Source organism: Variovorax sp. 38R (assembly GCF_014843395.1).
Taxonomy (GTDB): domain Bacteria; phylum Pseudomonadota; class Gammaproteobacteria; order Burkholderiales; family Burkholderiaceae_C; genus Variovorax; species Variovorax paradoxus_H.
In genome coordinates this window covers 169,105-1,081,286 of record NZ_CP062121.1, presented here as the reverse complement: position 1 = coordinate 1,081,286, position 912,182 = coordinate 169,105, and the positions used below count along the sequence as shown (strand labels likewise).

General features: G+C 67.2%; 798 protein-coding genes, 6 tRNA genes, 1 other RNA gene, 7 pseudogenes and 2 riboswitches (2 of these 814 only partly in view). Of the genes and pseudogenes, 306 read left to right on the top strand and 506 right to left on the bottom strand.

What is annotated here, in order from left to right; all coding sequences use genetic code 11:
• From IG196_RS04800 to IG196_RS04785, 4 genes are all read right to left on the bottom strand, one after another.
• Window positions 1–10,927 carry the 5' portion of a filamentous haemagglutinin family protein gene (locus tag IG196_RS04800; RefSeq protein WP_192195238.1) on the bottom strand. 767 nt of this gene lie to the left of the window's left edge, so the window shows 10,927 of its 11,694 coding nt (coding positions 1–10,927); it begins with the start codon at window positions 10,925–10,927; the stop codon falls past the left edge of the window.
• A 283-nt stretch (window positions 10,928–11,210) separates the two neighbouring features.
• Window positions 11,211–12,215, bottom strand: a complete 1,005-nt coding sequence (locus IG196_RS04795) for a FecR family protein (RefSeq protein ID WP_192195237.1) — start codon at window positions 12,213–12,215, stop codon at window positions 11,211–11,213.
• A 123-nt stretch (window positions 12,216–12,338) separates the two neighbouring features.
• Entirely contained in the window at window positions 12,339–12,824 is a 486-nt protein-coding gene (locus IG196_RS04790; protein ID WP_225616928.1) for an RNA polymerase sigma factor, read from the bottom strand.
• A 34-nt stretch (window positions 12,825–12,858) separates the two neighbouring features.
• The gene (locus tag IG196_RS04785) at window positions 12,859–13,599 is read right to left on the bottom strand and encodes an energy transducer TonB (RefSeq protein ID WP_192195235.1); all 741 of its coding nucleotides are present in this window, start codon (window positions 13,597–13,599) and stop codon (window positions 12,859–12,861) included.
• A gap of 566 nt (window positions 13,600–14,165) precedes the next feature.
• Between IG196_RS04785 and IG196_RS04780 the strand changes: the two genes are divergently transcribed.
• Window positions 14,166–14,381 (top strand): DUF2892 domain-containing protein, encoded by a 216-nt coding sequence (locus IG196_RS04780; RefSeq protein WP_412556367.1) that lies wholly within the window; start codon window positions 14,166–14,168, stop codon window positions 14,379–14,381.
• 222 nt (window positions 14,382–14,603) lie between these two features.
• Window positions 14,604–15,047 carry a universal stress protein gene (locus IG196_RS04775; protein ID WP_192192104.1) on the top strand — a complete coding sequence of 148 codons (444 nt, stop codon included), beginning with the start codon at window positions 14,604–14,606 and terminating at the stop codon, window positions 15,045–15,047.
• 52 nt (window positions 15,048–15,099) lie between these two features.
• On the opposite strand, the gene IG196_RS31960 is transcribed toward IG196_RS04775, so the two are convergent.
• On the bottom strand, window positions 15,100–15,543 hold the full coding sequence (locus tag IG196_RS31960) for a hypothetical protein (RefSeq protein WP_225617122.1): 444 nt from the start codon (window positions 15,541–15,543) through the stop codon (window positions 15,100–15,102).
• On the opposite strand from IG196_RS31960, the pseudogene IG196_RS04765 reads away from it, so the two are divergent.
• Both IG196_RS04765 and IG196_RS04760 read left to right on the top strand, forming a co-directional pair.
• Window positions 15,517–15,704: pseudogene (locus IG196_RS04765) on the top strand (hypothetical protein); the annotation flags it as partial. The gene IG196_RS31960 and the pseudogene IG196_RS04765 overlap by 27 nt on opposite strands.
• Before the next feature lie 148 nt (window positions 15,705–15,852).
• Window positions 15,853–16,878: an alpha/beta fold hydrolase gene (locus tag IG196_RS04760; RefSeq protein ID WP_225616927.1), complete on the top strand. Its 1,026-nt coding sequence runs from the start codon at window positions 15,853–15,855 to the stop codon at window positions 16,876–16,878.
• Window positions 16,879–17,288: 410 nt separating this feature from the next.
• Here IG196_RS04760 and IG196_RS04755 read toward each other — a convergent pair whose 3' ends face one another.
• The 4 genes from IG196_RS04755 to IG196_RS04740 form a co-directional block, all read right to left on the bottom strand.
• On the bottom strand, window positions 17,289–17,594 hold the full coding sequence (locus IG196_RS04755; RefSeq protein ID WP_192195233.1) for a hypothetical protein: 306 nt from the start codon (window positions 17,592–17,594) through the stop codon (window positions 17,289–17,291).
• A gap of 96 nt (window positions 17,595–17,690) precedes the next feature.
• Window positions 17,691–18,461 (bottom strand): fused MFS/spermidine synthase, encoded by a 771-nt coding sequence (locus IG196_RS04750; protein WP_192195232.1) that lies wholly within the window; start codon window positions 18,459–18,461, stop codon window positions 17,691–17,693.
• A 132-nt stretch (window positions 18,462–18,593) separates the two neighbouring features.
• On the bottom strand, window positions 18,594–19,349 hold the full coding sequence (locus tag IG196_RS04745; RefSeq protein WP_192195231.1) for a transferase: 756 nt from the start codon (window positions 19,347–19,349) through the stop codon (window positions 18,594–18,596).
• Between the two features lie 46 nt (window positions 19,350–19,395).
• Window positions 19,396–19,752 (bottom strand): hypothetical protein, encoded by a 357-nt coding sequence (locus IG196_RS04740; RefSeq protein WP_192195230.1) that lies wholly within the window; start codon window positions 19,750–19,752, stop codon window positions 19,396–19,398.
• A 1,080-nt stretch (window positions 19,753–20,832) separates the two neighbouring features.
• Here IG196_RS04740 and IG196_RS04735 point away from each other — a divergent pair.
• Entirely contained in the window at window positions 20,833–21,030 is a 198-nt protein-coding gene (locus tag IG196_RS04735; RefSeq protein WP_192195229.1) for a ribbon-helix-helix protein, CopG family, read from the top strand.
• 47 nt (window positions 21,031–21,077) lie between these two features.
• Here the strand turns inward: IG196_RS04735 and IG196_RS04730 are convergent, their stop codons facing one another.
• From IG196_RS04730 to IG196_RS04700, 8 genes and pseudogenes are all read right to left on the bottom strand, one after another.
• Entirely contained in the window at window positions 21,078–21,398 is a 321-nt protein-coding gene (locus tag IG196_RS04730) for a hypothetical protein (protein WP_192195228.1), read from the bottom strand.
• 30 nt (window positions 21,399–21,428) lie between these two features.
• A pseudogene (locus IG196_RS32315) lies at window positions 21,429–21,679 on the bottom strand (arsenical resistance protein ArsH); the annotation flags it as partial.
• Between the two features lie 31 nt (window positions 21,680–21,710).
• Entirely contained in the window at window positions 21,711–22,769 is a 1,059-nt protein-coding gene (gene arsB / locus IG196_RS04725) for an ACR3 family arsenite efflux transporter (protein WP_192195227.1), read from the bottom strand.
• 4 nt (window positions 22,770–22,773) lie between these two features.
• A complete protein-coding gene (locus tag IG196_RS04720) occupies window positions 22,774–23,262 on the bottom strand; it encodes an arsenate reductase ArsC (RefSeq protein WP_192195226.1) in 489 nt (162 codons plus the stop codon).
• The gene (locus IG196_RS04715; protein ID WP_192195225.1) at window positions 23,259–23,768 is read right to left on the bottom strand and encodes an arsenate reductase ArsC; all 510 of its coding nucleotides are present in this window, start codon (window positions 23,766–23,768) and stop codon (window positions 23,259–23,261) included. Before IG196_RS04715 ends, IG196_RS04720 begins: the two co-directional genes overlap by 4 nt.
• Window positions 23,761–24,276, bottom strand: coding sequence for an arsenic resistance N-acetyltransferase ArsN2 (gene arsN2 / locus IG196_RS04710; RefSeq protein WP_192195224.1), 516 nt, complete (start codon window positions 24,274–24,276; stop codon window positions 23,761–23,763). The genes IG196_RS04715 and arsN2 overlap by 8 nt, the downstream gene beginning before the upstream one ends.
• A 10-nt stretch (window positions 24,277–24,286) precedes the next feature.
• The gene (locus IG196_RS04705) at window positions 24,287–24,754 is read right to left on the bottom strand and encodes an ArsI/CadI family heavy metal resistance metalloenzyme (protein WP_192195223.1); all 468 of its coding nucleotides are present in this window, start codon (window positions 24,752–24,754) and stop codon (window positions 24,287–24,289) included.
• Window positions 24,755–24,765: 11 nt separating this feature from the next.
• Complete coding sequence (locus IG196_RS04700) at window positions 24,766–25,089, bottom strand: ArsR/SmtB family transcription factor (protein WP_192195222.1); 324 nt, start codon at window positions 25,087–25,089, stop codon at window positions 24,766–24,768.
• 294 nt (window positions 25,090–25,383) lie between these two features.
• On the opposite strand from IG196_RS04700, the gene IG196_RS04695 reads away from it, so the two are divergent.
• From IG196_RS04695 to IG196_RS04685, 3 genes are all read left to right on the top strand, one after another.
• Window positions 25,384–25,644 carry a hypothetical protein gene (locus IG196_RS04695; RefSeq protein ID WP_095743822.1) on the top strand — a complete coding sequence of 87 codons (261 nt, stop codon included), beginning with the start codon at window positions 25,384–25,386 and terminating at the stop codon, window positions 25,642–25,644.
• 153 nt (window positions 25,645–25,797) lie between these two features.
• Window positions 25,798–25,947: a hypothetical protein gene (locus IG196_RS04690; RefSeq protein ID WP_192195221.1), complete on the top strand. Its 150-nt coding sequence runs from the start codon at window positions 25,798–25,800 to the stop codon at window positions 25,945–25,947.
• 179 nt (window positions 25,948–26,126) lie between these two features.
• On the top strand, window positions 26,127–26,474 hold the full coding sequence (locus IG196_RS04685; RefSeq protein WP_192195220.1) for a zinc ribbon domain-containing protein YjdM: 348 nt from the start codon (window positions 26,127–26,129) through the stop codon (window positions 26,472–26,474).
• A 115-nt stretch (window positions 26,475–26,589) separates the two neighbouring features.
• Here IG196_RS04685 and IG196_RS04680 read toward each other — a convergent pair whose 3' ends face one another.
• Entirely contained in the window at window positions 26,590–29,751 is a 3,162-nt protein-coding gene (locus IG196_RS04680) for an ATP-binding protein (protein WP_192195219.1), read from the bottom strand.
• A 141-nt stretch (window positions 29,752–29,892) separates the two neighbouring features.
• Between IG196_RS04680 and IG196_RS04675 the strand changes: the two genes are divergently transcribed.
• Window positions 29,893–30,279 carry a hypothetical protein gene (locus tag IG196_RS04675; protein ID WP_101490952.1) on the top strand — a complete coding sequence of 129 codons (387 nt, stop codon included), beginning with the start codon at window positions 29,893–29,895 and terminating at the stop codon, window positions 30,277–30,279.
• Window positions 30,276–31,091: a class I SAM-dependent methyltransferase gene (locus tag IG196_RS04670; RefSeq protein ID WP_192195218.1), complete on the top strand. Its 816-nt coding sequence runs from the start codon at window positions 30,276–30,278 to the stop codon at window positions 31,089–31,091. Before IG196_RS04675 ends, IG196_RS04670 begins: the two co-directional genes overlap by 4 nt.
• Before the next feature lie 132 nt (window positions 31,092–31,223).
• On the opposite strand, the gene IG196_RS04665 is transcribed toward IG196_RS04670, so the two are convergent.
• The 5 genes from IG196_RS04665 to IG196_RS04645 form a co-directional block, all read right to left on the bottom strand.
• Complete coding sequence (locus tag IG196_RS04665) at window positions 31,224–31,766, bottom strand: RNA polymerase sigma factor (protein WP_192195217.1); 543 nt, start codon at window positions 31,764–31,766, stop codon at window positions 31,224–31,226.
• A gap of 140 nt (window positions 31,767–31,906) precedes the next feature.
• Window positions 31,907–43,258, bottom strand: coding sequence for a filamentous haemagglutinin family protein (locus IG196_RS04660; protein WP_192195216.1), 11,352 nt, complete (start codon window positions 43,256–43,258; stop codon window positions 31,907–31,909).
• Between the two features lie 245 nt (window positions 43,259–43,503).
• Window positions 43,504–44,529, bottom strand: coding sequence for a FecR family protein (locus IG196_RS04655; protein ID WP_192195215.1), 1,026 nt, complete (start codon window positions 44,527–44,529; stop codon window positions 43,504–43,506).
• Between the two features lie 105 nt (window positions 44,530–44,634).
• Window positions 44,635–45,156: an RNA polymerase sigma factor gene (locus IG196_RS04650; protein ID WP_192195214.1), complete on the bottom strand. Its 522-nt coding sequence runs from the start codon at window positions 45,154–45,156 to the stop codon at window positions 44,635–44,637.
• A 2-nt stretch (window positions 45,157–45,158) separates the two neighbouring features.
• Window positions 45,159–45,761, bottom strand: a complete 603-nt coding sequence (locus tag IG196_RS04645; protein ID WP_192195213.1) for an STN domain-containing protein — start codon at window positions 45,759–45,761, stop codon at window positions 45,159–45,161.
• A gap of 415 nt (window positions 45,762–46,176) precedes the next feature.
• On the opposite strand from IG196_RS04645, the pseudogene IG196_RS04640 reads away from it, so the two are divergent.
• Window positions 46,177–46,960: pseudogene (locus IG196_RS04640) on the top strand (IS3 family transposase); the annotation flags it as partial.
• A 145-nt stretch (window positions 46,961–47,105) separates the two neighbouring features.
• Window positions 47,106–48,596: a YfjI family protein gene (locus tag IG196_RS04635; RefSeq protein ID WP_192195212.1), complete on the top strand. Its 1,491-nt coding sequence runs from the start codon at window positions 47,106–47,108 to the stop codon at window positions 48,594–48,596.
• Between the two features lie 128 nt (window positions 48,597–48,724).
• On the opposite strand, the gene IG196_RS04630 is transcribed toward IG196_RS04635, so the two are convergent.
• From IG196_RS04630 to IG196_RS04615, 4 genes are all read right to left on the bottom strand, one after another.
• Window positions 48,725–49,459, bottom strand: a complete 735-nt coding sequence (locus IG196_RS04630; RefSeq protein ID WP_192195211.1) for a MobA/MobL family protein — start codon at window positions 49,457–49,459, stop codon at window positions 48,725–48,727.
• Window positions 49,460–50,040: 581 nt separating this feature from the next.
• Complete coding sequence (locus IG196_RS04625) at window positions 50,041–51,039, bottom strand: hypothetical protein (RefSeq protein WP_192195210.1); 999 nt, start codon at window positions 51,037–51,039, stop codon at window positions 50,041–50,043.
• A gap of 97 nt (window positions 51,040–51,136) precedes the next feature.
• Window positions 51,137–51,547, bottom strand: coding sequence for a hypothetical protein (locus tag IG196_RS04620; protein ID WP_192195209.1), 411 nt, complete (start codon window positions 51,545–51,547; stop codon window positions 51,137–51,139).
• Window positions 51,548–51,673: 126 nt separating this feature from the next.
• Window positions 51,674–51,913 (bottom strand): hypothetical protein, encoded by a 240-nt coding sequence (locus IG196_RS04615; RefSeq protein ID WP_192195208.1) that lies wholly within the window; start codon window positions 51,911–51,913, stop codon window positions 51,674–51,676.
• 306 nt (window positions 51,914–52,219) lie between these two features.
• Here IG196_RS04615 and IG196_RS04610 point away from each other — a divergent pair, with 306 nt between their 5' ends.
• Complete coding sequence (locus IG196_RS04610; protein WP_192195207.1) at window positions 52,220–52,540, top strand: helix-turn-helix domain-containing protein; 321 nt, start codon at window positions 52,220–52,222, stop codon at window positions 52,538–52,540.
• Here the strand turns inward: IG196_RS04610 and IG196_RS04605 are convergent.
• The 12 genes from IG196_RS04605 to IG196_RS04550 form a co-directional block, all read right to left on the bottom strand.
• Entirely contained in the window at window positions 52,537–53,202 is a 666-nt protein-coding gene (locus IG196_RS04605) for a hypothetical protein (RefSeq protein WP_192195206.1), read from the bottom strand. The genes IG196_RS04610 and IG196_RS04605 overlap by 4 nt on opposite strands.
• 258 nt (window positions 53,203–53,460) lie before the next feature.
• A complete protein-coding gene (locus IG196_RS04600; protein WP_192197216.1) occupies window positions 53,461–53,760 on the bottom strand; it encodes a hypothetical protein in 300 nt (99 codons plus the stop codon).
• The gene (locus tag IG196_RS04595) at window positions 53,744–53,968 is read right to left on the bottom strand and encodes a hypothetical protein (RefSeq protein WP_192195205.1); all 225 of its coding nucleotides are present in this window, start codon (window positions 53,966–53,968) and stop codon (window positions 53,744–53,746) included. Before IG196_RS04595 ends, IG196_RS04600 begins: the two co-directional genes overlap by 17 nt.
• On the bottom strand, window positions 53,965–54,750 hold the full coding sequence (locus IG196_RS04590; RefSeq protein ID WP_192195204.1) for a hypothetical protein: 786 nt from the start codon (window positions 54,748–54,750) through the stop codon (window positions 53,965–53,967). The genes IG196_RS04595 and IG196_RS04590 overlap by 4 nt, the downstream gene beginning before the upstream one ends.
• A gap of 221 nt (window positions 54,751–54,971) precedes the next feature.
• Window positions 54,972–55,232: a hypothetical protein gene (locus IG196_RS04585; RefSeq protein ID WP_192195203.1), complete on the bottom strand. Its 261-nt coding sequence runs from the start codon at window positions 55,230–55,232 to the stop codon at window positions 54,972–54,974.
• Window positions 55,213–55,500 (bottom strand): hypothetical protein, encoded by a 288-nt coding sequence (locus IG196_RS04580; protein ID WP_192195202.1) that lies wholly within the window; start codon window positions 55,498–55,500, stop codon window positions 55,213–55,215. Before IG196_RS04580 ends, IG196_RS04585 begins: the two co-directional genes overlap by 20 nt.
• A 14-nt stretch (window positions 55,501–55,514) precedes the next feature.
• A complete protein-coding gene (locus IG196_RS04575; RefSeq protein ID WP_192195201.1) occupies window positions 55,515–55,826 on the bottom strand; it encodes a hypothetical protein in 312 nt (103 codons plus the stop codon).
• Window positions 55,823–56,362 (bottom strand): hypothetical protein, encoded by a 540-nt coding sequence (locus IG196_RS04570; RefSeq protein WP_192195200.1) that lies wholly within the window; start codon window positions 56,360–56,362, stop codon window positions 55,823–55,825. Before IG196_RS04570 ends, IG196_RS04575 begins: the two co-directional genes overlap by 4 nt.
• 1 nt (window position 56,363) lies before the next feature.
• Entirely contained in the window at window positions 56,364–56,996 is a 633-nt protein-coding gene (locus tag IG196_RS04565) for a YqaJ viral recombinase family protein (RefSeq protein WP_225617063.1), read from the bottom strand.
• 195 nt (window positions 56,997–57,191) lie between these two features.
• Entirely contained in the window at window positions 57,192–58,181 is a 990-nt protein-coding gene (locus tag IG196_RS04560; RefSeq protein WP_192195198.1) for a DUF932 domain-containing protein, read from the bottom strand.
• Window positions 58,182–58,328: 147 nt separating this feature from the next.
• A complete protein-coding gene (locus IG196_RS04555; RefSeq protein WP_192195197.1) occupies window positions 58,329–58,781 on the bottom strand; it encodes a hypothetical protein in 453 nt (150 codons plus the stop codon).
• Between the two features lie 435 nt (window positions 58,782–59,216).
• Window positions 59,217–60,272 (bottom strand): LacI family DNA-binding transcriptional regulator, encoded by a 1,056-nt coding sequence (locus IG196_RS04550; protein ID WP_192195196.1) that lies wholly within the window; start codon window positions 60,270–60,272, stop codon window positions 59,217–59,219.
• Between the two features lie 125 nt (window positions 60,273–60,397).
• Between IG196_RS04550 and IG196_RS04545 the strand changes: the two genes are divergently transcribed.
• The 5 genes from IG196_RS04545 to IG196_RS04525 are packed head-to-tail and all read left to right on the top strand — an operon-like array spanning window position 60,398 to window position 66,489.
• On the top strand, window positions 60,398–61,417 hold the full coding sequence (locus IG196_RS04545) for a TRAP transporter substrate-binding protein (RefSeq protein ID WP_192195195.1): 1,020 nt from the start codon (window positions 60,398–60,400) through the stop codon (window positions 61,415–61,417).
• Window positions 61,418–61,423: 6 nt separating this feature from the next.
• Window positions 61,424–63,319, top strand: coding sequence for a TRAP transporter large permease subunit (locus IG196_RS04540; protein ID WP_192195194.1), 1,896 nt, complete (start codon window positions 61,424–61,426; stop codon window positions 63,317–63,319).
• Window positions 63,320–63,356: 37 nt separating this feature from the next.
• A complete protein-coding gene (locus IG196_RS04535; RefSeq protein WP_101490957.1) occupies window positions 63,357–63,896 on the top strand; it encodes a VOC family protein in 540 nt (179 codons plus the stop codon).
• A gap of 2 nt (window positions 63,897–63,898) precedes the next feature.
• Window positions 63,899–65,167: a ribulose-bisphosphate carboxylase large subunit family protein gene (locus IG196_RS04530; protein ID WP_192195193.1), complete on the top strand. Its 1,269-nt coding sequence runs from the start codon at window positions 63,899–63,901 to the stop codon at window positions 65,165–65,167.
• The gene (locus IG196_RS04525; RefSeq protein WP_192195192.1) at window positions 65,164–66,489 is read left to right on the top strand and encodes a four-carbon acid sugar kinase family protein; all 1,326 of its coding nucleotides are present in this window, start codon (window positions 65,164–65,166) and stop codon (window positions 66,487–66,489) included. Before IG196_RS04530 ends, IG196_RS04525 begins: the two co-directional genes overlap by 4 nt.
• Here IG196_RS04525 and IG196_RS32195 read toward each other — a convergent pair.
• The 9 genes from IG196_RS32195 to IG196_RS04485 form a co-directional block, all read right to left on the bottom strand.
• A complete protein-coding gene (locus IG196_RS32195; protein ID WP_263864228.1) occupies window positions 66,451–66,576 on the bottom strand; it encodes a hypothetical protein in 126 nt (41 codons plus the stop codon). The genes IG196_RS04525 and IG196_RS32195 overlap by 39 nt on opposite strands.
• Window positions 66,577–66,874: 298 nt before the next feature.
• On the bottom strand, window positions 66,875–68,815 hold the full coding sequence (locus IG196_RS04520) for a NosD domain-containing protein (RefSeq protein ID WP_192195191.1): 1,941 nt from the start codon (window positions 68,813–68,815) through the stop codon (window positions 66,875–66,877).
• A 267-nt stretch (window positions 68,816–69,082) separates the two neighbouring features.
• Window positions 69,083–69,158, bottom strand: a tRNA-Thr gene (locus tag IG196_RS04515).
• Window positions 69,159–69,212: 54 nt separating this feature from the next.
• Window positions 69,213–69,785 (bottom strand): ClpXP protease specificity-enhancing factor, encoded by a 573-nt coding sequence (locus tag IG196_RS04510; protein WP_192195190.1) that lies wholly within the window; start codon window positions 69,783–69,785, stop codon window positions 69,213–69,215.
• A 41-nt stretch (window positions 69,786–69,826) separates the two neighbouring features.
• Window positions 69,827–70,438, bottom strand: coding sequence for a glutathione S-transferase N-terminal domain-containing protein (locus IG196_RS04505; RefSeq protein WP_056572661.1), 612 nt, complete (start codon window positions 70,436–70,438; stop codon window positions 69,827–69,829).
• A gap of 95 nt (window positions 70,439–70,533) precedes the next feature.
• Complete coding sequence (locus IG196_RS04500; RefSeq protein WP_192195189.1) at window positions 70,534–71,310, bottom strand: cytochrome c1; 777 nt, start codon at window positions 71,308–71,310, stop codon at window positions 70,534–70,536.
• A gap of 36 nt (window positions 71,311–71,346) precedes the next feature.
• Complete coding sequence (locus tag IG196_RS04495) at window positions 71,347–72,783, bottom strand: cytochrome b (RefSeq protein ID WP_101490964.1); 1,437 nt, start codon at window positions 72,781–72,783, stop codon at window positions 71,347–71,349.
• Between the two features lie 14 nt (window positions 72,784–72,797).
• Entirely contained in the window at window positions 72,798–73,415 is a 618-nt protein-coding gene (gene petA / locus IG196_RS04490; protein WP_099795338.1) for a ubiquinol-cytochrome c reductase iron-sulfur subunit, read from the bottom strand.
• A 160-nt stretch (window positions 73,416–73,575) separates the two neighbouring features.
• Window positions 73,576–74,337 carry a response regulator transcription factor gene (locus IG196_RS04485; RefSeq protein ID WP_225616926.1) on the bottom strand — a complete coding sequence of 254 codons (762 nt, stop codon included), beginning with the start codon at window positions 74,335–74,337 and terminating at the stop codon, window positions 73,576–73,578.
• A gap of 918 nt (window positions 74,338–75,255) precedes the next feature.
• Between IG196_RS04485 and IG196_RS04480 the strand changes: the two genes are divergently transcribed.
• Both IG196_RS04480 and IG196_RS04475 read left to right on the top strand, forming a co-directional pair.
• Window positions 75,256–75,873 carry a YjbF family lipoprotein gene (locus IG196_RS04480; protein ID WP_192195188.1) on the top strand — a complete coding sequence of 206 codons (618 nt, stop codon included), beginning with the start codon at window positions 75,256–75,258 and terminating at the stop codon, window positions 75,871–75,873.
• Window positions 75,870–78,920, top strand: a complete 3,051-nt coding sequence (locus tag IG196_RS04475; RefSeq protein WP_192196920.1) for a YjbH domain-containing protein — start codon at window positions 75,870–75,872, stop codon at window positions 78,918–78,920. The genes IG196_RS04480 and IG196_RS04475 overlap by 4 nt, the downstream gene beginning before the upstream one ends.
• 108 nt (window positions 78,921–79,028) lie before the next feature.
• Here IG196_RS04475 and IG196_RS04470 read toward each other — a convergent pair whose 3' ends face one another.
• Entirely contained in the window at window positions 79,029–81,032 is a 2,004-nt protein-coding gene (locus IG196_RS04470; RefSeq protein ID WP_192195187.1) for a polysaccharide biosynthesis protein, read from the bottom strand.
• A gap of 454 nt (window positions 81,033–81,486) precedes the next feature.
• Here IG196_RS04470 and IG196_RS04465 point away from each other — a divergent pair, with 454 nt between their 5' ends.
• Together IG196_RS04465 and IG196_RS04460 are read left to right on the top strand one after the other, a co-directional pair.
• Window positions 81,487–81,921: a low molecular weight protein-tyrosine-phosphatase gene (locus tag IG196_RS04465; RefSeq protein ID WP_192195186.1), complete on the top strand. Its 435-nt coding sequence runs from the start codon at window positions 81,487–81,489 to the stop codon at window positions 81,919–81,921.
• A complete protein-coding gene (locus tag IG196_RS04460) occupies window positions 81,918–84,179 on the top strand; it encodes a polysaccharide biosynthesis tyrosine autokinase (protein WP_192195185.1) in 2,262 nt (753 codons plus the stop codon). The genes IG196_RS04465 and IG196_RS04460 overlap by 4 nt, the downstream gene beginning before the upstream one ends.
• Window positions 84,180–84,248: 69 nt before the next feature.
• Here IG196_RS04460 and IG196_RS04455 read toward each other — a convergent pair whose 3' ends face one another.
• The 17 genes from IG196_RS04455 to IG196_RS04375 form a co-directional block, all read right to left on the bottom strand.
• Complete coding sequence (locus tag IG196_RS04455; RefSeq protein WP_225616924.1) at window positions 84,249–84,608, bottom strand: VanZ family protein; 360 nt, start codon at window positions 84,606–84,608, stop codon at window positions 84,249–84,251.
• A 42-nt stretch (window positions 84,609–84,650) separates the two neighbouring features.
• Window positions 84,651–85,229, bottom strand: coding sequence for an acetyltransferase (locus tag IG196_RS04450; protein ID WP_225616923.1), 579 nt, complete (start codon window positions 85,227–85,229; stop codon window positions 84,651–84,653).
• A gap of 14 nt (window positions 85,230–85,243) precedes the next feature.
• Window positions 85,244–85,804: a sugar transferase gene (locus IG196_RS04445; protein ID WP_192195183.1), complete on the bottom strand. Its 561-nt coding sequence runs from the start codon at window positions 85,802–85,804 to the stop codon at window positions 85,244–85,246.
• A complete protein-coding gene (locus tag IG196_RS04440; RefSeq protein WP_192195182.1) occupies window positions 85,788–86,747 on the bottom strand; it encodes a UDP-glucose 4-epimerase family protein in 960 nt (319 codons plus the stop codon). Before IG196_RS04440 ends, IG196_RS04445 begins: the two co-directional genes overlap by 17 nt.
• A 5-nt stretch (window positions 86,748–86,752) precedes the next feature.
• The gene (locus tag IG196_RS04435) at window positions 86,753–87,892 is read right to left on the bottom strand and encodes a glycosyltransferase family 4 protein (RefSeq protein WP_225616922.1); all 1,140 of its coding nucleotides are present in this window, start codon (window positions 87,890–87,892) and stop codon (window positions 86,753–86,755) included.
• A 17-nt stretch (window positions 87,893–87,909) separates the two neighbouring features.
• Complete coding sequence (locus IG196_RS04430) at window positions 87,910–89,046, bottom strand: UDP-N-acetyl glucosamine 2-epimerase (protein WP_192195181.1); 1,137 nt, start codon at window positions 89,044–89,046, stop codon at window positions 87,910–87,912.
• Between the two features lie 24 nt (window positions 89,047–89,070).
• Window positions 89,071–90,198, bottom strand: a complete 1,128-nt coding sequence (gene wbjC, locus IG196_RS04425; RefSeq protein ID WP_192195180.1) for a UDP-2-acetamido-2,6-beta-L-arabino-hexul-4-ose reductase — start codon at window positions 90,196–90,198, stop codon at window positions 89,071–89,073.
• A gap of 4 nt (window positions 90,199–90,202) precedes the next feature.
• Window positions 90,203–91,255, bottom strand: a complete 1,053-nt coding sequence (locus tag IG196_RS04420) for a polysaccharide biosynthesis protein (RefSeq protein WP_192195179.1) — start codon at window positions 91,253–91,255, stop codon at window positions 90,203–90,205.
• Window positions 91,252–92,058 carry a glycosyltransferase family 2 protein gene (locus IG196_RS04415; protein ID WP_192195178.1) on the bottom strand — a complete coding sequence of 269 codons (807 nt, stop codon included), beginning with the start codon at window positions 92,056–92,058 and terminating at the stop codon, window positions 91,252–91,254. The genes IG196_RS04420 and IG196_RS04415 overlap by 4 nt, the downstream gene beginning before the upstream one ends.
• A gap of 41 nt (window positions 92,059–92,099) precedes the next feature.
• The gene (locus IG196_RS04410) at window positions 92,100–93,179 is read right to left on the bottom strand and encodes a glycosyltransferase (protein ID WP_192195177.1); all 1,080 of its coding nucleotides are present in this window, start codon (window positions 93,177–93,179) and stop codon (window positions 92,100–92,102) included.
• Between the two features lie 9 nt (window positions 93,180–93,188).
• Window positions 93,189–94,406, bottom strand: a complete 1,218-nt coding sequence (locus IG196_RS04405; RefSeq protein ID WP_192195176.1) for a hypothetical protein — start codon at window positions 94,404–94,406, stop codon at window positions 93,189–93,191.
• A gap of 114 nt (window positions 94,407–94,520) precedes the next feature.
• Window positions 94,521–95,912, bottom strand: coding sequence for a lipopolysaccharide biosynthesis protein (locus tag IG196_RS04400; RefSeq protein WP_192195175.1), 1,392 nt, complete (start codon window positions 95,910–95,912; stop codon window positions 94,521–94,523).
• Window positions 95,913–95,919: 7 nt separating this feature from the next.
• Window positions 95,920–97,005, bottom strand: coding sequence for a DegT/DnrJ/EryC1/StrS family aminotransferase (locus IG196_RS04395; RefSeq protein WP_192195174.1), 1,086 nt, complete (start codon window positions 97,003–97,005; stop codon window positions 95,920–95,922).
• Window positions 97,002–97,592 (bottom strand): acyltransferase, encoded by a 591-nt coding sequence (locus tag IG196_RS04390; RefSeq protein WP_192195173.1) that lies wholly within the window; start codon window positions 97,590–97,592, stop codon window positions 97,002–97,004. The genes IG196_RS04395 and IG196_RS04390 overlap by 4 nt, the downstream gene beginning before the upstream one ends.
• 17 nt (window positions 97,593–97,609) lie before the next feature.
• Window positions 97,610–98,557, bottom strand: coding sequence for a Gfo/Idh/MocA family protein (locus IG196_RS04385; RefSeq protein WP_192195172.1), 948 nt, complete (start codon window positions 98,555–98,557; stop codon window positions 97,610–97,612).
• A gap of 24 nt (window positions 98,558–98,581) precedes the next feature.
• The gene (gene tviB, locus IG196_RS04380) at window positions 98,582–99,883 is read right to left on the bottom strand and encodes a Vi polysaccharide biosynthesis UDP-N-acetylglucosamine C-6 dehydrogenase TviB (protein ID WP_192195171.1); all 1,302 of its coding nucleotides are present in this window, start codon (window positions 99,881–99,883) and stop codon (window positions 98,582–98,584) included.
• Window positions 99,884–100,024: 141 nt separating this feature from the next.
• Window positions 100,025–101,131 carry a polysaccharide biosynthesis/export family protein gene (locus IG196_RS04375; protein WP_412556385.1) on the bottom strand — a complete coding sequence of 369 codons (1,107 nt, stop codon included), beginning with the start codon at window positions 101,129–101,131 and terminating at the stop codon, window positions 100,025–100,027.
• A 722-nt stretch (window positions 101,132–101,853) separates the two neighbouring features.
• Here IG196_RS04375 and mscL point away from each other — a divergent pair.
• Window positions 101,854–102,288 carry a large conductance mechanosensitive channel protein MscL gene (gene mscL / locus IG196_RS04370; RefSeq protein ID WP_099795322.1) on the top strand — a complete coding sequence of 145 codons (435 nt, stop codon included), beginning with the start codon at window positions 101,854–101,856 and terminating at the stop codon, window positions 102,286–102,288.
• An 18-nt stretch (window positions 102,289–102,306) separates the two neighbouring features.
• Here the strand turns inward: mscL and pdxA are convergent, their stop codons facing one another.
• From pdxA to IG196_RS04355, 3 genes are read right to left on the bottom strand one after another with little or no spacing between them, the layout of a single operon-like run.
• Window positions 102,307–103,347 carry a 4-hydroxythreonine-4-phosphate dehydrogenase PdxA gene (gene pdxA, locus IG196_RS04365; protein ID WP_192195170.1) on the bottom strand — a complete coding sequence of 347 codons (1,041 nt, stop codon included), beginning with the start codon at window positions 103,345–103,347 and terminating at the stop codon, window positions 102,307–102,309.
• Complete coding sequence (locus IG196_RS04360) at window positions 103,344–104,117, bottom strand: Nif3-like dinuclear metal center hexameric protein (protein WP_192195169.1); 774 nt, start codon at window positions 104,115–104,117, stop codon at window positions 103,344–103,346. Before IG196_RS04360 ends, pdxA begins: the two co-directional genes overlap by 4 nt.
• Window positions 104,114–105,475, bottom strand: coding sequence for an MFS transporter (locus IG196_RS04355; RefSeq protein WP_192195168.1), 1,362 nt, complete (start codon window positions 105,473–105,475; stop codon window positions 104,114–104,116). Before IG196_RS04355 ends, IG196_RS04360 begins: the two co-directional genes overlap by 4 nt.
• 291 nt (window positions 105,476–105,766) lie before the next feature.
• Between IG196_RS04355 and IG196_RS04350 the strand changes: the two genes are divergently transcribed.
• Window positions 105,767–106,927, top strand: coding sequence for a S1C family serine protease (locus IG196_RS04350; protein ID WP_192195167.1), 1,161 nt, complete (start codon window positions 105,767–105,769; stop codon window positions 106,925–106,927).
• A 116-nt stretch (window positions 106,928–107,043) separates the two neighbouring features.
• Here IG196_RS04350 and tatC read toward each other — a convergent pair whose 3' ends face one another.
• The 9 genes from tatC to IG196_RS04305 all read right to left on the bottom strand — a co-directional run bounded on the left by tatC (window position 107,044) and on the right by IG196_RS04305 (window position 111,952).
• Window positions 107,044–107,859: a twin-arginine translocase subunit TatC gene (gene tatC / locus IG196_RS04345; RefSeq protein WP_192195166.1), complete on the bottom strand. Its 816-nt coding sequence runs from the start codon at window positions 107,857–107,859 to the stop codon at window positions 107,044–107,046.
• Window positions 107,860–107,932: 73 nt separating this feature from the next.
• Window positions 107,933–108,394 carry a Sec-independent protein translocase protein TatB gene (gene tatB, locus IG196_RS04340; protein ID WP_101490989.1) on the bottom strand — a complete coding sequence of 154 codons (462 nt, stop codon included), beginning with the start codon at window positions 108,392–108,394 and terminating at the stop codon, window positions 107,933–107,935.
• A gap of 19 nt (window positions 108,395–108,413) precedes the next feature.
• Window positions 108,414–108,662: a Sec-independent protein translocase subunit TatA gene (gene tatA, locus IG196_RS04335; RefSeq protein WP_101490990.1), complete on the bottom strand. Its 249-nt coding sequence runs from the start codon at window positions 108,660–108,662 to the stop codon at window positions 108,414–108,416.
• Between the two features lie 65 nt (window positions 108,663–108,727).
• Window positions 108,728–109,087 (bottom strand): histidine triad nucleotide-binding protein, encoded by a 360-nt coding sequence (locus IG196_RS04330; protein WP_070059922.1) that lies wholly within the window; start codon window positions 109,085–109,087, stop codon window positions 108,728–108,730.
• Window positions 109,077–109,466, bottom strand: a complete 390-nt coding sequence (locus IG196_RS04325; protein ID WP_099795316.1) for a DUF4870 family protein — start codon at window positions 109,464–109,466, stop codon at window positions 109,077–109,079. The genes IG196_RS04330 and IG196_RS04325 overlap by 11 nt, the downstream gene beginning before the upstream one ends.
• 25 nt (window positions 109,467–109,491) lie before the next feature.
• Entirely contained in the window at window positions 109,492–109,881 is a 390-nt protein-coding gene (locus IG196_RS04320; RefSeq protein ID WP_192195165.1) for a phosphoribosyl-ATP diphosphatase, read from the bottom strand.
• Window positions 109,878–110,276, bottom strand: a complete 399-nt coding sequence (hisI, locus tag IG196_RS04315) for a phosphoribosyl-AMP cyclohydrolase (protein WP_192196916.1) — start codon at window positions 110,274–110,276, stop codon at window positions 109,878–109,880. Before hisI ends, IG196_RS04320 begins: the two co-directional genes overlap by 4 nt.
• A 37-nt stretch (window positions 110,277–110,313) precedes the next feature.
• Window positions 110,314–111,096: an imidazole glycerol phosphate synthase subunit HisF gene (gene hisF / locus IG196_RS04310; RefSeq protein ID WP_192195164.1), complete on the bottom strand. Its 783-nt coding sequence runs from the start codon at window positions 111,094–111,096 to the stop codon at window positions 110,314–110,316.
• Between the two features lie 22 nt (window positions 111,097–111,118).
• The gene (locus IG196_RS04305) at window positions 111,119–111,952 is read right to left on the bottom strand and encodes a D-hexose-6-phosphate mutarotase (RefSeq protein WP_192195163.1); all 834 of its coding nucleotides are present in this window, start codon (window positions 111,950–111,952) and stop codon (window positions 111,119–111,121) included.
• A gap of 133 nt (window positions 111,953–112,085) precedes the next feature.
• On the opposite strand from IG196_RS04305, the gene IG196_RS04300 reads away from it, so the two are divergent.
• Together IG196_RS04300 and IG196_RS04295 are read left to right on the top strand one after the other, a co-directional pair.
• Window positions 112,086–113,393, top strand: a complete 1,308-nt coding sequence (locus IG196_RS04300; RefSeq protein WP_153280441.1) for a dicarboxylate/amino acid:cation symporter — start codon at window positions 112,086–112,088, stop codon at window positions 113,391–113,393.
• An 11-nt stretch (window positions 113,394–113,404) separates the two neighbouring features.
• Window positions 113,405–114,307, top strand: coding sequence for an amino acid ABC transporter substrate-binding protein (locus tag IG196_RS04295; protein WP_192195162.1), 903 nt, complete (start codon window positions 113,405–113,407; stop codon window positions 114,305–114,307).
• 38 nt (window positions 114,308–114,345) lie between these two features.
• On the opposite strand, the gene IG196_RS04290 is transcribed toward IG196_RS04295, so the two are convergent.
• A complete protein-coding gene (locus IG196_RS04290) occupies window positions 114,346–115,284 on the bottom strand; it encodes a LysR family transcriptional regulator (RefSeq protein ID WP_192195161.1) in 939 nt (312 codons plus the stop codon).
• A 112-nt stretch (window positions 115,285–115,396) separates the two neighbouring features.
• Between IG196_RS04290 and IG196_RS04285 the strand changes: the two genes are divergently transcribed.
• The gene (locus tag IG196_RS04285) at window positions 115,397–116,614 is read left to right on the top strand and encodes an MFS transporter (RefSeq protein ID WP_192195160.1); all 1,218 of its coding nucleotides are present in this window, start codon (window positions 115,397–115,399) and stop codon (window positions 116,612–116,614) included.
• A 71-nt stretch (window positions 116,615–116,685) separates the two neighbouring features.
• Here the strand turns inward: IG196_RS04285 and hisA are convergent, their stop codons facing one another.
• The 12 genes from hisA to IG196_RS04225 all read right to left on the bottom strand — a co-directional run bounded on the left by hisA (window position 116,686) and on the right by IG196_RS04225 (window position 126,411).
• Window positions 116,686–117,429 (bottom strand): 1-(5-phosphoribosyl)-5-[(5-phosphoribosylamino)methylideneamino]imidazole-4-carboxamide isomerase, encoded by a 744-nt coding sequence (hisA, locus tag IG196_RS04280; protein ID WP_192195159.1) that lies wholly within the window; start codon window positions 117,427–117,429, stop codon window positions 116,686–116,688.
• A 63-nt stretch (window positions 117,430–117,492) separates the two neighbouring features.
• The gene (gene hisH, locus IG196_RS04275) at window positions 117,493–118,152 is read right to left on the bottom strand and encodes an imidazole glycerol phosphate synthase subunit HisH (protein WP_192195158.1); all 660 of its coding nucleotides are present in this window, start codon (window positions 118,150–118,152) and stop codon (window positions 117,493–117,495) included.
• Window positions 118,153–118,171: 19 nt separating this feature from the next.
• Entirely contained in the window at window positions 118,172–118,789 is a 618-nt protein-coding gene (hisB, locus tag IG196_RS04270; RefSeq protein ID WP_192195157.1) for an imidazoleglycerol-phosphate dehydratase HisB, read from the bottom strand.
• Window positions 118,786–119,889: a histidinol-phosphate transaminase gene (hisC, locus tag IG196_RS04265; RefSeq protein ID WP_192195156.1), complete on the bottom strand. Its 1,104-nt coding sequence runs from the start codon at window positions 119,887–119,889 to the stop codon at window positions 118,786–118,788. Before hisC (IG196_RS04265) ends, hisB begins: the two co-directional genes overlap by 4 nt.
• Window positions 119,886–120,266, bottom strand: coding sequence for a hypothetical protein (locus IG196_RS04260; RefSeq protein ID WP_192195155.1), 381 nt, complete (start codon window positions 120,264–120,266; stop codon window positions 119,886–119,888). The genes hisC (IG196_RS04265) and IG196_RS04260 overlap by 4 nt, the downstream gene beginning before the upstream one ends.
• A gap of 11 nt (window positions 120,267–120,277) precedes the next feature.
• The gene (locus tag IG196_RS04255) at window positions 120,278–121,099 is read right to left on the bottom strand and encodes a hypothetical protein (RefSeq protein ID WP_192195154.1); all 822 of its coding nucleotides are present in this window, start codon (window positions 121,097–121,099) and stop codon (window positions 120,278–120,280) included.
• A gap of 37 nt (window positions 121,100–121,136) precedes the next feature.
• Window positions 121,137–122,459, bottom strand: a complete 1,323-nt coding sequence (gene hisD, locus IG196_RS04250) for a histidinol dehydrogenase (RefSeq protein WP_192195153.1) — start codon at window positions 122,457–122,459, stop codon at window positions 121,137–121,139.
• An 11-nt stretch (window positions 122,460–122,470) separates the two neighbouring features.
• Entirely contained in the window at window positions 122,471–123,112 is a 642-nt protein-coding gene (gene hisG, locus IG196_RS04245; RefSeq protein ID WP_099795302.1) for an ATP phosphoribosyltransferase, read from the bottom strand.
• On the bottom strand, window positions 123,109–124,398 hold the full coding sequence (gene murA / locus IG196_RS04240; RefSeq protein ID WP_192195152.1) for a UDP-N-acetylglucosamine 1-carboxyvinyltransferase: 1,290 nt from the start codon (window positions 124,396–124,398) through the stop codon (window positions 123,109–123,111). Before murA ends, hisG begins: the two co-directional genes overlap by 4 nt.
• Window positions 124,399–124,440: 42 nt before the next feature.
• The gene (locus tag IG196_RS04235; RefSeq protein WP_056572757.1) at window positions 124,441–124,683 is read right to left on the bottom strand and encodes a BolA family protein; all 243 of its coding nucleotides are present in this window, start codon (window positions 124,681–124,683) and stop codon (window positions 124,441–124,443) included.
• Between the two features lie 19 nt (window positions 124,684–124,702).
• Window positions 124,703–125,467: an ABC transporter permease gene (locus tag IG196_RS04230; protein ID WP_101491005.1), complete on the bottom strand. Its 765-nt coding sequence runs from the start codon at window positions 125,465–125,467 to the stop codon at window positions 124,703–124,705.
• On the bottom strand, window positions 125,464–126,411 hold the full coding sequence (locus tag IG196_RS04225; protein ID WP_192195151.1) for an ABC transporter ATP-binding protein: 948 nt from the start codon (window positions 126,409–126,411) through the stop codon (window positions 125,464–125,466). Before IG196_RS04225 ends, IG196_RS04230 begins: the two co-directional genes overlap by 4 nt.
• Before the next feature lie 428 nt (window positions 126,412–126,839).
• Between IG196_RS04225 and IG196_RS04220 the strand changes: the two genes are divergently transcribed.
• Window positions 126,840–128,180: a serine hydrolase domain-containing protein gene (locus IG196_RS04220; protein WP_225616921.1), complete on the top strand. Its 1,341-nt coding sequence runs from the start codon at window positions 126,840–126,842 to the stop codon at window positions 128,178–128,180.
• A 4-nt stretch (window positions 128,181–128,184) separates the two neighbouring features.
• On the opposite strand, the gene IG196_RS04215 is transcribed toward IG196_RS04220, so the two are convergent.
• From IG196_RS04215 to IG196_RS04120, 20 genes are all read right to left on the bottom strand, one after another.
• Window positions 128,185–128,460 carry a lipid asymmetry maintenance protein MlaB gene (locus tag IG196_RS04215; protein ID WP_056572763.1) on the bottom strand — a complete coding sequence of 92 codons (276 nt, stop codon included), beginning with the start codon at window positions 128,458–128,460 and terminating at the stop codon, window positions 128,185–128,187.
• A gap of 12 nt (window positions 128,461–128,472) precedes the next feature.
• Complete coding sequence (locus IG196_RS04210; RefSeq protein ID WP_192195149.1) at window positions 128,473–129,129, bottom strand: phospholipid-binding protein MlaC; 657 nt, start codon at window positions 129,127–129,129, stop codon at window positions 128,473–128,475.
• A 178-nt stretch (window positions 129,130–129,307) separates the two neighbouring features.
• Window positions 129,308–130,060 carry a VacJ family lipoprotein gene (locus IG196_RS04205; protein WP_192195148.1) on the bottom strand — a complete coding sequence of 251 codons (753 nt, stop codon included), beginning with the start codon at window positions 130,058–130,060 and terminating at the stop codon, window positions 129,308–129,310.
• Complete coding sequence (gene mlaD / locus IG196_RS04200) at window positions 130,057–130,539, bottom strand: outer membrane lipid asymmetry maintenance protein MlaD (protein ID WP_192195147.1); 483 nt, start codon at window positions 130,537–130,539, stop codon at window positions 130,057–130,059. The genes IG196_RS04205 and mlaD overlap by 4 nt, the downstream gene beginning before the upstream one ends.
• A gap of 41 nt (window positions 130,540–130,580) precedes the next feature.
• A complete protein-coding gene (gene mlaE, locus IG196_RS04195) occupies window positions 130,581–131,363 on the bottom strand; it encodes a lipid asymmetry maintenance ABC transporter permease subunit MlaE (RefSeq protein ID WP_192195146.1) in 783 nt (260 codons plus the stop codon).
• On the bottom strand, window positions 131,360–132,223 hold the full coding sequence (locus IG196_RS04190) for an ABC transporter ATP-binding protein (protein WP_192196915.1): 864 nt from the start codon (window positions 132,221–132,223) through the stop codon (window positions 131,360–131,362). The genes mlaE and IG196_RS04190 overlap by 4 nt, the downstream gene beginning before the upstream one ends.
• Before the next feature lie 65 nt (window positions 132,224–132,288).
• Window positions 132,289–133,767: a glutamate synthase subunit beta gene (locus IG196_RS04185; protein ID WP_192195145.1), complete on the bottom strand. Its 1,479-nt coding sequence runs from the start codon at window positions 133,765–133,767 to the stop codon at window positions 132,289–132,291.
• 35 nt (window positions 133,768–133,802) lie between these two features.
• The gene (locus IG196_RS04180; protein ID WP_192195144.1) at window positions 133,803–138,548 is read right to left on the bottom strand and encodes a glutamate synthase-related protein; all 4,746 of its coding nucleotides are present in this window, start codon (window positions 138,546–138,548) and stop codon (window positions 133,803–133,805) included.
• A 178-nt stretch (window positions 138,549–138,726) separates the two neighbouring features.
• Window positions 138,727–139,428, bottom strand: a complete 702-nt coding sequence (locus IG196_RS04175) for a transposase (RefSeq protein WP_192195143.1) — start codon at window positions 139,426–139,428, stop codon at window positions 138,727–138,729.
• 29 nt (window positions 139,429–139,457) lie between these two features.
• A complete protein-coding gene (locus tag IG196_RS04170) occupies window positions 139,458–140,339 on the bottom strand; it encodes a class I SAM-dependent methyltransferase (protein ID WP_225617062.1) in 882 nt (293 codons plus the stop codon).
• 14 nt (window positions 140,340–140,353) lie between these two features.
• A complete protein-coding gene (locus IG196_RS04165) occupies window positions 140,354–140,929 on the bottom strand; it encodes a DUF1415 domain-containing protein (protein WP_192195141.1) in 576 nt (191 codons plus the stop codon).
• Complete coding sequence (locus IG196_RS04160) at window positions 140,926–142,206, bottom strand: CynX/NimT family MFS transporter (RefSeq protein WP_192195140.1); 1,281 nt, start codon at window positions 142,204–142,206, stop codon at window positions 140,926–140,928. Before IG196_RS04160 ends, IG196_RS04165 begins: the two co-directional genes overlap by 4 nt.
• On the bottom strand, window positions 142,203–143,339 hold the full coding sequence (locus IG196_RS04155) for a deoxyguanosinetriphosphate triphosphohydrolase (RefSeq protein ID WP_192195139.1): 1,137 nt from the start codon (window positions 143,337–143,339) through the stop codon (window positions 142,203–142,205). Before IG196_RS04155 ends, IG196_RS04160 begins: the two co-directional genes overlap by 4 nt.
• Complete coding sequence (aroB, locus tag IG196_RS04150) at window positions 143,336–144,460, bottom strand: 3-dehydroquinate synthase (RefSeq protein ID WP_192195138.1); 1,125 nt, start codon at window positions 144,458–144,460, stop codon at window positions 143,336–143,338. The genes IG196_RS04155 and aroB overlap by 4 nt, the downstream gene beginning before the upstream one ends.
• A 33-nt stretch (window positions 144,461–144,493) precedes the next feature.
• The gene (locus tag IG196_RS04145; RefSeq protein ID WP_101491016.1) at window positions 144,494–145,042 is read right to left on the bottom strand and encodes a shikimate kinase; all 549 of its coding nucleotides are present in this window, start codon (window positions 145,040–145,042) and stop codon (window positions 144,494–144,496) included.
• A gap of 23 nt (window positions 145,043–145,065) precedes the next feature.
• Window positions 145,066–147,210 carry a type IV pilus secretin PilQ gene (gene pilQ / locus IG196_RS04140; RefSeq protein ID WP_192195137.1) on the bottom strand — a complete coding sequence of 715 codons (2,145 nt, stop codon included), beginning with the start codon at window positions 147,208–147,210 and terminating at the stop codon, window positions 145,066–145,068.
• Window positions 147,207–147,749: a pilus assembly protein PilP gene (locus IG196_RS04135; protein WP_192195136.1), complete on the bottom strand. Its 543-nt coding sequence runs from the start codon at window positions 147,747–147,749 to the stop codon at window positions 147,207–147,209. The genes pilQ and IG196_RS04135 overlap by 4 nt, the downstream gene beginning before the upstream one ends.
• Complete coding sequence (locus IG196_RS04130; protein WP_101491019.1) at window positions 147,746–148,426, bottom strand: type 4a pilus biogenesis protein PilO; 681 nt, start codon at window positions 148,424–148,426, stop codon at window positions 147,746–147,748. Before IG196_RS04130 ends, IG196_RS04135 begins: the two co-directional genes overlap by 4 nt.
• A 6-nt stretch (window positions 148,427–148,432) precedes the next feature.
• Window positions 148,433–149,053, bottom strand: a complete 621-nt coding sequence (locus IG196_RS04125) for a PilN domain-containing protein (RefSeq protein WP_192195135.1) — start codon at window positions 149,051–149,053, stop codon at window positions 148,433–148,435.
• Window positions 149,050–150,129, bottom strand: coding sequence for a pilus assembly protein PilM (locus IG196_RS04120; RefSeq protein WP_062471776.1), 1,080 nt, complete (start codon window positions 150,127–150,129; stop codon window positions 149,050–149,052). The genes IG196_RS04125 and IG196_RS04120 overlap by 4 nt, the downstream gene beginning before the upstream one ends.
• Before the next feature lie 251 nt (window positions 150,130–150,380).
• Between IG196_RS04120 and IG196_RS04115 the strand changes: the two genes are divergently transcribed.
• Window positions 150,381–152,792, top strand: coding sequence for a penicillin-binding protein 1A (locus IG196_RS04115; RefSeq protein WP_192195134.1), 2,412 nt, complete (start codon window positions 150,381–150,383; stop codon window positions 152,790–152,792).
• A 43-nt stretch (window positions 152,793–152,835) separates the two neighbouring features.
• Here the strand turns inward: IG196_RS04115 and cyaY are convergent, their stop codons facing one another.
• Entirely contained in the window at window positions 152,836–153,171 is a 336-nt protein-coding gene (cyaY, locus tag IG196_RS04110) for an iron donor protein CyaY (RefSeq protein ID WP_101491021.1), read from the bottom strand.
• Between the two features lie 12 nt (window positions 153,172–153,183).
• Here cyaY and lptM point away from each other — a divergent pair, with 12 nt between their 5' ends.
• Both lptM and lysA read left to right on the top strand, forming a co-directional pair.
• Window positions 153,184–153,438 carry an LPS translocon maturation chaperone LptM gene (gene lptM, locus IG196_RS04105; protein ID WP_192195133.1) on the top strand — a complete coding sequence of 85 codons (255 nt, stop codon included), beginning with the start codon at window positions 153,184–153,186 and terminating at the stop codon, window positions 153,436–153,438.
• Window positions 153,435–154,712: a diaminopimelate decarboxylase gene (lysA, locus tag IG196_RS04100; RefSeq protein WP_192195132.1), complete on the top strand. Its 1,278-nt coding sequence runs from the start codon at window positions 153,435–153,437 to the stop codon at window positions 154,710–154,712. The genes lptM and lysA overlap by 4 nt, the downstream gene beginning before the upstream one ends.
• A gap of 7 nt (window positions 154,713–154,719) precedes the next feature.
• On the opposite strand, the gene IG196_RS04095 is transcribed toward lysA, so the two are convergent.
• The 5 genes from IG196_RS04095 to IG196_RS04075 form a co-directional block, all read right to left on the bottom strand.
• Complete coding sequence (locus IG196_RS04095) at window positions 154,720–155,373, bottom strand: sulfite oxidase heme-binding subunit YedZ (RefSeq protein WP_192195131.1); 654 nt, start codon at window positions 155,371–155,373, stop codon at window positions 154,720–154,722.
• 47 nt (window positions 155,374–155,420) lie between these two features.
• Window positions 155,421–156,434, bottom strand: a complete 1,014-nt coding sequence (gene msrP / locus IG196_RS04090; protein WP_192195130.1) for a protein-methionine-sulfoxide reductase catalytic subunit MsrP — start codon at window positions 156,432–156,434, stop codon at window positions 155,421–155,423.
• Window positions 156,435–156,550: 116 nt separating this feature from the next.
• Complete coding sequence (gene ccsB, locus IG196_RS04085) at window positions 156,551–157,870, bottom strand: c-type cytochrome biogenesis protein CcsB (RefSeq protein WP_192195129.1); 1,320 nt, start codon at window positions 157,868–157,870, stop codon at window positions 156,551–156,553.
• Window positions 157,867–160,056 (bottom strand): cytochrome c biogenesis protein ResB, encoded by a 2,190-nt coding sequence (locus IG196_RS04080; protein WP_192195128.1) that lies wholly within the window; start codon window positions 160,054–160,056, stop codon window positions 157,867–157,869. Before IG196_RS04080 ends, ccsB begins: the two co-directional genes overlap by 4 nt.
• A 120-nt stretch (window positions 160,057–160,176) precedes the next feature.
• The gene (locus IG196_RS04075) at window positions 160,177–160,848 is read right to left on the bottom strand and encodes a c-type cytochrome (RefSeq protein ID WP_101491027.1); all 672 of its coding nucleotides are present in this window, start codon (window positions 160,846–160,848) and stop codon (window positions 160,177–160,179) included.
• A gap of 70 nt (window positions 160,849–160,918) precedes the next feature.
• Between IG196_RS04075 and yihA the strand changes: the two genes are divergently transcribed.
• A complete protein-coding gene (yihA, locus tag IG196_RS04070; RefSeq protein WP_101491028.1) occupies window positions 160,919–161,674 on the top strand; it encodes a ribosome biogenesis GTP-binding protein YihA/YsxC in 756 nt (251 codons plus the stop codon).
• Between the two features lie 90 nt (window positions 161,675–161,764).
• A complete protein-coding gene (locus tag IG196_RS04065; protein ID WP_192195127.1) occupies window positions 161,765–162,679 on the top strand; it encodes an alpha/beta fold hydrolase in 915 nt (304 codons plus the stop codon).
• Here IG196_RS04065 and IG196_RS04060 read toward each other — a convergent pair.
• Window positions 162,673–163,557: a lipid A biosynthesis acyltransferase gene (locus tag IG196_RS04060; protein ID WP_192195126.1), complete on the bottom strand. Its 885-nt coding sequence runs from the start codon at window positions 163,555–163,557 to the stop codon at window positions 162,673–162,675. The genes IG196_RS04065 and IG196_RS04060 overlap by 7 nt on opposite strands.
• On the bottom strand, window positions 163,554–164,450 hold the full coding sequence (locus IG196_RS04055) for a lysophospholipid acyltransferase family protein (RefSeq protein WP_192195125.1): 897 nt from the start codon (window positions 164,448–164,450) through the stop codon (window positions 163,554–163,556). The genes IG196_RS04060 and IG196_RS04055 overlap by 4 nt, the downstream gene beginning before the upstream one ends.
• 233 nt (window positions 164,451–164,683) lie before the next feature.
• Between IG196_RS04055 and metK the strand changes: the two genes are divergently transcribed.
• Window positions 164,684–165,868 carry a methionine adenosyltransferase gene (gene metK, locus IG196_RS04050; protein WP_192195124.1) on the top strand — a complete coding sequence of 395 codons (1,185 nt, stop codon included), beginning with the start codon at window positions 164,684–164,686 and terminating at the stop codon, window positions 165,866–165,868.
• 74 nt (window positions 165,869–165,942) lie between these two features.
• On the opposite strand, the gene IG196_RS04045 is transcribed toward metK, so the two are convergent.
• Genes IG196_RS04045 through IG196_RS04030 form a run of 4 tightly spaced genes read right to left on the bottom strand, consistent with a single transcriptional unit; the run spans window position 165,943 to window position 171,644 of the window.
• Window positions 165,943–168,069, bottom strand: coding sequence for a TonB-dependent receptor (locus tag IG196_RS04045; RefSeq protein WP_192195123.1), 2,127 nt, complete (start codon window positions 168,067–168,069; stop codon window positions 165,943–165,945).
• Window positions 168,070–168,106: 37 nt separating this feature from the next.
• Window positions 168,107–168,319, bottom strand: a complete 213-nt coding sequence (locus IG196_RS04040; RefSeq protein ID WP_192195122.1) for a hypothetical protein — start codon at window positions 168,317–168,319, stop codon at window positions 168,107–168,109.
• Window positions 168,316–169,518 carry a PepSY-associated TM helix domain-containing protein gene (locus IG196_RS04035; protein ID WP_192195121.1) on the bottom strand — a complete coding sequence of 401 codons (1,203 nt, stop codon included), beginning with the start codon at window positions 169,516–169,518 and terminating at the stop codon, window positions 168,316–168,318. Before IG196_RS04035 ends, IG196_RS04040 begins: the two co-directional genes overlap by 4 nt.
• A 29-nt stretch (window positions 169,519–169,547) precedes the next feature.
• Complete coding sequence (locus tag IG196_RS04030) at window positions 169,548–171,644, bottom strand: TonB-dependent siderophore receptor (RefSeq protein ID WP_192195120.1); 2,097 nt, start codon at window positions 171,642–171,644, stop codon at window positions 169,548–169,550.
• Window positions 171,645–171,819: 175 nt separating this feature from the next.
• On the opposite strand from IG196_RS04030, the gene IG196_RS04025 reads away from it, so the two are divergent.
• Both IG196_RS04025 and IG196_RS04020 read left to right on the top strand, forming a co-directional pair.
• Complete coding sequence (locus tag IG196_RS04025) at window positions 171,820–173,412, top strand: phospholipase D family protein (protein WP_192195119.1); 1,593 nt, start codon at window positions 171,820–171,822, stop codon at window positions 173,410–173,412.
• A 253-nt stretch (window positions 173,413–173,665) separates the two neighbouring features.
• Window positions 173,666–175,834 (top strand): TonB-dependent receptor, encoded by a 2,169-nt coding sequence (locus IG196_RS04020; RefSeq protein WP_225616920.1) that lies wholly within the window; start codon window positions 173,666–173,668, stop codon window positions 175,832–175,834.
• Here IG196_RS04020 and IG196_RS04015 read toward each other — a convergent pair.
• The 6 genes from IG196_RS04015 to IG196_RS03990 all read right to left on the bottom strand — a co-directional run bounded on the left by IG196_RS04015 (window position 175,831) and on the right by IG196_RS03990 (window position 182,221).
• A complete protein-coding gene (locus IG196_RS04015) occupies window positions 175,831–177,417 on the bottom strand; it encodes a PepSY-associated TM helix domain-containing protein (protein ID WP_192195118.1) in 1,587 nt (528 codons plus the stop codon). The two genes, IG196_RS04020 and IG196_RS04015, sit on opposite strands and share 4 nt — an antisense overlap.
• Before the next feature lie 3 nt (window positions 177,418–177,420).
• The gene (locus IG196_RS04010) at window positions 177,421–177,717 is read right to left on the bottom strand and encodes a hypothetical protein (RefSeq protein WP_192195117.1); all 297 of its coding nucleotides are present in this window, start codon (window positions 177,715–177,717) and stop codon (window positions 177,421–177,423) included.
• Window positions 177,704–177,988 (bottom strand): hypothetical protein, encoded by a 285-nt coding sequence (locus IG196_RS04005; RefSeq protein ID WP_412556366.1) that lies wholly within the window; start codon window positions 177,986–177,988, stop codon window positions 177,704–177,706. Before IG196_RS04005 ends, IG196_RS04010 begins: the two co-directional genes overlap by 14 nt.
• Complete coding sequence (locus IG196_RS04000) at window positions 177,985–180,564, bottom strand: TonB-dependent siderophore receptor (protein ID WP_225616919.1); 2,580 nt, start codon at window positions 180,562–180,564, stop codon at window positions 177,985–177,987. The genes IG196_RS04005 and IG196_RS04000 overlap by 4 nt, the downstream gene beginning before the upstream one ends.
• Window positions 180,565–180,680: 116 nt before the next feature.
• A complete protein-coding gene (locus IG196_RS03995) occupies window positions 180,681–181,673 on the bottom strand; it encodes a FecR domain-containing protein (RefSeq protein WP_225616918.1) in 993 nt (330 codons plus the stop codon).
• Complete coding sequence (locus IG196_RS03990) at window positions 181,670–182,221, bottom strand: sigma-70 family RNA polymerase sigma factor (RefSeq protein WP_192195116.1); 552 nt, start codon at window positions 182,219–182,221, stop codon at window positions 181,670–181,672. The genes IG196_RS03995 and IG196_RS03990 overlap by 4 nt, the downstream gene beginning before the upstream one ends.
• 233 nt (window positions 182,222–182,454) lie before the next feature.
• Here IG196_RS03990 and IG196_RS03985 point away from each other — a divergent pair, with 233 nt between their 5' ends.
• Window positions 182,455–182,745 (top strand): co-chaperone GroES, encoded by a 291-nt coding sequence (locus tag IG196_RS03985; RefSeq protein ID WP_056572926.1) that lies wholly within the window; start codon window positions 182,455–182,457, stop codon window positions 182,743–182,745.
• 55 nt (window positions 182,746–182,800) lie between these two features.
• Window positions 182,801–184,453 (top strand): chaperonin GroEL, encoded by a 1,653-nt coding sequence (gene groL / locus IG196_RS03980; RefSeq protein WP_099795250.1) that lies wholly within the window; start codon window positions 182,801–182,803, stop codon window positions 184,451–184,453.
• A gap of 69 nt (window positions 184,454–184,522) precedes the next feature.
• Here groL and xylB read toward each other — a convergent pair whose 3' ends face one another.
• The 11 genes and pseudogenes from xylB to IG196_RS03925 form a co-directional block, all read right to left on the bottom strand.
• Window positions 184,523–185,989: a xylulokinase gene (gene xylB / locus IG196_RS03975; RefSeq protein ID WP_192195115.1), complete on the bottom strand. Its 1,467-nt coding sequence runs from the start codon at window positions 185,987–185,989 to the stop codon at window positions 184,523–184,525.
• Window positions 185,990–186,041: 52 nt separating this feature from the next.
• Window positions 186,042–186,983 (bottom strand): AraC family transcriptional regulator, encoded by a 942-nt coding sequence (locus IG196_RS03970; RefSeq protein ID WP_070059980.1) that lies wholly within the window; start codon window positions 186,981–186,983, stop codon window positions 186,042–186,044.
• Window positions 186,984–186,998: 15 nt separating this feature from the next.
• On the bottom strand, window positions 186,999–187,967 hold the full coding sequence (locus tag IG196_RS03965) for a carbohydrate kinase family protein (RefSeq protein WP_192195114.1): 969 nt from the start codon (window positions 187,965–187,967) through the stop codon (window positions 186,999–187,001).
• Between the two features lie 23 nt (window positions 187,968–187,990).
• The gene (locus IG196_RS03960) at window positions 187,991–188,662 is read right to left on the bottom strand and encodes a transaldolase family protein (protein ID WP_192195113.1); all 672 of its coding nucleotides are present in this window, start codon (window positions 188,660–188,662) and stop codon (window positions 187,991–187,993) included.
• 14 nt (window positions 188,663–188,676) lie between these two features.
• On the bottom strand, window positions 188,677–189,465 hold the full coding sequence (locus tag IG196_RS03955) for an L-iditol 2-dehydrogenase (protein ID WP_192195112.1): 789 nt from the start codon (window positions 189,463–189,465) through the stop codon (window positions 188,677–188,679).
• A complete protein-coding gene (dalD, locus tag IG196_RS03950) occupies window positions 189,462–190,841 on the bottom strand; it encodes a D-arabinitol 4-dehydrogenase (RefSeq protein WP_192196910.1) in 1,380 nt (459 codons plus the stop codon). Before dalD ends, IG196_RS03955 begins: the two co-directional genes overlap by 4 nt.
• Window positions 190,842–190,935: 94 nt before the next feature.
• Window positions 190,936–191,973, bottom strand: a pseudogene (locus IG196_RS03945) (ABC transporter ATP-binding protein).
• An 18-nt stretch (window positions 191,974–191,991) separates the two neighbouring features.
• Complete coding sequence (locus tag IG196_RS03940; RefSeq protein WP_099795242.1) at window positions 191,992–192,816, bottom strand: carbohydrate ABC transporter permease; 825 nt, start codon at window positions 192,814–192,816, stop codon at window positions 191,992–191,994.
• Window positions 192,817–192,826: 10 nt separating this feature from the next.
• Entirely contained in the window at window positions 192,827–193,684 is an 858-nt protein-coding gene (locus tag IG196_RS03935; protein ID WP_099795241.1) for a carbohydrate ABC transporter permease, read from the bottom strand.
• Window positions 193,685–193,742: 58 nt separating this feature from the next.
• The gene (locus IG196_RS03930; protein ID WP_192195111.1) at window positions 193,743–195,053 is read right to left on the bottom strand and encodes an ABC transporter substrate-binding protein; all 1,311 of its coding nucleotides are present in this window, start codon (window positions 195,051–195,053) and stop codon (window positions 193,743–193,745) included.
• Between the two features lie 175 nt (window positions 195,054–195,228).
• Window positions 195,229–196,170, bottom strand: coding sequence for a LysR family transcriptional regulator (locus IG196_RS03925; protein ID WP_192195110.1), 942 nt, complete (start codon window positions 196,168–196,170; stop codon window positions 195,229–195,231).
• Between the two features lie 93 nt (window positions 196,171–196,263).
• Here IG196_RS03925 and IG196_RS03920 point away from each other — a divergent pair, with 93 nt between their 5' ends.
• Together IG196_RS03920 and IG196_RS03915 are read left to right on the top strand one after the other, a co-directional pair.
• Window positions 196,264–197,244: a Bug family tripartite tricarboxylate transporter substrate binding protein gene (locus IG196_RS03920; protein ID WP_192195109.1), complete on the top strand. Its 981-nt coding sequence runs from the start codon at window positions 196,264–196,266 to the stop codon at window positions 197,242–197,244.
• Between the two features lie 69 nt (window positions 197,245–197,313).
• Window positions 197,314–198,351, top strand: a complete 1,038-nt coding sequence (locus tag IG196_RS03915; protein WP_225616916.1) for a 4-hydroxythreonine-4-phosphate dehydrogenase PdxA — start codon at window positions 197,314–197,316, stop codon at window positions 198,349–198,351.
• A 54-nt stretch (window positions 198,352–198,405) separates the two neighbouring features.
• Here IG196_RS03915 and IG196_RS03910 read toward each other — a convergent pair whose 3' ends face one another.
• The 3 genes from IG196_RS03910 to tal all read right to left on the bottom strand — a co-directional run bounded on the left by IG196_RS03910 (window position 198,406) and on the right by tal (window position 201,424).
• Window positions 198,406–198,738: a DUF805 domain-containing protein gene (locus IG196_RS03910; protein ID WP_062472662.1), complete on the bottom strand. Its 333-nt coding sequence runs from the start codon at window positions 198,736–198,738 to the stop codon at window positions 198,406–198,408.
• A gap of 173 nt (window positions 198,739–198,911) precedes the next feature.
• Window positions 198,912–200,465 (bottom strand): glucose-6-phosphate isomerase, encoded by a 1,554-nt coding sequence (gene pgi, locus IG196_RS03905; RefSeq protein ID WP_192195107.1) that lies wholly within the window; start codon window positions 200,463–200,465, stop codon window positions 198,912–198,914.
• Window positions 200,466–200,467: 2 nt separating this feature from the next.
• Complete coding sequence (gene tal, locus IG196_RS03900) at window positions 200,468–201,424, bottom strand: transaldolase (protein WP_192195106.1); 957 nt, start codon at window positions 201,422–201,424, stop codon at window positions 200,468–200,470.
• A 244-nt stretch (window positions 201,425–201,668) separates the two neighbouring features.
• Between tal and IG196_RS03895 the strand changes: the two genes are divergently transcribed.
• Window positions 201,669–202,340, top strand: coding sequence for a lipocalin family protein (locus IG196_RS03895; RefSeq protein WP_192195105.1), 672 nt, complete (start codon window positions 201,669–201,671; stop codon window positions 202,338–202,340).
• Here IG196_RS03895 and IG196_RS03890 read toward each other — a convergent pair.
• The 4 genes from IG196_RS03890 to IG196_RS03875 are packed head-to-tail and all read right to left on the bottom strand — an operon-like array spanning window position 202,286 to window position 207,282.
• Window positions 202,286–202,948, bottom strand: a complete 663-nt coding sequence (locus tag IG196_RS03890) for an HAD family hydrolase (RefSeq protein WP_192195104.1) — start codon at window positions 202,946–202,948, stop codon at window positions 202,286–202,288. The genes IG196_RS03895 and IG196_RS03890 overlap by 55 nt on opposite strands.
• Window positions 202,949–202,960: 12 nt before the next feature.
• Entirely contained in the window at window positions 202,961–204,001 is a 1,041-nt protein-coding gene (locus IG196_RS03885) for an ABC transporter ATP-binding protein (RefSeq protein ID WP_192195103.1), read from the bottom strand.
• A complete protein-coding gene (locus IG196_RS03880; protein WP_192195102.1) occupies window positions 203,998–206,271 on the bottom strand; it encodes an ABC transporter permease in 2,274 nt (757 codons plus the stop codon). Before IG196_RS03880 ends, IG196_RS03885 begins: the two co-directional genes overlap by 4 nt.
• Window positions 206,272–207,282, bottom strand: coding sequence for an ABC transporter substrate-binding protein (locus tag IG196_RS03875; protein WP_192195101.1), 1,011 nt, complete (start codon window positions 207,280–207,282; stop codon window positions 206,272–206,274).
• Between the two features lie 145 nt (window positions 207,283–207,427).
• Between IG196_RS03875 and zwf the strand changes: the two genes are divergently transcribed.
• Complete coding sequence (gene zwf / locus IG196_RS03870) at window positions 207,428–208,900, top strand: glucose-6-phosphate dehydrogenase (RefSeq protein WP_192195100.1); 1,473 nt, start codon at window positions 207,428–207,430, stop codon at window positions 208,898–208,900.
• A 28-nt stretch (window positions 208,901–208,928) separates the two neighbouring features.
• Here zwf and ygiD read toward each other — a convergent pair whose 3' ends face one another.
• From ygiD to IG196_RS03820, 10 genes are all read right to left on the bottom strand, one after another.
• Window positions 208,929–209,834, bottom strand: a complete 906-nt coding sequence (gene ygiD, locus IG196_RS03865; protein WP_192195099.1) for a 4,5-DOPA dioxygenase extradiol — start codon at window positions 209,832–209,834, stop codon at window positions 208,929–208,931.
• A 100-nt stretch (window positions 209,835–209,934) separates the two neighbouring features.
• A complete protein-coding gene (locus IG196_RS03860) occupies window positions 209,935–210,084 on the bottom strand; it encodes a hypothetical protein (protein WP_192195098.1) in 150 nt (49 codons plus the stop codon).
• Window positions 210,071–211,912 carry a glycosyltransferase family 2 protein gene (locus IG196_RS03855; RefSeq protein WP_192195097.1) on the bottom strand — a complete coding sequence of 614 codons (1,842 nt, stop codon included), beginning with the start codon at window positions 211,910–211,912 and terminating at the stop codon, window positions 210,071–210,073. Before IG196_RS03855 ends, IG196_RS03860 begins: the two co-directional genes overlap by 14 nt.
• On the bottom strand, window positions 211,909–212,949 hold the full coding sequence (locus tag IG196_RS03850; protein ID WP_192195096.1) for an ABC transporter ATP-binding protein: 1,041 nt from the start codon (window positions 212,947–212,949) through the stop codon (window positions 211,909–211,911). The genes IG196_RS03855 and IG196_RS03850 overlap by 4 nt, the downstream gene beginning before the upstream one ends.
• Complete coding sequence (locus IG196_RS03845) at window positions 212,946–214,016, bottom strand: ABC transporter ATP-binding protein (protein ID WP_192195095.1); 1,071 nt, start codon at window positions 214,014–214,016, stop codon at window positions 212,946–212,948. The genes IG196_RS03850 and IG196_RS03845 overlap by 4 nt, the downstream gene beginning before the upstream one ends.
• 21 nt (window positions 214,017–214,037) lie before the next feature.
• A complete protein-coding gene (locus tag IG196_RS03840) occupies window positions 214,038–214,949 on the bottom strand; it encodes an ABC transporter permease (RefSeq protein WP_101491058.1) in 912 nt (303 codons plus the stop codon).
• Window positions 214,950–215,023: 74 nt separating this feature from the next.
• A complete protein-coding gene (locus IG196_RS03835) occupies window positions 215,024–216,604 on the bottom strand; it encodes an ABC transporter substrate-binding protein (protein WP_101491059.1) in 1,581 nt (526 codons plus the stop codon).
• 34 nt (window positions 216,605–216,638) lie between these two features.
• The gene (locus IG196_RS03830) at window positions 216,639–217,922 is read right to left on the bottom strand and encodes a M20 aminoacylase family protein (protein ID WP_192195094.1); all 1,284 of its coding nucleotides are present in this window, start codon (window positions 217,920–217,922) and stop codon (window positions 216,639–216,641) included.
• A gap of 1 nt (window position 217,923) precedes the next feature.
• Window positions 217,924–218,904: an ABC transporter permease gene (locus IG196_RS03825; RefSeq protein ID WP_056573001.1), complete on the bottom strand. Its 981-nt coding sequence runs from the start codon at window positions 218,902–218,904 to the stop codon at window positions 217,924–217,926.
• Window positions 218,905–219,090: 186 nt separating this feature from the next.
• Window positions 219,091–220,314: a porin gene (locus IG196_RS03820; protein WP_192195093.1), complete on the bottom strand. Its 1,224-nt coding sequence runs from the start codon at window positions 220,312–220,314 to the stop codon at window positions 219,091–219,093.
• 281 nt (window positions 220,315–220,595) lie between these two features.
• Between IG196_RS03820 and coq7 the strand changes: the two genes are divergently transcribed.
• Window positions 220,596–221,225: a 2-polyprenyl-3-methyl-6-methoxy-1,4-benzoquinone monooxygenase gene (gene coq7, locus IG196_RS03815; protein ID WP_192195092.1), complete on the top strand. Its 630-nt coding sequence runs from the start codon at window positions 220,596–220,598 to the stop codon at window positions 221,223–221,225.
• 27 nt (window positions 221,226–221,252) lie between these two features.
• Here coq7 and IG196_RS03810 read toward each other — a convergent pair whose 3' ends face one another.
• Window positions 221,253–221,702, bottom strand: coding sequence for an OsmC family protein (locus tag IG196_RS03810; RefSeq protein WP_192195091.1), 450 nt, complete (start codon window positions 221,700–221,702; stop codon window positions 221,253–221,255).
• A gap of 265 nt (window positions 221,703–221,967) precedes the next feature.
• Between IG196_RS03810 and ilvA the strand changes: the two genes are divergently transcribed.
• Window positions 221,968–223,554 carry a threonine ammonia-lyase, biosynthetic gene (ilvA, locus tag IG196_RS03805; RefSeq protein WP_192195090.1) on the top strand — a complete coding sequence of 529 codons (1,587 nt, stop codon included), beginning with the start codon at window positions 221,968–221,970 and terminating at the stop codon, window positions 223,552–223,554.
• A gap of 36 nt (window positions 223,555–223,590) precedes the next feature.
• On the opposite strand, the gene IG196_RS03800 is transcribed toward ilvA, so the two are convergent.
• A complete protein-coding gene (locus tag IG196_RS03800) occupies window positions 223,591–224,226 on the bottom strand; it encodes a type II secretion system protein N (RefSeq protein ID WP_192195089.1) in 636 nt (211 codons plus the stop codon).
• A 50-nt stretch (window positions 224,227–224,276) separates the two neighbouring features.
• Between IG196_RS03800 and gspG the strand changes: the two genes are divergently transcribed.
• The 18 genes from gspG to IG196_RS03710 all read left to right on the top strand — a co-directional run bounded on the left by gspG (window position 224,277) and on the right by IG196_RS03710 (window position 245,091).
• Window positions 224,277–224,717, top strand: coding sequence for a type II secretion system major pseudopilin GspG (gene gspG / locus IG196_RS03795; RefSeq protein WP_056573020.1), 441 nt, complete (start codon window positions 224,277–224,279; stop codon window positions 224,715–224,717).
• Window positions 224,692–225,198, top strand: coding sequence for a prepilin-type N-terminal cleavage/methylation domain-containing protein (locus IG196_RS03790; protein ID WP_192195088.1), 507 nt, complete (start codon window positions 224,692–224,694; stop codon window positions 225,196–225,198). The genes gspG and IG196_RS03790 overlap by 26 nt, the downstream gene beginning before the upstream one ends.
• A complete protein-coding gene (gene gspI / locus IG196_RS03785; protein ID WP_192195087.1) occupies window positions 225,195–225,575 on the top strand; it encodes a type II secretion system minor pseudopilin GspI in 381 nt (126 codons plus the stop codon). Before IG196_RS03790 ends, gspI begins: the two co-directional genes overlap by 4 nt.
• Complete coding sequence (locus tag IG196_RS03780; RefSeq protein WP_192195086.1) at window positions 225,575–226,264, top strand: type II secretion system protein J; 690 nt, start codon at window positions 225,575–225,577, stop codon at window positions 226,262–226,264. Before gspI ends, IG196_RS03780 begins: the two co-directional genes overlap by 1 nt.
• Window positions 226,261–227,295 (top strand): type II secretion system minor pseudopilin GspK, encoded by a 1,035-nt coding sequence (gspK, locus tag IG196_RS03775; RefSeq protein ID WP_101491070.1) that lies wholly within the window; start codon window positions 226,261–226,263, stop codon window positions 227,293–227,295. Before IG196_RS03780 ends, gspK begins: the two co-directional genes overlap by 4 nt.
• A gap of 129 nt (window positions 227,296–227,424) precedes the next feature.
• A complete protein-coding gene (gspL, locus tag IG196_RS03770) occupies window positions 227,425–228,636 on the top strand; it encodes a type II secretion system protein GspL (protein ID WP_192195085.1) in 1,212 nt (403 codons plus the stop codon).
• A complete protein-coding gene (gene gspM, locus IG196_RS03765) occupies window positions 228,633–229,184 on the top strand; it encodes a type II secretion system protein GspM (protein ID WP_101491072.1) in 552 nt (183 codons plus the stop codon). The genes gspL and gspM overlap by 4 nt, the downstream gene beginning before the upstream one ends.
• A 22-nt stretch (window positions 229,185–229,206) precedes the next feature.
• The gene (gspN, locus tag IG196_RS03760; RefSeq protein WP_099795210.1) at window positions 229,207–230,010 is read left to right on the top strand and encodes a type II secretion system protein N; all 804 of its coding nucleotides are present in this window, start codon (window positions 229,207–229,209) and stop codon (window positions 230,008–230,010) included.
• A 7-nt stretch (window positions 230,011–230,017) separates the two neighbouring features.
• Window positions 230,018–232,339 (top strand): type II secretion system secretin GspD, encoded by a 2,322-nt coding sequence (gene gspD / locus IG196_RS03755; RefSeq protein ID WP_192195084.1) that lies wholly within the window; start codon window positions 230,018–230,020, stop codon window positions 232,337–232,339.
• 26 nt (window positions 232,340–232,365) lie between these two features.
• Window positions 232,366–233,757, top strand: coding sequence for a GspE/PulE family protein (locus tag IG196_RS03750; protein WP_099795208.1), 1,392 nt, complete (start codon window positions 232,366–232,368; stop codon window positions 233,755–233,757).
• A gap of 9 nt (window positions 233,758–233,766) precedes the next feature.
• Entirely contained in the window at window positions 233,767–235,011 is a 1,245-nt protein-coding gene (gspF, locus tag IG196_RS03745; RefSeq protein ID WP_192195083.1) for a type II secretion system inner membrane protein GspF, read from the top strand.
• A gap of 22 nt (window positions 235,012–235,033) precedes the next feature.
• Window positions 235,034–235,933, top strand: a complete 900-nt coding sequence (locus IG196_RS03740; RefSeq protein WP_192195082.1) for a 5'-nucleotidase — start codon at window positions 235,034–235,036, stop codon at window positions 235,931–235,933.
• A 505-nt stretch (window positions 235,934–236,438) separates the two neighbouring features.
• Window positions 236,439–236,615, top strand: coding sequence for a hypothetical protein (locus tag IG196_RS03735; protein ID WP_180288492.1), 177 nt, complete (start codon window positions 236,439–236,441; stop codon window positions 236,613–236,615).
• Between the two features lie 32 nt (window positions 236,616–236,647).
• Complete coding sequence (locus tag IG196_RS03730; protein WP_192196909.1) at window positions 236,648–238,885, top strand: phosphocholine-specific phospholipase C; 2,238 nt, start codon at window positions 236,648–236,650, stop codon at window positions 238,883–238,885.
• A 15-nt stretch (window positions 238,886–238,900) separates the two neighbouring features.
• Window positions 238,901–241,147: a phosphocholine-specific phospholipase C gene (locus IG196_RS03725; RefSeq protein WP_192195081.1), complete on the top strand. Its 2,247-nt coding sequence runs from the start codon at window positions 238,901–238,903 to the stop codon at window positions 241,145–241,147.
• 48 nt (window positions 241,148–241,195) lie between these two features.
• Window positions 241,196–242,098 (top strand): LysR substrate-binding domain-containing protein, encoded by a 903-nt coding sequence (locus IG196_RS03720; RefSeq protein ID WP_192195080.1) that lies wholly within the window; start codon window positions 241,196–241,198, stop codon window positions 242,096–242,098.
• Between the two features lie 138 nt (window positions 242,099–242,236).
• Entirely contained in the window at window positions 242,237–243,652 is a 1,416-nt protein-coding gene (locus tag IG196_RS03715) for a nucleobase:cation symporter-2 family protein (RefSeq protein ID WP_192195079.1), read from the top strand.
• Complete coding sequence (locus IG196_RS03710) at window positions 243,649–245,091, top strand: 8-oxoguanine deaminase (protein ID WP_192195078.1); 1,443 nt, start codon at window positions 243,649–243,651, stop codon at window positions 245,089–245,091. Before IG196_RS03715 ends, IG196_RS03710 begins: the two co-directional genes overlap by 4 nt.
• A gap of 21 nt (window positions 245,092–245,112) precedes the next feature.
• Here the strand turns inward: IG196_RS03710 and IG196_RS03705 are convergent, their stop codons facing one another.
• Genes IG196_RS03705 through IG196_RS03695 form a run of 3 tightly spaced genes read right to left on the bottom strand, consistent with a single transcriptional unit; the run spans window position 245,113 to window position 247,332 of the window.
• A complete protein-coding gene (locus IG196_RS03705) occupies window positions 245,113–246,411 on the bottom strand; it encodes a c-type cytochrome (RefSeq protein WP_192195077.1) in 1,299 nt (432 codons plus the stop codon).
• A gap of 7 nt (window positions 246,412–246,418) precedes the next feature.
• On the bottom strand, window positions 246,419–247,144 hold the full coding sequence (locus IG196_RS03700; protein WP_192195076.1) for a c-type cytochrome: 726 nt from the start codon (window positions 247,142–247,144) through the stop codon (window positions 246,419–246,421).
• Window positions 247,144–247,332, bottom strand: coding sequence for a DUF2970 domain-containing protein (locus tag IG196_RS03695; RefSeq protein ID WP_056573062.1), 189 nt, complete (start codon window positions 247,330–247,332; stop codon window positions 247,144–247,146). Before IG196_RS03695 ends, IG196_RS03700 begins: the two co-directional genes overlap by 1 nt.
• Before the next feature lie 99 nt (window positions 247,333–247,431).
• On the opposite strand from IG196_RS03695, the gene IG196_RS03690 reads away from it, so the two are divergent.
• From IG196_RS03690 to IG196_RS03680, 3 genes are all read left to right on the top strand, one after another.
• Window positions 247,432–248,850 carry a PLP-dependent aminotransferase family protein gene (locus IG196_RS03690; RefSeq protein WP_192195075.1) on the top strand — a complete coding sequence of 473 codons (1,419 nt, stop codon included), beginning with the start codon at window positions 247,432–247,434 and terminating at the stop codon, window positions 248,848–248,850.
• Between the two features lie 61 nt (window positions 248,851–248,911).
• Window positions 248,912–249,295, top strand: a complete 384-nt coding sequence (locus IG196_RS03685) for an energy transducer TonB (protein WP_192195074.1) — start codon at window positions 248,912–248,914, stop codon at window positions 249,293–249,295.
• 71 nt (window positions 249,296–249,366) lie between these two features.
• Window positions 249,367–249,768 carry a hypothetical protein gene (locus IG196_RS03680; protein WP_143713696.1) on the top strand — a complete coding sequence of 134 codons (402 nt, stop codon included), beginning with the start codon at window positions 249,367–249,369 and terminating at the stop codon, window positions 249,766–249,768.
• Between the two features lie 6 nt (window positions 249,769–249,774).
• Here the strand turns inward: IG196_RS03680 and IG196_RS03675 are convergent, their stop codons facing one another.
• Entirely contained in the window at window positions 249,775–251,043 is a 1,269-nt protein-coding gene (locus IG196_RS03675; protein ID WP_192195073.1) for an MFS transporter, read from the bottom strand.
• 100 nt (window positions 251,044–251,143) lie between these two features.
• Between IG196_RS03675 and IG196_RS03670 the strand changes: the two genes are divergently transcribed.
• On the top strand, window positions 251,144–251,296 hold the full coding sequence (locus IG196_RS03670; RefSeq protein ID WP_192195072.1) for a hypothetical protein: 153 nt from the start codon (window positions 251,144–251,146) through the stop codon (window positions 251,294–251,296).
• A 40-nt stretch (window positions 251,297–251,336) separates the two neighbouring features.
• Here the strand turns inward: IG196_RS03670 and IG196_RS03665 are convergent, their stop codons facing one another.
• From IG196_RS03665 to IG196_RS03650, 4 genes are all read right to left on the bottom strand, one after another.
• Entirely contained in the window at window positions 251,337–251,477 is a 141-nt protein-coding gene (locus IG196_RS03665; RefSeq protein ID WP_192195071.1) for a hypothetical protein, read from the bottom strand.
• Between the two features lie 92 nt (window positions 251,478–251,569).
• Complete coding sequence (locus IG196_RS03660; protein ID WP_192195070.1) at window positions 251,570–253,279, bottom strand: putative 2-aminoethylphosphonate ABC transporter permease subunit; 1,710 nt, start codon at window positions 253,277–253,279, stop codon at window positions 251,570–251,572.
• Between the two features lie 336 nt (window positions 253,280–253,615).
• Complete coding sequence (locus IG196_RS03655) at window positions 253,616–254,689, bottom strand: ABC transporter ATP-binding protein (protein WP_192195069.1); 1,074 nt, start codon at window positions 254,687–254,689, stop codon at window positions 253,616–253,618.
• A 22-nt stretch (window positions 254,690–254,711) separates the two neighbouring features.
• Complete coding sequence (locus tag IG196_RS03650; RefSeq protein WP_192195068.1) at window positions 254,712–255,746, bottom strand: putative 2-aminoethylphosphonate ABC transporter substrate-binding protein; 1,035 nt, start codon at window positions 255,744–255,746, stop codon at window positions 254,712–254,714.
• Window positions 255,747–256,003: 257 nt separating this feature from the next.
• Between IG196_RS03650 and IG196_RS03645 the strand changes: the two genes are divergently transcribed.
• Window positions 256,004–257,818, top strand: coding sequence for an ABC transporter ATP-binding protein/permease (locus IG196_RS03645; protein WP_192195067.1), 1,815 nt, complete (start codon window positions 256,004–256,006; stop codon window positions 257,816–257,818).
• On the opposite strand, the gene queC is transcribed toward IG196_RS03645, so the two are convergent.
• From queC to IG196_RS03630, 3 genes are all read right to left on the bottom strand, one after another.
• Window positions 257,800–258,504: a 7-cyano-7-deazaguanine synthase QueC gene (queC, locus tag IG196_RS03640; RefSeq protein ID WP_192195066.1), complete on the bottom strand. Its 705-nt coding sequence runs from the start codon at window positions 258,502–258,504 to the stop codon at window positions 257,800–257,802. The genes IG196_RS03645 and queC overlap by 19 nt on opposite strands.
• An 87-nt stretch (window positions 258,505–258,591) precedes the next feature.
• Window positions 258,592–259,074, bottom strand: coding sequence for a DUF1854 domain-containing protein (locus tag IG196_RS03635; RefSeq protein WP_192195065.1), 483 nt, complete (start codon window positions 259,072–259,074; stop codon window positions 258,592–258,594).
• Window positions 259,074–261,362, bottom strand: coding sequence for an ABC transporter ATP-binding protein (locus tag IG196_RS03630; RefSeq protein WP_192195064.1), 2,289 nt, complete (start codon window positions 261,360–261,362; stop codon window positions 259,074–259,076). Before IG196_RS03630 ends, IG196_RS03635 begins: the two co-directional genes overlap by 1 nt.
• A 139-nt stretch (window positions 261,363–261,501) precedes the next feature.
• On the opposite strand from IG196_RS03630, the gene cphA (IG196_RS03625) reads away from it, so the two are divergent.
• From cphA (IG196_RS03625) to IG196_RS03605, 5 genes are all read left to right on the top strand, one after another.
• Window positions 261,502–263,748 carry a cyanophycin synthetase gene (gene cphA / locus IG196_RS03625; protein ID WP_225616915.1) on the top strand — a complete coding sequence of 749 codons (2,247 nt, stop codon included), beginning with the start codon at window positions 261,502–261,504 and terminating at the stop codon, window positions 263,746–263,748.
• 87 nt (window positions 263,749–263,835) lie between these two features.
• Window positions 263,836–266,403: a cyanophycin synthetase gene (gene cphA / locus IG196_RS03620; RefSeq protein WP_192195062.1), complete on the top strand. Its 2,568-nt coding sequence runs from the start codon at window positions 263,836–263,838 to the stop codon at window positions 266,401–266,403.
• A 207-nt stretch (window positions 266,404–266,610) separates the two neighbouring features.
• Window positions 266,611–267,027 carry a hypothetical protein gene (locus IG196_RS03615; protein ID WP_101491097.1) on the top strand — a complete coding sequence of 139 codons (417 nt, stop codon included), beginning with the start codon at window positions 266,611–266,613 and terminating at the stop codon, window positions 267,025–267,027.
• A gap of 49 nt (window positions 267,028–267,076) precedes the next feature.
• Window positions 267,077–267,583 (top strand): hypothetical protein, encoded by a 507-nt coding sequence (locus IG196_RS03610; RefSeq protein WP_192195061.1) that lies wholly within the window; start codon window positions 267,077–267,079, stop codon window positions 267,581–267,583.
• Window positions 267,584–267,730: 147 nt separating this feature from the next.
• Window positions 267,731–267,997: a hypothetical protein gene (locus IG196_RS03605; protein WP_192195060.1), complete on the top strand. Its 267-nt coding sequence runs from the start codon at window positions 267,731–267,733 to the stop codon at window positions 267,995–267,997.
• A gap of 46 nt (window positions 267,998–268,043) precedes the next feature.
• Here the strand turns inward: IG196_RS03605 and IG196_RS03600 are convergent, their stop codons facing one another.
• From IG196_RS03600 to IG196_RS03555, 10 genes are all read right to left on the bottom strand, one after another.
• Window positions 268,044–268,961 carry a dihydrodipicolinate synthase family protein gene (locus tag IG196_RS03600; RefSeq protein ID WP_192195059.1) on the bottom strand — a complete coding sequence of 306 codons (918 nt, stop codon included), beginning with the start codon at window positions 268,959–268,961 and terminating at the stop codon, window positions 268,044–268,046.
• 7 nt (window positions 268,962–268,968) lie between these two features.
• Window positions 268,969–270,705: an IlvD/Edd family dehydratase gene (locus IG196_RS03595; RefSeq protein WP_192195058.1), complete on the bottom strand. Its 1,737-nt coding sequence runs from the start codon at window positions 270,703–270,705 to the stop codon at window positions 268,969–268,971.
• A 10-nt stretch (window positions 270,706–270,715) separates the two neighbouring features.
• A complete protein-coding gene (gene yjfF, locus IG196_RS03590; protein WP_192195057.1) occupies window positions 270,716–271,738 on the bottom strand; it encodes a galactofuranose ABC transporter, permease protein YjfF in 1,023 nt (340 codons plus the stop codon).
• The gene (locus IG196_RS03585; RefSeq protein WP_192195056.1) at window positions 271,735–272,769 is read right to left on the bottom strand and encodes an ABC transporter permease; all 1,035 of its coding nucleotides are present in this window, start codon (window positions 272,767–272,769) and stop codon (window positions 271,735–271,737) included. The genes yjfF and IG196_RS03585 overlap by 4 nt, the downstream gene beginning before the upstream one ends.
• A complete protein-coding gene (locus IG196_RS03580) occupies window positions 272,766–274,286 on the bottom strand; it encodes a sugar ABC transporter ATP-binding protein (protein WP_192195055.1) in 1,521 nt (506 codons plus the stop codon). The genes IG196_RS03585 and IG196_RS03580 overlap by 4 nt, the downstream gene beginning before the upstream one ends.
• Before the next feature lie 4 nt (window positions 274,287–274,290).
• Window positions 274,291–275,496 (bottom strand): multiple monosaccharide ABC transporter permease, encoded by a 1,206-nt coding sequence (gene mmsB / locus IG196_RS03575; RefSeq protein ID WP_192195054.1) that lies wholly within the window; start codon window positions 275,494–275,496, stop codon window positions 274,291–274,293.
• Complete coding sequence (mmsA, locus tag IG196_RS03570) at window positions 275,483–277,009, bottom strand: multiple monosaccharide ABC transporter ATP-binding protein (RefSeq protein WP_192196908.1); 1,527 nt, start codon at window positions 277,007–277,009, stop codon at window positions 275,483–275,485. The genes mmsB and mmsA overlap by 14 nt, the downstream gene beginning before the upstream one ends.
• A gap of 29 nt (window positions 277,010–277,038) precedes the next feature.
• On the bottom strand, window positions 277,039–278,109 hold the full coding sequence (gene chvE, locus IG196_RS03565) for a multiple monosaccharide ABC transporter substrate-binding protein (RefSeq protein WP_101491107.1): 1,071 nt from the start codon (window positions 278,107–278,109) through the stop codon (window positions 277,039–277,041).
• 12 nt (window positions 278,110–278,121) lie between these two features.
• Complete coding sequence (locus IG196_RS03560) at window positions 278,122–279,087, bottom strand: ABC transporter substrate-binding protein (protein ID WP_192195053.1); 966 nt, start codon at window positions 279,085–279,087, stop codon at window positions 278,122–278,124.
• A gap of 61 nt (window positions 279,088–279,148) precedes the next feature.
• The gene (locus tag IG196_RS03555; RefSeq protein ID WP_192195052.1) at window positions 279,149–280,603 is read right to left on the bottom strand and encodes an aldehyde dehydrogenase family protein; all 1,455 of its coding nucleotides are present in this window, start codon (window positions 280,601–280,603) and stop codon (window positions 279,149–279,151) included.
• A gap of 146 nt (window positions 280,604–280,749) precedes the next feature.
• On the opposite strand from IG196_RS03555, the gene IG196_RS03550 reads away from it, so the two are divergent.
• Window positions 280,750–281,709: a LysR family transcriptional regulator gene (locus IG196_RS03550; RefSeq protein WP_192195051.1), complete on the top strand. Its 960-nt coding sequence runs from the start codon at window positions 280,750–280,752 to the stop codon at window positions 281,707–281,709.
• Here IG196_RS03550 and IG196_RS03545 read toward each other — a convergent pair whose 3' ends face one another.
• Window positions 281,710–282,510, bottom strand: a complete 801-nt coding sequence (locus IG196_RS03545; RefSeq protein WP_101491112.1) for an SDR family NAD(P)-dependent oxidoreductase — start codon at window positions 282,508–282,510, stop codon at window positions 281,710–281,712.
• Window positions 282,511–282,618: 108 nt separating this feature from the next.
• On the opposite strand from IG196_RS03545, the gene IG196_RS03540 reads away from it, so the two are divergent.
• Window positions 282,619–283,563: an SMP-30/gluconolactonase/LRE family protein gene (locus IG196_RS03540; protein WP_192195050.1), complete on the top strand. Its 945-nt coding sequence runs from the start codon at window positions 282,619–282,621 to the stop codon at window positions 283,561–283,563.
• A gap of 13 nt (window positions 283,564–283,576) precedes the next feature.
• On the opposite strand, the gene IG196_RS03535 is transcribed toward IG196_RS03540, so the two are convergent.
• The 4 genes from IG196_RS03535 to IG196_RS03520 all read right to left on the bottom strand — a co-directional run bounded on the left by IG196_RS03535 (window position 283,577) and on the right by IG196_RS03520 (window position 291,305).
• A complete protein-coding gene (locus IG196_RS03535; RefSeq protein ID WP_101491114.1) occupies window positions 283,577–284,629 on the bottom strand; it encodes an aldose epimerase family protein in 1,053 nt (350 codons plus the stop codon).
• A complete protein-coding gene (locus IG196_RS03530) occupies window positions 284,626–285,576 on the bottom strand; it encodes an alpha/beta hydrolase family protein (RefSeq protein WP_192195049.1) in 951 nt (316 codons plus the stop codon). The genes IG196_RS03535 and IG196_RS03530 overlap by 4 nt, the downstream gene beginning before the upstream one ends.
• Window positions 285,573–290,357: a CapA family protein gene (locus tag IG196_RS03525; protein ID WP_192195048.1), complete on the bottom strand. Its 4,785-nt coding sequence runs from the start codon at window positions 290,355–290,357 to the stop codon at window positions 285,573–285,575. Before IG196_RS03525 ends, IG196_RS03530 begins: the two co-directional genes overlap by 4 nt.
• Window positions 290,358–290,426: 69 nt before the next feature.
• A complete protein-coding gene (locus IG196_RS03520; protein ID WP_192195047.1) occupies window positions 290,427–291,305 on the bottom strand; it encodes a LysR family transcriptional regulator in 879 nt (292 codons plus the stop codon).
• A gap of 141 nt (window positions 291,306–291,446) precedes the next feature.
• Between IG196_RS03520 and IG196_RS03515 the strand changes: the two genes are divergently transcribed.
• Window positions 291,447–292,421 (top strand): DMT family transporter, encoded by a 975-nt coding sequence (locus IG196_RS03515; protein WP_192195046.1) that lies wholly within the window; start codon window positions 291,447–291,449, stop codon window positions 292,419–292,421.
• A 15-nt stretch (window positions 292,422–292,436) separates the two neighbouring features.
• On the opposite strand, the gene IG196_RS03510 is transcribed toward IG196_RS03515, so the two are convergent.
• The 3 genes from IG196_RS03510 to IG196_RS03500 are packed head-to-tail and all read right to left on the bottom strand — an operon-like array spanning window position 292,437 to window position 294,002.
• Complete coding sequence (locus IG196_RS03510; protein WP_192195045.1) at window positions 292,437–292,820, bottom strand: PaaI family thioesterase; 384 nt, start codon at window positions 292,818–292,820, stop codon at window positions 292,437–292,439.
• A gap of 46 nt (window positions 292,821–292,866) precedes the next feature.
• Window positions 292,867–293,403 (bottom strand): GNAT family N-acetyltransferase, encoded by a 537-nt coding sequence (locus tag IG196_RS03505; RefSeq protein ID WP_192195044.1) that lies wholly within the window; start codon window positions 293,401–293,403, stop codon window positions 292,867–292,869.
• Window positions 293,400–294,002 (bottom strand): helix-turn-helix domain-containing protein, encoded by a 603-nt coding sequence (locus IG196_RS03500; RefSeq protein WP_192195043.1) that lies wholly within the window; start codon window positions 294,000–294,002, stop codon window positions 293,400–293,402. Before IG196_RS03500 ends, IG196_RS03505 begins: the two co-directional genes overlap by 4 nt.
• A gap of 160 nt (window positions 294,003–294,162) precedes the next feature.
• On the opposite strand from IG196_RS03500, the gene putA reads away from it, so the two are divergent.
• A complete protein-coding gene (gene putA / locus IG196_RS03495; RefSeq protein ID WP_192195042.1) occupies window positions 294,163–297,906 on the top strand; it encodes a trifunctional transcriptional regulator/proline dehydrogenase/L-glutamate gamma-semialdehyde dehydrogenase in 3,744 nt (1,247 codons plus the stop codon).
• Window positions 297,907–297,912: 6 nt separating this feature from the next.
• Here the strand turns inward: putA and IG196_RS03490 are convergent, their stop codons facing one another.
• Window positions 297,913–298,305 (bottom strand): carboxymuconolactone decarboxylase family protein, encoded by a 393-nt coding sequence (locus tag IG196_RS03490; RefSeq protein ID WP_192195041.1) that lies wholly within the window; start codon window positions 298,303–298,305, stop codon window positions 297,913–297,915.
• A 170-nt stretch (window positions 298,306–298,475) separates the two neighbouring features.
• Between IG196_RS03490 and IG196_RS03485 the strand changes: the two genes are divergently transcribed.
• Both IG196_RS03485 and IG196_RS03480 read left to right on the top strand, forming a co-directional pair.
• Entirely contained in the window at window positions 298,476–299,945 is a 1,470-nt protein-coding gene (locus tag IG196_RS03485; RefSeq protein WP_192195040.1) for a YadA family autotransporter adhesin, read from the top strand.
• 53 nt (window positions 299,946–299,998) lie between these two features.
• On the top strand, window positions 299,999–300,403 hold the full coding sequence (locus IG196_RS03480) for an outer membrane protein assembly factor BamE (protein ID WP_192195039.1): 405 nt from the start codon (window positions 299,999–300,001) through the stop codon (window positions 300,401–300,403).
• Here the strand turns inward: IG196_RS03480 and IG196_RS03475 are convergent, their stop codons facing one another.
• On the bottom strand, window positions 300,404–300,853 hold the full coding sequence (locus tag IG196_RS03475; protein WP_412556365.1) for a YbaN family protein: 450 nt from the start codon (window positions 300,851–300,853) through the stop codon (window positions 300,404–300,406). It abuts the gene before it with no gap.
• Between the two features lie 118 nt (window positions 300,854–300,971).
• Between IG196_RS03475 and IG196_RS03470 the strand changes: the two genes are divergently transcribed.
• The gene (locus IG196_RS03470) at window positions 300,972–301,484 is read left to right on the top strand and encodes a bacteriohemerythrin (RefSeq protein ID WP_192195038.1); all 513 of its coding nucleotides are present in this window, start codon (window positions 300,972–300,974) and stop codon (window positions 301,482–301,484) included.
• Between the two features lie 15 nt (window positions 301,485–301,499).
• On the opposite strand, the gene IG196_RS03465 is transcribed toward IG196_RS03470, so the two are convergent.
• The 6 genes and pseudogenes from IG196_RS03465 to IG196_RS03440 form a co-directional block, all read right to left on the bottom strand.
• On the bottom strand, window positions 301,500–303,011 hold the full coding sequence (locus tag IG196_RS03465) for a tripartite tricarboxylate transporter permease (protein ID WP_192195037.1): 1,512 nt from the start codon (window positions 303,009–303,011) through the stop codon (window positions 301,500–301,502).
• Between the two features lie 33 nt (window positions 303,012–303,044).
• Window positions 303,045–303,533: a tripartite tricarboxylate transporter TctB family protein gene (locus IG196_RS03460; protein ID WP_099795151.1), complete on the bottom strand. Its 489-nt coding sequence runs from the start codon at window positions 303,531–303,533 to the stop codon at window positions 303,045–303,047.
• Between the two features lie 138 nt (window positions 303,534–303,671).
• Window positions 303,672–305,051, bottom strand: coding sequence for a sensor histidine kinase (locus tag IG196_RS03455; RefSeq protein WP_192195036.1), 1,380 nt, complete (start codon window positions 305,049–305,051; stop codon window positions 303,672–303,674).
• Window positions 305,048–305,731: a response regulator transcription factor gene (locus IG196_RS03450; RefSeq protein WP_099797390.1), complete on the bottom strand. Its 684-nt coding sequence runs from the start codon at window positions 305,729–305,731 to the stop codon at window positions 305,048–305,050. The genes IG196_RS03455 and IG196_RS03450 overlap by 4 nt, the downstream gene beginning before the upstream one ends.
• A gap of 183 nt (window positions 305,732–305,914) precedes the next feature.
• Window positions 305,915–306,304, bottom strand: coding sequence for a hypothetical protein (locus IG196_RS03445; RefSeq protein ID WP_192195035.1), 390 nt, complete (start codon window positions 306,302–306,304; stop codon window positions 305,915–305,917).
• A gap of 815 nt (window positions 306,305–307,119) precedes the next feature.
• Window positions 307,120–308,550, bottom strand: a pseudogene (locus IG196_RS03440) (IS4-like element IS50R family transposase).
• A 137-nt stretch (window positions 308,551–308,687) separates the two neighbouring features.
• Between IG196_RS03440 and IG196_RS03435 the strand changes: the two are divergent.
• Window positions 308,688–309,494, top strand: a complete 807-nt coding sequence (locus IG196_RS03435; RefSeq protein WP_192195034.1) for a DUF1266 domain-containing protein — start codon at window positions 308,688–308,690, stop codon at window positions 309,492–309,494.
• Between the two features lie 226 nt (window positions 309,495–309,720).
• On the opposite strand, the gene glmS is transcribed toward IG196_RS03435, so the two are convergent.
• The gene (glmS, locus tag IG196_RS03430; protein ID WP_099795146.1) at window positions 309,721–311,601 is read right to left on the bottom strand and encodes a glutamine--fructose-6-phosphate transaminase (isomerizing); all 1,881 of its coding nucleotides are present in this window, start codon (window positions 311,599–311,601) and stop codon (window positions 309,721–309,723) included.
• Between the two features lie 140 nt (window positions 311,602–311,741).
• Between glmS and IG196_RS03425 the strand changes: the two genes are divergently transcribed.
• Window positions 311,742–312,224 carry an Lrp/AsnC family transcriptional regulator gene (locus IG196_RS03425; RefSeq protein ID WP_192195033.1) on the top strand — a complete coding sequence of 161 codons (483 nt, stop codon included), beginning with the start codon at window positions 311,742–311,744 and terminating at the stop codon, window positions 312,222–312,224.
• A gap of 18 nt (window positions 312,225–312,242) precedes the next feature.
• On the opposite strand, the gene otsA is transcribed toward IG196_RS03425, so the two are convergent.
• From otsA to IG196_RS03405, 4 genes are all read right to left on the bottom strand, one after another.
• Entirely contained in the window at window positions 312,243–313,628 is a 1,386-nt protein-coding gene (gene otsA, locus IG196_RS03420) for an alpha,alpha-trehalose-phosphate synthase (UDP-forming) (RefSeq protein WP_192195032.1), read from the bottom strand.
• Window positions 313,625–315,559: a glycoside hydrolase family 15 protein gene (locus IG196_RS03415; RefSeq protein WP_101491134.1), complete on the bottom strand. Its 1,935-nt coding sequence runs from the start codon at window positions 315,557–315,559 to the stop codon at window positions 313,625–313,627. Before IG196_RS03415 ends, otsA begins: the two co-directional genes overlap by 4 nt.
• On the bottom strand, window positions 315,556–316,350 hold the full coding sequence (gene otsB, locus IG196_RS03410; RefSeq protein ID WP_192195031.1) for a trehalose-phosphatase: 795 nt from the start codon (window positions 316,348–316,350) through the stop codon (window positions 315,556–315,558). Before otsB ends, IG196_RS03415 begins: the two co-directional genes overlap by 4 nt.
• A gap of 72 nt (window positions 316,351–316,422) precedes the next feature.
• Window positions 316,423–317,694 (bottom strand): multifunctional CCA addition/repair protein, encoded by a 1,272-nt coding sequence (locus IG196_RS03405; protein ID WP_192195030.1) that lies wholly within the window; start codon window positions 317,692–317,694, stop codon window positions 316,423–316,425.
• A 165-nt stretch (window positions 317,695–317,859) separates the two neighbouring features.
• Here IG196_RS03405 and IG196_RS03400 point away from each other — a divergent pair, with 165 nt between their 5' ends.
• On the top strand, window positions 317,860–318,597 hold the full coding sequence (locus IG196_RS03400; RefSeq protein ID WP_192195029.1) for an OmpW/AlkL family protein: 738 nt from the start codon (window positions 317,860–317,862) through the stop codon (window positions 318,595–318,597).
• Window positions 318,598–318,625: 28 nt separating this feature from the next.
• Here IG196_RS03400 and IG196_RS03395 read toward each other — a convergent pair whose 3' ends face one another.
• The 3 genes from IG196_RS03395 to IG196_RS03385 all read right to left on the bottom strand — a co-directional run bounded on the left by IG196_RS03395 (window position 318,626) and on the right by IG196_RS03385 (window position 322,017).
• The gene (locus IG196_RS03395; RefSeq protein ID WP_192195028.1) at window positions 318,626–319,312 is read right to left on the bottom strand and encodes a glutathione S-transferase family protein; all 687 of its coding nucleotides are present in this window, start codon (window positions 319,310–319,312) and stop codon (window positions 318,626–318,628) included.
• A gap of 109 nt (window positions 319,313–319,421) precedes the next feature.
• The gene (locus IG196_RS03390) at window positions 319,422–319,985 is read right to left on the bottom strand and encodes an MgtC/SapB family protein (RefSeq protein ID WP_225616913.1); all 564 of its coding nucleotides are present in this window, start codon (window positions 319,983–319,985) and stop codon (window positions 319,422–319,424) included.
• 1 nt (window position 319,986) lies between these two features.
• On the bottom strand, window positions 319,987–322,017 hold the full coding sequence (locus IG196_RS03385) for a lytic transglycosylase domain-containing protein (protein WP_192195027.1): 2,031 nt from the start codon (window positions 322,015–322,017) through the stop codon (window positions 319,987–319,989).
• A gap of 9 nt (window positions 322,018–322,026) precedes the next feature.
• On the opposite strand from IG196_RS03385, the gene IG196_RS03380 reads away from it, so the two are divergent.
• A complete protein-coding gene (locus tag IG196_RS03380; protein ID WP_192195026.1) occupies window positions 322,027–322,644 on the top strand; it encodes a 5-formyltetrahydrofolate cyclo-ligase in 618 nt (205 codons plus the stop codon).
• 6 nt (window positions 322,645–322,650) lie between these two features.
• On the opposite strand, the gene IG196_RS03375 is transcribed toward IG196_RS03380, so the two are convergent.
• The gene (locus IG196_RS03375; RefSeq protein WP_101491141.1) at window positions 322,651–323,634 is read right to left on the bottom strand and encodes a LysR substrate-binding domain-containing protein; all 984 of its coding nucleotides are present in this window, start codon (window positions 323,632–323,634) and stop codon (window positions 322,651–322,653) included.
• 173 nt (window positions 323,635–323,807) lie between these two features.
• On the opposite strand from IG196_RS03375, the gene IG196_RS03370 reads away from it, so the two are divergent.
• Window positions 323,808–324,125, top strand: a complete 318-nt coding sequence (locus tag IG196_RS03370) for a DUF2917 domain-containing protein (RefSeq protein WP_192195025.1) — start codon at window positions 323,808–323,810, stop codon at window positions 324,123–324,125.
• A 97-nt stretch (window positions 324,126–324,222) separates the two neighbouring features.
• Here the strand turns inward: IG196_RS03370 and IG196_RS03365 are convergent, their stop codons facing one another.
• Window positions 324,223–324,657: a BLUF domain-containing protein gene (locus IG196_RS03365; RefSeq protein ID WP_192195024.1), complete on the bottom strand. Its 435-nt coding sequence runs from the start codon at window positions 324,655–324,657 to the stop codon at window positions 324,223–324,225.
• Window positions 324,658–324,748: 91 nt separating this feature from the next.
• On the opposite strand from IG196_RS03365, the gene IG196_RS03360 reads away from it, so the two are divergent.
• Window positions 324,749–325,519 carry a Crp/Fnr family transcriptional regulator gene (locus IG196_RS03360; RefSeq protein WP_192195023.1) on the top strand — a complete coding sequence of 257 codons (771 nt, stop codon included), beginning with the start codon at window positions 324,749–324,751 and terminating at the stop codon, window positions 325,517–325,519.
• A gap of 19 nt (window positions 325,520–325,538) precedes the next feature.
• Here the strand turns inward: IG196_RS03360 and IG196_RS03355 are convergent, their stop codons facing one another.
• Complete coding sequence (locus IG196_RS03355) at window positions 325,539–326,438, bottom strand: DUF6279 family lipoprotein (RefSeq protein ID WP_225616912.1); 900 nt, start codon at window positions 326,436–326,438, stop codon at window positions 325,539–325,541.
• Between IG196_RS03355 and glmU the strand changes: the two genes are divergently transcribed.
• Window positions 326,437–327,867, top strand: coding sequence for a bifunctional UDP-N-acetylglucosamine diphosphorylase/glucosamine-1-phosphate N-acetyltransferase GlmU (gene glmU, locus IG196_RS03350; protein ID WP_101491145.1), 1,431 nt, complete (start codon window positions 326,437–326,439; stop codon window positions 327,865–327,867). The two genes, IG196_RS03355 and glmU, sit on opposite strands and share 2 nt — an antisense overlap.
• 36 nt (window positions 327,868–327,903) lie before the next feature.
• Here glmU and IG196_RS03345 read toward each other — a convergent pair whose 3' ends face one another.
• Window positions 327,904–328,242 carry a hypothetical protein gene (locus IG196_RS03345; protein WP_192195022.1) on the bottom strand — a complete coding sequence of 113 codons (339 nt, stop codon included), beginning with the start codon at window positions 328,240–328,242 and terminating at the stop codon, window positions 327,904–327,906.
• 171 nt (window positions 328,243–328,413) lie between these two features.
• Here IG196_RS03345 and IG196_RS03340 point away from each other — a divergent pair, with 171 nt between their 5' ends.
• On the top strand, window positions 328,414–329,928 hold the full coding sequence (locus IG196_RS03340) for a PLP-dependent aminotransferase family protein (RefSeq protein ID WP_192195021.1): 1,515 nt from the start codon (window positions 328,414–328,416) through the stop codon (window positions 329,926–329,928).
• On the opposite strand, the gene IG196_RS03335 is transcribed toward IG196_RS03340, so the two are convergent.
• The 8 genes from IG196_RS03335 to IG196_RS03300 form a co-directional block, all read right to left on the bottom strand.
• Window positions 329,901–330,827, bottom strand: coding sequence for an ROK family protein (locus tag IG196_RS03335; RefSeq protein WP_192195020.1), 927 nt, complete (start codon window positions 330,825–330,827; stop codon window positions 329,901–329,903). The two genes, IG196_RS03340 and IG196_RS03335, sit on opposite strands and share 28 nt — an antisense overlap.
• A gap of 51 nt (window positions 330,828–330,878) precedes the next feature.
• Entirely contained in the window at window positions 330,879–331,073 is a 195-nt protein-coding gene (locus IG196_RS03330) for a DUF2905 domain-containing protein (RefSeq protein WP_056575522.1), read from the bottom strand.
• Between the two features lie 10 nt (window positions 331,074–331,083).
• Window positions 331,084–331,860: a histidinol-phosphatase gene (gene hisN, locus IG196_RS03325; RefSeq protein ID WP_192195019.1), complete on the bottom strand. Its 777-nt coding sequence runs from the start codon at window positions 331,858–331,860 to the stop codon at window positions 331,084–331,086.
• A gap of 102 nt (window positions 331,861–331,962) precedes the next feature.
• Window positions 331,963–332,832: an ABC transporter permease gene (locus IG196_RS03320; RefSeq protein WP_192195018.1), complete on the bottom strand. Its 870-nt coding sequence runs from the start codon at window positions 332,830–332,832 to the stop codon at window positions 331,963–331,965.
• Window positions 332,829–333,590 carry an ABC transporter ATP-binding protein gene (locus IG196_RS03315; protein WP_192196905.1) on the bottom strand — a complete coding sequence of 254 codons (762 nt, stop codon included), beginning with the start codon at window positions 333,588–333,590 and terminating at the stop codon, window positions 332,829–332,831. The genes IG196_RS03320 and IG196_RS03315 overlap by 4 nt, the downstream gene beginning before the upstream one ends.
• A gap of 153 nt (window positions 333,591–333,743) precedes the next feature.
• On the bottom strand, window positions 333,744–334,754 hold the full coding sequence (locus IG196_RS03310) for an ABC transporter substrate-binding protein (RefSeq protein ID WP_192195017.1): 1,011 nt from the start codon (window positions 334,752–334,754) through the stop codon (window positions 333,744–333,746).
• A gap of 38 nt (window positions 334,755–334,792) precedes the next feature.
• Window positions 334,793–335,671, bottom strand: a complete 879-nt coding sequence (locus tag IG196_RS03305) for a TauD/TfdA dioxygenase family protein (RefSeq protein ID WP_192195016.1) — start codon at window positions 335,669–335,671, stop codon at window positions 334,793–334,795.
• Between the two features lie 359 nt (window positions 335,672–336,030).
• Window positions 336,031–337,143, bottom strand: a complete 1,113-nt coding sequence (locus IG196_RS03300) for a class I SAM-dependent methyltransferase (RefSeq protein WP_192195015.1) — start codon at window positions 337,141–337,143, stop codon at window positions 336,031–336,033.
• Between the two features lie 39 nt (window positions 337,144–337,182).
• Between IG196_RS03300 and IG196_RS03295 the strand changes: the two genes are divergently transcribed.
• Genes IG196_RS03295 through IG196_RS03270 form a run of 6 tightly spaced genes read left to right on the top strand, consistent with a single transcriptional unit; the run spans window position 337,183 to window position 341,445 of the window.
• A complete protein-coding gene (locus tag IG196_RS03295; protein ID WP_192195014.1) occupies window positions 337,183–337,965 on the top strand; it encodes an SDR family oxidoreductase in 783 nt (260 codons plus the stop codon).
• A gap of 14 nt (window positions 337,966–337,979) precedes the next feature.
• Complete coding sequence (locus tag IG196_RS03290; RefSeq protein ID WP_056576172.1) at window positions 337,980–338,357, top strand: dihydroneopterin aldolase; 378 nt, start codon at window positions 337,980–337,982, stop codon at window positions 338,355–338,357.
• A 52-nt stretch (window positions 338,358–338,409) separates the two neighbouring features.
• Window positions 338,410–339,339 (top strand): tRNA 2-thiocytidine(32) synthetase TtcA, encoded by a 930-nt coding sequence (gene ttcA / locus IG196_RS03285; protein ID WP_192195013.1) that lies wholly within the window; start codon window positions 338,410–338,412, stop codon window positions 339,337–339,339.
• Window positions 339,340–339,386: 47 nt separating this feature from the next.
• Entirely contained in the window at window positions 339,387–340,019 is a 633-nt protein-coding gene (locus IG196_RS03280; RefSeq protein ID WP_192195012.1) for a DUF4136 domain-containing protein, read from the top strand.
• A 22-nt stretch (window positions 340,020–340,041) separates the two neighbouring features.
• On the top strand, window positions 340,042–340,692 hold the full coding sequence (locus IG196_RS03275) for a histidine phosphatase family protein (protein WP_192195011.1): 651 nt from the start codon (window positions 340,042–340,044) through the stop codon (window positions 340,690–340,692).
• 60 nt (window positions 340,693–340,752) lie between these two features.
• A complete protein-coding gene (locus tag IG196_RS03270; RefSeq protein WP_192195010.1) occupies window positions 340,753–341,445 on the top strand; it encodes a Crp/Fnr family transcriptional regulator in 693 nt (230 codons plus the stop codon).
• 241 nt (window positions 341,446–341,686) lie between these two features.
• Here the strand turns inward: IG196_RS03270 and IG196_RS03265 are convergent, their stop codons facing one another.
• Entirely contained in the window at window positions 341,687–344,851 is a 3,165-nt protein-coding gene (locus tag IG196_RS03265; RefSeq protein ID WP_192195009.1) for an efflux RND transporter permease subunit, read from the bottom strand.
• Window positions 344,848–345,993 carry an efflux RND transporter periplasmic adaptor subunit gene (locus tag IG196_RS03260; RefSeq protein WP_101491318.1) on the bottom strand — a complete coding sequence of 382 codons (1,146 nt, stop codon included), beginning with the start codon at window positions 345,991–345,993 and terminating at the stop codon, window positions 344,848–344,850. Before IG196_RS03260 ends, IG196_RS03265 begins: the two co-directional genes overlap by 4 nt.
• Before the next feature lie 256 nt (window positions 345,994–346,249).
• Between IG196_RS03260 and IG196_RS03255 the strand changes: the two genes are divergently transcribed.
• From IG196_RS03255 to IG196_RS03215, 9 genes are all read left to right on the top strand, one after another.
• The gene (locus IG196_RS03255) at window positions 346,250–346,708 is read left to right on the top strand and encodes a hypothetical protein (RefSeq protein ID WP_192195008.1); all 459 of its coding nucleotides are present in this window, start codon (window positions 346,250–346,252) and stop codon (window positions 346,706–346,708) included.
• 88 nt (window positions 346,709–346,796) lie between these two features.
• Entirely contained in the window at window positions 346,797–348,161 is a 1,365-nt protein-coding gene (gene miaB / locus IG196_RS03250) for a tRNA (N6-isopentenyl adenosine(37)-C2)-methylthiotransferase MiaB (protein WP_192195007.1), read from the top strand.
• Complete coding sequence (locus IG196_RS03245) at window positions 348,161–349,588, top strand: sensor histidine kinase (protein WP_192195006.1); 1,428 nt, start codon at window positions 348,161–348,163, stop codon at window positions 349,586–349,588. Before miaB ends, IG196_RS03245 begins: the two co-directional genes overlap by 1 nt.
• Before the next feature lie 86 nt (window positions 349,589–349,674).
• A complete protein-coding gene (locus IG196_RS03240) occupies window positions 349,675–350,286 on the top strand; it encodes a hypothetical protein (protein ID WP_225616911.1) in 612 nt (203 codons plus the stop codon).
• A gap of 61 nt (window positions 350,287–350,347) precedes the next feature.
• Entirely contained in the window at window positions 350,348–351,736 is a 1,389-nt protein-coding gene (locus IG196_RS03235) for a sigma 54-interacting transcriptional regulator (RefSeq protein WP_101491163.1), read from the top strand.
• Between the two features lie 193 nt (window positions 351,737–351,929).
• The gene (locus tag IG196_RS03230; protein WP_082818265.1) at window positions 351,930–352,130 is read left to right on the top strand and encodes a hypothetical protein; all 201 of its coding nucleotides are present in this window, start codon (window positions 351,930–351,932) and stop codon (window positions 352,128–352,130) included.
• Window positions 352,131–352,138: 8 nt separating this feature from the next.
• A complete protein-coding gene (mdoH, locus tag IG196_RS03225; RefSeq protein WP_192195004.1) occupies window positions 352,139–354,154 on the top strand; it encodes a glucans biosynthesis glucosyltransferase MdoH in 2,016 nt (671 codons plus the stop codon).
• 371 nt (window positions 354,155–354,525) lie between these two features.
• Complete coding sequence (locus IG196_RS03220; protein WP_192195003.1) at window positions 354,526–355,431, top strand: RNA ligase family protein; 906 nt, start codon at window positions 354,526–354,528, stop codon at window positions 355,429–355,431.
• The gene (locus IG196_RS03215) at window positions 355,428–356,567 is read left to right on the top strand and encodes an AAA family ATPase (RefSeq protein ID WP_192195002.1); all 1,140 of its coding nucleotides are present in this window, start codon (window positions 355,428–355,430) and stop codon (window positions 356,565–356,567) included. The genes IG196_RS03220 and IG196_RS03215 overlap by 4 nt, the downstream gene beginning before the upstream one ends.
• Before the next feature lie 68 nt (window positions 356,568–356,635).
• Here IG196_RS03215 and ffh read toward each other — a convergent pair whose 3' ends face one another.
• Complete coding sequence (gene ffh, locus IG196_RS03210; protein WP_192195001.1) at window positions 356,636–358,030, bottom strand: signal recognition particle protein; 1,395 nt, start codon at window positions 358,028–358,030, stop codon at window positions 356,636–356,638.
• 194 nt (window positions 358,031–358,224) lie between these two features.
• Between ffh and IG196_RS03205 the strand changes: the two genes are divergently transcribed.
• The 8 genes from IG196_RS03205 to IG196_RS03170 all read left to right on the top strand — a co-directional run bounded on the left by IG196_RS03205 (window position 358,225) and on the right by IG196_RS03170 (window position 368,557).
• Window positions 358,225–359,037: an inner membrane protein YpjD gene (locus IG196_RS03205; RefSeq protein ID WP_056575582.1), complete on the top strand. Its 813-nt coding sequence runs from the start codon at window positions 358,225–358,227 to the stop codon at window positions 359,035–359,037.
• Window positions 359,034–359,291: a PP0621 family protein gene (locus IG196_RS03200; RefSeq protein WP_192195000.1), complete on the top strand. Its 258-nt coding sequence runs from the start codon at window positions 359,034–359,036 to the stop codon at window positions 359,289–359,291. The genes IG196_RS03205 and IG196_RS03200 overlap by 4 nt, the downstream gene beginning before the upstream one ends.
• A complete protein-coding gene (locus tag IG196_RS03195; RefSeq protein WP_192194999.1) occupies window positions 359,288–360,985 on the top strand; it encodes a two-component system sensor histidine kinase NtrB in 1,698 nt (565 codons plus the stop codon). Before IG196_RS03200 ends, IG196_RS03195 begins: the two co-directional genes overlap by 4 nt.
• A 5-nt stretch (window positions 360,986–360,990) precedes the next feature.
• A complete protein-coding gene (locus IG196_RS03190) occupies window positions 360,991–362,544 on the top strand; it encodes a sigma-54-dependent transcriptional regulator (protein ID WP_192194998.1) in 1,554 nt (517 codons plus the stop codon).
• Window positions 362,531–363,148, top strand: coding sequence for a 1,6-anhydro-N-acetylmuramyl-L-alanine amidase AmpD (gene ampD / locus IG196_RS03185; protein WP_192194997.1), 618 nt, complete (start codon window positions 362,531–362,533; stop codon window positions 363,146–363,148). The genes IG196_RS03190 and ampD overlap by 14 nt, the downstream gene beginning before the upstream one ends.
• Window positions 363,149–363,496: 348 nt before the next feature.
• Complete coding sequence (locus IG196_RS03180) at window positions 363,497–366,409, top strand: ribonucleoside-diphosphate reductase subunit alpha (RefSeq protein ID WP_101491172.1); 2,913 nt, start codon at window positions 363,497–363,499, stop codon at window positions 366,407–366,409.
• Between the two features lie 212 nt (window positions 366,410–366,621).
• The gene (locus tag IG196_RS03175; protein ID WP_192194996.1) at window positions 366,622–367,812 is read left to right on the top strand and encodes a ribonucleotide-diphosphate reductase subunit beta; all 1,191 of its coding nucleotides are present in this window, start codon (window positions 366,622–366,624) and stop codon (window positions 367,810–367,812) included.
• 199 nt (window positions 367,813–368,011) lie between these two features.
• Entirely contained in the window at window positions 368,012–368,557 is a 546-nt protein-coding gene (locus tag IG196_RS03170) for a histone H1-like DNA-binding protein (RefSeq protein WP_192194995.1), read from the top strand.
• Window positions 368,558–368,671: 114 nt separating this feature from the next.
• Here the strand turns inward: IG196_RS03170 and IG196_RS03165 are convergent, their stop codons facing one another.
• The 7 genes from IG196_RS03165 to IG196_RS03135 form a co-directional block, all read right to left on the bottom strand.
• Window positions 368,672–369,574, bottom strand: coding sequence for a carbohydrate kinase family protein (locus IG196_RS03165; RefSeq protein WP_192194994.1), 903 nt, complete (start codon window positions 369,572–369,574; stop codon window positions 368,672–368,674).
• Between the two features lie 58 nt (window positions 369,575–369,632).
• A complete protein-coding gene (locus IG196_RS03160; RefSeq protein ID WP_192194993.1) occupies window positions 369,633–371,006 on the bottom strand; it encodes a zinc-ribbon and DUF3426 domain-containing protein in 1,374 nt (457 codons plus the stop codon).
• Window positions 371,007–371,088: 82 nt separating this feature from the next.
• Window positions 371,089–371,979 carry a 50S ribosomal protein L11 methyltransferase gene (gene prmA, locus IG196_RS03155; protein WP_192194992.1) on the bottom strand — a complete coding sequence of 297 codons (891 nt, stop codon included), beginning with the start codon at window positions 371,977–371,979 and terminating at the stop codon, window positions 371,089–371,091.
• Window positions 371,980–372,002: 23 nt separating this feature from the next.
• Window positions 372,003–373,352, bottom strand: a complete 1,350-nt coding sequence (gene accC / locus IG196_RS03150) for an acetyl-CoA carboxylase biotin carboxylase subunit (RefSeq protein ID WP_099795103.1) — start codon at window positions 373,350–373,352, stop codon at window positions 372,003–372,005.
• A 2-nt stretch (window positions 373,353–373,354) separates the two neighbouring features.
• Window positions 373,355–373,813 (bottom strand): acetyl-CoA carboxylase biotin carboxyl carrier protein, encoded by a 459-nt coding sequence (accB, locus tag IG196_RS03145; RefSeq protein WP_192194991.1) that lies wholly within the window; start codon window positions 373,811–373,813, stop codon window positions 373,355–373,357.
• A 101-nt stretch (window positions 373,814–373,914) separates the two neighbouring features.
• Window positions 373,915–374,475 (bottom strand): TlpA family protein disulfide reductase, encoded by a 561-nt coding sequence (locus tag IG196_RS03140; protein WP_192194990.1) that lies wholly within the window; start codon window positions 374,473–374,475, stop codon window positions 373,915–373,917.
• Complete coding sequence (locus tag IG196_RS03135; RefSeq protein WP_192194989.1) at window positions 374,476–375,072, bottom strand: hypothetical protein; 597 nt, start codon at window positions 375,070–375,072, stop codon at window positions 374,476–374,478.
• Between the two features lie 101 nt (window positions 375,073–375,173).
• Between IG196_RS03135 and mpl the strand changes: the two genes are divergently transcribed.
• Both mpl and IG196_RS03125 read left to right on the top strand, forming a co-directional pair.
• Window positions 375,174–376,586 carry a UDP-N-acetylmuramate:L-alanyl-gamma-D-glutamyl-meso-diaminopimelate ligase gene (gene mpl / locus IG196_RS03130; protein ID WP_192194988.1) on the top strand — a complete coding sequence of 471 codons (1,413 nt, stop codon included), beginning with the start codon at window positions 375,174–375,176 and terminating at the stop codon, window positions 376,584–376,586.
• On the top strand, window positions 376,583–377,092 hold the full coding sequence (locus IG196_RS03125) for a cupin domain-containing protein (protein ID WP_192194987.1): 510 nt from the start codon (window positions 376,583–376,585) through the stop codon (window positions 377,090–377,092). The genes mpl and IG196_RS03125 overlap by 4 nt, the downstream gene beginning before the upstream one ends.
• Before the next feature lie 12 nt (window positions 377,093–377,104).
• On the opposite strand, the gene IG196_RS03120 is transcribed toward IG196_RS03125, so the two are convergent.
• The 6 genes from IG196_RS03120 to IG196_RS03095 form a co-directional block, all read right to left on the bottom strand.
• Window positions 377,105–378,223 carry a 3-deoxy-7-phosphoheptulonate synthase gene (locus IG196_RS03120; RefSeq protein ID WP_101491181.1) on the bottom strand — a complete coding sequence of 373 codons (1,119 nt, stop codon included), beginning with the start codon at window positions 378,221–378,223 and terminating at the stop codon, window positions 377,105–377,107.
• A gap of 235 nt (window positions 378,224–378,458) precedes the next feature.
• The gene (locus IG196_RS03115) at window positions 378,459–378,992 is read right to left on the bottom strand and encodes a hypothetical protein (RefSeq protein ID WP_192194986.1); all 534 of its coding nucleotides are present in this window, start codon (window positions 378,990–378,992) and stop codon (window positions 378,459–378,461) included.
• An 82-nt stretch (window positions 378,993–379,074) separates the two neighbouring features.
• A complete protein-coding gene (tldD, locus tag IG196_RS03110; protein WP_099795095.1) occupies window positions 379,075–380,535 on the bottom strand; it encodes a metalloprotease TldD in 1,461 nt (486 codons plus the stop codon).
• 48 nt (window positions 380,536–380,583) lie between these two features.
• Window positions 380,584–381,738: a rod shape-determining protein RodA gene (gene rodA / locus IG196_RS03105; RefSeq protein WP_101491183.1), complete on the bottom strand. Its 1,155-nt coding sequence runs from the start codon at window positions 381,736–381,738 to the stop codon at window positions 380,584–380,586.
• A gap of 35 nt (window positions 381,739–381,773) precedes the next feature.
• Window positions 381,774–383,606, bottom strand: a complete 1,833-nt coding sequence (locus tag IG196_RS03100; protein ID WP_192194985.1) for an ATP-binding protein — start codon at window positions 383,604–383,606, stop codon at window positions 381,774–381,776.
• 6 nt (window positions 383,607–383,612) lie between these two features.
• A complete protein-coding gene (locus IG196_RS03095) occupies window positions 383,613–384,359 on the bottom strand; it encodes a response regulator transcription factor (RefSeq protein ID WP_192194984.1) in 747 nt (248 codons plus the stop codon).
• A gap of 288 nt (window positions 384,360–384,647) precedes the next feature.
• On the opposite strand from IG196_RS03095, the gene IG196_RS03090 reads away from it, so the two are divergent.
• Genes IG196_RS03090 through mtgA form a run of 5 tightly spaced genes read left to right on the top strand, consistent with a single transcriptional unit; the run spans window position 384,648 to window position 389,905 of the window.
• Window positions 384,648–385,241, top strand: coding sequence for a YqiA/YcfP family alpha/beta fold hydrolase (locus IG196_RS03090; protein WP_192194983.1), 594 nt, complete (start codon window positions 384,648–384,650; stop codon window positions 385,239–385,241).
• Between the two features lie 60 nt (window positions 385,242–385,301).
• Window positions 385,302–387,374, top strand: a complete 2,073-nt coding sequence (locus IG196_RS03085; RefSeq protein ID WP_192194982.1) for a ribonuclease catalytic domain-containing protein — start codon at window positions 385,302–385,304, stop codon at window positions 387,372–387,374.
• Between the two features lie 52 nt (window positions 387,375–387,426).
• Window positions 387,427–388,278, top strand: coding sequence for an energy transducer TonB (locus IG196_RS03080; RefSeq protein ID WP_192194981.1), 852 nt, complete (start codon window positions 387,427–387,429; stop codon window positions 388,276–388,278).
• A gap of 29 nt (window positions 388,279–388,307) precedes the next feature.
• Window positions 388,308–389,165 carry a shikimate dehydrogenase gene (aroE, locus tag IG196_RS03075; RefSeq protein WP_192194980.1) on the top strand — a complete coding sequence of 286 codons (858 nt, stop codon included), beginning with the start codon at window positions 388,308–388,310 and terminating at the stop codon, window positions 389,163–389,165.
• Complete coding sequence (mtgA, locus tag IG196_RS03070) at window positions 389,162–389,905, top strand: monofunctional biosynthetic peptidoglycan transglycosylase (RefSeq protein WP_192194979.1); 744 nt, start codon at window positions 389,162–389,164, stop codon at window positions 389,903–389,905. The genes aroE and mtgA overlap by 4 nt, the downstream gene beginning before the upstream one ends.
• On the opposite strand, the gene IG196_RS03065 is transcribed toward mtgA, so the two are convergent.
• Window positions 389,850–390,287, bottom strand: a complete 438-nt coding sequence (locus IG196_RS03065; RefSeq protein WP_192194978.1) for a DUF2809 domain-containing protein — start codon at window positions 390,285–390,287, stop codon at window positions 389,850–389,852. The two genes, mtgA and IG196_RS03065, sit on opposite strands and share 56 nt — an antisense overlap.
• A gap of 9 nt (window positions 390,288–390,296) precedes the next feature.
• On the opposite strand from IG196_RS03065, the gene IG196_RS03060 reads away from it, so the two are divergent.
• Both IG196_RS03060 and IG196_RS03055 read left to right on the top strand, forming a co-directional pair.
• Window positions 390,297–391,160: a lysophospholipid acyltransferase family protein gene (locus IG196_RS03060; protein ID WP_192194977.1), complete on the top strand. Its 864-nt coding sequence runs from the start codon at window positions 390,297–390,299 to the stop codon at window positions 391,158–391,160.
• 93 nt (window positions 391,161–391,253) lie between these two features.
• Window positions 391,254–392,243, top strand: coding sequence for a phosphatidate cytidylyltransferase (locus IG196_RS03055; protein ID WP_101491192.1), 990 nt, complete (start codon window positions 391,254–391,256; stop codon window positions 392,241–392,243).
• Between the two features lie 21 nt (window positions 392,244–392,264).
• Here the strand turns inward: IG196_RS03055 and IG196_RS03050 are convergent, their stop codons facing one another.
• Window positions 392,265–394,355 carry a hypothetical protein gene (locus IG196_RS03050; RefSeq protein WP_192194976.1) on the bottom strand — a complete coding sequence of 697 codons (2,091 nt, stop codon included), beginning with the start codon at window positions 394,353–394,355 and terminating at the stop codon, window positions 392,265–392,267.
• Window positions 394,356–394,504: 149 nt separating this feature from the next.
• On the opposite strand from IG196_RS03050, the gene ruvC reads away from it, so the two are divergent.
• Entirely contained in the window at window positions 394,505–395,053 is a 549-nt protein-coding gene (gene ruvC / locus IG196_RS03045; protein ID WP_101491194.1) for a crossover junction endodeoxyribonuclease RuvC, read from the top strand.
• 7 nt (window positions 395,054–395,060) lie between these two features.
• Here the strand turns inward: ruvC and glyA are convergent, their stop codons facing one another.
• Window positions 395,061–396,383 (bottom strand): serine hydroxymethyltransferase, encoded by a 1,323-nt coding sequence (gene glyA / locus IG196_RS03040; protein ID WP_192194975.1) that lies wholly within the window; start codon window positions 396,381–396,383, stop codon window positions 395,061–395,063.
• Between the two features lie 107 nt (window positions 396,384–396,490).
• Between glyA and IG196_RS03035 the strand changes: the two genes are divergently transcribed.
• The gene (locus tag IG196_RS03035) at window positions 396,491–397,438 is read left to right on the top strand and encodes a LysR family transcriptional regulator (protein WP_192194974.1); all 948 of its coding nucleotides are present in this window, start codon (window positions 396,491–396,493) and stop codon (window positions 397,436–397,438) included.
• Between the two features lie 12 nt (window positions 397,439–397,450).
• On the opposite strand, the gene IG196_RS03030 is transcribed toward IG196_RS03035, so the two are convergent.
• The 21 genes from IG196_RS03030 to dksA form a co-directional block, all read right to left on the bottom strand.
• Complete coding sequence (locus tag IG196_RS03030) at window positions 397,451–397,627, bottom strand: hypothetical protein (protein ID WP_192194973.1); 177 nt, start codon at window positions 397,625–397,627, stop codon at window positions 397,451–397,453.
• Between the two features lie 22 nt (window positions 397,628–397,649).
• Window positions 397,650–398,573 (bottom strand): UDP-3-O-acyl-N-acetylglucosamine deacetylase, encoded by a 924-nt coding sequence (gene lpxC, locus IG196_RS03025; protein ID WP_056575680.1) that lies wholly within the window; start codon window positions 398,571–398,573, stop codon window positions 397,650–397,652.
• A 231-nt stretch (window positions 398,574–398,804) separates the two neighbouring features.
• Window positions 398,805–400,019 (bottom strand): cell division protein FtsZ, encoded by a 1,215-nt coding sequence (gene ftsZ / locus IG196_RS03020; protein ID WP_099795080.1) that lies wholly within the window; start codon window positions 400,017–400,019, stop codon window positions 398,805–398,807.
• A 169-nt stretch (window positions 400,020–400,188) separates the two neighbouring features.
• A complete protein-coding gene (gene ftsA / locus IG196_RS03015) occupies window positions 400,189–401,418 on the bottom strand; it encodes a cell division protein FtsA (protein WP_056575685.1) in 1,230 nt (409 codons plus the stop codon).
• Between the two features lie 20 nt (window positions 401,419–401,438).
• Entirely contained in the window at window positions 401,439–402,227 is a 789-nt protein-coding gene (locus tag IG196_RS03010) for a cell division protein FtsQ/DivIB (protein ID WP_192194972.1), read from the bottom strand.
• Between the two features lie 3 nt (window positions 402,228–402,230).
• On the bottom strand, window positions 402,231–403,202 hold the full coding sequence (locus IG196_RS03005; protein ID WP_192194971.1) for a D-alanine--D-alanine ligase: 972 nt from the start codon (window positions 403,200–403,202) through the stop codon (window positions 402,231–402,233).
• Complete coding sequence (gene murC / locus IG196_RS03000; RefSeq protein WP_192194970.1) at window positions 403,199–404,674, bottom strand: UDP-N-acetylmuramate--L-alanine ligase; 1,476 nt, start codon at window positions 404,672–404,674, stop codon at window positions 403,199–403,201. Before murC ends, IG196_RS03005 begins: the two co-directional genes overlap by 4 nt.
• On the bottom strand, window positions 404,671–405,735 hold the full coding sequence (murG, locus tag IG196_RS02995) for an undecaprenyldiphospho-muramoylpentapeptide beta-N-acetylglucosaminyltransferase (protein ID WP_192194969.1): 1,065 nt from the start codon (window positions 405,733–405,735) through the stop codon (window positions 404,671–404,673). Before murG ends, murC begins: the two co-directional genes overlap by 4 nt.
• Complete coding sequence (ftsW, locus tag IG196_RS02990; RefSeq protein ID WP_101491201.1) at window positions 405,732–407,027, bottom strand: putative lipid II flippase FtsW; 1,296 nt, start codon at window positions 407,025–407,027, stop codon at window positions 405,732–405,734. Before ftsW ends, murG begins: the two co-directional genes overlap by 4 nt.
• Window positions 407,024–409,303, bottom strand: a complete 2,280-nt coding sequence (murD, locus tag IG196_RS02985; protein WP_192194968.1) for a UDP-N-acetylmuramoyl-L-alanine--D-glutamate ligase — start codon at window positions 409,301–409,303, stop codon at window positions 407,024–407,026. Before murD ends, ftsW begins: the two co-directional genes overlap by 4 nt.
• Before the next feature lie 10 nt (window positions 409,304–409,313).
• A complete protein-coding gene (gene mraY / locus IG196_RS02980; RefSeq protein ID WP_192194967.1) occupies window positions 409,314–410,492 on the bottom strand; it encodes a phospho-N-acetylmuramoyl-pentapeptide-transferase in 1,179 nt (392 codons plus the stop codon).
• Between the two features lie 15 nt (window positions 410,493–410,507).
• Entirely contained in the window at window positions 410,508–411,956 is a 1,449-nt protein-coding gene (locus tag IG196_RS02975) for a UDP-N-acetylmuramoyl-tripeptide--D-alanyl-D-alanine ligase (protein WP_192196904.1), read from the bottom strand.
• 5 nt (window positions 411,957–411,961) lie between these two features.
• A complete protein-coding gene (locus tag IG196_RS02970) occupies window positions 411,962–413,518 on the bottom strand; it encodes a UDP-N-acetylmuramoyl-L-alanyl-D-glutamate--2,6-diaminopimelate ligase (protein WP_192194966.1) in 1,557 nt (518 codons plus the stop codon).
• A 1-nt stretch (window position 413,519) separates the two neighbouring features.
• The gene (locus IG196_RS02965) at window positions 413,520–415,274 is read right to left on the bottom strand and encodes a peptidoglycan D,D-transpeptidase FtsI family protein (RefSeq protein WP_192194965.1); all 1,755 of its coding nucleotides are present in this window, start codon (window positions 415,272–415,274) and stop codon (window positions 413,520–413,522) included.
• Window positions 415,271–415,615: a cell division protein FtsL gene (ftsL, locus tag IG196_RS02960; protein ID WP_101491206.1), complete on the bottom strand. Its 345-nt coding sequence runs from the start codon at window positions 415,613–415,615 to the stop codon at window positions 415,271–415,273. Before ftsL ends, IG196_RS02965 begins: the two co-directional genes overlap by 4 nt.
• Before the next feature lie 2 nt (window positions 415,616–415,617).
• Window positions 415,618–416,541 (bottom strand): 16S rRNA (cytosine(1402)-N(4))-methyltransferase RsmH, encoded by a 924-nt coding sequence (gene rsmH, locus IG196_RS02955; RefSeq protein WP_062474238.1) that lies wholly within the window; start codon window positions 416,539–416,541, stop codon window positions 415,618–415,620.
• A gap of 8 nt (window positions 416,542–416,549) precedes the next feature.
• Window positions 416,550–416,978 (bottom strand): division/cell wall cluster transcriptional repressor MraZ, encoded by a 429-nt coding sequence (mraZ, locus tag IG196_RS02950; RefSeq protein ID WP_056576192.1) that lies wholly within the window; start codon window positions 416,976–416,978, stop codon window positions 416,550–416,552.
• Between the two features lie 273 nt (window positions 416,979–417,251).
• The gene (gene hslU, locus IG196_RS02945; protein ID WP_192194964.1) at window positions 417,252–418,580 is read right to left on the bottom strand and encodes an ATP-dependent protease ATPase subunit HslU; all 1,329 of its coding nucleotides are present in this window, start codon (window positions 418,578–418,580) and stop codon (window positions 417,252–417,254) included.
• Between the two features lie 2 nt (window positions 418,581–418,582).
• The gene (hslV, locus tag IG196_RS02940; protein ID WP_042578379.1) at window positions 418,583–419,128 is read right to left on the bottom strand and encodes an ATP-dependent protease subunit HslV; all 546 of its coding nucleotides are present in this window, start codon (window positions 419,126–419,128) and stop codon (window positions 418,583–418,585) included.
• Window positions 419,129–419,232: 104 nt separating this feature from the next.
• On the bottom strand, window positions 419,233–420,891 hold the full coding sequence (locus IG196_RS02935) for an STAS domain-containing protein (protein ID WP_192194963.1): 1,659 nt from the start codon (window positions 420,889–420,891) through the stop codon (window positions 419,233–419,235).
• 48 nt (window positions 420,892–420,939) lie between these two features.
• Entirely contained in the window at window positions 420,940–421,605 is a 666-nt protein-coding gene (gene dksA, locus IG196_RS02930; protein ID WP_101491210.1) for an RNA polymerase-binding protein DksA, read from the bottom strand.
• 670 nt (window positions 421,606–422,275) lie between these two features.
• Between dksA and IG196_RS02925 the strand changes: the two genes are divergently transcribed.
• A complete protein-coding gene (locus IG196_RS02925; protein WP_225616909.1) occupies window positions 422,276–423,811 on the top strand; it encodes a YdgA family protein in 1,536 nt (511 codons plus the stop codon).
• Between the two features lie 72 nt (window positions 423,812–423,883).
• On the opposite strand, the gene IG196_RS02920 is transcribed toward IG196_RS02925, so the two are convergent.
• The 6 genes from IG196_RS02920 to dapF form a co-directional block, all read right to left on the bottom strand.
• Entirely contained in the window at window positions 423,884–424,939 is a 1,056-nt protein-coding gene (locus IG196_RS02920; RefSeq protein WP_192194961.1) for a CobW family GTP-binding protein, read from the bottom strand.
• A gap of 100 nt (window positions 424,940–425,039) precedes the next feature.
• On the bottom strand, window positions 425,040–426,254 hold the full coding sequence (locus tag IG196_RS02915; RefSeq protein ID WP_192194960.1) for a class I SAM-dependent rRNA methyltransferase: 1,215 nt from the start codon (window positions 426,252–426,254) through the stop codon (window positions 425,040–425,042).
• A gap of 59 nt (window positions 426,255–426,313) precedes the next feature.
• Window positions 426,314–427,234 (bottom strand): tyrosine recombinase XerC, encoded by a 921-nt coding sequence (locus IG196_RS02910; protein WP_192194959.1) that lies wholly within the window; start codon window positions 427,232–427,234, stop codon window positions 426,314–426,316.
• A gap of 40 nt (window positions 427,235–427,274) precedes the next feature.
• On the bottom strand, window positions 427,275–427,862 hold the full coding sequence (locus tag IG196_RS02905; protein WP_192194958.1) for a YdcF family protein: 588 nt from the start codon (window positions 427,860–427,862) through the stop codon (window positions 427,275–427,277).
• Between the two features lie 65 nt (window positions 427,863–427,927).
• Window positions 427,928–428,623, bottom strand: a complete 696-nt coding sequence (locus tag IG196_RS02900; protein WP_099795061.1) for a DUF484 family protein — start codon at window positions 428,621–428,623, stop codon at window positions 427,928–427,930.
• Window positions 428,620–429,504, bottom strand: a complete 885-nt coding sequence (gene dapF, locus IG196_RS02895; protein ID WP_192194957.1) for a diaminopimelate epimerase — start codon at window positions 429,502–429,504, stop codon at window positions 428,620–428,622. The genes IG196_RS02900 and dapF overlap by 4 nt, the downstream gene beginning before the upstream one ends.
• 137 nt (window positions 429,505–429,641) lie before the next feature.
• Here dapF and IG196_RS02890 point away from each other — a divergent pair, with 137 nt between their 5' ends.
• The gene (locus IG196_RS02890; protein WP_192194956.1) at window positions 429,642–431,087 is read left to right on the top strand and encodes an IS1182 family transposase; all 1,446 of its coding nucleotides are present in this window, start codon (window positions 429,642–429,644) and stop codon (window positions 431,085–431,087) included.
• A gap of 132 nt (window positions 431,088–431,219) precedes the next feature.
• On the opposite strand, the gene IG196_RS02885 is transcribed toward IG196_RS02890, so the two are convergent.
• From IG196_RS02885 to IG196_RS02860, 6 genes are all read right to left on the bottom strand, one after another.
• Window positions 431,220–432,041, bottom strand: a complete 822-nt coding sequence (locus IG196_RS02885; RefSeq protein ID WP_192194955.1) for an alpha/beta fold hydrolase — start codon at window positions 432,039–432,041, stop codon at window positions 431,220–431,222.
• A gap of 84 nt (window positions 432,042–432,125) precedes the next feature.
• Window positions 432,126–433,706: an MFS transporter gene (locus IG196_RS02880; protein WP_192194954.1), complete on the bottom strand. Its 1,581-nt coding sequence runs from the start codon at window positions 433,704–433,706 to the stop codon at window positions 432,126–432,128.
• Window positions 433,699–434,097, bottom strand: a complete 399-nt coding sequence (locus tag IG196_RS02875) for a DoxX family protein (RefSeq protein ID WP_192194953.1) — start codon at window positions 434,095–434,097, stop codon at window positions 433,699–433,701. The genes IG196_RS02880 and IG196_RS02875 overlap by 8 nt, the downstream gene beginning before the upstream one ends.
• Window positions 434,098–434,105: 8 nt before the next feature.
• On the bottom strand, window positions 434,106–436,004 hold the full coding sequence (locus IG196_RS02870; protein WP_225617058.1) for an amidohydrolase: 1,899 nt from the start codon (window positions 436,002–436,004) through the stop codon (window positions 434,106–434,108).
• 80 nt (window positions 436,005–436,084) lie between these two features.
• Window positions 436,085–436,375 carry a DUF1427 family protein gene (locus IG196_RS02865; RefSeq protein WP_192194951.1) on the bottom strand — a complete coding sequence of 97 codons (291 nt, stop codon included), beginning with the start codon at window positions 436,373–436,375 and terminating at the stop codon, window positions 436,085–436,087.
• Between the two features lie 30 nt (window positions 436,376–436,405).
• Window positions 436,406–437,059, bottom strand: a complete 654-nt coding sequence (locus tag IG196_RS02860; RefSeq protein WP_099795055.1) for a hydrolase — start codon at window positions 437,057–437,059, stop codon at window positions 436,406–436,408.
• Window positions 437,060–437,237: 178 nt separating this feature from the next.
• Between IG196_RS02860 and IG196_RS02855 the strand changes: the two genes are divergently transcribed.
• A complete protein-coding gene (locus IG196_RS02855) occupies window positions 437,238–438,149 on the top strand; it encodes a LysR family transcriptional regulator (RefSeq protein ID WP_192194950.1) in 912 nt (303 codons plus the stop codon).
• Between the two features lie 28 nt (window positions 438,150–438,177).
• Here the strand turns inward: IG196_RS02855 and IG196_RS02850 are convergent, their stop codons facing one another.
• A complete protein-coding gene (locus IG196_RS02850; RefSeq protein ID WP_101491223.1) occupies window positions 438,178–438,807 on the bottom strand; it encodes a 2-hydroxychromene-2-carboxylate isomerase in 630 nt (209 codons plus the stop codon).
• A 163-nt stretch (window positions 438,808–438,970) separates the two neighbouring features.
• Between IG196_RS02850 and IG196_RS02845 the strand changes: the two genes are divergently transcribed.
• Entirely contained in the window at window positions 438,971–439,816 is an 846-nt protein-coding gene (locus IG196_RS02845; RefSeq protein ID WP_180288643.1) for an alpha/beta hydrolase, read from the top strand.
• A gap of 48 nt (window positions 439,817–439,864) precedes the next feature.
• On the opposite strand, the gene IG196_RS02840 is transcribed toward IG196_RS02845, so the two are convergent.
• Complete coding sequence (locus IG196_RS02840; RefSeq protein ID WP_192194949.1) at window positions 439,865–440,080, bottom strand: hypothetical protein; 216 nt, start codon at window positions 440,078–440,080, stop codon at window positions 439,865–439,867.
• A 144-nt stretch (window positions 440,081–440,224) separates the two neighbouring features.
• Between IG196_RS02840 and IG196_RS02835 the strand changes: the two genes are divergently transcribed.
• From IG196_RS02835 to IG196_RS02825, 3 genes are all read left to right on the top strand, one after another.
• Entirely contained in the window at window positions 440,225–441,427 is a 1,203-nt protein-coding gene (locus IG196_RS02835; protein ID WP_192194948.1) for an MFS transporter, read from the top strand.
• Window positions 441,428–441,484: 57 nt separating this feature from the next.
• Entirely contained in the window at window positions 441,485–442,306 is an 822-nt protein-coding gene (dkgB, locus tag IG196_RS02830; protein WP_192194947.1) for a 2,5-didehydrogluconate reductase DkgB, read from the top strand.
• Window positions 442,307–442,415: 109 nt separating this feature from the next.
• Entirely contained in the window at window positions 442,416–442,841 is a 426-nt protein-coding gene (locus IG196_RS02825; RefSeq protein WP_070060148.1) for a PaaI family thioesterase, read from the top strand.
• Window positions 442,842–442,882: 41 nt separating this feature from the next.
• On the opposite strand, the gene IG196_RS02820 is transcribed toward IG196_RS02825, so the two are convergent.
• The gene (locus IG196_RS02820) at window positions 442,883–443,275 is read right to left on the bottom strand and encodes a hypothetical protein (RefSeq protein WP_225616908.1); all 393 of its coding nucleotides are present in this window, start codon (window positions 443,273–443,275) and stop codon (window positions 442,883–442,885) included.
• Window positions 443,276–443,407: 132 nt separating this feature from the next.
• On the opposite strand from IG196_RS02820, the gene IG196_RS02815 reads away from it, so the two are divergent.
• Entirely contained in the window at window positions 443,408–444,235 is an 828-nt protein-coding gene (locus tag IG196_RS02815) for a hypothetical protein (protein WP_192194946.1), read from the top strand.
• A 4-nt stretch (window positions 444,236–444,239) separates the two neighbouring features.
• Here the strand turns inward: IG196_RS02815 and IG196_RS02810 are convergent, their stop codons facing one another.
• Genes IG196_RS02810 through IG196_RS02800 form a run of 3 tightly spaced genes read right to left on the bottom strand, consistent with a single transcriptional unit; the run spans window position 444,240 to window position 447,282 of the window.
• On the bottom strand, window positions 444,240–444,734 hold the full coding sequence (locus tag IG196_RS02810; RefSeq protein ID WP_192194945.1) for a nucleoside deaminase: 495 nt from the start codon (window positions 444,732–444,734) through the stop codon (window positions 444,240–444,242).
• Window positions 444,735–444,754: 20 nt separating this feature from the next.
• Complete coding sequence (locus IG196_RS02805; protein WP_192194944.1) at window positions 444,755–446,071, bottom strand: cyanate transporter; 1,317 nt, start codon at window positions 446,069–446,071, stop codon at window positions 444,755–444,757.
• Window positions 446,068–447,282 (bottom strand): amidohydrolase family protein, encoded by a 1,215-nt coding sequence (locus IG196_RS02800; RefSeq protein ID WP_192194943.1) that lies wholly within the window; start codon window positions 447,280–447,282, stop codon window positions 446,068–446,070. Before IG196_RS02800 ends, IG196_RS02805 begins: the two co-directional genes overlap by 4 nt.
• Before the next feature lie 135 nt (window positions 447,283–447,417).
• Between IG196_RS02800 and IG196_RS02795 the strand changes: the two genes are divergently transcribed.
• From IG196_RS02795 to IG196_RS02785, 3 genes are all read left to right on the top strand, one after another.
• The gene (locus tag IG196_RS02795; RefSeq protein ID WP_192194942.1) at window positions 447,418–448,191 is read left to right on the top strand and encodes a GntR family transcriptional regulator; all 774 of its coding nucleotides are present in this window, start codon (window positions 447,418–447,420) and stop codon (window positions 448,189–448,191) included.
• 80 nt (window positions 448,192–448,271) lie between these two features.
• Complete coding sequence (locus IG196_RS02790) at window positions 448,272–449,219, top strand: DMT family transporter (protein WP_192194941.1); 948 nt, start codon at window positions 448,272–448,274, stop codon at window positions 449,217–449,219.
• Window positions 449,220–449,269: 50 nt separating this feature from the next.
• The gene (locus tag IG196_RS02785; protein WP_192194940.1) at window positions 449,270–450,100 is read left to right on the top strand and encodes a TorF family putative porin; all 831 of its coding nucleotides are present in this window, start codon (window positions 449,270–449,272) and stop codon (window positions 450,098–450,100) included.
• Here the strand turns inward: IG196_RS02785 and IG196_RS02780 are convergent, their stop codons facing one another.
• Window positions 450,101–451,105 carry a Bug family tripartite tricarboxylate transporter substrate binding protein gene (locus IG196_RS02780; protein ID WP_192194939.1) on the bottom strand — a complete coding sequence of 335 codons (1,005 nt, stop codon included), beginning with the start codon at window positions 451,103–451,105 and terminating at the stop codon, window positions 450,101–450,103. It lies immediately after the preceding gene.
• A gap of 110 nt (window positions 451,106–451,215) precedes the next feature.
• On the opposite strand from IG196_RS02780, the gene IG196_RS02775 reads away from it, so the two are divergent.
• From IG196_RS02775 to IG196_RS02765, 3 genes are all read left to right on the top strand, one after another.
• Window positions 451,216–452,895: an MBL fold metallo-hydrolase gene (locus IG196_RS02775; RefSeq protein ID WP_192194938.1), complete on the top strand. Its 1,680-nt coding sequence runs from the start codon at window positions 451,216–451,218 to the stop codon at window positions 452,893–452,895.
• The gene (locus tag IG196_RS02770; RefSeq protein WP_192194937.1) at window positions 452,892–453,620 is read left to right on the top strand and encodes an RNA pseudouridine synthase; all 729 of its coding nucleotides are present in this window, start codon (window positions 452,892–452,894) and stop codon (window positions 453,618–453,620) included. The genes IG196_RS02775 and IG196_RS02770 overlap by 4 nt, the downstream gene beginning before the upstream one ends.
• A 118-nt stretch (window positions 453,621–453,738) precedes the next feature.
• On the top strand, window positions 453,739–454,305 hold the full coding sequence (locus tag IG196_RS02765) for a hypothetical protein (RefSeq protein ID WP_192194936.1): 567 nt from the start codon (window positions 453,739–453,741) through the stop codon (window positions 454,303–454,305).
• A gap of 30 nt (window positions 454,306–454,335) precedes the next feature.
• Here IG196_RS02765 and IG196_RS02760 read toward each other — a convergent pair whose 3' ends face one another.
• Genes IG196_RS02760 through IG196_RS02740 form a run of 5 tightly spaced genes read right to left on the bottom strand, consistent with a single transcriptional unit; the run spans window position 454,336 to window position 459,545 of the window.
• Window positions 454,336–455,817 carry an efflux transporter outer membrane subunit gene (locus IG196_RS02760; RefSeq protein WP_192194935.1) on the bottom strand — a complete coding sequence of 494 codons (1,482 nt, stop codon included), beginning with the start codon at window positions 455,815–455,817 and terminating at the stop codon, window positions 454,336–454,338.
• 5 nt (window positions 455,818–455,822) lie between these two features.
• Entirely contained in the window at window positions 455,823–456,743 is a 921-nt protein-coding gene (locus IG196_RS02755) for an HlyD family secretion protein (protein ID WP_192194934.1), read from the bottom strand.
• Window positions 456,744–456,768: 25 nt separating this feature from the next.
• Complete coding sequence (locus IG196_RS02750) at window positions 456,769–456,975, bottom strand: DUF1656 domain-containing protein (protein WP_192194933.1); 207 nt, start codon at window positions 456,973–456,975, stop codon at window positions 456,769–456,771.
• Entirely contained in the window at window positions 456,972–459,086 is a 2,115-nt protein-coding gene (locus tag IG196_RS02745) for an FUSC family protein (protein ID WP_225616907.1), read from the bottom strand. Before IG196_RS02745 ends, IG196_RS02750 begins: the two co-directional genes overlap by 4 nt.
• Window positions 459,087–459,545 carry a MarR family winged helix-turn-helix transcriptional regulator gene (locus IG196_RS02740; protein WP_192196902.1) on the bottom strand — a complete coding sequence of 153 codons (459 nt, stop codon included), beginning with the start codon at window positions 459,543–459,545 and terminating at the stop codon, window positions 459,087–459,089.
• 134 nt (window positions 459,546–459,679) lie between these two features.
• Here IG196_RS02740 and IG196_RS02735 point away from each other — a divergent pair, with 134 nt between their 5' ends.
• Window positions 459,680–460,072, top strand: coding sequence for a hypothetical protein (locus IG196_RS02735; RefSeq protein ID WP_192194932.1), 393 nt, complete (start codon window positions 459,680–459,682; stop codon window positions 460,070–460,072).
• Between the two features lie 32 nt (window positions 460,073–460,104).
• Here the strand turns inward: IG196_RS02735 and rnpB are convergent.
• Both rnpB and norR read right to left on the bottom strand, forming a co-directional pair.
• An RNA gene (gene rnpB / locus IG196_RS02730) (RNase P RNA component class A) lies at window positions 460,105–460,473 on the bottom strand.
• Window positions 460,474–460,526: 53 nt separating this feature from the next.
• The gene (norR, locus tag IG196_RS02725; RefSeq protein WP_192194931.1) at window positions 460,527–462,095 is read right to left on the bottom strand and encodes a nitric oxide reductase transcriptional regulator NorR; all 1,569 of its coding nucleotides are present in this window, start codon (window positions 462,093–462,095) and stop codon (window positions 460,527–460,529) included.
• 136 nt (window positions 462,096–462,231) lie between these two features.
• On the opposite strand from norR, the gene hmpA reads away from it, so the two are divergent.
• The 6 genes from hmpA (at window position 462,232) to IG196_RS02695 (ending at window position 468,390) form a co-directional block, all read left to right on the top strand.
• A complete protein-coding gene (gene hmpA, locus IG196_RS02720; protein WP_192194930.1) occupies window positions 462,232–463,416 on the top strand; it encodes an NO-inducible flavohemoprotein in 1,185 nt (394 codons plus the stop codon).
• 100 nt (window positions 463,417–463,516) lie between these two features.
• Window positions 463,517–464,437 carry a cysteine synthase A gene (gene cysK / locus IG196_RS02715; protein ID WP_192194929.1) on the top strand — a complete coding sequence of 307 codons (921 nt, stop codon included), beginning with the start codon at window positions 463,517–463,519 and terminating at the stop codon, window positions 464,435–464,437.
• A 72-nt stretch (window positions 464,438–464,509) separates the two neighbouring features.
• Complete coding sequence (locus IG196_RS02710) at window positions 464,510–466,135, top strand: NAD(P)/FAD-dependent oxidoreductase (protein ID WP_192194928.1); 1,626 nt, start codon at window positions 464,510–464,512, stop codon at window positions 466,133–466,135.
• Between the two features lie 8 nt (window positions 466,136–466,143).
• Window positions 466,144–466,692 carry a VUT family protein gene (locus tag IG196_RS02705; RefSeq protein WP_192194927.1) on the top strand — a complete coding sequence of 183 codons (549 nt, stop codon included), beginning with the start codon at window positions 466,144–466,146 and terminating at the stop codon, window positions 466,690–466,692.
• 5 nt (window positions 466,693–466,697) lie between these two features.
• Window positions 466,698–467,324, top strand: a complete 627-nt coding sequence (locus tag IG196_RS02700; RefSeq protein ID WP_192194926.1) for a flavin reductase family protein — start codon at window positions 466,698–466,700, stop codon at window positions 467,322–467,324.
• Window positions 467,325–467,388: 64 nt separating this feature from the next.
• Complete coding sequence (locus IG196_RS02695; RefSeq protein WP_192194925.1) at window positions 467,389–468,390, top strand: ProQ/FinO family protein; 1,002 nt, start codon at window positions 467,389–467,391, stop codon at window positions 468,388–468,390.
• Window positions 468,391–468,479: 89 nt separating this feature from the next.
• On the opposite strand, the gene htpX is transcribed toward IG196_RS02695, so the two are convergent.
• The 8 genes from htpX to IG196_RS02655 all read right to left on the bottom strand — a co-directional run bounded on the left by htpX (window position 468,480) and on the right by IG196_RS02655 (window position 476,313).
• On the bottom strand, window positions 468,480–469,352 hold the full coding sequence (gene htpX, locus IG196_RS02690) for a protease HtpX (protein ID WP_101488641.1): 873 nt from the start codon (window positions 469,350–469,352) through the stop codon (window positions 468,480–468,482).
• 158 nt (window positions 469,353–469,510) lie between these two features.
• On the bottom strand, window positions 469,511–471,826 hold the full coding sequence (locus tag IG196_RS02685; RefSeq protein ID WP_192194924.1) for an IgaA/UmoB family intracellular growth attenuator: 2,316 nt from the start codon (window positions 471,824–471,826) through the stop codon (window positions 469,511–469,513).
• Window positions 471,827–471,919: 93 nt separating this feature from the next.
• Entirely contained in the window at window positions 471,920–472,717 is a 798-nt protein-coding gene (locus tag IG196_RS02680) for a DUF3025 domain-containing protein (RefSeq protein WP_192194923.1), read from the bottom strand.
• Window positions 472,693–473,517 (bottom strand): NYN domain-containing protein, encoded by an 825-nt coding sequence (locus tag IG196_RS02675; RefSeq protein ID WP_192194922.1) that lies wholly within the window; start codon window positions 473,515–473,517, stop codon window positions 472,693–472,695. Before IG196_RS02675 ends, IG196_RS02680 begins: the two co-directional genes overlap by 25 nt.
• Entirely contained in the window at window positions 473,514–474,545 is a 1,032-nt protein-coding gene (gene pyrC / locus IG196_RS02670) for a dihydroorotase (RefSeq protein WP_192194921.1), read from the bottom strand. The genes IG196_RS02675 and pyrC overlap by 4 nt, the downstream gene beginning before the upstream one ends.
• A gap of 134 nt (window positions 474,546–474,679) precedes the next feature.
• On the bottom strand, window positions 474,680–475,201 hold the full coding sequence (locus IG196_RS02665; RefSeq protein WP_192194920.1) for an RNA polymerase sigma factor: 522 nt from the start codon (window positions 475,199–475,201) through the stop codon (window positions 474,680–474,682).
• Between the two features lie 3 nt (window positions 475,202–475,204).
• Entirely contained in the window at window positions 475,205–475,531 is a 327-nt protein-coding gene (locus IG196_RS02660; protein WP_318646643.1) for a DUF2892 domain-containing protein, read from the bottom strand.
• A 35-nt stretch (window positions 475,532–475,566) separates the two neighbouring features.
• Window positions 475,567–476,313 carry a peptidoglycan-binding protein gene (locus IG196_RS02655; RefSeq protein ID WP_192194919.1) on the bottom strand — a complete coding sequence of 249 codons (747 nt, stop codon included), beginning with the start codon at window positions 476,311–476,313 and terminating at the stop codon, window positions 475,567–475,569.
• A gap of 166 nt (window positions 476,314–476,479) precedes the next feature.
• Here IG196_RS02655 and IG196_RS02650 point away from each other — a divergent pair, with 166 nt between their 5' ends.
• From IG196_RS02650 to IG196_RS02610, 9 genes are all read left to right on the top strand, one after another.
• Entirely contained in the window at window positions 476,480–476,818 is a 339-nt protein-coding gene (locus IG196_RS02650; RefSeq protein WP_192194918.1) for a Rieske (2Fe-2S) protein, read from the top strand.
• 47 nt (window positions 476,819–476,865) lie between these two features.
• Window positions 476,866–477,108, top strand: a complete 243-nt coding sequence (locus tag IG196_RS02645; protein ID WP_192194917.1) for a hypothetical protein — start codon at window positions 476,866–476,868, stop codon at window positions 477,106–477,108.
• 261 nt (window positions 477,109–477,369) lie between these two features.
• Complete coding sequence (locus tag IG196_RS02640; RefSeq protein WP_192194916.1) at window positions 477,370–479,031, top strand: ABC transporter substrate-binding protein; 1,662 nt, start codon at window positions 477,370–477,372, stop codon at window positions 479,029–479,031.
• Window positions 479,032–479,065: 34 nt separating this feature from the next.
• Window positions 479,066–480,019 (top strand): ABC transporter permease, encoded by a 954-nt coding sequence (locus tag IG196_RS02635; RefSeq protein WP_192194915.1) that lies wholly within the window; start codon window positions 479,066–479,068, stop codon window positions 480,017–480,019.
• Window positions 480,020–480,043: 24 nt separating this feature from the next.
• A complete protein-coding gene (locus tag IG196_RS02630) occupies window positions 480,044–480,943 on the top strand; it encodes an ABC transporter permease (RefSeq protein WP_192194914.1) in 900 nt (299 codons plus the stop codon).
• A gap of 4 nt (window positions 480,944–480,947) precedes the next feature.
• Entirely contained in the window at window positions 480,948–481,994 is a 1,047-nt protein-coding gene (locus IG196_RS02625) for an ABC transporter ATP-binding protein (protein ID WP_192194913.1), read from the top strand.
• Window positions 481,995–482,029: 35 nt separating this feature from the next.
• On the top strand, window positions 482,030–483,019 hold the full coding sequence (locus IG196_RS02620) for an ABC transporter ATP-binding protein (protein ID WP_192196900.1): 990 nt from the start codon (window positions 482,030–482,032) through the stop codon (window positions 483,017–483,019).
• A 27-nt stretch (window positions 483,020–483,046) separates the two neighbouring features.
• The gene (locus IG196_RS02615; RefSeq protein WP_192194912.1) at window positions 483,047–484,225 is read left to right on the top strand and encodes an amidase; all 1,179 of its coding nucleotides are present in this window, start codon (window positions 483,047–483,049) and stop codon (window positions 484,223–484,225) included.
• A gap of 57 nt (window positions 484,226–484,282) precedes the next feature.
• Window positions 484,283–484,663 carry a cupin domain-containing protein gene (locus IG196_RS02610; protein ID WP_101488625.1) on the top strand — a complete coding sequence of 127 codons (381 nt, stop codon included), beginning with the start codon at window positions 484,283–484,285 and terminating at the stop codon, window positions 484,661–484,663.
• Window positions 484,664–484,709: 46 nt separating this feature from the next.
• Here the strand turns inward: IG196_RS02610 and IG196_RS02605 are convergent, their stop codons facing one another.
• Window positions 484,710–485,624 carry a LysR family transcriptional regulator gene (locus tag IG196_RS02605; RefSeq protein ID WP_099795006.1) on the bottom strand — a complete coding sequence of 305 codons (915 nt, stop codon included), beginning with the start codon at window positions 485,622–485,624 and terminating at the stop codon, window positions 484,710–484,712.
• A 155-nt stretch (window positions 485,625–485,779) separates the two neighbouring features.
• On the opposite strand from IG196_RS02605, the gene IG196_RS02600 reads away from it, so the two are divergent.
• The 13 genes from IG196_RS02600 to IG196_RS02540 all read left to right on the top strand — a co-directional run bounded on the left by IG196_RS02600 (window position 485,780) and on the right by IG196_RS02540 (window position 501,060).
• The gene (locus IG196_RS02600; RefSeq protein WP_192194911.1) at window positions 485,780–487,915 is read left to right on the top strand and encodes a 3-hydroxyacyl-CoA dehydrogenase NAD-binding domain-containing protein; all 2,136 of its coding nucleotides are present in this window, start codon (window positions 485,780–485,782) and stop codon (window positions 487,913–487,915) included.
• A 32-nt stretch (window positions 487,916–487,947) separates the two neighbouring features.
• Window positions 487,948–489,138, top strand: a complete 1,191-nt coding sequence (locus IG196_RS02595; protein WP_192194910.1) for an acetyl-CoA C-acyltransferase — start codon at window positions 487,948–487,950, stop codon at window positions 489,136–489,138.
• 18 nt (window positions 489,139–489,156) lie between these two features.
• On the top strand, window positions 489,157–490,365 hold the full coding sequence (locus IG196_RS02590) for an acyl-CoA dehydrogenase family protein (protein WP_192194909.1): 1,209 nt from the start codon (window positions 489,157–489,159) through the stop codon (window positions 490,363–490,365).
• A 12-nt stretch (window positions 490,366–490,377) separates the two neighbouring features.
• A complete protein-coding gene (locus IG196_RS02585) occupies window positions 490,378–491,520 on the top strand; it encodes an acyl-CoA dehydrogenase family protein (RefSeq protein ID WP_192194908.1) in 1,143 nt (380 codons plus the stop codon).
• Entirely contained in the window at window positions 491,517–492,341 is an 825-nt protein-coding gene (locus tag IG196_RS02580) for an oxepin-CoA hydrolase, alternative type (protein WP_192194907.1), read from the top strand. The genes IG196_RS02585 and IG196_RS02580 overlap by 4 nt, the downstream gene beginning before the upstream one ends.
• Window positions 492,342–492,414: 73 nt before the next feature.
• The gene (locus IG196_RS02575) at window positions 492,415–493,623 is read left to right on the top strand and encodes a CaiB/BaiF CoA transferase family protein (RefSeq protein WP_192194906.1); all 1,209 of its coding nucleotides are present in this window, start codon (window positions 492,415–492,417) and stop codon (window positions 493,621–493,623) included.
• A gap of 44 nt (window positions 493,624–493,667) precedes the next feature.
• Window positions 493,668–494,666, top strand: a complete 999-nt coding sequence (locus tag IG196_RS02570; RefSeq protein WP_192194905.1) for a Bug family tripartite tricarboxylate transporter substrate binding protein — start codon at window positions 493,668–493,670, stop codon at window positions 494,664–494,666.
• 55 nt (window positions 494,667–494,721) lie between these two features.
• Window positions 494,722–496,674, top strand: coding sequence for an acyl-CoA synthetase (locus tag IG196_RS02565; RefSeq protein WP_192194904.1), 1,953 nt, complete (start codon window positions 494,722–494,724; stop codon window positions 496,672–496,674).
• A gap of 53 nt (window positions 496,675–496,727) precedes the next feature.
• On the top strand, window positions 496,728–497,726 hold the full coding sequence (locus IG196_RS02560; RefSeq protein WP_192194903.1) for a Bug family tripartite tricarboxylate transporter substrate binding protein: 999 nt from the start codon (window positions 496,728–496,730) through the stop codon (window positions 497,724–497,726).
• A gap of 37 nt (window positions 497,727–497,763) precedes the next feature.
• Window positions 497,764–498,513: an electron transfer flavoprotein subunit beta/FixA family protein gene (locus tag IG196_RS02555; protein ID WP_192194902.1), complete on the top strand. Its 750-nt coding sequence runs from the start codon at window positions 497,764–497,766 to the stop codon at window positions 498,511–498,513.
• Between the two features lie 13 nt (window positions 498,514–498,526).
• On the top strand, window positions 498,527–499,459 hold the full coding sequence (locus IG196_RS02550; protein ID WP_192194901.1) for an electron transfer flavoprotein subunit alpha/FixB family protein: 933 nt from the start codon (window positions 498,527–498,529) through the stop codon (window positions 499,457–499,459).
• 12 nt (window positions 499,460–499,471) lie between these two features.
• Window positions 499,472–500,443: an NAD(P)H-dependent flavin oxidoreductase gene (locus IG196_RS02545; RefSeq protein WP_192194900.1), complete on the top strand. Its 972-nt coding sequence runs from the start codon at window positions 499,472–499,474 to the stop codon at window positions 500,441–500,443.
• A gap of 347 nt (window positions 500,444–500,790) precedes the next feature.
• Entirely contained in the window at window positions 500,791–501,060 is a 270-nt protein-coding gene (locus IG196_RS02540; RefSeq protein WP_192194899.1) for a hypothetical protein, read from the top strand.
• Window positions 501,061–501,221: 161 nt separating this feature from the next.
• Here the strand turns inward: IG196_RS02540 and IG196_RS02535 are convergent, their stop codons facing one another.
• Window positions 501,222–501,917 carry a hypothetical protein gene (locus IG196_RS02535; RefSeq protein ID WP_192194898.1) on the bottom strand — a complete coding sequence of 232 codons (696 nt, stop codon included), beginning with the start codon at window positions 501,915–501,917 and terminating at the stop codon, window positions 501,222–501,224.
• 476 nt (window positions 501,918–502,393) lie between these two features.
• Here IG196_RS02535 and IG196_RS02530 point away from each other — a divergent pair, with 476 nt between their 5' ends.
• Window positions 502,394–502,903: a DUF1993 family protein gene (locus IG196_RS02530; RefSeq protein WP_192194897.1), complete on the top strand. Its 510-nt coding sequence runs from the start codon at window positions 502,394–502,396 to the stop codon at window positions 502,901–502,903.
• A 168-nt stretch (window positions 502,904–503,071) separates the two neighbouring features.
• On the opposite strand, the gene IG196_RS02525 is transcribed toward IG196_RS02530, so the two are convergent.
• On the bottom strand, window positions 503,072–503,635 hold the full coding sequence (locus IG196_RS02525) for a hypothetical protein (protein WP_192194896.1): 564 nt from the start codon (window positions 503,633–503,635) through the stop codon (window positions 503,072–503,074).
• A gap of 616 nt (window positions 503,636–504,251) precedes the next feature.
• On the bottom strand, window positions 504,252–504,575 hold the full coding sequence (locus IG196_RS02520; protein ID WP_143599117.1) for a hypothetical protein: 324 nt from the start codon (window positions 504,573–504,575) through the stop codon (window positions 504,252–504,254).
• A gap of 303 nt (window positions 504,576–504,878) precedes the next feature.
• Between IG196_RS02520 and IG196_RS02515 the strand changes: the two genes are divergently transcribed.
• Entirely contained in the window at window positions 504,879–506,345 is a 1,467-nt protein-coding gene (locus IG196_RS02515; RefSeq protein WP_192194895.1) for a PLP-dependent aminotransferase family protein, read from the top strand.
• Between the two features lie 79 nt (window positions 506,346–506,424).
• On the opposite strand, the gene IG196_RS02510 is transcribed toward IG196_RS02515, so the two are convergent.
• Window positions 506,425–506,907 carry a GreA/GreB family elongation factor gene (locus IG196_RS02510; RefSeq protein WP_099794983.1) on the bottom strand — a complete coding sequence of 161 codons (483 nt, stop codon included), beginning with the start codon at window positions 506,905–506,907 and terminating at the stop codon, window positions 506,425–506,427.
• Between the two features lie 382 nt (window positions 506,908–507,289).
• On the opposite strand from IG196_RS02510, the gene IG196_RS02505 reads away from it, so the two are divergent.
• From IG196_RS02505 to IG196_RS02490, 4 genes are all read left to right on the top strand, one after another.
• A complete protein-coding gene (locus tag IG196_RS02505; RefSeq protein WP_192194894.1) occupies window positions 507,290–507,877 on the top strand; it encodes a TRAP transporter small permease in 588 nt (195 codons plus the stop codon).
• Complete coding sequence (locus IG196_RS02500) at window positions 507,874–509,172, top strand: TRAP transporter large permease (RefSeq protein WP_192194893.1); 1,299 nt, start codon at window positions 507,874–507,876, stop codon at window positions 509,170–509,172. The genes IG196_RS02505 and IG196_RS02500 overlap by 4 nt, the downstream gene beginning before the upstream one ends.
• 43 nt (window positions 509,173–509,215) lie before the next feature.
• Window positions 509,216–510,253, top strand: a complete 1,038-nt coding sequence (locus IG196_RS02495) for a DctP family TRAP transporter solute-binding subunit (protein ID WP_192194892.1) — start codon at window positions 509,216–509,218, stop codon at window positions 510,251–510,253.
• 70 nt (window positions 510,254–510,323) lie between these two features.
• Window positions 510,324–511,265, top strand: a complete 942-nt coding sequence (locus tag IG196_RS02490; RefSeq protein WP_412556384.1) for a nucleoside hydrolase — start codon at window positions 510,324–510,326, stop codon at window positions 511,263–511,265.
• A gap of 46 nt (window positions 511,266–511,311) precedes the next feature.
• On the opposite strand, the pseudogene IG196_RS02485 reads toward IG196_RS02490, so the two are convergent.
• The 6 genes and pseudogenes from IG196_RS02485 to IG196_RS02460 all read right to left on the bottom strand — a co-directional run bounded on the left by IG196_RS02485 (window position 511,312) and on the right by IG196_RS02460 (window position 517,261).
• A pseudogene (locus tag IG196_RS02485) lies at window positions 511,312–512,576 on the bottom strand (IS3 family transposase).
• A gap of 112 nt (window positions 512,577–512,688) precedes the next feature.
• Window positions 512,689–513,426, bottom strand: coding sequence for an amino acid ABC transporter ATP-binding protein (locus tag IG196_RS02480; protein WP_101490176.1), 738 nt, complete (start codon window positions 513,424–513,426; stop codon window positions 512,689–512,691).
• 44 nt (window positions 513,427–513,470) lie between these two features.
• The gene (locus tag IG196_RS02475) at window positions 513,471–514,160 is read right to left on the bottom strand and encodes an amino acid ABC transporter permease (protein ID WP_101488604.1); all 690 of its coding nucleotides are present in this window, start codon (window positions 514,158–514,160) and stop codon (window positions 513,471–513,473) included.
• A 1-nt stretch (window position 514,161) separates the two neighbouring features.
• Window positions 514,162–514,893, bottom strand: a complete 732-nt coding sequence (locus tag IG196_RS02470; RefSeq protein ID WP_101488603.1) for an amino acid ABC transporter permease — start codon at window positions 514,891–514,893, stop codon at window positions 514,162–514,164.
• A gap of 96 nt (window positions 514,894–514,989) precedes the next feature.
• A complete protein-coding gene (locus tag IG196_RS02465; RefSeq protein WP_099794976.1) occupies window positions 514,990–515,889 on the bottom strand; it encodes an amino acid ABC transporter substrate-binding protein in 900 nt (299 codons plus the stop codon).
• 382 nt (window positions 515,890–516,271) lie between these two features.
• Window positions 516,272–517,261, bottom strand: coding sequence for a LysR substrate-binding domain-containing protein (locus tag IG196_RS02460; RefSeq protein ID WP_101488602.1), 990 nt, complete (start codon window positions 517,259–517,261; stop codon window positions 516,272–516,274).
• A gap of 61 nt (window positions 517,262–517,322) precedes the next feature.
• Here IG196_RS02460 and IG196_RS02455 point away from each other — a divergent pair, with 61 nt between their 5' ends.
• The 4 genes from IG196_RS02455 to IG196_RS02440 all read left to right on the top strand — a co-directional run bounded on the left by IG196_RS02455 (window position 517,323) and on the right by IG196_RS02440 (window position 523,040).
• Window positions 517,323–518,777 carry an amidase gene (locus IG196_RS02455; protein ID WP_192194889.1) on the top strand — a complete coding sequence of 485 codons (1,455 nt, stop codon included), beginning with the start codon at window positions 517,323–517,325 and terminating at the stop codon, window positions 518,775–518,777.
• Between the two features lie 75 nt (window positions 518,778–518,852).
• Window positions 518,853–519,356: a sigma-70 family RNA polymerase sigma factor gene (locus IG196_RS02450; RefSeq protein ID WP_192194888.1), complete on the top strand. Its 504-nt coding sequence runs from the start codon at window positions 518,853–518,855 to the stop codon at window positions 519,354–519,356.
• A 6-nt stretch (window positions 519,357–519,362) separates the two neighbouring features.
• Window positions 519,363–520,382 carry a FecR domain-containing protein gene (locus IG196_RS02445; protein ID WP_192194887.1) on the top strand — a complete coding sequence of 340 codons (1,020 nt, stop codon included), beginning with the start codon at window positions 519,363–519,365 and terminating at the stop codon, window positions 520,380–520,382.
• A 126-nt stretch (window positions 520,383–520,508) separates the two neighbouring features.
• Window positions 520,509–523,040 (top strand): TonB-dependent siderophore receptor, encoded by a 2,532-nt coding sequence (locus IG196_RS02440; RefSeq protein ID WP_225616906.1) that lies wholly within the window; start codon window positions 520,509–520,511, stop codon window positions 523,038–523,040.
• 21 nt (window positions 523,041–523,061) lie between these two features.
• Here IG196_RS02440 and IG196_RS02435 read toward each other — a convergent pair whose 3' ends face one another.
• Together IG196_RS02435 and IG196_RS02430 are read right to left on the bottom strand one after the other, a co-directional pair.
• Window positions 523,062–524,000 (bottom strand): 2-hydroxyacid dehydrogenase, encoded by a 939-nt coding sequence (locus IG196_RS02435; RefSeq protein ID WP_192194886.1) that lies wholly within the window; start codon window positions 523,998–524,000, stop codon window positions 523,062–523,064.
• A gap of 43 nt (window positions 524,001–524,043) precedes the next feature.
• Window positions 524,044–525,879 carry an ABCB family ABC transporter ATP-binding protein/permease gene (locus tag IG196_RS02430; RefSeq protein ID WP_192194885.1) on the bottom strand — a complete coding sequence of 612 codons (1,836 nt, stop codon included), beginning with the start codon at window positions 525,877–525,879 and terminating at the stop codon, window positions 524,044–524,046.
• Between the two features lie 42 nt (window positions 525,880–525,921).
• Here IG196_RS02430 and IG196_RS02425 point away from each other — a divergent pair, with 42 nt between their 5' ends.
• Window positions 525,922–526,365, top strand: coding sequence for an acyl-CoA thioesterase (locus IG196_RS02425; protein WP_099794971.1), 444 nt, complete (start codon window positions 525,922–525,924; stop codon window positions 526,363–526,365).
• Between the two features lie 10 nt (window positions 526,366–526,375).
• Here the strand turns inward: IG196_RS02425 and IG196_RS02420 are convergent, their stop codons facing one another.
• The 11 genes from IG196_RS02420 to IG196_RS02370 form a co-directional block, all read right to left on the bottom strand.
• Entirely contained in the window at window positions 526,376–527,494 is a 1,119-nt protein-coding gene (locus IG196_RS02420; protein WP_192196898.1) for an ABC transporter substrate-binding protein, read from the bottom strand.
• Between the two features lie 195 nt (window positions 527,495–527,689).
• Complete coding sequence (locus tag IG196_RS02415) at window positions 527,690–528,454, bottom strand: enoyl-CoA hydratase (RefSeq protein ID WP_101488597.1); 765 nt, start codon at window positions 528,452–528,454, stop codon at window positions 527,690–527,692.
• Between the two features lie 153 nt (window positions 528,455–528,607).
• Window positions 528,608–529,198 carry a 2-hydroxychromene-2-carboxylate isomerase gene (locus IG196_RS02410; RefSeq protein WP_192194884.1) on the bottom strand — a complete coding sequence of 197 codons (591 nt, stop codon included), beginning with the start codon at window positions 529,196–529,198 and terminating at the stop codon, window positions 528,608–528,610.
• A gap of 49 nt (window positions 529,199–529,247) precedes the next feature.
• Window positions 529,248–529,994, bottom strand: a complete 747-nt coding sequence (locus tag IG196_RS02405) for an SDR family oxidoreductase (protein WP_192194883.1) — start codon at window positions 529,992–529,994, stop codon at window positions 529,248–529,250.
• A gap of 5 nt (window positions 529,995–529,999) precedes the next feature.
• Window positions 530,000–530,836, bottom strand: coding sequence for an acyl-CoA thioesterase (locus IG196_RS02400; RefSeq protein ID WP_192194882.1), 837 nt, complete (start codon window positions 530,834–530,836; stop codon window positions 530,000–530,002).
• A gap of 148 nt (window positions 530,837–530,984) precedes the next feature.
• The gene (locus IG196_RS02395) at window positions 530,985–532,187 is read right to left on the bottom strand and encodes an acetyl-CoA C-acyltransferase (protein ID WP_192194881.1); all 1,203 of its coding nucleotides are present in this window, start codon (window positions 532,185–532,187) and stop codon (window positions 530,985–530,987) included.
• 11 nt (window positions 532,188–532,198) lie between these two features.
• Window positions 532,199–534,622, bottom strand: coding sequence for a 3-hydroxyacyl-CoA dehydrogenase/enoyl-CoA hydratase family protein (locus IG196_RS02390; RefSeq protein WP_192194880.1), 2,424 nt, complete (start codon window positions 534,620–534,622; stop codon window positions 532,199–532,201).
• A 36-nt stretch (window positions 534,623–534,658) separates the two neighbouring features.
• On the bottom strand, window positions 534,659–535,093 hold the full coding sequence (locus tag IG196_RS02385) for a DUF2147 domain-containing protein (protein ID WP_192194879.1): 435 nt from the start codon (window positions 535,091–535,093) through the stop codon (window positions 534,659–534,661).
• 45 nt (window positions 535,094–535,138) lie between these two features.
• On the bottom strand, window positions 535,139–536,935 hold the full coding sequence (locus IG196_RS02380; protein ID WP_192194878.1) for an acyl-CoA dehydrogenase C-terminal domain-containing protein: 1,797 nt from the start codon (window positions 536,933–536,935) through the stop codon (window positions 535,139–535,141).
• A 75-nt stretch (window positions 536,936–537,010) separates the two neighbouring features.
• Window positions 537,011–537,715: a TetR/AcrR family transcriptional regulator gene (locus IG196_RS02375; protein ID WP_099794962.1), complete on the bottom strand. Its 705-nt coding sequence runs from the start codon at window positions 537,713–537,715 to the stop codon at window positions 537,011–537,013.
• A 149-nt stretch (window positions 537,716–537,864) separates the two neighbouring features.
• Entirely contained in the window at window positions 537,865–538,623 is a 759-nt protein-coding gene (locus IG196_RS02370; RefSeq protein ID WP_192194877.1) for an SDR family oxidoreductase, read from the bottom strand.
• 109 nt (window positions 538,624–538,732) lie between these two features.
• Here IG196_RS02370 and IG196_RS02365 point away from each other — a divergent pair, with 109 nt between their 5' ends.
• On the top strand, window positions 538,733–539,620 hold the full coding sequence (locus IG196_RS02365; RefSeq protein WP_192194876.1) for a LysR family transcriptional regulator: 888 nt from the start codon (window positions 538,733–538,735) through the stop codon (window positions 539,618–539,620).
• On the opposite strand, the gene IG196_RS02360 is transcribed toward IG196_RS02365, so the two are convergent.
• From IG196_RS02360 to IG196_RS02350, 3 genes are read right to left on the bottom strand one after another with little or no spacing between them, the layout of a single operon-like run.
• The gene (locus IG196_RS02360) at window positions 539,610–540,458 is read right to left on the bottom strand and encodes a fumarylacetoacetate hydrolase family protein (RefSeq protein WP_192194875.1); all 849 of its coding nucleotides are present in this window, start codon (window positions 540,456–540,458) and stop codon (window positions 539,610–539,612) included. The genes IG196_RS02365 and IG196_RS02360 overlap by 11 nt on opposite strands.
• A 25-nt stretch (window positions 540,459–540,483) precedes the next feature.
• Entirely contained in the window at window positions 540,484–541,239 is a 756-nt protein-coding gene (locus tag IG196_RS02355) for an SDR family NAD(P)-dependent oxidoreductase (RefSeq protein WP_192194873.1), read from the bottom strand.
• Complete coding sequence (locus IG196_RS02350; RefSeq protein WP_192194871.1) at window positions 541,236–541,970, bottom strand: SDR family oxidoreductase; 735 nt, start codon at window positions 541,968–541,970, stop codon at window positions 541,236–541,238. Before IG196_RS02350 ends, IG196_RS02355 begins: the two co-directional genes overlap by 4 nt.
• 164 nt (window positions 541,971–542,134) lie before the next feature.
• On the opposite strand from IG196_RS02350, the gene IG196_RS02345 reads away from it, so the two are divergent.
• The 6 genes from IG196_RS02345 (at window position 542,135) to IG196_RS02320 (ending at window position 548,574) form a co-directional block, all read left to right on the top strand.
• Window positions 542,135–542,842 carry a FadR/GntR family transcriptional regulator gene (locus IG196_RS02345; RefSeq protein ID WP_192194870.1) on the top strand — a complete coding sequence of 236 codons (708 nt, stop codon included), beginning with the start codon at window positions 542,135–542,137 and terminating at the stop codon, window positions 542,840–542,842.
• Between the two features lie 47 nt (window positions 542,843–542,889).
• Window positions 542,890–543,897, top strand: a complete 1,008-nt coding sequence (locus IG196_RS02340) for a sialic acid TRAP transporter substrate-binding protein SiaP (RefSeq protein ID WP_101488583.1) — start codon at window positions 542,890–542,892, stop codon at window positions 543,895–543,897.
• An 11-nt stretch (window positions 543,898–543,908) separates the two neighbouring features.
• The gene (locus IG196_RS02335; RefSeq protein ID WP_192194868.1) at window positions 543,909–544,466 is read left to right on the top strand and encodes a TRAP transporter small permease; all 558 of its coding nucleotides are present in this window, start codon (window positions 543,909–543,911) and stop codon (window positions 544,464–544,466) included.
• A 51-nt stretch (window positions 544,467–544,517) separates the two neighbouring features.
• Window positions 544,518–545,915, top strand: a complete 1,398-nt coding sequence (locus IG196_RS02330; protein WP_192194866.1) for a TRAP transporter large permease — start codon at window positions 544,518–544,520, stop codon at window positions 545,913–545,915.
• A 2-nt stretch (window positions 545,916–545,917) separates the two neighbouring features.
• Window positions 545,918–547,444 carry a UxaA family hydrolase gene (locus IG196_RS02325; protein ID WP_192194864.1) on the top strand — a complete coding sequence of 509 codons (1,527 nt, stop codon included), beginning with the start codon at window positions 545,918–545,920 and terminating at the stop codon, window positions 547,442–547,444.
• Between the two features lie 71 nt (window positions 547,445–547,515).
• Window positions 547,516–548,574, top strand: coding sequence for a malate/lactate/ureidoglycolate dehydrogenase (locus IG196_RS02320; protein ID WP_192194863.1), 1,059 nt, complete (start codon window positions 547,516–547,518; stop codon window positions 548,572–548,574).
• Here the strand turns inward: IG196_RS02320 and IG196_RS02315 are convergent.
• The 4 genes from IG196_RS02315 to IG196_RS02300 form a co-directional block, all read right to left on the bottom strand.
• Window positions 548,571–549,458 carry a DMT family transporter gene (locus IG196_RS02315; protein WP_192194862.1) on the bottom strand — a complete coding sequence of 296 codons (888 nt, stop codon included), beginning with the start codon at window positions 549,456–549,458 and terminating at the stop codon, window positions 548,571–548,573. The genes IG196_RS02320 and IG196_RS02315 overlap by 4 nt on opposite strands.
• A 197-nt stretch (window positions 549,459–549,655) precedes the next feature.
• Window positions 549,656–550,306, bottom strand: a complete 651-nt coding sequence (slmA, locus tag IG196_RS02310) for a nucleoid occlusion factor SlmA (RefSeq protein ID WP_192194860.1) — start codon at window positions 550,304–550,306, stop codon at window positions 549,656–549,658.
• A gap of 97 nt (window positions 550,307–550,403) precedes the next feature.
• On the bottom strand, window positions 550,404–551,297 hold the full coding sequence (gene argB / locus IG196_RS02305) for an acetylglutamate kinase (RefSeq protein WP_099794950.1): 894 nt from the start codon (window positions 551,295–551,297) through the stop codon (window positions 550,404–550,406).
• A gap of 64 nt (window positions 551,298–551,361) precedes the next feature.
• Complete coding sequence (locus IG196_RS02300; protein ID WP_101488576.1) at window positions 551,362–552,453, bottom strand: glycosyltransferase family 4 protein; 1,092 nt, start codon at window positions 552,451–552,453, stop codon at window positions 551,362–551,364.
• Between the two features lie 45 nt (window positions 552,454–552,498).
• Between IG196_RS02300 and IG196_RS02295 the strand changes: the two genes are divergently transcribed.
• Both IG196_RS02295 and IG196_RS02290 read left to right on the top strand, forming a co-directional pair.
• Window positions 552,499–553,257: a glycosyltransferase family 2 protein gene (locus tag IG196_RS02295; protein ID WP_192194858.1), complete on the top strand. Its 759-nt coding sequence runs from the start codon at window positions 552,499–552,501 to the stop codon at window positions 553,255–553,257.
• 84 nt (window positions 553,258–553,341) lie between these two features.
• Entirely contained in the window at window positions 553,342–555,372 is a 2,031-nt protein-coding gene (locus IG196_RS02290; RefSeq protein WP_192194857.1) for an acyltransferase family protein, read from the top strand.
• A 40-nt stretch (window positions 555,373–555,412) separates the two neighbouring features.
• Here IG196_RS02290 and IG196_RS02285 read toward each other — a convergent pair whose 3' ends face one another.
• Window positions 555,413–556,456 carry a glycosyltransferase family 2 protein gene (locus IG196_RS02285; protein WP_225616904.1) on the bottom strand — a complete coding sequence of 348 codons (1,044 nt, stop codon included), beginning with the start codon at window positions 556,454–556,456 and terminating at the stop codon, window positions 555,413–555,415.
• 31 nt (window positions 556,457–556,487) lie between these two features.
• Entirely contained in the window at window positions 556,488–557,492 is a 1,005-nt protein-coding gene (locus tag IG196_RS02280; RefSeq protein ID WP_192194854.1) for a glycosyltransferase family 2 protein, read from the bottom strand.
• Window positions 557,493–557,810: 318 nt separating this feature from the next.
• On the opposite strand from IG196_RS02280, the gene IG196_RS02275 reads away from it, so the two are divergent.
• Entirely contained in the window at window positions 557,811–558,614 is an 804-nt protein-coding gene (locus tag IG196_RS02275) for an ABC transporter permease (protein WP_192194853.1), read from the top strand.
• Between the two features lie 3 nt (window positions 558,615–558,617).
• A complete protein-coding gene (locus tag IG196_RS02270; protein WP_062471155.1) occupies window positions 558,618–559,319 on the top strand; it encodes an ABC transporter ATP-binding protein in 702 nt (233 codons plus the stop codon).
• Window positions 559,320–559,459: 140 nt separating this feature from the next.
• Here the strand turns inward: IG196_RS02270 and IG196_RS02265 are convergent, their stop codons facing one another.
• From IG196_RS02265 to rfbB, 19 genes are all read right to left on the bottom strand, one after another.
• Window positions 559,460–561,505 carry a hypothetical protein gene (locus tag IG196_RS02265; protein WP_192194851.1) on the bottom strand — a complete coding sequence of 682 codons (2,046 nt, stop codon included), beginning with the start codon at window positions 561,503–561,505 and terminating at the stop codon, window positions 559,460–559,462.
• A 77-nt stretch (window positions 561,506–561,582) separates the two neighbouring features.
• Window positions 561,583–562,749: a glycosyltransferase gene (locus IG196_RS02260; RefSeq protein ID WP_192194849.1), complete on the bottom strand. Its 1,167-nt coding sequence runs from the start codon at window positions 562,747–562,749 to the stop codon at window positions 561,583–561,585.
• A complete protein-coding gene (locus IG196_RS02255; RefSeq protein ID WP_225616903.1) occupies window positions 562,749–563,951 on the bottom strand; it encodes a hypothetical protein in 1,203 nt (400 codons plus the stop codon). The genes IG196_RS02260 and IG196_RS02255 overlap by 1 nt, the downstream gene beginning before the upstream one ends.
• Window positions 563,952–564,193: 242 nt before the next feature.
• Window positions 564,194–565,132, bottom strand: a complete 939-nt coding sequence (locus IG196_RS02250; RefSeq protein WP_192194847.1) for a glycosyltransferase family 2 protein — start codon at window positions 565,130–565,132, stop codon at window positions 564,194–564,196.
• Window positions 565,129–565,494, bottom strand: a complete 366-nt coding sequence (locus IG196_RS02245; RefSeq protein WP_225616902.1) for a GtrA family protein — start codon at window positions 565,492–565,494, stop codon at window positions 565,129–565,131. Before IG196_RS02245 ends, IG196_RS02250 begins: the two co-directional genes overlap by 4 nt.
• Window position 565,495: 1 nt before the next feature.
• Window positions 565,496–566,413 (bottom strand): transketolase family protein, encoded by a 918-nt coding sequence (locus tag IG196_RS02240; RefSeq protein ID WP_192194844.1) that lies wholly within the window; start codon window positions 566,411–566,413, stop codon window positions 565,496–565,498.
• Entirely contained in the window at window positions 566,410–567,261 is an 852-nt protein-coding gene (locus IG196_RS02235; RefSeq protein ID WP_225616901.1) for a transketolase, read from the bottom strand. The genes IG196_RS02240 and IG196_RS02235 overlap by 4 nt, the downstream gene beginning before the upstream one ends.
• A complete protein-coding gene (locus tag IG196_RS02230; protein WP_192194842.1) occupies window positions 567,219–568,223 on the bottom strand; it encodes an NAD-dependent epimerase/dehydratase family protein in 1,005 nt (334 codons plus the stop codon). Before IG196_RS02230 ends, IG196_RS02235 begins: the two co-directional genes overlap by 43 nt.
• A gap of 40 nt (window positions 568,224–568,263) precedes the next feature.
• Window positions 568,264–569,595: a lipopolysaccharide biosynthesis protein RfbH gene (gene rfbH, locus IG196_RS02225; RefSeq protein WP_192194840.1), complete on the bottom strand. Its 1,332-nt coding sequence runs from the start codon at window positions 569,593–569,595 to the stop codon at window positions 568,264–568,266.
• On the bottom strand, window positions 569,588–570,685 hold the full coding sequence (rfbG, locus tag IG196_RS02220; RefSeq protein ID WP_225616900.1) for a CDP-glucose 4,6-dehydratase: 1,098 nt from the start codon (window positions 570,683–570,685) through the stop codon (window positions 569,588–569,590). The genes rfbH and rfbG overlap by 8 nt, the downstream gene beginning before the upstream one ends.
• A complete protein-coding gene (gene rfbF, locus IG196_RS02215; protein ID WP_192194839.1) occupies window positions 570,670–571,440 on the bottom strand; it encodes a glucose-1-phosphate cytidylyltransferase in 771 nt (256 codons plus the stop codon). The genes rfbG and rfbF overlap by 16 nt, the downstream gene beginning before the upstream one ends.
• Window positions 571,441–571,478: 38 nt before the next feature.
• Window positions 571,479–572,840 carry a hypothetical protein gene (locus tag IG196_RS02210; protein ID WP_192194837.1) on the bottom strand — a complete coding sequence of 454 codons (1,362 nt, stop codon included), beginning with the start codon at window positions 572,838–572,840 and terminating at the stop codon, window positions 571,479–571,481.
• An 82-nt stretch (window positions 572,841–572,922) separates the two neighbouring features.
• Window positions 572,923–574,200 carry an FkbM family methyltransferase gene (locus IG196_RS02205; protein ID WP_192194836.1) on the bottom strand — a complete coding sequence of 426 codons (1,278 nt, stop codon included), beginning with the start codon at window positions 574,198–574,200 and terminating at the stop codon, window positions 572,923–572,925.
• 50 nt (window positions 574,201–574,250) lie between these two features.
• Window positions 574,251–575,279, bottom strand: a complete 1,029-nt coding sequence (locus tag IG196_RS02200) for a hypothetical protein (protein ID WP_192194834.1) — start codon at window positions 575,277–575,279, stop codon at window positions 574,251–574,253.
• Window positions 575,272–576,882 carry a hypothetical protein gene (locus tag IG196_RS02195; RefSeq protein ID WP_192194833.1) on the bottom strand — a complete coding sequence of 537 codons (1,611 nt, stop codon included), beginning with the start codon at window positions 576,880–576,882 and terminating at the stop codon, window positions 575,272–575,274. Before IG196_RS02195 ends, IG196_RS02200 begins: the two co-directional genes overlap by 8 nt.
• Before the next feature lie 102 nt (window positions 576,883–576,984).
• Window positions 576,985–577,533 (bottom strand): dTDP-4-dehydrorhamnose 3,5-epimerase, encoded by a 549-nt coding sequence (gene rfbC, locus IG196_RS02190; RefSeq protein ID WP_192194832.1) that lies wholly within the window; start codon window positions 577,531–577,533, stop codon window positions 576,985–576,987.
• Window positions 577,530–578,417: a glucose-1-phosphate thymidylyltransferase RfbA gene (gene rfbA, locus IG196_RS02185; RefSeq protein WP_192194830.1), complete on the bottom strand. Its 888-nt coding sequence runs from the start codon at window positions 578,415–578,417 to the stop codon at window positions 577,530–577,532. The genes rfbC and rfbA overlap by 4 nt, the downstream gene beginning before the upstream one ends.
• A 41-nt stretch (window positions 578,418–578,458) precedes the next feature.
• Window positions 578,459–579,349, bottom strand: coding sequence for a dTDP-4-dehydrorhamnose reductase (gene rfbD, locus IG196_RS02180; protein ID WP_099794923.1), 891 nt, complete (start codon window positions 579,347–579,349; stop codon window positions 578,459–578,461).
• Window positions 579,346–580,425, bottom strand: coding sequence for a dTDP-glucose 4,6-dehydratase (gene rfbB, locus IG196_RS02175; RefSeq protein ID WP_192194829.1), 1,080 nt, complete (start codon window positions 580,423–580,425; stop codon window positions 579,346–579,348). Before rfbB ends, rfbD begins: the two co-directional genes overlap by 4 nt.
• A 118-nt stretch (window positions 580,426–580,543) precedes the next feature.
• Window positions 580,544–580,633: riboswitch (glycine riboswitch) on the top strand.
• 44 nt (window positions 580,634–580,677) lie between these two features.
• Window positions 580,678–580,784: riboswitch (glycine riboswitch) on the top strand.
• A gap of 91 nt (window positions 580,785–580,875) precedes the next feature.
• On the opposite strand from rfbB, the gene IG196_RS02170 reads away from it, so the two are divergent.
• Window positions 580,876–582,183: a D-amino acid dehydrogenase gene (locus IG196_RS02170; protein WP_192194828.1), complete on the top strand. Its 1,308-nt coding sequence runs from the start codon at window positions 580,876–580,878 to the stop codon at window positions 582,181–582,183.
• A gap of 19 nt (window positions 582,184–582,202) precedes the next feature.
• On the opposite strand, the gene IG196_RS02165 is transcribed toward IG196_RS02170, so the two are convergent.
• From IG196_RS02165 to IG196_RS02150, 4 genes are all read right to left on the bottom strand, one after another.
• The gene (locus IG196_RS02165; RefSeq protein WP_192194826.1) at window positions 582,203–583,618 is read right to left on the bottom strand and encodes an RtcB family protein; all 1,416 of its coding nucleotides are present in this window, start codon (window positions 583,616–583,618) and stop codon (window positions 582,203–582,205) included.
• Window positions 583,619–583,820: 202 nt separating this feature from the next.
• Window positions 583,821–585,101, bottom strand: a complete 1,281-nt coding sequence (locus IG196_RS02160; protein ID WP_101488545.1) for an FIST C-terminal domain-containing protein — start codon at window positions 585,099–585,101, stop codon at window positions 583,821–583,823.
• A gap of 49 nt (window positions 585,102–585,150) precedes the next feature.
• Window positions 585,151–585,936: a PhaM family polyhydroxyalkanoate granule multifunctional regulatory protein gene (locus IG196_RS02155; RefSeq protein ID WP_192194825.1), complete on the bottom strand. Its 786-nt coding sequence runs from the start codon at window positions 585,934–585,936 to the stop codon at window positions 585,151–585,153.
• Between the two features lie 64 nt (window positions 585,937–586,000).
• Window positions 586,001–587,422 carry a PLP-dependent aminotransferase family protein gene (locus IG196_RS02150; protein ID WP_192194823.1) on the bottom strand — a complete coding sequence of 474 codons (1,422 nt, stop codon included), beginning with the start codon at window positions 587,420–587,422 and terminating at the stop codon, window positions 586,001–586,003.
• 121 nt (window positions 587,423–587,543) lie between these two features.
• On the opposite strand from IG196_RS02150, the gene IG196_RS02145 reads away from it, so the two are divergent.
• From IG196_RS02145 to IG196_RS02090, 12 genes are read left to right on the top strand one after another with little or no spacing between them, the layout of a single operon-like run.
• Window positions 587,544–588,143 (top strand): LysE family translocator, encoded by a 600-nt coding sequence (locus IG196_RS02145; protein ID WP_192194822.1) that lies wholly within the window; start codon window positions 587,544–587,546, stop codon window positions 588,141–588,143.
• Window positions 588,140–589,093 (top strand): DMT family transporter, encoded by a 954-nt coding sequence (locus tag IG196_RS02140; protein WP_192194820.1) that lies wholly within the window; start codon window positions 588,140–588,142, stop codon window positions 589,091–589,093. Before IG196_RS02145 ends, IG196_RS02140 begins: the two co-directional genes overlap by 4 nt.
• An 11-nt stretch (window positions 589,094–589,104) precedes the next feature.
• Window positions 589,105–589,512, top strand: a complete 408-nt coding sequence (locus tag IG196_RS02135) for a VOC family protein (RefSeq protein WP_192196895.1) — start codon at window positions 589,105–589,107, stop codon at window positions 589,510–589,512.
• A gap of 54 nt (window positions 589,513–589,566) precedes the next feature.
• Window positions 589,567–590,760, top strand: coding sequence for a PLP-dependent aminotransferase family protein (locus tag IG196_RS02130; RefSeq protein WP_192194818.1), 1,194 nt, complete (start codon window positions 589,567–589,569; stop codon window positions 590,758–590,760).
• Between the two features lie 14 nt (window positions 590,761–590,774).
• Window positions 590,775–591,398, top strand: a complete 624-nt coding sequence (locus IG196_RS02125; protein ID WP_192194816.1) for a DJ-1/PfpI family protein — start codon at window positions 590,775–590,777, stop codon at window positions 591,396–591,398.
• Window positions 591,399–591,414: 16 nt separating this feature from the next.
• Window positions 591,415–592,053, top strand: a complete 639-nt coding sequence (locus tag IG196_RS02120; protein ID WP_192194814.1) for a LysE family translocator — start codon at window positions 591,415–591,417, stop codon at window positions 592,051–592,053.
• Window positions 592,054–592,066: 13 nt separating this feature from the next.
• The gene (locus IG196_RS02115; RefSeq protein WP_192194812.1) at window positions 592,067–592,900 is read left to right on the top strand and encodes a PhzF family phenazine biosynthesis protein; all 834 of its coding nucleotides are present in this window, start codon (window positions 592,067–592,069) and stop codon (window positions 592,898–592,900) included.
• A 37-nt stretch (window positions 592,901–592,937) separates the two neighbouring features.
• Complete coding sequence (locus tag IG196_RS02110; RefSeq protein ID WP_192194810.1) at window positions 592,938–593,579, top strand: glutathione S-transferase family protein; 642 nt, start codon at window positions 592,938–592,940, stop codon at window positions 593,577–593,579.
• A gap of 5 nt (window positions 593,580–593,584) precedes the next feature.
• Window positions 593,585–594,517 (top strand): PhzF family phenazine biosynthesis protein, encoded by a 933-nt coding sequence (locus IG196_RS02105; RefSeq protein ID WP_192194808.1) that lies wholly within the window; start codon window positions 593,585–593,587, stop codon window positions 594,515–594,517.
• 13 nt (window positions 594,518–594,530) lie between these two features.
• Window positions 594,531–595,226 carry a VOC family protein gene (locus IG196_RS02100; RefSeq protein WP_192194806.1) on the top strand — a complete coding sequence of 232 codons (696 nt, stop codon included), beginning with the start codon at window positions 594,531–594,533 and terminating at the stop codon, window positions 595,224–595,226.
• Window position 595,227: 1 nt separating this feature from the next.
• A complete protein-coding gene (locus IG196_RS02095; protein ID WP_192194804.1) occupies window positions 595,228–595,860 on the top strand; it encodes a LysE family translocator in 633 nt (210 codons plus the stop codon).
• A 16-nt stretch (window positions 595,861–595,876) separates the two neighbouring features.
• The gene (locus IG196_RS02090; RefSeq protein ID WP_192194802.1) at window positions 595,877–596,848 is read left to right on the top strand and encodes a threonine dehydratase; all 972 of its coding nucleotides are present in this window, start codon (window positions 595,877–595,879) and stop codon (window positions 596,846–596,848) included.
• Window positions 596,849–597,126: 278 nt separating this feature from the next.
• Here IG196_RS02090 and IG196_RS02085 read toward each other — a convergent pair whose 3' ends face one another.
• Entirely contained in the window at window positions 597,127–597,954 is an 828-nt protein-coding gene (locus IG196_RS02085; protein WP_192194801.1) for a creatininase family protein, read from the bottom strand.
• Between the two features lie 310 nt (window positions 597,955–598,264).
• On the opposite strand from IG196_RS02085, the gene pgaA reads away from it, so the two are divergent.
• The 5 genes from pgaA to IG196_RS02060 all read left to right on the top strand — a co-directional run bounded on the left by pgaA (window position 598,265) and on the right by IG196_RS02060 (window position 605,647).
• Window positions 598,265–600,808 carry a poly-beta-1,6 N-acetyl-D-glucosamine export porin PgaA gene (gene pgaA / locus IG196_RS02080; protein WP_192194799.1) on the top strand — a complete coding sequence of 848 codons (2,544 nt, stop codon included), beginning with the start codon at window positions 598,265–598,267 and terminating at the stop codon, window positions 600,806–600,808.
• An 8-nt stretch (window positions 600,809–600,816) separates the two neighbouring features.
• On the top strand, window positions 600,817–602,883 hold the full coding sequence (gene pgaB, locus IG196_RS02075) for a poly-beta-1,6-N-acetyl-D-glucosamine N-deacetylase PgaB (protein ID WP_192194798.1): 2,067 nt from the start codon (window positions 600,817–600,819) through the stop codon (window positions 602,881–602,883).
• Complete coding sequence (gene pgaC, locus IG196_RS02070) at window positions 602,880–604,160, top strand: poly-beta-1,6-N-acetyl-D-glucosamine synthase (protein ID WP_192194797.1); 1,281 nt, start codon at window positions 602,880–602,882, stop codon at window positions 604,158–604,160. Before pgaB ends, pgaC begins: the two co-directional genes overlap by 4 nt.
• A complete protein-coding gene (gene pgaD, locus IG196_RS02065; RefSeq protein ID WP_192194796.1) occupies window positions 604,150–604,716 on the top strand; it encodes a poly-beta-1,6-N-acetyl-D-glucosamine biosynthesis protein PgaD in 567 nt (188 codons plus the stop codon). The genes pgaC and pgaD overlap by 11 nt, the downstream gene beginning before the upstream one ends.
• Before the next feature lie 133 nt (window positions 604,717–604,849).
• Complete coding sequence (locus IG196_RS02060) at window positions 604,850–605,647, top strand: SDR family oxidoreductase (RefSeq protein ID WP_192194794.1); 798 nt, start codon at window positions 604,850–604,852, stop codon at window positions 605,645–605,647.
• A 374-nt stretch (window positions 605,648–606,021) separates the two neighbouring features.
• Here IG196_RS02060 and IG196_RS02055 read toward each other — a convergent pair whose 3' ends face one another.
• Window positions 606,022–606,930, bottom strand: a complete 909-nt coding sequence (locus tag IG196_RS02055) for a LysR family transcriptional regulator (RefSeq protein WP_192194792.1) — start codon at window positions 606,928–606,930, stop codon at window positions 606,022–606,024.
• A gap of 85 nt (window positions 606,931–607,015) precedes the next feature.
• Between IG196_RS02055 and IG196_RS02050 the strand changes: the two genes are divergently transcribed.
• Window positions 607,016–608,026, top strand: coding sequence for a zinc-binding alcohol dehydrogenase family protein (locus IG196_RS02050; RefSeq protein ID WP_192194791.1), 1,011 nt, complete (start codon window positions 607,016–607,018; stop codon window positions 608,024–608,026).
• 19 nt (window positions 608,027–608,045) lie between these two features.
• Entirely contained in the window at window positions 608,046–608,639 is a 594-nt protein-coding gene (locus tag IG196_RS02045; RefSeq protein WP_192194790.1) for a GNAT family N-acetyltransferase, read from the top strand.
• On the opposite strand, the gene IG196_RS02040 is transcribed toward IG196_RS02045, so the two are convergent.
• Genes IG196_RS02040 through IG196_RS02030 form a run of 3 tightly spaced genes read right to left on the bottom strand, consistent with a single transcriptional unit; the run spans window position 608,631 to window position 612,187 of the window.
• On the bottom strand, window positions 608,631–609,344 hold the full coding sequence (locus tag IG196_RS02040) for a sulfite exporter TauE/SafE family protein (protein WP_192194788.1): 714 nt from the start codon (window positions 609,342–609,344) through the stop codon (window positions 608,631–608,633). The genes IG196_RS02045 and IG196_RS02040 overlap by 9 nt on opposite strands.
• Window positions 609,341–610,753 carry an amidohydrolase family protein gene (locus IG196_RS02035; protein ID WP_192194786.1) on the bottom strand — a complete coding sequence of 471 codons (1,413 nt, stop codon included), beginning with the start codon at window positions 610,751–610,753 and terminating at the stop codon, window positions 609,341–609,343. The genes IG196_RS02040 and IG196_RS02035 overlap by 4 nt, the downstream gene beginning before the upstream one ends.
• 45 nt (window positions 610,754–610,798) lie before the next feature.
• Window positions 610,799–612,187, bottom strand: a complete 1,389-nt coding sequence (locus IG196_RS02030) for a uracil-xanthine permease family protein (RefSeq protein ID WP_192194779.1) — start codon at window positions 612,185–612,187, stop codon at window positions 610,799–610,801.
• Between the two features lie 147 nt (window positions 612,188–612,334).
• Between IG196_RS02030 and IG196_RS02025 the strand changes: the two genes are divergently transcribed.
• A complete protein-coding gene (locus IG196_RS02025) occupies window positions 612,335–613,375 on the top strand; it encodes a LacI family DNA-binding transcriptional regulator (protein WP_192194777.1) in 1,041 nt (346 codons plus the stop codon).
• Window positions 613,376–613,400: 25 nt separating this feature from the next.
• Here IG196_RS02025 and IG196_RS02020 read toward each other — a convergent pair whose 3' ends face one another.
• On the bottom strand, window positions 613,401–614,759 hold the full coding sequence (locus tag IG196_RS02020; RefSeq protein ID WP_192194775.1) for a PQQ-dependent sugar dehydrogenase: 1,359 nt from the start codon (window positions 614,757–614,759) through the stop codon (window positions 613,401–613,403).
• 130 nt (window positions 614,760–614,889) lie between these two features.
• Between IG196_RS02020 and IG196_RS02015 the strand changes: the two genes are divergently transcribed.
• The 7 genes from IG196_RS02015 (at window position 614,890) to priA (ending at window position 627,122) form a co-directional block, all read left to right on the top strand.
• Window positions 614,890–615,663: an alanyl-tRNA editing protein gene (locus IG196_RS02015; RefSeq protein WP_101490168.1), complete on the top strand. Its 774-nt coding sequence runs from the start codon at window positions 614,890–614,892 to the stop codon at window positions 615,661–615,663.
• A 60-nt stretch (window positions 615,664–615,723) separates the two neighbouring features.
• Complete coding sequence (locus tag IG196_RS02010; RefSeq protein WP_192194773.1) at window positions 615,724–617,952, top strand: protein-disulfide reductase DsbD family protein; 2,229 nt, start codon at window positions 615,724–615,726, stop codon at window positions 617,950–617,952.
• A gap of 125 nt (window positions 617,953–618,077) precedes the next feature.
• Window positions 618,078–618,770 carry a thioredoxin family protein gene (locus tag IG196_RS02005; RefSeq protein WP_192194772.1) on the top strand — a complete coding sequence of 231 codons (693 nt, stop codon included), beginning with the start codon at window positions 618,078–618,080 and terminating at the stop codon, window positions 618,768–618,770.
• 235 nt (window positions 618,771–619,005) lie between these two features.
• The gene (locus tag IG196_RS02000; protein WP_192194770.1) at window positions 619,006–622,011 is read left to right on the top strand and encodes a transglycosylase domain-containing protein; all 3,006 of its coding nucleotides are present in this window, start codon (window positions 619,006–619,008) and stop codon (window positions 622,009–622,011) included.
• A 97-nt stretch (window positions 622,012–622,108) separates the two neighbouring features.
• Window positions 622,109–623,416, top strand: coding sequence for an MFS transporter (locus tag IG196_RS01995; protein ID WP_192194768.1), 1,308 nt, complete (start codon window positions 622,109–622,111; stop codon window positions 623,414–623,416).
• A 43-nt stretch (window positions 623,417–623,459) separates the two neighbouring features.
• On the top strand, window positions 623,460–624,569 hold the full coding sequence (hemE, locus tag IG196_RS01990) for a uroporphyrinogen decarboxylase (RefSeq protein WP_192194766.1): 1,110 nt from the start codon (window positions 623,460–623,462) through the stop codon (window positions 624,567–624,569).
• A gap of 477 nt (window positions 624,570–625,046) precedes the next feature.
• Window positions 625,047–627,122, top strand: a complete 2,076-nt coding sequence (gene priA, locus IG196_RS01985) for a primosomal protein N' (RefSeq protein ID WP_192194765.1) — start codon at window positions 625,047–625,049, stop codon at window positions 627,120–627,122.
• A 24-nt stretch (window positions 627,123–627,146) separates the two neighbouring features.
• Here the strand turns inward: priA and IG196_RS01980 are convergent, their stop codons facing one another.
• Together IG196_RS01980 and IG196_RS01975 are read right to left on the bottom strand one after the other, a co-directional pair.
• Window positions 627,147–628,730, bottom strand: coding sequence for a S41 family peptidase (locus IG196_RS01980; protein ID WP_192194763.1), 1,584 nt, complete (start codon window positions 628,728–628,730; stop codon window positions 627,147–627,149).
• 163 nt (window positions 628,731–628,893) lie between these two features.
• Window positions 628,894–629,103: a hypothetical protein gene (locus IG196_RS01975; RefSeq protein WP_192194761.1), complete on the bottom strand. Its 210-nt coding sequence runs from the start codon at window positions 629,101–629,103 to the stop codon at window positions 628,894–628,896.
• 355 nt (window positions 629,104–629,458) lie between these two features.
• Here IG196_RS01975 and IG196_RS01970 point away from each other — a divergent pair, with 355 nt between their 5' ends.
• Complete coding sequence (locus IG196_RS01970; RefSeq protein WP_225616898.1) at window positions 629,459–630,049, top strand: hypothetical protein; 591 nt, start codon at window positions 629,459–629,461, stop codon at window positions 630,047–630,049.
• A gap of 9 nt (window positions 630,050–630,058) precedes the next feature.
• Here IG196_RS01970 and IG196_RS01965 read toward each other — a convergent pair whose 3' ends face one another.
• Entirely contained in the window at window positions 630,059–631,078 is a 1,020-nt protein-coding gene (locus IG196_RS01965; RefSeq protein WP_192194759.1) for an AEC family transporter, read from the bottom strand.
• A gap of 150 nt (window positions 631,079–631,228) precedes the next feature.
• Between IG196_RS01965 and IG196_RS01960 the strand changes: the two genes are divergently transcribed.
• From IG196_RS01960 to IG196_RS01935, 6 genes are all read left to right on the top strand, one after another.
• Window positions 631,229–633,325, top strand: coding sequence for an ATP-dependent helicase (locus IG196_RS01960; RefSeq protein WP_192194758.1), 2,097 nt, complete (start codon window positions 631,229–631,231; stop codon window positions 633,323–633,325).
• Complete coding sequence (locus IG196_RS01955) at window positions 633,322–633,792, top strand: hypothetical protein (protein ID WP_192194756.1); 471 nt, start codon at window positions 633,322–633,324, stop codon at window positions 633,790–633,792. The genes IG196_RS01960 and IG196_RS01955 overlap by 4 nt, the downstream gene beginning before the upstream one ends.
• Window positions 633,789–634,970, top strand: coding sequence for a phospholipase A (locus tag IG196_RS01950; protein WP_192194755.1), 1,182 nt, complete (start codon window positions 633,789–633,791; stop codon window positions 634,968–634,970). The genes IG196_RS01955 and IG196_RS01950 overlap by 4 nt, the downstream gene beginning before the upstream one ends.
• A gap of 26 nt (window positions 634,971–634,996) precedes the next feature.
• A complete protein-coding gene (gene nadE / locus IG196_RS01945; protein WP_192194753.1) occupies window positions 634,997–635,854 on the top strand; it encodes an ammonia-dependent NAD(+) synthetase in 858 nt (285 codons plus the stop codon).
• A gap of 165 nt (window positions 635,855–636,019) precedes the next feature.
• The gene (locus IG196_RS01940) at window positions 636,020–636,736 is read left to right on the top strand and encodes a response regulator transcription factor (RefSeq protein ID WP_192194751.1); all 717 of its coding nucleotides are present in this window, start codon (window positions 636,020–636,022) and stop codon (window positions 636,734–636,736) included.
• Entirely contained in the window at window positions 636,721–637,347 is a 627-nt protein-coding gene (locus IG196_RS01935; protein ID WP_192194750.1) for a helix-turn-helix domain-containing protein, read from the top strand. The genes IG196_RS01940 and IG196_RS01935 overlap by 16 nt, the downstream gene beginning before the upstream one ends.
• Window positions 637,348–637,499: 152 nt before the next feature.
• Here the strand turns inward: IG196_RS01935 and IG196_RS01930 are convergent, their stop codons facing one another.
• Entirely contained in the window at window positions 637,500–637,748 is a 249-nt protein-coding gene (locus IG196_RS01930; protein ID WP_143713518.1) for a hypothetical protein, read from the bottom strand.
• A gap of 220 nt (window positions 637,749–637,968) precedes the next feature.
• On the opposite strand from IG196_RS01930, the gene IG196_RS01925 reads away from it, so the two are divergent.
• Together IG196_RS01925 and IG196_RS01920 are read left to right on the top strand one after the other, a co-directional pair.
• Window positions 637,969–640,227, top strand: coding sequence for a hypothetical protein (locus IG196_RS01925; protein WP_192194749.1), 2,259 nt, complete (start codon window positions 637,969–637,971; stop codon window positions 640,225–640,227).
• A gap of 11 nt (window positions 640,228–640,238) precedes the next feature.
• Entirely contained in the window at window positions 640,239–640,673 is a 435-nt protein-coding gene (locus IG196_RS01920; protein ID WP_192194748.1) for a DUF1810 domain-containing protein, read from the top strand.
• A gap of 4 nt (window positions 640,674–640,677) precedes the next feature.
• On the opposite strand, the gene IG196_RS01915 is transcribed toward IG196_RS01920, so the two are convergent.
• Both IG196_RS01915 and IG196_RS01910 read right to left on the bottom strand, forming a co-directional pair.
• Window positions 640,678–641,004, bottom strand: a complete 327-nt coding sequence (locus IG196_RS01915) for a hypothetical protein (RefSeq protein ID WP_225616897.1) — start codon at window positions 641,002–641,004, stop codon at window positions 640,678–640,680.
• A gap of 16 nt (window positions 641,005–641,020) precedes the next feature.
• The gene (locus IG196_RS01910; protein WP_192194747.1) at window positions 641,021–641,515 is read right to left on the bottom strand and encodes a ferritin-like domain-containing protein; all 495 of its coding nucleotides are present in this window, start codon (window positions 641,513–641,515) and stop codon (window positions 641,021–641,023) included.
• Window positions 641,516–641,778: 263 nt separating this feature from the next.
• Here IG196_RS01910 and IG196_RS01905 point away from each other — a divergent pair, with 263 nt between their 5' ends.
• Window positions 641,779–642,207: a low affinity iron permease family protein gene (locus IG196_RS01905; protein WP_192194746.1), complete on the top strand. Its 429-nt coding sequence runs from the start codon at window positions 641,779–641,781 to the stop codon at window positions 642,205–642,207.
• 81 nt (window positions 642,208–642,288) lie between these two features.
• Here IG196_RS01905 and IG196_RS01900 read toward each other — a convergent pair.
• From IG196_RS01900 to trpE, 26 genes are all read right to left on the bottom strand, one after another.
• A tRNA-Phe gene (locus IG196_RS01900) sits at window positions 642,289–642,364 on the bottom strand.
• A gap of 18 nt (window positions 642,365–642,382) precedes the next feature.
• Window positions 642,383–643,084 (bottom strand): response regulator, encoded by a 702-nt coding sequence (locus tag IG196_RS01895; protein ID WP_099794860.1) that lies wholly within the window; start codon window positions 643,082–643,084, stop codon window positions 642,383–642,385.
• A gap of 75 nt (window positions 643,085–643,159) precedes the next feature.
• A complete protein-coding gene (locus tag IG196_RS01890) occupies window positions 643,160–645,490 on the bottom strand; it encodes a sensor histidine kinase (protein ID WP_192194745.1) in 2,331 nt (776 codons plus the stop codon).
• Complete coding sequence (locus IG196_RS01885; RefSeq protein ID WP_412556364.1) at window positions 645,487–646,131, bottom strand: DUF4390 domain-containing protein; 645 nt, start codon at window positions 646,129–646,131, stop codon at window positions 645,487–645,489. Before IG196_RS01885 ends, IG196_RS01890 begins: the two co-directional genes overlap by 4 nt.
• A complete protein-coding gene (gene rsmB / locus IG196_RS01880; protein WP_192194744.1) occupies window positions 646,109–647,506 on the bottom strand; it encodes a 16S rRNA (cytosine(967)-C(5))-methyltransferase RsmB in 1,398 nt (465 codons plus the stop codon). The genes IG196_RS01885 and rsmB overlap by 23 nt, the downstream gene beginning before the upstream one ends.
• Before the next feature lie 94 nt (window positions 647,507–647,600).
• Window positions 647,601–648,200: a lema family protein gene (locus IG196_RS01875; protein WP_099794857.1), complete on the bottom strand. Its 600-nt coding sequence runs from the start codon at window positions 648,198–648,200 to the stop codon at window positions 647,601–647,603.
• Between the two features lie 115 nt (window positions 648,201–648,315).
• The gene (gene rpoC / locus IG196_RS01870) at window positions 648,316–652,551 is read right to left on the bottom strand and encodes a DNA-directed RNA polymerase subunit beta' (protein WP_101488435.1); all 4,236 of its coding nucleotides are present in this window, start codon (window positions 652,549–652,551) and stop codon (window positions 648,316–648,318) included.
• 21 nt (window positions 652,552–652,572) lie between these two features.
• Entirely contained in the window at window positions 652,573–656,697 is a 4,125-nt protein-coding gene (gene rpoB / locus IG196_RS01865) for a DNA-directed RNA polymerase subunit beta (protein WP_192194743.1), read from the bottom strand.
• A 301-nt stretch (window positions 656,698–656,998) separates the two neighbouring features.
• Window positions 656,999–657,370 carry a 50S ribosomal protein L7/L12 gene (gene rplL / locus IG196_RS01860; RefSeq protein WP_101488433.1) on the bottom strand — a complete coding sequence of 124 codons (372 nt, stop codon included), beginning with the start codon at window positions 657,368–657,370 and terminating at the stop codon, window positions 656,999–657,001.
• 45 nt (window positions 657,371–657,415) lie between these two features.
• Complete coding sequence (rplJ, locus tag IG196_RS01855) at window positions 657,416–657,958, bottom strand: 50S ribosomal protein L10 (RefSeq protein ID WP_099794853.1); 543 nt, start codon at window positions 657,956–657,958, stop codon at window positions 657,416–657,418.
• 247 nt (window positions 657,959–658,205) lie between these two features.
• Window positions 658,206–658,904, bottom strand: coding sequence for a 50S ribosomal protein L1 (gene rplA, locus IG196_RS01850; RefSeq protein ID WP_101488432.1), 699 nt, complete (start codon window positions 658,902–658,904; stop codon window positions 658,206–658,208).
• Window positions 658,905–659,336, bottom strand: coding sequence for a 50S ribosomal protein L11 (rplK, locus tag IG196_RS01845; protein WP_056584627.1), 432 nt, complete (start codon window positions 659,334–659,336; stop codon window positions 658,905–658,907).
• Between the two features lie 141 nt (window positions 659,337–659,477).
• The gene (gene nusG, locus IG196_RS01840; RefSeq protein ID WP_099794852.1) at window positions 659,478–660,089 is read right to left on the bottom strand and encodes a transcription termination/antitermination protein NusG; all 612 of its coding nucleotides are present in this window, start codon (window positions 660,087–660,089) and stop codon (window positions 659,478–659,480) included.
• Window positions 660,089–660,472 (bottom strand): preprotein translocase subunit SecE, encoded by a 384-nt coding sequence (gene secE, locus IG196_RS01835; RefSeq protein ID WP_062479313.1) that lies wholly within the window; start codon window positions 660,470–660,472, stop codon window positions 660,089–660,091. The genes nusG and secE overlap by 1 nt, the downstream gene beginning before the upstream one ends.
• A gap of 101 nt (window positions 660,473–660,573) precedes the next feature.
• Window positions 660,574–660,649 (bottom strand) — tRNA-Trp (locus IG196_RS01830).
• Between the two features lie 21 nt (window positions 660,650–660,670).
• Window positions 660,671–661,864: an elongation factor Tu gene (gene tuf, locus IG196_RS01825; RefSeq protein WP_101488430.1), complete on the bottom strand. Its 1,194-nt coding sequence runs from the start codon at window positions 661,862–661,864 to the stop codon at window positions 660,671–660,673.
• 73 nt (window positions 661,865–661,937) lie between these two features.
• Window positions 661,938–662,012 (bottom strand) — tRNA-Thr (locus IG196_RS01820).
• A gap of 42 nt (window positions 662,013–662,054) precedes the next feature.
• A tRNA-Gly gene (locus tag IG196_RS01815) sits at window positions 662,055–662,128 on the bottom strand.
• A gap of 65 nt (window positions 662,129–662,193) precedes the next feature.
• Window positions 662,194–662,279 (bottom strand) — tRNA-Tyr (locus IG196_RS01810).
• 94 nt (window positions 662,280–662,373) lie between these two features.
• Window positions 662,374–663,096, bottom strand: a complete 723-nt coding sequence (locus tag IG196_RS01805) for a uracil-DNA glycosylase (protein WP_192194742.1) — start codon at window positions 663,094–663,096, stop codon at window positions 662,374–662,376.
• On the bottom strand, window positions 663,093–663,893 hold the full coding sequence (trpC, locus tag IG196_RS01800) for an indole-3-glycerol phosphate synthase TrpC (RefSeq protein WP_192194741.1): 801 nt from the start codon (window positions 663,891–663,893) through the stop codon (window positions 663,093–663,095). The genes IG196_RS01805 and trpC overlap by 4 nt, the downstream gene beginning before the upstream one ends.
• A gap of 37 nt (window positions 663,894–663,930) precedes the next feature.
• Window positions 663,931–664,953: an anthranilate phosphoribosyltransferase gene (trpD, locus tag IG196_RS01795; RefSeq protein ID WP_192194740.1), complete on the bottom strand. Its 1,023-nt coding sequence runs from the start codon at window positions 664,951–664,953 to the stop codon at window positions 663,931–663,933.
• Between the two features lie 35 nt (window positions 664,954–664,988).
• Window positions 664,989–666,047, bottom strand: a complete 1,059-nt coding sequence (gene ltaE / locus IG196_RS01790; protein ID WP_192194739.1) for a low-specificity L-threonine aldolase — start codon at window positions 666,045–666,047, stop codon at window positions 664,989–664,991.
• Between the two features lie 5 nt (window positions 666,048–666,052).
• Window positions 666,053–666,637 (bottom strand): aminodeoxychorismate/anthranilate synthase component II, encoded by a 585-nt coding sequence (locus tag IG196_RS01785; protein ID WP_099794847.1) that lies wholly within the window; start codon window positions 666,635–666,637, stop codon window positions 666,053–666,055.
• The gene (locus IG196_RS01780) at window positions 666,634–667,026 is read right to left on the bottom strand and encodes a GxxExxY protein (protein ID WP_056584604.1); all 393 of its coding nucleotides are present in this window, start codon (window positions 667,024–667,026) and stop codon (window positions 666,634–666,636) included. The genes IG196_RS01785 and IG196_RS01780 overlap by 4 nt, the downstream gene beginning before the upstream one ends.
• Window positions 667,023–668,525 carry an anthranilate synthase component I gene (trpE, locus tag IG196_RS01775; protein ID WP_192194738.1) on the bottom strand — a complete coding sequence of 501 codons (1,503 nt, stop codon included), beginning with the start codon at window positions 668,523–668,525 and terminating at the stop codon, window positions 667,023–667,025. The genes IG196_RS01780 and trpE overlap by 4 nt, the downstream gene beginning before the upstream one ends.
• A gap of 328 nt (window positions 668,526–668,853) precedes the next feature.
• Between trpE and IG196_RS01770 the strand changes: the two genes are divergently transcribed.
• The gene (locus tag IG196_RS01770; RefSeq protein ID WP_192194737.1) at window positions 668,854–669,459 is read left to right on the top strand and encodes a chalcone isomerase family protein; all 606 of its coding nucleotides are present in this window, start codon (window positions 668,854–668,856) and stop codon (window positions 669,457–669,459) included.
• A 4-nt stretch (window positions 669,460–669,463) separates the two neighbouring features.
• Here the strand turns inward: IG196_RS01770 and IG196_RS01765 are convergent, their stop codons facing one another.
• The gene (locus IG196_RS01765; protein WP_225616896.1) at window positions 669,464–670,141 is read right to left on the bottom strand and encodes a phosphoglycolate phosphatase; all 678 of its coding nucleotides are present in this window, start codon (window positions 670,139–670,141) and stop codon (window positions 669,464–669,466) included.
• A gap of 79 nt (window positions 670,142–670,220) precedes the next feature.
• Between IG196_RS01765 and IG196_RS01760 the strand changes: the two genes are divergently transcribed.
• Window positions 670,221–671,453: an NUDIX hydrolase gene (locus IG196_RS01760; protein ID WP_192194735.1), complete on the top strand. Its 1,233-nt coding sequence runs from the start codon at window positions 670,221–670,223 to the stop codon at window positions 671,451–671,453.
• Window positions 671,454–671,468: 15 nt separating this feature from the next.
• Here IG196_RS01760 and IG196_RS01755 read toward each other — a convergent pair whose 3' ends face one another.
• Entirely contained in the window at window positions 671,469–672,167 is a 699-nt protein-coding gene (locus tag IG196_RS01755) for a response regulator transcription factor (protein WP_101488422.1), read from the bottom strand.
• Between the two features lie 253 nt (window positions 672,168–672,420).
• On the opposite strand from IG196_RS01755, the gene IG196_RS01750 reads away from it, so the two are divergent.
• Complete coding sequence (locus tag IG196_RS01750) at window positions 672,421–673,761, top strand: DotU family type IV/VI secretion system protein (RefSeq protein WP_192194734.1); 1,341 nt, start codon at window positions 672,421–672,423, stop codon at window positions 673,759–673,761.
• A 28-nt stretch (window positions 673,762–673,789) separates the two neighbouring features.
• On the opposite strand, the gene tssJ is transcribed toward IG196_RS01750, so the two are convergent.
• Window positions 673,790–674,305 carry a type VI secretion system lipoprotein TssJ gene (gene tssJ / locus IG196_RS01745; protein WP_192194733.1) on the bottom strand — a complete coding sequence of 172 codons (516 nt, stop codon included), beginning with the start codon at window positions 674,303–674,305 and terminating at the stop codon, window positions 673,790–673,792.
• Between the two features lie 71 nt (window positions 674,306–674,376).
• Here tssJ and IG196_RS01740 point away from each other — a divergent pair, with 71 nt between their 5' ends.
• The 5 genes from IG196_RS01740 to IG196_RS01720 all read left to right on the top strand — a co-directional run bounded on the left by IG196_RS01740 (window position 674,377) and on the right by IG196_RS01720 (window position 678,735).
• A complete protein-coding gene (locus IG196_RS01740) occupies window positions 674,377–675,408 on the top strand; it encodes an ImpA family type VI secretion system protein (RefSeq protein ID WP_192194732.1) in 1,032 nt (343 codons plus the stop codon).
• Between the two features lie 49 nt (window positions 675,409–675,457).
• Window positions 675,458–675,970 carry a type VI secretion system contractile sheath small subunit gene (gene tssB / locus IG196_RS01735; protein WP_101488418.1) on the top strand — a complete coding sequence of 171 codons (513 nt, stop codon included), beginning with the start codon at window positions 675,458–675,460 and terminating at the stop codon, window positions 675,968–675,970.
• 52 nt (window positions 675,971–676,022) lie between these two features.
• The gene (gene tssC, locus IG196_RS01730; RefSeq protein WP_192194731.1) at window positions 676,023–677,516 is read left to right on the top strand and encodes a type VI secretion system contractile sheath large subunit; all 1,494 of its coding nucleotides are present in this window, start codon (window positions 676,023–676,025) and stop codon (window positions 677,514–677,516) included.
• 152 nt (window positions 677,517–677,668) lie between these two features.
• Window positions 677,669–678,148, top strand: a complete 480-nt coding sequence (locus IG196_RS01725; protein WP_192194730.1) for an Hcp family type VI secretion system effector — start codon at window positions 677,669–677,671, stop codon at window positions 678,146–678,148.
• A gap of 86 nt (window positions 678,149–678,234) precedes the next feature.
• Window positions 678,235–678,735, top strand: coding sequence for a peptidoglycan-binding domain-containing protein (locus tag IG196_RS01720; RefSeq protein WP_192194729.1), 501 nt, complete (start codon window positions 678,235–678,237; stop codon window positions 678,733–678,735).
• Window positions 678,736–678,831: 96 nt separating this feature from the next.
• On the opposite strand, the gene IG196_RS01715 is transcribed toward IG196_RS01720, so the two are convergent.
• The 25 genes from IG196_RS01715 to phnD (IG196_RS01595) all read right to left on the bottom strand — a co-directional run bounded on the left by IG196_RS01715 (window position 678,832) and on the right by phnD (IG196_RS01595) (window position 715,210).
• Window positions 678,832–679,626: a PP2C family protein-serine/threonine phosphatase gene (locus IG196_RS01715; RefSeq protein ID WP_101488414.1), complete on the bottom strand. Its 795-nt coding sequence runs from the start codon at window positions 679,624–679,626 to the stop codon at window positions 678,832–678,834.
• A 41-nt stretch (window positions 679,627–679,667) separates the two neighbouring features.
• Window positions 679,668–681,350 (bottom strand): type VI secretion system-associated FHA domain protein TagH, encoded by a 1,683-nt coding sequence (tagH, locus tag IG196_RS01710; RefSeq protein WP_192194728.1) that lies wholly within the window; start codon window positions 681,348–681,350, stop codon window positions 679,668–679,670.
• Between the two features lie 154 nt (window positions 681,351–681,504).
• Window positions 681,505–681,900: a DUF4150 domain-containing protein gene (locus IG196_RS01705; protein WP_056584565.1), complete on the bottom strand. Its 396-nt coding sequence runs from the start codon at window positions 681,898–681,900 to the stop codon at window positions 681,505–681,507.
• Between the two features lie 9 nt (window positions 681,901–681,909).
• On the bottom strand, window positions 681,910–682,599 hold the full coding sequence (locus IG196_RS01700; RefSeq protein WP_192194727.1) for a DUF3540 domain-containing protein: 690 nt from the start codon (window positions 682,597–682,599) through the stop codon (window positions 681,910–681,912).
• 44 nt (window positions 682,600–682,643) lie between these two features.
• Window positions 682,644–683,699 (bottom strand): pentapeptide repeat-containing protein, encoded by a 1,056-nt coding sequence (locus tag IG196_RS01695; protein ID WP_225616895.1) that lies wholly within the window; start codon window positions 683,697–683,699, stop codon window positions 682,644–682,646.
• Window positions 683,700–683,712: 13 nt separating this feature from the next.
• Window positions 683,713–686,310: a DUF2169 domain-containing protein gene (locus IG196_RS01690; protein WP_192194726.1), complete on the bottom strand. Its 2,598-nt coding sequence runs from the start codon at window positions 686,308–686,310 to the stop codon at window positions 683,713–683,715.
• A 29-nt stretch (window positions 686,311–686,339) separates the two neighbouring features.
• Complete coding sequence (locus IG196_RS01685) at window positions 686,340–689,162, bottom strand: type VI secretion system Vgr family protein (protein WP_192194725.1); 2,823 nt, start codon at window positions 689,160–689,162, stop codon at window positions 686,340–686,342.
• A gap of 40 nt (window positions 689,163–689,202) precedes the next feature.
• Complete coding sequence (gene tssH / locus IG196_RS01680; protein ID WP_192194724.1) at window positions 689,203–691,905, bottom strand: type VI secretion system ATPase TssH; 2,703 nt, start codon at window positions 691,903–691,905, stop codon at window positions 689,203–689,205.
• A gap of 39 nt (window positions 691,906–691,944) precedes the next feature.
• Window positions 691,945–692,997 carry a type VI secretion system baseplate subunit TssG gene (gene tssG, locus IG196_RS01675; protein WP_225616894.1) on the bottom strand — a complete coding sequence of 351 codons (1,053 nt, stop codon included), beginning with the start codon at window positions 692,995–692,997 and terminating at the stop codon, window positions 691,945–691,947.
• Complete coding sequence (gene tssF / locus IG196_RS01670; protein ID WP_192194723.1) at window positions 692,994–694,886, bottom strand: type VI secretion system baseplate subunit TssF; 1,893 nt, start codon at window positions 694,884–694,886, stop codon at window positions 692,994–692,996. Before tssF ends, tssG begins: the two co-directional genes overlap by 4 nt.
• Window positions 694,887–694,892: 6 nt before the next feature.
• Window positions 694,893–695,408 (bottom strand): type VI secretion system baseplate subunit TssE, encoded by a 516-nt coding sequence (gene tssE, locus IG196_RS01665; RefSeq protein WP_153280903.1) that lies wholly within the window; start codon window positions 695,406–695,408, stop codon window positions 694,893–694,895.
• Complete coding sequence (locus tag IG196_RS01660) at window positions 695,401–696,243, bottom strand: type VI secretion system accessory protein TagJ (protein WP_192194722.1); 843 nt, start codon at window positions 696,241–696,243, stop codon at window positions 695,401–695,403. Before IG196_RS01660 ends, tssE begins: the two co-directional genes overlap by 8 nt.
• A gap of 28 nt (window positions 696,244–696,271) precedes the next feature.
• Complete coding sequence (locus IG196_RS01655; protein ID WP_101488406.1) at window positions 696,272–696,829, bottom strand: type VI secretion system tube protein Hcp; 558 nt, start codon at window positions 696,827–696,829, stop codon at window positions 696,272–696,274.
• Window positions 696,830–696,886: 57 nt separating this feature from the next.
• Window positions 696,887–698,875, bottom strand: coding sequence for a caspase family protein (locus IG196_RS01650; RefSeq protein WP_225616893.1), 1,989 nt, complete (start codon window positions 698,873–698,875; stop codon window positions 696,887–696,889).
• A 158-nt stretch (window positions 698,876–699,033) separates the two neighbouring features.
• Window positions 699,034–700,167 carry a hypothetical protein gene (locus tag IG196_RS01645; protein WP_192194720.1) on the bottom strand — a complete coding sequence of 378 codons (1,134 nt, stop codon included), beginning with the start codon at window positions 700,165–700,167 and terminating at the stop codon, window positions 699,034–699,036.
• Between the two features lie 27 nt (window positions 700,168–700,194).
• Window positions 700,195–700,854 carry a hypothetical protein gene (locus tag IG196_RS01640; protein ID WP_225616892.1) on the bottom strand — a complete coding sequence of 220 codons (660 nt, stop codon included), beginning with the start codon at window positions 700,852–700,854 and terminating at the stop codon, window positions 700,195–700,197.
• Between the two features lie 120 nt (window positions 700,855–700,974).
• On the bottom strand, window positions 700,975–702,558 hold the full coding sequence (locus tag IG196_RS01635) for a murein transglycosylase A (RefSeq protein ID WP_192194718.1): 1,584 nt from the start codon (window positions 702,556–702,558) through the stop codon (window positions 700,975–700,977).
• A 60-nt stretch (window positions 702,559–702,618) separates the two neighbouring features.
• Window positions 702,619–704,526 (bottom strand): serine/threonine-protein kinase, encoded by a 1,908-nt coding sequence (locus IG196_RS01630; protein WP_192194717.1) that lies wholly within the window; start codon window positions 704,524–704,526, stop codon window positions 702,619–702,621.
• Window positions 704,527–705,274: 748 nt separating this feature from the next.
• On the bottom strand, window positions 705,275–705,910 hold the full coding sequence (gene tagF / locus IG196_RS01625; protein WP_192194716.1) for a type VI secretion system-associated protein TagF: 636 nt from the start codon (window positions 705,908–705,910) through the stop codon (window positions 705,275–705,277).
• Window positions 705,907–709,512 carry a type VI secretion system membrane subunit TssM gene (gene tssM, locus IG196_RS01620; RefSeq protein WP_192194715.1) on the bottom strand — a complete coding sequence of 1,202 codons (3,606 nt, stop codon included), beginning with the start codon at window positions 709,510–709,512 and terminating at the stop codon, window positions 705,907–705,909. Before tssM ends, tagF begins: the two co-directional genes overlap by 4 nt.
• Entirely contained in the window at window positions 709,509–710,861 is a 1,353-nt protein-coding gene (locus tag IG196_RS01615; protein ID WP_192194714.1) for a DotU family type VI secretion system protein, read from the bottom strand. Before IG196_RS01615 ends, tssM begins: the two co-directional genes overlap by 4 nt.
• A 32-nt stretch (window positions 710,862–710,893) precedes the next feature.
• Window positions 710,894–712,225: a type VI secretion system baseplate subunit TssK gene (gene tssK, locus IG196_RS01610; protein ID WP_062481388.1), complete on the bottom strand. Its 1,332-nt coding sequence runs from the start codon at window positions 712,223–712,225 to the stop codon at window positions 710,894–710,896.
• A gap of 278 nt (window positions 712,226–712,503) precedes the next feature.
• Window positions 712,504–712,881: a DUF2628 domain-containing protein gene (locus IG196_RS01605; RefSeq protein WP_192194713.1), complete on the bottom strand. Its 378-nt coding sequence runs from the start codon at window positions 712,879–712,881 to the stop codon at window positions 712,504–712,506.
• 263 nt (window positions 712,882–713,144) lie between these two features.
• Window positions 713,145–714,158, bottom strand: coding sequence for a phosphate/phosphite/phosphonate ABC transporter substrate-binding protein (gene phnD / locus IG196_RS01600; RefSeq protein WP_192196889.1), 1,014 nt, complete (start codon window positions 714,156–714,158; stop codon window positions 713,145–713,147).
• 11 nt (window positions 714,159–714,169) lie between these two features.
• Complete coding sequence (gene phnD, locus IG196_RS01595) at window positions 714,170–715,210, bottom strand: phosphate/phosphite/phosphonate ABC transporter substrate-binding protein (protein ID WP_192194712.1); 1,041 nt, start codon at window positions 715,208–715,210, stop codon at window positions 714,170–714,172.
• A 164-nt stretch (window positions 715,211–715,374) separates the two neighbouring features.
• Here phnD (IG196_RS01595) and IG196_RS01590 point away from each other — a divergent pair, with 164 nt between their 5' ends.
• From IG196_RS01590 to IG196_RS01575, 4 genes are all read left to right on the top strand, one after another.
• Entirely contained in the window at window positions 715,375–717,279 is a 1,905-nt protein-coding gene (locus IG196_RS01590; RefSeq protein WP_192194711.1) for a hybrid sensor histidine kinase/response regulator, read from the top strand.
• A 227-nt stretch (window positions 717,280–717,506) separates the two neighbouring features.
• Window positions 717,507–718,517, top strand: a complete 1,011-nt coding sequence (locus IG196_RS01585) for an ABC transporter substrate binding protein (protein ID WP_225616891.1) — start codon at window positions 717,507–717,509, stop codon at window positions 718,515–718,517.
• Window positions 718,514–720,502, top strand: coding sequence for an ATP-binding protein (locus IG196_RS01580; RefSeq protein ID WP_225616890.1), 1,989 nt, complete (start codon window positions 718,514–718,516; stop codon window positions 720,500–720,502). The genes IG196_RS01585 and IG196_RS01580 overlap by 4 nt, the downstream gene beginning before the upstream one ends.
• A 6-nt stretch (window positions 720,503–720,508) precedes the next feature.
• Window positions 720,509–721,297 (top strand): hypothetical protein, encoded by a 789-nt coding sequence (locus IG196_RS01575; protein WP_192194709.1) that lies wholly within the window; start codon window positions 720,509–720,511, stop codon window positions 721,295–721,297.
• Here IG196_RS01575 and IG196_RS01570 read toward each other — a convergent pair.
• Window positions 721,255–722,997: a glycosyltransferase family 2 protein gene (locus tag IG196_RS01570; protein ID WP_225617117.1), complete on the bottom strand. Its 1,743-nt coding sequence runs from the start codon at window positions 722,995–722,997 to the stop codon at window positions 721,255–721,257. The two genes, IG196_RS01575 and IG196_RS01570, sit on opposite strands and share 43 nt — an antisense overlap.
• Before the next feature lie 47 nt (window positions 722,998–723,044).
• Here IG196_RS01570 and IG196_RS01565 point away from each other — a divergent pair, with 47 nt between their 5' ends.
• Window positions 723,045–723,911 carry a glycosyltransferase family 25 protein gene (locus tag IG196_RS01565; RefSeq protein WP_192194707.1) on the top strand — a complete coding sequence of 289 codons (867 nt, stop codon included), beginning with the start codon at window positions 723,045–723,047 and terminating at the stop codon, window positions 723,909–723,911.
• Window positions 723,912–723,924: 13 nt separating this feature from the next.
• Here IG196_RS01565 and IG196_RS01560 read toward each other — a convergent pair whose 3' ends face one another.
• The 6 genes from IG196_RS01560 to IG196_RS01535 all read right to left on the bottom strand — a co-directional run bounded on the left by IG196_RS01560 (window position 723,925) and on the right by IG196_RS01535 (window position 737,100).
• Window positions 723,925–729,396, bottom strand: a complete 5,472-nt coding sequence (locus IG196_RS01560; protein WP_192194706.1) for a beta strand repeat-containing protein — start codon at window positions 729,394–729,396, stop codon at window positions 723,925–723,927.
• Between the two features lie 2 nt (window positions 729,397–729,398).
• Window positions 729,399–731,120, bottom strand: coding sequence for a ShlB/FhaC/HecB family hemolysin secretion/activation protein (locus IG196_RS01555; protein ID WP_225616889.1), 1,722 nt, complete (start codon window positions 731,118–731,120; stop codon window positions 729,399–729,401).
• Window positions 731,121–731,161: 41 nt separating this feature from the next.
• Complete coding sequence (locus IG196_RS01550) at window positions 731,162–733,153, bottom strand: CHAT domain-containing protein (RefSeq protein WP_225616888.1); 1,992 nt, start codon at window positions 733,151–733,153, stop codon at window positions 731,162–731,164.
• Between the two features lie 344 nt (window positions 733,154–733,497).
• On the bottom strand, window positions 733,498–735,687 hold the full coding sequence (locus tag IG196_RS01545; protein ID WP_192194703.1) for a catalase: 2,190 nt from the start codon (window positions 735,685–735,687) through the stop codon (window positions 733,498–733,500).
• Window positions 735,688–735,718: 31 nt separating this feature from the next.
• A complete protein-coding gene (locus IG196_RS01540; protein WP_192194702.1) occupies window positions 735,719–735,898 on the bottom strand; it encodes a hypothetical protein in 180 nt (59 codons plus the stop codon).
• A 209-nt stretch (window positions 735,899–736,107) separates the two neighbouring features.
• Window positions 736,108–737,100: a succinylglutamate desuccinylase/aspartoacylase family protein gene (locus IG196_RS01535; protein ID WP_192194701.1), complete on the bottom strand. Its 993-nt coding sequence runs from the start codon at window positions 737,098–737,100 to the stop codon at window positions 736,108–736,110.
• Between the two features lie 152 nt (window positions 737,101–737,252).
• Here IG196_RS01535 and IG196_RS01530 point away from each other — a divergent pair, with 152 nt between their 5' ends.
• On the top strand, window positions 737,253–737,495 hold the full coding sequence (locus tag IG196_RS01530; RefSeq protein ID WP_192194700.1) for a hypothetical protein: 243 nt from the start codon (window positions 737,253–737,255) through the stop codon (window positions 737,493–737,495).
• On the opposite strand, the gene rpe is transcribed toward IG196_RS01530, so the two are convergent.
• Window positions 737,485–738,180 carry a ribulose-phosphate 3-epimerase gene (gene rpe, locus IG196_RS01525; RefSeq protein ID WP_192194699.1) on the bottom strand — a complete coding sequence of 232 codons (696 nt, stop codon included), beginning with the start codon at window positions 738,178–738,180 and terminating at the stop codon, window positions 737,485–737,487. The two genes, IG196_RS01530 and rpe, sit on opposite strands and share 11 nt — an antisense overlap.
• 60 nt (window positions 738,181–738,240) lie before the next feature.
• On the opposite strand from rpe, the gene apaG reads away from it, so the two are divergent.
• From apaG to IG196_RS01505, 4 genes are read left to right on the top strand one after another with little or no spacing between them, the layout of a single operon-like run.
• On the top strand, window positions 738,241–738,636 hold the full coding sequence (gene apaG / locus IG196_RS01520) for a Co2+/Mg2+ efflux protein ApaG (protein WP_101490148.1): 396 nt from the start codon (window positions 738,241–738,243) through the stop codon (window positions 738,634–738,636).
• A gap of 32 nt (window positions 738,637–738,668) precedes the next feature.
• Complete coding sequence (locus IG196_RS01515; RefSeq protein ID WP_192194698.1) at window positions 738,669–740,642, top strand: site-specific recombinase; 1,974 nt, start codon at window positions 738,669–738,671, stop codon at window positions 740,640–740,642.
• The gene (locus tag IG196_RS01510; RefSeq protein ID WP_101488384.1) at window positions 740,639–741,910 is read left to right on the top strand and encodes a cation:proton antiporter; all 1,272 of its coding nucleotides are present in this window, start codon (window positions 740,639–740,641) and stop codon (window positions 741,908–741,910) included. The genes IG196_RS01515 and IG196_RS01510 overlap by 4 nt, the downstream gene beginning before the upstream one ends.
• Entirely contained in the window at window positions 741,907–743,127 is a 1,221-nt protein-coding gene (locus tag IG196_RS01505) for a YbdK family carboxylate-amine ligase (protein WP_225616887.1), read from the top strand. Before IG196_RS01510 ends, IG196_RS01505 begins: the two co-directional genes overlap by 4 nt.
• A gap of 9 nt (window positions 743,128–743,136) precedes the next feature.
• On the opposite strand, the gene IG196_RS01500 is transcribed toward IG196_RS01505, so the two are convergent.
• Window positions 743,137–744,114, bottom strand: coding sequence for a GlxA family transcriptional regulator (locus IG196_RS01500; protein WP_192194697.1), 978 nt, complete (start codon window positions 744,112–744,114; stop codon window positions 743,137–743,139).
• Window positions 744,115–744,222: 108 nt separating this feature from the next.
• Between IG196_RS01500 and IG196_RS01495 the strand changes: the two genes are divergently transcribed.
• Window positions 744,223–744,852, top strand: a complete 630-nt coding sequence (locus IG196_RS01495; protein ID WP_192194696.1) for an isochorismatase family protein — start codon at window positions 744,223–744,225, stop codon at window positions 744,850–744,852.
• 23 nt (window positions 744,853–744,875) lie between these two features.
• Here the strand turns inward: IG196_RS01495 and IG196_RS01490 are convergent, their stop codons facing one another.
• On the bottom strand, window positions 744,876–745,661 hold the full coding sequence (locus IG196_RS01490) for an SGNH/GDSL hydrolase family protein (RefSeq protein WP_192194695.1): 786 nt from the start codon (window positions 745,659–745,661) through the stop codon (window positions 744,876–744,878).
• An 86-nt stretch (window positions 745,662–745,747) separates the two neighbouring features.
• Window positions 745,748–746,893, bottom strand: a complete 1,146-nt coding sequence (locus IG196_RS01485) for a helix-turn-helix transcriptional regulator (RefSeq protein ID WP_192194694.1) — start codon at window positions 746,891–746,893, stop codon at window positions 745,748–745,750.
• 137 nt (window positions 746,894–747,030) lie between these two features.
• Here IG196_RS01485 and thiL point away from each other — a divergent pair, with 137 nt between their 5' ends.
• The gene (gene thiL / locus IG196_RS01480; RefSeq protein ID WP_192194693.1) at window positions 747,031–747,987 is read left to right on the top strand and encodes a thiamine-phosphate kinase; all 957 of its coding nucleotides are present in this window, start codon (window positions 747,031–747,033) and stop codon (window positions 747,985–747,987) included.
• On the opposite strand, the gene IG196_RS01475 is transcribed toward thiL, so the two are convergent.
• Together IG196_RS01475 and IG196_RS01470 are read right to left on the bottom strand one after the other, a co-directional pair.
• A complete protein-coding gene (locus IG196_RS01475) occupies window positions 747,988–748,653 on the bottom strand; it encodes a DUF3053 family protein (RefSeq protein ID WP_225617116.1) in 666 nt (221 codons plus the stop codon).
• A gap of 125 nt (window positions 748,654–748,778) precedes the next feature.
• Complete coding sequence (locus IG196_RS01470; RefSeq protein ID WP_192194692.1) at window positions 748,779–749,678, bottom strand: LysR family transcriptional regulator; 900 nt, start codon at window positions 749,676–749,678, stop codon at window positions 748,779–748,781.
• Window positions 749,679–749,777: 99 nt separating this feature from the next.
• Here IG196_RS01470 and IG196_RS01465 point away from each other — a divergent pair, with 99 nt between their 5' ends.
• Together IG196_RS01465 and IG196_RS01460 are read left to right on the top strand one after the other, a co-directional pair.
• Complete coding sequence (locus IG196_RS01465; RefSeq protein WP_192194691.1) at window positions 749,778–750,797, top strand: Bug family tripartite tricarboxylate transporter substrate binding protein; 1,020 nt, start codon at window positions 749,778–749,780, stop codon at window positions 750,795–750,797.
• A 25-nt stretch (window positions 750,798–750,822) separates the two neighbouring features.
• Window positions 750,823–752,535, top strand: coding sequence for an FAD-dependent oxidoreductase (locus IG196_RS01460; RefSeq protein WP_192194690.1), 1,713 nt, complete (start codon window positions 750,823–750,825; stop codon window positions 752,533–752,535).
• On the opposite strand, the gene IG196_RS01455 is transcribed toward IG196_RS01460, so the two are convergent.
• Window positions 752,532–753,998 carry an MFS transporter gene (locus tag IG196_RS01455; RefSeq protein WP_192194689.1) on the bottom strand — a complete coding sequence of 489 codons (1,467 nt, stop codon included), beginning with the start codon at window positions 753,996–753,998 and terminating at the stop codon, window positions 752,532–752,534. The genes IG196_RS01460 and IG196_RS01455 overlap by 4 nt on opposite strands.
• Window positions 753,999–754,163: 165 nt before the next feature.
• Between IG196_RS01455 and IG196_RS01450 the strand changes: the two genes are divergently transcribed.
• Both IG196_RS01450 and IG196_RS01445 read left to right on the top strand, forming a co-directional pair.
• Window positions 754,164–754,718: a phosphatidylglycerophosphatase A gene (locus tag IG196_RS01450; RefSeq protein WP_225616886.1), complete on the top strand. Its 555-nt coding sequence runs from the start codon at window positions 754,164–754,166 to the stop codon at window positions 754,716–754,718.
• The gene (locus IG196_RS01445) at window positions 754,712–755,239 is read left to right on the top strand and encodes a CinA family protein (RefSeq protein WP_192194688.1); all 528 of its coding nucleotides are present in this window, start codon (window positions 754,712–754,714) and stop codon (window positions 755,237–755,239) included. Before IG196_RS01450 ends, IG196_RS01445 begins: the two co-directional genes overlap by 7 nt.
• Window positions 755,240–755,245: 6 nt before the next feature.
• Here the strand turns inward: IG196_RS01445 and IG196_RS01440 are convergent, their stop codons facing one another.
• Together IG196_RS01440 and IG196_RS01435 are read right to left on the bottom strand one after the other, a co-directional pair.
• Window positions 755,246–756,436, bottom strand: a complete 1,191-nt coding sequence (locus IG196_RS01440) for an Acg family FMN-binding oxidoreductase (protein WP_192194687.1) — start codon at window positions 756,434–756,436, stop codon at window positions 755,246–755,248.
• A 130-nt stretch (window positions 756,437–756,566) separates the two neighbouring features.
• The gene (locus IG196_RS01435) at window positions 756,567–757,331 is read right to left on the bottom strand and encodes a helix-turn-helix transcriptional regulator (RefSeq protein ID WP_192194686.1); all 765 of its coding nucleotides are present in this window, start codon (window positions 757,329–757,331) and stop codon (window positions 756,567–756,569) included.
• A 189-nt stretch (window positions 757,332–757,520) separates the two neighbouring features.
• Between IG196_RS01435 and IG196_RS01430 the strand changes: the two genes are divergently transcribed.
• From IG196_RS01430 to IG196_RS01420, 3 genes are all read left to right on the top strand, one after another.
• Window positions 757,521–758,018 carry a nuclear transport factor 2 family protein gene (locus IG196_RS01430; protein WP_192194685.1) on the top strand — a complete coding sequence of 166 codons (498 nt, stop codon included), beginning with the start codon at window positions 757,521–757,523 and terminating at the stop codon, window positions 758,016–758,018.
• The gene (locus IG196_RS01425; RefSeq protein WP_192194684.1) at window positions 758,015–758,335 is read left to right on the top strand and encodes a GNAT family N-acetyltransferase; all 321 of its coding nucleotides are present in this window, start codon (window positions 758,015–758,017) and stop codon (window positions 758,333–758,335) included. The genes IG196_RS01430 and IG196_RS01425 overlap by 4 nt, the downstream gene beginning before the upstream one ends.
• A gap of 174 nt (window positions 758,336–758,509) precedes the next feature.
• On the top strand, window positions 758,510–759,400 hold the full coding sequence (locus tag IG196_RS01420; protein WP_192194683.1) for a hypothetical protein: 891 nt from the start codon (window positions 758,510–758,512) through the stop codon (window positions 759,398–759,400).
• Between the two features lie 38 nt (window positions 759,401–759,438).
• Here IG196_RS01420 and IG196_RS01415 read toward each other — a convergent pair whose 3' ends face one another.
• Together IG196_RS01415 and IG196_RS01410 are read right to left on the bottom strand one after the other, a co-directional pair.
• The gene (locus IG196_RS01415; RefSeq protein ID WP_192196886.1) at window positions 759,439–760,629 is read right to left on the bottom strand and encodes an MFS transporter; all 1,191 of its coding nucleotides are present in this window, start codon (window positions 760,627–760,629) and stop codon (window positions 759,439–759,441) included.
• 94 nt (window positions 760,630–760,723) lie between these two features.
• A complete protein-coding gene (locus IG196_RS01410; protein ID WP_192194682.1) occupies window positions 760,724–761,518 on the bottom strand; it encodes a YecA family protein in 795 nt (264 codons plus the stop codon).
• A gap of 69 nt (window positions 761,519–761,587) precedes the next feature.
• Here IG196_RS01410 and IG196_RS01405 point away from each other — a divergent pair, with 69 nt between their 5' ends.
• Window positions 761,588–763,288, top strand: coding sequence for an FMN-binding glutamate synthase family protein (locus tag IG196_RS01405; RefSeq protein WP_192194681.1), 1,701 nt, complete (start codon window positions 761,588–761,590; stop codon window positions 763,286–763,288).
• Window positions 763,285–764,199: a hypothetical protein gene (locus IG196_RS01400; RefSeq protein WP_192194680.1), complete on the top strand. Its 915-nt coding sequence runs from the start codon at window positions 763,285–763,287 to the stop codon at window positions 764,197–764,199. Before IG196_RS01405 ends, IG196_RS01400 begins: the two co-directional genes overlap by 4 nt.
• Before the next feature lie 16 nt (window positions 764,200–764,215).
• Here the strand turns inward: IG196_RS01400 and IG196_RS01395 are convergent, their stop codons facing one another.
• Together IG196_RS01395 and IG196_RS01390 are read right to left on the bottom strand one after the other, a co-directional pair.
• The gene (locus IG196_RS01395) at window positions 764,216–764,641 is read right to left on the bottom strand and encodes a putative toxin-antitoxin system toxin component, PIN family (protein ID WP_192194679.1); all 426 of its coding nucleotides are present in this window, start codon (window positions 764,639–764,641) and stop codon (window positions 764,216–764,218) included.
• 64 nt (window positions 764,642–764,705) lie between these two features.
• Complete coding sequence (locus IG196_RS01390; protein ID WP_192194678.1) at window positions 764,706–765,605, bottom strand: LysR family transcriptional regulator; 900 nt, start codon at window positions 765,603–765,605, stop codon at window positions 764,706–764,708.
• Between the two features lie 121 nt (window positions 765,606–765,726).
• Between IG196_RS01390 and IG196_RS01385 the strand changes: the two genes are divergently transcribed.
• Window positions 765,727–766,041 (top strand): DMT family transporter, encoded by a 315-nt coding sequence (locus tag IG196_RS01385; protein ID WP_192194677.1) that lies wholly within the window; start codon window positions 765,727–765,729, stop codon window positions 766,039–766,041.
• 55 nt (window positions 766,042–766,096) lie between these two features.
• Here IG196_RS01385 and IG196_RS01380 read toward each other — a convergent pair whose 3' ends face one another.
• A complete protein-coding gene (locus IG196_RS01380; protein ID WP_192194676.1) occupies window positions 766,097–767,350 on the bottom strand; it encodes a THUMP domain-containing class I SAM-dependent RNA methyltransferase in 1,254 nt (417 codons plus the stop codon).
• Window positions 767,351–767,431: 81 nt separating this feature from the next.
• On the opposite strand from IG196_RS01380, the gene IG196_RS01375 reads away from it, so the two are divergent.
• From IG196_RS01375 to IG196_RS01355, 5 genes are all read left to right on the top strand, one after another.
• The gene (locus IG196_RS01375; RefSeq protein ID WP_192194675.1) at window positions 767,432–769,249 is read left to right on the top strand and encodes a hybrid sensor histidine kinase/response regulator; all 1,818 of its coding nucleotides are present in this window, start codon (window positions 767,432–767,434) and stop codon (window positions 769,247–769,249) included.
• A gap of 83 nt (window positions 769,250–769,332) precedes the next feature.
• Complete coding sequence (locus IG196_RS01370) at window positions 769,333–769,944, top strand: cytochrome b (RefSeq protein ID WP_225616885.1); 612 nt, start codon at window positions 769,333–769,335, stop codon at window positions 769,942–769,944.
• On the top strand, window positions 769,941–770,522 hold the full coding sequence (locus tag IG196_RS01365; RefSeq protein ID WP_192194673.1) for a YceI family protein: 582 nt from the start codon (window positions 769,941–769,943) through the stop codon (window positions 770,520–770,522). The genes IG196_RS01370 and IG196_RS01365 overlap by 4 nt, the downstream gene beginning before the upstream one ends.
• A gap of 44 nt (window positions 770,523–770,566) precedes the next feature.
• A complete protein-coding gene (locus tag IG196_RS01360; RefSeq protein WP_192196885.1) occupies window positions 770,567–771,202 on the top strand; it encodes a YceI family protein in 636 nt (211 codons plus the stop codon).
• A 22-nt stretch (window positions 771,203–771,224) separates the two neighbouring features.
• Entirely contained in the window at window positions 771,225–771,869 is a 645-nt protein-coding gene (locus IG196_RS01355) for a LysE family translocator (protein ID WP_153280969.1), read from the top strand.
• 4 nt (window positions 771,870–771,873) lie between these two features.
• On the opposite strand, the gene IG196_RS01350 is transcribed toward IG196_RS01355, so the two are convergent.
• From IG196_RS01350 to argS, 7 genes are all read right to left on the bottom strand, one after another.
• Window positions 771,874–773,469, bottom strand: coding sequence for a phospholipase D family protein (locus IG196_RS01350; protein WP_192194672.1), 1,596 nt, complete (start codon window positions 773,467–773,469; stop codon window positions 771,874–771,876).
• Window positions 773,470–773,479: 10 nt separating this feature from the next.
• Window positions 773,480–775,072, bottom strand: a complete 1,593-nt coding sequence (gene rpoN, locus IG196_RS01345) for an RNA polymerase factor sigma-54 (protein ID WP_192194671.1) — start codon at window positions 775,070–775,072, stop codon at window positions 773,480–773,482.
• 17 nt (window positions 775,073–775,089) lie between these two features.
• Window positions 775,090–775,887, bottom strand: a complete 798-nt coding sequence (gene lptB, locus IG196_RS01340) for an LPS export ABC transporter ATP-binding protein (RefSeq protein ID WP_101488358.1) — start codon at window positions 775,885–775,887, stop codon at window positions 775,090–775,092.
• The gene (lptA, locus tag IG196_RS01335; RefSeq protein WP_192194670.1) at window positions 775,884–776,606 is read right to left on the bottom strand and encodes a lipopolysaccharide transport periplasmic protein LptA; all 723 of its coding nucleotides are present in this window, start codon (window positions 776,604–776,606) and stop codon (window positions 775,884–775,886) included. The genes lptB and lptA overlap by 4 nt, the downstream gene beginning before the upstream one ends.
• A 119-nt stretch (window positions 776,607–776,725) precedes the next feature.
• Window positions 776,726–777,370, bottom strand: a complete 645-nt coding sequence (locus tag IG196_RS01330; RefSeq protein ID WP_192194669.1) for a thiol:disulfide interchange protein DsbA/DsbL — start codon at window positions 777,368–777,370, stop codon at window positions 776,726–776,728.
• A 154-nt stretch (window positions 777,371–777,524) separates the two neighbouring features.
• The gene (locus tag IG196_RS01325; protein ID WP_192194668.1) at window positions 777,525–778,295 is read right to left on the bottom strand and encodes an SPOR domain-containing protein; all 771 of its coding nucleotides are present in this window, start codon (window positions 778,293–778,295) and stop codon (window positions 777,525–777,527) included.
• Between the two features lie 14 nt (window positions 778,296–778,309).
• Complete coding sequence (gene argS / locus IG196_RS01320; protein WP_192194667.1) at window positions 778,310–779,995, bottom strand: arginine--tRNA ligase; 1,686 nt, start codon at window positions 779,993–779,995, stop codon at window positions 778,310–778,312.
• Window positions 779,996–780,127: 132 nt separating this feature from the next.
• Between argS and IG196_RS01315 the strand changes: the two genes are divergently transcribed.
• Window positions 780,128–780,499, top strand: a complete 372-nt coding sequence (locus tag IG196_RS01315) for a hypothetical protein (RefSeq protein ID WP_192194666.1) — start codon at window positions 780,128–780,130, stop codon at window positions 780,497–780,499.
• 87 nt (window positions 780,500–780,586) lie between these two features.
• Here the strand turns inward: IG196_RS01315 and IG196_RS01310 are convergent, their stop codons facing one another.
• The 4 genes from IG196_RS01310 to IG196_RS01295 all read right to left on the bottom strand — a co-directional run bounded on the left by IG196_RS01310 (window position 780,587) and on the right by IG196_RS01295 (window position 784,190).
• Window positions 780,587–781,039: a DUF2214 family protein gene (locus IG196_RS01310; RefSeq protein ID WP_192194665.1), complete on the bottom strand. Its 453-nt coding sequence runs from the start codon at window positions 781,037–781,039 to the stop codon at window positions 780,587–780,589.
• A 64-nt stretch (window positions 781,040–781,103) separates the two neighbouring features.
• On the bottom strand, window positions 781,104–782,030 hold the full coding sequence (locus IG196_RS01305; protein WP_101488352.1) for a LysR family transcriptional regulator: 927 nt from the start codon (window positions 782,028–782,030) through the stop codon (window positions 781,104–781,106).
• A 41-nt stretch (window positions 782,031–782,071) separates the two neighbouring features.
• Window positions 782,072–783,262 carry a CaiB/BaiF CoA transferase family protein gene (locus IG196_RS01300; RefSeq protein WP_192194664.1) on the bottom strand — a complete coding sequence of 397 codons (1,191 nt, stop codon included), beginning with the start codon at window positions 783,260–783,262 and terminating at the stop codon, window positions 782,072–782,074.
• Window positions 783,255–784,190, bottom strand: coding sequence for a hydroxymethylglutaryl-CoA lyase (locus IG196_RS01295; protein ID WP_192194663.1), 936 nt, complete (start codon window positions 784,188–784,190; stop codon window positions 783,255–783,257). The genes IG196_RS01300 and IG196_RS01295 overlap by 8 nt, the downstream gene beginning before the upstream one ends.
• 89 nt (window positions 784,191–784,279) lie before the next feature.
• On the opposite strand from IG196_RS01295, the gene IG196_RS01290 reads away from it, so the two are divergent.
• Window positions 784,280–785,020, top strand: a complete 741-nt coding sequence (locus IG196_RS01290) for an IclR family transcriptional regulator (protein WP_192194662.1) — start codon at window positions 784,280–784,282, stop codon at window positions 785,018–785,020.
• A 140-nt stretch (window positions 785,021–785,160) separates the two neighbouring features.
• On the opposite strand, the gene IG196_RS01285 is transcribed toward IG196_RS01290, so the two are convergent.
• Window positions 785,161–786,129 carry a Bug family tripartite tricarboxylate transporter substrate binding protein gene (locus tag IG196_RS01285; RefSeq protein ID WP_192194661.1) on the bottom strand — a complete coding sequence of 323 codons (969 nt, stop codon included), beginning with the start codon at window positions 786,127–786,129 and terminating at the stop codon, window positions 785,161–785,163.
• 55 nt (window positions 786,130–786,184) lie between these two features.
• Window positions 786,185–787,168: pseudogene (hisC, locus tag IG196_RS01280) on the bottom strand (histidinol-phosphate transaminase); the annotation flags it as partial.
• A 265-nt stretch (window positions 787,169–787,433) separates the two neighbouring features.
• On the opposite strand from hisC (IG196_RS01280), the gene IG196_RS01275 reads away from it, so the two are divergent.
• Together IG196_RS01275 and IG196_RS01270 are read left to right on the top strand one after the other, a co-directional pair.
• Window positions 787,434–789,608 (top strand): malate synthase G, encoded by a 2,175-nt coding sequence (locus tag IG196_RS01275; protein ID WP_192194659.1) that lies wholly within the window; start codon window positions 787,434–787,436, stop codon window positions 789,606–789,608.
• 152 nt (window positions 789,609–789,760) lie between these two features.
• Complete coding sequence (locus tag IG196_RS01270; protein WP_192194658.1) at window positions 789,761–791,041, top strand: MFS transporter; 1,281 nt, start codon at window positions 789,761–789,763, stop codon at window positions 791,039–791,041.
• Window positions 791,042–791,154: 113 nt separating this feature from the next.
• On the opposite strand, the gene IG196_RS01265 is transcribed toward IG196_RS01270, so the two are convergent.
• A complete protein-coding gene (locus tag IG196_RS01265; RefSeq protein ID WP_192194657.1) occupies window positions 791,155–791,382 on the bottom strand; it encodes a hypothetical protein in 228 nt (75 codons plus the stop codon).
• Window positions 791,383–791,805: 423 nt separating this feature from the next.
• Between IG196_RS01265 and IG196_RS01260 the strand changes: the two genes are divergently transcribed.
• Window positions 791,806–792,375: a fasciclin domain-containing protein gene (locus IG196_RS01260; RefSeq protein ID WP_139702187.1), complete on the top strand. Its 570-nt coding sequence runs from the start codon at window positions 791,806–791,808 to the stop codon at window positions 792,373–792,375.
• 25 nt (window positions 792,376–792,400) lie between these two features.
• Here the strand turns inward: IG196_RS01260 and IG196_RS01255 are convergent, their stop codons facing one another.
• Complete coding sequence (locus tag IG196_RS01255; RefSeq protein WP_192194656.1) at window positions 792,401–793,327, bottom strand: LysR substrate-binding domain-containing protein; 927 nt, start codon at window positions 793,325–793,327, stop codon at window positions 792,401–792,403.
• An 82-nt stretch (window positions 793,328–793,409) separates the two neighbouring features.
• Between IG196_RS01255 and IG196_RS01250 the strand changes: the two genes are divergently transcribed.
• Window positions 793,410–793,772, top strand: coding sequence for a DUF2917 domain-containing protein (locus IG196_RS01250; RefSeq protein WP_192194655.1), 363 nt, complete (start codon window positions 793,410–793,412; stop codon window positions 793,770–793,772).
• Between the two features lie 143 nt (window positions 793,773–793,915).
• Here IG196_RS01250 and IG196_RS01245 read toward each other — a convergent pair whose 3' ends face one another.
• Entirely contained in the window at window positions 793,916–794,818 is a 903-nt protein-coding gene (locus tag IG196_RS01245) for a DUF4261 domain-containing protein (protein WP_192194654.1), read from the bottom strand.
• A gap of 226 nt (window positions 794,819–795,044) precedes the next feature.
• Here IG196_RS01245 and IG196_RS01240 point away from each other — a divergent pair, with 226 nt between their 5' ends.
• Together IG196_RS01240 and IG196_RS01235 are read left to right on the top strand one after the other, a co-directional pair.
• Entirely contained in the window at window positions 795,045–796,307 is a 1,263-nt protein-coding gene (locus IG196_RS01240) for a 6-phosphofructokinase (RefSeq protein ID WP_192194652.1), read from the top strand.
• Window positions 796,304–796,522 carry a cysteine-rich CWC family protein gene (locus IG196_RS01235; RefSeq protein WP_192194650.1) on the top strand — a complete coding sequence of 73 codons (219 nt, stop codon included), beginning with the start codon at window positions 796,304–796,306 and terminating at the stop codon, window positions 796,520–796,522. Before IG196_RS01240 ends, IG196_RS01235 begins: the two co-directional genes overlap by 4 nt.
• On the opposite strand, the gene IG196_RS01230 is transcribed toward IG196_RS01235, so the two are convergent.
• Window positions 796,513–797,868, bottom strand: a complete 1,356-nt coding sequence (locus IG196_RS01230; protein ID WP_192194649.1) for a putative zinc-binding metallopeptidase — start codon at window positions 797,866–797,868, stop codon at window positions 796,513–796,515. The genes IG196_RS01235 and IG196_RS01230 overlap by 10 nt on opposite strands.
• 136 nt (window positions 797,869–798,004) lie before the next feature.
• Here IG196_RS01230 and IG196_RS01225 point away from each other — a divergent pair, with 136 nt between their 5' ends.
• Window positions 798,005–799,495, top strand: coding sequence for a DHA2 family efflux MFS transporter permease subunit (locus IG196_RS01225; protein WP_192194647.1), 1,491 nt, complete (start codon window positions 798,005–798,007; stop codon window positions 799,493–799,495).
• 137 nt (window positions 799,496–799,632) lie between these two features.
• Complete coding sequence (locus IG196_RS01220; protein WP_225616884.1) at window positions 799,633–800,718, top strand: ABC transporter substrate-binding protein; 1,086 nt, start codon at window positions 799,633–799,635, stop codon at window positions 800,716–800,718.
• 115 nt (window positions 800,719–800,833) lie between these two features.
• Here the strand turns inward: IG196_RS01220 and IG196_RS01215 are convergent, their stop codons facing one another.
• Both IG196_RS01215 and IG196_RS01210 read right to left on the bottom strand, forming a co-directional pair.
• Entirely contained in the window at window positions 800,834–801,253 is a 420-nt protein-coding gene (locus IG196_RS01215) for a hypothetical protein (protein WP_192194643.1), read from the bottom strand.
• A gap of 93 nt (window positions 801,254–801,346) precedes the next feature.
• Window positions 801,347–803,341: a tetratricopeptide repeat protein gene (locus IG196_RS01210; protein ID WP_192194642.1), complete on the bottom strand. Its 1,995-nt coding sequence runs from the start codon at window positions 803,339–803,341 to the stop codon at window positions 801,347–801,349.
• A gap of 282 nt (window positions 803,342–803,623) precedes the next feature.
• On the opposite strand from IG196_RS01210, the gene IG196_RS01205 reads away from it, so the two are divergent.
• Together IG196_RS01205 and IG196_RS01200 are read left to right on the top strand one after the other, a co-directional pair.
• On the top strand, window positions 803,624–805,081 hold the full coding sequence (locus IG196_RS01205; RefSeq protein ID WP_192194640.1) for an amidase: 1,458 nt from the start codon (window positions 803,624–803,626) through the stop codon (window positions 805,079–805,081).
• Window positions 805,082–805,142: 61 nt separating this feature from the next.
• Entirely contained in the window at window positions 805,143–806,126 is a 984-nt protein-coding gene (locus IG196_RS01200) for a Bug family tripartite tricarboxylate transporter substrate binding protein (RefSeq protein WP_192194638.1), read from the top strand.
• Between the two features lie 75 nt (window positions 806,127–806,201).
• Here IG196_RS01200 and IG196_RS01195 read toward each other — a convergent pair whose 3' ends face one another.
• Window positions 806,202–806,774, bottom strand: a complete 573-nt coding sequence (locus tag IG196_RS01195) for an intradiol ring-cleavage dioxygenase (RefSeq protein ID WP_412556401.1) — start codon at window positions 806,772–806,774, stop codon at window positions 806,202–806,204.
• A 209-nt stretch (window positions 806,775–806,983) separates the two neighbouring features.
• On the opposite strand from IG196_RS01195, the gene IG196_RS01190 reads away from it, so the two are divergent.
• The 3 genes from IG196_RS01190 (at window position 806,984) to IG196_RS01180 (ending at window position 811,380) form a co-directional block, all read left to right on the top strand.
• Complete coding sequence (locus tag IG196_RS01190; protein ID WP_056584331.1) at window positions 806,984–807,751, top strand: class II glutamine amidotransferase; 768 nt, start codon at window positions 806,984–806,986, stop codon at window positions 807,749–807,751.
• A 115-nt stretch (window positions 807,752–807,866) separates the two neighbouring features.
• On the top strand, window positions 807,867–810,074 hold the full coding sequence (locus IG196_RS01185) for a TonB-dependent receptor (protein WP_192194635.1): 2,208 nt from the start codon (window positions 807,867–807,869) through the stop codon (window positions 810,072–810,074).
• Between the two features lie 4 nt (window positions 810,075–810,078).
• A complete protein-coding gene (locus IG196_RS01180) occupies window positions 810,079–811,380 on the top strand; it encodes a PepSY-associated TM helix domain-containing protein (protein ID WP_192194633.1) in 1,302 nt (433 codons plus the stop codon).
• On the opposite strand, the gene gshB is transcribed toward IG196_RS01180, so the two are convergent.
• From gshB to IG196_RS01135, 9 genes are all read right to left on the bottom strand, one after another.
• Window positions 811,343–812,296 (bottom strand): glutathione synthase, encoded by a 954-nt coding sequence (gshB, locus tag IG196_RS01175; RefSeq protein WP_192194631.1) that lies wholly within the window; start codon window positions 812,294–812,296, stop codon window positions 811,343–811,345. The two genes, IG196_RS01180 and gshB, sit on opposite strands and share 38 nt — an antisense overlap.
• Window positions 812,296–813,582, bottom strand: coding sequence for a benzoate/H(+) symporter BenE family transporter (locus IG196_RS01170; RefSeq protein ID WP_192194629.1), 1,287 nt, complete (start codon window positions 813,580–813,582; stop codon window positions 812,296–812,298). Before IG196_RS01170 ends, gshB begins: the two co-directional genes overlap by 1 nt.
• 127 nt (window positions 813,583–813,709) lie before the next feature.
• Complete coding sequence (locus tag IG196_RS01165; RefSeq protein ID WP_192194627.1) at window positions 813,710–815,578, bottom strand: potassium transporter Kup; 1,869 nt, start codon at window positions 815,576–815,578, stop codon at window positions 813,710–813,712.
• Between the two features lie 155 nt (window positions 815,579–815,733).
• The gene (gshA, locus tag IG196_RS01160) at window positions 815,734–817,050 is read right to left on the bottom strand and encodes a glutamate--cysteine ligase (protein ID WP_101488326.1); all 1,317 of its coding nucleotides are present in this window, start codon (window positions 817,048–817,050) and stop codon (window positions 815,734–815,736) included.
• A 184-nt stretch (window positions 817,051–817,234) separates the two neighbouring features.
• Entirely contained in the window at window positions 817,235–818,527 is a 1,293-nt protein-coding gene (locus IG196_RS01155) for a glutamate-5-semialdehyde dehydrogenase (protein ID WP_192194625.1), read from the bottom strand.
• 76 nt (window positions 818,528–818,603) lie between these two features.
• On the bottom strand, window positions 818,604–819,674 hold the full coding sequence (gene holA / locus IG196_RS01150; RefSeq protein ID WP_192194624.1) for a DNA polymerase III subunit delta: 1,071 nt from the start codon (window positions 819,672–819,674) through the stop codon (window positions 818,604–818,606).
• A gap of 21 nt (window positions 819,675–819,695) precedes the next feature.
• Window positions 819,696–820,217 (bottom strand): LPS assembly lipoprotein LptE, encoded by a 522-nt coding sequence (gene lptE, locus IG196_RS01145; RefSeq protein ID WP_192194622.1) that lies wholly within the window; start codon window positions 820,215–820,217, stop codon window positions 819,696–819,698.
• 35 nt (window positions 820,218–820,252) lie between these two features.
• Window positions 820,253–822,883, bottom strand: coding sequence for a leucine--tRNA ligase (gene leuS, locus IG196_RS01140; RefSeq protein WP_192194620.1), 2,631 nt, complete (start codon window positions 822,881–822,883; stop codon window positions 820,253–820,255).
• A gap of 87 nt (window positions 822,884–822,970) precedes the next feature.
• Entirely contained in the window at window positions 822,971–824,455 is a 1,485-nt protein-coding gene (locus tag IG196_RS01135) for a flavin-containing monooxygenase (RefSeq protein WP_192194619.1), read from the bottom strand.
• Between the two features lie 130 nt (window positions 824,456–824,585).
• On the opposite strand from IG196_RS01135, the gene IG196_RS01130 reads away from it, so the two are divergent.
• Entirely contained in the window at window positions 824,586–826,250 is a 1,665-nt protein-coding gene (locus IG196_RS01130; RefSeq protein ID WP_192194617.1) for an alpha-amylase family glycosyl hydrolase, read from the top strand.
• A 5-nt stretch (window positions 826,251–826,255) separates the two neighbouring features.
• The gene (glgB, locus tag IG196_RS01125) at window positions 826,256–828,442 is read left to right on the top strand and encodes a 1,4-alpha-glucan branching protein GlgB (RefSeq protein ID WP_192194616.1); all 2,187 of its coding nucleotides are present in this window, start codon (window positions 826,256–826,258) and stop codon (window positions 828,440–828,442) included.
• Between the two features lie 643 nt (window positions 828,443–829,085).
• Here the strand turns inward: glgB and IG196_RS01120 are convergent.
• Window positions 829,086–830,051: an IS110 family transposase gene (locus tag IG196_RS01120; protein ID WP_192194615.1), complete on the bottom strand. Its 966-nt coding sequence runs from the start codon at window positions 830,049–830,051 to the stop codon at window positions 829,086–829,088.
• Window positions 830,052–830,452: 401 nt separating this feature from the next.
• Between IG196_RS01120 and glgX the strand changes: the two genes are divergently transcribed.
• The 4 genes from glgX (at window position 830,453) to IG196_RS01100 (ending at window position 837,961) form a co-directional block, all read left to right on the top strand.
• A complete protein-coding gene (glgX, locus tag IG196_RS01115; RefSeq protein WP_192194613.1) occupies window positions 830,453–832,528 on the top strand; it encodes a glycogen debranching protein GlgX in 2,076 nt (691 codons plus the stop codon).
• A gap of 84 nt (window positions 832,529–832,612) precedes the next feature.
• Complete coding sequence (gene glgC, locus IG196_RS01110) at window positions 832,613–833,950, top strand: glucose-1-phosphate adenylyltransferase (RefSeq protein WP_192194611.1); 1,338 nt, start codon at window positions 832,613–832,615, stop codon at window positions 833,948–833,950.
• A 7-nt stretch (window positions 833,951–833,957) separates the two neighbouring features.
• Window positions 833,958–835,427 carry a glycogen synthase GlgA gene (glgA, locus tag IG196_RS01105; protein ID WP_192194609.1) on the top strand — a complete coding sequence of 490 codons (1,470 nt, stop codon included), beginning with the start codon at window positions 833,958–833,960 and terminating at the stop codon, window positions 835,425–835,427.
• Window positions 835,428–835,477: 50 nt separating this feature from the next.
• Complete coding sequence (locus tag IG196_RS01100; RefSeq protein ID WP_192194607.1) at window positions 835,478–837,961, top strand: glycogen/starch/alpha-glucan phosphorylase; 2,484 nt, start codon at window positions 835,478–835,480, stop codon at window positions 837,959–837,961.
• Between the two features lie 54 nt (window positions 837,962–838,015).
• On the opposite strand, the gene IG196_RS01095 is transcribed toward IG196_RS01100, so the two are convergent.
• From IG196_RS01095 to IG196_RS01080, 4 genes are all read right to left on the bottom strand, one after another.
• Window positions 838,016–838,486 (bottom strand): ExbD/TolR family protein, encoded by a 471-nt coding sequence (locus IG196_RS01095; protein WP_192194605.1) that lies wholly within the window; start codon window positions 838,484–838,486, stop codon window positions 838,016–838,018.
• 17 nt (window positions 838,487–838,503) lie between these two features.
• Window positions 838,504–839,199: a MotA/TolQ/ExbB proton channel family protein gene (locus IG196_RS01090; RefSeq protein WP_192194604.1), complete on the bottom strand. Its 696-nt coding sequence runs from the start codon at window positions 839,197–839,199 to the stop codon at window positions 838,504–838,506.
• 27 nt (window positions 839,200–839,226) lie between these two features.
• Window positions 839,227–840,027, bottom strand: coding sequence for a 4-hydroxy-tetrahydrodipicolinate reductase (gene dapB, locus IG196_RS01085; protein ID WP_192196884.1), 801 nt, complete (start codon window positions 840,025–840,027; stop codon window positions 839,227–839,229).
• A 174-nt stretch (window positions 840,028–840,201) separates the two neighbouring features.
• Window positions 840,202–840,762 (bottom strand): outer membrane protein assembly factor BamE, encoded by a 561-nt coding sequence (locus IG196_RS01080; protein ID WP_192194602.1) that lies wholly within the window; start codon window positions 840,760–840,762, stop codon window positions 840,202–840,204.
• 85 nt (window positions 840,763–840,847) lie between these two features.
• On the opposite strand from IG196_RS01080, the gene fur reads away from it, so the two are divergent.
• Entirely contained in the window at window positions 840,848–841,267 is a 420-nt protein-coding gene (gene fur, locus IG196_RS01075) for a ferric iron uptake transcriptional regulator (protein ID WP_056584276.1), read from the top strand.
• A gap of 67 nt (window positions 841,268–841,334) precedes the next feature.
• Here the strand turns inward: fur and hprK are convergent, their stop codons facing one another.
• The 4 genes from hprK to IG196_RS01055 form a co-directional block, all read right to left on the bottom strand.
• Window positions 841,335–842,294 carry an HPr(Ser) kinase/phosphatase gene (gene hprK / locus IG196_RS01070; RefSeq protein ID WP_062481041.1) on the bottom strand — a complete coding sequence of 320 codons (960 nt, stop codon included), beginning with the start codon at window positions 842,292–842,294 and terminating at the stop codon, window positions 841,335–841,337.
• A 101-nt stretch (window positions 842,295–842,395) separates the two neighbouring features.
• Window positions 842,396–842,863 (bottom strand): PTS sugar transporter subunit IIA, encoded by a 468-nt coding sequence (locus tag IG196_RS01065; protein WP_042581318.1) that lies wholly within the window; start codon window positions 842,861–842,863, stop codon window positions 842,396–842,398.
• Window positions 842,864–843,055: 192 nt separating this feature from the next.
• Window positions 843,056–843,385, bottom strand: a complete 330-nt coding sequence (gene hpf, locus IG196_RS01060; protein ID WP_101493353.1) for a ribosome hibernation-promoting factor, HPF/YfiA family — start codon at window positions 843,383–843,385, stop codon at window positions 843,056–843,058.
• A 321-nt stretch (window positions 843,386–843,706) separates the two neighbouring features.
• Entirely contained in the window at window positions 843,707–845,824 is a 2,118-nt protein-coding gene (locus IG196_RS01055; protein ID WP_225616881.1) for an ATP-dependent helicase, read from the bottom strand.
• Window positions 845,825–846,049: 225 nt separating this feature from the next.
• Between IG196_RS01055 and corA the strand changes: the two genes are divergently transcribed.
• Both corA and IG196_RS01045 read left to right on the top strand, forming a co-directional pair.
• Window positions 846,050–847,036, top strand: coding sequence for a magnesium/cobalt transporter CorA (gene corA / locus IG196_RS01050; protein WP_192194600.1), 987 nt, complete (start codon window positions 846,050–846,052; stop codon window positions 847,034–847,036).
• Window positions 847,037–847,092: 56 nt separating this feature from the next.
• Window positions 847,093–847,845: a YoaK family protein gene (locus IG196_RS01045; RefSeq protein WP_153281024.1), complete on the top strand. Its 753-nt coding sequence runs from the start codon at window positions 847,093–847,095 to the stop codon at window positions 847,843–847,845.
• A 5-nt stretch (window positions 847,846–847,850) separates the two neighbouring features.
• Here IG196_RS01045 and IG196_RS01040 read toward each other — a convergent pair whose 3' ends face one another.
• The 11 genes from IG196_RS01040 to IG196_RS00990 all read right to left on the bottom strand — a co-directional run bounded on the left by IG196_RS01040 (window position 847,851) and on the right by IG196_RS00990 (window position 859,499).
• The gene (locus tag IG196_RS01040; protein ID WP_192194599.1) at window positions 847,851–848,621 is read right to left on the bottom strand and encodes a 5'-methylthioadenosine/adenosylhomocysteine nucleosidase; all 771 of its coding nucleotides are present in this window, start codon (window positions 848,619–848,621) and stop codon (window positions 847,851–847,853) included.
• A gap of 6 nt (window positions 848,622–848,627) precedes the next feature.
• A complete protein-coding gene (locus IG196_RS01035) occupies window positions 848,628–850,259 on the bottom strand; it encodes an ABC transporter substrate-binding protein (RefSeq protein ID WP_192194597.1) in 1,632 nt (543 codons plus the stop codon).
• A gap of 44 nt (window positions 850,260–850,303) precedes the next feature.
• Entirely contained in the window at window positions 850,304–851,323 is a 1,020-nt protein-coding gene (locus IG196_RS01030; protein ID WP_192194595.1) for a peptide ABC transporter ATP-binding protein, read from the bottom strand.
• Window positions 851,320–852,345: an ABC transporter ATP-binding protein gene (locus IG196_RS01025; RefSeq protein ID WP_192194594.1), complete on the bottom strand. Its 1,026-nt coding sequence runs from the start codon at window positions 852,343–852,345 to the stop codon at window positions 851,320–851,322. The genes IG196_RS01030 and IG196_RS01025 overlap by 4 nt, the downstream gene beginning before the upstream one ends.
• Window positions 852,346–852,362: 17 nt before the next feature.
• The gene (locus IG196_RS01020) at window positions 852,363–853,271 is read right to left on the bottom strand and encodes an ABC transporter permease subunit (protein WP_192194593.1); all 909 of its coding nucleotides are present in this window, start codon (window positions 853,269–853,271) and stop codon (window positions 852,363–852,365) included.
• A 4-nt stretch (window positions 853,272–853,275) separates the two neighbouring features.
• The gene (locus tag IG196_RS01015; RefSeq protein WP_192194591.1) at window positions 853,276–854,280 is read right to left on the bottom strand and encodes an ABC transporter permease subunit; all 1,005 of its coding nucleotides are present in this window, start codon (window positions 854,278–854,280) and stop codon (window positions 853,276–853,278) included.
• 54 nt (window positions 854,281–854,334) lie between these two features.
• Window positions 854,335–856,014 carry a long-chain-fatty-acid--CoA ligase gene (locus IG196_RS01010; RefSeq protein WP_101493361.1) on the bottom strand — a complete coding sequence of 560 codons (1,680 nt, stop codon included), beginning with the start codon at window positions 856,012–856,014 and terminating at the stop codon, window positions 854,335–854,337.
• Window positions 856,015–856,114: 100 nt separating this feature from the next.
• A complete protein-coding gene (locus tag IG196_RS01005; RefSeq protein WP_101493362.1) occupies window positions 856,115–857,614 on the bottom strand; it encodes an NAD(P)(+) transhydrogenase (Re/Si-specific) subunit beta in 1,500 nt (499 codons plus the stop codon).
• Window positions 857,611–857,940 (bottom strand): NAD(P) transhydrogenase subunit alpha, encoded by a 330-nt coding sequence (locus IG196_RS01000; protein WP_192194590.1) that lies wholly within the window; start codon window positions 857,938–857,940, stop codon window positions 857,611–857,613. The genes IG196_RS01005 and IG196_RS01000 overlap by 4 nt, the downstream gene beginning before the upstream one ends.
• 49 nt (window positions 857,941–857,989) lie before the next feature.
• Window positions 857,990–858,352 (bottom strand): aspartate 1-decarboxylase, encoded by a 363-nt coding sequence (gene panD, locus IG196_RS00995; RefSeq protein WP_062481508.1) that lies wholly within the window; start codon window positions 858,350–858,352, stop codon window positions 857,990–857,992.
• A 16-nt stretch (window positions 858,353–858,368) separates the two neighbouring features.
• Window positions 858,369–859,499: a Re/Si-specific NAD(P)(+) transhydrogenase subunit alpha gene (locus IG196_RS00990; protein ID WP_192194588.1), complete on the bottom strand. Its 1,131-nt coding sequence runs from the start codon at window positions 859,497–859,499 to the stop codon at window positions 858,369–858,371.
• A gap of 403 nt (window positions 859,500–859,902) precedes the next feature.
• Here IG196_RS00990 and IG196_RS00985 point away from each other — a divergent pair, with 403 nt between their 5' ends.
• Together IG196_RS00985 and IG196_RS00980 are read left to right on the top strand one after the other, a co-directional pair.
• Entirely contained in the window at window positions 859,903–860,616 is a 714-nt protein-coding gene (locus tag IG196_RS00985) for a response regulator transcription factor (protein ID WP_192194586.1), read from the top strand.
• 65 nt (window positions 860,617–860,681) lie between these two features.
• Complete coding sequence (locus tag IG196_RS00980) at window positions 860,682–861,155, top strand: NUDIX hydrolase (protein ID WP_192194584.1); 474 nt, start codon at window positions 860,682–860,684, stop codon at window positions 861,153–861,155.
• A gap of 16 nt (window positions 861,156–861,171) precedes the next feature.
• Here the strand turns inward: IG196_RS00980 and mnmA are convergent, their stop codons facing one another.
• The gene (mnmA, locus tag IG196_RS00975; RefSeq protein ID WP_192194583.1) at window positions 861,172–862,272 is read right to left on the bottom strand and encodes a tRNA 2-thiouridine(34) synthase MnmA; all 1,101 of its coding nucleotides are present in this window, start codon (window positions 862,270–862,272) and stop codon (window positions 861,172–861,174) included.
• Window positions 862,273–862,417: 145 nt separating this feature from the next.
• Here mnmA and IG196_RS00970 point away from each other — a divergent pair, with 145 nt between their 5' ends.
• A complete protein-coding gene (locus tag IG196_RS00970) occupies window positions 862,418–864,136 on the top strand; it encodes a long-chain-fatty-acid--CoA ligase (protein WP_192194581.1) in 1,719 nt (572 codons plus the stop codon).
• A 13-nt stretch (window positions 864,137–864,149) separates the two neighbouring features.
• Here IG196_RS00970 and IG196_RS00965 read toward each other — a convergent pair whose 3' ends face one another.
• From IG196_RS00965 to ssb, 7 genes are all read right to left on the bottom strand, one after another.
• Window positions 864,150–865,139 (bottom strand): LLM class flavin-dependent oxidoreductase, encoded by a 990-nt coding sequence (locus tag IG196_RS00965; RefSeq protein WP_192194579.1) that lies wholly within the window; start codon window positions 865,137–865,139, stop codon window positions 864,150–864,152.
• Window positions 865,140–865,183: 44 nt separating this feature from the next.
• Entirely contained in the window at window positions 865,184–866,848 is a 1,665-nt protein-coding gene (locus IG196_RS00960; RefSeq protein ID WP_192194577.1) for an FxLYD domain-containing protein, read from the bottom strand.
• Window positions 866,849–866,869: 21 nt separating this feature from the next.
• Window positions 866,870–867,475, bottom strand: coding sequence for a hypothetical protein (locus IG196_RS00955; protein WP_192194575.1), 606 nt, complete (start codon window positions 867,473–867,475; stop codon window positions 866,870–866,872).
• Window positions 867,476–867,491: 16 nt separating this feature from the next.
• Window positions 867,492–869,285, bottom strand: coding sequence for a VanW family protein (locus IG196_RS00950; protein WP_225616880.1), 1,794 nt, complete (start codon window positions 869,283–869,285; stop codon window positions 867,492–867,494).
• Entirely contained in the window at window positions 869,282–869,887 is a 606-nt protein-coding gene (locus IG196_RS00945; RefSeq protein WP_192194571.1) for a DUF6891 domain-containing protein, read from the bottom strand. The genes IG196_RS00950 and IG196_RS00945 overlap by 4 nt, the downstream gene beginning before the upstream one ends.
• Window positions 869,888–870,184: 297 nt before the next feature.
• Window positions 870,185–870,565: a helicase SNF2 gene (locus IG196_RS00940; RefSeq protein WP_101493373.1), complete on the bottom strand. Its 381-nt coding sequence runs from the start codon at window positions 870,563–870,565 to the stop codon at window positions 870,185–870,187.
• Between the two features lie 370 nt (window positions 870,566–870,935).
• The gene (gene ssb / locus IG196_RS00935; RefSeq protein ID WP_192194569.1) at window positions 870,936–871,505 is read right to left on the bottom strand and encodes a single-stranded DNA-binding protein; all 570 of its coding nucleotides are present in this window, start codon (window positions 871,503–871,505) and stop codon (window positions 870,936–870,938) included.
• A gap of 199 nt (window positions 871,506–871,704) precedes the next feature.
• Here ssb and uvrA point away from each other — a divergent pair, with 199 nt between their 5' ends.
• Together uvrA and IG196_RS00925 are read left to right on the top strand one after the other, a co-directional pair.
• Window positions 871,705–874,776, top strand: coding sequence for an excinuclease ABC subunit UvrA (gene uvrA / locus IG196_RS00930; protein WP_412556400.1), 3,072 nt, complete (start codon window positions 871,705–871,707; stop codon window positions 874,774–874,776).
• Between the two features lie 46 nt (window positions 874,777–874,822).
• On the top strand, window positions 874,823–875,719 hold the full coding sequence (locus tag IG196_RS00925) for a DMT family transporter (protein WP_192194568.1): 897 nt from the start codon (window positions 874,823–874,825) through the stop codon (window positions 875,717–875,719).
• Window positions 875,720–875,721: 2 nt separating this feature from the next.
• On the opposite strand, the gene IG196_RS00920 is transcribed toward IG196_RS00925, so the two are convergent.
• The 3 genes from IG196_RS00920 to IG196_RS00910 are packed head-to-tail and all read right to left on the bottom strand — an operon-like array spanning window position 875,722 to window position 879,747.
• Window positions 875,722–876,492, bottom strand: coding sequence for a GntR family transcriptional regulator (locus IG196_RS00920; protein ID WP_180288626.1), 771 nt, complete (start codon window positions 876,490–876,492; stop codon window positions 875,722–875,724).
• A gap of 1 nt (window position 876,493) precedes the next feature.
• On the bottom strand, window positions 876,494–878,263 hold the full coding sequence (locus IG196_RS00915) for a glycerol-3-phosphate dehydrogenase/oxidase (RefSeq protein WP_192194566.1): 1,770 nt from the start codon (window positions 878,261–878,263) through the stop codon (window positions 876,494–876,496).
• Window positions 878,260–879,747 (bottom strand): FGGY family carbohydrate kinase, encoded by a 1,488-nt coding sequence (locus IG196_RS00910; protein WP_192194565.1) that lies wholly within the window; start codon window positions 879,745–879,747, stop codon window positions 878,260–878,262. Before IG196_RS00910 ends, IG196_RS00915 begins: the two co-directional genes overlap by 4 nt.
• Before the next feature lie 180 nt (window positions 879,748–879,927).
• Between IG196_RS00910 and IG196_RS00905 the strand changes: the two genes are divergently transcribed.
• The 12 genes from IG196_RS00905 (at window position 879,928) to IG196_RS00850 (ending at window position 895,533) form a co-directional block, all read left to right on the top strand.
• Window positions 879,928–880,974, top strand: coding sequence for a substrate-binding domain-containing protein (locus IG196_RS00905; protein WP_099794689.1), 1,047 nt, complete (start codon window positions 879,928–879,930; stop codon window positions 880,972–880,974).
• A complete protein-coding gene (locus IG196_RS00900) occupies window positions 880,971–882,506 on the top strand; it encodes a sugar ABC transporter ATP-binding protein (protein WP_192194564.1) in 1,536 nt (511 codons plus the stop codon). Before IG196_RS00905 ends, IG196_RS00900 begins: the two co-directional genes overlap by 4 nt.
• Window positions 882,503–883,543 (top strand): ABC transporter permease, encoded by a 1,041-nt coding sequence (locus tag IG196_RS00895; protein WP_099794687.1) that lies wholly within the window; start codon window positions 882,503–882,505, stop codon window positions 883,541–883,543. The genes IG196_RS00900 and IG196_RS00895 overlap by 4 nt, the downstream gene beginning before the upstream one ends.
• The gene (locus IG196_RS00890; RefSeq protein ID WP_225616878.1) at window positions 883,540–884,538 is read left to right on the top strand and encodes an aldo/keto reductase; all 999 of its coding nucleotides are present in this window, start codon (window positions 883,540–883,542) and stop codon (window positions 884,536–884,538) included. The genes IG196_RS00895 and IG196_RS00890 overlap by 4 nt, the downstream gene beginning before the upstream one ends.
• Window positions 884,539–884,591: 53 nt before the next feature.
• The gene (locus tag IG196_RS00885; protein ID WP_192194563.1) at window positions 884,592–885,443 is read left to right on the top strand and encodes a class I fructose-bisphosphate aldolase; all 852 of its coding nucleotides are present in this window, start codon (window positions 884,592–884,594) and stop codon (window positions 885,441–885,443) included.
• A gap of 212 nt (window positions 885,444–885,655) precedes the next feature.
• Complete coding sequence (locus IG196_RS00880; protein WP_192194562.1) at window positions 885,656–890,377, top strand: RICIN domain-containing protein; 4,722 nt, start codon at window positions 885,656–885,658, stop codon at window positions 890,375–890,377.
• 150 nt (window positions 890,378–890,527) lie between these two features.
• Window positions 890,528–890,767 carry a F0F1 ATP synthase subunit C gene (atpE, locus tag IG196_RS00875; protein ID WP_099794683.1) on the top strand — a complete coding sequence of 80 codons (240 nt, stop codon included), beginning with the start codon at window positions 890,528–890,530 and terminating at the stop codon, window positions 890,765–890,767.
• Window positions 890,768–890,927: 160 nt separating this feature from the next.
• Window positions 890,928–892,133, top strand: a complete 1,206-nt coding sequence (locus tag IG196_RS00870; RefSeq protein ID WP_192194561.1) for an ABC transporter substrate-binding protein — start codon at window positions 890,928–890,930, stop codon at window positions 892,131–892,133.
• Window positions 892,134–892,149: 16 nt separating this feature from the next.
• Entirely contained in the window at window positions 892,150–893,070 is a 921-nt protein-coding gene (locus IG196_RS00865; RefSeq protein ID WP_056584164.1) for a branched-chain amino acid ABC transporter permease, read from the top strand.
• Window positions 893,067–894,056 (top strand): branched-chain amino acid ABC transporter permease, encoded by a 990-nt coding sequence (locus IG196_RS00860; protein ID WP_192194560.1) that lies wholly within the window; start codon window positions 893,067–893,069, stop codon window positions 894,054–894,056. Before IG196_RS00865 ends, IG196_RS00860 begins: the two co-directional genes overlap by 4 nt.
• The gene (locus IG196_RS00855) at window positions 894,053–894,808 is read left to right on the top strand and encodes an ABC transporter ATP-binding protein (protein ID WP_192194559.1); all 756 of its coding nucleotides are present in this window, start codon (window positions 894,053–894,055) and stop codon (window positions 894,806–894,808) included. The genes IG196_RS00860 and IG196_RS00855 overlap by 4 nt, the downstream gene beginning before the upstream one ends.
• Window positions 894,805–895,533, top strand: coding sequence for an ABC transporter ATP-binding protein (locus IG196_RS00850; protein ID WP_099794678.1), 729 nt, complete (start codon window positions 894,805–894,807; stop codon window positions 895,531–895,533). The genes IG196_RS00855 and IG196_RS00850 overlap by 4 nt, the downstream gene beginning before the upstream one ends.
• A 16-nt stretch (window positions 895,534–895,549) precedes the next feature.
• Here IG196_RS00850 and IG196_RS00845 read toward each other — a convergent pair whose 3' ends face one another.
• From IG196_RS00845 to gtdA, 12 genes are all read right to left on the bottom strand, one after another.
• A complete protein-coding gene (locus IG196_RS00845) occupies window positions 895,550–897,007 on the bottom strand; it encodes a SulP family inorganic anion transporter (RefSeq protein ID WP_192194558.1) in 1,458 nt (485 codons plus the stop codon).
• A 240-nt stretch (window positions 897,008–897,247) separates the two neighbouring features.
• The gene (locus tag IG196_RS00840) at window positions 897,248–897,952 is read right to left on the bottom strand and encodes an SDR family oxidoreductase (RefSeq protein ID WP_192194557.1); all 705 of its coding nucleotides are present in this window, start codon (window positions 897,950–897,952) and stop codon (window positions 897,248–897,250) included.
• Window positions 897,953–897,985: 33 nt separating this feature from the next.
• A complete protein-coding gene (locus IG196_RS00835) occupies window positions 897,986–898,624 on the bottom strand; it encodes an SMI1/KNR4 family protein (RefSeq protein ID WP_192194556.1) in 639 nt (212 codons plus the stop codon).
• Window positions 898,625–898,627: 3 nt separating this feature from the next.
• On the bottom strand, window positions 898,628–899,236 hold the full coding sequence (locus IG196_RS00830; protein WP_192194555.1) for a glutathione S-transferase: 609 nt from the start codon (window positions 899,234–899,236) through the stop codon (window positions 898,628–898,630).
• A 44-nt stretch (window positions 899,237–899,280) separates the two neighbouring features.
• Window positions 899,281–900,195, bottom strand: a complete 915-nt coding sequence (locus IG196_RS00825; RefSeq protein WP_192194554.1) for an acyl-CoA thioesterase — start codon at window positions 900,193–900,195, stop codon at window positions 899,281–899,283.
• 95 nt (window positions 900,196–900,290) lie between these two features.
• The gene (locus tag IG196_RS00820) at window positions 900,291–900,986 is read right to left on the bottom strand and encodes a hypothetical protein (protein WP_225616877.1); all 696 of its coding nucleotides are present in this window, start codon (window positions 900,984–900,986) and stop codon (window positions 900,291–900,293) included.
• A gap of 54 nt (window positions 900,987–901,040) precedes the next feature.
• A complete protein-coding gene (locus IG196_RS00815) occupies window positions 901,041–902,405 on the bottom strand; it encodes an FAD-dependent oxidoreductase (RefSeq protein ID WP_192194552.1) in 1,365 nt (454 codons plus the stop codon).
• Entirely contained in the window at window positions 902,405–903,382 is a 978-nt protein-coding gene (locus IG196_RS00810; RefSeq protein ID WP_192194551.1) for a Bug family tripartite tricarboxylate transporter substrate binding protein, read from the bottom strand. Before IG196_RS00810 ends, IG196_RS00815 begins: the two co-directional genes overlap by 1 nt.
• Window positions 903,383–903,469: 87 nt before the next feature.
• Complete coding sequence (locus tag IG196_RS00805; RefSeq protein ID WP_095743264.1) at window positions 903,470–904,450, bottom strand: Bug family tripartite tricarboxylate transporter substrate binding protein; 981 nt, start codon at window positions 904,448–904,450, stop codon at window positions 903,470–903,472.
• Between the two features lie 56 nt (window positions 904,451–904,506).
• On the bottom strand, window positions 904,507–905,721 hold the full coding sequence (locus IG196_RS00800) for a 3-hydroxybenzoate 6-monooxygenase (RefSeq protein WP_192194550.1): 1,215 nt from the start codon (window positions 905,719–905,721) through the stop codon (window positions 904,507–904,509).
• 16 nt (window positions 905,722–905,737) lie between these two features.
• Complete coding sequence (locus IG196_RS00795; RefSeq protein WP_192194549.1) at window positions 905,738–906,442, bottom strand: fumarylacetoacetate hydrolase family protein; 705 nt, start codon at window positions 906,440–906,442, stop codon at window positions 905,738–905,740.
• Between the two features lie 70 nt (window positions 906,443–906,512).
• Window positions 906,513–907,598, bottom strand: coding sequence for a gentisate 1,2-dioxygenase (gtdA, locus tag IG196_RS00790; protein WP_192194548.1), 1,086 nt, complete (start codon window positions 907,596–907,598; stop codon window positions 906,513–906,515).
• 130 nt (window positions 907,599–907,728) lie between these two features.
• On the opposite strand from gtdA, the gene IG196_RS00785 reads away from it, so the two are divergent.
• From IG196_RS00785 to IG196_RS00760, 6 genes are all read left to right on the top strand, one after another.
• Window positions 907,729–908,625 (top strand): LysR family transcriptional regulator, encoded by an 897-nt coding sequence (locus IG196_RS00785; RefSeq protein ID WP_099794666.1) that lies wholly within the window; start codon window positions 907,729–907,731, stop codon window positions 908,623–908,625.
• A 98-nt stretch (window positions 908,626–908,723) separates the two neighbouring features.
• On the top strand, window positions 908,724–909,173 hold the full coding sequence (locus IG196_RS00780; RefSeq protein WP_192194547.1) for an acyl-CoA thioesterase: 450 nt from the start codon (window positions 908,724–908,726) through the stop codon (window positions 909,171–909,173).
• An 88-nt stretch (window positions 909,174–909,261) separates the two neighbouring features.
• Window positions 909,262–909,759 (top strand): phasin family protein, encoded by a 498-nt coding sequence (locus IG196_RS00775; protein WP_192194546.1) that lies wholly within the window; start codon window positions 909,262–909,264, stop codon window positions 909,757–909,759.
• A 126-nt stretch (window positions 909,760–909,885) separates the two neighbouring features.
• On the top strand, window positions 909,886–910,599 hold the full coding sequence (locus IG196_RS00770) for a TetR/AcrR family transcriptional regulator (RefSeq protein WP_192194545.1): 714 nt from the start codon (window positions 909,886–909,888) through the stop codon (window positions 910,597–910,599).
• A gap of 7 nt (window positions 910,600–910,606) precedes the next feature.
• On the top strand, window positions 910,607–911,455 hold the full coding sequence (locus tag IG196_RS00765; protein ID WP_192194544.1) for a hypothetical protein: 849 nt from the start codon (window positions 910,607–910,609) through the stop codon (window positions 911,453–911,455).
• An 81-nt stretch (window positions 911,456–911,536) separates the two neighbouring features.
• Window positions 911,537–911,794, top strand: a complete 258-nt coding sequence (locus IG196_RS00760; RefSeq protein ID WP_192194543.1) for an acyl-CoA-binding protein — start codon at window positions 911,537–911,539, stop codon at window positions 911,792–911,794.
• A gap of 4 nt (window positions 911,795–911,798) precedes the next feature.
• On the opposite strand, the gene IG196_RS00755 is transcribed toward IG196_RS00760, so the two are convergent.
• Window positions 911,799–912,182 carry the 3' portion of a CaiB/BaiF CoA transferase family protein gene (locus tag IG196_RS00755; protein WP_192194542.1) on the bottom strand. 855 nt of this gene lie beyond the right edge of the window, so 384 of the gene's 1,239 nt are visible here — the last part of the coding sequence; its start codon lies off the right edge, out of view; the stop codon is at window positions 911,799–911,801.

The following is a 912,182-nucleotide window of genomic DNA, read 5'->3' as shown; positions in this document are numbered from 1 at the left end:
CGGGCACGGCCGCACCGAGCGCGGCCACCTGCAGGCCCCCGCCGGGCGTGAACACGTTGATGTCGCCGCCCTGGTGCGTGCGCACTGCCATGCGCGTGGCGGCAATGCCGCCCCGGCCGGCCCAGTCGCTTTGCCAGTCGCGCGGAATGTCCTGCGCATAGCGCACAGGCCGCTCCTGCGCATGCCCGTTCCGGAACAGGGTGTCGATGGCCGCGTAGCCCCGCTGGTAGCCGCCGTTGAGCGGCTGTTCCTGCGCATCGGTCAGGTTCTGGTCGCGACCGCCTTCACGCAGTTCGTAGGTGAACACCTGGCGCAGGAACTGCTGGCGCGCGAGCGCCGGCAACTGCCGGTAGTGCTCCCAGGACTGCTGCGGCGACAGCGCCTTTTCCCCGGTCATGCCCTCCACGAACGACACCAGCCCGCGCCGGGTGATCTTCTCGAGGGTCCCGCGCGTTTGCGAGCCATCGGTCAGGTACAGCGGCACCAGCGTACCGTCGGCCAGCGTGGTCTTCAGGTAGTCCGGCATCGCGGCCACGTTGGCCGGATTCAGGTAGGCCTGTTCGAAGGCCTCGTAGCTGGCGGCTTGGTTCATGCCGGCCATCAGCGTGATGTCGGCACCTTCGCCAGGCAGGGCCTTGATGATGTTCGTTTCCTCGCCGTGCGGCTTGGCCGAAACGTACTCCCAATAGCGGTTGGCGTTGGTGTACAGGGAGAAGTTGTTGCCCTGGATGTCGCGCCCGGCCAGCAGCAGCAACTCTCCCGGCCCTTGCAGCGCGACGCGGCTGCCCCTGTCGTAGTGATACGCCTCTGCGCTGCCGGTGTAGGGCGTGTAACGGTGCGTCAAAGGCCTGTTCGCGACCGCCAGGATGTCGTTGCCCGCAGCCATCAGGGTGGTGTCCGTGGCGCGCAGGTTGCGCGCGCTCAACTCGAAGTTGCGGATGTCGGTGCCGGCCTGCACGTGCACCGATTCCGACGCGATCAGGTTCAGGTCGGTGATGGAACCATCGCCGGCGTACAGGCGGCTGGGCGTGAAGTCGTGCGCCTGCATGGGCAGTGCATCGGGGTTGTCGAACAGTTCCGCGCCATTGAGGCTGTTCGTCAGGAACGTGTTGTTCACCGAGAAGCCGGCGTAGACCGACTTCAGCGGCGCGCCGAACGCCGAGGTGCCGTCCAGCATCGTCGTGAGGCCCGTCCACGGACGCAAGATCGACGGCCATCGGGCCAGCGTGCTCTGGGCCATGACGATGGCGCCCGTATTCAGCAGGCTGTTGCCGCGCAGGAAGCGCAGGTCCTGCGCCGCCAGCAGCGACAGATCGCTGGTGTTCGCCGGCGCCATGGCGAGCAGGCCGCCGACATCGATGCTGCCGCCCAGGGCCGAGACGCTCACTTTGGCAGGGTACAGGCCCACCATGTCCGTCTGGAGCTTGGTGTCGGTGACGCCGCTTGCCAGCCCGGTGGTGTTGCCCGCGTCATTGCCGGCGACGTATTCCGACTGGTTCACCAGGTGCACATTGCCACCGGCGGACACCAGCGTGACCGCACTGCGCCCGGTGTAGCTGTTCATGAACATCCCGTGGCTCGCACCGCCATCGACCTCCCTGTCGGCCTGATCGATGTAGGCACGGCGGATGGCCATGGGATCGACCACGGTCTGCAGGGTCAGGTCACCGAGCGTCTTCAGCTTGAGTGTGGCGTCCGACAGCGCCAGCACGGGCGCGATGTCGTAGGCATAGGCCGCATAGGGCCAACCGCTCGAGGTGCCGGTCAGGACATAGCCGGCGGCGCTCGCACCGGCTTCGATCTCGCCCGCGCCGCGGCCCACGTAGTACTGGCCGGCCTTCAGGGTGCCGCCCGCCGTCACCTGCAGCTGCCCGCCGTTGCGGGTCACGATGGCGGCTTCGGCATCGCCGGCGGAACGCCCGTTCGTCACCCGCATGGTGCTGGGCAATGCCACCACCAGGTTGACCAGATCACCTCCGGCCGAAAGCCGCAGGTTGCCGCCGCCCAGGGCGCCCAGGCCCTGCTGGAAGGTGGCGTAGTTCACCCACCAGCTCGGCTGCTGGCCTTGTGCGGACATGACGGGCGCCCAGGAAGGGCCGACGTTGTACGGATCGTAGTAGCCCGTGGGATTGTCGGACTCGCCCCCATAGCGCCCCTGGCGGAACAGCCATTCGGTCAGTATCTGGTCCGAACGCGAACCCTGCGCGGTGGGTGCCCGCACATTGCCTTGCGCCGCGATGTCCACGTGGCCACCTTGCGCGCCGTACTGGGCGTCGACGCTGGCGGTGCTGAATCGCCCGCCCAGCGTGGGGTCGGCCTCGGCCCGGCCGGCCGTGTAGAGCGCCGAGTCCTTGTGCGCCAGCACCAGGTCGCGCCCGGCGCGCACCGTCAGGTCGCCGCTTCCGGTGCGCACCAGCTTGCCGGCGCCGCCGGCGCCCGGTTCGGTGTCGGCCGTGCCCACGCGGATCGTGCCGGCATCGGTCGCCAGCGCGCCCAACGCCCGAGTGGCCAGCGCATCGACGGAACCAAGGTCCGCGCCCGACACCAGGCGCAGGTTCCACGAGTTCGCCTGCTGCAGTCGCGCTGCCTGGCCGGCACCGTTGTCGCGGCCAGCCATGTCGAAGCCGTCGCTCAGGTGGCCATTGATGTTCAGGTTGCCGCCGGCGCGCAGTGTCAGCGTGCCGGCGCGGTGGGCCGCGCCGAAGCTGTCGAACAGGTTCCAGTCGCTGCCGAGCGTCAGGTCGCCCGCACTGGCGATCTCGATTCCCGCCGCCAGCGTGTAGCCCGCGGCATTGCCGCCCAGCCGCTGCAGGATGCCTGTGCTGCCGGCAAAGGCGTTGGCCTCGCTGATCGCCTGCGGCGCCACGGATTCCACCGTGCCATCTGCGCTGGCATGGCGACGCACGCCTTCCAGCACCGCGGAACGCGCCCCCTGCACGACGGCGTCCAGCGCCGTGACGTTCAGGCCGTCGTTGCCTGCCGTGCGCTGTGCCCGCAGCCGCAGCTTGCCGCCTTCGCCTCCGCTCAGGTCCAGCGTGCCGCCGGCCAGGTGCAGCTGGCCGTCGACGGCCTCCAGGTCGATGCGACTGCTGCCCAGGCCATCGATGGCGTCGGTGGCGCGAGCGGCCAGCATCGCGCCGGGCTGCATCGTCAGCCCGCCGCCGCCCACCAGGCGGATGCTGCCGCCGTACGCGGCATCGGCCTCGATGCGCGCCGCGCCGTCGATGGTGATCATGCCCTGGTCGGTGATGACTTCGAAGTCGGCCACGCGCGTGGTGCCCGCGAGGGTCAGGTCGCCCTGGCGAACCCGGAACCGGCGCGATTGGCTGAACCCCGTGTCGTTGAGCGTTTGCGCCAGCGCGCCGAAGTCGGCCAGTTGGTCGATGGCGAGCGCGAAGCGGCCGCCGTTGCCGTTGCCGTTGCCGTTGCCGCCGGCCTGTGCCTGCAGCGCGCCGCCGAAATTCACGCGTCCGCCGGCCGACGCATCCACGGTCAGGCTGCCGGCATCGCCGCCGCCCGGATGGGCGGACACGTCCAGCAGGCTGCCCGCAGCCAGATCGATCAAGCCACCCCGGGTCGCCAGGCTGATCTGGCCGGCGTCCACGTAGCGCGCCACGTCGTGGATGGTTTTTTCCAGGCCGCCGGCGCGCAGGCTGCCGGAGCCGGTCAGTCTCAGGTCGCCCGTGCCGGCATCGACCGCGATGCTGCCGCCCAACGTCAGCACCGGCAGCGCCAGGGTCACGCCCTGGCCCGACAGGCTCAGGCGCGCGCCGAGGCTCGCGCGGCCGAGTTCGTCCAACGCGGCCGTGTCCAGCGCGGTCCCCGCTTGTTCCAGTACCAACGCGCTCTGCGTGTGCAGCGTCTGGTCCGAGCCGGACAGCCCTTGCAGCGCCGGAGCGCGCAGTGTCAGAGTGGCCGTACCGGCATCCAGGCCGCCAGTGCCTTCGCCGACGATGCGCCGGCTGGCCGACAGCAACACGCGATCGAAGCCGGACAGGGTCTTGTCGCCTTCGCCCAGCACCAGTTCGTCTGCCGTCAGTTCGAGGCGGCCGCCGCCCGCACCGGTACCGGTCGACGGCGCGCCGGTGTTTTGCAGGGTCAGGTGCGAAGCCTGCACCTGCACGGTGCCGGCGCCATGGCCTTGCAGGGCCGCGGCGTCGAACACCACCTGCGCCAGGCCGCGCATGTCCAGCGCGCGATGGAAGTCCAGGCTGCCGTAGCTGTGCAGCGTCAGCGCCTGGGTGCGCGACAGCTGCGCCAGCGCGTCGTCGTCCAGCACCAGACCGCCGCTGCCGCCACCGATGCCGATGCGGCCCGCGGCCACCGACAAGGCCGTGCCCGACAACTGCGCGCCGGCCGCCATCTCGGTGGTGTGGGTGGCGTCGATCAGCAATGCCGCGCCGCCCTGCAGCAGCGCGTCGGCGCCGATGCGCACTTGCCCGCCGACCGCGGTGTCCACGTTCTCGCGCAGTGCCCGCACGGCCTTGCCGCTGCTCACGCGCACCAGCGCGCCCCAATCTCTGGAAGGTGTCGTGATGTGGTCGTCGCCGGTGTCGTTCGGCGTGTTGTTGTCGCTCCAAACGGCCGCCACCTGCGGTTTGAGCACCAGGTTCACCTCTTCGCCCGACGCCCGGCCGTCCGCGCGCAGCACGCTGCCCGACTCGACCGACACCTGATTCGTCGCGGCCAGAATCACTTCCGGGCCGCTCAACGCAGTACCCGCCGTGTTGCGCAGCACCACGGCGCTGGCGGCCACGTCCAGCTGCAGGCCCCGCGCATCGCCCGTGCGCGTGCCGCCCACCAGCAGGCTGCCCGCACCGAAGCGCGTCAGGCTGCCGGCATCCACGACCAGGTAGCCGTCGGCCCGCAGGTCGCTGTCGTGCTGCCCCGCCCCGACGATGGCGATCTTGGCGGCGGCGATGTCCACCAGGCTGCCGCGTCCGCCCGCGTCGGGCTGGGCGCGCAGTTCGCCGTCCAGCGTCAAAGCGTGGGTGGCCTTGAACACCACCGCGCCGCCGTCGCGCGGCAGACGCGGGGTCACGACGTCCTGGCCCGTCAGACGGTATTGCGTCAGCTTGAACGCATCCGACCCAAAGAAGACATTGCCCCGGGCTTCGTTGTATTCGCTGACCTGGCGCACCAGGGCGCCGGGCAGCACGCGCCAGCCCGAGACGGCGATATCCTGCGCACCGCTGGTCGTGTCCCGCGTGCGCCCGCCCACGATCGCCGAGCCGTCGCGCAGGCCGACCACCTTGGCGCCGGATGCATCCCAGCCCGGCAAAGCCAAGTCCGCGCTCTGCACTGCAAAGGCGCCGGGCAGCAGCGCATAGCGTGCCGGCAGCAACGTATACCAGCCGGCAGCCAGGCCACCGCCGGCCAGCCAGACCTGCCGGCCCGCCGCGCCGCCCGCCACGGGCGACAGGCCCTGGTAGCCCGGCAGCACCGCGTACATGCCCGGCAGCGTCAGCACGTCGTGCGAGCCGCCCGAGCCGGGCACGTGTTCCCAGGCGTGCAGTTCACCGCCGCCCGCGATGTCCACCACTGCGCCCGCGGCCATGGCCACGTCCGGCGCTTGCAGCGACACGCGCTTTTCAGGGAGGGAAGAGAGGTAGCGGTTCTCGTCCAGCGGGTTGGCATCACCGCCGTTGGCGCGATTGCGGCCCGAGGGGTTGGCCGGGTCTAGCCAGTACTCGGCGTTGCGCAGGCTGCCATAGAGCACGTCCAGGCCGGCGCCAGACACCGAGGTCAGGCTGTCCGCGCCCAGCACCAGGCGCTCGCCGGCGTTCAGCGCGATCTGCCCGAAGGGCGCGCGCAGCACGCCATGCTGCGCGATGGCCGGGGCGGTCAGCGTCAGGCTGCCGCCGGCCGACAGCGGCGCGGAGGCCGTGCCGTTGCCACGCACGGTGATGGATTCGCCCGACCTGATTTCCGCCGTCACGGCCGTGGCCGGGTAGATCTGCGCGGCCTTGATTTCCAGCGCGCCGGGCACGTCCAGCGTGGACCTGAGCTGGGCGTCGTCGTAATCGGTGCCGCCTTCACTGTAGGCGCCCGCCACGAAGCGCAGGTCGCCGGTTTCCAGCACCGTGCGTTCGAAACCGTGCAGCTTGACGGACTGCGCCTCGCCATTGCCGCCCTTCACGCTGCTGCCCGCGATGTCGATGGCCTGGCTGGCCGACAGGATCAATTCGCCCACCTTCGTAGCGGCGGTGCTGGCCGCGCCCGCCAACGGGTTCAGTTGCAGATGGTGGGCGTGCAAGCGCGCCACGCCGCCCTGGCCGTCGCTGCGGATGACCGGTGCGGTGATGCTCAAGCGCCCATTGATGTTCAGGTTCACACCACCGGAGACCTGCACGCCCACTTGCGTGGAGTGCAGGTTGACCGCCGACAAGCCCGTGCCTTGCAGCGCCGCCGCCGAGACGTGCAGGGTGCCGTCGGTGGTGCCGATGCTGCCGATATTGATCTTGTGGCCCAGGGCCGTTCCGGTCCCGCTCCAGAAGTACTTGTTGAGCAGGTCCACCACCTTCTGGTCGATGGCCGTGTTGTATTCCCACGGTGCCAGGTGCCCACCCGGTCCGGCGGCCATCGCCGGGCCCGCATCGATGATCAGCCCGTTGCTGCTGGAAACCGACGTCGGCAGCGCGCTGTTGATCGCGGTGCGCATGGCGCTCGCCATCTTCACGTCGCCGGCATACTCGTCGTGCACGTCGAGGTTGCCGCTGGTGCCGATGATCCGCGAGTATCTTTCTCCGTCGAACGTGTAGGTTCCGGCCGGATTCTTGTAGAAGAGGAAGGAGCCGATGTCCGGTGCCACCAGGTCCCCCGACGCACTGCTGGCCGCGCTGGTGTCCATGATGGACAAGGAGCCGCCCGCCGCCTGGGCATTGCCACCGTGGGCGCGCAGCGTGGCGTTGATGGCGCCGCCGTTCGACGCCGCAATCGCCACCTCGCCGCCGTCACTGCCCCATTCCTGCGTCACGCGACGCAGCGGGCCGAGCGCACCCGCGTCGCGCATCCAGTGGTCCACCGAACCCCGCGTGCCCGATACGTCGATCAGGGCGCCCGCCTGCGCGTCCAGCGTGCCGGCGGTCAACGTGACCTTGCCACCCGGCAGCACCTGGCCTTTGCGCAACTGCGTGGCGGGATCGCGAAAGACCTGCGCCGCCCCGGGCAGCAGAAGTTCGGCTCCGTCGGCCAGCGTCAGGGTGTTCTTGGCACGGATGTTCAGCGTGCCCGCAGGCGCCAGGATACGGCCGGCCACGACCACGGACGCGCGCTGCTCGGCGCCGTCCGCGTCCAGGGACACCGCGCCGCCGGGTTCCACTTGGATGGTGGCGCCCGCGTCGATGCGGATGCCCCCGCCGGACGCGCCGGTGGCCAGCGACAAGCTGCCCGGCGCGCGCGCAGCGCGACGCTGTACGCCCAGTTCGTCCAGCGCGACCGGGGCCAGTGCCTGGCCCAGCGAACTTCCGCTGGGCAGCGCCCGCAACGCCGTCACCGCCGCAGGCAGGTCCCAACCCGTGGGCCGGATGTGCGTCCGGGCACCTTCCGCGACCACGATGTCCCCGCCGATCGAGCGGATGCCGATCGTGCCGAAGCCGCGCTCGGCGAACAGGGTTTCGGGCAGGTGAAGGGTGTCCGCGGTGGCAGGCGCAGCGCCGCCCACCTGCACGTCGCCCGTGGCCCGGATGGTGAGCCGGGACGCATCGCCCCCCGACCCGCCGCGCAGGTCCAGCGTACCGAGCGCCTTGCTGTCGAAGGCCATCAGGGTCAGGGCGCCGCCGTCGCCGGCCTGCGGCTTGCCGACCCCGCGACCTGACGCGGCACCGGGCAACCAGCCTCCGCCGGAGACGTCCAGCACCGCACCGGCGGCCACGTCCACCTTGCCGTACACCGTGCCCAGCCCCTCCTTCACCGGCGTGCCCAGCGTGATGGCGCCACCATGGATGGCGCGGCCCAGCGTGACGCCGCCGGCGGTGTCGTTGACCCACTGGCCCGCGACGCTCAGCAGGCTGTGTGCGCCCAGGCGCAGCACGCTGTCGGCGACGCCGCCCCCGCTCAGGGTGATGGTGCCGCCCGGTGCGATGAGGCTGCCCTGGATGTCGAAATTGCCGGGATTGCCCTGGCCCTCGTAGACCGCGGCCGTGAAGCTCGCGCCCGGCGCCAGGTTCACCACCGCGTTTTCTTCGAGCGCGAAGCCGGCGCTCAGGTTCAGCGCCATGGTGCCCAGCCCGGAACGGCTGAGCCCCGCGGCCGACAGCCAGGTGGTGCGGTGCGGCCCTGCGCCCGCGCCGGGGGACTGCCCTTCGGGCTCGGTGAGGAAGACGTCCTCTCCGAGCCGGCTGTCGATCGCGAAACCGGCCGGCAGCAGCGCGGGCCGGTCGCTGATGACGACCTGGCCCAAGGTCCACATGCCCTCCTGCGCCCGGTCGGAGCCCAGCGTCAGGCGGCCGGCCCGGGGCAGGTCGGCCTGCTGCTGTGCGCGGTCGCCCGGCTGCACCGAACCCCTGAACTCGCCTTCGAGGACGAAGGCGCTGCCGGCCAGGATCTCGATCGAACCTGCCTGCCGGCCTTCCACGTAGCCCGGCTCCCAGCGCCGCCCCGACAGCAGCGGATTGACATAGGTCTGCGTGACACCCCAGCGCGCATGCGACTGCTGGTACTGGCCGGCAATGCCCACGTAGGTCATATCCGCCGGAGCGGACGACATGAGATAGCTGCGCCCGTCCGCGCCGCGCAGTAGGGTTTCGGTATTCCAGCCGTCGCTGTAGCGCACCGACCCGCCCGACACGTCCAGGATGGAGCCGGGCCGCGTGATCACCGAGCCGTTGGATCGGACGGTGATGTCGCCACCCCGCGCCGCCAGTTCGGACAAGGTGATCAGGCCATTGCCCACCCAGCCCGTCACGTCCGCCAGCGGGGTACCGACCCAGACGCCCTTGACCGGCTTGCCGGACTCGTCGGTGACCCATTCGACGCCCGCCATCAGGCCGGTGAAGCTGCCCGACCTGCGCCGATCCACGATGACTTTTTTGCCGTACAGCCAGGTGCCGGACTGCCGGCGGGAGTCGCGCAGCTCGTTGATGCGCAGTTCGGCCTCGACGAAGTTGCTGGCCATGTCCACCGGCATTTCCAGCAGGCCGGCGGTGCTGATAGTGGCGTCTTCACCGATGAGGATGCGGCTGCCGTCGCCCACCTGGGCGTTGCGGATCAGGGCCGCGGGATTGGCCTGGGCCTGGATGTCAATGTGGCCCGCTGCCGCGGTCACCTGCGCGCGCGCCTGCACGTCGATGGTTTTGCCGTACAGCTCGATGCGGCCGGGCTGGTAACGCTGGCCGATGGCACCGCTTTCGATCTTGGTGAGGTCCCGCCAGTCGTTGACGACCTGGGTGATGCTGTCCGGTCCCAGGGTCAGCGAGCCGCCCGACCAAGCCGCAAGGTGAGTGGCGGCGGAGTCCAGGGAATTGTCGATGTTGTAGACGCCCTGGCCCCAGGCGCGCAGGCGGATGGACCCCGCCCGATTGTTCAGCGCCGTGCTGGCCTGCAGGATGCCGTTCTGGCCGATCTGGCGCGACACCATGGTGATGTCGCCGTGGTCTGCCTGGATGGTGCCGGTGTTCAGCACGCTGTAGCCGACCTCGGCCGCGCGCTGCTCCATCAGCGGCATGATGTCGGACACGATGCGTCCGATCAGATATTGCTGGTAGGCAGTGCCCGCCATCGGATTGACCGCATATTTGGCCGGGAAGGCCCAGGGCCGCACCGCCGAGGCGACGGCATCGAAGCCGCGCACGGTGGGACTGATCTCCTTGGCTTCCAGCCAGACGTTTTCACCCGCAGCCAGCAGCGTCTGACCGCCCGGCGTCAGGATGCGGCCGGCATTGCTGACCTTGGGTGCGAACAGCAGCACGTGGCCGCCCTGGCCCGTGATTTGCGCGCCCGCCTGCACCTCGACCTTGCCCGGGGCCGCGCCCGGATGGAAGGCCGGGCCCATGTCATCGAACAGGACGGACGAATCCTCCGGCATCCGGGTGGGGTTCTCGCCGAACGTGGGAACCCCCATCGCGATCTCCAGCCCGCTCCAATAGCCGGGGTCGCCCGGCTTCGCCCCCAGGCGCGCATTGATGCCGGCCTTGAACTGTTCGTCGCTGAGCTTCAGGCTGGAGGCGACGAGGTTGCGCACGTTGACCTGGCTGTTTCCCGTGAAGACGATGCCGTTGCGGTTGATGAGGTAGACGCTGCCCTCGGCCTCGATGCGGCCGGCGATTTCGCTGGGCCGGCCGCGAGGGTCGTTGATGCGGTTGAGCGCGACCCATTCGTTGGTGCCGGTCTTGGCGTTGGTGCCTGCGCGCTGGTCGAACTTCACCGTCGTGTGCTTCCCGACGTTGAAGGTCTCCCAGTTCAGGATCGCCTTGTCATGGGTCTGCTCGATGGTCACCGTGGTCTTGCCGCCGCTCGTCGACTGGGTCGGGTCCTTGGCGTTGAGCCAGCCGGCGGTGAGGCGGTTGGTGTCGACCTTCAAGCCGCCTTCGCCCAGGCCCTCGGGCACATCGGAGGGTGCAGCACCCGCAGCACGCCGGGCGGCCTCCTGCGCGGCCTGCTGGGCGGCGATCCCGCGTGCGGCTTGATTCAGGTTATGGATCGAGCGCTGCAACTGCTCGTTGGCGCTGTGCTGCTGCTGGCCCAGCGGGCTGGTCAACGAGGATGCGGGCATGCCATTGGGCAGCTTGCCGGTTTGCATGGCGGTGTTCTGCACCGCCCCTTTCGCAGCGAACCATGCCGGGCTGAAGGCCTGCCCGGCATGCGCCGTGCCGATGACACCGCCGGCGGCCAGCGTCATGGCAATGGCGCGAGCCAGGGGCGCCATCCGGAACACGCGTTCCTGCCTGCGTTTCGAGGGAGCCTTGCCGTTGCGTGCGCGTGGGGTCATGTGAGTTCTCGCCGAAGTTGCATCGATGCGGTTCGGCTGTCCGACCTTGCCGGGCGGCCAGCCACTTTCCGGGAGTTCTGCACAGACAGAGCGGTGAGCGATCACCGGTGTCTGCACAAAAATCGCGATGGGCTAAGACGAACGGCCTCCCCGAAATCCCCCAGCTTTTTTTGCGGCGCGTGTCTTCTCCGAGTGATGTCGACGTCCCTCACCGCATCAATGGCGCACGACATGCCCGCGACATGCGTGCACGTCATCCGGATGTCACGGCCCGCGCGGCGCGTCAGCTCAGGAGGTACAGGCCCGCCGGCAGCGAGCGGCCGTGCAGGTCGAACATCCCCTGGATCTGTGAGAGCGCCGAATCGAGCGATGCGATCAGGAAGCGTCCGCTGAGCCGGTAGTCGCGCGCGGAGGACTTCATCAAGACGACCTGACCGGGTCGATAGCGATTGATCTCCTCGAGCACCTCGCTTAAGCGCACCTCGTTGAAAACGAGCGCTCCCTGGCGCCACGCGGACACGGTGTCCGGCTCGACGTTGGCGACACCGCCGACAGCGTCGATGCCATAGAGGGTCTGCTGGCCTGCCTGCAACCGGCGCACGCCCGCCGGATGCTCGACACGCACCGCCCCTTCGAGACAGTTCACGCACGCCCGGCCTGCCAGATACCGCACTTCGAAACGCCCCGACTCGGCCACGCTGCGGCCGGCGCCGGCCATGACGACGAAACGCTGGCCGGCAACCGGCAGATCGATGGCCGCTTCGCCGCTGAGCAGATCGATGCCCGCCATCTCGTCGTCCGCCGCATGGCGTCGAATGCTGGTCTGCGTATTCAAGGTGACCTGCACCCGCGAAGCCAGCGTGACAGCGCGCTGCTCGCCGATGCGCGTGCGCTCGTCGGCATCCCATTCGCCCGGCGCTGGCCAGAGGCCACCGGGAGGATGCACCACAGCCATGCCGGCGACACCCGCGACGGCGGCCGCGCTCACTGCCGTGCCCAGGAAAGCCCGGCGGCTGGCGGCTGGGCCGCGCATGGCGCGCCGGTGGAGGGCCGCGGCTTCGGGATCGGCCCGCAGGAACTCCATGCCCATCGGCTTCAGGGCCTCCCAGCGACGCTTGGCCTGCACGAACGCGGCCTGGTGAGACGGGCTGGTGCGCAGCCAGCGCTGGAAGCCCTCGGCGTCGACTTCCTTGACCTCGGTCGAGGTGAGCAGGCGCAACCAGACCCGGGCCTGCTGTTGCAGTTCCTCAGCCGTCGGTGGTGGGCGAGCGTCAGCGGACGTCTTCATGGCATCTCGGCGCAGGGCGAAACGGGTCGCCTGCGCGGTGACGGGACCGCGCAGGCGCGTGGGGCTTGAGGTTTCTCACCCGCTAAGACGAACGGCCGCACGCAAATCCCCCAACTATTTTTTTCAGTCACGGTTCAGGTGCGCGTCCAGGTAATCATGTGCGCGCTTCAGTTCGTGTTCCACCGTGCGCAGCGAGACGCCCAGGCGCCGGGCCACCTCCTTTTGCTGCAAGCCTTCCACGCGCACCATCATCAGCACCTCGCGGCGACGCGGGGACATGCGTTTCATGAGCTTGAGCGCCGCCTCGAGGTCTGAACGGCTTTCAGCCGTCTGCGCAGGCCCGGGGCTCGGGTCGGACACCTCCAGTAACGCGCTGACGGCATCGTAGGGCAGCGTGCGGCTTTGCCGGCGCTGGATGTCCATGGCAATGTTGACGGCCACGCGCACCAGGTAGCCGGTGGGGCTCTGGATCGGGTCTTCTTCCTCCGGGGCCTTGCTCTGGACGCGCAACCAGGTGTCCTGCAGGGCGTCGCTGGCCAGTTCGCCATTGCCCAGCAACTGGGTCAGGCGCAGCTTGAGGCTGCCGTAGTGCTTGGCCAGGTAGTCCATAAGGAGCGGGCGTGAGTCTTCGGCCATGCGCGCGTCAACCCGCTTCGTTGCCGCATTGCGGCGCGCTGCTGCCGGCGTCGCGCGGCAGGACGATCATCGTCAACGGTTGCGCCAGGTCCGGTGGCGGGGAGCGATCGACGCGCACGCGCTTCAACGTGGCCAGCACGGCGGAATCCCGGTCCGGATCACCGGTCGTTGCCAGCAGACGCGGATGCTGTATTTGCCCTTCGGCATCGACCTGGAAACGCAGCAGCGAACGGTACCGTCCCGGCGCCGTTCGCGGATCGGCGCACAGGGCCTGCCACACGCGCGCCTGGACCCAGGCGCCGTAGTCCGTGTCCACGCCTTCGGTGCCGGTGCCCGTGCGCGCGGTGTTCGTGGTGGCGCCGGCCTCTTTCAGAATCAGCGCGTCGGCCGGGCCGCCGTGGACGTTTTCCACGATCAGGCCCGTGCCTTCGAGCAGCAGGCGCAAGGCCGCTTCGGGTGAATAACGCCCGTGCACAGGTGAGGAGGTGCGACCGACCACCATCTCGCCGCGGAACAGCGTCGGCCGGTTGGAGTGCGTGGCGTAACGCTTGAGCGCCGCGCCCAGCGGTTGTGCCGGGATGTCGAAGTCGAGCGGCGCGCTGTTGAAGGCGGGTGCCGCGGCTTGGCTGCCCTGCAAGGGCTGCGGCGGTGTCTTGCGGTCATCGGACGCCCACGCCGATCCCGCCAGCCCACACAGCAGCCACCACACGGCGCCGCCATGGATCAGTCCTGCCGCGTGCGAGCGCATCCCGGCCGATCCTTGCGCCCCACATTGCCGCGAGCGACGTCAAGCCTGAGGCCAAGCCGCCGGCATGGTGACAGAAGGTGTGATCGGCTCGGCAAGGGTAGGCACCATGTGGGAATCTGCCATGGTGTCAGCCGCGCGTGACTGCCTTATTACGCGATAGCGTTAGTGCACTTTTCGTGGCGGTGGAACATCTTGAACTTCCAACCGATGCAGAAATGATCACCCCAGGGGACAGTCGAGAGCAGGTTCGCATAACCTGGGAGGGGCGTGTCGCGATCTCACGATGATTGGCAGGTCTCAAGCTGAGTTTGAAGCCCGAGGCGTACCTGCCGAGCAACCTATACGCTTCAAGTGCGGACTGACCGCCCCGCTGCCTCGTAGTCAGCCGTTCAGCCTTCAAAGTCCGACCCGTTTTGAGCATGCAGTCTTGATCAAGGCTGGAACGCCCCGCACTGCGTCACCGCCGGTCATTTGGAGCAAGGAGCCGCCGCCGCAGGGATCTTGATTTTTCTCAAGGTCCAGGCCTGGTCGGGCGCGCAGGATGATCCCCGACTCAACCCACGGTCATGGAGCGTCCAATGTCCTTCTTCTCACGCAATGTCGGAACCCTCGATCGCGCAGTGCGCATAAGCGCAGGCGTGCTGTTGATCGCCTTGGCTGCGATGGAATCCATCGGCGCCTGGGGATATCTTGGCGTGGTCCCTCTGGTGACCGGCGTGTTTGGCAACTGCCCGGCGTATTCCCTACTGGGGTTCAGTACCTGTGCTCCTCGCACACACTGAATTCAGGATGCACTCGCGTCGTCCCAGCACACAGAAACGCATGTCTGCCGGTGCATGGTGGTTCCTGGCGCTGTGCGTCGCACTGTGCGCCATCGCGTTGTGGTTCGGCTTCCGGGCGTTCATCTCCTTGATCACGCTGGATTGAGAGCCCGGTCATTGGCTCTCATCGATCTTCCGAAGATTTCCCACCGAACTCACACGACACATACCGGAGACCTTCTCATGTTCAAGCGCATCCTGGTTGCGACCGATGGCTCCGCACTCTCTCAGAAGGCGGTCGCAGCCGCGATTGCACTTGCAGCGGACCACGACGCCGATCTGGTGGCACTCAACGTTGTGCCTCGCTACCCTCGAAGCTACTTTGAAGGCTCCGTGCGCTTCTCCGCCGAAGAGATTGGTCGCGTGGAAAAGCAATGGGCCGACAATGCGCAAGCAATGCTCGAAAAGGTCAGCGCGCTCGCCGGGAAGAGTGGCGTGCGCGCCCGAACAATCACGGTCAACTCGGATCTCGTTGGCGAGTCGATCCTCACCGCCGCGAGGAAGCACAAGAATGACTTGATCGTGATGGCCTCGCACGGGCGAAAAGGCATCAAGCGCATCCTCCTGGGAAGCGAGACACAGCACGTGCTCGCGCACTCCACATTGCCTGTCCTGGTGCTTCGGTAGTGGGGACGGAGCAAAAGGTCTGAGCGGTTTCTTAAACCTGCCGGGCGTGCATCTAGCGGAGTTCGGCGCGGCCCGATGGCGTGATGCGCAAGACGACACCTGGAAGATCGAGCGTCTCGCTATCGGTCGGAAGGATCGCCTCGACCAGGTCCGTTGCAACTAGCAACGACAGATCGCGCAGGTCCGCCGGGTCAGTCACGGCCCACGGGAGCGTTGCACTCCCAATCCTTCTAAGAAAATCCTTCGGCACCAGGCGCTCCTTTTTTGGCAGCGGATGAGTGTAATTTTCCCACCTCCCAGAATTGCTTTCGCCCGCCTTCGCGCAGGTGGTTCTTGGTGGCTTGCCGATGGCGATGGCGGCATTGTTCACGAGGATGTCCAGGCGGCCGAAGGTAAGGACACCGTCCTCCCAGTTATTTGGGCGGTTCGCCGACGGCTGGCGTTGAGAAGGCAAGCACTTCTCCCCGATTACCTGCCGTACCTGTGGCTCAAGCAAGACCGCTCCGCTTGGTTGCTTGTGCCAGCCGGGATCAGCCTGGCACTGTCGCCTGGCTGCTTTCCCTGCACCCAGCGGCGGCTGGTCGCGTGTATGCCGCCTACGGCGGGGTTTACATCGGCGTGGCTATCCTGTGGCTTTGGTCGGTGGACGGAATTCGGCTCTGGGCCATTTCTCATCCCATCTCGGTCGCCTATCCACCAATCCCCCGCCACTTGGATTACAAAGAGCAAAGAGGCAATTTCCGCGTGAGCGATGCGCCATGGCCCGGCGGTCCGTCACCGCACCCTGGGCCAATGAGGTCGAACAGTGAAGCCCTCGAAACTTCAAGCACTGGGGATCGGTCTTGGGGGCGCGATTCTCGTTGCCGCGTTCGTTTTGACAGGCATTGTTTACGAGCGCGTCGGTCAACACCGCGCCGCCCTGGACTTCCCCCCGCCCGGAAAAATGGTCGATATCGGTGGTCGAAGTGTCCAGCTAAGTTGCCAAGGCTCCGGCGTGCCCACAGTCGTGTTCGAAGCAGGATTGAGCGTTGACGGTTCGCTGAGCTGGTCAGCAGTCCAGGGGAAGATCGCTGCGCACACTCGGGCATGCGCATACAGCCGCCCGGGGTTGATGTGGAGCGATCCTTCGGATGCTGCTCCAGATGGCAAGCGTGTGGCGATCGAACTTCACGCGACGTTGATCAACGCAGGCGAACATGGTCCGTTCGTGCTGGTTGGCCACTCATTGGGCGGTCTCTACGTCATGAGTTTCACGAGGCATTTCGGCCGCGAAGTGGTGGGATTAGTTCTTGTTGATCCCTCCCATCCGGAGCAGGTCGAGCGCGTCGCTGGCTTGATGACGGAATCCCGATCCATGCTGTCTCGCATCGGTGTGGCATTCGCGTGGTCCGGCATCCTTCGCGCGGCAGCACCGGTGCTCCTGCCGCAGGCACCGCATCAGAGTGAGCGCGATGCACGAGCAATTCGCGCCTACGCTCCAAAATCATTGAGTACGCAACTCGCGGAGAGTGACTCGACCAACAGAACGCTCGCCGAGGCGCGTGCCTTTCGGGATCTGGGCAGTCGTCCACTGGTGGTGCTTACGGCAATGGCTCCGTACACCACGGCGGAACTCCGGGGGATGAAGATCACGCCCGAGCAGGGCAATCAGGTTCAAGCCATCTGGAAGCAGCTGCACGAAGACCTCGCAACGTGGTCCTCGCGAAGTCGACACCAGCTACTGGCGAATTCCGGGCACAACATTCAGTTCGACGACCCCGATGCTGTGGTCGACGCCGTTCTGTCCGTTATCAACACGGTTCGAACGGACGGAAGACCTGAATCCCCTTGAGCGTGAATCAGTGTTGCCGAATGCTGGCGCTGAGATCACAGGAAGAGATCTTCGGCATGCTGTGCCCACCGAGGCAGCTCCAAAGCAGTGACTCGGCAGTGACCTGGAAAGGTGTCATGTCGCCCTCTATTGAGGCAGTTGAGTAGCCACTCTACTGCTCAGGATGTTTTCGCACCGTGCGTTGGCGCACAGACCGAAGTCCAAGGCTGTTGGCGCCGATCGGAACTTAGCCGCTCCGTTGACCGTGGCCCAGTGCGCAATAGCTCATCACCAGTGCGCCAACGTGGCATGGTGATCAAGCGCACCAATGGTGACAATGTGAGCTTCGGTTGCGTGCGCGAATCTCCCGGCCAACCCTCCCGCCGTGGGAAAGAGCCGCACAGATGGCGGGGCTGCGGACGGAACGGAACCTAGAGCTCGCTGAACTCCGTCTCAGCGCCGTGTTCGCGGCGTGACCAATCGGCGATGAAGTCCTCCGCTCTGCGGTGGAGTGAGGTGGTCGCAGCGTCGGCCTCAAGGAAGTCTCTGGGCAACGTGATCCGGCATTTGAGGGCGCCTGCCTGGAAAATTTCTGCACGACCTGCGAAGCACTGCTCAGCGGTGCTCCAGGCCATGTATGTGCGTATCAGCCAGTCCCTGTTGCCAACGCGCTTCGATTGAGACTGCCCGATCATGGCGACTCCGGTATCGGAGATCGCCAACAGCATCTCGCCCACGGACCGCAATGCAGTCGGAGTCCAAGAGAAAAATCTTGACACATGGGCCGGTTGCTATCCTGGACCATCCGAACGATCGCGCCGATGCTCACGTGGTCAATCCCGGGCGTGGTTCATTTTTCCGCTGGCCGACTTCCCGATCCTGAAGAAACTCGGCTCCAGTTGGTGCCACGCTTCGGGCACCAACGTCATTGCGCAGAGCTTCAGATTGCCGAGAAGGCGCCTCGATGTTGCGACTTCCTTGAACGCAAAAACTATGACGTTGTTGCACTCGAAATCATCAACGGCAATGACCTGGCCAGCGAAGCTGCGTGCCATTCGTTCAAGCTGTATTGGAAAGTGCTCGTGACCCGTGTGCAGGTTGGCCACCAGAACCCCCTCGGGCTGCAGTTTGTCATGACAGTTGTCGTAGAAGGCCTGCGAGCACAGACTTGGCGGGACTCCATTGGCATCGAATCCGTCAGCAATGATCGCGTCGAAGCGATAGGGGGCTGTGCGAACGTAGTCGGCGGCATCCTCTTTTCGGACATTGAATCGGTGATCGTCCCGAGGCACTTCGAACTCGTTTCGCAATGCGATCACGTAGGGATTGATCTCCAGTACCTGAATCAGGGTGTCGGGCAGATACCGGTAGCAGAATTTTGCCAGCGATCCACCGCCTAATCCGACCATCGCGATGTGGCGGGGATTGGGGGTGAACAGCAGAAATCCCATCATGAGCCGTGTGTATGCCAGCATGAGATCGTTCGGCCGATCGATCTGCATCCTGCTTTGAACGTCGCAAATCGAGAAGTGCAGCGTCTTCGAGTTCAGCGAACTGTCCACAAACGGGCGTGGATGCGGATGGCATTCGAGGTGGTCGGACATCAAGGTATGTGAGTGAAGAGGTGGTGCTCGCTACCCACCTAGGTTCGACAGTGAGGCACACGGCAGCTCATACCGGAAGTTCGCGAGGCGCCTTAACTTTTGGAGCATGTCAACGTGCACTGAAGTTCGCCATCAGCTTCGCTGATCTTTCAGCACTGATGCGATCAGAGCGAAGCCCGCAAGCAACTGGTGGGTGGCAGCCGGGTCCAGGTCGGGCGGACGGCGGATCGCGCCCAGTGGAAATTTTTCAAGGGCATTGCCCTTGCAGGCGAACACGATGCTGTGGCTCTCCTCTCCATCTTCGACCACCAGGACCGCGTCGTTGAAACTGTGACGGATACGGGCAAGATGCGCGTCGGTGTCGGTGTCGCCGTACTGCAGGTTGAGCACCATGATCCCGTCAGGCCTGAGCGAGGCGTAACAGCCATCGTAGAAACGCTGGGACCCCAGCTGGGGCGGCAGTCCTTCGAGGATGTAGCCGTCCAGCATCAGTACATCGAAGCGACCCGTACCGTGGTGCACGAAATCAGCGCCATCGGCCTGAAACACGATGAACCTAGCGTCATCGGGCGGGATATGAAACTCCTCACGTAAGGCGATGACCTGCGGATTGATCTCAGCAACTTGGATTCTGGCGCGGCTCAGGTAGCGGTAGCAGAACTTGGCCAGCGATCCGCCCCCCAGGCCGATCATCCCGATACTTCGAGGTTCTGGTTTGAAGAGCAGGAAGCCCATCATCGTGCGTGTGTATTCAAGGGCGAGCGCATTGGGGTCGCCGACGCGCATGCGGCTTTGAATGTCGCTGATGCAGAAATGAAGGTTCTTGGATGTAGCAGTCTCGTAGATGAACGGCTTGACGTGCTGCGCAGGCGTGAAGTGATCGGGCATGAGGCAAAGGCGGAGACAGGGGCTGAATGCTGTAGAGATTCGAGAGTCAGCGCTTGACCATCTGTACCAGCGAAGCTCGAATGTGATCGATGCTCGTGTTGGTGATCACCACACGCGGCGTGAGAACCGCCGGTGCCCTGAGCTCGATGCCCGGCAACACGAGCAAGCATTGGAACCGGGAGGTGCCCAGGGCGGTCATCCGTTGATGGGCCAGGACACCCTGGCGTACGACATCCGTCGGCGCGATGTCGGTGAGCAAGGTGATGACGACCGCGCGATCCGTTCCAACGTTCAGGATCGCGATGTCATTACCTTCCTGAAACGCCGGGACGGTCTGTTCCACCGTCAGTTCGGGCTCGCTTTCCAGTACCTGCCTGACAAGGCTCCACAGATCGTTGCGCATGAATCATCTCCGGGAAGGAATGGACCGTTTTGACGGTCTCAACGGCGCTTGTCGGCGCCGCCCGAACGAGGCCCCCTCGACGAAGCACAAGCCAATCGCACCTCCAGCGCGTTCTCGGCTTGCGTAAAAAGGCGAATAAGGTTCGCCTGAAAGTCGATTGTAATGCGTGTTTGATTAACATGTTTTCGAGCCACAAGAAACTCAAAGAGCTTGTCGCCGGCAAGTCAGCGGCAGTGATTTCAGCTCTTGAGCCCGAGCAGATCGAGCACCCCGCGCACAAAGGTGAGCGGGTGCATGGACGCCCGGGTACAGATCGCGTGGGCTTGAATCGCCGGAGGAAACTCCGCTCCAGGGTTCCCACCCCTTCGAACGGACTCCCCGATATCGCGCAGACCCTGACCGCGATCACACGTTTCGGATCGGGCATGCCGCCTCAACACCGTTCCAGCGCCACAGCCATGTTGCGGGTGTTCGGTCCCGTCAGTACCAAGCCGTCCGCATGTCGTGCAGAGGTCTCGATGCCGATGCCGTAGCGCGCGATGTTGAAGTTGACCAGCGGATTGACTTCGAACTCACAGCCGTTGCCGCCGCAAGCGCGGCATCGATCTCACTTTGAGGGAACGCCCAATGCGCTTGCGCAGTGCTTCGGATAGGGCTATGCCAGTTCGTCGATCAACAGCGTAATGCGGTCAGAACGGGGATCGCGAATGACCATGCGAGGCCTGTTGCGACAACCTGAGAGAGTGTTCCAACAGTTGCGTGTGTGCGCTACGCAGAGGCAGCAAACAAACGACTGCACCAAGCAGCAGGACAAAGACTGCGACACTGAGTGCTGTCATGGCCGTTCTTGAGCAGGCGACGCGGGAAGACTGAGCATCCGGCTCTTGCTTGCAGCATCTCTGGCGAAGTGCCGCCCAATTCCGGGATGCCGCGCCACATGCAATGCGCCAGTCAACGAGACATGCAAGTGAGCGGCTCTATCAGCCGGGCCAGACAGAGAGCGAGTGGCTCTCTCCAGCTTGCAATTTAGTTGTTCTGAATGATACTGTTATTATCATAGAACTGACATAGGTACATCACATGGAACTCAAGACAGCGCGCCTGACGGTGCTGATCGATCCCTCAAAGAAGAAAGCATTCGAGGCGCTTTGTGATCGACAGGACGTCACTCCTTCGCAGGTGGTGCGGCGCTTGATTCGCGATTACCTGAACCATCACGGCGTCACCTTTGTTCCCAGCGGAACGAAGCAGGAAGAGGACGCGGACGCGAAGGTCTGATCCACGTATCGCCCGACGCGTTGGGCGTGGAGGGCTTCTCTTCTGAGCTACCGCCGTGGTCGGCGGCAGCAGGTGCACCGCATAGACCGCGGCGCGGCCGTGCGCGACGGATGCGCGCGCGCCCCGCGCCGGGCTTCGGCAAGTTCCGGGCGCTCGTACGTCAGCACCGCGTGGGCCAGACGGGCGACATGACGTGGGTCGTCATTGAGTGCGCGCGGGTAGATCGTGCCGCAGATTATGGCGAGCAAGTCGCTATCTACCACGCCCTCGTACAGGCCGTAGAACTCGTCCCTGAACTCGTGCCACCATGCCTCCTGATCGGTCAGGGTGCGGCCGGCAATCACGATGGGGCTGGCGGGCTTCCACATGGGCGCATGTTACTGCCCGCCCGGTTGCACTTAGTAAGTATCTGGGCGGCCGCGAAGGCTAGCTCGCCTCGACCACGCCTCAGCGCTCTCGCGTCGTTCGCTGTAGCGGTCGACCAGATAGTCCGCGCAGTCTCGCGTGAGAAGCATGAACTTCACCAGCTCTTCCATCACATCGCCCACGCGCTCGTAGTGGGGGAGGGCTTCATACGGCCCGTGTGGTCGAACTCAAGAAAGGTCTTGGCTACCGAAGATTGGCTGGAGATGGTGAGCATGCGCCCCCACGAACACGCGCAGTTGGCAATGTTCGGCAGCTCATGATTCATACCAACCTTTCGATGAGTTCACCACCTTCACCACGGCCAGCATGATCGGCACCTCGATTAGCACGCCGACCACGGTGGCCAGCGCCGCGCCAGAGTGGAACCCGAACAGGCTGATGGCGGCGGCCACCGCCAGCTCGAAGAAGTTGGAGGCGCCGATCAACGCGGATGGGCACGCGATGTTGTGTTTCTCGCCGAGCTTGCGGTTGAGCCAGTAGGCCAGGCCGGAATTCAGCACCACCTGAATCAGGATCGGCACCGCGAGCATCGCGATCACCAGCGGCTGCTTGATGATGGCCTCGCCCTGGAACGCGAACAGGAGCACGAGCGTCAGAAGCAACGCCGCAATCGACCACGGTCCAATGCGATGCATGGCGCGCTCGAAGGCCGCGGGCCCACTCTTGAGCAGTTGCTTGCGTAGCACCTGCGCGAAGATCACCGGCAGCACGATGTAGAGCGCTACGGAGGTGATCAGCGTGTCCCACGGCACCGTAATCGCCGACAGGCCCAGCAGCAGACCGACGATGGGCGCAAAGGCGAACACCATGATGGCGTCGTTCAATGCAACCTGCGACAGCGTGAAGACCGGATCACCGCCGGTCAACCGGCTCCAGACGAAGACCATCGCCGTGCAGGGGGCGGCGGCCAGCAGGATCAAACCGGCGACGTAGCTGTCGAGCTGGTCGGCCGGTAGCGAGCCGGCGAATACGTGGCGTATGAAGAGCCATGCCAGGAAGGCCATGGAGAACGGCTTTACGGCCCAGTTGATGAACAGCGTCACGCCAATGCCGCGCCAATGGTTCTTTACCTGCGCGAGGGCCGCGAAGTCGACTCGCAGTAGCATCGGGATGATCATCACCCAGATCAGCACGCCCACTGGAATATTGACCTTCGCGACCTCAAGGCGGCCCACCGCCTGAAATGCCGCCGGGAACATTTGCCCCAACGCGATACCGACGACGATGCAGAGGAACACCCACACTGTCAGGTAGCGCTCGAACACACTCATGGGAGCCGCGCTGGCGCGCGGGCTTTCGATGACTGCGCTCATAGGGTCAGTTCGCAGAGATGCGCTTCAGCCGCTCTTGCAGCTCGGCGTCGCTCATCGTTTCCGGGCTGTCCAGTGCAAGCAGTTGCAGCATGCGATAGGAGATCGCCTGGCGCGTCAGCTCGAAGGCCTGCCGCTTGGCAGCATCGCCACCCTCGGTGTTAGACGGGTCAGGATATCCCCAGTGCACCTTGACACGCGTGCCCGGCCAATAGGGGCAGGTTTCCTGCGCCGCGCTGTCGCACACCGTGATCACCACATGCATGGTCGGCGTGGAAAACTCGTCCCAGCTCTTGCTGCGAAAGCCTTCGGTGTTCACGCCGGCCGCCTGCAGCACCTCGATGGCGAACGGGTTGATTCTTCCGCTGGGCGCACTGCCGGCGCTGAACGCCTTCACGTCCTTGCCGAGCTTCTGGGCCCAGTGGTTGAGCATGCCCTCGGCCAGCACGCTGCGGGCCGAATTGTGGGTGCAGAGAATGAGTACGTTGAGCGTCATTGCGCAGCCTTCTGAACCTTGCCGATGTCGCGGATTTCGCGCTGGATGGCCATCGAGTCGAGCCGGGCCAGGGGCAATGCCAGCATCAGTTCGATGCGGCGCTTCAATGTGAGGGCGGTGTCCATGAACTGACGCTCTGTGGCCTCATCCGAAATCTCAAGAGCTGCAGGGTCGGCTACGCCCCAATGCGCGGTCATCGGCTGGCCAGGCCACACCGGGCACACCTCACCCGCAGCCTTGTCGCACACGGTCAGGACGAAATCCATTGCCGGCGCATCCGACTTTGCAAACTCGTCCCAGTTCTTGCTGCGATAGCCAGTGGTAGGAAGGTGCATCTTTTCCAGAGTGAGCAACGCATACGCGTTGACCTTGCCAGTTGGGTGGCTACCGGCCGAGTAGGCCTTGAATCGCCCTCCCCCCAGATGGTTCAGCAGGCCCTCGGCCAGGATGGAGCGCGCAGAGTTTCCAGTGCAGATGAACAGCACGTTGTATGTCTTGTCAGCCATGACGATGTCTATTGGTGGAGGAAGTGGGGTTGATCTCTTTGAACATGCACACGGCCGAGGCCGGACACAGGCTCTTGAATTCGCTGCTCGCCTGCATGGATGCCGGCAGCGCGGTGCGGTCGCAGCGCTCGAAGCCTCGGGCCTCGAAGAATGGCTCTGCCGTGGTGGTCAGGATGCAGAGGCGATTCACGCCTTTCGACGCAGCGAAGGCTTCCATGGTCTTCAGGGCCTGGTCGCCCACACCATGGCCACGTGCATCAGCGCGAACCGCGAGGGAGCGCAACAAGGCGGTGTCGCCGAATCGCTCCAGGCCGACACAGGCAAGGATCCCTTCATCGCCGGCACGGCTCACGAAGAAGGCCTCCATGTGCTCCTCCCGCAGATCGGATTCGGGCAGGCCGGCCTCGCGAAGAAGCGTTCGCACGGGTGCGAGAGACTCAGCTTCTGCGCGCACAAAGAGGGACTTGACCACCGACTCGGGTGGCGCAGCGACAGGTTCTTGGGGCATGGTGCGGCCGTCAGCAGCAGGCGTTCTTGCTCTTGGTGAGGCCAACGCGATCAGCGGCTTTTTCGCACCATCCTTGCACCTGCTGGCTGACCAGGTCGCGCCGCTGACCGAAGCTCTGGTTGTCCTCGAAGGTTTGGTAGTGTTCCCAAGCGATCCCTTGGGGATCAGTGACCCAGTGCTTTTCGCTCTTGGCGTAGCAGCAAGTCGTCGCGCCCTCATCGAACACCGTGCGATCCGCCGCGCCGGCTCGGCGCTTCAGCTCGATCAACTCGTCCGAACTCTCTGCCTGAAAGCCGAGGTGGTCGATGCCCTTCGCCTCTCCCACCGTCGATATGGCGAAGTTGACGCGCGGATCGTCGAGCATCCATTTTGCATAGTCGACTTCAACGCGCGAAGGCGCCGAAGCAAACAGCTTGGAGTAGAAAGCGATGCTCTTTGCGAGGTCATCGACATGCAGGTGGACGTGGAAGCGCTTCATGGGTTTCTCCTTCAGCATTCACAGGCAGTGGCGCTGTCGGTGAGGCACGCCTCGCCCTGACAGCAGTTCTCCGTGAGATAGCCGAGCAGCGCATTCATCTGCTCGAACACCGCGCGATAGATCAGGTTGCGGCCGTCGCGCTCCTGGCTGACCAGGTTGGCGTGCGTCAACTCCTTGAGATGGAACGAAAGGCTGGTCGATGGCACTGCGAGTTGTTCCGCCAGCACACCTGGCGTGAGCCCACCCGGACCTGCAACGACAAGCGCCCGAAACACCTGAAGGCGAACGGGTTGAGCCAGAGCGGCCAAGGCTTGAATGACGTTTTTTTCTTCCATGATTCAACGATAATTGAAATGTTGAATAATTTCAACACCTGCGAGCATTCCTGCTTGAGATGGCTGGTGCCTCGGCCAAGGCGATCCATGACCCGCGGCCAGGGGGATCGGACGGTCTTCTCGTTTCGCTCCACTGCGGCGGGTCTCTCGCAGCTGAGATCCCCAAAAGGTCGGGGATTTGATCGACTAGTGCACAAATTTTAGGCAAATAGCCGTGCGGGAGATTTGCGCGAGGCACCGAAGAAAAGTGCCCCAAGCTACCATTCGCCGATGTGGAAACCTGACCGCCCCCTCATGATCGCGGGCCGCGCGCTGTCCGATCACGACACATGGCTTATCGAGTTCGAAGAAGAGTTCCACGAGCTTTGTGATGGGCAAATTGACCCCCTTTGGCTCGCCGGCTTGGCTTGTACGCTGTATCCACTCAACAAGGACCGCGCCCCGCGCGAAGCTGCAGGGGTCGCGTTCACGACCCTCGGCTACGAACTACCACATCGCGCCCTTGAGGACTTCTTCGTGCTGGCGCCACCGTCAGACCGGTCCGCATTGCACTAGCCCAACAAGAGCTGGATTCACGTCTTCGTGACTCCCGACCGTGGATCGCATCTGAATCACTAGTCTATGGATCGGCAAGTCGCGGAAGCCAGAGCCCAACAAGCAGCAGAAGCTGACTGTCGCTGGCCGAGGAACCTGACCGGCGCCGCTGACGTGGTTGCGGTAAAGCGCGCGGTGAGCAGCCCGGCCGACGGCTACACGCTGCTGGCCGGCTCCAGCAACGAGATGGCGGCCACGGTGCTGGTGACCCCGGCACAGCATTACGACCCGGTGAAAGACCTGACCCCGGTCATGCTGGCTTAACAGCTGTCGTGGATCTTCCGGCTCTTCGACACATTGAACTGAGCGGCCGTGGACACGGGCGCAACACGATGGAGCCCTCCGAAACTTCAAGCTCGCTGCTGCCGGATCAACAGGACCTGCTTCCATGAAGGCAGGCTAATATCCACGCCCTTCAACCGATACGGACCCCACCTACCGCCGTGAGCACTCTGCCTCCTTGCCCCCAATGCCATTCGGAATTCACCTACGGAGATGGCCTGAACGTTGTCTGCCCCGAATGCGGTCACGAATGGTCCGCCTCGGGCGATGCCGCCGAAAGCGCGGCCGATGAGGGCCGGGTCATCAAGGATTCGGTCGGCAACGTGCTGAACGACGGCGACACCGTCACCGTCATCAAGGACCTCAAGGTCAAGGGCTCGTCGCTGGTCGTGAAGGTCGGCACCAAGGCGAAGAACATCCGCCTGATCGATGGCGATCACGACATCGATTGCAAGATCGATGGCATTGGCGCGATGAAGCTGAAGTCGGAATTCGTGCGCAAGGCTTGAGACCAGCTTGACTTGTTTGCGACCCCGCTGAAAGGCACCTGACAGCGGTACTGAGGGGATCGCCGGGCGATCTGTCAAGCCATCCCGTTCGTCACGCCGGTGCTGCGCGGACTTCCTAGCCGGCCAACTCCCGGCAGCGTGCGGCGTCCAGCGCATGGCCGCAGGCGCGGAACTCCTGCGCCGCCGCAGCGAAGCCTTCGCGCGCGGCAGCGACACGGCCCGAAGCCCGTTCGATGTGGGCCTGCGCCTCATGCAGCGATGCGTACCAGGCCGGCAGCTTCATCACCACATTCGCCAGGTATTCGGACTGCTGCTGGTGGCCGGCCGCGAGGTCCAGCGCGTGCCCTCTCGCGGCCGCGATGGTGGCCGGGATGGCGAAGGTGATGCGGCAGCCGGGGCAGCTTTCGAGCGGGCCGCGCACGTTGGCCTCGGCTTCCTCCAGCACGCCGAGCGCGGCGTCGGGCTGCGTGGCCATTGCGATGCGGGTGCCATAGATGCGGTCCAGCAGGTGGAAGCCGACGTCGGACTGGCGCGCGACGTCGAGCGCTTCGTCGAGCAGGCCGCGCGCCCGGTCCATCTGCCCGCGGTAGATCGCCAGTTCGGAGCGGCGCTGCAGCGACAGCGCTTCGCCCGTCGCGCCGCCGATCGCGCGGTGCATGCGCCCGCCCGCCACGAGGTCTTGCTCGGCGGCGTCGAGCTGGCCGCTGAGCAGCCAGGCTTCGCCGCGCAGCGTGACCGCGAACGCATGCCCGCGCGCCGCGCCCAGCCGCTGCGCTTCTGTCGCGAGCGCATTGGCGAATGCGATGACCTCGGCATACGGCCGCGAGCCATACAGGAAGCGCTGCGTGATGCACAGGTGGCCGTCGAACACGCGCACCGCCAGCTGCGGCAGGTGGCTCGTCTCCTTGAGGTCGGCCCACACGCTGCCGTGCAGGTCACCGCGCGCGTGCGCCGCCGCGGCCTGCGACCACGAGGCGATCACGAGCGTGCCTTCGTCACCGGTCTCCAAGGCAATCCGACGCACTTCGGCCGACCGGCGCGTGCCTTCGGCCGGGTCCCCGAAGCCCAGGGCCGCCGCGCCGCTGTACGCCAGCGCTTCGGCGAGGCGCCCCGCCACCGTGGTGGGATGCACGTCCTTCAGGTACTGCAGGGCACCGGGCGGGTCGCTCATCTTCACTTGCGCCAAGGCTCGCTTGGCGCGCAATTCGTGCGACAGCGCTTCTGGCGCGACGGCGGCGGCCGCATCGTAGGCGGCCAAGGTGCCTGGCCGGCCCAGCGCGTCCAGCGACTCGGCACGCAGCGCCAGTGCTTCCGGCTGCGCCGGCCGGTGCGCGAGCAGCGGCTCGACGTGGCGCAGCACGTCTTCGCAGGCACCGAGGCGAAAGGCCTGGCGCGCAGCCGCCAACGCACACGGCATCGCCCGCTCGGCATCGCCCGCCGCGAGCCAGTGATGGCCCACCAGGCCCGGTGCCGCACCGCCTTGCTCAAGCCGAGCCGCCACATCGCGATGCAACAGCACACGCCGGTGCGGCGGGATGCCTTCGGCCAGCGCTTCCCGCACGAGGGCGTGGCGGAAGCGGTAGCGACCCTCGGCCACCACCAGCACGCCTGCGGCCAGCGCCTGGTCGAGCCGCGCCAGCGCGTCGTGGCCCTCGTCGGCGGCCAGCGCCACGGCCGTGGCCACGTCGAAATCTTCGGCCGACAGCGCCAACCGGCGCAAGGCCTCCGTCGTGCCGGGGTCCAGATCGCACAGGCGTTCGGCCAAGGCCGACGACACGCTGTGAGGCATCGCCCCCGTGGCGCCGTCTGACGTGGCGGCAGCGCGCGCAAGTTCGATCACGGCGAACGGCAGGCCTTCTGCACGGCGCGCGATGGCGATGGCGGCCTCGCCTGCCATCGGTGCGTCGGCCGAGCGGGCCGCGAGCAGTGCCGCTTCTTCCTCGGACAGCGGCCCCAGTTCAAGGGCCTCCAGCTGACCGGCGCGCAGCAAGCGCGAGGTGTTCCGGTCCAGCAGGGGCGGCAGTGCGTGCCGGCACGCGAGCAGCACGAACACCGGCGGGCCGCTCGCCGCCAGTTGCGTCAGCGTCTCGGCGCTGGCGTCGTCCGCCGCGTGCGCGTCGTCGACGATGAGCAGCACCGGCTTTTGCGAGGCCGTGGCCAGCAGCAGCCGGCGCACGGCGCCCACCATCTGGTGGCGACCGAGCGGCATGGCCAGCGGTTTCACGTCGCCCGAAGCGGTCATCTGCGCCAGCACGGCCTGGGCGTGCGCACCGATGGCCTGTGCCGCATCGGGCAGTTCGCCGAGCAAGGGCTCGACCAGGTCGGCCGCGATGCCGTAGGGCCGGGTCCAGTCGCTCGCATGCAACGAGCGCACCTGCCAGCCCAGGCCCCGCGCTTCTTCGGCAACGCGGCGGCAGAAAGCGGTTTTGCCCATGCCCGCCGGTGCGCGCACCACGGCGCCACCCGGGCGGCCCGCGAGGCTGGCGCGCAGCCATCCGAGCACACGCACCAGTTCCATGGCACGGCCGACGAAACGCGGCGCGGCGCCTTCCAGGCCTGCCACGCAGTCGCGGTACAGCGCCTCGGCCGACGGACCGGGGCGCATGCCCAAGGTCTGCTGCAGGTGGTCGCGCAGGTGGCCGTACCAGCGCAGCGCCGAAGAGCGTCGCCCGGCCGCCAGCTCTTCGCGCATCAACTGGACATGGGCCGCTTCGTCGGTGGGGTCTTCGCGCACCAGCCGTTCCAGGTCGCCGGTCTGGCGCAACAGCCGCAGGAACTTGTCGCGCAACCGCTGGCGCGGCGCCTCGGTCCAGGTTTCGTAGCGGGCGTCCGGCAGGAGGTCGCCACTGTAGAGCTGCGCGGCCGCCTTGCAGGCCTGCGGATCGCCGCTGCCCAGGGCCTCGTCCGCGGCGCGCTCGAAGCGGTCGGCGTCGCACGCCACCGCATGGTCGGGCAGCAGGAAAACCCGGCCGCCTCGCAGCACCAGGGCATCGGGCTGGCCGATGAACTGGCGCGCGTGGTGCGCGGCCTTGCGCAAGTTGGCGCTGCCCGCGTCAGGGTCCAGGTGCGGCCACAGGGCTTCCACCACCTGCTCGTTCGCGAGGCTGCGGTCGGGCTGCAAGGACAGCAGTTGCAGCAACTCGGCGGCCCGCCGGGTCAGCGGCACTGGTGGAGTCTGCGGGTCATCGCCGGCCGCAGCCACCCCCACGCTCAGGCGGAACGGGCCCAGCAGCCGGATCGACACGGCCTCGGACGACGGAGTCGGTGGGAGCGACATCGCGATTCCTTTCCACCAGCACAAGGCCGGGAACGTTTCAGGAACGCCAAGCGTGGAGGATGAGTATGCCGTCTATCGAATCTGGCGGGTGCAACGAATAGACGCACCATCCCGCGCCCGCGGACCCTCAAGGAGTACCTCATGCATATCGCAAAAGACGCAGTCGACGTGAAGATGGAAATTCCCGGTGCTCTGATCCGGCAGCGCCTGGATTTCGGCGACGCGACCGGCTACAGCAAGATCAGCGGCGAGTACTTCACGCTGTCGGCGGGCGTCGACACGACGCCGCTCTTCCAGGGCCTGAACCACAACTCGTGCCAGTGCCCGCACTGGGGGTTCGTGCTCAAGGGCCAGATCACCACCACCGACGACGCCGGCGAGCAGGAGACCGTCAAGACCCACGACCTGTTCTATTGGCCGCCCGGCCACAACGTCAAGGTCGACGCCGACGCGGAGATCGTGATGTTCAGCCCGCAACACGAGCACACGCACGTGATCAACCACATGATCGAGAAGGTGAAGTCATGAACCCGAACAAGGCCCTCTGGGAAAAAGGCGACTTCACGCGCATCGCCGAGAGCATGCGCGAGAGCGGTGAAGACGTCGTGCGGCACGCGCACATCACGCCCGGCATGAAGGTGCTGGACCTCGGCTGTGGCGACGGCAACACCGCCCTCCCGGCCGCGAAACTCGGCGCGCAGGTGCTGGGCGTCGACATCGCCGCCAACCTGGTCGCCGCGGGCAACCGGCGGGCGGCCCAGGCCGGGCTGTCGGCCAGTTGCCGGTTCGAGGAAGGAGACGCCTGTGAGCTGCGGCTCGAAAACGCGTCCTTCGACCTCGTCATCAGCATGTTCGGCGCCATGTTCGCGCCCAGGCCCTTCGACGTGGCACGGGAGATGGTGCGTGTCACGCGGCCGGGCGGCCGCATCCTCATGGGCAACTGGATTCCCAACGACCCCACGCTGGTGGCGCAGATCCTGAAGATCAGTTCGTCGTATGCGCCCCCGCCGCCCGAAGGTTTCGTGAGCCCGATGGGCTGGGGTTCGACCCCGAACATCCTCGAGCGTTTTGGCGCGGTGGGCATTGCCTCGGAGGCGATCAGCTGGGAACGCGACAGCTACATCTTCGACTTCAAAGGCTCAGCGGAAGAATTCGTCGACACGTTCCGGCAGTTCTATGGCCCGACCATGAACGCATTCGACGCGGCCGCCAAGGCCGGGCGCACCGACGAACTGCGTGCGGAACTGGTGACGCTGTTCCAGAGCCAGAACCAGAGCCAGTACCCCAACACCTGCCTGATCGCCGCGACGTTCCTGCGGGTGACGGTGGAGGTGGGCTGACCCGCTCCAGCGCAACCAGATGATTGCCGCGGCTACCAAGTGAAACGGCCTCGTTGCAGGGAGGTGCCGTAGTTACGGAAGCGCGCCAAGCTCCGCTTCGGCACAGCCTGACGCGCCGTCCCCGAAGGCCCGTCAGCGCAGCGACTGCGCGCAATGCGCCAACGCCTGGCGCAAGGTGGTGTCCACACGCCGCAGCGAAAGCCCGTGACGGGCGGCCACCTCGTCGCGCGTCAGCTCATGAATGCGCAAGCCCATGAAGATCGCCTGGTGACGATGCGGCAAGCCGCGCATGGCGCGCTCCACAGCCAGCAAGCCGGAGCGGGCTTCGGCAATGGGCTCGGGGCCGGGCGAGGGGTCCGCGAAGCTTTCCAGTTCAACGGCCGCATCGCCGCTGTACTGCCAGGGCCGGTCGGCGCGCAGGCGGTCCACTGCCACGTTGCAGGCCACCCGAAACACATAGGCCTCGGGGCTGTCCACCGCATCGGGAACAGCGCCGTCGCCCAGCCGCAGCCAGGCGTCGTGCAGGCAGTCGCTGGCCTGGTCGGCGCAGCCCAGGCGGTGCAGCAGGCGCCGGTGAAGGCGCTGGTAGTTGGTCACCAGGCAGTCGCGCAGCAGCGCGACGCCATGGCCGGCATCGCCTTCTTCGGAAGACGCCAGGCAAAGTTGAATGCTCATGTCCATGACGGATGTGCCTTCGTGACTGCATCTGCAAAAAATGGCCGGGGCCTGCGCAATGGCCGAAGCACGCCCCACCCTCCCCTCGCATGCAAACACGCGAGGGGAAGCCGCACCTTGTTGTGCCCGGGGTGGCGGGTCTAGTCGGGCTGCTGCAAGCGGCGGCGCTCGGCTTCGGTCAGCCGCGCCAGCTGTTCCGGCTTGAGGCTTTGCCCGTGACCGATGACCTGCACGCGGTGGTTCGGGTCGTGGCTGGCCACGCCCGGCGGCCGCGCATCCGGTGCACCGGAAGGCGACAGCGCGCCGCCGCGCTCGGCCGCCTCGCTGCCGAAGCCGAGCACCCGCACGGTGAAGACCGAGGGCAGCGCCTGGCGGCTGGCGGCGCGGTCGCGCTGCACCGCGTCCTGCGCGGCCATCGCCGCCTGCGAGGCTGCAGCGCTTGCATTGGTGAGCGCGCCCACGTTCACCGCCGCCACCACCGGAATGCCCTTCGACTCGCCCTTGACCTGGATGTTGTCGGCGTTGAGCACCTGCAGCGCCGCGATGTTCAGGTTGCCCGCCACGCGCACGCCCGCATCGCCGGCGTTGACCACGCCCCTCGGCGCCACCAGGTCAACGTCGCCATCGCCCACGGTGCCGATGCCGCTGCCGCTCATGTCGGACTTCTCGCGCACGGTGGTGTTGCCGTCCAGGTCGGTCATCACTTCGGGCGCCGAGGGCACACGCACGGTCTTGGAGCCGCGGCCGGCGTCGATGTCGCCCTTGCTCGACCAGATGATCTGGTCGCTGCCGCGCGAGGTGGCTTCGGGCACGAACGACAGGATGCGCGAGCGGTTCACGGTCACGTCGTTTCTGGCGAACACGTTGATATGGCCCGAGCCCAGCGTCACCAGCCCGTGGCCGTCGGGCACCTTGGTGCCCAGCGCCGCCACCTGCAGGCCGCCGCCCGGCGTCAGCACGTTGATGTCGCCGCCGGCCATGGTGCGCAGCATCATCAGGTTGGCCGCGACGTTGCCCTTCCACTGGTCGCCCGGGAAGAGGGTCTCGATGGCGGTGTAGCCGCGGTTGTAGCCGCCGTTGCGCGGCAGGTCGTCCACGCCGGGTTCGTTCTGGTCGCGGCCGGCATCGCGCAGTTCCAGCATGTAGATCTGGCGCAGGAACTGCTGCTGCGCGAGCTGCGGCAGTGCCTGGAAGCGCTGCCACGCGGCCACGGGCGCCAGCGTTTCGCCGGTCATGTCCTTCATGTACGACACCAGGCCGCGGCGTGTCACCTTCTCGTGGCCGGCCCGCATCTCGGTGCCGTCGACCAGGTACAGCGGCAGCGTGCTGCCGTCGACGCCGCGGGTCTTCAGGTGGCCAGGCATGGCCGCGACCTTCGACGGGTCGAGGTAGGCACCGGCGAAGGCCTCGTAGGCCGGCGCGTGGTTCATGCCGGCCATCACGGTGATGGTGGCCCCCTGCTCGGACAACCCGTTGACCTGGGTCTTCGGGATCGGGCGGTTGTCGGCGGCGTCGTACTGCTGGTTGCCCAGCGTCATGACCCGCAAGTCGTTGGCATAGACATCGCGTCCCGCCGACAGCACCAGCGAGCCGGCGCCCTGCAGCTTGATGCTGCCGGAGCCGTAGTGGGCCGGGCTCAACCCGCGGCGCACCAGCGCCGCCGCGATGATGTCATTGCCTGCTTCCAGCAGCGTCGTGTCGTCGGAGTGCACGTTGCGCGCATTCATCTGGATGCCGCGGATGTCGGTGCCGGCGCGCAGCCAGGTCTGCTCGTTGGCAACGATGTTGGCGCCCAGGATCGAGCCCTGCGCGGCATAGACGCGGCTCGGCGCACGATCGTCGATCAGCGTCGGGACTTCAGGATTGCCCACGTCGGTGAAGTACGGGGCCCCGAGGTACGTACCCGGCGACAGCGGGTTGCGCAGCACTGTGTCCATGTTGACGATCTGGTGGGCGTAGCCGCCCGCACCCGCTGGCAGGAAGGGCGATGGCACCATCGGCAACGTGGCGTACGACATGACGATTTCCGCGTCGTTCTCATGGCCCGCCCAGGTCTTCAGCAATGCGGCGTCCTGGCTGTTGAAGCGCACGTCGCGCTGCGCCATCAACTGCACGTCGTTGGTCGCGGCGGGCATGACGTACATCACCCCCTGGATCTGCAGGCTGCCGTTCATGGCCGTCGCATGCAGGCGTGCCGGGTAGCGGTTGCCACCGTAGCCGACGAGGCCGTTTTCGGCCGTAGTCTGAGGGCGCAACACCACGTCGCGGAAGATGAAGTCGGCCTGGTTGACCAGCGTGATATCGCCACCGGTCGAGACCAGGTTCAGGCCGCTGCGCTCCGAATAGCCCGCCATGTAGGCACCATGGTCGAGCAGCCGTCCGTCGGGCGTCATGCCGTTGCCATAGCGCACGAGCAACGGATCGACCACCGCTTGCAGGCGCAGGTCGCCTGCGGTGCGCAGGCTCAGCGTGGCGTCGCCCAGCGCCAGCACCGGCGCCACGGCGAAGGTCTTCAAGACGCCCACGTTCTGCGCGTCCGTCTTCGTCACGGTCACCGTGTGGCCGGTGGTGGTTTCGCCGGCCCGGATCTCGCCCGTGCCGCGCCCGATGTAGTACTGGCCGCCGCGGATCGCGCCGCCGGCCTCGACCGTCATCGCGCCGCCGTTGCGCACCTCCATGTTCATGGCCTCGCCGACGCTGCGCCCGCCGCGCATGCGCATGTTGCTGGTCAGCGCCACCACCAGGTTGCCGAGGTCGCCGCCGGCGCTCACGTTCACGTTACCGCCGCCGAAGGCGGCCACGCCTTGCCTGAACTCGCCGTGGTTGACCCACCAGCTCGCCTGCTCGATCGGGCGGATGTTCGGTGCGCAAACGCCGTTGCTGCAGTTGGTCGCGCCGTCGTGGTACGGGCCGAACACGCGGTCGGCGTTGACGTTGCCCTGCCGGTTGAGCCACTCGGTGAAGCGCTGTCCCGAGGGCTGGGCCTCGATGCCGCCCTGCGCCACGATGTCCAGGCTACCGCCCTCCACGCCGTAGGCGGCATTGGCGGGCGCGCTGCTGAAGTCGCTCCAGGTGGTGGTGTCCTTGCGGCCCGCGGTGTAGATCACCGAATCCTTGTGCGCCAGCTTCAGGTCGCGCCCCGCGCGCACTTCGAGGTCGCCGGTGCCGGTACGTACCAGCTTGCCCGCGCCGCTGTCGACTGCCGCATCGGGGTCGGTGTCGGCGCTGCCGATGCGGACCGTGCCGCTGCCCGCCGCCTGCCCGGCCAGCGGCTTGAGCGCCAGTGCATTGGCCGAGTCCATGTCGGCGCCGGCAACCAACCGCAGGTTCCATGACGCGGCCTCCTGCAGCGTGCCGGTGCGGTCGGCCGCGCTGAAGCCGTCGCTCAGGTGGCCGTCAATCAGCAGGTTGCCGGCCGCGCGCAGCGTGAGGCTGCCTTCGCGGGCGTCGGCGAAATCGGTGAACATGTTCCAGTCGCTGCCCATCGCCAGGTCGCCGGTGCTGCTGATCTCGATGCCGGGCATCACGCGCAGGCCCGAGCCCAGGCCCAGCCGGCCGGCGATGGCGCCGCCGCGGTTGGCGAAAGTGGTCGCATCAGCAATCACCGTGCTTTTGATGGCATCGACCGAGGTCTGGTTTTCGTACACGGCCACGCCTTCGAGCACGGCCGAGCGCGCACCGACGATGCCGGTCTTCACGGCCACTGCGGCCAAGTCGTCGTGGGTCGCGTTCTGGCGCGCGCGCAGGCGCACCTTGCCGCCGTCGGCACCGGCCACATCGATGGTGCCGCCGCGCAGGTCGAGCGAACCGCCCGTCGCCTCGAGCGTGACACGGCCGCTGCCCAGCGTGCCGGTGGCACCGGCCAACAACTGTGCGCCGTCCTGCATCGACACGCCGTTGCCGCCGGTGACGCGGATCGCGCCGCCGTAGGCCGCGCGTGCGTCGATGCGGCCCGTGATGTTCACCCTGCCGTGGTCCGCAGTGAGACCGAAGTCTTCCACCGTGGTGGCACCGTCGAGCGTCACGTCGCCCTGACGGATGCGGAACTGGCGCGAGCGGTAGAAGCCCGCATCGTTCAGCCGCTGGTTGAAACCCGCGAAGTCGCCGAGCGTGGCAATGTCCAGCGAGAAGGCGCCGGCCTTGCCGCCGTTGCCCGCCTGCGCCGCGACACGGCCGTCGAGCACCACGGTGCCGCCGTTCGATGCCGCCAGCGCCAGCGTGCCGGCGTTGCCGCCGTCCGCATGCGCGGCAAGGTGGAGCGCGCTGCCCGCGTCCAGCCGCACGTCGCCGCCCACGGCCGACAGGTTGATGCGGCCCGCATCGGCATACGCGGTCACGTCGAAGAAATTCTTGGCGAAACCGCCCACGTCGATCTGCGCGCCGTTGGCCAGCACCACGCTGCCAGCCGAGGCCGTGATGTCCACGGCGCCGCCCAGTGCCACGGCGCGGCTGCCGAACAGCACGCTGCCGCCGCCCAGGCTCAGGCGCGTGCCCAGGCTGTCCTGCAGGCCCTGGTCCGCCGCGCCGTCGCCTTGAGCGCCCAGCACCTGCAGCGCGCCGCGCGTGAGGATCGATTGCGCCGCGCCGCCGCGGCCGGTCAGCAACGGCGTGGTCAGCGTCAGCGCCGAGTCGCCGGCGTCGATGCCGCCGTTGCCCTCGCCGAGGGTGCGGTTGCGCCCGTGCAGCGAGATTGCACCGAAGCCCGAGAGGGTCTTCTGCCCCATCCCCAGCACCAGCGTGCCGGCATCCAGCGTCAGGCCGCCCGTGCCCGTGCCGGTGCCGCCCGCAGCGGTGGCAGTGCCGCCGCTGTTCATCAAGGCGATGGTGTCGCCGCGCAGCACGACATCGCCGGCGCCCGCGCCGGCGAGCCGCGCGCCGTCGAGCGTCAGCGAGGCCAGGCCCGCGGCGCCGAGGTCGAGCGACTTGTAGAAGTCGAAGCTCGAATAGCTGCGCAGCGTGAGGCGCTGCGAGTTCGCCAGTTGCGCCAGCGCGCCTTCGTCGAGCACCATGCCTTCGCTGCCGCCGCCAAAGCCGATGCGGCCCGAGGCCACCGACAGGTCGGTGCCGGCAATGCGCGCCGAGCTGGCCAGTTCGGTGTTGCGCGTGGCGTCCAGCAGCAGCGCCGCGCCGCCGTTCACTTCGGCGCCGGCGCCGATGCGGACCAGGCCGCCGGTGGTGGTGTCGACGTTCTGGCGCAGCACCTTCGCCACGTTGCCGTTGGCCACGCGCACCAGCGCGCCCCAGTCGCGTGCCGGTGTCGTCAGCACGTCGTCGTCGGTGGCGGGGGTGCCCTTGGTGTCGTACACCTCGCGCTGCTGCGGCGCCACGATCAGGTCGCCCACGGTGCTGGCGCCGGTGCCGCGCGCGCTCACCACGCTGCCCGCGTCGACGGCCACCTGCCCGCTCGCGGCCAGGATGATCTCGGGGCCGTAAAGCGCCGAGCCCGCGTCGTTGCGCACCACGATGTCGCTGGCCGTCACATTCAGCCCCACGCCCAGCGGATCGCCCTTGCGCGTGCCGCCGACCAGCAAGCTGCCGGCGCCGAAGTTCGACAACGCGGCGGAGTCGATCACCAGGTAGCCGTCACCGCGCAGCGTGCCGGCGTCCTGCCCGGCGCCGACGATGGCGATCTTCTTGCCCGCGATGTCGAGCAGCCCGCCGCGCCCGCCCGTGTCGGGCTGCGAGCGCAGCGTGCCGTCCAGCAGCAGGCGCTGGGTGGCGTCGAACACCACCGCGCCGCCGTCGCGCGCCAGCCGCGGCGTGACCACGCGCTGGCCCGTCAGGCGGTACTGCGTGAGCTTGAAAGCTTCCGACGCGAAGAAATCGTTGGAAAAGGCCTCGTTGTATTCGCTGTAGCGGCGCAGCGTGTCGCCCGACATCACGCGCCACGCGGAGGCGGTGGCCTGCTGCGTGCCGCCGTAGGCGTTGCCGGTCTTGCCCTGCATGACGATGCCGCCGTCGGGTGCCTTGAAGCCGGTCTTTGCCGGGCCGGCCCACGCGGTGCCGGTGGACTGCACCGCCATCGCGCCGGGCAGCAGCGCATAGCGCGCGGGCAGCAGGTCGTACCAGCCGGCGGCAAGGCCTGGGCCGCCGGACAGCCAGATGCGCTGGCCGGCCTCGATGGCGCTGGCCGGCGCCGTGCCGGTGCGCCCCGGCAGGATGGCATAGGTGCCGGGCATCGACAGCACGTCGTGCGAGCCGCCGGGGCCGGGCACGAATTCCCAGGCGTACATGTCGCCGCCGCCCGAGATGTCGACCACCGCGCCCTTGGCCAGCGCCACGTCGGGCGCCTTCATGGTGATGCGCTTTTCGGGCGGCGCGACCAGCGCGCTGTCGGAAGGACTGCCGTCGTCGCGCCGGCGCGACGGATCGAGCCAGTGCTCATTGTTAGACAGCGTGCCGTAGGGCACGGTCAGGCCGCTGCCGCTCACCGAGGTGATGCTGTCGCTGCCCAGCGCCAGGCTCTTGCCGGCGTTGAGTTCGATCTGTCCGAGCGGCGCGCGCAGCACGCCGTTCTGTGCGATCACCGGAGCCTCCAGGCGCAGCGTGCCGCCAGCCGACAGTGCGGGCGGGCCCGCATCGCCCAGCCGCTCGATGGCGATCGACTCACCGGCGCGCACCACCGCCGTCATCGCGGTGGACGGGTAGACCTGGCCGGCCTTCATGACCAGCTGGCCGTCGACATCGAAGTTGACCTGCAGCGATGTTGCGGGCGTGAACGTCGCGGGCAACGCGCCGCCGAGCCGGATGTCGTCGGCCTGCAGCACGGTGCGGCCGAAGCCGGCGATGCGCATGCCGGCCGTGCCTTCGGGTGCGGCCCTGCCGATGTCGATCAGCGCGGCAGACAAGGTGAGTTGCCCGCCGAGCGCCGTGGGGTCGGTCCACCCGCTCGATGCAAAAGGCGACAGCGCATCGAGCGAAATGTGCGCCGCCGACAGCTGTGCGCTGCCGAGTCCACCGCCGTTGCCCAGCTTGGGTGTGGCAAGCGACAGGCTGCGGCCGGCCTTCACGTGCACGCCGTCGGCCAGCGAGATGCCCTTGGACGCATTCAGCGACACGGCATCGAAGCCGCCTTGCGAAATGGACCCGGCCAGGACACGCGAAGTCGATTGCGTCTTCACGTCGGGCACCAGCACATGCGTGGTCAGCGCCGCGCTCGTGTAGAAATGGCGCGCCAGCAGGTCGAGCACGATCGGGCTGATGGTGAGGTTGGCCTCCCAGGGCCGGACCACGCCCGAGACCCCGGGTGCATCGAGGTCGTTGACGATCTCCATGCCGCCGCCCACCACGCCCGGCAGGTTGGAGATGGCCGAGCGCATCTGCGTCGTGAACTTCAGGGGCGTCTTGCTGTACTCGTCGAACAGGTCGAGGTCGGGCACCTGGCTGAAGAGCTTGCTCATGACTTTGCTGGTGACCGGGTCGCGCCAGTACAGCGTGGTGGGCACCGTCACGCCGCCCGGCTTGCCGGGCGGGCCTTCGCTCGAATCGACGATGGTGAGCGAGCCGCCCGATGCGCCCGCGCCGCCGCTGCGGCCCTGCAGGTCGGCGGCCACGCGCATCGTGCCGCGGCTGCCGCCCTTGAGCAAAATCGCGCCGCCGTCGCTGGACAGCGCCACGCTTTCCCAGCCCACCGGACCCAGCCGCGGACCCGCGATGGGGATCTGGATTTCGCCGGAAGCGCCGGACACATCGATGCGCGCGCCGGGCTGCAGTTGGAGCGCATCGCCGCCCAGCAGAGAGACCTCTCCGCCGGCCAGCACCTGGCCTTTCAGCATGCCGCGCGAATCGGCATGAATCACCGGCACGCCGCGCGCCAACAATTGCGCGCCGGCTTCGAGCGTGAGGTCGGCCGCGCCCAGTTCGATGCGCCCGGCCGGCGCCTCCAGCGTGCCCTTGATGCTCATCTTGCTGGCGGGGCCTCCTGCGGACATGATCAGCCTGCCTCCGGTGTCGGCACGCACGACCGCACCGGCGCCCACTTCGATGGGGCCTTCGACCGTGCCGAGTTCGAGCGACGCGGGCTTGTGCGCCAACCGCTCTTCCGGCCGCAGCACGCCGACCGGCGCGACCTGTGCCAGCGTGGTGCCGCTGGCGACATCGCGGTAGGGGAACGTCGCCAGGTCGATGCTCGCTGCGGGGCGCATCACGCTGGCGCCTTCGGCGATCGCGATGCCCGACTTGTCACCCACGTTCACAGCCACCGCGCCGAAGCCGCGCTCGCTGTAAAGGGCCTCGGGCAGCACCACGGTCTTTGCATCGGGTGCCGTGCCGCCGATCTGCACCGGCGACAAGGTGCCGAGTTCGAAGCGCGCGGCCGAGCCGGCCGCGTAGCCGCGGATGTCGAGCGCCGCCATGTCGGCCTGCGGCGTCACGCCGCCCAGCGAGACGGTGCCGCCGTTGCCCACGCGCAGCTTCGGCAGGCCCTGCTTGCCGGCATCGACCCGTCCGCCACCGGACACGTCGAGCACCACGCCGGGATCGATCGCGAGCTTGGCCGCGCTCAGCGCCAGCTTGCCGCCGTCAAGGGCCCACTGAGCGGGTGCCGAGCCGTCGCGCCAGGCATTGATCCACTGGCCCCGCACATCGAGCGCGCTGGCCGCGCCGAATGCGAGCGCCCCGTTGACCGAGTCCAGCGCGATCTGGCCACCGGGTGCGCGGATGGTGCCGTCGACCTGGAGGTTGACGGTCGCGGCCTCGCCACCGCTCGCCTGGAAGGTGCTGCCCGGCGCCAGGTTCAGCACCGCGCCGGATTCGAGGATGAAGTCGCCCGATACGTTGAACAGCAGACGCCCCATGCCCGAACGGTTGAGCACTTCGTCGGACAGGTAAGTCAGCTTGCCGGGCTCCTTGACGCCCGAATCGGGCACCGGCGGCACGCGGAAATCGTCGCCCAGCGCCGACTGCGCATTGAAGCCCGCGACCAGGCGGCGCGGGTCGCGGCTCACGACCAGTTGGCCGACCCACCAGGGCCGGTCGTCCTTGGTTCCGTTGCCCAGTTGCAGTTCGCCGCCCAGGTTCTTCGTGGGCTGCATCTGCTGGCGCTCGCCGACCAGGCTGCCGCCCCAGTAGTCGCCCTCGAGCACCATCGCGTCGCCCGCGAAGATCTGGATCGCGCCGGCCTTGCGGCCTTCGGTGTAGCCGGCCTCGGGCATGTCGGCGCCGATCAGCGGATTGCGCCACGTGGTCTTCACGCCCCAGCGCGCGTGGTTCTGCAGGTACTGGCCGGCAATGCCCACGTAGTCCATGTCGGGCATGGCCTGCTGCATGCCGTAGACACGGCCGTCCGCGCCCATCAGCTTGGTGCTGGTGTTGCGGCCGTCGGCATAGCGCACCGAGCCCCCCGCCACATCGAGCAGCGAACCGGCCCGCGTGATGACGGCGCCGCCCGCACGCAGCGTGATCTTGCCGGCTTCGGCCGACAGCTCCTGCAGGTCGGTCTTGCCGACGCCGATCCAGCCCGTCATGTCGCCCAGCGGCGTGCCGACCCAGGCACCCGGGATGTAGGTCTTGCCGTCGCTGCCCAGCACCCATTCCACGCCGCCCATGGGGCCGCCCGCAAACACGCCGTTGGCACGCCGGTCGACCATCACCTTCTTGCCGCGCACCCACGAGTTCACCAGCAGCGGCGAGTCGCGCAGTTCGTTGATGCGCAGGTCGGCCTCGATGAAGTTGCGCGACATCGGCAGCAGGATGTCCTGCACGCCCGCCACGCTCAGGAAGGCCTCGCTGTCCAGGTAGATGCGGCTTCCGTCGCGCAGGTTGCCCTTGTAGTAGGGCAACTGCGTGAAGATGGGGTTGGCCGCCGTCTCCATGTGGATGGTTCCCGAAGGCACGATCACGCCCGCACGCGGCTGGACGTCGATGAGATTGCCGAACAACTCGATGCGTCCCGGCTTGTAGCGCGTGACGAGCGCGCTGGCCTCGATCTCCGACCTGTCGCTGGCATCGGGCAGCACCTGCGTCACGCTGTTCGGCCCCAGGGTGAGCGTGCCGGCCGACCAGTTCATCAGGTCGTTCATGTCACCCGTGTAGGCCCGCGCGCCCTGTCCCCAGGCACGCATCACGATCGAGCCGTTGCGGTTGTTCAGTGCCGTGGTCGCCGTCAGCACACCGCTCTGGCGCACGTCGCGGCCCTGCAGCGTGATGTTGCCCCGGTCGGACTGCACGATGCCGGTGTTGGCCACTTCGTAGCCGACCTGCGCGGCGCGCGCGGCCATCTCGGGCAGTACCACGTCGCGTACCCCCGCCATGTAGGCGGCGTCGCCGTACGCCGGTGTCAGCGCATGGGCGCTGAGCACCTGCCCGAAATTGAAGGCCCAGCCCGGTACGGCCGATGCCGCCACGTCCAGCCCGCGCACGCCATTCGGGTCGTTGCCGATCGGTGTCTTCAGGTAGACGTTCTCGCCCGCCGCCATGATGACCTGCCCGTCGGGTGCCGACAGGTGGCCCGCGTTGCGCACCTTGGGCCCGAACAGCATGAGCTTGCCGCCCGCGTCCACCGCCAGCCGCGCGCCCGCATCGACCCGCACCTCACCGGGCGGCGCACCCGGACTGAAGCGGTCCACGCCGCCCATCCGGTCGGGCCGCGTGCCGTGGCCGGGCTTGAATCCGGAGTCGGCAAAGATCTCCGGCTTGAACGGACTGAAGTCGCCGAACTGCGGAATGCTCGCGTCGTTGCCCTGGTAGGAATGGCTCTGGCCGTTGTTGATGCCGAGCTTGAACTGCGTGTCCGACAGGCTCAGGCTCGACGCCACCAGCGTGCGCGTGTTCACCTGGCTGTTGCCGGTGAAGACGATGCCGTTGCGGTTGACGAGATACACCGACCCGTCGGCCTTGATCTGCCCCGCGATCTGACTGGGTTTGCCGCTCGGGTCGTTGATGCGGTTCAGCGCGATCCAGGTGTTGGTGCCGTCGGGCTTGGCGCCGGCGCGCTGGTCGAACTGCACGACGGTGTTGCGCCCGACGTTGAAGGTTTCCCAGTTCAGGATCGCCTTGTCCGCCGTCTGTTCGATCTTCACCTGGGTCTTGCCACCCGCCGCGCTCTGCACCGGTGCATTGGCGTTGGCCCAGCCGGCGGTGAGGCTGTTCGCATCGATCTTCAGGCCGCCCTCGGTCAGCCCATCGGGCACCGAGCCGTCGTTCTCCGCCGCCTGCCGTGCCGCTGCTTGCGCGGCCTGTTGCGCCGCGATGGTCTGCGCCGCCAGGTTCAGGTTGTTGATGGAGCGCTGCCACTGTGGGTTGTCGGCCTTCTGCCGCGCCACCGGATTGGTGAGGCTCGACGCGGGCTGGCCGTTCGGCAGGTAGCCCGTGAGCGCGGCCGTGCTCTGCGCCGAGCCCTTGGCGTTGAACCATGCACCGCTGAAGGCGCGCTGCGCCTGCACTTGCCCGGCCATGCCGCCGGCCACCAGCATCAGCGCCATGGCGCGCGCAATGGGCGCCAGCCTGAAATTCCCCTGTCGTCGATCCCCGTTCCCGCGCATGCCCGTGTTCATGTGAAGTTCCCGCCAATGATTGGTTCGATGTTCTGGAAGGGCTTCACATCAAAGGGCCGCAGTGCAAGAGAAGAAATGCAATGCGGCGCGACGAAAAACCCGTTACTGCCAAGACACCGGACGCCGCCGGATTCCGCCAACATTTTTTGAACTCCGCGCACGGGGCAGTGCGTGGTTTCGCGAGGGTCACGCGGCAGTCATTCGGTCGTCACGCGAATGCCACGCCAAAGCAGAAGTCGCGGCCTTCAGCTCAGGATCAGCAACCCGCCGGGCAACGCGCGCGCGCGCAGGTCGAACGAGTGCTGGATCTGCAGCAGCGCCTCGTCGAGCACGGCGATGGAGAAGCGCCCGCTCACGGCGCTGTCGCGCCGCGCATCGGCCATCAGCACCACGCGGCCGGGCCGGTAGCGATTGATTTCATCGAGCACCTGCGCAAGCGGCGTCTGCCTGAACACCAGCTCGCCCTTGCGCCATGCCGACAGATCCGCCGGTTCGACGGCCTGCACGCCACCGAGCGAGGTGGCGTCGTAAACCGTCTGCTGCCGCGCCTGCAACAGCTTGTGCCCCGCTGCATGCGCTACCTGCACCGAGCCTTCGATGCAGGTCACGCACACCTTGCTGCCCCGCAGGTGCCGCACCTGGAAGCGGGAGGCGCCTTGCGCGCCGCTGCGACCCGCGCCCGCGGTCACGACGAAGGACGGGCTTGCGCCCTCTTGCATCGCTTGCAGGTCGATGGCGACTTCGCCCGCGAGCAGGTCGATGCCAGTGGTTTCTCCATGGACCGACGTTTCGCGGCGCACGCGGGTCTGCGTGTTCAGCGTCACGCGGACGTGGTGGGCGAAACCGAGCGTTCGCTGCTCGCCCGTGGCAGTGCGTTCGTCTGCGCCCCATGCGCCCGGCGCGGGCCAGAGGCCGAGCGGCGGATAGGCCACCACCGCCACGCCGGCGACCGCGGCCGCGCTCATGGCCGCGCCCAGGAAGGCGCGGCGGCCCGGCTGCGCGGCGCGCGGGGTCCCCTGCGCCAGTTGCCGGTAGCGCGTCGCCGCCTTCGGATCGGCGCGCAGGCCCTCGTCGATGGCCAGCTTCATCGCATGCCACTGGTGCTTCGCCTCGTCGAAGGCCGCCTGGTGCGCGGCGCTGGTGTGCTGCCAGCGCTTGAAGGCCTGCATGTCCATCTGCGTCACCTCGGCCAGCGCCAGCCGGCCCAGCCAGATGCGCGCCTCTTCCCGCAGCGCGTCGGGCACGGCATGGCCGCGTTCGTCGGCAGGCATCGGAGGCGTTGGGGGTATGGAGGACATGGTGTTCACGAGGCCGCGCCGCACCGAGGTGCGGAACTCCTCCTGTTCAAGACAACTGGCACGGCGCAAATCCTCCAACTATTTTTTTTGATCCATCTGACGGCCCATGTGGGCCGCGCAGAAATCGTGCGCCCGTTTCAGCTCGTGTTCGACCGTGTGCAGCGAAACGCCCAGCCGCTCGGCCACGTCCTTCTGCGGCAGGCCCTGCCAGCGCACCAGCACGAGGATGTCGCGGCGGCGCTTCGGCATGCGCGCGATCACCTTGTAGAGCGCCGCCATTTCCGAGCGCGCCTCGGCGATCTCGGCTGGTCCCGGCGCGGTGTCGGCCACATCCAGCAGCGCATCGACCTCGCTGCGAGGCACGATGCGGCTCTGGCTGCGCAGGTTGTTCACGGCAATGTTGACGGCCATGCGCAGCAGGAACGCACGCGGGTGCTGCACCGGCCCCTGGTCTTCCAGCCGACGCAACCGCAGCCAGGTGTCTTGCAGGGCATCGCCCGCCAGATCGTCACTGCCCAGCAGACGCGTCAGGCGGCGCTTCAACTCGCCGTAGCGCTGCGACAGGAAGTCGAGCAGAACCAGTCGGACTTCTTCGGACACGGCTATGGCCTTGCCGCGTCTTCGCAGGACGGCCCGCCCGCCTGCGCCGGCAGGATCAGCATGGCCAGCGGCTGCTTCATGTCGGGCGGCGGCCGGTCGATGCGCACGCGCTCCAGCGTGGCCACCAGCACGGCATCGCGACGCGTGTCGCCGGTGCTGCCGAGCAGCTGCGCGCGGTGCACACGGCCCGCCGCATCGACACGAAAGCGCAGCAGCGAGCGGTAGTCGCCCTGCGCCGTGCGCGGATCGGCGCACAGCGCATCCCACACGCGGGCCTGCACCAGGCCGTCGTAGCGCTCCAGCCGCGCGCGGACACTTGCCGCCGCCTCGGCCTGTGCGCCGAGCGGCTTCAGCACGAAGGCGTTGACGCGGCCCGCGCTCACTTCTTCCATCGCAAGTCCGGTGCCTTCGAGCAGCCGCAGCAAGGCATCGCGCGGCGTGAGGCGGCCGCGCACCGGCGACGCCGAGCGACCGGCCACCAGCGTGCTGCTGAACAGCGCCGCGCGGCCCGACACGTCGGCGAAGCGGTTCAGTGCGGACGCAAGCGGCTGGGCCGGCAGGTCGAAGTCGAACTGCGGTTCGACGGAGCTGGAATGAAGCGTCACGCGCGGCTCGTCGGGAGGCGGCGGGCTGCCGGTGTCATCGGCTGCAAGGGCGACATGAGCGGGAAAGATCGACATCCATGCAGCCATGCAACACAGCCCCCATCGCGCGGGGCGGCGACACGTCAACACGCCACACGCGCGAAACGACCCCATGGCCGGTCGTCGCACCCTGTCGCATTCCCGCGCACGCCATCACGCCCGCAGCCAGGCTGCGGGAAATGGTGTGAAAGGGGAAACGCTTCGAGCCGGCAAAGACTTGCACCTTGAGGTAACAGCGCATGGTCGCATCGGCCGGTGACGCTTTTGTTACGCCCATCGCATCGATAAACAATCAGCGCGACCCGGAGTTATCGAGAACAGGTCGATCTGTGGACTCAAAGCACCTGCAGGTGCGCTTTAGCCTGCGGAGCGCAGCGACGTAACCTTGCTCAACGAGATCAAGGCCCAGATCACCGAGTTACCGACCTATGGCTACCGGCGTGCCTGCGCATTGGTGAACCGGCATAGGGCCAATACTGGTGCGCCACGGGTCAATGCCAAGCGCACCTACCGCGTGATGGCGGCCCATGCCTTGCTGCTACCGAAGGCGCCGAGACGGCGCCAGTCCAGCCGGCCCCATGAGGGCAAGGTGGCCGTCGTGCACAGCGACATGAGCTGGTGCTCGGACGGCTTCGAGATCAAGTGTGATTCGGGGCAGACCGTGACCGCGACCTTCACCAAGGACTGCTGCGACCGCGAGATCCTGGCCTATCGGGCATGGGAGGGCAAAGGGCTGCCGGGCGAGCCGGTGCGCGAAATGCTCATCGAGGCCGTGGAGAAGCGCTTCGGCGGCGTCGAGGGTGTTCCCAGTACCCACGCCTTGGAGTTCCTCTCGGACAAACGGGGGCGCCTACATCGCGGCCGAGACTCGACAGATCGCTCGACAACTGGGCCTGAGCCCGGTCAACACGCCCGTGTGCAGTCCCCAGAGCAACGGCATGGCCGAGAGCTTCGTGAACACGTTCAAGCGCGATTACGTCAGCCGCATGGACCTTGCCGATGCGAGAACGGTAATGGCGCAGATGGCCGCAGCCTTCGAGCACTTCAATGAGGTGCATCCGCACTCGGCATTGAAGATGAAATCACCCAGGGAGTTCCGGCAGCATCGCGCTGCCCACCAGCGCCTTGCTCAGATCGAGCAGACGCTACATTGCGAATAGTCCGTGTCCTGAAATACGGGGGCGAGATCAGAATTGCACCCCGCTGTCCTCTAGGAAAACTGTCTCGACTAAACCGAGCAGTTCAGTTCGGAGTGCCGACACGCTGTCAAGCATCCCTGACACCCACCCGCCACTCTGTACTCAGATGCGGCGCATCGTTTTCTATTTTTTTATGAACTTCCCGACCTTCTTCCTCCCGCCCTTGCTTCGCGAGTCTGTCCTCGCGACAGAGCGCATCACCCAGGCACCCGAGTCCTTGATTGCGTCTGCGCACCTGTCTGTGGCTTCCCTCGCATGCCAGCACTTCCTCCGTGTTCGCCGCCCTGGTGGGCAAGAGGGCCCCGTGAGCCTGTCCTTTATCGATATCGTTCCCAGCGGTGAGCGCAAGACGACTGTGTACAAGGACATTTTTCAGCCCGTCGCCGATTTCCAGCACGAGGAGGAAATGCGAATGCTTCCGCAGATCGACAACTATTACCTCGCACTTTCCGAATGGGAAGTCGAAATCAAAGACCTCTATCGCCGGAAGTCCAGCCTGAAGAAATCAGGCAAACCGACGCAGGCAGCCCAAGATGAAATCGAGCAGATGCTGAAAGAAAAGCCCAAGCGTCCAAAAGGCTTCAAACTGCTCGTGCAGGATGCCACCGCCGAGGCCGTAGCTCAACGACTGCACGAGGAGCATCCCACCGCTGCAATTGTTTCTTCCGAAGGCGGTGTTGTTCTCGAATCGGCGCTTTTTCGATCACTCGGCATGTTTAATTCACTCTGGAGCAACGAGGACCTTGAAATTGCGCGCAGGACTAAGGAAACGCTGAAGATCATCAGTCCGAATTTCGGGGTAACAATCGCTGTCCAGGAAGAGGTGCTAAAGAAATTCCTGAAACGCAAGGGCAGCGAACTCCACAACAGCGGCTTCATGTCCCGTTTTTTAGTCTCCCAAGCCCTACCCAAGCGAGGGACACGAATCATTACCGGCGAGGATCTTTCTCGCACTCGCTCGGACGAATTCAAGTCCAGGGTCACGGAGATCCTGAAGGCAACACATATTTTCGATGCGCCGGCCAGCAAGTACGTCATGGAATATGAGCCGCCGGCTTACAAGCCCTGGATCGACTTCTTCAATGAGACCGAATTGGCACAAGCCCCCGGAGGTTCGTTCGCGGATATCCCCGAGGCTGCCTCCAAGATTGGGGAGCAGGCGGCGCGCATCAGCGCAGTCCTTCAGTATGTCGAACACGGGCCATCCCCAATCAATGTGGTTAATGCGGAGCGTGGGATCAATATTGCCCGCGGACATCTTATGCAGCATAAGGAGATTTTTGGCGCCAAGCCGGAGATCCCCCAAGACGAAATTGATGCAGGCAGCTTGGGGCGCTGGCTCTTTAAACAGTGCGAGCGCTATGGCGGCATGTCACGCTTTCGCCGCAATGAAATCCTGAAGTTCGGCCCGGCCGCTCTTCGCAACACTGTGCGCCGAGAGGCTGCGTTGATCTTCATGGTCCGGGCTGGACATGTACGCCTGGAGTTCAGCAACAAGACCACGTTCGTGCACTTGAACCCGGAGTTCTTCCCGGTCCAAAACCCGCCGGCCTGGTTTCCGCCGCCATTCAGCGGCCTTCCGTCGGGTCGGATCTGAGCTGAAGCCTTGTCGGCTGGCTCGGCGGGGAAGGCAGCGCCGCCCTCGCCTTTCAACTTGTCGCCCCACAAAAGGCCGCTACTCCTGCTACTTCGTAGCAGGAGTAGCGGCTCTTTGCTTTGGACGCTCTACTTTTCTTGCGCACCCTCATGTTGAACCGGTGTGCTGGGCCTGCAGGATTTGCTCCCATGGGTCATGCTTCGTACTGCGGCCTGCCCCAAATGCCTGCCCGGAGCGGCAGTCAGTCCTCGCTCTTCGTGGCTGCGATGGTCGACACGAACGGCGTGCCCGAACCTCTCCAGGAACTCGTTTTGTTTGCCGGCCCAGTGCTTGCGCCGCATGGTCACCTCGGCCCCCAGAACCCCACGCGGGCGCCCACAGTTGTCCTTCCGGCACCCGCCTCGCTCCGGATGCACGGGGTTGTAGCGCCTGAAATATTGAGACGGCTCCCGATCATGCTGATCGTCCAGCCGCTCAGAAATCATGATGTGCGCATGCGGCTGGGGAACGCCCCCAAGGCTGGCCATGGGGCAATGAATGGCGTATTGGTAGGGCTTGCCTTTGAAGCTCTCCTTAATATACGAATTGACCAACTCATCATTCTGCTCTGCCGTCAGTTCAACCGGCAATGCCACCTCATATTCACGATAGGCGGCAGCATTACTACGTTCGTACTTATCGGCTGCACTCCACAGCGCTCGAGGCGATCCGTTGGCCCACGGCGGAAGATTGCCATACCCAGTCGCAATGAGATCCGCCGATTTATCTTCTCGTGCGTATTGACCTTCACGAGCGATATAGCTCGAGTGCCGTGCGGCACTGCCCTTCTTACCCGTCTTGATCGTGATGTGAAAACTGGCCATTCTCTGCTCCTAATTGGAAAATGGGAGAAACGGTAAGTGCGCATGCTAATTTACCCTCCCCCTCTAGTCCCTCGACGTGAGAGTCCTATACCAATAGGAAAACATGTAAAAATAAACAACAGAAGAGAACGCCATTGCCGAATCATTCGCCAGACAGGTTATTCATCTATTCTCTTATTCGGTGACCAATCCCATCTGCCCAAGTGGCCCATTTAAGAGTGATATGAAGAAATTAGGAGGGGCAGCTTGAGACTGCCCTAAATTAGTACATGAACTCAAAGCACGATTGCAATGACTACGACTCTCCACCGATGGTGGTGTACAAATTCGCCGCCACCATCCACGACTATCTGTGCTGGTCACAGAAGTACCCTCGCGAGTGATCCGACGCCTACTTGGTCTGAATGTGAATGGAAAAGGGTTGTTGCTCGGCGATCCGAGCATCCGCGCCGCCTCTTCGAGATCTGCGAGCAATGCATGGAAAAAGGGCGATGCCCTAGCAAAAAAAAGAGCAGAGCTGACTCGCCCAGGCTCCGCTAATCCGCCGAGGCAGATTGCAAAGGCTGGGCGTCAGCGGAAAGTCATTTCGCAGATTTCGGGGCCGTGTATCTGAAGCCGCCCTCAGGGCCGCTGATGCGTTCAATCGGGAATCGCTCATCGAACAAACGATTGGCCTCCATTCCCAGCCCACTCTTCGTCAGGTAGGTGAGGTACTCCCGCATGCGATTGGGATCCATGAGATAAACCGGCAGAGCACTTCTCCCCTCTAGATCATCAATGAACAAGGCGGCGGAGACCGGCTCGACATTACCGGCTTCACGGTATCGAAACGCCGTCTTGACCTTAAGGGTGTGGCTCTTCTCGTAGTAAGCATCCACTTCCTTGATCATGGCTTGATGGGTTCGCTGAATCTCCTGCGCGAACTTCTCATTCCAGGTCGATGCGTCCTCAATCTGCTTGGCGGCTGCATCAATGGCAGCTTGAGACTTCTGCTTTTCGGCCTCGATCTCTGCCAGCAGCTTTTCCTTTTCTCCATTCGCCGTAGCCAAGTTCTCGGCACGACGCGCTTCCCATGCCGCGGCGTCGGGTGGTGCTTCTCCTCGTCGCAGTCGATCACCACTGAGCGATAGGAATTCCGAACGTTGCGCCGTGGCGATGCGTTCGATCCGCTGATCGATCTCCGCCACCCGTCGGGAAGCTTGCGCCGCGCGCTCCTGGCTGTAGCGTAGTGCATTAGCCTGGATGCTGCGGGCTTCCGACAACGCGTGGGTCACGGAGAGGTCGGCGAGATTTGCCCTGGTTTTCAAGGCGTCCAGCTCTCCTTGCTTGGCCAACTTGAGCAACCCGTCATCGAGCTTGACCGTACAGGTGTGGGTGACGATCGTGGCGTTGTTCACGATCTCGCTGGTCCAGTCGGTGCTCTTGCATTCCTTGACCTTGTTCAAGGTCTCGCCGACCGTGAACTCGTCACCGTGCAAGCGCGTGTCCTTGACGGCGGAGATCTCGCTGTCGCCGCAGCCGGCCATCACGGTGAGGGCGAGACTGAAGCCGATCAGTTTGGTCGTATTGAAGGTAGTCATGTAGAAAGTTCTTGATGAGGAATGGTTATGCGAAGGTGCAAGCCGAACATGTCGGCGCCACCGTCAGAGTGCAGAGCACGCGCGATGGCCTGCTTGCTCAGCAGCGATGCTTCTTGTTCACCGGCCGTCGGGGATCAGTGCCGAGCACGGCACCTTCCTCGGTCATGCACACGCCGTCGGCGCAGCCATAGCCAGGCGCTTTGAGTACAGCGCGGTCGGCATCACCGATCTCGCAGCGCAGTTCGTCGAAATCGAAATCCTGGTAGGAACTCGCCCGATCATTGGTCGTGTAGTACACGCCGTCGGCTCCCGCGTGCACCTGGATCGGGTAGACCGGGTACTTGAGATCGCGGCTCCAGCCCTGGATCTGGATCTCCATGGCCGAGCGGTCGATCTGGTGCTTCACGGCATCGGGGTTAATCAGCGGATCGATGCCCTTGGCGAGCGCCAAGGGCGTCCAGACGATCGCGATGAGCACAGCGAAGACGCTGCCGAGCATGGTTTTCATGAGAGGCCCTTGAAAGGAAGTGAAAGCGCCGTGAAGCCTTCCGGATCAGGCTTGTACGGCCATTGGGCGGGCGGCCTTTGATGGAAGTCGACGAAGGCGCCAACCGGGTTTAGCCCACCCGAATAACTACAGCGTGCTGCGCGCCACCCCTGCACCGGAATTTCGCTCAGCCGCCCGTTCAAACGGCAGCTTCATGAAGACCAAGACGGCCAGCACGACGATGCCCGCCCACGGAACACACAGACTCCAGGCCAGCAGGCCCCAGGCGCCGTGATGGCCCAGTTTCTTGGCGAAGCGCCAGCCCAGAGCAGGCGGGACAACCAAGCCGACGAGGATGAGCAAGTGATAAATGTTCAATGAGTCCATGTTGAGTTTTGAGTGGAAAGTAGAAAGGAGGAAGACAGGAAGGTCCCCACCCTGGCGAGCCGCGCGAGGCTGACTTCTCCGAGTCAGCCGGATGGCCCCTTCGATCGCAGCGCTGAATGCGGTCTCGTCTTCGTTGGATTTTCTTTAAAGGCGTGTTTGAATCTCCTTTTTGACTAAGGTGAGGCACGCCGGACAGGGCAGTACCCGATCCAGCGCGCAGCTGGACGTCTTCGTTGATTGCATCTGAATGTTAAAGGGTTTCAAACACCGTGGTTTCAAACACCTCGTTTTTCGAGCATCGAGGGCATGCCTCGTGCCGCTCCTCTTTCTCTTCGCCTGGTGTTCGCCCGCAATATCCGCCTGATGCGCATTCACGCGGGCATGTCGCAGGAGCGCATGGCCGCCGAGGCCGGATTGGACCGGGCCTTCGTTGGCACACTGGAGCGCGGCCAGCGCAACATCTCCATCGACAACATCGAGCTGATTTCCAAAGCCATCGGCGCGCCCGCCCATGAGCTGATGGACCCGGACTTGCCGCAGCAGCGCGATCTCGATGTGACATTGACGCGGGCCCCGCGCACCGCCCGACCCTACCCGGTCAAGAAGCGCAGCACTCGTCGCAGCTAGACACCGGCTGACGTGTTGCGCCGCAGAACGATCAAGCTGCGCAGACGAACCGCACACGCCTCACCCGTGAGGTGACGGCAGTTCAGCGTGAACCCCGGGCTCGCGCGTACCGACCTGCCCGCCTCGGCTTGCAGTTCGATGCGCACGTTGTGAGCGCAGGCCCAGGGTTCACCTGCGCCGGCGTCCAGCAACAACAACGCCCGGGGCTCGCCGATGCCGCGCTCCCACTCCACCCCGATCACTGTCGCCCATCGGTTGGCGGCGGCGGATTCGAAGTGCACCAGGCATGCTCGACCCGCGCGCAGCGCCTCCAATGCGGTCGTCCCGACGTGGCCCGCTTGGCCGGGATCTGAGGCGTGCAATTCGACGACGATGGGCAAGCCAGCAGCATCGATACAGCGCAGAACGCTGTCGTCGCCAGTTCCCTGCAATGCCTTTCGAGCCAGGCGCTGGGCCTCTCTCATTTGCTGACGAGACAACTGCCCCAGTACCGCGAGGCACTGGATCACGCTGGCAAGCGCACAAGTTTCGGCCGATGCCGATTTGCGGATGGGCAGGTTCTGGTACACGAGGCCATCAGCGCCACTTACACCCTGTGCGAGGTACTGAACTTCGGTGTCGAAGCGGATGCCCTTCGCGAACAGGTGCTCAAGATGGGCCATGTGGTTGTCGTCTTTCTCTGGAGGCGTCATCCGTGATGACGACCCTGCTGATGGCGGCGCATGCGATGGTGGGCCGCGGCAGGGTCTGTTCTGTGTGCATGAGTGATCCTTGATGTGGTTCAAATCTGAATTCAGCCCGCCCCTTCAATCCGCTGGGGCGGGCCGCTGTGAGCCCCCGCGGAAATGGGGCGTGGCCATCGAGCTGGCCGACTCGATGGCGATTTGGTGATCTGCTGGCCAGGTGATCGCCGGTTTCCGTCAAAGCCCCCCAAAGCAGTCCCGGCGCCAGTAGCTGCAGAAATTCCATCCCAGCCCAAGGCCCAGGAGGATTCCGGTCGCAAGCACGAACGCGAAGGCCGTCAGGTAGTCAACCGGCCCGTAGCAGATGTTCATGGCAATGTCCTTATCTCTTTCTTTCTGGTGGACGAGGTGAATCTCCAGCTCCACAAGGACCAAACCCCGGTCCCTTGAGAGGGCGCCGGGGTCTGTGTCCTCGAGATGAGAAGAAGGAGATCGGGAGAGCGGCGTTCTGATGCCGCATTCAAAGTAGAGGGACACGGACAGGTTCTTCATCTGGAAACTGGAGTTGTCGCAACCTGGCCTCCTCTTCGGTGGCGCGCCAAGCCGCTTCCTGTTGGAACGGATCGGTTTGCTTGCGCTGCAGCATCACGCAGTCCACCCGCTGCAAGAACGCCTCGTCGAGCGGGAACATCTCCTTCTGGCCGGCCGCGCCCTGCGCGGGTATCGCGTCAGGTGTGCTTCTCATGAAAGCCTGCCCTCCAAGAAGATCTCCTGCACGCGCTCGGCGCCCGCGCCATGGGCCGGGAAGCCCACGATGGCGGCGCGATCGCGTTGCTGACAGATCCCGCAGTTCAGGCAATCGGAGTTGCCGGTGCTGGCAGGACAGACGATCACTTGGCGCCCGGCCGGCGTGCGAGTGGGCTTGGAGGTGCCTTGCGGCAGCACCACGACCACTGGCGCGATGCCCAGGTCCGCGTACGCATCGGCCTGGACCAAGGTCTCGGCACTGAGGTTGACCGTGAAGCCCAGCCAGTTCGCATGGCGGATCGCCGCCTGGTTTTGGGGTGTGGGCGGATAGTGGGTGTAGGTGAATCCGCGACGCCCCCGGTTCGCCATAGCCAGCCGTGTGAGCTTGCGACTGTCGATGACGCCGGGCGTTTCGGGCGTCAGATCACCCGCCTGGTTGTGGCGCCAGAGGGCATGGCGTCGCAAGGTCGCGATCTCCTCGAGCAACTCGTCGAAAGTATGACCTCGCCGCCCCTCGGACACGCTGCGCCAATGAATGGCCAGGGGCCCGCTCTCGGCATAGCAGCCATTGCCCTTGAAGCTGCAGCTCGGCGGGCACGAGTTCGCACTCGTCGTGGTCACCGGAATCGGGCCGGTCTTGCGGTTGCGGCTGACGCGCACCAGGTGATAGGTGCAGGTGTCCTGCTTGGTGGAAGCCGCAGGAGAGTGATTCAGCCGTTCCCGGGACGGCCGGGTCGATTGCGGGCGAGTGTGTGCCTCCGCCATGATCGGAATAAACAAAGTTGATCCTCTATGTTGTGAGCGCAGCCGTTGACGGCGACGCCATGAAGTGCCGGCCCCAAAGGGCGAGCCAGACCCACGCGCGCACCTCCACCACGCTCCAGGCCAGAGAGGCCGGGGCGTGGTGGGTGCGCGCGTAGGGGATGAAGGCGGACCGGGAGGTCCGATGCGCACGCAGGGCGCCTGCATGCAGTTGCAGCAAGTCCCGCTGCCGTAGAGACTCAGCGTCTTTGCGCGGGCAAAGTGGCAGGTGGGATCGGGTCGTTGCGGCCGAGCCTTCTGGCCAGCTTGTCTCGCACCTCCACAGCGCAGCCGTGCCAGGCACGGCCGCTGACCATGGGGGTGTCCAGTGCTTCAGGATCCATTGCAGCCACACGCTGGGCGTACTGCTCCAGCGCCTGCATCACGAATGCCTGGATGAGCGCCCCGTGGGCGCTGAACTCCATCAGCTCGGTGACGAATTCAACGTTGGTCGAAGGCATGCTGGCTCCCCTCATTCACCTCGCACACTTCGCACACCTCGCACACCTCGCACACCTCGCACGTCGACTGAAGGATCTCGAAGCCCGAATCGGCAATGAGGCCCGGATCCAGCAGCATGACCAGGTCATCCGAGATGCCCGAGCGCATCGACGCCCACACCTCATCGTCCAGGCCATCCTCGCGCGCACGCACCCTGGCAGCACCGGCGAGCGCCTCCTCATCGAAGACGGCAAGCTCGATGCTGAAGACCACCACTGTTCGGGGCATGGGCGGCGGGCCACTCATGCACCCTCCCCGGCATCAATGCGCGAGATCTCCGCGCCGAACGCCAGTGCCGCGTTGTCGGGACTGGGCGCTCCGTTCTGGCGAATCCACCAATCAGGCGGGCTGTACGGCACCGTCATCACCCCCAGGTAGCCGCCTTGCGAGGCGTAGCCCACCACCTTGGCGCGGCCGATACCGTTGATGCGGATGAGCACGTCGTCGCCGATCGAGGGAACCTCGAAGTCGGCCGACCACTTGAATGTGTCTTGGGCGAAGGGATCGCGGGTATAGGGCGGCACCGTGATGTGCCGCCGGAATCTGGTTTTCATGGATGTTTCTCTTGTGGATGTTTGTCTTGGGACGGCAACACCGTCGCGTGGCCGAGTTGTCGGGATTTCAGGCGGCAGATCAGGCCGTCGCTCTCGCGCGAGACGTCCCAGCCACGGCGGCCGAGACTTCGGCGCAGCACGTACGTCGATTCGCCGTAGGAGATGCGCAGACCCGGGCGGATGGCTGCTCGTCTGGCGGCCCGGTTCGCATGGAACTCGCGCACCTTCTCGCGCCATGGGCCTGCGTAGGGCCCAGTCGGAGGGCTGGCGCGATCCAGGAAGGCCAGCGGGCAGTCGAAGTAGTACGGCCCGCAGCTTTCATCCATGCTCTTGACGGCCACTTCGCCCTTCCTGCAGTCGATGAGGGTCAGGCCGATCCAGATTCGCCCGGCGTGCTCGCCCGAGCGGTTCTGCGCCAGGAACCACAGCCGGTTGCCGATCGCGCGATGGGCGAACACCACAGCAAAAGCTGTGACGCTGTGCAGTTCGTCATGAACGGCCTGCTCCTTGGTGGCCCGGTAGACGATGCTTCCCATCTCAGACCGCCTCCCGATCGCCCGCCAACGGCGCGCGGTCGGTTTGCACGCAGTGCCAGAACTCGCGCTCGGTATCGATGAGCCGGGAGATCTCGACCTCGTCGCGTTCGACCCGGTGGATCCGCAGGTCCTGGCCGCAGATCAATGCCACGACGTCGATGGCCTGGGCGCCTGTCACGGCCAGGCGGTGCAGCATCTGGATCCGCACGCAGTCGGGTAGGCCCTCGCCCCAGAGCTCAGCCGCATCCATTCCGACGCATCGGCATTCCAGCAGTTGGACATCGGGGGCGCCGACGACTTCGCGGCCGGGATGGGCCAGCATCCAGGGGTTCTGCGGGTGCCGCAGCACGTCGCGAGTTCGCCGCGCCTGGCGCCCGGTGCGCAGCGCGTAGTGCGCCGCCACGATGGGCTCGAGCAGCCGGCTCCAATAAGCAGCGGTAGCTGCGGACTGGATGAGGGAAGGATCGACGGGCTGCAGCAGGTCGTGGCGCTCGGTCTTTTCCATCCACAGTCGCACGGGGGACTTGAAGGGATCGCGGCCTACGGCTGCGGCGGCGTCAAGACTGCCAATCCCGGCTTCGCCCGCGCTCGGCCAGCGCCCGGTGGTCGCATCCTGCGAACAGGTGGTCGGCACCAGGCGCAATGCGGGGGCGCTTGGGGAACGCTGTGTGTTCCGGGGAATTGAGTTCATCGATTTCTTTCTGAAGGTTCAAACCGCCCATCCAGCAAAAAGCCCCGCCCTCTCGATGGAGAGGCGGGGCTTTGCTGGAGGAGCTGAGTGGGAGTGGTGAGAGGGAGTGAGAAGGAGGAGGTCGAAGATCCAATAGCGTCAAGCGGCGAGCTCCAGCGCATGCGCCAACGCTCGTTGCTTGAGGGCCGCGCCTTGGCCGAACCAGGCGCTGTCCAGCCGGTACTCGCGGTTGCGTGCTCGGCGCTCGTGGTCGACGAATTCGGTCATCGCACTGAGCAGGCCCCAAGTCGTGCCTCGCGCTGCAGCGAGCTCAGCGCCCCGGCCCTTGCCCTCGTAGAGCGCCAGGACCTTGCGCGCCGCCCAAGCTCGCGGCATGGACTGGGTGCCGACCTGAGGAGTTGCGAGTCCATTCGATTCCATCGGCCCGTAGAGCACATGCTGGATATAGGCGTCGACCTCCTTGCCCTTGACCTTGCGCTCGGACAGGACCTTCATGCGGTACATGAAGTCGTCCCACTGGCCGATGGCAATGCCCAGTTGCCTTTTGACAGCATCGGCATCGAAGCAGGTGTTATGGGGCACGCGAATCACGCTGCTCGTGTTGTCCAGTGCGATGGCCAGGGTGTTGTTGCACACGACCCGCACGGTCGTCGGGGTGACAGTGGTGGCCAGTGAGCCGTCGCAGGAGGTCGCGAACAACAAGTATCCGTTGACGGTGTCGCTGCCCTTGAGCACGGCTTGCTTGCCGGTACGTGCCAGCGCCCAGACCTTGCGCCCACCCTTGAGGACCCCTGCCGTTTCCATCTCGTAGCCGCCGACCTCGGTGAGGTCACGGTAGAACTCCAGGACTTCGCGGGGCTGCACGACCTGGTAACGGCTGCTGACGACCGACAGCGGTGCGCGCGAGTCGCTGCGGTAGAGCACCTTCTGCTCGCAGAAGGATTCCAGGGCCTGCAGGGAATCGCCTTCAGCTTGGGTCATGAAGCGCACCGGGGTTTCCTGGATGGTCCAGTCCATGCCGGCTTGCTGGGCCCAGACCTCAAGGGGTTGCTTGGGTTGAAGGCGATGCCCCAGGCGATGCCAGGGGGTGTCTCCGACGTAAGCCATCTGTTCGATTTGGTGTGCCATGGAAGATCTTTCTTGAAGTTGCGCGCACAGGCGAGCGCTGGCCGAGGCGCTGCGACAGCCTCGGCCAGGAGATTTGTGGGAAGGAGAAAAGGAAACGACGAGCCGAGTGGCTCAAAGGTGCTAAGTGCGGAAAGGGTCGGCTGCGCGTCAGGCGAAATCAGGGTCGTCAGGATCGATTTCGTGCGGATTCGGCTCCGAGTCGGGATTCATCGGTCGAAAAGGGGACGGTGCAGTCGGTTCGGCCGAGGACCATGGCGGCTCACTGGTTCCTCGCTGCCCACTGAATGTGTGACCGCACGCGGTACATCGGCAGTTGTTCAGGACCCGGTCATCGACGACACGCCCGAAGATGGCGCCGACCTCCGTGCCGAGCGCACCGCCGCCCAGAGCGCCGAGGACGACGCCGATGGCGGTGCCGAGGCTGCCGCCGACCGGTCCGGCAGCCATGCCGATGGTGAAGCCGGTGCGCGCACCGCGCAGTGCGCCAGCGATGCCACCGGCAGCACCGGCCAGACCGCCGAGCGTGCCACCGGTTCGCTGGGCCACGTCACGGGTTTCGATGCGGTTGGAGCCGCAGTTGGGACATTGAAAGTAGGACAAGCTGAAGAAGCTCCTTTTGCAGACTGGTGAATAGAAGAGAGGGAGCACCCAGACGGCAAAAAGCCCGGCGGACCGCGAGGTCGTGCCGGGCTTCTTGCTGGTTTGGCTGGTTAGGTTCGAGAAAGCGAGAGTTCGATCGAGGATTGATGAGAAATCAACTCCATCGCACGTACTCGGCCGACTGGACAGGCCAGGTGGTCACTTCTTGTCAGTGCTCACCTAAGTCATATGGGTCTGAAAAATTCTGGAATCAAACACGTTCGCTCGAAATCGAGAATTGACCACCCCTGTCCAGAGCCAAAGCCTGATATTTCCCCGCAACACACCTTGTTAGCACGGCCAACCGCCCTTTGCCGCGAGCAGAGCCGCTCCAGCGCAACGAGGGAGCGGCCCATCTACCAAATGAAGCGGCCTGGCCGCAGCCAGGTGCCGTATTTACGGAAGGTTCTCGCGAAAGATCACCTGGCTGCGCGTGGTCTCCACGCCGCTGAGCGCCTCGCGCTTGTCGCGCAGGTTGGTGAAGATGCGCACGCAGCTCATCAGCGTGGTGTGCGGGCTCTGCGTGATCACCGCGTCCATGCTGCCGTCGATGAGGAGCGCGCGCGTGTCGGGCGTGAGGCCGTGGCCGATGAAGACCACCTTCTGCTCGCGCCCCACTTCCTTCAGTGCGCGTGCCACGCCGTCTGACGCGCCGCCGATGTTGTAGATGCCGCCCATGTCGGGATGCTGCTCCAGCAGCGCGCGGGTCTGGCGGTAGTTCTTGGCCGCGTCGTCCTGGCCTTCGCGCAGGCCCACGACTTCGAGCTTCGGGAACATCTCGTCGATGACGTGCAGGAAGCCCGCCTCGCGCTCCTCGTGCGCCTTGTAGCTCAGGCTGCCCGCGATGAGCGCGACCTTCGCGGCGCGCGCGCCGATGAAGCGGCCGATGAGGTAACCGGCCGTGCGCCCGGCGGCGCGGTTGTCGAGCCCCACGAACGCAGCGCGCTCGGAGTTCGACAGATCCGAGATCAGCGTGACCACCGGCAGCCCGCGCGCGGCCAGCGCGGCCACCGCTTCGCGCACCGCCGGATGTTCGAGCGCCATCATCGCGATGCCGTCGCAACGCTGGCCGTGCTTGCGCAATGCGTCGGCCAGCTCGTGCGGATTGAAGCTCTCGATGAACACCGTGCGGCACTGCACGTTGAACGGCGCCCAGTGCTCCTGCGAGTAACCCACCATGTCGCCCAGCATGCGAATGAAGCGGTTAGTGCCCGCGGGCAGCAGGAACACGAGCCGCAGCGGCGGCGGTGTCAGCGCCGCATAGAGCTCGGGGCCCGGCAGGTAGTCGAGCTCGCCCGCGGCCTTGAGCACGCGCTGCACCGTGGCGTCACGCACGCCGGGCCGGCGGTTGAGCACGCGATCGACCGTGGCGGTCGACACCTGCGCCGCGCGCGCGATGTCGACCACGCGCGCGCGGCGTGCATCGGAAGGAGGTGAAGGGTTATCCCGCATACATCAAAAACCATCAGGATCGAGTTTGACCCGGATGATGCATGCTTTTATCTTCGCTGTGGCCCGAATCCACCGATGCATCAGATTGCATCAAGCGCATTCCGAAGATCCTGGAGACAAAAGACATGACCTCGCTGACTCGCCGCAGTGCCTTGCGCACGCTCTCCGCCCTCCCCGCCGCCGGCATCGTGTCGGCCGTGCCGCGCATCGCGCGCGCTGCGGAGTTCTCGTACAAGTACGGCAACAACCTGCCGCTGAGCCATCCGCTGAACGTGCGCGCGCAGGAAGCCGCGGACCGCATCGCCAAGGAAACCAAGGGCCGGGTCGAGATCAAGATCTTCCCCAACAACCAGCTCGGTGGCGACACCGACATGCTTGCGCAGGTGCGCTCGGGCGGCATCGAGTTCTTCACGCCGTCGGCACTCGTCATCGCCACGCTCGTGCCGGTGGCCGCCATCAACGCGGTGGGCTTTGCATTCAACGACTACAGCCAGGTGTGGGCCGCAATGGACGGCAAGGTCGGCGCGCATGTGCGCGGTGCCATCGCCAAGTCGCGCCTCTATGCGTTCGAGAAGATGTGGGACAACGGCTTTCGCCAGACCACGAGCAGCAAGGCGGCCGTTGCCACCGCGAAGGACATGGACGGCCTGAAGATCCGCGTGCCGGTGAGCCCGCTGTCGATCTCGATGTTCAAGGGCCTGGGCGCCGCGCCTGCGAGCCTGCAGTTCAGCGAGGTGTATTCGGCGCTGCAGACGAAGATCGTCGATGCGCAGGAGAACCCGCTGCCCATCATCCAGGTCGCCAAGCTCTTCGAGGTGCAGAAGTTCTGCTCGCTCACCAACCATATCTGGGACGGCTACTGGTTCATTGCCAACGGCCGCGCATGGGACGCCCTGCCCGCCGACCTGAAGACCATCGTCGCGCGCGCCATCAATGACGCCGGCATGCAGCAGCGTGAGGACATCAAGAAGCTCAACGACTCCGTCGTCGGCGACCTGCAGGCCAAGGGCCTCACCATCAACCGCCCGACGGCCGACAGCTTCCGCGCCAAGCTGCGCGAATCGGGCTTCTACGGCGAGTGGAAGGGCCGCTTCGGTCCCGAGGCCTGGGCGCTGCTCGAAGGCACCGTCGGCAAGCTGGCTTAAGCGGTCATGGTGCATGAATCCACTTTCGAGGCGGCGCCGTTTAGTGGCGCTGGCCCTTCGGCCAACGCGCTGAGTGGCATCGCCGGGCGCGCCGACCGCGTGATCGGCGGCGCCGTCGAAGCCGTGGCCGCGCTGCTGGTGCTGGCCGAGATCTGCGTGCTGTTCGCGGGCGTGGTGTCGCGCTATGTGTTCCATGCACCGCTGGTGTGGTCGGACGAACTCGCGTCGATCCTCTTTCTCTGGCTCTCGATGCTGGGCGCCGTGGTGGCGCTGCGGCGCGGCGAGCACATGCGGATGACGGCGCTGCTGCAGAAGGTGACGCCTTCGACGCGCGCCATGCTCGATGCCTTCGCCATCGCCGCGTCGATCGCGTTCCTCGTGCTCATCGTCTGGCCGTCGATCGACTACGCGCATGAAGAGTCGTTCATCGTCACGCCCGCGCTGGAGATCAGCAACGCCTGGCGCGCCGCGGCCATTCCAACGGGCATCGGCATCATGCTGGTAATGGCGTTGCTGCGGCTGCTGCGCGTGTGCACGGGCAAGCAGATCGCCGTCGCGGTGCTCGGCATGGCCGCGCTGGTAGGCGCCTTCTGGCTCGCCGCGCCGCTGTTCGCGACGCTCGGCAAGTTCAACCTCGTGATCTTCTTCGTGGTCGTGGTGGCCGCCACTGTGCTATCAGGCGTTCCCATCGCGTTCTCGTTCGCGCTCGCCACCTTCGGGTATCTGGCGCTCACCACGCGCACGCCGCTGCTGGTGATGGTCGGGCGGCTCGATGAAGGCATGTCGCACCTGATCCTGCTCGCCGTGCCGCTCTTCATCTTCCTGGGCGCGCTGATCGAAATGACGGGCATGGCGCGCGCCATGATCCAGTTCCTCGCGAGCCTGTTGGGCCATGTGCGCGGCGGCCTCTCGTACGTGCTGATCGGCGCGATGTACCTGGTGTCGGGCATCTCGGGCTCCAAGATCGCCGACATGGCGGCCATCGCGCCGGTGCTGTTCCCCGAGATGATCAAGCGGGGCGCCAAGCCCGGCGACCTCGTGGCGCTGCTCTCGGCCACGGGCGCGCAGACAGAGACCATTCCGCCGTCGATCGTGCTCATCACCATCGGCTCGGTCACGGGCATCTCGATCGCTGCGCTGTTCACGGGCGGGCTGCTGCCGGCCGTGGTGCTCGGCGCGGCGCTGTGCGTGGTCGTGTGGTGGCGCTACCGCCGTGAAGACCTGAGCGGTGTGCAGCGCTACAGCAAGCGCGAGATCGGCAAGCTGCTGATGGTCGCGCTGCCCGCGGTGCTGCTGCCCTTCGTGATCCGCGCGGCCGTGGTCGAAGGCGTGGCCACGGCCACCGAGGTATCGACCATCGGCATCGTGTATTCGGCGCTGGTCGGGCTCTTCGTGTACCGGCAGTTCGACTGGAAGCGGCTCAAGCCGATGCTGATCGACACCGCCTCGCTCTCGGGCGCGATCATCTTCATCGTCGGCTGCGCCACGGCCATGGCGTGGGGCCTCACGCAGTCGGGCTTCTCGCAGGACCTGGCCCGCATCATGGGCGCGCTGCCGGGCGGCACGTATGGCTTCCTCGCTGTATCGATCGTCGCGTTCATCGTGTTGGGCAGCGTGCTCGAGGGCATTCCGGCCATCGTGCTGTTCGGACCGCTCCTCTTTCCCATCGCCAAGGCCGCGGGCGTGCACGAGGTGCACTACGCGATGGTCGTGATCTTCTCGATGGGCATCGGCCTCTTCGCACCGCCCTTCGGCGTCGGCTACTACGGCGCCTGCGCCGTGAGCAAGGTCAACCCCGACGAGGGCATCCGCCACATCTGGGGCTACATCGCCGCGATGCTGGTGGGCCTGGTGATCGTGGCCGCCTTCCCGTGGTTCTCGACCGGCTTCCTCAAGTTCTGATCACAACAACACACTCACATCACCGGAGCCAATTGCAATGAGTCGATTCCTCGGCGAGATCCGCCAGCTGGGCTATGTCGTGCACGACATCGAAGCCGCCATGGACTACTGGAGCACCACGTTGGGCGTGGGCCCGTGGTTTTACAACCCCAAGGTGCCCATCAAGAACTACCGCTACAACGGCGAGGCGCACGAGCCGCACAACTCGGTGGCGCTCGCGAACTCCGGCTACGTGCAGGTTGAGCTGATCCAGACGCGCAACGACGTGCCCTCGATGTACCGCGACTTCCTGCAGGCCGGCCGCACGGGCCTGCAGCACGTCGCCTACTGGACCGCCGACTACGACGCCGACCTCGCGCGCCTCACCGCCCAAGGCTTCAAGCCGGTGATGAGCGGCGAAGTGGGCGAGCGCGGCCGCTTCATCTACTTCGACACCGAGTACCACCCGGGCACGGTGATCGAGCTCTCCGAAGTGGCGGGGCCGAAGGGCAAGATGTTCGACCTGATCCGCAGTGCCTCCGAGGGCTGGGACGGCAGCGAGCCGGTGCGGCCCTTTCCCGACCTGAGCAAGCTGTGACGATGGCGGCCGAACGCATCCGCGCGCGCTACCTGATCGAGACGCCGGTGGACCTGGCGGCCGTCGCCGAGGTGATGGCCGGCGAGCAATCGTGCGGCACCTTCACACGCGTGGAGGGCGAGACCGATGCGCTGCGCGAACGTGCGCGTGCGACGGTCGAAGCCATCACGGAGCTGGAACCCGTTGCATCACCGAGCCTGCCGAACGCGCTGCTGGAGCGCAAGGGAACGCGTGGGCCGTGGCGGCGTGCGCATGTCGATATCTCGTTTCCTGTTGCGAACATCGGGGCCAATCTGCCGACGCTTGCCGCAACCGTCTCGGGCAACCTCTACGACCTGGGCGAAGTGACGGGCCTGCGGCTCGAATCGCTGCAGGTGCCCGCCGCGTACCGCGCGCAGTTCGAGATGCCGCGCGTCGGCATCGCGGGCACGCGGCGCGCCACGGGTGTGGCGAGCGGTGCGCTGGTCGGCACGATCATCAAGCCGAACGTGGGGCTGTCGGCCACCGAGACGGCCGCGCTGGTTGGCCGGCTCTGCTCCGCGGGCGTCGATTTCATCAAGGACGACGAGGTCTGCGCCGACCCCGCGCATGCGCCGCTGGCCGAACGCGTGCCCGCCGTGATGGCGGTCGTGCGCGCGCACCAGGAACGCACCGGCAAGCATGTGATGGTGGCCTTCAACATCACCGACGAAACCGACGCGATGAAGCGCCATGCCGACCTTGTCGAACGCGAAGGCGGCTCCTGCGTCATGGCCAGCCTCAACTGGTGCGGGCACTCGGGCATCCAGACGCTGCGGCGCCACACCGGCCTTGCGCTGCACGGCCACCGCAATGGCTACGGCGCGTTGTCGCGGCATCCGCTGCTGGGCATCTCGTTCCAGGCTTACCAGACGCTCTGGCGCCTCGCGGGCGTGGACCACATGCACGTGCACGGCCTCCAGGGCAAGTTCTCGCAGCCCGACAGCGAGGTCATCGAATCGGCGCGCGACTGCTTCACACCGCTCACCGATGTCTTGGACGACCGCGTGATGCCCGCCTTCTCCTCGGGCCAGTGGGCCGGCACCGTGCCCGCCACCTGGGCCGCCATCGGCAGCGACGACCTGCTCTTCATGGCCGGCGGCGGCATCCTCGCGCACCCCGACGGCGCGGAAGCCGGCGTGACCAGCATCCGCCAAGCCTGGTCGGCAGCGCGCGCAGGCACGGCACTGAAAGACGCCGCGAAGCACGCGCCCGAACTCGCGCGCGCCCTCGCCTTCTTCGGCAAGCCATGAATCCAACCCCGGCCGTCGTCTACTACGGCGACGATTTCACCGGCGCGACCGACACGCTCGGCACCGCGGCCCGCGCGGACCTGAGGGCCCTGCTGTTCCTGAAGACGCCCGACGCCGCGCGGCTCGCATGCGTCGGCCCGCTCGACGTGCTGGGCATCGCAGGCGCGGCGCGCGCCATGACGCCGGACGAGATGCAGGCCGAGCTGGTGCCCGTCGCCGCTTTGTTCCGCACGCTCAGCGCGCGCGTGCTGCACTACAAGACCTGCTCGACCTTCGACAGCGCGCCGCACATCGGCTCGATCGGCGCCGCGGTGCGCGCATTGCGCGGCGCGGTCGAACAACCATGGACGGCGATCGTCGGCGGGCAGCCGAACCTCGGTCGGCATTGCCTGTTCGGCAACCTGTTCGCGGCTGCGGGCGCGGGCGGCGAAGTGTTCCGCATCGACCGCCATCCGACGATGAGCCGGCACCCGGTGACGCCGATGCACGAGGCGGACTTGCGACGGCATCTGGCCGAGCAAGGTTTGGCCGATGTGCATTCCATGCCTTTCACGGCTGCGTCGAAGGACAGCGATGCACTCGAGGCGGCGCTGCAACACGCGCTTCAGCCGCCCTTGCCCGCAGCGCCGCCTAGCGTCGTTCTGTTCGACGTCGCCGATGCCGCGCAGCTCGCGACCATCGGGCAGGTGCTGTGGGTGCGAGCACAGCGCAACACCTTGCTCGCGGTGGGCCCCAGCAGCGTGGTCGACGCGTTGGCTCCAGCACTGGACTCACGCAACGGCACTGAGCTCGCGCAGCGTGTCGTGACGCCCGCGCCAGGTCCGGTGCTTGTGCTTGCGGGAAGCCTGTCGCCTGTCACAGCGCGGCAGGTCGCGGCGGCACGGTCCTTCGATACCGTGTGGCTCGATGCGTCAGCGATGGCGCAGCGGGACGCCGCCACGCTGGAACGTCATGCGCGAGACATCGCGAACGGGCTCGCCAGCGGCCGCAACGTGCTGGCCTGCACGCGTCCTCTTGATCCATTGCCGCTGGAGCGAGGCATCGACGCCCAAGCCCTCGCGCGCGCCGGTGGCGAACTCTTGGCCCGCGTGTTGGCCATGGTGCCGCTGCGGCGCGTAGGCATTGCCGGCGGCGATACCTCGAGCCATGCCGTGCAGGCGCTCGACGCCTGGGGGCTTTCGTACGTGGCGGACATCGGCGCCGGCACCTCGTTGTGCCGCGTGCACAGCGACGACGCCACGCTCGACGGCCTGGAGATTATGCTGAAGGGTGGCCAGATGGGCTCAGACGACGTGTTCGAGCGTCTGGTGCACGGTTCCTAAGTCTTGCTTCAGATCCACGTAGTCGCGCGCAATGCGAAAGCGCGGGGCGACGTTGACGAGGCCGTCGATCGGCGAATCTTCTGGCATGGCGGACAGGAAATTATTTGCCAGGCGCAGTGCCGCTTTCTAGCCGCTCGACGAGCGCTCACTGCCAGACGAATCAACTGCGGCGTTGATCAATCTCAGATGTGGCAGTGGCAATTAGCGCTCGACATCGCCCCGGCTCTTCAGAATGGCCACCGACCAACGCCTCGTCGTCTGAGCTTGAAGACGAATGCACCGAGTACCACTACGGTTTGCGGGGCACAACTCCCCGCTAGATCGACCAACCACGATCTTGTACAGGAATGCGAGCCGTTCGAACGCACACCAGGCTATAGAAATCTTATTTCTCCAAGTTTTTCTTCTTGACTTTTTTATCTTCGCCTGGCCTAAAATATCCCGTTTCTACTGCGGAAATTGATATATTTCTACTGATTGAAAATTTGGCTGGATCCTCATAAACGTAATTATATTTAAATAATCCAACAGTGTTTCCTGAAGCCTCTGAATGCCCTTTAAGAGAGATCCCATGACTGTCAGAACGTGTCGCCGTGGAATTGATTTTGTTATTTAGAATCAGAGAGCCTTGTCCGCTTGTAATTCCATCTGCTCCCGCACTCACAGTACAATTCTCGATATGAGCCGCAGCCGACGCCAAACCACCAGAAGAATACAAATTTATCCCTCGACGCCCTGCAGATATTTTTGTTTTCTTCACGGCAACGGTCAACGGAAAATTCCCAAAGCAAATCAATCCATCATTAGAAACATCAATAAAGCTATTCTCAATAAGAGCGACCCCAATACAAGAAGCATCAAAAGACACTCCGTATTCCAAATCCTTGAAATCGCAATCGGAAATATTTAATTTTATCGCCCCCAACGCTCGAATTCCCGTTCCTTGCCCCGACGTATTTTTAAAAACTGAATTTGACACCGAAACCGTGTTCGCCGCAAACATACAAGCCCGAAGCGTTTTATCGAAAGTGACCGGCGCACGATAAATAAATGTGCCCCCTGAAATCTTGGTGTTGTTCGCAGTCGCATAAATTCGCAGCGGTGCAAAGCCTACGCTATCCCCGTAGAATTCAGATATGATACAGCCATCCCCATTTACAGAAATGCACGCCGCACCAGAATTGTAGGATTTTGAGTTCTTAATGCTTGTATTGGGAGAATAAGTTGAAAAACTTTCAAGGCATCGGCCGCGAGAAATACAATTATCCAGAGTTGTGTTTGGCGCTTGAATTTTATACCCCCTGCCCATTGATTCATTGACAACGCAATTCTCAATTAGGTAGGACCCACCCGCACCAGGCTCAGCATGATCCACTTGTATAATGCCAATACCATCGGCATCTTCTCCAAAGGGAGCCGAGCCACTCTTGACACCATTTACAAGTGAGTCATGGATTCTTACTCGCGGAGTGCATCCTCTAGCGTTAAAAGAAACACCAATGCCGCGTGCAGCACCTCCTGCGTCCCCAATTCGTCCATTCGCCGCAGCTTGAATATTTTCGACACTTACTCGGATATCATAATCGCCATCTTTAAAATTCGAGTTCGAGGAGCGAACTAGTATGAATCCATAAGCCGGCTGAGTTTTGTCATTGTTTGATACATTTTTTATAGTCAAGTTATATTTGCATGGGCGTTTTTGCTGTAAATCTGCATTTACCCAGACACCCGCACAGCAACTAGAAACGCCAGCAGCATTAATCTGCAGGCCGTCAATGTTTCCTTGTTCGACCTGATATACACACGCATTTACAGCCCCACCAGCCTTCGCACCAAAGAAATTCAGCACAGCGCCGTGAGCTGAAAGATCTCCACGAAGTATCAAGCTGGACGTACAGCGGTAAACTCCAGGATCGATGATGGCTAAACCTCCTGCAGCCGCATCAAATAAGGCTTGCAACTCCGCAGAGGCACTGGTATCGCGCCCACTGACGGCACCGAACCAGCTCGAATGCAGCCCCCCCACAAACTGCCGCATCCACGCACCGACCCCGGAGACATGGGCGAACGCCGTTCCGCCGTTCGTTCTATTTGGCGCTAAGGCGTTGTACTGAAAAACGCCTTCTTTCCCATCAGAAGTCCCTCTGCCGACAACGCGAACCGTGACTGCAGGCCCCGAATAGTTCAACAAATCTTTATAGTCCGAAAGACTAGGAGCACGGTCAGTGAGGCTCTGTTCCTTAGCGTTGCTAATAATTGGAAATGCCCCAGCCGAAACCGACACCAATAGGGGGGTGAATTTCTTAAAAAGGGTACGTCTTTTCATGATTTCCCTTCGTTTTTCAATCTAAAATCAACTCCAGCAAAAGGTTCAAGCATCAACAAAATCCCTCAGAAATCAATTCGATGTTCAACGATTTCTGGAAGATTAACCGTCACCCGGAACGCTCACCAAACCCAATTTTCATGCGAGGGACGAAGGATTTGCGGGACCGACTATAGAGCCTCGCTCAAATCCCAAAGTCGCCGTGTAGGTTTTTTTCGCCACTATAAAAAAAGCCCGGACGTCCTTAGACGTTACCGGGCTTTGTTGTGGTGCCGCTTGTCGGAATCGAACTGACGACCTTCCGCTTACAAGGCGGGTGCTCTACCAATTGAGCTAAAGCGGCTGAAAACAGTGTTGGCTAAGATTCTAAGCGACCGATTTTGGGCCCGACCTGTCGTCACTTGACGCGCTTGAGCGACGGCCTGGAGCCGCCACCGGCTGGCGGGCGCGGCGGCTCGGTCGGGTCGACAGCCTCCGAGTCGGTATCGACCGCCTCGTCGTCCTCGCCAGTCACCAGATGGAACACCTTGCTGGCGTCGCCTTCGGTGCCGCGCGAGGCATCGCGCAGCGGCATGCGCGGCGCGCTGTTCGGCGATGAAGTCGCCGAGGCAGCGTCATTGCCACCATCGTCCAACGTGGCGGCCGGCACGGGTGCCGGAAACGCCATGCCCTGGCCGTTCTCACGGGCGTAGATCGCGATCACGCGGCCGACCGGCACGCTGATCTCGCGCGCCGTGCCTGCGAAGCGGGCCTTGAACTCGATGAAGTCGTTACCCAGCTTCAACGAGCTGGTCGCGTCGAAGCTGATGTTCAGCACGATCTCGCCGTTCTTCACGTACTCGCGCGGCACCTGGACGGTGTCGTCGACCAGCACCGCGACATAGGGCGTGAACCCGTTGTCGGTGCACCACTCGTACAGCGCCCGGATGAGGTACGGGCGGGTGGAAGAGGACTCGAGCGCGTTGATCATGAAGGACGGCGAATTACGAGGAAAGCAAGCACGCAGCTTACTTACTTGCGCATGACCTTTTCAGACGGGGTCAGTGCTTCGATGTAGGCCGGGCGCGAGAAGATGCGCTCGGCGTACTTCAGCAGCGGTGCCGCGTTCTTGCTGAGGTCGATGCCGTAGTAGTCGAGGCGCCACAGCAGCGGTGCGATGGCCACGTCGAGCATCGAGAAGTTGTCGCCCAGCATGTACTTGTTCTTGAGGAACACGGGCGCGAGCTGCGTGAGGCGGTCGCGGATGTGCGAGCGTGCCTTTTCGATGGCCTTGTCGTTGCCCTTGGTGGTGCGATTCTCGAGCGTGGCGACGTGCACGAACAGTTCCTTCTCGAAGTTGAGCAGGAACAGGCGCACGCGGGCGCGGTCGACCGGATCGCCGGGCATCAGCTGCGGATGCGGAAAGCGCTCGTCGATGTACTCGTTGATGATGTTCGACTCGTACAGGATCAGGTCGCGCTCGACCAGAATCGGCACCTGGCCGTACGGATTCATCACGCTGATGTCTTCGGGCTTGTTGTAGAGATCGACGTCGCGGATCTCGAAATCCATGCCCTTTTCGAACAACACGAAGCGGCAACGGTGGGAGAAGGGGCAGGTCGTTCCTGAATACAAGACCATCATGGCGAGAGACTCCTAAAAATCAAAAAGAGTGGGTCGCCTGGGCAACCCACTCTGTGGGACCGGACGCACGAGGCGCCCGATCGGCGTGAACGGAATTACTTGACGTCTTTCCAGTACGAGGCGTTCAGTCGCCATACGAAAACCACCGACATGGCCAGGAACAGCAGCACCCAGACGCCGATGCGCACGCGGGTGTTCTGTGCAGGCTCGGCCATCCACTGCAGGTAGCCGACGAGGTCGCCCACTGCGCTGTCGAACTGCACCGGGGTCAGCGTGCCGGGGGTCACTTGTTCCCACTTGCCCGTGAACACGTCGGTCGCGTGACCGTGTTGCTCGACCTTGGCGTGCACCGGCAGGCGCTCGCCTTGCAGTTCCCACAGCGGGTTCGGCATGGCGACGCTCGGGAACAGCAGGTTGTTCCAGCCCGTGGCCTTGGTGTCGTCGCGGTAGAAGCTGCGCAGGAAGGTGTACAGGTAGTCGGGGCCCGTGCCGCCGTGGCCAGCGCGCGAACGTGCAACCAGCGTCAGGTCGGGCGGCGTGGTGCCGAACCATTCCTTGGCCTGGCGCGCGTCGATGTTGGCCTTCATGGTTTCGCCGACCTTGTCGGTCGTGAACAGAAGGTTGTCCTTGATCTGCTGCTCGCTGATGCCGATGTCCTGCAGGCGGTTGTAGCGCATGAAGGCGGCCGAGTGGCAGTTGAGGCAGTAGTTGACGAACAGCTTGGCGCCGTTCTGCAGTGCCGCCACGTCGGTGGTCTTGTTGGGCGACTTGTCCCACGCCAGACCGCCGGATTCGGCGGATGCGGTCGCGGAGAAGGTCAGGCCCAAAGCCAGACCCATGACAGCGAGCCAGCCGGAAATTCTTTTCTTCATCGTGTTTCTCTCAAGCTCTCTTGCACTTCTCGCGCATCAATGGGCGGCGAAGACCACGCGCTCGGGCACGGTCTTGAATTCGCCCTTGCTGCTCCACCACGGCATCAGCAGGAAGAAGCCGAAGTAGAAGAGCGTGCCGATCTGCGAGATGGTCTGGGCGATGTCCAGGGCGAACGAGCCGATGACCAGGTTGCCCCAGACGCCGGGTGCCTGGATGCCCAGGTAGCCCAGGATCAGGAACAGGAACACGAACACGCCGTAGACATACTTGTGCCAGCTCGGACGGTAGCGGATCGACTTGACTTCGCTGTGGTCGAGCCACGGCAGGAAGAACAGGATGATGACCGAGCCGCCCATGATGACCACGCCCCAGAACTTGGCGTCGAAGGTCTTGAGCAGGAAGATGGCGACAGCGGCCACGACCACGGCGGCAATCTTCAGGCCCATGCCCGACTTGCCCTTGACGAAGTTCCAGATGGCGGCCGCCGCGATGATCAGTGCGAACACGTTGACCATGTCGTCGGTGGTGGCGCGCAGCATCGAATAGAACGGCGTGAAGTACCAGACCGGGGCGATGTGGTTCGGCGTCTTCAGCGAATCGGCCGGGATGAAGTTGTTGTACTCCAGGAAGTACCCACCGGCTTCGGGCGCGAAGAAGATCACGGCCGAGAAGATCGTGAGGAACACCACCACGCCGAAGATGTCGTGCACCGTGTAGTACGGGTGCGACGGGATGCCGTCGACCGGATGGCCGTCAGGACCGCGATTGGCCTTGATCTCGATGCCGTCGGGGTTGTTGGAACCCACTTCGTGCAGCGCGATCAGGTGGGCCACCACGAGGCCGAGCAGCACCAGCGGCACGGCGATGACGTGGAAGCTGAAGAAGCGGTTCAGCGTGGCGTCGCTCACGACATAGTCGCCGCGGATCAGCAGCGCCAGGTCAGGACCGATGAACGGAATGGCAGCAAACAGGTTCACGATGACCTGGGCGCCCCAGTAGGACATCTGGCCCCACGGCAGCAGGTAGCCCATGAAGGCTTCGGCCATCAGGCACAGGAAGATCGCGCAGCCGAACACCCAGATCAGCTCGCGCGGCTTGCGGTAGCTGCCGTACATGAGGCCGCGGAACATGTGCAGGTACACCACGATGAAGAACGCCGAGGCGCCCGTCGAGTGGATGTAGCGGATGAGCCAGCCCCAGGGCACGTCGCGCATGATGTACTCGACCGATGCGAACGCCTGGTTCGCGTCGGGCTTGTAGTGCATCACGAGAAAGATGCCGGTCACGATCTGGATCACGAGGACCAGCATCGCGAGCGAGCCGAAGATGTACCAGAAGTTGAAATTCTTCGGTGCGTAGTACTTGCCCCACTGGTCGTTCCAGAGCTTGGTCAGCGGGAAGCGGTTGTCGACCCAGTTGAGCAGCTTCTCGCCTGCGGGAGCGTTGGGGGAAACTTCGTGAAATTCAGCCATGTTCGTGGTCTCCCTCAGGCCTTCTTGCTGTCGTCGCCGATGAGCAGGCGCGTGTCCGACAGGTACATGTGCGGAGGCACAGGAAGGTTGTCAGGAGCGGGCTTGTTCTTGAAGACGCGACCGGCGAGGTCGAACGTGGAACCGTGGCAAGGGCAGAGGAAGCCGCCTTCCCAGTCGTTCGGCAACGAAGGTTGCGGGCCGGCCTGCAGGCGGTCGACCGGCGAGCAGCCGAGGTGGGTGCAGATACCGACCACGACCAGCACATCGGGCTTGATCGAACGCTGGCCGTTCTGTGCGTACTTGGGCGTGAATTCGTCGGGGTGACGCTTGGATAGCGGATCGGCGAGCTGGCCATCGAGCTTGGCGAGTTCGGCGATCTGTTCGGGGGTGCGCTTGAGAATCCAGACCGGCTTGCCGCGCCATTCGACAGTGATTTTTTCGCCGACCTTGAGGGCCGAGATGTCCACTTCGACCGCGGCGCCCGCGGCTTTTGCCTTTTCGGACGGCTGGAATGTGCTCACAAAAGGGATTGCGGTGGCCACGCCGCCCGCTACGCCGGCACAGCTGGATGCGATCAACCACGTCCGCTTGCTTGTGTCGATCCGGGGCGAGCCGGAGGTCATGTCACTCATGGGGATCCTCTAAGTCTTCTTCGCTGGAGCAGGGGCTGACCTTTGCCACAGCAAGGTCAACCCGAGATTGTAGCGGGGCGCAAAAGGGTTTTTCAATGATTGCCGCGCGTCCGCACGGTGCCGCAGCGCGTGCGCGACAGCAGGCAGCGACTCGCAGCGCTCAGCTCAGCAACCCGTATTGGGTCGCCTGCCGAACGGCCTGGGTCCGCGATTTGACGGCCAGTTTGCGGTAGATCCGCTTGGCGTGGAACTCGACCGTGTTGATCGAGAGACAGATCGCTTCGGCAATCTGCCGGTTGCTCCAGCCTTGCGCAATCAGCCGCAGCACATTGAGCTCCCGAGGTGACAGCAGCCCGGGAGCAGGCATCGGGGGCGAGACCGTGTCGCCGTCGCGCAGCGCGGACTCGACACCCTCCGGTTTCGCCGACGCCGCAATCAAGCCGAGGACGCGACGTGCGACACGCGCATCGATCGGCGAACCGCCACGCTCGATCGAGCGCAGCAAGAAAGAGAGCTCTGCATCGTCGGTGCTCGTCAGCAGATAGCCGGAGGCCCCTGACGAGATCGCGGCCTGGACCAGCAGACCGTCGTCGCTCATCGACATGGCGATGGCGTCGATCTGCGGGTAGGCGCGGCGCAGATGCGACAGAAGCGCGACGCCGCCGTTGTCAGTCAGGTGCATGTCGACCAGCACCAGGTCGTAGGGCAACGCGGCCAGCAGATGGATCGCTTCCGCGTGCGTGGAGGCGACCACGACGCGGCGCCCCGGGGCCAGGTCGCACAGGAGGCGTCGCATGCGGTCGGCCAGGACCAGATCACCTTCGACGATCAAGGCCCCGAAGAAGGCACAGCCCGAGGCGGCGTATCGCCCAATGGGTGCTGGCGCCGAATGCGCGCTGCTGACGGACTGGTGATTCATCATGAGCAGGCGCCTCCACGCGCGCCCTCTGCCGCGCGCACCCGCACACCCTCCGCCACCGCACCCTCAGACAATCGAATCACGCATATCCCCTTGTTGTGCCCCGCGGCATACCTTGAATGTCAACTTTCGTTTCGGGACACTGCAGGAACGGTGCCTGCGGATCGGCTATTCGAGCAATCCCAACGAGGTTTAGGCCAGCGTGTTGATTTCATTGAAGAAATGCAACCGCAACGAATGGAACTTTCGCGATAAAGCCATGCCCCCGTCGTCGCCGTTACGGTTGTCTTGGCCAGAACGTTACGTAGCATTGAGATACACATGTGCCCGTCACATTCACCAGCAAAAATCGAGGCAATATGCAGTTACAAGGATGCCGTGGCAAACGCCCCATCCCCAAGGCCAAATTAGTTGCGGCACACTTCTGATGCTGCTAACCTCGACTCAAGAGCATAAAAAACCCTTTGAGAGGATCACTGTGAAGATGAACAAACTGGTTGCTACCGTCGCCCTTGCTACCCTGGCAATCTCGTCGGCTTTCGCCCAAACGCAGGTTACCCCTGCGCCCGCAAGCAACAACACTCGCGCATTTGCACCGGGCCCCGCTGGCGCTCCGACCGCAACTGCTGCTGGCCTTGGCGGCCTGACCCCCGCTCAATGGGGCGCTGTTGGAGGCACCGGTGCTCTGATGCTGGCCCTCGGTAGCAGCAACAACGGCAACGGTGGCGGCGGCTTCTTCGTCCCTGGCACCGGTACCACCGGCACGGGTACCACCGGCACGCGTTAATGCTGCTTGCCCTCCCGAAAGGAGGGCATTCGCTGAAAAGTCCGCGCGTTGCTTCCGCCACGCGACTCTTAGAACGTTGCCTTTTGGCAACGTTTTGCTTGGGCGTTGGCGGTTGCTCCTCCGGAACCTCAGCCATGCTGGATTCAGCTCGCCTGCTCTATCGCGGTGAGTCTGCAGCAGCCCAGCCCGATTTCAATCCCAGCTATCGATACCTGAGAACCGGCGTCAATGGGCGCATCGTTTTCATGGTGCTCGGCTACATCGACCAGCGCGCCGAAGGGCCCGTCGAGGTTTGGTACAGCGGCTCGGGTGAGGTCGTTCGACTCCTGAATGGCCAGTTGGTCGGCACGACTGGCTTGTCCATTGACTGGCGCGACGTTCGACTCTCCAATCCGCCTGCTTGGCAAGCTCATGCTGCCAATTCAACGCAGACCTACGTTCGAGAGCGCGACCTGATGCCCGGCTATCGCTTCGGCATTCGCGACGACATCGCGCGTACATCAATCGCTCCTCCCATCGACAGCGCCCTTGCTGGCGCGTCCGCCAACTCTTTGCGTTGGTACGAAGAACGCAGTGCATCTCGCCCTGCAGCAGCCTCCGTCCCACCCGCCCGCTTCGGCGTTTCGTTTGCTTCTGGCGCCCCCCAGGTCGTGTATTCGGAGCAATGTATTTCCCGCGACCTCTGCATGAGCTTCGAACAGTGGACACCCCCCGCACCAGCAGCCGGCACCGCGGCGCGCGCTGGTACATGAGCCCCCTCTTTCTGCAAGCCATCAGCCCCCCGCATTGGCCCCGTCGAACGGCCCTTGCCTGCGCGCTGATGGCGAGTCTTGGCGCACTGGCAGAGCCGCCGCAGAACACGGCCACTGTTGAACCCGCAAATGATGCCAAGGTGCGGCCTGGCGAACGGCTGAGCACCTGGCTGCTGCGCCAACCAGGGGACACAGCAGCACCCGGGCTGGCGTGGCGCGTGCCGCAGGAGCGGCTGGCCCAGCAGTTCCTGAAGAACACCCTGCTCGTGCGCCTCGAAGCGGCCAGCAGGCGCGCACCGCGCTCCGAGCAACTCGATCGACTGAAGCTCATCACGTGGCTGCAGAACCTCCCGATCACCGGTCGCGTCGCGCTGGGCATCGTGGACCCTCGCTGGCTGCAAGCGCACCCGGATCAAGATCCCGTGCTGTCGACCGGACAGCAGCTCGTTGCGCCCCCCTCGCAATTGAAAACCATCGCGGTCGTACGGCCCGATGGAGAACTCTGCCATGTGGCGCACGAAGCCGGCCGAACCGTTTGGGACTACGTCCTAGCCTGCGCGCCCAACACCGCCCACGATTGGGCATGGGTTGCGCAGCCCGACGGCCGGACGTCGCGGGTGGGCATCGCCCCCTGGAACGGCCACCCTTCCGACGAACCGGCGCCTGGCGCATGGATCTGGGCCGCGCCGCGCGGCATGACCGAACTGGTCGACGCGTCGGAAGGCATCATCAAGTTCTTGGCGACCCAAGGCCCCTCGCCCCAGACGGCAACGCTGCGCGCAACCACCGCAGCGCTTGGGCCAGCCAAGCCGGTCATCGCGAACAGTACGCCCGCCCTGCCGTCAGTGCCACCGGAAAGCATCATCTCCGTGCGCTCCGACACTTCGGCCCCGCAGTACAAAGCACCGCGCACAAGCAGCAACGACTGGGGCGAAACAGGTCTGCTCCAAACGCCCACGGCACGCATGGGCGAGGCCGGCGATTTCCGCACATCGATCAGCCACGTATCGCCCTATACGCGACTGAACGTGATGTTCCAGCCGCTGGACTGGCTGGAGGCGGGCTTTCGCTACACCTCGGTCAGCAACCGCACCTATTTCGCCAATACCCCAGGCCAGAGCTACAAGGACAAGAGCATCGACGTGAAGGTGCGGCTGCTGCGCGAATCGGCCTATGTGCCGGAAGTGGCGCTGGGCTTTCGCGACCTCGGCGGCACCGGCCTCTTCTCCTCCGAGTACCTTGTCGCTAACAAACGTTACGGCGATCTCGACTTCAGCCTCGGCATCGGCTGGGGGTACATGGGCAGCAGCGGGAACATCCGAAATCCTTTGCTCGCACTGAGCAACCGCTTCAGAACCCGCTCCGCCAGTTCGTCGACGGGTGGCGAAGCAAACTTCAACTCCTTCTTCCGGGGCCCGGCCGCGCTCTTCGGTGGCGTCGAATGGCGCACCCCCTGGGATCCCCTGACCGTCAAGCTCGAGTACGAGGGCAACAACTACAAGAACGAGCCCCAGCAGAACAACCAGGTTCAGCGCTCGCCTTTCAACGTCGGACTGGAATATCGCTATTCACCCGGCGTCGCCTTCACCGCCGGCCTGGAACGCGGCAACAAAGTGATGGTGGGCCTGACCCTGTCCACCAACATGGCCAACATGCGAGCCAGCAAGCCCGCAGACCCGCCTCCGCCCCGCTTCACCCCGGAAGCGCCAGTCAATCCGCCCGGCTGGGCTACCACCGCTGCAGAGATCCAGGCACGCACCGAATGGACCGTGCAACGCATTGCACCGCAAGGCGACAGCGCACACGTGTGGATCACCGAAAGCCACACGGTGTATCGCGAGGCGCGCGTGCAGCAGGTCATTGCCGTCATGCATCGCGATGCCCCGGCCTCGATCAAGCACTTCATCCTTCACTACAACGAGCGTGGACTGGCACTGCACACGCAGGTTGTCGATCGCAGCGAGTGGGTGACGGCGCACTACCAGGCGCAGACGCCAGCAGAACTGCGCGCCACGGACCAGCGTGACTACGCCCCGCCGCGCGGCCGGACCGAAGATGGGCTCTACGTACCTACATCGCCGCAGCGCACGCCCGCCGATCCGACAGCCACCGCATCGCCCGGCGAGACGCCGGCCATGGCGCCATGGGAGCGGCGCACGGAAAAACTCACCTTCGGCCTGACCCCGAGCTTCTCGCAGATCCTCGGCGGCCCCGATGCCTTCCTGCTCTATCAACTGGGCGTCTCGGCCACGGCGGAGTACCGCTTCACACCCAGCACGTGGGTGAATGCCGCGGTGAACTGGCGCTTGATCGACAACTTCGACAAGTTCACCTACACAGCCCCCAGCAACCTTCCCCGCGTGCGAACCTACCAGCGCGAGTACGCAACGACCAAGCGGTTGACCATGCCGGTGTTTCAGCTGACCCATGTGGGCCGGCTGAACGAAGACCAGTACTACAGCGTCTACGGTGGCGCTCTCGAGTCGATGTTTGCCGGCGTGGGCGCAGAGTGGCTCTACCGTCCGTGGCGCAGCAAATTCGCATTCGGCATCGACGTCAACCACGTGCGGCAGCGAGACTTCGCGCAAGACCTCGGTCTGCGCGACTACAAGGTCAACACCGGCCACGCCACGCTCTATTGGGACACGGGCTGGAACGGCGTGCAGGCCAGAATCAGCGCCGGCCAATACCTTGCGGGCGATCGAGGCGTGACCCTCGACATCAGCCGCCGCTTCGACAACGGAGTGACGATCGGCGCCTGGGCCACCAAGACCAATGTGTCGGCCGCACAGTTCGGCGAAGGCAGCTTCGACAAGGGCATCTATGTGTCCATCCCCTTCGATGCACTGCTGCCGCGCTCGAGCAAGTTCACAGCGAATTTTGCCTGGGCTCCGCTGATACGCGACGGTGGCGCCAAACTGGGGCGAATCAACCCGCTCTTCGAGATGACGTCGATACGGGATCCGAAGGCTTTCAGCTTCTCTTCACCCGACGACAAGGCGCCGAAGGCGGGGGACAACATCCTCGACTTCAAGCGGGCGCAGTAGACGACGCCGGCTGAAAACAAAAGAGCCCCGATCCGGGGCTCTTGGTCTCAGCATCACCCCGGGTGAGTCGGGGCGAAAAAAGAACGACGCGGTTCTATCGAATCAGAATCAGATTGCCACGGCAATTGGATTCGGCGCGGACGGCTGGTCGGCCTCGCCCCCTTGCGCAGCGCCGGCGGCCGCTGCCAGCGGCACAGCCCGGTCACGCACGCGGTGACGCTCCATGTGCACCCAATCCACAACCTCCGCATGAGGCCGATAGCCGGGCAGCATCTGCGTCAGCGTCCGCTTCAGCATCGGCACATCGCTGCTTTCGAGCGCCGCATTCAGCGTCTCGAACTGGCGCCAGAGTTCATTCCAAGGCAGGCAGGGATCGTGGGCCTTCATGACACGAGGGTGCGCCGTAGGCATCGCGCTGTCACCAATCAGGAGCTCTTCGTAGAGCTTCTCTCCAGGTCGTAACCCGGTCACCTGCAACTCAATATCGCCGTCCGGCGAATGCTCGTCGCGAACTGTGCGCCCCGAAAGCTCTACCAGCCGGCGAGCGAGGTCAATGATCCTCACGGGCTCACCCATGTCGAGCACGAAGACATCGCCGCCCTGAGCCATTGCACCCGCCTGGATCACCAGTTGAGCAGCTTCGGGAATGGTCATGAAATAGCGCGTGATGTCCGCATGCGTGAGCGTGATCGGGCCACCCGCCTCGATCTGCTTGCGAAACAACGGCACCACCGAGCCACTGGAGCCGAGCACATTGCCGAAGCGGACCATCGAGAAGCAGGTGTCCGAGCTCTGCTGCGCCAGCCCCTGCAACGCCATTTCGGCGACCCGCTTGCTGGCCCCCATGATGTTCGTCGGCCGCACGGCCTTGTCGGTGCTGATGAGGACAAAGTTGGGGACCTTGCACTCCATGGCGATCCGCGCCGTTGTGAGCGTACCTATCGCGTTGTTTCGCACACCCTCTGCCGGGTTGTGCTCGACGAGCGGCACATGCTTGTATGCCGCCGCGTGATAGACCGTGTCAGGACGCCAGGCGCGCATCACTTCGCGCAGCCGCGCCGCATCGCATACCGAAGCGAGCAGCGGGACGACACGTACGCTCGGCGCCAACTGCTCCAGCTCCTGGTGGATGCCATAGAGCGCGTACTCGCTCAATTCCACGAGCAGCAGCGTGGAAGGCGACAGCTGAACAATCTGCCGGCACAACTCACTGCCGATGGAGCCACCAGCGCCAGTGACTAGCACCACTTGGCCGCGGACGTGCTTGTGGAGCAGGTCTGCCACCGGCTCGACCGGATCACGCCCCAGCAAATCCTCGATGTCAACCTCGACCAGATCATTGACCTGGACCTTGCCGTTGGCCAGATCGAGCAACCCCGGAAGCATGCGCACATGCAGATGCAATGGCAACAACTGGTTCAGAATTTCAACGCGGCGTCCGCGACTGGCCGAGGGCATCGCCAAGAGCACGTCTGTGATGCCCCAACTGGCAGCGTTGTCGCTGAGCCAATCGGAGGACTGAATGCGCAGACCGTTGATCGTGTTGCCTTGGAGATGCGAGTCATCGTCAACGAAAGCCCGGACGACCATGTCCCGACTTTGGGCCAACGCTGCGGCCAGCTGCAAACCCGCGCTACCGGCACCGTAGATCACAACCTGAGGCAATTGCTTACGTTGCAGAGCGCTCATGTAGAGACCGCCCAACCAATAGCGCGCAAACATGCGCGAGCCGGCGATGGCCAAGAACAAGAGCAACGGCACCAGCAAACCGACCGTGCGCGGCACTCCTCGCACACCGACAACCGAGAAGATCAACGCATAGCCGAGGCCAAACAATACGCACGCGCGCACGATGGCCATGACTGCAGCCGTGCCTGCATAGCGAAAGATGGCTCGGTAGAGCCCAAACACCACAAAGAGGGGAAGCGCAAGGGCTACAGCGACCGCGATGGCTGACCACTGCACACCACGCGGCGTCACCCATTGCTCGAAACGAAAGCTGAATGCCAACCAGACACACAGGACGCAGAGCATTGCATCGACCCCCAGAGCCAGCATGCGCTTCAAGGGGCGCGGCAAAGCAAGCAAGGGCGTAGCCAAACGATTGATCACACAGAAAACTCCTGCGGCGTTTGGAGTGCGCCGCGCTGCAACAATTGTCCGTGAAGGGTACCCACCCCTCCCCCCCAATTCAGGGTATTCGCGACACTCATAATGTCATTTTTTGTATCTTTTGCATCGACATGACTTTGGTCATAGAGCCGCTGATCAGCCCCCTCAAGCAGCTGTCCCTTTGGCAGCCACGACCGATCTGAGGCCAGAAAGCCTGCGGCTTGACCAACGCCACGAGGGAGTGAGCGCCGATGCCCTGACTACAATGTCAAGGGCGTGCCTCCCCATCCTTCGTCTCTCTTTATTTAGATAGCGCGATTCAATCGCTCAACGAAGGACAAATGGCTAGGACATTTCTGAATGACATGTGCTTCATGCCGGACATGAAGCATGCGGCACGCAATACGTTGAGTCTGACAACAGAGGCACAAGCCTTCGCAGGGAGCCAAGTCTCATGAAATCTGTTCTGGTGGTATGCATTGGCAACATCTGCCGTAGCCCGATGGGTGAAGCATTGATCGCTGCAGCATTGCCGCAGGTTCAAGTCACGTCAGCGGGGACCGGAGCCCTGGTCGGGCACCCGGCAGATCCGATTGCACGCAAACTCATGGCCGAACGTGGCATCGACATCGAGGCCCACCGGGCACGCCAACTTACAGGGCAGATGTGCCAACAGGCAGACCTCATTCTTGCGATGGACGAAGCCCAGCGGATTCACATCGGGCAGCGCCATCCGTTAACCCGGGGCAAGCTGTTTCGCTTGGGCGAAGTCGCACGCGTTGACATTCCCGATCCCTATCGCATGGGCCGTCCGGCCTTCGAGTACGCCCTGCAACTCATCGCTGACGGCGCCCAAGCCTGGGCCGAACGCATTCGCAAACTCTCATGACTTCTTCTGCTTCCACTTCGGCTCCTTCCGCAGCACTCGCGCGCGACGATGACAACGATTCAATTCATCTGTCCGAGTACTTCGATATCTTGCTCGACCGAAAGTGGCTGGTGGCAGGCGTTACCGCCGTCGCCCTCGTCATCGGTACGGCCTATGCGCTCCTGGCTACGCCGATCTATCAATCCAACCTTTTGATTCAGGTCGAAGACTCCGCTCCAGACGCCAAGAACTTTCTTGGTGACACCGCAAACCTCTTCGATGTGAAGACACCAGCTACGGGTGAAATCCAGATCATCCGCTCGAGGCTAGTCATTGGAGGCGCCATCGAGGCAAAGCAGCTGTATATCGATGCGCAGCCACGCTACCTGCCGCTCATAGGCGAATGGTTTTCAAGGCGTGCCAAGGAACTGTCGAGTCCAGGCTTTCTTGGCATCGGGGGCTACGTTTCTGGCACCGAAACGGTCAACATTGCCAAGTTCGACGTGCCTTCCACGTTCGAAGACCAGAAGCCCTTCACGATCACCGCGCTGGCCGGTGATCAATACACGCTGAGCCATCCCGATCTTGCCGAACCATTGACCGGCACTGTCGGCAAGGTGCTCAACCAGCAGATTCCCGAAGGAACCATCGCCTTGGTGGTATCGCGACTCGACGGCAAACCCGGCGCCGAATTCTTGGTCTCGCGCGCATCGTTGCTCACCACCATCGAAGATCTTCAAAAGCGTCTCCAATTGGGAGAACAGGGCAAGCAGTCGAACGTGATCAGTGTTTCGCTCGAAGACAGCGACCGTGACCGCCTGCGGAGCACGCTCAACGAAATCGGCGCTCAATACGTTCGCCAGAACGTTGAGCGTAAAGCCGCCGAGGCCGAAAAAACCATTGAATTTCTTGACCGGCAGCTTCCGGAATTCAAGCAACAACTCGAAGACTCTGAAGACGCGTACGCACGCTTTCGCAACCAGAACGGCACCGTCGCTTTCGATGAAGAGGCCAAGGCTGCTCTGACCATGTCGGTACAGCTGCAGACCAAGCTGCTGGAATCTCAACAACTGCGACGCGAACTGCTTTCGCGCTTCACGGAGAGCAATCCAAAGGTCCGAATGATCGACGGCCAGATCGCGGCCATTCGCCATGAGATTGAGGGCCTCGAGACCCGTGTCAGTGCCATGCCGGCTGTTCAACGTGACGCCTTGCGGCTCGAGCGCGATGTGCGTGTCAATGGTGAGCTCTACAAGTCGCTGCTCAATAGTTCACTGCAACTGCGCCTTGTGAAGGAAGGCAAGATCGGCAACGTGCGACTGCTCGATACCGCTGTCGAACCGAAGAAGGCCGTCAAACCGCAGAAATCACTGGTTGTCGCGCTTTCTCTAGTGCTCGGATTGCTGGCGGGTGTGGCATTCGCCATTGTCCGAAGCAAGCTTTCGAGCGGCATCCAGAACCCTCAAGAAATCGAGGAGCGTCTCGGCCTCAACGTCTATTCCGTTGTGCCACTGGCGCTCGAGCAGGAAACGCTTCTGGAGCATATTGCAGGCGGCGCGAAGGGTGTGCAATTGCTGGCCGTGACGTCCCCCGAGAGCCTTGCCATCGAGAGCCTGCGTAATCTACGTGTTTCCCTGCAGCTGACTTTGATGGAGACCGGGAACAACCGTGTGCTCATCACGGGCGCTACGCCTGGCGTGGGCAAGAGCTTCGTCTCCGGCAATTTCGCCGTCATCATGGCGCAAGCCGGTAAGCGTGTTCTGTTGATCGATGCCGACCTACGCAAAGGCCATCTTCAAAAAGCCTTCGGGTTGCCACGTAAGGGCGGCTTGGCGGACGTACTGTCAGGCGAGATGACGCCCGAGCAAGCGATTCATGCTCAAGTCGTCCCGAACCTGGACGTCCTGACCACGGGCGCCTACCCGTTCAATCCCGCCAACATGATGCTGTCGTCAGCGCTTGGCGAGTTGCTGGACGCCTTCTCGGAACGCTACGACCTGGTGGTGATCGATAGCCCGCCGGTGCTGGTAGCCGCTGATGCCGCTGCAGTTGCTGCGCATGCAGGTGCTGTGCTGCTGGTCGCTCGCGACAACCTGACCCAGTTGGGCGAATTGAACGAGAGCGTCAAGCGCCTTGCGCATGCTGGCCAGCAAGTCAACGGCGTGGTCTTCAATGGCATGGACCTCTCGCGCAGGCACTATGGCAGCTATGGCTACAAGTACGGTGGCTATCGCTACACCGAATACAAGTACAAAGAAGCTGGGGTAGCCTCGGAATAATTAGCGGGACGCGGCAAGGGAGCCGCTCTCCATCGGGGCTCTTCAGGGAGCTTCCGCAAGGCAGGAGAATCAGCGACCGATTTGTCGCTGAGCCAGCCACCACGTCAGCCGCGCGAAAATTTCCCCAACAAGCAGCCCGAGACCATCTGCCCAAAGGTCGCTCCATTCAGCGTATCGATCAGGCGTGAAAGACTGCAATGTCTCGATGAGTGCACCGTAGGCCAGCAAGCTAGGCAGCCACAGCCATAAGCGCCCCGGCCACGCCTTGTGTGCCAAGAAGGCCAATGTTGCAAAAGCGAGGACATGATTGCTCTTGTCCCAGCCGGTGCTGGGCATGGGGGTCGAGGGAGGCGCGAGCGACAGCACAAGAATCGCGCAAACGCAGGCCCAGAAAGCCCAGACCGATAGCAAAGCGATCTTCGACTTCACCTGCCTACGCTCTTCTGGGCACGGACAGCATGGGGCACCACTTCAAGCCTCGACCACTTCGCCCGCTCGCAGCACACGCCCAGCGGGAACCTTGACGCCATAAGCGAGCGCTGAGCCCACGGGCATCCATGCTGAACGCCCGAGCACACTGCCCCCGGCCATGCCAGCATGAACACCGAGATGGCCGAATGACTCCACCACACAGTCATGATCGACAACGGCGCCACAGTTGACGATCACGCCCTCGCCCAGCTGAGCCCCGGTTCCGACGATAGCGCCGGCCATGATTGCACTGCCCTCCCCGATGGTGGCTGTGGGCGACACCATGGCTGCCGGATGAACAACCATCGCCAGCGTCAATCCCTGCGCCTTTACTTGCTGGTGCAGGGCTTCACGCAATGCGTTATTGCCGATCGCCACGATCACCGTATCGATTCGGCCGCGACAGTCGGCCAGCATTGCCGTTGTGCCCCAGACCGGGCAGCCCCATAAATGATGCTGCTCTGGCTTGGCCGCATCATCCAGAAATGCCGTCAATGCATAGTCCTGCCCGAGCAATGCGGCCTCGGCAACGGAACGTCCATGACCGCCCGCCCCAATGATCAGCAAGCGCTTTTTCAACTGCTCTCCCATATTCAGTGCGTCACACCTTCGCGCCTCAGCACCTTCACGAAGGTAAGCCACAGGATGCGGATATCAAACCAGAACGAGCGACGCTGAAGATATTCGACGTCAAGCTGGACCTTTGCCGGAATGGGCAACTCATCTCGCCCGTTCACTTGTGCCCAGCCCGTGAGACCCGGCACCAATACATGGACACCATGCTGCGTCCGCAGATCGATCAGATCCTGCTGATTAAAGAGTGCCGGACGAGGCCCAACAAAACTCATGTCGCCGACCAAAATGCTCCATAACTGCGGCAACTCATCAAGGCTGCTTTTGCGCAAAAAAGAGCCAATCGGCGTCAAGTACACCTTGGGGTCAGACAGCAAGTGCGTCGCGACCGCGGGCGTGCCGACCCGCATGCTCCGGAACTTGGGCATCCTGAAGATGCGGTTCTTGCTGCCGACACGGTCAGACCAATAAAGAGCGGGGCCGCGCGAAGTCAAACGCACCGCCAGTGCGACCATCGCGACAGGCAGCAACAAGACCACCCCAGCACACAACGCCAACAACAAATCAAACAGACGCTTCACGCAAATATCCTTCTGCAGCTTGCTTCAATCCTTCATCGAGACTTAGTGGGGGCTGCCAGCCGAGCAATCGCCGAGCCTTGCTGCTGTCCACCTGCAATGAGCCGCAAAGGCTCTGTGCGATCGAGGCCCTCCCCACAAGTCCCGCCCCGAGCTTCAGCATCCATACAGGAACAGGAAGAAGGTGAGGGGAGGTCTCCAGTGCGCTCCCCATGCGGCGAAGCAACTCAGCTGTAGACACATCTTCGCCATCCGAGACCAGAAAGGCCTGAGACACAGCAGCAGGATGATCGGTGCAGGTCACGATCAGATCCACCAAATTCTGGATGCCGACGTAGCTGCGCCGATTGCCATTGACCCAGCCAAGGGGTAGAGGCACGCCCCTGAGAAGCGATCGCATAAGGCGATCAAAATTACCCGGTGCCGCCGGCCCATAGACCAGAGGTGGCCGCAAGCTCACGACTTCCAGACCCGTGCGCTCTGCAATGTCCTTCAGTCCTTGCTCTGCTTCCCACTTGGAGACGGCGTAGTCCAACATTGGCCTCGCTTCATCGACTTCGGAAAAAGGGGGGCGACCATCGGTCCCTTGACCCATCACCCCAATGGAACTGAGAAATACGAATCGGCGGACTCCCGCAGCCGCCGCCTGCTCCGCCAAGCGCAAGGTCCCATCCCGATTGACTCGGCGAAACTCCCCCAGCGGATTTGAGGTCGTTTCCTTCAATACATGCGCCCGAGCCGCACAGTGAACAACGCACTCCACGCCCTGCAGCGCCTCGTTCCAACGCGTATTCGGACCAATCTCTCCGACAGCGAATGAACCCGCATTCTTCGTGGATTGCTTTCGCGTCAACGCGCGCACCTCGCGACCACGCTTTCTGCAAGCCTCAACCACCGCCCCACCGATGAAACCGGCAGCACCAGTAACAGCTATGATTTTTTGCATGTGACCTAAGCCATATCGGCCTGCATGAGACCGCTGAGTTTGGTCAACGCTACAGTGCTCGAGTACTTCTCCTGCAATGCCTTTTTCGAGCGTCCTTCGTATCTAGACAGATCCATATTGCAGATGAGGTCGATAGTTCTTGCTATTTTTTCGGGATTATCCGCTTCACAACTCCAGCCAATATCGTTCTCTTCTACTGTCAGAGAAATTTCGGAGCGGGCATCCATGACAGCCAAGATGGGGCGATCGGCTGCCATACTGAAATAAGCTTTACTGGGTACACCCAGTCCATACATGCCTGGCTCCAGCGAAATCAAGGCCACATCGCAAGCAGCGAGCCCCTCATTTTTTTGTTCCTGTGGGAGCTCCCCAAAGTAATGAAAGCTTTTTTCTGGATTTTCTTTTTTGTATTTTGAAACCAAATCAACACACGCCCCGGCTCCAATGAAAAGAAACGCCGCCCGCTCAGAACTTACCTGATCTATAGCCCGCAAGATATTCGGTATTCCTTGAACCCTACCCATATTTCCAAAAAATTGGAAAACCGTTTTCTCCTCCCACCCTAAACTTTTGATCAGTTTTGATTTTTTCTTTGCAAGCGAAAAAATTTGATCTGCGTCGACCCAGTTGTGAACAAAAAAACTTCTTGCTGGATTTCCTGTTTTTTCATCCACCAACTCTTTCATATCCCGTCCGATCACAAAAAGACGATCCGGCTGGGCATAGACCCAATCAAAAATCGTTTTCAATATTCGAAAATATACACTTTCCTTTTTGAGAATTCCAGCGGGGACGAGATTTTCAGGAAAAACATCATGGACCAAAACATACCAGCGAAATCTAATTAGTTTGCGCAGCAGCGCCAAAACAAAAAGCAGTGTTTCAGGATTTGTTCCTGAAAAAACGATGTCACCCTTTTGTGCCTTGCGTCCGGTAGCCCACGCGAGTTTGGCGGCCGCCATTAATTTTGCTCCCGCTCTTTCTACAATTGACTTCTTGGTGGTATTTTTTACAGCCTCTTTCAGCGTCAAAACATCCACTTGCAACCCATCGGATTTCAGTTGATGTATCGCCTTTTCCCAGAAATAGCCGGTCGAGTTCTGTTTGGAACTCGTGTATTCAGAAACAACCCAAATCTTGGACATCCGGTGATGGTCGGTAGTCAATACTTTTTCCAGACTACGCGATTCACATAGTCGGTGTAGCTGTGAACGATGCGCAGCACCTTGTCCGATACGTTCGGCATGCTGTAGTCGGCCACTTGGCGCAGGCCGCGCGCATCGCCTCGCGGCTGGCTCTCCAGAATGGCCAGGCCTTGGCGCACACGATCCACCTCGAGGCCTACCATCATCACGGCCGCCTCTTCCATGCCTTCGGGCCGCTCGTGCGCCTCGCGCAAGTTGAGCGCCGGAAAATTCAGGATCGACGACTCTTCGTTGATCGTGCCGCTGTCGGACAGCGTGGCCCGCGCCGAGAGCTGCAGCTTCACGTAGTCGTGAAAGCCCAGCGGCCTCAACAGGCGCACCTGCGGATGAAAGCGCGCGCCGGTCGCGTCGATACGTTTCTGCGTGCGCGGGTGCGTCGACACAATGACCGGCAGACCGTGGTCTTCGGCCACGGCATTCAACACCGCCACCAGCTTTGCAAATGACTGAGGTGACTCGATGTTCTCTTCGCGGTGGGCGCTGACCACGAAGTACTGCTCAGCCTCCAAACTCAGACGCTCCAGCACATCGGACGCTTCGATGCGCGGGAGATAGTGCGTCAACACCTCGAACATCGGGCTACCGGTCTTGATGACCAGATCAGGTGGTAAGCCCTCGCGCAACAGGTAGTCGCGCGCGATGGTGCTGTAGGTCAGGTTGACGTCCGCCGTGTGGTCCACGATGCGGCGGTTGGTTTCTTCGGGCACACGCTGGTCGAAGCAACGGTTGCCCGCCTCCATATGAAAAATCGGAATTTTGCGACGCTTGGCCGGGATTACTGAGAGGCAGCTGTTGGTGTCGCCCAGCACCAGCATCGCCTCGGGCTGCACCTCGCCCAGCACCTGGTCGACCGCGATGATGAGGTTGCCGATGGTGTGCGCCGCGCTGGTGGCATTGGCCGCGCTGTTCAAGAAGTGATCGGGCTTGCGCACGCCCAGGTCGTCGAAGAAGACCTGATTCAGTTCGTAGTCGTAGTTCTGGCCGGTATGCACCAGCACGTGATCGCAATGCTCATCGAGTCGGGCCAGTACACGCGACAGACGGATGATCTCGGGGCGGGTGCCCACTACGGTCAAGACCTTGAGTTTTTTCATGGGGAAGATAGAAAGTCCAAAGATCTACAGCGGGCAAGCAAAGGTGTCGGGTCGCGCACGGTCGAATACCTCGTTGGCCCAGAGCATGACAATCATTTCTTCGACGCCTATGTTGGTGATGTCATGCGTCCAGCCGGGCACGGTTTCGACGATTTCAGGCTTATCACCGGAGGTGACCAGCTCATGGGATTCGCCGGTGTGCATGTGCCGGAACTTGAAGCGCGCTTGGCCCTTGATGACCAGAAACTTCTCCGTCTTGCTATGGTGGTAATGACCACCTCGCGTGATGCCCGCGTGTGCGGTGAAGAACGAGAATTGGCCTGCGTCCGGCGTCTTGAGCATCTCGACAAACACACCGCGCGCATCGCCGTACTGCGGCACCGTATAGGCAAACGACTCGGGCGGCAGATAGCTCACATAGGTCGAATAGAGCGCGCGCACCAAGCCCGTTCCCACGCGGTCGGTCATGAGCGTGTTTCGGCTGTCCTTGAACGACTGAATCTGCCGGGCCAACTCGCCCACCGTGGTGGTGTACTGCGGTGCAACGGTCGCAAAACCGTCTGCGTCCACGGTGGCGTCGGCGCCATCCATGAGCTGAACGAACCGCTCGATGACATCGTCTACATACACCAGCGTGACGGCAGCCGCCGGGTCGTTGACCTGGATCGGTAGGTCACGCGCAATGTTGTGGCAGAAGGTGGCCACGGCCGAGTTGTAGTTGGGCCGGCACCATTTGCCGAACACGTTGGGCAAACGGAAGAGGTGCACCGGGACACCATGGCCGAGAGCTACTGCTTGCAGCGCCTCTTCCGCTCCACGCTTGCTGTGGCCGTAAGGGTTGTCGCGCCCCGCCTGGGTAGACGAGGTGTAGACGATCGGCACTTTCTTCCCGCTGGCTTTGGCAACGGCCCCCACGGCGCTGCAGAGGCTCTGCGTGAGCTCTGCGTTGCCGGTGGCGAATTCCCGCGGGTCTTGCGGACGGTTGACGCCTGCCAAATGGAAGACGAAGTCCACATTCTGCAAGAACGTCGGCAGTTGCTCCACGTCATCGTCGCGGGTGAAGCACACCACTTGCACATCCTTGCGCTCGGTCAAATGCAGTTGGAGATTCTTGCCCACGAAACCACGCGCACCAGTAATCAACACCTTCATCGTCTTAATCCTGTGTCTCGGCCCGCTCACCACGCGCAATGCGTTGCATGAAGTCGAGCTTGAGTAGCAGCTTCTTCATGCCTTCCACATCGAGGCGGCTGGTGTTGTGAGAGTTGTAGTCTTCACCGTGCGTGCTGTAGGTGATGCGCTTCTCGCCCTCTTCCACGAATTTGGCGTAGTTGAGGTCGCGGCCGTCGGGCGGCACGCGGTAGTAGTTACCTTGATCTTCGGCGCAGGCCATTTCCTCTCGGCTGAGCAGCGCTTCGTAGAGCTTTTCGCCATGGCGCGTACCGATCTCGCGCACCTCATGATTCGGCTTGCCCATCAAGTCCAGGATGGCCTGCGTCAGCACCTGCACCGTGGCCGCCGGCGCCTTCTGCACAAAGATGTCGCCGTTATTGCCGTTTTCGAAGGCGTGTAGGACCAACTCGACTGCATCTTCCAGCGTCATCATGAAGCGCGTCATGGACGGGTCGGTCACGGTGATGGGCTTGGCTGCGAGTACTTGTTCGACGAACAGCGGAATGACCGACCCGCGCGACGCCATGACGTTGCCATAGCGGGTGCCACAAATAACGGTGTTCGTACTTTCCAGATTCCGACTGGCAGCGACCATCACCTTTTCCATCATGGCTTTGCTGATGCCCATGGCGTTAATGGGGTAGACCGCCTTGTCGGTGCTGAGGCACACAACGCGCTTTACGCCTGCCGCGATCGCCGCTTCTAGAACGTTCTCGGTACCGAGCACGTTGGTGCGCACCGCTTGCATTGGATAGAACTCACACGACGGTACCTGTTTAAGCGCTGCCGCATGAAAAACATAGTCCACGCCCCGCATGGCGTCGCTCACGCTTCGGGAATCACGCACATCGCCGATATAGAACTTTAGCTTGGGATGGTTGTAGCGTTTGCGCATGTCATCCTGCTTTTTTTCGTCTCGGCTAAAAACACGAACCTCAGAAATCTCGGAATTTAAAAACCGACGAAGCACTGCGTTGCCAAATGAACCGGTACCGCCTGTAATCAGCAAAGTTCCTGAAGTGCCCCATTTATTCACAGCATTCTCCTGTATTCGGGATATCCCTCTTTTGCATACTCATAAGTCTGCCGCTTAGGAATCTTAGCGGTCGACAAGCTCTCGGCATGGATTACATTCAATTTTGGCTCGTACCACAAAATGCCTCCTGCATCATGTATTTGTTTAGAAAAGTACGCCTCCTCACCATATAGAAAATTGGGAAAATTCAATTTATTGAATTTATTTAAAAACCCAGGCATAAGAACATAACAAGCCCCAATCCCCATATGAATTTCCTGTCCTTCGTGCAAGACTGGCAACCTCCTGCGTCTTGGTCGTAGCACAGCCAATAGCACGAGCATGAAGCGTGCAATGTAGTAATTACTATAATAAAGATCGAGTTGCATACGTCTAAACCAATTCATCGGCCTAAGAACATGCGGATTTTGCCGATATCCATCAACCGTAACAACATCTGGCGCAATGGAAAAAACGGAGGGGTCGTAATCTTGAGAAATTAAAATAGCGCAAAACTCCTCATGGAATTTCAAGTCATTGTTGCAAATCACAACATATTTGGAATTCGTTTCGCGCAACCCCAGATTGAGCCCCCCGAAATATCCGACATTGCGTTTTGCATCTATCACCCTCATGTTTAACCGAGGAAATTCGAAAGAACTCAACTCTTTTACTTGGTCCTCCGACTCTGAATTATCAACAATAATGCATTCAATTTCAAAGAGCTCCCCCAACCCACTTTGGGATTCCAATGATTTACAGAGGTCTCGCGTGACCTCGAAGTTTTTATAATTAACAGAAATAAAACCAATCTTCTGCACCATTTAATTCCTCGGTTTTGCGCTCAAAAAACAGGACTCCACACTTAAGGAAGGAAGAATTTAACTTTATTCTTAAAATCCATTCTTTCTAACGCAAAACTTCTTATCACTTCTCTGTTGATTCCATTTTTTGGAAGACTCTCATACCACCGAATCACTTTGAGCATATCTATTGGCTCATCGCTATTTGGCACAAGATGCGCAAAATGCGGATTTGGAAGCAAATCCAGATCCTGACCCGAAACAATCATTGGTAATCCACGGGCCGCATACTCCCTAGTTTTCAAACTGGATGCAGAGTCGAGCCCCTTCCGGTGAAGCCCCAGGGAAGAAACGCCAATATCTGCAATATCAAAGTATGCACCCAATTGATTGTGTGACTTAAATCCCAAAAAAGAGACATTTTCTGAGATCTTAAGCCTCTCCGCAATCTTTTTTAGATTTTCTATTTCATCTCCATCCCCGGCAATATAGAGCTTTAAATCTATATCAGCCGACTTGGAGGAAACATAATTCGAAATTCCACTCAACACCCGGTCAAAGCCATGCCAAGCCGAGACCTTTGCCACGGCCAGCAAGACGATCGAATTTTCCGCCAACGAAACGTCCTTCTTCTTCAACTCATATCTCTCAACATCAATCCCGTTAGCCATTAACTCTATTTTTCCTTTCAAACCAAAAGAAAAATAAGCAGACTCTTCGGCATAATGGATCACCCTATTAAACGGAAACAAGGCATATGGATAAAAAAGAGAAACCATCCCCTTTCTCGCTCGTATTGCCCATTTGCTCATCCTTTCCCGCAGATCGAATTCTTTCAACACCACTGCCAGCGGAGTTGGTATATCAATGACTAGATATTTTCGACGCAATCTAAGATAAACAAAAACAGGGAAGAATATTGGAATTTGAAAAAAATTCCTCACAACAACAACATCTGCATTCGTCTTAAAAAGAGAAAAGGCAAAGTCGATAAATCCACGAAAATTCGCAAGGAAATTTCGATTCTCAGCATCAAGTCCTGACTTCCTCAACGACAACACAGAGTCATCTATTTTCCTAAAAATGCCTGGAAAATCTTGAGGATTGAAGCAAGAAAAATACTCAACACGTCTAGTCTTCATCAGAAATACTCAAATAGGCCTATGCTTTTTAAACTTGACGCCACTCAACCTAAACAGCCAAAAACCCAACGCCATCCAAAAAGGATTGAAGTTAATTGACTTCGCAAAAACAACAGAAATCACGCAGAAAATAAATAACAAAACACCGAATTCATCCATCGGGTTTTTCAAAACCGATCTGTGCGAGATTATCTTTCTCAAGACATAGACAATAGAAGTCGAAAAAATAAAAAATGGCACCATTCCAAAAAACTGCCATGCGCTCAGCAAATTATGGGAATATGCCCCCAAGGAGTAGAATTTTTCAATCAAGTAAGCAGGGTCTCCATACAGCGCTTGCCTAGACAACCCTTCCAACGCTCCCTGAAAAAAAATATCGCGCGCTACTTCGGATTGATCTTGCGAAATTCCGTCATAAAAAATCATCTTCTGAACTTGGGGATCAGTGAGGTCAAAATTAAACACAAAGAGCAGCGCAACGGAAAATAGAGCGAGAGCAAAAAATACGATGACTGAACGCGTCAACCCCAACTTCGGAAGGTAAAAAATTCCGCAGGTCAAGATGAAAATAAAGAGATTTGCGCGGCCACCCAAAAAGAAAAATAAAAGCGCGCCAACAACGCAAGCAATCAACTTGAACGGTCTATTGAAAAATGCAATAGCCATCAAAGAAGCGATGACAGCATAGGATCCGATCGTCAGATGAGATATCTCCAAATCACCTGCCTTTTCGCTGGATATTGACTTATAGTCCAATATCAATCCTTCGTTCAGATTAGCAATCACACAAAGCAGAAGAACTACGGCAGGAAGAAATATTATTTTTCTATTCAAGCCTTCAGGGCTTATCGCCTGAACCGATGCCCCCAAAAAAAACCAGACCATTCCAACAAGGAGATACGTGAGAGAGACGACTCCGGGCGTCATTCCTTCGATTATTATGGAGTCATTGAGCAAGAGGTTTTGCAGTAAGACAGAAATAGAAATAGAGCCAAGCAGCATCACTGTCAAAAGCCCTCCCACTGTCATCCGAGATCTCGAATTTTTTTTAAAGAACTCGGCCGCAGCGCAGAAAAATCCCATCACCCCGATGGGATAAGTCAGAAAATTTGAAATCCATACATCGGGCTTATCAAAGAAAAACCACAATATGAATGTGATTATCTTTATTTGGAACAAGACAAAAACTGCCTTTGCAAAACGCTCTGATGCCGCTGAAGAATTCAATTTAATCCCTATCACCAATTAACAAAATTGCAACCCTCGGCTGAATTCATCAATCCCTCCCCAGCATTTCAGGATGATTTTCGACACGCCTAAATCGGGGGAAAGCGTCGAATGCTAAAAGCCTTGTGCGCGAAAAATACTCACGATTGCGACTCCGGCAACTACCCAAAGAACCAAAGCCACCCGACTGTTGTGCGCCAATTTCAGCACCTCCTTCGCTTTTATTTCTAGTACAACGAATATCACTAGAAGATAAAGGAGATAAAAAACAAATCCGGAGATGGCATACACTTCAGCAACATACATCGGCATTGCCCAACCAGCAACACAGACAGCTCCAACACGAAGGATGAGCCCAAACAGCTGAATAGCTAGGGCCACACGCTGGTTATTGGTTATGTGAAGTGCCATAGAAATTGGAGAAGTAAGAAACTGCATGACAAACCAAGGCGTCATCCATGCAACCAATTCTCCCGCTCGCTGCCATTTCGTGCCGAACATCAAGGGAAACAAAATCGGAGCGACGAGTCCGGCAAATATCAATGGACCAACTCCGCTTCTGACCAAGCCTTTCAAATTCTCCAGTGTAAATGGGACCAAGCGTCCGATGCGCGATTCTTCGGATGCACGGGATAAGTAAACCTGCGAAACGGCGCTACCAATAAGACCTAGTGGCACAGTCATTGCACGCATCGCCAACATCAAATATCCGGCCTCCGGCCCGATGGCCAACGCGCCAATAATTATGATTGGCATTTGGATTGCGGCGGTATTTGCCAGCGCCTCAAATGTTGAGTACTTTAGAAATCGATCATATTTTCGGAGCATGCGGCGCATATTTCTCCAGCTTATGCTTTCGAAAACCCCTCGATCCTTTTTAAGCATGGCGCGTACCAGACCATATAGACCGGCGCCATTGTTGGCGATCTGTCCCAATAGCAATCCAAGAGGGGCAACTCCATTTATTCCAAATCCGAGCTGCACTCCTACGCCGCTAACAGCTTGGGTCATACGGGTTCCCGCAATAATTCCAAAGCGTTTTTTTCGGGTAGTCCAAAATTGCATTGCTGCGTACGCGCTAGCCAACCAAACTCCAAAAGGCAACAGCCACAAATAATCTTTTAACGCAGGCAAATCCACCAATTTCACGATTGAATCTGGAAAGAGCCAAACCGTAATTCCCGTTAGTGCAGAAATTGCAGAGCAAGCACATAAAGCCAAGGCAAGCAGGTTGACCGCATCCTCGTCTCCCTCTGGCATCGGGATCGAAATCTCTAATCGCATGCATGCAATCACCGAAATGATCGAAAGAATGGAGGAGAAAATTGCAAGCACATTGAAATCAGAAGGCGTATATAGGCGTGTGATGACTGGAAGCGCCAAAAATGCAAGTGCCTGTGCGAAAGCGGTGCCTCCTACCAACACACCGACCGAACGTATAGCGTCAGTACGCTTGAGGGATTGAAATTTGGCGCGTAACGCCGCTCCAATACGTCGAACTGGCATTTTCGGACTAGGGGGCGGTCAAGGCCAAAATAATCAGGATTTGCTCAGAGGGAGTCAGGTACGCATGCATCGGCAAGCTCAGCACATCTTTTGCTATCATGTCCCCCACGGGTACATTGGCCTCTTCATTTGTCACTGCGGGCTGCTTGTTCAAAGGAATGGGGTAATGCACAACGGTCGGCACTCCAGCCTGCTTCATACGCACTTGCAGCGCCTCTCGCTTGTCGACACGTACAGTGTATTGAGCCCACGCACTTTGGTTATGTGACTCGACATATGGAATGGCCGCAATGCCGGCCTCTCCCAATAGGCGCCCATATTCCGCAGCTACACGCTGACGGCTAGCGATTTCGTCGTCGAAGATTTCCAACTTCGTTAGCAGTACCGCAGCCTGCAACGTATCCAATCTACTATTTACTCCCACGCGAATGTGGTGGTAGCGCCGATCCTGTCCATGCCGAGCAATCTGCCGCATCACTTTGGCCAATTCGTCATCGTTGGTGAAGATGGCTCCACCGTCGCCATAGCAGCCCAGTGGCTTGCTGGGGAAGAAACTCGCACACGCAATCGTGCTGAGATTGCAGCTTTTACGCCCCTTGTAAATAGCGCCAAAACTCTGCGCCGCATCCTCAATCACAGGAATTCCGTGCTTCGCGGCAATTGCATTGATCGCGTCGAAGTCCGCGCACTGGCCATACAGGCTCACCGGAACAATGGCCTTGGTCCGCGGCGTGATCGCAGCCTCCAGGAGCGCCGGGTCCAGGTTGTAGGTACGCGGGTCGATGTCCACGTACACCGGCTTGGCGCCCAGCAGCGCCACGGTTTCCGCAGTGGCGATGTAGGTAAAGCCCGGCGTAATGACTTCATCACCGGGCCCGATGCCAAGCGCCATTTGGGCGATCTGCAAAGCATCCGTGCCATTGGCCACAGTGATGCAATGCTTGGCGCCGGTATAGGCCGCCAGCTTCTCTTCCAGTTCGGCCACTTCCGGCCCGAGGATGTATTGACCATGCGCCAGCACGCGCTGAATCGCCGCATCGATCTGGTCCTTGATGCGGGCTTGCTGGGTCTTGAGGTCGATGAATTCGATCATGGCGTCTTGGCATCCAACTTGGTCACGGCATTGCCGTCGAGTACATAGCGCGCGCCGGTGTGCGCGCAAATGGCTTCTGCTGCGCCTTGCAGCGGCAACGCGAGTTGCTCGCCGAATTCGCTCATCCAGCCGATCTGCCTGGCGGGCACGCCGACCATGAGCGCATAGGCCGGCACGTTCTTGTTGATCACGGCGCCGGCGCCGACAAAAGCGTATTCGCCCACGGTGTTGCCGCAGACGATGGTGCAATTGGCGCCCAGCGTCGCGCCGCGCTTCACGAGGGTGCGGCGGTATTCGTCCTTGCGCGCGACGGCCGAGCGCGGGTTGTAGACATTGGTGAAGACCATGCTCGGCCCGCAGAACACGTCGTCTTCTAGGGTGACTGCGTCGTAGACGCTGACGTTGTTCTGGATTTTGACGTTGTGGCCGATGGTCACGTCGTTGCCGACGTAGACGTTCTGCCCTAGCGAGCAGCCCTCGCCGATGGACGCCTGTGCGCTGACGTGCACCCAGTGCCAGATGCGGGTGCCGTCGCCGATGCGGGCGCCCTCGTCGACGATTGCGGTGGGGTGGGCGTTGTATGCCATGCCGGTCTCGCGGGGCGTCAGGCGAGCTGCCGCACGAATGGATGCACTTCGCCCTGCTCGCCTTGAACCGGCGTGGCGCTGCGGATCACGTTCACGGTTTCGATGCAGTGGCGCGCATCCTCGAGGCCATAGCCGCGGCCGGCCAGAATTTCCTTGTAGCTCACCGTGTGCAGGTCGGTGAAGCCTTCCGAAAACTCGAGCTTCTCCCCGCTGATGTCGATGTTGCGGAAGGTGGTCTTCTTGCCCTTCACATCGGCCGGCAGATCATTGGCGTCGATGGACAAGAACCAGCGAACGCGTGCGCGCTCGTATTCGAGATAGCCCGCCGCCTTGGCCGTGCCGCTGTAGTGCACCACGTTGCGCTGCAGCTTGCCGAAGATGAAGTGCAGCATGTCGTAGAAGTGCACGCCGATGTTGGTTGCCACGCCGAACGACTTGCGGTTGTCACCCTTCCAGCTTTCCATGTACCACTTGCCGCGAGAGGTGATGTAGGTCAGTTCGACGTCGAATTTGGTATCCGCGGGCGCCGCTGCCACCTTGTCGCGCAGCTTCAGGATGGCCTCGTGATGGCGCAGCTGCAAGATGTTGAAGACGCGCTTGCCGGTTTCCTTTTCAACGCGTTGCAGTTCGTCGACGAGGTCCGGCGTGGGTACCAGGGGCTTCTCGCAGATCACGTCGCAACCCAAGCGCAGGCCAGCGGCAATGTGCGGATGGTGCAGGTAGTTGGGGCTGCAGATCGCCACGTAGTCCAGCGCCGTCGCGGGATTGCGCTTGAGCTGCTGCGCGTGCTCGTAGAAGCGTTCGAACTCGGTGAAGAACTCGCTCTGCGGCGAGATGCTGTCGATGATGCCGACCGAATCGTTGATGTCGTAGGCCACCGCCAGATGGTTGTCCGTGTCCTTGATGGCACGCATGTGGCGCGGAGCGATGTAACCGGCAGCGCCGATGAGGGCAAAGTTTTTCATGTCGAGAAAGAAACGGGAATTGGCTTACAGGCGGAACACGGAGAAGCCGCTGTCGCGGGCTTCCTTGGTGTTGAACAGGCTCTTGACGTCGACCAGCACGGGCTGTTCGCCTCGGCACAGGGTGCGCAGCTCGGTCATGGTTGCGCGGCGGTATTCGTTGTGGCCTACGGCAACAACGAGCGCATCGACCGGGTGGTCCGCATCGACCTGGCCGAGTTGAAGGCCGTACTCACGGGCCACCTCTTCGGCGTCCGCCCATGGGTCCACAATTTCTACGGAAGCACCCCATGCCTCGAACTCGCGAACCATGTCGACGATCTTGCTGTTGCGGATGTCCGGGCAGTTTTCCTTGAAAGTGATGCCCAGCACGCCGATACGGCAGCGCGGCACGTCCATGCCGTTCTTCAGCATCAGCTTGATGGTGTTGCGGGCCACGTAGCGCGCCATGTTGTCGTTGATACGGCGCCCGGCCAATATCACCTGCGGGTGGTAGCCGACCTGCTCCGCCTTGTGCGTGAGGTAGTACGGGTCCACACCAATGCAATGCCCACCCACAAGGCCTGGACGGAAAGGCAGGAAATTCCATTTGCTGCCTGCGGCCTCGAGCACGTCGAGGGTGTCGATGCCCAGGCGCTCGAAGATGACGGACAGCTCATTGACCAGTGCGATGTTCAGGTCGCGCTGCGTGTTCTCGATCACTTTGGCGGCCTCGGCCACCTTGATGCTGGCGGCCTTGTGCGTGCCGGCGGTGATGATCTCGTTGTAGAGCGCATCGACCACATCGGCCACCTCAGGCGTACTGCCACTGGTGATCTTCTTGATTTTGGTCAGCGTGTTGACCTTGTCGCCGGGGTTGATCCGCTCCGGGCTGTAGCCGCAGAAGAAATCGACATTGAATTTCTTGCCGCTGAGTTTCTCCAGCACGGGCACGCACACTTCTTCTGTCGCACCGGGATAGACCGTCGATTCGAAGATGACGATTGCCCCGTTTGACATGACCTTGCCGACGGTTTCGCTGGCCTTGACCAGCGGCGTCAGATCGGGACGGTTCGCGTTGTCGATCGGGGTAGGCACAGTCACGATGAAGACCGCGCAGTCGCGCAAGTCATCGGCATGCGACGTGAACACAAGTTGGGTCGCCGCCTTCAACTCTTCGCTAGTGGTTTCGAGTGTGTGATCGTGTCCACCCTGCAGCTCTGTGATGCGTTTTGCATTGATGTCGAAGCCGACCACCCGCCGCTTCTTGCCAAATTCCACGGCGAGGGGAAGACCCACGTAGCCGAGACCGATGATCGCGATAGGTTGAGTTGATTGAATGACTTGCATATTGGAAAGCACTGGAGACGAAAAATTGGCGACAGACTCAATCAAGAGTCATGCCGCCACACCGCGTTCGCGGCTGCTGACTTCAAAAGTGGGCAGACCCGTGATGCGAACCTCAAGAACTCACTCTGGGTCTAAATTCGACTAGCGATGCCTGACGTAAACCTCGCTGGCGTTGTTCACCACTTGTGCTGACGGCAGGATCAGACTGACCACACGGTTCCACTTGACCAGCGGCACCGGATCGACGTACACGACGTCATGCGACTGCAACCGGAACTGGCTTGCCAACGCCAACGTCGCCGGATTCTTGGCGTTCAGATGGAAGATGGCCGGTGCGCCGGTCGCGCCTTGGCGAATCACGTAGATCTGGCCGGCGTTGGAGGTGGTCGTCATCGGACCACCTGCCTCGCCCAAGGCCTCGCTCAAGCTCAAGCGGCCGTTGCTACGCATGGACAGAGCAACGGGCGCCATGATCTCACCCATGACGAAGACCTTGGAATCTTCCCGGTGCGCCACGCGGACGGTGTCGCCGTTCTTCAGGGGGATGTTGTTCCCGTCGTAGCCCGCCTCGCGCAGGCGCGTCATGTTGATCGGGACCGAGCGGCCATCACGAATGAGAGTGACGGCCGACTGGTTGGCATTGGCCGTCATGCCTCCGGCGCGATTGATCGCCTCATTCAACGTCATGGGCACGTCGGTGAAAATCTGCGAGCCGGGATTACGTACTTCGCCTTCTACATAGGCGCGGCGGCTTCGGAAGGACTGAATGCGCACCGTCACTTGGGGATCGCGAACATGTGGCCGCAACAGCTTGCCGATCAGGTCGGAAGCATCGCCTTCGCTCAGGCCCGCCACACGCACGCGGCCAATGTAGGGGAAAGCAATCTCACCGTCAGCATCGACGATGAAGCCCGGTGCTACCTGCACGCCGGTCGGGTCGGCGGATTGCGAGATCACGGCACCAGCATTGGGAAGAAGCTCTGGGTGGTCGTAGACGATCACGCCCACCACATCACCCGACCCGATCGTGTAGCGCGCCCCCTTGCCAAACAGCGCCTGCACATCAGGCGGCACGCCCTTCGGCGACACCTCTGCCAACGTACGCACCAACGCCAGCGAAATAGGCGTGATTTCCCCCTCAGGCGCTTCGTCGGGAAGGTAGCGGAACTGGGACGGCAACTCTCCGCCCGCTTCGTAAGGCTCCACCGACCCCATGCCAGGCACCACGGCACAGCCCTGGAGCAACATCGCGCCGGCAAGCGCTACCCACGCAAGGGCTTTCGCATCTCTTCTCAATTCAGGTCCCTTGAAAGTCAGTCAGTCAGTCGTATCAATAACAACGAAGCGGCGAAAGAACAATTCCCGAAGGCATGCGAGGCTCGCACATCCGTTCGGTTGTATCGCGCTTCTTTTTCAAACACTTGTGATCGCCACCACTACGCGGCACCGTTTATGTAAAAATTTGAACAGCTAAAGTCGCGCTGAAACTGGAATATTCAGGCGGCAAAGGTGCAGAATTCATCGCGGAGTCACGCAAGAACCTGATACACCCGGGACGTATGCGCGCTGACAGACAGAAGTCTTGAAGGTCGATTTCGCGCGGCCGCTCCTCACTGCTCCCCTCTCATCGTACCAGTGCAGTGCACTGTCAATGGGGTTGCGCCTGCGCTCCAGAATGGTTCCGGAAGGGCTGTCCGGCGCCCTCAGGCCTTCTTTCCAAGCGTAAAACGCGATGACGCGGCTGGCTCTACCCATCCCTCGAAATTGGAAACAAGACGTTCCAAAGCGTAGTCGGCAAATAGTCAGCCACGGAAACTGAGTACCCTCCAACCGTTCCAAGCCGAGGCATAGGCGGCTGTTCCTCAGTTGCGGTCCAGCATCACCCGGAGCGCCACCCGCCTTGGCGCCCTGCTTCCGCAGGCATACTGGCACCCCTTTCACCAGCAGGTCTTCAGCACCCTTTCTGAATCATGAGCATCCTCAGCGAATTCAAGGAGTTTGCCGTCAAGGGCAACGTCGTCGACCTCGCCGTCGGCGTGATCATCGGGGCGGCGTTCGGCAAGATCGTCGACTCGCTCGTCGCCGACATCATCATGCCGCTCGTGGGCCTGGTGTTCGGGAAGCTCGACTTCTCGAACCTCTACGTGACCCTGGGCACGGTGCCGCCGGGCGTGACGAACACGCTGGCGGAGCTGAAGAAGGCCGGCGTGCCGGTGCTGGCGTACGGCAACTTCATCACGATCGCTGTCAATTTCGTGATCCTCGCCTTCATCATCTTCATCATGGTCAAGCAGATCAACAAGCTACGCAAAACCGAAGAAGCCGCGCCCGCCGCACCGGCCGCCACGCCTGAAGACATCACGCTGCTGCGCGAGATCCGCGACAGCCTGAAGCAGCGCCCCTGAGCCTTTCTGGCCGCGCGCTCAGGCGCCGGCCAGCGTTCGCGCCATGCGCAGCGCCTCGACGAGGCTCGACGCATCGGCCACGCCTTGGCCCGCAATGTCGAACGCGGTGCCGTGATCCGGGCTGGTCCTCACCAGCGGCAGCCCGAGCGTCACGTTCACGCCCTTCTCCACCCCGAGGTACTTGACCGGGATCAGCCCCTGGTCGTGGTACATCGCAATCACCACGTCGAACTCGCCGCTGGACGGCACACCGGCCTTGGCGCGCGCGCGCATGAAGACGGTGTCGGGCGCATGGGGCCCGTGGGCGTCGATGCCCTCGGCGCGCGCGGCCTCGATGGCCGGCGCGATGATGGTGCGCTCTTCCGAACCGAACAGGCCGCCCTCGCCCGCATGCGGGTTGAGCCCAGCCACGCCGATGCGCGGCGGCCGGCCGAGCGCGTGGGTCAGCGCGCGATGGGTGATGCGCAGCGTGTCCAGCACGCCCTCGAAACGCACAGCCTTGATGGCGTCGCGCAGCGACATGTGGATGCTCACGAGCACGGTGCGCAGCTCGTCGTTGGCCAGCATCATCCGCACGGGCACGTCGGCCACGGTGCGGCCCAGGTGGGCGGCGGCCTCGGCCTGCAGCAGTTCGGTGTGGCCGGGGTACGGAAAGCCGGCCGCGGCCAGCGCTTCCTTGTGCAGCGGCGCGGTGACGAGGGCCGAGATCTCGCCGCGCAACGCAGCCCGCGCGGCCCACACGACGCAGTCGCCAGCCGCGCGACCAGCTTCGGCGCTGATACGCCCTTGTTCGATGCCTTGGGGCGGCGCGATCACCTGCAACACCGGGATGCAACCGGGTGGCACGGTGGCCGCTTCAGCGACGCTGGCGATCTCGACGACGGGCCACGCCAGCCGTCCTGGCGCCGCGAGCGCCTGCGAGGCATTGCGCAGCGTGCCGACGTCACCGGCAACGAACGCACCGCGCACGGCGTCGGGCGCGTCGCGGAAGGCTTTGGCAATGATCTCGGGGCCGATGCCGGCCGGGTCGCCGAGCGTGATCGCGATCGGCGCCTTCATGCCGGGTTGTCGATGTCGATGAATTCGTGCTTCAGCCCGAGTTGCGCCGCCACGTGGGCCGCCACGGCTTGCGCGCCGTAGCGCTCGGTGGCGTGGTGGCCGCAGGCCAGGAAGGCCACACCCAGCTCGCGAGCGTAGTGCGCTTGCGGCTCTGAAATCTCGCCGGTGATGAAGGCGTCGGCGCCGGCCGCGATGGCCGCCTCGAAGTAGCCCTGGGCGCCGCCCGTGCACCACGCGATGTTCTTGATCGGACGGTGGGCCGTGTCGACCAGCGTGACGGGCCGTTTCAGCACCTTCTCGGCATGGGTCGCCAGGGCCTTCGCGCTGGCGAAGTTCTCGCCGTTCTCGCGCGCGCCCAGGAAGCCCAGCTCCTGCTCACCGAAGCGACCAGCCGACCCCGGATGCGCCACGAGCCCCAGCTGCAAGCCGAGTTGTGCGTTGTTGCCCAGTTCAGGGTGCGCGTCGAGCGGCAGGTGGTAGGCGAACAGGTTGACGTCGTCGCCCAGCAGCAGGCCCAGGCGCTGCTTCATCCAGCCGGTGACGCAGCCGTCCTGGCCGCGCCAGAACAGGCCATGGTGAACGAAGATGGCATCGGCCTCGGCGTGGATCGCGGCCTCGATCAGCGCGCGGCTGGCAGTCACGCCCGAGACGATCTTGCGGACCACGGCGCGCCCCTCGACCTGCAGGCCGTTGGGTCCATAGTCCTTGAAGCGCCCGGGGGCCAGCAGCAGGTCGAATGCGAGAAGCAGTTCGTGACGTGTGGTGCTCATCGCGACATTGTCGCGCTCCCCGCGGCCGGCGCGCCATCACGCACCGGGTGGCCGCGCGCGGCCAGGGGCCACAGCGCCAGCAGGAAGCCCAGCGCCGCCAGCGCGGCGACGTAATGCGCCGGCGCCATCGGGTCGTGCTGCAGCCAGAGCGTGAGGATCACCGGCGTCAGCCCGCCGAAGATGGCATACGACATGTTGTAGGCAAACGAAAGCCCCGTGAAGCGCACCGGCGCCGGAAATGCGCGCACGCCTGCAATCGGCACCGTGGCGATGGTGCCCACGAACAGGCCGACCAGGCCGTAGTGCCAGAACAGCGTGGCCGGCGTGCCGGGCAGCCCGGTGTAGAACAGGTAGGCGGTGGCAAAGAGGCCGCCCCAGCCGACCAGCATCACGGCGCGCGTACCGATGCGATCGCTGGCCCAGCCGACGATCACGCAGCCGATGGTCAGGGTCAGCGTGGCGAGTGCGTTGGCTTCGAGCGCCAGCGCAGCCGGAATGTGGTGCACCTTCTGCAGGTACGTGGGCGTGTACAGCACCACGACGACGATGGCCGCCGACAGCACCCAGGTCTGCAGCCCCACGTACACGCTCGCCAGGCGGTGCTCGCGCAGCACGGTGCGCAGCGGCAGCTCGCGGGCGACCGTCTTGCGGCCGGCCAGCTCCTTGAAGACCGGCGTCTCGTGCAGAAAGCGGCGCAGGTAGACCGAGAACAGCCCGAACACGCCGCCCAGAATGAAGGGAATGCGCCAGGCGAAGTCGTGCACCTGCTCGGGCCCATAGTAGCGGTTGATGGCCACGGCCACCAGCGACCCCAGCAGGATGCCGCCGGTGATGCCCGAGGTCAGCGTGCCGATGCCGAAGCCGTAGCGCCGGGCCGGCACGTGCTCGCCGACGAACACCCAGGCGCCGGGCATCTCGCCGCCGATGGCCGCGCCCTGCAGCACGCGCATCGCCAGCAGCAGCAGGGGCGCCGCGACGCCGATGCTCGCGTAGGTGGGCAACAGGCCGATCACCAGCGTGGGCGCCGCCATCAGGAAGATCGACAGCGTGAACATGCGCTTGCGCCCCAGCAGGTCGCCGAAGTGCGCGATGACGATGCCGCCCACGGGCCGCGCGAGGTAGCCTGCGGCGAAGATGCCGAAGGTCTGCAGTTGGCGCAACCAGTCGGGCATGTCGGCGGGGAAGAACAGCGCGCCCAGAACGGTCGCGAAGAAGACGTAGATGACGAAGTCGTAGAACTCGAGCGTGCCGCCGAGGGCGGACAGGGCCAGGGTCTTGTAGTCGCGCGCATCGAGCGTGCGCGCCGGAGCAGGCGTGGCGGCGTTCGCGCCGTCCGTGTAGGTAGCTTCTGAGGTCATGGCAGGAAGGGCATCGTGGCCGCTCGCCTGCCTTGGAACCGGATAGGGGCAGAGCGTGGCGCGCCGACGAAAGAATCGCCTGGCCGCGTCCGCCGGGTGGGCAGCGCGGGAGGCCTGAAGAGGCGATCCGGGTCGGATCAACCGTCGATACTAAGGGTTACCCCTTATTCGCGTCCCAGGGGCCGCCCAATCTCGACCCTGTCGCGCGGTCTATGGCTCCGGCGGGTTGAGGGACAATTGCAACCGGCGCCCTCTTTCAGCGCTTTTCCAACGCTCTTCCATCAAGCTTTCATGAAACGCACCTGGCTGCTCTTTGCCCAAGCCGTGACCGTCCTGCTGGCGGCCTATTTCGTCGTCGCGACGCTCAAGCCTGAATGGATCAACAAGCGCTCGACCTCGCTGGGTGGCGTGGTGTCGATCGTCGAGGCGCCCAGCGGCGCGCCGGCCACGCCCGCGCCGGGCAGCCTGAGCGCGGCGGCCAAGAAGGCCTCGCCGGCGGTCGTGAGCATCAACACCAGCAAGGCCGCGCAGCGCCACCCGCGCAGCAACGACCCGTGGTTCCGCTTCTTCTTCGGCGACCAGGCCGACCAGCCCCAGGTGGGCCTGGGCAGCGGCGTCATCGTGAGCACCGACGGCTACATCCTCACCAACAACCATGTGGTCGAGGGCGCCGACGAAATCGAAGTCACGCTGAACGACAGCCGCCATGCGCGCGGCAAGGTGATCGGCACCGACCCCGACACCGACCTGGCCGTGCTGAAGATCGAACTCGACAAGCTGCCGGTGATCGTGCTGGGCAACTCCGACGAGCTGCTGGTGGGCGACCAGGTGCTGGCCATCGGCAACCCCTTCGGCGTGGGCCAGACCGTGACCAGCGGCATCGTCTCGGCGCTGGGCCGCAACCAGCTGGGCATCAACCAGTTCGAGAACTTCATCCAGACCGACGCGGCCATCAACCCCGGCAACTCGGGTGGTGCGCTGATCGACGTCGACGGCAACCTGCAGGGCATCAACACCGCGATCTACTCGCGCTCGGGAGGCAGCATGGGCATCGGCTTCGCCATTCCCGTGTCGATGGCCAAGATCGTGCTCGAGGGCATCGTGAAAGAAGGCCAGGTGCGCCGCGGCTGGATCGGCGTCGAGCCGAGCGACCTGTCGCCCGAACTGGCCGAAACCTTCGGCGTGAAGGCAGACGCGGGCGTGATCATCACCGGCGTGCTGCAGAACGGCCCCGCCGCCAAGGCCGGCATCCGTCCGGGCGACGTGATCACTTCGGTGGGCGAAAAGAAGACCGACAGCGTGCAGGCCCTGCTGACCGCCGTGGCCGGTCTCAAGCCGGGCGACACCTCCCGCTTCGCGCTGCAGCGCGGCACCGACAAGATGGAACTGGACGTGACGCCGGGGCTGCGACCGAAGAGCCCGATCCGACAGCAGTTGCCCAACAACGAATAGCGAGAAACGCGGAAAGCGGCTCCGGCCACAGACCACGCAGCAAAACAAAAGCGGCCCTCAGGCCGCTTTTGTTTTGGTGGCACGCCGCTGCGAAGGCGAGGCCGACCGATTCGGGATCAGGAGCTGCCGGAAGACTCCGACCCCGCGCCCTCTTCTTCGCCCTCGGGCGCCTTGCCCTTCCCCGCGAAATAGCGCGCCCCGATGATGCCCACCTCGTACAGCAGGCACATCGGCACCGCGAGCGCGAGCTGCGAGACCACGTCGGGCGGCGTGAGCACCGCGGCCACCACGAAGGCGATCACGATGAAGTAACCGCGGAACGAGCGCAGTTTCTCGATGGTGACCATCTCGAAGCGCACCAGCAGCATCACCACGATCGGCACCTGGAAGGCCACGCCGAAGGCGATGTACAGCGACAGGATGGCCTCGACGTACGACGAGATGTCGGGCGTGGCCGCCACCGCGTCAGGCGTGAATTTCTGAATGAAGCCGAACATCTTGTCCAGCACGAACAGCTGCACGAAAGCGATGCCGCCGTAGGCCAGCATGCTGCCGAAAAAGATCAGCGGCAGTGCGAAGCGCTTCTCGTGGCTGTACAGGCCCGGCGCAACGAACATCCAGGCCTGGTACATGAGCCAGGGCAATGCCAGCAGCACGGCCGCCATCATCAGCACCTTGAGCGGCACGAAGAAGGGCGAGAACACGCCGATGGCGATCAGCTTGGCGTCCGGCGGCATGTGCGCGCGGATCGGCATGGCGATGATGTCCATGAGCCCGCTCGGGCCGGGCCAGATCGCCAGCAGAATGCCCGCGACCGCGAGGCCGTAGACGCAGTACAGCAGCCGGTCCCGTAGCTCGACCAGGTGCTGCACGAACGGCTGCTCGGTGCCCGCCAGCTCGTCTTCTTTGTTCTTGTTGTCGGAATCGGCCATGGGGAAAGGAGAAAGCGTGGGAGACACAGGCGCACGGGGCGCCCGGGAACGCCGCGGGACGTGCGTGTGGGCGTCAGTTGATCTTGTGGGGGCGGAAGCGGGCGACCCGCGCCGCGCCCGACAGCGCTTTGGTCCGCACGCCGTTGCGCGCCTTGTACCAATTCGGCGTGGCACCCTGTTTCAGGCGCCAGTTCTTGCGGGGGTGCCTGTATTCGGGCACCGCCTGTTCGGGCTCGGCCAGCGCCGACAAGGTGTCGCCGGACGCGCCGGCAAACTGCTTCTCGAACTCGCTGGCGCCGGTGTGGATGCTGTGCTCCACGTCGCGCGCCGCGTCCTCGACCGTGGTCTTCATCTTGCGGAGCTCGTCGAGCTCCATCGAACGGTTGACTTCGGCCTTGACGTCGTTCACGTAGCGCTGCGCCTTGCCGAGCAGGGCGCCCACCGTGCGTGCAACGCGCGGCAGCTTCTCCGGCCCGATCACGATCAGCGCCACGACGCCGATGAGCGCCAGCTTCTCAATGCCGAGGTCGATCACGGATGTGTGCCTGCGGTGCTCAGGACTTCTGGCGCGCTTCGACGTCGATCGTCGACTTGTCGCTGTTGGCCGGCTGGCCGGTCACTTGCTGCGTGGGGGCCGGTGCAGCGGAGGCGTCGGTGGAAGCCGAGCCGTCCTTCATGCCGTCCTTGAAGCCCTTGACGGCGCCACCGAGATCCGAACCCATGTTCCGCAGCTTCTTGGTGCCGAAGATCATGACCACGACGAGCAGCACGATCAGCCAGTGCCAGATGGAAAAAGAACCCATGGAGAACTCCTAAGAATGTGTCCGATTTTAGTCGGGGGGAATGTGACAGTTTGGCTTAACCCTGATCAGCCGCGAAGCCAGGGCCGGGGGCCGCCCATGACGTGCACATGGAGATGGTGAACCTCCTGCCCGCCCTCAGCGCCGGTGTTCACGACGACGCGGTAGCCGCCGTCCGGATAGGGCCTGCAGCCCTGCTCCAGCGCCAGCTGGGGAGCCAGCGTCATGATCTTGCCCATGAGCGCCGAATCCTCGGGCGTGAGCTGCGCCATCGAGGCGATGTGTTTCTTGGGCACCAGCATGAAATGCACCGGCGCCCAGGGCGAGATGTCGTGAAAACCGAACAGGTCGTCGTCTTCGTAGACCTTGCGCGAGGGGATCTTGCCTTCGATGATTTTGCAGAAGACGCAGTTCGGATCAGATGACATCTTTGGGTTCCATGGGACGGCTGTCGTTCATGCGGATCATGCCTTTCACGATCCGGTAGAGGAACCACAGCGAAATCAGGCTCCAGGCGATCCAGCCCGGCACGAACAGCAGCAGCCAGAGCCACGAGGTGACGATGTACAGCAGGCCGGCCCACAGCACCGAGCGGATGCGCCAGCTGAAGTGCGAGGCCTGCCAGGTGCCGGCCGCGTCGTCGCGCTTCACGAAGTCGATCAGCAAGGCGATGAGCAGCAGCAGCACGGAGGCCTGCGCGCCCGGCACGACCGCGCCGATGGCCACGATCAGGTGCAGCACATAACTGACCCAGCCCCAGGTCTTGAGGGAGTCGTCGGGTTCCACGTTCACGATGTCATTGGCCATGGTCGGTGCCCTTTCAATCGATCATTCAGTCGTTGGAAGCTTCGCGGGCCTGCACCTTGCGCAGGGCTTTTTCCTCGATGCCGCTGGTGCCCTCGCGGCGCTCGAGCTCCGCGACGACGTCGGCTGGGGAGAAACCGTAGTGGGCCAGCGCCACCATGGTGTGGAACCACAGGTCGGCCACTTCGTTCACTATTTTCGAGCGGTCGCCGCCGTGGTCGGCGTCTTTGGCCGCCATCACGACCTCGGTGGCTTCCTCGCCGATCTTCTTGAGGAAGGCGTCGGGGCCCTTGTGCAGCAGCCGGGCGACGTAGCTCTTGTCAGGGTCGCCGCCGTTCGCGGGCAGGCGACTCTCGAGCACCGCGGCCAGGCGGGCGAGTGCGTCGGAGGTGTTCGAATCGTTCACTGTGGCGGTCATTTGTAGATCGATTCAGGGTCTTTCAAGACCGGCTCGACCACGGTCCACTGGCCCTTTTCGTACTTGCTGAAGAAGCAGCTGTGGCGGCCGGTGTGGCAGGCGATGCCGGGCGCGTGGCCGAGCTGCGTCACCTTGAGCAGCACGACATCGTTGTCGCAGTCGAGGCGGATCTCGTGCACGGTCTGCACGTGGCCCGACTCCTCGCCCTTGAACCACAGCTTGTTGCGCGAGCGACTGAAATACACCGCGCGGCCCAACTCGGCGGTCTTTTCGAGCGCCTCGCGGTTCATCCACGCGAACATGAGCACGTCGTTCGTGCCTTGTTCCTGGGCGATCACGGGCACCAACCCGTTCGCATCCCATTTCACTTCGTCAAGCCAATTCATGAGCTGGATTGTCGGTGATCAGTAAGTAGTGACTTACCACGAAGGTTTATTGAATTCGCACGGGAATTCCGCGCTCGGCCATGCGGGCCTTGGCCTCGCCCACGGTGTGCTCGCCGTAGTGGAAGATGCTCGCCGCCAGCACCGCGTCGGCGCCGCCCTTCTGGATGCCGTCGGCCAGGTCGTCGAGGCTGCCGACGCCGCCCGAGGCGATCACCGGCACGTTGACGGCATCGCTCACGGCGCGCGTCAGGGCGAGGTCGAAGCCGCTCTTGGTGCCGTCGCGGTCCATGCTCGTGAGCAGGATCTCGCCCGCGCCGCGGCGCGCCATCTCGATCGCCCACTGCACGACGTCCAGGCCGGTGTTCTTGCGCCCGCCATGGCTGTAGACGTCCCAGCCCGCGCCGCGCGTGGCGGCGTCTTCGGGGCTGCGTCGCTTGGCGTCGATGGCGACCACGATGCACTGCGAGCCGTACTTCTGGGCCGCGTCGCTGATCACCTGCGGATCGGCGATGGCGGCCGAGTTGAAGCTGGTCTTGTCGGCGCCCGCGTTGAGCAGCCGGCGCACGTCGGCCACGGTGCGCACGCCGCCGCCCACGGTCAGCGGAATGAACACCTGCGAGGCCACCGCTTCGATGATCGGCAGGATGAGGTCTCGGCCGTCACTGGTGGCCGTGATGTCCAGGAAGGTGAGTTCGTCGGCGCCCTGCGCGTTGTAGCGCGCCGCGATTTCGACCGGGTCGCCGGCATCGCGCAGCTCGAGGAAGTTGACGCCCTTGACGACGCGGCCGCCCGTGACGTCGAGGCAGGGAATGATGCGTTTGGCAAGCATGGGAAGTTGAACCGGAAGGAAATCAGAGAACGCGGAGCTGTTGCCAGCCCTGCCATTGGGCGCCGGGGGCCAGCACGACGGGTTCGTCGATGCGGGCCGCTTCGACGCAGAGCATGTGGCGGAAGCCCTCTGCGGGCATGTCCGCGAGTGTCGCACCGAGCACGGCGCCGGGGTTCCAGACCACGGTTTCGGTGCAGGTGTCGCTCTGGGTAATTTCGAGCGTTCCGCCGGGCTGCACCAGCCGCAGCGGCTGCGCCGGGGCGCTGTAGACGCTGTCGAACTCGGCGTCGAACTGCAGCGCGGCGGCGGTTTCGGTCTGGCGCACATCGCGCACGGCGTCCCAGCGCGGCGCGCCCTGCAGGCCTTCGAGGCGAACCGTGGCGATGTCGTCCACGCGCAGGTAGGTGTGCAGCGCGGCCGAGAACGGCCAGGGCGCGTCGCCGGTGTTGGTCAGGGTGAGCGCGGTGCGCAGCTGGCCGGCCGCGAGCGTGGCGTCCAGCCGCGCCTCGAAGGCATGCGGCCAGAGCCGGCGGGTGGCTTCGTTGTCGCGCAGCACGAGCCGCAGCGTGTCGGGCGCGCCCGATTTCTCTTGAATCCAAGGCAGATTGCGCATGAAGCCATGCTTGGGGAGCATGCCGCGCTGGTTGAACTGGGGGCAGCACAGGGGAATGCCGCCGCGGATGGCGGTTTGGCCGTCAAAAACGGCCTTCGGACTCAGATACAGTCGCTCCCCACCGCGGGCCGGGGCCCAGGAAAGCACCTGGGCGCCATGCAGCGCGACCGTCAGGGTGCTGCCATCGGCCGCCTCGGCGTGCAACGCCGGCTGGCCTCGAAACTCGATCGAGCGGATGTCCATGTGAGGAATTGTAGGCAGCCGCCGCATCCCGACAGCGAGCCATTGCGTGCCTGCGCCTTTCTTGGATACGCTGTCGCGGGTCGGTCCCGCGCACTCGAAAAGAACCACTCTCACACGACTCAAGGGGATACGCATGAAGAAAAAGCTGCCGATGGCCGCCTGGATCCTGATGGCCATGGTGCTCGGCATCATCGTTGGCTACATGATCTTCACGAGCTTTCCTGACAAGAAGGCCGCCAAGGAGGTCGCCGACTACGTCTCCATCATCTCCGACGTCTTCCTGCGCCTCATCAAGATGCTGATCGGCCCGCTGGTGTTCTCCACGCTGGTGGTGGGCATCGCGCACATGGGCGACGCCAAATCGGTCGGCCGGGTGTTCGGCAAGGCCATCGGCTGGTTCCTCACCGCATCGCTGATCTCGCTGGTCATCGGCCTGGTCATGGCCAACGTGCTCAAGCCCGGCGAGAACCTGGGCCTGCCGCTACCCGACATCGGCGCCTCGGCCAACCTGGCGACCAACAAGTTCACCTTCAAGGACTTCGTGAGCCACACGGTGCCCAAGTCGTTCGCGGAGGCGATGGCCAACAACGAGATCCTGCAGATCGTGGTGTTCTCGATGTTCTTCGGCGTGGCGCTGGCCTCGCTCGGCGACAAGGCCAAGACGCTGGTGGCGGCCATCGAGGAGCTGTCGCACGCGATGCTCAAGATCACCGGCTACGTCATGAAGCTCGCGCCGCTGGCGGTGCTGGCCGCCATGGCCGCCACCGTGGCGGTGAATGGCCTCGGCATCCTGATCAAGTTCGCCGTGTTCATGCGCGACTTCTACCTGGGCCTGTTCGTGCTGTGGGGCGTGCTCATCATGGCCGGCCTGCTGTTCCTCGGGCCGCGCGTGTTCAAGCTGCTGGTGCTCATCAAGGAAGCCTTCCTGCTCTCGTTCGCCACCGCAAGCTCCGAGGCCGCGTACCCGAAGATCCTGCAGGCGCTCGACCGTTTCGGCGTGAAGCGCAAGATCTCCAGCTTCGTGATGCCGATGGGCTACTCGTTCAACCTCGACGGCTCGATGATGTACTGCACCTTCGCCGTGCTGTTCATCGCGCAGGCCTACGACATCCACATGCCGATCAGCACGCAGATCACCATGCTGCTGATCCTGATGCTCACCTCCAAGGGCATGGCCGGCGTGCCGCGCGCCTCGCTGGTGGTGATTGCCGCCACGCTGAACCACTTCGACATTCCCGAGGCCGGCCTGCTGCTGATCCTGGGCGTCGACACCTTCCTCGACATGGGCCGTTCGGCCACCAACGCGGTGGGCAACTCCATCGCCACGGCCGTGGTCGCGAAGTGGGAAGGCGAACTGCTGTCCGAGAGCGACGCCGAGGTCAACGCCAAGGCGCTCGACGAGGAGGCTGCGGCCACCCTCGCCCACCCGGCGCACGCGTGAGGCACGCGGCCATGCAACGCCCTGCCCGCCTGCTCGCCGCCTGGCTCCTGTCGCTGCTGGCCACGGCAGCGCTGGCGCAGGAGCAGGCGCCCACCGTGCTCAGCGGCACGCTGGCCAAGGTGCGCACAAGCGGCACCATCGCCATCGGGCACCGCGAGGCCTCGGTGCCCTTTTCGTACCTCAATGCGCGCAAGGAGCCGATCGGCTATTCCATCGAGCTGTGCCGCGCACTCGTCACGGCCATCGAGGACACGGTCAACAAGAGCCTCACGATCCAGTGGGTGCCCGTCACCTCCGACTCGCGTATCGACGCGGTCGTGAACGGCCAGGTCGACCTCGAGTGCGGCTCCACCACGAGCAACATCGAGCGCCAGAAGCGCGTGGCCTTCTCGCCGACGATGTTCGTCTCGGGCACCAAGGTGCTGGTGAAGAAGGGCTCGCCGATCCAGTCGTTCCGCGACCTGGCCGGCAAGAAGGTGGCAGTGACGGCCGGCACCACCAACGAGAAGACGCTGCGCGACCTGTCGCAGAAGTTCAAGCTCAACATCGACCTGAAGGTGGCGCGTGACCATGCCGAGTCGTTCGCACTCGTGAAGGACGGCCAGGCCGACGCCTTCGCCACCGATGACGTGCTGCTCTACGGCCTCATCGCCCGCGACGCCGCCAAGGCGCAGTACGAGGTGGTCGGCGACTTTCTCTCCTACGACCCCTACGCCGTCATGTACCGCAAGGACGACGCGCAGCTGAACAAGGTGGTGATCGACACCTTCCAGGTGCTGGCGGAAGACGGCGAGATCCACCGGCAGTACAAGCGCTGGTTCATGCGCAAGCTGCCCTCGGGCGAAAGCCTGAACCTGCCGATGAGCGCGCAGCTGGAAACGATCATCCAGACGATGGCGGTAAAGGCCGAGTAAGTCGACCGCTACCGCAGGGCCGCCAGCGCTCAACTCGTTCAGGCCGCTCCCGCCTCCCAGGCCCGGCCCATCGGGTCGGCCAATGCAAGCCGCATCGTCTCGATGAAACGGCGCAGGCGCGCCGGCTGGAACCGCGCTTGCGGATAGACCAGATAGACGGGCAGCGGCGCGACATGCCATTGCGGCACGAGCTGCACCAGCCGTCCCGCGGCGATGTCGTCATTCAGGAGCCAGGCCGAGCCCAGGCAGGCGCCCAGACCCATGCGGGCCGCGCTTTGCAGCGCATAGAGGCTGTCGGTGCTCATGCGCGGGTGGATCGGCACGTGCACGCTCTCGCCGGTCGGCCGGTGCGTGAGCAGCACCTCGTTGCGATAGAAGGTGCGCAGCGCAAGCCACGGCAGCGTGGCCAGTTCCGCTGCGTGCGTGGGCGGCGTGCGACCGGCGAGCATCGAGGGCGCGGCCACCACCACGCGCGGCACCTCCGAGAGCTTGACCGCCACCGCCATGGTGTCGGTCATCTCGCCGACCTGGATCGCGCAGTCGACGCCTTCAGCGACGAAGTCGGGCCGACGGTCGTTCAGCAGCCATTCGACAGACACGCGCGGATAGGCGCGCAAGTAATCGGCAAGCGGTCCGACCAGCAGCGTCTGGCCCAGCGCGTGCGGCGCCACCACGCGCAGCGTGCCCTCGGGTTCGTCGCCCACCCCGCGCAGGTCGGCTTCGAAGGCATGCCAGTCTGCAATCAGCTCCCTGGCGCGCTCGTAGCAGCGTTCGCCATCTTCTGTGAGCTTCATGGCGTGGGTGGAGCGGCGCAGGAGCCGCACGCCCAGCGAGCGCTCCAGCGCCTGCAAGCGACGGCTCACGGTGGGTTGGGTCGCGCCCATCTGGAGCGCGGCCGCCGAAAGGCTGCCGGCCTCGACGATGTGAAGGAAGGTTTGCATCAACTCGATGCGATCGACTGCAGCGGAAGTTGACATGAGATTGCTTTATGCATCAGGCGTATGAACATTGTGCGATCGCCGGGACTACCAAGCCAAGCCACCACAGGGCACATTTCATCCCTTGCTTCGCTATTCAAGGGTTAACACCATGCCTTCCATTCAAAGTACGCATGCACCGGTCGCAGCGCAGGGCCGCGACCTGCCGGCCTCGCTGGTGCTGCTACTGGCCACCGGCGCGGGGCTGTCGGTGGCGTCGCTCTACTACGTGCAGCCGATGCTCGGCGTGCTGGGCGCCGACATCGGCGCGTCCACCCGCGCCGTGGGCTTCATTCCCACGCTCACGCTGCTGGGCTATGCGCTGGGCATCCTGCTGCTGGCGCCGCTGGGCGATCGCTTCGACCGGCGCCGCATCGTGCTGATCAAGGCGGCGGCGCTGTGCGCCGCGTTGCTGGTGGCCGGCGCAGCGCCGTCGATCGGCGTGCTGCTCGCGGCCAGCCTGGCGATCGGGCTGGCCGCCACGATGGCGCAGGACATCGTGCCGGCCGCCGCCACGCTGGCGCCCGACGCCACGCGCGGCAAGACGGTCGGCACGGTGATGACGGGGCTGCTGCTGGGCATCCTGCTGTCGCGCGTGGTGAGCGGCTTCGTGGCCGAGCACTTCGGCTGGCGCGCAATGTTCATCGCAGCGGCGGCCAGCATCGCGCTCATCGGCGCCGCGGCCTGGCGCGGGCTGCCGCGCTTCCGGCCGACCACGCACCTGGCCTACGCCGCGCTGCTCGGTTCGCTGGGCACCCTGTGGTCGCGCCACGGCACGCTGCGCCGCGCGGCGCTGGCCCAGGCGCTGCTGGCGGTGGGGTTCAGCGCGTTCTGGTCGACGCTCGCGGTGATGCTGCACGGCGCGCCCTTCCACCTGGGCAGCGCGGCGGCCGGCGCCTTTGGCTTGGCCGGCGCAGCGGGCGCGCTGGCAGCACCGCTGGCCGGGAGGCTCGCCGACCGGCGCGGACCGGAGCTGGTGACGCGCCTGGGCGCCGGACTTGCAGTGGTGTCATTCGCAGCCATGGGACTGGCGCCGCTGATGGCACCGCATGCACAGCTCTGGCTGCTGGCGCTGGCCGCAATCGGCTTCGATCTGGGCATGCAGGCGACGCTGATCGCGCACCAAACCATCGTCTACGGCATTGAGCCCGGTGCGCGCAGCCGACTGAATGCGGTGCTGTTCACCAGCATGTTCATCGGCATGGCGGCGGGGTCAGCGCTGGGTGCGCTGGCGCTTGCCGAATGGGGCTGGGCTGGCGTGACTGCGCTGGCGACCGCTACGGCTGCCGCCGCGCTGGCGGTTCGCCTCTGGCCGCGCAAGGCGGCGTAGTCTCAAGAATCGAAGGCAATTCACCCCTCGCCAGTCCGGTGCATCCGGGCTGGCGCAGAGGCAGAAAGGCGTCAGACGCCGGCCAGCGCGTCCGCGCGCGCCTGGGCGGCGGCGAAGTCGAGGTCGCCCGAGTAGATGGCACGGCCGCAGATCACGCCCTCGACGCCCTCGGACTCGACCGCGCAGAGCTGGTCGATGTCGGCCATGTTCGACAGGCCGCCCGAGGCGATGACCGGAATGGTCAGCGCCTGCGCGAGCTTGACGGTGGCGTCGATGTTGATGCCCGAGAGCATGCCGTCGCGGCCGATGTCGGTGTAGATGATCGATTCGACGCCGTAGTCCTCGAACTTCTTGCCCAGGTCGGCCACTTCGTGGCCCGTGAGCTTGCTCCAGCCGTCGGTGGCGACCTTGCCGTCCTTGGCATCGAGCCCCACGATGATGTGGCCGCCAAAGGCCACGCAGGCGTCCTTCAGGAAGCCCGGGTTCTTGACCGCGGCGGTGCCGATGATCACGTAGCGCAGGCCGTCGTCGATGTAGCGCTCGATGGTGTCCAGGTCGCGGATGCCGCCGCCGAGTTGCACAGGGATGTCGTCGCCGACTTCCTTCAGGATCGCCTTGATGGCCGCGTGGTTCTGCGGCTTGCCGGCGAAGGCGCCATTCAGGTCGACCAGGTGCAGCCGGCGCGCGCCGGCCTGGACCCATTTGCGGGCCATGGCGGCGGGGTCTTCGCTGAAGACCGTGGATTGGTCCATGTCGCCCTGCTTGAGGCGAACACAGTGGCCGTCTTTGAGATCAATGGCGGGAATGAGGAGCATGGAAGTGGCGCGAGTGTGCGAAAGCCGGGCTGTGGAGGGTTCGGCCCGGTCGGGAAAAAAGGTTCAGGGATTCCAGTGGAGGAAGTTGCGATACAGCTGCAGCCCATGGTCCGCACTCTTCTCCGGGTGGAACTGGGTGGCAAAAATGTTATCGCGTGCGATGGCTGCGGTAAAGCATGCCCCGTAATCCGCCTCGCCCACGCTGTGCCGGGCGTCGGCCGGGCGCGCGTAGAAGCTGTGCACGAAATAGAAGTAGCTCTGGTCGGGAATGCCCGCCCACACCGCGTGCGGCTGAGCCTGGCGGACCTGGTTCCAGCCCATCTGCGGCACCTTGAAACGGCTGCCGTCAGGCTGCAGGCGACCGGCCAGGTCGAACTTGATAACCTCGCCGGAAATGAGCCCCAGGCCGTCGGTCGGGCCTTCGTCGCTGCGCGACAGCAGCATCTGCATGCCCACGCACACGCCGAAGAGCGGCTTGTTGGCCGCGGCTTCGAGCACCGACTCCTGCAGGCCCGAATCGCGCAGCTCGCGCATGCAGTCGGGCATGGCGCCCTGCCCCGGCAGCACCACGCGGGTGGCCTTGCGCACCACGTCCGGGTCGGAGGTGACGAACACCTCCACGCCCACCTGGTCGGCAGCATGGCGCACGGCCTGCGACACGGAGTGCAGGTTGCCCATGCCGTAGTCGACGACGGCAACGGAATTGGCTGCTACAGATTTCATAGCTGTTCGCGAACGGAGGTCAGAGCGAGCCCTTGGTCGAGGGGATGACGCCGACGGAGCGCGGATCGAGTTCCAGCGCGCCGCGCATGGCGCGGGCAAAGGCCTTGAACACCGTCTCGCACTGGTGGTGCGCGTTCACGCCCTTCAGGTTGTCGATGTGCAGCGTGACGAAGGCGTGGTTCACGAAGCCCTGAAAGAACTCGTAGGTGAGCTGGCTGTCGAAGGTTCCGATCATCCCGCTGGTGAAGGGCACGTGCATCACGAGGCCCGGGCGGCCCGAGAAGTCGATGACGACACGGCTCAGCGCTTCGTCCAGCGGTACATAGGCATGGCCGTAGCGACGGATGCCCTTCTTGTCGCCGATGGCCTGGGCCACGGCCTGGCCGAGCGTGATGCCGACGTCTTCCACCGTGTGGTGGCCGTCGATGTGCAGGTCGCCCTGGCAATCGATGTCCAGGTCGATCAGCCCGTGGCGGGCGATCTGGTCAAGCATGTGATCAAAAAAGCCGATGCCCGTGGAGAGCTTGGCCTTGCCGGTGCCGTCGAGGTTGACGCTGACCGTGATCTTCGTCTCGGCGGTGTTGCGGGAGACCGTCGCAATGCGATCGGTGCTGCCCGGGGTCGTGGGGGTGGTCATAGTGAGGCTTCGAGCGCCGCCAGCATCTGCGCGTTCTCGTCGGCCGTTCCGACGGTGAGGCGCAGGCAGTTGGCGAGCAGTTCATGCATTTTAGAAACGTTCTTCACCAGCACCCCGCGAGCCTTCATGCCCTCGAAGGTACGGGTGGCATCGGGCACGCGCAGCAGGATCATGTTGGCGTCGCTGGGCCAGGTCTTCACGCCCGGCAGCCGGGCCAGTGCGACCATCAGCTGGTCGCGCCCTTCGCGGATCTGGCGCGCCTGCGCTTCGAACACCGCGGCGTGCTCCAGCGCAAACAGCGCGGCTTCGCAGTTGAGCACGCTGATGTTGTAGGGCGGGCGCACCTTGTCGATCTGGGCAACCAGCGCGGCGGGGCCCATGAGGTAGCCCAAGCGGATGCCGGCCAGACCGAACTTGCTCAGCGTACGCATCAGCAGCACGTGGCGGTGCTTCGCGAGCCGGTCGATGTAGCTGCGGGCGGCGAAGGGCTGGTAGGCCTCGTCGATCACCACCAGGCCGCCCTGCGCGCCCTGGGCCTGCACGATCTTCTCGATGACGGCGTCGTCCCAGAGGTTGGCGGTCGGGTTGTTCGGGTAGGCGAGGTAGACGATGGCGGGCTTCTCGCGCGCGATGGCGGCCAGCATGGCGGCCTCGTCGAGCTCGAAATCGGCCGTGAGCGGCACGCCGACGAAACGCAGACCCTGCAGCTGGGCGCTCATGGCGTACATGACGAAGCCGGGCACGGGCGCGAGCACGGCGGCGCCGGGCTGGTCGCAGGCGATGCCGAGCAGCGAAATCAGTTCGTCCGAGCCGTTGCCCAGCATCAGCCCGAAGCCTTCGGGCAGGCCCGCGTGCGCGGCCAGTGCGCGCTGCAGGTCGGCGCCGCGGTCGCCAGGGTAGCGGTTGAGCGCCAGCGCGCCCAGGCGCGCGCCCAGTTCGGTCTGCAGCGCAGGCGGCAGGCCGTAGGGGTTCTCCATCGCGTCGAGCTTGAGGAAACCGCGCGCGTCCTGCACCGCGTAGGCGTGCATGGCGCGCACGTCGGCGCGGATGCGGTCGAGCGGCAGACGGTTGTCGGAAGCGGAAGAATCGGGAACGGTCATCGGGTGCAGCGGTAGCTGTTGCGGAGGGCGCCGGCCATGACCAGTTGCACGGGCATGTCGGCTTCGTAGCTGTCGGCGTTGCGGCTCAGCTCGGTCTGGTAGAGCGAACGGGCCATCGAGGGTTCGAGGCGGCGGCCCTCGACGCAGAACGGCGGCAGCTGACCGTTGCGCTGCGACGATTCGACCCCTTCGCGCAGGCCTTCGAGCACGCCGACGAGGTAGTAGCTGGCGTAGGCCTTGCCGTCTTTTTCACCGGCTTCGAGCGTGCGCAGTTCGCGGATGCTCATGGCCTGCGCACCGACGCCGACCGCGCCGGCCGCCAGTGCAAGCAGCAGCGCCGACAGGCGCGGCAACAGCAGGACGGCGGCACGTTGCATGGCCTCGCTGCTTACTTGCGGTAGCGCGGCGCCGGGGCGTACGCGCCGTCGGCCGGGAAGGCGCTGGGCTGCGACGGCGAGGCATCGCGGCGCGTGCGGCGCGGCACATTCGGCTCTTCGAGCTCGAACAGCGCGGCGCCGATCACGCCGATGTTGCGCACGTCGCCGGCCTCGGTGTTCGCGGCGTAGGCGCGGCCCGGCGTAGCGAAACGGAAGGCGGCCACTTCGCTCTGGCTCTTGCGGAAGCCTTCGATGTTGAGGGTCTGCTGCGGGCGCAGCACGTAGCCGCCGTTGCGCAGGCTGCCGGGCTTGCCGTTGAGCACATCCAGGCCGTCGACGGTGGCGATCACCTCGTAGCTGCGGTCGCTGAGGTTGCGAAAGCGCAGCGTGTAGCGCGCACCTTCGACGCCGGCGAGGCGGAACATGTCATCGCTGTTGCCGCGGCGTGCACGCTGCAACGGCAGCGGGCGGTCGTTCTCGTCGAGCACCGACCATTCGATGTCGCCCTGGGCCAGCTGCAGGTTGAGCCGGCGCTCGGGGTTGCTGCCCACGTCGCGGCGCACGGCGGTCGCTTCGTTGTAGCCCACCGAAGCCACGTCGTCGGGCTGGTCGGACAGGCGCTTGGCAGCCACCGTGCGGGTCTTGGACTCGATGCCTTCGCCCCATTGCGTGCCCAGTTGTGCGGGCGCGGGTGCGGCGCTGGGGGTTGCCGACATCGCGGCCGTCTGGGTGCGCGTCTGCGGCATCTGGGTGCAGGCGGCCAGCAAGGCGGCACCTGCAACGAGGCCGGTGGCGAACCGGAAAAATCGCGAACGGTAGAGGCGTGAAATCATCTGGCGTGCTCCTCCCTGAAGCGGGGTTGTTGGAGCCTCAGATCTTACGCAGGCGCATCCGCGCAGCTTCGGCGTGCGCCTGCAGGCCCTCGCCTTCGGCCAGCGTGACGGCGATCGGGCCCAGCACCTGCGCGCCGGCCTCGCTCACTTCGATGAGGCTGGAGCGCTTCTGAAAGTCGTACACGCCCAGCGGGCTCGAGAAGCGCGCCGTGCCGCTGGTCGGCAGCACGTGGTTCGGGCCCGCGCAGTAATCGCCCAGGCTCTCGCTGGTGAAGGCGCCCAGAAAGATCGCACCGGCGTGGCGCAAGAGCGGCTCCCAGCGGCCCGGCTCGCTGCTGCTCACCTCGAGGTGTTCGGGTGCGATGCGGTTGCTGATCTCGCAGGCCTCCTCCATGCTCTTCGTGTGGATCAGCGCGCCGCGGCCGTTGAGCGAGGCGGCGATGATCTCGGCGCGCGGCATGGTCGGCAGCAGGCGGTCGATCTCGGCCTGCACGCGGTCGATGTAGGCGGCGTCGGGGCACAGCAGGATGCTCTGGGCCAGCTCGTCGTGCTCGGCCTGGCTGAACAGGTCCATGGCCACCCAGTCGGGCGGCGTGGAGCCGTCGGCCAACACCAGGATCTCGCTCGGGCCCGCGATCATGTCGATGCCCACGGTGCCGAACACGCGGCGCTTGGCGGCGGCGACGTAGGCGTTGCCGGGGCCGGTGATCTTGTCGACAGCAGGCACGGTGGCAGTGCCGTAGGCCAGCGCGGCCACGGCCTGCGCGCCGCCAATGGTGAAAGCGCGGGTGACGCCTGCCACGTAGGCCGCGGCGAGCACCAGCTGATTCTTCTCGCCGTTCGGCGTGGGCACGACCATGATGATCTCGCCCACACCCGCGACGTGCGCCGGAATGGCGTTCATCAGCACGCTCGACGGGTACGCGGCCTTGCCGCCCGGCACGTAGATGCCGACACGGTCGAGCGGCGTGACCTTCTGGCCGAGCAGCGTGCCGTCGGCGTCGCGGTAGCTCCAGCTTTCGCCGGAGGCCTTCTTCTGCGCCTCGTGGTAGCTGCGCACGCGGCGCGCGGCGGCTTCGAGCGCGTCGCGCTGCACGGCGGGCAGCGCTTCGAAGGCGGCCTTCAGCTCGGCCTGCGTCAGCTCCAGCTCGGGCAGCGTCTTCGCGTCGAGCTTGTCGAAGCGATTGGTGTACTCCAGCACCGCGTCGTCGCCGCGCTTCTGCACATCGGCCAGGATGTCGGCCACCACCTTTTCGATCGCAGCGTCCGCGTCCGCGGACCAATGCAGCCGCGCCTTGAATTCAGCGTCGAAGCTGGCTGAGTTCGTGGACAGTCGGGCGGGGGCTGCTTGCAGAGTCATGTGCGTGAGGTTCAGGCGGAGGGAATGGCTGACGCGAAGGCGTCGATGATGCGGCGGATGGGTTCGCGCTTGAGCTTGAGCGCGGCCTGGTTGACGACCAACCGGGCGCTGATGTCCATGATGCGTTCCACCTCGACGAGGTGGTTGGCCTTGAGCGTGTTGCCGGTCGAGACCAGGTCGACGATGGCGTCGGCCAGGCCCGTGAGCGGCGCCAGCTCCATGCTGCCGTAGAGCTTGATCAGGTCGACGTGCACGCCCTTGCTGGCGAAGAAGTCGCGCGACAGGCCCACGTACTTGGTGGCCACGCGCAAACGCGAGCCCTGCTTCACGGCCGAGGCGTAGTCGTAGTCGGCGCGCACGGCCACGCTGAGGCGGCAGGCCGCGATGCGCAGATCGAGCGGCTGGTACATGCCCTGGTTGCCGTTTTCGAGCAGCACGTCGAGGCCGGTCACGCCCAGGTCGGCGCCGCCGTACTGCACGTAGGTCGGCACGTCGGAGGCGCGCACCAGCACCACGCGCACGTCGGGGCGGGTGGTTTCGAGAATCAGCTTGCGCGACTTCTCGGGGTCTTCGGTGACCTCGATGCCGGCGGCGGCCAACAGGGGCATCGTCTCTTCGAAGATGCGGCCTTTGGAAAGAGCCAAAGTGATCATGCGGCGGCTCCGGTCACGCGTTCAATGTCGGCACCGAGGCCGCGCAGTTTCGATTCCATGCGGTCATAGCCCCGGTCGAGGTGATAGATGCGGTCGACCAGCGTCTCGCCGTCGGCCACGAGGCCGGCGATGACGAGGCTGGCGGAGGCGCGCAGGTCGGTGGCCATCACGGTGGCGCCCGAGAGCTGTTGCACGCCCTCGACCATCGCGACCTTGCCTTCGACGTGGATGCGCGCGCCCAGGCGCACCATCTCGTTCACGTGCATGAAGCGGTTCTCGAAGATGGTCTCGGTGACCATCGAGGCGCCGCGCGCAATGACGTTCAGGGCCATGAACTGGGCCTGCATGTCGGTCGGGAAGCCGGGGTATTCGGTGGTGCTGAAGCTCTGCGCCTTCAGGTGGTCGTACGCAGGGCCCTGCGAGCCGATGCGGATGCCGTCGGGTTCGGTCACGACGGTGCAGCCGGCGTCGCGCAGCTTGTCGATCACGGCGTCGAGGTGGTCGCCACGCGCGTGGCGCAGAAAGGCCTCGCCGCCCGTGGCCGCCACGGCGCACAGGAAGGTGCCGGCCTCGATGCGGTCGGCCACCACGGCGTGCTCGCAGCCGTGCAGCTTCTCGACGCCCTGGATGCGGATGTGGCTGGTGCCGTGGCCTTCGATCTTCGCGCCCATGCGGATGAGCATTTCGGCGAGGTCGACGATCTCGGGCTCTTGCGCGGCGTTCTCGAGCAGCGTCTCGCCCTCGGCCAGCGCGGCGGCCATGAGGAAGTTCTCGGTGCCGGTGACGGTGACCATGTCGGTCAGGATGCGTGCGCCCTTCAGCCGCGTGCGGCCCTCGGGCAGGCGCGCGACCATGTAGCCGTGCTCGACCAGGATCTCGGCGCCCATCGCCTGCAGGCCCTTGATGTGCTGGTCGACCGGCCGCGAGCCGATGGCGCAGCCACCCGGCAGCGACACCTTGGCGTGGCCGAAGCGAGCCAGCAGCGGGCCCAGCGCCAGCACCGAGGCGCGCATGGTCTTCACGAGTTCGTAGGGCGCCTCGGGGTTGCCGAGTGCGCCGGCGTTCAGGCGCACGGTGCCGTTGTCGTCGGCCTCGGCCGTCACGCCCATGTTGCGCACCAGCTTGAGCATGGTCGACACGTCCTGCAGGCGCGGCACGTTGTGCAGCACCACGGGCTGGTCGGTCAGCAGCGCCGCGCACAGCTCGGGCAGCGCGGCGTTCTTAGCGCCGGAAATGAGCACTTCGCCGCGAAGCTCACGCCCGCCGCGAATCAGAAGTTTGTCCATGAAGGATCCAGCGAAATCAGGAGGCCCGCAGGGGCCGGAAAGTCATTTGTCCACGGCGGCCCACTCGGCCGGCGTGTAGGTCTTCATCGAGAGCGCATGCACCTCGTCGGTGTGCATTTTCGCACCGAGGGTGGCGTAGACCCGCTGGTGGCGCTGGATGGCGCGCTTGCCCTCGAATTCGGCCGAGACGATGGTCGCGTACCAATGCCGGCCGTCGCCCTCGAGCGTGATGTGCTCGCACGGGAGATGGGCAGCGATGATGGTCTGGAGTTCGTCAGCGGTCATGGGGTCTTGGAAGTCGCGGTCAGCCGCGGATTTTGTAGCCGATGCGCAGGAGGTGAACGGCGATCGCGCTCACCACCAGCCAGGCGGAACCGACGATGCCAAAGCTCAGCCAGGGCGAGGCATCGCTCACCCCGAAGAAGCCGTAGCGGAAACCGTCGATCATGTAGAAGAAGGGGTTCAGGTGGCTCACGCTCTGCCAGAACGGCGGCAGCGAACCGATCGAATAGAACACGCCCGACAGGAAGGTCATGGGCATGATCAGGAAGTTCTGGAACACGGCCATCTGGTCGAACTTCTCGGCCCAGAGCCCGGCGATGAGGCCCAGCGTACCCAGCATGGCCGCGCCCAGCAGCGCGAAGACCACGATCCAGACCGGCGCCACGAAGCTCGGCACAGCGAAGAAGATCGTCACGGCGAACACGCCCACGCCCACCGCCAGCCCGCGGATCACCGAGGAGCCCACGTAGGCGAAGAACCAGCCCCAGTGCGACAGCGGCGTGAGCAGCACGAACACGAGGTTGCCCATGATCTTGCTCTGGATGATCGAGGACGAGCTGTTCGCGAACGCGTTCTGCAGCACGCTCATCATCACGAGGCCGGGGATCAGGAAGGCGGTGTAGCCCACGGTGCCGTAGACCGTCACACGGCCTTCGAGCACATGGCCGAACACCATGAGGTACAGCAGCGCGGTGAGCACCGGCGCGCCGACGGTCTGGAAGCCAACCTTCCAGAAGCGCAGCGTTTCCTTGTAGAGCAGCGCGCGCCAACCGGTGACGGCCATCATCGCGACACCTCCAGCGGCGTCTGCTCGCCCGCCATCAGGTCGATGAACACGTCTTCCAGGTCGGCCTTGCGCATTTCCACGTCTTCCACCGCGACGCCGGCTTCGCGGATCGCGGCCAGCAGTTGTTCGACTTCATGCGCGTTCTGCGCCGGCAGCTGCACGATGCGCCCGGTGATGCGCGCGTGCTGGGCGATGGCCCAGGGCAGCATGGCGTCGGTCTTGAAGCGCAGCACGTTGCTTGCGGCCGACTTCAACAGCTCGCTGGTGCGGTCCAGCGCGATCACCTTGCCGAGCTTGAGCATCGCGATGCGGTTGCACAGCGCCTCGGCCTCTTCGAGGTAATGGGTGGTGAGCAGCACGGTGCTGCCCTGCTTGTTGAGCTTGGCGACGAACTGCCAGAGCGTTTGGCGCAGCTCGACATCGACGCCGGCCGTGGGCTCGTCGAGCACGATGACCGGCGGCTTGTGCACCAGCGCCTGCGCCACCAGCACGCGGCGCTTCATGCCGCCCGAGAGCTGGCGCATGTTGGCGGTGGCCTTGTCGGCCAGGCCCAGGCTCTGCAGCAGTTCGTCGATCCAGGATTCGTTGTTCTTGATGCCGAAGTAGCCCGACTGGATGCGCAGCGACTCGCGCACATTGAAGAAGGGGTCGAACACCAGCTCCTGCGGCACGATGCCGAGCTGGCGCCGGGCTTCGGCGTAGTCGCGCTGAACGTCGAAGCCATGCACGCTGATCGCGCCCGCCGTGGGCCGCGACAGGCCCGCGAGCATGCTGATCAGGGTGGTCTTGCCCGCGCCGTTGGGGCCGAGCAGGCCGAAGAACTCGCCCGGCTCGATCTGGAAGGAAACCTCGTCGACCGCACGCAGCCCTTGCTTGCCTTGGGCGCGTTGCTGACGGGAGGGAGGGTAGGTCTTGGAGACCGACTGGAATGAGATCGCGGGCATGGGAGCCCGCGATTTTACGGGCGATGGGGTTTTCAGCGCAGTGCAGGGGTGAACGCGGAGGGCCGGTTGCCCTAGGCATCCGTCCGGAGTTCACCCACAATCCCGCCGGTGTCGATTTTGCGCACCGCAACCGCCCATCGCGAGGAACGCCCATGAAGTGTTTGATCCGCAGCCCTCTCTCAACCGTTGCCGCCCTTCTCCTGGCGATGGTGCTGACCGCTTGCGGGGGAGGAGGTGGAGGTGGCGGCGGCGGAGGTAGTGGCATCGGCCTTGGACTCGGTGCTGGCGCTGGCACTGGCGCAGGGGGTGGCACCGCCCAACCTTGCACCGCATCTTCCGGCTCCACCCAACTGCCGGCCCGCGATGCACTCATTGCGCGCGCCAAGTGCCTGGAGCTGGACACGCCCTACGTCCCGCCACCCGGTGATGTGCTGGAGCACAACACGTCCGGGTATGCCAAGGCCATGTGCTCGGCGGTATTCATCACCGGACTCGATCCTGCAGTCGCCGCCGAAACCACCGGGTACTTCACAGGGCCGTACGAGCAGCGCAAGAAGGTGGGCGCGCCGGTGGTCGACCGCGCCAAGAAGGAGGTCCGCATCACGATGCCCAACGGCGGACCGACGCTGGTGGCCCGCCATTTCGGCTCCCAGGGTTGCATCACGCTGCCGCCCGGCAAGGACGACGTTTTCTTCACGCCCGTCAATGTCAAGAGCGCGCTGGCCGACCCTGCGACCGTGCCCTGGCCCATGGGGGATGTGCTGCCGAACGACCCGCCGCCCGCCGACGTCGACATGGCCAAGGTGACCCAAGCCATCAGCGCCGCCTTCGAAACCACGGAGGCCTACACCGCGGCCTTCGTGGTCACGCACAAGGGGCGGCTCATCGGCGAGCGCTACATGAGCGGCATCGGCACGACAACGCCGCTCGAATCATGGTCGATGGGCAAGAGCGTTGTGGCCACGATGATGGGCGTGCTGATCAAGCAGGGCGCGTACAAGCTCGACCAGCCCGCGCCGATTCCCGAGTGGCAAGGTGCCGGCGACGGCCGGCAGCAGATCCGAATTGCCGACATCCTGCGCATGTCCAGCGGGCTGCGCATCAAGGCCCCGGACGATCCGGACTTCGATCCCAACGGCACCTATCCCGATCACATCTACTACTACACGGGTCGGATCAACGCCTTCAACTACGCCGCGACCCGACCGCAGCAATGGCCGCCCAACACGGTGGGCCGCTACCGCAACACCGATCCGGTGCTTGCCAATTACCTGGTCCGCCTTGCGGTCGAGAAGCGCGGCGAAGAGTACCTCTCGTTCCCGCAGCGCGCCGTCTTTGACAAGATCGGCATCCGCTCCATGGTGATCGAGACGGATCCCTACGGCAACTTCCTCACGCAAGGCTACGACTTCATGTCGGCCCGCGATTGGGCCCGACTGGCCAATCTCTACCTGCAGGACGGCGTGTGGAACGGTGAGCGCATTCTTCCCGAGGGGTTCGTCAATTTCGTGAGCACGGCCGCACCTGCCTGGGCCGCGGACCAGCGCCCCATCTACGGGGGATTCTTCTGGATCAATGGAACAGGGGCGCTGGCGGTGCCGACGACGGCCTACTACATGCTCGGCGCAGGGGGCCAGTTCGTGCTCGTGATTCCGTCGCACGACCTAGTCGTCGTGCGCATCGGCCACTCCAAAGGGGAGCGATTCGCGACCTCGACCCTGAACAAGGCGCTCGCACTGCTGACCGCAGCAGTGCCACGCACGCGCTAGGGTGTCAGGGCGCAGCGGGCAAAAGGCCCGCAATGCCGTACAGGGCCGCCAGCTCGCGCAGGCGCGGAGAGAGGCCTTTGACGGAAAAGCTGCGGCCCAGCGCGCTCGACTCGCGTCGGCACTCGAGTAGCACCGCCAGCGCGGAGGAATCGAACTGGGCTAACGGCGTGGCATCGACCACGGTGGAGGTGGAGCCGGACTGGCCCTTGAGCCCCTGCTGCAGCATGCGCATGCAGGCAGGAGCCTCGTCGTGGGTGAGCCGAGAGGGAAGGACCAGCATGGCGTGCGCCCGTCAGCCCCTGCCGTTGCCCTTGTTGCGCGCGGCCAGCGCGGCAATCAGGCCATCGATGCCGTTCTTGTTGATTTCCTGCGCGAACTGGGTGCGGTAGGTGTCGACCAACCAGACGCCCAGCACATTCAGGTTGTAGACCTTCCAGCCGGCGCCCTGGCCTGGCGTCTTTTCGAGGCGGTAATCGAGCTGCACCGGATCGCCGCGGCCCTTGACCTCGGTACGGACCAGCACTTCCTTGTCGTCCGGCGAACCACGGAACGGACGGACCGTGACGGTCTGGTCGCTCACCTGGTCCAGCGCGCCAGCGTAGGTGCGCACCAGGAGCGTCTTGAACTCGTCCTGCAGCTTTTTCTGCTGCTCGGGCGTGGCCTGGCGCCATGCCGGGCCGACGGCCGAGGCGGTCATGCGCTGGAAATTGACGTTGGGCATGATCTTGCTGTCGACCAGCAACATGATCTTGTTGACGTCACCCGACTTGATGGACGAATCGGCCTTGATGGTGTCCAGCACATCGGTCGACAGGCGCTTGACGAGCGCATCGGGCGCCTCGTCGGCGGCCCGCGCGGGCTGGATGAAAGCGACGGTGGCGCCAATCAACAAGGCACCGGCCAGCACGAGGCGGCCTACGTCACGTCGTTGCAAGGTCTTGATGTTCATGTGAGTCCCTCAATCAAGTTTGAAATCTACGAAGCACGGATGCAGGCACCGCCGCAAAGGCTGGCCTTCTGCATGAACGGGTTCGAGCGGTCGTTCGCCGACAGGGTTCCTGTCTCGCAGGTGAAGCCTGCAACCGGATGCAAGCGGGCGAAAGCATCGCCGCCGGTTCCGGTTCCTGTCACTTGCCGCTGTCGTCGTCCTGATCCGGCGGATTGCCGTCGTAAACGGCATTGCGACGGTGCTGCAGGAAAGCGTCGCGCGCAAAGGTGTACTTGTCGAGCGCGGCGTCGTCGAGCAGGCGGCCCGCACGCAGGTAGCGCGACCGGGTGTCGACTGCATCCAGCACCGACAGCGAATTGCGCCAGGCCACGTCATTCATGCTGCCCACTACGCTACCGGCACGGTCCACGGGCAGCGCCGCGGTGTCACGCAGCGTCGAGGGGCCCAACAACGGCAGCACGACATACGGGCCGGGGCCGACGCCCCAGCGCCCGAGCGTCTGGCCGAAGTCTTCCTCATGGCGATCGATGCCCACCTCGGTGGCGACGTCGAGCAAGCCGCCGAGCCCGAAGAAGGTGTTGACGTTGAGCCGCATGAAGGTTTCCGCACTGTTCTGCAACTTCAACTGGGCCACACTGTTGGCAAAGCTCCACACATCGCCGAGGTTGCTGAAAAAGTTGGTCACGCCGGTTCGCACCATCGACGGCAAAACGCGCTGATAGGCCGTCGCCGCGGGCACGAGCACCGCCTCGTCGACGGTTTCATTGAAGCGCGTCACGCCGCGGTTGAACGGCTCGAACGGGTCAGCCGGGTTGGCCTGCGGCCCGGAGGCACAACCTGCAGCCACAGACAGAATGGCAAGGGCTCCCACCCAACGGCTCTTTTTTGCTACATTTTTTGTAGCAAGCCACAAATTCACTCGTGTTTTCATTTCTTATTGGCTGTTCCGGACGGCGTGTCAGCCGCCTTGCTGTACAGGAACTGGCTGATCAGGTTCTCCAGCACCACGGCCGATTGGGTCGCGGTGATGGTGTCGCCGGCTTGCAGGTTCTTTTCCTCGGCGCCCGCCTCGATGCCGATGTACTGCTCGCCGAGCAGGCCACTGGTCAGAATCTTGAGCGAGCTGTCCTTGGGAAAACTGTAACGGTTTTGAAGCGCCAGTGTCACGTCGGCCTGAAAGGCCTTGTCGTTGAATGCGATGGATTCCACACGACCGACCACGACGCCAGCGCTCTTGACCGCGGTCTGGGGCTTGAGTCCGCCGATATTGTCGAAACGCGCGGTGACCGTGTAGGTCTTCTGGAAGTTCAGGCTCAGCAGGTTGGCCGACTGCAGCGCCAGGAACAGCAATGCGGCGCCGCCGATCAGCACGAACAGGCCGACCCAGATGTCGTTGGTGGAACGTTGCATGGTTTGCACTCTCTGTCTAGAACGATGGGGCCGGGGCCCCTTTAGATACTGAACATCATGGCGGTGAGCAAGAAATCGAGCCCCAAGACCGCCAGCGACGCCATGACCACAGTGCGCGTGGTCGCGCGCGACACGCCCTCGGGCGTCGGCTGGGCCTCGAAGCCCTGCAGCAGCGCCACGAAGGTCACGGTGAAACCGAACACGATGCTCTTGATGACGCCGTTGCCGACGTCGCGCCAGACATCGACGCCGCCCTGCATCTGACCCCAGAAGGCGCCCGGGTCGACACCCAGCATCAGGACGCCCACTACATAGCCGCCCATGATGCCGACCGCGCTGAACACGGCCGCCAGCAGCGGCATGGTGATGACGCCGGCCCAGAAGCGCGGCGCAAGAATGCGTTGCACCGGATCGACCGCCATCATTTCCATGGCGCTCAACTGCTCGTTGGCTTTCATGAGGCCGATCTCGGCCGTCAATGAAGTTCCGGCCCGCCCGGTGAACAACAGAGCTGCCACCACGGGACCGAGTTCGCGCACGAGGCTCAGCGCAACCAGCAGGCCGAGCGCTTCGGACGAGCCGTAGCGCTGCAGCGCGTAATACATCTGCAACCCGAGCACGAAGCCCACGAACAGGCCCGACACGCCAATGATTGCAAGCGAGTAGTTGCCGAGAAAATGGATCTGGTCGCGCACCAGCCCGAAGCGGCGCATGATCTGCGCGCCCGGACCGAGCAGGCGCAGGAAAAGCTTGGCCGCATGGCCCATATCGGCCAATTGGCTGCGCAAGGCAAAGCCGACATCGGCGGGCTTCCACCAGCTCATGACCGCCCTCCTTCGCCATTGCCAAAGTCGTCCTCGATGCTGACACTGGGGTAGTGGAACCGCACCGGACCATCAGGCAACGCATTGACGAACTGGTGTACCAGCGGATCGGCGCTTTCACGCACCTCGTCGGGCCGCCCCTGCGCGGCGACGCCGCCGTTGGCCAGGACGATCACGTGATCGGCGATACGGAAGGTTTCTTCGAGGTCGTGCGACACGATGATGCTGGTGAGGCCGAGCGTATCGTTGAGCTGGCGGATCAACCGCGCAGCCGTGCCCAGCGAGATCGGATCAAGGCCCGCAAAGGGTTCGTCGTACATCACCAGATCGGGGTCGAGCGCAATCGCACGGGCCAACGCCACGCGTCGCGCCATGCCGCCCGACACCTCGCTGGGCATCAGGTCGCGCGCGCCGCGCAGCCCGACGGCATCGAGCTTCATGAGCACGATGTCGCGCACCAGCGCTTCTGACAACTGCGTGTGCTCGCGCAGCGGAAAGGCCACGTTGTCGAACACGCTGATGTCCGTGAACAGCGCGCCAAACTGGAACAGCATGCCCATGCGACGCCGCGCCGCATACAGCGTGGCGACATCGAAGCGGCCGACGTCTTTGCCATCGAACAGCACTTCGCCGCGCTGTGCGCGTTGCTGGCCGCCGATCAGGCGCAGCACGGTGGTCTTGCCGCCACCCGATGCCCCCATCAACGCCGTCACCTTGCCTCGCGGCACGGAGAACGACACGCCATCGAGGATCGCGCGCGCGCCGTAGCCGAACGAGACATCGCGGAATTCGACGAAGGAGGAAGACGGTGGTGTGGCTGGGTCCATCACAATAAAAAAGCCGGGCGCCTTGAGAGGCATCCCGGCATGCGGTTTCCGCGGATGATAACGGGGCCGCGAACGGCGCCGCTTCACTGAAACAAAAATCAGCGCGGTAAGTCGCTGAATCCCATCAAAAATTCGTCGACCGAGCGCGCCGCTTGACGCCCCTCGCGAATCGCCCACACCACCAGCGACTGGCCGCGACGAATGTCACCGGCTGCAAACACTTTGGGCACATTCGTTGCGTAGCCGCCGATGAAGTCCACGCTCGCACGCGCGTTGCCGCGGGTGTCCTTCTCGACACCGAAGGCGTCGAGCACAGTAGCCACGGGGCTGATGAAGCCCATCGCCAGCAGCACGAGGTCGGCCTTGAGGATCTGCTCGCTGCCGGGCACTTCCTGCATCTTGCCGTCCTTCCATTCGACGCGAACGGTCTTCAGGCCGGTGACCTTGCCCTTCTCGCCGATGAACTCCTTGGTCGAGATAGCGAACTCGCGTTCGCAACCTTCTTCGTGGCTGGAGCTGGTACGCAGCTTGATCGGCCAGTAGGGCCAGGTCAGCGGACGGTTCTCTTCTTCTGGCGGCTGCGGCATCAGTTCGAACTGCGTGACGCTCACGGCGCCGTGGCGGTTGCTGGTGCCCACGCAGTCGGAGCCGGTGTCGCCGCCACCGATGACGATCACGTGCTTGCCGTCGGCGCGCAGCTGGCCCTTGACCTTGTCGCCCGCGTTGACGCGGTTCTGCTGCGGCAGGAACTCCATTGCGAAGTGGATGCCGTCGAGGTCGCGACCGGGCACGGGCAGGTCGCGCGACTGCTCGGCGCCACCAGTGAGCACCACGGCGTCGAAGTCCTTCTGCAGCTGCTCGGGCGTGATGGTTTCCTTGGCCAGGTTGGTGACCTTGGAGCCCTTGCCCAGCGGATCTTTCGCAGCACCGACCATCACGCCGGTGCGGAAGGTCACGCCTTCGGCCTTCATCTGTTCGACGCGGCGATCGATGTGCGTCTTCTCCATCTTGAAGTCGGGAATGCCGTAGCGCAGCAGGCCGCCGATGCGGTCGTTCTTTTCGAACAGCGTCACGTCGTGGCCGACGCGCGCCAGTTGTTGAGCCGCCGCCATGCCGGCAGGGCCGGCCCCGACCACGGCGACCTTCTTGCCAGTCTTGTGCTTGGCAACGCGCGGCGCCACCCAGCCTTCGTCCCAGGCGCGGTCGATGATCGCGTGCTCCAGCGACTTGATGCCGACCGCGTCGTCGTTCACGTTGAGCACGCAGGCAGCCTCGCAGGGCGCGGGGCAGATGCGGCCGGTGAACTCGGGGAAGTTGTTGGTCGAGTCGAGCACCGCGAAGGCGTTCTGCCAATCGTCGCGGTACACGAGGTCGTTGAAGTCCGGAATGATGTTGTTGACCGGGCAGCCGCTGTTGCAGAACGGCGTGCCGCAGTCCATGCAGCGTGCGCCCTGCACCTTGGCCTGGTCGGTGTTCAGGCCGACCACGAATTCCTTGTAGTGCTTGACGCGCTCTTCGACGGGCTTGTAGCCCTCTTCGACACGCTCATGCTCCATGAAGCCGGTGATTTTTCCCATCGTGCTGTCCTCTGTTCTTCGTATCTATGGCGCGCTCAGACGGCGGCCGTGGCGGGCGCGGCCAGTGCGTGCGGCTCGAGCCCCACGTGGGCGTTGTTGCCGCTGCTGGCCAGCTCGACCTGGCGGTCGTGCAGTTCGGCCAGGGCGCGCTTGTACTCGTTCGGGAACACCTTGACGAACTTGGTGCGCGACTCGGCCCAGTTGTCGAGCAGCTCGCGCGCGCGCTTGCTGCCGGTCCAGCGGTGGTGCTCTTCGAGCAGCTTCTTGAGCTGTGCTTCGTCGGTTTCGCCGCCGTGCCAGATCTTGCGATGCACGCTGGCCGTTTGCTCAGCCGAGGTCAGCACCTTGTCGAGCGACACCATCGAGAGGTTGCAGCGCGTGGCGAACTGGCCGTCTTCGTCGTAGACGAAGGCGACACCGCCGCTCATGCCGGCCGCGAAGTTGCGGCCCGTCTTGCCGAGCACCGCGACCGTGCCGCCGGTCATGTACTCGCAGCCGTGGTCGCCGGTGCCTTCGATGACCGCCGTGGCGCCCGACAGGCGCACCGCGAAACGCTCGCCGGCCACGCCGCACAGGTAGGCCTCGCCGGTGGTCGCGCCGTACAGCGCGGTGTTGCCGACGATGGTGTTGCGCACCGCTTCGCCGCGGAAGTCGAGGCTGGGTCGCACGACCACGCGGCCGCCCGAGAGGCCCTTGCCGGTGTAGTCGTTGGCGTCGCCGATCAGGTACAGCGTGATGCCGCGTGCCAGGAAGGCGCCGAACGACTGGCCGCCCGTGCCTTCGAGCTGGATGCGGATCGAGTCGTCGGGCAGGCCTTGCGGATGCACCTTGGTCAGCGCGCCGGAGAGCATGGCGCCCACCGAGCGGTTGACGTTGCGCGCCACCTCGATGAACTGCACCTTCTCGCCCTTGTCGATGGCGGGACGCGACTTCTCGATGAGCTTCACGTCGAGCGCGCGCTCGAGGCCGTGGTCCTGGTTCTCGACATGGAAGCGCGGCACGTCGGCCGGCACGATCGGCAGCGCGAACAGGCGGCTGAAATCGAGGCCCGAGGCCTTCCAGTGTTCGATGCCCTTGCGCATGTCGAGCAGGTCGGCGCGACCGATCAGGTCGTCGAACTTGCGGATGCCCAGCTGGGCCATGATCTGGCGCACTTCTTCGGCAACAAAGAAGAAGTAGTTGACGACGTGCTCGGGCTTGCCCGAGAACTTCTTGCGCAGCAGTGGGTCTTGCGTGGCCACGCCCACCGGGCAGGTGTTCAGGTGGCACTTGCGCATCATGATGCAGCCCTCGACCACCAGCGGCGCGGTGGCGAAGCCGAACTCGTCCGCGCCCAGCAGCGCGCCGATGGCGACGTCGCGGCCGGTCTTCATCTGGCCGTCGGCCTGCACGCGGATGCGGCTGCGCAGGCGGTTGAGCACCAGCGTCTGCTGCGTTTCGGCCAGGCCGATTTCCCACGGGCTGCCCGCGTGCTTGATCGACGACCAAGGCGAAGCGCCCGTGCCGCCGTCATGGCCGGCGATCACGACGTGGTCGCTCTTGCACTTGGCCACGCCCGCAGCGATGGTGCCGACGCCGATCTCACTCACCAGCTTCACGCTGATGCTGGCGTGCGGCGCGGTGTTCTTCAGGTCGTGGATCAGCTGTGCGAGATCTTCGATCGAGTAGATGTCGTGGTGCGGCGGGGGCGAGATGAGGCCCACGCCCGGCACGGCATAACGCTGCTTGCCGATGTACTCGGTGACCTTGCCGCCGGGCAGTTGACCGCCCTCGCCCGGCTTGGCACCTTGCGCCATCTTGATCTGGATCTGGTCGGCCGAGTGCAGGTACTCGGCGGTGACGCCGAAGCGGCCCGACGCCACCTGCTTGATGCGCGAACGCAGCGAGTCGCCGTCCTTCAGCGGCAGGTCGACTTCGACGTTGGCCGCACCGATCACGCTCTTGAGCGTGTCGCCCTGCTTGATCGGGATGCCCTTCAGTTCGTTGCGGTAGCGCGCGGGGTCTTCACCGCCTTCGCCCGTGTTGCTCTTGCCGCCGATGCGGTTCATGGCAATGGCGAGCGTGGCGTGCGCCTCGGTGCTGATCGAGCCCAGCGACATCGCGCCGGTGGCGAAACGCTTGACGATCTCGGCAGCGGCTTCGACTTCGTCGACCGGGATGGCCTTGGCCGGATCGATCTTGAACTCGAACAGGCCGCGCAGCGTGAGATGACGGCGGTTCTGGTCGTTGATGAGCTGCGCGTATTCCTTGTATGTGTTCCAGTTGTTGGAGCGCGTGCTGTGCTGCAGCTTGGCGATGGCGTCGGGCGTCCACATGTGCTCTTCGCCGCGCGTGCGCCAGGCGTATTCGCCGCCGGCGTCGAGCATGTTGGCGAGCACCGGGTCGTCACCGAAGGCGGCCTTGTGCATGCGGATGGCTTCTTCGGCGATCTCGAAGACGCCGATGCCTTCCACGCGGCTGGCGGTGCCGGTGAAGTACTTGTTCACCGTTTCGGTGTTCAGGCCGATGGCTTCGAACAGCTGGGCGCCGCAGTAGCTCATGTAGGTGCTGACACCCATCTTCGACATGATCTTCGACAGGCCCTTGCCGATGGCCTTGACGTAGTTGTAGACCGCCTTCTCGGCGCTCAGGTCGCCCGGCAGGTCGGCGTGCATGGCCGCCAGCGTTTCCATCGCGAGGTACGGGTGCACGGCTTCGGCGCCGTAGCCGGCGAGCACGCCGAAGTGATGCACTTCGCGCGCCGAACCGGTCTCGACCACGAGGCCGGCCGTGGTGCGCAGGCCTTCACGCACGAGGTACTGGTGCACAGCCGAGAGGGCCAGCACGGCGGGGATCGCGACTTGCGTCGGGCCCACGCCGCGGTCGCTCACGATCAGGATGTTGTGGCCGCCCTTGATGGCGTCGACCGCTTCGGCGCAGAGCGAGGCCAGCTTGGCTTCGACGCCTTCATCGCCCCAGCCCAGCGGGTAGGTGATGTCGAGCACGTAGCTCTTGAACTTGCCCTGCGTGTAGGTGCCGATGTCGCGCAGCTTCGCCATGTCGGCGAAGTCGAGAATCGGCTGGCTCACTTCGAGCCGCATCGGCGGGTTGACCTGGTTGATGTCCAGCAGGTTCGGCTTGGGGCCGATGAAGGACACGAGCGACATCACGATCGCTTCGCGGATCGGGTCGATCGGCGGGTTCGTGACCTGCGCGAACAGCTGCTTGAAGTAGTTGTACAGCGGCTTGTTCTTGCTGGAGAGCACGGCCAGCGGGCTGTCGTTGCCCATGGAGCCAATGCCTTCTTCGCCGGCTTGCGCCATCGGGCTCATCAGGAACTTGATGTCTTCCTGGGTGTAGCCGAAGGCCTGCTGGCGGTCGAGCAGCGCGACCTGGCTCACGGGAATCGCGGCCGGCTCGGCCTTGACGCTGTCGAGCTTGATGCGCAGGTTCTCGATCCACTGCTTGTAGGGCTTGCTGTTGGCGAGGGTCGACTTGACCTCCTCGTCGTCGATCATGCGGCCCTGTTCCAGGTCGATCAGGAACATCTTGCCGGGCTGCAGGCGCCACTTGCGCACGATCTTCTGCTCGGGCACGGGCAGCACGCCCGATTCGGAGGCCATGATGACCAGGTCGTCGTCGGTCACGCAGTAGCGCGAGGGGCGCAGGCCGTTGCGGTCGAGCGTGGCGCCGATCTGGCGGCCGTCGGTGAACACGATGGAGGCCGGGCCGTCCCACGGCTCGAGCATGGCGGCGTGGTACTCATAGAACGCGCGGCGGCGCGTGTCCATGGTGGCGTGCTGTTCCCAGGGCTCGGGAATCATCATCATCACGGCCTGGCTGATGGGGTAGCCGGCCATCGTCAGCAGCTCGAGGCAGTTGTCGAAGGTGGCGGTGTCGGACTGGCCGGCGAAGCTGATCGGGTAGAGCTTCTGCAGGTCGGCGCCGAGCACGGGCGACGACATCACGCCTTCGCGTGCCTTCATCCAGTTGTAGTTGCCCTTGACCGTGTTGATTTCGCCGTTGTGGGCGACATAGCGGTACGGGTGGGCCAGCGGCCACTCGGGGAAGGTGTTGGTCGAGAAGCGCTGGTGCACCAGGCCCAGGGCCGAGACGCAACGCTTGTCTTGCAAATCAAGAAAGTAGGTGCCGACCTGGTCAGCCAGCAGCAGGCCCTTGTAGACCACGGTGCGGCTGGACATGCTCGGAACGTAGTATTCCTTGCTGTGCTTGAGCTTCAGGCGCTGGATGTTGGCGCTGGCGGTCTTGCGGATCACGTACAGCTTGCGCTCCAGCGCGTCCTGCACGATCACGTCGTTGCCGCGGCCGATGAAGATCTGGCGCAGCAGCGGTTCTTTTTCGCGCACGGTGGGCGACATCGGCATGTCGCGGTTGACCGGCACGTCGCGCCAGCCCAGCATCACCTGGCCTTCGGCCTTGATGGCGCGTTCCATCTCTTGTTCGCAGGCTTCGCGCGAGGCGTGTTCCTTCGGCAGGAAGATCATGCCGACGCCGTATTCGCCGGGCGGGGGCAGCGTGACGCCCTGCTTGGCCATTTCTTCGCGGTACAGCAGGTCGGGCAGCTGGATCAGGATGCCGGCGCCGTCGCCCATCAGCTTGTCGGCGCCCACGGCGCCGCGGTGGTCGAGGTTCTCGAGGATCTTCAGACCCTGCAACACGATGGCGTGGCTTTTCTCGCCCTTGATATGGGCGACGAAGCCGACGCCGCAGGCGTCGTGCTCATCGGCACCGGAATACAGACCGTGTTCTTGGAGGTGTTGAATCTCGGCAGCCGTCGTCATGGCGCGCTCCTTCAGTTTTCGCAGGGAAAGGGAGCATATTGCGATGCACAAAGAATGCCAAACACTTTAATGAGGGTCAGATTCCTATTAAATCTTGAGTTTTCTTGTCAGAATTAAATTGGGGACATATCAAAAATGAAAGCACGAATCGCAGCACGCATGCGGCACTCCGCCGTTTTCAGTCTTGATCTTTGGCGGATGCAGGCGGCCGGCCGGCCTTGGCCTTGATGACGCGGCGCTCGGTGGACTTCTGCAACGTGTCCAAAAAGTCACCATCGCCGGCCGCCCAGCCGCGCAAGGTGGCGTCGGTCAGGGTCCGCTGATCGGCTGCGCGGACGCCACCACGCACCAGTTCGGCATACGCCGCCTCCCGCGCAAAGGGCGTGTTGCCGAGCTCCCAGTACAGCGGATGCGGCGTCAGCAGCCGGTCTTGCCGCAGGCCGGCGTAGTGGCCGTGGCTGGACCACGGGAAGTCGCGCGCCTCGGTGACCATGCCGGCGCGCACCGGGTTCAGGTCGATGTAGGCCATGCAGGTCAGCAGGTAGCGCTCGGTCTGGATCAGGGTCGATCTGTAGCGCCCTTCCCACAACGTGCCGCTGCGGCCGTGGCGGTCGTTGAAGTAGCGCACGTAGCTGCGCCCGACCGACTGCATGAACTGCGGCAGGCCCGTGGTGCTGTCGGGCGTGGCCAACAGATGGAAGTGGTTGTCCATCAGCACGTAGGCGTGCAGCGCGATGCCGAAGCGCACGGCGTTCTCGGCCAGCAGGCCGAGCAGCTTCTCGTGATCGGCGCGGTCGACAAAAATCGGCTGGCGGTTGTTGCCGCGCTGGATCACGTGGTGCGGCATGCCGGCCAGCGTGAGGCGGGGGAGACGGGCCATGGTGACGGTGGACGATGCCGTCCGAATACTCAGTCCGCGAGGCGGAAGCGCGTGTCGCCCAGCGTGTCGAGCCCGAACTGCGTCAGCAACTCGCGCAGCCGCGTCGCCGCGCTTGCCTTGCGCTGGCCTGTGTAGCGCGCCAGGATCAGTTCGTTCTTCATGCTGTGCTCCCAGCCGACCAGCTCGGTGACGGTGACGCTGTAGCCGTTGGCCTCCAGGTACAGGCAGCGCAGCACGTTGGTGAGCTGGCTGCCGATTTCGCGCGTGTGCAGCGGATGGCGCCAGAGTTCGGCCAGCGGCGTGCGCGACAGGGCCAGCGCCTTGGTCTCGCGCAGGCAGGCCGCCACTTCGGCCTGGCAGCAGGGCACGAGCACCATGCAGCGCGCCTTCTTGGCAAGGCCGAAGGCAATGGCGTCGTCGGTGGCGGTGTCGCAGGCGTGCAGCGCGGTGACCACGTCGATCTGCGCGGGCAACTCGCTTGCCTGCGCCGACTCGGCCACGGTGAGGTTCAGGAACGACATGCGACCGAAGCCCAGTTGCTGCGCCAGCGCGCGGGAGCGCTCGACCAGCTCGCTGCGCGTCTCGATGCCGTAGACATGACCGCCCTGCCGTGCGCGGAAGAACAGGTCATAAATGATGAAACCGAGGTACGACTTGCCGGCCCCGTGGTCGGCCAGCGTGGCCTCGGCGCCCTCGCCCGGCAGCTCGCGCAGCAACTGCTCGATGAACTGGAACAGGTGGTAGACCTGCTTGAGCTTGCGGCGCGAATCCTGGTTGAGTCGGCCTTCGCGCGTGAGGATGTGCAGCTCCTTGAGGAGCTCGACGGACTGGCCCGGCCGCAGGACTTCGGCCAGCTCGGCCTCGGCCTTGGCAGCCTTGTTTGTGGGGTGCGCTTTCGCGGGACGGGACATGGTGTTCTTGGTGTTCATGGCGTGGCGCTTCCCGGGCCGACATCGAGCGCGGTCCAGCCGGCCGGGCCCAGGGCTTCGAGCGTCTCGATGTTGCGCTCGAAGATGGCCTCGGCCTCGGGAAAGGCTTCGACCGCGCGGTCCATGCTGTCTTCGCGCAGCAGATGCAGCGTGGGATATGGCGCGCGGTTGGTGGCGTTGGTGATGTCGTCGGGCTCGGTGCCGCCGAACTGGAAATGCGGATGGAAGCTGGCGAGTTGCAGCACGCCGTCGAAGCCCGCACGGGCGAGCTTGCGCTCGGCGCGCTCCGTGAAATCGTTGAAGTCGAGAAAGTCCGCCAGGGCGTGGGGGACGATCAAGAGCGTGGTGTCTCGCACCTCGGCGTCGAGCGCCACGAGCGCGCGGGCTTCGGCCAGCAACGCATCGATGAGGCGGCCCTCATAGGTGTCGAGGTAGGTGACGTAGTGGATCTGCCCTTTCACATGCACCGCCTTGGCGAAGGGGCACAGGTTGAGGCCGATCACGGCGCGTTCGAGCCAGCGACGGGTGTCGGCTTCGGCTTGTGCGGCGTCGACGATGGCAGGGTCGCTCATGGCGTGGCCTCCGCCGTCTGGCGAATGCGCCCGAGGCGTACCGCGATCACCATGCCGGCGAGCGAGCAGGCCAGCGTGGCGGTCCAGGTCCAATGCCAGCCACCGACACGGTGCGCCACCCAGGCCACCGCAGGCGGCGCCAGGAACTGGCCGAGCGACGACGCCTGCTGCATCAGGCCGACCGTGGTCGACACGGTGCTCGGCCCCGGCGCCAGCCGCACGCCGAGCAGGAACAGCGTGGCCGGAATCATGCCGCCGCCAAGCGAAAAAGCACAGATCGCGGCATAGCGCATCGTGGGCGGCAGGCCCAACGCCTCGGCGCCCTGCCCCACCTGCGCGAAGGCGGCGACACCGCCCAGCGCCATGGTCAGGAAGCCCCACTGCAGCAGCCGCTCGGGCGCCACACCGCGCTGCAGCCAGCGGCCGCCCATGAGGTTGCCGACGATGTTCATCGCCGCGGCCAGCGCAGTCAGCACCGCGCTCCAGGCGGCCGGCACCTTCGCATCGGCATAAATGGCAGGAAGAAAACCGATCACGGCCATCCACTGCGACGAGTACACGGCGAAGGTCAGCGCGATCAGCCACGGCGCGCGCGCACCGACCGTCTCGCGCAGCCGCGAGGCCCAGCCGGACGATGCGGGCTGCAGGCTCGCACCGACGACGCGGGCCCGGTCGCGCGGCACCGCCAGCCATACCCAGAACGCCGCACCGGCCGACACCAGCGACAGCGTCCACCACCAGTCGGCCCATCCGCCCCAGGCGATCAGGGCCGGACCGATGAGCAGCGCGAGCGCCACGCCGAGCGGCATGTAGGCGCCCCACAGGCCCAGCGCGGCCTTGTCGGCGCCCGCTGGCGTCAGTGCGCGGATGAGCCCCGGGCCGGGCATCACCGCCATCAGGAAGCCGATGCCTTCGGCCGCGCGCAGCACGAACAGCCAGAGCACCGCGTGCGACTCGCCCAGCAGGCCGGCGCCGACGGCACCGCCCAGCAGGCTGGCCGTCGTCAGCACCGCCAGCCCGACCAGCATGCTGCGCCGCAGGCCGATGGAGTCGGCCGCGAGCCCGGCCAGCAGGCCGAGCGTCATGCTCGCGACCTGGACCAGCGAAAGGAGGAAGCCGGCCTCGACCAGGTCGATGCCGAGCGACGCCTGCAGCGCCGGCACGGCGGGCGGCAGCTTGCCCAGGTGCAGCGCGGCGCTGACGCCGCCCAGCACGACGGCGAAGGCCGCGGCAGGCACACGGGCCGACGCACTGCTCGAGCGCACGGCCGCTGTCATGCGATGCCCCGGCGGCCGGTCAGCCGCTCGTGTTCGCGCATAGCGAAACGGTCGGTCATGCCAGCGATGTAGTCGGCCACGGCGCGGTGCCGGTCGCGGCGCTCGGCGTACGACGCGGGCATCTCGGTGCCGCGCGCGAGGTAGGCATCGAACAGCTCGCGCACGACTTCGCTCGCCTGGTCGGTGGTCTGCGTGACCTGTGGGTGGCGGTAGAGGTTACGGAACAGGAACTGCTTGAGCGCCTCCGATTGCGCCTGCATCGCGCCGCTGAAGGCTACCAGCGGCGGCGCCTGGCGCACGGCGTCAGCATCGACGGGCTCCAGCGCCTCGATGGCGGCGCGCGTCGTGTCGATCACGTCGTAGACCTGCGCGCTGAGCATGCGGCGGATGGTTTCATAGAGCACGCGCCGGCCCTGGCCCGGCAGCTGCGGATGCTCGGCCAGCGCCTCGCGGCGGTAGCGCTCGAACAGTTCGACGTCGGCCAGCTGCTCGACGCTGATCAGGCCCGAGCGCACGCCGTCGTCGATGTCGTGCGCGTTGTAAGCGATGGCGTCAGCGAGGTTGCACAGTTGCGCCTCCAGCCCCGGCTGCGTGCGATCGAGAAAGCGTCGCGCCACGCCCTGCGGCTCGGCGGCCTCGATGCGTTCGGCGTTGGCGCGCGAGCAATGCTTGAGGATGCCTTCGCGCGTTTCGAAGCTGAGGTTCAGGCCGTCGTACTGCGGATAGCGGTGCTCCAGCGCATCGACCACGCGCAGGCTCTGCAGGTTGTGCTCGAAGCCGCCGTGTTCGGCCATGCAGGCATTGAGCGCGTCCTGGCCGGCGTGGCCGAAGGGCGTGTGGCCGAGGTCGTGGGCCAGCGCGATCGCCTCGACCAGGTCTTCGTTGAGGCGCAGCGCGCGCGCGATGGAGCGGCCCAGCTGCGCGACTTCGAGCGAATGGGTGAGCCGCGTGCGAAACAGGTCGCCTTCGTGGTTCAGGAAGACCTGGGTCTTGTAGACCAACCGGCGGAAGGCGGTCGAATGAACGATGCGGTCGCGATCGCGCTGGAAGGCGTCGCGCGTGGGCGCGGGCGGCTCCGCGTGACGCCGTCCGCGCGAGCGCGCGGGATGGCAGGCGTACGCCGCAAGGCTCATGCCGCGCAGCACTGCGCGAGCACGTCGCGCACCATCACGTCGGGCGCGCTGCGCACGACGGCGGAGCCGGGTCGGTCGATCACCACGAAGCGAATCTCGCCGGCTTCCGATTTCTTGTCGACGCGCATCAGCTCGAGGTAGCGCTCGGCCCCCAGCGCCGGCCCCACGACGGGCAAACCGGCACGCTCGATCAGGCGCGTGAGCCGCACGACGAAAGCCGCGTCGACACCGCCGAGCCGCTGCGACAACTGCGCGGCCATGACCATGCCGCAGCCAACGGCCTCGCCGTGCAGCCACTCGCCGTAGCCCAGGCCCGACTCGATGGCATGGCCGAAGGTGTGGCCGAAATTGAGGATGGCGCGCAGGCCGGTCTCGCGCTCGTCCTGGCCGACCACCAGCGCCTTGATCTCGCAGCTGCGCTTGACGGCATGGGCCAGCGCGGCCGGGTCGCGCGCCACCAGCGCTTCGATGTTCGACTCGATCCAGTCGAAGAAGGCCATGTCATAGATCGGGCCGTACTTGATGACCTCGGCCAGACCGGCGCTCAGTTCGCGCGGGGGCAGCGTCTGCAGCGTGTCCAGGTCACACAGCACGAGCTGCGGCTGGTAGAACGCGCCGATCATGTTCTTGCCCAGCGGATGGTTGATGGCCGTCTTGCCGCCCACCGAGGAATCGACCTGCGCCAGCAGCGTGGTCGGCACCTGCACGAAAGGCACGCCGCGCATGTAGCTGGCCGCCGCAAAGCCGGTCATGTCGCCCACCACCCCGCCGCCGAGCGCGAACAGCACCGTCTTGCGGTCGCTGCCGTGGCCCAGGAGGGCGTCGAAGATCAGGTTGAGCGTCTCGAGGTTCTTGTACACCTCACCATCGGGCAGTTCGAGCAGGTGGACCGTTCGGAAGCGGTCGGCCAGCACGGTCCGCAGCGCCTGGGCGTAGAGCGGCGCCACGGTGGTGTTGCTGACGATCAGCGCGGTCGCGGCCGCGGGAACGACGCCGAAGCTGGCGGGGTCTTCCAGCAGGCCGCCACCGATCAGGATCGGGTAGCTGCGCTCGCCGAGTTGGATCTCGACGCGTTCGGGCTGTTGTGAGGCGGAAAGTGCGGGCGAAACGGACAGGGACATGGCCGCGAGTTTAGGCGCTCGGGCCTGTCGGGGTCAGTCGGAGGGCTCTTCCGGATGGGCGCCGGGCTCGACCACGCCAGCCAGTTCGAGCTGCATCACGATGAGGTTGACGAGCACCGCGATCGATGGGCGGCCGGTGTCGACCACGTCATGGGCCGTTTCCCGGTAGAACGGGTCGCGTGCGTCGTGCAGCTCGCGCAGCCGGCCCAGCGGGTCAGCCACCTGCAGCAACGGGCGCTTGACGTCATGGCGCAGGCGCCGGAACAGGTCTTCGGGTGAAGAGCGCAGGTAGATGACGTGGAAATGGCCGTGCAACTGCTGGCGATTAGCCTCGCGCAGCACAGCGCCACCGCCGGTCGCCAGCACGCCGTGCGGGCTGGCCGCCAAGTCGGCAATGACCGCCTGCTCGATGTCGCGGAAGGCGGCTTCGCCTTCGCGATCGAAGAAATCACGGATCGTGCAGCCGATGCGCTGCTCGATCACGTGATCAGTGTCGATGAAGGGAGTGTTCAGCCGAGCGCCCAGGCGCCGGCCCACTGCGGACTTTCCGGCGCCGGGCAACCCGACAAGTGCGACCGCCACGCGGTGGCTGCTACGCCCGCGCGTCAGCGCGCGGCGTTGCGGTCGGTAATCATCTTCGGGGTGATAAAGACGAGCATTTCAGTCTTGTTGGCAACGCGTTCGCGCTTGCGGAACAATGCCCCCATGTAGGGGATTTCACCCAGCACCGGCACGCGCGATTCGTCATTGGTTTCGGTGAGTTCGAAGATACCACCGATGACGACCGTGCCGCCGTTCTCGACCAGCACCTCGGTTTGCACGTGCTTGGTGTTGATGGCCGGGCCTGCCGACGTGTTGACGCCGCGGGCATCCTTGCTCACATCCAGCGTCAGGATGATGTTGCCCTCGGGCGTGATCTGCGGCGTGACTTCGAGCTTGAGCACCGCCTTGCGGAACGAGATCGAGGTGGCGCCGCTGGACGTGGCCTGCTGGTAGGGGATTTCTTCGCCCTGCTCGATCAGCGCCTTGGTCTGGTCGGCCGTGATGACGCGGGGGCTGGACACCAGCTTGCCCTTGCCATCGGCTTCGAGGGCCGAGATTTCGAGGTTCAGCATGCGCGACAAGCTCGAGTTGAACAGCGAGATTGCGAAGGTGCCAGCCGAGTTGCCCGTGCCGCCGGCATCGCCTGCGGGCAAGTTGATGAAGTTGGAGTTGGTCCAGGTGGCCGCTGCGGCGCCGACGCCGCCGGTGGTGGCAGGCATGACGCCGAAGGTGCCGTATGCCGGATTGCCGTTGGCCGACGCGACGCGTTCGCGGGAGATACCGCCGCCCATCCGCACGCCGAGCGACTTGCCGAAGGTGTCCGAGGCTTCCACGATGCGCGCTTCGATCAGCACCTGCCGGACGGGAATGTCCAGCTTCTGGATCAGATCGGTGACCTGGGCCAGGCGCGAGGGGATGTCCGAAACAAACAGCTGATTCGTCCGCGCTTCAGCAATCACGCTACCGCGAGGGCTCAGGATGCGCGAGGTCGTGCCGCCGCCACCGCCACCACCACCGCCCGCCGATGCACCAGTACCCGTCAGGCCTTGCGCAATCGCAATGGCCTTCGTGTAGTTCAGCTGGAACGACTGCGTGCGCAGCGGCTCCAGGTTCTCGATCGCCGCCTTGGCTTCGAACTCGAGCTTTTCCTTGGCATTGATCTCATCCTTGGGCGCGATCCACAGCACGCTGCCGTTCTTGCGCATGCCCAGGTTCTTCGCCTGCATGATGATGTCCAGCGCCTGGTCCCAGGGCACGTCCTTCAGTCGCAACGTCAGCGCACCATTGACCGAATCGGAGGTCACGATGTTGAAGTTCGTGAAGTCGGCGATCACCTGCAGCAGCGAGCGGATCTCGATGTTCTGGAAGTTGAGCGACAGCTTCTCGCCGTTGTAACCCACACCTTGCGTGAGCTTGCTCGGATCGACCTTGCGGGCGCGGACTTCCACCACGAACTGGTTTTCGCTCTGGTAGGCGCTGTGCTCCCAGTCGCCCTTGGCATCGATCGTCATGCGCACGCGGTCACCCGATTGCTGCGAGGTGATCAACTGCACGGGCGTTCCGAAATCGGCCACATCCAGGCGGCGGCGCAGGCCTTCAGGCAGCGTCGACTTGGTGAATTCCACGACCAGGCTCTTGCCCTGCTGCTTCACATCGACGCCGACCTGGTTGTTCGGCAGGTCGACCAGCACGCGGCCGGTGCCGTCGGCACCGAGGCGGAAATCGACATCGCGCAATGGCAGCGTGTCGCGATTGCGGTTCTCGGCGAAAGTGGTCGCGGCAGAGACCGCGAGCGCCGTTCCGGCGACCGGCTCGAGCACGACCAGCAGCGACTTGCCCTGGATCTCAGCTTTGTACGCCGTCGCCTGCTTCAGGTTCAGCACCACGCGGCTGCGATCACCAGCCTGCACCACGTTGACCGAGCGCAGGTTGCCCTGGTTCACCTCAATGGCAGAACGCCCGATGGCATTCGTCACGCCCGGGAAGTCCAGTGCGATGCGCGCCGGCGTCTGCACGGAGAACCCGGCAGGCACCGAGGTGAGCGGCTGGGCCAGGTCGATGCGGATCACTTCCGCGCCCGACTGGGTCGAGCTCGTCACCGACTCGATCGCGTTTTGCGCATGGGCGACGGCCAGGGCACCGAAAGCCAGCAGACCCAGCCCGGCGGCGCGCAGCCACTGTGCCATCGTTGATTTTTTTTGGTTCATTTCGCACTCTCTTGCAACTGCAGCGTGGCTACGCGTTCGATCCATTCGCCCGCGGCGTCCTGCACGATCTCGCGCAGAGCGACTTCGGTTTCGTTGATACGGGTGATGCGCCCGTAGTTGAGGCCCAGGTACTCGCCGACCCGGACCTTGTAGAGCAGCTTGTCCACGCGCACGAGCGCCACTGGCTGGCCGTTGCGGTTCATGCTGCCGACCATCGCCATCGTGTCGAGCGGGAACGCTTCGAGCGCTTCCTTGCGGCGCGCCAGCTCCGGGGCGATCAGCTCGGAGGTGCTCGGCTGGTTCGACTCCCGGCGCAGCGCCTGGGTCAGCTTCAGCATGTTGAAAGGCTCGAACGACGACGCCTCGGTGTAGGCCTGCGGCGTGAACTTCTTGGGTTCGGAGATCGGCGGCACCGAAGGCTTCACCTGGGCCCGCTCCTCGACCATCCAGCGCTGCAGGTCTTCCTGGTCGGAATCGCCGCAGGCGCTCAGGCCCAGCGTGGCCAGTGCCAGCCACAGAACTTTGGCGACCGCCTTCATTTCTTCGCCTTCGGCGCCGTGGCGCGTTTCTGGGCGGCCCGCTCGTCTTCATCGAGATAGCGGTAGGTGCGCGCGGTGGCGTCCATCGTCAGCACGTCCTTGTCCTTCTGCGGTGTGACGGTCACGTTGTTGAGCGTCACGATGCGCGACAGGCTGGCCACATCGGCCGCGAAGGCGCCCATGTCGTGGTAGCGGCCCGTGACGCGCACGGCGATCGGCAGTTCGGCGTAGTAATCCTTGACCGACACCTGGCCCGGGCGGAACAGCTCGAATTGCAGGCTGCGGCCGAGGCCGGCCTGGTTGATGTCCGAGAGCAGCGCATCCATTTCCGCCTTGCTGGGCAGTTGCTTCTCGAGAAGGATCACGTACTGCTGCACTTGCTCGCGCTGCTTCTTCAGCAGATCGAGGTTGGCAGCCTGCGCCACCTTCTTCTTGTAGTCGGCTCGGAGCGTCACTTCCTTGGCGCGCTCGGCTTCGAGCTCGTCGTTCGAGTTCGTGAGCCAGAGAAACCACAGGCCTGCGAGCGCCAACGCGGTCACAGCCAGGCACAGCGCGTAGCGCGGCACCGCCGGCCACATCGAAGGATCGTTCGGATTCAGTCCGCGGAACTGGTCGCCGAAGTTCCGCAGTGCGGTGGCGACGTCGACTTTGGGGAGAGATCGGTTGCTGATGGCCATGATCGGTTACCCCTTCGCCTGTGCCTTGGCGGCCAGGGCCTTCTCGGCCTCCGCCTTCTGGGCATCGGTGGGCCGCTTGAGGCCGATGCGCATCGTGAAGTTGGCCACACGGCGCTGGTCGCGCTGGCTCAGGTTCACGTTGGCCGAGGTGATTTCGACCAGCTCGGGCTTCACGAGCCAGGGGCTGTTGTTGCCGAGGTTGCGCAGCAGTTCCGACACGCGTTCGTTCGATTGCGCCATGCCTTGCAGGGTCACGGTCTGGTTGTCCTGCTTCATGCTGGTCAGATAGACGCCGTCGGGCAGCTGCCGGACGAGTTCGTTGAGCAGGTGCACCGGCAGGTTGCGGTCGCCTTGCAGGTCTTCCACAGCCAGCTGACGCGCGCGCAGGGCCGCGATTTCGTCCTGCAGCGTCGAGATCTCCTTGATCTCGACTTCGAGCTTCTTGATCTCGGCCTGCAGGAAACCATTCTTCGATTGCTGGCCCGAAATCTGGGCTTCGAACCAGAGGTAACCGAGGCCGGCGATCAGAACACCCAGCAATGCGGCGCCACCCAAGGTGCCGTAAAAGGCCTCGCGACGGCGCTTGCGCGCGGCTTCGCGGTGCGGGAGCAGATTGATCAGGATCACTGCAGGAACCTCCGCATGGCCAGGCCGCAGGAGGTCAGATAGGAAGGCGCTTCGCGGCGGACCTTCTTCTCGCGGATGCTGGGGCCGAAGTCCATGCCGTCGAACGGGTTCACGAGCGAGCAGGCGAACGAGGTCTGACGCGTGACGGCATTGGTCAGCCCTGGCAACGACGACGAGCCACCCGCCAGCAGCACGTAGTCCACGCGGTTGTGCGGCGTGCTGGTGAAAAAGAACTGCAGCGCCCGCGCGATTTCCTGTGCGATGCTTTCGACGAAGGGCTTGAGCACGCCCGAGCCGTAGTCGTCGGGCAGGTCGCCGCTGCGCTTCTTGGCTTCGGCTTCCTCTGCGGAAAATCCGTACTGGCGCACGATCAGTTGGCTCAACTGCGCGCCGCCGAAGGCCTGGTCGCGGTCGTACAGCACTTCCTGGTTGCGCAGCACCTGCATGCTGGTCGTGAAGGCACCCACCTCGAACAGCGCCACGATGGCGTCCACGCCCTTACCGGGGAGCTGCTCGATCAGGCGCGCGGTTGCCAAGCGCGATGCATACGACTCGACATCGAGAATCATCGCCTTGAGGCCGGCGGCTTCCGCCAGGCCTTCGCGGTCCTGCACCTTCTCTTTGCGGGAGGCGGCGATCAGCACTTCCACGTCGCCGACAGACGTCGTGCTCGGTCCTGTCACGCAGAAATCGAGACTCACTTCATCGAGCGAAAACGGGATGTACTGGTTGGCTTCGGACTCGACCTGGATCTCGAGTTCCTGCTCGCTCATGCCACCGGGAAGAATGATCTTCTTGGTGATGACGGCTGAAGGCGGCAGCGCCAGCGCGACGTTGCGGGTCTTGGTGCCGCTCTTGCGCACGACACGGCGCACGGCTTCGGCGACTTCGTCGAATTTTTCGACGTTGCCGTCGGTGATCCAGCCGCGTTCGAGCGGCTCGATGGCGCAGCGCTCCAGAACCAGCTTGCCGCTGGCCTCGCGGCCGAGCTCCACCAGCTTTACGCTGGACGAACTGACGTCCAGTCCCAGCAGGGGGGCGTTTTGACGACGAAACAATGATCCAAGAGCAGCCAAGTTAGGTCCCTCTCCCCCTGTTATTTGTAACCAATGGAAAAATATGCGTTCGGTTGCATGCTAGCAGCAGGCACTGCGCCCACCAAGCGTGCAGAAAGCCCGGAACCAGCAACCGTTGTCAAAACGTGACGTCAAAGCCGCATTCTGTAACTTTCTGCTTAGCCCCGGGGGAGGGAATGCGCGAGGTAACAAAGATCCGGGCGCACCGAGGGGGCGGCTTTTTATAATGTCCGGTGACTCTCCGGGCCCCCATGCAAGAAACTTCCAGCCCCAAAGGGCGCGCCAAGACCCCTCCACCCGAACGCCCCTTCTGGCTCAAATGGCTGTTGCGTTTCGTGTTCTGGGGCGCGGGCATCGCTGCGGCGGGCCTGATTTCCATCCTGTGCGTGGTGGCCGTGGCCCTGGCAGTGGCCTATCCGAACCTGCCGGACATCTCGGAACTCTCCGACTACCGCCCGAAGCTGCCGCTGCGGGTGTTTTCCGCCGAAGGCATGCAGATCGGCGAATTCGGGGAAGAGCGACGAAACCTCACCCCCATCGCCGCAATCCCCAAGGTCGTGAAGGACGCCATCCTCGCCGCCGAAGACGCCCGCTTCTATGACCATGGCGGCGTCGACTACAAGGGCCTGGTCCGCGCCGGCCTCGCGAATCTGAATCGCGTGAAGAGCCAAGGCGCCTCGACCATCACCATGCAGGTGGCCCGCAACGTCTACCTGAGCTCCGAGAAGACGCTGACCCGCAAGATCTACGAAGTACTGCTGACCTTCAAGCTGGAGCACATGCTCACGAAGGACCAGATCTTCGAGATCTACCTGAACCAGATCTACCTGGGCAACCGAGCCTACGGTTTCGCGGCCGCTTCCGAGGCCTATTTCGGCAAGCCCCTGTCCGAGATGACTATCGCCCAGGCCGCCATGCTCGCCGGCCTGCCGAAGGCGCCCGGCGCGAACAACCCGGTCAACAACCCGCAACGCGCGCGCGGCCGCCAGTTCTACGTGATCGACCGCATGCAGGAAGCCGGCTTCATCACCGCTGAACAAGCGGCCGAAGCCAAGAAGGAAGAACTGCACCTGCGCGACGCCGCCGATCCGAATCGCCTGCACGCCGAGTACGTCGCCGAAACGGTGCGCCAGCTGATGTACGCGCAGTACGGCGACAGCACCTACACGCGCGGCCTCAAGGTCTACACCTCGCTGGTCGCGGCCGATCAGGCGGCTGCCTACAAGGCCCTGCGCAAGGGCATCATGGATTACGAGCGCCGTCAGGTGTATCGCGGTCCCGAGAAGTTCATCGACCTGCCGAACGACCCCAAGGAACTCGACGAAGCGGTCGACGACGTGCTGAACGACCACCCCGACAACGGCGACGTGATGGCGGCCGTGGTGCTCAAGGCCACGCCCAAGGAAATCCAGGCCATCCGGGCCAATGGCGACGCCGTGCAGATCACAGGCGACGGCCTCAAACCTGCGCAGTCCGGCCTGTCGGACAAGGCACCGCCCAACATCAAGATTCGCCGCGGCGCCGTGATCCGCGTCGCGAAGACGCCCAAGAACACCTGGGAAATCACCCAGCTGCCCGAAGTCGAAGGCGCATTCGTCGCCATGGACCCGCGCGACGGCGCCATCAAGGCACTGGTCGGCGGCTTCGACTTCGGCAAGAACAAGTTCAACCACGTCACGCAGGCGTGGCGCCAACCGGGTTCGAGCTTCAAGCCTTTCATCTACTCGGCGGCGCTCGAAAAGGGATTCACCCCCTCCACCGTCATCAACGATGGCCCGCTGTTCTTCGACGCCGGCACCACCGGCGGCCAGCCCTGGGAGCCCAAGAACTACGGCGGCGGTTTCGACGGTCCAATGTCGATGCGCACCGCGCTGATGAAGTCGCGCAACCTCGTGTCGATCCGCATCCTGCAATCCATCGGCACGCGCTATGCGCAAGACTGGATCACCAACTTCGGCTTCGACAAGGACAAGCACCCCGCCTACCTGCCGATGGCACTCGGTGCCGGTGCCGTCACGCCGATGCAGATGGCGGTGGGCTACTCGGTGTTCGCCAACGGCGGCTACCGCGTGAATCCGTACCTCGTGACCCGCGTCACCGACCACAAGGACCGCGTGCTGGTCGACGTCCAGCCGCCGCTGCTCAATGAAGCGTCGCGCGCCATCCCGCAGCGCAACGCCTTCATCATGGACACGCTGCTGCAGTCCATCACGCGCGCCGGCACGGCCGCGAAGGCGCAGGCGATGCTCAAGCGCCCCGACCTCTACGGCAAGACCGGCACCACCAACGACTCGCTCGACGCCTGGTTCGCGGGCTTCCAGCCCACCATGACGGCGATCTCGTGGATCGGCTACGACACGCCGCGCAACCTGGGCGACCGCGAAACCGGTGGCGGCCTGAGCCTGCCGATCTGGATCAACTACATGGAAACCGCCCTCAAGGGCGTGCCCGTGACCGACCTGTCGACCACGCCGCCTTCGGGCATCGTGAGCGTCGGCGGCGAGTGGTACTACGACGACTACGCGCCGGGCCGCGGCGTGTCGAGCCTGGGCGTGGAATCTTCTGCGCCGGTGGCACCGGCGGAAGCACTCAGCGGCCCGGCGATCAGCGCACCTGCGCCGCCCGAGGAGCGCAACCGTATCCTCGACCTGTTCAGGAACTGATCAAAAGGAAGGAAAGCGGCGGGAAGCAGCGGGAAGTGGCGGCTCAGGCCGCCGCTGCGAACACCAGCGGCAGCCCCGCCTGCAGGGTCGCCTCACGCGAGAGGTTGCCGAAGAATTCCTCGCCGGTCTTGGTGTCCACCCACACCCGGCCGTCGTGCCGGTAGTGGTAGCCGCCGGAGCGTGCCGCCAGCCAGATTTCGTGCAGCGGCTTCTGCAGGTTCACGATCAGCTGGCTGCCGTTCTGGAACGACATCGTGATCATCCCGCCGACCCGCTGGTTGTCGATGTCGGCGTCGGTCGCGTCGTTGATGCGGTCGCAGCCCTGCTCGATGGCAGCAAGTGCCGCCTCGGCGTGGTCCATGTACTCGGTGTCGGTCATTACAATTTCAGCATGTTGAATGTTCGCCAAATTCTAGTGAGCGCTCGCGCCCGCGCCGCGCTCATGGTCTGCCTTGCCGCCAGCGCGGCCGGTCTTGCGGCGTGCGGACAGCGCGGCGCGCTCTACCTGCCGACCGATCCAGCGGCCGCCCAGCGCGCCACCTTGCCCCAATTGCTCACCCCCGGCGGCTCCTCCAAAGCCTCCGACAACGAAGCGGCACCGAAGCCCGCCGCAGCGAGCAGCGCCCCCACCCCTCCCCAGAAATGACGACGAACACCTCCCTGCCCGGCCATCCCCACATCGCCCAACGCGACGGCGCCCTGCACGTCGAGGGCGTCGGGCTCGACGCGCTGGCGCGCACGCACGGCACGCCGCTGTTCGTCTATTCGAAGCAGTGGATGCTCGACGCCCTGGCCGCCTACCAGCGCGGCTTCGAGGGTCGCGAGGCGCTGATCTGCTACGCGATGAAGGCCAATTCGTCGCTCGGCGTGCTGCGCGTGTTCGCCGAAGCCGGCTGCGGTTTCGACATCGTCTCGGGCGGCGAACTGTCGCGCGTGCTGGCGGTGGGCGCCGATCCGAAGAAGATCATCTTCTCGGGCGTCGGCAAGACGCGCGCCGAGATGCGCCAGGCCCTGGCGGCCGGCATCGCCTGCTTCAACGTCGAGAGCGAGGCCGAGCTCGACGTGCTCAACGAGGTGGCGCTGGCCGAGAAGGTGCGCGCGCCGATCAGCATCCGCATCAATCCGAACGTCGACCCGAAGACGCACCCCTACATTTCCACCGGCCTCAAGGGCAACAAGTTCGGCATCGCGCACGACCGCGCGGTGCAGGCCTACCAGCACGCCGCCCGGCTGCCGGGCCTCGAGGTGGTCGGTATCGACTGCCACATCGGCTCGCAGATCACCGAAGCCTCGCCCTACCTGGACGCCTGCGACCGCGTGCTCGACCTGGTGGAGGCCATCGAGGCGGCCGGCGTGCCGATCCATCACCTGGACTTCGGCGGCGGCCTGGGCATCGACTACAACGGCGAAGTGCCGCCCAAGGCCGATGCGCTGTGGCAGCAACTGCTCGCCAAGCTCGACGCACGCGGCTTCGGCCAGCGCAAGCTGGTGATCGAACCCGGCCGCTCGCTGGTCGGCAATGCCGGCGTCTGCGTGACCGAGGTGCTCTACACGAAGCCCGGCGAAGACAAGAACTTCTGCATCGTCGACGCGGCCATGAACGACCTGCCGCGCCCCGCGATGTACCAGGCCTTCCAGAAGATCGTGCCGCTGCGCGAGCGTGCCGGCGACGCGCCGACCTACGACGTGGTGGGCCCGGTCTGCGAAAGCGGTGACTGGATCGGCCGCGACCGCGCGCTCAACGTGGTGGCCGGCGATCTGCTGGCGGTGCTGTCGGCGGGTGCGTACTGCATGAGCATGGCCAGCAACTACAACACGCGCGGCCGTGCGGCCGAGGTTCTGGTGAGCGGCGCCACAGCGAAGATGATCCGCCGTCGCGAGACGATGGAAGACCAGCTGCGCGCAGAGATCGACGGCTGATCGGATCTCAGCCGGTGCGCAGCGGCTTCTCGCTGCTGCGCGCGGTCACTGCGGGCTTGACCTGGCGCTTGCGCGCGAAATTCCAGACGCGCCACGCCAACAGCACGCCGATGATCGCGGCGTAGACGAACACTTCGGCGAAGTTGTTCTTGCCCGCGCGCATCCAGAAGAAGTGCAACAGCCCAAGCCCCGCGATCACGTAGACCAGCTTGTGCAGCAGCTGCCAGCGCTTCGCGCCCATCGCCTTGATCGCGCGGTTGAATGACGTGGCCGCCAGCGGCGTCAGCAGCACGAAGGCCGAGAACCCCACCAGGATGAACGGCCGCTTGGCGATGTCCTTGGCGATCTCGCCCCACTCGAAGCCCATGTCGAACCAGCTGTAGCACAGCAGGTGCAGCACCACGTAGAAGTACGCGAACAGGCCCAGCATGCGGCGAAAACGCGCCAGCGCGTTCCATTTGCTGATGACCCGCAGCGGCGTCACCGCCAGCACGATGCAGATGAAACGCAGCGTCCAGTCGCCGGTCGCGCGGATCAGGTACTCCTGAGGATTGGGTCCCAATTGTTCGACGACCACGCCGTAGGCCAACCACGCGAACGGCAGCAGGCACAGCACAAAGACAAGGGGCTTGGCGGCGGGATGGAGCAGCAGCTTGTTCATGACGTTCGGGTCGCGCTCCCCGCGGACAGAAGGGGTGCGCGCCCGCCTCAGAAGTTCTTCTTCAGGTCCATGCCGGCGTAGAGCTGGCCGACCTGCGCCTCGTAGCCGTTGAACATCAGCGTCTTGTTGCGCTTCGCAAACAGGCCGCCGCCGTCACCGATGCGGCGCTCGGTCGCCTGGCTCCAGCGGGGATGGTCGACAGCCGGGTTCACGTTCGAATAGAAGCCGTACTCCTGCGCCGCCGCCTTGTTCCAGGCCGTGCTCGGCTCTTTTTCGACGAAGCGGATCTTGACGATCGACTTGGCCGACTTGAAGCCGTACTTCCATGGCACCACGAGGCGCACCGGCGCGCCGTTCTGGTTGGGCAGCACCTCGCCGTACATGCCGAAGGCCAGCAAGGTGAGCGGGTGCATCGCCTCGTCCATGCGCAGGCCTTCGGTGTAGGGCCAGTCGAGCACGCGCGAGCCGACGAAGGGCATGATCTTGGGGTCGGCCAGGGTCACGAACTCGACGAACTTGGCGTTGCCCTGCGGCTCGACCTTCTTGATGAGCTCGGCCAGCGAGTAGCCGACCCACGGGATCACCATCGACCAGCCCTCGACGCAGCGCAGGCGGTAGATGCGCTCTTCCTGCGCGCTGAGCTTGAGCAGGTCTTCGATGCCGTACTTGCCCGGCTTCTTGACCAGCCCCTCGACCTCCACGGTCCACGGCCGCGTCTTGAGCGTGCCGGCGTTCTTCACCGGATCGCCCTTGTCGACGCCGAACTCGTAGTAGTTGTTGTAGCTGCTCGCGTCCTTGTAGTCGGTGAGCTTTTCCATGGTCTGCGCGCCCGGCACGGCCGACTTGGCGCCTGGCAGCAGCGCCAGCTTGTGCGGGCCGGTTGACTGGGCGAAGGCCTCGCGCCCGGCGAAGGTGGCGAGCGCCGCGCCGGCGGCACCACCGGCCATCAGCTTGAGCAGGTCGCGCCGGCCTTCGTAGGCCGCGCGCGGCGTGATCTCGCTCGACAGCGGATGGACAAAACCACTGGTGTCGCGACGGTGCGAACGGGAAGGGAACGACATGACAGGCCTTTCGCGTGAATCGTTGTGCTCAGGGTAGTTCGTGACATGCCCTGGTTTGGTTACGCGCCATGGGGGCGCGTGGTTTCAATTCTTCGCGAAAGGCGCAGAACCTGCGCTCAGAGCGTGCCGTAGCTGTGCAGGCCGCTCAGGAACATGTTCACGCCAAGGAAGGCGAAGGTGGTCACGGCCAGGCCGGCCAGCGCCCACCAAGCTGCGACGGTGCCGCGCAGGCCCTTCACGAGGCGCATGTGCAGCCAGGCCGCATAGTTGAGCCAGACGATCAGCGCCCAGGTTTCCTTCGGGTCCCAGCTCCAGTAGCCGCCCCAGGCGTCGGCCGCCCACAGGGCGCCGAGCACGGTCGCGATGGTGAAGAAGGCAAAGCCGACGGTGATCGACTTGTACATGACGTCGTCGAGCACTTCGTTGGCCGGCAGGCGCGCCGCGATGCGCTTGCGGCCCAGCAGGATGCCTGCGGCGATCAGCGCCGAGATGCCCGCGTAGACCACCCAGTAGCTGCCGCCGGCTTCCTGCACGCGCTGACGGAACGCCACCGGCACGAAGCACAGCGCCGCGCCCAGCAGCCAGATCGGCGTGAGCTTGTACCAGCGGGTTTCGTTGGCCTGCTCCTTGATCAAGTAGGCGAAGGCCACCATGGCGGCGAGCGCGAAGGTGCCGTAGCCGATGAAGTTGGCGGGCACATGCAGCTTCATCCACCAGCTCTGCAGCGCAGGCACCAGCGGCTGGATTTCATGCGCCTCGCGCACGATCGTGTACCAGAGCAGGAAGCCGACTGCCGCGCTGACCACCAGCATCACGAAGGCGCCGAGCGCGCGCGTGTTGTAGCGCTCTTCGAAGTACAGGTAGAACGCAGCCGTCAGCCAGCAGAACAGCACGAACACTTCGTACAGGTTGCTCACCGGGATGTGGCCGATGTCCGGGCCGAGCTGGTGGCTTTCGTACCAGCGCACCATGGTGCCGATCAGCGCCATGGTCACGGCCGCCCAGGCCAAGCGGGAGCCGATCAGGTCGAAGGTGTCGGCCTGCTGCTTGCCGGCGACAAAACCGATCCAGTAGAACAGCGTGCTCATGAAGAACAGCACGCTCATCCAGAGGATGGCCGACTGGCTCGACAGGAAGTACTTGAGCCAGAACACCGAGTCGGCGCGCGCCAGGTCACCCTGGTAGGAGCTGATGGCCAGCAGCGAGGCCGCAGCCACCACCAGCGTCAGCACCCGCAGCGGGCGCCAGAACCAGCAGATGCCGATGACCGAAATCAAGGCCGCCATCAGGATCGGCTTTTCGTAGCTGTCCATCGAGCCGGCGTGGCGCATGAAGGCGAACGCGCCGCCGGCCAGCACCAGCGCCGCGAACACCCAGTCGAACAGGTTGCGGCGGGAGAGCCAGCTTTCGTGGAGCGTGAGGGTCGTGGTGTTCATGGTGACGCCGGTTCTTCTTTCTTCAGGGCGAGCAACCTGTGCTTCAGATGCTCGAATTCGCGATCGCTGTCCAGGGTCTTGCGGTTGACCGAGAACGCCATCGTGGCGACGGTTTCGCTGGTGTCGCGGCCGTCGTTGTCTCCAGATGCGCCGCCGCCGGGTGTCAGCCACACCCACAAACGGCGCTCGCGCACGTACAGCATGGCAAAAATACCGATGATCAGCAACAGACACCCCAGATAGACGATGTTCTTGCCAGGGGCGCGCGCCACCTGGAACACGCTGGCCTGCACCTGGGTGAAGTCGGTCATCATCATCGCGACCGGCGCCGGATAGAAGTGCGCGTCGCTCAGGGCCAGCACGGCCTGCGTCAGGTAGCCCTGGGTTTTCTCGTCGTTCGGCAGCGCGGCCAGGCCGGCGCCTTCGCGGCTCAGGTTGAGCACTTCGAACAGCACGTCGTTGAGGATGCGCACCAGCACCGTGCCGGCGCGCTCGCGCTCGGCCTCGGGCACGTTGGCTTCCATGAACTCGGCAATCGCCTGCCAGCCGCCCTGCGACGCGGCGTCGGGCTTGGCGCGCTCGGCCCCCGAGAACAGCGCCAGCGCACGGGCAGCCGACACGCGCAGCTGCTCGGCCATTTCAGGGCGCTTGGGGTCGGTCGCCTTGGCGATGTAGCGCTGGATGGCGCGCTCGCGCGTGGCGGGGTCGCCCAGCGCGGTGCGCATGCGCACGAAACCGTCCATCGAGCCCTGCTCGTCGGAGGGCACGCGCAGGTAGCGGAACGGATCTTCGGGCTTCTCGCGCATGCCCAGCAGGAACACCGGCTGGCCGTCGCCGGCGTCGACCGGCACCATGTAGTTCTGGTATTCCCGCGCCTGGCCCGACGCATCGCGCAGCTTGTAGCCGATGCTCGGGCCGATGTTGCGCAGCACCTTCGGCTTGTTGGTCTTGTTGGCGGCGCCCAGGCGCGACTCGAGGCTTTGGCGCAGGTCGACCTTGCGCACGTCGGCGCCGCTGCCCATGGCGCCGCCGTCGGCGAAGTTCTCGACGTTGATCACGCGCAGCGCGGCGTACTCGAGCGTGAGCTTGTCGGTGCCGTTGGTGATCTCGGTGCTCGGGCCGCCGATGATGCCCTCGACCTCGAAGGGCTTGGCCGCGGCCGCCATCGGCACCGCCTTGAGCTTCACCGTGGAGCCGCCGTCGTCGAAGCTCGACTGGTAGATCTCCACGCCCTTGTAGCTGGCCGGGTGGTTCACCTCGATGCGGGCAGGCACCTGCTCGCCGCTCTCGCGGTCGTGCAGCACCACCTCGCTGGCGAACAGCTTGGGCATGCCGGTCGAGTAGTAGTCGACGATGAACTTCTTCAGCTCGATGGTGAACGGCAGCTCCTGCAACAGCACGCCGTCGGCCTGGTTCAGGATGGCCACGTTGCCCCGCCCGCCCTCGGGCACAAGGATGTTGCCGCGGAAGGTCGGGTTGGCAGTCGACAGGCGGTGCTCAGGGCCCACGTCGGCGATCATGCCGCCGCCCGTGAACACGCTCTTGCCGTTGAACCAGGTCTGGGCGCGCACGACGAGGTCGCCGTCGAGCAGGCCGCCGATGCACACCAGCACGATGGCGCTGTGGGCCGCGATGTAGCCCAGCTTGTGGGCGCCGCCGGCACGCGCGGCCACCATCCAGCCCGCCGCGGCCTTGCCGTCGGCGCTGGCGTTGCGCTGCTGCAGCTTGACCTTCCAGCCGCCGCTCACGAGCAGTTGACCGATGCGGTTGGCTGCCATGTCGGGCGTTTCCGCCAGGCGGTTCTCGGCGCGCTGGCCGAAGGCCTTGAGGCTCTGGGCGCGAATGTCTTCCTTGAAGGTGCGCAGGTCGATCAGGATGCGCGGCGTGTTGCGCGCGACGCACAGCGACGTGCTGATCACCAGGAACAGCAGGATCAGCATGAACCACCAGGCGCTGTAGACCGAATCGAGCCGGGCCGCGCGGAACAGCTCGGCCCAGAAGGGCCCGAACTGGTTGATGTAGTTGTTGATCGGCTCATGCTGCTTGAGCACGGTGCCGATGATCGAGGCGATGCAGATGACCGTCAGCAGCGCGATCGCGAAGCGCATCGACGACAGCAGTTCCACCGCGGCGCGAAGCAGCTGCGGGCCGCGATGCACGCGAAGGCCATGGGTGGAAACGGTCATCGGAAGGGAACCAGGAAAGGGGAAAAAACAAAAGGGCGGGCCATCCTGCTGGATCGGCCCGCCCTTTGTTTGGGATTTTTATCGGCGGTTAGTTCACGCTGGACAGCGCGACAGCGGAAATCAGCGCAGGCCGGCGATGTAGTCGGCGACAGCCTTGATTTCGCGGTCGTTGAGCTTGGCGGCCACGCCGTTCATGGGCGAGCTGTTCAGGCGGACGTTGTCGCGGAAGGCCACGAGCTGGGTCACGGTGTAGTCGGCATGCTGGCCGCCCAGGCGCGGGTACTGGGCCGGGAGGCCGGCACCGTTCGGGCTGTGGCAGCCGGCGCAGGCGGGGATCTGGCGATCGCCGATGCCGCCGCGGTAGATCTTTTCGCCGAGGGCGACCGTGTCCTTCTCTTTCGAGAAGCCCGGCTTGATCTTCTTGGAGCCGACAAACCAGGCGATGTTGCGCATGTCTTCTTCAGACAGCGCCGACGCCAGCGGCTTCATGATCGCGCTCTTGCGCTTGCCGGACTTGAAGTCCTGCAGCTGCTTGAGGATGTATTCGGGGTGTTGTTGCGCCAGCTTGGGGTTGGCTGCGATGGCCGAGTTGCCGTCCGCGTTGTGGCACGAAGCACAGCTCTGGCTGTTGGCCGGCGTCGCATTGAACAGCGTGTCGCCCTTGGCGGGATCGGGCTTGGCCGGCTTGGCGGCCGCCGCTGCGGGGGCAGCGGCATGCTCATCGGCTGCAAAACTCGCGCTGGCTGTGACGCCCATGAGGGCTGCAAGCAGAATATTGGCAAACAACTTCATATCGGGGGCTTAGATTTATGGCGCAAAACCCCGCGATTCTACAATGGCGCCCCGTTCCGAAAGCCCATTGATGACCTCCCCGCGCGCCAAGTCCGCCGCTTATCCTCCCCGCGCGGCCCCTGCCGTGGACCCGCAGGTCGCTGAACGCGAGCGCGTGGCCCTGGGTTGGCTGCATACCGCCCACTTCCTGACCAGCGCTCCGCAGCTGGAACACCTGCCCCCGGTCGACCTGCCCGAGATCGCTTTTGTCGGCCGTTCCAACGCCGGCAAATCGACCGCCATCAACACCCTGACGCAGCAGACCCGCCTGGCTTTTGCCTCGAAGACGCCGGGCCGCACGCAGCACATCAACCTGTTCGGCATCGGCAAGCAGAAGGTCGACGACGCCGTGCTGGCCGACCTGCCCGGCTACGGCTACGCGGCCGTGCCGAAGGAAGCCAAGCTGCGCTGGCAGCGCGTGATGGGCAACTACCTCATGACGCGCGAAAGCCTGCGCGGGGTTGTCCTGATGTGCGATCCGCGCCACGGTCTGACCGAGCTCGACGAGATCCTGCTCGACGTGATCCGCCCGCGCGTGCAGCAAGGCCTCAAGTTCCTGATCCTGCTGACCAAGTCCGACAAGCTCACGCGCAGCGAAGCCGCCAAGGTGCTGTCGATTACGCGACTGAACGCCGGCGGCGGCGAGGTCAAACTGTTCTCGGCCCTGAAGAAGCAAGGGGTCGGCGAGGCGGCCGAGCTGCTGTGGCGCTGGGTGCATCCCGACGACGCTGCCGCGGCACCGGCGACACCGGTGGCACCCGAGCCGCCACCGGCCGAAGACGCCTGATGCGCTAGAGGAACCGGCTGCATCGAGCGCCTCGCCTGCGAAGTTCACTATCAAAAGAATAGCGACAGTCAACCCAAGGAGACACGAAGCATGATCGAGACCTTCCAACGCAGCCTGCCCAACGGCACCACCCTGAGCTGCCGCGCCGCGGGCAAGCCGGGCCAGCCGCTGATGGTGTTCCTGCACGGCTTTCCCGAGGCCGCGTTTATCTGGGACGAGCTGCTCGCCTACTTCTCGGACCCGGCCCACGGCGGCTACCGCTGCGTGGCACCCAACCTGCGCGGTTTCGAGAAGTCCAGCGCCCCCACGGAAGTGGCCGACTACAAGGCCCACCTGCTGATCCAGGACATCCAGCAGCTCGTCGCCACCGAGAGCGCCGACGGCACCATGGCCGCGCTGATCGCCCACGACTGGGGCGGCGCCTTCGCCTGGGGCTACGCCAATGCCTTCCCGCAGCAGGTCGGCAAGCTCGTCATCATCAATTCGCCGCACCCGGGCACCTTCACGCGCGAGCTGCGCAACAGCCCGGCGCAGCAGCAGGCCAGCGCCTACATGCATTTCCTGGCGCGCCCCGACGCCGAAGCCCTGCTCGCGGCCGACGACTTCAAGCGCATGTGGCCCTTCTTCCTGCTGATGAAGGCCGGCCCCGACGGCTTCGGCTGGCTCACCGAAGAGGTGAAGCAGCAGTACCGCGAAGTCTGGAGCGCGGGCCTCACCGGCGCCTGCAACCTGTACCGCGTGACGCCGATGAAGCCGCCGCTGCCGGGCCAGACCGTCGACAGCATTCCGGTGCTGCCGCGCGAACGCCTCACGGTGAACATGCCGACCTTCGTGTTCTGGGCGCTCGATGACGCGGCGCTGCTGCCGGGCCTGCTCGAAGGGCTGGAAGAGTACGTACCGAAGCTCGAGGTCAAGAAGGTGCCGAACGCCACCCACTGGATCGTGCACGAGCAGCCGCAGCTGGTCGCGCGCGAGATCGAAGGCTTTCTGGCCCGCAATCAGTAAATCGGCGGCTCGCCTTCCGGGCGGGTCTTAAAGCGCCGATGCACCCAGTAGTACTGGGACGGCATCGTGTCGATGTAGCCCTGCAGGCGCTCGTTCATGAGCGCCGTGTCGGCCTCGACGTCGTCGGTCGGGAAGTTCTGCCACGCCGACAGCACCTGGATCTCGTAGCCGCCGGGCGTGAGCTTCGCCACCACCGGCACCACCTTGGCCTTGCCCAGCCGCGCAAAGCGCGACAACGAGGGCACGGTGGCCGCCTGCACGCCGTAGAACGGCACGAAGATGGTCTGGTCGCGCCCGAAGTCCATGTCGGGCAGCAGGTACAGCAGGCCGCCCTTGCGCAGCCCCGAGAGGATGGGCTTGATGCCGTCGACCCGGTTGAGCGCCGCCACGTCGCCGAAGCGGGTGCGGCCTTCGCGGATCCAGGCGTCGACCATCGGGTCGCGCTGGGTCGTGTAGATCGTGGCCGACGGGCGCGCCGTGTGCATGGTGAGCGCGGTGGCCGCGGCATCGAGCCCGTAGAAGTGCGGCGCAAACAGGATCATCGGCGCGTCGCCCTCGGCGATCTCGCGGATCTCCGAGGCAGAACCGACGATCTTCAGCCGGCTCTTCACCACCTGTTCGGGTGCATGCCAGAGCCAGCTGCGGTCCAGCCACGACTGCGCGACGAAGACGAAGGTCTCGCGCGCGATGGCGCGGCGCTCGGCCTCCGATTTTTCGGGGAAGCACAGGGCCAGGTTCCGGTCGACCACGCGCCGCCGCGGCACGGCGATGGTGTGCAGCGCGCGGCCAAGAACCTTGCTGAAGCCGCGCACGAGCGGCAGGGGCAGCGGTGCCAGCACCCGCATGAAGCCGATACCGAGTCGGGAGCTGAGGCTCATGGCGCCGCCCCTCCGGCCGCAGCCACCACGGCGGGTTCGCCGCGCGGCTCCTTGTAGCGCGCGTAGTCCCAGACGTACTGGCCGGGCAGGCTGTGGATCAGGCGGCCGATGCCGTCGTTCATGGCAGCAGCGGCGTCTTCGATCGAGGCCTTGGGGTCGGTGAGCGCGGTGCCGACGATCGGCTCGAAGCGGATCACGTAGCCCGCGCCGCGCGGCAGGCGCTCGCACACGCTGAGAAAGCAGGCGGCGCCGGTCTGTTGGGCCAAACGGGGAAGCAGGGTCATGGTGTACGCGGGCCGGCCGAGGAAAGGCGCCCACACGCCCTGCCCCATCGGCGGCACCTGGTCGGGCAGGATGCCGGTGTAGCCGCCGCTGCGCAGCGTCCGGATCAGGCCGCGCACGCCGGTGTTGTTGGTCGGCAGGGTCTGCAGGCCGGGCCGGTCGCGCGAGCCCGCGGCGATCAGGTCGGCCATCCACTTTTTGCGCGCCGGACGGAACAGCGCGGTGATCGGACCGAAGTCGGCGAGAAAGCGCTCGCCGATGGCCTGGCCGCACATTTCCCAGCTGCCCAGGTGCGGCGCCACGAGGATCACGCCCTTCTTCGCGCGCATGGCGGCTTCGAAGGCCTCGACGCCTTCCCAGCGCACCACGCGCGTCAGCACGCTCTCGCCCTGCGGGCGCAGCCACAGCCAGGGCAGTTCGGAGGCCATGTGGCCGGCGGCGGCAATCGCGGGACGGTACTGCGCAGCCGAGAAGCCGGCGCTCTCGGCGTTGGCCTTGAAGCGGCGGCGGTAGTCCGGCGCGCACCACCAGACCAGCCATCCCAGCAAGGCGCCGAGCCGATGCATCAACGGCATCGGCACGCGGGCAAGCAGGCGGAACAGGGTGATCATTGAACGGGGAGGGGGAGAGAGTCAGGGAGCGTCAAAAGGCGGACGCGCGCGCATGGTATTGCGCGGCTCGAATAGAATGCAAATTGTCGCCGAGTTACGGAACAACTTGCAGGGCGACACCCACAAGCGCGAATGCGGTTGTGTCCCGTCGATTCTTCGACATCTGCTAAAGCGTTCGCCAGGGCTCCGCAGAGTTGGCAACGCGCCAATTGCAACTTCAAGGAGTGACTACAGTGGCGAACGACTTTCTCTTTACCTCCGAATCGGTCTCCGAAGGCCATCCCGACAAGGTCGCGGACCAGATCTCGGACGCGATCCTCGACGCGATCTTCGAACAAGACCCCCGCAGCCGCGTGGCAGCCGAAACGCTGACCAACACGGGCCTCGTGGTGCTCGCCGGTGAGATCACGACCAACGCGCACGTCGACTACATCCAGGTCGCGCGCGACACCATCAAGCGCATCGGCTACGACAACACCGAGTACGGCATCGACTACAAGGGCTGCGCGGTGATGGTCTGCTACGACAAGCAGTCCAACGACATCGCCCAGGGCGTGGACCATGCGTCCGACGACCACCTCAACACCGGCGCCGGCGACCAAGGCCTGATGTTCGGCTACGCCTGCGACGAGACGCCCGAGCTGATGCCCGCGCCGATCTACTACGCGCACCGCCTCGTGGAGCGCCAGGCCCAGCTGCGCAAGGACGGCCGACTGCCCTTCCTGCGCCCCGACGCCAAGAGCCAGGTCACGATGCGCTACGTGGACGGCAAGCCGCACAGCATCGACACCGTGGTGCTCTCGACGCAGCACAGTCCCGACCAGAGCGAAACCTCGACCAAGATGAAGGCCTCGTTCAACGAAGCCATCATCGAAGAGATCATCAAGCCCGTGCTGCCCAAGGAATGGCTGCAGAACACGCGCTACCTGATCAACCCGACCGGCCGCTTCGTCATCGGCGGCCCGCAGGGCGACTGCGGCCTCACCGGCCGCAAGATCATCGTCGACACCTACGGCGGCGCCTGCCCGCACGGCGGCGGCGCGTTCTCCGGCAAGGACCCGTCGAAGGTCGACCGCTCGGCCGCCTACGCCGCGCGCTACGTGGCCAAGAACATCGTGGCCGCCGGCCTGGCGCGCCAGTGCCAGATCCAGGTCGCTTACGCGATCGGCGTGGCCCAGCCGATGAACATCACGGTCTACACCGAAGGCACCGGCGTGATCCCCGACGAGAAGATCGCCGAACTCGTGCGCGAGCACTTCGACCTGCGTCCGAAGGGCATCATCCAGATGCTCGACCTGCTGCGCCCGATCTACCAGAAGACCGCCGCCTATGGCCACTTCGGCCGTGAAGAGCCCGAGTTCACCTGGGAAGCCACGACGCAAGCCGCTGCACTGCGCGCTGCGGCCGGCCTCAACTAAGCCCACGCGAACGCCTGACGCCAAAAGGCCCGCCGTCCCCTCGGGGCGGCGGGCCTTTTCTTTTCATTGCGCGTTCAGAAGCGGTACGCGCCGCTCAGGCCCAGCGTCCAGTTGCGGCCCGGCGCGGGCTCGTAGAAGCGCGCATTGCCTTCGTTGACGATGACCGAGCCCATGTAGCGCCGGTCGAACAGGTTGTCGACGCGCGCGAAGGCGTTGAAGTCCCAGCGTTCCCACTTCTTCAGGTAGCCGGCGTACAGCGCCGCCACGGCGTAGCCATGCGCGCTCGCGGTGTTCAGGTCGTTGGCCTGGATGCGGCTCAGCGCGCGCATCTCGACACCCGCGCGCCAGCCCTCGGGCGGCACCCAGCCGAGCGAGGCGAACAGCGACTGCCGCGCGATGCCCGGGATGCGGTTGCCCGCGTTCACCGCATTGCTGCCCGCGCAAGGCGACGGCGAGCAGAAGGCATCGCGGTACGTCGCGTCCAGCCAGGTGTAGGCGACCTGCGTGCGCCAGTGGTTGGCCGTCTCGTGCTGCCACCCCAGTTCGAAACCGTTGCGCCGCGTGCGCCCCGCGTTCTGGAACGTGGCGCGGCCGCCGCTGTTGGTGGCCGTCACGATCTCGTCGCGCGTGCGCGTGTGGAACAGCGCCGCCGTCAGCAGACCGCCGCCCAGCCGCGCCTTCGCGCCCACCTCGAGGCTGTCGTTCACCGAAGGCCGCAGCCCGAAGTTGAGCCCGCTGGCACCGCCCGGGCGGTACGACAGCTCGTTGAGCGTCGGTGTCTCGAAGCCCCGGCCCACCGAGCCATACACCGCAAGATCGGGCGTGGCCTGGTAGCGCAGCGACGCCACGGGCAAGGTCTTGCTGTAGCTCGCGCTGCCGCTGTCGTCGCGGTTGGCACCACCGATGTAGAGGTCGTGCGAATCGAAGTGCACGCGGCTGCGGCGCACGCCGGCCTCGAGCGTCCAGCGTTCGGCAAAACGCCAGGCCGCCTGCGCATACGGGTCAAGATTCCAGACCTCGTTGCGCTCGTTGCGACGCAAGCGCCCCTGCACGCCCAGCACAGGCATCGCCGCGGAGCCCTGGTAGTTCTCGTAGCCGCGGCGGCGCTCGCGCAGGCTGTCGTAGCCCAGGCCCGCCACGAGGTCGAAGGGCCGGTCGGCCAGTTGCAGCGCGGCGGTCCAGCGCAGGTCGACGCCGCCGTACTGGCGCGTGAGGTCGATCACGCCACCCGCATGCAGCGGGCTCTGCTGCGCGGACGGCGGAATCGACTGGAACTGCACGGTCTTGCGCTCGCCGCCATAAACCATGAACTGCAGCGCCTGCTCGGCATTGAGGCGACGCTCGTAGCGCAGGCCGACCTGGGTCTGCTCGACCGTCTTGCGCGTGTCGTACTGCAGCGCGAGCGGCGCCTTGCGCGGTGCCTGCGCGACCTGCTCGGCCGTCAGGCCCAGCGGGTCTTGCGCCTCGATGCGCACGCTGTTGAACACCAGCGTCAACTTGTCGCCGTTGTCGAGCGCGACGCCCAGCTTGCCGTTCGCGATGTTGCGCCGCGCGGCGCTCTGCTCGCGCCAGCCGTCGGTGCGAAAGTGGCTCGCGCCGAGCAGGTAGTCGACCGCGCCCTGCGCGCCACTGAGCTGCAGCGACTGGCGCCAGCTGCCGAAGCTGCCGCCTGCAAGCGAATAGGACAAGCGCGGCGCGCCCTCCCCCGAGGCCGTGAACGCCTGCACCACGCCGCCCGATGAATTGCCGTACAGCGCCGAGAACGGCCCGCGCAGCACCTCGACGCGGTCGACCGAGCCGATGTCGATGTTCGAGGTCTGCCCCTGCCCGTCGGGCAAGGTGGCCGGAATGCCGTCGACGTACAGGCGCACGCCGCGCACGCCGAAGGTCGAGCGCGCGCCGAAGCCACGCACCGACAGCTGCAGGTCCTGCGCGTAGTTCATGCGGTTCTGCACCTGCAGGCCAGGCACGGCGCCGAGGCTTTCGGACAGATTGACCTGCATCCGGCTGTCGCGCATCTCGTCGCCGTCGACGCGATCGACCGAGCCGGGCACGAGGAAAGGAGACAGCGTGCCGCGCGGCGTGGAGACGGTGACATCGCGCAGCGTGCCGGCCGGCGACGCTGCGGGTTGCTGGCCGTGCACGGCCAGCGGAGCGCCCAGGATCAGCAGGCGAAGCGGGTAAGAGAGTGCGGCATTCATCGGCACCGATTCTGCGTCGGTGCCCTGCCCCTTCCGCCTAGCGCGAACCCGTGCGCGGCGACCGGCGCCAGCCGTACCAGGCGCACACCAGCACCGGAATGCCCAGGCCCACCCAGGCCACCATGTCGCCGAAGCCGCCGTCGCTGAACAGCGCGGTGATGAGGCCGATGGTGATCAGCACGCCCAGCACGATCGGCCAACCCCACATGCGCCAGAAGGACTGGTGCGGTGCCTTGTGGTGCGTCGTCATGCCTGCACCTTCATGGCCGGTGCCGGGTCGGGCTGCGGGCCCGAGGCCGAGGGCGGCGCGCGCTCCGTGGCCGGCGCCGCCGTGGTGGCCGCGCGGGCCGGCACGGTGTTGCCGCGCTTGAGCCACAGGTACAGCCCGCTGCCCAGCACGATGATGGTCGCGATGTCGAGCAGCGCCCACAGGATCTGCATCGGCATGCCGCCGTAGTCGCCGAAGTGCAGCGGCTGCGACACCAAAAGGCCCGTGAGGTACCACGGCATCTTCGGCGCCGCCGTGACCTGTGCCGTCTTGGCATCGACCAGCACCGGCTGCAGCAGCTTCGAGGTGAAGGGCTCGTTGCCGCGCAGGAAAAAGGTCGTGTGGTGCGGGCTCGAGAACGAGGTGCCCGGGAACGCGATGAACGACAGCTTCATGTCCGGCGCCTTCTGCATGGCGCCTTCCATCGAGCGCTGCAGCGAGCCGCGCTCGGCCACCGGCACCACGGGCTCGTTCTTGTAGGGCGCGAGCAGCGTGCTCAGCTGGTCGTACTGCCAGTACTTGATGATCAGGTCGGCCCACGTGTTGATCATGCCGGTGGAGCCCACCACGAACAGCCACACCAGCGTGACGATGCCCAGCAGGTTGTGCAGGTCGAGCCACTTCAGGCGCGGGCGCTTCTCGCGCCGCACGGTGCCGAAGTCGAGCTTGCGCATGAACGGCGAATACAGCACCACGCCCGAAACGATGGCCACCAGCAGCAGCAGGCCCATGAAGCCCAGGAACAGCTTGCCCGGCAGCCCGGCGAACAGGTCGACGTGCAGCTTGAACATGATGTACATGAAGCCCTGGCTGAACTCCGGCTGCGCCAGCACGACGCCGGTGCGCGCATCGACCGCCACCGACTTGAAGTCTTCGGTGGGTTCGGGCGTGGGCGTGAGCGTGACGAACCACAGGCCGTCGTCGTCCTCAGGCTGTGAGACGAACTGCACCACGCGGTCGGGGTGCTTGGCGCGGCCGATCTCGACCACCTTGTCCAGGCTGATGCGCGGCGTGTTGGCCGGCATCTTCGGTGCATCGACCTCGGTGCCCAGCAGGTGGCCGATCTCGTGGTGGAAGATCAGCGGCAGGCCGGTGATGCACAGCAGCAGCATGAACACCGTGCAGACGAGGCTGCTCCACTTGTGGACCCAGGCCCAGGTCTTGATCTTTCGGCTGTCCATGTCGTCGTGCGTCGTTGGGTGGAAAAAGGCTAGAAGCGGTACGTGGCGCTCGCCACGATGTTGCGTCGTGCACCGTACCAGCAGTCACCGCGCGAGAGGCAGGTGCTGAAGTACACCTTGTCCGTCACGTTGTTGATGTTGAGCGCATAGCGCCACTGGGCCGTATCGTAAGCAAACACCAGGTCGGCCAATGCAACGCCCGGAATGCGCGGGCCGGTGCCGAACTGGGTGTCGCGGAACGAGCTCATCACGCGCACGCCGGCGCCGGCCGAGAAGCCGCTCATGCCGGCCACCGAGAACTTGTACTTCGCCCAGAAGCTGGCCTGGTGCTTGGGCAGGCCTTCGATCTGCGCGTCGGCGTCGGTGTAGTTGTAGTGAGCGATCAGGTCGAGGTTGGCGCCCACCGAGCCCTTGGCTTCCAGCTCCACGCCCTTGGTCTTGGTCAGGCCGCGCTGCGAGAACACCTTCGGCTGCTCTTCGACGATCTGGTTCTTCTCGCGCAGGTCGTACACCGCGGCGCTGAAGGCCAGGGCGCGGTCCTTGGGCTCGTACTTCACGCCCGCTTCCCACTGCTCCCCGCGCAGCGGCGAGAAGATGCGGCCTTCGCGCGGCGACTGCGGCGTGAACGACTCGCTGTAGCTCAGGTACGGCGACCAGCCCGACGGATGGGCGTACATCACGCCCAGGCGCTTGGTGGTGGCGCTGCTCTTTTGCTCGTCGCTGCCGACGGCGCTGGACACAGCGCGGTCACGGCGCAGGCCGGCCACGAAGATCCAGTTGTCGAGCTTGATCTGGTCCTGCAGGTACAGGCCGGTCTGGCGCTGGCGGGTGCGCGGACGCGCCACGCGCTCGGGCTCGTCGAGGTGCCCGTACACCGGCGCATAGATGTCGATGGTGTCGGCCGTGGTGCCGCCCCAGACGTTCTCGCGCTGGCGCGCGTAGTCTGCACCGATCAACAACGTGTGCTTGAGCGCGCCGGTCTGGAAGTGACCTTCGACGTGGTTGTCCAGCGTCTGCGTGCGGTTGCGGGTCAGCTGGCTGTCGTAGTAACGGCCCAGCACGCGCTTGAAGATCGGGTCGGTCGACCAGCTGTCGAAGCCGCTGAACGCGCCGCCGTAGTGGTAGCGGTTGTCGTTTTCGTTCTTCGCGTAGCGGAAGTTCTGGCGCACGGTCCAGTTGTCGTTGAACTTGTGCTCGAACTGCCAGCCGAAGGTCTGGCGCTCGCTGTTGTAGTAGTCGCTGGGCTCGCCGATGAAGCGGCTGGCCGGCACGCGGCCGAACGGCGCCGGCAGCAAGGTGCCTTCCCACGGCAGGAACTGCGAGCTGCTGCCGCTCTTGTCTTTTTGCCACAGGCCTTGCAGCGTCAGCGAGGTCGCCGCGTTGGGTCGCCAGGTGAGCGACGGCGCGATCACGCTGCGATCGTCGGGCACGAAGTCGACCTGCGAATCCGACTTGCGCTGCAGCGCGATCAACCGGTACGACAGCGAACCGTCGGCGTTCAGCGGACCGGTGAGGTCGGCATGCAGCTGCTTGCGGCCGAAGCTGCCGAACTGCACGCCCACCTCGCGCTGGGCCTCCTGCAGCGGTCGCTTGCTGACCATGTTGACCACGCCCGCTGCGGTGCCCGCGCCGAACAGCATGCCCGAGGGGCCGCGCAGCACTTCGAGGCGCTCCAGCGTGTAGGGCTCGGTGCGCGTCGTGCTGGTGTAGTAGCCGTAGGCCTGGCGCAGGCCATCAAGGTAGATGTCGGGGTAGGCGCCGCGCACGCGGATCGAGTCGGTCCGCGAATCGACACCGTAGGCGTCGGAGCGCACGCCCGCCGCGTAGTTGAGCGCGTCCTGCAGGTTGTTGGCGCCCTGGTCGACCATCTGGTCGCGCGTGATCACGGTGACGGACTGCGGCGTCTCCGACAGCGGCGTGTCAGTCTTGGTGGCGGTGACGGCGTTCTTCGCGCGGTAACCGATCACAGGCGATGTGGCGGTTTCGGCTTCGGCGTTCGCATCGACGCGCACTTCGGGGAGCGACCCCGTGCCGCTCGTTTGCGCCAGAACGTGCTGCTGCGCGTAGATCGCCAGACAGCCCACCAGCACCGAAGCGGCCTTGCGCCGCGCCAAGATTCTTGCCATGTTTTTATCGCTCAGTGAACACTATTGATAACAATTCGCATTCTATTGTCAAGAAAGTCGCGGTCCACGGGTTTTCCAGCAGCAGGGCGCGAGGTGTTGCAAAAGTGCCGCGATCGGCCGCGCCAGCCGGGCTACGATCCCGCCCGCACGCCGTTTGCGTGCGCTGACAGGCCCCATGCTCAAGCTCCTCGCCTTGTTGTTTCCTGCGCTGCGCGGCCCGGCGCTGGTGCTGGTCGTGCTGGTGCTGACCGGCTGCGCCGGCCTGCCGCCACGCCTGCCCGATGCACCACCGGCAGTGGCGATTCCCGCCTCGTCCGCCACCCTGCTCGGCCGCGCCGCCGCCAGTCTCGATTCACCGCCCGACGGGCTCTCGAGCATGCGACCGCTCATCGAGGCCTCGTTCGCGCTCGACGCGCGGCTGGAGCTCATTCGGCGCGCCCAGTCTTCGCTCGACGTGCAGACCTACCAGCTCGGCAACGACAAAACCGGCCGCCTGCTGCTGCGCGAACTGCGCGACGCCGCCCGGCGCGGCGTGCGCGTGCGCCTGCTGCTCGACGACTTCTATACCGCGGGCATGGACCGCCTGCTGCTCGGACTGGCCGCCGAGCCGAACGCGCAGGTGCGGCTGTTCAACCCCTTCGTGAATGCGCGCGACCATTCGTCGATGCGCTGGCTGGAGTTCTTCGGCGATTTCCGGCGGCTCAACCACCGCATGCACAACAAGCTCTTCATCGCCGACGGCGCGATGGCCATCGCGGGCGGACGCAACCTCGCGGACGAGTACTTCCTGCGCAGCGAGAGCGCCAACTTCATCGACTTCGAGCTGTTGCTGGCCGGCCCCGTGGTGGCGCAGTCGGCCGGGATCTTCGACACCTACTGGAACAGCGACGTGGTCTACCCGCTGCAGCGCATGGCCGGCACCACGCTCACGCCCGACGAACTCAAGGCCGCCTTCGACACCGCGACCTCGCCGGCCTTCGCGCCGCTGCCTGACCCGCTGGCCGCCACCGACCTGCTGGGCGACCTGCCGCTGGGCGCGCAGCTCGCGAACATCGGCGAGACGCGCTGGATCCGCGCCGAGGCCGCCGCCACCGCCGACAGCCCCAACAAGGCCCTCGGCAAGATGGCCCAGCCGCAGGAATCGCTGGCGCAGCGCTTCCACGAAATGCTGGGCGCCGCGAAGTCGAACGTGGTGGTGATCTCGCCCTACTTCATTCCCGGTGACGAGGGCATGGAGCGCATCCGCATGGGCCGCGACCACGGCCTGAGCATCACCGTGGTCACCAACTCGCTGGCCGACAGCGACGAGCCGCTGGTCAACATCAACTACAACCGCTACCGCGTCGACATGCTCAAGCTGGGCGTGAACCTGTACGAGGTGAGCACGCAGCAGCTCAAGCGCAGCGGCCAGTTCCGCAGCCTGCTCAAGAAGGCGCGCGGGCGCCTGCATGCCAAGCTGGCGCTGGTCGATCGCCAGTGGGTGCTGCTCGGCTCGATGAACCTCGACCCGCGCTCGGCCCTGCTCAACACCGAGTTCGGCGTGCGCGTGCGCAGCTTCGAGCTCACGCAGGCGCTGCTCTTTGCCTACCAGCTGGACGACATGGAAGGCGTGTACCGCGTCGTGCTCAAGCCCGACGGCCAGAACGTGCAGTGGATCGGCACCGGCGACGTGCACAACGAGGTGCTCGACAGCGAGCCCGACTCCAGCATGCTCACGCGACTGCAGCTGCTGCTGTTCTCGTGGTTCGTGCCGACCGACCAGTTGTGAGCGGGCGGCTGCGCGTCGCATCGCCGCCACAGAGGGCGGGCGCGTCGCAGCCGGCTCTCTAAAATCCAGCCCGCCGCGCCCAGCGGCCGTCACCACGGGTGCCGCCAGCGGAGCTTCCGCCCGAGCGGCCCTCGCCTCACCCAGATTTTTTCAAGGCAAGGCACGACATCGCCCTTCGTCCCGCCGACGAAGGCCGTGCCGTGCGCGTGCGCGGCCGCCGTGCGCTTAACGCCCTTCAAAAAAACTGGACAACATGAAGCCCTCTTTCCGTACCGCCCCCACGTCGCGCCCGCTGTGGCGTCTTTCCCTGCTGGCCGGCGCCGCCCTCGCGTCGCTGAGCGGCACCGCACTGGCGCAGACCACCGCCTCGACCCTGAAGGAAGTGACCGTCAGCGCCGAGGACGACAAGGGTTACGCCCCCGCCGCCGCCAGCACCGCCACCAAGGGCAGCGCGCCGCTGCGCGACGTGCCGCAGGCCGTCAACGTGCTGCCCGAGCAGCTGCTGCGCGACCAGGGCGCCGTGTCGATGCAGGACGCCCTGCGCAACGTGCCGGGCGTGAGCTTCAACCACGGCGACGGCCAGCGCGACCAGGTCGTGATCCGCGGCTTCAGCGGCATCTCCGACTGGTTCGTCGATGGCGTGCGCGATGACGCGCTGTACTTCCGCGACCTCTCGGACACCGAGCGCATCGAGGTGCTCAAGGGCCCTGCCGCCGTGCTCTACGGCCGCGGCTCCTCGGGCGGCCTGATCAACCGCGTGACCAAGAAGCCCGTGTTCGAGCGCCGCTTCGGCGAGGTCTCGCTGGGCCTGGGCAGCAACCACTACACACGCAGCACGATCGACCTGAACACGCCCATCGGCGAGAACATGGCCTTCCGACTGAACGTGGCGGGCGAGAAGTCGGACAGCTACCGCGACCAGCAGTTCACCGACCGCTACAACATCGCGCCCTCGCTGGCGATCAAGTTCAGCCCGCAGACCGACCTGCTGCTGCAGTACACCAACCTGCGCGACCAGCGCCTCACCGACTTCGGTATTCCGGCGCTCAACGGCCGCCCGGTCGACGTGCCCATCGGCGCCTACTACGGCTCCGCGCACGGCAAGCGCGACGACACCGTGACCAGCAAGGTGCAGACCTTCACCGCCACGCTGAACCACCGCTTCAGCGACGCGCTGAGCCTGCGCAACACCACGCGCTACTCGAGCTACCACCTGGACCGCAACAACACACTGCCCAGCGGCACCACCGACCCGGTGCGCCTGACGGTGGGCCGCACGCGCGGCATCGTCGACCGCGACGAGAGCGGCTGGTTCAACCAGACCGACCTGACCTGGCGCAACGACATCGGTGGCTTCAAGCAGGAGTGGCTGGTGGGCGCCGAGTTCGGTGTACAGCGCAAGCGCCTGTTCAGCGTGTCGTCGGCCACGGGCTACGAGCGCGTGAGCCTGTTCAACCCGGTGGCCGACCCGCAGCCCATTCCGCTCGCGACCTACCTGGCCGACGGCGCGATCCCGAGCAACAGCGAGTTCAAGACCGCGGCCGTGTACTTCCAGGACCAGATCACGCTGGCGCCGCACTGGAAGGCGCTGATCGGCGGACGCTACGACGTGTTCAAGCAGGACACCAGCTTCGAGCGCAAGCTCGCGCCGCTGGCGCGCACCGACCGCAAGTTCAGCCCGCGCGCCGGCGTGGTGTGGCAGCCTGATGCGGTGCAGTCGTACTACGTGTCGTACAGCCGCTCGTTCCAGCCTTCGGGCGAGAACTTTGCGCTGTCGACCGGCAACATCGACAACGCACCCGAGATCACCGTCAACAAGGAAATCGGTGCCAAGTTCGACCTGCTCGACGGCGGCCTGAACCTCACGACCGCGCTGTTCAACCTGGAACGCTCGGGCATCAAGAACACCGACCCGAACAACCCACGCCGCCAGATCAACGTCGGCACGCAGCGCACCAACGGCCTGGAGCTCGCACTCAACGGCCGCCTGCCGGGCCGCTGGGACGTGAGCGCGGGCTATGCGTACCTCGACGCGAAGATGACCAAGTCGCTCGCCACCGTGAGCTCGCTGCAGCTGCCCGTGGGCGCCGCGATCCCGGTGCAGGGCAAGACCGCCGCGCTCACGCCGCGCCACTCGGCCTTCGTGTGGGCCATGAAGGACCTCGGCCACGGTTTCAGCGCCGGCGGCGGCCTGAACTACGTCAGCGCGCGCTATGCCTCGCTGAGCAACCTCGTCACGCTGCCCTCGTACCTGACCGCCGACCTCGCGGCCAACTACAAGACCGAGCGCTACGAGATCGCGCTGAACCTGAAGAACATCGCGAACCGCAAGTACTACGTCTCGGCCCACGGCAGCGTGGACAACCTGATCCTGCCGGGACCGGGGCGCGAGGTGCAGCTGACGCTGCGCGCGAAGTTCTAAAGACCCAAAGGCGTGCCCTCGGGCGGCCGTGCCCACACGCTGTCGGCCGGCCCCTGCGCCACGCGGCGTGCGGTGCGCCGTGCCATGCAGGCGAAGGCCGCCGCGCCCGCGAGTGCGACCGCTTCGACCCCGAGCGAATCCGCACGCAGCCACAGGCCCGACGCGGGCCAGGCCCAGCCCAGCAGACCGCTGACCGGAATCGCAAGCGTGGCCGCCACGCTGAACCAGAGCAGCTCGACCGCGCCACGTCCGGCGCCGCGCGCGAAGGCCCAGGCGACGCTGCCGAGGAACACCGCCGCGTAGACACCTTCGCGCCATCCGGCCGCTGCACCGGGCAGCCACTTCTCTGCAGCCACCGTCGCCGACAGGCCCGCCACGCACCCCAGCGCCACACCGACCGTGCCCGCCGCCATGCGCTCTGTCGCGCGCCGCTGCACCACCGGCCCATTGCCGCCGCGTGCGGCCTTGCGGCGCGACTCGATCCACAACAGGTTGCCCGAGTAGAAAAGGAACGCCCCCGCCAGACCGAGGAAGAAGTAGCCCCAGCGCACGGTCTCGCCACCGTAAGTGCCGAAGTGCAGCGCGAAGAAGGCCGACACCGATGCCATCCAGCCCGACTGCCGGCCGGCCAGGTATTCGGTGTGCAGCAGCCGCCCGTCGACCGCACTCACCAGCACGGGCGAACCCTGCGCCGTGCGCACCATGCAGCAGGGCATGTCGCCGGTGATCCAGGCTGCGGCGCCGGTCGTGCCCGCGCCGCGAAAGCGCAGCGTGTGCGGCGCGAAGCCGGGCACCTGTTCGCGCACGCGGGCATCGAGCGCCTGCAGCGGCAGCAACGCGGCGGGCGCGGGGTCGGGCCGCACGGCCGAGAACGGGCCGCTCTCCTTCCAGATGCGCTCGAAGCGCGGCTCGCCGTAGACCACGGCCTTCTGCGCGTCGTAGACCAGGTCGTGCAAGCCGAACACCATCGCGCTCAGCGCCATGACGAGGTGGAACGGCAGGCTGACGATGCCCACGACGTTGTGCGCGTCGAGCCACATGCGCTTGAGGTTGCGCCCGATGCGCAGCGCGAAGAAGTCTTTCACCAGCGTGGGCAGCAGCACGATCACGCCTGAGACGATGGCCAGCGCGTAGAGCGCGCTGACGAGCGCCATCACCAGCGTGCCGGTCTCCAGGTCGACCGGCAGGCCCGCCGTGCGATGGATGACGTCGATGAAGACGCCGAGCCCCGAGGGATCGGCCGGCGCGACCTGCAGCGTGCCGTCGGCGGCGAGCGTGGCCTTCCACTCGGTGGCCTGGCCGCGCGGCTTCCAGACGATGTGCGGCGCAATGGCGGCATCACCTAGGTACAGCGTGAAGTCGGCGCGCGCATCGGGCCGCGCGGTCATCGCCTGTGCGATGAGCGCGTCGGCCTGCGCGGGCGATGAGGCGACGCCCGCCACAGGCGGCGTGGCCCAGCGCGCGAGCGGCGCCTTGAACATCGTGAGCGCGCCGGCATAGAAGGCGATGAAGAGCGCCAGCCCGGCGACGATGCCGGTCCAGGTGTGGAGCGTCTTGTAGGTGCGAAGGGTGTCTGCGCGCATCGCTCAGCCCTGCCCTTGCCGCACGGCAAACAAGGCCGCATAGGCCAGCAGGTTGGCCGCGCCCAGCCAGGCCCAGGCGCGCCACGCCGAGCGCGCCATGAACACGGCCGCGCAGGCGGCGAGCCACAGCGGCGGCACGATCCACATGTTGAACTGGTACTTGTTGAGCGGCGCCAGGCCGCCGGGCCCGAGCCAGGCGAACAGGCCCGACAGCGCGATCGCCAGGCCGAAGCCCAGCAGCGTGCCGGCCAGGCTCAGCGACAGCCACGTGGTGCGGGTGCGGGGCTCACTGCGCGCCATCGACGTCCTCCGACGGTGCGGGCCGCCCGGCCGTGAGGTAGGGCAGCGCGATCCACACGCACATGACGAGCGTAAGCGCGGTGAAGAAGCCGGCCGCCGGATGCAGCGCGCGGCACAGGCCCGCGACACCCGCCAGCATCAGCGCACAGCCGGCGCCGCGCAGCCACGCGGGGCGCCGCAGCGGGCCCCCCAGACGCTGCCGCGGCGCAGCACGGTACACGCACAGCGCGCCGAGCGCGGTGCCCAGGCTCGACAAGAGCAACACCATCACCAGGCGTACGACAGCGTGGCGGTGGCGGTGCGGCGCGCGCCGTAGTTGCAGGGCGAGCCGTTGCTCATCAGGCAGTGCGAGACGTAACGCTTGTCGGACACGTTGGCCAAAGTCAGTCGCAGCCGCGCGCCTTTCAGGGTCTCGCTCAGCATGCCCAGGTCATACGAGGCGCCGAGGTCCCAGAGGAACAGCGAGGGAATGCGCAGCGCCGGGTCGTAGGTGGGCGCCGTGTCGTAGGCCGACATGTAGCGCGCGCCGATGCCCGCCTGCAGGCCGGGCACGCTCTCGAAGCGGTAGTCCATCCAGGCCGAGGCCTGGTGCCGCGGCGTGCGCAGCATGTCCTGGCCCAACGCGACGCGGTCGTTGCTGCTGCGCACTTCCGAGTCGGTGTACGAGTAGGCGGCGATGAGGCTCAGGCGCGACGTGAGTTCAGCCTTGGCTTCCAGCTCGAGCCCGCGCAGGCGCTGGCGGCCGGTCTGCACCGAGTACTGCGCGTTGAGCCCGTCGGGCGTGAGGCCGTTCTCCAGTTCGTTGCGGAACAGCGAAGCCGTCATGAAGCCCCAGCCGCCGACGGGCTCGTACTTCAGGCCCACCTCGAACTGCCGGCCCTTCTGCGCCTGGAACGGCCGGTTGAGCCGGTCCACGCCGGAGGTCGGCAGGAACGAGGTCGAGTAGCTCGCGTAGGGCGCGATGCCGCTGTCGAACACGTAGGTGAGGCCGACGCGGCCGGTGGTCGCCGAATCGTCGGTGGCGACCGTGGGTCGCGAGGCCAGCGTGCGGTTCGTGGTGTCGATGGACGAGCGGTCGTGGCGCAGGCCCAGCGTGGCGATGGCGCGGCCCCAGCGGATCTGGTCCTGCACGTACAGGCCGGTCTGCTGCAGCTGCTGCAGGTTCGAGGTGGTGTACGCGGTCGGCCGCGTCACGGGCAGGCCGTACACCGGGTTCAGCACGTCCAGCGACGGCACGCCCACGGCGCTGTTGGCGAAGTTGAACGAGAGCTTTCCGCGCAGGTGGTCCACGCCGGCCAGCAGCGTGTGCTCCAGCGGGCCGGTGCGCACCTTGGCTTCGACCTGCGTGTCGACCGACAGCGAGCGGATGTCGTCGTCCGAGATGGCCGAGACGCGGTTCATCGTGTGGCCGTCGGGCCGGTAGGCGTTGAACGGGTGCACGCGCACCAGGAACATGTCCTGCTCGGCGTGGCCGTAGCGCAGGTTCTGGCGCACGGCGAAGGTGTCGTTGAAGCGGTGCTCGAACGCATAGCCGATCGACTTGTACGTGCGGTTGAAGCTGTCGGTGGACGGCTCGCCGAGGTACAGGCTGCGCGGGATGTAGCCGAACAGCGCGCTCGGCGTGTGCGAGCCGACCACCGGATAGAAGCGCGGGCTCATCCGCGGATCGTCCTTCTGGTAGTGCATCTGCAGCGTGAGCGACGTGGCGGCCGACGGGCGCCACGTGAAGCTCGGCGCGATCATGGTCTGCGTGTCGCGCTCGTGGTCGACCTGCGTGTGCGCGTCGCGCCGCAGCGCCACGAGCCGGTAGAGCCACTGGCCGTCCTTGTCGATCGGGCCCGTGAGGTCCGCCGCCACCTGGGCACCGCCGAAGTTGGTGGCCGTGACCTGCACCTCGCGCTGGGCTTCAGCCTGCGGCCGCTTCGACACCTGGTTGAGCAGGCCGCCGGGAATCGACTTGCCGTAGAGCACCGACGCCGGACCCTTGATGACCTCGATGCGCTCCAGCCCGTAGGCCGGGATGCGCGGCACCGCATAGCTCGACGGATCGCCGGGCATCGGCAGGCCGTCCAGCCACTGAGTGCCGAAGGTGTTGTAGCCGCGGATGTAGTTCCAGTCGTAGCGCACGTCGAAGCCGTTGGGCTCGGCCAGCACGCCCGCCGTGTAGCGCAGCGCCTCCGCCACGGTGCGCGCGCCCTGGTCGTCCATCTGCGCGCGCGTGACCACGTTGATGAGCTGCGGCGTCTCCAGCAGCGAGGTGTCGGTCTTGGTGGCGCTGGCGCTGCGCTTGGCGACGTAGCCCTGCACCGGGCCGGTGGCGGTTTCCTGCGGGCCGGCGGCCTGCACGGTCACCACCGGCAGCACGGTGCCGCCGGCGGTTGCGTTCGGCGATGCCGCGCCCGACGCCGCGGACGCGGGAACGGGCGAGCGGCCCAGCGTGTAGCTGCCGTTGGGCTGGCGCACCGCCTGCAGGCCGTGGCCGCGCAGCAGCTCGGCAAAGCCGTCGCCCACGGTGAAGCTGCCGGCCAGGCCCGCGGTGTTGCGGCCCTGCAGCAGGCTCGCGTCGACCGACAGCTCGATGCCCGCAGCGCTGGCGAAGCCGCCCAGCGCGCGGTCGAGCGGACCGGCCGGAATGTTGAAGCTGCGCGCGCCGTCGGCGACCGGGCGCGCCGCCGGCTGGGCCTGCGCGGGCAGCACCACGGCACCGGCCGCGCCGAGCGCCAGGCCCATCACCAGCGCGGCCCGCGCCGAAGCGGCGATGCGGTGGGTCGCGAAGGCCGCGAGGCCAGGGCGTGGCAGCGGCAAGTGACGGATGGCAGCGGGGCGCTGGGGGAGACGGGTCGCCATGGCGGGAGTCCTTTCAGTTCGGAAGATTTCTATGCACTCCCCTGTCTCCCGGGCGAGCGCGGCAAAACCTCAAGCCATGGCGAAAGAAATTTGTAACGACGGCGCGAGGGGCGCCGTCACCGCGCCTGCACCGTCACCCAGTAGCGGGAGCGGTAGGCCAGCGACACCGGCAGCGCGGACGCCAGGTTCTGCAGCGCCCGGTCGGTGTCGTGCAGCGAGAAGACGCCGGTCACACGCAGCGCCGCCACCTCGGGCGCGCAGCGCAGCAGGCCGGGCCGGAAGCGCGCGAGTTCGGCGACGAAGTCGTCCACGCGCATCGCCTCGGCCACCAGCACGCCGCGCGCCCAGGCGGCGGCGCTGTCGGGCGCGGCCTCGGGCGGCTGCGCGCTGTCGGCGAAGAAGACCGTGCGCTCGCCGGCGTCGACGCGCACGGCGTCGGCGGTGGCGCGCGCGGGGCGCACTTCGATCGCGCCCTCGAACACGGCCACATGCGACGACGCCTCGTCCTGGCGCACGGTGAAGCGGGTGCCCAGCGCCTCGACCGTGCCCTCGCGGCTTTGCACGCGCAGCGGGCGGTGCGTGGCGGCCGGGTCGGGCGCGCTCGTCACCAGAATTTCGCCGGCACGCAGCACGATGCGGCGCTCGTGCGCGTCGAAGCGCACGTCGATGGCCGTGGCGGTGGACAGCACGACCCGCGTGCCGTCGGGCAGCGTGATCTCGCGGATCTCGCCCGTGCGCGTGCCGATGTCGGACGCCACCAGCTGCCAGCCGTCGGTGCGGCGCACGGCCGCGGCCAGCCCGCCGACGGCCACGGTCAGGCCGAGCAGCTGCAGCGCGCGGCGGCGCGAGGCCTGCACGCGGCGCGGCGGCGCGGCGCGCAATGCGTGGCTCGCCACGTCGCGCGGTACGCCGTGCAGCTTGTCGTCGAAACCCAGCAGACGGCACCAGGCGCGCTCGTGGTCGGGGTGCTGCGCGCGCCAGCGCTCGCAGGCCGCGCGGTCCTGATCACTAGCCTCGCCCGACCACAGGCGCGCCATCCACTGCGCCCCGCGCTGCACGACGGCGGGGTCGATCGGATTGGCGTCGACGGTTGGGGCGACGGAACTCATGCGTGCATCACTTGGTAGCAGGCCTGCAGGCCGGCCGCGATGTATTTCTCGACCGAGGACACACTCACGCCGAGTTCCTGCGCGATCTCGCGGTAGCTGAGCCCGTCGAGCCGGCACAGCAGCAAGGCAGTGCGGGCCTTGGCCGGCAGGCCTTGCAGGATCGTGTCGAGTTCGAGCAGCGCCTCGAGCGCAAGTGCGCGTTCTTCTTCAGACGGCGCCAGCGCCTCGGGCCCCAGCGCGATCGCTTCCATGTACGCGGCCTCGATCTGGCGGCGCCGGTACAGGTCGATCACCAGCCCGTTGGCGATCTGCGTCAGGTGGCGGCGCGACTCGTCCGGCGGCGGCACCCGGCCCGACGACAGGATGCGCAGGTAGGTGTCGTGCGCAATGTCCGCCGCGTCGAAGGCATTGCCCAGTCGCTTGCGCAGCCAGCCGCGCAGCCACCCATGGTGGTCGCTGTACAGGACTTCGACGGGCTGAGAGGGTGCGACTTCGGTGAACGCCAAGGGTGACCTCTGCCACTTGCGGTGGCGGCACGGGCAAACCATTAATAAGAATGGTTCTCATTTTAGTGCAGCCCGGCGCGCCCCTGTGTCCCCTCGAAAGCACGGTCGTGCGGCAGCCGTTGCGGGCCCTCGCTCTTGAAAGGTCATCGAATGCCCTTATGATTAGCACTCGCTGCTGACGAGTGCTAACAGCCCTCCCATCCAGTCGACAGGTCGCCGGTTTCTCCGGCGTCCGACCACAAACAAACCCGTTTCTTACCCTTCCAGGAGATGCAATGAAACTTCGTCCTTTGGCCGATCGCGTGATCGTCAAGCGTGTTGACAGCGAAACCAAGACCGCCTCTGGCATCGTCATCCCCGACGCAGCCGCCGAAAAGCCCGATCAGGGTGAAGTCCTGGCCGTGGGCCCGGGCAAGCGCAACGACAAGGGCGAACTGGCCGCACTGACCGTCAAGGTCGGCGACCGCGTCCTGTTCGGCAAGTACAGCGGCCAGACCGTCAAGGTCGATGGCGACGAACTGCTCGTGATGAAGGAAGACGACCTGTTCGCAGTCGTCGAGAAGTAATTCTTCTCCTCCTTTCGATCTCATCCAAATTCAATCCATTCGGAGTTAATTCATCATGGCAGCAAAAGACGTAGTCTTCGGCGGAGAAGCCCGCGCACGCATGGTCGAGGGTGTCAACATCCTGGCCAACGCAGTCAAAGTGACCCTGGGCCCCAAGGGCCGCAACGTGGTGCTCGAGCGTTCGTTCGGCGCCCCCACCGTGACCAAGGACGGTGTGTCCGTGGCCAAGGAAATCGAACTCAAGGACAAGCTGCAGAACATGGGCGCCCAGCTCGTGAAGGAAGTGGCCTCCAAGACCAGCGACAACGCTGGTGACGGCACCACGACCGCCACGGTCCTGGCCCAAGCCATCGTTCGCGAAGGTTTCAAGCTGGTGGCTGCCGGCATGAACCCGATGGACCTGAAGCGCGGCATCGACAAGGCTGTCACGGCCCTGGTCGCCGAGCTGAAGAAGGCTTCCAAGCCCACCACCACCTCCAAGGAAATCGCGCAAGTCGGCTCCATCTCGGCCAACAGCGACGAAACCATCGGCAAGCTCATCGCTGACGCGATGGACAAGGTCGGCAAGGAAGGCGTGATCACCGTGGAAGACGGCAAGTCGCTGGACAGCGAACTCGACGTCGTCGAAGGCATGCAGTTCGACCGCGGCTACCTGTCGCCCTACTTCATCAACAACCCCGAGAAGCAATCGGCGCTGTTGGACAACCCCTTCGTGCTGCTGTTCGACAAGAAGATCAGCAACATCCGTGACCTGCTGCCGGTGCTGGAGCAAGTCGCCAAGGCTGGCCGTCCGCTGCTGATCATTGCCGAAGAAGTCGAAGGCGAAGCCCTGGCTACGCTGGTCGTGAACACGATCCGCGGCATCCTGAAGGTCGTGGCTGTCAAGGCTCCTGGCTTCGGCGACCGCCGCAAGGCCATGCTGGAAGACATCGCCATCCTGACGGGCGGCAAGGTCATCGCTGAAGAAGTGGGCCTGACGCTCGAAAAGGTGACGCTGGCCGACCTGGGTCAAGCCAAGCGCATCGAAGTGGGCAAGGAAAACACGATCATCATCGACGGCGCTGGCGCTGCGGGTGACATCGAAGCCCGCGTGAAGCAAGTGCGCGTTCAGATCGAAGAAGCGACCAGCGACTACGACCGTGAAAAGCTGCAAGAGCGCGTGGCCAAGCTGGCCGGCGGCGTTGCAGTGATCAAGGTTGGCGCTGCCACCGAAGTCGAAATGAAGGAAAAGAAGGCTCGCGTCGAAGACGCCCTGCACGCCACCCGCGCTGCAGTGGAAGAAGGCGTTGTGGCTGGCGGCGGCGTGGCTCTGCTGCGTGCCAAGCAAGCTGTGGGCGACTCGGTCAAGGGCGACAACGCCGACCAGGAAGCCGGCATCAAGCTGGTGCTGAAGGCCATCGAAGCCCCCCTGCGCGAAATCGTGAACAACGCCGGCGGCGAAGCCTCGGTGGTGGTGAACGCTGTGTTGGCCGGCAAGGGCAACTACGGCTTCAACGCTGCGAACGACACGTACGGCGACATGCTCGAGCTGGGCATCCTGGACCCGACGAAGGTCACCCGCACTGCACTGCAGAACGCCGCTTCGGTGTCCTCGCTGCTGCTGACGACCGAAGCCATGATCGCTGACGCTCCGAAGGACGAGTCGGGCGCCGGCGGCGGCATGCCTGACATGGGTGGCATGGGCGGCATGGGCGGCATGGGCATGTAATGCCCGGCTGAGCTCTGCTCACCAAACGAAAGGGCCGCGCAAGCGGCCCTTTTTCATTGCGCGCGACGTTTATCGAAACTGATCGCGCAGCGCCATGTAGAGCACCTGAAAACGCGCATGCCGCGTCTTGTGCCCACTGGCCCCTTCGGCTGAGGGCACCAGCGTCTGCTTCACCGGCGGCAGCGTGCACACGTCGGCCACCGCACCCCCATCGGCCAGCCACGCCAACCGCGCCGCACCGAGCGCACCGCCCGTCTCGCTGCCAGCGTAGAGCGTGAGCTCCACCTGGAAGATGTCGGCCAGCAACTGCCCCCACCAGACACTGCGCGCACCGCCACCCACGAGCGCGACTTCGCGCAGCGGCATGTCGGCCGGCAAGCGCAGCGTGTCGAAGCCATCACGAAGACCAAAGCTCACGCCCTCGACCACGGCATAGGCGATCTCTGCGGGGCCGTGGGCATGCGTGAGGCCGAAGAGCACGCCTTGCGCATTCGGGTTGTTGTGCGGCGACCGTTCGCCCGACAGATACGGCAGGAACAGCGGGCAGCGCGCCCGATCCGTCAACGCAACCGATGCCGCCGCTTCGAGCAACGCCGCCTCGTCGACGAACTTGAAGGTCTTCGCCGCCCAACTCACCGCACTCGCGGCCGAGAGCATCACCGACATCTGGTGCCAGCGCTTGGGCAGCGCATGGCAGAAGGCGTGCATCGCCTGCGCGGGGTTCGGCAGGAAACGGTCGGTCGAGACGAACACCACGCCCGAGGTGCCGAGCGAGACAAAACCCTGCCCCGGCTCGACGAGCCCCATGCCGACTGCGCTGGCGGCGTTGTCGCCCGCGCCGCCGGCGATCTTCACGCCATCGCGCAAGCCCCAGCGCGCCGCGAGTTCAGGCTTGAGCAGCGCGGAGACTTCGCTGCCTTCGACCAGCCGCGGCATGTGATCGCGCGTGAGCCCCGTGGCAGCAAGCAGTTCGTCGGACCAGTCGCGCGCGCCCACGTCGAGCCAGAGCGTGCCGGCCGCATCGGACATCTCGCTGACCGCCTCGCCGCTGAGCATGAAGCGCAGCCAGTCTTTCGGCAGCAGCACGCGCGCGACGCGGGCGAAGACCTCGGGCTCGTGCTCGCGCACCCACAGCAGCTTGGGCGCGGTGAAGCCGGGCATCGCGAGGTTGCCCGCGATCTCGCCCAGGCGCGGCACGGCGCGCGTGAGCGCCTCGCACTGCGTGCCGCTGCGGCCGTCGTTCCAGAGGATGGCCGGGCGCAGCACCTCACCCGCTGCGTCGAGCAGCGTGGCGCCGTGCATCTGGCCCGACAGGCCGATGGCGCGCACCTGCGACAGCGCCTCGGCATGCGCCGTGCGCAGTTCGGTCATGACCGTGTCGAGCGCCTGCCACCATTGGGCGGGCGCCTGTTCCGACCACAGTGGTTGCGGCCGATCGACCGTGAGCGGCGCGCGTGCCACGCCGACGATGCGGTGATCGTCCGCGAGCAACAATGCCTTGAGCTCGGACGTGCCGAGGTCGAGTCCCAGATACAAGATGGTCTCCCTGATGGCGCCTTCGGAGCGGGCGCGTTCGCCTTGAAAGAAGTCAGCCGAAGCGCGTGTCGGCCTGGCGCCTGAATTCGCTCGGCGTCATGCCCTTGATTTCAAGGAAGCGCCGGTTGAAGTTCGCCACGTTGTTGAAGCCCACCTGGTAGCAGATGTCGGTCACGTAGTGATCGGTCTGCATGAGCAGGTGGCAGGCGCTGTTGATGCGCACGCGGTTCACGAAGTCGGTGAAGCTGTTGCCGGTCGAGCGGCGGAAGAAGCGACTGAAGCGGCTCTCGCTCATGCCCAGCTCGGCGGCCACGTCCGACATCGAGATCGAGTCGGTCATGTTGTTGGTGATGCGGTTCACGATGTCATTGATCTGGTCGACCTGCGCATCGCCGTCGCTGCCCTGCACGCCCTGCATCTGCACGCTCGACAGCAGCCGATAGTCGGTGCACTGCGCCAGGTCGGCCATGAACTCGCAGAACAGCCCCAGGCGCCGCACGCCGCGCGCCGCCTTGATGGCGTCCCAGTGCGCGAGCGCCTGTTCCGACATACCGAAGAACTCGATGCCGTGGCGCGCGCGGTCGAGCAGCGGCATCACGTCGCGCAGTTCGGGAATCTCGGCGGCCGCGCGCTCGATGGGCTCGTGGCGGAACTGGATCACGCGGTCGCGCCCGGCCGCGCCTTCTTCGGGCACGTCGAGCGAGATCCAGTTGTGCGGCAGGCGCGGTCCGCACAGCACGAGATGCCCGGGCTGGAACGGCCCGATCCAGTCGCCGATGAAGGCCTTGCCCGAGGTCTCGGTGATCAGGTGCAGCTCGTAGTCTTCGTGGAAGTGCCAACGCACCAGCGGACTCGGGAAGCCGTGCGCGAGGCAGCGCACCAGGCCGGTTTCTTCCGGGGCCTCGTAGCCCAATGAAGGAGAGCGCGCGAAATCGCGCTCCAGTTCGGGCTGGCGTTGGCGAGGGATCGCGCGTTTGCGGGTGGTCGTTGTCATGGCAGCACGGATCGATCAGGGCCGGGAAGCGACGGCCTCATTGTCTTCCTGCGAAAGCGCCGTGTGAACGGCTTCCAGCGTCGGTGGATCGGCGCCCTCGCGGGTGCAGTTCAGGGCCGCTGCGGTGGCGGCAAAGCGCATCACGGCGCGCCAGGCGTCGTCGCCGAGTTCGGCCAGTTGCGCCGGATGCTCCACGCCATGGGCCAGCAGCGCCACGGACAGCCCGGCGGTGAAGGTGTCGCCCGCGCCGATGGTGTCGACCACCTCGACGCGCGGCGCGGCCACGGTGAGCGGGGCGCTGCCGGTGCGCCACAGCGTGGCGCCAGCACCGCCGCGCGTGACAACGACGGCGCGCGCGCCGGCCGTGAGGCACTCGGCCGCGAGCGCATCGACGGGCCGCCCGGGGGCGAGCAGCTGAGCATCCTCGTCGCTGAGCTTGACGAGGTCGGCCATGGCGAACCACTCGGTGACACGGGCGCGGTAGGCGGCCATGTTCGGGATCAGGCTCGGCCGCACGTTGGGGTCGAACACGATCACGCAGCGCCCGGTATGGGCCGCCACGAGGTCGGTGATGCGCGACGACGCCGGCTCCTGCAGCAGCGAGATCGAGCCGAAGTGCAGAAAGCGGCATTCCGCAGGCAGCTGCGGCAGCGGCTCGGGCGCCCAGGTCGCGTCGGCACTGCCGCGTGTGTAGAAGGCGTAGCGGTTGGTCTGCGGCGTGCGCTCGACAAAGGCCAGCGTCGACGGCGCATCGCTGCGCAGGATGAGACGGGTGTCGACGCCGTTGCGTTCGAGAAAGGCCATCAGCCGTTCGCCGAACAGGTCGGTCGAGAGCTGCGTGAGAAAACCGGTCGGCTGCCCAAGCCGCGCGCAGGCCACGGCCGTGTTGAGCGGCGAGCCGCCCTCGTGGCCCAGGAACGCCAGCGAACCCCCTTCGCCGGCGGTGAAATCGATCAGGGCCTCGCCCGTGAGTGCAATGCGCATGGTGTGTTTATTTTGTTCTTCTGTCAGGGCAAGGCCCGGGCGTCGGCCAGGAAACCCGCTTCGGCAGCCAGGGTGGCGGGATGGTCGAGCAGCTCGGCAAAGAGGCGCGGCGGGATGGTGATGGCGCCCACGCCGAGCCCCAGCAGCGACAGGTACGCCGCACGCGATCGGATGCTCGCCACCAGCAGCCGCGTGCCCGACGCGGGGCGCCGTGCAACCAGCGACTGCATCTGCGCGATGAGCCCGAGCCCATCGATGCCGGCGTCTTCGAGCCGGCCGAGGTACGGCGCCGCGTAGGCCGCGCCCAGTTGCGCGGCAAAGTGCGCCTGCTCGGGCGCGTACACGGCGGTCCAGGTGACGGGCACGCCCTGCGCGATGAGCTGCGCGCCGGCATCCAGGCCCTGGCGCGTGGCGGGAATCTTGATGACGAGCTGGCCGCGGTCGAACTGCGGCAGCAACGCCTGCGCGTCTTCGAGCATGCCGTCGACCTCGCTCGAATACACCTGCGCCTGCACCTGGCGCGCGCCCAGCTCGATGCAGCGCTTGAGCAGCCCCGGCACGGCCGCACGGCCCACGCCGGCGCGCTGCAGCAGCGTCGGGTTGGTCGTCACGCCATGCACCACCGGGTGCGGCAGGCAGGCCTGCAGGTCGGCCAGGTCGGCGCTGTCGAGGTACAGATGGAAATCGTCGTTCATGCGAAAGAGGGGGTTCAGCTCATGACATTGCCGCCGTCGACATTGAGGGTCTGCGCCGTGATGTAGCGCGCCTCGTCGCTGGCGAGAAACACCGCCGCCCCTGCAATGTCGCCCGGCACGCCCATGCGCCCGAGCGGCACGTCGAGGCCGATACGCCGCTTCTTCTCGCCCGGCGCGAGCCCTTCGGCTTTGGCAAACAGGCTGTCGACATGGTCCCACATCGGCGTGTCGACCACACCGGGGGCGATGCCGTTGACGCGGATGCCGTGCGGCGCCATGGCCAGCGCGGCGCTCTGCGTGTAGCTGATGACGGCCGCCTTGGTCGCGCAGTAGTGCGACACCAGCGCCTCGCCGCGGCGCCCGGCCTGCGAGGCCATGTTGATGACTGACGCGCCCTGCGTGCCGGCCTCGACCATGTGGCGCAGCACGGCCTGCATCACGAAGAACATGCCCTTCACGTTGACGGCGAAGAGCCGGTCGAACGAGGCTTCGTCGCTGTCGAGCAGCGGCGCGAGGTCGAACACGGCGGCGTTGTTGAACAGCGTATGGATAGGGCCGAAGGCGACCTGTGCCGCGGCCAGCATGTGCGCGATGGCCTGCGTGTCGGTCACGTCGGCCGCGATGTAAGCGAGGCTGTCGGGGTGGCGCTGCTGCAGAGCCCGCACTGCGTCGGGCGCGGCGGTCGCGCGGTCGATCACGCTGCAGCGCGCGCCCTCGGCGATGCAGGCCTCGGCCACGGCCAGACCGATGCCGCCGGCGGCGCCGGTCAGCAGCACATGACGATCCTGCAGCCGGCCGCTCATGGCGCGGCCTTCTCTTCGACAAAGCGCGCCACGCGCTCTCCGGCACGGCGCACCGCGTCGACCAGCCGGGCATCGCCCGCGAGGCTGCCCCACAGCCCGGCATCGGCGCACAGCGCCGCCACCGGGTCGGCCGCGTCGCAGATGGCGTGCGCCACGGCGTCGTCCATGCTCTGGTCCTGGTAGGCATAGGGCAGCTCGCCCCGGTGCCAGCGCTGCAGGAACGCGAGGAACAGCGCGGGCAGCATCGCCACGCTGTCGATGCCCTGCCCGGCCGCGAGGCGCTCGCGCACGGTCGGCGCGATGAAGCCCGGGATCTTCGAGAAGCCGTCGGCCGCCACGCGCTGGTTTGTGTCGCGGATCGCGGGGTTGCCGAAGCGGTCGAGCACCACGTCGCGGTAGGCCGCGAGGTCGATCGGGCTCGGGCTCAGGCACGGGATGACGTCGTCCGTCACGTAGTCGAAGGCCATCTGGCGGATGGCGGCGTCGTGCGTGCCTTCGTGGATGAAGCCCAGCCCCGCCAGCGTGCCCGACCAGGCGATGCAGCTGTGCGTGGCGTTGAGGATGCGGATCTTGGCCTCTTCATACGGCTGCACCGATTCGACCAGCTCGACACCCACGCGCCCCCAGTCGGGCCGCCCGGCGACAAAGTCGTCTTCGATCACCCACTGGATGAAGCTCTCGCCCGTGACCGCCGCGCCGTCGTCGCGGCCCGTGGCGGCTTGCACGCGCGCGCGCAGTTCCGATGGAGGACGCGGCGTGATGCGGTCGACCATCGCGTTCGGGCAGCGGGTGTTGGCATCGACCCAAGCCTGCAGCGGCGCGTCGCCGACCAGCGCGATGAACTCGAGCAGGCCCGCGCGGAAGCGGTCGCCGTTGTGGCGCAGGTTGTCGCAGTTCAGGAGCGTCACGGGGCCCGCCTGCGCGGCACACCGTGCCCGCAGGATCGCGCAGACCGCGCCGTAGATCGTCTCGCCAGCCTCACCGCGCCGCGCGCGCTCGATGTCGGCCGCGAGGTCGATGAACGACAGGTCGAGCTTGCCCTTGGTGTCGAGGTAGTAGCCGGCCTCGGTCACCGTGAAGGAGACGATGCGCGTGGACGGCGCGGCGCCGCGCGCGATCACCGCGGCCAGCGAGGGCTCGTACGGCAGCACCTCGCGGATGGCTTCGATCTGCGCGTAGCGGTACTCACCGGCCGGCGACACCGTCTCGAGCGTGTAGCGCCCGCCCTGGGCCTGCAGCGCCGCAACGACCTCGGCCATGTCGGGCCGGATGTTGGCACCCGACAGCGACCAGCGGGTGTCGCCTTCGTCGATCAGCCGCTGCAGGTAGACGGCCTGGTGGGCACGGTGGAACGAGCCGAGGCCGAGGTGAAGCACCGTGAATTCAGAAGGCGCCGGTGGGGTGGGCACGAGGGCCGCTGCTGCTGCGAGGGTCACGGGGAAGGTCCGGGAAAGATGAAAGATCGTCGGGTCAGGCGGCCACAGCGCGGCCTTCGCGGCTGAACAGGTGCAGCACGGACGGGTCGAGCTCGACCGCCACGTCGTCGCCAGCCTGCAGCGGCGTGCGCTCGTTCTGGCGCGCAATGAGCGGCACGCCGCCCACGTCCACGTGGATCAGCGTGTCGGCGCCCAGCGCCTCGATGAGCTCGACGCGGCCCGGCACACCGGCGGCCGCGCCCTGCTTCGGATGCACGCGCAGGCCTTCGGGACGCACGCCCAGGAAACCATCGCTCGGCAAACGCCCGCCGGTCGCGGCGGAAAAGCTCGGGATCGCGCTCGCCGCCACCATGTTCATCGACGGCATGCCGATGAACTGCGCGACGAACTGATTGGCCGGGCGGTCGTAGAGTTCGAGCGGTGTGCCGACCTGTTCGATGAGCCCGTCTTTCAGCACCACCACGCGGTCGGCCAGCGTCATGGCCTCGACCTGATCGTGCGTCACGTAGATCGTGGTCGCACCGAGCGCACGGTGCAGCTTGTGGATTTCGACGCGCGTGTTGCCGCGCAGCGCCGCGTCGAGGTTGGACAGCGGCTCGTCGAACAGGAACACCTTCGGTGCACGAACGATGGCGCGACCGATGGCTACGCGCTGGCGCTGACCGCCCGACAGGTCTTTCGGTGTGCGGTCGAGGTACTGCGTGAGGTTCAGCGTCTTCGCCGCGTGCTCGACCTTGGTCTTGATCTCGCTCTTGGCCACGCCCGCGAGCTTGAGCGCGAAGGACATGTTGTCGTACACGCTCATGTGCGGGTACAGCGCTTAGCTCTGGAACACCATCGCGAGGTCGCGTTTGCCCGAAGGCGCCCAGGTGATGTCCTTGCCGTCGAGCAGCAGGTTGCCGCTGGTGATCGGCTCGAGCCCCGCAATCAGGCGCAGCAGCGTCGACTTGCCGCAGCCCGAAGGCCCGACGAAGACGATGAATTCGCCCTTCTGGATGTCGAGGTCGACGCCCTTGATGATGTTGACGTCACCAAAGCTCTTCTTGATGTTCTTGAGTTCGAGGTAGGCCATGAGATGTCTCCCTTTTCTTTACTTGACGGCGCCGAAGGTCAGGCCTTGCACCAGTTGCTTCTGGCTGAACCAGCCGAACACGACGATGGGCGCGATGGCCATCAGCGAGGCGGCCGACAACTTGGCCCAGAACAGGCCTTCGGGGCTGGAGTACGAGGCGATGAGCGTGGCCAGCGTGCCGGCCTTGGCGGAGGTGAGGTTCAATGCCCAGAAGGCCTCGTTCCAGCTCAGCACCAGGCACAGCAGGCCGGTCGATGCGAGCCCGCCCACCGACAGCGGCAGCACGACATGGCGGAACTCGGTCCACAGGCTCGCGCCGTCCATGCGCGCCGCTTCGAGGATCTCGTTCGGAATGTCCTTGTAGGCGCTGTAGAGCATCCACACCATGATCGGCAGGTTCGACAGCGTGAACACGATGGTGAGCGCAGTGAGCGAATCGAGCATGCCCGCGGTCTGTGCGAGCACGTAGATCGGCACCAGTGCGCCCACGGCCGGCATCATCTTGGTGGAGAGCATCCACATGAGGATGTCGCGCGTCTTCTTCGTGCGAAAGAAGGCCATCGAGTACGCGGCGGGCGCGGCGATCAGGAGGCCCAGGATGGTCGAGCCCAGGCTGGTGATGAGCGAGTTGCGCGCATACAGCAGGTAGTCGCTGCGGCGCTGCACTTCGCCGAAGTTGTCGAGCGTGGGTTCGAAGATGAACAGCGGCGGCACATGAATGGCCTGCAGTTCCGTCTTGAAGGCCGTGAGGAACAGCCAGCCGAGCGGGAAGAACAGAAGCAGCGCCACAGCCCACGCACCGACGGTGCGCAGCAGCTGGGGAAGGAAGTTGCTGGGTTGCATGGTCGTTCCTTCAATCAAGGTTCTTGCCGATGATGCGAATGAGGAACACCGCGACGATGTTCGCCAGCACCACCGCAAACAGCGCACCGGCCGAAGCCACGCCCACATCGAAATTCATGAGCGACTGCTTGAAGATCATGTAGGTCATGTTCGTGCTCTCGTTGCCCGGGCCGCCATTGGTGGTGATGGCGATCTCGGCGAACACGCTGAGCAGGAAGATCATCTCGATCATGATCACGACCGCCATCGGGCGGCCAAGGTGCGGAATGGTGAGATAGAAGAAACGCTGGAACGAACTCGCGCCGTCCATGCGCGCGGCTTCCATCTGCTCGCGGTCGAGCGACTGCAGCGAAGTGATGAAGATCAGGCAGGCGAAAGGCAGCCACTGCCACGCCACCATGATGATCACGGAGAACAGCGGCACGTCGGTGAGCCAGTCGACCGGCTGCGCGCCGAAGAAGCGCCACAGGTCGGCCAGCACACCATAGATGGGGTTCATCATCATGTGCTTCCACAGCAGCGCATTGACTGCGGGCATGACGAAGAAGGGTGAAATCAGCAGCACGCGCACGATGCCGCGGCCCGGGAAGGGTTCGTTCACCAGCAGCGCGAGCAGCACGCCGAACACCACCGTGATGACGATCACGCTGCCGATGAGCAGCAGCGTGTTCCACGTGGCCGGCCAGAAGTCGGGGTCGGTGACGAAGTAGTGAAAGTTCTCGAGGCCCGCGAAGGTGCGTTCGCCGGGTTGCATGAGGTTGTAGTTCACGAACGAGAAGTACAACGTCATCAGCAGCGGCACGATCATCCAGAGGAAGAGCGTGAGCACGGCGGGCGCCATAAGGGCGCGGGGCAGGAGTCTTTTCATGGTCTGTTCCTCTCGGGCTGCGGCCCTCTCCCCGCGGGGAGAGGGAAAGAAGCGCGGCTTACTTGTAGTAGCCGGCCTTCTTCATCTCGCGTTCCGCTGCGGTCTGCGAGGTCTTCAGCGCCTGGTCGACCGTGACCTTGCCCGACAGCGCCGCGCTCATCTGCTGGCCCACCGCCACGCCGATGGCCTGGAACTCGGGAATGGCTGCGTACTGCACGCCGACGTACGGCGACTTCGGCAAGGTGCTGTCGCTGAGGTTGGCGCTGTCGATGGCCTTCTTCTCGGCGGCGGCGAACTTGGCGACCTTCTGGAACTCGGGGTTCGCATAGGTCGACTTGCGCGTGCCGGTGGGCACCGTGCCCCAGCCGTGCTCCTTGGCGACGAGGTTGACGTACTCCTTGGAAGTCGCCCACTTCACGAAGGTCTGTGCCGCGGCGCCCTTGGTCGAGCTGGCGGGAATGGCGAGGTTCCAGGTCCACAGCCAGTTCGCGCCCTTCGGCGTCACGGCGACAGGTGCTTGCGCGAAGGCCACCTTGTCGGCCACCTTCGACTGCTTGGGATCGCTGATGAACGAGGCGGCGATGGTCGCGTCGACCCACATGCCGCACTTGCCTTCGTTGAAGAGCGCGAGGTTCTCGTTGAAGCTGTTGGCCGAGGCGCCCGGCGGGCCGTAGGCCTTCATGAGGTCGACGTAGAAGCCGATCGCGTCCTTCCAGGGCTTGGTGTCGATCTGCGGTTTCCACTGCATGTCGAACCACTGGCCGCCGTGGGTGTTGACCAGCGTGGTCAGGAAGGCCATGTTGTCGCCCCAGCCCGGCTTGCCGCGCAGGCACATGCCGTACAGGCCACCCTTCGGGTCATGGATCTTGCCGGCGAATTCCTTCACCTGCGCCCAGGTGGGCTGCTCGGGCATCTTGAAGCCGACCTTGTCGGCCAGGTCCTTGCGGTACATGAGCATCGAGCTCTCGCCGTAGAACGGTGCGGCGTACAGCTTGCCTTCGTGCGACAGGCCGGCGCGGATGGCGGGCAGCAGGTCGTCGACGTCGTAGGCCGCATCGGTGGCGATGGGCTGCAGCCAGCCCTTCTTCGACCAGATCGGCGCTTCGTACAGGCCGATGGTCATCACGTCGAACTGGCCGCCCTTGGTGGCGATGTCGGTGGTCACACGCTGGCGCAGCGTGCCTTCTTCGAGCGTGACCCACTTGAGCTTGATGTCGGGGTTCGCCTTCTCGAAGAAGGGCGTGAGCTTCTGCATCTCGATCATGTGGCCGTTGTTGACGGTCGCGATCACGAGTTCGGTGGCGGCGTGGGACACGAGGCCCGTGCCGATGAGTGCGAGGGCGAGGCCCGCTTTCAGAAAGCGCTTCATGTTGTCTCCTTGGGTGAGCGACGCCCCGATGCGTGGTCGCCGTGCCCGGATTCTGGAGAAACGCGCTTGCGGGTTTGGTATTTGGAAGGTTACCGGCAGTACTTTCATGCACCAGTCGGCTAGTGAATTCCCTAGTTCACGCAATTCAGGATGGAAAACTGCCTGTCTGAAGTTCTCAGGCGTGCCCGCCGCCACCCAGCAGCTGGCGCCGGAACTGCGCGGCGGCCGGCGACAGCGCGCGGTCTTCGCGGGTGATCAGGCAGATCGGTGGCACGCGCACCGGCAGCTCCACCGGCACCGTGCGCAGCACGCCCAGCCGGCCGTAGTGGTTGGCCTGCGAGGCCGGCATGACGGCGGCCATGTCGGAGTTCTCCAGCAGGGCCGTGATGGCGATGGGCGATGCTGTTTCGATGATGTCCAGCCGCGCCTGGATGCCCGCCTCGCGCATCGCCGCCTCGAAGCGCCCGCGCTGCGGCGACCCCGGCGGCTGCAGCACCCACGACCAGTTCGCCATCTCGGCCAGCGTGACCGTGGCCGCGCGCTCGAACACCGGATGCGCCGCGCGCACCACGACCACCTGCGATTCGCCCAGCAGCGGCACGCTCGCGTACTTGGCCTCGTCGTGCCCGTCGGTGAGGCGACCCAGCACGAGGTCGACATCGCCCTGCTCGAGCTGCGCCTGCATCACGTCGCTGGTCTCGACCACCACCGACACGGCCACCTGCGGATGGCGCAGGTGGTACGCCACCAGCGCCGGTGCCAGCAGCTCGGGCACCGCGCCCGGCACGCTGCCCACGCGCAGCGCCCCGCTGAGGCCCGAGCGCAGCGCGAGCATTTCCTCGCGCGCGGTGCCGAAGTCGCTGAGCACGCGGCGGGCGTAGCGGATGAGGATCTCGCCGTAGGGCGTGGGCGCCATGCCACGCGCCGAACGCTCGAAGAGCTGTTCGCCCAGCGACTCCTCCAGTTGCTGCAGCAACTTGGTGGCCGCAGGCTGGCTGATGTTCATGGCCTCGGCCGCGCGGCCGAGGTGGCGGTGCGCGTCGAGCCGGGCCAGCAACAGCAGCTGGCGCGGCCGGACATGGAGCATCAGCGAAGCGTCCGTGAGGCCTGTGTTCATGCACAAAAGTATATGGAGCTTCGGCCTTTTTCGATTGGATCGCGTGCCAGAAGCTCCTTAGGCTCGAGGCCACAACAAGCAGGAGACGACGCGATGACCTTCTTTCCCCTGGCCCGCGGTGCCGGCGTGGCGGCGCTGCTGGCGCTGGCCGCCTGCCTGAGCGCGGGCGCACAGCCGGCCTACCCCGACAAGCCGCTGCGCATCCTGGTCGGCGCCTCGCCGGGCGGCGGCACCGACATCCTCGCGCGCGTGCTGGCCGACAAGTTCGCGCCCGTGCTCAAGCAGCCCGTGACGGTGGAAAACCGCCCCGGTGCCTCGAACACCATCGCCGGCGAACTCACGGCCCGCGCGCCGGCCGACGGCGCCACGCTGCTGCTGGCCACCAACACGGCGCAGGCCGTGGCGCCGCACATCCTCAAGCTCAAGTACGACCCGCTGAAAGACCTGCAACCCATCGGCCTCGTGGCCGTGATGCCCAACGTGCTGGTGGTGTCGGCCAACTCGCCCTACCGATCGGTGAAGGACCTGCTGGCCGCCATGGCCGCCAAGCCGGGCGGCTTCAAGTACGCGTCGTCGGGCATCGGCAGCACGCAGCACGTGGGCGGCGAGGCCTTCAACCTGGCCACGGGCATGACCTCGATCCACGTACCCTACAAGGGCAGCTCGCAGGCGCACATCGACATCATCTCGGGCGAGGTCGAGATGATGTTCGACAGCACCTCCTCGGCCATGGGCCAGATCCGCGCCGGCAAGTTCCGCGCGCTGGCCGTGAGCGCGCCACAGCGCTCGCCCGAGCTGCCCGACGTGCCCACGCTCGCCGAGCAAGGCATCAAGGGCGCCGACGTGTCGACCTGGTACGGCCTGTACGTGACGGCCGGCACGCCGCGCGCCGCCATCGAGCGGCTGAGCGCCGAACTCACGCGCACGATGAACCTGGCAGACGTGCAGTCGCGCATCAAGGCACTCGGCGGCGAGCCCGGCACGCTGATCGGCGAGCCCTTCGCGGCGATGAACAAGCAGGAGTTCGACCACTACGGCCAGCTCGTGCGCGCGGCGCGCATCAAGGCCGAGTGAGGCCGCCCTTCCCTTCTCTTTTCCCCACATCCATTGCCGACCATGCCAACCCCATCGACAACCCCGAGCGTGACCTCCGCCAAACCCCGCATCGCCGTGCTGCTCGGCGACCCCAGCGGCGTCGGCCCCGAGATGGCCGTGAAGCTGCTCGCGCGCCAGCGCAACCTCGACGCCGCGCGCGTGCTGCTGATCGCCGACCCCGTTGTGCTGGCCGCGGGCGAGCGCGTGGCGGGCGTGAAGCTGGCGCCGCTGCCGGTCAACACCCTCGACGACCTGCGCTTCGAGGACGGCCGGCTCAGCCTCCTCACACGCGACTGGATGGCGGGCGAGGAGCCGGTGCTCGGCGAGTCGAACGAACGCTCGGGCCGGGCCTCGTTCCAGGCGCTCGAAGACGCGACCGTGGCCGTGCGACGCGGCCAAGCGGATGCGATCCTCTTCGCGCCCCTCAACAAGCATTCACTGCGGCTCGGAGGCCTGACGCACGAGGACGAACTGCGCTACATGCAGGAACGCTTCGCCGTGACCAGCTTCGTCTGCGAGTTCAACCTCACCGGATCGCTGTGGACCTCGCGCGTGACCTCGCACATTCCGCTGAAGGACGTGGCACGGCACATCACGGTGGAAGGCGTGAGCGACGCCGTGAAGATCATCGCGTCGACACTGCGCCGCGCCGGCGTGGCCCAGCCGCGCATCGCGGTGACCGGGCTCAACCCGCACGCGGGCGATGGCGGCTCGATCGGCATGGAAGAGATCGAGATCATCGCGCCCGCCATCGAACAGCTGCGCGCCGAGGGCTACGACGCGCGCGGCCCGTTCTCGCCCGACACCGTGTTCATCGGCGCACGACGCGGCGACGTGGACGCGGTGGTGTCGATGTACCACGACCAGGGCCAGATCGCGATGAAGCTCATGGGCTTCGAACAGGGCGTGACCTTGCACGGCGGGCTGCCGGTGCCGGTGGCGACATCGGCCAGCGGCAGCGCCTTCGACATTGCCGGCAAGGGCATGGCGCAGATCGAAGGGCTGCAGCAGGCCTTCGACCTGTGCGTGCGGATGGCGAGCGGCGCGCCTGCTGCACCAGCGTCCGTCGAAACGGCGGTGGCCTGAGCTGCTTGCGCCGCAAAAGAAAAGGGCCGCATGTGCGGCCCTTGAGGGGAAAGATCAGGCGCTCGGCGGTTCGCCGTAAGCATTGCTCTCCGGCTGCGACGGCTGAACGAAGAAGTAGATCAGCACCAAGTTGATCAGCGGGATGATCGACAGCAGCAGGAACCAGCCGCTCTTGCCGATGTCGTGCAGGCGGCGCACACCCACCGCGAGTGCGGGCAGAAGCAGGGCCAGCGCTGCGATGAAATACACGTACTCATGAATCAGGCCCGTCACGACGAGCACGCCGAACTGGGCCAGAAAAAACCACCAGAACTCGGAACGCGACGCACGACCGGTGAAATCGGTGTACTTGGCGATGCACGTCTTGACCGCTGTTTGAAAGTCCATTGACTCGCTCCTCTTGATGAATCCCAGGGAAATTCCCCCGGGGCCATCATATCGGCGCACTGTGCAACGACAAACTCGACCAAACCGGCCACCACGCTGCAAACCAATGGTCTAACGGCCTAGCGAATAGAGCGTTTGGCCAAGGCTTGCGAAGCTTGCAGTGACGTGTGCCGTCAGGCGCTCAGCCGCTTCAGCAGGCCGGCCGTCGAGGCGTCGAGCCCCGAGACATCGCCCGAAGCGAGGCGCGGTTCGATGTCGCGCGCCAGCACCTTGCCAAGCTCCACGCCCCACTGGTCGAAGCTGTTGATGCCCCACAGCGCGCCGCTGGTGAACACGCGGTGCTCGTACATCGCGAGGAAGGCGCCCAGTGCTTCGGGCGTGAGCTTCTCGAACACGAAGAAGGTGCTCGGCCGGTTGCCCGGAAAGTTCTTGTGGCCGCCTTCGTCGAGCTTGCCGACCATCAGCGCCTGCGCCTGCGCGAGCGCATTGGCGAGCAGCTTGGAATGGTGGCCGTCGAGGTCGTGCGAGGCGTCGCGCACCGCCATGAATTCGAGCGGGATCACGTCGGTGCCCTGGTGCAGCATCTGGAAGTACGCGTGCTGCCCGTTGGTACCGGGCTCGCCCCAAAGCACGGGCGAAGTGCCGAAGGCCAGCGGCGCGCCGCTCGCGTCGACCTGCTTGCCGTTGCTCTCCATCTCGAGCTGCTGCAGGTAGGCCGGCACGCGCTTCAAGGCGCTGTGGTACGGCGCGATGCTGCGGCTCGTGAAGCGGTGGAAGTTGCGGTACCAGACGTCGAGCAGGCCCAGGCGCACTGGCAGGTTCTGCTCGAGCGGCGCGGTGCGGAAGTGCTCGTCCATCGCATGCGCGCCTGCCAGCAGCCGGCGAAAGCCGTCGGCGCCGATGGCCAGTGCAATCGGCAGGCCGATGGCCGACCACAGCGAATAGCGGCCGCCCACCCAGTCCCAGAAGCCGAAGGTGGTGGCGATGCCGAACTTGTTCGCGGCCTCGACATTCGTCGTGAGTGCGGCGAAGTGGCCTGCGATGTCGGTGCCGCCCGATTGCTCGTACCAGCGCTTGGCCGAGAGCGCGTTGGTCATCGTCTCGGCCGTGGTGAAGGTCTTGGAGGCGACCAGGAACAGCGTGTGCTCGGGCGCCAGACCCTTCAGCACGCCCGCCAGCTCGTGGCCGTCGACGTTCGAGACGAAGTGAAAGCGCTTGCCCGGCGCCACGAACTCCGCAAGCGCCAGCACCGCCATCTGCGGGCCGAGGTCGGAACCGCCGATGCCGATGTTGACCACGTCGGTGATCGTGTGGTCACTGCGCACCTTTTCGGCGTAGGCCAGCATGGCGTCGAGCGTGGCGTGCACCTCGCGCAGCTCGTGGGCCGTCTGGCGGCCGGTGGCCGCATCGGCCGGCGCGCGCAGCAGCGTGTGCAGCACGGCGCGGTCTTCGGTGTTGTTGATGTGCGCGCCCGCGAACAGGGCGTCGCGGTGGGCCTCGAGGCCGCATTCGCGCGCGAGCGTGAACAGCAGCGCCTCGGTGCGCGCGTCGATCAGGTTCTTCGACAGGTCGGCAAAGACGTGGGGCGCCTCCTGGCTGAAGCGCGCGAAGCGCCCGGTGTCGTCCACGAAGGCATGGCGAAGATCGAACTGGCGACCGGCCGTGTCGAAGCTGGACTGCAGTTGCGCCCAGGCCGGCGCGCGGTCACAGCGCAGGGTCATGGTCATGTTTACTTGCCGCTTTCCTGCATGAGCTTTTCGAGCTTCACGGCGTCGGCCGCGAAAGCGCGGATGCCCTCGGCGAGCTTCTCGGTGGCCATGGCGTCTTCGTTGAGTGCGAAGCGGAAGCCGGCCTCGTCGTAGCTCACCTTCTCGGCGTTGCCGCTCGCGGCAGCCTTGGCGTCGAGCGCGTGCGTGAGCGGCTCGTTGCTCGCGGCCAGTTCGGCCAGCAGCTCGGGGCTGATGGTCAGCAGGTCGCAGCCGGCGAGCGCCTGGATCTGCCCCACATTGCGGAAGCTCGCGCCCATGACCTCGGTCTGGATGCCCTGCTGCTTGTAGTAGTTGAAGATCTCGCGCACCGACTGCACGCCCGGGTCGTTGGCGCCGGCATTGGCCGCTTCGTCCCACTTGGCACCGGCCGACTTCTTGTACCAGTCGTAGATGCGGCCCACGAAAGGCGAGATGAGCTGCACGCCGGCCGCGCCGCAGGCCACGGCCTGCGCGAACGAGAACAGCAGCGTGAGATTGGTGCGGATGCCCTTCTGCTGGAGCAGGCGCGCGGCCTCGATGCCTTCCCAGGTGGAGGCAACCTTGATCAGCAGGCGCTTCTCGGTGTCGATGCCTTCGGCCTTGTACAGCGCCACGATGCGCTCGCCGCGGGCCACGGTGGCGGCGGTGTCGAACGAGAGGCGGGCGTCGACTTCGGTGGACACGCGGCCCGGAATGATGGAGAGGATTTCGGTGCCGAAGCGCACCAGCAGGCGGTCGATGACCTCGTCGAGCGGTTTGCCGGCATGTGCTTTCACGGTCTCGTCGAGCAGCGGCCGGTACTCGGCCTTCTGCACGGCCTTGAGGATCAGCGACGGGTTGGTGGTCGCGTCCTGCGGCTTGGAAATGCTGAGCTGCTTGAAGTCGCCGGTGTCGGCAACCACGGTGGTCCACTGGCGGAGTGCATCGAGTTGGTTCATGAAATCAATTATCCGGGGAGGGGGGTGACAAGTCCTGCACGCAGTTGCGCATCGGGCGATGTTTTCATGCGAACCGTAGCACGGGTTTTCGCGAAGCTCCATCGGCCTGCGGCCCGAAGGGTTGTCGGCCGCCCTGCCCTACAGGGGCTGTGGTCCGTGGCTGACGGCAACCGGCCCGGGTCGGGGGCTACCCTGAAGCGGACGCGGCAACTTGCCGAACGAGACTTTCCCCTCAGGAGCCCCCATGACCTCTCGCCACCCTCGCCCCGCGCCCGTTGCCGGCCGCCCCTTCGACGACCGCCGCACCAGCCACGCGATCGGCGCCATGGCCACCGCCTTCGTCGTGGGCGGCGTGGCCACCTGGTACGCGCTGGGCGCCGCACGCACGGCCCGTGCCCGGCCCGCCGGCCCGGCCGACGGCGCCCCGCTGATGCGTGCGCCGCTGCAGGTGGTGGCGCCGGTCGACCTGCACCGCTACGCCGGCCTCTGGCACGAACAGGCCCGGCTGCCCAACCGGTTCCAGAAACAGTGCGCCGGCCCGGTGAGCGCCGAGTACATCCCGCAGCCCGATGGAACCATGCAGGTGCGCAACCGCTGCGTGCGCGCCGACGGCAACTTCGACGAGGCCATCGGCAGTGCGCGGGTGGTGCCTGTGGCCGGCCAGCCCGGCGCGGGCCGGCTGCAGGTGCGCTTTGCGCCCGCGTGGATGGGCTGGCTGCCGCTGGTGTGGGGCGACTACTGGATCTTGAAGCTCGACCGCGACTACCAGGTGGCGCTGGTCGGCACGCCCGACCGTGAATACCTCTGGGTGCTGTCGCGCGCGCCGCGCCTCGAAGACGACGCGCTGCAGGCCGAGCTGGACTACGCCCGCAGCCTGGGGTTCGACACCGACAAGGTGGTGCTCACCGGCAGGTAGCGCTGCAGCTGCGACGGCAGCATGGCCGGCGCGGTGCAATGGATGGCGTGCCAGCCGAAGGCGCGCGCCATCTCGACGTTGGCGGCCGAGTCGTCGATGAACACGGTCTGCTCGGGGTCGAGGCCGTGGCGCATGGCCAGCACCTCGTAGATCTCGCGCTCCGGCTTGAGAAACTTCACGTCGCCCGAGAACACGCCGCCGTCGAAACGCCGCATGAACGCGTGCCGGCGCTCGAGGGCGCGGGCAAACGGCGCGGGCATGTTCGACAGGTAGTACAGCCGCAGCGGCTCGCCGGCGTCGCGCTGGGCGATGAGTTGTTCGAGCATCTCCAGCGTGACGTCGATGGGCTCCAGCCGCTCGCCGAGCCCGTCGAGCATGGCGTGCAACGACTCGGACGGCAGCGCCAAGCGGGCCGACATGCGGGCGATCGCGTCGTCCAGCGTGCGGGTGCCGCAGTCGAAGCCGGTCCAGTCGTCGTGATGGAAAAGGGCCCGGCCCAAGGCCGCGGCAGCGGCTTCAGTGGGGGCGTGAGGGGCAAGATGGGCCTGGACCAGCCGTGTCGGCTCCCAGGCGAACAGCACGGCGCCAAGATCGAAAACCACGTTCATGGCGCCATTGTTTCATGCGCCGGGCACCACGCTCACGCCATGGGTTCCGAGTGACAGGGTGGTCTGCGTGCCCGCCGCCAGCGGGCGCGACAGGTCGGTCGACACCACGAAGACCGGCCCCAGCGGGGTGTCGAAGCCGTATTCGTAGTAGCTGCCGAGGTAGGCCGCCTTGCGCAGCGTGGCGGGCAGACCGTCGAGCGCGCCGATGTCCCAGGCCTCGGGCCGCACCGCCACCTTCACCGTACCGGGCGCCACCGCGTAGCGCGGCTGCAGCCGCAGCGGGCCGAGCGTGACGCTGCCGTCGGCCTGCGCCACGGCCGGGAACACCATCGCTTCGCCCATGAAGCCGGCGACGAATTCGCTCTCGGGGCGGCCGTAGAGCTGCTCGGGCGTGCCGCGCTGGGCGATCACGCCGTGGTCCATCACGATGATCTGGTCGCTGACGGCCAACGCCTCGCTCTGGTCGTGCGTCACATAGGCCACGGTGAGCTTCAGACGCTGCTGCAGCGAGCGGATTTCCTCGCGCATCTCGCGCCGCAGGCGGGCGTCGAGGTTGGACAGCGGCTCGTCGAACAGCAGCACCGCAGGCTCGAGCACCAGCGCGCGCGCCAGGGCCACGCGCTGCTGCTGGCCACCCGACAACTCGCTGGGCAGGCGCTCGTCAAAGCCGACCAGGCCGACGCCCTTGAGCGCCTCGCGCGCCCGCACCGTGGCCTCGTCCTTTTTCACGCCGCTCATGCGCAGGCCGTAGCCCACGTTCTCGATCACGTTCATGTGCGGGAACAGCGCGTAGCTCTGGAACATCATGCTCACGTTGCGCTCGCCCGGGCCGAGCGTCGTGACGTCGCGCCCGCCCATGAAGATCGAGCCCGAGGTCGGCGACTCGAGCCCCGCGATCATGCGCAGCGTGGTTGTCTTGCCGCAGCCCGAGGGGCCGAGGATGGTGGTGAGCGTGCCGACCGGCACCTCGAAGCTGATGCCCTTGACGGCCATCGGCCCGTTCTTGTCCGTGCCGTAGCGCTTGGTGACGTTGCGGAATTCGATGCCGTTCATGCTGCCAGGCTTTCCATTTTGTGATGACCCTCATGCGGAGGCGCCGTGCCGCGCCGCCCCAGCTTGCGCTCCCCCACCACGAACTGCACCAGCGCAATCGCCAGCGACATCAGTACCATGAGCACCGTGCAGTACGCGAGCGCGATGCCGTAGTCGCCGTTGCCGACGCGGCCGATGATGTAGGTGGTGGCCAGTTCGTTCTCGGCCGTGACCAGAAAGATCACGGCGCTCACCGTCGTCATGGCGCGCACGAAGCTGTAGACCAGCGCCGCCACCAGCGCCGGCTTGAGCAGCGGCAGCACCACCTTGAACAAGGTCTGCGAGGTCGAGGCGCGCAGCATCAGCGAGGCTTCGTCGAGCGAGCGGTCGAGTTGCTTGAAAGCCGCCGTGCCGGCCCGAACACCCACCGGCAAATTGCGGAACATGAAGCACAGCACGATGATGAGCCCCGTGCCCGTGAGCTCGAACGGCGGCACGTTGAAGGCCAGGATGTAGCTCACGCCGAGCACCGTGCCCGGGATCGCAAAGGCCAGCAGCGCGCCGAACTCGAAGAGGCCCTGCCCCTTGAACTCGTTGCGCGCCAGCAGCCAGGCGATCAGCAAACCGAGCGCCGCGGTGATCGGCGCCGAGATGCCGGCCAGCTTGAGCGTGGTGATCAGCGAGTTCCACGCGGTGCCGGCCCACACCAGCCCGAACTGGCCCCACTCCAGCGCGAAGGCGCTCTTGAAGTGGTTGAGCGTGAAGCTGTAATCGCGCCCCCAGGTCTGCACGAAGCCGCCCGCGAAGGCGAACAGGTAGACCACGGCGGTGAAGGCGATCCACGGCAGCGCGATGCACTGGATGGTGCGGCGCACGCCGTCGGGCAGCGCCATCGCGATGCCGGCGTCGCCCTTGCCGCTCACGGTCGTGTAGTTCTGCTTGCCGAGCACCCCGCGCTGCAGCGCGAACACACCGAGCGCGAACAGCGTGAGCACCCAGGCCAGCGAGGCCGCGCGACCCTGGTCGTACTGCGCGCCGACGATGGCAAAGAAGATGTCGGTCGACAGCACCGAGAACTGGCCACCCACCACCACCGGGTTGCCGAAGTCGGCCATGCTCTCGATGAAGCCGACCAGGAAGGCGTTGGCCAGCCCGGGCTTGAGCAGCGGCAGCGTGACGGTGAAAAAGGCGCGGCGGCGGTCGGCGCGCAGCATCTGCGCGGCTTCTTCGAGGCTGGGTGCGATGCCCTGCACCACGCCGCGCATGATCATGAAGGCGATGGGCGTGAAGGCGAACAGCTGCGCCACCAGCACGCCCGGCATGCCGTAGAACCACCGTGTGGGCTCGATGCCGAACACGCTTTCGAGCACCTGGTTGACGATGCCCGCGCGACCGAACAACAGGATCAGGCCGAGGCCGACGACGAACGGCGGCGTGATGATCGGCAACAGCGCCAGCACCCGCAGCACACCCTGTCCGCGCCGGTTGCCGCGCTCGGCCATCAGCGCCATCAGCGTGCCCAGGAAGGTGGTGCCGGCTGCGGTGAGCAGCGCCAGCACCAGCGTGTTCCACGCCACGCCGCAGCGCACGCCGCCCGCCAGGCAACCCAGACCCCAGATGCGCTCGGTGAACACGCGTGCGACGAAGGCAGCCATCGACCATTGCCCGTCTTCGTTGAAGAAGGCGCCCGACAGCGCCTTGCTCACCGGGTAGGCGATGAACAGCGCCATCAGCACGCCGCAGCCGACCACCGCCGCCGCCACGAACAGGTCGCCCTTGAACAGGCCGAGCCGCGCAATGCCGAAGGCCGCCAGCAGCACCAGCGCCGTGAGCGCCACGAAGCCGCCCGCGCCGATGCCGAACTGGTTGACGGCCAGCTCGCCGAACTGCGTGTTGAGCGCCGCGACGCTCCAGCCGCGCGCGCCGATGGTGAAGCCCGCCACGGCCAGGCCGATGGCGCCGATCGCGCCGCCCGCCAGCAGCCAGCGCCCCTGCGCCTTGCCGGCCGGCAAGGCTGCACCGACGGCGCACAGCAGCAAACCGGCCAGCCCGATGAAGAGCCAGCTGCGGCCCTGCGTGGCCGCCTGCATCAGGCCATTGGCGCCCTCTGCACTGCCGAACACCTGCGGAACGGCTTCGTACCAGGTCGCATCCTGGATCGCATACCAGGGCAGCACGAGGTAGGCCGCAAAGCCCAGCACGACCCAGGCCCAGATCCAGTGCCGCGCGCGCCGGGCGGCCGCGAGAGACGCCGGGTTGACCGGTGCGCTGTCGTTGGAACGCGCTTCCACTTAGCGCGGCAGCGAATTGACGTCTTTTTCCCAGCGCGCGATCAGACGGCGGCGCTCGGCGCTGGCGCCGTACTTGGCGTAGTCGTAGTTGATGAACTTGATCTTCTTGAAATCGGGAATGCGCGGGTCGAGCTTGGCGGTCGCGTTGCTCGGCAGCTGGAACTGCTTGTTGGCGGCGCCCAGTTCCTGCGCGGCGGGCGTGAGCGCCCATTCGTAGAACTTCTTGGCGGCGTCGAGGTTGCGCGCGCCTTTGATGATGCTCATGGAGCCGATCTCGGCGCCGGTGCCGTCGCTGGGCGTGATGGTCTCGACCGGAAAGCCCTGCATCTTCTCGCCCGGGCCGTCGTGCACGAAGCTGATGGAGATCGCGGTTTCGCCGCGCGCCACCGCCTTGATCGGGCCGGTGCCCGAGCGGGTGTACTGGCCGACGTTCTTGTGCAGCGCCTTGAGGTAGTCGAAGGCCTTGTCCTCGCCCATGAGCTGCACCAGCGTGGCGATCATGGTGTAGGCCGTGCCGCTGGAAGCCGGGTTGGCCACCTGGATGTCGCCCTTGTACTCGGGCTTGAGCAGGTCGGCCCAGGTCTTGGGCACGGGCAGCTTCTTCTTGCCCAGCAGCTCGGGGTTGTAGCCGAAGCCCAACGGGCCCGAGTAGATGCCCACGGTCTTGTAGCCCGACTGCTTGGCCTGCTGCTGCGCCCAGGGGTGCAGCTGCGGCAGCGTGGGCGACTTGTATTCGAGCGTGAGCCCCTGCTCGGCCGCCTGCAGGTGCGGGTCGCCCGTGCCGCCGAACCAGACGTCGGTCTTGGGGTTGTCCTTCTCGGCGATGAGCTGGGCCAGCGCCTCGCCCGAGCCCTTGAGCGCCATGTTGATCCGCACGCCCGTGGTGCGGGCGTAGACGGTGGAGATCACGTTGCACCACTCGGCCTGCACCGAGCAGATGACGTTGACGGTTTGCGCCGACGCTGCGGCCGACAGACCCAGCAGCGCGGCTGCCGTGAAAAGCTTCTTCATTTGATATTCCCCTGCATCGGCCATAAAAAAAGGCCTTGCGGCCTTGGGTCAGCGTAGCTTTAGTACAGGTGTGCCGAATCGGTAGAAGTACCATCGCGACTGGCACACGGCCTGCTCTGCATCCAGACAAAAGGAAAGTTTTCTCATGAGCTTCGATCTCGTTCTGTTCGGCGGTACTGGCGACCTTGCGTGGCGCAAACTGATGCCCGCTTTGTTCCAGGCCTTCAGGCACGGCAGCCTGCCGCAGGACGGACGCATCGTCGGCGTGGCACGCGACGACCTGTCGGACGACCAGTACCGCGAGCTGATCCAGTCGCGCTTCAGCGCCGTCGAAGGCGCCAAGCGCCCCTCCCCGGAAGAGTTCAAGAAGTTCGCCTCCATGCTGCATTACCTGCGCATGGACCTGTCCAAGCCCGCCGACTACGCCAGCCTGGCCGAGCTGCTCCAGCAGCGCGACGCCAAGACGGTCGTGATGTACGTGGCCACGGCGCCCGCGCTCTTCACCCAGGTGGTCGAGCAGATCGCCGCCGCCGGGCTCAACGGCCCGCGCACCCGCGTCGTGCTCGAAAAGCCGCTGGGCCACGACCTGGCCTCCAACCGCGCCATCAACGCCGCGGTGGGCAAGGTGCTCGAAGAAAAGCAGGTCTTTCGCATCGACCACTACCTGGGCAAGCCCTCGGTGCAGAACCTGTTCGCGATGCGCTTCGGCAACGCGCTGTTCGAGCCCATCTGGCGCCGCGAGCACATCGCCAACATCCAGATCACCATGGCCGAAGACCTCGGCGTGGAAAAGCGCGGCGCCTTCTACGACCAGACCGGCGCGCTGCGCGACATGGTGCAGAACCACGCGCTGCAGCTGCTGTGCGCCGTGGCCATGGAGCCGCCGATCAACGCCCACGCCGACGCCATCCGCGACGAAAAGCTCAAGGTGCTGCGCGCCCTCAAGCCCTGGACGCCCGAGACGCTCGGCCTGCATGCGGTGCGCGGCCAGTACACGGCCGGCACGGCCTACGGCGAGCGGGTGCAGGGCTACCGCGACGAGCCGGGCGTGAACCCCGACAGCCGCACCGAAACCTTCGTGGCGCTGCGCACCGAAATCGCCAACTGGCGCTGGGCCGGCGTGCCCTTCTACATCCGCACCGGCAAGCGGCTGGCCTCGCGCGACGCGCGCATCGAGGTCAACTTCCGCCCGACGCCGCACGCGATCTACCGCGCGCCCGCGGGCAACGTCAACAAGCTCGTGATCAACCTGCAGCCGAAAGACGGCCTGGAACTGCACATGCTCGCGCAGGCCCAGGACAACCGGCAGCGCGGCGGCAACGGCCATCCCAGCGCCGCGCAACTGGCGCCGGTGCAGCTCGACCTCGATTTCGACAAGCGCTTCGGCGCCGAGCGCGTGGGCGCCTACGAACGCCTGCTGCTCGACGTGATCGACGGCCGCCTCAACCTGTTCGTGCGCAGCGACGAGCAGGAAGAAGCCTGGCGCTGGGTCGAGCCGCTCATCGATTCCTGGGAATCCGACGGCGGCCCGCGCCCTTATGCGGCCGGCACCTGGGGCCCCAGCGCATCGAGCGCCATGATCGCGCGCGACGGCTTCGCCTGGGGCGAAGAGCAGTAACGCAGCAGCAAGGCTGCGCGGCCTTCCTTCAGCCGAACTGAAGGCAGCGCATGCCGAGCGTGCCCGACTGGAAGCCTTCGTAGACGGTCTTCGCACGCTCGCCCGGCGCCGCAGCACCCAGGGCATACAGGAAGGGAAAGTAGTGATCCGGCGTGGCCACGGCGGTCGACGCCCCCTCGAGTTTCTCGTAGCCGATGAGCGCACGGTCGTCCCGGCCGGCCAGCGCGGCCTTCACCGCATCATCGAAAGATTGCGCCCACGGGCGGCTGGCCTTCGGGCCGTCGGGCGTGCCGCGGTCGGTCACGCGCAGGTTGTGCACCACGTTGCCGCTGCCCATCACGAGCACACCCTGGTCGCGCAACGCTGACAGGTCGCGCCCCACCGCATGGTGGAACGCCGCCGGCTTGTCGTAGTCGATGCTGAGCTGGAAGACCGGCACGTCGGCCTTCGGGTACAGGTGCTTCAGCACACTCCAGGTGCCGTGGTCCAGCCCCCACTGCTCGGTGGCGATCACCGGCGTCTGCTTGACGGCGCCGACCGCCGCGCGTGCGAGCGCGGGATGACCCGGCGCCGGGTACTCGATGTCGAACAGCGCCTGCGGAAAGCCGCCGAAATCGTGGATCGTCTTGGGCCGCGTATGCACCGTGACGCCGGTCGCGCCCTGGCTGAGCCAGTGCGCCGACACGCTGAGGATGGCCGTGGGGCGCGGCAGCTCGCGGCCCCAGGCGGCGAGGCGGCGCGTGAAGGCGTTGTCCGCGAGCGCATTCATCGGCGACCCGTGGCCGATGAAGATGACGGGCATGCGGCGCGCGGGTGCTGCGCCGGCCGCGTGCGCGATCTCGCTCATCGACGCCAGCGCGGCGGTCGCGCCCAGCGCCGAGCCCATGAGAAAGCCGCGGCGGCCGAGCAGGCGGGTCATCGGGGTGGAGGTCATCGTGTCAGGGGGTGGGGGTTCGGGGCCAACCCGGGACTGTGCAACAGAGTGATGGCAGGGAAAGTGCGTTTACGCACACCGTGAGGCGCAAACGCCAGGATCACGGCACGAATGCACGCAGACGCTCGCCCAGCGGCGCGAGGAAATCGCGCAGCAAGGGCTCGCGCATCAGCGTGTCGATGTAGCCCGGGGCCAGTCGCCCGTTCTCTGCATACACCGCCAGCACGCGCAGGCTTTCACCGCGCAGCACCGTGGTCGCGTGGACGTCGCCCTGCCGCTCGCAGGCGCTCGCCATGTCGCGCAGCAGCGCCGCGGCATCGTCGGCATCGGGCGCCCACTGCTGGCCGTAGAGCCGGGCCAGCCGCTGCGCATCGGCGGACGGCACATCGGGGAAGACCAGCGGCAGCAAGCGCTCCCGCACATGGGCCAGCGCCATCACATCGGTTTCCGCAAGGCCCGCGGCGTGGTGGCGCGTCAGGCGAATCAGGCCCATGCCGAGGTTGGCGAGCCGCGCACCGCCGCGCACCGCCGCGCACCAGTTCCAGCAGCAGGCCGAGCCATGCGAACCGGCCGAGCGTGGCGTCGAAGCCCAGCCCGCGCTGCTGGATGCGAGGCAGCGCCAGCATCAGGCCGCCCATCAGCAGCGGTTGTTCATGCGGCAGATGGGCCAGCAGCGCGGCCAGGATCTGCTCGTGCATCTCCGGCAGGCGCTGCATCGGCGGCGGTTCCGTATCGCCGTCGCGGACGTACCAGGCACCGACCGCGCTGATCTCCGGCGATGCCCGCAGGAACGCGGACTGCACCTGCAAGCGCTCGGGCGCACAGCGCACGGTCGGCGACCACAGCGCCAGCGCGTCACCGTGCGCCTGCATCAAGCCCCATTGCGCGGCGGCGGCCCATCCCATCGGAACGGGTGCCTGCAACAGCAGCAACCCGGCCAGTCGCGGATCGGCCGCCATGCGCGCGCGAACCACGGCCACGGTGGCGTCGGTGGAGCCGTCGTCCACCACGATGATCTGGTGCGGTGCGAGGCTCTGCTCGGCGATCGATGCCAGGGCCTCCACGATGTGTGTCTCGTCGTCGCGCGTCACCATCAGCACCGACACCTGCGAGGCAGGCTCACCCGTGCGCCGTGCCTGCTGCCCCACCCACCGCTGCCGGGCCGCCGCAAGGTAGCGCTGCATCGCGCCCGCCAGCACCTCATGCTGCGGCGGCAAGGATTGCAGCGCTCGCGGCCCCGCGATTTCCAGTGCACGCCGCCGCGGCGCATCGGCCACCAGCGCGCGCACGCGGTCGATCAGTTCGTCCTTCGTGCACCCTTCGACCGCGTCGCGCAGCACCTGCGGAATCTCGGAATGGGGGTACAGCTCCGACACCACGGCCTTGCGATGCCGCAGCAGGATCGACAGGCGCGGCAGCTCCACGGTGCTGGAGTGGTCGGCCTTGCGCATGTTCAGCCCGACCTTGGCGCGCGGCAGCAAGGCGTCGCGCTGCGCCGGCGTCCAGGCCGTGCCGAAGGGATAAGCGACGCGCAGTCCGGCGGCCGTCAGCGCCTCCAGCACCTGCAGCCGCCGGGGAGTCGTCTCACCGAAGAAGATGACGTCGATGTCCTGCTGCGCATCGTCCAGCACCTCGGACGCCGGCACCAACGGCGTGGCCAGCGGCTCGAAGCCCGGGCCCACGTAGTCGGAGCGGTAGATGCCCAGCGCCGGGTGGTGCACCATGTTCTCGAGGCTGTACTCCCACACGTGGGCGCGCTGCAGCAGCCGTTGGTAACCGGGCATCTCCGCGAGCAACGCTGGCAGGGCCGGCTCGAAGTTGACGACGATCGCGTTCGGCGGCAACTCGTCGTCCGAGGGCAGGCTCAGGCCCATCGCGAAAAAGAAAAGGTTGATGTCGTCGTTGTCGACACCTGGCCCCGGCGCGATGCTTGTCGTGTAGCCGAGGCGTTCGCAGGCGAGGCGAAAACCCTCCATCACCTCCTGCACGTTCTCATTGCCCAGCGAGCAGAAGCGCAGGTGCGGCCGGTACGGAAAGTTATCCGCCGGCCAGCCCTGCGGGCTGCCGCCTTCGCTCACAAGCGGCCTTCCTCCACGGCGTGGCAGGCCACCTGCACGCCCTTCAGGCTCAACAGCGACGGCCGTTCCGACGAGCAGCGCGCATTCGCGTGCGGGCAGCGCGGATGAAAGGCACAGCCGGTCGGCGGGTTCAGCGGGTTCGGCACTTCGCCCTGCACCGGCGTGCGCGCACGGCCGGTGTGCTTCATCTGCGGGATCGCGTCGAGCAGCATGCGGGTGTACGGATGCTGCGGGTCGGCGAAGAGCTTCTGCTTGTCCGCCACCTCGACCAGCCGGCCCAGGTACATCACGCCGACCTGGTCGGCCACGTGGCGCACGACGGCGAGGTTGTGCGAGATGAAGAGGTACGTCAGGCCCTGCTCGCGCTGCAGGTCTTTCATGATGTTGAGCACCTGCGCCTGCACGCTCACGTCAAGCGCCGAGGTGGGCTCGTCGCACACCAGGAACTCAGGCTGCGTGGCGAGCGCGCGGGCGATCGAGATGCGCTGGCGCTGGCCGCCCGAGAACTGGTGCGGGTACTTGCTCATGTCCAGCGGCGAGAGGCCGACCGACTGCAGCAGCTCGCCCACGCGCTGGCGCAGCGCGTCCTTGTCACTCAGGATGCCGTGCTCGCGCAGCGGCTCGCCGATGATGTCTTCGACGATCCAGCGCGGGTTGAGGCTCGCGTAGGGGTCCTGGAAGATCATCTGGATGCGACGGCGCAGCTGCCGGCCTTCGGGCGTCTTGAACGCGGCGTGCGCGTCCTGCCCGTCGAACTGCAGGCCGCCGCGAGTCGGCGCATACAGGCCCACCAGCAGGCGCGCGACGGTGCTCTTGCCGCAGCCCGATTCGCCGACCAGCGCGAGCGTCTTGCCGCGCTCGATCGAAAAGCTCACGCCGTCGACCGCATGCAGCAGCACGCGCGGCTTGCGTTCGAGCACGCGGTTGAGCCAGGGCGGCGACACGTCGAAGGTGCGCGCGAGGTCGTGCGCGACCACGAGCGGCTCGCCGGCCTTGGTCGCCGCAGCGTCCTTGCGGGGTTCGATCACGGCGCTCATCGGGTCACCTCCGCGAGGGGTTCGGTCGCCTCGGGCGTGGCGCGCTCGCCGGCCGCCAGGGCGTCGTGGTGTTGCGCGGCGATCTCGGCCTGGCCCGCATGCGGATCGGCGGCGTCGTGCAGCCAGCAGGCGGCGCGCGTGGCGCCCGCATGCATCAGCTCGGGCCGTTCGGTCAGGCAGCGTGCAAAGGTGCGCGGGCAGCGCGGGTTGTAGGCACAGCCGGTCGGGATGGCATTGAGCCGCGGCATGGCGCCGTCGATCTGGTTGAGCCGTTCGCGGTCGACCGTCATGTCGGGAATCGACGCCATCAGGCCCGAGGTGTAGGGATGCGCGGGCTGATGGATCACCTCGTGCACCGGGCCGATCTCGGCGATGCGGCCCGCGTACATCACGGCCACGCGGTCGCAGGTTTCGGCGATCACGCCCATGTCGTGGGTGATGAGCATCACCGCCGCGCCGCGGTCTTTGCAGATCTGCTTGAGCAACTGGATGATCTGCGCCTGGATCGACACGTCGAGCGCGGTGGTCGGCTCGTCGGCGACGATGAGCTTGGGCTCGGCCGCGAGCGCCAGGGCAATCACCACGCGCTGGCGCATGCCGCCCGAGAACTGGTGCGGAAAGTGGTCGATGCGCTGTTCGGCGGCGGGAATGCCGGTGTCCTGCAGCAGGCTGATGGCGCGCTTGCGCGCTTCCGATTCGGTCACCGGCAGGTGGGTGCGGATGGTCTCGATGAGCTGGCGGCCCACCGTGTACAGCGGGTTCAGCGAGGTCAGCGGGTCTTGAAAGATCGCGCCGATCTTGCGGCCGCGAATGGGGCGCATCGCGTCGAAGCCGAGGTTGTCGATGCGTTGGCCTTCGAGCAGGATCTCGCCGCTGGCCACGCGGCCCGGCGGTTCGAGCAGGCCGATGATGGCCGCGCCGGTGAGCGACTTGCCCGCACCCGATTCGCCCACCACGCCGAGGATTTCTCCGGGCGCAATGTCGAAGGAAATGCGGTCGATCGCGCGCAGCGTGCCGCGGCGGTGCGGAAATTCGACGACGAGGTCTTTGACCTGGAGCAGCGTCATGGGGGCGTTGTCCTTTTCTGTTCAGCGCAAGCGCGGATTGAGCGCGTCGCGCAGCCAGTCGCCGAGCAGGTTCACGCTGAGTGCGATGAGCACCAGCATCAGGCCCGGGAACACCGTGATCCACCATTCGCCCGAGAACAGGTACTGGTTGCCGATGCTGATGAGCGTGCCCAGCGAGGGCGAGGTCGGCGGCACGCCGACGCCCAGGAACGACAGCGTGGCCTCGGTGATGATCGCGGTCGCGACCTGGATGGTGGCCAGCACCATCACCGGCCCCATCACGTTGGGCAGCACGTGGCGCAACATGATGCGCAGCGGCGCCACGCCGGTGACGCGCGCGGCCTGCACGTATTCCTTGTTGCGCTCCACCAGCGTGGAGCCGCGCACGGTGCGCGCGTACTGCACCCAGCCCGTGAGCGAGATCGAAATGATCAGCACGCCGAAGGCCAGCGATTCGTGCGCGCTCGGAAAGAGCGCACGGCCGACACCGGCGATGAGCAGCGCGACCAGGATGGGCGGGAACGACAGCATCACGTCGCACACGCGCATGAGGAAGGAGTCGAGCCAACCACCGAAGAAGCCAGCCAGCAGGCCGAGCACCACGCCGACCACGACCGACAGCACCACCGACACCACGCCGACGATCAGCGAGATGCGCGCGCCGTAGATCACGGCCGAAAGAATGTCGCGGCCCTGGTCGTCGGTGCCGAGCAGGTACTTGGAGGAGCCTTCGGCGTTCCAGGCTGGCGGCAGGCGGGCGTCGCCGAGTTCGAGGGTGGCGAGGTCAAAAGGATTGTGCGGCGACACCCATCCGGCGAACACCGAACAGAAGACGCACACCAGCGCAATGACGGCGGCAGCGATCGCCACCGGCGAATTGCGGAAGCTGTAGCCGACATCGCTGTCGAGCCAGCGGGCAAGGGTTTTTTTCATCGTGGGCAAAAAAGAATGGGCCCGCAGGAAGCGGGCCCATGGTCGGGCCGCTCAGGCAGCGGCCCACGGTCGACTTACTTGATGCTCATCCACTTGAAGTACATGAAGTTGTCGGCCAGTTGCACCAGCTCGACCTTCTTGCTCACGCCCCAGGCCAGCGACTGCTGATGCAGCGGCAGGTGGCCGATGTCGTCGGAATGGACCTTGAAGGCTTCCTTGATCATCTCGTTGCGCTTGCCCTTGTCCGACTCGGACTGGATCTTCTTGGTCAGCTCGTCGAGCTTGGGGTTGCAGTAGGCGCCCAGGTTGAACTGGCCCGTGCCCTTGTCGTCGGGGCACGAGGTGAGCGAACTCAGCGCATTGTGCGAATCGTAGGTGGTCGGGGTCCAACCCAGCATGTAGAAGCTGGTGTCGCGGCGCAGGATCTTGGGGAAGTAGGTGCCCTTGGTCTCGGCCACGAGGTTGATCTTCACGCCGATCTTCGCGAGGTTGGCGGCCACGCTCTGGCAGATCTGGCCGTCGTTGACGTAGCGGTCGTTCGGACAGTTCATCGAGACTTCGAAGCCGTTCGGATAGCCGGCTTCGGTCAGCAGCTTCTTGGCGGCATCAACGTCGAAGGGCAAGCGCTTGTCCTGATCGGCGGTCCAGCCGTTGATGCCCGGGCCGACGAGCAGCGCGGTGGGCTTGGAGGCGCCGCGCATCACGGTGCGCTGGATGCCGGCGATGTCGATGGCCTGGTAGAAGGCCTGGCGCACGCGCTTGTCCTTGAACGGGTTCTTGCCCTTCACGTTCGAGTACTGCAGCTCGTCGCGCTTCTGGTCCATGCCCAGGAAGATGGTGCGCATCTCGGGGCCAGTGATGACGCGGGCGTTGGGCGCAGCGTTGATGCGCGCGATGTCCTGCACGGGCACGGGCTCCATCACGTCGACTTCGCCGGAGACCAGCGCGGCCACGCGGGTCGCGGGGTTGGCGATGGGCGTGAACACGATCTCCTGCGCGTTGCCGTCGATCTTGCCCCAGTAGGTGCCGTTGCGCGTGAACACGGTGCGCACGTTGGGCTGGCGTTCGCGCACGCGGAACGGACCGGTGCCGTTGGCCTTGAACGAGGCCGTGTTCTCGATGCCCTTGCGGCGGTCGACGGGCTTGGTGGCCTGGTTTTCCTCGCACCACTTCTTGCTCATGATCATGGTGAGCGAGATCACGTCGGGCAAGATCGGGAACGGGCCGTTTGTTTCGATTTCGACGGCGAGGTCACCGACCTTGCGCACGGCCTTGATCTCGCTGAGCGTGGCCTTCATGTCGGAGCCGTCGCCCTGCGCACGCGCAAAGCTGAACACCACGTCGTCGGCGCTGAACGGCGTGCCGTCATGGAACACCACGCCCTTGCGCAGCTCGAAGCGCCACACGTTCGGCGAAGTCTGCTTCCAGCTCGTGGCCAGCAGCGGTGCCAGGCTCAGGTCCTTGTTGCGGCCCACGAGAGTTTCATAGACGTTGGCGGTGACGCTCAGTTGCAGCGACTCGTTGAGCGAGTGCGGGTCGAGCGACAGGGCATCGCCCTGGTTCGCGATGCGGATGGTCTGCGCGCTCGCGACCATGCTGACGGCGCTCAGAGCGCACAGGACGGCGACCGCGGCCGCTTTCTTCTTGAAACTCATGGGAACACTCCTCGGGTTGGGATCAAAAAATACATCAAGAAGCCGCGGTGGCGGCTGCTTGCTCTGGCTGCGTACCGCGGGTGGCGGCAAGCGGCATGCCCCGCTCGATCAGCCCCGCATGCAATGCGGCGCCGAGCGGCAGGATCTCGTCATTGAAGTCGTAGCGGCTGTTGTGCAGGAAGGCGCCGCTACGGGCGTCCTGGCCGATGCGCAGGTAGGCGCCGGCCTTTTTCTGCAGCATGAAGGAGAAATCTTCGGCGCCCATGCTGGGCTCCAGGTTGCGGTCGACGTTCTTCGCACCGACCAGCGACTCGGCCACGTCGGCCGCGAACATCGCCTCGGGCGCGGTGTTGATGGTGGCCGGGTAGATGCGCTCGTACTTGATCGTCGCGGTCGCGCCAAAGCCGGTGGCAATGGCCGTGCACAGCTCGCTCAGTCGCTGCTCGACCTGCGCCTGCACGCGCGCGCTGAAGGTGCGCACGGTGCCGACCAGCGTGGCCTCGCCCGGGATCACGCTCATGGCGCCGAGGTCGCCGGCCTGCACGGCGCAGATGCTGACGACGGCCGCGTCGATGGGGCGCACGCTGCGCGACACGATGGTCTGCGCCGCGGTGATGATGTGCGCGGCCACCACGACGGGGTCGATGGTCTGGTAGGCGTGCGCGCCATGGCCGCCCTTGCCCTTGATCTCGATCGTCACGCGGTCGGCCGCGGCCATCATCGCGCCGCGGTTGATGCCGACGGTGCCGGCCGGCATCGCGGGCCAGTTGTGCATCGCATAGACAGCGTTCACCGGGAAGCGGTCGAACAGGCCGTCTTCGATCATCACGCGCGCACCGGCAAAGCCTTCTTCGCCGGGCTGGAAGATCAGCACGGCGGTGCCATCGAAGTCGCGCGTCTCGGCCAGGTAGCGCGCGGCGCCGACCAGCATCGCCGTGTGGCCGTCGTGGCCGCAGCCATGCATCAGGCCGTCGTTGGCGGAGCGCCAGCCGAAGTCGTTGTCTTCGCGCATGGGCAGCGCGTCCATGTCGGCACGCAGGCCGATCATGCGACCGCTGGCCGTCGACTTGCCACGGATGACGCCGACGACGCCGGTCTTGCCGATGCCGTCATGGATCTCGTCCACGCCGCAAGCGCGCAGTGCCTCGCGCACGCGGCCCGAGGTGTAGACCTCTTCGAAGCCGAGCTCGGGGTTGGCATGCAGGTCGCGGCGAAAGGCCGTGATTTCGGGGTAGAAGCTGGCGATGTGCGCGAAGGCCCGGCCGGAGGCCTGCAGGCGCGGCGTTGCAGCGGCCGTTGCTGTTGCGGCGGCACTCACCTCAATGGCCTCCCGCCTTGCCCACGCGCAGCCGGGGATCGACCACGAAGTACAACAGGTCGACCACGAGGTTGATCACCACGAAGATCAACGCGATCAGGCACAGGTAGGCGGCCATCACGGGGATGTCCGCGAAGGTCACGGCCTGGATGAAGAGCAGCCCCATGCCCGGCCACTGGAACACCGACTCCGTGATGATCGCGAAGGCGATCAGGCCGCCGAGCTGCAGGCCCGTGATGGTCATGACCGGCACCAGCGTGTTCTTGAGCGCGTGGCCGAAGTGAATCGCGCGGTTCGACAGGCCCCGGGCGCGCGCGAACTTGATGTAGTCGGTGCGCAGCACCTCGAGCATCTCGGCGCGCACCAACCGCATGATCAGCGTGAGCTGGAAGATCGCCAACGTCACCGCCGGCAGGATGATGTGGTGCCAGCCGTCGGCCTTGAACAGGCCGCTGGTCCACCAGCCGAACTGCACGGTGTCGCCGCGCCCGAAGCTCGGGAACCAGCCCAGCGTCACGGCGAAGACGAGGATCAGCAGGATGCCGATCAGGAAGGTGGGCAGCGACACGCCGAGCAGCGACACGGTCATGAACACCTGGCTCATAAAGGTGCCACGGCGCAACGCGGTGTACACGCCCATCGGGATGCCGACGAACAGGGCCAGAGCCGCGGCCACGAGTGCGAGTTCGAGCGTGGCCGGGAAGCGCTCGCCGATCAGGCGCGACACCTTGGCGCCCTGACGCAGGCTCAGGCCGAACTCGCCTTGTGCGGCATTGACGAGGAAATGCCAGAACTGCACGAAGAAGGGTCGGTCGAGCCCCAATGCGGCGCGCATTTCACGGATCTGGTCGGGCTTGGCATCCTGTCCCAGCAGGAACACGACCGGGTCGCCGACATATTGAAAGAGAAGGAAGGCAATGAACGCAACCGCGATCATCACGATCACGGCCTGGATCAGGCGGCGCAGTACAAAGGCAGTCATTCAGCAACAAGAGTGATCGCGGCATGCTAGCAGTGCAAGCAGCGTGCCCGCACGGGGGTTCCCCGGGGGTGGAGGTGCAATCTTTACGAGTGCGAGCAGGCGCACCCCGAATGAAAAAAGCCACCCGGCTTGCGCCAGGTGGCTTTTGAGTCTTTCGATTCGAAGCTGGCTTACGCCAGCATCAAATTAGAAAGCGTGACGGATACCGAAGTCGTAGCCGGTCGAGTTCTTCGGGGTGAAGACACCGCTGTTGATGAAGGCCGGGCCGCCAACGGTCAGGGCTGCACCGTTCTTGTTGCTCACGCGAGCAACCGTAGCGTACAGAGCCGTGCGCTTCGACAGGTTGTGCACGTAGCCGATAGCCAGCTTGTTAGCCTTCGGGTCGGAAACGCGGGGCGTGAAGAACGACTCGGGTTGGTTGAAGTCGTACTTGACGTGCGAGTACGAAGCGCGGATCAGGCCAGCACCGACGGGCACGGTCACGCCCAGCAGGTAACCGGTCAGATCGGTGTCAGCAGCGGCGTTAGCAAACGGGGTGACTTCGTAGTCGACCTTGTTCTTGACGCGCGACACTTCACCGAACAGCTTCACGGGACCGAAGTCATACGAAGCGCCCAGGTTCAGCGTGTTGACCTTGTTGGTCACGCCAGCGTAGAACTGGTCACCCGAGGTGCTGCTGCCATAAGCCAGCGCCACGTCCAGAGGACCGTTGGCGTAGCCGAAACGGCCACCGACGTAACGGCCGGTACGCGAGTTGTTCGCGACGTTAGGCGTAGCGGTACCAGGGCTGAACTTGTCCTTCTCGTGGAAGCCGTACTGCACTTGGCCGTAGAAGCCGCCCAGGTTCGGGGGCAGGAAGTAGCCGATGGTGTTGCTGGCGCGAACGTAGTTCGGGTTGCCACCAAAGCCACCCGAACCGCCGGTGGTGTTGAAACCGCTGGCCGTCGAGATCAGGTTGGTGCCAACGCCGTTGGTGCCGAACGGATCGAACACGGTGTCGTTCCAGAACGTCGGGGTGTAGTCACGACCCAGGCGGACTTCACCGAAACCACCCGACAGGCTCACGGTCGAGCGACGAGCGAACGTCGACACGCCGGTTGCGCCGTCGTCATTGGTGATCGGGGCTTCGAGCCAGAAGCTGGCTGCCAGGCCGCCACCCAGGTCTTCCGTACCACGGAAGCCCAGACGGCTGGAGTTGTAACCCGAGTTGGCCAGAGCCGTACGGCTGACCTTGACGCTGCCACGGTTCAGGTAGAACGGGTCGACGAACGTGGCGCCGCGCAGGTCACGCGAGGTGGACGAGTAGCCGCTGATCGACGCGTCGACCACACCAAACAGAGTGACGGACGACTGAGCCGAGGCAACACCGGCGACAGCCAGGGCAGCCAGAGCAACTAGAGATTTTTTCATTGCAAGTTTCTCCAAGGTTAAACATAGGGCTCCGGTGCGAAGGGCTCACCGTGACTGGCACTTTGTGCTCCCACCGGACCCCGGGCCAACCTCCTTTTGGGAAGTTGATGCTATTGCACCAGAGCCACTGCAACAGGGCAAAACAAATCGCCCTAAATCTTGGAAGCCCCGCGTGTTTCGTTGCAGTCGTGCAACAAAGGACTTAGGCGAGTTGTTTTTCCACGATGTGAAACAAAATGTGGCCGCCTTGCATCACTGGGCAGGTGGGTTCAAATAGACCCATGACCGCCTTGTTCGACCCAGCCCTGACTGCCGCCGATGCGGCTTTGCGCACGCTTTTTGCCCGATCTCACGCCACTCGGGCGCTTCCTCCGGCGATCGAGCCTCAAGGTGAATTGAGCGAGTCGGAACGCCGCGAAGCCGGCGCCCTGATGCGCGTGAACCATGTGGGTGAAGTGTGCGCACAGGCGCTGTACACCGCCCAGGCCGCCGTGACGCGTGACCCGGCATTGCGCGCCCATTTCCTGGAAGCCGCGCATGAAGAAACCGACCATCTGGCCTGGACCCGGCAGCGACTGGACGACCTGGGCGCCCGCCCGTCCCTCCTGAACCCGCTCTGGTATGCCGGCGCTTTCGGCCTCGGGCTGATTGCGGGGCGTCTGGGCGATCCCTTGAGCCTCGGTTTCGTTGCAGAAACCGAGCGCCAAGTGGAGGCGCACCTCGAAAGCCACCTGGATCGCCTGCCGCCGACCGATCACGCCTCCCGTGCCGTGGTCGAGCAGATGAAGATCGACGAAGCCCGCCATGCCACGCAAGCCGTGGACGCCGGCGCGGCTGAACTGCCGGCGCCGGCCAAGGCCCTCATGCGCCTGGCATCACGGGTCATGACGACCGTAGCGCACCGGATTTGACCTCGCGGGCGTCGCCGCAGGGTGTCTTCAGGTCTCGATCAGGTCGAAACTGGTCGTGATTTCCGCCGTCTTCGCCAGCATGATGCTGGCCGAGCAGTAGGTTTCGTGGCTCAGAGCGATCGCCCGCTCTACCGCGGTAGCCGGAATTCCCTTACCCGCCACGGTGAAGTGCATGTGGATCTTCGTGAAGATCTTGGGGTCCTTTTCCGCACGCTCGCTGGTCAGCTTGACGCTGCAGCGCTCGACGCGATGGCGCCCTCTTTTCAATATGAGCACCACGTCGTAGGCCGTGCAGCCCCCGGTGCCCGCGAGCACGGTTTCCATCGGCCGCGCGGCCAGGTTCTGTCCGCCGTTCTCGGGCTTGGCCGCATCCGGGGCCCCGTCCATCATCAGGACGTGGCCGCTGCCAGTCTCGGCCACGAAGCCCATGGCCGATCGGGTGCCTGCGTCACCGGTCCAACTTACTGTGCATTCCATGGTGTTTCAGTTCCAATTGGGATGAGTTGGTGCGCAAAAGTGCACGCCAACATCGGTTTTGTGTGTGGGAAAAGCATCGCCCGCTTGTTGCGTCGCAGCAAAGGGTGGGTATACTCTATTTCATTGCTGTGCACTTCATGGTGCGCACCCAGTTGTCTCCTCCACCCTTCCAATTGGTGGATTTAGCCCCGAGTCGCAAGACTCGGGGCTTTTTTCTTTGTGCGCGCCCCTGGGGGCCGGGCCTCTTATCATCGCCGGTTCGCTCATGAACACTCCCCTGGAAAAGACCGTGCCCGACGCACCCGCTCCGGCGCTCACGCCCGCCGACTACCTCAAGAGAATCCTCAACGCACGGGTCTACGACGTGGCCGTCGAGTCCGCGCTGGAGAAGGCGCGCGCGCTCAGCGAGCGCCTAGGCAATACCGTCTTGCTCAAGCGCGAAGACCAGCAACCCGTATTCAGTTTCAAACTGCGCGGTGCCTATAACAAGATGGCACACCTCAGCAAAGCGCAATTGGCGAGCGGTGTGATTTGCGCATCGGCCGGCAACCACGCACAAGGTGTTGCGCTCGGCGCGCGCAAGCTCGGCACGCGTGCGGTGATCGTGATGCCCGTGACAACGCCGCAATTGAAGATTGATGCAGTGCGCGGTTTCGGCGGCGAGATCGTGTTGCATGGCGACAGCTATTCCGACGCCTACCTGCATGCGCTCGAATTGCAGGCGCAGCAGAGCCTGACCTTCGTTCACCCGTTCGACGACCCCGATGTCATCGCGGGCCAGGGCACCATCGCGATGGAAATCCTGCGCCAGCACCAGGGCCCGCTCGATGCGGTGTTCGTGGCGATCGGCGGCGGCGGCCTCATCTCCGGCGTGGCCAACTACATCAAGGCCGTGCGGCCCGAGATCAAGGTGATCGGCGTTCAGATGAACGACTCTGACGCGATGATGCAATCGGTCGCCGCGCACCAACGCGTGAACCTCCCTGACGTCGGCCTGTTCTCCGATGGCACGGCCGTCAAGCTGGTCGGCGAGGAAACCTTCCGCATCGCGCAGAACCTGGTCGACAGCTACATCTCGGTCGACACCGACGCCGTGTGCGCCGCCATCAAGGATGTGTTCGTCGACACGCGCAGCATCGTCGAACCGGCCGGTGCGCTGGCCGTGGCGGCCATCAAGCAGTACGTAGCCGAACACGGCCGCCAGGGCGAGACCTACGCGGCGATCCTGTGCGGCGCGAACATGAACTTCGATCGGCTGCGCTTCGTGGCCGAGCGGGCTGAGGTCGGCGAAGAACGCGAAGCGCTGTTCGCCGTGACCATCCCCGAAGAGCGCGGCAGCTTCCGCCGTTTCTGCGAACTCATCAGCGAGTTGCCTGCCGGCGGTGCGCCGCGCAACGTGACCGAGTTCAACTACCGCATCAGCGACGCGGCCAAGGCCCACGTGTTCGTCGGCCTCACGACCTCGGCGCGCGGTGAGTCAGCCACGATCGCGAAGGTCTTCATCGAGCACGGCTTCGATGCGCTCGATCTCACGCACGACGAACTCGCCAAGGAGCATCTGCGCCACCTGGTGGGCGGTCGCACGGGCTTGGCGCACGACGAGCGCCTGCTGCGCTTCGTGTTCCCCGAGCGTCCCGGTGCGTTGCTCAAGTTCCTGAGCCTGATGCGGCCGAACTGGAACATCAGCCTGTTCCATTACCGCAACCAGGGCGCCGACTACGGGCGCATCCTCGTGGGCCTGCAGGTGCCGGCCGAAGAGTCTGCCGCCTTCGACAGCTTCCTCGAAACGCTGGGCTACCCCTGCGTTGAGGAAACGGCCAACCCGGCCTACCGCCTGTTCCTTCAGGCCTGAGCGAAAGAAGAAGAAAAGAGATAGAGACCGCTGCGCTTACTGCGCAGGGCTCTGCGCCTGCGGCGGCGGCTCCATCGCAGCACCCGCCGTGGCGGCAGGTTGCAGTTGCTGCTGCTGCGGCGGCATCACCACCGCCGGCATCGTGGCCGGCAAGGGCCCGGCCGGCGCAGGTGACGACACCGTGGGCAGACCGGCAGGCGGCGTCGGAAGCCCCATGCTCAGCGGCGCACGCACCGGCAGCTGCAGCGTGAACGCCGCCGGCCCGTCGCGCTGGGCGCCGAGCGTCGCTGCGCGCACACCCACCGACTGCAGCACATAGCTTTCACCGACCTTCGAGCCGACGCGGAACGGCCGCGGCGGCTTGCCGTCGATCGAGATCAGCGCCGCGCCCTGGTTCGACGGGTCCGCCACCACGCCCGACAGCGCGAAGCGGCTCGCGGCCTCCGGTGCCACGGGGGCGTTCGACGTCACCGTGACCACGCCCAGCAACCGGGCCACCGCCTCGGCATCGGCCGCGACCGGTGCTCGCGGCATCGTGGCCGCAGCGGCCACGGCATCGGCCGGGGACGCCAGCCGCAGCGCCCAGAACACCGCGGCGCCTGCGGCCAACGCCCAAAGCCCCGTCGTTGCAAGTGGGGCATGCCAGCGGGCTGCGGAGTAAGGACTTGTCATGGCCGCGGATTATCATGCAGCGCGCTTACTGCCTCATGTCCCCGCAAGCTATGAACAAACTCCTTCGTTCCGTCTCCCGCACCGCCCAGCGCGGCTTCACGCTGATCGAACTCATGGTGGTGCTTGTCATCATCGGCGTGCTCGCGGCGTTGATCGTCCCGAACGTGATCGAGCGCGCCGACGACGCCCGCGTCACCGCCGCCCGCACCGACATCAACAACCTGATGCAGGCGCTCAAGCTCTACCGCCTCGACAACCAGCGCTACCCGACCGCCGAGCAGGGCCTGCAGTCGCTGCTGACCCGTCCCACCGCGGGCCCGGCCGCACCCAACTGGAAGCCCTACGTCGAGAAGCTGCCCAACGACCCCTGGGGCCATCCGTACCAATACATGAACCCGGGCATCAAGGGCGAAATCGACGTGCTCTCCTTCGGCGCCGACGGACAGAGCGGCGGCGAGGGCAAGAATGCCGACATCGGCAGCTGGCAGTAAGCGCATCGCCCCCGGCCGCGTCGTGCTGCCAACGCCTCGCGCGGTGCGCGGCTTCACGCTGCTGGAGCTGATCGTGGTGATCGCGATCATCGCGATCGCGACCGCCAGCGTGAGCTTCGCAATGCGCGACAGCAACGCCGCCGCGCTCGACCGCGAGGCCGACCGCCTCGCCGCCCTGCTCGAATCGGCCCGTGCCCAGTCGCGCGCCAGCGGCGTCATGGTGCGCTGGCGCCTCGTCGAAGGCGGCGGCTTCGTCTTCGACGGGCTGCCGGCCGACGCACTTCCCACCGGCTGGATCCACGCGGGCATCACTGCCCAGCCCCTGCTGGGCGGCGGCACGCCGGTGGCGGCGCTGCAGCTCGGGCCCGACCCGATCATTCCGGCGCAGCAGGTCATGCTGCACAGCGAAGGCCCGCCCGCGCGCATGCTGCGCGTTGCCACCGACGGGCTGCGGCCCTTCACCGTGTTCGCCGTGCCATGACACAACGGCTGCGGCGCGCCGGCTCCAGCCGCGGCTTCACGCTGATCGAGGTGCTGATCGCGCTCGGCATCGTCGCGCTCGCGCTCGCGGCCGGCTCGCAGGCCACGATGTCGCTCACGCGCAATGCGCAGCGCCAGTCCGACCTCGTGCTGGCCGGCCTGTGCGCCGAAAACGAACTCGCCAAGGCGCGCCTGTCGCGGCAGATGCCGGCCATCGGCGACTCGGGCTCGATCTGCCTGCAGGCCGGCCTCACCTTCCTCGTGACGACCACGACGGTCCCCACGCTCAACCCTAACTTCCGGCGCGTCGACGTGCAGGTGCGCGACGAAGGCAGCGCGCCGCTGCTGCGCGTCTCGACCGTGGTGGGGCGCGTCTGATGGCGCACATCCGCAAGCCTTCGCGCGCACGCGGCTTCACGCTGATCGAGCTGCTGGTCGCCATCGCCGTGATGGCGCTGCTCGCACTCGTGAGCTGGCGCGGCCTGGACAGCATGTCGCGCGCCACCACGCAGAACCAGCTGCGCGCCGACGCGGTGCTCACGCTGCAGGCCACGCTCGCGCAATGGAGCGCCGACCTCGATGCCGTCACCCTGCTCGCGCAGACCCGTCCGATCGACTGGGACGGCCGCGTGCTGCGCATGACGCGCCGCGGCAGCGACACCAGCACGCCGACCGTGCAGGTCGTTGCGTGGACATTGCGCCCCGGCGCCGACGGCACGCGCTGGCGGCGCTGGCAATCGGCGCCCTTCGCCACGCGCGGCGAATGGGTGCAGGCCTGGAACCTCGCAGCCGCCTGGGCACAAGATGGCGCCGCGCCCACCGGCGGCGCCACCGATGTGGCGCTGATGCCCGTCAACAGCTGGCAGCTCGCGTACTTCCGCAACAACGCCTGGGTGCCGGCGGAGCCGCTGCCCGTCGCGGCGGCGAACCCGTCCAACCCGGCCGGCGCACTCGTCGCCATGCCCGACGGCGTGCGGCTCGTGCTGAACCTGCCGCCCGGCGACGGGCTCTCGGGCACGCTCACGCGCGACTGGGTCCGGCCGACGCTCGGAGGGCCGCGCTCATGACCGCGCCGCGACCAAGTCGCACGGCAAGCACACGCCGCCAGTCCGGCGCCGCGCTGCTCGCCGCCATGCTGACCGTGATGCTGGTCGCCACCTTTTCCGCCGCCGCGCTCTGGCAGCAGTGGCGCTCCGCCGAAGTCGAAGGCGCCGAGCGCGCGCGCGTGCAGGCGGCCTGGGTGCTGATCGGCGCGCTCGACTGGTCGCGCCTGATCCTCGGCGAAGACGGCCGCGCGGGCGGCCCCGACCATCTCGGCGAGCCATGGGCCGTGCCCCTCGAAGAAGCCCGCCTCACCAGCTTTCTCTCGGCCGAAAAGAACGTGGCCAGCGACAACCTCGAAGGCCTGCCCGACGCGTTCCTGTCGGGCCGCATCGTCGACGCGCAGTCCAAGCTCAACGTGCTGTCGCTGGTGGATGCCGGCAAGCCGGTGCCCGCGAGCGTGGCCACCTTCACGCGGCTCTTCAACCTGCTCGGCCTGCCGGCCGGCGAGCTCGGCCAGATGACCACGCGGCTCGCGAGCGCGCTGCACACCGGCAGCACCGACGCTGCCTCGGCCGGTAGCGGCGGTGGCAGCAGCGATGCCAGCGCCGACACCGGCGGCGCCCCGCTGATGCCGCAGGAAGTCGCGCAACTCGTGTGGCTCGGTCTCTCACCCGCCACCGCCGCCGCGCTCGAGCCCTACGTGACGATCCTGCCGGAGCGCACCACGCTCAACCTCAACACGGCCAGCGCCGAGGCCATCAGCGCGAGCGTCGAATCGCTGGGCATTGCCAGCGCGCGCCAGCTGGTGGAGCGGCGCACCCGATCCTTCTTCAAGAACATCGAAGAGGCCAACGCCGGCCTGCCCAGCGGCGGCTCGCGTTTCAACGCGGCCCAGCACGGCGTGGGCACCCAGTATTTCGAGGTGTACGGCCGGCTGCGGCTCGACCGCACCTGGGTCGAAGAACATTCGCTGCTCTTTCGCAAGGGCCTGGCCGTGACCACCGTCTGGCGCACCCGTGGCGCGGGCGCCACCACGCCTCCGGCAAAACCCTGAGTCCCGTTAACTTTTGTCCACTCAAAACACCGTCAAACGCACGTAGTCTCTGCAAGGTATGCTATTCAAACAATAGCAACAACTTGTAAGCCACCCCCTACAATCTCCGGCTTTTCCGACACCCCCTACATGACCCCGCTGCTGCTCATTGCTCCCCTCCCTCCGGCCGATGCCGCGGGTGAGTACGACTGGGCCCAGGCCGGTGAAGACGGCATCGCCCTGCGCGACCAGGGCCGTGCGCTGCTGGCACTGCTGCCGTCGGGCCCCGAGGTCACGCTCGGCATTCCGTCCGCGGCGCTCTCGTGGCACCGCGTCACCTTGCCCAAGGGCAGCATGGGCAGCACCTCGAAGCTGCGCGCCGTGCTCGACGGCCTGCTCGAAGAGCACCTGCTCGACGAACCGGAAACCCTGCACTTCGCACTCGCACCCGACGCCAAGGCCGGCGAGCCCGTGTGGGTCGCGGCCTGCAACCGCATCTGGCTGCGCAGCGTCGTGCAGGGGCTCGAAGCGGCCGGCCGGCGCGTCGTGCGCATCGTTCCCGAATTCACGCCGCAGCCCGCCGATGCGCCGCCGCTGCTGCAGATCACGGGTGAGGCCGAAGCGCCGCAGCTCTCGGTCTGCGACGGCGACGGCGTGGTCTCGCTGCCGCTGGCCGGCGCGGGCTTGGCCCTGTCGGGCAGCCTGCCGCTCGACACCGCCGTGATCAGCACCGAACCCGCCGTGGCCGAAGCGGCCGAACACCTGCTGGAGCGCCGCGTACCGATCGTGCAGGCGCCGCAGCGCTGGCTGCACGCCACGCGCACGCCCTGGGAGCTCGCGCAGTTCGACCTCGCCGTGACGGGCCGCGCGCGCGCCGGCAAGAAGTTCGCCTCGGTGCTGCAGACGCTGCGCTTCGCGCCCGAATGGCGCGCTGCGCGCTGGGGCATCGTGGTGCTGCTGCTGACGCAACTCATCGGCCTGAACGCCTGGGCCTGGAAGGAGCGCAACGCGCTCGAGTCCAAGCGCCAGGCCACGCGCGCCATCCTCACGCAAACATTCCCCTCGGTGAAGATCGTGGTCGACGCGCCGCTGCAGATGGGCCGCGAGGTTGCCGCGCTGCAACAGGCCGTGGGCGACGTGGCACCGAGCGATTTCGAACCCATGGTCGGCGCCATCGCCGCCGCCCTGCCGCCCGGCCGCTCCCCGAGCGCGATCGATTTCAGCGCCGGCCAGCTGCGCCTGCGCGGCCTCGGGCTGCAGCCGCAGGAGGTCACGCAGATCACCAGCGTGCTGTCGCCGCGCGGCTACCAGGTGCGCACCGAGGGCGATCTGCTGCTGGTGCAGGCCGAGGCCAACCGATGAACTTCAGCGAACAACTCAAGGCCCGCTGGGCCGTCCTCGGGATGCGCGAGCGCCGCCTCGTCATCGGCGCCGTCGCGCTGGTGGCACTGGCCTTGCTCTGGTGGATTGCGCTCGCCCCCGCGCTGCGCACGCTGGCCGCGGCACCGGCCGAACACGCACGGCTCGACGCCCAGCTCCAGCAGATGGCTACCCTTCAGAACCGCGCGAAGGCGCTGCAGTCGCAACCGCGGCTGGCGCGCGACGACGCACTGCGCGCACTCGAAAGCTCGGTGCGCGACGGCCTCGGCGTCACGAACGCCCAGCTCATGACGGCCGGTGGCGACGGCGGCGCCACCGTCACGCTGCGCGGCGCGCCCGCCCAGAACCTGGCGCAATGGCTCGCACAGGCGCGCGGCAATGCCCACGCCGTGCCGCGCGAAGTGCACCTGACGCGCGCGCCCGTCGCACCGCCGCCGCCGGGCGCCAAGCCTGCGCCCGCCACGCCCGACCAACCACCGCAACCCCGCTGGGACGGCACGCTCGTGATGGCGCTGCCCGCCCCGCGCTGACGCACCCCACGCACCGCACGGCATGGCGAGACGCTCTCCGGTCCCCGACCTCCAGCCGCGCCGCGGCAGCTGGCGCTGGGCCGTGCTCGGCGCCGTCACCGGCATGCTGGTCGCGGTCGTGCTGTTCGCACCGGCACGCTGGCTGGCATCGGCGCTGTCGGGCTGGACGCAAGGCCGCCTGCTGCTGGTCAACCCGCGCGGCACGGTCTGGAACGGCACCGCCGCCGTCGTGTTCGCCAGCGGCGCCGGCGGCGCGCAGGCCGTTTCGTTGCCGGGCCTGCTGAACTGGCGCATGTGGCCGAACTGGCGCGGCCTCTCGGCACGCCTCGATCTGTCCTGCTGCGCAGCGCAACCGCTCGGCCTGCAAGCCAGCCCGCGTGCCGACGGCCTGCAGCTCACGTGGCAGGACGCCCGCTCGCGCTGGCCCGCCACGCTGCTCACCGGCCTGGGCGCGCCCTGGAACACCCTCAAGCTCGAAGGCGCGCTCGACCTCAATACGCGCGCCTTCGCCATGCAGTGGGACGGCCCCGCCTTGCGCATCGAAGGCCAGGCCACGCTCGACGCCACCGACGTTTCATCCGCCCTGTCGACCTTGCGGCCGATGGGCAGCTACCGCCTGTCGCTCGAAGGCGGCACGCGCCCCACGCTGCTGCTGAGCACACGAGAAGGCAGCCTCGAACTGAACGGCAGCGGCAGCTGGAGCGGCACCGCGTTGCGCTTCAACGGCGAAGCCAGCGCGGCGCCGGGCCGCGAAGACGCACTTTCCAATTTGTTGAACATCATCGGGCGGCGCGACGGTGCGCGCTCGATCATCACCCTGGGTTGATCCGACCATGAAGAAGCCTCTGTCCTCGTCCGGCGCCCGCCCCGGCCTCATTGCGCTCGCGGTACGCCTGCTGATCGCGGCGTCGTTCGTGCCGGTCTTGCCGGCCGCCTACGCACAGACCGGCGACGCCCCGCGGCGCGGCGAACCGATCACGCTCAACTTCGCCGCCGCCGACATCGAGGCCGTGGCCCGCACCATGGCCGTGGTCACCGGGCGCGATGTGGTGGTCGACCCGCGCGTGAAGGGCACCATGAACCTGGTCACCGACCGCCCGCTGGCGCCGGCCGCCGCGTTCAACCAGTTTGCCGCCGCGCTGCGCCTGCAGGGCTTCGCGGTGGTCGAGGCCGACGGCCTCTACAAGGTGGTGCCCGAGGCCGACGCCAAGCTGCAGACCAGCACCGTCAACACCTCCATCAGCGGCGCCAGCTCGGCCGCGGGCAACCAGATCGTCACGCAGATCTTTCGCCTGAACTACGAGTCGGCCAACAGCCTGCTGCCGGTGCTGCGCCCGCTGATTCCGCCGAACAACACCATCAACGTGAACCCGGGCAACAACTCGCTCGTGATCACCGACTACGCCGACAACATGCGCCGGCTGGCGCGCATCATCGCGTCGCTCGACGTGCCCAACGCGTCCGACATCGAGGTGATCCAGCTCAAGCATTCGGTGGCCACCGACATGGTGCCGCTGGTCACGCGGCTGGTCGACGGCGGCGGTGCGAGCACGCCGGGCGCCGCTGCGCCGGGCGGGGCCGACGCCTCGTTCCGCACCACGCTCATGGCCGACCCGCGCAGCAACTCGCTGATTCTTCGCGCCGCCAACCCTGCACGCGCGCAGCTCGTGCGCACGCTGGTCGAAAAGCTCGACCGCGCACCGGCCGAGACCAGCAACGGCGCGGCCGGCAACATCTACGTGGTCTACCTGAAGAACGCCGATGCGGTGCGCCTTGCAGCCACGCTGCGCGCCGCCATGGCCGCGAGCCAGCAGCAGTCGCAGGTGCCCGGTGCGCCCGGGGCCGTGGGCAGCGCAGGTTCGTCGGTGCCGCCGGCCGGCATGCCGCAGCAGATGCAGGCCGGCTTCGGCGGCAACAACCAGGGCGGCGGTTCGGCCGCGGCCAACGCGCCGCTGAACAACGCCAACCAACCGTCCACCGGCGGCCAGATCCAGGCCGACCCGAGCACCAATTCGCTCATCATCACCGCGCCCGAACCGCAGTACCGCCAGATGCGCGCCGTGATCGACAGGCTCGACGGCCGCCGCGCGCAGGTGATGATCGAAGCGCTCATCGTCGAGGTCAGCGCCAAGAAGGCCGCCAACTTCGGCGTGCAGTGGCAGAGCGCGCTGGGCAACAACGCCGTCATCGGCACCAACTCCAGCCTGGCCAGCGCCAACATCCTGGCGCTGACGCAGGCACTGGCCACGCGCGACGTGGCCAACATCCGGCCTTCCACCGGCCTGAACCTGGGCATCGCCGGCAAGATCGGCGGCCAGTACATCCTGGGCGCCATCGCCAACTTCTTCAACAGCGACGGCGACGCCAACGTGCTGTCCACGCCCAACCTGCTGACCCTGGACAACGAAGAAGCCAAGATCGTCATCGGCCAGAACGTGCCCTTCGTGACCGGCCAGTACGCCAGCACCTCGGGCTCGGTCGGCATCAACCCGTTCACCACGGTGGAACGCAAGGACGTGGGCCTTACGCTGCGCGTGCGCCCGACCATCAACGAGAACGGCACCGTGAAGATGACCATCTTCCAGGAGACCTCCACGGTCGACCAGAACACCGTGAAAGACCCGAACGGCCCGACCACCAACAAGCGCTCCATCGAGTCGAGCGTGCTGGTCGAAGACGGCGGCCTCGTGATGCTCGGCGGCCTGCTGTCGGACAACTACGGCAACACCATCGAGAAGGTGCCGCTGGCCGGCGACATTCCCGTGTTCGGCAACCTGTTCAAGAACGAGGTGCGCACGCGCGACAAGAGCAACCTCATGATGTTCCTGCGCCCCGCCGTGATGCGCGACGGCGCCTCCACCGAAGCCTTCGCCTACGACCGCTACGACGAGATCCGCGGCATGCAGCAGCGCACGCAGCCCAACACCGACAACATCATGCTGCGCGGTGTCGACTCGGCGCCCGTGCTGCCCGAGGCGCCGCTGGTGCGCATCAACCGCCTGAACAGCAACGACGGCAGCAAGACCCGCATGGAAGGCACGCAGCTCATTCCGCCGCCGCGCGCCGCGAGCGACAACCGCCGGCTCGCACCCAGCCCGCTGCGCGGCGCGCTGCCGCCCACCTCCGACCCGACCAGCTCGCGCGAGTCGCCCTGAACCCCGTCCCGCACACGCCAGCCCCCATGCGCTATCCCCTGCCCTACGCGTTCGCCCGCAGCCAGCAACTGCTGCTCGAAGCCACGGACGACGGCCGCCACACGCTGTGGATGTCTGCCCACCCGGCACGCAGCGCGGTCGGTGAAGTGACCCGCAAGTACGGCGTGCAGGCCTTCGAGGTGCTCGACGCCGGCCCGCTCGCCCAACGCATCAGCGCCGCCTACGCCCAGGGCGAATCGAGCGCCGCCGCGGTGGTCAGCGAAGTGCAGAACGACGCCGACCTCTCGCGCATGATGCAGGAGCTGCCGGCCGTCGAAGACCTGCTGGCCAGCGCCGGCGACGCGCCCATCATCCGCATGCTGAACGCACTGCTCACACAGGCCGCACGCGACGGCGCCAGCGACATCCACATCGAGCCCTACGAGCGCACGTCGTCCGTGCGCTTTCGCATCGACGGCACCTTGCGCGAGGTGGTGCAGCCCAACCGCGCGCTGCACGCCGCGCTGATCTCGCGCCTGAAGATCATGGCCGACCTCGACATCTCCGAGAAGCGGCTGCCGCAGGACGGGCGCATCAGCCTGCGCATCGGCACGCGCGCGGTCGACGTGCGGGTGTCGACGCTGCCCAGCGCGCACGGCGAACGCGCCGTGCTGCGCCTCTTGGACAAGAGCGAATCGAAGCTCACGCTCGAATCGGTCGGCATGCAGGGCGACTCGCTGGCGCGCTTCGAAAAACTCATTGCGCAGCCGCACGGCATCATCCTCGTGACCGGCCCCACGGGCTCGGGCAAGACCACCACGCTGTACGCCGCGCTGGCCCGGCTCGATGCGAGCCGCAGCAACATCATGACGGTCGAAGACCCGATCGAGTACGAGCTGCCGGGCGTGGGCCAGACGCAGATCAACGCGAAGATCGAACTCACCTTCGCCAAGGCCTTGCGCGCCATCCTGCGGCAAGACCCCGACGTGATCATGATCGGCGAAATCCGCGACTTCGAAACCGCGCAGATCGCCATCCAGGCCTCGCTCACCGGCCACCTCGTGCTGGCCACGCTGCACACCAACGATTCGGTGAGTGCCGTCACGCGCCTGACCGACATGGGCGTCGAGCCCTTCCTCCTGAGCTCGTCGCTGCTCGGCGTGCTGGCCCAGCGCCTCGTGCGCAAGGTCTGCACGGCCTGCGGCGGCCCGGGCTGCGAGGTCTGCGGCCAGACCGGCTACCAGGGCCGCACCGGCATCTTCGAACTGCTCGTGGCCGACGACGAAGTGCAGGCACTCATCCACGGCAAGGCCGCCGAGAGCGCGCTGTTCGAAGCCGGCGCACGCGGCGGCCTGCGCTCCATGCGCGAAGACGGCGAACGGCTGGTGCAGGCCGGCATCACCTCGCGCGCCGAACTCGTGCGCGTCACCCGCGAGTAGCGACCCGCGATGCCCGCCTATTCCTTCGAAGCCATCGATGCCAGCGGCCACTCGCGCGAAGGCGTGCTCGAGGCCGACACCGCACGCGCCGCACGCGGCCTGCTGCGGGCGCAGGCGCTCATTCCGCTGTCGGTCAAGCCGGTCGGTAGCGGCGATGCGGCCGGTGGCGGTGGCGCCGGCAGCAACGCGCTCATGCGCTGGCTCGGCGGCGGCAAGCGCGTCTTCAACTCGACCAACCTCGCCGTGTGGACACGTCAGCTCGCCGGCCTCATCTCCGCCGGCCTGCCGCTGGAACGCGCCCTCACCGCGCTCACCGACGAAGCCGAATCGGAACCGCAACGCAACCTCGTCGCCTCGCTGCGCGCCGAGGTCAACGCGGGCTCGCCCTTCGCGCGCGCGCTGTCGGCGCACCCGCGCGAGTTCTCGCCCATCTACACCGCCGTGATCGGCGCGGGCGAGCAAAGCGGCAACCTCGGGCTCGTGCTCGAGCGGCTCGCCGACGACCTCGAAGAGCGCCAGGTGCTGCAGCAGAAGCTGATCGGCGCGGCGCTGTACCCGGCCATCGTCACGCTGGTGGCGATCGTGATCGTGATCTTCCTCGTGAGTTATGTGGTGCCGCAGGTCGCGCAGGTGTTCGCGGGCACCAAGCGCTCGCTGCCCTTCCTCACGACCGTGATGCTGTCGCTGAGTGCGGCCGTGCGCAACTACGGCTGGTGGATGCTGGGCGCCATCGTGATCGCGGCGGTCGGCGTGCGCGTCGCATTGGCGCAGGAAGCCTTCCGCCTCAAGTTCGATGCCGCCTGGCTCAAGCTGCCACTGGTCGGCAAGCTCGCGCGCGGCTACAACGCGGCGCGCTTCGCGAGCACGCTCGCCATGCTGGCCACAGCCGGCGTGCCCATCTTGCGTGCGCTGCAGGCGGCCTCCGAAACGCTGGGCAACCGCGCCATGCGCGCCGACGCGCTCGACGCGCTGGTGCTGGTGCGCGAAGGCGCGCCGCTCGCCTCGGCACTGGCGCAGAAAAAGCGCTTCCCGGGGCTGGTGTCGATGTTCGCGCGCCTGGGCGAACAGACCGGCACGCTGCCCGTGATGCTGCAACGCGCCGCCAACCAGCTCGGCGCCGAAGTGCAGCGCCGCGCGATGCACCTGGCCACCATCCTCGAGCCGCTGCTCATCGTCGCCATGGGCGGCGTGGTCATGCTCATCGTGCTGGCCGTGATGCTGCCTATCATTCAGCTGAACCAGTTCGTCAAGTGACGACGGACGGGGAGCCCCTCACATGCCCGTAACGCTCGAAGACAAACTCGTGGTCGCGATCTCCTCGCGCGCCCTCTTCAACCTCGAAGAAGAAAACAAGATCTTCGAGGCCGGCGACAACGAGGGCTACATGAAGCTGCAGCTCGACCGCATCGACGAACCGGCCGCCCCCGGCATCGCGTCGTCGCTGATCCGCAAGCTGCTGCGTTTCAACGACGACGGCGTGCAGCGCGTCGAGGTGGTCATCCTCTCGCGCAACGATCCGGTGTCGGGCATGCGCATCTTCAAGTCGAGCGCGGCGGCCGACATCAAGCTGCAGCGCGGCGTGTTCACGCAGGGCCGCCCGCCCTTCGGCTATTTGCGCCCGCTGCGCGCGCACCTGTTCCTGTCGGTCAACGCACAAGACGTGCGTGAGGCACTCGCCGCAGGCTTTCCCGCCGCGCGCGTGCTCGTCGAATCGGTGAAGGCCAGCGACGCGTGGCCGAACGAAGTGCGCATCGCCTTCGACGGCGACGCCGTGCTGTTCAGCGACGAAGCCGAGCGCGTGTTCCAGGCCGAGGGCCTCGACGCCTTCCAGGCGCACGAACTCAGCAAGGCCGACCTGCCCCTGCCCGAAGGCCCGTTCAAGCCGCTGCTGATGGCCCTGCACCGCCTGCAGATGGCGGGCAATGCGCAGATGCGCATCCGCACCGCACTGGTCACGGCACGCAGTGCACCGGCGCACGAGCGCGCGATCCGCACGCTCATGAAGTGGAACATCCGCGTCGACGAAGCGATGTTCCTCGGCGGCCTGCCCAAGGGTGAGTTCCTGCGCGAGTTCGAGCCCGACTTCTTCTTCGACGACCAGACGGGTCACGTCGACGCGGCCTCGCGGCATGTGCCTGCGGGGCATGTGTCGAGCGGCATCAGCAACGAGCCCTGAAAACCTCCTTGCGATCTGTTGGGTCGCATTGAGTGGTGCTGTTCAGGGCGCGATCACGCCGACGGGGCACCTTGCTCCGCGAATGTCCTCCGCCCTTCGGGCTCCCCCTTGATTTCGCTGCGCAAGGCACCCCATCGACGTGATCGTTGGGCAGTGCAGTGATTGATCGGCCGCACACCAGCGCTGCGTCCCGTGCGCAGGGCACTGGGTGCTCCCCGCAGCGAAATCAAGGAGGAGGGGCGAAGCCCCGGGGGACATTCGCGGAGGGGAGTACCCGGTGTCCTGTGCACGCGCCACGGCCCCTCTCTCGCAGCTGTTGAAGCAGCCGCAGACCAGCGCGTTGTCACACGCGTTTCGTCCCACTGTCATCGCTCGTTCACTGCCGAGTAACGGGTTCTCCCTAGTCTTGTCGCCTGTCCGGTGCGCACGTCGGGCCAGCCGCTTTTCGCGCTCGCGCCCTGATCACCCCCCGATCTCCACGACATCACAAAGAGAGGATCACCTCATGCTTCTTCAAGCCTCACTCCCCACGCGACTCCTGGCCGCCTTCCTCCTGGCTTGCACGCTGTCCGCCTGCGGCGGCAGCGACAACAACGGCGGCGGCTTCCCGCCCATCATCACGCCGCCCCCGCAGCCCCAGCCCGAGACCGGCGTGAAGCCCGAAATGCGCTGCGCACCGTGACACGCGACTTCATGAACAGCCACGACAAGACCATGAATTCACGCCGCAAATTCCTCACGGGCACCGCCACCACCGGCGCTGCCGCCCTCGCACTCTCGGCCTTCCCGCCGAGCATCCGCCGCGCGCTGGCCATTCCCGCCAACAACAAGACCGGCACCATCAACGACGTCGAGCACATCGTCATCCTGATGCAGGAGAACCGTTCGTTCGACCACTACTTCGGCACGCTCATGGGCGTGCGCGGCTTTGGCGACCGCTTCACCATTCCGCTGCCGGGCGGGCGCAACGTCTGGCAGCAGGCCGACGAAACGGGCACGCCCGTACTGCCTTACCACCTGGACCAGACCAAGGGCAACGCGCTGCGCGCGGGTCAGACGCCGCACGACTGGGCCGATGGCCAGGACGCCTGGGACGGCGGTCGCAACTATCAGTGGCCGCGCTACAAGCACCCGCTTTCCATGGGCTACTACAAAGAAGCGGAGTTGCCGTATCAAACGGCGCTGGCCAACGCCTTCACCCTGTGCGATGGCTACCACTGCAGCATGCACGCGGGCACCAACTCGAACCGCATGTTCGTCTGGACCGGCACCAACGGTCCCACCGGCGCCGGCGTGGCCACGGTCACCAACGAATGGGACGACCGGCGTCCGCCCCCTTCGACCAGCGGCTATGAGTGGAAGACCTACCCCGAACGCCTGGAAGCGGCAACGCCCAAAGTCAAATGGATCGTGTATGAAAACATACCCGACAACTACGGCGACAACCCGCTCACGGGCTTCAAGCAGTACCGTCTGGCCAACGAAGCAGCGAAGGCAAAGCAGATCACCAGCCAGAACCCGGTGCCGGTCTACGATCCAGCCAGCGACGACGTCGGCAACCCCTTGTACAAGGGCATCGCCAACACCATGCCCGGTACCAAGGTGGACGAGTACCTGAACACCTTCCGAAACGACGTGAAGAACGGCAAGCTGCCGCAGGTGTCCTGGATCGTGGCACCCGATGCGTACTCCGAACATCCGGGGCCCTCCAGCCCGGTGCTGGGCGCCTGGTACATCCAGGAAGTGCTGGATGCGCTCACCGCCGTGCCCGAGGTGTGGAGCAAGACCGTTCTGTTCATCAATTTCGACGAGAACGACGGCATCTTCGACCACTACCCGTCGCCGGCTGCACCTTCCATCAACCCGGACGGCACCGCCGCCGGCAAGACCACGCTGAGCGATGCCGAGCTGGCCTTCGAATACCACAACTACCCTGCCCCGCCCGGCACCACCGACCAGAGCAAGTACCCACCGGATGGCAAGGTCTTCGGACCGGGCAAGCGTGTTCCCATGTACGTGGTCTCGCCATGGAGTCGTGGTGGCTGGGTGAATTCGCAGGCATTCGATCACACCTCGGTGCTGCGCTTCATCGAGGCGCGTTTTGGCGTGGCGGAGCCCAATATCAGCCCGTTCCGCCGCGCGGTGTGCGGCGACCTGACCAGTGCTTTCAACTTCGCCAACCCGAACAACGAGCCGCGACCTCAACTCGCGGGACGAAAGAGCCTGGACGAAGCCGTTGCACAGAACAAATCGCAAGAGTTCGAGGCAGATGGCACGACCAAGCGAGCGCCAGTTCCCCTGCCCGTCGATCCCCAACTGCCGGTTCAAGCGGTGGGCACGCGCCCCTCGCGCGCCCTGCCCTACGAGTTGCATGTGAGCGCACGCAACGACGCGATCAGCGGCAAGGTGCGGCTGGTGTTCGCCAACACCGGCAAGGCCGCGGCCGTGTTCCATGTGTACGACAAGCTCAACCTGGAACGCCTGCCGCGCCGCTACATGGTCGAGGCCGGCAAGACGCTGGACGACACCTGGAACGCGATGGTCGACAACACGGGCTTCTACGACCTGTGGGTGCTCGGCCCCAACGGCTTCCACCGCCATTTCCGCGGCGACCTGAACAGCCTGCGCGCCGGCGATGCGCCCAACCCCGAAGTGCGCGTGTGCTACGACATCGCCAACGGCAACGTCTACCTGCAGATGCTCAACGGTGGCCGAAACGCCTGCAAGTTCACCGTCCGCCCCAAGGCCTACCGCACCGACGGCCCGTGGACCGCGACCGTGGCGGGCGGCACCTCGGCCGAGCAGCACTGGGAGCTGGCCGCCAGCGGCGCCTGGTACGACTTCGAAGTGACCTGCGACGCCGACACCAGCTACTACCGGCGCTTCGCGGGCCGCGTGGAAACCGGCCGGCATTCGGTCAGCGACCCGGCCATGGGCACGGCCCGCGCCTGAGGCCGGGGTGACACCATGACCTCCCGCCGCAGCTTCCTCACCGGCACCGCCACCACCGGTGCCGCTGCGCTCGCACTCTCGGCCTTTCCGCCGAGCATCCGACGCGCACTGGCCATTCCGGCCAACAACAAGACCGGCACGATCAACGACGTCGAACACGTCGTGATCCTGATGCAGGAGAACCGTTCGTTCGATCACTACTTCGGCATGCTGCCGGGCGTGCGCGGCTTCGGCGATCGCTTCACGGTTCCGCTGCCCAGGGGCCTGAACGTCTGGCAGCAGAGCAATGCCAGCGGCCAGCTGATCCTGCCCTACCACCTCGACGGCAGCAAAGGCAACGCGCAGCGGCCAAACAATCTTCCACACGACTGGAGCGACTCGCAAGGCGCCTGGGACGGCGGTCGCCTGTCGCAGTGGGCTCGCTACAAGCGCGACCAATCGATGGGCTACCTGCAAGAAGCCGAGATTCCGTTCCAGTACGCGCTTGCCAACGCATTCACCGTGTGCGACGGTTATCACTGCGCCATGCACACCGGCACCGACGCGAACCGCGCCGTCCACATCACCGGTACCAACGGCCCGACCGCGCAGGGCGTGGCCTTCGTCACCAACGAATGGGACGCGCTGGACGGTACCGCCGAGAAGGTCAACACCGGCTATACGTGGAAGACGTATGCCGAGCGGCTCGAAGACGCCGGCGTGAAATGGATCTGCTACCAGAACATGCCCGATGAATGGGGCGACAACATGCTTGGGGCCTTCCGGCAGTTCAGGCGCGCCAATCGAGCATCCGGCTACCCGGTTTCCAGTGGCTACTACAGGGCGCCCTTCACCGACACGGGCCAGTCAACGCCATATCACGCCTACGACGCGGCCAGCGACAACCCGGGCAACCCGCTCTACAAGGGCATTGCCAACACGCTGCCTGGCGAAACGCCCGACGACTACCTGGACGCGTTCCGGCGCGACATCAAGGCCGGCCGCCTGCCGCAGGTGAGCTGGGTCAACGCACCTTCTGCCTATTGCGAGCATCCGGACCCCTCCAGTCCGGTGCAGGGCGCGTGGTTCATTCAGGAAATCCTCGATGCGCTCACCGCCGTGCCCGAGGTCTGGAGCAAGACCGTGCTGCTCGTCAACTTCGATGAGAACGACGGTTACTTCGACCACGTGCCCTCGCCGTCGGCGCCCTCGCTCAACCCCGACAAGACGCCGGCCGGCAAGACGACGTTCGCCGATGCCGACCTGAAGGCCGAGTACTTCACACAGCCGGCGCCGGACGGCAGCCTCAAGCAGCCCACGCCGGACGGCCGCGTGTTCGGCCCTGGCCCGCGTGTGCCGATGTATGTGATTTCTCCGTGGAGCCGAGGCGGCTGGGTGAACTCGCAGGCCTTCGACCACACCTCGGTGCTGCAATTCCTGGAAGCGCGTTTCGGCGTGAAGGAGCCGCACATTTCTCCGTTCCGTCGCGCGGTGTGCGGCGACCTCACGAGCGCGTTCAACTTCGCCACGCCCAACAGCGAGGCAGTCCCTGCGCTTGCCGGCCACAAGTCGCGCGGGGAAGCCGACACGCTGCGCGTCGCGCAGGAAAAGTTGGACCATGTTCCGGTTCCACTCAACCCGCAGCTGCCGCGCCAGCCCACCGGCACGCGGCCTTCGCGCGCACTGCCCTACGAGCTGCACACGAGTGCCAAGGCCGACGCCCTCACCGGCCAAGTGAAGCTGATCTTCTCGAACACCGGAAAAGCCGCCGCGGTGTTCCATGTCTACGACAAGCTCCACCTGGATGACCGTCTGCCGCGCCGCTACGTGGTGGAAGCCGGCAAGCAGCTCGACGACGCATGGGCAGCGGCCACCGACGACGCCGGCCAATACGACCTGTGGGTGCTCGGCCCCAACGGCTACCACCGCCACTTCAAGGGCGACCTCAACCGCCTGCGCGCGGGCGGCGTGGCCGCGCCCGAGGTGCGTGTCTGCTACGACATCGCCAACGGCAACGTGTACCTGCAGATGCGCAACGACGGCAAGGCCGCGTGCAAGTTCACGGTGCGCGCCAAGGCCTACCGCGACGACGGCCCGTGGACCGCGACGGTGAACGGCGGCGCGCAGGCCGAACAGCACTGGGAGCTCGCCGCCAGCGGCCAGTGGTACGACTTCGCCGTCACCTGCGACAGCGACCCGGCCTTCTACCGCCGCTTCGCCGGCCGCGTGGAAACCGGCAAGCACACGGTCAGCGATCCGGCGATGGGCTTGCCCGACCTCTGAAGACGTAGGCATGATTCCCCCGCGCCCGCCAGTGGCGCGGGGGAATTCATGCACGCCAAGGTCATTCGGTACTTCGTCGAGGTGGTTCGCGCGGGCTCGATCCGCAAGGCGGCCGAGCAGTTGCATGTGGTGCCCACGGCCGTCAACCGGCAGATCCTCAACCTCGAGGAAGAACTGGGCGCGCCGCTGTTCGAACGCATCCACAACACGCTCAAGCTCACGCCCGTGGGCGAGATCGTGCTGGCGCATGCGCGCGGCACGCTGCGCGAGTTCGACCTCGTGCGCCAGCGCATCGAGGACGTTCGCGGCCTGCGCCAGGGCGAGGTCACGCTGGCCACCACGGCCGGCCTGGCCGATGCCTTCCTGCCCGCCGTGGTGCAGCGCTTTCGCGCCGCGCACCCGGGCATCCAGCTGAAGCTGCTCGGCCTGCCCATCGCGGCCGTGCTGCGCAGCGTGGCCGAAGGCGATGCCGACCTGGCGCTGGCCTACGACGTGCCCGGCACGGCCGGCTTTCGCACGCTGTTCAGCAGCGAGTGGCCGATCGGCGCCGTGGTGCCGCCGGGCCATCCGCTCACGGCGCATGCGACCGCGCTGCTGGCGGAGTGCGTGGGCTACCCGCTGATCCTGCCCGCGCCGTCGCTGTCGATCCGCCCGATCCTCGATGCCGCGTTCGAACGCTCGGCCATCCGCGTGTCGCCGGTGGTCGAGACCACCTCCACCGCGCTGATGCGCCGGCTGGTGCGCGACGGCGGCGGCATCACGCTGCTGAACCGCCTGGACGTGGACGAGGAGCGCAACGACGGCACGCTCGTCTTCGTGCCGCTGCGCGACACCACGCTGGGCGCGCAGACGCTCACGCTCGAGACCCGCGCCGCACAGCCGCCGAGCGCCGCGGCCGAGCTGTTCGCGAACCATGTCGTGGCCTGCCTGGACGACCTGCTGGCGCCCTGAAACCGCGCGCGTCCGCTCTGGCAGCCCTTGCGATGACCGTCCACTTTTTGTGCACAGGGCGCGTCATTTATTGACTTTGCATGTGCAAAGACATCGCTCCTAGACTGCCGCGCCGGTTCATCGGCAGGAAAGGTTCCCATGTTCTCGAACGATAAAAAGACCCCCGCAGGAGACGGCGAAGGGGTCGACCAGAAGCTTCCGCTCGCCCGTTGCGGCGCATTGAGCCTGCAGCACGTGCTCGTGATGTACGCGGGCACGGTGGCCGTGCCGCTCATCGTGGGCGGTGCGCTCGGCCTCTCGAAGGCCGACATCGCGTTTCTCATCAACGCCGACCTGTTCGCCGCCGGCATCGCCACGCTGGTGCAGGCCATCGGCTTCTGGCGCTTCGGCATCCGCATGCCGGTGATGATGGGCGTGACCTTCGCGGCGGTCGGGCCGATGATCGCCATCGGCATGGACCCCTCGCTCGGGCTGCCCGCGATCTACGGCGCGACCATCGTGGCGGGCGTGTTCGGCATGCTCGTCGCGCCGCTCATGGGGCGGGTGCTGGGCGTGTTTCCGCCGCTCGTCACGGGCACGGTCATCACGCTGATCGGCGTGTCGCTCATGGGCGTGGCCATCAACTGGGCCGCGGGCGGCCAGCCCACCGCGACCCGCATGATCGACGGCGTGGCGCACGCGGTGGCCAACCCGGCCTACGGCGAGCCGGTGAACCTGGCGATTGCCGCGGCGGTGCTGGCGGTGATCATCGCGATCACCCGCTTCGGCAAGGGCCTCATCGCCAACATCGCGGTGCTGCTGGGCATCGTGTTCGGCGTGGGCGTGTCGCTGGCGCTCGGGCGCATGCATTTCGACGGGCTCGAAGAAGCCAGCTGGGTCGCCGTGACCACGCCCTTCCACTTCGGCCTGCCGCGCTTCGAGCTCACAGCCATCGCCTCGATGTGCATCGTGATGCTCATCACGCTGGTCGAATCGACCGGCATGTTCCTCGCACTCGGCGAGATCACCGGCCGCAAGGTGACGACCGACGCGCTCACGCGCGGACTGCGCGCCGACGGGCTGGGCACCGTCATCGGCGGTGTGTTCAACACCTTTCCCTACACCTCGTTCTCGCAGAACGTGGGGCTGGTCACGGTGACGGGCGTGCGCTCGCGCTACGTGGCGGCGGGCGGTGGCCTGATGCTGGTCGCGCTGGCGCTGTTCCCGAAGATCGCGCACATCGTGGCCTCGGTGCCGCAGTTCGTGCTCGGCGGCGCGGGCATCGTGATGTTCGGCATGGTGGCGGCCACGGGCGTGCGCATCCTGGGCGCGATCGACTACGCGCAGAACCGCCACGCGCTGTATGTGATCGCCATTTCCATCGGGCTCGGATTGATCCCCACGCTGTCGCCCAATTTCTTCCAGCACTTTCCCGCCTGGACCCATCCGCTGACGCACAGCGGCATCGTGCTGGGCACGCTGGCCGCGGTGCTGCTCAATCTTTTCTACAACGGCGTGCTGTCGAAGGAACGTTCCTTCGCGATGGCGGCGCGCACTTCGCACGGCTCCGAATGACTTTTCAAAATCCATCCTCTTCCTCGCAACCGCAGCAGCGCCCGCCGCTGCTGATCGTCCGGCACGCCGACGTGCTCGTCACCATGGACGCCGCCCGGCGCGAGATCGCCGACGGCGCCGTGGTGATGAACGGCCCCGCCGTCGCCTGGGTGGGCGCCACGGCCGAGCTCCCGGTGCCGTACCTCGACGCGCTGTGCAGCGGCCAGGCCGAGGCCATCGACATGCACGGCCACGTCGTGATGCCGGGGTTGGTCAACACGCACCACCACATGTACCAGAGCCTCACGCGCGCCGTGCCCGAGGCGCAGGACGCGGAGCTCTTCGGCTGGCTCACTCACCTGTACCTGCTGTGGGCGCGGCTCACGCCCGAGATGATCCGCGTGTCGACGCAGACCGCCATGGCCGAGCTGATGCGCTCGGGCTGCACCACCACGAGCGATCACCTCTACCTGTTCCCGAACGGGTCACGGCTCGACGATTCGATCGAGGCCGCCGACGCCATGGGCATGCGCTTCCACGCGGCGCGCGGCAGCATGAGCGTGGGCCGCAGCGCCGGCGGCCTGCCGCCCGACGAGGTGGTGGAAACCGAGGCCGCGATCCTGCGCGACAGCGAACGGCTCATCGACCGCTGGCACAACCCCGCGCGCCATTCGATGCGCCGCATCGTGCTCGCGCCCTGCTCGCCGTTCTCGGTGTCGCGCGACCTGATGCGGCTGTCGGCCGAGCTGGCGCGCGCGCGCGGCGTGTCGCTGCACACGCACCTGGCCGAGAACGACAACGACGTCGCCTACTCGCGCGAGAAGTTCGGCATGACGCCCGCCGAGTACGCCGAAGACCTGGGCTGGGTCGGCCCCGACGTGTGGCACGCGCACTGCGTGAAGCTCGACGACGCCGGCATCGCGCTCTTCGGGCGCACCGGCACCGGCGTAGCGCACTGCCCGTGCTCGAACATGCGGCTGGCCTCGGGCATCGCGCCCATCGGGGCGATGCGGCGCGCGGGCGTGCCCGTGGGCCTGGGCGTGGACGGCAGCGCGTCGAACGACGGCGCGCACATGCTGGGCGAGGCGCGCCAGGCGATGCTGCTGCAGCGCGTGGGCTACGGCCCCGCCGCCATGACGGCGCGCGAGGCGCTGGAGATCGCCACGCTCGGCGGCGCCCGCGTGCTCGGGCGCGACGACATCGGCGCCCTCGCACCGGGCATGTCGGCCGACCTCGTGGCCTTCGACATGCGCGGCGTCGACCACGCAGGCGCGTGGCACGACCCGGTCGCGGCGCTGGTGTTCTGCACGCCGGTGGCAGCGTCGCTGAGCGTGATCGACGGCGTGGTCCGCATCCGCGACGGGCGCTTCACGGGCTTCGAGCTGGCGCCGCTGCTGGCGACGCACCGCGACCTGGCGCGCACGCTGTACGAAAGCGCGCGGCATCCGCACACCGCCTGAGAAGGCGGTGCGCAGTGCGCATCAACGCCGCATCGTGTCCAGCTGCGTGACCGGCGCGGCGTTGTTGCCCCACGCGCCGCGGATGTAGGTGAGCACCTCGGCCACTTCGGTGGCGTCGAGCGCGTGCCCGAACGGCGGCATGCCGTAGGGACGCGGGTTGCCGGCCGTGGCGGGCAAAAAGCCGCCGTGCGCGACCACCTGGATCAGGTTGGTGGGCCGCGCCATCGTCACGGCGCGGTTGCCCGCGAGCGGCGGGTAGGCGCCGGCCGCGCCCTGGCCCTGGTCGCCATGGCAGTAGGCGCAGCGCTGGTCGTAGATCTTGGCGCCACGCACCATCGCGCCGGCGTCGCGCCGCAGCGGGGCGGCAGGCGCCTTCTGGGCTTCGGGCGCGTCCTGCTTCACGGCCTCGGGCAGGTCCTTCAGGTAGATCGCCATCGCACCCAGGTCGGCGTCGCTCAGGTACTGCGTGCTGCGGAACACGACGTCGGCCATCGGGCCCATCACCGAGCCGCGTGGAGAGGTGCCCGACTTGAGCAGCGCCACGACATCGGCCGCGGGCCAGTCGGCCACGCCCGCTTCGTGCGGATCGGCCAGCGAGGGCGCGTACCAGTTCTCCACCGCGATCAGGCCGCCCGAGAGCCCGAGTTGGGTTTCTGTCGCGCCCAGTGAGTTGCGGCTGCCGTGGCAGGCGATGCAGTGGCCGAGACCACCGACCAGGTACGCACCGCGGTTCCATTCGGCGGGCTTGTTCGCGTTGGCCACGAAGGGCTGCGGCTTGAACGAGAGCGCGCGCCACACCGCGAGCGCGGCCTGCGTGTCGTACGGAAAGCGCAGGCGGTGCGCCTTGTTTTCCGTGGCCGCGGGCGCCACGCTGCGCAGGTAGGCGTAGAGGGCGTCGGAGTCTTCGCGCGTGACCTGCGTGAAGTTCGGGTACGGGAAGGCCGGGTACAGCAGGCGCCCGTCCTTGCTGCGGCCGTTGTGCATGGCGCGCCAGAAGTGCGCGCTGCTCCAGCCGCCGATGCCGTGTGTCGGGTCGGGCGTGAGATTGGTCGCGTAGATGGTGCCGAACGGCGTTTCGAGCGGCACGCCACCCGCGTAGGGCTGGCCGCCGCGCGTGGTGTGGCAGCCGGCGCAGTTGCCCGCCAGCGCGAGGTAGCGCCCGCGCTCGACCAGCTGCGGCGTGGCCTCGAAGGCTTCGGCGCGTTCGGGCAGCGGGTCTTCGCCGCGCAGGTTCAGCGCCAGCACGACGCCGGCCAACACGGCCGCCAGGGTGACCAGGCCCAGCAGGGCCCAGCCGAAATGTCTCAATCGCGCGGTCATCGGGTTCTCAGGGTTTCGCTGCGGTCGGCATGCCGCCGCAGGTCACGGGCAGCGGTGCGGGCAGCGAGGCCACCGGGCGGGTGTCGGCCGGCATCGGCTGCACGGCCAGCCAGCTGGCCACGGCGTTGATGTCGGCGGTGGTCATGCGCTGGCCGATCTGCGCCATGCAGTCGGGCGCGGGCGCGTGGCGCTCCTTGGTGAGCCAGGCGCCGAGCTGCGACGACACATACAGCCGCGGCAGGCCCAGCAGGCCCGGAATGGCCGGCTGCACGCCCGTGAGCGCGGCGCCGTGGCACTGCACGCAGGCCGGGATGTTGCGCGCCGCATCGCCTTCGAGCGCCAGTTGGCGGCCACGGCGCAGCTGCTCGGGCGAGGCGTCGCTCTGCGGCGAGACCGCGGCGTACGGCAGCGACAGGTTCGCGAAGTACTCGGCCATCTCGCGCAGGTAGTCGTCCGACAGGTGCTGGACCATGTAGGTCATGTCGCTGTTGAAGCGGCGCCCGTCGCGAAAACTCACGAGCTGGTTGAACAGGTAGCCCGCGGGCTTGCCCGCCAGGCGCGGGAAGAAGCCGGCGTTGGTGGTCGCGCCCTCGCGCCCGTGGCAGGCGATGCAGGCGGCCACACGCTGTTCGATGGTGTCGGGAACGGTGGTGGTGGCAGCCTGCGCCGCAACCGGGGCAAGCGGCAACAGCAGCGCCAGGGCCAGCGCTGCCCGGTGGAGCACTGCCTTCATCACGTGCCCGCCGCGAAATGCGCCAGGGCCAGCAGGCCCGCGATCAGCAGCAGGGCCATGCACAGCCCCACGCCGATCAGCGGCAGGATGCCCAGTTGGGCGGTCCGCTTGTCGGCGTCGGCCCGGCGGCCGCCCAGCCCGATGAAGCTCCAGAGTACGGCGCGCACCGCGCGCATCAGATTGAACATGGCTCCACTGTCGCGCAAACGGGTCAAAAAAAACAGATGCAGATCCAGCTCGATTCACCATATCAGATTAGAGTCCCCGCGAATGACAACGGCCCACCGATGAAGCGTTATGAAGCCCTGGCCGCGGACATCGAGGCCTCGATCCGCAACGGCACCCTCAAGACCGGCGACCGCCTGCCTTCCGTGCGCCACACGGGCAGCAGCCGCGGCGTGAGCGCCTCCACCGTGTTCCAAGCCTACTACCTGCTGGAAGCGCGCGGCCTCGTGCGCGCGCGCGACCGCTCGGGCTACTACGTGGCCGGTGGCGGCCTGCGCGACGCGCCGCCCGAAACCACCCTCACCTCGCGCCCCGCCGAGGGTCCGCGCGCGCTCGACGTGAGCGACCAGGTGTTCGACATCCTCGAAGCCAGCATGTCGCGCCAGGTCGTGCCCTTCGGCTCGGCCTTTCCGAGCCCGCTGCTGTTTCCGCTGGCGCGGCTGGGCCAGTTCATGGCGGCCAGCGCCAAGTCGCTCGACCCGTGGCGCACCGTGGACGACCTCACGCCCGGCAGCGCGGCCCTGCGCCGGCAGATCGCGCTGCGCTACCTGGCCGACGGCCTGCCGGTGCCGGCCGAGGAGATCGTCGTCACCAACGGCGCGCTCGAGGCGCTCAACCTCTGCCTCTCGGCCGTCACGCGGCCCGGTGATGCGGTGATCGTCGAATCGCCCACCTTCTATGCGGCGCTGCAGGCACTCGAACGCATGGGCCTGCGCGCCATCGAGGTGCCGACGCACCCCGGCGAAGGCATCGACCTCGACGCGCTCGCGCAGGCCATCGCCGCGCACCAACCCACGGCCTGCTGGCTCATGACCACCTTCCAGAACCCGCTCGGCAGCCTGATGCCCGACGCGAAGAAGAAGGCGCTCGTCGAACTGCTCGCGCGGCACGAGTTGCCGCTCATCGAAGACGACGTGTACGCCGAGCTCTACTTCGGCGAGCGCCGCCCGCCACCGGCCAAGGCCTTCGACACGCAGGGGTTGGTGCTGCACTGCTCGTCGTTCTCGAAGAGCCTCGCGCCCGGCTACCGCATCGGCTGGGCCTCGGCCGGGCGCTTCGCGCGCAAGGTGGCGCGGCAAAAACTCACGACCACGCTCAGCACCTCGGTGCCCGCGCAGCTGGCGCTGGCCGACTACCTCGAGAAGGGCGGCTTCGACAAGCACCTGCGCAAGCTGCGCCAGACGCTGGCGATGCAGCAGGCCACTTTCACGCAGGCCGTGGGGCATTACTTTCCGGCGGGCACGCGCGCCACGCGGCCGCTGGGCGGGTACTTCCTGTGGGTCGAGCTGCCGCCGCAGGTGAATGCGCTGGAGATTCATCGCCTGGCGCTGGAGCGCGGCATCAGCGTGGCGCCCGGGCCGATCTTCTCGGCCACGCGCGCGTTCACCAACTGCCTGCGGCTGAACTACGGGCATGCGTGGGATGCGCACAGCGAGCAGGCCTTGCAGACACTCGGGCGACTGGTCGCGGATGCAGCCTGAGGCCGGTGAAGGTGTCGCCGATACTCGGCCGGTTCGCATCACATTCAAACAGGAAGACGCGATGAAGACTCCACCCCGGCCCTTCGCCCAAGCGCTCATGGCGGGCGCCACCGCCGCCCTGCTGACCGCCTGCGCGGCACCACCGTCGACACCCGGCGAGTGGTCGCCGCAGCCACCCAATCCGAACGCGCCCTACCCGGCCGAATCGCGGATGAACGGAGAGCAAGGCATGGTGCTGCTGCGCGTGCGCACCACGCCGGGCGGCCTGCCGGCGAGTGTCGAAGTGAAGGAATCGAGCGGCCACGCACGGCTGGACCGCTCGGCCGTCGAGACCGTTCGCACATGGCGCTTCAAGCCGACGCCGGACGACGGCACGGTGGTGTGGCGGGAAGTGCCGATCCGGTTTTTCATCACGTCGCCGCCGCAGCAGCCGGCGTTCAATTAGGAGGTGGTGCGTTGTGAACGACCTTCGTGGGCTCGATGCATCAAACGCATCGCATCCGAGGCATGACCTGCATGCATGAAATCGACTTTGACTTGGTGGGCAAGCCGCCCGACTTTCCTCAACGATGCGAAGCCTTCATCTGCGAGGGCTTCCGCGCCGATGGCAAGACCATTTGCACGGCCAACCGGACCTATGTGAAGTTGGGTGGCAGGTGGTACAGCCTGGCTCTCGAGATTCAAGCGATCGTATGGAGTGCGTACAGCGAGCAGCCACAGCCATGGCGTATTGAAGAGGAGGCCTGGGACTACCCCCACGTCGACGTGGGATCGATGGCCCGAGTCATCGGCCAAGACCTGACCGATATCAAGATGGACGCGCTTCCGTCAGGAAGCCGCGTCTTGTTCCGATTCGCGAACGACCAGACGATCGAGATCTCTTCGTCCGACGATGTGAGTTCGTACGCGGTCGGTTAGAGGCCCTCAAGCCGCCACAGCCACCCCACCCCGCCGCATCCGGCTCACCCTGAACAACAGGAACGCCGTGATGCTCACGTTCACCAGGTTCCATCCGATGCCGTTCAAAAAGGCCGCGTGGTAGCTGCCCGTCAGGTCGAAGACCTTGCCTGACATCCAGCCGCCCAGCGCCATGCCGAACAGCGTGAACATCAGCACCGTGCCCACGCGCGCGCCGGCTTCCTTGGGCGGAAAGTGCTCGCGCACGATGATCGCGTACGAGGGCACGATGCCGCCCTGGAACAGGCCGAACAGCGCCGAGATCACATACAGCGGCACCAGCCCGTCGAAGGGCAAAAACAGCAGCAGCGCCACGCACTGCAGCACCCCGCCCAGCATCAGCGTGCGCAGCCCGCCGATGCGGTCGCAGATGGCGCCCGACACCAGCCGGCTCACGATGCCGAAGCCCAGCATCAGCGACAGCATCATCGCGCCCTGCGCCGGGCCGTAGCCCAGGTCGCCGCAGTACGCCACGATGTGCACCTGCGGCATCGCCATCGCCACGCAGCAGGCGACCCCTGCCACGCACAGCAGGCCCTGCGCCGTGCCCAGGCTCAGGCCGAAGGGCCGCGTCATGTCGCGCACCAGGGTGCTGCCCGCAACGTGCGACACCGGCGCCGCCTCGGCCAGTGCCGGCGGCCGTGCGCGGAAGAACAATGCGAGCAGCGCCATCGTCACGCCGCAGAAGATGCCCATGCCGATGTAGGTCTGGCGCCAGCCCACCTGCTCGACGAAGTGCTGCGCGATGGGCGGCCACACGGCGCCCGCGAGGTAATTGCCGCTGGCACACACGGCCACCGCGATGCCGCGTCGCTTGACGAACCACAGCGAGGTGTCGGCCACCAGCGGCGCAAAGGCCACCGAGCTGCCGAGCAGGCCGACCAGCAGCGCCTGCGCGATGGTGAACGACACGATGTCTTGCGACAGGCCCGTGGCGATGTAGCCGGCCGCCAGAAAGACCGAGCCCATCAGCAGCGGCTTCATCACGCCGATGCGGTCGGCCAGCTTGCCCATGAGCACGCCGCCGAAACCGAAGCCCAGCATCAGCAGCGTGTAGGGCATGGAGGCATCGGCGCGCGCCACGCCGAACTCGGCCTGCACGGCGGGCAGCATGACCGACACCACGTACATGCCGCTGCTGCCGACCGTCATGACCAGCAGCGTGAGCGCCAGACGCACCATGGCGTAGCGCGAATCAGGCTGGTGGACGATGGCTGTGTCGTGTGTCGTCTTCATTCTTTTTGTCTCTCCACGCATGCATCGGGCGGTGCATGTCGTGTGGCATTCTCGCGGAAGGCTGCGTCGCTTGCTGCGCACGCCCTCGAGAACCCAACGCATGCAAATCACCTACAGACAGGCCGTGCCTGCAGACACGCCCGCGTGCATCGAACTGCGAGGGGCCGCCCGCGTCTACCGACACCTGGGCTGGAAGCCCACGGGCGAATTCGATGCGGCGGGCGACGAAGTGCTGGCGTACGTCCCGTCCTGAGACGTACCCCGTGGCCGGTGCGCGTCAACGCCCGGCAGCCTCAGCCGACGAACGGCGCGGGCATGACGACGAAGCTCGACGACAAGGCCTTCGGCACCGGCACACCGGGCTTGCGCTTGCCGTCACAGGCCGCTGTCAGCAGGCCGAGACACAACAGAAGAACAAAGGCTGTGCTTCTCATGCGGCGCATGCTAAGCCTGCAACATCGCGCGTCAAGTCGGACGTGGCGCCAATCGGCATGGCGCCGCCGCTGTCAGGCGGCTGCGTTGCTCGTCACCGCTGGCGCCAGGCCTGCGTGCGCTTCAGTGCGCCGTGCCCGGCCAGCGCGAAGAGGCCGCGGCCGACGGCGGCCGTGAGCATGATGAGCGAGGCCATCGCAGCTGCGGGCGCCACGTCGCCGGCGTCGTCCATGTTGAGCACGGCGATGGCGGCCAGCGTGGTCTGCGGCGAGTAGAGAAACACGACGGCCGACACGGTGGTCATCGCGTTGACGAAGAAGTAGCCCGCCACGTTGAGCACAGTGGGCAGCGCCACCGGCAGGTGCACGCGCCACAGCGTGCGCCAGAACGGCACGCCCATCGATTCGGACACCAGCTCGTACTCGCGGTCGAGCTGGCGCAGCGCGGTGAGCGACGTGAGGTGGGCCACCGAGAAGAAGTGCGCCACGGTGCAGACCACCAGGATCGACATGCCGCCGTAGATGCCGTGCAGCGGGTTCGACGCCGCGTTGAAGAAGAAGATGTAGCCCACGCCGAGCACGAGCCCCGGCACCGCGAGCGGCAGGTTGGCCAGCAGGTTCAGCAGCTCGCGCAGCAGGCCGAAGTGGCGCGGCTTCTCGACGAAGTAGGCCGACACGAAGGTGGCGAGCGCGCCCGCCACGGCCGCGTACAGCGCGAGCCGCAGCGAGTTTCCGTAGCTGCCCCAACCGCCGCCGTCCATGTTGCTGAAGTCGTAGTTCTTCAGCGACGGCGTGAGCTTGTAGGGCCAGTAGCTGGCGAGCGAGGCGAACACGGCCATGCCGATCATCACGACGATGGCGACGGCGGTGAGCGTGCAGAACACAAGCAGCGCGCGGTCGCGCGACTTCACGGGCTCGGGTTGATAAGGCGTGGCGCGTGCCGACAGCGCCGCGGCCTGCTTGCGCCGCACGCGGCGCTCGACGAGGAACGACAGCACGGCCGGAATCAGCAGCACGAGGCCGACCACGGCGCCCATCTGAAAATTCTGCTGCCCGACCACCTGCTTGTAGATGTCGGTCGCGAGCACGCCGGTCTGGCCGCCCACGACCTTGGGCACGCCGAAGTCGGTGATGACGAGCACGAACACGACCATCGCGGCCACGATGAGGCCGTAGCGGGACGCCGGCAGCGTGACGGTGCGGAAGATGCGCCAGCGCGAGGCGCCCAGCGTCTGCGCGGCTTCGTACAAACGCCCGTCGGACGTGGCCATGGCGGTGGTGAGGATCAGCAGCGCATGCGGCAACGTCCAGAACACCGAGCCGAGCACGATGCCCAGCGGGCCGTAGATCGACACATCGCCGAGCAGCCCCTTGAACAGGCCCTGGTTGCCGAACAGGTAGATCAGGCTGATGGCCGGCAGCAGCGAGGGCGCCAGCAGCGGCATGAGCGCCACGGCACGCAGCAGGCCCTTGGCGGGCATGCACGACAGCGTGAGGCCGTAGGCGTACACGTAGGCGATAGAGGTGCACAGCACGGCGCTGATCACCGCGAGGGCGACGCTGTTGAAGGCCGACTGCACGAGCCCGGGGTTCTCGAAGTAGCGCGCGAAGTTGGTCAGGGCTACGAAGTTGCCGCTGCGGTCGTAGAAGCTCTGGCCGACGAGTGCGCCGACAGGGAGCGCGACGATCACGACGAGCAGCAACACGACGAGCAGCACGGCGGCGCCGGTGAGCCAGCGTTCGCGGTCGAAGTGAGGAGTGCGCGGTATTGCGATCGGGGCGAGGGCTTCTGTTGGGGTGCTCATGTTGTTCTTCTTGTGGTGTCGTTGTTCAGGGCGCGTGCACAGGCCACCGGGTACTTCCCTCCGCGAATGTCCCCCGGGCTTCGCCCTCCTCCTTGATTTCGCTGCGGGAAGCACCCAGTGTCCTGCGCCCACTGAGCGCGGTCGTTGTGCGGGTCGATCAACAACCGCACTGAATCACGCTCACGTCGATGGGGTGCCTTGCGCAGCGAAACCAAGGGGGAGCGGCGGGAGCCCGAAGGGCGGGGGACATTCGCGGAGCAAGGTACCCCGTCGGCGAGAGCGCGCCCTGAAGGACTGCGCACCGCGCGACAAGGAACCCGCACGCGCGGTGTCATGTCATTGCGCCAGGACCGACAGCGCGTTCAAAGGCAGCTGGATGTGCACCATGCTGCTCGGCACCAGCGGCTCTTCGCCGCCGCTGCGCGCATCGGCGGGCAGCTCGGCTTCGATCTCGATGCCCAGCGGCTCGCAGGCCAATCGAGCCGAGGTTCGGTTGCCGAAGAACTCGGTGTCGAGCAGGCGTGCGGCAAAACTGTTGGTGCCGAGTTCGGAGCCGAAGCGCTTCACCACCACATGCTCGGGCCGGATGCCCACGGTGGCTTGCGAACCGACGCTGAGGTTGCCCGGTGCGCAGAACAGTTCGCTGTCGCGCACACGCACCTTGCCGCCGGCCAGCACGGTGGCGGGCAGCATGTTCATGCGGCCCACGAAGCCCGCCGCGAAGCGGGTGCGCGGCTGGCGGTACAGCTCGTCGGGGGTGCCGGCCTGTTCGATGCGGCCGTTGTGCATCAGCACCACGCGGTCGGCCATCGAGAGGGCTTCTTCCTGGTCGTGCGTGACCATGATGGTGACGATGCCCAGGCGCTTCTGCAGCGCGCGGATTTCGCTGCGCAAGGTGGCGCGCACCTGCGCGTCGAGCGCGGAGAGCGGCTCGTCGAGCAGCAGCAGGCGCGGGTTGGGCGCCAGGGCGCGCGCCAGGGCGATGCGCTGTTGCTGGCCGCCCGAGAGCTGCACGGGGTACTTGTCGGCATGCGCGGCGAGGCCGACGAGGTCGAGCATTTCGCGCGAGCGCTTGGCCATCTCGCGCGCCAGCGCGCCCGTGGGGTGCAGGCCGTAGGCGATGTTCTGTGCCGCCGTGAGATTGGGAAACAGCGCATACGACTGGAACACCACGCCGAAGCCGCGCGCCGCGGGCGGCAGGCCCGCGATGTCCTGGCCGCCGAGCAGAATCTGCCCGCTGTCGGCGCGCTCGATGCCGCACACGATGCGCAGCAGCGTGGTCTTGCCGCAGCCCGAGGGGCCGAGCAGGCAGACGAACTCGCCGGGCTCGATGTCCAGGTCGATGCCGTCGAGCACGCGCGTGGCGCCAAAGGACTTGCCGATGCCGCGAAGGGAGAGAAAGCTGGTCATGTGCGGCTACCCGGAGTCCCGATCACATCGGCTTTTTTTCGGCCTTGGCGTCGTAGCGCTTCGACCATTCCGTCAGGATGCGGTCGCGGTTGGCGGCAGCCCAGTTGAAGTCGTTCTTGGCCAGCAGCTTCTCGACGTCGCCCGGCACGAACTCGAGCTTTTCCTGGATGCCCGGCAGCGCGAGCACGGCGAAGTTCTTCGCGTACAGCTCGTTGGCCTGCTTGGTCACAGCCCAGTCGGCCAGGGCCTTGGCGGCGTCCTGCTTCTTGCTGGCCTTCATGATGCCGGTGGCTTCCATGTCCCAGCCCAGGCCTTCCTTGGGCAGCACGATGTCGATGGGCGCGCCGTCGCGCTTGGTCTTGTTGGCGCGGTATTCGAACGACATGCCGAGCGCGAACTCGCCGGCGCCGGCCTGGCGGCAGGGCTTGCTGCCCGACAGGCTGTACACGCCGATGTTCTGGTGCAACGCGTCCATGTACTTCCAGGCCTTGTCTTCGCCCATCATCTGGATCCAGCCCGACACCATGAGGTAGCCCGTGCCCGAGGCAGCGGGGTTAGGCATGGTGATCTGGCCCTTGTAGACCGGGTTGGTCAGGTCGGCCCAGCTGGTGGGCTTGGGAAGGCTCTTCTTCGTGGCTTCAACAATGTTGAAGCAGATGGCCGACGACCACACGTCCATGCCGACCCACTTGGGCGGGTTGGCGGTGTCGCGCATGGTGGGCTTGATGGCCTCCAGGCCCTTGGGCGCGTAAGGCTGGAGCATGCCTTCCTTGTCCAGCAGCATCAGCGAGGTGGCGGCCAGGCCCCACACCACGTCGGCTTGCGGGTTGGCCTTTTCGGCCAGCAGCTTGGCGGTGACGATGCCGGTGGAGTCGCGCACGAACTTCAGTTCGATGGCCGGGTTTTCTTTTTCGAAGGCGGCCTTGTAGGCCTGTACTTGGTCGGCTTCGAGCGCGGTGTAGACCAGCAGCTCGGTGCGGCCCTGGGCCGAGGCGGCAAAAGCCAGCGAGAACAGGGCGGCGGGCACGGCGGCCCACATCAGACGACGATGCAGCATGGGAGATTCCCTCGAGGTAAGAACGGCGGTGTACGCAAAAAGAAAACACGGCCGGGGCCGTGAACGCAGCGATGCTCGCAGCGCTATGTGACAAAGGTTTGTCACATGACACAGAGATGCCACAGCGCGGCCGCGGGCGTCACACGGCTGTCATGTCGACGGGGTGACGCGGGCGGCTTCAGCCCCGTCTAAGGAAGCTTTGTCTACGATGGGCTCCCCACGAGGTCTGGCGCACGAGCGCCTGCGAGGAAATCTGCATGTCATCTTCTGCCCCATCGCCCACCATCGCCGCGCGTGCCGGCACCTTCGTCCAGGTCGTGCGCCGCGTGTTCCGGCTCGCGGCGCCCTACTTCAACTCCGACGAAGAGAAATGGCGGGCGCGCCTGATGTTCGCGGGCATCGTCGCGCTGAACCTGGCGTATGTGTACGCGCTGGTGCTCTTCAACCAGTGGTACGGCCGCTTCTACGACGCGCTGCAGAACAAGGATGCGACGGTCTTCTGGCGCGAGATCCGCGTGTTCGCCGTGCTGGCCTTCTTCAACATCGCGATCCAGGTGCTGAAGTTCTATGTGACGCAGATGCTCCAGCTGCGCTGGCGCGCCTGGATGACGCGCAACTACCTCGGCCGCTGGATGGCCGACCGGGCCTTCTATCACCTGGAGCTGGCGCGCTACGCGCAGGCCGACGGCGCCACGCCCGACAACCCCGACCAGCGCATCCAGGAAGACATGCAGATGTTCACCAATGCCACGATGACGCTGTCGATGGACTTGATGAACGCGGTGGTCACGCTGCTGAGCTTCATCGGCATCCTGTGGGGCCTGTCGGGCACCTTCGACCTGTCGCTGGGCGGCAGCACCTACCAAGTGGCCGGCTCGATGGTGTGGCTGGCGCTGGTCTACTGCGTGGTCGGCACGGTCATCACGCACTTCATCGGCCGGCCGCTGATCGGGCTGAACTTCCGCCAGCAGCGCTTCGAGGCCGACTTCCGCCACCACCTGGTGCGCGTGCGCGAGTACAGCGAAGCCATCGCACTCGACCGCGGCGAGACCGTGGAGCGCGGCCAGCTCGACGTGCGCTTTGGTGCGGTGCTGCGCAACTACCTGCAGCTGATCAAGCAGCAGAAGAACCTGGTCACGTTCACCGCGATGTTCGGGCAGGCGTCGCTGATCTTCCCGTTCATCGTGTCGGCGCCGCGCTTTTTCAGCGGCGCCATTCAGCTGGGCGGCCTCATGCAGATTTCATCGGCCTTCGACAAGGTGCAGGAATCGCTGAGCTGGTTCGTCGAAAACTACGACAAGGTGGCCGTCTGGCGCGCCACCACCGACCGTTTGATCAGCTTCGACGACGCGATGCGCGCCCACGCGGCACGCGACGTCGGCCTGCAACGCGACGACAACGCCACCGCTTTGGACACCACCGGACTCACGGTCGCGCTGCCCAATGGCACGCAGTTGCTGGCCGGCGCCGCGCTGGCGGTGCGTCCCGGCGACAGCGTGCTGCTGCAAGGCCCGTCGGGCAGCGGCAAGTCGACGCTGTTCCGCACCTTCGCTGGCATCTGGCCGTTTGCGAGCGGCAAGGTGCAGGCCCCGGCGGACGCAGTCTTCATGCCGCAGCGCCCCTACCTGCCCGACGGCAAACTGCGCGAGGCGCTGACCTACCCGCACCCTGCCGCCGGCTTCAGCGACGACCAGCTGCGCCAGGCGCTGGTCGATGCGCTCTTGCCCGACCTCGTGAACCGGCTCGACGACAGCGATGCCTGGAGCCAGAAGCTCTCGGGCGGCGAGCAGCAGCGGCTGGCCATCGCGCGGGTGTTGCTGAAGAAGCCGGCCTGGCTGTTCGCCGACGAAGTGACCAGCGCGCTCGATGCGCCGGCCGAAGCCGTGCTCTACCAGCGGCTCGCCGACACGGTGCGGGCGGGCGGCGGCGCGATGGTGTCGATCGCGCACCGCCCGGCGGTGGGCGATTTCCATGGCCAGCGGTGGACGCTGATGCCGCAGGAAGAAAGCGCGGCCGGCAGCGCGCGCTACCGGCTCGATACCACTACCGCTGCTCAGCCCGCAGCGACGTAGCGCTCCCAGCCCTTCTTGCGCAGCTCGCAGGCCGGGCACTCGCCGCAGCCGTAGCCCCAGGCCTGGCGATGCTCGCGGTCGCCGAGGTAGCAGGTGTGGGTTTCTTCGACGATGAGGTCGACCAGCGGCTGGCCGCCCAGGCGGTGGGCCAGCGCCCAGGTCTCGGCCTTGTCGATCCACATGAGCGGCGTCTCGATGACGAGGCGGCGCTCCAGGCCGAGCGACAGCGCGAGTTGCATGGCCTTCATGGTGTCGTCGCGGCAGTCGGGGTAGCCCGAGAAGTCGGTTTCGCAGACGCCGGTGACGATCACCTGCAGCCCGCGTCGATAGGCCAGCGCGCCCGCGAGCGTGAGGAACAGCAGGTTGCGCCCGGGCACGAAGGTGTTGGGCAGGCCGTCGGCCTGCATGGCGAAGGCGACTTCTTCGGTGAGCGAGGAGCCGCCGAGCTGGGCCAGCGCGGCGAGCGTGAGCACGTGGTCTTCGCCCAGGCGCGGCGCCCATTCGGGAAAGCGCTCGCGCATCTGGGCGAGCACGGTGCCGCGCACGTCGAGCTCGACGCGGTGGCGCTGGCCGTAGTCGAAGCCCAGGGTTTCGACACGCTGGTACTTGGACAGGGCCTCGGCCAGGCAGGTGGCCGAGTCCTGGCCGCCGGAAAACAGAACGAGGGCGGTGGTGTGCAGGGGCATGTCCGTCAACGGCGGGGCCGTTGTAGTGCAAATGCGTGATTTTCGCAGCCGATCGATGCGGCTGCTGACCGCCCTGTTCGGTGGCTTCTAGAGAAAGCGCTCCAGCAGCTTGCGCGAGGCGCGGTCGAGCGCCTTCGTATCGGGAATGCGGAACTGCACGCCGTGCGCGCTCGCGATGAGCAGCGCGCCGCCGTCGAGCCGGCGGATGTCTTCCTCGGCCTTGAGCACGAAGCTGGTGTCGCCGCGGTCGGTGCTCACGGTCCAGGTGCTGGGCACGCCGAAGCTCGACACGCCGTGCAGCTTCAGCAGCGTCGGCGCAAAGTCGCGCACGGCGAGTTCTTCGGTCAGCAGCGCCTGCGTGGGCGCGGGCAGCTGGTCGACGCGGTCGACCCACACGAGTTCGCGGCCTTCGCTGCCGACGAGCGACACGCCCTCGTTGGGCGCACTCAGCGGAAAGGCGCGCACGGGCGTCACGCCCACATGGCGCTCGCCCTGTGCGTCGGTCAGCACGAGGCGGCCGAAGGTGTCGCGTGCCAGTTCAAAGCTCATGGTGTTGGTGTTGCTGCTCATCACACGTCCCCTGCCGGATGGGCGGCGTGGCTCACGGCCAGCGGCGCCTGGGCGTTGGCGCGCTCGTCGGCGGCGCCCTCGCTCACATCGTCTTCGTCGCCCTGGCGCAACTGCGCCTGATACAGGCGCCAGTAGGCGCCCTGCTTGGCCATGAGCGCGTCGTGCGGCCCGACCTCGACCACCTCGCCGCGGTCCATGACCACGAGGCGGTCGGCCTTGCGCAGCGTGGACAAACGGTGCGCGATGGCGATGGTGGTGCGGCCCTGCACAAGGTTGTCGAGCGCCTTCTGGATTTCCTTTTCGGTCTCGGTGTCCACGGCCGAGGTGGCCTCGTCGAGGATCAGGATGCGCGGGTCGATGAGCAGTGCGCGCGCAATGCTGATGCGCTGGCGCTCGCCGCCCGACAGGCCCTGGCCGCGCTCGCCGACCAGCGAGTCGTAGCCATGCGGCAGGCGCAGGATGAAGTCGTGCGCGTGGGCCGCGCGGGCTGCGGCCACGACCTCTTCGCGCGTGGCGTCGGGCTTGCCGTAGGCGATGTTCTGCGCGATGGTGCCGAAGAACAGAAACGGCTCCTGCAGCACCAGCCCGACGTGGCGGCGGTAGTCGGCCACGGCGAAGCGGCGGATGTCGGTGCCGTCGACCTTGATGGCGCCGTCGGTCACGTCGTAGAAGCGGCAGATCAGGTTGACCAGCGTGCTCTTGCCCGAGCCGCTGTGGCCCACGAGGCCGATCATTTCGCCGGGCTCGATGGTCAGGTCGAGGTCGTGAATCACGGCGCGCGAGCCGTAGCGAAAGCCCAGCCCGCTCATCTCGATGCGGCCCTGCACGCGCTCCACCTTCACCGGGTTGGCCGGCTCGGGCACGTTGCTCACATGGTCGAGGATGTCGAAGATGCGCTTGGCGCCAGCGGCGGCCTTCTGCGTGACCGAGACGATGCGGCTCATCGAGTCGAGCCGCGTGTAGAAGCGGCCGATGTAGGCGATGAAGGCGGTGAGCACACCCACCGTGATGTGGCCGCGCGCCACCTGCCAGATGCCGAAGGCCCAGACCACGAGCAGGCCGATTTCGGTGAGCAGCGACACGGTCGGCGTGAACAGCGACCAGGTGCGGTTGAGCTTGTCGTTGACCTGCAGGTTGTAGGCGTTGGCGACGCGGAAGCGCTCGGCTTCGCGGCGCTCCTGCGCAAAGGCCTTGACCACGCGGATGCCGGGAATGGTGTCGGCCAGCACGTTGGTCACTTCGGACCACACGCGGTCGATCTTCTCGAAGCCGGTGCGCAGGCGGTCGCGCACGACGTGGATCATCCAAGCGATGAAGGGCAGCGGCACCAGCGTGACCACGGCCAGCAGCGGGTTGATCGAGAACAGGATGACCGCCGTCATGACGATCATCAGCACGTCGTTGGCGAAATCGAGCGCGTGCAGCGACAGAAAGACGTTGATGCGGTCGGTTTCCGAGCCGATGCGCGCCATGAGGTCGCCGGTGCGCTTGCCGCCGAAGTAGTCCAGCGGCAGGGTCAGCAGGTGCTCGTAGGTGGTGGTGCGCAGGTCGGCGCCGATGCGTTCCGACACCAGCGCCAGCAGGCAGGTGCGCGCCCAGCCCAGCCCCCAGCCGACCAGCGCGGCAATCAGCAGGCCGCCCAGGTACAGGCCGACCCGGCCGGAATCGATCTTCTGCCCGTTCTGGAACGGAATCAGGATGTCGTCCATCAGCGGGATGGTCAGGTACGGCGGCACCAGCGTGGCGGCGGTGGAAATCAGGGTCAGAACAAACCCGAGGATCAGCTGCTTGCGGTACGGCCCGGCAAAGCGGCCCAAACGCAGCAGCACCCAGGTCGAGGGCGGCGTTTGCAGTTCGGTGTCGGTGCCGTCGACCTCGAGCCCGTCGGGCACCTCTTCTGTCGCCTTCGTGACAGCCGGCGCCGCGCGCTGACCGAACAACTTGAGCATCTTGAGCGCCGCCGGCTGGCCGGCGAGCGTGTAGCGCCACCGGGCGAGCTGTCCGGCGGGCCCGATAAGGTCGAGGGTTCCGACGCCGGCATGGTCGGAAAGACGCATTTCCAAGGCCTGATCGGAGAGTGGCCACTCACGCCACTCGCCGCCGGGTTCCAGGGCGATGAGCCGCTGGTCGGTCAGGGCGACAAGGCCCGTGGCGAATCGAAGTTGGTCGTCGAGGTCAACCGCAAGTGTTACCGAAACGTTTTCAGCGCCTGCGAGTCGGCTTTTCAGCACGCCTGAAACCGCCTCCGTTTCGCCCGCCTGGGCGCCGACTGGATCGTGATGTTGCATTGTGTTTATTTGACTCTTGCCCGTCGCGGGCCGCAGGGACCGCGTCATGGCGTCCTTGGTCGGGCGCCGATTCTGACTGATCGCCATGGGTGCGCTTGAAGGCGCCGTGGTGCTCGGCCAAAGCACATCGAACGTTTGCATGACCCGTTTCGACGACATCCAATTGCTGCGCATTAACTATTTGCGCGGTCCCAACCTCTGGACCTACCGTCCGGTGCTCGAAGTCTGGCTCGACCTGGGTCAACTGGAAGACTTCCCCTCCAACAAGATCGACGGTTTCACCGACCGGCTGACCACCCTGCTGCCGGCGCTCATCGAGCACCACTGCGGCGTGGGCGAGCGCGGTGGCTTCATCCAGCGCCTCACCGAAGGCACCTGGTCGGGCCACGTGCTGGAGCACGTCGTGATCGAACTGCTGAACCTGGCCGGCATGCCGACCGGCTTCGGGCAAACCCGCAGCACCTCGGAGCACGGCGTGTACCGCATGGTGTTCCGTGCCCGTGACGAGCAGGTCGCCCGCGTGGCGCTGACCGAAGGCCACCGCCTGCTGATGGCGGCCATCAACAACGACCCGTTCACCGCGGCCGACGTGCAAACGGCGGTCGAGGCGGTCAAGGCCAAGGTCGAAGACTGCTACCTCGGCCCGAGCACCGCGGCCATCGTGTCCGCCGCCACCGACCGCGGCATTCCGCACATGCGCCTGAACAGCGGCAACCTGGTGCAGCTGGGCTACGGCGCCAACCAGCAGCGCATCTGGACCGCGGAAACCGACTACACCAGCGCCATCGGCGAATCGATTGCCAGCGACAAGGAACTGACCAAGTCGCTGCTCGCCAGCTGCGGCGTGCCCGTGCCGCACGGCCAGGTGGTCGAGTCGCCCGAAGAAGCCTGGGAAGCCGCCGAAGACATCGGCCTGCCCGTGGTCGTGAAACCGTCGGACGCCAACCATGGCCGCGGCGTGTCGCTCGAGCTGACGACGCGCGAAGAAATCATGGCCGCCTTCGCGGTCGCCGAGCCCGAAGGCAGCGACGTGATGGTCGAGCGCTTCATCCGCGGCCACGAACACCGCCTGCTGGTGGTGGGCGGCGAGGTGGTGGCGGCCGCGCGCGGCGAGATCATCACCGTGACCGGCGACGGCACGAACACCGTGGCCGGGCTGATCGACAAGCAGCTCAACAGCGACCCGCGCCGCGGCGCCGAAGAAGAGTTTCCGCTCGACGTGATCGTGCTGGCCACCGACGCCAAGCTGCAGCTGGAACTCAAGCGCCAGGAGCTCGACGGCACTTCGGTGCCGGCCGCCGGCCGCGTGGTCACGATCCAGCGCAACGGCAACATGGCCTACGACTGCACCGACCTCGTGCACCCCGAGGTGGCACACGCCGCCGTGCTCGCCGCCCGCGTGGTCGGCCTGGACATCGCCGGCATCGACATGGTCGCGCAGGACATCTCCAAGCCGCTGGGCCCGCAGGGCGGCGCGATCGTCGAGGTGAACGCCGGCCCCGGCCTGCTGATGCACCTGAAGCCAGCCATCGGCTCGCCGCGTCCCGTGGGCCGCGCCATCTGCGACCACCTGTTCCCGAACGACGCACCCGGCCGCATCCCCGTGGTGGGCGTGGCCGGTTCGCGCGACACCGCCGTGCTCGCACGGCTGGTGGCCTGGCTCATCAACCTCGGCGGGCGCCACACCGGCCTGGCCTGCCGCGATGGCCTGTTCCTCGAACGCCGCCGCGTCGACGCACGCAACAGCGCCAACTGGGACGCCGGCCACCGCCTGCTCGTGAACCGTGCCGTCGAGGCCGTGGTGATCGAAAACGGCGCCGAAACCATCCTGCGCGACGGCCTGGCCTACGACCGCTGCGAAGTCGGCATCGTGACCGACCTCGAAGGCTCCGAAGCCCTGGCCGACTACGACATCACCGAGAGCGACCAGATGGTCAAGGTGCTGCGCACGCAGGTCGACGTGGTGCTGGCCGAAGGCACGGCCGTGCTGAACGCCGACGAGCCGCGCATCGCCGCGCTGGCGCCGCTGTGCGACGGCGCCGTCATCCTCTACGGCACCGACCCGCAGGCCGCCGCGTTCACCGCGCACCAGGCCGCCGGCGGCAAGGCCGTGCTGGTGCGCCAGGACCGCGTGGTGCTGGCCAACGGCACGAGCGAATCGTTCCTGCCCGGCCTGGGCCGCCTGACCATCTGGCGCGCGACCCACGTCGGCGTGAGCCTCGAAAGCCTGCTGGCCGCCGTGGCCGCTGGCTGGGCCCTGGGCATTCCGCTCAACCTGATCGGCGCCGGCGTCGAGGCCTTCGAAGCCGACCTGCAGGCGGCCCTGGCCTCGCTGCAGCTGTCGCAGACCTCGCCGCTTTCACCTCAGCAACAACAACTGGCATGACCCGATGCGCCGCCCCGCCACCCGCGGGGCCGGCGCCCAGGTCACTCCGCAAGATCACTGCAACCGCGCGCCCCGTGCCGTAGCCCCATGAAAGTCACCCGCATCCGCGCCCTGCGCGGCCCCAATCTCTGGAGCCGCCACACCACCATCGAGGCCGTCGTGGCCTGCGAAGGCGACGAGAACGCCGTCGGCAAGCTCGACGGGTTCGAAGCCCGCCTGCGCGCCCGCTTCCCGACCATCGGCGAGCTGCACCCCATGGTGCTCGGCCAGCCGCTGGCGCTGGCCCACGTGCTCGAGAACGCCGCCGTGGCGCTGCAGGCCCAGGCCGGCTGCGCCGTCAACTTCGGCAACACCGCACCCACGACCGAAGAAGGCGTGTACCAGGTCACCGTGCAGTACTCCGAGGAAGACGTGGGCCGCCGCGCGCTGGCCCTGGCCGAGGAGCTGATCCAGGCCGCACTGGCCGACACGCCCTTCGATGCCGACGCCGCCATCACCGAGCTGCGCGACCTCGACGAGTCGGAGCGCCTGGGCCCGAGCACCGGCTCCATCGTCGACGCCGCCGTGGCGCGCGGCATTCCGTACCGCCGCCTCACGAGCGGCAGCCTGGTGCAGTTCGGCTGGGGCTCCAAGCAGCGCCGCATCCAGGCCGCTGAAATCGACAGCACCAGCGGTGTGGCCGAAGCCATCGCGCAGGACAAGGAACTCACCAAGCAACTGCTCAACGCCGCCGGCGTGCCGGTGCCGCTGGGCCGCCCCGTGGTCAGCGCCGACGACGGCTGGGTGGCCGCCGAAGAAATCGGCCTGCCGGTCGTGGTCAAGCCGCAGGACGGCAACCAGGGCAAGGGCGTGACGGTGAACATCACCACGCGCGAACAACTCACCTCGGCCTACGACTCGGCCGCCGTGTACGGCGAAGTGATGGTCGAGAAATTCCTGCCGGGCTTCGACTTCCGCCTGCTGGTGGTGGGCGACCGCCTCGTGGCCGCCGCGCGCCGCGACCCGCCGCAAGTCATCGGCGACGGCAGCTCGACCGTGCGCCAGCTGATCGACACCGTGAACCTCGACCCGCGCCGCGGCGAGGGCCACGCCACCTCGCTCACCAAGATCCGACTGGACGACATCGCCATCGGCCGGCTCGAGTCGCAGGGCCTCACGCCCGAGAGCGTGCCCGAGCTGGGCCAGCGCGTCGTGCTGCGCAACAACGCCAACCTCTCGACCGGCGGCACCGCCACCGACGTGACCGACACCGTGCACCCCGAAGTGGCCGCGCGCGCGGTCGATGCGGCGCAGATGGTCGGCCTGCACATCTGCGGCGTCGACATGGTCTGCGAGAACGTGCTGCGCCCGCTCGAAGAACAGCACGGCGGCGTGGTCGAAGTGAACGCCGCGCCCGGCCTGCGCATGCACATCTCGCCCTCGTTCGGTCGCGGCCGCGCGGTCGGCGAAGCGGTGATGGACACGCTGTTCGCGCCCGGCGACGACGGCCGCATTCCCGTGGTGGCCGTCACCGGCACCAACGGCAAGACCACCACCGCGCGCCTGATCAACCACATCATTGCCTCCAGCGGCCTGCGCACCGGCATGACGAACACCGACGGCGTGTACGTCAACGGCCGCCAGACCGACAGCGGCGACTGCAGCGGCCCCAAGAGCGCACGCAACGTGCTGATGCACCCCGACGTCGATGCGGCCGTGTTCGAAGTGGCCCGCGGCGGCGTGCTGCGCGAGGGCCTGGGCTTCGACCGCTGCGAGGTGGCCGTGGTCACCAACATCGGCAGCGGCGACCACCTGGGCCTGAACTACATCACCACGGTGGAAGACCTGGCGGTGCTCAAGCGCGTGATCGTGCGCAACGTGGCCGCCGACGGCTACGCGGTGCTCAACGCAGCCGACGTGAACGTCGCCGCCATGGCGGCCGGCTGCCCCGGCCACGTGATCTTCTTCACCGCCGACCGCATGCACCCGGTGATGGCCACGCACCGCGCACAAGGCAAGCGCACCGTGTACGTCGACCAGGACACGCTGGTGGCCGCCGAAGGCTCGTGGCGCGAACGCATCGCGCTGCGCGACGTGCCGATCACGCGCGGCGGCACCATCGGCTTCCAGGTCGACAACGTGATGGCCTCAGTGGGCGCCGCGTGGGCCGTGGGCCTGGACTGGGACACCATCCGCAGCGGCCTGTCGAGCTTCATGAACGACGCGGCCGGCGTGCCCGGGCGCTTCAACGTCATGGACTACCGCGGCGCCACCGTGATCGCCGACTACGGCCACAACACCGATGCCATGAAGGCGCTGGTGTCGGCCGTGGACACCATGCCCGCCAACAAGCGCTCGGTGGTCATCAGCGGCGCGGGCGACCGGCGCGATTCGGATATTCGCGACCAGACCGCGATCCTCGGCCAGGCCTTCGACGACGTGATCCTGTACCAGGACGCGGCGCAGCGCGGCCGTGCCGACGGCGAGGTGATGGCGCTGCTGCGCCAGGGCCTGCAGGGCGCGTCGCGCACACGCCAGATCGACGAGATTCGCGGCGAGTTCGTCGCCATCGACACCGCGCTCGCGCGGCTGCAGCCGGGCGACCTGTCGCTGATCCTCGTCGACCAGGTCGAAGAGGCGCTGGCCCACCTCGCGCAGCGCATCGCGCAGGGCTGATCCCCTCGCACCGCAGCGCAGGAGGCACGCCCTCCTTGCGCTGACGGACGTGTCCCACACGCAGGGGCGCGTCCGGCCCGCTCCACGGCGTGCGGCTTGTCCCACAGCCCCGCGCCACCGGCCGGCCCACACTGGGACACCGGTCGCGCCCTGCGTTCTTTTGGTTTCTGTTCTCTGTTCGCACGGCGCGCCGCTTCAGGAGCCCCGATGACGATCCACACCTTCCGTTCCACGCTCTCGACGGCTGCCCTCGTGGCAGTCGGCGGCTTCTTCATGGCCGGTGCGCCGCTGGCTTCGGCCCAGGCGCCCGGCAGCGATGCCCGCATGCAGAAGGAGCGCGCCACCTGTGACGGCGTGCAACAGGACCGCGCGGCCTGCCTGCGCGAAGCCGGCGCTGCGCGCCAGGAAGCCGGACGCCACGGCCTGACCACACCCGATGCGGTGCGCGAAGACGCCAACGCGCTCGCACGCTGCCGCGAACAACCCGTGGCCGACCGGGCCGATTGCGAAGCACGCATCCGCGGCGGTGCGCGCACCTCCACCGAAGGCAGCGTGATGGGCGGCGGCGTGATCCGCGAAACCGTCACCCCGCTGCCGCCACAGCCCGTGCAGCCGGTGCGTTGATCGAAACAAGGCCGGCCTTCACCCCGATACGCCAGACAAGGAGCACACCATGCCAAACAATGCGCGTTCGATGATCTTCGCCCTGCTCGCACTCAGCGGGCTGGCCACCACCACCATCGCCACGGCCGCCCGTGGCGACGGCGGCAGCACCTACCAGCAGGAAGTGTCCGTCTGCGGCCACAACCAGCAGGACCGCGCCGCCTGCATCCGCGAAGCCGGTGCCGCACGCCAGGCCGCGGCACGCGGCGGCCTCACCTCTGCGCCCGACTACCGCGCCAACGCCGTGGCCCGCTGCGGCCTGCAGCCGCCGGCCGAGCGCGCCGACTGCGAAGCACGCGTGCTGGGCAGCGAGGGCAACATCCGCAGCAATGTCGATGGCAGCGTGATGGGCGGCGGTGTGATCCGCGAGTCGGTCTCGACCCGCGTGGTGAACATACCCGCCACTTCACTGCCGCCGCCGATGGTCGCGCCGATGCCGGCCCCCATGCCTGCGGAACCGATGCCCATGCCCATGCCGAGGCCCATGCCGCGCCCGGCACCGATGCCGGTGCAGTGACCCGATGCGCATCACCCGGGAGCGTCTCGGTGATAACACCGACGGGCGCTCCCGTGGCGATGCCCTCGTTTGTCATGAAACGGTCACAAAATAAAGGCATGTGCTAGCTATAGTTCCCGGTCCCTGCCAACCGAGGAACACTTTCCCATGAATGCCATCAAGGTCGCTCGCCGATTCATCGAAACGGACCCGGCCAACGAATCGGCCAAGATCCTTGCCCAGCTGGTGCTGGCGCTCGAATCCGAACGCAGCTTCGAGCTGATCACGCTCTACAGCCTCGACTACAAGAGCTTCGAACTCGCGATGGACATCCTCAAGGAGTGGCGCCTGGACCGCTACTACGCCAGCAAGTCCAAGCTGTTCGATCTCTCGCTGCAAGTCACCGAGCTCGAAGCGGGCAACCCCGCTCCCTGAGCCCGTCCCATGGCGGCCTGGCACCCGGGCCCGCCTTTTTTCTTTCTCACTTCCCCCAACGCAGCACCAACGGATCGAGCCGCTTCGCGGTCTCGATGAGGCCGGCGCGCGTCTCGGGATGCAGCGCGGGCAGCGGATGCCGCGGCGCCTCGCAAGCGATCACGCCGCCCTCCTTCATGAGCGACTTGCAGGCCAGCAGGCCCGCCTGCCGATTCTCGTAGTTGATGAGCGGCAACCACTGCTGGTAGAGCGCGAAGGCCTTGTCGCGGTCGCCCGCGCGGTGCGCTTCGATGATCGGGCGGATGCCGTCGGGATAACCACCACCGGTCATCGAACCGGTCGCACCGGCATCGAGATCAGGCATCAGCGTGATGGCCTCTTCGCCGTCCCACGGCCCTTCGATGGCATCACCGCCCAGGCGGATCAACTCGCGCAGCTTCGACGCCGCACCGGCGGTTTCGATCTTGAAGTACGCGACCTGCTCGATCTCTTGCGCCATGCGCGCGAGGAACGGCGCCGACAGCACCGTGCCGCTCGCGGGCGCGTCCTGGACCATGATCGGAATCGTCACCGCATCGGACAGCCGCGCGTAGAACTCATGGATCTGAGGCTCGGGCACGCGGAAGGTCGCGCCGTGGTACGGCGGCATCACCATCAGCATCGCCGCGCCCATGTCCTGCGCGCGGCGGCTGCGCTCGGCGCAGACCTGGGTGCTGTAGTGCGTGGTGGTCACGATCACCGGCACGCGGCCCTTCACGTGTTCGAGGATGGTGCGCGTGAGCACCTCGCGCTCCTCGTCGGACAGCACGAACTGCTCGGAGAAATTCGCAAGGATGCACAGCCCGTCGGAGCCCGCGTCGATCATGAAATCGACGCAGCGCTTCTGGCTCTCGAGGTCGAGCGCGCCCTGTTCGGTGAAGGTGGTGGGCACCACCGGGAAGATGCCGCGGTATCGGGGGGTCATGGTGAGATCAATGGGAGTGGCGGGGAACGGCCGAGCCTCTGCAGCCGACCAGGAAATCGAAGTCGCAGCCTTCATCGGCCTGCAGCACGTGGTTCACGTAGAGCTTCTGGTAGCCGCCGCCGCGCGTGCTCATGGGCTGCGCATCGGAGGCGGACAACGACGCGAGGCGCGATGCGAGTTCTTCGTCGCTGATGTCGAGGTGCAATCGCCCCGCATCGCAGTCGAGCTCGATCCAGTCGCCGTCGCGCACCGCCGCGAGCGGCCCGCCATCGGCCGCTTCGGGTGCGACGTGCAGCACCACCGTGCCATAGGCCGTGCCGCTCATGCGTGCGTCCGAGATGCGCACCATGTCCTTCACGCCCTGGCGCAGCAGCTTGGGCGGCAGGCCCATGTTGCCGACCTCGGCCATGCCGGGGTAGCCCTTGGGGCCGCAGTTCTTGAGCACCATCACGCAGCTCGCGTCGATGTCGAGGTCTTCATCGACGATGCGTGCCTTATAGTGCTCCAGGTTCTCGAACACCACGGCGCGGCCGCGGTGCTTGAGCAGCTCGGGCGTGGCGGCCGAGGGCTTGAGCACCGCACCGCGCGGCGAGAGGTTGCCACGCAGGATGCGGATGCCGCCATCGGCGATCAGCGGCTTGTCGAGCGGGCGGATCACCTCGTCGTCGAGACTCGGCGCGTCGCGCACGTTGTCCCAGATCGACCGGCCGTTGACGGTGAGCGCATCGGGGTGCGGCAGCAGGCCGTTCTCGCCGAGGCGGCGCAGCACGGCAGGCAGACCACCCGCGTAGTAAAACTCTTCCATGAGGAAGCGGCCCGAGGGCATGAGGTCGACGATCGTTGGCGTGTTGCTGCCGATACGCGTCCAGTCTTCCAGCTCCAGCTCGACGCCGATGCGCCCCGCAATCGCCTTCAGGTGGATCACCGCATTGGTCGATCCGCCGATGGCCGCGTTCACGCGAATGGCGTTCTCGAAGGCCTCGCGCGTGAGGATCTTCGACAGCGTGAGCCCTTCCTTGGCCATCTGCACCGCGCGCATGCCCGACATCTGCGCCAGCACATAGCGCCGCGCATCGACCGCCGGAATCGCCGCGTTGTGCGGCAGCGAGGTGCCCAGCGCTTCGGCCATGCAGGCCATGGTCGAGGCCGTGCCCATCGTGTTGCAGGTGCCCGCCGAGCGCGACATGCCGCCTTCGGCCGAGAGGAACTGGTGCAGGTCGATTTCGCCCGCCTTCAGCGATTCGTGCAGCTGCCACACGGCCGTGCCCGAACCGATGTTCTTGCCATCGAGCTTGCCGTTGAGCATCGGGCCGCCCGTGACGACGATGGCCGGGATGTCGCAGCTGGCCGCGCCCATCAGCAGCGCGGGCGTGGTCTTGTCGCAGCCCGTGAGCAGCACCACCGCATCGACCGGGTTGCCGCGGATCGCTTCTTCCACGTCCATGCTCGCGAGGTTGCGCGTGAGCATCGCGGTGGGCCGCAGGTTCGACTCGCCGTTCGAGAACACCGGGAACTCGACCGGGAAGCCGCCCGCCTCCGAGATGCCGCGCTTCACGTGCTCGGCGATCTTGCGGAAGTGCGCGTTGCACGGCGTGAGCTCCGACCAGGTGTTGCAGATGCCGACGATCGGCCGGCCGTCGAACTCGTGGTCGGGGATGCCCTGGTTCTTCATCCAGCTGCGGTACATGAAGCCGTTCTTGTCGGCGGAGCCGAACCATTCGGTCGAGCGCAATTTCTTTGTCATGGGGAAGTGGTCAGCGGCGCGGGGCGCGCAAGGTGAAGAAGCGTTGGAGCAGGCAGAACACGAAGAGCAGCGCGCCGACCACGATGCGCGTCCACCACGAGCTCAGCGTGCCGTCGAAGGAAATCAGCGTCTGGATGATTCCGAGCATCAGCACGCCGAAGAGCGTGCCCGTCACATAGCCCACGCCGCCCGTGAGCAGCGTGCCGCCGATCACCACGGCCGCGATGGCGTCGAGCTCCAGCCCGACCGCGTGCAGGCCGTAGCCCGAGAGCATGTAGAAAGTGAAGATCACGCCCGCCAGCGCCGAGCAGAAACCCGAGAGCGTGTACACGCCCACGAGCGTGCGGCGCACCGGCAGGCCCATCAGCATCGCCGAATGCTCGCTGCCGCCGATGGCGTACACCGCGCGCCCGAAGGGCGTGCAGTGCGCGATGAACACCGCGGCCAGCAGTACCGCGATGGCGATCACCGCGCTGATCGACACCGAGGCCTCGCCCCAGATGGGAATGCGGACCTGCGAAACCTCGGAGTAGAACGCGTTCGTGATGCTGATCGAGTCGATGCTGATGAGGTAGCACAGCCCCCGCGCGAGGAACATGCCCGCGAGCGTGACGATGAAGGGCTGCAGCCGGAAGCGCTCGATGAGCAGGCCCATGAACGCGCCGAACGCCGTGCCCATCGCGAGCACCAGCGGAATCACGATGGCCGGGCTCCATCCGTGCTTCTCGACCAGCGACGCCGACACCATCGTCGTGAGCGCAATCACCGAGCCCACCGACAGGTCGATGCCGCCCGAGAGAATCACGAAGGTCATGCCGACCGCGACCACGATGAGGAAGGCGTTGTCGATCAGCAGGTTGAGGAACACCTGCGCCGAGAAGAAGCCGTCGTAGAACACCGAGCCCAGCGTCGCCATCAGTATGAACAGCGAGATCGTCGCGGTGAGCGGCAGGTACTTCGGATTGAGCCTTGCCCTGCTCCCACGCGCGGGAGTGGGTTGAGGTGAAGGTGCCGCGTCGATCACAGCGCTCATGCCCTGCCCCCGTCATGCACCGGCCGCTGCACCAGCGTGCGAACTTCCGCCCTGAACTCCGGCGACTGCATCAGCATCACCACGAACACCACCACCGCCTTCACCACGAGGTTGATCTCCGGCGGCACGCCCAGCGAATAGATCGCGTAGGTCAGCGTCTGGATGATGAGCGCACCGATCACGCTGCCCACGAGGCTGAAGCGCCCGCCCGTGAGCGCCGTGCCGCCGAGCGTGACCGCGAGGATCGCGTCGAGCTCCAGCAACTGCCCCGCGTTGTTGCCGTCCGCGCTCTTCACGTTCGAGCTGATCAACAGGCCCGCCACGCCCGCGCACGCACCGCAGAACGCATACGCACCGACAACGAGCCGCCGCGACTGGATACCCGCCACGCGCGCTGCGGTCGGGTTGATGCCCACCGCCTGAATGAACAGGCCGAGCGCCGTGCGCGTGATCGCCAGGTACAGCAGCACGAACACCGCCGCCACGATGAACAGCGAGAACGGCAGCCCCAGCAGGTAGCCGCTGCCGAGGAAGAAGAAGGGCTTGTAGTAGATCGTGATGATCTGCCCGTCGGCAATCAGCTGCGCGATGCCGCGGCCCGCCACCATGAGGATCAGCGTCGCGATGATCGGCTGCATGCCGACCTTGGCGACCAGCAGGCCGTTCCACAGGCCGCACAGCAAGGCGACCGCGATGGCCGCGAGGATCGCGAGCGGCATCGGGAAGCGGCTCACGTCGCTGGACACCGAGCCGCCGATCATCCAGGCCGCGACCGCCGCCGCGATGGCGACCACCGCGCCCACCGAGATGTCGATGCCGCGCGTGGCGATCACCAGCGTCATGCCGAGCGAGACCAGCACGAGCGGCGCCGCGCGGTTCAGGATGTCGATGAGGCTCCCGTAAAGATGGCCGTCGCGCCATTCGAGGTGCAGGAAGCTCGCGTTGAATGCGGTGTTGATGGCGAGCAGGAGCAGCAGCGTGATGAGCGGCCAGGCGAGGCGGTGGCTCATGAGGGACGAGAGGCGGTTCATGCGGCAGCAATCATTTCGTACACCTCATCCTCCGTCGAACCACCCGGCAGTTCGCCCACCTTCTTGCGATCCCGCAGCACCACGATGCGATGCGCGACGCGCACCACCTCGCTCATCTCCGACGAGATGAAGATCACCGCCATGCCCGCGCGCGCGAGCCGCAGGATCTCTTCCATGATTTCCTGCTTGGCCGCCACGTCGATGCCGCGCGTGGGCTCGTCCAGGATCAACAGGCGCGGCTCGGTCGCGAGCCAGCGCGCGATCATGGCCTTCTGCTGGTTGCCGCCCGACAGCAGGCCGATGGGCGTTTCAACGCTTGCCGTCTTGATGCCCAGCGAGGCGACGAAGCGCTCGGCCATCGCGGTCTGCTCCGCGTGCGAGAGAAATTTCCGCGTGCCCAACCGAGCCTGCAATGCGAGCGCGATGTTCTCGCGCACCGACAGCTCGGCCACGATGCCATCGGTCTTGCGTTCTTCAGGACACAGCGCGAGCCCTTCGCGGATCGCATCGGCCGGGTTCGAGAAACTGACCGAACGCCCGTCGATCTTCAACACGCCACGGTCCGGCGATTCGAGCCCGAACAGCAGCCGCGCAAGTTCGGTGCGCCCTGCCCCCAACAGCCCCGCAATGCCGACCACTTCGCCGGCCCGCACGCGCAGGTCGGTCGCCTGCAACTGCCCGGCCTGCCCCAACCCTTCGGACTGCAGCAGCGCGGGCGCCGCTTCGTCGAACGCAGGCAGTGCCGCAGGCCGCGCCGATTGCGCCGCCAGCTCGCGCCCCAGCATCGCCGCGATCAGCGCCTGCGGGCCGAGGTCTTCCGCCTTCCACTCGCCCACCCAATGACCATTGCGCAGCACCGTGATGCGGTCCGACACCGCGTACACCTGGTTGAGAAAGTGCGTGACGAACACGATCGCCAGCCCTTCGCCGCGCAGTCGCCGCAGCACCTCGAACAGTTTCTCGACCTCGTCGTCATCGAGGCTCGAGGTCGGCTCATCGAGGATCAGAACCTTCGACGACACGCCCAGTGCCCGCGCGATCGCCACCATCTGCTGCACGCCCACGGAGTAGCTCGACAACAAGCGCGTCACGTCGATATCGAGCCCGATGCGCGCCAGCAGCGCTTCGGCGCGACGGTTCACAGCCGCCCAGTCGATGCGAAAGCCCTGCAGCGCACCGCAGCGCGGATAGCGCCCCGCAAACACGTTCTCCGCCACCGAAAGGTTCGGGCACAGGTTCACCTCCTGGTAGACCGTGCTGATGCCGAGCTTCTGCGCCTCCAGCGGCGAGCCGGGCCGGATGGCCTGGCCATCGAGGAACATCTCGCCGCCGCTCGACGGCAGCACGCCCGTGAGCACCTTGATGAGCGTGGACTTGCCCGCGCCGTTCTGCCCCATCAGCGCGTGGATCTCGCCCGGGTAGAGCTTGAGCTGCACGTCGTTCAGCACGGCGATGCCGCTGAAGTGCTTGTGGATGCCCCGCAGCTCCAGCACGGGGGTGACGCTGCTGCCGGTCATGCGTTCACTTGTTCTTGTTGTAGACGTCGATGAACACCGCCGCCAACAGCACCAGCCCCTTGATGACCTGCTGGTAGTCGATGCCGATCCCCAGGATCGACATGCCGTTGTTCATCACGCCCATGATGAAGGCGCCGATCACCGCGCCCATCACGCGGCCCACGCCGCCCGAAGCCGAGGCGCCGCCGATGAAGCAGGCGGCAATCACGTCGAGTTCGAAACCCAGGCCCGCCTTGGGCGTGGCCGTGTTCAGGCGCGCCGCGAACACGAGGCCCGCGAGTGCGGCCAGCGCACCCATGTTCACGAAAGTGAGGAACGCGAGCCGTTGCGTCTTCACGCCCGAGAGCCGCGCCGCTTTCTCGTTGCCGCCGAGCGCGTAGATGCGCCGGCCGATGGTGGTGCGGTTGGTGACGAAGTCGTACACCACGATCAGCACCGCCATCACGATCAGCACGTTGGGCAGGCCCTTGTAGGTGGAGAGCAGGTAGCTGAAGAAAAGAATGATCGCCGCGAAGAACAGGTTCTTCACGAGGAAGAAGGCGTACGGTTCCTGCTCCATGCCATGCGCCTTGAGCTTGGCACGCCCGCGCAGCTTGAAGAACACCAGCGCCGCGGCCGCGAGCGCGCCCACGACCAGCGAGGTGGTGCGCAAGGTGTCGCCGCCCAGCGGATCGGGAATGAAGCCCGAACTCAGGCGCTGGAACTCCACCGGAAACGGCCCCACCGACTGCCCGGCGAGCAGCGCCAGCGTGAGCCCCTTGAACACCAGCATGCCCGCGAGCGTGACGATGAACGACGGGATCTTGCGGAAAGCGACGAACCAGCCCTGCGCCGCACCGATGACGGCACCGGCCGCGATGCTGATGATCGCCGTCGGCACGAAGTGCCATTCGTACTCCACCATCAACACCGCTGCGAGCGCGCCGATGAAGCCGCAGACCGAACCGACCGACAGGTCGATGTGGCCCGCCACGATCACCAGCAGCATGCCCAGCGCCATGATGACGACGTAGCTGTTCTGCAGCAGCAGGTTGGTGAGGTTGAGCGGCCGCAGCAGCGTGCCGTCGGTCAGCACCTGGAACAGCACCATGATCGCGACCAGCGAGATCAGCATGCCGTACTCGCGCAGGTTGTTCTTCAGGAAGCCCACATGGAGCTTCGCTGCCACGGGGGCGGCGCCCTGCACCGCGTTGGCTTCAGGCGGCGACATGGACACTGCTCCCTGCGCTGACGATCGCATGCATGATGCGTTCCTGCGACGCCTCGGCCGCCGTGAACTCGGCCACGAAGCGACCCTCGTTCATCACGTAGATGCGGTCGCACATGCCGAGCAACTCCGGCAGTTCGGAAGAGATCATGAGAATGCCTTTGCCCTCGCTCGCGAGCTGGTCGATGATGGTGTAGATCTCGTACTTGGCGCCCACGTCGATGCCGCGCGTGGGTTCGTCCAATATCAGCAGCTCGGGCTTGGTGAAGAGCCACTTGCTCAGCACCACCTTCTGCTGGTTGCCGCCCGACAGGTTGACCACCAACTGCTCGACGCCCGAGCAGCGGATGTTCAGCGCCTTCTTGTAGTCGTTGGCCACCTTGAATTCGCGGCCGTCGTCGATCACCGCGCGTTCGGAAATCGCATCGAGGTTCGCGAGGCTGATGTTCTTGCGGATGCCTTCCTCCAGCACCAGCCCCAGGCCCTTGCGGTCTTCGGTGACGTAGGCGATGCCGTGGTCGATGGCCTTGCGCACGGTGCTCACGTCCACAGGCTTGCCATGCATGAGCACCGACCCGCTGATGCGCTGGCCGTACGACTTTCCGAACACGCTCATCGCCAGCTCGGTGCGGCCCGCGCCCATGAGGCCCGCGATGCCGACGATTTCACCCTGGCGCACGTGCAGGTTCACGCCCTTGATCTGCTCGCGGTCGGCATGCAGCGCGTGGTGCACGCGCCAGTCGCGCACCTCCAGCACGGTCTCGCCGATCTTCGGCGAGCGCTGCGGGTAGCGGTGTTCCATGTCACGGCCCACCATGCCGCGGATGATGCGGTCTTCGCTGATCGCCTGCTTCGCGCAGTCCATCGTCTCCACCGTCGCGCCGTCGCGCAGCACGGTGATCGCGTCGGCCACCTTGGCGATCTCGTTGAGCTTGTGCGAGATGAGGATCGACGCGATGCCCTGCCGCTTCAGTTCGAGCAGCAGCATCAGCAGTGCATCGCTGTCGTTCTCGTTGAGGCTCGCGGTGGGCTCGTCGAGGATCAGCAGTTTCACCTCTTTGGCGAGCGCCTTGGCAATTTCCACCAGCTGCTGCTTGCCCACGCCCAGGTCGGTCACGAGCGTGGTGGGCAATTCTTTCAGCCCCACCTTCGCCAGCAGCTCACGTGTCTTCGCATAGGCGGCGAACCAGTCGATCACGCCGCCGGTGGCGATCTCGTTGCCGAGAAACAGGTTCTCGGCAATCGAGAGCAGCGGCACCAGCGCCAGCTCCTGGTGAATGATGATGATGCCGAGCTTCTCGCTGTCGGCAATCGTCTTGAAGCGGCGCAGCTCGCCCTCGAAATGAATCTCGCCGGTGTACGAGTCGCACGGGTAGACGCCGCTCAGCACCTTCATGAGCGTCGACTTGCCCGCGCCGTTCTCGCCGACCACCGCGTGGATCTCCCCCGCGCGCACGGCGAGGTTGACGTTGCTCAGGGCCTTCACCCCGGGAAACGTCTTGGTGATCCCGCGCATCTCGAGGATCGTGCGTTCGCCGTCCTGGCTCACTTGACCTGGCTTTCCTTGTAGTAGCCGCTGTCCACCAGCACCTGCTTCCAGTTGGAGCCGTCCACGCTCACCGGCTTGAGCAGGTACGAGGGCACGACCTTGATGCCGTTGTTGTAGGTCTTGGTGTCGTTCACCTCGGGCGTCTTGCCCGAGAGCATGGCGTCGGCCATGGCCACCGTCACCTTGGCGAGTTCGCGCGTGTCCTTGAACACGGTGGAGCTTTGCTCCTTGCGCAGGATCGACTTGACCGACGGAATCTCCGCGTCCTGCCCCGACACCACCGGCATCGGCTGCGAACCCGAGCCGTAGCCCACGCCCTTGAGCGACGAGAGGATGCCGATCGACAGGCCGTCGTACGGCGACAGCACCGCATCGACGCGGTTCTTCGTGTAGTAGGCCGACAACAGGTTGTCCATGCGCGCCTGCGCCACCGCGCCATCCCAGCGCAGCGTGCCGACCTTGTCCATGCCCATCTGCTTGCTGCGCACCACCAGCTTGCCGCTGTCGATGTAGGGCTTGAGCACCGACATCGCGCCGTTGTAGAAGAAGAAGGCGTTGTTGTCGTCCGGTGAACCGCCGAACAGCTCGATGTTGAACGGGCCCTTGCCGCTCTTCAGGCCCAGCGCCGCCTCGATCGATTGCGCCTGCAGCACACCGACCTGGAAGTTGTCGAAGGTGGCGTAGTAGTCGACGTTTTTCGAGCCCTTGATGAGCCGGTCGTACGCGATGACCTTCACGCCCTTGTCAGCGGCCTTCTGCAGCACGTCGGACAGCGTGGTGCCGTCGATGGCCGCGATGACCAGCACCTTCGAGCCCTTGGTCACCATGTTCTCGATCTGCGCGAGCTGGTTGGGAATGTCGTCGTCGGCGTACTGCAGGTCGGTCTTGTAGCCCTTGTCCTTGAAGTACTTGACCATGTTGGCGCCGTCGGCGATCCAGCGGGCCGACGACTTGGTGGGCATCGAGATGGCGATGAGGCCCTTGTCCTGCGCATGGGCCATCGGCGTGAAGCCGACGACGGCAAAGGCGAGGCCCGCGAGCGAGGCTTTGAGGAAGTTGCGTTTCATGTCGGTCGGCTCTCAGTACTTGCGATTAGGAAACTCTTTGGCGGCCACTTCCATCGGGAAGATGCCCTCTTCGGTCACGATGCGCTTGGGCAGCGGCTTGCCGGCCTTGATGTCCTTCACCGCCTGCATGAGCTGCGGCCCGAGCAGCGGGCTGCATTCCACCGACACGTTGAGCTTGCCGGCGATCATGGCTTCGAAGGCGCCCTTCACCCCGTCGATCGAGATGATGGTGATGTCCTTCGCGGGCTTCAGGCCCGCTTCCTCGATCGCCTGGATCGCGCCGATGGCCATGTCGTCGTTGTGCGCGTAGAGCACGTTGATCTTCTTGCCCTCGGCCTTGAGGAAGGCTTCCATCACCTCCTTGCCCTTGGCGCGCGTGAAGTCGCCGGTCTGCGAGCGGGTGATCTTGAACTTCGGGTCGGCCTTGATGATTTCCTCGAAGCCCTTCTTGCGGTCGATGGCCGGCGCCGAGCCCACGGTGCCCTGCAGCTCGACGATGTTCACCTCGCCCTTCTGGTCCTTCATCTTCTCGACGAGCCAGCGGCCGGCCTTGCGGCCTTCTTCGGTGAAGTCGGAGCCCATGAAGGTCACGTAGAGCGAGTCGTCCTTGGTGCTCACGGAGCGGTCGGTCAGCACGACCGGAATCTTGGCGGCCTTGGCTTCGCGCAGCACGGTTTCCCAGCCCGACTCGACCACGGGCGAGAACGCGATCACGTCGACCTTCTGCGCGATGTACGAGCGGATGGCCTTGATCTGGTTTTCCTGCTTCTGCTGCGCGTCGGAGAACTTCAGTTCGATGCCCGCCTCCTTGGCCGACGACTTGATCGACTCGGTGTTGGCCGTGCGCCATTCGCTTTCGGCGCCGACCTGCGCGAAGCCGAGCACGAGTTTTTTCTGCGCGAAAGCGGACACGGGCAGCAGGCTGCCCAGGGCTGCGGCGGCGAGCGCGGTGTTGAGGGTGCGGCGATTCATGGTCATGGTTGTCTCCTTCTTGATGAGTCTGTGGTGTGTTTGTCGTACGCGATGAAACCCCGTCCGGTCAGGCCAGCATGTAGCCGGTCTTGACCGTCGTGTAGAACTCCGCGGCGTGGCGCCCTTGTTCGCGCGGCCCGTAGCCCGACCCCTTGCGGCCGCCGAAGGGCGCATGAAAGTCCACCCCCGCGGTCGGCAGATTGACCATCGTCATGCCGACCACGGCATGGCGTCTGAAATGCATCGCGTGCTTCAGCGAGTTGGTGCAGATGCCCGCGCACAGGCCGAAGGGCGTGTCGTTGCACAGCGCAAGCGCCTCGTCGTAATCGCCGGCGCGCAGCACGCAGGCCAGCGGCCCGAAGATCTCTTCGCGTGCGATGCGGTGCTCGGGCCTGGCCAGAAAGAGCGCAGGGCTCATGTAGTGGCCGGCGGTGGCGCGCTGCAGTGCGTCGCCGCCCCACACGTGCTCTGCCCCCTCTTCGCGCGCGACGTCGATCCACGCGAGGTTCTGCGCCAGCCGCTCTGCATCGGCCACGGGGCCGATGTCGATGTCGCGCTCCAGCGCGTGGCCGATCTTGAGCGTCTTCAATCGCTGGCGCAGCTTCGCCACGAAGGCGTCGTGCACGGCGGCCTCGACGATGAGCCGGCTCGATGCCGTGCAGCGCTGGCCGTTGGAAAAGTAGGCGCCCTGCACCGCGCAGTCGACGGCGCGGTCGAGGTCGGCATCGGCCAGCACGACGAGCGCGTTCTTGCCGCCCATCTCCAGCTGCACCTTGGCGCGCCGTGCGGCGGCCGCCTGCAGCACGCGTTCGCCATTGGCGGCCGAGCCGGTGAAGCTCAGCGCATCGACGAGCGCGCTGTCGACCAGCGCCTGGCCGGCTTCGCGCCCGCTGCCCATCACGAGGTTGAACACGCCGGCCGGCAGCGTCGCGCGGCTGATGATGTCGGTGAGCGCCCAGCCGCAGGCCGGCACCAGCTCCGCCGGCTTGAAGACCACGCTGTTGCCATGCGCCAGCGCCGCGGCAATCTTCGAGGCCGGCACGGCGAAGGGCGTGTTCCACGGCGTGATGAGGCCCACCACGCCGACCGGTTCGCGCGTCACGTCGACCTGCACGCCGGCGCGCACCGAGGCCACGTTCTCGCCACCGCCGCCGCGCAGGGCTTCGCCTGCGAAGAACTTGAAGATCTGGCCCGCCCGCGCCACCTCGGCCACGGCCTCGGGCAGCGTCTTTCCGACCTCGCGCGCCAGCAGCAGGCCCAGGTCGTCCTTGCGTGCGAGCAGCTCGGCGCCGATGCGGTCGAGCACGTCGGCGCGACGCTGCGGCGTGCTGTGGCTCCAGTGCATGAAGGCCTCGTTGGCCGCGCGGATCGCCAGCTCGACCTGGCGCCGGTCGGCACGTGCGTACTCGGCCACCACCTCGCTGGTGTCGGAAGGATTGACGCTGACACCCGTGGTCGCGCTGGTTTCCCAGCGGCCGTTGATGTACTGGCGCACGCTCTGCCGAAGCTCGCCGTGGATCACCGTGGCTTGCCTTGTCTCTGTTGTTGTGGGTCTGGGCCGGAAGTCTAGAAACGATTTCGATATCGATCCAATCGTTTTTTAGACAAAATGCATATCAATCGGTGGATTCTGGAAAACCCCGTCAGACCTTCGTTCGCACCTTCTTCATGAACACCTACAACCACTGGTTCATTCGCGCCCGCCTCAAGACCCGCCAGCTGCTGTTGCTGGTGGCGCTGGCCGAGGAAGGCAACATCCACCGCGCGGCGCAGGTGCTCAACATGACGCAGCCCGCCGCGTCGAAGTTGCTCAAAGACCTGGAAGACGTGCTCGAGGTGCCGCTGTTCGACCGGCTGCCGCGCGGCATGCGCCCGACCTGGTACGGCGAAACGATGATCCGCCACGCCCGCGTGGCGCTGGCCAGCCTGAACCAGGCGCACGACGAGCTCACCGCGCTGAAGGCCGGGCGCTTCGGCCAGGTGAACGTGGGCGCCATCACCGCACCGGGCCTCACGCTGATGCCGCCGGCCGTGGCGATGGTCAAGCGCGAGCAGCCCGACCTGCGCGTGTCGCTCGAGATCGAAACCAGCGCGGTGCTGATGGAACGCCTCGCGCAGGGCAAGCTCGACATCCTCGTGGCGCGGCTGTTCGCCGAGCACGACAAATCACAGCTGCGCTACGAGGCCCTGGCCGAAGAACCGGTGTGCGCGCTGGTGCGCCCGGGCCATCCGCTGCTCGGCGTGAGCGGGCTCACGCTGCGCGACGTGGTGGGCGCCGGCTGGATCGTGCCGCCCGCGGGCAGCGTGCTGCGCCACCGCTTCGAGCTGATGTTCCAGGAGGAAGGCCTCGCGCCGCCGGCCAACATCATCGAGAGCCCGGCGCTGCTGTTCATCACGCGCATGCTGCAGCAGAGCGACATGGTGGCGGTGCTGGCGAGCGATGTGGCGCGCTACTACGCGGCGCACGGCATCGTGTCGCTGCTGCCGCTGGACATGCCCTGCCACATGGACCAGTTCGGCATCATCACGCGCACCGACCGGCTGCTGTCGCCGGCCGCGAAGGTGATGATGAAGGCGCTGAAGACGGCGAGCATGAGCGTCTATGGACGCAAACTCGAGATGGACTGATCAGGTCCAGCCGGCGTCGACGGTGAACTCCTGCGCGGTGCACATCTTCGCGTCGTCCGATGCGAGAAACAGCACCATGCGCGCGATGTCTTCGGGCATCAGCTTGTCGGGCAGGCACTGGTTGCGGTGCAGCGCCTTCTCGCCTTCGTCGTCGAGCCACAGCTTGACCTGCCGCTCGGTCATCACCCAGCCGGGCGACACGGTGTTGATGCGGATGCGGTCGCGGCCCAGCTCCACCGCGAGCCCGCGCGTGAGGCCGTTCACCGACGACTTGGCGATCGCGTAGCAGGGGTAGCCCGAGCCCTTGGTCTGCCAGCCCGTGGAGCCGAGGTTGACCACCGAGCCGAAGCCCAGGCGCTTCATGCCCGGCACCACCGACTGGATCGCGAACAGCGCGGGCCGCTCGTTGATGGCCATGCGGTTGTCGTAGTAGTCGGGCGTGACCGATTCGAGGGTGTGGCGATCGTCGCTCGCCACGTTGTTGACCAGCACCGCGAAGTCGCCGAGTTCGGCGGCCGCGTCGGCCACGGCCTTCTGCAGCGCGCCGATGTCGCGCACGTCGCAGGCGCGCCACCACGGCGCAGCGTGGCCGGCCTCGGTGATCTGCGCGGCGAGCGCCGCGCTGGCACCTTCCGCAATGTCGACGAAGGCCACACGCGCGCCCTGCGCCGCGAAAGCAGCGACGATGGCCGCGCCGATGCCGCTGCCGCCGCCGGTGACGAACACGGTGCGGTTCTTGAGGCTGGGATGGATGGAAAGTTGAGGGGAATTCAAGGAAAAGGTCTCCAGGGCGCATCTCATGACATTGCAAAACAAATATCAATCGATGCCGATATTTTCGATTTCAGTTATCAATATGCCTTGATACGATCCGCCGCGTCAAGGCGACATGACATTCAGAAAGAACAAATGACCATGCAAGAGACAAGCGCCCCTTCTTCGCCGCTCGCGGCCCCTCGCGTGCTCGGCACGCCCGAATGCCTCTGGCCCGCCGCCGCCGATCTCGGCGAAGGCACGCTGTGGTCAGTGCGCGAGCAGGCGCTGTACTGGATCGACATCCTTCAGCCGCGCCTCTTCCGCTACGACCCGGCCACGGGCGCGCAGCGCACCTGGCACTTCGACGAAGAGATCACCGCGATTGCCGAGCGCGCGTCCGCGCCGGGCCTGTTCCTCACGCTGCGCCGCGGCTTCGCGCTGTTCGACACCACCGCCCCCGGCGACACCACGAAGCCGCGCTACCTGCACCAGCCCGAACCCGAGCGCACCGGCAACCGCTTCAACGACGGCAAGTGCGACAGCCGCGGCCGCTTCTGGGCCGGCAGCATGGACTTCGATTGCAAGGCGCCCACCGGCGCGCTCTACCGCTTCGACGCCGACGGCCACTGCACGCGCCACGACGACGGCTTCGAGGTGACCAACGGGCCGACGTGGTCGGGCGACGGCCGCACCATGTACTTCAACAACACGGCGATCAACCTGCTGTACGCGTACGACTTCGACATGGAGGCCGGCAGCGTGTCGAACAAGCGCGTGTGGCACCGCTTCCCCAAGGGCGACGGCCTGCCCGACGGCATGACCACCGACGCGGCCGGCCGGCTGTGGATCGCGCACTGGGACGGGTCGTGCATCACCTGCCACGACCCGGTGAGCGCCGCCGAGCTGTGCCGCATCGCGCTGCCCGCAAGCAACGTGACCGACTGCGCTTTTGGCGGCGCGGATATGCAGACGCTCTACATCACGACCGCGCGCAACAGCCGCACCGAAGAACAGCTGAAGAGCGAGCCGCTGGCCGGTGGGCTCTTCTCGGTGCGCATCGACAGCCCGGGCGTGCCGGCTGCGTTGTTCGCAGGCTGAGCCGACGCGCGCTTCAGCAAACGCTGAAGCGGTGCTCGGTCGTGCTGGCGAACACCTCGCCGGGGCGCAGCACGGTCGACGCAAACGCCGGCTGGTTCGGCGCATCGGGAAAGTGCTGCGTCTCCAGGCACAGGCCGTCGCCCTGGCGCAGGCTCGCGCCCGCGCCGCCGAGCAGGCTGCCGTCGAGGAAGTTGCCCGAATAGAACTGCACGCCGGGCTCGCTGGTGTGCACGTCCATCACGCGGCCCGAGTCCTCGTGCGCGAGACGCGCAGCAAGCGAAAGCCCCGTGCCGCTGCGATCAAGCACCCAGTTGTGGTCGTAGCCATGCGCGCGCAGCAACTGCTCGTGGCCTTCGCGGATGCGCTCGCCGATGCGCGTCGGCGTGCGGAAATCGAAAGGCGTTCCGGCCACCTCGCCCAGCCCGAGCGGAATGAGCGTGGTATCCACCGGGCAGTAGCGGCTCGCGGGAAGCGTGAGCACATGGTCCATCACCGAGCCGCTGCCGGCGAGATTGAAGTAGTCGTGGTGGCTCAGGTTCAGCACCGTCGGCCGGTCGGTGGTGGCGCGGTAGTCGATGCGCCAGGTGTTGGCCGTGGCACTCAGCGTGTAGCGCACCGTCAGCTGCACTTCGCCGGAGTAGCCTTCTTCGCCGTCGGCGCTGGTGTAGCGCAGCTCGAGGGCGAGCTCGTCGGGCACCGGCACGATCTCCCAGTAGCGCTTGCCGAAGCCCGTGGCGCCGCCGTGCAGCGTGTTCGGGCCGTCGTTCAGGCCCAGCTGTTGAGCGGTTCCGTCGAGCGTGAAGCGGCCCGCCGCGATGCGGTTGGCATAGCGGCCGACGATGGTGCCGAAGTGCGGATGCGGCTTCAGGTAGTCATCGAGCGACGGCAGCCCCAGCACCACGTTCGCGCTGCGCCCCTGCCGGTCAGGCACGTGCAGCGCGGTGACGATGCCGCCGAGGTTGATGGCGCTCAGGCGCAGGCCGTGGCCGTTGTCGAGCGTGTATTCGGTGACGGGGCGGCCGTCAGGCATGGCGCCGAACGGGCGCGAGGTGATGGGGTGGGTCATCGGGCTTGAGATTGCAGCGCCTCGCGCGCGCATTGCGATGCGGTGCGCAGGCCGATGCGGTCTTTGAGGTCGTGGAAGGTCGGCGGCTCGGCCGCATGCGTCATCACTTCGACGCGGTGGCCCGCCTTGCCCACCGCATCGGCAAAGCGCTGCTGCAGCACGAACGGCGTGTTGCGGTCGTCGGGGTTGCCGATCAGCACGATGCGCCGCTGCGGGTCGCGCGGGATGCCGGCCACATGGTCCAGCGGGTCGTAGACCTGCGTGCTGCCCGTGGTGTCGGTGCGCCCGTCCTTCGAGCGGCCGAGCCGCCGCGCGCGCTCGAGCAGGTCGAACGCGCCCGAGGTGAGCACCGCGCAGGCCACGCGCGTGCGCCCGAGCGTGAGCAGCGCGGCGCCGGCCGTGGCGCCGCCGCTGTGGCCGACGATCACCACGCGCTGCAGCCGGTGGCGCTGCATCAGCGCCTCGAGCGCCGCATCGAGCGCATGGAACTCCACCGCCTCGCGCCGCCGGCGGTGGTCGCCCGACGAGCCGTAGGTGCCAGGCCGCGCCATGAAGATCCACGGCATGCCGGCGCGATCGCTCGCGGCCTGCGCATCGAGCGTGCGCAGCGGTTCGGTGTTGCCGGGAATGCGCGTGGGCGACTGGTTCATCAGGCTGTCGCGGTCGCCCGAGAACTGCACGATGGCGATGCGCGCGTCGTCGATGTCGCGGCTCGCAAAGTAGCGGATGCACGACGGCCCCTCGACCGCCTGCACCCAGAGGAAGCCGGGACGGTCGGGGCAGTTGGCGCGCACGGCGGGCTGGTTCCAGTGCAGCAGCGCGCCCTCGGCCGACGCGGAGGCCACCGGCTCGCGGGGCGTTGGCGTTCTCGGCACGTCGACGCGCTGCGCGCAGGCTGTCTGCACGAGAACCAACAGCAAACAGGCCAGGCGTGCGCGTGGTTTCATAGCTTTTGCAGCAGCTCGGGAATGAGGCCGAAGTCGGACGCCAGGCGGTCGCCCTTCACCAGCACCAGGTCGCCGTCGCGCAGGAAGTCGCCGAGGTAGCCGGTGAGCTGCGCGGCGTCTTCGAAGTGCGGGCCGAGCAGCGCGGCCGGCACCTCTTCGCGCAGCCAGCGCATCTCGGCGCCGTGCGTCACGAGGTGCGCGATGCCCGACGCGAGCAGCGGCGCCGCCAGGCCGCGGTGCATGGCCTCGGCGTCCTTGTCGAGGTTGACGATGCGCCCGAGCACGCCGATCTTGCGCGTCACCGGCCCGTGCGCGGCGCGCTCGCAGGTGCGCACGAACTCCATCGCGTTGCGCATCGACATGACCTCGGCGCTCCAGCTGTCGTCGATGAGCGTGGCCTGCACGCCGCCCTGCGTGCGCAGCGCGCGCAGCTGCATCACCGACGCTGGCAGGCGCACGAAAGGCATGCGCGCGCATGCGGCCTCGGCGTCGAAGCCCAGCGCCAGCAGCGCGGCAAAGGCCAGCGCCGAATTGCGCACCAGCCCCGCGCTCGCGATCGGGAACAGGTACTCGACCGTGCGACCCGGCAGCGCAATGCGCACGCGGCAACCGCCGTCAGGCTCGGGCCGGGTGTCGACGATGCGGATGTTGGCGTCGGGCCCGCTGCCCACCACCCAGATGGCGCCTGCCGTGCGCGCGGCCGCCTGCACCACCTGCATCAGGCAGGGAATGTGGTCGGGCACGATGGCCACGCCGCCGGGCTCCAGCCCGAGGAAGAGGCGCGACTTGTAGTCGGCCGTCTGTTCCACCGTGGTCGCGCGGTAGGTCTGCGACAGGCCGAGTTCGGTGAGGATGGCCACGTGCGGCCGCGCCATCAGCGAGATCGGCCCGCGGTCCATCCACAGCCCGCTCTGCGCCATCTCGAGCACGCACACGTCGGCATCGGCCGGCAGGCTGGCCAGCGCGGCCGGCACGCCGACGCGCGAGTTGTAGTTGTCGACCGTGGTGTGCACGCGCGCCGCCTCGGGCAGCAGGTCGCGCAGCATGGCAATGGTGGACGACTTGCCGACCGTGCCGGTCACGCCCACCACGCGCCCCTTGAAGCGCGCGCGCGCGGCGACACCCAGATCGATCATGGCGCGGATCGGGTCGTCCACCTGCAGCAGCGGGAACGACGGATCGAGCCCGTCCACCGCGTGCGCCACCACGGCGCCCGCGAGCGCGCGCTGCAGCACGGGCAGGTCGTCGTGGCGGTCGGGGTTGTCGGCGCGCGGCTTGCTGTAGTTCTCGTGTCTGGCGAGCGTGCGGTAGTCCGACGCGATGAACAGCCCCGGCTTCGGCAGCAGTGCCATGTGCGTCGGCCCGCGCACCACGGCGTTCGCGACCCAACCCGGCGGCGGCGGCACGAGCCACTGCCCGCCGGTGATTCGCTGCAGTTCGTCGGCGGTCCACACGGGCGATGCCTGCGGTGCGGCGCCCGGGCGCAGCGCGGCGAGCACGGGCGCGGGGCGCTCGGGCAGCGGCGTCGGCGCCTTCAGGCGCAGGCCGCACCACACGGGCAGGCGGCGCGCGGGCGGCAGGTCGGGCAGCGCGCCGCGCACGCGCACTTCGATCTGCAGCACGTCGTCCTCGAGCAGGCCCAGGCGCGGCGCGCGCAGGCCGTAGCGGTCGCGGTAGATGCGCCCCGGCGTCCAGCGGCTGGTGGGCCACATCCAGTCGCAGGGGTCGTGGTCCATGGCCTCGCCCCAGGCCGGCATGGCGGTGCTGCGCATCGCCAGTGCGCGGAACTGCACGCGCAGGTCGGCGCTCACGGGCGCATCGACGGTCCAGTACGACTCGACCCACAGCAGGCGTCGCCCGACGATCTGCGTCGGTGCGCAGCGGATGCCCACGAGGCGCAGCGGGCCGATCTGGATCGGGCGCATCTGCGCATCGGCCGGCACGGCATCGACCGACCACTCGCGCCGGGGCGCGAGCACGGGCCCGACCAGCGCGGGCGGGCGCGACGCCGACAGCGGCGCCAACGGCGGGCGTCCGGCCGGCGCGGTGCGCGCGGGCGGCGACAGCTGCAATGCGCAGCGCCCGTCGGGCCGCGGCGTCATCTCGGTGCCGAGCGCACGGCACAGTTCAGCGAAGCGCGCGCTCGCGGCCTGCGCCGCCTCGCCCTCGCGCTGCCGCGAGAAACCGAAGCCCACGCCGACCGGCGTGAACACCACCTCTTCCACGCCATGCGGCCCGAGGCGCAGCGAGAACACGCCGGAATCCCCGAGGTCGTTGCGGATGGCGTCGAACAGCAGGTCGCCTGCGTCGTGCAGGATCGGCCGCCCCTGGTAGACCTCGATGCCTTGCAGCAGGTGGGCCGAGGTGCCGAGCACCGCGTCGGCGCCGGCCTCGACGATGGCATGGCCGACGGCGATCTCGGCCCGCGAAGGCGCGGTCTCCTGGTTATTGCCCCAGTGCACGGCCATCAGCACCACGTCGGCCTCACGGCGCGCGGCCGCGATGCGCGGCGCGAGCGTGGCGCGCCAGGCGGCCGGGTCGCTGAGCGGCAGCCAGGCCGCGCCGGGAAGCTTCGCGGTCGCGGCAAAGCTCGGCTGCGTGGCGTCGAGCGAGAACAGCGCCACACGCAACCCACCGGCCTGACGGAAGGCAGGGCTCAACGCCGAATCGAGGTCGGGCCCGGTGCCGGCGAAGGCGATGGCGGCGGCGTTGAGCAGCCCGTGCTGCTCCAGCAGCGCTTCGGGGCCGTAGTCGCCGCTGTGGTTGTTGGCCGTGGCGACCATGTCGATGCCGGCCTCGGTCAGCACCGACAGCATCTCGGGCCGTGCGCGGTAGTAGTACGGGCAGCCCTCGTTCTTCTCGACGCCCTGCGCGCCCGTGGTGGCGACCACGCATTCGAGATTCACGATGCGCAAGTCGGCCTCGCGCAGCGCGGGGATGTCGCCGAGCATGCGGGCCGGGCCGCCCAGCTCGTGCATGCGGTAGTGCAGGCGGCGGCCCAGGTTGACGTCGCCGCCCCACAGCACGACGCCTTCGAGGCCGCGCGGTGCGGCCGGCTCGGCCACCGCTTGCGAAAGCTGCGCGCTCTGTTGCTGCGCCTCGCGCGCTTCGAGCAGCCGGTGGTAGGCCACGTAGCCCGACAGGTAGTGCTCCACGTCGTCGATGCGCACGCGGAAGCTGTGGTGCTTGATGAAGAACGAGCCCGCAATGCGGTCGGGGTGGCGGAAGAACATCGCCAGCTCGGGCCAGAAGTGGCCGTTGGCGAGGTAACGCGCGCGGTGCTCCAGCGCGCGGTCGAACTTGTGGCGGTCGAGCCCCGCGAGCAGCGGGCGCAGCGCCGGGTCGGCTTCAAGCCGCAGCACCATCTCGCGCGCAGCCATCATCAGCTCGAGCAGCGTGGGGAAGGTGGTGATGCGCTCCAGCACGAAGTCCAGGTGGCCCGCCATGTTCTGCAGGCCGAACTGGTAGTAGCGCGTTTCGGGCTTGAAGCGCGTGAGCTCGTTGACGCAGTAGCTCAGCCAGTGATCGTGCGCACGCCAGTGGCCCGCGGCGATGAAATGCTCGAAGGCTTTCTCGACCACCGCGAGCCAGCGCGCGTCGCGCGTGAGGCCGTACAGCCGCATGAGACCGAAGGCCGCTTCGCCGTCGTAGTAGATGATGCGAAAGGGCTCCTTCACATCGAGCCCCGGGTGGTTGAGCACGTGCACGAAGCGGCCGGTCTGCGCGTCCTGCATGGAGCGGATGCCGAGCGCGAGCTGCTCCATCAGCGGCTGGTACTGCGCATCGCCGGTGAGCTCGGTGTACTTCACAAACGCCAGCAGGCACACGGCATTGCCACCGAGCTTGATCTCGTTGCCGACGTCGACCAGGAACGCGGCCTGCGTGCCGTCGGGCAACGTGGCGCGGCGGATCAGCCGCTGGCTCAGGAAGGCCAGCGCGCGGTCAATGGCGGCTTTCTGCGTGTCGTTGCGCGTGAGCTCCCAGCCTTCGAGCATCGCGTAGGTGGAGCTGGCGTGGCGCAGCGTGTTGTAGGTGGGAATCGCGCGGTCGAAGCACGGGAACCAGCCGTAGTGGAACTCGCCCGTGGGCTTGACCTGCTCGGCCAGGTAGTCGCTCGCCGAATCGACCAGCGCGCGCACCTGCTGTGCGTTCCAGTCGGTGAGCGTGCGAAAGCCCGCGGCCTGCCCCTCGGCCGTGAGCGGCCAGGCGCCGTCGGCATCGACATACACGGCGCGCGTGGTGAAGCACCACACGGGCGCGGCGTCGTCGGTGGGAAAGTCGCGCTCGGCGCCGAAGCGGCGCTGGGTGTGGGTGCGCAGGTTGCCGTTGTTGGGCTCCGCGTGATCGACCGTGCCGTTGTAGAGCACGGCGCTGCCGTGCATCTCCTGCGCGAGCAGCGCGGTGTCGAAAAGCGCGTCGAGCGCGATGCCTTCGTTGAAGTAGTTGCGCTTGGTCTGCGCCAGCCGCGCCTTCAGTTCGCCCCAGGTCATCGCCGTGCTGCGCTCGACGATCTCCGCGCGCAGCCGCTGCGCGGGCCGCTCGGCGCGCTTGGCCTTCACGGCCAGCGCCTCGGCGGCGGCCTGCCACGCGGCCTCGGTGTCGGGGCCACGGCCCATGACGACGCGGGCGCGGCTCTCGCCCTCGCCGATGGCAAGGAACACCACGCAACCGGCTTCGTCGGTGGCGGGTGCGGCCGGGGGCAGCGCCCCGTCCGGGGTGGCCAGGGCCTGCCTGGCGCGGTTCAACAGATCGGCGAGGGGAACGGGAGCTTGGTGAGTCATGCGCCGCGAATGATGACAGGCCGCGGCGCGGCCTGCCACTGCGGAAATCCGGGGCGCATCAGGTCCGGGTCAGGCCCAGGCGTCGAACACCGCGCCGCGCACGGCCTCGACCGCCGCCGAGCGCTCGCCGCCGGCCGGCGCGAGCCAGCACAGCCACGTGTGTGAGCGCCAACCGTTCCAGATCTTCAGTTCGCCCTGGCGCTCACCCTGCTCGGCCTGGTCGAGCCGCATCAGGCCCGCGCCCATGCCGCTGGCGACCATGCTGCGGATGGCGCTTTCGCCGTCGGCGGTGACGCCCTGGCGGTAGTCGCGCCCGGCCGAAGCGAACAGTTTTTCGAGGTGCGCGCGCAGGATGCACGAGGGCGGCGTACCGACCCAGGTCAGCTCGGTGAGCTGGTCGAGCGTGAGCTCGGGATGCGCCTGCGCCACGGACAGCGGCAGGCCCACGGCCAGGTCGACCACGCCCAGGCGCCGCAGCTCGAAGCCTTCGAGCCGCTCGACATCGCTGAGCACATAGGCGCAGTCGAGTTCGCCGCGCTGCACGGCCGCCAAGGTTTCGTACGACAGCCCCTGCTTCAGTTGCAGCGTGACCTGCGGGTGCTGCTGCGCCAGCGTGACCAGCACGCTGCCCAGCCGCAGCGCCACCGGATCGACCACCGTGCCGAAGCGCACCACGCCCTGCGCCGCACCGCGCAGCTGGTCGGCGGCCGACTGCATGCGCATCGCGGACGCCAGCGTGCGCTCGGCCTCTTCGAGCAGGCGCTGGCCGGCCGCGGTGGGCGACATGCCGCGCGGCGTGCGCTCGAACAGGCGCACGCCGAGTTCGTCTTCCAGCGCCTTGAGCTGCGCGCTGGCGGCCGGGGCGCTGGTGAACACGCGCTCGGCCGCGCGGGTCAGGTTGCCCTCCTTCGCGATGGCGACGAAGGTCTTCAGTTGGTACAGCTCCATGACCGCGGATTGTGAGCGCGTGCGGCGCGGTCGTCCGTTCGCTTTTTCGGAAGCCCCTGTCCAAAGAAACGAATGGCCTTCGCGGGGCGGCGTCCCCATCCTTCAGACCACGCACTCCGTGTTTTTCTGAAAGGTCTTCCCGTGTCCTCCCCTTCCTCACGCCTGCCGGGCATTGCGGCCCTGCTCTTCGCCACCGCCAGCTGGGGCAGCCTGTTCCTCGTCGGCAAGGGCGTGCTGCACCACGTGGCGCCCGTGTGGCTCACGCTCATCCGCTACACCCTGTCGGCGCTCGTGTTCGCCGCGCTGCTGGGCCTGCGCGGCGCCGGCGGCTGGCACAAGCTGCGGCGGCATGCGGTGCCGCTGGCGCTGCACGGCTTTGCGGGCTTCGGCGTGTTCAGCATCCTGCTGTTCATCGGGCTCTCGCACTCGGAGCCTTCGCACGGCGCGGTGCTGATCGCGACCACGCCGATCACCACGCAGCTGCTGCGCTGGTGGCTCGACGGCGTGCGCCCGACGCGCACCACCTTGTTGACCGCTGCGCTGGCGCTGGCCGGCGTGGCGACGGTGGCCGGGCTGCTGTCGCCCGGCGGCGCGGCCCTGTCGCACGACACGCTGTTCGGCGACGCCATCGCCTTCGTCGGCACGCTGGGCTGGGTCTTCTACACGCGCGGCGCGGCGCGCTTTCCCACGCTCGACACGGTGGAATACACCGCGCTCACGGTGCTGGCCTCGTGGCCGCTGCTGTTGGGTGTCGCCGTCGGAATGACCGCGCTGGGCGCATCGCCCGCGCCCGACGCGCAAGGGCTGCGCCTGTCGTGGCAGGTGCTGCTGTACGTGGGGCTGGTGCCGTCGGCGCTCGCGGTGCTGGCCTTCAACCACGGCGTGCGCGCACTCGGCGCGGTCACGGGCACGGCCTTCCTGAACTTCGTGCCGGTGTCGGCGTTGCTGATGGGCGTGGCACTGGGCAAGCCACCTGCGACCCACGAGATCGTCGGCGTGGCGATGGTGGTGGCGGCGCTGCTGCTGCATGTGGCGGCGGCGAAGCGGGCAGTAGCGCCAGCCGCTCCGGTCCGTGCGCCGGTGCCGGGGCAGCGCACCTGCGGCGTCACGCCCTGAGCAGCGCGCGGGCGGTCAGCCCTCAGCGCGGCTGCGCCGGAAGATCGCGTAGTTTCCGTTCGCATGCCCCACGAGCACGTCGCCCACGTACAGCCGCGACTCCAGGTTGGCGACGGTGCGCCCGCGGTTGAGCAGCGTGGTCTTGCAGACGACCTTGCCTTCGAACACGGGCTTGAAGTAGTTCATCTTGATCTCGATGGTGGCGCAGATCTCGCCCGCCTCGAGCGTGGGGTACAGCGCGGTGCCCATGCCCGTGTCGGCCAGCGCGTAGAGCACCGCGCCGTGCACCACCTCGTGCGGGTTCAGGTGCTGCGGCGCGACGACCAGCGTCATGGTGCTGGCGCCTGCGGTGGCTTGCTCGCAGTGCAGGTCGATCAGTTCGGCGAAGGGGTGTTTCATGGCGATGCGGAATGAAAGGGCTGGCCGACTGTAGACCGCACGGCCGTCAGTCGCCGAGCGCGCGGTAGAAGTAGGTGGTGCCGCACGGCGTGCCGTCGGGCAGCAGCGCGTAGCCGGGGATCGTGCCCACGCGCTGCCAGCCGCAGCGGGTGTACAGCCGCTCGGCCTCGGGGCTGGAGGTGTCGAGCACCAGCAGGGTCTTGCCGTGGTCGCGTGCGCGCTGTTCGGCGCCCTTCATCAGCAGCGCGCCCAGGCCGAGCCGGCGTGCGCGGCGGTGCACCAGCATCTTCGCGACCTCGCCGCGGTGCGGCTGGTTCTCGGGCTGCGCCAGCACCAGCTGCACGGTGCCGACGATGCCTTCGTCGTCCTCGGCCACGAGCAGTTCGCGCTCGCCGCGCGCCACGCCGTCGGCCACGTGGCGCCAGAAGGCCAGTGCGCGCTCGGGCGTGAGTGGCTGCATAAAGCTCACCGAGGCGCCGCCTTCAACGCAATCGATGAGCACGCCGGCCAGCGCGTTCAGCTCGGCCTCGCTGACGGTGGACAGGGCGCGCAGGCGCGGGGTGGTGGCAGCAGTCATGGTCATTTCCAGTTGGAGTGGGAGGGTGCGCTGGTGATGACGACCGCGTAGCGCGCCGTCTCGCGGGTGGGGTTGTAGTAACTGGTGGGCTGGTCAAGCACGAGCGCGAGGCAGTCGCCCGCTTCGAGCCGGTACTGCTGGTCGCCGACCGCGAGTTCGATGCAGCCTTCGAGCACCCACACCTGCTGGTGGATGCGCGGCTCGCGCGCGCCGGTTTCGTAGGCCACGCGCGCGCCGGGCGGAAACAGCACCTCGACGATCTGGATCGGCGAAGCGTCGCCGCCGGCCGAGACGTTGCGGCGCAGGTAACCCGAATGCGGATCGCGCCATTCGAGCTGGTCGGCACGGCGCGACACCGGGCTGGCCGTGGGCGCATCGGGCTCGAACAGCGAGGCCAGCGGCACGCCGAGGCCGGTCGCGAGTTTTTCGAGCAGCACGGCCGTCGGACTGCTCTCGCCGCGCTCGATCAGAGAGATCATCGAGCGACTGACGCCGCAGTGCGTGGCCAGGGTATCGAGCGAGAGGTCGCGTGCGGCGCGCAGTGCGCGTACGCGCTGAGCGATGCGGTCGTTGAGGCTGGGGGCTGAACCGGGATCTTCTTTCATATTGGATGAAATATCCAATTAAATAGAAACTCAGTCAACCCCTGGATGAAAGCGTGTCGTTGCGGCCATCGGAGACTTGTTCGACGAAGTGACTGTTCTTTGGAGAAATATTCATGCCCATCGCTGAAATCATCCAACACATCACCACCACCGACGCACCATGAGCGCCAACGACTCCGCCCCCCTGCCCTCGCGTTTCGCCACCTTCGCCGATGGCCCCGCCGCGCCGTCCGCGCTGCGCTCCTGCATCACCGCCGCCTGCCGGCCGCCCGAAGCCGAGGCGCTGCAGCCGCTGCTCGACCAGGCCCGGCTGCCCGCCGCCGAGGCCGACGAAGCCCACGCCCTCGCCCATCGCATTGCCCACCAGCTGCGCCAGCGCAAGAACGGCGGCGGTCGCTCCGGCCTCGTGCAGGGTCTGCTGCAGGAGTACGCGCTGTCGTCGCAGGAAGGCGTGGCGCTGATGTGCCTGGCCGAGGCGCTGCTGCGCATTCCCGATGCCGACACGCGCGACGCGCTCATCCGCGACAAGATCGCGCAGGGCCAGTGGCATGCGCATGCGGGGCGCAGCCCGTCGGTGTTCGTCAACGCCGCGACCTGGGGCCTGCTGCTCACGGGCAAGCTGGTGGCCACGCACAGCGAGACGGGCCTGTCGGCCACGCTCACGCGGCTGATCGGCAAGGGTGGCGAGCCGCTGATCCGCAAGGGCGTCGACATGGCGATGCGCATGATGGGCGAGCAGTTCGTCACCGGCGAAACCATCGGGCAGGCGCTGGCGCATGCGCGCACGCTCGAGGCGCAGGGCTTTCGCTATTCGTACGACATGCTCGGCGAGGCCGCGCTCACCGCCGACGATGCGCGCCGCTACCGCGCCGCCTACGAAGACGCCATCCACGCCATCGGCCGTGCCTCGAACGGGCGCGGCGTGTACGGCGGGCCGGGCATCTCGATCAAGCTGTCGGCGCTGCACCCGCGCTACAGCCGCGCGCAGTACACGCGCGTGATGGCCGAGCTGTACCCGGTGCTGCGCGACCTGGCGCTGCTGGCCCTGCATTACGACATCGGCCTGAACATCGACGCCGAAGAAGCCGACCGGCTCGAGCTGTCGCTCGACCTGCTGGAGCGCCTGTGCTTCGAGCCCGCGCTGGCGGGCTGGCAGGGCATCGGCTTCGTGGTGCAGGGCTACCAGAAGCGCTGCCCCTTCGTGATCGACTGGGTGATCGACCTCGCGCGCCGCAGCGGCCACCGGCTCATGGTGCGGCTCGTGAAGGGCGCCTACTGGGACAGCGAGATCAAGCGCGCGCAGCTCGACGGGCTCGCGGGCTACCCGGTCTACACGCGCAAGGCCTACACCGACGTGTCGTACCTCGCGTGCGCGCGCCGCCTGCTCGACGCGCCCGATGCGGTGTACCCGCAGTTCGCCACACACAACGCCCACACGCTGGCCGCGATCTACACGATGGCCGACCCGTCGCGCTACACGCCGGGCCAGTACGAGTTTCAATGCCTGCACGGCATGGGCGAGCCACTGTACGAGCAGGTGGTGGGCCCGCTCGGTCGGCCTTGCCGCATCTACGCGCCGGTGGGCACACACGAGACGCTGCTGGCCTACCTGGTGCGGCGGCTGCTGGAGAACGGCGCGAACACCTCGTTCGTGAACCGCATCGCCGATGCGTCGATTCCGCTCGACACGCTGGTGGAAGACCCCGTCGCCACGGTCGAGCGCATGGCTGCGCAGGAAGGCGCGATGGGCCTGCCGCACGCGGCCATTCCGCTGCCAGCCGCGCTCTATGGCGCGCAGCGCGCGAACTCGCAAGGCCTCGACCTCGCGAGCGAAGACACGCTGCATGCGCTCGCCGCCACGCTGCAGGCCAGCGCGACCGAACCCTGGCGCGCCATGCCGATGCTCGCGGCGCCACGCGCCGAAGACGAAGCCGCCCGCACCTGGGCCGACGTGCGCAACCCCGCCGACCGCCGCGACCTCGTCGGGCAGGTGCAAGACGCACTGCCGGGCGACGTGGCCTCGGCCATTGCACAAGCCGAAGGCATCGCCGCCGCATGGGCCGCCACGCCGCCCGCCGATCGCGCCGCCGCCCTCGACCGCGCCGCCGCATCGCTCGAGGCGCAGCAGCCGCGCCTGCTCGGCCTCTTGATGCGCGAGGCCGGCAAGAGCAGCGCCAATGCCATCGCCGAGGTGCGCGAAGCGGTCGACTTTTTGCGCTACTACGCGGCGCAGGCACGCACCGAGTTCGCCAACGCCACGCACCGCCCGCTCGGGCCGGTGGTGTGCATCAGCCCGTGGAACTTTCCGCTCGCGATCTTCACCGGCCAGGTGGCCGCCGCGCTCGCGGCCGGCAACCCGGTGCTCGCCAAGCCGGCCGAGCAGACGCCGCTGGTCGCCGCCGAAGCCGTGCGCGTGCTGTGGGAGGCCGGCGTGCCGCGCGCGGCGGTGCAGTTGCTGCCGGGCCGCGGCGAAACCGTCGGCGCTGCGCTGGTCGGCGACGCGCGCGTGCAGGGCGTGATGTTCACGGGCTCGACCGAGGTCGCGCGCCTGCTGCAGAAGACGCTGTCGGCGCGCCTCGGTGCGCACGGCGCGCCCGTGCCGCTGATCGCCGAGACCGGCGGGCAGAACGCGATGATCGTCGACTCGTCCGCGCTCATGGAGCAGGTGGTGGCCGACGTGATGGCCTCGGCCTTCGACAGCGCGGGCCAGCGCTGCTCGGCGCTGCGCGTGCTGTGCGTGCAGGAAGAAGCGGCCGATCGCCTCGTCGCGATGCTGCAGGGCGCGATGGCCGAGAACTGCATCGGCAACCCCGCGCGGCTCGCGGTCGACGTGGGCCCCGTCATCGACGACGAGGCGCGCGACGGCATCGAGCGCCACATCGCCGGCATGCGCGGGCGCGGACGGCGCGTGTTCCGCCAGGGTCGCGAGTTCGGCCACGACACGCGCCACGGCACCTTCGTGCTGCCGACGCTGGTCGAGCTCGACCACCTGGGTGAGCTGGAGCGCGAGGTGTTCGGCCCCGTACTGCACCTGTTGCGCTACCGCCGCCGCGACCTCGGCGCGCTCATCGGCCAGATCAACGGCAGCGGCTACGGCCTCACGCTGGGCGTGCACACGCGCATCGACGAGACCATCGCGCAGGTGGTGACGCAGGCGCAAGCCGGCAATGTCTACGTGAACCGCAACATGGTCGGCGCCGTGGTGGGCGTGCAGCCCTTCGGCGGCGAAGGGCTGTCGGGCACCGGGCCGAAGGCCGGCGGGCCGCTGTACATGGCGCGCCTGCTGTCGGCGCGGCCTGATGACGTGCTCGCGCGCGCCGTGGCCGACGGCGACGAGACCGCTGCGCCTTCTCGCGGACTCGCCGCGCTCGAAGGCTGGGCGCGTGACACAGGCCGCGATGCACTCGCCACGCAATGCCGCCGCTTCGCAAGCCTTGCCCCCGTGGGCCGCGCACGCACGCTGGCCGGCCCGACCGGCGAGCGCAACGTCTACACGCTGCAGCCGCGCGAGGCCGTGCTGTGCCTTGCCGATGCAGAGGCCGACCGACTCGTGCAGCTGGCGGCCGTGCTGTCGGTCGGCAGCACCGCCATCTGGCCGGCCGATGCGCCCGGCGCGCACACGCTGCTGGCCGCGCTGCCCGACGAGGCGCGCCACGCGGTCGTGCTCGCCAACGACTGGCGCGCGCCCACCGTCGTCTTCGATGCCGTGCTGCACCACGGCGACGCAGGCCACCTCGCCACCGTGCTGCAGCAGGTGGCGGCGCGGCCCGGTCCCATCGTCGGCGTGCGCGGCTTCGCACCCGGCGACACCGGCATCCCGCTCGAAAGCCTGGTGCTGGAGCGCGCGCTGAGCGTCAACACTGCCGCGGCGGGCGGCAATGCGAGCTTGATGACGATCGGTTGAGCGGGCTTATTTGTCGAAAGCCGGGTCAATCGGCACGCGGTAGCCGTTGACCAGCCGGTTGGTCTCGTTCGCCATGCCGACCACGGCCATCAGCTCGGCGAACATGGCCGGCGTCATGCCGGCCTTTTCCGCGCCCGCGTGGTGGCTCGCAATGCAGTAGCCGCAGTTGTTGGTGACGCTCACCGCGAGGTAGACCATTTCCTTCACCACCGGGTCGAGCGCGCCCGGCGCCATCACCTCCTTGAGGCTGGCCCAGGTGCGCTTCAGCGTGGCGGGGTCGTTGGCCAGGTACTTCCAGAAATTGTTGACCTCGGGCACGTTGCGCGACGCCTTGATGTCGTCGAACACCGCGCGGACCTCGTCGGAAGCGGCGGCGTGTTCGATGGGCTGGGGTTTCATGCGATCTCCTGAGGGAAGTGTGAATGCGGGTTGGAAAGCAACATTTGCTTTCGGTACCTTCACATTTATTGTGAATTAGGTCCTAGGTTCGTGCGGCCTCCGATTCATACAGTCGAAGCGTCACACATCAAGCGCGCCATCAGGCGCCATCTCAGGGAGCAGAGAGAACCATGGAACACGTCATCCAGCACGTGGGGATCGGTGCGCGCGTCGCATTCGTCCACAAGAAGAAAACCCAAGGCATCGCGGGCGCCGTGCTCGCACTGGCCGCCAGCTTCGCGGGACCATCGGCCTGGGCCGACGTGAGCCTGGGTGGCGCCAGCTACACGACCGGCTCGGGCGCGGTATGCAGCGCGGGCAGCACCGGCCCGACGTGGGCCTGCCAAGTGCCCAACGGCAGCGGCGGCTTCGCGCTCATCACCGGCGTGCCGACCGACCCCGTCAATGGCGGCCCCGATGCCGCGGCCTTGCAGGGGATGGTGAGCGGCAACCTCGGCGGCGACGCCCTGCTGCTCGGCGGCACGTCTGCCAAGGCCACCGGCTTCGGCAGCGTAGCGGCGGGCTCCGACGCGCGCGCCACCGAAACCTACGCCACCGCCATCGGCTCCACCACCGTGGCCGCGGGCGTGAGCAGCACGGCCGTGGGCAACGTGGCCCAAGCCTTCGGCACCAACGCCACCGCCATCGGCGCCAACACCACCGCGGTGGCCACCAGCAGCCTCGCCGCGGGCGACCGCGCCACCGCGAGCGACATCAATTCCACCGCGCTCGGCGCCAACACCCAGGCGCGCAAGAAGAGCAGCCTCGCAGCCGGCGACAAGGCGATTGCCGATGGCATCAACGCCGCCGCGCTGGGCGCGAACACGCAGGCCCTGGCCGACAGCGCCGTCGCCGTGGGCGACCGCGCCACCGCGAACGCCGAGTCGGCCGTGGCCGTGGGCCGGCAGAGCACCGCATCGGCTGCGTCGGCCGTGGCGATCGGCACCGGCGCGACGGCGAGCGCAGTCAATGGCGTGGCGCTGGGCGCTGGCGCCGTCGCCGATCGCGCGGGCATGAGCGGCCAGAAGGAACGCTTCTCGAACATCGCCGTGGGCTCGACGCAAGGCGCGGTCTCGGTCGGCAGCGCGGGCGGCGAACGGCAGATCACGAACGTCGCGGGCGGCACGCAGGCGACCGACGCGGTCAACGTGCGCCAGCTGCAGGCGCTGCAGGCCGGCGCGGTCAACTACGTCACCAACGTCGATGGCAGCGTGAACCACAACCAGATCGTGCTGGGCAACGGACAGGCGCCGAACGGCACCACCGTGTCCAACGTGGCGCCCGGCGTGGCCGGCACGGATGCGGTCAACGTCAACCAATTGAACGCGCAGGGCGCGCAGTGGCGCGACGCCGTCCGCCTGAACCAGCGCGATGCCAACGCAGGCACCGCCGGTGCGATGGCCATGGCGGGCATGCCGCAGGCCTACATGCCGGGCAAGAACATGCTCGCGGCGGGCGTGGCTGGCTACGAAGGCCAGAGCGCCGTCGCGCTGGGCTTCTCGAGCATCTCGGACAACGGCAAGTGGGTGATGAAGTTCACCGGCTCGGCCAACTCGCGCGGCAACGTCGGCGTGTCGGCTGGTGCGGGCTTCCAGTGGTGAGTTGCATGAGCCACAGAACCGCCATCGATCCAGTCCACAGGACTTCTTCTCTCATGACCCGCACCTTCTTCCCCATCGCCACGCTGTTGACCGTGCTGGCGCTCACCGGTTGCACCTCGTACGTGAGCCGCGGCATCGACAACGACGGCAAGGCCACCGAACTGGTCTGGCCCGGCGCCGAGCAACAACAGACCTGGCAGACCGAAGGCAGCTTTCCGAACCGCGAGAACCTGCGCGCCATCGGCCCCGGTGCCACCAAGGACCAGCTTTACGCCCTCATCGGCCGCCCGCACTTCGACGAAGGCATGGCGGCCGTGCGCGAGTGGGACTACGTCTTTCACTTCCGCTCGGGCGGCGGCGCCACGAGCTGCCGCTACAAGGTGATCTTCGACACCGACTACAAGGCACGCAGCTTCCACTGGAACCCGGCGATCTGCGCGGAGCTGGCCAAGGGCTGATCAGCAACCCTGCTGCTGCTGCTGCTGCTGCGGCTCCGGCCGCCGCCACAGCCACGCCAGCACGACCGCCATCGAGCCGATGGCGACGCCCGCGAGCCACGGCTTGTGCGCGGTGAACACAATGACGACCGCACAGAACGCCATCGCCGCGGTGGCGCTCCACTTGGCGCGGCGGCTCACGGTGCGGCCGTTTTCCCAGTTGCGCAGCAGCGGGCCGAAAAGCCGATGGTTCAGCAGCCAGCGGTGCAGCCGCGGCGAACTGCGCGCGGCGGCCCAGGCGGCCATCAGCACGAAGACCGTGGTCGGCATGCCCGGCGCGACCACGCCGATGGCGGCCAGCACGAGGCACAGCACGGCAAAGACCATCAGCAGCCAGCGCACGACGAGCGGAAAAGGCCGTGGCTCGACAACAGCGGGCGGGTTGTGGTGAGGGTCTTCGTCGGGGGTCACAAGACGATTGTCTTTCTTTCTCCTTCGCCCCACGGACGCGCTTGATTCAGATCAAGCGCGTGCGGGTTGGGGCTGCCGATACTGGACTTTTACATCCACCTGCAAAGTTCTGAAGACCATGGCCCACCTTGTATGGAAGACCGAGCTCAATACGGGGATCCATGAGATTGACACGCAGCATCAGCGCATCGTCCAGTACATCAACGCGCTGGACGACGCCCGGCGCACCAACGACCGCAAGGTCGTCGGCCGGATCATCGAAGAGACCATCGACTACACCGCCTCGCACTTCGCGTTCGAGGAAGCCATGATCGAGGACGCGGGCTATCCCTTCTCGGGCCCGCACCGGAAGGTGCACGAGATCTTCGTGCGCCGCGTCACCGAATTCCGCGCCCGCTTCGAATGCGGCGAAGAGGTGCTGGCCGAGCTGCACGACATGCTCTCTCGATGGCTGTTCAATCACATCCGCCACGAAGATGGCGCCTATGTGCCGACCGTGAAAGCGCATCTGCGGACCACGGATTCATCGGCCGAAGTCCTCGTGCATGCCCAGGTCCGCCAGGCGGTGCAGCAGGGCGGCGCCGCGGGGCAGGTCAAGCTGGGCTGGATGCGGCGACTGTTCGGCGGGTAAGACAGCGCAGCCGCGTCACTCCTCCACGAAGGCTTCTTCGCGCTTGGCCTTCACCGAAGGCAGCAGCACCACGATGAGCAGCAGCACGGCCGCAGCCAGCAGCCCCGCCGACAGCGGGCGCATGACGAACACGCTCCAGTCGCCGCGCGACAGCAACAGCGCGCGTCGCAGGTTCTCTTCCATCATCGGCCCGAGGATGAAGCCCAGCAGCAGTGGCGCGGGCTCGCACTTGAGCTTCAGGAACAGGTAGCCCACGATGCCGAAGATGGCGACCATCCAGACGTCGAAGGTGTTGTTGTTCTCGGAGTACACGCCCACCGCGCAGAACAGCACGATCGACGGAAAGAGCCACTTGTAGGGAATGGTCAGCAGCTTGATCCAGATGCCGATCAGCGGCAGGTTCAGCACGATGAGCATCAGGTTGCCGATCCACATCGAGGCGATGAGGCCCCAGAAGAGTTCCGGGTTGCTGGTCATCACCTGCGGGCCGGGCTGGATGTTGTGGATCGTCATGGCGCCCACCATCAACGCCATCACGGCGTTGGGCGGAATGCCCAGCGTCAGCAGCGGAATGAACGACGTCTGCGCGCCCGCGTTGTTGGCCGATTCCGGTCCTGCCACGCCGCGGATGTTGCCCTTGCCGAAGGGCACTTCGCCCTGCTTGAGCTTGATGCGCTTCTCGATGGTGTAGGCCGCGAAGGCCGACAACAGCGCACCGCCGCCCGGCAGGATGCCCAGCGCGGAACCCAGCGCCGTGCCGCGCAGCACGGCGGGCGTCATGCGCTTGAAGTCTTCCTTGGTGGGCCACAGGCCCTTGACCTTGGCGGTGAACACCTCGCGCTCGTGCTCGGGCACGGCCAGGTTGGCAATGATCTCGCCGTAGCCGAACACGCCCATGGCAATCGCGATGAAGCCGATGCCGTCGGTCAGTTCAGGAATGTCGAAGCTGTAGCGCGCCACGCCCGAGTTGACGTCGGTGCCCACGAGGCCCAGTGCCAGCCCGAGCAGGATCATCGTGATGGCCTTGAGCAGCGAGCCCGAGGCCAGCACCACGGCGCCGATCAGGCCCAGGATCATCAGCGAGAAGTACTCGGCCGGGCCGAACTTGAAGGCCAGCTCGGTCAGCGGCGGTGCGAAGGCCGCAAGAATGAGCGTGCCGACGCAGCCAGCGAAGAACGAGCCTAAACCCGCTGCAGCGAGCGCCGGCCCGGCCCTCCCCTTGCGTGCCATCTGGTAGCCGTCGATCACGGTCACCACCGACGACGATTCACCGGGCAGGTTCACCAAAATCGCGGTGGTCGAACCGCCGTACTGCGCGCCGTAGTAGATGCCGGCCAGCATGATCAGCGCCGACACGGGCGGCAGTGCGTAGGTGGCAGGCAACAGCATCGCGATGGTGGCCACGGGGCCGATGCCCGGCAGCACGCCGATCAGCGTGCCCAGCAGGCAGCCGACAAAGGCATAGACAAGGTTCTGCGCGGTGAAGGCCACGCCGAAGCCGATCGAAAGATTGGTAATCAGGTCCATTGTTCTCTTGGATTTCTTGTTGTTCTGCGCGGGTCAACCGGCGATGAAGGTGGGCCACACCTGGAACTGCAGCTTCAGTGCCACCACGAAGGCCAGGTAGCTGCCGAGCGCGAGCACCGTTGCCAGAAGGGTCACGCCCTTCCATCCGAAGCTGTCGCCCGCCAGGCTCGCAATGAAGGTCAGCGCATAGATCGCGACGATGAGCCCCATCGACGGCAGGCCGATGCTCGGCAGGCCGCCCAGCAGCACGCCGAAGACCAGGTTGGCGCCGATGATGAACAGCAGCGGCTTCCATGCGATGCGGCCCACGGGTTCGCCGTCGTCGGTCTCGACCGTGAGGGCCTTGAACGTGATCAGCACGCCCATGAAGGCGATGAGGATGCCCACGATGAGCGGAAAGTAGCCGGGGCCCATGCGGGCGCCGGTGCCCACGTTGTAGGTCGTGGCGCCCCATGCGAAGGCCACGCCGAAGGCGCTGAAAAGCACGCCCGAGCAGAAGTCTCTCTGACTCTTGATTCTCACCGTTGATGTCTCCTGGAACTGCGTTGATCGGCACACGATGTGCGTCAGCGATCCTAGGAATTCAGCGCGGCGGTGTGTGTGAACAAAGCATTGCCGTTTGGCAATGTTCGGGGCGCGAAGAGACGGCGAAGGCCGCGCTCAGTGGTCGGCGGTCGGCAGGTCGATGCAGGCGCGCAGGCCCGGGCCGGCATCGCCGAACTGCAGGCGCCCGCCATGCAGCGCCACCACCGCCTGCACGCTCGCGAGCCCCAGGCCGTGGCCCGGCGTGCTGTGGTCCAGCCGATGGAAGCGCGCACCGAGATGCGCGTACTCGGCGCTCGGAATGCCGGGGCCGTCGTCCTGCACAACGAGCTGCGCACGCCCGTCGACCGTGTGCGTGCCGATGCGCACGGTGGCGCCTGCTCCACCATATTTCAGCGCGTTGTCGAGCAGGTTGGCCGCCGCCCCCGCGAGCAGGTCGCGATCGCCCAGCGCCACGGCGCGGTCGGCGGGCTCACGCAGCAGCGTGATGCCCTGCATCTCGGCCACCGCCTCGTACAGCTCCGCCACGTCGTCGGCAATGACGTGCAGCGCCACCGGCGCGAACTGCTGGCGCCGCGCGCCGGCCTCGACCTCGGCGATCTGCAGCAGCTTCTCGAACATCACCGCCAGCTCCTCGAGCTCGCGGATGGCGGTGGCCACGGGCTCGCGCTGCGGGTGGTTCGTGTCGCCGAGCCCGAGCCCCGCCTCCACCGCACGCAGGCGCACCAGCACGCGCGTGAGCGGCGTGCGCAGGTCGTGCGCGATGGTGTTCGACACATGGCGCACGCCGTCCATCAGCGACTGGATGCGGTCGAGCATCGCGTTGATGTCGCCTTCCAGCAGCGCGAACTCGTCCTCCTCGCCCGACGGCGCCACGCGCTCCTGCAGCTCGCCCGCCGCGATGCGCGCGGCCGTGCGCCGCACCGCGCCCACGCTGCGCTCCAGCTCCTGGCGAAAGACGAAGGTGCCGCCGATGAGCAGCAGCACCGCCACGATGCCCGCCGCCGCGCTGGCGCTGGCCACCAGCGACTCGATCGACTCCTGGTCGCGCAGGTCGTGCCCCACCACGAGCATGCCGCCGTCGGGCAGCGGGCGCATCACGAGGTAGGCGATGACGGTCTGGCCCGCGCGCACCACGCGGCGGTGCACGCCGTCGCCCGCGTCGGGTGCCAGCGAAGGCATCTGGTCGAGGTTGCCCGCGCGCTTGTTTCCCTCGCGGTCGGTGAGCAGATAGATCTCGTTGTCGGAGTTGCGGCCGTCGGAGAGCGCATGGGTGATCTCGCCCGCCACGCCCTCGGCGCCACGCGCTTCGTAGCGCACCACCAGCTGCTGCATGCTGGTCGCCACCTGACGCGCCATGCGCTGCTGCAGCACGCCGACGGTCTGCATATAGACGATGGCCAGTGCGGCCAGCATCGTGATGGCGACCAGCAGGCCGTAGTAGAAGGCGAGCCGGAAGCCGACCGAGCGCCACAGCTGGCGCAGGGCCCGGGTCATTGCGGCGCGGCCAGCGTGTAGCCCACGCCGCGCACGGTGTGGATCAGCGTCGGCGCGCCGCCCGCATCGAGCTTGCCGCGCAGGCGGCTCACCTGCACGTCGATCACGTTGGTCTGTGGATCGAACTGGTAGTCCCACACGGCCTCGAGCAGCATGGTGCGCGTGACCACCTGGCCCGGATGCATCATGAGATAGGCCAGCAGCCTGAACTCGCGCGGCTGCAGCGCAATGGGCCGGCCGCCGCGCTCCACGTGGCGGCGCGCCAGGTCGAGCGTGAGGTCGGCCAGCTGCAGCGTGCGGATCTCGGGTCCGCTGCGCGAGCGCCGCACCAGCGCCTCGGCGCGCGCCGCGAGTTCGGAAAAGGCAAAGGGCTTGGCCAGGTAGTCGTCGCCGCCGGCCTTGAGCCCGCGCACGCGCTCGTCGAGCGCGCTCAACGCGCTGAGCACCAGCACCGGCGTCTTCTTGCCGAGGGCGCGCATCGTGGTGAGGATCGACAGGCCGTCCACGTCGTTGGGCAGCATGCGGTCGAGGATGACGAGGTCCCAGGTCTCGCCCGTGGCGCGCGCGAACGCATCCGCGCCGTCGCGACTGATCACCGCCACATGGCCGAGCGAACGGAAGCCTTCGGCGATGTAGCGCGCGTTGTCGGCATCGTCCTCGACGATGAGGCAGTGCCAGATGACGGTGGGGCCGAGCACGTCAGTCGGTGCGGCCACGACAAGAAATACCCATGGATGACGGAGCCGTTGAACTCATGTGGTGCCCCCGGGATGCAGGGGCTGCAACATAAATCCTAGCCCAGCTGGAAGTGGGAAAGGCCCGCGCTTCATTACCGTTTGTCCATGAAGGCCGCGGGGCTGAGCTCACTCCCCGTTCACCAGCGACACCCCGTCCACCGGCTTGCGCATCCATTTCGCAAGGTCCACGCCCAACCCGTGAATCACTGCGTCCATTGCGGTGCATTCGGTCGTCTCCGCCGTGACATCGGCGGAAGGGGTGTGCACCTGGCGCAGGCCTTTGAATTGCGCAGGGGGCAGTCCCGGTTGTTCAAGCACCGCATGGATAGCCACGATCGTGGGGCCGCCGGCGCTGACGGTCACGATGTCCATGATTTCGATCTTCAGCCAAAGGGCGGCTTCCCTGCCGGTGGTACCGGGCACGGGGCGCACCACGTCATACCGCGCCTTCAACTGATCTTGCACGGCCTGACGCAGCGGGTCCGGCACACCGCACGCGTCATCGGCTTCAGACATCTGGCGGCCCTGGTCATGCCCGTACGCGACAGGCGGCAGCACCACCGTGGTGTGGGCAGCAGGTGCGGGTGGCATTCGCTCGGGCGGCTGGGGATCGTGTGAACCGCAAGCAGCCAGAAGTGCGCTCACCGCCATCGCGATGCACGTGTTGCGCACGAAGGCAGGCGAAACCTCTGCAGGCGCATTGGAGGTACAGCAGGCTCGCGGCACCGAGATGCGACTTGTTACATTAGTCTGGGGGTTGGAGGAGTTTTTCAGAACCGACTACCTGCCGGCGATCGCCCGGCCAAAATCAAATATAAGGAAATATGCTACATGCAGACCATTAACTACAAAATGGAATACTCGATTCTCGAGTACGTTTTCGGCCTTATTGGCCCGGCAATTATCATCGCCGCCATTTTTTATCCGATTGCCGATCTGAAAATAGGAACCCTTCGGCTTCACTTGCCGACTGGCGTGGCCAATGGCGTTCTCATGTTGATCGGGGCGTATGTCACGTACCTTACGGTCGGAACACTTTTCAAGAAGCGCGCAGCCAACAGCCAGGGTGCCAGCATTGTGCTTGATGAAAAGAGCATGTCTTTCACGACCGTCAAGAAATTCTCGGGCGTACTGACCACCGTGGGCTATGACGCCATCAATAAAGTCACCGTCACGGACATTCCGGAAACCTCGACATCGAGTGCAGAAAAAACAGTAGAAATCAGCACGCCGTCGATGGCCTTCAAGAAGCATGAGTTCGATGCCATTCACATGGTGAAGGATTCAGACTTTGATGTTCTTGTGAATGCACTCAAGCATCTGTCTCTTGATCAGATCTTGATCCCCTGCGCCATCAGATCCTTGGCGGCAAGAAAGCCATCCAGTTTACTTTGCAGGGCTTCCCAACCTTACCAGAGGGCGCCCCAGCTGGCAATTCCGGTTCGCTTGCTGTCCATAAAACCGCCCAGTCTAGCTATCGCCATGTAAGCCCACTGCAAGCTACCTGCTTTCTCTTTGCGCTTGCGTTTTCCCTTGTCCAGATAGCCCAGTAGCTGACATTCATCCGGGGTCAGCACCGTTTCTGCGGACTGGCTTTCTACGTGTTCCGCTTCCTTTAGCAGCCCTTGCGCCCTGAGTGCTTGCGGCAGCGTGAAGCTTTCTCTGAGCTGTAACAGCCTGACCGCAACAAACGAGAGGATCGAGACCATCCGCTCCAGATTATCCGGCTCCTCCATGCGTTGCCTCTCGGCTCCTGCTCCGGTTTTCCATGCCTTATGGAACTCCTCGATCCGCCAGCGATGGGTATAAATGTCGATGACGCGCAAGGCTTGGGCTAGCGACTCGACCGGTTCGCTGGTCAGCAACAACCATTTCAACGGGGTCTCACCCTTGGGCGGGTTAATCTCCTCGGCCAGCACCGCGTTGAGCGTGATATTCCCCTGTTTTAGCGTGATGCGCCCACTGCGCAGGCTCAAGCTCGCCTTGCGGGCTGGTCGATTTTTACGTTTACCGCGTTTATCCACCACGCCCTTTTGCGGAATGCTGATCTGATAGCCACCCAACTCCGGTTGGTTCTTCAGATGGTCGTACAGATACAACCCAGACTCTACGTCCTTGCGTGGGTGCTTGGAGCGCACCACGAAGCGCTCGTTATGCGCCAGTTTGTCCTGCAGATAAGCATGAATATCGGCTTCGCGGTCACAGACCGCAATCACGTTGCTCATCATGCTGCCCATGCGTAACCGGCTAGTTGCGGCCGCTGCCAGCCATTTGCCACTCTCCTTTTCATCCGCATCGGCAGGGTCATCCGGGCGCATCCACCACTCCTGATGCAGTAATCCTACGGTGCGGAATGTGGTGGCCTCGAGCAAGAGAACGGAGTGAACCCACCATCCGCGGGATTTATCCTGAATAGAGCCCAGCTTGCCAAGCTCTTCGGCGACCTGGTGGCGATAACTCAAAGAGGTGGTGTCCTCAATGGCCAGCAGTTCGGGAAACTCCTGAGCCAACTTGACTGTTTGCATGGCGCCAGCCTTTCTGATCGCCTCGGCAGAAACGTTGGGATTGCGGATAAATCGGTAAGCGCCTTCCTGCATGGCTTCACTACCCTCTGATGAGATGGTTATTGATTTACCAGAATATTTTGCCAATTGGGCGGCGACGTTAACCAAGCGGGCAGTACGGCGAGGATCACCCAGCGCCGCCGAAGAGAACACAGATTTAGCCCAGTCGGCCGCACGATGAAGAGCAGAAGTTATCATGAACGTTACCATGTTAGGAGGTCACATGGAAGATCAGATCCTGGAAAACGGGAAAGGTTCCGTTCAGGACGCTACTTGTGTATAAGAGTCAGCTCAAGCATCGCGCCGTCAATGCCGCCTTCAAGCAAATCTGACCCATGGGTTTCTTGAAGAAGTTGTTCCAGATAGTTTCTGGGAAAAAATACCGGAATTGCCCCGATGGGGCCGCCGTGGACCCGGTCGCACAGCGAGCACTTCAAGCGGGGCTCATCAACTCCGAACAGATCATGGCGTACTGCGACAGCTACGCAACGGGGCTGTCTGACGAAACTCTCTCCGAGGGGCTTGGCTCGCACTGGGGCATACGCTCGCCTCAGGAGGCTGCCGAAACCCTGGAATCACTCGGTCGCCATGGCCATCGCTTTTTTTACGACATTGTTTTTCGTATTGACAGCGATGGTGCTTCAGAAGACGGGCGCCAGGAGGTTCTCGAGGCATTGATAGCCAGCGGTCGATACGGCGCCCCGGAAACGGTGCGCGAGCAGATTGCCGCACAGGGGCCGTGTGAGGAAAAAGACCTCATTTTCTCGGATTTGGCGCAGGCCTTGGAGATGCTGGAAAATCTGCGATCCGTTTTTCGTCTTCTCGAAGACAAAGTCAATGGCTCGTACCTTCCCAAGGATTACAGCGCCGGCATCCTTGCCTGGGATCTGGGCCGCCTCGTCACGGTTGCACGGATGTCATTGGACTGCAAATACATCGAGCAGGCTGAATTCAATCGCATTCTTGCGCATGCAGACAAAGAATTGCGTTCGAATTTTTCGTCCTGGCCGCAGTTTGCAAAGAGCTACATCATTGGCCGAGCCAGTTGGGCGGGTCAGAACATGACGCTGGGCGGAATCATCGGCATTGCCGAAGATCTCATGACCGATGAGCGGAGCCCTTGGGTGCTGTCGCCTCTGTGAGTTGCATTCGACGCTAGCGCCGGATCACTCCCTGTTGATTTCCGTGGACGTTTGATCCACCTGTCCGTCGCGAACTGACCGGCCGTAATTTCTTTCGGCCGTTGCTCGCAGGGAAATCTGGATCACTCGAAAACGGAAGTCAACAAATTCAAAGTATTTAGGACGCTATTTGCGCGTTCAAGACTTTATTTGGCGCGATCATCAGGATCGCGCCGCCTACGCAGTCTCACTCCACCGTCACGCTTTTAGCGAGATTCCGCGGCTTGTCCACGTCCGTCCCGCGCGCACACGCCGTGTGATACGCCAGCAGCTGCAGCGGCACCACGTGCAGCAGCGGCGACAGCGCGCCGTAGTGCTCGGGCATGCGGATCACGTGCAGGCCTTCGCCACTGGCGATCTGCGTGTCGCCGTCGGCCAGCACGTAGAGCACGCCGCCGCGGGCGCGCACTTCCTGCAGGTTGCTCTTGAGCTTTTCGAGCAGCGCGTCGTTCGGCGCCACGGCGACCACGGGCATCTCGCTCGTGACGAGCGCGAGCGGGCCGTGCTTGAGTTCGCCGGCGGCATAGGCCTCGGCGTGGATGTAGGTCACTTCCTTGAGCTTGAGCGCGCCTTCGAGCGCGATCGGGTAGTGCAGGCCGCGGCCGAGGAACAGGGCGTTGTCCTTGCGCGCGAAGTCTTCGGCCCAGCCGATGAGCTGCGGCTCGAGCGCGAGCACCGACTGCAGCGCGACGGGCAGGTGGCGCATTTCCTTCAGGTAGCGCGCTTCGTCGACGGCGCTCAGGCGGTCCTTGGCCTGTGCGATGGCGAGCGTCAGCAGGAACAGGCCCGCGAGCTGGGTGGTGAAGGCCTTGGTCGACGCCACGCCGATTTCGACGCCGGCGCGCGTGATGTACGCCAGCTTGCACTCGCGCACCATGGCGCTGGTGGCGACGTTGCAGATGGTCAGGGTCTGTTCCATGCCCAGCGAGCGCGCGTGCTTGAGCGCGGCCAGCGTGTCGGCGGTTTCGCCCGACTGGCTGATGGTGACGACCAGCGTCTTGGGGTCGGGCACGGAGTCGCGGTAGCGGTACTCGCTGGCGATCTCGACCTGCGTGGAGATCTTCGCGATGCTCTCGAGCCAGTACTTGGCGGTGCAGCCGCTGTAGTAGCTGGTGCCGCAGGCCAGGATGAGGATCTTGTCGATGTCCTGGAACACGCGGTGTGCGCTCGCGCCGGTGGCACCGTCCTGGCCGATGCCGTCGAACAGCTCGGGCACGATGCCCTCGACGCCTTCGAGCGTGTCGCCGATGGCGCGCGGCTGCTCGAAGATTTCCTTCTGCATGTAGTGGCGGTACGGGCCCAGCTCGGCCGCGCCGCTGTGGGCGTGCACTGTGCGCACGGTGCGGGTGACGGGCTTGTGGTTCTTGTCGACGATCCAGTACTTGCCGGGCTGCAGGTCGACCACGTCGCCTTCTTCGAGGTAGACGATCTGGTCGGTCACGCCGGCCAGCGCCATCGCGTCGCTGGCCAGGAAGTTCTCGGTGCCGTCCTTGCCCGCGCCGAGGATCAGCGGCGAGCCGGCGCGCGCGCCGATGACGCGCTGCGGTTCGTCGCGGCAGATGACGGCGATGGCGTAGGCGCCATGCAGTTGCAGCACGGCGGCCTTGACGGCTTCGAACAGGTCGCCGTTGTAGAGGCTGTCGACGAGGTGGGCGATGACCTCGGTGTCGGTCTGGCTCTCGAACACGTAGCCCTTGGCTTCGAGTGCGGCGCGCAGCGGCTCGTGATTCTCGATGATGCCGTTGTGCACGAGCGCGATGCGGCCCGGGCGCGCGGCCGGTGCGTCGGCGCCGGGGCCGTGGCTGAAGTGGGGATGCGCGTTGTGCACGGCCGGTGCGCCGTGGGTGGCCCAGCGCGTGTGGGCGATGCCGGTGAGGCCTTCGATCTTGTCGTCGCGCACCTGGGTCAGCAGTTCGGCCACGCGCGAGGTGGTGCGCGCACGGCTCAGGCCGCCCGCATGCACCGCGACGCCGCAGGAGTCATAGCCGCGGTATTCGAGCCGCTGAAGGCCCTGGACCAGGACCGGAACGATGTCGCGATGGGAGGCTGCGCCGACGATGCCGCACATAGGTGTACCTTGTCTTGAAGAACAGAAGGGCTCGATGGTAGGGAGGCGGCCAAGAAATATGGCGTCTAAATTTCCACGGTTTTGGAGTTTTATTTCACCAAAACCTACAGATGGAGTTTTATTCCATAATTTCAACCCATATGGAATCAATCTCCCTCGATGCGATCGATCTCAAGCTGCTCGACGCGCTCCAGCACGACGCCTCGCAGACCAACCAGCGCCTGGCGGCCGAGGTCGGCATCTCGCCGCCGACCTGCCTGCGCCGCGTGCAGCGCCTGCGGCAGGAGGGCCTCATCGAGCGCCAGGTCGCCCTGCTCTCCCCCGACCGCCTCGCCACGGTGCTGGGCCACGGCCTGCAGGCGGTGGTGGAGATTTCGCTCGACCGGCAGGACGCCGCCGCGCTCGACGCCTTCGAGGCCCGCGTGATCGCGGACGATGCGGTGCAGCAGTGCTGGCGCGTGTCGCCGGGGCCCGATTTCGTGCTGGTGGTGGTGGCGCGCGACATGCCCGGCTACGGCGCGCTGACGCAGCGGCTGTTCACGGCCGACGCCAACGTGCGCAATGTGAAGGCGTTCTTCAGCCTCAAGCGCGCGAAGTTCGGCGCCCGCGTGCCGCTGGGCTGACGCGGGCCCCGGGCGCGATCAGCGCTCGCTCGCCGCCTCGCGCAGCGCTTCGAGGAACGTGCGCCGCCACCAGTGGATGTCCTGCGCCCGGATGCGCGCCAGCAGCTTCTGGTGCCGTTCGCGCCGCTCTTCCAGCGGCATCTGCAGCGCCTGCTGCACCGTCTCGGCGGTGCCGTGCGTGTCGTACGGATTCACCAGCAGCGCTTCCTTCAGCTGCTCGGCCGCGCCTGCAAAGCGCGACAGCACGAGCACGCCGGGGTCGGCCGGGTCTTGCGCCGCGATGTATTCCTTGGCGACGAGGTTCATGCCGTCGCGCAGCGGCGTCACCAGCCCCACGGCCGCCGCGCGGCACAGCCCCGGCACCCGCTTGCGCGCCACCATGCGGTGGATGTAGCGCACCGGCATCCAGTCGAGTTCGCCGTAGTCGCCGTTGATGGCGCCGCACAGCGATTCGAGTTCGCGGCGGATGTCGCCGTAGGCATCGACCGTCTCGCGCGTGGGCGAGGCGATCTGGATCAGCGTGGCGCTGCGGCGGTTCTCGGGGTAGTTGGCCAGCAGCTCGCGGAACGAACGCACGCGCTGCGGGATGCCCTTCGAGTAGTCGAGCCGGTCGATGCCCAAGAGCAACCGGCGGCTCGAGTACTCGCGCTTCATGGTCTCGTACATGTCGCGCGATTCCTTGGCGTGCGTGAGCGCCGCGAACTCGTCGACGTCGATGCCGATCGGAAAGGCCGCCGCGCGCACCGTGTTGCCGTAGGCGCGGAACAGGTCGCCGCCCAGCGCTTCGCCGTGCGCCTCGTTGTGCACGTAGTGCGCGAAGTGCTGCACGTCCTGCTCGGCCTGGAAACCGATCAGGTCGTACGAGAACAGCGAGCGCATCAGCCACTCGTGCTGCGGAATGGCCGCCATGATGATCTGCGGCGGCAGCGGGATGTGCAGGAAGAAGCCGATGCGCTGCTTGCAGCCCATGGCGCGCAGCTCGGCCGCGAGCGGGATCAGGTGGTAGTCGTGCACCCAGAGGATGTCGTCCTCGCGCAGCAGCGGCAGCAGCTTGCGCGCGAACAGCTGGTTCACGCGCCGGTAGCCGCCGATGAAGCCGGCCTCGAAGTGCGCCAGGTCGAGCCGGTCATGGAACACCGGCCACAGCACGTCGTTGCTGTAGCCCAGGTAGTAGCTGTCGTGGTCGTCGCGGCTCAGGTCGATGGTGGCGAGCGTGACCTTGCCGGCCTGCTGTGTGTGCAGCTCGCCTTCGCCCGTGGGGCCGCCTTCGACGATCTGCCCGCTCCAGCCGAACCACAGGCCGCCGCTCTGCTGCAGGCTCTCGCCCAGCGCCACGGCCAGGCCGCCGGCTGCCGGCTTGCGTGGGTCGGCCACGCGGTTCGAGATGACGACGAGACGGCTCATATGCAGGAATCCCAGGGAGCGGATAAACGCACGGCCGCATTGATGATGCCGACCATCGAATAGGTCTGCGGAAAGTTGCCCCACATCTCGCCCGTCACCGGGTGCGTGTCTTCCGACAGCAGCCCCAGCGGGTTGCGCGCGGCGAGCATGGTTTCAAAAATCTGCCGTGCCTCGGCCTTGCGGCCGATCTTGGCCAGCGCATCGATGCGCCAGAAGGTGCAGATGTTGAAGGCGGTCTCGGGCTTGCCGAAGTCGTCGGCGGCTTCGTAGCGGCGCATGTAGGGGCCGTCGCAGAGCGACTTTTCCATCGCGTCGACGGTGGAGATGAAGCGCGGGTCGCGCGCATCGATCAGGCCCACCTCGACCATCAGCAGGATGCTCGCGTCGAGCTCGTTGCCGCCGAAGCTCTCGGCAAAGGCCTGGCGCTCCTCGCTCCACGACTTGGCCAGAATTTCTTCCTTCATGCGCGCCGCATGACCGTGCCAGTAGGCGGCGCGTTCGGGCAGCTCCAGCGTGCGCGCGATCTTGGCGAGCCGGTCGCAGGCGGCCCAGCTCATGAGCGCCGAGCTGGTGTGCACGCGGGCGCGCGTGCGCAGCTCCCACATGCCGGCGTCGGGCGTGCCGTAGACGCGCACCGCTTTTTCGCCGACCGCTTCGAGGTGCGGAAACTCCGCCACGCCCGCGCGGCTCAGCAGCCGGTGGTCGTGAAAAGCCTGCGCCGCGCCGAGCACGATGTTGCCGTACACGTCGTGCTGGAAGTGCTCCTGCGCCTGGTTGCCCACGCGCACCGGGCCCATGCCGCGGTAGCCGGGCAGACCGTCGACAAAAGACTCGGGCAATTCGCGCTCCAGCCCGATGCCGTACAGCGGCTGGATGTGCTCGCCGTGCGAGCCGATCACCACGTTGCCGAGCCAGCGCAGGTAGTCTTCCATCGTGCCCACCTCGCTCAGCGAGTTGAGCGCGCGCACCACAAAGAAGGCATCGCGCAGCCAGCAGTAGCGGTAGTCCCAGTTGCGCTGGCTGCCCGGCGCCTCGGGGATGCTGGTGGTCATGGCGGCGACGATGGCGCCGGTGTCCTCGTACAGCGAGAGCTTGAGCGTGATGGCCGCGCGGATCACCGCGTCCTGGTACTCGAAGGGAATGGCCAGGCGCTTGCTCCAGGTGCGCCAGTACGCAATGGTTTCCTGCTCGAACTTGCGCGCGGTGTCGGCGATGCCTTCGAGCAGCGTCTCGTCCACGCCGAACATGAAGTTGTACTCGCGCGAGATCACGAAGGGCTGGCGCGACAGGATGTGCGAGATCGACGCGTCGGTGTTCAGCCGCAGCGTGACGTCAGGACCGACGTAGCGGATGTGGTTGCTGCCGCGCGTGACCTCGATGGGTTCCGAAGCGCCCCACTGGAAGCGCGGGTCGAGCGCCACGCGGATGCGCGGCGCGCCGGCAATGGGACGCACGCGGCGCACCATCATGAGCGGGCGAAAGTAGCGCGAGCGGCTGTAGAAGCGCGGCGCGAAGTCCGTGATCTCGATGCCCTGCCCCGCGCTGTCGAACAGCTGCGTGCGCAGCACGGCGGTATTGGGTTCGTACCACTGCTTGCTGGAAGCGAAGTCCTCGATCTCGATGGCCCAGGCGCCGGCTTCTTCGCCGGGGTGCAGCAGCGCGTTGAAGACCGGGTCGCCGTCGAAGCGCGGCAGGCAGCACCAGACGGCGCGGGCGCGCGCATCGATGAGCGCGCTGTAGGCGCAGTTGCCGATCACGCCGACATTGAGCGAAGGCTCGGCCGGCGGCGCAAAGCCGCGCGGTGGGGCCGCGGCCACTTTCGCCGCAACTTTCGCGACGTCCGCCGGCGCCTGCTCGTCGGGGCCCGCCGCGCCCGCCAGGGCGTCGCCCGCGCGGTCCTCCGGGGCCTCCGACAGTTGGTGTTCGCTCATGCGGGGTTCCTCGGTGATGTGTTGTTCTTGGGGGCCGGTGCGGCCAGCCGATCGCGTGCCTGCACCAGCCATTCGTAGACCGCGCGCGGCGATTCGAGCCGGTGCAGCGCCAGGCTGGGCCCGGCACCGACCTTGATCGCGACACCGCCGCGCGGCTGCACGACGGCGAAGCCGCTCTCGTCGGTGGTGTCGTCGCCCGCGAAGATCGGCGTGCGACCCACGAACGGCGCCTCGTTCATGAAGGCTTCGATGGCGAGGCCCTTGTTCACGCCCGCGGGCTTCACCTCGAACACGAACTTGCCGTGCAGCAGTTCGAGCTGCGGATGGCCTTCGATGGCGCGCGTCATCGCGTCGCGGCACACGGCCTCGAGCTGCGGCGCGAGCCGGTAGTGCAACGCGATGGCCGCGTGCTTGCGCTCCACCAGCAGGCCTTCGTGGATGCGCGCGAGTTCGTTGGCCACGTCGAGGATGGGCACGAGGTCGGGCGCGCGCTGCTCCTGCATGCCGCCCTTGGCATCGCGTCGCTGCACGCCGTGCTCGCCCGCGGCGGGCAACCGCAGCGGCGCGAGAAAGCGGTCGATGGCGTCGATCTGGCGACCCGACACCACGGCGAGCGCACCACCGAGCAGGTCGCGCAGGTCGCTCAACAGGGGCACGAGGGCAGGCGGCACCTCGATGGCTTCAGGCGTGGCGGCAAGGCCGACCAGCGTGCCGTCGAAATCAAGAAAAAGGGCGGCGTCCCGGCCCGGCGGAGGAGGCAACTGCACGTTGCTGCTGGAGGACTTTGGCATTGGGAAAAACCATAGCACGGCTCGCACGCGGCGCGTGTCGGCCAAAGTCCCGGCGTGCGCCGACGGCGATGATCAGTCGGCGGTCGCTGGCAACGACGCCGCCACCGCCGTAATGCGCGCCCGGTGGATCGCCTCGCCGATGCGCGGCCCGGTGGCGCCGGCCTGCTGGGCCTCGCGCGCCACCACGTCGGTCGCCACGGCCTGGGCCGCCGCGAGCACCGCGAGCAGGCGCGGGCGCTGCGGGTAGGCGTTGTCTTCGAAGCCGAGCCGGCCGCGCGCGTCGCATTCGCAGGCCAGCAGCGCCTCGGCGAAGCGCGCCGGCTTGCGGAAGGCGTCGCAGCGCTCCAGCAGCCGCACCAGCGGCGTGGCGCCGAGCGCGGCACTGCGGTGGATGTTGCCGTGCTCGCGCGCCACCACCTCGGCCAGCTCGCGCAGTTCCACCGGCACGCGCCAGCGCTCGCACACGTCTTGCAGCAGGTCAACGCTGCGCAGCTCGTGGTTGATGTGGCGCGGCAGCATATCGGCCGGCGTGGTGCCCTTGCCGAGGTCGTGCATGAGGCAGGCGAAGCGCACGGGCAGCGTGGCGCCCAGGCGCGCGCTGGTGTCGAGCACCATCATCAGGTGCACGCCGGTGTCGATCTCGGGGTGGTGCTGCGCCGGTTGCGGCACGCCCCAGAGCCGGTCGACCTCGGGCAGCAGCACGGCGAGCGCGCCGCACGCGCGCAGCACGTCGAACATGCGCGAGGGCCGCGTTTCCATGAGGCCGCGCGCGAGCTCCTGCCACACGCGCTCGGGCACCAGCGCATCGACCTCGCCGGCCGCGACCATCTCGCGCATGAGCGCCATGGTTTCGGGCGCGACGGTGAAGTCGTCGAAGCGCGCGGCAAAGCGTGCCACGCGCAGGATGCGCACCGGGTCTTCGCGGAAGGCGTCGGTCACGTGGCGCAGCACCTTGTCGCGCAGGTCGCGCTGGCCGTGGAAGGGGTCGGCCAGCGTCTCGGGGCGCGGATCGAAACTGCCGTCGTCGGCCACGTGCTCGGCGGGCAGCGCAATGGCGTTGACGGTGAGGTCGCGCCGCGCGAGGTCTTGCTCCAGCGTAACGTCGGGCGCCGCATGCACCACGAAGCCGCGGTAGCCCGGCGCGCTCTTGCGTTCGGTGCGGGCCAGCGCGTACTCCTCGCGCGTGCGCGGGTGCAGAAACACGGGGAAATCGCGCCCCACGGGCAGGTAGCCGCGCGCCACCATGGCCTCGGGCGTGGCGCCCACCACGAGCCAGTCATGGTCGGACACAGGACGGCCCAGCAGCCGGTCGCGCAGTGCACCGCCGACGAGAAAAATGTTCATGAGTGCAGTGTAGGGATACTCGCCCTGCACAAAAAGAACGGTCGTTCGATAATCTTCGAGCGATGCGAACGACCGTTCGTAAATTCGCATCGCGCGAAGCACCGGTCGCTGGCCGGCGCCCCCGTGCGCGGGGCTGTTTTCAACACCCAAGGAGCATTCACACCTATGAAAAAACTCACAACAACAGCATCGTTGGCATTGGCGGCATTCGGGGGCCTGGCATCGGGCAGCGCCCTGGCGCAGAACGCCGGCGACTGGGTCGTCGGCACCGGCTGGTTCCATCTGTCGCCGCAGGATTCGAGCAAGCCGCTGACCGTGACCTCGCCCGTGCACAGCGTGCTGGCCGGCTCGGGCGCGAGCGTCAGCGACTCGGACACGCTGGGCATGAACATCGCCTACTTCGTCGACAGCCACTGGGCCGTCGAAGGCGTGCTCGGCGTGCCGCCCAAGTTCAAGCTCCACGGCACCGGCACGCTGGCCCGCGTGGGCGAACTCGGCCAGGCCCGCCAGTGGAGCCCGACCGTGCTGGCCAAGTACTACTTCAACGAAGGCAACGACGCCTTCCGTCCGTTCGTGGGCCTGGGCGCCACCTATGTCTGGTACAGCGACGTGAAGCTCACGTCGAACCTGCAGGGCGCGCTGGCCAGCCAGTTCCACGTGCGTCCGTCGTCGGTGAACACCACGGCCAAGCTCGACAGCGCGTTCGCGCCCGTGCTCAACGCCGGCGTGGCCTACCAGTTCGACAAGCACTGGGGCGTGTCGTTCTCGGTGTCGTACATCCCGCTGAAGACCAAGGCCAAGCTCACGACGACCAGCATCACCGGCCTGCCGGTGGCGCGCAGCGAGTCGAGCCTGAAGCTGAACCCGATCGTCACCTACCTGGCGGCGACGTACCGGTTCTGATGAAGTCCGGCGAGCCCCAATCGCGCGCTCAGTCGCGCGAGGTGCGATAGGGCTCGTCGAAGGCCACGAAGGTCTTCTCGGCCAGGGCGCCCGCGATCCACGCGGCGACGCCCGGCAGGGCCGCCACGCGCGCGATGTACGCGTCGATGACCGGCGGCACCGGCAGGCCGTAGCCGCGGATGCGCATGCCCACCGGCGCGAAGAAGGCGTCGGCGATGGTGAAGGCGCCGAACAGCATCGGGCCGCCGTGCGTCTCGAGCAGCTCGGTCCACATCTGCACGATGCGGTCGAGGTCTTCCTGCACGCCGGGCTGCTCGGCCAGCAGCCGCGCACCCACCTCGGGCAGCGAGGCCTCGATGTTCATCGGGCAGTTGCCGCGCAGGTTGCCGAAACCCGAATGCATCTCGGCGCAGACGCTGCGCGCACGGGCCCGCTCGGCCACGCCCTGGGGCCACAGCTGCTTTTCGGGGAAGCGCTCGGCCAGGTATTCGGCGATGGCGAGGGTGTCCCACACGGCGAGGTCGCCGTCGACCAGCACCGGCACCTTGGCCACCGGGTTGATGGCGCCGATCACGTGCTTGAACTGCGAGGTGGCGTCGAACGAATCGAAGCGCACCATCACCTCCTCGAAGGGAATACCGGCCTGGGTCATGAGCACCCAGGGGCGCATGGACCACGACGAGTAATTCTTGTTGCCGATGTAGAGCTTGGACATCTGTCAGGGTCTCCGGGTCAGTGCGGGAATGCGGGGCAAAGCCTTCGATGCTAGCCGGGCGGCGCGCTGCGATTGATGCCGAAGGCGGCGTGAATTGATGCGGGCCGCGTCAACGTTCGTCGTCGCGGCGCGATTCGGGCGGCACGATCACGCGCGGGCCGGAGGCGCCCACATCCGCCGCTGGCTTCACGACGCGTTCGATCAGGGTCACGAGGCGCGGCACCAGCGACAGCACCGCGAGCGCCAGCAGCGCGCTGAGCACGGCCGTGACCTCGCGGCCGAGCCCGCAGGCCATGCCGATGGCGGCCGTCATCCAGAGCCCGGCGGCGGTGGTGAGGCCCTGCACGTGCGATTCGTCCTTGCCCTGCTTGAGGATGGTGCCGGCGCACAGAAAACCGACGCCGGCCACCAGCCCCTGGATCACGCGGCTCATGTCGGCCGGCACGATGCCGGTCTGCTGCGGGATCAGCACGAACAGCGCAGAGCCGATGGCCACCAGCATGTGGGTGCGCACGCCGGCCGCCTTGCCCTGCTGCTCGCGCTCGAAGCCCAGAAAAAAGCCCAGCACGGCCGCGAGCAGCAGCCGCACCGAGATGCGCGTGAGCTGCGCGACGTCGCCCACGTCCGAAAATTCGGACGCGACGGTGTCGAGCACCTCATCGCGCCAGGTCATCTCAGGGCAGGTCCTTGTTGGGTTCCGGCTCGGCGGCGTTGCGCGGGCCCACGCGGCCCAGGCGCTCCTTCAGCGACTGCGGCTTGCCGCTGATGAGGGCGGCGTAGTTGGTGGTGTTGGCCAGCACCTTCTTCACGTAGTCGCGCGTCTCGTTGAAGGGCACGTTCTCGGCCCAGATGGCCGCATCGATCACCGGGCCGTTGCGCCAGTTGCGCGGGCGACCGGGGCCGGCGTTGTAGGCCGCGGCGGCCAGCGCCATCGAACCGTCGAAGTCGTCGAGCGCGAGCTTCAGGTAGTTGGTGCCGATCGTGATGTTGGTCTCGCGGTCGTTGATCTGGCCCGGCGTGAAATCGGTCATGCCGATCTTGCGGGCGGTCCAACGCGCCGTGGCGGGCATGACCTGCATCAGGCCCGAGGCGCCGACGCCCGAGCGTGCGTCCATGATGAAGCGGCTTTCCTGGCGGATCAGGCCGTACACGTAGGCCGGGTCGAGGCCGATGTCCTGGCTCTTGCGCAGCACCGTGTCGTGGAACGGCATGGGGAAGCGCTGTTCGACGTCGATCACGCCCTTGGTGCGCTCGCTGGTGTTGATGCAGCGGTCCCACACCTCGCGCTGGCAGGCCAGGTCGGCGGCGGCCAGCAGGGCGCGGTCGTCCATGCCGCCCTTCTCATGCAGGTTGGTGGCGTAGTTCCACTCGCGCGTGCCTTCGGAGCGCAGGCCCATGCCGATGGCCTGCAGGCCGCGCTGCAAGCCCGGGTTGGTGCGCGCGGCGTTCTTTTCTTCGGGCGTGAGCGGCGCGGGGCGCGTGGCCGCCACGACGCGCTGGCCCAGCTCTTCGAGCGCCAGCATTTCGTAGAAGCCGCGCGTGCCGGCGATGCTGGTGTAGAGCTCGCGGGCCTGCGCGCGGCGCTCGTCGCCGCCGGCGGCGCTGAGTGCGCGGGCCTTCCAGTAGACCCAGGTCGGGTCTTGCTGGGCGGCGTCGCTCATGGCGTTGATGGCGGGCGCGACCTCTTTCCACTGGCTGGCGCGCAGTGCGGCGCGCACGCGCCAGCCGAGCATGTCGTCGGACAGGTCGCTGTTCTTCGTGACGTTGCCGAAGTAGCTCACGGCCATCGGCGAGAGCTTGTTCGCGGCCGCGCGGCCGATGGTGCCCCAGACCCAGTTGCGCTCTTCGGCGGAGAGCATCGGGCTCCACTTGCTGTCGAGCTGCGCAGCGCCCTGGTCGGGGTCGGCGACCGCAATCTTGATGAGCGCGAGCACCACCAGTTCCTTGCGCGACTTGGCGGCCACGAAGGCGCGGCCGGTGAGGAACTTGGCAGCGCTGGCGTTGACCTCTTCGAACAGCGGCAGCGCGTCGGGCGCGGCGATGGTGACGGCGCCGCGTGCGGCCGCGGGCCGGTTGGCCTCGATGGCCAGGCGCGCCTTCTTCCAGGCGTCGTTGGTGGTCATCAGGCGGGCCGCGACCATGCGGTCGGCGGCGGTGAGGCAGCCGTCGTCGCTGTCCTTTTGCGCGAACCAGTTGCGGCGCACTTCGTCGGCCTGCGCCTGCGTGGCCGTGCCGGTGCGCAGCGTGTCGACCAGCACCGCGTAGCAGCGCACCTGGGCGTCGTCGGCCATGCGGAAGCCGGCGATATTGGCGGCAAAGCCGTCCCAATCGCGGCGCTGGCCGAGCAGCAGCAGCCAGTCGTTGCGCAGGCGGTCTTCCTGGTAGGTGTTGGGGTAGCGGGCGTAGAAGTCCTGCACCTCGTTGGGCGCGGCTTCCTGCAGGCGGGCCTTGAGCTCCCAGTAGGCGGCCCAGGGTTCGAGTGCGTGGCCGCGGGCCTGCGGCAGCAGGGCCGTGAGGCGGGCCTTGTCGCCGCGCTGGAAGGCCTGCTTCATCTGGACCAGCACGTCGTCGTTGGTGTTGTTCTGCGCGGCGGCGGGCTGTTGCGACAGCAGCGCGGCGAGTGCAAGAACGGCGGAAAAAATCAGGGCGGGCGCGCCGCGACGCGGATGAGCGCGCGCGGATGCCAAAATGCTTGGGAACTGCATCGGGGGATTATGGACAAGTCAAAGGATGCCGACACCTCGGCCACCGCGAGTTTTCTGAAGGGCCAGCTGAGAAAGGCGCTCATCGAGCAACGGCTGGGCATGCCCGACCGCCTCGCGCGGGCCGACCTGCTGCAGCGGGTGATGCGGATCTGGCTGGTCGGCCGGCCCGACACCGTGATCGGCGCCTACTGGCCGATCAAGGGCGAGTTCGACCCCCTGCCCGCCCTGCATCGCTGGAAGGAAGACGGCGAACTCATGGAAGAAACGCAGCGCCGCCGCATCGGCCTGCCGGTGATCGACAAGGTCCACAAGACGCTCACCTTCCACGCCTGGTACCCGGGCTGCCAGATGGAAGAAGACGCCTACGGCATTCCCAAGCCCAAGGACACCGAGCTGATCGTGCCGACCCTGCTGTTCGTGCCCTGCGTGGGCTACAGCGCGGGCGGCTACCGGCTGGGCTACGGCGGCGGCTTTTACGACCGCACGCTGGCGGCGCTCGAGCCGCGGCCGTTCACGGTGGGGCTGGGCTTCACGAACGGTTTCCTGGAAGACTTCGAGCCCGAGGCGCACGACCTGCCGCTCGATGCCATCCTGAACGACAACGGCGTCGTCTGGCCGACGTCCTGAGCCGGCTCAGTCGAGGTTGTCGACGGTGTCCGGGTCGGGCACCTCGCCCACCGTTTCACGCGTGATGGCGGCCTGCGCTTCAAGCCAGTCGGAAAAGGCCTTGATCTCCGGCCGCAGCGCATTGCGCGGCCCTGAAATGAGCCAGTAGGCCATCGGTGAATCGAGGCGGTGCTGCGGCAGCACCTCGATCAGGTCGCCATTGGCCAGGCTCTCGGCCACCAGCGAGTTGCGGGCCAGCACCACGCCCTGGCCGGTGAGCGCGGCCTGCACCATCTGGTAGGCGTAGTTGAAGTAGAGCCAGCGCTTGGGCTGCGCGCGCTCCATGCCGTTCACCTCGAACCAGCGCCGCCACGTGAGCCATTCGAGGTGCGTGCGGTGCGCGTCGCCGGCCTCGATGAGCGTGAAGCGGGCGATGTCGGCCGGCGTCTTGATCGGCGGGTTGCTCTTGATGAGCCACGGGCTCGCCACGGGCGTCAGGTTTTCGCCGAACAGGCGCACGGCGCCGGCGGGCATGGCCTCGGGCGGGCCGTAGCGCAGCGCGATGTCGACGTCGGCCACGTCGAGGTCGACCGCGATGTCGCTGGCGTCGATGCGGATGTCGATCTCGGGGTTGTCGCGTTGGAAAGCCTCGAGCCTCGGAATCAGCCACATCGAGGCGAACGAGGCAAAGGTGGTGAGCGCCACGCTCTTGCGCCCCGCGCTCTGGCGAATCTGCCGCACCGCCATGTCGATGCGCGGCAGCGCCTGCTGCACCGACAGCAGCAGCTGCGCCCCGGCGCTGGTCAGTTCGACCGCCCGCGTGTGACGCAGGAACAGCGACACGCCCACCTCTTCTTCGAGCGACTGGATCTGCCGGCTCACGGCCGACTGGGTGAGCGCCATTTCCTCGGCCGCGGCGCGGAAATTGAGGTGCCGCGCGACCGCCTCGAAGGCCCGCAGGTGCCCCGCGGAAATGGGGCGGGAGCGCAGGTGGGTTTGCGAATGTTGCATGGGTATGACTTTGGTGTGCGTCCCGGCGGCCAGATCGATTGATGCGAAACGCGCATCAGTAGGCTACCTCGTTTTCATTGGACCTCCAAGGCCGCAGAAACGATCATTCATTCCCGAACTGCGCCAACCTCTCTGTCTGTCAAGGCGCTCGGATCAGCTTAGGAGTCCACACCATGTCCACCGCCGTCTGCACCAACGAATCGCTCGCTTCCCTGTCCCACGCCAACCGCACCGCGGCCATTCCGCCGGCCGTGCGCCGTGGCGCCTGGCAGATCGCGCCCGGCGAGGCGATGAGCCTGAAGGCGCGGTCGGCGAGCGTGCTGCGCGTCAAGCAGGGCCGCGTGTGGGTCACGCCCGACGCCACGGCCCATGGCCCCAGCGAAGACATCGTGCTGGCCCCGGGCGAGTCGCTCACGGTGGCCGCCGGCCAGCGCATCGTGATGGAAGCCTGGGATGGCTACGGTGCCACCTACGCGTGGGACCCGGTCTGACCGACCGCCCGCACGACTGGCACCTCCAGCACTCCTGAACCAAGGCGGCTTCGGCCGCCTTTTTCTTTGCCTGGCGCTTTTGCGCCCGCCGCCAGGTTCAGCTGCTGATGTCGAAGCTGCCGCGCAGTGCCAGGAAGTGCGCCAGCGCGGCCTCCCCGCGCAAGGCCTGCAGGGCCGAGATCGGGTCGGGGCCCTCGCACTCGGCCAAGCCCATCGCAAAGCCGGTGTAGCGCCGCTCGGCCAGCGGGCCTTCGTGGACCACCACGAGCGCCACGTGCCGCGGGTCGCGCTGCAGCCGCGCCATCAGCCCCTGTACCGCCTCGCGCGGCCCCTCGAAATGCTGGCAGAAGCACTGGCCGTCGAACACCAGCAGGCCGGAGATGCCGTCCTCGGCATTGCGCGCGCGGGCCTGGGTGACGATGGCGCCCACGGTGGCGGGCGGCAGGTCCTGCACGAGCAGGCTGCAGTAAAGGAATTCGTGCAGTTGTTCCGGTTCTGCGGTGGCTGATGCGGGTGATTGTTCTTGTGTCATTCGGTGCGGAAGGGTAATCGCTTCCGAGTCTAGGGAGCCGCCCCGCGCCCCGAAATGTCAAAAGACACAGCGCCGCAGCCTATAGTGCGGCGTGAAATTCGAGGACTATCCCGTTGCCGCCGCACCGCCCCAGGGCGCAAACGCGTGCGAGCACTGCGCCCTGCGCCGCCTCGAGGCCTTTTTGCCGGTGACAGCGCAGCAGCTCCAGGCCATCGAGTCTTTCCGCGTCGGCACCCGGCGCGTCGAGGCGGGTGGCACCGTCGTCGAGGAGCACCGGGCCAGCCCGCAGCTGTTCACGCTCTACGCGGGCTGGGCCTTCCGCTACAAAACGTTGAGCGACGGCCGCCGGCAGATCCTGGGTTTCCTGCTGCCCGGCGACTTCATCGGCCTGCAGGACGAGTTCGCCGACGGCCAGACCCACGGCGTCGAGGCCGTGACCGACGCCACGCTCTGCGCCTTTTCGCGCGACCGCCTGTGGGAGCTGTTCCACGCCGAGCCCCAGCTCGGCTACGACATCACCTGGCTCGCCGCACGCGAAGAAAAGATGGTGGACGACCACCTCGTCACCGCAGGCCGCCGCAACGCCGGCGAGCGCGTGGCGATGCTGCTCATGCACCTGTACCGCCGCGCCCAGCGCCTGGGCATGGTGCGCGACGAGTGGGTCGAGTTTCCGTTCAACCAGCAGCACATCGCCGACGCGCTCGGGCTGTCGCTGGTGCACACCAACAAGACGATGCGGCGGCTGCAGCGCCTGGGCCTGTACAAGCTCGACGGCGGCTGGCTGCGCATCCTGGAGCCGCATGCGCTCGAAACGCTGGGCGACTACTTCGAGCGCCCGCTGCGGCCGGTGCCGATGGTCTGATGGAGGCCGGCCAGTCGCCTCAGCGCGCGGCCACCAGCTGCCGCAGGTCGCTCTGGTAGGCCTGCAGCCGCCGCACCGCCTGCTCGCGCTGCGTGGCACTCGTGGTGTTGTGCAGCGCCGCCAGGTTGCGGCAGCCTTCCTGCAGCAGCGCCTGCTGCTGGTCGCGCCACGGGCCGGGCGGCGGATCGGCGATGCGCAAGATATAGGCGTGCAGCGCGGCGCGGGCCTCGGCCGGCGAGGTGCGCGGGGCACCATTGGCGCCGAGAAAGCCGCGCAGCAGCACCAGCGCCTCCTGCTGCCGCTGGCGCCGCTCCTCGTACGCCAGCTTGGGGCTGAACACCGACTGCGCCACCTGCTGGCGCAGCAGCGCGCGCTGCTCGGTCGTGAGGCGCCCGTAGAAGTCTTCCTGCCGGTCCAGGAACTGGTCGTAACGCTTGTCATGCACCTGCGCGGGGCTGCGGTCGAGCCAGTCCTTGCGGTACTCCGTGTTGTTCTTCGCGTACTTGCGCTCGAGCTGCTGCAGCTGCGCCTCGCTCAGGCTCAGCACGAGTTCGGCGCTGGCGGCCTCGGCACGCTCGGTGACGGCCAGCAGCCGCTCGCGGACCCGGTCGGCCAGCTGGCAGGCCTGGGCGGGCGTCACGTCGGCCGACGCCAGGCCCTGGGCTTCCTGCAGCAGGCCGATGACGCGCGGCAGCTCGTTCTGGCGGTGCCAGGCCAGCAGCTGGGCCAGCTCGTCGCGCACCTTCGGGGTCTGGGCGTCGTCGAAGTCGAAGTAGCCGTCGAGCCACCAATAGCTCAGCTCGGGCAGGTTGTTGTAAGCAAGCTTGACCGCGCTGCAAGCCCCCAGGGCAGCAGCCAGCAGCAGCACACCGATAATTCGGGCCAGTCCAGCACAACGAATCCGGGAAGAAAAGCGCATGAATCAGACTCCGCAGCAGAGCAACCAGGGACCGGTCGACGTCGTCATCATGGCGGCCGGCAAGGGCACGCGCATGAAGAGCAAGCTGCCCAAAGTGTTGCATCGTTTGGCCGGCCGCGCCTTGCTGGCCCACGTGACCGACACCGCCGCGCGCATCGGCGCGCGCCATGTTGTGGTCGTGACGGGCCACGGCGCCGAGCAGGTCGAGACCGCCATCAAGGCCACCGCCGTGAACGCCGCCGCCCTCGGTTTCGCGCGCCAGGAGCCCCAATTGGGCACCGGCCACGCCGTGCAGCAGGCCACGCCGCAGCTGCCGGACGACGGCACCGTGGTCATCCTGTCGGGCGACGTGCCCCTGATCGCCGAAGACACGCTGCGCACCCTCATCGCCGCCAGCGGCGGCGAGCGGCTCGCGCTGCTGACCATCGAACTCGACGACCCCACGGGCTATGGCCGCATCATCCGCACCACGGCGGGCGGTGAAGTGACGGCCATCGTCGAGCACAAGGACGCCACCGAGGCGCAGCGCGCCGTGCGCGAGATCAACAGCGGCGTGATGGCCGCACCCGCGCGCCTGCTCAAGGGCTGGCTCGCGCGGCTGGACAACAAGAACGCCCAGGGCGAGTACTACCTGACCGACATCGTGAAGTTCGCGGCCGACGACCACGTGCCGGTGGTGGCGCACGTCACGACCGACGCGCTGCAGGTGGCGGGCATCAACAGCCCGGCCCAGCTCGCGGCGCTGGAACGCGCCTGGCAGCTGCGCCAGGCCAATGCGCTGATGGAACAGGGCGTGCGCCTGGCCGACCCGGCGCGCTTCGACCTGCGCGGCACGCTGAGCTGCGGCGCCGACGTCGACATCGATGTCAACTGCGTGTTCGAAGGCACGGTGTCGCTGGGCGAAGGCGTGCGCATCGGCGCGAACTGCGTCATTGCCAACGCGCGCATCGAGGCGGGCGCGGTGATCCATCCCTTCACCCACATCGACGGCGAGAAGGCCGGCGTGACGGTGGGCGCGGGCGCGCTGGTCGGGCCCTTTGCGCGGCTGCGGCCCGGCGCCCAGCTGGGTGCCGAGGTGCACATCGGCAACTTCGTCGAGGTCAAGAACTCCACGCTGGCGGCCGGCGCCAAGGCCAACCACCTGGCCTACCTGGGCGACGCCACGGTGGGCGAGCGCGTGAACTACGGCGCGGGCAGCATCACGGCCAACTACGACGGCGCCAACAAGCACCGCACCGTGATCGAGGCCGACGTGCACGTGGGCAGCAACTGCGTGCTCGTGGCACCCGTGACGATCGGTGCGGGCGGCACCATCGGCGGCGGATCGACGGTGAACAAGTCGACCGAACCCGGCGCGCTGACCGTGGCGCGGGGCAAGCAGGTCAGCTTTGCGAACTGGAAGCGGCCGCAGAAGTTGCCGAAAAACTGACGGCGCGGGTTCGGGGCAGGCGCCCTGCCCCGGACCTCACCACCCCGTCAGCAGGCGCACGAAGCGCATCACCGGCCGCGCCTCTTCTACCGGCGCCGTGGCCCGCGCGGCCCGCACCGGCGCATGCACCCGCAGGTGCACCGGCGTGATCGCCGACACCTCGATCCACCCGCCCTGCGGCACGCAGTGCACGTCGCCTTCGCCGAGCAGCGTCTCGGTCATGAACACCCTCTCGCCCAGCCAGCCGGGTGGCGACACCACGCGGGCGCGGCCTTCGGCCAGCTGAAGCCAGGCGCCCGCATCGACGGCGGTGCGCAGCGACTGGCCGGGTTCGAGGACGATGGAATCGGGCGCTTCGCAGAGGGTGGTGATCATGGCGGACCTCGGATGGATGAGGCTTCATCGTAGGAATTTCGCCGCCCAAAAAACAGGCACACCCGATGGCTATTGCGACCGGAACAGTCAGGCCGTCGCGCCATCTGTTATGGTCTTTTTCCCGAGCAACTGCATCTGTTTTCAGATGCCCGATGCGGGGAACATCGACCCATGGACTCGCTACCGCTCTACCGCCAGCTCGCGGCGCACTACGTCGACGCGATCCACGCCGGTTCGCTCAAGGCCGGCGACAAGCTCCCGTCGCTGCGCAGCCTGATGCGGCTGCACGACATCAGCCTCTCGACCGCGCTGCAGGTCTGCCGCGCCATGGAGAGCGAAGGCTGGGTCGAGGCGCGCGACCGCTCCGGCTACTTCGTGCGCCGCCCGCAGCGGCTGGCCATCGCGGCGATGGAAGAACCTGTTTCGGGCCTGCCGCCCGACCCGGCGCAGTTCGTCAACATGCGCACGCGCATGGCCAACTTCATGGCGCGCGGACGGCTCAACGACGTGAAGCTCAACTTCGCGATCTCGCGCGCCGCCCCCGAGCTCTACCCGGCCGAGGCGCTGCGCAACGCCATGACGCGCGCGCTGCGCCAGCGCCCCGAGCTGCTGACCACCGCCTCGTCGCAAAAAGGCCACGAGCAGTTCCGCCAGGTCGTGGCCCAGCGCAACCTGCGCGTGGGCATGACCGTGGCGCCCGACGACGTGCTGGTCACCAACGGCTGCATCGAGGCGCTGAACCTCGCACTGCGCGCCATCGCCAAGCCCGGCGACACCGTCGCCGTCGAATCGCCCACCTTCTACGGCCTGCTGCAGGTACTCGAAAGCCTGGGCCTGCGCGGACTGGAGATTCCCACCAGCCCGCAGACCGGCATTTCGCTGGAAGCGCTCGACCTGGCCATCCACACCTACGACGACATCAAGGCCGTGGTGGTCGTGCCGCACCTGCAGAACCCCATCGGCAGCGTGATGCCCGACGCCCACAAGCAACGGCTGGTGCAGATGTGCGAAAGCCACGGCATCGCGCTGGTCGAGGACGACACCTACAGCGACCTGGTGGAAACCGAGGTGCCGCTGCGCGCCATCAAGTCCTGGGACCGCACGGGCAACGTGGTGTATTGCGCCTCGCTGCACAAGGTGCTGGCGCCGGGCCTGCGGCTGGGCTGGATCACGGCCGGGCGCTGGCATGCGCAGGTCGAAATGCTCAAGTACGCGCAGACGCGCAACAACGAGGCGCTGGCGCAGATCGCCGCGGGCGAGATCATTGCCAGCGGCGGCTACGACCGCCACCTGCGCCGACTGCGCGAACGCCTGCACACGCAGCGCGACCAGACGGCCGACGCCATCGCCCGCTACTTCCCGGCCGGCACCCGGCTCAACCTGCCGCGCGGTGGCTTCCAGTTGTGGGTGGAGCTGCCCGATCGGCTGTCGTCGGTGGCGGTGTTCGAGGCGGCCCTGCGCGAGCACATGCTGGTGGCGCCGGGCGCGCAGTTCTCGAACGCCTCGCGCTTCGACCACTACCTGCGCATCAACTGCGGCTGGCCCTTCAGCGAAGCGGTCGATGCGGGGCTGCGGCGGCTCGGGCGGATCGTCGAGGAAGGCTGCGCCGCGCAGAAGAACCAGCCGGCGACGCTGGTGCGGTCGCCGCGCGCCGCAACTCAGTCGAGCAGCGCCAGGGCCGCGTAGTCGCCCACCTTGTCGCCGAGCCCGGCGGGCACCAGCAGCACGCCGCGCGTGAGCGGCAGCAGCTTGCCGTCGACCTGCGCCTGCAGCCGCGGCAGCACGAAGTCGCGGTGGTGCCAGAACACGCTGCCGCCCAGGCTGATGCGCTGCAGGTCGAGCGTGATGACCAGGTTGTAGAGCATGCGGCCGATCACGCGGCACAGCGCATCGGCCTTCGCGAGTGCAGCGGCGTCACCGGCTGCGGCGGCCGTGAACAGATCGGCCGCGGGTTGGCCGAAGCGGTGCGCGATCGAGTTGCCACCCGCCAGCGCTTCCACGTCGCCCAGGTTGCCGCAGCCGCACAGCGCGCCACTGTCGTCGTCGACCACGAAGCTGTGGCCCGCATGGCCGGCGTTGCCGTTCTTGCCGCGCAGCGCCTTGCCGTCGACGCACAGGCCCACGCCCACGCCGGTGCTCCAGGTCGCGTAGGCGCAGTTGTCGAGCCCCTTCAGCGCGCCCCAGTGGCGCTCGGCCTCGAGCGCGGCCACGGCGTCGTTCTCGACGCGCACGCGGGCGAAGCGGCGCGCCAGCGGCGCCTCGACGATGGCCGTCATCCAGTCGTTGGGCAGCCCGCGCGAGGGGCCGGCGATGCCGCCGCAGATGTTGGGCGTGGCCAGCTCGACCATGCCGTCGTGCAGCTCGAAGGGTCCGGTCGACGACACACCCACGCGGTCGATGCTCGCCGGATCGACGCCCTGCTCGGCGCAGACCTCGTCGATGAGCCGCAGGATCTGCACCGCCACGGCGTCGTTGCTGCCGGTCTTGGCGGTGGGCTCGCTGCGGCGGCCGATCAATGGCGCGTCGCTCGAAGCGGAAAGGCTCACGGCGACCTTGGTGCCGCCGATGTCTACGCAGGCTCTCATTGCGGGGTTCTCTTCTTTCTCAAGTGCTTCTCAGGCGTCGCCGCACCGTGCTCAGAGCAGCCGCGCCACCAGCGCCGCGATCATGCTGAGCACCACCGTGCTCGCGATCGGCAGCTGCCAGTCGCGGCCGAAGGCGCGAAACTCGAAATCGCCGGGCAGCCGTCCGAAGCCGAAGCGGCGCAGCCAGGCGGTCAGGCCGCTCATGAGCACCAGCGCAAGGACTACGACGATCAGCCAGCGGAACATGGAAAACAGTCTAGGCGGCCAACACGGCCAGGGCTTGTCGGTGAAGTTCGGGTGTGGCTGCAGCGATCACGCGCTGATCGGGATTCAGCCCCAGCGGCCGGCCCTCCCAATCGGTGACGACGCCGCCTGCGGCCTCGATCAGACCCGCCGGGCCCAGGAAGTCGTAGGGCTGCAGGCCTGTCTCGACCACAAGGTCGATGGTGCCGCCTGCCAATTGGGCGTAGCCGTAGCAGTCGCCGCCGAAACGGCGCATCGCGCACTGGCGGCTCAGGCGGTCGAAGGCGCTCCAGTCGGCCGGCGAGAAGATGTCGGGCGAGGTGGTGACGATGCGGGCCTTGGCGATCTCGGTGCAGCCGCTCACGCGCACGGGCTGGCCGTCGCGCGTCGCGCCCTTGCCCGCTTCGCCCACCCAGCGCTCCTTGAGCACCGGCATGTCGACCATGCCGAACACCACGCGACCGCCCTGCAGCACGCCGATGAGCGTGCCCCACAGCGGCGAGCCGGTGATGAAGCTGCGCGTGCCGTCGATCGGGTCGAGCACCCAAACGCGGTCGGCGTCGAGCCGCTCGGGGCCGTGCTCTTCGCCGAAGATGCCGTCGGTGGGCACGCGTGCGCCGAGGATCTCGCGCATGGCGGTTTCGGCGGCGCGGTCGGCCAGCGTGACCGGGCTTTCGTCGGCCTTGGTGATGATGTCCAGCGGCGTGCGGAAGTAGCGCATCGACTGGGCGGCGGCGGCATCGGCCAGCGCACCGGCGATCGAAGAAAGGTCGGGGGCGGAAGAGCTCATGGGAAGGAGAACGCGTGCCAAAAGCTGCGATTAGACCCGAGCCCGCACCCGTTTCGCCATCGCCGGGGCATTCGTGCGCTCCGCCCCTTCACGCGCTTGCTGTCAGCGCTGCTGGCCCCAGCGCCGCACCGTGAGCCGCTCCAGCGTGCGAAAGCCCAGGCTTTCCACCAGCAGGCCGATCAGCACCACCATTGCCAGGCCTGCGAACACGCGGTCGGTGTAGAGCTCGTTGCGATTCTGGAAGATGTACCAGCCCAGTCCGCCCTTGCCCGACGAGGCGCCGAACACCAGCTCGGCCGCGATCAGCGTGCGCCACGCAAAGGCCCAGCCGATCTTCAGCCCCGACAGGATCGACGGCAGCGCGGCCGGCACGAGGATCTGCAGCACGTAGCGCAGCCCCGTCAGGCCGTAGTTGCGCCCCGCCATGCGCAGCGTCTCGGGCACGCCCTGAAAGCCCGCATAGGTGTTGAGCGCCAGCGGCCACAGCACCGAATGGATCAGCACGAACACCAGGCTGCCGCGCCCGAGCCCGAACCACAGCAGCGCCAACGGCAGCAGCGCGATCGCGGGCAGCGGGTTGAACATCGAAGTCAGCGTGTCCAGCAGGTCGCGCCCGATGCGCGTGGACACCGCCAATGTGGTGAGCCCGAAGGCCAGCAACACGCCCGCGAGGTAGCCCTGCAGCAGCACCGCGAGCGAGATGCGCACCTTCTCGACCAGCTCGCCGCTGGCCAGCCCTTCGACCAATGCGCGGGCGGTGGCGGTGAAGGTGGGCAGCAGCAGGTCGTTGTCCTGCCAACGCGCCGCCAGCTCCCACAGCACGGCGATGACCGCGAGGATCAGGCCCTTGCGCAGCCAGGTGTGCGAGGCGAGGCGCGTGGCCAGTGGCAGCGCGCGTTCGACCGGCAGCTCGGTGAAAGGCTCGAGCGTGCGTTCGTATTCGGGGCGGATGGGTGGCGTCAGGGTGCTCATGGTGTGCCCTGTTCTTCCTCGAACAGCATGTCGTGGATGCGCCGCGCAGTCGCCTGGAAGTCCGCACCGCCCAGACTCTCAAGCGAATAGCCGTGGCTGTTCATTTCGGCGCGCATGCGCCCCGGATGCGGCGACAGCAGCGCCACGCGGTTGCCCACCACCAGCGCCTCTTCGATCGAGTGCGTGACGAACAGCAGCGTGAAGCGCACCTCGTCCCACAGTTCGAGCAGCTCCTGCTGCATGCGGCGGCGCGTGAGCGCGTCGAGCGCGGCAAAGGGCTCGTCCATCAACAGCACGCGCGGCTGCATCGCCAGCGCACGCGCAATCGCCACGCGCTGCTTCATGCCGCCCGAGAGCTGGTGCGGGTGCACGTCGGCGAACTTCGAGAGACCCACCTTGTCCAGGTAATGCAGCGCGCGCTCGGCCGCCTCCTTGCGGCCCAGTGTGCGCGAAGCGAGCAGCGGGAACATCACGTTCTGCTTCACCGTCTTCCACGGCGGCAACTGGTCGAACTCCTGGAACACGACGATGCGGTCGGGGCCCGGCTGCGACACGCGCCGGCCGTCGAGCCGGATCTCGCCCTCGACCGGCGGGATGAACCCGGCCACGGCCTTGAGCAGCGTCGACTTGCCGCAGCCCGAAGGCCCGAGCAGCACGAAGCGGTCGGCGGCGTGCACGTCGAAGCTCACGCGGTGCGTGGCGCGGACGACGCGCTCGGGGGTGCGGTACTCGAGGCTGACGTTGTCGACCTGCAGCAGCGGCGCCGTGTCTGTGTCTTGCCCCCTCTCCCGCGCGCGGGAGAGGGTTGGGGTGAGGGCTGCCGACGATGCCGAAGGCTCCCCCCTCACCCCCGCCCTCTCCCGATGGGAGAGGGAGTCAATCCCCGAAGGCAAGGCGACCGTGGGGCTCACTCAATTCCCCGAAGCCGTGTGCGCATCGTCGAAGAAATAGTCCTTCACCGACGCCGGCTTGTTCTTGATCGCACCCACGCGGTGCATGAACTCCGCGAACACGTAGGTGTTCTGCGGCGCGGTCTTGAATTGCACCTCGGGGTTCTTGATGATCTTCAGCAGCAGCTCACGGTCGAGCTTCGCGTTGCTCACCTTCAGGTAGATGTCGGCCGCCTTCTCGGGATTGGCCGTGACGAACTTCGCCGCCTCGTCGAGCGCATCGACGAATGCCTTGTAGGTCTTCGGGTTCTCATTGCGGAATTTCTCGGTCGCGTACAGCACCGTGGCCGACGACGGCCCGCCCAGCACCTGGTACGAGTTCAGCACGATGCGCGCGTTCGGGTTGCTCGCGAGCTCCTGCTCCTGGAACGGCGGATTGCCGAAGTGCCCCGTGATCTCCGTGCCGCCCTTGATGATGGCCGCGGCCGCATCGGGGTGCGGCAGCGCCACGCTGATCTTGTCGAGCCGGTTGAACTCCTTGTCGCCCCACAGCTTGGCCGACGCGATCTGCAGCACCCGCGACTGCACCGACACGCCCACCGCAGGCAGCGCGATGCGGTCCTTCTCCGTGAAGTCGGCGATCGTCTTCACGTTCGGGTTGTTGCTCACCAGGTAGTACGGGAAGTTGCCCAGCGAGGCCACACCCTTCACGTTCTGCTTGCCCTTGGTGCGGTCCCACAGCGTGAGCAGCGGCCCCACACCCGCGCCCGCGATCTCGATGTTCCCCGACAGCAGCGCGTCGTTCACCGCCGACCCGCCCGAGAGCTTGACCCACTCCACCTTCGCATCCACCCCCGCGGCCTTCGCGTGCTTCTCGATCAGCTTCTGCTCCTGCGCCACGTTGAGCAGCAGGTAGACGATGCCGAACTGCTCGGCAATGCGGATCTGCCCTTCGGCCTGCGCGGCCAGGCTGCCAGCGAGAAGGCCGAGGCCGGTGACGAGCGCGGCGGCGCGGCGTGTGAAGCGGTTCATTGGAAAGTCCGAGAGAAAGAAGAAAGGAAAGAAGGGAATCAGAAAGGCGTATCGCCCACGACCGTGGTGCGGTTGAGCCGGCGGCGCAGGTGATCGGGCGTGCCCGCCGCGAGGTGCATCAGCGAGCGGTTGTCCCAGAACACCAGGTCGTGCGGCGCCCACGCGTGGCGGTACACGAACTCGGGCTTCACGCTGTGCACGAACAGCTCCGCCAGCAGCGCGTCGCTCTCGTCCTGCGGCAGCCCGACGATGCGCGTCGTGAAGTGCTCGCTGACGAACAGCGCCTTGCGCCCCGTCTCCGGGTGCGTGCGCACCACAGGCTGCACTGCGGGCGCGACCTGGTCGACCTGCGCTTGTGACAGCTTGGGCCGCCACGGATTCTTCGCACGCAACTCCTCGTACTTCGCGAGGTAGCTGTGCTCCGCCTTCAGCGGCAGGATGCGTTGCTGCAGTTCAGGGCTCAGCGCGTCCCACGCCAGGTGCTGGTCGGCAAACAGCGTGTCCCCGCCTTCGCTCGGCAGCTCTTGCGCGTGCAGCAGCGAGCCGAGGCTGGGCTTGGGCTTGTACGAAATGTCGGAGTGCCAGTACACGCCCGCATCGCCGAGCCCGATCGGCTCGCCGTTCTCCTTGATGTTCGAAACGATCAGGATCTCGGGGTGGTTCTCCAGCTGGAACTGGTGCAGCACATGGATCTCGAGCGGCCCGAAGCGGCGGCTGAAGTCGATGTGCTGTGCGGGCGTGATGCGCTGGTCGCGAAAGACCAGCACATGGTGGTCGAGGTGCGCGCGGTGGATGCGCTGGAAGTCGGCAGCGTTGATCGGCTCAGCAATGTCGAGCCCGACGATCTCCGCACCGACCGGCGCATCGAAAGGCCGCACCTCGAAGGTGGGGGTTGCGCGAGAAAGAACGGCAGTCATGCCGCCAATGTAGGAGCGCAAGCAGCGTTCCCCAACGAAGTCTTTGTTGCTTGCTTATGACCAAGTCTTCTCGTTGAAAGCACAAGCCCCAGGACCGAGCGCAGCGATGGCCCGCCCAGTCCCCAAACCCCTCTGGCTGCGCCGAGGAGCGCAGCGTTTCGCGGATCAGGGCTCGCAGCTGTTTGAGCCGCAGGCGAGTTCTGCGAGACCCCGCGAAACGCGAGCACCGCAGGTTGCCCGCAGCGAAGCGGAGGGACGCAGACAGTGGGGTCGCCTTTTCTTTGCTTACTTTCTTTTGGCGAAGCAAAAGAAAGTGAGTCCGCCGCCGGGCGGAACTCCCGGCCTCGGGAAGTAAACCCTCAGAGGGTGTGACTCCGATCCCCTTCAGAGAACCCCACAGCGTCCCAAGGCTCCCCAACAGCAAACCCCACCACCTTAAACAACTCCCCCATCTCATGCTCATGAATCAACCGAGCCGCCATCCCCCGCTGCCCCACAGTCCCTCGCTCCATCAACCCCAACATCCCGCAGTTCAAAAGAAACCGAGCCTGGCTCGTGTAGCCAAGAACAGAAAGCCCCGCCTCCTGCCCCGCCACAGCAATCCCCGTGAAGTCGACGTGCGCCGTGATGTCCTTGTACCCCACCTCCGACAGCGGATCGCCATCCGCCTGGTGCCCCCGGTGGCACATCACCGTCCCCATGTGCCGTTGCGGGTGGTAGTACTCCCCCTCGGGAAACCCATAGTCGATGAGAAAAGCCGCCCCCTTCTCGAGCCGGTCCGCCAGCGTCGCGATAAAAGCCTGAGCCTGCGGATGCACCTCGGTCAGGTAGTCATGCACCCCCACCACCTCGACCGGCGGCCGAAGATCAGTCGCCCGGTCCGCCCAGGTCCACCTATCCCCCGCCGGATTGCGCACCACCCCCCGCTCGAACCACGCCCCCTTCACCCGCGCCAGCAGCTGCACCGGCATCGCATCGAGCACTTCATTACCGACCACCACACCCGCCATGGACTCAGGCAATTCCCCAAGCCATTCGACCCGCCCCGCATGCCCCGCCAGCGCCTGCTGCTGCCGCTCACGCAAGGTGCCCGACAGATCGACGATGCGATAGCGCACATCGCTGCGTCCCATCTCGCCCAGCGCATGCAGCAGCTGCACCGCCAGCGCCCCCGAGCCCGCGCCGAATTCCCACACCGTGTCGGTGCCGGTTTTCTCCAGCGCTTCGAGCACCTGCACTGCGAGCGTGTGGCCGAACATCGGCGTCAGCTCGGGCGCGGTCACGAAGTCGCTGCCGGATGAGGGCATGTGGCCGAACTTGGCCGAGGTGTTGGCGTAGTAGCCGAGCCCCGGCGCATACAGGGCCAGGGCCATGAAGCGGTCGAAGCCGATCCATCCGCCCGCACGTTCGACAGAACGGGTAATCAGATGGTCGAGGGCGATGGGTAAACTGTTTGTCGTTGGCGTCGTCACGGCGCCATTGTCCTCTTCCTCCTCGTTTTCTTCCCTCGCATGAGTGCCATCCCACCCTCCTCCCCCGATCGCCGCCGCACCGTCCTCGTCACGGGCGCAGGCCGCCGGCTGGGCCGCGAGATCGCGCTGGCGCTCGCGGCGGGCGGCTGGCAGGTGGCGGTGCATTACCGCAGCTCGCGCGCCGAGGCCGAGCAGACCGTGGCCGACTGCGCCGCGCGCTCGGGCGACTCGGCGCTGTTCGAGGCCGACCTGGCCGACGAGCAGGCCACGCGCGCGCTGCTGCCGCGCGTGGCGGCGCGCTTTCGCGCTGTGGATGCGGTCGTGCACAGCGCCGCCCTCTTCGAACACGACGACGCCGCCAGCTTCAGCTACGCGCTCATGGAGCGCCACGCGCGCAGCAACACGGGCGCGGCCATCCTGCTGGCGCAGGCGCTGCACGACCACCTGGCCCGGCGCGACGCGCAGGGCGCCGTGGTGCACCTGCTCGACCAGAAGCTCTGGAACCCGAACCCCGACTTCCTGAGCTACACGCTCTCCAAGGCCGCGCTCGAAGCCGCCACACCCATGCTGGCACTGGCGCTGGCGCCGCGCGTGCGCGTGGTGGGCGTGGCGCCCGGCCTCACGCTGGCGAGCCACATGCTCGACGACGACAAATTTGCGCAGCTGCACAAGCTGTCGCCGCTGGGCCGCTCGTCCACATCGGAAGACGTGGCCGCCACCGTGAAGTTCGCGCTGGAAAACAGCTCGATCACCGGCACCACGCTGCTCGTCGACGGCGGCCAGCACCTCATGAAATTCGAGCGCGACTTCTCGCTCATGTGACGAGCACCACCACCATGTCCACGAACACACCGCACGGCCACCAGACACTCACCCTCCAGGGCCTGCGCTTCGACGCCAACCTGGGCATCCTGGAGCAGGAAAAAACCGCGCCCCAACCGATCCTGGTGGACGCCGAACTCAACCTCGGCCCGCAGCCGCTGCTGCCGCAGGACGATGACATCTTCCACGTGCTGGACTACCGCAAGGTGCGCCGCATCATCATCGACGAGTGCACCGCCGAGCACGTCAACCTGCTCGAAAGCCTGATCGGCAAGCTCGCGCAGCGCCTGCTGCAGCTGCCCGGCGTGCGGGGCGTGCGCGTGAAGATTGCCAAGCTCGAAATCTTCGACGACTGCGAAGTCGCCATCCGCATCGAAGCCGGGGAATGGTGATCCAAGGCAAAATCGGGGGTCTTTCCCCCGATTTGCCCGAAGTAGCCACCCAATGAACGCCGTCTGGATCGACGAAACGCCCGAAGCCGGCGCGCCCCCCAACTCGCTCAAGATCGAGCGCGAGACGCACAAGCTCGAGAAGCGCCTGTGCCGCCAGGTCGGCCAGGCCATCGTCGACTACAACATGATCGAAGAGGGCGACAAGGTCATGGTGTGCGTCTCGGGCGGCAAGGACAGCTACGCGCTGCTCGACATCCTGCTCAAGATGAAGGCGCGCGCGCCCATCCACTTCGACATCGTCGCGGTCAACCTCGACCAGAAGCAGCCCGGCTTTCCCGAAGAGGTGCTGCCCAAGTACCTGAGCGACCTGGGTGTGGCCTTCCACATCGAGAACCAGGACACCTACAGCATCGTCAAGCGCGTGATCCCCGAGGGCAAGACCACCTGCGGCCTGTGCAGCCGGCTGCGCCGCGGCATCCTGTACCGCGTGGCCGACGAACTGGGCGCCACCAAGGTCGCGCTGGGTCACCACCGCGACGACATGCTGCAGACCTTCTTCCTCAACATGTTCTTCGGCGGCAAGTTGAAGAGCATGCCGCCCAAGCTGGTGAGCGACGACGGCAAGCACATCGTGATCCGCCCGCTGGCCTACGTGGCCGAAAAAGACACGGTGCGCTGGGCCCAGCACCGCGAGTTCCCGATCATTCCCTGCACGCTGTGCGGCAGCCAGGAAAACCTGCAGCGCAAGCAGGTCGGCGAAATGCTGCGCGAGTGGGACAAGAAGTACCCCGGCCGCGTCGAAAACATGTTCACCGCACTGCAGAACGTCGTGCCTTCGCACCTGCTCGACGGAACGCTGCACAACTTCAAGGGTCTGAAGGCGACGGGCGTGGCCGACGAGAACGGCGACAAGGCCTTCGACACGCCCGCTTTCGACCTGCTCTCCCAGGCACCCTCAGCCCTGCGCATCGTCCAGGGCTGACTCGGGCAACCCAGGGGACTTTGAGGGCCAGAGGCCCGGAGACCCTTATGTATCGTGCGTTTTCAGCTCTATTTTTAGTAGCAACCCTGAGCGGCTGCGCCACCTCCTGGGTGGTCGACAGCAACGTCAAGAGCTTTGCCACGCCGGGCACGACCGTGCCGCCCGGCGCCACCTACCGCTTCGAGCGCCTGCCTTCGCAGCAGGCTGACACGGCGCGCCAGGAAGGGCTCGAGGCCATGGCCGCGGCGGCGCTCGACAAGGTCGGCCTGCGCCGCGACGACGCCCGGCCGCAGTACACAGCGCAGATCGGCGCGCGCGTCACGGCGGCGCTGTCGCCCTGGGCCGATCCGTGGCTGTACGGGCCCGGCCCTTGGGGCTACGGCTATGGTGGCTACAGCGGCTACTACGGCCACCGCTGGCATGGCGGCGGCTGGTACGGCGGCCCGATGTTCACGCCGCCGGCCAACCCCTGGTACCAGCGCGAGGTGAGCCTCGTGCTGCGCGAGGCGGGCGGCAGCCACCGCGTGGTGTACGAGACCCGCGCGCGAAACGACGGCCCCTACAGCTCGAGCGCGGCGATCCTGCCGGTGATGTTCGAGGCCGCGCTGCAGGGCTTTCCGAACCCGCCGCCGGGCGAGCACCGCGTGAACATCGAACTCACGCCCGCAACCAAGAAATGACGCACTTCTAGAATTCGGACGGATGGAAGCCAACCTCACCCGCCTGATCGCCGTGCGCCACGGCGAAACCGCCTGGAACGTCGACACCCGCATCCAGGGCCACCTCGACATCGGCCTCAATGCCACCGGCCTCTGGCAGGCGCAGCGCGCCGGACAGGCGCTGGCCGACGAGCCGATTGCAGCGGTCTATGCCAGCGACCTCTCGCGCGCCTGGCAGACCGCGCAAGCCATCGCCCAGCCCCACGGCCTCGAGGTGCAACCCGACCTGGGCCTGCGCGAGCGCGCCTTCGGCCGCTTCGAGGGCATGAGCTTCGCCGAGATCGAGGCCACGCTGCCCGAAGACGCCCGCCGCTGGCGCGAGCGCGACCCCGAGTTCGAGCCCGAAGGCGGCGGCGAGAGCTTGCTGACCTTTCGCGATCGCGTGACGGGCACCGCCTCGGCCATCGCCGCGCGGCATCCGGGCCAGTTGGTGGTGCTGGTGGCCCACGGCGGCGTGATGGACGTGCTCTACCGCGCCGCCACGCGCCAGGAGCTACAGGCGCCGCGCACCTGGCAGCTCGGCAATGCGGCCATCAACCGCATGCTGTGGACGCCCGAGGGCTTCAGTCTCGTCGGCTGGAGCGACATCACGCATCTGGCCGCGGACACGCCGCTCGACGAGTCCACGACCTAGGACCTGGCGCGACAGCACGATGGGCCGCTCGCCTTTCTCCGACCCGGGCAAGACGCTCCCATGAAAAGAACAACGCCCACCCCCTCGGCGTACGCCAGCTGGGATGCGTCGCAGACCTTGTCTGCGCCGTGGACCGACGCCACGCATCTGGGAAGCTTCGTCACCCTGGAGGCCGGCGACACCATTGCGCGCGAAGGCGAACGGCACGATTACTTCTATCTGTTGCGATCGGGCTTCGTTCACTCCACGATCCAGCGAAGCAACGGCTCGGAGTTCCTGCTCGAGATCTTCGGGCCCGGTGCGATCTTTGGCGAAGGCCCGGCGTTTGCCGACAGCCCTCGCCCCACGACGACCCGTGCGGTCGCGCCGGCCATGCTCAGCCGCTACCGCCCGGCGGATGTCGCGCAGCAGTTTTCAGCGCTGCCCGAACTCGCGACCTCGTTGATCCAGTTGCTCGGCTTCAAGAACCACATGATCGTCGCCAAGCTGGCCGGGGTGGCCTCGGCGGCGCCCAAGGAGCGGGTCGTCGATCTGCTGCTGCGTGTGGCGCGTCCGCCATCGACGCAGGCATCGAACACACTCACCGTCGATCTGACGCACGAGCAGATCGGCGCCATGACGGCGTTGAGCCGCGTCACCGTCACCCGCACGTTGAATGCGCTGGTGGGACACGGGCTCATTGAAACGCGGGCCCGGCAGGTCAGCATTCCGAATGCAGCGGCCTTGCGTCGTTACCGCGACGCGACACCGTAAGAAAAAAGCCCACTTCCTGTATCGCTGGATACCTTCGGCGCCTTCACCCCCTCGCCATCATTCATCCCGTCACACACATGGATGGGAAGAGGGCAGGAGGAAAAAACGGAGGGACCGTTGAAGCAAGAGGCCAGAGCGCCCTCAATGGACGATGGCCCGGTGTGACGTTTCGCAGGACTGCAAAAGTTCTTCTGGCCGGGTGGCTCACGCGCGTGGCCATCCGGCATCTTTTGGATCGCCGTCAGGCGTGCGAGGCGGCGTGACCGCCCGCTGCAGCCTCGGCCTTCGCCTCGCCCGGCAGCTCCACCATCGGACCGCTGCCGCTGTAGCGGTCGAGCGCCAGGTAGATCGCGGGCGTGATGTACAGCGTGATCACCTGCGAGAAGATCAAGCCGCCCACCACCGCCACGCCCAGTGGCTGACGCAACTCGGCGCCGGCGCCCAGGCCCAGCGCGAGCGGCAGCGCGCCCATCAGCGCGGCCAGCGTGGTCATGAGAATCGGGCGGAAGCGCAACCGGCAAGCCTCGCGGATCGCATCGACCGGCTTCATGCCTTCGGTGCGCTGCGCGTCGAGCGCGAAGTCGATCATCATGATCGCGTTCTTCTTCACGATGCCGATCAGCAGCAGGATGCCGATGGTCGCGATCAGCGTGAGGTCGAAGCCGAAAAGCTTCAGCGAGAGCAGCGCCCCCACCGCCGCCGAGGGCAGGCCCGCCAGGATCGTCAGCGGGTGGATGTAGCTTTCGTACAGCACGCCCAGCAGCACATAGATGACCAGCACCGCGAGCACCAGCAGCACGGCCTGGCTCGACTGCGAACTCTGGAACACCGCCGCGTCGCCGCCGTAGGTCGTGATGATCGACTGCGGCATCTTCAGCTCGTCCTTGAAGCGGTCGATCTTCGCGGTCGCGTTGCCCAGCGGCACATCGGGGCCGAGGTTGAACGACACCGTCACCGCTTGCAGCTGGCCCTGGTGGTTGACCGAGGTCGGCCCCACGGTGCGCTTGACGGTCGAGAAGGCCGACAGCGGCACCAGCTTGCCGGTGGTGCTGCGCACCGACAGGCGCGCCACGTCTTCCTCGAACTGGCGGTCGCTGTCGGCCGCCGACAAGATCACCTGGTAAGTGTTGCTGGCGCCGTAGATGCTGCCGATCTGGCGGTCGCCGTACGCGTTGTACAGCGCGGTGCGCAGGTCGCCCACGGCCACGCCGAGCACGCCGGCCTTGTCGCGGTCGATCTCGAGCGTGGCCTGCAGGCCGCGGTTCTGCGAGTCGCTGGTGACGTCGCGGAAGTCGGGGTCGGCGCGCATGCGCTCCATGAGTTTGGTCGACCACGGCACCATCTCGCCGGCGTTCACGCTCTGCAGCGTGTACTGGAAACGCGCCTTGCTCTGGCGCCCGCCCAGGCGCAGGTTCTGCACCGGCTGCATGTAGACGGCCACGCCCGGAATTTCGCGGAAACGCTGGCGCAGCGACTCGAGCACCTTCGGCATCTTGGGCCGCTCGCTGCGCGGCTTGAGCACCGCGAACAGCCGGCCCGAGTTCTGCGTGGCAGTCGGGCCGCCCACGCCGACGAAGGAACTCACGTAGGCCACGCTCGGGTCGGCCTGGAGCGCGGCGGCCACGCGGTCCTGCAGCGCCTTCATGGCGGTGAACGAAATGTCTTCGGCCGCCTCGGTGGTGATCTGGATCTGGCCGATGTCTTCCTCGGGGAAGAAGCCCTTGGGAATGCTGACGAAGAGCCAGGCCGTGACGACGAAGGTCAGGCCCGCCATCGCCAGCATCAGCGTGCGGTGCCCGAGCGTCCAGTCGAGCGTGCGCATGTAGCCGCCGTGCACCGCGCGGTAGCCGCGCTCGAAGGCACGGCCGATCGCGGTGCCGGGCTCGGGGTGCCCTTCTTCATGGTCCAGCGCGCCTTCCTTGCGTGGCACGTGCTTGAGCAGCCGGCTCGCGAGCATCGGCACGAGCGTGAGCGACACCACGGCCGACACCAGCACGGCCAGCGCCACCACCACGGCGAACTCGTGGAACAGCAGGCCGATCACGCCGGGCATGAAGAAGATCGGGATGAACACGGCCACCAGCGAGATCGAGATCGACACGATGGTGAAGCCCACCTCGCGCGCGCCGCGCAGGGCAGCGGCCATCGGCTCCATGCCCTTCTCGACGTAGCGCATGATGTTTTCGAGCACCACGATGGCGTCGTCCACCACCAGGCCCACGGCCAGCGTGATGCCCAGCAGCGAGACGTTGTCCAGGCTGTAGCCGAAGGCGTAGAGCAGCGCCACGGCGCCGATCAGCGAGATCGGAATGGTGGCCGCCGGAATCAGCGTGGCCACCAGCCGGTGCAGGAACAAAAAGATCACCAGCACCACCAGCGCGATGGTGCCCAGCAAGGTGAGCTGCACGTCGTGCACCGCCTCGCGGATGGAGATCGAGCGGTCGTTGACCATCTGGATCTCGACCGACTGCGGCAACTCGGCCTTGAAGCGCGGGATGAGCGCGCGCACCGCGTCCACCACCTGCACGGTGTTGGCATTGGGCTGGCGCTGCACGGCCAGCGAAATCGAGTCTTGCCCGTTGAAGCTGCTGCCGGTCTTGACCGACTCGAAGCTGTCTTCGAGCGTGGCCACTTCGTCCAGCCGCACCGGCGCGCCATTGCGTTGGGCAATGATGAGCTTGGCGAAGTCGGCCGCCTTCATGAGCTGGCGGTTGGCCTGGATGGTGAGCGTCTGGCGCGGGCCGTCGAGCGTGCCGACCGGCGTGTTGGCGTTGGCCGAGTTCACGGCCTTCGCCAGTTCGTCGAGCGTGATGTTGCGCGCGTTGAGCAGGTCGGCGTTGGCCTTGATGCGCACCGCGAAAGCCTTGCGCCCGTACACGCCCACCTGCGCCACGCCGTCGATGGTCGAGAGCGTGGGCGAAATGAGGTTCTCGGCGTAGTCGTTGAGCTCCGACGGGTTCATCGACGGCGAGATCAGCGCAATGAACAGCACCGGCGCGTCGGCCGGGTTCACCTTGCGGTACGAGGGCAGCTGCGTCAGTTCTTGCGGCAGCTGGCGCTGGGCGCGCAGCAGCGCGGCCTGCACGTCGACCGCGGCGGCGTCGATGTCGCGGCTGCTGACGAATTCGAGCGTGAGCGAGGTCACGCCCTGCGTGTTCACCGAGCTGATGGTCTGCAGGCCGGGGATGGTCGAGAACTGCTTTTCGAGCGGCAACGCGACCGAACTCGCCATGGTGTCGGGGCTCGCGCCCGGCAGCTGCGCGTTGACGTTGATGACCGGCGTGTTGTAGCTCGGCAGCGCCGCGACCGGGATGCTGAAGTACGCAAAGATGCCGATGACCACGACGGCCGCCGACAGCAGCACCGTCATCGCCGGACGGCGGATGCAGAGCTCGGAAATGTTCATGCGCGTTCCCGCGTGGGCTTGATGTCCGACGAGGCCGCACTGCCCGGCGTGACGCCCGTGGTGCCGTTGCCGGGCGCGCCGCCGGGGCCGGCCGGCGCCTTGACGTCGATGCGCACCTTGCCGCCCGGGCGCACGTTCTGGCTGCCTTCGATCACGACCTGCTCACCAGGCGTCACGCCGCTCACGGCGACTTTGGTGCCGAAGGTGTGGAGCACCTTGACCTGGCGGCGCGCCGCGTTGCGCTCGGCATCGACCACGTACAGCGAGGTGCCGTCGGACAGCATCATGAGCGCCGCGGCCGGCACCACGGTGACGCCGTCGAGCATGCGCACCGTGATGCGCGTGTTGACGAACTGGCCGGGCCACAGGCTCTGGTCCGCGTTGGCAAACACGGCCTTGGCGCGCACGGTGCCGATCTGCGGATCGACCGTGTTGTCGACGAAGTCGAGCGTGCCGAACAGCGGCTCGCGCCGGCCCGTGACCAGCGCCTCGACCTTGGCGCGCGTGCGCGCGGCGGCCAGCAGGTCCTGCAGGTTGCCTTCGGGCACCGGGAAGCTCACGGCGATGGGGTCGAGCTGGGTGATGGTGACCAGCGACAGCGTGGGCTGCACCAGCGTGCCCGGGTAGATGTTGACGGCGCCGATGCGCCCCGCGATGGGCGCGCGCAACGTGGCGTAGCCCAGCGCCACCTGCGCCGACTGCACGGCCGCGCGGTCGGCCGCAACGGCGGCGCGTTGCGCCTGGAGCTGCGACAGCGTGGCGTCGGCCGCGCTCTTGGCAATGAAATTCTGTGCCACCAGGTCCTGGCTGCGCTTGTACTGGCGCTCCAGGTCGGCCATGGTGGCCTCGTCCTTCTGCTGCTGGGCCCGGGCGCGCGCGAGGTTGGCCTGGTCGTTGCGGTCGTCGAGCGTGAAGAGCAACTGCCCTGCTTTGACGAACTGGCCTTCCTTGACGTGCACCGCGCTCACGGTGTTGGTGACCTGCGGGCGAAGGTCGACGCTGTTGAGCGAGACCACGCTGCCGTTGACCTGCACGGTGACCGGCACGTCCTGCTTTTCCGCGGTGGCCAGGGTCACGAGCGCGGCAGCGGCGGGCTTGGCCTCGTCTTTCGCGCTTTTCGTTACCGCGCGGTCGCCGGACATGCGCCACCAGCCCCCTGCGACGGCTACGATCAACACGCCCGCGAGGGCGAAGGCGGCAGTTTTCTTCATGGGTTTCTTGTGCACTTTGGGCTGACAGCAGCTATTGGAGCAGTGGCCGACGCGCGGTGTTCACGGGCACCGTAAAGAAATGTAAAGCAGACCCGACGGAAAGCCCTTCACCACCCGCTGCGCCCCGGCATGAGGGAAAACACCCCCTCGCTAAAATCGCCGGTTCCACAGCCTCTGGATATACCCCATGAACCGCTGCAAGGCACCCACGAAAACGCTCACTTCCCTCGCCCTTTGCGCAGCCCTCGCCGGCGCCGCAGGTCTTTTCTCCCTCCACGCCAGTGCCCAGGACGAGGTGCCCCGTCCGCAGACGCAGAACGAGTCGCTCAATGGCGGGCGCAACTTTCCCATCGGCACGCTGCGCGGCAAGTTCATGGTGACCAGCGCCCCCGACGTCGAACTCGACGGCCGGGCCGACCGCCTGGGCGCCGGTGCGCGCATCCGCAGCCCGCAGAACATGCTGGTGATGCCCGGCGCGATCATCGGCCAGAAGTACCTCGTGAACTACACGCGCGACCCCGCCGGGCTGCTGCGCGAGGTCTGGATCCTGACGCCCGACGAGGCGATGGCCAGCCGCGAATCGCTGAACAAGCCGTTCCTGAACATCTGGCCGTTCACCTCGAACGACACGGTGAACACGCAGTAACGCGACCTCCCCGCAAGCAAGAAAAAATCCGCGGGCGCCACGAGCGCCCGCCGCCCTTCCACTTCGCGAAGGGCAGAGAGAGCTCCCCATGAAAAAAGTATTCATCAAGACCTTCGGCTGCCAGATGAACGAGTACGACTCGGACAAGATGGCCGACGTGCTCCACGCCGCGCAGGGCTACGAGCCCACGCAGAACGTGGACGAAGCCGACCTCATCCTGTTCAACACCTGCTCGGTGCGCGAGAAGGCACAGGAGAAAGTGTTCTCCGACCTCGGCCGCGTGAAGCACCTGAAGGCCAAGGGCGTGAAGATCGGCGTGGGCGGCTGCGTGGCAAGCCAGGAAGGCCAGGCCATCATCGCGCGCGCGCCCTATGTCGACATCGTGTTCGGCCCGCAGACGCTGCACCGCCTGCCCGAGATGCTCAACGACCGCGACAGGCTCGACCGCCCGCAGGTCGACATCAGCTTCCCCGAGATCGAGAAGTTCGACCACCTGCCGCCCGCGCGCGTCGAAGGCGCGACCGCCTTCGTGTCGATCATGGAAGGCTGCTCCAAGTACTGCAGCTACTGCGTGGTGCCCTACACCCGCGGCGAGGAAGTGAATCGCCCGCTCGACGACGTGCTGGTCGAAATTGCCGGCCTGGCCGACCAGGGCGTGCGCGAGATCACGCTGCTGGGCCAGAACGTGAACGCCTACCGCGGCAAGATGGGCGACACCGCCGAGATCGCCGACTTCGCGCTGCTCATCGAGTACGTGGCCGAGATCCCCGGCATCGAGCGCATCCGCTACACGACCAGCCATCCGAACGAGTTCACGCCCCGGCTCATCGAAGCCTACGCCAAGGTGCCGCAGCTCGTGTCGCATCTGCACCTGCCGGTGCAGCACGGCAGCGACCGCATCCTCATGGCGATGAAGCGCGGCTACACGGCCATGGAATACAAGAGCACGGTGCGCAAGCTGCGCGCCATCCGACCCGACCTGGCCCTTTCCAGCGACTTCATCGTCGGCTTCCCCGGCGAGACCGATGCCGACTTCGACAAGATGATGAAGCTCATCGACGACTGCCAGTTCGACAACAGCTTCAGCTTCATCTTCAGCCCGCGCCCCGGCACGCCGGCCGCGACGCTGCAGGACGAAACTCCGTACGACGTGAAGCTGGCGCGCCTGCAGACGCTGCAGCGCGTCATCGACGGCAACGTGCGCCGCTTCGGCGACGCGCTCGTGGGCAGCACGCAGCGCGTGCTGGTCGAGGGCGCCTCGCGCAAGGACGCGAACGAGCTCATGGGCCGCACCGCCTGCAACCGCGTCGTCAACTTCGAAGGCGACGCCCGCCTCGTGGGCCAGATGGCCGACCTGCGCATCACGCGCTCGCTGGCCTACACGCTGCGCGGCGAAGTGGTCACGCGCGAATCGGCCCTGGCTGCTGCTGCCGCCACGGCGCTCGCCCACTGATGGCGAAACGTCCGTCCGTCCGGGGCTCGTTCCAACAGCTCCTGCTGTTTGCCTTTTTGCTCATCACCGCGCTGCTGGTGGGCGTGGCACTGCGCTCGGTGCTGCAGTACGACGCGCTCGTCACGCAAAGCCGCGACGCTGCGGCGCGCGCGCTGCGCCTGTCGGGGGCCTCGCAGTCGCTGGCCGAACGCAGCGCGGCCATGGAGCGCGCCGGACGCCAGTCGCTGGTGCTCAACGACGCCGTGCTGCGCCGCCGCTTCGATGAAGCGGCGCGCGAATCCCACCAGGTGCTGGAACGCCTCGAACGCAACGGCCTGCCGGCCGCCGGCATCGACATGTGGCGCGGCCAGCTCGGCGTGATCGAAGGTCTGCTCAGCGGCAGCCCTGACAGCGCCCTGGCGCGCGAAAGCACGATGGCGATGCAGTTCCGCGAACTCGACGCGCTGAACACCAACCTCGCGCAGCAGGCGCAGTTCCTCATCGAAACGCAGAACGACGCGCTGGCCAAGCGCATCGAGAACGCGCGCCGCCGGCTGATGCGCGAGGTGGTGGCCGCCAGCGTGCTGGCCGTGTCGCTGGCGCTGGCTTTCGGCATCTGGCTGGCGCGCCCGTTCAAGCGGCTCGAGAACGCCATCGTCGGCCTGGGCCAGAACCGGCTCGACGAACCGATCGACATCCGCGGCCCGGCCGACGTGCGGCGCGTGTCGCAGCAGCTCGAATGGCTGCGCCTGCGCCTGACCGAACTCGACGCCGACAAGGCGCGCTTTCTGCGCCACGTGTCGCACGAGCTGAAGACGCCGCTGGCCGCGCTGCGCGAAGGCGTGTCGCTGCTCGAAGACGGCGTGACCGGCCCGCTGAACCCGGCGCAGCTCGAAGTCGCGCAGATCCTGCAGCAGAACACCGTGTCGCTGCAGAACCAGATCGAAGCGCTGCTGCGCTTCAACGCCGCCGCCTTCGAGGCGCGCGAGCTGCGCCGCGAACGCACCGAGTTGCTGCCGCTGATCGAAGAGCAGATCGAGGCCCAGCGCCTGCAGTGGCAGGCGCACGGCCTGCGCGTGCGCGCCGAGGGCGAGCCGATCACGCTCACGGTCGACCGCACCAAGCTCGGCACCGCCATCGCCAACCTGCTGTCGAACGCGATCCGCTTCTCCGCCGCGGGCGGCGTGATCACGCTGGCCGTGTCGGGCACGCCCGAGGCGGTGCACATCGACGTGTGCGACGCCGGCCCCGGCATTGCCGCGGGCGACCGCGACCGCATCTTCGAACCCTTCTTCCGCGGCGAGCGCCAGCCCGAGCACACGGTGAAAGGCACCGGCATCGGACTTTCCATCGTGCAGGAGTACATTGCAGCCCATGGGGGCCGCATCGCCCTGCTGCCGGACGGCCCCGGTGCACGCTTTCGCATCGAACTGCCGCGCACGACCTGACCCCGGACACCCCCACCCAACACCGCCCCGCGCTTTTTCGACCCATGTTCCTTTCGTTCGTCCGCAGATCCACCTTCGCCGGGGCCATGGCCGTGCCATGCGCCCTGCTGCTGGCGGCCTGCGCCTCCCAGCCCAAGCCGCCGGCCGAAGCCGACGCGCTGCCGCCGCCCGTGGCCGCGCCACGCGTGGTGCCGGTCGAGGCCGAGCCCCGCGCGCCGGCCACGCAGCCGGCCTCGCTGTTCACGCAGCTCACGCAGGGCCCCGTCGCGGCCCTGCTAGCCTACGCCGACAAGGTGCGCCCGCTGGGCGGCGCCGACCTGAGCGCAGAAATTTCGCGCGTCGGCGAACAGGGCGAAACGCCCGCGGCGCAGATGCAACTCGCGATCCTGCTCGCGCAGACCCGCGTGCCGGCCGACCTGGCGCGCGCGCTGGGCCTGCTGCAGCGCGTGATCGGCAACCCGGCCCCCGAAGCGCAGCCGCTGCAACCGCTCGCGCGGGCGCTGGCCGCGCGTTACATCGAGCAACGCCGCGTCGAGGACGACCGCGACAAGCAGGTGCAGCAGCTGCGCGACAGCCAGCGCCGCATCGACCAGCTCAACGAGCGCATCGAGGCGCTGCGCGCCATCGAGCGCAGCTTCGCCCGGCCCAACACGCCGGCACCTGTCATTGCCCCCAGCGGAAGCCGGTCCAATCCATGAGCGCCGTGCCGGGCCGCCCCAAACAAGCTCGCACCGAAGTGCGAAGCACGGAGGTAGATCGATGAGTACCACCGGCGCCCGCCTCCTCGTGGTCGATGACGACCCGGACATGCTGCGGCTGCTGTCGATGCGGCTGGTGTCGGCGGGCTACCAGGTCACGGCCGTCACCTCGGCCGAGACCGCGCTCACCCAGCTCGAGATCGAGCACCCGCAGCTGGTGCTCAGCGACGTGCGCCTGCCCGGACGCGACGGCCTGCAGCTGTTCGACGAGATCCGCAAGCGCCACCCGACGCTGCCCGTCATCCTGCTGACCGCGCACGGCACCATTCCCGACGCGGTCGAGGCCACGGCGCGCGGCGTGTTCACCTACCTCACCAAGCCCTACGACGCACGCGAACTGCTCGAGAAGATCTCGCAGGCGCTGGCGCTCGGTGCACCGACCACCACGCCGAGCAAGACCGGCGACGACAGCTGGCGCTCGGAAATCGTGAGCCGCAGCAACCGCATGGCCGAGCTGCTGGCCGAGGCGCGCATGGTCGCCAAGTCGGACGCGTCCGTGCTGCTGCGCGGCGACTCCGGCGCCGGCAAGGAACTGCTGGCGCGCGCCATCCACAAGGCCAGCGCACGCGCCGACAAGCCCTTCGTGGCGGTCAACTGCGGCGCCATTCCCGAGGCGCTGCTCGAGTCGGAACTGTTCGGCCACATGAAGGGCGCCTTCACCGACGCCCACGCCAACCACAAGGGACTGTTCCAGCAGGCCGACGGCGGCACGCTGCTGCTCGACGAAATCGGGGACATGCCGCCCGCGCTGCAGGTCAAGCTGCTGCGCGTGCTGCAGGAGCGCGCGGTGCGCCCGTTGGGCGCGAGCCAGTCGATCGAGGTCGACGTGCGCATCGTCTCGGCCACCCACCGCGACCTGGACGCCGCGATGGAAGCCGGCCAGTTCCGCGAAGACCTGTACTACCGCCTGAACGTGGTGACGCTCACGCTGCCGCCGCTGTCGGCGCGGCGCGAAGACATTCCGCTGCTGGCCAACCACTTCCTGCAGAAGCTGTCGACCAAGTACGGCAAGCGGCTGTCGGGCTTCGCGCCCGAGGCGCTGAAGGCGCTGACCACCGCCGCATGGCCGGGCAACGTGCGCCAGCTCTACAACGTGGTGGAGCAGGTCTGCGCGCTGTCGGGCTCGCCGCTGATCCCGCTGGCGCTGGTGCAGCGCGCGCTGCGCGTGCCGAGCGTGGAGGTGCTCACCTATGCCGAGGCCAAGCAGCGTTTCGAGCGCGATTACCTCGTCGGCCTGCTCAAGCTGACCGACGGCAACGTGGCCGACGCCGCCCGCCTGGCCGACCGCAACCGCACCGAGTTCTACCGCCTGCTGCAGAAGCACGAGCTCACGCCGGGCAACTTCAAGGCCGACGTTGTCGCTCCCGGTGGCGACCCTGTCGCCGAGTAGCGACAGGCCTAAGTTGTTGATTTGAAAGGCTGTTTTCCGAGGGGCCCCAGGGCTTGTCGGGATTCGGCGACAAAAACGGGGGTTTCGGGGGCCCGGCGGGCCCCTTCCCCACGGAAAAACGCTCCGAGTCGCGCCAAGTCGTTGATTTGAAAGAATTTTTCCAGGCTGGCACAGGGTTTGCCCCTGTACTGGCATGACAGCACTTACCAGCCCATCTTTCGCACTGCGTCCGCAGCGCGACGGCCTGCGTCAAAAGCAGTTTTCCTCCTCGCGGCCCCGTGCCGCGGGCCATTCGCTGACCGCGCTCTCGGGCGTTGGCGGCGCCGCCACGGACTGCGTCTTCAAGCGCCTTCCGGCCATTGGCGACACCCCCCTCGACAAGCAACGTTGGTGAATGAAACGATGAAGCCGAACGACTTCTCCCACCTCAACGTCCTCGCCGAATCCGACATCGCGCGCCGCAGCGCGCTGCGCGAGGAACGCCACCCCAACGCCGTCACGGCACCGCCGGTGAACCGCGGCTCCATGGCACCACGCCCCTGGCGCGGTTTCTGGAACAGCCTGGGCACCGCCATGCTCGTGCGCCTGGGCGCCGGCCGCAATGCCGACAGCGCCCCCGCCGCCAAGCAAGCCACCCCGGCTCCGCAGGCCTGGGAACGCGCCGCCGGCCAGCGCCGCCTCGCCTTCATGCTGCTCACGCTGCTGAGCACCGTGATCGCGTCGTCGCTGTTCGCCAGCGTGCAACCCGACTACGACAACGTCTGGCTCGAATACGGCCAGATCGGCCTGTACGGCCTGCTGTCGGGCTGGGTCGTCACCGGCTTCGTGACCGCGCTCATGGGCTTCTATGTCTCCGTGCGCGGTGACAAGCACGCCCTCTCGGCGAAACAGGTGGCCCACCACCCGATGAACCCCGAGGCACGCACCGCGATCATCATGCCGATCTGCAACGAGGACGTGGCCACGGTGTTCGCCGGCCTGCGCGCCACCTGCGAATCGGTGGCCACCACGGGCCACGCCAAGCAGTTCGACGTGTTCGTGCTGTCCGACAGCTACAACCCCGAGACCGCCGCCGCCGAGCGCGCTGCCTGGGAAGACCTTCGCGCCGCCCTGGCCGAAAGCCCGAACCAGCCGCAGGTCGAGGTGTACTACCGCCTGCGCACCCGCCGCACCCACCGCAAGGCCGGCAACGTGGCCGACTTCTGCCGCCGCTGGGGCAAGGACTACCGCTACATGGTCGTGCTCGACGCCGACTCGGTCATGAGCGGCGACTGCCTGTCCTCGATGGTCAAGCTGATGGAAGCCAACCCCACCGCCGGCATCATCCAGACCGCGACGCAGGCCATCGGCCACGTCACGCTGCACGCCCGCGCACAGCAGTTCGCTTCGCGCGTGACGGGTCGCCTGTTCACGCTGGGCATGCAGTTCTGGCAGCTCGGCGAGTCGCACTACTGGGGCCACAACGCGATCATCCGCGTCGAAGCCTTCATGAAGCATTGCGCGCTGGCCCCCATCAAGGGCACCGGCGGCATGTCGGGCGGCATCATGTCGCACGACTTCGTCGAAGCCGCGCTGATGCGCCGCGCCGGCTACCACGTGTGGCTGGTGTCCGACCTGGTCGGCAGCTACGAGCAACAACCGCCGGACCTGCTGGCCGAGCTGCAACGCGACCGCCGCTGGTGCCAGGGCAACCTGCAGAACGCCCGCCTGATGGCCGAACCCGGCATCCACCCGGTGCACCGCGCGATGTTCGTGACCGGCACCATGGCGTATGCCTCGGCCCCGCTGTGGCTCGCGTTCCTGACGCTGGGCACCGCCCTGTGGCTGAGCGGCTCGAGCCTCGTGTCGAGCTGGAGCGTGCTGCCCGCCGAGCTGGCCGGCCTCTGGGTCTGGACCCTGTGCCTGCTGTTCCTGCCGCGCGTGCTGGGCATCGCCGCCGTGCTGATGCGCGGTGAGCAACGCCAGTACGGTGGTGTGTGGGGCCTGGTGAAGAGCTCGGTGCTCGAAGCCGGCCTGGCCATCGTGCAGGCCCCGGTGCGCATGCTGGCCCACTCGCTGTTCGTGCTCGTCGCCCTCACCGGCATCAAGCTCGACTGGAAGTCGCCCCCGCGTGAAGCCAACGCCGTGCCGTGGAAGGTCGCTGCAACCCAGCTGGCCCCCATGACGCTGGTGATCGCCATGCTCGCCATCGGTGTCGCCATGATCGACCCGAGCGCACTGATCTGGCTCATGCCTGTCGGCCTGCCGCTGCTGCTGGCGATTCCGCTGACCGTGCTGACCAGCCAGATCGCGCTGGGCACCACGCTGCGCGACCGCGGCTTCCTGCTGATTCCCGAGGAATCGCGTTCGCCCGCCGTGCTGCGTCGTGCATGGATGCATGCGCTGCGCCTGGCGCGCCCGGCACTGGCAACCGCCTGATGCGCTGAAGACACAGCACTCACAAGAAGCCGACCTCAGGGTCGGCTTTTTTCATGGCGCGTGGTCAGTGTGGTGTCCCGCAAATAGCTGCGCAGATGAAATCGCGCAGCTATTTGCGGGACACCACACTAGAATCGCGCCTTCCTTTTTTATCCACCCACGGATCTCTTCGATCCCCTGGAGCGCCAAGTGCCCCGATTCGCCGTCATCACTCTCTGACGCCGACAACACCACTCGCTGGTCATGTCGGGCGCCAAGCTGCGTTCCCCCACTGACCAGGCACGGCCCCGCTCCGGCCGCCGAGTCGATCTCTCTTCCAGCTTCGCTCCCGCACGTTGTCGGTTCTTCCTGATTTGCATCTGGAGACCAACGTGTTCCCTCTCTCTTCTCTTTCTCTTTCGTCGATCCCGCTGCTCAAGTACCCGCGTACTGCGCACCTGGAAGGCTCGCGCCTGCAGGCCGGCGACACCGACGACGGCCAGACGCCGTTGTCCGCACTGCACGGCCAGCAGGTGGTCATCGAGGAAAAACTCGATGGCGCCAACGCGGCCGTGTCGTTCACCTCGGCGGGCGAGCTGCTGCTGCAATCGCGCGGCCATTACCTGGCCGGCGGCGCGGGCGAACGGCAGTTCAACCTGTTCAAGCACTGGGCCGCGGCACATGAAGCGGCGCTGCTCGAACGGCTCGAAGACCGCTACGTGATGTACGGCGAGTGGTGCTTTGCCAAGCACAGCTGCTGGTACGACCGGCTGCCGGCGTTCTTTCTGGAGTTCGACCTCTACGACCGGCAGGCGCAGTGTTTCCTGTCGACGCCCGCGCGGCATGCGCTGCTGGCCGACGGCCCCGTGCTGTCGGTGCCCGTGCTGTACGAGGGCGAAATGCCGCGCAGCGCGAAGGCTCTGCGCACGCTGGTGCAGCCGTCGCTCGCGCGCAGTGCCGACTGGAAGCCGGCCTTCGAGCAGGCGGTGGCGCACGAAGGCCAACCGCTCGACCTCGTGCGGCAGCAAACCGACCTGTCTGATCTGGCCGAGGGCCTGTACCTCAAGACCGAATCGGTCGGGCAGGTGACCGGCCGCTACAAGTGGGTGCGACCCGACTTCGTGCAGACCATCCTCGACTCGGGCTCGCACCACAGTCGCCGACCCGTGCTGCCGAACCAACTGGCGCCGGGTGTGGACCTCTACGCGCCGACACCGCAATTGAACTGGCAAGACCTGGGGCTGCGCACGCTGCGCGACCCAGCCGAGCTGGCAACAACTACAAGGAGGCCGCGATGACCTACGACGATTTGCGCGCACTCGTCCCGAAGTCTTCACAGGACTACGACTGGGCGCAGTGCTGCGAACTGCTGCCGGCCTTGCTGCGCCTGGAAGAAACGCCACAGGACCCGTACTACCACGCCGAAGGCAATGTCGGCATCCACACGCGCATGGTGCTCGACGCGCTCCTGGCCGACGTGCACTACCAACGCGCCGACGCCGGCGGCCGCTTCGTGCTGTTCATGGCCTGTCTGCTGCACGACATCGCCAAGCCCGACACCACGGTGATCGACGAGGCCAGCGGCCGCATCGGCCAGCCCGGCCATTCGCGTCGCGGATCGGTCGACGTGCGCGTGCTGATGTGGAAGGCCCGCGTGCCGTTCGCATTGCGCGAGGCGGTCTGCCGGATCATCGCCGTGCACCAGGTGCCGTTCCACGCCTTCGCCTCGCGCAAGGGCGTGCGGCCCGAGTGGCTGGTGCACAAGCTCTCGTGGGAGCTGAGCCTGCCCGACCTGTGCTGCGTGGCGCGCTGCGACATGGTGGGGCGCCACTACGAGAAGCGAGCGGACAGCCTGGCCGACATCGCACTCTTCGAGCAGCTGGCGCAGGAAGAAGGCTGCTGGGAAGGCCCGCGAAAAATGGCCGATGCGCACACGCGCCTGGCCTACTTCCGCGGCGCCGACACCAGCCCCGACTACCCGCTGTTCCAGACGCCGGGCTCGCAGGTCACGGTGATGTGCGGCCTGCCCGCGAGCGGCAAGAACCACTGGGTGGCGCTGCACCGCAAGGGCTGGCCGGTCGTGTCCTTCGACGATGCGCGCGCCGAACTGGGCCTCAAGCACGGCGAGAACGACGGGCTCGCCGCGCACCACGCGGTCGACCAGGCCAAGGCGCTGCTGCGCAAGCAGGAGCGCTTCGTCTGGAACGCCACGCACCTGAGCCAGCAGATGCGCACCAAGACGCTGGACCTGCTCTGGGCGTACCACGCGCAGACCGAACTGGTGTACCTGGAGGTGCCGCACGCGGAGCTGATGCGCCGCAACCGCGCGCGCGACACGACGCTCTCGAACGCGGGCATCGAACGGATGCTGCACCGCTGGGAGTTGCCCGCGCCCGTCGAAGCGCACGCCACGGTCTACGACATGCAGACCTGAAAACGACAAAGCCCGCCGGGGCATCCCCGGCGGGCTTCTGTGTGACTGTCTCTATATATGTAGGGGGCTCAGAACGGCAGCTTGCCGCCGCCTCCGCCCATGCCGGACATTCCGCCCATGCCCTTCATGCCGCCCATCTTCTTCATCATCTTCATGAGGCCGCCGCCCTTCATCTTCTTCATCATTCCCTGCATCTGCTCGAACTCGTTGAGCAGGCGGTTCACTTCCTGAACCTGCACGCCGGCGCCGGCCGCGATGCGGCGCTTGCGCGTGGCTTTCAGCAGCTCGGGCTTGCGGCGCTCCAGCGGGGTCATGCTCTGGATGATCCCTTCCTTGCGGCGGATGTCGCGCTCGGCACGCGTCATGTCAGCCTCGCTGGCCTTGGCGGCCATCTGCTGCGGCAGCTTGTCCATCAGGCTGGAGAGGCCGCCCATCTGCTTCATCTGCTGCAGCTGGCCGAGGAAGTCGTTGAGGTCGAAGCCCGCGCCGCTCTTGACCTTGGCCGCGAGCTTCTGCGCCGCTTCGACGTCGACGCCGGCCGTGACCTGCTCGACCAGCGCGACGATGTCGCCCATGCCGAGGATGCGGCCCGCATGGCGCTCGGCGTCGAACACCTCGAGGCCGTCGATCTTCTCGCTGGTGCCGGCGAACTTGATCGGCACGCCCGTGACCTGGCGCACCGACAGCGCCGCACCGCCGCGCGAATCGCCGTCGGTCTTGGTCAGGATGATGCCGGTGAGGGGCAGCGCTTCCTTGAAGGCCTTGGCGGTGTTGATCGCGTCCTGGCCCTGCATGGCATCGACCACGAACAGGGTTTCGACCGGATCGAGCGCCGCGTGCAGCTGCTTGATTTCGGTCATGAGCACTTCGTCGATCGCGAGGCGGCCGGCCGTGTCGACCAGCAGCACGTCGAAGTAGTGGCGCTTGGCGTGGTCGAGCGCGGCGCGTGCGATGTCCAGCGGCTTCTGGTCGGGCGTGCTCGGGAACCACTCGGCGCCGGCCTGCTTGGTCACGGTCTTGAGCTGCTCGATGGCGGCCGGACGGTACACGTCGCCCGACACGGTGAGCACCTTCTTCTTGCGCTTCTCGATCAGGTGCTTGGCCAGCTTGGCGGTGGTGGTGGTCTTGCCGGCGCCCTGCAGGCCGGCCATGAGGATCACGGCGGGCGGCTGGGCCGCGAGGTTGATGTCCGACACGCCCTCGCCCATGGTGGCGGCGAGTTCGCGGTTGACGATGCCGACCAGCGCCTGGCCCGGCTTGAGCGAGCCCAGCACTTCCTGGCCGAGCGCCTTGTCTTTCACGCGGGCGACGAAGTCGCGCACCACGGGCAGCGCCACGTCGGCCTCCAGCAGCGCCATGCGCACCTCGCGCAGCATGTCCTGCACGTTGCTTTCGGTGATGCGGGCCTGGCCGCTCATCGTCTTGACGAGGCGGGAGAACTTTTCGGTGAGGGCGGTGGCCATGAAGGAAATACCTTGTTGTCCGCGGCAGCGGACCGATGGAAAGTCGTGAAAACCTGGAAGCGGTACGCGGGCTCGCTCTGTCGTGGAACCCCGCGCAACCGGCTGTGCCGGACCGCGGGCGTTGCCCCCGGCAGGGGGTGGGCGAAGCGACACGGCGTGCGCGAAGCCTCGGGGCGAGCCTATACACTCCACCGATGATTTTAGCGATCCCCTCTCCACTCGGCGTGGCGCTGGGCATCGCCACCGCGGCAGCCTACGGTTTTGCCGCTGCCGCCGGTGCGCGGCTCAGCCGCCAGACCACCCAATGGGCGCTCGGCATCGCATGGCTGCTGCACGCTGCAGTGCTGGGCCACGGGCTGATCGGCGGCGACCCTCGCTTCGGTTTTGCACCGGCGCTGTCGGTCACGGCGTGGCTGGTGCTCACGGTCTATGCGGTCGAAAGCCGCCTGTACCCGCAACTGAAGGCACGCCGCGCGCTGGCCTGGCTGGGCGCGGCGGCGGTGCTGCTGGCGCTGCTGTTCCCGGGCACGCCGCTGCATGTCAGCGCCTCGCCCTGGCTGCCGCTGCACCTGGCACTGGGCATCGCCTCGTACGGCCTGTTCGGCGCCGCCGTGGTGCACGCCTGGCTGATCACGCGGGCCGAAAAGCAGATCCGCCTCGCCAGTGCCGACGCACAGGCCGGCGTGCCGCTGCTCACGCTCGAACGGCTCACTTTCCGCTTCGTCACGGCGGGCTTCGTGCTGCTCTCGGCCACGCTGCTGGCCGGCCTACTGTTCAGCGAACAGCTCTACGGCGCCGCCGGCCGCGCCTGGAAGTGGGACCACAAGACCATCTTCTCGGTGCTCGCTTGGCTCAGCTTCGCGGTCCTGCTGACCGGCCGCGCGCGCTTCGGCTGGCGCGGGCGCACCGCGCGGCGCGTGCTCTACGCGGGCGCGGCGCTGCTGCTGCTGGCCTACGTGGGCTCGCGCTTCGTGCTCGAAGTCGTGCTGACACGCCTGCCCGCATGAAGTACCTGCTCGTCCTCGCGGTGGTGTGGGTCGCGATCTGGCTCTGGCGCAAGAACCGGCGCGAAGAGATGCGCGACGCGCAACAGGAACGCGCCAAGAAGGCGCAACAGCGCACGCCGGCCGTCGGCCCGCCGCAGGCGATGGTGCGCTGCGCCCATTGCGGGCTGCACCTGCCCGCGGCCGACGCGCTCGCCGGGCCGGACGGCGCGGTCTACTGCAGCGCCGCGCATCGCCAGGCCGGCACCGCCGCATGAGTTCGTTGCGCCGGTCGCGCGGCGAACCGGCCACCGACTGGGACGTGCTCGACCTGGGCGCCGGCGACAGCACGGCACTGCTGCGGCTGTGGCGCGGCTTCATGGCGGCGCGCTGTTTCGTGGCGGTGGTGCTGGTGCTGCTGCAGGGCGTGGCCTTCGCCATCGGGCAGGCCGTGCAGCCGCTGCCGATCGTGCTGTCGGGCGGCTACCTCGTGCTGGCCTGGCTGGAGATGCGCTACGCGCACTTCGAGCCGCCGATCCGCGGCTTCTCGACGCTCTGGCTGCTGACCATCGGGGTCGACCTGGGCATCTTCAGCGCCTTGCAGGTGCTGCAGGGCGGTAGCGTCAATTACACGCCGCTGTTCGCGCTACCCGTACTGATGAGCGCGGTGCTCGGCACGCTGCTCGTCGGCCTGGGCACCACGGCCACCGTGACGCTGTTGCTGCTGGCCGACGCCGGCTGGCACTGGCTGCAGCAACCCGGCGACCCGTCGGCCCGCTTCGTGCAGGCCGCTCTCACCGGCACCGGCCTGTTCGTGGTGGCGCTGCTCGCGCACGAGCTGGCCCGCCGGCTGGCGCGCGAAGAGGCGGTGGCGCAACGCAGCCGCAGCCACGCGCAGATGCAGGCACAGGTCAACGACCTGGTGATCGAGACGCTCACCGAAGGCGTGCTGGTGATCGACGCCGAGGGCCTGGTGCACACCGCCAACCCGGCGGCCGACGCGATCCTCGGCCAAGGCCTGGCGCAGTTGCAACTGCCGTTCCCGCTGCACGCCCAGCCGGCCTGGCATGCGCTGGCCGCGCTGGCGCGCCAGACCTTCGCGCGGCGCGCGCCGCAGACCGAAGAAATTCCGGTGGCGCAGGCCCGCGGCGCGGCGCGCGAGGTGCGCGTGCGCACCCGGCTCACGCCCACCGACGACCGCCGCGCCGACAGCCTGTGCGTGATGTTCCTGCAGGACCTGCGCGAACTCGAAGCCCGCATCCGCACCGAAAAGCTTGCCGCCATGGGCCGCATGTCTGCCGCGGTGGCGCATGAAATCCGCAACCCGCTGGCCGCCATCGCGCAGGCCAGCGCGCTGCTCAGCGAAGACCTGACCGACCCGGCGCACCGCAAGCTGACCGACATGGTGCAGCACAACGCGCAGCGCCTGGCGCGCATCGTGGACGACGTGCTCGACGTCTCGCGCGCGCGCCAGCAGCGCGTGCTCTCGCTCGGCGAACAGCTGGTGCTCGACCCGGCCGCGCAGATCCTGGCCGAGGAATGGGTGCGCCAGACGCAGCGCAAGGGCGTGCGCGTGGCGCTCGACGCGCCGGGCAGCGAGGTGCGCTTCGAGGCCGAGCACCTGCGCCGCCTGCTGGTGAACCTGCTGGACAACGCGGCGCGTTACGCGAGCCAGCGCGAGGGTGCGATCCAGGTCATCACCACTTTGCAGCGAGCTGGCGTGCAGCGCGCCGCGTTGCTGGTGTGGAGCGACGGCGCGCCGCTGGAACCGGCGGTGCAGCGCCATCTGTTCGAACCCTTCTTCTCGTCCGAGAGCCGCTCCAGCGGCCTGGGCCTGTTCCTGTGCCGCGAGCTGTGCCGGCGCCACGGCGCCACCATCGGCTACGAACGGCGGGCGCTGGTGCCGGGTGGCCCCGAGGGCAATGAATTCTTCGTCAGCTTCGCCCCGAGCGAAAACCGGCTGACACAATAGCGGCCGTGAGCTCCCTCCCGCCCTCCGCCGCCGCCTCGCGCCCCGCGCAGATCCTCGTCATCGACGACGAGCCCGACTTGCGCACGCTCTACGAACTCACGCTGCTGCGCGAAGGCTACCGGGTGGAAGCCGCAGGCAGCGTGTCCGAAGCCTGGCAGCACCTCGAAGCCGGCCGCTTCGACGCCGTGATCACCGACATGCGGCTGCCCGACGGCGAAGGCATGGAGATCATCCATCGCATCCAGAAAGACCAGCGCAGCGAGCGGTGCGTGGTCATGACCGCCTACGGCTCGGCCGAGAACGCGGTCGAGGCGCTGAAGGCCGGCGCCTTCGACTACCTCACGAAGCCGGTCGACCTGAAGCAGTTCCGCGCCGTGGTGGCGTCGGCCGTGCAGGCCAACCGCGCCGCGGTGGTCGTGCCGCAGAAGCCTGCGCCGCAAGCCGCAAGCCACGGCGGCGAACGCCCCGATGCGCTGTCCGTGACGCGCAGCGGCGCCACCGCGCTCGACCGGCTGGTCGGCGACTCCGACCCGATGCGCCTCGTGAAGTCGCGCATCGCCAAGGTGGCGCGCGGCATGGCGCCGGTGCTGGTGCGCGGCGAGTCGGGCACTGGCAAGGAGCTGGTCGCGCGCGCCGTGCACGGCTGCAGCCAGCGCAGCGACGGCCCCTTCGTCGCGGTGAACTGCGGCGCGATTCCCGAGAACCTGCTCGAGGCCGAATTCTTCGGCGCCAAGAAGGGCTCGTACACCGGCTCGTCGCAAGACCGCGACGGCTACTTCCAGGCGGCGCGCGACGGCACGCTGTTCCTCGACGAGATCGGCGACCTGCCGCTGGCCATGCAGTCGAAGCTGCTGCGCGCCATTCAGGAACGCAGCGTGCGCGCCATCGGCTCGACGCAGGAAGACGCGGTCGACGTGCGCATCGTGAGCGCCACCCACAAAGATTTGCACGCCGAAGTGCTGGCCGGCCGCTTCCGGCAAGACCTGTTCTACCGGCTCAACGTGATCGAGATCGCGGTGCCCGCGCTGCGCGAGCGCCGCGAAGACCTGCCCGCGCTGTGCACCGCGCTGCTCGCGCGCATCGCGCAAGACGGCGGCCTGCCGGCGCCGCGCCTGTCCGACGCGCTGCTGCAGCGCCTGGCCCAGCACCCGCTCGACGGCAACGTGCGCGAGCTCGAGAACCTGCTGCACCGCGCCGTGGCGCTGAACGACGGCGACGAGCTGCAGATCGACCTGATGGGCACGATGCCGGCGGCGCCCCGCAGCGAAACTGCCGCCGTGCCGACCGAGGCGGCGACCGCCGCGGTTGCTGCGCCCGCACCGGCACCGGCCGTCGAACCCAAACCCGCACCGCCACCGCTGCCTTCCGATCTGCAAGCCTGGCTCGACCAGCAGGAGCGCGAGATCCTCGTGCGCGCGCTGCACGAAAGCGGCTTCAACCGCACGGCCGCCGCCGCGCGGCTCGGCATGAGCCTGCGACAGATTCGCTACCGCATCGCGCGCCTGGGCATCTCCACGCCCAACGGCGACGACGGTGCCACCGCGCATGCCGACGACTGACGACCTCGTCACCCCACCGGCCGGCGACGACGGACTCTGGCGCGCCGGCTGGTACCGCTTCGCCAAGGCCCTGCCCTCGCCCAACTTCGGCCCGCGCCCCATCGGCGCGCAGACCGACCTGATCGTGCTGCACTCGATCAGCCTGCCGCCCGGCGCGTACGGCGGCAACGCGGTGCAGCAGCTCTTCACCAACCAGCTCGACTGGGACGCGCACCCGTACTTCCAGTCGATCCGCGGGCTCGAGGTGTCGTCGCATTTCTATGTGCGGCGCAACGGCGAGCTGTGGCAGTTCGTGAGCTGCGACGACCGCGCCTGGCACGCCGGCGTGTCGTCGTGGCGTGGACGCAGCAACTGCAACGACGACTCGGTCGGCATCGAGCTCGAAGGCCTCGAGGGCGAGCGCTTCGAAGAGGGGCAGTACGAAACGCTGGCCAGCCTCTGCGCGGCGCTCGCGCAGCACTACGCCATCGCCCACATCGCCGGCCACGAGCACATCGCGCCCGGTCGCAAGCAAGACCCCGGCGCCGGTTTCGACTGGCGCGTGCTGCGCGAACAGCTCGGCTGGAGTCCACAAATGTTTCCCGAGCAGGTGGTGGCGCGCTAATTTTTTCAATCGCGTGGCGCCTCGTGATGCGGCGCTCTCGCAGCGCAGCAATTCGATGAGTGCAAGCGCGCAGCACAGCAACCATGCGGCCTGCAGGCCCAAATCGTCTTGCAAGCCGCGCCCAGCGTGGGTTGCGCCACCATGGTCCAGTATTCATGCGGCATCGCTGGTGATGCGCTGAGTCCTGCGCAATTCCTGCCGAGTTGCATTTACAAGAAAACACTACCTGTAGTGGCTTGTGGGGCACCGACACCCTAGATATAGTGTCTTCCCGTTCGGCAACAACGCCGACGCAAGGCCCGCGAGGCCTTGCCAACCAACAAGAATTGCACAACCGAGAGGAAGCGAATGCAAACTGCACTGAACACCCCGTCGACCCCCCGCGCCGTCCCCGCGACGCCGCAGCAGCAACAAGACACTGCGGGCTCGCCCACCGGTCAGAACCTCGCCCACTACCAGATCATTCGCCGCAACGGCGCCGTGGTTCCCTTCGAACCGAACAAGATCGCCATCGCGATGATGAAGGCCTTCCTGGCCGTGCACGGCACCCAGGGCGCGGCCTCGGCCAGCGTGCGCGAGACGGTCGACGTGCTCACGCAAGGCGTGATCCGCGCCATGGTGCGTTCGCGTCCGGGCGGCGGCACCTTCCACATCGAAGACGTGCAAGACCAGGTCGAGCTCGGCCTGATGCGCGGCGGCCACCATGAAATCGCACGTGCCTACGTGCTGTACCGCGAACGCCGCACGCAGGAGCGCTCCAAGCAAGTCGAGCAAGACCTGCCCGCCGCGCCGGTGCTGCATGTGCTCGACAACGGCGAGCGCGTGGCGCTCGACCTGAACGAGCTCAAGGGCCTGATCGAATCGGCCTGCGAAAACCTGGGCGACAGCATCACCGCCGCGCCGATCCAGGCCGAGACGATGCGCAACCTGTACGACGGCGTGCCGCTCGACGAGGTCTACAAGGCCTCGATCCTGGCGGCCCGCACGCTGATCGAAAAAGACCCCGACTACACCTTCGCCACCGCGCGCCTGCTGCTGCACACGATCTTCAAGGAGATCATCGGCCGCGAAGTGATGCCGGCCGACCGTGCCACCGCCTACGCCGACTACTTCCCGCAGTTCATCAAGAAGGGCGTGGACAACGAACTGCTCGACGAGAAGCTGCTGCAGTACGACCTGCCCCGCCTGGGCGCCGCCCTGAAGGCCGAGCGCGACAACCAGTTCGACTACCTCGGCCTGCAGACGCTGTACGACCGCTACTTCCTGCACGTGCGCAAGTCGCGCATCGAGCTGCCGCAGGCGTTCTTCATGCGCGTGGCCATGGGCCTGTCGCTGAACGAAATCGACCGCGAAGCGCGCGCCATCGAGTTCTACGAAGTGCTGTCGTCCTTCGACTTCATGTCGAGCACGCCCACGCTGTTCAACGCCGGCACGCTGCGCTCGCAGCTGTCCAGCTGCTACCTGACCACCGTGCCCGACGATCTGGACGGCATCTACGAGTCGATCAAGGAAAACGCGCTGCTGTCGAAGTTCGCCGGCGGCCTGGGCAACGACTGGACCCGCGTGCGCGCACTGGGCAGCCACATCAAGGGCACCAACGGCGAATCGCAAGGCGTCGTGCCGTTCCTGAAGGTGGTGAACGACACGGCCGTGGCCGTGAACCAGGGCGGCAAGCGCAAGGGCGCCGTCTGCACCTACCTGGAAACCTGGCACCTCGACATCGAGGAGTTCCTGGAGCTGCGCAAGAACACCGGCGACGACCGCCGCCGCACGCACGACATGAACACCGCCAACTGGATCCCCGACCTCTTCATGCGCCGCGTGATGGAAAAGGGCACCTGGACGCTGTTCTCGCCCTCCAACGTGCCTGACCTGCACGACCTGTTCGGCGCCGACTTCGAAAAGGCCTACGTCGCCTACGAAGAAAAGGCCGCCCGCGGCGAGATCAAGCCCGCCCGCACGCTCCAGGCGTCGGACCTGTGGCGCAAGATGCTCACGATGCTGTTCGAGACCGGCCATCCCTGGATCACGTTCAAGGACGCCTGCAACGTGCGCTCGCCGCAGCAGCACGCCGGCGTGGTTCACTCGTCGAACCTGTGCACCGAGATCACGCTGAACACCAGCGACACCGAAACCGCCGTCTGCAACCTGGGTTCGGTGAACCTGCTGCAGCATCTGAAGGACGGCAAGGTCGACCAGGTCAAGCTCCAGAAGACGATCTCCACGGCGATGCGCATGCTCGACAACGTGATCGACATCAACTACTACGCCGTGAAGAAGGCGCGCGACTCCAACCTGCGCCACCGTCCGGTCGGCCTGGGCCTGATGGGCTTCCAGGACGCGCTGTACGAACTGCGCATTCCCTACGCCTCGCAAGAAGCCGTGCAGTTCGCCGACGAGTCGATGGAAGCCATCTGCTACCACGCGTACTCGGCATCGGCCGACCTGGCGCGCGAACGCGGCAAGTACTCGAGCTACAAGGGCTCGCTGTGGGACAAGGGCATCCTGCCGATCGACACGCTCGACCTGCTCGAGAAGGCCCGCGGCGGCTACGTCGAAGTGGACCGCTCGTCCACGCTCGACTGGGACGCACTGCGCCAGAAGATCAAGAGCCAGGGCATGCGCAATTCGAACTGCGTGGCCATCGCTCCGACCGCGACCATCTCGAACATCATCGGCGTCGACGCTTCAATCGAACCCTGCTTCGGCAACCTGTCGGTCAAGTCGAACCTGTCGGGCGAGTTCACCGTGATCAACCACTACCTGGTGCGCGACCTGAAGCGCCTGGGCCTGTGGGACGACGTGATGGTCATGGACCTGAAGCACTTCGACGGTTCGCTGCGTCCCATCGACCGCGTGCCGCAAGACGTGAAGGCGCTGTACGCCACCGCGTTCGAAGTGGAAACCACGTGGCTCGTCGAAGCCGCCTCGCGTCGCCAGAAGTGGATCGACCAGGCGCAGTCGCTGAACATCTACATGGCCGGCGCCTCGGGCAAGAAGCTCGACGACACCTACAAGCTCGCATGGCTGCGCGGCCTGAAGACCACGTACTACCTGCGCACGCAGAGCGCGACGCACGCTGAAAAGTCGACGGTGCAATCGGGCCGTCTCAACGCGGTGTCGTCGGGCAACGACGCACCCTCGGGCATGAGCGCACTCGAAGCCGCCGCTGCTGCAGCGAAGGCACAGATGAGCGCAATGCCCGCCACCGACATCGCGTTCTGCGGTGTCGACGATCCGACCTGCGAAGCCTGCCAGTGATGTGCAAGTGAAGCGTCAAAGAAGAAGACGCTTCGATCGATCAGCGAGGTGCTCGCAGAACTGAAAAGCGCGCGACGTTCAATCAATCAAGGCATTGACTGACGTCGCGCGATGCATGCGAGCAACATAACAACCCCATAAATGGCGCACGATGTGAACGAGCACTTTGCAACTCACATCGTTGCTCCGATAATTGCGCATTGGATTTTTCTATGTTGACCTGGGACGAAGAAGTCAAGCCCTCCTTACCAAAGGATATGCAACAAGGATTGCAGCAGCACCACGCATCGACCAGCGGTTCTTCCGCAGGTCGCGCGGTCGCCGCTCCGACTTCGTCGCTTGCACAACCCGCCACTGCCACCGCATCGGTGGCCGCGCCTGCAGCGCAGCGCGTCAAGGCTTCCGACAAGCGCATCATCAACGGCCAGACCGACGTCAATCAGCTGGTGCCGTTCAAGTACAAGTGGGCCTGGGAAAAGTACCTCGCCACCTGCGCCAACCACTGGATGCCGCAGGAAGTGAACATGACGCGCGACATCGCGTTGTGGAAAGACCCGAACGGCCTGACCGACGACGAGCGCCGCATCATCAAGCGCAACCTCGGCTTCTTCGTGACCGCCGATTCGCTGGCCGCCAACAACATCGTGCTGGGCACCTACCGCCACATCACGGCCCCCGAGTGCCGCCAGTTCCTGCTGCGCCAGGCCTTCGAGGAAGCGATCCACACGCACGCGTACCAGTACATCGTCGAGTCGCTCGGCCTGGACGAGAGCGAGATCTTCAACGCCTACAACGAAGTGGCATCGATCCGCGAGAAGGACCAGTTCCTGATCCCGTTCATCGACGCCATCAGCGACCCGCACTTCAAGACCGGCACGCACGAGACCGACCAGACGCTGCTCAAGTCGCTCATCGTGTTCGCCTGCCTGATGGAAGGCCTCTTCTTCTACGTCGGCTTCACGCAGATTCTTGCGCTGGGCCGCCAGAACAAGATGACCGGCGCCGCCGAGCAGTACCAGTACATCCTGCGCGACGAGTCGATGCACTGCAATTTCGGCATCGACCTGATCAACCAGCTCAAGCTCGAGAATCCCGGCCTGTGGACCGCAGAGTTCAAAGCCGAGATCAAGGACCTCTTCATGAAGGCCGTCGAGCTCGAATACAAATACGCCGAAGACACCATGCCGCGCGGCGTGCTCGGCATGAACGCCTCCATGTTCAAGGGCTACCTGCGCTACATCGCCAATCGGCGCGCGCAGCAGATCGGCCTCGAAACGCTCTTCCCGAACGAGGAAAACCCGTTCCCCTGGATGAGCGAAATGATTGACCTGAAGAAAGAGCGCAACTTTTTCGAAACCCGCGTGATCGAGTACCAGTCGGGTGGTGCGCTCTCCTGGGATTGAATTTTTCGATACACAACAATTCATGAATTCAAGAATTGCCCTTGCCACCGACTGCGCCACAGAGCGCGGCATGGATGAGGGCTCAGGTGTTCATGGTGCTGGGGCTTAGATTCCAACGCCATGAATCACTTCACGCTCCCAACGCGCGTGGAGTGCTTCAATAGGTTGATTTTTTCAACTTGATCAAGGAGAAATAGAAATGGCAACTGCAAAGAAAGCGCCGACCAAGAAGGTCGCTGCAAAGAAGGCTCCGGCAAAGAAGGCTGTCGCCGCGAAGAAGGCTCCGGCAAAGAAGGTCGCGGCCAAGAAGGCTCCGGCTAAGAAGGCTGTCGCCAAGAAGGTCGTAGCGAAGAAGGCTCCGGCAAAGAAGGTCGCGGCCAAGAAGGTTGCAGCCAAGAAGGTCGTAGCGAAGAAGGCTGCACCGGCGAAGAAGGCCGCTGCCAAGAAGGCTCCGGCAAAGAAGGCCGCCGCCAAGAAGGCGCCTGCGAAGAAGGCGCCTGCCAAGAAGGCTGCTGCCAAGAAGGCCCCTGCGAAGAAGGCTGCCGCCAAGAAGGCTCCTGCCAAGAAGGCAGCAGCCAAGAAAGCCGCGAAAAAGCCCGCTGCCAAGCCTGCCGCTGCTGCCAAGAAGCCTGCTGCCAAGAAGGCCGCCGCGCCTGCGAAGGCTGCCGTAGCGCCTGCCCCTGCGGCGCAAACGACGCTGAATCCCCAGGCAGCTTGGCCGTTTCCGACGGCCAGCAAGCCCTGAGTGAATTCTCAGCGGCCCTGAAAGGCGCAAAGCCCGGCACCGCAAGGTGCCGGGCTTTTTTCATGGGCGCCCGCTGTTGCCGCATCGCCGAAGCGATGCAGGCAAGCCAGCGATTTACAGGTCGAGCGTCGCGCGATCGATCTGGTAGTTCTGCGGTCCGCGCTGCGCGATCTTGAGCGCACCAATGCGATTGCCGAGGGCTGCACAGCGGGCCAGCGGCCATTCCTTTTCCAGACCGTACAACAGGCCGCCGCGCCATGCGTCGCCGCAACCCGTGGGCTCGATCACCGCCACAGGCGTCACGCCGGGCACGTGCTCGCGCTCGCCGTGGGTCCACACCTCGCAGCCTTCGGCGGCCAGCGTGACCACGAGGCCGCGCACGCGCTGCGAGATCTCGGCCAGGCTCCAGCCGGTGCGCTGCGACAGCATCTTGCCTTCGTAGTCGTTGACCACGACCCAGCTCGCGAGTTTGATGAAGTGACGCAGCGCGTCGCCGTCGAACATCGGCAGGCCCTGGCCCGGATCGAACACGAAGGGAATGCCAGCGGCGGCGAACTGCTCGGCGTGCTGCAGCATCGCCTCGCGGCCGTCGGGCGCGATGATGCCGAGCTTGATGTCCTCGCGCGCCACCACCTTCGTGACGTGCGCCTGCTGCATCGCGCCGGGATGGAACGCCGTGATCTGGTTGTTGTCCGTGTCGTTCATGATCATCGCCTGCGCAGTGAACGTGTCGTCGAGCTGACGCACGAACTCCGTGCTGATGCCCAGCGTGCGCATGCGTTCGGCGTAGTCGGCGCCGTCGCTGCCCAGCGTGGCCATCGGCAGCGCCGTGCCGCCGAGTGCGTTGAGGCTGTAGGCAATGTTGCCGGCGCAGCCGCCGAAGTCACGACGCAGGCCCGGCACCAGGAACGACACATTCAGGATGTGCAGCTGGTCCGGCAGGATCTGGTCGGCGAACCGGCCTTCGAAAGTCATGATGGTGTCGAACGCAAGAGAACCGCAAATCACTGCTGCCATGGGTGGACCGTAGGTTGGATGAGAAAGGGAACGAACGGCGCGCGTGTCGGCGCTCCGCTCAGGGATAGAAAGCTTCGACGCGGTAACCCGCGATCGGTGGCAGCGCTGCCGCTTCGCTGGCCGACAAGGTCAGCGGCAGCGAGGCCGCGCGGTCGGCACGCGCCGCCAGCACGCCCGGCGCGCCGTAGTCCGTGGGCGTGATCACGCGCCGCACGACGGCCTGTTCTTGCGAGTCGAGCAGCGACAGCTCGATGGCCGGCATGGCCAGCGGCACGGTCGCCGCATTGCGCAAGGTGAAGCTCAGCCGGTAGTCGTTGCCACCGCTCTTCTCGCGCGCGAAGGCCGCGCCTTCGATCACGATGTCGCCGATCTGGCGCAGCGGCGCGAGCTCGCAGCCGGTGTACTGACACAGCGCCATCAGCGCCGGCCGCAGGTTCGGCTGACGCGCCACGATGCCGTCGCGCTCATGGCGAACGACCTGCACGATGAGGACCAAGGCAGCGAGCACGGCCAGCACCACCAGCAGACGACGCACGCCCTTGCGCTGCCAGAAGCCAAGCGGCTTGTCAGCCGCCTCTTCTTCTTCCGCGAAGGGATGGTCCTCGGGCGCCTCGAAGGTCGCAGAGAGCGAGAAGTCCGGTTCGCCCTCGGCGCGGATGCCGGGGCCTGGCAGCGGTGCGACAGCCTCTTCGTGGTGCTGCGCATCGCGGGCCTTGGCGTTCGCGATCTTGGCCGACTTGGCGCGTGCGCGGCGCAGCGCCTTCTGGATCAGGAGCTGGTCGTGGTCTTTTTCTTCCTGCTCACGCTCCGCGGCCGCGCCATCGTCGTTCTCACCGGTCGCCGCGACCAACCCTCGCAGCGCGGTGGTGCGCGGCAGGTTGGGCAACGGCGGCGCAGGCGACGGCGATGCGGGCGGCGGTGCGCCGAGGTTCAGATCGATGTTCGGAAATGGCGGCAGCGAACTAGCGGGCGGACGCCAGGCGGGTTCGGTGGTGTCGAGATCGGACCAGGGCTCGTCCGCAGAGAGTCCGTGCGCGGGCAGCGTCAGCGAGAAAGGCAGCGGGGGTGCGGCCGGCGCGACGGTGGCGGCGGCGGTCGACAGTCCAGCCTCCTCTTGCGAAGCAGCCGACGGCGCCTGCGGCTCAGACTCGTCGTCGAGAAAGTCCGCCTCCCCGACAGCCGGCGGCACCGCCGTGAGGTCGATGCGCGCGTCGTCGAACGACGCCACCAATGCCGCCATCGAAGCCATCGGCGAAGGCGCCGGCGCGGCAGGCGCGGACACGGCGCCATCGGGCGCATCCTGCAGGTCGAGCGTCGCATCGAACACATGGCTGCAGCGGCCGCAGCGCACCCAGCCGTCCGAGATGCGAAGCTGGTCGCGCACCACCTTGAAGGTGGTGGTGCAGGCGGGGCAACGCGTGACGAGGCTCATGACCGGGCGATTGTAGGGTTGGGCCCTCGCCGTGCAGGCAGGTGCCCGGGGCACCCGCCGCGCGAGCGCCCGGCCGCGCGCGTCAGCAGCGCGCGGTCATGAGGATCCAGCCGTCCTCGGTGTCACTGACTTCGAGCGCGGCGTACGGCGCATAGGCCGCCTTCAGCTCGTCGGCCTGGCGCTCGAGGATGCCGGCCAGCACCAGCGAACCGCCGGCCGCCACATGGCTGCGCAGCAGCGGTGCCAGCACCTTGAGCGGCGTCGCGAGGATGTTGGCGAGCACCGTCTGGTATTCGCCCTGGGCTGCGTCGGGCAGGCCGGCGTTCAGTTGCACGCCGTTGGCTTCGGCGTTGAGCCGGGTCGAGGAAACCGCGGCCTCGTCGATGTCGACGGCATCGATGGTGCGCGCGCCGAACTTCGCCGCGCCGATGGCCAGGATGCCGGAGCCGCAGCCGTAGTCGAGCACGCGCTGGTCGACAAAGGCGCCCTCGCCTTGCGTCGCGATCCAGCGCAGGCACATGCGCGTGGTCGGGTGCGTGCCCGTGCCGAAGGCCAGGCCCGGGTCGAGCCGGATCACCTGCTTGGCTTGTGCGGGCGGCTCGTGCCAGGTGGGCACGATCCAGAACTCGGGCGTGATCTCGACCGGCGCAAACTGCGATTGCGTGAGCCGCACCCAGTCCTGGTCCGGCACCGGCGCCACGCCGAGCACCGCGCAGCCGCCGAAGAGGTCCTGCAGCGCGAGCACCGAAGCCGCCTCGTTGGCAGCCGCTTCATCGGGGAACAGCGCGATCACGCGCGAACGCTGCCAGCCCTCCTTCGGCGGCGGCATGCCGGGCTCGCCGAACAGGGCCTGCTCGGCATCGGTCTGCGCATCGGCGTCTTCGACCGACACGCTCAGCGCATCGAGTGCGTCGAGCGCATCGCCGAGCCATTCGACCCGGTCTTCCGGCGCCATCAGGCGGAGTTCAAACATACAGGGCGTTTTCGCGCGTGGACTCAGCGCTTGTGCGCTGCGAGCCACTCTTCGAGGTAATGGATGTTCGTACCGCCGCTCATGAACTTGGCGTCGACCATCAGCTCGCGGTGCAGCGGCATGTTGGTCTGGATGCCTTCGATCACGGTCTCGTTCAGGGCCGTGCGCATGCGCGCCATGGCCTGCTCGCGGGTGTCGCCGTACACGATGATCTTGCCGATCATCGAGTCGTAGTTCGGGGGCACGAAGTAGTTGGTGTACACGTGCGAGTCGACGCGAACGCCCGGGCCACCCGGCGGATGCCACATCGTGATGCGGCCCGGCGACGGCGTGAATTTCCACGGGTCTTCGGCGTTGATGCGCACTTCGATGGCGTGGCCGCGCATCTCGATCTGGCGCTGCGTGAACGGCAGCTTCTCGCCGGCGGCGACCATGATCTGCGTCTTCACGATGTCGATGCCGGTGGTGAACTCCGTGACCGGGTGCTCCACCTGCACGCGCGTGTTCATCTCGATGAAGTAGAACTCGCCGTTCTCGTACAGGAACTCGAAAGTGCCGGCGCCGCGGTAGCCGATCTTCTTGCAGGCCGCCGCACAGCGTTCGCCGATCTTCTCGATCAGCTTGCGCGGAATGCCGGGAGCCGGCGATTCCTCGATCACCTTCTGGTGGCGGCGCTGCATGGAGCAGTCGCGCTCGCCCAGGTAGACGGCGTTCTTGTGCTTGTCCGCGAGGATCTGGATTTCAATGTGGCGCGGGTTCTGGAGAAACTTCTCCATGTACACGGCCGGGTTGTTGAAGGCCGCGCCGGCTTCCGCCTTGGTCATCTGGATCGCGTTGACCAGCGCCGCTTCGGTGTGCACCACGCGCATGCCGCGACCACCGCCGCCGCCTGCCGCCTTGATGATGACCGGGTAGCCGATCGCACGGGCGATGCGCTTGTTGGTGGCGGCGTCGTCGGACAGTTCGCCTTCCGAGCCGGGCACGCAAGGCACGCCGGCCTTGATCATGGCCTGCTTGGCCGAGACCTTGTCACCCATCGTGCGGATGTTGTCGGGCGTCGGGCCGATGAACTGGAAGCCGCTTTGCTCCACGCGTTCGGCGAAATTGGCGTTCTCGCTGAGGAAACCGTAGCCAGGGTGAATGGCTTCGGCGTCCGTCACCTCGGCGGCCGAGATGATGGCCGGCATGTTGAGGTAGCTCAGGCCTGACGGCGCGGGGCCGATGCAGACGGCTTCCTGTGCCAGCTTGACGTACTTGGCGTCGCGATCAGCCTCGGAATAGACCATCACGGCCTTGATGCCCATCTCGCTGCAGGCACGCTGAATCCGAAGGGCAATCTCGCCGCGATTGGCGACCAGAATCTTCTTGAACATGCTTACTCGATGATGAACAGCGGCTGGCCGTATTCGACCGCCTGGCCGTTTTCGCCGAGGATCTGCGTGATCGTGCCGGACTTGTCGGCCTCGATTTCGTTGAGGATCTTCATCGCCTCGATGATGCAGACCGTGTCGCCCTCGTTCACCTTGCTGCCGATTTCGACAAAGGCCGCAGCACCTGGGCTGGACGAACGATAGAAAGTGCCGACCATCGGCGACTTCACGGCATGGCCGCTCGGTGCGGCTTCGACGGCGGGAGCAGCGGCGGCCGGGGCGGCAGCACCAGCCACGGGCGCTGCCACGGCGGGCGCGGCGGCCAGGGTCTGCACGTACTGCACGGGGGCGGCACCGCCACCCTTGACGATGCGGACCTTGCCTTCGGTTTCGGTGATTTCCAGTTCGGAAATATTCGATTCGGACACCAGATCGATCAGTGTCTTGAGTTTGCGCAGATCCATGGGACTCCAGTGCCAGCTTTGCCGGTCTTTAGGAAAGAACTTGACCGAAAACCGTCGATTTTCGGCGTTTGGCGTCTAACGCCAGGTTGTGTATTTAAATTCTAACCGTGAACAAGTTGGCGTCGCCAAGCGTCCAGGTCGGTGGTTTCAAGCTTGCCCATTTTACGAGCCAGCACGGAACCATCGCCATGAAGCACCAGGGTGAACGGCAGACCGCCCCCCGTGTTGCCCAGATTTTTCACCAGTTCCATGCCCTGCAACCCGGCCAATGCGGTCGGATAGGTGACCGGCGTGCGCTGCAGGAACTTGCGCACGGCACTGGGTTGATCGATGGCCAACCCGACCACTTGCCAGCCGTTGGCGCCATGTTCGCGGAAAAAGGCGTCGATCATCGGCATTTCTTCGACGCAGGGCGGGCACCACGTGGCCCAGAAGTTGAGCAGCACGGGTTTGCCGCGCAAGCTCGTCAGGGCCAGCTCGCCGCCTTCGGGGCGCTCGAAGCGCTGGTCCCAGAACATGGCCGCATCGAGCTTTTCGCCGCCCGTGGCCGCCACGCCGTTGTCATTGCGCTCCCGCCACCAGGCGCCGGCCACGCCGGCCGCGGCAGCGACTGCCGCCACGCCGGCATACAGCATGCCGCGTCGTGTGGGCGTTGAAGTCATTCACTGGTCCTTTTCTTGTTCAATGCGTCGGCGCAGCGCGTTCAGGTCGCCGCGCGGCGCGCGCCCCTGGGCGTCGGGCTTGAGGGCGCCGCGCAGGTCGTCGAGGTCGTACACCAGCAAGTGCACCCCGATTTCCTCGCCCAGCGCCCGGCTCGGCGCGTGGACGCTGAGGGCTTCGACCTGCTCGCCATGGAAGCCGGTCACCATGCGCGGCTCGTAGTCCACGTGGTGATCGATCAGGGCGATTTCGGCCGACTTGGAATCATCGCAGAACAATTGAATATAAATGTCTGACAAACGTGTGGCCGTGCCGTGCCAGACGGCGCCGCCCACGTGCGGCCGGAACACGGCCATGCGCTCCATCCACTCGAGCGCAAGCAGGCGCAGCGCGTGCAGTTCCTGGGGCTGGGTGTCGGCGCAGAAGAGCGTGATGTAGTCGCGCACCTCGGCCTCGACCTCGTCGTTGTTGGGCAGCGCGGTGCGCGTCGGGAGGCCGAGTTCGCGCAGCGCCCGGCGCTTGGCTGGGCCGTACTCGAGCCCCTCCTCGACCACGAGTCGGGCGGCAACGGCTGCGATTTCGCGCTTGGACGTGTCCATCGGGGCATTTTGCCCGCTGCGGGCATCCCTCACATGAACATCAGTACGGCGCCCGGGGCGAAGCGGCCGAGGCACTCGCACCGCCTCCCTAGAATTGGCCGATGCACATTCATATTCTGGGTATCTGCGGCACGTTCATGGGCGGCGTGGCCGCTCTCGCACGCGAAGCAGGCCACCGGGTCACGGGCTGCGACGCCGGCGTGTACCCCCCGATGAGCGACCAGCTGCGCGCGCTCGGCATCGACCTGATCGAAGGCTTCGGCGCCGACCAGCTGGCCCTCGCCCCCGACATGTTCGTGGTCGGCAACGTGGTGTCGCGGGCCCGCCTGCCCGACGGCAACCCCAAGTTCCCGCTGATGGAAGCCATCCTGGACGCCGGCAAGCCCTACACCAGCGGCCCCCAGTGGCTGGCCGAGCACGTGCTGCAGGGCCGGCATGTGCTGGCCGTGGCCGGCACGCACGGCAAGACGACCACCACCTCGATGCTGGCCTGGGTGCTCGAACAGGGCGGCAAGGCGCCCGGCTTCCTCGTCGGTGGCGTGCCGCTCGACTTCGGCGTGTCGGCCCGATTGGGCGACGGCCCGGCCTTCGTGATCGAGGCCGACGAGTACGACACGGCCTTCTTCGACAAGCGCAGCAAGTTCGTTCACTACCGGCCGCGCACCGCCGTGCTGAACAACCTGGAGTTCGATCACGCCGACATCTTTGACGATCTGGCCGCTATCGAGCGCCAGTTTCATCACCTCGTGCGCACCGTGCCCGGCACAGGACGCCTGGTGGTGAACGCCACCGAAGAGAGCCTGCAGCGCGTGCTGGCCCAGGGCTGCTGGAGCGAACTCGCCCGTTTCGGCGATGGCGGCCCGGCCACGGAATGGCAGGCACGCGGCACGCACGACGCCTTCGATGTGCTGCACCGCGGCGAGGTGGTCGGCCGGATCGAGTGGGAGCTCTCGGGCCTGCACAACCAGATGAACGCGCTGGCCGCCATCGCGGCAGCCGACCATGTGGGCGTGCCGCCGGCCGATGCGGCCCGCGCGCTCGGGCGCTTTCGCAACGTGCGCCGCCGCATGGAGCTGCGCGGCACGGTCGAAGGCAACGGCGGAGCGATCACCGTGTACGACGACTTCGCGCACCACCCCACCGCGATCCGCACCACGCTCGACGGCCTGCGCAAGAAGCTCGACGACGCCGGCAAGCAAAGTGAGCGCATCCTCGCGGCCTTCGAGCCGCGCAGCAATACGATGAAGCTGGGCGTGATGGCTGCGCAACTGCCGTGGAGCCTGGAATCGGCCGACCTGTCGTTCTGCCACACGGCCGGCCTCGACTGGGACGCAGCCGCCGCACTGGCACCGATGGGCACGCGCGCCCAGGTCGCCGGCGCGATCGAGCCACTGGTGCAGCAGGTCGTGGCCGCGGTGCGGCCCGGCGATCACATCGTCTGCATGAGCAACGGCGGATTCGGCGGCGTGCACGACAAACTGCTGGACGCCCTGCGCGCCGCCCACGGATCATGAGTGGCATGCGCGCGCGTGAACTGATCGACAGCCTGAAGCTCCAGCCCCACCCCGAGGGCGGCTGGTATGCCGAGGTGTTCCGGTCGGCCGCGAGCGTCACGCCCGCCGACGGTCGCGCGCCCCGCAGCGCGCTGACCAGCATCTATTTCCTGCTCGAAGCCCACCAGCATTCACGCTGGCACCGGGTGCTGTCCGATGAAGTCTGGGTGCATCTGGAAGGCGTGCCGCTGGCGCTGTGGACCTGCGACGCCGCGATGCGAACCGCGCCAGCCCACGCGAAGCTGGGCCCGGTCGATGTCCACGGCACCCGGCCGCAGCACGTGGTGCCCGCCGGCCAATGGCAGGCCGCGCGCCCGATCCAGGGCCACACGGCCGGCGACTACACGCTGGTCGCCTGCATGGTCGGGCCGGGCTTCGACTTCGCGGATTTCTCGCTGGTGCAGCAGGGCAGCGACGAGGCGGCGTCAATGCGGCACCACTGGCCCGACCTGGCCCCCATGCTCTAACTAACTACCCGTTCAGCCGCGGCGCTGCTTGACGGCTTGGGACAAGGTCTCGAGCACCTGCACCGAATCGTCCCAGCCGATGCACGCATCGGTGATGCTCTTGCCGTACTCGAGGCCCGACAGCTGGTCCTTGCCCGGCGTGAACTTCTGGGCGCCTGCCTGCAGGTGGCTTTCGATCATCACGCCGAACACGCGCTTCGAACCACCGGCGATCTGGTCGGCGATGTCCTTGGCCACGTCGATCTGCTTCTGGTGCTGCTTGGAGCTGTTGGCGTGGCTGCAGTCGACCATGAGCGTGGGCGGCAACTTGGCGGCCTCGAGATCCTTGCAGGCGGCCTCGACGCTGGCGGCGTCGTAGTTCGGCGTCTTGCCGCCGCGCAGGATCACGTGGCAGTCGCGGTTGCCGTTGGTCTGCACGATCGCGACCTGGCCGTTCTTGTGCACCGACAGGAAGTGGTGACCGCGCGCCGCCGCCTGGATGGCGTCGGTGGCGATGCGGATGTTGCCGTCGGTGCCGTTCTTGAAGCCGATGGGCGCCGACAGGCCCGAGGCCAGCTCGCGGTGCACCTGGCTTTCGGTGGTGCGCGCGCCGATGGCGCCCCAGGCGATCAGGTCGCCGATGTACTGCGGCGAGATCACATCGAGGAACTCGCTGCCCGCCGGCAGGCCCAGGCGGTTGATGTCGATCAGCAGCTGGCGCGCGATGCGCAGGCCTTCGTCGATGCGGTAGCTCTCGTCCAGGTACGGGTCGTTGATGAGCCCCTTCCAGCCGACCGTGGTGCGCGGCTTCTCGAAGTAGACGCGCATCACGATTTCCAGCGTGCCGGCGTACTTGTCGCGCTCGGCCTTGAGGCGGCGGGCGTACTCGAGGGCCGCGGCCGGGTCGTGGATCGAACACGGGCCCATGATCACCAGCAGCCGGTCGTCCTTGCCGGCCATGATGTTGTGGATGCCGCGGCGGGTGCCGGTGATCAGCGTTTCGATCGGCGTGCCGCGGATCGGGAAGAAGCGGATCAGATGTTCGGGAGGGGGGAGCACGTTGATGTCCTTGATGCGTTCGTCGTCGGTCTTGCTGGTTTTTTCGACGCTCGCATACCAGCTGTCGCCGGCGGGAGGGGTGTTCGTGCTCATGGTTCTCTTCCTTGTGGGTGTGAATGAAAAATCGTCAGGGCATAAAAAAACCGCCGGGGGCTTGAAGCCACCGGCGGTTCTGGGAGGGTGTTCGTTTGCTTTACGCGCTCGCCTCTCGTCCGCCGGAAACCGGGAACCAAAAGTAGGCAAAAAAGTAAGCGCGGAGGGCGGACATGTGGGCGGAATGTAGCACGGAAAATAAAAACCCGGCCGCACGGCCGGGTCGATGTTGTTTTTACCGGTAGCCCGATTCGTTGGCGTTGTGAATGATCCAGATCAGGTTGCCGCTGCTGAAATCGCCCATGCCGCCGCCCGCGAAGATCAGGCGGCCCTGGCCCTTGTAGGTCATCTCGAAACGGTGGCGATCACTGCCGAAATAGAACGGAATCCAGGCCTTGCCCGTCATGTAGGCGCCCTGGTCGGTGGGCTGGCCGGCGAGGTCGGTGACCTGCTTGGTGCTCATGCCGATCTGCAGGCGCGTGAACTTGCTGTTGCGCGCCGGGTTGCCGGTGATCTCGCCTTCGTAGCCGTTCAGGCCCTTGACGGTGCGGCCGCTGCCGGCCTCGACCTTGGACGAGTCGACCACGTTGCCGCGGGCGTCCAGGCCGGCTTTCGAACCGCTGGGCGCCGCAGGCGCTGCAGCAGCGGGTGCCGGTGCGGCGGCGGGCTGGCTGCCCGAACTGCCGCGCGATGCACAACCGACAGTGGCCAGCGCCACCACGGCGGTCACGGCCCACAGCACGGCGGGCGAATTGATCCTGTTCCCCATTGAGATGCTCCTTGATTCGTCGTTCGCAAAAAAGGAGCGCAGCTTAGCAACCGAAGGAAACAGCCGGCAAGTGCCGAAAGTCCTAAGCCGTTCCACCTACGGTCAGGCCATCGATGCGAAGGGTCGGCTGGCCGACGCCGACGGGCACGCTCTGGCCCTCTTTGCCGCAGGTGCCGACGCCCGAATCGAGCGCCATGTCGTTGCCGATCATGGTCACGCGGGTGAGCGCGTCGGGGCCGTTGCCCACGATGGTCGCGCCCTTCACCGGGTACTGGATCTTGCCGTTCTCGACCCAGAAGGCCTCGCTGGCCGAGAACACGAACTTGCCGCTCGTGATGTCGACCTGCCCGCCGCCGAAGTTGGTGGCGTACAGGCCCTTCTTGATGCTGGCGACGATTTCCTTCGGGTCCTTGTCGCCGCCGAGCATGTAGGTGTTGGTCATGCGCGGCATCGGCACGTGGGCGTAGCTCTCGCGGCGGCCGTTGCCCGTGGGCTTGACCTTCATGAGGCGCGCGTTCATCGAGTCCTGGATGTAGCCCTTGAGGATGCCGTCCTCGATCAGCACGTTGCGCTGGCTGGCGTGGCCTTCGTCGTCCACGTTGAGCGAGCCGCGGCGGTCGGCAATCGTGCCGTCGTCGAGCACCGTGACGCCCTTGGCCGCCACGCGCTGGCCGATGCGGCCCGAGAACGCGCTCGAGCCCTTGCGGTTGAAGTCGCCCTCCAGGCCGTGGCCGATGGCTTCGTGCAGCAGGATGCCGGGCCAGCCCGAGCCGAGCACCACGGTCATCTCGCCGGCCGGGGCCGGGCGCGCGTCGAGGTTGGTCAGCGCCGCCTTCACGGCGTGGTCGACGTACTCGGCGATCTGCTCGTCGGTGAAATAGGCCAGGCCGAAGCGCCCGCCGCCGCCGCCCGAGCCGACCTCGCGGCGCCCGTTTTGCTCGGCGATCACCGTGACCGACAGCCGCACCAGCGGCCGCACGTCGGCCGCCAGCGTGCCGTCGGCGCGCGCCACCAGGATCACGTCGTACTCGCTGGCCAAACCGGCCATGACCTGCGCCACGCGCGGATCGCGCGAACGGGCCAGCTTCTCGACCCGTTCGAGCAGCTTGACCTTGGCGGTGCTGTCGAGCGTGGAAATGGGATCGACGCCGTTGTAGAGCGAGCGGCTCGCGGCGATCTTGCGGGCGGGCGTCTTCACGCGTGCCGTACGACCGGCGGAAGAAATGGAGCGCACGGTGCGCGCCGCGTCGAGCAGCGAGGCCTCGGAGATGTCGTCCGAATAGGCGAAAGCGGTTTTCTCGCCGCTCACGGCGCGCACGCCGACGCCCTGGTCGATGCTGAAGCTGCCGGTCTTGACGATGCCCTCTTCGAGGCTCCAGCCCTCGCTGCGGGTGTACTGAAAGTACAGGTCGGCATCGTCCACGCGGTGCGCGGTGATCTCGGCCAGTGCCTTGCTCAGGTGCGATTCGTCCAGGCCGAACGGCGTGAGCAGGAGCTGTTGCGCTATAGCCAAGCGCTCGATGGTGGGTTCGCGAGAGATCATGGCTGCCATTCTAGGCAGCCGCCCCCGTCCGTGCCGCCCCGGGGGACTCTAGTTCTGGGACAGCTTCCGTGCCCGGGCGATCGACATCAGCAGGCCCAGCCCCAGCCCCAGCGTGACCATGGCGGTGCCGCCGTAGCTGATGAACGGCAGCGGCACGCCCACCACCGGCAGGATGCCGCTGACCATGCCCATGTTCACGAAGGCGTAGGTGAAGAAGATCATGGTCACCGCCCCGGCCAGCAGGCGCGAGAACAGCGTGGTCGCGTTCAGCGCAATGGTCAGCCCGCGGAAGATGAGCAGGATGAAGGCCGCGATCAGCGCCAGGTTGCCGATCAGGCCGAATTCTTCCGAATACGCCGCAAAGATGAAGTCGGTGGTGCGCTCGGGAATGAACTCCAGGTGCGTCTGCGTGCCCTGCATGAAGCCCTTGCCGCCGACGCCGCCCGAGCCGATGGCGATCATTCCCTGGATGATGTGGAAGCCCTTGCCCAGCGGGTCCTTGCTGGGGTCGAGCAGCGTGCACACGCGCTGCTTCTGGTAGTCGTGCAGCACGCGCCAGTCGACGCCGTCGACGCACAGCCGCGACTCGAAACCGACGATCAGCGTGATGGCCACCGCGCCAATCACCACCGGCGGCACGATCAGCTTCCACGGCAGCCCGGCAAAGAAGATCACGGCCAGCCCGGCCGCCAGCACCAGCAGCGAGGTGCCCAGGTCGGGCTGTTTCATGATGAGCCCGACCGGCACCGCCAGCAGCACGGTCGCCACCACGAAGTCGAGCGGCCGCAGCTGGCCTTCGCGGCGCTGGAACCACCAGGCCAGCATCAGGGGCATCGCGATTTTCAGGATTTCGCTGGGCTGGATCACCACGCCCACATTGATCCAGCGCTGGGCGCCCTTCTTCGTGATGCCGAACAGCGCCACCGCGATCAGCAGCGCCACCCCCGCCGCGTAGAGCGGCACCGCAAACACCATGAGCCGCTGCGGCGGCACCTGCGCCACCACGAACATGATGCCGCCGGCCAGCAGCATGTTGCGGCCATGGTCGAGAAAACGCGTGCCATGGTCGTAGCCGGACGAATACATGGTGAGCAGCCCGGCAAAGACGAGCAGCAGCACGGCAAAGGCCAGGAAGCCGTCGAAGCCCTGGAAGATGGGCGCAATGCGACGCGCCAGGGAGGGCTGATTGAACACGGCAGACATGATGGGGGCGGATTATCCGCGCCCCGCCCGCCCCTTCAGTCGAAACCGAGCTGAACGACCGTGCGGCCCGGTCGGCTTTCGAGCGCCAGGCGGGCCCCGATGGCGGCGGCGCGCTTCGACAGCGCCTTCGGCACCTCCGCAGCGTCGAAGCCCACGCCGTTGTCGATCACACGCAGGTGCACGGCGCCGCCGCGCGCGTCGGCCTCGATGCGCAGCGCGCTCGCGTGGGCGTGCTGCAGCACGTTCGAGATGGCCTCGAACAGCAGGAACTGCAGCTGCCGCGTGGCGTGGGCGTCGAGCTGCGTGACTGTGGGCAGCTCGTCGACGCCCCATTCGAAGGCGATGTCCGCGGCGGCCAGCCGGGGCTCCAGCCGGTAGCGCAGCGCCGCCAGCAGCGCGCCGACATCGCCGGGCGGCAGGTGGATGGAGTCGATCGACAGCTTGAGCTGGTCGAGCGAGTCGCGCAGGGTGCGCAGCAGCTCTTCGGGGCTGGTCTGGCCCGACTGCAGCTGGCGGATCGCCGAGCTGATGTGCGAGCCCACGCCGTCGTGCATGTCGCGCAGGATGCGCTCGCGCTCATGGGTGCGCGCCTGGTCGCGCGCCACCTCCTCCAGCTCGGCGTAGGTGGCCGCCAGTTCGCGCTCGCGCTGCGCCACGCGGTCGGCCAGCGTCTTGACCCAGCCGCGCGCCTGCACGCTGGCGAAGTGAAAGCGCCGCAGCACGATGAGCAGCAGCGCCACGCCGAACAGCACCGAGGTGTAGCGCACCCAGGTGGTTTCGCCGTAGGCGTCGCTCAGGCGGATCACCAGCCAGTCGCGCACGCCGAAGGCCACCGTGACCAGCGCGGCGCCGGCCACCAGCAGCCGCTCGACACTGGGCCGGCGCACCGTGGCGACGGCAAAGGCGATCACGAAGCCGACGACGATGGTGATCTCGACCGCCAGCCAGGCCGTGAGCCAGCGCGGCTCCTCGCGGTTCAGCGCCAGCCAGGTGAACACCACGGTGCCGGCCACCACGGCCGCCATCGGCCAGCGTGCCCAGCGCAGGCGCGGGTTCTGCGCCCAGTCGGCGAGGTGGTAGCAGAACATCATGGCCGACGCGGCCCAGCCCGCGTAGCAGCCGGCCATCAGCACGCCCCAGAGCTGCCACGGCAGCGGCGGCTCGGAAATCATGGCGTCGGCCACCCGCACGGCCCAGCAGAACTCGGCGAGCGCGGCCCAGAAATAGAGGGCGTCGCGCTGGCGGCGGCCGGTCGCGCCGGTGTCGACCTGTGTGAACCACAGCGCCAGTGCGATGCTGCCGACGATCAGGCTGAACGCCGTCAGCAGCACCGACCCCGTGAAGCGCCAGGCATAGGCGCGCTCGAACAACGCGGTGCGCACCGGTGTCGCCGGCCCGATGGTGACGCGCGACAGGCCGGCGCGCCGTTCGCTGTCGGCGCGGATGCGGATCTGCAGCAGGTTCTCGCCCTCTTTCAACAGCCGCCCGGGCACCGGCACGTAGACGGGGGCCTTGGCGTAGTCGGCGCGGTTGCCCTGCCCGAGGTCGCCGTAGGCCTGCAGCAGCGCGCCGTTGAGCTGCACTTCGAAGACGCTGCCGGCGCGGGGAATGAAGACGCCCCAGGGCACCTCGGGCACGGCCTCGACGCGGAACGGCAGGTCGAAGCTCGCGAAACCGGTGCGGCCGCGGTGCCGGCGGTCCCAGTGATACGACAGGTCGACGGCTTCGGTCTGCACGACACCGTCGATGGTGGTGGTCACCATGGCATGGCGCAGCTCGATCGGGCCTTGTGCCGCAGCGCCCGCGCCCCCCGCGGCAAACAGCGCCGCCAGCCCCAGCAGGCACAGGAACGCCAGCCGCCTCAGCATCCGTCCTCAGCCCGGGTGGGACAGCAGGCCGAGGCGCGTGGCCTCGAACACCGCTTCGCTCTTGGAATGCACCGCGAGCTTGCCGTAGAGGTTCTTGATGTGGGTCTGCACCGTGTGCACGCTCAGGCCCTTGAGGCGCGCGATCTCGGCGTACGAGAAACCGCGCGCGATCAGCGTCAGCACCTCGTGTTCGCGCGCCGAGAGCAGGCCGCGGTCGCTCTCGTCCGGCGCCGACTCGGCCGGCGCCGCGCCGGTGCTCCCCGGCACGGCAGCCTGCAGGCTGCTGCGGTACTTGGCGAGCACTCGGCGCGCGATCATGGGCGAGATCGGCGAGGCGCCGGCCTTCATCTCGACGATGGTCTGCGCGATGTCTTCGGGCGCGGCGTCCTTGTGGATGTAGCCCACGGCGCCGGCCTCGATGCTGGCGAGCACGTTCTCTTCGTCACCGAAGACCGACACCACCAGCGGCTCGCAGCCGGGAAAGCGGGCGACGGCGTCGCGGATCACATCGAGCCCGGTGCCGTCGGGCATGCCGAGGTCGACCAGCAGCACGTCGGGAATGGTCGCGGTGGCGGCCAGCCAGCTGCGCGCTTCCTGCACCGTGCCGGCGCTGCCGAGCCAGAACAGGCGCGGGCTGCGCTGCACGCTCGCTTCGAAGAAGGCGCGTGCGCGGCTGTCGTCCTCCACCACGAGCACGCCCCAGCGGCGTGGCATCCCGTCATCCTGTGCCTCGGTATTCATGGGTTGAAGCATAAGCCTCGACACCTGCTGCCACGCCCGGCGAACCTCACCCGTTCATGGGATGCCCCGTGCCAGATGCGTCACGAAACTTGTCTCATCTCTTCCCTTGCCCGCATCACCCGCACCTGCATGGCCTTCCCGTGAATACTTTCGAATTCCAGACACGTGCTTGTCGCCTCGTCATTGGCTGATTCGCAGGGATTTGTGGGGTCACCACACCAGCAGCGGCGCGGACCTCATGCAAAATTGTCTGAACCCGGCCACGGGGCGCGCCCTGCGCACCGCCAGTCACCTCCTCCCATGGACCCGCAAACCACCCATCTGTTGTACCTGCACGGCTTCCGCTCGTCGCCCCGCTCGACCAAGGCGCGGCTGGTGGCAAAGCACGTGGCGCAAGAGCATCCGAACCTGGAGTGGTGGTGTCCGCAACTGCCGCCGTCGCCGCACGACGCCATCGACATGGTGATGAAGGGCATCGCAGACTGGCCGCGCAAATCGATGGCGGTGATCGGTTCGTCGCTCGGCGGTTTCTACGCCACCTACGTCGCCGGCATGACCCGCTGCCGCGCCGTGCTGCTCAACCCCGCGGTGCACCCTGCGCGCGACCTCACGCGCTACATCGGCAGCCAGACCGCCTGGCACGATCCGGCCGAGCACTTCTATTTCCAGCCGGAGTTCATCCAGGAGCTGCGCGCCATGGAAATCGGCGCGCTCACGCGGCCGGAGCGCCTGTTCGCGATCATCGCCAAGGGCGACGAGGCGCTCGACTGGCACGAGATGTCGGCGCGCTACCCCGACAGCCGCATCAAGCTGCTCGAGGGCGGCGACCATGCGCTGTCCGACTTCGAAAAAGCGCACCTGGCCGACGTGATGGCCTTCATCAACCCTGTTTAGGGCGCGCGCCGCCGGCCGGGGCGGCGGCTGCGGGCTGGCCGAGTCGTGGACAATCGCGGCATGTTTGTATTGTTTGAAGAAGCCGGTAAATACCTCGGCGGCCGCGTCCTGTCGGAAGCCGAAGCCTCGGCACAGGTCGAGCTCGAGACCGGCAAGCGCGTCAAGGTCAAGGGCGCCAACATCGTTCTGCGTTTCGAGAAACCGGCCCCGGCCGAGCTGATGGCCGAGGCGCGTGCGCTGGCCGCAGCCATGGACCTCGACCTCGCCTGGGAATTCGCAGCCGAAGGCGAGTTCGGCTTTGCCGATCTGGCCGCCGACTATTTCAGCGAGAAGCCCACGCTGGCGCAGCAGGCCGCCGCGCTGTTCGCGCTGTTCGAGGCGCCGCACTACTTCCGCCGCGCGGGCAAGGGGCGCTTCAAGAAGGCGCCCGCTGAAATCGTGCAGCAGGCGCTGGCCGCCATCGAGAAGAAGAAAGCCATCCAGGCGCAGATCGTCGAGTGGGCCGGGCAACTGGCCGAAGGCGTGTGCCCGCCGGCGATCCGCGAGCAGCTCTACAAGATCCTGTTCAAGCCCGACAAGAACGCGCCCGAATACAAGGCCGTGGTCGACGCCGCGCGCGCCACGCAGCGCCCGCCGCTCGACCTGCTGGAGCGTGCCGGCGCCATCGATTCGCCCTACCAGTTCCACTGGCGGCGCTTCCTGTTCGAGAACTTCCCCAAGGGCACCGGCTTTCCCGCGCTCGCAGCGCCGGCCGTCGCCGACGACCTGCCGCTGGCCGAAGGCGTGCGGGCCTTCTCGATCGACGACTCGCAGACCACCGAAATCGACGACGCGCTGTCGGTGCAGGGCATGGGCAGCGGCACCATCACGGTCGGCATCCACATCGCGGCACCGGGCCTGGCGCTGACGCCGGGCAGCGCCATCGACGCGGTGGCGCGCGCGCGCATGTCCACCGTGTACATGCCGGGCTACAAGATCACCATGCTGCCCGACGAGGTGGTCGACACCTACACGCTGCTCGAAGGCGGCGACCGCCCGGCCGTGTCGCTCTATGCGCGCTTCGACGAAGCCACGCTGGAACTGCAAGGCACCGAGACCAAGCTCGAGCGCGTGCCGATCGTCGCCAACCTGCGCCACGACCAGCTCGACGCCGTCGTCACGCAGCCCTGGCTCGAAGACGCCACCTTCAATTCAGACAACACGCCCGACGCCGCCGCGAAGCTGCGCGCGCCGCTCTCCTTCCTGTTCCGCCTCGCCAAGCACCTGAAGGCGCAGCGCGAAGTGGTGCGCGGCAAGCCCGAGAACTTCAGCCGGCCCGACTACAACTTCCGCCTCGTCGGCAACGACGGCGCCGAGCCCACCGGCAACGAGCAGGTGCAGATCACCACGCGCCAGCGCGGCGCACCGCTCGACCTGATCGTGTCCGAGGCCATGATCCTGGCCAACAGCAGCTGGGGCGGCTGGCTCAGCGAACTCGGCGTGCCCGGCCTGTACCGCAGCCAGGCCAGCCTGGCGCCCGGCATCAAGGTGCGCATGGGCACGCGCGCGCTGCCGCACGCGGGCCTGGGCGTGAAGAGCTACGCCTGGAGCACCTCGCCGCTGCGCCGCTACACCGACCTCGTGAACCAGTGGCAGATCATCGCGGCCGCCCGCCACGGCAAGACCGCCGCGCTGGCCGCGCCCTTCAAGCCGAAGGACGCCGACCTGTTCTCGATTCTTTCGGGCTTCGACGCCGCCTACGCCACGTACAACGCCTACCAGGGCGGCATGGAGCGCTTCTGGACGCTCAAGTACCTGCAGCAGAACGGCATCACCGAGCTCGAAGCGACGGTCATCAAGGACATTCCCAACGGCGCGCTGGTGCGTGCCGATGCGCTGCCGCTGGTGTTCCCGGTGGCGGGCCAGCAGGAGCGCGGTGCGCGCGTGCGCGTGAAGCTCGGCGAGATCGACGAGATCGCGCTCGACGTGAGCGGCACCGTGCTCGAACGCTTCGACATGCCGAAAACCGATGCTGCGGCCGATGAAAGCGGTGGCGAGGACGACGAAGAAGAAGTCGCCGGCCCGATCGCCATCGCGGTCGACCTGAGCGACAGCGAAACCGCACCCGACCCGACGACGACCGCGCCTGCATGACCCCCGGTCGAACGACCGGAGACACGCGCCGCCCCCTGGAGGAGTTTCGAGAATGAATCTCAAGGACCTCAGCACGCTGCAGATCGCTCTGGGCGTGTCGGTCATCGCGCATGCCGCGTTGCTCGCGGTGCGCTTCGTCGATCCCGAATCGTTCAACCGGGTCTTCAGCGAAACCCCGCTCGAAGTGATCCTGGTCAACAGCAAGACCAACGACAAGCCCGACCCCGCGGCGCGCGTGATGGCGCAGACCACGCTCGCGGGCGGCGGTGACCTCGACAAGGGCCGGGCCACCAGCCCGCTGCCGCCGTCGAGCTTCACCACCATGGGCGACTCGTTCGAGGAATCGCGCCGCCAGGTCGAGGCCATGCAGGCCCAGCAGATGCAGATGCTGGCGCAGCTCAAGCGCGAGCTGGCCGCCATGCCCGTGCCCGATCCGCGCCAGGCCGGCGACCCGACCGAAGCCGTCGCGCGCGAAGAAAAGCGCCGCCAGATGGTCGCGCTGCTCGCCGAGATCGAACGCCGCGTGAACGAGGAAAACGCGCGCCCCAAGAAGCGCTACCTGAGCCCCGCCACGCGCGAGGCCGCCTACGCGCTGTACGTCGACACGCTGCGCCGCCGCATCGAGGTCAAGGGCACCGAGAACTTCCCGACCGCGGCCGGCAAGAAGCTCTACGGCGAACTCAAGATGACGGTCACCATCAACCACGACGGGCGCGTGCTCGACGCCGTGGTCGACGAAAGCTCGGGCAACACCACGCTCGACCGCCGCGCCCAGGCCATCGTGCGCAGCGTCGGCAACTTCGGCACCTTCACCGACGCGATGCGCAAGCAGACCGACCAGATCGTGCTGCAGTCGCGCTTCAAGTTCACGCGCGACGAAACGATCGAGCTGTCGTCTCAATAACCCCCACAGCAGAACACGGAACACCGGCCATGGATCAGTACTGCGTCATGGGCAACCCTGTCGAGCACAGCCGCTCGCCCCGCATCCACGCGCGCTTTGCCGAACTCTGCAGCCAACCGATGGCCTACGGCCGGCGGCTGGTGCCGATCGGCGCGTTTGCCGAAGGCATCGCCGCCTTCCGCAGCGAGGCCGCCGCGCAGGGCGACACCGCACGCGGCTGCAACGTCACCGTGCCCTTCAAGTTCGACGCCGCCGCGCTCGCGCAGCACACCAGCGAGCGCGCCACGCTGGCGCAGGCCGTGAACACGCTGCGCTTCGAAGCCGACGGCAGCATCCACGCCGACAACACCGACGGCATCGGCCTGGTCAACGACATCGTGCGCAACGCCGGCGTGCCGCTGGCGGGCCGGTCGCTGTTGCTGATCGGCGCCGGCGGCGCTGCGGCGGGCGTGCTCGGGCCGCTGCTCGACGCGGGCGCCGCGCACGTCGTGGTGGCCAACCGCACGCTCGATAAGGCCATCGCGCTGGTGCAGCGCCATGCCGCGCTCGCGCTGCGCCACGGCGCCACGCTCGAAGCCTGGGCGCTCGACGAAGTGCCCGGCGCCTTCGACGTGGTGGTCAACGCCACCGCCTCCAGCCTTGCGGGCGACGCGGTGCCCGTGAGCGCGCAGGTGCTGCGCCCCGGCGCACTGGCCGTCGACATGATGTACGGCCCCGCCGCCGCAGGCTTCATGGCCTGGGCCACGGCGCACGGCGCGGTCGCACGCGACGGCCTCGGCATGCTGGTGGAACAGGCCGCCGAAGCCTTCGAGTTCTGGCGCGGCGTGCGCCCGCCCTCGGCCCAGGTGCTGGCCGAGCTGCGCGCCTCGCTCGCCGCCGGCGCATGAAGGGCCTGCTGCGCCTGATCGCCTGCCTCGTGGTGGCGGGCCTGGCGCTCGAGCTGTTCTTCGTGGTGCGCATCGCGGCCATGGCGGTGATCGATCCGCAGAGCACGGCCTTCCAGCGCTCCGAGGCCTGGCGCGTTGCGCTCTCGCAGGGCCGCGAGGGCGGATGGCGCCAGGACTGGGTGCCGTACACGCAGATCAACGACACCCTCAAGCGCGCCGTGATCGCGAGCGAAGACGCCGGCTTTGTCGACCACAACGGCGTGGAGTGGGAAGCCATCGAGCGTGCGCGCCAGCGCAACGCCCGCGCCGAACAACTGGCCGCCAAGCGCATGGCGCGCGCGGCAGCACGTGGCAAGCCGGTGCAGCCGGCCCCGCTGCGCGGCGGCTCCACCATCACGCAGCAGCTCGCGAAGAACCTGCTGCTGTCGGGCGAACGCACCATGCTGCGCAAGGGCCAAGAATTGGTGCTCGCCACGCTGCTCGAGGTGCTACTCGACAAGCGGCGCATCCTCGAGATCTACCTGAACAACGTCGAATGGGGCGAAGGCGTGTTCGGCGCCGAGGCTGCGGCGCAGTACTACTTCAAGAAGCCGGCTGCGCGCCTGAGTTCACACGAGGCCGCGCGCCTGGCCGTGATGCTGCCGAGCCCGAAGTTCTTCGAGCGCCGGCCCAATTCGCCCTACATCAACGGACGGGCATCGACGATCGTGGCGCGGATGTCGGCGGTCGACCTGCCCTGAGCTTGCGCACCGCCGCTTCCACCGCCAGCACGGCGACGAAGCCGATCGCGTAGGCCACCACATCCCACCAGTCGGCGGTGGCACCGAGCACGATGCGCAGCGCGCGGTTCGGAATGTGCAGGTGCCACGTCGACGCAAGAAACTGCCCCAGCTCGACCAGCAGCCCCACACCGAAGGCGACCAGGGCGAGCGGCAGCACGCGCGTGGCGACGAAGGTCTTGAACACCACGTACACCCACGCCACGGCCAGCACGTCGCCGAAGAAACTTCGCACCCAGCCCCAGCGCGCGCCGACGGTGGCCAGCAGCACGAGCAACACAAAGAGGGCCACCGCCCACGCCAGGGAAAGAAGATCGAAACGCCATCGCATGGCCCGTATCATCGCCTCCTTATGCTGGCAAAGCTCACAGGTTGGTTGCTGCTGGGAATCGTCCGATTGCTCACCGGTGCGCAGGCGCGCTGGTACGGCTGTCCACCGAAGGCCGAGCAGCGCATCTACTTCGCGAATCACCAGAGCCACGCGGACCTCGTGATGATCTGGGCCGCGCTGCCCGAAGAGCTGCGCAGCATCACGCGGCCGATCGCGGCGCGCGACTACTGGGCCAACACGCCGTTCAAGCGCTGGATCACGACCGAGGTGTTCAACGCGGTGTATGTGGAGCGTGCGGCGACGGCGCCTGCGGCGGCTGCAGCACCGGTCGCCCCGCCGCCGCCTGAAGCGCGGCCACCTGCAGCATCCACCGCACCGGCCGAGCGCATCGAGCCGTCGATGGAACCGTTGCTGCCGATCGAAACGATCACCGTCGCCGAAGCTCCGCAGGAGATCCAGGGACAGCTCGACCTCCCCGCGCCGCCGCCGCCCCCACCACCGGTCGCACCGCCGCCCGTCATCGAACCCGAAGCACTGGCCGCCACGCCCGAGCCGCCCGCCGCCGATCCGCTCGCACCGCTCATCGACGCCCTGCGCAGCGGCGACTCGATCATCATCTTTCCCGAAGGCACGCGCGGCCACACCGGCGAGCCGCAGAAGTTCAAGTCGGGCCTGTACGCACTGGCGACGATGTTCCCCGACGTGGTCCTCGTGCCGGCCTGGATCGACAACGTGCAGCGCGTGATGCCCAAGGGCGAGATCGTGCCCGTGCCCATCCTGTGCTCCGTCACCTTCGGCGCGCCGATTCGCGTCGAGGACGGCGAAGAGCGCCGCCCTTTCCTCGACCGCGCGCGTGCCGCCGTGATCGCATTGCGCGACGTCTGAATATGCCCCCCCACGCTCATCACTTCGTGTATTCGCTGCCCCCTGAGGGGGCGCAGACCTCCCTTGGGGCGGCCCGGCGGGAGGCCTGAAAGTATGAACCAGTTCCTGCGCAGCCTCAGCCCGACCGAACAGGTCGCGGCCCTTTTCCTGATCGTCTTCGGCCTGCTCGTCATCGTGAGCACCACCGTCTTCTTCCTGAGCTTCAAGGAGCGGCGCAACCCGGTGCACGACGAATCGTGGCAGGCCGAGCTGGCGCATGTGCGCGCGCTGCTGGGCACCACCTGGTTCATGGTGATCGTGTTCTGGATCGGCTGGGCGCTGGGCGAAACGGTGGCCACCGTGCTGTTCGCGCTGATCTCGTTCTTTGCGCTGCGCGAGTTCATCACGCTCTCGCCGACGCGGCGCGGCGACCACCGCAGCCTGATCCTCGCGTTCTTCGTGGTGCTGCCGATCCAGTTCTGGCTCGTGGCCACGGCGCGCTTCGACCTGTTCACGGTGTTCATTCCGGTCTACGTGTTCCTCGCCATTCCGGTGGCGAGCGCGCTGGCGAACGACCCCAGCCATTTTCTCGAGCGCAACGCCAAGCTGCAGTGGGGCATCATGGTCTGCGTCTACGGCATGAGCCACGTGCCCGCGCTGCTGCTGCTGACCTTCCCCGGCTACGAAGGCAAGAGCGCGTTCCTCGTGTTCTTCCTGGTGTTCGTGGTGCAGACCTCGGTGCTGGTGCAGCACCTGATCTCGCGGCGCATGCAGCGCACGCCCTTTGCGCCGAACGTGAGCCGCAGCTTCAACTGGACCAGTTGGGGCATCGGCATCGTGGTGGCCAGCCTGGTGGGTGCGCTGTTCTCGTTCATCACGCCGTTCAAGTTCGGGCAGGCGCTCGCGGTGTCGATCATTGCCTGCGTCGCGGGCTCGATGGGCCACCTCGTGATGAAGGCGCTCAAGCGCGACCGCGGCATTCCGAACTGGGGCCAGAAGGGCGTGGGCGTGACCGGCGCCAACGGCCTGCTCGACCGCGTCGATGCGCTGTGCTTCGCGGCACCGATCTTCTTCCATTCGATCCGCTGGTACTTCAACGTCTGAAGCACCCGGCGGCAGCGGCCGTCACGCCTTGCGCAGCACCACCCGGTCGAAGGCCTGCTTCGCGCGCCGCCCTAGAGCCTTCGTCTTCAGCGCCTGAAGCTCGCGCTTGAGCCGCGTGCGCTGCTCGGCCGAGAGCGCGGTGCCGAAACGCCCGAGCGCCTGTTCGAGCGCCTCTCGCTGCGCCGCCACCCGCCCCTGCCGGCCTTCGGCCTCGGCCAGCCATTCGCAGGCATTGGCGACACGCCCGCGCAAGGCCGCGTCACCCGACTCGCCGAAGCGCGCGATGAGCAGGCGGTAGGCCTTGGCCTGGCCCGGCAGGTCGTCCATCTTGTCGAAGGCCTTGGCTTTGTTGATCATCGACTTGGCGGCCCACAGCTGCAGGGCGCTGTCCCGCGCCATCGCCGTGCGCGCGATCACCTCGTCGTAGCTCGCCACGGCCTCGGCGAACCGGCCCGCGCGGCGCAGCACGGCGCCCTTGCGAAACAAGGCACCGGCCACGCGCGTACGCAGGTCGGGCAGCTCGGAGTTGCCCCAGCGCGCGACGATCTCGTCGTGCACACGCATCTCGTCCGCAGGCCGCGCGAGGCGGTCGAGCGCGGTGCTCTTGTATTGCAGGCACAGCGCCACCTGCGACTGCATTTCGGTGGACGCGTCGGCGCCGTAGCGCGCGTCCATCGCGTCGGCGGCCTCGACGACCTCAGTGAAGTGTTCCAGCGCCAGCAGGCAAAAGGTCTTGTGCGACAGGGCACGCGCGCACTGACGGCGCATCAGCGGGTGCGGCGAGGCGGCATGCGCCGCGAGCACTTCATCGAACAGCGCGATGGCCTCGGCCGATGCGCCCGCGTCACCAAGCTTGCGGCCTTCGCGGACGGTGTCGCACGCCGCATCGAAAAGCTCGGCCGGCAACTCGCCGGCCTCGAGTCCGCCGGTCTTGCGCAGCCGCTTGAGGCAGGCCTCGCGCCCGGCTGTCGCCTTCACGCGCAGCTCGCGCAATTCGGGTGTGGCGCCGTCGCGCGACAACGCCACGAGCGGCTCGTACACCGCGAGCGCGGCCTCGGGCCGCCCGAGCAGATCGAGCAGCACGAAGCCCTTGTGCAGCAAGGTGGTGGCCACGGTGCGCTGCACCACGGCGTCGCCGTCGCGCGCGAAGGTGCCGAGCAGGCGCTCGCAGGCAGCCAGCGCGGCATCGCCATCGCCCTGGTCGCGCAGCCCCACGGCCCAGTCGTGGGCGCGCACGGCCGCGAGGCGGCGCACCTGCGCCGAGGCGTCGTGGCCGTAGCGGTCGAGCAGCCAGCCGACCAACTCGGCGCGGCGCGCGGCCTCGTCGAGCCCGAGGCCGTCGAAGAACAGGGCCAGCGCGCGCACGCCTTCCAGCCGCAGCTCGGGTGCGGCATCGGCCAGCCCGGCCTCGATCTGGTCGGCCACCTGGAGGCACAGCACCTGCGCCTGCGTGTGCTGCGCCAGCTCGCGCAGGTTGAGCACCGCGGCCAATCGCGCGCTCGCTACGCGCAGGACCACGCCGGAATCGGTGCCGCCTTCGAAGCGTTCGATGGCTGCGTCGAGCGTGGCCAATGCGTCTTGCGGCAGGCCGCGGTGGTGTTCGATCTCGGCTTTCAGCAGGCGCGCATCGAGCCGCCACGCATCGAGTGCAGCGTCGGCCTGCGCATCGAGCTGCTCGCTCATGAAGTCGCAGGCCTCGCAACGTGCGGCGGCATCGTCGATGAGCCAGGTGCGTTGGTACAGCGCGTGGGCGATGTGCGCGCGGATCTCGGGCTCGCTGCGCGCGCCGTGCGCGGCGACGAGGCGGTCGAGCGTGGCCAGCGCGTCGGCCGGGCGATGCAGTTGGCGCAGCACGTGCGCGAGCAGGCGCAGCGCCTGGCAGCAGGGTACGACCACGGCGGCCTCGGGCAGCGCGCCGAACTCGGCGATCAACTGGCTGCAGGCGGCGATCGCCTCGCGGCGACGGCCGAGGTCGCTCAACAGTTCCGCCTGGCGAAAGCTCGCGGCGGCGCGTTCGGCGGGAGGCTGCAGGCGCGCGAGCGGGGACTGGGCGTCGTTCAGTGGCTTGAGTTGCTTCAGTTGCTGCTGTGCGGAGGACTCGACTACATTCACCTTCGCTTCCTTGTGTGGCGCGCCCCGCACGGAGCGGGGCGGAATGCAAGAACCGGGCGGATTCTGCCCGCGATACACACGCATCCCGCACGAATTCGCACCTTCTTCAACCTTCCTCACCCAGGCTTAGGCCTTTACGCTTCCTTTTCATGCGGATCCTTGGCATCGACCCCGGTTTGCAGACCACCGGCTTCGGCGTGGTCGATGCGGACGGCCATGCGCTGCGCTACGTGGCCAGCGGCACCATCAGCACCCGGCACCTGGGCAGCGGCAACCTGCCGGCACGCCTGAAGGTGCTGTTCGACGGCATCGGCGAGATCACGGCGCGCTACCAGCCCGATGCGTCGGCGGTCGAAATCATCTTCGTCAACGTCAACCCGCAGTCGACGCTGCTGCTGGGCCAGGCGCGCGGCGCCTGCGTGACGGCATTGGTGAGCCACAACCTCTCGGTGGCCGAGTACACGGCGCTGCAGATGAAGAAGGCCGTGGCCGGCCACGGCCAGGCCGCGAAGGCGCAGGTGCAGGAGATGGTGAAGCGCCTGCTCGACCTGCCCGGCCTGCCGGGCGCCGACGCGGCGGACGCGCTGGGCATCGCCATCACGCACGCGCAGGTCGGACGTTCGATGGCGCGGCTCGCGGAAGCGGCCGAGCTGTCGAAGACCCACGCCGGCACCTACCGGCAAGGGCGTTCGCGCTGACGGAGCTTCAGCGCACGATGTAGCGCAACTCGCCCAGGCGCTGGCGACGTTCGCGCACCTCGGCGGCCACGGCGGGCGCATCGCCTGCCAGCGCCCGCGCGATCCAATTGGCCAGTTGCGGCATGTCCTCGGGCATGAGGCCCAGACGCACGATCTCGGGCACGCCCAGGCGCAGGCCGTTGATGTCGCCATCGACCGGCGCGATCGGCAGGCCGATGCCGCAGGCCAGCAACCCGCCTTGGGCCAACTGCTTCGCGGCGCGTTGCCCGCCGCCCCAGCGCGCGGCCTCGAGCGCGAACTGGTGCGACTGCGTGAAGCCACGCGCCTTGGCGAACACCGGCAGGCCTTCGGCATCGAGCGCGCGTGCGAGCGCCTGCGCGGTGTCGCGCATCGCCGCCGCATAGGCCACGCCGTGCACCTTCCAGTCGAGCAGGCCACGGGCCAACGCAGCCGTGCGGCCCGCATCCGAGTTGGCCGTGAGACCCGGGTAGGCGATGGCGTCGATGCGCTCCATCAGCGCCGCGTCGTTCGACACGATCAGCCCGCCGGCCGGGCCGCCCAGGCTCTTGTAGGTGCTCATGGTGATCGCGTGCGCGCCCTCTTCGAGCGGCTGCGGCCAGGCCTTGCCGGCCACCATGCCCGAGAGGTGCGCGGCATCGAAGAGCAGCTTCGCGCCCACGCTGTCAGCCACCTCGCGGATCGCGGACACCGGGTGCGGGAACAGGTTCAGGCTGCCGCCGATGGTGATGAGCTTCGGCTTCACCTCGCGCGCGAGCTTCGCCAGCGCGACCACGTCGACCGAGTAGCCGTCGGCGTCGACCGGCGCCGGCACGGTCTTCAGGTCGTAAAGCCCGGCCGCGCCCGCCGCATGGTGCGTCACATGGCCGCCGATGGCGGGCGGCGGCGCGATGATCGTGTCGCCGGGCTGGCAGGTCGCCATGAACACGTAGAGGTTCGACAGTGCGCCCGAGCTCACGCGCACCTCGGCGAACCGCGCGCCGAACACCTCGGCCGCGAGTTCGGCGGCGACGACCTCGATGCGCTCGATGGCGTCCAGCCCCATCTCGTACTTGTCGCCGGGGTAGCCCAGCGACGGACGCGAGCCCAGCCCACGCGACAGCAGCGCCTCGGCGGCGGGGTTCATCACGTTGGTGGCGGGGTTGAGGTTCAGCCCGTCGACGTCGTGGATGCGGTGGTTGTCGGCCACGAGGCGTTCGATCTCGGCGACGACGCCCGCGGCGTCGCGCGCGGCGGCATCGGCGGCGATGGCGAGCACGTGGTCCTCGCTGGCGGCGGGAACCCAGGAACGGCGGTGAAGGGCTGCGGGCATGCGGTGTCTCGCTGAGGAAAGGAATGACCGCATGGTCGCGCCCTGTGCCTGTGCCGGCAACATGGATAAACTGGGCCCGAGCCCTAGAAAAACTTGGCCTCCACACCATGTCCCTCGCCCCACCCCGCCCTCGCCTGCCGCCGCACACGGCCGTGCGCGCCTTCGAGGCCGCGGCGCGCCACGGCAGCTTCGCGCGCGCGGCCGAAGAGCTGTTCGTGACGCCCGCCGCCGTCGCGCAGCAGATCAAGGCGCTCGAGACCTGGGCCGGCGGTGCGCTGTTCGAGCGGCACAGCCAGGGCATCCGGCTCAGCGCGCACGGCCGGCGCGCGTTGCCTGCGCTCAGTGCGGCGGTCGACCAGCTCGGCCTTGCGGTGCAGGCGCTGCGCCAGGAAACGCAGACCGCTGCGCGCCGCAGCACGCTGCAGGTGGCGGCCCTGCCGGCCATGGCGCAGCTGTGGCTGTCGCCGCGGCTCTCCCGGCTGAAGGCCGCGCTGCCTGGCGTGCAGGTGTCGGTGACGGCGCTGGAGCAGCCGCCGAACTTCCGGCGCGAACCGTTCGACCTCGGGCTGTTCTATGCGCGCGGCGCCGAGGCCGCCGTCGGCGCGACGGGCATCCCGCTCGCGCGCGACCGCCTCGTGCCCGTGTGCAGCCCGCGCGTGCGGCAGCTTCTGGACAGCGGTCGCCCGCGCCCGCTCGACGACCTCATCGATGTGCTTGCGCGCTGCGGCGGCCTGCACGACACGGTGTGGCGCGACGACTGGTCGCGCTGGCTGCAGGCCGTGCGCCCCGGCACCACCTCGACCGAAGCCGATGCGCTGGCTGCCGGGCCCGATTTCTCGCTCTACAGCCTCGCGCTGCAGGCCGCGCTCGACGGCGAAGGGGTGCTGATGGGGCGCGAGCGGCTGGTGGCGCCGCTGCTCGAGAAAGGCCGGCTGCACGCGCCCTGGGGGCGGCCGAAGGCGCTGGGAGACACGTTGATGTTGCTGGTGCCCGCGCACCGCAAGGGGCCGCTGCTCGCGCAGCAGGTGCAGGCGCTGCAGGCCCTGGTCGATTGAACGGCTGGCTGGCTACGCGACGCGCTCGGCGATCAGAACGGCGAAGAAGCCGAGCGCAGCAAGAATCGTCCACTTGAAGACGACCCACCCGAAGCGGCGGTACTTGACCTGCCCCGTGCCCGCATAGAACGCGAAGGACACGCCCGCCACCAGCAGAAGCAGCAGGATGGCCCAGCGAAAGAGAAGCATCGGGAAAAGGCGCGCGCCCTGCTTACCAGGCCCGCGCCACTTCGCCGAAGCCGCGCGGTGCGCGCTTCTCGTCTTCGAAGGTCACGACCTCGTAGGCGTCGCTGTGCGAGAGCAGTTCGCGCAGCAGCTTATTGTTGAGCGCATGGCCCGAGCGGAACGCGGTGTACGCGGCCAGCAGCGGCTTGCCGATGATGTACAGGTCGCCCATGGCGTCGAGGATCTTGTGCTTCACGAACTCGTCGTCGTAGCGCAGGCCACCGGCATTGAGCACCTTGGTGTCGTCCATGACGATGGCGTTGTCCAGGCCACCACCGAGCGCGAGGCCCTTGCTGCGCATGTACTCGACCTCTTTGGTGAAGCCGAAGGTGCGTGCGCGTGCGATGTCGCGGCTGTACGAGTCGGTGCCCAGGTCGAACTCCACGCGCTGGCCGGTGGAGTTGACGACGCGGTGATCGAAGTCGATCTCGAAGCTCAGCTTGAAGCCGTGGTACGGCTCCAGGCTCGCCCACTTCTCGTTAGCACCCTCGCCTTCGCGCACCTCGACCTTGCGCAGCACGCGGATGAAGCGGCGCGGCGCCTTCTGCAACTCGATGCCCGCGCTTTGCAGCAGGAACACGAAGGACGAGGCCGACCCGTCGAGGATCGGCACTTCGTCGGCCGTGATGTCGATGTAGAGGTTGTCGATGCCCAGGCCCGCGCAGGCGGACATGATGTGTTCGACCGTCTGCACCTTGGCGCCGCCCGTGGACACGGTGGACGCCAGGCGTGTGTCGGTGACCGATTCGGCGGTCATGCGGATCTCGACCGGCTCGGGCAGGTCGACGCGGCGGAACACGATGCCCGTGTCGGCCGGGGCCGGTCGCAGGGTCAGCTCCACGCGTTGGCCGCTGTGAAGCCCCACGCCCACGGCGCGGCTGATCGACTTGAGGGTTCGTTGTTGCAGCACGCCCATGATTTTAGGCGGGCGGCGACCTTGACGCCCTATTCCCCTGGCTATGGCCGCGATAGACATGGACCGGTCAAAAAAGAAAGCGCACAAAAAAAAGCCGGGGAGCCCCCGGCGGTGGACGCAAGGGGCACGAGGTGAACGCAGCGCCTAGAGCCGGGGGTCAGTCCCTTTCAGGTCTTCCCCGTCCCCTTGCGAACCCTCGTGCCCTCTGCGTTCAGTGGCCTGCGGTCAATCTGCTTGACGGCGCAGGAATGCAGGGATTTCGAAGTCGTCCATGCCACCCGACGACAGCGCGTCGACCTTGGCAGCGGCCATCGTGCGGTTGGTGCGCCACACGCTGGGCACGGCCATGCCGTCGTAGTTGGGCTGGCTGCCCGAACCACCACCCGCGTGGCCCATGCCGCCGAGCGTCGGCACGGTGAACGGGATGTTGTCGGTGCCGGTGCGGATCACTTCGAGCGTCGGGGCCTGGCGGCGTGCATCGGCACGCGACAGGCCCGTGGCCACCACCGTGACGCGCATCTGGTCGCCCAGGCTTTCGTCGTAGGCGGCACCGTAGATCACGTGCGCGTCGGGCGAGGCGTAGGCGCGGATGGTGTTCATCGCGAGCTTCGACTCGTTCAGCTTCAGCGAACCCTTCGATGCCGTCACCAGCACCAGCACGCCCTTGGCACCCGAGAGGTCGATGCCTTCGAGCAGCGGGCAGGCCACGGCCTGTTCGGCGGCGATGCGCGCGCGGTCGGGGCCTGCAGCCGCGGCCGTGCCCATCATGGCCTTGCCGGGTTCGCCCATCACGGTGCGCACGTCTTCGAAGTCGACGTTCACGCCGCCGTACTCGTTGATGATTTCCGAGATCCCGCCGACGGCGTTCTTCAGCACGTCGTTGGCGTGCGCGAAGGCTTCGTCCTGCGTGATGTCTTCACCGAGCACGTCGAGCAGCTTCTCGTTGAGCACGACGATCAGCGAGTCGACGTTGGCTTCGAGTTCGGCCAGGCCGGCATCGGCGTTGGTCATGCGACGGCCGCCTTCCCAGTCGAAAGGCTTGGTCACCACGCCCACCGTCAGGATGCCCATTTCCTTGGCCACGCGCGCGATCACGGGCGCCGCGCCGGTGCCGGTGCCGCCGCCCATGCCGGCCGTGATGAACAGCATGTGCGCGCCGTCGATGGCGGCGCGGATGTCGTCCACCGCGGCTTCGGCCGCGTCACGGCCCTTCTCGGGCTTGCTGCCGGCACCCAGGCCGCTGATGCCCAGCTGGATGTTCTTGTGCGCGTTGCTGCGTTGCAGGGCTTGCGCGTCGGTGTTGGCGCAAACGAACTGCACGCCTTGCACACCACGCTCCATCATGTGGGCGACCGCATTGCCACCGCCGCCGCCGACACCGATCACCTTGATCTGCGTGCCCTGGTTGAATTCTTCGACTTCGATCATTTCGATGGTCATTTCTAACTCCTTGAATATTGCAGTTGCCGTTATGTATCTATGAATATTTCTTCTGCCTGACGTGATCAACGGGATCGCCGTCGCGATGGTGGACCGGTGCGTCGCCATCGCTCGTTGAAATGCAGCGGAGGACCCGCGCGTGCGAGCCAGAGTGGGGAGTGGTTCATGGTCAGAAGTTCCCCACGATGAAGTCCTTGAAACGTCCGAACGCAGTCTTTACGGACCCGTTCTTCTGTGCGACCTTGAAACCACGCATGCGTGCAAAACGTGCTTCTTCGAGCAGGCCCATCACGGTGGCCGCGCGCGGCTGCGCCACCATGTCCGAGAGCGCGCTCGAGTACTTCGGAATGCCGCGGCGCACGGGCTTCAGGAAGATGTCTTCACCGAGCTCGACCATGCCGGGCATGACGGCGCTGCCGCCGGTCAACACCACACCGGAAGACAGCACTTCCTCATAGCCCGACTCGCGCACCACCTGCTGCACCAGCGAGAAGATTTCTTCGATGCGCGGCTCGATCACGCCGGCAAGCGCCTGCTTGCTCAACATGCGCGGGCCGCGATCGCCAAGGCCGGGGACTTCGACCTGCGATTCAGGGTCGGCCAGCAGTTGCTTGGCATAGCCGTGCTCGACCTTGATGTCCTCCGCGTCCTTGGTGGGCGTGCGCAGGGCCATCGCGATGTCGCTCGTGATGAGGTCGCCCGCGATCGGGATCACGGCCGTGTGGCGGATCGCGCCGTTGGTGAAGATCGCCACGTCGGTGGTGCCCGCGCCGATGTCGACCAGCACCACGCCGAGTTCGCGCTCGTCTTCGGTGAGCACCGCCTGGCTCGAGGCCAGCGGGTTCAGCATCAGCTGGTCGACCTCGAGGCCGCAGCGGCGCACGCACTTGATGATGTTCTCGGCCGCGCTCTGCGCGCCGGTCACGATGTGCACCTTGGCCTCCAGGCGCATGCCGCTCATGCCGATCGGCTCCTTCACGTCCTGGCCGTCGATCACGAACTCCTGCGGCTCCACCAGCAAGAGGCGCTGGTCGCTCGAGATGTTGATGGCGCGCGCCGTCTCGACCACGCGGGCCACATCGGCGGGCGTGACTTCCTTGTCCTTCACCGCCACCATGCCGCTCGAATTGATGCCGCGGATGTGGCTGCCGGTGATGCCGGTGTAGACACGGCTGATCTTGCAGTCGGCCATCAGCTCGGCTTCTTTCAGCGCCTGCTGGATGCTCTGCACGGTGGCGTCGATGTTCACCACGACGCCGCGCTTGAGGCCGTTGCTGGGCGCGATGCCCAGGCCGGCCAGCTTGAGCTCGCCGCCTTGCAGCACCTCGGCCACGACCACCATCACCTTGGCGGTTCCGATGTCCAGGCCTACGACCAGGTCTTTGTATTCTTTGGGCATGTAGATGTCCTCGGTATTCGCTACTTGATTTTTCTTGGGGCCTCGGGCGAGACCGTGGTGACGCCGCGCAGCCGCAGGGCATACGCGTCGTTGTGGCGCAGATCGGCGCGTTCGACGTCGGCCACCGTGCGGCGGTACTGGCCCGCGACCTGCGTCACGGTCTTCAGGAACCGCTGCAGACGCGCCGACACCTCGTCGCTCTGGCCGCGGCCGAGTTCGATCTCGGCGCCGTTGTCCAGCAGCACCTTCCAGCTGCCGCGGCTGGACAGCCGCAGCTCGGCGATGTCGAAGTCGTAGGGCTCGAACATCGGCGCGAGCACGCGGTACATGCCCAGCACCTGCCCGGCCTGCTCGATCGGTCCGTCCAGGCGCGGCAGGTCGCTGTCGACCTCGGCCACGTTGGCCTCGAACACATCGCCGAAGCCGTTGATCAGCTTGGAGCCGGCCTCCTCGCCCCACACCGCCACCGGCACCTGCTCGGTCAGCGTCACGCGCAGCTTGTTCGGAAACTCGCGCCGCACCACCGCGCTGCGCACCCACGGCACCGTCTCGAAAGCGGTGCGCGCGCGCGCCAGGTCGATGGTGAAGAAGTTGCCCTTGAGCTGCGGCGCCACGTTGGCGCGCAGCGTGACCGCGTTGTTGTGCGTCACCTCGCCGTCCACCTTGATGCCCGAGATCGGGAAGAAAGGCTGGCGCAGCACCCACCACGCGCTCGCCGCCAGCAGCATGAGCGCCACCAGCACGAACGCAACGTTCGCGACGATGTTCATCAGCTTGACGTCGAAGGGAGCGGGGATGCTGTCGGCCATGGCTTAGTTCGCGCCTCCCCTGGCATCGAGCGACGCGGACGCGAGCACGCGCACGCACAGCTCTTCGTAGGGAATGCCCGCCGCGCGCGCCGACATCGGCACCAGCGAATGGCTGGTCATGCCGGGCGAGGTGTTCATCTCGAGCAGGAAGGGCTTGCGGTCGCTGGCGCGGATCATCACGTCGGCGCGGCCCCAGCCGCGGCAGCCGAGCGTGTGGTACGCGGCCAGCGTGATGCGCTGGATCTCGCGTTCCTCGGCTTCGGGCAGGCCGCTCGGGCACTGGTACTTCACGTCGTCGGTGAAGTACTTGTTCTGGTAGTCGTAGGCACCTTCAGGTGCGGCAATGCGCACCACCGGCAGCGCCCGTGCATCGAGCCCCTGGCCGAGCACGGCGCAGGTGACTTCTTCGCCGTCGATGAACTCTTCGCACAGCACGTCGGCGTCGAACTTCGCCGACAGCGCCACAGCATCCTGCATCTGCGAGTAGCCCTCGACCTTGGTCACGCCGATGGACGAGCCCTCGCGCGGCGGCTTCACGATCAGCGGCAGGCCGAGCACGTCGGGCACCACCATGACCTGCTCGCGGCTTTGCTGGTCGAAGGCCAGGCGCACGTACTTGGGCGTCGGCAGGCCGTCAGCCTGCCAGATGCGCTTGGTCATGACTTTGTCCATCGCCACGCTCGAGGCCATCACGCCCGAGCCGGTGTAGGGAATGCCGAGCAGCTCGAGCGCGCCCTGCACCGTGCCGTCTTCGCCATGGCGGCCATGCAGCGCGACGAAGCAGCGCGCGAAGCCTTCGCGCTTCAGGTCGGTGAGATCACGCTCCGACGGGTCGAACGCGTGCGCATCGACGCCGCGCGAACGCAGCGCCTGCAGCACGCCGGCGCCGGACATCAGCGACACCTCGCGTTCGGCGGAACTGCCGCCGAACAGCACGGCCACCTTGCCGAAAAGATGTGGTTCCTGAAGGCTCACGAGGCCCTCCCCTTGCGCGCAGTGCGCTCTGAAGTTGTTGATGAGGGTGCGGGCGACGGCACGACAGCCGCGCCGAGTTCGACCACCTTGCCCGGCACGGCGCCGATGGAGCCTGCGCCCATGCACAGCACCACGTCACCCGCGCGGGCGTTGTCCAGAATGGTTTGCGGCAGCGCGCCGATGTCGTCCACGAACACCGGCTCGACCTTGCCGGCCACACGCAACGCGCGCGCCAGCGACCGGCCATCGGCGGCCACGATGGGCGCCTCGCCCGCGGCATAGACCTCGCCCAGCAGCACGGCGTCGGCCGTGCCGATGACTTTCACGAAGTCCTCGAAGCAGTCGCGCGTGCGGGTGTAGCGGTGCGGCTGGAAGGCCAGCACCAGCCGGCGGCCGGGGAAGGCGCCGCGCGCGGCGGAAATGGTGGCCGCCATCTCGACCGGGTGATGCCCATAGTCGTCGATGACGGTGAAGCGCCCGCCAGCCGTGTCGTTCGGCACGGCCACGTCGCCATAACTCTGGAAGCGGCGACCCACGCCCTTGAAGCCTTCGAGGCCGCGCTGTACGGCCTCGTCGGGAATGCCGAGCTCGACCGCCACGGCGATCACGGACAGCGCGTTGCGCACGTTGTGCTCGCCCGGCAGGTTCAGCACGATGGGCAGGTCGGGCAGCGTCACGCCGTTGCGGCGCTGCGCGGTGAAATGCATCTGGGCGCCGACGGCGCGCACGTCGATGGCGCGCACCTGGGCGTCTTCGCCGAAGCCGTAGCTGGTGACCGGGCAGGTCACGTCGGCCACGATGTCGCGCACCGCCGGATCGTCGGTGCACAGGATGGCCACGCCGTAGAACGGCATGCGGTGCAGGAAGTCGACAAAGGCCTTCTTGAGCTTCGCGAAGTCGTGCCCGTAGGTCTCCATGTGGTCGGCGTCGATGTTCGTGACCACCGCCATCACTGGCAGCAGGTTCAGGAACGAAGCGTCCGACTCGTCGGCCTCGACCACGATGTAGTCGCCGCTGCCCAGCTGCGCATTGGCGCCGGCGCTGTTCAGGCGACCGCCGATCACAAAGGTCGGGTCGAGCCCGGCGGCGTCGAGCACGCTCGCCACCAGGCTGGTGGTCGTGGTCTTGCCGTGCGTGCCGGCAATGGCGATGCCCTGCTTCAGGCGCATCAGCTCCGCGAGCATCAACGCACGCGGCACGACCGGAATGCGTTTTTCGCGCGCGGCCAGCACCTCGGGGTTGTCCGACTGCACGGCGGTGGAGGTGACGACTGCGTCCGCGCCATCGATGTGCGCGGCGGCGTGGCCCACGAAGGTGCCGATGCCCAGGCCTGCAAGGCGGCGCAGCGTGGCGCTGTCCGACAGGTCGGAGCCGGTGATCTTGTAGCCCAGGTTCAGCAGCACCTCGGCAATGCCGCTCATGCCGGAGCCGCCGACGCCGACGAAGTGGATGTGACGGATCGCGTGCTTCATTTCGCGAGCTCCTCGCAGGCGCGGACGACCGCCTCGACGGCTTCGGTCTTCCGCATAGTCTTGGCCTTCTGGGCCCGTTCGATCAAGGTCGCGCGTTCGGTTGTCTGTAGCAAATCAGCCAGCAATTCAGGGGTGAGGTCGGTCTGCTGCACCAGCCAGCCGCCGCCCGCGTCCACGAGGAAACGCGCGTTGGTGGTCTGGTGGTCGTCGACCGCCGAGGGGAAAGGCACGAACAGCGCTGCTGCGCCGACGGCCGCGATTTCGGTGACGGTGCTGGCGCCAGCGCGCGCGACGATGAGGTCGGCCCCGGCGTACGCCTGCGCGGTGTCGTCGATGAAGGGCGTGAGTTCGCCCTCGACGCCGGCCGCCGCATAGTTGGCGCGCAGCTCGTCGATCTGCTTGGCGCCGCTCTGGTGCAGCACCTGCGGGCGAAGGTCGGGCGCGATGCGCGCCAGCGCCTGCGGCACCACGGTATTGAGCGCACGCGCGCCCAGGCTGCCGCCAACCACGAGCAATTTGAGCGGACCCGTGCGGCCCGCGAAGCGCGTGGCCGGATCGGGCTGCGACGTGAAGGCCGCGCGCAGCGGATTGCCCACCCACTGCGCCTTCTTCAGCACGTTCGGGAAGGCAGTGAACACGCGGTCGGCCACGCCCGCCAGCACCTTGTTGGCGAGGCCGGCGACCGAGTTCTGCTCGTGCAGCACCAGCGGCTTGCCCATGAGCACGCCCATCATTCCGCCCGGGAAGGTGATGTAGCCGCCCAGGCCCACCAGCACGTCGGGCTTCACGCGGCGCACCACGCCCAGGCTCTGCCAGAAGGCGCGCAGCAGCTTCAGCGGCAGCAGGAACAGCGTGAGCGGGCCCTTGCCGCGCACGCCGCCGAACTGCACAGGCTCGAAGGCGAAGCCGCGCGGCGGCACGAGTTTTTCTTCCATGCTGCCGGGCGCGCCCAGCCAGTGCACGCGCCAGCCGCGCTCGCGCAGGGCTTCGGCCACGGCCAGGCCCGGGAAGATGTGGCCGCCCGTTCCGCCTGCCATGACCAGAGCAGTACGCGTCGTCATACGCGACCTCCCCGCATGAGCACGCGGTTCTCGTAGTCGATGCGCAGCACCACGGCCAGCGCCACGAGGTTCATCAAAATCGCCGAACCGCCGAAGCTCATCAGCGGCAGGGTCAGGCCCTTGGTCGGCAGCGCGCCGAGGTTCACGCCCATGTTGATGAAGGCCTGGAAGCCGACCCACACGCCCACGCCCTGGGCCACGAGGCCCGAGAACACGCGGTCGAGCGCGATCGCCTGGCGGCCGATGTGCATGATGCGGCGCGTGAGCCAAAGGAACATGCCGATGATCAGCAGCACGCCGATGAGGCCGAACTCTTCGCCGATCACGGCCAGCAGGAAGTCGGTGTGTGCTTCGGGCAGCCAGTGCAGCTTCTCGACACTGCCGCCCAGGCCCACGCCGAAAATCTCGCCACGCCCGATGGCGATCAGCGAGTGCGACAGCTGGTAGCCCTTGCCCAGCGCGTGCTCTTCGCTCCACGGATCGAGGTACGCAAAGATGCGCTCGCGGCGCCATGGGCTGCTCGCCACGATGGAGCCGAAAGCCACCACCACCAGCGTCGCGATCACGAAGAACATGCGCGCGTTCACGCCGCCCAGGAACAGGATGCCCATGGCGATCACGGCGATCACCATGAACGCGCCCATGTCGGGCTCGGCCATCACCAGCATGCCGACCACCACCACCGCGATGCCCATCGGCAGCACGGCGCGGAAGAAGCGCTCCTTGATCTCCATCTTGCGCACCATGTAGCTGGCGGCGTAGAGCACCATCGCGAACTTGGCCAGCTCCGACGGCTGGAAGCGCATGAAGCCCATCGGCAGCCAGCGGCGCGCGCCGTTCACGTTGATGCCGATGTGCGGAATGAGCACCGCCACCAGCAGCAGCAGCGAGGCGACGAAGAGCCAGGGCGCGGTGCGCTCCCAGGTCTTCATGGGGATCTGGAAGGTCAGCAGCGCGGCGATGAAGGCGATGACCAGCGAGGCCGCGTGCCGCGTGAGGAAGAACGACGGACCGTAGCCGGCGCGCGCGAAGCGGGGGTTGTCGGGCAGCGCGATCGAGGCCGAATACACCATGATCAGGCCCCAGGTCATCAGCGCGACCGTGACCCAGACCAGCGCCTGGTCGAAACCCAGCACGCGCATCGGCGTGGCCTTGGTCTGCGCAATGCCGGCGCCACCCAGCCGCACGGGCAGGTGCACGGGCAGCGAATCCATGCCGCTGCGGGCGCGCCGGAACCAGCCGCCGAAACGGCTGCCGGTGCGGGTTTCCTGGCCTGCGGCTGCGGAGTTCAAATCGGGTCCTCCATCGATCCGGCGGTGGACAGCGAGGTTTGCGGGGCGTACGACACCACGGCATCGTCGCCACCCACGGCATCGCGCGGGCTGTCGGCGTAAGCCTCCACGGCCTCGCGGAACACCTCGGCGCGGTGCGCGTAGTCCTTGAACATGTCGAAGCTCGCACAGGCCGGTGACAGCAGCACGGCATCGCCGGGATGGGCGCGCGCGGCGGCGAGCTTGACGGCTTCTTCCATGGAGCCCGCGTGCTTCAGCGACACGCCGGTGGCGGCCAGTGCGGCCTCGATGAGCGGGGCGTCGCGGCCGATGAGCACGACGGCGCGCGCGTACTGGCGCACGGGGTCGGCCAGCGGCTCGAAGTCCTGGCCCTTGCCTTCGCCGCCGAGGATCACGACCACGCGGCGCTCTTCACCGAGGCCGCTGAGCGCGGCCACGGTGGCGCCGACGTTGGTGCCCTTGCTGTCGTCGAAGAACTCGACCTCGTCCACGATGGCGATGGGCTCGACGCGGTGCGGTTCGCCGCGGTACTCGCGCAGGCCGTACAGCATCGGGCCCAGCGGGCAGTCGGCGGCGCTGGCGAGTGCGAGCGCGGCCAGGGCGTTCATGGCGTTGTGGCGGCCGCGGATGCGCAGCGCGTCGGCAGGCATGAGGCGCTGGAAGAAGATTTCTTCTTCGACCACCGCACCGCGCTTGCGCTTCTGCGTTTCGTCGGCTTCCAGCGCGCGCACCAGCCAGGCCACGCCATTGATGCGCTCGATGCCGTAGTCGCCGGGGCGCAGCGGCATCGCGCCGCCGAAGGTGACGTGGGTGCGGATCTGCGGACGCTGCAGCTTCACGCGGACGGGCGGCGGCAGCATGGCCATCACGCCGGCGTCGTCGCGGTTCAGGATCATCAGGCCCTTGGCGCCGAAGATGCGCGCCTTGGCAGCGGCATACGCCGGCATGTCGCCATGCCAGTCGAGATGGTCCTGCGTGAGGTTGAGCACGGTCGCGGCCGTGGGCTCGAAGCCCTGCACGCCGTCGAGCTGGAAGCTCGAGAGTTCGAGCACCCACACCTCGGGCAGCGTGTCGGCATCGATGTGCGCGGCCAGCGTATCGAGCAGCGTCGGGCCGATGTTGCCGGCCACGGCCACGGTCTTGCCCGCGCGTTCGACCAGTTGGCCGGTGAGCGAGGTGACGGTGGTCTTGCCGTTGGTGCCGCTGATCGCGAGCACGGCCGGCGTGTAGCCCTTGGGCGCTTCGGGTTCAGGCTCGGGCACGAGCACCATCTGGGGCGTGTCTTCCTCGACCGCCGCCGACGCCGGGTTGGTGGCGGACAGCTCGGCGATCGTGGCGACGAACGCGGCGGCCTCAAGCGCGGCGGTGGGCACGTAGGGCTTGCCGGGGGGCGGGAGCCGGGAGAGGCTGGCGGCGGACGCGGGTGCGGGTGCAGCCGACGCGTCAGGTGCGTCGGGCACATCGGTGGTGGCGGCCGGTGCTGCGCCGTCTTCCGTGGCGGCGTCTTCAGCGACGACGTCTTCGGTCGGCCGCGTCACCGGCACGCTCAGCGATGCGTCGCGCGGCATGGCTTCGGCCATGGCGGGCGGTGTGGCTTCGGTCGGTTCGACGGGCGCGGTGGGTTCGGTTTCTGCGGCAGTCGCATCGACTGGCGGCGCGGCTTCGGTCAACTCAGCGGCCACGGCCTCCGTGGGTGTAGCCGCCTCGGTCGCCTCCACAGCTTCGACGGGTGCAGACGCTTCGGGCTCGCCTTCGACAACCGCAGCAGCCTCCGGCGCGGGCACTTCCGGCGTCTCGGCCGTCACAGCATCCGCCACTGGGACTTCTTCGCTCAAGGCCAGTTCGGCCTGGGCCGGCGCTTCAACGACCGGCTCGGCCACGGCGGTTTCAACGGGCACGTCAGCCTCGACTTCCACCACCGGCACCTCGACCGTCCGCAGGTCGAGCAGCGCGCGCGCGAACAGGTCCAGCTCGCCGCCGACCACGAGGCCCACGGCCTTGGCGGCATTGACGACCGACGCCAGCGTCGCGGGCGACAGGCCCGGCGAGCGGTAGACGGCTCGGATCGGCGTGCCTTCAACCAGCGCGGCCGTGAACGGCCCGCCGATGAAGGTCGCGTCGGGCAGCTCGGCCTGCAGCGTCGCGAGCGAAGCGGGTGCCTCGCGCGTGTCGGCCACGGTCACGACCGCGCCGTGGCGCGCGCACCAGCGCGCCATCGCCAGCCCGGACGCGCCGAGGCCGAGGATGAGAACGGGGAGGTCTTTCAGGTGCCGCATGGTTGTGTGGTTACCGCAGCTTCAGCGTGGAAAGGCCGATGAGGCACAGCAGCATCGTGATGATCCAGAAGCGCACGACGACCTGCGTCTCGCGCCAGCCGCTCTTCTCGAAGTGGTGGTGCAGCGGCGCCATCTTGAGCACGCGGCGGCCTTCGCCATAACGCTTCTTCGTGTACTTGAAGTACATGACCTGCGCCATCACCGAGATCGCCTCGACCACAAAGATGCCGCCCATGATGAAGAACACGATCTCCTGGCGCACGATGACCGCGATGGTGCCCAGCGCGCCGCCGAGCGCCAGCGCGCCCACGTCGCCCATGAAGACCTGCGCCGGATGCGTGTTGAACCAGAGGAACGCGAGCCCCGCGCCAGCCATGGCCGAGCAGAACACCAGCAGCTCGCCCGAGCCCGGGATGTAGGGAAACAGCAGGTACTTGGAAAACACCGCGCTGCCCGTGACGTAGGCGAACACGCCCAGCGCCGAGCCCACCATCACCACCGGCATAATCGCCAGGCCGTCGAGGCCGTCGGTCAGGTTGACGGCGTTGCTCGCACCCACGATCACAAGGTACGTGAGGATCACGAAGCCGATGCCGCCCAGCGGGTAGCTGACTTCCTTGAAGAAGGGCACCAGCAGATTGATCTTGGGCGGAAAGTCGAGGTCGAAGCCCGAGCGCACCCAGGCGAAGAACAGCTCGAGCACGCGCCAGTTGGAGCTCTCGGAAATGCTGAACAGCAGATAGAAACCCGCGAGCAGGCCGACCACCGATTGCCAGAAGTACTTCTCGCGCGAGCGCATGCCTTCGGGGTCCTTGCGCACCACCTTGCGCCAGTCGTCCACCCAGCCGATGGCGCCGAAGCCCATCGTGACCCACAGCACGATCCACACGAAGCGGTTCGACAGGTCGAACCACAGCAAGGTGGCGAACGCAATCGCGAACAGCACGAGCACGCCGCCCATGGTGGGCGTGCCGCTCTTGGTCAGGTGCGTTTCCATGCCGTAGCCGCGGATCGGCTGGCCGATCTTGAGCGCGGCGAGGCGGCGAATGACGTACGGGCCGGCCACCAGGCCGACCACGAGCGCCGTCAGCGCGGCCATGAGGGCACGGAACGTGAGGTACTGGAAAACGCGCAAAAACCCGAACTCGGGCGACAGCGTCTGCAGCCATTGGGCCAGGGACATCAGCATGGTGTGTTGCGCGGCTCATGCGTCATGACCGGCCTCCTTTTGTTGTTGTGCCTCGATCGCCTGCACCACGCGTTCCATCTTCATGAAGCGCGAACCCTTGACCAGCACGCTGCCCAACTGCGGCAGGCGGGCGAGCACGGCCGCGCGGAGCGTGTCGAAATCGTCGAAATGACGGCCGCCGGCATCGCCGGCGTCGTCGTTGTTGTTGAAAGCCGTCGCCGTGTGCACGGTCTCGCCGCCCAGCGTGTAGACGGCGTCGAGCCCGCGCTGCCGCGCCCAGGCGCCGACTTCGGCGTGGAACGCAGGTGCGCGGTCGCCGACCTCGCCCATCTCGCCGAGCACCAGCAGACGCGGGGCGGGCAGGCCGGTGAGCACGTCGATGGCGGCAATCACGGAGTCGGGGTTGGCGTTGTAGCTGTCGTCGACCAGCGTGAGCGCGTGCCCATCGGGCAGCACGATCTCGACGGCCCGGGAGCGGCCCTTGACCGGCTCGAAGGCCGACAGGCCCGCGGCGATGGTGTCGAGCGACACGCCGGCGGCCAGCGCGCAGGCGGTGGCGGCGAGCGCGTTGCCCACGTTGTGACGGCCCGCGATGTGCAGGCGCGCGTCGAAGGCGCCCAGCGGCGTGCGCACGCGCACGGTCCAAGCGCCCTGCAGCCATTCGGCACTGTCGAGCCAGATGTCGGCATCGGCGTGTTCGCCGAAGGTCAGGCAGCGGCGCGACCCGTTCTGGCGCGCCATGTCGGTCCACAGCGAGGTGAAGGTGTCGCCGTACGGGAACACGGCCGTGCCGTCGTCGGGCAGCGCCGCGAACACGGCGGCGTTCTCGATGGCGACCGCCTCGACGCTGGCCATGAACTCCTGGTGCTCGCGCTGCGCGTTGTTGACCAGGGCGATGGTCGGGCGCGACATGGCGGCCAGCCGCGCGATCTCGCCCGGATGGTTCATGCCCAGCTCGAGCACCGCCAGCTGGTGCTGCGCGCGCAGGCGCATCAGCGTGAGCGGCACGCCGATCTCGTTGTTGAAGTTGCCGGCCGTGGCCAGCGCGCGGTCGGCGCGGAAGGCGGCGAGCACGGCCGCGATCATCTGCGTGACCGTGGTCTTGCCGTTGCTGCCGGTGACGGCGATCAGCGGCAGGCTGAACTGCGCGCGCCAGCCGGCGCCCAGTGCGCCGAGCGCGACGAGCGAATCGGGCACCTCGAGGCCGGCAAGGCCCGCGGCGTCGAGACCGCCGTGCGCAATGGCGGCCACGGCGCCCTGCTTCTTCGCGTCGGCCAGGAAATCGTTGGCATCGAAACGCTCGCCCTTGAGCGCGACGAACAGGTCGCCGGCGGCCAGGGTGCGGGTGTCGGTGTGGACGCGCGCGACGACGGTGGCGGGGTCGCCCACGAGGCGCGAACCCGGCACCCATTGCTGCGCCTGCGCCAGCGTGAGGTGGAGCGGTGTGGAGACGGGCGTGGCCATGGCGGTCATGCGGCACCCCGCTTCGCGAGCGCGTCGAGCGCGTGGGTCTTGTCGGAGAACGGCAGGCGCTGGCCGGCGATTTCCTGCCACTCTTCGTGGCCCTTGCCGGCGATCAGCACGACGTCTTGCGGTGCCGCCTGCGCGATGGTTTCAGCGATGGCGCGCGCACGGTCGACCTGTACGCGGGCCGCCTCGACGCGCGTGAAACCGCGCAGCGCCTGGCTGATGATGGCGTCGGGGTTCTCGTTGCGCGGGTTGTCGCTGGTGAGCACGACGTGGTCGGCCTGCCGCTCGGCAACGGCGGCCATCAGCGGGCGCTTGATCGGGTCGCGGTTGCCGCCGCAGCCGAACACGCACCAGAGCGCACCGCCGCGCTGCTTGGCGAGCGGGCGCAGGCCGGCGAGGGCCTTGTCGAGCGCATCGGGCGTGTGGGCGTAGTCGACCACGGCCAGCGGCGCGTTGTCGGTCGGCTGCACGCGGTCCATGCGGCCCGGCACGCTGCTGAGGTGGGCGCAGGCGGCCACGGCCTGCGCGAGCGTGAGCCCCAGCGCGCGCAGGGTGCCGAGCACGCCGAGCAGGTTGGCGACGTTGTACTGGCCGATCAGCCCGGTGGCGAGCCGCTCGGCCGGCGCTGTGCTGCCGTGCTCGGCCACGGTGAACTGCAGGCCTTGCGCGTCGTAGCCGATGTCGCGCGCCATGAGCCGCGCGGGCTTGCCGGCGGCCGAGACGGTCCAGACGTCGAGCGCGCCGATGCCGGCGTCGAGCAGGTTGGCGCACAGGCTCGCGCCATGCATGTCGTCGATGTTGATCACCGCGGCGCGCAGGCCGGGCCAGCGGAACAGCTCGGCCTTGGCCTGCCAGTAGGCGTCCATGCTGCCGTGGTAATCGAGGTGGTCCTGCGTGAAATTGGTGAACACGGCGACCGCGATGCGGCAGCCGTCGAGCCGGCGCTCGGCGATGCCGATCGACGAGGCCTCGATGGCGCAGGCGCCGAAGCCGTCGGTGACGAAGTCGCGCAGCGCGCGCTGCAGCATCACGGGGTCGGGCGTGGTCAGGCCGGTGTAGGTGAGCGCTGGCGGCACGCCGATGCCCAGCGTGCCGACCACGGCGCAGGGCGACGGGGCGCCGCGCTCGGTGGTGCCGTCGGGGCGCATCGCGCGCACGCCGCCGGCCGCGCGCAGCGTGGACAGCGATTCGGCCAGCCACCACGCGGTGGAGGTCTTGCCGTTGGTGCCGGTCACGGCGAGCACGTCGAGCTGCGCCGAGGGGTTGTCGTAGAAGGCGGCGGCGATCGGGCCGGTGGCGGCCTTGAGGCCGGGGTAGCTCACGATGCGCTCGTCGCCGTCGAAGCCGAAGGCGTCCAGGCCCTCGTGCTCGACGAGGCAGGCCACGGCGCCTTGCGCCAGCGCGGCCGCCACGTGCTGGCGGCCGTCGGTCGCGGCGCCGGGCCAGGCGATGAAGGCATCGCCCGGGCCGATCGCGCGGCTGTCGGCGAGCAGTGCGCCCTGCACGCGCTCTTTCAGCCAGAACGCGGCGGTGGTGGGGGAAGTGAGTGTCAGCATGTCAGAAGCTCTCGGGGACGTCTTGCGTCTGCACGAGGGGTTTGACCGCCAGATCGGGCGGGACGTTCATCATGCGCAGCGTCTGCTGCACGACTTCGCTGAACACCGGTGCTGCGGCGAGGCCGCCGTAGTACTGGCCGTCGCTGGGCTCGTCGATCATCACCGCGACGATGATGCGCGGCTTCTCGATGGGCGCCATGCCGGTGAACCAGGCGCGGTACTTGTTGCTGGCGTAGCCCTTGCCGACCTGCTTGTGGGCCGTGCCCGACTTGCCGCCGACCGAGTAGCCGACCGTCTGCGCGCGCGTGCCGGTGCCGCCCGGGCCGGCGGCCATCTGCAGCATCTTGCGCACCGCGAGCGCGTTGGACGGCGAGAACACGCGCACGCCGACGGGCGGCTCGGTGTTCTTCAGGATGGTCACCGGAATGATGGAGCCGTCGTGCGCGAACGAGGTGTACGAATGCGCCATCTGGAACAGCGACGCCGACAGGCCGTAGCCGTAGGCCATGGTGGCCTGCTCGACCGGCTTCCAGGTCTTCCACGGGCGCAGCCGGCCCGTCACGGCGCCGGGAAACTGGATCTGCGGCTTCTGGCCGTAGCCGAGCGCGGTGTAGGTGTCCCACATCTCGTGGGGCGTCATCTTCTGGGCGATCTTGAGCGCGCCCACGTTGCTCGACTTCTGGATCACGCCCTCGACCGTCAGCGCCCCATAGTTGTGGGTGTCGCTGATGGTGAAGCCGCCCAGCTGGTAGCGCCCGGGCGCGGTGTCGATGATGGTCGAGGGCTTCACGCGACCGGCCTCGAGCGCCATCGCCACGGTGATGGGCTTCATGGTCGAGCCGGGCTCGAAGGTGTCGGTGAGCGCGCGGTTGCGCAGCTGCTCGCCGGTGAGGTTCTGGCGCTTGTCGGGCACGTAGCTCGGGTAGTTGGCCAGTGCCAGCACCTCGCCGGTGGTGCTGTCGAGCACCACCACGCTGCCGGCCTTGGCCTTGCGCGCCGTGACGGCGTCGCGCAGCTTCTGGTAGGCGAAGAACTGCACCTTGCTGTCGACGCTGAGCTGGATGTCCTGGCCCTCGACTGGCGGCACCTGCTCGCCCACGCCTTCGACCACGCGGCCCAACCGGTCCTTGATGACGCGGCGCGAACCGGCCTTGCCGGCCAGTTCCTTGTTGAACGCCAGCTCGATGCCTTCCTGGCCGTTGTCTTCCACGTTGGTGAAGCCCACCACGTGCGCCGCCGCCTCGCCCTCGGGGTACTGGCGCTTGTATTCCTTGCGCTGGTAGATGCCCTTGAGGTTGAGCGCGGCGATCTGCTTGGCGATGGGCTCGTCGACCTGGCGCTTGATCCAGACGAAGGTCTTGTCTTCGTCTTCGAGCTTCTTGTCGAAGTCCTTCTGCGGCATGCCGAGCAGCTTGGCCACCTGCTTGAGCTTGGCGCGCACCTCGGGGTCGTCGCGTTCCACGTCTTCGGGAATGGCCCAGATGCTGGGCGCGACCACGCTGGACGCGAGGATGAGCCCGTTGCGATCGAGGATGCGGCCGCGGTTGGCCGGCAGCTCGAGCGTGCGCGCAAAGCGCACCTCGCCCTGGCGCTGGAAGAAGCTGTTGTTGAAGACCTGCACGTACGCGGCCCGCCCCGCCAGCATGACGAAGCCGAAGGCGATGCCGGCGACGATGAACTTGCTGCGCCACACCGGCGTCTTGCTCGCGAGCAAGGGGCTGGTGGTGTAGCGCACGCTGCGGTTGCCGCGGCTCATCGGGCGGGCCTCGCGGTGGCGGCGCCGGGCTTGGGCGGCGTGGTGGGCGGCAGCGGTGCGATGGCCGGAATCACCGAGCCGTCGGGGCGCACGTACTGCGTGATGGCCGGCGAGGCCGTGCGCATCTGCAGCTGTTCCTTGGCCAGCTTCTCCACGCGCAGCGGCGTGGCCTGTGCGCGCTTTTCCACCTGCAGGCGGTCGTGCTCGGTTTCGAGCTTGCGCGCCTCCTGCTGGGCGCGGTCGAACTCGGTGTAGAGCTGGCGCGACTGGTACTGGGTGTGCACAAGGTACAAAGCCGTCGCAATGACGGCCAGCAGAAGGAGCAGGTTGATCCGCGCCATGGCTACCCGGCTTCCGTGCGTTCAGCCACCCGAAGGATGGCGCTGCGCGAGCGCGGGTTGCCGCGCACTTCTTCTTCGGACGGCTTGATGCGCTCGAGCGCATGCAGCTTCATCACCTTGGGCGCAGCGAAGGGCGCACGGCGGTCGTAGACCTCCTTCGAGTGCTTGGCGATGAACTGCTTGACGATGCGGTCTTCGAGCGAATGAAAGCTGATCACCGCGAGCCGGCCGCCGGGCGCGAGCACCGACAGGCTGGCTTCTAGCGCTTGTTGCAGCTCCTCAAGCTCGGCGTTGATGAAAATCCGAAAAGCCTGAAATGTGCGCGTTGCAGGGTTCTGGCCCTGCTCGCGGGTTTTGACCGTGCCAGCCACGAGCTCGGCCAGTTCGGTGGTGGTTGAAATTGCGCCCCGTTCTTGTCTGCGAGCAACAATCGCCTTTGCAATCTGAACAGCAAACCGTTCTTCGCCATAGTCACGGATCACCTCTGCAATTTGTTGAAGTTCGGCCGTTGCCAGCCACTCGGCCACGCTCTCGCCGCGCGTGGTGTCCATGCGCATGTCGAGCGGACCGTCGAAACGAAAACTGAAGCCGCGCACCGGGTTGTCGATTTGCGGCGAACTCACGCCCAGGTCCATCAGCAGACCGTTGACGCTGGCGTCGGGCAATTCGCCCAGCGAACGGAATCCCTGGTGGCGGATAGAAAAACGCGCATCCGAGATGCGCGCTGCTTCGGCCACTGCTTCTGCATCCTTGTCGAATGCGATGAGCCTGCCTTCCGGCGCCAGCCGCGCGAGGATGGCGCGCGCATGCCCTCCGCGGCCGAAGGTGGCGTCCACGTACGTACCCGTGGCTGCCGCGCTGCCGGAAAGAAGTGCTTCCACCGCCTCGTTCAACAAGACGGTCGTGTGGGTCAGAGGGGTGTTCACAGGGCTCCTCAGAACGCGAAGTCCTGAAACACATCCGGCATCTCGCCCTGGGTGGCCTCGGCCTCCTTGGCCTCGTAGGTGGCCTTGTCCCAGAGCTCGAAGTGGTTGCCCATGCCCAGCAGCAGCGTTTCGCGGTTGATGCCGGTAGCGGCGCGCAGCTCGGGCGACACCAGCACGCGGCCGGTACCGTCCATCTCGACGTCCATCGCGTTACCGAGGAAGACGCGCTTCCACCACTGCGCCGACATCGGCAGCGCAGCAATGCGTTCGCGGAATTTTTCCCATTCGGGACGGGGGAACACCATCAGGCATCCGTGCGGATGCTTGGTGATCGTGAGTTGGCCGCCCGCCGTGGCGCTCAGGACGTCGCGATGCCGGGTCGGCACGGAGAGCCGCCCCTTGGCATCCAGACTGAGCGATGAAGCGCCTTGAAACACGACCACGAAACCCCTGTGGTGGGAGGTGCCGCGACACCCGAAAGGGGCGTTGCCCGCACTTTTTCCCACTTAACTGCACTTTTTTCCACTGTAGCAGGAAACACTTGCGACGCAACTGGGGCCCGGGGGTATTTTTTGTAATGGAATCAACGACTTAGCGCCGATTTCCAAACCTGGAAATCGGCGAATTGTGTTGAAAATGAAGTACTTAGCTCACGCAGTGAAAGTGATGCGTGAAGGACGACCCCGTTACAGGGGCCGAGGGAGGCGGCTTCAGAGGATGAAGCGCGAAAGGTCTTCGTCGTGACTTAGTGCCGCAAGGCGCTCGTCGACGTAAGCGGCATCGATGCGGACCGTCTGGCCCTCGATGCGGGTGGCATCGAAGCTTACCTCATCGAGCAGGCGCTCCATCACGGTCGAGAGCCGGCGTGCGCCGATGTTCTCGGTGCGCTCGTTCACCTCGAAGGCGATGGCCGCCAGCCGCGTGATGCCGTCGGGCGTGAAGTCGAGCGTCACGCCTTCGGTGGCCAGCAGCGCCTGGTACTGCTTCACGAGCGACGCGCGCGTCTGCGTGAGGATGCTCTCGAAGTCCGACACCGAGAGCGATTGCAGCTCGACGCGGATCGGAAAGCGCCCCTGCAGCTCGGGAATGAGGTCACTCGGCTTGCTCAGGTGGAAGGCGCCGCTCGCGATGAACAGCATGTGGTCGGTGCGCACCACGCCGTACTTGGTCGACACGGCCGTGCCTTCCACGAGCGGCAGCAGGTCGCGCTGCACACCCTGGCGCGAGACGTCGGAGCCCTGCGCTTCGCTGCGCGTGGCGACCTTGTCGATCTCGTCGATGAACACGATGCCGTTCTGCTCGGCGTTGGCGATCGCCTGCGTGCGGATCTCGTCCTCGTTGACCAGCTTGGCGGCTTCTTCGTCGATCAGCAGGCGCATCGCCTCGGCGATCTTGAGCTTGCGCGTCTTGCGCTTGCCGCCGCCGATCTGGCCGAACATGCCGCGCAGTTGCTCGGTCATTTCCTCCATGCCGGCGGGGCCCATGATCTCCAGCGGCGCGCGGGTTTCGGCGAGGTCGAGCTCGATCTCCTTGTCGTCGAGCTGGTGCTCGCGCAGCTTCTTGCGGAAGGCCTGGCGCGTCGGGTTGGGGCTGTCGAGTGCGGGCGCTGCGCCATCGGCGCCGCGTGCCGGAGGCAGCAACGCGTCGAGGATGCGCTCTTCGGCCGCGTCCTCGGCACGCGCGCGCACCTTCACGCTTTCGGATTCGCGCGTCTGCTTGACGGCGATCTCGGCGAGGTCGCGAATGATCGAGTCGACGTCCTTGCCCACGTAGCCCACCTCGGTGAACTTGGTGGCCTCGACCTTGATGAACGGTGCATCGGCCAGGCGGGCCAGGCGGCGGGCGATTTCGGTCTTGCCGACGCCCGTCGGGCCGATCATGAGGATGTTCTTCGGCGTGATCTCGTGGCGCAGCGAGTCGTCGACCTTCTGGCGGCGCCAGCGGTTGCGCAGTGCAATGGCCACGGCGCGCTTGGCGGCGGGCTGGCCGACGATGTGGTTGTCGAGCTCGGAGACGATTTCCTGGGGGGTCATGGACATGGTCAGAGCGCTTCCACCGTGTGGTTCATGTTCGTGTAAATGCAGATTTCTCCGGCGATCGCCAGCGATTTGCGCACGATCTGCTCGGCCGACAGGTCGGTGTTGTCGATCAGCGCCTTGGCCGCCGACTGGGCGTACGCGCCCCCCGAACCGATGGCGATCACGCCGTCTTCGGGTTCCAACACGTCGCCATTGCCGGTGATGATGAGCGAGGTCGTGGCGTCGGCCACGGCCAGCATGGCCTCGAGCTTGCGCAGCACGCGATCGGTGCGCCAGTCCTTGGTGAGCTCGACCGCTGCGCGGGTCAGGTGGCCCTGGTGCTTTTCGAGCTTGGCCTCGAAACGCTCGAAGAGCGTGAAGGCATCGGCGGTGGCGCCGGCGAACCCCGCCAGGACCTTGCCGTGATAGAGCCGGCGCACTTTGCGCGCCGTGCCCTTGATGACGATGTTGCCGAGAGTGACCTGCCCGTCTCCGCCAATGGCGACCTGATCGCCTTGGGGGGTCTTGCGGCGCACGCTCACGATGGTGGTGCCGTGAAACTGTTCCATCGCAGCCATCTGGGGATGGGCCCAGCCAATGCAACCCCTGCGGTCGGACAAGCTGCTGGCGGAAAAAACGCGGCGCAGGAGCCGTGAACGCCCCTGTGCCGGGGTCAGTTCTTGCGGACGGCGACCGTGGCGTGGTCGGTGATGCCAATCAGCCCGAAGAGCGCGGCAATCAGCCGGTGCGCATCGACGAACTGCACCCGTTCGCCATTTGCGTCGCGCTCGCGGACCCAGCTCAGCAGCGTGCCGGCCGCCGCCAGGTCCATGCGCAGCAGGGCCGCGCACGAGATGACCGGCGCCGTCGTGTGGCGCAGGTCGTGGTCCAGGCGCTGCCAGCACGACAGCGAATCGCCGCGCAGGTCGCCCGCCAGCGCGGCAAAGCCGCTGTCGGTGGACGGGAAGCTCTCGGAATCGCCCCCGACCGATAGCAGCGACCACACCGAACTCGGCCGGCTCGGCGGCGGCGCGGCCAGCGAGGTGCACTCGCCCTTCGGGTCTTGCCAGGACGGCGGCGACACCTCGTAGGTGATGCAGTAGTTGAGCGCCACCAGCTCGAAGTCGTCGGGCATGTGCAGCATGCGCAGCGTCGCGAGGCGCAGCTGCCACCAGGCGTCGTCGGGATGGCGTTCGTTGTTGGGCGTGGCCGCGGCCAGCACGGCCAGAAGCTGCGAGACGCCGAAGAAGCGCAGCTGCACCGGCGAATCGGACCAGTGGGTGAACAGGATGCGCAGCGGCGCGACGGCCGGCGGATCGATCTCGGCGAGCGCGCGCCAGTCGAGCGTCCAGACCATGCCGGCCTGCGAGAGCGCGCGCGTGAGGGCCATCAGCCCTTCGCGCGTGAGATGTGCGGGGCTGGCCCAGTCGGCGGCGCCGGTGGTGTCGGAGGCCGCTTCGGCGTCCTCGCTGGCGGTGACGGCCTTCACGCTGCGCGCGAGCTCGTCGAGCGAGACCCAGTCGGGCCCCATGCGCTTCATGCGCTGCGCATAGCGCATGCGGGCGGCTGCGAACTTGGCGGCGTCGCCAATGGCGCGGTACAGGTCGAACAGCGCGCGCCAGCGGGCGTCGTCGCGCTCCACCGTGGCGGCCGCGGCGCCGTCGTCGGCGGAAGGCACCGGCTCGGCGGCCAGCGCCTGCAGCAGGATGGCTTCGGCGCCGGTGTCGTCGCCGTGCGCGAAGCGGATCACCGCTTCTTCGAGTGCGCCGTCATGGGTGAGCCGGGACGGCTGGGGCGCGGGGACGGCGGCTGCGGCAGCAACCTCTGGCGCAGCGGCTACGGGTGCGGAAACGGCCGGGGCGCCTGGCTCGGCCGGCAATTGGTCGCCGCCGCTGTCGACCGGCGGCAGCGTTTCAGCGCCCGCGTCGGGCGGCGGATTGACCAGCGTCTCGCCGTTCGGCCCGCGGCCCTTCCACCACTGCTGCGACATCTGCTCTTCGATCTCGTCGATCTTCTTGAGCGTGAGTGCGCGGCCTTCGGGTTTTTCGGAGGTGCTGTTGAGGTTGAACGACGACGGCGTGACCGTCGCTTCAAAAGCGTGGGCTGCCGCCTCGCGTTGGCGCAGCTTGCGCAGCATGTCGAACTCGCGGCGGCGCACGAAGTCGTTGCGCTGGCGCCGTTCGATCATTTCCTTCAGCATCTCGCGGCTGTAGGTCTGCTCGGGCAGCGACGAGTCGGAGGACGGGGCGTCCAGCTCCGACCAGTCTTTCAGGGGATTTCGAACGAACTTGGCCACCTTCGAAAAAAGGCGGCCTGACTCTTCCTTTGCCATTCAGAGAAGGTTATCGAAAGCGCGAATTTCTCTCTACCTTGCTGCGGCTCAATCCCCGAACATTTTCTGCTTCAGCTCGCGGCGCTGTTGCGCTTCGAGCGAGAGCGTGGCGGTCGGGCGGGCCAGCAGGCGGCCGACGCCGATGGGCTCGCCGGTCTCGTCGCAGTAGCCGTAGTCGCCGGCGTCGATGCGCTGGATCGACTGCTCGATCTTCTTGAGCAGCTTGCGTTCGCGGTCGCGCGTGCGCAGCTCGAGCGCGTGCTCTTCCTCGATCGTGGCGCGGTCGGCCGGGTCGGGCACGACCACGGTGTCTTCGCGCAGGTGCTCGGTGGTTTCACCGGCGTTCTCGAGGATGCCGCGCTTGAGTTCGACGAGTTTCAGGCGGAAGAACGCCATCTGCTTGTCGTTCATGTACTCGTCGTCGGGCATCGCGATGACCTCGGCGTCGCTCAGTTCGGCGGGCGTCTTGGTCTTCCAGTTGTTGAGCAGCTTCGGGTCTTTCTTGACGGCCAGCGGCGGCGGCGGCACCAGCGCGGTGGAAGGCGCCTGCGAGAAGCTGGACTTGGCGGCGGTCGACGCCACGGATTGCGGCATCGAGGGCACGGTGAGTTGCGACAGCCGGGACACGCGGCCACCACGCGCGGCGGGAGCGGGCGTAGCGGGGATCGAGGGTGTCGCCGGGGCGGAAGAAGAGGCGGCAGCCGTTTTTTTCATGGGGGTCGGGGGAGCAGAAAGGGTGGCCGCAGAACGGCCGACCGGTTGGGATGACGTAGGCGCCGTGCCCGCGGACTTGGTTGCGGGCTTGGCGGACTTCTTGGCAGCCGCGGTCCCGGTCTTGGCCGGGGTTGCCGCAGGCTTTTTGAGAGCGCTTTTCTCTTTCGCGGCAGGGGCGGCAGCAGCGGTGGCGGAAACCTTCTTCGCCGCGGGTACAGCCTTTACAGCCGGCGCCTTCTTTGCGGCGGGCTTGGTGGCTGGCGTGGCCTTGACGGCGGGTTTCTTCACGGTGACTGGCTCCTTGTACGAACTGGAACGCGCTTTCACTGGGTGTCTCCTCCCAAGGGAGTCGTTGCGGGTGTCAGGCCGCGCGGGCTCCACGTGTCGGGGGGCGTCCGCAGGTGGGCGAACCCCGGGGTTATACCCCCGAAAGCCCGCCAAAAACCCTTGGCGCCCCGTGCCGTAAGTCATATCTCGCCCCTGTGGACGAAGCATGGCTCCCGGAACAGGCGCGCGATTGTATAGAGAACTCGAAACGCAGCGCCATCGGGTACCGCACTGCCCTGCTCCGGTAGCATCGCGCGGCGCCGCCACAGGGGGTGGCGCAGGCACGCCGCGCGCCGCGGGAGGCAGCGCGGCGGCCCTTCAAACAACCGATCGGAAAGCAATCTTGAACAAGAAAACAGCATTGGGAGTCCTGGCCGCGGCCATCGTCGTTGCCTATGGCGGCAGCACCTGGTGGGCCGGCACGCAAATCAAATCGAGCTACGACGTCGCCCTCGGCGAACTGCCGAAGCAGACCGCGCTGGTGCGCGTGATCGAGCGCAGCTACGAGCACAACTTCTTCGGCGCCGTGAGCACCGTGACGCTCGAACTGGGCTGCCCGGCCGAGGCCGAAGCCGCCACCGCCCCTGCCGCATCGGCACCCGCCGCCGCGCCGGCCGCGGACACGACCGACGTCGCGCAGGCCACGACCGAAGGCGACGAAGAAGAACCCACCGAAGACGACAGCGACGCCAAGGCCACGCCGCCCAAGCCCGTGCGCATCACCTTCCGCGACACCATCCACCACGGCCCGTTCGCCGGCGGCACGCTGGCCGCGGCCGTCATCGACAGCGAACTGGTGCTCGACGCCAAGGCGCAGGCCGAGGCCGAAAAGCTGTTCGGCAAGGCCAAGCCGGTGACCGCGCACACCAAGGTCGGCTTCGGCGGCGGCTTCACCAGCGACCTCACGGTCGCGCCCGCCAAGCTGGCCGAAGAAGGCAAGGGCGAGTTCGCCTGGCAAGGCGCGCAGGCCCGCCTGGACATGGACGCGGCCCGCACCCGCCTGCGCTACGACATGACCATGCCGGGCATGGACATCAGCACCGCCTCCAAGGGCGTGCAGGTGAAGGTGGGCAAGTTCACCGCCAAGGCCGACATGGACGGCAGCGCCGGCTGGCTCCTGGCCACCGGCAAGTCCGAAGGCCGTCTGGACAGCTTCGAGCTGAACGCGCCCAAGGGCCTGCTCCCCGGCGGCGAGGGCGCCGCCCCCGCCAAGTCGATCAAGGTGCTGCTGCAGAACGTCGACCTGATTGCCGAAGCCACCATCAAGGACGGCCTGTACGCCTCCGAAGGCGCCTTCAAGGGCAAGGGCAAGGTCAACGAGACCGCCATCGACAAGTTCGAGATCGCCAGCAGCGCACGCCGCATCCAGGCGGCCGGCTACAAGAAGCTGGCCGACGCCTGGCTGCAGTCGACCGACGGTGCCGGCTGCGGCCAGCGCAGCAAGGGCCAGAAGGACGCGATGCAGGCGCTGATCAAGCAGCTCGCCCCCGACCTCAAGGCCATGGCCAAGCACAGCCCCGAAGCCGGCCTCGACCGCATGCTGATCGAGATCGGCGGCCAGAGCGCCGAGATCAGCTACTCGGTGGCCCTCGCCGGCGTGACCGACGAAGACCTGAAGCTGCCCGGCAACACGCTGCTGCTCCAGCGCGGCGTGCTCAAGGCCAACGCGCGCGTGCCCGTGAAGTGGATCGAGAAGCTGGCCGAAACCGGCGCCGAGAGCGGCCAGACGCCGCCGCCTGAAATGGTCGCGGGCCTGATCGAACAGGCCGAAGAGAACGGCTACGTGAAGCGCGCGGGCGACGACGTGGTCAGCCAGGTCGAGTTCAGCGAAGGCCAGCTCAAGCTCATCGGCAAGCCGGTGGGGAATTTCGGCAAGTAACCAATTCCTGCCCCATGAAAAACGGCGCTGACCTCGCGGTCAGCGCCGTTTTTTCATTTCACGCGCGCGTGCTCAGACCAGGCACTGCTCCAGCCCCTGCTCCAGGATCTCGCGCGGTAGCTCGATGCCGATGAACACCATGCGGCTCTGGCGCACCTCGTCCTTGCCCCACTCCGGGCCCAGGTCGCTGCCCATGAGCTGGTGCACGCCCTGGAAGATCACCTTGCGCTCGGTGCCCTTCATGTTCAGCACGCCCTTGTAGCGCAGCATGCGCGGGCCGTAGATGTTCACGATGGCGCCCAGAAAGTCTTCGAGCTTGGCCGGGTCGAAAGGCCGGTCGGCCTTGTAGACGAAGCTCTTCACGTCGTCATCGGTGTGGTGATGGTGACCGTGGCCCTCGTGCTTGTGCGAGGGGTGGTCGCACGCCTCGCCATGCGCGTGGTCATGGTCGTGGTGGTCGTGCGCCTCTTCTTCCTTCAGGAAGTCCGGGTCGATGTCCAGCTTGGCATTCAGGTTGAAGCCGCGCAGGTCGAAGATGTCCTTCAGCGGCACATCACCGAAATGCGCCTTCTGCTGCGGCGCGCGCGGGTTCATGTGCTTCAGGCGGTGAATGAGCGCGTCGGTCTCTTCGGCCGACACCAGCTCGCTCTTGCTGATGAAGATCTGGTCGGCAAAGCCCACCTGGCGGCGCGCTTCCTGGCGGTCGTTGAGCTGCTGCGGCGCGTGCTTGGCATCGACCAGCGTCAGGATCGAGTCGAGCAGGTAGCTCTCGGCGATCTCGTCGTCCATAAAGAAGGTCTGCGCCACGGGGCCGGGGTCGGCCAGGCCGGTGGTCTCGATCACCACGCGGTCGAAGTCGAGCAGGCCCTGGCGCTTCTTGGCGGCCAGCAGCTGCAGCGCCTCGCGCAGGTCTTCGCGGATGGTGCAGCAGACGCAGCCGTTGCTCATCTGGATGATCTGCTCCTTCGACTCGGTCACGAGGATGTCGCTGTCGATGTTCTCTTCACCGAACTCGTTCTCGATGACCGCGATCTTCTGGCCATGGGCCTCGGTCAGGATGCGCTTGAGCAGCGTGGTTTTGCCCGAGCCGAGAAAGCCGGTCAGGATGGTCGCGGGGATGAGGGCCATGGAAAAGTGCTCCGAAAGCGGAAAACAGAAAAAGGCGGGGGTTGGCGGGCAGTTTAGCCAATGCCACTGAGTTGCGTTGCCGACGGGGTCAAGCCCCCGTTCACAACGGCTTTCGGACCACCACCAGCCCCTTCAGGTACTCCCCTTCCGGGAACTCGATGGTCATCGGGTGGTCGGGCGAGGCGCCCAGGCGTTCGGCGATGTAACCGTCCACGCCGGCGTCGAGCCCGGCCGAGGCCACGATCTTGTGGAACAGGTCGGCGCTGATGCCGCCCGAGCACGAAAACGTGAGCAGCACGCCGCCGGGCTCCAGCAGCTTGAGCGCGAGGCGGTTGATGTCCTTGTAGGCGCGCGCGGCGCGCTCGGCGTGCAGCACCGTGGGCGCAAACTTCGGCGGGTCGAGCACGATGGCGTCGAAGGTGCGGCCCTGGTCGATGAACTCGCGCAGCACCGTGTTCACGTTGGCGTCGAGAAACTCCGTGGCAATGCCCTGCCCCTCGAAGCCGTTCAGCGCCAGGTGCGCGCGGGCCCGGTCGAGCGCGGGCTTGGACGAATCGACCGACACCAGCGAAGCCCCGTCGAGCGCGCCGGCCGCCTTCAGGCCCGCGAGCGCCGCCACGGTGAAGCCGCCCGTGTAGCAAAAACAGTTGAGCACGCGGCGAAAGCGCCGGTGTTGCGCCAACTCGGCAAAGCGCTGGCGGCTGTCGCGCTGGTCGAGGTAGAAGCCGGTCTTGTGGCCGGTCGCGATGTCCAGCGACAGCTGCCAGCCGTGCTCGCGGATGGTGATCTGGGTCTCGCCCTCGCCGCGCAGCCAGCCCGTGACGGGCTTCAGGCCTTCGCGCTCGCGGCCGCTGGCGTCGGAGCGCTCATACAGCTTGGTCAGGCCCGTGGCCGCGAGCAGCGCATCGGCCAGCACGTCTTTCCAGCGCTCCACGCCAGCCGACAGGAACTGCGCCACCAGCGTGTCGCCGTAGCGGTCGACGATCAGCCCCGGCAGGCCGTCGGCCTCGCCGTGCACCAGCCGCATGCCGTCGCTCTGCAGGTCGAACAGGCCGCGCGCATGCACCGCGCGCGCACAGACCGTGGAAAAAAAAGCAGCGTCGATGCGCTGCTTCTCATCAAAGCTCCAGGCCCGTGCCCGGATCTTGGACGTGGGGCCGAAGGCCGCCCACGCAAGGAAGTTGCCGTCGTGCGACTCCACGCGCACCGTTTCCCCCGAGTCCGCGCCGCCGCGCGCAATGGCGGATTCGAAGACCCAGGGATGGCGGCGTTGGAGCGAGCGCTCCTTGCCCGGCTTGAGGCGAAGGGTTTTCATGGGAGAACGGATGAATGAAAGAAGAAATAAAAAACGAAAAGAAAAGCTGCGGACGGTGGCTACTTGCCGTCCTTCTCCGGCCGGGCCTTGGCGCGCGGATGCGCCGCGTCGTAGACCTTGGCCAAGTGCTGGAAATCCAGCCGCGTGTAGACCTGCGTGGTCGCGATGTTGGCATGGCCCAGCAGCTCCTGCACCGCGCGCAGGTCGCTGCTCGACTGCAGCACGTGGCTCGCGAACGAGTGGCGCAGCATGTGCGGATGCACCGGCGCGGCCAGGCCCGCCTTCAGGCTGCGCTCGCGCAGCAGCTTCCACACCGCCTGCGAGGACATGCGCGCGCCGCGCGCACTGACGAACAGCGCCGGCTCCTGGCGCTCGCCGCGCACCGCGAGCCAGTCGCGCAGCGCCTCGGCCGCCTTGCTGCCCACGGGCACGCTGCGCCGCTTGCTGCCCTTGCCGAGCACATGGGCTTCCATCGCGTCCAGGTCGACCCAGCCGCGCGCCGTGCCGCTCGCCTGTGCGTCGAGCCCCGTGAGCTCGCTCACGCGCAGGCCGCAGCCATAGAGCACTTCGACGATGGCGCCGTCGCGCGCTTCGGTCCAGGGGTCAGCCTCGGGGTCGTACAGCTCGGCCAGGCGCACTGCGTCGTCCACGCCCAGCGCCTTCGGCAGCGGCCGGCCCGCCTTGGGCGCGTGCACGTCCTGCACCGGGTTGAAGCCGATCAGCCCTTCATGGCCGAGCCAGCGGTAAAAGCTGCGCCAGCAGGACAGCACCAGCGCAATGCCGCGCGGCTCGCGCCCGGCGCTGTGCAGCTGAGCCATCCAGCGGCGGATGTGCGCCGTCTGCACGCGGTCCAGCGGCAGGTTGGCCTCGGCCGCGTGGTCGGTCAGCGCGCGCAGGTGGAACGCATACAGCTCGACCGTGCGCGGCGCGAGCCGACGCTCCACGCGCACGTGTTCGAGGTATTTGTCGATCCATTCCATGGTGTCGTCGTGCTCCGTGCGCTGCCCGGGGCCGCGCTAGCTAGAACAGATAACCGAGCGATGCATTGTTCACGATGGCCGCGGGCTCACGCAACGCGCCCTTGAACAGCATGCCCCAGCGGCGCCAGCACGAGGTGGGCGCGGCGGCGTACTGCACGTCGAAGGCCTGGTCGAAGCCGCTGGCACGCACCAGCCGCTCGATGCGCCACAGGTGGTACGGCTCCGACACGATGATCACGCTGCGCACACCGTTCGCCTCCAGCACCGTGCGCGACAGCGACAGGTTGGCGCGCGTGGACGACGACACCGACTCCAGCACCATCGGCCCCGTGTAGCCCTCGGCCGTGGCGTGGTCGCGCATCACCTCGGCTTCGATGCGGCCGTCTTCGACATCGACGCCGCCCGAGAACACCAGCGTCTGCACGCGACCGGCGCGTGCCAGCACGATGCCCTGGTCGACCCGGCCCGTGAGGCAGGGGTTCGGCTTGCCGTCGAGGTACGCACGGTTGCCCAGCACCAGCGCCACGTCGGCCACGCGCGGTAGGGGTCCGGCCAATGCGGCCTCGGCACGCTCCCAGATCACGCCCGCGATGACGACGTACGTCAGCACGCCAGCCAGCAAGACCATGCACAGGCCAGCCAGCCAGGGCCGGCGGCGCCACCCGCGTCGCGCGGGACGGCTGCTGGGACCGCTCAAGGGCGCAGCCGCGACAGCGCGCCCGATGACAGCTCGGCGATGCGCTCGAGAAAGTCCGTGCCCATTTCGGCGTTGAAGCGCTGCGCGTCCGGCGAGGCCAGCACCAGCAGGCCGAAGGCCGGCGACTCGGCGTCGGCGCGCAGCGGAATCAGCGCGATCGATGCGGCGCCCTGCGGCTCGGGCAGCCAGTTGGCCGCCTCGAAGCCCGAGTTGAGCCCGCAATAAGGCGAGGTGAGCGAGGTGGCCAGCGCCTTCACGTCGTCGCTCACCCACTGGGCATAGGCTTCGTTCAGGTACTCGGTGCCGCAGTCCCACACCTTGATGGCCGTTTGCGGCACCAGGAACAGCGACTGCAGGTCGACCGCGATGCGGTACGGCAGGCTGCGCGGGTCGCGCGTGGTCAGCAGGCCCTTGGTCCAGCGCTGCAGGCGGTCGGCAATGACGACGTTTTCGGTGCCGTGGCGCACCATGTCCATCAGGCGGTGCTCCAGCGCCTTGATCTTCTCGCGCAGCATCTCGGCCTGGCGCTCCTGCAGGCTCACGGCGCGGTTGCCGTGCGGGCTGGTGAGCTGCACCTGCGCCAGCAGCTGGGCGTGGCGCTCGAAGAAGTCGGGCGTGTTCGACAGGTAGTTCGCGATGTCGTCTTCGGTGATCGGGTTCATGGCGTTGTTGTCGTGGGTGAATGGGGTCATGGCTGTTCCGAAATGTCGGGCACGTCGATCTCGCCCTCGAACACCGTCGTGGCCGGTCCTGTCATGAGCACCGGCCGGCCGTCGCCCTGCCACTCGATCGTGAGAATGCCGCCGTGCGTCTGCACGTCGACGCGGGAATCCAGCAGCCCCAGGCGAATGCCTGCCACCACCGCCGCGCAGGCGCCCGTGCCGCAGGCCAGCGTTTCGCCGGCACCGCGCTCGAACACCCGCAGCTTGATATTCGACCGGTCGACCACCTGCATGAAGCCCGCGTTCACGCGCTGCGGAAAGCGCGGGTGGTGCTCGATCTGCGGGCCCTGCTCGGCCACCGGCGCCGTGTCGACGTTGTCGACCACCTGCACCGCGTGCGGGTTGCCCATCGACAGCACCGCTACCGAAACGATAGCGCTGCCGGCCCGGGTGCCCAAGGCGAGGTGCCACTTCTGCCACGCGCCTTCGTGCTGCGGGTCGAGCCCGGCCGTGTCGAAGGGCACGCGCGCCGGCTCGAAGACCGGGGCGCCCATGTCGACCGTCACGCGGCCGTCGTCGCCCGTGCGCGGCTCGATCACGCCGGCCAGCGTCTGCACGCGCACGTCTTTCTTGTCGGTCAGGCCGTGCTCGCTCACGAAGCGCATGAAACAGCGCGCCCCGTTGCCGCACTGCTCCACCTCGCCGCCGTCGGCGTTGTGGATCACGTACTGGAAGTCGATGCCTGCAGCGGGCGACGGGCGCACCGTGAGGATCTGGTCGGCGCCGACGCCGAAATGGCGGTCGGCCAGGAAGCGGTACTGCGCGGCCGTGAGGCCCAGCGTGCCGCGCGTTTCGTCCAGCACGACGAAATCGTTGCCGGCTCCCTGCATCTTGGTAAAGCGGATTCGCATCGCCGGATTATCGCCACCGGCGCCGCCCTTCGCGCCGAAAGGGCCGCAGGCAGTCTGTGTAAATAGTCATCGCTGAGTCCGCGAGAAGTGCCCTTCAGGCGTTTGTCTGAGGGGCATTTTTCATTGGAGGCTGACCAATGGGACATCGATACGGACAGGCGCGGGGACAGGCAACGTTGTTCCCACTGATGCTCGATGAGCTCGTGGACCAGAACGCGCTGGTTCGAGTGGTGGATGCCTGGGTGCAGGCACTGGACCTGAAGGCACTGGGCTTTGCCAAGGCGCAGGCGCAGCGACTGGGAACACCGCCCTACGACCCAGGGGATCTGCTGCGGCTGTACATCTGGGGCTACCTGAGCGCGATCCGTTCCTCGCGGGCGCTGGAGCGCGAGTGCCACCGCAACGTGGAGTGCATGTGGCTGCTGGGGCGCCTGGCGCCGGATCACAAGACCATCGCCGAGTTCAGGCGCCAGAACACGGCGGCCCTGGTGGCCAGCTGTGCGGCCTTCGTGCAGTTCGCGCGGGCAAGCCGGCTGATCCGTGGATCGACAGTGGCCATCGATGGCTCGAAGGTGCAGGCGGTGGCCTCGCGCAAGGCGGTGGTGGGCCAGCGCGAGCTGGCTGCCCAGGCGCAGCGCAACGCGCAGGAGATCGCAGCCTATCTGCGGTTGCTAGACAGCCGGGACAGTGAGGATGACCAGGGCGGCGATGGGCCCGGAGGCGGCCCTGGCACGCCGGATGAAGTGCGCGCGGCCTTGGAGCGCCTGAAGGCCGAGGGCCGCGCTATCGCCAATCAGGCCCAGCAACTCATGCGCAGCGGTGCCAGCACCATCGTCAACGGGGAGCCCGAGGCCCGCCCGATGCGCAGCCTGAACAGCCAGCCGGGCTACAACCTGCAAACGGCGGTGGAGACGCAAAGTCACCTGATCGTGGCGCACGAGGTGGTCTGCGAGGTGAACGATCAGCGCCAGTTGCAGCCCATGGCCGAGGCGGCCAGCCAGGTGCTGCAGCAGCCCTGCACGGTGGTGGCCGATGCGGGCTATGCCAATGGGGAGCACATTGCAGCCTTGGACGCCCAGGGCATCACCAGCTACGTGGCGGGCGAGCGTTCGGTGAACCACCAGGGCGGCGGCAACCTGTACCAGCGCAGCGCCTTCGTTTATGACCCGGCCAGCGACAGCTTCACCTGCCCGGCGGGCAGTGCCCTAAAGCGCAAGCAGCTCTCGCGCAAGGACAAGATGGTGGTCTACGCAGCGCAGCCGAGCGACTGCGCCGACTGTGAGCAAAAACCAAAATGCACCACGGCGCGCCAGCGCTTCGTCTCGCGCCACCTGCACGAAGAGGCGCTTGAGGCCAATGCGAGCCGGCTGGCCGCTCAGCCCTGGATGATGGCGCTCAGGCGCCAGACGGTGGAACACCCCTTCGCCAGCATCAAGTACCTCATTCTGGGCAATGCGCGATTGCTGATGAGGCACACGAGCGGAGCGCGTGCGGAGTTCAGCCTGGCTGTGATGGCCTACAACCTGAAGCGGGTGTTCAACATGAAGGGAGCGCCCTGGATGCTCCAGGCGCTGCGGGGCTGAGGCCCTTGGGGCAATCGCTCGCCCAATGAAAAATGCCCCGCTCTCGCGGGGCATCTCGATCTAAGCGGCCAGCAGACTATTTACACAGACTGCAGGGCGCGGCCCTTTCGGCGCGTGTGTGCGTGCCCGGCCTCAGCCCTGGATGAACGCCAGCAGGTCGGCGTTCACCTGCGCCGCGTGCGTGGTGCAGGTGGCGTGCGGCGCGCCGGCGTACACCTTGAGCTGGCTGCCCTTGATCATTTCGGCCGCGAGCTTGCCCGTGGCCTCGAAGGGCACGACCTGGTCGTCGTCGCCGTGGATCACCAGCGTGGGCACGTCGATCTTCGCCATGTCGGGGCGGAAGTCGGTCTCTGAGAACGCCGTCACGCAGTCGATGGTGGCCTTGATCGAGGCCTGCAGCGCGATCTGCAGCGTCTGCTTGAACACGCCCTGCGACACCTTCGCGCCCGGGCGGTTGGTGCCGTAGAACAGCGTGCTGAAGTCGTCGAGGAACTGCGGCCGGTCGGCGGCCAGCCCGGCGCGGATGCCCGCGAACAGCGACGCCTCGGGGCCCACAGGGTGGTCGGGCGTCTTCATGAAGAGCGGCGTCACCGCGCTGATGAGCGCGAGCTTGGCCACGCGGGCGCTGCCCTTGCGCGCGATGTAGCGCGTGACGTCGCCGCCGCCCATCGAGAAGCCCGCCAGGATCACGTCCTTCAGGTCGAGCGTTTCGATCAGCTCGGCGATGTCGTCGGCGAAGGTGTCGTAGTCGTAGCCGGTCCAGGGCTGGCTCGACCGGCCGAAACCGCGGCGGTCGAACGCGATGACGCGGTAGCCGCGCTCGGCGAAGAACAGCATCTGGGCATCCCACATGTCGGCGCTCAGCGGCCAGCCATGGCTGAAGACGATGGGCTGGCCGCTGCCCCAGTCCTTGTAGTAGAGCTCGGTGCCGTCGCGAAGGGTCAGTGTGGTCATGGTTTTTCCTTGAGGTTGGCGAGAGGGTGAAAGGGAACGAGAGACAAATAAAAAGAAGGCAGGAAGAAGCAGAATCCGCGCCGCTCAGAGCGCCAGGAAGTGGTGCACCTCGGGCTTGCCCGGGCCGATGTGAAAGCGCAGCGCCTCGGCCTGCAGGTCGGCATCGGCGTGCGACACGCGGTGGTGCTGGCGCAGGTGCTCGGCCCACGATTCCACGAGGAACCACTCCATCACGCGCTCGGCGTCGGTCGTGTGCTCCTGCACGCCCCAGGCGTAGGCACCGTCACGGCGGCGCTCGAGCGACAGCCGCTTCATTGCATCGAGGAACGCCGGTCGGTCTTCCTTGCGGATGCGGTACTCGACCTGGATCATCACGGGCCCGCGGTCGTGCGCCACCGGCTCAGCCAGGAGCGGTTCGGGCCAGTGGTTCGAGGCCTGCAGGTCGGCCTCGCCGGCGGGCAGCCGCACGCGGTGGAACACCAGGCCCATCACCACCAGCCCCACCGCGCCCGCCACCAGCGTGGCCGGCACGCCGATCTGCTGCGCGACCAGGCCCCAGCCCAGGCTGCCGGCGGCCATCGCGCCGTTGAACACCGTGAGGTACACGGCCAGCCCGCGCCCGCGCACCCAGTTCGGCAGGATTGACTGGGCCACCCCGTTGAGCGTGGTCAGCGCAATGATCCAGCCCAGGCCGAGCACGCCCAGCATCGGCACCGCCAGCCATTGCGGCGGCGCGAACACCAGGGCGCCCATCACCGCGGCCGTGAGCAGCGAGGCCAGCAGCAGCATGCCGTCGGCGTCGAGCCGTGCGCGCAGCCGCGGCATCACCAACGCACCGCCGATGGCGCCCGCGCCCACCGCGCCGAGCAGGATGCCGTAGAAGCTCGCCGTGCCGCCGAGCATCTGGCGCGCCACCAGCGGCAGCAGCGCCCACACCGAGCTCGCGAACAAAAAGAACACCGCCGCGCGCAGCAGCACCACATGCAGCTCCTTGCTGGCCCGCGTGTAGCGGATGCCCGCGCGGAAGGCGCCGAAGAAGTTCTCCGACAGCCCGCTGTCGACCGCCGCCGGGCGCTTCCACCACAGCAGCGCCGCGATCACGAACACGTAGCTCAGCACGTCGAGCCCGTAGGTGGCGGCTGCGCCGAAGCTCGCGAGGATCAGCCCGCCCGCCGCCGGCCCGATGGAACGTGCGATGTTGATGCCCAGCGAGTTGAGCGCCACCGCGCCCTTCAGCTCGCTGCGCGGCACCAGCTCCGGCACGATCGACTGCCAGGTCGGCCCCATGAGCGCTGCACCGATGCCGCCCACGAAGGTCAGCGCCACCAGGTATTCGACCGTGAGCGCGCCCGTGTGCGACAGCACCAGCAGCGTGCCGCTCACCGCGGCCAGCAGCACCTGCACGAAGATCAGGAAGCGCCGGCGATCGAGGATGTCCGAGAGCACGCCCGCCGGAATCGCCAGCAAGAAGATCGGCAGCGTCGCCGCCGTCTGGATCAGCGCCACCGCGGTCGGGCTGGCCGACAGGTCGGTCACCAGCCACGAGCTGGCCACGTCGCGCATGAAGCTGCCGATGTTGCCCAGCACCGTGGCGCCCCACAGCACCGCGAAGACCGGCTGGCGCAGCGGCGCAAAAGCGCCGGCAGACTTTTGAGGCTCAGTCATCGTGGCGCTCCTTGAGGTCGAGCCAGGCGACAAGCACGAAGCCGCCGACCAGGCCCAGGTGTTCGAAGAAAGAGTTGGCGGCCATGAAGCGCTCGGGCCCCAACGGCATTTCCCAGAAACGCAGCGCGACAAAAGTCGCCATCAGCGTGAAGCCGCCCAGTGCGAGCGCGCCGAGCCAGCGCCAGAAGCCGACGAGGATGAGCGCCGCGGCGCCCAGCTCCAGCACGATCACCGCCACGGCCAGAGGGCCGGCCGGCGACAGGCCGAAGTGGTTCATCTCCGCGAGGGCGGCGTTGAAGTCCATCGCCTTGTTCAGGCCGCCCTGCAGGTAGGCCGCGCACAGCAGCAACAAAGCGATCCAGCGCACAGCGGGTGAAAGGGTCCAGTGCATCGCTTTCATCACACCGCCCAGCAGGCGCAACCCAGCGCGCCCCAGAAGCTCTTCAGGTCGGCGATGGGCAGCTTGCTGCTCCATGCCGTCGCGTGCTGGTGGCCGTGCACGTTGCAGTCGTTGGCGCAGGCGCACGACATCGCAGCGTTGCGCATCACCTTCTGCAGCGGCGCGCCTTCGGCCTTGTCGGCCCAGCCGGCGTAGCCGCCGAAGGTGCGTGCAGGCGACCAGTCGGGCATGGCGGGCGGCACGCTGCCTTCGTCGTGCGGAGCGAACGGCCCGGCGCCGTAGACCACCTTGCCACCCACCATCGTGAGCAGCGCGGTCGTGTCGGCAATCTCCGATTCGGCGCAGGCGAAGAAATCGCGGTCGGGCACCACCAGGTCGGCGAGCTGGCCGGCTTCGATACGGCCTTTCTTGCCCTCTTCGTTCGAGAACCAGGTGACGTTCTCGGTCCACATGCGCAGCGCGCCTTCGCGGTCCAGGCAGTTGCGCTGCGGGTACAGCTGCATGCCGCCCACCGTCTTGCCCGTGACCAGCCACGACAGCGACACCCACGGGTTGTACGAGGCCACGCGCGTCGCGTCAGTGCCGGCCGACACCTTCATGCCGCGCTCCAGCATGCGCTTCACCGGCGGCGTGGCTTCGGCCGCGCCGGGGCCGTAGCGCTCGACGAAATACTCGCCCTGGTAGGCCATGCGGTGCTGCACCGCCACCCCACCGCCGAGCGCGGCGATGCGGTCCATCGACTGCTCGGAAATCGTCTCGGCATGGTCGAAGAACCAGTTCAGGCCCGCCAGCGGCGTGTCCTTGTTGACCTTCTCGAACACGTCGAGCGACCGGCTGATGGTTTCGTCGTAGGTCGCGTGCATGCGCCAGGGCCAGCGGTTCTGCGCCAGGATGCGCACCACGCCTTCGAGATCGCCTTCCATCTCGGGCGCCATCTCCGGGCGCGGCTGGCGGAAGTCCTCGAAGTCGGCCGCCGAGAACACCAGCATCTCGCCCGCGCCGTTGTGGCGGAAGTAGTCGTCGCCCTGCTTGTAAGTCGAGTTCGCCGTCCAGTTCAGGAAGTCGTCCTTCTCGGCCTTGGGCTTCTGCGTGAAGAGGTTGTAGGCCAGGCGGATCGTGAGCTGCCCGTCGTCGTGCAGCTTGCGGATCACTTCGTAGTCGTCGGGGAAGTTCTGGTTGCCACCGCCCGCGTCGATGGCGCCGGTCACGCCCAGGCGGTTGAGCTCGCGCATGAAGTGGCGCGTCGAGTTGAGCTGGTAGTCGAACGGCAGCTTCGGCCCCTTGCCCAGCGTGGCGTACAGGATGGCCGCATTCGGCTTGGCCAGCAGCAGGCCGGTCGGGTTGCCGGCGCTGTCGCGCACGATTTCGCCTCCGGGCGGCGCGGGCGTGTCCTTGGTGTAGCCCACGGCGCGCAGCGCGGCGCCGTTGAGCAGCGCGCGGTCGTACAGATGCAGGATGAACACCGGCGTGTCGGGCGCCACCGCGTTCAGCTCGGCCAGGGTCGGCAGGCGCTTCTCGACGAACTGGTGCTCGGTGAAACCGCCCACCACGCGCACCCACTGCGGCGCTGGCGTGATCGCCACCTGGCGCTTGAGCATGCCCATCGCATCGGCCAGGCTCTTCACGCCGTCCCAGCGCAGCTCCATGTTGTAGTTGAGCCCGCCGCGAATGATGTGCAGGTGGTTGTCGATGAGGCCCGGCAGCACGCGCTTGCCTTGCAGGTCGATCACGCGGGTGCGGCTACCGGCCAGCGGCAGCACGTCTTCGGCGCGGCCCACGCGGGTGAAGCGGCCGTCCTTGATCGCCACCGCGTCGGCCGTGGGATTGGCACGGTCCAGCGTGGTGAAGCGACCGTTGCGCAGGATGAGGTCGGGGGTGGGGTTTTCGGTGTGGGCCATGGTCGATGCGGGTGCGATGGAGGTGGCTGCGAGGGCGCCAAGGGCGCCAAGAAAGTGACGGCGTTGCGGGTCTTGCGAGCTCATGCGTCGCTCCGCTCCGAGGGGCGGGCGGCGGCGGTCTTCACCGCTTCGGCCTTCACGCAGGTGGGCAGTTCGCCGAACACGTGCGGCTTGACCTGGTGCTGGAGCCACGAGGTGGCGGCCGGCCGGTCGAACACCTGCCGCACCAGCGGCGGGATCTGCTCGCCCAGCAGGATGCCCAGCAGGCCCACCAGGGCGATCACCGGCGGCGCCGGCGAGCGCACCTGGAAGAGCGCGTAGATCACGCCGACCAGCAGGCCGAGCGCGAGGGAAACGACATAGGTCTTCATGGTCGGTCGGCCTTCCGGGTGCTCTGGCGCTCAGCCTTCGTGCGCGCCGAACATGGTCTTGGCGTACGTCACGCCCAGACCGTACGCGCCGCCCACCTTCTTGGCGATGCCGGTCGTCAGCTCGTACGTGTCGCCACGCGCCCAGTCGCGCTGCAGCTCCAGCAGGTATTGCAGCGAGGTCATCGGCCGCGCGCCGGCCTGCACCATGCGTTCCATCGCGCGGTTGTGCGCCTCGGTGGAGACGTCGCCGCTGGCATCGGCAATCACGTACACCTCGAAGCCTTGGTCGAGCGCCGACAGCGCCGGGCCCACGATGCACACGCTGGTCCACAGGCCCGCCAGCACGATGCGCGGCTTGCCGATTTCGTTCACGCGGTCGATCACGGCGGCGTCTTCCCAGGTGTTCATCGAGGTGCGGTCGAGCATCTTCTGGCCGGGGAAGGCGTCGGTGATCTCGCTGAACATCGGGCCCGAAAAACTCTTCTCGGCCACGGTCGTGAGGATGGTCGACACCTTGAAGCCGGCCGCCGCCTGCGCCACCAGCGCGGCGTTGTTGCGCAGGTTCACGGCATCGATCGAGTGCGTGGCAAAGGCCATCTGCGACTGGAAGTCGATCATCACCAGCGTGTGATCGGTGGGGGTGAGCAGCGTGGCGCCGGCGGTGGGGGTTGCTTTGACGGTCATGAGAGGCTCCTTCGACAGGGTTGAGTACTTAGATATTCGATTCGGTTCACAATCGCTTTCGGAGGGAATTTCCTTGGCGTGGGCTGAATCATCCGGTGCACGCAGGGCCCCATCGACGAAACTTTTCACCATCAATGATCGAAGTTTTCGATCATTCCTTTTTTGCGAGGAACGCCCCGTGCTCAAGCTCACCCTGGAAGCCATCGAGGTCGTCGACGCCATCGCGCGCCACGGCTCCTTTGCCGCCGCCGCCACGCGGTTGAACAAGGTGCCCTCCACCATCTCGTACGCCGTCGGCAAGCTCGAGGAACAGCTCGGCATGCTGCTGTTCGAGCGCAACGGCCCGCGCGTGACCCTCACCGGGGCCGGCGAAGAAATGCTCAAGGAAGGCCGCTGGCTGCTCGGCGCCGCGAGCGACCTCGAATCGCGCATGCGGCAGATTGCCACCGGCTATGAGTCGGAACTGCGGCTGGTGCACGACTCGCTCATTCCCACCGAGGCCTTCATGAGCGACATCCGCGCTTTTGAAGACCTGCGCTGCGGCACGCGGCTGCGCATCGGCTGCGAGGCGCTCACCGGCAGCTGGGAGGCGCTGCGCGAGGGCCGCGCCGACATCGTGGTGGCCGCAGGCGAAGGCCCGGCCGGCGGCGGCTACCAGACCGCGGCCGTGGGCAACCTCGACTTCGCCTTCTGCGTGGCGCCCACCCACCCGCTCACGCGGCTGACGCGCCCCGTGCAGCGCGGCGACCTCATCGACTGCAACGCCATCGTCGTCGGCGACACCGCGCGCATCCTGTCGGACCGCACCGTCGGCCTCATGGCCGGCCAGCCGCGCATCACCGTGCCGTCGATGGCCGCCAAGGTCGCCTGCCAGGTCGCCGGGCTGGGCCATGGCTTTCTGCCGCGCGCCTGCATCGCCGGCGAGCTGTCGCGCGGCACGCTGGTCGAGCTGCCGACCGAAGAGCCGCGCACGCCCGAAGCCTTCTGGCTCGCGTGGAAGACCGGCGCACAAGGCCAGGCGCTGCGCTGGTGGCGCGAGCGGCTGAACCGCTCGCTCATTCCCGCGCTGCTGCCGCGCTCGTTCGCCTGAAGAGAAAGAAAAACGAAGAGGCTGTCGCTCAGCCGCCGGCGCGCAGCTTGTCCAGCGCCCGGTCGAGGAACGCCAGGCGGTCTTGCCCCCAGAAGCGCTCGCCGTTCAGGATGAACGTGGGCGCGCCGAACACGCCCGCTGCCACCGCGTCGGCGCTGTTCGCGCGGTACACGGCCAGCACTTCGGCCGACTGCTCCAGCGCCTGAAGCGCCGCGCCGTCGTAGCCGGTTTCGTCGGCGATGGCGATGCGCACGTCGGCCTGCGCCGTGTCGCGCTCTTCGGCCCACAGCGCGCGCAGCAAGGCGTGCGACAGCGGTTGCGCGTCGAGGCCCTGCAGCTGGGCGGCAATCACCATCCAGCCGGGGTACTTGTTCCAGTTCGGGTCGGTCGGCGCGCCCTTCGGGTAGTGCGCCGGCTCCAGGTTCATCGGCAGGCCGAGGTAATCGCGCCAGCGCGACAGCTCCAGCGCGTGGTACGTGCGGCGCGGCTCCGGGCGCGTCTTCAGCGGAATGCCGCCGGTCTGCGGCACCACCGCCTGGAAGTCGTAGGGCTTGAGCGTGAGCTGCACATGGTGGCGGCGCACGATGTCTTGCAGTTGCGGGCCGCCGAGGTAGGCCCAGGGCGAGGAGAGGCTGTAGTAGCAGTCGAGAGCGATCATGTCCGGATTATCTTCAGCCCCCCGGCCAGCGCCCGACGGCGGCGCCATACACCTCGCAACGCAGCGCCTTGCGAACGCGGTGAAACTACGTCCCTTGCGCGTTGTGCACTCGCTGGGCCCTGCCCTTGCGGCGCCACGCAGCCATTTTTCCGGGAGCCCTGATTTGCAGCCGAAGACCCAAGCCAAGATTGCACGCATTGCCCTGTCGGCCTCGGCCGCCGTCATCGGCAGCCTGGCCGCCTACTGGACCCTGCTCGCCACGCGACAGGGCCACATCTTGTTCAACGCCCGCAAGCTGCCCGTCGTGCATCTGTCGGACGACTTCTCGACCTACTCGCACCCCGTGCCGGGCGGCATGGTGCGCGGCTACGTGTACCACCCGCACGGCGAAGACGCGCTGCAAGACCTGTTCATCTACTTCGCCGGCCGCGGCGAAGACGTGCGCGCCACCGCGCAGATGTTGCACTGGCTGCCCGAGGGCTTCGGCTTTGCGGCGCTCAACTACCGGGGCGTGGCCGACTCGGAGGGCGCACCGTCTGAAATCGCCTCCGTGGCCGACGCCGCCCAGTTCGCCAACCACCTGCGCCGCGCCTTTCCGCATGCGCGCCTGCACGTGGTGGGCCGCAGCCTCGGCACCGGCGTGGCCATCCAGCTTGTGGCGCAGCAGCCCTTCGAGAGCCTGCAGCTCGTCACCCCGTACGACTCGCTGCTCGAAGTCGCGAAGAAGCGCTTTCCGCTCGTGCCGCTGTCGCTGTTGCTGCGGCACCGCTTCAACTCCATCGAGCACAGCAAGGAAGTCGCCGCCAAGACCCAGGTGCTGCTCGCCGCGAAGGACGACGTGGTGCCGCACGAACGCTCCGAAAAACTCATCGCCGCCTGGCCCACGCCCGTGAGCGTGCAGACCGTGTCGAACTCGGACCACCACAACATCACCGGGCTCGAAGAGACGTGGTTGATGCTGGTGGACTTTGCGTTGACGGCGGTGTTGCCGGAGCCGAAGGCTGCTTAGGGGTTGCGGGCCGGTCGTGATGCAGAGGCTTCACGCCAGCCGCTGTGGCTAGGCCGGCTTGAGCGAAGGTTGCGCTTGCAGCGCATCGCGTACGGCGCCGGCTGTTGCGTTGACGGTGGCGATACGTGTCATCAACGCTTCGTTAAGCAGGCGGAGCAAGGCGCTCAGTTCAGTGCGGGTGGGAGCGAGTTCTTCGCTGTCGTTGTTGATCGCCGCCGAAAATTGACCCAGCGGGGATGCGATCGGCGGAATCCAACATTCCACCTCTCCAGACTCATCCGCTCCGCCGAGCGCGAAAGAAGCCCGCTCTGATCATTGACTGGAGCGCAACTATCTTCTGCCCTATCCCCTCTTAATCCGCAAAGGTAACCGCAAGACACTCCTCCTCGTCCCACAAGGAGTGCTCTCATGCCAATCGCCTTACTCGCGCTGACCCTCAGCGCCTTCGCCATCGGAACGACCGAGTTCGTCATCGTTGGCCTCCTCCCCACCGTCGCTGCCGACCTCGGCATCGGCCTTCCCTCGGCCGGCCTACTGGTCAGCCTCTATGCGCTGGGTGTTGCCATTGGCGCGCCGGTGCTCACGGCCCTCACGGGCAAGCTGCCGCGCAAGGCGCTGCTGCTCGGGCTGATGGCGCTGTTCACGGTCGGCAATCTGCTGGCGTGGCAGGCGCCCAGCTATGAATCGCTGATTGCCGCCCGCGTGCTCACGGGGCTGGCACACGGAGTGTTCTTCTCGATCGGCTCGACGATTGCCACCGGCCTGGTGCCGAAGGACAAGGCGGCGAGCGCCATCGCGATCATGTTCACGGGCCTCACGGTGGCGCTGGTCACGGGCGTGCCGCTGGGCACGTTCATCGGGCAGCACTTCGGCTGGCGCGAAACGTTCCTGGCGGTGTCGGCGCTGGGCGTGGTCGCCTTCATCGGCAGCTGGATCTTCGTGCCGGGCAACATCCGCCACACGCCGCCGGCCTCGCTGGCGCAACAAGCGAAGGTGCTGGCCGAGCCGCGCCTGCTGCTGGTGTATGCCAAGACGGCCATCGGCTACGGCGGCTCGTTCATTCCGTTCACGTTCCTGGCGCCGATCCTCACTCAGGTATCGGGCTTCAGCGCCGGCGCGGTGGGCTGGGTGATGCTGGTGTACGGCATCTCGGTGGCGGTGGGCAACATCTGGGGCGGCAAGCTGGCCGACCGGCTGGGACCGATTCCGGCGCTGAAGATCATCTTTGCGCTGCTGGCGGCCGTGCTGCTGGTCTTCAACTTCGCGGCGCCGCACAAGTGGCTGGCGCTGGTGGCGGTGCTGATGTGGGGCGCGGTGGCGTTCGGCAATGTGCCGGGGCTGCAGGTGTACGTGGTGAAGCAGGCCGAACGCTTCACGCCGCAGGCGGTGGACGTGGCCTCGGGCCTGAACATCGCGGCCTTCAACCTGGGCATTGCCGGCGCAGCCTGGGCCGGCGGTTTGATCGTGACGCACCTCGGGCTGATGCACACGCCCTGGATCGGCGCGCTGGTGGTGCTGGTGTCGCTGGCCCTCACGCAGTGGAGCGGCACGCTCGACCGACGTGCCGGCATTCCGGTGCACGCCTCGGGGCCGGTGCCGGCCGGGCACTGAGCCATCTTCCTCCCTCTTCTTTTCCCCTTCTTTGAACGCACAAGGACCACACACGTCATGACCACAAACAACAACGCTCCCATTCCCGCCTTCGGCCTCGGCACCTTCCGCCTGCAGGGCCAGGTGGTGATCGACTCGGTGAAGAACGGCCTCGACCTGGGCTACCGCACGATCGACACGGCGCAGATCTACGGCAACGAAGCCGAGGTGGGCCAGGCCATTGCCGAAAGCGGCGTGGCCCGTAAAGACCTCTTCATCACCACCAAGATCTGGACCGACCACTACGCCAAAGACAAGCTGGTGCCGAGCCTGAAAGACAGCCTCGCCAAGCTGCGCACCGACCATGTGGACCTGACGCTGATCCACTGGCCCTCGCCTGGCAACGCCGTGCCGGTGGCGGAGTTCATGGGCGCGCTGGCCGAAGCCAAGGCGCTGGGGCTCACGAAGCAGATCGGCGTGTCGAACTTCAACATCGCGCTGATGCAGGAAGCCATTGCCGCCGTGGGCGCGCCGGCCATTGCCACGAACCAGATCGAGCTGCACCCCTATCTGCAGAACCGCAAGGTGGCGGCCTTCGCGCAGAGTCAGGGCATCCGCATCACCTCGTACATGACGCTGGCCTACGGCAAGGTGCTGAACGATCCGGTGATCGGCGCGATTGCCACGGCGCACGGCGCCACGCCCGCGCAGGTGGTGCTGGCCTGGGCGATGCAACTGGGCTACGCGGTGATTCCGTCGTCGACGAAGCGCGCGAACCTCGAAAGCAACCTGAAGGCGCGGCAACTGACGCTGACCGAGGCCGAGATGGCGCAGATCGCGGCGCTCGACCGCGGCGAGCGGCTGACCGATCCGCAAGGACTGTCGCCGGCGTGGGATTGAGGCTCTGGCGTCGGGCATGAGGCGGTGCGGCCGCGCGGCAGAATGCAGCAACCCCTCGGGGCGCCACGACCGGCGCCCTTTTTCTTCTGCTTCTTTCCCCCTGCCAGCCATGACCGACCTCCACACCCGCATCTCCGACAGCTTCAACGCACAGGGCCTGATGGCCACGCTCGGCGCGCGGCTGGTGCATGTGGGCGACGGCGAGGTGCACATCGAGATGCCGTTCTCGAAGGCGCTGTCGCAGCAGCGCGGCTATGTGCATGCGGGCGCGGTGACGAGCATCGTCGACAGCGCCTGCGGCTACGCGGGGCTCACGAAAGCACCGCAGGGCTGCGACGTGGTGACGGCGGAGTTCAAGATCAACTTCATGCGGCCCGCACTGGGCGAGCGCTTCCTGGCGGTCGGCCGCGTGCAAAGCTCGGGCAAGCTGCTCGCGGTGTGCACGGGCGAAGTGCGTGCCTTCGCGAAGGCGGGCGACACGGACTACAAGGTGGTGGCGATGATGCAGGCGACCATCGTGAACGTGCCGCAGTAAGCGCGCGCGACAGCGGCGGCGGTCGTCGTCGCTGGGTGCGGCTACCCGCGCTGCACGGTGGCTTCGCCTTGTTCCTGTTGTTGCTGCGGCGGCTTCTGCTTCTGCTGCTCGGCGATCACCGCGCGGCACATGGCTTGCAGTTCCGCCGCGACGGCGTCCGGCGCCTTGCGCAGCTCGGCAATGTCGCGCTCGCCGACGCAGTGGCCTTCGAGGCGAACGTAGATGCGCGTGAAGTTGCCGCCGAGCGCGCGGGCAATGTCGCGCAGGCAATCGGCGACGCTGGCAAAGCCGGTGTGGCTGTAAGAGCTGGGCGGGATCACGCCCTTGGAGCGCGGCGCGCGCACGGAATACAGGTACGACGCGCCTTCAGAGCGCAGCTCCACCACGGGCTGCAGACCGCGCTGAACGTCGTCTTTTCCTTGCTTTCCTTGCATGGGGCGGAGTGTAAATCTGGCGCGGGCAGAATCTGCCCACCGGGCCGAAGGCCGCTTCGCAAGGGGTGGCACTTCTTCATTTTTGTCACGGCGCTGCGCTCACATTGCAGCCGCCATTCACACTCTGAGTCCATGGCCAATCGCTCTTACCTGTACAGCCTCAGCAACCGGCCCACGTCGTATGCGGACCGGCCCGAAACGATCTCGGGCGTGTCCGAGTGGAACTACGACGTACCGTTCATGTACCGACTGCTGATGTCGGGCGACCCGCAGCTGTGCGCGTCGCTGATCTCCGACGGGCTCGACGACGATGAGGCGGACGAGAAGGTGAAGCTGTACGCGATCAGCAGCCGCTTCGAGCCGGGCTTTGTGCGGGTGAAGCGCTTCATCGATATCGTGCGGTTTCTGGCGGCGCAGGCGCCAGCAGTGACGCCTGCAGCAACGGTCTCTGCTGCTGCTGCGCCACAGGCCACGTCGCTTGTCGGCCGGCTCAAGGGCTGGCTCTCGCCGGCTGCCGCTCCTGCAACGGCGAAACCCACGACGGGCTCGGCGCAGCTGCTGACCTGGCTGGACGACACCCTGGCGTTTCTTGAAGCCCACCGCGACACGCACCTGCTGCTGGAGACGGTCGAGCTCGACACCATGTCCGAATCGGAAGAAGCCCCGCTGCGGGCCTGCGTCGAGCAGGAACTCGCGCGCTGCCAACAGGCCGGCGCCGCGCTCGATGCGTTGCCGCAAGACATCGAGGCGGCGGCGCAGTTGCTGCGCGAGGCCGGTGCGACCCAGCAGGCAGCCCCGCTCGATGCGTTCTTCGGGCTGCGCTTCGACGACGACTGCGACAGCACTCGCAGCCGCGCGACGGAATACCCGCTGGGGCTGCAGTGGTCGGAGGTTCTGTACTTCGGCCTGTTCAACCGCGCCGAGTTCGAAGCAGCGACGCGCGGCGACGCTGCTGCGTAGCGCTTCAGCCGCCGCGCCGCGGGGCAGCCCATGCCGACAGAATGCGCACGGCCTCGGCGTCCATCTTCTGTTCAGCCGGCTGCGCACGCGCGGCCAGCGGTGCGCCGGCTTCGGTGCGCAGCACATCGACGTCGATCGGGTGGCGCGCCGCCAAGGTCACGCCCTGGAACGCTTCGCCCGACTGCGCGAGCGTGGCCGCGTAGTAGAGCTGGCCGATGCCCGCGATGTGCATGGCCGCCACGCACATGGCGCAGGGCTCGCACGAGGTGTAGAGCTCGCAGCCCGACAAATCAACCGTGCCCAGCCGGCGGCAGGCGTCGCGAATGGCTTCGACCTCGCCGTGCGAGGTGGGGTCGTGGTGCGCGACGGAGTGGTTGAAGCCCTCGCCGACCACCTCGCCGTTCTTGACGACGACAGCGCCGAAGGGCTCGGTGCCGGGCTCCTGGAGTGCCCGGGCCGAGAGGGCCAGGGCGCGCTGCATGAAGTGTTTTTGGTACATGGGTCGGATCTCTTGTTGTCTCAGGCCTTGCGGGCGTGGTCGATGGGGGACAGCGCGGGCGCGGTTGGTGCGCCGAAGAGGCCGATGGTGGCGCTCGCGTACCGGCGCGGGTCGAAGCGCAGCACGGCGGGCAGCAGCAGCACGGTGATGACGGCCAGGTAGGCCCAGGCCATGGTGAAGCCGCCGGTCTGCTCGCGCACCCAGCCGGTGACGAAGGGCGCGAGCGCCGCGATCATGAAACCCACGCCCTGCATGAAGCCCGCGAGCGCGCCGGCCTGTGCGGGGTCGGACCGGTGGTCGAGCGCGAGCACCATGCACAGCGAGAACGCACCGCCCAGGCCCACGCCGAGCACGACGGCGATGACCGCCGCCGGCACGGGCAGTGCGAGCCCGAGCGCCGCAAAGCCCGCGAGCTGCGCGAGCAACGCGCCGACCAGCCAGGGCCGCAGGTCGCGCTGGCCGCCGCGCCGCGCGAGCGCCGGCAGGGTCAGCGCGCCGACGACCTGCGCCAGCGTCATGAGTGCGAGCACGGCGCCGCCCTGCTGCGCAGTCCAGCCGCGCTCGGCATGAAAGTAATGCGGCAGCCATGCGACGAGGCTGGTGTAGCCGCCGTTGATGAGGCCGAAGCACAGCGCCAGCAACCACGCACGGCGGTGGCCGAAGCAGCGCAGCCAGGCACGATCGAGCGACGGGTCGGCGGTGCCGCGCGCGGACGACGACGCAGACGGCAGCTGCCGCGCACCGCGCAGCCACGCCACCAGCGCCACGACCGCGAGCACCGCCCACATGGCGAGGCCGGCGTGCCAGTCGAGCTGCGCATCGCCGCCCGCGGCGCGCGCGAGCCACGGGCTGGCCATGGCGCCGAGCCCGCCGCCGCCCATGATGGCGGCCGAATAGAGCCCGGTCATGAGGCCGAGCCGCGCGGGGTACGCCTGCTTGACCACGCCGGGCATGAGCGCCTGCGCCAGCCCGACGCCCGCGCCCGCGAGCGCGGCGCTCCACAGCAGCGCCGCGGCACCGCCTGCCACGTAGCGGCCGGCGCAGGCCAGCGCGATGGCGCCGAGCCCGAGCGCAATGCCGCCGCGCGCGCCCAGGCGCTGGCCCACGGCCGCACCCGACAGCGACACGGCGCCCATCGCAAACATCGGCAGCACGGTGAGCAATGCGACGGCGTGAAAGCCGATGCCGGTCGCAGCGCGGATCGGTTCGAGCAAGGGGCTGCTCGACGTGAGAAAGGCGCGCAGGTTGAGCGCCACCAGCACGACCACGCAGGCGAAGAAGACCGGGCCCGCGCCGGTGCGCGAGTGGGTCGCTACGGCGGATGCGGCGCGGCTCACGCGGGCACGGCGCCGGGCACCAGCGTGCCGTGGCGCGCGACCACGCGGCCGCCCGACACCACGAGCCGGCGCACCGGGCGGCTCACCACGGCCTGCGCGGTCGTTTGCGCATCGACCAGCACGAGGTCGGCGCGACAGCCCACGTCGAGCCCGTAGGCCGCAAAGCCGCAGCCGCGCGCGCCGGCGTGGGTGACGGTGTCGAGCGCCACGGCGAGCTCGTCGTCGCGGCGCAGGTTGTAGCGCAGGCCGATGAGCATGGCGCGCTCGAGCATGTCGGGGTTGCCGTAGGGCGACCAGGTGTCGCGGATGCCGTCGTTGCCGCCGAGCACGGTGACGCCGGCCGCGCGGCACGCCATGAGCGGTGGCACGCTGCGCGAACCCGGCGCGCTGGTGACGAGCACCACGCCGAGCTTCGCCATTCGAGCGAGCAATGCATCGCGCTCGCGTTCGCTCACATCGCCCAGGCAGAAGCCGTGGCTGATGGCGACCTGGCCCTGCATGCCGAGCGCCTCGGTGCGCTGCAGGATCAGGTCGAGCGAGAAGGCGCCCATGGCGCCGGGCTCGTGCAGGTGGATGTCGAGCGGGCGCTGGTGCTTGTGGGCAATGTCGAAGAGCACGTCGAGCGACTTCACGGGGTCGCCGTCGATGGCGCAGGGGTCGAGGCCGCCGAGCACGTCGGCGCCCATGGCCAGCGACTGGTCGAGCAGCTCGGCCGTGCCGGCGCGCCCGAGCAGGCCCGACTGCGGGAAGGCGACGACCTGGATCTGCTGCACCTCGCGCAGCGTCTCGCGCGTGCGCAGCGTGCCTTCGAGGTGGCGCAGGCCGGCCTGAGTGTCGACATCGACATGCGTGCGCAAGCGCGTGGTGCCGAGCGCAAGAAAGGCCTTGGCGAGCACCAGCGACTGAGCAGCGGCATCGTGCCTGCTGGCGTGGCGGAAGGCGCGCTCGTTCTCGATCTTGTCGGTGAGGTTCGTGCCGACCTCGTTGCGGTACCAGTCCATGCCCCACATCGTCTTGTCGAGGTGGGTGTGGCCTTCGACGAGGCCGGGCAGCAGCAAGGCGCCCTCGCCTTCTTCGACGGTGGCGCCGGCCGGTGCGGCGAGGGCCGCGCCGATCTCGGCAATGTGGCCGTCGTGCACGCGCACATCGACCGGAGAAGCACCGAGCGGGCGCACGTTGCGAAGCAGCAGGGAAGGCGGGGTGGAACTCATGGGGGTCGTATTTTTGTCAACCATATTTAATTATTTTGGTTAACCATATTTGGGAGATGGTACGAAGCCCAGCAGGCCGCGTCAAACCGGAGGGCATTCGGGGCGCGGCAGACCGCAGGCAATAATCCAGCGCCCATGCCCGCCGCCGCACGCCGTTCCCCGCCCGCCCTTCCCTCTGCCAGCGCCCCCGTCGACACGGTGGACGCGAACGTGGACGAGCGCGTCTACGCCGCCGTGTCGAAGGCGCTGCTCAGCGGCAAGCTGCGCCCGGGCACGCCGCTGCGCGAGCGCGCGCTGGCCGAGGCGCTGGGCTGCACGCGCGGTGCGGTGCGAAAGGTGCTCGCGCGGCTGGGCTCCGAAAAACGGCTGGTGCTGGAGCACAACCGCGGCGCCTTCGTGCCCAACCCGTCGATCGAGGACATGCGCGGCATCTACCGCGCGCGCCGCATCGTGGAAGCCGGGCTGGTGACCACGCTCTTCGGCACGCTGGCGCGCGACCAGGTGGCTGCGCTGCGCAAGCATGTGCAGGCGGAGCAGAAGGCGTTCAAGGAAGGCCGGCGCGAGGACGCGATCCGCCTGGCGGGCGACTTCCACCTGCTGCTGGCGCAGATGGCGGGCAGCGACGAACTGCTGTCGTACATCCGGCGGCTGATTGCGAACACCGAGCTGTACAAGGCGCTGTACGACTCGGCCGAGGCCGCGAGCTGCGCGCCGCGCGAGCACGAACAGATCATCGAAGCGCTCATGGGCGACTCGCTCGACGCCGCATTGGCCGTGGCGCTGGAACACCTGGACGAGCTGGAGCAGCGCGTGATCGCGGGAGCGGCGGCGGAGCAGGAAGTCGACCTGGCGGCGCTGCTGAACGGCGATGCGCCGGCGCGAAGCCACGGGCACGATCACGGCCACTGAGGCTTTCGCGCGCACGTTTCGCCCACATTTCGTTCATCAGCGAAGTGTCGAGAGGCCGGTCTCGCGAAGATCGGCGCACCATGCCAACGACCACGCTCGCCGCTTCAGGCCAACCCCACGCTCCCGCTCTCGAATGGGCGCTGCTCGCGGTGCTCGCGACCTGCTGGGGCGCCTCGTACACCTTCATCAAGATCGGCGTGGCGACGATCCCGCCGGTCACGCTGATCGCGGCACGCACCCTGATCGCCGGGTTGCTGCTGCTCGCGGTGTTGCGCGTGCGCGGCGTGCGCTTGCCGAAAGATGGCGCGACATGGCGGCGCTTCGCGCTGCAGGCTTGTCTGAACAGCGTGCTGCCGTTCACGCTGATCGCGTGGGCCGAACGCAGCGTGGATGCGGGGCTGGCGACCATCCTCAACTCGACCTCGCCGATCTTCATCTTCCTGCTGGGGTGGGGCATGGGCGGGTCGACGAAGCCCACGCTGCAGCGCCTTTTCGGCGTGGGCGCCGGGCTGACAGGCATCTGCCTGATCGTGGGCTTCGAGGCACTGCACGGGCTCGGGCATTCGCTGCTGGCACAGCTGGCGCTGGTGGTGGCGGCCGTCTGCTACGGCTGCGCCGCGATGTTCGGCCGCGTGTTCAAGGGCCTGGACCCGATGGTGCCCGCGGCCGGCTCGCTGTTGAGCGGCGCGGCCCTGCTCGTGCCCGCCAGCCTGGCGATCGACAGGCCCTGGGCGCTCGCCCCCTCGGCCGCATCGATGCTCGCCGTGCTGGCGCTGGCAGTACTCTCGACCGCGCTGGCCTTCACGATCTACTTCCGGCTCATCAAGACGCTGGGGCCGATGTCGACGTCGGCGCAGGCCTATCTGCGCGTGCCCATCGGCGTGACGATCGGCGTGGTGTTTCTGGGCGAGACGCTGGCGGCCACGGCGTGGGTCGGGCTGGCCTGCGTGGTGGTGGGCGTGGTCGCGATGACGATGCCCGACACACAACTTTTGCGCCGGGGCCTTCGTTTTTTACGCGGCCTTTAGACGCGCCCTTCTACGCTGCCGGCTCCTCCATCCGTTAGCGAATTCTTTCGATGAAACACCTCCTTCGCACCGCCTTGCCGGTGCTCGTTCTTCCCACCCTGTTCGCCCTGCCGATGCTCGCGAACGCGCAGCTCACGGGCAACGTGGCACTGACCACGAACTACAAGTTCCGCGGCCAGGACCAGGACATGCTCGGCAAGAACGACCACGCCAAGACCCGCGGCCTCAAGCCCGCCGTGCAGGGCGGCTTCGACTACGCCTTCGGCGAGAGCGGCTTCTACATTGGCAACTGGAATTCGAGCGTCAACTGGCTCAAGGGCAACAGCCTCGAGAGCGACCTGTACGGTGGCTACAAGTTCAAGGCCGGCCCGCTCGACATGGACGTGGGTGCCCTCACCTACCTGTACCCGGGCAATTCGACGGGGAACACGACGGAGCTGTACGCCAGCGCGGGCTACACCGACGCCACGCTCGGCTCGTTCACGCTGAAGTATTCGCACACGGTGTCGAAGGACTACTTCGGTTATGCCGGCGCCAAGGCCGGCTCGGGCCGCACGGGCCGCAACACCGGCTACCTGAACCTGGCTTACAGCAAGGAGATCGTGCCCAAGGTCACGCTGAAGGCGGCTGTCGGCTACACGAACATGTCCAGCGACATCCGCAGCCTGGGCTACAAGAGCTATGTCGACTACAACGTCGGCGCCACCTACGACTTCGGCAGCGGCCTCACGCTCACCGGCTCGGTGCAGGGCGCCAACAAGAAGAGCTCGTACGTCGCCGTGGCCAACCCGGGCTACGACCTCGGCTTCGGCACCTTCGGCCAGACGACGTACTCGCCGAACAAGGCCCGCTTCATCCTGACGTTGGCGAAGACGCTCTGATCAGTCGATGCTGATGTTCGCCGCCTTGGCGACCTCGGCCCACTTCATTCGGTTGGCGTGCACGGTCTTCTTGAACTGGGCGGGCGACTCGATGCGCACGGTGTTGCCCTGGCTCTCGAAGCGCTCGCGAATCTCGGACTGCTCGAGCACCGTCTTCACGGCGGCATTGAGTTTGTCGACGATGTGCGCGTCGGTGCCCTTGGGCGCGAAGATGCCGAACCAGATCGCGCTGTCGAAGCCCTTGGTACCCGGCAGGCCGCTGGAAGCGATGGTCGGCACCTCTTTCACGGCCGCCACCGCCGTGGCGGTGGTCACGCCCAGCAGGCGCACCTTGCCGGCCTTGTAGTGCGGCAGCACGGTCTGCACCTGGTTCATGATGCAGCAGGTTTCGCCGCGCACCACCGAGGTGATGGCCTCGGGGCCGCCCTTGTAGGGCACGTGGACCATGTTCAGGCCCAGGCGCGAATTGAACTCGGCAAAGGCCATGTGCGTGCCCGCGCCGTTGCCGGTGGAGGCGTAGTTGTACTTGCCGGGGTTGGCCTTCACCAGCTCGACGAATTCCTTGAGCGTGCGCACGTTGATCACGTCGGGGTTGATGGTGAGCACGTTCGACACGTCGAGCACGGGCGCCACGGGCACGAAGTCGGCCTCGACGTCGAAGGGCAGCTTCTTGTACAGCGCAGCGTTGCTGCCGTGCGTGGCGGCGGTGCCGAACGAGAGCGTGTAGCCGTCGGGCTTGGCATGGGCGACGTACTCGCTGGCGATGTTGCCGGCCGCGCCCGACTTGTAGTCGATGATCACGGGCTTGCCGAGCTGGCGCGACAGCGGCTCCTGGATGGCGCGGGCGACCACGTCGACGCCGGAGCCGGCCGGGAAGCCCATGATCAGTGTGACGGGTTGTTGCGGCCAGTCGGGCTGGGCCAGCGCGAGGGTCGATGCGGCGGCGGTGCAGAGCAAGGCGCCGGCGGCCAGCAAGGCGCGACGCGAGAAGGGAGAATGGGCCATATCGGTCTTTCTTCGAGGCGGACGGTGCAGGCGCACATTGTGGCGCGCGGCTGATATCTGTTTGCACATGTGCTTATGCACCGCGCCCCTTGCCTCTCCATAATCGCTCCATGGTCCGCCCCACACAACAACTCCACGCCCATCGCGAGCCGGTGCCCGTGCGCGCCGCCGCCACCGTCCTGCTGCTGCGCGACACCGACGCCGGGCTCGAACTCCTCATGACCAGACGCTCGGCCACCGCGAGCTTCGCGCCCGGTGCCTACGTTTTCCCGGGGGGCCACATCGACGCGGCCGACGCCGCGGCCGCACGCATCGCGGCACGGCGCGCCACGCAAAGCACCACGCAACACACCCAGGCCATCGCCGCGATCCGCGAGGCCTTCGAAGAGCTGGGCATCCTGCTGGCCCGCCATGCCGACGGCCGTGCGGTGAACGCCGACGAGGTCGCCGCGATGGACCGCAACGCCACCGCCGGCACGGCCTTCGCCGACCAGTGCGCGGCACGCGGCCTGGTGCTGTCGGCCGACGCGGTGTTCACCTTCGCGCACTGGATCACCGACCGCGACCTGCCCAAGCGCTTCGACGTGCCCTTCCTGGTGGCGCGCATGCCCGAGGGCCAGGTGCCCACGGCCGACGAGAGCGAACAGTTCGAGCCCTGCTGGGTGCGCCCGGCCGACGCGCTGGCGCGCCACGAGGCGGGCAGCTTCTTCATGATCTTCCCGACCATCCGCACGCTGCAGCGCATGGCGGCCTACGCGACGGTCGATGCAGTGCTCGCGGCCTGTGCACCTGGTACCGGCGAAGAGAAGCCACTGTGGACCAGCTGCCCGCGCGCCGGCCTGCTCAAGGGCGAGGACGCGCGCTACATGGAACACGAGTCGCCCTTCGGCGAGCTCGCGCTGGTGTGCCCCGACGGCCAGATCGCGCACGCGCTTGACTGGCAGAGCACGCAGCCCGTGGCGCTGCTGAAGAACGTGCAGCGCCTCACCGCGCCGAACCCCAGCGCCATGACTGGCCCGGGCACCAACACGTATCTCGTGGGCGACGCGGCCACCGGCTACCTCGTGATCGATCCGGGCCCGAACGACGCGACGCATCTCGCACGGCTGATGGAGGCCACGCAAGGCGACATCCGCCTCATCGTCTGCACGCACTCGCACGCCGACCACTCGCCGGGCGCCGCGCCGCTGCAGGCGCTGTGCGCGGCAGAGCGCAAGCCGCCGATCCTCGGGCTGTCGTCCGCGCCCACGGCACGTTCCACCGCGCGCTTCAGCGCCGAGCGCGAGCTGGTCGACGGCGAACGGCTGGTGCTCTCGGGCACCGCGGCCGACGGCACGCCGCTCGTGCACACGCTGCGCGCCATCCACACGCCCGGCCATGCGGCCAACCACCTGTGCCTGGTGCTCGAAGAAGACGGCCTGCTGTTCTCGGGCGACCACATCCTGAACGGCAGCACGACGGTGGTCGATCCGCCGGACGGCGACATGACGGCCTACCTCGATTCGCTCGACAAGCTCGACGCGGCCTGCGCAGCCGGCAGCATCGACTTCATCCTGCCGGCGCACGGCTACGTGATCGGCTTTGCGCGCACGGCCATCGCGCACCTGAAAGCGCACCGCCTGAAGCGTGAGGCCAAGATCGCCGCCGCGATGCAGCGGCTGCCCGAAGGCACGCCCGAGCAGTGGCTGCCGCTCGCCTACGACGACGTGCCCGAGCGCATGTGGCCGGTGGCGGCGCGGTCGCTGGCAGCGCACGTGGCGCGCATCCGTCAACTGGCGGACGCACGATGAACCGCTCGAACCGCCCCTCTGCTTCCAATGACGAAGGCGTGCGCCTCGCCAAGCGCGTGGCCGCCATGGCCCAGGTGTCGCGCCGCGAAGCCGAGCTGCTGATCGAGAACGGCGCGGTGCGCGTCGACGGCGTGCCCGCGCTGCTGCCGCAGTCGCGCGTGCAGGCGCACCAGCAGGTCGAGATTGCAGCCGGCGCGCGGCCCGAGCCGATCGTGCCGGTGACGCTGGTGCTCTACAAGCCGGCCGGCATGCCGACCGACAACGCCCACCAACTGCTGGTGGCCGCGAACCGCCACGACCCCGAACGCGAGGGCCAGCGCTTCTTGCCGGCGCATGTGCGCGGGCAACGCTGCATGACGCCGCTCGAAACCGGCGCCAGCGGCCTCGTGGCCTATACGCAGGAGTTCCGCATCGAGCGCAAGCTGCAGGAAGACGCGGGCATCCTCGAACATGAAGTGATGGTCGATGTGGCCGGCCCGGTCGGTCCCGAGGTGCTGGCGCGGCTGGAGCGCTCGCCCGCGCGCGTGAGCATCGGCCGACAGGCCGACGACCAGACCGGCCTGCGCTTTGCACTGAAGGGCGCGCGGCCCGGGCAGATCGCGAACATCTGCGACACCGTGGGCCTGCGCATCCTGGCGATGCGGCGCCTGCGCATCGGCCGCGTGCCGCTGGCGGGGCTGCAGCCGGGACAGTGGCGCTACCTGGCGCCGCACGAGCGCTTCTGAGCGAACGAAGAAGCACTTTCTTAGAAGAGAAAAGGATTCACACGACGAGGCAGCGCGGCACCGCGAACTGCCACTTGGAAAAAACGGCCCTTGGGCCGCGCACGGGAGATTGATCACCATGAAGTTCGGACCACCGATCCGCGCCCTCGCCTGCACCCTGCCTCTGACACTGCTGGCGGGCTGCAGCTACCTCACCGCCTTGCTGTTCCCCGACGCGCCGATCGGCGCGCCGGCCGCGGCGACGGCCACCCAGCCCACCGTGGTCTCGAAAGACGGCCTCGCGCCGATCACCGCGGTGCAGGTGGACCGCATCCGCGAGGTCGTCGGCGGCAAGCCCCCGAGCCCCGCGGTGGGCAAGGTGGTGGGGAGCGCGTCGCCGACCATCGAATCTTTCTTGCGTACCGAAGGCTGCATCACGGCGCGCAACGGCGCGGTGCTCAACCCCTTCGCGGCGCCCGGCCGGCTGTTCGACGGCACGGGCTTCCAGGGCGGGCCGATGGCCGAGATGCAGTACCACGACAAGACCGCCTGCGTGACGGTGCAGCGCATCCAGAACTGGAAGCTGGTGTCGCCCCGGCTGCTGCGCTTCGAGGTGGTCTACGTGGGCGACGACGGCGAGGAGCGCGCCATCAAGCGCCACGAGCTGACGCGCCAGCCCAAGGGCGGCTGGCTGTTCACGCGCTGAGCGTTGCGGCCGGCGAGCGGCGCGTGCCGCTTAACGGACGGTCGCGGCGGGCTTGCCTTGTAGGCTTTGTGCGACCGCGTCATCGGCCGGCTCCCAGCCCCCGCCGAGCGCCATGAACAGCACGACCTGGTCGTCGGCCAGTTGTGCCTCGCTGGCCGCCAATGCGGCGTCGGCACCGGCCAATGCACGTTCGGCGTCGAGCGTGTCGAGGTAGGCGGTGCGGCCGTTGCGGTACAGCTGGCGCGCCTGCGCGGCGACCTTGGCGCTTTCGTCGCGCGAGGCCTGCAGCGCGGCGCGGCGGTCGAGCTCGCGGGCGTAGGTGCCGAGCGCGGTCTCGGTCTCGCGCAGCGCCGTCAGCACGGTGCCGTCGAACTTGGCAAGCGCGGCGCGCGTGCCAGCTTCGGCCTGTGCGATGCGGGCCTGCGCGGCGCCGGTGTTGGGAACGGTCCACGAGATCAGCGGGCCGACGCTCCAGCCCAGCGTGTCCTGCCGGCCGAAGCCGGTGGCATGGCCGGCCGACGAGCCCGAGAGGCCCAGCGTGACCTTCGGATAGAGGTCGGCCGTGGCCACGCCGATGCGCGCGGTCGATGCAGCGAGGCTGCGCTCGGCCTGGCGGATGTCGGGCCGGCGGCGCAACAGCGCGGCGCCGTCGCCCACCGGCAGTGCGCCGGCCACGCGCGGCGGGACGGTGCAGTCTGCCACCTCGCGCGGAAAGTCTTGCGGCAGTGCGCCGGTGAGCGTGGCCAGTCGGTAGAGCGCGCCCTGGCGCTGGGCCTTCAGCGGCGGGAGCGCGGCATCGAGCTGCGCGAGCTGGGCGCGCGCACGACCCGCGTCGATGGCGCCGGCGCGGCCCGCGCGCTGCAGGCGCTCGGTGACGTTCACGGCGTCTTGCTGCAGCGCGACCGACTTCTGCGCAATCTGCAGCCGCAGGCCGGCCGAGCAGGCTTCGGCGTAGGCGCGCGCGGTGCCCGCCGCGACGTTCACGCGCACGAGGTCGAGCGCCGCTTCGGCGGCCTGGCTGTTGGCGGCCGAGGCCTCGATGGCGCGGCGGATCTGGCCGAACAGGTCGACCTGGTACGACAGCGACGCCCCCGCGCTGTAGTTGAAGGTGTTCGGCGGCTCGTAGCCCTTCTGCAGCAGCGACAGGCCCGAGACGTGGCCGAACGACGGCCCGCCGTTGACGCCGATGGTGGGGTACTTGGCGCCGGCCACTTCGGTTTCGATGGCACGTTCGCGTTCGAGGTTGGCGACGGCCTGGCGCAGGTCGGTGTTGTGCGCAAGGGCCTGCGTGACGAGCCGGTCGAGCAGCGGGTCGTGGTACAGGCGCCACCAGTGCGCGGGCAGCGGCGCGGCGTTCGCCGGTGCTTCGGCGAAAGGCTTGCCGGCAGCGGGCTGGCTGGCCAGTGCCTCGGGCGGCTGCTGGTAGTCGGGGCCGACCGCCGCGCAGGCCGCGAGTCCGGCCGCAATAGCCACGAGAGCGAGCGAGGCCATGCGAAAAGCGAAGCGGGTCATGGCACTTATCCCTTCTTCGGCACGTCAGCAGTGCGGGCGTCGCGTTCGAGGACCTGCACGGTGACCGTCTGGCCGGCCACGAGGCGCGCGCCTTCGGGCAGCGGATCGAGCTTCACACGCACCGGGATGCGCTGTGCCAGCCGCACCCAGTTGAAGGTCGGGTTCACGCTGGGCAGCAGGTTGGCGCTGGTGGAGCGGTCGCGGTCGGCAATGCCGGCGGCCACGCTGTCGACCGCGCCTTCGAGCACCGCGCCGCCGCCCATCGGCGTCACGCGCACGCGGTCGCCCAGGTGGATGCGCGGCAGCTTGGTTTCTTCGAAGTAGCCCTCGACATAGAACGACTGCGCATCGACCAGCGCGAGCACCGGGTGGCCCGCAGCGGCGTAGCTGCCCTGGCGCAGGTCGAGGTTGGTGACGAGGCCGTCGGCCGGCGCGCGCACTTCGGCGCGCTGCAGGTTCAGGCGCGCCGAATCGAGCGCCACTTCGGCCTGCGCGACGGCAGCGTGTGCCTGCTCGACGCGGGCTCGGGTCTGTTCACGCGACTCCTTCGACACCAGGTCGTCGAGCCCCGTGTTGCGCGCGTTCTCGCGCTGGGCCTGGGCGCTCACGGCGCGCTGCGCGGCGAGCGCGGCCTGCGCCTGGCGCACGGCGAGGTCGTAGCGCGCGCGGTCCACCTCGAACAGCAGCGTGCCGGCGGCGACCGACTGGTTGTCGCGGATCGGCACGGCCGTGACGAGGCCCGAGACGTCGGGCGCGATCTGGACCACGTTGGCGCGCACGCGGCCGTCGCGCGTCCACGGCGCGAGCTCGTAGTGGTCCCACAGGCGAAAGCCCGCCCAGACGGCGGCGGCCACCACGGCCACGGTGAGAAGAACGCGCAGCAGGCTCTGGGCCCGGGGGTTGTCTGCGAAGGGGTTGGCTTTCATGGGAATCTCTGTGGTGTTTGAGTTGTCATTGCAGGGGCGCCGTGAGCCGGCTCAGGCCGTACAGCAGCACCAGGTACAGCGCCATGTCGAACAGCGCCGGGTGCCACACCCAGCGGTACAGGCCGGTGGCGGCGAGCAGCCGGCGCACGCCCCACAGGGCGAGCAGCGCGGCGGCGGCCAGCAACATGAGCCAGGGCACGTAGAGCCCGTAGAAACTGGCTTCGCCGATCATGCGGAAGCTCCTTGCGGTGAAGAAGAAGAAGACACGGCCGCGAGCGAAGGCGGCGCGTCGGGGAACAGGTTGCGGCGCAGGCCGACCAGTGCGGTGACGGCGGCACGCGACGCGGTGGAGGTGTCGCGTGCAGCGAGCACGGCGGCCAATGCTTCATCGATCTGCGGCAGCAGTGCCGCCGGACGCGGCGCCATGCGGCCTTCGCCGCGCTGGCGGAAGAACCGCGCAATGCCGCCGAGCAGCGCAGCCGAAGTGGCCATCGGCAACTGGGCGCGCACGCGCTGCAGCACGGCGATGTCGGCGCCCATGCGCAGGTCGCGCAGCGCGTCGTTGGCGGCCACGCCCTCGACGGTGCCGCCGGCCTGCGCGATGCGCGGCGCCAGCAGGCCGATGCGGTCGAGCATGCGCACGGCATAAGCGTCGCTCTGCGCGTACTGCGGCTGGGTGGAAGCGGCCATGTCGCCGAGTTCGCGCCAGGTGGCACGCTGGATGCGGCGCGCGCTCCAGTCGGCGCCCACCGAACGCACCAGCCGCGTGACGCGCGCTGCGACCACCACGCCGACGACCTGGCCGATCATGCTGTTGATGAAGCTCACGAGGTCGGCGCTGGCCGTGTCGTGCATCGCGAGCGTGCCCGACACGCCGAAGACCAGCGCCATCGCGGCCATGAAGTGCGTCGGGCGCGGCAGGTACAGGCCCAGCAACAGGAAGAGCGGCGCGCAGATCGCGACCAGCATCCCGAAGTCCTGCACCGGGGGCATGAGCACGAGCACGTAGACGGCGGAGATCGGAATGGACCACAGCGTCCACTTCAGGAAGCCGTGGATCGCCGGCACCGGGTCGTCCATGGTCGCGAAGAAGCAGCAGAAGACCGCGGCCATCATGGTGGCGGCCGAGCCCATGGTCCAGCCCGTGAGGATCCAGAACGCGCCGCACAGGCAGATGGCGATGACGGCCGCAAGCGCCGAGAGCAGCGCCATGCCGTAGTCGCGGTGCATCGCGCGATGGCCGAGCGCAGCCGTGCGCCGCAGCGGCGCGCCACCCTTCAGGCCTTCGTCGATGTCGCGGCGCAGCTGGGCGCAGGCTGTCCAGCCGTCGACCAGTTCTTCGAGCCGGCCCGCGAGGCCGATGCGCAGGGCGCGGGCCCAGGGCGTGAGCCCCGCATCTTGTGCAGTGCCCAGCGCGCCGATCGCCTGGCGCAGCGCCTGCAAGCGTGCAGAGGCATCGACGGCCGGGTCGCTTTCGTCACGCAGCCACTGCGCGGCCAGCGCGAGCACGGCGGTGACGTCGGGCGCCAGGCGGCCTTCGGCTTGCGCCAGCGCCTGCAGCCGGTCTTCGACGGCCGACAGCGCGGGCGTGAGCGCCGCCACGCGGTCCTGCATGGCGCGGATCGCGCCGGCGGTCCAGCGCAGGTGCGTGGTGTCGAAGGGCACGTGGGTCGAGAGCAGGCGCAGCTGCGTGATGTCGCCCGCGAGGCGGCGGCGGTCGTCGTCCAGGCGCTTGGGGTCGACGTCCTTGGGGGTGCCGCGATCGCCGGGCTGGAACAGGTCGCCGATCCACTGGCGCGCGTCTTTCAACGTGCGGTCGAGCAGGCCCAGCACGGTGGGCGCGAGCCCCGCGGGCAGCACGAGGCTGTGGACCAGCGTGGCGCAGAAGATGCCCAGGCCGATTTCTTCCACGCGCGCCACGGCGGTGTCGAACAGCACGAGCGGCGTCTGCACCGACGGAAAGCCGATCAGCGCCGCCGTGTAGCCCGCGAGCATGAAGACGTACGAGCGCGGCGTGCGGTCGAGCAGCGAGATGTACAGGCACAGCCCGACCCACAGCGCGAGCACCAGCGTGAGCAGCTCGGGCGCGTTGGACAGCGCGGGCACCATCAGCACGGTGGCGACGCTGCCGATGAGCGTGCCGCAGAAGCGGAACACCGCCTTGGAGCGCACGGCGCCGGCCAGCGGATGGGCGACGACGTAGGTGGTCATGAGCGCCCAGAACGGGCGCGGCAGGCCGGCGCGGCTGGCCAGGTACATCGCCAGCATCGCGGCGGCGAAGCTCTTGACCGAAAAGAGAACTTCCGCGCGGGTGAAGCGCGGCAACGCCATCGACAGTGCCATTTACTGGCCGCGCCCTTCCTGCTGCAGGCTCTGCATGCCGGAGGCACTGCGGCCGAGCTTGGCCTCCAGCGCGCTGAAGACGCGCAAGGTGGCGGCGATGTCCTCGTCGGGAATGCCTTCGAACAGCGCGGCGCGCATCTGGCGCAGCGCAGCCTCGATGGGCTCGCAGACGGCGCGGCCGGCGGCGGTGAGGTGCAGCGTCTTGGCGCGGCGGTCGGCCGGGTCTTCGCGGCGCTCGACCAGGCCGGCCTCGACCAGCTGGTCGAGCGAGCGCACCAGCGACGGCCCCTCGATGCCCAGCGCCTCGGCCACCGTGCCTTGGCGCACGCCGTCTTCCATGCGCCCGAGCACCACGACCGGCCAGGCCAGCGTCTGCGACAGGCCGACGTGTGCCACCGCCTTGTCGGCCGCCGCGCGGTAGCCGCGCTGGAGCACCGACAGCGAGGTGCCGAGCCGCATCAGCGCGTGTTCGCGCAGCGGGGAGATGGGTTCGGTATCGGCCACGGCGTTATCAATTAGTTAGCTTGCTAACAATTGTACGGGTTTCTACCAATCCTTGCAGGCGACCGTTGCACGGCCTGGACAATGACCCGATGGAAACGGAAAAACTCGCGCTCGACATCGCGCAGGCGCTGCAACAAGCCATGGCGACGCCCGGCTTTTCGGTCGACGACTATCTGGACGACAGGGACGCAGCGCCGTTCGACCCAGCCTGGTCCCACGCCCACGCCGGGCTGCAGAAGACGCTCGAACAACGGCCGGAACCGACCCGCCAGGCCATCGAGAAGGGCTCGGCCGCGCTGCGCGAACCGGTGTTCAAGCAGGTGATGGGCGCCTGCGGCAGCCCCGACCTGGCGGCCAGCCTGTCCGACGACGCCGGCCTGATCCTCGAGGCGACGCTGGCCGGTTTTTCGTCAGGGTGGATCGACGCGCTGCGGCGTTGCTACGCGTCGCATCGGCTGCCGTGCGGCGCGCTCGATGCATGACGACGGCAGGAGGCCGTGGTCGAAAAAGAAAAGTGTGAAGCTCGCCGATAAGCCGGATTCTGTGCACCGGAACCCTCTTGCGAAGACTCCGGCGTGACCGCCATTACTCTGGGCCGTTTGTCGCCAAACGGCTCGATGCCACCTACCCGCCAGCTCAGCGGAACCACCTCAATACTGGCCTACTTGGTGTTGCTGCGCGCAGAGATTGCCCGTTTCACCCGAACTTAATCGGCTCGTCTCTGTTGCTCTGATCCTCACCTCGCGGTGGAGAGTCGTTAACTCCTGCGCTGTCCTGTGCAGTCCGGACGTTCCTCCAGTGCGATCTTTCGACCCGATGCTGTTGCCCGAAGGCAGAGCGTCGTCCCTTTCGGGCTTGCACCAGCGGCGGTCTGGCGTGCTTCACGGCGCGATTATCGCCCGGCGCGCGATGACCCTTTGGGCGATGCCTCGATCGTCAGTCGGGCGTTTCGTTGTCGCCGGCCTGCACTAGGCCCAGCTTGCGCAGCGTCCGATGGAAGTTGCTGCGGTCGATGCCGGCCTCGCGCGCGGCGCTGGCCACGCGGCCGCCGTGGCGGGCGAGGACCTCCGAGAGCCAGGCCCGCTGGAAGGCCTCGGTCGCCTCGCGCAGCGTGCCGCCTGCGGTTGCAAGCCCCGCGTGTTCGCTCGCCAGGGCCCGCTCTGGCGCCGCCACGGGCGCTGTCGCGGCGGCGGTCTCCAGCGCCAGATGGTGCGGTTCGATGGCCGTCCAGCGCGAACCGCGCGGCTGTTCCCTGAACGCCCGCAGCGACGCACGGCTGATCACATGTTCGAGTTCGCGCACATTACCCGGCCAGCCGTGCGCCAGCAGGGCGGCCTTCGACGCCGGCGAGAGCCGCAGGTTGCGCGCGCCCAGCCGGTGCTGGTTCTCCTCGAGAAAGCTGCCGGCGAGCACGAGCACGTCGCGCCCGCGTTCGCGCAGCGGCGCGACGACGAGCGGATAGACCGACAGCCGGTGGTACAGGTCGGCGCGAAACCGGCCCTGCGCAATCGCTGCGGGCAGGTCGCGGTTGGTGGCCGCGATCACGCGCACGTCGACCTTGCGCATGCGGTCGCTGCCGGGCCGCTGCACCTCGCCGCTTTGCAGCACGCGCAGCAGCTTGGCCTGCACGCTCAGCGGCAACTCGCCGACTTCGTCGAGAAAGAGCGTGCCGCCGTCGGCGATCTCGAACTTGCCGTCGCGGTCCTGCACGGCGCCGGTGAACGCGCCGCGCTTGTGGCCGAAGAGTTCGCTGTCGGCCAGCGTCTCGGGCAGCGCCGCGCAGTTGACCTGCACCAGCGGCTGCTCGCTGCGCCGCGAGCGCGCGTGCAGGCGCTGCGCGACGAGGTCCTTGCCCACGCCGGTTTCGCCGAGCAGCAGCACCGTGAGGTCGGACACGGCGACCGTGTCGATCTCGTCGCACAGCTGCTTCATCGCCGGGCTGCTGCCCAGCAGCTCGCGGGGCGCGCCGCGGCCTGCGCGCAGCGCCTGCGCCACGGCCTGCTCGCGCATCGCGCGCGCCTGCATTTCGCGGATCGTGTGGGCGGCCTCGATGCCGGTCTCGACGAGGGTGACCAACGCCTCCATCTGCGCCGGGCTCACGGCATCGAAGGCGTGCGGTTCCAGGGCATCCAGCGTGAGCAGACCCCAGAGGGCGCCGCGCAGGCGCAGCGGCGCGCCCATGCAGTCGTGCACCGGCAGGATGCCCGGCTGGCCGGCGACGAGGCCGTCGTACGGGTCGGGCAGGTTGCTGTCGTGGGCGAAACGCAGGCCCCGTTCGCTGCCGAGCAGGCGCGCAAAACGCGGATGGGCGGCCACGGGAAACTGGCGCCCGAGGGTTTCATCGCTCAGGCCGTCGACCGCGACGGGTTTCAGCACGTCGACGTCGAGCTGCAGCAGCGCGGCGGCATCGCAGCGGACCAGTCCGCGCGCGGCGGCGAGAAGCGATCGGTAGCGGGCGGCCTCGGCTTCGGGCTCGGTGGTCGAATCGACACGGTTTGCGGTCATATATACAACGCTTGATTTGTTGTTAATTTGACCACGCCTGATAAATCCCCAATGACGTCAAGCACTTGCAACGGCCTTCCGGCTGGCACGGATCGTGAGATGACACAGGCATCTCCAACCGAAGGAACGCCAGACCATGCACCCGCAAACCATCGCCATCGTCAAGTCCACCGTGCCCGCGCTGAAGGCCCACGGCGAGGCCATCACCCGCCACTTCTACAAGATCATGTTCGAGGGCCATCCGCAGGTGAAGGCCTTCTTCAACGAAGCGCACCAGGCCGCCGGCACGCAGGCGCGCGCGCTGGCGGGTGCCGTCATCGCGTACGGCGCGCACATCGACCGGCTGGACGAGATCGCCGGCGCCCTGCCCCGGATCATCCAGAAGCACGCGGCGCTGGGCGTGCTGCCCGAGCACTACCCGATCGTCGGCCACTACCTGCTGCGCGCCGTGAAAGAGGTGCTCGGCGATGCCGCCACCGACGAGGTGATTGCGGCGTGGGGCGAGGCCTATGAATCGCTGGCGAGCCTGCTCATCGCCGCGGAAGAAGCCGTCTACAGCGCCAATGCGGCGCAGACCGGCGGATGGCGCGGCACGCGCGAATTCCGCGTGGCGCGGCGCGAAGACGAAAGCGAAGTCATCACCTCGTTCTACCTGGAGCCCGAGGACGGCGGCCCGCTGCTGGCGTTCTCGCCGGGGCAGTACCTCACGCTGGTGCTGGAGATCGACGGCCAGCCGGTGCGGCGCAACTACTCGCTGTCCGACGCGCCGGGCAAGCCGTGGTACCGCATCAGCGTGAAGAAGGAAGAAGGCGGTCGCGCCTCGAACTGGCTGCACGAGGCCGCCGTGATCGGCACGCAGCTGCAGGCGCAGGCACCGTGCGGCGACTTCGTGTTGCAGCCCGCCGGCGAGCAGGCGCGCCCGCTGGTGCTGGTGACGGGCGGCGTGGGCATCACACCCGCGATGAGCATGCTCGAATCGATGGCGCACACGGGCCGGCCGGTGCACTTCGTCCACGCGGCCCGGCACGGCGGCGCGCATGCGTTCCGCGCCCGCGTGGATGCGTTGGCAAAGCGGCATGCGAACGTGAAGCCGCTGTATGTCTACGACGCGCCGCGCGACACCGACACGCCGCACGCGACCGGCTTCGTCACCCGTGAGCTGCTGGCCGGGCTGCTGCCGGAAGACCGTGACGTCGACCTGTACTTTCTCGGACCGAAGCCCTTCATGAAGGCGGTCTATGCCAACGGGCTGGCGCTCGGCGTGCCCAAGCAGCAGCTGCGTTACGAGTTCTTCGGGCCACTCGAAGCCCTGGAGGCGTGAAGACGGGAAAGCCCGCAACACCCTCGCGCTGAAACGGTCGCGGGCTGGTCTCACAATGCGCGCTGTCCGTCCGACAAACGCATTGATCCAAGGAGATTCCATGAAGGCCCAGAACATCCTCCAGACCATCGGCAACACGCCGCACATCCGCATCAACCGCCTGTTCGGTCACGCGAAGCAGCAGGTCTGGATCAAGTCGGAGCGCGCCAACCCCGGCGGCTCGATCAAGGACCGCATCGCGCTCGCGATGGTCGAAGACGCCGAGAAGAGCGGCGCGCTGAAACCCGGCGGCACGATCGTCGAGCCGACCTCGGGCAACACCGGCATCGGCCTGGCGATGGTCGCGGCCGTCAAGGGCTACAAGCTGATCCTGGTGATGCCCGACAGCATGTCCATCGAGCGCCGCCGCCTGATGCTGGCCTACGGCGCCACCTTCGACCTCACGCCGCGCGCCAACGGCATGAAGGGCTCCATCGCCCGCGCCGAGGAAATCGTGGCCGGCACGCCGGGCGCGTGGATGCCGCAGCAGTTCAACAACCCCGCGAACGTCGACGTGCACGTGCGCACCACGGCCGAAGAGATCGCGGCCGACTTTCCCGAGGGCATCGACGTGCTCATCACCGGCGTGGGCACGGGCGGCCACATCACGGGCGTGGCGAAGGTGCTCAAGAAGAAGTGGCCCAAGCTGCAGGTGTTCGCGGTGGAGCCCGTGGCCTCGCCCGTGATCTCGGGCGGCGCGCCGGCGCCCCACCCCATCCAGGGCATCGGTGCGGGCTTCATTCCGAAGAACCTCGACACCTCGCTGCTCGACGGCGTGCTGCAGGTCGACGCCGAACCCGCGCGCGAAATGGCGCGCCGCTGCGCGGTCGAGGAAGGCATCCTGGTCGGTATCTCGTCGGGCGCGACGCTCGCGGCCATCGCGCAGAAGCTGCCCTCGCTGGCACCCGATGCGGTGGTGCTGGGCTTCAACTACGACACGGGCGAGCGCTACTTGTCGGTCGAGGGCTTTTTCCCCGCCTGACCAGCTACAAGTTTCATAGCGCCCTGGGCGCTTAAAATCGTCGGTCTGCTTGATAACCACAAGCCCCACGACATGCTGCGAATCTCCGAACTCAAACTCCCGCTCGACCACGCGCCTGACGCGCTGGTCTCCCTGATCGCCCGAACGCTCGGCGTTCCGCCTGATGCGATCGCCTCCCACACCGTCTACAAGCGCAGCTTCGACGCCCGCAAGGTCGACCTCCTCACGGTCTACATCTGCGACGTGCAGCTGGCCGATGCGGCGCTCGAAGCCGCGCTGCTCGCCAAGCACGCCAGCCACCCGCACATCCAGCCCGCGCCCGACATGCGCTACACGCCGCCGGGCCATGCGCCCGCGGATGCAACGCGCCCCGTGGTGATCGGCTTCGGCCCCTGCGGCATCTTCGCGGCGCTGATGCTCGCGAAGATGGGCTTCAAGCCGATCGTGCTCGAACGCGGCAAGACCGTGCGCCAACGCACCCGCGACACCTGGGGCCTGTGGCGCAAGAGCGTGCTCAACCCCGAGTCGAACGTGCAGTTCGGCGAAGGCGGCGCCGGTACCTTCTCGGACGGCAAGCTCTACAGCCAGATCAAGGACCCGCGCTTCCTCGGCCGCAAGGTGATGGAAGAGTTCGTGAAGGCCGGCGCGCCACCCGAAATTTTGTACGTCGCGCATCCGCACATCGGCACCTTCAAGCTGGTGAAGGTGGTCGAGAACATCCGCGAACAGATCGTCGCGCTCGGCGGCGAGATCCGCTTCGAGCAGCGCGTGACCGACGTGCACATCGAAAACGGCCACCTGCGCGGGCTCACCGTGCTCGACCAGACGACCGGCCAGAGCAGCGAGCTGCGCGCCGACCACGTCGTGATGGCGCTGGGCCACAGCTCGCGCGACACCTTCGAGATGCTGCATGCGCGCGGCGTGTACATCGAGGCCAAGCCTTTCTCGATCGGCTTCCGCGTCGAGCACCCGCAGGGCCTGATCGACCGCGCCCGCTGGGGCCGCCATGCGGGCCATCCGCTGCTGGGCGCGGCCGACTACAAGCTGGTGCACCACGCCAGCAACGGGCGCTCGGTCTACAGCTTCTGCATGTGCCCCGGCGGCACCGTGGTCGCGGCCACCAGCGAGCCGGGCCGCGTGGTCACCAACGGCATGAGCCAGTACTCGCGCAACGAACGCAACGCCAACGCGGGCATCGTGGTGGGCATCGATCCGAAGGACTTCCCGGGCGACGCACTCGCAGGCATTGCGCTGCAGCGCCAGCTCGAAAGCAACGCCTACGTGCTCGGCGGCAGCAACTACCACGCGCCCGGCCAGCTGGTGGGCGACTTCATCGCCGGCAAGCCGTCGACCGCACTCGGCAGCATCATCCCGTCGTACAAGCCGGGCGTGACGCCGACCGACCTGCACCAGGCCCTTCCCGCCTACGCCATCGAGGCGATGCGCGAAGCCTTTCCCGCCTTCGGTCGCAAGATCAAGGGCTTCGACACGCACGACGCCGTGCTCACGGGCGTGGAAACGCGCACCTCGTCGCCGATCCGCATCACGCGCGGCGACGACCTGCAGAGCCTGAACGTGCGCGGCCTTTACCCGGCCGGCGAAGGCGCGAGCTACGCGGGCGGCATCCTGTCGGCCGGCGTGGACGGCATCAAGGTGGCCGAGGCCGTGGCGCGCAGCGTGCTCGGCACCGCCGTTTGAGTTTGATGATGGATTTCCACCGCCCCACCACCGGCCAGCTGGCCGTCGCCACGCTGGCGATGGCCGCCGTGGTGCTCGCGTCCAACATCCTCGTGCAGTTCGCCATCAACGACTGGCTCACCTGGGGTGCCTTCACCTACCCGGTGGCCTACCTCGTGAGCGATCTCGTCAACCGGCGCTTCGGCCCCCGCATGGCGCGCCGCGTGGCGTGGGTCGGCTTCGCGGTGGCCGTGGCGGTGTCGCTGCTGCTCGCGCCGGCGCGCATCGCCGCCGCTTCGGGCCTGGCCTTCATCGCCTCGCAGCTGCTCGACATCCGCGTGTTCGACCGCCTGCGCCAAGGCCTCTGGTGGCGCGCGCCGCTCGTGGCCACGGTGATCGCGGCCGTGCTCGACAGCATCGTCTTCTGGGGCATCGCCTTCGCAGGCACCGACGGCCCCTGGCTCACCTGGGCGCTCGGCGACCTCGGCGTGAAGCTCGGTGTCGGCGTGCTGATGCTGTTGCCGTTCCGGTTGCTGATCGGCCGCACGGCCGCGCGCACCGCGGCCCTGAGCCATTGAGAGCCATGATGTCCAACGACGATTTCCACTACTACGAACCCGCCAAGGGTCACGGCCTGCCGCACGATCCGTTCAATGCGATGGTCGGCCCGCGTCCCATCGGCTGGATCTCGTCGCAGGACGAGAACGGCGTGCTCAACCTCGCGCCCTACAGTTTTTTCAACGCCTTCAACTACACGCCGCCGATCGTCGGCTTCGCGAGCATCGGCGCGAAGGACAGCCTGCACAACATCCGCCAGACCCGCGAGTTCGGCTGGAACCTGGCCACGCGCCCGCTGGCCGAGCGGATGAACCAGTCGTGCGCGGCCGTGCCGCCCGAAGTGAACGAGTTCGAGCTCGCGGGCCTCACGCCGGTGGCGTCGAATCAGATCGCCGTGCCGCGCGTGGCCGAGAGCCCCGTGTCCTTCGAATGCCGTCTCACGCAATTGATCCAGCTCGAAGGCGTCGATGGCGTGCCGGTGCAGACCTGGCTCGTGCTCGGCGAAGTGGTGGGCGTGCACATCGCGCGCCACCTGCTCAAGAACGGCATCTACGACACCGCAGCGGCGCAGCCCATCCTGCGCGGCGGCGGTCCGGCCGATTATTTCGAGATCAGCGCCGACAATATGTTCAGGATGTTCCGGCCCCGCTGAACGCGGTCAACCGGCTTTCTGTTGTTCCTCTTTCCATCCATCGCGCCCACCGCCGATCCCACGTATGACCGACGCATCCACCGCCGCCCCGAACACGAACGCGCGCAACGCACGGCGCCCGCGCCAGGACCTGGCCGAGCAGCTGCAACAGCTGAAGACGGGCGCGGGCCCCGACGCAGGCGCTGACGCGTCGGCTGCGCAGCCCGCTTCCGAGCAACAGCAGCAGCAACAACAACGCCCGCCGCGGGCGAAGCAGCAGCGCCCGCAGGGGCAGCAGCAGCCTCAGCAGGGGCGCAAGCCGCGCGGCCCGCAGCAGCAGCAACAACAACCGGAAGCCCAGCGCGCACCGCGCAAGGTCAACCCGGTGCTCGAGCGCCTGTTCGCGCTGTACCCGCAGCTCTTCGGCGCACGCTTCGTGCCGCTCAAGCTCGGCGTGTACGAAGAGCTGATCGCGCGCCATCCCGAAGACTTCAAGGCCGAAGACCTGAAGGTCGCGATGGGCCAGCATGCGCGCTCCACGCGCTACCTGGAGAGCGTGGCCGCCGGCCATGCGCGCCATGACCTCGACGGCAACGCGCTCGACCCGGTCGCGCCCGAGCACGTGCACCACGCCATCCTCGAGCTGCACCGCCGCCGCTCGCACCGCAACCCCGGCGAAGACCTGCGTCCGCAGCTGGTGACGCGCATCGCCAAGGCCATCGAAGCCTCGGGCCTCGACCACGAGGCGTATGCCGTGCTGGTGCGCTCGCGCGACGCCAACACCAACGCCATCGTCGACGAAGCCCTGGCCGAACTCGCCCAGCAGGCCGCCAAGCGCGAAGCCCTGCTGCGCGCCTTCGAAGCCAGCGGCCGCAGCGAACAGGAGTTCGCCGACATGTACGGCATGAAGCCCGCCGACGTGACGCGCACGCTGCAGCGCGTGCGCGACGATCAGAAGCGGGCAGCGGCAGCCGCGGCGGCTGCCGCAGCAGCACCGGAACCGGAACCGGAAGCGACGGACGTGCAGGCTGCCGCGCCCGACGCAGAAGCCACCCCCGCCGCGCCCGCAGCACCCGCCGCGGACTGAAGCACACGCCCAACCCAACGAAAAAAGCCGCCACATCACTGTGGCGGCTTTTTTCATGGCGACGGCGCTAGCCGTCCCTGGCAGTTGGCTCAGCGCGCGTTCTGCAGCGCCGCAATGCGCTCTTCGATCGGCGGGTGCGTCGCAAACAGCTTGCCCATCGCGCCCGTGATGCCCATGGCTTCGACCGCCTTCGGCAGTTCACCGGCTGGCAGGCCACCCAGGCGGGCGAGCGCGTTCATCATCGGCTGGCGGTTGCCCATGAGGGCGGCGGCGCCGGCGTCGGCGCGGAACTCGCGCTGGCGCGAGAACCAGGCCACCACGATCGCGGCGGCAAAACCGAGCACGATGTCCAGCACGATGGTGCTCACGTAGTAGCCGATGCCGGGGCCCGACGAGCGGTCGTCGCCGCGGCGCAGGAAGCTGTCGACCGCGTAGCCGATCACGCGCGAGAGGAACACGACGAAGGTGTTCATCACGCCTTGGATCAGCGTCATGGTGACCATGTCGCCGTTGGCGATGTGCGCGACTTCGTGGCCGATGACGGCCTCGACCTCTTCGCGCGTCATGCCCTGCAGCAGGCCGGTGGACACCGCCACGAGCGACGAGTTCTTGAACGCGCCGGTGGCAAAGGCATTGGGCTCGCCTTCGAAGATGCCGACCTCGGGCATGCCGATGCCGGCCTTGTCGGCGAACTTGCGCACGGTGCCGACGATCCAGGCCTCGTCGGGCGACTGGGGGTTGTCGATCATGCGCAGGCCGGCCGTCCACTTGGCCATGGGCTTGCTGATGAGCAGCGAGATGATCGCGCCGCCGAAGCCCATGATCAGCGCGAAGCCGAGCAGCGCCGTGAGGTTGAGGCCGTTGGCCGTGAGGAAGCGATTGACGCCGAGCAGGCTGGCGACCACGCCGAGCACCGCGACGACCATCACGTTGGTCAGGACAAACAGAAGGATACGTTTCAAGTTGAATTCTCCGTGGGGAAATCTGCCACCTAGATAAGGGCCCCGGGGCCCTCTTCAAGCCGCGCGCGACGGGGAGGCCCTCGGTGTTGCATCCGGTGGAGCCATGATAGGAGCAAAAGTTCTGGCGCCCCGATATTCCCCGCCGGAGTCAAGGCCTGTCAGAAAAGGCCGTCGGAGCCCGGTGCCGGGCGGGTGGCGATGTCGGCGTGCAGCCGGCCGCGACGGCGACTGTCCTGCGTCCAGCGCAGCGCAAACAGCACGCCGTTGACCAGCACCAGCCCCGCGGCGAACAGCCACCACAGCACGTGCGCGCCTGCTGCGGTCATGCGCGAAGCATCGAGGCTCGGGTCGATGCGCACCCACGGCGTGCCGGCGGCGTCCTTGCCGCTGGCGGTGACCAGGCCTTCGAGCGTGAAGGGCTTCAGGCCTTCGGCCGTGGCGTTGCGCTGCAGGCGGGTCCAGCGGGCGAGCAGGGAACTGTCGGTGTCGTCTTCGGCGACATCGGCCGCGCCCGCGGTCGCGCCCGGCACATCGTCGCTGCCTTCGCCGGGCTGCTGCACCGGCGCGTTGTCGATGCGCATGGAAGACGCCAGCAGCACGCCGCCCTGGGCGGGCACGATGGCAGGACGCGCGGCCTCGATCTTCGCGGCCACCACGCTGTCGACCGCTTGCGCCAGCGCACGCTGCACGGACGCCAGCTGCTGGCGCGACAGGATGAGGTCAGCGTTCTCCTGGCCTGCTGCTGCGCTCGTGGCCAGTGCCTGCCAGGTGTTCACCGGCGTGTCGACGCCGTCCTTGTCGACCGTGGCGTCGATGGCGCGCACGAGCTCGCGCTGCAGGCGCTCGCAGGCGGCGGGCGACAGGCCGGCGGCGTCCTTGCAGGCGGCATCGATCATCGCCACCGAGCGGTCGAAGCCGCGCACGGTCAGCGGCACGCTCTCGCGCGCACGGTAGGCCGCGAGCGGGTCGGAGGCCTGCCCGCCCATTTGCTGCATGCGCAGCATCGCGATCAGGCTGGCCATCGCGTGGTTCTCGGTGGCACGAAGGAAGCCGGGCTCGGCGAGCGCCAGCACGCTCGGCGGAATGTCCAGTGCGGGGACGACGGGTGCGGTGCCGTTCCAGCGCACGGACGTGCAATCGATAACCGGCACGCCGCTGGTGGTGTGCGCTTCGCTACGGCCATTCATGTCGATCTCGCACCGGCCTTGGCCCTCCATGCGCGCGCGGCTGCTCCAATGAGGCGGCTTGTCCGCGAGCTGCCCAGCATCGCCATAGGTGGCTGTGGCGCCGCCATTCGTGAGCCATTGCGCGGCGAGCGCAGCCTCGCCGCGCGGGTCGGGTGTCGACAGCGCGACCGCGCCGATGGCGAGCAGGCCGATGACCAGGTGCAGCAGGTGCCGGCCCCAGTACGCGGGCCGGAAACGCCGCCATTCGTCGGCCACCGACCACTTGGAACCGAAGCTCACGGCGCTGAAGTCGCTGGTGCGCAGCTCGGCTTCGATCACCTCGCCGTAAGGGACCGACGCCGTCGTGCGCCAATGCGAAGGCAGCACCAGGCTCAGCTTGTCGCCGATGAAGAGCCCCACGTTCTGCACCGACGCGTTGCTGGCGTTGACCACCGCGATCTGGTTGAGCATGCCGCGCACGCGGTTCACCGGCTGCGGTTGCCGCGCAGGCGCCGTTGCCGGCGGCGTGCGCACGAACAGCCACGCGGCCCACAGGCCCGCGAGCCCGCCTGCGCCCATCAGGTAGACGCTCACCGCTTGCGTGGCGTCCCAGGTGGCGACCCACAACAGCACGAAGGCAAGCAGCCAGGCGAAGGCCGAGGCCCAGCCGCCGCGCCCCATGCGGCTCTCGACCTCTTCGGGCGTTTCGGTGCGCTGGCTCAGGATGTCGACCTCGCCGCGCTGGTAGCGCGCATTCGGGTCGGTCGCGATCGAGGCGGCCACGGCTTCGGGCATGGCCGCGCCGGTGTCTGCGCCGACTTCATCCAGCGACGGAAGTGCACCGATCTCGCCGCGCTTCCACTGCTGGTCCTGCGCCTGCTGGCGCTGTGCGCGCTGCCGGCCTTCGAACAGATCGAAGCCGTTCAGGCGGATCACGACGGCGGACTTTCCGGCGAGCACCACCAGCGCCTGGTTGTGCGGCTCGATGTAGTCGATGGCGTCGTAGGGCAGCAGCACATCGACGTCGCCGATGGTGTCGTGCTCGGTGGACGAGCCCTGCGTCGACAGGCCATGGCGCAGGAACGCACCGCTGAGTTCGCGCACGTTGTCGTCAACCGTGAGCTTCTGCCCCATCAGGAAGGGTTGCAGTGCCGATTTTTCTTCGTCGGTGATGCGGCGCAGCACCGGCGCATTGCGGAAGTCTTTCAGGGCACTCCGGTTGTCGGAGCGGCGCGACATGTAGACGATGAAGCTGTAGATCCCGTAAAGAATCAGCCCGACCTTGAGCACGATGATGATGGTGTCCATCTTTTTGACCTCTCCCCTGGCATGTGAACGTATGACGCGCGCGTGGCGCGCGATGCAAGCGCTGGGCGAAGGGCCCTCCCGGGCCCGTGAACGCTAGCGCGACTTCCGCTCTGAGACCGCGCCCGGCAAGGGTCGAAAGACCTGCGGGTCGGCATAGAACGAAGCCGATGTATTTTCGACGCACCAGCCGGGCACGCCGAGCACCGGAATAGGAACGAAAGGCTTCGCTTCGAGCCGTTTCGCGTCGATATTTCGCGCCATCGCCGCATCGTCGAGGGCTGCGGCGCCGGTCGCACGGTGCGTCAACAACACATGCGCGGTGATCGGCTTGCGCGGCGTCACCAGTTTTTCGAGCAGCGCATGGCCGAAGAGCAGCAGGCGTGCCTCATGCCACAGGCTGCGCTGCGTGACGAACAACGCCTGCCAGTCGCGCGCGATCAGCGCGTCCCACAACGCAGGCGGTGCATCGAGCACCGCACCGTTCTCGTCGAAGAGCGTGAGCGCATCGCGCAGCGGTCCGCGCGTGGCGCCGACGCCGGCGCGTGCGATCTCGGTGGCCTGCACTTCGTTGAGCCGGCGCTTGGTCTCGGGAAAGGCCAGCCAGACGAGGCCGTTGAAGAAGTCGTGCAGGTTGTCGCGCGTGGGCACGGTGCGCGTGCGGAAGATGTGGGCCTCGTAGGCCTGACCTTCGGGCAGCGCGTCTTGCGTGACGAAGTCGGGCACGGTCGGCGGCTTGGCCGCCTGCAGCGCGGCGGCGACGGTGCCGCTCTGTGCAATGGCCTGCGCCACGGCTTCGCCGGGGTCGCGGTACGGGGCCAGCCAGGGTGCGGCCCACTCTATGGCCGCGACCGCCGGCAGGGCCGAACTCAAGGCGCGGTCGCCCCCGTCCATCGGATGCGGTCGGGGTGCTGCATCACTGCGAACTCGGCCGTGAGCTTGTCGAACAGCTTGAGCGAGCTGCCGCTCTTGCTGAGCAGGCCGGCGGTGCGCAGGGCCTTGGCCACGTCGTTGAGCGGCACGTCGGTGCCGCGGCGCAGCGCGGGCATGGCCTGCAGGATGAACTCGGCCGCTTCGGAGATTTGAGGCACCGGCGGCGGTGGGGGCGGCGCGGCGGGCTTGGCCGTCTTGGCCGCCGTCTTGCGCGCGGTCTTGGCGGCTACTTTCTTCGCGGGGGCCGTCTTGGCGGCCGGCGTCTTCTTCGCCGCAGCGGTCGTCTTCTTGGCCGGCGCGGTGCGCACGGCCGGCTTCACGCCGTGGTGCGGGATGTCGATGAAGCTGTCGTAGACGCCGACGGTCTCTTCGCCGGTCTTGCCCTGCTGGCCGATGCCGCAGACACGGCAGCCTTTTTCGCGCAGGCGGATCACGAGCGGCGCAAAGTCGGAGTCGGACGACACCAGCACCACCACGTCGGGGCGCTCGGCAATCACGAGGTCGATGGCATCGACGGCCAGCGCGATGTCGGTGCTGTTCTTGCCCGCCGACAGATTCACCATCGGCCGCACCGACAGCCGCTTGAACAGCGCCTGCCGGTTCACGGCCATCTCGGCGTTGCAATAGGCACGGCGCACGTGGATGGCGCCGAAGTCTTCCATCGTGCGCTGCACGGCCTGCTCGATCACGTCGGCCGAGACGTTGTCGGCGTCGATCAGCAGCATGACGCGCAGCGACGACAGGGGCGTGAGGGGCGTCATGCGAGCTTCCAGTTCACGGTCTCGCCGCCGCGCAGCGGCTTGAGCGTGGCTTCGCCGTAGGGCACGGTCTCGGGCAGGGTCCAGGTTTCGCGCTTCAGCGTGACGGTGTCGGTGTGGCGCGGCAGGTCGTAGAAGTCGGGGCCGTGGAAGCTGGCAAATCCTTCGAGCTTGTCGAGTGCGTTCACGCTGTCGAAGGCCTCGGCGTACAGCTCGATGGCGGTGAGCGCGGTGTAGCAGCCGGCGCAGCCCAGTGCGTGCTCCTTCAGGTGGGCGGGGTGCGGCGCGCTGTCGGTGCCCAGGAAGAAGCGGTCGCTGCCGCTGGTGGCGGCCTCGACCAGCGCCACGCGGTGCGTCTCGCGCTTGAGCACGGGCAGGCAGTAGTAGTGCGGGCGGATGCCGCCGGTGAAGATGGCGTTGCGGTTGTACAGCAGGTGGTGCGCCGTGATGGTCGCCGCCGTGAAACGGCCGGCGTCGCGCACGTAGTGGGCGCCTTCCTTGGTCGTGAGGTGCTCGAACACCACCTTGAGTTCGGGGAAGTCGCGGCGCAGCGGGATCATCACGCGGTCGACGAACACGGCTTCGCGGTCGAACAGGTCGATGGCCGGGTCGGTCACTTCGCCGTGCACCAGCAGCAGGAGGCCGTGCTTCTGCATGGCTTCGAGCGTCTTGTAGGTCTTGCGGATGTTGGTCACGCCGGCATCGCTGTTGGTGGTGGCGCCGGCCGGGTAGAGCTTGAGCGCGCGCACGCCGGCTTCGGCGGCGAGGGCGATTTCTTCGGGCGGCAGCTTGTCGGTCAGGTAGAGCGACATCACGGGCTCGAAGGACGTGCCCGCGGGCACGGCGGCGCGGATGCGGTCGCGGTAGGCCACGGCCTGTGCGGCAGTGGTCACGGGCGGACGCAGGTTCGGCATGATCAGCGCGCGGCCGAACTGGCGGGCGCTGTGGGGCACGACGGCTTCGAGGGCGGCGCCATCGCGCACGTGCAGGTGCCAGTCGTCTGGGCGGGTGATCGTGAGGGTGTCTGTCATGGCCGGGCGATTGTCGCTGGAATGGGAACTCCCCCAGGCTGCGCGCACTTCGTGTCGCTTCGCCAACCCCCTCGCCGGGGGCGACACCTGCGGCCCGGCAAAGCCGGTTCCGCGGTGTCCCCCCGCGGCAGCCCCTACCCCAGCAGGTACTCGCGCACCAGCAGGCGCGCCCGGTGCAGCCGGCTCTTCACCGCACCGCCGGGCTCGCCCAGGCGCTCGGCGATCTCGGCGATGGTGAGTTCCTCGAAGTCGCGCAGCAGCACGACCTCGCGGTAGTGCGCCGGCAGCGATTCGAGCGCATTGGCCAGGTCGATGCGCAGCGCGTCGTCGCTGCGGGCCGCGAGCTGGCGTTCGACCACGTCGTCGTCGAGCGCATCGTGCCGGAACATCGCGCGCTGCAGGCGCAGGCATTCGCGCCGGATGACGGTGAACAGCCACGACGAGAACGCCGCGGCCGCCTGCAGCCCGCGCACCCGGCGCGCAACCACCAGCAACGACTCCTGCACGGCGTCGTCCACGTCGCTGGCCTGGCAGTGCCGGCGGGCGTAGCGGCGCGCGTCGGTCTGGCAGGCAGCGAGCAGGCCCTCGATGGCGACGGGGTCGCCCGTCTGCGCGGCCAGGATCAGGCAGGTGCGGTCGATGGTGGCGGCAGCCATGGGTCAGCGTCCTTCTTGGTCGAGCTTGCGTCCGAGCATCGCGCACATCGGGCAGAAGCCGACCAGCCCCGTGAGCGCCAGCATCGCGCCCATGAGGCCGACCGCAACGGCCAGGGCGTTCGCCGGCCAGTTCATGGCAGCGAAAGCGAGGCCGACGAGGCCCAGGGCGATGCGCAGGGCGCGTTCCCAGCCGGGGACATTCTTGACGTAGAGCATGGTGGTTTCCTTCGATCCGTGACGTGTGAGTGCGGGGGGACAGAACGCCCCTCCCGCATGGAAAGAGGCGGTCACCCGCTGAAACGGTTCGCGGAAAATCAGGATTTTTTTCATGGCCTCGCGGCCACACGCGTCCGCACGAGGCACAGCTACCGCTGGAACACCCCGCAGACGCGGTCGGCCACGGCCTGCATCCAGCGCACATGGCTGGTCGAGCTGCGCGCGCCCCGGCCCGGCGGCCAGGGGTCGAACACGCGCAGCGTGGTGCCGCCCCCGCCGGGGTCGTTGTCGCCGCGGATGCCCACGAGCACGACCATGTGGCCCGGCTGGCCGGCGGGCGCACCGCCCTTGGCGCCCCAGCGCAGGTCGAACATCAGCGGCCCGGCGTGCAACGCGGTGCGCAGCGCGGCGACGGTCCACGGGCCGGAAGCCCGCAGCGTGAGGCCGTGCGCGGCGGCGAAGCGGCGGTTGTAGTCGTCCGCGTCATCGCCGCTGCCGGCGGCGTGGCGGTCGCTGTCCACGCGGCGGCACAACGCGCCGTCGGCGCCCATCAGCTCGGAGGGCGTGCGCGCCATCACGGTCTGCACGGTGGCGCGCGTGAACATCGCCGTGGCCGCGGCCCAGCACAGCGCGTGCACGGGCTGCGGAATCAGCGCCACGGGGTGCAGCAGCGGCGCGTGGGTTTCGTTGTCGAAGGCCACGTTGCGGGTGCAGGGGCCGGCCTCGCCGTCCTCGCACAGCCAGTGCGCGGCCTGCAGACGCAGCACGGCCGCCCGGGTGACGGGGCCGTAGTCGCCATCGGGTACGAGGCCGGGGCTGGGCTGCAATTTGCGGTTCAGGGCGTCCTGCAGGCGGCGGACATCGGCCCCGCGCCAGCCCTGTTTCAGCGTGCTCATCGGTGGGTATCCCCCTTGACACAAGGATGCACGGACGAAGGAATGCGAGCGGGTGCATTGTGGAAACGGCACGCCCCCTGCGTCTATTGGTCGGATGACATAGCCGGAACATGTGATGACACAGGGCTTCGCCCCCGAGCGATGGACCTTGGTAGGCTCGCTCCCCATGACCGCGCCCGCCCCGACCGCCCAGCCCATCGCCACCGAACTCGCCGACGGCGGCCTCGCGGCCCTGTTCACCGCGCCCGGTGGCGCGCCGGCCTTCGCGGTGCGCTGGCAGGGCGCCGTGCACGGCTACCTGAACCAGTGCCCGCACGCGGGCGGCCCGCTCGATTTCGAAGGCCAGATCCTCGAAAGCTCCGGGCGCTACCTGATGTGCGCGCGGCACGGCGCGATCTTCGAGCCCGATACGGGACGTTGCGTCGGCGGCCCCTGCCGGGGCGCGCGGCTCACGCCGCTGGCGCTGCGCGAAGCGCCGGACGGCAGCGTGTGGCTGGCCGACTGAGGCCTTCGAGCCGCTACAGTCGCGACCTCTTCTTTCCGCCCTGCCCCATGCGCCGATTCGCTGCTCTCTTCGCCCTCGTTCCGGCCCTGCTCGTCGCCGCGGGCTGCGTCTCGCGACCCGCGCCGCGCGTCACCTTCCTGGCCGACGGCGTGTTCAAGTCGCCCACCGCGCAGGACGCCGAGAACTACTGCCGAAACTTCGGTGCGCCGATGCGCTTCCTGAGCAGCACGCTGTCGGAAGTAGCGGCAGAGGGCGTGCCGGCAGGGGAAGTCGTCTACCGCTGCGACTGAGCGTCGGCTTCCTCGGGCCGCACGACATCGTGCGCGCGGGTGTTCGACGAGATCGTGCAGCGCGGCGCGCTCACCACCGGCCTGACTGGCACCTGGCGCGGCCGCCGATCGTGACGATCATGAACGTGGGAGTCGAGGTGGGCCTGCGCTGCGCACGGCGCGAGATCGCCTGAGTCGGCCAGGGGATATCCGTCGGCTGGCACATGTCGTGCTTGAGGGGTTTTCGTCCTTTCCGTCACCCCCCACCCACCGGAGTTCCATGTGAAGCGTGCTGCCCCCGCCCTGTCCCTGAAACCCCTGGCCGCCTGCGCGGCGCTCGCCGTCCTGGTTCTTGCATCGCCCGCTGCGCTGGCCCAGGAAAAAACACTGCGCATCGCCATGACCGCGGCCGACATTCCGCGCACCCTCGGCCAGCCCGACCAGGGCTTCGAAGGCAACCGCTTCACCGGCATCCCGATCTACGACGCGCTCACGCAGTGGGACCTGTCGAAGGCCGATGCGCCGAGCGTGCTGATCCCTGGACTTTCCACGTCGTGGGCCGTCGATGCCAAGGACAAGACCAAGTGGGTCTTCAAGCTGCGCCCCGGCGTCAAGTTCCACGACGGCTCGGCCTTCAACGCCGACGCCGTGGTGTGGAACGTGCAGAAGGTGCTCGACAAAGACGCGCCGCAGTTCGACCCGAGCCAGGTGGGCGTCACTGCCTCCCGCATGCCCACGCTCAAGTCGGCCCGCAAGATCGACGACATGACGGTCGAGCTCACCACCGGCGAGCCCGACGCCTTCCTGCCGATCAACCTCACCAATCTGTTCATTGCCTCGCCCGCCCAGTGGCAGAAGAAGTTCGATGCCGCAGCCGGCGCCACGCCCGCCGACAAGGCCAAGGCCGCCTGGACCGCCTTCGCCGCCGACCCGGCCGGCTCGGGCCCGTTCAAGGTCACGCGCTTCGTGGCGCGCGAACGCCTCGAGCTTGCTGCCAACAAGACCTACTGGGACGCCAAACGCACGCCGAAGATCGACAAGGTCGTGATGATTCCGATGCCCGAAGCCAACGCGCGCACCGCCGCGCTGCTGGGCGGGCAGGTCGACTGGATCGAGGCCCCCGCCCCCGACGCCATGGCGCAGATCACGCAGCGCGGCTTCAAGGTCTATTCGAACGCGCAGCCGCACGTGTGGCCGTGGCAGCTGTCGTTCGCCGAAGGCTCGCCCTGGCTCGACAAGCGCGTGCGCCAGGCCGCCAACCTGTGCATCGACCGCGGCGGCATGAAGCAGCTCCTGGGCGGCATGATGGCCGAGCCCAAGGGCACCGTGCCGCCCGGCCACCCCTGGTTCGGCAAGCCCGGCTTCGACATCAAGTACGACGTGAAGGCCGCGCAGGCGCTCATGACGCAGGCCGGCTACTCGGCCGCCAAGCCGATCAAGGTGAAGGTGCAGATATCGGCCTCGGGCTCGGGCCAGATGCAGCCGCTGCCGATGAACGAGTTCGCGCAGCAGTCGCTCAAGCAGTGCTTCTTCGACGTGCAGTTCGACGTCATCGAATGGAACACGCTCTTCACCAACTGGCGCAAGGGCGCGAAGGATGCGTCGGCCAACGGCGCCAGCGCGGTCAACATCAGCTTCGCGGCGATGGACCCGTTCTTCGCGATGGTGCGCTTCGTGAGCACCAAGGCCTTCCCGCCGGTGTCGAACAACTGGGGCTACTACGGCAACGCCGAGGTCGACAAGCTGGTGGCCGACGCGCGCACCAGCTTCGACGACAAGGCGCGCGACGCCGCGCTCGCAAAGTTGCACACGCACATCGTGGACGACGCCCCCTTCGTGTGGATCGCGCACGACGTGGGGCCGCGCGCCATGTCGGCCAAGGTGAAGAACGTGGTGCAGCCGAAGAGCTGGTTCATCGACATCGCGACCATGGCGATGGACTGAGCCTCTCCCGCAGCCAGCCACGAGCCAGCCACCCATGCTCACCTACCTCCTGCGCCGCGTGATCTACGCCGTGCCGATCATGATCGGCGTGGCCCTCGTGTGCTTTCTGCTCGTGCACATCGCGCCCGGCGATCCGCTGGTGTCCATCCTGCCGCCCGACGCCTCGGCGGACCTGCAGGCGCAGTTGCGCGAGCTCTACGGCTTCAACCGCTCGCTGCCCGAGCAGTTCGCGCTGTGGGTCTGGCGCGCGCTGCACGGCGACCTGGGCGTGTCCATCGCGAGCAACCGCGCGGTGGCCGGCGAAGTGTTCACCGCGGTGGGCAACACGCTGCGGCTGGCGGTGGTTGCGACCTTCATCGGCTTCGTGCTGGGTTGTTTGTTCGGCTTCGTGGCGGGCTACTTCCGCAACTCATGGATCGACCGATTCGCCTCGATGTTCTCGGTGCTCGGCGTGAGCGTGCCGCACTACTGGCTGGGCATGGTGATGGTGATCATGTTCTCGTCGCAGCTCATGTGGCTGCCGGCCACCGGCGCGGGCCCAAGCGGTTCGGGCGACTGGGCCTGGGACTGGGAACACCTGCAGTTCCTCTTGCTGCCGGCGCTCACGATGTCGGTGATCCCGACGGGCATCATCGCGCGCACCGTGCGCGCGCTGGTGGCCGACATCCTCGACCAGGAGTTCATCGTCGGGCTGCGCGCCAAGGGGCTCACCCATTTCGGCGTGTTCCGCCACATGGTGAAGAACGCCGCGCCCACGGCGCTCGCCGTGATGGGCCTGCAACTGGGCTACCTGCTGGGCGGCTCGATCCTGATCGAGACCGTGTTCTCGTGGCCCGGCACCGGCTTCCTGCTGAACTCGGCGATCTTCCAGCGCGACCTGCCGCTGCTGCAGGGAACGATCCTGGTGCTGGCGATGTTCTTCGTGGTGCTCAACCTGCTGGTCGATGTATTGCAGACGCTGCTCGATCCGCGCATCGCGCGCGCCTGAAGAAGAGAAGAAAGCCGCAACACCATGTCCTCCGTGCTTCCCGCTTCTTCCGCCATCGCAGTCGAGCCGTTGCCGGCCCAGCGATCCCGCGGCTACTGGGCCTCGGTCTGGCTGCGCTTTCGCCGCGACCCGGTCGCGGTCGGCGCGGCCATCGTCGTGCTGCTGCTGATCGCACTCGCGCTGTTCGGCCCTTGGCTCGCGCCGTCCGACCCGTACCAGTCGTCCATGCTCAAGCGCCTCAAGCCCATCGGCACCGAAGGCCTGCCCTTCGGCAGCGACGAACTGGGCCGCGACATGCTCTCGCGGCTGATCGTCGGCGCGCGACTGTCGCTCTTCATCGGCATCACGCCGGTGCTCTGCGCCTTCGCGTTGGGCACGGTCATCGGCATCGTCGCGGGCTATGCGGGTGGCATCACCAACACACTGATCATGCGCACGATCGACGTGTTCTACGCGTTCCCCTCGGTGCTGTTGGCCATCGCGCTCTCGGGCACGCTGGGCGCGGGCGTGGTCAATTCGCTGATCTCGCTGACCATCGTGTTCATTCCGCAGATCGCGCGCGTGGCCGAAAGCGTGACCACGCAGGTGCGCACCCGCGACTACGTGGAAGCGGCACGCGCCTCGGGCGCCAGCCCCTTCACCATCGTGCGGGTGCATGTGCTGGGCAATGTGCTCGGTCCGATCTTCGTCTACGCCACCAGCCTGATCGCGGTGTCGATGATCCTGGCCTCGGGCCTGTCGTTCCTCGGCCTGGGCGTGAAGCCACCGGAACCCGAGTGGGGCCTGATGCTCAACACGCTGCGCACGGCGATCTACGCGCAGCCGTGGGTGGCTGCGCTGCCGGGCGTGATGATCTTCATCACGTCGATTTCCTTCAACCTGCTTTCCGACGGCCTGCGTTCGGCGATGGACAACAAGGGGTGAGGCCATGGACGCACTGAAAGACATCGGCGGCCCGGCACAGCCGCTCCTCACCATCACCGGCCTGGTCAAGCATTTCCCGCTGAAGAAAGACCCGCTCGGCCGCGGCGGCGGCATGGTGCGCGCAGTCGACGGCGTGGATTTCGAAGTCATGAAGGGCGAAACGCTCGGCGTGGTCGGCGAATCGGGCTGCGGCAAGTCGACCACCGCGCGCCTCCTGATGCAGCTGATCGAGCCCACGCGCGGCGAGGTGGTGTTCGACGGCCGCGAAGTCGGCAGTCGCGACCTGCCGCTCAAGGAGTTCCGCCGCCAGGTGCAGATGGTGTTCCAGGACAGCTACGCCTCGCTCAACCCGCGCCTCACCATCGAGGACTCAGTGGCCTTCGGGCCGCAGGTGCACGGCGTGTCGCGGCGCGAGGCGGTGGCGCGGGCGCGCGACCTGCTCGCGCGCGTGGGCCTTGCGCCGCAGCGCTTTGCCGAGCGCTATCCGCATGAGCTTTCCGGTGGCCAACGGCAGCGCGTGAACATCGCCCGGGCGTTGGCACTGCAGCCGCGCATGGTGATCCTTGACGAGGCGGTGTCGGCGCTCGACAAGTCGGTGGAGGCACAGGTCATCAACCTGCTGCTCGACCTGAAGACAGAGTTCGGCCTGACCTACGTGTTCATCAGCCACGACCTCAACGTGGTGCGCTACGTGAGCGATCGCGTGATGGTGATGTATCTCGGGCAGGTGGCCGAGATCGGCCCAGCCGATGCGCTGTACGAGACGCCCGCGCATCCCTACACGCGCGCATTGCTGTCCTCGATGCCATCGATGGACCCGGACCACCGCACCGAGGTGGCGGCGCTCGCGGGCGATCCACCGAACCCGATCAACCCGCCGACGGGCTGCCGCTTCCATCCGCGCTGTTCCATCGCGGCGCCGGTGTGCAGCCAGGTCGTGCCCGAGCGCATCGCGACGGATTCGCAGCATGCGGTGAGCTGCCTGGTGCATGAGCCCGGCAGCGGGCACCCGATGGCGCAGCCGCAACCTTTCCAGAGGCAGGCCGCATGAGCGCAACAGCGACAACAACAGAAACCACCGGTCCCATGGTCCGGCTGCGCGACCTCAGCGTCACCTTCAGCGGCGGCCGCAAGCCCGTGCATGCGGTCAGCGGCGTGAGCCTCGAAGTGCAGCGCGGCGAGGTGGTCGCGCTGATCGGCGAATCGGGCTCGGGCAAGAGCGTGACCATGCGCACCCTGCTGCGCCTGCACCCCGAGCGCCGCACGCGCATGGGCGGCCAGGTGCAGGTGGCGGGCCGCGACGTGCTCGCGATGTCGCAGCGCGAGCTCGCGGACTTTCGCGGCAAGGTCGCGTCGATGATCTTCCAGGAGCCGCTGCTGGCGCTCGACCCGGTGTACTCGGTGGGCGCGCAGATCGTCGAGTCGATCCGCCGCCATGAATCCGTCGGCCAGGCCGAGGCGCAACAGCGCGCGCTGGCCCTCTTCGAGCGCGTGCGCATTCCGAGCCCCGAACGACGGCTCGAGGCCTATCCGCACGAGATGTCCGGCGGCATGCGGCAGCGCGCCATGATCGCGCTCGCGCTGGCCTGCAAGCCGCAGCTGCTGCTGGCCGACGAGCCGACCACGGCGCTCGACGCCACGGTGCAGATCCAGATCCTGTTGCTGCTGCGCGAATTGCAGCGCGACCTCGGCCTGTCGGTGATCTTCGTCACGCACGACATCGGTGCCGCCGTCGAAGTGGCCGACCGCATCGCCGTGATGTATGCGGGCCGCATCGTCGAGGAAGGCACGGCCCGCGAGCTGATCCGCTCGCCGCGCCATCCGTACACCATCGCGCTGCTCAAGAGCCGGGCGCATGGGGCGCTGGCGCGCGGCACGCGGCTGGAAACCATTGGCGGCGCACCGCCCGATCTTTCCGCACTGCCGCCCGGCTGCTCCTTCGCTGAGCGCTGCGCGCTGGCCAGCGATGCCTGCCGCGCCGCACAACCGCCCGTGGTCGAGCTGGCGCCGAACCACCGTGTGCGCTGCATCCATACAGATGCCGCGGCGGCCATCGCGCCCGTGCTGGTCGCCTGAACCTTCCACCCTTTCAATCCCACCACCATGCCGTTGCACGATCCCGCCCACGCATTCGTTCCGTACCCCGATGCGCCGGTGGCGCGCGCCTCGACCGGCCCGCTGGCCGACCTGAGCTTTGCCGCGAAGGACCTGTTCGACGTGGCCGGCTACCCCACGGGCGGCGGCAACCCGATCGTGCTTGCGATGTCGGGCATCAAGACACGCACCGCGCCGACCGTGCAGAAGCTGCTCGATGCCGGCGCGCGCTTTGCCGGCAAGACCGTGACCGACGAACTCGCGTTCTCGATGAACGGCAACAACGCGCACTTTGGTGCGCCCCTCAACGGCGGGGCGCCGCTGCGCATCACGGGCGGCTCGTCGTCGGGCTCGGCCTCTGCCGTTTCGTCGAACCTGTGCGACTTCGCACTGGGCACCGACACCGGCGGCTCGGTGCGCGCGCCGGCCAACCACTGCGGCTTGTACGGCCTGCGCCCGACCCACGGCCGCGTGAGCCTCGAGGGTGCGCTCGACCTCGCACCCAGCTTCGACACCTGCGGTTGGTTCGCGCGCGACATCGGCACCTTTGCACGCGTGGCCGATGTGCTGCTGGGCGCCGATGCAGCCGCCCTGCCCGAGCGCGTGCGGCTGCTGCGGCCCGACGACGTCTGGGCGCTCGCCGTGCCTGCCGCGGCCGAAGCACTGCAAGGCGTGGCCGATCGCGTGCAGAGCCTGCTCGGTCCCGCCAAGGGCACGATGGTGGCGCTGGAATCCTTCGACGCGATGTACTGGAACTTCCGCTACCTGCAGTCGCGCGAAGCCTGGCTCACCGACGGCCCGCTGATCGAGCGCTACGCACCGCCGCTCGGCCCGGGCGTGGCCGAGCGCTTCGCGTGGTCGCGCGACGTGACCGATGCGCAGGTGGCGACCGCGCGCGTGTTCCGTACCGCCTTCCGCGAGCACCTGGCCAGGCTGCTCGGCACCGACGGCGTGCTGCTGATGCCGACCATGCCCGACATCGCGCCGCTGCGCAGCGACAGTGAGTCGGCGATGGAGGACTACCGCAACCGCGCGATCCGCCTCTTGTGCATCGCGGGGCTGGCGGGGTTTCCGCAGCTGTCGATGCCCCTCGCCACGCGCGACGGCGCGCCACTGGGTATCTCGCTGCTCGGGCCGGCGGGGTCGGACCGGTCGCTGATCGCGCTGGCCGAGCGCATCGCGGGGTAATACAGGGCCATGTGGCCTGGGTTAGGCTGCTGTTCCCACGTCCCGCACAGAAGCGCCATGTCGAACAACACCCAGGTCACCACCCCCAAGGAAATCGCCGCCTCGCTCACCGAGTTCTGGTCGCCGCGCGTCGTCGCCGAAGTCGATGACGCCTACATCAAGGTCGCCAAGGTCCACGGCTCGCTCGCGTGGCACAGCCATGACGACGAAGACGAGCTGTTCATGGTGCTCAAGGGGCGCCTGCGCATCGAGATGGAAGCGGGCCCGGTCGAACTCGGCGAAGGCGAGATGTTCGTCGTGCCCAAGGGCGTGCGGCACAACCCGGTCGCCGACGAGGAATGCCACCTGATGCTCATCGAGCGCAAGACCACGCTGCACACCGGCAGCACCGTCACCGAGAAGACGCGCTCGCTCGCGGAGCAGTTGCGCCCCGTCTGATCAAGCCAGCGCAGCGGCCTCGATGGGGGCCGGCGGGAGAAGTCACCTACCCCTGCGACTGAGCCTCGGCTTCCTCCGGCCGCACCCGCGCCAGGATGAAATCGATGAATGTCCGGATCGCCCGCGTGTGCTGGCGATTCGGCATGTAGAGCATGAACATCTGGGTGCCGAAGATCGACAGGCGCCAGTCGTCCAGCGTGGTCACCACGTCGCCGCGGCGCACGTCTTCCTGCACCACGTAGTCGGGCACAAGGCCCACGCCCAAGCCCGCGAGGATGGCCTGGCGCAGGAACAAGAAGTTCTCCGAGATCAGCGTCGGCTCCAGGATCACCTCGCGCCGCGTCTCGCCCTGGTAGGCCGAGATGCGCAGCTGCCTTCCGATGACGGCGGCCGTCACCACCGGCGTGGCGCGCAGTGCGTCGAGCTGCACGGGCAGCGGGTGGCGCTCGGCGTACGCGCGCGTGGCGCAGGCCACATAGCGCACCGGGCCCATCTCGCGCGCCACGAGGTTCTGCGGCGGCTCGGGAATCACGCGGATCGCAATGTCGACCTCGTCGCGCAGCAAGTCTTCGATGCGGTTCTCGAACACCACGTCGAGCACGATGCCGGGGTACTGGCGCTTGAAGTCGATGAGCCAGTCGGCCATCACGAGCTGGCCGTAGCCGCTGGGCACGCTCAGGCGCACGCGGCCCTGCAGGCCTTCACCCAGCGCGGTGACCGACTCGCGCGCCGCCAGCAGTTCGGTCTGGATGGCCACGCCGTGCTGGTACAGCCGCAGGCCGATCTCGGTGGGCTCGGCGCGCCGGGTGGTGCGCCGGATCAGCTGCGCGCCGACCGAGCGCTCGAGCTGGTTCAGGTGGTAGCTGACGTTGGCGCGGGTCATCTTGAGCCGGCGGGCCGCCGCGCTCAGGTTGCCCGCGTCAAGGATTTCCACCAGCAGGGTGAGCGATTGCAGGTCCATGGGCGGATTGTGTCAAAAATTCTTTGACAGTCTGTCAACCACCTATGCAATTGTCAAAGCCGAGATACCGGCCAAGAATGCAGGGCTCCCCAGAGCCCCGGACCCCTCGGCTTCACGAGGGCCTGCCACGCAAGCAAGAGACAAGCGACACGCACATGGCCACCCCCACTCCCAGCCCTTCCACGTCCAACGGTCCCGTCACCTTCCAGCGTCAAGGCGACGTATGTGTGGTGACCATCGACAACCCGCCCGTCAACGCCCTGGGCGTGGATGTGCGCCGCGGCCTGGCCGCCGCCATCGACGCGGCCGAGGCCGACAGCGGCGCCAAGGCGGTGCTGATCGTCGGTGCGGGCCGCAATTTCATCGCCGGCGCGGACATCCGCGAGTTCGGCCAGGCACCGCAGCAGCCCTCGCTGCCCGAGGTCTGCCTGAAGATCGAGAACTGCACCAAGCCGGTGGTCGCCGCCATCCATGGCGCCGCACTCGGCGGCGGGCTGGAGATCGCGCTGTCGGCGCACTACCGCCTCGCCTCGCCCACCGCCAAGCTGGGCCTGCCCGAAGTGGCACTGGGCCTGCTGCCCGGCTCGGGCGGCACGCAACGCGCACCGCGCCTCATCGGCGTGAAGCCCGCGCTCGAACTGATGCTCAGCGGCCGCCATGCAGGCGCCAAGGAAGCGCTGACGCTCGGCCTCGTCGACCGCCTCGGCGCTGACGCCGACGCACGCGCCGAAGGCCTCGCCTACGCACAGGAACTCGCCGCCGCGAACGCGCCGGTGCGCCGCACCCGCGAAGCCGCCGGCCTGGCCGACAAGGACGCAGCCCGCGCCGCCCTCGACGCCGCGCGCGCCGACACCGCCAAGAAGAGCCGCGGCCTGTTCTCGCCGATGAAGATCATCGAAGCCGTCGAAGGCGCGCTCACGCTGCCCTTCGACGAAGGCATGGCGCTCGAACGCAAGCTCTTCCTGCAGTGCATCGACAGCCCGCAGCGCGCCGGCCTGATCCACGCCTTCTTCGCCGAGCGCGAAGTGCTGAAGGCACCCGAGACCCGCTCGGCCAGCCCGCGCGCGCTGGCCTCGGCCGGCATCGTCGGCGGCGGCACCATGGGTGCGGGCATTGCCGTGGCCATGCTCAACGCGGGCCTGCCCGTGACCATGGTCGAGCGCGACGAGCCCAGCCTGGCGCGCGGCCGTGCGCACGTCGAGAAGGTGTACGACGGCCTCATCGCCAATGGCCGCATGACGCCCGAGGCCAAGGCCGCCGTGATGGCGCGCTTCTCGGGCTCGACGAGCTACGACGCGTTCGCCAACGTCGACATCGTGGTCGAGGCCGTGTTCGAGGAGATGGGCGTCAAGAAGGCCGTGTTCGCCGAACTCGACCGCGTGTGCAAGAAGGGCGCCGTGCTCGCCACCAACACCTCGTACCTGGACATCGACGAGATCGCCGCCAGCATCTCGCGTCCGCAGGACGTGGTGGGCCTGCACTTCTTCTCGCCCGCCAACATCATGAAGCTGCTGGAGATCGTGGTGCCCGCCAAGGTGAGCGCCGACGTGGTCGCCACCGGCTTCGAACTCGCGAAGAAGCTCAAGAAGGTGCCCGTGCGCGCCGGCGTGTGCGACGGCTTCATCGGCAACCGCATCCTGGCCGTGTACCGCCAGGCCGCCGACCACATGATGGAAGACGGCGCCTCGCCCTACGAGATCGACGCGGCCGTGCGCAACTTCGGCTACCCGATGGGTCCGTTCCAGGTGTCCGACCTGGCCGGCGGCGACATCGGCTGGGCCACGCGCAAGCGCAAGGCCGCCACGCGCGACCCGCAGGCGCGCTACGTGCAGGTGGCCGACCGCATCTGCGAGCGCGGCTGGTTCGGCCAGAAGACGCAGCGCGGCTACTACCTGTACCCCGAAGGTGCGCGCACCGGCGTGCCCGACCCCGAGGTGCTGGCCATCATCGACGCCGAGCGCGAACGCGCCGGCATCACGCCGCGCACCTTCACCGAAGAAGAAATCATGCGCCGCTACATGGCCGCCATGGTCAACGAAGGCGCCAATGTCGTGCTCCAGCGCATCGCGCTGCGCCCGCTCGACGTGGACGTGACCTTCCTCTACGGCTACGGCTTCCCGCGCCACCGCGGCGGCCCTATGAAGTACGCCGACACCGTGGGCCTGCCCAAGGTGCTGGCCGACATCCGCGAGTTCGCCAAGGCCGACCCGATTTTCTGGAAGCCGTCGCCGCTGCTCGTGGAGCTGGTCGAGCGCGGCGCCGATTTCGCCAGCCTCAACAAATCCGAGTAACCGTTAGAGCCCACCGTCCAGGAGACAACCCCATGCGTGAAGCCGTCATCGTTTCTACCGCCCGCACCCCGCTCACCAAGGCGCACCGCGGCGAATTCAACATCACCTCCGGCGCCACGCTGGCCTCGTTCGCGGTGAAGGCCGCGGTCGAGCGCTCGGGCCTGGACCCGGCCCTGATCGAGGACGCGATCCTCGGCTGCGGCTACCCCGAAGGCACCACCGGCCGCAACATCGCGCGCCAGTCGATCATCCGTTCGGGCCTGCCCATCAGCATCGCCGGCACCACCGTGAACCGTTTCTGCGCCTCGGGCCTGCAGGCGATCGCCATGGCCGCCGGCCGCATCGTGGTGGACGGCGCGCCGGCCATGATCGCGGGCGGCGTGGAAAGCATCTCGCAGATCCGCGGCCGCAGCCCCGGCGACGGTGGCGACCTCAGCCTCGACCCATGGATCGTCGAGCACAAGCCCGAGCTGTACATGGCGATGATCGACACCGCCGACATCGTGGCCAAGCGCTACGGCATTACCCGCGAGGCGCAGGACCGCTTCTCCGCCGAGAGCCAGCGCAAGACCGAAGAAGCGCAACTGGCCGGCCGCTACAAGGACGAGATCGTGGCCTGCACCACCACGATGGCCGTGACCGACAAGGACACCAAGGAAGTCACGCACCGCGAAGTCACCGCCACGGAAGACAACTGCAACCGCCGCGGCACCACCTACGAAGCGCTGGCCAAGCTCAAGCCCGTGATGGGCGAAGACAAGTTCATCACCGCCGGCAACGCCTCGCAGCTGTCCGACGGCGCCTCGGCCTGCGTGATGATGGAAGCCAAGGACGCCGAGCGCGCCAACCTGAAGCCGCTGGGCGCGTTCCGCGGCCTGGCGCTGGCCGGTTGCGAGCCCGACGAAATGGGCATCGGCCCGGTCTTCGCCGTGCCCAAGCTGCTCGCGCGCCACGGCCTGAAGGTGCAGGACATCGACCTGTGGGAACTCAACGAAGCCTTCGCCTCGCAGTCGATCTACTGCCAGGAGAAGCTGGGCATTCCGTCGGAACGCCTGAACGTGAACGGCGGCGCGATCTCCATCGGCCACCCCTTCGGCATGACCGGCGCGCGCCTCACGGGCCACGTGCTCATCGAAGGCAAGCGCCGCGGCGCCAAGTACGCCGTGGTCACGATGTGCATCGCCGGCGGCATGGGCGCCGCGGGTCTGTTCGAAATTTATTGATTCATTGAGGAGTCCGCGATGGACCTGAACTTCACGACCGAAGAAGAAGCCTTCCGCAGCGAAGTGCGCACCTTCCTGGCGGACAAGCTGCCTGCGCGGCTGTCCGACAAAGTGCGCGGCGGCAAGATCCTGGAAAAGGCCGACATGCAGGAATGGCACGCCATCCTGAACGCACGCGGCTGGCTCGCCAACCACTGGCCCGAGCAGTACGGCGGCCCCGGCTGGACGGCGGTCGAGAAGTTCATCTTCGAGCACGAATGCGCCCTGGCCTTCGCGCCGCGCATCGTGCCCTTCGGCGTCAACATGCTGGGCCCGGTGCTCATCAAGTACGGCAACGAAGCGCAGAAGCGTTACTGGCTGCCGCGCATCCTGAGCGGCGCCGACTGGTGGTGCCAGGGTTATTCAGAACCCGGCGCGGGCTCCGACCTGGCCGCGGTGAAGACCACGGCCGTGCGCGGCATCGACGCGCAGGGCGACCACTACATCGTCAATGGCCAGAAGACCTGGACCACGCTGGGCCAGCACGCCAACATGATCTTCTGCCTGGTGCGCACCAACCGCGAGGCGAAGAAGCAGGAAGGCATCAGCTTCCTGCTGGTCGACATGACCTCGCCCGGCGTGGAAGTGCGCCCGATCATCACGCTCGACGGCGAGCATGAAGTCAACGAGGTGTTCTTCTCCGACGTGCGCGTGCCCGCCGAGAACCTCGTGGGCGAAGAGAACAAGGGCTGGACCTGCGCCAAGTACCTGCTGACCTACGAACGCACCAACATCGCGGGCGTGGGCTTCTCGGTGGCCGCGCTCGAGCAGCTCAAGGGCATCGCCGCATCGCAGACCAAGAACGGCAAGCCGCTCGCCGAAGACCCGGCCTTCGCGGCACGCCTGGCGCGCGTCGAGATCGACCTGGAGAACATGAAGACGACGAACCTGCGCGTGATCGCGGCCGTGGCCGGCGGCGGCGTGCCGGGTGCGGAGAGCTCGATGCTGAAGATTCGCGGCACGGAAATTCGCCAGGAGATTTCGTCGCTCGCACGCCGCGCCATGGGCGTGTACGGACGTCCCTTCGTCGCCGAAGCGCTGCAGGACGGCTTCACCGGCGAGACCTTCGGCCCGGCCTACGCCAAGGCTGCCGCTTCGCGCTACTTCAACAACCGCAAGCTGTCGATCTTCGGCGGCTCGAACGAAATCCAGAAGAACATCATCTCCAAGATGATCCTGGGCCTGTAAAGGAAAGACGCCATGAACTTCGAACACACCGAAGACCGGCGCATGCTCGCCGACAGCCTGAACCGCTTCATCGCCGAACAGTACGCCTTCGATGCGCGCGACCGCATCGCGAAGTCGGCGCACGGCTTCAGCAAAGAGATCTTCCAGAACTTCGCCGAGCTCGGCGTGATCGGCGCGCTGTTCAGCGAGGCCGACGGCGGCTTCGGCGGCAGCGGCTTCGACATCGCCGTGGTCTTCGAAGCGCTGGGCCGCGGCCTCGTGGTCGAGCCGCTGCTGGGCGCCGTGATGGTCGGCGAGGCGATCAGCGCCACCGGCAGCGATGCGCAGAAAGAGAAGATCGGCGACATCGTCAACGGCGTGACCGTGGCGGCCTTTGCACACGACGAAGCCGACACGCATTACGAACGCACGCGCGTGGCCACGACCGCCGAGCGCAGCGGCGACGGCTGGGTGCTCAAAGGCGCCAAGGCCGTGGTGCCGCAAGGCGAGCAGGCCGACCTGTTCCTGGTCTCCGCCCGCACCTCGGGCAATGTGGACGACGAAGCCGGCATCTCGCTGTTCCTCGTGCCCGCCAAGACCGCCGGCCTCACGGTGCGCGGCTGCCCCGCGATCGACGGGGGCCGCGTGGCCGAACTCACGCTCGACGGCGTGACGCTCGGCGCCGACGCGCTGCTGGGCGCCGAAGGCCAGGGCGCTGCGACGCTGGAACGCGCCATCGGCCGCGGCGTGCTCGCGCTGTGCGCCGAAGCACTGGGCGCCATGGAAGCCGCCAAGACCGCCACGCTCGAGTACCTGCGCACGCGCAAGCAGTTCGGCATCCTCATCGGCAGCTTCCAGGCATTGCAGCACCGCATGGCCGACCTGCTGCTCGAGATCGAACAGGCCCGCTCGGCCGTGATCAACGCCGCCGCCGCCATCGACGGCACCGACCGCGTGGCGCGCGAGCGTGCGCTGTCGGCCGCCAAGTTCAGCATCGGCCGCATCGGCGCGCTGGTGGCCGAAGAAAGCATCCAGATGCACGGCGGCATCGGCATGACGTGGGAGCTGCCGCTGCCCCACTACGCCAAGCGCCTCGTGATGATCGACCATCAGCTCGGCGACGAAGACCACCACCTGCAGCGCTACATCGCGCTCGGCAAGGAGGTTGCGGCATGACCGACAAGACCGACAAGACCGTGCTGATCTCGCAGGAAAGCGCCGTCCGCATCCTGACTAACAGCAACCCGGCGGCACGCAACGCGATCACGCCGACGCTGTACGCCGAACTCTCCGCCGCGCTCACCGACGCGCAGAACGACCCCGAGGTGGGCGCGATCGTCTTCACCGGCGCGGGCGACTTCTTCTGCTCGGGCGGCGACCTGAACCTGCTGGCCAAGCGCCGCGAACTGCCCGAGGCCGAACGCCGCGAGAAGCTCGAAGGCCTGCACGACCTGATCCGCGCGATCCGCGACTGCGGCAAGCCCGTGATCGCAGCGGTCGAAGGCGGCGCGGCCGGTGCCGGCCTGTCGATGGCGCTGGCCTGCGACATGCTGGTGTCGGCGCGCGATGCGTTCTACACGGTGGCCTACGTCAAGGTCGGCCTCACGCCCGACGGCGGCGCCACGGCCTTCCTCGCCGAGTTCGTCTCGCGCCAGCTGCTGACCGAGCTGTGCCTCACCGGCGACCGCCTCACGGCCGAGCGCCTGCATGCGATGGGCGCCGTGAACCGCCTGACCGACAAGGGCGGCGCGCTGGCCGAAGCCATCGCACTCGCGTCCAAGGTGGCCAACGGCCCGCAGCGCGCGAGCGCGCGCATCAAGACGCTGTGCCGCCTGGCCCATCGTGCAACGCTCGAGGAACAACTCGAGGCCGAAGCGGTCTACATGGTGACGTCGCAGGCCGACGCCGAAGCCGCCGAAGGCATCGGTGCCTTCCTCGGCAAGCGCAAGGCCGACTTCGTTGCGTTGCGCCACGCGCCCCAGCCCGACGCGTCCTGACGCGCCGCGCCCTTCCCCGCGTGTGCATGCCGATGCAGATGCGGGGGTCTTTCGTTTTCCTGGAGTTGTTCCCATGCCCTCGCTGAATTCCTCGCTGCCGCTTGCCGGCGTGCGCGTCCTCGATCTGTCCCGCATCCTCGCCGGCCCGTGGTGCGGCATGGTGCTGGCCGACATGGGTGCCGAGGTGATCAAGGTCGAGCACCCGGGCCGCGGCGACGACACGCGCGACTGGGGCCTGCGCGTGGGCCAGACCGAGACCGCCTACTTCAACAGCGTGAACCGCAACAAGCGCTCGGTCACGCTCGACCTGCAGACGCCCGAAGGCCAGCAGATCGCGCGCGACCTCGCCAAGCAGTGCGACGTGGTGCTGCAGAACTTCAAGTTCGGCGGTATCGACAAGCTGGGCCTGGGCTACGAACAGCTGCGCAAGGAGAACCCGGGCCTCATCTACTGCTCGATCTCGGGCTACGACCGCACCGGCCCCGAGGCCGCACGCCCCGGCTACGACCTCGTGGTGCAGGGCGAGGCCGGCCTGATGGCGCTCAACGGCGAAGCCAACCAGCCGCCGCTGAAGTTCGGCGTGGCCGCCGTCGACCTGTTCACCGGCATGTACTCGGCGCAGGCCGTGCTGGCCGCGCTCTACCAGCGCGAGAAGACCGGCACCGGCCGCCACATCGAGATGGCGCTGTTCGACTGCGGCCTGATGATCACCGCCTACTACGGCCTCGAAGCGCTGCTGATGGGCGAAGACCCGCCGCGTTATGGCAACTCGCACCCGTCGATCGTGCCCTACGGCGTGTTCGATGCGGCCGACGGCCCGCTGGTGATCACCGTGGGCAACAACGCGCAGTTCTCGCGCTTCTGCACCGAGGTGATCGAGCGCCCCGACCTCGCGGCCGACGAGCGCTTCAAGACCAACATCCTGCGCTCGGCCAACCGTGCCGTGCTGCTGCCCGAATTGCACTCCGAACTGGCGAAGCGCCCGCGCGCCGCGCTGCTCGAAAAGCTCAACGCCTCGGGCATTCCCTGCGGCGAGGTGCTGGGCCTGCTGGAGGCGCTGAACTCCAAGCGCGCCACCGACGCCGGCCTGGTGACCAAGCAGCCGCACCCGGTGGCCGGCGAGGTCGACGTGCTGGCGCCCCCCTACCGTTTCGATGGCGAGCGCCTGCCCGTGCGCAGCGCGCCGCCCACTTTGGGCGAAGGCACGCACGACGTGCTGAAGTCCCTGCTCGGCCTGTCGGATGAAAAGCTGGCAGCGCTGAAAACGAACGGCGTCGTCTGATCGCACACAGCGAAGACAACGCCCGCATCCCTGAAGAGAAGTCCATGGCCTTTCCGTCCCTCCGCAATCCCCGTAATCCTGTTCGCCGCGCCCTGATCGCGCTGGCCCTTCCCCTCCTGGCCGGCAGCGCCTTCGCCCAGGCCTGGCCGACCAAGCCGATCACGCTGGTCGTGCCCTTCCCGCCCGGCGGCCCGACCGACGTGGCCTCGCGCATCGTGGCGCAGAAGATGTCGCTGTCGCTCAAGCAGAACATCCTGGTCGACAACCGCAGCGGCGCCTCGGGCACCATCGGCGCGGCCTTTGCCGCCAAGGCCGCACCCGACGGCTACACCTTCGTGATGCTGGCCACGCCGACGCTGCTGGCCTCGCACCTGTACGGCACCGTGCCCTACGACATCTTCAAGAACTTCACGCCCGTGGGCACGGTGTACGACCTGCCGATCGTGATGGTGGTGAACCCGAAGGCCCTGCCCGGCGTGAACGGCCTGCAGGACCTGATCGCCAAGGCCAAGGCCGACGGCGGCAAGCTCAACTACACGACCGCCGGCGCCGGCAGCTTCGGCCACCTGACGACCGAGCAGCTGAAGAACATCGGCAATTTCGAGATGCAGCACGTGCCTTACCGCGGCAGCGCCCCGGCCGTGACCGACCTCATCGGCGGCCAGGTGCCGGCGATGTTCTCCGACCTCGTGGCCGTGATCCCGCACATCCGCGCCGGCACGCTGCGCCCGCTCGCCGTGGGCTCCGGCAAGCGCGTGAGCCTGCTGCCCGACGTGAAGACCGTGGCCGAGCAGGGCTTCCCCGGCTTCGACGCCACCTCGTGGGGCGGGCTGCTGGCCCCGGCCGGCACGCCGCAGGCCGTGGTCGACCGCATGAGCGCCGAGCTGAAGAAGGCGCTGGCCGACAAGGAAGTCGGCGAGAAGCTGCAGAGCGTGGGCTCCTTCGCGGCCTACGGCACGCCGGAACAGACCGCCACGCGCATGCGCCAGGACTTCGAGCGCTGGGGCAAGGTGATTCGCGACAACAAGATCACGAACCAGTAAGACACACGACGGGGCATCCCGTCCGCAGCCGGCCAGACGACCTCAAGGAGACACCATGACAACAGGCAACGACAAGAACAACAACAACGTCATCGGCACACCGTTCCGCCCCCGGTTTCCGGTGCGCGGGCTCGCCGACATCCGTGCGCTCGAAGCAACGCCGCTGGAAGAAGCGCTCACGGTGCGCAGCACCTACGAGCTCTTCCGCAACTCCGGCGCGGCCTTCGGCGACAAGACCGCACTCACCTTTTTGCGCAGCGGCAACCCGGCGGACGAACCCATCCGCTGGTCGTATGCGCAGCTGCTCGCAGGCATTCACCAGACCGCGAACCTGCTGCACACGCTGGGCGTGGGGCCGGACGATGCGGTCGCGGTGCTGCTGCCCGGTTGCCTCGAGTACCACCTCGCGCTCTGGGGCGGCGAGGCGGCCGGCATCGTGCAGCCGCTGAACCCGCTGCTCACCGACGAGAAGCTGGTCGCGCTGATGACCGCGGGCCGCGCCAAGGTGCTCATAGCCTACGGCTCGGACAGCGAATCGGGCATGTGGTCGAAGGCCATGCGCCTGCGCGGCCAGGTGCCCACGCTCACCACCGTGCTGCGCGTGGCGCCGCACGACGAAGCGCCGGGTGCGGGCGGCACGCTGCCCGAAGGCGTGGCCGAGTTCGACGTGCTGCGCGCCGCGCAACCGAGCGACCGCCTCGTGAGCGGCCGCGACATCGCGCCCACCGACATCGCCGCCTACTTCCACACCGGCGGCACCACGGGCGCGCCCAAGCTCGCGCGCCACAGCCACGGCGCGCAGGTGTTCACCGCCTGGGCCAGCGTGCAGCTCGCGGGCATGAACGAGCAGGGCATCTCCATCAACGGCTACCCGCTGTTCCATGTGGCGGGCGTGCTGCCGGCCTCGCTCTCGTCGCTGTCGGCGGGCGTGGAGGTGATCATTCCGACGCCCTCGCTGCTGCGCAACAAGGAGGTGCTGGCCAACTACTGGAAGCTGGTCGAGAAGTACCGCCCCACCTCGCTGTCGGCCGTGCCCACGGTGCTCGCCGCGCTGGCCAGCGTGCCGCTGGACGGCGCCGACATCTCGTCCATCACCTACTGCCGCACCGGCGCTGCCGTGCTCGCACCCGAGCTGGCCGCGCGCTTCGAGCGACTGTTCGGCCTGCACGTGCACGAGAGCCTGGGCATGACCGAGATGGCCGGCATCTCGACCATCACGCCGCCCGGCGTGAACGGGCCCGCGGGCTGCGTCGGCTTTCGGCTGCCGTATGCGCAGGTGCGCATCGTGGCGCTCGACGAGAACGGCAACGCCAGCGACCGCGAAGTGGCGCAGGGCGAGACCGGCATGGTGCTGTTCAAGTCGCCCAACGTGTTCTCGGGTTTTGTCGATCCGGCCGACAACGCCAAGGCCTTCACAGCCGACGGATGGCTTGCCACCGGCGACCTGGGCTGGATGGACGCCGAAGAGCGCCTGCACCTCACGGGCCGCTCGAAGGACCTGATCATCCGCAGCGGCCACAACATCGACCCCAAGACCATCGAGGACGCGCTGGGCGCGCACCCGGCCGTGCAGCTGTGCGCCGCCGTCGGCGCGCCCGATGCCTACGCGGGCGAGCTGCCCGTGATCTTCGCGACGCTGGTGCCCGGCGCCTCGGCCACCGAAGACGAGCTGCTGGCCTTCACTTCTGCACGCGTCGATGAAGCGCCCGCGCGTCCCAAGTGGGTGTCGGTGATCGCCACGATGCCGATGACCAACGTCGGCAAGATCTACAAGCCCGAGCTGCGCGCCATGGCCGCGCGGCAGGTGGTGGCGACAACGGTCGCCGAGGTCTGCACGGCACTCGGCCTGAGCGATGCGGCTCAACCTGCAGTGACCACGGAAGGTGAAAGCCTCGTGCAGGTGCAGATCGACGCCGCCGCAGCGGGCGCACAAGCCGCTGCACTGCAGGAACGGCTGCAGAAGGCCCTGGAGCCGCTGCCCTTCAAGACGCGCATCGCGCTGAAGTGACCGACCTGCTTCTTCTTCGACACGATTTTCTGAAACCGAACGGGAGACAAACCATGACCCATCACCCCTCGACCCGTCGCGCCCTGCTGTGCGCGGCAGCATCGACCGCCGCGCTGTTCGCGCTGGCCCCCGCGCATGCGCAGGCGCCGTACCCGAACAAGCCGATCCGCCTCGTGGTGCCCTTCCAGGCCGGCGGCGCGACCGACGTGCTGGCGCGCGTGCTGGGCCAGAAGATGGCGGCCAGCATGGGCCAGCCCATCGTGGTGGACAACAAGCCCGGCGCGGCCGGCATCATCGGCACCGACACGGTCGCCAAGGCCGCGCCCGACGGCTACACGATCGTGCTGTCGCTGAGCAACTCGCTCATGACCAACGAGTTCTTGTACGACAAGCTGCCCTACGACACGCAGCGCGACCTCACGCTGGTCTACCAGATCGCAATGGCGCCGCTGGTGCTCGTGGTGCACCCCAGCGTGCCCGCCAAGACCGGCCCCGAGCTGCTGAAGTACGTGGCCGCGAACAAGGGCAAGGTCGCCTACGGTTCGTACGGCGTGGGCGCCTACCCGCACCTGGCCGGCGCGCACATGAGCCTCACGCAGCAGGCCGACATGAACCACGTCGCCTACAAGGGCGAGGCACCGATGGTGCAAGACCTCATCGGCGGCCAGATCCAGATGGCCTACGCCAGCGCGCTCGCGGCCAAGCCGCACATCGACGCCGGCAAGCTCAAGGCCGTCGGCGTGACCGGCGAGCGCCGCATGAGCACGCTGCCCAACGTGCCCACGCTGGCCGAGCAAGGCCTGAAGGACGAGGCCTACCGCGTGACCGGCTGGCTCGCCATTGCCGCGCCCGCCAAGACGCCCAAGGCCATCGTCGACCGCATCGCCGACGAAGTGCGCAAGGCCACGCAGCAGCCCGACGTGCGCGAGCGCGTGGCGGCCATGGGCTTCGAGATCAAGGACAGCTCGCCCGAACTCTTTGCCGCCGCCTGGAAGCAGGAGCGTCCCGTGTGGGAACGCCTGATCAAGCAGTCGGGCGCCAAGCTCGAGTAACCCCTTCCCCATTTTTTGTCATTCAAGAGGAACAGCCATGAAAGTTCTGGTGCCTGTCAAACGGGTCGTCGATTACAACGTGAAGGTGCGCGTCAAGAGCGACGGCACCGGGGTGGACATTGCCAACGTCAAGATGAGCATGAACCCCTTCGACGAGATCGCTGTCGAAGAGGCGGTGCGGCTGAAGGAAAAGGGCATCGTGACCGAAGTCATCGCCGTCTCCTGCGGTGATGCCAAGTGCCAGGAAACCCTGCGCACCGCGATGGCCATCGGCGCCGACCGCGGCATCCTGGTCGAGACCACCGAAGAGCTGCAGCCGCTGGCGGTTGCCAAGCTGCTCAAGGCACTGGTCGACAAGGAACAGCCTCAGCTGATCATCCTGGGCAAGCAAGCCATCGATGACGACGCCAACCAGACCGGCCAGATGCTGGCTGCTTTGGCCGACCTGCCGCAAGCCACCTTCGCCTCGAAGGTCGACCTCACGGCCGACAAGGTCACCGTCGCGCGCGAAGTCGACGGCGGCATGGAAACGCTGACGCTCACGCTGCCCGCGGTCATCACGACCGACCTGCGCCTGAACGAGCCGCGCTACGTGACGCTGCCGAACATCATGAAGGCCAAGAAGAAGCAGCTCGACGTCTTCAAGCCTGAAGACCTGGGCATGGACGTGAAGCCCCGCCTGAAGACCCTGAAGGTCAGCGAGCCGCCGAAGCGCGGTGCAGGCATCAAGGTGCCTGACGTTGCCACCCTGGTGGACAAGCTCAAGAACGAAGCCAAAGTGATCTGAGGAAGAAACGAACATGACCGCACTCGTCATTGCCGAACACGACCACGCCAGCATCAAGCCGGCCACCCTCAATACCGTGACTGCAGCCCTGGCTTGCGGTGGCGACGTCCACATCCTCGTGGCCGGTGCCAACGCAGCAGAGGCTGCCAAGGCCGCCGCGCAGATCGCCGGAGTGTCCAAGGTGATCGCTGCCGACAGCGCATCGCTGGCAGAAAACCTCGCCGAGAACGTCGCTGCTCAAGTGCTCGCGATCGCAGCGAACTACAGCCACATCCTGTTCCCCTCGACCGCCAACGGCAAGAACGTCGCACCGCGCGTGGCCGCCAAGCTGGACGTGGCGCAGATCTCCGACATCACTTTGGTTGTCAGCCCCGACACGTTCGAGCGCCCGATCTACGCCGGCAACGCCATTGCCACCGTGCAGAGCACCGACGCCACCAAGGTGATCACGGTTCGCACGACCGGCTTCGACGCCGCAGCCGCCACCGGTGGCAGCGCAGCGATCGAAACCGCTGAAGGCGTTGCAGACAGCGGCAAGAGCAGCTTCGTCGGCCGCGAAGTCACGAAGAGCGAGCGTCCTGAACTGACCGCTGCCAAGATCATCGTCTCCGGTGGCCGCGCTCTCGGCAGCGCCGAGAAGTTCACCGAAGTGATGGCTCCGCTGGCCGACAAGCTGAACGCCGGCCTGGGCGCCAGCCGCGCCGCAGTGGACGCAGGCTACGCCCCCAACGACTGGCAAGTGGGCCAGACCGGCAAGATCGTCGCGCCGCAGCTGTACATCGCCGCGGGCATCTCGGGCGCCATCCAGCACCTGGCCGGCATGAAGGACTCGAAGGTCATCGTCGCGATCAACAAGGACGAAGAAGCACCGATCTTCTCGGTGGCCGACTACGGCCTCGTGGCCGACCTGTTCACGGCCGTGCCGGAACTCGTGAAGGCGCTGTAAGCGGCTGCGACGATGAAGACCCGCATCACCGAACTGCTCGGCATCCGCTACCCTATCATCCAGGGCGGCATGCAATGGGTGGGCCGCGCCGAGCTGGCCGCGGCCGTGTCGAACGCCGGCGGCCTCGGCATCCTCACCGCGCTCACGCAGCCCACGCCCGACGACCTGCGCCACGAGATCGAGCGCACGCGCACGATGACCGACCAACCCTTCGGCGTGAACCTCACGATCCTGCCGGCGGTGAAGCCGCCGCCGTATGCCGAATACATCCAGGCCATCATCGACAGCGGCGTGAAGATCGTGGAGACCGCGGGCAACAGCCCGAAGGACTTCATCGAGGCCCTGAAGCGCCATGACGTGAAGATCGTCCACAAGTGCACCTCGGTGCGCCACGCGCTCTCGGCCGAGCGCAACGGCGTCGATGCGGTGTCGGTGGACGGTTTCGAATGCGCGGGCCACCCGGGCGAGGACGACGTACCCGGCCTCGTGCTGCTGCCAGTGGCGGCGCGCAAGCTGCGCATTCCGATCATCGCGTCGGGCGGCATCGCCGACGGCCGCGGCATGGCCGCCGCGCTGGCGCTGGGCGCCGAAGGCATCAACATGGGCACGCGCTTCTGCGTGACCCAGGAAGCGCCGATCCACGACAACATCAAGCAGGCACTGGTGGCCGCGACCGAGCGCGACACCAAGCTGATGTTCCGCACGCTGCACAACACGGCGCGCGTGTTCCGCAACGCGATCTCCGAAGAAGTGGTGGCCACCGAACGCCGTCCGGGCGGCTGCGAGTTCGAGGACATCCGTCCGCTGGTGGCCGGTGCGCGTGGCCGCGCGGCGCTGGAGTCGGGCGAGGTGCACGACGGCGTGGTCTCGGCCGGCCAGTGCATCGGGCTGATCGACGACATCCCGACGTGTGCTGAATTGCTGGAGCGCATGGTGCGTGAGTGCCGCGAGCATCTGGACCGGGCCCGCAGCTGGATGAACTGAGGGCTTCAGGCTCTGCCGCAGCACCGGGCCCACGAGGCCCGTGCTCGGTGCATCGCAGAAGCTGCATTTGTTGGCGCTCGCCGAGACTTCGTGCCGCATGAACCGGCTACTTCGCCGGGTTCTTCTCTAGAGTGAATGCCCCTGTCACTCGACACCCCACCAAGGGAAGAAGAAAGGCGCGACACACCGATCCACCGAGATGTTTGAAGGCTGCTTGCCTCGCGGCAGGTCGTCGGTGCGAAAGCAGCGATGCAGATGCGAGGTATCAAAAGGCGACGGCCGAGGTGTTACTAGCACCCCAGCCGTCTAACCAAAAACGTGCAATCACCTCTAAGGAGCGCACATAAATGGCTACCAAGACTATAGCCCGGCCAACTACGCCGGTAGCTTCCGAAGACAACGCCCAAGACCCGGCGGATCTTCTCGAAAACACCCTCTCGCAACTCGAAGCGCTCCTGTGGGTCTGCCACGGAGAAGGCATCGACTGGTGCAGCGGTGACGGGCCTCGACAGCTGGACAACCTGCTCTGGCTTGCGGCTGAACTTTCTCGCAAGGCTGGGGAGCTGTTTCAGCTGAGCGAGAAGGCGCGACATGGGGCGCTTGAGACTGGCGGTTAGTGGCTGGTCTGCGGGCTGTGGGGTTCGCCTGAAGCCTTCGTGGTGAAGGGAATTCGGTTCGATTGAGGCTTGTTGGGTAGGCCTCGATGGTGGTCGTTCAACGTTTGACATGAGAGGCGCCTTGCGACCGTAGGCCGAAGAGGCTTCCCCAAATAAAAAGTTTAGGCTTCCGGTGGCGGTGTGAGTTCAAGAGTTTCATCGCCGTACCCGCCTAGCAAGACTTGTTCTTCGAGTTCCTCGAACTCGTTGATATAGCTGTATTTCTTGAACCCGGCATCTGCTGCTAGCCGGAGTACAGCTCTCTCGATCTTTGGCTGCAGGTTTGGTACTAAGGCCACAACCCGATGCAATGGCTTTTCGTTTGAGCCGAACAACGTATAACCAAGTACTCCCGCTTGAGACAAGATTCGCGCAATCGCTTCACGGTCTTCGAAGTTCTTGTTGATGCCCCAGCGGAGACTGAGAAGGTCCACGTCTTCATCTGCGCGAGGTACTCTGGTGCTTGCGGTAACAAGCTGAACTTCGAGTCTTTCGAGTCTCTGTTGCAAGGCAACAGAAGCGGCATCCTCCTTCGTGAGTGCCACCCGAGCGTTCGTCTTTTGGCTGATGTAGGTGGAGTAATAGAGATCTTCCTGCAGTTCCGGGCGAAATCGTGTTTGGAGAAGGAAAACAGCAAGAAGAAATAGCGGAACGTTAGCGATTGACGCGACGGTCAGAGCTTGCGCCTCCCAACTGCCAGTTGGTAGCCGCGCAGCCGCAATCAGGAAGCAGGAGTCGATTGCTAGCAAGCCGGCCAACCAGGCTGCCAAGAGCTGGATCGGTTTGGTGATGTTGTTGGGTTTTATCGGCTGATCCATGACCGTGTCTTCGAAGGGCTAACTTGGTTGTATGTGAATGATTTCTGCGCAACATTTGAGCACGACGCAAGCGACACTGATCGGTGTTGGCTCCGACTGAGGGCCAACGAGAGCGCGCTTCTTGGCTGGACCATCCCTACTAGTCGCGCGATTCGGGAGCCTGAAACCGCCTGTTCACGAATGTCTGCTCTCAGTCGAGGCTGTGTGGAAACGTGCGAAAGCTGTGTTTTCGTGGGTAGCCAAACCATTCGCTGAGCCTCAATCGTCGATCCTGATGCATCTGAGAGGTCGCCCCTCAGGCCGCCGGCGCGACAGCGGCGTTTTTACACAGCTGCTCCGACTACCAGCGGGAAGAAAAGCTGGCCACAAAAGACGGGGCGATTCAGTTCGCCCTGTGCTGTTAGCCTTACATGGTCGGCAGGGCCTCTGCCACGCCAACTCCGGCCATCGCGCCCAATTTAAGAAGTGAACTCACCATGACCAGCCCGCTGTACAACGCCTCCGTTCCCGTCATGCAGCAGATGCTGCGCGCCCTGTCCGACGTGCTCAAGAAGGCCGAAGACCAGGCGACGCAGAAAAATATCGATCCCAATGCGCTGCTGCAGGCGCGGCTGTTCCCTGACATGTTTCCGCTGCTACGTCAGGTACAGATCGCCGCAGACTTCTCCAAGGGCATTGCCTCCCGCCTGGCTGGTGCCGAGGTGCCGTCCTGGCCCGACACTGAGGTCAGCTTCGCCGACCTGCAAGCGTTGATCGCCAAAGCTTTGGACCATATCGGCTCCTTCAAGTCTGAGCAATTTGATTCCAGCGAGAGCCGCGAGATCGTATTGCGCCCCGGCACCCCCAAGGAAAAGAAGCTGACCGCAGGCGCATATCTTCTGCACTATGGACTGCCGCAGTTTTTCTTCCACGTGACCACGACCTATGCCATCTTGCGCCACAACGGTATGGAGATCGGTAAGCGCGACTACATGGGTGCCTACTAACCCAAGACAGACAGGAGTTCAGCCACTCTGGCCGCTGCCGCTCGATAGCAACCAGAGCCTCCGTCGCTGCGCGATTTCAGCTGACTGTGGATGGAGGCTTTATCTACCCTGATTTGCTTGGCGCCTGGTCAAAGCTGACCCAATGTCTGCTGCACTCGAACGCGGTGTTCAACGGCCAGCGTACGGCAGCGACGAGTGATGCACGACGATGCGCAGCTTGCCGGCACCGTCCTTCACGAAAGTCCAGGTCTTGTCGACCGTGGTGACCTTGCCGTCCGGGTCAGTGAACAGCACGTTACCCAGCGTGCTGGCCACGTCGCCGTGGATGAGCACGGCACTGTTGGCAATCTCGCATTTGGTCCAGCCCTTCAGGGCGAAGCCGGTGTCGTTGGGAAAGGCAGGGTTGCCGCCCACGAAGTACGCCAGCGCGCCGTCGCGAGCGGTGCGGAAGGTCTGCGGCGATGTCGTGAGCGTCGGCTTGAACAGCACTGCGCCCAGCTGGTAGGCGTAGGCGCTGTCGATGACCTTCTCGGCCAGCGCCCTGGCGGCCGGCTGCCCTGCGCTGGAATTCGCAGCGCTGATGTCGACCAGCGCCTTGCACCAGGCCTGCTGGGCCCCCAGGACTTCCGCTTCCGTGATGCTCCGGTCGACGATTTTCTCCTTGGCGGCGGCCGGCAAGATTGCCCCTGCGATCAGGAGGCTGGCGATGGCGCTGGGAATGAATTTTTTCATTTGGGTCTCCAGTTGAGGTAGTTGGATACCGGAGCGGCCGGGTGGGTCGGGCCGAGACCCAAAGTGCATCAGTAAGCGACATGCACAAGGCATGATGCGCCGGTTAATTTGCTCTGAGTAAAAGATGCAAATGAAATGAATGGTTGTCCATTCGCGAGATAGCCAGGCGTGCAGGCCTGTCTCGCAACAGTCTGAAGCGGGCGCACACGAAGGACGGCGATGCAGCGGTTGCCGACATCCCACGGCCTCGCGCGAATGGGTACCGTCGGCCACAAGCAGCCACTCGGCGGGCTCATCGAATATGAAAATCGAAGATTGCCAGATCGAGTTCCGGCGCCGCCTCAAGGCTGCGGGCAAGAAGGTAACTGGCCTGATGCCTGGCACTGACGCAGGTTGGCGCAGGTTGGCGCAGGTTGGCGCAGGTCGGCGCAGGAGCAGAGACTATGCAGCCGGGCGATCACTCGACATGAATTCTGGGCGAGAACTTTGCCATCGGCGCGCTCGCCTCGCACGTCGGCATGCCAGCCAAATACCGCGCCATCGTGCCGATGTCCGTCTCTAAAAGGGTCGTGCCGTCAGTCGCACCGTATCCGGGCTATCGACCGAAAACTTCCAATCACTGCATGGCCAGGTCCAGACCCATCCAATTGCAAAATTCAAAGGTGAGGAAGAGCACGAGGAACGCAGAAGCGACGAACGCCCCGCCCACCTTGATGGATGTCAGTACCACTGCAGCTGTCTTTTGATTCTTGTCCTTCTGTCCCCGTTCGTAATGCCACTTGACGGCTAAATACATGCCCACGCTGAGCACGAGAACCTTGAAAATAACAAAAGAGATAGGGATTGAATTCATGATTGAAGGGATATCAATGGTGACAGACGGCGAAGTGCCCGAGTGCGGCGAGTAGCTCAATAGACCGATGAAGAAACGGAAATTCAATCAATCAATCAATCAATCAATCAATCTAACGAAACGGTTGCGGTGAGCTAAATGGGCGTCCGCAAGGCGCGTCGAAAGGCACGCAAGACATGGGTCGAAAGGCGGAGCAGTCTGCCTGCACCACAGAAGCACTCTCATCGTGCTGTCGAGTGTTCATCTTCCAGGCTGATACGTACAGAACCAGATCAGCTGAAAATTTTCGTATCAGATGCAAGGAGGCCGGTAGTCGCGCCGGGGCGGGTCGACGTCTGATATGACAATCTCTGGAGCGGTTCAGAACGACCGTATCAGAAGGAGATGCCCATGAACCGCTACGAGAAGCTTGCCGACAACATCGCTCAGCGTATTCGCGCGGGTAGCCTGAAGGCGAACGATCGCCTTCCCTCCGTGCGCGAACTGAAGTCGCAAATGGGCATCAGTGCGTCCACCGTGTTCTCTGCTTACTACCTGCTGGAGGCGCAAGGGCTTGTCGAAGCTCGGCAGCGGTCGGGATACTTCGTTCGAGCGGGCGCGGAAATGCCGGCCAACGAACTCGCCGCCAGCGAGCCTGTCCTGCGGTCCATGTCGGTCGACGTCTCGTCGCTTGTCTTTCAGGTCCTTGCACAGGCTCGCGAGCGCGATATGGTCCCGCTCGGCTCGGCCTTTCCGTCGCCAGAGTTGTTTCCCTTCGAGCAACTTGCCGCCGGCCTGACGCGAGCGCTCAAGCGGATGGATCCTTGGCAGACCGTCGAAGATTTGTCTCCAGGAAACGCCCAATTACGCCATCAGATCTCCCTGCGTTACGGCAGCGTCGGGATGGATGTTCCTGCATCTGAACTGGTCATCACCAGCGGGGCGATGGAAGCCCTCAATCTTGCGCTCGAATCGGTGACGCAGCCAGGCGACCTCGTGGCGATCGAAACGCCAACCTTTTATGGTGCGTTGCAGGCACTGGAGCGGCGCGGTCTTCGCGCGGTCGAGGTTGAGACCCACCCGCGAACAGGCGTAGATCTCGACTCTCTTGCTCGCGTGATCGACCAGCATCCGGTGAAGGCCTGCTGGTTCATGCCGACCTTCCAGAATCCAATGGGCTGCACCATGAGCGACGCAGCCAAAGAGCAACTGGTCAGCATGCTCGCCACTCGCGCCATACCGCTGATCGAAGACGACGTGTACGGCGAGCTCGCGCATGGGGCTCGGAGACCGCCACCAGCCAAGGCCTGGGACCGGGCTGGCTGGGTGCTGCACTGCAGTTCTTTCTCGAAATCCCTGGCACCCGGATATCGCATCGGTTGGGTCGCGGGCGGTCGCTTTGCAGCCACTTTGGGTCGCAACAAGTTGATGAGCTCGCTGGCGACGGCACTCCCTTCGCAACTGGCGTTGCAGGAGTACCTGCAACACAAGAGTTTCGATCGTCACCTGCGCGCCCTGCGGCATTCGCTCAGCCGCCAGCAGGCTGCATGCTTGCGATTTATCGATCGATACTTTCCGACTGGAACGCGGGTCACGCGCCCCGAGGGTGGCTATTTCCTGTGGCTCGCGCTGCCAGAAGGTGTCGACTCGCTCGCACTGCACCAGGACGCTCTTCGGCTCGGCATAGGCGTAGCGCCGGGCCATCTGTTTTCAGCCGACCGCCGATACACCCGGCACCTGCGCATCAACTACGGGTATCTCGGCGACCCGCGCTTGGAAGGGGCTATCAGGAGTCTTGGAGATCTCGCCAACGCGCAGCTGAAATCTACAACTGGGAAATCGGAGCCAATCTTCGAGCAACGTTCGTCGAGACCCTAGTTAGCGTCAACGCAGGTCGAGGTCCGCCGCCTTCGACTGACTCTCAACGTCACGCGCGCCGCTTCTGTCCAGTCGCGGCTTAAAGAACCCGCAGCACCTCAAACTGCTGTCGGATTGGAGCGACCTGTATCGACACCTCATCACCCTCGCATTTGCCCAGCATTGCCCTGCCCAAAGGGGCTTCGCTGCTGATGACCTGAACAAGCTGAGTGCCGCTGACCAACGTCATGCTGCCCCCATCCGGGCCGAGAAAGAGCTGTTGCTGCTTGTCGTCGGAATCGACCAGGCAGACCAGCGAGCCGAGCTGTATGCCTTTGATGGCGTCGTAGGGACGCGGGCGGAATCGGCGCCAATTGGCCATCGCCTGGCGTATGGCTTCGGCGCGCCGAGCTTGGCCGGTGGCCAGGTAGGCGGCTTCGAGTCCCAAGGTGTCGTATTTGTTTTCGGCGATGTTCTCTTCGTGAGTCGCCGTCTCATGGGCTGCCCGCACTGCCTGTTCGGCTTGCAGCAGGTCTTCGGCGAGCCGTTCCAGCACCTGCTGTTGCAGCAAGAATTTATCCATGACGAAAGATCGGTATCTCGAACAAGCGGGGGGGGCAGGTTTTGATTATGAAGGGCTCCAGAAGCCTTCGACGCTTCTGTTGGCTGCAGGTTAACTTCAGCGATGGCCCCGAAGGCGACGGTCAGACGTCGTGACTGAAAGACAGCGCGCAGTCTGACGCGAACATTGAACGCACCGAGGGAAGTTCCCGGTGCCCTGGGCACACGCCCCGAAGCCCCCTCAATCGAGGCCGTCAACGCGCCGCCACAGCTAAGGAAACCCCCGATATATGAATGGTCATTGACCCCCTAGGATCGAGCGCTGCTCGCCTGTCAAGGTGTACGGATCGCGTCCCGGCGTCCGCCCGGTGACATGGCGCCTGCCTCAGCTGCCCTTTCCTTCGATGACAACTCCTCCCGAGTCCGGCCCCACGCTGGACGCCGCCAGCCCCCTCCCCCCCGACATCGAAGCCGCCGACGAACCGACCAAGGTTCCCCTCGCCATCGAAGACTGGCTCACGGTTCTCATCATGGGTGCGCTGGCGCTCATTACCTTCGCCAACGTCATCGTGCGCTACTTCACCGATTCGTCCTTCGCGTGGACGGAAGAGTTTTCGGTGTTCCTCATGATCATGCTGGCGCTGGTGGCCGGCTCGGCCGCCGTGGCGCGCGACCGGCACATCCGCATCGAGTACTTCTCGGAGAGCGGCTCCATGGCGCGGCGCAAGCGCCTGGCGCAGTTCGGCGCGCTGATGATCGCCATCTTGTTCGCGCTGATCGGCGCGCTCAGCATCCGCATGGTGTGGGACGACTACCGCTTCGAGGAAACCACGCCTGGCATCGGGCTGCCGGCCTGGTGGTATTCGATCTGGCTGCCCATCGTGTCGTTCGCGATCGCGGGGCGCGCCATCGGCCTCATGGTCCGCCGTGGCCGCAAGACCAACTACAAGTCCGACGACAACAGCAACAGCAACAAGGGCGGCACCAAGTGATCGCCACCCTGCTCTTCGTCGCCTTCGTGCTCATGATGCTGGTGGGCGTGCCCATCGGCGCCGCGCTCGGCCTGGCGGGCGCCGCCTGCATTGCGCTGGCCAACGCCGACGCCCAGTGGTTCGGCCTGCTGGCCGTGCCGCAGAACTTCTACGCCGGGCTGGGCAAGTACCCGCTGCTGGCAATTCCGATGTTCGTGCTGGTCGGCTCCATCTTCGACCGCTCGGGCGTGGCGCTGCGCCTGGTCAACTTTGCGATTGCCATCGTGGGCCGCGGCCCCGGCATGCTGCCGCTGGTGGCGATTGCCGTGGCGATGTTCCTGGGCGGCATCTCGGGCTCGGGCCCGGCCAACGCCGCCGCCGTGGGCGCGGTGATGATCGCGGCAATGAGCCGCGCCGGTTATCCGCCGGCCTTCTCGGCCAGCGTGGTGGGCGCCGCGGCGGCCACCGACATTTTGATTCCGCCCTCGGTCGCGTTCATCGTGTACTCGGTGCTGGTGCCCGGCGCCTCGGTGCCGGCGCTGTTCGCGGCCGGCATGATCCCCGGCGTGATGGCCGGCCTGGCGCTGATGATTCCGGCCGTGTGGCTGGCGCGCAAGCACAAGATGGGCGCGCTCGAATCGACGCTGCCACGCCCGCCATTCTGGAAGAGCTTTCGCGACGCGATCTGGGGCCTGGCGGCGCCGGTGCTCATTCTGGGCGGCATGCGCGCGGGCTGGTTCACGCCGACCGAAGCGGCCGTGGTCGCGGTGTTCTACGGCCTGTTCGTGGGCATGTGCATCCACCGGACCATCAAGGTGCGCGACCTGTTCGTGATCTTGCGCGAGTCGGGCGAGCTGTCGGCGGTGATCCTGCTGGTGGTGTCGCTGGCGGGCATCTTCGCGTACTCGCTCTCGACGCTGGGCATCATCGATCCGGTGACGCAGGCCATCGTCAACTCCGGTTTGGGCGAGTACGGCATCCTGGCGCTGCTGATCCTGCTGCTCATCACCGTGGGCATGTTCCTGGACGGCGTGTCGATCTTCCTGATCTTCGTCCCGCTGCTGCTGCCCATCGTGCAGCACTACAAGTGGGACCCGGTGTGGTTCGGCGTGATCCTCACGTTGAAGGTGGCGCTGGGCCAGTTCACGCCGCCGCTGGCCGTCAACCTCATGGTCTCGTGCCGCATCGCCAAGGTGCGCATGGAAGAAACCGTGCAGTGGGTGGGCTGGATGCTGTTCTCGATGTTCGTGGTGATGGTGCTGGTGATCGCCTTCCCCGAACTCGCGCTCTGGCTGCCCCGCAAGCTGGGCTACTGATTTTTTCGTTCCATCGACCATCTACAAAGAGGAGACCTCTCTCATGAAATTCCGCCGCACCCTGCTCGGCCTTGCCGCTGTGGCCGCCACGCTCGGCCTGTTCTCGACCGGCGCGATGGCGCAGGCCGCCTACAAGCCCGAGTACAAGATGTCGCTGGTGCTGGGCCCGCCCACGCCGTGGGGCCAGGCCGGAAAGATCTGGGCCGACCTCGTGAAGGAGCGCACCCAGGGCCGCATCAACATCAAGCTGTACCCGGGCGTGTCGCTGATTCAAGGCGACCAGACGCGCGAGTTCAGCGCGCTGCGCCAGGGCGTGATCGACATGGCCGTGGGCTCGACCATCAACTGGTCGCCGCAGGTGAAGCAGCTCAACCTGTTCTCGATGCCCTTCCTGATGCCCGACTACGCGGCCATCGATGCGCTCACCCAAGGCGAAGTGGGCAAGGACATGTTCAAGACCCTCGACAAGGCCGGCGTGGTGCCGCTTGCCTGGGGCGAGAACGGCTTCCGCGAAATCACCAACTCGAAGCGCGCGATCAAGTCGCCGGCCGACATCAAGGGCATGAAGATTCGCGTGGTCGGCTCGCCCATCTACTCCGACATGCTCACCGCGCTGGGCGCCAACCCCACGCAGATGAGCTGGGCCGACGCGCAGCCCGCGCTCGCCAGTGGCGCGGTCGACGGCCAGGAGAACCCGCTGTTCCTGTTCACCGTGCTCAAGATGCACACGGTGGGCCAGAAGTTCGTCACCACCTGGGGCTACGTGGCCGACCCGCTGGTGTTCGTCGTGAACAAGGAAATCTGGGCCTCGTGGACGCCGGCCGACCAGGCCATCGTGCGCCAGGCCGCGCTCGATGCCGGCAAGCAGGAAATCGCCATCGCGCGCAAGGGCCTGGTCGAAGCCGACAAGCCTGTGCTGAAGGACATCGCGGCCATGGGCGTGACGGTGACCAACCTCACGCCGGCCGAGCGCGACGCCTTCGTGAAGGCCACGCGCCCGGTGTACGACAAGTGGAAGTCGACCGTCGGCGTCGACCTGGTGGCGAAGGCCGAGAAGGCCATCGCGGCCCGCGCGAAGTAAGCAGCCTCGCGCTTCTTCCCCGTGGATCGGGGTGACGGGTGGTGGTGACGATCGCGACAATGTCGCCATGCTGCATCCCACCCTGATCATCGACACGGACCCCGGCGCGGACGACATGATCGCGCTGCTGTTTGCCCTGGCGGCGCCCGAATCGCTGGAGATTCAGGCGCTGACCACGGTGGCAGGCAATGTCCCCCTGGCCAAGACCTCGCGCAATGCGCGCCTGGCCTGCGAATGGGCCGGACGGCCGGAGCTTCCGGTCTACGCGGGCGCCGAGCGGCCCCTGCAACGCACACCGATCTACGCCGCCAACATCCACGGCCGCGAAGGCCTCACCGGCGTGGCCGTGCACGACCCCGCCGTGCCGCTGGCCGCAGGCAGTGCCGTCGACTACCTCGTTCGCACGCTGCGCGCCGCACCCGACCAGAGCGTGACGCTCGCCATGCTTGGCCCGCAGACCAACCTCGCACTGGCGCTCGAACAGGCGCCCGACATCGTGCGTGGCCTGCGCGAGCTGGTGCTCATGGCCGGCGCGCACTTCAACGGCGGCAACATCACGCCGGTGGCGGAGTTCAACGTGTTCGCCGACCCGCACGCGGCCGAGGCGGTGCTGCAATGCGGCGTGCCGATCACGATGCTGCCGCTGGACGTGACGCACAAGATCCTCACGAGCGACGCGCGCATTGCGCGGCTGCGCCAGTTGGGCAACCGCGCCGGCGCGATCGTCGCCGACATCCTCGACGCCTACGCGCCGCAAGAGATGGCGCACTACGGCATGCCCGGCGGCCCGGTGCACGACGCCACCGTCACGGCCTACCTGCTGCGGCCGGATCTGTTCCAGGGCCGCCGCATCCACATCGAGATCGACAGCCGCGAAGGCATGGGCTTCGGCCAGACCGTGGCCGACTGGCACGGCAGCCTGAAGCGGCCTGCCAACGTGCAGTGGATCGTCGACGGCGATGCGCAGGGCTTCTTCGACCTGCTGACGGAACACATCGCGCGGCTGCCCTGAGCCTTCGGTTCGGCCAAGCCTGACCCGTCCTGCGATAGGTTGACACCTACGAGGGACACATAGCCGGCGTGCTGAAGCCGGCAATAGACGCCCGATGAACCTCATCGGGCGTTTTCAATTCTAGGGACAGGTGCGGTCTCTCCTGGTTGTAGATCTGCACCGACTGGCGAACCATCCGGGCGGCCTGCGCCAGGTCGGCGGGCCGATGCAGCAGGAACTCTATCTTCAGGATTCCGTTGATGCGCTCGGCCAGCGCGTTCTGATAGCAGTCGTAGCCATCGGTCATCGAGCAAGCGATGCCATGGCGCCGGTGGATCTCCTGGTAGTCGTTCGAGCAGTACTGGATGCCTCTGTCCGAGTGATGCACCAGCATTTGCCGCGTCTGGCGTCCCTTGAGCGCCTGCTTCAGTGCCTGGCTGACTTGTTGGGTGTGCAAGCTGTCGTGCACGTGATGGCCCACGATCTTGCGCGACCACGCGTCAGTCACCAGGCTGAGATAGACGAACCCTTGGTCGGTCGGCAAGTAGGTGATGTCGGCCACCCACACCTGCTCGCAGGCAGTCGCTCGCACCTGATGCGGCCCCTCTTTGAGCAGGTTGGGATGGCGTCGGAAGCGGTGATGGCTGTCGGTGGTCTTGTGGTACGCCCGCCTGGGTACCACCAGCAGGCGAGCCTGGCGCAGCACGTCCAGCAGCGCATCGCGCCCCAGACCCGCGCCGGCCTGCTGCAGCGGCTGCTTGAGCAGATGGTGCAACTTACGCGCGCCCAACCGGGCTGGCGCAGGCGCACCTCTCGAACGAGCTCGATCACGGTGTCAGCGCGTGCACAGCGCTGCTGCTGATGCTGCAACTGCTGGTAGTAGGCCTGGCGGCTGACGCCCAATGGCGGCAAGCCCTCGCCACGCTCAGCCCTGGGAGGAGCTTTGCGAGAGGACTTGCCCGAAGGCTTTTTTACGATGCGCACCCCATAGTCCTTCTTCAGGACGTTGATCACCGCTTCGAACAGCTGAGCCTTCTCGTTGGCATCGCGAAGCTGGACTTCGAGGGCCTTGATCTTCTGCTCGGGAGTCAGCGGTGCGGGTGCAAGGGAGGGTTTCTTGGTCGGTACTGGCATGGGCAGCCCAGATGATGCCCAACCCCAGCTCTGGCGGCCATGCTTGCGCAGCCACACCAGCACCGTCGAGCGGCCCTGGATGCCGTAGCGCGCCTGAGCCTGCTTGTACGTGAGCTCGCCTTTTTCTACCTGATCGACCACCGACAGCTTAAAAGCCAGCGTGTAGTCCCGCTGCGTGCGTTTGATGCCTAATTCCATTGACTTGCCTTTTCTTGAGGGAAAAGGTGTCAACCCAGATCAGGACGGGTCAGCCCCATGAAAAAAGCCACGCTGCGGACAGCGTGGCTTTGTGCTTTGAGCGCGCAGCGAATCAGTGCTGCAGGATCTTGTTCAGGAAATCCTTGGTGCGCGGCTGGCGGTTTTCCGGGTGGTTGAAGAACTCGTCCTTCGGGCAGTCTTCCAGGATCTTGCCGCCCACGTCGATGAAGATCACGCGGCTCGCAACCTTGCGGGCGAAGGCCATTTCGTGCGTGACGACCATCATGGTCATGCCTTCCTTGGCGAGGGCCACCATCACGTCGAGCACTTCGCCGACCATCTCGGGGTCGAGCGCCGAGGTGGGTTCGTCGAACAGCATCACGATCGGGTCCATCGACAGCGCACGGGCGATGGCCACGCGCTGCTGCTGGCCGCCCGACAGCTGGCCCGGGAACTTGTCCTTGTGCGCCATCAGGCCCACGCGGTCGAGCATCTTCAGGCCACGCACCTTGGCTTCGTCGGGCGTGCGGCCCAGCACCTTGATCTGCGCGATCGTGAGGTTCTCGGTCACCGACAGGTGCGGGAACAGCTCGAAGTGCTGGAACACCATGCCGACCTTGGAGCGCAGCTTGGGCAGGTTGGTCTTGGGGTCGTGCAGCGGAATGCCGTTGACGGTGATCTCGCCCTTCTGGAAGGGCTCGAGCGCGTTCACGGTCTTGATGAGCGTGGACTTGCCGGAACCCGACGGGCCGCACACCACCACCACGTCGCCCTTGGAGATGTTCACCGAGCAGTCGTTGAGCACCTGCACCGGGCCGTACCACTTGGAGACGTTCTTGATTTCAATCATTTTTTCGGACATTTGTTTCTCTCCGGTTCAGTTCAGCCACTCAATCAGCGAATGATGGCGATTTTCTTGTGCAGGCGTTTCACCAGCCAGGAAAGGGCGTAGCACATGACGAAGTACACGACCGCCGCGAGCAGGTAGGCCTCGATCGGACGACCGAAGTTCTTGCCCGCCGTTTCGAAGCCCTTGAGCATGTCGTAGGCGCCGATGGCGTAGACCAGCGAGGTGTCCTGGAACAGGATGATGGTCTGCGTCAGCAGCACCGGCAGCATGTTGCGGAAGGCCTGCGGCAGCACCACGAGACGCATGTTCTGGCCGTAGGTCATGCCCACCGCCTGGCCCGCGTTCACCTGGCCGCGCGGGATCGACTGGATGCCCGCGCGCATGATCTCGCTGAAGTAGGCCGCTTCGAACGCCACGAAGGTGATCACCGCCGAGATTTCCGAGCGGTAGTTCGAGCCGAGCGAACCGAACATCGAATAGAACGACGCCGGCACCAGCAGGAAGAACCACAAGATCACCATCACCAGCGGGATGCTTCGCATGCCGTTGACGTAGATGGCCGCGGGCGTATCGAGCCACTTCTTGCCCGACAGGCGCATGAGCGCCAGGATCGTGCCGAAGATCACGCCGCCGATCGTGGCCACCACCGTCAGCATGATGCTGAAGTAGAAGCCCTTGATGACGAAGTTGCTGATGACGTCCCAGTTGTAGAAGGACAGGTCGAGATTCATCATGTCAGTGTCCTCCGCCGCCGGCGCTGGCCGAGACGATGAAGCCCGGCACGCGGGTCTTCTTCTCGATGAATGCCATGAGGCGGTTGATGATGAGCGCCGACACCACGTAGCACGCCGTCACCGCGAGGTAGACCTCGATGCCGCGCGAGGTTTCTTCCTGCGCCTGCATGGCGAACATGGTGAGTTCGGTGACCGACACGGCGAACGCGACGGACGAATTCTTGAAGATGTTCATCGTCTCGCTCGTGAGCGGCGGGATGATGATGCGATACGCCATCGGCAGGATCACGTAGCGGTAGTACTGCGGCGTGGTGAAACCCACCGCCATGCCCGCATAACGCTGGCCCTTGGGCAGCGCCTGGATGCCGGAGCGCACCTGCTCGGCGATACGCGCCGAGGTGAAGAAGCCCAGCGCCAGCACCACCAAGATGAAGCTCGGCACGCCCTTCATCACGGGGATGAGCGCCGGAATCACGTGGTACCAGAGGAAGATCTGAACCAGCAGCGGGATGTTGCGAAAGAGCTCCACCCATGCATTGCCGAAGCGCACGAGCCACGGACTGTCGGGCAGCGTGCGAATGATGCCGACCAGCGAGCCGAGCACCAGCGCGACGATCAGCGCCAGCAGCGCGACGGACACCGTCCAGCCCCAGGCCGAGAGCATCCATTGCAGGTAGCTCGGATATTCCCCCCCGGGGTCTTGCAGGAAGACCTGCCAATCCCAGTTTCCCATGTGTGTTTACTCCTTCAGCTTCTTTTCGAAAAACCGCCCCTTGAAAAGAAACGCCCACCGTGAAAGGTGGGCGTCCATTCACGCAGCGACGCGCGCTTATTCCTTGGTGACGTACTCTTCAGCCGGCTTGTCGTTCGGGTTGGCCCACGCGTTCTTGGTGGCTTCGCCCAGCGGCAGGTTGATGGTCACGTTGGCCGGGGGAATCGGCTTGAGGAACCACTTGTCGTACAGCTTGGTCAGTTCGCCCGACTTGGCCTGTGCCTTGATGCTGTCGTCCACGGCCTTCTTGAAAGCCGGGTCGTCCTTGCGGATCATGATGGCGATGGGTTCCACGGCCAGCACGTCGTTCAGGATCTTGTAGTCCTTGGGCGACTTCGACTTGGCGGCCAGGGCAGCCAGGATCGAGCCGTCCATCACGAAGGCGTCGGCACGGCCGGTTTCCAGCAGCAGGAAGCTGTCGGAGTGGTCCTTGCCGTAGACCTCCTTGAAGGTCAGGTTCTCGGCGCGCTTTTGCTTGCGCACGGTCTGCAGCGGCGTGGTGCCGGTGGTGGTGGCAACCGTCTTGTCCTTCAGGTCGGCCAGCGAGTTGATGCCCGAGTTGGCCTTGACGACGATCTTGGTTTCTTCGACGTAGGTGGTCACGCCGAAAGCCACGTCCTTCTGGCGGGTGGCGTTGTTGGTGGTCGAGCCGCACTCGATGTCCACGGTGCCGTTCTGCACCAGGGGGATGCGGTTCTGCGAGGTCACGGGCTGGTACTTGACTTCGAGCTTCTTGCCAGCGGCCTTCTCCAGGTCCTTGATGATGTTGGCGCAGACGTCGTAGTGGAAGCCGGTGTACTGGCCATTGCCGAGCGTGTACGAAAGGCCGGAGGACTCACGCACGCCTTCGGTGATGGTGCCCGAGGCCTTGATCTTGGCCAGGGTGTCATTGGCCTGTGCAAAGGCGCCGCTGGTGGCGAGCGCTGCGACAGCCAATGCCAATACTTGTTTTTTCATACGAAAAGCTCCTGAGGGTGACTGAAACAAATAGAACGAAATTCTAGACACTCGCATTTTGCGGGATACCCGGACCAACCCGGTGCATCCCACGGGCATCGCCGCCCGCCTCGCACCGGCCGCGCCCATCGGGGCGCCAGCCTGGTGCAATCCAGACATTTCGCATTGTCTGACTTTCACTAAGCAGCCTTTGTGCCCGGCATTCGGGCGGCTGTGTGTGGCGCAAGCAGCGTACCGGCGATCCCCGGCGTGCAGTGGCCGAAAAAAACTGCCGCGACTGTAGTGGCGCCCGGCCTCAACCGCCAATGCTGATTGCGGGGAGCGGTATGCGTGGTGCTTATAGATTGTGCAGTGCACAAATCCGACAGCCATTCACGGTCGTTCAATGCGGCGGCTGGGTCCCGACCAGGTACGACCACAGCGCGTCGGCTGTGCGCTTGGGCTGCATGCTTTCCGACAGCCCGGCCCGCGCGGCCGAACGGCTGGCGCCGGCCTTCACCGGGACCGGCGCGCTGGGCCGCTCGCGGTAGGCGCGGATTTCCATCTTGGCCTCGAGGCTGTCGATTTCGGGCGGCAGCGCGCTCACGAGCTTGCGCGCCTTGATCTCCTTGCGCACCGCGCTTTGCGGCAGGAAGGCGATGCCGTGGCCTTCGAGCGCCATCACCTTCAGGCCTTCGGCCATGTCGGTCTCGTAGACGCGGTCGAGGTGGATGGCGGTGCCCGACTCTTTCAGCAACTGGTCGACCACGCGCCCGAGGTACGCGCCCGGCGCATAGCCCAGGTAGGGCAGCGGCTGGCCCGGACGGCCCGGCAGCCGGTAGCGTGGCGCACCGTCGGCATCGGCCTTGACCCAGGGAGCGACGGTTTCCTCGCCGAGGCTGACCATCTCGTACTTGTTGGCATCGAGCTGCAGCGGCTGCGAGGGGTGGTGGTAGGCGATGAGCAGGTCGCAGCTGCCCTCGACCAGCCGCAGCACCGCGTCGTGCACGTTGAGCGCGATGAGGCGGCTCTTGATCGGCCCGAAATGCTCGCGCAGGCTGGTCACCCACGAAGGGAAGAAGGTGAAGGCCAGCGTGTGCGGCACGGCGATCTCGATCACGTCCTGCCCCGCAGCCGAGTGCCCGCGCAACATGGCGCGCGTGCTCTGCAGCGACTGCAGCATCTCGATGGCCTGGCTGTAGAGCGTCTGGCCCGCGGGCGTGAGGCGCGTGGGGTACGAGCTGCGATCGACCAGGTCGGTGCCGGCCCATCCCTCGAGCGCCTGGATGCGCCGCGAGAACGCCGGCTGCGTCACGTGCCTCAACTGGGCCGAGCGGCTGAAGCTGCGGGTTTCCGCCAAGCTGATGAAGTCTTCAAGCCACTTTGTTTCCATACGCGGCGATTATGCGAGCGCCGCGCCATACTGGGCGCCCCCTCCTTTTCCCGCATGCGCCATGTCTTTCGACGACCTGCCTGACCTCAGCGCCACCGAACTTTCGCGCCGCATCGCGGCCCGCGACGTGTCCTGCCGCGAGGTGATGCAGGCGTCGCTCGCCCGCATCGACGCGCTCAATCCGCAGTTCAACGCCATCGTTTCCCTGCGCGACCCGGGCCAGTTGCTGGCCGAGGCCGACGAACGCGATGCCGAGCTGGCGCGCGGCGAACGGCGCGGCTGGATGCACGGCTTTCCGCTGGCCGCGAAAGACCTGAGCCATGCCGCCGGCCTGCCGACCTCGATGGGCTCGCCGCTGTCGCCGCGCTCGCCCGCGCGCACCGACAGCCTGCACGTCGCACGCATGCGCGCGGCCGGCGCTGTCGTCATCGGCAAGACCAACACGCCCGAGTTCGGGCTCGGCTCGCACACCTACAACACGGTGTTCGGCACCACACGCAACGCCTACGCACCCGACCGCAGCGCGGGCGGCAGCAGCGGCGGCGCGGCCGTCGCGCTGGCCCTGGGCATGCTGCCCGTGGCCGACGGCAGCGACATGATGGGATCGCTGCGCAACCCCGCCGCCTTCAACAACGTGATCGGCATGCGCCCCTCGCGCGGTCGTGTGCCCGGCGACCCGGAGCAGGAGCTGTTCTTCCAGCAGCTGGGCTGCGAAGGCCCGATGGCGCGCACGGTGGAAGACGCCGCGCGGCTGCTGGCCGTGCAGGCGGGCTTCGACACGCGCGTGCCGTTGTCGTCGCCGCACGCGCTGCCGTCGCCCGATGACATCGCGCTCGATGGCGACGGCAAGGGCCTGCGCATCGGCTGGCTCGGCAGCGTGTGGCCCGAGCTGCCGCTCGCACCGGGCGTGCGCGAACTCGGCGAACAGGCGCTCGACACCTTCCGCGCCATCGGCTGCGAGGTCGAACCCTGCACGCTCGACGTGCCGCGCGAGCACAACTGGAGCGCGTGGCTGCGATTGAGGCAACTGCTGGTGGGCGGCAAGCTCGGCGCCTACGTCAGCGACCCGAAGCTGTTCGCCCAGCTCAAGCCCGAGGCGCAATGGGAGATCGAGCAAAGCCGTCACCTCGACGCCGCCTCGCTGTACCAGGCCTCGCTCTACCGCTCGAACGTGTACCGCGCGTTCCTCAAGCTCTTCGAGCGCTTCGACTTCGTGCTCGCGCCGACCGCGCAGGTGTTCCCGTTCGACGCCGACCTGCACTGGCCGGCCGAGGTGAACGGCGTGAAGAGCGACACCTACCACCGCTGGATGGAGATCGTCACACCCTTCACGCTGGCGGGCCTGCCCACGCTCAACGTGCGCGCGGGCTTCGGCGACGGCGGGCTGCCGATGGGGCTGCAGCTGGCGGGGCCGATCCATGCGGACCTCGACGTGCTGCGGCTCGGGCATGCGTATGACCAGGCCTGCGGCTTCGCCCGCCAGCGCCCCGCTGTGCTGGGGCCGACACCCGCCTGATTCACGGCTCGCTACAATGAGAACAATTCTTATTTGCAGCCCGCAGGTCGTCGCGCCTGCGCCCGAGCCCCGTTCATGCCCGCCGTCGAGCCCGCTTTTCACCAACAGGTCCACACGCTCTACAGCGAGCACCATGGCTGGTTGCAGGGCTGGCTGCGCAAGAAGCTGGGCAACACCTTCGACGCAGCGGACCTCGCACAGAACACCTTCCTGCGCCTGCTGACGGCGCCGGGCCCCGAGCGGCTGAACGAGCCGCGCGCGTACCTCACGACCATCGCGCGCCACCTGCTGATCAACCATGTGCGCCGGCGCGCGATCGAGCAGGCCTACCTCGATGCGCTGGCCGCGATGCCCGAGCAGGTCGAGCCGCCGCCCGAAGTGCGGCTGATGCTGCTCGAGACGCTGGTCGAGATCGACCGCCGCCTGGGCACGCTGCCGGCGCAGGCCAAGCAGGCCTTCCTGCTGGCGCAGCTCGAAGGGCTGGGGCACGCCGAGATCGCGGCGGAGCTTGGCATCTCGGTCTCCACCGTGAAGCGCCATCTTGCGAAGGCAGCCATGCGCTGCTTCTTCCCCGAGTAACCCGGCATGGAGGTTTCGCAGACCCACGGCGCCACGGCGCCCTTTCCGGGCGTGGCCGACACGCCGCGCGTGCCGCCCGCCGTGGCGCGGCAGGCCGTGCAATGGTGGATCGAGCTGAAGTCGAAAAGCGCCGACAGGCACCGGCTGGCCGCGTGGCGCGACTGGCGCGACGCCGACCCGGTGCATGAAGCCGCGTGGCAGCGCATCGAGGCCATCAGCGGTCGGCTGGCCGAGGTTCCCGCGCCCCTCGTGAAAGCCGCGCTGGCTGCGGCGCCCGCGTCGATGCAACGGCGCCGCAGCGTGCAGCTGCTGACCGCGATCGTGGTCGCCGGCGGCACCGTGATGGCGGCGCGCCAATCCACACCCTGGCGCGCGTGGACCGCCGACCACGTGTCGGCCGTGGGCGAACAGCGCACGGTCCCGCTGCCCGACGGCGGCACCGTGATGCTCAACACCGACAGCGCGATCAACGTCCGCTTCGATGCCGAGCGCCGCGTGCTGCAGCTCGTGCGCGGCGAGATCCTCGTGACGACCGCGCCCGATGCGCAGCAGCGGCCCTTCCTCGTGCAGACCGAAGCCGGATCGGTGCGCGCCATCGGCACGCGCTTCACCGTGCACCAGCGCGACGATGACGACGTCGGCGTGGGTGTGCTGCAAGGCGCCGTCGAGTTGCGGCCGGCCGACGCGCCCGCCACCGTGCGCACGCTGCAGGCCGGCGAAGCCACGCGCTTCACGCGCACCGGCGTGCAGGCGGCGGTACCGCTCGACGACAACGCCTCGGCCTGGTCCGACGGCATGCTGGTCGCCTCGCACATGCGGCTGGACGATTTCCTCGCTGAGCTGGGCCGCTACCGGCGCGGCCGGCTCGGCTGCGACCCGGCCATTGCCGGCCTGCAGGTGTCGGGCGCCTATCCGCTGGCCGACATCGACCGCGTGCTGGCGTCGCTGACCTCGGCGCTGCCGGTCGAGGTGCACACCTACACCCGCTTCTGGGTCACCGTGCGGCCGCGCGCCCGGCGCGGATAGGCCGTTTGCAGGTCTTTCGAAAAAAGTTGAGCTGATTGCGCGGTGCTGGTTGTCAAGGGAGGTAAGGGCGCCCATGCAGGGCCCTTTCATCACTTCCCTGACCACCGATCCATCGAAGGTAATTTCATGCTGCAACGCATCCGCCGGCCGATCCACGCGCCGCATCTTTCCCCGTCGCGTCCGTCGTCCGGCATGCATCCGTTGTCGCGCGCGCTGCAGGCCGTGTGCGTGGCCACCATGGCCAGCCTGGCCGTCGGCGGCCTCGTGGCGCCCGCGCAGGCGTGGGCCCAGACGGGGCCCGCAATGCAGCGCTTCAACATCCCGGCCGGCCCGCTCGAAGGCGTGCTCAATCGCCTCGGCCGCGATGCGGGCGTGCTCATCACCTTCGAGTCGAAGGTCACCGAAGGCCTGACGAGCAGCGGCGTGAGCGGCAGCTATCCGACGGATGAAGCGATGGCGATGGCACTGCAGGGAACCGGGCTCACCGCCATCCGCGCGGCGGGCGGCGGCTATGCCTTGCGCACGCTGCAGAAGCCGTCGATCGGGGCGGAAGGCGCGGCTTCTTCCGCGCTACCGGCCGTGACCGTCACCGCCTCGGCCGCGCGCGATGCGCGCACCGACGGCACCGGCGCCTACACCGGCGGCACGTCGTCGGGCTCGACGGGGCTGGACCTGTCGCTGCGCGACACGCCGCAGACCGTCACCGTCGTCACGCGCCAGCAGATGGACGACCAGGGCAGCGTCAGCGTGTCCGACGTGATGCGCCAGACCGCCGGCATCACGGCGCAGAACTACGACAGCGACCGCTGGAGCTTCAGCGCGCGCGGCTTCTCGGTCACCAACTTCCAGTACGACGGCGTGGCCAAGGACTACGACGGCGTGTACGACTGGGGCGCCACCAACAGCGACATGACGATCTACGACCGCATCGAGATCGTGAAGGGCGCCACCGGTCTGCTCAGCGGCACGGGCGACCCGTCGGCCACCGTCAACTTCGTGCGCAAGCGGCCGACCGACCACTTCACCGGCTCGGTCTCCGCCAGCGTGGGTTCGTGGCACAACGGCCGCGCCGAGGTGGACCTGTCGGGCCCGCTCAACCAGAGCGGCAGCGTGCGCGGGCGCTTCGTGAGCGCCTACCAGGACCGCGAGTCGTACCTGGACCACTACCGCCAGAAGAAGAGCGTGCTGTACGGCGTGATCGAGGCCGACCTGTCGCCCGACACCCGCCTGACGCTGGGCGCCGACCTGCAGGACACCGACCCGCGCGGCTCCACGTGGACCGGCTTCCCGGTCTTCAACACCGACGGCACGCGCACCGACTTCGCGCGCTCGTTCAACCCGGCCACCACCTGGAGCCGGCGCAAGCTGGAAACGCGCAACCTGTTCGCCACGCTCGACCAGCGGCTGTCGGGCGACTGGCGCCTGAAGCTGTCGGTGAACAGCGAGTCGAGCAAGCACCGCTCGCTGCTGGGCTCGGCCAGCGGCGGCAACCCCGATCCGCTCACCGGCGAAGGCATGTACCTGTTCTCCGGCGACTTCCGCGGCAACCGCAAGCAGAACACCGTCAACGCCAGCCTCACGGGCAGCTACGCGCTGTTCGGCCGCAAGCACGAGCTGATGCTCGGCGCGATGGGCTCCGACACCCGCACCGACGGCCCGTGGTCGGAGTCGCAGTACCCGATGCTCACGGGCAGCGTCTTCAACTGGAACGGCACGTTTGCGCAACCGGCCTTCACGCAGACCGCGTCGTACAACGACAAGCGCCGCCAGTCCGGCGTGTACGGCGCGACGCGCCTGCGCCCCACCGATGCGCTGTCGGTCATCCTCGGCGCGCGCGTGAGCCGCGTCTCGGGTGACGACCGCCGCGTGTACAGCGACGGCATCACGCAGCCGCTGACGAGCAGCCTGCGCAAGAGCGGCGTGGTCACGCCGTATGCGGGCGTCGTGTACGACCTGAACGACACCTACTCGGTGTACGCCAGCTACACGAGCATCTTCTCGCCGCAGTCGCTGATGGACGTCAACCGGCAGTTCCTGCCGCCGGTGGAAGGCCGCAGCGTCGAAGCGGGCATCAAGGCCGACTACCTCGACGGCCGCCTGAAGGCCAGCCTCGCCGCGTTCCAGATCAAGCAGGACAACCTGGCCGAGTACGTCGACTTCGTCGATGGCGCGTCGGTCTACAAGGCCATCAAGGGCGTCAAGAGCAAGGGCATCGAGGCTGAGCTGACCGGGGAAATTGCCGACGGCTGGAACCTGCAGGCCGGCTATGCCTACAACCACGTGCGCAATGCCAAGGGCGAGCGCGTCTACGGCGCCACGCTGATGGCGAGCCAGCCCGAGCATGTGGTGCGGCTGTCGACCAGCTACCGTCTGCCCGGCAGCTGGAACCAGCTCACCGTGGGCGGCGGCCTCAGCTGGCAGAGCGCGTTCCACGGCAAGGTCTACAACCCGGCCGATGCGGACTACGCCATCCTCAAGCAGAAGGGCTACGCGCTGGTGAACCTGATGGCGCGCTACCAGTTCAACAAGAACCTGTCGGCCACGCTGAACATCCACAACCTCTTCGACAAGAAGTACTACTCGGGCCTGGGGCTGTTCGAAACCGCCTTCTACGGCGAGCCGCGCAGCACGACGCTGAGCGTGCGCTACCAGTTCTGAGGCGCGGCAGCCGCCGACGCGTCAGATCGGCGTGCGCACGCCACGCCCCGCGAAGTGCCCTTCGGCGTTCGCGAGGAAGTGATCCACCGACTTCTGCGTGGCCTCGGGCGACCAGCCCGCCATGTGCGGCGTGAGCAGCACGTTGTCCAGGCCGACGAGCGGCTCGGGGCGCTTGGGTTCGCTCTCGTACACGTCCAGGCCCGCGCCCGCGATGCGGTGCTCGCGCAGCGCCTTCGCCAGCGCCTCGGTGTCGACCACGCTGCCGCGGCCGATGCTCACGAGGTAGCCCTGTGGCCCCAGCGCGTCGAGCACCTCGGCATTGACCAGGTGCTTCGTGGCCGGGCCGCCCGGCGCGGCCAGTATCAGGAAGTCGGCCCAGGTGGCGAGCGACTTCAGGTCGTCGAAGTAGCGCTGCGTGGCGCCTTCGCGCGGCTTGCGGTTGTGATAGCCGACTTCCATGTCGAAGGCGGCGGCGCGCTTGGCGATCTTCTGGCCGATGGTGCCCAGCCCCAGGATGCCGAGCTTCTTGCCCGACACGTTGGCCGGCTGCGGAATGGCTTCGCGCCACACGCCTTCGCGGCACAGGCGGTCGAGCTTGCGAAACTCGCGCACGATGCCGATGAGCAGGCCGAAGGCGTGGTCGGCCACGCAGTCGTCATTCGTGCCCGCGCCGTTGGCGGTGACGATGCCGCGTGCGCGTGTCACGTCGAGCGGCACGCCCTCGTAGCCCGCGCCGAGGCAGCAGATCAGCTCCACCGTCGGCATGGCCGCGATGTCGGCGGGTGTGAGGCCGATGACGCCGATGGTCAGCACCGCGCGGAACTTGGCGCCGTGCTCGGCGATGGCAGCGGCGCGCTCGGCCTCGCCGAAGGCGTAGGTCATGTCGTAGACCTCGGCAATCTGGGCCTGGTGGGCGCTCGAGAGGCTGTTGAGCACCAGCAGGGGAATCTTGGTCGACACGTCTGAACTCCTGAATCGATAGGAAGGGGAATGAATGATCGGGCTAGAGCAGAGGCACCGCTTCGCTCTTCTGCAAAGCCCACATCTGCGCATAGCGGCCCTGCTGGGCCAGCAGATCGGCATGCGTGCCGCGCTCGACGATCACGCCCGATTCGAGCACCAGGATCTCGTGCGCCTCGACCACGGTCGAGAGGCGGTGCGCGATGACCAGCGTGGTCTTGCCCTGCGCGGCGCTGCGCAGCTCGGACTGGATGGCGCGTTCGTTGGCCGAATCGAGCGCCGAGGTGGCCTCATCGAAGATCACGATCGGCGGGTTCTTCAGCAGCGTGCGCGCAATGGCCACGCGCTGCTTCTCGCCGCCCGAGAGCTTCAGGCCGCGCTCACCCACCGTCGTCTCGTAGCCCTTGGGCGTGGCCGAGATGAAGTCGTGGATGCGCGCGGCGCGCGCGGCGCCCTCGACCTCTTCGCGCGTGGCGCCGGGGCGGCCGTAGGCGATGTTGTATTCGACCGTGTCGTTGAACAGCACCGTGTCCTGCGGCACGATGCCGATGGCGCGGCGCACGCTGGACTGCTGCACGGCGCGGATGTCTTCGCCGCCGATGGTGATGCGGCCTTGCTGCACGTCGTAGAAGCGGTACAAGAGGCGCGCGAGCGTGGACTTGCCCGAGCCCGACGGGCCGACCACGGCCACCGTCTTGCCGGCGGGGATCTCGAAGCTCACGTGCTTGAGGATCGGGCGCTCCGGTTCGTAGGCGAAGCTCACGTCTTCGAAGCGGATGGTGGAGTTGATGCCCGCCAGCGGCTGCGCACCGGGCGCGTCGCGCACCTCGCGCTCCTTCTCCATCAGCACGAACATCTTGTCCAGGTCGGTCAGGCTCTGCTTGATCTCGCGGTAGATCACGCCCAGAAAGTTGAGCGGAATGTAGAGCTGGATCATGAAGGCGTTGACCATCACCAGGTCACCCAGCGTCATGCGCCCTTCGACCACGCCCGAGGTGGCGCGCCACAGCATCAGCACGAGGCTCACGGCAATCAGCAGCTGCTGGCCGGTGTTGAGCATGCTCAGCGTGCGCTGGCTCTTGATGGCGGCCTTGCGGTAGCGGTCCAGGCTGGCGTCGTAGCGCTTGGCCTCGAAGTCTTCGTTGTTGAAGTACTTGACGGTTTCGTAGTTCAGCAGCGAATCGACCGCGCGGCTCTGGGCCATCGAGTCGAGCTCGTTCATGGTCTTGCGAAACTGCGTGCGCCACTCGGTCACCGTGACGGTGAAGCTGATGTACAGCACCAGCGCCGCGCCCGTGATCCACACGAACAGCGAATCGAACTTCACGCCCAGGATGGTGAGCACCAGCGCCAGCTCGATGATGGTCGGCACGATGCTGTACAGCGACATCGAAATGAGCGAATGCACGCCGCGCGTGCCGCGCTCGATGTCGCGCGTCATGCCGCCGGTCTGGCGCTCCAGGTGAAAGCGAAGGCTCAGCGAATGCAGGTGGCCGAACACCTCCAGCGCGATCTGCCGCGCCGTGCCCTCGGTGGCTTTCGCAAAGATCAGCTCGCGCAGCTCGCCGAAGAGCGCGGTCGAAAAGCGCAACAGCCCGTAGGCCAGCAGCAGCCCGATCGGCACGATGAGCAGCGCCTGCGCCATGTCGGGCTTGGGCGTCATCGTGTCGATGAGGTTCTTCAGCAGCACCGGCACGCCCACGTTGGCCACCTTGGCGCCCACCATGAAAGCCAGCGCGGCCATCACGCGCCATTTGTACTGCCAGAGATAGGGAAAGAGGCGACGCAGGGTCGCCCAGTCGGAACGGTCGGCGCGGTCCGGCGGATGGCCGCCAGGCGCATGGGGAGAGGAGGAAAGGGCTTCGCCGCTTCGGCGCATGGGGGACAATCGTGGCTGTTGTTGTTGCCTCAGATTGTGCCCATGTCCTCTTCTTCCAGTGCCTCTTCCGCCGCCGCGACGGCCGCCGCCACCCTCAAGAGCCTGCCCACCGACATGGAGCTGGTGCTCAAGGTCATTCCGATGCCGGCCGACTGCAACGCCAACGGCGACATCTTCGGCGGCTGGGTCATGGCGCAGTGCGACCTGGCCGGCTCGGTGATTCCGGCGCGCTACGCCAAGGGCCGCCAGGCCACCGTGGCGGTCAACGAGTTCATCTTCAAGCAGCCGGTGCGGCTGGGCGACATCCTCTCGTTCTATTCAAAGCTGGTGCGCGTAGGCCGCACCTCGATCACGGTGACGGTCGAAGTATTTGCCGAGCGGTTTCGTGCCCAGGGCGAGTACATCAAGGTGACGCAGGCCACCTTCACCTACGTGGCCATCGACGACAACGGCCGCCCGCGTCCCATCGAGCAGCCGGCGGCCTGAACCTCGCCCTTCAGCCGACGCCGATGCCGGCGTCGCGCACCCGTTCGATGCACTCGAACTCGCGGTTGATCCAGCGCGCGTCGCGCCGCTCCACGCGGCGGATGTAGACCGACTGCACCACGTCGCGCGTGTGGGCGTCGATCTCGACTGGCCCGCGCGGGCTGTCCAGTTGCAGGCCGCGGAACGCATCCACCAGCCGCTCGGCGCCCGCCTTGCCGCCGCGCGCACCCGGTGCGCTCAGGGCGGCATCGATGGCCGCGAGCCCGTCGTGCGCCGCCACGGCGAAGTAGCCCGGGCGCAAGTGGCTGCCGTACTCGGCCTCGAAGGCGCCCGCAAAACGCCGGTTGGCCGGCGACTCGTGGGCGAAGGAATAGTGGTGGCTGGTGACCAGCCCCTCGGCCAGTTCACCGATGCCGTCCAGGTAGTGGTCGTCGGTGGCGTCGCCCGTCGCGAGCAGGCGGATGCCGGTGTCGGCCATGCCGCGGTCGCGCCAGAACTTCAGGAAGATGGCCGGCATCTGGCCCGAGGGCAGGAAGAAGAACACGGCCTGCGGCTTCAGCTCGCGCAGGCGCAGCATGTAGGCCGAATAGTCGAGGGTGTTCAGCGGCACGCGCAGCATCGCGCCGACACGCCCGCCGCCCGCGGTGATGCCGGAGACGAAGGCGCTTTCGGCATCGACGCCCGAGGCGTAATCGGCCACCACCGTGCACACGTCGCGCAGCCCTTGCTGCAGCGCCCAGCGCGCCAGCGGCGCCGTGACCTGCGCGATGGTGAACGACACCCGCACCATGAACGGCGAGCGCCCGGTGATGCCCGAGGAGGCGGCGTTCATGATCACGGTCGGCACGCGCGCCTGCGTGGCGACGGTGCCGACGGCGTAGGCGTTGGAGCTGAAGTCCAGCCCCGTGAGCAGGTCGACGCGCTCGCTCTCGATGAGGTCTTGTGCCTGGCGCCGCGCCTGTTCGGGCGCGCTGCCGGGCACGTCGCGGCGCAGGAGTTCGACCGGCCGGCCCGCGATCTGCTGCTTGTGGTCGGCCAGCCAGACCGCCATGCCGGCGTCGAACTGGCGCCCACCGCCCGCATAGGGCCCCGACCACGAGCCGATGACCCCGATGCGCAACGGCCGCACACGCGCCAGCACCAGCGAGGGCGCCGCGAGCGAGCCCGCGAGTAAGCCCAAAGCATGCCGGCGCGTCGGCCTGAATGCTACTTTTTCAGTAGCACGCATCGCCCGTGTGGCGGGCGTTGTGGACGAGTTGATGTCTGGAGCAGGCACGAGGAACAGTGTACGCAGCCACCGTTCGCAAGCAAGTCCACGGAAGGCTTAGACCTTCGAGAAATCGGGCTTGCGCTTCTCCATGAAAGCGCCGAACGCTTCCTTGGCAGCCGGCTCGCGCAGCATGCGGCCGAAGCTCGCGCCCTCTTCGCCCATGCGCTCGAGCACGGCGGGCATCTGCGCCTTCTTCAGCAGGCGCTTGGTTTCGATCAGCGCGGTCAACGGCTTGGCCGCGAGCTTGCGCGCCTGCGTCTGGGCGATGCCGTTGGCTTCGGTCGGCGGAACGACGCGGTTGACCAGGCCCACTTCGAGCGCGGCCTCGGCCATGAAGGGCTCGCCCAGCAGCAGGGCTTCGGCGGCGCGGTGGTAGCCCAGCATCTGCGGCACCAGCAGGCTCGACGCGGCCTCGGGGCACAGGCCCAGGTTCACGAAGGGCATCGAGAAGGCTGCGTTGTCGCCCGCGTAGACGAGGTCGCAGTGGAACAGCATCGTGGTGCCGATGCCCACGGCCGGGCCGCAGACGGACGCGACGATCGGCTTGGGGAAGGTCGCGATGCCGCGCAGGAAACGGAACACCGGCGATTCGGTGTTGGCAGGCGGCGCGTTGAGGAAGTCGCCGATGTCGTTGCCGGCACTGAAGATCGTCGGGTCGCCCTGGAACAGCACGCAGCGCACAGCCGCATCGCTCTCGGCCGTGGCGAGCGCGTCGGCCATCGCGGCGTACATGCTGCTGGTGATCGAGTTCTTCTTGTCGACGCGGTTGAAGGTGATGGTCATCACGCCGGCTTCGGTGTGGACGAGGATGTCGCTCATGGGATTTCCTTGAAACAAAAAATGGACAACGCCACGCTCATCGAGCGTGGCTCCTTCGGGAGACACCGCGGAACCGGCTTTGCCGGGCCGCAGGTGTCGCCCCCTGCAAGGGGGTTGGCGGCCACACGAAGTGGGCAAGCCTGGGGGTGTGCATCAGGTCAGGGCTTCGCGAACGAAGTCGAGGCGGTCCTGGCCCCAGAACATCTGGTCGCCGACGAACATGGTGGGGGCGCCGAACACGCCGCGTTCCACCGCCTCTTGCGTGACCGCCTTGAGGCGGTCCTTGGTCTCCTGCGCGCCGGCCAGCGCGAGCAAGCCCGCGGCGTCGAAGCCCGCATTCTGCAAGACGGCGCCGACGGTCGCGGGGTCGTTGAGGTTCTTCGGCGCGACCCACATCGCATGGAACACCGCATCGACGTACGCGCCGAAGCGTTCGGGTGCCGTCATCTGCACGCCGGTGGCGCCGCGCATCAGCAGCAGCGTGTTGATCGGGAAGTGCGGGTTGTGCACGAAGGGCACGCCGTAGCGCTTCGCGAAGCGCTGCAGGTCGGTCGTGAGGTACGGGCCCTTGGCTTTGATTTCAGCGGGCGAGTGGTTGCCCGTGGCCTGGAACACGCCGCCCAGCAGCATGGGCTTCCAGACCAGCTCGGCGCCGGTGTCGGCGCACACGTGCGGCAGCTGCGTGGCGGCCAGGTAGGCGGCGGGGCTGCCGACGTCGAAATAGAAATCGACGGATTTCGTCATGGTGTCGTCTCCTTGAGGCTGTGTGTCGCGGCGCGAAGCTCGGCGCCGGTCAGAACTTCTCGGACCAGGGACGCAGGTCGAGCTCGTGCGTCCACGCATCGCGCGGCTGCGAATGCAGCATCCAGTAGCTGTCGGCGATGTGGTCCGGATTCAGGATGCCGTCGCTGTCCTTCAGCGCATAGCGCTCGGGGAAATTGCTGCGGATGAACTCGGTGTCGATGGCGCCGTCGACCACGACATGCGCGACGTGGATGCCCTGCGGCCCCAGCTCGCGCGCCATCGATTGGGCCAACGCGCGCAAGGCCATCTTGGCGCCCGAGAAGGCGCCGAAGTTGGCCGCGCCACGCAGCGACGCCGTCGCACCGGTGAAGATGATCGTGCCGCGATGAGCGCCCGTCGGCATCTCGCGCGCCACCATGCGCTTCGCGACTTCGCGGCCGTTGAGAAAGCCCGAGAAGCAGGCCATCTCCCACACCTTGAAGTACTTGCGCGCGGACTCGGTGAGGATGCTCTCCGGCACATTCGCGCCGATGTTGAACACCATCACCTCGATCGGCCCGACAGTCGATTCGATCTGCTCGATGAGCGCCACCACTTCTTCTTCCTTGCGTGCATCGCAGGCAAAGGCGTGGGCCCGGCCGCCGTCGGCCTCGATCTGCGCCACCAGCGGCTGCAGCTTGTCGAGGCTGCGCCGCGTGACGCAGGTGGCGTAGCCCTCGTGTGCGAAGCGGCGGGCAATGGCGCCGCCGGTGGCGTCGCCCGCGCCGACGATGAGAGCAGCCTTGGTGAGCGCCATGACGTTCATTCCTTGTAGTAGACGATCTGATTGGACGTGGCGAGCAACGCGCCCTTCTCGCTCCACAGCTGCGCCTTCTGGTCGAAGAAGCCGTTGAAAAACTGCTGCCCCGCCGCGCAACCCAGCAGGTAGCCCGTGCCGACCTCGGCCAGCTCGGCGGCGCCGACATGGAAGTACGTGGTGATCGACACCGTGCCCGCGGGCACGTGCTTGGCGCGGCGCAGCCAGACGCGCGGATAGAACACGTCGCTCAATGCAGCGAGCGAGGCGAAGTCGAGCGGGCGGGCCTGCGCGTCGCGCACCCAGATGCGGGTCTCGCTGTGCTGCAAGCTGCCGTCCCACTTCGAGGGAATGCCGCCGCTGAAAGGGCGCATTTCGTACTGGTCGAGCCAGGCCACGCCCGACGGGCCGATGCTCATGCGATCGACCGACTCGGGCGCCGGCACCTCGGGCATGGTGAGGTCGGCCTGACTCCAGGTGTCGCGGCGTGCGGCCGTCACCACGGTGGCGGTGGTCGTCATGTTGGTCGTGCCGTCGGCGCCGGGCTGCGTGATCGTCACCGTCCAGTGCTGCGTCGAGCGGTTGGTGCGCACGGCGGTGGCCTGGATGTCGAACGCGCCCTCGCCGAGTGCGGCCGCGTAGTTGACGGTCAGCGCGATGGGCGTGCCGAGCAGGTCGGGGTGCCGGAGCACCGACTGCAGCGCAAGCGCCGCGGTGGTGCCGCCGAACGGACCGACCATGTTCCAGTAGTCGGGACTCGTGGTGCCCGTGAAGTGCCCCACGCGGATGTCGCTGTGGTGCAGGGCCAGGGCTTTGTCGAAGGGGTGTGGGGTCGTGCGCATGGTGATCGCCAGTGTGCCTCCGGTGGATGACCTCACGCAGTCGTGTGCGGGACGTTGGCGTGCTGCACTGCGGCACGCACCGGGGGCCATGCACCGCCGGCAGGGAGCTGCTGCTGCGTGCCGTGCATGGCCGTGATTCCCCTGCCGATCAGACCCGCTCGAAGATGCCGGCTGCGCCTTGGCCCATGCCCACGCACATCGTGACCATGCCGTACTTCAGCTTCTCGCGGCGCAGCGCGTGCACCACGGTGGCTGCGCGGATCGCGCCGGTCGCGCCGAGGGGGTGGCCCAGTGCAATGGCGCCGCCCATCGGGTTGACCTTCGACGGATCGAGCCCCAGCGTGTTCATCACCGCGAGCGATTGCGCGGCGAAGGCTTCGTTGAGCTCGAACCAGTCGATGTCTTCGTGCTTCAGGCCGGCGTAGCGCAGCGCAGCGGGAATCGCCTCGATCGGGCCGATGCCCATGATGTGCGGCGGCACGCCCTTGCTGGCGAAGCTCACGAAGCGTGCGAGCGGCGTGAGGCCGTACTGCTTGATGGCCTTCTCGCTCGCCAGGATCAGCGCGCCCGCGCCGTCGGAGGTCTGCGAGCTGTTGCCTGCCGTCACGGTGCCGCGCGCGGCGAACACGGTGCGCAGCTTGGCCAGGCCCTCGAGGCTGGTGTCGGGGCGCGCGCCTTCGTCCAGGCTCACGGTGCGGGTCTTGGCGATCGACTCACCGGTGGCCAGGTCCGGCGTGCGGTCGGTCACTTCGATCGGCGTGATCTCGTCGGCGAACTTGCCGGCGGCCTGTGCGGCCAGCGCCTTCTGGTGCGAGGCGAGTGCGAACGCGTCCTGCGCCTCGCGACTCACCTTCCACTGCTGCGCAACCTTCTCGGCCGTGAGGCCCATGCCGTAGGCGATGCCCACGTCGCCTTCGCGCTCGAAGATCGAGGGCGACAGCGAGGGCGAGTTGCCCATCATCGGCACCATGCTCATGCTCTCGACGCCGGCCGCGATCATCACGTCGGCCTCGCCGACACGGATGCGGTCGGCGGCCATCTGCACGGCCGACAGGCCGGAGGCGCAGAAGCGGTTCACGGTGATGCCGCCGATGCTGGTCGGCAGGCCGGCCAGCACCGCGCCGATGCGCGCGACGTTCAGGCCCTGCTGCGATTCGGGAATCGCGCAGCCGCAGATGATGTCTTCGATGGCCTTGGGGTCGAGGCCCGGCACGGCGGCGAGCGCCGCCTTCAGCGTGGTCGCGAGCAGATCGTCGGGACGGTAGTTGCGGAAATAGCCGCGGTGCGACTTGCCGATGGGCGTGCGGGTGGCGGAGACGATGTAGGCGTCTTGTACTTGCTTGCTGCTCATGAAATCTGTCCTTAGTTGCGCACTGGCTTGCCGGTGCTGAGCATGCCCATGATGCGTTCCTGCGTCTTGGGATGCACGATGAGCGAGCAGAACGCCTTGCGCTCCAGCGTCATCAGGTATTCCTCGGTCACGAGCGAGCCCGCGTCCACATCGCCGCCGGTGACCACGTTCGCGATCAGGCTGGCGATGTGGAAGTCGTGCGCGCTGATGAAGCCGCCGTCGCGCATGTTCACGAGCTGGCCCTTGATCGTCGCGGCGCCGCTGCGGCCCGCCACACGGAAGGTGCGGCGCAGCGGTGCGCGGTAGCCGGCGTCGGCCATGGCCTTGGCCTGCTGCAGCGCGACGTAGAGCAGTTCGTCCTTGTTCGGCACGATCACGTCGCTGTCGAGCAGGTAGCCCAGCTTCTTCGAATCGAGTGCGCCCGTGCCGACCTTCGCCATTGCCGCGGCGGTGAAGCCTTCGGTGAGGAAGGGCAGCAGGTCGGTGCCGGTGGAAGCCGATGCGTTCTCCGCCGCGCGACGTGCAATGTAGGTGAGGCCGCCCGCGCCGGGAATCAGGCCCACGCCCACTTCGACCAGGCCGATGTAGCTTTCCATCGCAGCCACGCGCTTGGCCGAATGCACGGCCAATTCGCAACCGCCGCCCAGTGCCATGCCGCGCACGGCCGAGACGACCGGGACGCTCGCATAGCGGATCTTGAGCATCACGTTCTGCAGCTCTTCTTCCGCGCCTTCGACCGCGCCGATACCGGCGACCACGAAGGCCGGCAGCATCGCCTGCAGGTCGGCGCCGACCGAGAACATCTCGTCGGGCGACCAGATCACCAGGCCCTTGTATTCAGCCTCGGCCAGTTCGACCGCGGCGCCCAGCGCCTCGGCCACGTCGGGGCTGATGGCGTGCATCTTCGAATGGATGCTCGCGATGAGCACTTCGCCGTCCAGCGTCCACACGCGCACATCGCCTTCGTCGCTGATGGTCGTGCCTGCGGTGTTCGCGTCCGCCGCGTTCGCGCCGAGCACGCTCTCGGGGAACAGCTGGCGGTCGTGCACCGGCAGCTTGCGTTGCGGCACGAACTGGCCCTGCGACGCGCTCCACGAACCTTCAGGCGTGTGCACGCCACCGGCCTTGGCCACGGCGCCTTCGAACACCCACTTGGGCAGCGGCACGGTGCTCAGCGCCTTGCCGGCGTCGATGTCTTCCTGAATCCACTTGGCGACCTGCGCCCAGCCGGCTTCCTGCCAAAGCTCGAACGGGCCCTGCTTCATGCCGAAGCCCCAGCGCATCGCGAAGTCGATGTCGCGCGCGCTCTCTGCGATGTCGGCCAGGTGCACCGCGGCGTAGTGGAAGCCGTCGCGCAGGATGGCCCAGAGGAACTGGCCCTGCGGTCCTTCGCTCTCGCGCAGCAGCTTCAGGCGCTCGCCCGCGGGCTTCTTGAGCATGCGGCCATACACCTCGTCGGCCTTGGCGCCGGCGGGCACGTAGTCGCCGCTCTTCAGGTCGAAGCGCAGGATGTCGCGGCCGACCTTCTTGAAGAAACCGGCCTTGGTCTTCTGGCCCAGGTTGCCCAGCTCGAGCAGCTTCGCAAGCACCGGCGGCGTCGCGAAGTTGGCGTAGAACGGATCGCTCTCGGCGTTCAGGTTGTCCTGCAGCGTCTTCACGACGTGGGCCATCGTGTCCAGGCCCACCACGTCGGCGGTGCGGAAGGTGCCCGAGCTGGCGCGGCCCAGCTTCTTGCCGGTGAGGTCGTCCACCACGTCGGGCGTCAGGCCGAACTTCTCGACTTCCTTCAGCGTGGCCAGCATGCCGGCGATGCCGACGCGGTTGGCGATGAAGTTGGGCGTGTCGTGCGCGCGCACCACGCCCTTACCGAGCGTGCTGGTGACGAAGGCTTCGAGGTCGTCGAGCACCTGCGGCTGCGTGGTGGGCGTGTTGATCAGCTCCACCAGGAACATGTAGCGCGGCGGGTTGAAGAAGTGAATGCCGCAGAAACGCGGCTTCAGGGCTTCAGGCAGTGCTTCGCTGAGCTTGGTGATCGACAGGCCCGAGGTGTTCGAGGCCAGGATCGAATGCTTGGCCACGTGCGGCGCGATCTTCTTGTACAGATCGAGCTTCCAGTCCATGCGCTCGGCAATGGCCTCGATGATGAGGTCGCACTCGCCGAGCTTGGCCAGGTCGTCGTCGTAGTTGGCCTGCTCGATCAGGCCCGCGTCGGCCACGTCGCCGAGCGGCGCGGGCTTGAGCTTCTTGAGGTTGTCGATGGCGCGCGTGACGATGCCGTTCTTCGCTGCACCTTGAGCGACCGCACCGGTCGCGTCTTTGGCAGCCAGGTCGAACAGCACGACAGGCACGCGCACGTTGACGAGGTGGGCGGCAATCTGCGCGCCCATCACGCCGGCGCCGAGCACGGCGACCTTCTTCACTTGAAATCGGGACATGTTGCTTGGTATTTCTTGGATGGGTTGCGTGCAGGTTTACTGCACACGGTTCCAGGTTTGGGTGCGCCAGAAGGGGCCGAGGTAGCCGCGCACTTCGAGCTTCTTGCCGCCGTCGATGGGCGTGAAGCTCGCGCGGTATTCCTTGCCGTTCTCGGGGTCGAGGATCTTCCCGCCTTCCCAGACGTCCTTGCCCTCGGCCTTCTTGCCGCCACGGACGATCTCCAGGCCCGCGATGGGCTTGCCCTTGCGGTCATCGGCGCATTCGTCGCAGGTGGCGTCGGGCTTGGTGTCTTTCTTCAACGACTTCTCGATGCGCCCGAGCAGCGCGCCGTTGGTTTCGGCGATACGGATTTCGGCCTTGGCCTCGCCGGTCTTGTCGTCGACGTTGCGCCACAGGCCCACCGGCGTGCTCTGGGCCATGGCCGAGACGGCGGTGACGGTGAACAAGACGGCTGCAAGCGTTGCTTTCATGAGCGGGCTCCCGGTGGGTCGATGAAGAAAGGCTGTGTGCGTCGCTTAAGCGAGTGCGGCGTCGGTGTCCATCAACACCTTGCTGCCGGCGCGCGCGGTGCGCATCAGCATCACGGTCTCGGGGAACAGCTTGGCGAAGTAGAAGCGTGCGGTCTGCAGCTTGGCGACGTAGAACGGATCGGTGTTGCCGGCCGCGATTTCGCGCAGGGCCACTTGCGCCATGCGGGCGAACAGGTAGCCGAACACGAAGTGGCCGGCCACGCGCAGGTAGTCGACGGCGGCGGCGCCCACTTCGTCGGGGTTCTGGAAGCCCTTGAAGCCGATCTCGGTGGTGAACTTGGTGAGTTGGTCGCCCAGCATCGCGATCGGGTTGATGAACTCGGCCATCTTCTCGTTCACGCCTTCTTCTTCCACCATCTTGGCGACGAGCTTGCCGAACTTCTTCAGCGAGGCGCCGTTGTTGCCCAGGATCTTGCGGCCCAGCAGGTCCAGCGACTGGATGGTGTTGGTGCCTTCATAGATCATGTTGATGCGGTTGTCGCGCACGAACTGCTCCATGCCCCATTCCTTGATGAAGCCATGGCCGCCGAAGACCTGCATGCACGAATTGGTCGCGATGTGGCCGTTGTCGGTGATGAAGGCCTTGACGATGGGCGTGAGCAGTGCGACCAGCTCGCCGGAGTCCTTGCGCACCTTTTCATCAGGATGGTTGTGCTCCTTGTCGAGCAGCAGCGTGCAGAAGATCTGCAGCGCGCGGCCGCCTTCGGCATACGCCTTGGCCGTGAGCAGCATCTTGCGCACGTCGGGGTGCACGATGATGGGGTCGGCTTCCTTGTCCTTGGCCTTCACGCCGGAGAGCGAGCGCATCTGGATGCGGTCCTTGGCGTAGGCCAGTGCATTTTGATAAGCCACTTCGGTCAGGCCGAGCGACTGGTTGCCCACGCCCAGGCGTGCGGCGTTCATCATCACGAACATCGCGGCCAGGCCCTTGTTGGGCTCGCCCACCAGCGTGCCGGTGGCGCCTTCGATCACGATCTGCGCGGTGGCGTTGCCGTGGATGCCCATCTTGTGCTCCAGGCCGGCGCAGAAGATCGGGTTGCGTTCGCCGAGCGAGCCGTCGGCCTTGACGTGGAACTTCGGCACCACGAACAGGCTGATGCCCTTGCTGCCCTTGGGCGCGTCCGGCAGGCGGGCCAGCACCAGGTGAATGATGTTGTCCGTCATGTCGTGCTCGCCGGCCGAGATGAAGATCTTGCTGCCGGTGATGCGGTAGGTGCCGTCCGCCTGCGGTTCGGCCTTGGTGCGCAGCAGGCCCAGGTCGGTGCCGCAATGGGGTTCGGTCAGGCACATGGTGCCGGTCCACTCACCGCTCGTGAGCTTGGGCAGGTAGGTCTTCTTCTGGTCGTCGGTGCCGTGGGCCTTGAGCGCTTCGTACGCGCCGTGCGAGAGGCCCGGGTACATGGTCCAGGCCTGGTTGGCGCTGTTGAGCATTTCGAACAGGCACTGGTTCACCACGAACGGCAGGCCCTGGCCGCCGAAGGCCGGGTCGCACGACAGCGCGGGCCAGCCGCCTTCGACGTACTTGGCGTAGGCGTCCTTGAAGCCGGTGGGCGTCTTCACTTCGTGCGTGGCCTTGTCGAGCACGCAGCCTTCTTCGTCGCCGCTGATGTTCAGCGGAAAGGTGACCTCGGCCGCGAACTTGCCGGCCTCTTCGATCACGGCGTTGATGGTGTCGGCGTCGGTCTCGGCGTGGGCCGGCAGTGCCTTGAGTTCCTCGGCGACGTTGAGCACTTCGTGCAGCACGAACTGCATGTCACGCACGGGGGGGTTGTAGGTAGGCATCCGGGACTCTCCTGGTCGAAGCTAGATAGATTGGAAAAAACGAAAACGGAAGAACGAAACGGGCGGCCGTGGCGCTCAGCGCACGGTCTTGAGCCGGCGCGTGCCGCGCGCAGCAGGCGCGGACTCGGCGGCATTGGAGGCAGGCGGCGCGTCCGGCGTGGCGGCGCGCGCGAGGATGTTGTCGAAGCCGACGTTGGCGCGGCCGATGGAGCCGGGCACCTGCAGGAAGCGGGCTTCGTAGTGCAGCGCGAGGATCAGGCCGTGGATCTCGAACCCGACCTGGCGCTCGTCGGCGTCAGCGCGCAGGTGGCCTTCGGTCTTCGATTGCACGATGGCGCGCAGCACGGCGGCCTGCCAGATGCTGACCGACTCGACCAGCGCATCGCGCACCGGACCCGGGCGGTCGTCGAATTCGGAGGCGCCGCTGATGTAGATGCAGCCCGAGTCGATTTCGGTCGAGGTGCGCTTCATCCAGTTGGCGAACATGGCGCGCAGGCGCGGCAGGCCGCGCGGGGCCGTCAGAGCGGGGAAGAACACTTCCTGCTCGAAGCGCGCGTGGTACTCGCGCACCACGGAAATCTGCAGCTCTTCGCGCGAGCCGAAGTGGGCGAACACGCCCGACTTGCTCATCTTGGTGATCTCGGCCACGGCGCCGATCGACAGGCCCTCGAGCCCGATCTGCGCGGCCAGCGCCAGCGCGGCGTCGACGATGATGGCCTTGGTCTGCTGGCCTTTGGGGGCGGCGCGGGCCGGCTTGGCGGGAACGGCGGTGGCAGACATCGTGAAAGCTCCGAATAAAACGAACGGTCGTTCTATTTTGCAGGGGCTTTGCACTTTTGACCGCAAATGACCTTGGGCGGCGCTGGGTTAATGAAGGTTAACCGGGGCAAGGGGCGACCGCCAGAGGGTCGCACCCTTGCCCGGCGCGCTCAGAAATCCTGCGACACGGGCCGCAGCACGACCTCGTTGATGTCCACGTTGGCCGGCTGCTCCACCGCGTAGACGATGGCGCGCGCCACCGAGTCGGCGGGGATCTGGTTGGCGTCGTAGAAGGCCTTCAGGCCGGCGGCGCTCTCGGCGTCGCTGCTGCCGAGCTTCAGTTCCGAGTCCACGGCGCCGGGCGACACGATGGTCACGCGCACGCCGCTGTTGCCCACCTCCACGCGCAGGCCCTCGGAGATGGCGCGCACCGCGTGCTTGGTCGCGCTGTAGACGGTGCCGATGGGCGTGAACACCTTGAGCCCGGCAATCGACGCAACGTTCACGATGTGGCCACTGCCCTGCGCCTGCATGCGCGGCAGCACGGCGGCAATGCCGTAGAGCACGCCCTTGATGTTGACGTCGATGGTGCGGTCCCACTCGTCGACCTTGAGCTTGTCGAGGGGCGACAGCGGCATCACGCCCGCGTTGTTGACCAGCACGTCGATGCGGCCGAAGGCCTCGACCGTGACGGCGGCGAGCTTTTCGAGATCGGCGCGCTTGGCCACGTCGGTGGCCACAGCGATGGCTTCGCCGCCGGCCTCGCGGATCTCGGCGACGACTTTGTCGAGCCGGTCGGTGCGGCGGGCCGCGAGCACCACCTTGGCGCCGCGTGCGGCCAGGTGGCGCGCGGTCGATTCGCCCAGGCCGCTGCTCGCGCCGGTGACGATGGCGACCTTGCCTTGGATGTTGTCTTGAACGGAGGTCATGAAGATTTCCTTTGGGGTGTGTTGAAGAAGTGCATGCAGTGTGGAAAATCCACGCGTTCCAGTAAATGAAACTCTGGCGACTTCAGAATTCCCAAACGAGGAACACCCCATGTCCAACCGCCTCGAAGCCCTGCGCGTGTTCTTCACCGCTGCCGATGCCGCCAACTTCCGCGAGGCGGCCGTGCGCCTGTCGGTGTCGCCGCAGGTGGTGACGCGTGCCGTGCGCGAACTCGAAGAAGAACTGGGCGAGCCGCTCTTTCACCGCAGCACGCGCGGCGTGCAGCTCACCGATTTCGGGCGGCAACTCGCCGAGCGCGCTCGCATCGCGGTGGGCGGTGTCGACGAGCTCTTTCATCGCATCGACCGGCGCGCGCTGTCGCAGCACGCGGGCACGGTGCGGGTCACGGCGCCGCATGTGTACGGCCGGCTCATTCCGCAAGCGCTGGCGCCGCTGCTGGTGGCGCATCCGGGGCTGGTGCTCGACCTGCGGCTGTCGGAGCAGCATGCCGATGTGGTCGATCAGCAGATCGACATCGGCGTGCGCGTCGGACCGATGCGCGACGCGCGCTTCGTGGCACGAAGTGTGGGAAAGATGCCGCTGCGCGTGGTGGCCTCACCGGCGCTCATCGAGCGGGTCGGCACGCCGCGCACCGTGGATGCGCTGGCCAAGCTGCCGGTGACCGCGCTGATCGACCGCAGCTCGGGCCGGCCCTGGCCCTGGGCGTTCAGCAAGAAGCGGGTGTTCACCGTGTCGTCGCCCGCGTTCGTGACGGACAACATCGACGCCGAATGCGCCGCGGTGCTGGCGGGCATCGGCTTCGGCCAGCTCATCGGCCCGCTGGCGGAGCCGTGGCTGCAATCAGGCGCGATGGTGGAGGTGCTGGCGGCCGATGCGCCGGAGCCCTGGCCGGTCCACGTCTACCGCCCGCAGCGCGCGCCGGTGCCGGCGCGCGTGCGGTTGGTGTACGACGAGCTGATCCGCGTGATCAGAGCTTGAAGGGCAGCACTTCCTGGCGCTGCTCGCCCAGGCCTTCGATGCCCAGCGTCATCACGTCGCCCTTCTTCAGGTACAGCGGCGGCTTCATGCCCATGCCGACGCCGGGCGGCGTGCCGGTGGTGATCACGTCGCCGGGCATCAGCGTCATGAACTGGCTCACGTAGCTCACGAGCTTGGCCACGCTGAAGATCATGGTCTTGGTGCTGCCCGTTTGCACGCGCTGGCCGTTGAGGTCGAGCCACATGGCGAGCTTTTGCGGGTTCTCGATCTCGTCGCGCGTGACGAGCCACGGGCCGAGGGGGCCGAAGGTGTCGCAGCCCTTGCCCTTGTCCCAGGTGCCGCCGCGCTCGATCTGGAACTCGCGCTCGCTCACGTCGTTGATGGTGCAGTAGCCGGCCACGTAGTCGAGTGCGCTCTTCTGCGAGACGTAGCGCGCCTTCGTGCCGATGACCACGCCGAGCTCGACTTCCCAGTCGGACTTGACCGAGCCCTTGGGCAGCATGACCGGGTCGTTCGGACCCTGGATGCAGCTCGTGGCCTTCATGAAGACGATGGGTTCCTTGGGCACCGGCAGGCCCGATTCGGCGGCGTGGTCGGCGTAGTTCAGGCCGATGGCGATGAACTTGCCGACGTTGGCCACGGGGCTACCGAGGCGCGGCTTGCCCTTGACCAGCGGCAGCTTGTCGACCTTGGTCTTGCGCAGCTTGGCAATGGCGGCATCGCTCAGTTGCTCGGGACCGATGTCCTTGACGATGGCGCTCAGGTCGCGCAGCTTGCCTTCTGCGTCGATGAGGCCGGGCTTCTCTTTGCCGGGGTTGCCATAGCGGACGAGTTTCATGCTTTCCTTTCAGTGCATTGAAAAATCAATAGGTAGAGCGGCCACCGGACAGGTCGAAGACCGCGCCGGTGGAGAACGAACAATCTTCGGTGCAAAGCCAGCCGACCAGCGCGGCCACTTCTTCCACCGTGCCGAAACGGCCCATCGGGATTTTCGACAGCATGAACGCGACGTGCTCGGGCGTCATCTGGTCGAAGATGGCGGTCTTCACCGCGGCGGGCGTCACGCAGTTCACGCGGATGCCGGTGTCGGCCAGTTCCTTGCCGAGCGACTTGGTGAGCCCGATCACCGCCGCCTTGCTTGCGCTGTAGGCGCTGGCGTTGGGGTTGCCTTCTTTCCCCGCGACGGAGGCGATGTTGACGATGCGGCCTTCACCGTTCGTGCCCTGCTTGCGCATCTGCGCCACCACCTCGCGGCAGCACAGGAACACGCCGTTGACGTTGACCTCCATCACCTGGCGCCAGTCGTCCACCGGGTAGTCCCACAGCTTGACGTTGGGCCCGGTGATGCCGGCGCTGTTGACCAGCGCATCGATGCGCGGCGCGTGCGCGAGCGTGGCGGCCACGGCTTTCGCAACCGAAGGCTGCTGCGTCACGTCGACCTTCAGTGCGAAGGCCTTGGCGCCGAGCGCTTCGGCCGCGCGCCCGGCGGCAGCCTCGTCGCGGTCCCACAGCGTGACGCTGCCGCCCGAGGCGACGAGCCGCTGCGCGATGCCGAAGCCCAGCCCCGTGGCACCGCCGGTGACCACCGCGTGGCGGCCTTCGAAATCGAGCCGGTTCATATCGTGATGCCGCCGTCGACGGTGAAGTACTGGCCGGTGGCGAAGATGGATTCGTCGCTGGCCAGGAACACCACCACCGGCGCGATCTCCTCGGCCTGCGCGAGCCGGCCCATGGGCTGGCGCGCCACGAAGGCCTTGCGCGCGGCCTCGGGGTCGGCGTTGGCGTTGATGCGATCGCCCAGCGAGGGCGTGTCGACCGTGCCCGGGCACACGGCATTGCAGCGGATGCCGCGTGCCACGTAGTCGGCCGCGACGCTCTTGGTGAGGCCGAGCACGGCCGCCTTGGTGGTGCCGTAGACAAAGCGGTTGGGCAGGCCCTTCATGCTGGAGCACACGCTGGCCATGTTGATGATGCTGCCGCGCCCAGCCGCGAGCATGCCGGGCAGCACGGCCTGGATGGCCCACATCTGCGCGCGCACGTTGAGGCGGAAGGCAAAGTCGAGGTCGTCGTCGCTGGCCTGCTCGATGGTGCCGTTGTGCACCACGCCCGCGCAGTTGAACAGCACGTCGAGCGCGGGCAGCTGCGCCACGACCGCGCCGATGGCCGCCTTGTCGAGCACGTCGAGCTTCAGGGCCGTGACGTTCGCCACGCCGGCGTAGGCCGCCAGCAGCTGCTCGTTGACGTCGGTGGCCCACACATGGGCGCCCTCGGCCGCGAGCGCCAGCACGCTGGCGCGGCCGATGCCCTGGCCGGCGGCGGTGACGAGCACGGTCTTTCCCTTCAATCTCATGGTCGGTGTCTCCTGGGGGTTCGCAAGTGCGGGGGGTGGATTCGGGTTAGGCCCGATGGGTGACATGTGTGAATCGCCGTATTCTGAATTGGCCTTACCACTTGTCCAATTCAGGACAACCCTTAAGCCGATCCACCGCCCCGCCCGCCACCTGCCCTGCTCCCGTGCCGCTCCAGACCGTCGAACCCCAACGCCTTTATCGCCAGATTGCCGACCAGCTCCGGGGGCTGATCGCCAAGGGCGAGTTCGACGTGGGCGCGCGCCTGCCCGCCGAGCGCGACCTCGCCAAGCAGCTCGGCGTGAGCCGGCCGTCGGTGCGCGAGGCGCTCATTGCGCTGGAGGTCGAGGGCTGGGTCGAGGTGCGCACCGGTTCGGGCGTGTACGTGCTCGACCGCTCGCACCGTGCCAGCGCGCCGGTGGCGCCCACCGAATGGGGGCCGCTTGAGCTGATCCGCGCGCGCCGCGTGATCGAGGGCGAGACCGCCGCCATCGCCGCGCTCTCGGGCAAGCGCAAGGACGTCGACGCGATGACGCGCGCCATCGCCACCATGCGCGAGATGGCCGACCGCAACGTCATGCCGCTGGACGGCGACCGCGCCTTTCACCTGGCCATCGTCGGCGCCAGCGGCAACGTGGTGCTGGTCGAGACGGTGCAGGGCTTCTGGGATTCGCGTCGCGGGCCGATCTTCACGCGGCTGGGCGGCTACTTCGAGACCGTGACCTCATGGCGCGCCGCCATCGCCGAGCACGAGGCGATTCGCGATGCCATTGCCGCGCGCGACGCCGAGACCGCGCGCACCGCGATGCACGCGCACATGGACAACTCGCACCACCGTTTCAGCGCGAGCTGGCGCCGCGCAAAGCCCTCCTGATTCCTCGCCAGCATTCCTGCCCATTAACTACAACGGAGACAAGCCACATGATCAGCAGCAAGAACAGCAAACGCACCGCCCTCAAGGCCCTGGCCGCCTGCGCCCTCGCAGCCGGCGCATTGGGCGTGACGGGCATCGCCAGCGCACAGACCAAGCTCAAGTGGGCCCACGTGTACGAGACCTCGGAGCCTTTCCACAAGTACTCGGTGTGGGCCGGCGACGAGATCAAGAAACGCACCAACGGCCGCTACGAGGTGCAGGTGTTCCCGGCCTCCACGCTGGGCAAAGAGGCCGACATCAACCAGGGCCTGACGCTGGGCACGGTCGACATCATTCTGTCGGGCGCAAGCTTCGCGGGCCGCACCTACACGCCGCTGGCGATCTCGTACTTCCCGTTCATCTTCCGCGACGCCGAGCACCAGCTCAAGTACGCCAAGAGCGACGTGTTCAAGGAGCTGGCCAAGGGCTACGACGACAAGAGCGGCAACCACATCACGGCGCTCAGCTACTACGGCGCGCGCCACGTCACCTCGAGCGCCGCGCGCCCCGTGGCCAAGCCCGAGGACATGAAGGGCCTGAAGATCCGCGTGCCCGACGCACCGGCCTACCTGGCGTTCCCGAAATCGCTGGGCGCCAACCCGACGCCGATCGCCTTTGCCGAGGTGTACCTGGCGCTGCAGAACAACACGGTCGATGCGCAGGAGAACCCGCTGCCGACCATCGAGGCCAAGAAGTTCTTCGAGGTGCAGAAGAACATCTCGCTCACCGGCCACATCGTCGACTCGCTGCTCACCATCACCTCGGGCCAGCTGTGGACCAAGCTCTCGGCAGAAGACAAGAAGATCTTCACCGAGGTGATGCAGGAAGCCGCCGAGAAGACCGGCCGCGAAATCATCGCGTCGGAAGCGCGCCTGGTGGAAGAGTTCAAGAAGAAGGGCAACAACGTGATCACGGTCGACAAGAACGCGTTCCGTGAAGCGGTGCTGAAAGCCACCAAGCCCACCGACCAGGGCTACCGCCAGCAGGACTACGACCGCATCCTGGCGATCAAGTAAGCGAAGCGGCCATGACCGAACAGAAGATCATCGACGACGAGGGCCACTTCCATGCGGAGGACGAAGTGGTCGACCTGTCGGACACCATCGCCGAAGGCTGGATCTCCCTGGCCGTCTTCTGGCTGCTGGGCCTGACGGTGTTCTACCAGTTCGTCACGCGCTACGTGATGAACGACTCGGCCGCCTGGACGGAAGAAGTGGCGCGCTACCTGCTCATCGGCGTGGTCTTCGTCGGCGCGGCGATCGGCGTGGCGAAGAACAACCAGATCCAGGTCGACTTCTTCTACCGCCACATGCCGCGCGCGATGGGCCGCCTGCTCTCGATGGCCGTCGACGTGCTGCGCACCGCCTTCTTCGTCGCGGCCGTCGTCATGACGGTGCAGATGATGATGAAGATCGGCAACCAGACGCGCATGACGCTCGTCGACCTGCCGATGAACGTGGTGTACGCGCTGTGCGTGTTCGGCTTCGCCGCGATGGCGTGGCGTTCGCTGCAGGTGCTGCGCATCCACTGGCAGCGCGGCTACAGCGTGCTCGAACAACCCGAATCCACCCTGCACGACCGCTGACGCGGACCCCACCGCCACACAGACGCAGGCGCGGTCCTGCGACACAACCCCATGCTGAAAATCATCTTCCTGTTCTTCATGGCCGGCGGCATCCCCGTGGCCGTTGCCATGGCCGGCGCTTCGCTGGTCTACATCCTCGTGAGCGACAGCACGCTGCCGCCGTTCGTGGTGATCCACCGCATGGTGAGCGGCATCGACAGCTTTCCGCTGCTGGCCGTGCCCTTCTTCATCCTGGCCGGCAACCTGATGAACAACGCCGGCATCACCACGCGCATCTACAACTTCGCGCTGGCGCTCGTGGGCTGGCTCAAGGGCGGCCTGGGCCATGTGAACGTGCTGGGCTCGGTGATCTTCGCGGGCATGAGCGGCACGGCCATTGCCGACGCGGCCGGCCTGGGCACCATCGAGATCAAGGCCATGAAGGAGCACGGCTACTCCACCGAGTTCGCGGTGGGCGTGACGGCCGCCTCGGCCACGCTGGGCCCGATCATTCCGCCGAGCCTGCCCTTCGTGATCTACGGAATGATGGCCAACGTGTCGGTGGGCGCGCTGTTTCTCGCGGGCCTGCTGCCGGGCGTGATGATGGCCGTGCTGATGATGCTCACGGTGGCCTACTACGCGCACAAGAACAAGTGGGGCGCCGACGTCAAGTTCTCGCGCACGCGCCTGTTCAAGGCGCTGATGGAGCTGGTCGTGGTGATCGGCTGGCCCATGCTGATGTGGCTGCTGGTGGCCAAGCTGGGCACGCCGCCGCAGCTCACGGTGTTCGCGGGGCTGGCCTCGCTCTTCGTGCTCGACAAGATCTTCAGCTTCGAGGCGCTGCTGCCCATCATGACGCCGGTGCTGCTCATCGGCGGCATGACCACGGGCCTGTTCACGCCCACCGAAGGCGCCATTGCGGCCTGCGTGTGGGCCATGATCCTGGGCTTCGCGTGGTACCGCACGCTGTCGTGGAAGATGTTCATCAAGGTCTGCCTGGACACCATCGAGACCACGAGCACGGTCCTGTTCATCGTGGCGGCGGCGTCGATCTTCGGCTGGATGCTCACGGCCACGGGCGTCACCACCGACATCGCGAGCTGGGTGCTGGGCTTCACCAAGGACGCGTGGGTGTTCCTGCTGCTGGCCAACCTGCTGATGCTGTTCGTGGGCTGCTTCCTGGAGCCGACGGCGGCCATCACCATCCTCGTGCCGATCCTGCTGCCCATTGCGACGCAGCTCGGCGTGGACCCGATTCACTTCGGCCTCGTGATGGTGCTCAACCTCATGATCGGCCTGCTGCACCCGCCGATGGGCATGGTGCTGTTCGTGCTGGCGCGCGTGGCGGGCCTGAGCTTCGAGCGCACGACGATGGCCATCCTGCCCTGGCTGGTGCCGCTGCTGCTGAGCCTGGGCCTCATCACCTACATGCCCAAGCTCGTGCTGTGGCTGCCCAAGATGTTCTATTGACCATGACCCCCTACATCCGACTCCATCCCGCCGACGACGTCGTCATCGCGCGTTCGCAACTGCTCGGCGGCACGCTCGTCGAGAACGTGGCCGTGCGCGGCCTGATCCCGCCGGGCCACAAGATCGCCATGCGCGCCATCGCGCAGGGCGAACCGGTGCGCCGCTACAACCAGATCATCGGTTTCGCGAGCAAGCCCATCGCCGCCGGCGAGCACGTGCACACGCAGAATTTGGACATGGGGCCCGACAAGGGAGACTTCGAGCGCGACTACGCCTTCGGTGCGGATGTGAAGCCCGCGCCCGCCAAGCGCGAGGCGACGTTCATGGGCATCAAGCGCGCAGATGGTCGCGTGGCCACGCGCAACTACATCGGCGTGCTGACCAGCGTGAACTGCTCGGCCACGGCCGCACGCGCCATTGCCGATCACTTCTCGCGCAAGACCAATCCGCAGGCGCTCGCGGCGTTTCCGAACGTCGATGGCATCGTCGCGCTGACGCACGGCACCGGCTGCGGCATGGACACGCAGGGCATGGGCATGCAGATCCTGGAGCGCACGCTCACGGGCTATGCCACGCACCCGAACTTCGCGGGCGTGCTGGTGGTCGGCCTCGGCTGCGAGGCCAACCAGATCAATGCGTGGCTCGCGACGGGGCACCTGGCCGAGGGCGAGAACTTCCGCACCTTCAACATCCAGGACACGGGCGGCACGCGCAAGACGGTCGAGAAGGGCGTGGCGCTCATCAACGAGATGCTGCCGCGCGCCAATGCGGTCAAGCGCGAGCCGTGCAGCGCGGCGCACATCACCATCGGCCTGCAGTGCGGCGGTTCCGACGGCTACTCGGGCATCAGCGCGAACCCGGCGCTCGGCGCGGCAGTCGACCTGCTGGTGGCGCACGGCGGCACGGCCATCCTCAGCGAGACGCCCGAGGTGTACGGCGCCGAGCACCTGCTGACGCGCCGCGCGGTGAAGCGCGAGGTGGGCCAGAAGCTCGTGGACCGCATCAAGTGGTGGGAGCACTACACCGAGATCAACGAGGGCGAGATGAACAACAACCCCTCGCCGGGCAACAAGGCGGGCGGGCTCACGACGATCCTCGAGAAGTCGCTGGGCGCGGTCGCCAAGGGCGGCACCAGCAACCTCGAAGCGGTGTACGAGTACGCGGAGCCCGTCACCGCGCACGGCTTCGTCTACATGGACACGCCGGGCTACGACCCGGTGAGCGCCACGGGCCAGGTGGCCGGCGGCGCGAACCTGATCTGCTTCACGACGGGGCGCGGCTCGGCCTACGGCTGCGCGCCCTCGCCGTCGCTCAAGCTCGCGACCAACTCGGCGCTGTGGCAGCGGCAGGAAGAAGACATGGACATCAACTGCGGCGAAATCGTCGACGGCACGGCCTCGATTGCGGAGATGGGCCAGCGCATCTTCGAGCTGGTGCTGGCCACCGCGTCGGGCGCGCAGTCGAAGAGCGAACAGCACGGCTACGGGCAGAACGAGTTCGTGCCGTGGCAGGTCGGCGCGGTGATGTGAGGCCCGCGCAGCCCATGCCCGCCCTTCCCTTCGGCTACGCCATCCCATTGAACGCACGAGGAGCCTGATCCATGTCCAGAACACTGCCGGCCGACGGCCTGCAAACCAATGTCGCCCGCATCCTCGAAGCCGCAGGCAGCACGGCCGCCGAGGCGCAGCAGGTGGCCGCCAACCTCGTGCTGGCCAACCTCAGCGGGCACGACTCGCACGGCGTGGGCATGCTGCCGCGCTACATCGACGCAGTGGCCGAGGGCGGGCTGACGCCGAACGCTTCAGTGAAGATCAACCTCGACATCGGCACGCTGATGGGCCTGGACGGCCAACACGGCTTCGGGCAGATCGTCGGCGTGCAGGCGATGGAGCTCGGCATTGCGCGCGCGAAGCAGCACGGCAGTTGCATCTTCACGCTCGCGAACGCGCACCACCTGGGGCGCATCGGTCACTTCGCCGAGATGGCGACGGCGCAGGGGCTGGTGGCGATGCACTTCGTCAACGTGCTCTCGCGGCCCGTGGTCGCGCCCTGGGGCGGCGGCGACGGGCGCTTCGGCACCAACCCGTGCTGCATCGGCATTCCGCTCGCGGGCGCCGAGCCCTTCGTGCTCGACTACGCCACCAGCCGCGTGGCGCAGGGCAAGATGCGCGTGGCCCACAACAAGGGCGAGCAGGTGCCCGACGGCTACCTCATCGACGAACGCGGCGCGCCCACCAACGACCCGGGCGTGGTCGTCGTGCCGCAAGGCAACGGCCTGTTCGGTGCGCTCATGACCTTCGGCGAGCACAAGGGCTACGGCATGGCGGTGGCCTGCGAGCTGCTGGGCGGCGCGCTCACGGGCGGCGGCACCTGGCACCGGCCTGCAGACACGGCGCGCACGGTGCTGAACGGCATGCTGACGGTGCTGATCGACCCCGTGAAGCTCGGCACGCAGAAGGCCTTCGACGACGAGGCGCGCGAGTTCATCGACTGGCTGCGGCAAAGCCCGCCGGGCCAAGGCTTCGAGGCCGTGCAGATCGCGGGCGAGCCGGAGCGCCAGGCGCGCGCGGCACGCCGGCGCGACGGCGTGTGGGTCGATGACGCGACCTGGGGCGAGATCGTCGCCGCCGGTGCCAAGGTGGGCGTGGCCGTTGGCTAAGGTCGCCGCGCCGCGTTGCGCGACTTCTGACTCAGCACCAGTGCGATGCCGCCGAGGATCGCCGCCGAGGCGAGCGCCAGCCGCGGCGTGATCGCCTCCGACAGGAACAGCACGCCGCCGAACGCCGCCAGCAGCGGCACCGACAGCTGCACGGTCGCCGCGCGCAAGGCCGACAGGCGGCCCAGCGCCGCGTACCAGACCACGTAGCCGAGCCCCGAAGTCAGCGCGCCGGAGGCCACGGCCAGCGCAATGCCACGCGCATCGGCGTGCGCGCGCGTGGCGAACACCAGGCTCAGCGCGAAGGCCATCGGCACCGCGCGCAGGAAGTTGCGCGCGGTCGCGGCCAACGGGTCGGCCACGCCCCGGCCGCGCAGCGAATACACGCCCCATGCCACGCCCGCCACCGCCATCAGCACGGCGCCGAGCAGTGGCGGCGCGGCAACGCCCGGCGACACCAGGTAGACGAGTCCGGCCGCCGCGAGGACAAAGCCGAACCACGCCAGCACCCCGAAGCGCTCGCCGCCACCCAGGCCCGCGCCCAGCATCGTGAGCTGCACCGCGCCGAAGAGGATCAGCGCGCCCGTGCCCGCGGACAGGCTCAGGTAGGCGAAGGAGAAGAACGCGACGTAGGCGAACAGCATGACGGCGGGTAGCCAGCTGGTGCGCCCGAGGGCCGACGGCGTCGCCCGGAAGCGCACGACGAGCGCGAGCGTGATCGCCCCGGATGCGAGCCGGATGCTGCCGAAGCTGGCGGGGTCGATGCCGCCGTGCTGCAGCGCGAGTCGGCACAGCAGCGAGTTGGCCGCGAACGCGATCATGGCGACTGCGGTGAGCGCGACGACGTGCAGAAGAAGGGCCGGGCGGGCAGCGGCGGCGTCAGACATGGCGCGCCCCGGAAGGCCAGGGGCCGCGGCCGCGCGGGCTGAAAGGACAAGCGCTCATGCGAACCTCCGATCAGAGGTCATGCGAAACGGGCTTGTCACCGCGACACCGCGTGGCGGCAAGGGAGGAATTCATCGTACGCGCCGTAAGAGGGCGCGTCGAGTTCGGCATGGCTGCGCCGGACCGGCCGGCCTTGCCGTCAAACGATCAGGGCGATCGTGGCTTCCAGGTGTTCGGAAGGCGCGCGGCGGAAACCCGAGCGCGCAAAGCGCTGCAGCTGCCCGACCACGAAGGCCGTGAGCGCCGCGGCGCGCACCTGGGCATCGACGCTGGGCGTGGCCGAGCCGTCAGCGGCGGCCGCGCCGCGCAGCACCTGGCGCAGCGTGGCTTCGATCTTGTCGAAGAACTGGTTCATGCGCTGCTGCAGGCGCTCGTTCTCGTAGACCAGCGCATCGCCGACCATGACGCGCGTCATGCCGGGGTTGCGCTCGGCGAACTGCACGAGCAGGGTGAGGATGCGGGCGGCCTGCTCGCTGCCGGTGGCACCTTCGCGCTCAAGGATCTGGTTGACCAGCGTGAAGACGCTCTGCTCGATGAAATCGATGAGGCCCTCGAACATCTGGGCCTTGCTCGCGAAGTGGCGGTACAGGGCCGCCTCGCTCACCTCGAGCCGCGCGGCCAGCGCGGCGGTGGTGACCCGCTCGGCACCGGGCTGTTCCAGCATGGCGGCCAGCGCCTGCAGGATCTGCACGCGCCGCTCGCCCGGCTTGGGGCGCTTGCGCGTGGGTGCGGCGGCGGGGGTTTCCGCCGGGGTCTCTACGCCGGGGGCAGCTGTCTCTTCGTTCTGCATGGGAGCGCGTGCAAAGATGTAATCAATTGATTCTCGCACAGCGCAGTGAGCGCGCGCCTTCTGGCTTCGGAAGGCACGCGAGGGAACTCCGCAGCGCTCAGCGCGCCCGGATCATCGTGCCGTAGGCCTGGTCGGTCAGGATCTCGAGCAGCATCGCGTGCGGCACGCGGCCGTCGATGATGTGCACCGCGTTCACGCCGCTCTTGGCCGCGTCGAGCGCGCCTTCGATCTTGGGCAGCATGCCGCCGGAGATGGTGCCGTCGGCGAACAGCTCGTCGATTTCGCGCGCGCTGAGGTTGGTGAGCAGGTTGCCGTTCTTGTCGAGCACGCCGGGCGTGTTGGTCAGGAGCATGAGCTTCTCGGCCTTGAGCACCGTGGCGAGCTTGCCGGCGACAACGTCGGCGTTGATGTTGTAGCTCTCGTTCTCTTCGCCGAAGCCGATCGGGCTGACAACGGGAATGAAGGCGTCGTCCTGCAGCGCCTTGACCACGCTGGGGTCGATGGAAACGATGTCGCCCACCTGGCCCACGTCGTGGTGCACGTTGGGGTCGGTGCGGTCGGCCAGCTTGAGCTTCTGTGCGCGAATGAGGCCGCCGTCGCGCCCCGTGAGGCCCACGGCCTTGCCGCCGGCCTGGTTGATCAGGCCCACGATGTCCTGCTGCACCTCGCCGGCCAGCACCCATTCGACGACTTCCATGGTCTCGGCGTCGGTCACGCGCATGCCCTGGATGAAGCTGCCCTTCTTGCCCAGCTTGTTCAGCGCGGCCTCGATCTGCGGGCCGCCGCCATGCACCACCACCGGGTTCATGCCGACCAGCTTGAGCAGCACCACGTCTTCGGCGAAGTCGGCCTGCAGCGCCGGGTCGGTCATGGCGTTGCCGCCGTACTTGATGACGATGGTCTTGCCGTGGAACTTGCGGATGTACGGCAGCGCCTGGGCCAGGATCTCGGCCTTGTCGCGCGGAGGAATGTTGAGGACGGGATCGGTCATGGACAGTCAGGCTCCGAAGCGGTGGACGAAGGAAAGAATTCTCGCAACAAGGCGGCGGTGGCGGTCAGGGCCGCAACCAGCGCGGCACCTTGAAGCGCACGATCATCAGGTACGCCCCGACATAGGTCGTGACGAACAGAAGGCAGAACAGCATCAGCACGAAGGTGTTGTTCCAGAACAGCACGGCGGGCACCACCGACAGCGCGGCGAACATCCACAGGTAGGGCGAGGTGCGGTTGTTGCGCGCCAGCAGCTGGCGCGCCTCGTCGTCCGCGAAGGCCACGCGCACGATGCGCCGGAAGATCAGCTGGTGAAAGTGCAGCGCGTCGGCCGTGCCCGGCGACTGGCCCCGGGCCAGCTTGCGGTAGATGGAGAACAGCGTCTCCCACACCGGGTAGATCAGGAGCAGCATCGGGAACCACGGCGACACCACACGGTGGCGCTGCACCAGCGTCACGCAGGCCACGGCGATCACCATGCCCCAGACGTAGGCGCCGCCGTCGCCGGCGAAGATCTTGCCGCGCGGGTAGTTCCAGACCAGGAAACCGAAGGTGGCGCCAACCAGGCAGATCACCATCGCGGCCAGTTGCCGGTCGCCCAGCTGCAGCGCGACGTGCGAGATCGCCAGGCACACGAGCACGGCGACGGTGCCGGCCAGCCCGTTGTAGCCGTCGATGATGTTGAAGGCATGCGGCAGGCCGCCGATGGCCAGGGCCGCGAACACCAACGAGGCATACGGCAGCATCGCGAGCCAGCCGTCGAGCGTCTCGAAGCCGGTGCGCGCCACGCCCAGCCCCTGCACCCAGCACACCAGCAGCGCCGAGCCGATGGTCAGGCCCAGCCGGTAGCGCACCTTGACCTGCTGGGTCACGTCTTCGACGATGCCGCCGAGCACGGCGGGCAGGATGCACACCAGCGTGAGCATCGAGGACTTGAGCGGCCAGGCGATGTTCAGCGGCTCGATCAGGCCGGCGCCCAACCAGGCCGCACTCATGCCGAGCATGATGCCGGCCCCGCCCAGACGGGGCACGTGGCCCTTGTGGAAACGCTGGGGCATGTCGGCGCCGTAGCGGCGCGCGTGTCTGCGCGCGCGGCGCATGAACAGCTGCACCGCGATGGCGGAGACGAAGAAACTGAGGATGATCAGGGCAATCATGAGTGGGGTTGGGGGAACCCTAGAATTCCCGAGCGAAATTAGACCATGCCCACGCCCCCTTCTTCACCCCAAGCCCCGGTCACCCTGTCGATCGTGAGCCACGGCCAGCTCGCGCTGGTGCTGCCGCTGCTCGAGCAGCTCGACCGCCACAGCCGAGACTCGATCGCCAAGGTCGTGCTCACGCTGAACATTCCCGAGCCCGACCTGACCGCCGGACGCCCCTGGGGCTTCGCCATCGAGCGGATCGAGAACCCGGCGCCCCTGGGCTTCGGCGCCAACCACAACCAGGCCTTTGCGCGCTGCGACACGCCCTGGTTCCTGGTGCTCAACCCCGACATCCGCTTCGATGCCGACGTGCTGGCCCCGATGCTCGCCCAGGCCGCGCCCGATGCCGGCCTCATGACGCCGCGCATCCTGGAGTCGGGCCGCCCCGTGCCCGAGCCGCACCGCGACCTGCTGACCCCCTTCGAGATCGTGGGCCGCAAGAAGCCCGGCTACCAGCCGCCGGCCGCGCCGGCCTGGATTCCCGGCCTGTTCATGCTGTTCCGCAGCGAGGCCTACCGCCGCATCGGCGGTTTCGACGAGCGCTTCTTCATGTACGGGGAAGACTTCGACATCTGCGCCCGCACCCGGCTGGCCGGCTGGAAGCTCCAGGTGGCCGAAGACCTGCGCGCGCGCCACGACGCCCAGCGCGCCAGCCACCGCAGCAAGAAGTACCTGTACTGGCACGTGACCAGCCTGCTCAAGGTGTGGCTGTCGGGGGCCTTTTGGCGCTACTGGCGGCTGCAGCGCACCACCGCCTGAAAAAGGCGCCGCGACGTTTGCAGGGACAATCGGGGCCGAAAAGCCCCGCACCGAAGCCCGCAAGCGCCGCTTTCAACACCGACGATGACGACACCGAGCAGCCCGCCCTCCCTCCCTGAACACGCCCACCTGGTTCACCCGAAATACCGCCCGGACATCGACGGGCTGCGCGCCGTCGCGGTGCTCTCGGTGCTCGGCTACCACGCGTTCCCGCAGTGGATCAAGGGCGGCTTCATCGGCGTCGACATCTTCTTCGTCATCTCGGGCTTTTTGATCACCACCATCATCCTGGGCAGCTTCCAGGGCGACGGTTTCAGCTACCGCGAGTTCTATGCGCGTCGTGTGAAGCGGATCTTTCCGGCGCTGGCGCTGGTGCTGCTGGCCACCATGGCCTTCGGCTGGTTTTCGCTGCTGCCGCACGAATGGGAACAGCTGGGCAAGCACGTGGCCGCGGGCGCGGGCTTCGTCTCGAACTTCGCCTTCTGGAGCGAGGCCGGTTACTTCGACAACGCCGCTGAAACCAAGCCGTTGCTGCACCTGTGGTCGCTGGCCATCGAGGAGCAGTTCTACATCTTCTGGCCCGTGCTGCTGGGCCTGGCCTGGAAGCGCAAGTGGCGCATGCTCACGGTGCTCGGCACGGTGGCGGCAATGTCGTTCCTGCTCAACGTGACGACCATCCACAGCCACCGAACGGCCGCGTTCTATTCACCGCTGTCGCGCTTCTGGGAACTGATGATTGGCGGCATGCTGGCTTACGCGCGGCTGCACCGGCCACCACCGAAGCCGGGCTGGGGCCGCCACGCACAGTCGATCGCCGGGCTCGTGCTGATCATTCTGGGCCTGTGCTACATCCGCGGCGGCAAGGCCTTCCCGGGTTTCTGGGCCATCCTGCCGTCGCTGGGCGCTTTCTTTTGCATCGCCGCCGGGCCGACCGGCGTGCTGAACCGCTACGTGCTGGCCTCGAAACCGATGGTGTGGGTCGGCCTGATCAGTTACCCGCTTTATCTCTGGCACTGGCCGCTGCTGGCCTATGCCCGCATCCTCGAAGGCAAGCTGCCATCCGACGGCATCCGCGCGCTGATGCTGGTGGCGTCGTTCGTGCTCGCCTGGCTGACCTACCGTTTTGTCGAGCGCTACACGCGCCGCAGCGAAAACCCGACGGTGACGGCCGGGCTGGTGGCCGTGATGGTCGGCTTCGTGGTGCTCGGCCTGCTGGCGACCACGCGCTACTACGTGGGCCGCCACAGCGATCCGTACTTCAACAAGACTGCTGCGGCCGCCAAGGACTGGGCCTACCCGGACGGCCTGAGCCCGATCAAGGTCGACGGCGAGGTGCTGCAGCAGATCGGCCAAGGCAAGCGGCGCGTGCTGTTCTTCGGCGACAGCCACGTCGAGCAGTACGGGCCGCGCGCGGTCGAGCTCTCCAAGACCTCGTCCGGCACGCTCGATTCACTCTCCTTCGTGACCTGGGGCGCCTGCCCGCCGATTCCCAACGTGGTCGATGAGCAGAACAACGTCTGCAGCGACCGCCGCGACGGCGGCATGCGCCTGGCGATGAGCGACAAGTTCGACGCCGTCGTCTTCGGCGGCTGCTGGAACTGCTACTTCTCCCAGACCGACAAGCCCAACGCCGAGACCGCGGCGTACGACCGCTATTACTTCTTCGACGGCAAGGACAAGCGGCGCTTCATGGGCGGCGGTGGCGTGGACTTCTCGCTCAACATGCTCGAGACCGTGCTGACCACCCTGTCCAAGCACAAGCAGGTCTACCTGCTGCTGGACAACCCGGTCGGCGAGGGCTTCGGCCCCGAAGAGTTCGTGAAGGGCGGGCGCCTGGGCGACATGCAAGTGGGCAAGATGTCGCCCACCGCCCCCTGGGACCCGAAACAGAAGGCGCTGCACGAGCGCATGCGGCAGATTGCGCAGCGCAGCGGCGCCATCGTGATCGACCCGATTCCGACCCTGTGCAAAAAAGACTGGTGCACCCGCGCCGATGCCGACGCCACGCCGATCTACAAGGACGCCGGCCACCTGCGCGCCGAATACGTGCGCAAGCACGCGACCTACATGGACCCGGCGATGACGACACCAGCAACGCCGGCGCCGGCCCGCTGAGGGTCAGGCTGCGGCGGCCTCCGGGCCGCCGCAGCGCGCATCAGGACTTGTAGACCTTGCGCAGGCTGCGAATGCCCGGCAGCTTCGTCAGCGCGCCGATGAAGCGCACCATGCCCGGCGTGCTGCGACGCAGCAGGAACAACGTGATCCACAGACGCAGCTTCTTCTTGCGGCCCACATACGGGTTCGCAAAGACGATGGCCGCGTAGTCGTCGAGCACCGCCGTCATCTCGCCGCGGTACTGGTCGTCCTTCTTGATGGCCTCGATCGCCTCGTTCACGAAGAACAGCTGGAAGCGCGGCATCAGGTATTCGCGCAGGTAGTAGCGACCACGCTGGTGCTCGTCGGGGAACATCTGCAGCAGCTTCTTGAAGTACTTGAAGCGGCTGCGCACCATGCGGATGCCGAACGAGGTGCTGGCCGTGTGGATGCACCAGACCGTCACGGCCTTGTCCACGAAGTGATTGCTGTAGCCCTTGCGGAAGATGCGCAGGAACAGGTCGTCGTCTTCGTAGCCCATGAACTGCGAGTCGAAGCCGCCCACCGCGTCGAAGGCCTTGCGGCTCACGAGTGCGGCCGACGGCAGCACGAACATGTCGTAGCGCAGCAGGTCGAAGATGCTGCGCTTCGGGTGCTGCGCGTGGTCCTTGATGACGCCCGTGCGGATCACGTTGCCGTCGCCGTCCGCCTCGTACAGGTCGGCGTAGATGTAGCCGAACAGGCGGTCGTCCGCCGGGATCGACGACACCAGCGTCTCGATGTGGTTCGGCAGGTAGAAGTCGTCCTGGTCCAGGAAGCAGATGTACTCGGAGGTCGACGCTGCCACGCCCGCGTTGCGCGCCGAGCCCTGGCCGCCGTTCTCCTTGTCGAGGATGCGGAACGGGTAGCGGGCGGCCAGCCCGTCGAGCGCGGCACGCTCTTCGGGGCGGGAGCCGTCGTTGACCACGATCACCTCGTGTGCGGGCACCGACTGCTCGAACACGCTGCGCACCGAGCGCTCGATGAAATCGGCACCGTTGTAGAACGGAATGATGACCACAACGCTCGGCCAGGCCGGCGGCTCGCTGGGCCGGGGAGAGTTCATGGGGGTGAGGGTGGAATTCATTCTTTTGGTGTCAGACAGATTCGAAAAGATCGCGGACCACGCCGCGCACCCCGCGGCCGAACTTGTCGTAGCGGCCGGTCATGGCCTCACGCAGGATCGGCACGCACCGGGCCAGGCGCGAGGCGGGCAAGGCGGCGCGAAAGCGCTGGTGCACGATCTTGCTGCGCACCTTGTCGATGATCTCGGGGGGCACGCGGTCGCCCAGCTGGAGCAAGCGCTCCAGCAACAGCTCGGCCTTGATCGCGCGCTCGACGTGCGTGTTGCCGCGCGAGGCCAGCGCCTTGCGCACCTTTTCCTTGTAGGTGTCGCGGCGGGCGCCGATCTGGTTGGACTCGTGCTGGCGGTAGTCGATGAGCGGCGCTTCCAGCAGGTCGACCCGCGACGTCGTCGACGCGACGATGGCCAGCCACTCGTCGTGCACCCATTCGACGGGCAGCGGCAGCGCATCGGCGAGCAGAGAGCGACGGAAAACCGTGGTGGCACCGGTCACGAGGTTGCGGCGCAGAAACACGTCGAAGGCCCGGCCGGTGTGAATCCGCTCGATTTCGGACGGCGTGACCTCCAGCGCATGGAACAGCGTATTGCCCAGGTCGCGGCCTTGCGAATCCACCAGGCGCGCGTCGGTGTGCAGCAGCCACAGGTTGTCGTTCTGCACGAAAGGCGCCACCATCCGCTCGAGCCGGTCGGGCACCCACACGTCGTCCTGGTCGCTCAGCGCGATCAGGTCGCCCGTGCAGGCCGAGATGGCCTGCTCGAAATTCTTGACGACCCGCAGGGCCACGGGGTTCTCAAAGACCCGCAAGACGATGGGCGGCCCGGGGCGCTCTGCTGCACATTCAGCGACCGCGGCGCGCACGACCTCGACCGAGCCATCGCGCGAGGCATCGTCGGACAGCACGATCTCGACCGGCGGGCGGGTCTGCAGGCAGATGCTGCGCACCTGCTCACGCAGGAAGCGGGCGCCGTTGTAGGTGCACAGGGCGACGGAGACTTCAAGGGGATGGGAACTGCGCATGGGTTGATCGATTCTTCTGTGGGGCATGCTGCCGATGGCAGCCGCAACCCGGCCGATCGGGGGAGCGGTGGGCTCTTCCATGGTTACGAATTGCAGGGGAACCGGAGCCGGTAAAATTATCTCTCAGTTGATACTCTGAATAAAATGCGCGGGCTCGCACGAGCACCGTTCCGGCCCTACGGCCATAGCCCTCCAAGAAATCCCGCTTGATCTCCTCGGCCACGAAGCGCTTTTGCTCATCGCCGTGTCATGCGGCGGTGGGAACCTGACCCTGGACATCACCGTCCGCATGGCAGACAACGACACTGACGCACACGCATGAGCCAAGTTCATTCCAATCTCCACCGAAGCCCCCTGGCCGACTGGTGGGAAGGCACCCGCCGCACCGACATCTGGTGGACGCTGGCATGGTTCGACGTGGTGCTGCGCTATCGCCGCTCCATGCTGGGGCCGCTCTGGCTCACGTTGAGCATGGGCATCATGATCGGCGGCATGGGCCCGCTGTATGCCTCGCTCTTCGGCACCCAGCTGGACAAGTTCTTCCCGCACTTGGCGCTCGGCGTGATCTTCTGGGGTTTCTTCTCCGCCATCGTCACCGATGCCTGTAACGCCTTCGTCGGCGCCTCCAACTATTTGAAGCAGGGCTACTTTCCCATCAGCCTCTTCGTGTGGCGAGGCCTCGGGCGCAACCTGATCCAGTTCGCCCACCAGATCGTGCTGTACATCCCCGTCGCCCTCTGGGCCGGCGTCTCGCTGTCGTGGTCGGTTCTCCTGGTCATTCCGGCCTTCCTGATCCTCATCGTCAACGCCCATGCGCTCGGCCTGCTGCTGGGCCTCATTTGCACCCGCTACCGCGACGTGACCCAGATCATCACGAGCATCATGCAGATGCTGATGTTCCTCACGCCCGTGTTCTGGCTCCCAGAGAACCTCCCGAGCCGTGCCAAGTACGTGCTGTGGAACCCCTTCGCGCAGATGCTCGACCTGCTGCGCACACCGCTGATGGGCGGCGAGGCCCACCTTCACAGTTGGATCGGTATCGGCGTGTGGACCACCCTGTGCCTGACCGCCGCGAGCGTGATGTTCGTCAAATACCGTCGCCGCGTCGTTTACTGGCTCTGATCCATGGCATCCATTTCACTTAAAAACGTTTCGGTCAGCTTCCCCATCTACGGGGCAGGCTCGGTGTCGCTCAAGAAGACGCTGGCGGCGTCCGTCACCGGCGGGCGCTTCGGCAAGGAGACCGGGGTCACCGTGGTGCAGGCGCTCAGCGGCCTCAACCTCGAGCTCAAGAGCGGCGACCGGCTGGGGCTGATCGGCCACAACGGCGCGGGCAAGTCGACGCTGCTGCGTACGCTGGCGGGCGTCTACGAGCCCTCGTCGGGCGAGTTCACGCGCCAGGGCTCGGTGGCCAGCCTGATCGACCCCGCGCTGGGCATCGAGATGGATGCCACCGGCATCGAGAACATCATGCTGCGCGGCCTCGTGATGGGCATGAGCAAGAAAGAGGTTGACCGGCTCACGCCCGATATCTGCGAATTCAGCGGGCTGGGCGAGTACGTCAACATGCCCGTTCGCACCTACTCGACCGGCATGATGATGCGGCTCGCGTTCTCCATCTCGACCAGCGTCGAAGCCGACATCCTGCTGATGGACGAATGGCTGTCGGTGGGCGATGCTGCGTTCACCGAGAAGGCCGAGAAGCGGATGCGCGACGTGGTGTCGAAGTCGGGGATTCTGGTGCTGGCTTCGCACTCTCCGGAGCTGATTGCGAAGGAGTGCAATCGGGTGATTCATATGGAGCATGGGCGGATCGTCGAGAGCTAGGACGGCACGGCGCGGTCTCGCCGCCCCGATATCCGACCGTTGTCTGCGGCCAGTGACCGCGACTGGATCATGAGACGCGGTCTTCGTGGTTGCGCGGAGCCACATCGGTGCTGAGCGCGGTTACGCCAGCAGCAGCGACGTTAAGGTTTGGCTTGCAGGAAAAGCATCGTTTCCGGCGTATTGCGGCCCTTGATTTCGTAGTTGGCAAGGACATTGCCAAGATCAATGTTCAGCCCGGGATTCGAAAATCCGCCCACACCGAGAAATACGCATTCAAGACGCCCCTTGACGAAGGCTTCGACGATAGCTTGCTGATCGCTCTTGAGCAGGATTTCCACAATGCCTGGCCCCCTGAGAGGCGACGCAAGCCCTGACTCAGCGTAGTAGATGCCTTGGCGCTGGGAAAGAATCAGGCATTCACGCTTGCCAATGCTAAGTGCCTTGATCAAATCGAGTTCGCTCGCAACGAACGGCTCTTCGACTTGCCCGTGCGTTTCGAGTTGCGCCCAAACCTTTGTGAGCAGAAACGGCACTCTGCTCACAAAGCTGGTTGCCGCCAGCAAAAGCATTGCGACTGCGACGACGGGCAGAGCCAGCTGTACGCGTGGCAATGCCTTTGCGCGCACACCACGAAGCAAATGATCTGCCCCGAATGCGGCGAGCACCACAGCAGGCCAGCATACTGTGACAAGGTTCAAGATGTGCGCACGACCAGCGTAGTACACAAAGAGGCCCAGTCCCAACATGCTGAGATAAAACATGACATCAGCCCGCACTTGAGCGCCACGCCGCCGCCAGATGCCAAGGGAAACAACCAACCCGGCAAGGTACACACCCAAGATTGACATCCAAGGATGCACTTTGGTCGGCAACGGAAGCATCATGAGACCGAGTTCGATAAAGATTCGCTGGTACTCGAACAACGCACGAAAATTGAGCGGGCCGTCAGCCTTCAGAGCCATCACGGCGAGCGATACGCTCACGACCGCCGTAGCGACGACCACGTGAATGGCAATTGCTGCAGCGAAGGAGCGCGAAGTCCAACGGTCTCGCAATTCGTTTGAAGGCTCTGACCCCGGGAAGATGATCATTGCCCACTGCGCCACGAGATAGGCACCGAACGCAACAACGATAAAGAGCCCCGAATCGACGTTCCAGAGTAGACCGATGGCCGAGAGCAGCGACATCGCCGCACATCGCAATAGCGTCCGTCTGCACGTAAACCAATAGAACACAAGCACAGACATTGCTGGCCAGAAGAATCGAATAGGCCAGTACTGGTAGTAGCGCTCATCTATGCCAGCGAAGTACAAGACCGTCTCGAACGTCACCATCACAAGTGCTAGGCCCGCCAGCAGCAGCAGCAACCGGCTCCTCACAAGCTTGGAAGTGACAAAGAACAGCCCAGCCATCGACGCCACCTGCATCAATGCAAAAAGAACGCTCAACTGCAGCACCGAGAGTCCCACGACACGGAACATCGGAGCCAGCATGTGCGGGAACAGCCCGTATTGGGACGGCAAGTCAGCAAGCAGCGTCTTCCCTGCAACCACTTGGCTCAGCGCAAAAAAGACCGGATCGGCATGCGTCGACCAGACACCGCTTCGCGTAACCGACGCAAAGCTGACAACCCGCCAAGACAACAACTGAAGCAGAACAGCTGCACCAAAGATCAACCAAGCCAGAAGCAGTGTGTTCCCGCGCCACGCACCATACAGGCGCACTCGCTCAAGCCGAGCAAACCATACGCACCACCCTATCGCCACGACAAGGCTCGCAGCAACTCGAAGACCCATGTGCGGATTGATCTCGCCATATCGACCGAGCAGCGTGACAACGAAGTCAGAGCCGAGAAACGGCAAGTAGAGCATCAAGGCAACAAGCCATGGCAGCGATAACGCAAGCGGCCGGGCGGTCAAATGCTCAAAGTTGGGAGCCTTCAATGTGACCCAGACAGCCAACACCGGTATCGTGACGGCAAGCAATCCAAAAACAAGACGCTCGGTTGGCTTCGGCGCGATGTAGTCCTTGTACGCGTCGATGATCAAGCTGGCAGAAGATGCAATATTTGGCGTCTGAACGCCTATCGCCATAACCAAAGCGACTGCCAGCAACACGGTGCCAATCGCAAGAAAGATGAAGATGGTCTGCGCCCGAACCGTGTCTTTGTGGAGAAATTTCGTCAAGTTCGGTAGTCGTCGTTCATTGAGGTTGTGGCGATCTATTGAACATGACAAGCCATCGCTCCGCGGGACATTGCAACTCAAATGAGTTGCAGTGCTCGAAGAATCGTGGCACCTTGGTGCTGCCATCCAAACTTCAGCAGCGCGTCCCGCCTGGCTTCGGTCGCCATCGCTTCATAGGACTCACTTCGGTCTATGGCGCTCAAGATTGATGCGGTCCATTCGTGGGCTTTCGCCAAGTAGCCGTTCTCGCCTTCGCGAATAGCGCCGCGGTAAGTGAAGCTCGGCGAGGCAATGCTCAGAGTACCAACGCTGGCCGCCTCAAAGTACTTCAGTTCGGATTTGCAGTCAGTAAAAGCGTTTGATTGCAACGGCATCAGGTTGAACTCGACTGCTCCCAGCAGACGCTGGAGGTTCACGTAATCGTGAAAAGGCTGTCGACTGACGCGATCAGCAAACTCTCGCATCCTGGGGCCATGCTCAATGTAGCCAACCACCATGACTTCCACGTTCGGGCGCTGTGCGAGTACTTCGGCCAATGCCGGCTCCACGATGGCGTAGTCGAGTCGGTGCGATGGCGAGCCGCTGAAATAACCAAGACAGATTTTCTCGTCGCCGACAAAGCGCATGCGCTGCTTGGCAGCAAAGACATCTTCCGCGACAGCCAGCTGCTCCTTGTTCATGAAGTTTGGCACGACGAACGCCGGAAGGCCGGAGTAATCCGTAATCTTCTGCGCAAGAAATTCGTTGGTGGTGATGGCACCGTCGCAAAGACGCAGCGTCTGGCCCATGCGCGCGATCATCGCAAACCAATCGTCCCAAAGCCCCTTCTGCGCGACGTCAAGGCCCAGCGTGGCAACCACCAAGTGCGCATAGTCGGTGTCGAAAACCAAGTCATCGACATCGAACAGCACACGCTTGCGGCGTGCGCGGAACTTCGCGATCAATCCGTTGACCCGATGGCAATAGCGCGAACGACAAATTACCAGCACGCCTGCAGCATCTGCGATCTCATCGAAGCGCGCTACATCCGACAGGAAAAAGTAGCTGGCCGAGACATTGCTTTCGTCAGCCTCATTGAGCACTTGGGCCATGTTGTAGGCACGGTAGCGGAAGGTGCTGTTGTTCGGCTCTTCGTAGAAATAGGCGACGCGAACCTTGCGACGATGCAGCATCGCCAGCCGTGCCGAGAGCGGCTGAAGCCACGGGTCCGAATAGGGAACCTGAGGAATATCCAGAGAAAACATTAGCGCGCCGCTGTGAGCAACTGGAGCGTTTCCTCGAACGCCGCGGCCCAGTCTGCGCCGAGTGCGTTGGCCGAGAAGTTGCGGCTACGCGTTTGCTGGTCTTCCGCAAGCGCTACACCAGTTCGAAGAGCCTCCACCAATGCCTCGGTATCGAGTTCGGCGCAAATGATATTGCGCGAGTAGTTGGACAGGTCCTGCTTATTGGCGAACTTGTTGGTCACCACGATCGCACCACTCGCAGCCAGATCCAGGGGCGGATAGCTAGGGTGCGGCGTATACATCAAGGAAAGCCCCAGGTCGATTGTTCCGGCAAGATCTGCGTAAGCTTTCCATTCCAGGCCCTCACAGCGCTGGGGCACGTAACCGTCGCCGAATGTCACATTCGGGATGTCTTTTCCAACAAGAAACACCTCCCACTCATTGAGATCGAGAACGCCTTGATTGATCGCGCGATCAATCACATCGAGGCCGATGTGAAAGAGATTGCGCGGATTGTTCTGTCGCGCATAGAAAAAGAAACGCTTCTTTTCGCCCGGAACACGCTCACGCTCGTGAAACAGCGTTTTCGGGAACGCCGGCTCGAACCAGCTCGCACTGCGATTCAAATTCTCCAAGCCAGATGCAATGAGGTGGTCGTACAGCAGTCTTGTGTTGATGACAAACCGAATGTCCTGGGTAGAGAGCACACGTTCGCATTGGACCCGCTGCTCTCCAAAGGGGTAAAACATCCGTTCGTCCTCCTGGAGGAGGTAGATGATCGAAGCGCGCGGAACACTGGGCAACGTTGCGGCTGTTGTCCACCAAGAGGTCGTGATGAACAGTTCGTCCGGGTGGATATCCAAACCCGGGGCCACAGGGTCGGTTTGCGGTTTTTCTGAAGCGGCCTCTAAGCCGGACACCACGGGTGGCAAAAATGCAAACTGAACTTCATGAATCAACTCAATGCCATACGCCCCCAGGATCTGTGCAACGTTCGACGGCGATGGCTCTTCGGTACGGGTCACAATTCGCAGTGTTGCACTCAACCGATTGGCCAGCTGTGCCGCTAACAGCATGGCCGTTCCGACGCCGCCAAACAGGCTGCCACGACCAATACTGTCGGTAATCAGGCTGATTCTTCGCGTCGAGGAAGCCGGTATCAGGAAAGTTTCCAAGGGCTGAATCGCCAAGAAGTACCCAGCCGTAACGTCGTTCGCCTTCATGATCGGGTCGACAGCGTTGATGGCTGCGGCTACCTCTCCCCTTCCCAGACTCGGTCGCCCGGCTACCGCACGCCCCAGCTTGGCACGAAACAGTCTCACAACGGCCCCTGTGCCCTGTTCCTTCCAAAACGAAAAAAACCTTCTCACTCGCTCGTTCATCGCTCCGATTTCCTTGTTCTATATCTCTGGGGCTACGCTTTCACACACCACCCATCGGTCTATTCGGGTGTGGCATTTTTCATTCAGGACTGATCGAAGTTTAGGCGTTCGCGCTCTACAACCAACGGGCGTTTCATGACATGCGTAAGAATCGCCCCGACGTACTCCCCCAGCAATCCGATGAAGAACAACTGCACGGAGGCGAAGAAGAACATGCCGATAAGAATCGGCGCCAAGCCGGCCGAAAACTGACTCCAGAAGACGACTTTCAACAGAAGATAGAGCAACGAAACGGCAAGACTGAGACCGGAAAGGGCAAACCCGGCCATCGTCGCGATGCGCAAGGGAACCCTCGAATGCGAGGTAATCCCGAGCATCGCGATGTCGTAGAGGGTATAGAAGTTGTTCTTGGTGATGCCGCGTTTTCGGCGCGGCTGGTTGTAGGACACCTGCACCGCTTCGAAACCCACCTCGGAAACCAGCCCGCGCAGATAGGGGTACGGGTCGTCAATGCGGCGTAACACCTCCAGCACCTGTCTGTCGTAGAGGCCAAAGCCAGTGAAGTTCTGAATCAGCTTGACATCCGCGATGCGTGTCACCGTCCGATAGTAGGCCCTGCGAATTGCGAACATCAGTCCGGATTCGTCTGCGGAGGGCTTGACGCCCACCACCAGCTTCGCGCCCTGCAGCCATCTTTCAATGAACTCCTTCATGAGTTCGGGGGGATCCTGCAGGTCGGCCACAAGCAGAATCGCTGCGTCCCCACGCGCCTGCAGCAGCCCGTGAAAAGGTGAGCGGATATGACCGAAGTTCCGCGCATTCAGAATGACCTTGACGCCAGAGTCCGTCGCCGCCAATTCGCGCAGAAGGGTTGGCGTCTTGTCCGTGGAAGCGTTGTCGATGAACAGATGCTCATAAGTCACTCCCTCGATGGTCGCAAAGACCGCGCGGACCTGACGGTAAACCTCTTCGACGTTGTCTTCCTCGTTGTAGCAAGGCGTGACGACGGTGATATGTTTCATGACGTTCCAAAAACGAATCGACGCTGCAGCACAAACGAGATCAGCGCCAAAGGAAGGATGACCAAGGCATTTGCAACATAGACATTAAGCCCTGCACGCAGTAACAGTGCCACTGCACCGATGTTGATCAAATACACCAGAACGTAGGCAGCAACGAAGCGCCATAGCAACGACAGCGGCGCGCCACCAAACACCAACCGCCCGGTACTTTGAAAGTTGAATGCAACACCGGCGATCGTGGCCAACCCGATGGCCAACGGGTAGGGCAACCCCGCCCAGGAGAGCACAGCAAAAAGCGCGTAGCCGACGGCCGTATTCAGGCCGCCAACCACGAGAAAGCGAAGCAGCTGCGAATTCAGCACTTCACGTGACTTTCCATTTCTCAGCGAAAGGCAGTACACGTTCACGCACGGTCGCAAGGTCGAGTCCGTGCTCGCGCATCGCATGTACGTGACTGCCGCAGGTTTCGGAGAAGCGCTCGCCGATGCCAATGCGAAGAACAGGAAGCGGTGCGAGTTCGGAGATCGCCTCAAGCACGGCCCCGCCCAAACCTCCCGCCGCAGAATGCTCCTCCAACGTAACGAACGCCGAGGCACTTGCGGCCATCTCCGTCAGCTGACTTGCATCAAGTGGCTTGATCCATGGTGCGCTCCAGACCGAGGCATCTAACTCGTCGCCCAACGCACAGGCCGACTTCACCATAGAGCCGGTCGCAATGAGGTTGACGGAGTGGCCGCCCTTGCGAACCTGTACCAACCCACCACGCCGAAGTTGCGGCGGAGCTTGGTGGACTGCTCCGATGTCGGCCTTGCCCATACGGAAGTACACCGGGCTCTTCTGCGCCAGCGCCATTCTCATACCGACCGTCAACTCGTGCGCATCGCACGGAGACAAGATGTCGATGTACGGAACCGCACGAAGACACGCAATATCTTCAAAGCTCTGGTGACTCGTCCCCAGCGTGCTGTAAACCAGACCCGCTCCGTCGCCCGTGAAAATCACCGGCAACTGTTCGTAGCAAACGTCGATCTTGATCTGCTCGAGCACGCGTACCGGCACGAACGCACTCAGCCCATAGACGATGGGGCGAAGGCCGGCCTTCGCCAGCCCGGCGGCCACCCCGACCATGTTTTGCTCGGCGATTCCCGCATTGATGTACTGATTCGGACAACGCTTGCGAAATTCGTCAAACAGCGCGTAGCCGTGATCTCCGGTCAGAAGAATCACCCGCTCGTCATTGGTCGCCGCTTCGATCAGCGCGTTGGAAAATGCGGCCCTCATTGGGGTGCTCCTTCGAGCTCGCGCAGCGCTTTCGCGTAGAGATCTTGGTTCAGGCGGGAGTAATGCCAGGCATTGACGTTTTCCATATAAGAAACGCCCTTCCCTTTGACCGTTTGCGCCACCAGCGCTTTGGGACGCCCGCTCTTGATGGACTCCAATTTTTCGATGGCGGCCGATATGGCATCCATGTCATGCCCATCGACTTTCAGCACGTCAAAGTCGAACGCCGAAAACTTTGCGCTGATGCTCCCGAGTTGCATCACTTCGTCGGTGGTCCCCATCGCCTGGAAACCGTTGGCGTCGACGATGACCATGAGGTTGTCCAGCTTTGCATGAGCGGCGAAGAGCATCGCCTCCCAGATCGAGCCCTCGTTAATCTCGCCATCACCGACGATGGCGTAGCACTTTTGCCCAGTCTTTCCGCGTGCGGCCGCCAGCGCGAGCCCAACGCCAACCGAGAGCCCGTGCCCCAAGGTGCCGGAGGTCACTTCGCATCCCGGTACATGTGCATCCGAGAGTCCTTTGAGTCGAGAGCCGTCGTGAAAGTAGGCATCGATGTCGTTGCGACCGATCCATCCCAATTCGTACAGGCAAGCATATTGCGCCATGACTCCATGGCCTTTGCTCAGCACCAGATAGTCTCGCGAAGGGTCGTCGGGATTGGACTCGTCGTAGCGCATGTGACGGCCGTAAAGGCGCGACAGCAGTTCGATGATCGAGAACGCGCAACCCAGATGGACGGCGTTACCTGCAAACGCCATCTCGACCACGGTCCTGCGCAGGCTGGAAGGGTTGAATTGAGGTTTCATGTTGGAGCGTTTGATAAGGAGCTTGAAGCTTTTTGCCATGCAAGCGTTCGCCGAATTCCTTCTTCGAGATCAACCGCATTGCGCAGCTCAAGCTCAGTGGTTGTACGTCGCAAGTCCGGTACATAGCAGGGCCCTGCAAGGCCCGGTGCAGCCTGCCCGGCGACGCGAGGCGGCACGCCGGTGCCAGCCAATCGGGTGATCCGTGCAGCCAGCTCTGCAATGGTGATTTTGACGTCACCGCCGATGTTGTAGGCGCGACCGGGCGCACCGAGCACCAGACTGCTGAGCAACCAGCGCGCCATGTCGCCTGCGTATTGATAAGTCCGCACAGCTTGCCCAGTGCCCTGTATGACGATGCCTTCGCCGCTCGCAGCCGTCGCGATGAATTGAGCAGCCGCCGCGCCGCTCGAAGGCAGCAGACAGGGACCGATGAACGCGAAGCACCGCGCGACCAGCACCTCAAAAGGCCAAGGCTGCATGACCACAGCTTCCGCGCGACGCTTCGCGCGCGTGTAGCCATTGACAGCCTCCTCGTCGCTCCAGGTCAACTCTTCGGACAACACCGCAGGCGATCCTTGCGTGCCATAGACGGCGCCCGAACTGACATGGAGTAAACGCCGAGCGCCGCGAGCTGCTGCAAATTCGCAGACTCTGCGTGCACCAGCATCAGCGAGCCGCACGAGCTCAGCATCGCCCGACTGCGGGGCAGCCACCGGCAAGGCGGCATGAATCACCGACGAGAACACTCCAGCCGGAAACTCGAAGTCGACGATGTCCCCCTGAACAAGTCTTACAGCCGATGCGTTTGCCAAGTGCGCACTGGAGCGAGCGAACCTGTCGGGCTCGCGTGTCAGCACCGTCAACGCAAGGCCAAGCTCCATTCGGCGGTCGGCATGCAACAAGCACTCCAACAACCACTTGCCGACAAAGCCCGTGCCGCCGGTCATGAAGACCGCTTGCCCACGCAAACCGTCCCACACCTTGTCCGACGTCAGGCGCAAGATCTCTTCGAGATCCTGCCTCGACACCGGCTGACAAGGTTCAGTCAAATCGCAGCCCCAGATAGGTCTCGATGCTTTCGATCGTGTGATCCAGCATGGACTCGGTCAGGCCCGGATAGACGCCGATCCAGAATGTGTCGTTCATGATCCGGTCGGTGTTCTTGAGTTCTCCGACCACACGGTAATTGCGACCCGCCATATAGGGCTGACGCAACAGATTGCCCGCAAAAAGCAGTCTCGTTCCGACCTTCTGCTGGTCGAGGTAAGTCAACAAATCGACGCGGCGCGTATTAGCGGATTCCCGCAGAGTGATGGGAAAGCCGAACCACGACGGGTCCGAGCCGGGCGTTGCTTCAGGCAGTTCCAGGAACTCTTCCGCGCCGCGAAGCCGGTCCTTCAGGTAGTTGAAGTTCTTCTTGCGGGCATCCACGAAACCGTCGAGACGGTCGAGTTGCGCGAGCGCACAGGCCGCCTGCATGTCGGTAATCTTCAGGTTGTAGCCGAGATGCGAGTACGTGTACTTGTGGTCGTAACCCTCGGGCAAATCACCAAGCTTCCAGCAAAAGCGCTTGCCGCAGGTGTTGTCTTTGCCTGGCGGGCAATAGCAGTCACGACCCCAGTCGCGAATGGATTCGGCGATCAGACGCAACTCGTCACTGTTCGTGAATACCGCGCCACCCTCGCCCATCGTGATGTGGTGAGCGGGATAAAAGCTCAAGGTACCGATATCGCCGAACGTTCCCACCAACTGCCCCTCATAGCGGGCACCGAGGGCGTCGCAGCAATCTTCGACCAGCCACAGCCCATGCTTCTGGCAAGCGGCCTTGACCACCTTCAGGTTGTACGGATTGCCCAGCGTGTGGGCCAGCATGATCGCTTTGGTGCGCGGGCCGATGGCCGCCTCGAGCAGGTCCGCATCGATGTTGTAAGTGGGGATATGCACGTCCACGAAGACGGGCACCGCGCCGCACTGCAGGATCGGATTGACCGTGGTCGGAAAACCCGCAGCGACGCCGATGACTTCATCGCCTGGCTTGATTGCACGGTCACCCAGCTTGGGCGAAGTCAGCGTGGAGAACGCCACCAGATTCGCCGATGACCCGGAATTGACCGTCATCAGATGCTTCACTCCGAGGTACGCGGCAAGGCGGCTTTCAAACAGCGTGTTGAAGCGACCTGTGGTGAGCCATGCATCGAGCGAGGCGTCTACCATCATCTGCATTTCCGGCGTGCCGACGACCTTGCCCGAAGGCGGTATCAACGTTTCGCCGGGGACGAACGGCTGGGGCTTGCCGGCCAGTTCGCCGTATTCGGCGACCAGCGCCAGAATCTTCTTGCGCAGCTCGTTTTTCTGGAATGAAACTTCAGTCATGGGTGGGGGTGCTTTCGTATTGTTCGATCTGTTCGATGGTGTATTCAGTCATGTCGCGGCCGTCGGTCCAAGCCCTTTGCCAATCGACTATTGCGGCGAGGCTCCGTCGTAGATCCCAGCGAGGAACCCAACCCAACGTTTGCCGTGCCTTGGAGCAGTCGAGCTTGAGCCAATTAGCCTCGTGGGGCTGTTCAGCTTCCGTTTCCTTACGCCACCGGGCATTGCCGCCCCACAGGCTCACCAATTGATCGGCGATCCAGGACACCGGACGCGCATCTGTATCGTTGGGACCGAAGTTCCATGCCTCGGCCCACGCAGGACCTTCGGTATGCAATTTCTCGGCGAGCATCATGTACCCCTTCAAGGGTTCCAGCACGTGCTGCCACGGTCGAATCGCGCCCGGATTGCGAATACTGGCGTCACGCTGATCGCCAAACGCGCGCAGCAGATCCGGGACCAGCCTGTCGGCCGACCAGTCGCCGCCCCCGATCACGTTGCCGGCGCGAGCGGTGGCCAACGCAACACCGTGCTGAGCGTAGCGATCCTTATTGAAGAACGACGAGCGATATGACGACGAAATCAGCTCCGCGCATCCTTTGCTGTTGCTGTAAGGGTCATAGCCCCCCATGGGCTCGCTCTCCCGATAGCCCCACGGCCATTCGCGATTTTCGTAGCACTTGTCGCTGGTAACGACCACGACCGAGCGTACCGACTTGCTGGAACGAACCGCTTCCAGCAAGTTGACCGTTCCCATGACGTTGGTCGAGTAGGTCTCAACAGGATCTGCATAGGAACGCCGCACAAGCGGTTGAGCGGCAAGATGGAACACCACTTCAGGGTCGCATGCCGCCATCGCGCCCCGCAGCAGCTCCAAGTCTCGGATGTCATCGACGATGGACTCAACCGAGCCTGACGATGCCGTCAACGAGTGAAGGCTTGGCTCATACACCGGCGCCAGCGCATAGCCGGTCACCACAGCGCCCTGTTTGGCGAGCCACAGGGCCAGCCACCCACCTTTGAAACCGGTATGCCCGGTCAGGAATACGCGCCTGCCCGCCCAAAAGGAATTAGTCATCACCACGTCTTCCATGGTGCTTTTCCGCTTTGCCAGAGTTCTTCCAAATGCATCTTGTCGCGCAGCGTATCCATTGGCTGCCAGAACCCATCGTGCTTGTAGGCGCCGAGTTGCGACTCTTTGGCCAACCGCTCTAAAGGCTCGCGCTCCCAGATCGTCTGGTCGTCGGTGATGTAGTCGATCGTCGAAGGCGAAAGGACGAAGAAGCCTCCGTTGATATGTCCGCCATCGCCTTTCGGTTTTTCCTGAAATGCTTTGACCTTGTGATCCTGCAATTCCAGCGCGCCAAACCGGCCGGGAGGGAGCGTTGCGGTCAACGTGGCCTTCAACTTGTTGGCCCGATGGAATTTGACAAGCTCGGTAATATTTATGTCACTGACACCGTCGCCATAGGTGAAGCAAAAATCCTCCTCCCCGTCTAGGTGCGCAGCCACACGTTTGAGGCGACCACCCGTCATGGTTTCATCTCCCGTATCTACGAGTGTCACCTTCCAAGGCTCTGCAAAGCGCTGATGAACGTGCATTTCATTGCGCTCCATGTCAAAGGTGACATCGGACATATGCAAGAAGTAGTTGGCAAAATACTCCTTGATGACGTACCCCTTGTAGCCGCAGCAAATGATGAATTCACGAATCCCATGAGTGGAATATATTTTCATGATATGCCAAAGCACGGGCTTGCCACCAATTTCAATCATTGGCTTTGGCTTCAGATGCGTTTCCTCAGAGATTCTAGTCCCCAGTCCCCCAGCCAATATTACAGCTTTCATTTTATTTTCAATCAAAACCAATTAATGGGAAATCGATTTCAGGCCGCCAAGGCAGCAGCCCGCTTCTGCCGAAGCCTTTCAACATAGCCCGCGCCCACAAAAACAATACTGACCAGGGTGCCGCAAATACTCCAGAAGTTGTATCTCAAATCTCCCGCCGGGGTAATGAAATACATCGGCGCCAGATAGAGCAGCGCGCTAAAAAGAGTCACGGCAGCCTCTGTTCGATAGCGAAAGGCCTTCTGCGAAAAAGTTGACGCCAAGGCCAAAATTCCGATCAAGTAATAGATCCACGCTCGGTCTACGAAGCTCTGCTTAAAAGAAACAACGTAATCCACCAAAATCGGAGTCAGTCGATTTGGCAACTGCACGATTCCAAATTTATTCTGATCGACATTTGGATGGGTGACGTAAAAGACTTCATGATCATGGAATCCCACATATTCGGAAAAAATCGCAAACCGATGCTTCAAATAGGCCCCGGGATTTTTCCTAATCGCATCCAGCCACTGTTGCGTCAATCCATCTAGTTCGCTGGCTATACGTTTTTCAACATCGTTGTTGCTAGTGATGTTCAGGTGGCGCGCGTCATAGATTTTCTTTAAATACTCTGGCGCCACTGGAAGGCCGGAATTATCCTTCAAAAAACTTTTCCCAGAAAACGCCGAAATCCCAACCAGGTCATGCCGCATGATGCTCATCATGTTGGTGTTCTTCTCAAGCCGAACAAATTCCGGAAATCGAAAACTATTGATCACCCAAACCAATGAAAATAAAATCAAAAGACATGCAAAAGCAGATAGAAAATATTTCACAAAAGAAGTTCGAACGCCACGCCCGTCCTCGCACAGAAAAAATGCGTACACAAGGATGGCCAGTGCGCCACTCGCAGCGTTGAATCTATAGGCCATTCCACAAAATAAAAAAACAACCCCGAGAGCCAGAAGTCCATTTCTTTTTGCTCCAGCCTCCAGCTTCGATGCCGCGAACATCAAAGCAAAACTGAGCATGTAGAACGCCGCGACAGCCACATCCTTCCAAACCACCAGCATTGTTCCGGCGAGAGGCGGCAGCAAAGCGAAAACTGCAAGAATAGTCAACCGGACAGGCCATGGCCAACCAATATTTTTGAGTATCCAAGCGAATGACAACAATAATGTTCCATTCTGAAATAGCTGCATCAATGTCGGGCCAGGCCAAACCCAATCGAACACCCGCCAAACGTAGCTTCCAAAGGGCGGATACTGAGAGCCTTCAACACCCTCTCTGGCTTGGCGAAGTGCCTCGACGGAGTCGAACGACATAAATCCCGGATTGGAAGCTATGCTGAACAATACCGTCACTGCGAGCGCAAAAAGGAAAACGACTCTCGAGCCAAATTTTTCAGGATTTATTTTCACGACTGTGAGATTCTTTTTTTACGCAGTACAACTCAGGAGAAGCTCAACGCTCGCTTGCCGAATAAACTTCTTTAAGGATCAATTATTTGGCAGGCTTGAGAATTCGATGTATACGGGTCAGCAAGGATCGCAACGCACTTTTTATCTTTGGATGCGTCGATAAAAACCGACGAATACGAGACCCAGCGCGCCAGTATGTGCTTTGCTCAATGGCACTCAACCTGCTCAGTTCGAGCCTCTGACGCTCGACGACTGATTCAAACTGTTTGGCAACCGCAAGAACCGCCTCCAGCGATCGCATCTTATTTTCGGCGTCGGCGCGACGCCTATCGCTGTCATCGAGCATCGTCTGTGTCGACTGAAGCTCATTTTTTAAACTCGCAGCTTCCTGTCGGAGCTCATGAAAAGTGAGGCCAGGCGGACGAGCTGGCTTCGCCAGAAAATCGTCGAACTCCTGCCGCAACGCAGCGTGCGCGGCCTCTGCCACCAAGGCCGTCGGCGAAGCGTCTTTCCATTCGACCCTTCCCCATCGCGGCGTCTGCCAGAGTGCAATCCGAAGATCCTCACGGGATGAGATAGTTTTGAGAATGCAATTGTGCTCAGCCAACAAGGGCGAAAGCGAGGGCGTATCGCCGCGACTCGCCCACAACCCTGATTCGTAAGCCCATGGAAATATCTGCGCCTGCTCTCCGTGAAAATTATTCGGTGCGAACGCGGGAAACGCGAAGTAGTGAACGGTCAGCCCGGCCGAAATTAAAAGCTCGGCCAAATCGAGGACGACAGGCTCCTCATTACATTCGAGCCAAAAAGCAGGGCCACCCGGTAGAAGAAGTGAGCGATCGGATTCGAGTATCGAATATTCAAGCCCCTCGACATCCATCTTGATCAGATCAAAACCACCATGCTCTCGAAAAATATCCGACAGCCTGACGAAACTCGTCTTGGAAACCAACTCAACGCGCGTCTCATCGGTAGTGCCGGCGAATGACAATGACCCGAGATTGCTTTCGTCATATCGCCCCGTCAACTCTTGCCCGCCGGGAACAACAGCGGCCTCAATCACGGAGGCTGGAACGCGGACCAAGCTTTCCACATTTTTTCGCAGTGCCCGCGCCACAACTGGATTGGCCTCGACAAATGCAAGGGCCGAAACCTCTGCTTCGGCCGTCAGGCCGATGCCAAAAGTCCCAACAAAAGACCCAACATCCAGAACACGCACCGGGCCACGTGGCAATGCATTCGCGACGAAACGCACCTCGTCGTGCGCCCACTCGCCGTACGCGGAAAGAAAGCGTCCGATCAAGTCATCTGCTGCTTCCGGCACGCAAAGCGCACCGTACCGCGTATCAAGAGATTTCATAAAGATCGACACTTTTAAGAAAATAAAAAATCAGCGAGGCAAGCTGCTTTTCAAACATGATTGCTCTCACACCAACTCCGAAAAGTATCGACTCCAACTGCAAAGGGATCCGAATACAGACTATGGAGTTCAGGACTATTACGCCAGAAAATTCGATGAGAACGCGGCACGGCAACTCCGTCGTCATAATGGCTATACCGCCACCACCCGGCCGGCAATCCTTTGATTGCATGATGAATTAATCGAGAGCGATACCAGCGAAGGAGCTCAAAAACCTCAGACCGCCCCTTTGAATACAACTCCAATTGCTCTTCACCCACGGAATTTACCTTGGTGAAATGAAAAAATCTGAGCAACGCATCTCCCGCGTAAATTTCCCCGACCCCATCAATAGAAATTGGACGATTACCAATATTCCAGCTGGCCACGTTGTAACCAGGATCTCTCAACACGGCGACATTGTCGAAAAGAGCGGGAGCCAAATCGCACCAGCGCTGATCGGTGAACAGCCCATTGGGGATATCGTCGTGACAAAACTCTCGGAGCCGCTCCGCCCACCAATTTGCAAAAAGATGGCCGTCCGGGCAATTTCTCACTGCAACAAACCCAAGGTTATAGACTCCGTGTTTCAAGCAGGAAATTTCATTGCCTACCACACCGATCCGGGTACGCTCGGGCGTCAAGAGATGAGGCGTCAGAACAACTGCTCGGCTTTCAAGCAACTTCTCAACGTGAATCAAAGGGGCAAATAAAGCGATATCGGGATCGATATACAAGACCCTGTCGGCGCCACTCGCCAATATTCTTTGAAGCATCGGCCCCTTGACTGCCGTACACAACTCGACTACGTCATGCCCAAAAACCCACGGATGGTGGCTTGGAACATCGAGTTCATAAACTCGCACCACATGGTCGAAATCTTCATCGTCGAGATTGAATTCAAAACCCTCCGGCTCCCGATCAGAAAGGCACAACCACAAAATCCAATCCGGATGATGCTTTCGAATCGTTTCAGCAAGTACGCGTGCGCGATCCAGATAGCTGAATGAAATGCTTGTATAACAATGAGTACTAGGCAAGGGAAACCTCTTTCAATAGCAAGTCCGCAGTACCTCTTGAGCGCAGGAGTTGCCCCCTTGTGAGCGTTTCATTGGCTCGCTGCACAACTTCTCCCGTCATGAACAACGCCCTTAGCTCAATTTCTGTGGCGACGCTCATGCCTCTTTTTTCGTCAGCGGCGACCACTGCTGGCCACACATTTCCAGCATCCCTTCGAGCAACCAAGAATGCCCCGGCAGCAAGGGCTTCGAGGGTTACGAAGGAAAAGGTCTCATAACAGCTCGACCAATTGATTACCACATCAATTTCATATTCAAGAACTGCTTCAATCATTGCATCAGCATTTCCGGGCTTGACCTCGACCAGCACCTCTGTCAAACCCTTCAATTCAGCTTTTCCGAATCCGAGGCGAAAAAATTGATAGCGCTCATCTTCGGCATGATGCTCGACAATCTTCTTGAAAGTCGCCCACCCTTTGTGCGGGGCTGCAGCCCCCAGGTGAGCAACACGCAAAGGTCTGCGCTGGATATGGTGGGAGGGCATCCCCAACTCGACGTGCGCCAATGGGAGAACCAAGGCCTTGGAATGGGGAAATGCGCCCCTGCTTTTCCAAAAATTCAGCGCCGTTTCCGAGGGTGCCAAGACAATCGGTTGAAGTTCGTCGAACAAACGCCTTAAATTTTCGAGGTGGAGACGTCTGTCGCCCCCCTCACAACAGACCATGCATGCTGAGGACTCAACCGAAGGCGCATTGCAAAATGCAATGTCATTGCGCAGCAGAAATGGATTTGTGCAAAGGCTGAAAAAATCATGCACCCATAACATGGGAGTCCCTGCAGTGCAGATTCGGGACAGTTTAGCCACCGTTTCCACGGAAAAACCCATCAAATGATGAATCACCAAATTCAAGGATTTTTGGCACTCATCTGCAGCCAGAGGCAACGAAGTCAATAAATCGCTCAGTCTGACAACTCCCTCGCGCTTGCCGTTCAATGTCAGCACTAGAAAAGTAGCGTTCTCGGCGGTCGCGTCAGCAAGAAATGGCAACGGGAATGCGGGGCAAAGATGCACATAGATCCAGCCAGCCTCGGTCAGCACTCCTTGTTCAATGGCGATTGCCGTCTGGACTCCGCCAACGCTTTTTAAATATTGATCATGACTCATGGAAATGATCGCAGCGCCCGCGCTCTTCTGGAATGCCGAAGAAATGAGTTGCTGGACAAACTCCCCGTCGAGCGGTGAATCAATGTCAAAAACCGGGGTCCAGCCGATTGCCCGTAGTCGCGCAGGACGGGCAGTCAGAACAATATCTTTTCCGCTTTCGGCGGCACGTCGCGGGGGAACGGCGGCGCGCCCTTCCTTTGCGCCATAAACTGCGTAGTGATTCAGCGGATTTAGATCCCCGGCCGCGACATCGGGATACGCGTGAAGATAAAACTTGGTGTCGAACGACGGACTAGGGTTTCGACCTTCACGCCAGCCGTGGGAAGAGTAATGCTCAAGGGGATCTAATCCTGCGGCCGCAACATCCGGATATTTCTCCAAATAAAAATCGGCATCGAACAATGCTGATGCTGCAATTTTTTCCAATGGCCAATCAGGATTGGGCACGATTTTCTTCATTTATCTCAACCCTTCAAATCAATCCTGGTGAATCAGTCATCGATTCACTCACCTAGCCAAACCCAATTTTCCGCATCGGCTGCTGGGCCGACAGGTCGAGGCTCACTCGAATAGAGCGGCCTCCGAGAAGCTGGACCCTTGCTGATCCTTTTGAGACAACAATGGATCCAACCCGGCGACAGGCCATTGGATATTCAAATCGGAGTCATTCCACACAATGCATTTTTCGTGTGAAGGCGCATAGTATTCAGTTGTCTTGTACAGAAAATCGGCCGACTCACTCAAAACAAGAAACCCGTGCGCAAAGCCTGCAGGCACCCAGAATTGCTTTTGATTTTGCTCATTGAGCTCTACACCGACCCACTGACCAAACGTCGGGGACGATTTGCGGATATCCACAGCCACGTCATAGACCGTGCCGCGCGTTACCCGCACCAACTTTCCTTGCGGTTGCTGAATTTGATAATGAAGCCCGCGCAGCACGCCTTTTGCAGAGCGTGAATGGTTGTCTTGCACGAAGGAAACATGTTTTCCCACGGCGGCGTCAAATGCGGCCTGATTGAAGCTCTCGAAGAAGAAGCCGCGTGCATCGCCGAAGACCTTCGGCTCGATGATCAGCACCTCAGGAATTGCGGTCGGTGTGGCCTTCACGAGCGCACCTCCTCAGCCAGCAGATGGCTCAGATATTTGCCGTATCCGTTCTTCTGCAGCGGCGCAGCCAGCCTCGCCAACTGCTCGCGGTCAATGAACCCATTGCGCCACGCAATCTCTTCAGGACACGCGATCTTCAGCCCCTGCCGATGCTCCAGCGTCGCAATGAACTGCCCCGCTTCGAGCAGGCTTTCGTGCGTGCCGGTATCCAGCCATGCATAGCCGCGCTGCATGATCTGGACATTCAGCTGGTTGAGGTCCAGATAGGCTTGGTTGACCGCGGTGATTTCCAGCTCGCCGCGCTCGCTGGGCTTCACGGCCTTGGCGATGTCGACGACCTGGTTGTCGTAGAAATACAGACCGGTCACGGCGTAGCTGCTCTTGGGCTTGACGGGCTTCTCTTCGATGCTGCTGGCCTTGCCGTTGGCATCGAAGGCCACCACGCCGTAGCGCTCGGGGTCATGCACGTGGTACGCGAACACGGTCGCGCCGCCCTGCTTCGCATCAGCGTCCGACAGCAGGTGAGCAAAGTCATGCCCATAGAAGATGTTGTCCCCCAACACCAGCGCACTCGGCGAATTGCCCACGAACTTCTCGCCGATGATGAAGGCTTGCGCCAGGCCATCGGGACTCGGCTGCACCGCGTACTGCAGGTTCATGCCCCACTGGCTGCCATCGCCCAGCAACTGCTGAAAGCGCGGTGTGTCCTGCGGCGTGCTGATGATCAGGATGTCACGCATGCCGCCGAGCATCAGCGTGCTCAGCGGGTAATAGATCATCGGCTTGTCGTACACCGGCAGGAGCTGCTTGCTCATGGCGAGCGTGGCGGGGTGCAGGCGGGTGCCGGAGCCGCCGGCGAGGATGATGCCTTTGCGTTGCGTCATGGGGGTCTTCTTCTGTTGGGGCCGGAAAAATCAGTCGGTCGTCAGAGCGTCTCGCGCAGCATGCGCGCGACGCCTTCCTGCCAGGGCGGCAGGCGCAGGCCGAAGGTGGTCTGCAGCTTGGTGGTGTCGAGCCGCGAGTTGTGCGGCCGCGTCGCGGGCGTCGGGAAGGCGCTGGTGGGCACGGCTTCCACGGCCTGCGGGCCGGCCTTGAGTTCGACGCCGGCTTGCTGCGCCATCTCGAGCACGAAGCGCGCGTAGCCGTGCCAACTGGTCTCGCCACCGGCGATGGCGTGGTACAGCCCGGCCTTGGTCGGGTCTTGCAGCGTGGCGCGAATGGCGTGCGCGGTGATGTCGGCCAGCAGCTCGGCGCCGGTGGGGGCACCGAACTGGTCGTCGATGACGGTCAGCTTGTCGCGCTCCTTGGCCAGGCGCAGCATGGTCTTGGCGAAGTTGCCGCCGCGTGCCGCATACACCCAGCTGGTTCGGAAGATCAGGTGCTTCGCGCAGTGCTTGGCGACCAGCTGCTCGCCTTCGAGCTTGGTCTGGCCGTACACGCTGAGCGGGCCGGTCGCGTCGTCTTCTTTCCAGGGGCGAGTGCCGCTGCCGTCGAAGACGTAGTCGGTGGAGTAATGCACCATGAGCGCGCCGATCTGCTGCGCGGCCTCGGCCACCACGCCGGGCGAGGTGGCGTTGAGCTTGCGCGCAAAGTCGGGCTCGCTCTCGGCCTTGTCGACGGCGGTGTGTGCGGCGGCATTGACGATGACGTCAGGGCGCACGGCCAGCACCGTCTCGGCCAGCTGCTCGGGACGGCTGAAGTCGGCGTGGAAGTCGGTGCTGTCGAAATCCAGCGCGACCAGTTCGCCGAGCGGCGCAAGGCTGCGCTGCAGCTCCCAGCCGACCTGTCCGCCCTTGCCAAGCAGCAGCAGCTTCATGCGGCGGCCTTCGCCGTCGTGGCGTCGTACTGCTTCTCGACCCACTCGCGGTACGCGCCGCTTTGCACGTTGCGCACCCACTCGCCGTTCGCGAGGTACCACTCGACGGTCTTGCGGATGCCGGTGCCGAAGGTCTCGGCGGGCTTCCAGCCAAGCTCGGCCTCGAGCTTGCGCGCATCGATGGCGTAGCGGCGGTCGTGGCCCGGGCGGTCCGTGACGTAGGTGATCTGTTCCTTGTACGGCTTGCCGTCGGCGCGCGGGCTCAGCTCGTCGAGCAGCGCACACACGGTGTTGACGATCTCGATGTTGGGCTTCTCGTTCCAGCCGCCGACGTTGTAGGTCTCGCCGAGCCGGCCGGCTTCGAGCACGCGGCGGATGGCGCTGCAGTGGTCCTTCACGTAGAGCCAGTCGCGCACCTGCATGCCGTCGCCGTACACGGGCAGGTTCTTGCCAGCCAGTGCATTGACGATCATCAGCGGGATCAGCTTCTCGGGGAAGTGGAACGGGCCGTAGTTGTTCGAGCAGTTGGTGGTGACCACCGGCAGGCCGTAGGTGTGGTGCCAGGCGCGCACGAGGTGGTCGCTGGCGGCCTTGCTGGCCGAGTACGGGCTGTTGGGCTCGTACTTGTTCTCTTCGGTGAAGGCCGGGTCGGTCTTGGAGAGCGAACCGTAGACCTCGTCGGTCGACACATGCAGGAAGCGGAAGGCCGCCTTCTGGTCGGCCGGCAGGGCGTTCCAGTAACCGCGCACCGACTCGAGCAGGCGGAAGGTGCCGAGCACGTTGGTCTGCACGAAGTCTTCCGGTCCGTGGATCGAGCGATCCACGTGCGATTCCGCGGCAAAGTTCACGACTGCGCGCGGTTTGTGTTCGGCCAGCAGGCGGTCGAGCAGCGCGCTGTCGCCGATGTCGCCTTGCACGAAGACGTGGTTCGCGTTGCCCTTGAGCGATGCGAGGGTCTCGAGGTTGCCTGCGTAGGTCAGCTTGTCGAGGTTCACGACGGGCTCGTCGCCCTGCGCGATCCAGTCGAGTACGAAATTGGCGCCAATGAAGCCTGCGCCGCCGGTAACCAGGATCATGGAGTCCCTCGCCTGTAGAAAAAAGTTTGCTTTACGGAAAATTAACAGTCAATTATCCCATCGGCGTGACCTGCGGATGTACAGGGCTTGGCCGGCTTGCGGGGCCCGCCTACAATCACAAACAATTGCAGGAGAGCGGGCCTCACGGAGGCCCTACCGAAGGCGCAAACTCCCATAAACGCTCAGGTCGGCCCGACGAAGTTCCAAGTGCAAACAAGGAACATCGGCAAGGGGTCAGTACTGCACTCATCGATACAGCCGTCTGGAGAGCCGCCACGCCATGTGGCGCACCGAAGGAGCAAACCCGCTGCGGGTGCAGCAGGGTGAATCTCTCAGGTACCGAGGACAGGGGGAGCGGCAACTTGGACATCGGTCGTCCGGTTGCTTGCTATTGGTTCAATAGCACTCCACGCCCGCCGTTCAAGCGCTGCAAACTCAAAGGTACTTGCAATGCGTGTGATCGTTCTTGGCGCCGGCCTGCTCGGCGTGACTTCGGCCTATTACCTCCAGCAACTCGGTCACGAGGTGACCGTGATCGATCGGCAGGCCACCCCGGCCGCCGAAACCAGCTTCGCCAACGGCGGCCAGATCTCGGTCAGCCATGCCGAACCGTGGGCCAATCCGAGCGCGCCGTTGAAGGTGCTGCAATGGCTCGGCAAGGAAGATGCGCCGCTGCTCTTCCGCATCCGCGCCGACATGCGCCAGTGGCTCTGGGGTCTGCAGTTTTTGCGCGAATGCACCCCCGCGCGCACCCGCCACAACATCGAACAGATCGTGCGTCTCGGTACATACAGCCGGGAAATGTTGCAGCAATTGCGTCGAGACACCGGCCTGAGCTATGACCAGCGCACGCAGGGCATCCTGCACTTCTATACGACGCAGAAAGAATTCGACGGCGCCCTCAAGCCTTCCGAGCAGATGCGCGCCCTGGGCTGCGAGCGCCTGGTCATCTCGGCCGACGAGGCCATCCGGATCGAACCCGCCCTCGCCCACATCCGCCCGCAACTCGCCGGCGCGACCTACACCGCCGAAGACGAGTCGGGCGACGCCAACCGTTTTGCGCGCGAGCTCGTGAAGCTGGCCGAAGCGGCCGGCGTGAGGTTCCTCATGAGCCACACCGTGACCGCGCTGCGCGAAGCCGGCGGCAGCATCGACCACATCGAGGCGACCGACAACGAAGGCCGCTTCCAGCGCATCCGCGGCGACGCCTTCGTGCTCGCGATGGGTTCGCTGAGCCCGCTGTACGCCGCGCCGCTGGGCATCCGCCTGCCGATTTACCCGGCCAAGGGCTACTCCGTGACGCTGCCCGTGAAGGACGCATCGAAGGCCCACCAGGTCTCGCTGACCGACGACGAATACAAGCTGGTGTTCTCGCGCTACACGTCCGAGTCGGGCGACCGCCTGCGCATCGCCGGCACGGCCGAACTCAACGGCTACGACCGCGACCTGAACCGCGTGCGCTGCGAAGCGATCGTGCGACGCGTCGAAGAACTCTTCCCCGGCGCCGGCGATACCGAGCGCGCGCAGTTCTGGACCGGCCTGCGCCCGGCCACGCCGAGCAACGTGCCGCTGATCGGCAAGACCAAGCTGCCGAACCTGTTCCTCAACACGGGCCACGGCACGCTCGGCTGGACGCACGCCTGCGGCTCGGGCAAGTCGATCGCGCGCATCGTGAGCGGGCTCGCGCCCGAGGTCGACTTCGCGTTCGCCGGCATGCCGGCGCCCGCGCCGCGCGCCGTGCAGCCCGCACTGGGCTGACACGACACGCACCCTCGGGTCACGCCTTGAACGTGACCCAGGGCTTGAGTCGCACGGCGCAGCGGATGAGCCCTGCGCTTTCCTGCGCGTCGATCACCGCGCCGATCGGCTTGTAGGCCTGCGGCGCCTCTTCGATGCGGCGCTCCTCGCGCAGCGTCACGCACTGCCAGCTGGCGTCCGCATCATCAGGTGCAGGCCGCATCGCGCGCACTTCCTGCCGCCGCATGCGCCGACCGGCGCCATGGCTGCACGACCACAGCCAGTCTTCATGGCCCAGCCCGGTCGCGAGGTACGAGTGATCGCCCATCGACCCCGGAATCAGCGCGAGGTCGCCCGCGTGCGCCGGCGTCGCGCCCTTGCGATGGATGTTCATGCCGTGCTCGCGCAGCACCACGTTGTGCGGCACGTCGACCACCAGCGTCGACGCCGTCGCGCCCAGCAGCTCGGCGAAGTCCTTGCGCACCAGCTCGGCCAGCACGACGCGGTTGGCCCACGCATAACGCGCGGCCACACCCATGGCCTCGAGGTATTCCTGCGCCAGCGGTCCGGCCAGACCGTACAGCCCGCTCTTCGGATGGCGCAGGCCCTGCGGCCACTCGGCCCGCGCGCGGTCCATCCAGCGGCCTCCGACATGGAACCCGATGTCGCGCGAACCGCTGTGGATCATCACGACGACCTCGCCGGCCTTGAGCCCCGCGCGGTACGCCGCGTGCCGGTCCATCACCTGGTCGACCACCTGCAGCTCGACGAAGTGATTGCCGCTGCCCGGCGTGCCGAGGCACGGGTCACGGAACACCTCGTGGCGCGCGCCGGTGTAGGCCGGCGGTGCGTGCCGCGACTGCCCGCCGAAGCTCGCGAGGCCGATGCACGCGCCGATCTCGGCCTGCAGCCGATCGCGGTCGCAAGAGGCCCAGAGCCCATCGCCGCGCACCGCGTCCAGGAACGCCGCCGGCCCTTCGTCGAACAGCGCGCGAAACGCCGCCGTGTGCACCGGCACGTCGCGCCCGTTGTCGAGCAGGCTGCGCGTGAGCCGCGCAAGCAGCTGCGTCTTGTGCGGCGCCACCTGGTCCAGCGTGAGGCCGGTGGTCAGCAGGCGCATGCCGCAGTTGATGTCGGTGCCGACCGCTGCGGGAATCACGAAGTCGCCATCGGTCGCGACGACGCTGCCCACCGGTGCGACCGAGCCCGGATGAAAGTCCGGCGTCGCGCAGGCCTTGCACACGCCGTGTTCGCCGTCGGGCGAGCGCACGCTGGCGAAGGCCAGCAGCTGGTTCACGGCTTTTTCTTCCAGCGGCAGGCTGTGCGGCAGAAGGACGGTCGCCTGCGCGGCCTCGTTGCGCAGGTGATAGATGCCGTCGCGGTAATCGACGGCGATGTTCGCGCGCGAAAAGGCGCGCTGGAGTCTCGAAAAATGACTGTGTGTGGGGCTGCCCATGGCTGCAATTCCATTCGGGGAAACCGTGTCGGTTTCCGGGCCCCGGTCACATCGCGTGGCGGGGCGAAAGAGATCGACCGCGTGCTTCGAGGCGCGCGGATCACTCTTTCTTGCAGCAGCAGAGATTCAAGAAAGCGGGCGAATTCTAGCGACGCGAGCCGCCTGCGAAAACTGCGCGCAGGCGCCGCGTCGTTTTTTCCCGTCAGTCCGGCGCCGTGAACACCGTCAGCACGCCGGTGTAGCCGTACAGGTGGTGGCGTGCGATTTCGCCGGCGGCGAAGAAGCCGACCAGCGGCACGTCGCCCAGCGCATGCCGCACGATCTGCAGCTCGGCGCCCGGTGCGCCGAAGTGCGGACCGCCGCGCCCTGAGCAGCTCACGTACACCGCGCCCGCGATGCGCCGCGCCGGATGCGGCGCGGCTTCGGCCTCGCCGGCCGCCACGGCGCGCGCGGTGGCCAGCGTCTGTTCTTCGGGCTCGAGCTCTTCGCGGATCTCGGCGCAGATGCGCATGAGGTCGGCGCGTGCCGCCTGCGCGTTGCGGCGGCAAAAGCTCAGCCGCATGCCGGCTTCGGCGTTGTCGGCGATGGCGATGCCGCGGCGCGTCGGATCGAGGCCGATGATGTGGCGCACCAGCACGTCGGCGCCCAGGTCGCCGGTGCGGCGCAGGCCGTCGCTGCCCGCGTCGGCCAGGCCGACCAGCGTGTTGCGCACGGCGTCGATGGCTTCCTGCGGGCGGTCGAGCGACACCTGCAGGTCGGCCAGCAGCACGTCGAGCGCCGGCTCGCCGTCGAGCGACAGCAGCAGGTTGCCGTCGGCCTCGGTGATCTCGCGCTCGCGCGCGCCGCCCGTGCGCAGCGGCTGGCAGCCCTGCGTGACGCGCGACACCAGCCGCACGCCCTCGCCGAACACCACACCCGACAGGCCGCCCGAGAACACACCGCCCGCCGCGCCGTGGCCGCGGATGTTGCCGTTGCCGCCGACCGCGAACTGCAGCGCCCCGCCGCGGCCGGACGAAAGTCCGCCGAACAGGTAGCCGGTGTCGGTACGGCCCGCCATCTCGCCGATGAGCTCGCCCAGGTCGGGCGTGGCGGGGTCGGCGTGCACAAGCGCGGTGTGCGCCTCGAAGCCGCTCATTTCAGAGCTGCCCAGCGGCGCCACGCCCGAGAACACGCGGTATTGGTCGCTCGGCAGCGCGCACAGCATCAGGCTCAGGCCGGGCTCGTCGAAGTACTCGGCGTTGTTGGCCGACACACCGATGCCGACGGTGCCCGACCAGTCGGTCACCTCCGGCAGTTCGGCGCTCAGGTGATCGAGGATCTCCTGCGCCTCGCTCGCGTAGTGGTCGGTGATGTACAGCAGCCCGAGCGTCGGGTTCGACGCGTAGTCGGGCAGCGCCATCTGCGCGCGCAATTGGGCCAGCACGAGGCCGGCGGCCATGCGCCATTGCGGGTGGGTGGCATGGCCGGTGGGAAACAGTTTCATGGTGCGTACCGACCCGTGCGTCGTCGTCTGAAGAGGTGGCTGTAAGACGTCAGCGCCGGCCGGAGGTTCGCTTGCGCGCGGCGGCGGACGTGGTTTTCTTGCGCGCGGCGGGCGCCGGCGCGGCTTTCTTTGCGGCGGTTTTCTTCGGTGCAGTCTTGGCGGCCGGCTTGCGCGCCGCCGTCACCTTGCCGATGGCCTGCTCCACGGCGTCGGCCAGCGGCTGCGCCATGGCCGGCACCTTGAGCTGCGCTGCGTCCTGCAGCGCCGTGCTCGCGATCTGCTGGAACTGCTCGGTGAGCGAGCCCCACCATTGCATCGGGTCGACCCCGCCGGCGGCACCGTTGGACGATGCGGACCTGGCGCGCGACTTCTTCTTCGGCGCCGGGGTTTCTTCTTCTGCTTCTTCCTCGGCCTCGTCGAACTCTTCTTCCTCTTCCTCGACGGCTTCCGGTTCGGGCCGGGCTGCCGGGGCCGGAGCAGCAGGGGCCGGCGCGGGCGCCATGGCCGCAGCCTGCTGGGTGAACGCGCTGGCGATGTCTTCCATCCGCACGTTCATGCCGCGCAGGGTCGACAGCGTCATCTTCTGCACCTCGAGCGCCTGAATGGTCGCCTTGAGCGCGTGGCCGTTCTGCTCGAGCCAGTACTGGACCGTCTTCAGTTCCTGGATGCGCTTGTCGACCTCTTCGACGCTCATGGTGGGCGCGACCCAGCTGGCGAGGCTGGGGATGCCGGGCACCGACCCGGAGCCCGCTGCGGCACCGCCGGCGAGGTTCTTCAGGAAGTCGAATCCGGGGACGAACTGGCTGAAGTCGAAGGGTTTGCTGGCGTTGCTCATGCGGGAGGTCTCCTGGCTGGGTTTTCTTCTGTTGCCAGCTTACTCCAAGCCCTTTGCAAGCGAATCAGAGCTCGTCCCTGACCCGGCTGAAAACTTTCCAGAACGCCGCGTCCTGCGAGGTCGCGAAGTTGATCCGCATCATCGTGCTCGGCGGGCGGCGCGCATGGAACAGCGAGCCCGGCGCCAGCAGGTAGCCCTGGTCGAGCATGCGTTGCGTGAGCGCGTCGGTGTCGACGCCCGTGTCGACCCAGCCGAACAGCCCTGCGGGCTCCGAGGCGAAGGTGCAGCCGTGCGACATGGCGAGCTTCACCGCACGGCCGCGCGCACCGTCGAGCCGGATGCGCACGCGCTCCGAATGGCGGCGCAGTTGGCCCTGGTCGATGCACCACGACAGCGCCCGCTCGAACAGCGTGGGCGAGGTCAGCGTGGCCAGCAGCTTGGTCTCGAGCAGCCGCTCTTTCAGCGCGGGCGACGCCGCCAGGAAGCCGATGCGCCAGTTGGGCGCCAGGATCTTCGCGAAGCCGCTCACGTAGATCGTGCGCTGCAGCCCGTCGAGCGCGCTGAGCCGCGTGGCGTGCTCGGGCGCGAGGTGGCTGTAGGTGTCGTCCTCGACGATGTGGAAGTCGTATTCGTTCGCCAGCTTGAGCACGCGGTGCGCGCTGCCCGGCGTGAGGCTGTAGCCGGTCGGGTTGTGCAGCACGCTCACGCTGACGAAGAGCTTGGGGCTGTGCAGCTTGCAGTACTGCGCCATCACATCGAGGTCGGGCCCGTCGGCGCGGCGCGGCACCGGCAGGATGCGCATGCCCAGCGCCTCGAGCCGCGCGAACTCCAGCGCCCAGCCGGGCTCCTCGACCATCACGGGATCGCCCGCGCGCAGCAGCGTGCGGCTCACGACGTCGAGTGCGTGCGTGGCGCCAATGGTGGTGACGATCTGGTCCGGCCCGGCCGGCACGTTGATGCGCACCAGCTTCTGCGACAGGCTGCGGCGCAGCGCCAAGTCGCCCGAGGGCTCGCCGTACTGCAGCGACAGTTCCTGCAGCGCCGACGTGGTCGTCACGCGGCGCACCGCGGTCGCCAGGAAAGTCGAGGCCATCCAGTCGGGCGGGAACACGCCCATGCCCGGCTGCGGCTTGTCGCTCGGGCGGTGAAACATGCTGCGGATCAGCGAGCTGGCGTCGGCCGGTACACGCGAGGCCATCATCGGCGGGACCTCGGGCGCGGCATGCGCCGGGTTGCGCGAACTCTCGGGCACGGGCGCCGCGTCGCGCACATAGAAGCCGCGCTGGCGGCGCGCCTCGACCAGGCCTTGCGCGAGCAGCTGGTCGTACGCGGCAACCACGGTGTACGGGCTCACGCCCTGCTGGCGCGCGCATTCGCGCACCGAGGGCAGGCGCGCGCCGGGTGCCAGCAGCCGGTTGCGGATGCGCTCGGCAAGGCGGTCGGCCAGCTGCCCGGTCAGGGACTGGGTGGAGGTTCGGGTCAGCATCGGGTCGGTCTGCATCGCACAAAGACTGCGGTGTGTGTCGAAGGAATGACCAATACAGATTTCAGATTTGTTCGATCATCTGTACTGGAACTGTAATGGTCCAAAGTTTAGAGTCTGTGACATGAACTGGCAAGAATTCACCGCGCTGCTGGTGCTGGCCACGGCGATGAGCTTCTCGCCCGGACCCAACACCACGCTCTCCACCGCCCTGGCGGCCAACGGCGGCCTGCCGCGCGCCATGCGCTTCGTGGTCGCGGTGCCGGTCGGCTGGACCTTGCTGCTGGCGATCTGCGCGGCCGGCCTCGGCGCGCTGGTGGTGGCGATGCCGCCGCTGCGCCTGGCGATCAAGGGCCTGGGCATCGCCTACCTGCTGTGGCTGGCCTACAAGCTCAGCGGCAGCGCCCAGCTCGGCAAGGCCGACAACGCCAGCCTCTCCGTCGGGTTCACGCAGGGCGTGATGCTGCAGTTCGTGAACATCAAGGCCTGGCTGCTCGCGCTCACGCTGGTGGCCGGCTGGATCGCCGGCCAGCCCGACGCGTTCGCGCGCTTCGCCATCGTCGCGCCCGTGATGCTGACCTACGCCTTCGCCAGCAACTTCGCCTATGCGCTGGTCGGCGCGCTTCTGCGCGAGTGGCTGGCCAAGGGCACGCGCCTGCTGTGGTTCAACCGCGCGATGGGCCTCATCCTCGTCCTCACGGCGTGGTGGATGGTGAGCGTATGAAGCTCGCCATAAAAGACGAAACGCTGGGCATGTGGCTCGGCGTGGTGGGCGTCGCGCTGTTCGCCGTCACGCTGCCGATGACGCGGCTGGCCACGGGCACGCAAGACGCGCCGCAGCTGTCCCCGTGGTTCGTCACGGTCGGGCGCGCCGCGCTGGCGGGCGTGCTGTCGGTCATCTTCCTGCTGGTGACGCGTTCGCCGCGCCCGGCAACGCACCAATGGAAGCCGCTGGGCATGGCGGTGCTGGGCAACGCCATCGGCTATCCGCTGCTGCTGGGCTACGCGCTGCGCGTGGTCACGGCCAGCCACGCGGCGGTGGTGACGGCGCTGCTGCCGCTGGTGACGGCCGCGGTCGCGGCCTGGGTGCTGCACCAGCGCGCGCGGCTGGGCTTCTGGCTCTGCGCCGTCGCGGGCAGCCTGCTGGTGGTGGTGTTCTCGGTGCTGCGCGCGCAACAGAGCGGCCACGGCTTCGGCTTCGAATGGGCCGACCTGCTGCTGGTCGGCGCGGTCATCGCGGCGTCGGTCGGCTACATCTACGGCGCGCAGGTCACGCCCGCGCTCGGCGCCGAGCGCGTGATCTGCTGGGTCTGCGTGATGGCGCTGCCCGTATCGCTGCCCGCCACGATCGCGCTGTGGCCGCAGCAGCCCGTGGCCACGTCGGCCTGGGTCGGCTTCACCTACGTGGGCATGTTCTCGATGTGGATCGGCTTCTTCGCGTGGTACCGCGGTTTGGCCCTGGGCGGCGCGCTGCGCGTGAGCCAGACGCAGCTGCTGCAGCCCTTCCTGTCGATCCTCGCGTCGATCCCGCTGCTGGGCGAACCACTCGACGTGGTGACGCTGGGCTTCGCCGCCGCCGTGGTCGCCACGGTGGTCGTGGGCAAGCGGCTGTCGCAACCGGCGGCCGCACCGGCCGCCGTGCCGCGCGGCGCCGAGCCGCAGGCCAGGAGCTGACGACGATGACGCTGTTCAGCCATGTCACCGTCGGCTGCACCGACCTGTCGCGCGCCGCCGTCTTCTACGACGCGGTGCTCGCGCCGCTCGGCCTCATCCGCCGCCCCGTGACGCCCGACGGCGGCCCCGACGCCGCCTGCTGGATCGTGCCGGGACAGACGCTGCCGCGCTTCTACGTGTATCTCCCGCTGGACGGCGAACCCGCCAGCGCCGGCAACGGCAGCATGGTCGCGTTCTGCGCGCCCTCGCCGCAAGCCGTTCATGCCGCCCACGAGGCGGCCCTGCGCCACGGTGGCCGCGACGACGGCGCGCCCGGGCCCCGCCCCCGTTACGGGCAGGGCTATTACGGCGCCTACCTGCGCGACCCGGACGGCAACAAAATCCATGTCGTGCACCGTGGCGACATTCCGCCGCCCTGACCCCACACTCAGACTCACCTCACCTCTCATCCGCCAGAAAGAAGAAAGCCTCCCATGAACTGGAAACTCGCCGCCCGCGCCGCCAAGATGAATCCTTCGGTGCTGCGTGAAATCCTCAAGGTCACCGAGCGCCCCGGCATCATCAGCCTGGCCGGCGGCCTGCCCTCGCCCAAGACCTTCCCCATCCAGGAATTCGCCGACGCCTGCGCCGAAGTGCTGCACAACGACGGCGCCGCCGCGCTGCAGTACGCCGCCAGCGAAGGCTACGCACCGCTGCGCCAGGCCGTGGCCGACATGCTGCCCTGGGACGTCGATGCCTCGCAGGTGCTCATCACCACCGGCTCGCAGCAGGGCCTCGACCTCGTGGCGAAGGTGCTGATCGATCCGGGCAGCAAGGTGCTGGTCGAAACGCCCACCTACCTGGGCGCGCTGCAGGCCTTCGGCCCGATGGAGCCGCACCCCGTGGGCGTGGCCAGCGACGACGACGGCGTGATCGTCGACGACCTCGTGAGCAAGGCCGCCGACGCGCGCTTCGTCTACCTGCTGCCCAACTTCCAGAACCCCACCGGCCGCACCATGACCGAGGCGCGCCGCGCCGCCGTGTCGGCTGCCGCCGCTGCCGCCAACCTGCCGATCGTCGAAGACAACCCCTACGGCGAACTCTGGTTCGACGAAGCCCCGCCGCTGCCGCTGGCCGCGCGCAACCCCGAAGGCGTGATCTACCTGGGCTCGTTCTCGAAGGTGCTGGCCCCGGGCCTGCGCCTGGGCTTCCTGGTGGCGCCGAAGGCCATCTTCCCCAAGCTGCTGCAGGCCAAGCAGGCGGTCGACCTGCACACGCCGATCTTCACGCAGCGCATGGTCTCGGCCGTGATGCGAGACGGTTTCCTCGACCGCCACGTGCCCACCATCCGCGCGCTGTACAAGCGCCAGCGCGACGCGATGATCGCCGCGCTCACGCGCGAGATGGCCGGCCTCGATGTGAAGTTCAACGCCCCCAAGGGCGGCATGTTCCTGTGGGCGCGCCTGCCCGAGGGCATCGACACCGTGACCCTGCTGCCCAAGGCGGTCGAGCGCAACGTGGCCTTCGTGCCCGGCGCACCGTTCTACGCGGGCGAGGGCGATCCGCGCACGCTGCGCCTGTCGTTCGTGACGGCCAGCGTCGAAGAGATCGACACCGCCATCGCCGCGCTCGCGCTCACGCTGCGCGAAGAGCTGGCACTGCTCGCCCCTGCCCCCGCTCACGCCTGAACCGGCCCACGACGATGCACATCGCCATCCTCACCTTCGACGGTTTCAACGAGCTCGACTCGCTGGTCGCGCTCGGTGTGCTCAACCGCGTGAAGAAGCCCGGCTGGCGCGTGACACTGGCCTCGCCCAGCGCCACCGTGACCTCGATGAACGGCGTCACGGTGCACGCCACCGCGACGCTCGAATCGGCTTGCGAGGCGGGTGCGGTGATCGTCGGCAGCGGCATCCGCACACGCGAGATCGCCGCCGACGCGGGCCTCATGGGCGTGCTGCGCGGGCTCGACCCGTCGCGCCAGCTCATCGGCGCGCAATGCTCGGGCACGCTGCTGCTCGCCAAGCTCGGCCTGCTGGGCACGGTGCCGGCGTGCACCGATCTCACGACCAAGCCCTGGGTGCAGGAGGCCGGCATCGAGGTGCTCAACCAGCCCTTCTTCGCGCAGGGCAACGTGGCCACCGCTGGCGGCTGCTTCTCGGCGCCCTACCTCGCGGCGTGGCTCATCGCGCGCACCGAAGGCCTTGAAGCTGCGAAGAGCGCGCTGCATTACGTCGCGCCGGTCGGCGAGAAAGACGACTACGTGGCGCGCGCGATGCGCAACATCGAGCCGTACCTGCAGGCGCAGCAACCGGCCACGGCCTGATCCACGGAACACGGACATGATCGGACTCGCAACCCTCTCGCTCTTCCTGCTCGCGGTGCTGGCGCTGTTTCTGTCGCCCGGCCCGAACATGGCCTTCGTTATGTCGCACGGCGTGGCGCATGGCCCGCGCGGCGGCTTCGCGGCGGCGGTCGGCATTTCGGCGGCCGACCTGGTCCATACGCTGTTCGCGGCCACCGGCGTCACCGCATTGGTCGCGGCGTGGCCGCCCGCCTTCGACGTGCTGCGTTATGCGGGTGCACTGTACCTGGTCTGGCTCGCGGTGCAGGCGCTGCGCAGCGACGGCGGCTTCCGCCCGGGCACGCAGGCGCAGCCGGCCGGCTTCGGCCGCATCGTGCGCATGGCGCTGCTGAACAACCTCGTGAATCCGAAGGCGCTGCTGTTCTTCATGGTCTTTTTGCCGCAGTTCGTCGATCCGACGCACGGCAGTGTGCCGCTGCAGCTGGTGCAGCTCGGCGTGGTGCTGTCGCTGGCTGCGCTGGCGTTCAACACGCTGCTGGGCGCCTGCAGCGGGCAGGTCGGCCGCTGGCTGCAGCAACGCCCGGGCGCCGAGAAATTCCAGCGCGGCCTGCTCGCCGCCGTGATGCTGGGGCTGGCCGTGCGCCTGCTGTTCCTCGACCGACCGGCACCGCGCTGAAAGTAAACACCTCATGAACGTCTTGAAGATCGCAGCCTTCTCCGACGAACAGACGGGCGGCAACCCCGCCGGCGTTGTCATCGGCGATGCACTGCCGTCCGCCGCGCAGATGCAGGCGGTGGCCGCCGAGGTCGGTTTCTCCGAGACTGCCTTCGCGGCCCCCATCGACGGCGGCTGGCGCGTGCGCTACTTCTCGCCGCAGTCCGAAGTGCCGTTCTGCGGCCACGCGACCATCGCCCTCGGGGCCGCGCTCGCGCTGCGCCACGGCGACGGCGTGTTCGCGCTCACGCTCAACCAGGCCGAGATCACGGTCGAGGGCCGGCGCGAAGGCAACGTCATCGCCGCCGCGCTGCAATCGCCGCCCACGCGCAGTGCGCCTGCAGCGCCCGCACTGGTCGCCGAGGCGCTGGCCCTCTTCGGCTACGCGCCCAGCGACCTCGACGCACGCATTCCGCCCGCCGTGGCCCACGCCGGCGCGAACCACCTGGTGCTGGCGCTCCACAGCCGCCAGGCCCTGTCCGCCATGCGCTATGCGCTGGAAGCCGGCCGCGCGCTGATGCAGCGCGCCGAGCTGACGACCATCGTGCTGGTCCACGCAGAAAGCGCTCAACGCTTTCACACACGCAACCCGTTTGCCTCGGGCGGCGTCTACGAAGACCCGGCCACCGGCGCCGCGACGGCCGCGCTCGCGGGCTACCTGCGCGACCTCGGATGGCCCCACGGGGGCGCCATCGACGTGGTGCAGGGCGAAGACATGGGCATGCTGTCGCGCCTGCATGCCGACATCTCGCCAGTGGCGGGCAGCTCGGTCCGCGTGTCCGGCACGGCGCGCGTCATGGCGGCCTGAGCCCCCTCAGCAAACACACAGACAAGGAACCTCACCCATGCTCAACATCTGGGGCCGCATCAGCTCGATCAACGTGCGCAAGGTCGTGTGGTGCGCGCAGGAACTCGGGCTCGACTTCCAGCGCACCGAGGCCGGCGGCAAGTTCGGCGTGGTGCAGACGCCCGAATACCGCGCGCTCAACCCGAACGCGATGGTGCCCACCATCGACGACGGCGAAGGCGCCGAGCGCGTCACGCTGTGGGAATCGAACGTCATCGTGCGCTACCTCTGCGCCAAGCACGCGCACGGCACGCTCTACCCGAGCGAGTTGCCCGCGCGCTTCGACGCCGAGCGCTGGATGGACTGGCAACAGACCACGCTCAACCGCGCCAGCCGAGACGCCTTCGTGCAATGGGTGCGCACGGCGCCTTCGGAGCGCCAGCCCGCGCTGATTGCCGCGTCGGTGCGCGAGAGCGAGGCGCTGTTCGCGATGCTCGACGCGCACCTCGCGCAGCGCCCCTACATGGCCGGCGAGCGCTTCACCATGGCCGACATCCCCATCGGCTGCGAAGCGCACCGCTGGTTCGGCCTGCCCGGTGCCGAGTACCGCCGGCCGGTCTGGCCGAACGTCGAGCGTTGGTACGCCGACCTGCTTTCCCGACCGGGCACGCGTGGCGTGCTCGATTTACCTCTCGAATGATCCTGATGAAATCCCGCCCCTTCAAGCAAGTCGACGTCTTCACCGCCACCGCCTACCTCGGCAACCCGCTCGCGGTGGTGCTCGACGGCCAGGACCTGGACGACGACGCCATGCAGCGCTTCGCGCAGTGGACGAACCTGTCCGAGACCACCTTCCTGGTGCCGCCGACCGACGCGGCCGCCGACTACCGCGTGCGCATCTTCACGCCCGGCGGCGAGTTGCCCTTTGCCGGCCACCCGACCATCGGCAGTTGCCACGCCTGGCTGCAGGCCGGCGGCAAGCCCAAGGTGGCAGGCCGCGTGGTGCAGCAGTGCGGCGCCGGCCTCGTGCCGCTGCGACGCGATGGTGAGCGCCTCGCGTTTGCCGCGCCGCCGCTCAAGCGCAGCGCACCGAGCCCCGCGCTGCTGGCCAAGGTGGCCGGCGCGCTCGGCCTGAAGGCGCAGCAGATCGTCGCGGCACAGATGCTTCAGAACGGCCCCGCCTGGCTCGGCCTGCTGCTGGAGAACGCCGATGCGGTGCTGCAGCTGCGACCCGATCACCGGCTGCTCAAGGAGCTGGGCGTCGAGGTGGGCGTGGCCGGCGTGCCTTCGGCGCACGATTCCTCGCAGCTGATCAGCCGCTCCAACCGCGAAGCACGCGCCTTCGGCAAGCGGTCGACAACCGTGGTCGCGCCCGACGCCGACGGCGTGACGATCGATCTCGAGGTGCGCGCCTTTGCCGCCGCCGTCGGCGTCGATGAAGACCCGGTCACCGGCAGCTTCAACGCGGGACTGGCCGAATGGCTCATCGCCGACGGCCACATGCCCGAGCGCTACCTCGCCGCGCAAGGCCAATGCCTGGGTCGCGCGGGCCGCGTGTACATCGAGCGCGACAGCGACGGCACGATCTGGGTCGGCGGCGATGCCGTGACCTGCGTCGATGGCCACGTCACGCTCTGAACGAAAGCACAGCATGGCCCCCGCCGAAGTCGACCACCTGGTGATCGCCGCCGCCTCGCTGGCAGAGGGCGTGGCGTGGTGCGAGGCCACGCTCGGCGTGACACCCGCACCGGGCGGCGCGCACCCGCTCATGGGCACGCACAACCGGCTGCTGAACATCGCGAGCGACGCGTTCCCGCGCGCCTATGCCGAGATCATCGCCATCGAACCCGGCAAGGCACCGTCGCGGCCGAAGACGCACCGCTGGTTCGACCTCGACGACACCGCGCTGCAGGCCGCGCTCGCGCAGCACGGCCCACGGCTCATTCATTTCGTGGCGCGCGTGCCCGATGCGCACGCCGCCACGCAGGCGCTCGCACGCGAGGAGCATGCGCACATCGACCGCGGCCAGCTGCTCGAAGCCTCGCGCGACACGCCCGTCGGCCGGCTCGAATGGCAGATCACCGTGCGCGACGACGGCCAGCGCCTGTTCTATGGCGCGCTGCCCACGCTGATCCAGTGGGGCGCGGTGCATCCGACCGATGCCATGCCCGCCTCAGGCCTCACGCTGCGTTCGCTGCGCGTGGCGCATCCGCGCGCGCCGGCACTGTCGGCCGCGCTCTCGGCCATCGGCATGGGCCGCCTGCCGGTCGATGCCGGCCCGCCCAACCTCGTCGCGGTGTTCGACACGCCGCGCGGCCCCGTCACGCTCGAATCCAAAGGACTCTGACATGCTGACCCTCACCGAAATCGCCTGGTTCGCCCTCGCCTCGCTGCTGCTGGCGCTCACGCCGGGGCCGAACATGATCTATTGCGTGTCGCGCACGCTGATCCAGGGCCGCCGCGCGGGAATGATCTCGCTGGGCGGTGTGCTGATGGCCTTCCTGGTGCACCTGTTTGCCGCGGCGCTGGGGCTCACGGCGCTGTTGCTGGCGGTCCCGGTCGCGTTCGACGCGATCCGTTTGGCCGGCGCGGCCTACCTGCTGTGGCTCGCGTGGCAGGCGGTCAAGCCCGGCGGCAACGCACCCTTCGAGGCCCGCTCGCTGCCGGCCGATCCGCCGGCCAAGCTGTTCCGCATGGGCTTTCTCACGAACCTGCTGAACCCGAAGGTGGCGATGTTCTACCTGTCGTTCTTTCCGCAGTTCATCCACCCCGAGCGCGGCTCCGTGCTGCTGCAGAGCCTGCAACTGGGCCTGGCGCAGATGGCGAGCAGCGCGCTGGTCAACACCGTGGTGATCGTCGGCGCCGCGAGCATCACCGCCGTGCTGTCGCAAAGCGCCGGCTGGCTGCGCGCGCAGCGCTACATCATGGGCAGCGTGCTGGCCGCATTGGCCGTGCGCGTGGCGCTCACCGAACGCAAGTAAGAACGAAAGACGCCAGATGCGATTCACCCGCGAAGAGATCGACGCCGCGCTGCGCACCGTGCATGCGGCCATGCCGCCCACGCCGCAGTACACGTGGCCGCTGCTGTCGCAGCGCCTGGGCGCCACGGTCTGGGCCAAGCACGAGAACCACACGCCGGTCGGCGCCTTCAAGATCCGAGGCGGTCTAACCTACTTCGAAACCCTCGCGCGCGAACAGCCCGAGGTGCGCCACGTAATCAGCGCCACGCGCGGCAACCACGGCCAGTCGGTCGGCTTCGCCTCGCAACGCCACGGGCTGGCCGCGACCATCGTGGTGCCGCATGGCAATTCGCGCGAGAAGAACGCGGCGATGCGCGCGCTCGGCGTGACGCTGGTCGAGCATGGCGACGACTTCCAGGCCGCCTCCGAACATGCGGCCGTGCTGGCCGAGCGCGACGCGCTGCATCGCGTGCCCTCGTTCCATCGCGAGCTGGTGCGGGGCGTATCGACCGCGTACGTCGAGTTCTTCAGTGCTTTGAAAAATTCACCGCCCGACGTGCTGTTCATGCCCATCGGCCTGGGCTCCGGCTTTGCCGGCGCGGCAGCGGCGCGCGCGCATTGCGGTGTGTCGACGAAGCTCATCGGCGTGGTGTCCGCGCATGCCACGGCCTACCGCGACTCCTTCCGTGCGCGCCGTGCCATCGAATCGCCCGCGACCACCTTGCTGGCCGATGGCATGGCCTGCCGCACGCCGGTGCCTGCCTCGCTGGACGTGATCCTGCAGGAAGCCGACGACGTGATCACCGTCACCGACGACGAGGTGGCGGAAGCGATGCGCGTTCTATTCAGCGACACGCACAACGTGGCGGAAGGGGCGGGCGCCGCTGCGCTGGCTGGGGCGCTTCAGCAGCAGGAGCGCTGGCGCGGCAAGACCGTGGGCATTGCGCTGAGCGGTGGCAATGTCGATGCGGACATGTTCGCCGGGGTGTTGGGGCGCTCCGCTTCCTGAGCGGGTTGCTGCTGTTCAGGGCGCGTGCACAGGCCACCGGGTACTTCCCTCCGCGAATGTCCCCCGGGCTTCGCCCTCCTCCTTGATTTCGCTGCGGGAAGCACCCAGTGTCCTACGCACACTGAGCGCAGTGGTTGTGCTGGCCGATCAACGACGGCACCGAACACGCTCACGTCGATGCGGTGCCTTGCGCAGCGAAATCAAGGAGGAGCCGAAGGCGGGGGACATTCGCGGAGCAGGGTACCGCGTCGGCGGGAGCGCCGCCCTGAACCACAGCCTTACGGCAGCGGCCCTGTATTCGCCGTGCTCAACGGCAGCCGCGACACCTCGGCGAGCAGCAGCGCGAGCTGCTGCGCAGCCGCATCGATCACCGCCTGCCCCTTCTCGGCCGTGGCCGCTGCGGCGTTGCCCGCCGCACCCTGCGCGTTGTAGTCCTCCATCGCCCAGCCGAGCTTGGCGCTCTTGCCGTTGCCGAGGATCGCGTAGTCCGCCGCGCGCTGCTGCGAGGTGGAACTGAAATCCTTCGCCTCGCCCATGCGCACCAGCGCGGGCGTCAGCGCCAGCATCATCGAGGTTTCGACCTCGCCCGCGTGCACGCCGAAGCGGTGCTCCTGGGCGCTGAACTGCGCGTTCGCATCGCCCAGCGGCAGGTTGAACCAGCTCACGCTGTAGACGATGAGACCGTGCGCGGCGCGCAGCTCGCGCGCCACGATGTCCATCGCGCCCACATGGCCGCCGTGGGCGTTGAACAGCACCAGCTTCTTCACGCCCGCCCGCGCCACGCCCGCGCCGATCTCGCTCCACATCCGGATCAGCGTCTCCGCCGACAGCGTGAGCGTGCCCGCGAAACGCGCGTGCTCGGGGCTCAGGCCGATCTGCTGGGTCGGCAGGAACAGCGCCGGCAGCTCCGGCGGTAGCAGCGGCAGCGCAGCAGCCACGATGCCGTCGGCCAGCACGGTGTCCACGCCCAGCGGCAGGTGCGGGCCGTGCTGCTCGGTCGCGCCCAGCGGCAGCACCGCCACCGTGGTCGCCGCGTCGAGCGCGGCGAAGTCGCGCGTCGTCAACTGGGACCAGAAACGGGGCAAAGAAACCGGAAGTGCGTTCATGTCGCGATCTTAGGGCGGGGGCCAGAGGCGCGTTGTGGGTAGCACTTGCATACAACTTGCCAACATCGGACGAATTGATCGCGAATCTGTTCACGATTAGTTCTCATCTTTCCCCATATCCGGCTCAATTGTTAACAAATTGGCCTAGAGTCCCTTTTCACGAACTTCCCGCCACGGCTTGTCACGGCCCAGGGAGGTTCAAGCAAAAGGGAGTTGCGTGTCCATCCATTCACAAAAAAATGGAGGCACCGTCGTTGCCGGGCGCAAAGTCGCGCCCTTCAAGGCATTGCCTCACCATCTCGCACGTGCCGTGCGAGGTTTGCCGCCGATCGTGTGCGTGCTGGTCTTCGGAAGCAGCACCGCGTTCGCGGAGTCCGCTGTCGCGCCCTCGCCTGTCGCCCATCTTGGCGGCGCGCTGGCGTATGACGCCTCGCAGCACGACGCCTTGATCGTCGCGCGCCGCGCCGGTCGCATCGCGCCGGCCCCAACCCTGCGACAGCTGCGCCAATGGCTTGCTGCTCCGCTCGCCGACGATCAGCGCCGCCGCGTGGCCTCCGACGCCATCGCGATCGCGGTGGCCGACGGGCAGTTCGCCGATGCGGTGGCCGTGGGCCGCCAGGTGCCGCCGGGCGAGTTGAGCGACTACGCGCTCGGCCCGCTGACCGGCGCTGCGCGGCGCACGGGCGACGTGGCGCTGCAAGGCGACACGATCAAGGTCTGGCGCGCACGCCAGCCGGCCGCCCGCGAGCCACGCATTCATGAAGCCTTCTGGCGGTTGGCCAGCGGCGACACGGCGGGCGCGCAAACCATCTACCGTGCGCTGGCCCAGCCCGCGCCCACAGCGGTCTCCGACCGCGTCGCGCTGCTCGACCTGCGCGCCGCGCTGGCGCGTGCGCAAGGCCAGCCCTTCCAGGCACTGTCAGCCTATGGCGAGATCACCGCGCTGCAGCCCGACAGGCGCGATGCGCGGCGCGACGCCGACTTCCTGCTGGCCGAGTACGGCGGCGCCACCGCTGCCTTCGCAGACGCACAGGCCGCCGAACGCAAGCAGCCCGGCAGCCTCGCGCCGCTGACGCTCGCGCTGCTCGAGCAACCGGCACTGGCGCAGCAACTGCGCTGGGCCGTGAAGGCGCGCGACCAGCGCCTGGGCGCGGCGCGCGTCACCGACCTCGACAAGGTGCTGGCCGCGCAGAGTGCCGCGCTGGCCCGGGTCGATGCCGCGCTCGCACAGCCCGCCACGCCGGACGCCGACACCTGGCGCACGCTGCGCACGCGGCTGCAGTCGGACCGCATGATGGCGCTGCTGGAGCGCGGCCGTCCCGCCGACACGATCGCGCTGTACGACAGCCTGCGTGCCGACGGCACCGTGCTGCCGCCCTACGCACTGGGCACCGCCGCCCGTGCGCTGGCGCAGGAGCGCCGCTCGGCCGACGCCGTGCCGCTGTTCGAAAAGGCGGTCGTCGATCTGCCGATGCCCGACCCCCTGCATTTCAGCCTGGTCTACGCCTACCTCGACACGGGCCGCTTCAACGACGCCGAAGCGCTGCTCCAGCGCATCGAAGGCGCCACGCCCGTGCTGATGCGCCTGGCCCCGGAAGCCGGCCGCCCCAACGACCAGTTCTCCGAGGTGAGCGGCCTGAGCGCGCTGCTGCAGCTCTACGGCGACCGGCCGAAGATCGCGCAGCCGCGTTTCGACACGCTCACCTACGAAGCCCCGCTCAACGCGAGCTACGCCTACGGCGCTGCGCTCACCGAGCGGCTGCGCGAGCACCCCGAAGCGGCCGTGGCGCGCTTCGAGGCGTTGAGCGCCGACCACCCCGACGACCTGAGCGTGCGCACCGGCCATGTCGAAGCGCTGCTCGACGCCGACGAGTTCCGCGCGGCCCGCATCCGTGCCGAGTCGCTCGAGGCCGATGCGCCCGACGCCGCCGAAGTGCGCGAGATGGCGCGCAAGCGCCGCTCGCTGGTCGGCCCGCAGCTCGAGATCGACGCCGAAGGTTCGCGCGGCGGCGGCACGCTGGCCAGCCGCGAATGGCGCGTCGACAGCCGGCTCAGCTCCGGCCTCATCGGCGACGCGTGGCGCGTGTTCTACGCGCAGACGCTGGCCCGCGGCTACACCTCCGAAGGCACTGCCAAGTGGGCCCGCAGCGGCCTCGGCGCGAGCTGGCAGCAGGGCCGCTGGCTGGCCGAAGGCGTGCTGCAGCATGCGAACAGCGGCCGCTACCGGAACAGCGTGGCCGGCCGCGTCGACTACCGCGCGGGCGATGCCTGGCAGCTGTCGGCCACCTACGACGGCGACAGCAAGGAGCTGCCCTGGAAGGCCCGCGCCGTGCCCTTCGGCGCGCAGGCCATCGGCGCGCGCGAGTTCGGCGCCAGCGTGGCGCACATCGTCAACGAGTCGCGCCGCTTCGACCTGCAATGGCGCCGGCTCGACTTCAGCGACGGCAACCTGCGCGACGGCCTCGACTTCGGCTGGCGCGAGCGCTGGGTCAGCACACCGCGCTTCCAGATCGAGACGCGGCTGGGCGTCGATGCCAGCCGCAGCCGCCTGCAGGACGTGCGCTATTTCAGCCCCTCGCGCGACGCCAGCGCGCAGCTGTCGGTGCGCGGCCAGTGGCTCACGTGGAAAAGCGACGACCGCCAGTTCTTCCAGGTGCTGGAGCTCGGCGGCGGCAGCTACCACCAGGCCGGCTTCGGCAGCGGCCCGCTGTGGAACCTGCGCTACGAGCACCGCTGGGCCCTGGGCCAGAAGCTCACGCTGCGCTACGGACTGACCTACGGCAGCCATCCCTACGACGGCGTGCGCGAAAAACAGCGCGGCGTGTTCCTGAACCTTTCGATGCCCCTGCAGTGATGTCCGTGATGCAAGCCCCCACCTTCTTCTCCTGGTTGCGCACGGCCCTGCTCGGGTTGCTGCTGGCGGCGGCACTGCCGACGCTTTCGGCGCCCGTGCTGCCCGCCGACCCCGACAACGGCGTCGACTTCCGCGTGATCTCGTTCCACGACGTGCGCCCCAACGTACGCGCCAGCTTCGAGACCTCGCCCGACGAAACCGCCATCGACGAGCGCACGCTCGCCGAAGTGTTCGCCTGGCTGCAGCACAGCGGCTACCACCCGGTCAGCCTGCAGCAGATCATCGACGCGCGCAACGGCGGCCAGCCGCTGCCGTCGCAGCCCGTGCTGCTGACCTTCGACGACGGCTACCGCAGCGCCTACACCCACGTGTTCCCGCTGCTCAAGCGCTTCAACTACCCGGCGCTGTTCGCGCTGGTGACGAGCTGGCTCGAAGTGCCCGAAGGCCAGCCCGTGCACTGGGGCGACAAGCCCGCGCCGCGCGAGAACTTCCTGCTGTGGCGCGAAGCCGCCGAGATGGCGCGCTCGCCGCTGGTCGAGTTCGCGAGCCACACCGACGCGATGCACACCGGCATCCAGGCCAACCCGCAGGGCAACATGCTGCCCGCCGCGGCCACGCACCGCTACGACCCCAAGACCGGTCGCTACGAGGACGACGCCGCCTACCTGCGCCGCATCGAGACCGACCTGCGCCGCAGCCGCGAACTGATCGAGCAGCGCACCGGCGCCAAGGTGCGCGCCACCGTGTGGCCCTACGGCGCCTACAACACGCCCGCGCTGGAAGCCTCGGCGCGCGTGGGCCTGCCGATCACCTTCACGCTCGACGACGGCGCGAACACGAAGGAGATTCCGCTCACGCGCATCCGCCGCGCACTGGCCGCCTACGACAACGAGGCGCCCGACTACGTGCAGATGCTGCGCAGCCCGGTGGGCGGCGAGGTGCGGCCGATCAACCGCGTGATGCACGTCGACCTCGACTACGTGTACGACCTCGACCCGGCCCAGCAGGAGCGCAACCTCTCGGCGCTCATCGAACGCGTGGCCGCCGTGCGCCCGCGCTCCGTGTTCCTGCAGGCCTATGCCGACCCCGACGGCGACGGCGTGGCCGACGCGCTGTACTTTCCCAACCGCCACCTGCCGATGCGCGCCGACCTGTTCGCCCGCGCCGCCTGGCAGCTGCGCAGCCGCACCGGTGTGAAGGTCTACGCGTGGATGCCCGTCACGGCCTACCGGCTGCCGGCGTCGAACCCGCTGGCCACCCACACGGTGCGCACGCTGAAGGGCGACGCGCCGGCCGACCGCTACCACCGGCTCTCGCCCTTCGACCCCGCCGTGCGCACGCTGGTCGGCGACCTGTACGAAGACCTGGGCCGCCACACCTTCTTCGAGGGCCTGCTGTTCCACGACGACGCCATGCTCTCGGACGACGAGGACGCCAGCCCCGCCGCACTCGACACCTACCGCCGCTGGGGCCTGCCGGCCGACGTGGCCGCGCTGCGCGCCGACCCCGCGCTCATGGCGCGCTGGACCACCGCCAAGACCCGCTACCTGATCGCGTTCACGCAAGAACTGGCGGCGCGCGCCGGCACCTGGCGCCCCGCGCTGGAAACCGCGCGCAACCTCTACGCGCGGCCGGTGCTCGAGCCCGCCGCCGAGCAGTGGTTCGCACAGAACTACGAAGCCTCGCTCGCCGCCTACGACTACGTCGGCCTGATGGCCATGCCACGCATGGAGCAGGAGGCTCGCACCGCCGCCGACAGCGATGCCTGGCTGGGTCGCCTCGCGCAACGCGCGGCCGCCACGCCGCACGGCCTGGACCGCACCGTGTTCGAGCTGCAGGCGCGCGACTGGCGCACCGGCAAGCCCGTGCCCGACGCCGAACTCACGCGCCAATGGACGCTGCTGCAGCGTGCCGGCGTGCGCCACCTGGGCTACTACCCCGACGACTTCCTGAACAACCAGCCCTCGCTGGAGACCGTGCGCCGCGCGATCTCGGTGCGCTCGCTGCTGTCGCGCGCACCCCGGCGCAACCACGACGCCGCCACGCTGCCGCCTGAAGGAGGGAAGCCCCGATGAACACGCTCCAAATGCTGGTGGACCTGATTCCGCCGGTGCTCTTCGGCTTCGTCTTCTACTACCCGTTCTTCATGGCGTGGGTGTGGATCGCAGGCGGCCTCTCGCATGCATGGTCGTTCGAGCGCAAGCGCGACGTCGAGGTCGACCCGCTGCCGCTGCTGCCCTCGCAGCCGCTCGTGACCGTGGTCGTGCCCTGCTTCAATGAAGCGCCGCACCTGCGCGAAGTGATCGAGCAGCTCATGCGCACGCACTACCCGAACTACGAAGTGATCGCCGTCAACGACGGCAGCACCGACGGCACCGGCGAGCTGCTCGACCAGATGACGCTCGAGTTCAGCCGCCTGCGCGTGATCCACAACGCCAGCAACCAGGGCAAGGCCGTGGGCCTGAACACCGCCTGCCAGCTGGCGCGCGGCGAGTACATCCTGGGCATCGACGGCGACGCGCTGGTCGACCCCCACGCCATCGCCTGGATGCTCAAGCGCATGCTGGCCTCGGAGCGCATCGGCGCCGTCACCGGCAACCCGCGCATCCGCACGCGCACCACGCTGCTGGGGCGCATGCAGGTGGGCGAGTTCTCGTCGATCATCGGCCTCATCAAGCGTTCGCAGCAGCTCATCGGCACGCTGTTCACGGTGTCGGGCGTGCTCGCCATGTTCCGCCGCCGCGCCGTGCTCGAGGTGGGCTTCTGGAGCCCCGACGTGCTCACCGAGGACATCGACATGAGCTGGAAGCTCCAGCTCGCCGGCTGGCGCCTGCGCTTCGAGCCGCGCGCGCTGTGCTGGATCCTCATGCCCGAGACGCTGCGCGGCCTGTGGAAGCAGCGCCTGCGCTGGGCCGTCGGCGGCATCCAGACCATGCTGCGCATCACGCCGTCCATCCTGCGCCTGCGCAGCTGGCGCCTGTGGCTCATCTACAGCGAATACATGGTGAGCGTGGTGTGGGCCTATGCGATGGCGCTGGTGCTGCTGATCAGCTTCATCCGCCCCTTCCTGCCGCAGGAATCGGCCTGGCATTCGGCGTTGCTGCCGCACTGGCAGGGCACGCTGCTGGCCATGACCTGCATCCTGCAGATGCTGCTGAGCCTGTGGATCGACCGTCGCTACGACCGCGACCTCATGCGCTATTTCGCCGGAACGATCTGGTACCCGATCGCGTTCTGGACGATCACGATGGCCACCACGGTGGTCGCCCTTCCCAAAGCCCTGATACGCCGACGCGGCAAGCGCGCGGTGTGGACGAGCCCTGACCGAGGAGTTTCTTCTGATGCATCCTGAACACCCGATTTCTTCGCCGACGGTCCACGAAGCCCCGCCGCCCCGCACCCGTTCGTGGGGCCAACCCGCGATGGACGAGCCCATCATCGACGCCGCGCGCATCCCGCTGCACGCCTTCGGCAACGGCCGCTCGCCGGCGCGCACCCTGGCCATGTTCCTGTGGCTGCGCGTGGTGCGCCCCGCGATCACCGTTGCGATCTGGTTCTGCGCCATCTGGTACGCGTGGCCCTACGTGATGGGCGCACGCTCCCAACCCGAAGTGCTGCACCTGCTGGGCCTGTACGCCATCGTCATCGGCGTGATCCTCGCCTCGATGCTGGTCATGGGCCCGCTGCGCCGCCGCCAGCACCGGCGCGAAACCCCGCCGGAGAAAGAGCAGTCGTCGCTGTTCGCGCTGGCGTCGTACATCGAGGTCGCGCCCGCGCGCCTGTCGACCTGGCAGCGCACGCGCCAGCTGCTGGCGCACCACGACACCCACGGCCAGCTGCGCGACGCCACCGATACCGCGCCGGCCGCGCTGGAAGAAGAAGCGCCAGCGAAGCGCCGCAAGGCCTGAGGCGCAGGGCGAGGGAAACCGACGCGGCCTTTCGGCCGTGTCGCTGCAGAAATTTCGGGGCGGTGATTCAATCGCGGCGACGGCGGCAACAGCGCCGCGATCGAATCACCTTCTTCCCTCAAGGAACCCCGACATGGACCTCCAGCTTCAGGACCAGCACGTTCTCATCACCGGCGGCAGCAAGGGCATCGGCCTGGCCTGCGCGCTGGGCTTCCTGCGCGAAGGCGCGCGCGTGAGCCTGGTCTCGCGCGACCTGCAGAACCTGCAACAGGGCCAGCAGTCGCTGATCGCCGCATTCCCCCAAGCCGAAGGCCGCGTCTCCCTGCACGCCGCTGACCTGAAAGACCCCGCCAGCGCCGTCGCCGCACTCGACGCCGCCGAACAGGCCTTCGGCCCTGTCGACGTGCTCGTCAACTCGGCCGGCGCCGCGCGCCGCACCCCACCCGACGAACTCACGCCCGCCGCGTGGCACGACGCGATGGACGCCAAGTACTTCACCTACATCCACATGATCGATCCGGTGGTGAAGCGCATGGGCACGCGCGGCCGAGGCGCGATCGTCAACGTCATCGGCCAGGGCGGCAAGGTCGCGAGCCCGGTGCATATGGCCGGCGGTGCGGCCAATGCGGCGCTGATGCTGGTGAGTGCGGGCATGGCTGCGGCCTATGCGGCCAAGGGCGTGCGCGTGAACGCCGTGAACCCGGGGCTCACGTTGACTGCGCGGCTGCAGGAAGGGATGAAGGCGGATGCGAAGCTGGCAGGGATCGGCACGGACGAGGCGCTGGAGCGCGCGACTGCGCGCTTGCCGCTGGGGCGCATTGCGACGCCGGAGGAAGTGGCCAATACCGTGCTGTTCCTGGCGTCGGCGAAGGCTAGTTATGTGACGGGGGCGATCGTGGCGATGGATGGGGCTGTGACGCCGATGATTTGAGGACGGGCATCGCGAGTTCGAAGGCTGCTGCCCTCACCCCAACCCTCTCCCAGAGGCAGAGGGAGTAAATCGGGGAAGCGAGTCCGGGGAGCGAACGCAGTGATGCGATCCCCCAGGCCGAGCGAAGCGATGGCCCGAGTGCGCCCCCTCCCCTCTGGCCGCGCCGAGGAGAGGAGCGGAGCGTTTCGCGGATCAGGGCTTGCAGCTGTTTGAGCCGAAGGCGAGTTCTGCAAGACCCCGCGAAACGTGAGCACCGCAGGTTGCCCGCAGCGAAGCGGAGGGACGCGGACAGTGGGGTCGCCTTTCTTTGCTTACTTTCTTTGGCGAAGCAAAGAAAGTGAGTCGCCCGCCGGGGCGAGTCCCGGCCAGCAGCCTCAAACCCCAGCCAACAACCCCTCGAACTTCAGCGCGAGGAAATCGACAAACGCCCGCACACGCGCCGGCACAAACCGCCCACTAGGCAACAGCGCATGCAACGGATAAGGCTCCGTCTCCCAATCCGCCAGCAGCCGCACCAACCGGCCTTCGCGAATGTCTTCCCGCACATCCAACGCAGACTTCAGCGAAATCCCATACCCTGCCACAGTCCACTCCCGCGCCAACGAAGCATCGTCCACACTGCGATTCCCATTCACCCGCACCTCCGTCCACTGCCCCAACTGCGCAAACCGCCACACCCGGTGCCGTCGCCCACTCCGGTTGAACGTCAAACAGTTGTGCTGCAACAGATCCTGCGGAACCCGAGGCACAGGATGCCGACGCAGATAGTCCGGTGAAGCCGTCAGCACCGGGTTCGTCATCGCAAACGCCCGCGCCACCAGCCGCGAATCGGCCAGCGCCCCGTAGCGCAACGCCACATCCACCTCATCGCGCATCACGTCCAGGGGCCGATCCCCGACAGAGAGCGATAACTGCACCCCCAGATGCAGCGCGAGGAACTCGTCAAACCACGGCAGCAAGGTGCTGCGCGTCAGGTCCGACGGCGAGGCCACCCGCAAAGTCCCCACCAGCTCCCCCCGATCCGCAGTGACCAGCGACTCCCCTTCGTCCAGCAGTTCAAAAGCACGCACCGCGTAGTCGAGCAGCGTCTGCCCCTGCGGCGTCAGCCGCATCGCCCGCGTCGAGCGCTCGAACAGCCGCGCCCCCAACTGCGTCTCGAGCCGCTTCAACGTCGCACTCGCCGCCGCGGGCGTGATCCCCAGCGCATGCCCCGCAGCCGTCAACGTGCCGCCACGCGCCGTCTGCACGAGCACCTGCAGGTCCGATATATTTTCAATCTTCATTTGAAAGTGTTGGTGATTCAGCCCACCTTATCAAACAAGCGTTGCCATCCTACAGTAGAGCCATCGTTCCAGAAAGGTCCCTCCCATGAAAGCCGTCGGCTACTACCAGCCCCTCCCCATCGACAACGCTGAATCGCTGCAGGACATCGAACTGCCCGCCCCGGTGCCCGGCGCCCGCGACCTGCTGGTGCGCGTGAAGGCCGTGTCGGTCAACCCGGTCGACACCAAGGTTCGCAAGAACGCCGCCCCCGAAGCCGGCCAGGCCAAGGTGCTGGGCTGGGACGCCGTTGGCACCGTCGAAGCCATCGGCAGCGGCGTGCAAAGCTTCAAGGTCGGCGACCGCGTGTACTACGCCGGCTCGATCATTCGCCCCGGCGCCAACTCAGAGCTGCACGCGGTCGACGAGCGCATCGCCGCCCTCGCACCGAAGAGCCTCGACGACGCACAAGCCGCCGCATTGCCGCTGACCACCATCACCGCGTACGAGCTGCTGTTCGACCGCCTGCAGGTGCCCAAGGGCGGCGGCGAAGGCCAGACACTGCTGATCACCGGCGGTGCCGGCGGCGTGGGCTCCATCCTCATCCAGCTCGCACGCCAGCTCACGAAGCTGCGCGTCGTCGCCACCGCCTCGCGCGCCGAAACGCGCGCATGGTGCCTGGCACTGGGCGCGCACGTCGTCATCGACCATTCAAAGCCGCTCGCCGCCGAACTCAAGGCCGCCGGCATCGACGAGGTCGACATGGTCGCCAGCCTCACGCAGACCGACCAGCACTACGCGCAGATCATCGAGAGCCTCAAGCCCCAGGGCCAGCTCGCGGTGATCGACGACATGAAGGTGCTCGACGCGATGCCGCTGAAGACCAAGTGCATCTCGCTGCACTGGGAAATGATGTTCACGCGCTCGCGCTTCACCACGCCCGACATCGCCGAGCAAGGCAAGCTGCTGGCCGAGGTGGCCGCGCTGGTTGACGCGGGCCGCATCCGCACGACGGCGAATGCGAGCTTCGGCACCATCAACGCCGCGAACCTGAAGAAGGCACATGCGCTCATCGAAAGCGGCAAGGCGCAGGGCAAGGTGGTGCTGGCCGGGTTCTGATCTGCGCACAATCGGTCGCATGACCGAAGAAAGCACACACCCGCCTCTCATCGAATTCGACACGCCGCGCCTGCGGCTGCGCCAATGGCGCGAGAGCGATCTCGCGCCTTTTTTCACGTTGGCGTCCGACCCGGCGGTGATGGAGTTCCTGCTGCCCCTGCCCACCCGCGCCGACAGCGACGCGATGGCCGCGCGCGTCAAGGCCCGCATCGCCGAGCACGGCTGGGGCTTCTGGGCCGTCGAGCGCAAGGACACGGGCGCGTTCATCGGCTTCACCGGCCTGAGCGTGCCGATGACCACGCTGCCCTTCTCGCCCTGCGTCGAGATCGGCTGGCGCCTTGCGCGTGCCAGCTGGGGCCAGGGCTTCGCGACCGAGGCGGCGCGCGGTGCGCTGCAGGTCGGATTCGAGCGGCTTGGGTTCGGCGAGATCGTGGCATTCACTGCCAAAGGCAACGTGCGCTCGGCCGCGGTGATGACGCGCATCGGCATGCACGAGGACGTGCCCGGCGCCTTCGACCACCCTGCGGTGCCCGAAGACCATGTGCTGCGCCGCCACCGGCTGTTCCGCATCGACCGCGCGGCATGGCAGGCCGCGCACAGCGCCTCAGAATGAATGCAGCAGCAGCGCGGCGCCCGACACAATCGCGAAGACCTGCACGAAGATCCGCAGCACGCGGCCGTTGATGCGGCGATGCACCACGCGGCTGAGCACCGCGCCCACGACGAGCGCGGGCAGCAACTGGGCCGCAGCGTAGAGCTGTGAACCGTCGATGCGCCCCGCCACCATCAGCGTGGCCAGCGACACCAGCTCGCCCACCAGGAAGCACAGCGCGATCGTCGAACGCATGGTGGGCGCCGGCTGGTGCTGGTAGACCAGCGCCAGCGGCGGCCCGCCAATGCCGGTCGCGGTTTCGGTGACGCCGGTGACGAGCCCCGCCGCCACGAAGGCGGTGCGGCCCGGCGAGAAGGCCGGCATCATCAACGTGACCAGTGCCGCCGCGATGGTCGATGCCCCGACGAACAGCGACAGGTGGCTCGCACTCAGCGCCGCCAGCACCCAGAGCCCGCCGACGGTGCCGAGCAGGCGCCCCCCGGTGATCCAGCTGGCACCCGTCCGGTCGATGGCGCCACGCTCGCGCCACATCACATAGAAGTTCAGCGGCAGCATCAGCACCAGCACGCACACGGGCAGCAGGTCGGGACGCACGATGCCGATCACCGGCGCGGCGATGAGCGCAAAGCCGACACCGGTCGCGCCCTGCACGAAGGCGGCGAACAGCACGGCGATGGAGACGAGAAAGAGGTGCTGCGCGCTCACTGCGAATGCCGCTCCGTGGCCAGGCGGCGGTGCGCTGCCGCGGGGGGATGCAGCCGCACGATGGGCGCGCGGTCCATCGCCGCATGGGCGACGCGCGCCAGCTGCCGCTGCAGCGCGCGTGCATCCCAGTCGGGCGGCCAGCCTTCCCACAGGCGCAGTTTTCCGTCGACGAACACGGCCACGATCTGGTCGCGGTTGCCCAGGCGCACGAGGTCCCACGTGAGGTCGACCGAGGTGCACATCTCGGGCGTATCGACATCGACGATGAGGAAGTCGGCCGCCTTGCCCACGGCGATCTCGCCCGTGAGGTGGCCCAGGCCCACGGCGCGCGCGCCTTCGTGCGTCGCGTGGTCGAACCAGGTCCAGCCGCCGCCGCTGGACGCATCGCCGATGGCCATGCCGAAGGCCAGCTTCTGCGCGGCCTCGGCCGCGTCCATCAGGCGGAAGGCATCGCTGCGCGTGGCGTCGGTGCCCAGGCCGAAGCGGATGCCCAGCGCGGCCATCAGGTTCGCGGGCGCCACGGCGTTGCCCTTCCACTGGCTGGCGACGGGGTTGTAGCTCACGGCGGTGTCGGTGTCGCGCAGCACCATGAGTTCCGACGGCGTGACCAGCGTGCCGTGCGCGATGAGCACCTGCGGGCCGAGCGCGCCCAGGTGCGCCAGCAGCTCCAGCGGCCGCTTGCCGCGCTGCACGACCGAGCGCTCGACCGAGGCGAGGTGTTCGTTGACGTGCGTCTGGAACACGGTGCGCGCCTCGGCGCACAAGGCCGACACGGCGACCAGCATCTCGTCGGACGCGGCCTCGGGCACCGAGATGGCGAGCGAGGGATGCACCAGCTCCGCGCCCGACCACTGCTGCAGGAACTGCGCAGCGTGCGACTGGATCGCCTGCCGCTCGGCGGCGGTGCTGTCGTTGCCGCCGTCGTTGCAGATCAGGCCCAGCACGCAGCGCAGCCCGGCCTCCTTCACGGCCGCGGCCACGGCGCCGATGTCGCCCGGCGCGCGCGTGCCCGCGTCGCACACGGTGGTGAAGCCGCCGCGCAGCGATTCGAGCGCCGCGAGCTTGGAGGCCATGTAGACGAACTCGTCGTCCAGGCTCGACTCGAGCGGCACCCACACGCGGCGGAAGATTTCAGACGGCTCGCCATAGGCCAGCGACTTGCCGAAGGACTGCGTGAGGTGGTGGTGCGCATCGATCATGCCGGGCATCAGCAACTTGCCGGGCAGGTGCCGCGGCGTGAGATGCGGGTGGCGGGCGATGAGCGCGTCGGCGGGGCCGACGTCGCGAAAGCGCCCGCCTTCGATCCGCACGGCATGGCCGGTCGCAGGGCCGTCGCGCAACATCAGGTGGTCGGGAACGAGCAGCAGCTCGTCGGCCGCGAAGAGCGCGGCATCGAGTTCAGGAGACATGGTGAAAAGAGAGAACAGGAAAAGAAAGGGAGAGACGCGCGGCGCTCATTGCGGCGCCGGTGCGATGGCCGGGCTGTCGGCCTGCACGCGGTTGAACACCAGGTTGAGCACCACCGCCGTGAGCGAGCCCATGGCCAGGCCGTTGCCCAGCACCAGCTGCAGCGTGTCGGGAAAGCGGCTGTACAGGCCCGGCACGACGATGGGCAGCAGGCCCATGGTCAGGGCGCCGGCCAGCACGAACATGTTGCCGCGCTCGTGCAGGTCGACCTTGCGCAGCATGTCGATGCCCATGGTGCCGATGATCGCGAACACCACCATCGCGGTGCCGCCGACCACGGCCGAAGGAATGGCGCTGGCCAGCCGGCCCAGCGGCGCCGACAGCGCAATGAGGACCAGGATCACGCCGGCCGCGGCCGTCACGTAGCGCGAGCGCACGTTGGTGGCGCGCACGATGCCGATGTTCTCGCCGCTGGTGATGATCATCGAGGTGCCGAAGAAGCCCCCCGCCAGCGACACCAGCGCATCGCCGCGGATGGTGCGCGGCACCACGTCGCGCGGATCGATCTTGCGGCCCACCACGTCGGCCACGGCCACGGTCTGCCCGGTGGCCTCGACCATCGAGATGATGCTGAAGATCAGCAGCGGCACGGCCGCCACCAGGTCGAAGCGCGGCATGCCGAAGGGCAGCAGCGTCGGGGCGCTCCAGAAAGGTCCGGCCGCCACGCCGCTGAAATCCATCAGCCCGCACGCCGCGGCCAGCACCGTGCCGGCCAGCAGGCCCAGCAGCACCGCGAGCTGGCCGAGCGTGCCCTTGAACACGCGCGCGAAGAGCACGGTGAAGCCGATGGTCGCCAGCGCCAGCCCGATGTTCATCGGGTCGGCAAAAGTGGACGTGCCCGCCTTGCCCGCGATGATGCCGCCGTACACCTTCACGAGGTTGATCGACACCAGCAGCAGCAAGGTGCCGATGACGATCTTCGGAAAGAAGCGCAGACAGCGCGCGAACACCGGCAGCACCAGAAAGTAGAACAGCGCCGTGAGAATCACCGCGCCCGAGGCGGTCTGCAGGTCGCGCTGCTGGGCGATGGTCACGAACATCACGATGGGCGCGCCGCCCGGCACCATCACGAACGGCAGGCGCGCGCCGAACTTCCACGGCCCGAACGACTGCAGCAAGGTGCCCACACCGCACAGCAGAAAGGTGGCGCTGATCAGGTTGACCGTGAGCGCGGACTCCAGCCCCAGCGCCTTGGCCACGAGGAACACGGAGGTGATGGGCACGGCCGCCATCACCAGCACGTGCTGCAGGCCGAACAGGAGCAGTTGCGACAGGGGCAGCACCGCATCGACCGCGGCAATCGTGGCGGTGGTTGCGGAGGGCGTGCCGACAGGCACGACAGAAGGCACAGCAGAGGCATCGGGAACACGGGACATCATGGAATCCTTGAACCGGGACCGCGCCCAAATCGATTTGGGCGCACTGGCAAAAAAAGCCGCCGAAGCGGGTGAAGTACATTCCGTGGCATCGCGCCCCAAAACGATTTGGGAATTGAATCACCGCTTTTCGAAAAGGTCAACGGGATGAGCACCAATCCATCGCCGCGGGCAAACATCAAGGACGTGGCGCGCGAAGCGGGCGTGTCACCGACCACCGTCTCGCACGCGCTCAACGCCCGGGGCCAGGTCGATGCGGAAACGCGCGCGCGCGTCGAGCAGGCGGCGCTGAAGCTGGGCTACCGGCCCAACCGCAATGCGCAGCGGCTGCGCACAGGCGAGGCGCACATGATCGTGCTGCTGTCGTCGATGCCGTTCGCGGTGGCCGGCGGCCCGTCGCGCCTCGGCTTCCTGATGGAGGTGGCGGCCGTGGCGGCGGCGGCGGCGCTCGACCGCCGCCTGGCGCTGGTGCTGGCACCGCCCATGGAAACCGGGCGCGTGCCGATGGAGCTGCTCGACGTCGATGGCGCACTGGTCATCGAGCCCTCGGCGGGCGACCCCAACCTGGCGCACCTGCTGCGGCGCGGCCTGCCGGTGGTGGCCATCGGCAAGCCGGCCGAGGAAGCGGCCGACGGGCCGGCGATGCCACCCTATGTCGACATCCACTCAGGGCAGACCACGCGCCTGCTGCTCGAACACCTGCACGACCAGGGCGCGCGCAAGGTCGCGATGATCCTCGGCTCGGCCGCACGCAACTCGTATGTGGAAGGCCAGGCGGCCTACCAGGCCTTCGCCGCCGCACACGGGCAAGCGCCGCTGCTGTCGCTGGTCGACGAGGCCGAGGGCGAGAACGGTGGCCGGCAGGCCGCGCTGGCGCTGCTCGCGGCGCACCCCGACATCGACGCCTTCTGCGTACCGGTCGACGCGTTCGCCTCGGGCGCGGTGACGGCGGTGCTCGAATCGGGCCGGCGCATTCCCGACGACGTGATGGTCGTCACGCGCTACGACGGCCTGCGCGCCCGCACCTGCGTGCCGCCGCTCACGGCCGTCGACCTACACCTGGACGAGGTGGCTCAGCAGGCAATTGCGCTGCTGTTCGACCACCTGCGCGGCGACACCAGCCGGCGCCGCGTCGACGGGCCGGCGGCCCAGCTGGTGCCGCGCCTGTCGTCGGCACGCCAGCGCTGACCGCCCCTTCTGCTGCGCGTGCGCGTCAGTTGGGCTTGCTGCGCGACACGCGCCACACCGCGTTGCCCACGTCATCCGCCACCAGCAGCGCGCCGCTCTTGTCGAGCGCCACGCCCACCGGCCGGCCGTGCGCCTTTTCATCGGCGCTCAAAAAGCCCGTGAGGATGTCGACCGGGGGCCCGCTGGGCTTCCCGCCGATGAAGGGCACGAACACCACCTTGTAGCCCGACTTGGGCTTGCGGTTCCACGAGCCGTGCTCGCCGATGAAGGCGCCATTCGCGAACTCGGGCGGCATGCCGCGCGGGTTCGAGAACACCAGCCCCAGCGGTGCGACGTGCGAACCCAGCGCGTAGTCGGGCGCCAGCGCCTTCGCCACGAGCTCGGGCTTTTGCGGCGTGACGCGCGCATCGACGACGCCGCCCCAGTAGCTCCAGGGCCAGCCGTAGAAGGCGCCGTCCTTCACCGAGGTGAGGTAGTCGGGCACGAGGTCGCTGCCGATTTCGTCACGCTCGTTCACCACGGTCCACAGCGTGTTCGTCTCAGGCTCCCAGCCCAGGCCGTTGGGGTTGCGCAGGCCGCTCGCGAACAGGCGCTTCTCGCCGCTCTTCGCATCGACCTCCCAGATCGCGGCGCGGCCCTCTTCGGCCGCCATGCCGTTCTCGCCGATGTTGCTGTTGGAGCCGACCGTGACGTAGAGCTTGCTGCCGTCGGCATTGGCGATGACGTTCTTGGTCCAGTGGTGGTTGATGCCGGCGGGCAGCGCCGTCACGACCACCGGCTTGGCGCGGGCAGACGTGTCTCCTTCGGTGTAGGGCACCTTCACGAGCGCATCGGCGTTGGCGATGAAGAGTTCGTTACCGACCAGCGCCATGCCGTAGGGCGAGACGAGGTCCGACAAAAACACCTGCTTCACCTCGGCCAGGCCGTCGCCGTCGGCGTCGCGCAGCAAGGTGATGCGGTTGGCGCTGGGCACGCCGGCGCCCGCGCGCCCCATCACCTTGCCCATGACCCAGTTGCGCACCTTCGCGACCGGGCCTCCCGTGTCGCTGCCCTCGGGCTTGGGCGGCTTGTTGCTCTCGGCCACCAGCACGTCGCCGTTGGGCAGGGTGTAGACCCAGCGCGGATGGTCCAGGCCGCGCGCCAGCGCCGTCACGCGCAGGCCTTCGGCGGGCGTGGGCGCGGCGGTGTCGGTCCATCCGACGGCAGGCGCCACGTTGACGGTGGGGATCAGTGTCTTGTTCGGATCGACGAGCTGCGGCCGGGGGCCGGTCGTGAGCTCGGGCGCGAGCTTGGCGGTCTCGCCGCAGCCGGCGACGAGCAGCACGGCGGCCATGGCCGCTGTGGACAAGGCGAGGCGAGCGGGAAGGTGCGGCGATGCGTTCATGCAGATTCCTTGCGCGGCAGGCGGCCGCAGACCGCTGGATCATGCGCAATCGCACGGCGCGGGCGTGTCGGTCGTGGGCGCTTTCCGGCGTGCGCGCACCTCCTTCGCGCATCGTCGCTACCATCGCCGCATGACCGACGACCTGTTCCGCGCCGACGCCTACCTGCGCACCTGTGAAGCCCGCATCCTGCGCCTCGACGACACCGGCATCGTGCTGGACCGCACCGTGTTCTATCCGCTGGGCGGCGGGCAGGCCGGCGATGCCGGCGTGCTGGTGCTCGCCGACGGCCGCGAAATCGCCATCGCCGACACCCGCAAGGCCAAGGACGCCGAGGGCCAGCCGACCGCCGAGTTTGTCCACGTGCCCGCGCCCGACCAGGCCGAGCTGCTGGCCGCGCTGGCGCCCGGCGACACCGTCACCGCCCGCCTCGACTGGGAGCGCCGCCACCGGCTGATGCGCTTCCACACCGCGAGCCACCTGCTGTGCCACCTCGTGCCGGTGCCGGTGAACGGCTGCTCGATCACGCCCGAGTACGCGCGCATCGACTTCCACATCACCGACCCGCTCGACAAGGAAACGCTCACCGCCGGCCTCGCGAAGCTGGTCGAAGCCGCCCATCCGCTGACCGTGGGCGCCATCAGTGACGCCGAGCTCGACGCCAACCCCGCGCTGGTCAAGAGCATGAGCGTGCAGCCGCCGCGCGGCACGGGCACGGTGCGCACCATCCGCATCGGCGGCACGGGCGAAGACGGCGGCGCGCCGTCGATCGACTTCCAGCCCTGCGGCGGCACGCACGTGGCCAACACGGCGGAAATCGGCGCCATGGTCGTCACCAAGATCGAGAAGAAGAGCGCGACCACCCGGCGCGTGGTCCTCGGCTGGCCCGCGGCTTCCGCGGCCTGAGCCCCGGAAAGACGCGGCCCCCAGGAACTTCGCCCCGCCCTCTGGCTCCGACTGACCGGCATGATCCTTTCGCGCATCTCTCTCGCTCCCTTTCTGATAGCTACCGCCGCAGCCTGCATGCCGGCTGCGGCCCAGCTGGCCCCGAAGACCGGGGCCGTGGTCACCACCCCCCATGTGCGCGCCGAACTGGTCGCCCATGCGCCCGAAGGCGTGGCGCCCGGCGCGCCGGTCTGGGTCGGGCTGCAGATCACCCACCAGCCCGAGTGGCACACCTACTGGAAGAACGCCGGCGATTCGGGGCTTCCGACTGAACTGAAGTGGACGCTGCCCGCCGGCGTCTCGACCGGCGAGATCGCCTGGCCGGTGCCCAAGAAGATCCCGGTCGGCACGCTCGCCAACTACGGCTACGAGAACGCCGTGCTGCTGCCGGTGCCGCTCGAGGTCTCGACGCTCTACAAGCCCGACCTGGCGCTCACCGGCGGATCGCCCGTCATGGACATCAAGCTGCTGGCCTCCTGGCTGGTCTGCCGCAAGGAATGCATTCCTGAAGAGGGCGAGTTCACGCTCTCGCTGCCCACGCGCGGCTCGACCGCGCTGAACAAGGCGGCCTTCGACACCGCGCAGGCCGCGCAGCCGCAGCCGCTGGGCGCGCCCGGCACTATCGCCGTCGACGGCCAGCAGCTCAAGGTGCGCCTCGACGGCCTGCCCGCCGCGGCGCGCGGCAAGACGCTCGAGTTCTTCCCCGAAACGCCCGAGGTGATCCGCACCGCCGCCGTCTCCGGAAAGGACTGGACGCAGGCCTGGGACGGCGCGACCTGGACCGCCACGATACCGCTGGCCGACCAGCGCAGCGAGAGCCCCACCGTCATGCCGGTCGTGGTGGTGCTGGCCGAAGCCGATCGCCAGGCCGGCCAGCCCGTGGCCTGGCGCGCCGAAGCGCCGGTGTCGGGCACCTGGCCCGCCGCCGCGGCCGCGCCGCGCGCCGCCGAGGTGTCGCCCGCGCTGCAGGCGGCGCTGGCGGCCAACGCGGCACAGGCCGTTGCACCTGCTGCTCCAGCACAAGCCCAGCCCGCCGGCGCCTTCATGGTCGCCCTGCTCGGCGCGCTGCTCGGCGGCCTGCTGCTCAACCTCATGCCCTGCGTGTTCCCGATCCTCGCGATCAAGGTGCTGGGCTTCGCGCGGCAGGCGGGCAACGCCAGCGCGCATCGCAAGGCGGGCCTGGCCTACACGGGCGGCGTGATGCTGTCCTTCCTCGCACTGGGCGGCGCCATGCTCGCGCTGCGCGCGGCCGGCGCCCAGCTCGGCTGGGGGTTCCAGCTGCAGTCGCCCGCGGTGGTGGCGGCGCTGGCGGCGCTCTTCACCTTGCTCGGCCTGAACCTGGCGGGCGTGTTCGAGTTCGGCCGCGCGGCGCCGCAGTCGGTGTGCAGTGCGCAGGCCAAGCACCCGCTGGCCAACGACTTCCTCTCCGGCGTGCTGGCCGTGGTGATCGCCTCGCCCTGCACCGCGCCGTTCATGGGCGCCTCGCTGGGCTTTGCCATCGGCCTGCCGGCCACCCAGGCCCTGATGCTGTTCGCGGTGCTGGGCCTCGGCCTCGCCCTGCCCTACCTCGTGGCGGGCTTTGTGCCGGCCGTGGCGCGCCTGCTGCCCAAGCCGGGCCCGTGGATGCACACGTTGCGCCGCCTGCTCGCCTTCCCGATGTTCGCGACCGTCGCCTGGCTGGTCTGGGTGCTGGGCCAGCAAAGCGGCATCGACGGCGCGGGCACGCTGCTCGCGCTGCTGGTGTGCCTGGCCGCCGTGGTCTGGGCGTTCACGCTGCGCGGACGCACGCGGCTCGTCATCGCCACCGTGATGATCGCCTTCACCGCCGTGCTGGCCGGCGCCATCGGCCGCAACATCGTGCAGGTGCCCGAACCGACTGCGAAGCTGGCCTCGGCATCACCGAACGACGGCGAGCGTTGGCAGCCGTGGTCGGCCCAGCGCGTGAGCGACATGGCGACCGCGGGCCGCCCCGTCTTCATCGACTTCACCGCCGCCTGGTGCGTGACCTGCCAGTACAACAAGAAAAGCACGCTGGCCGACGCCGAGCTGCTCGCCGACTTCGACGCCAAGCAGGTCGCCATGCTGCGCGCCGACTGGACCCGGCGCGACCCCGCCATCACCGCCGCGCTCACCGCGCTGGGCCGCAGCGGCGTGCCGGTGTACGTGCTGCAGGCACCGGGCAAGGCGCCCGTGGTGTTGACCGAAATCCTCAGCAAGGACGAGGTGCGCGCCGCGTTGGCAGCGCTTTGAACGCCGATGCGGTGAATTGAAAAAAGATGACAACGCCGCTGTCATGGGTTGTCACACGCACTTGAAGAAACCGTTCTAAGCTGCAGTTGTTGTTTGGAATTTTGTTTTTGGAGTTCAAGCTGGCCATGACGCTTTCGCCCACTGTCGACTCACGCTCCCTTCGTGCCGCACGCCAGGCACGCGCCGCCCTCAGCCGCGCGTCCCGCCGCGCCGTCGTGGCCGCCGCCGTGGCGCTGGGCGCCACCTTCCTCATGGGCACCAACGCCTTTGCCGCGCCCGCCGTGGGCCAGCAGGCGCCCGATTTCGTCGCCGTCGACACGAGCGGCGCCAAGCACAAGCTGTCCGACTTCGCGGGCAAGTTCGTGGTGCTCGAATGGACCAACCCTGGCTGCCCCTTCGTGCGCAAGCACTACGGTAGCGGCAACATGCCGGCCACGCAGAAGGCGGCCACCGACAAGGGCGTGGTCTGGCTCGCGATCAACTCCACCGAACGCGCCGCCAGCGACTACCTGAAGGCCGACGCGCTCGACGCCTGGATGAAGTCGCAAAAGGCCGCACCCACCGCCGTGCTGATGGACGAAGACGGCGTCATCGGCCAGGTCTACGGCGCGCGCACCACGCCCCACATCTTCATCATCGATCCCAAGGGCATGCTGGTGTATGCCGGCGGCATCGACAGCATCGCCTCGGCGCGCGCCGACGACATCAAGACCGCCACCAACTACGTGAACCAGGCACTGGGTGAAGTGCTCGGCGGAAAACCGGTGTCGATGGCGAGCACGCGGCCGTACGGGTGTTCGATCAAGTACAAGAGTTGAGCGCGCGGGCGCTGCGCCCGCAGGGGACCTCGCGCCAAGCGAAGCGCAGGCAACCCCATCTCGCTTCCTCGATGACACGGACACGTTCCGTCCAGGCCTGAAACGGGCACGTCCATGCCCGGCCCCTCCCGCTTCGAACCCGTCGGCCGGTTCGTTCGGGCAGAAGCCAAATCGCCGCAAAAAGCGCATCATCGTCACTGACGAACCCACGGTGCGGACTGTTCGCGAGGCGAGCATGACAAGAAGGTTCAAGACGCTTTTCTGGGTCGGCGCTGGACTCGCCGTGGGGGGAACGCTTGCCGCGCTCGTGGCGAACGAGTTGAAGACCTCCCGGCTGCAATCGGCCCTGTGGCGCGACCTTGCCAGCGGTGCCAACTTCAGCGTCGGCGCCGGTGCCAGCGATGCCATCCGCTTTCCCCGCAACGGCCCCTACGACGAACGGCTGGGCTATCACCAGCTTCCCGGCTACATCGACCGCCTGAAGCCACAGGGCTATGCCGTCACCCGCCAGGCCCGCATGTCGCCGCGGCTGATCGAGTTGCAGGAACACGGGCTCTTTGCGCCCTACCGCGAGAAAAACCAGGCCGGCCTGACCGTGCGCGACTGCCGCCATGCGGCGCTGCTGCACACGCGTGTGCCCAAGCGCGCCTACGAGCGCTTCGAGGAGGTGCCGCCGCTGCTGGTGAGCGCCCTGCTGTTCGTCGAAGACCGCCACCTGCTGGACGCGCAGCCGCTGCAGCGCAACCCCGCGATCGATCCGGAACGCTTCGCGAAGGCAGCGCTCGAGCAGGCGCTGCGGGCGGTCGGCCTGGGCCAGTCGGCGACGGGTGGCAGCACGCTGGCCACCCAGCTCGAGAAGTACCGCCATTCGCCGCAGGGCCGCACCGGGTCGGTCGGCGAAAAGCTGCGCCAGATGGCATCGGCCTCGCTGCGCGCCTACCAGGACGGTGACGACACGCTGGCGCGGCGCCGCCAGATCGTCGTCGACTACCTCGACACCGTGCCGCTGGCCGCGCGCCCGGGCATGGGCGAGGTGCACGGCCTGGGCGATGGCCTGTGGGCCTGGTACGGACGCGACTTCGGTGAAGTCAACCGCCTGCTCGCCGACCACGCGGAAGAGGCGGCAGCGCCCACGGACGAAGCGCTCCGGCAGCAGGCCGAGGCCTTCAAGCAGGCGCTGTCGCTGATGATCGCGCAGCGCCGCCCGTCGCAGCACCTGCTCGGCGACGGCGCCGGCCTGGCCCGGCTGACCGACAGCTACCTGCGGCTGATGGCCGAGGCGGGCCTGATCACGCCCGCGCTGCGCGATGCGGCGCTGCCGCTGCCCTTGCACCTGCAGCCCCCGCTGCCACCCGCGCCCCGGCCCGACTTCGTGCAGCGCAAGGCCGCGAGCGCGCTGCGCACCCACATCGCCACGCTGCTCGACGTGCCGCGCGCCTACGACCTGGAGCGCCTCGACCTCGAGGCCGACACCAGCCTGGACGGCGAAGCGCAGGCGCTCGTGGCGCAGGTGCTGGCGGGCCTGCGGACGCCCGCCGCGGCGAAGGCGGCCGGGCTGTACGGAGCCCACCTGCTCGACCCGGGTGCCGACCCGAGCCCGCTGGTCTACAGCTTCACGCTGTTCGAGCGCAGTGCCGGGGCGAACCTGCTGCGCGTTCAGGCCGACAACATCGACCAGCCGTTCGACGTGAACCAGGGCGCGCGGCTGGACCTCGGCTCCACCGCCAAGCTGCGCACGCTGGTGAGCTACCTCGAGCTCGTGGCCGAGCTGCACGCGGGCTGGGCCGACTTGAGCACGGCCCAGTTGTCCGCGCTGGCGCCGAACCCGCGCGACCCGCTGGGCGCGTGGGCGCGGCAGTACCTCCTGCGCGCCAAGGATCGCAGCCTCATGCCGATGCTGGAGGCGGCCATGGAGCGGAAGTATTCGGCGAACCCGGGCGAGTCCTTCTTCACGGGCGGCGGCCTGCACCAGTTCGAAAACTTCGAGCGCTCGCGCAACAGCAGTTCGATGACGGTGCGGGAGGGCTTCAAGCATTCGGTCAACCTGGTGTTCATCCGCCTGATGCGCGACCTGGTGCGCCACCGCATGTTCGGCGGCGCGTCGGACGCCGAGCGCCTGCTGAAGGACCCTGCCGACCCGCGCCGGCGCGAAATGCTCGTGCGCTTTGCCGACCGCGAAGGCTCGGCCTTCCTCGTCCGCTTCCATCGCAAGTACCAGCGCCTGTCGGCCGCGGAGGCCGAAGCACTGCTGCTGCGCGGCCTGAGGCCGTCGGCGCCGCGCCTGGCGAGCGTGCTGTTCACCATCGAGCCCGAGGCCAGCGACGCACGGCTCGACGCGCTTCTGGTGCAGCGGCTGGGCCGCGGCGCCGACTCGCCGCGCGCACTGGGGGCGCTGCGCAGCACCTACGCCAACCTGTCGCTGGCCGATCGCGGCTACGTCGCGCGCGTGCATCCGCTGGAGCTCTGGCTGGTCGGCTTCCTGCGGACGCACCCCGGCGCCTCGCTGACCGAGGTGCTGGATGCCAGTGCGAGCGAACGCCAGGAGGTCTACGCCTGGCTCTTCAAGACGCGCCACAAGGGCGCGCAGGACAAGCGCGTGCGCGAGCTGATCGAGCTCGACGCCTTCGCGCAGATTCATCGTTCGTGGCAGCGCGTGGGCTACCCCTTCGCATCGCTGACGCCGTCGTATGCGAGCGCGATCGGCGCGTCGGGCGACCGGCCGGCCGCGCTGGCGGAGCTGATGGGCATCATCGCGAACGACGGCGTGCGGCTGCCCACGCAACGGGTCGGTGCACTGCACTTCGGGCGCGACACGCCCTACGAGACACGGCTCGAGCCGCACAACGCGAGCGCCGAAAGGGTGCTGCCCACCGAGGTGACCGCGACGCTGCAGCGCGCGCTGGTCGGGGTGGTGAACGATGGCACGGCGCGGCGGTTGAAGGGCGCGCTCACGGACGAGAACGGCCGGGCCCTCGAGATCGGCGGCAAGACTGGCACCGGCGACCATCGCTACGAGCAAACCGGCCGCGGCGGACGGGTGATCTCGCAGCGCAAGATCGACCGCTCGGCCACCTTCGTGTTCATGATCGGCGACCGCTACTTCGGCACCATCATGGCCTACGTGCACGAGCCCTATGCGGCTCGCTACCGGTTCACCAGCGCGCTGCCGACCCAGCTGCTGAAGTCGCTGGGGCCGCAGCTGCTGCCCGTGCTCCAGCGCAGCGGGTGCGGGGGAGATTGACAGGACGCATTGACAGCTACCTGACTCCTCTCGTCAGCTCCCGGTCAGGAACCCCGACCTACCCTTGGGCCCACAACATCGCCCCAGGGGACACACCATGACTTCCGCGCCTGCCCACGCGCAGACCTCCTCGAAATTCGCCACCGTCCTGCGCGTGACCGGCGGCAACTTCATGGAGATGTTCGACTTCTTCCTGTTCGGCTTCTACGCCACGCAGATCTCGAAGGCCTTCTTCCCCGCGGGCAACGAGTTCGCGTCGCTGATGCTGACCTTCATGACCTTCGGCGCAGGCTTCCTGATGCGGCCGCTGGGCGCCATCTTTCTCGGCGCGTACGTCGACCGCGTGGGCCGCCGCCAGGGCCTGATCGTCACGCTCGCGCTGATGGCCGTCGGCACCTTGCTGATCGCCTGCGTGCCGAGCTACGCGACCATCGGCGTCATCGCGCCGCTGCTGGTGCTGGTCGGCCGGCTGCTGCAGGGCTTCTCGGCGGGCGTGGAACTGGGCGGCGTGTCGGTGTACCTCTCGGAGATGGCCACGCCGGGCCGGAAGGGCTTCTACGTGAGTTGGCAGTCGGCCAGTCAACAGGTGGCCATCGTCGTGGCCGCCGCGCTCGGCTACTGGCTCAACGTGACCTTCACCTCACAGGAGATCGGCGACTTCTACTGGCGCATTCCCTTCTTCGTCGGCTGCCTGATCGTGCCGGTGCTGTTCATCATTCGCCGCTCGCTGCAGGAGACCGAGGAGTTCATGGCGCGCAAGCACCGCCCCGACGCGCGCGAGATCTTCCGCTCGATGGTGGCCAACTGGGGCCTCGTCGTCGCCGGGATGATGCTGGTGTCGATGACCACCGTGTCGTTCTACCTGATCACCGTCTACACGCCCACCTTCGGCAAGGCCGTGCTGCACCTGAGCACCACCGACGCGCTGATCGTCACGCTGTGCGTGGCCATCTCGAACTTCATCTGGCTGCCGATCATGGGCTCGCTGTCGGACCGCGTGGGGCGCAAGCCGCTGCTCATCCTGTTCACCGTGCTGACCATCCTCACGGCCTACCCGTCGCTCAAGTGGCTGGTTGGTGCGCCGAGCTTCGCGCGCATGCTCGAGGTGGAGCTGTGGCTGTCGTTCCTGTATGCCAGCTACAACGGCGCGATGGTGGTGGCGCTCACCGAGGTGATGCCGGTCAGCGTGCGCACCGCCGGCTTTTCGCTGGCCTACAGCCTTGCCACGGCGCTGTTCGGCGGCTTCACGCCGGCCATTGCCACAGGGCTGATCGAGATGACGGGCGACAAGGGCGCGCCGGGCCTGTGGATGACGGCCGCCGCAGCCTGCGGCCTGATCGCCACGCTGGTGCTGTACCGCCGCGACGTCGACCCGGCCGACGCGGGCCGCGTGCCCGTCGTCTGAACCGCGAGCTCCTGGCCCGCGGGGGCCCTGCGACAATCGGGCCATGCCTTTCGCCCCTTTGCAAAACGACACCTTCCTGCTGGCCTGCTGGCGCCAGGCCACCGATCACACGCCCGTCTGGCTCATGCGCCAGGCCGGCCGCTACCTCCCTGAATACGTTGCCACGCGCGCCAAGGCCGGCAGCTTCATGGGGCTGGCCACCAACACCGACTACGCCACCGAGGTCACGCTGCAGCCGCTGGCGCGCTACCCGCTCGACGCCGCCATCCTGTTCTCGGACATCCTCACGGTGCCCGACGCGATGGGCCTGGGTCTGTCGTTCGAGGCCGGCGAAGGCCCGCGCTTTGCGCGCCCGGTGCGCGACGAAGCGGCCGTGGCTGCGCTCGAAGTGCCCGACCTGAACAAGCTGCGCTACGTGTTCGACGCCGTGGGCTCGATCCGCAAGGCGCTCAACGGCCGCGTGCCGCTGATCGGTTTCTCGGGCAGCCCGTGGACGCTGGCCTGCTACATGGTCGAAGGCGCGGGCTCGAGCGACTACCGCCTCGTCAAAAGCATGCTGTACGGCCGCCCCGACCTGATGCACCGCATCCTCGCGGTCAATGCCGATTCGGTGGCCGCCTACCTCAACGCGCAGATCGACGCCGGCGCGCAGGCCGTGATGATCTTCGACAGCTGGGGTGGCGTGCTGGCCGACGGCGCGTTCCACGAATTCAGCCTGGCCTACACCGCACGCGTGCTCGCCGGCCTGAAGCGCAACGGCCCCGACGGCCAGCCGGTGCCGCGCCTCGTGTTCACCAAGGGCGGCGGCCTGTGGCTGGGCGCCATGCGCGCGCTCGACTGCGAAGTGCTCGGCGTCGACTGGACCGTGAACCTCGCGGCCGCGCGCCGCCTGGTGGCCGAAGGTGCCGAGGACAAGGCCAAGGCGATCCAGGGCAACATCGACCCGAACGTGCTGTTCGCCCCGCCGGCGGCCATCGAGGCCGAGGTCGGCAAGGTGCTGCAGGCTTTCGGCAAGCCCCACACCGACCGCACCACGGCGGGCCCGACGCACATCTTCAACCTGGGCCACGGCATCAGCCAGTTCACGCCGCCCGACCACGTGTCGGCGCTGGTTCAGGCGGTGCACGACCAGTCGCGCGCGCTGCGCGCCTGAAGTTGACAACTGTAATCTGCCGACCGTTCGGTTGGCAGACTCAGCGCCCCCTAAAAGCCAGTCGACCGGCGTTTGTCAAGCCCTAAAACGGCCCCGGACGCCCGACTTATGCACAAAACGCGTGTTGCACTGCGCAAGATTATCTGAGGGGGCATTGGTTCTGCTCCTAAACCAATAGCGACGCTAAGTGGTTGATTTATATAGGTTTTGATTTTTGCTTTTTTTACAGGCATTCCAGCGGAAGCCTTGAAAATCAAGGCTTCGGCGGCCATCCAGCCGTCTTGTCAACAAAGTTATCCACAGAAACTCTGGATGACCGCCAAAGCACTGTGAAATCAACAACTTAAGCGGTCTTGCTCCAAAACGCATTAACAAACCTTGCCAAAAAGGACGCCAAGCCCCTCCGCCGAATCGCCGCCCGCAGACGGCGCGCCACCGGTCACACACGTCTCTTTTCCCTGGCGGCTCGACATCGCGGTGCAGACGCCCGCGCATGCCGCACTCGGTGACCTGCTGAGCTACGCCGGCGCCGAGCCGCTGGTGCCGGGCACGCTGGTGCGGGTGCCGCTGGGCAAGCGCGAGGTGCTGGGCGTGGTCTGGAACGAGCCGACCTCGCTGGACGGCGCCGAGCCCGACATGGCGCTCAAACCCGTGGGCGCGGCGCTCGACGCGCTGGCGCCGCTGGGCGAGGCCTGGCGCGACCTCGTGGCTTTTGCCGGGCGCTACTACCAGCGCTCGATTGGCGAGATCGCGCTGGCCGCCCTGCCGCCGCAGCTGCGCGACCTGAGCACGACGCAGCTGGCGCGCCGCCTCAAGCGCAAGACCACCACCGGGCCAGTGGCCGAGACGGCCGAATCCGCGAACCTGATCGCACTGAGCGAAGAGCAGGCGGCCGCGCTGACCCGCATCGAGGCCGAGAGCGGCACCTTCCTGCTGGTGGGCAGCACGGGCAGCGGCAAGACCGAGGTCTACCTGCGCTGTGTGGCCGACCTGCTCGCACGCGACCCCGAGGCGCAGGCGCTGGTGATGGTGCCCGAGATCAACCTCACGCCGCAGCTCGAAGCCCGCTTCAAGGCCCGCTTCGGCGACGAGGCGGTGGTGTCGCTGCACAGCGGCATGACCAACCCGCAGCGGCTCGCGAGCTGGCTGGCGGCGCATGGCGGCGCGGCGCGCATCGTGCTGGGCACGCGCATGGCGGTGTTCGCGTCGATCCCGGGGCTCAAGCTCATCGTGGTCGACGAAGAGCACGACCCCAGCTACAAGCAGCAGGAAGGCGCGCGCTACTCGGCACGCGACCTCGCCGTGTGGCGCGGCCAGCGCGAAAAAGCCAAGGTGATCCTGGGCTCGGCCACGCCCTCGCTCGAAAGCTGGCACCAGAGCCGGCCGCCCGAGGGCGACGACCCGGGCGGGCGCTATGTGCGGCTGGCCATGCCTTCGCGCATCGGCGCGGGCGCGCTGCCGGCGGTGCGGCTCGTGGACATGAATCTGCAGCCGCCGAAGACGGTGATTTCGGGCGCGCTGCTCGACGCCATCGGCCAGCGCATCGCGCGCGGCGAGCAGAGCATGATCTTCCTGAACCGGCGCGGCTATGCGCCGGTGCTGGCCTGCGGCGACTGCGGCTGGAAGAGCGAGTGCCCGCACTGCAGCGCCTACCGCGTGTTCCACAAGATCGACCGCACGCTGCGCTGCCACCACTGCGGTTTCACCGAGCGCGTGCCGCGCGCCTGCCCGGCCTGCGGCAACCCCGACATCGCGCCCGTGGGCCGCGGCACCGAGCGACTCGAAGAACACCTGGCCGAGCTGTTCGCCGGCGTGAAGCATGCCGACGGCAGCGCGGTGCGCATCGCGCGCATCGACGCCGACAGCACCAAGAAACAGGGTGCGCTCGAATCGCAACTCGCGGCCGTGCATGCGGGCGAGGTCGACGTGCTCGTCGGCACGCAGATGATCGCCAAGGGCCACGACTTCCGCCGCATCACGCTGGTCGCCGCGGTGAACCCCGACGGCGCGCTCTTTTCCAGCGACTTCCGCGCGCCCGAGCGCTTGTTCAGCCTCTTGATGCAATCGGCCGGCCGCGCGGGCCGCGATGCCGCCTACCTCGCGGCGCAAGGCACCAAGGCCGAGATGTGGATCCAGACGCACCACGCGCCGCATCCGCTGTTCGCGGCGCTGCGCCGGCACGACTACGAGGCCTTCGCCAAGCAGCAGCTCGAAGAGCGCCAGGCCGCCGCCATGCCGCCCTTCGCGTTCCAGGCGCTGCTGCGCGCCGACGCGCGCGAGCAGGCCGTGGCGCAGGGCTTCCTGAATCTGGCGGCCGACAAGGCCGAGGCGCTGCCCGGCGCCGACCTGGTGACGCGCTACCCGGCGGTGCCGCTGGCGATCCAGCGCGTGGCGAACGTGGAGCGCGCGCAGATGCTCATCGAAAGCCCGTCACGCGCCGCGCTGCAGCGCCTGCTGGCCGCCTGGCAGCCGCTGCTGCACGAGCTGCGGCGCACACCCGAGGGCAAGGGCGTGATCCGCTGGCTGGTGGACGTGGACCCGCACAGCATCTGAGCGAAGCGCGAAGGCGCCTGCGTTTCAGCGCGGGCGCAGGATGCGGTTGCGCAGGCCTTCGGGTTTGCGCAGCAAGGGCGCGTCGGGGCCGCTGGCGGCACTCTTGGCGAGGCGACCGCCGGGCACGGCAGGGCAAACGCCCGTGACTTGGTGCGAGAGCGCGGCGGCCAGGCGCGCCTCCGCCGGATCGCCGAGCGCATGGCCGAAATCGTCGGGCATGGCGCAGGTGGGTGCGAGACCGTCCGGGTAGTCGCCGAACCCCTTGGCGTTCACGCCCTGGAACTGCACGCTGAAGTAGGTGGTGCCGCAGTTGTCCTGGGGATAGAAGCCGTAAGGTTTGCCGCAGGTGGTGCCACCGATCTGGACCACGTCGATGTCGATGCCGCGCAGGCCGTTGATGAACGCCTCGCTGGCCGAGCAGGTGTCGGGCCCCGTGAGCACGTAGACGCGCCGCAGGTCGAGACTGGGCAGCGGCTGGGGCGGGTCGATGGGAGCAAGGAAGCCCAGGGTCGTGGCCCAGAACGGCGTGGGCAGGAGCGGGTCGCCGGTCACCGGATCGCGCTCCGTGTGCTTGTTGTTGAACCGCACGGTCTCGAAGGTCTTGCCGCGCGTCTTCGTCTCGCCGGCGACCATGAAGGCCAGTTGGCTGGCCATGTCCAGGTAGCCGCCACCGTTGTAGCGCAGATCGACGACCAGCTCGGTGGCCTGCTGCGCGCGCAGCCACTCCATGGCTGTCTTCAGTTGCAGCTCCGCGGGTCCGATGTGGTCGTTGAACTGCAGGTAGCCGACCTTGCGGCCCTCGTTCGGGAGGATCTTGACGTTCTGGACAGGCATCGAGGTCACGGCGGTGGCCGTCAGCGTGACTTCGCGCTCGATGCCGCTGACGACATCGCGAACGATAAAGACCGTGCGCGTCCCCGGCGCGGCGGGAGCAAGCCCCGCGTTGAGGATGTCGATGCCTGCGTCCGTGTTGTCGTTCACGAAATCGATGCCATTGACCTTGAGCACCTGGTCGCCGCGCCGCAGACCGACACCCGGCACGGATGCGGGAGAGTCGGGCTCCACATAGGCCACGAGCAGATCGCGTGGCGGGCGGTCGGCGAAAAATGCCCACTGCGCACCGTATCCGACGGACGAGCCGGCGCGCGAGAGCGCATCCCACTCCTCGGTGGTATAGGTGAAATGGAACTGATCCTTGTCCCTGCCCGACGGCGTCACGGCGTGGGTCTTGAGCACGTCGAAATAGTCAGCCGTGGCGTAGCGCGCGGGGTCCAGGTCCGGCACCTCGTCGTACCAGAGGTAGGTGTCGTTGGTCCACGCGCGCAGCCAGTTGTTCTCGTCGAGCGTGCGGCCAGCCTTGTCGGCGAAGGGCTTGCCGTCGTAGCCGGTGCCGGTGCGCGGTGCCGCGCAGCGGTCCTTGTAGAGGCTCGCGGTGCGGAACACGCCTTCGACCCAGGGCGCGTCGCGCAAGGCATCGCCGTCATCGGGCGCATCGGGCGGTGCCGTGGGTGGGGTGGTGGGAGGCGTGGCGTCGGTGCCGCTGTTCGGCCAGAAGCTGACGGCCGAGCCCCCGTCTCCCCCGCCGCCGCAGGCGACGAGCACGGCCATCGGAACGGACAGCAACAGAAGACGGGCGAAACGCAAACGCAGAGGAAAAAGAGACACGGCGAAGTTCCTGGAGGGCGGTAAGGCGCCGCCATCCTAGGAAGCTCTGCGTCGTTGCGCATTGGACCAAAGTCCTATGCGCAGCCCGAACGCGCCGCGTCGATCGTCAGTGGTAGCCGGTGGGCTCCTTGCCCATGTCGACGTAGCGCAGCTCGTTGTGCCGTCGCCGCGCGACGCTGTTCGGCCACGCGAACACGACGAGGCTCAGCGCGGCCAGCGCGAGCGCGGCGGCGGTGCCGAGCGTGCCGGCATGCCAGAACCAGCCCACCGCAGCGAGCCAAGCCAACCACATCAGGATGCGAACCAGTATTGCCATCGCGCGCCCCACTTGGATCTCACACTTGCACCATTCACACCTTGGACTCGGAACCACTGTAGCAGTGCAAGTGCATACGCAAGCATTCATCTGAAGAGATAACGCACGGTATGCCTTTAGACATGCCCTGGGATTACCCCGAAATAATCTGCAAAAAGAGTTGACGGTACCCCGCGCCTTGCACAAGCTGTGCCTGTGCGGTTCCACTGCTGGGTCCGCGTGGTTTCGTGCCCGCTCGCTTGATGCAAAGGTCGCCGTGAAATCGTCGTCTCTTCTGGCTGGGGTCGTTGTGGCTGTCGCCGTGTCGCTCTCGTGCCTTGCTGTTGCAGGGTCCGCGGGCGCGGCGGAGCTCGAATTGCAGGGTCGGCGACTGGTGGTATCGGGCACGCTCGACGGCAGCAAGGTCAAGGCCTTCACCGAGCACCTGAGCAGCGGCACGGTGCGCACCGTGGTGTTCGAAGATTCGTTCGGCGGCACCGCCGAAGCCGCAGGCGCCTATGCCGACGCGATCCGCGAGAGCGGCGTGCAGACCGAGGTGCGTGGCCACTGCATGGCGGCCTGCGCCTACGCCTTCCTGGCCGGCAAGACGCACCGCTTCGGACATGGCCTGCAGGTCAACGGCATCCTCGTACCAGTGGCCACCCGCCCCACGGCGGCCGAGCTGGCGGTGCGCTGGCGCGGCGAAGAGGCACGCAAGACGCTGGCCGACTTCACGCCCGCCCCTGCCAACGCCGACGCGGCGCGCCCGATCGAAACCAACGCCACCGCGCCCGCCCCCAAGGACAACTGGCAGCCCGACCACGGCGTGCTCTTCACGGCCAGCCCGACGCTGTTCGGCCGCATCTACAACACCTACTACTGCGACGGCACGCAGGGCCGCGACTTCTCGAAGTGCGAGCGGCTGTCGGACGCCGACCCCTACAAGCTCGGCGTGCTGACCGAGTAACGCCCTGGGTCAGCGCAGCGCGCCGACCGCCACCGGAAAGGTGAAAAACGCTGCCACCGTCGTCCACAGGATGATGCGGGCGATGCGCCCGTTGTCGGCGCCGAAGCGCTCGGCCAGCATCGACACGTTGCTCGCGCTCGGCAGTGCCGCGACCAGCACGATCACCGCGAGCGCCGACGGCGCCAGCGGCAGCCCGAGCGCGATGGCGCCGCGCCCCAGCGCCCAGACCGCCAGCGGATGCAGCACCAGCTTCACGAGCACCACGGGCAGCACGTCAGCCAGCGGGGCCTTGGGCGCAGGCCCGGCGCCGGTGCCCATCGCCGCCGCCACCATGGCGCTGGCGCCGTGCTCGCGCGCCAGCAGCGCCGAGCGTGCCAGCACCGCGCCGATGGTGAAGAGCGCCACCGGCGAGGCCGCATCGGCCAGCATGGCGATCGTGCGTTCGACCGGCCCGGGCAGCTGCCAGCGCATGGCCGACAGCAGCACGCCCAGCAGGATCGACCACGGCATCGGGTTCACGAGGATGCCGCGCAGCGCCTTGCGCGCAGCCAGCGTGGCGCCCTGGCGGCCCGCACTGCCGGCGCCGTCGAGCCGCGACAGCGCGATGCACAGCGACGAGGTCACGACCAGGTCGAACGCGATGGTGATGATGATCGGCCCGGCCGCCTGCGCGCCCAGCAGCGCCACCAGCAGCGGCACGCCCATGAAGCCGGTGTTCGGAAAGGCCGCCACCAGCGCGCCGAAGGCCGCGTCGTTCCAGCCGATGCGTGCATTGCGCGTGAACAGCACCACGCCCGCCACCACGGCCAGCGCGCAGATGCCCCAAATCAGTGCAACGCTGCCGTCCAGCAACTGCGCGATGGGCGTGCCGGCGCCGAAGCGCAGCAGCATGCAGGGCAGCGCGAAATACAGCACGAAGGTGTTGAGCCCCGGAATCGCTTCCAGCGGCAGGACGCGGGTGCGGGCGGCGGCATAGCCGGCTGCAATCAGCGCGAAGAAAGGAAAAGTAACAAGAAAAACAGGCAGCACGCCGGCATTGTCGTCCTCCTTCGCCGCGCGATGCCCGCTGACACAGGCGGTCGGAGCCGGGCCCGTATCATTGCCCGCTTTGCGACGGCCGCGCCCTGCGGCCCCTTCCCGCTTTTCGGCTCTTCGGCTTTCCCGGTTCCCCCCTCCCCCATGTCCCACGGTCTCAATCTCGCCCAGCAAGAAGCGGTCAACTACATGCACGGTCCCTGTCTGGTGCTCGCAGGCGCGGGCTCGGGCAAGACGCGCGTGATCACGCACAAGATCGGCCGGCTGATCCAGTCGGGCCTGAAACCCGAGCGCATCGCGGCCATCACCTTCACGAACAAGGCGGCGGCCGAAATGCGCGAGCGCGCCAAGGACCTGATCGGGCGCGACGCGCGCAAGGTGGTGGTGTGCACCTTCCACGCGCTGGGCGTGCGCATGATGCGAGAAGACGGCCACGTGCTGGGCCTGAAGAAGGCCTTCAGCATCCTGGACAGCGACGACGTCACCAAGATATTGAAAGACTGCGGCGGCACCGTCGATGTCGCCACCGCCCGCATCTGGCAGTGGACGATCAGCAAGTGGAAGAACATGGGCCTGAACGCCACGCAGGCCGCGGCCGCCGCGGTGGACGACAACGAGCGCATCACGGCCGAGATCATGGGCCAGTACGAAGAGCGGCTGCAGGCCTACCAGAGCGTGGACTTCGACGACCTCATCGGCATGCCGCTGAAGCTGCTGTACGAGTTCCCCGAGGTGCGCGCCAAGTGGCAGGCGGCGCTGGGCCACATCCTCGTCGACGAATACCAGGACACCAACGCCACGCAGTACGACGTGCTCAAGGCACTGGCCGGCGAGCGCGGTCAGTTCACGGCCGTGGGCGACGACGACCAGTCGATCTACGGCTGGCGCGGCGCCACACTGGACAACCTGAAGAAGCTGCCGGTCGACTACCCGACGCTCAAGGTCATCAAGCTGGAGCAGAACTACCGCTCCACCAGCGCCATTCTTCGCGCGGCCAACAACGTGATCGGCCCCAACCCCAAGCTGTTTCCGAAGACGCTGTTCTCCGAACTGGGCGAAGGCGAGCCGGTGCGCATCGTCGATGCCGACACCGAGCTGCACGAGGCCGAGCGCACGGTGGCGCGCATCATCAGCCTGCGCGCGGGCGACACCATTTCGCAGGGCAAGCAGTACAAGGAGTTCCGCGACTTCGCCATCTTGTACCGCGCCAACCACCAGGCCCGCATCTTCGAACAGGCGCTGCGCAAGGCGCAGATTCCGTACAAGGTGTCGGGCGGCCAGAGCTTCTTCGACCGCGCCGAGATCAAGGACCTGTGCGGCTGGTTCCGCCTGTGGGTCAACAACGACGACGACCCGGCGTTCCTGCGCGCCATCACCACGCCCAAACGCGGCATCGGCCACACCACGCTGGCCAGCCTGGGCAGCTTCGCGAGCCAGTACAAGCTGAGCCTGTTCGCGGCGCTGTTCAGCCCGTCGCTGCCGAGCGTGATTCCCAAGCGCACGCTCGACGGCGTGCACGAGTTCGGCCGCTACATCAACGACCTGGAGTACCGCGCGCGCCGCACCATGGGCGCCGAAGCCTCGCGGGCCTTCATGCTCGAATGGCTCAAGGAGATCGACTACGAGCGCCATCTCTACGAAGGCGAAGACAGCGAGGCTGCAGCCGCCACGCGCTGGACCAACGTGCTGGAGTTCGTCGACTGGATGTCGCAGCGCGCCGGCGGTTCGCTCGACGACGCCTCGGGCGCCGACGACACGAACCCGAACGAGCACAAGAGCCTGCTCGAAGTGGCGCAGACCATCTCGCTGCTGTCGACCATCAGCGAGCGCGAACAAGACCAGAACGTGGTCACGCTCTCGACGCTGCATGCATCGAAGGGCCTCGAGTGGCCACACGTGATGCTCATCGGCGTGACCGAGGGCCTGTTGCCCTTCAAGCTCGACGACGACAACGGCCGCCAGAAGGTGGTGAGCGACGAGACCACGCAGCGCTTGCAGGAAGAGCGCCGCCTCATGTACGTGGGCATCACCCGTGCGCAGCGCAGCCTGGCCGTGAGCTGGACCAAGAAGCGCAAGCAGGGCCGCGACATGGTGCCCTGCATGCCGAGCCGTTTCATCGCCGAGATGGGCTTGGACAAGGCCACGACCAAGGAAGACCCGCGCGAGAAACTGAAGGCGCTGCGCGCCGAGTTCGCACGCAAGGCGCTCGACAGCGCTGCCAAGGCCGCCGCCACGCCATGAAGAAAATGGCGACGACGGCGACAATCGCGGCCGCGCTGCTCGCCGCCATACTCGCGGCCGGTTGTGCCGCGCCCCGCGACCCCAACTGCCCCGCCGATGCACGCGAGCTGCCGCTGCAGGCGCTGTACGGCCAGTGGGAAGCCCGCTTCGACGATCTGCCCGGCGCGGCCGTCGTGCAACTGGGCAAGCATCCCGAATACGCCGGCGTGCGCGGCACCATCACGCGCCGCGCCGACGGTGCCTCAACGAAGACGACCGTCGCGCAGCTCGCGGGCGACGTCGACGACGAGGGCGCGCTGTCCATCGACGAATCGCTGGACGGCCGCGCCATCAGCGGCGTCTGGTCGGGCACGCTGCAACCCGACGCCTGCGGCCGCGAGTTCCGCGGCACGTGGCGCGACGCCGCGACCGAGCGCACGCACCCGTTCGTGCTGCGCAAGACCGTCGCACAGGAAGGAAAGCCATGAAGACGACACGACGACACCCTGCTTCACTCTTTACTCTGCGCACCGTTGCGGCCGTCGCCGCATGCCTCGGTGCCGCATCTGCCGCGCAAGCACAGGCCGTCGACAAGCCCGCCAGTCCGCTGGCCGATGCGCAACTCACGTGGCAGCAGTGCGCCGCGCTCGGCGCGAACAACGAAGCGCGCCTGGCTTGCTACGACCGCTGGTCGCAGCAGCAGACGCTGCCCTCGGTGTCGGTGCCCGTCGCGCCGCCGGTGCTCGCGAGCACGCAGCCGCCGGTGGACGGCACGATTCCGGCCACCCGCGTGGTGACGGTCGCCACCACCGAAGGCTGCCGCGATCGCCAGTACTCCACGCTGTCGCGCTTCTGGGAACTCGAGAACGCCACCGACTGCGGCACCTTCGGCTTCCGCGGCTACCGCCCGCTCACGGTGTCGGCCTCGGCCGCCACCGACAAGCCCCAGCCGCCGACCTCGCCGTCGGCCGGCCACACGGCCGAGCCCGTGGCCTACCAGGCGAACGAAATGCGCATCGGCCTGTCGGTGCGTACCAAGCTCGCGCAGGGCATGCTCACGCAGAACGACCCGGTCAAGAAAGACTCGCTGTGGTTCGCCTACTCGCAGCTGTCGACGTGGCAGCTGTTCAACGGCGACATCTCGCGGCCGTTTCGCACCACCGACCACGAGCCCGAGCTGATGTATGTCTACCCGACCGACTTCAAGCTGCCCGGCGGCTGGCGCTGGCGCTATGCGGGCGTGGGCATCGTGCACCAGTCGAACGGCCAGAGCCTGCCGCTGTCGCGCAGCTGGAACCGCGTCTACCTGATGGGCGGCGCCGAGCTCGACGACCGCTTCACCATCACGGGCCGCGTCTGGCAGCGCATGTCGGAAAGCGCCGCGAAGGACGACAACCCCGACATCTCCGACTACATCGGCCGCGCCGAAGTCACGGGCCGCTGGAACCTCAACCGCGACAACCAGTTGGGCATCACGGTGCGCAACAACCTGCGCGACAGTGGCCGCGGCTCGGTGCGCCTCGAATGGCTGAAGGCCATCGGCGATCCGACCAAGAGCAACCTGCGTTTTCACACGCAGCTGTTCCACGGCTACGGCGACACGCTGGTGGACTACAACCGCAAGCGCACTGTGCTGAGCATCGGTCTCAGCCTGGTGGACTTCTGATCTTCCTCACATCCAGAGCCCCACAGATGAGTGCAGACCTTTCCCCCGTCGATGCCACGCAGCGCGAGATCATCGCGGCCCTGCAGGTGGCGCCCGCCTTCGATGCCGCCACCGAACTCGTGCGGCGCACCGATTTTCTCGCCGACTACCTGCGCAGCACCGGCCTGAAAGCGCTGGTGCTGGGCATCAGCGGCGGCGTCGATTCGCTGACCGCCGGCTGCCTCGCGCAGCGTGCGGTCGAGAAGCTGCGCGCCGAAGGCCGCGACGCCACCTTCATCGCGATGCGCCTGCCCTACGGCGTGCAGCGCGACGAGGCCGAGGCGCAGGCCGGGCTGGCGGTGATCCGCCCCGACCGACTGCTGACGGTGGACATCCGCCCCGCCGCCGATGCGATGCTGGCCGCGCTGCGCGCCGGCGACCTGGTCTTTCGCGACGCAGCGCACGAAGACTTCGTGCTCGGCAACATCAAGGCACGCCAGCGCATGATTGCGCAGTTCGCGGTGGCCGGCGCGCACGACGGCCTCGTGATCGGCACCGACCACGCGGCCGAGGCGCTCATGGGTTTCTTCACCAAGTTCGGCGACGGCGCGGCCGACGTGACGCCGCTCACCGGCCTCAACAAGCGCCGCGTGCGCGCGGTGGCACAGCTGCTCGGCGCGCCCGATGCGCTGGTCTACAAAGTGCCGACCGCCGACCTCGAGTCGCTGGTGCCGGGCAAGCCCGACGAAGACGCCTTCGGCGTGAGCTACGAGCAGATCGACGACTTCCTCGAAGGCAAGCCGGTGTCGGCCGCAGCGCGTGCGGTGATCCTGGCAACGCATCGCAAAAGCGCCCACAAGCGGGCGCTGCCGGTCGAGCCGCCGGCACCCGGCGCGGCGCGCTGAAACAGCGCAAAACCGCCCCTGCCTATGCATGTGTGAATAGGCAATGGAATTAAGTCTCGAAAAGCGAGCTGCGGACGACCTATGTGACCATTTGGTATCGATTGGTGTGCATACGTCTGTAAAAAATCTGAATGGCCAGCGCAACGCCCAGCCCTTTGGAATCCCATGCTCGATGTAGTGAAACCCGAAATCCTCCTGGTCGATGACGACCCCGAGGTCTGCGAAACGCTGGTCGACCTGCTCGAGTCATCGGGCTTTCGTGCGCAGGCCGTGCCGGACGGCCTGGCCATGGCGGCGCGCCTGGACCAGCGCGCCTTCTCGCTCGTGATCATCGACCTGCGGCTGAAGAAGGAAGACGGCATCGAACTCGCGCGCCAGCTGCGCACGCATTCGCGCATTCCGATCATCATCCTCACCGGCCAAGGCACGGCGGCCGATCGCGTGCTGGGCCTCGAAACCGCTGTCGACGACTTCGTCGCCAAGCCCTTCGACAACCGCGAACTCATCGCGCGCATCCGCGCCCTGCTGCGCCGCTCGGCCGGCACCGGCATGCCGCGCTCGCTGCGCGCCGACCGCCTGAGCCACGAACGTTATTTGTTCGGCGACTGGACCCTCAACATCACCGCCCGCGAGCTGTTGCACAGCGACGGCTCGCCCTGCGACCTGACCCATGGCGAGTTCGCCTTGCTCGAGGTCTTCGTGCTGCATGCGAACCGCGTCATCGACCGCGAGCAGCTGCTGCTCAAGACACGCAGCGCCCAGTCGGATGCCGTGAGTCGCACGATCGACGTGCTGGTGTCGCGGCTGCGCCGCAAGATCGAAGACGACCCGGACACCGACCCATCACGTTCAGCAGCATCGGTGAGTTGCTGTCCACCCTGAGTCGTGGCACCCGCTTCGACCTGCTGCTGGCGGCTCCAGATGCGATGGGCAGCGAAAGCCTTCTCACCGTGTGCTGGGTGTTGGGCATGCCGGCCCTTCCCATCACCGCGCAGGGCGAACCAGACGTGGTCGCACTGCCTTCCTACTTCGAAGAAATTCCCCTGCCGAGCGGAGGCATCAGCTTCGACCTGCGCCGGATCTCGAACGAAGCGCTGGTGCAGCACATGCACACGCTCTATATGGAACAAGACACCGGCACGGTCGCTCGCCAGAGTGCACCGGACCGCTGGACCTGGGGCGAATACCGCTTCGTCGACGGCAACAACACCGTGCTGCACCGCGACCGCGAAATCTCGCTGCAGCCGCGGCAGTTCTCCTTCGCGCTCGAGCTGTTCCGCAACCTCGGCAATGTGCTGACGCGCTCGTGGCTCATGAGCTCGGTGTGGAAGCTGCCGCCCGAGCGTCCCGTCACGCGCTCGCTCGACGCCTGCGCCACGAACGTCCGCCTCAAGCTGCCGCTGCAACGCGAAAACGGTTTCGTGCTGCGCGCGGTCTACGGGCAGGGCTATCAACTGGTGCCGATCAGCTCGCCTGCGCCGTACCGGATGTGACATCGGGGTGCGATGGCACCCTCACTCACCTGGAAAAAGCGACCTCTTCGGATGGTCGCTTTTCTTTTTTGTGGCGCCGCATTTCGCTCCCACACCCCACAGTCCGCCGTGGGCCCGATGCCCCTCGAAGACGGTCGCAAGACGCGCGAGGCTCAGGGCCGTGGCGGTTGGCCCGAGCCCTGTCGCATGCGCCACTCCCCGACGAAGTAGTCGGCGCGAAACTTCAACCGCTCGATGAGCGCTTCGCGGTTCGGCTGCTGTGCAATGACCAGCACGCACCGCGGGTCGTTTCCCTCGCGAAGCTCCGCCTTTCCCGAGTAAGCCCCTTCCGGGGATTGCTGGAGTTCGAGCCAGCAGCTCCACCCTTCGGGCAAATCGAGATCGATGTGTGTGGCGTCCATGGCGATCGAGGATAAGTCGCCATGAAACATCCGCCCCCAAATAACCGTGCATTGACCCTTCTGCACGTGGGTCGAGCGCGATGTCGGCCTAGGACGACATCGCCGTGCGTCGTCTGTCCTCAAGGCTTGCCCGCCACGCGATCTAGGCTGATGCCCGTGCGATGAAGGCGCGCTTTGCTTTGCCTGCATCCCCGCCCACCATCAGAAGGGATTCAGTCCGTTGACGACCGCCACCGCCCCCGTTCCCTCCGGCACGCCCGGCCACTCCACACCGACTCGCTCGCCGCACCGCTGGCAGTTTCTTCGCGCGGGCGGCGTGGACCAGGTGGTGTTCCGCAACGGCGAGGACATCGCACGCATCGCCGAACTCGACCAGAAGCTCTGGGTCGCGCTCGCCTGCCCCACGCGCGGCATCGACTTCGATGCGCGCACGCTCGACCTCATCGACACCGACAGCGACGGCCGCGTGCGCCCGCCCGAGGTCATCGCGGCCTGCCAATGGGCCTGCGAACGGCTGCGCAGCGCCGACGTGCTGCTCGCAGGCGGCGGCACACTGTCGCTGGACGATCTCGACCCCACGCGCGCACCGGGCGCCGACCTTGCGAAGGAAGGCCGGCGCATCCTCGACCTGCTCGGAAAACAAGACACGCACACGCTGACGCTCGCCGACATCGCCGACCGCGGCGAGTGGCTCGCGTCGATGCGCTTCAACGGCGACGGCGTGGTCACGCCCGACACCGCGGACGACGACGATGCGCTGCGTGCGGTCATCGAGAAAGCGATCCGCACCCACGGCAGCACACCTGATCGCCACGAGAGCAAGCCCGGCCTCGATCGCGCACGCGCCGAAGCCTTCATGGCCGACGCGCTGGCAATGCGCAACTGGTATGCGCAGGGCGACGAAGAGGCGCTGCTGCCGCTGGGCGCGCACACGCTGGCTGCGGCCGAGGCCCTGCGCGCGGTCGCACCCAAGGTCGACGACTTCTTCGCGCGCTGCCGCGTGGCCGCCTACGACGTGCAGGCCGTGGCAGCGCTCAACCCTTCCCCCGAAGCCTACGACGCGCTCGCCGGGCACACGCTCGACGCGAACGCGCAGCCGATCGCCGAACTGCCGCTGGCGCCCGTGACCCCGCGTCGCGCATTGCCGCTGCACGGCGCGAGCCTCAACCCCGCCTGGGCCGATGCGATGGCCGCGCTCGCGCGCGACACCGTGGGCCCGTTGCTCGGCGAACGCGACACGCTGGAGGAGGCGCAGTGGCAATCGCTGCGCCTCCAGCTCGCACCGTGCGAGGCATGGATCACCGCGCGGCCCGACAACGCACTCGCCGGCCTGCCGCGCGAGCGCATCGACGCGCTGCTTGCCACACGCGAGGCGCTGCTCGCACTCATCGCCGAAGACGAAGCGGCCGAGCACCACAACCGCTTGCTGACCGACCTCGAGAAACTGCTTCGGCTGCAGCGCGACCTGCGCGTGCTGCTGCACAACTTCGTGTCGTTCAAGGCGTTCTACCGGCGCGAAGGCGCGATCTTCCAGGCCGGCACGCTCTATCTCGACGGGCGCAGCTGCGAGCTCACGGTGCAGGTGCAGGACACCGCGCGCCACGCCACGCTGGCCGGCCTGGCGAAGACCTGCCTCGCGTACTGCGACTGCACGCGCCAGGGAGAGAAGATGAGCATCGTCGCCGCCTTCACCGCAGGCGATGTCGACTTCCTCTTTGTCGGGCGCAACGGCGTGTTCTACGACCGCCAGGGCCGCGACTGGGACGCCACCATCACCAAGCTCATCGAGAACCCCACCAGCGTGGCGCAGGCTTTCTTCGCGCCGTACAAGAAGTTCGTGCGGCTGATCGAGGAACAGGTGGCGAAGCGCGCAGCGGCCAGCGAGGCCGGCTCGCAGAGCGCGTTGCAGAAGCTCGCCGGACAGGTCGCCGCCGCAGACCAGCCGACCGACGCCGGTGCCGCTTCGGCAAAGACGCTGGCCAAACCGGGGCCGATCCTGCCCACCAGCAGCCGCATCGACGTGGGCACTGTCGCGGCCATCGGCGTGGCACTGGGCAGCATCAGCGCCGTGCTGGTCGGCATCTTCGGCAAGTTCGTCGACCTCGGGCAGTGGATTCCGGTGGCGCTCGTCGGCATCGTGATCGCGATCTCGGGGCCGAGCATGCTGATCGCGTGGCTCAAGCTGCGCCAGCGCAGCCTGGGCCCGATCCTCGATGCGAGCGGATGGGCCATCAACGGCCGCATGAAGGTCAACGTGCGCCTGGGCGGCATGCTGTCGCAGACGGCGCGCGTTCCGCCGGGCGCCAAGCGCATCGCGCCCGATCCGTACCGCCAACGGCACGGCCTCGCGGGTGCACTGGCGGTCACCTGTGTGGTCGGCGCGGTGCTGCTGCTGGCGTGGCGCATGGACTGGCTCGACCATCGCTTGCCACCGCGGCTGCAGCATGATCCGGCGACAGCAACGGCGCCAGGCGCCTGAAGGACATCCACATGCCGACGGCCATCGACTGGGATCTGGAGCGCTTCGTCGCGGCGCAGGACCCCGTGTACGCGCAGGTCTGCGCGGAACTTGCGGCGGGACGCAAGCGCACGCACTGGATGTGGTTCGTCTTTCCGCAACTGAAGGCGCTGGGCCGCAGCGCGACCGCGCAATTCTTCGGCCTCGACGGTGCCGACGAGGCGACGGCCTACTGGCAGCACCCTGTGCTGAGCGAGCGGCTGCGTCACTGCGCGGAGTTGCTGCGCCAACTGCCCGGCACCGATGCGCACGCGATCTTCGGCTCGCCGGACACCATGAAGCTGCGCTCCTGCATGACGCTGTTCGAGATCGTGGCGCCTGACGCGCCGGTGTTCGGCGACGTGCTGGTGCGGTACTTCAACGGCATGCGGGACGACGCGACGGTCGCGCTCGTCTCACCTGCGTGATCGGTCAGAACCGGCCCTGACCGTCGCCCGTGCGGTCATGCGCCCAGCGAATGGCTTGCTGCTCGGCATGGCGCAGCGCCTCGGCTTCGCTGCCGTACGCGACGTTGTCCGTGTCGGGTGGCAAGCGGTGCTCGGGGCCTTCGACGTCGCCGCCCCCATGGGCGCGGCAGAAGACCACGGGCCGGAAGGTCTGTACGTCCACTTGCTGCGCGGCGCACGAGAACCACCAGCCGAGGTAGCTGAACGTGAGAAGGCGCTCGCCGACGCCGTCCGCGGCTTCGATCGCGGACGGCGCACTGGGCATGGCGGGCGCAGGGCTGTCACCGGTCATGGTGAAAGGCCGGTGCTCATCCCTTGGCGCTGCGGAACTGGTCACGCAGCCCCTTGATCTGGTCGTGGTTGGCCTGGGCGCCGTCGGCCTGGCGCTGCACCAGCATGCGCACCTCGGCCGGCAGGTCGGCCTTGAGGGCCTTGCGGTAGCGCGCGACCGCTGCGTCCTCGCCGCGCTCGCACTCTTCAAGCATCGACAGCGGGCTGTTCGCGCCGACCGTGCCCTTCACATGCACCCAGCCGCGGTGCATCGCACCGCTGACCGTGCCGCCGTCGTCGTCGGGTTTACCGCCGAGCTGGCGGATGAGCGCGACGAGTTCGGACGCCGCGCTGGCGCATTGCGAGGCGCGACTCTCGAACACCGGCTTCAGTTGCGCCGAGTCGACTTCCTTCGCGCAGGCGCGAAAGCCGTACTCGCCGTCGCGCGCGTTCTCCAGAAGGTCGTTCAGAACGTCGATCACCTGATCGTTCGACACCACGTCCGCCGTGGTTGCCTGGGTATCGTTGGCCATGGGTGGTTGCTCCTTTGAAGGCCGGTCGCCGAAGCGAGGGCCGGGTTGAGAAAGACTGCAATGAAGCTTCATGGTCGACACGGTGCGGCGCACCTCCTGTCGTCTCGGCCCGATGACGCGTGTAAGCCTTGTCCGAGGTGCGACCACGCGCCGCTTTCCACCGACAGCGTCAGGGGAATTGCGATGCCATGCGAGGCGGGCATCGGCTGACGCGGCTGCGCGTGCCATCGCGGCAGCATCGCCCCGACTTGGAGGACACGCGCATGGAGCGACTCTTTGATTCCTTCGCCAACACCGTCGCACGCTGGACGGGCAGCCCGGCGGCCTTCCTGGTCTGTGTGGTCGTGGTCGTGGCCTGGGCGGCCGCAGGGCCCTTCTTCGGCTTTTCCGAAACGTGGCAGCTGGTGATCAACACGGGCACGACCATCGTCACCTTCCTCATGGTGTTCCTGATCCAGAACACGCAGAACCGCGACAGCGCCGCCCTGCAGACCAAGCTCGACGAGCTGATCCGCACCTCCGACGCGGAAGACGAATTCATCGGCATCGAGCGGCTCACGGACAAGGAGTTGATCGCGCTGCATGCGCGCTGCGAGGCGGCGGCCAAGCAGAGCCAGGCAACGCTGGCGAAGACGCGGGCCGAACGCAGGCGCCGCGGGCATGACGACATCAACGGGGATCGGGCCGAGTAGCGAGAGCGGAGAGCGGCATTCCCCGGTACGGCGCCAGAAAGCAAAAAGCCCAATCTCGGAAGATTGGGCTTTTGCTGGATTTGGTGGCCTGGGGCGGAATCGAACCACCGACACGCGGATTTTCAATCCGCTGCTCTACCAACTGAGCTACCGGGCCTTGGTGTGCAGCCTCAAATTATACAGCGCTTCTGCGGCCTCGCGAAAGGTCCACGCCAAGTTGTTTGAGTTTTCTATAAAGATGGGTGCGCTCGAGGCCGGTTTTCTCGGCCACGCGGGTCATCGACCCGTTCTCCATCGCGAGGTGGAACTCGAAGTAAGCCTTCTCGAAACCGTCGCGCGCATCGCGCAGCGGGCGGTCGAGGTCGAAGCTCTGGGTCGACTGCGGGCCCGCGTCGGCCACCGGCACGGCCGCCAACGACGCCATCAGCAGGCTGTCGCCCGTGGTCGTGATGGCGGCGGCCTGGTGGGCGCCCGTGGGCGGCGGCACCACGCCGGCGGCGGTGCGGCGGGCGTTCTCGCGTGCCAGCCCCTGCTCCACGGCCTTGAGCAGCTTCTGCAGCGTGATGGGCTTTTCAAGGAACGCGAAGGCACCGATGCGCGTGGCATCGACCGCGGTGTCGATGGTGGCGTGCCCGCTCATCATGATGACGGGCATGCTCAACAGGCCCGCGGTGGACCATTCCTTGAGCAGCGTGACGCCGTCGGTGTCCGGCATCCAGATGTCGAGCAGCACGAGATCGGGCCGGGCGCGTTGTCGGGCCGCGCGGGCTTCGGCGGCGTTTTCCGCGAGCTCCACGTTGTGGCCTTCGTCATTGAGAATTTCGAAGAGCAGGTCCCTGATGCCCAGCTCGTCATCGACCACGAGAATGTTTGCCATGAGTGCTGCTTGTTGTATGCGCTGTGTGTATTGATCCGCTCCCGATCCAGCCGCGTGCGCTGGATTCACCGGTACTCAGGCGGACGAAGACTTCGAATCTTCGGTGTGAGCGACCGCTGCTCGCGGTTCGCCTGCCAGCGCGAATGATAGCGAGACTTGCGCGCCGGCCACAGCCCCGTCCACGACACGGTTGGAAAGCTCGATGCGCGCACCGTGTTCGTCGGCGATCTTCTTGACGACGGCCAGGCCCAAACCGGTACCTTTTGTTTTCGTCGTGACGTAGGGTTCGAAGGCGCGCTTGAGAATATTTTCGGCAAAGCCGGGGCCGCTGTCCTGCACGGTGAGGCGCACGCGCTGGCCCGAATCGCCCAGCCGCGTGCGAATGACGACCTCGCCCACCTGCCCCGTGCCGCTGGCGGCGGCCTCGGCGGCGTCCTGTGCGTTCTGCAGCAGGTTGTGCACGACCTGGCGGATCTGCTGTTCGTCGCCGCGCACGGGCGGGCAGCGCTCGTCGAGCTCCGAGCGCAGCGTGATGGGCAGGTTCTCGGTGTGATACAGCTGCAGTACGTCGGCCAGCAGCGCATTGAGGTCCACCGGCCTGAGGTCGGCCGCGGGCAGTCGCGCGTAGTCGCGGAACTCGTTCACCAGCCGCTTCATCGCATCGACCTGGTCGACGATGGTCTTGACCGACTTCACGAGGATGGCCTGCTCGGGCGGCGCCACCTTGCCCGAGAGCTTCATCTCGAGCCGCTCGGCCGACAGCTGGATCGGCGTGAGCGGGTTCTTGATTTCGTGCGCCAGGCGCCGCGCCACCTCGCCCCAGGCCTGCGCACGCTGGGCCGAGACGATTTCGGAGATGTCGTCGAACACCAGCAGCCGCGCGTCGCCCGGCAGCTCGGCGCCGCGCGCGACGATGTTGATGGCGTCGTCCTGCTGCGGCATGTCGGTGCCCGTGGCGTGCAGCTCGAAAGCGTGCTGCCAGTGGTCCAGGCCGTGCTGCATGCGCTCGACCAGGAACTCGTCGAACTGCTGCTGCACCTTGGCACCGAAGTCGGCCAGGCCCGGCACATTGACCAGCGCCTGCCCTTCGTAGGCGGCGAGCGGCGCGCGCAGCACGCGGGTGGCGCCCGGGTTGGTGGACAGCACGGTGCCCTTGGCGTCGAGCACGATGACGCCCGAGGTCAGGTTGTCCAGAATGGTCTGCAGGTTGTCGCGGGCGGCGTCGAGCTGGTCCATGGTCTTCTCGACCGCGCCGCGGGCGTCGGCCAGCTGCTGCGTCATGACGGCGAACGAGCGCGTGAGGCCGCCGAGTTCGTCCTTGCCCTGCAGCACGGCGGTGGGCCGCAGGTCGCCGGCGGCCACCTGGCGCACGCCGTCGGCCAGCACGAGCAGCGGTCGCGCCAGCTGGTTGCCGAACAGCACGGCCAGCAGCACGGCGCCGAACACGGCCAGGAACAGGCTCAGCGTGAGCGTGCCGATGTACATGCGGCGCAGCCCCTCGCGCGCCAGTGCGCGCTCCTGGTACTCGCGGTTGGCCTCCTGCACGGCCAGCGCGTTGGCGACCACGGCCGGCGGCAGCGGCCGCGTGACCTGCAGGTAGCGCGGCGCGGTGTCGAAATCGAAGCCCGGTCGCTGCACCATGGCCAGCGCGCGCACGCTGGCGGTCGACGGCGTGGCGCTGGGCAGCGCGGTTTCTTCCAGGCCCTCGATGTGCGCGACGGCGCGGTCGGGGCGCACCTGGCGAAACTGCTGCACGGTCGGCCGCTCGGGGTTGAGCTGGAAGCGCGACGCGCCCGCGCTGGCCACCAGCTGGCCCGAGCCGGTCCAGAGGATCACGTCGGTGGCTTCGAGCTGGTCGCGGATGCGCTCCAGCAGCAGCCCCGCGCTCGCGTCGGGCACCTGCGCCAGCTGCGCGCTGGCGGTGCGGGTTTTCGCGGCGAGGTCGTCAGAGAGCGAGTCGAGCGTGGCGCGGCCCAGGTTCAGGCCGGCATCGAGCGCGCCCTCCACCTTGACGTCGAACCAGCTCTCGATCGAGCGCGCGACGAACTGGTAGGACACCACGTAGACCAGCGCCCCCGGCACCACGCCCACGAGCGCGAAGATGGCGGCGAGCTTGATCAGCAGCCGGCTGCCGAACTTGCCCTGCCGCAGCCGCCGCAGCAGCCGGAACGCGACCCAGCCGATTACCAGCACCAGCAGCACGGCCACCACCACGTTGATGCCGAACAGGCGCACGTAGTAGCGCTCGTACAGCGCGCGGTTGTTCGTGGCCTGCGCCAGCAGGAAGATCAGCACCAGGCCGATGGCCGTGACCATGGCCGCGCCGACGCCCACGGCCCAGCGCAGGGCGCGCGAGCGGCGGGCGGCGGGCGTGGCCGCGGCGCCGCTGCGCGGCTTGGTGCTCACCGCTGCTTCTCCAGCGGCAGCCGGGCGGTGCGCTCGGCCGCGATGTTCCATTCGGCCTGCCCGACCATGCCAATCTGGAAGGGACGCGGCAATTGCGAGGTGTCGAGCCGGAAGCGGAAGGTGACCTGGTGCAGCGGCTCGTCGCCGATCTCGGCGGCGTCGCCCAGGCGCATCCGGCCGATGCGCTTGATGGCCTCGAGCGCGTCGCCGAGGCTGTCGAAATTCTGGTTCAGCGAGATGCCGAAGCCGGCGGCGCCGGTGATCGGCACCGGCGACACATTGAGCCGCCAGCGGCGCGTGAGGGGCTGGTAGGCCAGCCGCATGTGGCGCGCCACCTGCGCGACCTTGCGGTCGGTCCAGTACCAGCGCTCCTGGAAGACCTCGGCCTCGGCCACGAAGTAGATGGCGATGCCCTTGTCGAGCACGTCTTCGACCAGCGTGGGCAGCTCGAACTGCACGGCCGCGCTGAGATAGACGCCGTCGTCGGCCTGCTCCAGGCGCATCTGGGTGATGGTGGCACCGCCGGCGCGGGCCTGGGCGGTGGCGGCGGCGGGGAACAGGGCCATCCACAGGGCCCAGACCAACAGCAAACCGGCCAGCAGGATCGACCGGCGGCCGTCAGTGCGGCGCGGGTTTTTCAAGCAGGGCGTAGAAGAAGCCGTCGTGGTCACCAGAGGGATTGTCCGGGACGCCACGGGCATTCGCCCCACTTTGAGGCAGCAAGTGTCCCGGGGACGGCAGCAATCGGGCGTCGGTGTTGCGTACAAGAAACGCATCAATTTGTTGCGCGCCTTCTTCGCGGAACACGGAACAGGTGCAATAAAGCAGCCGGCCGCCGGGCCGTACGAGCGGCCAGAGCGCGGCCAGCAGCGTCGCCTGCTGGGTCGCCAGCTGGGCGGTGTCGCTCTCGCGGCGCAGCCAGCGCACGTCGGGATGGCGCCGCACGATGCCCGAGGCGGTGCACGGTGCATCCAGCAGGATGGCGTCGAACAGCACGCCGTCCCACCAGTCGGCGGGGCGGCCGGCATCGGCCACCACCACCTTGGCCTTCAGGCCGAGGCGAGCGAGCGTTTCGTCGATGCGGCGGCTGCGCACGGCATCGACCTCGAGCGCGGTCACCTCGATGGCGTCGGCGCCGGCCCGTTCGATCAGGTGCGCGGTCTTGCCGCCGGGGGCGGCGCAGGCGTCGAGCACGCGCAGCGGCGCGGCGCCGGGCTTGGACGGCAGCAGGCCGTCGAGCAGCAACGGGGCGGCGAGTTGCGCGGCGGCGTCCTGCACCGAGCAGGCCCCGTCGGAGAAACCGGGGAGCTGCTGCACGGGTCGGGCCCGCGTCAGCTGCAGGCCGTCGGTGCCGACGCGCGTGGCGCCGAGGCCCACGGCTTCGAGTTCCAACAGGTAGGCGGCCGGCGTCGATTGCAACGCGTTGACGCGCAAGGTCATCGGCGCCTGGGCGTTGTCGGCCGACAGCACGCGCTGCCAGTCACGCGGATGGTCGCGCTTGAGGCGCTCGATCCACCAGCGCGGGTGGTTCCATTGCGCGACCGGTTCGGTGTCGGTGGCGGCCACGAGTTCGTCGCGCTCGCGCAGGAAGCGGCGCAGGCAGGCGTTGATGAAGCTGGCCTGCGCGCGCGTTGCCGGGTTGCGCTTGGCGGCTTCAACAGCCTGATCAACCAGCGTGAACGGCTCGTAGGGGGCGTGGTCGCTGTGCCAGGCCAGCGCGAGCGCGGTGCACAGCAAGGCGTCGGGCAACGGCGGCGGCGTGCGCTTGGCCAGGTGGCGACGCAGCGCCTCGGCGCGGCCGAGCCAGCGCAGCACCTGGAAGCCGAGGGCCTGCACGCCGGGGCGCAGCGCGGGCTCGACGGCCTCGACGGCCTCGAACGCGACGGTGCCCGAGGTGCCGGCGCGAATCGACGCCAGCGCCCCTGCGGTCAGTTGCAGTTGGCGCCAGAGCGGCGGTTGTTGCGGCGCCGAGGAGGCGCTGCCCGAAGAGGGGTCGGAGGAAAGATCTGCTGGCAAGTTGGAGCCGATGGTAACGGGCGAGAAAGACAGCACGCCGCGCGGTGGAAAGAGAAACGAAGGCGCTACCCGCCTGTCGTCAGATCGGGTCAGGTCAAAGCAGTGGGGCCGCGGGCCGCAGCCGCACGATCCAGGCCACGAGCAGCGCCGGAAACTGGGCGATGCCTGCGTTGTACTGCGCCACAGCCTGGTTGAACTGGCCGCGCGCGATTTCCGCTGCAGCCGACGGCTCGGGCCAGGCGATGGGCGCGGCCGGATCGGACGCGCCGCCCAGGCCGGGCATCAGCGGCGCGGGCCGCGACAGCGTGCCGTCCGCGTCGAACACGGTGACCGCGCCCGGGTACTGGCGCCGCCATGCGGCAATGAGCACCTGCAGCGCGGTGGCCAGCGCCGCCATGCTGCCCGGGTCGAGCGGGCGCACCCGCGTTGCGCCGAGCAGGGTCGCGAGCTGCGTGGTGGCGGCCTGCAACGGTGCCACAGTGGGCGCGCCCTCGGGCGGCGTCTCGGGCCGCGGCGCGGCGGTGATGCTGGCCTGGACGAAATCGAGCTGCTTGCGCAGCGCCACGTCGAGCACGGCATAAGCCTGGAGCACGGCCGCACGCAAACGCACGAGCCGGTTGTAGGCGCCCACGAACCAGAACAGCAGCAGCGCGACAACGAGCCAGCCGGCCAGCGAATCGGGCAGGACGCTCATCGGAAACAGAACCTCTTGGTCATCGGTCGGAACCCTGCAAACACAAAGAAAAACGCCCCCCGACCGGTTCGGTCGGGGGGCGTGGGCTACCGGTCATGCCGGTGATGCTAACCAATTACTCGGTCGCAGCGCCTTCGTTGGCGTCCACCGTGCTGGTCGTCGCTTCGCTCTCGCTGGAGCCGGCCAGATCGGCGGCTTCCGACTCGGCGATGGCGCGGCGCTCGGCCTCGTCCATGGCGTCCTTGACCTTGCGGGCCTGGTGGTACGCCATGCCGGTGCCTGCGGGAATCAGGCGACCGACGATGACGTTTTCCTTCAGACCGCGCAGCTCGTCGCGCTTGCCCATGATCGCGGCTTCGGTCAGCACGCGCGTCGTTTCCTGGAACGAAGCGGCCGAGATGAACGAGTCGGTCGACAGCGACGCCTTCGTGATACCCAGCAGCAGGTTGGTAAACGTTGCGGGGATCTTGCCGTCGGCGCGCAGGGCGTCGTTGGTGTTGAGCATTTCGCTGCGTTCGACCTGTTCGCCGGAGATGTAGCTCGTGTCGCCGATGTTGTCGACCACGACGCGGCGCAGCATCTGGCGAACGATCACCTCGATGTGCTTGTCGTTGATCTTCACACCCTGCAAACGGTACACGTCCTGCACTTCGTCCACGATGTAGCGCGCGAGTTCTTCCGAACCCAGCAGGCGCAGGATGTCCTGCGGGTCTGCCGGACCGTCGACCACGCTTTCGCCCTTGTTCACCACCTGGCCTTCGTGCACCAGGATGTTCTTTTCCTTCGGCACGAGGTCTTCGTAGACGCCGCCTTCGGGATCGGTGATCTGCAGGCGAATCTTGCCCTTCGTTTCCTTGCCGAACGACACGGTACCGGTCATTTCGGCGAGCATGCCCTTGTCCTTCGGCGAACGGGCTTCGAACAGCTCGGCCACGCGCGGCAGACCGCCGGTGATGTCTCGGGTCTTCTGACCTTCGACCGGGATGCGTGCCAGCACTTCGCCGGGGCCCACGTCCTGGCCGTCGCGGATCTGCACCAGCGAGCCGATCGGGAAGCCGATCGTCACCGAGTGGTCGGTGCCGGGGATCTTCACTTCCAGGCCCTGGGCGTCGATCAGCTTGACCTGCGGACGCACGACCTTGGCAGCGCCGCGGCGCTTCGGGTCGATCACGACCAGGGTCGACAGACCGGTCACTTCGTCCACCTGCTTGGCGACCGTCAGGCCTTCCTCGACGTTCTCGAACTGCGCCTTGCCGGCGAACTCGGTAATGATCGGGCGGGTCAGCGGGTCCCAGTTGGCGAGCACGTGGCCGGCCTTGATCTGCTGGTCGGCCTTGACGGCCAGGATCGCGCCGTACGGCACCTTGTGACGCTCGCGCTCACGGCCGTGCTCGTCATGAATGACGATCTCGCCCGAACGCGAAATCACGACCAGCTCGCTCTTGCTGTTGGTCACGTAGCGCATCGTGGCGTTGAAGCCGATCGAGCCGTTCGACTTGGCTTCCACGCTCGAAGCGATGGCAGCGCGCGAAGCGGCACCGCCGATGTGGAAGGTACGCATCGTCAGCTGCGTGCCGGGTTCACCGATGGACTGGGCAGCGATCACACCGACGGCTTCGCCGATGTTGATCAGGCCGCCGCGGCCCAGGTCGCGGCCGTAGCAGGTCGCGCAGATGCCGAAACGCGTTTCGCAAGTCAGCGCGGTGCGGACCTTGACTTCGTCGACGCCCTGGGCTTCCAGGACTTCGATGTTGTCTTCGTCGAACATCTCACCGGCCTTGAGCAGCACCGAACGGTTTTCCGGGTGCAGCACGTCGTCCGCAGCCGAGCGGCCGAGGATACGGTCGCGCAGCGACTCGATCACTTCACCGCCTTCGACGATGGCGCGCATCAGGTAACCGCCGTGCGTGCCGCAGTCCTGCTCGGTCACGACCAAGTCTTGCGTCACGTCGACCAGACGACGGGTCAGGTAACCCGAGTTCGCCGTCTTCAGCGCCGTGTCGGCCAGACCCTTACGGGCACCGTGGGTGGAGATGAAGTACTCCAGCACGTTCAGGCCTTCGCGGAAGTTCGCGGTAATGGGCGTCTCGATGATCGAGCCGTCCGGCTTGGCCATCAGGCCCCGCATACCGGCCACCTGGCGAATCTGCGCTGCGGAACCGCGGGCGCCGGAGTCGGCCATCATGTAGATGGAGTTGAACGACTCCTGCTCCACGTCCTTGCCGTGGCGATCGATGACGCGCTCCTTGGAGAGCTTGGACATCATGACCTTGGACACTTCGTCGCCGGCCTTGCCCCAGATGTCCACCACCTTGTTGTAGCGCTCGCCGGAGGTCACGAGACCCGAGACGTACTGCTGCTCGATCTCTTTCACTTCCTTGGCTGAACGCTCGATGATGCCGTGCTTTTCAGCGGGCACCAGCATGTCGTCGATCGCGATCGAGATACCGGCCTTGGTTGCCAGACGGAAGCCGTTTTGCAGCAGCTTGTCGGCGAACACGACGGTCTCTTTCAGGCCGCACTTGCGGAACGAGACGTTGATGAGCTTGGAGATTTCCTTCTTCTTCAGCGCCTTGTTGATGTTCGAGAACGGCAGGCCCTTGGGCAGGATCTCGGACAGCAGGGCGCGGCCCACGGTGGTGTCCACCAGCGAGGTCGACGGCGTGAACACGCCGGTTTCCTTGTCCTTGGTGTACTCCGTGATGCGCACGGCGATCTTGGCGGTGAGCACAACCACGTCGGCGTCGAGCGCGCGCTGGACTTCACCGATGTCGGAGAAGACCAGGCCCTCGCCCTTGGCGTTGATGCGGTCGCGGGTCGTGTAGTACAGACCCAGCACCACGTCCTGCGAAGGAACGATCGACGGTTCGCCCGAAGCCGGGAACAGCACGTTGTTGGAGGCCAGCATCAGCGTACGGGCTTCCATCTGTGCTTCCACCGACAGCGGCACGTGGACAGCCATCTGGTCGCCGTCGAAGTCGGCGTTGAAGGCCGCGCAAACGAGCGGGTGCAGCTGGATGGCCTTGCCTTCGATCAGGATCGGCTCGAACGCCTGGATGCCCAAACGGTGCAGCGTAGGCGCACGGTTCAGCATGACCGGGTGTTCTTTGATGACCTCTTCCAGGATGTCCCAAACCACCGGCGTACCCGATTCGACTTCCTTCTTGGCAGCCTTGATCGTGGTCGCGATGCCCATGGCTTCGAGGCGCGAGAAGATGAAAGGCTTGAACAGTTCGAGCGCCATCAGCTTGGGCAGGCCGCACTGGTGCAGCTTGAGCGTCGGGCCCACCACGATGACCGAACGGCCCGAGTAGTCCACGCGCTTGCCCAGCAAGTTCTGGCGGAAACGACCGCTCTTGCCCTTGATCATGTCGGCCAGCGACTTCAGTGCGCGCTTGTTGGCGCCCGTCATGGCCTTGCCGCGGCGACCGTTGTCCAGCAGCGAGTCGACCGCTTCCTGCAGCATCCGCTTTTCATTGCGAGCAATGATTTCCGGAGCCTTCAGCTCCAGCAGGCGGCGCAGACGCGAGTTGCGGTTGATGACGCGGCGGTACAGGTCGTTCAGGTCGGAGGTCGCGAAGCGGCCGCCGTCCAGCGGCACCAGCGGACGCAGGTCCGGCGGCAGCACGGGCAGCACTTCGAGCACCATCCAGTTGGGCTTGATGCCCGACTTGCGGAAGGCCTCGAGCACCTTCAGGCGCTTGGAGTTCTTCTTGACCTTGACTTCGGAGCCGGTCAGGTCGCCGCGCAGGCGTTCGATCTCGCTGTCGAGTTCGATGCCTTCGAGCAGGTCCTTGATGCCTTCGGCGCCCATCTTGGCGATGAACTCGTCACCGTATTCCTTGCGCTTGGCGTCGTAGTCGTCCTCGGACATGATGCCGAACTTCTTCAGCGGGGTCATGCCGGGGTCGGTGATCACGTACGCTTCGAAGTACAGCACGCGTTCGATGTCGCGCAGCGTCATGTCGAGCACGAGGCCCAGACGCGACGGCAGCGACTTCAGGAACCAGATGTGGGCGCAGGGCGCGGCCAGGTCGATGTGACCCATGCGCTCGCGACGCACCTTGGTCTGCGTGACTTCAACGCCGCACTTCTCGCAGATCACGCCGCGGTGCTTCAGGCGCTTGTACTTGCCGCACAGGCACTCGTAGTCCTTGATGGGGCCGAAGATCTTGGCGCAGAACAGACCGTCGCGCTCGGGCTTGAACGTGCGGTAGTTGATCGTCTCAGGCTTCTTCACCTCGCCGAAAGACCACGAACGGATCTTCTCGGGCGAAGCCATGCCGATCTTGATGGCATCGAAATGCTCATCGGGCGTGAATTGCTTGAACAGGTCGAGTAGCGATTTCATAAGACTCTTTCCCTTTTCAACTTAGGAACGCTCGAGCTCGATGTCGAGACCCAGCGAACGAATTTCCTTGACCAGCACGTTGAACGATTCCGGCATGCCGGCTTCGATCGAGTGTTCGCCCTTGACGATCGACTCGTACACCTTGGTGCGGCCGACCACGTCGTCGGACTTCACGGTCAGCATTTCCTGCAGCACGTAAGCGGCGCCGTAGGCTTCCAGTGCCCACACTTCCATTTCACCGAAGCGCTGGCCACCGAACTGGGCCTTGCCGCCCAGCGGTTGTTGCGTGACGAGCGAGTACGGGCCGGTCGAACGAGCGTGCATCTTGTCGTCGACCAAGTGGTGCAGCTTCAAGAAGTGCATGTAGCCGACAGTGACGGGACGCTCGAACTGGTCGCCGGTGCGGCCGTCGTACAGGTACGCCTGGGTGCGCGTATCGGTCAGGCCCTTGAGCTTGGCGATGTCGTCCGGGTAGGCGAGCTTCAGCATGCCGCGGATTTCTTCTTCCGAGGCGCCGTCGAACACCGGCGTCGCGAAGGTCGCGCCGCTTTGCAGGTTGGCCGCCATATCGAGCAGCTCGGTGTCGCTCAGCTGGCCGAGCTCTTCCTTGCGGCCCGAGCCGTTGTACAGCTGCTCCAGGAACTTGCGCAGCTCGGCCACCTTGGCCTCTTGCTGCAGCATGTCACCGATGCGCTGGCCGATGCCCTTGCCGGCCCAGCCCAAGTGCACTTCAAGCACCTGGCCCACGTTCATCCGCGAAGGCACGCCCAGCGGGTTCAGGCAGATGTCGCACGGCGTGCCGTCGGCCATGTGGGGCATGTCTTCGACCGGAACGATCTTGGACACCACACCCTTGTTGCCGTGACGGCCGGCCATCTTGTCGCCGGGTTGCAGGCGGCGCTTGACGGCCAGGTAGACCTTGACCATCTTGAGCACGCCCGCGGGCAGCTCGTCGCCCTGCGTGAGCTTCTTGCGCTTTTCTTCGAACGCGAGGTCGAAGCTGTGGCGCGTTTGCTCGAGCGAGTTCTTGATCGACTCGAGCTGCGAAGCCACTTCGTCTTCCGCCGGACGGATGTCGAACCAGTGGAACTTCTCGACCGACGACAGGTAGGCCTTGTCGAGCTTGGTGCCCTTGGCCAGCTTGTTCGGGCCGCCGTTGGCGACCTTGCCGGTCAGCAGCTTCTCGATACGGTCGAACGCGTCGGCTTCGACGATGCGCAGCTGGTCGTTCAAATCAAGGCGGAAGCGCTTCAGCTCGTCGTCGATGATCTGCTGGGCGCGCTTGTCGCGCTGGATGCCTTCGCGGGTGAACACCTGCACGTCGATCACAGTGCCTTGCGAGCCCTGGTCCACACGCAGCGAGGTGTCCTTCACGTCGGAAGCCTTCTCGCCGAAGATGGCGCGAAGCAGCTTCTCTTCCGGCGTCAGCGTGGTCTCGCCCTTCGGCGTGACCTTGCCCACCAGCGTGTCGCCCGGCTGCACTTCGGCGCCGACATAAATGATGCCGGATTCGTCGAGGCGGTTGAGCTGCTGCTCGGCCAGGTTCGGGATGTCGCGCGTGATTTCTTCGGCGCCCAGCTTCGTGTCGCGCGCCATCACCACCAGTTCCTCGATGTGGATCGAGGTGTAGCGGTCTTCGGCGACGACGCGTTCGGAGATCAGGATCGAGTCTTCGAAGTTGTAGCCGTTCCAGGGCATGAACGCGATCAGCATGTTCTGGCCGAGGGCCAGTTCGCCGAGGTCGGTCGATGCGCCGTCGGCCACCACGTCGCCCTTGGCGATCTTGTCGCCGCGCTTGACGATGGGACGCTGGTGGATGTTGGTGTTCTGGTTCGAACGCTGATACTTGATCAGGTTGTAGATGTCCACACCGACTTCACCGGCTGCCGCTTCGGCGTCGTTCACGCGCACCACGACACGGGTCGCATCGACGTAGTCGACGATACCGCCGCGGGTGGCCGTGACCACGGTGCCCGAGTCGACCGCGGAAACGCGCTCGATGCCGGTACCGACCATCGGCTTTTCGGGGCGCAGCACAGGCACGGCCTGACGCTGCATGTTGGCGCCCATCAATGCGCGGTTCGCATCGTCGTGCTCCAGGAACGGCACGAGCGAGGCAGCCACCGACACGATCTGCGCGGGCGACACGTCCATGTACTGGATGCGTTCGGCACCGACCAGGATCGATTCGCCGGCTTCACGTGCCGAGACCAGGTCGCCGGTCAGCTTGCCGTCCTTGTCCAGGACCGCGTTGGCCTGGGCGATGACGTACTTGCCTTCTTCGATGGCCGACAGGTAGTCGATGTCCATCGTGACCTTGCTGTCGACCACGCGACGGTACGGCGTCTCGATGAAGCCGTATTCGTTCAGGCGGGCGTACAGGGCCAGCGAGTTGATCAGACCGATGTTCGGGCCTTCAGGCGTTTCGATCGGGCACACACGGCCGTAATGGGTCACGTGCACGTCGCGCACTTCGAAGCCTGCACGTTCACGCGTCAGACCACCCGGGCCAAGGGCCGACACGCGGCGCTTGTGGGTGATTTCGGACAGCGGGTTCGTCTGGTCCATGAACTGCGACAGCTGCGACGCACCGAAGAATTCCTTCAGCGCGGCCGAGATCGGCTTGCTGTTGATCAGGTCGTGCGGCATCAGCGGCTCTTGCTCGGCCTGACCCAGACGTTCCTTCACGGCCTTCTCGATACGTGCCAGGCCGGTGCGGTACTGGTTTTCGGCCAGTTCGCCGACGCAACGCACGCGGCGGTTGCCCAGGTGGTCGATGTCGTCGACTTCGCCGTTGCCGTTGCGCAGGTCCACGAGGATCTTGACGACAGCCAGGATGTCTTCGTTGGTCAGCACCATCGGGCCGGTCGACTCGTCGCGGCCGACCTTGGCGTTGAACTTCATGCGGCCCACGCGCGACAGGTCGTACGTGTCCGGGTTGTAGAACAGGCGCTGGAACAGGGCCTGCACTGCGTCTTCCGTCGGCGGCTCGCCGGGGCGCATCATGCGGTAGATGGCCACGCGCGCAGCGAACTCATCGACGGTTTCGTCGATGCGCAGCGTCTGCGAGATGTACGCGCCCTGGTCCAGTTCGTTCGTGTAGATGACCTGGATGTCCTGCACGCCCGAGGTACGCAGCTTCTTCAGCAGCGCTTCGGTCAGTTCGTCGTTGGCCTTGGCCAGGATTTCGCCGGAGTCGGCGTCGACGATGTTGCGGGCGATGACGCGGCCGATCAGGAAGTCTTCCGGCACGCTGATGTGCGTGGTGCCGCCCTGCTCGAGCTCACGCGTGTGGCGCGCCGTGACGCGCTTGTCCTTGGCGACCACGACCTTGCCCGACTTGTCGGTGATGTCGAAGCGCGCGACTTCGCCGCGCAGACGCTCGGAGACGAACTCCATCTGCGCGCCGCTGTCCATCAGGCGGAAGTTGTCGTTCACGAAGAAGTTCGCGAGGATCGATTCCGGGTTCAGGCCGATGGCCTTCAGCAGGATCGTGACCGGCATCTTGCGGCGACGGTCCACGCGGAAGTACAGCATGTCCTTCGGGTCGAACTCGAAGTCGAGCCACGAACCGCGGTAAGGAATCACGCGGGCCGAGAACAGCAGCTTGCCCGAGCTGTGCGTCTTGCCCTTGTCGTGTTCGAAGAACACGCCGGGCGAACGGTGCAGCTGCGAGACGATCACGCGCTCGGTGCCGTTGATGATGAACGAACCCTTGTCGGTCATGAGCGGCACTTCGCCCATGTAGACCTCTTGTTCCTTCACTTCCTTGACCACCTTCGACTGCGACGTCGACGACTCGCGGTCATAGATGATGAGCTGCACCTTGGCGCGCACGGCCGAGGCGAAGGTCAGACCACGGGTCTGGCACTCACGCACATCGAACGCCGGCTTCGCCAGGTTGTACTCGAGGAACTTCATCTCGACGAAACCGTTGTGCGAGACGATCGGGAAGGCGGCGTCGAACGCGGCCTGCAGGCCTTCGACGGTGCGTTGTTTGGGGGCGATGCCGGCTTGCAAGAACGCGGTGTACGCGTCTTTCTGCATCTGCAGCAGGTAAGGGATTTCGACGACGCTGTCGCGGTTACCGAAACTTTTTCGGATGCGCTTGCGTTCGGTGTAACTGTACGCGGACGATTGGGCCATGAGAGCTCCGGTGCTTGAGATCTTCAGCGACTTGTCAGCGATGCCGGACGAACGGCATCACTGCTTGGCGGCTGGCCACTACCAGCCGTTGGCGGACGGCGATGCATTGCACATCGCCCGAACCAAGGGGTCTTCTGCAGTCGGGTTCAGAAGACACTCAAAAATCGTCTTGGTTTTTGCTTTTCCGTCGACCTTTCGGTCTTCGGGAAAGCCGGAACCAAGCCGGCTTTTGGGTGCGCTCTGAAAGCGGCAAAGGCTGGAGGGCCTTTTCAGGCACCTCCAGCCCTCTAGGGGGTCTGAATTACTTCAGTTCCACCTTGGCACCGGCATCTTCCAGCTTCTTCTTGGCGGCTTCAGCGTCAGCCTTCGACAGGCCTTCCTTGACAGCCTTGGGAGCGGCTTCCACCAGGTCCTTGGCTTCCTTGAGGCCCAGGCCGGTGATTTCGCGCACGGCCTTGATCGCCGACACCTTGTTCGCGCCAGCATCCATCAGCATGACGTTGAATTCGGTTTGTTCTTCAACGGCTGCAGCGGCGGGGCCGGCAGCTGCGGGGCCCGCCATGGCGGCAGCGCTCACGCCAAACTTCTCTTCGATGGCTTTCACCAGGTCGTTGAGTTCCAGGACCGTCATGCCGTCAAGCGCGGTCAGAAATGCGTCTTTATCGAATGCCATTTTTGTTTCCTAACAATTGGGTTGAATATTTCGAACGCGGGCCGCTTACGCGGGCTGCGCTTCGGCTTCCGCCGGTGCATCGGTTGCGGGTGCTGCTTCGCCTTCGCCACGCTTCGCGGCCAGCGCCGCGAGAACGCGTGCCGTACGGGAAATCGGGGATTGCATCAAGCCCAGCAACTGCGCCAACAGCACTTCCTTCGAAGGGATGCTTGCGAGCTGCTTCACGCCGTTCACGTCCAGGGCCTTGCCGCCAAACGCACCACCGCGAATCACCAACTTGTCGTTGGTCTTCGCGAAGTCGGCCACCACCTTGGCGGCGGCCACTGCGTCTTCGGAAAAGCCGTAGATCAGCGGACCGGTCATCTGGTCGCCAATGACTTCAAATGCGCTACCAGCCACAGCACGGCGTGCCAGGGTGTTCTTCAGAACACTCAGGGTCACACCCTTGCTGCGAGCTTCGGCACGCAGTTTGGTCATGTCGGCAACCGAAATACCACGGTATTCCGCCATCACGAGCGTTTGAGCTTTTGCGGCGAGGCTGGTCACATCACTGATGACCGCTTCTTTCTCACTGCGATTCAGACTCAAGGTCTACTCCTTTTAATGCGACCTTCGGCCGGGGCCTCGGATCGCGCTTCATGCAGCGACCAACTGTTTCGGAACAAAAATCAAATTCCTTGCAGTGGGGTCGCCATCTGCGCTGGATACCGGAAGGATCGATCCGGCCATTAAGTGCAGCGCCCTGCACACCAGCGGTCTTGGATGGCTCGCGGCAACCGAAGCTGCCGCGACCCACCACATTCGCCCTGCCCCTTTCAGAGCCGGGCCAATCTCTTCAGCTCGCCGAGATGGTTTGCGTGTCCACGCGGACACCCAGACCCATGGTCGACGACACAGCCACCTTGCGCAGGTACACACCCTTGCTGGTCGCGGGCTTGGCCTTGACCAGAGCGTCGATCAGCGCAGCGAGGTTGCCTTGCAGCTTGTCGTTGTCGAACGAGCGACGGCCGATCGTGCCGTGGATGATGCCGGCCTTGTCGACGCGGAACTGGACCTGGCCAGCCTTGGCGTTCTTGACAGCGGTGGCGACGTCAGGCGTCACGGTGCCAACCTTGGGGTTGGGCATCAGGCCACGCGGGCCGAGGATCTGACCGAGCGTACCGACGACGCGCATGGCGTCAGGAGCAGCGATCACGACGTCGAAAGGCATGTCGCCAGCCTTGACCATCGCAGCCAGGTCGTCCATGCCGACGATGTCGGCGCCGGCGGCCTTGGCTTCTTCAGCCTTGGCGCCTTGGGCGAACACAGCAACGCGCTTGGTCTTGCCGGTGCCGTTCGGCAGCACGACAGCACCGCGGACCACTTGGTCCGACTTCTTCGCGTCGATGCCGAGCTGCACAGCCACGTCGATCGATTCGTCGAACTTGGCGGTAGCGGCGTCCTTGACGATGACGATGGCGTCAGCCAGGGCGTACAGCTTGTTGCTGTCGACCTTGCCTTCGAGCGACTTTTGCTTCTTGGTGATCTTGGACATTTACACGCCCTCCACATTCACGCCCATCGAGCGGGCCGAGCCGGCGATGGTGCGAACTGCTGCGTCGAGGTCGGCGGCAGTCAGGTCCTTCATCTTGGCCTTGGCAATTTCCTCGAGCTGAGCGCGCGTGATCTTGCCGACCTTGTCGGTGTGCGGACGGGCCGAGCCCTTGTCCAGCTTGATGGCCTTCTTGATCAAGGTGATCGCCGGGGGCGTCTTGATGATGAAGGTGAAGCTCTTGTCAGCGAACGCGGTGATGACCACCGGCAGCGGCAGACCCGGCTCGACGCCTTGGGTTTGCGCGTTGAACGCCTTGCAGAACTCCATGATGTTCAAACCACGCTGGCCCAGTGCGGGACCGATGGGTGGTGACGGGTTGGCCTTACCAGCTGGCACTTGCAGCTTGATGAAGCCGACGATTTTTTTCGCCATGCTTTGCTCCTTGCGGGTGATATCGCCTTGGCTTTCGCCGCGGCTCCCCGGGGTTAAACGACTCTTCGATCAAAGCCGCGCGCCGAGTCGGACAACGCGCAGCCGGAAACTAGCAGGCCCGCCCGAAGGCAGGCCGTGGGATCAGGTCTTCTCGACCTGACCGAATTCGAGCTCCACAGGGGTGGCGCGGCCGAAAATCATGACCGACACGCTGACCTTGCTCTTCTCGTAGTTGACATCTTCCACCGTGCCATTGAAGTCGGTGAACGGGCCTTCCTTGACGCGCACAAATTCACCCACGGTGAACTCGACCTTGTGACGCGGCTTCTCGGTGCCCTGCTGCATCTGGTTGACGATGTCCTCGACTTCCTTCTGCGAGATCGGAGCCGGACGGTTCTTGGCACCGCCCACGAAACCCGTCACCTTGTTGGTGTGCTTCACCAGGTGCCAGCTCTCGTCATCCATGATCATTTCGACCAGCACGTAGCCCGGGAAGAAGCGGCGCTCGGTGGTGCGCTTCTGGCCATTCTTGATTTCGACCACTTCTTCGGTCGGGACCAGGATGCGGCCGAACTTGTCCTGCATGCCGGCGCGGGTGATGCGCTCGGTGATGTTGCGCTCGACAGCCTTCTCCATGCCTGAATAGGCATGCACCACGTACCACCGCAGATCAGGGTTGGCAGCAGGCATCAGAAGGGGATTTTTCTCCTCTTCCGGCGTGCTCGGCGTGGTTTCAACTGCGTCGTCGGTCATTATTTTCTCCAGCCCAGAATGAGGTCAAAGAACACCCATTCGAGCGTCTTGTCGGTGAGCCAGAGGAAGACGGACATGATCGCCACGAAGGCGAACACATAGGCCGTCATCTGCATCGATTCCTTGCGGGTCGGCCAGACGACCTTCTTGACCTCGCGCCACGAGTCACGACCGAAAGCCCACAGCTGACGGCCATTCTCGGAGCTGCCGAAGGCGCCCACGGCCGCGGCCAGGCCGACCAGCAGCGCAGCCCATTGCACCAGCGAGCCTTGGCGCGACAGCAGGTAGAACGCCACGATGGCGCCCACTGCCAGCACCACCGCCGCAGCCAGCTTGGCTTTGTCGGCACCCGTGCTCACGGTTTCGATTTGAGAAGTGGCCATGTCGGCTGATTTCCTGTGACCTTGCGGCCTTCAATTCAATGCGTCCCTTGAGACGCCGAAGCCCACCGGATCGCGATGGGCTTGTCGGGGTGCCACCTAGGTGGCAGGGGCAGTAGGAATCGAACCTACAACCTTCGGTTTTGGAGACCGACGCTCTGCCAATTGAGCTATACCCCTCCGGTACTCTTTACGCTTGGCTTAGATGTCGAGGATCTTGGCCACGACGCCCGAACCCACGGTACGGCCGCCTTCACGGATGGCGAAGCGCAGGCCTTCTTCCATCGCGATCGGGTTGATCAGCTTCACGGTGATGCTGACGTTGTCGCCGGGCATGACCATTTCCTTGTCCGTGGGCAGCTCGATCGCGCCGGTCACGTCCGTCGTGCGGAAGTAGAACTGCGGACGGTAGTTGTTGAAGAACGGCGTGTGACGGCCGCCTTCGTCCTTGGACAGGACATAAACCTCGGCGGTGAAGTGCACGTGCGGCTTGATCGAGCCGGGCTTGCACAGCACTTGGCCGCGCTCGACTTCTTCGCGCTTCGTGCCGCGCAGCAACACGCCGACGTTGTCGCCCGCTTGACCTTGGTCCAGCAGCTTGCGGAACATTTCCACGCCGGTGCAGGTGGTCTTGACCGTCGGGCGGATGCCGACGATTTCGATTTCTTCGCCGACCTTGATCACGCCGCGCTCAACGGCGCCGGTCACCACGGTGCCGCGACCCGAGATCGAGAACACGTCTTCGACGGGCATCAGGAACGTGCCGTCCACAGCGCGCTCAGGCGTGGGGATGTACGTGTCCAGCGCTTCGGCCAGCTTCAGGATGGCTTCTTCGCCCAGCTTGCCCTTGTCGCCTTCGAGAGCGAGCTTGGCCGAGCCGTGGATGATGGGGGTGTCGTCGCCAGGGAACTCGTACTTGTCGAGCAGCTCGCGCACTTCCATTTCGACCAGCTCGAGCAGCTCGGCGTCGTCGACCATGTCGCACTTGTTCAGGAAAACGATGATGTAGCCCACGCCCACCTGGCGAGCCAGCAGGATGTGTTCACGGGTCTGGGGCATCGGGCCGTCAGCGGCCGAGCACACCAGGATGGCGCCGTCCATTTGAGCGGCGCCCGTGATCATGTTCTTCACATAGTCGGCGTGACCGGGGCAGTCGACGTGTGCGTAGTGGCGGTTGGCCGTTTCGTACTCGACGTGCGCGGTATTGATCGTGATGCCGCGGGCCTTTTCTTCGGGCGCTGCGTCGATCTGGTCGTAAGCCTTGGCTTCGCCGCCGAACTTGGCCGACAGAACGGTTGCGATCGCAGCCGTCAGCGTCGTCTTGCCGTGGTCAACGTGACCGATCGTGCCCACGTTCACGTGCGGCTTGGTGCGGGTGAATTTACCTTTTGCCATTTTTCGACTCCGAAAAAAACGATTTCAACGCATGCAGATGGGTCGCAAGCCTGTCGTTGCAACCCCAGAAAACTGGTGCCCTTTGCGGGAATCGGACCCGCGACCTCTCCCTTACCAAGGGAGTGCTCTACCACTGAGCCAAAAGGGCTTTTGTTCTAACCAAATCGCTTCCGGCGCCGAACCGGGTCTCTGGAGCGGGAGACGGGAATCGAACCCGCGTCATCAGCTTGGAAGGCTGGGGTTCTACCATTGAACTACTCCCGCATCGGGGGCACTTCAAGGCACCCAAAGCGCTAGATCCAATCGCTCTTAGAAACCAAATTCATCGCTGGTGGAGAGGGCTGGATTCGAACCAGCGTACTCGTAAGAGGGCAGATTTACAGTCTGCTGCCATTAACCACTCGGCCACCTCTCCGGCGAACCTCGAAATATAGCACGATTTTGTGACTACACAGGATTCCCAGCAAAAGATGAAGCGGGGAAACCTGCTCGAGGTGTGAAGCCTCTGATTATGAGCGAAGTTCGGAGCCTCCCGACTCCTGCGCCTCACGCCATGCACGGGCTTCACCGAAATGGCCGCAACCGATGAACGGAACGGGCGGCCGAAGCGCAGAAAGCGGCGAGGGATGATTCGACATCAGCACCTTATGGCGCTCAACATCGATCAACGCGCGCTTACTCTGCGCATGCGAGCCCCATAGCATAAAAACAACAGGCCGTTCGCCCTGCGCCACATGGCGAATCACGGCGTCCGTGAGCACCTCCCAGCCGCGACCTGCATGGCTGGCCGGCTGGGCTTCTTCGACCGTGAGACAGGTGTTGAGCAGCAGCACGCCGTGCGTCGCCCATTTCACGAGGCTGCCGCCCGGGTTCGGAAACGCCGGCGGCGGCGTGCCCAGGTCGCGCTGGAGTTCCTTGAAGATGTTGCGCAGCGACGGCGGCAGGGCCACGCCCGACGCCACCGAGAAGGCCAGGCCCTCGGCCTGCCCTCGCCCGTGGTACGGGTCCTGGCCCAGGATCACGACCCGCACGTCTTCCGGCGGCGTGAGTTCCAGCGCCCGCAGCGGCTGCGGCGGAAAGATCACCGCCCCGGCGTCGAGGCGCTCGCGCAGGATACCCTGCAGCTTCTGCCCGACAGCGCCCGCAAAGAACTCGTCGACCAGCGGCTGCCAGCCCGGCGCCACCGGCCAGTCGGCAGGATCGCTGCTCGACAGCTGATCCGGCCGCGTCATTTGAACAACGCAGCGAGGGCCTCGCCGGGTTCCTTGGCGCGCATGAAGGCTTCGCCGACCAGAAAGGCGTTGACGCCCGCGGCGCGCAGCGTGGCGACGTCCTCGCGCGTGGCAATGCCCGACTCGGTCACCGGCAGGCGATCTGCCGGCAGCTTCGGCAGCAAATCGATCGTCGCCTGGATCGACACCTCGAAGTTGCGCAGGTTGCGGTTGTTGACGCCGATGAGCGCCGTCTTGAGCTTCAGCGCGCGCTCGAGTTCGGCCGCGTCGTGCACCTCGACCAGCACCGCCATGCCCAGTCCGCGCGCGATGGCTTCGTAGTCCTTCATCTGCGTGTCGTCGAGGCAGGCGGCGATCAGCAGGATCGCGTCGGCGCCCATCGCGCGCGACTCGTACACCTGGTAGGCGTCGATGATGAAATCCTTGCGCAGCACGGGCAGGTCGCACGAGGCGCGCGCCTGCTTGAGGTAGTCGACGCCGCCCTGGAAGAACTGCTTGTCGGTCAGCACCGAGAGGCAGGCCGCGCTGACCACGCCGTCGCCCTCGGCATAGCTTTGCGCGATATCGGCCGGAATGAAGTCTTCACGCAGCACGCCCTTGCTCGGGCTGGCCTTCTTGACCTCGGCGATCACCGCCGCCTGGCCGGCCGCGACCTTGGCGCGCAGTGCGGCTTCGAAGTCGCGCGTGAGCACGCGGCTTTCGGCGTCGAAGCGCACGGCCTCGAGCGGGGCGCGCTTCAGCGCAGCGGCGACTTCCTGGCGTTTGACGGCGACGATCTTGTCGAGAATGTCTGACATGGCTTGCTCTGCTTTCGGTGGCACGACGGCCTGATTCTCAGAAGGAGGTGGTGGCCTTGACCAGCTCGGCGAGCTTGGCCTTGGCCGCACCGGAGGCGATGGCCTGGCGCGAACGCTCCACGCCCGCCGGCACCGAGTCGACCACGTTGGCCGCGTACAGCGCCGCGCCCGCGTTGAGGAGCACGATGTCCAGCGCCGGGCCGGCCTGGTTGTCCAGCACGCCCATGAGCATGGTCTTCGACTGCTCGGGCGTCTCGACGCGCAGCGAACGGTTGCTCGCCATCTGGAAGCCGAAGTCTTCCGGGTGCAGCTCGTACTCGCGGATCTCGCCGTCCTTGAGTTCGCCGATCATGGTGGACGCGCCCAGTGAGATCTCGTCCATGCCGTCGCGGCCGTAGACCACCAGCGCATGCTCGGCACCGAGGCGTTGCAGCGCACGCACCTGGATGCCGACGAGGTCGGGGTGGAACACGCCCATCAGGATGTTCGGTGCGCCGGCCGGGTTGGTCAGCGGGCCGAGGATGTTGAAGATCGTCTTGATGCCGAGTTCCTTGCGCACCGGCGCGACGTTCTTCATCGCGGGATGGTGGTTCGGCGCAAACATGAAGCCGATGCCGACCTGCGCGATGCACTGCGCGATCTGCTCGGGCTTGAGGTTGATGTTGACCCCCAGCGACTCCAGCACGTCGGCACTGCCCGACTTGCTCGACACGCTGCGCCCGCCATGCTTGCTGACCTTGGCGCCGCCCGCGGCCGCGACGAACATCGAGCAGGTCGAGATGTTGAAGGTGTGCGAGCCGTCGCCGCCGGTGCCGACGATGTCCACGAGGTTCGTGGTGTCGGCCACGGGCACCTTGGTCGACACCTCGCGCATCACCTCGGCTGCGGCGGTGATCTCGCCGATGGTTTCCTTCTTGACGCGCAGGCCGGTGATCAGCGCGGCCATCATCACGGGCGAGCACTCGCCGCTCATGATGAGCCGCACGATGTGCAGCATCTCGTCGTGGAAGACTTCGCGGTGTTCGATGGTGCGCTGCAGCGCTTCCTGGGGGGTGATCATGAAGAGTCTCCTCGGTGTGTACGTATCGGCAGGCCTCAAGCCTTGAAGAAGCCGCGGATCGCCGCGACAGCGCGGTCGACGCCTGCGGCATCGACGTCCAGGTGCGTCACGAAGCGCAGGCGGTACAGCCCGGTCGCGAGGATGCCCTGCTGGTTGAGGCTGGCGAGCAGCTCCGAAGAACGCGCCTGCGCCGCGCCCGTGAGATCGACGAACACGATGTTCGTGTGCGGCGCCTCGACAGTCAGGCCCTCGATGCCTTCGAGCCCCTGTGCGAGCCGCTGCGCCAGCGCATGGTCGTCGGCCAATCGGTCGATGTGGTGATCGAGCGCATGCGAAGCGGCTGCAGCAAGCAACCCCGCCTGCCGCATGCCGCCGCCCGCCATCTTGCGAATGCGGTGCGCGCGCGCAATGAAGTCACGCGAACCGACCAGCGCCGAACCAACCGGCGCGCCCAGGCCTTTGCTGAAGCACACCGACACGCTGTCGAAGCACTGCGCGATGCGGCGCGCTTCGGCACGGATGTCGCCTCGCTTGTTCAGTGCCGCCTGCGCGGTGGCAGCATTGAAGAGACGCGCGCCATCAAGATGCCGCTGCAGTCCCTTGCGCTTGGCCAGATCGGTGGCGGCCTGCACGTAGTCGAAGGGCAGCAGCTTGCCGCCCAGCGTGTTCTCCAGCGCCAGCAGCTTCGTGCGTGCGAAGTGCGCGTCGTCGGGCTTGATGGCCGCTTCGATCTGCGCGAGCGGCAGCGTGCCGTCGGGCGCGTGGTCGAGCGGTTGCGGCTGCACGCTGCCGAACACCGCGGCGCCGCCGCCTTCCCAGCGGTACGCATGCGCCTGCTGGCCGACGATGTACTCGTCGCCGCGGCCGCAATGCGACAGGATCGCGCACAGGTTGCTCTGCGTGCCGGTGGGCACGAACAGCGCCGCCTCGAAGCCCAGCAGCGCGGCGATCCTCTCCTGCAGCGCGTTCACGCTCGGGTCGGCGCTGAAGACGTCGTCGCCCAGCGGTGCGGCCGCCATGGCCTCGCGCATCGCGGGCGTGGGCTGCGTGACGGTGTCGCTGCGCAGGTCGACGAGGGAAGAGCGGTCGGTCATGGGGGTCAGTCCAGGAAGTTCTTGAGCATGGCGTGACCGTGCTCCGTCAGGATCGATTCGGGATGGAACTGCACGCCTTCGATGCGCACGTCATGCGCAAAGCCGGTGTGCCGCACGCCCATGATCTCGCCGTCGTCGGTCCACGCGGTGACAGCCAGCGCCTTCGGGCAGCTCTCGCGCTCGATCGAGAGCGAGTGGTACCGGTTGACGATGAACTTCTGCGGCAGGCCCGCGAACACGCCCTCTTGCGTGGTCGTGATCTCGCTGGTCTTGCCGTGCATGAGCTGCTGCGCGCGCACGATCTTGCCGCCGAAGGCCGCGCCGATGGCCTGATGGCCCAGGCACACGCCCAGGATGGGCAGCTTGCCCGCGAAGGCCTCGATGGCCGCCACCGACACGCCCGCCTCGGCCGGCGAACACGGCCCGGGCGACACCACCAGCCGCGTCACGCCCGAAGCGATCAGCTCGCCGATCTGCGCGACGGTGATCTCGTCGTTGCGATGCACCTGCACGTCCGCGCCCAACTCGCCGAAGTACTGGACGATGTTGTAGGTGAACGAATCGTAGTTGTCGATCATCAGCAGTTTCATGGCTTGCTCACAATCCGGTGCACGCCCTTCACGACAGGGAACACGTTGAAGTTGATGAGAAGGCCCAGCTTCAGGCCCGACAGGCGCAATGCGGCCAGCACCTGCGCGCGGTGCAGATCGGTCAGTACGTCGACCGCCTTCAGCTCGACGATGACCGACTGCTCGATCACGAAGCCTGCGCGGTAAACATCGCCCAGCGAGCGGCCCTTGTAGCTGGCCGACAGCGCCACGTCGCGCGTGAAGCCGATCTCGCGCTCGGCGAGTTCGATGGCCAGCGCCGCGGCGTAGGCGCCTTCGTCGAGCCCCGTGCCGAGCACACGCTGCACTTCGACGGCGGCGCCGATGATCTCGTGCGAGAAGTCGTTCTGAATGTCGGGTGCGTTGCTCATTCCAGGCCTTCCTCGACCAGTTCGGCGGCACGCAGGAGTGCGCGCGCCTTGGCTTCTGTTTCTTTCCACTCCAGCTCGGGCACCGAGTCGGCGACCACGCCGGCCGCGGCCTGCACGTGCAGCATCTGGTCTTTCACGATGCCGGTGCGGATCGCAATCGCCACGTCCATGTCGCCCGCATAGCTGATGTAGCCGCAGGCGCCGCCGTAGAGGCCGCGCTTGGTGGGCTCCAGCTGGTCGATGAGTTCCATCGCGTGCACCTTCGGCGCGCCGGTCAGCGTGCCGGCGGGGAACGTGGCCTTGAGCACGTCGATGGCGGTCATGCCGTCCTTCAGCGTGCCTTCGACGTTGCTCACGATGTGCATCACGTGGCTGTAGCGTTCCACCGCGAAGGCCTCGGTCACCTTCACGGTGCCGGTCTTGGCGATGCGGCCGATGTCGTTGCGCGCGAGGTCAATCAGCATCACGTGCTCGGCGCGCTCCTTCGGGTCGTTGATGAGCTCCACCTCGGCGGCCTTGTCGAGTTCGATCGACGCGCCACGCGGGCGCGTGCCGGCCAGCGGGCGGATGGTGATCTTCTGCTCGCCGTCGCCCGTGTTCTCCTGGCGCACCAGGATCTCGGGCGAGGCGCCCACCACGTGGAAGTCGCCCAGGTTGTAGTAGTACATGTAGGGCGACGGGTTCAGCGAACGCAGCGCGCGGTACAGCGACAGCGGCGACTCGGTGTAGCGCTTGCTGATGCGCTGGCCCACCTGCACCTGCATGAAGTCGCCGGCGGCAATCATCTCTTTCGCGCGCTCGACCGCGGCGATGTAGTCGGCCTTGGCAAAGCTGCGCTCGGGCGGGTGAGCCTGCGTGGGCTTCACGACGGGCGCGCTCACCGAGTACTTGAGCTTGTCCTTCAGCTCGCGCAGGCGGCGCTTGCCCACGGCATAGGCCTCAGGCTGCTTCGGGTCGGCGTAGACGATCAGGTAGAGCTTGCCCGACAGGTTGTCGATGACCGCGAGTTCTTCGCACTGCAGCAGCAGGATGTCGGGGCAGCCCAGCGTGTCGGGCGGGCAGCTTTTTTCGAGCTTGCGCTCGATGTGGCGCACGGTGTCGTAGCCGAAGTAGCCGGCCAGGCCGCCACAGAAGCGCGGCAGGCCGGGTCGCAGCGCAACCTTGAATCGCTTCTGGTAGTCGGCCACGAAGTCCAGCGGATTGCCATTGGCGGTCTCGACAACCTGGCCGTCGGTCACCACTTCGGTGACGGCCTCGTCGCCGAAGCCCGAGGCACGCAGCAAGGTGCGCGCCGGCAGGCCGATGAAGCTGTAGCGCCCGAAGCGCTCGCCACCGACGACCGATTCGAGCAGGAAGCTGTGCTTGCCGCCGCCCTGCGAATGGGCGAGCTTGAGGTACAGGGAAAGCGGCGTTTCGAGGTCGGCAAAGGCCTCGGCCATCAGCGGGATGCGGTTGTAGCCCTGGGCGCTGAGGCTCTTGAATTCAAGTTCGGTGATCACGGATCGTTCTCCAGTTGCCTGCCGGCGCTCCTTTGGCCGGTGGCAAGGTCATTCACTGGTGGCCCGGAATCGATGCGTCGATCCGGAACCGCGGGCGCACGGCGTGCGCCGTGCAATCAAACAGTCAGCGATGTATGGCGACGCCAGGGCCAGGCTCCCCGGCTGCCTTCACCTGTTTGAATGATGTGATGAACGAACATGGAGCGCCGAGTTTAGCCCACGAAAACGGCGCCTTGTGCAACCGCTGGCTTCAGGGTTCCCCCGGGCCCTGCGGGATAAAACGAAAAGATACATTCGCACGACCGTTCGCAAATTCAAGGAGACTCACTTGTTCGCCCTCCCGCTCCCGGCCGTGTTCTCCCGCCTCGCGGCGTTCGCTTTTCTTTCCGCCGCGCTCTGCGGCGGCGCCTTTGCGGCGCAGGTCGACGTGGCCGGCGTCAAGCTCGAAGACCAGATGGACCTGCGCGGCGCCCCGCTGGTGCTGAACGGCGCAGGCATCCGCTACAAGACCATCATCAAGGTCTACACAGCCGGGCTGTACCTGGGCAAGAAGGCCTCGACCACCGAGGAAGCGCTGGCTGTGCCGGGCCCCAAGCGCGTGGCGATCACGATGCTGCGCGACATCGACGCCAACGAGCTCGGCAAGCTCTTCGTGAAGGGCGTGGAAGACAACTCGCCCAAGAGCGAGATGGTCCACCTGATCCCCGGCCTGCTGCGCATGGGCCAGATGTTCGCGGACCAGAAGCAGCTCAAGGCCGGCGACACCTTCACCATCGACTGGGTGCCCGGCACGGGCACGCTGATCACGGTGCGCGGCGTGCCGCAGCCCGATCCGGTGAAGGAAGTGGCGTTCTTCAATGCGCTGATGCGCATCTGGCTAGGCCCGAACCCGGCCGACTGGAAGCTGAAGGACGCGCTGCTCGGAAAGCAGTAGCCCGTCAGGCCGCCGCGAGGTCGGCCAGCGAATCCACGAACCCGTCCGCATCCACGCCGCGCACCGGCTCGCCGTGGTTGTAGCCGTAGGTCACCAGCACCACGGGGCAGCCGGCAGCGCGCGCGGCCCGCGCGTCGTTGCTCGAATCGCCCACCATCAGCGTGCGCGACGGCACCGTGCCCAGCGCCTCGCAGGTCTTCAGCAGCGGCAGCGGATCGGGCTTCTTGCGCTCGAAGGCATCGCCGCCGAACACCTGCTCGAAGAAACCGTCGAGCCCCTTCGCGGCCAGCAGCGGCTTGGCGAACGCTGTCGGCTTGTTCGTGAGGCAGGCCAGCCGCAGCCCACGCGCGCGCAGCGCCTTCAGGCCTTCGACCACGCCGGGGTACGCGGACGAATGGCGGCCGTTGATCTCCAGATAGTGATGCTGGTAGCACTCCCAGGCGCGATCGAACAGCGCCGCCGGGGCCGGCGCGCCCACATGCGCCAGCGCCGACAGGATCAGGTGCTCCGAGCCCTTGCCCACCATGTGCTCGATGGCGGCGGGCGGCACCGGCGGCAGGTCGAGGTCGCGCAGCATGCGGTTCAGGGCTTCGGCAAAGTCGCCGAGCGTGTCGACCATGGTGCCGTCGAGGTCGACGATGGCAGCGTCGAAACGGGAAAGGTCGGTGCGAAGAGTGTCCAAAACAGGCGGCTCCCGGGGAGCGAAGTGGGTGGTGGATGCGCGAGGCACGCATTCTCCCCCGGCCGCAAAATAGGCGCCTATGACTTCCACGCCCCCCCCGCCCTCCGCCCCTCGCCCCATCCGCACCGCCGCCACGCTGGTCGTGCTGCGCGACGGCCCCGACGGCCTCGAGGTGCTCATGCTGCGGCGGGCCGAAAAAACCAACGACCAGAACAGCGGCGCCAGCGTCTTTCCGGGCGGCATGGTCGATGCGCACGACCGGCTGCTGCACCCGCTGTGTGCCGGCCTGGACGATGCCGCCGCGAGCGCGCGCCTGGGCCTGCCCGAAGGCGGGCTCGACTTCCATGCGGCGGCGATCCGCGAATGCTTCGAAGAGGCCGGCCTGCTGCTCGCGAACGATGTGCAAGGCCGGCCGGTCGAGCTGCTCACGCTCACGTCGGGCGAACTCGATGCCATGCGCGCCGCCGCCGAGCGCAGCACCGACGCCCTCCTCGCACTGTGCGCGCAACGGGGCTGGTGCCTCGCCGTCGATCGCGTCTCGTACTTCAGTCACTGGCTGACCCCGCCCGGCATGCCGCGCCGCTTCGACACGCGTTTCTTCGCCGCCGCCATGCCCGCCGGCCAGGAGGTGCGCCCCGACGGGCGCGAGACCGTCGAGCACCTGTGGCTGAAGCCCGCCGATGCGGTCAGCCCCGCGCGCGGCCTCAAGCTGATGAACGTGACGCGGCGTGTGCTCGAGCACCTGGGCACCTTCGCCAACGTCGGCGACTTCATGGCGCATGCGCACGCGCTGCGCCGCATTCCGCTGACCATGCCGCGGCTGGCCGATGGCCCCGCAGGCCGTCGCCCGGTGAACATGGAAGAGCCTGCCTACGACGAGATCGGTCACCTCGACCCTGACGGCCAGGGCGGCGGTCGCTATGCGCTCGAAGCGGGCCTCGTCACGCCGCTGTCCGCGCGCGTGCTGCGCGTCGTGCACGACAGCGGCCTCAACAGTTTTGTGATCGGCGGCACCGAAGGCTGGGCGCTGATCAACCGCGTGCCCGGCGACGCGGCGCACGAGGCTGCGCTGCGGGCGGCGGCGGCCGGGCCGGTGCGATGGGTGCTGTCGGCTGACGCTGCGCCGCAGTCCCTGGACCTTGGCGGCGCCACGCTCCATGTGTTGGGCGCACAGGGTTTCCTGCTGGCCGAGGAGCGCATGCTGTTCACGGACGACGTAGTAAACGTCGCCGTCGAAACGGATCACCTTGTCGAATGGATCGTGCCCTCGCGCGGCTTCATGCGCCGCCCGGCGTCGGCTGTCGCCGACTGAGCCACCGCACTCGCGTCAGGCCTGCTGCGCTTCCGTCAGCGCCTGCGCCGCCACCACCGCCTCGGTGCGGTTGCGCACGTTGAGCGCACGGAAAATCGCCGCGAGGTGGATCTTCACCGTGCCTTCGCTGATGCCCAGGCTGCGCCCGATCAGCTTGTTCGGCTTGCCTTGCGACAGCAGCTGCAGCACCTCGACCTGCCGCTCGGTCAGCACGTTGCGCAGGTGTTCGAGGGTCTGGGTGCCGCCGCCATTGCCGCCGCGCGCAAAGGGCTCGCCCCCTGCCGAAGACGACGGCGACACACCAGCCACGATGCCCGGCGGCAGCGCCGTGAGCATCATCGGCGGCACATACACGCCGCCCGCCAGCACGAGGCGCACGGCCGACAGCATGACTTCGGGGGAATAGGCCTTGGGAATGAAACCGAGCACGCCGCGTTCGAGCGCGCTGCGCATGATGGACGGGTCTTCGTAGCCCGACAGCACGATCACCGGCACGGCCGGATGTCGTCGCCGGATTTCGTCGATGTGGGCCTGCCCGTCCGCGCCGGGCATGTTGAGGTCGATCAGGGCCAGGTCGAGATCGTCGGTGGCGCCGGCAAGCAGCTCGTCGACGCTCAGCGCCAGGACGAACTCGATGCCGGTGCCCAGCTCCGACAACTTGGCTTTGACCGCCTCGATGACGAGCCGGTGGTCGTCGGCGATCAGAATTTTCATGGCATACCCCAGTGTCCCAACGTCAATGTGCATTGGATTCTTCTGCGACTGCGAAGATAACGGCGATTGTCCCGTCCCACAAGGCCGCTGCGCCCTACCAACGGCATAGACCCCAAGCGGTATGGCGGCCCGTTCGGCGCGTTGAAAAAATGAACGCCTACTCGAACCACCGGGGACATGGGCATGTGCGATCGCTGCAGGCGCCGGTGCACGGCATGCTTCGCAATGCACGCTTGAGAAGCGGGCATCCCTCATGGCCCGCCTGCTCGACTGCTTCTCGCCCTTCATTGCCTTCGGTCTCGGCCTGGACGCATCGATTGCCGCCGGCCGCCCCACCCTCCCCCACGACGACGCCCAGCGCGAGGCCCTGCGGCTGCTCGACATTGCGCGCGCCGACGCCCGTGACGCGGGCGCCAGCGCCACGCAGATCGAATCGGCCGCCTTCGCCATGGTCGCGTGGCTCGACGAGATCCTGGGGCGCCACCCCGATGCGGTGGACGGCGCCGCGCCGCTGCAGGTGCAGCTGTTCAACTCCAACAACGCACACAGCGAGTTCTTCCACCACCTCTCGGCCCTCGGCGCGCACGATCACGAAGTGCGCGAGGTCTACTGGCACGCGCTGGCGCACGGCTTCAAGGGCCAGTACTACTTCGAGTCGGGCGACGAAGGCGAGCTGGGCAAGCTGAAGGACCTGCACGGGCGGCAGCTGCAGCCGCGCCCGGCCGAACTCGAAGGCCTGGCACAAGAGGGCGCCGCGCTGCCACCGCACGACGTGCGCGACCTTCATGACCCGCGCGGCCTCGCCGCCCTGCGCCGACGCCGGCGCGACCGCACGCTGCGGCGCACCGCCGCCGCGCTCGCGGTGCTGCTGCCCTCGCTCGTCCTGCTGTGGCTCTGGCAGGCCGGCCCGCCGGCGGCCGACACCGCCCTCACGCAGCGCATCGACCAGCAGCTCGCCAGCTACGCCTGCGCCGACCTCGAGGCGTCGATCGACGCCGATGGCCGCCCGCGCGTGACCGGTTTCGTCTCGCAGCGCGACGACCTGCTGAAAGTGGCGGACGACGTGGCGGCCATTCCCGGCGTGCGCGCGCCCCACTTCAACATCGGGCTGCGCGTGTGGCCGCACTGCGAGGTGTTCGCCATCCTCAAGCCCTCGCAGGCGCGCAACCGCCAGAAGAAACACGGGCTCAGCGTGAGCGCCCCCTCGGCCATCGACGGCCGGTTGCGCGAGGGCGATGCGGTGCGCGTGCAGGTGGTGGCACCGCACCACGAGAGCTACATCTGGGTCGACTACTTCACCGCCGACGGTTCCGTGATGCACCTGAACACCGGGCCGGCCCCGACGCGGTTGCGCGCGGGCGAGTCGCTGGAGCTGGGGCGCGACATCCCGTCAAGCTGGCTCGTGAGTCCGCCGTTCGGCAACGTGATGATCACCGTGCTGTCGGCGCCGATGCCGTTCAGCGAGACCTCCAACCGCCCGCCATACGAGATGGCCTCGGCCTACCTGCTGCGCCTGCGCGAGGCGCTGGCGGCCAGCAAGAACAGCGAGCGGCTGATCGCCGATCTCATCTCGCTGGAAACCGTGGCGCGCTGAACGTGGTCAGCGCGCGCAGCCGCTGAAGCTACTTGGCCGCGTCCACGCGGATCTGCCGCGCGCCGAAGGTCACGTTGAGTACCTGCGCCTGGCCCGGCGTGACCGCGCGCACCTCGCGCCAGCGCGCGCGATCGAGGTCGCGGAACGCGGCCATCACGCCGATCGCCTTGGCATCGGCCGGCAGGGTGAGGTCGAGCTTCTTGCTCTCGCCGGGGCGCAGCAGCATCTCTTCGCGCTGCACCAGCTCGGCGCCGAGCGTGGCCTGGTCTTTCTCGAACAGCGAGAAGAAGTCGGCGCCTTCGAAGGGCCCCGGCGTCTTGAGCGCGTAGACGCGCACTGTGAGCGGCGAGGCGCGGCCGCGCGCGTCGGGATTGGCATCGGCGGCGGCCGTGAGCGTGATCGACACCGGCGTGACCACCGGTTTGCTCGCGCAGCCTGTCAGCCAAAGACCCGCTGCAGCAAGGCCAAGGGCCGCGATACGGCGCCGCGATGCGGCAGCAAGAAGGCCCTCATAGGACGAATGGTGTGTACCCAACGTGCGCATGCTATTCCCTTCGTTGCATTGACCGGTCCTGACGCATCTTTGATTATCACCAGCGAACTCGAACAGGCAACATGCTGACTCCACAACTCGTCGACGCACTGCTCACGCCCATCGGCGAGGCCTCGCCCTGCGGGGACGACCTGGAGTACGACGCGGACTTCATGGCCCTCACCGCTGCGGCGCAGGGCAAGGCCGAACAGCAGTTCGGCGACACCGTGATCCCCGCTGTCGAACCCGACTGGCGCGACGTGGCCGAACGCGCCGACGCGCAGTTGCGCCGCAGCAAAGACGTGCGCGCCGCCGTGCTGCTGTTGCGCGGCGCCACGCGCCTGCAAGGCACCGTCGGCTTCGCCACCGGCCTGCAATTGCTCACCTCCCTGCTCGACACCTTCTGGGACGGCATACATCCAAAGCTGGATGCGGACGACGACAACGACCCCACCATGCGCCTGAACGCGCTCGCGCCGCTCGGCGACGACAGCATGGTGCCGCGCGACCTGTACGACGCCGTGGTGGGCAACGCGCCCGGCGTGGGCCCGATCCGCGTGCGCGACATCGCCATTGCGCACGGCGTGCTCAACGCCGTCGGCGGCGACGCCTCCTATTCGCCCGCGCAGGTGCATGGCGGGCTCGAGGCGCTGCACGCAGCGAACCCCGAGCAGCTGCAGGCCGCCATCGGCCTTCCCGCGCTGCTCGACCGCCTGCAGAAGCTGCTGGGCGAGCGCACCGGCCGCACCGATGCAGTAGACCTCGGCACGCTGCGCACCGTGTCGCGCACGGTCGCCAAGGCCTGCACGGCAGCAGCCGGCGCACCAGAAGCATCGACCGACGAGGGCGCAGTCGCAGACGGCGACGCACCCTCTGGCAACGCGGCACGCCCGGCCGCAGCGCGCGGCGAGATCCAGAACCGCCAGGACGCGGTGCAGATGCTCGACCGCGTCATCCGCTACCTCGAACAGGCCGAGCCCGGCAACCCCGCGCCGCTCCTGATCGAACGCGCCAAGAAGCTCATCGGCGTGAGCTTCCTGGACATCATGGCCAACCTCGCGCCCGGCGCGATGGACACCATCGAGACCGTGACGGGCAAACGCCAGTCCGAATGACCGACCCCGTTTCCACCCGTTCCCCTTCATTCCCGCAAGGAGCATCGCCATGGCCAAGAGCAGTCAGAAATTCATCGCACGCAACCGCGCGCCCCGGGTCCAGATCGAATACGACGTCGAGCTGTACGGCGCGGAGAAAAAGGTCCAGCTGCCCTTCGTGATGGGCGTGCTGGCCGACCTGTCGGGCAAGCCCGCCGACCCGCTCGCGCCTGTGGTCGATCGCAAGTTCCTGGAGTTCGACGTCGACAACTTCGACGCCCGCATGAAGGCCATGAAGCCGCGCGCCGCCTTCGCCGTGGAGAACTCGCTCACCGGCGAGGGCGACCTCAAGGTCGAGCTCACCTTCGACAGCATGGACGACTTCTCGCCCGCCGCCGTGGCCCGCAAGGTGGGCGCGCTCAACAAGCTGCTCGAAGCGCGCACGCAGCTGTCGAACCTCGTGACCTACATGGACGGCAAGGGCGGCGCCGAAGACCTGCTGGCCAAGGTGCTCGAAGACCCGGCCCTGCTGCAGACGCTGGCCGCCAGCAAGAAGCCCGAAGACGGCGAAGCCGCCGCCTGAGCCCGTTCAGATTCCCTGACAGACACACACCGGTACACGAGGAGAAACCATCATGGCCGACGCACTCGAGCAGAGCGCACTCAAAGACGTTGCGTATGCGGGAAGCGACTTTTCGTCGCTGCTGCAAAAAGAATTCAAGCCACGCAGCGACGAAGCCAAGAGCGCCGTCGAAGCGGCCGTGCTCACGCTGGCGCAGCAGGCGCTGAGCAACAGCACCGTCATCGGCAAGGACGTGACCAAGTCGATCCAGGCCATGATCGCCGCGATCGACGCCAAGCTCACCGACCAAGTGAACAAGATCATCCACCACCCCGACTACCAGAAGCTCGAGAGTGCGTGGCGCGGCCTGCACTACATGGTGAACAACACCGAGACCGACGAGAACCTGAAGATCCGGGTGATGGACATCTCGAAGGTCGAGCTGGCCAAGAACCTCAAGAAGTTCAAGGGCGCGGCCTGGGACCAGAGCCCGATGTTCAAGAAGATCTACGAGGAAGAGTACGGCCAGTTCGGCGGCGAACCCTTCGGTGCGCTGGTGGGCGACTACCACTTCGACCAGAGCCCGCCCGACGTCGAGATGCTCGGCGAGATGGCCAAGATCGCCGCCTCGGCCCACGCACCCTTCATCACCGGTGCCAGCCCCAACCTCATGCAGATGGAGTCGTGGCAGGAGCTGGCCAACCCGCGCGATCTGACCAAGATCTTCTCCACGCCCGAGTACGCCGGCTGGCGCAGCCTGCGCGAGTCGGACGACTCCAAGTACCTGGGCATGTGCATGCCGCGCTTTTTGGCGCGCACGCCCTACGGCGCCAACACCAACCCGGTGGAAGAGTTCGACTTCGAGGAAGACACGGCCGGCGCCGACCACAGCAAGTACGCCTGGGCCAACGCCGCCTATGCGATGGCGACCAACATCAACCGCTCGTACAAGCTGTACGGCTGGGGTTCGCGCATCCGCGGCATCGAGTCGGGCGGCGCGGTCGAAAACCTGCCGCTGCACACCTTCCCCAGCGACGACGGCGGCGTGGACCAGAAGTGCCCCACCGAGATCGCCATCAGTGACCGGCGCGAAGCAGAGCTGTCGAAAGCCGGCCTGCTGTCGATGATCCACCGCAAGAACTCCGACTTCGCCGCCTTCATCGGCGCCCAGTCGCTGAACAAGCCGGCCGAGTACGACGACCCCGACGCCACGGCCAACGCCAACCTGGCGGCGCGCCTGCCGTACCTGTTTGCCTGCAACCGCTTTGCGCACTACCTGAAGTGCATCGTGCGCGACAAGGTCGGCAGCTTCAAGGAGCGCGAGGACATGCAGCGCTGGCTCAACAAGTGGATCATGAATTACGTGGACGGCGACCCCGCCAACTCGTCGGAAACCACCAAGGCCCAGAAGCCGCTGGCCGCCGCCGAGGTGATCGTGGAAGAAGTCGAAGGCAACCCGGGCTACTACACGTCCAAGTTCTTCCTGCGTCCGCACTACCAGCTCGAAGGCCTCACGGTCTCCCTGCGGCTGGTGTCGAAGCTGCCGACGGCCAAGGGGGCCGGTTGAAAAAAATCTGCGGATTCTTCTTGAATTCCGGGTTCCGTTTCGTTCTATGAGTAGCTGCCGGGCATCGGAACTTTTCTCTCCCCGCCGGCAGCCATTTTTTTCGTTTCGATCATCAACCGCCCGAGTGCAATCGGGTTCCAAGGAGTAGGAACATGTCATCTGACTTTCACATCAAGCTCGACGGCGTCAAGGGCGAGTCCTCGCACAAGGACCACAAGGACGAGATCGAGATTTCGTCGTGGTCCTGGAACGTGAGCAACGCATCGGGCGCGGGATCGGGCGGCGGTTCAGGCAAGGGCAAGGCCTCGCCGGGTGAATTCAATTTCACGCACACCTACGACAAGGCGTCCCCCGTGCTCGCCAAGCACTGCGTGAGCGGCAAGCACTTCAAGGACATGGTCATGACCTGCCGCAAGTCGGGCGAAGGCCAGCAGGAGTACCTGAAGGTCACGCTCAAGGAAGTCTTCATCTCCAACGTGGGCCCCGGCGGCGCGCAAGGCGGCGACGTGCACGAGCAGGTGGCCTGCAGCTTCAAGGACATCGAGTTCGCCTACAAGGGCCAGGACGACAAGGGCGCCGGCGGCGGCGAGGTGAAGTTCGGCTGGAACGTGGCCACCACCGAAACCCGCTGACGGGCGACGGACTCGCCAGCCCAGTCCGCCCTTGGCACCCCACGGTGCCGGGGCCGGTCCCTGCACGTCCTCACCGGAGCAATGCCATGGCATTCAGCACCACACTCGTCGGCAGCAGCGGCAAGCTGCACACCACCTACAACTCCGATTGGTCGGTCGGACGGATCGGCTCCAACACGCGTGAAGACGTGATGCTGGTGCAGGCCCTGTTCAAGATCTTCTACTACGAGCTGCTCGGCTTCAACCACGACTTCGACCCGCCCCCCAACTGGAACGAAGTGATCGTCGTGGACGGCTACTACGGGCCGGTCACGCAGAAGCACATCACGCACTTCCAGGAGCAGGCGATCGCACGCGGTCGCAAGGTCCTGCCGGACGGCATCTTCGATCCGTTCCGCGAGCCCGGTGCGTCCAGCACGATCAGCAAGACGCGCTATGCGCTCGACCTGCTGAACAACGGCTGTGCCAACAGCTGCGAAGAGCAGAACATCGACAACTACACCAACCTGCCGAACCGGGAAGACATGCCCGCGTTGCTGCGCAGCGCGCTGAAGAAGGTCAAGAAGAAGGCCAGCAAGTACAGCTGAACAGTCTCGGCGGCCCCAGGCAAAACGCCCATCCATCGGATGGGCGTTTTGCTTGAGGGATGGGATGGCACCGCCTCGTCGCGAGGCAGGCCGTGCTCAAGGGTCCGTCGGCGCCACGCTCTCGGGCAGCAGCCGCGTCATGTCGTCATCCTGGTCCTCGATCACCCACAGCGTGAGCGCCGTGTAGTTGTCGTGGCCCGGCTTGGCATTGGCCTTGATCTGCGCATCGAGCAGCTCGGTCCACTGGCTGGGCGTGCGCGAGGCATGCAGCGTGTCGACCAGGCACTCGTCGCCCAGCGGTTCCCACACGCCGTCGCTGCACAACAGCAGCACGTCGCCGGGCAGCAGGCGCATGCGGTCGGACACCGCGATGTCGGGCGCCTCCTCGATCGAGCCCAGTGCCGACAGCAGCATGTTGCGCTGCGGATGCAGGCGGGCGCCCTCTTCGTCGAGCATGCCGCCCGCGACCATCTGCTGCACCAGGCTGTGGTCGGTGGTGCGCGCCACGATGGCGCCGCCGCGGAACAGGTAGGCACGGCTGTCGCCGCTGTGGACCCAGGCCAGCGCTTCGCGCTCCAGGTCGATCACCGCGAACACCACCGTGGAGCGCATGCCGGCGAGCTTGCCGCCTTCGGCCTGGCGCGCCACCACATCGAGGTTGGCGCGTTCGACCAGCGCGCGCAGCGCGGCCTCGTCCAGCGAGGGCGCGCCCGAGAAGCCGCCGAGCATGCTGGCACGCACCGTGGCGGCCGCCACGTCGCCGCCGCCGTGGCCGCCCGCGCCGTCGGCCACCAGGCAGGCGACGTAGCGCTCGTCGTGCCAGTGGCCGTGCACGTCCTCGTTGTAGGTGCGGCCGCCCTGCCGGGAGAGCGTGACGATTTCGATTTCCAAGCGGGGTGCCTCGCGTGTGCTGGGGGTTGTTCTGGTGGTCTTCAGGTGTCGGACTTGAGGCGCGCCATCTGCTCTTCGTAGGCCGCGAGGAAGGCCTTGCCGAAGAGGCTGTGGAAGTCGTCCTCGGCCTCGCTCGCGATGCCGCCGTACAGCGCCACGAACTGGTCCCAGAGCTTGGCCTTGCGGTTGGCGGCAAAGAGCGCGTCGAGTGCGGTCCTGGCGCTGATCTTCTTCTCGAGCTCGGCCGGCTCGAAGCGGCCGATGACATGGGCCAGCGCCGCGCGCATGCCCACCATCACGCCGAACTGGTGCGCGCGCAGGTCGTCGAAGGCATCGCGCATCGCGGCCTCGGGCGGCATGAAGCCGCGCACGCCGGGGCCCAGCAGGTGCGCCAGCGCGACCTCGACCGTGGGCGAGAACTTGAGCGGGTTGTTGGCCTGCGACGCGATCATCGTGACCTCGGCGCGCACCTCGCGCTTGAACTCCTGGCGCGTGAGCAGCAGCTGCAGCGTGCCTTCGGTGGACGTGCGCAACATCGCGCCGATCCGCTCCATGAGGCCCGGCGTGAGCATCTCGGGCGGCTGGTGCGTGCTGGCCAGGCCGCGCAGGAAGGCGGCGAGCAGTTCGTCGTCGGAGGCGGTGCGTGGGGGCGAGGCTGCCGGCGTTGCGCGCGGCGCGACGTACACGGGAGGCGGTGGTGGCGGGGGCGGTGGCGGCTCGGCCACGCGGCCGGCGTTCTCGGGCCCGCTGATGCGGATCGGCTGCCCGGTCACGTCGTCGAACTTCGCGAGCGAGGCCACAGGTGCTGGCGCGGGCGCAGGGGGCGGCGGCGGTGGCGGTGGTGGCGGCGTGATGGCCTTCGGCGGCTCGAAGCCGAACTGGTCGATCGGCAGGTGATCGGAGCGCGGCACCGGCGTGGCGGGCGCGGTGCGTTGGAACGCGGCCATCGGGTCGGCGTCCGACGCGGTGTTGGGCTGCAGCAGCGGATCGGCCAGCGGCGACAGCGCGAGCGGATCACCGCCGATGCCGCCGGCGCCCGGCGAACCGCCGAAGAGGTCGTCGATGCTCGCGGCCTTGCCATGCGCGGGCGGCGCGCCGAGGTCGGAAAAATCGTCGAGCGCGCCGAGCCCCGCAGAAGGTGCGGCCGACGGCGTGGGGCCGAGCAGGTTCGCGAACGGGTCGACCTCGTCGGCCTGTGCATTGCGCGAGCCGCCGGCCATCGGGTCGGGGAAGAGCAGCGACTCGGCGGGCGCGGCGGCACGGGCCGCAGCAGGCGCCGGGGCGGGCGCCGCCGGTGACCCCAGCCCCGCAAGCAGGTCAGCGAACGGATCGTCGCTGTTGCTGGCAGGCGCAGCGGCCGGTGCCGACATCACGGTGTTGGGAATGACCGGCGCGGGCGATGGCGCCGCAGCCGCCATCACGCGCACCGAGAGTTCGAAGCTGCCGATGACGAGGCGTGCGCCGTCCGTCAGCGCCGCTTCCTTGCCCGCGCCCAGCGACACGCCGTTGCATTGCATCGCGTTGCTGCCGCGGTCGATGACGAAGTACTGGCCCTCGCGGCACAGCACCTGCGCGTGCACGCGGGAGACGGTGCGATCGGGATCGTCGAGCACCAGCGTGTTGGTGTCGGCACGCCCGATCATGCCCCCGCTGGGACCGAAATCGGCGGCAATGGCCGGCCCTGCCGGGGCACCTTGCCGTGTGATGACAGCGATATGAATCATGAGTCGGCCCCCGGGGCTGCTACGCCCGAACACGGCCCGCGCGTGCGCGGGCGAAGTCCAAAGGAGTATTCATTCCGGGGGGCGGGTTGGCAATCTCGCCGGAAGAGGTATGCCATTGCGGCGCGGTGGTGGCAAAGCGCGCACTGCATGCACCTCAGGGCGCCAGCAGGAGCACCAGCGTCTGGCTCGGCACCGTGCGCACGCCGGGGCAGTTGGTGCTGTTCTGCAGCGAGGTGCTGGTCAGGCGCGTGGCGGGCATGCTGTTCAGCAGCACCGTGAAGGCGCCCGTCAGATGGCGGCTGGGTCCCATGACCGTGCCGGACGCCACGCCCAGCAGCACGCCCGGGTTGTCGCCATTGGTCATGGGAATGACCGTGCCGAGGTTGTGGGCCGGCGTGCACATGAACAGGATCGTCGGGCAGTTCGGAATGGCCATCGGCCCCATCGCGATGTTCGGATAAGGCACCGGGATCGGCGAGGGCGCGGCGGGCGTGATGCAGACATCGGGAAACCCCATGTCCGTTCCCATCATCTGGCAGTTGGCGAACATGGTGCTGCCTCAGCCGAAGTGGATTTGCGCGCCGCGCGTCTTCACCAGCTTGGCGCCGTTGATCAGCGCATGCTCGCCGCGCAGGTGCAGCAGCTCGGTTGCATCGCATTCGATGTGGGCCGCATTCACGCGGTCCAGCCCCTTGGTCGTGCGCAGGTAGTGCTGGCTGAAGTGGTTGACGCGGTCCACCACCGTGCTCAGCAGGCTGCCCACGAGCTTGACCGTGCCGGCGATCATGCGCACCCGTTCGCCGATGAACTCGGTCGAATCGAGCGACACGGTGGCGGTGGCGGCGCGCACGCCCAGGCGGTGCGACGCCAGGTGCAGTTGATCGGCCTCGAGCGCGAGCTGTCCGCCCTCCACCACGAGCCGCGTGTCGCCGCTGCACCGGAGCACGCGCTCCTGCGTGCCGGCGCAGCGCTCCAGCACCGAGAGCACCCAGATGTCGCCCGGTGCCGTGCCGAAGCACAGCACGGTGTCGCCGGCCGCCGGCACCAGCAGGCAGCCCGCGGCCGTTCGCACGGCCGCGACCTGCGCGCCCTGCCGGACGCACAGCGTGCCGTTGCGTCCCGCCTCCAGCAGCGCGGTCCAGCAACGCTCGGGGGGTCCCGCGGGCGGCGCCGGGTCGGCGTCGATCGGCCTGGCGCTGCGCGGCGCGGCGGTGGCGCAGCGGACGGGGTGGTGGGCGGTGGTTTTCATGGCAGGGCTTCCAATGGAAAGAAGGGGCATCGGCCGGTGGCGCCTCAGGCCGGCAGGGGGCGCCAGTCTTCGGCCTGGGCCAACTCGGGATCGATTTCGATCGCGCGGGAGCGGTCCTCGATCTGCGCCTCGTCGGTCAGGGCCCGGTGCAGGCAGGTTCGCGCGAGGGTCGCACCGCGCAGGTCGGCCTGGTGCAGGTGCGCGTGGCGCAGGTCGGCGTACGTGAGGTCCGCCCCGTTGAAGCGCGCCCGGTCCAGCACGGCGCCGGCGAAATGGGCCTGGTGCAGGCGCGCGCCGCTGAAGTTCGCCTGCGGCAGCTTGGCGCCGGTGAACAGTGCCTGCGTCAGCACGGCACTGGAGAAATCGACGCCGGCTCCCTGGGCCTCGCAGAACAGGGCCAGGGGCGCGTCGATGCGGTCGAAGCGCGCCTCGTCGAGCGTGGCGCCCTGGAAGTTGCACTGGCGCAGCGGCGCCCCGCTGAACTGGGCACCGCGCAGGTCGGCGCCCGCGAACTGGCAGCTCTCGAGCGCGACGCCGTCGAACGACACGCCGGCCAGCTGCGTGGTGGAGAACGCCACGCGCAGCAGGTGGGCACCGCGCCACGCCACATGGCGCAGATCGCAGCCGGCCACGGTCACATGCGTCCAGCGCGTCGATTCGGCCCCCAGGTCGACCAGGCTGCTCTCGGTCAGCACGCTGGCATCCAGCAGCGCACCGCGCAACATCGCGTGATCGAGGCGGGTCTTGGTGCAGGCGAGCATGCTCAGGTCGGCATCCGACAGGTTCGCATGCGGCGCCTGGCACTCGCTCAACACGGCCGCGTGCAGGCCAGCCCCGTGCAGGTCGATGTGATCCATCAGGCACTGGTTGAACACGGCGCGCTGCAGCCGCGCCCCGCCCAGCAGCGCGCCGCGCAGGTCGCATTGGTTGAACACGACCTCGCGCAGGTCGGCCCCGCGCAGATCGGCTTTCGCGAAGTTCACCCGGTCGAACAGCCCGCCGGCCAGCTGTGCATTCGAAAAATGACCGCCCGACAGGTCGAGCCCGGCAATCGACTCGCCGAGCAGCACGGCCAGGGTCAGCGTGGTGGTGTTCATCATGGCGGCGGCGTCCTCATGCGCCCGCGGCCTGCTGCTCGGGCGTGAGCCGCGGCCATGTGCGCGCGCGCTGCAGCAGGGCCCCGTCGAAGCGCACGTCGCCGTCGAGCCGTGCGCGCGACAGGTCGGCCGCGAACAGGTTGCTGTTGCGCAAGTCGCAGCCACGCAGGTCCGCGTGCTGCAGGATCGCCTCGCTGAAGTTCACGCCCGCCAGCCTGGCGCCCCGCAGCACGGTCCGGCGCAGCAACGCGCCCTTGGCCGAGGCCAGCCGCCAGTCGCTGTCGGGCAGCCGGGCCTCGCACAGGTTGGCGCCGTCGAGCACGCTGCCGAGCATCCGCGCGCGCGACATGTCCGCGGCGCCGAAGTTGGCGCCCTGCATCCGGGCTCCGGAAAAATCCGCGTCGGCCAGGTCGCAGTGCTGGGCGAACACCATGCCCGTGCCGCGTGCACCGCCAAAGCGGGCGCCGGTCAGCTTGCAGGTGATCAGGTTGGCCTGGGCCAGGTGGGCCTCGCGGAAGTCGGCCCCCGTGAGGTCGCACTCGACGAACTGGCAGCCCGCGAGATCGGCCTCGGCGATCGAGAGGCCCGGCAGCGACAGCCGGTAGAACAGCTGCTCGGGCGCCTGCAGCCCGTGCGCATCGGTGCCGTCCCAGCGCGTGCCGATCAGCATGGCGCCCTTCATCCTGGCGCGTCGCAGCGAGAGGCCACCCAGGTTGGCGTGCGACAGCTGCGTCGCGCTGAAATCGGCTTCGTCGAACACCGCGCCCTGCCAGCGCGTGCAACCCAGGTTGGCGCCCTGGAGGATGGCCCGGATGCCGATCGCGCCGTCGAGGTTCGCATGCGCCAGCACCGCCGCCGTGAAGTTCGCGCCCGACACGTTGGCTTTTCCGAAGTCCACGCTCTCGAGCCACGCGCCGGCGAAATTGACATCGCGCAGGTCCAGCCCCGAGAAGTCGGCGCCGGTGAAGTCCATGCCGCCGAAGAACCGCAGCCCGCCGGCCAGCGCCTGCTTCATGCCGTCCTTCAGCGTCTGGGCCTGCGCCGCCTGCATCGCGGGTGCGGGCTGCTGCGCGTGCGCGCCCTGCAGATAGCCCAGCCGCTCCATCGCTTCCTGCTGCAGCAACTGGCCATGCACGGCCGCGAGGTCGAACGTGCCGGTCGCGCCGGCGTTCGCACCCTGGAGCTGTGCCAGCGCCACATCGGCATTGAAGAGCGGCGGCCCCCGATGCTCGATAGGCTTCATGGCCGGGTTCGCCTTGCGCGCCGCCACCGCCTGCTCGAGGGCGTCGAGCGCATCGTCGACGGCCGCCAGCTTCTGCGCTTCGGCCTCCTGCAGCTTCTGCTTCAGATAGGCCACGCGCTGCGCCGGCGCTGGGGGCTCTTCACGCGGCGGCATGACGATGCCCATCGCATCCGGGTCGCGGCCGCTGGCGCGCACCTCTTCCCGTGCGAGGGCCACATCGATCTCGGCGCGGCGGTATTGCGCCTGCGCCTGCAGGCCCTGGCTCGCGAAGGCCTCGGCGGCCCGCTCGGCCTCGGGGTCCACCGCGTCCAGGCCCTCGGGCAGCAGGTCGCTGTCGTCCAGGCATTCGACCCCGCCCCATCGCGGATCGGCGCGTCGCGCCAGCGCATCGAGGTAGTGGGCGTCGGGCCGCGACGCATCGACACGTTCGACGGCGCCGAGCAGTCCGTGCACGTCGGAGCCGTCGTCGGTGGCCACCTCGGCCAGCCCCTGGAACAGCAGCAGCGCCCGTTCGGCATGCGGAAAGAACCAGACCGTCGTCAGGCGCAGCGGCACTTCGCGCAGGCGCGGCTCGGCGGTGCCGACGGCGCGGTAGTCGGCGAACACGCGCGCGCGCAGGCCGGGCAGCCGCCCTTCGAGCCGCGGCTTCTGCGGATGCATGTGATCGAACTGGTAAGGCTCGTCGCCGCGCAGCGGGGCGTCGAACCATTGATCCTCGGGAGCGAGATTGAAGTAGCGCCAGTCCAGGTCGGGCGCAAAGCCCGGCGCGTGCGCCTTGAGGTAGTCCGCGTCGTAGGTGCCGCGAAAACGCGCGCGCTCCGGATGCATCGGCCCCCGCAGGCCGAAGCCGGCGGGCGCCACAGGCTGTGCCGGATCGCGCAAGGGCTGGTCGGGCCGCTCGATGTGGGGCAACCGGTGGCGCCCGCCCTCGGGCGCGGCGCCGATGCCCTCGGGGTTGGCCGGCACCGCGGGGCCCCCGTAGGCATGCGCGGCGTCGATGGGCATGGCGTCGAACGGCAGCGGCGCGCTGGCCTTCGTGCCCTCCCAGTGGCGATCGCCGAAGACGAGCAGGGTCTTGCTGCGGCTGCCCAGCCGCGCGCGCACCGCGCAGGCGCTCGGGCTTTCAGCGGGAGGAAAGGCCTGGCCGTGCACGAGGAACTCGGGCGTGAGCTTGGCCACGCCCTCGTCGACCAGCGGCACCGCCATCTCGCGTCCGATGAAGTTCCAGGCCGACTGCTCGCCCCACAGCGTGCCGCCCTCGGCTTGCTCGAACGGCACGTGCAGCATGGCCGTCACGCACAGGCCGAAGCGCTTGCGGTACTCGATCGGCCGGGTGCTCAGGCAGACAGCCTGGGGTTTGACGACTTGCATGATGGTTCGCGCGCTGGCCTTCTTCCCGATCAGCCGTTGGGATGGGTGGGGTTGCCGGCGTCATCGCGGCCGAGCAGCTCGCCGGCGCCGCGTTCGCTGCCCACGGCGTCGACGCCGGGGATCATGCCCAGCAGTGCCAGCACCGCGCCGCCGGTGCCCACCGTCGCGACCGTGAGGGCGCCGTCGTTGAGGTTGGTGCTCACCAGATTGCGCATGCGCTCCAGCCGTCCGCGCATGCCGGGGATGCGGTCGATGTCGCTGCTCGAGAGAATTTCGTTCATCAACTTCCTCGCGTCGGCGTACTGGGAACCCAGGGACGCCGCGCCGCTGATCATGGAAACGGCACCGTACGCAAGGCTCGCGACTGCCCCCACCGTCCCGGCGGTGGCCATGGCGCCCGTCGCGGCGGTGCCCGCCCCGGCCCCGGCGCCCGGCATGATCGAATGCAGCGGGGCCTGCCGCACCGAGGTGCCGTCCCGCTCGATCTTGAGGCCGGCCACCGATTCCATGCTGATGGCCAAGGTGTTGTCGACCTTCAACCCGAGGAAGTTCGACATCGCGATGCCCAGCGCGTTGTCCATGCTCAGCCCCATGAAGGTCGAGCGGGCGACGCCGAGATTGAAGTCGGTGTTGTTGCCGATGTAGCCGCTGGTGTTGGGGCCGAGCACCGTGGTGTTCGAGCCCACCGACACGGTGTTGATGTTGCCGATGGCCACCATGTTGAGCTCGGTGTTGCTCACCAGCGTGTACTTCTGGAACGCCGCGGCATACGGTGCGGCATTGGCATCGATCTTCATCGAGTTGCCGCCGGTCACCTTGAACTCCATGTGCCCCGCTTCGAAGACCATGGTCGGGGCCTTGTACTTCACTCCGCCCTGCACCGTGACGGTCTGCGTGCCCGTGACCGTGCGCGTCTCGTTGCCGCCCGTGATGTCGGTGCGGTTGCCGTCGGACTGGATCTTGTGATGGCCCTTCACCAGCAACGCATGGTCGATGTCGACATTCGTGGTCTGGTAGCCCACCACATGGTTGTCCTGGTTCTTGCCGACCGTGAGCTTCTGGAACTTCTGGATGATCGTGGTGTCGTTGTTCTCCACCGTCGTCTTGCGGTCCCGCACGACCGTGGAGGTCTGGTCGCGCTTCACGGTCACGGTCTGGTCGCGGTCCACCGTGGTGGAGTCGTCCAGCTCCACGCTGCGGCTCATGTTCTTCTCGGCGTGGATGTTGATGTTCTCCTCGCCCTTCTTGTCCTCGAACATGATCTCGTTGTAGTTGTTCACGCCGCCGCCCGGCGTGGACCGGGTCCGGAAGCCGCTCTGCGTGGGCGACTTGTACGGAATGGGCTGGTCGTCGTTGTAGACGCGGCCCACGATCACCGGGCGGTCGGGGTCGCCGTTGAGAAAGTCGACGATCACCTCCTGGCCGATGCGCGGCGCGAAGTAGCCGCCCCAGCCCTTGCCGCCCCAGGGTTGCGACACGCGCACCCAGCAGGTCGACTTCTCGTTGCTCTCGTCGTAGCGGTCCCAGTGAAAGTGCACCTTCACGCGGCCGTGGTCGTCCACGTGCAGCTCGTCGCCCTTGGGGCCGACCACGATCGCGGTCTGCGGGCCGGGCATGGTCACGCGCGGCGTGAGGCGCGGCGCACGGAACGGGCGGTCGACCGGCATCACGGTGAGCAGGAAGATGCTGCTGCCGGTCTGCGCGGCGGCCAGCGCGGGCGTGGCGGCGATCAGCTCTTCCAGCACCGGCAGGGTGTCGGCGTTCACGGCGTCGTCCCGCAGCACGTCGGCCAGCGCGCGCTGCACGGGCTGCGCCGCCGCGCTGGCGCTCACGCCTTCGTAGCCGCGGTGGCTGGCGATGAAGGTGCAGGCGGCGATCACGTACTCGCCGTTGCGCGTGCCGTCGGGGTCGTCCTCGTACTTGAAGCTGCGTCCGGCCGCGACGTCGGGCCACGGTGTGAGCGCCCAGTGGCGGTCGCGGCGCGCGTTAAGTTCGTCGCCGCGCAGCTTGGCGCGCGTCTCGGCGTCGCCGCCGGTGAAGTAGCCGCCGGGAAACTCGAACATCTCGAACTCCGCGAGTTCGTGCTCGTCGGAACTGTCGATGTCGGCGCCCAGCTTCTTCTTGATGGCCTTGAAGTCGCTGTCGCGCGACGCATGCTTGCCGGTGTCGAACTGCCGCGCACTGACCCAGCGCGAAATTTCGTTGAAGCGCGGCTCGGCCGCATTGACCGCCATGTGGCGCAGCGTGTCGGTGGCGGGCAGTTTGTCGTGCGCCATGTCGCTGGCGTCCGACAGGTGCATGGTGCCGGGCGCGTCGTGCGCGTCGAACCAGTAGTAGATGCCCTCGTCTTCCAGCAGGCGCGACAGGAACTGGTAGTCGCTCTCCTGGTGCTGCACGCAGTAGCGGCGCGGGTTGTGCGTGCCGATGACGTTGGTCGCCTTGGTCTTCTTGAAGCGCTTGATCGGGCTGTCCTCGAACACCGCGTCGAGCACTTCGAGCACCTTCTTTTCCTGGTGGATGCGCGAGTTGGCGCGCTTGGTCAGCAGCCAGAACCACGAGCGCAGCGTGATGCGGTACTCGTAGTGCCGCCCCATGTGGCCCGCGCGCACGAAGCGCACGGCATGGCCCTGGCAATGGCGCTCGTGCGCGCCGCCGTCGGCGTCCTGGAACGCGATGACGACGTCGAAGGCGTGGCCCAGGATGTCCTTGGCGGCGAGGTCCTTGTTCTTCGACAGCACGGTGAGCTCGTAGGCCGCGGGGCGTGCCAGCGCCTCGTGCCCGACGATGCGCCAGAACATCAGGTCGTCCTTGGCGGGCGAATCGCTCTCGATGCGGAACTCGTGGTCGGCCATCTTGGGTCTCTCGGAAGTGGAGCGTCTCGCTGCGCGGGGGTCAGTCGAACGCGTAAGTGAAGTCGGCGTCCTTCACGTCGAGCGCGACACGGCGGATCTCGCCGCCGGAGGCCAGGCGTTGCAGGTACTCGACCGAAATGGTGGGCAGCACGGTGTTGGTGAGGATCGCGTCGATCACGCGCCCGCCCGACTCGGGGTCCTGGCAGCGCGCGACCACCTGCTCGATCACCGCCTCGGTGTATTCGAAGGGCACGCCGTGGTTGGTCTCCACGCGCTTCTTGATGCGGCCCAGCTGCAGCCGCACGATCTTCTTCATCATGTCGGGCGACAGCGGGTAGTAGGGAATGGTGACGATGCGGCCCAGCAGCGCGGGCGGGAACACCTTCATGAGCGGCGCCTTCAGCGCATCGGCCAGTGCATTCGAATCGGGCAGCAGCTCGGGGTCGCGGCACATGCTCATCACGAGCTCGCTGCCGGCGTTGGTGGTGAGCAGGATGATCGTGTTCTTGAAATCGATCATGCGGCCCTCGCCGTCTTCCATCCAGCCCTTGTCGAAGACCTGGAAGAAGATCTCGTGCACGTCGGGGTGGGCCTTCTCGACTTCGTCGAGCAGCACCACGCTGTAGGGCCGGCGGCGCACGGCCTCGGTCAGGATGCCGCCCTCGCCATAACCCACGTAGCCGGGCGGCGCGCCCTTGAGCGTGGAGACGGTGTGCGCCTCCTGGAACTCGCTCATGTTGATGGTGATGATGTTCTGCTCACCGCCGTAGAGCGCCTCGGCCAGCGCCAATGCGGTCTCGGTCTTGCCCACGCCCGAGGTGCCGCAGAGCATGAAGACGCCGATGGGTTTTTGCGGGTTGTCGAGCCGCGCGCGCGAGGTCTGGATGCGGCGCGCGATCATCTCGAGGCCGTGCTTCTGGCCGATGACGCGCTGGTTCAGCGTGTCGGCGAGCTTGAGCACCGCTTCGACTTCGTTCTTGACCATGCGGCCGACGGGAATGCCGGTCCAGTCGGCGACGACCGAGGCCACTGCCTGCTCGTCGACCGAGGGCAGGATGAGCGGCGACTCGCCCTGCACCGCATGGATCTTGGCTTGCAGTTCATGCAGCTCGGCGAGCAGCGTGGCGCGGTCGGGACCGGCCTCGGCGGGCTCTGCCGCGGCTTCGCCGTTCGCGGGCGCATCGACCGGCTTGTTGCCCGCGCGCAGCTTGCTGCGCAGTTCGAGCAGCCGATCGACCAGCCCTTTCTCTTCCTGCCAGCGCGCATTCAGCCCTTCGAGCTGCAGCTTCGATTCGACCAGCAGCGCTTCCACCTGCGCCGAGCGCTTGGTCACGTCGATGCCGATGGTGGCCTCGCGGCCGATGATCTCCTGCTCGACCGTGAGCCCTTCGATGCGGCGCATGCAGTCTTCGACTTCAGGCGGCGTCGCGTGCTGCGACACGGCCACGCGCGCGCAGGCGGTGTCCAGCAGGCTCACGGCCTTGTCGGGCAGCTGGCGCGCGGGAATGTAGCGGTGCGACAGCTTCACGGCCGCCTCGATGGCCTCGTCGAGCAGCTGCACGCGGTGGTGCTTCTCGAGCACGCTGGCCACGCCGCGCAGCATCAAGATCGCCTTGGTCTCGTCGGGCTCGGGCACCTGCACGACCTGGAAGCGCCGTGTGAGCGCCGGGTCTTTCTCGATGTACTTCTTGTACTCGGCCCAGGTGGTGGCGCCGATGGTGCGCAGGTTGCCGCGTGCGAGCGCGGGCTTGAGCAGGTTGGCCGCATCGCCAGTGCCGGCCGCGCCGCCCGCACCCACGAGCGTGTGGATCTCGTCGATGAACAAGATGATGGGCGTCGGCGAGCTCTGCACCTCGTCGATCACCTGGCGCAGGCGCTGCTCGAACTCGCCCTTCATGCTCGCACCCGCTTGCAAGAGGCCGATGTCGAGCGTGAGCAGCTTCACGTCTTTCAACTGCGGCGGCACGTCGCCGCGCGCCAGGCGCTGCGCGAAGCCTTCCACCACCGCCGTCTTGCCGACACCCGCCTCGCCCGTGAGCAGCGGGTTGTTCTGGCGGCGGCGCATGAGGATGTCGACGATCTGGCGGATTTCCTCGTCCCGCCCGGTCACCGGATCCATCTCTCCCTTTTTGGCTTTCTCCGTGAGGTCGACAGCAAATTTCTTGAGGGCGTCGCCCTTGCCCATGGCGGCCGGCGCCATGGCGCCCGAGTCTTCGCCGGGTGTGCCGCTGCCCATGCCGGTGCCGTCCTGGGCGCGCATCTGCGCTTCGGGCGAGGCGTCGCAAATCTTCGGGAAGTTGTCGGCGAGGTCTTCGACCTTGATCTTCTCGAACTGCTTCGAGAGATTGAACAGCGGGTTGCGCAGGCTTTGCGTTTTCAGCATGGCGACCACGATGTAGCCGGTGCGCACCTGCGCCTCGCCGAACTGCAGCGTCGCGTAAGTCCACGCGCGCTCGATGGCGTTCTCGATGTGCGGCGAAAAATCGCTGATGGCGGTGGCGCCGCGCGGCAGGCGGTCGAGCGCGGCCGTCATGTCTTTGGCGATCACCGACACATCGAGCCCGTAGTGCTGAATCACGCGGTGCAGGTCGGAGTCCTGCGCCTGCAGCAGCTGGGCGAACCAGTGCTCCAGTTCCACGTACGGATTGCCCCGCATCTTGCAGAAGACGGTGGCGCCCTCGATGGCCTTGTAGGCCAGCGAGTTGAGTTTGCCGAAGAGGGCGGTGCGGCTGATTTCACTCATGGAGGACTCCGTATCTCTTCTGAACGAATGAAGAGGGGTTTATTGAAAGGAGGCGGGCTGCGACGACCGCGCCCTCGACGGCTGACTGGCAATGCGCACGTCCGCCGCATCGCGCGTGCGCGGGCGTTCGCCGAGCCACGAGACCCAGCCCAGGCGCGGGCCGTTGCCCCGGGCCTGGCCCAGGCGCGTGGACGGCACCTGTGCTTTTTCGAGCACCAGCTCGGCGTCCCATTCGAGGGTGTCGCCGAGCAGCTGCTGCATCCAGCGTTGCAGCACGGGCTGCGCGTCGCCGATGGGCAAGAACATGCGGTACTGCTCGACCGTGAGCGGCCCCAGGCGCAGCCGCACGCGGTGCTGGCGGTCCCACGCGCGCGTTCCGAGCATCGCGCCCATGCCCATCGAGCGCGAGCTCTCGCCCTGCCCCAGCCGCGTGAGGTCGTCCGTCGGCAGGCGCATCCAGTGGCCGACCCAGCGTTCCAGCTTCACCGGCACGCCGAAGTAACTGCACAGCACCGACTCGACGCTTTCCGCGTTGTGCACGCGGCGTGCGAGCCAGCCCGAAAAATGCAGGCGCGCGTCGTCATGAATCTCGTCGCGGTCGATGCGCCCCGGCGTGCCGATGCCGATCAGCGCGCCGACCTGCAGGCGAAAGCGGTCTTCGCCGGGCCGGTCGAGCGCCACGGCCGGTCGCGACTGCGCCCACGCGCGGTAGAAGTGCAGCGAGAAGCGGTGCGAGAAGGTGTCGAGAAAAGCCAGCCAGGTCGGGTCGCCGTGGTTCAGGCTGCGCTCGCGGATGAAGTCGCTCAGGTGCACCGGCAGCGGGCCGTTGGGGCCGATGTAGCCGAAGAAGTGCTGACGCAGGCGCGGCGGCGAATAGGCGGTGGCCGGCTCGAAGCGGCTGAAGCTGGCGGGCGCGAACGAGAGCGACGGCTCCTGCCCCACGCGCACCGGTTCGGCGCTGGGCAGCAAGGCGCGGCCCCAGCGCGGCGTGGTCTTCGCGACGGATTCGAGGCGGCGCATCACGGCGAAGTAATCGAAGTCCCACGGCTGCGCCGACCACCCGCGCAGCGCGTGGTCGACGCGGGTGCTCACAGAATCTGTCGTGTCCCGCACAGCGGCCTCCAGCGCATGGCTTCGCCCTTGCCCGCGACGCGCAGCACGGTCTCGACAAAGTGGTTCACCTCGACATGGCGCGCGAGAAACTGCGCGAGCACGGCGCCGAACAGGAAGGCGCTGTGGCCGTGGAAGGCGTCCTTGTCGACCTCGAGCGTCACTTCGAGCCCGCGCCCGAAAGCGATCGGTCCGGCGAGCGGCAGGCGCCGCGCGACGGACTTGCTCTTCACCGACAGCAGGCCGCGCACCTGGCCCTGGCGCATCTCGTCGGCATGCACGGCGTAGAGCATGAGCGTCTCGCGCAGCGCGGCGGCGCCCTGCTCCGGCGTGCTGTCGGACAGCGACAGGTAGTTGAGCGCCAGATGGTCCACCACGCGCCAGCCCAGCCCCTGGCTCACCACCGGCGACACCGGCCGCGACGGCCCGCGCACCATGCGCACGCGCTGCACGGGAAAGGAGTCGACGCAGTCGAAGTCGTTCTCGCGGCCCAGCGGCATCAACAGCGGCAGGTCGCGGTTGGTGCACAGCGCGGTCACGGCGAGCTGGCGCAGCGTGGCGGCATACGGCGCCTGCTGCGGGTCGACGATCTGCATGTAGACCTCGGAGCCGATATGGCTGCTGCGGTGGCCTTCGGTGCGCTGGCGCACCGAGAGCATGCGCGGCTCGCGCGTGGTCGTGAAGTAGGCCGGGTGGCTGTTGCGGCTGCCGTGGAAGGCCGAGTAGAACGGCCGGAACGGCTGCTCGGCCACCGCGGCGTCGGCACCGGGCGCGCCGTGGCCGATGACCTCGGTGACGGTGTGCACCTCGAAGTCCTGCGGCCGCGTGCGGTCGGGCACGAGGTGGAACTGGCTCACGCCTTCGGTCACGGGCACGCGGTCGAGCCGCTTGGTGAACAGGTTGACGGCGGGCACGCAGTGCAGCTGCACGTTGTCGGCGCTCACCAGCTTCTCGAGCGCCGCATCGCCGCGCGAGAACAGCAGCACGATCTCGATGTCGGTCACCGGCATCGTCGCGAGCAGCGCCTGCAGCCCGCCGATGCGCACGAACTGGAAACGCTGCGGAAACGCGAAGTACTCCTGCAGCAGCCGGAAGCCCGAGAAGCCCGTGGCCGTGACCGGCAGCAGGGCCTCGTCGTCCTCGAAGCCGACCGCGCCAATGGCACTGCCCGGCAGGCTGCGGGCCGTGCCCTGCAAGGCACCACTGGCCGTGAGGGGTCGCACCCACACGCCGATGGGCTGGCCCAGCGCGCATTCATGCAGCTGCCAGGCCACGTCTTCCGCGCCGCCGAAGTGCAGCACCAGGTCGTCGAGCGCGATCTGGCTGAAGTCCAGCCCCGCCGTGGCGCGCAACGCGATGCGCAGGCCGCCGCGGATGGCGCGCGACTGCGGATGCGTGTTCAGCGGCAGGTCGGGCGCGTAGGTGAAGTACTGGGCGCGCTGCACCTCGACCGGCCAGATGCGCAGCGCGGCGGCGGTGCGGAACTCGCAGTGCGTGTTCTGCCCCACGGCCTGGCGCGCGCGCAGGCCGGCGCCGCGCGGCAGCGTGGGGCCGGCCGCGAGGTTGGCGTCTTCCGGGTCGGGCACGAACGACACCACCGTCATGGCCGGCGTGGGCGCCAGGAAGTGCGGGTAGACGATGTCGAGCAGGTGGCCCGTGAAGCGCGGGTATTCGGCGTCGAGCTTCAGGCCCACGCGCGCCGAGAGAAAGGCCGTGGCCTCGATCAGCCGCTCCACATACGGGTCGGCGACTTCCTGGCCTTCGATGCCCAGGCGGTGCGCGATCTTCGGAAAAGCGCGCGCGAACTCGGCGGCGCTTTCGCGGAAGTAGCGCAGTTCCTGCTCGTACAGGCTCAGCAGCCGAGGGTCCATGTGGACTTACCTTGGGTTTTGCGCCATGTCCACGATCTCTATGCGGCCTTCCTCAAGATCGACGCGGCTTCGCATGAGGAACTCGAGCGGCACGGGCTGCGCCCACAGCATGCCGCGGATCTGCAGGCCGATGCTGTTGTGGGACTCCAGGGCCGGGCCTTCCATGACGAGTTCGACTTCGAGTGTGCGGGACAAAATGCGCGGCTCGAACTGCAGGATTGCGTTCTTCAAAGCCTGTTCCATGCTGACACGCTGCACCGACGAGGTGAACTGGCCAGACAGCATAGGCAATCCGTAATTGATGACGGAGCGCGCGGCGTTCGGGTGCTGCTTGTCGTCCATCGAAAGGCCGTGCCCCGTGGCATTGAAGAGCCAGCCGAGGTCGCGCAGCACGGCCTGGCGCAGCGCCTGCTTGGTGAGCGTGCGCTTGTCGTCGCCCTCGCGTTTTTCGTCGGGCGCGTGGTCGACGAGGCGGTCGAGCAGCGAAGGCTGCAACCGCTCTTGCGCAGTGAGCTCAGGCACTGCCGCTGCTTTCTTCGCCGCCCTCGGCCGTGTCGGCGGCGGCGGGCGTGAAGAGGATTTCGCGCACGTCCATCAGCGCGTACTCGCCGGCGTCGCTGCCGAGCACGCGCTGGCCGTAGCCGGCCCAGACCTCGGGGCGCAGCTCGCGCCACTCGGTCTTGCGCGCCAGGCGCAACTCGCCGTCGTCCTGCGCCTCGGTGCCTTCGTAGCGCGTGGGAATGAGCGCCAGCGTTTCGCCGCCGTTCTCGAACTGCAGGTGCGCGGGCATCCAGACGCAGTCGCGCAGGTCTTCGGGCGGCTCGATCTTGATGTGCGCAAGCCGCGCGTAGGGAATCCAGTAGTACTTGCCGTTGACGAAGGCCTCGAGCACCGGGCCCAGGCGCATGTCGGCGTCGGCCAGCCATTCGAAGGGCACGCCGTCGATGGTGCCGGCAATGGCGGGCGCGCCGTCGAAGGCACGCTGGCGCAGGTCTTCGGCCAGCCCGCTCTCGCCGCGGCCTTGCCGCAGCAGCGATTCGATGAGCAGTGCCAGCCATTCATCGGGCTGGCCGAAGATCATCGGCGTGCGCGTGCCGGCGAACACGTCGGCGCGCAGGCCTTCGCAGCGCACGGCCTCGCCGTACACCTGCTTCATGGGAACGGCGAGCGCGTCGAGCTCGGCCGCGACGGTGAGCTGGTTGAGCGCGCGCTCCCACTGCCCGAGCACGCACAGCAGTTGCGCCATGAAGACGCGGTGCTTGGCGTCGGAGGGCTTGGCGCGCACATCGTCGCTCAGGGCCTTGAGCGCGGCGGCCGGGTCGGCGGCCTTGAGGAAGTCTGCGGCGGTCGTCGTCATGGCGTAGTGCTCCTGGAGGCGTTCAGACTCATGTCCGGGTGAACTGGCATTCGCGCACCGCGCCGCGCGCGCCGCTGGTCTTCTGCGGGGCCGACTTGATCTTCACCGTGCGGTAGCTGATGGAGACCAGCTCCGAGGGCACGCCCCAGTGGCCGCCGGAGTTGAGCACCAGCCGGCAGATGCGCGCGTTTTCCAGCGACATCTCGAAGGTCGACTGCGCCTCGGGCGATTGCGGATCGCCGCCGGCCTTGTAGGCGCTGATGACGACCTTCAGGTCTTTCTCCTGCGCGCGCAGCAGGCTGGCGAGCGTGGCCGTGGCCGCATCGCTGCGGCGTGCGACGACCAGGTTGTTGGGCACGACCTGGTTCTGTGCGGAAGACTCGGGCACCTGCACCGACCAGTAGTAGCCGCCGATGTTCAGGCGCGCCTTGCCGTCGTCGAAGACGCGTTCGAGTTCGCCCTCGACGGGCGAGCCCTTGCTCTCGATCATCATGACCAGGTCGGTCTCGGCCGAGCCGGTGCCGATCAGTTCGTAGAACTGCCGTGCGTCTTCGGGGCTCCAGGAGCCGTCTTCGAGAAATGCCATATCAACCTCCGGATTCGGACAAAGAAAACAACTGAACCGGCACCACGCGCGCCCGCCTCATGGCCGCGCCCCACCGTCTGCCGTGGCAGCGCTGCTGCCGCTCCTGCGCAGCAAGGCCGCGAACACCTGGCGCTCGCCGCTGGCGGCCGGTGGCTGGCCGCCGCGCACGCGCACTTCCGACACGTCGGCCTGCGCCGCGGTGGCCACGCCGAACAGGCGCGGCGCGCTGTGGGGCGCGGCCGGCACCGCCATGACAAGCAGGCGCGCCTCGCCGGCCGTGTCGAGCCAGGGCAGATCGAAACGCTTGACCGCCGGCTGCTCGGGCGTGCCGCGCTTGAAGCGGTTGGTTTCGCCGGCCCCGTCGGGGTACACCGCCTGCAGCGCGCCACGCGCGTCGATGCCGGTGATGACGAGGTCGAGCGAACGGCCGCTGGTGTTGCGCACGTTCAGGCGCACGCGCTCCCCTGTACGCAATGCAGGCAGCACGCTCGCGGCCTCGGCGACCGGCACGCTGCGCAGCAACCGGTCGGCGCTCCAGACTTCGAGCGCCGCATCGAAACCGTCGAGCTGGCCGCCCTTCGCATGGGCCTGCAACTGGGCCAGCCACTTGAGCTGCGCCAGGGCCTGGAGGCGGCGGCGCAGCGCGGCCACGTCGGGCACCACGACAGCCGAAGCGGCGGTGCCGAACACGGGCGCGAGCGCTTCGAGGCGATGGCCTGCGGGGCCGAGGTCGGTCCAGCGCACGTCGGCGCTCGCGGGGTCGTCGGCCAGGCGGATCGCAGCCGGGTAGTCGAGGCTCAGGCCGGGGGGCAGCGGCTTGTCGGCGCGCACGCGCAGCGCCGTCGCGGCCGGCTCGGTGACCGGCGTGACGCTCCAGAACGCGCTGCCCGGCAGGTCTTTCAACGCCGCGGGCACGGCGAGCCAGGCGCCGCCGAGCTTGATCTGCGCGATGGCGGCCGGTGCGCGGCGCACTGTGCCGTCGTCGAGGGTCGCGAGCACGCGCACCTCCTGCTGCGCCGCCAGGCCGTCGAGCAGGCCGGCCTTGACGGCCAGGCTGTCGCCGCTGCGCTGCGCGCTCCACACGGGGCGCGTGGACGCGGGCGCGCCGCTGTTGGCAAACAGCGGCGCATCGAGGTTGCCCTCGGCCACGGGCGACGGCAGCTCGCGCGTGGGAAAGCGCTGCGCGAGCTCGTCGATGACCGGCGGGTACAGCGCAAGCACGCCGTCGAACAGGTCACGCCAGGTGGCGGGCTTGCGCGCCAATGACTCGACCACGGCCCAGGTCAGCAAGCCCTGCGGCCGGGCGCTGCGCGCCTTGCGCGGCAGGCGCAGCTCGGGCGTGATCTGGTGGCTCTCGGACGCGAACAGGGCCACGTAGCGGGCGCGCGGCACGGCATCGGTCGCAGCCGGCGGAGACAGGGACCGTGCGGATGGCCCACCGCCCGTGAGCTGCGTCGTGCGCAGGCCGCGCCATCGCACCTCGTCGTCGGCCGGCCCTTCGGCGGTCGCGGGCGCATCGCCCGTGCCGCGTGTCATGGAGTTGGCGGAGCAGGTGTCGAACACCGAGGCGACGAACACGTTCTTCGCCAGGAAGGCCTGGATCCAGGCGTCGAAGTCGACGTCGCGCAGGTCACCGCTGAGTGCCGCGTCGGTGCCGAGCGTGCCGCGCACATCGCGCGCGAGGAAGTTCTCGGACAGACCGTCGGGCTCCTGGTAGCGCTTGGCCACGTCGCGCAGGCGCGTGCCGTGTCCGGAGAAATACAGCAACACGAAGTCGCCGCTGGCCGACTGCGCGAGCAGCCGCGCCAGGGCCTCGTGGATGGCCTGCGATTCGGGCAGCGCGGCGCCGGGCACGCCATCGGCGAGCACGGCGATGTCGGGCGCGGTGAAGCCCTGTTTCAGCAAGGCATCGCGCATGAGCATCACGTCGTTGCGCGGCGCCTGCAGCCACAGGGCCTGCGGCTGGTTGACGAGTTCGGAGACGCCGACGAGCAGGGCGCGCTGGGTGGCGAAGGCGGTGCTGCTGGCGATGAGGAGCGTCAGCATCAAAAGCACCTGCAAACCGAGCACCCGCATCGCCCCTTCCCCCGCTGGGGGAAGGCTGGGATGGGGGCGGGCAGAGCGCCCGATGGATGCGCCGCTTGCCCCCACCCCTGCCCTCCCCCGGAAGGGGAGGGAGAAAGACGGGAGCCGTGCGACGCGTGTCATCGTTGTTCCGAAGCCGGCCCGGCCGACGCGACCAATGGAGATGCCGCAAGCACCGACAAAGCACCGACCGGATCGGCCACACGCAACCGCCAGACGCCGTTCGGCCCCGGCCCACCGACCACTTCCGCCGACATCGTGCGCAGCAGGCGATCGGCCTCTTCGATGCGCACGCCGTCTTTCCAGCGCACGACCAGGTTCGCCTGCGCCGCGACCGGTGCCACAGGCACCGAGCGAAAGCGCACGTCGTCGTCTTCGGTGGTGCTGCGCCCGCCGATGAGCCCCACGTTCTGGATCACCGCAAACAACGCCACCGCCGCAAACGCCGGACGCGCCCAGCCTTCGGCGCCGAACCAGCGGCGGATGCTGCCCCACCAGCCGTCTTCGGGCCGTGGCAGCGGCCGGGCGGGCGATGGCGTCGGTGCGGCGGGGGTTTCGTCCTGCGGCTGGGCCAGCGCGCGGCCGAACTGCAGGCCGGCGTCGCGGTACAGCGCCTGGTAATCGGTGCGCGGGTCTCGCGGCCCGAGCGGCGTGCCCGAGAGCACCGAGAACGCACCGCCCACGGCGCGCAACGCAATGCGCCCCGGCTCCGGTGCGATGGCGGACGCCGCGTGCGCGGCCCATTCGTCGTGCACCGCGCGGATCGCGGCGAGCCGCGTGGCCGACACCTCGCCGAGCACGCGCGCGGCCAGCTGCGGGCTGGGTTCGAGCGTGAGCACGTTCCAGGCCTGGATCACGCCGAACATCGGCTCGAAGGGCTCGTCGTCGGGCTCGAGCAGCACGTCGAAGTCGGAGGCCCAGTCGGGCTCGCCGGCGGCCATCCAGCCCTGCCAGAGATCGCCGTGGATGCAGCGGTCGAGCAGCACGCCGAGCAGGCGCCCGTCGTGCACCACGCTCACGAGGCGGCCCGGCGCCCAGCGCGCAGTGAAGGCGCGCCGGGCGACAGCCTCGCGGCGCCGGGCCAATTCGGTCAAGGGCAGCAGCAGGTCCGACACGACGGGCGTGCCCGCGCTCGCGCTGCTGCTGTGCGGCATCGCGACGGTGGCAACGCCCGGTGGGGCATCGCCGGGCGGCGCGCCGGTTTCGAACGCATGGCGGATCACGCTGAGCGGGGGCCAGAGGTCGGTGGTCATGGCGTCTGTTCCTGAATGGCTATGTCTTCAGACATAAGACGCTTCAGCCCCGAGGATTTTGAAAACCTGCAGGATCGCCGCCATGTTGTCGGCCTCGATGGCGATGCCCAGGGTCTGGCCGATCCAGCTGCCGATGCGGGTTTGCGCATAGCCGGCGCCCAGCCCTTCGCGCTTGTGCACGAGGCCCAGCCGGCCGGCGCGGTAGTGGTACGAGGCGATGGCGTGGCGCGAGGCGACTCCCGACAACCCGCCCTCGGCCTCCTGTCCGAAGCCTTCGCACAGCAGGATGCGCTCGGGCTCTGGCAGCCCGGCAATGAAGGCGCGCGCCGCCAGCTGCACGGCCTGCGCGCTCAAGCCGTGCTCGGCCAGGCAACCCTCGAGGTCTTCGCCCGGGCCGAGTTCGTCTTCGAGCTGGGCCTCGGTGATCTGGTCGCCGATGGAAACCTTGCGGCGAAACGAACTGGCGCGCGTGCAGTCGATGAGGTAGCGACGGAAGTACGCGCACAGCGCGAAGGCGGTGGAAGGTGCGCTGTGGCCGGCGCGCTCTTCCGACTCGTCGGGGTCGGCATCGAGCCGCAGCACCTTCACATAGATGAACTGCGCCACCAGCTCCTGCCGTCCCTCGCCCAGCACCTGCAGCTCGGGCGGATTGCAGGCCACGAGCGCATCGCCCACGATGCGGTACATGGTGCCCATGTCCTCCGAGGACAGCGTCTGCCGTCGCCGCCAGAGGCGGACGAGTTCAGAGCTTTCCGCGGACGAGAGGGTTTCCTGCATGAAGGGCCAAGGGGGTCGAGAAAAGCGGGGTCAGTCGTCGACGCAGACGCCTTCGGAAGGAACCAGGCATTGCGGCAGGTTGGCGCCGGCCGGGCCACCGCGCGTGCGGATCGCACCCGAGACCGCGGCCTGCGCCACGGCCAGGCCGCGTGGCAGAAGAATCCACAGCTGCCCGCGCTCCTTCATGCGGCGCGCGTTGGTGGCCGCCTGCTGGCCGTTGCCGAAGAAGTAGTCGGCCCGCACCGCGCCGCGGATGGCGCCGCCGGTGTCCTGCGCGATGGTCAGGCGTTGCATGGGTGCGCCGCTGCCGGGCGTGCGCGTCGACACGAACACCGGGTAGCCCAGCGGCGTGCTGCGCGGATCGACCGCGATCGAACGGCCGGCCGACAGCGGCACGCCGAAGGCACCCACCGGCCCGCCCGCGGGCGAGGTCGATTCCTTGAAGAACACGTAGCTCGGGTCCTTGATGCCGGAGCCGGCCACCGCGCCGGCCGTGCGACGGCCTGGCACCACCACCGCGCCGCTGGACGTGGGCCGTGCCAGCGTGAAGCCGCGCGTGCGGATCACGCTGTTGTCGATGGCGCCCGTGTCTTCGTCGTCGCCGTCGTCCAGCGTCAGCTCGAGCGAGCCGCCGCGCACCTTGACCGCGCTGCGCGGCTTGCCGTTGGCGGCCTGCGCGATGGTCGGGCGGAAGGGCTGGCCGTTCTGCTCGGCGTAGGCCACGCGCACGATCTCGCCGCTGGGCAGCTTGATGCGGCCCGAGCCCTGGATCTGCATCTCGTACAGCGCGGTGGCGCTGCTCACGAAGGCCAGCACCTTGGCGTTGGGGGCGCCCTTGGTCTCGATCTCTTCGCGCGTGTAGTACGGCAGCAGGCGCTTGCCGTCGATGCGCAGGCGCACCTTGCGGTCGAGCGTGTCGCGGGTGATGGCGGAAAGATCGAGCGCGTACAGGCCCGGTGCGCCCATGTCGCGCGTGTTCAGGCCGGTCTGCACGATCACGTTGCGGCCCTCGACCTTCGCGGCCACCGTGGCGCTGCCGGCCGGGAGCTTGCGCGCATCGACGAACAGCATGTCCTCGGGCTGGCCGTAGACCGGGTAGATGAACGGCGCGACATAAGTGCGGCTGCCCGCGATCTCGGGCTCGAAGTAGCCGGTGACCACGCCGTCGGGCTTGCGGTCGTCGTCGCGAATCTGGTACGCCGAGAACTCGCTCTCGAAGAAGCCGCGAATGGCCTGCGTGCTCTTGCCGTCGACCTTCAGCGCGCGGTCGCACACCTCCTTCCATTCAACGCCGCGGCCGTTGAGCACCTTGCAGCTGCCCAGAAACGCCGGCCAGCTTTCCGAGAAGTCGTCGCGCGCCCAGCCCGGCACGGCGTCGAAGCCGACCGAGGTGTAGGTGGCGAGCTGAGTCGAGAAGGTGCGCGCCTGTCCGGCCACGCTGCCGCCGGTGGGGCGGGCCGGTGCAGTCGCGGGGTCGGTCGTGGCGGTCGGCGTGGCGGCCGTGCCCGTGGCGGACGGCGGCGTGTTGGCGCAGGCGGCCAGCAGCGCCAGCGCGACCACGGCGGCCGTCCGGCAGAGGGGAAGCGCGAAGTGCGGCGACGGTGACGTGTGCATGAAAGTCTCCTGGTCGGGTCGTGGAAAGGGGGCCGAAAGCGGCCGACGCTCTACAGACGATTACTTCTCGACGATTTTGAAATTCGCGACGCCATAGACGTCGTTGCACGGCGTGGCGCCTGGCGCGCACACCGGTTTGCCCAGCAACGGCGTGGGCCCGGTGCCGCGTGTGGCTTCGAGTGCCGCGAGCACCGGCAGCGGGAACTGCGGGAACACGCCTTCGTTCTGCACGCCGGAGGCGCCGAAGTCGCGCTCGTGCTCGCTCACGAGCACCGCGAACTGGTTGGTGCCGGCCGGCCCGCCGGCGTCCATCGGCCAGGAGGCGCGCGGCAGCGCGAGCGCGGCGTTGGCGGTGATCTTGTTGTACTTGTCGAGCAGGTTCGGGAACAGCAGGAACATCTCGCCGCCGCTGGACAGCAGGAACACGTAGACGAAACCGTCGCGCTTGCTGCGCACCTCGAAGGCCAGCTTGTCCTTGCCGATGGCGACCTCGGCCTTCTTCGGCGTGGCTGTGACCTCGAAGCCCGGGGCGGCGCCGGTCGCCAGGGATTGCAGCGATTCGACGGGGGTGCGTGGCTTCGGGGGCGGCGGGGGTGGAGGCGGCGGTGGGGCCTCGGCGACCTGGGTGGGGGTGTCGGGGGGTGGTGCGGGTGTGGCGGTTTGCGCCGTCTTGCCCGCATCGCCTTCGCCGCCTGTGCGGCCGAGGAACCACCATCCGCCGCCTGCTGCGACGAGCAGCACGGCAGCGGCGACTGCGCCGAGGACGGCTTTGTTGCTGCCGCCGCTCTTGCTCGTAGAGACAGATGCCTTCGCGGCGATGGGCTTCGGCATGTGGGCCGTGCCGATCACGGTGGGTGCATCGGCACCCGACTGACTGCTTCGTGCACCCGACGGCGGCACGGTGCGCGGCGTGGGTGCGATGCTGTGGCCGACTTCGAGGCCCAGCGCCGCGCGCAGCTCGGCCATCGACTGCGGCCGCGCTTCAGGCCGCACACCCAGGCCGGCATCGATCGCGGCGAGGAGTCGATCGCTGTAGCGCTGGCGCAGGATGTCGTTGCCCGCGAGCGGCACGTAGCTGTCGGACAGCAGCCGCGCCACCGACGGCGGCGGCGCACGACCGCACACGGCGACGTGCATCACGGCGGCGAGCGCGTAGACGTCGGTCCATGCGCCCTGGGACATGTCCGGCATCTCGGCATACTGCTCGATGGGCGCGTAGCCGGGCTTGAGGATGACGGTGATCGCCTGGGTCTTGTCGGTGATCACGCGGCGCGCGGCGCCGAAGTCGAGCACCACGGGGCGGCCGGAGCCTTCGAGCAGGATGATGTTGTCGGGGGCGATGTCGCGGTGGTAGCAGTTAGCGCTGTGCATCACGGCGAGGGCCTGGGTGACGCCGTCCATGATGCGGGTGAGCCAGGCTTCGTCTACGCCTGCGGGGATCGCTACGAGTGCCTCTCGCAAGGTGTCGCCCTTGTAGAAGGGCATGACCATGTAGGTGGTGCCCTTTTCTTGCCAGAAGCGGTAGACCTTGAGGAGGGACGGGTGGTCGAACTGGGCGAGGAGGCGGGCTTCGTTGATGAAGCTGCGCATGCCTAGGTCGAAGGTTTCTCGGTGTCTTTCTGACAAGGGGACTACGGTGCCGTCTTGCTGTCTTGTGGATAGCGAGGTTGGGAGGTATTCCTTGATGGCTACTACGCGTTCTAGGGTGTGGTCCCAGGCTTCGTAGACGACGCCGAAGCCGCCTTGGCCGACTACTCGGGTGACTTCGAATTCGGCGAGGCGGCTGCCTACGGGGAGGAGGCCTGCGTCGTGGGTTGCTGTTGCTGGGCTGGTGACGGGGGTGCCTGAGGCTGTGGTGAAGCCGCCGGCGGTGATGACGGTGGCGCCGCCTGTGTCAGCTTCGGTTGTGGGAGTGCGTGAGACGACTCGGGTGCGGTCGTCTTCGGGTGGAGGGGCGTTGTCGGTCATTGACCTGCTCCTGCTGGGGGAACGCCTTTTGGGGTTTGCTTTCCGAGGCCGGGTCTCGCCCCGGCGGGCGACCTACTTTTCTTTGCTTCGCCAAAGAAACGTAGGCAAAAGAAAGGCGACCCTGCTGTCTGCGTCCCTCCGCTTCGCTGCGGGCAACCTGCGGTGCTCACGTTTCGCGGGGTCTCGCAGAACTCGCTTCGCTCAAACAGCTGCGAGCCCTGATCCGCGAAACGCTCCGCTCCTCGGCGCATACAGAAGGGGTTGGGATACCAACGGGCCATCGCTTCGCTCGGCCAGGGGGCCGCAGCAGGCGCTTCGCGCCTGCTGCGGGTCGCATGGGGTGTGGCGGTGGTCGGAGCAGAGCGTAGGCGTAAGGACTGGCACTGGCACTGGCACTGGTGCTGGTGCTGGCACGAGTGCGAGTGCGAGTGCGAGCAAAACCGTGCCCCCCCACTGCAGGAGATTCCCGGGCCGAGCGAAGCGAAGGCCCGTCCGGTATCCAAATCCCCTCTGGCTGCGCCGAGGAGCGCAGCGTTTCGCGGATCAGGGCTCGCAGCTGTTTGAGCCGCAGGCGAGTTCTGCGAGACCCCGCGAAACGCGAGCACCGCAGGTTGCCCGCAGCGAAGCGGAGGGTCGCAGACAGTGGGGTCGCCTTTTCTTTGCTTACTTTCTTTTGGCGAAGCAAAAGAAAGTAAGTCCGCCGCCGGGCGGAATTCCCGGCCTCGGGAAAAAAGAGAAAGCACCGCCCTCATTCACCACCCCCAAGAAACAAAGCCTCAAACTGCAAATCCCGAGGCAAGCCCGTCGCCAACATCCGAACCCCGCCTTCCAAACCGGGCGTCTCCATCCAAAGCGAGGTCCCCGCCAAGGGCAACTCAAGCGAACGGTCCTCAGCGGAAGGCTCATCAGCAGCACCAACAAACACCCGACTCAACACCGCATCAAACCGCAACGCATCCAAATCACTCTCAAGCCCTTCAAGCACAGCCAGCGTCCCCAACGCCCACCACCGAAGCGCAGCACCCAACGCCGCCCCATTCAAAGCATCAGAGGAAGCAACGCCCTCATCCAACTCAACAGCCAGAGTGAACGGAAAGTACCGCCCCACCCCATCGACCGAAGGCATCAAAACCCCCATCCACCCCCGTTCCCCCACCACCTGCGCCCCCAGCGCAAAGCACCAAACAGGCGCCTCCAGGTAGTGAGCAGTCCAATCCGCATGCCGATCCCGCAGCCGCGCCAACCCGCGCTGTAACCACGGGTCCCAGACAGAGCGAAACGACTCCGGCAACCGCCGATGCGCAAAGTCCCCCATCCCCGGCAGCTTGCCAAACCACCCCGGCAACTCAGAGGAAACGAAGAGAGAAGAAGAGGCCAAGCTCACAACCCCTCCGGACAAGAAAACTCCCGCAACTCCTTCAACCGAATCGGATGCTGCACGCTGTTCGTCGTCACCTCGAACCGCGTCTTCCGCGCCCCCACCTGGAAGGTGATAAAAAACTTCTCCGGCGCATCCCCAGCTTCCAGCTGCCCATCGTCCAGCGTGCGGAACAAAGCCCAAGGCCCATCCATCGCCGACCCCGAACTCCCGGTGGTCGACGGCGGGCTGACTTGAACGCGCACCTGGTTGCTGCCCTTCGGCCCCGGCCACTGCACCGCCATCGGCACCACCGGCCCATGCGCGTACTTCACGAGCTGCCCGTCCACGTCGAGGATGAACTGCGTGATGCCCGCATCCATCTCCACCGGCTTGAAGTCCAGCCGCATCGACGGCCCGCGCCCACCGCCACGGAAGAAGATGTCCTTGATGCGCGCCGCGCGCTCGAACTGCGCCAGTGCCTGCGTGGTGACGGCGCCACGCTCGGCCACGGGCTTGTAGCGCCACGGCCGGGTGCTGGTGTCGACCAGCGCGGCCAGGCGCTTCTGGAAGAAGTCGTCCATGAGGCCGCCGGCGCCGAACATCTGGCCGAAGTCTTCGGGCAGCACGTCGCGCTTGCTGCTTTGCACGAACGGATAGCGGCCCGCGATGGCGCGGGTGCAGAACTCGGTGACGGGGCGCAGGTCCTGGCTCAGGTTGCCGCGCTCGGCCACCTGCGCCTGGGTCGCGCCGGTCTGGCTCAGGTTCTCGATCATGCTGCGCACCGGCTCGGGCAGACGGCCCGCGTCCGACTTGAGCTTGCCGGCCACGTCACCGGGCGGCGGCGAGGTGCGGCCCTTCACGGCCGTGTCGACGGCGTTGAGGTACACGTACACCTCGTTGAAGAGCTTGAGCGCATCGTCGATCGGCGCCGGCTGGTTCGGTCCGCCCGCGGTGACAAGGCGGCGCAGCGATTCAAAGCGATCGTCCACGATGCTCTCGATGCGCTTGCCCGGCGCCACCTGCTTGCCGGGGTCGCTGCCGAACAGATCTTCCAAACCCTTGCGCGTGTTGCGCACGGTCTCGGTGGCCTTGCTCACGACGTCCTTGTTGGCATCGGCCGCGGGAATCAGCGTGGTCTGCTTGACCACCGCACGCAGGAAGTTCGCGAGCGGCGAATCGACGCCCGACAGGATGCGCGCGGTCTCGATGTTCTTCTCCAGGCCGCTGACGCGGATCAACCGCACATCGGCTAAGAGTGCTTCCCACTGCTTGACGTACTCCTCGAGGTAGAGGCGACGCACGCGGTCGGTGAGCGCACCAAGCGCGGCAACATCGCGCAGGCGTTCGCTGGCATTGCGGTCTTGCCCCAGCACCCACGGGTCTTCGGCGGCCAGCAGACCGGTGAGCACCACGACCTCGTTCTGGAAGCGCTTGTGATACCCGTCATAAGTGAACATGCCCGGCACGCCCTCGCTCAGCGGCTTGCCGCTGATGCGCTCGAACACGAGCGGGCCCGACGGGCCGGTGGCCTGCGCCACGCTGAAGCCCGGAATGTCCTTGGTGGCGCGCTGGCGCTTCAAGCGGCTGAATACGCGCTGCTCCAGCGGGTAGCTCGCGAGCACGGCGCGCACGCTGCGCACCAGGTTCTCGTCCATCTTCAGCGGCGAGCGTGGCGGGCCCTGGGCGATGAGCACGTCGAGCTGGTCTTCGAGCGCCTTGCGCTGGTCCTCGGGAATGCCGCGGTCGAGGTTGCGCGCCCAGTCGAGCGTGATCCAGGCCTTCAGCGCCTCGGGGTCGAAGCGCTCGGGCTGGTAGAGCATCAGATAGCTCTTCAGGGCCTCGTAAGTGAACTCGAGGTTGTCCTTCTGCGCGGTGCGCAGCTGGTCCTCGATGCGCTTGGCGATCTGCGGCAGGAAGGCGTCGTTGAGCGCGCGCTGGTGCGTGAGCATGGCGGCGGCGTCGAGCTTGTCGCCCTGGTACAGGCCCAGCGTCATCGACAGCGGCTCGTCGCCCTGGCGGTTGTCGGGCGTCTTCCAGATGTCGCGCAGGCCCTGCAGCACGGGCGCGACCTCGACCAGGTTCTGCACGCGCGTCGGCAGCGCGGCCAGGGTTTTCTGCGCGGGCTCGACGCGCGCCTCGACCGACTTCAGGTAGTTGTGGTTCTGCCAGGTGCTGTAGCCCCAGGCCGCGAGCAGACCCACGGTGACCAGCGTCATCGCGGCCACGCCCGCCAGGCGCAGCGTGTTGCGGCGGCGCTCCAGCTTCACGTCGGCGCCCGCGAGGCGCTGCTCGGGGAACACGACCTCGCGCAGCAGCGCGGTGAGGAAGTAGCTGCGCCCGCTCGACTTCTGCGGCGCGAGCATGGCGCGCTCGATGCCGAAGCTGCGCGCCAGGCTGCCCATCACGCGGTCGATCGGGCTGCCCTCTTGCGTGCCGCTGGTGAAGTACACGCCGCGCACCCACGGCGGCTGCGCAAAGCGCGAGCCGGTGAACACCTGTTCGAGCAGATCAGAAAGCAGCGGGCCGACCGAACCGAACTGCGCCGGAAAGCCGAAGATCGCCGCGCGGCGCGTGCCGTCGGTCTCGCGCTGCATGCGTGCGATGAGGCCGTCGTTGATGCGGTTGTGCAGCAGGCCGAACTCGCGGTGGAACGCAGCGGACAGACCCTTCTCTTCAAGCTGCACGTTCTCGTCCGCCGGCAGCGTGAAGCCGAAGACCTGCGCGCGCTGTTCCTTGCCGAGGTCGTCGAAGTAGTCGGTGAAGCCGTAGAGCAGGTCGCTCTTCGTCACGAGCACGTACACCGGCAGGCGCGTGGTGAGCTTGCTGTCGAGTTCGAGCAGCCGCGCGCGGATCGACGCCGCGAGTTGCGTGCGCGCCTCGGGGCCCTGGCTCAGCAGGTCGCCCACGCTCACGGTGAGGAACACGCCGTTGAGCGGACGGCGCGGGCGCGCCTTCTTCAGCAGGCCGAGGAAGCCTTCCCACGCGCTCTTGTCTTCCGACTGGTGGCTGTCCTGCGTGGTGTAGCGGCCGGCCGTGTCGATGAGCACGGCCTCGTCGGTGAACCACCAGTCGCAGTTGCGCGTGCCGCCCACGCCGCGGATGGCGCCGGGGCCGAACTTCTCGGCCAGTGGAAAGCTCAGGCCCGAGTTGACGAGCGCCGTGGTCTTGCCCGCCCCCGGTGCGCCGATGAAGACGTACCACGGCAGGTCGTACAGATAGCTGCCGCCCGAGATCGACAGCCAGTCGCGCCAGCCCGGCTTCTTGCCGGCGGCGTGCAGACGCATCTGTTTGAGCGTGGCGACGGCTTCGCTGAAGCGCGTGTCGAGGATCTTCTGTTCGCCGTCGACCGGTGCACCGGTCTTGGCGGCGGCCGGCGCCTTCATCAAGCCGTCGGTCAGGTGCTGACTGGCACGGCGCGCACGCCAGCGGCGGTACAGCGCGCGCAGCACGACGATGAGCACGATGACGCCGATGACGATGGCGCGCGTCATCTCGCCTTCGAGCGGCGCGAGCGAACCGATCTTCACCAGCGGGCCGATCCACCAGATCAGCAGTGCGACGACGATCAGCGCCAGCAGCGTCAGCAGCAGCGGGCTGAACAGGAACCCGAAGATTTTCTTGATCATTTCGTTGCTCCTGGAACGGGAGCAGCGGGTGCGGCAGCAGCAGCCACGCGCTCGGGTTCGGTCAGCAGCACGATGTCGACGCGACGGTTGCGCGCGCGGTTGACCGGCGTGTCATTAGCGGCCACCGGCTCGGCGTCGGCCTTGCCGTCGGAGCGCATGCGCGCGGGGTCGACCAGCGTGGTGAGCGCGCCCTTCACCGCATCGGCGCGTGCGGCCGACAGGTGCCAGTTCGACGGGTAGCGCAGCGAGCGGATCGGCTGGTTGTCGGAGTGGCCGGTGATGAGCACCTCGCCCTTCACCTCGGCCAGCGCCTGGCCGATGCGGCGCAGCACGGGCAGCGAGGCCGCCATCGGCTCGGCGCTGCCCGAGCCGAAGAACGAATCGCCACGCAGGCGCACCACGCTGCGGTCGGCCTCGTCGGTCACCGTGACCAGCCCCTGCTTGATCTCGGGTTCGAGAAAACGCGCGAGCCGCGGCGACTTGGCCGGCGCGGCGGGCGGTGCGATCTGGATGTTGGGCACACGCAGGCTCGACACGGCCGCATAGGTGGTGTCGGAGCGGTGATTGAGCGTGAGCCGCAGCCCGAACCACGCCAGCGCCAGCAGCAGCGCAAAGCCGGCCGCGAACACCCACAGCGGCAGCGACTCGCGCAGCCGCACCGTGCCCGCGCCCTGCCCGCGCCAGTGCGGCGACAGCTCGGGCTCGACGGCCGGACGGTCCTTGGCGATGAGGTCGGCCAGGCGCTGACGCACCGAGTCGAGCTGCGCACGGCCGTTGTCGACCACGCGGTAGCGGCCCTCGAAGCCGAGCGCGAGCACGCTGTAGATCAGCTCGAGCAACTGGCGGTGCGTGGGCACGTCTTGTGCGAGCTTGGCGAGCAGCTGAAACACCTTTTCGCCGCCCCAGGTCTCGTTGTGGAACTGCACCAGCAGGCTCTGCTTGTTCCAGCCGGCCTGCACGCCCCAGGGCGTGTTGGCCACGGCCTCGTCGAGCGCGGTGCACAGCACGTAGCGCGCGGCCAGCACCGACTCGTTGCCCACGCCCGCACGGCGCGCCGAGGCATCGAACTGGTTCACCGCGTCGGCGGTGGACGCGCGCAGCGCCGGCACGTTGGGCGGCTGCGCGAGGTTGCGCAGCTTGCCGATCAGCACCAGCAGCTTGCCCGCGGCCGAGACCAGTGGATTGAGCAGGCCGATCTCACCCACCTCGGCCACGGGCGTCGGATCGGCGCCGCCGAAGAACGGCGCGGGCGCCGGTGCTGGCGGCGTGCCGCCCGGCGTGCGCGGCTTGGGCTTGATGACCGTGCGCTCGGACTCGAAGGCGGCAAAGGGGTCGGGAGGGGTGCTCATGGTGATGTTCCGTTTCCGTCAGCCGGAGGCGGCTAGGAACGAATGGCCCAGAACGCCAAGTCGAGGCCGGGGAAATCGCCCGCGATGTGCATCGCGATGCCGCCCGATTGCTCGAGCTGGCGCCACAGGTCGCTGTTGCGCGTTTCGAGCTCGAAGTAGTTGGCGCCCGTGTGGAAGGGGATCTGGCGCGGCGCCACCGGCATCGGCGTCAGCGTGACGCCCGGCAGCGCGAGGTTCACGAGGTCGCGGATGCGCTCGACCGGCCCGATCTTCACCTGCGTGGGGAAGCGCGCGCGCAACGCCTCGCTCGGCATGTTCGCGCTCACCGCGAGCACGAAGGTCGCCTTGCGCTGCAGCTCCACATCGGTCACCACCGCCACGCGCACGCCGTGCTTGCGGTCGTGCAGGTCGATGCGGATGGCCGACTGCTCGAACACCATCGACAGGCTGCGGCGCAGGTCGTCCATGACCGGACGGAAGCTCAGCGCGAGGTCGTCGTGGATGTAGGGCCCGAAGCGCGCCACGCGGCGCGTGTCGCGAAAACTCGCAAGGTCGCCGGCCAGCCCGAGCGCGTGCTCGAAGAAATGCTGCGGGTGCAGCATCGCACTCTTCGCCAGGTGCGCAAAGATGGCTTCGTTGCGGTTCACGGCCTGCAGCAACATGAAGTCGGCAATCTCGGCCACGCCGCCCGTGCCCCCTTGGGTCATGCGCCCGGCCAGCGCCTCGCCGCGCTGGCGCAGCAGGCCCAGCAGCTCGTCGAGCCAGGCGCGGATCACCGCATGGCCGGCCACGTCGAGCAGCGGCGGCAGCATCGCGCGGTCGAGCTGCACCTGGTTGTCGACCCGGCGCTCGACCACGCGGGCCACGCCCAGCGTGGCCCAGGCGTCGGTCGCTTCGCTGGCGCGCATCAGGCGCGTGTGGAGCTGGCCCAGTTGCAGCATCGCGGTGCGCTCGCCGGCCGTGTTGGAGTCGGGCACGTCCGACTCCAGCACGCGGTGGCGCACCAGCTCTTCGTATTCTTCGGCGTCCGCTTCGCGCGCCCCGGCGCGGCGCAGCGGCAGTGCAAGCACCACGGCTTCGTCGCGCATGGACGCGGGAATGTCGATGGGCTCGGGCAGCGGATCGACCGCCGGCATGTCGAACACCGTGCCATCGCCGAAGATGCCCACCGCCCGCACCAGCGCCAGCTTGCCCAGCGTGAGCGCCGCCGCGTCGATTTCGACCTCGGCGAATCCCCAGGCGTAGGGCGTGGTGGTGCGCAACAGCACATGCCGCGCATGATCGGCATGCCGCTCGCTTTGCTGCAGGTGCTGAGGCTGCAACAGCATCCCCTCGCTCCAGACCACTTTGGTTCGCCAACTCATCCGCACTCCGTCTACGGCAAGGGTGCCGGGAAGTAAGAAGAAACACGAAGTTTCCGGCGCGGGGGGCGGGAGGCAAATCCGCCTTAAGGCCTAGCTAACGGCCTAGGTGGCGGATGCGAGGTACGGCGAAGGGAGTAGACAGAAATTCGGAGAAAGCCAACCGGTTTGGCTTTCTCCGCGGGCTGGTCAGCCGCGAAGCGCGCGGGCCAGAGGCGTCCCGGCTTCGAGAACGCGCTCGTGGATCGACAGCGCGGCCTCCGGATTGGAGGCTGTGCTTTTCAGCGCATCCCGGGTTTCGTTGCCGCCGTCGCACGCCCCTGAATCAACGCCATCTCTACATTGGCGGCTTGCACCACCGCAATCTCCTCATAGCCCTTGCGAATCTGTTGTCCCACGCGCAAGGCGTTGCCACCGATGCCGAACCCCACTGACACGATGAGAGAGAACACGTTGATCACCCCACTCGCAGCCTCCGTTCCGATGGCGTCTTCTGCGAAGACGATGAGCGTCACCACGCCCAGAAAGCCCAGTCCCACCCACCACATGCGGTGGTAGAGAGCCCAAAGGGCCCCGAAGAAAAAAGCTGGCCAACTCCATCCGTCCTTGATGGCCTGCACACTGCCGAGGGGGTCCTTGAATATCTTGTAGGTCTTCATTGCATAACTGCCTTCCCGATAGGGATCGTTGTTGTCGGATGTGGGCTCTCGCCCCGTCCTCTCTCCGGCGAGAAGCGAGCAACGCACAGAGCCGTTCGCAAGAACGCCTTCGACAGCAGCAGCCTTCACACGGAAAGAGGTCGCGCAGTGTGGAAGCCACCACGCGTTTGCATTGACAACAATGGTCGCCCGCCGCGACCGGTGTTCAGAAACCCGCGCGAAGCGAGCGATTTGTCATGGGCACGGCCTGCGCTGGCCGTGCCTCAGCGGGAGGCGCTCGACGCCTTCAGCGCCTCCACCTGCGCCGCATACGCCTTCTCGATGCGCTGCAACCGCTGCTCGCGCGCCGCATCGTTGACCCACGCGGCCGCCAGCGCGCGCTGGCGCCCCAGCTGGTATTCGAGCTTCGCTTCCGGCAACAGCGCGCTGTCGTCCGCCGCGACATACCCGTACGCTGCGCGCAGATCCTTCAACACTTCACGCTCGGCGTCCGCACGCGTCCCTTTGCCTTTGCCATAGCCGACCAGAAAGGCCTGCAGCTTCGCCTGGAACTCCGGCGGGTAGTCGCGCCGCACCACCATCGGTGCGCCGGGTGGCGGTTCGGACTCCCAGATCACCTGCAGCCGCGCGGCTTCGACCGGGAACTGATCGCGGAAGCGCTCGAAGTCGGTGGTGTTGTTGGTGGCGACATCAGCGTCGCCATTCGCCACGGCCAGCGCGGTGGCCTGGTGCGTGCCGACGAACTCGCTGCGAAAGCGCGTTTCCATCTCGATCTGGTTCGGCAGGAAGAGCTGGCTCTGCGGCACGACGAAGCCGGTGACCGATCGGCTGTCGCCGCGCGCGAGCCGCCAGCGTTCGGGCTGGGCCAGCAGGCCTTCGAGCGTGTTGAGCGGCCCGACTTTGCGCGCGAGCAGCACGGCGCGGTGTTCGGGCATGCCGTCGCGCCGCGCGATCTGCGCCACCACCTTCATGCGCCGCTGCATGACGGCATCGAGCGCCATCTTGGCCGAGAGAAAGGCCATGTCGATCTCGTCGCGGCCGATGGCACGGTCGAGCTCTTCGTACGACGGCACCGAGTACGCGCTGACGGGCAGGCCCAGCGCGCGGCTCATGTCGGCCATGAGCGGTGTCCACAGCGCGCGCGACTCGACAGTGCCGCCCAGCGGCAGCACGCCGAAGCGCACTTCCTTGATCGCCGGCGTGCCCTTTGCGGAGGGCGCCGGCTGCGCGCCCGCCGGCCACGGCGCCATCAGCGACGACACGGCCAGCGCGAGCATCGTGCGGCGGTTCAAGGGCTCACATCCTTCAGCACGGCGAGCTGGCCGGCGTAGCCGGTCTCCAGCCGCTGCAGCCGCGCCTGCCGCGCCGCGTCGTTGACCCACTGCGCGGTCTTCGCGTTCTGCAGCGCGAGCTGATAGGCCAGCTTGGCGGCGGGCAGCAGCGACGTGTTGTTGGCGGCGACGAAGCCCGCGAGGTCGTGCAGCGACTTGAGCACCACGCGCTCGGCGTCGCCGCGCGGCCCCTTGCCGCGGCCGTAGGCGACCAGGAAGGCCTGCACACGCAGACGCAGCTCGGGCGGGTATTCGCGGCGCACGACGATCTGCGCGTGCGGAATCAGCTCCGACTCCCACAGCACCTGCAGCCGCTGCGCCTCGGCCGGGAAGCGCAACTTGAAGCGCTCGAAGTCGGCCGAGTTGTTGGTGGCCACATCGGCCTCGTTGTTGGCCACGGCCAGCGCATTGGCCTGGTGGGTGCCGACGACCTCGCTCAAAAAGCGCGTCTCCATGACGATGTGGTTCGGCAAGAAGAACTGCAGCTGCGGCACGATGAAGCCCGACACCGACTGCCGCTCGCCGCGTGCGATGCGCCAGCGCTCGGGCTGGTCGATCAGCTCCTTCAGCGTGTTGAAGGGCGGCGCCTTGCGCGTGAGCAGCAGCCCGCGGTAGCCGGGCAGGCCGTCGTGCCGCACGACCTGGGCCACGACCTTCATGCGCTGCTGGGTGACGGCATCGAGCGCCATCTTTCCCGAGAGGAACGCCATGTCGACTTCGCCGCGCTGGATGGCCTGCTCCAGTGCTTCGTACGAATTGACCGAGAGCACGCTCACCGGCCGCTGGATGGCGCGGCTGAGTTCGGCCAGCAACGGGTCCCAGTCGCTGCGCGACTCGAAGGCACCGCCCAGCGGCAGGATGCCGAAGCGCACGGGAGCGTCCGCTGCGGGAGGGGCCTGCGCGGCCGCCAGCAGCGGCAACAGCCCCACGGCCAAGGCCAGGGCGGCACGGCGGCCGGTGTCGAGGAAATTGCCGAAACGACGCAAGAAGGCGTGCATGGGAGGAGCGGAAGACACGGGGCCCGCGGCGAGCCGGCGGGGTCTGACATGGGCGACGCGGACGCCATTACATCCCAAATGCGAGTCTTTCTCGTGATGTTTTTCCGGTCTTCCCTGTTCGAGGCCACGGCCCTAAGCTCGCCCCCCATGTGCTCAAGGCCTTCATGAACTGGAACTTCCGCCTCCTGCGCGGGTTGGCCCGCCTCACCTTCGCCCAGCAGTTGATCCTGCTGGCGCTGCTGCCGGCCACGGCCGCCACGCTGGTGGCGATTGCGGTGCTCACGCGCCAGCACCTGGGCAACCTCACCGAGCTGATGCGCGCCAATGCGCAGACCGTCGCCCTGCAGGTGGCCACGGTGGCGCAGGCGCCGCTGTCGCGCATGGACCGCCGCGCGCTGGCGCGCACCGCGCAGACAGGCACCTACCAGCCGCACGTGCAGCAGGTGCAGATCTGGACCGAAGACGGCGAGATCGTCGCCAACTCCGAAACCGTCGACCGCCGCCGTGGCGAGGGCCTGCAAGTCGTGGTGCCGATCGTCAGCGACGACGGCCGGCACACCGGCAAGGTGATGGTCGAGATCGGGCTGGACGCGGTGCGCAGCGCACGCCGCGCCGTGTGGCTCAACGTGGCGCTGGTGCTGGCCGTGAGCCTGCTGGGCGTGGGGCTGGCGGGCTGGTGGGCGGCGCGGCGCATCAGCGAGCCGATCCGCGCGCTGGGCGAGGCGGTCGACCGGCTCGGCGCGGGCGAAGCCGCCAGCGTGGCCATCGAAGGCACCTCGGAGGTGCGCCACCTGCAGCACGGCTTCAACCAGGCGGCGCGCGCGCTCGCCGAAAGCCACCGGCTGCTGCAAAGCCGCATCAACGAGGCCACGGCCGAGCTGGCGCGCAAGAACCAGCTGCTCGAGGTGGCCAGCCAGGCCAAGACGCGGCTGCTGGCCGCCGCCAGCCACGACCTGCGCCAGCCGCTGCATGCGCTCACGCTGTTCTCCGACGGGCTGGCCAACGGCGAGACCGACCCGGTGAAGCTGCAGCGCATCGGCCACATCCGCGAGTGCGTCGATTCGCTCGACCGGCTGTTCTCGGAGCTGCTCAACCTGTCGCAACTCGACGCCGGCGTGCTGCAGCCGCAGTGGGCTGACTTTCCACTCGACAGCCTGTTCGACGAGATCAGCCGCAACTTCCGCCCCGTGGCCGAGCAGCAGGGCCTGCGGCTGGTGGTGCGCAAGACCGAGCTGTGGGTGCGCTGCGACTACGTGATGCTGTCGCGCATCCTGAACAACCTGGTGTCGAACTCGCTGCGCCACACGGTCGAGGGCGGCGTGCTGATCGGTGCGCGCGCACGCGGCAAGGGCGTGCGCATCGACGTGGTCGACACCGGCGTGGGCATTGCCGCGCAGCACCAGGCGCGGGTGTTCGAAGAGTTCTACCAGGTCGAGCCGGCCAGCCGCAGCAACGCGCCCGGCGGCGCGCGCGGCATGGGCCTGGGGCTGGCCACGGTGCAGCGGCTGGCCGAGCTGCTGAACACGCGCGTCGAGCTCAGCTCGCGCCTGCACAAGGGCACCTGCGTGCGCGTGCAGGTGCGCGCCGCGCCCGCCGCGCTGCCGGCGCCGGTGGCACCGACGCCCACGCTCGCCACCACCGTCGACGACAACAGCGACAGCCTGGCGGACCTGCGCATCCTCGTGATCGACGACGAGCGCACGATCCTCGAAGGCCTGAGCGTTGTGCTCGGCAACTGGGGCGCCACGGTGCTGGCCGCGCAGACCCGCGCCGAAGCGCTGGCGTTGGCCGACGGCTGGGACACGCCGCCCGACGTGGTGGTGAGCGACCTGCTGCTGCAGGGCGGCGACAACGGCCTCGATGTGATCGCCGCGCTCGAGCGCCACCCGAACGGCATCGGCGCCGGCACCGCGCGCCTGCTGGTCACTGGCGAGACCAAGCCCGACCGCTTGCGCGAGGTGGCCGCCGCCGGCATCGCCGTGCTCTACAAGCCGGTGTCGCCGCGCGTGCTGCGCCAGGCGATCCAGGCACAGCGCGCCGCCGCGCTGACGATGGCCGCAGGCCTCTGACAACGGTACCTTGCCGGTAGGCGCCGGGTAGTGCGTCGGACATAGACCAAGCAGCCGCTGCAGTGTGATCTTCCTCACACGCGCAGGCCGTCGCGCATGCGGGCATAAGCCCTCCGCCTTATCGCGGGAAACAGGGCGCGTCCTTACATTGGACCATTGCCCCTCGCTGCACAAAGCAGTCCATGTCCGTCGCTGAGAACCTCCCCATTCCGCTTTTCTTCGGAAGAGTGCACCGCGCTGTCCACGCCCTGCTGGCCTGCGGCCTCGTGCTGTGCTTCGCCGCCGCGCCGCGCGTTGCATCGGCGGCCACGCTGACGGTGCTCGTCGGCGACGACCAGGCCGCGTCGGCGGAATTCGTGCAGCAGCTGCGCAGCGACCAGTCGGCCGCCGGCAAGTTCGAACTCGTGCGCATCGGGCCGGGCGCCACGGCTGCGGAACCGCCCAGCACCGACGCCGAGCCCGCCGCCAACACCGGCGTGCGCACGCGCAGCCTGCGCACCGCCGGCGATGCGGGCCTCACCGTGGCGGTGGGCACCGCCGCCGCGCGCGCCGCCCTCGAGCGTCCCAGTGCGGAGCCGCTGGTGCTCGCGATGCTGAGCCGGCTCGACTACGAGACCCTGAAGGCCGCCAACCCGGCCGCCCTGCGGCGCGGCGACCGCCGCGTGGGCGTGCTGCTGCGCGACCCGGCCATGGCCGACCAGCTCGCGCTGGTGAACGCCGTGCTGCCGCAGAAGCGCCGCCTGGGCGTCATCGCCACGCCCGAATCCGAACCGCTGGTGCGCGAGCTGCAGCGCGCCGCGCAGAACGCCAACCCGCCCTGGGACCTGCAGGTCGAGATCGCGCCCGACGCCCGCTCGCTGGCCGCCGCGCTGCGCGCCCTCGTGCCGCGCAGCGACGCCCTCATGGTGCTGCCCGACCTGATCGGCGACAGCCAGGCCGCCACGCTCTCGGTGCTGCGTGCCGGCGCCAGCGCGGGCCTGCCGGTGTTCGGCGCCAGCGAAGGGTTGGTGCGCTCGGGCGGCCTCGCAGCGGCGGTCTCCACGCCCGGCCAGCTGGCCCAGCAGGCGCGCCAGCTCGGGCAGAAGGTGGCCAGCGCAGGAAGTGCCGGGAGCAGCAGCCCGCTGGTGGAGGCGGCCACGCCGGCCACCGTGCGCATCAACGCGACCGTGGCACGCGGGCTCGGCCTGCGTCCGCCGGAGGAACGAGAGCTGACCGAACGACTCGCAGCGCCGCGATGAACACCACGCCGGTCCCCCCGAGCCCGCTGTCCCACCCGACGGCGGCGGGAGCGGCCACGGCGACCGAATCGCCACCGCCTCCCCCGCCACCGGCCACCACTTCGCTCGTCGTGCGCGGCAACCTGCAGCGCGACCTGTTCCGTCTGGGCGTCGTGCCCTGCGCGGCGGTGGCGCTGGCGCTCACCGGCTGGTTCACGCACAACCGCCTGCAGACGCTCGAAGCCGCCTTCGACGCCGAAGGTCAGGCCGTCGCCAGGCAGGTGGCGGCGATGTCCGACCTGAGCCTGTACGCAGGCGACCTGCCGGCGCTGCAGAACGTGGCCTCGGCGGCGCTGCGCGGCGGGCAGGTGACGCGCGTGGAGATCAGCAACAGCGCGGGCGTGTACGTCACGGCCGGGCCGAAGAACGAATCGCTTGCGCAGCTGCGCATGTTCAGCGCGCCCGTCACCTTGCGCGAGGCCTCGCGCGCCAACGCCTTCGCACCGGCCGGCTCCACCACCGCAGGCGACACGCCCATCGGGCTGGTGCAGACCTTCCGCGACACCACCGCCTACACGCACGAGCGCAGCCGCTCGCTCATTGCCGGCATCGGCATCGCGCTGGTCGCGCTGCTGGCGGCGTGGGCGTCGGTGCGCCACATGGCGCGCACGGTGGCACGGCCGCTGCGGCGCGTGTCACGCACGGTGGCGGCGCTGGAGGCCGGCCACTTCGAGGTGCGCTGCGGCGTGGTCGAAGGCGGCACGCGCGGCACGCACGAGCTGGCCGTGCTCGCACACGACATCGACCGCCTCGCCGAGCGCCTGCAATACAACCGCCAGGTGAGCGAGGAGCGCGTGCGCGACGCCACCGCCGTCGCGCTGCAGCGCATGGCCGAGGCCGAGCAGGCCGCGCTGTCGCGCGCGCGCTTCCTGGCCGCCGCGAGCCACGACCTGCGCCAGCCGCTGCATGCCATGGGCCTGTTCATCGACGGCCTGCTGCCCAGCGCCACCGAGGCGCAGCGCCCGGCCGTGCTGCGGCTGCAGGAGAGCACCGGTTTCATGGGCGTGCTGCTCGACGACCTGCTCGAAATCTCGCGCCTCGACGCGCAGGTGCTCACGCCCGCCATCACGCGTGTCTCGCTGGCCGCGCTGTTCGACCAGCTCGACGCGCAGCACGCCCCCGCCGCCAGCGCGGCGCAGGTGCGGCTGCACTGGCGCGACCGCGGCCTGGCGGTGCGCAGCGACGCGGCGATGGTGCAGCGCATCGTCGGCAACCTCGTGGCCAACGCGCTGCGCCATGCGCCCGAGGGCGGCACCGTGCTGGTGGCCGCGCGGCGCAGCCGGGCCGGCGTGCGCATCGAGGTGCGCGACAACGGCGTGGGCATCGCGCCCATCCACCAGGGCCGCATCTTCGAAGAGTTCTACCAGGTGGCCAACACCGAGCGCGACCGCCGCCGCGGCTTCGGCCTGGGCCTGGCGATCTGCGCGCGCATCGCCTCCCTGCTCGGCACCCGCATCACCGTGCGCTCGGCATTGCAGGCCGGCAGCACCTTCGCGTTCACGCTGCCGCCCGCGCGCAAGGCCGACGTCGCGCCGCCCGAGCCCGCACCGGTCGCACTCGCGCCGCTCGCGGGCCTGCGCTGCCTCGTGGTGGACGACGACCCCGCCATCCTCGACGGCACGCACGCGCTGCTCACGCAATGGGGCTGCGAGGTCGAATGCGTCACCACCGGCGCCGAAGCGCTCGCGCGGCTGGGCACCGGCGACATCGTCTACGACGCCGTGCTGTGCGACCTGCAACTGGCCGGCGATGCCGACGGCGTGGAAGTGATCGATGCCGCCCGCCGCCTGCAGCCCGATGCGCTCGCCGTGCTGGTCTCGGGCGCTACCGGGCCCGAGGTGCTGCAGCGGCTGCGCCACGGCGGCGTGACGCTGTTGACCAAACCGGTGGCGCCGGCCAAGCTGCGCGCACTGCTCACCACGCGACGCCACGCGCCCGGCGCCTGAACCTTCATGCCCACTGCCGTCGACCTGAAAAACGTCCGTCCCTTCGTCGCCACGCCCTGCCACAGCGGCGCGGTCGGCACCGAGTGCGTGCGCAGCCTGCTCGGCCTGGTCAACCTCGCGTGGACCCACGGCTTCGCGATGCAGACGCGCTTTCTGGACGGCGACAGCCTCGTCACGCGCGCGCGCAACCGGCTGGCCGCCGAGTTCCTGGCCGACACGCGCTGGACGCACCTGTTCTGGATCGACGCCGACATCGGCTTCGAGCCCGAGGCCGCGCTGCGGCTGCTGAGTGCGGGCCGCGATGTGGTGGCCGGCGTGTACCCGCACAAGAGCGACGGCTGGCCCGACGGCGGCTTGCGCGCCCCGCTGCCGGCCGGCGCCACGCGCGCGGACTTCGAGGCGCTGCATGCGGCGTTTCCGGTCAACCTGAACGATGCGCACGACGCGGGCGCGCGCGTCGACGCCGACGGCTTTCTCGAAGTGCTCGATGCGCCCACCGGCTTCATGTTGATCGCACGCCACGTGCTCGAACAGATGGCGCAGGCGCTGCCCGAGCTGCGCTACACGCCCGACCGCATGGACGACCCGGTCGTCGCGGCGCGCCCGCACTACCGCTTCTTCGACGTGTTCGCCGAGCCGAACAACGGCCGCTACCTCAGCGAGGACTACGGCTTCTGCCGCCGCTGGCAGTCGATCGGCGGACGCGTGCATGTCGACACGCGCTCGCAGCTGTCGCACCAGGGCCTGCGCACCTACCGCGGCGACTTCGCGAGAACGCTGGGGCTGGGCGGCTGAGCCGGTTGCAGGTCGGGCGGCAAGGTGCTGCGGTCGTAGTCGCGGTCGGGCGCGATGCGCATCAGCTGCAGGCCCGGACCTTCTTCCGCGAGGTAGTCGTAGCCGATGGCCTGGAACTGCCGCGCCGGATCGAGCCGCGTGTACAGATCACGCCGCGCCACGCGGTCTGCGTGCCGGATGCTCTTCAGGTGATAAAGCCGATAACGGCTGTAGAACATCAGGCCGTGGCGCTGCGTGTCGTCGGGCAGCCATGTGCCGTGCAGCGTGGGGCTCTGGTCGAACGAAATCTGCTGCGGCAACCGGAACAGCCGTGCGCGCGACTTGCGTCCCCACGGGCCGTCGGTGCGCCAGGCATCGGCCGAGTTCCAGAGCTCGCAGGACACGAGCGACAGGCTGGCGAGCTGGTGGTCGGGCAGCGAATCGACGGTGGCGTGCAGGTGGTTCAGGAACAGCTGTTCGTAGCGCTCGTCGGCATCGCACACCAGCACCCAGCCCGCGCCGTGGCGGCGTGCCGCTTCGAGCAGGCGGCGCTTGTTTTCGTTCTCGTGCCAGACGTGCGCGCCGTCATCGCACGGCGGGTTCGACAGCAGCTCGAGCAGCATCGGATCACGTCGCAGGATATCGGAGGTGCCATCGGTCGAGCCGTCGTCGAGCGCGACGATGCCGTCCACATGGCCGCGCAGGTGGTCGAGGCAGCCGGGCAGGTAGCGTGCTTCGTTCCGCACCTGCAGCACGCAGACGATGCGCAGCCGCGACGTGAGGCGCGGTGCGATCGGCGGGTTCGCGCACTGTGGGCAATGGAAGGCACTGGCTTCGTGGTGCAGCAGGCGCGCGCAGACCTCGCACTGGCGGCGCGAGCCCATCGGCACCACCGGCGCAGTGATGAGCCAGGCCGGTGCTTCGGCGGGCCATGCGTTGGTGCTGTCATCGCGCGCGATGCGATGGAAATCGCGTCCCCATCCTGCAACGCCCGCGCGCGCTTCGTGCGGCGTGCATCGGATCCAGTCGACATCGCGATCGAACTGCTCGCCGCCCGTGCGTGTTTCGTCCGACAGGTGCAGCAGGTGCGCGTCCGGACAGGCCAGCAGCTGCCATCCCACCATCTCCAGGCGCACGCGCAGGTTGTCGTCGTCGCCACCCCATGCTTCAAACGATTCGTCGTAGCCATGCACCGCATCGAAGGCCTCGCGCGCGCAGCACAGCGAGCCGTAGAAGGTCTGCAGCAGCAGCTCGGGCGGCACCTGGCGCGCGAAGGCGGCTTCGAGCGTGTCCGTGAGTTCATCGAAGCGCGCGAAGCCGACGCGGCCGACCGCCACACCGCGCGCGTGCCCCATGGCCGCTTGCAGCAGCAGGGCCGGCGCATCGCCCGCGTAGGCAGACTCGGGCGAATGGACCAGCACGAAGCGCCCCGCGCTGCAGCGCACGCCGGCGTTGATGGCCTTGCACGGCGGGCGCCACGCATGCGCCACGTCGTTGACGAGCACCTTCCAGCGGATCCGCGGAAAGCGCGCGACCAGCGCCAGCACGCCAGCTTCCTCGCCGGGTTCGTCGAGCGCGAGCACGACCTCGATGCCCGGCCGCGCCCAATACCCCGCATTCATCGGCAGCACACGCTCGAAGTCGGCCAGCTTGCGGTAAACAGGCAGCACGACGCTGAGCCACGGGTGGCCCCTGTCAGCTTCCCGGCCTTCCGACGTCATGATGTTCACTGCATCGCTCCTTCAGCGATGAAGCACTGGAGATGCCCATGCAAGGCTGCTACATCAACCTTGAGCGAAGCACCGATCGCCGCGCCGCGATGGACGCGCAGCTGCAGCGGCTCGGACTGACGGGTGTCCGGCGGCACGCCGCCATCGATGCGCAGACGCTCATATCTGGCGATGCAGCGATTACGCCCGGCGAGCGGGCCTGCTTTCTCTCGCACACCGAAGCCCTCGCCCGCGCGAACCCCGGCGAGGCGCTGCTGGTGCTCGAAGACGATGCGCAGCTCAGCGAGGCCCTGCCGGCCGTGCTGCGCAGCGGCGCACTCGCACAGCTCGAAGCCGAGGGCTGCGACATCGCGTTTCTCGAATGCCAGCCCGTGACCTCGACGCAGCACCTGCTCACGCTCTGGCAGAGCCTGCAGAAACGCCTGCCGCCGCAGGGCAGCGATGCGCCGCGCCATGCGCTGACGGGCATCGACTTTCTCGACGCGCGCACGCTCTACAACTGGGGCGCGGTCGCCTACCTCGTGACGCCGAAGGGCCTGCGCGTGCTGCCTACATTGCTGCAGGAAGCGCTCGCGAGCGGGCCCTTGCAACCGTACGACCTGACGCTGGGCAGCTTCCTGCGCGATGGCCGCCTGCAAGGCACGGTGCTCTCGCCCTTCCTCGCCACGCCAGCACGGGGCAGCCATTCCGACAGCACCCTCGGCAGCCCGATGGAATCGGCAGCGCACGACGTGCTCGGCGGCGCGCTGCGGCGTTTGTTCTTCGCGGGGCCGCTCGACGGCCTCGACGCGCAGGTCGCCGCGTGGCGGCACGCACCGCTCACCGACGACCCGCAGCTGCGGCTGCTCGCGGACCTGATGGCGCAGCTCTTCGTGCTCACGGCCCGCGATCACGCGCCGCGCTGACACGCCGGCCTTCTTAAAAGTCCGAACAGCCGTTGCGCCGCTCGGTGTTCACGCAGCTCAGCAGGTTGGGTCGCGAACGCACGCGCGACCATTCGCGCGCCAGCACGTCGGCGCCCTGTTGCGCGCGGTCGCCGTCGAGCGGGCCGGTGGCCAGGCAGATCGGCGCCTGGCCGATGTTCCTGTCGTACAGGTACGAGGTCAGCGGCTCGCGCACCACGTCCACCGAAGGCAGCAACGGCAGGCCGCTCACGCGCAGCTGGCCCGGCACCACGCGCACCGCGTAGCCCTCGGCCGAGGTGAAGGTGCCGTTGATCGGGTACAGGCCCGTCGGGCTGCCCGGCATCGCTGCAGAGAACATCGAGCCGCTGAAGCCCGCGCCGGTGTCGCCGAGGATCAGGCCCGTGAGGCTGTAGATGAAGAACGGGTTGGGCGCCCCCACTGTGCGCGAGGCGTCGGCGATCACCACCGTGGCCGTCGGCTGCTGCGCGTAGATGAAGTGGTTGTCGCCCGGTGTCACGGTCACGGTGCACAGGCCCAGGTAGGCGCAGTGATAGAAGTTGGGCAGCGGGCCCGAGCCGGCCAGGCCGCCGCGCGTTTCACCGATCCAGGTGTCGGCCCACACGCGCCACAGCGCGCCCGAGATGCCGAAGCCGCCCGGGTTCTGCAAGCGCGCCGCCGCCACGAGGTCGGTGCCGCTGGTGCTGCTGACCGGCGCGCCGAGCGTGAGGTCGCCGCTCAGCGTGCGCACGAACACGGTGTTGGCGGCCATCGAATCGGCCGACGTCACCTGCGGCAGATTGCCCGCCGCATCGAAGCCTGTGACCGACACCGGCCCGATCATGACCGCGTTCGCATCGACGTAGGCGAAGCCGCCCGCCGCGCCGCCGCCGACCGTGGCCACGTCGTTGGCCGGGTTGCGCAGGTCGACGCTGCCGTTGCGCGAGCGCGCGAGCAGCGCGCCGGCCGTGATCGTGCCCGCGCCCGACTGGCTCACGTTGCCGGCCGACAGCAGCCCCAGCGTCGCGGCCGAGACCGGCGCGTTGAGCACGATGCCGCCGCCACCGCCTTCGTTCTGCAGAGTGAGCGCGCCGGACGTCGAGAGTGCGCCCGCCACCGTGATGTTCCCGGCATGCGTGGTGCTGCCCGCGACGATGGTCGGCGCCGACAGCTGCGCGAACTCCGCGCCCGACACCGAAAAGCCGTTGACCGTCGGGCCGCCCAGCACGATGGGCGTGGCCGTGTCGTCCGATGCGGTCATGTTCACATCGACCCCGCCCGGTCGCAGGTCGATGGTGCCGGCCGCGACGACCGGCGCTTCGATCACGATCGAATCGCCGCTGCCGTTGTTGCTCGCGCGCAGCAGCACGTTGCCGCTGCTGCGGATGCCGGGCAGCGCACCCGGCGCGGTCGGCGCACCGCCGGCCTGCAACACGACGCCGCGCCCGCCGTTCTGCGACCGGCCCGTGACCTCGATGTTGCCGCCGCCCGTGGTGACAAGCTGCGCGCCGTCTTCCAGCCGCACGCCGCTGTCTTCGGTGGCGGCCGGCGCCGAGGGGTCGTTGTTGAAGTTGTAGCCGCGCAGCGTGATGTCGCCGCTGCCGGTGGTGATGCTGCTGCCGCCGTTGATGAGCACGCCGTGCGCCGCCGCGAAGGTCGACGAGGCCTGGCGCCGCGCCACGCCCTGCACCGTGACGTCGCCGCTGGTGGTGCTGATGGTGCTCGGCCCGATCTGGCCGCTGGTGATGACCACGCCGCTGTCCCACGTGGTCGAGGTGCCGCGGATGTCCACGTTGCCGGTGGCGCTGGCGATGCGCGCGCCCTGCAACAGCACGTCGCCGCCTTCGATGCGCACGTTGCCGCCCGCGCCCGCGTCGCTCTGGCCGACGCGCGTGTCGACCTGCACGTCCTGCGTGAGGATCACGGTGCCGGTGGGCGCGCCGGGCTGGCCGCTGAGCAGCGACACGTTGCCGCCGTCGGTGATGACCTGCCCGCCGTTCAGGCGGATGAAGCCGCTGCCGGGCGTGCCCGTGCCCACCGCGTTCATGGTCACGCTGCCGCCCTGCGTGAGGATGTTGCCCCCGAAGTCGATGAAGCCGCTGTTGCCCGAAGGCGTGCCATCGGGGTTGACGCCCGCATTCATCACCACGTTCAGGTCATCGCCGCCGGTCGCGCGGATGGTGGTGCCCGTGGTTCGCGTCTGGATGCCGCTGGCGGCGTCCAACTGGAGCGTGAGCGGCCCCTTCGAGCCGGTGTAGTTGATGTCCACATCGGGTTCGAGCGTGATGACGCCGCTGCCGCCCGTGCCAGTGCCCGTGGAGATCCGCACGCTGGTGCCGCCGTTGAGCGCGGTGTTGATGTCGCCGTCCTCGATGGTGGAGTTGGCGAGCGCGTCGTACGGATTGGTGGGCAGCGTGCCGCCGGTCGTGCCGTGGCTGATGGTGAGGTCGAAGGGGTCGATGAACCACTGGCCCGCCGTACCCACAGTCGCGGAGGCATCGACGCGTGCACCGCGCAGGTCGAAGCGCCCGGCCGAGGTTTCGATGCGTCCGCCGTTGCCGCCCGCCGTGCCGCCGCGCGCCGACAGCTGGCCGTAGGCGCGCAGCGTCTCGGTCGCCACCACCTTCACGCCGCCGCCGTTGCCCGTGCCCGCACCGGCGTTGGCTTCGAGGCTGGTGTTCTTGCCGATGGCGATGGCGTTGCTGGCCGCGATGTCGATGCTGCCGCCGCCGGTCGCGCCGCTGGCATCGAGGCGCGCCACCGCGGGCGAGCCGTCGAAATTCGTGGCGCCATCGATCAGCACGTTGCGTCCTTGCACCGAGATGCTGCCGCCCTTGCCGCTGTCGCTGGCCACCGAGGCCAGTGTGCCGACGCTGGTCCCCACGCCGGAGAAGGAGGTGACCAGGCGCATCGAGACGTCGGTGCCCTGGGCGTCGATGGCGATGGTGCCGCCGCTGGTGCGCAGCGCCATGGGCCGGTCGGCGTCGGTGGTGACGGCCACGCCGTAGGTGGGCGTGGTCGAGGGCGTGATGATGATGTCGGGGCTGCCGAGCGTGGCGCTGAAGCCTTCGCTGCCCGCGTGGCCGATCACGTCGATGCGCCCGCCCGCGCCGGCCGAGACCTCGCCCCGGATGGCAACGCCGTTGCCGCCGCCGGCCGACATGTTCCCCGCCGCAAAGCCCGTGTCGGTGCGCAGGCCGTCGAGGTTGGCGCCTTGTCCTTCGATGCGCACGTTGCGCTCGCTGGCCACGGTGGCGTCGTCGATGACGACCGCCGTGCTGGCGCCCACGGCAGCCCCGCCGATGTTGGACGTCCAGGTCGGGCCCTGGCCCTTGATGCCGATGTCGCCCACGGACTTCAGCACTGCGCCGCTGCTGACGGCCACGCCGCTGCGCCCATAGCCCGCGAGGCCGTCGAGCTGCAGGCCGCCGGCGCCGGCTTCGACCGTGCCGCCCGTGATCGACACGCCGTTGCTGCCGCGGAAGACGAAGTCGCTGTTGTCCTGGTCGTCGATCCAGGTGCGGCCCTGGCCGCGCATCGTCACGCGGCCGTCCCCGCCGGTCATGACCTGGCTGCCGGCCAGCGTCACGCCATCGCGCCACACGTAGGCGCCGGTGTCGCCGCCGAGCGGGACGATGCCGCCGATGGCGCGGCCGTTCTGCGCGTCGCCCTGGCCGAAGAAGCGCACGTCGCCGCCGTTGGCCGCGATGGTCGCGCCGGTCAGCACGATGGCGCCAGCGTAGTCGCTCTCGGCGGAAGGGTTGCCGCTGGCGTTGTTGATGTTCTTCGCGTTGGTGGCGACGAGGCCGGTGGAATCGGCGTTGAAGTCGACGTGCAGCGCGCCTTGTTGCGATGTGATGGCCGAGCCCTCGTTCATCACGATGCCGCCGGCCGAATCGACGCGCAGCCGCGCCGTGCCGCCTTCGCTCTTGATGACCTGCACACCGGGCGCAAAGGTCACGCCCGCGCCGAGGCCGGTGCGCCCGCTCGCCAGCGTCACGTCGGTGCCGCGGCCCAGCGTGTCGCCGACGCTGCCGGCGCTCACAGAGCCGCCGGTGAAGGCCGGCAATTTGCTGTCATACACCGGCACGTTGACGGCCTCGACGATGCCGAGGTCCGACTGCTTCGCGCTCACCGTCCAGCTGCCGTTGGCGCCGCCTTGCGCGCCGCCGCCCGCGTCGACGCGCACGGTCTGCACGCGCACCGCATCGGCTTCGTTCGAAATCGCGCCGCCCTTGCCAGCGCCTGCGCCGCGTGCGGTCATCTCGCCGTAGGCCTGCAGCCGCGACTCGCGCTCGGGCGCCGCGTCGGCCTCGCCCACCAGGGCCTGGCCCTTGGCGCTGGCCGTGGTGATGGTGCCGCCCGCGCCCTCGGTGGTGGCGTCGGCGCGCAGCACCGAGGTGGACGACAGCGCCACGTCGTAGCCATGCACCGACACGCTGCCGCCGCCGGCCTGGCCGCTGGCATCGATCACCGCGCGCTGGTCGCCAGCGCCGGTGCCTTCGATGCGCACCTGACCGGCCGCGATGCGGATGCTGCCGCCGCGCTGGCCCGCGCCCGCGCCGGTGGCATCGAGCAGGCCGCCGTTCATCTCGATGCGGTTGTCGCGGCCCGCGCCGAGCACGATCTCGCCGTTGACGTTCTCCAATGTGCGTGCGCGCACCGTGCCCGACTGGTTCACCACCAGCTCGCCCGCCGTGTTGGAGCTGCCGACGAGCATCACACGCCCGCCATCGGCCTGCAGCGTGGCGCCCGCGGCGTTCACCACCTTGGCGCTGGTGGCCATGACATCGGCCGCGACCACGAGATTGGTGAGCCCGTCGTTGCCCAGGTCGAAGCTGATCTTGCGGCCCGAGGCCAGCGCGACGGTGCCGCGGTTGGCGGTGATGCTGCCGGTGTTGGTCACCTCGGCGCCCATCAGCACCACGGGGCCGCCGACGGCGGTGAGCACACCGGCGTTGCTCACGGCCTTGGTGTTGCCGTCGGGCCGTTCGAACGTGAGCTGGGTGCTGCCTTCGAGGAAGGCGTTGTCGAGGGTGCTCAGAGCCAGCGTGGAGGCCACGAGGCCGCCCACATTGACCTGTGCGCCCTGACTGAACACCACGCCGTTCGGGTTGACGAGGAACACGCGCCCGTTGGCCGTGAGCTGGCCGGCGATGGTCGAGAGCTCGTTGCCCATCACGCGGTTGAGCAGGATGCTGGAGGCGCCCATCGACTGGTTGATGTTGACCGCGTCCTTGGCGCCGATGGAGAAGGCGTTCCAGTTGATGATCGCGCGCAGCGACGCCTGCGAGATCGCCAGTGCCTGCCCGCCCAGCGGCGACGCGGTGGTCGAACCCGCCACGCCCACGCTGCCCTGCGTGGTGTAGCCGCCCGGTCCGAAGCTCGGCAGGATGGTCTGGGCCAGCGCCGGCGCCAGGCCCATGCAGGCGATAGCGAGCGCCAGCGGGCGCAGCGTCGGCCGGGGTTGGAAGTTGCGTGGCTTCATGGTCAGAACGCCTTTTGCAGCTGCACGTACAGCCGCGGATTGCGCCCGCCGCCGTCGGTCTGCGCGGGCGGTGTGCCGGCGCGCCAGGCGAGCGTGGCGTTGATCGAGAAGTTGCCCGGGCGCGACCAGCTCAGGCCGATGCCGTAGCCGCGCAGGCTGTGGGAGTTCTCGCCGTCGAAGGGCGAGGGATGGCGCGCGATCTTTCCGCGTGCCGCGTCGTAGAACAGGTAGGGCGTGACCTCGTCGGTCGCAGCCCAGCGGTATTCGAAGGTGCCGATCAGGCCCTCGTCCACCAGCAGTTCGCCCGAGGGGTAGGCGCGCACCGCGCGTGCGCCGCCGAGCGCGAGCTTTTCGGACGCGTCGAGGTTCTTGCTGGCCCACTGGCCGCCGACCGAGAAGTACAGCGAATGGCGCGGCACGATGGCCTGCAGGCGCGACACCTGGAAGCTCAGCTTGGTGAAGCCGCCTTCGGTGTGGCGTCCGCCGAACTGCTGGTCGGACTGGAAACTCTGCGGATCGCGGATCGACAGGTCGCCGTGGTACAGCGTGCCCGAGCTGGCCCAGTAGCCGCCGCCCAGCACCTCGTCGCGCCGCTCCCAAGCCCAGCCGATGCCGAAGCCCTGCACGCGCTTCTTTGCTGTGAAGTCGACGCCGCGCAGCTCGTCGGTGAGATCTTTCACGTCGGCCGTGAGGCGCAGGAACAGGTTCTGCTGGCGCTGGCGGATCAGCGGGTAGTTGAGCGACACGTCGAGCACGTCGGCACGGCCGCGCGCGTCGAGGTCGACGAACTGGCCGCCCAGGTCGTAGCTCACGCGCGAGATGCCGATGCCGCCGCGCAGGCCGCTGGTGCCCAGCGGCGCCTCGTACGACACGCGGCCGTACTGCAGCGCGTTGCTGTTGGACAGCAGCACGCGCGCATCGAGGTTGTCGCCGATGCCGAAGGGGCTGAGCCAGCGCGCCGTGCCGCCCACGCGGTAGCGCCCCGCCTCCTTGGTGCCGTGGTTGTCGGCCTCGGCCGAGAAGGCCCAGCGCGAGCCGGCCTCGACCTCGACCGACAGGTCGGTGGTGCCCGCCTGCGCGCCTTCCTGCAGGCTCGACGACACCTTGAGGCCGGGCTGGTCCGACAGCAGCAGCATCGCGCGCTCGTAGGCCGGCGCGTTGACGGCCTCGCCCGGCTGCAGCGCCGCCAGGAAGCCGCGCACGCGCGCCTCGCTGATCGGCGCCTCGGGCGCCACCAGCACCTCGACCTTGCCGAGCCGGCCTTCGATGATGCTGATCTCGACGACGCCGTCGCGCACGGTCTGCACCGGCACCACGGCCTGCGCGAGAAAGTAGCCGCGCTCCTTGTAGCGCGTGGTAATCGCCTGCGCGAGCCCTTCGAGGTCACCGAGCGTGACGTCGCGGCCGATGTAGGGCGCGGTGATCGTCTGCAGCTCGTCGTTGCTCAGCGCCTTCACGCCGTTCAGGCGCAGGTCGGTGAGCTTGAAGCTGCCCGCGCCCGCGGCAGGCCGGGGCGGCGCGGGCAGGGTTTGCGGAGCGACGGCGCCGGGCGCCTGTGCGACGGGGCGATCGCAGCTGCCGCACGGGTCCTTGGTGGGGAGCAGCGTGGTGGCTTCCTGCGCATGGGCGCGGGGCATGGCGACCCACAGCGTGGCGCCGACGAGGGCCATGGCTGCGAGAGCGACCGGCGTCGGCCGTGGACGAAGGCGGATCGCAGAGGCCATGGCAGTGCTTCTTTGCAAGAGGGAGCGTGGCGAAGACATGGTCAGCCTCCCACCGTGAGACGCCAGTTGCCGATCAGGTTGAACGGCGCCCAGAAGAAGGGATGGGACATCTTGGGGTCCTTCAGCACGGCCAGTTGTCCGGCCTGCATGGCCTTCTGGATGTCGCGACCCTTGGCCAGCTCGCCGTAGAGCGTGCCCATGAGCACGGCGGTGGCGTCGTCGGACACGGGCCACAGCGAGGCGATGAGGCTGGAGCTGCCGGCCGAGAGGAACGAGCGCGTGAAGCCCAGCACCTCGTCGCCCTGCGCGATGCGCCCCAGGCCCGACTCGCAGGCCGAGAGCGTGACCAGCGCCGTGCCTTCCATCGGCATCGCGAGGATCTCGTGCGCTTCGAGAAAGTTCTGCTTGCCGCCCTCGTTCGCCAGCAGGATGCGCGAGTACAGCGGATCGACCTCGTCGGCCTCGGCGTGCGCCGCCACGTGCATCAGCGGCGAGCGCGAGGCCACGTCGCGGAACTGCGTCTTGGTGGCGGCCGCGCCCATGAACACCGTGTTGCGCGGGAACAGCTGCGCGAGCTGCTTCACCTCGGTCTCGGCGCCGGGCAGGTCGTACTTGTCTTCGATGCGCGGATTGCCGAAGGCCGTGAGCGACGCGTTCACGCGCGGCGTGCGCTGCGCCAGCTGCACCGCGATGCTGATCGACGGCGCCACCGACACCGGGTGCGTCTCGATGAGGTAGCGGCCGTCCAGGCGCAGCGCCTGGAACGGCAGGTAGTGCAGCGGCCCGTGCGGCACCACCACCACGCGCTGCCCCGGCACCAGGCCCAGCGGCCCGAGCAGCGCGGCGCCCAGCTTGTCGGCGTTGGCGATGGCGGCGCGGCGGCCACGCACGATCGAGTTGCGGAAGGTCTCGACGAGCTCGGTGAGCTCCTCGCGCTTCACCCCGATGCGTTTCTCGGTGATGCTGTCCGGCCCCACGACCCAGACCATCAGGCGATCGGGCAGCGCGTGGAACTGCACCACGCGCTCGTCGGCCGCCAGCGTGCGCTGCAAGGCGGCCACGCCGACCATGCCGGCCGACGACTCGCTGAGCTTCGCGCGGCCACGCACCGCATCGAGCAGCGCGCGCGAGCGGCTGTGCTCGCTGACCTCGAAGGCCCGCGTCGGATCGCCCGCTTCGCTGTACACCGCCACACCGCGCTCGAACACCGACTGCAGGTCGGAGAACAGGCCCATCTTCACTTCTTCGCTGCGAAAGCGCGCGCGCACCTGGTCGACATCGGCAAGCGCGCGACCCGCGGCATCGGCCGCGGCCTGCTTCTGGCCCAGCGCGAGTTCGCTGCGCGCCACGCCGTCCCAGGCCCAGAGGCGGTAGTAGGCCGTGTCGGTGCCGACCTGGCGCGTGGTGAGCGCGCGGTACTTGTCGCGCGCCTCGGCCGGCTTGTTCTCAGCCAGCAGCAGGCGGGCGCGTGTGCGTTCGAGCTGCGCAGCCAGCGGCGCTTCGCGCGGCTCGGCCATGCCGCCGAGCACCTGACGTGCGCGTGCCGCATCACCCGATTCGATGAGTGCGTTGACCAGCGAGGCCTGCACCAGCGGCGCATAGCGCGGCGAGCTGTTGGCCAGTGCCTCGTCGTAGCTGAGCACCGCGCCGGCGAAGTCGCCGCGCCGCGTGCGCACGTCGCCGATCACTTTCTGCACGGGGCCGACCACCAGCTTGGGGTCGCGCGCGGTGTGGCGCAGCGCTTCGCGTGCGAACTCCTCGGCCTTTTCGAGCTGGCCCGAGTAGCTGTAGACGATCGCCAGGTCGCGGTTCGCCACGGCGCGCAGGTTCGGGTCGCTGGTGGCGTTCGCCAGGTGCAGCGCCTTGCTCGCGGCGCGCACGCTCTGGCGGAACTCGCCCGCTTCAGCCAATGCGACCGCCTGGCTGCAGTACTGATAGCCCGAGAGCTTGACCGCGTCCTGCCCGTAGAGCACCGCGCCTTCGCTGGTCAGTGCCAGCAGCGTGTCGGTGTCGGCAAGACGCGCCTGCGCCATCCGGTCGGCCGCGGCTTCGGCACTCGGGCCGCCCGCTGAAGCAGCGGGCGCCGAAGGTGCTGGCGCGGGTCGTTGCGCCAGGGCTGAAGGACCACCGGGGCCCAGAAGCAAGACACCCACCAGGCCGACCGCACCGGCGAGACCGGCACGGCGACGCGCCGGATGCGTACATCCCCAACTCGAAAACCACGCCATTGAACCCCCTCGACCCATGCACTCGCTGCCGCGAACGCTCGACGCCGCGGGAGTGCGCGCCGTTCAGGCCTCGTGGGAAAGTCTAGGAGGGGGTGTTCACCTCGCCTATTCGCAAGACGGTCTAGCGCGAATGGCGTAGAGCCTGCAGGCTAGGCGGGGACGCTGTCGATGTTGGCGCGATCCCAATGCCGGTGCTTCGCGATCGCCGCAATGAAATCCTGCGCGATCTGAGTCGCCGCAGTGGCGTCGCCCAGGTTGGTGACAGGCGTTTCGGCCACCACCACGCCGGCCGGTGCCTCGCCCTCGGGCGTGACGCCGAGCGATGCCAGCAACTGCACGCCCTCACCCACCACGCAGATCGCCTTGCAGTGCTTGTAAGCCTCGAGCACGAAGTGCACGGCATCACCCTGCGCCGCAAGCGCAGCAGCACCCTCGGCGCCCGCAGGCACGAGCACGGCGTCGAACATCACCGAGGCGGTATTCGTGAAGGTCATGTCGATGTCGATCTGGCGCTTCGAGGCGCTGGCCACGGTGCCGAGCTTCGGGCCCACCACCTTGCACAGCGCGCCTGCCTGCTCCAAGGCATCGCGGATCGGCTTGAGCGAGGCCGAGTCGACGCCGTCGGCCACGAGGATCGCGACCTTGCGCGTGCGCACGACGCCGTCGGCGCTGCCGTCGCTCATGCGCAGCGCGGGCGATTCGTCGATGGGCAGTTCGATGCGGTGCTCGCGAAAGCCTGCGTAGCCTGCGGCCGCCTTGGCATCGGGCTCGCCGATGCCCAGCGGCTCGGCCACGCGGCGTGCGAGTTTTTCGTCGACGTGCGCGAGGTTGTCGACCATGCGCTGGCGGATGGCGGGCACTTCGAGCTTCGAGAGTTCGAAGCGGAAGGCCGCGACGATGTGCTCCTTCTCGGCCATGCTCTGGCTGTTGAAGAACAGGCGCGCCTGCGTGAAGTGGTCGTCGAACGACGGGCTGCGACGCCGCACCTTGGGGGACTCGATCTCTTCGGGGAAGGACTGGAAGCCGTGGCTGCCGCCGTCCACGCGGAACTCGGTGCCGCTGCCCAGGGTGTTGGGCTCGTAGGCCACCTGGCCGCGCGCGATGGTCTGGCGGTGCATGCCGTCGCGCTGGAAGTTGTGGAACGGGCACACGCCCTTGTTGATCGGCAGCTCGTGGAAGTTGGCGCCGCCCAGGCGCGATATCTGCGTGTCGGTGTAGCTGAACAGGCGCCCTTGCAGCAACGGGTCGTTGCTGAAGTCGATGCCGGGCACGACGTGGCCCGGGTGAAACGCCACCTGCTCGGTCTCGGCAAAGAAGTTGTCGGGGTTGCGGTTGAGCACCAGCTTGCCGATGCGCTGCACGGGCACCATCTCTTCGGGAATGAGCTTGGTGGGGTCGAGCAGGTCGAAGCCGAGCGACTCGGCCTTGTCGGGCGCGATGAGCTGCACGCCGAGTTCCCATTCGGGGAAGTGGCCCTGCTCGATCGCTTCCCAGAGGTCGCGGCGGTGAAAGTCGGGGTCCTTGCCGGCGATCTTCTGTGCCTCGTCCCACACGAGGCCGTGCACGCCGAGCTTGGGCTTCCAGTGGAACTTCACGAAGTGGCTTTCGCCGCGTGCGTTCACGAAGCGGAAGGTGTGGACGCCGAAGCCTTCCATCATGCGAAGGCTGCGCGGAAGGGCGCGGTCGCTCATGGCCCACATCAGCATGTGGGTGCTCTCGGGCATGAGCGAGGCGAAGTCCCAGAAGGTGTCGTGCGCGCTCGCGGCCTGCGGCATCTCGTGGTGCGGCTCGGGCTTCACGGCGTGGATGAGGTCGGGGAACTTCATCGCGTCCTGGATGAAGAACACCGGGATGTTGTTGCCCACGAGGTCGTAGTTGCCCTCGCGCGTGTAAAACTTGACGGCAAAGCCGCGCACGTCGCGCACGGTGTCGGCCGAGCCGCGCGAGCCGGCCACGGTCGAGAAGCGCACGAACACGGGCGTCTTGGCATCGGGGTCTTGCAGGAAGTCGGCGCAGGTGTACTGCGACATCGACTGGTAGACCTGAAAGTAGCCGTGCGCCGCCGAGCCGCGCGCGTGCACGGCGCGCTCGGGAATGCGCTCGTGGTCGAAGTGCGTGATCTTCTCGCGCAGGATGAAGTCTTCGAGCAGCGTCGGCCCGCGCACACCCGCCTTGAGCGAGTTGTGGTTGTCGGGAATCTGCAGGCCCTGGTTGGTGGTCAGGTGCGTCGGGTGCTCGGTGGTGAAACCGTCGAGCTGCAGCTGCTTGGCATTGGCGCCGTCACCGGCCTTGGCGGTGCTGGCGCGGCGGCCGGCGGCAGCCTTGTTCTGGGGGGACATCGGGGTTCTGGGCACGTCGTGTCGCCCTCTCTCAGCTGACTTCGTTGCTGTTGCCGCTGCCGCCGCTGCCGCCGCTGCTGCCGATGAAGATGTCCAGGACATTCACCACGGCGATGAGGCCGATGCAGCCGGTCACGGCCGCGACGGCCCAGACCAGGATTTCATCGCCCCACGTGCCCATGAGCGTGTCGAACAGTGTCGAGAATTCCATGATGTGTTCCCTCGGAGAAAGTGATCGCGTCGATCGGCTCGGTGCGCCCGACGCCACGGGACAGCGCCCCGGTCGGTCGGCAAGGGATGAGCTTAGGTTCGGCGCGGCCGCGCCCCCGTAGTGGGCGCCCCTCCCCGTCTGTGGGAGAAGGTGGGCGTCCTCGGTAGGAGGGCACCGACAGCGCCGAAGGCGCCGATGCGTGCCGGGCCTCAGGCGCCCGGGTCGAGCACGCGCTCGCTGGGCCGCGCGAAGTAGAACCACTCGGCGCCCGGCAGCGCCAGGGCGTTCGGGAACACGATGAAGCCGTCTTCGGGCGCGCTGACCAGCGTGCCGTCGTGGCGCATGCCGACGGGTTCGCCGCGCTGCACGGCATCGAAGGTGGCCCAGTCGCGCACGAAGCTGTCGTCTTCGTGCAGGCGGTCGGTCACGCTGGCCAGACGCAACAGCTGGGGCGGCTGCGCGGGCGCGCCCGACAGGCCCGGCGGCAGCGCCGCCATGCCCAGCAGCGCGAGCGTGCGGCGGATGGCCGCCCACGCCACCTCGGGCGCCTGCGGGTCCTGGTGCTGGCCGCATTCGAGCGTGACGCCGTAGCCGCCGCAGCTGCGGATGTATTCGTTGGTGCCGCGGCCGAAGTCGATGGCGGCCTCGTCGACCGCCGCGCCGCGCTGCGCGAGGCCGGCGGCGTAGATGTCGAGCCAGCCCTCGACGACGATGGGCGTGCCGATGTGCAGCGCGAGCCGGCCTTCTTCCTGCGCGCGCGCAAAGGGTTCGAGGGGACCGCTGTTGTCGCGCGGACCGATCATGGCGAAGGCCTCGCCCTCGCTCTGGAAGGAATGCAGGTCGAGCAGCACGTCGTGGCGCGCGATGACGGGCGCCAGCCGGTTGGTGATGCGGGCCTCGTAGTCGGCGGGCGTGTCGCTCGGGCGGAACAGGCGGTTGAGGTTGCGCTGGCCCTCGCGCTGCAGGCGACGCCGCGCGAGCGGGTTGGCCACGGGCACGAGGGTGAGTTCGCCGCGCAGCAATTGCAGCGCGCCGGTTTCGAACTCGGCCAGCACGCGCGCGATGCCCTCGGTGCCGCAGGTCTCGTCGCCATGCACCCCGCCGATCACGAGCAGGCGCGGGCCCGGGTTCAGCGACGCGAACGTGTGCAAGCGCAGGCTGTCGATGGCGGTCGCGGCGTCGTCGAAAAGGGCGGTGGACATGCGGGCGATTATGCGGAGGCGATGCGGGGCGCGCAAAAGGCAAGACCCCTTGCAGTGCGAACCTACAGCCGCGCCCTGGCCTGTCCTACCGCCCCGTGGCGAGGCGCCGCGCAAGCTGGCGCCAGACCCGGACTTTCCCGAAGGAGCACCCGATGGCCCAGCCGCACAAGCACAAGAAAAACACCGAGAAGGACACCACCCGCGTCGTGCAGGACGGCGAACCGGCGCCGCGCCTGCCGCACGAGCGCGACCAGTCGTCGGACAGCCAGGCGATGCAGGACGGCCAGCCGCCCGAAAAGGGCCGGCGCGGTTACGAGGACGTGGAACGCGGCGTGGTCGACACCGACCGCGGGCTGACGCCCGAGCGCACGCCCGACGGCAAGGTCAGACCTTGACCGTCGCCAGCTGCTGGCGCATGTCGCGGATCACCGTGCCGTAGTCCTTGGCGTTGAAGATCGCGCTGCCGGCCACGAAGGTGTCGGCGCCGGCCGAGGCCACGCGCGCGATGTTGTCGGCCTTGATGCCGCCGTCGACTTCGAGGCGGATGTCGCGCCCGCTCTGCTCAATGCGCTTGCGGGCCTGCTCGATCTTGCGCAGCGCCGAATCGATGAAGCTCTGGCCGCCGAAGCCGGGGTTGACGCTCATGATGAGGATGAGGTCGATGTCGTCGATGGCCCAGTCGAGCGCCTCCAGGCCCAGCCCCGGATTGAACACCAGCCCGGGCTTGCAGCCCGCGGCCCGGATGGCCTGGATGCTGCGGTGCGTGTGGGGCGATGCGTCGGGGTGGAAGCTGATGTAGTCAGCGCCCGCTTGCGCAAAAGACGCGGCCAGTGCGTCGACCGGCTGCACCATGAGGTGCACGTCGATGGGCACGGGCGTGCCGTCGGCGGTCTTGGCGTAGGGCTTGAGGGCCTGGCAGATCATGGGGCCGAAGGTCAGGTTCGGCACGTAATGGTTGTCCATCACGTCGAAGTGGATCCAGTCGGCGCCGGCCGCGATCACGTCGGTCAGCTCCTGGCCGAGGTGCGCGAAGTCGGCGGAAAGAATGGAGGGCGCAATGCGGAACGGGGTGCTGCTCATAACCCCGGATTCTCGCAGCCGACGGAAATCCGAGGAAAGGCCTCCGTTACCATGCGCCCCATGTCACACAGCCCCTTCAGCGTACAGGTCGAACCGCGTTACCTGGCCGACCAGTCCTCGCCCAAGGACAACGTCTACACCTTCTCCTACACGATCACGATCACCAATGTGGGCACGGTGGGCGCGCAATTGATCGCGCGCCACTGGCTCATCAACGACGCCTCGGGCCATCCGCAGGAGGTCAAGGGCCTCGGCGTGATCGGCCAGCAGCCGCTGCTGGCGCCCGGCGAGTCGTTCCGCTACACCAGCGGCTGCCGCCTGCAGGCCGCCAGCGGCACGATGCACGGCAGCTTCTTCGTGGTGACCGAGGAAGGCGAGCGCTTCGACGTGCCCGTTCCCATGTTCGTGCTCGAAGCCGACATCGGCGGCGCCCCCGTCTCGCGCGTGCTGCACTGAGCGCACGCCCCTTCCCTTTTCTACGCTCCCCCATGGCTGCCGCACCGCGCGACTTGCAGGGGCTGCTTGCCGGCCTCGACCCCACGGCCGATGTGGCGCAGCGCCACATCTGGCTCATCAACCTCTTCGACTGGCTGCGCGGCGACCGCGCCTCGCCGCAGGCGGCCATCGGCCGTGTGCAACTGCTGCTCGACGCCGTCGAGGCACGCCCCGAGCTGTGCGAACGGCTGCGCGCCTGGTGGCGCGCGTTCACGCAGGCGGTCGACCTCACGGCGCTGCTGGCCGACTACGGCTTTGCGCCGCGCACCGCCTTTCTGAGCGAGTTCGGCGAGCGCATGCGCCGCAAGATATTGCCCGGCACGCCCGAGACCACCGACGCCTCGGACCTGTTCCGGCTGGTGCTGCCGGGCGTGTTCGACGCCGGCTGGATCGCGCTGCTCGACGACACCCAGCTCGCGCGCATCGGCGCGCTGCTGTCCGACGCGGCGCCTGCCCACGACGGCTCGCCGCGCTGGCGCCACACGGTGATGGACGCGGTCACCTACTGCTGCAGCCAGGTGGTAGCGACGGGCTTCTCGCCCGAGCTGCGGCTGCGCATCAGCCCCGCAGCGGGCGAGGCGCGCCCTTTTCATGCGCTCATGTCCGACCTCGACGCCCTGCGCGAGCAGATGTTCGCGCAACCGCGCAATGAAGACGCGCTGCAGGCCGCCTTCGTCGCCTTCCGCGACCGGCTCGACGCCTGCCGTTCCAGCGCCTCGTCGGTCTACACGCACCTGGAAGACAACGGCATTTCGGTCGGCCTGGTGTTCCGGCTGCGCCAGCTGCGCGAGCGCGTGCTGCGCATCCGCGAACTGCTCGACTGCCTGATCTCGCCCGTGCCCGGGCCGAGCATGGCGCGCCTCGTCGGCAAGCTGGTGCTGGCGGGCGGCGAGCGCAACAGCATCCGCGCGCTGATCGCCTCCAACTCGTCGATGCTCGCGGCCAAGGTGACCGAGCGCAGCGCCGAGACCGGCGAGCACTACATCACCCGCGACCGCCGCAGCTACCTGCAGATGGTGAAAAAGGCCGCCGGCGGCGGCGCGTTCACCGCGCTGACGGTGCTGGCCAAGTTCGGCATCTACGCGCTGGCGCTGTCGGCCTTCTGGAGCGGGCTGGTCTCGGGCCTCATGTATGCGGCCAGCTTCGTGGCGATCCAGCTGCTGCACCTCACGCTGGCCACCAAGCAGCCCGCGATGACCGCGCCCGCCATGGCGGCGCGGCTGCGCGACATCAAGTCGGACGGGGCCGTGGACCAGTTCGTCGACGAGGTCGCCAACCTCGTGCGCTCGCAGGTGGCGGCCGTGCTGGGCAACGTGCTGCTGGTGGTGCCGGCGGTGGGCCTGCTGGTGTGGGGCTGCCAGGCCGCGCTGGGCCGGCCGCTGCTCGACGCGGCCCATGCCGCGGCCACGCTGAACGGTCTGTCGCTGCTGGGACCGACCGTTCTTTTTGCGGCATTCACCGGCATCCTGCTGTTTTCGTCCAGCATCATCGCCGGATGGACAGAAAACGCCTTTGTCCTGCATCGCCTGGACTCCGCCATGCGTTACAACCCTCGCATCGGCGCCTTTCTCGGTGCCGCCCGGGCCCGTCGCTGGGCCGCCTTCATGCGCACACACATCTCAGGCTTCGCCTCCAACATCTCGCTGGGACTCATGCTCGGACTGCTGCCTGCGTTCGCGGGCTTCTTCGGGCTCGGGCTGGATGTGCGCCATGTCACGCTGTCGGCCGGCCAGATTGCGGCCGCGGCAGCATCCATCGGATTGCCGGCACTGCACCAGCCGGCCCTGTGGTGGGCGGTTGCGGCGATTCCGGTGATCGGCGCGCTCAATGTGAGCGTGAGTTTTTATTTCGCTTTCCGGCTGGCGCTGCGCGCGCACAGCGTGAGCCTCGGTGACCGCGCCCGCATCCGCAGCGCGATCTGGGCCCGCTGGCGCAGCCGGCCGGTGAGCTTTTTCCTGCCTACATGAACCTGACCGAATTCATCGCCGAACTCCAGGGCTTCTGGGCCGAATGGGCGCGCCCCTCGGCCGGCCTGCCCACCGTACTCTGGGCCCTTCTGGTGGCCGTCGCCGCCGCCTCCGGCCACCTGGTGCAGCGCTACCTGGGGATGCCGAAGGTCATCGGCTATTCGGTGGTGGGCGCGGTGGTGGGCTTTGCGGGCTTCGAGGGCGCGATCTGGCCGCTGCGCGGCATCAGCCTCTTCTTGCTGGAGCTGGGTGCGGCCGTGGTGCTGTTCGAGGCCGGCGGGCGGCTGCCGCTGCGCTGGTTCCGCCACAACCCGATGGTGCTGGTGCAGAGCCTGCTCGAAGCGACGCTGACGTATTTCGGCGTGTACTGGATCTTGATTCTGCTGGGCTTGCCCGACCCGGTGGCCAACCCCATCGCGCTGATGGCGATCGTCGCCTCGCCGGCCGTGCTCAGCCGCGTGATCATGGACACCCGCGCCGCCGGCCCGGTGACCGAGCGCGCCATGACGCTGGCCACGCTCAACACCTTCTATGCGCTCACGCTGGGCTACGCGCAGGCCGGCCTGATCGAGCGCGCGCCGCAGTCGCTGATGCTCAAGCTCTACCCGGTGGCGGTGGTGCTCGGCATGTCGTTCGTGGTCGGCGCCATCATGGCGCTGGCGCTGCGCTCGGCGCTGCGCGTGATGAGCCCGAACAGCGAGAACACGTCGATCCTGCTGCTGGCGATCATCGCGGCGGGCGCGGCGCTCACGGCCCACATCGGCGGCTCGGCGCCGCTGGCGGCGCTCATCGGCGGCGTGCTGCTCAAGACGCTCAACCCCAAGCCCTGGGCCTGGCAGCGCCAGCTCGGCACCGCCTCGTCGCTGCTCACCATGCTGATGTTCGTGCTGGTGTCGATGGTGGCGGCGCAGGCCGATTGGACCCTGCCCGTGGCCAGCGTGGTGCTGGCCGTGATCGGCGTGCGCCTGGTCACCAAGATTTCGGGCGTGGCCATTGCCAACCCGGGCAGCGGCGCCAGCTGGAAGCAGGCCTTCTGGGTCGGCTGCGCGATGACGCCGCTGTCGTCGATCGCCCTGCTGATCGCCTCCAATTTCGCATCGGCCTCGCCGCTCCTGGGCACCATGATCACGCAGGTCGCCCTGCCCTCGATCCTGCTGATGGAAGTGCTGGGCGCCGTGCTCGCCACCGTGGCGATCCACGCCGTGGGCGAAAGCTCGGTCCCCTGGACGCCGCAGGCCTTCAGCACCACGGAAGACACGCAGCGATGAGCAGCAACAGCAACCCCACCTCCATCCTCCCGATCGATCCGGACAGCGACGACGTGCGCTCCGCGCCGCTGCCCGCCGATCCGGCGAGCCGCGCCGTCAAGCTCGAGCCCTTCAACAAATCGGAAGCGCTGTCGCTCGGCGTGGAGCTCGAGCTGCAACTGGTCAACACGCACGACTACGACCTCGCGCCGTATGCCGAAGACATGCTGCGCCTGATGGCACAGACGCCGCTGCCCGGCAGCGTGGTGCCCGAGATGACCTCGAGCATGATCGAGATCTCGACCGACATCTGCCACTCGGCGCAGGACGTGATCACGCAGCTGTCGCCGATCCGTGAGGCGCTGATCAAGAACGCCGACAAGCTCAACATCGCGGTGGTCGGCGGCGGCACGCACGCGTTCCAGCAATGGCACGAACGGCGCATCTACGACAAGCCGCGCTTTCGCGAGCTGTCGGAGCTGTACGGCTACCTGAGCAAGCAGTTCACCATCTTCGGCCAGCACGTGCACATCGGCTGCCCCGACGCCGACTCGGCGCTGCTCATGCTGCACCGCATGTCGCGCTACATCCCGCACTTCATTGCGCTGTCGGCCTCGTCGCCGTTCGTGCAGGGGCAGGACACGCAGTTCGACTCGGCACGCCTGAACTCGGTGTTCGCCTTTCCGCTCTCGGGCCGCGCGCCCTTCACCACGAGCTGGAAGGAATTCGAGGCCTACTTCGAGCGCATGACCCGCACCGGCGTCGTGCGCAGCATGAAAGACTTTTACTGGGACATCCGTCCCAAGCCCGAGTTCGGCACCATCGAGATCCGCGTGTTCGACACGCCGCTCACCATCGAGCGCGCCGCCGCGCTCGCGGGCTACGTGCAGTCGCTGGCCGCGTGGTTCCTGCAGGAGCAGCCCTTCGAGCCGTGCGAGGACGACTACCTCGTCTACACCTACAACCGCTTCCAGGCCTGCCGCTTCGGGCTCGATGCGGTGTATGTCGACCCGGCCAGCGGCCAGCACATGCCGCTGCGCGACCACATCCTGATGACCATGACCCAGCTCGAGTGGCACAGCGAGGCACTCAACGCCACGCAGGCGCTGGGCGAGCTGCGCACCAGCGTCGAGGCCAACCGCAACGACGCGCGCTGGCTGCGTGAGAAGCAGGGCAAGGAACGGCTGCTGGCCGAGGTCGTGCGGCAAGCCTCGCTGCGCTTTCGCGGCGCGGCCTGAGTTCGTCGTTCAGGCCGCCACGGCCTCCTGCGAGAACTGCCGGCGGTACACCGTCGGCGACACCTTGAACGCCGTGGCGAAGTGCTTGCGCAGCAGCACCGCCGAGCCGAAGCCCGCATCAGCCGCCACGCGCTCCACCGAGCGGTCCGTCGTCTCGAGCAGCCGCTGCGCCAACGCCAGACGCTGGTTCTGCAGCCACTGGCCGACCGTCGTGCCCGTCGATTCGCGAAAGCGCCGCGTGAAGGTGCGCCGGCTCATGAGCGCGCGCCTAGCCAGCTCGTCGAGTTCATGCGGCGTCTGCAGATGCCGCCCCAGCCATTCGAGCAGCGGCGTGAGCCGGTCGCGTTCGGCCGCCGCCGGCATGGGCTGCTGGATGTACTGCGCCTGACCGCCCTGCCGGTGCGGCGCGACGACCATGCGTCGCGCGGCGCGGTTCGCGGTGTCGGCGCCGTAGCGCACGCGCAGCAGGTGCAGGCAGCAGTCGATGCCCGCGGCCGTGCCCGCCGAAGTGAGCACATCGCCGTCGTCCACGTACAGCACCTCGGGCTGCAGCACGACCTGCGGATACTGCTTGGCAAACGCCGCGGCCAGGTGCCAGTGCGTGGTGGCGGGCCGCCCGTCGAGCAGGCCGGCCTCGGCCAGCACGAAGGCACCCAGGCACAGCCCGACCACGGTGGCGCCGCGCCGGTGCGCCGCCTGCAGCGCACGGATGAGCGCGGGCGGCGCGGGCCGGCCGTCGTCGCGCCATGACGGCACCACCACGATCTGCGCGCGCCGGATCGCCTCCAGGCCGTGCGCCACCACGAGCGTGAAGCCCGCGTTGGTGGCGAGCGGCCCGGGCTCGGGCGCGCAGACCTGCACGCGAAAGCGCGGCGCGCCGGTGTCGGTGCGGTCTTCGCCGAACACCATGCAGGGCACGGAGAGGTGGAAGGGGCTGATGCCGTCGAAGGCCACGACGGCGATGGTTTCAACGGCAGATGAGCGCATGGCCCGATCTTATCGATGAATGGCTTTCGGGCCACTGTCGCAAAACCCGCGGTGCGCGAAGAATCGAGCCATTCCAGACACGACAACCACCACCGAAGGAGAGACCCTATGAGCCAATCCGCACCGCGCCGCGCCCTCGTCGTCATCGACGTGCAGAACGAGTACTTCGAGGGCGGCGGCCTGCCCATCGAATACCCGCCGGTCGAGAGCTCGCTGCCGAAGATCGCGCAGGCCATGGACGCAGCCCGTGCGGCCGGCGTGCCGGTGGTGGTGGTGCAGCACCACGCGCCGAAGGGCGCGCCGATCTTCCAGGCCGACAACTTCTACGGCCAGCTGCACCCCGAGATTGCGAAGCGCCCGCGCGACCACCTGGTCACCAAGGCCTTCCCGAGCGTCTTCACCGGCACTGACTTCGCCGACTGGCTCGCGCGCCACGAGATCGACACGCTGAGCGTGACCGGCTACATGACGCAGAACTGCGACGCGTCCACCGTGTTCGAAGCCATGCACCGCGGGCTGAACGTGGAGTTCCTGTCGGACGCCACTGGCGCGCTGCCTTATGAAAATGCGGCCGGCCGCGTGAGCGCCGAAGAAATCCACCGCGTCTTCAGCGTCGTGTTCCACAGCAACTTCGCCGCCGTGGCGACGACCGACGTGTGGGTCGCTGCACTGAAGGCCGGCGCGGCGATCGAGAAGGACAACGTGGTCATGTCCAACCGCCGCGCGCGCGGCGTCTGAACTTCACAAGAGGTCAGGCCAGGTCAGGCTAAGTTCAGCGGCTGCAGCACCGGCTTCCAGCGCTCCACCGCGATCTTCTTGAAGCCGCGGCCGTTGGGGTGCAGCTCGTTGGCCCAGTCGCTCGGGCCCAGGGTGCCGCGGCTGTCCACCACGTGCAGATGCTGCGGGTCGCCCTTGGCGATGTTCAGCAGCATGCCGTGGAAACCGTCGATGAGGTGATCGACGCAGGGCTTGAACAGCGCCGGTGCCACGCCCGCATCGACCAGCGCCGGGCGCAGCCAGCCTTCGCGCCCGAACAGCGCCTCGCCCGTGGGCGGGGCGTAGTCGTAGCTGTGCGTGACGATGTGGCAGTCGACGCTGGTGCGGGTGTAGATGAGGCCGATGAGCGCGCGGTACTGCTCGTCCATCTCGACGAGGAACTGGTCGAAGCCGCCCGTGCCGTTGCGAAAGCACTGCGCGGCCAGCGTCTCGGCGGAGCAGTCGGTCTTGAGCAGCGGGCGCAGGTCGTTGAAGCCTGCGAAGTCGTTGCCGCCGCCGCTGATGAACACCGCCGACAGCGTCGGGCCGTACAGGCGCAATGACTCGCGCACCGCGTTGCGGTACTTGCCATCGACGTAGTCGTGCGTTTCCGCGCCGTTCATGCCCTTGGCCAAAATCACGTGGCCGCGCGCGCCGACCACGTCGCCCAGGTAGTTCAGCAGACAGCCGCCCGGCAGCGGGTACCAAAACCACGAATCGCCGAACGCGAGGATCGTCGCGGTGCCGTGCGGGCCCATCTGCATCTTGGTCTCGTCCCAGTAGACAGCCATGGCGAACTCCTCGTTGTCGGTGTATCGGGCGCCATGGTTCTCGCAAGCGCCGCGCGGCGCCATCCCTCGTTCGCGGTAGACCCTGCTCAGCCGCCCAGCCGCAGCGACTGCACCAGCAACACCAGCTCGGCCTGCCGGTGGCAGTCGGTCTTGCGCATCACGTTGCGCAGGTGGCTGCGCGCCGTGTGCTCGGAGCAGTGCTGCGCGGCGGCGAAGTCCTTCACGGTCTTTCCGCTCGCGATGAGCAGCGCGAGCCGTGCCTCGGTCGGGCTCAGGCCCAGCAGGCTTTCCATCTGCCGCGGGTCGGTGGCGGCGGCCTCGGCCGGATGGGCGAAGACCACGAGCGCGCGGTGGCGCTGGCGCAGCACGGCCAGCGGGTGCGAAGGCTTCAGCGGCAGCACCGTGATGCGGACCACGCCGCCGGACACGGGCAGGTGCAGCACGCCGGCACGCGCGCCGCCGGACGGGGCGCAGGCCTCGCGCACCCGCTGCTCGAAGGCCGACTGCAGCGCGGGCGATGCGAGCCGCAGGCGCCCCTGCGCGCTGTCGAACAGGCCGCCGCGGCCCGCGCTCGCTGTCGCGCGGGCGTTCAGGTGGTCGATGCGACAGGCCTCGTCGAGCACGGCGATGCCTTGCGGCAGCGCGTCGAGCGCCGACAGGCCGGTGGCCGCGTGCTCGCCCAGCTGCGCCATGCGGGCGCGCAGCTCGCTGGCACGCACGAGGTGCGGCGACAGGCGCCGGCAGAAGGCCTCGCTCTCGGGGCCGTAGGGCGCTTCGGCCCGGGGGCGGATGAAGCCGAGCACTTCGCGCGTGTCGTCGTCGGCGCGCAGCCCCATGGCGAGCGTGTGGCGCAGGCCGAGCGGCGCCAGCCAGTCGACGTAGATCGGGCTGCGCGACAGCGCACGCGCGCCGAAGTAGGTGTGGTCGGTCACCGGCGTGCCCAGCGGGGCCTTCACGGGCATCTGCATGCGGATGTCGTCGCGCGCATGGTGCAGTTCGTACTCGCGCACCTTGTCGGGCGGGCTCTCCAGGTTGGCGAGCCCCGCGCCCACCACCGAGAAGTCGGCGCGGCGCACCGTGAGCGTGTGGAAGCAGGCGGCGCCGAGCGTTTCGCGCATGGCATCGAGCGCGTCGTACCAGTCGCCGGGACAGGTGATCCCGTCGTACAGCAAGGCCACGACCTTGTCCGTGTCTGCCTCAGCGGACACGCCTCCCTGCACGATGGCTGTCATGGCGACCTCCTCCCTGTTTGGACTTTCGGCGTATCCGTTTGCTGCACGGTATTACAAAATGCTTCCAGTGTCAGCCCCCATTTCCCGTGGGCGCCGCGGCGAACGGCCCCGCGCCAGATCGTTATGCTCTCGCACCCATGGGTGAATTCGACCTGATCACACGCTATTTCAAACGTCCCGCCACGCGCTCGCCGCTGGGCGTGGGCGACGACTGCGCCTTGCTCGCGCCGGCCGCGGGCATGCAGCTCGCCGTGTCCTCCGACATGCTGGTGGAGGGGCGGCACTTTCTTTCGACGGTGGAGCCGGCCCGGCTCGGCCACAAGGCGCTGGCCGTGAACCTCAGCGACCTGGCCGCCTGCGGCGCGAAGCCGCTGGCGTTCACGCTCGCGCTGGCACTGCCCGGCGTGGACGAGCCCTGGCTCGAAGGTTTTTCGCGCGGCCTGTTCGCGCTGGCCGACGCCCACGGCTGCGAGCTGGTGGGTGGCGACACCACGCGCGGCCCGCTCAACATCTGCATCACCGTGTTCGGCGAGGTGCCGGCCGGCGCCGCACTGCTGCGCTCGGGCGCGCGCGCGGGCGACGACCTGTGGGTGAGCGGCTCGCTCGGCGATGCGCGGCTGGCGCTCGAGGTGTTCCGCGGCACGCTGAGCCTGCCCGCCGACGCTTTCGCACAAGCCCGCGCACGCATGGAACAACCCACGCCGCGCGTGGCACTCGGCCAGGCGCTGCGCGGCATCGCCACGTCGGCGGTGGACGTGAGCGACGGCCTCATCGGCGACCTGGGCCACATCCTCGCGTCGAGCCGCGTGGGCGCCACGCTCGACGCCGATGCAACCACCGCGCTGCTCGCGGTCGACACCGCCGGCCTGCCCACCGAGGCGCTGCGCACCTGCGCGCTCTCGGGCGGCGACGACTACGAGCTGGTGTTCACCGCGCCAGCCTCGGCCCGCGATGCGGTCCTGCAGGCCGGCGTGAACAGCGCCACGCGCGTGACGCGCATCGGCCGCATCGAGGCAGGCGCCGGGCTGCGCATCGTCGATGCGGGTGGCGCGCCGGTGTCACAGCGCTTCGGCTCGTTCGACCATTTCGTCTGATCAGGAGCCGCGCATCACCGCGCGCATCTTGTCCTGCGCGGCATTGATGGCAGCCGACTGTTTGCCCAGTTGCTGCGCCATCTTGTTGAGCTCCGCCGCCACCGCCGGATCGGTCACGGTGAGCGTGGCGCCGGAGACCTGAAGCTTCGACTTGTTCTTCTCCATGAAATCGGCGATGGCCAACGCACTGTCGAAGACGGCGTCGACCGGAGGGAACACCTCCTTGAACGTGGTCGCGGGCGTGGTCACGGTCTTTTCATAGGCCTTGGCATAGACCTGCTTCAGGTCGTCGGGCTGCTTGAGTTGCGCGCGCGCCGCGTCGGCCTTGGCCAACTGCTGGTCGAGCGCGGTGCGCAGGCCGCCCAGGCCCTCCTTGGCGGCCTTGAGATCGTCACGGCGTGCCGGCAGGTCGGCCATCGAGCGCAGCGCGCCCTTGGCCATGATCTGCGTCATCGGCTTGCTCACCGACTGGTTCATGCCTTCGTTGAAATCGGTGATCACCGCGTAATGCTGCGCGTAGTCGCCGAACGAGGCTTTCTCTTCGGCGGTGGGTGTGGGCACGCGCAAGCCGGGCTTGTCGAGCACACGGGTCTGCAGATAGGTGATGAAGGCGGTGCGTTGTTCGGCCTCCTTGTTGCCGCAGGCGACGAGCAGCATCGACAGCATCAGGCCGAATGCAAGGCACAGCCATGCGGAAGAGAAACGGGATCGGGTTGTTGTTGTCATGGCGACGCGCTTTCACGGAAAAAAGAAGGCAGAAGGATAGTCCTCCCTACCGTGCGCCTTCACGGCTACTGCAGGCTCTGCTTCAACGCGTCAATGAACGCCCGCGCCGCCGCCGACAGCGAATGGCCGCGCTTGGTGACGATCGAAATGTCGCGTGCCACGCGCGGCGCGCTGAGCACCTTGACCACGAGCACCGGGTTCTTCTCGGCGCGCGCAAACGCCGACGGCATGATCGACGCGCCCATGCCGGCCGCCGTCATCCACAGCGCGGTGGACAGGAACGACACCTCGTTCACCACGTCGAGCGTCACACCGGCCTCTGCCGCCGTGCCGTCGATCAGCGGGCGCACGCCGTAGCCGGGGCGCACGGTGATGACCGGGTGGCGCCCCAGGTCCGACCAGCGCACCACGCGCGCCTTGGCCAGCGGATGGTCGGTGCGGCACACCACGGCGAGGTGATCGCGCAGGAGGCGCTGCACCTCGACCTCGGGGCCGGGGCGCTCGGGCGTGCCGATGCCGAAGTCGACGTGCTCGCCGAGGATGCGCGACAGGAACTGGTCGGGCGCGCAGTCGTTCACCAGCAGGCGAACTTTCGGGTGCTGTTCGCCGAAGACGCGCAGCGCATCGGGCAATAAAAACCCTGCCAGCGTGGGCGTGATGGCCAGCGTCACGCGGCCGCGTTCCAGCGTGGCGAGTTCGCGGAAATCGGCCGACAGCGAATCGACGTCGCGCAGCACGCGCTCGACGGTGGAAATCATCTGCTCGGCTGCCGCCGTGGGCTTGAGCGAGCGCGTGGTGCGGTCGAACAGGCGCGTGCCCAGGCCTTCTTCGAGCTGGCGGATCAGCATGCTCACGGCCGACTGCGTGACGAACAGCCGCGTGGCCGCCGCGCCGAGCTTGCGCAGCTGGTAGACCGCGAGGAACGCACGCAGCTGGCGCATCGTAGGACTGAAGTTCGTATTCATCAGAAAAATTGAAAAATCATTCGGAATTTCTTGATTTACGAATGAATCCTGCCATCGTTCAATCCCCAATCAAAGCACCGGATTCAAGGAGAGGCCCGAATGACAGCACCCATCGCCCGCGGCATGCGCGCGTTTCGTGAGCGACGCAGGCGATTGCTGTGGGCCGCAGCGGGTGCGCTGCTGCTGGCCGGCCCGGCCCTGGCGCAAGCCCCCGCGGGCGATTTCCCCACCAAACCGATCCGCATGGTCGTGACCTTCCCGCCCGGCGGCAGCGCCGACGGCGTGGTGCGCATGCTGGTGCCGCGCCTGAACGAGAAGCTCGGTCAGCAGGTGGTGGTCGACAACCGCCCCGGCGCGGGCGGCAACGTAGGGCTGACGCTGGTGGCCAAGGCGCCCGGCGATGGCTACACGCTGGGCGTGGGCGCCGCGGGCGCGCTGGCGGCCAACGTGAGCCTGTACCCGCAGATGCCTTTCGATCCGCAGAAAGACCTCAAGCCCGTGGGCATGCTGGCGGCCATTCCCTTCGTGCTGGTCGGCCATCCCTCGGTGGCCGCGAAGACGCAGCGCGAACTCATCGCGCTGGCCAAGGCGAAGCCGGGCACGCTGTCGATCGGCCATGGCGGCAACGGCACGGCCATGCACCTGTCGGCGGCGCTGTTCAACCAGATGGCGGGCACGCGGCTGGTCGAGGTGCCCTACCGCGGCTCGGGCCCGGCGGCGCTCGACGTGCTCGGCGGGCAGATTCCGCTCGCGGTGGTCGACCTGCCCTCGTCGCTGCAGCAGATCCGCGCCGGCAAGCTGATCGCCTTCGCCGTGACCAGCCCGCAGCGCCTGCCGATGCTGCCCGAGGTGCCGACCGTGGCCGAGGCCGGCCTGCCGGGCTACGACTCGACCGGCTGGTTCGGCGTGGTCGCACCGGCCGGCACGCCCGCGCCGGTGGTGGCGCGGCTCAATGCCGAGCTCAACGCCGCGCTCGGCGACGAACAGGTGAAGACCGCGATGCGCGCGCTCGGCGTGGAGCCCGCGCCGGGCTCGGTCGAGGCCTTCGACAGCTACATCCGCGCCGAGACGAAGAAGTGGGCCCAGGTGATCCAGGACGCCCACATCAAGCTCGACTGAACGACAGACAAGCCCACAGAGAGACATGACGACGACTGCCGACACCTCGATGCAAGCCGACGTGCTGATCGTCGGCGCCGGCCCCGTGGGCCTCACGCTGGCGATGGACTTGGCCTCGCGTGGCGTGCGCGTGATCCTGTGCGAGACGCGCCGCTTTGCCGAGCCGCCGAACGTGAAGTGCAATCACGTGGCCTCGCGCACCATGGAGCAGTTCCGCCGCCTGGGCGTGGCGCAGCAGCTGCGCGATGCGGGGCTGCCGGCCGACCACCCGAACGACGTGGTGTTCCGCACCACGGTGACGGGCACCGAGCTCACGCGCATTCCGATTCCGTGCCGGCGCGACCGCTACACCGAGACCGAAGGCCCCGACGCGTGGTGGCCCACGCCGGAGCCGCCGCACCGCATCAACCAGATCTACCTCGAGCCGATTCTGCTGAAGCACACGGCCGCGCTGCCGGGCGTGACGCTGCTGAACCGCACGCAGTTCGAGCGCTTCACGCAAGACGCCGACGGCGTGAGCGCCATCGCCACCGACATGGACAGCGGCGCCACGCGCAGCATCCGCTGCCGCTACATGGTCGGCTGCGACGGCGGCAGCTCGCCGGTGCGCAAGCAGATCGGCGCCAAGCTCGAAGGCACGGCCGTCATCCAGCGCGTGCAGTCGACCTTCATTCGTGCGCCGCAGCTGCGCGAGCTGATTCCCGGCAAGCCCGCGTGGTCGTACTACGCGATGAACCCGCGCCGCTGCGGCACGATGTTCGCCATCGACGGCCACGAGACCTGGCTGGTGCACAACCACCTGAACGCCGAAGAGCCCGAGTTCGACTCGGTCGACCGCGACACCTCGATCCGCGAGATCCTGGGCGTGGGCCCCGACTTCCCCTACGACATCATCAGCAAGGAAGACTGGATCGGCCGGCGCCTCGTGGCCACGCGCTTCCGCGAGGGCCGCGTGTTCCTCGCGGGCGACGCCGCGCACCTGTGGGTGCCCTACGCGGGCTACGGCATGAACGCCGGCATTGCCGACGCGCTCAACCTCTCGTGGCTGTTGGGCGCCTGCGTGCAGGGCTGGGCCGACGAGGCCATCCTCGACGCCTACGAGGCCGAGCGGCTGCCGATCACCGAGCAGGTGTCGCAGTTCGCGATGGACCATGCGCAAAAAATGATCCGCGCGCGCCGCGCCGTGCCGCCCGACATCGAAGCACCCGGCCCCGCGGGCGATGCGCTGCGTGCCGAAATTGGCCGCGAAGCCTATGCGCTCAACGTGCAGCAGTTCTGCTGCGGCGGGCTCAACTTCGGCTACTTCTACACCGGCTCGCCGATCATCGTACCCGACGGCGAGCACCGCGCGCCGCCGTACTCGATGGGCGAGTTCACGCCCTCCACCGTGCCCGGCTGCCGCGCACCGCACTTCTGGCTGGCCGACGGGCGCTCGCTGTACGACGCCTTCGGCCCGGGCTACACGCTGCTGCGCTTCGACCGCAGCGTGGACGTGCGCCCGCTGGAGCGCGCCGCCGCCGCGTACCGCATGCCGCTCACGGTGCTCGACATCGAGACCGCGAGCCTGCCCAAGGCCTATGCGCACCGGCTCGTGATGTGCCGCGCCGACCAGCACATCGCGTGGCGCGGCGCACACCTGCCGGCGGATGTGTATGACCTGGTGGCGACGCTGCGCGGTGAATCGCGGCGCGAGCGTGGACGCCGCCGGGCATTGGCCTGGGAAGGCGTGCTCGCTTAACGGCGGCGCAGCGCCACTGCGCGCGACGCCAGCCAGGCCGCGACCGCGGGGGCCAGTGCGAAGACCGTGAACAACCAGATCGCGGCCGAGCGTGCACCGTCCACGCCGCCCGGCACCGTGAGCCCCGCCGCATTCGCCACCAGCCCCGCCACGGCCGCGCCGACCGCCATGCCGTAGAGCTGCACGGTGGTGATCGACGCGGACGCCAATCCTTCTTCGCCGCGCGGCGCCAGTGCCATCACGCGCGTCAGCAGGTGCGGCCAGCCGATGCCCACACCGAAGCCAACGGCCGCCAGCGCGAGGGCCACGAGCGCGGTCTCGACAGTGGCGCCGAGCGCGCCCGGCGTCGGCAGCAGCCACGCAAGCGCCAGCAGGCCCGCCGTGCACACCACCGGTCCGGCGCGCAGCATGCGGTCGGCGCCCGCGCCGTTGCGGCCCGACGACAGCAGCGAGCCGATGCTCCAGCCGCCCGCCATCGCCGCCGTGAGGTAGCCCGCCATGAGCGGCGTGTGGCCGTGCAGCAGCTGCAAAAAGTAGGGCACGAAGATCTCGGTGGTGGTGCCGATCAGCAGCAGCGCCACGCTCGCGTAGATGGCGCCCAGCGGCGTGCCGAGCGCATAGGCGCCGGTCGGCAACAGGCGCACAGCGCCGACGCGGCGGTCGATGCGGGTGGCGGCGAAGCCGATGGCCAGGCCCAGCGCCACGCCCACGGCCTGCCCCACAAGGCCGGGCCAGAAGCCGCTGGCGGCAATCACCAGCACCGACAGCGCCAGCAGCGCGATCTGCGGCGCCGGCACGCGCGGCAGCTGCGCCGGCCGGTCATGTCGGATGCCGGCCGCGGGCCGCAGCTGCACCGTCACCAAGAGGGCCTGCGCCGCCGCCACCGGCAGCAACGCCCAGAAGGCCCAGCGCCAGTGGCCTGCCTGCGCGAACAGCCCGCCCACGGCCGGCCCGCACAGCGTGGCCACGCCCCACATGCCCGACACCAGCGCCACCGCGCGCGGCCACAGCCGGGGTTCGAACACGCGCTGGATCAGCCCGTAGCTCAGTGCCCCCAGCAGGCCGCCGCCCAGGCCCTGCACCGTGCGCCCCGTGAGCAGCCACGGCATGGCCGGTGCCAGCGCGCAGCCCACCGAGCCGGCGGTGAACACGGCCAGCGCCACGAGGCAGGCGCCGCGCGGTCCGCGCGCGGCCAGCAGCCGCACCGAGAGCGTGGCGCCGAGGATCGAGCCGACCACGAACAAGGTCGTGCTCCATGCGTACCAGTTGAGCCCGCCGATCTCGCGCACCACCGAGGGCAGCACGGTGGTCACGATGTGGACGTTGACCGCGTGCAGCGCGACGCCGCCGGTCAGCGCCAGCGCGCGCCAGCCGTTGCGCCCGCTGAACAGGTCGCGCCACGCGGCCGTGGGCGGCGGCGCGCCAACGGCGGCAGCGTCGAGGGAAGAAGTGGAGGAAGACATGGGAACGAAGGAGAACGCAAAAGGAGCCTGGATACTAGGCGGCGCCCCTCAATTAAACAAGCTATTGCTTTGATAAATAGGAACTTCGGCGCGCAGGCGTCGCACGGGATGCGCGACACTTCGAAACCGATGCACGCTGCTTCTTCTTCCTCTGCTTCTTCTTCGATGGATTCCTCTCCCGCCACCGGCGCCCTGCCCCGTCCCCCGATGCGTCGCCCCACCTTGCACTTCCTGCTCTCGCATCCCGCGCACTTCATCGCGCTGGGCTTCGGCTCGGGGCTGTCGCCCTTTGCGCCCGGCACCGTGGGCACGCTGTGGGCTTGGGCCGCCTTCGTGGTGATGCAGCTGTGGTTCACGCCCGCGACCATCGGCTGGATCATCCTGGCCGGCCTGCCGATCGGCTGGTGGGCCTGCACGGTGGCTGCGCGGAACATGAACGTGTCCGACCCCGGCGCCATCGTGTGGGACGAAATCGTCGCCTTCTGGCTCGTGCTCTGGCTGGTGACGCCGGCCGGCCTGTGGGCGCAGGTCGTGGCCTTTGCGCTGTTCCGTTATTTCGACGCCGCCAAACCCGGCCCGGTGGGCTGGGCCGACGCCGTCTTCAAGCCGCGCGACCCCACGCGCGTGCAGTGGTGGCGCGCCGGCTTCGGCATTCTTCTGGACGATCTGGTGGCGGCCTTCTGCACGCTGCTGGTCATTGCGCTGTGGCGCGCATGGTGAACCCGATGGAACCTTCCGCTTCCTCCGCATTGGCCGAACAGGACACCCCCGCGCTCGTCGCGACGCTGGCCGAGCGGCTGCAGGCCTTGGGCTGGATGATGGCCACCGCCGAAAGCTGCACCGGTGGCCTGATCGCCGGCGCTTGCACCGACCTCGCGGGCTCCAGCGTGTGGTTCGAGCGCGGCTTCGTCACGTATTCGAATGCCGCCAAGACCGAGATGCTCGGCGTGGACGCCGCGCTGATCGACGCCCACGGCGCCGTCAGCGAGCCCGTGGCACGCGCGATGGCCGAGGGCGCCATTGCCCGCGGCGCGCCAGCGCGCGCGGCCGTGGCCGTGACCGGCGTGGCCGGCCCGGCGGGCGGCTCGCCCGACAAGCCCGTGGGCACCGTGTGGTTCGGCTGGTCGGTCGACGGGCAGGTGCGCACCGAGCGCCGCCGCTTCGACGGCGACCGGGCCACGGTGCGCGCGGCCACGGTGCACTACGCGCTGCAGACGCTGATCCAGCTGCTGCCGCGCTGACGCCTTTCAGGCCTGCATGAAATCGCCGACCGGCCGACGCGGCGCGGGCGGCACCGGCGCTGTCGGAAAGCCCAGGCGGCACATCATCTGCACGGTCGGGCTGCGCGCATGACGCGACGGCGCGGCGCCGATCAGCATGTCGTGCACCGCCGCGTAGTGCGGCGCCATCTCCGCAAACTCTTCGAGCGGCTGGCTCATGGGCTGCATGCCCAGGCCCAGGTCGGTGGCGCGCAGCTGCTGGCGCACGTAGGCGCGGCCCGCGGCGATCTGCTCGCTGTGACTGTTGCCGCCGGTGCTGATCCAGACGAAGCCCATCGCGGTGTGGGCCTGGTCCTCGAACATCTGCAGCGTCTGCCGGAACGACAGGCTGTCTTCGGCGGCCGGCGCCTCGCGGTCGAAACGCCCCAGCGCAACCGCCATGCGCAGCGCCGGGTCATTGAGCGAGAAGCCGTCGCGGTGCGCCAGGATTTCCTGCGGCCCGATGCGCAGCATGCGCAGGTTCTCGCGCGCGGTGTGGGGCGTGACCAGCTCCACGCGCGCCGCCGCCGCGCACAGCTTGCGCAGCGGCAGCACGCGGGCCATGTCGACGGTGCCGGCGGATTGCACGCGCCCGCCCGAGGCCGAAGCCACGGCCGCGGTGAGCCCCTGCAGCATGTCGGCCGACACCATGCGGCCGGTGTCGAAGCGCTGCTTGGGCGTGCGCCGCCGCAGCACCTGCGCGAACAGCGGATCGGGCGTGCCGCCGCGCGACAGCGTGAGGCGCGCCACCGGCAGGTGCGGCCACTGCTGCGGCGCGCCCGCCAGCTCGCCCTGCGGCCACAGCTGCACGCGCACCTGCACGCCCTGCTGGGCCAGCGCCATCACCAGCAGCTCGATGAACGCGCCGTGGCCGATCATGAGCTGGCGGCCGAAGGGGTCGGTGGCGGGCTGCACGCGTTCGCGGTCGGTGTACAGCACGATGGCCTCGGGCTCGCGCAGGTCGACGAGCCAGGGCTGGCCGTTGTAGGCCGTGGGCGCGGTGACGGCATAGGCGACGGCACGCTTGCGCACATCGGGCTCGTCGCCGGGGCCGTTCCAGATCTCGAAGGCGGCGGCCGGCACGTCGGCGTGGAGCCACCAGGTGGCCAGGGCCGCCGCGCCCGCCGCCACCGCGATGCCGCCTCCCAGCAGGCGCACGAAATCTCTGCGTTCTCTCATGGGCTCGATTGGTTGAAAGCATCGGGCGGGTGACACACGGCCTGCCCGTGGCCGATTGCAGCACCGCCCTGCGCGGCGCCACGTGGCCCCCTGTCGTTTCCGACAGGGATGGGTCGGTTCAGGGATCAGTTCAAGGGACGAGCAGGCCCAGCGCCAGCGCCCGCGCGCAGGTGGCGGTGCGGCCCTGCGTGTCGAGCTTGCGGGCGGCGCCCACGAGGTGGAAGTACACGGTGCGCTCGCTGATGTGCAGGATCTCGGAGATTTCCCAGGTCGACTTGCCCACGGCCACCCAGTGCAGCACCTCGCGCTGGCGCGCGCTCAGCACCGGCACCTTCGCGTCGCCCTGCAGCCGGCGCACGGTCGAATGCAGGCAGGAGGCGAAGTAGTTCATCGGCGCCAGGGTTGCACGCAGTTCGCGCAGGTCGGCGGTCGCGTCGGTGGTGAGGGTCATGAAGGCCCAGTCGATGCCGGGCGTCCACAGCGGCACGGTCAGCCCCGCCTTCAGCCCGTGCTCGCCGGCGCTGCGCAGCAGGCCGCGGGCGCGCTGCCCGATGTCGGCACGCGTGTGGCTCACCTGCCCGAGCCAGCTCCACGCGGTGGCCGGCATGCCGGCGCGCACATGCTGCACGCGGGCGTCGGCCTGTTCGCCGGCGCTGCTGCGCAGCGACTCGTAGCGGCTGCGGGCCCAATCGGCGGGCAGGTCGTGGAAGAACAGCAGCGCGTCCTGCGCAGGGGTGTCGGCACGGGGCGCGGGCACCGGGCGCTTGAGCACGTAGGCGCCGTGGTTGAAACCCATCGCCCGCATCGCGCGGCGGTTGACCTGCGCGACCTCCTCGAGCGTGCGGGCGGCCATGACGGCCTCGACGAACTGCCAGTCGTTGATCACCTCGGCCATGGATGCGTCCCCTTGGGTTGCGTGCGACGGGCGGAGCGACTGTGGTTCTATTTTTTGACCCCGCCAGGGCGCCAGCCCTTCGAGGACCGGCATCGGGGCGCATGTTAATGCGGGACGCCCCGAATCACCCATGCGCTTCCTTGCGCGCCGCATCCCGGCGATGATCCGACACCACCACCGCGAGGCCCCATGACCGCAGCCTCCCATGCCCCGACCATCGAGCGCTTCTACAGCGCGTTCTCGCAACTCGACGCCGCCACCATGGCCGCCTGCTACGCGCCCGACGCGGTGTTCGACGACGAGGCGTTTTCGTTGCGCGGCCAGCGCGAGATCGGCGGCATGTGGCGCATGCTGTGCGAAGCCACCAAGGCCAAGGGCGCCGACGTGTGGCGCCTGAGCTGGCGCGACGTGCAGGCCGACGGCCGCACGGGCAGCGCGCACTGGGACGCCCACTACCGCTTCAGCGCCACCGGCCGCCTGGTCGACAACAGCATCGACGCGCGCTTCACCTTCACGCCCGACGGCCTGATCGCCACGCACCGCGACCGCTTTCCGTTCTGGACCTGGTCGCGCCAGGCGCTGGGCACGCCGGGCCTGCTGCTGGGCTGGACGCCGATGCTGCGCAACAAGGTGCGCGCCACGGCCGCCGCCAACCTCGCTACTTTTCTTGCACGCCAACCCTCATGACCACTTCTTCGACCGCACTCACCTTCACCAACAACGAAGCGCAGCACCGCTACGAGGCCGCACTCGACGGCAAGCTCGCGGCCTATGCCGAGTACAACCTGCTGACCGACGCCATCCTGTTCACGCACACCGAGGTGCTGCCCGAGCATGAAGGCAAGGGCGTGGGCTCGGGCATTGCGAGGCACGTGCTCGACGAGGCGCGCGCCAACGGGCGGCATGTGATTCCGGTGTGCCAGTTCATCGCGGGCTACATCCGCAAGCACCGCGAGTACGCCGACCTGGTGCGGCCGGACATTCAACGCGCCTTCAAGATCTGACGGTCAGGCTTGTCGGGAGAAAAAACTCTCGCGACGAACGCTCACCCGACCTGAAGTCGATCAAGAAAAGGACAGTAGTTCTGCAGCTCTCGACGGCTTGAATCTTTGACTTCTGCGGTTCGCTACGTTCGCTTGCGAGACCTAAAAACAACTAAAGAATGGAGAGGTCACCGAGTGACGCAGATATCAAATCAAAAAGAAGAGTCGACCGTCGCTCCAAACACTGAAGCGGCCACATCGAATCGCAAGACGGCTTGGATTGGCCTAGGCTCCATTCTGTCTGTGGCATCGCTGCTGGCCATCATTCTGGCGTCTCTGGGTTACGGCATTTCACTCGCGGTTGAAGCCGAATTCGGAATACCTCATGCGACTGTCTTCACGTCCGCTTTCGAACTCCTCGATCTCTCGAGTGTGGCAATCATGGCGATAGTCAACACAGGGACAACAGCCGTATGGAGCGTAGACGGCTTTTTAAAAGTCGCCTCGAAAATTTGGATGCTGGCCGTCTTCTTGTTTGGCGTCTGGGCTCTTCTTCTGCTTTCGGTTCGTGATTGGCGATGGCCAGTCAAGAAATTCACGATATTGCGCCGAGATCAAACATGGCTCAGAACACCGACTCGGGGAGACTCCTGGAAACAGTTCTTTCAATCCTTCATTTGGCCGACGATTGGAACTTTTTTGGGTTTTGCGGTGCTATGGCTGGTATGGGCCGCAATTTTTTCTGCTCCCGTCCTCTTGGCGGCTCTGCCTTCGATTGGGTACGGCCTTGGCAAAGCTCACATCAAGGAGTGGATCATTGGCGCTGAAACTTGCGTCCCATTTGCCACACGTGAAGCTCGCCAGAAGCCAAAGCCGATACCTCAGAAGACACTTCGCTCTGTCGATTGCGTGGCACTTACGAAAGAGGGGAAGACGATAGCCGAAGGGCTCGTTGTGCTTGCGACGTCTTCATCCATCGTTCTTTACAACCCGATAACAGGTGCAGCTAGGCGTGAGCGAACGGACGGCGTTTCAATTGAAGCGGTTGAAGGTGCATCTTGGTTTGAATCCCCACCTCGCCCCTAGCCTGCTACGTGCATGCTGGCTCAACTGCAGAGTCCGAGTCAAGGACCGCTGCCTGCGTTGACCTTCGGCGCGGGCAGCCACGCGAAGGCCGCGATGCCGATCACCAGCAGCGCGGCAATGACCGCCAGCACGGCGGTCAGCGGATCGCCGCCATGCGCCGCGGCCACCGATGCGGCCACGCCCGTGCCCCATTGCATGAACGCGACGCCCAGGAACATCGCCATGGTGAAGACGGCCATCGCACGGCCCGTGAGCGCGGCCGGGTAGGCCACGCGCACGTCGGCGTACTGCCAGACGATGAAACCCGAGAGCACGCCGATGAGCACCATGCCCGCGATGTCGAGCCATGCGGAATGCACCACGGCGATGAGCGCGAACAGCCCGGCGTAGAACAGGCCGCAGGCCACGATCCAGCGGCGGCGCGCGGTGCCGTCGCGGTCGAAGCGGCCGAACAGCGGTGCGCCGAACAGCGAGATCACCGACACCCCGAGTGCGACGTTGCCGCTTTGCACCAGCGAGTAGCCGTGGCGTTCCATCATCAGCGGGCCGAGCCACAGCCCGCGCAGCGAGATGAAGGCCGCATACGTCACCGCGCCGAGCACCATGATGCCGAGCGTGTGCGGCATGGCGAACAGCGCGCCGAACTGGCGCACGGCAGCGGGGATCGACTCTTTCTGCTGCGGCACGGCCGACGCAGGCTCGTGCACCCAGCGCCAGATCGCGAGCCAGGCCAATGCAGAAGCCAGGGCAAGCACCAGGAAGCCCGCGCGCCACGAGTACGCCTGCACCAGCCACGCGAGCGGCGTGCCCGTGGCCAGCATGCCCAGGCCGCCGATGGCCAGCACCATGCCTGACACGGTGGCGAAACGCGCCGCCGGAAAGTGCCGCGCGATGAACACCGTGCACACCAGGAAGGCCGGCGCGCAGCCGATGCCGATGAGTGCCTGCCCGGCCACCAGCACGAGGTAGCTCGACGACATTGCCGACAGCAGTGCACCCGCGATCGCGACCGGAAAGGCCACGAGCACGGTGCGGCGCACGCCGTGCAGATCGATGCCGATGCCCATGAAGAGCTGCATCGCGCCGAACGCAAAGTGAAAAGCCCCCGAGAAGATCCCGAGGGCTTGGGCGGAGAGATGAAAGTCCGATTGCAGCGGGCTGGCCATGATGGCGCCGACGGTGCGGAACGCCTGGCTGAGCGCGACACCTGCGCAGAGCGCGAGGACCATGACCCAGGCGGCCTGCGGCGTCAGGGGTTGCGCGGCAGGGCGCTGCGCCGGCGCGACGGCACTCATGCCGGGACTACCGCGAACGGAGATGCGCTCATGCCCCGTGGCACTTCTTGTACTTTTTCCCGCTGCCGCAAGGGCACGGGTCGTTCCGGCCGGGTTCGGCTTCCTTGCGGATCGTCTCGACCTTCGGGCCCAGGCTCTTCCAGAGCTGGCGCAGGTCGTACACCCCCCAGATCGCGGCGCCGAAGTCGTCCAGGCGCTGCTGGCTCACGCTCGGCGGGCCGTTCTCGTCGTACATCGACAGCGTGGGCTTGGCGGTGTCGTCCTCGGTCAGCGCGACGAGGTTGTCGAGCGCGTCGTCGAGCATCTGCGCAGCTTCCTTGTCGCGCGGCGCGGCCCAGTCTTCGGGCCAGTTTTCGACCGCGTACATGAAGCCGAGCGCCCAGACCTGGGCGAACGAGGGAATTTCTTCGCCGGCCATTTCGGCACGCTCTTCCTCGGGCAGCGAAGCAATGGCGCCGCGCGTGTCGAGCACCTCGGGCTGCCAGCTGCGCTCGTCTTCGAGCGATTCGACCGGAGCGTCGAGGCCTTCCTCGATCTCGCGCCAGCGGCGCTTCCAGTTCCAGACGAACTCCATGTGCTGGGCCGGCACGAAGTTGTCGCCCAGCAGCACGGGCCAGTATTCGGTGGGGTCGATGGGGCGGCGCGTGCAGATCAGCGCGGCCATGAAGCCTTCGCAGAACTCCCACTGGGGAATTTCCTCGTCGTGCTCGCGCATGGCGTCGAGCGCGGTGTCGAGGGCGTCGAAGTCGTCGGGGCCCAGGGGTTGTGAAGGGGTGGCCGGGGCGGTGTCAGGGGTATCGGGGGTATCTGGAGTGGTCGTCATGGCAAGCGTCATGGCAGGTTGGGAGCAGCCCTCTATGATGCAGCAGGCTCCTGCCGACATCTGATGACTATGCCCACGATTATTCCGTTTCCCGCACGCTACAGCGCGTTCGCCCTGTGTGTGCTCGGTCTGGTCGCCTGCCTGGCCCTGGTTCTGGCCTCGCCGCACCTGTGGCTCGCCTGGGCCGGGGTGGCGGTTTTCGCGGTGCTCACGGGCACCGGCGTGCACGACCTGCGCCAGCCGCGCCACGCCATTTTGCGCAACTACCCGGTCATCGGGCACCTGCGCTTTCTGCTCGAATTCATCCGCCCCGAGATCCGCCAGTACTTCATCGAGAGCGATGCCGAGGCCGCGCCGTTCTCGCGCGCCCAGCGCTCGCTGGTGTACCAGCGCGCCAAGGGCGAGCCCGACAACCGGCCCTTCGGCACCCAGCTGAACGTGTCGGCCGCGGGCTACGAGTGGATCAACCACTCGATGCAGCCCACGAAGCTGGCGAACCACGACTTCCGCATCGTGATCGGCGGCACGCCGCAGTCGGCCGATGCGAACCTGGCGCAGGTCTGTACGCAGCCTTACAGCGCGAGCGTGTTCAATATCTCGGCCATGAGCTTCGGTGCGCTGTCGGCCAACGCCATCCTCGCGCTCAACCAGGGCGCGAAGATGGGCGGCTTTGCGCACGACACCGGCGAGGGCTCGATCTCGCAGCACCACCGCGTGCACGGCGGCGACCTGATCTGGGAAATCGGCTCGGGCTACTTCGGCTGCCGCAACGACGACGGCACGTTCAACGCCGAGCGCTTCACCGCCAATGCGCGCGACCCGCAGGTGAAGATGATCGAAATCAAGCTGAGCCAGGGCGCCAAGCCGGGCCACGGCGGCGTGCTGCCTGCGCCCAAGGTCACGGCCGAGATCGCAGCCGCACGCGGCGTGCCGGTGGGCGTGGACTGCATCTCGCCCGCGTCGCACAGCGCGTTCTCCACGCCGACCGAGATGATGCATTTCATCGCCAAGCTGCGCGAGCTCTCGGGCGGCAAGCCAACCGGCTTCAAGTTCTGCCTGGGCCACCCATGGGAATGGTTCGGCATCGTCAAGGCGATGCAGGCCACGGGCATCACGCCCGACTTCATCGTGGTCGACGGCGCCGAGGGCGGCACGGGCGCGGCGCCGGTCGAGTTCAGCGACCACGTGGGCGCGCCCTTGCAGGAAGGCCTGCTGCTGGTGCACAACACGCTCATCGGCGTGAACCTGCGCCACCGCATCAAGATCGGCTGCGCCGCCAAGGTGATCACCGCCTTCGACGTGGCCCGCATGATGGCGCTGGGCGCCGACTGGTGCAACGCGGCGCGCGGTTTCATGATGGCGCTGGGCTGCATCCAGGCCCAGAGCTGCCACACCGGCCACTGCCCCACCGGCGTGACCACCCAAGACCCGGTGCGCCAGCAGGCGCTGGTGGTGCCGACCAAGGCCGACCGCGTGCGCAACTTTCACCGCAGCACGCTGCATGCGCTGCAGGAGCTGGTGCAGGCCGCGGGCCTGGACCATCCGCAGCAGATCACCGCGCACCACATCGTGCGCCGCATCTCCGACACCGAGGTGCGCCTGTTGAGCAACCTGGTGATGCAGGTGCAGCCCGGCGCGCTGCTCGGGCCGCTCGACAACCAGCACACCGTGTTCCGCACCTACTGGCCGCTGGCCAGTGCACAGAGTTTCCAGCCCCTGACGCAGGGCCCGCACGGGCTGCTGGCGCCGGGCTTCGCCATGGCCGCATGAATCCACTGAGACGAGGAGGCGCCGCGACGCGCCTGTACAGCCAACGGGGCACCGCATCGGCGCCCGCGCCGCTCGACGACGCCCCGGGCTCGGGCCCCTCGGCGCCCGGCGACTACGCCGAGTTCCTGCGCGTCACGCTGCCCAAGCAGGCCAAGAACGTGGCCAGCCACCGTTTCGGCAGCGAGCGCGTCTGGCTCAAGAAGGCCGGCCCGCGCCACGGCAAATGGGGCTACCGCGTGATGGCGCTGGCCGCGCGGCTCGCCGGCCTCGACGTGATCAAGCCCGTGCCCAACCCGGGCGGCGAGGCCGCCATCGCCACGGAGGCCCGCCGCCTGAAGCAACTGGCCGCCGCAGGTTTGCGCGTGCCCGTGGTGCTGGCGCAGCAGGCCGATGGCCTGTTGATTTCCGACCTCGGCGCCAGCGGCCGTGCCACCGTGGTGCTGCAGGAGCGCATCGACCAGGCCGCCGCCGCCGGCCCCGCCGCCCTGCTCGCCGTGTGGCGCGAAGGCCTGGCCGCCATCGCCGCCGTGCACCTGTGCGGCCAGCACCTGAGCCAGGCTTTCGACCGCAACCTCGTGCAATGCCCCGACGGCGTGATCGGGTATATCGATTTCGAAGACGACCCTTCCGAGGTCATGACCCTGGCCGAATGCCAGGCCCGCGACTGGCTGAGCTACCTGCACTCCACGGCCATGATGCTCGAGGCCGCCGCACCGCAGGCCGCGGGGCAGCACTGGCATGCGGCACTGAGCGGCGTGAACGAGGAAGTGCGCGAGCGCATCGCGAATGCCGCGCGGCGCATGAAGTGGGCGCAGAAGCTGCCGGCCAGCCGGCGGTGGGGGCGGGATACGCAGCGCGTGCGGGCCGTCGCGCGGTTGCTGGGCCAGTGGTACGAGGTGAACAAGGCCTGAGACAGATCGGCGTGGCCTATGCCAGCGCCGCCCGCACCGCCACGCCCTGCAGCGCCAGCCGCTTCTTCATCGACAGCACCGCCTTGTCCTTGCTGTACAGCTGTGCTCCATGCGCCACGGACAAATCGATGAACACCTGGTCGTCCGGATCGCTGCACACGCAGGGCGCACGCGCCGGCACCTCGGTCACCAGCTGCACGCGCGCATCGAAATCGGCGAGCACGACGGGGATCGTCAGTTCGCGCTGCGCCATGCGCCGGGCGATCAGCGGGTAGCCCAGCACGCGTTCCAGTTCGCTGCGCATCGCGGGCGTGGCCAGCCAGCGCAGTGCGCCGCGCGCGAGGTCGTCGACCAGCGGCGCCCAGGCGGGGTCTTCGAAGACCAGCAGGTCGAGGGCGATGTTGGTGTCGATGACGACAAGGTCGGGAGCTGGCAAGGTCATGGGTCGCGTGAAAACTGTCTGTCTATCTCTACCGCCGATGTTGCACCATGCGGCGCCCGGGCTTCTAGCGCCCTGAAGGCATCGCCAGCACCTTCGCGTCCGCGACGAGCCGCGTGTAAGCAAAGTCGGTGAAGGCCTTGATCCGCGCGACCTCCTTCAGGTCGGGATGCGTCAGCACCCAGACCTGGGTGTCGAGCGCCTCCCTCGGTGGTTCGACCTGCACGAGCTCGTCTTCCGCATCGGCCAGCATGCACAGGAGCATGCCCAGGCCCATGCCGCGCTTCACGAGCTGCGTCATGCCGACGAGGCTGTCGACACGCGCCGCGATCCGTGCGGGCGGCACCTGCTCGCGCAGCCATTTCGCCTGCATCAGGTGCGACAGGCCTTCGTCGGGCGCGACCCAGTCGTGCGCAGCAAATGAGGTCTTCGCCGGGTGCTTCGCGAGGTAGGCCTTCGACGCGTACACCGCCGTCTGCAGCCGCCCCGCCCGGCGCCCGACCAGGTGGTCCGGCGGGGCATTGGTCGGGCGGATCGCCACATCGGCTTCGCGCTTGGTGAGGCTCAGGAAGAGGTTGTTCATCACCATCTGCAGCTCGATGCCCGGATGCAGCGCGCGAAAGTCCGCGAGGATCGGCCCGAGCAGCCCGCTCATGAAGGTGTCGGTGCTGGTGATGCGGATGACGCCGGTCAGCCGCAGGTCGAGCCCCATGAGGTGACGCTGCGCCGCGTCGATCTGCTCGCCCACGCCCTGCAGGCGCTCGCGCAGCGCCTCGCCGGCCAGCGTCATCGCGTAGCCGGCGGGCAGGCGGTCGAACAGGCGCACCGCCATGCGCGCCTCGAGCGCGCCCAGGCGCCGCAGCACGGTGGAGTGGTTGACGCCCAGCTGGCGCGCGGCGCCGGAGAGCGATCCGGCCTGGCCCACGGCCAGGAACACGCGAAAGTCGTCCCAGTCTGTGTCCTGCATTTGTGCATACCCCGGATGCGATTCTTGCGAATGGCTTTGCAAACGTGCCGATCCTACAGTCGTCCGCAGGGGGCCGCGATTCGCCCGCCCCGCATTCACATGACACGGAGGTCGAACCCCCATGGCCTGGTTGCTGCTGCTTGCCGCCGGATTGGTGGAGATCGTGATGGCCCTCGCGCTGAAGGCCGCGGCGGGCTGGGAGCGCCCCGGCGCCGGCGCGCTGGGCCTGGGCGCCGCGCTGGCGAGCATCGTGCTGCTCACCGCCGCGATGAAGACGCTGCCGGTCGGGACGGCCTACGCGATCTGGACCGGCATCGGCGCCATCGGCGTCACGCTGATCGGCATCTTCTTTTTCCAGGAAAGCGCCGCGCCGCTGCGGCTGGTGTGCATCGGGCTGATCTTCCTGGGGATCGCCGGCCTGAAGCTGCAGGGGTAGGGCCTGTTCACGCTATTTCTGGCGTCGCCAGAAATAGCGTGAACAGGCCCTGGGTTCAGGTGGGCGCGTCTTGCGGCGCAGCCCGGTTCGAGCCCCGGACCATGTCGAAGCGGAACAGCCTGCACTCGATAGGGCCGTTCCACATCGGCACGCGGCGCGACTCTTTCAGGCGCATCTGCTTGGGCAGCTTCAGGTCGGGCGTGAGCACCCAGGCGGTCCAGCCCGGATAGTTCTTCTTCCAGTGGGTGGCGAGCTGCGGAAAGAAGTCGCCGCCATCGCCGCCTTCACCATCACCCGGCGTCTGGGCCGCCTCGCGGGCGCCGAAGCGGGCGACGCCGCCGACTTCGATGCGCTCGCCGTACGGCGGGTTGAGCATGATCACACCGCCGTCGGCCGGCGGCATGCGTTGCAAGGCATCGCCGCCGCGGAACTCGATGGCGCCGGCCACGCCCGCGCGTTCGGCGTTGCGCTCGGCAAAGTCGACCATGCGGTGCGACACGTCGGAGCCGAAGACGGCGATGTCGCTCGCATGCTGCGCGTTGGCGGCTTCCTTCTGGATCGCCGCCCAGACGTGCGGCTGGAACGGCAGCAGCTTCTCGAAGCCGAAGCGCCGCAGCGAGCCCGCCGCGATGCCGCTGGCGATCTGCGCGGCCTCGATGGCGATGGTGCCGCTGCCGCAGCAGGGGTCGTACAGCGGGGCCTGGGCGACCTCGCCGGTCTCGGGGTTCCACCAGCCGCTGGCGGCCAGCATGGCGGCGGCCAGGGTTTCCTTCAGCGGGGCGTCGCCCTTGTCCTGGCGCCAGCCGCGCTTGAACAGCGGCTCGCCCGAGGTGTCGATGTACAGCGTGCAGCTGTCGGTGGTCAGGTGCGCAAAGATGCGGCAGTCGGGCCACTGGGTCTCGATGCTCGGGCGCACGCCGTTCGCCTTGGCGCGGAAGCGATCGGCCACGGCGTCCTTGATGCGCAGGGTGGCGAAGTTCAGGCTCTGCAGCGGGCTGTGCTGGGCCGTCGTTTCGATCTTGAAGGTCTGCTTGGGCGTGAACCAGATCTCCCAGGCCACCGCGTTGGCGATGGTGTACAGGTCGTTCTCGTTGCGGTACGGCCCATGGGCCAGTTCGACCAGCACGCGCTGCGCGAGCCGGCTGTGCAGGTTGAGCTTGAGGCCGTCGCGCCAGTCGGCGCGCACGCGCACGCCGCCACGCAGCGTGAGCAGATCTTGCCCGCTGCGGCCGGTCAGGCCATGCACCTCCTGGGCAAGGTATTCCTCGACGCCGGCGGCGCAAGGCAGGAAAAATGAGAGATCGTTCACGGAAAGTCGGCCATCGGGAAGCCCGCTAAGGGCTCCCATTGTCGCCGCGTCGCGGGGCTTCTCTATATAGTCGATTTGCCCATGACGCCCACCCCCGCCTCCGCGGCCCCCCCGGCAGACGCCCGCGACGGCGACCACCGCTTCGCGATCCAGTGCGAAGTGCTGCGCTTGTCGATCCGCCCGCTCGGGCCGGTGCTGCTGGTGCAGTACCTGCTCAACTGCGGCGTGGCGGCGCTTTTTGCCTGGCAGTTCTCGCCCATGCGCGCGCTGGTGTGGCTGACGCTCGTGACCGGTGTGACGGTGATGCGCGGCTTCTTTCCGCAGCGCCTGCCCGAGCCCTTCACCCCAGCCAACTTGCGCGAGGCACAGCGCCAGCACACGCTGCGCACGGCCATCTGGGAGCTGGCGCACGGCCTGGCGGGCGTGCTGCTGTTCAACCCCGAGCGCCCCGAGCTGCAACTGCTGCTGGGCCTGATCCTCATGGGCATGACGCTGTCGTCGGCGTTCTCGGTGTCGTTCTACACGCCGGCCACGCAGCTGGCCATCACGCTGCTGCTGGCGCCGGTGATCGTCACGGGCCTGTGGCTCGGGGCGCCGGTGATGATGGCCGTCGCGCTGATCGGCATCGGCCTGACCGCAATGATGTGGAAGCTGGTGGCCGACCATTCGCGCCAGCTCGAGGAAAACATCGGCTTGCGCCTGAACGAGCGCACGCTGCGCGAACAGGCGCTGGCCGGCCTGCGCGCCTCCGAGCAGGCGCAGGCCGAGCGGCTGCGCTTCTTCTCGGCGGCCAACCACGACCTGCGTCAGCCGGTGATGGCCATCGGGTTGCAGGCCGAGGTGCTGCGCCAGCAGCTGCAGCACGGCACCGACAGCGCGGCGGTGCAACACACGGTGGCCTCGCTCTCGCGCGCGCAGCAGGCGCTCGAGGCCCTGACCAACCAGCTGCTCGAAATCGGCCGCATCGAGGCTGCGGTCGATCCGCTGCGACCGGCGGCCGTGGCGCTCGCGCCGCTGCTGCAGGAGCTGGCGCGCCAGGCCGGTGCCGGCCGCATCGCGGTGCGCTGCCCTGCCGACGCCATCGCCTGGACCGACGCCGTGGCGCTGCGCCGCGTGCTCTCCAACCTGCTGGACAACGCCCTCAAGTTCACGCCGCGCGGGCGCGTGCTGCTGGCGGTGCGCGCGCGCCGCCGGCCCGCCGCAGACACCGGTCGCGCCTGGCGCGTCGAGGTGCGCGACAGCGGCATCGGCATCGCGGCCGAATCGCAAGCGCGCGTGTTCGACGACTTCGAGCAGGTCGGCAACGTGGAACGCAACCTGCAGCACGGCCACGGCCTGGGGCTGGCGATCGTGCGGCGGCTGGCGGGGCAGCTCGGCATCGAGGTCGCGCTGCGCTCGGCGCCGGGCAAGGGCTCGGTCTTCAGCTTCGAGCTGCTGGCGGCCCGGCCCGGTGCGGCGGCGGTGCCGGCGCCTGCGCCCTCGGTGGCGATGGACGACCTCGACGCGAACGCCGTGCTGCGCCCCGGCCTCGCCGTGCTGGTGGTCGAAGACAACATCGTCGTGGCCGACAGCCTCTCGGCGCTGCTGCGGCACTGGCAGGTGGCGCCGCGCGTCTACGCCAGCGCCGCCGAAGCGCTCGCGCTGGCCGACCTGGACGCGCTCGACGTCGCGCTGTGCGACATCCGCCTGCCCGGCGCGTTCAACGGCATCGCGCTGGCCGAGCGGCTGGCGCAGCGCAAGCCCACGCTGACGATCGCGCTGATCTCGGCCGACATCACCGAAGCCACGCAGCAGCTGGCCGCCTCGCGCGGCTGGCATGCGCTGCGCAAGCCGGTGCAACCGGACGACCTGCGGCGCGTGCTGCTGCGGGCCCAGCAGCAACAAGCGCCGTCGTCGTAGCGCGCGGCACGGGGCCCGCCCCGCTGCGGTGTCATCGCTTCCGAGCTATGCTCCGCGCACAGGCCGCCGCCGCCCCTGCCCCGATGCCCGTCGAACCCCTTCCCGCTCCTTCCGTTGGCGCCGCCGCCCTGCGCGAGCCCCGCTACGGGCGGGTCGCGATGGCCCTGCACTGGCTGCTCGCGGCGATGATCGTCGGCTCGCTCGGTGTCGGGCTCTACATGACGGGCCTGCCCTTCTCGCCGCAGCGTCTGAAGCTCTACAGCTGGCACAAGTGGGCCGGCATCACCATCCTCCTGTTGTCGGCGCTGCGGCTGCTGTGGCGCCTCACGCACCGCCCGCCGCCGCTGTCGGCGCGGGTGCTGGCGGCCATGCCGACCTGGCAGCGGGCTGCCCACCGCATCAGCCACCTGCTGATGTACCTGCTGTTCTTCGCGGTCCCGCTGTTCGGCTGGGCCTACAGCTCGGGCATGGGCGTGCCGGTCGTGTGGTTCGGCCTGCTGCCGCTGCCCGACCTGGTGGCGGTCGACAAGGACTTCGCCGAGGCCGTGCTCAAGCCGCTGCACCAGCGCAGCGCCTACCTGCTGGCCGGCGTCACGCTGCTGCATGTGGCGGCGGCGCTCAAGCACCACTGGATCGACCGCGACGGTCTGTTGCAACGCATGTGGCCCGCGCCACGCAAGGAATCCGCCGGATGACGACGCGTCTTTTGTGGGGCGCCGCCGCCCTCCTCAGCCTCGCGCTGCAGGCCGCGGCCGAGCCGACGCCGGCCACCGCGAAGCTGGTGCCCGAGAAGAGCCAGATCGCCTTCGTCAGCAAGCAGATGGGCGTGCCGGTGGAAGGCAGCTTCAAGCGCTTCGACGCGCAGGTCGCCTTCGATCCGAAGAAGCCCGAGGGCGGCTCGGTCGTGTTGCAGATCGACACCGCCAGCGCCGCCTTCGGCATCCCGATGAGCGATGCCGAGCTGCCCAAGCCGACCTGGTTCGACACCACGCATTTCCCGCAGGCCAGCTTCCGCTCGAGCGCCATCAAGGCGCTGGGCGAGGGCCGCTTCGAGATGGCCGGCAAGCTCACCATCAAGGGCGTCAGCAAGGCCGTGACGGTGCCGGTGAGCATCACGTCGTCGGGCGGCGCCTATTCGGTCGCCACGGGCACGCTGACGATCCAGCGGCTCGACTACAAGGTCGGCGACGGCGAATGGACCGACACCTCCGTGGTCGGCAACGAGGTGCAGGTGCGCTTCAAGCTGACGCTCACGGGCCTCGGGCCGCTGTGATGACGATCCCTTTTCCCATGCCCATGCATCCCTCTTCTTCCGCCATGAACAAGCTCTTCTTTGCCGCGGCCCTCTGCGCGGGCGCGGCCCTGCCGCTGGCCGCGACGGCCCAGGAATACACCGCGCCGCCGCTGGCCGCCAAGCCCGCGGGCGGGCCGGTCAAGAACGCCAGCTACGTGATCGACCCGACCCACACCTTCGTGATGTACGAGATGGGCCACTACGGCACCACCACCAACCGCGGACGCTTCAGCACCAAGGACGGCTCGGTGCAGATCGATGGCAGCGGCACCGGCGGCAAGGTCGACATCACGATGGACATCAGCTCCATCAACACCGGCGTCGATCTGCTCAACCGCCACGTGCAGAGCAAGGACTTCTTCAACGTGGCCGAATTCCCCACCGGCCGCTTCGTGGCCGAGCGCATCGACTTCAGCGGCGACAAGGTGACCGACGTGCCCGGCACGCTCACGCTCATGGGCCAGACCAAGCCGGTGACGCTGAAGGCCGTGCGCTTCAACTGCTACCTGAACCCGCTCATCAACCGCCAGGTCTGCGGCGGCGACTTCGAGGCCACCGTGCAGCGCAGCGACTGGGGCATCACCTGGGGCCTGAACTTCGGCTTCGAGAACAAGGTGAAGCTGCTGGTGCAGGTCGAGGCCGTGAACGTGCAGCAATGACGACGACGCAAGGAGCCGCTCGATGATGGACACCACCCTTTCCCTGCTCGGCATCGCCGGCGCCATGGCTGTCGGCGCAATGAGCCCTGGCCCGAGTTTCGTGATGGTGGCGCGCACCGCCGTGGCGTCGCGCAGCGACGGGCTCGCTGCCGCACTGGGCATGGGTGCCGGCGGGCTGGCGTTCTCGATCGCGGCGCTGGCCGGGCTGCAGGCGGCGTTCCTCGCGGTGCCGGGGCTGTACCTCGCGATCAAGGCCTTCGGCGGCGCGTACCTGATCTACCTGGGCTTTCGCATCTGGCGCGGCGCGCGTCAGCCGCTCGCGATCACGCCCGACACGGACGCCTCGCCGCGCGGGCAAGGCCGCAGTGGGCGCACCTTCCTGCTCGGCCTGGCCACGCAGGTCAGCAACCCGAAGACGGCGGTGGTGTACGCGAGCATCTTCGCGGCCTTCCTGCCGCGCGAGGTGCCGCTGGTGCTGGCGCTCGCGGTGCCGGCGGTGATCTTCTGCATCGAGACGGGCTGGTACGCGATCGTCGCGCTGGCGCTGTCCTCGGCCGCGCCGCGCGCGGCCTACCTGCGCTACAAGACTTGGATCGACCGCGCGGCCGGCGGCGTGATGGGACTGCTGGGCCTGCGGCTCGTGTGGTCGGCGGTGCGCGGCACCTGAGCCGCTACAGCAGACTCTCGGGCGTGAGCGGCGACAGCAGCTCGAGCATGGTGCGGTCCCAGAAACCCGAGTCGGGTTCTTCGTGCAGCACGGTGGTCTTGCCGCCTTCCTCGCTGACCCACTCGATGCGTCGCGAGTCTTCGGCAAACCGCAACCGGTAGGCGCCCTGCTGCTTGAGCACGTCGAGCAGCTTCAAGGTCTGCTGCGCCATCTCGGGGCTGCGGATGAACAGGCCGATCTCGGTGTTGTGGATCTCGGAGCGCGGATCGAAATTCATCGAGCCGACGAACAGGATGCGCTGGTCGATCACCGCCGACTTGGCGTGCAGCCGCCCCACCGACGTGCCGAACAGACCCAGCCGCACGCTGCGCCGCGTGCGCGCGGAACTCAGCTCGTGCAGCTCGGCGCCCAGCGCGAGCATGTCGGCGCGGTAGCGGCGGTAGGCGGTGTGGACCAGCGGCTCGTCGGTGGCCGCGAGCGAGTTGGTGACCACGCTGATCTTCACGTTGCGCCCGCGGATCTCGCGCATCACCTCCAGCCCCGACGCGCCCGGGATCAGGTAGGGCGAGACCAGCGTCACCTCGCTGCGCGCGCGGCGCATCTGCTCGACCACGTTGTAGCGCACGCTGTCGACATCGAGCAGCGGCACGCCGCCATACGACGCGGTCTTGCCGATCACGCGGTCGGGCGAATCGGCGTACGCCTCGGCGGTGGTCCAGATCAGGCCGAGCTTGCCGGCATCAAGGTCGTCGGCCACCGGGCTGTAGCCGAGCAGGTCGTTGGGCGCGGGCTTGGGCGGCGGGGGTGTGGTGTCGGGGCCGGTGGCGGCGTCGAAGCGGCGCTGCAGTTCTTCGCGCGGCAGGTCGGTGCGCACGACGGAGCCGATCGGGCGCACGTGCGGGCTGTTCCAGTACTGGTCGAACAGCACGCCCAGGCGCGGGATCAATGCGCCCGTGACGAAGGTGTCGAGATCGATGAAGTTCTGGCCCGAGGTGCGCCGGAAGTACTGGTTGCCGATGTTGCGCCCGCCCGCCACCGCCATCGCGCCGTCGGCGATGAAGAGCTTGTTGTGCATGCGGCGATTGACGCGGCTGAAGTCGAACAGCGACGCGGTGAAGCGCTTGAGCAGGCTGCCGCGCCCGGCCGGGAACGGGTTGAACAGGCGCAGCTCCACGTTCGGCGTGGCGGCCAGGCCGAGCAGCAGCTCGTCTTCGCCGGACGTGTACAGGTCGTCCATCAACAGGCGCACGCGCACGCCGCGCTGGGCGGCGTCGCGCAGGGTGCGCAGCAGGTAGCGACCGGTCTCGTCGTTCTCGATCTGGTAGTACTGCACGTCGAGCGTGCGCTGCGCGCGGCGCGCGAGCTGCAGCCGCGTGTCGAAGGCGAAGTCGCCACCGGGCATGAGGCGAAAGCCGCTGAGGTCGGGGTCGGGCTGCGAGGCCAGCGCGATCTTGCCGAGCGCAGTGTCGGCCGAGACGGCGATGGCCTGGGTGGGTGCGCGCGGTGCTTCGTCGGGCAGCGTGGCGCAGCCGGTGAACAGCAACGCCGCCGCGATGACGAAAACCCAATGCCCACAGCGCGACAGCAGGCGACGGGTCATCGTCGGCTTTCTACAGGGCCTTGCGCAGGTTGGCGGGCGCGATGCGCAGCGCTTCGCGGTACTTGGCCACGGTGCGGCGCGCGCACTCGATGCCCTGCTCTTTCAGCATCTCGGAAATCTGGCTGTCGGACAGCGGCTTCTTGATGCTCTCGGAGCTCACGAACTGCTTGATGAGCGCGCGCACTGCTGTGCTCGACGCGTTGCCGCCGGTCTCGGTGCCCAGCGCCGAACCGAAGAAGTACTTGAGCTCGACGGTGCCGAAGGGCGTCGACATGTACTTGGCGGTGGTCACGCGCGAGATGGTCGATTCGTGCAGGCCCAGCTCGTCGGCGATCTCGCGCAGCACCAGCGGGCGCATCGCGAGTTCGCCGTGCACGAAGTAGCTCTTCTGCCGTTCGACGATGGCGTTGCTCACGCGCAGGATGGTGTCGAAGCGCTGCTGGATGTTCTTGATGAACCAGCGCGCCTCCTGCAGCCGCTGCGACAGCGCCTGGCTGCCCTCGCCCTTGTGCGCCTTGAGCGCACCGGCGTAGATGTCGTGCACGCGCAGGCGCGGCATGACCTCGGGGTTCAGCATGACGCGGAACTTGATGTTGGTGCCGCGGCCCGTCTTGGTGACGATCACGTCGGGCACGACGATGTTGCGTTCGACGTCGACAAAACGGCGGCCCGGCTTGGGCTCCAGGCGCGCAATGATCTGCAGCGCCGAGCGCACCAGCTCTTCGTTCGTGCGCGTGAGCGTGGCCAGGCGCTTGAAGTCGCGCCGCGCGAGCAGCTCCATCGGCTGCTTGCAGATCGCGATGGCGGTCTTGCGCACGAGCGCTTCGGCCTCGGTCTCGTCTTCGTTCGCGAGCGCCTTCAGCTGGATGCTCAGGCATTCGCCGAGGTCGCGCGCGCCGACACCGACGGGCTCCAGACTCTGCAGCAGGCCGAGCGCCACCTGAAAGTGGTGCACGAGGTCGTCGAACTGGTCGTTGTCGTCGCCCGCCAGGCCCGAGGCCAATGCGGGCAGCGAGTCTTCGAGGTAGCCGTCGTCGTTGAGCGATTCGATCAAAAAGCGCAGCGCGGCGCAGTCGTTTTCGTTGAGCCGCAGGGTCAGCGCCTGGCGGTGCAGGAACGATTGCAGCGACTCCTGGCTGCGCGCGAGTTCGGTGGCGTCGGCGCGCTCGTCATCGCCGAGGTTGTTCTGGCGTGCGGGCGCGTCGCTGCCCCACTCGCTGTCGTCGGGCGCCATCTCGACGGTGCCGTCGCCTTCCCAGTCGGGCTCGCGCTCGGTGATCTCGGCGGCGGGGCCGTCGGATTCCGGTGTGGACGTGGTCGCTTCGCTGGAAGCGGTGGAGGCACTGGGGGCGGACGGCGCGAAATCGCCCTCGCCGCTGTCACCACCGTCGTCGCGCGGCACGGGCGTGTCGACAGCATCGAGCCCGAATTCCTCGCGCGCCGCTTCTTCCGCGGTGCGTTCGAGGAACGGGTTCTCGTCCAGCATCTGCTCCACCTCCTGGCTCAGTTCGAGCGTGGAGAGTTGGAGCAGGCGAATGGACTGCTGCAGCTGCGGCGTGAGCGCCAGATGCTGCGAGACGCGAAGGGACAGCCCTTGCTTCATGGAGACGCGCCCCTCCCTTACATGCGGAAGTGCTCGCCCAGGTACACCCTGCGTACCTCGGCGTTGTCGACGATCTCCGAGGGTGTGCCTTGTGCCAGCACGTGCCCGTCGCTGATGATGAACGCGTGATCGCAGATGCCCAGCGTTTCACGCACGTTGTGGTCGGTGATGAGCACGCCGATGCCGCGCTCTTTCAGGAAACTGATGATCCGCTGGATCTCGATCACGGCGATCGGGTCGATGCCGGCGAAGGGCTCGTCCAGCAGGATGAAGCGCGGTTGCGTGGCCAGCGCGCGTGCAATTTCGACGCGGCGGCGCTCGCCGCCCGACAGCGCGAGCGCGGGCGAATCGCGCAGGTGATCGACGCGCAGGTCGGACAGCAGGTCGGCCAGTCGCTCTTCGGTGGCCTGCTTCGACAACGGCACCATGCGGCCGTTGGCGTCGGGCTCGCGCTGCAGCTCGAGCACGGCACGCACGTTTTCCTCGACCGTGAGCTTGCGGAAGATCGAGGCTTCCTGCGGCAGGTAGCTCAGGCCCATGCGCGCGCGGCGGTGAATGGGCATGTGGGCGATGGGCTCGCCGTCGATGGTGATCTCGCCGGCATCGGCGCGCACCAGCCCGACGATCATGTAGAACGAGGTGGTCTTGCCCGCGCCGTTGGGGCCGAGCAGTCCGACGACCTCACCCTTCTGCACATCGAGCGAAACGTCTTTCACGACCGTGCGGCTGCCGTAGCTCTTCTTGAGGCCGCGCGCCACGAGGCGGCTGCCGGGGACGCCGTCGGCGGTCGTCTGGGTTCCTGCGGTTTCGATCACTTGCGCCCTTCCCCATCGGTGCTGCCGCCCAGCGTGGTGCTCGGGCGCAGCCCGGCGCCGGGCGCGGGGGTGGGTGCCGGAGCGGCGGGCTTCTTGCCGCCGGCTGCCGGTGCGGAGCCGCCCGCCGCCGGGGCCGCGGCGGCCTTCGGCGTGAGGATGGCCTTCACGCGGCCACCGCTGCCCCCCGAGACGCCGGCGTTCGGCGGCACGAGGGAGCCGTTGACGGTGTAGGTGTCGTTGCTCTGGTCGTAGACGATCAGCGCACCGCTGCTCTCGTCGTTGGCCGTGGCGCCCACCAGCCGGCGCATGACGGCGCGGCGGATGAACTTGACGTTGTCGGCGCGGCTGTCGTACTCGATGACTTCCGACTCGCCCTCGATCCACTCGTCGCCGGCGTTGCGCTTCTGCTTGTAATAGGCCAGCTTGCCGGGCGCCGCCGTGACCACGCCGTACTGGTAGCCCTCGGCGTCCTGGCGCACGTCCAGCCGCGCACCGCGGATGATGATCGTGCCCTTCGTGACCAGCACGTTGCCGGTGAACACGCTGGTCTGTTTCAGGTCGTCGTAGCGCATCGAGTCGGACTCGATGTTCATCGGCTTGGTGCGGTCGGCGGTTTCAGCCAGGGCGCCGGAGGCGGCTCCGGCCAGCACCAGCGCGCCGAAAGCCAGGCGGCCGAGGCGACGAAGGGTGGGGAATGTGGGGATGGAGGGCAATGTCATAAAGGCACGAAACTTGCTCTGAAACATTGTATGCGTGGGACGGTGATTGCCCACCGCCGCCAATGAAAAAGCCCGCCGAAGCGGGCCTTGCATTCGACCAGAAAACAGGTCGTCGGGGGTCAGCCCTTCTTGGCTTCGCCGGTCAGGAAGGTCGCCACTTGCAGCACCTTGGCCATGCTGCCGGCGGTTTCGCCGTCGACATACCAGCGGCCTGCCACGGCCAGGGCTGGCACGCCGGCGACCTTGTAGGCCTCGGTCTGTTGCGCCGCGCGGCGGGCCTTGCTGGCCACGCCGAAGGACGCAAAGGTTTCCTTGAACTTGGCACCGTCGAGGCCGGCGCGCTCGGCCCAGGCCTGGATGTTGGCTTCGCCGTTCAGGTTCTGGCGCTGCGCGTGGATCGCGGCGAACACCTTCGAGTGGTATTCCTCCAGCTTGCCCATCGCTTCGAGCGTGAAGTACAGGCGCTGCTTGGCTTCGACGTCGTTGCCCACGAAGGGCACCGGAATGCGTCGGAACGCCACTTCCTTCGGGGCTGCCTTGACCCAGGCTTCGAGCGAGGGCTCGAAGTCGTTGCAATGCGGGCAGTTGTACGAGAAGAACTCGACCACCTCGATCTTGCCGGCCGGTGCATCGACCGGCACGCGCTTGTCGAGCACGAGGAAATCGGTGCCGGCCTTGGGGGCGCGCTGGGCGTGTGCCGGAACGGCAGCCAGCGAAAGCAGCCCGATCGAAGTGGCGGCCAGCGAAAAGTCACGACGTTTCATGGAAAAGGTTCTCCTGTGGGTACCGCAGACAGAGCCGGCGCGCCGCAGGGAGTTCCCCGTCGGCGGCGCGCCCGAGGCGCTGGAATTGACAAAAACAGCGTGCGGCAGATGCCGCGCGGGCGAGAGCTTAAAGGCTGTTCAAGAAAGACGTCGGTCAGCGCTGCACGCGCACCAGCGCCGATTCGAGACCGCCGCCGTCGAGCCGTTCCTTGAGCCGGTCGGCGTCGTCCTTCTTGTTGAACGGGCCGGCGCGCACGCGGTAGACCGTGCGACCGGCCTGCTCGCGCTCGGTGACCTTGGCCTCGACGCCCATGAGCGACAGCTTGGCGCGCTGCGCCTCGGCGTCGTCGGTGGTGCGGAAGGCGCCGGCCTGCACGAAGTACATGAAGGGGTCGGCACCCGACGGCGACGGTGCAGCGGCGGCCGTGTGGCTCGGCGCGGCGGACGCGGTGGTCGTGCTGCCGCCACCCGAACGGGCCCGGGCGAGGTCGCCCAGCGGATCGTTCGACGACGGCAGGGCGTTGGCTTCGGCCGGCACCGGCGCCGGGCGCGCCGGCTTGGGCGCCACCACCACGGGGGCGGGCGCGGTGACGGGCGCGGCAGCGGTGGGCGGCGTGCCCGGTGCCACGGTGACGGGGGCGCCGGTGATCGGGTTCACCGGGCCGGTGGCCGTGGCGGCCGGCGGCGTGGCGGCCGGCTTGGGCGCACCGGCCTTGCCGGCCAGCGGTGCGTTCGGGTCCCAGTCGCGGTTCTTGCGGGCTTCGGCTTCGTCCTGCTCGGCACCGCCGCGTTGCGTCTTGTTGACGAACGGGATCGGCACCTTGGTGACGTAGACCGCGATGCCCAGGGCGACGCCCAGACCGAGCACCAGGCCGATGATGAGCCCGATGACGATGTTGCCGCGTTGTCTGCTTGTCTTCTTCATGTTCAGAGGGTGATTCACATCTTGCTCGGCGCACTGACGCCGAGGATCGCGAGGCCATTGTGCAGCACCTGCGCAGCTGCTGCGACGAGTGCAAGACGCGCCAGCTTGACCGGCTCGTCGTCCACCAGGATACGCTCGGCATCGTAGTAGCTGTGGTAGCTGGCCGCGAGTTCGCGCAGGTAGAAAGTCACGTCGTGCGGAGCGAAATCCTTCGCCGCGGCCGTCAGCATGGCGGGGTACTTGGCCAGCAGCAGCATGAGCGCCTGGGCCGCCGGGCTGTCGAGTGGCGACAGGTCGACCGCCTTGAGCGTGGCCACGTCGCCGCCCCAGGCCGCGAGCACCGAGCAGATGCGCGCGTGGGCGTACTGCACGTAGTACACGGGGTTGTCGTTGTTCTTGGTCACCGCGAGGTCGACGTCGAAGGTGTATTCGGTGTCGGGCTTGCGGCTGAGCAGGAAGAAGCGCACGGCGTCGGTGCTGGTCCACTCGATCAGGTCGCGCAGCGTGACGTAGCTGCCGGCGCGCTTGCTGATCTTGACCTCTTCGCCGCCCTTCATGACGCGCACCATGGTGTGCAGCACGTAGTCGGGGTAGCCCTCGGGAATGCCCTCGCCCGCGGCCTGCAGGCCGGCGCGCACGCGCGCAATGGTGCCGTGGTGATCGGTGCCCTGGATGTTCACGACCTTGTGGAAGCCGCGCTCCCACTTGGCGATGTGGTACGCGACGTCGGGCACGAAGTAGGTGTACGTGCCGTCCTGCTTCTTCATCACGCGGTCTTTGTCGTCGCCGTAGTCGGTCGACTTCAGCCACAGCGCGCCATCCTGTTCGTAGGTCTTGCCGGCGGCCACGAGCTTGGCCACGGCCGCCTCGACGCGGCCGCTGGTGTAGAGGCTGGACTCGAGGTAGTAGTTGTCGAAGCGCACGCGGAAGGCCTGCAAATCGAGGTCCTGCTCGCGGCGCAGGTAGGCCACGGCGAATTCGCGGATGCTGTCCAGGTCGTCGATGTCGCCGCTGGCGGTGTACTCGCGGTCGTCCGACTTGACGGTCTTCTTCGCCTTGAAGTCTTCGGCGATGTCGGCGATGTAGTCGCCGTTGTAGGCCGGGGCTTTTTCGCCGCTGGGCCACTCGGCGTCGCCGGGCTTGAAGCCCTTGGCGCGCAGCTGCGTGCTGTTGGCCAGCGTCTGGATCTGCACGCCGGCGTCGTTGTAATAGAACTCGCGCCACACGCTCTCGCCCTGCGAGGCCTGCAGGTTGCAGATGGCGTCGCCCAGCGCCGCCTGGCGGCCGTGGCCGACGTGCAGCGGGCCGGTCGGGTTGGCCGACACGAACTCGACCAGCACCTTCTGGCCCGTGGCCGGCTGGCGGCCGAAGGCTTCGCCCGCGTCCAGCACTTCGCGCACGATCTGCTGCTTGGCTGCGGCCTTCAGGCGGATGTTGAGGAAGCCGGGGCCGGCGATCTCAATGGCCTCGACCCATTGGCCGAAAGCGGGGGTGGCGAGCAGCGCAGCGCTCAGTTCGTCGGCCAGTTCGCGGGGCTTGCGCCCCAGCGGCTTGGCCAGTTGCATGGCGGCGGTGCTGGCGAAATCGCCGTGCGCCGCCACCTTGGGCGACTCGAACGCGGCTTTGGCACCGGCGCCGGGAGAGAGGGTTTCGAGCGTGTTCGCGAGCGCCGCGAGCAGCTCCTGTTTGACCAATAGCATCTGTGAATTTTACCGGGGGCAAACCCGGACCCAGTTAACGATCGTCATCCGATGGGCGATGTCGCCCGTTAGGATGGTCGGCCCCAAGGCGGGGCGTCTGTCACAACCCAACCTTGCAAGGACATATCCATCATGAAGAAGCTCCTTTCCCTGGTCGCCTCCACCGTCGCGCTCGGCGCCTGCCTGTCGTTCAGCGCCTACGCGCAGGACAAGGCACCCGCACCGGTCGTGGCCCCCGCAGCCGCCGCCGCACCTGCAGCAGCCGCTCCTGCCGCTGCAGCAGCCGCGCCCGCCGGTGGCGCCAGCTGCGACGCCAAGGCGATCGACAAGAACGGCAAGCCCCTGGCCGGCGCCGCCAAGAACAGCTTCATGAAGAAGTGCACCAAGGAAGCCGCCGCGCCCGCCTGCGCCGCCAAGGCGATCGACAAGAACGGCAAGGCCCTGGCCGGTGCCGCCAAGAACAGCTTCATGAAGAAGTGCGAAGCCGGCGCCGCCAAGGCCTGATCCGGCGCAGCGCCGCACGGCGCTGACATTTGTTACTCCCGAAGGGCCCGCTCGTGCGGGCCTTTTCTTTTGTCTTTGAGGGATCGGTTACTTGCCGAAGCCGCGCGCCAGGAACACGGCGACCAGCGGAATCAGCGCGATCAGGTGCGCCTGGATCATCACCAGCTTGCGCGTCTTCAGGATGTCGGCTTCCGCGGGCAGCTTGCCCGTGGAACGCAGCGTCTTGCGCCAGCGGAAATAAGTCAGCGTCGGAAAAATCGACAGCACGCCCACGATGATGAACAGCGTGAGCTTCACGTGCAGCAACGGGTTGGTCCAGTACCAGGCCGTGCCCTTCACGCCCCACCAGGTGCGCGCGATGCCCGTGGCCAGCACTGCGATGGCAGCGATGCCGTAGACCATGTCGACCTTGGCCAGCCGCTCGACCACGGCGGCATTGAGCCACTGCACGCGGCACAGCGCGGCTTCACTGGAAATGAACACGACCATCGTGAGGATGGCCAACAGATGCAGGTAGGCGAGGATGGCTTCGAGGGTCATCGGAAACTTTCTTCATCGGGGTTGCAAGCAAATGCAAAAAGCATTGTGCCGCCCGGTCACGATTTCAGGACCGCCCGCCCCAGAATTCCGGCTGCCCGTACTGCGCTTTGAGGAAATCAAGCCACAGTCGCACGCGCAGCGGCAGGTGCTTGGTGCCCGCGAACACCGCGTAGATGCCGTTGGGCGGCGCGGCGAAGTCGTCGAGCAGGGGCACGAGCAGGCCGGCGTCGATCTCGGCCTCGACCTCCCAGGTGCTGCGCCAGGCGATGCCGTGGCCCGCGAGGCACCAGTCGTGCAGCACCTGGCCGTCGGAACAATCGAGCGGGCCGCTGGGACGCAGGTGAATCAGCTCCTGCGCGCCCTCTTCGTTGGTAATGCGAAAGGCCCAGCCGCGCGTCTGCGAGGCATCGCTCGACAGCGTGAGGCAGGCAAAGCGCGACAGCTCGCCCGGGTGCTTCGGCGTGCCGTGGCGGCGCAGGAACTCCGGCGTGGCGACGCAGCGGCGGCGGTTGTCGGCCAGGCGCACGCTCACCAGCGACGAGTCGGGCAGGTCGCCCACGCGAACGGCGCAGTCGAAGCTCTCGCCCGTGACGTCGACCACGCGGTCGCTGAGGTTCAACGAGATCGTCACCTCGGGATGCAGCGCATGAAAGCGCGGCACCAGCGGCGCGACGTGGCGGCGGCCGAAGCCGGCCGGCGCCGTCACGCGCAGGTGACCGCTGGCCTTCACGCCGCCGGCGCTCACGCTGGCCTCGGCGTTCGCGAACTCGGTCAACAGGCGCTGGCAGTCTTCGAGAAAGGCGCTGCCTTCGTGCGTGAGCGTGATGCGGCGCGTGGTGCGCACCAGCAGCTTGACGCCCAGGCGCTCTTCGAGCGCGTCGATGCGCCGGCCCATGATCGCGGGCGCCACGCCTTCCGCCTTGGCCGCCGCGGTGAGGCTGCCGCGGGTCGCGACCGAGACAAAGGATTCGAGCTGCTTGAGGCGGTCCATGGCGCGGGAACTATATCGCCCGCCACCGCGCTCTCGCCTTCTCAGTCGCCGGCCGTGACGCCCTGCGCGCGCAGGGCGGCGATGTCGTCGTCGCTGTAGCCCACTTCCTTCAGCAGCGCCTCGCTGTGCTCGCCGATGTGCGGCGGCTGCAGCCGGATGCCGGGGCGCTCGCCGCCCAGCGTGAAGGGCGCGAGCGGCACCTTCGCCATGTGGCCGTCGTTCATGCGCACGGGCGCAAGGCCGCCGGTGGCGTTGAGGTGCGGGTCGTCGAACAACTCCTGCGGTTTGGTGATGGGCGCGAAGGGCAGCTCGTTCTGCTCGAACACCGCGCTGAGTTCGGCCGCGCTGTGGTTCGCAAGGTGCGAGCGCAGGATCGGCATCATCCAGTCGCGCGCACGCACGCGGTCGTTGTTGGTCTTCAGGCGCGGGTCGGCCAGCATCTCCTCGAGGCCGAAGGCCTTGCAGAAGATGGCCCACTGCTTGTCGCTCACGGCCGCAAGAAAGATCTGCTCGCCGTCCTTCACGGTGAACACGTCGTACACGGCCCAGGCCGAGATGCGGCTGGGCATCGGGTCGGCGGCCTTGCCGGTGGCGGCGAACTGCATCATGTGCTGCGCGACCAGGAACACGTTGTTCTCGAACAGCGCCGACTGCACCTCGCAGCCCTTGCCCGTGAGCTCACGCTGGCGCAGCGCGGCCATCGCGCCGATGGCGCCGAACATGCCGCCCATGATGTCGTTCACGCTGGTGCCCGCGCGCAGCGGGTCGCCCGCGCGGCCGGTCATGTAGGCGAGGCCGCCCATCATCTGCACCACTTCGTCCAGAGCCGTGCGGTGGTCGTACGGGCCGGGCAGGAAGCCCTTGTGGCTCACGTAGATGAGGCGCGGGTTGAGCTGGTCCAGCGTGTCGTAGTCGAGCCCCAGCTTCTTCATCGTGCCGGACTTGAAGTTCTCGCTCACGATGTCGGCGGTGGCGATGAGGCGCAACGCGGCCTCCACGCCCTCGGGCTTCTTCAGGTCGAGCGCGATGCTCTTCTTGTTGCGGTTGAAGGTCGGGAAGAAGCCCGCGCCCGAGCCCAGCAGACGGCGCGTGTTGTCGCCCTCGATGGGCTCGACCTTGATGACCTCGGCGCCCAGGTCGGCCAGCAGCAGGCCGCAGGTCGGGCCCATGACCATGTGGGTGAACTCGACGACGCGGACGCCGGCGTAAGGCAAGGGATTGGCTTCAGACATGAGAGAGGATTTCCTGGACAAAGCCCTTGGGCAGGCCGGCTTCGGGCGTCATGCCGTAGACCGGCTCGCCGGGCAGGCCGGCCATGAGCGGCGCGCGCGCTGTGATGAGTTTCTCGATGTCGATGCCGGTGCGCACGCCCATGGCCTCGAACATGAAGACGAGGTCTTCGGTGACCGCATTGCCCGACGCGCCCGGCGCATACGGGCAGCCGCCGAGGCCGCCGAGCGAGGCGTCGAAGGTGCGCACGCCCTCGTCCCACGCCGCGAGACAGTTCGCGATGCCAAGGCCGCGCGTGTTGTGCATGTGGGCGGCGCCGGCGTGCACGCCGATCTCGGCGCGCAGCCGCTGGAAGAGGCGGCGCACCTGCGCGGGGTTGGCGTAGCCCACGGTGTCGGACAGACCCGATTCGTCGGCGCCGGCCTCGATGCATTGCGCCGCAAGGCGGATCACGTCGTCTTCCGGCACCAGGCCCTGCAGCGTGCAGCCGAAGGCGGTGGAGATGCCGGCCTCGAGCTTCACCTGCGGCGCGATCGCGCGGCGCAGCTCGGCAATGGCGCGCACCTCTTCGACCATCTCGGTCGGCGTCTTGCGCACGTTGGCCAGCGAATGCGCCACGCTGGCCGACACCGGCATCGTGAGCTTGTGCACGCCGGCTTCGAGCGCGGCCTGCGCGCCCTTGCGGTTGGGCACCAGCGCCATCACGACGAGGCCGGGCAGCGTGACCGCGTGGCGCACCACCTCGGCGGCGTCGGCCATCTGCGGCAGCAGCTTCGCGGGCACGAACGAGGCGACCTCGATCTCGCGCACGCCGGCGGCGTAGAGCGCGTCGATCCAGCGCAGCTTGTCCGCCGTGGGCATGGTGGCCTTCACGGATTGCAGGCCGTCGCGCGGGCCGACCTCGCTGATGAGGACGTCGGGGGAGGTCATCGGGTGCTTCCTTGACTGTTCTATCTTGCAGAACTATATTCTGTTAAACAGAATTAAATCGGCAAGCCCGCCGACTGTCAAGCCACGCCATGCCCCGCAAAGCCCAGAACGAATCGGTGTCCGACCTCAACGCCGCCCCCGGCGGCGCCGCTGCGGTCGACCGTGCGCTGAGCCTGCTGTCGGCCTTCCAGGCCGGCGACGAGACGCTGTCGCTCGCGCAGTTTGCCGAGCGCACGCAGCTCTACAAGAGCACGGTGCTGCGGCTGCTGGCCTCGCTCGAGCATGCGCGGCTCATTCGCCGGCAGGACGACGGGCGCTATGCGTTGGGGCTGGAGATTGCGCGGCTGCACGGTCTGTATGCGGCGTCGCAGTCGCTCGACCGCCTCGTGCTGCCGGTGCTGCGCACGCTCGCCACCGCCACCGGTGAGAGCGCGGCGTACCACGTGCGGCAGGACCAGGGCGACAGCTGGGTGCGGCTGTGCCAGTTCCGCGTCGATTCCTCGCATGTGGTGCGCGACCACGTGCGCGCGGGCGACCTGCTGCCCAACGACCGGGGCGCGGGCGCGCGCGTGCTGATCGCCTTCGGGCCCGAGGCCGAACGGCCGCGCGGCGCGAAGGAGCGCAAGTTGTACGACGCGATCCGCGCGCAAGGCTATTGCGCGCTGGTGGGCGATCGCACGGCCGAGCTGGCGGGCATCTCGGCGCCGGTGTTCCATGCGGATGGGCGACTGGCCGCGGCGGTCACGCTGACGATGCCGACGCATCGGTATGACGAGGGCTACGTCGGGCCGGCACTTGCGGCTGCAAAGGAACTCAGCGGGCAGGTCTGAAGGTCTTCTTTCTTGCTCCTTCCCCTTCCGGGGGAAGGTTGGGATGGGGCACGCGGCCTTTGAACAGGCTGCGGCATATCGACCGCCGTCGTGCCCCCACCCCGCCCTCCTCCGGAAGGGGAGGGAGAAATACGGGGTCCTCAGGATTCGGCCTTGAACCCCGAGTTCTTGATCGGCATTTCCCACCGCTTCAGATGGGTCGCCTGAATGGCGGCGAGTTCGGCCGGTCCCGCATGCGCCGGCACGAGCCCCAGCGCATAGATCCTGTCCTGCACATCGGGCATGCGCAGCGCATCGGCCACGGCCTTGTCGATGCGCGCCACCAATTCCGGCGACATCCCCGGCGGGCCGTAAAGCCCGAAGAACGCATCCGCCGTCACGTTGATGCCCGCCTCCTTCAAGGTCGGCACATCGGGCAGCGCGCGGCTGCGCTGCTCGCCCGTCACCGCGAGGATGCGGACCTTGCCCGCGCGGTGGTGCTCGATGGTTTCCGAGGCCGTGTCGACCATGAGCGGCACCTGCCCGCCGATGAGGTCCTGCGCGGCCGGCGCACCGCCGCGGTAGGCGACGTGCGTCATCGGCACGCCCGCCGCCTGCGCCAGCAGCTGGCCCGCGAAGTGCGGCACCGTGCCCGCGCCCGAGGTCGCGTAGTTGGCCTTGGCGGGGTTGGCCTTCATCCAGGCCAGCACCGCCTTCAAGTCGCCCGCCGGTGCACCGGGCCCGGCCGTCACGGCGAAGTCGAAGGTGCTGCCGAGCGCGATCGGCGTGAAGTCTTTCGCCGGGTCGTAGCCGAGGTTGGAATACAGCCACGGGTGGATCACCATCGCGCCGCTGGGCGAGAAGATGAGCACGCTGCCGTCCGGCGGCGAGCGCTTGAGTTCTGCCAGCGCGAGGCGCCCCGCCGCACCGGGCTTGTTGTCGATGATGACGTTCTGCCCGAGCGACACGCGCATCTTGTCGGCCAGCAACCGCGCGACCACGTCGGCCGACCCGCCCGGCGGAAAGCCGATCAGGATGCGCACCGTGCGCTCCTGCGCGAACGCCATCGGCGCGAGGGCCGTGGCAGTGATGACGGCAGCGGCCTGCGCTGCGAACTGGCGGCGTTGCATGGGGCGGTCTCCTCGGGGTGGTGGTTGTTTCTTCGTGCGACCGGCCCGTCGGCCGTCAGCGCAGTGCGGCCAGCAGGGCCTCGTTCTGCGCCGGCAGGCCGACGCTCACGCGCAGCCATTGCGGCAGGCCATACGGGCCAAGCAGCGCGACCTCGATGCCGGCGGCCAGCAGGCGCGCGTGCACGGCGGACGCATCGCCGACCTGCACCATCAGGAAGTTGCCCGACGACGGAACGTACGGCAGCCCCAGCGCAGTGAAGCCCGCGGCAAGCTGGTCGCGCCCGGCGGTGTTGAGTTCGTAGGTGCGCGCCAGAAAGTCGGCGTCGCCCAGCGCTGCCACGGCCGCGGCCTGGGCCGGCGTCGTCACGTTGAAGCGCGGGCGCTGCGCGTTCATGCGCGCCGTGAGCGCCGGCTGCGACACGCCGTAGCCGATGCGCAGCCCCGCCAGGCCGAAGGCCTTGGAAAAGGTGCGCGCCACGATCAGGTTCGGCAGGCGGCGCACCCACTCCATGCTGTCGTAGCGCTGCGCGGGCGAGAGGTACTCGGTGTAGGCCTCGTCGAGCAGCACCGTCACGTGCGCGGGCACCGATTGCAGAAAGTCGCGCAGCGGCGCAGCATCGATGAAGGTGCCGGTCGGGTTGTTCGGGTTGGCGACAAAGACCAGCTTCGTGTCGTCGCCGATGGCGGCGCGCATCGCGTCCAGGTCGTGGCCGAAATCGCGCGAGGGCACGACGGTGGCGCGCGCGTGGGCATGCGCCGTGGCCGCCGCATAGACGATGAAACCGTACTGGGAATAGACGACGTTCTCGCCCGGCTTCAGGCTCACCTGCGCCGCCAGTTCGAGAATCTCGCTCGATCCGCTGCCCAGCGTGAGCCATTCGGGCGGCACGTCGAGCCGCGCGGCCAGCGCCTGTTTGAGCGCGGTGCCGTTGCTGTCGGGGTAGTTGCCCGCGCCTTCGAGGGCGGCAGCGGCGGCGCGGCGGGCCGACTCGGGCATGCCGAGCGGGTTTTCGTTGGAAGCCAGGAGGATCATTGCGGCGGGAGCTGATTATTTAAGAAGTTAAATATATACAGCTGCCACCGCCCCGGCCTCAGGGCCTACCCTTTGACCCTGGCACGGGCCTTCGCGGGCCCTCGTTGATTACATGCATTTTTGTCACAGATAAATCTCACTTTCGGCTCTTACTGGCCCGCAAAGTATCGAATACAGTTCTTGCATGGCTTCACCTGGGGCCATTGCGCCCCGCTGCGCCGCCGCCCCCCGATTTCCTGTTTTTTGCATTGCGTTCCCAAGGAGAAAACACATGACCGACCGCACCACCGCCCACCGACTCCAGGTCGCGACCGAACTGCATCGCTTCGTCGAAGAAAAAGTCCTGCCCGCCAGCGGCGTGGCCAGCGACGTGTTCTGGAAGGGCTTCGACGCCATCGTCCATGACCTCGCGCCCAAGAACGTCGCCCTGCTCGCCGAGCGCGACCGCCTGCAGAGCGAACTCGACGCCTGGCACAAGAAGAACCCCGGCCCGATCGCCGACATGCCGGCCTACCGCGCCTTCCTGGAAAAGATCGGCTACCTGCTGCCACAACCCAAGGGCGTGAAGGCCACCACGGCCAACGTCGACTCCGAACTCGCGCTGCAGGCCGGCCCGCAGCTGGTGGTGCCGATCCTGAACGCGCGCTACGCCCTCAACGCCGCCAACGCGCGCTGGGGTTCGCTGTACGACGCGCTGTACGGCACCGATGCCATCCCCGAAACCGGCGGCGCTGAAAAGGGCAAGGGCTACAACCCCGTGCGCGGCGCCAAGGTCATCGAGTTCGCGCGCAACGTGCTCGACCAGGCCGCACCGTTGGCCAACGGCTCGCACAAGAACGCGACCGGCTACAGCGTGAAGGACGGCCAGCTCGTCGTCGCGCTGCAGAGCAGCACCACCGGCCTGGCCGATGCGTCGCAGTTCATCGGCTACCAGGGCGACGCGGCCGCGCCGTCGTCGGTGCTGCTCAAGCACAACGGCATCCACCTGGACATCCGCATCGACCGCAGCACCGCCATCGGCAAGAGCGATGCGGCCGGCGTGAGCGACCTCGTGCTCGAAGCCGCACTCTCGACCATCCTCGACCTGGAAGACTCGGTGGCCGTGGTCGACGCGGCCGACAAGGTCGTCGCGTATGCGAACTGGCTGGGCATCGTGCAGGGCACGCTCACCGAAGAAGTTGCCAAGGGCGGCAAGACCTTCACGCGCGGCCTCAACGCCGACCGCGAATACACCGGCGCCAACGGCCAGCCGCTGAAGCTGCACGGCCGCTCGCTGATGTTCCTGCGCAACGTGGGCCACCTGATGACCAACCCGGCCATCCTGTACGAAGGCGGCAAGGAAATCCCCGAAGGCATCCTGGATGCCGTGGTCACCACCACCATCGCGATGATCGATGTGAAGCGCAAGGGCAACTCGCGCACCGGCAGCATCTACATCGTGAAGCCCAAGATGCACGGCCCGGCCGAAGTCGCCTTTGCCAGCGAGCTGTTCGGCCGCGTCGAGCAGCTGCTCGGCCTGCCCGCCAACACCGTCAAGCTCGGCATCATGGACGAGGAGCGCCGCACCAGCGTGAACCTGCAGGCCTGCATCGCCGAGGCCGCCGCGCGCGTGGCCTTCATCAACACCGGCTTCCTGGACCGCACCGGCGACGAGATGCACACCGCCATGCAGGGCGGCCCGATGATCCGCAAGGGCGACATGAAGTCCAGCGCCTGGATCGGCGCCTACGAAAAGAACAACGTGCTCGTCGGCCTGAACTGCGGCCTGCGCGGCAAGGCGCAGATCGGCAAGGGCATGTGGGCCATGCCCGACCTGATGGCCGCCATGCTCGAGCAGAAGATCGCCCATCCCAAGGCCGGCGCCAACACCGCCTGGGTGCCCTCGCCCACCGCCGCCACGCTGCACGCACTGCACTACCACCAGGTCAGCGTGACCGCGGTGCAGCAAGAACTGGAAAAGATCGACGCCGAAGGCGAGCGCGAGAACATCCTGAACGCGCTGCTGCAGGTGCCGATCGCCGCCGAAGCGAAGTGGACCGACGCCGAGAAGCAGCAGGAGATCGACAACAACGTGCAGGGCATCCTGGGCTACGTGGTGCGCTGGGTCGACCAGGGCGTGGGCTGCTCGAAGGTGCCCGACATCCACAACGTCGGCCTCATGGAAGACCGCGCCACGCTGCGCATCTCGAGCCAGCACATCGCCAACTGGCTGCTGCACGGCGTGGTCACGAAGGCGCAGGTCGACGAGGCCTTCCAGCGCATGGCCAAGGTCGTCGACGAGCAGAACGCTGGCGACGCGCTGTACCAGCCGATGGCCGGCCACTTCGACACCTCGGCCGCCTACAAGGCCGCGCAAGACCTCGTGTTCAAGGGCATCGAGCAGCCCAGCGGCTACACCGAGCCGCTGCTGCACGCCTGGCGCCTGAAGGTCAAGGCCGCGGCCTGACGCGCGCCCTGCGCAGTGCCGGCAACCGCCGGCACTGACGCCTCGGAGACAGGAAACGAACGGCGCCCTCGGGCGCCGTTCTGCATGGTGCGCGACATGCCGGTAGCATCGACGCCGCCTTCCTTTTCTCTCTCCGGTCTCCGTCTCTTTCGATGAACAAGCACGCGGCATCGCCGCCCCCGACCCGCTGGTCGACCTCGGCCGCCGGCATGCTGGTCGCACTGGCCACCGCCTTCGCGCTGAGCCAGGCCTTTCGCACCGTCGGCGCCATGATGGCCACGCCGCTCACGCAGCACTTCGGCCTCACGCCGCAGGCGCTCGGCACGTGGGCCGGCACCTTCCATTTCACCTTCGGCATCATGCAGCTCGCGATGGGCGTGTCGATCGACCACTTCGGCGTGCGCCGCACCGTGCTCACCGCCTTTCCGCTCGCCATTGCGGGCGCCGCGCTGTGCACCGTGGCGCCGGGCTTCGGCGCGCTGCTGCTGGGGCAGGCGCTGATCGGCGTGGGCTGCGCGCCGGCCTTCCTGGCCTGCACCGTGTTCATCGCGCGGCACTTCGACGCCTCGCGCTTCACCGCCATGTCGGGGCTGGTGATGAGCCTCGCGGGCCTGGGCATCGTGTTCACCGGCACGCCGCTGGCGCTGTTGATCGAGGCCGCGTCGTGGCGCGCCGGCTATGCCGTGCTGACCGCCTTCGCCGTGCTCTCGTGGATCGTCATCTTCTGGCGCGTGCACGAGCCCGCGCGCACGCCCGCAGCGCTCGCACCGGACGAACCCGCGCCCGAACGCCAGTCGCTGCGCCAGGCCGTGCGCGACCTGCTGCCGCTGTTCGCCATGCCGCACACCCTCGGCCTGCTGTGCTTCGCCTGCGTGTCGTATGCCGCCTTCATCACGCTGCGCGGCCTGTGGCTCGGCCCCGTGCTGCACGACCGCCACGGCCTCTCGCTCGTGGCCAGCGGCAACGTGGCGCTGGTGATGACCGTCGCCGGCATGGCCAGCCCCATGCTGTTCGGCCGCCTCGACCCCGGCGGCGCGCGCCGCACGCGCTGGATGATGCGCTGCGCCTTCGCCGGCGCAGCGATGTTCGCCGCCATGGCCCTCACGCAATCGCGCGCCATCGACATCGGCCTGCCGATCGTCTACGGCCTGCTGTCGGGCTACAGCGTGCTGCTGTACGCGTACACCAAGAACGCCTATCCGGCGGCCGTGACGGGCCGCGCGATGGCGCTGCTCAACATGGCGATGTTCCTCGGCGTCTCGCTGATGCAATGGACCACCGGCGTCGCCGCCTCCTGGGCCGTCGCCCACGGCACCGAGCCGTTCCGCGCGGTGTTCCTCACGGTGAGCGGGATGCTGGCGGCAGGGACGTTGGCGTTTCTCGTGCTGCCGAGAGCGCGCGAACGTGCGCGTCCGACGTCGGCCGATCTTTGATAAATCGGCGCGAGCGCTCGCGCCGACTCAGGCGTTGATTTCCGAGACGCCGTCTCGGAAATCAACGGAGCGAACTTCCGGAACGACGCTCGACGATCACCTTGTCCATGTCGTCACGCATCGACGGCCCTCCGCCCGAAATCGCGCGCGGCTTTCTGCAGCGCCACCTTCTGCGCGCGCCGCTCGGCGCGGTGGGTGCGCAGGTGGCGGCCCGCGCCCTGGCTGGATTCGCGGCGGGCCATCGCGGCCACCACGGGATTGCGCGGTGCCGACGCGGGCACCGCAAAGTAGAACCGGCCCAGACGCTTGTCGTCGTCACGGGCCTTTCGTTGAGCACTCATGTGCGCACACTCCGAAAGAAACAAAAAGGCCCCGGCGAATGCAGTTGCGCGCGGGGCCCTTGTCGATTCGGCCGCGGCGGATGCGAAGGTGCACATCCGGCCGGGGCGGTCGGTGTGCGTCAGGTGTTCAGTGAACGGTTCATTGAATGGTGTTCTCGCCCGGGAGGTTGATCGTCGCCGGGCGTGGTGTCGGAAAAAACTGTCGCTGAAAAAGGAAGGGCGGATTCTGGCGAGGGCTCGCGCCGCGCGCAAGCGGGGCGCGCAGTGCTGTGGCGCAAAGCTGACACGGCCGCGTGCATCGGGTTCATTGAATCCGCACGCGTTGAATCCGCTTGGCGCATCGCGCCGTATGGCATCTCAAGCGCATCGCGCCTCCGAGCTGTTGGCGGTTTCCACAGAGCCCTTTCTTTCCAGGAGACATCCATGAAAAAACTCGTGATCGCACTCGGCGTGTCGGTGTTGCTCGGCGCGTGCGCCGGCAGTGGCATGAGCAATGCCAGCAGCAGTGCCGCGACCCCCATGGTCGGCGGCGCGCCGATGTACCCGACGAAGGACATCGTCGACAACGCGGTGAATTCGAAGGACCACACGACGCTGGTCGCGGCGGTGAAGGCGGCCGACCTCGTGGCCACGCTCAAGAGCCCGGGCCCGTTCACGGTGTTCGCACCCACCAACGCCTCGTTCGCGGCACTGCCGGCCGGCACGGTCGACACGCTGCTCAAGCCCGAGAACAAGGCCACGCTGACCAAGGTGCTGACCTACCACGTGGTGCCCGGTCGCATGGACAGCGCGGCGCTGACGAGCGCGATCAACGCGGGCGGCGGCAAGGCGATGCTGAAGACCGCGAGCGGCGGCACGCTCACGGCGACGATGAGCGGCGGCACGGTGTGGGTGACCGACGCCAAGGGCGGCACGGCCGCGGTGACGATCGCCAATGTCTACCAGTCGAACGGCGTGATACACGTCGTCAACAAGGTGCTGCTGCCGGGTTGATCGGCAGGCGGGCCGCGGCCCTTCGTCAGCTCCGCTGCGCGGCCTCGGCTTCGTCGCGCAGCCATTGCGCGAAGTCCTGCGCGTCGCGGTTGCCCGCGGCGCGCCGCGACATCTCGATGAAGTAGCCGCGGTGCGATGCCGCGCCCTCGCCGAGCGGCGCCACGAGCCGGCCGTCGCGCATCAGTTCGCGCAGCAGCGGCAGGCGCCCGATGACCACGCCCTGCCCCGCCACCGCGGCGGCCACGGCATCGGCGTACTGCGTGAAGCGCACCGTGCTTTTCATGCGCAGGTCTTCCAGCCCCATCACCTTGAGCCACGGCTCCCAGTCGGCGGTCGGGGCTTCGCTGTGGTCCGGGTATTCGATGGTCAGCAGCGTGAGCTTGGAAAAGTCGGACAGCTCGCGCAGCGATGCGGCGACCTGCGGCGCGCACAGCGGGATCAGCGATTCCTCGAACAGCGCCGGGCCCACACCGCGGCCGATGGGCACGAAGCGCACCGCCACGTCGATGCGGCTGCGTTCCATGTCGAGCACGTCGAGCGTGGCCGACACGCGCACGTCGACCTGCGGATGCGTGCTGGTGAAGCGCGCCAGCTTCGGAATGAGCCACAGCGACGCGAAGCCCGGCGTGCTGGTGATCGACACCTGCCGCGGCGCGGCGCTGGCGCGCACGCTCGCGGTGGCGTCGCGCAGGCGCTCCAGGCTGTCGGTGACGGCGCGCTGCAGCACGCCGCCGGCCTCGGTGAGCCCGAGCGCGCGGTGGCGGCGCTCGAACAGCAGCACGCCCAGGCTGGCTTCGAGCTGCTGGATCTGCCGGCTCACGGCCGACTGCGTGAGGTGCAGTTCACCGGCCGCTAGCGTGAAGCTCAGCCGGCGCGCGGCGGCCTCGAAACTGCGCAGCAGCTCGAGCGGCGGGAGCTCGCCGGCAGGGGTTTTCGCATTCTCTGGAGGCATGCAACGAGTTCCGAATGACCGCGTGTAAGAGAGGGGGTGACTCACTATATTCATTCGTATCACGAATGCAATGGAGCTTCCCATGAGCACCGCCACCACCCCGTCTCCTTCCGCCTTTTCTTTCTCCTCGTCGACCTCGCGCTTCCACGTGAGCCTGCCGAGCCGCGCCGTCTTCGCCGTGCCCGACGGCGCGGGCGTGGGCATCGAGTGCCGCAGCGGCGCCGTGTGGATCACGCTCGACCGCGACCCGCGCGACATCGTGCTCGGGCCGGGCGAGCGCTTCGAGAGCACCGAGCACCGGCGCGTGCTGGTGTCGGCGCTGGAGTCGTCGTGCATCTCGGTGTCGGACGCGCAGCCCGCCGCGCTGCCGAACCCGGTCTCGCGGGCACAGGCGCGCGCGCGGTCGCCCTGGCGACTGCCGCTGCACGGCTTGTCCCCGACTTGACCACCGGCGCCATGGCCCCGTGACACACGCTTTCAGCGGAGCGCTCGCGTGACCGCGCCGCAACAGACACCGCAGCCCTGCGTGCGGTGCGAGCTGAACCCGAGCAAGCCCGTGCGCAACCGCACGGCCGGCGGGCCGGCCAGTCAGTGCGGGCGCGCGTTGATCTCGTCGGCGCCGATCAGTTCGGCCACCAGCACGGCCTCGGGGCCGTCGAGAAAGTATTCCGCCTCGAGCGGCTCGCGCAGCCGCAGGAACTTGTCCTCGCCGACCTGCATGGTGTGGCCGGCGCCCATTTCGGCGCCGCTGTCGATCAGGTAGCGCAGCACGTTGCCGAAGAGCTGGAAGTATTTCTCCCCTTCGTGGTGGCCTTCGGCCAGGGCCGCGAAATCGGGCTGGCCGAAGTGGTGCGCGCCATAGGTGCGCATCCAGACGCCCTGCACGCCTTCGACCTCGTACTTGACGAAGCCGCAGTACAGGGCCGGCAGGTCGAGGTCTCGCAGCAATTCGATGCTGTCGCCTTCGATGTCGGCGTCGAACACGGCCGCGGGCAGCGAGGTGTGGGCCGATTCGTTCAGCACCACCAGCGCACCGAGCCGGGCCAGCGCGCCGGCCACGGTCGCCAGGGCCACGTACTGTTCGAGCACCGAGGCCTCGTAGCCCGCGTAGTAGAGGATGACGTGGCTGCGGTGCGCGCGCACCTGGGCCTTGAGCTCTTGCGGATAGTGCGCGGGCGCCACGCAAACCTCGACCGATTCGGCCGGCATCGGCACATCGAAGCCGACCATCCGGACCACGTGGTTCTTCCAGCCCGCCAGCGCCAGAAAAGGACCGGGGTCTTCGGTGATCTCGCAGCGCGCGTCGCCGGTGGAGCGGTGGTAGGCGCGCAATGCCTGCGCGAGCGCGGCGACATCGATGTTCAGCACATCCGCGAACAAGACCGTCAGCGCGACGGTGTCGCCGGCCTCACCGGCCTCGGGGTTGGCGACCAATGCGCCGGTATCGCCCGGCTCGTCCTTGCGGCCAAAAAAACGGGAAAAAATGCTCACGCGCGGACTCCTTGGATGATGGGTGTGCCTGCAAATGGATAGGGTCGGCGCGGACCGGGTCGCACGCCATGGGCGTGGCCTTCATGGCCGACGCACAGCAACGAACTGTAATCGCGCGAAATTGCCAAACCGGCCATTGGCCTGCGGCCGGCGACTGCGCCAGAATGGCCTTCCCGCGAAGCGTTGCCACCCTGCGCCGGTCGCTTACCCGCACGGAGATTGCCCCATGAGCACTGCCATCCTCAACGCCTTCTATGCCCAGTCGGGCGGCGTCACGTCGGTCATCAATGCCTCGGCCTGCGGCGTGATCGAGACGGCGCGCCGGCACCCGGACCGCATCGGCACGCTCTATGCCGGGCGCAACGGCATCCTCGGTGCGCTCACCGAAGACCTGATCGACACCAGCGCCGAGCCGGCCGAGGCGATTGCAGCGCTGCGCACCACGCCCTCGGGCGCGTTCGGCTCGTGCCGCTACAAGCTCAAGTCGCTGGGAAAAAACCGTCGTGAATACGAACGCCTGATCGAGGTGTTCAAGGCGCACGGCATCGGCTACTTCTTCTACAACGGCGGCGGCGATTCGGCCGACACCTGCTTCAAGGTGAGCCAGTTGTCGCAGTCGATGGGCTACCCGCTGCAGGCCATCCACGTGCCCAAGACCATCGACAACGACCTGCCGCTGACCGACTGCTGCCCGGGCTTCGGCTCGGTCGCGAAGTACGTGGCGGTGTCCACGCTCGAGGCCTCGTTCGATGTGCGCTCGATGGCCGCCACGTCCACCAAGGTGTTCGTGCTCGAGGTGATGGGCCGCCACGCCGGCTGGATCGCCGCGGCCGGCGGGCTGGTGGCCGACCATGGCATTCCGGTGGTGGTGCTGTTCCCCGAGATCGAGTTCGACGCGGCCCGCTTCCTGGCGCGCGTCGATGCGCTGGTGCAGCAGCACGGCTACTGCTCGGTGGTGGTGTCCGAGGGCTGCCACCATCCCGACGGCACCTTCCTCGCCGAACAGGGCGCGCGCGATGCCTTCGGCCATGCGCAGCTTGGCGGCGCAGCGCCGGTGGTCGCGCAGATGGTGAAGGAAGCGCTGGGCCACAAGTTCCATTGGGCCGTGGCCGACTACCTGCAGCGCGCGGCGCGGCACATCGCCTCGGCCACCGACGTGAAGCAGGCCTACGAACTGGGCCAGCGTGCGGTCGAGCTGGCGCTCGAAGGCCGCAACGCGGTGATGCCGACCATCGAACGCACGAGCGACGTGCCCTATGCCTACACGCTGGGCGCGGCGCCGCTCGAAGCGGTGGCCAATGTCGAGAAGCCGATGCCGCGCGATTTCATTTCGGACGACGGCTACGGCATCACCGAGAAGTGCCGCCGCTACCTGCTGCCGCTGATCGCGGGCGAAGACTACCCCGCCTACCGCGACGGCCTGCCGGTGTACGCGACGCTGCGCAACGTGGCGGTGCCGAAGAAGCTGCCGGCCTTCACGCTCGCATGACTGCTGTCATCGACACCGCGCACTGTCCGCTGTGCGGCGAGGCGAACCGCTGCGCGATGGAGGTCGAACGCGAAACCGGGCAGGCGCAGCCGCCCTGCTGGTGCATGGCCGCCGATTTTTCGCTGGCCCCGCTCGACACGCTGGCACCGGCATTGCGCGGGCAGGCTTGCATCTGCGCACGCTGCGCCGCAGGCCTGCCGCCGCTTCAGGACTGAGCGACGTCGTCCTGCGACTGCGACTGCGACTGCGACTGCGACTGGGATTGCGACTGCCCCTGTGCAGGCTCTACAGATTCGGTCGCAGGCGCCGCCACATCCCCCGCCATCACCATCGTCGGCGCCGTGCCGCTGCGCTGCGCGGTGATCACGCCGTGGATGAACTGCAGCTTGCCCACCGCCGCGCGCGGCAGCACGAAGGGGTAGTAGTCGGGCTGGCCCATGCTGCGCGACAGCTCGTTGAGCATGCTGGTCAGCAGCACCCAGCCGTTGATGAAGTCCAGAAACTTCGCGGCGTCGGGATGGTCCGGCTGCCACAGGTCGGCGGCGGTGAAGAGGTCGTTCTGCAGCTCCACATTGCTCGCGTCGATGCCGAAGCTCATCGCCGTGTCGGCCGTGTCGGCCATGTGCAGGTAGTGGGCCCAGGTTTCGGCCCAGTCTTCCCACGGATGCATGCTCGCGTAGCTGCTGACGAAGCGCTGCGCCCAGTCGGGCGGCGGGCCCTGTTCGTAGTGCTGCTGCAGCGCGGCGCCGTAGTCGGCGCGCTCGTCGCCGAAGAGCGCGCGGTAGTCGTCGATCCACGGCGTGGGCAGCACCAGCAGGTCCCAGTAGTAGTGGCCGACCTCGTGGCGGAAGTGGCCCAGCAGCGTGCGGTAGGGCTCGTGCATCTCGGCGCGGATGCGCTCGCGCACGGCGTCTTCAGCCTCCTCGGCGTTGAGCGTGATCAGGCCCTGCTCGTGGCCCGTCATCACATGCGGGCGGCCGGGCACGTTGCTGAGAAAGTCGAAGGCCAGCCCGTGCACCGGGTCAGCATGGCGGCTCACCACCGGCAGGCCGAGCGCGAGCAGCTGCGAGATGAGCCGGCGCTTGGCCTGCTCGAGCTTGCACCACAGCTCGCCGTTGGCCGCCACCGACAGGTCGGGAATCGTGCGCGTGACGCTGCACGACAGGCAGTAGCCGGGCGCGTGGCCCTGCGTGTCGGCGGGAATGGTCTCGCCCTCGCGCGGCTGCGCCACCATCCAGTTGCAGGCGGCCGGCGTCATGAGGTTGGCGCAGCGGCGGTAGGTGGCGCCGTGCGGGTCGCCGAAGACGGTGAAGGTGTCGGGCAACGCGCCCTCGCCTTCGGCCGGTGCCAGCGGCACCACGCCGAGCCGGTCGATCACATAGCCCAGCGGCGTGAGGCAGGCCAGGCATTTGCTGTTGCGCAGGAACACGGGGCGCCCGCACTGGCAGCGGTAGGCGCGACTGACGGTGGGTGCGGCGAGTTCGGTCGCGAGCGGGGGGGCGGCATCCGACACGGCGGGGTCGGCCGGTTCATGGGCGGGTTCTTGGATCGACGGGTTCATGGCTTGTTTGTTCTTTTGATGGCTTGACGCACGGGGGACAGCCGCCGCATTGTGCGACCCGCGCGCGCGGCGCCGGCCGCGCAAACACCGATATGCTTGTAGGACGACGGACCCGCGAACGTCCCTGCGCCGCCTCATGACCTCCCCACAAACACCCGACACGCCGCCCTCCATGGGTGTCCTTCGCGCCCGCTACGGCGAGCGCTACCGCTGGTACCTGCTGCTGTCGGTCATGGTCGGCACGATGGCGTCCATCATGTCGTCGACCATCGTCAACGTGGCGATCCCCGACATGAGCCACCACTTCGCGCTGGGCCAGGAGCGCGCGCAGTGGGTGAGCTCGGGCTTCATGGTGGCGATGACCGTGTCTATGCTCACCACGCCCTGGCTGCTGTCGCGCTACGGCTACCGGCGCACCTATGTCGGCACGATGCTCCTGCTGCTGGCCGGCGGCATCGTCGGCGGGCTGGCCAACCACTACCCGCTGGTGCTGCTGGCGCGCGTGGCCGAGGGGCTGGCGGCGGGCGTGGTGCAGCCCATTCCGGCCATCATCATCCTGCGCGCCTTCGAGCCGCACGAGCAGGGGCGCGCCAGCGGCATCTTCGGCATGGGCGTGGTGCTGGCGCCGGCCATCGGGCCGAGCATCGGCGGCGTGCTGGTCGACCTGTTCGGATGGCGCTCGATCTTCTTCATGGTGGTGCCCTTCTGCCTGGCCTCGATCTGGCTGGCCTACAAGTTCGTGCCCAAGACCGCACCCGGCGGCGTGGCCGCGGCGCGCGGCAGCGGGCTCGATGCGCGCGGACTGGCGCTGGGCACCGTGGGCACGCTGTGCCTGCTGAACGGGCTGGTCGAGCTGCGCGGCGATTCGCCGCTGCAGGCCGCGCTGCTGCTGGCCGGTGCGCTCATCGCCTTCGTCGCCTTCGTGTGGTGGCAGCGCCGGCTCATGGCCTCGGGCGGCGCGCCGCTGATGAACCTCGCGCTTTTTCGCTACCGCCAGTTCGCCATGGGCAGCCTGGTCGCCTTCATCTACGGCACCGCGCTGTTCGGCTCGACCTACCTGCTGCCCGTGTACATGCAGGTGGGGCTGCACCTGTCGGCCTCGCACGTGGGCACCACCCTGCTGCCGGCCGGCATCGTGCTGGCCTTCACCATCGCGGGCGTGGGCCGGCTGGCCGACAAGCAGCCGACCTGGCTGCTGGTGAGCATCGGCCTGGCGCTGCTGGCGGTGTCGTTCGCGCTCATGGCCGTGCTGCGGCTGGACAGCCCGCTGTGGCTGCTGGTGGTGTTCGCGATCGTCGGGCGCATCGGGCTGGGCTTCATCCTGCCCTCGCTCAACTTGGGGTCGATGCGCCCGCTGGCCAAGCCGCTCATTCCGCAGGGTGCCAGTGCGATCAGCTTCGTGCGCATGCTCGGCGGCGCGGTCGGCGTGAGCCTGTGCGCCATCATTCTCGAATGGCGCCTGGCCGCGCACGGCGACTCGCTCGCCAACCCGGCGAGCACCCCGGCGCGGCTGGCGGCGTTCGACGAGGTGTTCCTGATGCTGGCCGGCCTGTGCGCGCTGGCCGTCTGCGCGGCCTGGCAGCTGCGCGAGAAACCCGACGAGGACACGGCGCAACACAGGGGGTAAACCCCGGCGGCGCAAAGAGCCGCTTTCGCTTTCAATTGTTATCAGTTGTATCTAAAAGCGGAATCGGTTCCATGCATCGCAGACGTTTTCTCGCCGCCTCGGCCGCGGCGACGGCCGGACTCGGCCCCCTCCTTTCCTTGCCTTCCACCGCACTGGCAGCCGAGAACGGCGTCAGCGACGGCGAAATCGTCCTCGGCCACACCGGCATCCTGAGCGGGCCGCTGGGCGCGCCGATCAAGGTCGTGATGGCCGGCGCCGGGCTGGCCTTCGACGCGGTCAATGCGCAGGGCGGGCTCGCGGGCCGCAAGCTCAAGCTGGTCTCGCTCGACGACGAGCTCAAGCCCGAGAAGGCCGTCGCCAACTACGAGAAGCTGCTCGCCGAGCACCGCGCCTTCGCCTTCTTCGGCTGCGTGGGCTCGGGCACCACGGCCGCCGCGGCCAAAGTGCTGGGTCAGAGCGGCGCGCCGATGGTCGGCGGTTATGCGGTGTCGGACTCGGCGCGCGAGAAGGTCGCGGGCGCCGGTTATTTCGTGCGCGCCACCTTCGCGCGCGAGGCGCAAGCGCTGGTGCAGCACCTGACAACCATCGGCGTCTCGCGCATCGCGGTCGCCTACCTGGACAACCCCGGGGGCGCCGAAGTGGCGCGGCTGGTCGAGGCGGCGCTCGACACGCTCAAGCTCAAGCCCGTGGCCGCGGTGCCCGTCAAAGGCGACGGCACGACCAACGAGGCCGCGGGCAAGGCACTGGCCGACAGCCAGGCGCAGGCCGTGCTCATGTACCTGGGCGGCGGCATCGGCGGCGAGGTCATGAAGAGCGCCTGGAGCGCCGGCGGTCGCCAGATGTTCTACGGCATGTCGATCGTGCCGGGCGACGTCACCGCCAAGCTCGTCGGCGACAAGACCAGCGGCCTGGCCATCTCGCAGATCGTGCCCTACCCCTGGAGCGAGGTCGACGCCACCGCGCGCGAATACCGTCAGCTGGCCGAGCGCGCCAAGGTCGACATCGGCTACCTCAGCTACGAAGGCTATGTGAACGCGCTCGTGATGATCGAAGCCCTGCGCCGCACCGGCCGCGACCTCACACGCGCAAAGCTGCACGGCACGCTGAAGGCGATGAAGCTGCGCATCGGCAACATGGAGATCGACTTCACCGGCGCGAGCAACACGGGCTCGCGCTTCATCGAGATGGTGCGGGTGACGAAGGAAGGGCGGTTCCTGCGTTAGGCGGCAGCTCGAACAGGTTGGCGTACCAGGAACTGCTTGCGCAAACCGGCGAGCCTTGCGGCTCCCTGCCCGAGCCGCCAAAAAATGGAGGCATGAGCGACAAACCCGGGTCTGCTCACAGCCCCAGCTGCGTGAGCGCCCAGGCCACCGTGCCCAGCTGCATCACGTTGAGCACCATCCCCGCAATGTGCAGCTTGCGGAACTGCACGATCGACGTGCCGGTTGCCGGGATCGTGTGGCGCAGCACGTCCATGCGCGGAATGATGAGCCAGCGGCGCAGCGCGAAGGCCAGGCCGGCGATGAAGGCCATGCCGACTGCGAAGAAAGGCTTGCCGCACCACGCATAGCTGAGCGCCGCCGCGCTTGCGGTCAGCACCACGGCCACGTAGTAGACGTTGAACAGGCCGCGGATGAAGCGCGAATCCAGCGGGGTGTCGTGCGAGAGCACGAGCAAGGGCAGCGAGCCCATCATGAAGAACCCCATCCAGACCAGCAGGATGACGGTCGCCATGAGCGCAACGACGATGGGAAGCATCTTGGATAACCCTCCGCGGCGCGCAAGCATACGCCCGGGCGGGCGTCGTGGCATGCGCATCGCGCACCGCCGTCGACGGCCAGAAGCTCAGATTCAGGCCGGGACTCGCCGGGTACGGCCAATGTCGATGTGGTCCGGTGCCAGGTTCGCACGGCACCGCTCCCAGGCTGCGGTGAATCCTTGTTCGAGATGGCGGGTGTACTGCCCCGTGTCGAACAGCGTGCAGGTGTCGCGCGCCGCAGCCAGCTCGGCCCGCAACGCGGCGAGGCGTGACGGGTCCGTGGCAAGGGCCAGGGCCAGCGCCTCATAAGCGAACGGCGAATCCGTGATCAGCTGCGGAAAACCCGCTGCCGTGAGCACGCTGCCCGCCACGCGGCCCGCGAAGGTGGGGCCGGCACAGGTCACCAGCGGCACCCCCGCCCAGAGCGCGTCACTGGCCGTCGTGTGTGCGTTGTAGGGCAGGTTGTCCAGGCAAAGATCGGCCAGTTGCAATCGCCTGAGGTGCGTCTCTTGTTCAACCCAAGGCGCAAAAACCAGCCGTCCTGAATCGACGCCGTGTTCGCGGGCCCATGAGCGCAGGTTGTCGTTGTAGAGATCGGAGCCACTCCTGAGCCAGAAAACGCTGTTGTCGACCTGATTCAGCAGGCGGGCCCAGATGCCAAAAAACTGGGCGTTGAGCTTCTGGCTGCCATTGAAGTTGCAGAAGACGAAGGCACCTTCCGGCAGGCCGACGGCGGTGCGCGACATGGGCCCGGAAATCATCGTGCGACGCGAGTCGTTGGGCTGGTAGCTGTGGGGCAGGCAGATGATCTTCTCGCTGAAATCCTCATGCGCCGCCTCGGAAACCAGGAACGCGTCGGCCACCAGATAGTCGATGAACGGCGCACCGAGCGTGCCTGGAAAGCACAGGTAGCTGATCTGAACTGGCGCGGGCCGCAAGGCCAGCACCGAAGGTCTTGCACCGTAGGTATAGCCACCCAGGTCTACCAGGATGTCGATCTCCAGATCGACGATGGCCTGCGCCGCTTCCATGTCCGACAGCTCATGCGCATCGATGAAGCGGTCGAAGGCACGCTCGAGACGCTGGCGCATGGCGCTGCCGTCGCTCCTTCGCAGGGAGATCGCAGTGATCTCGAAGCGCTCGCGGTCATGTCGCTCGAACACTTCGGCAATGAGGTAAGACGTCGCATGCTTTCCGAAATCGGCAGACATGTAAGCCAAGCGTATTCGCCCCTCCCTTTTCCGCTCGATGGCATGCAGCGGCTGGGGCGCCATCGGATAAAGGCTTGCCGCATGGAGCCTCCCTGCCTGCAATTGCTCTTTCGGTGTCGAGGGGAGATTCAGAAGCGCAAAGGGCTCGACGCACACCCATCCCTGGCGAATTTCATCGCGCAACAGCGCCACCTGTTCATCGAGACCCTGCCAGTCGGCGATTGCCGCCTTGGCGTAGCAAAGCCCACCGCGGGCGAACGCGAAGTCCGCTTCGCCGGGATGGTCTCGCAAGGTGCTCTCGTACAGGTCGACCGCGTCGGAAAAACGGCGTGCCTGGCACAGTGCCGTCCCGTAATTCATGATCAACGCAGGGTGCGACTTCTGCAGTGCCATGGCGCGCTCGTAGCATGCCAACTCCTGCTCGTACATCCGCAGCTTTCCACAGGCTGCCCCTCGGTTCAGATGGGCTTCGAACGCATCCGGCCGCAAGTGCACCGCGCGCTCGAAATGCGTGAGGGCCTCCGTGGTTCTCCCGGTGGCGAGCAGTGCGAGCCCCAAATCATGCGCGGCCTCAAAGACATCGGGATTGCGCAAAAGAACCTGGCCAAAGGCCTCTGCCGCGGCCCTGTGCTGATCGGAGCGAAGCAAGGCGACGCCGAGGTAGTACCAGGTCTCGAGGCAACCGGGCTCGTAGTGCAACGAGTTCCGCAGCTGCTCCACGGCCCTCCCGAAATCCAGTTGCCGGCCCGCGATGAAGCCGAGCAGTCGATGCGCGGCCCCCACGCTTCGACCGGCCTGCACCAGTCCCTCCAGGACCTTTTGTGCATTGCAATACTGTCCCCTCTGGAAGAGCAACTCTGCGGACCGAACGCTCATTTCATGGCCTCGTCTTCTCCTTCGTTCCTCGCAAGGATCGGGAGACTAGAGCACAACTTCCGATTCGGCAATCGGCCCCTCGTCGGGCAGACCGGGATCGCCCGGCCCTGAAGTCCTTCAGGCTGTGCGAGCCGGTGCAAGCGGGAACTGCGCCCGCAGGCGCGGTGCGGTGCGCCACTGAAACGGCGCACGGGCCAAGGGGAATCCCTCAGTTTTCGGGGCACTCGTTTTGCCGTTTTTTGATAACTGCTTGCAGTCGTGATCGCTATCGTCGATCGCCATATGTCCGCCACCCTGCCGCCCTTGCCGAGCGCCCGCGCGCTCGCCGCCGCCCTGCAACGCCGCGAGCTCTCGTGCCGCGAACTGATGCAGACCTGCCTCGCGCGCATCGACCGCCTCAACCCGCAGGTCAACGCGCTGGTGTCGCTGCAACCGCCCGAGGAGATGCTGCGCCAGGCCGATGCCTGCGATGCGCAACGCGCGCGCGGCGACACCGTAGGCCGGCTGCATGGCTTCCCGATGGCGCCGAAGGATTTCGTCGCCACAGCCGGCCTGCCGACCACCATGGGCAGCCCGGTGTTCGCGAAGCAGGTCACGCCGCACGACGCGATCATGGTCGAGCGCCTGCGCCGCGCCGGCGCCGTGTTCGTGGGGCGCAGCAACACGCCCGAATTCGGCCTGGGCTCGCACACCTACAACACGGTGTTCGGCACCACGCGCAACGCATGGAACCTTGACCACGCGGCCGGCGGCAGCAGCGGCGGGGCCGCGGTGGCGCTCGCGCTGCACATGCTGCCGGTGGCCGACGGCAGCGACATGATGGGTTCGCTGCGCAACCCCGCGGCCTGGAACCACGTCTACGGCCTGCGGCCTTCGCTGGGCCGCGTGCCCATCGGGCCGGGGCCGGAGCTGTTCTTCCAGCAGCTGGGCTGCGAAGGGCCGATGGGCCGCACGCCCGAGGACGTGGCCTGGCTGCTGTCGGTGCAGGCGGGCTATGACGCGCGTTCGCCGTTGAGTCTGGCGGGCGACGGCGAGGTCTTCGCGCAGCCGCTCGATGCAGAGTTGCGCGGCAAGCGCGTCGCGTGGCTCGGCGACCTTGGCGGCCACCTGCCGATGGACCCGGGCGTGATGGCGCTGTGCGAATCGGCGCTGCGGCATTTCGACACGCTGGGCTGCAGCGTTGCGCCCGCTGTGCCCGCTTTCGATTTCAACGCCCTGTGGACGGCCTGGCTGCGCCTGCGCGGCTTCATCGTGGCCGGCGCGTTGCGCGGGCTGCATGCCGACCCGGCCACGCGCGCGCAGCTCAAGCCCGAGGCCTGCTGGGAGATCGAACAGGGCGAGCGCCTGAGCGCCGCCGCGCTGCACGAAGCCGCCGTCACGCGCACCCAGTGGCATGCCGCGCTGCTGCAGCTCTTCGAACGCTTCGACTTCCTGGTGCTGCCGGCCGCGCAGGTGTTCCCGCTGCCGGTCGACACGCACTGGCCGCGCGAGGTCGGCGGCCGCGCCATGGACACCTACCACCGCTGGATGGAAGTGACGATCGGCCCGTCGCTCGCCGGCCTGCCCGCGATGGCGATCCCGGCCGGCTTCTCGCAAGCCGACGGCACGCGCGGCCTGCCGATGGGCCTGCAGCTCATCGGCCGCCCCGGCGCCGACCTCGACGTGCTGCGCATGGCGCACGGCTGGCACCAGGCCGTGCCCTTCGCGAACGTGCAATCGCCACTGCTGCTGCAGCCGTAGCAGCAGCAAGCCCCCTGTTTCCGTACTCCGACACATCACACACAACCCGAGGAGAGAACCCATGCGCAGACGTTCGTTGATGGCTGCCGGCCTGGCCGCCGGCCTGTCCCCCTTTGCCCTGTCCGCCCTGGCCCAGGGCCTGGGGGGCAAGACCCTGAACCTGATCGTGCCCTACCCCGCGGGCGGCGGCTCCGACATCAATGCGCGGCTGGCCGCGCCCGAACTGTCGCGGCTGCTGGGCCAGCCGGCCATCGTCGACAACGTGCCCGGCGCCAGCGGTTCGCTCGGCGTGATGAAGGCGGCGAATGCACCGGCCGACGGCTCGGCGCTGCTGCTCGGTTCGCCGATGGAGCTGATGCTCACGCCGCTCACGCTCACGAGCGCACGCTACAAGGCCGAAGACTTCCGGCCCATCGGCGTGATGGCCGTCACCTCGATGGTGCTGCTGGCGCGCAAGGACCTGGGCGCGGGCAGCGTCGACGAACTCATCGCACTGCTGCGCCGCCCCGATACGAAAGAGCTGAGCTACGGCAGCATCGGCCCCGGCTCGCTCTACCACCTGCTGGGCGAGCGCTTAATGCAGCAGACGGGCACGAAGATGCTGCACGTGCCCTACAAGGGCTTCGCGCCGCTGGTGAACGACCTGCTGGGCGGGCAGATCGACCTGGTGTTTGCGCCGCTGGCCGGCAACGTGCCCGACCTGCTGGACGCCGGCAAGATCAAGGCGCTGGGCATCGCGGCCTCGGCGCCGCACGAGCGCTTCACGGCGCTTGCGCCGATCCGCAATAGCAAGGGCCTGGACGACTTCGTCTACAGCCTGTGGGCGGGCATCCAGGTGTCGCACCGCGTGCCCGAGGAAGCGCAGCAGCGGCTGCACGCGGCCTTCAACCAGATGATGCGCAAGCCCGAGCTGCGCCGCGCGCTCGAACTCGGCGGCGCCAAGGTCGCGCCCGAACAGTCGCTCGCCGAGCTGCGCCGCGACTACCAGGCCGACATGGAGCGCTACCGCGCCATCGCCAAGTCGGTCAACCTGCGGCCGGAATAAAGAGGTCATGAAGGCACTCGCCTTCTCTTTCTTTCACGGCGAACGCCCCCGGGCTGAACCCGTGCGCGGCAGCGCTCAGGCTGCGATGGCGATCGGGAAGTGCGCCTGGAGCCCGTCCGGTCCGCGCTCGAACGCCACGGTCACGGCATCCCGCGCCGCCGGGGCAAGACGGCGCCACAGGCCGTCGCGTTCGTTGCCGGGGTCGCCCGCCACGTAGAGCTGCGTGGTCAGCAGTTCGCGCGCGCCGAGCTTCACCTTGACGTGGATGTGCGGCGTCCGGCCGCTGTACGGCACGGGCCGGATGGTGCGGAAACGGTAGCTGCCGTCCGCGCCGACGGCGATACGGCCGAAGCCCTGGAAGGCGGCATCGGCGCGGTCGCCGTCGCCCGGGTGGTGATAGTGCCCGTTCTCGTCGCATTGCCAGATCTCGACCTGCGCGCCACGCAGCGGCTTGCCGTCGAGGTCGGTCACGGTGCCGTCCACCCAGGTGGGTTGGCCGCCCCGGTAGTTCAGGGTGCCGTTGCGCAGAAGGTCGTGGTCGGCATCCTTCGGCAGGCGGACCGGATAGAAAGGCCCCTCGGTCTGCGGCGGTGTCGCCATGCGTGCCGGCGACGGCTGGGCGCGGGGCCCCAGCCACAGCGCGGGCACCGCGACCAGCGCTGCCGCCACGGTGCGCCGGCCAAGCCGGCCCTCCCGCTCAGGATGCCTCGGTGCAGCGGAGCCGGCCGCGAGGCCGGAGCGAACGAATCCTGGAGGGGGTGTGGCGTTCATGAACTCTCAGATGATCTGCCTCTCGCGTTGGTTCCGCCGCGCCATGGCGGCCGCGGCCCGCCGCAAATCGCGTTCTAATCGACGCCATGTGCCAATTGCTAGGGATGAACTGCAACACGCCGACCGACGTGACCTTCAGCTTCACGGGGTTCGCGCAGCGCGGTGGCCGCACCGACCACCATGCCGACGGCTGGGGCATCGCGTTCTTCGAAGACCGCGGGCTGCGCCACTTCGTCGACCACCAGCCGGCCTGCGAATCGCCGGTGGCCGAGCTGATCCGGCGCTACCCGATTCAAAGCCGCAACGTCATCGCGCACATCCGCAAGGCGACGCAGGGCGAGGTCAACCTGCAGAACTGCCACCCCTTCGTGCGCGAGCTGTGGGGCCGCTACTGGGTGTTCGCCCACAACGGCGACCTGAAGGACTTTCGCCCGCGCCTGCACGGCAACTTCCACCCGGTGGGCAACACCGACAGCGAACACGCCTTCTGCTGGATCATGCAGGAGCTGGCCAAGTCGCACGCGGGCGTGCCCAGCGTCGAGGAGCTCACGCTCACGCTGCGTGAACTGGCGCCGCAGCTCGCGGCGCACGGCACCTTCAACTTCATGCTGTCGAACGGGCAGGCACTGTGGGCGCATGCCTCCACCAACCTCTGGTACGTGGAGCGCCGCCACCCCTTCGTGACGGCGCAGCTCTCGGACGAAGACCTGGAAATCGACTTCGCCCAGCACACCACGCCCACCGACCGCGTGGCCGTGGTGGTGACCGCGCCACTCACCACCAACGAGACCTGGACGCCCTTCACCTCGGGCGAGTTGCATGTGTTCGTGGACGGCCAACGGATGCCACGCTGAGACCCAAAACTCAGTCTTTTGGCTGACACTTTTTTGCAACAGTGCAAGAAAGTACCGACCAGTAAGTGCAAACCATGAACAATAACTGTTCTCATTTGCAAACGGTCGATCCTTCATGCCCGCCTCTCCTTTCTTCCTTCGCCCGACCGTGGCCGCCTCGCTGCTGGCCCTTCACGCCCTGACGGCCCTGGCGCAAACGCCCCCGGCCGAAACTACGGCCCCCGCCAGCGGTACGCTGAGCACCGTCACCGTCGAAGCCAGCGCCGACGCCTCGGCCGAAGGCCTGACCAAGCCCTTCGCGGGCGGGCAGGTAGCGCGCGGCGGGCGCGTGGGCATCCTGGGCAACCAGGACATGATGAGCACGCCGTTCTCGAGCACCAACTACACCAATGAGCTGATCCAGGACCAGCAGGCCAAGAGCGTGGCCGATGTGCTGCTCAACGACCCGTCGGTGCGCCAGGCGCGCGGCTTCGGCAACTTCCAGGAGCTGTACGTGGTGCGCGGCTTCCCCGTGTACTCGGACGACGTGGCCTACAACGGCCTGTACGGCATGCTCCCGCGCCAGTACATCGCCTCTGAATTCTTCGAGCGCGTGGAAGTGTTCCGCGGCGCCAACTCCTTCCTGAACGGCGCCGCGCCCGGCGGCAGCGGCATCGGCGGTGCGATCAACCTGCTGCCCAAGCGCGCGCCCAACGAGCCGCTCACGCGCGTCGGGCTCGGCGTGCAAACGGGCGGCCAGGGCTACGTGAACCTCGACCTGGCGCGCCGCTTCGGCCCCGACGACAGCCTGGGCGTGCGCGTGAATGCCGTGCGCCGCGAAGGCGGCACCGGCGTCGACAAAGAGAGCCAGCAGCTCAGCGCCTTCGCCGTCGGCCTCGACTGGCGCAACCGCAACGTGCGCCTGTCGGCCGACTTCGGCTACCAGGACTACGACCTGAAGGACGGCCGCCCCAGCCTCACGCCTTCGTCGGCGCTGCCGATTCCGCGCGCGCCCGACGCTAGCACCAACTTTGCACAGCCCTGGACCTACTCGAAGGAAAAGGACAAGTTCGCCACCTTCCGCGGCGAAGTCGACATCACCGACAACATCACGGCCTGGGCCGCCGGCGGCGTGCGCCGCAGCGACGAAGACAACGTGCTGTCGAACCCGACGCTGACCGACGTGTTCGGCAACACCAGCAACACGCGCTTCAGCAACACCCGCAAGGACCGCATCGGCACCGCCGAACTCGGCGTGCGCGGCACCTTCGCCACCGGCCCCGTGAAGCACACGGTGGTGGCCTCGGCTGCCACGTACAGCAACGACCGCGACAACGCCTACACGATCTCGCGCGGCAGCCTGCGCAACAACATCTACGCGCCGTACGCGTCGCCCTACCCGGTCGCCAACAACTTCACCGGCAACACGCTGGAAGACCCGCGCCTGACCGACAAGATCGACACCTCGAGCGTCGCCATCGCCGACACCATGTCGTTCATGGACGACCGCCTGCTGGTCACGCTCGGCGTGCGCCGCCAGACGATCGAGCAGACCAGCTTCGCCTACACCACGCTCAAGCAGTCGAGCACCTACGACAAGAGCAAGACCACGCCGGTGGCTGGCGTGGTGTTCAAGATCACGCCGACCGTGTCGGCCTACGCCAACTACATCGAAGCGCTCGTCAAGGGCAACGTGGCGCCCGGCACGGTGAACAACCGCCCGGTCACCAATGCCGGCGAGGTGTTCGCGCCGTACCAGGCCAAGCAGAAGGAAGTCGGCGTCAAGTACGACGGCGGCTCGCTGGGCGCGAGCGCCGCGTTCTTCACCACCGACCAGCCGGTCTACCAGTACGCGGGCCAGACCTACGGCCTGTACGGCAAGCAGCGCAACCAGGGCCTGGAGTTCTCGGTGTTCGGCCAGCCGGCCAAGGGCCTGCGCCTGCTCGGCGGCCTGACGCTGCTCGACGCCAAGCAGAAGAACACGCCAAGCGGCGCCACCGACGGCCGCACGGCCATCGGCGTGGCCAAGCAGCAGGCCAACCTCGGCGCCGAGTGGGACGTGCCGGGCGTGCGCAATCTGTCGCTGAATGCGCGACTGCTGTACACGTCCAAGCAGTACGCCAACGCCGCCAACACGCAGCAGATTCCGGGCTGGACGCGCTTCGACATCGGCGCGCGCTACCTGGTCGACCTGGGCAACGGCCGTGCGCTCACGCTGCGTGCGCGCATCGACAACCTGTTCAACAAGTCGTACTGGGCGTCGGTGGGGGGCACGCAAGGCTCCAATTACCTGACGCTCGGCGCACCGCGCACCTTCGCAGTGAGCGGCACCATCGACTTCTGACGCCATGCGCGCTGTTGCGACCGCCATTCACCGCTGGGCGGGCCTGGCGGTTGCGCTGTTTCTTGTCGTCTCGGGCCTGACCGGCGCCGTCATCTCGTGGGACCACGAGATCGACGGCTGGCTCAACCGCAAGCTCTACGACACCACGGCGCGCGGCCCCTTCAAGGACCCGTTCGACCTGGCCGCCGCGGTCGAGGCGCACGACCCGCGCGCGCGGGTCGCGTACATGCCGCTGGGTTTCGAGGAAGGCCACGCGGCCGGCTACTTCGTGCAGCCACGCACCGACCCGGCCACCGGCAAGCCCTTCAAGCTGGGCTACAACCAGGTGTTCGTCGATCCGGTCACGGCCGAGGTGCGCGGCCGGCGCGACTCCACGGCGATCTCGCTCAAGCCCGAGACGCTGATGCCGTTCTTGCGCAAGCTGCACTACATGCTGCACGTGCCGGCGATGTGGGGCACCGACCGCATCGGCTGGTGGATCATGGGCACGGTGGCGCTGGTGTGGCTGCTCGACAGCTTCGTGGCGCTGTACCTCACCATGCCGCGGCGCCTGCGCAAGGCGGTGCAGCCGACGCATCGTCCTGCGGGTGCCTGGTGGCAACGCTGGAAGCCGTCGTGGACCGTGCGCTGGGCGGCCGGGGGCTACAAGCTCAACTTCGACCTGCACCGCGCGGGCGGGCTGTGGATCTGGGGACTGATCATCGTCGTGGCCTTCACCTCGTTCTCGCTGAACCTCTACAAGGAGGTGTTCCACCCGATGCTCTCGCTGGTCTCGAAGACCACGCCGGGCCCGTCGGCGCTGGTGCCGCTCGCGCCGCTGGGCACGCGCATCGAACCCACCATCGGCTTCCGCGAGATCGTGGCGCAAGCCGATGCCGAAGCGCGGCGCCGCGGCTGGACGACACCGCTGGGCGGCGCGTTCTACAACGCACGCGGCGGCTTTTACAACGTCTCGTTCTTCGACCACGCCACGCACGACGACAGCGACGGCATGGGCCTGTCGAACCTCTACCTGGACGGGCGCGACGGCCACGTCATCGGCAGCAACCGCCCATGGCACGGCACGGCGGCCGATGTGTTCGCGCAGCTGCAATTGCCGCTGCACGGCGGACGCATCCTGGGCCTGCCGGGACGCATCCTGATGTCGGCGCTGGGACTGGTGGTGGCGATGCTGTCGATCACCGGCATCGTCATCTGGGCACGCAAGCTGCGCTCACGGCGCCTGCAGGCGCGGCGCGAGCGCGAGGCCCGCACCGCAGCTTCCGAGCTCAGGCAGGACGCAGTGTTTTCTCCAGCGCGTCGATGAACATCTTCGGCACGTCGAAGCCGGTCTGTTCGGTGATCTCCTGAAAGCAGGTCGGGCTGGTCACGTTGATCTCGGTGACCGCATCGCCGATCACGTCGAGGCCGATCAGCAGCAGCCCGCGCGGCGCGAGCACCTTGCCGATCGCTTCGGCGATCTCGCGGTTGCGCGCCGTGAGCGGCTGGGCCACGCCCTTGCCGCCGGCCGCCAGGTTGCCGCGCACCTCGGTGCCCTGCGGAATGCGCGCCAGCACGAAGGGCGCCGGCTCGCCCGCGATGATCAGGATGCGCTTGTCGCCCTGCGTCACCTCGGGCACGAAGCGCTGCACCATGATGGTTTCGGCGCCGTCCTTGTTGAGCGTCTCGACGATGGAGCCGAGGTTCAGCGCGTCCTGCTTGACGCGGAAGATGCCCATGCCACCCATGCCGTCGAGCGGCTTCAGGATGATGTCGCCGTGCTCGGCGTGGAAGTCGCGCACGGCCTGCGCGCTGCGCGTGACCAGTGTGGGCGTGACGAACTGCGGAAACTCCATGATCGCGAGCTTCTCGGGATGGTCGCGCAGCGCACGCGGCGAGTTGACCACCTGCGCGCCTTCGCGCTCGGCTTGCTGCAGCAGGTGCGTCGAGTAGATGTACTCGGCGTCGAAAGGCGGGTCCTTGCGCATCAGCACGGCGTCGAAGTCTTTCAGCGCCTTCGACTCGATGATGTCGACGTGGTACCAGTCTTTCGCGTCGCCCGTGAGCGTGATCTGCTGCACCACGGCCGAGACGAGGCCGCTCGAGGTCCACTGGATGTCTTGCGGCAGGCAGGCCGCGATGCGGTGGCCGCGGCGCTGGGCCTCGCGCATCATCGAGAAGGTCGTGTCCTTGTAGATCTTGAAATGATCGAGCGGATCGGCGACGAAGAGGATGTTTTTCATCAGGCGTTCTTTCCGGCGCCGGGAACGGCGGCTGTGGAGGGGGTTTCTGGCGGCATGTTGCCGGAAGCGGCGATGTCCTTGTCGGCCGGGGCCTTTTCCTTTGGCACCTGTGCGCTGCGTGCGCGGCCGACCTGCTGCACCGCCAGCGCCACCGCGCCGGCCACCACGCCCCAGAAGGCGGAGCCGATGCCGGCGATGGTGACGCCCGAGAGCGTGACCAGGAAGGTGATGAGCGCGGCCTCGCGGTGCGCCTCGTCGCGCACCGCCGCCGCCAGTCCGCCGCCGATGGTGCCCAGCAGCGCCAGCCCGGCGATGGCCGCGACCAGCTCTTTCGGGAACGCCGTGAGCAGGCCCGTGACGGCTGCGCCGAACAGGCCGATCACCACGTAGATGGCACCGCAGCTCACGGCCGCCGTGTAGCGCCGCGCCGGGTCTTCGTGCGCCTCGCGGCCCATGCACATGGCGGCCGTGATCGCGCTGAGGTTGAGCGCAAAGGCACCGAAGGGCGCGAGCACCAGCGTGGCAAGGCCGCTGATGGTGATGAGCTTGCTGACCGGCAGATCGCTGAAGCCGCTGGCGCGGATCGCCGCCACGCCGGGCAGGTTCTGCGAAGCCATCGTCACAACGAACAGCGGCAGCGCCAGGCTCACGATGGCCTGCCAGGTGAAGACCGGCGCCGTGAACACCGGCCAGGTGAGCGAGAACTGCACAGCCGACCACGCCAGCTCGCCGCGCGCGGCCGTGAAGGCGATGGCCACAAGCAGCGTGAGCGGCACCGCATAGCGCGGCAGCAGGCGCTTGCCCACGAGGTAGGTGCCGAGCATCAGCAGCACCAGCGGCAGCGCGGTCTGCGCCGCCGTGAAGGCCGACATGCCGAAGCGCGCAAGCACGCCGGCCAGCAGCGCCGAGGCGATGGCCATCGGGATCTTGTTCATCACGCGTTCGAACCAGCCGGTGGCGCCCGCGATCACGATCAGCACCGCGCTCACGATGAAGGCGCCCACCGCCTCGCCCATGCCGTAGCCCGCGCCGGCCACGGCCAGCACGGCCGCACCGGGGGTGCTCCACGCAATCATGACGGGCTTGCGCCACCACAGCGAAGGCAGCGCCGAGGCCAGCCCCATGCCGATGCCCAGCGCCCACATCCACGAGGCCGTCATCTCGGGCGTGGCCCCGAAGGCCTGGGCGGCCTGGAACACGATGGCCACCGAACTCGTGAAACCCACGAGCACGGCGACGAAGCCCGCGGTGAAGGCCGAAAGGCTCAGGTCTTTGAAGAATCGCATGGCGCGATTTTGCCCGCGACATCTCCCCGCCAGAAACACCGCGGAACCGGCTTTGCCGGGCCGCTGGTGTTGCCCCCGGTAGGGGGTTGGAGAAGCGACACGAAGTGCGCGCAGCCTGGGGGCGAGCCTAAATTTCGATCTTCGAACCCAGCTCGACCACGGCGTTATTGGGCAGGCCCAGGAAGGCCGCCGCGCCGCTCGCGTTGTGGTGCATCTGCGCGAACAGCTTCTCGCGCCACGGCGCCATGCCGCTGCCCAAGGTGGGGATCACGACGTCGCGCGAGAGGAAGTAGCTGGTCGTCATCGGCTCGAGCTGGCAGCCGCGCATGCGCGCGTTGTCGAGCGCGCGCGGCAGGTCGATGTCGTTCTTGAAGCCGTAGTGCACGATGACCTGCCAGCAGTGGTTGCCCAGTGCATCGATCTCGATGCGCTTGTCCATCGGAATCCAGGGCACCTCGTGGTTGCGCACGGTGACGAACATGTTCTGCTCGTGCAGCACCTTGTTGTGCTTGAGGTTGTGCAGCAGCGCGTTGGGCACCACGCCCGGCTCGGCCGTGAGGAACACGGCCGTGCCGTCGACGCGCGCGGGCGGGCTCATGAACACCGAGCCGAGGAACGACTTGAGGTCGATCGCGTCGGCGTGCTGCGCCTCGCCCATGAGGCGGCGGCCTTCCTTCCAGGTGATCATCAGCGTGAACACGGCGCCGCCGATCAGCAGCGGGAACCAGCCGCCTTCGAACAGCTTGAGCAGGTTCGAGGCGAAGAACAGGAAGTCGACCACGAAGAAGATCGCGGTCGCGCCGATGCACAGCGCCAGCGGCAGCTTCCACGCGTAGCGGATCACGAAGAAGGTGAGGATCGTGGTGATCAGCATGTCGGTGGTCACGGCGATGCCGTAGGCCGCGGCCAGGCTGCTCGAGGTGCGGAACATCACGACCGCCATCACGATGGCGACGAACAGGCCCCAGTTGACCAGCGGAATGTAGATCTGCCCGGCCGTGCGCACGCTGGTATGCTCGATGTTCAGGCGCGGCAGGTAACCCAGCTGGATCACCTGGCGCGTGACGCTGAAGGCGCCGGTGATGAGCGCCTGCGAGGCGATCACCGTGGACAGCGTGGCCAGCAGCACCAGCGGAATGAGCGCCCATTCAGGCGCCATCATGAAGAACGGGTTCTTCACGGCCTCGGGGTTCTCCAGCAGCAGCGCGCCCTGGCCCAGGTAGTTGAGCGTGAGCGCCGGCATGACGACCGAGAACCACGCGATGCGGATCGGCTTCTTGCCGAAGTGGCCCAGGTCGGCGTACAGCGCTTCGGCGCCGGTCACGCACAGCACCATGGCGCCCAGCAGGATGAAGCTGGTGCCCGGGTTGTCCCAGATGAACTTCAGCGCGAACCAGGGGTTCAGCGCCTTGATGATTTCGGGGTGGTGCGCGATCTGCCACACGCCCAGCACGGCAATGGCCGCGAACCACGCCAGCGTGACCGGGCCGAAGAACTTGCCGATGCCCGCCGTGCCGCGCTTTTGCACCGCGAACAGGCAGAACAGCACGACCAGGGTGATCGGGATCACGTAGTGCTTGAAGTGCGGCGACACCACCTCCAGGCCCTCGACCGCCGACAGCACCGAGATGGCCGGCGTGATGACGCCGTCGCCGTAGAAGAGCGAGGTGCCGAAGATGCCGACGACCAGCAGCAGCTGGCGCAGCCTCGGCTTGTCGGTCACGGCTTGGGAGGCCAGCGCGAGCATCGCGACCAGGCCGCCCTCGCCTTCGTTGTCGGCGCGCAGCACGAGCACGACGTACTTGATCGACACGATGACCGTAAGGGTCCAGAAGAACATCGACAGGATGCCGTAGACGTTCTCGACGGTGAACGGCACATGGCCGTGACCGAAGACTTCCTTGACCGCATAGAGAACGCTGGTGCCGATGTCGCCGTAGACGACGCCAATGGCGCCGACGATGAGGCCGGCAGAGATGTTTTTGGGGGCTGACACGAGGTCGATGGGAAAAGGGCGGCTCGCAATGATCGACGCGTCAGTCACGCCGGGGTACCGCGGCCGCGCCGCGCATCCCTCCGCCCTTTGGGTTCCTTTGCTGTGGGGCCGCTATTTTGCCGTTGCCCGCCCGCGCCGCAACCCGCCCCCGCCGCTCATTCGTAGATTTCGGCGTCCGGATCGGTCGCTTCCATCTCGTAACTGGCCGCGACCATGGCCAAACGGCCCACCACGCCATACATGTAAAAACGATTGGGGGCGCTGGCACCGGGCTTGGCGCCCGGTTGCGGCAGCTGCGCGCTTTCCGAGAAAGCCAGCGGCACGTAGCTGGCGCCCGGCTGCTTGAGGTTTTCGTCGGCGGCGCGCTCGGCGTGCACGCGGTAGAAGCCGCCCACCACGTAGCGGTCCATCATGTAGACCACGGGTTCGGCCACGCCGTTGTGCACGCGCTCGTTGGTCAGCACGCCTTCCTGCACGATCAGTTCGGTGGGCTCGCGCAGGTCGCGCCCGGCGCTGGTCTTGGCGGGCGACGAGGTGGCGGTGCGCGACTTGCCGATGAGCGCCTCGACTTCCTTGGCATCGCGCACCGTGACCACGCCGGGGCTGCCGCTGCCGCTGTGGCCGCCCTTGACGACCACGAACGGCTTCTCGTTGATGCCGTATTCCTTGTACTTGCGGCGCACCTTGGTGAGCACTGCATCCACATGGCTGGTGAGCACGTCGATGCCGCGGCCCTCGGCCACGTCGACGCCTTCGGCGCGCGCGTAGATCGGGTTGATCAGCCAGGGGTCGATGCCCAGCAGCTTGCCGAAGCGCTTGCACAGCTCTTCATAGCTGTGCAGGTGATTGCTCTTGCGGCGTACCGACCAGCCCGCGTGCAGCGGCGGCAGCAGGTACTGCTCGTGCAGGTCTTCGAGGATGCCGGGCGTTCCCGCCGAAAGCTCGTTGTTAAGGAGAATTGTGCAGGGATCGAAGTTCTTCAGGCCCAGGCGGCGCTTGGAACGCACCACCGGTTCGAGCGTCACGGTCTCGCCGTTGGGCAGTTCGATCTTCTTGGTCGACTTGATGGCCGGATCGACGGAGCCGATGCGCACATTGAGGCCCGCCATATGGAAGATGCGAACAAGTTGCGCGATGTTGGCGAGATAAAAGGTGTTTTTCGAGTGATTTTCAGGAATGACGAGCAGATTGCGCGCTTCCGGACAGATCTTCTCGATGGCCGCCTGCGCGGCCTGCACTGCCAGCGGCAGCATTTCCTTGGTGAGGTTGTTCCAGCCACCCGGGAACAGGTTGGTGTCGACCGGAGCCAGCTTGAAGCCCGCGTTGCGGATGTCGACGGCGCTGTAGAACGGCGGCGTGTGCTCCATCCACTCGAGGCGGAACCAGCGCTCGATGGCGGGCGTCGAGTCGAGCACCCGCTGCTCCAGTTCGTTGATCGGGCCGGTCAGGGCAGTGACGAGATGCGGAACCATGCAGCGGCCTTGTTGGTTTTGTGCTTAAAGGTGGAGTGGAATTGTAGGATTTGGGGATGGCGCGCCCGATGACAAGCAGCCAACGAGAACAAAGCACCCCAATCCACAACACACGTTGCAAGAACACCGCGGCACGGGCCTCGCCGCGCCGCCGGCCCGATGGCCCCAGCCTTTTCGGACCCGACTAGCTGCGGACTTCGCCCTGCCCCAGCACCACGTACTTGAGCGAGGTCAGGCCTTCGATGCCGACCGGGCCGCGCGCGTGGAACTTGTCGGTGCTGATGCCGATTTCGGCGCCCAGCCCGTACTCGAAACCGTCCGCGAAGCGCGTGCTCGCATTCACCATCACGCTGGCCGAATCGACCTCGCGCAGGAAGCGCTGGGCGTTGATGTGGTCGCGCGTCACGATGGCGTCGGTGTGGTGGCTCGAGTAGCGGTTGATGTGCGCAATGGCCTCGTCGACCCCCGCCACCACCTTCACGCTGATGACGGCGGCCAGGTATTCCTCGGACCAGTCGGACTCGACCGCATCGAGGATCTTCGCCTGCGGATGGTGCGCCTCGCTGGCGCGCAGGATCGCGGCGGCGGCCGGGTCGCAACGCATCTCGACGCCCTTGGCGGCGAAGACGGCGGCGATCTCGGGCAGGAAGTGGTCGGCCACCGACGCCGACACCAGCAGGCCTTCGGCGGCGTTGCAGGGGCTGTACTTCTGGGTCTTGGCGTTGTCGACGATGCGCAGCGCCATGTCGAACTCGGCCGTGTCGTCCACGTAGACGTGGCAGTTGCCGTCCAGGTGCTTGATGACGGGCACCTTGGCGTCGCGGCTGATGCGCTCGATGAGGCCCTTGCCACCGCGCGGAATGATCACGTCGACGAACTCGGGCATGGCGATGAGCTGGCCCACGGCCTCGCGGTCGGTGGTCTGCACCAGCTGCACCACCTCGACCGGCAGGCCGGCTTCGGCCAGCGCCTCGGACACCAGCAGCGCCAGCGCCTTGTTCGACTCGATGGCTTCCGAGCCGCCGCGCAGGATGGCGGCGTTGCCGCTCTTGATCGCGAGGCTCGCGGCCTCGATGGTCACGTTGGGGCGGCTCTCGTAGATCATGCCGAAGACACCGATCGGCACGCGCATCTGGCCCACGCGGATGCCGCTGGGCTGCTGCTTCATGCCGATGATCTCGCCGATCACGTCGGCCATGCCGGCCAGCTGCTCGCAGCCCTCGGCCACGGTTTCGAGGACCTTGGGCGTGAGCTTGAGCCGGTCGACCATCGGGGCCGACAGGCCGGCGGCGGTGGCGCGCGCCAGGTCTTTCTCGTTGGCCGCAGCCAGCTCGGGGCCGACTTCGCGCAGGCGCCGGGCCAGCGCTTTCAGTGCTCTGTTTTTGGTAGCTGCATCCGCACGGGCCATGAGGAATGCAGCGGCTTTGGCTTGCAGACCGAGGGTCTGCATGTGCTCGCTGACGTTGAACGCGTTCATAGCCTCGCATTTTCCCACGCGGACCTTCGGTCCGGCTGACGCGGGCCTTTTGCCGTCTACAGACGGCACGTGGAGGTCAGGCGCGGCGTGGCGCCGCGGCCGTGCTGCAGGCGCGGCACAGCATCAGCGCCAGCCGCTGCAGCGCCTGCCAGCCGCTGGCGGGCCAGTCGGGCTGCTTCAGGCCTTTGCAGATGCCGTCGACCAGGTGGGCCGCGCGCAGCAGGCGGGTCAGCATGCGGTCGTCCAGGCGCGGCAGCACGCGCTCGAAGGCGCGCTCGCGCGGGCCCCAGATGCGGTTCTCGCGCAGCGCCATCGGCAGCGGGCGGCCGGCGGCCATGGCGTCTTTCACGCGCTTGAGGGCGCGAATGTCCTCGGCGATCGTGTAGTGCACCAGCACCTCGGCTTCGCCCTCGGCCTGCAGGCCGTCGAGCATGCGCGCCACGCGCTGCGGGTTGCCGGCCAGCACGGCCTCGGAGAGCTTGAACACGTCGTAGCGCGCCACGTTGTTGACGGCGCCCTCGACCTGCTCCCAGCTCAGCTCGCCGGCCGGGTGCAGCAGTGCGAGCTTCTGGATTTCCTGGTGCGCGGCGAGCAGGTTGCCTTCGACGCGGTCGGCAAAGAACTGCAGGGTGCGCTGGCCTTCGTCGCCGGGCATCACGCGCTGGTTCTGCAACCCGAGGCGCTGCGCAATCCACTGCGGCAGCGCGGCGCGCTCGATCGGGTCGACCTGGAGGCTCACGCCGTTGTTCTCGAGCGCCGAGAACCACGCGCCGGTGCGCGTGGCCTTGTCCAGGCGCGGCAGCATCACCAGCGTGAGCGTGCTGTCGTTGCCCGGCGCCGCTTCGGCCAGCTGCTGCAGCGCGACGCTGCCGTCCTTGCCGGGCTTGCCCGAGGGAATGCGGATCTCGACGATCTGCTTGTCGGCGAACAGCGAGAGCGAGCCCCCGGCCGCGAGCACTGCGCTCCAGTCGAAGTGCGCGCCGGCCACGGTGTACGAGCTGCGCTCGGTGTGGCCCTGGGCGCGCGCGGCGGCGCGGATGGCGTCGGCCGCCTCCTGCGCGAGCAGCGGCTCGTCGCCGTGGATCGTGTAAAGCGGCTTCAGGCCCTTTTGCAGGTGGGCGCCGAGCTGGGCACTGGCAAGTTGCATTGAAAAAAACGGAAGCGACGCTTACAGGGACTGCACCGCGGCCAGCCGGCGCATCAGCTGCTGCGCGATGTCGGCCTGCATGTCGCGGTACAGCAGCTCGGCCTCGCCTTCCTTGGCCAGCGCATTGGTTTCGTTGAAGCTCAGGTCGCGCGTCTGCGAGACCTCGGAGGGCGGCAGCAATTCCTTACCGCCCGGCGTGCGCAGGCTGAAGCGGATGCGCAGGCGCAGCTGCAGCTCGCGCAGCAGGCCGGCGGAGTTGGTCGAGATCACGAAGCGGTCGCGGTCCTCGCCCAGCACGACGAGCACGGCGTCGGCGGTGCTGGCCTCTTCCTTGGGCACCAGCCGCACGTTGCCGGCCGCGCGCAGTTCGCGCCGCAGCTGGTTGATGAGCGCCGTATTGCCTTCGAGCGACAGCGTCTTGAACGCGAAGTTCGGCGCCTGGCGCAGTGCGAAGCCGCAGCCGGACAAGGCCAGCGAAGCCCCCGCGACGCCGAGGCCCAGGAGAAAGCCGCGGCGCGGCTGCGAGGCATTGCGAATGTTCATGCGTCTGTCGTTTCCGTCGTTCTGCAGTGTCGTGTTCAGATGACCACGTTGACCAGGCGCCCGGGCACCACGATCACGCGCTTGGGCGGCGCGCCTTCGGCGAAGTTGACGAAGTCGTCGCAGGCGATCGCCAGCCGCTCGATCTCGTCCTTCGAAGCACCGGCGGGCACCAGCAGCTTGCCGCGCAGCTTGCCGTTGACCTGCAGCATGAGCTCGACCTCGTCCTGCGCCAGCGCAGCCACGTCGACCACGGGCCAGGGCGCGTCGAGCAGGTCGCCCGATGCCTTGTCGTAGCCGAGCTGCTGCCAGAGCTGGTGCGCGATGTGCGGCGTGGCCGGGTAGAGGCAGCGCAGCAGGATGCCGAAGCCCTCGCGCGCGGCGGCCGCGTCGCCCGCGCTGCCATCGGGCTTGAAGCCTTCGAGCGCATTGAGCAGCTTCATCGCGCCCGACACCACCGTGTTGTATTGCATGCGCTGGTAGTCGTAGTCGATCTGGCGCAGCACGGTGTGCACTTCGCGGCGCAAGGCCTGGGCGGGCTTGCCGAAGCTCTGGCCGGCGAGCGCCACCGGTGCCACGTCGGCCTGAGCCACGCCGTAGTTCCACACGCGGCGCAGGAAGCGGTAGCTGCCTTCGACGGCCGCGTCGTTCCACTCGAGCGTGGCTTCGGGCGGCGCGGTGAACATGGTGTACAGGCGCGCGGTGTCGGCGCCGTATTTTTCGATGAGGTCCTGCGGGTCGACGCCGTTGCGTTCGCTCTTGCCCATCTTGCCCACGCCGCCGTACTCGACCTTCGTGCCATCGGCCAGCGTGCCGCCGGTGATGCGGCCCTGCGCGTCGAGCATCGCCGTGACTTCGAGCGGCGGGAAGTAGTCCTTGCCGCCCTTCTCGTTGCGCGAGTAGAAGATGTGGTTGAGCACCATGCCCTGCGTGAGCAGCTTGGCGAAGGGCTCGTCGGCCTTCACGAGGCCCAGGTCGCGCATGACCTTGGTCCAGAAGCGCGCGTACAGCAGGTGAAGAATCGCGTGCTCGATGCCGCCGATGTACTGGTCCATCGGCATCCAGTAGTCGGCACCCTCGGCGACCATGGCCTGGTCGTTCTTGGGGTCGCAGTAGCGCATGAAGTACCACGACGAATCGACGAAGGTGTCCATCGTGTCGGTCTCGCGCCGTGCGGCCTTGCCGCACACGGGGCAGACCACGCCGGCGTGGAAGCCTTCGTGCTTGTTCAGCGGGTTGCCCGAGCCATCGGGCACGCAGTCGGTCGGCAGCACCACGGGCAGGTCCTTTTCGGGGACCGGCACCGCGCCGTGTTCGTCGCAATGGATGATCGGGATCGGCGTGCCCCAGTAGCGCTGGCGGCTCACGCCCCAGTCGCGCAGGCGCCAGGTGGTCTGCAGCTCGCCCAGGTCCTTCTGGCCCAGGGCATGCGCCACGGCGGCCACGGCCTCCTTGTAGGTCATGCCGCTGAAGTTGTCGGAATTGATGGTCACGCCGCGCTGCTTGTCGCCGTACCAGTCCTGCCACTTGTGATAGTCGAAGTGCGGCTCGTCGTCGACCAGCACGACCTGGATGATCTCGATGCCGTACTTGTTGGCGAAGGCGAAGTCGCGCTCGTCGTGCGCGGGCACGCCCATCACGGCGCCGTCGCCGTAGTTGATGAGCACGTAGTTGCCCACCCACACCGGCACCTGCTCGTCGGTGATCGGGTGCTTGACGGTCAGGCCCGTGGGCACGCCCTTCTTCTCTTGCGTGGCCAGCTCGGCCTCGGTCGTCCCGCCGCCCTTGCACTCTTCGATGAAGGCCGCGACCTTCGGGTCGAGCGTGGCGGCGTGCGCGGCGAGCGGATGCTCGGGCGCGACGGCGCAGAAGGTGACGCCCATGATGGTGTCGGCACGCGTGGTGAACACGTACATGCGGCCATCTTGAATCAGCTTGCCGCTCGCGTCCCGGATGTCGTGCGTGAAGGCGAAGCGCAGGCCTTCGCTCTTGCCGATCCAGTTTTCCTGCATGAGCTTGACGCGCTCGGGCCAGCCCGGCAGCTTGTGCTGGGTGTGCTCGAGCAGTTCTTCGGCGTAGTCGCTGATCTTCAGGTAGTAGCCGGGGATCTCGCGGCGCTCGACCGTGGCGCCGGTGCGCCAGCCCTTGCCGTCGATGACCTGTTCGTTGGCCAGCACGGTCTGGTCGACCGGGTCCCAGTTGACGACCTGGGTCTTGCGGTAGGCAATGCCCTTTTCGAGCATCTTCAGGAACAGCCACTGGTTCCACTTGTAGTAGCTCGGATCGCAGGTGGCGATCTCGCGACTCCAGTCGATCGCCAGGCCCATGGCCTGGAGCTGGCCCTTCATGTAGGCGATGTTCTCGTAGGTCCACTTGGCCGGCGGCACGCCGTTCTTCAGCGCCGCGTTCTCGGCCGGCAGGCCGAAGGCGTCCCAGCCCATGGGCATCAGCACGTTGTAGCCGCTCATGCGCAGGTAGCGCGTGAGCATGTCGTTGATCGTGTAGTTGCGCACGTGGCCCATGTGCAGCTTGCCGCTGGGGTACGGCAGCATCGAGCAGGCGTAGTACTTCTTGCGGCTCGCGTCCTCGGTGACACGGTAGACATCGGCGGCGCGCCATTGCGCCTGGGCAGCGGACTCGACGTCGCTGGGTTTGTAGCTGGGGTTCATGACATCTCGGCAGGGCCCGGCTCGACGGCGGCCGGGAAGGCGGATTATCGCGCCGTGCGTGATCGTCTCCCCGGCCCCGAGCCGGAATCAGGCCCTTTCCTGCGGCGGCGGGGCGGGCGTCCACTCGTCGCCGAACAGTTCCGGCTCGCTGTAGGCCTCCAGATTCGCCCAGTGGTGGGCCGCGTCTTCCCGGTAGAACAGGCTGGCGAGCCCCGCCGCCAAGCGCCGCGCGCCGTCGCTGATGGCCGGAATGTCGCCCGACACCGTGCCGTGCGACAGCGCCGCCGGGTAGCAGAAGCAGTGGATGCGATCCAGCCCCGGGCAGGCGCCGGGGGCGTTTTCCTGGAATTCGAAGGCCGGCCCGAGGTCGGGCGAATCGGTCAGTTCGCGGTCTTCATCGCCGGGCGCGGGCGTGAAACGGTCTTTCCAGGTGCGAATGTGCGCGGCAATGCCCGCGAATTCGGGGCGGGCGGCCCAGTCGACCTGGAAACCGGTCGACACAATTAAAAAGTCGAATTCAAAGTCGCCCTTGGGCGTGGTGACACGCAGCGCCTCGCCCTGCGGCACCACAGCCCCGATGGGGCAGCCGAAGTTGAAGAAGGCATTGGCGTGCCGCGACACCCGCAGCGTGCTGCCGTGCGGCGGCGGCACGTTCAGCACGTTGATGTAGTGACGGATGCGCCACTTGAGCTCGTCGGGCAGGTCGTAATGCCCCTGCGTGAGCCCCGGCACACCGGCGCCCTTGCCCTTGTTGACGCGCGGCAGGTCGGGCCGGCGGATCAGCAGCTCGACGCTGTGCGCGCCGGCTTCGAGCGCCGTGCCGGCGCTGTCCATGGCCGAGGAGCCCGCGCCGACCACGCCCACGCGCAGGCCCTTGAGGCGGCCGTAGTCCATCTCGTCGGAGGAATGCGCCCACTTGGCACGCGGCAGGCCGTCGACAAAGGCGGGCACGGCCGGGCCACCGAGGCCGTCGCGGCCGGTGGCCAGCACGACGCGGCGCGCCAGCACGCGGCGTTCGCCCTCGGGCGTGCGCAGGTCCAGGCGCACGGCGCTGGCGTCGGGCAGCGGCTGCAGGCCGGTGACGGCGGTGTCGTTGCGCACGTCCACGCCCATCACGCGGCGGTACCAGATCAGGTAGTCCATCCACTGCAGGCGCGGGATCTTGTCCATCGCGGCCCAGGCTTCTGTGCCGAACTGGGCCTCGAACCAGGCGCGGAAGGTCAGCGAGGGCAGCCCCAGCGCGGGGCCCGTGAGTTCCTTGGGCGAGCGCAGGGCTTCCATGCGCGCCGTGGTGGCCCAGGGGCCTTCGCGGCCGGCCGGCGCGCGGTCGAAGACCACGGCGCGGATGCCTTGCTGCGCCAGCGCGCCCGCCGCCGCCAGCCCGGCCTGGCCGCCGCCGATGATGGCCACGTCGAGCACGGGTTCGCCGTCGATCTGGCGCGGCGGCACCCAGGCGCGGGCGGGCCAGCCGAGGTAGTCGAGGTCCTGGGCGAGCCGGCGTTCGAGCGCGGCGAGGCCGATGGGTGGGACTGAAGGAGCGGAGGGGGAGAAAGCGGTGTCGTCGGTGGTCATCGGTCGGGGGCGGGACGGCAGCGTCCCGCCCTCCTGAATTTACCCACTTCTTGTGCGGCGGCTGTCCGCATCAGCGTACCGCTGGCCCGGATTTCGCGTGCCACAATGAATTTCGACCACAGGGGCAGGCATGAGCGGCAGCAACAGCGAATGGTGGCGGGGCGCAGTGATCTATCAGATCTACCCGCGCAGCTTCATGGACAGCAACGGCGACGGCGTCGGCGACCTGCCCGGCATCACGTCGAAGCTCGACCACGTCGCCAGCCTCGGCGTCGACGCGGTCTGGGTCTCGCCCTTCTTCCGCTCCCCCATGAAAGACTTCGGCTACGACGTGGCCGACTACCGCGCGGTCGATCCGCTGTTCGGCACGCTGGCCGACTTCGACGCCATGCGCGCACGCATGCACGCGCTGGGGCTGAAGCTCATCATCGACCAGGTGCTTTCGCACACGTCCGACCAGCACGCGTGGTTCGTCGAAAGCCGCAGCTCGCGCGACAACCCCAAGGCCGATTGGTACGTCTGGGCCGACCCGAAGCCCGACGGCACGCCGCCCACCAACTGGCTCTCGGTCTTCGGCGGCCCGGCCTGGCAGTGGGACTCGCGTCGGCGGCAGTACTACCTGCACAGCTTTCTCACCGAGCAGCCCGATCTCAACTTCCATTGCGCCGAGGTGCAGGCCGCGCTGCTCGGCGAGGTGCGCTTCTGGTGCGAGCGCGGCGTGGACGGCTTCCGCTTCGACGCCTGCAACCACCAGTTCCACGACGCACTGCTGCGCGACAACCCGCCCGCCACGAGCGCTTCGATCGACGAGGTCAGCACGGTGCGCGCTGACAACCCCTATGCGATGCAGCAGCACCTGTACGACAAGAGCCAGCAGGAGAACCTGGTGTTCCTCGAGCGCCTGCGCCAACTGCTCGACGGCTACGGCGCGGTCGCGCTGGGCGAGGTCGGCGACGAGAACGCGCCGCCCGTCATGGCGCAGTACACCGAACTCGGCAAGCGCCTGCACCTGGCCTACAGCTTCAGCCTGCTGACGGCCGACCACAGCCCGAAGCACCTGCGCCACCAGGTCGAGACGCTCGACGCCGCGCTCGCGCCCACGGGCGGCTGGGGCTGCTGGGCGGTGTCGAACCACGACGTGCCGCGCGTCGCCACGCGCTGGAGCGACGGCAAGGGCCCCGACACGCGCCGCGACCGGCTTTGGCTCGCGCTGCTGCTCGCGCTGCGCGGCAGCGCCAGCCTCTACCAGGGCGAAGAACTGGGCCTGCCCGAGGCCGACGTGCCCTTCGAACTGCTGCAAGACCCCTACGGCCGCGCCTTCTGGCCCGAGTTCAAGGGCCGCGACGGTTGCCGCACCCCGATGCCCTGGATCTCGGGCGCGCCGAACGCCGGCTTCAGCAGCGGCACGCCCTGGCTGCCGGTCGACGGCGCGCACCTGCCGCTGGCCGTCGCGCAGCAGGAGCGAGACCCCGACTCGATGCTGGCCTTCAGCCGCGCGCTGCTGCACTGGCGCCGCACGCAGCCGCTGCTGCGCACGGGCGCGCTGGCGTTCGTCGATGCGCCCGAGCCGCTGCTGCACCTCGTGCGAAGCGAGGGCGACGCGATGCTGCATGCGATCTTCAACACGGGGAGCGAACCGGTGTCGATCCCACTGCCCGCGCTGTGGGTGCCGCTGACCGGGCATCCGCTCGCATCGACCGCGACCGTCACCACCACCGATTCCGAAAAGCCCCTGCTGACACTGGCGCCTTATGGCGTGTGCTTCGGCACGCCCGCCGCAGCAGGAGGACGCTGAACCCCATGCCCCCTTCTTCTCCCTCCCTCCTCAAGCCGGCCGACATCCATGCTCTGATGCGCGCCGAACACGGCGACCCGTTTGCCGTGCTCGGCCCCCACGAGACCGCCGACGGTCTCGAGGTGCGCGCGCTGATGCCCGGCGCGCGGCAGGTGGCCGTGGTGCATTCGCGCACCGGCTGGCCGCTGTCGATCCTCACGCGGCACGAGGGCTCCGACCTGTTCAGCGGCCTCGTGCCCGCGGCCGAGGCGCGCATGGGCTATTCGTTCCAGGTCGACTGGGACGCGGGCCACGCCACGCAGCTCGACGACCCGTACCGCTTTCCTTTCGTGCTCGGCGAGACCGACGTCTGGCTGCTGGCCGAGGGCACCCACCTGCGGCCGTGGGAACGGCTGGGCGCGCACCTGCGCGAGATCGACGGCGTGAAGGGCGTGGCTTTTGCCGTGTGGGCGCCGAATGCGCGGCGCGTGTCGGTGGTGGGCGACTTCAACAACTGGGACGGCCGTCGCCACATGATGCGGCTGCGCCGTGAGTGCGGCGTGTGGGAAATCTTCGCGCCGCACGTCGCCGTGGGCGACAGCTACGAATTCGAAATTCTGTCGGCGCAGGGCGAGGTGCTGCGCAAGGCCGACCCCTTCGCGTTCTCGTCGCAGTTGCGGCCCGGCACCGCCTGCGTCGTGGCACCGCTGCCCGCCCCCGTGCCGATGCCCGCCGGTCGCGCCGAAGCCAACGCGCGCGAGGCACCGATCAGCGTCTACGAAGTGCACCTGGGTTCATGGCGCCGCAAGCACCACGGCCAGGAATGGCTGGACTACCGCGAACTGGCCGACACGCTCGTGCCTTACGTGCGCGACTTGGGCTTCACGCACATCGAGCTGCTGCCCATCACCGAGCATCCCTTCGACGGCTCGTGGGGCTACCAGCCGATCGGCCTTTATGCGCCGACCTCGCGCTTCGGCACGCCCGGCGACTTCCGCCATTTCGTTGAAGCCGCGCATGCCGCGGGGCTGGGTGTGATCCTCGACTGGGTGCCCGCGCACTTTCCGACCGACGCGCACGGTTTGGGCAACTTCGATGGCACCGCGCTGTACGAGTACGCCGATCCGCGCGAAGGCTTTCACAACGACTGGCAGACGCTGATCTTCAACTACGCGCGCACGGAGGTGCGCAACTACCTGGTCGGCAATGCGCTGTACTGGCTGGAGCGCTACGGCGTCGACGGCCTGCGCGTGGATGCGGTGGCGTCGATGCTGTACCGCGACTACAGCCGCAAGGCCGGCGAGTGGGTGCCGAATGCGCAGGGTGGACGCGAGAACCTGGAGGCCATCGATTTTCTTCGCCGCATGAACCGCGTGGTGGGCGTGGAGCGGCCAGGTGCAGTCACGATCGCTGAGGAGTCGACGAGCTTTCCTGGTGTGACGCGACCGCCGGAAGACGGCGGGCTGGGGTTTCACTACAAGTGGAACATGGGGTGGATGAACGACACGCTGGCGTATGCGGGCACCGATCCGGTCTATCGCAAGCACCATCACCAGCAGGTCACTTTCGGGCTGATGTACGCGCACAGCGAGAACTTCGTTTTGCCGCTGTCGCATGACGAGGTGGTGCACGGCAAGGGGTCGATGATCGGGCGCATGCCTGGGGATGAATGGCAGAAGTTTGCGGGGTTGCGCAATCTGTATGGGTATCTCTGGGGTTATCCGGGGAAGAAGTTGCTGTTCATGGGGGGGGAGTTTGCGCAGTACGCGGAGTGGAATGCGGATCGGGGGTTGGACTGGCATTTGCTGGAGCATGCAGGGCATCAAGGGGTGTGGCGGTTGGTGCGCGATCTGAACAATGTGTATCGGCACTTTCCTGCTTTGCATGAGCTGGACCATGAGGGTTCTGGATTTGAGTGGCTCGTGCATGACGATGTGGCGCAGTCGGTGTTTGCGTTTGTTCGTCGGGGGCGGGATGGGGCGTTTGTGGTGGTGGTTTGTAACTTCACGCCTGTGGCTCGGCATGACTATCGGCTGGGGGTTCCTTGTGCTGGTTCGTACCGGGAAGTGATCAATACCGATGGGGTTGTGTATGGGGGGAGCGGTGTTGGGAACGGCGTAGTCGAGAGTGCTTCGATGCCTTGGCATGGGAAGGCTGATTCGATCGTGATCAGCGTGCCGCCTCTCGCTACTTTGATGTGGGTGGTGGCTTGAACCGCTCTGTGCTGGCTTGTGTTCCGAGGCCGGGTCTCGCCCCGGCGGGCGACCTACTTTTCTTTGCTTCGCCAAAGAAACGTAGGCAAAAGAAAGGCGACCCTACTGTCTGCGTCCCTCCGCTTCGCTGCGGGCAACCTGCGGTGCTCACGTTTCGCGGGGTCTCGCCCAAACTCGCTTCGCTCAAACAAGGGCGAGCCCTGATCCGCGAAACGCTGCGCTCCTCGGCGCATACAGAAGGGATTTGGGGTCCAGCAGGCCTTCGCTTCGCTCGGCCAGTCCACGGGCCTTCGCTTCGCTCGGCAGGGATGGGCGCCTCTGGGCTTGAAGACACGCCGGGCTTCGCTTGGCCGTTTGACTGGCTCCCTCTCCCTCTGGGAGAGGGTTGGGGTGAGGGCCGACGGCACAGAAACATCGCCTGGCCCGCACAAAGGCCGATGCCCTCACCCCCGCCCTCTCCCCAAGGGGAGAGGGCGCCAGTCCAGCCGCCGAACGAAGCAGCGGCCCAACCACAACAAGGCCGAGCGAAGCAAAGGCTCGATTGCAAGCCGAGCAAAGCGATGGCCCGTTCGGTGCCCACCCCCTCTGTATGCGCCGAGGAGCGCAGCGTTTCGCGGATCAGGGCTCGCAGCTGTTTGAGGTTCTATGTTTTTTGCAAGTCGTTTGTAGGCATCAGACGAGCCGGATCGAACGCGCCATCGCCTTTCCAGAGCGCAAACGCCACGCGCAGCAGCTTGCGTCCCAGGATGACGAAAGCCTCCGTGCTCGCGAAGCCTTTGGCCCTGATCGACTCGTACAACAGCTTGAGCGCCTTGCTATGACTCGCCGAGAAGCCCACCAGGTAGATCTGCCGGCGCAACGGCGACGGCCCCTTCTTGCTCAAGCGACGTCTGCCACGCTTGGTGCCCGAGTCATTGGGCCGAGGGTCCAGCCCGCAGTACGCCACCAGCGCATCCGCATTGGCGAACTCGAAGCGACTGAACAACGTCGCCAGCAGCGCCGACGTCTGCGCACCGATGCCCGTGATCGTGCGCAATCTCTGGCATCCGCTACGCAGTCGTGCATCACTGGCGATCAGCTCTTGCACCTTCTCGTCCATCGCGCCCAGCAAGCCATCCAGGGCGTCGTACACGCCGCTGGCATCGATGTCTCGAACATCCACGCCGCTCACGATCTGCTTCAAGGCCGAGCGCTGCGTCGCCAGCTGTGCCCGACGGGTGAGCAGGTCCTGCAGCCGCTGCTGCACCGAACTGGCAGGCTGCCAGGGATGCAGATGTTCATGGTGCTCGGCCAGATAGCGGGCAATGACCCCAGCATCCACGCCGTCGGTCTTGGCCCGGGTGCCCAGGGCCCGGGCGTAGAAGTACACGTCGCGCGCGTTGAGCACGTACACCGTCAGACCGGCCTGACTCGCCAGATGAGCCAGCAGGCCGTGATACCGGCCTGTCGATTCCATCGCGATGAGGGCGCCGGGCGGCACCTCTGCCAGCCAGTTGGCAATGCAGGTCGCGTCATTGCCAACGCTGCGAGGTCGGTGTTCAGGCCCCAGCGAAACGACCAGCTCGGCCTTGGAAACATCCACGCCGATGAACAGGGTGGGTTCTTGCATGACAGCACCTCCAGTCGGACAATTTGCCAAGCTGGGGTGCAGCCCACCGACCACGTTTGCTTGCGTCCAGATCGGCGGTCGTCCCGTTCACAACGGGACTCCGCTCAGTTCCTAATCGACGTTGGAAGGTGGGGCGGGAGAAATCTCAAGACTGTCGGTCCGCTGCCGCGGCCGAGTGCGAAGCGAGTCCCTCCACCCCAGCACCTCAACCATACAAGCGAAGCGAGTTCTGCGAGACCCCGCGAAACGCGAGCACCGCAGGTTGCCCGCAGCGAAGCGGAGGGTCGCAGACAGTGGGGTCGCCTTTCTTTGCTTACTTTCTTTGGCGAAGCAAAGAAAGTGAGTCGCCCGCCGGGGCGAGTCCCGGCCTCCGAAAGAAAACCCGCAGGGAAGCCAACAACATGCTGAGCCCAGGCAGCCCCCTCCCTTTGGGCGCAATCCCATCGCAGCAAGGCGTCAACTTCGCAATCGCAGCCCCAACAGCAAGCAAAGTAGAACTCTGCCTCTTCGACAACACAGGCAGCAACGAACAGCAGCGCCTAACGCTCCCAGAATGCACAGACGGCATCTGGCACGGCCTGCTCCCCAACGCAAGACCAGGCCTGATCTACGGCTACCGAGTCCACGGCCCCTGGGCCCCCGCAGAAGGACAGCGCTTCAACCCCGTCAAGCTCCTCCTCGACCCCTACGCCCGAGAAATCGTCGGCCACTACAACGGCAGCGACCTCTTCCTAGGCCATGACCCAAAAAACCCAACCCAACGCGACAACAGAGACAACGCCCCCATCGCACTCAAGGCCCGCGTAACAGCACCCAGCAACACGCCCCAAACCACAGGCCGCGCCCACATCCCCCCCAGCGACCGCGTCCTCTACGAGTTGCACATCCGCAGCCTCACCCACCAACACCCGGGCGTACCCGAACCCTTGCGCGGCACCTACGCAGGCCTAGCAGAACCCGCCGTGCTCGACCACCTGCAACGCCTGGGTATCACCACCCTCAGCCTCATGCCCGTGCAACACCGCGCCGACGAACCGCGCCTGCTCGCCAAAGGCCTGACCAACCACTGGGGCTACAACACCATCGGCTGGTTCGCCCCCGAAGCGCGCTTCTGGAGCGGCCGTCCCGGCACCACGCCCGCCAGCGAGTTCCGCGCGATGGCCGATGCGGTGCATGCGCGCGGCATGGAGCTGGTGATCGACGTGGTCTACAACCACAGCGCCGAAAGCGACGAGCTCGGCCCGACGCTCTCGCTGCGCGGCATCGACAACGCCCTGTACTACCACCTGCGCGCAGACGACCGCTCACTGTACGAGAACTGGGCCGGCACCGGCAACTGCCTCAACCTCGGCGAGCCACGCGTGCTGCAGCTCGTGATGGACAGCCTGCGCTTCTGGGCCTGCGAGATGGGCGTCGACGGCTTCCGCTTCGACCTCGCGCCCGTGCTGGGCCGCGACGCGCAGCGCGGCTTCGATGCGCGTGCGCCTTTCTTCGCGGCCATCGCGCAAGACCCGGTGCTGTCGCGCACGCTGCGCATCGCGGAGCCCTGGGACATCGGCCCCGGCGGCTACCGGCTCGGCGAGTTTCCGCCCGGCTGGCTCGAATGGAACGACCGTTTCCGCGACACGCAACGCGGCTTCTGGCTGCGCCAGGGGCGCGAGGGCGCCACCGGGCTGGGTGACTTCGCGCACCGCTTCACCGCCTCCAGCGCGAGCTTCGCGCACGATGGCCGCGCACCGACCGCGAGCGTCAACTTCATCACCGCGCACGACGGCTTCACGCTGCGCGACCTCGTGAGCTACGAGTCGCGCCACAACCTCGCCAACGGCGAAGACAACCGCGACGGCCATGCGCACAACCTGAGCACCAACTGCGGTGTCGAAGGCCTGAGCGACGACCCCGCCGTGCGCGCGATGCGCGCCCGCCTGCAACGCACGCTGCTCGCCACGCTGCTGCTGTCGCAGGGCACGCCGATGCTGCTGGCCGGCGACGAACTCGGCCACAGCCAGAACGGCAACAACAACGCCTACTGCCAGGACAACGAGACCACCTGGCTCAACTGGATCGGGCTGTCCGACCCGGCCAGCGAACGCGCGCGGCTGACCGCGTTCGTCGCGCGCCTCACCGCCCTGCGGCGCGAGGCGCCGGCGCTGCGCAGCGCGCACTGGTGGCCCGCCGAGCCGCCAGCCAGCGCACCGCCAGGCCTGCGCTGGCTGCGCCCCGACGGCCAGCCGATGGCACCGGCCGACTGGCACGCAGGCACGGCCCTTGCGATCCTGTTCGGGCATGCCGAGGACGCCTGGCTGGTGCTGGTGAATGCGGGTCCGAGCCCCGTCACCTTCACGTTGCCGGATGGCGACTGGCGCTGCTGCCTTGCCACCGATGCCGAAGACCCCGATGAGCTGCGCACTGCGCCCCGCCTGCTGGGCCGCGCGGTGGAGGTGCCGGTTTCGAGCCTCTGGCTTGCAAGAACGTAGGAGCCAAGCCCGCGGCACAGTGCCAGACTCGGTGCGGACACTCTGACGACGACGAATTCAACAAGCGAACGAACGGAGACACAGATGGACAAGCTCAACACCCGGGCCACACAGGCCCCGCAGGCGCCCCTGCAGGCCCATCAACTGGTCCGCCGCACCATCGCGCTGGTGCTGGCCGGCGGCCGGGGCTCCCGCCTCAAGCAGCTCACCGATCGCCGCGCCAAGCCGGCCGTGTACTTCGGCGGCAAGTTCCGCATCATCGACTTCGCGCTGTCCAACTGCCTGAACTCCGGCATCCGGCGCATGGCGGTGGTCACGCAGTACAAGTCGCACTCGCTCATGCGCCACCTGCAGCGCGGCTGGAGCTTCCTGCGTGCCGAACTCAACGAGATGGTCGACGTGCTGCCCGCGCAGCAGCGCATGGGCGACGAGCACTGGTACCGCGGCACGGCCGATGCGGTGTTCCAGAACCTGGACATCATCAGCACCCGCTCCACGCCGCACGACTACGTGGTGGTGCTGGCCGGCGACCACATCTACAAGATGGACTACTCCATCATGCTCAAGGACCACGCCGAGCGCGGCCTGGGCTGCACGGTCGGCTGCATCGAGGTGCCGCGCATGGAGGCCACGGCCTTCGGCGTGATGGCGGTGGACGATGGCCGGCAGATCACGAGCTTCCTCGAGAAGCCCGCCGACCCGCCCGCCATGCCGGGCCACCCCGACATGGCACTGGCCAGCATGGGCATCTACATCTTCGACTCGGCCTACCTGTACCGGCTGCTCGAGGAAGACAACGCCAACCCCGACTCGAGCCACGACTTCGGCAAGGACATCATCCCGCGCGCCGTGGCCGAGGGCCGCGCGCTGGCGCATCCGTTCAGCATGTCGTGCGTCACGCGCGCCTCGCGCGGACCCGACGCCAAGGCCTACTGGCGCGACGTGGGCACGATTGATGCATTCTGGGCAGCCAACCTGGACCTGGCCTCGATCACCCCGGAGCTCGACATCTATGACACGGACTGGCCCATCTGGACCTACCAGCGGCAGCTGCCGCCGGCCAAGTTCGTGCTCGACCGCGAGGGCAAGCACGGCATGACGGTCAACACCATCGTCTCGGGCGGCTGCATCGTTTCGGGCTCGAAGATCAGCAGCGCGGTGCTGTTCTCGGGCGTGCGCATCCACTCCTTCTGCGAGATCAACGAAGCCGTGCTGCTGCCCGACGTGGAAGTGGGCCGCGGCTGCCGGCTGAACCGCGTGGTGATCGACCGCGGCTGCGTGATCCCCGACGAGACGGTGATCGGCGAAGACGCCGAGGCCGATGCCGCGCGCTTCGAGCGCACCGAAACGGGCGTGGTGCTGGTCACGCGCGAAATGCTGCACCGGCTGGCGCCCGACCCCGTGCCCGCTGCCGCTTCCTGATCACACCATGCGCATCCTGCAGGTCAGCGCCGAGCTGTTTCCCCTCCTCAAGACCGGCGGCCTGGCGGACATCGCCGGCGCCCTGCCCCTGGCGCTCATGGCCGCGGGGCAGGACGCGCGTGCGCTGCTGCCGGGCTTTCCCGCCATCGTCGCCGGCGTGCGCGACCTGACGCCGGTGGCCGAGTTCACCGCGCCCTGGGGCGAACGCTTCGGCCTGCGCGCCGGGCATGTCGCCATTGCCGGCGCACCGCCGCTTCCCACCTACGTGATCGACGCGCCCGCGCTCTACGACCGGCCCGGCAATCCGTACGAAGGCACCACGCGTCAGCCCTACAGCGACAACCACCGGCGCTTCGCGCTGCTGGGCTGGGCGGCGGCGCAGCTCGCGCAAGGACTCGACCCCGGCTGGCGGCCCGACATCGTGCACGCGCACGACTGGCACGCGGCGCTCGCGCCCGCCTACCTGGCCTTCGCGCGGCGCGCAGGTGGCCCGCACGTGGGCACCGTGTTCACCGTGCACAACCTCGCCTACCAGGGCCTGTTCGCGCCGAAGCACTTCGCCGAACTCGGCCTGCCGGCGTCGGCCTTCCACATGAACGGCTTGGAGTACCACGGCCAGGTTTCCTTCATGAAGGGCGGCCTCTGCTTTGCTGACCAGCTCACCACCGTGAGCCCGACCTACGCGCTCGAGATCCAGACGCCCGAACAGGGCTGCGGCCTCGACGGCCTGCTGCGCCAGCGCAGCAACGTGCTCAGCGGCATCCTCAACGCGGTGGACGACCAGGTCTGGAACCCGTCCACCGACGCCGCGCTGGTGCAGGGCTATCAAACGCCCGAAGGCCGCCACATGGCCGGCAAGGCGCGTTGCAAGTCGGTGCTGCAGCGCCAGCTGGGGCTGGCCGAGCGCCCCGACGCGCCGCTGTTCATCGTGGTGAGCCGGCTCACCGAACAGAAGGGCCTGCACCTCGTGCTCGGCGGCCTCGACACGCTGCTCGCGCAGGGCGGCCAGCTCGCGTTGCTGGGCAGCGGCGAAGGCTGGCTCGAAGAGGCCTTCCGCCAGCGCGCGGCAGCGGCGCCCGAATCGGTGAGCGTCACGATCGGCTACGACGAGACGCTCGCGCACCAACTCTTCGGCGCAGGCGACGTAACGCTCGTGCCGTCGCTGTTCGAGCCCTGCGGCCTCACGCAGATGTACGGCCTGAAGTACGGCAGCCTGCCGCTGGTGCGCCGCGTGGGCGGGCTGGCCGACACGGTGGTCAATTGCACGCTGGAAGACATGGCCAGCGGCGCGGCCACCGGCTTCGTGTTCGACCGCTTCGAAGACGCCGACTACGACCGCGCCCTGCGCCGCGCCTTCGCGCTCTACCAGCGCGCCCCCGACTGGCGCCGCGTGCGCGGCAACGCCATGCGGCGCCCGGCCGACTGGGGCACCGCAGCCGCGCAGTACATCGATGTGTATCAACGGGCGTTGGCCTGAACGACCGCCCCACACCCCACACCCCACAACCCACCCCGAGAACGCCCCCCATGACGATCAAGGACTTCGCCTACGACCACCCCGACCGCGACGTTGCCGCCTTCAAGCGCGCAGTGGCCAACAAGCTGATCTACGCCGTCGGCAAGGACCCCGTGGCCGCCAGCCCCGACGACTGGCTGCACGCCACCGCGCTGGCCGTGCGCGACCAGCTCGTCGAGCGCTGGATGACGACCACGCGCGCCAACTACGCGCAGGACCTCAAGCGCGTGTACTACCTGTCGATGGAGTTCCTCATCGGCCGCACCTTCACCAACGCGCTGCTCGCTGTCGACCTGTACGGCATCGTGCGTGAGGCGCTGGCCGACTTCGGCGTCGACATGGCGGCGCTGGCCGAACGCGAGCCCGATGCGGCGCTCGGCAATGGCGGCCTGGGGCGGCTCGCGGCCTGCTTTCTCGATTCGATGGCCACGCTCGGCGTGCCCGGCATGGGCTACGGCATCCGCTACGAATACGGCATGTTCCGCCAGCAGATCGTCGACGGCCAGCAGGTCGAAACGCCCGACTACTGGCTCACGCGCGGCAACCCATGGGAGTTCCAGCGGCCCGAGGTGAACTACCGCGTGCGCTTCGGCGGTCGCGTGCAAAAGCGCGAGGGCACCAATGCGCCCTACGGCGCGGCCGACTGGGTCGACACGCACGACGTGCGCGCCGTGGCCTACGACACGATCATTCCCGGCTACGGCACACAGGCCACCAACACCTTGCGGCTGTGGTCGGCGCGCGCCACCGAAGAGATCGACCTGTCGGCCTTCAACCGCGGCAACTACATGCAGGCCGTGGAGAGCAAGAACCACTCCGAGAACGTCTCGCGCGTGCTCTACCCCGACGACTCCACGCCCTCGGGCCGCGAGCTGCGGCTGCATCAGGAGTATTTTTTCTGCAGCGCCAGCGTGCAAGATTTGTTGCGCCGCTACCTGCGCAATCACACGAGCTTCGACCAGCTGTCCGAAAAAGTCAGCATCCATCTGAACGACACGCACCCGGTGTTGGCCGTGCCCGAGCTCATGCGCCTGCTGCTCGACGAGCACGGCCTGGCGTGGGACGTGGCCTGGGGCCACACGCAGAAGGTGTTCAGCTACACCAACCACACGCTGATGCACGAGGCACTGGAGACCTGGCCGGTCGAGATGCTCGGGCGCATCCTGCCGCGTCACCTGCAGATCATTTACGACATCAACGCGAAGTTCCTGGCCACGGTGACGCAGAAGGTGGGCAACGACGTCGAGCTGATGCGCCGGCTGTCGCTGGTCGACGAAGCGGGCGAGCGGCGCGTGCGCATGGCGTATGTGGCGGTGCTGGCGAGCCACTCGATCAATGGCGTGTCGGGGCTGCACTCGGAGCTGATGAAGCAGTCGATCTTTTCCAACTTTGCGAAGATCTTTCCCGAGCGCTTCAACAACAAGACCAACGGCGTCACGCCGCGCCGCTGGCTCGCGCAGGCCAACCCGCCGCTGGCCGGCCTGCTCGACCAGCGCATCGGCAAGGGTTGGCGACGCGACCTGTCGCAGCTCGAAGCCCTGCGGCCGATGGTCGCGCAGCCCGCCTTCGTGCGCGCCTTTCGCCATGCCAAGCGCGAGAACAAGCTGCGGCTGGCCAACTGGGTCGGCGAGCATCTGAAGCTCGACCTGGACACCGACGCGATGTTCGACGTGCAGGTCAAGCGCATCCACGAGTACAAGCGGCAGCTGCTCAACGTGCTGCACGTGATCGCGCGCTACCACCGCATCCTCGATGCGCAGGCCAGCGGCGCGCCGGTCGACATCGTGCCGCGCGTGGTCGTGTTCGCGGGCAAGGCAGCCTCGGCCTACGCGATGGCCAAGCAGGTGATCCGCCTCATCAACGACGTGGCGGCCACCGTGAACGCCGACACGCGCGTCGGCAAGCTGCTGAAGGTGGTGTTCCTGCCGAACTACAGCGTGAGCCTGGCCGAGATCATCATGCCGGCGGCCGACCTGTCGGAGCAGATTTCCACCGCGGGCACCGAGGCCTCGGGCACGGGCAACATGAAGTTCGCGCTGAACGGCGCACTCACCATCGGCACGCTCGATGGCGCCAACGTCGAGATGCGCGAGAACGTGGGCCCCGAGAACATCTTCATCTTCGGCCACACCACGCCCGAGGTGGCCGACATCCGCGCCCGCGGCTACCAGCCGCGCGAGATCTACGAAGAAAACGCCGAACTCAAGCGCGTGCTCGACGCCATTCGCGACGGCGCGTTCTCACCGGGCGAGCCCGCGCGCTACCAGGGCATCTACGACGCGCTCGTGAACTGGGGCGACCACTACCTGCTGCTGGCCGACTACGCGAGCTACGTGGCCAAGCAGGCCGAGGTCGATGCGCTGTACCGCGATGCGGACGCGTGGACGCACATGGCGATCCTCAATGTGGCGGGGATGGGGGCGTTCTCGTCGGACCGGACGATCGCGGAGTACGCGCACGAGATCTGGCATACGAAGCCGGTCGTGCTGAGCTGAGTCTTCGGTATTTCTCCCTCCCCTTCCGGGGAAGGGGAAGGAGCAAAGCCAGGCTCAGCGCGGTTTTGCCGGCGCCGCTTCCGCCTCGGTCACGAACCCGATCCGGCTCAACCCCGCCTTGTTCGCGATCCCCATCAGCGCCACCACCTTGCCATACGGCACGGTCTGGTCGGCGCGCAACTGCACCTCGGTGTCCTTGCTGTCGGCGGCGGCCTTCTCGAGTTGCGCCGTCAGCTCTTCGTCGGTCACGGGCTTGTCGTTGAAGAAAGTCTTGCCCGACGCATCGACCGACAGGCTCACGAACTTGGGCGTGCCGTTGGGCTGGCCCGCGTCGGTCTGCGGCAGGTCGAGCTTGATCGAGCTGGCCATCAGCGGCGCGGTGATGATGAAGATCACCAGCAGCACCAGCATCACGTCGACCAGCGGCGTGACGTTGATGTCGGACAGCGGACGCTGCCCGCCCGCGCCCACGGCACGCCCGCCGCCTGCGGCGCTGCTGCCTAGCGATGTGCGTCCGAAGGCCATGGTGTGTGTGCTGCTCTCTAAACGGGCATCGGCCGCGCGGGCGGCGGTGCGGCGGGCTTCGGCGCTTCGCCGAAGCTGCCGAGCAGGTCGTGCGCGAAGCCTTCGAGCTCGGCCTCGACGCGGCCCACGACACGGCCGAACACGTTGTAGGCCAGCACGGCCGGAATGGCGACGGCGAGGCCGAAGGCCGTCATGACGAGCGCCTCGCCGACCGGGCCGGCCACCTTGTCGATGGTGAAGCCGCCGGTCTGGCCCGCGATGCCCGCCAGCGCGCCGTAGATGCCCCAGACGGTGCCGAGCAGGCCGACGAAGGGCGCGGTGGCGCCCACGGTGGCCAGCAGGATCTGTCCGGCCTGCAGGCGCCGCAGCGCGCCATGCAGCGCGCCGCGCAGCACGCGCGTGAGGCGCTGGTTGCGATCGACCGTGGCGCCCAGCGTGCCGCCGGGGGCTTCGGTGGCGGCCTGACGCAGCGCGGCCACGGCGGGACGCACGAGTTCGGCGCGGTCGAAGGCCTGGAGCTTCTGCTCGGCCTCGGCCAGGGTGGCCGATTGCCAGAACGCCGCGATGCTGCGCAGCACGTCGCGCGTGCCGCCGCGCAGCAGCCAGGCTTTCCAGAGAATCACGACCCAGCTGGCGATCGACATCGCAAGCAGCAGCGCGGCCACCGAACGGCTGACGCCGTCACCGTGGGTCAGCAGTTCGAGCACGCTCATCCGCGTCCTTGGTTGTGGTCCGCGTGCTTAGCGCAAGCCCAGCACGTCGAACATGTCGAACAGACCGTTGCGCTGGCCGCCCAGGAAGCGCACCGCACGCAGCGCGCCCTGCGCGTAGGTCACGCGGCTGGACGACTTGTGGGAGATTTCGATGCGCTCGCCGATGCCCGCGAACAGCACCGTGTGGTCGCCCACGATGTCGCCGCCACGGATGGTGGCGAAGCCGATGGTCGACGGGTCGCGCTCGCCCGTGATGCCTTCGCGGCCATACACGGCGCAGTCCTTGAGGTCGCGGCCCAGCGCGTCGGCGATCACTTCGCCCATCTTGAGCGCGGTGCCCGAGGGGGCGTCGACCTTGAAGCGGTGGTGGGCCTCGACGATCTCGATGTCGTAGCCGGTGGCCATGGCGCGGGCGGCCATGTCGAGCAGCTTGAGCGTGACGTTGACGCCCACGCTCATGTTGGGCGCCATCATGATGGCGATGTCTTTGGCGATCTCGGCGATCTCGGCCTTCTGCGCGTCGCTGAAACCGGTGGTGCCGATCACGGCCTGCACGCCCAGCTCGCGGCACACGGCGAGGTGCGCCATCGTGCCTTCGGGGCGGGTGAAGTCGATGAGCACCTGCGCGTCTTGGAGGCCGGTGCGCAGGTCGGCCACGATGGGCACGCCGCTGGTGAAGCCCAGGAAAGCCGCGGCATCGGCGTCGAGGGCGGCGCTGCCCGCGATGTCGAGGGCGCCGGCCAGGCGGCAGTCGGGCGCGTTGCGCACGGCCTCGATCAGCATGTGGCCCATGCGGCCCGAGGCGCCGGCGATCGCGACCCGGCGCAGGGCGGGGGCGGAGGAAGAAGAAGCGGAAGTGGGGGTGGTGGTCGGTTCAGTCACGGCGATTCAGTCTTTGAAAAGTCCCTACGGGAGCCATGGACACCGACGCAAGCCAACCACCGGTCCGGCGGGCACCGCCCGCAGGTGGGGTGGCCGCCGCCGGAGCCCTGCCGCGCACGCTCAGCGCGCAGCTTCGAGCGGGGGGTAGGCGGCCGGCAGCGCGGGCACGGGGGCTGCCGGGGTGCCGGTGGCATCGGCTTTCTTGTCGGCCTTGGGCGCGAATTTCTTGAGCTCGTCTTCGGTGGCCTCGAGCTGCGGCACCTTGCCGGTCTTGCGGCGGGTGTCGAGCGTGGCGACGAACTCTTCTTCGCTGGGCATTTCGTCGCCCTCGAAGCGGTCCATGAGTTCACCGTTGAAGAACACGGTCAGGCGGCGCTCCTGCGGATCGACGCCCTGGCGGCGGATCGTGAAGACGTAGTCCCAGCGGTTGGCGTGGAAGACGTCGTTCAGCAGAGAGGTGCCGAGGATCTCGCGCACCTGTTGGCGCGACATGCCGGGCTTGAGTGCCGCGACCTGTTCCTTCGACACGAAATTGCCCTGCACCACTTCGACTTTGTAGGGGGTGACGGCAGACAGCGCGCCACGCGTGCGTTCGCTGAAACCGCTGCAGGCACCGAGGGCGAGCGTCGCCGCAATGGCAGCAACCAGCAACCAGGGCCGGCGTTGGAGGATGGCAGGCATGGGAGAAGAGGGGGTAGCGATATGATCGAACATTGTAGCGGCCGAGCCTGAAGGCCCGGCCTCAGCCCAGGGCGCAGGAACCATCATGGCCAACATCGACGAACTCAAGAACACCGGCCTCAAGGCCACCTTGCCGCGACTGAAGATCCTCGAGATCTTCCAGACCGGCAGCCAGCGGCACATGACAGCGGAAGACGTCTTTCGCGTGCTGCTCAACGAACACTCCGACATCGGACTGGCCACCGTGTACCGCGTGCTCACGCAGTTCGAGCAGGCCGGCATCCTGGAGCGCAGCCACTTCGAAAGCGGCAAGGCGGTCTACGAGCTGAACGAAGGCACGCACCACGACCACCTGATCTGCACCTCGTGCGGCAAGGTCGAGGAGTTCTACGACGCCGAGATCGAGCGCCGCCAGCAGATGATCGCCAAGGACAAGGGCTGGATCCTGCAGGACCACGCCATGTCGCTGTACGGCCTGTGCGGCGATTGCGTCAAGAAGCGCTGACGCTGAAGACCTGCTGAAGCAGACAGCGGCCCTTCCAGCCCTTCAGCTGGAAGGGCTTTTTCTTTGCTCAGTCCGGATCGCGCCCGCTCTCCATCGCCTTGTGGTGGCGCGCCACGAAATCGGCATACGTGTCGATGCCGCGCAGCTGCAGGATCGAATTGCGCACCGCGGCTTCCACCAGCACGGCGATGTTGCGCCCCGCCACCACCTGGATGATGACCTTGCGCACCGGGATGCCCAGCACGTCCTGCGTGAGCGGCGCCGAGGGCATGCGCTCGTAGTCGCGCTCGAAGCTGTCGCGCCGCACGAGGTGCACGATGAGCTTCAGCCGCATCTTCCGGCGCACGGCCGTCTCGCCGAAGATCGCGCGGATGTCCAGCAGGCCGATGCCGCGCACCTCCAGCAGGTTCAGCAGCAGGTCGGGGCAGCGCCCCTCGATGGTGTTCTGGTTGATGCGGTACAGGTCGACCGCGTCGTCGGCCACGAGGCCGTTGCCGCGCGAGATCAGCTCCAGGCCGAGCTCGCTCTTGCCCAGGCCCGACTCGCCCGTGATCATCACGCCCATGCCCAGGATGTCCATGAACACGCCGTGCATCGAGGTGCGCTCGGCGAAGTGCTTGGACAGGTAGGCGCGCAGCAGGTCGATCACGAAGGCCGACGACTCGCGCGTGGCAAAGAGCGGCAGCTGGGCGCGTTCGCAGATCGACAGCAGCTCGTCGGGCGCGGCCTGGCCGTCGGCCAGCACCAGCATCGGCGGCTCCAGCGTGACGATGCGGCCGATGCGGCGCACGCAGTCTTCCTTGCTGCCGCGCGTGAGGTAGGCCACCTCGCGCGCGCCCAGAATCTGCACGCGGTACGGGTGGATGTAGTTCAGGTAGCCGACCAGGTCGGCGGCCGACTGCGCACGGCTGATGACGTCGGGGTCGAACTGGCGCTCCGAGGCGCCGAGCCCCGCGAGCCATTCCCAGCGGAGCGATCCGCGGAACTCCTCGAACATGGCATCGGCGCTGATGACGGTCGGCTTCATGCGTGCGGCGGCCGGCGCGGGACGCCGGCATTCTGGTCAGGATGGAGGGAGAGAAAAGCGTCGCCGCAGCTTATCAGCAGCGGCAGGCCCGGCGCGTGCGCTCAGGCGACCTGGGTCGATTGCCAGCCGGCAATGAGGCCGTGCAGTGCGGCGGCGTCGGTGCTGGACTTGATCTGCTCGCGCAGGCCGGCGTCGCTCAGCAGCTCGGCAATTTCAGACAGGATTTCGAGGTGCTTCTGCGTCGCCGCTTCGGGCACCAGCAGGAAGATCAGCAGCGCCACGGGCTGCTCGTCGGGAGCGTCGAAGCCGATGGGGTTCGCCAGCTGGAACACCGCGGCCATCGGCGCCTTGAGGCCCTTGATGCGGCCATGCGGAATGGCAACGCCATGGCCCAGACCGGTGGAGCCGAGGCGCTCGCGCGCAAACAGGCTGTCGGTGATAAGGGCACGTCCCAGGCCGTGAAGGCTTTCGAACAGAAGACCAGCTTCTTCGAAAGCACGTTTCTTGCTGGTGGCGTCAACGCTCACGAGCACTTGAGCGGGCGGCAGGATGGACGCGAGGCGATTCATGGTGGGGTCAGGGCGGGGGCGATTATGCACCTCCTCGGTAAAAACCCCCAGTCCCCCTAATTACTTTCGTCTACATGTGTTGCCAAGAGGCGTCGCCTCCTCTGGAGGCCTTTGCAAAGCCCCACCAATGTGGTCGGACAAACAAAAGGCCGCCCGAAGGCGGCCTGAGATGCGGGGCGCGGGGCCCGGCGTTTACATCACGCGCTTGGGTGCCACGTGATGGTGGTCTTGCAGGCGATCCTTGTGGCGGACCACCTGGCGGTCGAGCTTGTCGACCAGCTCATCGACCGCGGCGTAGAGATCAGCGTGGCTCGATTCCGCGAACATGTCACTGCCCTTGACGTGGATGTTGCATTCCGCCTTTTGGCGGCGTTCCTTTTCCTTCTGCTTTTCCACCGTGAGGATCACCTTGACATCGACCACCTGGTCGAAATGTCGCGTGATCCGGTCCAGCTTGCTCGTGACGTAGGTGCGCAAGGCAGGTGTGACGTCGAGGTGATGACCGCTGATCGTCAAATTCATGAATGACCTCCTGAGAATTGACGGTTGGGGAAATGACCGCGCTCCGGGATGAAGCGTGGCCGGCGAAACAGGTGAGGTTGGGAGAGAGGGGAAGAGGAAGAGAGAGATGGAGAAAGGGGGCGGTCGGATTCACTATGCCCAAGCTGTCACGGTATTGCAATACCGGGGCTTGCCCGAGTGACGGGCCGGTGTATTGCATGCCCCAATCCGCTATTGTTTCCATAGCTGTCCCCGTGCAGGGGTATGCGGTTGCGGCACATTGGAAGCAAGTGTTTCCACGCACCGCACCCAGTGACCCTCCCGACCGAAGGGCTGGCCCGTTCAGCGCCAGGCGGCGCGCATGCGATTGCGAAGGTCGATCACTGCAGCCGGCGGCGGCACGGCAGGCGGCAGCACCGGAGGCGGCGGCCAGGTCTGCAGCTCGAAGCCCGCGAGGTCGGACTCGGTGATGAAACGGGTGCGGTTGGCGTACAGGTGCCGGTCGCCGCGCGCCGCCTGCTGCGTGATGTGGAAGCGCTGCGGCATCACCAGGTGCAGGTGGTCGCGGGCCCGCGTCATCGCCACGTAGAGCAGGCGCCGCTCTTCTTCCAGCTCATGAGCGCCCTGCGCCACGTCGGCCGGCATGCAGCCGTCGACCACGTTGATCACGTGCACCGAGTTCCACTCTTGCCCCTTGGCCGAATGGATGGTCGACAGGATCAGGTAGTCCTCGTCGAGCAGCGGCGGGCCGGGCCGGTCGCTGGTGGCTTCGGGCGGATCGAGCGTGAGTTCGGTGAGGAAGCGTTCGCACGAGCCATAGCCGCCCGCCAGCCGCGCCAGCTGCTCGACGTCGGCGCGCCGCACGCCCGAGGTGTCTTCGTACAGCCGCTCCAGGTGCGGCTGGTACCACTGCATCGCCACCTCCACGTCGGCCGGCCACTTCAGCGACGGTTCGCGCAACGCGGCATAGGCCTGGGCGAAGTCGGCCCACTGTTCGCGCGCGGCCGACGGCGGCACGAAGTCGCGCACGGCCGCGGCCGGGTCGGCCGCCTGGTCCATCGCGTCGAGCAGGCGCGTGCCGGTGGCTGGGCCCACGCCGGGAATGAGCTGCGTGACGCGAAAGCCCGCCATGCGTCCGCGCGGGTTCTGCGCGAAACGCAGCACGGCGAGCAGGTCCTTCACGTGCGAGGCCTCGAGGAACTTGAGCCCGCCGAACTTCACGAACGGGATGTTGCGTCGCGCCAGCTCCAGTTCGAGCGCCGCGCTGTGCGACGAGGTGCGAAACAGCACCGCCTGCGACTTCAGCGCCAACCCGCCCTCGCGGTGCGCCAGGATCTTGTCGGCCACCCAGCGCGCCTGCCCAGCCTCGTCGGGCACGAGCACCAGCACCGGCTTGCCGGCCGAGGGCTTGTCGGTCCACAGCGTCTTGGCGTGCCGCTCGGCGGCCTGCGCGATGACGCGGTTCGACGCATCGAGGATCGGCTGCGTCGAGCGGTAGTTGCGCTCCAGCGTGACGATGCGCGCCTCTTGCGAGAACTGCGACGGAAAGTCCAGGATGTTGCGCACCGTGGCGCCGCGGAACGAGTAGATCGACTGCGCGTCGTCGCCCACCACCGTCACGCCGCGCCCGTCGGGCTTCATTGCGCGCAGGATCGCGGCCTGCAGCAGGTTGGTGTCCTGGTACTCGTCGACCAGCACATGGTCGAAGCGCGCGCCGACATGCGCGGCCAGCGCGGGCTCGGCGACCATCTCGGCCCAGTAGAGCAGCAGGTCGTCGTAGTCGAGCACGTTCTGCTGCTGCTTGGCCTCGACGTACGCGCCGAACAGCGTCTTGAGCTGGGCCTCCCACTCGGCGCACCAGGGAAAGTTGTCTTTCAGCACCTCGGCCAGCGGCGCGCGCGTGTTCACGCAGCGCGAGTAGATCGACAGGCACGTGCCCTTGCGCGGAAAGCGGTTCACCGTGGACGACAGCCCCAGCTCGTGCCGCACCAGCCCCATGAGGTCTTCGGCGTCGCCGCGGTCGTGGATGGTGAAGTTCTCGTCGAGCCCGATCTGCGCGGCGTATTCGCGCAGCAGCCGCGCGCCGATGCCGTGGAAGGTGCCGGCCCACGGCAGCGCCGGCGGGCGTTCCGACTTCAGGCCCAGCACACGCGCCAGCACCTGGCCCGCGCGGCGCTCCATTTCCTGCGCGGCGCGGCGCGAGAACGTGAGCAGCAGCAGGCGCTGCGGATCGACCCCGCCCGCGATCAGGTGCGCCACCCGGTGCGCGAGCGTGCTGGTCTTGCCCGACCCCGCGCCGGCAATCACGAGCAGCGGCCGATGGTCTTCGCCGACCGCCGTACCCACGCCGTGCTCGACCGCCGCGCGCTGGTCGTCGTTGAGCGCGGCAAGCGCCGCAGCCAGGCGCTCGGCTTGCGTCTTCGGTGCGGTGGAAACAATGGGAGGCGCAGCGGTCTGCATGGGCACGACTTTACTGTATGTCCGTCCAGCCCGAGTGCCTTGCCGCCCAATGGCCAGTGACATAATCGCGCCTCGCTGCAACCGGAGACTCCCCATGGAAACCGCCCCGTCTCGGCAGCTTTCAACTCCCTTCCGACGCCGCGCATGATGTACTGACGCCGGGTCTGCGGGAATTGAAAGCGCCCCTCCCTCGCCCATCGTTCAGTCATTCCCGGGAGTGAGCCCATGCTCAATATCTTTACGCTCGCCAACGGCCGCCTCGTCCAGGAAGAGATCGAGTCGCTCGAAGAGCTCTCCAAGTTCCAGCCGATCTGGGTCGATCTCGAGTCGCCCACGCTCGAAGAAAAGCGCTGGATCAAGCAGTACTACGGCCTCTCCATTCCCGAAGACGCGATGGACGAGGACATCGAGGAGTCGGCCCGCTTCTACGAAGAAGACAACGGCGAGCTGCACATCCGCTCCGACTTCCTGATCGACGACGACGAAGACCCGCGCACCGTGCGCGTCGCCTTCATCCTCAACCAGCACAACACCGACCTGCGCAGCCGCGGCGTGCTGTTCTCGATCCACGACGAAGACGTGCCCGTGTTCCGCCTGCTGCGCATGCGCGCACGCCGCGCGCCGGGGCTGATCGAAGACGCGAAAGAAGTGATGCTCAAACTCTTCGACGCCGACGCCGAATACTCGGCCGACACGCTGGAGAACATCTACGACGAGCTCGAAGTGGCCGGCAAGAAAGTGCTGTCGGGCAACGTCAGCGACGAGCTGGCCGGCGAGGTGCTCGGCGCCATCGCGCGGCAGGAAGACTTGAACGGCCGCATCCGCCGCAACGTGATGGACACACGCCGCGCCGTGAGCTTCATGATGCGCAGCAAGATGCTCAACGCCGAGCAGTTCGAAGAAGCGCGGCAGATCCTGCGCGACATCGAATCGCTCGACAACCACACGGCCTTCCTCTTCGACAAGATCAACTTCCTGATGGATGCGACCGTCGGTTTCATCAACATCAACCAGAACAAGACCATCAAGATCTTCTCGGTGGCCAGCGTCGCGCTGCTGCCGCCCACGCTGATCGCGAGCATTTACGGCATGAACTTCAAGTACATGCCCGAGCTCGACTGGCAGGGCGGCTACCCGTACGCCCTGGCGCTGATGGCAGCGAGCGCGCTGGGGCCGATGTGGTACTTCCGCCGGCGCGGCTGGCTCAAGTAGGGCTGTGCATCGGGTGCTAGAGTGACTGCCGACAGGCAGTTGACCTGGAGGGCCCCGTGCGCAGACTTCGTTTTCTCACCAACCGCCACCGCGCGCCGTCGACGAACACCGCGCTCGGCCTGTTGCTGGCCTTCAATGCCGGCGCCGTCAATGCGGGCGGCTTCCTCGTGCTGCACATGTACACCTCGCACATGACCGGCTTCGCCTCGCAGCTGGCGGACGGCATGGTGCTGGGCAACCTCACGTTGCTGCTGAACGCGTTGGGCGCGATCCTCGCGTTCGTGAGCGGCGCCGCGGTCTGCGCGGTGCTGGTGAACTGGGCACGCCAGCATCGGCTGCATGGCGTGTATGCGCTGCCGCTGCTGCTGGAGGCCGCGCTGATGTTCCCGTTCGGCCTCGCCGGCGCCATCACCCTGACCTGGGCCACGCCGTTCGCGGTGCCGCTCACGGTGCTGCTGCTGTCGTTCATCATGGGGCTGCAGAACGCCGTGGCGTCGAAGACCTCGGGCGGCAGCACGCGCACCACCCACATGACCGGCAACATCACCGACGTGGGGATCGAGCTGGGCAAGATGCTCTACTGGAACCGGCGCGCGCCGTCCACACCGCTGCCGGTGCGCCACGACCGCAGCCGGCTGCGCCGCTGCGGCGGGCTGGTCGGCATGTTCGTTCTCGGAGGCGCGGTCGGCGCACTGGGCTTCAAGCACGTGGGCTTCATCTGCGTCGTGCCGCTGGCCGCTCTGCTGCTGGCACTGTCGATCCCGCCGTTGTTGCGCGACCTGCCGTCACTGCGTCGGCTCGCGCCGTAGGGGCTTCAGGCCGCGTCGCGCGGCAAGGAAGCGAGCCACGCGTCGACGAGCGCAAGGCTGTAGCGGCTCGCGACCTCGGCCACGAAGCGCGTGAAGTCGCCGTGTGCGGCATCGTCGGCGCGGTCCGAAATGGTCCGCAGTGCCGCGAAGGGCACACCGTAGTCATGGCAGGCCTGCGCCATCGCCGCGCCTTCCATCTCGACCGCGAGCGCATCGGGCAACGAGCGCTGCAGGGCGCCGCTCTCTGCGGTGGTCGATACGAAGCGGTCACCGCTGATCAGCAGGCCGCGATGGACCTTCGGTGACTGCAAGCGAAATTCATCGACCGCCTTCTGTCCCACCAGGTGCACCGGGTCGCGCAGCGTGCTTTCAGCCACCGCCGCCAGTGCATCGCCGATGGCCGCATCGGCCGCGAAGCGTGAGCGCCCCATCAACGGCACCTCGTACTTCGGAAAGATCGGCGAGGCGTCCATGTCGTGCTGCAGCAGCTCGGTCGCCACGACCACGTCACCGACATTCACGCCCGGCGCCAGTCCGCCCGCCACGCCCGTGAACACGATCGCCCGCACGCCGAAGCGTTCGAGCAGCACCGTGGCCGTGACCGCCGCCGCGACCTTGCCGATGCGCGACAGCACCGCGACCACGGACTGGCCTTGCAGGTGGCCCACCCAGAAGTCGCGGCCGGCCACGCGCACGCGCTGCTCGTCGGGCATGCGCGCGAGGAGCGCGCTCAGCTCCTCGTGCATGGCCGCCACGATGGCGATGGGCGCAACCACGGCGGCTTACTTGATGTCCACGCCGTAGAACGTATGGCGGCCGAAGGGGCTGAGCTTGAAGTCGACCACCTCCTTGCGCACCGGCTTCAGCTGCACCGCGTGCGCGATGGTGAACCACGGCGCCTGCTCCTTGAAGATGACCTGCGCCTTCTTGTAGAGCGCGTCGCGGTCGGCCTGCTTGACCGTGCTCTTGGCCTTCACCACGAGGTCTTCGTAGGGCTGGTAGCAGAACTTCGAGATGTTGCTGCCGCTGGCCGACTTGGCCGAGGCGCAGCCCAGCAGCGTGTACAGGAAGTTGTCCGGGTCACCGTTGTCGCCGGTCCAGCCCAGCATGCCCATCTGGTGCTCGCCGGCCTGCAGGCGCTTGCGGTACTCGCCCCACTCGAAGCTCTTGATCTCGGCCTTGACATTGATCTTGGCGAGGTCGGCCTGCATCAGCTCGGCGATGCGCTTGGCGTTCGGGTTGTACGGACGCTGCACCGGCATGGCCCACAGGTCGGTCGAGAAGCCGTCGGGGAAGCCGGCCGTCGCCAGCAGCTTCTTCGCGGCTTCGGGGTCGTACGGATCGTCTTTGGTCGCGTCGTTGTAGGACCACATGGTCGGCGGAATCGGGTTCTTCGCCGCAACACCGGTCGTGAGGTACACGCCGTCGATGATGGCCTTCTTGTTGATCGCCATGTTGATGGCCTTGCGCACGCGCACATCGTCGAAAGGCTTCTTCGTCGTGTTGTACGAGAGGTAGCCGACGTTCAAGCCCGGCTGCTCCAGCACCTGCACGTTCGGGTCCTTGCGGATCGCGTCGAGATCGGCCGGGTTCGGGTACGGCATGACGTGGCACTCGCCCTTCTGCAGCTTGGCCCAGCGCACCGAGGCGTCGGGCGTGATCGCGAACACGAGGTCGTCGATCTTGGCCTTGCCGCCCCAGTACTGCGGGAAGGCCTTGAAGCGGATGATCGCGTCCTTCTGGTACTGCACGAGGTAGAACGGCCCGGTGCCGACCGGGTCCTGGTCGACCTTCTCGGGCGTACCGGCCTTCAGCATCGCGATGGCGTACTCCTTCGACTGGATGCCCGCGTACTGCATCGCCAGGTTGGCCAGGAACGGCGCCTCGGCCTGGTTGAGCGTGATCTTCACCGTGTGGTCGTCGATGCGGTCCACCGACTTCAGCAGCTTGGGCATGCCCATGTCGTTGAAGTACGAGTGGTTCTGGCTCGTGACCTTGAAGAAGGGGTCGCTCTCCTTCCACTGGCGCTCGAGCATGAAGATGAAGTCGTCGGCGTTGAAGTCGCGCGTGGGCTTGAAGCTCTTGCTCGTGGTGTGCCACTTCACGCCCTTGCGCAGGTGGAAGGTGTACACCGTGCCGTCAGCCGAGATGTCCCATTTTTCAGCCAGGCCCGGCATGACCTTGGTGCCGCCGCGCTCGAATTCGACGATGGTGTTGTAGACCTGCGTGGTCACGTCGAACGACGTGCCGGTGGTGTTCATGCCCGGATAGAAATTTTCCGGGCTTCCTTCGGAGCAGTACACCAACGTCTTGGCTGACACGGCGCCGCAGGCCAGGGTAAGGGCCGTGAGCGCTGCCGGTGCCAGGAGCGCCAGCTTTTGTGAGCGGCGCGAAACGGAGGACTGGGTCGTCATGGGGACTCCTCGAGACAGGGTTGAAAAAATCGCCACTTCACTCTTCAGGAAGCGGCGAGCACGGGACCATCGGCGCGCACGACAGGCGCGCCATCGAGAAACTGCTCGGCGAAGTGGCAGGCCACCAGCCGTTCGTCGAGCACGCGCAGCGCGGGGCGCTCCTCGCGGCAGCGCGGCTGCACGTGCGGGCAGCGCGTGCTGAAGACGCAACCCGTGGGCGGGTTCAGCGGCGACGGCAACTCGCCCTTGAGCACGATGCGCTGGCTGCTCAGGCCCGGCGTCGAGGCCAGCAGCGCCTGCGTGTACGGATGCAGCGGCCGCGCAAAGATGCGCGACTTGGGCCCGTGCTCCACCGCATGGCCCAGGTACATCACGAGCACGTCATGCGCGATGTGGCGCACCACGCCGAGGTCGTGCGAAATGAAGAGGTAGGCCAGCCCCAGCTCGGCCTGCAGGTCGGCCAACAGGTTCAGCACCTGTGCCTGGATCGACACGTCGAGCGCCGACACCGGCTCGTCGGCCACCAGCAGGCGCGGCGACAGCATGAGCGCACGCGCAATGGCGATGCGCTGGCGCTGGCCGCCCGAGAACATGTGCGGGTAGCGGTTGGCGTAGTCGGGGCGCAGGCCGACGCGGGCCAGCATCTCTCGCGCCTTGTCGGCGCGCTCGGGCTTGCTCAGCGTGGTGTTGATGGCCAGCGGGTCTTCGAGCACCGCCGAAATTTTCTTGCGCGGGTTGAGCGAGCCGTATGGGTTCTGGAACACCAGCTGCACCGCCTGGCGCAGCTCGCGCTTGCGCTCATGCGGCGGACTCACCGCATCGGCGCCGATCAGCGTCAGTTGACCGGCGGTGGGCTTCTCGATCAGCGCGACCATGCGCGCGAGCGTCGACTTGCCGCAGCCCGATTCGCCCACCACAGCGAGCGTGCGGCCGCGTTCGAGGCGGAACGAGATGTCGCCCACGGCGCGCAGTTGCGCCGGCGCACGGAACAGCCCGCGCCGCACGTCGTAGGTGCGCTGCAGGTTGCGCGCCTCGGCGACGATCTCCGGCGACACGTCGCTCATGGCAGCACCTCCGCGATGGCAGCGCGCGGCGGGTCTTGCGCGATGGCTTCGGCGCGCCCCGGCTCGCCGAGCGGAAAGTGGCAGCGCACCTCGGCGCCCTGCCACGCACGCAGCGCCGGTCGCACCTGGCAGGCACGCTCGGTGACGTAGCCGCAGCGCGGTGCGAACAGGCAGCCCGCGGGCCGGTCGTGCACACCGGGCACCACGCCGCTGATGGTCGCGAGCCGCCCCTCGGGCGCGGCACGCTCTGGCAGCGCCGCGAGCAAGGCCTCGGTGTAGGGGTGCTGAGGCGACGCGAACAAGCGATCGACGCGCTGGTGCTCCATCACCTGCCCCGCGTACATCACGGCGATGCGCTGCGCCATCTCGCTGACCACGCCCATGTTGTGCGTGATGAGCACGAGCGCCATGCCGCGCTCCTTCTGCAGGTCGCGCAGCAGGTCGAGGATCTGCGCCTGGATGGTCACGTCGAGCGCGGTGGTCGGCTCGTCGGCGATCAGCAGGCGCGGGTTGCAGGCAATGGCCATCGCGATCATCACGCGCTGGTTCATGCCGCCCGAGAGCTGGTGCGGGTAGCTTCCCAGGCGCGACGATGCGGCGGAAATTCCGACCTGTTCGAGCAACTCGGTGGCGCGCTTCTTCGCCTCGCGCTTGTCGAGCTTCAGGTGTAGCCGCAGCGTTTCCATGAGTTGGAAGCCGATGGTGAAGCAGGGGTTGAGGCTGGTGGTCGGCTCCTGGAAGATCATCGCGACCTCCTTGCCGACCAGCGTGCGGCGCGCCTTGTCGGAGATGCCGAGCAGCTCCTTGCCCGCGAAACGCATGTGGTCCGCGCGCACGCGACCCGGGTAGCCGACGAGGCCCATGAGCGCCATCATCGTGACGCTCTTGCCCGAGCCCGATTCACCGACGATGCCGAGCACCTCGCCCTCTTCGAGCGTGAGGCTCACGCCGTCGACGGCGTGCATCACGCCACCTTGCGTGGGGAACTCGACGTGCAGGTCCTTGATGTCCAGCAAAGGCATCGGTTCTTTCCTTTGCGTCAGCGCTTGAGCTTGGGGTCGAGCGCATCGCGCAACCCGTCGCCCAGCAGGTTGAAGGCCAGCACCGCCGCAAGAATCGCAAGCCCCGGGAAGGTGACGACCCACCACGCGCGCAATACGAACTCGCGCGCATCGGCCAGCATCGTTCCCCACTCGGGCGACGGCGGCTGCGCACCAAGCCCGATGAAGCCGAGCGCCGCCGCATCGAGGATGGCGGTCGAGACGCCGAGCGAGGCCTGCACGATCAGCGGCGCCGAACAATTGGGCAGCACCTCGCGGAACATCAGGCGCAGCGTGCCGGCGCCGCTCACGCGCGCGGCGGTCACGTAGTCGCGCGAGACCTCGGCGATGACGGTGGCGCGCGTGATGCGCACGTAATGCGGCAACACGACGATGGCCACCGCGAGCATCGCGTTGACGAGCCCCGGCCCGAGGATCGCGACGATCACGATGGCCATCAGCAGGCTGGGCATCGTGAGGATGATGTCCATCATCCGCATGATCGTGATCTCGAGCACGCCACGGAAGAAGCCGGCGACGAGCCCGAGCACCACGCCCACCACCACCGACAGCGCCACCACCGCGACACCGATCGACAGCGACAGCCGCGCACCGTGCATGAGCCGCGACAGGATGTCGCGCCCGATGGCGTCGGTGCCGAGCAGATAGCTCCACGAACCACCCTCCTGCCACGCCGGCGGCTTGAGGAAGGCGGCGGCGTTGGTTTCGTTCGGTGCGTGCGGTGCAATCCACGGTGCGAACAGCGCCACCAGCAGCAGCACCACGATGGTGACGAGGCCGACGACCGCGCCGCGGTTCGCCGAGAAGGCGGTCCAGAACTCGCGCCAGGGGCCGGGAGGTGCCGCGGCCTGCGAGCCGGGGGAGACTGCGTGGGTGTTGCTCGTCATCGACTCAGTGCCTGATCCGCGGGTTGATGACGCCGTACGCGATGTCCACCAGCAGGTTGAGCAGCATCACGATGCCGCCCAGCAGCAGCATGCCGCCCTGCAACACGGGGTAGTCGCGCCGGCCGATGGCCTCGATGAGCCACTTGCCGACACCGGGCCAGGAGAAGATGGTTTCGGTCAGGATCGCGCCGGTGAAGAGCACGCCGATCTGCAGGCCGATCACAGTCACGACCGGGATCAGCGCGTTGCGCAGCGCATGCAGGCCCACCACGCGAAAGCGCGACAGGCCCTTGGCGCGCGCGGTGCGAATGTAGTCCTCGCCCAGTACCTCGAGCATGGCCGAGCGCGTCATGCGCGCGATCACGGCCAGCGGCACGGTGCCCAGCACGATGGCCGGAAGAATGAGGTGGTGCAGCGCCGACCAGAAGGCGTCGGTCTCGCCGGCGCGCAGCGCGTCGATCAACAAAAAGCCGGTCTGCGGCTCGACGAAATACTGCACCGAGATGCGGCCCGACACCGGCGTCCAGCCCAGCTGCACCGAGAAGAACAGGATCAGCAGCAGGCCCCACCAGAAGATCGGCATCGAATAGCCGGTGAGCGATGTCGCCATCACGCCGTGGTCGAAGATCGAATTGCGCCGCACCGCCGCGACGATGCCGGCCGGCAGGCCGAGCAGCAGCGCGAAAAGAATCGCGCACACGCCGAGTTCGACCGTGGCGGGAAAGAGCGCGAGGAACTCGCTCATCACGGTGTCCTGCGTGATGAGCGACTTGCCCAGGTCGCCCTGCAGCACGCGGCCGATGTAGATGCCGTATTGCACGAGCAGGGGCTTGTCCAGGCCCATGGCGGTGCGCAGCTCGGCGTGGCGCGCGGGGTCGATCCCGCGCTCGCCGGCCATGGTCTCGATGGGGTCACCCGGCACCAGCCGGATGAGAAAGAAGGCCAGCAGCGTCATGCCGATGAAGGTCGGCACGAGCAAGCCTAGGCGGACATAGATGAATCTGAGCATCGACCCGCGAATATGCAAGATCGATGCCCCGGCCCCACCCGGGCGGAACCCTTACTACTTCTTGCTATCCCGCAGCTCGCGCCGCAGGATCTTGCCCACCGGGGTCTTGGGCATGTCGGTGCGGAACTCGATCACGCGCGGCTGCTTGTAGCCCGTGAGGTTGGCGCGGCAGTACTCGCGCACCTGCGCTTCGGTGAGCGCCGGGTCCTTCTTGACGATGACGAGCTTCACGGCCTCGCCGGTCTTGTCATCGGGCACGCCGACGGCGGCACATTCGAGCACGCCGGGCAGCATCGACACCACGTCTTCGATCTCGTTCGGGTACACGTTGAAGCCCGACACCAGGATCATGTCCTTCTTGCGGTCGACCACCTTGAAGTAGCCGCGCTCGTCGACCACGCCGATGTCGCCGCTCTTGAAGTAGCCGTCGGGCGTCATGACCTTGGCGGTTTCGTCGGGGCGCTGCCAGTAGCCGGCCATGACCTGCGGGCCCTTGATGGCGATCTCGCCGCGCTCGCCGGTCGGCACTTCGTTACCGTCGTCGTCGAGCAGCTTGAGCCAGGTGCTCGGCAGCGGCAGGCCGATGGTGCCGGTGTAGGCGGTGCTGTTGGTCGGGTTGCAGGTGGTCGAGGGCGAGGTTTCCGAGAGGCCGTAGCCTTCGCAGATCGGGCAGCCGGTTTTTTCGAGCCAGAGCTTGGCCACCGCGGCCTGCACGGCCATGCCGCCGCCGACCGAGACCTTGAGGTTCTTCCAGTTGACGGTGTTGAAGTCGGGGTGATTCGCCAGCCCGTTGAACAGCGTGTTGACGGCCGGGAAGCTGTGGATCGTGTGCTTCGACAGCTCTTTCAGCACGCCGGGAATGTCGCGCGGGTTCGGGATGAGGATCAGTTTGCCGCCCGTGCGCATGTTCAGCATCATGCCGACCGTGAACGCGAAGATGTGATACAGCGGCAGCGCGCACACGCTGGTGGGCTGCTCATTGGCCGGCACCTTGGCCATGACGGGCTCGTTCCAGGCTTCGGACTGCAGCACGTTGGCGATCACGTTGCGATGCAGCAGCACCGCGCCCTTCGACACGCCGGTGGTGCCGCCGGTGTACTGCAGCACGGCCACGTCGTCGGGGCCGATGGCCACGGGCTTGAGCTTGCCGCTCGCGCCCTTGTCGAGCGCGTCGTTGAAGCGCACGGCGCCCGGCAGGCTGAAGTGCGGCACCAGCTTCTTGACGTTGCGCACCACGTAGTTGACGAGCGCGCCCTTCAGGAAGCCGAGCCGGTCGCCCATGGAGGCCAGCACGATGTGCTTGATCGGCGTGGCCGCGATGCACTGCTGCAGCGTGGTGCCGAAGTTCTCCATGATGATGATCGCCTTGGCGCCCGAGTCCTTCAGTTGGTGCTCGAGTTCACGCGGCGTGTACAGCGGGTTCACGTTCACCAGGATCAGGCCGGCGCGCAGGATGGCGGCCACCGCGATCGGGTACTGCGGGCAGTTGGGCATCATCGCGGCGACGCGGTCGCCCTTCACGAGGCCCAGGCCCTGCAGGTACACGGCGAAAGACTTGCTCTGCTTGTCGGTCTCCGCGTAGCTGACGTCCTTGCCCATGAAGCTGTAGGCCGTGCGGTCGGCGTACTTGGTGAAGCTCTCCTCCATGAGCGCCACCAGCGACGGGTAGTGCGACGCGTCAATGTCGGCGGGTACGCCTTGCGGGTAGCTGCTGAGCCAGGGGCGTTCGGTCATGGATGTGTCTCCTCGGAGTCGGATGAGTTTTTTAAAACGAAAACGGCGCACGTGAGGCGCCGCGACGATCTGGCCCGCATCGCGGGCGCGGACCTTCGGCCTATTCGATGGCCTTGCCCATATCTTCCACTACTTTTTTCGCATCGCCAAAGACCATCATGGTCTTGTCCATGTAGAAGAGTTCGTTGTCCAGGCCCGCATAGCCCGCCGCCATGGAGCGCTTGTTCACGATGACGGTCTTGGCCTTGTAGGCCTCCAGAATGGGCATGCCGTAGATCGGGCTGCCCTTGGTGAGCGCGGCCGGGTTCACCACGTCGTTGGCGCCCAGGATGATCGCCACGTCGGCCTGCGCGAACTCGCCATTGATGTCCTCCATCTCGAACACCTGGTCGTAGGGCACCTCGGCCTCGGCCAGCAGCACGTTCATGTGGCCAGGCATGCGGCCAGCCACGGGGTGGATGGCGTACTTCACCTTGATGCCCTTGTGCGTGAGCTTCTCGGCCAGTTCGTTCACGGCGTGCTGGGCACGGGCCACCGCCAGGCCGTAGCCCGGAACGATGATCACCGTCTCGGCGTTGGACAGCATGTAGGCCGCGTCGTCCGCGCTGCCGCTCTTGACCGGGCGCTGTTCCTTGTCGCCGCTGGTGGCCGTGGTCGCCTCGCCGCCGAAGCCGCCCAGGATCACGTTGAAGAACGAGCGGTTCATGGCCTTGCACATGATGTAGCTCAGGATCGCGCCCGAAGAGCCCACCAGCGAACCGGCCACGATCAGCATCGCGTTGTTCAGGCTGAAGCCGATGCCGGCCGCCGCCCAGCCCGAGTAGCTGTTGAGCATCGACACCACCACCGGCATGTCGGCGCCGCCGATCGGGATGATGATGAGCACGCCCATCACGAAGGCCAGCGCCAGCATCGCGAAGAACGCCGGCCAGCTTTCGGTGGCCACAAACACCAGGCCCAGGCCGATGGTCGCCAGGCCCAGCACCAGGTTCAGCATGTGCTGGCCCTTGAACTGCACCGGTGCGCCCTGGAACAGGCGGAACTTGTACTTGCCCGACAGCTTGCCGAAGGCGATGACCGAGCCGCTGAAGGTGACGGCGCCGATGGCCGCGCCCAGGAACAGCTCGAGCCGGTTGCCGTAAGGAATGCCGTGGCGCACGAAGCCCTCGAAGAGCACGGCGCCGTCGGGCGTGCGCGCACCGATGACGGCCGCCACGGGCGCGGCGGTGATGCCGAAGGCCCAGGGCTCGGCCACCGCGGCCACGCCGATGAACACCGCGGCCAGACCGATCATGCTGTGCATGAAGGCGACCAGCTCGGGCATCTTGGTCATCTCGACCTTGTTGGCCATGAAGGCGCCCAGGCCGCCACCCACCACGACGGCGGCCAGCACCCAGGCGATGCCGGTGGTGAAGTCGACGTTAAGCGCGCGCGCCTGCCCGTGGACCAGCGCGATGGTGGTCAGCACGGCGATCGCCATGCCGGTCATGCCGAAGACGTTGCCGCGGATCGAGGTGGTGGGATGCGAGAGGCCTTTCAGGGCCTGGATGAAGCAGACGCTGGCAACGAGGTACAGCAGCGTGACGAGGTTCATGCTCACTTGGCGACTCCCTCAACAGCCTTGGGGGCGGCCTTCTTGTCTTTCTTCTTGAACATCTCGAGCATCCGGCGCGTGACCAGGAAGCCACCGAAGACGTTCACCGCGGCCAGCGCCACGGCGAGCACGCCCATGGTCTTGCCCAGCGGGGTGGTGGTGAGCGCGGCGGCCAGCATGGCACCCACGATCACGATGGCCGAGATGGCGTTGGTCACGGCCATGAGCGGCGTGTGCAGCGCGGGCGTGACGGTCCAGACCACGTGGTAGCCGACATAGATGGCCAGCACGAAGATGGTCAGGTTGATGACGGTGTGCGAAACGATTTCCATGGTGTTTTCTTCTCCTCGTTCGGTCTCGGTCTCTGGGTCTTGGGCTCTGTCAGAGCTTCTTGACTTCGTTGATGCGGTTGGCATCGCCAAGCAGCACCACCTTGGGCTTGTAGTCCGCGGCTTCGGCCTCGGTCATGGGGGCGTAGGTGCAGATGATGAGCAGGTCGCCCACATGCGCCTTGCGCGCCGCCGCGCCGTTGAGCGAGATGGCGCCCGATCCGCGCGCCGCCTTGATGATGTAGGTCGAGAAGCGCTCGCCGTTGTTGACGTTGTACAGCTCGATCTTTTCGTACTCGCGCATGTCGGCCGCGTCGAGCAGGTCTTCGTCGATGCCGCACGAGCCTTCGTAGTGCAGGTCGGCTTCGGTCACGGTGGCGCGATGCAGCTTCGCGCGGAGCATGGTGCGATTCATGAAAGGCAGCCTGCTCTTACTTGCGCGTGACCTGGCCGTCTTGCGTGACGCGGCAGGCGGCGACGATGTCGTCCTCGAGGTCGATCTGGAGCGCGCCTTCCTTCGTGACGACGAGCTTGAGGAAGTCGAGCACGTTGCGCGCATAGAGCGCCGACGCGTCGGCCGCCACCAGCGCCGCGAGGTTGGTTTCGCCGACGATGGTCACGCCATGCTTGACCACGGTCTTGTCGGCTTCCGACAGCGGGCAGTTGCCGCCGACACCATCAGGGCCTTTGCCGGCCGCGATGTCGACGATGACCGAGCCCGGCTTCATCGACTTGACCATCTCCTCGGTGATGAGGGTGGGCGCGGCGCGGCCGGGAATGAGCGCGGTGCTGATGACCACGTCGGCCAGCGCGACGCGCTTGGCGACCTCGATCTGCTGGCGAGCGAGCCAGCTCGGGGGCATCGGCTTGGCGTAGCCGCCGACACCGACCGCGGCTTCTTTCTCTTCGTCGGTGTCGTAGGACACCTCGATGAACTTGCCGCCCAGCGACTCGATCTGTTCCTTGACGCTCGGACGCACGTCCGACGCTTCAATGACGGCGCCCAGGCGCTTGGCCGTGGCGATCGCCTGCAGGCCGGCCACGCCGACGCCCAGGATGACGACGCGGGCGGCCTTCACGGTGCCGGCGGCGGTCATGAGCATGGGAAAGAAGCGCTGGTACTTGTCGGCCGCGATCATCACGGCCTTGTAGCCCGCAATGTTGGCCTGCGAGCTGAGCACGTCCATGCTCTGGGCACGGGTGGTGCGCGGCGCGGCTTCGAGGGCGAAGCCGGTGACGCCCGCGGCGGCCAGGCGTTGCAGGCCGGCCGCGTCGAAAGGATTGAGCATGCCGATGACGACCGCGCCGGCCTTCAGCTGCGCCGCTTCGGCGTCGCTGGGCGTGCGCACCTTGAGCACCATGTCGGCGGAGAACGCCCCGGCCTGATCTGTGATTTCCGCGCCGGCGGTCTGGTAAGCCGCATCGGTGACGCTGGCTGCAACGCCGGCTCCCGACTGAACACGAACGATGTGCCCGGAAGCGACCAGTTTCTTCACCGTTTCAGGTGTCACGGCCACTCGGGTTTCGCCAGCCGCTGTCTCGGCAGGCACGCCTATCAACATAGAGATCTCCTCAGGGGGAAGGGGCAGCACGGATTGCGGGCAGAGCTTACAGCAAGATTACAAGCGTTCACTGTCGCCAAGATGCTGCATGCACATTGCCTGCCAATGCCCGCCCACATTGAATTCATAGCTATTCAATTGATAGCAAATTGAGGATCGATGCGATTCTGGGCGCCCACCGCCCGCATGGGTTGAAACCCGTAGGCCGCGCGATCCGGCGGAATTCCCAGAATGCAATCAATTGAGATCAATTGACCTCAATTAACGATTGGATCACATAGATCAAATCAATTTGGGTGAATTAGTGGCAATTGACACTCCAAACCCAAGACGCAGATAGATACACTTCGATTCATATTGCCGACACATACACAGATCGGCTCAGGGCGGAAAAGGGAATGGAATGCGAATTGCAGTACTCGACACTGAGCCGGACCAGCTTCAGTTGATCAACCAAACCATGGCGAGCCTCGGCCACGAGTGCCACACCTATCCTGGTGGCAAGGCGCTGCTCCATGCGATGCGCCGCGAGACCTTCGACATGCTGGTGCTCGACTGGCGCCTGCCCGACATGAAGGGCCCCGACGTCGTGCGGACGATCCGCCAGGACTACAAGAGCCGGATGCCCATCCTGTTCGTGACCGAATGCCACGACGACACCGACCTGGTCGAGGGCCTCAATGTCGGTGCCGACGATTTCATGGCCAAGCCGCTGCGCGCGACCGAGCTGCAGGCCCGCATCAACGCGCTGCTGCGCCGCTCCTACCCCGCACGGCACGAGCCCGAACTGGTGTTCGGCCCGTACCACTTCTTTCCGCCCTCGCGCACCATCCGGGTCCACGGCGCGCTGGTCGAACTGAAGAACCGCGAATACGAACTCGCGCTCTTCCTGTTCCAGAACCTCGGGCGCCTGCTGTCGCGCGAGCACCTGCATGAAGCGGTCTGGAGGCTGGGCGTCGAAGCCCTGTCGCGCTCGCTCGACACCCACGTGTCGCGCCTGCGCACCAAGCTCGAGCTGCGCCCCGCGAACGGTTTTCTGCTGCTGGCGGTCTATGGCCTCGGCTACCGGCTGGAAACCATCGAAGTCGACACGCAGGCGGTCACGGCCCTGCGCTGAAGCGCTCCGGCCCGCGGCGCCTGGTGTGCTGCGATCGGCCGATAGTCGATAGACTCGCGCCCACGATGCCCACACGCTGGAAACCCAATGTCACCGTGGCCGCGGTGATCGAGCAAGACGGCCGCTTCCTGCTCGTCGAAGAGCAGACCGACGACGGCCTGAAGCTCAACAACCCCGCCGGCCACCTCGACCCCGGCGAGTCGCCCGAGGACGGCTGCATCCGCGAGACGCTCGAGGAAACAGCCCACGCCTTCACGCCGACCGCGCTGCTCGGCGTCTACATGGCGCGCTCGGCCGAACAGCCCGACGTGACCTACATGCGCTTCGCCTTCACCGGCGAACTGGGCGCACGCGAAGCAGGTCGCGCGCTCGACGAAGGCATCGTGCGCACGCTGTGGATGACCGTGGACGAGATCCGTGCCAGCGTGGCGCGCCACCGCAGCCCGCTGCTGCTGCGCTGCATCGAGGATTACCTCGCCGGCAAGCGCCACCCGCTCACGCTGATCCACACCGAAGACGGCGTGCGGCAGCCGCGCTGATCAGCTGCCGCAAGGCTCAGACGATGACGCCGCCCCCGAGGCAGCGTTCGCCGTCGTACAGCACCGCCGACTGTCCCGGCGTGACCGCCCATTGCGGCGCACCGAAGCGCAGGCTGAACGCACCGTTGGCGCCCTCGGCCATCTCGCAGGCCGCATCGGCCTGCCGGTAGCGGGCTTTCGATCCGTAGCTGCCGGCCACGGGCGCTTCGCCCGCCACCCAGCTCGCGTCGTCCGCCTTCAGTTCGGTCGACAGCAGCCACGGATGGTCGTGCCCCTGCACCACCCACAGCGTGTTCTTCTCGACGTCCTTGCGCGCGACGAACCAGGGCGAATGGTCGCCCGCGCCGCGCTGTGCGCCCTTCTCCTTCACGCCGCCGATGCCCAGGCCTTGCCGCTGGCCCAGCGTGTAGAAGCTCAGGCCCTGGTGCTCGCCGAGCTTGCGGCCGCGGTCGTCCTTGATCGGGCCTGGCTCTTTCGAGATGTAGCGGTTCAGGAAGTCGCGGAACGGCCGCTCGCCGATGAAGCAGATGCCGGTCGAGTCCTTCTTCTTCGCATTGGGCAGGCCGATTTCTTCCGCGATGCGGCGCACCTCGGTCTTGTGCAGCTCGCCGACCGGGAACAGCGTCTTGGACAGCTGCGCCTGGTTCAGGCGGTGCAGGAAGTAGCTCTGATCCTTCGAGTTGTCGAGCCCCTTGAGCAGCTCGTGCCGGCCCGTGGCCTCGTTCAGGCGCACGCGGGCGTAGTGGCCGGTGGCGATCTTCTCGGCGCCCAGCCGCATGGCGTGGTCGAGAAAGGCCTTGAACTTGATCTCGGCGTTGCACAGCACGTCGGGGTTGGGCGTGCGGCCGGCCTTGTATTCGCGCAGGAACTCGGCGAACACGCGGTCCTTGTAGTCGGCGGCAAAGTTGACGTGCTCGATCTCGATGCCCAGCACGTCGGCCACGCTGGCGGCGTCGATGAAGTCGACGTTCGACGAGCAGTACTCGCTGTCGTCGTCGTCTTCCCAGTTCTTCATGAAGATGCCGACCACCTCGTGCCCCTGCTGCTTGAGCAGGTGCGCGGTGACCGCGGAGTCCACCCCGCCGCTCAGCCCGACCACGATCCGTTGTTTTGCCATAAGCCCGCCATTGTCCCAGCCCGGCGACAGGGGCATCCGGCGTGTGGGAAATCGGGAAAACCCGTGTCGCCGGCTTGTCAGCCCGCACTCCACGATGCGAAAGGCCGGCGCTACAGTGACCCGAAACACAGCGGAGACACCACGCATGGCGACCCCTTCCCCCTCTGGCGACCCCACCCCCTGGACGCGCAACTACCCGCCCGGCATGCGCTGGGACGCCGAGCTGCCCGTCAAGCCTGTGCAGCAGATGCTCGACGAGGCGGTCGCCCGCTGGCCCGACCACTCGGCCGTCGAGTTCATGGGCCAGTCGCTCAGCTACCGCCAGCTCGGCGACGCGGTGGACCGCGCCGCCAAGGGCCTGCAGGACCTGGGCGTGAAGCCGGGCGTGCACGTCGGCCTGTACCTGCCGAACACGCCGCACTACCCCATCGCCTTCTTCGCCGTGCTGAAAGCCGGCGGCACGGTGGTGAACTACTCGCCCCTGGACGCCGAGCGCGTGCTGGCCCACAAGATCGAGGACAGCCGCACCGACATCCTCGTCACGCTCGACCTCGTGAACCTCTACCCGCTGATGGCGCGCCTGCTCGACAGCTCGCGCCTGAAGACGCTGGTGGTCGGCAGCCTCGGCGACTACGGCGCAGCGGGCGACAAGGTGCAGGCCCAACTGCAGGCCGCGGGCCAGATCGCGCCCGTGCCGGTGGACGCGCGCCACATGCGCTTCACCGACCTGCTCCAGAGCGAAGGCACGCACCAGACCTACCCGCTCGGCGACCTGGCCGAAGAGATCGTCGTGCTGCAGTACACCGGCGGCACCACCGGCCTGCCCAAGGGCGCGATGCTCACGCACGCCAACCTCACGTCGGCTTCGGCGCAGTACTACGAATCGACGCGCGGCGAGCCGCCCATCCTCGACGAAGGCAAGGAGCGCTTCCTGGTCGTGCTGCCGCTGTTCCACATCTTCGCGCTCAGCGCCGCGATGCTGCTGGGCGTGCGCCTGGGTGCGGCGCTGGTGCTGCACACGCGCTTCGATGTCGACGCGGTGATGAACGAACTCGCGGCCAGCAAGATCAGCGTCTTCCCCGGCGTGCCGACCATGTACACCGCCATCCTTTCGCACCCCAAGGCCAAAGAGATGGACCTGCGTTCGCTGAAGTTCTGCGGCTCGGGCGGCGCGCCGTTGCCGGTGGAGGTGGAGCAGCGCTTCTTCGAACTCACCGGCTGCCACCTCAACGAAGGCTGGGGCATGACCGAGACCTCGCCCGTGGGCACCTTCACGCCCGCGCGCGGCGTGCGCAAGGCGGGCTCGTGCGGCATGCCGCTGCCGCGCGTGCGCATCAAGCTCGTGAGCCTGGACGACCCGACGAAAGACGTGACCGCGTTCGGCGAGCCCGGCGAGCTGTGCGTGCAAGGGCCGAACGTCATGAAGGGCTACTGGAACAACCCGAAGGCCACCGCCGAGTCGATGACGGCCGACGGCTACTTCCGCAGCGGCGACGTCGCGAAGATGGACGCCGACGGCTACCTGTACATCGTCGACCGCACCAAGGACATGCTGCTGTGCGGCGGCTACAACGTGTACCCGCGCGTGCTCGAAGAGGCGGTGTACGAACACCCGTCGGTGGCCGAGGTCTGCGTGATCGGTGTGCCCGACGAGTACCGCGGGCAATCGCCGAAAGCTTTCGTGAAGCTCAAGGACGGCGCGGAAGAACTCACGCTCGACACGCTCAAGTCTTTCCTGAAGAACCGCCTGGGCAAGCACGAGATGATCGGCGCGCTCGAGATTCGCGCCGAGTTGCCCAAGACTGCCGTGGGCAAGCTCTCGAAGAAGGACCTCGTGGACGAGGAAGCCCGCAAGCGGGCCTAGGACGAGGCCTTACTTACTTCTTCTGGCCGAACGCACCGGCGAGCAGCTCGTACGAGCGCAGCCGGGCGGTGTGGTCGAACACCTGCGAGGTGATCATGAGTTCGTCGGCGCCGGTGCGCGCCACGAACGCTTCCACGCCCTGCTTCACCGTCTCGACCGAGCCCACCGCCGAGCACGACAGCACCGAGTCGAGCAGCGCGTTCTCGGCCGGGCCGACCTTCTGGCGGTAGTTCTCCACCGGCGGCGGCAGCTGGCCGGGACGGCCGCTGCGCAGGTTCACGAAGGCCTGCTGCCACGAGGTGGCGCGGAACTCGGCTTCGGCGTCGGTGTCGGCCGCGAACACGTTGAAGCCCAGCATCACATACGGCTTCTGCAGCTGCGCCGAAGGCTTGAAGGTCTCGCGGTAGATCTGGATGGCCTGCATGATCTGCTGCGGCGCGAAGTGCGAGGCAAAGGCGTAGGGCAGGCCCAGGTGCGCCGCCAGCTGCGCGCCGAAGGTGCTCGAACCGAGGATCCACACCGGCACCTCGAGCCCCGCGCCGGGCACGGCGCGCACGGCCTGCTGTGGGTTCTTCGACATGAAGTCCATGAGCTCCATCACGTCCTGCGGGAACTGGTCGGCGTCCGACTCCAGGTTGCGCCGCAGCGCGCGCGCGGTGCGCTGGTCGGAGCCGGGCGCGCGGCCCAGGCCGAGGTCGACGCGCCCCGGGTACAGCGACTCCAGCGTGCCGAACTGCTCGGCGATCACCAGCGGCGAGTGGTTGGGCAGCATCACGCCGCCGGCGCCGATGCGGATGCTGGAGGTGCCCGCGCCCACATACGACAGCAACACGGCCGTGGCCGCGCTCGCGATGCCCGGCATGCCGTGGTGCTCGGCCAGCCAGTAGCGCGTGTAGCCCAGCACCTCGCCGTGCTGCGCCAGCGACAGCGAGTTGCGGAACGACTGCGCGGCATCGCTGCCTTCGGTGATCGGGGAAAGGTCGAGGATCGAAAGCGGAATCATGGCGCGATCATGGCGCGAACAGCCCCATGCCGTCACGCACGGGGCTATTCGGTTTGGTATAGCGTCGCGACGCTCGCGAAATCGCGGCCGTGCTGCGTCACATGGACCTGGAACGGCACGCTCTCGCCCGGTGCAATGGCCGGCAGGTTCTCGACCACCTTGAAGCCGGTCAGCTGGTCGTTGCGGTCGCGCAGGCTGACCCACAGGCGCACCTTGGCCGCAATGGCCGTGCCGGGGTTCTTCACCGTGCCCGTGACCTCGACGCTCTTGTAGCTGAAGCGCTGGCTGAAGTTGAGCAGCACGCTGCCGGTGCCGGCCTTGGTGCCCGTCACCTGTACTTCCAACGGCTTGCGCGGGCCGGGCAATGCGGCGCGGCGCATCGGCTTCCACTCGACGCGGGTCTGGGTGATGCGGTCCACGGCCCTCGGCTCGAACAGGATCGGAAAGCGCTCGCCCGGGTACAGGTAGGCCAACTCGTCCAGGCGCGTGGTGCCGTCGGCCGTGCTGCCGCCGAAGCGCGCGATCACGGCGCCGGGCGTGATCGCCACGGCGTCGGTGCTGCGGTTCACCAGCTCGGTCATGAACAGCGGCCGCTGGATCGTGCTGCGCCCCGCCACCAGCGGCAGCAGTTCGAGTTGCCGCGGGTCGAAGCGCTCGCTGTCCTCGGCCAGCAGGTCTTCGGTGCTCAGCCGCAGGTCGGGGTGGAAGACCTCCGGCGCGCCGGTCGTGCGGATCACGCGGTCGGCGCTCAGCACCGTCGTGCGCGACCCCGAAGGCGTGACCGTGCGGTAGCCGATGCGGTAGTCCCACGCCGCGATGGCGGTGCCGCGTCCGAAGCGGCTGAGGTCGACATCGATCGCGGCGCGCCCGCCCGGCTCCAGCGTGGACCCGGGCGCGTGGCCGCGACCGACGCCGATCACTTGACCCGCGTCGTCGTACAGCGTGACGAGCGCTTCGATGCTGCCGAACGCCGGTGCACCCGCGGCACCCGCATGCACGAGGCGGCCAGCCAGGCGCACGCGCTCGCCCTGCTGCACCAGCCGCAGGCGCGAGAACGCCAGGCGCGGCCCTTCGGCGGCGCTGCGGGGTTCGGACAGCTTCTCGACCGTCACGTCCTGCCGCGTGACGTTCTTGCCCGACGGCAGATCGACCAGCACGGGCGCGGACTCGCCCGGCATCAGCACGTCGATCGGCAGCGATTCGCTGCGCTCGCTCAGCCGTGTGTCGCCGTCGTGGAACACGAGCTTCAGGCTGGGGCGTTCGAGCGGCCGGCCGGTCTCGTTGCGTGCCAGCACCAGCAGCTTCGGCCGCTCGCCGACCAGCACCTGGCGCGGCTCGGAGAGCTTCAGGCCGTCGGTCGCGATGGTGCGGTCGACGATGGCGCGCGCCACCGAAGGCGCCTCACTGCGCTTGCCCGAACCGAACAGCAGCATCGCGACCTGAACGGCCAGCGCCACGCCGACAAAGCCGATCACGACGAAGCCGATCGTGCGCAGCATCTGCTTCTGGCGCAGCGCCTGTTCGGCCGCGATCTGCTGGCCGGCGTGGTGCTTGACCTGCTGCAACACGCGCTCGAGGCGGTCGGACACGTCGTCTTCCACCAGCGACATCGAGCCGCAGTGCGAGCAGGTGTATTCGTTCAGGCCGGTGCGGCGCAGCGTGCTACTGCCGCACTCGCCGCATTTGAGGGTCTGCAGATCGATGCTCATGGATGTCTTTTCTTTTGTCCCTTACCAGCCGAACACGTCGACGATGTCTTCGGCCGCTGCAGCGCTGCCCAGCAGCGGCACGAGGCGCTCGACCAGCCGCGCGCGATGCACCGGATCGACCTCGCAGTCGTCCTCGTCGGTGAAGATGGCGTCGCCCGCTTCGTCCCACACCTGGCCGATGGTGCCCAGGCAGGCGGCCATCTCGAAGATGTCGGCGAAGAGCGGATCGTCTTCCTGCCATGCGCCCGTGCCGTGCATCGCGAGCTGGATCGCACCGGTGCGCAGGTCGAAGATGAACGGATCGGCGCCCTGGTCGGCCACCACCAGCCAATGCTCGGGCCAGTCGGCAATGCGCTCGCCGGTGATGCCGTGCCAGCGGTAGCCCGCCTGCAGCTGCCACAGGCGCGACAGCGCGGGAATGCTGAACGGATTGCCCGTGGTCGGCACCGTAAGGCCCGCGTAGCCCACGCGGTCGTTGACCCAGTCGCCGAGCGGGCCGACCTGTTCGTAGAAGGTGGCGATGGCGGCGGGCAACGCCAGCTCGCCGTGCCAGTGCTCGGCGGCGGATTGCGGCGCGAGTGCGCCATGAGGTGCCAAGGCCGCGCGGGCCTGTTCGATCGATGCCACGTGTCTTGTTCTCCGTTCAGGCCAGGCAGGCGGTCTGCAATGCAGTGCGCAGTGCGTCGATGTCGCCGGGTGCGACCTCGTGCACGCCTGGCACACCGGCCAGGCCGCAGGCCGTCGATGCCACCACGGGCACGCCGGCCGCCACGGCGCGCAACAGCGCGCGCGGTGCGTGCTCGATGTGCGCGGGCAGCACGACGACAGCGGCACCGGCCAACCCGTCGCCTTGCCAGTTCATGTGTTGAATGTGTTCGATGCCGTGCCAGAGCCGCGCATCGTCCGATGGCACCCCCAGCACGCGCAGGCGGCATGGCCACCCTTGCAGTGCGGCAGCAAGTTCACGCGCGCCTTTGCGTGCCAGCGCGCTCGCGGCGAACACGACGAGCGGCGGTTCTTGGCGCGCGCTGCGCGTCGCCTTCATCAGAGGCAACACCCAATCGAGCCGCTGCAGCGTGGCCTGCGGTGCGTGTGCCGCCATGGCCTGCGCCACTGCAGCATGCGGCGTGACGATGCTTGCCGCGCGTGCGAGCGCCAGCGCCTCGTCGCGCACCAGCGACGCATCGGCACGGAAGTCGCGCAAGGTCGCATCGCCGGGCCAGCGTTGCGAGGCGGCATCGAGCGTCTGTTCGATGTCGGCCATCGGCAAGGCGCTGGCCAGCACGGTGATGCGGCGCCCGTCGAGCGCGCCGAGGCGCTGCAGGTGCGGCAGCAGCGACTGCTCGACCACCAGGTGCGTGTGTTCAGGCGCCAGCCGCGCGGCAAAAGCCTGCGCGAGCCAGCGCTGGCCGTCGATCAGGCTGGCTTGGCGCCGGCCCGCTTGCCGCGCCCAGAGCCGCTGCCACGCGGCACGGCGCAGGCTCGCGGCCCACGGGGTGGTCACTTGCTCTTTCGTCGCAGGCTCGCGATGCCAGCCTGCAGCAGGCATGCGCCAGAACGCGAGCCGCAGCGGCACGGGCTGCATGCGTTGCGCCTGCGGATGCGCGTCGCGCAGGTGGCGTGCGAACTCCGGCGTCCAGCCATCGACGAGCACCGCCGTCTGGCCTTCGGGACCGACGGCGATCGGCGGGCGATGGCGAAAGCACGCGGTCTGGTCGCAGCTCAGGCAGCCGCGCGCCAACGGCAACGCGGTGGGCGTGTCGTCGTTCGTGCGCCGCAGCGTGACGGGCTCGGTCGGCACTGCCAGCGGCGTGCGCGCGCGAATGCGCACCACGAGCTCGGTGTCGGTCAACGCCACTTCGAGCCGCCACGCCTGCCGGGCGCGCAACTTGAGGTCGACGTAGTTCCAGAACACCGTCGCATCGACGGCGTCGCTGCCCGGCGCGTCCGCCTGCTCGATGCGCGCCGTGTGGCCGTGGCGCTCGACCAACTCGAAGCCCGCACGCACGGCCACGGTGGCAAGCGCGTTCGACAGCTGGCACAGCCCACCGGCCAGCGTCGGCACCACGCAACCGCCGCGCACCTCGCGCCCGACCACGAAGCCGCGCCCCGCGCCCGGTCGCCCGAGCTGGCGCCAGAAGCTCAGCACTTCGCCGGCCGGCACCTCGATGGCGTCGAAGGCAACCCGCGCCACGCGCAGGTTCTGCACCTTACCGGCGACCAGCGGAAATTCATCGGCCCGGCCGTCGGTCCATAAGGGGGTTCGGTACTGGGCGAGCACCGGCGCGTCGGCCAGTGCGTGTTGGCCGCGGGGCCAGCGCCGGGCCGAAGGCCGCAAGGTTTCGCGCAGGGCGTGGGCCGTGGCGAGCAGCCGCGAGCGCAGCCAGAAGTCGATCGCATCGATGCGGCGCGGCGGCTGCCAGGCCTGCACGCTCACGCGGTGGGGCCTCGCTTGCGCCATTGGCCGAGGTCGGCTTCGATGCGCTCGTTGATGTTGCCGCTCCATTGCGCGCCGAAGCCGGCGTCGCGCAGCAGCTCCACGATGCGATGGCCGACCACGACGGTGTTGGCTTCGCGCTGCGCGATCTCGGGAATCATGCCGCCGCTGAAGGCGAGGTACAGGCGGCCGTTGCGCACGGCGCCGTCGAGGTCCTGTGCGTGATAGAAGCAGCAGCCCCGGATGCCGGACTCGAGCCTTCCTGCCGCACGCCACTGCTCGCGCACGTCGTCGTGGCCGTCGGACAGCGTGTTGCCGGCGCGGTGCAGGGCGATGATGTTTTCACTGCGCAGTTGGGCGAACACGGCGTCGAGCCGGTCGTACTCGGTCTGCACGGGCCACTGCGCCTCGGCGGCGCGCTTGGCGGCGCAGGCGAGCGTGGTCTCGGCCTTGATCCAGGCGCGGTCCTCGGGCGTGAGCTCATCGGGATCGAGGTACTCGTCGGTGATCATCCAGCCGATGTCGGCATCGGCGTGAAAACCGCTCCACACCAGGTCGTGGATGCGTCCGCGCGTGTCTTCGGGGTCGAGAGTGAGGGCCATGCGTAGTGGGTCGTCGCTGGGTCGGCGACGGGTCATGCTTTCATTTTTCGCGGTCGGAACGACGCTCGATTCTCGCGTGTCCGCACTACGGCGATGCGTTAATGCAAAAGCATGCGCTCTGGCGGCCATCCCTTCCGCGCCCAAATCATGAAGGATGCGCAAGGCCAAGGCAATGTGACTTTCGGCCAAGATTTCACGGTCATGGCCCATGAAAAAAGCCGACCCTGCGTTGGCAGGGCCGGCTTTCATGAAGACCTGGAACGTTCGCCGATCCCATCGGCGAGGCGTTCGGACCGCTTACAGCGGCAGTGCGTCGCCGTGGGCGGCAGCGCGGGCTGCGGCGCGAACCGCAGCGCGGTCGACGGTGCTGGCAACGATCGGGGCCACGCCCGACGAAGCGCCTTCGGCGTACGGGTCAGCGCTGTGTGCAGCGGCGACGGCGTCGGCACGGACGGCAGCGCGGCTGGTCGACGAGACGATCACCGGTGCGGGGCCTGCGTTGGCGCCGGTGGCGTACGGGTTGGCGCTGTGTGCGGCCACGACGGCTTGTGCGGCGACGTCGGCACGGCTGGCGGCCGAGGTCAGTTGATGCACGCCTTCATAGCTTTCGGCATGGGCGGCGCCGGCAACGGCCATCAGGGCAACAGCAACGGCGGAGAGGATCTTCGAGGCGGTCATTTGGATTTCTTCCTTCTTCAATTCAGTTCAAGTTCTTGCTTTGGATGTCGAACCGGTCTTGGGTGGGTCACCGCCCCTCTGTTCTTTTTCGGAGGGCGGCCACCTCGCTCGGGGCCCTGTTCACCCAGATCAGCTTTGAGGGCTGGTCCGTGAGATAAATTGTGCGCCGCGATCTAGGTAAAAACCCGTAGCAAAACGAACCACGGTGTTCACGGATTCGAAACAATTGAAAGGAAGCGGGACGCGCAGGGCCCTGTTCGCGAGGGGAAAACAAAAACGCGCGTCCCCGGACCGGGAACGCGCGTTTCTGTGAAATCGCACGGATCGCAGCGCGTCCGCCCACGAAGGACGGCAGCTGCGGCTCGCTGGATCAGAACGGAATGTCGTCGTCCATGTCGTCGAAGCCCGACGACGACTTGGCCGGAGCCTGGCGCGGCGCCGGTGCCGGCGCGCGCGGTGCTGCGGCTGCTGCGGGGGCACGCGGGGCGTAACCGCCACCGCCGCCACCACCACCGCCGCCTTGCGAATAACCGCCGCCGCCGCCACCACCGCCTTGCGAGTAGCCGCCGTCGTCTTCCGGACCGCCCGACGGGCCGCCCTGGCCCTGGCGGCTGCCCAGCATTTGCATCTGGTCGGCGCGGATTTCGGTGGTGTACTTTTCGATGCCGTCCTTGTCGGTCCACTTGCGCGTGCGCAGCGAGCCTTCGACATACACCTGCGAGCCCTTGCGCAGGTACTGGCCGGCGATTTCGGCCAGGCGGCCGTTGAACACGATGCGGTGCCATTCGGTGGCTTCGCGCATCTCACCGCTTTGCTTGTCTTTCCAGCGATCGGTGGTGGCCACGGTGACGTTTGCGACCTGATCGCCGCTCGGGAAAGTCCGCATTTCGGGGTCGCGCCCCAGGTTGCCGACGACGATGACTTTATTGACCGATGCCATATGCACTGCCCCTGATAAGTAGATGAAGGAGGAGGAAGAGAACCCTCGATTGTGCCCGATGGGGCCCGCCCGGGCTCCCGCCGGCCAGCCCCCGCCCCGGGCCGCCCGCCCAGACCGCCGGAACCCGCCGGCTGGCCATGAAATCCCGGCCGGACTATCATGTCCGGTTGCCCTCGGACGATCGCCCCCTTTGAATTCAATATCCACTGAAGACACCGCGGAGCGTGCGCGCGACGCAGAACGCGAACGTGACGTCTACCTCGGCGCGCTGCTCGCCCAGCAGCGCATCAGCATCCGCGGCGCGCGCACCCACAACCTGAAGAACGTCGACCTCGACATTCCGCGCAACAAGCTGGTGGTGATCACCGGCCTGTCGGGCTCGGGCAAGTCGAGCCTGGCGTTCGACACGCTGTATGCCGAAGGGCAGCGGCGCTACGTGGAAAGCCTCTCGGCCTATGCGCGGCAGTTTTTGCAGCTCATGGACAAGCCCGATGTCGACGTGATCGAAGGGCTGTCGCCCGCCATCAGCATCGAGCAGAAGGCCACCAGCCACAACCCGCGCTCCACCGTGGGCACGGTGACCGAGATCCACGACTACCTGCGCCTCTTGTACGCCCGCGCCGGCACGCCCTTCTGCCCCGACCACCACCTGCCGCTGCAGGCGCAGACGGTCTCGCAGATGGTCGACGCCACGCTGGCCCTGCCCGACGAGCCCCGGCTGATGATCCTGGCGCCCGTGGCGCGCGAGAAGAAGGGCGAGTTCCTCGAACTCTTCACCGAGATGCAGGCGGCGGGCTACGTGCGCTTTCGCGTCGACGGGCAAACCTACGAATACAACGACCTGCCCAAGCTCAAGAAGACCGAGAAGCACGACATCGACGTCGTCATCGACCGCCTGCGCGCACGCCCCGACATGCAGCAGCGCCTGGCCGAAAGCTTCGAGGCCGCGCTGCGCCTGGCCGAAGGCCGCGCCATTGCGCTGGAACTGGGCGCCGAAGGTACGGCCGACAAGGAACACCTGTTCAACGCCAAGTTCGCCTGCCCGATCTGCCATTACTCGCTGTCGGAGCTCGAACCGCGCCTGTTCTCGTTCAACTCGCCCGTGGGTGCCTGCCCCAGCTGCGACGGCCTGGGCCATCGCGAGGTGTTCGACCCGGTGCGCGTGGTGGCGTTTCCGTCGCTGTCGATCGCCAGCGGTGCCATCAAGGGCTGGGACCGCCGCAATGGCTACTACTTCAGCATGGTCGAGAGCGTCGCCAAGCACTACAAGTTCGACGTCGACGCGCCCTTCGAATCGCTGCCGGCCTCGGTGCAGCAGGTGCTGCTGCATGGCTCGGCCGCTGAAGAGATCAAGTTCAACTACACCATGGAGTCGGGCAACTTCGCGGGCAAGAAGCTCACGAAGAAGCACCCCTTCGAGGGGATCATCCCGAACATGACGCGGCGCTACCGCGAGACCGACTCGGTGATGGTGCGCGAAGACCTCGCGCGCTTTCGCAACCAGCAGCCCTGCCCCGACTGCGGCGGCTCGCGGCTGCGACGCGAGGCGCGCAACGTGTTTCTGGTGGACGACACGGGGCACGTGGCCGCGAACGGGGGCGAACCCCCACGCATGGCGATCTTCGAACTCAGCCACCTCACGCTGCGCGACGCCTACGCCTGGTTCAGCACGCTCAAGCTGCGCGGTGCCAAGGCCGACATCGCCGACAAGGTCGTGCGCGAGATCGGCCTGCGCCTGAAATTCCTGAACGACGTGGGCCTCAATTACCTGAGCCTGGACCGCAGCGCCGAGACGCTCTCGGGCGGCGAGGCGCAGCGCATCCGCCTCGCCTCGCAGATCGGCTCGGGCCTCACGGGCGTGATGTACGTGCTCGACGAGCCCAGCATCGGCCTGCACCAGCGCGACAACGACCGGCTCATCGGCACGCTCAAGCATCTGCGCGACATCGGCAACAGCGTGATCGTGGTCGAGCACGACGAAGACATGATCCACGCCGCCGACCACGTCATCGACATGGGCCCCGGCGCCGGCGTGCACGGCGGCCGCGTGATGGCCCAGGGCACCTACGCCCAGGTGTCGGCCAACCCCGACTCGCTCACCGGCCAGTACCTTTCGGGCGTGAAAAAGATCGAAGTGCCCAAGCACCGCACCGCGTGGCTGCCGGCCGTGAAGAAGCCGGCCTTCAACGAAGGCAAGAAGCCCTCGCGCTTTCCGCAGAGCCCCGCGGCCGAACGCCGTGCCGCGCGCGAAGCGGCGCACCTCGCGTCGCAGACCGACCTGCAGGAGATCCGCGTCGTCGGCGCGACCGGCAACAACCTGAAGAACGTGAGCGTGGCCTTCCCGGTGGGCCTCTTGACCTGCGTGACCGGCGTCTCGGGCTCGGGCAAGTCGACGCTGGTGAACGACACGCTCTACACCGCCGTGGCACGCACGCTGTACCGCGCGCACGAAGAGCCGGCCGCGCACGAGTCGGTGGAAGGCATCGAGTACTTCGACAAGGTCATCAACGTCGACCAGAGCCCCATCGGCCGCACGCCGCGCAGCAACCCGGCCACCTACACGGGCCTGTTCACGCCCATCCGCGAACTGATGGCCGAGACCAACACCGCGCGCGAGCGCGGCTACGGCCCGGGCCGCTTCAGCTTCAACGTGGCCGGTGGCCGCTGCGAGGCCTGCCAGGGCGACGGCGTGGTGAAGGTCGAGATGCACTTTTTGCCCGACGTGTACGTGCCCTGCGAGGTGTGCCACGGCCAACGCTACAACCGCGAGACGCTCGAGGTCCAGTACAAGGGCCGGAACATCGCGCAGATCCTCGAGATGACGGTCGAGACCGCGCACGAGTTTCTGAAGGCCGTGCCGACCATCGAGCGCAAGCTGCGCACGCTGCTCGACGTGGGCCTGAGCTACATCAAGCTCGGCCAGTCGGCCACCACGCTGTCGGGCGGCGAGGCGCAGCGCGTGAAGCTCGCGCTCGAGCTGAGCAAGCGCGACACGGGCCGCACGCTGTACATCCTCGACGAACCCACGACCGGCCTGCACTTCGCCGACATCGAGTTGCTGCTGAAGGTGCTGCACCAGCTGCGCGACGCGGGCAACACCATCGTCGTCATCGAGCACAACCTGGACGTCATCAAGACGGCCGATTGGCTCATCGACATGGGCCCTGAAGGCGGCGCCGGCGGCGGCACGGTGGTGGGCGAAGGCACGCCGGAAGACATCGCCGCGAACGAGGCGAGCCACACAGGCCGCTACCTCAAGCGCCTGCTGTAGCAGCACCGCCACCACGAATGCGCGGGCCGCGCCACAATCGCGGCCCATGCCTTCCTTCACCCCGCGCCAGTTCGTTCTTCTTGTCCTCCTCACCCTCGCGTGGGGCTTCAACTGGCCGGTGATGAAACTCGGCGTGGCCGACTACCCGCCGCTGGCCTTCCGTGCGATTTCTATCTGGCTGGGCGTGCCCGTGCTGGCGATGGCGCTGGTGGTGATGAAGGTCCCGTTCCGCGTGCCGCGCAGCGCATGGCCCGAGCTGGTGTGGCTGGGCGCGACCAACATGTTCGTCTGGCACGCCTGCATCATCCTCGCGGTGAAGGCACTGTCGGGCGGGCGTGCCGCGATCCTGGGCTACACGATGCCGGTGTTCTCTGCCGTCATCGGCGCGCTGCTGTTTTCGGCCGTGCTCACGCGCCGCGCATGGACCGGTGTGGGCGCCTGCGCCATCGGCGTCGGGCTGCTGCTGTGGCATGAGCTCACCGACTTCGCGGGCCGCCCCGGCTACGTGGCGCTGGCGCTGGTGGCCGCCGCCACCTGGGCGCTGGGCACGCAGCTGCTGCGCCACACGCGCATCGGCCTGCCGACGCTCACGCTCTCGTTCTGGATGACGGCCATGACGGCCGTGGTGATGACGGTGCTGTCGCTCCTGTTCGAGCGCGACCCATGGCGTTCGCCGGGCGCCGTGACCTGGGGATCGATCGCCTACAACGCGGTGCTGATCTTCGGCTTCGCGCACGCGGCCTGGTTCTACCTGGCGCGCGGCCTGCCGCCAGTAGCCTCGACCTTGAGCGTGATGTTCATTCCCGTGCTCGGCGTGTTCAGCGGCGCGGTGTGGCTCGGCGAGGTCGTGCACTGGCAGGACTGGGTGGCCGTGGCGCTGATGATGGTCGCCATCGCTTCGGTGCTGCTGCCTGCGCGCGGCAACAGCAGCGCGAGGGCCTGAACTCAGGTCGTCGTCTGCACGTGCAGGCGGCTGGTCTTGCAGCGGTGCAGCGCGCGGTAGTGCTCCAGCGGCCGGCCGTTCGCGCCGTAGGCGATCGATTCGATGCGCAGCAGCGGCTCGGGCTGCGGCAGGTCGAGCAGGCGGCAGGTCTCGGCGTCGGGCAGCACGGCGTCGATCCAGCGTTCGGCGCGCACCAGCCGCACGCCGTACTGGCGGCGCAGCACGTCGTACAGCGAGCGGTCGTCCAGCCGCGTGCGGTGCAGGCCCGGCGCGAGGTCGGCCGGCACGGCCGTCTCGACCAGCAACCGCAGCTCGCCGTCGACACTGCGCAGGCGCTTGAGGCCGACCACCTGCGCGTCTTCGGTGAGGCCCAACGCGGCGGCCTCTTGCGCGGTGGCGGCGCGCAGTTCCTGCACGAGGATCTGCGTGCGCACCGAGCGGCCCTTGCGCTCCATCTCGTCGGAGAAGCCCAGCACGGTGGAGACGAAATCTTCATCGCGCTCGCGGGCCGACACGAAGGCGCCGCGGCCCTTGATCTTGTAGATGAGGTTGTTGCGCACCAGGTCGGCCAGCGCCTCGCGCACCACGATGCGCGAGATGCCGAACTGCTCGCCCAGCTCGGCCTCGGACGGCAGCTTGGCGCCGATGGGCAGCACGCCCTGCAGGATCTGCAGCCGGATGGCGTCGCGGAACTGCGCCCACAGCGGCGATTCGGAGTTGCGGTCGAGCGAGGTGGTCGACACGGTGTTGTCGGAAGCGGTGGTGAGGGTCACGTTAGGTCGGGCCGAGGACGGGGCTGGCCATCAATGATGCATCGAAAGCGGAAGGCGCCGGCTCGTTGGCCGCCACCGGTTGCAGGCGCACGCCGTGGCGCTCGCGCAGTGCGGCGGCGCAGGTGCGCAGCTCTTCGTGCGCGCGGGCCGGGTCCCAGCCGAGGGCTTCGGCGGCCACGCCGGCGATCTCGGCGAGCGCGTCGTCGGTGATCAGCCCGCGGATGGCCAGCAGCGTGCGGCGGATCACGAGGTCGTCCAGGTGCACGACGCCGGTCTCCATGCACAGGTACGAGAGTTCGGCCGCCGAGTACCCGGGTGCGTGCTGCAGCGGCGTGTCGCCCGAAGCCGCGAGGCGCTGCGCCAGCGGCAGCGCCTTCGAGCCGTAGCGGCGCAGCAGGCCCAGCGCGCGCGCGCGGTCCAGGCCCGAGCCTGCGGTCATCTTGTCGATGAAGCGCTCGGTGGCGGCTGCGTCGGCCGGCAGCTCGGCGCCGCCGCCGATGGGCAGCGACTCGGTCGAGGCGGTGCGCGAGCGGCCCAGGTGGCGCAGCACGTGGTCGGTGGCTTCTTCGGCGAGCGCGCGGAAGGTGGTCCATTTGCCGCCGACGAGGCCGACGATGGGCACGTCGCGCGTGGCGCTCGGCGGATCGACCACCACCGAGTGGTCACGCGAGATCTGGCCCGGCTTGTCGGCGTCGGAGCGCGCCAGCGGGCGCACGCCGACATAGGTGTAGATCACGTGGTTGCGATCGAAGGCCATGTTCGGGAACACCTCGCGCAGCACGTCGATCAGGTAGTCGATCTCGGCCGGCTCGGTGACGATCTGGTCGGGGTCTTCCACCGGGATGTCGGTGGAGCCCACCAGCACGCGGTCGAGGAAGGGATAGACGATGCACACGCGCCCGTCCACCGCCTCGAAGTAGGCCATGCGGCCGTCGAGCGCATCGCGCAGCGCCGGGTGGTCGAGCACGAGGTGCGAGCCCTTCGTGCCCATCACGCGCGGGCCGGCACCGCCGAGCACGGCCGCGCTGCGGTCGAGCCAGGCGCCGGTGGCGTTCACCACGGTGTCGGCCGTGACGCGCACCAGCGCGCCGGTGATCTCGTCGCGCAGCGTGAGGATGTTGCCCGCGCAGCCCGTCACGCGGCAGTAGTTGGACGCGACCGAGCGCGGCTGGTCGCGGCAGGCGTCGCCGATGAGCTCGAGGATCAGCCATTCGGGATGGCTGATCCAGGCGTCGAAGAAGGTGGCGGTCCAGCGGATCGCGGCGCGGAACAGGCGGCGGTCGTTCGTGGGCACGCGGCTGATGCGGTGGCCGGGCATCACGCGCTGGCGACGGCCCAGCAGGTCGTACAGGCGCAGGCCCGCGGCCACGGCCAGCAGGCCGCGCGTGCGCTGCGGCGGCGTGCGCCCGAAGAACTTGAGCGCGCTGCTCAGCAGCCCGCCGAAGAAGCTCGACAGCGGCACCACGGTCTTCAGCGGCTGCACCAGGTGCGGCGCGTTGCGCAGCAGCAGGTTGCGCTCGCGCGTGGCTTCGGCCACCAGCGAGAAGCTGCCGTTTTCGAGGTAGCGCAGGCCGCCGTGGATCATGCGCGAGGGCGCGCTGCTGGCGCCGGCGCCGAAGTCGCCCTTGTCGACGATGAGGCAATCGACGCGCTGCAGCGACAGGTCGCGGAACACGCCCACGCCGTTGATGCCGGCGCCGACGATCACCGTCGAAAAATGGCGACCTTCGAGCGAGGCCGGGCGGACGAAAGGCAGTTGCCAGGCACTCATGACGCACCGCCCGAGAGGTGAGAAAAGACAGGAGACATGCGATCGATCAGTTCGTTGAATTCGGCGTTGAAATCGGCATGGGCCCGCGCGTCGCGCGCGTCGGGTTCGATGAGTTCGCAGGGCGCGCGCAGTGGGCTGGCAGGCCCCGCGTCGTCAAGGTCCTGCGACATCGCGGCATACAGGGCGGCGCCGCGCGCGCCGGTTTCGTCGTCGGCGCAGCGCTCGACCGGGTGGCCCAGCAGCGCCGCGAGCAGGCGCACCAGGCGTGCATCGCTGGCACCGCCGCCCAGCACGCTGGAGGCCGACACCGGCAGGCCCTGCGACGCGAGGCGCGCGGTGTGGCGCGCATGCAGCGCGGCCACGGCATCGACCACGGCGCGCGCCATGTCGGCGGGCGTGTGATGGCTCTTGAGCCCGACGAAGCCGGCCGTGATGCCGCCCCCGCCGTTGATGAAAGGCAAAAAGCGCAGCCCGTTCGCACCGAGCGGCACGCCCATGGCCAGATCGACCACGGCGCGCGCATCGGGCAGCCCGAGCGCACCGGCCAGCCACGCGATGTTGGCCATCGACGAGGGGCTGTTCTCCATGTACAGGCGCTCGCGCGTGCGGCCGAAGTTGACGAGCGCGGCGACCTGCGGCTGCGGCTCGGTCACCGGGCCGATGACGGCGTTGACGCACCACGTGCCCAGCACCGACACGGCGCGGCCGCGGTCTTCGGCGCCGATGGCGGTCATCGAGGCGAGCAGGTCGATGGCGCCCATCGCCACCGGAATGCCGGCGGGCAGGCCGCACAGCGCCGCCTCGGCCGCGCGCAGCCGACCCATCGTCTGGCCGCTGGGCACCAGCGGGCCGAAGGCGCGCGGCCCGAGGCCGTCGATGCCCGCGACCTCGAAGGCCAGGGGCGACCAGTCGCCGGTGGCCAGCGTGAGCAGGCCGGCGGTGCTGGCGTCGCTCGCGTCGGTGGCGATCTCGCCGGTCAGCAGGAAACCGAGGTAGTCCTTGGCGAACAGCAGGCGGTGCAGCTCGCCGCGCTGCACGGCGTCGGCGCCGAGCAGCTCGGCCGCGATCACGGTGGGCTGCCCGGGCCAGGGGCGGCAGCCCACGTCCGCGAACAGCCGGTCGCCGTGGCGTGCCGAGAGGGCGAGTGCACGCGCATCGGCACGCTGGTCGGTGGAGGCGACGGCGCGGCCGCCGACGAGTTCGTGTTGGGCATCGAGGGCATAGAGGCCTGCGCCGTGGCCGGTGCAGCCGATGGCGCACACCTCCGCGGCGCGCGGGCCGAGCTGGCGGGCCACGTCGCCGAGCACGTGGGTCAGCCCCGCGCGAATCGCAGCCTCGCCCACCTCGCAGCCGCCGCCGGGCAGCCGCGCATGCCGCAGGGGCAGGCGCGACACGGCCAGGCTGCGCCCGCTCCCCGCGTCCAGGGCCAGCGCCTTCAGGCTGCTCGAGCCCATGTCGATGCCGATCAGTATTTTGGTCTTCATGTCATAACAGCTTCGGCGGAAAAAAAGACTGTCACCAGTAGCGTTTCCCCTAGTTATCGGGATAAACGGCCCGCCATTACATTCTAGCCTGTCATAACAACTGTCGTGACACCACGGTCCACAGGCTCGCCACCCAACGGCGGGCCGAAAGCTCTGCCAGTCAACGTGAGGAGACAAAGAATGAGGCGTAATTTCCTGAAGTCCGCGGCCGCTGCCGGTATCGGCCTGGCCGGTGCGAGCGCGTTCGCGCAACAGCAAGCCGCAGCCCCTGCGGCAGGTGCCGGCCTGCGCGGCAATGCCAGCGACGTCTACGTGATGAACGTGATGGTCTCGGGCGTCGAGTACTGGTTCCCGGTCTACGAAATGATGAAGCAGCTCGGCCGCACGCTGGGCGTTCGCACCCGCTACACCGGCACGCCGGAGTACGACGTGAACAAGCAGCTCGCATCGTTCGAACAGGAACTGGCGCGCAAGCCCGCCGGCATCCTGCTGCACCCGATGAACCCCGATCCGTTCATCGAACCCATCAACCGCGCCGCCGCGATGGGCATCCCGGTCGTGACCTTCGCGGCCGACTCGCCGAACTCCAAGCGCACCTCGTTCATCACGTCCGACAACGACCGCGAAGGCAACCAGGCCGCCGACGCCATCGCCGCTTCGCTGAACGGCAAGGGCGAGTACGCCGTGCTCGAGAACCCGGGCCAGGACAACCACGACCGCCGCATCTCCGCGTTCGTGAACCGCATGAAGGCCAAGCACCCGGGCATGAAGCTGGTCGGCCGCGCCGCCAGCAACCAGGACCCGAACAAGGCCTACCAGGCCGTGCTGAGCCTGGCGCAGGCCAACCCGAACCTGGGCGCGCTGTTCATGCCCGAAGCCAACTCGGCGCTCGGCGCTGCGCAGGCCAAGGTCGAGACCAAGAAGAACATCAAGGTGATGTGCTGCGACGTCAACGCCAAGATCCTGGACATGATCAAGTCGGGCGACGTGTTCGGTGCCATCAACCCGAACCAGGGCATGCAGGGCTACATGGGCATGATGATGCTGTTCCTGGCCAAGAACCCGGGCCTCATCGATCCGATGAACGACGCCAAGCGCAACGGCACCAACCCGATGGCCGTGCCCTTCCTGGACAACGGCCTGGCCGTGGTCAGCAAGGCCAACGCCGACGACTTCTACTGGGACAAGTACCTCGCCCGCCGTGGCACCAAGGGAATCGGCGAGTGAGCACCCCTGCCGCATTGCTTGAACTGCGCGGCATCGCGAAGCGCTTCGGCGCTTCGCGCGCCCTCTCGGGCGTGGACTTCTCGCTGCAGGCCGGCGAGATCCACGCCCTGTGCGGCGAGAACGGCGCGGGGAAGTCGACGCTGATGAACATCATCGACGGCATCCACCAGCCCGACGAAGGCACCATCGCGCTGCACGGGAACACCGTGGTCATCGACGGCCCCGCGCACGCGATGCGCCTGGGCATCGGCCTGGTGCACCAGGAAATCGCCCTGTGCGCCGACGCCACCGTGGCCGAGAACATCTTCATGCCGGAAATCAACGCCGGCCACCAGGCGTGGATGAACTTCTCCGCCTTGAACACGCGCGCCGCCAAGGTGCTGGCGCGCCTGGGCCAGGACATCGACCCGGCCGCGCTCGTGCGCGACCTGAGCATTTCGAACCAGCAGCTGGTGGAGATCGCCAAGGCACTCACGCTCGACTGCAAGGTGCTCATCCTCGACGAGCCCACCGCCGCCCTCACCGACAACGAATCGGCCGCGCTCTTCCGTGTGCTGCACGACCTCAAGGCGCAGGGCATCGGCATCATCTACATCAGCCATCGCATGGCCGAGATCTTCACCCACTGCGACCGCGCCACCGTGCTGCGCGACGGACGCAACGTGCACAGCGGCCCGCTCGAAGGCATGACGCCCGACGAGCTGGTGCGCCGCATGGTCGGGCGCGACCTGGGCAACTACTACCCGCCCAAGCAATCCGGTGCCGCTGCCGACGCGAACGCCGGCCCCGTGCTGGAAGTCGACAACATCGCCGACGACGACCGCGTGCACGGCATCTCCTTCACGCTGAAGCGCGGCGAGATCCTCGGCATTGCCGGCCTGATGGGCGCCGGGCGCAGCGAGCTGGCCGAGACCGTGTGCGGCCTGCGCCCCGCGCGGCGCGGCGCCGTGCGGCTCAACGGCAAGACGCTGTCGATCCGCAAGTACAGCGACGCGCTGCGCGAAGGCATCGCCTACCTCAGCGAAGACCGCAAGGAGGCCGGCGTGTTCCTCGACCTGCCGATTGCGCAGAACATCTCGTCGATGGCACTGCGCCGCGTCAGCTCGGCCTGGGGCCTGCTGCAGCGCGCGACCGAGCACCGGCTCGCGGTGCAGCTGGGCGCCAAGCTCAACCTGAAGTCGGACGGCGTGGCGATCGAGGTGTCGAGCCTGTCGGGCGGCAACCAGCAGAAGGTGGCGATCGCCAAGCTGCTGGCCACGCAGCCCGCGGTGCTGCTGATGGACGAGCCCACGCGCGGCGTGGACGTGGGCGCGAAATCCGAGATTCACCACATCCTGCGCGACCTGGCCGACCAGGGCGTGGGCGTGGTGGTGATCTCTTCCGAACTGCCCGAGATCATCGGCCTGTGCGACCGCGCACTGGTGATCCGCGAAGGGCGATTGGCGGGCGAACTGGCCCATGACGAGATGACGGAGGAAGCCCTGCTGCGGCTGGCCTCCGGACTTTGCGAACCCGAAGAGGCAATGGCATGAACTTTCCGACCAGAATCGATGCAGGCGCTGCGGCCACGGCCACAGCCGGCTCCCTGCAACCCCGCCGAACAGGAGACCCCGTGAAGCAGAGCAACAAGCTCACGAGCATGCGCGAGGCCGGGCTGGTGCTGATCATCCTGGCGCTGTGCGTCGCGATGAGTTTTGCATCGCCCTACTTCCTCACCTGGGACAACGTGCGCGCGATGCTGCTGTCCTTCTCCATCGAAGGCATCGTGGTGGTGGGCATGACCATCCTGCTCATCGTCGGCGGCATCGACCTGTCGGTGGGCTCGGTGGTGTGCTTTGCGATGGTGGTGACCGGCAAGCTTTTTCTCATGGGCATGGACCCGTGGCTCGCAAGCCTGGTGGCCATTGGCGCGAGCGGCCTCATCGGCGCCATGATCGGCGGCTGTGTCACGCGCATCGGGCTGAACCACTTCATTGCCTCGCTGGCCTTCATGGTGATCGTGCGGGGGCTGTGCCTGGCGCTCACGCAGGGCACGCCGCAGTCGCTGTTCTCGCTGCCGGCCGAGTTCAAGTTCATCGGCCAGGGCACGCTGTTCGGCGTGCCGGCCGTCATCCTGATCTTCCTGGCCATCGTGATCGTGAGCGACTTCGTGCTGCGCCGCTCGACCCTGCTGCGCCGCGTGTTCTACACCGGCAGCAACGAGAAGGCCGCGCTGTACGCCGGCATCCGCGTGGGCCGCGTGAAGTTCTGGGTCACGGTGCTGTGCTCCGCGTCGGCGGGCCTGGCCGGCGTGATCTACACGGCGCGCTTCGGCGCCGCCACGCCGACCTTCGGCATGGGCATGGAACTCAACGTGATTGCCGCGGCCGTGATCGGCGGCGCCAGCCTCAAGGGCGGCTCGGGCACCGTGCTCGGCGCCGTGCTCGGCCTGGCCCTGCTGTCGGTGGTGACCAGCTCGCTGATCCTGCTCGACGTATCGCCTTACTGGCAGGACGTGATCAAGGGCTTGATCCTGCTCGCGGCCGTGACCATCGACCACATCCTGAACACCCGAAAGACCAAGCGATGAGCAGCGCAACACAGATGAAGAAGACCACCCTGGGCCCCTCGGGCATCGAAAGCTCGGCCATCGGCCTGGGCACCTGGGCCATGGGCGGATGGATGTGGGGCGGCGGCGACAACGCAGCCGCCGTGATCGCCATCCAGGCCTCGCTCGATGCGGGCGTGAACCTGATCGACACCGCACCGGCCTACGGCCTGGGCCGCTCCGAGAGCATCGTCGGCACCGCGCTCAAGGGCCGCCGCCACGAGGCCGTGATCGCCACCAAGTGCGGCCTGGTGTGGCACACGCAGCAGGGCACGCACTTCTTCGAGGAAGACGGCCACCCGGTGTACCGCTACCTCGGACGCGACTCGATCTTTCATGAATGCGAAGAGAGCCTGAAGCGCCTGCAGACCGACTACATCGACCTGTACATCACGCACTGGCAGGACCACACGACGCCCGTGGCCGAGACCATGGACGCACTGCTCTCACTCAAGAAGCAGGGAAAGATCCGCGCCATCGGCGTGAGCAACGCGACGCCCGAGATTCTTTCGGAGTACCTGACGCACGGCCCGGTCGATGCGGCGCAGGAGCTCTACAGCCTCATCGACCGCGGGATCGAGACCACGCTGGCGCCGCTGTGCGCCGAGCACAACGTGGCGGTGCTGGGCTACTCGTCGCTGGCGTTGGGCCTGCTGGCCGGCCCCATCGACCCCGCGCGCGAGTTCAAGGGCGACGACCAGCGCGCCACCAACCCGCGCTTCAGCGAAGCCAACCGCGCCAAGCTCAAGGCCTTCTTCGACACGCTGGAGCCGCTGCGCACGCACCTGGGCTGCTCGTTCGGCCAGATGATGATCGCCTGGACCATCGCACGCGGCACCGTCTCGGTGGCGCTGTGCGGCGCGCGCGTGCGCCAGCAGGCGATTGAAAACGCCGGCGCCGGTGCGGTCGTGCTCGACGGCGAAGCGCTGCAGCTCATCGACGCTGCAGCCAAGCGCCACCTGGACGCGCTCGCCTGAGCGACGCGCCCTTTCCCTTCCTTCCTTTTTCCTCACCACGGAGTTCTTCCTTCATGTCGAAAGACAAGACCGCGCGGCTCAACCGCCTGCTGCACAACGGCCGCTGCCTGGACATCGCCCTCGACCACGGCGTGTGCAACGAGCCTACATTTCTCGACGGCCTGGAGGACATGCCCGGCGTGATCGACAAGCTCGTGGCCGCCCGGCCCGATGCGATCCAGCTCAACTACGGGCAGTCCGACCTGCTGCAGAACCGCCCGGGCCGCGAGCGCCCCGCGCTGGTGATGCGCCTGGACATGGGCAACCCCTACAACGCCGTGCACCACCGCGTGATGTGGGCCGTGCTGCAGAACCAGGACGACCCGGTGCTTCCGGCCGTGCAGATGGACGCGGCCTGCGTGGTCGTCAACCTGTTCATGCTGCCCGACGAGCCCGACCTGTTCCGCCAGTGCGTGCAGAACATCGCCCGCGTGCGCGCCGACTGCGACCGCTACGGCATGCCGCTGATGATCGAGCCGCTCGTGATGCAGGCGCCCACCGCCACCAGCCGCTACATGGTGGACGGCGACGCCGAAAAGATCGTCACGCTCACGCGCCTAGCGCGCGAGATGGGCGCCGACATCGTCAAGGCCGACCCCACCACCGACGCCACCGACTTCCACCGCGTGGTGCAGGCCGCGCGCTGCCCCGTGCTCGTGCGCGGCGGCGGACGCGAAGACCTGCAGCAGGTGTTCGCGCGTTCGCGCGTGCTCATGGACCAGGGCGCCGTCGGCATGGTGTACGGCCGCAACGTCTACCAGCACGCCAACCCCTCGGCGGTGGTGAGCGCACTGATGGCCATGATCCACAACGATGCCAGCGCCGAAGCGGCCTGGAACATCTACGAATCGGGCGGCGTGAAATAAGAGCGCCCCGGCGCTGACGCCTTCCACCCGGAAGGCGCCGGCGCCAACCAGCGGGAGAGCAAGACAGAAGAAGAAGCTGGACGGCGGACAACGCATGCGTTGCCCGCCGGGGGCGCGCCTGCGCGTGCGCTTTCCTGCAAGAGAGCCGAGTGACTCGAGAGAACCAAGGACAAGAGGGTTCCCTGCGAACTTCAAACAACCTGGAGGCGACGATGAAGATCCGGTATTTCCTGATGGCGTTCCTGGTGCCGTGCGTCACATTGCTGACGCATGCGGCAATCACCGGGGTCAGTCCGATGACGACCCTCAACAACATGGCCACGGCAGCGGCTGCTGTCGTGGCCGACCCGCTCCCGCTGCAGGGGCCGGGCCTGGGCAACCTCACCTACACCTCGGCGGAACTGTTCAAGCCGGTGTCGATGATCACCAGCCCCAACCACCCGCTCGATCCGGCGCACAGCGACGCCTACGAATCGCGCGAGGTGCCCGCCACGTTCCCGGGCCGCAAGGACTACGGCATGAACGCCGGCATCATGGTCAACGGCTACTTCCTTACCTCCTTCGCGCCGGACAGCGGCCTCGGCCCGGGCGGCTTCTTGCTGTACGACGTGTCGAACCCGCGCCAGATCCAGCTCGTGAAGAAGATCTACGAGCCCGATGACGCGTCAGGGGGCCGCACCAAGGAGTTCCGCGAAACGCACTCCTTCGGCACCGCGAAGATCGGCGGCAAGACCTACGTGGTGCTGCCCAGCATCAACGGCGTCGAGTTCTGGGACTTCACCGACATCAACGACATCAAGCAGGTGAAGAAGCTGGCGCTGCCCGGCGTCAACGCTGGCGACTACGAGAACGTGGCCTGGCAGCTCTGGTGGCAGGCGCCCTACCTGTACGTGGCCTCGGCCGGCCGCGGCATGTTCATCGTCGACGCGACCGACCCCGCGAACGCGGTGATCGCCAACCGCGGCGCCGGCAAACCCAACCCGGTGCCCACGGGCGAGCTCGGCGGTTTCCGCCTCGGCCCGATCTTCACGATGGGCAACCACATGGTGCTGACCGCGATGGAAAGCAACGGTGGGTTCGCGAGCCTGGACATCTCTGATCCGCTCAACCCCAAGGTGCTCGATTCGATCGCCGGCGCCACGCCGTTCTATTACGCGACCTGCTTCGACGGCAAGACCGTGCACACCTCCGCGCGCGGCAGTGGCGCCAAGATGTACAGCTACGATCTGAGCGACCGCTCGCGCTTCGTGGCCGAAGACAACCGGCTCGTCATCGACGAACAGCTGTACTGCGCCACGCAGGACAACTACGTCATTCAAGGCGCGCAGACCCGCATCCACAAGGTGGACGTGAGCAACCCGCTCAACCACGTGGAGGTGGGCCGCGGCGGCATCCTGCGCGAGGACGACCCCAACTACTCGCATTCGGACAACGGCCAGGTCGCGATGTTCGGCAACCTCGTCTTCGTGGGCAACGACCACGGCTCGGGCAGTGGCTTCGTCGTGCACTCGGTCGAGCCCGACACCACCAAGCCCGAAGTGAAGCAGGTCTCGCCCGTGAACGGTGCGAAGCAGCAAGCCCTCACCTCGCGCATCGGCCTGGGGATGACCGACAGCATCCGGCCGGAGAGCGTGAACAGCAACACCTTCATCGTGCGCCCGGTGGGCGGCAACACGCTGGCGGGCACCTACAGCGTGCAGCTGGGCATCGTCAACTTCCACCCCGCGCAGGCGCTGCTGCCAGGCACCAGCTATGAGGTGTTCCTGCCGGCCAACGGCGTGAAGGACTATGCGGGCAACGCCATCGGCGCCGACTACCGCTCCACCTTCAACACCGGCAACGCCAGCGACATCAACCTGATGCACCACTGGCCGCTCACGGGCAACCTGACCGACCAGATCGGCGCCAACGGCGGCAAGCCCCTGGCCGGCGACGCGTTCGAGAGCATCGGCCTGAATTTCGCGAACCGCACCACGGGCGTGGAGCTGAAGAACGACACCGTGGCCAGCGCGCTGGGCGGCACCGCCACGCTGAGCTTCTACATGAAGACCACGCAGGCCGGCAGTGCCAACTCCTGGACCGCGCCCGGCATCTTCGGTCGCGACCAGTCGGGCGGCACCGACGACGTGTTCTGGGGCTGGCTGGACAACAACGGGCGCATCAAGCTCTCGGTGGGCAATGACGCCGGCACCAGCTCCACCGCGGCCGTGAACGACGGCAACTGGCACCACGTCGTGCTCACGCGCGACGCGGCCTCGGGCGCGCAGGCGGTGTACGTCGACGGGGTGAAGACCACGTCGACCGGCTCCACCGGCACCAAGGGCCTGTCGACCAAGTTCAAGTACATGGGCCAGATCGAAGGCAACGCGGCGCTCTTCAAGGGCACGCTGGCCGAGGTGCGCGTGTACGGCCGCGTGCTCGGCCAGGCCGAGGTGGACACGCTGCGCGGCCAGGCCATCATCGGCGACCCGGGCCTGGGCGGCGGGCCCAAGCTGGTCAACGGCCAGCTGACCTTCAACCCCGCGACGCTCGGCGCCAGCGGCGTGCAGTTCCGCTGGAACTTCGGCAACGGCACGCAGACGGCCTTCTCGTCGGTGCCGAACACCAACTACACCTACACCACCCCCGGCCACTACACGGTGACCCTGACGGTGAAGGACAGCAGCGGCCGCGAGACCTACTACACCTACAACGTGACCATCATCGCGCCGGTCACCGCGACCGCGCCGACGCACACGAGCAACATCGTGGGCGATGCGAGCCGGGTGTACTCGGTGAACCCCGACAGCGGCACGGTGGCCGCCGTCGATGCCACCTCCCTGGCCAAGCTCTGGGAAGTGCGCGTGGGCGACGAGGCCAAGACGCTGGCCGTCGGCCCCGACGGCCGCATCTGGGTCGCGGTGCAGGGCGAGGACAAGCTGGTGGCGCTCAACGCCGCCGACGGTTCGCAGTCGGTGTCGATCCCGCTGGCCTACGGCAGCGGCCCCTACGGCGTGGCCTTCACGCCCAACGGCGCCAAGGGCCTGCTCACGCTCGAAAGCAAGTCGGTGCTCATGAGCTTCGACCCGAGCAATGGCACCACCACCGGCGCGCTGGCGCTCGAGGGCGGCGTGCGCGGCATCGCCGTGAGCGCCGACTCGCAGGTGGCCTACGTCACGCGCTTCAAGTCGAAGATGACGGGTGGCCAGCTGCACAAGGTGAACCTGCAGACGCTGACCGCGCTGCAGACCATCCCGCTGCCGGTGGACACCACGACCGTCGACACCGAGAGCCGTGCGCGCGGCGTGGCCAACTACCTGAGCCAGGTGGTGATCTCGCCCGACGGTTCGCGTGCCGTGCTGCCGTCGAAGAAGGACAACATCGTGCGCGGCCGCTTCCGTGACGGCACCGACCTGCCGCACGACCAGACGGTGCGTTCCATCCTGTCGCAGGTGAACCTGCAGGGCGCCGCCGAGGTGTTTGCCGAGCAGATCGACTTCGACGACCGCTCCCCCGCGCGCGCCGCGCTGTACTCGCCCGCCGGCGACTACCTGTTCGTGGCGCAGATGGAAGGCAACCGTGTCGCCATCGTCGACAGCTACACCCGCGCGGTGCGCGGCGAGATCAACGCCAGCAGCGCCCCGCACGGCCTGTACCTGGACGCGGCGCGCAAGCGGTTGTTCGTGAACAACTTCCTGGCGCGCTCGGTGTCGGTGCACGACGTGGCGCAGGTGCTGTCGGCCGAGACCAACGCGGCGATCTTCCTGCAGAACGTGTCCACCGTGGCGCAGGAGCCGATGGCGGCCGCGGCGCTGCGCGGCAAGCAGGTGTTCTACAACGCGGCCGACCGGCGCATGAGCAAGGACAACTACATGTCTTGCGCCAGCTGTCACGCGGACGGCGGCGACGACGGCATGGTGTGGGACTTCACCCAGCGCGGCGAAGGCCTGCGCCGCACCATCAGCCTGCAAGGGCGGCGCGGCACCAGCCACGGCAAGCTGCACTGGACGGCCAACTTCGACGAGGTGCAGGACTTCGAGAACGACATCCGCAACGAGTTCGGCGGCACCGGCTTCCTGAGCAACGCCGACTGGACCGCCACGCAGGCACCGCTGGGCACGCCCAAGGCCGGCAGGAACGCGCAGCTGGACGACCTGGCCGTGTACCTGGGCTCGCTCAACAAGTACATGCGCAGCCCGGCCCGCGCCGCGGACGGCAGCCTGAGCGTGGACGCGGTGCGCGGACAGACCGTGTTCAACACGGCCCAGTGCGCCACCTGCCACACGGGTGCCACCTCCCGCGACGGCCTGCGGCACGACGTGGGCACGATCCAGACCTCGTCGGGCAAGGGCAGCAACCAGCCGCTGGCGGGCGTGGGCTTCGACACGCCGACCCTGTCGGGCACCTGGAACACCACCGCGTTCTTCCACAACGGCCAGGCGGCCACGCTGCAGGACCTGCTCACGGGCGGCCACGGCAACGCCTCCAGCCTGCCGGCGAACGACGTGGTGGCGCTGCGCGAGTACGTGCGCTCGCAGGACACCGCCCCGGCGGTCGTCACGCGGCTGCGCTCCGACCTCAACCCGACGATGTGCGTGAACATCAAGGGCGCCTCGACCACCAGCGGCGCGACGGCGGTGCAGTGGCCGTGCGGCAATGCGGGCAACGAGAAGTTCACGATGACACCCGTCACCGGCGGCTACGTGCAGTTCATCGCCGAGCACAGCGGCCTGTGCCTGGCGCAGAACGGCACGGCGACCACGAACGCGGCGGTGGTGCAGGTGGCCTGCTCGACGGGCAACACGGCGCAGTGGAGCCTCGTGGGCGGCACGCTGCGCAACCGTGCCTCGGGCTCGTGCCTGGACGTGCCGAACGGCTCGACCACGCAGGACACGGCGCTGATCACCTGGACCTGCAACGGCGGCAACAACCAGAACTGGACGCAGCTGCCGTAAGCGCCCAGCTTCGCACCTGATGCGAACCCGGCCGGCCGTTTCGACGGCCGGCTTTTTTTCGTCTGGCGCATGACCTCCCGCGTCATGGATTCGATGCACTCGTTCTGGAACAGTAGGTCCATCGATTCATCAACCACCAGGAGAAAAACCATGACCGGCTTCAACATCCTCCCGCTCGCCGTTGCCCTGCTGATCGGCATTGCCGCCCTCGGTTCGTGCCTCGGCATCGCGCTGGTGGGCCAGAAGTTTCTCGAAGGCACGACGCGCCAGCCCGAGCTGGTCGACACGCTGCAGACCAAGTTCTTTCTGGTCGCGGGCGTGACCGACGGGGCCTTCATCATCGCGACCGGCATCGGCCTCTGGTTCGCGACGGCCAGCCCGTTTGGTTGACGTTGGCGGAACCCTCCGGCGAGGGCACGGCGGGGCGGAAGCGACACGGTTCACTGGCACCATTCGTGCTAGTACCGTTGACACCGAATTGTTTATGGCTAAAGTATTTAACTATCAACAGTTCAGTTCTTTTTCCACCCTTCCTTCGCCGGAGAGACCGATGCGCCCCACGTTCCTGAAATCGCCCGCGCTGCCGCGCACCCTGCTCTCGCTGCTGCTGTGCGGCGCTGCCCTCGGCGCCTCGGTGTCGGCCATCGCCGCGCCGGTCAAGGTCGGTTTGGCCCTTGATATTTCGGGGCCTTTCGCGGCTTTGGGTGCCGAGGCACGCGACGGTTTTGCGCTCGGCATCAAGCAGCTGGGCGGCAAGCTCGGCGGGCAGGACGTGGAGTTCGTGCAGGCCGACATGGCCGGCAGCCCCGACCAGGCCAAGCAGCTGGTCGACCGCATGATCCAGCGCGACAAGATCGATATCTTCAGCGGCCCCATCGGCTCCAACGTGGCGCTGGCCGTCGGCCCGACGCTGTTCAACGCCAAGGTGCCGTACCTGTCGGCCAACGCCGGCCCGAGCCAGTTCGCCGGTGCGCAGTGCAGCCCCTACTTCTTCGGCACCGCCTACCAGAACGACCAGTTCCACGAGGCCGCCGGCAAGTTCGCACAAGACCGCGCGTTCAAGAAGATCGTGCTCATCGCCCCCAACTACCCGGCCGGCAAGGATGCGCTCGGCGGCTTCAAGCGCCAGTTCAAGGGCCAGGTGGCCGACGAGCTGTACACCAAGCTGGGCCAGATCGACTACGCCGCCGAGCTCGCGCAGCTGCGCGCGGCCAAGCCCGACTCGATCTACTTCTTCCTGCCCGGCGCGATGGGCATCAACTTCATCAAGCAGTTCGTGGGCGCGGGCCTGTCGAAGGACATCACGCTCGTCACCAGCGGCTTCTCGGCCGACGAGGACGTGATCGGCGCCGTGGGCGAGCCGATGCTCGGCCTGTTCAACACCTCGCACTGGGCGCACGACCTGGACAACGCCGCCAACAAGGCCTTCGTGGCTGCGTTCCGCAAGGAATACAACGGCCGCTACCCGTCGGTGTACGCCGCGCAGGCCTATGACGCGATCCTCGCGATGGACGCCGCCGTGAAGCAATCGGGCGGCAACGCGCAGAACCGCGACGCCGTGGTCGCCGCCCTGAAGAAGGCCAACTACGCCTCGACGCGCGGCACCTTCAAGTACGCCAACAACCACTTCCCCATCGAAAACTTCTACCTGCGCGTGATCGGCAAGGACGCGCAAGGCAAGGTGACGAACAAGCTGATCAACACGGTTCTCACGAACTACGGCGACAGCTACGCCAGCAAATGCGCGATGAAGTGATGCGGCTCGTTTTTCCATGAGCGGCATCCTCGTCCTCGAGCAATTGCTCAACGGCATCGGCTACGGCCTGATGCTCTTTCTTCTGGCGGCGGGCCTCACGCTGGTGTTCGGCATCATGGACGTGCTGAACCTCGCGCACGGCTCGCTGTTCATGGCCGGCGCCTACGTGGCGGCCGAGGCGCACACGCGCACCGGCTCGTTCGCCGCGGCCATCGTGGTCGCGGTGCTCGTCACCGTGGTCGTGGCGCTGCTCATCGAGGTGCTGCTGATGCGCCGCCTCTACAAGCGCGACCACCTGGCGCAGGTGCTCGCCACCTTCGGCGTGATCCTGGTGGCCGACGACATCGTCAAGATGATCTGGGGCCCCTCGCCCATCATGGCACCTACGCCGGCCGCGCTCTCGGGCCCGGTCGAGCTGATGGACGGCCTGCCCTACCCCTCGTACCGCCTCGTGATCCTCGCGGGCGGCGTGCTGATGGCGCTGGCGCTGTACGTGCTCGTGAACCACACGCGCATCGGCATGCGGGTGCGCGCGGGCGCGTCCGACCGGCCGATGGCCGAGCTGATGGGCGTGCGCGTGGGTCGCATCTTCAACGGCGTGTTCCTGCTCGGCGCGGCACTGGCCGCACTGGCCGGCGCGCTCATGGGCCCGATCGTCGCGGTGCAGGTGGGCATGGGCGAAGCCATCCTGATCCCGGCGCTGGTGGTGCTGGTGATCGGCGGCATCGGCTCGGTGCGCGGCGCCTTCGTGGCCGCGCTGCTGGTCGGCGTGGTCGACACCATCGGCCGCGCCTTCGTGCCGATGCTGCTGCGCGCCACGCTGCCGCCCGCCACGGCGGCCGACCTGGGGCCGCTGTTCGCCGAGGTCGCGATGTATGCGCTCATGGTCGTCGTTCTGATCTTCCGGCCCTCCGGCCTTTTCTCGGCCCGCGCATGAAATTCTCGTCACGCACCTTCGGCCTCGGGCTGCTCCTCGTGGCGCTTGCGGCCTTTCCGCTGGTCGCGCCGCTGTTCGGGCTCGACTTCTACATCGGCTTCGTGCGGCGCGTGCTCATCGTCGCGCTGGCCGCCGCGAGCCTGAACTTCATCCTCGGCTTCGGCGGCATGGTGGCGCTCGGGCACGCAGGCTTCATCGGCATGGGCGCCTACACGGTGGTGGCACTCAGCGACGCCGGCGTGATGTCGGCCTGGATCCTGTGGCCGATGGCCGCGCTGGTGGCCGGCCTGGTGGCCGCGCTGATCGGCACGGTGGCGCTGCGCACGCGCGGCGTGTACTTCATCATGACCACGCTGGCTTTTGCGCAGATGCTGTACTTCGTCGTCGTGTCGCTGCGCAAGTACGGCGGCGACGACGGCTACACGCTGATGTCGCGCCCCACGCTGCTGCCGGGCCTGGACCTGGGCAACGAAGCTACGTTCTACTGGGTGGTGCTCGTGGTGGTGGCGCTCGCGCTGTGGTGGCTGCACCGCGCCACGCAGGCGCGCTTCGGCCATGCGCTGATGGGCATCCGCGACAACGAGACGCGCATGCGCGCGCTGGGCTACCCGGTGTTCCGGCTGCAGCTCGTCGGCTTTGCGGTCTCGGGCGCGATCGCCGGACTGGCCGGCGCGCTGCTGGCCGGCGGCAACGGCTTCGTGAGCCCCGCGACCATGCACTGGACGCAGTCGGCCACGCTGGTGGTGATGGTCGTCATCGGCGGCCTCGGCCGCAGCTGGGGCGGGCCGGTGGGCGCCGTGGTCTGGCTGGTGCTCGAGGAAGTGCTCAAGCAGCACACCGAACACTGGCACATGCCGCTGGGCCTGCTGCTGATCGCCGTCGCCCTCTGGGCTCCGCGCGGCTTGGCCGCACTGTCCACGAAACGCCGCACGGTCGCAGCAGCAGCGGCTTCCGCTGCAACTGCCGCAGGGAGCGCCAAGCCATGAGCCTGTTCAGAATCGAAGGGTTGGTCAAGCGCTTCGGCGGCCTGCTGGCGACCGACCACGTGAGCCTCACGGTGGAGCGCGGCGAAGTGCATGCGCTCATCGGTCCCAACGGCGCGGGCAAGACCACGCTGGTGAACCTCATCACCGGCCTGCTGGAGGCCGACGCGGGCCGGCTGATGCTCGACGGACAGGACATCACGGCCTACAAGGACCACCAGCGCGTGGCCGCCGGCATGTCGCGCTGCTTCCAGGTGACGCGCGTGTTCGCCAAAGAAACCGTGCACGACAACCTGATGCTCGCGGCGCAGGCCCATGCGGGCAGCAGCCTGCGTTTTCTCGCGCCGCGTGCCAACGAACGTGCGCTGGTCGACCGTGCCCACGCACTGGCCGACCGCGTGGGCCTGGGCAGCGAGCGCCACCGCATCGCGGGCACGCTGCCGCACGGCGCGCAGCGCGCGCTCGACGTGGCATTGGCACTGGCCGCCGAACCCAAGCTGCTGCTGCTCGACGAGCCGATGGCCGGCATGGGCCCCGACGAATCGGCGCGCATGGTCGATCTGATCGAATCGCTGCGTGAATCGATGGCCATCCTGCTCATCGAGCACGACATGGACGCCGTGTTCCGCCTCGCCAACCGCCTCACGGTGCTGGTGCAGGGCAAGGTGCTCATGAGCGGCACGGCCGACGAAGTGCGGGGCCACCCCGATGTGCAAGCCGTGTACCTCGGCACCGAAGCGGAAGGACACGCATGAGCACGACGACCACGACCACCGCCCTGCTCGAGGCCACCGCCATCGAAGCCGGCTACGGCGCCAGCCAAGTGCTGTTCGGCATCGACGTGCGCGTCGGTGCGGGCGAAGTGATGGCGCTGCTGGGCCGCAACGGCATGGGCAAGAGCACGCTGCTGAAGGTGCTGACCGGCACGATCGCGCCGATGCGCGGCGGCGTGCAGTTCTGCGGCGCGGCCATCGGCGGCCACCGGCCCGACGCCATCGCGCGGCGCGGCATGGCCATCGTGCCCGAGGGGCGTCACGTGTTCCCCAACCTCAGCGTGGACGAGCACCTGCGCGCCTTCGCACGGCCCCGGCCCGGCAGCGCGCCGCGCTGGACCGTGGAGGCGCTCTACAAGCTCTTTCCGCGGCTGTCGGAACGCAAGGCCAACGCGGGCAACCAGCTCTCGGGCGGCGAGCAGCAGATGCTGGCCATTGCGCGCGCGCTGTCGACGCACCCGCGCCTGCTGATCCTCGACGAAGCCACCGAAGGCCTGGCCCCGGTGATCCGCGAGGAGATCTGGCACTGCATCGCCACGCTCAAGTCCGAAGGCGAAGCGATCCTGGTGGTCGACAAGTACGTGCAGCGCCTGCTGCCGCTGGCCGACCGCCACATGATCCTCGAACGCGGACGCGTGGTGTGGCAGGGCGACTCGGCCGCGCTCGACGCCGACCGGTCGCTGTGGACGCGCTACCTGGGCGTCTGAACGCGGGCCGCGCGCGTTACTCGGGCGCGGCGTCGAGCTTCAGGATCAGGTCGCGGCTCGCCTGATTCAGGCCGACGACCTCCACCACGCTGCCATGCTTGCGCAGCCGCTCGACCACCTTGCTCAGCGCGGTGACGGCGGTGACGTCCCAGAAGTGCGCCTGCGTCACGTCGATGCGCACCGGTGCGCCGTCGATCTCGCGCACGTCGAAGGCATCGACCAGCATGTCTGCCGAGGCGAAGAACACCTGGCCCGTCACGCGGTAGACGCGCGTGCCGCCTTCTTCCACTTCGGCCTGCACCTGCAGCAGCCGCGCGACCTTGAAGGTGAAGAACACGCCGCTGAGCATCACGCCGACCGCCACGCCTGCGGCGAGGTTGTCGGTGGCGACGGTGACGGCCACCGTCGCGAGCATCACGGCGCTCGACATGCGCGGATGCCGCACCAGCGTGCGCAGCGAGCCCCAGTCGAAGGTCGAGGCCGACACCATCACCATGATCGCGACCAGCGCCGCCACCGGCACCTGCGACACCCAGGGCTTGAGCAGCGCCATGAGGATCAGCAGGAAGGCGCCGGCGAACAGCGTCGACAGCCGCCCGCGTCCGCCGTAGCGCACGTTGCTCACGGTCTGGCCGATCATTCCGCAGCCCGCGATGCCGCCGAAGCAACTGGCCGCGACGTTGGCGATGCCCAGGCCGCTGCACTCGCGGTTCTTCGAGCTCGGCGTGTCGGTGAGTTCGTCGACCACGCTTGCGGTCATCATCGATTCGAGCAGGCCGACCATCGCGATCGCGAAGGCCGGCAGCGCGATGATGCGCAGCGTCTCCAGCGTGAGCGGCACCGAGGGGAACGCGAACGTGGGCAGCGCATCGGGCAAGTGCCCGAGGTCGGCCACGGTCTTGAGCGGCAGGCCGAGCCACTGGCCCACCAGCGTCACGACCACGATGCACACCAGCGGCGACGGCACCGCGGTCGTCAGGCGCGGCAGCAGGTAGATGATGGCCAGCCCGAGCCCGACCATGGCCCAGGTCGCCGTGTTGGCGCCGATGAAGTGCGGCATCTGCGCCGCGAAGATCAGGATGGCCAGTGCGTTGACGAAGCCGGTGCGCACCGACGACGACACGAAACGCATCAGCACGCCGAGCCGCAGCAGGCCGAACACGATCTGCATCGCGCCCGCGAGCACGCCCGCGGCCAGCAGGTACGACAGGCCGTGCGCATGCACGAGCGGCGCAGCCACCAGCGCCACCGAGCCAGCCGCGGCGGACACCATGGCCGGCCGGCCGCCGGTGAAGGCGATCACGAGGCCGATGACGAAAGAAGCGAAGAGGCCGACCGCCGGGTCGACGCCGGCGACGAAGGAAAAGGCGATGACCTCAGGGATGAGCGCGAAGGTGGCGACGGCGCCCGCCATCAGCTCGCGGGGAATGCTCGGGCACCACTCGGTGCGCAGGCGACTGTGGGTAGAAGACATGGGAAACGGCAACAGTCCGCAGGCGCCGCAAGAGCGCCGCGATGCGGAACAGGAAAAGAGAGAGAGGGCCGGCATGCGGCCTCCGTGCGGATGGCGACGGCCGTGAGCCGCCGCGCTTCACGCCGCCCGCGTCAGGGAGGCGTCGGCCGCGAGCAGCCCGACTGCCGGCGGCGGATGGGAAAGCGGGGCATCCGGGAACACATGGGCGCCGATTGTAGGGAGCGCCGTTGCTGACTCAGCTCAGACCGAGCGCGTGATGCCGCCGTCCACGCGCAGGTTCTGTCCTGTGATGTAGCCCGCGCCCTCGGAGGCCAGGAAGCCGATGGTGGCGGCGATCTCGGCGCTGCGGCCGTAGCGGCCCATCGGGATGCGCTCGCGGAACACGTCCTTCTCGGGCAGGCTGTCGATGAAGCCGGGCAGCACGTTGTTCATGCGCACGTTGTGCTTCGCATACTGGTCGGCGAAGAGCTTGGTGAAGGCCGCAAGGCCGGCGCGGAACACGCCCGAGGTCGGGAACACCGGATCGGGCTCGAAGGCCGCGAAGGTCGAGATGTTGATGATCGCGCCGCCGCCCTGCTTCACCATGTACGGCGCCACGAGGCGCGCGGGGCGCACGGCGCTCAAAAAGTAGACGTCCATGCCGCGGTGCCAGTCGTCGTCGCTGATCTCCAGGATCGGCGCGCGCGGGCCGTGGCCGGCGCTGTTCACGAGCACGTCGATGCGGCCCCATTCGGCGACGACCTTGTCGACGAGACGCTGAACGTCGTCGTTCGACTGGTTGGAGCCGGTCACGCCGATGCCGCCGAGTTCCTGCGCCAGCGCCTCGCCCTTGCCCGACGAGGACAGGATGGCCACGCGAAAGCCGTCGTCCGCGAGCTTGCGCGCCGCGGCGGCGCCCATGCCGCTGCCGCCGGCGGTGACGATGGCTACTTTTTGATCTGACATGGTGGGTTCCTCCTTCGGATGAAACCCCGTAGCCTACCCCTCGATGTCCCAGCGCGCTTTCACGGGGAAAGGCGCGCTGTCCTGCCGGGTGAAGCGCTTCAGGTCTTCCTCGAACTCGGCCTGCGGCATCAGCGAGGGCACCTGTTCGGGCCTGGCGCGCGGGCCCGTCTTGAAAGGCCGCGACACCAGTGGCTGCCGGCTCAGCGCCTGCAAGTAGGCGGCGGTTTCCGTGTCGTCCATGAAAGCCGTGACGGTGGCCACGTCGGCCGCGATGCGCTCGGCCATCTCGGGCTCGGACAGGTCCCCGTCGCTGAGGTAGCTCAGGTCGACAAAGGCTTCCAGGAATTTCGCGCAGACGAAATCGGCGAACGAGCCGTGGCCGACACTGCTTTCCTCGTCGTCGTGCCACACGAAGGCCACGCCCACAGCGCCGCCGTCCAGCGGCGCGAGACAGTAGGCGTCGCCCGCACCCGACTGCGCAAAGGGCAGGAAGCGGCGGCCGTCCTGCCACTTGGCGTCGAGCCACTCATCGAGGTCGTTGGCCGCCTGTTCGGCGCCCAGCCACTCGAAGTCGGGGAAGCTGGCCAGATCGGGCGGTCCGCTGGCGAGGAGCTGTTGCAGCAGCGGGGGAATTTCGATGCCGGTGCGGCGCGAGAGATCGTCGAACGTCATCGCTCAGACCGTCGGCAACGTGGCCTGCATCGACGGCCGCTGGTTGAACGCCGCAAACCACTTCGCACTGTTCGGTGCCTGGGCGCGCCAGTCCACCGAGGGGAAACGGAAGTCCATGTAGCCCAGCGCGCAGCCGAAGGCGATGGTGCCGATGTCGACGCGCTCGCCGAACGACGGCGCCGCCGCTTCGAGCCACTCGAGGCCGGTGCGCACCTTGTCGAGCTGGCCGTCGGTCCAGTCAGTCCAGCGCAGCGCTTCGGGGCGCAGCATGGTCTCGTAGCGCGCGAGCAGCGCGGCGCCGGTCATGCCGTCAGCCAGCGACAGCTCGGTCAGGCGCTCCCAGCGCGCAGGCCCGGTGGCCGGAAACAGGCTGCCGCCGTGTGTCGTGTCGAGGTACTCGCAGATCACGCGGCTGTCGAACAGCACCTGACCGTCGTCGGTGAGGAAAGTCGGCACCTGGCCCAGCGGGTTGTTCGGGAGGATGCGCGCGTCGCGCTTCACCGGGCCGGCAGCGCTGGGCAGCTTCTCGATGCGATCGGCCACGCCCAGCTCGTGGGCCACGACCATGCACTTGCGCACGAAAGGAGACGCGGGGGAGAAGAAGATCTTCATGGTCGGAGCGATCGTGCGAGTGAGTGAAGGAAAGCGGAGGACGTTCAGCCCGTGATCGGCGTGCGCGGCGTACCCGGCTTGCGGATGCGCAGCATGCCCTCTTGCGCTGCCGACGCCACGAGGCGGCCGTCGCGCGTGTAGATGCTGCCGCGGCACAGGCCGCGCGCGCCGCCCGCGCTGGGCGAGTCGACCACGTAGAGCAACCAATCGTCCAGGCGGAAATCGCGGTGGAACCACATCGCGTGGTCCAGGCTGGCGGGGCGCACCTGGCCGCTCATGAAGCTCAGGCCGTGCGGCAGCATCGCGGCGCGCAGCAGGCCATGGTCGGAGGCGTAGGCCAGCAACGCGCGGTGCACCGTCAGGTCGTCGGGCAGCGGCGCGATGGCGCGCATCCAGATGGCGCTCTGGTTCTCGGTGGGGCGCACCTCGGGCCGCAGCAGGTCTTCGGGGTCGACGCGCCGGTACTCGATGCCGTGCGGCTGGATGGCCTTGGAGCGCCAGGGTTCGGGCAGGCGGTCGCCGAGCGCGATGCGCTGGTCGAGTTCGCTGGTCAGGCCGTCGGGGCCTTCGACCGCGGGCATGGGGAACTGGTGCTCGACGCCCTCGTCCACGGTCTGGAACGACGCCGACATTTCAAAAATGATGCGCTCCTGCTGGCGCGCCACCACGTGGCGCGTGGTGAAGCTGCGGCCGTCGCGCACGCGGTCGACGCTGTACTCGATGGGCGCGTGCTCGCCGGGCAGCAGGAAGTAGGCGTGCATCGAATGCACGGGGCGCTCGGCGCCCACCGTGAGGCTGGCGGCCATGAGCGACTGGCCCAGCACCTGGCCGCCGAAGACGGCGGGCGTGCCGATGTCCTCGCTCTGGGCCAGGAAGCGGTCGCCGCCCAACGGTTCGAGCTGCATGAGGGCGACGAGGTCGGCAACGAGGCTGGCGGCAAGGACGGGTTCGGGGGTCATCGGGGGGAGATTTCTGGACAAAAAAGCAGCCTTCGACGATAGCAAAGGCCGGGCCCGCGCGCTGTCGCGGCCCGGTCAGCAGCGCCCGGCTGGGCCTACTTGAAGAAACAGATGTCCAGCATCAGGCGCAGGCTGCAGCCGTAATCCGTGCCGCCATCGACGATGCGCACCGGCACGCCGCCCAGCAGCATCGCGCCGTCGGCGCCGTACACCAGCGGCGAGCGCTCGGCCTGGCTGAACGCGCCACTGAGCGTTTCCTGCTCGACGTACTTCAGGTACTGGCGGCGCGAAAAATCGACCGTGTCGGCCGACTTCAGCGCCACCGCCGCGTAGCGCTTGCCGTAGACGGTGCCGAAGTAGCGCAGCACCGGGCCGGTGCGGTCGCCGTACTTCACCTCGGCCTTGGCGAAGCCGGTCTGCACGAGGAAGTTGCGGTCTTCGGGCGTCAGGTCGGCGTCGAAGGCCATCAGCACGTACTGGCCTTCGAAGCTCTGGTTGCGCGCCACCTTCAGTTCGCCGATGAGTGCGGGCGTGACCTTGGTGCGGCCGTCCCAGCGCAGCAGCGCGGCCACGGAGGGGTCGCCGTCGAACACGTAGTGGTACTTGTCGCCGGCAATGGCGACCTTGCGGCCGTCCTTGGCCGCGACGAAGCTCAGCACGCGGTCCTTGCCATGGACGGGGTCGCCCTCGGGGGTGCTGGCGCAGCCCACCTGCAGCAGGCCGAAGGCGGCGCAGGCCAGCGCCAGGAAGAGCCGACGCGCGGGGGTCGACAGCGAAGAAGAGAGAGGCACGGTGTGTCCGGGGTTCGAGTTCATCCAGCCCCGGACTCTAGCGCCGCGCCGCCCTCAGCGGTCGAGGTCGACGCCGTCGGCCGCCAGCTTTTTCTGCAGCGCCGCCACGTCGATCGCCGCGAAGCGCCCGCTGCCCAGCGAGGCCGCCGCGGTGCCCGCCGCCTGTCCCATCACGAAGCAGCCGCCGCTGGCGCGCGCGGCCGACTGGCCCTCGTGCGTCATCGAGGCGCAGCGCCCGGCCACGAGCAGGTTGTCGACCGTCTGCGGCACCAGCATGCGCCACGGCAGGTGGTTGTAGGCGTTGGCTTCGTCGCGCGGAAAGGCCCATTCGATGCGGCCATCGGCATGCATTTCCATCGGCCAGGCGTTCAGGCCGATGGTGTCGTCGAAGGTGGCCGAGCCGAGGATGTCTTCGCGGCCCAGCGCATACAGGCCCTGGATGCGCCGCGTCTCGCGGATGCCGACCTGCGGCGCGATCTCCACGATGGCCGACGGCGCAAAGCCCGGCACCTCGGCCTGCAGGAACTTGAAGTACGCGGCGATCTGGCGCCGGCCTTCGAGTTCGCCGTCGCTGAGCTCGCGCGCATCGACGCCGTTCATCGCGCCGCCGGCGGCGTTGCGGATCTGCGTGACGTTGGCGCGCCATTCGCGCGGGTCCTTGTTGGGCCGCAGGATCGCGCCTTCGCGCGGAAAGCTGTACTTGCCCGGATGCTGCTGCTCGGCGCGCGCCATGAAGCCGTTGATGGCCGAGAACTCGCCCACCGCGGCCAGTGCGGCGGGTGCGTCGACCTGGCCGATGCGGAACATGGTGGTCGGGAACAGTCCGCTGCCGTGGCCGTCGCCCACCTCGAAGGGCACACCCGCGAAGGCCGCCACGTCGGCGTCGCCGCTGGCGTCGATGAAGGCATTGGCGCGGATCGCCTGGCGGCCCGACTTCGTTTCGACCACCAGCGCGCTGATGCGCGCGCCGTCGTGCAGCACCGCCGCGGCGTACGCGTGGAACAGCATCTGCACGCCGGCCGCTTCGAGCAGCTGGTCGGCGGCCAGCTTGTAGGCCGAGGTGTCGTACGAGCGCACGCAGATGCGCCCGCCCATGCCGTTCTGCGGCGCGTTCATGCCGTTGAAGCCGGCGATGCGGTCGATGAGGTCGTCGACCACGCCGCGCACCAGCTGCGTCATCTCGCCGCGGCGCTTGCCGTACAGGCCCGCGAAGTTGGTCACGCCGCCCGCGGTGCCCATGCCGCCGAGAAAGCCGTAGCGCTCCACCAGCAGCGTGCGCGCACCGTGGCGCGCGGCGCTCACGGCGGCGGCAATGCCGGCGGGGCCGCCGCCGACCACGACCACGTCGAAGTCGCCGAACACCGGCAGCGCGCGCGCCGGTTCGTTCAGGGTGTGTGGTTGCTGCGTTGTCGTCGTCATCACTGAATCTTGATGCCGCGCGTCGCGATGATCTTGCTCATGATCGCCGCCTCTTCCTTCACGCGCGTGCGCATGCCGTCCGGCGAGGTGCCCACGGCTTGCCAGCCTTGCTCGAAGAGCTTGCGGCGCACGTCGGGGTCTTTCATGACGATTTCGATCTCGCGGCTGATGCGTGCCTGCGCGGTCTTCGACAGGTTGGCCGGGCCCAGAAGCGCCACCCACACCTCGAGGCTGAAGTCTTTCACGCCGGCTTCGGCCAGCGGCGCGATCTCGGGCACCAGCGCACTGCGTCCGCCCGTGAGGCCCACGGCCTTGAGCTTGCCCGCGCGGATCTGCGGCATGGCCACGCCCGGCGGGATCAGGCCCATCTGCACCTGGTCGCCCAGCATGCCGGTGACGACCTGCGGGTTGCCCTGGTAGGGCACGTGCTCGGGCTTGAAACCGTTCACGCGGCTCTTGAGCAGTTCCATGCCCAGGTGGCCGACCGAGCCCACGCCCACCGAGCCGTAGTTCCACTTGTCGCCGGCCTGGCGCGCGGCGTCGAAGAAGGCGGTGCCCGAGGGCAGGCTGTTCTGTGCCACGAGCACCAGCGGCGCGGTGGCGATCAGCGACAGGTAGGTGAAGTCTTTCGCCGGGTCGTACGGCAGCTTGGGGTACAGCATCTTCGACGACGTGAGGTTGCCGTTGATAACGATGCCCAGCGTGTGGTCGTCGGTGGCCTTGGCCACCTGGTCGGCCGCGATGTTGCCCGAGGCGCCGGCCTTGTTGTCCACCACGACCGGCTGGCCCAGCGCGCGGGACAGCGGCTCGGCGATGGTGCGCGCCGCGATGTCGGGCGTCGATCCGCCCGGGAAACCCACCAGCAGGCGGATCGGCTTGGTCGGCCACGCGGGGGTGTCGGCGCTGGCGGACAGCGGCAACGCCGCGGTGGCGGCCAGGCCGCAGGCGATCAGGAGGGCTCTCTTGGTGGCTTGCATGGGAAAAAGACAGTCAAAAAGGTGAACAAAAATGCAAAGAGAGGCAGCTTAACTGCGGCGCGGAGCCCAGGGCAAGGCGCACTCTCGTCAGTCGAGGCTGATGTTGCCCCGGCGCACCAGCTCGCCGTACACCTTCGACTTGGCCTCGGCGTTGCGCTCGATCTCCTCGGGCGACCAGGCCAGCGGCTCGAAGGCGAAGGTGTCGAAGCGGGCGCGGATGTCGGGGTCGGCAATCACCTTGGCCACGTCAGCGTTGATCTTGGCCTTCACGGCCGCCGACACGCCCTTGGGCGCCAGCAGCGACACGAAGGAATTGACCTCCAGCGAGGCCGGGCCGCCGGCCTCGGCCATGGTCGGCACGTCGGGCATCTGCGGGATGCGCTTGGGCGCTGCCACGGCGATGTAGCGCAGCTTGCCGGCCTTGTAGATGCCCTGGCTCGACGGAATGCTTGCGAAGGCCCACGGCACCTCGCCGGTGCCGACGTTGGAATACAGCTGCGACACCTCGCGGTACGGCGCATGCCGCATGCGGATGCCCGTGAGCGCCTCGAGCTGCTGCGCGCCCAGGTGGCCCGGGCTGCCGACGCCCCACGAGCCGTAGACGATGCCTTCGGGGTTGGCCTTGGCGGCGGCGATCAGGTCGCCCATGGTCTTCCACTTCGACTCGGTGCCCACGGCCACGAAGAAGGGCGTGCGGAACAGCGAGGCGACCGGGTCGAAGTGCTGCAAGGTCACGAAGTTGCGCGACTTGTACAGGTGCGGCAGCGCGGCGATGTGCTCGCTGTCGAGCTGCAGCAGCGTGTAGCCGTCGGGCGCGGCGCGGCGCGCCTGGTCGATGGCAATGAAGCCGCCGCCACCGGGCCGGTTATCGACCACCACGCGCTGGTTCCACAGGCGCGAGAGCTTGTCGGACACCAGGCGCAGCACCGCGTCGGGGCCGCTGCCGGCTGCGAACGGGGTGATCAGCGTCACCGGCTTGCTCGGGTAGTCGCTGCCCTGCGCCCATGCGCCGGAGGCGGCGGTCAGGGCCAGGACGGCGGTCGTCAGCAATGCGCGCGGAAAGTTCATGGATTGTCTCCTGGGCCTTCGGCCTCGTGGGTAGGGAATATCGTAGAAAAACCGTGTCAGCGCGGCGCGGGCGCGTCGCCCAAACAGTGCTCGGGCCGCCAGGCATAGAGCCATTCGACCGCATCGTAGAAACGTTCGGGCGTGCGCCCGGTCCACAGGCTGTTGCGCACGAGGCGCTCCACGCCCTGGGCGTGGTACAGGCGCCCCATCTCGCGCACCGACAGCACGACGCGCGCGCAGCGTGCGATGCGGGCCTGTTCGTAGCGCTGGAAGGCGGCGGTCATGTCGAAGTCGCAAGCTTTCACGGCCTCGCCGAGCGTCACGGCGTCTTCGAGCGCCATGCACGCGCCCTGCGCGAGGTACTGCATCATGGGATGCGCCGCATCGCCGAGCAGCGTGGCCGGGCCTTCGCTCCAGCGTTCGACGGGGTCTCGGTCGGCGGTGCTCCAGCGGCGCCACGAGGTCGGGCGATCGAGCAGCTGGCGCGGGCGCGCATGCACGCCTTCGAAGTACGACAGCACCTCTTCTTTGCTGCCGTCGGTGACGCCCCACTCTTCTTCCTCACGGCTGTGGAAGGTGACGACCAGGTTGTACTGCTCGCCATGGCGCAGCGGGTAGTGCACGAGGTGGCAGTTGGGGCCGGCCCAGACCACGGGTGCGTTCCATTGCAGGTCGGCGGGCATGTCGGCCGCAGGCACCACGGCGCGGTAGACCACGTGGCCCGACACGCGCGGCGCGTCGCCGATGAGCTTCGCGCGCACCACCGACTTCACGCCGTCGCAGCCCACGATGGCATCGGCCTGAAAGCGGCGGCCATCGCGCGTGACCGCAGTGACGCCGTGCGCGCCGGTGTCGATCGCCTCGACCTGCGCCGAGGTGTGGAAGCGGATCAGCGGATGCTGCTTCACGGCTTCGTGGATTGCGCCGTGCAGGTCGGCGCGGTGGCTCACGGCATAGGGATTGCCGAAGCGCGCGCGGAAGGCCTCGCCGACGGGCACGGAGGCCACCTCGGTGCAGTCGACGGCGTCCATCATCACGAGCCGGTCGGTGAACACCGAACTGCGGCGCACGGCCTCGCCCACGCCCAGCGCGTCGAGTGCCGCGAAGGCATTGGGGCCCAGCTGCAGGCCGGCGCCGATCTCGCCGATGACGGCGCTTTGTTCGAGCAGGTCGATGGCCACGCCCAGGCGTGCGAGCGCGAGCGCGGCGGCCATGCCGCCGATGCCGCCGCCGACGAGCAGCACGGAAGGAGGTTGCTTCGAGAGGGTCATGCGCGGGCCGGGGCGATCAGTCGATGCGGACCGTGAGCGACGGCAGGCGCTCGATATTGACCTTGATCGTCTGGCCCGGCTTCACCGCGCCCACGCCTTCGGGCGTGCCCGTGAAGATCAGGTCGCCGGGCTGCAGCGCGAACAGCGTCGAGAGGTTGGCGATGACTTCGTTCACCGACCAGATCAGGTGCGTGATGTCGCTGTTCTGACGCACCTGGCCGTCGACCTCAAGCGTGATGGCGCCGGCGTTGATCTCGCCCACGTCGGCCAGCGTGCGCAGCGGCGCGATGGGGGCCGAGAAGTCGAAGGCCTTGCCAATCTCCCACGGGCGGCCGGCTTCGCGCATCTTCATCTGCTGGTCGCGGCGCGTCATGTCCAGGCCCACGGCGTAGCTGTGGATGTGGCTGGCGGCCTGGTCGACCGGAATGTCCTTGCCGCCCTTGCCGATGGCGACCACCAGCTCGGCTTCGTAGTGGTAGTTGCTCGTGAGCGAGGGGTACGGCACGGCGCCGGTGGCGCCTTCGGCCACGGGCACGACCGAGGCGTCGTCGTTGGGCTTGCAGAAGAAGAACGGCGGTTCGCGGTCGGGGTCGAAACCCATCTCGCGCGCATGCGCCGCGTAGTTGCGGCCGACGCAGTAGACGCGGCGCACGGGGAACTGCTTGTCGGAGCCCACGATGGGCAGGCCGACGATGGAAGGGGGCGTGAAGACGAAAGACATGAAGGCTCCTGCCGCGTGGGACGGCACATCAGACAAACAAGAAAAAGAAGGAAGGAAGGTCGCCGCGCTTTCAGGCGTCTTCGAGGAAGGCTTCGCGCAGGATGCCCATGGCCTGCTGCACAGGGCGATCGGAAAAGCTGAAGAGCACGGTGTCCTCGCTCGGCGACGACAGGCGCAGCGGCGCCCACGAGGGCACGACGAAGGTGTCGCGCGGGCCGAAGTCGAAACGCTGGCCGGCAATCTCGGCCGTGCCATGGCCTTCGACCACGCTGTAGACGGTGCCGTCGGTGGCGCGGTGCGTCCGGCCCGCGAAGCCCTGGGGCAGCAACTGCAGCTGGGTCGAGATGGTCGGCATCGGCGAACCGCCCGTCAGCGGGTTGATGTAGCGCAGCTTGTGGCCGAGCCAGGCATCGGGCGCTTCCTGCTTCTGCAACTGCGCCAGCGCCTCGCGGCTGCGCAGGTAGGGGTAGTTGAAGATCGGCGAGGTGGCCGAGGTGTGGTCGTGCCGCACCGGCACCATGTTGTGGCCGAAGCGCGCGAGGCTGTGGCCTTCGGGCCGCGCCACGTGCTGCAACTTGGCGTCGTCGTTCTCGGCAAAGCCGGCGTCGAAGAAGCGCAGCATGGGAATGTCGAGCCCGTCGAGCCACACCACCGGCTCGGTCACGCCTTCGATGCCTTCGTTGCCGTGGTCGTGCCAGGCCCACGAGGGCGTGATGATGAAGTCGCCAGGGTGCATGGTCGTGCGCTCGCCGCCCACGGTGGTGTAGGCGCCCTTGCCGTCCACGATGAAGCGCAGCGCCGACTGCACATGGCGGTGCGAGGGCGCCACCTCGCCCGGCATGATGAGCTGCAGGCCGGCGTAGATCGACTGCGTGATCGACGCGTTGCCGGGCAGCGCCGGGTTCTCGAGCACCAGCACGCGGCGCACGGCCTCTTCGGCGGTGATGAGGTCGGCCGACTCCATGAGCAGCGGCCGGATCTCGTCGTAGCGCCACAGCGCGGGCACGCACGGGCTCTTGGGCTCGCGCGGCACGAGCACGTGCAGCGACTCCCACAGCGGCGAAAGGTTGAGCGGGCGGATTCGGGCGTAGTAGTCGCGGCGCTCGGCCAGGTTGGCAGGCGCACCAGATACGGCGCTGGAAGAGGCGGGGTTCATGGGTCGGTGTCTCCGTTGGCCGGCATTGTTGTCCCGCCCCACTATTTGCTCAAGACCGCGTGCCAATACACGGAATTCGAAATTTCGATAATGGTGTCTTTCGCCTTCACCACCCAGCCCACGTCACCCCATGTCCAAGCTCGATCTCGAATGGCTCGCCGTGTTCGACGAGGTCTACAAGACCGGCAACGTCACCAAGGCCGCCGAGCGGCTGGGCATGGCGCAGGCGGCGGCCAGCACGGCGCTGAACAAGCTGCGCGCGCACTTCGACGACCGCCTGTTCACCCGCACCGCGCAGGGCATGCAGCCCACGCCGCACGCCGAGCGCATCTACCCGAACCTGCGCGAGGCGCTGGCGCAACTCGCGCAGGCGCAGGGCAACCGCAGCAGCTTCGAGCCGGCGCATGCGCAGCGGCGCTTTCGCATCTGCATGACCGACATCAGCGAGGTGGTGCTGCTGCCCGGCCTGCTCGACCACCTGCGGCACGCGGCGCCGGGCGTGCACATCGAGACCGAGATCATCTCCACCCACAGCGGCCGCCGATTGCAGGACGGCGACGTCGACCTGGCCGTGGGCTTCATGCCGCAGCTGGACGCGGGCTTCTACCAGCAGGTGCTGTTCATGCAGAACTTCGTCTGCCTGGCGGCGCAGAACCATCCGCGCATCGGCGCCAAGCTCACGCGCAAACGCTTCGAGGAAGAGGCGCACGCGGTGGTGTCCAGCTCGGGCACGGGGCACGCCATCGTCGACACCACCATCGCGCGCCTGGGCCTGAAGCGCAACGTGGTGGTGCGGCTGTCGAGCTTTTTGAGCGTGGCGCGCATCGTGGCCCACACCGAGCTGATCGTGGTGGTGCCGCGCATCCTGGGCAACGTGCTGGCCACGCAGGAGCCGGTGAAGGTGCTGGCGCCGCCGTTCACGCTGCCGGCCTACGCGGTCAAGCAGCACTGGCACGAGCGCTTTCATGCCGACCCGGGCAACGCCTGGCTGCGCCGCACGCTGGCCCAGCTGTTCAGCGGCAGCTGAGCGCCGGCGGCAAGGCGACGGGCGGGTGCCAAAGCGAGTCCGGGCGCTCGCATAATCGCGGCTCCCCACCCACTGCCCACAGAGAAAAGGCGCGCCCCATGTCTTCCATCACCCTCCGGTTTCTGGCCGAACCCAGCACCGTCAACTTCGGCGGCAAGGTCCACGGCGGCACGGTCATGAAGTGGATCGACGAGGCCGGCTACGCCTGCGCCACCAGTTGGGCCAAACGCTACTGCGTCACCGCCTTCATCGGCAGCATCCGCTTCCACCGGCCGATCATGATCGGCGACCTGGTCGAGGTCGAAGCCCGCCTGGCCTACACCGGCACCACCAGCATGAACATCTCGGTCGAGGTGCGCAGCGGCGACATGAAGGGCGGCGTGATGGAAAAGACCACCGAATGCCTGATCGTCTTTGTCTCGGTCGACTCGCACGGCCGGCCGCTTCCCGTGCAGCCCTTCGTGCCCGGCACGCCCGGCGAAATGGCGCTGGCCGAGCGCGCCAAGTCGCACCTCGATGCCAGCCGCGCCGCCGGCGGCACGCCCTGATCCTGGGCGCGGGGATAGGCGGCGCGCCCTAACCACGGGGCGCGCGGGCGGCTAGAGTCATGCGATTGCATACCAAGGAACACATTGCATGGCCACCTCCAAAGACGACAGCAGCAGCACCAGCGACGACAAGACCGACCGCATCAAGGACTCGGCCCAGCAGATCTGGCTCGCCGGCCTCGGCGCCTTCGCCAAGATGCAGCAAGAGGGCAGCAAGGCCTTCGAAGCGCTGGTCAAGGACGGCGCCGGCATGCAGAAGAAGACCCAGCAGGCCGCCGAAGAAACCCTGGCCCAGGCGCAGCAGCGCATGGCGGGCTTTGCCAGCGAGTTCGGCACCAAGGCCGCCGGCCAGTGGGGCAAGCTCGAGAACATCTTCGAAGAACGCGTGGCGCGCGCGCTCGAAAAACTCGGCGTGCCCTCGGCCGCCGACGTGGCTGCACTGCAGGCCCGCATCGAGGCGCTCGAAGCCCAGCTCAAGCAGCGCGATGCCAAGGCCGCCGCAACGGCGCCTCGCAAGTCCACCGCGCGCAAGGCCGCGCCAGCCCCCGCCGCCAAGAAGACCCTGCGCCGCACCAAGGCCGGCTGACATCGTTCTGGAATTGCGGCACTGCACAAAAATTCAGCGCCGCAAAACATGTCCCGCACCGTTCATGGTGCAGCGCACATGCGCTAGAGTGCCCCCAAGACCAAGAGAAACCACGGGGGCACCGACATGGCAAAGAAGGCGCCACGCCGCACTGCGCAACGCATCCTCGAAGCCGCATTGGATTTGTTCAACCGCTTCGGGGAACCGAACGTGTCGACCACGCTGGTGGCCGGCGAGCTGAACATCAGCCCCGGCAATCTCTACTACCACTACCCCGCCAAGGAAGAGCTGATCAACAAGCTCTACGAAGGCTACGAAGCCGAGCTCAACGAACTGCTGCACGCCAGCGAGGGCGTGCACGACGTGGAGGACGCCTGGTTCTTCATGCACAGCCTGTTCGAGCTGATCTGGCGTTACCGCTTCCTGTACCGCGACCTCAACGACCTGCTGAGCAAGAACCGGCACCTGGAGACCCAGTTCCAGCTCGTGCTCAAGAACAAGGCGCGCGCCATCCGCCAGCTGATCGCCGGCCTGAGCCGCGCCGGCCACCTGGACATCGACGCGCACGAGGTCGACACGCTCGCGCAGAGCATGGTCGTCGTGCTGACCTACTGGCTCAGCTACGAGTACGTGCGCAACCCGCGCCAGGCGCTGGAGCCCGCGCACGCGCAGGGCGCGCTGATGCGCGGCGGCCACCACACGCTGCACCTGCTCGCGCCCTACCTCGCACGCGACCAGCGCCGCCACCTGCTGACGCTGAGCAATGCCTACAACGGCGAAAACGCCGCAGCAAGCAGCAACCCCAGCCCCGTGCCACCGACGGTCGATATGGCGGCCTAGAACATCCATGCCCCACTCCGATTTCAAACCGCTCTCGCTGCTGTCCGCCGGCCCTGCCGCGGCCACTGCCGCCGCCGGCACCGAACCCTGGACGCCCCTTCCCTACCCCGATGTGCCGCGCTACGACGCGCGCAGCCTGCTCACGCACTGGCCACGCCTGCACGCGGGCCACGCGCTGCCGCCGCCCGCGGCCGACGCACCGCTGGCCGAGGGCTGGGCGCTGTACCACAGCGGCGAGTTCGAACGCGCCGCCGCCCTCGGCCTGCGGCACGGCCCCGACGGCCTGGCGCTCGCCAACCAGGCGACCGCGATCTACGCCAACTACTTGGAGCCGCGCGAAGCCGTGCGGCTCGCGCTGTTCCGTCAGGTGATCGAACGCGCCGGCGCGCAGGTCGCGGCCGAGCCCGACAACTGCCAGGCGCTCTACTGGCAGGCCTACGCGCTGGGCCGCTACAGCCAGGGCATCAGCGTGGCGCGCGCCCTGGCGCAGGGCCTGGGCACCAAGCTCAAGGGCGCGCTGGAACACGTGATCGAACTGCAACCCGAGCACGGCGACGCGCACCTCGCACTGGCCGCCTTCCACGCCGAGGTGATCGACAAGGTCGGCGCGCTGGTCGGGCGCATGACGTACGGCGTGCGCGCCGAGACCTCGATCGAGCTGTTCGAGCGCGGGCTGGCGCTGCACCCGCAATCGGCGGCCGGGATGATGGAGTACGCGCGTGCGCTGCTGATGCTGCACGGCGAGTCGCGCACGGGCGAGGCGAACGGGCTGTATGAAAAGGCGGCGGCGCTGACGCCGGCGGATGCGCGGGAGCGGCTGGATGTGGAGCTGGCACGCGCAGGCCTGACGGACTGAAAGGCTGGAACGCTTGCGATTGGTACCAGTTGGTACCAATCCATTTAAGATGCGCGTTTTCTGACCTTCTTCCCGACCGCCATGTCCGACCTCAACGCCCTATTCGAAGCCGCCCAGGCCAACTCCAAGCTGCTGGCCGAGCGCCCCGACAACCCGACGCTGCTGAAGATCTACGGCCTGTTCAAGCAGGCGACCGAAGGCGACAACACCGCCAAGAAGCCCAGCTTCAGCGACATCGTCGCGCGCGCCAAGTGGGACGCGTGGACCGCCCAGAAGGGCGCCACCGCCGACGAAGCGAAGCAGAAGTACATCGACCTGATCGAGTCCCTCCGGGGCTGATCGGCTAGCCGACGATCCCGCGCTCCTGCAGCGCGGCGATCTGCTCGGCGCTCAAGCCGATCTCTTTCAGCACCGCCTCCGTGTCCGCCCCCAGCGCCGGCGCATTGCGTCGGTGGCCGGCCGGCGTGAGCGACAGCTTGGGCACGAAACCCGGCACCGCGAGCGCGCTGCCGTCGGGCATCGTCACCTCCTGCAGCATGCCGCGCGCGGCGTAGTGCGGGTCGGTCGCGATGTCGGCGATGGTGTAGATGCGCCCGGCCGGCACGTGCGCCGCATCGAGTGCTGCCAGCACCTCGCTCACCGAGCGCTGCGCAGCCCAGTCGCCGATGGCGGCATCGAGCATGTCGACCTGCGCCACGCGCCCCGTGTTGCCCGCCAGCGCCGGGTC

What these genes read in the sequence shown, in the direction of transcription:
- IG196_RS04795 (WP_192195237.1), bottom strand. Translation starts at nt 12,215, where the DNA reads ATGAAGACGTCCGCTGACGCTCGCCCACCACCGACGGCTGAGGAACTG.
- IG196_RS04790 (WP_225616928.1), bottom strand. Translation starts at nt 12,824, where the DNA reads ATGGACTACCTGGCCAAGCACTACGGCAGCCTCAAGCTGCGCCTGACC.
- IG196_RS04785 (WP_192195235.1), bottom strand. Translation starts at nt 13,599, where the DNA reads ATGCGCTCGCACGCGGCAGGACTGATCCATGGCGGCGCCGTGTGGTGG.
- IG196_RS04780 (WP_412556367.1), top strand. Translation starts at nt 14,166, where the DNA reads ATGGAGCGTCCAATGTCCTTCTTCTCACGCAATGTCGGAACCCTCGAT.
- IG196_RS04775 (WP_192192104.1), top strand. Translation starts at nt 14,604, where the DNA reads ATGTTCAAGCGCATCCTGGTTGCGACCGATGGCTCCGCACTCTCTCAG.
- IG196_RS04750 (WP_192195232.1), bottom strand. Translation starts at nt 18,461, where the DNA reads ATGTCCGACCACCTCGAATGCCATCCGCATCCACGCCCGTTTGTGGAC.
- IG196_RS04745 (WP_192195231.1), bottom strand. Translation starts at nt 19,349, where the DNA reads ATGCCCGATCACTTCACGCCTGCGCAGCACGTCAAGCCGTTCATCTAC.
- IG196_RS04740 (WP_192195230.1), bottom strand. Translation starts at nt 19,752, where the DNA reads ATGCGCAACGATCTGTGGAGCCTTGTCAGGCAGGTACTGGAAAGCGAG.
- IG196_RS04735 (WP_192195229.1), top strand. Translation starts at nt 20,833, where the DNA reads ATGGAACTCAAGACAGCGCGCCTGACGGTGCTGATCGATCCCTCAAAG.
- IG196_RS04730 (WP_192195228.1), bottom strand. Translation starts at nt 21,398, where the DNA reads ATGTGGAAGCCCGCCAGCCCCATCGTGATTGCCGGCCGCACCCTGACC.
- arsB (WP_192195227.1), bottom strand. Translation starts at nt 22,769, where the DNA reads ATGAGCGCAGTCATCGAAAGCCCGCGCGCCAGCGCGGCTCCCATGAGT.
- IG196_RS04720 (WP_192195226.1), bottom strand. Translation starts at nt 23,262, where the DNA reads ATGACGCTCAACGTACTCATTCTCTGCACCCACAATTCGGCCCGCAGC.
- IG196_RS04715 (WP_192195225.1), bottom strand. Translation starts at nt 23,768, where the DNA reads ATGGCTGACAAGACATACAACGTGCTGTTCATCTGCACTGGAAACTCT.
- arsN2 (WP_192195224.1), bottom strand. Translation starts at nt 24,276, where the DNA reads ATGCCCCAAGAACCTGTCGCTGCGCCACCCGAGTCGGTGGTCAAGTCC.
- IG196_RS04705 (WP_192195223.1), bottom strand. Translation starts at nt 24,754, where the DNA reads ATGAAGCGCTTCCACGTCCACCTGCATGTCGATGACCTCGCAAAGAGC.
- IG196_RS04700 (WP_192195222.1), bottom strand. Translation starts at nt 25,089, where the DNA reads ATGGAAGAAAAAAACGTCATTCAAGCCTTGGCCGCTCTGGCTCAACCC.
- IG196_RS04695 (WP_095743822.1), top strand. Translation starts at nt 25,384, where the DNA reads ATGATCGCGGGCCGCGCGCTGTCCGATCACGACACATGGCTTATCGAG.
- IG196_RS04680 (WP_192195219.1), bottom strand. Translation starts at nt 29,751, where the DNA reads ATGTCGCTCCCACCGACTCCGTCGTCCGAGGCCGTGTCGATCCGGCTG.
- IG196_RS04675 (WP_101490952.1), top strand. Translation starts at nt 29,893, where the DNA reads ATGCATATCGCAAAAGACGCAGTCGACGTGAAGATGGAAATTCCCGGT.
- IG196_RS04670 (WP_192195218.1), top strand. Translation starts at nt 30,276, where the DNA reads ATGAACCCGAACAAGGCCCTCTGGGAAAAAGGCGACTTCACGCGCATC.
- IG196_RS04665 (WP_192195217.1), bottom strand. Translation starts at nt 31,766, where the DNA reads ATGAGCATTCAACTTTGCCTGGCGTCTTCCGAAGAAGGCGATGCCGGC.
- IG196_RS04660 (WP_192195216.1), bottom strand. Translation starts at nt 43,258, where the DNA reads ATGAACACGGGCATGCGCGGGAACGGGGATCGACGACAGGGGAATTTC.
- IG196_RS04655 (WP_192195215.1), bottom strand. Translation starts at nt 44,529, where the DNA reads ATGCCTGCCGACGAACGCGGCCATGCCGTGCCCGACGCGCTGCGGGAA.
- IG196_RS04635 (WP_192195212.1), top strand. Translation starts at nt 47,106, where the DNA reads ATGCGGCGCATCGTTTTCTATTTTTTTATGAACTTCCCGACCTTCTTC.
- IG196_RS04630 (WP_192195211.1), bottom strand. Translation starts at nt 49,459, where the DNA reads ATGGCCAGTTTTCACATCACGATCAAGACGGGTAAGAAGGGCAGTGCC.
- IG196_RS04625 (WP_192195210.1), bottom strand. Translation starts at nt 51,039, where the DNA reads ATGACTACCTTCAATACGACCAAACTGATCGGCTTCAGTCTCGCCCTC.
- IG196_RS04620 (WP_192195209.1), bottom strand. Translation starts at nt 51,547, where the DNA reads ATGAAAACCATGCTCGGCAGCGTCTTCGCTGTGCTCATCGCGATCGTC.
- IG196_RS04615 (WP_192195208.1), bottom strand. Translation starts at nt 51,913, where the DNA reads ATGGACTCATTGAACATTTATCACTTGCTCATCCTCGTCGGCTTGGTT.
- IG196_RS04610 (WP_192195207.1), top strand. Translation starts at nt 52,220, where the DNA reads ATGCCTCGTGCCGCTCCTCTTTCTCTTCGCCTGGTGTTCGCCCGCAAT.
- IG196_RS04605 (WP_192195206.1), bottom strand. Translation starts at nt 53,202, where the DNA reads ATGGCCCATCTTGAGCACCTGTTCGCGAAGGGCATCCGCTTCGACACC.
- IG196_RS04595 (WP_192195205.1), bottom strand. Translation starts at nt 53,968, where the DNA reads ATGAGAAGCACACCTGACGCGATACCCGCGCAGGGCGCGGCCGGCCAG.
- IG196_RS04585 (WP_192195203.1), bottom strand. Translation starts at nt 55,232, where the DNA reads ATGCCTTCGACCAACGTTGAATTCGTCACCGAGCTGATGGAGTTCAGC.
- IG196_RS04580 (WP_192195202.1), bottom strand. Translation starts at nt 55,500, where the DNA reads ATGCCCCGAACAGTGGTGGTCTTCAGCATCGAGCTTGCCGTCTTCGAT.
- IG196_RS04575 (WP_192195201.1), bottom strand. Translation starts at nt 55,826, where the DNA reads ATGAAAACCAGATTCCGGCGGCACATCACGGTGCCGCCCTATACCCGC.
- IG196_RS04570 (WP_192195200.1), bottom strand. Translation starts at nt 56,362, where the DNA reads ATGGGAAGCATCGTCTACCGGGCCACCAAGGAGCAGGCCGTTCATGAC.
- IG196_RS04560 (WP_192195198.1), bottom strand. Translation starts at nt 58,181, where the DNA reads ATGGCACACCAAATCGAACAGATGGCTTACGTCGGAGACACCCCCTGG.
- IG196_RS04550 (WP_192195196.1), bottom strand. Translation starts at nt 60,272, where the DNA reads ATGCGGGATAACCCTTCACCTCCTTCCGATGCACGCCGCGCGCGCGTG.
- IG196_RS04545 (WP_192195195.1), top strand. Translation starts at nt 60,398, where the DNA reads ATGACCTCGCTGACTCGCCGCAGTGCCTTGCGCACGCTCTCCGCCCTC.
- IG196_RS04540 (WP_192195194.1), top strand. Translation starts at nt 61,424, where the DNA reads ATGGTGCATGAATCCACTTTCGAGGCGGCGCCGTTTAGTGGCGCTGGC.
- IG196_RS04535 (WP_101490957.1), top strand. Translation starts at nt 63,357, where the DNA reads ATGAGTCGATTCCTCGGCGAGATCCGCCAGCTGGGCTATGTCGTGCAC.
- IG196_RS04530 (WP_192195193.1), top strand. Translation starts at nt 63,899, where the DNA reads ATGGCGGCCGAACGCATCCGCGCGCGCTACCTGATCGAGACGCCGGTG.
- IG196_RS04525 (WP_192195192.1), top strand. Translation starts at nt 65,164, where the DNA reads ATGAATCCAACCCCGGCCGTCGTCTACTACGGCGACGATTTCACCGGC.
- IG196_RS32195 (WP_263864228.1), bottom strand. Translation starts at nt 66,576, where the DNA reads ATGCCAGAAGATTCGCCGATCGACGGCCTCGTCAACGTCGCCCCGCGC.
- IG196_RS04520 (WP_192195191.1), bottom strand. Translation starts at nt 68,815, where the DNA reads ATGAAAAGACGTACCCTTTTTAAGAAATTCACCCCCCTATTGGTGTCG.
- IG196_RS04510 (WP_192195190.1), bottom strand. Translation starts at nt 69,785, where the DNA reads ATGATCAACGCGCTCGAGTCCTCTTCCACCCGCCCGTACCTCATCCGG.
- IG196_RS04505 (WP_056572661.1), bottom strand. Translation starts at nt 70,438, where the DNA reads ATGATGGTCTTGTATTCAGGAACGACCTGCCCCTTCTCCCACCGTTGC.
- IG196_RS04500 (WP_192195189.1), bottom strand. Translation starts at nt 71,310, where the DNA reads ATGAAGAAAAGAATTTCCGGCTGGCTCGCTGTCATGGGTCTGGCTTTG.
- IG196_RS04495 (WP_101490964.1), bottom strand. Translation starts at nt 72,783, where the DNA reads ATGGCTGAATTTCACGAAGTTTCCCCCAACGCTCCCGCAGGCGAGAAG.
- petA (WP_099795338.1), bottom strand. Translation starts at nt 73,415, where the DNA reads ATGAGTGACATGACCTCCGGCTCGCCCCGGATCGACACAAGCAAGCGG.
- IG196_RS04485 (WP_225616926.1), bottom strand. Translation starts at nt 74,337, where the DNA reads ATGATGAATCACCAGTCCGTCAGCAGCGCGCATTCGGCGCCAGCACCC.
- IG196_RS04480 (WP_192195188.1), top strand. Translation starts at nt 75,256, where the DNA reads ATGCTGGATTCAGCTCGCCTGCTCTATCGCGGTGAGTCTGCAGCAGCC.
- IG196_RS04475 (WP_192196920.1), top strand. Translation starts at nt 75,870, where the DNA reads ATGAGCCCCCTCTTTCTGCAAGCCATCAGCCCCCCGCATTGGCCCCGT.
- IG196_RS04465 (WP_192195186.1), top strand. Translation starts at nt 81,487, where the DNA reads ATGAAATCTGTTCTGGTGGTATGCATTGGCAACATCTGCCGTAGCCCG.
- IG196_RS04460 (WP_192195185.1), top strand. Translation starts at nt 81,918, where the DNA reads ATGACTTCTTCTGCTTCCACTTCGGCTCCTTCCGCAGCACTCGCGCGC.
- IG196_RS04440 (WP_192195182.1), bottom strand. Translation starts at nt 86,747, where the DNA reads ATGCAAAAAATCATAGCTGTTACTGGTGCTGCCGGTTTCATCGGTGGG.
- IG196_RS04435 (WP_225616922.1), bottom strand. Translation starts at nt 87,892, where the DNA reads ATGTCCAAGATTTGGGTTGTTTCTGAATACACGAGTTCCAAACAGAAC.
- IG196_RS04430 (WP_192195181.1), bottom strand. Translation starts at nt 89,046, where the DNA reads ATGAAAAAACTCAAGGTCTTGACCGTAGTGGGCACCCGCCCCGAGATC.
- wbjC (WP_192195180.1), bottom strand. Translation starts at nt 90,198, where the DNA reads ATGAAGGTGTTGATTACTGGTGCGCGTGGTTTCGTGGGCAAGAATCTC.
- IG196_RS04415 (WP_192195178.1), bottom strand. Translation starts at nt 92,058, where the DNA reads ATGGTGCAGAAGATTGGTTTTATTTCTGTTAATTATAAAAACTTCGAG.
- IG196_RS04410 (WP_192195177.1), bottom strand. Translation starts at nt 93,179, where the DNA reads ATGAAGACTAGACGTGTTGAGTATTTTTCTTGCTTCAATCCTCAAGAT.
- IG196_RS04400 (WP_192195175.1), bottom strand. Translation starts at nt 95,912, where the DNA reads ATGCCAGTTCGACGTATTGGAGCGGCGTTACGCGCCAAATTTCAATCC.
- IG196_RS04395 (WP_192195174.1), bottom strand. Translation starts at nt 97,005, where the DNA reads ATGATCGAATTCATCGACCTCAAGACCCAGCAAGCCCGCATCAAGGAC.
- IG196_RS04390 (WP_192195173.1), bottom strand. Translation starts at nt 97,592, where the DNA reads ATGGCATACAACGCCCACCCCACCGCAATCGTCGACGAGGGCGCCCGC.
- IG196_RS04385 (WP_192195172.1), bottom strand. Translation starts at nt 98,557, where the DNA reads ATGAAAAACTTTGCCCTCATCGGCGCTGCCGGTTACATCGCTCCGCGC.
- tviB (WP_192195171.1), bottom strand. Translation starts at nt 99,883, where the DNA reads ATGCAAGTCATTCAATCAACTCAACCTATCGCGATCATCGGTCTCGGC.
- IG196_RS04375 (WP_412556385.1), bottom strand. Translation starts at nt 101,131, where the DNA reads ATGTTGCTCCAGGGCTGTGCCGTGGTGCCTGGCATGGGGTCGGTGGAG.
- mscL (WP_099795322.1), top strand. Translation starts at nt 101,854, where the DNA reads ATGAGCATCCTCAGCGAATTCAAGGAGTTTGCCGTCAAGGGCAACGTC.
- pdxA (WP_192195170.1), bottom strand. Translation starts at nt 103,347, where the DNA reads ATGAAGGCGCCGATCGCGATCACGCTCGGCGACCCGGCCGGCATCGGC.
- IG196_RS04360 (WP_192195169.1), bottom strand. Translation starts at nt 104,117, where the DNA reads ATGAGCACCACACGTCACGAACTGCTTCTCGCATTCGACCTGCTGCTG.
- IG196_RS04355 (WP_192195168.1), bottom strand. Translation starts at nt 105,475, where the DNA reads ATGACCTCAGAAGCTACCTACACGGACGGCGCGAACGCCGCCACGCCT.
- IG196_RS04350 (WP_192195167.1), top strand. Translation starts at nt 105,767, where the DNA reads ATGAAACGCACCTGGCTGCTCTTTGCCCAAGCCGTGACCGTCCTGCTG.
- tatC (WP_192195166.1), bottom strand. Translation starts at nt 107,859, where the DNA reads ATGGCCGATTCCGACAACAAGAACAAAGAAGACGAGCTGGCGGGCACC.
- tatA (WP_101490990.1), bottom strand. Translation starts at nt 108,662, where the DNA reads ATGGGTTCTTTTTCCATCTGGCACTGGCTGATCGTGCTGCTCGTCGTG.
- IG196_RS04330 (WP_070059922.1), bottom strand. Translation starts at nt 109,087, where the DNA reads ATGTCATCTGATCCGAACTGCGTCTTCTGCAAAATCATCGAAGGCAAG.
- IG196_RS04325 (WP_099795316.1), bottom strand. Translation starts at nt 109,466, where the DNA reads ATGGCCAATGACATCGTGAACGTGGAACCCGACGACTCCCTCAAGACC.
- IG196_RS04320 (WP_192195165.1), bottom strand. Translation starts at nt 109,881, where the DNA reads ATGACCGCCACAGTGAACGATTCGAACACCTCCGACGCACTCGCCCGC.
- hisF (WP_192195164.1), bottom strand. Translation starts at nt 111,096, where the DNA reads ATGCTTGCCAAACGCATCATTCCCTGCCTCGACGTCACGGGCGGCCGC.
- IG196_RS04305 (WP_192195163.1), bottom strand. Translation starts at nt 111,952, where the DNA reads ATGGACATCCGCTCGATCGAGTTTCGAGGCCAGCCGGCGTTGCACGCC.
- IG196_RS04300 (WP_153280441.1), top strand. Translation starts at nt 112,086, where the DNA reads ATGAAGAAAAAGCTGCCGATGGCCGCCTGGATCCTGATGGCCATGGTG.
- IG196_RS04295 (WP_192195162.1), top strand. Translation starts at nt 113,405, where the DNA reads ATGCAACGCCCTGCCCGCCTGCTCGCCGCCTGGCTCCTGTCGCTGCTG.
- IG196_RS04290 (WP_192195161.1), bottom strand. Translation starts at nt 115,284, where the DNA reads ATGTCAACTTCCGCTGCAGTCGATCGCATCGAGTTGATGCAAACCTTC.
- IG196_RS04285 (WP_192195160.1), top strand. Translation starts at nt 115,397, where the DNA reads ATGCCTTCCATTCAAAGTACGCATGCACCGGTCGCAGCGCAGGGCCGC.
- hisA (WP_192195159.1), bottom strand. Translation starts at nt 117,429, where the DNA reads ATGCTCCTCATTCCCGCCATTGATCTCAAAGACGGCCACTGTGTTCGC.
- hisH (WP_192195158.1), bottom strand. Translation starts at nt 118,152, where the DNA reads ATGAAATCTGTAGCAGCCAATTCCGTTGCCGTCGTCGACTACGGCATG.
- hisB (WP_192195157.1), bottom strand. Translation starts at nt 118,789, where the DNA reads ATGACCACCCCCACGACCCCGGGCAGCACCGATCGCATTGCGACGGTC.
- hisC (WP_192195156.1), bottom strand. Translation starts at nt 119,889, where the DNA reads ATGACCGTTCCCGATTCTTCCGCTTCCGACAACCGTCTGCCGCTCGAC.
- IG196_RS04260 (WP_192195155.1), bottom strand. Translation starts at nt 120,266, where the DNA reads ATGCAACGTGCCGCCGTCCTGCTGTTGCCGCGCCTGTCGGCGCTGCTG.
- IG196_RS04255 (WP_192195154.1), bottom strand. Translation starts at nt 121,099, where the DNA reads ATGATTTCACGCCTCTACCGTTCGCGATTTTTCCGGTTCGCCACCGGC.
- hisD (WP_192195153.1), bottom strand. Translation starts at nt 122,459, where the DNA reads ATGACTCTGCAAGCAGCCCCCGCCCGACTGTCCACGAACTCAGCCAGC.
- hisG (WP_099795302.1), bottom strand. Translation starts at nt 123,112, where the DNA reads ATGATCACTTTGGCTCTTTCCAAAGGCCGCATCTTCGAAGAGACGATG.
- murA (WP_192195152.1), bottom strand. Translation starts at nt 124,398, where the DNA reads ATGGACAAACTTCTGATTCGCGGCGGGCGTGAGCTTCGCGGCGAAGTG.
- IG196_RS04235 (WP_056572757.1), bottom strand. Translation starts at nt 124,683, where the DNA reads ATGACCGCTGACGAACTCCAGACCATCATCGCTGCCCATCTCCCGTGC.
- IG196_RS04230 (WP_101491005.1), bottom strand. Translation starts at nt 125,467, where the DNA reads ATGATGGCCGTCACCGGTTGGCGCGCGCTGCTCTACAAGGAAACGCTG.
- IG196_RS04225 (WP_192195151.1), bottom strand. Translation starts at nt 126,411, where the DNA reads ATGCCCGCGATCTCATTCCAGTCGGTCTCCAAGACCTACCCTCCCTCC.
- IG196_RS04215 (WP_056572763.1), bottom strand. Translation starts at nt 128,460, where the DNA reads ATGCTGGTCCTTCCCTCTCGGCTCACCCACGACGAGGCTCCTGCCTGC.
- IG196_RS04210 (WP_192195149.1), bottom strand. Translation starts at nt 129,129, where the DNA reads ATGAACATCAAGACCTTGCAACGACGTGACGTAGGCCGCCTCGTGCTG.
- IG196_RS04205 (WP_192195148.1), bottom strand. Translation starts at nt 130,060, where the DNA reads ATGAAAACACGAGTGAATTTGTGGCTTGCTACAAAAAATGTAGCAAAA.
- mlaD (WP_192195147.1), bottom strand. Translation starts at nt 130,539, where the DNA reads ATGCAACGTTCCACCAACGACATCTGGGTCGGCCTGTTCGTGCTGATC.
- mlaE (WP_192195146.1), bottom strand. Translation starts at nt 131,363, where the DNA reads ATGAGCTGGTGGAAGCCCGCCGATGTCGGCTTTGCCTTGCGCAGCCAA.
- IG196_RS04190 (WP_192196915.1), bottom strand. Translation starts at nt 132,223, where the DNA reads ATGCCTCTCAAGGCGCCCGGCTTTTTTATTGTGATGGACCCAGCCACA.
- IG196_RS04185 (WP_192195145.1), bottom strand. Translation starts at nt 133,767, where the DNA reads ATGGGAAAAATCACCGGCTTCATGGAGCATGAGCGTGTCGAAGAGGGC.
- IG196_RS04180 (WP_192195144.1), bottom strand. Translation starts at nt 138,548, where the DNA reads ATGACGACGGCTGCCGAGATTCAACACCTCCAAGAACACGGTCTGTAT.
- IG196_RS04175 (WP_192195143.1), bottom strand. Translation starts at nt 139,428, where the DNA reads ATGGCCCGTCTCCCCCGCCTCACGCTGGCCGGCATGCCGCACCACGTG.
- IG196_RS04170 (WP_225617062.1), bottom strand. Translation starts at nt 140,339, where the DNA reads ATGTCCCGTCCCGCGAAAGCGCACCCCACAAACAAGGCTGCCAAGGCC.
- IG196_RS04165 (WP_192195141.1), bottom strand. Translation starts at nt 140,929, where the DNA reads ATGAGCGACCCTGCCATCGTCGACGCCGCACAAGCCGAAGCCGACACC.
- IG196_RS04160 (WP_192195140.1), bottom strand. Translation starts at nt 142,206, where the DNA reads ATGACAGCGGCCGTGCGCTCGAGCAGTGCGTCGGCCCGTGTGCCTGCC.
- IG196_RS04155 (WP_192195139.1), bottom strand. Translation starts at nt 143,339, where the DNA reads ATGAGCCTTGCGGCGTACGCCTGCCATCCCGCGCGCTCGCGCGGACGG.
- aroB (WP_192195138.1), bottom strand. Translation starts at nt 144,460, where the DNA reads ATGTCCCTGTCCGTTTCGCCCGCACTTTCCGCCTCACAACAGCCCGAA.
- pilQ (WP_192195137.1), bottom strand. Translation starts at nt 147,210, where the DNA reads ATGAACCAAAAAAAATCAACGATGGCACAGTGGCTGCGCGCCGCCGGG.
- IG196_RS04135 (WP_192195136.1), bottom strand. Translation starts at nt 147,749, where the DNA reads ATGAAGGCGGTCGCCAAAGTTCTGTGGCTGGCACTGGCCACGCTGGGC.
- IG196_RS04130 (WP_101491019.1), bottom strand. Translation starts at nt 148,426, where the DNA reads ATGGCCATCAGCAACCGATCTCTCCCCAAAGTCGACGTCGCCACCGCA.
- IG196_RS04115 (WP_192195134.1), top strand. Translation starts at nt 150,381, where the DNA reads ATGCAAGAAACTTCCAGCCCCAAAGGGCGCGCCAAGACCCCTCCACCC.
- cyaY (WP_101491021.1), bottom strand. Translation starts at nt 153,171, where the DNA reads ATGACCGACACCGAGTACATGGACCACGCCGAGGCGGCACTTGCTGCC.
- lptM (WP_192195133.1), top strand. Translation starts at nt 153,184, where the DNA reads ATGTTGAATGTTCGCCAAATTCTAGTGAGCGCTCGCGCCCGCGCCGCG.
- lysA (WP_192195132.1), top strand. Translation starts at nt 153,435, where the DNA reads ATGACGACGAACACCTCCCTGCCCGGCCATCCCCACATCGCCCAACGC.
- IG196_RS04095 (WP_192195131.1), bottom strand. Translation starts at nt 155,373, where the DNA reads ATGAACAAGCTGCTGCTCCATCCCGCCGCCAAGCCCCTTGTCTTTGTG.
- msrP (WP_192195130.1), bottom strand. Translation starts at nt 156,434, where the DNA reads ATGTCGTTCCCTTCCCGTTCGCACCGTCGCGACACCAGTGGTTTTGTC.
- ccsB (WP_192195129.1), bottom strand. Translation starts at nt 157,870, where the DNA reads ATGAACACCACGACCCTCACGCTCCACGAAAGCTGGCTCTCCCGCCGC.
- IG196_RS04080 (WP_192195128.1), bottom strand. Translation starts at nt 160,056, where the DNA reads ATGACCGTTTCCACCCATGGCCTTCGCGTGCATCGCGGCCCGCAGCTG.
- IG196_RS04075 (WP_101491027.1), bottom strand. Translation starts at nt 160,848, where the DNA reads ATGAAGTTGTTTGCCAATATTCTGCTTGCAGCCCTCATGGGCGTCACA.
- yihA (WP_101491028.1), top strand. Translation starts at nt 160,919, where the DNA reads ATGACCTCCCCGCGCGCCAAGTCCGCCGCTTATCCTCCCCGCGCGGCC.
- IG196_RS04065 (WP_192195127.1), top strand. Translation starts at nt 161,765, where the DNA reads ATGATCGAGACCTTCCAACGCAGCCTGCCCAACGGCACCACCCTGAGC.
- IG196_RS04060 (WP_192195126.1), bottom strand. Translation starts at nt 163,557, where the DNA reads ATGAGCCTCAGCTCCCGACTCGGTATCGGCTTCATGCGGGTGCTGGCA.
- IG196_RS04055 (WP_192195125.1), bottom strand. Translation starts at nt 164,450, where the DNA reads ATGATCACCCTGTTCCGCCTGCTTGCCCGCGTGCCGATGCCGTTGATG.
- IG196_RS04045 (WP_192195123.1), bottom strand. Translation starts at nt 168,069, where the DNA reads ATGAATGCCGCACTCTCTTACCCGCTTCGCCTGCTGATCCTGGGCGCT.
- IG196_RS04040 (WP_192195122.1), bottom strand. Translation starts at nt 168,319, where the DNA reads ATGACGACGCACCACAAGGCACCGCACCAGTCCTTCTGGCGCATGTGG.
- IG196_RS04035 (WP_192195121.1), bottom strand. Translation starts at nt 169,518, where the DNA reads ATGGACAGCCGAAAGATCAAGACCTGGGCCTGGGTCCACAAGTGGAGC.
- IG196_RS04030 (WP_192195120.1), bottom strand. Translation starts at nt 171,644, where the DNA reads ATGGCAAGAATCTTGGCGCGGCGCAAGGCCGCTTCGGTGCTGGTGGGC.
- IG196_RS04025 (WP_192195119.1), top strand. Translation starts at nt 171,820, where the DNA reads ATGCTCAAGCTCCTCGCCTTGTTGTTTCCTGCGCTGCGCGGCCCGGCG.
- IG196_RS04020 (WP_225616920.1), top strand. Translation starts at nt 173,666, where the DNA reads ATGAAGCCCTCTTTCCGTACCGCCCCCACGTCGCGCCCGCTGTGGCGT.
- IG196_RS04015 (WP_192195118.1), bottom strand. Translation starts at nt 177,417, where the DNA reads ATGCGCGCAGACACCCTTCGCACCTACAAGACGCTCCACACCTGGACC.
- IG196_RS04010 (WP_192195117.1), bottom strand. Translation starts at nt 177,717, where the DNA reads ATGGCGCGCAGTGAGCCCCGCACCCGCACCACGTGGCTGTCGCTGAGC.
- IG196_RS04000 (WP_225616919.1), bottom strand. Translation starts at nt 180,564, where the DNA reads ATGGCGACCCGTCTCCCCCAGCGCCCCGCTGCCATCCGTCACTTGCCG.
- IG196_RS03995 (WP_225616918.1), bottom strand. Translation starts at nt 181,673, where the DNA reads ATGAGTTCCGTCGCCCCAACCGTCGACGCCAATCCGATCGACCCCGCC.
- IG196_RS03990 (WP_192195116.1), bottom strand. Translation starts at nt 182,221, where the DNA reads ATGGTTTGCCCGTGCCGCCACCGCAAGTGGCAGAGGTCACCCTTGGCG.
- IG196_RS03985 (WP_056572926.1), top strand. Translation starts at nt 182,455, where the DNA reads ATGAAACTTCGTCCTTTGGCCGATCGCGTGATCGTCAAGCGTGTTGAC.
- groL (WP_099795250.1), top strand. Translation starts at nt 182,801, where the DNA reads ATGGCAGCAAAAGACGTAGTCTTCGGCGGAGAAGCCCGCGCACGCATG.
- IG196_RS03970 (WP_070059980.1), bottom strand. Translation starts at nt 186,983, where the DNA reads ATGACAACGACCACCCGCAAACGCGCGATCCCTCGCCAACGCCAGCCC.
- IG196_RS03965 (WP_192195114.1), bottom strand. Translation starts at nt 187,967, where the DNA reads ATGCGCATTGCACTCACGGGCGAGGCCCTGATCGATTTCACCGCCGGC.
- IG196_RS03960 (WP_192195113.1), bottom strand. Translation starts at nt 188,662, where the DNA reads ATGAACGACGATTTCCATCTGTACCTCGACAGCGCCGACCTGGCCGAC.
- IG196_RS03955 (WP_192195112.1), bottom strand. Translation starts at nt 189,465, where the DNA reads ATGAGCGGCCGGCTGCAGGATCGTCATGTGCTGCTGACCGGCGCCGCC.
- IG196_RS03940 (WP_099795242.1), bottom strand. Translation starts at nt 192,816, where the DNA reads ATGCAACCCAGCAACTTCCTTCCCCAGCTGCTGCGCACCGTCGGTGCG.
- IG196_RS03935 (WP_099795241.1), bottom strand. Translation starts at nt 193,684, where the DNA reads ATGAAAAGACTCCTGCCCCGCGCCCTTATGGCGCCCGCCGTGCTCACG.
- IG196_RS03930 (WP_192195111.1), bottom strand. Translation starts at nt 195,053, where the DNA reads ATGAAGCGCTTTCTGAAAGCGGGCCTCGCCCTCGCACTCATCGGCACG.
- IG196_RS03925 (WP_192195110.1), bottom strand. Translation starts at nt 196,170, where the DNA reads ATGAACACAGGCCTCACGGACGCTTCGCTGATGCTCCATGTCCGGCCG.
- IG196_RS03920 (WP_192195109.1), top strand. Translation starts at nt 196,264, where the DNA reads ATGACCTTCTTTCCCCTGGCCCGCGGTGCCGGCGTGGCGGCGCTGCTG.
- IG196_RS03910 (WP_062472662.1), bottom strand. Translation starts at nt 198,738, where the DNA reads ATGGACTTTCAAACAGCGGTCAAGACGTGCATCGCCAAGTACACCGAT.
- pgi (WP_192195107.1), bottom strand. Translation starts at nt 200,465, where the DNA reads ATGACCATGACCCTGCGCTGTGACCGCGCGCCGGCCTGGGCGCAACTG.
- tal (WP_192195106.1), bottom strand. Translation starts at nt 201,424, where the DNA reads ATGAACCAACTCGATGCACTCCGCCAGTGGACCACCGTGGTTGCCGAC.
- IG196_RS03895 (WP_192195105.1), top strand. Translation starts at nt 201,669, where the DNA reads ATGACCTCTCGCCACCCTCGCCCCGCGCCCGTTGCCGGCCGCCCCTTC.
- IG196_RS03890 (WP_192195104.1), bottom strand. Translation starts at nt 202,948, where the DNA reads ATGAACGTGGTTTTCGATCTTGGCGCCGTGCTGTTCGCCTGGGAGCCG.
- IG196_RS03885 (WP_192195103.1), bottom strand. Translation starts at nt 204,001, where the DNA reads ATGAACGGCATCGAATTCCGCAACGTCACCAAGCGCTACGGCACGGAC.
- IG196_RS03875 (WP_192195101.1), bottom strand. Translation starts at nt 207,282, where the DNA reads ATGAAGAAGCTTTTCACGGCAGCCGCGCTGCTGGGTCTGTCGGCCGCA.
- zwf (WP_192195100.1), top strand. Translation starts at nt 207,428, where the DNA reads ATGAGCTTCGATCTCGTTCTGTTCGGCGGTACTGGCGACCTTGCGTGG.
- ygiD (WP_192195099.1), bottom strand. Translation starts at nt 209,834, where the DNA reads ATGACCTCCACCCCGATGACCCGCCTGCTCGGCCGCCGCGGCTTTCTC.
- IG196_RS03850 (WP_192195096.1), bottom strand. Translation starts at nt 212,949, where the DNA reads ATGAGCGCCGTGATCGAACCCCGCAAGGACGCTGCGGCGACCAAGGCC.
- IG196_RS03845 (WP_192195095.1), bottom strand. Translation starts at nt 214,016, where the DNA reads ATGACGCTGCTCCAGGTCAAAGACCTCGTCGTCGAATTTCCGCACCGC.
- IG196_RS03840 (WP_101491058.1), bottom strand. Translation starts at nt 214,949, where the DNA reads ATGAAAAAAACCCTTGCCCGCTGGCTCGACAGCGATGTCGGCTACAGC.
- IG196_RS03835 (WP_101491059.1), bottom strand. Translation starts at nt 216,604, where the DNA reads ATGAGTTTCAAGAAGAAAGCGGCCGCGGTCGCCGTCCTGTGCGCTCTG.
- IG196_RS03825 (WP_056573001.1), bottom strand. Translation starts at nt 218,904, where the DNA reads ATGACTGCCTTTGTACTGCGCCGCCTGATCCAGGCCGTGATCGTGATG.
- IG196_RS03820 (WP_192195093.1), bottom strand. Translation starts at nt 220,314, where the DNA reads ATGAAAAAATCTCTAGTTGCTCTGGCTGCCCTGGCTGTCGCCGGTGTT.
- coq7 (WP_192195092.1), top strand. Translation starts at nt 220,596, where the DNA reads ATGACCGCCTTGTTCGACCCAGCCCTGACTGCCGCCGATGCGGCTTTG.
- IG196_RS03810 (WP_192195091.1), bottom strand. Translation starts at nt 221,702, where the DNA reads ATGGAATGCACAGTAAGTTGGACCGGTGACGCAGGCACCCGATCGGCC.
- ilvA (WP_192195090.1), top strand. Translation starts at nt 221,968, where the DNA reads ATGAACACTCCCCTGGAAAAGACCGTGCCCGACGCACCCGCTCCGGCG.
- IG196_RS03800 (WP_192195089.1), bottom strand. Translation starts at nt 224,226, where the DNA reads ATGACAAGTCCTTACTCCGCAGCCCGCTGGCATGCCCCACTTGCAACG.
- gspG (WP_056573020.1), top strand. Translation starts at nt 224,277, where the DNA reads ATGAACAAACTCCTTCGTTCCGTCTCCCGCACCGCCCAGCGCGGCTTC.
- IG196_RS03790 (WP_192195088.1), top strand. Translation starts at nt 224,692, where the DNA reads ATGCCGACATCGGCAGCTGGCAGTAAGCGCATCGCCCCCGGCCGCGTC.
- gspI (WP_192195087.1), top strand. Translation starts at nt 225,195, where the DNA reads ATGACACAACGGCTGCGGCGCGCCGGCTCCAGCCGCGGCTTCACGCTG.
- IG196_RS03780 (WP_192195086.1), top strand. Translation starts at nt 225,575, where the DNA reads ATGGCGCACATCCGCAAGCCTTCGCGCGCACGCGGCTTCACGCTGATC.
- gspK (WP_101491070.1), top strand. Translation starts at nt 226,261, where the DNA reads ATGACCGCGCCGCGACCAAGTCGCACGGCAAGCACACGCCGCCAGTCC.
- gspL (WP_192195085.1), top strand. Translation starts at nt 227,425, where the DNA reads ATGACCCCGCTGCTGCTCATTGCTCCCCTCCCTCCGGCCGATGCCGCG.
- gspM (WP_101491072.1), top strand. Translation starts at nt 228,633, where the DNA reads ATGAACTTCAGCGAACAACTCAAGGCCCGCTGGGCCGTCCTCGGGATG.
- gspN (WP_099795210.1), top strand. Translation starts at nt 229,207, where the DNA reads ATGGCGAGACGCTCTCCGGTCCCCGACCTCCAGCCGCGCCGCGGCAGC.
- gspD (WP_192195084.1), top strand. Translation starts at nt 230,018, where the DNA reads ATGAAGAAGCCTCTGTCCTCGTCCGGCGCCCGCCCCGGCCTCATTGCG.
- IG196_RS03750 (WP_099795208.1), top strand. Translation starts at nt 232,366, where the DNA reads ATGCGCTATCCCCTGCCCTACGCGTTCGCCCGCAGCCAGCAACTGCTG.
- gspF (WP_192195083.1), top strand. Translation starts at nt 233,767, where the DNA reads ATGCCCGCCTATTCCTTCGAAGCCATCGATGCCAGCGGCCACTCGCGC.
- IG196_RS03740 (WP_192195082.1), top strand. Translation starts at nt 235,034, where the DNA reads ATGCCCGTAACGCTCGAAGACAAACTCGTGGTCGCGATCTCCTCGCGC.
- IG196_RS03735 (WP_180288492.1), top strand. Translation starts at nt 236,439, where the DNA reads ATGCTTCTTCAAGCCTCACTCCCCACGCGACTCCTGGCCGCCTTCCTC.
- IG196_RS03730 (WP_192196909.1), top strand. Translation starts at nt 236,648, where the DNA reads ATGAATTCACGCCGCAAATTCCTCACGGGCACCGCCACCACCGGCGCT.
- IG196_RS03725 (WP_192195081.1), top strand. Translation starts at nt 238,901, where the DNA reads ATGACCTCCCGCCGCAGCTTCCTCACCGGCACCGCCACCACCGGTGCC.
- IG196_RS03720 (WP_192195080.1), top strand. Translation starts at nt 241,196, where the DNA reads ATGCACGCCAAGGTCATTCGGTACTTCGTCGAGGTGGTTCGCGCGGGC.
- IG196_RS03715 (WP_192195079.1), top strand. Translation starts at nt 242,237, where the DNA reads ATGTTCTCGAACGATAAAAAGACCCCCGCAGGAGACGGCGAAGGGGTC.
- IG196_RS03710 (WP_192195078.1), top strand. Translation starts at nt 243,649, where the DNA reads ATGACTTTTCAAAATCCATCCTCTTCCTCGCAACCGCAGCAGCGCCCG.
- IG196_RS03705 (WP_192195077.1), bottom strand. Translation starts at nt 246,411, where the DNA reads ATGACCGCGCGATTGAGACATTTCGGCTGGGCCCTGCTGGGCCTGGTC.
- IG196_RS03700 (WP_192195076.1), bottom strand. Translation starts at nt 247,144, where the DNA reads ATGAAGGCAGTGCTCCACCGGGCAGCGCTGGCCCTGGCGCTGCTGTTG.
- IG196_RS03695 (WP_056573062.1), bottom strand. Translation starts at nt 247,332, where the DNA reads ATGTTCAATCTGATGCGCGCGGTGCGCGCCGTACTCTGGAGCTTCATC.
- IG196_RS03690 (WP_192195075.1), top strand. Translation starts at nt 247,432, where the DNA reads ATGAAGCGTTATGAAGCCCTGGCCGCGGACATCGAGGCCTCGATCCGC.
- IG196_RS03685 (WP_192195074.1), top strand. Translation starts at nt 248,912, where the DNA reads ATGAAGACTCCACCCCGGCCCTTCGCCCAAGCGCTCATGGCGGGCGCC.
- IG196_RS03680 (WP_143713696.1), top strand. Translation starts at nt 249,367, where the DNA reads ATGCATGAAATCGACTTTGACTTGGTGGGCAAGCCGCCCGACTTTCCT.
- IG196_RS03675 (WP_192195073.1), bottom strand. Translation starts at nt 251,043, where the DNA reads ATGAAGACGACACACGACACAGCCATCGTCCACCAGCCTGATTCGCGC.
- IG196_RS03670 (WP_192195072.1), top strand. Translation starts at nt 251,144, where the DNA reads ATGCAAATCACCTACAGACAGGCCGTGCCTGCAGACACGCCCGCGTGC.
- IG196_RS03665 (WP_192195071.1), bottom strand. Translation starts at nt 251,477, where the DNA reads ATGAGAAGCACAGCCTTTGTTCTTCTGTTGTGTCTCGGCCTGCTGACA.
- IG196_RS03660 (WP_192195070.1), bottom strand. Translation starts at nt 253,279, where the DNA reads ATGAGCACCCCAACAGAAGCCCTCGCCCCGATCGCAATACCGCGCACT.
- IG196_RS03655 (WP_192195069.1), bottom strand. Translation starts at nt 254,689, where the DNA reads ATGACCAGCTTTCTCTCCCTTCGCGGCATCGGCAAGTCCTTTGGCGCC.
- IG196_RS03650 (WP_192195068.1), bottom strand. Translation starts at nt 255,746, where the DNA reads ATGCTGCATCGTCGTCTGATGTGGGCCGCCGTGCCCGCCGCCCTGTTC.
- IG196_RS03645 (WP_192195067.1), top strand. Translation starts at nt 256,004, where the DNA reads ATGTCATCTTCTGCCCCATCGCCCACCATCGCCGCGCGTGCCGGCACC.
- queC (WP_192195066.1), bottom strand. Translation starts at nt 258,504, where the DNA reads ATGCCCCTGCACACCACCGCCCTCGTTCTGTTTTCCGGCGGCCAGGAC.
- IG196_RS03635 (WP_192195065.1), bottom strand. Translation starts at nt 259,074, where the DNA reads ATGAGCAGCAACACCAACACCATGAGCTTTGAACTGGCACGCGACACC.
- IG196_RS03630 (WP_192195064.1), bottom strand. Translation starts at nt 261,362, where the DNA reads ATGCAACATCACGATCCAGTCGGCGCCCAGGCGGGCGAAACGGAGGCG.
- cphA (WP_225616915.1), top strand. Translation starts at nt 261,502, where the DNA reads ATGACCCGTTTCGACGACATCCAATTGCTGCGCATTAACTATTTGCGC.
- cphA (WP_192195062.1), top strand. Translation starts at nt 263,836, where the DNA reads ATGAAAGTCACCCGCATCCGCGCCCTGCGCGGCCCCAATCTCTGGAGC.
- IG196_RS03615 (WP_101491097.1), top strand. Translation starts at nt 266,611, where the DNA reads ATGACGATCCACACCTTCCGTTCCACGCTCTCGACGGCTGCCCTCGTG.
- IG196_RS03610 (WP_192195061.1), top strand. Translation starts at nt 267,077, where the DNA reads ATGCCAAACAATGCGCGTTCGATGATCTTCGCCCTGCTCGCACTCAGC.
- IG196_RS03605 (WP_192195060.1), top strand. Translation starts at nt 267,731, where the DNA reads ATGAATGCCATCAAGGTCGCTCGCCGATTCATCGAAACGGACCCGGCC.
- IG196_RS03600 (WP_192195059.1), bottom strand. Translation starts at nt 268,961, where the DNA reads ATGACCCCCCGATACCGCGGCATCTTCCCGGTGGTGCCCACCACCTTC.
- IG196_RS03595 (WP_192195058.1), bottom strand. Translation starts at nt 270,705, where the DNA reads ATGACAAAGAAATTGCGCTCGACCGAATGGTTCGGCTCCGCCGACAAG.
- yjfF (WP_192195057.1), bottom strand. Translation starts at nt 271,738, where the DNA reads ATGAGCGCTGTGATCGACGCGGCACCTTCACCTCAACCCACTCCCGCG.
- IG196_RS03585 (WP_192195056.1), bottom strand. Translation starts at nt 272,769, where the DNA reads ATGAACCGCCTCTCGTCCCTCATGAGCCACCGCCTCGCCTGGCCGCTC.
- IG196_RS03580 (WP_192195055.1), bottom strand. Translation starts at nt 274,286, where the DNA reads ATGACCGGCAGCAGCGTCACCCCCGTGCTGGAGCTGCGGGGCATCCAC.
- mmsB (WP_192195054.1), bottom strand. Translation starts at nt 275,496, where the DNA reads ATGTCGCCGCCTGAAGCCAACGCGGTGCAGGGCGCCGCCCCCGTGGCA.
- mmsA (WP_192196908.1), bottom strand. Translation starts at nt 277,009, where the DNA reads ATGCGCGGGATCACCAAGACGTTTCCCGGGGTGAAGGCCCTGAGCAAC.
- chvE (WP_101491107.1), bottom strand. Translation starts at nt 278,109, where the DNA reads ATGAAACGCAACTTCCTCAAAGCCTCGCTCGCGGGCCTCGCCTTTGCC.
- IG196_RS03560 (WP_192195053.1), bottom strand. Translation starts at nt 279,087, where the DNA reads ATGACCATGAATCGCCGCACCCTCAACACCGCGCTCGCCGCCGCAGCC.
- IG196_RS03550 (WP_192195051.1), top strand. Translation starts at nt 280,750, where the DNA reads ATGAACACCTACAACCACTGGTTCATTCGCGCCCGCCTCAAGACCCGC.
- IG196_RS03545 (WP_101491112.1), bottom strand. Translation starts at nt 282,510, where the DNA reads ATGAGATGCGCCCTGGAGACCTTTTCCTTGAATTCCCCTCAACTTTCC.
- IG196_RS03540 (WP_192195050.1), top strand. Translation starts at nt 282,619, where the DNA reads ATGACCATGCAAGAGACAAGCGCCCCTTCTTCGCCGCTCGCGGCCCCT.
- IG196_RS03535 (WP_101491114.1), bottom strand. Translation starts at nt 284,629, where the DNA reads ATGACCCACCCCATCACCTCGCGCCCGTTCGGCGCCATGCCTGACGGC.
- IG196_RS03530 (WP_192195049.1), bottom strand. Translation starts at nt 285,576, where the DNA reads ATGAAACCACGCGCACGCCTGGCCTGTTTGCTGTTGGTTCTCGTGCAG.
- IG196_RS03525 (WP_192195048.1), bottom strand. Translation starts at nt 290,357, where the DNA reads ATGACTCACCAAGCTCCCGTTCCCCTCGCCGATCTGTTGAACCGCGCC.
- IG196_RS03520 (WP_192195047.1), bottom strand. Translation starts at nt 291,305, where the DNA reads ATGGAGCTGTACCAACTGAAGACCTTCGTCGCCATCGCGAAGGAGGGC.
- IG196_RS03510 (WP_192195045.1), bottom strand. Translation starts at nt 292,820, where the DNA reads ATGAAACACCCCTTCGCCGAACTGATCGACCTGCACTGCGAGCAAGCC.
- IG196_RS03505 (WP_192195044.1), bottom strand. Translation starts at nt 293,403, where the DNA reads ATGACCATGACTGCTGCCACCACCCCGCGCCTGCGCGCCCTGTCCACC.
- IG196_RS03500 (WP_192195043.1), bottom strand. Translation starts at nt 294,002, where the DNA reads ATGAAAGAAGATCCCGGTTCAGCCCCCAGCCTCAACGACCGCATCGCT.
- putA (WP_192195042.1), top strand. Translation starts at nt 294,163, where the DNA reads ATGAGCGCCAACGACTCCGCCCCCCTGCCCTCGCGTTTCGCCACCTTC.
- IG196_RS03490 (WP_192195041.1), bottom strand. Translation starts at nt 298,305, where the DNA reads ATGAAACCCCAGCCCATCGAACACGCCGCCGCTTCCGACGAGGTCCGC.
- IG196_RS03485 (WP_192195040.1), top strand. Translation starts at nt 298,476, where the DNA reads ATGGAACACGTCATCCAGCACGTGGGGATCGGTGCGCGCGTCGCATTC.
- IG196_RS03480 (WP_192195039.1), top strand. Translation starts at nt 299,999, where the DNA reads ATGACCCGCACCTTCTTCCCCATCGCCACGCTGTTGACCGTGCTGGCG.
- IG196_RS03470 (WP_192195038.1), top strand. Translation starts at nt 300,972, where the DNA reads ATGGCCCACCTTGTATGGAAGACCGAGCTCAATACGGGGATCCATGAG.
- IG196_RS03465 (WP_192195037.1), bottom strand. Translation starts at nt 303,011, where the DNA reads ATGGACCTGATTACCAATCTTTCGATCGGCTTCGGCGTGGCCTTCACC.
- IG196_RS03455 (WP_192195036.1), bottom strand. Translation starts at nt 305,051, where the DNA reads ATGACCCGGGCCCTGCGCCAGCTGTGGCGCTCGGTCGGCTTCCGGCTC.
- IG196_RS03445 (WP_192195035.1), bottom strand. Translation starts at nt 306,304, where the DNA reads ATGTCTGAAGCCGATGACGCGTGCGGTGTGCCGGACCCGCTGCGTCAG.
- IG196_RS03435 (WP_192195034.1), top strand. Translation starts at nt 308,688, where the DNA reads ATGGGTTTCTTGAAGAAGTTGTTCCAGATAGTTTCTGGGAAAAAATAC.
- glmS (WP_099795146.1), bottom strand. Translation starts at nt 311,601, where the DNA reads ATGTGCGGCATCGTCGGCGCAGCCTCCCATCGCGACATCGTTCCGGTC.
- IG196_RS03425 (WP_192195033.1), top strand. Translation starts at nt 311,742, where the DNA reads ATGGAATCAATCTCCCTCGATGCGATCGATCTCAAGCTGCTCGACGCG.
- otsA (WP_192195032.1), bottom strand. Translation starts at nt 313,628, where the DNA reads ATGAGCCGTCTCGTCGTCATCTCGAACCGCGTGGCCGACCCACGCAAG.
- IG196_RS03415 (WP_101491134.1), bottom strand. Translation starts at nt 315,559, where the DNA reads ATGAGCGAACACCAACTGTCGGAGGCCCCGGAGGACCGCGCGGGCGAC.
- otsB (WP_192195031.1), bottom strand. Translation starts at nt 316,350, where the DNA reads ATGCCAAAGTCCTCCAGCAGCAACGTGCAGTTGCCTCCTCCGCCGGGC.
- IG196_RS03405 (WP_192195030.1), bottom strand. Translation starts at nt 317,694, where the DNA reads ATGAACATTTTTCTCGTCGGCGGTGCACTGCGCGACCGGCTGCTGGGC.
- IG196_RS03400 (WP_192195029.1), top strand. Translation starts at nt 317,860, where the DNA reads ATGAAAAAACTCACAACAACAGCATCGTTGGCATTGGCGGCATTCGGG.
- IG196_RS03395 (WP_192195028.1), bottom strand. Translation starts at nt 319,312, where the DNA reads ATGTCCAAGCTCTACATCGGCAACAAGAATTACTCGTCGTGGTCCATG.
- IG196_RS03390 (WP_225616913.1), bottom strand. Translation starts at nt 319,985, where the DNA reads ATGACCTGGCGCGATGAGGTGCTCGACACCGTCGCGTCCGAATTTTCG.
- IG196_RS03385 (WP_192195027.1), bottom strand. Translation starts at nt 322,017, where the DNA reads ATGCAGTTCCCAAGCATTTTGGCATCCGCGCGCGCTCATCCGCGTCGC.
- IG196_RS03380 (WP_192195026.1), top strand. Translation starts at nt 322,027, where the DNA reads ATGGACAAGTCAAAGGATGCCGACACCTCGGCCACCGCGAGTTTTCTG.
- IG196_RS03375 (WP_101491141.1), bottom strand. Translation starts at nt 323,634, where the DNA reads ATGCAACATTCGCAAACCCACCTGCGCTCCCGCCCCATTTCCGCGGGG.
- IG196_RS03370 (WP_192195025.1), top strand. Translation starts at nt 323,808, where the DNA reads ATGTCCACCGCCGTCTGCACCAACGAATCGCTCGCTTCCCTGTCCCAC.
- IG196_RS03365 (WP_192195024.1), bottom strand. Translation starts at nt 324,657, where the DNA reads ATGACACAAGAACAATCACCCGCATCAGCCACCGCAGAACCGGAACAA.
- glmU (WP_101491145.1), top strand. Translation starts at nt 326,437, where the DNA reads ATGAATCAGACTCCGCAGCAGAGCAACCAGGGACCGGTCGACGTCGTC.
- IG196_RS03355 (WP_225616912.1), bottom strand. Translation starts at nt 326,438, where the DNA reads ATGCGCTTTTCTTCCCGGATTCGTTGTGCTGGACTGGCCCGAATTATC.
- IG196_RS03345 (WP_192195022.1), bottom strand. Translation starts at nt 328,242, where the DNA reads ATGATCACCACCCTCTGCGAAGCGCCCGATTCCATCGTCCTCGAACCC.
- IG196_RS03340 (WP_192195021.1), top strand. Translation starts at nt 328,414, where the DNA reads ATGGACTCGCTACCGCTCTACCGCCAGCTCGCGGCGCACTACGTCGAC.
- IG196_RS03335 (WP_192195020.1), bottom strand. Translation starts at nt 330,827, where the DNA reads ATGAGAGCCTGCGTAGACATCGGCGGCACCAAGGTCGCCGTGAGCCTT.
- IG196_RS03330 (WP_056575522.1), bottom strand. Translation starts at nt 331,073, where the DNA reads ATGTTCCGCTGGCTGATCGTCGTAGTCCTTGCGCTGGTGCTCATGAGC.
- hisN (WP_192195019.1), bottom strand. Translation starts at nt 331,860, where the DNA reads ATGAGCTCTTCCGCCCCCGACCTTTCTTCGATCGCCGGTGCGCTGGCC.
- IG196_RS03320 (WP_192195018.1), bottom strand. Translation starts at nt 332,832, where the DNA reads ATGAGCACCCTGACGCCACCCATCCGCCCCGAATACGAACGCACGCTC.
- IG196_RS03310 (WP_192195017.1), bottom strand. Translation starts at nt 334,754, where the DNA reads ATGAACCGCTTCACACGCCGCGCCGCCGCGCTCGTCACCGGCCTCGGC.
- IG196_RS03305 (WP_192195016.1), bottom strand. Translation starts at nt 335,671, where the DNA reads ATGACTGCCGTTCTTTCTCGCGCAACCCCCACCTTCGAGGTGCGGCCT.
- IG196_RS03295 (WP_192195014.1), top strand. Translation starts at nt 337,183, where the DNA reads ATGAGTGCCATCCCACCCTCCTCCCCCGATCGCCGCCGCACCGTCCTC.
- IG196_RS03290 (WP_056576172.1), top strand. Translation starts at nt 337,980, where the DNA reads ATGTCCACGAACACACCGCACGGCCACCAGACACTCACCCTCCAGGGC.
- ttcA (WP_192195013.1), top strand. Translation starts at nt 338,410, where the DNA reads ATGAACGCCGTCTGGATCGACGAAACGCCCGAAGCCGGCGCGCCCCCC.
- IG196_RS03280 (WP_192195012.1), top strand. Translation starts at nt 339,387, where the DNA reads ATGTATCGTGCGTTTTCAGCTCTATTTTTAGTAGCAACCCTGAGCGGC.
- IG196_RS03275 (WP_192195011.1), top strand. Translation starts at nt 340,042, where the DNA reads ATGGAAGCCAACCTCACCCGCCTGATCGCCGTGCGCCACGGCGAAACC.
- IG196_RS03270 (WP_192195010.1), top strand. Translation starts at nt 340,753, where the DNA reads ATGAAAAGAACAACGCCCACCCCCTCGGCGTACGCCAGCTGGGATGCG.
- IG196_RS03265 (WP_192195009.1), bottom strand. Translation starts at nt 344,851, where the DNA reads ATGAACATTTCCGAGCTCTGCATCCGCCGTCCGGCGATGACGGTGCTG.
- IG196_RS03260 (WP_101491318.1), bottom strand. Translation starts at nt 345,993, where the DNA reads ATGTCCGGCGACCGCGCGGTAACGAAAAGCGCGAAAGACGAGGCCAAG.
- IG196_RS03255 (WP_192195008.1), top strand. Translation starts at nt 346,250, where the DNA reads ATGAACCGCTGCAAGGCACCCACGAAAACGCTCACTTCCCTCGCCCTT.
- miaB (WP_192195007.1), top strand. Translation starts at nt 346,797, where the DNA reads ATGAAAAAAGTATTCATCAAGACCTTCGGCTGCCAGATGAACGAGTAC.
- IG196_RS03245 (WP_192195006.1), top strand. Translation starts at nt 348,161, where the DNA reads ATGGCGAAACGTCCGTCCGTCCGGGGCTCGTTCCAACAGCTCCTGCTG.
- IG196_RS03240 (WP_225616911.1), top strand. Translation starts at nt 349,675, where the DNA reads ATGGCCGTGCCATGCGCCCTGCTGCTGGCGGCCTGCGCCTCCCAGCCC.
- IG196_RS03235 (WP_101491163.1), top strand. Translation starts at nt 350,348, where the DNA reads ATGAGTACCACCGGCGCCCGCCTCCTCGTGGTCGATGACGACCCGGAC.
- IG196_RS03230 (WP_082818265.1), top strand. Translation starts at nt 351,930, where the DNA reads ATGACAGCACTTACCAGCCCATCTTTCGCACTGCGTCCGCAGCGCGAC.
- mdoH (WP_192195004.1), top strand. Translation starts at nt 352,139, where the DNA reads ATGAAGCCGAACGACTTCTCCCACCTCAACGTCCTCGCCGAATCCGAC.
- IG196_RS03215 (WP_192195002.1), top strand. Translation starts at nt 355,428, where the DNA reads ATGACCTACGACGATTTGCGCGCACTCGTCCCGAAGTCTTCACAGGAC.
- ffh (WP_192195001.1), bottom strand. Translation starts at nt 358,030, where the DNA reads ATGGCCACCGCCCTCACCGAAAAGTTCTCCCGCCTCGTCAAGACGATG.
- IG196_RS03205 (WP_056575582.1), top strand. Translation starts at nt 358,225, where the DNA reads ATGATTTTAGCGATCCCCTCTCCACTCGGCGTGGCGCTGGGCATCGCC.
- IG196_RS03200 (WP_192195000.1), top strand. Translation starts at nt 359,034, where the DNA reads ATGAAGTACCTGCTCGTCCTCGCGGTGGTGTGGGTCGCGATCTGGCTC.
- IG196_RS03195 (WP_192194999.1), top strand. Translation starts at nt 359,288, where the DNA reads ATGAGTTCGTTGCGCCGGTCGCGCGGCGAACCGGCCACCGACTGGGAC.
- ampD (WP_192194997.1), top strand. Translation starts at nt 362,531, where the DNA reads ATGCCGACGACTGACGACCTCGTCACCCCACCGGCCGGCGACGACGGA.
- IG196_RS03180 (WP_101491172.1), top strand. Translation starts at nt 363,497, where the DNA reads ATGCAAACTGCACTGAACACCCCGTCGACCCCCCGCGCCGTCCCCGCG.
- IG196_RS03175 (WP_192194996.1), top strand. Translation starts at nt 366,622, where the DNA reads ATGTTGACCTGGGACGAAGAAGTCAAGCCCTCCTTACCAAAGGATATG.
- IG196_RS03170 (WP_192194995.1), top strand. Translation starts at nt 368,012, where the DNA reads ATGGCAACTGCAAAGAAAGCGCCGACCAAGAAGGTCGCTGCAAAGAAG.
- IG196_RS03165 (WP_192194994.1), bottom strand. Translation starts at nt 369,574, where the DNA reads ATGGCAGCAGTGATTTGCGGTTCTCTTGCGTTCGACACCATCATGACT.
- IG196_RS03160 (WP_192194993.1), bottom strand. Translation starts at nt 371,006, where the DNA reads ATGAGCCTCGTCACGCGTTGCCCCGCCTGCACCACCACCTTCAAGGTG.
- prmA (WP_192194992.1), bottom strand. Translation starts at nt 371,979, where the DNA reads ATGTTTGAACTCCGCCTGATGGCGCCGGAAGACCGGGTCGAATGGCTC.
- accC (WP_099795103.1), bottom strand. Translation starts at nt 373,352, where the DNA reads ATGTTCAAGAAGATTCTGGTCGCCAATCGCGGCGAGATTGCCCTTCGG.
- accB (WP_192194991.1), bottom strand. Translation starts at nt 373,813, where the DNA reads ATGGATCTGCGCAAACTCAAGACACTGATCGATCTGGTGTCCGAATCG.
- IG196_RS03140 (WP_192194990.1), bottom strand. Translation starts at nt 374,475, where the DNA reads ATGACTTCAACGCCCACACGACGCGGCATGCTGTATGCCGGCGTGGCG.
- IG196_RS03135 (WP_192194989.1), bottom strand. Translation starts at nt 375,072, where the DNA reads ATGGACACGTCCAAGCGCGAAATCGCAGCCGTTGCCGCCCGACTCGTG.
- mpl (WP_192194988.1), top strand. Translation starts at nt 375,174, where the DNA reads ATGCACATTCATATTCTGGGTATCTGCGGCACGTTCATGGGCGGCGTG.
- IG196_RS03125 (WP_192194987.1), top strand. Translation starts at nt 376,583, where the DNA reads ATGAGTGGCATGCGCGCGCGTGAACTGATCGACAGCCTGAAGCTCCAG.
- IG196_RS03120 (WP_101491181.1), bottom strand. Translation starts at nt 378,223, where the DNA reads ATGAGCACGAACACCCCTCCCGCCGGCGACAGCTGGTATGCGAGCGTC.
- IG196_RS03115 (WP_192194986.1), bottom strand. Translation starts at nt 378,992, where the DNA reads ATGGGGAACAGGATCAATTCGCCCGCCGTGCTGTGGGCCGTGACCGCC.
- tldD (WP_099795095.1), bottom strand. Translation starts at nt 380,535, where the DNA reads ATGATCTCTCGCGAACCCACCATCGAGCGCTTGGCTATAGCGCAACAG.
- rodA (WP_101491183.1), bottom strand. Translation starts at nt 381,738, where the DNA reads ATGTCTGCCGTGTTCAATCAGCCCTCCCTGGCGCGTCGCATTGCGCCC.
- IG196_RS03100 (WP_192194985.1), bottom strand. Translation starts at nt 383,606, where the DNA reads ATGCTGAGGCGGCTGGCGTTCCTGTGCCTGCTGGGGCTGGCGGCGCTG.
- IG196_RS03095 (WP_192194984.1), bottom strand. Translation starts at nt 384,359, where the DNA reads ATGCTTCAACCCATGAATACCGAGGCACAGGATGACGGGATGCCACGC.
- IG196_RS03090 (WP_192194983.1), top strand. Translation starts at nt 384,648, where the DNA reads ATGGACCCGCAAACCACCCATCTGTTGTACCTGCACGGCTTCCGCTCG.
- IG196_RS03085 (WP_192194982.1), top strand. Translation starts at nt 385,302, where the DNA reads ATGTTTGTATTGTTTGAAGAAGCCGGTAAATACCTCGGCGGCCGCGTC.
- IG196_RS03080 (WP_192194981.1), top strand. Translation starts at nt 387,427, where the DNA reads ATGAATCTCAAGGACCTCAGCACGCTGCAGATCGCTCTGGGCGTGTCG.
- aroE (WP_192194980.1), top strand. Translation starts at nt 388,308, where the DNA reads ATGGATCAGTACTGCGTCATGGGCAACCCTGTCGAGCACAGCCGCTCG.
- mtgA (WP_192194979.1), top strand. Translation starts at nt 389,162, where the DNA reads ATGAAGGGCCTGCTGCGCCTGATCGCCTGCCTCGTGGTGGCGGGCCTG.
- IG196_RS03065 (WP_192194978.1), bottom strand. Translation starts at nt 390,287, where the DNA reads ATGATACGGGCCATGCGATGGCGTTTCGATCTTCTTTCCCTGGCGTGG.
- IG196_RS03060 (WP_192194977.1), top strand. Translation starts at nt 390,297, where the DNA reads ATGCTGGCAAAGCTCACAGGTTGGTTGCTGCTGGGAATCGTCCGATTG.
- IG196_RS03055 (WP_101491192.1), top strand. Translation starts at nt 391,254, where the DNA reads ATGAACCAGTTCCTGCGCAGCCTCAGCCCGACCGAACAGGTCGCGGCC.
- ruvC (WP_101491194.1), top strand. Translation starts at nt 394,505, where the DNA reads ATGCGGATCCTTGGCATCGACCCCGGTTTGCAGACCACCGGCTTCGGC.
- glyA (WP_192194975.1), bottom strand. Translation starts at nt 396,383, where the DNA reads ATGCCCGCAGCCCTTCACCGCCGTTCCTGGGTTCCCGCCGCCAGCGAG.
- IG196_RS03035 (WP_192194974.1), top strand. Translation starts at nt 396,491, where the DNA reads ATGTCCCTCGCCCCACCCCGCCCTCGCCTGCCGCCGCACACGGCCGTG.
- IG196_RS03030 (WP_192194973.1), bottom strand. Translation starts at nt 397,627, where the DNA reads ATGCTTCTCTTTCGCTGGGCCATCCTGCTGCTTCTGCTGGTGGCGGGC.
- ftsZ (WP_099795080.1), bottom strand. Translation starts at nt 400,019, where the DNA reads ATGACCATCGAAATGATCGAAGTCGAAGAATTCAACCAGGGCACGCAG.
- ftsA (WP_056575685.1), bottom strand. Translation starts at nt 401,418, where the DNA reads ATGCCCAAAGAATACAAAGACCTGGTCGTAGGCCTGGACATCGGAACC.
- IG196_RS03010 (WP_192194972.1), bottom strand. Translation starts at nt 402,227, where the DNA reads ATGGCCGACAGCATCCCCGCTCCCTTCGACGTCAAGCTGATGAACATC.
- murC (WP_192194970.1), bottom strand. Translation starts at nt 404,674, where the DNA reads ATGAAGCACGCGATCCGTCACATCCACTTCGTCGGCGTCGGCGGCTCC.
- murG (WP_192194969.1), bottom strand. Translation starts at nt 405,735, where the DNA reads ATGACGACGCGTACTGCTCTGGTCATGGCAGGCGGAACGGGCGGCCAC.
- murD (WP_192194968.1), bottom strand. Translation starts at nt 409,303, where the DNA reads ATGCGGCACCTGAAAGACCTCCCCGTTCTCATCCTCGGCCTCGGCGCG.
- mraY (WP_192194967.1), bottom strand. Translation starts at nt 410,492, where the DNA reads ATGCTGATGTCCCTGGCCCAATGGCTGCAGACGCTGTCGCCCGAGTTC.
- IG196_RS02975 (WP_192196904.1), bottom strand. Translation starts at nt 411,956, where the DNA reads ATGGCCACGCCCGTCTCCACACCGCTCCACCTCACGCTGGCGCAGGCG.
- IG196_RS02970 (WP_192194966.1), bottom strand. Translation starts at nt 413,518, where the DNA reads ATGCTGACACTCACTTCCCCCACCACCGCCGCGTTCTGGCTGAAAGAG.
- IG196_RS02965 (WP_192194965.1), bottom strand. Translation starts at nt 415,274, where the DNA reads ATGAGCCGCGGCAACCGCAGCGTGCGCTACACCACCAGCCCCTTGCTC.
- ftsL (WP_101491206.1), bottom strand. Translation starts at nt 415,615, where the DNA reads ATGGCGCGGATCAACCTGCTCCTTCTGCTGGCCGTCATTGCGACGGCT.
- hslU (WP_192194964.1), bottom strand. Translation starts at nt 418,580, where the DNA reads ATGTCCATGACCCCCCAGGAAATCGTCTCCGAGCTCGACAACCACATC.
- hslV (WP_042578379.1), bottom strand. Translation starts at nt 419,128, where the DNA reads ATGGAACAGTTTCACGGCACCACCATCGTGAGCGTGCGCCGCAAGACC.
- IG196_RS02935 (WP_192194963.1), bottom strand. Translation starts at nt 420,891, where the DNA reads ATGGCAAAGGAAGAGTCAGGCCGCCTTTTTTCGAAGGTGGCCAAGTTC.
- dksA (WP_101491210.1), bottom strand. Translation starts at nt 421,605, where the DNA reads ATGAAAAAAACGGCTGCCGCCTCTTCTTCCGCCCCGGCGACACCCTCG.
- IG196_RS02920 (WP_192194961.1), bottom strand. Translation starts at nt 424,939, where the DNA reads ATGGCCCTCATCCCCGCGACCATCCTGACCGGCTTTCTCGGCTCGGGC.
- IG196_RS02915 (WP_192194960.1), bottom strand. Translation starts at nt 426,254, where the DNA reads ATGAAAACCCTTCGCCTCAAGCCGGGCAAGGAGCGCTCGCTCCAACGC.
- IG196_RS02910 (WP_192194959.1), bottom strand. Translation starts at nt 427,234, where the DNA reads ATGGAATGGATCGACAAATACCTCGAACACGTGCGCGTGGAGCGTCGG.
- IG196_RS02905 (WP_192194958.1), bottom strand. Translation starts at nt 427,862, where the DNA reads ATGGTCTTGCTGGCTGGCGTGCTGACGTACGTCGTCATCGCGGGCGTG.
- IG196_RS02900 (WP_099795061.1), bottom strand. Translation starts at nt 428,623, where the DNA reads ATGACCCCATTCACCCACGACAACAACGCCATGAACCCGATCACCGAA.
- dapF (WP_192194957.1), bottom strand. Translation starts at nt 429,504, where the DNA reads ATGCGAATCCGCTTTACCAAGATGCAGGGAGCCGGCAACGATTTCGTC.
- IG196_RS02890 (WP_192194956.1), top strand. Translation starts at nt 429,642, where the DNA reads ATGGGACATCGATACGGACAGGCGCGGGGACAGGCAACGTTGTTCCCA.
- IG196_RS02885 (WP_192194955.1), bottom strand. Translation starts at nt 432,041, where the DNA reads ATGACCACACTGACCCTTCGCGACGGCACCGAGCTCTACTACAAGGAC.
- IG196_RS02880 (WP_192194954.1), bottom strand. Translation starts at nt 433,706, where the DNA reads ATGACTGAGCCTCAAAAGTCTGCCGGCGCTTTTGCGCCGCTGCGCCAG.
- IG196_RS02875 (WP_192194953.1), bottom strand. Translation starts at nt 434,097, where the DNA reads ATGCACTGGACCCTTTCACCCGCTGTGCGCTGGATCGCTTTGTTGCTG.
- IG196_RS02870 (WP_225617058.1), bottom strand. Translation starts at nt 436,004, where the DNA reads ATGGCCCACACCGAAAACCCCACCCCCGACCTCATCCTGCGCAACGGT.
- IG196_RS02865 (WP_192194951.1), bottom strand. Translation starts at nt 436,375, where the DNA reads ATGAAGACCTATGTCGTTTCCCTCGCGCTCGGCCTGCTGGTCGGCGTG.
- IG196_RS02860 (WP_099795055.1), bottom strand. Translation starts at nt 437,059, where the DNA reads ATGACCGTCAAAGCAACCCCCACCGCCGGCGCCACGCTGCTCACCCCC.
- IG196_RS02850 (WP_101491223.1), bottom strand. Translation starts at nt 438,807, where the DNA reads ATGATCGCTCTCGACTGCTACTACAGCCTCTCCTCGCCCTGGGCCTAC.
- IG196_RS02835 (WP_192194948.1), top strand. Translation starts at nt 440,225, where the DNA reads ATGCCAATCGCCTTACTCGCGCTGACCCTCAGCGCCTTCGCCATCGGA.
- dkgB (WP_192194947.1), top strand. Translation starts at nt 441,485, where the DNA reads ATGACCACAAACAACAACGCTCCCATTCCCGCCTTCGGCCTCGGCACC.
- IG196_RS02825 (WP_070060148.1), top strand. Translation starts at nt 442,416, where the DNA reads ATGACCGACCTCCACACCCGCATCTCCGACAGCTTCAACGCACAGGGC.
- IG196_RS02820 (WP_225616908.1), bottom strand. Translation starts at nt 443,275, where the DNA reads ATGCAAGGAAAGCAAGGAAAAGACGACGTTCAGCGCGGTCTGCAGCCC.
- IG196_RS02815 (WP_192194946.1), top strand. Translation starts at nt 443,408, where the DNA reads ATGGCCAATCGCTCTTACCTGTACAGCCTCAGCAACCGGCCCACGTCG.
- IG196_RS02810 (WP_192194945.1), bottom strand. Translation starts at nt 444,734, where the DNA reads ATGTACCAAAAACACTTCATGCAGCGCGCCCTGGCCCTCTCGGCCCGG.
- IG196_RS02800 (WP_192194943.1), bottom strand. Translation starts at nt 447,282, where the DNA reads ATGAGTTCCACCCCGCCTTCCCTGCTGCTTCGCAACGTGCGCCCGCTC.
- IG196_RS02795 (WP_192194942.1), top strand. Translation starts at nt 447,418, where the DNA reads ATGCCCGCCGCCGCACGCCGTTCCCCGCCCGCCCTTCCCTCTGCCAGC.
- IG196_RS02790 (WP_192194941.1), top strand. Translation starts at nt 448,272, where the DNA reads ATGCCAACGACCACGCTCGCCGCTTCAGGCCAACCCCACGCTCCCGCT.
- IG196_RS02785 (WP_192194940.1), top strand. Translation starts at nt 449,270, where the DNA reads ATGAAACACCTCCTTCGCACCGCCTTGCCGGTGCTCGTTCTTCCCACC.
- IG196_RS02780 (WP_192194939.1), bottom strand. Translation starts at nt 451,105, where the DNA reads ATGGCCCATTCTCCCTTCTCGCGTCGCGCCTTGCTGGCCGCCGGCGCC.
- IG196_RS02775 (WP_192194938.1), top strand. Translation starts at nt 451,216, where the DNA reads ATGGTCCGCCCCACACAACAACTCCACGCCCATCGCGAGCCGGTGCCC.
- IG196_RS02770 (WP_192194937.1), top strand. Translation starts at nt 452,892, where the DNA reads ATGAACCGCTCGAACCGCCCCTCTGCTTCCAATGACGAAGGCGTGCGC.
- IG196_RS02765 (WP_192194936.1), top strand. Translation starts at nt 453,739, where the DNA reads ATGAAGTTCGGACCACCGATCCGCGCCCTCGCCTGCACCCTGCCTCTG.
- IG196_RS02760 (WP_192194935.1), bottom strand. Translation starts at nt 455,817, where the DNA reads ATGACCCGCTTCGCTTTTCGCATGGCCTCGCTCGCTCTCGTGGCTATT.
- IG196_RS02755 (WP_192194934.1), bottom strand. Translation starts at nt 456,743, where the DNA reads ATGAAAGCCAACCCCTTCGCAGACAACCCCCGGGCCCAGAGCCTGCTG.
- IG196_RS02750 (WP_192194933.1), bottom strand. Translation starts at nt 456,975, where the DNA reads ATGATCGGCGAAGCCAGTTTCTACGGGCTCTACGTGCCCTGGCTCATG.
- IG196_RS02745 (WP_225616907.1), bottom strand. Translation starts at nt 459,086, where the DNA reads ATGGCACTGTCGATGGCGTTGCCGCGCTTCACCCGCGCGGAAGTTCTC.
- IG196_RS02740 (WP_192196902.1), bottom strand. Translation starts at nt 459,545, where the DNA reads ATGCGGCTCGGCACCTCGCTGTCGGTGCTCCAGCGCGGCTACCGCGCG.
- IG196_RS02735 (WP_192194932.1), top strand. Translation starts at nt 459,680, where the DNA reads ATGGAAACGGAAAAACTCGCGCTCGACATCGCGCAGGCGCTGCAACAA.
- norR (WP_192194931.1), bottom strand. Translation starts at nt 462,095, where the DNA reads ATGACCGCAAACCGTGTCGATTCGACCACCGAGCCCGAAGCCGAGGCC.
- hmpA (WP_192194930.1), top strand. Translation starts at nt 462,232, where the DNA reads ATGCACCCGCAAACCATCGCCATCGTCAAGTCCACCGTGCCCGCGCTG.
- cysK (WP_192194929.1), top strand. Translation starts at nt 463,517, where the DNA reads ATGAAGGCCCAGAACATCCTCCAGACCATCGGCAACACGCCGCACATC.
- IG196_RS02710 (WP_192194928.1), top strand. Translation starts at nt 464,510, where the DNA reads ATGCTGCGAATCTCCGAACTCAAACTCCCGCTCGACCACGCGCCTGAC.
- IG196_RS02705 (WP_192194927.1), top strand. Translation starts at nt 466,144, where the DNA reads ATGGATTTCCACCGCCCCACCACCGGCCAGCTGGCCGTCGCCACGCTG.
- IG196_RS02700 (WP_192194926.1), top strand. Translation starts at nt 466,698, where the DNA reads ATGATGTCCAACGACGATTTCCACTACTACGAACCCGCCAAGGGTCAC.
- IG196_RS02695 (WP_192194925.1), top strand. Translation starts at nt 467,389, where the DNA reads ATGACCGACGCATCCACCGCCGCCCCGAACACGAACGCGCGCAACGCA.
- IG196_RS02685 (WP_192194924.1), bottom strand. Translation starts at nt 471,826, where the DNA reads ATGGACACCATCATCATCGTGCTCAAGGTCGGGCTGATTCTTTACGGG.
- IG196_RS02680 (WP_192194923.1), bottom strand. Translation starts at nt 472,717, where the DNA reads ATGGACGGGGGCGACCGCGCCTTGAGTTCGGCCCTGCCGGCGGTCGCG.
- IG196_RS02675 (WP_192194922.1), bottom strand. Translation starts at nt 473,517, where the DNA reads ATGACGCCCCTCACGCCCCTGTCGTCGCTGCGCGTCATGCTGCTGATC.
- pyrC (WP_192194921.1), bottom strand. Translation starts at nt 474,545, where the DNA reads ATGACAGACACCCTCACGATCACCCGCCCAGACGACTGGCACCTGCAC.
- IG196_RS02665 (WP_192194920.1), bottom strand. Translation starts at nt 475,201, where the DNA reads ATGGCTGCCGCCACCATCGACCGCACCTGCCTGATCCTGGCCGCGCAG.
- IG196_RS02660 (WP_318646643.1), bottom strand. Translation starts at nt 475,531, where the DNA reads ATGAAAAAAATCCTGATTTTCCGCGAACCGTTTCAGCGGGTGACCGCC.
- IG196_RS02655 (WP_192194919.1), bottom strand. Translation starts at nt 476,313, where the DNA reads ATGAGCACGCTGAAACAGGGCTGGCGCGGGGCCGATGTCCGCCGCCTG.
- IG196_RS02650 (WP_192194918.1), top strand. Translation starts at nt 476,480, where the DNA reads ATGACCGCGCCCGCCCCGACCGCCCAGCCCATCGCCACCGAACTCGCC.
- IG196_RS02645 (WP_192194917.1), top strand. Translation starts at nt 476,866, where the DNA reads ATGCGCCGATTCGCTGCTCTCTTCGCCCTCGTTCCGGCCCTGCTCGTC.
- IG196_RS02635 (WP_192194915.1), top strand. Translation starts at nt 479,066, where the DNA reads ATGCTCACCTACCTCCTGCGCCGCGTGATCTACGCCGTGCCGATCATG.
- IG196_RS02630 (WP_192194914.1), top strand. Translation starts at nt 480,044, where the DNA reads ATGTCCTCCGTGCTTCCCGCTTCTTCCGCCATCGCAGTCGAGCCGTTG.
- IG196_RS02625 (WP_192194913.1), top strand. Translation starts at nt 480,948, where the DNA reads ATGGACGCACTGAAAGACATCGGCGGCCCGGCACAGCCGCTCCTCACC.
- IG196_RS02620 (WP_192196900.1), top strand. Translation starts at nt 482,030, where the DNA reads ATGGTCCGGCTGCGCGACCTCAGCGTCACCTTCAGCGGCGGCCGCAAG.
- IG196_RS02615 (WP_192194912.1), top strand. Translation starts at nt 483,047, where the DNA reads ATGCCGTTGCACGATCCCGCCCACGCATTCGTTCCGTACCCCGATGCG.
- IG196_RS02610 (WP_101488625.1), top strand. Translation starts at nt 484,283, where the DNA reads ATGTCGAACAACACCCAGGTCACCACCCCCAAGGAAATCGCCGCCTCG.
- IG196_RS02605 (WP_099795006.1), bottom strand. Translation starts at nt 485,624, where the DNA reads ATGGACCTGCAATCGCTCACCCTGCTGGTGGAAATCCTTGACGCGGGC.
- IG196_RS02600 (WP_192194911.1), top strand. Translation starts at nt 485,780, where the DNA reads ATGGCCACCCCCACTCCCAGCCCTTCCACGTCCAACGGTCCCGTCACC.
- IG196_RS02595 (WP_192194910.1), top strand. Translation starts at nt 487,948, where the DNA reads ATGCGTGAAGCCGTCATCGTTTCTACCGCCCGCACCCCGCTCACCAAG.
- IG196_RS02590 (WP_192194909.1), top strand. Translation starts at nt 489,157, where the DNA reads ATGGACCTGAACTTCACGACCGAAGAAGAAGCCTTCCGCAGCGAAGTG.
- IG196_RS02585 (WP_192194908.1), top strand. Translation starts at nt 490,378, where the DNA reads ATGAACTTCGAACACACCGAAGACCGGCGCATGCTCGCCGACAGCCTG.
- IG196_RS02580 (WP_192194907.1), top strand. Translation starts at nt 491,517, where the DNA reads ATGACCGACAAGACCGACAAGACCGTGCTGATCTCGCAGGAAAGCGCC.
- IG196_RS02575 (WP_192194906.1), top strand. Translation starts at nt 492,415, where the DNA reads ATGCCCTCGCTGAATTCCTCGCTGCCGCTTGCCGGCGTGCGCGTCCTC.
- IG196_RS02570 (WP_192194905.1), top strand. Translation starts at nt 493,668, where the DNA reads ATGGCCTTTCCGTCCCTCCGCAATCCCCGTAATCCTGTTCGCCGCGCC.
- IG196_RS02565 (WP_192194904.1), top strand. Translation starts at nt 494,722, where the DNA reads ATGACAACAGGCAACGACAAGAACAACAACAACGTCATCGGCACACCG.
- IG196_RS02560 (WP_192194903.1), top strand. Translation starts at nt 496,728, where the DNA reads ATGACCCATCACCCCTCGACCCGTCGCGCCCTGCTGTGCGCGGCAGCA.
- IG196_RS02555 (WP_192194902.1), top strand. Translation starts at nt 497,764, where the DNA reads ATGAAAGTTCTGGTGCCTGTCAAACGGGTCGTCGATTACAACGTGAAG.
- IG196_RS02550 (WP_192194901.1), top strand. Translation starts at nt 498,527, where the DNA reads ATGACCGCACTCGTCATTGCCGAACACGACCACGCCAGCATCAAGCCG.
- IG196_RS02545 (WP_192194900.1), top strand. Translation starts at nt 499,472, where the DNA reads ATGAAGACCCGCATCACCGAACTGCTCGGCATCCGCTACCCTATCATC.
- IG196_RS02540 (WP_192194899.1), top strand. Translation starts at nt 500,791, where the DNA reads ATGGCTACCAAGACTATAGCCCGGCCAACTACGCCGGTAGCTTCCGAA.
- IG196_RS02535 (WP_192194898.1), bottom strand. Translation starts at nt 501,917, where the DNA reads ATGGATCAGCCGATAAAACCCAACAACATCACCAAACCGATCCAGCTC.
- IG196_RS02530 (WP_192194897.1), top strand. Translation starts at nt 502,394, where the DNA reads ATGACCAGCCCGCTGTACAACGCCTCCGTTCCCGTCATGCAGCAGATG.
- IG196_RS02525 (WP_192194896.1), bottom strand. Translation starts at nt 503,635, where the DNA reads ATGAAAAAATTCATTCCCAGCGCCATCGCCAGCCTCCTGATCGCAGGG.
- IG196_RS02515 (WP_192194895.1), top strand. Translation starts at nt 504,879, where the DNA reads ATGAACCGCTACGAGAAGCTTGCCGACAACATCGCTCAGCGTATTCGC.
- IG196_RS02510 (WP_099794983.1), bottom strand. Translation starts at nt 506,907, where the DNA reads ATGGATAAATTCTTGCTGCAACAGCAGGTGCTGGAACGGCTCGCCGAA.
- IG196_RS02505 (WP_192194894.1), top strand. Translation starts at nt 507,290, where the DNA reads ATGACAACTCCTCCCGAGTCCGGCCCCACGCTGGACGCCGCCAGCCCC.
- IG196_RS02495 (WP_192194892.1), top strand. Translation starts at nt 509,216, where the DNA reads ATGAAATTCCGCCGCACCCTGCTCGGCCTTGCCGCTGTGGCCGCCACG.
- IG196_RS02480 (WP_101490176.1), bottom strand. Translation starts at nt 513,426, where the DNA reads ATGATTGAAATCAAGAACGTCTCCAAGTGGTACGGCCCGGTGCAGGTG.
- IG196_RS02475 (WP_101488604.1), bottom strand. Translation starts at nt 514,160, where the DNA reads ATGATGAATCTCGACCTGTCCTTCTACAACTGGGACGTCATCAGCAAC.
- IG196_RS02470 (WP_101488603.1), bottom strand. Translation starts at nt 514,893, where the DNA reads ATGGGAAACTGGGATTGGCAGGTCTTCCTGCAAGACCCCGGGGGGGAA.
- IG196_RS02465 (WP_099794976.1), bottom strand. Translation starts at nt 515,889, where the DNA reads ATGAAAAAACAAGTATTGGCATTGGCTGTCGCAGCGCTCGCCACCAGC.
- IG196_RS02460 (WP_101488602.1), bottom strand. Translation starts at nt 517,261, where the DNA reads ATGGAAACAAAGTGGCTTGAAGACTTCATCAGCTTGGCGGAAACCCGC.
- IG196_RS02455 (WP_192194889.1), top strand. Translation starts at nt 517,323, where the DNA reads ATGTCTTTCGACGACCTGCCTGACCTCAGCGCCACCGAACTTTCGCGC.
- IG196_RS02450 (WP_192194888.1), top strand. Translation starts at nt 518,853, where the DNA reads ATGCCCGCCGTCGAGCCCGCTTTTCACCAACAGGTCCACACGCTCTAC.
- IG196_RS02445 (WP_192194887.1), top strand. Translation starts at nt 519,363, where the DNA reads ATGGAGGTTTCGCAGACCCACGGCGCCACGGCGCCCTTTCCGGGCGTG.
- IG196_RS02440 (WP_225616906.1), top strand. Translation starts at nt 520,509, where the DNA reads ATGCTGCAACGCATCCGCCGGCCGATCCACGCGCCGCATCTTTCCCCG.
- IG196_RS02430 (WP_192194885.1), bottom strand. Translation starts at nt 525,879, where the DNA reads ATGCGCCGAAGCGGCGAAGCCCTTTCCTCCTCTCCCCATGCGCCTGGC.
- IG196_RS02425 (WP_099794971.1), top strand. Translation starts at nt 525,922, where the DNA reads ATGTCCTCTTCTTCCAGTGCCTCTTCCGCCGCCGCGACGGCCGCCGCC.
- IG196_RS02415 (WP_101488597.1), bottom strand. Translation starts at nt 528,454, where the DNA reads ATGAGCGACATCCTCGTCCACACCGAAGCCGGCGTGATGACCATCACC.
- IG196_RS02410 (WP_192194884.1), bottom strand. Translation starts at nt 529,198, where the DNA reads ATGACGAAATCCGTCGATTTCTATTTCGACGTCGGCAGCCCCGCCGCC.
- IG196_RS02405 (WP_192194883.1), bottom strand. Translation starts at nt 529,994, where the DNA reads ATGGCGCTCACCAAGGCTGCTCTCATCGTCGGCGCGGGCGACGCCACC.
- IG196_RS02400 (WP_192194882.1), bottom strand. Translation starts at nt 530,836, where the DNA reads ATGCGCACGACCCCACACCCCTTCGACAAAGCCCTGGCCCTGCACCAC.
- IG196_RS02395 (WP_192194881.1), bottom strand. Translation starts at nt 532,187, where the DNA reads ATGAGCAGCAAGCAAGTACAAGACGCCTACATCGTCTCCGCCACCCGC.
- IG196_RS02390 (WP_192194880.1), bottom strand. Translation starts at nt 534,622, where the DNA reads ATGTCCCGATTTCAAGTGAAGAAGGTCGCCGTGCTCGGCGCCGGCGTG.
- IG196_RS02385 (WP_192194879.1), bottom strand. Translation starts at nt 535,093, where the DNA reads ATGAAAGCAACGCTTGCAGCCGTCTTGTTCACCGTCACCGCCGTCTCG.
- IG196_RS02380 (WP_192194878.1), bottom strand. Translation starts at nt 536,935, where the DNA reads ATGCCTACCTACAACCCCCCCGTGCGTGACATGCAGTTCGTGCTGCAC.
- IG196_RS02375 (WP_099794962.1), bottom strand. Translation starts at nt 537,715, where the DNA reads ATGTCTGCCACCGCCGTTCCCGCCAAGCCGGCCCGCGCCGCCCCCAAA.
- IG196_RS02370 (WP_192194877.1), bottom strand. Translation starts at nt 538,623, where the DNA reads ATGACCTCCGTTCAAGACAACATCCAAGGCAAGGTCGCCATCGTCACC.
- IG196_RS02365 (WP_192194876.1), top strand. Translation starts at nt 538,733, where the DNA reads ATGTCCAACCGCCTCGAAGCCCTGCGCGTGTTCTTCACCGCTGCCGAT.
- IG196_RS02360 (WP_192194875.1), bottom strand. Translation starts at nt 540,458, where the DNA reads ATGAAACTCGTCCGCTATGGCAACCCCGGCAAAGAGAAGCCCGGCCTC.
- IG196_RS02355 (WP_192194873.1), bottom strand. Translation starts at nt 541,239, where the DNA reads ATGAACCGGCTCGATTTCGAAGGCCGCCACGCGGTGGTCACCGGCGGT.
- IG196_RS02350 (WP_192194871.1), bottom strand. Translation starts at nt 541,970, where the DNA reads ATGAGATTGAAGGGAAAGACCGTGCTCGTCACCGCCGCCGGCCAGGGC.
- IG196_RS02340 (WP_101488583.1), top strand. Translation starts at nt 542,890, where the DNA reads ATGATCAGCAGCAAGAACAGCAAACGCACCGCCCTCAAGGCCCTGGCC.
- IG196_RS02335 (WP_192194868.1), top strand. Translation starts at nt 543,909, where the DNA reads ATGACCGAACAGAAGATCATCGACGACGAGGGCCACTTCCATGCGGAG.
- IG196_RS02330 (WP_192194866.1), top strand. Translation starts at nt 544,518, where the DNA reads ATGCTGAAAATCATCTTCCTGTTCTTCATGGCCGGCGGCATCCCCGTG.
- IG196_RS02325 (WP_192194864.1), top strand. Translation starts at nt 545,918, where the DNA reads ATGACCCCCTACATCCGACTCCATCCCGCCGACGACGTCGTCATCGCG.
- IG196_RS02320 (WP_192194863.1), top strand. Translation starts at nt 547,516, where the DNA reads ATGTCCAGAACACTGCCGGCCGACGGCCTGCAAACCAATGTCGCCCGC.
- IG196_RS02315 (WP_192194862.1), bottom strand. Translation starts at nt 549,458, where the DNA reads ATGTCTGACGCCGCCGCTGCCCGCCCGGCCCTTCTTCTGCACGTCGTC.
- slmA (WP_192194860.1), bottom strand. Translation starts at nt 550,306, where the DNA reads ATGCAGAACGAAGAGACAGCTGCCCCCGGCGTAGAGACCCCGGCGGAA.
- argB (WP_099794950.1), bottom strand. Translation starts at nt 551,297, where the DNA reads ATGACCGATCCCGTCCTCAACATTCCTCCGCGCGACAAGGCCGAGATC.
- IG196_RS02300 (WP_101488576.1), bottom strand. Translation starts at nt 552,453, where the DNA reads ATGATTGCCCTGATCATCCTCAGTTTCTTCGTCTCCGCCATCGCGGTG.
- IG196_RS02295 (WP_192194858.1), top strand. Translation starts at nt 552,499, where the DNA reads ATGCCCACGCCCCCTTCTTCACCCCAAGCCCCGGTCACCCTGTCGATC.
- IG196_RS02290 (WP_192194857.1), top strand. Translation starts at nt 553,342, where the DNA reads ATGACGACACCGAGCAGCCCGCCCTCCCTCCCTGAACACGCCCACCTG.
- IG196_RS02285 (WP_225616904.1), bottom strand. Translation starts at nt 556,456, where the DNA reads ATGAACTCTCCCCGGCCCAGCGAGCCGCCGGCCTGGCCGAGCGTTGTG.
- IG196_RS02280 (WP_192194854.1), bottom strand. Translation starts at nt 557,492, where the DNA reads ATGCGCAGTTCCCATCCCCTTGAAGTCTCCGTCGCCCTGTGCACCTAC.
- IG196_RS02275 (WP_192194853.1), top strand. Translation starts at nt 557,811, where the DNA reads ATGAGCCAAGTTCATTCCAATCTCCACCGAAGCCCCCTGGCCGACTGG.
- IG196_RS02270 (WP_062471155.1), top strand. Translation starts at nt 558,618, where the DNA reads ATGGCATCCATTTCACTTAAAAACGTTTCGGTCAGCTTCCCCATCTAC.
- IG196_RS02260 (WP_192194849.1), bottom strand. Translation starts at nt 562,749, where the DNA reads ATGTTTTCTCTGGATATTCCTCAGGTTCCCTATTCGGACCCGTGGCTT.
- IG196_RS02255 (WP_225616903.1), bottom strand. Translation starts at nt 563,951, where the DNA reads ATGAAGGCGAACGACGTTACGGCTGGGTACTTCTTGGCGATTCAGCCC.
- IG196_RS02250 (WP_192194847.1), bottom strand. Translation starts at nt 565,132, where the DNA reads ATGAAACATATCACCGTCGTCACGCCTTGCTACAACGAGGAAGACAAC.
- IG196_RS02240 (WP_192194844.1), bottom strand. Translation starts at nt 566,413, where the DNA reads ATGAGGGCCGCATTTTCCAACGCGCTGATCGAAGCGGCGACCAATGAC.
- IG196_RS02235 (WP_225616901.1), bottom strand. Translation starts at nt 567,261, where the DNA reads ATGGCAAAAAGCTTCAAGCTCCTTATCAAACGCTCCAACATGAAACCT.
- rfbH (WP_192194840.1), bottom strand. Translation starts at nt 569,595, where the DNA reads ATGACTGAAGTTTCATTCCAGAAAAACGAGCTGCGCAAGAAGATTCTG.
- rfbG (WP_225616900.1), bottom strand. Translation starts at nt 570,685, where the DNA reads ATGGAAGACGTGGTGATGACTAATTCCTTTTGGGCGGGCAGGCGCGTA.
- rfbF (WP_192194839.1), bottom strand. Translation starts at nt 571,440, where the DNA reads ATGAAAGCTGTAATATTGGCTGGGGGACTGGGGACTAGAATCTCTGAG.
- IG196_RS02205 (WP_192194836.1), bottom strand. Translation starts at nt 574,200, where the DNA reads ATGAAATCTCTTGATACGCGGTACGGTGCGCTTTGCGTGCCGGAAGCA.
- IG196_RS02195 (WP_192194833.1), bottom strand. Translation starts at nt 576,882, where the DNA reads ATGAAGAAAATCGTGCCCAATCCTGATTGGCCATTGGAAAAAATTGCA.
- rfbA (WP_192194830.1), bottom strand. Translation starts at nt 578,417, where the DNA reads ATGACGCAACGCAAAGGCATCATCCTCGCCGGCGGCTCCGGCACCCGC.
- rfbD (WP_099794923.1), bottom strand. Translation starts at nt 579,349, where the DNA reads ATGAAGCTGCTGCTGCTTGGCAAGGGCGGACAGGTCGGCTGGGAGCTG.
- rfbB (WP_192194829.1), bottom strand. Translation starts at nt 580,425, where the DNA reads ATGATCCTGGTTACCGGCGGCGCAGGCTTCATTGGCGCCAATTTCGTA.
- IG196_RS02170 (WP_192194828.1), top strand. Translation starts at nt 580,876, where the DNA reads ATGCGTGTGATCGTTCTTGGCGCCGGCCTGCTCGGCGTGACTTCGGCC.
- IG196_RS02165 (WP_192194826.1), bottom strand. Translation starts at nt 583,618, where the DNA reads ATGGGCAGCCCCACACACAGTCATTTTTCGAGACTCCAGCGCGCCTTT.
- IG196_RS02160 (WP_101488545.1), bottom strand. Translation starts at nt 585,101, where the DNA reads ATGAAACTGTTTCCCACCGGCCATGCCACCCACCCGCAATGGCGCATG.
- IG196_RS02155 (WP_192194825.1), bottom strand. Translation starts at nt 585,936, where the DNA reads ATGAGCAACGCCAGCAAACCCTTCGACTTCAGCCAGTTCGTCCCCGGA.
- IG196_RS02150 (WP_192194823.1), bottom strand. Translation starts at nt 587,422, where the DNA reads ATGCTGACCCGAACCTCCACCCAGTCCCTGACCGGGCAGCTGGCCGAC.
- IG196_RS02145 (WP_192194822.1), top strand. Translation starts at nt 587,544, where the DNA reads ATGAACTGGCAAGAATTCACCGCGCTGCTGGTGCTGGCCACGGCGATG.
- IG196_RS02140 (WP_192194820.1), top strand. Translation starts at nt 588,140, where the DNA reads ATGAAGCTCGCCATAAAAGACGAAACGCTGGGCATGTGGCTCGGCGTG.
- IG196_RS02130 (WP_192194818.1), top strand. Translation starts at nt 589,567, where the DNA reads ATGAACTGGAAACTCGCCGCCCGCGCCGCCAAGATGAATCCTTCGGTG.
- IG196_RS02125 (WP_192194816.1), top strand. Translation starts at nt 590,775, where the DNA reads ATGCACATCGCCATCCTCACCTTCGACGGTTTCAACGAGCTCGACTCG.
- IG196_RS02120 (WP_192194814.1), top strand. Translation starts at nt 591,415, where the DNA reads ATGATCGGACTCGCAACCCTCTCGCTCTTCCTGCTCGCGGTGCTGGCG.
- IG196_RS02115 (WP_192194812.1), top strand. Translation starts at nt 592,067, where the DNA reads ATGAACGTCTTGAAGATCGCAGCCTTCTCCGACGAACAGACGGGCGGC.
- IG196_RS02110 (WP_192194810.1), top strand. Translation starts at nt 592,938, where the DNA reads ATGCTCAACATCTGGGGCCGCATCAGCTCGATCAACGTGCGCAAGGTC.
- IG196_RS02105 (WP_192194808.1), top strand. Translation starts at nt 593,585, where the DNA reads ATGAAATCCCGCCCCTTCAAGCAAGTCGACGTCTTCACCGCCACCGCC.
- IG196_RS02100 (WP_192194806.1), top strand. Translation starts at nt 594,531, where the DNA reads ATGGCCCCCGCCGAAGTCGACCACCTGGTGATCGCCGCCGCCTCGCTG.
- IG196_RS02095 (WP_192194804.1), top strand. Translation starts at nt 595,228, where the DNA reads ATGCTGACCCTCACCGAAATCGCCTGGTTCGCCCTCGCCTCGCTGCTG.
- IG196_RS02090 (WP_192194802.1), top strand. Translation starts at nt 595,877, where the DNA reads ATGCGATTCACCCGCGAAGAGATCGACGCCGCGCTGCGCACCGTGCAT.
- IG196_RS02085 (WP_192194801.1), bottom strand. Translation starts at nt 597,954, where the DNA reads ATGAACGCACTTCCGGTTTCTTTGCCCCGTTTCTGGTCCCAGTTGACG.
- pgaB (WP_192194798.1), top strand. Translation starts at nt 600,817, where the DNA reads ATGCAAGCCCCCACCTTCTTCTCCTGGTTGCGCACGGCCCTGCTCGGG.
- pgaC (WP_192194797.1), top strand. Translation starts at nt 602,880, where the DNA reads ATGAACACGCTCCAAATGCTGGTGGACCTGATTCCGCCGGTGCTCTTC.
- pgaD (WP_192194796.1), top strand. Translation starts at nt 604,150, where the DNA reads ATGCATCCTGAACACCCGATTTCTTCGCCGACGGTCCACGAAGCCCCG.
- IG196_RS02060 (WP_192194794.1), top strand. Translation starts at nt 604,850, where the DNA reads ATGGACCTCCAGCTTCAGGACCAGCACGTTCTCATCACCGGCGGCAGC.
- IG196_RS02055 (WP_192194792.1), bottom strand. Translation starts at nt 606,930, where the DNA reads ATGAAGATTGAAAATATATCGGACCTGCAGGTGCTCGTGCAGACGGCG.
- IG196_RS02050 (WP_192194791.1), top strand. Translation starts at nt 607,016, where the DNA reads ATGAAAGCCGTCGGCTACTACCAGCCCCTCCCCATCGACAACGCTGAA.
- IG196_RS02045 (WP_192194790.1), top strand. Translation starts at nt 608,046, where the DNA reads ATGACCGAAGAAAGCACACACCCGCCTCTCATCGAATTCGACACGCCG.
- IG196_RS02035 (WP_192194786.1), bottom strand. Translation starts at nt 610,753, where the DNA reads ATGTCTCCTGAACTCGATGCCGCGCTCTTCGCGGCCGACGAGCTGCTG.
- IG196_RS02030 (WP_192194779.1), bottom strand. Translation starts at nt 612,187, where the DNA reads ATGTCCCGTGTTCCCGATGCCTCTGCTGTGCCTTCTGTCGTGCCTGTC.
- IG196_RS02025 (WP_192194777.1), top strand. Translation starts at nt 612,335, where the DNA reads ATGAGCACCAATCCATCGCCGCGGGCAAACATCAAGGACGTGGCGCGC.
- IG196_RS02020 (WP_192194775.1), bottom strand. Translation starts at nt 614,759, where the DNA reads ATGAACGCATCGCCGCACCTTCCCGCTCGCCTCGCCTTGTCCACAGCG.
- IG196_RS02015 (WP_101490168.1), top strand. Translation starts at nt 614,890, where the DNA reads ATGACCGACGACCTGTTCCGCGCCGACGCCTACCTGCGCACCTGTGAA.
- IG196_RS02010 (WP_192194773.1), top strand. Translation starts at nt 615,724, where the DNA reads ATGATCCTTTCGCGCATCTCTCTCGCTCCCTTTCTGATAGCTACCGCC.
- IG196_RS02005 (WP_192194772.1), top strand. Translation starts at nt 618,078, where the DNA reads ATGACGCTTTCGCCCACTGTCGACTCACGCTCCCTTCGTGCCGCACGC.
- IG196_RS02000 (WP_192194770.1), top strand. Translation starts at nt 619,006, where the DNA reads ATGACAAGAAGGTTCAAGACGCTTTTCTGGGTCGGCGCTGGACTCGCC.
- IG196_RS01995 (WP_192194768.1), top strand. Translation starts at nt 622,109, where the DNA reads ATGACTTCCGCGCCTGCCCACGCGCAGACCTCCTCGAAATTCGCCACC.
- hemE (WP_192194766.1), top strand. Translation starts at nt 623,460, where the DNA reads ATGCCTTTCGCCCCTTTGCAAAACGACACCTTCCTGCTGGCCTGCTGG.
- IG196_RS01980 (WP_192194763.1), bottom strand. Translation starts at nt 628,730, where the DNA reads ATGGCCGTGCTCGTCGCCTGCGGCGGCGGGGGAGACGGGGGCTCGGCC.
- IG196_RS01975 (WP_192194761.1), bottom strand. Translation starts at nt 629,103, where the DNA reads ATGGCAATACTGGTTCGCATCCTGATGTGGTTGGCTTGGCTCGCTGCG.
- IG196_RS01960 (WP_192194758.1), top strand. Translation starts at nt 631,229, where the DNA reads ATGTCCCACGGTCTCAATCTCGCCCAGCAAGAAGCGGTCAACTACATG.
- IG196_RS01955 (WP_192194756.1), top strand. Translation starts at nt 633,322, where the DNA reads ATGAAGAAAATGGCGACGACGGCGACAATCGCGGCCGCGCTGCTCGCC.
- IG196_RS01950 (WP_192194755.1), top strand. Translation starts at nt 633,789, where the DNA reads ATGAAGACGACACGACGACACCCTGCTTCACTCTTTACTCTGCGCACC.
- nadE (WP_192194753.1), top strand. Translation starts at nt 634,997, where the DNA reads ATGAGTGCAGACCTTTCCCCCGTCGATGCCACGCAGCGCGAGATCATC.
- IG196_RS01940 (WP_192194751.1), top strand. Translation starts at nt 636,020, where the DNA reads ATGCTCGATGTAGTGAAACCCGAAATCCTCCTGGTCGATGACGACCCC.
- IG196_RS01930 (WP_143713518.1), bottom strand. Translation starts at nt 637,748, where the DNA reads ATGGACGCCACACACATCGATCTCGATTTGCCCGAAGGGTGGAGCTGC.
- IG196_RS01920 (WP_192194748.1), top strand. Translation starts at nt 640,239, where the DNA reads ATGCCGACGGCCATCGACTGGGATCTGGAGCGCTTCGTCGCGGCGCAG.
- IG196_RS01915 (WP_225616897.1), bottom strand. Translation starts at nt 641,004, where the DNA reads ATGACCGGTGACAGCCCTGCGCCCGCCATGCCCAGTGCGCCGTCCGCG.
- IG196_RS01910 (WP_192194747.1), bottom strand. Translation starts at nt 641,515, where the DNA reads ATGGCCAACGATACCCAGGCAACCACGGCGGACGTGGTGTCGAACGAT.
- IG196_RS01905 (WP_192194746.1), top strand. Translation starts at nt 641,779, where the DNA reads ATGGAGCGACTCTTTGATTCCTTCGCCAACACCGTCGCACGCTGGACG.
- IG196_RS01895 (WP_099794860.1), bottom strand. Translation starts at nt 643,084, where the DNA reads ATGGCAAACATTCTCGTGGTCGATGACGAGCTGGGCATCAGGGACCTG.
- IG196_RS01875 (WP_099794857.1), bottom strand. Translation starts at nt 648,200, where the DNA reads ATGAGCGTCCTGCCCGATTCGCTGGCCGGCTGGCTCGTTGTCGCGCTG.
- rpoC (WP_101488435.1), bottom strand. Translation starts at nt 652,551, where the DNA reads ATGAAATCGCTACTCGACCTGTTCAAGCAATTCACGCCCGATGAGCAT.
- rpoB (WP_192194743.1), bottom strand. Translation starts at nt 656,697, where the DNA reads ATGGCCCAATCGTCCGCGTACAGTTACACCGAACGCAAGCGCATCCGA.
- rplL (WP_101488433.1), bottom strand. Translation starts at nt 657,370, where the DNA reads ATGGCATTCGATAAAGACGCATTTCTGACCGCGCTTGACGGCATGACG.
- rplA (WP_101488432.1), bottom strand. Translation starts at nt 658,904, where the DNA reads ATGTCCAAGATCACCAAGAAGCAAAAGTCGCTCGAAGGCAAGGTCGAC.
- rplK (WP_056584627.1), bottom strand. Translation starts at nt 659,336, where the DNA reads ATGGCGAAAAAAATCGTCGGCTTCATCAAGCTGCAAGTGCCAGCTGGT.
- nusG (WP_099794852.1), bottom strand. Translation starts at nt 660,089, where the DNA reads ATGACCGACGACGCAGTTGAAACCACGCCGAGCACGCCGGAAGAGGAG.
- secE (WP_062479313.1), bottom strand. Translation starts at nt 660,472, where the DNA reads ATGGCCACTTCTCAAATCGAAACCGTGAGCACGGGTGCCGACAAAGCC.
- tuf (WP_101488430.1), bottom strand. Translation starts at nt 661,864, where the DNA reads ATGGCAAAAGGTAAATTCACCCGCACCAAGCCGCACGTGAACGTGGGC.
- IG196_RS01805 (WP_192194742.1), bottom strand. Translation starts at nt 663,096, where the DNA reads ATGACGCGGCCGGATCAGCTGTCGAGCAGCGATCCTGCCGACTGGCCG.
- trpC (WP_192194741.1), bottom strand. Translation starts at nt 663,893, where the DNA reads ATGTCAGACATTCTCGACAAGATCGTCGCCGTCAAACGCCAGGAAGTC.
- trpD (WP_192194740.1), bottom strand. Translation starts at nt 664,953, where the DNA reads ATGATCACCCCCCAGGAAGCGCTGCAGCGCACCATCGAACACCGCGAA.
- ltaE (WP_192194739.1), bottom strand. Translation starts at nt 666,047, where the DNA reads ATGACCGACCGCTCTTCCCTCGTCGACCTGCGCAGCGACACCGTCACG.
- IG196_RS01785 (WP_099794847.1), bottom strand. Translation starts at nt 666,637, where the DNA reads ATGAAACTGCTGATGATCGACAACTACGATTCGTTCACCTACAACATC.
- IG196_RS01780 (WP_056584604.1), bottom strand. Translation starts at nt 667,026, where the DNA reads ATGAGCAACGCACCCGACATTCAGAACGACTTCTCGCACGAGATCATC.
- IG196_RS01760 (WP_192194735.1), top strand. Translation starts at nt 670,221, where the DNA reads ATGACTTCCACGCCCCCCCCGCCCTCCGCCCCTCGCCCCATCCGCACC.
- IG196_RS01755 (WP_101488422.1), bottom strand. Translation starts at nt 672,167, where the DNA reads ATGAAAATTCTGATCGCCGACGACCACCGGCTCGTCATCGAGGCGGTC.
- IG196_RS01750 (WP_192194734.1), top strand. Translation starts at nt 672,421, where the DNA reads ATGGCCCGCCTGCTCGACTGCTTCTCGCCCTTCATTGCCTTCGGTCTC.
- tssJ (WP_192194733.1), bottom strand. Translation starts at nt 674,305, where the DNA reads ATGCGCACGTTGGGTACACACCATTCGTCCTATGAGGGCCTTCTTGCT.
- IG196_RS01740 (WP_192194732.1), top strand. Translation starts at nt 674,377, where the DNA reads ATGCTGACTCCACAACTCGTCGACGCACTGCTCACGCCCATCGGCGAG.
- tssB (WP_101488418.1), top strand. Translation starts at nt 675,458, where the DNA reads ATGGCCAAGAGCAGTCAGAAATTCATCGCACGCAACCGCGCGCCCCGG.
- tssC (WP_192194731.1), top strand. Translation starts at nt 676,023, where the DNA reads ATGGCCGACGCACTCGAGCAGAGCGCACTCAAAGACGTTGCGTATGCG.
- IG196_RS01725 (WP_192194730.1), top strand. Translation starts at nt 677,669, where the DNA reads ATGTCATCTGACTTTCACATCAAGCTCGACGGCGTCAAGGGCGAGTCC.
- IG196_RS01720 (WP_192194729.1), top strand. Translation starts at nt 678,235, where the DNA reads ATGGCATTCAGCACCACACTCGTCGGCAGCAGCGGCAAGCTGCACACC.
- tagH (WP_192194728.1), bottom strand. Translation starts at nt 681,350, where the DNA reads ATGATTCATATCGCTGTCATCACACGGCAAGGTGCCCCGGCAGGGCCG.
- IG196_RS01705 (WP_056584565.1), bottom strand. Translation starts at nt 681,900, where the DNA reads ATGTTCGCCAACTGCCAGATGATGGGAACGGACATGGGGTTTCCCGAT.
- IG196_RS01700 (WP_192194727.1), bottom strand. Translation starts at nt 682,599, where the DNA reads ATGAAAACCACCGCCCACCACCCCGTCCGCTGCGCCACCGCCGCGCCG.
- IG196_RS01695 (WP_225616895.1), bottom strand. Translation starts at nt 683,699, where the DNA reads ATGATGAACACCACCACGCTGACCCTGGCCGTGCTGCTCGGCGAGTCG.
- IG196_RS01690 (WP_192194726.1), bottom strand. Translation starts at nt 686,310, where the DNA reads ATGCAAGTCGTCAAACCCCAGGCTGTCTGCCTGAGCACCCGGCCGATC.
- IG196_RS01685 (WP_192194725.1), bottom strand. Translation starts at nt 689,162, where the DNA reads ATGGCCGACCACGAGTTCCGCATCGAGAGCGATTCGCCCGCCAAGGAC.
- tssH (WP_192194724.1), bottom strand. Translation starts at nt 691,905, where the DNA reads ATGAGTGAAATCAGCCGCACCGCCCTCTTCGGCAAACTCAACTCGCTG.
- tssF (WP_192194723.1), bottom strand. Translation starts at nt 694,886, where the DNA reads ATGGACCCTCGGCTGCTGAGCCTGTACGAGCAGGAACTGCGCTACTTC.
- IG196_RS01660 (WP_192194722.1), bottom strand. Translation starts at nt 696,243, where the DNA reads ATGACGACGACCGCCGCAGACTTCCTCAAGGCCGCCGACCCGGCCGCC.
- IG196_RS01655 (WP_101488406.1), bottom strand. Translation starts at nt 696,829, where the DNA reads ATGGCATTTCTCGAAGACGGCTCCTGGAGCCCCGAAGACGCACGGCAG.
- IG196_RS01650 (WP_225616893.1), bottom strand. Translation starts at nt 698,875, where the DNA reads ATGCTGACGCTCCTCATCGCCAGCAGCACCGCCTTCGCCACCCAGCGC.
- IG196_RS01645 (WP_192194720.1), bottom strand. Translation starts at nt 700,167, where the DNA reads ATGACCACCGACCTCTGGCCCCCGCTCAGCGTGATCCGCCATGCGTTC.
- IG196_RS01640 (WP_225616892.1), bottom strand. Translation starts at nt 700,854, where the DNA reads ATGTACCGCATCGTGGGCGATGCGCTCGTGGCCTGCAATCCGCCCGAG.
- IG196_RS01635 (WP_192194718.1), bottom strand. Translation starts at nt 702,558, where the DNA reads ATGCACACGTCACCGTCGCCGCACTTCGCGCTTCCCCTCTGCCGGACG.
- IG196_RS01630 (WP_192194717.1), bottom strand. Translation starts at nt 704,526, where the DNA reads ATGACCGACAACGCCCCTCCACCCGAAGACGACCGCACCCGAGTCGTC.
- tssM (WP_192194715.1), bottom strand. Translation starts at nt 709,512, where the DNA reads ATGATCAAGAAAATCTTCGGGTTCCTGTTCAGCCCGCTGCTGCTGACG.
- IG196_RS01615 (WP_192194714.1), bottom strand. Translation starts at nt 710,861, where the DNA reads ATGAGCACCCCTCCCGACCCCTTTGCCGCCTTCGAGTCCGAGCGCACG.
- tssK (WP_062481388.1), bottom strand. Translation starts at nt 712,225, where the DNA reads ATGAGTTGGCGAACCAAAGTGGTCTGGAGCGAGGGGATGCTGTTGCAG.
- IG196_RS01605 (WP_192194713.1), bottom strand. Translation starts at nt 712,881, where the DNA reads ATGAAGACCTACAAGATATTCAAGGACCCCCTCGGCAGTGTGCAGGCC.
- phnD (WP_192196889.1), bottom strand. Translation starts at nt 714,158, where the DNA reads ATGCTCGCGCTGGCCGTGTCGTCGCTGATGGCGCCGTGGCCGGCGGGC.
- phnD (WP_192194712.1), bottom strand. Translation starts at nt 715,210, where the DNA reads ATGCACGCCTTCTTGCGTCGTTTCGGCAATTTCCTCGACACCGGCCGC.
- IG196_RS01590 (WP_192194711.1), top strand. Translation starts at nt 715,375, where the DNA reads ATGAACTGGAACTTCCGCCTCCTGCGCGGGTTGGCCCGCCTCACCTTC.
- IG196_RS01580 (WP_225616890.1), top strand. Translation starts at nt 718,514, where the DNA reads ATGAACACCACGCCGGTCCCCCCGAGCCCGCTGTCCCACCCGACGGCG.
- IG196_RS01575 (WP_192194709.1), top strand. Translation starts at nt 720,509, where the DNA reads ATGCCCACTGCCGTCGACCTGAAAAACGTCCGTCCCTTCGTCGCCACG.
- IG196_RS01570 (WP_225617117.1), bottom strand. Translation starts at nt 722,997, where the DNA reads ATGACGTCGGAAGGCCGGGAAGCTGACAGGGGCCACCCGTGGCTCAGC.
- IG196_RS01565 (WP_192194707.1), top strand. Translation starts at nt 723,045, where the DNA reads ATGCAAGGCTGCTACATCAACCTTGAGCGAAGCACCGATCGCCGCGCC.
- IG196_RS01560 (WP_192194706.1), bottom strand. Translation starts at nt 729,396, where the DNA reads ATGAAGCCACGCAACTTCCAACCCCGGCCGACGCTGCGCCCGCTGGCG.
- IG196_RS01555 (WP_225616889.1), bottom strand. Translation starts at nt 731,120, where the DNA reads ATGGCCTCTGCGATCCGCCTTCGTCCACGGCCGACGCCGGTCGCTCTC.
- IG196_RS01550 (WP_225616888.1), bottom strand. Translation starts at nt 733,153, where the DNA reads ATGGCGCAGGCGCGTCTTGCCGACACCGACACGCTGCTGGCACTGACC.
- IG196_RS01545 (WP_192194703.1), bottom strand. Translation starts at nt 735,687, where the DNA reads ATGTCCCCCCAGAACAAGGCTGCCGCCGGCCGCCGCGCCAGCACCGCC.
- IG196_RS01540 (WP_192194702.1), bottom strand. Translation starts at nt 735,898, where the DNA reads ATGGAATTCTCGACACTGTTCGACACGCTCATGGGCACGTGGGGCGAT.
- IG196_RS01535 (WP_192194701.1), bottom strand. Translation starts at nt 737,100, where the DNA reads ATGTCCACCGCCCTTTTCGACGACGCCGCGACCGCCATCGACAGCCTG.
- IG196_RS01530 (WP_192194700.1), top strand. Translation starts at nt 737,253, where the DNA reads ATGGCCCAGCCGCACAAGCACAAGAAAAACACCGAGAAGGACACCACC.
- rpe (WP_192194699.1), bottom strand. Translation starts at nt 738,180, where the DNA reads ATGAGCAGCACCCCGTTCCGCATTGCGCCCTCCATTCTTTCCGCCGAC.
- apaG (WP_101490148.1), top strand. Translation starts at nt 738,241, where the DNA reads ATGTCACACAGCCCCTTCAGCGTACAGGTCGAACCGCGTTACCTGGCC.
- IG196_RS01515 (WP_192194698.1), top strand. Translation starts at nt 738,669, where the DNA reads ATGGCTGCCGCACCGCGCGACTTGCAGGGGCTGCTTGCCGGCCTCGAC.
- IG196_RS01510 (WP_101488384.1), top strand. Translation starts at nt 740,639, where the DNA reads ATGAACCTGACCGAATTCATCGCCGAACTCCAGGGCTTCTGGGCCGAA.
- IG196_RS01505 (WP_225616887.1), top strand. Translation starts at nt 741,907, where the DNA reads ATGAGCAGCAACAGCAACCCCACCTCCATCCTCCCGATCGATCCGGAC.
- IG196_RS01500 (WP_192194697.1), bottom strand. Translation starts at nt 744,114, where the DNA reads ATGCGCTCATCTGCCGTTGAAACCATCGCCGTCGTGGCCTTCGACGGC.
- IG196_RS01495 (WP_192194696.1), top strand. Translation starts at nt 744,223, where the DNA reads ATGAGCCAATCCGCACCGCGCCGCGCCCTCGTCGTCATCGACGTGCAG.
- IG196_RS01490 (WP_192194695.1), bottom strand. Translation starts at nt 745,661, where the DNA reads ATGGCTGTCTACTGGGACGAGACCAAGATGCAGATGGGCCCGCACGGC.
- IG196_RS01485 (WP_192194694.1), bottom strand. Translation starts at nt 746,893, where the DNA reads ATGACAGCCATCGTGCAGGGAGGCGTGTCCGCTGAGGCAGACACGGAC.
- thiL (WP_192194693.1), top strand. Translation starts at nt 747,031, where the DNA reads ATGGGTGAATTCGACCTGATCACACGCTATTTCAAACGTCCCGCCACG.
- IG196_RS01475 (WP_225617116.1), bottom strand. Translation starts at nt 748,653, where the DNA reads ATGCTGTCGATGCTGCTCGTCGCCTGCGGCAACAAGGAGGCCGAACAA.
- IG196_RS01470 (WP_192194692.1), bottom strand. Translation starts at nt 749,678, where the DNA reads ATGAATACGAACTTCAGTCCTACGATGCGCCAGCTGCGTGCGTTCCTC.
- IG196_RS01465 (WP_192194691.1), top strand. Translation starts at nt 749,778, where the DNA reads ATGACAGCACCCATCGCCCGCGGCATGCGCGCGTTTCGTGAGCGACGC.
- IG196_RS01460 (WP_192194690.1), top strand. Translation starts at nt 750,823, where the DNA reads ATGACGACGACTGCCGACACCTCGATGCAAGCCGACGTGCTGATCGTC.
- IG196_RS01455 (WP_192194689.1), bottom strand. Translation starts at nt 753,998, where the DNA reads ATGTCTTCCTCCACTTCTTCCCTCGACGCTGCCGCCGTTGGCGCGCCG.
- IG196_RS01450 (WP_225616886.1), top strand. Translation starts at nt 754,164, where the DNA reads ATGGATTCCTCTCCCGCCACCGGCGCCCTGCCCCGTCCCCCGATGCGT.
- IG196_RS01445 (WP_192194688.1), top strand. Translation starts at nt 754,712, where the DNA reads ATGGTGAACCCGATGGAACCTTCCGCTTCCTCCGCATTGGCCGAACAG.
- IG196_RS01440 (WP_192194687.1), bottom strand. Translation starts at nt 756,436, where the DNA reads ATGAGAGAACGCAGAGATTTCGTGCGCCTGCTGGGAGGCGGCATCGCG.
- IG196_RS01435 (WP_192194686.1), bottom strand. Translation starts at nt 757,331, where the DNA reads ATGGCCGAGGTGATCAACGACTGGCAGTTCGTCGAGGCCGTCATGGCC.
- IG196_RS01430 (WP_192194685.1), top strand. Translation starts at nt 757,521, where the DNA reads ATGACCGCAGCCTCCCATGCCCCGACCATCGAGCGCTTCTACAGCGCG.
- IG196_RS01425 (WP_192194684.1), top strand. Translation starts at nt 758,015, where the DNA reads ATGACCACTTCTTCGACCGCACTCACCTTCACCAACAACGAAGCGCAG.
- IG196_RS01415 (WP_192196886.1), bottom strand. Translation starts at nt 760,629, where the DNA reads ATGGTCCTCGCGCTCTGCGCAGGTGTCGCGCTCAGCCAGGCGTTCCGC.
- IG196_RS01410 (WP_192194682.1), bottom strand. Translation starts at nt 761,518, where the DNA reads ATGACGACCACTCCAGATACCCCCGATACCCCTGACACCGCCCCGGCC.
- IG196_RS01405 (WP_192194681.1), top strand. Translation starts at nt 761,588, where the DNA reads ATGCCCACGATTATTCCGTTTCCCGCACGCTACAGCGCGTTCGCCCTG.
- IG196_RS01400 (WP_192194680.1), top strand. Translation starts at nt 763,285, where the DNA reads ATGAATCCACTGAGACGAGGAGGCGCCGCGACGCGCCTGTACAGCCAA.
- IG196_RS01395 (WP_192194679.1), bottom strand. Translation starts at nt 764,641, where the DNA reads ATGACCTTGCCAGCTCCCGACCTTGTCGTCATCGACACCAACATCGCC.
- IG196_RS01390 (WP_192194678.1), bottom strand. Translation starts at nt 765,605, where the DNA reads ATGCAGGACACAGACTGGGACGACTTTCGCGTGTTCCTGGCCGTGGGC.
- IG196_RS01385 (WP_192194677.1), top strand. Translation starts at nt 765,727, where the DNA reads ATGGCCTGGTTGCTGCTGCTTGCCGCCGGATTGGTGGAGATCGTGATG.
- IG196_RS01375 (WP_192194675.1), top strand. Translation starts at nt 767,432, where the DNA reads ATGACGCCCACCCCCGCCTCCGCGGCCCCCCCGGCAGACGCCCGCGAC.
- IG196_RS01370 (WP_225616885.1), top strand. Translation starts at nt 769,333, where the DNA reads ATGCCCGTCGAACCCCTTCCCGCTCCTTCCGTTGGCGCCGCCGCCCTG.
- IG196_RS01365 (WP_192194673.1), top strand. Translation starts at nt 769,941, where the DNA reads ATGACGACGCGTCTTTTGTGGGGCGCCGCCGCCCTCCTCAGCCTCGCG.
- IG196_RS01360 (WP_192196885.1), top strand. Translation starts at nt 770,567, where the DNA reads ATGAACAAGCTCTTCTTTGCCGCGGCCCTCTGCGCGGGCGCGGCCCTG.
- IG196_RS01355 (WP_153280969.1), top strand. Translation starts at nt 771,225, where the DNA reads ATGATGGACACCACCCTTTCCCTGCTCGGCATCGCCGGCGCCATGGCT.
- IG196_RS01350 (WP_192194672.1), bottom strand. Translation starts at nt 773,469, where the DNA reads ATGACCCGTCGCCTGCTGTCGCGCTGTGGGCATTGGGTTTTCGTCATC.
- rpoN (WP_192194671.1), bottom strand. Translation starts at nt 775,072, where the DNA reads ATGAAGCAAGGGCTGTCCCTTCGCGTCTCGCAGCATCTGGCGCTCACG.
- lptA (WP_192194670.1), bottom strand. Translation starts at nt 776,606, where the DNA reads ATGACATTGCCCTCCATCCCCACATTCCCCACCCTTCGTCGCCTCGGC.
- IG196_RS01330 (WP_192194669.1), bottom strand. Translation starts at nt 777,370, where the DNA reads ATGAAACGTCGTGACTTTTCGCTGGCCGCCACTTCGATCGGGCTGCTT.
- IG196_RS01325 (WP_192194668.1), bottom strand. Translation starts at nt 778,295, where the DNA reads ATGAAGAAGACAAGCAGACAACGCGGCAACATCGTCATCGGGCTCATC.
- argS (WP_192194667.1), bottom strand. Translation starts at nt 779,995, where the DNA reads ATGCTATTGGTCAAACAGGAGCTGCTCGCGGCGCTCGCGAACACGCTC.
- IG196_RS01315 (WP_192194666.1), top strand. Translation starts at nt 780,128, where the DNA reads ATGAAGAAGCTCCTTTCCCTGGTCGCCTCCACCGTCGCGCTCGGCGCC.
- IG196_RS01310 (WP_192194665.1), bottom strand. Translation starts at nt 781,039, where the DNA reads ATGACCCTCGAAGCCATCCTCGCCTACCTGCATCTGTTGGCCATCCTC.
- IG196_RS01305 (WP_101488352.1), bottom strand. Translation starts at nt 782,030, where the DNA reads ATGGACCGCCTCAAGCAGCTCGAATCCTTTGTCTCGGTCGCGACCCGC.
- IG196_RS01300 (WP_192194664.1), bottom strand. Translation starts at nt 783,262, where the DNA reads ATGTCTGAAGCCAATCCCTTGCCTTACGCCGGCGTCCGCGTCGTCGAG.
- IG196_RS01295 (WP_192194663.1), bottom strand. Translation starts at nt 784,190, where the DNA reads ATGACCTCCCCCGACGTCCTCATCAGCGAGGTCGGCCCGCGCGACGGC.
- IG196_RS01290 (WP_192194662.1), top strand. Translation starts at nt 784,280, where the DNA reads ATGCCCCGCAAAGCCCAGAACGAATCGGTGTCCGACCTCAACGCCGCC.
- IG196_RS01285 (WP_192194661.1), bottom strand. Translation starts at nt 786,129, where the DNA reads ATGCAACGCCGCCAGTTCGCAGCGCAGGCCGCTGCCGTCATCACTGCC.
- IG196_RS01275 (WP_192194659.1), top strand. Translation starts at nt 787,434, where the DNA reads ATGACCGACCGCACCACCGCCCACCGACTCCAGGTCGCGACCGAACTG.
- IG196_RS01270 (WP_192194658.1), top strand. Translation starts at nt 789,761, where the DNA reads ATGAACAAGCACGCGGCATCGCCGCCCCCGACCCGCTGGTCGACCTCG.
- IG196_RS01265 (WP_192194657.1), bottom strand. Translation starts at nt 791,382, where the DNA reads ATGAGTGCTCAACGAAAGGCCCGTGACGACGACAAGCGTCTGGGCCGG.
- IG196_RS01260 (WP_139702187.1), top strand. Translation starts at nt 791,806, where the DNA reads ATGAAAAAACTCGTGATCGCACTCGGCGTGTCGGTGTTGCTCGGCGCG.
- IG196_RS01255 (WP_192194656.1), bottom strand. Translation starts at nt 793,327, where the DNA reads ATGCCTCCAGAGAATGCGAAAACCCCTGCCGGCGAGCTCCCGCCGCTC.
- IG196_RS01250 (WP_192194655.1), top strand. Translation starts at nt 793,410, where the DNA reads ATGAGCACCGCCACCACCCCGTCTCCTTCCGCCTTTTCTTTCTCCTCG.
- IG196_RS01240 (WP_192194652.1), top strand. Translation starts at nt 795,045, where the DNA reads ATGAGCACTGCCATCCTCAACGCCTTCTATGCCCAGTCGGGCGGCGTC.
- IG196_RS01235 (WP_192194650.1), top strand. Translation starts at nt 796,304, where the DNA reads ATGACTGCTGTCATCGACACCGCGCACTGTCCGCTGTGCGGCGAGGCG.
- IG196_RS01230 (WP_192194649.1), bottom strand. Translation starts at nt 797,868, where the DNA reads ATGAACCCGTCGATCCAAGAACCCGCCCATGAACCGGCCGACCCCGCC.
- IG196_RS01225 (WP_192194647.1), top strand. Translation starts at nt 798,005, where the DNA reads ATGACCTCCCCACAAACACCCGACACGCCGCCCTCCATGGGTGTCCTT.
- IG196_RS01215 (WP_192194643.1), bottom strand. Translation starts at nt 801,253, where the DNA reads ATGCTTCCCATCGTCGTTGCGCTCATGGCGACCGTCATCCTGCTGGTC.
- IG196_RS01210 (WP_192194642.1), bottom strand. Translation starts at nt 803,341, where the DNA reads ATGAGCGTTCGGTCCGCAGAGTTGCTCTTCCAGAGGGGACAGTATTGC.
- IG196_RS01205 (WP_192194640.1), top strand. Translation starts at nt 803,624, where the DNA reads ATGTCCGCCACCCTGCCGCCCTTGCCGAGCGCCCGCGCGCTCGCCGCC.
- IG196_RS01200 (WP_192194638.1), top strand. Translation starts at nt 805,143, where the DNA reads ATGCGCAGACGTTCGTTGATGGCTGCCGGCCTGGCCGCCGGCCTGTCC.
- IG196_RS01190 (WP_056584331.1), top strand. Translation starts at nt 806,984, where the DNA reads ATGTGCCAATTGCTAGGGATGAACTGCAACACGCCGACCGACGTGACC.
- IG196_RS01185 (WP_192194635.1), top strand. Translation starts at nt 807,867, where the DNA reads ATGCCCGCCTCTCCTTTCTTCCTTCGCCCGACCGTGGCCGCCTCGCTG.
- IG196_RS01180 (WP_192194633.1), top strand. Translation starts at nt 810,079, where the DNA reads ATGCGCGCTGTTGCGACCGCCATTCACCGCTGGGCGGGCCTGGCGGTT.
- gshB (WP_192194631.1), bottom strand. Translation starts at nt 812,296, where the DNA reads ATGAAAAACATCCTCTTCGTCGCCGATCCGCTCGATCATTTCAAGATC.
- IG196_RS01170 (WP_192194629.1), bottom strand. Translation starts at nt 813,582, where the DNA reads ATGCGATTCTTCAAAGACCTGAGCCTTTCGGCCTTCACCGCGGGCTTC.
- gshA (WP_101488326.1), bottom strand. Translation starts at nt 817,050, where the DNA reads ATGGTTCCGCATCTCGTCACTGCCCTGACCGGCCCGATCAACGAACTG.
- IG196_RS01155 (WP_192194625.1), bottom strand. Translation starts at nt 818,527, where the DNA reads ATGAACGCGTTCAACGTCAGCGAGCACATGCAGACCCTCGGTCTGCAA.
- holA (WP_192194624.1), bottom strand. Translation starts at nt 819,674, where the DNA reads ATGCAACTTGCCAGTGCCCAGCTCGGCGCCCACCTGCAAAAGGGCCTG.
- lptE (WP_192194622.1), bottom strand. Translation starts at nt 820,217, where the DNA reads ATGAACATTCGCAATGCCTCGCAGCCGCGCCGCGGCTTTCTCCTGGGC.
- leuS (WP_192194620.1), bottom strand. Translation starts at nt 822,883, where the DNA reads ATGAACCCCAGCTACAAACCCAGCGACGTCGAGTCCGCTGCCCAGGCG.
- IG196_RS01135 (WP_192194619.1), bottom strand. Translation starts at nt 824,455, where the DNA reads ATGACCACCGACGACACCGCTTTCTCCCCCTCCGCTCCTTCAGTCCCA.
- IG196_RS01130 (WP_192194617.1), top strand. Translation starts at nt 824,586, where the DNA reads ATGAGCGGCAGCAACAGCGAATGGTGGCGGGGCGCAGTGATCTATCAG.
- glgB (WP_192194616.1), top strand. Translation starts at nt 826,256, where the DNA reads ATGCCCCCTTCTTCTCCCTCCCTCCTCAAGCCGGCCGACATCCATGCT.
- IG196_RS01120 (WP_192194615.1), bottom strand. Translation starts at nt 830,051, where the DNA reads ATGCAAGAACCCACCCTGTTCATCGGCGTGGATGTTTCCAAGGCCGAG.
- glgX (WP_192194613.1), top strand. Translation starts at nt 830,453, where the DNA reads ATGCTGAGCCCAGGCAGCCCCCTCCCTTTGGGCGCAATCCCATCGCAG.
- glgC (WP_192194611.1), top strand. Translation starts at nt 832,613, where the DNA reads ATGGACAAGCTCAACACCCGGGCCACACAGGCCCCGCAGGCGCCCCTG.
- glgA (WP_192194609.1), top strand. Translation starts at nt 833,958, where the DNA reads ATGCGCATCCTGCAGGTCAGCGCCGAGCTGTTTCCCCTCCTCAAGACC.
- IG196_RS01100 (WP_192194607.1), top strand. Translation starts at nt 835,478, where the DNA reads ATGACGATCAAGGACTTCGCCTACGACCACCCCGACCGCGACGTTGCC.
- IG196_RS01095 (WP_192194605.1), bottom strand. Translation starts at nt 838,486, where the DNA reads ATGGCCTTCGGACGCACATCGCTAGGCAGCAGCGCCGCAGGCGGCGGG.
- IG196_RS01090 (WP_192194604.1), bottom strand. Translation starts at nt 839,199, where the DNA reads ATGAGCGTGCTCGAACTGCTGACCCACGGTGACGGCGTCAGCCGTTCG.
- IG196_RS01080 (WP_192194602.1), bottom strand. Translation starts at nt 840,762, where the DNA reads ATGCCTGCCATCCTCCAACGCCGGCCCTGGTTGCTGGTTGCTGCCATT.
- fur (WP_056584276.1), top strand. Translation starts at nt 840,848, where the DNA reads ATGGCCAACATCGACGAACTCAAGAACACCGGCCTCAAGGCCACCTTG.
- hprK (WP_062481041.1), bottom strand. Translation starts at nt 842,294, where the DNA reads ATGAAGCCGACCGTCATCAGCGCCGATGCCATGTTCGAGGAGTTCCGC.
- IG196_RS01065 (WP_042581318.1), bottom strand. Translation starts at nt 842,863, where the DNA reads ATGAATCGCCTCGCGTCCATCCTGCCGCCCGCTCAAGTGCTCGTGAGC.
- hpf (WP_101493353.1), bottom strand. Translation starts at nt 843,385, where the DNA reads ATGAATTTGACGATCAGCGGTCATCACCTCGACGTCACACCTGCCTTG.
- IG196_RS01055 (WP_225616881.1), bottom strand. Translation starts at nt 845,824, where the DNA reads ATGCAGACCGCTGCGCCTCCCATTGTTTCCACCGCACCGAAGACGCAA.
- corA (WP_192194600.1), top strand. Translation starts at nt 846,050, where the DNA reads ATGCTCAATATCTTTACGCTCGCCAACGGCCGCCTCGTCCAGGAAGAG.
- IG196_RS01035 (WP_192194597.1), bottom strand. Translation starts at nt 850,259, where the DNA reads ATGACGACCCAGTCCTCCGTTTCGCGCCGCTCACAAAAGCTGGCGCTC.
- IG196_RS01030 (WP_192194595.1), bottom strand. Translation starts at nt 851,323, where the DNA reads ATGAGCGACGTGTCGCCGGAGATCGTCGCCGAGGCGCGCAACCTGCAG.
- IG196_RS01025 (WP_192194594.1), bottom strand. Translation starts at nt 852,345, where the DNA reads ATGCCTTTGCTGGACATCAAGGACCTGCACGTCGAGTTCCCCACGCAA.
- IG196_RS01020 (WP_192194593.1), bottom strand. Translation starts at nt 853,271, where the DNA reads ATGACGAGCAACACCCACGCAGTCTCCCCCGGCTCGCAGGCCGCGGCA.
- IG196_RS01015 (WP_192194591.1), bottom strand. Translation starts at nt 854,280, where the DNA reads ATGCTCAGATTCATCTATGTCCGCCTAGGCTTGCTCGTGCCGACCTTC.
- IG196_RS01010 (WP_101493361.1), bottom strand. Translation starts at nt 856,014, where the DNA reads ATGACCGAACGCCCCTGGCTCAGCAGCTACCCGCAAGGCGTACCCGCC.
- IG196_RS01000 (WP_192194590.1), bottom strand. Translation starts at nt 857,940, where the DNA reads ATGGAAATCGTTTCGCACACCGTCATCAACCTGACCATCTTCGTGCTG.
- panD (WP_062481508.1), bottom strand. Translation starts at nt 858,352, where the DNA reads ATGAATCGCACCATGCTCCGCGCGAAGCTGCATCGCGCCACCGTGACC.
- IG196_RS00990 (WP_192194588.1), bottom strand. Translation starts at nt 859,499, where the DNA reads ATGTTGATAGGCGTGCCTGCCGAGACAGCGGCTGGCGAAACCCGAGTG.
- IG196_RS00985 (WP_192194586.1), top strand. Translation starts at nt 859,903, where the DNA reads ATGCGAATTGCAGTACTCGACACTGAGCCGGACCAGCTTCAGTTGATC.
- IG196_RS00980 (WP_192194584.1), top strand. Translation starts at nt 860,682, where the DNA reads ATGCCCACACGCTGGAAACCCAATGTCACCGTGGCCGCGGTGATCGAG.
- mnmA (WP_192194583.1), bottom strand. Translation starts at nt 862,272, where the DNA reads ATGGCAAAACAACGGATCGTGGTCGGGCTGAGCGGCGGGGTGGACTCC.
- IG196_RS00970 (WP_192194581.1), top strand. Translation starts at nt 862,418, where the DNA reads ATGGCGACCCCTTCCCCCTCTGGCGACCCCACCCCCTGGACGCGCAAC.
- IG196_RS00965 (WP_192194579.1), bottom strand. Translation starts at nt 865,139, where the DNA reads ATGATTCCGCTTTCGATCCTCGACCTTTCCCCGATCACCGAAGGCAGC.
- IG196_RS00960 (WP_192194577.1), bottom strand. Translation starts at nt 866,848, where the DNA reads ATGAGCATCGATCTGCAGACCCTCAAATGCGGCGAGTGCGGCAGTAGC.
- IG196_RS00945 (WP_192194571.1), bottom strand. Translation starts at nt 869,887, where the DNA reads ATGGCCCTCACTCTCGACCCCGAAGACACGCGCGGACGCATCCACGAC.
- IG196_RS00940 (WP_101493373.1), bottom strand. Translation starts at nt 870,565, where the DNA reads ATGACCGCCTCGAAGATCCTCTCCGCCGTTGCTGTTGCCCTGATGGCC.
- ssb (WP_192194569.1), bottom strand. Translation starts at nt 871,505, where the DNA reads ATGGCATCGGTCAATAAAGTCATCGTCGTCGGCAACCTGGGGCGCGAC.
- IG196_RS00925 (WP_192194568.1), top strand. Translation starts at nt 874,823, where the DNA reads ATGCCTTCCTTCACCCCGCGCCAGTTCGTTCTTCTTGTCCTCCTCACC.
- IG196_RS00915 (WP_192194566.1), bottom strand. Translation starts at nt 878,263, where the DNA reads ATGAGTGCCTGGCAACTGCCTTTCGTCCGCCCGGCCTCGCTCGAAGGT.
- IG196_RS00910 (WP_192194565.1), bottom strand. Translation starts at nt 879,747, where the DNA reads ATGAAGACCAAAATACTGATCGGCATCGACATGGGCTCGAGCAGCCTG.
- IG196_RS00905 (WP_099794689.1), top strand. Translation starts at nt 879,928, where the DNA reads ATGAGGCGTAATTTCCTGAAGTCCGCGGCCGCTGCCGGTATCGGCCTG.
- IG196_RS00895 (WP_099794687.1), top strand. Translation starts at nt 882,503, where the DNA reads ATGAACTTTCCGACCAGAATCGATGCAGGCGCTGCGGCCACGGCCACA.
- IG196_RS00890 (WP_225616878.1), top strand. Translation starts at nt 883,540, where the DNA reads ATGAGCAGCGCAACACAGATGAAGAAGACCACCCTGGGCCCCTCGGGC.
- IG196_RS00885 (WP_192194563.1), top strand. Translation starts at nt 884,592, where the DNA reads ATGTCGAAAGACAAGACCGCGCGGCTCAACCGCCTGCTGCACAACGGC.
- IG196_RS00880 (WP_192194562.1), top strand. Translation starts at nt 885,656, where the DNA reads ATGAAGATCCGGTATTTCCTGATGGCGTTCCTGGTGCCGTGCGTCACA.
- atpE (WP_099794683.1), top strand. Translation starts at nt 890,528, where the DNA reads ATGACCGGCTTCAACATCCTCCCGCTCGCCGTTGCCCTGCTGATCGGC.
- IG196_RS00870 (WP_192194561.1), top strand. Translation starts at nt 890,928, where the DNA reads ATGCGCCCCACGTTCCTGAAATCGCCCGCGCTGCCGCGCACCCTGCTC.
- IG196_RS00865 (WP_056584164.1), top strand. Translation starts at nt 892,150, where the DNA reads ATGAGCGGCATCCTCGTCCTCGAGCAATTGCTCAACGGCATCGGCTAC.
- IG196_RS00860 (WP_192194560.1), top strand. Translation starts at nt 893,067, where the DNA reads ATGAAATTCTCGTCACGCACCTTCGGCCTCGGGCTGCTCCTCGTGGCG.
- IG196_RS00855 (WP_192194559.1), top strand. Translation starts at nt 894,053, where the DNA reads ATGAGCCTGTTCAGAATCGAAGGGTTGGTCAAGCGCTTCGGCGGCCTG.
- IG196_RS00850 (WP_099794678.1), top strand. Translation starts at nt 894,805, where the DNA reads ATGAGCACGACGACCACGACCACCGCCCTGCTCGAGGCCACCGCCATC.
- IG196_RS00845 (WP_192194558.1), bottom strand. Translation starts at nt 897,007, where the DNA reads ATGTCTTCTACCCACAGTCGCCTGCGCACCGAGTGGTGCCCGAGCATT.
- IG196_RS00840 (WP_192194557.1), bottom strand. Translation starts at nt 897,952, where the DNA reads ATGTCAGATCAAAAAGTAGCCATCGTCACCGCCGGCGGCAGCGGCATG.
- IG196_RS00835 (WP_192194556.1), bottom strand. Translation starts at nt 898,624, where the DNA reads ATGACGTTCGACGATCTCTCGCGCCGCACCGGCATCGAAATTCCCCCG.
- IG196_RS00830 (WP_192194555.1), bottom strand. Translation starts at nt 899,236, where the DNA reads ATGAAGATCTTCTTCTCCCCCGCGTCTCCTTTCGTGCGCAAGTGCATG.
- IG196_RS00825 (WP_192194554.1), bottom strand. Translation starts at nt 900,195, where the DNA reads ATGACCCCCGAACCCGTCCTTGCCGCCAGCCTCGTTGCCGACCTCGTC.
- IG196_RS00815 (WP_192194552.1), bottom strand. Translation starts at nt 902,405, where the DNA reads ATGACGACGACAACGCAGCAACCACACACCCTGAACGAACCGGCGCGC.
- IG196_RS00810 (WP_192194551.1), bottom strand. Translation starts at nt 903,382, where the DNA reads ATGCAAGCCACCAAGAGAGCCCTCCTGATCGCCTGCGGCCTGGCCGCC.
- IG196_RS00805 (WP_095743264.1), bottom strand. Translation starts at nt 904,450, where the DNA reads ATGAACTTTCCGCGCGCATTGCTGACGACCGCCGTCCTGGCCCTGACC.
- IG196_RS00800 (WP_192194550.1), bottom strand. Translation starts at nt 905,721, where the DNA reads ATGACCCTCTCGAAGCAACCTCCTTCCGTGCTGCTCGTCGGCGGCGGC.
- IG196_RS00795 (WP_192194549.1), bottom strand. Translation starts at nt 906,442, where the DNA reads ATGTCTTTCGTCTTCACGCCCCCTTCCATCGTCGGCCTGCCCATCGTG.
- gtdA (WP_192194548.1), bottom strand. Translation starts at nt 907,598, where the DNA reads ATGAACCCCGCCTCTTCCAGCGCCGTATCTGGTGCGCCTGCCAACCTG.
- IG196_RS00785 (WP_099794666.1), top strand. Translation starts at nt 907,729, where the DNA reads ATGTCCAAGCTCGATCTCGAATGGCTCGCCGTGTTCGACGAGGTCTAC.
- IG196_RS00780 (WP_192194547.1), top strand. Translation starts at nt 908,724, where the DNA reads ATGTCTTCCATCACCCTCCGGTTTCTGGCCGAACCCAGCACCGTCAAC.
- IG196_RS00775 (WP_192194546.1), top strand. Translation starts at nt 909,262, where the DNA reads ATGGCCACCTCCAAAGACGACAGCAGCAGCACCAGCGACGACAAGACC.
- IG196_RS00770 (WP_192194545.1), top strand. Translation starts at nt 909,886, where the DNA reads ATGGCAAAGAAGGCGCCACGCCGCACTGCGCAACGCATCCTCGAAGCC.
- IG196_RS00765 (WP_192194544.1), top strand. Translation starts at nt 910,607, where the DNA reads ATGCCCCACTCCGATTTCAAACCGCTCTCGCTGCTGTCCGCCGGCCCT.
- IG196_RS00760 (WP_192194543.1), top strand. Translation starts at nt 911,537, where the DNA reads ATGTCCGACCTCAACGCCCTATTCGAAGCCGCCCAGGCCAACTCCAAG.